This is a genomic window from Flammeovirga sp. MY04 (assembly GCF_001682195.2).
In the GTDB taxonomy this organism is placed as follows: domain Bacteria; phylum Bacteroidota; class Bacteroidia; order Cytophagales; family Flammeovirgaceae; genus Flammeovirga; species Flammeovirga yaeyamensis.
In genome coordinates this window covers 115,343-1,038,088 of sequence record NZ_CP003561.2, presented here as the reverse complement: position 1 = coordinate 1,038,088, position 922,746 = coordinate 115,343, and the positions used below count along the sequence as shown (strand labels likewise).

Genomic DNA, 922,746 nt, shown 5'->3' with positions numbered 1-922,746 from the left:
TGTAATAACTGATAGATTTTTAATTGATAAAGATTGAGTTGTAAAGACAAATTCAGTAGTAGAAGAAAGGTATATTTCAATGTTTTTTACTTCGTTCAATCTTCTAACTACACACTCTTTTAATTTTGGTGCATTCCTTAAATCAATATAAATATCATTATAAGAAGCAATACTTGTTATTCCGTTATAATCTTGTGTAGCGTGTTTTACACCGCAATGTTGCAATTCCGGTAAATTACCTTCTATCCTAAGCTGATTAGCATTAGGACTTACACCATGGCCATAGTTGTAAAATCTTATTCTCTCCAAGAAAGGAGCTGAATTAACAGTAAACTCACCTGATCTTAGTTGTTGAAGATAAACTTCTTTTACCCTATAAGTAGAATCAATATTAATTTTAAGGTTGACAAATGACCCTCTAATATCTCTAAAATAGATGTAATCAACTGTTTTTATCTCGTACAAATCAGTCGTTTCGTTAGTATTAACTTCATAGTTTTGGTGAAAAAACAAACCTCCTCTAAAGGTAGTGCCAGGACTTGGATGTGTCATACCCGTAAATACACATTTCTGTTCGTGCTTTAATCTCTTAGCACTATTTGAAGCAATAAAAACACCGCTACAAGTTTGTAAATCTCTATCAGACATTAAGAAGTTATACCAGTCACTTGCAATATCAGCAAGTTCATCAGTAGCAAGTGAGTTTGTAGTCCAATTCAATCTAAACTCACCCGTTGCTAATACTAAAGGATTTACATTGTTCACTCTTGAAGTGACAGTACCCCCATACTGAGAACTACCAAATAACCCATAATTATCAATGTACTGCCAAGCATTGGGTTTTATAGAGTGATAAATATAATCGTCAGATTCCCTTACTTTCTGTTCTTTTACATAAGAACTAATACCTTTAGTATTCCAAATAAAGTATGCTTCTTGTGATTGAGTATGCTCATATTTAGCACAAATGTATGGAAACCAAATATTGCAAATGTTCTCATTATCAACTGTAATATTATAATTTTCTCTTAGTTTGTAGTAGTATGGATGAACATAATTATTAAAGAAATTCTCTACTTCATCAGTAATTAATGACGTTGATTTGATGTAGTAACTTACTGTTGCTTCTATTCTAAGTTTTATAGTTAGATGATCCTTATCAGATAAATCTAAAATAAAACCCCATTGATCTATGCCAATGTAATTTTGATTTACTTTTAATGTTGCTTCTGAATTGAATAGAATATCACTTATATAAATTGATATTATGTTTAAATTATTAAGACTTACATCAAGCAAATTACCCACATCACTATGATACAACTCCACCAAATCCCCTTGCTCCAACTGCACATTACCAACAACACGTTTACCATTCACAAACCACAAAGCAGCCCCTGAATTAGCAGTTATACGACCATCAAAAGATACATAAGTACGTTCCCCAATAGTAGCAGAAAGTAGTTTGTAATTTACAATCTTAATAGTCCACCCCAAAGCGGTAAGATTATCAATACGTGTTTGGATGTCTGGGTTTTCTGAAAGGTCTACCAATACAATCCCCCCGTTAAAAGTACGGTTTGGAATTACGTTATCAGGATCATTCACACGCTCTAATTCTGTGAGCATCCTTTCGAAGTCGTCTGGTTCGTAGAAAGCGTTTTCAAGATCCAAGATTACACCTTCTTGATTGACCCAATTACCTAATCTTAAATCAGGGTTTAAAGCATTTTTAAAACAGATATAAACTAGGTTTAACCACTCGTTTGATGTAAGGTCGATAACACCTGAAACACCTGCATCGCAAGCTGAAATACTATTTATTTTATCCTTACCATCTAGGGCAAACAAATAACTCACTCCTTGTCGATGATCCCAAGTGAAGTTAGTGCCAGATGCTTGTAATTTTGATGAATCTGTATTATAGATAACAAGGTCTGCACATGGAGTAGTTGCCTCTGCAATGTTTGAATATTCTACTGCTCCTGATACCCCTGCAATTTTCACACGGTATTCATATGTAGTGCAATGCTCTAATATGTTATCTATATAATTATTGATGCCGTTTGATGTAGTATGAATAAGAAGAAAGTCTATAGCTCCCTTCTTTCTTCTGTAGATTTCAAATGGATAAGATCCTTGAGCGTTGTCAATCCAATTCAAAGTGATACTTCCCACTTCTGAGGGTGTGGGAATTGCGGTTAGATCTGTTGGAGGTGCAATAACGACAATATCACCCGTGTTTACTCTAATATTACGCGTTTGAAAGTAATTCACTACCTCGGAACGAGATTGATTTTCAGTATCAATAACAACTTCAGTTCCTGCTGGGATTACTCCGTTAGGATCTAAGTTTGGATTTCGTTCTAAGAAAACAGGTAAGCCTTCAACGCTTCCTTCGTTGAATAATACAATATCTAATATATTCATCCCTTCGGATGTGATTACTTTCTTTTTCATTTTTTAAAGCTTCATTAGTTTTCCTGTTACCATGTATGGTTGTCTAATATCAATAGGATCTCCATTACCCACCGTATTTTCTGATACTGTTGCTCCGTGACTGTGCTTCCCTGCTAAATCTGTTTGGGTAGGTACAGAATCTAAAGCTGTTGGTTCCCCATTATTATCATTAGAATTTAATCTAGCAGACATTCCATGAACCAAATTATTATCACCTTGAGTGTTTGGCCATGTTATAGGGTGAACGTGATCTCCGTCTTCAACTATAATAACACCTACTCCATGTTTGTGTGGTGGTAAATTACCCTCAATTAGACTTGAAGATCTATTACCTCCAGTATTTCCAATTACGAAATACTCTCCCAAATTAGCATCAGGATTTCCATTCGCCGAAGATGTATCAGACATACCAACAAATACTCTACCTCTAGCATCAGGGGTTCCATTTTGTCCATTACAAAGAGCGTAACCGATAAATTCCCCAATGCCCAGTCCTGTTGCATCAAAATTGGTAAGATCACCGTAATAGTCAACAACCATACCTCTCAAAAGTCCTTGAACACCTGCAATAGCATCGCTATTTCTCTTCACAGGATGCTTGATGATTGCATCATAATCAAAAAGACCTGTACCACTTGCTCCGAAAGAAGGCTTTAACTTTTCTTCCTGACAAATAAAGAAAGTGCCCACCTTATTATAGCCCTCATAAAGGTCGTGAGGTTCATGAGGTTCTGATACTGTTTCTAAATTGAATACAGGAATTTGAGAGCCTGTTGCCGTTCCTGAAAATGCATCAACTTTATAGAAGGTATTATTGTGTAACAGCCACCCCTCAGTACAAGAATAATCTTGACCGTTTTTTGTGAATTCTACTCCAGATATTCTAACAGGTGCTGTACTTTCAGTTAGCACAGATGACAAGGCTCCTGCAATGTCTTTTGCAACATTGAATAAATGCTCAAAATCCTTAGTATTATAAATTGCCCCTTTACTAGGAGTATTAAACTTTTTCATGTCCAGACTATTTCGTAGATGATGCCCACGTGAAGATATTTCTTCAGGAAGGCGTGAATATTATTTTCTTGACCTTGAAGCACGCTCGGTACTTCTACAGTTAATTGAGTTTGTTGCAAATCTATTGTTGGATCATTTGGTGGCCTTACAATAGTTGTAGCATCTGATGGAGTTCCTACAAATGGAATCAAAGCATTGAACTCAGGAGGAAAAACAAGGAATTCTACGTTATTCACTATTTGAGTAGTAAGAAAAATAGAATCATTATTAAACCTCAAACGGATCAAAGTCTCCACGCTTAATTTTGATCTTCCCCAAATGATTTGATCCCTTGCGTAACTTCTAAACAATCGCTTTTGCTCGTTGAGTCGTTTTGTATTATAAGTAAGTAGCTTTACCCAAGAAGTGTGAAACACATCTCGTAGAAACGAAGGAATCGAACGCCACGTAAGTAAATCAGTATCGAGTTCTTGTATTTTAGACATCGGCTATTGCGGTTACTTGATAAGTTTCTAATTCCATCCAACCCGATGAGGGGTAATATCTAGCCTCAACATCTTCGAGTACTGTTCCAATATCAGGACGAGCCTTTAAGATGGTAATATAAAAATCCGTAACCCCGTCAGTATCCTTCACATAATCGACTAAATCAGATACTTGCAAAGTTCCATCAAATGGAAGATTCTTGATATAGGTTTCAACGGCCGTTTGCACATTGGCTTCAATAGTTGTTTGATCCTGCTCAGGCTCATAATACAATTCAGCATGAAGCACCAATTTATCACTATCCAAATTCACTACTCCAAGTTGTGCCCCTGGTTCTTGAATCTCTCTAAGGTAAGCCTCAACTCCTTGAGCTTCTGTATCAGGTAACTTTCCGTTTTCTCCTCTGATTTTCACAAGAGCAAAACCACGACCTGAAACTGCTACAGATTTTACCACTTGTTTTGATTCATCTATCACCTCATAGTAAGGTTGATAGGTTTCAGGATGCAATAAAATGTTATCTCCATGTTGATACTCCAAAATCTTTTCAGCGTACCAAGCCGACGTGTGTACTTTTGATGAATTGATCAAAGCTTCCACTTCTGCTTTATGAGCATCAAAAAGAACGGACATAATGTGATCTACAAATGAGGTAATGTATAACCAAAGATTCCACATCGCCACTTTTGATGTAGATGTCACTTCTCCTAAATCTTTCAATGCCTCTGCAAGTTCTTTATCGTCTGATAAAACATTCAACTCCTGAACTCTTTGCTTTTCAGACAGTAGTTCCTGATATAGTTCTGCTCTTGTTTGTGCCATTGTGTTTTATTTATACCAATTGCCAATGAGGTTTATCAATGAAGTTTCTCCAATGACCACCATACTCTAACTTATATTGCCTTGCCTCTGGAAACTCTACTAAGATTTCTTGCCATGATGTAAACATAGCCGCCGCAAACTCTCTAAACCCTTTATCACAGTTGTAATCAATTTTGCCATTGTGATACGGCACTACATCAATAGCATTACCCGTTTGATGGTAAGACTTTGCATTGTATCCGTCTAATTGAGAATTCCCATTTTTGAAAATCCGATGTTGATCTTCAGCACTTCTCAAACCTCCCATCCAAGGAACTGTTTGATCAAAGTGTTTACACTTGGATAAAGCCATAGTTACGCATAACACTAACCATTGATTTACTCCATCCATTCTACGTCTTGATGCTGATCCAAATTGAAAAGCCATAATTATCTTAGTTTATCGGCTCTCTCTTTCTTTTTCAGAAAAGACAGATCCACGTTTTTAGTTACATTCGTTGCTATTTTTTCCGCTGTTCTGCCTATCACAAAACCACCTAATCCTATTTCCAGTAAACTCCAGAACTCGGAAGGTAAATGATTTTGCATGTTTGGAGAGTCAGGAAAAAACGCAGGTTGAAAAAAGTAAGTATACATCACAATAAAAGCGAAACATAGCATTACTACAGGTCGCCAAGAACGCTGTAAAATGTTGCCGTTTGCCTCTGCAAGAATCACTTTTGATTGAGCATCATGCAATTGATTAAGGTTACTTAAAACCACTTGAGACAACTCATTTTTCAGGGTTTGTTTCTCGTGGTCACTGGTCACCACTTTATCAATTATTTGTGATGAACCTTTAATAAGTGATGAAGCCGATTTGATTATATTTCCAATCATTTTCTTTTCGTGGTAAGGTTAATATTTCCGTTCTCGTAGATGTCCAAGGATTTGATTTCCTTTTCGTCCAGCTCCATGTTTTCTATAATCAGCTTATAAAGCGAACCCAGCTCACTATCAACAAAAGACCCTATACCTACACCTAAATCGGGAAACTCTCTGTAATCACCTTTATTGGCCATTAATATTAGTTTCTCTTCTTGATTCAGTGAATCCTCTGCCGTAAAATCCCCTTTGGTAATTTTTAGCGTTTCATCTTCGTTGAGTATAAAGTCTTTCATTTAGTGTTTTACTTTTTTGTTTTCTACCTCTGAAAAATCACCCAATTCAAAACTGCTTAAAGCAGAATTTAAAGCCTGTTGAAGAGCTGATGGTGATCCGTTTCCTGGTTCTGTTATAGGAGCACCGCCCAACACCTTTAAAAAAGCATCGAGTAGTTTGTTGTTTTTCTCCAATTCATTCACCAAAGTAGGCGTGATCATCAGCCCACCATTTTGTCCTCCATTGAAACTTATCCCATTTTGATCTACTTCAATGGTTGTTTCCCCAATCACTGTTTTTATTTTCTCAGGCTCATTGACCATTGTTACAAATGCATCAATCTGAGAGTTGCCAATTAAGGCCACCACAACTATAGATTCTACTTTTGGAAAAACTACAGTATAATTACTAGCAGTATCCAATGAAGCTTTGAGTCTAACATCTGGAATCTCTACTTCTTCATGCAAAGGCAATACATCTACACTAAAATTATTTTCATTTACTGTTACAACTTTTGCAGGAAAAAGTACGGGTGGCCTTTCAGTGATTCGTCTTAGAAGGTTTTGTATATCTTCTTCGTACCCCATCTATGTGAGTTTTTTACCAAACTGAATATCTCTCCGTCCTCCTGAGCTGGAGAACATCACTGTCACTTTATCTACTAAAAAGCTACCGTCTTTAGATGGATTTTCTATGTCAGTTACTTTTGCAGTCATACCGAAAGTAGCATAAGGAAACAGAAATGTTTTTACACCACCTTCGTATTTACCTAACCGGACTTTTTCAATTTCTTCCTGTGCTTGTCTTTTAAGCTCGGTCTCTGACCGTGCCGAATAGGAAGTGTAATTCTTTTGAATACCATTCTTTTCACCTACTGTTGTTTCAATTACCGAGTTATCAGGTTGAATTGCTTTCGCATTCATTTCAATAGCCTCATCCTCAAAATTTCTATAGGTAAGATTCTCCGATATAATATTCTTATTGAAATCAAATTCTATCTCCCCTGGTTTCTCCGTAAAAGCCAAACCTACATATAAGGTTTTTCCTCGGAAATAAGCAGTTAATCCAAATTCCTCTTGAATCTTTTTTAAAGCATCATATCCATTAATATTGGATACCCTAAACTTATCAAAACCAACGCTTGGTATATCTTCCGAAAGAGTGATGTTTGTGTCTTGTATAATGTAGGTGATCACTTCTTTTAGAGTAGTTTTCTTCCAGACTTTATTTACTCTTTTAGACCTTAATAAATAAGCTGCATCTTCTAATTCAATTTTAATAGGGTTGGTCTGATGAAATCTTTTAATATATCCCTCGAATTCTTGATTTAAATATTGATCTTCTCCAAACTGATACCCCAATTGTATATTGATGGGTGTACCTTTTTTCATTACTTCCCCAAGACTTTTGTCTACTTCATTAGAAATGGAAGGAATAGTGATTTGTGCAGTATCTGCAAGTGTTGTCCATGACTTCTCAATCTTTACCTCTTTCACTAAGGGTAATTCCGTGTTTTTGGCACCAATGGTAATTTGGTGAATCATTAGGAACATGATGATTAAATGTTTCATTGTGTATTTAATTGTTTTATGATATTAGAATAGATGTTTTCTGTTGATGAGCCTTGATCTGATATAGCTCTAATTGTATATGCTTGCCTATCAGGCGAACCATTATTACCAGGAAAGCTATAATCAGAAATAACGACAAACTGAATATTCAAATATTCTGTTATGGTTGACTCTATTTTTATTGCCTCTTGACGTTCACAGATATCTCTTAATGCTTTAAAAGAATTTACTGGGAAATCTTTTGCTATAAGTGAGTACGATTTATCAAACCCTGTATTGGTGTTGTCCATTAAAAAACCACTTATAGTTAATTCATAATCCCCCTCTGCAAATAACTCTTTGATACTACCCCTCGAAGTTGAGCGATTAATATTAGTTGTAATGATCTTTTTTCTAGTTCTTACGGACACTATTGGCTCTAATGGAAGTAGTATATCATTAAGTTTTAAAGGCATATAAAGTGGAGTACCGAATATTTCATCTACTCGGTTTTCTCCACTTTTGACCCTACTCACGATTTCTTTAGCTGACTTTGCAGCAAAAGTAGGATACAATCCACCTGTAAGGTTATTTATATTAAAATCAGCCATTCGATAAATTAGCTACTGATGTAAATACTCTATAGTTAAGCTCCTTGAACTTCTCGAAGTAGTCATCCAAAGATTCTGTCAATTCTTGAACATTAATATTTTCTGCCATGCTAATATCTCCATAAGTGATATTGACCGTTGTTTGTCTTGATCCACCTTTTGAGATATCATTAATACCGTTTTTGGAATCATCCACAGTGGCATCAGGAAGGGGAATGGTATCATCCAATGTTGGGTTGGAAACTTTCGCAGCTCCTGTGCTTGATGCTGATTCCACTTTCTCTTTCCCTATTTGTGAATCATATCCCTTTTTAAATGCTTCTCGAATCTTTTTACCATGAGTCATAGAAGCATTCATTACCCTTGTTAATCCTTGTTTAAGTTTATCAACATCAAATGTCAATGCACCCACTATTAAATCTCCAATCCCTCCAAAGGTCTCACTGGCAAGAGCACCAATATTCCCGAATGCCGTTTTGAAAGCTTCCCATAATCCCCAAACAACCCCTCTAAACTCTTCAAATTCATTGTAAGCCCAAGTAATAGCAGCAACCAAAGCACCAATGGCCACGATCACAATACCAATAGGATTAGCGGTTAAGACCAAATTCAACAACATCTGACCTTTTGTAAAAGCAATGGTTGCAACTCTTGCAATAGCAAGTGAAGCCGCATAACCTTTTGAAGCTAACATTATTGCACCCCACGCAATACCCGAAGTCAATAATCCCGCCCCAAGTGCCTTTAATACTGGCATATATGATTCAGTGTTTTCTCTTAACCAAATAATCCCATCGCCAATACTATTTAAAGCAATGGCCACATAAGGAAGAATCACTTCTCCTAATTCAGTTAAAACAACATTAAATCTATTTTGAACAATGTTTGAAAGCGTATTAAAATCACCTTGAGCATTTTTTAAAGCTTCATCAATATTAAACTTTGACTGATCGAAAGCATCTAATGTGTTAATTACATCATCACCAGAAGTTTTTAACTGGTTCATTAGGTTTTGTAATCCTTCTGGACCTCCAATTGAATTTCTCAAATCGAGGAACTGCTGATCATTCATTCCTTTTAATCTTGGAACTAAATCTCTGATCACTTCATCCATATCACGCATTTGACCACTTGCATCAAAAACGTTTACCCCAATCTCTTTTAAACCCTTTACTGTATTGTCTGCTGTTAAACCTTGGAAAGCTGACTTAGTTGCTGTTGCAGCTGTAGCACTGTCTTTTGAAATAGCCGTCATAGCTGCAAACACTTTGTTGGCTGTGTTTACTGTTTGTCCTGCTGCAGCTGCTGCTCCTGCGTACTCTGTCTGTACCTTTGCTAGTTCGTCAAAAGTAGTAATACCCACCTGTACCGTTTTAGCAGAAGACTCCAAGTAACCGTCCAATTCATCTGTAGATAAACCAAAAGCCTTCATGGCTTTGGTCGTGGAATTGATTGATTCATTTAAGTCGGCTTTGGTTGCAATAGAGAACCTTCCTACTTTTGTTACAATCTTATCCACTTCCTCGCCATAAAGACCAGTAGCCGACTGCACATCATAAAAAGCCTTTACGGTTTCTTTTGGGTTTAAACCCTGTTCGAAAGAAACTCTTTTTATGCTTTTGTCTAAATCGTTAAGCTGTGATGTTGTTTTGTCTAAATTCAGATTTTTAAGCTCAAGAAATTCATTTTGATAATCTCCTGCTGCTTTTGTAGCCAATGCCATTGCACCTACTACGGCTGTAGCTCCTGCTGCAACTGTAGTAAAGCTCACTTTCATTTTTGCATTGAAACGATCTACATTATTATTGAGACGTTCAAAACGGTTATTCATTACTCCAGCCGCTTTTCCTGCTTTATCAAAAACAGGGCTGGCTTTGTCAGTAATTTTTAATATGTATTGATAAACGTCACTCATTTCTTATTGTATTTCGCTTCCTCTTTTCTCACCCAAACAAGGCCATTGTATAAATAGACCCATTCTTCTTCGGGTAATTCCCAAGGTTTTTGAATTCCTAAATGATAGGTGAGCAATGCATCACCCTTACGTATAAAGCTACTGCTCTGGGTGATGGCAGAAGCTTCTAAAGCTTTTTTAAGCTCGCTTCATTTTCCTTTTTCAGGTCATTAACTACTGTAAGTAATGCCAAATGAAGACGATCCGATAATAATAAGTTTTGATACTCTTTTTCAGTACCTTTCCAAACCCTTTTAAGAATTTCAATATTGGTATCAAAAGGAATGTTTTTTTGATTCTTTTCGTTAGCAAACGTGATATCACCTCTTGTTACGTGACGAACTTTTACTTTATAGTCAAACTCTGGAACACAAATAAATGTCTCCTCTTTTTCATCTTTAATGAAAGCATCTGGCAAATCGAGTAAGTGTTTGATTTTTTTAGCAATACCCATAATATCGGCATCACCCGTTAAATCATCCCCCTCAATAAAGCAATTGTTTATCACCACTTCCACCGCATCAAATTCACTGTTTTGAAAAGCAGTCATTACTTGCTTCATTACATTTAATGACTGAGTAGGATTCCAAATCACCGCTTGTTTGCCGTCTTCTGTCTCTATTAAGTTGATATCTCCATGCTCTTTCTTCCAAGCTTGAATCTTATCTTGTGTTAGCTCCATTATTACGCTCTTTCAATGTCCAAACAAATACCAGGAAGAGATACTTCCATAAACTTATCGCCTTGGTTAAAGTCCTCCTCATTTTCAGAGATCTTTACACTACGCAGGTAACGGAAAGCTTGTTTTCCAGAAAGTTGCTTTGAGTAAGCCACTGATACATCAAAACGGATATCCAAAATTGAATTAATCCCCAATGATTTTTCCAGAGCATCTTTTTCCCCAAGTGTCATTTTTACCTCAACCTCATAAGAGCGATTACCCGAACCAATACCAATAGGTCTATTGCCACGTCCATAGATTAATTCGTCATCATCCGACTCTTTAAATCGGATACCACGAATACCTACAATATTTCTTCCTCCAATTACCACTTGAACATCCGCCCAAGCGAATTCGTCTGTATCAAATACTGCCATTGTTTTAGCTGTTTAAAGGATTATCAAAGCCTAAATTTGCCTCAAGGTATTTAGGATAACCTTTTGGACGTACCGCAATACGATCCACTACAATGGTGTCCGTAGATAATAGATTTTGGTTTGGATCTAACTCAACGATCACACCAGATGCATAACCAGGTTTAACAAGAAGTTCCGTTAATGCTCCACTTACTGCCCCTTCGATGGCTTTCATCTCCGCTGCAGCAGGGAAACCGTTTGTGTCAATTTCAATATCGTTATCAATCTGATCAATCAGAGTATCGTAAGCAATACGTAAAGCATAATCAATAATTCTACCTCTTTGGATTTCTGAATAGTCATCTGCTTTAGAAGTAGCAGCCAAGAAGCCTGAGAAATAATACCCATCTCTGTTTGCGAATTTACGGAACGCTATATAACGCTTATCGTAAATCTTATCTTGGGTAGTTTCTTGACCAGTTTCAGCTCTGTTTACTTCTATCTTCGAACCATCTGTAAGATAGCCTGTGAAAACTGGTAAACTGCCTCTTTCTACTTTGGAAATAGCCTCTTGGATACTTCCTTGAGCCGCCCAACCTAACGTCAATCCAACAGCTGGATAACCTGTCTCTGACTCACTCGCCAAAACAACGGCTGCACCATTGTAACTATCTTGAGAGAAATCATGTAAATCTGCTACAACACCTGTATAGCCTCTACCTCCGACCAATACTCGAACAGGTGTTTTATATGATTGGGTAGCTATTGATAATTCATGTGCTTTTTCTACTGCTGTAATTACATCAGGGTCGATCCCCTCGGTCGGTGTAGGAGAGTAAGCACCATCTGGAATTCTATTAATACCTACCAAAGAAATAACACCACCAGCATCTGTTAAAGCTTTTTGAACAATATTATTGTTTTTGTCCAAAGCATCCGCCATAGTTGTGGCATCAGAAATAAGCATAATCCAAAGAGGAATTCCCTCATCGGCTGCTCTGTAAAACGCGGTAATTTCATGATGTACTTTTAAACTATTAGCAGTATCATAAGCAGCATCCAAACCTAAAGCCTCTGCTTCAGACAAAGAAGTGATCTTTTTCACTTCGTTTAATTCGATCTTGTCTGTTACAGCAATACCCGTAAGTACAAGAAGGAACTCCCCTGTGTTTGTGATATCACGTCCCAATTGATCATTGAGAATCGTAATTTTCGCATTTGGTAAACCTTTTGACATGGTATTTATGATTTAGGTTCGGAAGTTTTAATTTTTTTATCTTCTGTTTTCTCTGGAAAGAAGTCTTTTCTTTTGAAAGTTGTGCACTCCTGAAAAGACTTCTTTGCATATTGATCTTTATGAGATTTGGCATAATCACCAAACCCCATTCCATCGTTAAACAAATGGTATACATCCGCCTTTGGGTTTTGCTCAAAGTACCTCAATGCCATTTCTTTTAATCTATCCTCCTGTTTTTCCTTTTCCATTGGATTCTAGTCTTAATGTTATCTCATTGAATATTTTAAGCACAAGCCAAATAATAGTGAGTACCGTTACCGTTTTTGAACACGTAATCCAAAAGATATTTGAATCTGAAAGGATTGATCTTAGGTAAGATTCATTTGTCCACGATTGAATACTAGACGGGAGGGCTACCACAAAGGAACCCATCCCAATTTTATCTATTATGTGCTTCATGCTACTTCTCTTATGGATGTACCGAAGTAATCAAAGAAGCAACACCTTTTCCTCTGATTGGCTTTGCCAAGAATCTTTTTTGGAAGTTGAAAACATCGCCTTGTTGATCAGGATCTTTCTCTTTTAAGAACATATCATAATCACCATCTGCTTTCATTACCTCCGATTTCAAGAAAGCAATAGAAGCTCTATGAAGAGTTAAATCATCTGGCTTTGTGCTTACTACTTGCTTTGATCCATCTGTGATATCAAATGTAGGTACCGCACTAGATACATGCAGGTTAAAGTCGAACAACTTACGATCTGACATCACTTGCTTATACATGGCAATATCTTCTGCCTTAAGATCTGCTGCATGTTGAGGTGATAGTACCAATACCAAATCCATTGGATCAGCATCAAACTCATAGAAGCGAGTTTGTAAATCAATAATATCTTGGAAAGAACATCTCTTTATTGATCCATTTGCATTACCTGATGTTCCTAAAACAGGGGTAAATTCATCGTCCGTATCAGGAGCATAACCATGAGCGGCTAATTGAAGTGCTTTTTTGTACAAAGCGTTACGATGACCTCTCACTGCTGAATCCATCTTATTGTAATTTGTTTCCATCTCTTCGATGTTTCTTACAATTGTCGACTTTGTTGTTAAAGTAGCCAACGGTAAAGCATGTGGGATATCAGTTCTTGTACTTGCAGGAATAGGAAAGGTTGTGTTATCAATTAACACATCAGGATCAGCTCCTGCCTCTGCCAAGTTCAAAGTATTGTACTCGACAAACTCTGACATGTCCACTACTTCGTTTAAAAACGAACCATCAGGATAAAAACCTTCCTTGATGATATCCAGCCAAATTTGTTTCCAGACTGCCATAGTTATTTAGTGTTTTTAAGTTTTTCAAATTCTTCAGGTTGCTGATGTTTCAGCTTTGCAAGACCTTCAGGGTCTTGTTGAGACCATTGCAAATACGTCCAATTTGCTCTTGACTCGTCCACTTTTTGAACATTACCAGTTAATGCCGACAAGCTTTGTTTCTTTTGTAAAGAATTCAATGTGCTTTCAGCTAAAGCAATATTGTCTTTTGCAAGGTTCAACCATTGTTCTTTTGCTTCTGCGTTAATCTTACCTTCTTTAATAGCAAGATCTACAAGCGAAGTGGCACGGGTTTCTTTTTCTGCGTCCACTTTTAATTTCAAAGCCTCAAACTCTGTCATTTTCTGTTCTACCGTAGATAAAAGAATTGCCTCATCAACTTCAACAGATAGACCTAAAGCATTTTGCAAGGCCACAGGTAACTTTATCATTGTTTTAAATTTTGGTTCATTTCCGCTTAAACTAAACTGTAAACACACCTCATCGAATGAAACTTCTTTTCCTTCCGTGTTCATTAGCTTTAAAGCATTCGCATTACTTGGAATACTTACCACGCTGATTTCCATAAGATCACTTCTTGTAGCCACAAACTCTCCTGATGGATCAATATCAACCTCCAAAATATGAATGCATGGGCTTGCACCTTTTAAAAATCCCCGTTCGACCTTGCCCGATAATGCTTTTGCTTTTAAATCCTCTTCATCAAAAGTGGCATCAGCCAAAAGCGTGGTTCCTTCTATGCGTAAGTTTTCCCACTTACCATATACATCATCTCTATCATGATTATAGAGCAAAACAGGGTTGGAAAGAAATCTTTGTTGATCTATCCCTTTATTCATCAGCCTGAAGCCGTGAGAGTTTACTTTGCTTTCATCATTTATTACAAAAGTGTGTTTCATTATTCTGCGTTTTAAGTATTACAAACATATACCCCTGTGTTCCCTGAGAAAAACAGAACCGTTATAATACCTACTCTATTTTTTTTGGAGCCGTCTAATGAGGTATTTGCAAACAAAAAGAAATGGGTATTAGAGCGAATAATAAAGAGAAAAACGAATACGCTTATTTGCTTTTCATGCAGAATAAAAAAGAAAAGGAGATATGCGAGAACGTAGGTATTTCACAGCCTACATTGAGAAAGTGGAAAACCGATGGTAATTGGGAAGAAAAAAGAGCATCCCAAGCAATGAGCATTGATACAATACTTTCCAAATCTTTATTAAAAATTAATGAGATGTTGGATGGTGACGATTTCAATGCAGATGCTTTTTCTAAAGCTATTTCCCAGTTGAAGCATTTAAAGGCAGGCAACAACATTAAAATTGATGATGTGATTCGCATCTTTTTGAAATTCTCCAATTACCTGCAGTCAGAAGCATTAAAAGATGACACGGTAGATGAGCAGGTGATGAAGAAAATTACACAGTACCAGGATAGATACATTCAGCACTTAATTAATAAGGATAATGACCTCTAAGGAATTACAAAAAAGGTGGAAAGCCAGAGTAGACGAGGTGCAGAACGCTTTTTTTACTCTTGACTCTAAAAACGACATCGACTCCAGAGTAGCGAGAGCACGAAAGGATTACGCCTATTTTGTTGAAACTTACTTTCCCCACCTTGCTAAAAGTAAATGTGGTAAGTTCCAATTGGATGCCGGTAAATACCTTTTAAAAAACAAAAGAGCAAGAGCTGTATTTGAATGGGCGAGAGGTCACGCTAAATCAACCCATGTTTCTTTACTAATTCCGATGTGGTTAATGATACAGGAACGCAAACAATTCAATATGATGGTTCTTGTTTCAAAAAGTGAAGATGCTGCTGTTCGTCTGCTTTCTGACTTACAAGCAGAATTGCAGTTTAATGCACTATTCAATCATGATTTTGGCGACCAACCCCAAACAGGATCATGGGAGGAAGGAGAATTCAGAACGCAAGGAGGATTTTATTTTGTAGCTCTTGGTCGTGGACAATCCCCCAGGGGTTTAAAAGATAGAAGTAACAGGCCAGATTATATTGTTATTGATGATATTGATGACGATGAAATGTGTCGTAATGAAGCTCGTGTGGATGTTGCCTTGGATTGGCTACTTACTGCCTTAATGGGTACTATGGCGATGGGAAGAGGAAGGGTCACTTTAGTTGGCAACAGAATTCATAAAAAGTCGATACTTGCCAAACTTGTTAAACGACCCAATTTTTATCATACCATAATAAACGCTTTAGATAAAAAAGGACTTCCTTCTTGGAAAGAAAATTACACCTCCAATGAAATATCAGAACTACGTGAGACAATTGGAGAAAGAGCATTCCAAAAGGAGTACATGAACAATCCGATTGAAGAAGGAGTCATCTTTCAGGAAAAGTATATTCAATTTGGTAAAATGCTTCCTTTAAAAAAGTATGCTGCTATTGTGTGTTATACTGACCCCAGTTTTAAATCATCTACCAAAAATGACTTTAAAGCCACGATGCTTTTAGGGAAAACCAAAGAAGGGTATTACCATTTAATAAAAGCGTATGCTGATCAAACCACCGTATCCAATATGGTACAATGGCATTACGATATAGATGATTTCGTAAAAGGAGCGACACCAGTAATGTATTACATGGAAGCTAATTTTTTACAAGATCTACTACTGGAAGAGTTTAAAACATTTGGAGCTACCGTTGGTCATCAGATCCCTGTAAGAGGAGACAAACGCAAGAAGCCAGACAAGTTTGCAAGAATCGAAGCGTTACAACCTCTATTTGAGAGAGGATTTTTTCTTTTTAATGAGAAAGAAAAGGATTCGCAAGGAATGAGAGTTCTAATTGAGCAATTACTTGCTTTTCAAAAAGGTTCCAAAGTACACGATGATGCACCCGATGCATTGGAAGGAGGTGTGTTCTTATTACAGAAAAGAACCGCCACAAAAAGTAACACCTACAGAGTAGGAAGAACATCACCACGTAAATTCTAAGATTATGTTTATCACTTATGACGAAATGAGTACAGTAATCTATCAATATAGTTTGACAGAAATTGCCACTCAAACAGATGTTGAATATCAGATTGCTGCAGCTGTTCAAGAAATGACTTCGTATTTATACCCACAATACGATACTGATGAAATATTTAGTGCTGTGGGTGACGATAGAAACCCTTTACTTGTAGAGTTTGGTAAGAGTATCGCTATATATTATGTGATACGTGTATGCAACTCTGATTACCTTTTTGAAAAGGCTCAACTCTATTATGATAATGCTATTGCTTGGCTTACTAAAGTTGCCGAAAACAATGCTATTGCCCCAAATCTTCCACTAAAAAAAGATGAGGATGGGGAAACCAAAATCAAAAATAGATATGCTTCAAATCCTAAATTCACACATACATTTTAGCCATGACCAATAGAAATAATAGAAACCGAAGAGGGGGCAAAAACAAACAGCAAAAAGGGTTTTACAGAAAAATAAAACCAAAAGCGATATCGAGAACCCGAAAAGATATATCCAACTGGAAGACTGCCTTACAAAAAGCTGATAATGTTGATGATCCCAAAAGACAACTACTCATAGAAGTCTATGAAGATATTATGTTGGATGGAACATTGTCATCTCAAGTGCAACAAAGGCAAGAAAGAACCATTGGTTCATCTTTCCAACTAATTAATAAAAGTGGTAAAGTAGATGAAAATGCAACTAATCTATTTAAAACGCATCCGTTTTATCTTGATATAGTAAAATCTATTTTAGACGCTCCTTTATTTGGTTACTCATTGGTTGAGTTTGAATACATCAATGATGTTTTAACTTTGGTTGAAATTGACAGAAGACATATTTCGCCATCGAACGGACGTTTTTACCCTGATCTTTTAAGTAATAATTATGTTCCTTATCGTGAAGCCAATGAATTTGGGAAATGGTTAATTGAGTTTAACGAATCTGAAGGGCGAAATTATGGGGTTTTAAATAAGTGTGTGCCTCATGTATTATTTAAAAAGTTTGCTCAGGCTTGTTGGTCAGAATTATGTGAAATATATGGTATTCCTCCAAGAGTTTTAAAAACCAACACTCAAGACCCTGAACAATTGGATAGAGCCGAAGCCATGATGCGTGACATGGGTAGTGCTGCATACTTTATTATTGATGATCAGGAGGAGTTTAACTTTGCTACTGGCGTACAAACGGATGGCAACGTGTATAAAAACTTGATTCAGCTTTGTAACAATGAATTGTCAATGGTTATCAGTACGGCAATTATTGGTCAGGATACAAAACATGGAAATAGATCTAAAGAAGAAAGTTCTAGTAAACTTGTTGATTACATTGTAAAAGCAGACAAAAGAAAGGTAGCTCAGGAAATGAATAAGAAAGTCCTTCCTGCTCTGGAGGCCATTGGGTTTATTCCTGGGGGATTGACTTTTCAATTTGAAGTAGAGGAAAATTTAAAATCCCTTTGGGAAATGACTGTACAAGCCATGTCTCATATGGACGTAGACCCTAATTGGGTAAAAGAAAAATTTGGCATTCAAGTTACAGGTGCTAAAAAAGAAGCGGCTTTAAGTGGATTGGATTCTTTTTTCGAGTAAGCCCCTCTATGATGGGGGCATATCGAGAAAAAATGAAACTTTACTACGATAGCTTGAACAATGGTTGCCCTGTTCATGGTGTTATTGAACTTGCCAGTGATAACGCTCCTAAATTGGGAATGGGAAACAAGGCTATTGAAAAAGTGTGGAATGATATTCAAAAAGAACAAATGCTTATTCACCCAGAACTTTTCCATTACACCAATAACTATTTGCAAAGTGGTATTGATAAAATCTTTTCGGACATCATTTATGATGATAATGGTTTTGAAATGGTGCAAAACTTTAGAAAGAATATTGCCCGTTTTTCTGCCTACAAAATGCGTGAGCTAACGGCTGTTTTATTACTATCTGACATTGAAGATGCACCAACTATGGATAAGCTTTATAACACCAATTGGTTAAGAACAGAATATAATCATACTGTTCGTTCGTGCCAATCGGCAGAAGAATGGCAAAGTTTACAAGAGGACAAAGATTTATATCCTTTCTTAAGATATAACCCAAGCGTTGCAGCAGAACAAAGAAGTGAACACAAAAAGCTTTATGGAGTAATAAAACATATTGATGATCCTTTTTGGGATACATGGCTTCCTCCTTCTGCATGGAATTGTAAATGTTCAGTTAGTCAAGAACGAAATGATGATGGTGCAAAAGAGGTTGCTGATAAAATTAAATTACCTCCTAAGTCTATTCGTAATAATCCTGCAAAAACGGGTCAAATCATCACAGATAAACATCCTATGATTGCCATTAGTAATGAAGCTATTAAAAATGGAGTAGAGAAAACTTTTCAGACATTTATTCCTGATCTTCCATACCCTAAAGGCATACAATATAAAGGCAAAAAAGGTAACATTAAAATACATTATTGTGCTCATACTTCAGACATTACCGAAAATATGACCGATGCTAAAAGAATTGTAGATAAATATGATGTAGAGATTTTAATCAAACCTCACACAAATACCGATGATATTAAAAATCCTGAATTTGTGATTAATGGAATTACAGGTGATCGTTTTGAAAGAAAAAAGGATGCGACAGTAAGAAACACGATTCTTAATAATATCCGCAAAAAGCTTAATTCTAAGAAAGGTCAATTATCAAAGAATATTTTTAATAAAGTTTCTCTTGTAATTAATATTAATGAAGAAATTCAAAAAAATAAAACGGGTATAGCTTCGGCTTTATACGGACAAATCAAAAATTATCCTCATTTGAAGTTAGTCTATATTCTTGGAAAGAAAGAAATGATTGTAGTAGAAACAAAAAAAATCAAATCGTATGATGATTTGATTCAACTGTTTTAAAAAAGATGCGGGATTTTCCCTTCCCGCAAGGGTGGGACGATGAGTTTCCCCAAGGTCTAATACAAATATACGAAAACTCCTTAATATAGTTCTATGGCAAAACACATTTTCAAACTTGAACTCGATTTAAAACGACATTCAAAGGAAATTCAAACCTATTTAAATAGAGATGCTCCAAGAATAATGGGTATTGAAGCAAAGAAGCATTATAAAAAAAGCTTTCAGGATAGTGGCTTTACAGATAGTTATTTGCAAAAATGGAAACCTGCCAAAAGAACCAACCCTAAAAGTGTCTGGTACGGGTTTGATTATAGGGCTAAATCTACACCTCCAGATAATCACCCTAAAAGATGGAAATCAAAAAAAGCTTATGAAGCACGAAAACCCAATGCCATTACCAACTTTTCCCCTGCAGCAACAAGACGTAAAACATTAGTAGGTAACACATCTGCTTTAATGAACAGTATTCGATATCGTTCAGGAGAAGGGTTTGTTAAGATTTATACCAATATTCCTTATGCTAAAGTACATAATGAAGGAGGGAAAATAAAAGTATTTGGAAAGGCTTCTGTAAACCTACCTAAAAGACAGTTCATAGGTAAGTCTAATAAACTAAACGCCAAAGTTAAGTTGATGATAAAAAAAGATTTAAATAAAATTTTAAAGTAATATGAAACAGATTTTAAACAGTATTCAAAACAAATTGAGTGAGATCCCCGAATTACGATATTCAGGGGAAGATTGGGGGCAATTAGACATTGACAATCCTGCGGTAAAATTCCCATGTGCATTAGTTGATATGGATCAATTTAATTTTTCTCAAGCAGGGCAAGGAGTGCAAATTGGAGAAGGAACAGTACAGGTAACTATTGCAGACATCCGATTGCAAGGGAATAGACCTCCCTCACAAATGGATAGACCCTCTGATCATGATAATTTTATGACTCTTGTTGAACTTATCAATAGTAAGTTACATGGTTATTATACTGATGAGTTCCAACCATTACAAAGGATATCAGCAGTAAAATTAAAAAGGCCAGACGGCATACGCTCTTTTACAATTACCTATGAAACCGCCTATTTTGATAGGACTGCTCAAACACAATTTACCCCTAGACCTATTAATAATATCGACATCAATACATAAAAAATAGGTTAGCTCTATGAGAACCAACCTATAAGTACAATCTTAAATAACAATTCTTCTTTACTTCAACAAATTTCTGTATCTATTTTCAATAACCTTAAATACCTATCATAACTGATTGGAACCATTGGCAACACTTTATTCATCCAAACCCACTTTTTATTTCTGTCTTGCCGATGTGGTTCATACCACTCAGATACTATTGCCTGAATTATTCTTGCCTTTCTGATTGTATTGATTCGCATCGGTACTGACATAAACGGGTGAGTAAGAGGTGGATGATTTGGTTATTTATTTAACAAAGATAAAAAAAATGACAATTAATGTAAAATATTTAACCCTATATTGAGAACTCTTTTTAGTAAGTTTACACTATACAAAAACAAACCACCTTCCTGAGAAAAAGGTGGTTATAAAACTAAATTAAAATGTATAGTAATATTAAAGATGAAATCTTATTGGAGATTTTTAAAACAGGTCTAACCGAATTACGATTCGATCTGAATAATGATTTTGCTATAAAGCACGGTGTTTCTCCTGAGATAATTGAAGGTTTCTTTAAAGAATTTGAATCAAGAGGTTTTATATCCTATTCAGGTCTTTCTAAATTTAATGCATTAGTCAGTTTAGAATCTCCTTTTTTTACTTTCCTAGAACAAGGAGCTTATGAAAGCGAGAATAGAATTTCGTCTCTTCAAAAACAACAGCTTACGCTTAATGTAGAAACATTGGAACTTCAACTTGAAAAACTTAAAGCGGAGCTTGAGTCTGTAAAAAAAGTCGATCCAAAACTTTTTGAAAGAATTTGTGCAATTTGCTCTCAGATAGCAACTACTACAGGAGTTGCTATTAAATTTACTTCTTGATATAAAGTAATCAAATCTCTGAGCATACTCTATAATTGGATAGAGTATGCTTTTTTTATGTAAATGGAATGGTAAAACTTCTTCTGCTACCACTTCTTCGTTAATAGATAAAATCATTTTTGATGTTATTGAATTATCTGTTTCTGCCCCTACAATCCACTTAAGTTTAAATTCTGTAGTAACTGGTTGTTCCTTTAATGAAATCATAACTTATTTACTTTTTTTTGCCAACATTAGAGCTTAGAAAAATAAATCTAACCCCTTTAATTTTTTTTCAAGTTTTACTTTTTCAAAGTGATCTTTCTCATGATCTAACTCATAAAGTATTAGACCATACTCGAAGTAAATATCTGCTTTTGACATTGTACTATGTCCGTAAATTTTTCTCAATACATCTGCAATACCTCCATATGCAAGAATTAATGAATTTTTATAGCCAACATTAAGTCTTGAGAAAGTGTATACACCTCGATCTGTTCCATCATTATCTTTTTTGAACTCACAGTTAATTAAAATTAAATGATCACCTTTAAAAACATCAAGACAAAAACGAAGCTTTGCTAACAATAACGAAAAACCCGTTTTAATTTCAGATATATAATTGTACGTATACTTCATAACTTTTTTACTTTTCTTGACGACATCATGTAAGTGACCACCATAGATGGCCACATTATGATAAAAACTATTGGAACTACTGTAAGTAGGTAAGACCACCGCTTCTCTTTAGCTTCGTTCCAGTGCTTTATAATTAAGATGATAGCTATTACTAAACCTATCATCACATATGCACTAATGAAAACCGATTTGTAATTCATAGTTTTTTATTCTCTAAGTTTAATTCAATTCTAAATACCACACATTCTAATTGGTAGACAGCCTCATAAATGTAGTTATCCAATTCTGAATTGATGGTTTTAATTTGAGCTTCTAAAATATAGATGACAGCTCTTAGTAATAAGATGTTTATTCTTGCCTTCATGATTCGTTTTGTTTTTGATACTTGACCCCTCCAAATTCAAGGAATCCATTTTCATTGAATCCCTCCAGAAGAGTATCAGCATGATTTACCATTTCTTTTCTCATTTTTAGATAGTCTTGTGGAGGTGTTTGCTCTCTCCATGCATCTACCAATTGGTTAATTAGTAATACTCTGAGTGTTTTAATATTCATTTTTTGAGTTGGTTAATTTTGTCTACGATATATCTTGCTTTAAATGCTTTGTATTCCGCATCGTCTTCCTTCTTTGGTTTCGGTAATTGTGGTTGCTGTTGCATCTTTTTATAAAGCTTGTGCATATGCTCTGGTGATGCTTCGCTTAAATCTTTTTCCTTTTTCCTTTTTCCATGATCGGATATGACTCTATGCGTAACATGTGGTGTCCTTTCCTCCACATCGTACTTATCTATCCACCCACAAATGGTCTGATTATCTATAGCCCCGTACACTTTGCCGTATGCTCCCTCGGATACTCGCCTAAAGCAATAGAGAAGCTCGTCCAAACGGAGATAATAATATTTATCTGTGATCATCATCACGATTTGCATTATCTCGAAATCTGTTTCGGGTTTATTCTTAATCCTGAAGGTGGCTAGAAGCATTTGTAAAGTGATGTGTACTGCTTTCATCAGCTCCCTTTTGTCTTGCTTTTTTAAAGCTACTAACGAAGTCCCTTTTAATGCTTTATCTACCGTGAGGTCATATTGATATTCGAGCAAGTCCATTTTAAGCTTGTCATCCAAGATCAATTGCATGGCTTTGGAATTAGCCGTAGAGATCGTCAAGTTTTGATTGGCTTGAGATGCCTTGGTTTGGAGTGCTCTTTCTTGCTTCATTTCTTAATATCATTATGATGCTGCTTAGATTACTGGCAATTTGCATGGGCTTGATCTGACGTGTCAGGAACTCATCCTCTCGCTGTATTACTTCCCAATGATTTAGAATATACTCCCACGCTTGAAGTGCTTGTGTATCTATTTCGGAAAGTGTTGCTCTGTGGCCTAGTTTCTCTTTGGAAGAATGGAGAAGGTATTGAATGATTTTATGAATTCCCGTGCCGTAAGCTTGTGGAGCGGTAGTCCAGTCGGCAGGCATGCCCGTATGTTTGTAAACCATTTGATTATACAACTGACAAAAGCGGTGATACAACTCTTTGTTTTCTGTCTTTTTATTGACCTCCATTTTTTTGATATTGAAATCCTTTTCTATTTTCCAGAGGTCTCTTTGAGAGAAGGGAACGAGTTGTAAAAAAGACATCATTTGGGAGTGATCAGGCTTTTGTCCTTTGTATTTGAAGGTGTTTTTCAGTTCGATTAAACTCTCATTGTCTTCATCGTAGGTTACTGTAAAACCACCTGTAAAATCTTTCTTTGTTAATCTGTATTTCATCATGTTTCAACGCTAATGTTTTGTTCTGCTAGAACACCCTCCAAGTAATCGCTAAACTTTGCCTTACCAATGTTCTTTTCCATTACCTCTAACTGACTTACAAGCTTTGGTAACTCGTTCATTTTGTATTTCATTAATGGCTTATGCAGGTAGCCATATTGAAGCATCCAATTATTAAAGAATCCCCAGTCTGTATCCTCGTAGTTCTTCTCCAGTTTCAGCATTCCAATTTTTACAGCAATGGCAACTACCTTTGAACGCATCTTGTTTACATATTGCTTTTGATCTTTGGCTTTTGGAGGGTGAATTTGGATAAGTAGATCCTGAAGCATTAAATACACCTCATCTTGGGTCATCTCTTTGGTACTATCGGTTCTCCCTTCGGTGTACTGATGTACTAAATCCTTTCTCTGGTCTGTTATACCTAACTCCTTGAGGTAGGCAAAAAACATCTTTCTTTGTTGGTGAGTCATGATTATAAATTTTTAAGATTAGGTGAGGCCGAAACCCCACCCATTGAAACTATCCAGCGTACACAGCAAGCGTAACCTTCTGACCAATACTAATACCGAGCTTGGCCAATAACTTTTTGATGCGATTATCTTTACCCGATTCTGCAACCACTTTTGGTTCGTCGAGCTTTACATCTAGGAACTTCCCATCTGTTTGCTCAATCAGTTTTATCTTTGCCTCCTCTTTGGCATCAAGACAATCTTTCGTTCTTTGTGCGATGTAGGTGCCACATTTAAACTTGATTTGGAAAGCTTCGTCCATCTTGTCGGTGTTAGACTTTGCGTAGTCTATCAATTTCGCCTTTAACGGCTTTTGCTTTGCTTGTAATGCCTTGATTTCTCTGTCAAGGTTTTGAAACTCCTGTGCGGTTTTTTCAATGCTTCTTACTGCCATTGTGATTAAAAATTTATAAATGAAAAACTTGATTTCTTGCAACTTTGTGTGTGGATTCCAATAGATCAATCCTTAACCTTATTGAACTCCACGATGTGGATTTTAATTCTCCTAGAAATTCCTTACTAGCAGTGAATACTTTTTCTTTACAACTGATCTTCCAACCCTTGTATGTTGTTAATGTCTTTTCCATTGCTTTAAACTTGATTTAACTCATTTTCAAAATGATTTATTTTTGATTTCAAGGCATTCCAAGAAAATCCTCTTTGATCGGGACACCCCTCTTTGGTGCCTTTATAGATTCTTCTATGACTAAGGCCGATATCTTCATAATCTATTACCCAACCTTTATAACCATAGCGTAATACATAACTGATGCTTCTAAGATTCTTATTCATGGCTTTACTCTTTATCAATCCAATACTTGCTTGCCCCTTCTTCCCAAATGGTAAATGGTTCGCCACCTCCGTACCTTGACACTGGGAAAGCTCTGTAACCTTCCACTCTTATTTTTACATCGGCATCGTAACGGGCAAAATTGGCGGTACGTCCTGCGGGATTCTTTCCTTCTGCATGGGAGATAAATACAAACATTTTGTTGGGGAATTCCTCTTTCAGGTCTTTGTATTCCTGTTTGTCCATTCCTGTGTATTGGAGGGAGTCGATAATAATTACCTTTGGACTTTGTCTGCCTTTGAGTCTCTCCTTTAGTTCTTCTATTGGTTCTCTATCTAGGATCAGGAACCTACGCTTCACATCTACCATTCGAGTTTCTTCGATACCTTTTTGGAAGGAGCGTCTTGCTCCCTCCTCTAATGTGTTGTAAGCGACCTTGCAAAAGCTTGCCATGTATTTGGCTAGTTGCAAACAGAATCTTGTTTTCCCGTTGCCTGAGTTTCCCCATATTATCCACACGCCCGATTGTTCTGGCATTCCGAATGCATCTTTCCATGACCCAGTAAAGTTGAAAGTGGTAAATCTCTTTTTGCTTAGTTGGTCTACTGTAATAGCTCTGTTTCTGCGAGTTCTTCTTTGCTTCTTTAGTTCACTCATTTTTAAGTTCTTTAAGTGCGACTATCAAGCAGCATCATGCAAATAGGCTCTAACCATTTGCTTTACTCTGCGTAAGTCTAAGTCGCTGTCGTCTATAATTTTTTTAATGACTCTTTTCTCTGCAATACCATTGGCTTTGCAGATCATGATAATATCTGCTTCGGATACTCCTTTCAACTCCACAAACTTTCGGTTACATCTTGAGTAGATTTCCTTGTATCCTTTTTTATTGAGTTTCAATCCTCTTTTAATTCGCTTTGAAAGGTGATCGGTTGCACAAAGCACGAATCCTACTTTATCTTCCAACTCGTTGTAAATCGTAATGAAGAAATACAACACCTGATCACTTAATTTATCTGCTTCGTCTAGGAGTAGTACAGGATTTTCTTTTTTCTTGAGGGTAACTACCACCTCGTTTACCATCTCTGCAACGGTTAAGCCTGAGAAGTCACGCCCCATTACCCTTAATAATTCACTTAGGAAAAACTTTCTGTTCCAAAACTCCGAGCATCTAAGCAGGTAAGCGTTGCTATGTGTGGCACTGTAGTCTGATAACGCATAACTTTTACCTGTTCCTGCTTCTCCAGTAATGGCAATCACAGCGTTGTTCTCCTGGGCGAATTGTACTTTACCTGTGATGTCTTGAAAGTCTCTTGTCATGACCCCTTCCCAAACTTTCGGTGACCAACCGACACCGTCGGCCACCTTTAAAAATATCTCGTCTGAGGTTTTACCAATCTTGCCAGCCACAAGATCTCTTAGTTTCACATTACTAACACCAATGATGTTAGCGGCTTTCTCTGGGCTTCCAACGTGATTAATGAAAGCTCTTAGTTTTTGAATGATCTGTTCTTTTTGTATCTTTGTCATCGTAATATTATTTTAAAATTCTACTCACAAAGGATTTTACAGAACATCGAAGAACTTAAACGACGAATCGTCATTATCATCGTCTTTTTGTTTTTCGGTGTTTTTGTTTACAAGCGGGATAGTATCCATATTCGATACTTCCTTAAATGCTTCTCCAATGCTAGTTTCCTTTACTTTTCTTTTAGAGACTTTTTTAGTTTTTGCCTCTGGGTTCTTTACACCTTTTACTTTTGGTGTGTTCAATCCTTGATCTTCCGCTCTCATTCCAAACTCTGCCAATATTTCTTCGGCTTTATTGAAACGATCTAATCTGTTTTGATCGACTAGGCTCTGTACTTTCTTATAATATTCAGACTCCCATGCTTCCTGATCTTGGACTGCTCTGTGTGTTATCGGCTTGAGTTCTGCATCTGCTTTAAACTCCAATCCCAAAGCATCTTTAGTGTAGAGCTTAATGTATTCAGGGTTTTCAGGATCGTATTTGATATAGAACTTACGTCCCATGTTGTTATCCAGCCACTTAATGTTTGGTACATTGCCATTCATGACTGCATATTGTCTTTTCTCTCCTTTCTCTGTGAGAATGATTCCCTGATTGGTCATTGTCACTGGGTTTGGTCTTTCTATCCAGAACAAATCGACCATATCCCAAATACTCAACTCCACTGCTTTCTCGTTTTCGCTTTCACGATACATTTGTGCTCTTGGAATTCCCGTAACATGATGGGGAGCATTGTTCCATTCCTCTCTACGCTGTTTGTAGATCTCCTTTACTTCTTCCTCCGTAGGAAGATTGGCTTTGTTGGCAAGGATAAACTCCTCATTCTTCTTACTTTCTTCGGAAGTAGCCGTAATGTTTTGCCCTGTAAAGAACCAATCCTGTTTTAAATAGCGTTGTTGGAATCTACCAAATGCACTCTCAATGGTTTTTGATGCACCGTTATAAGGCTTTGTTTTAATAGACAACCTTGCAATTTTGGTTAAAAGGTTGCCTGCCTGTAGCTTCTTATGACCGCCTTGTCCATCAAACTTTAATTCATAAGGTCTTCTTCCAGAGATTTGAGCCGCCATTTTAAAAGCACCGTATTGCATCTCGTAGTTTTCGGTTTTTGCAAATGAGTAACCTAGTAGTACTTCGCTGTAAGCATCCATCACCTCGTACACAAACATGGTTTTCATGTTTCCGTCAGCATCCAAATAGTAATAGTTTAACTTGGTACCATCGGCATACCAAAGCATATCTCTCTTTGAGGCCATCTTTGTAGAGTGTTGGAAATCGAACTTTGCTTTAGCAGCTAATGAACCCCTTCTTGATGTGATCCATAGTGCCTCTACTTCGGGTTGATACAAATACGAGCGAATGGCTCTTTCGTCTTTTAGTGTTTTCCATCCTTCCTCTTCGGCTTTCTCGTTGTACAACTCCCAAAGATGTGGAACACTTGTCACTCTCTTAACCTGATTCGACCACTTGGCAAAAAGCCACATTCTTGCATCTTCTGTTAATATGCTACTGCTGTTATTACAGAAGTTGCGGTGAATCAGTACCTCATAACCTCCTTTGATATACTTGTCCAAACGCTCGCGTAATCGTCTGGTGTTCTTGGGTAAGTTATGTGCCCAGGTATGTCTTGGTAGATCGGCAACAACATCCGAAATCTTTTCCCAAAGTTTACCTTTTCGTCCTCCCAGTGCCTGACGTTTCGCCATCATGAAGTTGCTGTACTCCTTAATAGCATTTAGCACTGAGGCATTTGCTGTGTATTCTATGCGTTTGGCTTCGGGTAATGCTTTTCGTTTTCCGTTATCACTATCAAAAGTGTAATCGTCGAAAAACTTCTTGGCAGTGTTATCAATCTCAAGGAAATTAAAGAAGCTGTTTCGTCTGTAGATCTTATGTGGGTCTCCAAACTTTTCCTCGATCTTGTCTCTGAAGCGTTGGGGGAGTGTTTCGTAATAGACGTAAGCCTTTCTTCCATTACCTCCTCCTTTAGCCATCACAATCTGATCTCTTCTTTTTAGATTCTTATAATTCTGTTGACTTATTATATCTGCTTCCCCATAAAGCCATGTGCTTTCAACACATAGTTTGTTGTTGAAAAAATCGAAAGACATGTTTAAGCAAAATTTCTTTCTTCTAACCCCGTATCGATGATGATTGCCTTTGCCTCTTTCTCTAAAAGATCTTTCAAACGAGATCTGATTTTTTGATGAAGAGTGGTGTTGTAAGCATATCTTACAGCATACCTTACTGTGGCTTGACTGGTCTTCAATTCTTCTGCGACTTGCTTAACAAAACTTGTCGGTACATTAATTTTTTTGCTCATACTTATGGTGTTGGTTTAATAATACATACATTTGTTTTTGTATCGAACAATCATTTTTTGTTTGACAATACAAATATATAGAAAATAATACGAACATAACAATACAATGATAGAAAATAATACGAACATTTCAGAAAGAATCAAACACTTTATTGATAGTCAAGGTTTTACAATTAATCAATTTTCTAACTCTGTAGGCGCTTCTAATAGTTATTTTAACAAATTATTTAAAAATAAAGGATCAATAGGGTCAGATAAGGTTGAGAAAATACTACGAACATATCCTTTTTTAAATGTCAAATGGTTATTTACTGGTGAAGGAGAAATGTTAAACACAGGTGTGAAACAATTACAACCCAATAATGAACTAAATAATGGGATTCCTTTAATACCAATAAATGCAATTGCAGGTTTTGGAGAAATGGATGTATCTATAACTCAAAATGATATTTATGACTATTATAATGTCCCAGACTTTAAGGGAGTTGATTTCATGATTAGAATTAAAGGAAATAGCATGTACCCTAAATATAATAGTGGAGATATTATAGCTTGTAAAAAAATAAATAACACCAATATCATACAATGGGGTGAAATATATGTAGTCTACGTTAGAGATCTTGGTACTATGGTAAAAAGACTTTTACCATCTAGCGAATCTAAAAGTTCAGTAAATTTTGTAAGCGACAATAAAGATTACCCTCCTTTTGAAGTTCCTAAGAATGATATCTTAAGCTTATCTATTATTTTAGGTTTCATTAGAGTAGAATAATGTATACGTCAAGGATAATCATATTCTTGACATGTTCTTATCTACAAATAAATGGTCAATGAATTGTCATTTTGTACACCTTTTTCACGCACCCTAAATGTTAAAAAACACTCAAAAACCGCCTTATTGTATATGTAATAGCGGTTTTTTATGTTTTTAAAAGTGCATTACCCCCCTATGAGTTTACTCTTTTAGTCGTTTTTCAACCTATTTTATGTCATTATCCACCCCTTTTTTTATTGTTTTTACACATATTCTGACACCCCAACTGACACCCCAACTGACAACCCAACCCCGTTTTTTTACACTTTCAACACCTAATAACGATCTATTAAATACGTAATTAATCCCTATTTCAACTGGATTAAAAGCAAATTAAAAACGCCCAAAACGGGTATATTAAGCCACATTTTGAGCGTATCAGTAAGTTTATTTAAGAATATTTTCGTTTTCTTCTGGAAGAAAAAAGGGTAAAGAAAGAAAAAGCAAGTATTTACACAATTCGTTTTGTTTAGGTGTTTCCCCCTGGTACTTGCAATAAATTGCCCTCACGGTATTGTAATGGCTGTTTTTTGGGTATTTTTTGGAGGATTTCGCCCCCCTGTATTATGTACATTTTGTTTTGCCCCCTATATTTATTATCACATATAGTTAATCTTTCTACTTGGGAACAGGAAAATATATTAAAAATCACCCATCAGAAATGGAAAGAAAAACAAGATGAACCCCAAACCGATGATATTTTAGTTTTAGGGTTCACCGTTGGAAAATAAATAAAGATCACGATTATATTTACTTTTAATTAAAAAATCATGACTTTTCTTTAAAAAAGTAAAAAATACCTATTTATGGTTATTGCAATTTTACGTTTACTTTTATTTATTTGTAATACAACAAAAATGATATAAAACTTAAGTCAAATAAGTAGTTATATAATCCTCTAGTCGTAGGAGGATTCTAAAAAATCCATGTTTTACGTGGATTTTTTTATTGTCTAAATATCAGTTAAATAGAAACATGCTTTAACAATTCAATTGTAACCTAGGCACATATGATTCGTTTTATTGTTTTATTTCTAACAAATATATTAAATAAAAAATGTACAACCTTATTACGATTCTAATATTATTACCCACGATTATCTTTTCCCAAAATATTGATGGTATTGAAATTGGTGTTCAAAAACAAAATGATCAATATCTAAAAATGAACGACTTAGATGTTCAAGTGATGCCTGTTGTTTCCGACGCAAATAACAAATGCTATGGTGTGATGTACATGCCGGTAGATAAAGATTCAAAAATACCTAAAACAATTTCTTCTAGAGAAATGGATACTTTTGAAGAGTATTTGATCGAAAAATTCGATATTGAGTTTGATACCACTATTAATTATCATGATGAAGTTTTAAAATTTAGTGAAAGTGATGGTGTTGAGTACGAATTAAAATCAGAAGTAATAAATCAGGAAATTGATACCTTTTTTGTGGTATGGTTTACTGAATTAGCAAAGGATATTGAGGATCAAATCAAAGATGTTCGTTAATTTTGTAGCTCATTAAATATAATATTTATGGGAGCTATAATGAACTTCGCAATCTTCCCGATTGATAAAGGGGACCACATAGGTGAATATGTGAGTAAAGTAGTAAAACATATCAAAGATTCTGGTTTAACTTATCAGTTTAGTCCAATGGGTACAATCATTGAAGCAGAAACAGTTACAGAACTTTTAAAAGTAGTTGATGATGCTTATAAAATTATGGATCCAATATCAGACCGTATTTATTGTGTGATGAATATGGATTATAATAAAAACAAGTCTGGGTTGATAAAATCTAAAACAGAATCAGTTGAAAAAAGAATAGGAAAAGTTTAATGATAGAAAGAGTTCTCAAAAGGAACTCTTTTTTTTTTGAAAACAATTTTTTGCGGCACTTGTTTTTCATTTATCAACCTACCATAATAGAATGAAAAACATTTTGATCATAGGAGGAAGCTCAGGGATTGGAGCAGCTTTAGTAGAAATTATTTCCCAAAAAGAAGATCATCAACTAATTGCTACTTATAATTCGACTACACCCTCAAAATTTAATAACACAATTTTTTATCATTACGATGTATTAGATAAGAATGCATCTTTGAATGAACTCCCCGATGTGATTCACGGTTTAGTATACTGCCCTGGATCTATTAATCTCAAACCTTTTCAAAGAATTACTGATGAAGAGTATATCAAAGATTTACAATTACATGTATTTGGAGCAGTAAAAGTAATAAGAGAAAATCTGAATGCACTAAGAAAAGGAAACGCATCGATTGTTCTTTATTCCACAATCGCAGTACAATCAGGTTTTAAATTTCATTCCTCAGTAGCCATATCTAAAGGTGCAATTGAAGGATTAACTAAATCCTTGGCAGCTGAATTTGCTCCAAAAATACGAGTGAATGCCATTGCTCCATCATTAACAGATACACCGTTAGCATCAAAGTTATTATCTGATGAAGCTAAAAAGGAAGCAAATGGGAAAAATCATCCATTGCAAAGAGTAGGTGAAGCTGTTGATATAGCAAACCTTACGGAGTTTTTATTATCAGAAAAATCAAGTTGGATGACCGGTCAGATTTTACATATCGACGGTGGTCTATCAACCCTAAAACTATAGCATTATGTTTGGACTATTTAAGAAGAAATCTCCCAAAGAAAAATTGGAAGCTAGATACAAGAAATTGTTAGAAGAAGCACACAAATTATCGCATACTAACAGAAAGGAAAGCGATTTAAAAATGTATGAAGCAGATCAATTACTAAAAGAAATAGAAAAATTATAATATGGCATTTTATCAATTTAAAAAAGATCAGCGCATAGCTGCTAGTATAGACGAGGTTTGGGATTTTATTTCATCACCTAAAAACCTAAAAGAAATTACACCAGATTACATGGGGTTTGATATCACAAATGGAGATTTACCTGATAAAATGCATGAAGGGATGATCATTACTTACAAGGTGAGTCCACTTCTAGGAATTAAAATGGATTGGATGACTGAGATTACTCATGTTAGAGATAAACAATATTTTGTCGATGAGCAACGTATTGGACCATATGATCTGTGGCATCATCAGCATATTATAAAAGAAATACATGACGGTGTCTTAATGGAAGATATTGTGACGTATGCTCCACCTTTTGGACCTTTGGGGGCAATTGCTAATGCTTTGGTAATTGAAAACAAATTGGAAGAGATTTTTAAATACAGAAGAAAAGTAATTAACAAGAAGTGGGGAGAATTACCTGATGTCCGATCAGTAGATGGGTTAGCAGGATAAATTATCAATTAAGAAAAAATAGGCATAAATACATTTTTAACGCTGTTATTTATGCCTTTTTTTAATTGGTTTTGCATCTTTTTTCTTAATTGAAATTAAAAATGTAAACGAAATTAAATGAATGTGTTTTCTATTCAAACATTGGATAAATTTGATTAACAAACAATCTGCTTACCACTGTTATTAATGAACTTTATCACAAGAAAACTACCTTATTTATTACTAACCTTATTACTGTTTAAACTTGGTTGTAAATCCATTGAGAATAAAAATGAAATTCCAACCGCGATAGTAAATTACGATAAGGTGAGTGAACAACCCCTTTCTCATAATTTGGAGAAAATTACAGGAATTGTAAGATCTTCTGATTATGGAAAAATATGGGTTCAAGAAAATACTGAAAACGATCCGTACATTTATTTGTATGATGTGACCACTGGAAAACAACTTAAAAAAGTGTTTGTTAGGGGTACTTCTTTGGCATGGGAAGATTTGGCCTATAGCGAGGAAGGTGGTGTAAATACAATACACATCGGAGATATAGGTGATCAAAATAAAGTAAGGAACAATATACAAGTCTACACTTTTAAGGAAAATTCTGTTTTAGATAATTTTGTAGCCCCAAGTATCAATGTCTATCAATTTCCAGATAAGCCGAAAGATGTGCGTGCTATGATGGTTCATCAAAAAAATAAAGAGTACTACTTTTTCACTTATTCCCAGAAAAATACTGAGATATTTAAAATATCAATGGATAAACAAGAGGGGACCTTGGAGAGAGTTGGCTGTGTGAACCTCAAATTAGTAGAATCGGTTGATTATTCTGAGAAATACAATAATATAGTATTCTTATCCAAAATGGGTGTTCATTTATTCAATTTAAATGAAAAAGATAATCTATCAGAAATTAAAAATAGAAAACCTAAATTCGAGTATCATTTCGAAAATTTTGATGGAAAAGGGGTTTGTTTTGCCAGTGACAACAGTTTGTATGTAGTCAGCAAAAATGTAAAAGAAACCAATCCAAAAGTAATTGTTTTTAATGAAGAACAATTATCTAGTAAAGAAATATAAAAAAACAACTCATCCCTTGAATATTTATCAGCTAAATTGAAAGGGATGAGTTATTATGTTTTATTTAGACCTTCGCTCTACAGGGTCTAGGTTTTGTTGAATCTTATCGTATAGCTTATCGTCTAATGGAATTTCATGCTTAAATGTATGAAAGCTAAAAGTATATCGATTAACTGTTTCTTTTACTTCTTTCTCTGTTCTCATTCCAATACTATTTCTTAAATAATTATAAGGGAAAAAGATATCTCCTGTCCTTTGTATTTCAATGATAAGCTCAATAGTTGGCTTAATTAAATCCAATGTTTTTTCGGCTTGTAAAGGATGGTTTACATAATATAAACCATATTCTACCCACGTTTCATTTTCCCTTTTTTCTACCTTTGCTAAATCTTTAATATACTTCTGTAAGTGAATAGTATCTTGGGAAGTAGTAGGTAAGAGGTAATCAAATAATTCGCTGTAATATTCTGACTTTAGATTTGATTTAATGGTTTGGTAAAGTTGAACATCATGTAAACCTTCTAATCTTAGATGATGATATAAATGAACTTTCTCTCTCTCATTTAGGCTAATATCTTTTGATGTTCCTTTAAGGTATGGAGTAAAGAACGAAAACTCTGATCTTTTATGCTGAAATTGACTTACTACCTTAAAATAGAAAGTTTTCTGAGGCTTAGAATCCGCTATTTTCATCAATTGCTTAAAGTGATTTAAATGTTGAGCAGAAAGTTTTAATCTCATTTCTTCATCAAGATTAAACCAATACACTTCTTTAAATTGACTTAGCAACATTTGTTGAAGTAGACTATTTTTCTCAGTACTTAAAAATTGGATTAGTGTAGAAATGTAATCCTTTGGAAAGTAAACATTCTTATTCAAAAAGTTTTCGAAAATACTACCATAAGCTATACCTCTTTCTGTTGGATTGAAGTTTTGCATGTTGCTCTCTAAAAAAGAACCAATTTCTTCATCTATTATAAAATATCCATATCCTTTTCCAGATTGATCTAATGGGAACTTATTTTTTGATAATTCAATAACGGTATCCCTCATATTTAAAAAAATCTCCCTTTGATCGATTTCAATCATTTGTGATTTATAGGGGCTGTTATAAGATATTTTTAGTGAATCAGTATTCAATCTTGAGTGAAAAATTTTGGGTTGACCTGCCTCTTTAACCCATGAATCTGCCCATTTACTTAAGTCTTTACCCGAACTAATCGAAATTTCTTGAATTAGATCATCAAAGGTAGCATTAGAATAGGCATATTTTTTAAGGTAATTTTGTAATCCTTTTTGAAGGACGTCTTCTCCAACATTTAATTCTAATTGAGCCATTACTACTGGGGCTTTAGAATAAATGATTGCACCATACAATGTTCCAGCCATGTTTAAGTTCTCGAGATGCTGTTGTATAGGATGACTACCCGATGTTCTATCAACGACATAAGCACGATCTTGATGTGCTAAATAAAACTGCAGTTGATGGTCGATGTTTGGATATTCTGGAGCGACAGCCTTAGCAGCAATAAAATTAGCAAAGACTTCCTTGAGCCAAACATCATCAAACCACTTCATTGTCACTAGATTTCCAAACCACATATGAGCCACTTCATGGGCAATAAGTTTTGCTCTCCTCATTTTTTGAGAATCATCTGCATTTTCATCTAATATTAAAGACGATGCTCTATATTGAATTGCCCCCACATGTTCCATTCCTCCATACTGGAAAGGAGGAATTAAAGCAAAATCAAGTTTGTTAAAAGGAAGTGGGATACCTGTATAATTACTAATCCATTGAACAGACTTCACATGAAGATCAAATATTTTGTCTATGTTTTGAGCCATTTTATCTGCCTCTTCCATATGGAGCATATGAAATTCAAATCCATCCTTGTTGTAAATTTCTTCTTTAAACTCACCTGCAACAAAAGAAAATAGATAAGTACTGATTTTGTTAGTTTTTTTGAATTGAATCAGTTTTCTATTGTTCTGCAAGGTGGTTTTTCCATATTCGCCTGCAATAGCCTTCCAATTTTCTGGAATATCCAAACTCAATTCATACGTTGCTTTTAAATCAGGTTGATCAAAACAAGGGAATAATGTCCTGGCTCTATCAGGTACCAGTAATGTATATAAGTAATTTTCTTTTCTATTTAACGACTGATTTCCTGCGACAAATTGGAAAGATAATTTATTAGCACCTTCAGTAAGATACTCTTTAGGAACGACTAAATGTTCCTTTTCTACCGTAATATTAACTTGTTTGTTATTGATAATGATGTTTTTTACTATCGGTGTTTCTACTTTAAAATCCAATACTACTGGATTATCATTGTTCTCAAGAGAAAAAGTGATTAAAGCCGTTGCATCTATAGTTTTACTTTTGTCAGATGGCAAAATAAAATGAAGTTCATAATTCAAATTACTAATTTGTTGGTAACGAAATTCTGCCAATTCTTTGGATACACCATTAACTATCATGCTCTCCATATCGATAGGCTTTTGACATGAAAAAATGCATAATGAAAGAAAAAAATAAACATACCTCATGAGGATTCTTTTAGATAAAAAATAATGAGTTGATTCTATTGATAAATATAAAGAATTGAAGTGTATTGTGTAGTAATGAATACCTGAAAACTAAGTTTGTTAATTTAAGAATCTTCAATATTTATGGTTTTTTATTTATAAGATTTGGATGAAGGAATATTTATTATATCTAACTAATTGTATGAATATCAATATTGTAATCTAAAAAAATCTTTCACTTGAACCATTACTAAATAGAGGATGTTTTTATTGAAACCAATGATAACTACTATATGAAAAAAAATATCCTTTTTTTGGAGAATAATGCTTTCATGAGAAAATTGGTCTATACAATATTTAAATTTCAGCATAAATTAACTTTATGTGAAACCATACATGAAGCAACAAAACATATTGATAAAGTAAAATATGACCTAATTATTACTGACTTAAATTTAGAAGGTGAAAACGGGATCGATTTTGTCAATGAAATAAAAAAATTAGATGATGAATTACCTGTAATTATTTTATCAGGTGAGATAGAACAAAAAATTCAATGTTACCTATTAGGGGTAGAAGATTTTATAGCAAAACCCTTTTTAATCAAGGAATTAGATCTTAGAGTAAATAATATTTTAAATCGGAGGGATTTACTCATCAATAAAGATTATAAAAATTAATAGTAAAAAGTCTAGATCATTTGATATCTTTAAAAGAAAAAATCATATGATCTGGGCCTTACTTTTTGCACTCATTTTTTCATCTTCATCCTCTACAGATTTTGCTATTCCCAATTATCAAAAAATTATTGATAAAAAGGTAGAGAATAAGAAATCAAAAAAAGCCATAAACGAAATCATTTCTGAAGGTAAATCTTATCGAAAAGAATATCAGAAAAAAGCTAAAAAACAGACTAACCTTCTTCATTTGTATTTTGTCACAAATAAATCAACCGAAGTGCAATTCGACAGTATCATTACTAATATACTCTTGCTCAAAGAAGAATATAGACTTACTAATTTGAATGTGCTTAGAAATTCTCAAGATCATATCAATATGGAAGAATGGAAACTTATTTCTGATGAAATAAAAGGAGAAATGGAAAAGTACCTTGTAGAAGAAGAAAAAAGCTTTGCGAAGAAAAAAGAAATCTTCGAAGAGTTAAAAGTTGAAATTGAAAAGTATATAGAGAGTGATCATCAATCCGTGATGCGTAAGAATAATATTAAAAAGGCAGTCGAAGAATTTTTAGAGATATACCAAAGTAATTATGAAGCAATAAGTTGTCTTCTTATAAATGAGCAATGTATTATTTATCAATATCATTTTGATAAAAAGAACATATCAAAAACGTCTGAAGAAGTAAATAACAGATTATCTGATGTATTGTATGCCTATAAAAATTTACATTTCAAAATTGTAGATAATACTTCTATAAATGAATGGGAAAATTTACAAAAGAAGCTAGCAGTACCAAATTAATCTTTATCTGATACTTTAAAAGAATACCTACTTTGGGAGATATAACTATAGATAATTGAAACAATTACGGTGAGAATTTTAGAAGGAGTAGGATAAAAACCTAGTAAATCCACAAATATTTTCATCAGAATATAATTAATAAATATAGCACCGAAACTGACCTGTATATATCTAAAAAATTGAACCTTTCCTTTTAAATCTGATTCTTGGAAAGTGATGTATTTCTGTAATAAAAACCCCGTTGTTAGTGTGATAGGATAAACTATAAATAAAGCCGCAATGTGGGAACTTAACGTAAATAGTATCAAATCTAAATTTTCTTGATGTAGTACAACATGAAAAACTAGATAATATAGACAGATATCTAAGACTAAATTTCCCCCGCCACAAGCTGCATATCTAAAAGTTTTTAAAGGCATTATAGATTGAAATGGCTTATAAAAAAAGTCTATAATACTTATTAGTAAGTTGCGCATAATTATATAAATGAATCACAAATATACTTTTTTTAAGCGATATAATAATTTAAAAGAAAAGGAATAACATAATTTATAGAATTAAGATATTTTGATGAAATAGGAACATAATTTGAATAGAGTATATCACTTTTTGATAAAGACTATAATTATGAAAACGTCTACTAAAATTTTAAATCAGTGTGCTGTTTATTATCAATTTATTAAACAACTATTGATAACTCATGTATTCAATAAAGAGAATAAAACCTATTTAAAACATTTTCTACAAGATATAAGGACTTGTTTCATCAATGTATTTAAAAATATTGCCAAAATCAATTTGTCAAAAAAGAGTTGGAGAGTTTTTATTATAGAAGAAATAATTGCTACAGGAACAGGTTGGTATGCAGGTATTTTCGCCGCCGATTTGATAAGTACTAACTATAAATTTAAAAGTGTAAACAACCTTTGGGGATTAACTGGTAGGAGAGATGGAAAGGAGATGATTTCTAAAGAAGACTATGAATTATATAATACATATTCAAGTTATATTATTGGTTTATTAATGATGGTGATTGTTCGTTACCTGATCATGCAAATACTGCATGAATTCGAAAAAGTTAGAGAAGAAAGAAAAAGCAATTATACCACGGATTAATTTTTTTTAAGAAAAAGCTTGAATTACTAGGTTATTTACAGAAATAAATAATAAATTTATATTGCCATACAAAAAAATAACTAACTCATATTTATCTAAGTCAGATGAATAATTATATTCGAAGCATAAGATTTTCTAAAGGTCTTACCCAAAAATCTTTATCACAACGATCTACATTACCCCTTTGGCACATTCAAATGATAGAAAATAATGTCATTATACCAACTGAAAACGACTTATTAAAAATATCAACTGTATTGGATGTCAACAAAGAGGAACTGATTACAAGTGAGGAATTAGATAGAAAGCAACTCTCAAAGATCTATCTATCTGTATTAAGTATGTTCATTATTCCATTTGGGAATATAATAGGACCGTCATATTTTATGTCTGTTCATTTAAACTTATCTTCTAAAGTTCGTTCAGAAGGGAATAAGTTTGTGAATTTTCAACTAATATGGTCTGTAATAACATCCTTTATTTTTATACTACTTATCATTTATAATTTTAAATATGGTGTAAATGTGTATGAACCTTTATCGTTGTGGTTCTCATTAACAGTATTACTTATTTTTAACCTTGGTTATTCTAGTTTTAAATTTTTGAGTATCTATAAATAATTATCTCATTGTAATAAGATTCTTTTGTATATATCTAATTATCAAATGTGTATATTATTATTTTGCTCAAGTGTTTTTTAAATTTACTTACCTGAATTTATTAACATGAAGAACCATCTTTTAAAAACCTCAGATGATTACGGTACAGGATTGATACGTTTAATGGTCGGTATTGTTTTTACTTCTGAAGGCATTCAGAAATTTTTATTCCCTAATGAAAGAGGCACAGGAAGATTTGAAGAATTAGGATTCCCTTTTCCTGACCTTTTTGGTTACTTTATTGGAAGTATAGAAATTTTCTTTGGATTACTTTTACTTTTTGGGCTATTTACACGTATTTCATCAGTTACTATTTTATTATTAATTACTGCTGCTTTCTTTACAACAAAAGTATCTGTTTTCGATGAATTTGGCTTTTGGGCAATGATGCATGGATCTAGAACAGATCTTTGTATGTTTATGGGAAGCTTATTTTTAATCTATAAGGGTGGAGGATTTAAATCATTTGATCAATACTATTTTAAGAAATATTCAGAATAAATCTTAATAAGTATTAACGAAATGATGAATTTACAGACAATACGTGTTAAAATAACGTAAGATAATATGTAATTGATATTAAGCTAATCTATAGTAAAATGAAAAAAACATTCACATTCCTCGTTATATTGCTATTAACTATGGGTTTAGTTAACGCAAATGAAAGAAATAATGCTCATCTAAAATCGGAAGATTCAGTGACAAAAAATAACAATATTGGAAAAGAACTTACGAATCAATCTGAAATTCATCAGGAACTAAATACATATTTAAAAATCGAAGAAGAAGGTGCTATGGATTACATTTATAATCCACAGAACAATAATATTGTAATGTATTTTAAAGATGGTGTTAGATCTTTAACTTTAAAAGCAGTTAAAAGAACAAGACAATTAACTAATGTGTATTACAATGTAAATGATGAATTTACATTGCATGTTGTTGTATATAATGATACTAAAAATATTGTAGATGTTAGGACAAGGAAATATTTCCCAGAATATGATAGAACTTTCTCAGTAATTACTGATGAAAAAAAATAGTATCAATAGATATTTAAAAGAAAAGCATTGAGAGATCAATGCTTTTTTTATATTCGCATAAATTTAAAAAATATGCATCCTAAAAATATACATAAGACCGGTTATCAATTTGAACTTTTACAAAATGCTATACCCGAAATAACGTCTCATATCGTCATTACCAAAGGAGGAAAACAAAGTATTAATTTTCATGATCCAATAGCTGTCAAATTATTAAATAGAGCCCTTTTAAAAGCACATTATAAAATTAATCATTGGGATATTCCTGAAGGATATCTCTGTCCACCTGTACCAGGTAGGTTAGACTATTTATTAGGAATAAATGATCTATTAAATGAAACAACTAAACTCACTCCAAAAGATATCAAAGGATTAGATGTTGGTACCGGAGCCAATATGATATACCCTTTATTGGGAGTGAGTCAATTTAAATGGAAGTTCTTGGCTTCAGAAATTGATGAAAGAGCATTAGAAAACGGGGTGAAATTATTGAAAGATAACAAGATACCTATCAGTAAGATTCATCTTAAGAAACAAAATAACCCCACCAAAATATTTGATAATATCATTGGAGAACGAGACCGAATTGCATTTACAATGTGTAATCCTCCTTTCTATAAGAGCAAAGAAGAAGCTGAGTCTGCTACTACTCGAAAAAATAAAAATCTCAACCAAGAAAATTTGAAGGATAGAAACTTTGGTGGACTAAAGAATGAATTGTGGGTAAAGGGGGGAGAACTACAGTTTATAAAAAACATGATGAAGGAGAGTGTTAATTATAAAGATCAAGTAGTTTGGTTTACGACTTTAGTATCACAACAGGCTCATGTATCTGAATTAAATAAAACTATTCGGAAACTAAAAGCCAATATACGAATTGTAGATATGAACCAAGGTCAGAAGAAGAGTCGATTTATAGCATGGTCTTTCCTTCTAAAGTAATATAAAAAAGCAGGTCATATGACCTGCTTTTGTGTTTATTCTTCTTTTTGTACCATTGCTAATGGTGTTTTATATATTAATGAGATATCCTTGAATATACTTTTATTCTGTGCATATTGAACATCTAATTTTATTCTTCTTTCTTCAGACATAAATGGTTCTTTAGACTTTGCTACTTGCCATACTCCAGTAATACCAGCAGCTCCAGCGAACCTACCAACTGAATAGTCTTTTGTAAGCTGCTCTGCTTCGTAAATTGGTAACGGACGATTACCAACTAAAGACATATGACCTAACAATACATTGATTAACTGAGGTAATTCATCAATAGATGTCTTACGAATAATTGCACCTACTTTTGTTACTCTTGGATCGTTTTGTAATTTAAAGAAAGTGGATGTACTATTATCATATTTGTGTTGATTCTCGCAAATTTTAAAGCCGTTATCTCCATGTAACAATTCTCCTTGAGGTATATTTTCTGGAGCAACTTCTTCCTCATCACCATAAGTATTTACTTCTTGTAAATCTTTCACTAAGTGGTCTGCATTTACCTTCATAGATCTAAATTTCAAGAATGGTATTTCATTGTAGTTTTTTCCAATCCGTCTTGAAATATAAAAAATGGGTCCTTTTGATTCTAATCTAATGGCTATAGCTACAATTAAAAATAAGGGTGATAATAAAGTAAGAAGGACAAATGACCCTATTATATCAATTGACCTTTTGGAAATAAGATAGAAGTTTTTTTTTATATCTAATTTCTTTTTGGGTATATCAACTATTTTGGTATCATCCTTACTTATCCATTTATCGTATTTACGAAGAATATTTTTTACTCTAAGTAATAATTCTTTTGGTAAGAAAGGTTTAACCACATAATCGTCAACTCCAAGTTCCAAAATCTCAAACTTTTTATCAGAAGAGTCTTCTCCTGATAAAGTGATTATAGGAAGGTGAGCAAATTTTGGTTGCTTTTTAATTTGCTTTATAAAGTTTTCACCACTTTCATTAGTTAAATTCAAATCTGTTATAACTAAATGATAGTTGTTTTTTTCTAATTGATCATAAGCGTCAGCAATAGTACTGTAACAATTTACTTCATAACTTGTAGATAGAAGAGTACTGACAAAATTCTGCATGAACTTATCATCATCTAATAGTAATATTCTTTTGGTCATACCGATTGATATTGGGTTTGAATCATGATGTTTCGCTTAGATAACAGATCATGAAAGGATTCAGTTCAGAATATTTTAATATTTTTTCACTCAAGTTCCGAGTGATAACAATTATTTACATTCAGTGGAGTTAGTAAAAATTATATGCTTTTATCGTTTCTTCCAATGAATTCTTTCTTGTGTACTGTTTTACCCACTCATAACCCAATTCTGCTTGTTGTTTTCTTTCTTTTTCATTCTCTATGTAATGGGTAATTTTTTCTATCATATCCATAACATTATACTCTACTAATGTTCCTCCTTTACCTACAATTTCTGTTAATGATCCTCCTTTCGTACTAATTACAGGAAGTTTCGTAGCCATAGCTTCTAAAGGTGTATATCCAAATCCCTCATATAAAGAGGTGAAAACAAATAAATCTGCTTCATTATAAAATTGATTTAATTTTTCATCGGGAATAAACCCACTGAATTCAATATTTTGTAACCCTAATTCTTTCGCAATTGCTGGATAATTAGTGTATTCCGGATGTGCACCTGCAATTTTTAAAAAGACATGAGGGTATTTTTTTTCAATTACTTTCATTGCATGTAAAAGTAAACCAACATTTTTTCGTCCCCCGAGGCCTCCTGTATATATTATCGTAAATTTATCTTTGTCCTTTATTACCGTATCATCATAAAAGAACTGATTGAAATTTAGAAAACCTTTACTCACATAAATTAATTCTTCAGGGTAATTCGCATATTTAATTGTATCCATCTTGGCATTATTAGAAACAACAATAATGGGAATTCTTCTTTCTTTAAATCGATTGATAGCCCATTTGTAATACCCCGTAAACCATTTATCTGCTTCTGTTATATGTAACAATGAAACATCATGCATGGTAACTACAACAGGATTTGGAGTATACGATGCCGCTAATCCAGATAAAAACCAATGCCCATGTATTATTTGATCTTTGGGTGTGCTCTTAATTTTTTGATGTATAAAATAGGGTAAAATATAGGAGTGTAATCCTTTAAAGGATCGATATGGGATTTTTTTAATCCATTTATGTTTATGATAATCTACATCTGTATGGTTAGGTTTATATACTTTATAGAGTTTAACATTGCTTTTTAATTCCCTTAAAGATTCTCCTAACATATAACTATACCTTCCTATACCTGAATTAAAATGTTGGCAACAAGCTAAGGTGATATCACTAGGAATTTGCATTGAATTTTTCATTATATCGGGCAAGTTTTATTTTTCGTTTTTCATCAATTATTCTCAGACGTTCGTTCTCTTCGTTTTGTAATCGCTCATTTTTGTCTTTAAAATACTTTTGGATGTGTTCTATTGTGCGCATCAACATGGCAATCCATATCCACATCAGTATATTAAAGGGTAAAATACCGTTAACGTCTTGTGCTTGTTCTACTACTATAATTGATGCCAATGTAGCATAAAGAGATAGTAATAGAACTTTTAATTCTGTATTATCAAGCCGCCAAAATTGGGTCTGGGTGAGGAAATAATAGATAAATGATATAAATATGGTAGAATAAACAATAAGGCCAAGCCAACCGGCTTCTACCATAACTCTTAGATGACCGGAATCGGGAGCAAAGTTAGCCAACATTGTTCCTGGGGAAAATCGAACTCCCCAAACACCTGTACTTCCTAAACCACCACCTAAAGGATGGGCAAAAATCCAAGGATACATGGCATGTCTATTTTCTTCTCTTTCTTTGTATGATGTATCTTTCGACCCTGCGAAGGTGGATTGTATTCTTTGAATATGATAATTATCTGTTGGAGTATTGATTAGAATAATAAAAAATACAGCGAAAACAGCTCCAGCCATATAAACTTTCGTATTCCCCCAAAGTGCTACAACAATTGCAACAATTACGACAACTAATGCAATACCAGAACGTGTTCCTGACCATACTAAGGCAGGTAAACAGATAATGGTACCTATAATAATAAAGATCTTTTTCCTCATATTATATAAAGGAAGAAGGAAAACTCCCATCACAATAATTATGGCCATCAACATACCAAAATGAGCTGGAGAAGCCAATGTACCAAAAACTCTCCATCGTCCTGAAATATATACAAGGTGCTTGGCATCGTTAGCAAACACCCATGCCATTTCGAAAGGGAAATAGCCATTAATGTTTTGAATTACTCCCCACAAGCCACTAAAGTAACAACAGCCAAACATAAAAAATATTAATGATTTCAGATCATCAATAGTCTTAAAATAGTAATAGACAATGAAGTACAATAAAGGATATAAAACGTAAGGCCTCATTACAAAGAACCAAGCCACTCTAGATGCAGCACTTGGATTAGCTACCTGTATAATGTTCCAACAGATCCATCCTGCGATTGGGTACATCATAGGTACTTTAAATGTAGAAGCATAGTCTTTCATTTCTCCACATTTATAAAGATGTCCCAGAATGGTAAACATTATCGCAAAATCAAACCCTAAACCTATAGGAGCAGGAATATTCATTTTAAGAGGTATACCAATAAATATGCTTAGGAAGATATAGAAATAGATACTCATTCTAGCATAAAAGAACAATGATAATAGGAAAGGTATAGCAATACTCATTACAGCAATCGCCACACCTAAACCCCAATTCACATTATTGGCTAGGTGAGAAATACCTAATGATATAAGTAATGCGATGATTACACTGAATATTCCTATTAATGTTCCTTTACTCATCTAAATTTTTCCTTTCTGTATGAATAAAATTGCCTTTTGCTTTACCTTGGAAAATGCTAAACAAACTCTTACAGTTACTCCATATTAGCATTGGGAATCTCCCCATTAATTGAAAAAATGCGGGTAGTAAACCATTCAATGATAAGAAGAAAGTTGCTCCAAGAATTAAACAACCAAATGCATACGTAAATAATTGATATTGATTGAAGAATATGACTTCAACAATAAAGAGTAAGGGAGTCAACAACATCAAGATACTTCTAGGTGGTCGAAGAATTGAGATGGTATAATCTAAGGCCTCAATGCTCAAACCGAAGAATATTTTTTTCAGCAACCTTGGTAAAAAAGCAAAAGCGGTCATGTATTGCTCTGCAAACCATCTTGATCGTTGTTGTTGTAAAACTTCTATATCATCTGTTTTCTCTTCGTAGACAATGGCGTCTGAAGCATAAATCCCTTTTAATTTTTCTTTATCCAAAAGCCATTCAAGAAATAAGTTTTTGTCCATTCCTGGGTTTTTGAGACTTAATTTTTTTATTCCTTTTATAAACCAATCTATTTGAACGATAAATGCACTTCCAGTAAGTTCCGGATTCCATCCCATTGCTGATTTATAGTTTCTTAAAGATACATTGTTTAGATTTTCTGATATGAGATCATAACTAGCCACGGCATTTTGACTATTTAATGCAGATCTTTTCCCTTGAATGTAGTTAAAACCTTCTTTTCTGAATAATTCGATTTCATCAAAAAAAGTAGGGGAAACTACATTATCCTTATCTAACAATATCACGTGATTTGCTTTAAATTCTGCAATCACTTTTTCTTCAACAATTTCATCACATGTAAATTTTAACGCCTGAATGTATGTATTCCCTAAATTTGAATCAAAAGTCTTTTCCAAAGCAAAAATTTTCCTTTCATACGCTGCATTCATGATTTTTTGATCACAATGCTGAAATAAAACAACAGTCATATAGGGAACTTTAGGAGGATATTTTTCTATAGCATCTAAAGCATCAATTAATGTATTATTGGCTTTATATGCAGGGATATAAATAATCCATCGATCATCCAATGAGATATTCTGTGGCTTTGCTTTTCTTTTATATAAAGAGCCTATGATGAGTGTAAACATTAAGTAAACACAATAGAAAAGGATAAAGCTACCAAGTATTAAGTATGTATAATGAAATAATAAACTCATCTTATTTTACTGTAGAGGTTAAAAGTCCACCAAAAATATTGCAATGCTGTTCTATCAAATAGTCTTGATTTTTAGCATCTTCTTCATCAAATGTTTCGTGTAACTCATAAACGTAAAAAACATCAGAGGTTAAGTTTAACCACTCATGCCATATTGTCGACTTATGTGTCGGGGGAGTAATAATCATAATATAATTGTATTGCTTCCTGAGTTTGACTAACAGCTTAAACCAATCATCAGGTAATAATAAATCGTAAGGAGATACTTCTTCTTGTGATAAATCTAAGATTCCACTTTCTGTAAACTGATCTCTATTTTCGAATTCCAACCTTTTAAAATCATTACTTGTTTTTGGTAAAGGAGTAAACCAATCATTATATATGATTAGTGATTTGAGATTTGTCCTATCAAACATTTTCTGAAGCTCAAGTAATGTATGTAGTGTTACGTGATTAGATCTAGCACCTACAAACGAAATAATATTTTTTCCGTTATCATCTAGATCAAGAATTAATCTCCTTAAATATTTTCTTGAATCTATGTTTTGAGTGTGAACTTGTTTTCTTTTATATTCTTGTCGCCAAACTTGTAGTTTACTGACAAATTTTGGTTTAAACCTTCTCAAATAATCAAGATGAGGTAATAAATAAATGGAAGCGATAATCGGAATTTTAGATTCCTTCTCAATTTGAAATGGTAAATGATGTTTAGCATCAAATATGATTCTTAAAACCACAATGACAAGTATTAAAATCATACTACCCATAGAAGCACCTACGATAATCAATCCTCTCTTTGAGCTTTTGGGCTTGATAGGGAAATTGGCATTTTCTACAACAAATAAGTTATTTCCTGATTCTTTCTCTAACAGTTCAGCAAAATGTTTTTTCTCTAAAAGGTTGAGATAATACTTTTCTTTTGTTTCAATTTGGCCTTCAAGTTTGACAATGTTTGCAATGATTTCTATGTTATTTCTTGATCTATTATTCAATTCATATAATTCATTTTCAAGCGTTTTTACAGATGCTTCTAGTTTTACATAGTTTATCTGATCTTGAATATATTTATTGACAATAGATTGTTTTGTCAAACTAGGATCATAAGTGGTACTGCTAATAGACTTTGACAATTGTGCATTAATTCTAATTTCTATGCGACTAATTTTCGCGTCGATTCTGTCTAAATAATCAGAAGGCAGCTTTTCTAAGTTATATGCATTGTATTCTCTTTCTTGTTGTAGCTTTCTTAAAGAATCTTTTAGTTGCATAATACTCAAGTGTATTTCATCAGATTCTGATTTGAAACCGAAGTCTTTTTTATTTTCAAGTGTATTTCCTAAAAAATCAATACTCGATTTATCAGAGGCTAATTCCTTCTTCCCTTTAGATATTTCCTTTTTTAGTTCTGCACTTCTATCAATAATAAATTTCTTAGTTGCCTCAATATCAATTACATTCTGATCTCTTTGAAAGTCTCTTAATGAATCGTACAACATCAATAACTCATCATGAGCTCGATCACATGAAGCAGCAATGCTTTCTGATTTATCTTTATAGCGTTGCTTTACTTCATATCTATATTCTTTAATCCATGCTTTAGTTAAAATATCAATAATAAATTTAGCTGCATAAGGATCTTTATCTTCTACAGAAACATTTATGTATTTACTACTTCCGATTCTACTAATAGAAAACCGTTTACTTAAATCTTCAACACCAAGATTATTTTTAATCATTGTATTATTGATGACCACATCAATGGGTCTTTGCATGTTTAAAGTCTGGAAATTTTCTAATAAATATTCAGCTCTTGAAATCAGTTCTTCTTTTGTATATAAATCATTTATTAAATTGATTTTATATAGTTTATCTGTTTGAAATGAATGTATTAAAATATTTAATTGAAGGTTTTCCATCACTCTTTTGATTCGAGCGATTTCTAAAAGGTCTGTAAACATTAAACCTATTTCAAATAATTGTAGAGACTTTGATGTTAACGATAGGCTTCCGTCTGTATTTAATTCAAATTGAAGTTTAGCTTTTGATTCGTACATTTTGAAATCACTCATTGTATTAAACAGAATGACACACACAATTACTGGAATACCCATCCAAAGATGTATGTTCTTTACTGTTGTTTTTAATATGTAGATGAGATTTTGCAATGTTCAGGTATTACTCGCTAATAAGTAGTTCTATTTCATGTTGTGCTAAAGCTGCACTAACTTCGGCCTCAATTTTTGCCACTCTTGTTTCGTGAAGACGTTGCTCTATAAGTAGGTATTCTTCTATTTTAGCTTCCCCTCTTAATAATTTATCCTTCACGATTTGTAATAGCTCTTTTTGACTTATTTCTTGTTCAGTGAAAATTTTTAATTGTTCGGTGGCTTTTAAATAGGCTGAGTAAATTTGGATATACTCTCTCTTTACAATTTTAAGCTGATTCTGATATTGCATTTCATTTTTTACCACTTCCAATTCTGCTTTTCGAATTCTATTATTAAGTGAGGTGATTGTAAACAAATCAATAGAAAGCCCGACTCCTAAATCATTAAAAGCAGCCACTTGTGTGACAGTACCTGTATTTGAATATCGGAACGTACTTACTTGAAAACTGAATGTAGACATCCAACTTTTCCTAGCAGAAGCTAAATTTTGTTTCGCAATCCCCACTTCCATTTCTTTTGCTTTCAATAAGTAGTTGTTTTCAAGCCCTATATAAGTCAGAGAGTCGATTTGAGTGTCTTGATAAATAGGTCTATTCTGAGCTTGACAAAAAATATGGGTTATACTCAACAAAACAATTGATATAGCGAATGTTTTGATCATAAACGAGCAACGGTTTATATAAAAATACTAATAAATGTCGCTTATACAGACTCTTTATATATTTAATTTTAATAGTGATATAATATTGTTTAAATAGTACAAAACACATATTTTCTACTGTAATGGAACTATTTTCACTATTCGAATAACTTATTTAATTATTGGGTTTAAATAAGGTGATATACAAAATTCTTCCCTAAATTTTAATTGAACTTTTTTTTAATGCTATGAAATCCATTGAGTGGTTGTCGTGTGTAGAAAGAGGATGTGGGATTGGTCAATACTCAGAATTAATCGCCCAAAAACTACTTTCTAAGGACATCAAGGTACAATTACATAGAAAAGGAAACCCTAATGAATATACATTAGCCTTTCCACATAGATCACTAAGAAACCTAAGAAATTATGTTGCTCCATTTTATCTGAAAAAACACTTAGACCATTTAGGAACAAAAAGCGATGTATTCCATGCGGATAACATCGATGCTTTTACTGCTTTGATCTATTCCAATAAAGCAAAAGGGCATAGGAACTTTGTCACTATACATGATGTAATACCCATAGCATGTGCTCATTTAAATTGGTTTCAAGACAAATACTATCGTTTCCAATTGAAACAAAGTATCGAGAAATCAGATATCATATTTACTGTTTCACATTTCTCGAAAAAAGATATCATCAAACACACAGGTGTCCCTGAGAAAAAAGTTAAAGTGGTTTATAATGGTATTAATCACAATGATTTATACCCCAATAAAAACAACAAAGAAAATAAAATATTTACCATCAGATATATAGGTGGTTTAGGAGTTGCACACAAAAATGCTACAGCATTAATAGAAGTAGCAAGGATTCTTGAAAATGAAAATGTTCCCTTTATAATGGAAATAGGAAGTGGAAAAGCAGATTTAACAACGCTTCCTGCTTTGGTTGAAAAGTATAATATTAAAAGTGTGAAGTTTTCTGGTTTTATTCCAGATGGTGAAAAGAGATCATTTTTAGCAGATGCCGATTGCTTTCTATTTCCATCACTGTACGAAGGATTTGGGTTTCCTCCTTTAGAAGCGATGGCCTGTGGAACTGCAGTTGTCTCGAGTAACTGTGCCTCTTTACCAGAAGTTTTAGGAGATGCCGCTTTATTTTCTGATCCAAACCCAGAATTAATGGCCCAAAATGTTATCAAAATATATAAAAGTAAAACACTAAAAGAAGACCTAGAAAAACGAGGGATCGAACAAGCGAAGAAATTTACTTGGGAGAATACCGTAAACGAATTGTTAAACCATTATCAATCATAATATATTATGAAATTAAGAGTACCTAAAGACCGTTTCAGTTTGAATATTGACCCAAATTGGTCGGTGCTTGAAATAGGAGGGGGACACAATCCTCATCCAAGAGCAAACCTAATTGTAGATAAATACGACAACAATAATAATGGACACAGAGCCGGTGATATTGTAGTGAGAAAAGGTCAGAAATTTCTACTTGCGGATGGAGAGAATCTACCTTTTGAAGACAACGAATTTGATTATGTAATTTGTTGTCATGTTCTAGAACATGTGGACGATCCTGTCAAATTTATTAAAGAAATGACACGAGTGGCTAAAAGAGGATATTTAGAAATGCCCTCTTTAATGGGAGAATACCTTGTTCCCAAAGGCTCACACGAATGGGTATTTCTTGATATTGAAGATACTATAGTTGGAAAGAAAAAAGATGATGTAGGCCCTATAGGGCAACATTTAGACTTTGGCGATTTTTTTCTTTATTACTTATCAAGAGAAAGTATTGCGTTTAAATTATTAATGGCCACTTATCCAGATATTTTGACTGTGAGGTATGAGTGGGAAGATTCTTTACCAATAGTGATGAATCCTGAAGATGAATATCAAAATTCGTTTTTTGACGGTGCATTATCACAGGAACAAATGTTGAAATTATTTCCTCAGCGATCGTTAAAAGAAGAATTATCCTCTTTCTTTGCTGCATTTTTCGCATTAAGTAGATCAATGTTTTCTAAAATATTAACTGGAAGTCGATTAAGAAAACTTGATAAAACAATTGGTTTAAATACTCAAAAAGTATCCTGATGATAGAGATTAGTGTGATTATACCCACTCATAATAGACAGGATCTTGTAGTTGAGCTAACTGAATCTATTTTGCATCAAGATTTCGATAATTCTAAATATGAGGTGATTATTGTTTGCGATGGATGTGTAGATAACACTGTGCAAATTCTAAGAGAAAAATACGAACACCTTGATCGTTGGACCATCATAGAGGTACAACAGGCAGGACCTGCAAAAGCAAGAAACTCCGGAGCTGAATTGGCAAAGGGGAAATACTTAGCTTTTACAGATGATGATTGTGTGGCTGATCCAGATTGGTTAACTACTATTTCGTCTACATTTGATAGAAGGGGGGATGTGTTAGGATTAGAAGGTTTAACCTACACTGATAAAAAAAATGTTACACCTTTAACTCATCAGATAGAAAATCTAAGTGGCAACCCTGCATTACCAACTTGTAATGCTGCATTTAGAAAAGATATATTTCAAGAATTAAATGGTTTTGATGAATCATTTCCTTTTGCCCATAATGAAGACGCTGACTTTGCATGGAGGTTAAAAGAACGAGGTACTACTTTATTCCTAAAGGAGATGAAAATCTATCATCCACCTCGAAAAGAGAAATTATCAAAACTAAAAGGGAGGATGAGAATTCTTGAAAGTGAGTTCCCCCTTTATTACAAAAATAAAGCTTTGTACAAGAAAAATAGAAATCCATCTCCGTGGAGAACAATTTATGTAGAAGTATTTCTCTATCATCAAGTACACTTTTTAAAACATGTTCTTGGCTTTTTTAAACGACCAAAAGTATGTATTCAGGGTATCTCTTTGGTATTCTCCTGGTGGTTGAATTTAGTGACTTTGCTTCCATCATTTTTAAAAATGAATGATCATTATAAGAAAAGTATGTCGCCATGAAAAATTTTCCAATCGTCATGCAAGGGTTGACTCGTTTCGATGAAAAATACGGTGCAACATCACTTGCTTTGGCCAAAGAGTGGTCTAAAGATCGATTAGTATTTTATATCGATCATCCTTTTACTTATAAAGATATCTATTCTAAAACTTTTGATTCCGAAGTGAAATTCAGAAATGCTTCATTTCAAAATGGATTACGAGTAATAAATCCTTATAGTGAATTACCCAATTTTATTAATATTACTCCAAAAATAGTTTTGCCCATTAATTTCTTGCCTAATGGGAAAATCTATGAACTACTTAAAAAAATTAATCATAAAATAATTAAAGACACGCTTTTCAAAGTCCTTTCTTATTATGATGTGAATGACTACTATTATATTAATTCATTTAACCCCGTATACTATTTAAATTTAAAGAAGAAACCTCCATTATTAAATATCTATCACTGTGTTGATTTAATGTCTGGAGAAAGATATATAGCAAAACATGGAGTAAAGGCTGAAAATGATGTAAGTAAAAAAGCCGACAGAATTATTACAACATCAGATCAATTGAAACTTAATTTAATGAAATTGAACCCAAGTACAGAAGTGGTACATAATGGTGCTGATTTTTCTCAGTTTCAATTAGATCATTATACCGTTCCAAAAGAATATTTAAAGATTAATGGAAAGAAGGTCGTTTACGTAGGTAATTTAGGCCTAAGAATTAATTATCCGTTATTAAAGAAAATTGCTCAAAAAGATAGAAATCTGCAGTTTATTTTTATTGGTCCTATCAACGAAAGAGAATTTGCAGGTAAAGAATTAAGAGAAGAGCCTAATGTTCATTTCTTGGGTCCAAAGTTAGCTACTGAAGTTCCTCATTATCTTTATTATGCAGATATATGTATGATACCATTTGTCATAAATGAGTTAACACGTTGTATCTATCCTCTAAAGATAAATGAATACTTAAGTCTTGGGAAACCTGTCTTAACTACCAATTTTACTGATTTATCAACATTTAAAGGAATGACAATTTCCTTTGAAAATGAAGACGATTTCTATGAAGGAATTAACCAATGTTCTGCTACAGAAGAAGAAATTGATCAAAGAAGACAATTTGCTTTATCCAACGATTGGACACACAGAGCGAAAGATTTCATATCTATTATTGAAGATGATGCAAAAAATAAAGCAAACGATAAAAAATAACCCAGCATTAAAAAAATTAATGCATTCCTGTATAGTTCGTAACTATAGACCGAGGTTATGGGTAAAACTTTTTTGGAATCCTTTTGTCCATAATGTTGCTTCTTCATCAGTTATTAGAAGATCTAGTAGAAGGGATGTTTTCCCATTTAATGAATTTCAAGTGGGCAAAAAAACTATTATTGAATCTTTTGCAATCATCAACAATGCTGTTGGATCTGTTAAAATTGGAAATAACTGTGTAATCGGAATAGGAGATACAGTAATTGGTCCAGTAACAATAGAAGATAATGTGATTTTAGCCCAAAATATAGTGATGTCAGGTCTAAATCATACATATACTGATGTTACAAAACCAATTGTTGAACAAGGAGTCACCACTCATCCTATCACTATAAAAGCAAATAGTTGGATTGGTGCAAATTGTACCTTAGTAGGAGGTATTACTATTGGCAAACATTGCGTCATAGGAGGAGGCTCTGTAGTCACTAAATCAGTACCTGATTATCATATAGCTATTGGGAATCCAGCCAAACTTGTGAAGAGATATAATTTTGAAACAGAAGAATGGGAAAAGATTTAATATGGAAATACAAAAAGGCATTATATCAATCATAACTATAAATTTTTTCAATCTAGAGATCACTTTAGATATGCTACGTTCTATTGCTTCATTAAATAGAGATGACTTGGAAGTCATTGTTGTCGAATTAGGAAGTGAAAAATGTGATAAGTCTCCTTACATTGAAGTTATGAATGATGTTATCGTTATACACAATAAAGATAATATTGGATTTTCAGCGGGGAATAACCTCGGAATTGATCATGCTAAGGGAGAATTTTTGTATCTTGTAAATAACGATACAGAACTATCTAATAGTAGTATTGACCCATTAGTGATTGCTTTAAAAGATCAAAAAATAGGCATTGTCAGCCCAAAAATTAAATATTATGATCAAAAAAATATTATACAGTATGCTGGATATACCTTAGTAAATCCTTACACTGGAAGAAATGCAACTATTGGTAATTTAGAGGAAGACCATCATCAATATGATGATATTTATGAAACAGGGTACATACATGGTGCTGCCATGATGACCACCCGAGAACATTTAGAAAAAGTTGGAAAAATGCCTTTAGAGTTCTTTTTATATTATGAAGAGCTCGATTGGACCTCCTCGTTTCACAAACATAAATTAAAATCGTTGTTTGTTGGGGAAGCTGAAATTCTTCATAAAGAATCGATGAGTGTAGGAAAGGACAGTCCATTAAAAGAATATTTTATTGCTAGAAACAGGATTATTTTCATGAGGAAATCATCAAATGTTGTTTCATTTTTCATATTCTTTGTTTTTTGTTTTCTTTTTTCTCTTCCTAAGCGTTTGTTTAATTTAATCATCGAACCTAATAAATACACTTTAATAAAACCACTTTTAACCGGTTATTACGACGCACTACATTATATCATTAATCCAAAAAAATTACAACCTAATAAGGGGTTAATGTTTAGATAAATTTATTATTCTTATTTCAACCCAGAACTACTAAAATGATTGACCTAATTGTATTAAAATATGTATTTTGGATAAGTCTCTTTATCATCATTTATTCTATTATTGGCTACCCAATTGTTCTTTACATTATCGTCCAAATCAAAAGATTGATAAAAGGTAAAAGGGAATTTGATGAAAAAACCTTATTAACGTCTAGAGTATCATTAGTAATTCCATGTTATAATGAAGCAAGTATCCTTCCGATGAAAATTGAGAATTCCCTTCAATTAGATTATCCAAAGGAGCTAATGGACATTGTTATTGTTGCTGATGGGAGTACGGATAATACTCCAGAAGTGGTAGAATTATATAAGAGAAAGGGACATAATATTACCCTGTTTCATAATAATATAAGAGCAGGTAAATCAGCTGCTATCAATAGAGTAATTAATGAAATTAATACTCCCATAACAATATGCACTGATGCAAATACAATTTTAAATGATCAATCTATAAAGGAAATTGTTAGGCAATTCCTTGATCCTAAAGTGGGTTGTGTTTGTGGAGAAAAGAGAGTGAAACAAGAGGAAGGAGATCTCGCATCATCAGGAGAAGGAGCTTATTGGAAATATGAATCATTTCTAAAAAAATTAGATTCAGAATTAACTTCTGTAATGGGTGGAGCGGGCGAATTAATAGCTTTTCGTACAGAATTATATCCTCAGATTCCACATAAAATGATTCTTGATGATTTCTTTATTTCAATGAAGATTTTAATGAAAGGTTTTAGAGTAGCCTACGAACCAAAAGCTTATGCATCAGAAGACTCTTCTGCAAGTGTTCGAGAAGAAATGAAAAGAAAAATTAGAATCTCAGCAGGAGGTTTTCAAATCATATTTACATTATTACCTTTATTAAACATCTTCAAATATGGGTGGGTAACATTTCAATATGTTTCCCATAGAGTATTAAGGTGGCTTTTTGTGCCATTTGCATTACCTGTTATATATATCATTTCATTGTACCTTTCACTTACAGATCATTTCTTGTATGCTATCCTTTTTGCAGGTCAGACTTTGATGTACTCTATTGCAGTTACAGTGCATTTAGTAAAGAAATATTGGACACCATCAAAATTGATGATGCTTCCTTACTACTATGCTATGATGAACTATTGTGCCATTTTAGGTTTCTGGAGATTTTTATTAGGGAACCAATCTTCTGTTTGGGAGAAAGCCATTAGAAAATAATTATTATGAAAAAGAAACAGGAAATAGTGATTCTTCTTTTGGTAGCCCTAAGTTGTGTGGTCATGGGATTTGGTATCATGGCAGCTTACACATATAAAGTACTGGGTGATAATCCAAATGCATTAGAATCTTGGAATGATCAGGGGCGACCCGAAGGCACTTATGTGGTGGGTACAGCCACAACTCCAATTGCAGAAACTATAGCGTTACAGACTTTAGTTATGGATACCATCGCTAGTGGTAGTACAACATTTTTACAAGAAAATAATAACAACTTTATCGTATTGGACGATGGAGATGTATATCTTACTCTATCATATGAAGATGCTGAATGGTTTAATACACTTGGATTTTATACTTATAATTACTTAAACCCACCAACAGTACCTGCTGATATAGAAAATACCAAAACCATTATTTTTCCAAAATTGGATACTGAAAACACTATCAATAATGGTTTTAGACTACATTTAGGATATTTCACAAAAGGTACAGTAATAGGATTCTTCATTGTGTCACAAGGTTGGGATCCTTTTGCAGGTAATAAGATTGATGCAATCACATCGGGTCGTTATACTCTACATTCTAATGAAAATCTAAATGCTAATGTTGTTTCACCAGGAGGTTTGCATATTAATTTCCTGCAACATTTTGTCATATTTGATTATAAGGAAACTCCTGAAAATGATTATATTCTTTGTGTGGAGGATAATATGGAAGAACCTGATTACGACTATAATGATGCTGTATTTTATGTGAGATCTAACCCAATTCCTAACATAACTACTTGGGATGGTATAATTAATACACCTATCGTTGCTAGAGATACTATTATTGGTGCATTATCAAATGTAACTTTACCTTTTAACCTACAAGATCTAATAACAGATGAAGACCCAAGCGGAGTGACTTACACTATTTTAGAAAAAACTAATAACAACTTTACTGTTGCTGAAGGTTTTCCTAATATAAATATTACAACACCAAGTCTTGTTTGGGTATCAGACACTGTTAAATACATTGCATGTGATCAGGGTTTTCCTTCAGCATGTGATACTGCAAATATTGTTATTCAATACTCAAATACTAATGTACCTCCCATAGCAGTAGATAATTATGCTATACCATTAACTCAAAATATAATTGACAATGGTGTTCCTATTACTACTTTAGGTGTAGATCCAGATAATAATTTGGATCCAAATAGTATAACCATCATTAGTAATTCGGATCTTACTTTACCGGTTACATCAGATGGTGCATCACTACAAATAAACCCATCTGATACATGGACGGGAACAGCTACAGTAGCATTTCAAATTTGTGATACTGAAGGAGCATGTGATAATGGCAGCGTTGTGATCACAAGAGCAGAAATAAATCAACAAATCGTCGCCAGAGATACTATAATAAACGTACAGCCCAATGTTGTATCAAATTTCCTGGTCACAAATTTAGTAGAAGACGACGGAGATATAGCTGATGTAACAATTAGAGTGGATTCATTATCAAACCCAAATATGTTTATCAATACTTTTAATTTACCGACCATTAAGGTAATGGGTATCTTGGGTTATATGGAATTGGATACAGTATATTACACAGCATGTGATAACGGTTCTCCTCAAACATGTGATAATGGTATTATTGTGGTAAGAACACAATCGGAAAATAATAACCCGCCAGTTGCACAAGATAATTTATTAATTCCATTGTCACCCGATATTTTATTAAATGGTATTCCAGTAACTACATTAGGAACTGATCCCGATGGTAATTTAAATATTCGATTAATAGAAGTTTTAAATACACCAGATGTAGGGTTAAACCTAGTGAATAATAATGGTATTATATCGTTAAGTCCAAACGGTGATTACCTTGGTAGTGATACAATTGAGTTTAGAATTTGTGATTCTGGTTCGCCTGCATTATGTGATGAAGGATCGTTTATTGTTCAAACATTAGAAACGCCACCAACAGCAAATCCAGATGTAATAAATACTTTCCCTAATGAAGGGGTAATAATTAACCCTTTAACAAATGATACTGAAGGTTCAGATCCAATATCACCAGCAACCTTAACAATAATACAACAACCTTTATCAGATACTGCAATAGTTCGTATTGTTGATGGAAAAGTTGAAAATATTACAGATCCTGATTTCATCGGTTCTTATCAAATAATCTATCAAATTTGCGATAATACTATTCCTGCTTTATGTGATACATCTACAATTACGGTTAATGTACAAGACCCAGCAGGACCGAATTTAATCACTTCTACTAATACACCTCCGTTGGCACTAAATGATACAGTAGATGTACCATTCAACTCTACTGTAAATATTGTTGTGCTACCAAATGACAGTGATTCTGATGGAGAAATAGATAGTATAAGAACAAGTATTGTAGTGCCTCCAATATCTGGTTCTGCATCACTAAATTATTTTAATAATACTCCAATAATAACTTATACACCTAATGAAGGATTTACTGGGGTAGATGTTCTTACCTACAGAATTTATGATAAGGATAATCCTCAATTATCAGATGTGGCATTAGTCATAATTCATGTTGCAGATGAATCAGGAGTGATTACTTCAGTAAATACAGACTTTTGGATAGATACCGTAACAGTTAATCAAGGTGCAACTTATTGTATGCCTATACAAGATCGACTTGATGAAAGCAGTTTGACTTGGAATCCTATCAATGCTGATCCATTAGTAAACGGTAAGGTAGAAAATTCATTAACTGCAATAGATAATAGTAATGTATGTTATACAGTACCTCAAGAGTTAATAGAAAATGATACAATTGACCATGTCTATTATACTGTCTGTAATAACGAAGGAGACTGTCGTAACGGCTTATTGGTCATTAATATAAATCAATGTGAAAATTGCGTTGATTCCGAAGAACCTAACCTCAGTTTTTATTCTGGTTTTTCACCAAATGGAGATAATATTAACGAAGCATTTGTTATAGAAGGAGTGACTAATTACCAAGATACTGACCTTATTATTTACAATAGATGGGGACAGCCTGTTTATAACACAAGTCCCTATCAAAACCAATGGGAGGGAAATAATAACGATGGTCAACCCCTACCAGACGGCACTTACTATTACATATTAAAAGTAAGAGTACCTAAAGAATATAGTTATAACGGCTTTGTTGTCATAAAAAGATAATTCCAATGAAAAAATATATATTTCTTGCATTTTTATGGGGCATCACTTCTTTTTGTTTCGGACAACAAATGCCCATGTTTTCCCAGTATGCTTACAATACATTAGCTATTAATCCGGCTTTTGCTGGCACTAAGGATGGTGTAGATTGTATGATGCTTTTTAGAAAGCAATGGACAAATTATGAAGGAGCTCCAACTACATTAAACTTTGCTGCTCATTCTGCTGTAGCAAAAGGAAAAGTCGGTGTTGGTTTGAACTTTGTCAATGATAAAATTGGTATATCAACTAATAATACTGTACAGGGAGCATTCTCTTATCTTATGCCATTAAATGATAAAGATCTTACATTATCGTTTGGATTGTATTTATCTGTATTAAATTTTAAACACGATTGGGGTAATTTATTAATACAGAATACTAATGATCCTGTGTTCAACCAGGGTAATGAAACATTATCCACCTTTAATACTGGTTTCGGGCTGTATTTATATAGTTCAAGATATTATGTCAGTTTCTCTATTCCTACCATATTAGAAACAGAAATGACGAAAACTTCAATGAATGAAAGTTTGTATAGAAGACATATGTTTTTAAAAGCAGGAGTACACTTTTTTCTATCTGAACATGTTGATTTTGTTCCATCAGTATTATTAAAAAAGGTAACCAATGCGAATTTACAAGCAGATATTACTGCCACTTTTATCTTTCAGCAAATGCTCTGGCTTGGAGCTTCTTATAGATCAGAAGATGGTATAGCATTGATGTCACAGGTAGTTTTGAAAGAGAGATTCAGAATTGGGTATGCATATGATTATCCTTTTACTGAAATCAGTAATCATACTTCTGGAACTCACGAAATTTTGTTGGGAATAAATATACCGACAAAACAAAAAGCAAATATTGTAACTAGCCCAAGATACTTTTAGTGATGAAAAAAATCTATAAGAATATATTGTTATTATTCTTGATTTTTAATTGCTCATTTACATATGCCCAAAAAAGAAAAACTCTTTTACAGCGGGCTGAAAAGCATTATAAAAGTAAAGAATATCATTTAGCCATTGAAAATTTTGAAAAGGTTCAAGATTTGGATATAGTTTCAAAATTTAAGTTAGGTATGTGTTATCAAGAGAATGATAAATACAGAAAGGCTTTAAATATTTATCAAAGTATTTTAAATAGAAAATGGGAGGGTAGTGATTATGTATATCTCAACTATGGTCTTATGGCTAAATGCTTAGGATTATACGGTAAGGCAGGGAATGCATTTGAAAAATACTTGTTTAATCATGCAGAAGATAAAGATGTGAGAGATTTGTATTTGTCCTGTCAAACTGAATATTTAACTAAGTTACAAGCCAATACTCATGTTTACTCTTTAGATAATATGTTTTTCAATTCAGAATACAAAGATTTAAACCCTTTGGTATTCTTTGATGGTTTAATTTATTCCTCATCTAGAAACGATCATGTTAAGAGTAAAATACACCATAGGGATGGAGATCATTTCTTGGATTTGCATTATGTGGAAAAAAACGATTTAGGGGTTTATGAAGAAAGTGAAATACTTCATGCCCAAATTTTACATGATTATCATGTAGGTCAGTCTGTTCTAGATACCTTAACTAATTATATGTACTTAACAGTAAATATTACGAATCAAAGATTACTTGATGATGATAATTTAGCTGTACATCATTTGCAAATAGATAAGACTATTTATGATCCCGTAGAGCATAATTTCACTAAACCAAAAGCCATCAATATAAATAGTCCAAAATATTCGATAGGACACCCTACATTAATGAATTATGGACAAACTATGATCTTTGCCTCTGATATGCCTGGAGGATATGGAGGTGTAGATTTATATAGATCTCATCTAGAAGATAATGGCGATTGGTCTGAACCTGAAAACCTTGGAAGCAAGATTAACACTTCCGGTAATGATATGTTCCCAAGTGCTTATGATGATAACACTTTATATTTTTCATCAGATAGACATATTGGATTAGGAGGTTTAGATATTTTTAAAGCCACTTTACGAAATGACTCTATAGTTTCCATAGAAAACGTTGGTGCACCAATTAATTCATCAACAGACGATTTTGGTATTACTTTTATTCCTAAGTCACAATCAAATGGTATAGAAGAAGGTTTCTTTACGTCAAACCGTTTTGGTGGGAGAGGATCCGATGATATTTACCATTTCAAAGCAAGACCATCTGACTTTATTGTTTTTGTTATTGATAGTATCACTAGAGAACCTATTGATGGTGCGGTGGTCGAATGCTATGACAAACAGTATATGGCCATTCATCAGTTCGAGACCGACAAAACAGGTTATGTAAAGTTTAATAGTAGAGAAAAAGATGAAATGTTAAGTATTGCTGCAATGTCTCAAACTTATAGATACAAAGAAGTTTCTGTAGGCAAAGTGAAATCATCCAATAACATTATCATTATTGAACTGGCTAAAGGAAAAAATTTACAATTAGTAGGTGATGTCTTAGATGCTCACACCAAACAAAGAATACCTTCTGCAGAGGTCTTTCTTTTTGATAATGATAATACAAGAATTCGATCGATAGGGAAAACAGAAGGTGGACATTACAGTATGATACTTACCTCATTACCTGATAAAAATTATCTTATTGGAAATGCAGAGGAATACGGTACGGCTAATGTGAAGATTACTAATCCCACCCCTGACCGCTACGGAATAATTTATCAAGATATATATCTTAGACCTAATTCTAAGAAAAATATAGTTGATATAGAGAATATCTATTACCCTTTTGATTCACCTCGCTTAACATCAGAAGCTAAGAAAACATTAAATGATGTTTTTGACTATTTAGATCAGAATGATCAATTAAGAGCCGAGTTACACGCACACTGTGACATTCGAGGTACAGAAGGCTATAATATGCAACTATCCCTTCGACGGGTAGAATCTGCCATGAATTATCTTGTCAGTAGAGGCATAGAAAAAAATCGTTTAGTGCTGGGGTATTTTGGGGAAGACGATACAGCAGTTGATTGTATTGAATGTACAGAATACCAACATCAAATGAACAGAAGAACCGAAATTCGGATATTGAAATAAGAATACCATTAGATTTAAAACCTACAATCAGTATTGCACTTAGATTGTAGGCTTTTTTATATCTGAAACTTTTTTAAAATGAATATTTAAAAGAACGATATCAGTTAAAAGATTACGTTTATGGAAATTATTTAGAATAATTCTAAAAAAGATCACTAAACACTTGGGTTCTATTTGTAATCATTCTAAATTAGTATCATCGAGTTACAGTAAAACAAGATAAAATTACTGTACGTTCCATAGATTCTAATTTGTTACACAACAAATAAATCAGTAAGTGTATAAAATAATTCCGATAAACAGAGGTTCTATTCTATAGTGCCTCTGTTTTTTTATTCAATAGGATAATCACTTGCTCCCCATTCTGTCCACGATCCATCATATACTTTCATCTCGTTGTTTAGGATATCTGCTGCACCTAATAAATCTACACAGGCTGTAATGCCAGAACCACAGCTAAAAACAAGAGGGATATTATCTGGTAATTCTAAATTATTGATGATTTCTTTTCTTGATTCAAGCGATTTATAATTTCCATTTTCAAGTAGATCTTTAAATGGAAGATTGTATGCACCAGGAATATGACCACTTCTCATTCCTTCTCTTGGCTCTTTTACAGTTCCATCAAATCGACCTTTACCTCTCGCATCGATCACTTGATATTGATTTTGACTTAACGATTCTTCAATCTGACTAGACGATATAATATTCTGATATTGTTTTATACCTTTAAAATCTCCCTTTTCAAAATCAGTAAATGGGGTGGAAGAAGTGGGTAAACCTTCTTTTATCCATTCATCAATACCGCCGTTAATAACTGCTACATCTGTATGACCCATTGTTTTAAACATCCACCAGGCTCTTGGAGCCGTGAAAATTCCCAAGTTGTCATAAATCAGAATTTTATGCTTTTTCTTAATACCTAGTTTTTGAGCATTATGATTAAACTGTTCCTCATTACAAAACATATTCGGCAGGGGAGATGTCGTATCACTGAATTCGTTTTTTATATCAAATACTCTGGCTCCAATTATATATTTACCAGGGTTATTGGGAGTCATTCCTACTTTATTACCATCTTGACTAGCATCTAATATAATCACATCATCATTTTTAGATAATTGATAGGCTTCTTTAACGCTTAGGATGTTTTTCATAAGTTATTAAAAAATAAAAGTTATATTGTTTAGTATTTAATATACAAGCTTTCATTTTTTCACCAAAACTTAGCGATATGAAAAAGAAAGATCTACCATTTATGCCTGAATATTATGATAGATACATTGATCTTTGTGAAGATAAAGACATAGTAGATGTACTTTCAGAAACACTTGTCAATATCAACGAAGATAGTGTTGAGAAAATGCGTGCTTTGGGTACGATGGTTTATGAAACAGGGAAGTGGACTATTCCAGACATTATTCAACATCTTATCGATACAGAACGAATTTTAGCATATAGGGCATTACGATTTGCACGTGAAGATAAAACGGCATTAGATGGTTTCGAGGAAAATGATTATGCAGTTACAGCTCAAGGATATCAAAGAGATTTTGATGATTTGGTTGCTGAGTTTCAAGCTGTGAGAATGGGAACAATTTCGATGTTTAAAAGCTTTACTGACGAGATGCTTCAACAAGAAGGTACAGCTAGTAATGTAAAAATTAACGTACTCGCCTTAGGTTATACTATTGCAGGGCATCAACTTCATCATGCAAACGTGATTAGAGAACGTTATTTACCATTATTGGAAAAATAATTATTCACTAAGATAAAAGTCATCGTTGTCGGGATTAGTATCTAGTTCATCAGTTTCTTGATTATCTGAAGCTTCGTTATCTAATTCTTGACTTTGTGTATCCATACTTAAAATCTGATCTGCTGTAATGTAATTCCCTTGTTTTTCCATTATAGCATCCGTCATTAATTGATACATACCTAAGAACTCTGGAAAATCTTTCTGGAGTTCTTTTTCATGTCTAAGAATTGTTTTTTTATCTCCTCTAATGGCAGGGCCTGTTTGCCCATCTTTTGGACTATCAACAGCAAATGCTTTATCTACTGTTTCGTAGATAAGGTGTTTTAAATCATTTAGTTCAAGACCTGCATTTTTTACTAATTGTGAAGATACTTCCAGTAAATGATTCGTAAAATTACAGGCAAAAACAGCTGATAAATGAAGCTTTTTTCTTTCTTCGCTATTAATATGAAACACCTTTGGCGTAATTCTCATGGCCAATGCAGCCAAATTATCCAATACACTTTGAGATGTACCGTCAATACATAAAGGTACCTTTTTAAAATCTACTTCTTTATCAAAAGAAAAAGTTTGTAAAGGATAAAAAACTCCTGTGAGAACATGAGCTTGTGCCAAAATTTCCATGGGAGTTGCTCCTGAAGTATGTGCCAAGATACAGCGGTGCTTAGGAAGTTCAATTTGTTTACATATTTCTTCAATAGCACCATCGCTTACAGCAATAATGAAAATCTCTGCTTCCGACTTTGTAAAATCTAATGAATCGGTAGGTATAGCATCGTAGAAGTTTTTAGAAAGCTTTTTAGCGTGTTTTAAATTACGACTATATACCTCATGTATGATCGCACCTTTATCTTCTAATGCTAACCCAAGGTGGGTCGCTACTTTACCGGAACCAATTAGTGATATGTTCTTCATTAGATTATAAATTCATGACCTTTTGTTGGAACAACTACGTTAGGATATCCCAAATCCTCTATTGTTTTCTTGAAGGCAAACATACTTTCTTCTTCTCCGTGATTTAAAAAGATTTGCTTTGTTTTACTTTTGTCTTGCTGCTGGACAAAATCAATCAAATCATTTTTATCTCCATGTCCACTAAAAGAATCTGTTTGTTCAATTTTGCAATGAACTTTATGTTCTTCATTTCCAAGACGTAAAGTACCTTCATTGTCTCTTAAACGAGCCCCCATGGTTCCTTCTGCAGAAAAACCTACCATTAAAATAGTGGCATATGGATTTTCCATATTGGCTTGAATATGATGTTGAATACGTCCACCCTCCATCATACCCGAAGAAGAAATAATGATGCACGGTTCATTATAATTTGAAATGGCTTTGGAATCGTTTGCCTTTAGTACATATTCCATATTTTCGAAATTAAATAAGCTATCATTTTCATCAATAAACTCTCTAGCTTCTTTATTTAAATGATTCGAAAACTGATCATATATTCTGTTACTTTGTATTCCCAATGGGCTATCAGAAAATATTTTAATAGGAGGTAATTTTCCTTCAACAAATAATTTATGAAGTTCAAAAAGAACGGCTTGCGTTCTACCAATACTAAATGCTGGAATAATTAGTCTTCCTGGAATATCAACACACGTTTTAATGATTACATCTAAGATTTCTTGTGCAGAATCTTTAATATGTTGATGTTCTCTATCTCCATATGTTGTTTCGCAAATGATATAGTCTGCTTGAGGAACTGGAGCAGGATCCTTTAAAAGTGGATATTCTTTTCTTCCGATATCACCAGAAAATAAAAGAGTTTTCATTTCTCCATTATCTTCCGCTTCAATGTATATATGTGCTGCACCAAGTAGATGACCTGCAGGAATAAATGTCACCCATAAGCCAGGTTTTACATTAAACCTTCTTCCAAATTGGATAGGGACAACCTCTTGCATTGTATTCGATACATCACTCTCGGTATATAGGTTTTCAGGAACAAAATTAAATTGTTCTAACGATTGTCCTTTAGATTTTTTCTTATTGTATGTCTTAAGTTTTCTTTGATTAATACGAGCAGAATCCTCTAATAAAATATTAGTAAGAGAAGCAGTTGGAGATGTACATAAAATCTGACCTTCATATCCCTCTTTATATAAATTAGGCAGCTTACCTGAATGATCTAAATGTGCATGGGTAAGTAATACTACATTAACTAAAGAAACATCAAATGGAAAGGCTGAATTGGGATATATAGGGTCTTCCTCGGTAAGATTACTCATATCTACACCACAATCAATCAATACCTGGTAACCATCTTCTAAAGTCAACAACGCCATACTACCGGTTACCTTTTCTGCCGCACCCCAAAACGTGAGTTTCATAAAAATTCAATACAATTGATGAAAATATAACCTTAAAGTTAAATCATATTGAAAATAAAACACCTCTTTTTACGAAAAATTTACTGCATAAATTAAACTAAAAATTTTATGTATTCAGTTCCTGAAATTTCATAGGATTTGAGATCACTAATAATTAGTTAGTTATATGTTTTATTAATTAAATAAATTCACTGTGGTATCTATAAACTTTTTTAGACACCAATTGTAAGATAGATGTTTTAGAAAATAAAATGATTAATTTTTTTACATCTAGGTTTATTTTTTTTCAAAAAAATGAAAGATTAATTATCAATAAATTTGGTTGGGTTAAATCGAATACATAACTAATTTATAACATTTACTTATATTCTTAGGTTTCAATAGTATAAGACAAAATTTGATATGTCAAATTATATTAAATCTTTGTACTTAGATCATATATTTTGTTCAAATGAAAGCAATATGTTGTACTTTTTTTAGATGGGCAAAATATTATTTATTAATTTATAGTAAATTGAAATGAACATAAATGATATCTAAATGAGAAAAATTATTTTCATTGCCATTTCCCTTCTCATCATGTCATGTTCTGTTAAACCAATGCAAGAAAATAACTTCCCTTTAGGGGTACATAAAATATCTGGTGTTGACGAAATTAGAGTAGAGTTTACAGACATGGCCAAGTGTTATATTGAAAAATATAAGGATGGAAAAAAAGTAATGTATAAATGTGAATACGTTATTATCACCGACGGCGACAAAAATGTATACAAGGTTAATTTTCGTCAGTTGATTATGAATGGCTGTAATACTGGCAAAGTAACAAACATTATTGGAAATGATGGTTTACTATTTCATCATACCCAATTAAGTCGTGCTGATTGGCAATTAGATTGTACTCAAGCGGCTTTATCAATGATAAATAAAAAATAAGCACCTCATATCAAAAAGATAGAGGTGCTCCCATTAATCTAGACTTTTCTTAAAAATTCTTTCTCCTTCATTTTCACAAAAGATAAAAGACAATCCGAGAGTCCCTCATCGGATAATTCCTCTCTGTCAATCACCAAGTCAAATTTAATAGGAACTTGCTCAGAAATGTATGCATTGAATCTTCTTCGCTTTCTGTCTTTTTCTCTAACCCTTTCCTTAGCATACCTAAAGTCTAGCTGATTCGCATGGGCATATTTCTGGATTCTATACTCTTCCGAAGCTCTAACATTTACTTTCATCACATTAGGAACTCCAGAAGCAAAGTGAACTGCTCCTCGTCCTAGAAAAATTACATTACCTCTTTCAAAGTAAGATAAGATAACCGTTCTAAGTGCTTTTGTCAGATTCTCGTCGAGGGTGTTTCTATTAAAATCCAGCCCATACATTATTTGATCGATAATGCCTTTATATTCAATAGGTGTAAATTCGTTGATATCATTAATACCTACCTTAAGTTCTTTCGATAGGTTATGTAAAACCGTGTAATCAATTAATTTCCATGGTCTTTTATGAATCTGGAAGCCAATTTCTTCTTTATTTAATTGGTCTATTAAAATTTCGGCAGCTTTTCTGGTTTGTGTCCCAAATTGTCTACTTATTGTTAGGATCAAACCGTTTGCTACAGGTGCTTTGACTTTCCTGATTTCTCTTTCGATTAGATAATTATAAATGTAGGCTTCCATAGTCATAGGGTTTTAGTTGATTTTTATTAATGTCAAATTAACACTTATTATCTATAATTAAAGTGATCATTATTACTGTTTTAAGGTGATATTTATTGAGTGCGATATCGAAATATTTGGAATCTATATGAAAAAGGAAAAAATTATCTTTAATTAGACGCTAATTTTCAAATCAGTTTACTGATCTATTTTATTTTTAAATCATTTAAATCTGTTATCAATTAGCATAACAGGAGAGAGAGCATGGCAGAGATTTTAGCATTATCAATATTTATACTTCTTCTTTGGATTTTAAATCAATTATCAAAAAGAAAAATTAAGTTTCATTATAGAAATTTGACTGCCATATTTCTTGGGATATTAATGGGTTGGGCTCTTTATTCTTTTTTACCAAAAGAACTCTATGCTGAGTTAAGACATTACATTAAGAGTATTTCCAATATTTACATACGATCTCTCAAATTCATGATCGTACCGATTGTTTTTATTAGCATCACACATACGCTTATTCACCTTGATAACAATAGTAATGTAGGTCAAAAATTCGGTAGGATTATCTTGTACTTTGTCCTATCCGTAACATGTGCTGCTGGTATTGGTTTGTTTATGGCTAGTATGTTCAATTTTGATACTATTATAGATGTATCGAAAATATCGACAGATAATATTTCACAAGGTTATGCGAATAGAATAGAGTCTCTAAGCGATGCCTCTTTAGGAAATGTTATTTATGGATTCACTCAGAATATTCCGACTTCAATATTCGATGCATTTTCCAAAAATAATATTATTGGAACACTTATTATTGCTTTACTCATTGGTTCATCTATTAAAAGGATGAAGGTAAAGAAAGCACAAGAAATGAGTAGGGTGATTAGTGCGATTGATTCTGCAAAATTGATTGTCAATTCTATGACTATGACCATCATTAAACTTACTCCATATGGTGTTTTAGCTTTAATGACAATGGCTGTAGCAGAAAAAGGTCCTTCTCTGTTTAGTGACCTAGCTAAGTTCGTTTCGGTTTCTTACCTAACAATGGCTGTAATTATTGGAATGCATTTATTAGTACAATTCCTGAATGGTGTCAATCCATTTAAACATTTCAATAATTTAATTCCTGCTTTGATAACTGGTTTCAGTACGCAATCAAGTGGAGCAACATTACCCGTTACCATTGATACTTTAGAAAATAGAAATGGTGTAGATACAGAAACGGCTAATATTGCTGCTTCATTAGGTACTACAATGGGTATGAACGCTTGTGGTGCAATGTGGCCCGTTTTCATGATTGTATTGTCCGTGGGAGTAACTAATGCAATGGGTGGACAAATGGACTTATATTCACCATCGGTATTGATCACAATGTTTATTTCTGTAGTTATTTCTTCGTTTGGTATTGCTGGTTTACCTGGTACAGCCTCGTTTGCCGCAATTACCGCAATGACTATTATGGGTATTTCTGCAGAAGTTATGGGTATAGTATTGACCTTTGTACTTTCTGTTGATTCTTTAATTGATATGGGTAGAACAGCTACAAATATTTTTGGTGTATCATCTGCAGCTACTTTTATTAGTAAAATTGATGGTGGAATGGACATGAAAATTTTTAACAAAGAAAATCAATAAACTTACGTAAGTAAAGTCTGATTTTTCGAAATTAGAGAAAAGAAAATTGCCTTTCTCTATACATAAGAAGACATTTTCTCTATTTTGAAAACATTTTGGTTTAAAATTTAGTTGTAATGTTCTTTCCATTTGTGAACTTAATAAAATCAATGATTGTTTAGATTATTGAAAACATTCACAAATACATGGAAAAAATACATACAACATCAATTGCGATTTTTGATTTAACACAATTTCCTATTGTAATCATAACCTGTACAAAGGAACAACCTACAGCTCAGGATATTATTGAATACAAATCAAAAAAGGAAGAGATATTCGAAACATTTACTACTCCCTTTGTTGTAATTGGTGATATTTCTAAAGTAAAGTGGATGGATGCAGATGCTCGGATAGCTTATGGGAAAAACATGAAAGAAACTGCTGATAAATACAGTAATTTGATGATTAAAACATATGCTGTTGTTCCTAATATTATTGCCAATGCCATTCTAAAAGGAGTGAATCTAATCGCAAAACCAAAATATGAACAAGTAATCTGTAAATCTTTTGAACAGGCATATTCTAAAGCATTACATGAAAAGGATCTTATCGAGAACTTGAAATCTGCATAAATTAGGAATTAATTCATGATTTAATATATAAGTATAAACATGTAAAATTAAATACTAAACAAAATTAAGATCAGTCATTGACTGATCTTTTTTTTATGTTCAAATTCTACAAGATAAATACTAATGCAATGAGATATTTTTAGAAAAAGGTATGTTTATAAAATTATCGATTACTCATTATAATTTCTTTTCAAGTTCATATTATGGGCGATTTCTAACATTGTAATTTTTTGTAGAAAAATTCACTTTTTTGAACTAAGGTGATGTTTTTAGTGTTCTTTATGTGTACTAATTTATTACTCATGCAAGATATTTATGAATGTTCAGTGGCAACATTTGATTTTTCAGAATTCCCACTTGTAAAAATCGTTTGTAAAAAAGAACAACCTAATCTAAAAGATGTAATTGAATACAAAAACTTAAAAAATAAGGTATTCAAGGAAATCAATGAAGCATTTATAGTCCTTAGCGATGTGTCCAAAATCAAATGGATGGACTCAGAAGCAAGAATAGAATATGGTAAATGCCTCAAAGAAAGTGATGAGAAATATCTTCATCTCTTTAAAACAGCATATGTTGTAGTTCCCAATATAGTGGTGAATATCATGTTAAAAGGTATCAACCTTGTTGCAAAACCAAGATTTCGTCAAGTAATATGTTCTAGCTATGATGAAGCATACAAAAAAGCAAAATCAGAATTAAAATTTATGATCGATTATCAGAGGGTATCTTAAAATAACCTTACCATTACACATCACTACCCAACTACTAATATTTTACAAGAAACCTAACTATTATGAATAAAATTTACACATGTAATGCTGCAGTAATAGATGTTACTGACTTTCCAATTGTGACAATGACATGTTTATCTGAAAACCCAACTCATCAAGATATTATTGAATTTAAAGCACTAAAAGAAAAAGTTTTTGACAAGTTTGATACACCTTTTGTAGTTATTGATGATTCAAGTAATATCAAATGGATTAGTTCCTCAGCCAGAGCAGAGTATGGACGTTTACTTAATGAACATGATAAAAGATATCAGAACTTATTGAGAGCTTATTTTATTGTAGCACCTAATAAGCTTTTGAAAGTGATTTTAAATACAATAAATAAGATATTTAAAAGAGAAATAAGACAATACGTTTACGATGATATTGACATGGCAAGAAGCTTTGCAGAATTAGATAGTGAAGTAATCAAATCAATATCAAATGTTTCTTGATTACAATTAAATTCATTCTCTATTTACTACCCAAACAAAAATAGAATGTACCCTCTAGATTACCTTTGCAACAAATTAAGTGACGAAACATTTAAAATAGAATATCCATTTGATGATCATGTAATAATTACATTCAGGAAAGAAACATTGAATAAAAAAGATGTAGAACATTTTTTTAAAGTAGTTCATATCATTTTAGAAAACATTCAAAAACCTACAACTTTTATATATGATGTTTCTAAAGTAAAAATGATGCTAACAGATCTCCGTATGAGTTTTGCTAATAAAGTAAAAGTTATTTTGGACAACTATTCACATCTTGTAGCTTCTTATATAGTGATTATTAATAACCCTGTCACTAAGTTATTATTATATGGTATTAACCTTATTATTGGATCAGATACCAAACAAAAAGTAATGACAAATAGGGAGGAGGTTATCCGATATATAAAAAATAAAAGTGTCACCCAATTCATATAGGGTGACACCTGTTAATCAGATTGATCTAGCATTCCTTACATCATTTAAGGCATCTAACATCTTTTTGTTATGATGAGATACCTCTTTAGTTGATGTAGTCCTAATTAATTCCAATAATGATTGATCATTTAATGATGAAAAATGATCCACGAAATAGATATAAATGTCTTCTTGTAAATTCATGATGATATAATTTTGAAATACTAAATAAAATTCAATTCTCCATTTAATAAATGGATAGGCTTTTTAAGAGATAATTTACCACTTTTAAATACAGTGGATAAACCTTTAAAGTCTCTATTATGGAACTCTGTGTTCAAGGCATTTAAAAAAATACCTCGAGAACTATTCCACTGAAAGTTACCGACTTCAAGATTAAACTGATGTATCAGTTCATCATCAGATAGCTGCCCTAAAAGAGAAGCGTCAACAAGTTCATTTTCATTGAATAATGTCATAAATGTAAATTTAGAGTGAAACAAAATTTTACAATGACATCAAGAATTTAATAAGAATAGGGGGAATGTTTTTGTCGTTCCGACCTCATCTATTTTGCCACCGTGGTATTTACTCGGTTGGCATCCATCTAAGGATTCTTGATGATGATACAAAGTAAAAGACAAAAAATGTATAATTCAAATTTTTCTAAGAAGTTTTTTTGAATTTAAGGTGATAGAGTTGTTTTGCTCTTCTAAAATAGATCAGATATAGCTTTGGTGTCCTTAACATCAATAATATGATATTGATCCTTTCGTATTTCTGGTAATAATTGTAGATAATAAAGAATCCTATTATTTCTGTAACTAATAATGGAAGTACTGTTCCTAGTTCTCCAAAGAATTTGACAAAGAAGTAAGAGCTAAAAATTAAAATACAGCTATTAATTACCACAACATTGGTTGAATATTGAGGTTTACCAATTGCATTAGTATAACTTCCGAAAAATGCTCCTAATGGCGAAAACTGAGCGGACATTATCAAAATAACTAATAGGTGGAAAGATTCTCCATAACCTTCTCCATGTAGAATACCTAAAAGAGGTTTAATGACAATAAGAAAAGCAATAGAGATAGGAACAATCAAAGTATACACTCTTTTAATTGTTTTTGTAAATTCAAGCTTAAAATGCCTAAGGTTACCTTGCTCAAATAGTAAGACAATTTTAGGGTAAAATATGAGCTGAATCGCATTACTAAGCGATAAAATTAACACCAAATATCGTTGAGCAACACCCAAAAGTGCTGTTACTTCCAAAGACAAAATACCAGCTGATATAAATAAAGTCATCCTAGAAGCAAGTGTACCAAATATCGCTTTTAACGTGCCTTGTTTGGCATAATGCATAATGTGTTTGAACGTTTTCTTATTAAATTTACTTATAACTATTTTGAAGGTTGGAATTGAACTTAAACCAATAAGAAAACTAACAAAATAAAGGCCACTCAAATAGATAATTAAATTACTTAATTCTACAGGGTAATTACTGAAATAGAAGAAAGCAGTGAAAAGCATTAAAAGAGTAGTGAAATTAATCATTACTGCTTTATATAATTCACCACGACTTTTATGAATATTTTCAATCCATTTTAAACAATTATTACTAATGGAATACAATGGATAAAATAACAATAATGCGGAGACTTCTGGGAAGAAATCATAATACCCAATCGCAAAAATTACCGCTCCAATTAAGGATTCTATAAGTAATAGAGCGTATAAAACCGTTTTATAAGTAGAATGTGCTGTTTCATCTTCTTTTCCAGATGAAAATTTCACTAAAGCAACATAAAGTACCCCTTCTCTAATATTGATCGACAAATTAAAGACAGCAAAAAATATGAACCAACGTCCTACATCTTCAGCCGAATAGACTTGTGTGACAAATAGGAGTAGTGAATAATTATATAATAATTCACTAAAGGTTAATGATAATGAGGATATAAAAGGTTTTTCCTTAAAAAGGGCAATGAACCTTTTCATGAAGCAAAGTTAATGGGTTAATAAGTATTTCAATTTAATTGATTATGAATAATATATATAATTATTAGTTGCAACTTGCAACCATAAATCATATTATGTTTTATTCTTTATAGAAATACTTAGAATAATGTTCTTGGATAGGGGAGATTTTCTAGATGGTAATTGCTTTCATAATTATAATCTCATTTATTATTTTAAAGGTGAACTATAACAATTAAATTTACTCAACACATTTATCTTATATCAACTACATCTATAATGAGCTACCTCAAACTTTATCTATTATTCTTAATCACTTTCAGCTTTGGTGCAAAAGCCCAAAATAATTCAGCAATTGTAAATGATGTGCTTATATCCATAAGTAATAATATCATTTGGATAAGTGATAATATACATTCTGATGTACGTGGTGTCTCAATGATTAATGGTAAAGAAGTGGTCTTCCTTCCACATAGAAATTATGTTGCGAAAATATATGAGACCGATAAACATCTAATTACCGTAAATGATTTTGTGCGTTTTTGGGATAAGGAAGATTATTCATTACAAGATTCTATAGCTCTAGATAATTTTTATCTAAATGCTCAAATACCCAAAGAAAATACACTAACAAATATTACCCTCAGTAGTTTACAATTAGTTGACCTCAAGACTAAAAACATAAAGAAAATCTCACTTCCTAATCATGAATTAACCAATGCAAAAGTAAAAATAAATTCGTCCGGGAGAATCTTTTTCATTAAACCAAATAGTGTATTAGAATTGATAAATGAAAAAGTAACGGAAATCTATAAGTCAAAAGAATTCATTAAGGGTAGTATCATAAATGATCAGGGAATACATTTATTATTATCACCTGAATTGTTTAGAACAGATATAAAAACATCCATAAAAATTATCAGTTTTGAGGGGAAGGAATTAAGCCACATTTATATAGATGACATTCCACATCTAAAAATTGGTCTAGGTGAGTTGAACTCTTACAATCCAAGTAATACACCATACTTTAATATGTTCGGTTCGTCATACTTGCTTCAAACTACAAGTGGATTAGTAGCTTTATCAAATTCATGGAAACAGTATTTAATCTCAGGTTTTTATGATTTACCCTATGCCAACGTCAATTATAAAAACTTTAATGGACAATTTGTAAGAACAGATGGAGGTAAGGTTACTGTTTTTGACCTATGGGGAAGTATTTTATATCAAGAAAATATTGAAAGTTTATATTCCTCATTCAACATAACTAATCAAGATAAAATGAGTTTACTCAACACCCTTTATTTAATAGGTGTTGATGGGGAGAGGACCAATAAACAAGAATTTACCTGGAATAATTATATACTTCCTGTCAATGTCTCAAATAAGGATAACTTCCTTACTTTCCATAAAAATGGAGAAGTTAATGTTTGGAACTATTCTAATTTTAATAAAGAATATAAATGGGAAATTTCTGGGAATAAAAGACCTTTATTCGCCACATTTCAAATTGATAAAACCCACATTCTTACTCTATTTCCAGACTCTAAGAAAATTGTAGTTTATGATCTAAACGGAAAAATTATCAATCAACAAAACTATGATATTGAAGATTTTATTACTGCAATTAGCTCTACAAATGAGGGTATTTATATTGGGACATCGAGTGGGGATGTACATCAACTGGATGATAAATTAAAAATAATATCATCTCATAAAGATGTTTTTGGAGAAGCTGTTTCATCTATTACATTTCTAGAAAAATCAAAAGAGTTAATTCTAGGATCAAGAGGTCGTTTAATTCGTTGCCCTTTAAGTATTGGAAAAATCTCTCCAGAACAAGTTACAAAAGTACATAATGGATATATCACAGATTTAAGTACACAGCATTTTAGTGGACACGACTTTTTATTAACAAATTCTTTCTTTGATAATTCTTGCTTCTTATGGGATTTAAAAACTAAAAGCTTAGTAAAGTCTTATAAACAAGAAAAAAATATACAATATGCCCAATTAATTGATAGCTTGAATGTACCAATGAATGTCGATAGTATTGGTTTTACTTTTGATAGTAACCTTGACCTTGTAAAAAAATTAAAAAGTGATAAACCAGAAGTTTATTTACAAGCTTCGGTTACCTCCCCAATTCGTAAAATTTCATTTAGTAAGGACCAAAACTTAATCTTAGTACTTTCTCAGAATATTGTTTACATTCTTGATGTAAAAACCAGAAAGGTGATTACACAAATTGAAGTCACAGATGATAACATTAATGATGCTATTTTAGATGATAACTCTAGGGAAGTGATTATCACACAAGGAGATAATTTAAAATCCTACGACATTGCTTCAGGTAAAATAATAAGAGAAATAAAATTTGATCATGTTGGTAATTTTAGTGTTCATCGTTTAAGAAAAGTTCCTGCTACTCCTTTTATACTTGGTATAAATACACATGGGTGGACAAATCCTTTCGTCATTCATGAAAACTCTGGGAAGGTAATCACCCGTTACGGTATCCCACTAGATGGAAATCGTATATATGACATTCAGTTTTCCAAATCCGGTCAGTTTATGGCTGTATATACCAATAAAGAAGTGGTTGTCTATAAAGATTATCTTACGAATAAACCAATTAAAGTATTTAAATACGATCGTAAATCAGAGGTTTCATATACCACAATGAATATAGTCCATATAGATGAAGATCAAAACCTTTTAATGTTTGTCGCAAAGGTAGAAGGGCGTACATGTACTTTGATTTATGATTATATAGAACAAAAACTGATTAAAAACATTAAATACAACTACTTAGCAGATATCGTAGGAAATTCTATAGTCTATGGACATATGGATGGTATAAAACAGGTTAGTTTAGAAGATGATTCAAAATCTTTTTTTAACGCAAAAAAAGATTTTATGAGTGATTTAAGTGCAATAGCCTATAATGAAAAATATGATTTGGTAATAGGTGGAGATATTTGGGGTAACATCAAATTATTTGATAATAAATCGAAGAATGAATTAGCTGCAATAGATCGTTTTCAAAACGACATTTATAATTTCAAGAAATACAAAAACCATTTCATCTATAATCATAAAGAAGGTCTTTTTATTATAGACAACAAAAAGTTTGAAAATAAATTAATTGAAAATGCTTCTAACTACCCGTTTTATGCAGATCTATCAGAGGATGAAACTCATATTATCTATTTAGAGTCATCTTCTTCAAAAGATAAGCCATTTGTTTATGTGGAAAATTTGAAGACTGGAATTTCGACAAAGTTATTCCAACTTCCAGTCACCTCAAATAATTTAAGCGTTTTTACTCTAAGTGAAAATCATATTATCTATTCTTATAAAATAGATAACACGACTTATTTCGCATCATATGATATCGACAACAATAGCAATGAAATCTTAATAGAAACAGAAAAGAATTTAGTACTCGATAATCAATCCACTACCAAGAATTTATATTATGTTGAAATATTGAATGATGACAACAAAAAAATACTTACTACTAAAACATATGATTATCAATTAATCGATAAGAAAAAGAATTTATTACATACAGTTGAATATCATCTTGATGATCACAAAGACATAAATACTAGAAATTTACAAAAATACTTAAAGAATTTTCAACTCATTTCTTCTTCTGGATATCAGGTTTATCAAACTGAAGATGGGATTAATATATTTGATTATAGATCTAAAAAACATCTATTGAAAGAGTTTGATCAAGTCAAAAATAAGCTCTTTAAATATCATGTAGCTTCAAATACACTCTACATAATTAGTGAAGAAAATGAGGTAATAAGCTATAACTTAACTACTAAGACTTTAAATACACTTTTCACTATCAATAGTAATATTGAACAAATTGATTTACATGAGAATGAATTAATCATTTTAAGTTCGGATGAAAAATTAAAGTCTATTCTACTGATGATCAATCTATTGAATATCAAATTCAATCTTCTGGTGAAGACGGGATTAGTATAATAAATAATAATGGTTATTACATGACTAGCAAAAATGCGGTTGATAATATTGTATTTAAAAAAGGATTAAATGTCTATCCTTTTGATCAATTTGACGCATGGTTTAATCGACCTGATATAGTTTTAAAAGGTATAGAAGGGACTGATAAAGAGTATATTAATCAGGCTTATTTAGCTTATAAGAAGAGGTTAAATAAATTAAGTTTAGATAATGATTTTCCAAAAATTGACGGACTCCCTAAAGTTATTATTGATAAAGAAAATATTCCTGTCACGATAAATCAGAAAGAATTTACTTTTTCTTTAGCGGCCCAAACATCTGATCAATCTAAGATTAGTAGCATTGATGTTTGGATTAATAATGTCCCTGTATTTGGGAAAAATGGTTATCGATTATCATCAAATACTTCTAAAATTGAAGAAGATATTACAGTAGCTTTAAATGACGGAATCAATAAAATTGAAGTAGGGGTGAGGACAGATTTAAATTCATCCTCTCTTAAAGAAGAATTCTTTATAACATGCGAGCAAAATACTTCTTCAAAGTTTTATGTAATTGGAATTGGTATTTCACATTATAAAGACAGTACCATGAATTTACAGTACGCTGACAAAGACGCCAAAGATATTGTGAATGATCTAAAGAAAAAGGGAAATCATATAGAAGCAATTCTTCTTACAAATGAACAGGTCACCAAAAAGAATATCCTAGCTTTAAAAAAACAGCTGCTTAAAACTAATGTAGATGATGAAATAATCCTATATTATGCAGGACATGGAATGTTAGATTACAATTATGATTACTACCTCACTACTCATGATATTAATTTTAGACAACCTAAAGAATTGGGTCTTAAATACGATGACTTTATCAATCTACTAGATGGTATTCCTGCTAGAAAAAAATTAGTAATAATAGATGCCTGTCATTCTGGTGAGCTAGATGAAACTCCTACAAATACATTCAATGCTAATAACAATGTAAAAGTTGTTTCCAGCTTTACTAGGGGATTAGTTCCTGAATTACCTATTCCTACGGCATCATCTTTTGAATTTATGCAAGATATTTTTACCGATTTAAGAAGGGATACTGGAGCTACGATTATCTCAAGTGCAGGTGGTAATGAGTTTGCTTATGAAGGCGAAGGATATGATAATGGTCTTTTTACTTATTTCTTAAGAAAAGCGATTAACGAGGACTTAGCTGATCAAAATAGTGACGATAAAGTTAACGTACAGGAACTTTTAGATTTTCTGGAACGTGAAGTGAAAGAGGCATCAAATGGTCAACAGCAACCAAATGCTAGAAGAATTAATAAAGAAGAGAATTTTAAGCTTTGGAATTTATTGGAACAATAGGAAATAAAACTTAAAAAGTTCATGTATATAATATAAACCGAAACTGTGAGCTTGTAGATTAATTTACAAGCTCACATTATTTATATATTTATTGTTAATGTCATAAATGAACTTAATTAATAGAATCAGTAATTATTTGATGGCAACCATTTAATTATTCAGCTGCTCTAAGATGATTGTAAATCTAATTTTGAAGTTCATATTTAACGATGAATGAACTATCTCAATGCTTAAAAATAAATAAATGAAATTCTACCTAACATTATTAATCCTGTATATCATTAGTTCTTGTGCACCTGTAAACACAGTAGATGAATACTGTGATCCATTAGCAGAAAATCCACATTTTATATCCGAATGCAAAGAATATAATTGTACGAAATATTAAATGATCAAACCCAATACTAAATTTTAGTGTTGGGTTTTTTAATTTCAAAAATGCCATGATATATACTATTGCATTATCTCAAGAACTAACAAATTATGAATAACACATATAATTATAATATAATTTATGTTATGTTAAATATAATGTTTTGTAGTTTATCTTATCACCTTTAGAATCAAATATTTAAAGAAAACGTCTTGAAGCATTTTTATCTAATTGATTTACAGTTTTTTATCAAATTATTTTGTTATGTAACATTGTTACTTTATATTTGAAGTATCAATATTAAACATGACTAATTCTTCAACTATGAAACACTTTGTATTAAAATTCATCACCACTTCCCTATTCTTTATAGCAACACAATCTTCTGTACTTTCTTCAGATGATAAAAACTTCTTGAAAGTACATACTGTTGAGGTTTCTCAAATTCAAATGACTATTTTACATGGAGATGGATTTTTTTCTTTAACACGAAGATTATTCCAAGTGCTCGAAAAAAATCCAAATAATATTACCTGGGAAGATGTATTCTTATTGAAAACAATATATCAAGAACAAACGGGAAGCGATGAGTTAGTAGTGGGAGAAAAATTTATAGTTTTAAAAAATGAGTTTCTTTAGAAGAAACTCATTTTTTTATTAAATAAACCCTGTGTCAGGATACTTGAATCTGTATAATACATTCATTTATATGATATTATCACATAACATTTTGCAAAATCCCTAAAAAGGGGGATTTATATCTCATAAAAGATTAATAGTTTTAATCATTCCTTTACCCAACTAAATTAAAATGAGAAAACTATTATTATTGCTCTCCTTTCTGTTTGTGCTATTAAATTCGTATGGCCAAGATGATTCAAATACCAATAAATTTGCTATTGGTGTAAGTGGTGGATCTAACGGATTAGGGATTGACGTTTCAAGAAATTTAAATGAACATTTTAATGGTAGCTTAAGCTTTAATTATCTCAAAATTGATAATTTTTCGCAAGTTGTTACTTATGATGGTCAAAGTTTGAAAGGCACAGCCAATGTTGATATGAGAAATATTGATTTACGTATCGAGTACCTACCTTTTAAAGGCAGTAGTTTTAAAATTGTTGCTGGCTTAGCATATATGTTCAGTAATAGTGTACAACTTATAAGTAGTTATACAGAACCTATTACTTTAGGTGTTCGGACATTAACACCTGATGATATTGGCGAAATTAGATTTGAATCGGAATGGAATCAGCTTTCTCCCTATTTTGGTATAGGATTAGGTCGTGCAGTTCCTAAAAAGAGAATTGGATTTGGGCTTGATATGGGGACATACTATTTAGGAAATCCCAATATCAAATTCTATGGTACTGAATTATTCACTGATATGTCGAGTCAAGAACAAAAAATGGAATCCAATATGAAAGATTATACTTGGTTCCCTTTATTGCGATTAAGACTTTCAGTAAGGTTAAATTAATTATAATCATTACACAGTATTCAAAAAAGATATTTTTTGACGATTTGTTTTATACTACAATTACCTAAGTAAAGGCAAACACTTTTGTTTGCCTTTTTTAAAAAGTACTATCAATAATTAACATTATTTTCAAATATACCACACTTTATCAATTCACTTTCCTAATTTTGTCACGCTAACAAATTATCGACAATCTTATTCATTCAAACCAAGAAAATGAATTTATTATCCAAATGTGTAGGCTATTTAGCCTCAATTGTGACACTTATTATTATCTCTACGAACTTACTTCAAGCTCAGAATACTATCACAGGTAAAGTACTTGAAAATAGTAACAAGAATGCTATTGAATACGCAACTGTTGCGTTATACAATCAAGAGAATGAAAAACTGATCACTGGAGTAGTTACTCAAACGGAAGGTATTTTTAACATCAACAAGCTTAAAAAAGGCACTTACAAATTAACTGTGGCCTTTATGGGATTCGAAACTTTTGTGAAAGAAAACATTAAACTTGATGGTCAGCCTTTAAATCTTGGAACTATTTATCTAAAAGTAGATAATCAAATGCTTCAAGAAATTGAGATCAAAGGAGAACAGCTAACTGCGGTTACTAAAGTTGACCGACAAGTATATGATGCAACAAAATTTGAAGCCGCTGCAGGAGGTACTGCTACTGATGTACTAAAAAACATGCCTTCTGTGAGTATTAATGCTGAAGGTGATTTATCTGTTAGAGGTACATCAGGATTTGTAATTTTACTTAACGGTAAACCAATACAAACTGATGCCGCTACTATTTTGAATCAATTGCCAGCCAATTCTATTAAAAATGTTGAGGTAATCACCGCTCCCTCTGCCAAATACGATTCAGAGGGAAAGGCAGGAATTATCAATATTATCACTACTAAAGGTGCAACTGATAACCTTTTTGCTCAAGTGAATGTAAGAGTTGGTTTACCTAGCGTAGAACCTTATGACAATGCAAAAATGCCTCTAAGATATGGTGGTGACTTTACTATTGCTCAACAAAAAAATAAATTGAATTGGGCTATTGGAGGTTCTTATCAAAGAAATGATAAAACAGGTCGTCGTGAAGGTGATGTGTGGACTCAAATTGATGATGATCCAAAGTTCAGATTCCCTTCTGATGGAGAACGCTCTTATGTGGAAGAAAACTATTCAGCGAACTTATCATTAGGATATGATGCAACTAAAAATACCTCTCTACATTTTGCTGCTATGGGTGGTATTAGAGATAAAACAAGACTTGCAGATATTTATTATAATAATAATCGCTTTGAAGGTGACCCCACTCCTTTTCAGTATTACAACCATAACTCTAGAAATAGACAATCCGATTTCTTTGTTTCTAGTTTTGATTTTGATCATCGATTTGATAATGGTGCACAAATCAAAGCATCAGTTTTGTATGAATATACTTTATTAGGTGGTCCAACATTTAATGACAACCAAAGAGATAACTTTTCAACACCAGAAAACCAAAATTTCTTCTACTTGAGAGAAAGAAACACTAATGAGAACCCTTTAAATGGTTTCCGTGCTAATCTTGATTATAGTTTCAAACCATCAAAATTAGGTCAGTTCGAAATGGGTTACCAATTCAGGACATTAGACCATAAAGGTGATTTCTTGTACGAAAGAGAAAATCTAACTGATGGTAAACCTACAGGTAATTGGGAAGTTGTAGACAATTATTCGTCTAACTTAAACCTGAAGAGAAATATTCACTCAGCCTATGGTCAATTGGCTGGAGAAAAGGGCGATTGGACATATGGTGTAGGTGTTCGTGCAGAGTATATGGATCGTCAAGTTGATTTCTTGGGCTATGAAAATGGTCAGTTACAACCTGAGAATCAAAGGGAAATAAAGAAGTATGATTACTTCAAATTATTCCCATCAGCAAATTTACAATATAAAGTAAATGATGGATTTGCATTAAAAACAGCCTACAGTAAAAGAGTGGAAAGGACGACTACTTTTAAAATGAATCCATTTAAAGAAAAAGAGCATTCTGAAACACTGGAACAAGGTGATGCGGATCTTTTACCTGAATTTATTGATTTAGTTGAATTAGGTGCCACTCAAGAAATTGGCGACCATAGTATCTTTGCAACGGCTTACTTTAGAAATACAGAAAACTTGATTAATAGAACAAATACATTTGATAGTGACTCTGTTTTAAACCGTATCTATACTAATGTAGGGAATAGTAAAGTATTTGGTTTTGAGCTAGGGACTTCATTGAAATTAACAAAGTGGTGGGACTTTTATGCTGGTGGTAATGTTTATCATCAACATATTAAAGGTCAATTTGATTATGATGATACAGATAACGATTGGTTAATAAGTATTCCTGTGGATACAAAAGCTTGGCAGTATAGCTTTAATATCAACACAACCTTTGATATCACAAAGACATTAAGTACTAATTTCTCATTTAATTATTTATCGGAAAGAGTAACCGCCCAAGGTAGAGATTCTCGATTCTACTCTCCTAACCTTTCCATAAAAAAGACATTCCTTGACAAAAGATTGGCTGTAAATTTCCAATGGCTGAATATGGATATGGGTATGTTAAATACGAATGAGCAAAGAATTACTACAAGTGGAGATTATAATGCTCTATTGGCCAACGGAACTTCTCAAAGACAACAATTTTATACTACAACAAATTATGTCTACGAAGTGGATCAATTGATCATCAATATAACTTATAACTTTAATAGTTCGAAAAATAAATCGAAGAAAGTGAAATCAGAATTTGGAGCTCAAGAGTTCTAATATAGATAAAGGCTACCTCAAAAAGGTAGCCTTTTTTACCTAATCTATATTTATAACTAAAACTAATCTATTTACACATTAAAATATTCTGAGAATTGTAAGATCCCTTCAAGGATAAATTGAATTCCCATGGCAATAATGATTAATCCCATAAATGGTGTAGTAATCTGACTTGTCTTTGATGGTTTTGTATTATCACCTTTAGAAAGTAAAGCGATAATTATCCAAGAGACTATCAATACACATAAAATTGAAATAAGTGCTACACTAGGAAAATGATCTTCTGATTGAGAAATGGCTAAAGTAATCACACCTGTAATGGTTCCAGGGCTTGCTGCAAAAAGAATAAAAGGCATTAAGTTTTTTTCCTTTTCATCTGTTGAATTTTCTGTTTTTTTATTCAACATTCTAAATCCAATACTCATTAACACTAATCCTCCAGCTACCTGAAAAGCGTTTAAACTAATACCTAAAAGGTGTAATAATTTTGATCCTAACAATGCTGAAATAGCTAATATAAAACCTATTGTGAGTATAGATTCTGTAAGATCTTTCAGTTTATGCTGATAAGATCTTCCTCTTTCGATACTTCCAAAAATTTGAGAACATATTACAGGATTAACTAATGAGAAAATGGTCAGAATTCCTTGAAAATAGATTTCCATTGTGTAGAATTTATATTTTGATTTTTTGTTTGTTGGTTGCCATTACCAACAATACAAAAGTCCTTATTTCTACACCCAAAGAGTTACATAAAATAAAATAGTAGTTACACAAAAACATCAAACTTGACTTTAACCAAAAAGTCTTTTCATCTTATCTAAGTGTTCTTTAAATTCTCTTGCTTTCTTTTTTCTAGCTTCCTTTAGATCTTCTCTATCAAGAATATAATTTAGCTCCTCTTCAGGTGGGATGCCACAAGATAATTTTTGTTCACCATCCACTTCAATTAAACAAGAATTACATGTTCCATATTTTCTCATTGTCTTATAACAAGGATGTGTAATACTCAATTTATTCCTTTTTAATAAATCTAACAGGGTTTTATCCCTTTCATGTCGATCATATTCTTTATTGTCAACTTTAATAATCATTGAGGCTTTGATACATTCTGAATAAAAATTTTCGTGAAATTATGGATCTTTTTATAAGATTAAAATTCAATGATGTGTTTTCTAAGATCTACATCCATGGAACTTATATTAATAAATAAATGATTCGTTGAAATAGTATAAGTTCAATCCATAGAACAATGTCATTATTTAGCTTATTAAATTGATTTACTATAAATTAACTATGACTTACTTATAATTAACTATTGGTGTATGCTAAAAACGATTACGTTAAACCTTACTTTTTGCTTTTTCTGTATTACTGTAAATGCTCAGAACTCTGAAGAAATAAAACCATTCAAAAATAAAGCATTGACTATTTCATGGGGATGGAATTGGTCCTCATACTCTGATTCGGATATCAGATTTAAAGGTAAAGGACACGATTTTACATTAAAAGATGTAATGGCTACACACCGTCCTACTCAATTTGATTTTAATGCATATTTTGTTCATTTCACTACTCCTCAATATAATTTTAAAGTATCCTACTTCTTTAATGAACATTGGGATGTTTCATTTGGAGTCGATCATATGAAATATGTAATGATTCAAAATCAGGATGTTTACATCAATGGTTTAATTAACGAGGGAACTCCTTATGATGATGTTTACACCAATGAAAGCATTCAGCTTTCTCAAGACTTCCTTACCTTCGAACATACAGATGGTTTAAATTATCTTTATTTCGGTTTGAATAGATTTGATCAGCTCTATAATTTTAAAAAAATTAATGGCCCCAACATTGGTGTACATGTAACTGAAGGTTTTAGTGCTGGAATTCATCTACCTAAAACGAATGCAAGACTTTTGGGGAAAGATCGAAATGATGTTTTTCATTTATCAGGGTATGGTTTTGATGTAAATGTTGGGCTTAACCTTCTATTTTTTGATTATGTATTTATACAAGGTGATTTAAAACTTGGTTTTGTACATATGCCAGATATTCGATCAACCACTAATAAGAACGATAAAGCGGAACAATACTTTTTTTACAATCAACAAGCCATTCAAATTGGTGGCCGCTTTCCCTTTTGATCAAAATCTGTTAAATTGAAGACTTATTTTATAATGATAGAATATTTTATTTCAATAAGCATCTATCTACATTTTTTCGACTCACAATTAAACTTCGATTCAATGAAACTAATTTCCACATTTGTATTCTATTTTATTTTTATCAATGTCATTTTTTCTCAAAATAAAGAGATTGATGAAGTAAAAGAGTTTCAATCTAAACTTACAGCAGATTATAAAGACCCAGATCATTCGCCTTTAAAAGGCGAAAAGCTGAATGAATTTCAAGGGCATGAATTTTTCCCAATTGACTTAAACTATAGAGTTATCGCCAAATTCAAGAAAGACAAAGGCAAAGTTTTTGGGATGAAAACCTCCACATCAAGAATGGCACAATATAAAAAATATGGAACGCTGTCGTTTGAAATCAATGGAGAGACATTTAAACTAAATGTTTATCAGAGTGAAAGCTTAAAGAAAAGTGAAGAATATAAAGATTATTTGTTCTTACCATTCATGGATCAAACGAATGGCAATACGACTTATGGGGCTGGAAGATATATTGATCTAAGTATACCAAAAGGGAAAACCATTGTTGTAGATTTTAATAAAGCATATAATCCATACTGTGCATACACAGAAGGTTATTCATGCCCTATTCCTCCTCAAGATAATTTTTTAAATACTGAAATAAAGGCTGGGATTAAATCGCCAAAAAAAGCCAATTAGTTTTGAAATGAAAAAAGCAGACCTTAGAAATCTAAGATCTGCTTTTTTTGGTTACTGTCTAATAAACTTATTCTCCTACTGGAATGCTTACAGACGTAGTATCTAATTGAATATCATGTTCTACAAAAAACTCATTGATTTGTTTTTTTGGTAAATATGGAAGCGGATCTGCTTTTGGTGTACAAGAAGCAAATAAAATTGACATTCCAACAATAATAGTTACAAGTAGCTTTTTCATAACAGTAGAAGTTTACAAAATGATAGTAAGGATTTTTGAGAGTTATACTTACAATGTAATTTTTACTTTGCTTTCATATAATTAAACGTAATTGGTGATTAAAAATTCAAGATATTAACACTTGTAAACATATGGTTAAATATATTACATACCTCTATTCTGAAAAGAAATCACAAATAATTACTTGATATACTTGTTTGATTTAGTCAAAAAGGCCTTTTATTGTATTATCTAAACAAAAATATAAGCCTAAAATCCTATGTAAGATTATTAGGTAAAGTAAATTATTACAAAAAAACATTTTGATTAAAATTAAAAAGCTTCTCTACGAGTAATCCAAAATCCTTGTTGATCATAATTCCCTATGGCATAATCAAAACGGAAATTCACTTTCACACCATCAACTAATTGGAATCGAAAACCAGAACCAACACAGTATTTTACATTTTCAAAAGCTGAAGTCCCCTCACTTCCATACACATTACCCACTCCTCCATAAAGTACCATACCCAATCGCCAGAATAAATGACGTCGGTACTCTAACTGTGTCATATAATAGTATTTGTCAATGAATCGTAGAGGATGAACGATATTCCTCATTCTTTTACTTCCTCCCAACTTATTTAAATAATAAAATGGGACATCCCCTTCTTGTGCATGAAATGCAGCAAAAAAACCTAGAATATTTTTATCAGATCGTATTTTAAAAAATTTACTATACTCAATAAAAAAATGAGAGAAATGATAATCATTCCCAAGAAATTTAGGATAGAAACTTAGTGCAACAGAAAGTAATTGACCTTTTGATGGATAATTCACATCGTTTCTGTTATCTATTTTAAATGTAGGGCCAATTCCAAAATTAAAACCTCCATTTAAACCTATAATATCATTTTCATTTATTATCTGATCAAAATCTTCTAATTTATTGTATTGGATATCATACCTAAAACCTAAAAAATAAATATCATTCATCTCGTAAGTTGCTTCACCAAAACTTGCAAACTGACGATTAAAAAAAGAAACTGTATCTGCTGGTGTTAGTTCATTTACACCATAGTAATTAAAAGGTACATATTGATATATACCATCTATTTGAAGGTTCAAGTGCTCTTTACCATAAAAAATTAAACTTGCCTTTGTAGAAAATAAACCTTTTGAAGAAACTAAAATTGAAGGAATTAAAGTGGTAGGTCTTTTATATTTGTCATTATTGTTACTTTCACTTTTAGCAAAAGTAAATACAGGCATTGCACCTATCATAAAGCCAAATTGTTCACTATACCCCCCTAAAGGATAAGTAGTCATTGAAAAAGACTTAGAATCATAAGTGACAATATCAATTAGTTTATCGACAAAGTTTTTATCTTTTAATGAATCTTGTTGAACTTTTTCCTGAGCGAATAAATTTGCAATACAGTTTAGAAAGAGAATGGCAAACCAAAGTCTTGATTTCATGAATAGAGTTTGAAGAGTGATCAGGTTAATAACTAATTATGTTTCTATTTGTTCTAAATATAACCATAAAATTAGTACTAATAATCATCTAGATCACTCATCAAACTAAAATATGTTTACTGAGGTATCATTTCTCCAACATTTACAACACTTATAGTACTTGGTTTTTGGGTTGTTGGATGTTGTTTTCCTTTTGTTAATTCTTCCACTTTCATTGCGATATATAAATCAAGTTCTCTTAAAGAGATAATCTGATCACCTGAGTAATCAGCTTTTCCTTCTCCAAGTCCATCAATTATTGCAGCAGTAAATGCACCATGTTGCCACTCAGAACTTTCCAAGGAACTTTCTTTACCCGTCGAACCTGACATAATTATCACACCATTTTCGTCACTAGATAACGATCGAATAGATTCAGTATTATCAGAGTGAGCAATATTTACCCCTAATTGACCACTATTACATGCGTCCACATAAAGTAAAACCTGTGAAGGTAATTGTGTCATTACATTCGCACAGTCTGCCCATTTCACTGCACTTTTATCAACGTCTTTAAGATCAACATCATGAGGAATTACATAGAAATTATTTTCCCAATTTACTCCATGAGAAGCTATAAAAACAACTGCTAAATCATCTGAAGTTGCATTCTCTGATAACCATTGAAACCCGCTTAAAATATTTTCTTTTTTCGCTTCTTCATTTGTTAATTCCTTGACAAAAACTTCATTAAACAATTTGCCATTAGCTTGTTTTCTATAAATATCAGATATTGCTAAAGCGTCCTTGTCAGCATAATTCAGATTTAAAGTCTTATCGTTGTAATTGGAAATCCCAATAGATAATAAGTAAATATTTTGTGTACTTTTTTGGGTTTTAGTAACTGAACTCATTAAAGTTTCAATATCAAACCCTACATCTGAAGATGAATTCGCTGAATTATTTTTTGATATGCTTCTAGGTTTTGACGTGATTTTAGCAAATTCATTTTCTGCAAAAATTTGAACTTTCATTTGATCATGATGCGTCTTGAATTCTTCCTTAATCTGATAACAATACAGTCCAGAAACTTCAGAAACAGCATTTAAATCAATTGATTTCGGACGACCATCTACTAATATTTTTGCCGTTTTCAATTGTGATTTTGATGTTATCGTAGCATCTACTTTCACCAAATCTGTACCACTTAATTGAGTATGCAAATTTGGAGAAACCCACTCAATTCTAGGCTGTTGTTTTACAAGTTCTTTAGGGTCAACTTTCTTCAAACCTAATGCATTAATTGCTTGATCGAAACTCCCCATTTCAATAATCTTTATAAGCACCTCCTTTTTATGATATCTTTTATCAGCAAAATTTACAGAGTAATAATTACTTAGTTCACCTATTCCCTTACTTTCTAACCAACCAATATATTTTTCACCTCCTGCTGATGCATGATAATATCCTTTAGGCGACCAACACACCCATTCATTGTGTACACTAACAAATAAAGACGCTAATAATTCTCCTGTCTCAATATTCCATAATTTAGTCGTTTGATCATCACTTGATGATATTAAGTACCGCCCATCTTTAGAAACATGAGCAGTTATAACCGAAGCACTATGACCATGAAACTCTTTTACTAATTGAGCACTCTGATTATATAATTTTAATGAGTTACCACTAGAAACAATTACATTTCCTTTTGGTGTAAAACAGTAAGCATTAATTGCTTTATCTCTGTTTTTATCATTTATTACTTTCGAAGACCCAATCTGTAAAGTGTAAGCATTTATTTTTTTTAATGTCACACCTTGACCGTCAATCACGGGCATTTCATATTCTGATTGGTTATCGACATTAAGTTCCATCATTAATTTTTCGAAATCAAAAACCTTATTGTAAGGTTGTCTTTTCTTATGATTTACAGATAAAGCGAAACGTTTCCCTTCTGATCGACCTATTCTTTTATTCGAAAGCCCATCACTTTCGAACTGAAGAATATTTTTTTCTTTTTCAATATCATAAATTGATAAAATCCCTTCTACACCTTTTGCATACACTACATATTTATTAGTGTTGTTAGCAAATCGTGCTGCAGAGATAATTCCTTTTTCTGCTGGAATAAATTTATTCTTTAACCAATTTGAAGTGTTATATATAGTAAGATTCCCTTTGGAATCCACTATCAAACATTCATCCTCACTTTCTGGTAGATCAATAGTGGTGATATAGCCTTTTGCACTTGGAATAACTGCTTCCTCTTCACCTTTTGGAGAATAAATAAAGACTTTACCTTTTGATGTTCCCGCTATAATATGATTGGAAGAAAATTTGATTTTTGTTACGGGCTCAAACGTTTCCCATCGACTTAATAAAGTGGCCTTATCTTTTGTAGCATTTAATTGATATAACTTAATAGATCCATCGAACGAGGCACATACTATTTTTGTACCGTCACTTGAAAAGTCTACTGAATAAACCAAGTCTTCGAAATCATCTATTGAAAGAGTAAAATTGGTTTTCGTCGATTTCAAATGTGGTACATACCATAATTTCACTGTCTTATCTGCACTAGCACTACATAACCATTGTCCATCAGGAGAGAAACTTAAATCAGTAATCACATTAGTATGTCCAATAAATGAAGCAGTTTGGGAAGAGTTGTCTAAATTAATGATTCTAATCTCATTGTTTGGTAAATAGCCAGCTGCCGCTATCATATTCTTATTAGGATGCATACTTAAGGTATTGTAACGACCTTCTTTACCTTTGGCATAAGTTCCCCATAGCGTTTCTTCTAATTCATTATTTCTTAAATCCCAAATACGTATGGTTTTGTCTTCAGAAACCGATACTAGTTTACTATTGTCATTTGTAAAAGCAACTCCTCTCACAAGAGATGAATGTCCTTGTGGATCAATCATTAAGTGCTGACCAAAACAATAGTTGGATAGTAAAAATAATAGAAATAGTTGAATGCTAGATTTCATAGATTATTGATAGTTTCTAAGTTGAAAAACAAATTCACCTCCCTCATGACCAACGTCTTTTAGAGGTTTTCCTTCTGGCTCTTGTTCTGCATTACTCATTACAGATTCTCGAACATACATAGCTAAATTACGAATTGTAATTTTCTCACTTGTATTGTTTCTTAAATAGTTTGTTAAATATTTATTAAAAGGGCTATGTCCGCCTTCTTCTCCATCAGAAACTTCAGTTAAACCTCCAGATGCAAGTCCCCATCTTGAAGGTAAAGATTCTACTCGGTCAGCATATTTCATTCCTCTTGTCCTCACACTAAACATAGAACCAGAGTAACATGCATCAGAAATAAGTAAGGTGTGCTTAGTTTTTAAAGCTTTGATATATTTTAATATTGTTGTGTTAGGTAAATAAGTCGACATATCCTCTTCAGAATGATCCGCATCGACGGGCACCCAATAACCGTCTTGGGTGAAATCATCGTAATATCCATGGCCAGAATAGTAAATCAATAATTTATCCTCATCTCCTACTTTTGCTGCTAAATCTCTAACCAATTTTGATATTTCGGTTTTTGTAACTTTCTCATTGTATAATTCATACACATTTTCAGGTTCATAATGATAATTGTTCAATAATACATTTTTGATGTTTTCAGCATCACTTACAGCATTTTTTAAAGGAGTCCAAGAAGTGTAATTGTTCGCTGCTATCAGGACTAAATAGTTTTTTCCACCTTGAACAGTCTTCACTGCCATTGCAGGAGTAGTATCAATATCTTTTTGATCAAGATTCAAAACAAATTCCTGAATTTCAGATCGGTTTCTAAGAGAATCAGAAACCATTACTCTAAATTTATTTTGTGTTGCTTTAATTGCTTTAAAACCTCTTGATACTGCATTTGGTTTTTCATAACTCACATTAATTTCTACATCAACTGCTCCATTAGGAGCAATATCATCTAGCTTTACTGATCGATCATAATTTAATCCTGTAATGGACATTGAAGCTAATAATTTCACAGTAGGTTTATATGAAGTACCCTCTCCCCAATTTTCAATTCTAAGTTTAATTTTTCCAGATCCTCCCTTTGCAAGCGTCGATTGTCCATTGTCATATACAAACTGTAAGTTGGACATCATTAACTCTGCAGGAAGAATTTTTGATGTCTCTTTATTTTCTGTTTTAACAACTACTTCTTCATAAGTAGAATTCTCTAATACAGGTGTTTCAACTGTAGAAATAACTGGAGTTTCATTTAAATTACTAGAAGAATTTTCATCTGTAGAAAATGAGATAATACTTTTATCCTTTTCCCTTTCTTCTAAAATTGTTTCATTGATGTGTTCCACATGATCAATTAATACCAATGTAGTTTGAAGAAATTCGAAAGCATCTGTTGATTTATTTTCATCAGAAGCAGCTCTATCGATATAAGGTTTGGCTGTTTTTAGTTTTTGCAAAGCCACCTTATTCATTTCTATGCTTTTTGTTTCGAATTCCTCAACACTTAAATCATTTAATCTATTAATGCTTCTAACTGCTTGATTATAATAGATAGTACCAATATTGTAGTTGGTATTGATGTGTTTAGGATCAATTTTCAAGGCTTTCTCATAAGTCTCTATCGCTTCATCAATCTTTCCTTCATTTTGATAAATCACCCCTAATGTATAAGCAAACTCAGGGTTATCCACTTTATCCAATGAATTTTCTAACAAAGCTTTGGCCTCATCGATTTGATTATTTTCGAAATATATTCCAAGTAAAGGACCTGCATACATCTCTGTATGATGAGGATATTTATCCAATCCAATTTTATACAACTGTTCTAAATTACCTGTTTGATTTTGAATACGAGACTGTAGAAGTATTTCAGAGTAATCATAAAAACTAGGTGATGTATATTTAAATACTGAAGAAAACTCCGATTTAAGTTTTTCGAATATTTCTTCATTCATAGCATAAGCCGCCGTCATCGCCCCTTCTAAATAAGCAACAGAATCTGTGGGTAATGTCTCTTTTGCTTTTATGTAGTCCTTTAATGCATTATCAAATTCATCTAATTCATACCAATCTCTGGCACTTTTCATGTGTTTTTCCCAGATCTCTTCAACTGTTTGAGCAGAGGAAAAATTAGAGATGAGAAGGAGACAAACAATCGATAATATTTTATTTATACTTTCCATTATTGAATATTTTTTTCTTCTACTTTTAGATTATTAATCCTCATACTTACTAGCATGAGATCCTTGTTAGTATAGTTTTTATCTCTTGAATAATCTCCCTTTACGCCTATAAGATTTAATGTATTATCATAATCTGACAAGGCAAATATCGACTCGTAAGGCTGTTCTGATTTTAGGACTGTACCATCTTTTGCCTGACCAAAACTATCTATTTTTAGTATGGCAGTATTAAACTTACCAAACTCCATATTATTTGCCAATAAGATGTTTGTCTCATTTATATCACTTAGTTTATTGATATTTGCTACCAATAAAAATTGATTTTGTAGTGGAAGAATTTCAGTAATCATTCCTTGCATCAAATAATTTGATGACCACAATTGTTCACCATCAATTTTAATGTTTTGAATATTTAGAGTATCGTATTCTTGAATTGAATTTTTTGTCTTCCCTTTATAAGCAATCAGATAACTTTTTGTTTCCTGTAAATATTCGAAAACTCTTGGGTATCGCTGACTAGAAACTGGAATTTCATTTAATTGATCACCTGTTTTGGCATCAAAAATAACTACCTTATTATCAAGACTTATTTCATTATCGCCAACCTTTATACCTTCAGCCGTAAGCATTAAATGAACAACACCACCTTTTACATTAATACTTGGAATATCGATGTTTGGAGCATCTTGATACGCTTTCTTATCAAATTCGTATTTTGAGAGCCAGTTTACTTCATTCAACGTATCGATATCAGCTATAAAAACCGCTAAACTTTTCTTGTCCCTAATTGTACCGATTACTAAAGTATGATCATCTTTATTCGGTCTTGTATGAATGGTCTTCATTCTTCTGACGATAAAATCGTTTGTTTCCTGAATGGACTCCAAACTAATTGAATCCTTTTGATAAGACACAAACTGTGCAGAATCTGAAGGTGTTGATGAGAAGTAATTTTCTATAATTGTTTTTAATAGATCCTCTGATTTTTGCTGTGTTAGTTTAATCCTAGATTTTTCATTATTGACATAATTTGATAAATCATCTTGGTATTCTTGAGCAAAAAATGTTGCATGTTTTTTATAACCCATACTGTTCTGATCAGTAGATATTTTTCTTAAACGATGTATAGCTTTATTACATTCTGTCCAAATATCTGCTTGTGATCTGATATATTTTAAATCGGCTTTTCTTCCGGTATTCAATACATTAGAATAAGTAATTTGATTCAGTAAATTGATCTTTTGTTCTTTGTACTCAAAAATATTTACAGGATATGCATTTGGATCATACTTTTTAATTTTACCTATTTTACGAACATCCAGATAGAAGCGATCCTCACTCGGAATTTTTGATTTTTCTTTTTGAATAATTACATCATTTAAATAATGATCATATGCGGTCACTAAGTTTCTCATAGGCAAAATTTCAGCTTGATAAAATTGCGAGACATCATCATACCACTTAGCATAATTCCACAGTCGAATATCTTCATTTAAGAAACTTGTTGTAGTTAAACCGTGAATTCTATAATTATCAATTCCAACTTCTATTATTTCAGTTGTATAGCCTTCAATAGGATGAACTTCTAAAGCTTGCTTATATCTTTGGAAAGCATCTAATGCCTTTTGATAATGATCTTTTATCGGTTGAATTTCGGCAAAGATATTATCATGTTCTGCTAAAATGTAAAAGTCTTTTATGGTTGGGTACTTCCCGCATACCTCTCTAAATTGCTCATTTGCAATCAAATACTCATTGATACATTCTTTAAAATTGATATAAATACTATCAACTTCTGATTTTTGTTTTGCAAGCACTTCTTTTCTCCTCGCTAGCTCACTTTGAATCTCAATTTGAGTTACCTTTTCTAAACCTTTTCCTTGGTTAGCAGGAAATTGTAGAAACTCTAAATAATATCGTTTCCATTTCTTTTTGATTTCTTTTTCTGTGAGGCTTTTCTCAAATAATTCAATGTATCGAGATGCAGAATCACATGTTGATTGAATCGCTTGATATTGTCTGAGTACATCAAATGAATTGATTCTTTGATAATAATATTCACTTACCTGAAACAAAGGATTAACCTCCAAAGGTTGATATTTGATGATCTTCTTTAATTCTTGCAACTGTGCATCAGATATTTCAGTATTATAATGAGGTTTTAATTCAAGGTAATACTTCTTATAATCAATATCTTCGTATTTCTTTCTCTCTAATATTGTGGCGATATCTTCCTCTTCTTTTTCTTTGTTTTGTGAATACACAAAAATATTACAAAATAGAAGTAATAATGTGATGATATATTGAATGCTGTTTTTCATAGTTTCGTAAATTTTGGGTTAGTTATTAATTTCAAGAACCATTAATTCTACCCTTCTATTCATCGCTTTGTTTTCTTCAGTATCATTTAATACTGTGGGCTGGGATTCTCCATAACCTTTAGGTACCAATCGATTTTTAGGGATACCAAAATCCATGACATACATCGCCACATTTTTTGCTCTGTGTTCAGATAATTTCATATTGTATCGATCAGAACCTACATCATCTGTATGAGCTGCTAATTCTACTACGATATTCGGATTATCCTTCATCAGTTTAACTAAACGCCTTAATTCTCTAAAACTACTTTCGATAATTTCAGATGAATTAGATTCAAAAAGAATATCTTTCAGTGGAAGCTTACTATTAGGTTTTAGCTCTGTAAGAGCTACATCAAATTCTTTTTTATCGGAAGCTTTTAATTTTGATGAGAAAAACGAATATCCTCTTGGGCTTCTTACCTCTATTTCATAAGAGGCTCCATCTCTAACTTCAATCTTGTATTTACCATCTTCACCCATTTCTGCTTCAACTTCTATCCTTTCATCGGTATCAGTATTTATTAAGACGATTTTGGCCATAATACCTTCTTCAGTAGCTGCATCTGCAACATTAAATTGCATTTCTACTTTGTTCGGCATTAGATCAATCGACTTCTCGAATTTTTGATACAGTAGCATAGTACTCAAATCAAAAGTGAATGATTGGGTTTGAAAATTTTCTTTGCTCACCTGTACCTCATATAAATGCCCTATTGGTAGCTTTAATGAATAGGAAGTGAGTTTTTCATTAAAAATAATATCAATATCATCAATTGGTAAGTTTGTTTCTTTGTTATAAACAACAATATTGCTTTCAATTTTTGACATTAAATCAGCATCAAATACTTCTAAGTTTAGTAATGCATGACTAAATAAGTTGATGTTCTTCTTTTCTCTTTCGTAGTGTTTCAAATCAGATAAATCTTCCTGAAAGATATAGGTTGAATACCCTTCTTTGGTCACCAGAATTTCATAATCAATACCTTCTGTTAATACTAGTGCGAATTTTCCATCTTCCGCCACTGGCAATTCAAATAACCTTTCTGTTGTCGATCTATCTCTAACAAAAAATGTAGCTTGTACAGGCGATTGATCTTTAGAATCAATAATTTGACCCTGAATCGTTTTATTTTTATACTGTTTGAATTCCTCAGTAATTTGAATTGTATAAATATCTTCCTGCTGCATTTCACCAGGGTATTTCTTCAAAACTTTTGGATCTGGTTTGCCTCTATTCAAATAGTAAAGGGTTTCTCCTGAAGCAGAAATTGATGCAAATGTGTCTGTACCAGGCGTGTTGACGAAATGCATGTTTACAGGTTCAGACCACTCCCCGTTAAATCCTAATTTTGACATCCATAAGTCATAATCTCCTTTACCTCCGGCTCTAATTGATGAAAATATTAATGTTCTACCATCAGATAAAATTCTTGGTGCTTTTTCGCATTCCAAATTAATAGGTGCAGGAAGTGCTTCTGGTATTCCCCACTCTCCATTACTTTGTTTTTCCGACACATATATTTCGAAACATGTATTAGAATCTGATATACTATATGCATCGAAACGCATGAAATACAAATGCGTACCATCCGCAGAAATAGAAGGGAAACTTTCATGGTATTTGGTATTGATAGGACTTCCTATATTTTTAGGTGAAGACCATTTATCGCCAATTCTTTCACTGTAATAGATATCTTCTGCACCTAAACCTTCATCGAGATTGGCGAAAAAATACAAAGTGTTACCATCATAGGAAATCACAGGTCCTCCAATTAAATCATCTGGATTTGCATAGTTATTTACGCTATCTATGCCAACGGGATCTGACCAAGTTAAGCCATTATCTTTTGTAATTGTTTCGTAAATCCCCCAATTATCACCGTCCTTTCTATTGGCTTGAAAAATCAGTATTGTTCCATCTGCATTTAAAGAAGGAGCATATTCCCTATATAATGGTGAACTTACATTATCTGGTAATTTCTGTGCCTTTATTTTTATTTGTCCAAAACCAATCATTGGAATTAGGATAAATGCAGTGAGTAAATGTAGAAATGATTTTGAGAAAAATTTGTAGAAAAATCGCATGATCGTATTAAATAAATATCTATTCTAATTTGCTGGTAGAGTTGTGATTAACAATCGCTTTTCAGAAAAAGCCACCTCTTGTTCTAGATCTGAAAATTGCCTATTCACATTATTAATTGTTTCAATATCATCTTGTATAAAATAATAACCTTGATCTTCTGAAGTTGAAAGTGGTTTAAAATTACTTCCTGTTTTGGCAAATACTTGAAGCGTTTCCACTCCAAATGGCGGATAACATTCAAATTCTTGGCTCACTTTTACCATTTGATTCACCTGCTGAGCAGTTATTTCATAATTATCTAATAGGAGTACCTTTGTTCCATCTGCTAAATGATAAATAAACCTTACTTTACACGGTCTATTTACTTTAACATACAAGGACATAATCTCCCCCTTTTCATAAATAGGGCTTTTATTTCCCTTATTGGTAATCACATCTAAGGACAACCCTTGATTATTAGATTGATTAGAAGTAATCAGACCTTGAACCTTAAGTGCGTAATCAAGATTGTCGGGTTTAAAGGGAGTATCTCCTAATTTTTTCTTAAGTATTTTAGATTCACTTCCACCTTGAATATTCCCACTCTCTTTATCTCTTAAAATGGAAAGTACTCGGAGAGATTCTCCTTCTTCCCAAATTGTCCCTTGCAATTCAAATTTCGTAGTAGCATTGGTAGCATCAAGCACTCTAAACTTAGATTGAGATGATAGCTTACTAGTTAATAAAGCATGTAATTTCATAGATAACTTACTTCCCATTTTGGTATCCTCGAAAGTAAAATTATCAACTCGTAGTGTTTGATTGGATAATTGAACCTGATCGTTAATTATCGATGCTATATCATTTGCTAATTCATCTACAGATGAAATATGGGTATTCAATAATTCTTTGTTTGTTTTTTCTATCTCTGTTTGATAATTAATAAACTCATTGTAATTCAAATCAATTTTATCCCCTAAAGTGATAGATACAGCATAAAGCTCCTCTACTTCTCTAAAAATTGGAATCACCTTTCTGATTGTCTCTTTTGCTGCAATGATATTTTCGCTTGCTATATAATTATCAATTTGATTCTTTAACGTCTTAATTTTTTGATTGGCTTCACTAACTCTTTTTCTATTGATAGACAATAGCTCTTTAATTTCAATGTATATAAAAGTATACAAAATGGCTTTTTTCTCATCGTAATAATCCATCTGATGTAAACCACTTAAATTTACATTAGAAAATGAGGTACTATTTTGTTTAAAGTTTTCATAGCTAGCTCCTGATGCATTCGCTATTTCTGTCTTGCTTACGCTCTCTATTTGTACTGATACGTTCTCAGCTAATTCTTTTTTTGCATCAAGTTTTAGCTGTGCCAAACGGTCTGATTTATTTTCAGATGTGACGTTGACTGCTACTTGATAAGCTGTTAAAAACTTGTCTGTAGGATAATTGATTAATCTGTATTCTGCTTTTAACCAAACAGGGTCTCCTTTAGCAATAAGATTTAAAGGTATAAATAGAACACAAATAACAATAAGATGAAGATAGTTTCGTAAAAATTTTTGCATCAGTTCGAAGTAAGATAATTAATTAAGAGAATAGCAAGAATCAATGTAAATATAGCTATATATTTAAAATAATGTTGATATATGTTAAATAATTAAAGAAAATAATTGAAATAAATTCATTAAAAATTACAGGTCAAGTACTCTTCTAAACCACTTATTTTACCATGAATTCACATATAAGTGAATGATTTAAATTAAATCTTGGCTTTTTTCTACATTTTTAATCTATATTAGCTAGACTATATAACTCAAATGATTTCGAGATATTATCAAAATTTACTCTCTTTGAGTTTTCAAAAACTAAATTTATCTTTTTATATGAAACAAAAACTTTCATTTATTATTACTCTTTTATTTTGTTCTGTTTTACTGACGAATCAAGGTGCTTTTGCTCAAACTAAAAAAGAAAAAAAGAAGACTTTAAAAGAGATGAAAGGCAGATCTATAAAGGATGCCAGAAAACAAGCAAAAGCTTTAGAAAAAGAAGGTTATCAAGTAATTCCTGGTGATCTACCAATGGAAAAGCAAATTGAAAATTCTTATGTAGCACGTTTAGCAAAAGATGAAGATGGTAATCCAAAATATTTTGTAGCCTACCAACAATCTAAAGGCGAAACATTTGCTGCTGCAAAACAAGCTGCTTATCAATTGTGCCTAACAGAGCTTGCTACACAAATTGGATCTGAGATTTTAGGTAGAATTAAATCATCTGTAAGTAATTCAGAAGGAATGTCGGATGCTACATCTGCGACTCAAGTGATTGCTTCTTATCAGAATAATGTGACTGCTCGTTTAGGAAGAACGGATCAGATTGTAATGCTTAAGAAAGTAGATAAATTAACCTATATCACATTATCTATTAAATATCCTGTTGCTGAAGCAGAAAGAATCGTAAAAGAAGATTTACGTAAGAAACTGGAAACAGAAGCAAATTTAGGACAAGATGAAATCAATAGCTTGTTAGATATTCGATAAAAAATATTCTCCATAAAAAAACCTCGGCAATTACTTGTCGAGGTTTTTTTATGCATTTCAATTAACGAGAAGCAGCATACATTTCATCAATTTCTGCTTTGTAGTTTTCGTCAATTGTTTTTCTCTTCAACTTCAATGTTGGTGTCATTTCTCCTTTTTCTTGAGAGAACTCTTTTGGAAGTAAAGTGAATTTTTTCACTTTTTCGAAATTAGCCAAATCATGTTGTGCTTTTTCTATTCTTGATTCATACATTCTAATAATTTTAGAATCTTTAATCAATTCTTCCTTCGATGAGTAAGAGATATTATGCTCTTTGGCATACTCTTCTAATGACTCAAATGTAGGTACAATCAATGCCGACACAAAGTTTCTTGCATCAGCAATTGTAGCAATTTGCTCTACAAAATGATCTTTACCAATCTTACCTTCAACAAGTTGAGGTGCGATATATTTACCATTTGATGTTTTCATTAACTCTTTGATACGATCAGTAATCAATAAGTTACCCTTTTCATCAAATTCTCCTTTATCACCTGTTTTGAAGTAGCCATCTTCTGTAAATACTTTAGCAGTTTCTTCTGGTTTATTGTAATAACCTTTCATCACTACTTTAGATTTTACTAAGATTTCACCTGTAGCTTCATCAATTTTGATATCGCAACCAGGCATAGTAGTACCAATTGTACTTGTATAGAATTTTTCATTTAAATGCCATGCTGAAACTGTTGCAGTTGTTTCAGTAAGACCATATCCTAAAATAATTGGGATACCGATAGAATGGAAGAAAGTACCAATTTCTGGATCTAATTTCGCTCCACCTGCTGGCATAAAGCGAATATTACCTCCTAATAATTTTTGGAATTTACTTAGCACTAATTTTGTCGCTAAATTAAATTTCATTTTATCGAAAGTTCCTAAAGTCGTTCCTTCTTGTTTTGCATCAAACGCTTTTTTACCCATACCTACAGCCCAATGGAAAAGCTTTTGTGTGGTAGGTTTCGCTTTTGCTACTTTATCATGAATAGCAGAGAAGATTTTTTCATAGAAACGAGGTACAGCACACATTACATGTGGTTTCGCTTCAACTAATGCTTCTTTTATTTGTTTTACATCTTCTAAATAGCAGTTCGTACCACCGTTATAGAAAACATACATTGACCATGTTCTTTCAAAAACGTGAGAAAGTGGCAAGAAACTTAGGTTTACATCGCCTTCATTAAAATCAACTAATACTGTGTGTGCATCAAATTGTGAAATGAAATTGTTGTAATCCAACATTACACCTTTTGGTTCTCCAGTAGTTCCTGATGTATAAATTAATGTAGCTAAATCATCAAAATTAGCATCGTTAATACGTTGATTAAATTCTTCTTCTACATCTGAAGATGCTGTTTCTAAGAAATCAACCCACTGAATACCAGCCTTGTGGTGGCGAAGGTGTGTTTCTTTTTTCATTGCAACTATATGAGTCAACGATTCACATCTATCGAAAACTTCAATAGCATTATCATATTGTTCCTGATCACCAACAAAAAGTACTTTAATCTGTGCATCATTAATGATGTAAGCCGCTTGATGTGATGTACTAGTCGCATAAATTGATACAGCTACCCCCCTCATTTGTTGAGTAGCGAAATCTGCTACTGTCCAGAAAGGCATGTTCTGTGCATAAATACCCACTTTGTCTTGAACACCAATCCCATTTGAAATCAATGCTTTTGATACTGCATCGATTTCACTTCCGAAATCTGCCCATGAAATGCTTTCCCAAAGATTGTCGGCTACTCTAAAACGTGCCGCCTCTTTGGTATTTAATTTCTCTACCTGAGTTCTAATCTTATGTACTAAGTGTGATGTATGTGACATTAAAATTATATTAAGTTGTTTGTTCCAATGTAGTATTGAAGAATACTTTCAACCTCCTTACAACAAGTTGTAACAATTAAATGTGACAAATAATTCTTTAAATAATTTAAAATTTAACGAAAAAATGTAAATAAATGAGAAATGACACAAAAAAAGGGTATTTAAACCCTCCTTTTGTGTCACATATTATTCTAATCGTTATCTCATGTTTTATTTTACTCTTCGTCTTCAAAATCTGATGCTGAAAAATTCATCATTCCAGATAATAAATCAGAGAACGTTGTTTTTGACAAAATTGCATGTTTACTCAACTGACTAAATTCGGCTAAACCATGTAATACAAATTCCATATGGTAGAATGTTTCTTCTTCAGTAAGATTTTCATTTTGCTTTGTCACTAAAGCTCTTAATGTGGGTACTTGATCAAGCAAATTCTGATACACTTTTGTAGAAACATCATTGATGATATCTAATTTATGTCCATTACCAAACCAATCTAAAACATATTGATATGGATTATCATCGTCTTTTCTCACTTTTTCAGGAGAAGGATAAATCTCTAAAAATTGTTTTCTAATCGCTTTACTAATCAAACTTTGAGCGACCTCTCCTGCTCCTTCTTGCTCACCTTCATACACCAATTCAATTTTACCGGTAATAGCGGGAATCGTACCCATCAAATCAGATACTCTAATGTAAGTACTCTCCTCTCCATTGATTAACAATCTTCTTTCGGCACTTGAATATAAATTTTCCATTGCAGAGATGGTCAAACGAGCTGAAACACCACTTTTTTCATCTACAAACTCACTTTCTCTTGCCTCAAAGGCAATTTGTTCTATGAGGTTATTTGCCAATAGGTTTGAAGTAATCACTTCTTTTTGAGAAGTCTGTATTTGTGCTTCTTGCTCTGTGATTTTACGGGCAACTTCAATTTCTTTTGGATAATGAGTGATTATTTGAGATTCAATTCTATCCTTTAGAGGAGTCACAATACTACCTCTATTGGTATAATCTTCTGGGTTAGCTGTAAATACAAATTGTATATCTAATGGAAGACGTAATTTGAAACCTCTAATTTGAATATCACCTTCCTGAAGGATATTAAAAAGTGCCACTTGAATTCTCGGTTGTAAGTCAGGCAACTCATTAATCACAAAGATTGATCGATGGGATCTAGGAATTAATCCATAATGAATCACTCTTTCATCAGAATAACTTAATTTATTCGTAGCTGCTTTTATTGGGTCAATATCACCTACTAAATCAGCAACTGATACATCTGGCGTAGCTAATTTTTCAGTAAATCGCTCTTCTCTATTCCACCATATTATGGGTGTATCATCACCTTTCTCACTAATTTGAGCTTTCGCAAAATAGGATAATGGAGCTAAAGGATCATCATTCAATTCTGATCCTTTCACTACAGGTATTACTTCGTCTAACAAATGAACCATTAATCGTGCAATACGAGTTTTAGCCTGTCCTCTTAGACCTAATAAATTGATATTATGTTTCGACAATATTGCTCTTTCCAATTCTGGAATAACAGTATCTTCATATCCCCATATTTCTGGAAAAGGATTTTGTTTTTCTTTTAATTTTAGGATCAAATTATCTCTTAACTCGTCCTTTACACTTTTTGATTGATATCCGGCAACCTTTAATTCGCCTAGAGTTGTAATCTTTAATTTTTCTTCCGTAGAAAGTTTAGCGTACATATTATTTATTTTAAAGTCGTTTCTTTTTATTTCTTGAATAATCTTCGAAAATCATATCTCCTAAACCTTGTAAACCACTGTAATATGCAGTTCCATTGTTTGTTTCTGTAAATTCTTTGATAAATTCCTGAAGATATGGATCTGATGCGATCATGAATGTGGTGATAGGAATCCTCAAACGTCTGCATTGAGCGGCAAGCGTTAGACATTTATTTACTATCTTCCTATCTAAACCAAAGCTGTTTTTATAGTAACCAGCTCCTTCTTTAAGACATGAAGGTTTACCATCAGTAATCATAAAAATTTGTTTATTGGCATTTTTTCTTCTTCTTAGAAGATCCATAGCCAATTCCAATCCTGCAACGGTATTTGTATGATAAGGTCCAACTTGCAAATAGGGTAAATCTTTAATTTTTATTTGCCAAGCATCGTTTCCAAAAACTATAATATCTAAAGTATCTTTCTTGTATTTTCTCTTTATCATTTCTGATAAAGCCATAGCTACCTTTTTGGCTGGAGTAATTCTATCCTCTCCATAAAGAATCATAGAATGTGATATATCAATCATCAATACAGTAGAGGTTTGAGTCCGATGTTCTTTCTCAATTACCTCTAAATCACTTTCATGAATAGAAAAAGAATCTACTCCATGATTAATTTGAGCATTTCGTAAAGAATCAGTCATTGATATTTGACCCAATGCATCTCCAAACTCAAAAGGTCGTTTATCAGAAGTAAACTCGTCCCCCTGCACTCCAGTAAAATTTGTTTTGTGATTTCCTTTTTGTCCTCTTTTCAGTTTCCCAAATATTTCCTCTAAAGCAGATTGTCTAATCTTTTGCTCACTTTTTGGAGTAATTTGGAAGTTACCTTCTTCATTGTTTTCTTTAATGTAACCCTTATTTTTTAGGTCATTATAAAAATCACCCATCCCATAATCATCATTTGTAATATTGTATTTTTTATCAATATTATTCATCCATATCATAGTCTCTGAAACATTACCTCCTGTAATGTTAATGAGTTCCATGAATATTTTGAGGAGTTCGGAGAAGACATCTCCATCAGGATTTTCTGGGGGAATATAATCTGTAAAACGATAGCCGAGCATAGAAGCAATTTGAAATTTATGATATATTCAAATTAACATATTCTCGGTTAAATTGTTCTATTGAGGAGTAAAAATATTTAGTTGTTTTTTGAGTAAGTCGTTAGAATAATCGAATGATATAAAGGAAATAAATCTGATTTTTTTTCCAATTCGATTACAGGTCGCTTTAGTTTTGTGGGTATTTTTTTCTCAAAAATGCTTTCTAAGTCTTTTTGTAGGTCTGACTTATTTGAAATATTGGTGTAGTAATTAAATATCATATCAAAATTTCTAACATAAGAAGACGTACTTCCTACAAATAGAATAACAATACTAAACCCAAAGATGAACTTTAGAAATAAAGCATATTTGTGACTGTGATACATAAATACCATGGAAATCAATAATAAGACTATAGCGAATATGATCAACCATTTCGATTGTACCATGTTCGAATACATTTTGTTTTTGATTTGTTCTGCCCTTACTTTTTGATCAACAATAAAACTTTGATCATTCGAATGAAAAGTTGTTAAAGGGATTTTGTGAATACTACCGTCAATTTTTTCTAAAAAAACACTGTTTTCAGATTCAGCTAAATATTTAGCTTTGAACATAGTTGTACCACTTACATTTGACCATATTCTATAGTCGTCGTATTCTGTAAGTTGTTTAGTATTTGTTTGACCAGCATAAACGATAGTACTAACTAAAAATAATAAAAGAAATAATAGTTGGTTCATTTGTATTTAATCTCAATTGATTTTGATGTTTCGCGACACCAATTTAAGTCATGCAAATTTAATAAAGTAGATAGTGAGATGAACACACAAAAATTGTACAACATTTAATTACAAAAATACAAATTGATTTATATTTTTAGTATTTATCAAAGTTGCGTAAATTTAATTTACAATTATTTAATGTTTTTATATAATTATAAGAAGACCGCCAATAATAAAAGAAAATATTGAAACGAGGTAATGATTATTAAAATGCTGAACAGCGTGTCCCGACAAATTTAATATGCCTCTATGATTTTTTGGCAAATCGTTGGAGAAAAACTGACCCTTATCATTTAATATTTTCGACTGCTCTTTTGATTTAATGTGCCACTGTTTACGTAGCATGTTTTTAGCGTTCCATTGATAAACTTTGTCATCAATAAAAATTTTAGCTTTAGTGCCCCAAAAATTGATCTTAATCTTTCCTAATTCCTTGTATTCATCATTTAAGATTTTAATACTAGTATTAAGATTAATAGTGTACTTGAAGACATATTTTGAATTTCCCCAAGTTCCTATTAGTTTGTGTAACCACTTCTTTTCTATTAGATTAGAAACATAATAGTGGTCTTTGTAAATTGTTTGTGAGGTCGTATTGGTTTTGGGATGCCAAATTCTGGATCGTATCATATGTAATATTGTTGTTCAAAACCAATGTAATAAAAAATATTATCAAATAAAAATGATATAATAAACCCTTTTTGTCATACATTTTTTGATTCTAACTCAACAATTAACTCATTAATTCGCTGTGTTTGAACATCTTCGTTCCTATTATCAAATATTCTCTGAATGATATCCCTTTGTCGTGATCTATGTAAGTTTTTAAAATTTTTAGCAGCTTTATCTGAAATATCTAAAAGAATGTTGTAAAGAATATCTGGGTTGTTTACCTCTTCATTATCAAGATATAATTTGATATGCACCTCATCGCCTTGCTCTTTTTTTATCTTCTTTCTTATCTCTTTTTTAATAGGTAAAAATAAAAGACCATCACCTTTAGGCATCAGCTTTACTTTTTCTAAAGGATAGCCATCTATACTTCCACTTACAGTCACCCAACCAAAATGAGTATTTCTATCAGAAGTAATCCCTGGAACATCTACATAGGACCACCCTCCTTTTCCTTCAAATTTCTGTATAGTTAACTTTAATTCGATCATAAAAAAAGCATGTTTGAAATATTATTCATCTCAAACATGCTTATTTATATTGAGTATATCAAATGATCTTATTCTTGATCTACTATTTGAACTCTATTTACTTCTCCTTCGAGAATTACCGTAAATCGAGAATAATCAAATGACATATCTGCACAAGCTTCTTCTTCGATTTCCATTTTATCCTCCATAGTAACTTGATTTCCTTCTTTCAATTCTTGAGAAAGGACTACAGCACCCACTGTATTTTCCCAAAGTTCAATAATCGCAGAGATTATTGGTAGATTGGGAATGTCTTTCATTTTTTTGAACAACTCTTCTTCTTCATCGTCCGTTTCTGCTTCCGATAAATCCATCAAAAGTTCATAATGTTCTTCTTTTAAGAAATACTCTTGATCGAGTTCCTGCTCATTACTATTTAAAATTTGAATTTGTTCTAATGTATTCATTTTTGGTCAAATTTTAGTTTAAGACACAAGTTATTCAAAATTTTAAAAATGAAGGAATCTATGGTTGTTATCTTACTGTTAATTGTGCTTACTTCTTCAAATTACTCTTATTAAACACATGATCCGGAATAGGAACATTATTTTCCATTTCCATCACCACAAAATCTGTCCCTTTTCCATCTTTCAGCACATCTTTGTAATTCATCTTAAATGGATAGTATCTATCGCCTACTTTTCGGATATCAGACATATTGATGGTTTTAAGCATTTGCCCACTTTTAGCAAAAAGATCTTGACGCATAGGGACTGAATGTTTTTTCTCTACCCACATTTTTATTTTTTGATAGGTAACATCCTCCGTTTTTGCGTCAAGTTCTAGAATGTAACACTCTTCTCCATTCATCTCTTCTTCACCTACAATTGTAGGTGCATACATTTCAACCAATTTCCTCTCTTGCATCATATCTTCATACGACATATCGGATCCATTCACAGATTGTCTTAACATATGTCCTGAAATTTGAATAGTACGATCTGAGGAAGGTGAGTAAATCCATAGTTTATCGTCCAACTTTAGCATTTTTGTCCCTTTCTCCCTTGCAGGTGATAAGTATTCAGAAAACGAATCTTCTGTACCTCGAGTAAACCCTTTGGTGATAATTTCTTTTGTCTTTCGTTTACCATAAACGATCATCTTTGTGGTGGACACCTTTGTTTTGGTGTACATATTCTGATCGATTTCTTTCAGTATTTTGTTAGCATCTTGTGCTTGACTACCTATTGATAGAAAAAAAGCACACAGAATAAATATCTTTTTCATTTTAGTATTTGATTATACTCCTAATTCATTAAATAATTGTGAGGTCTGACGTTTAAAGATCCCCCTTCCAGATAAAAGTGCTCCTAATAAGGTAGCCGCGACACCCGGAATAAAACCAATCCACAATTGCTGAGGAACAACTTTCGCTCTAATCACATTGGAAACTAACATGCTTCCTTGTCCGACTATATCAGAAATGTCTATTCCAACTTCTTGTAAATAATAAGTAAGAATTACACCCAAAACAGTTCCAATTACAGAACCTATTGCACCAATAATTAATGCCTCCACAAGCAAGGATTTGTATATCGCCTTTTTAGACTCTCCCATGGCAATTCGAATCCCGAACTCAGTATATCTTCTTAAACCACCTAATAAGCCTGTATTCCAAAGGACAATCGACATAGCTACCACAAATAATGTGGTAAAGAATCCTGCAATAACGCCAGCAAAATCTAAGATATAACTCATCCCTCCTTGATCTCTTAATGCCAACATCTCAGGTGCATATTCATCCGTATCAGATGACATTTTAGCATTAAAACTTTCTTTTATTTCATTGATTTTACCATCATCATATACATCATTGGGTAAAAAACCTAAGATTTCTTGAGCGGCATCAACCATATCCAAGATTTGTTCAGCATCTTTGATATCCACTATAAACGTTCGATCATCCAATACTGAAGTACCAAATGATACAGTTCCCACTAAGGTGAAATTTTGGAATGACATTGCACCATCCATAGTCGATCCAAAATAAGTGATTTTATCTCCTATCTTCACTTTCATACGATGGGCTAAGCCTTCTCCCAGAATCATTTGATAAGGTCCATTAGGTAAAGTTCCTTGCACTAAATTCTCTTCAAATTTCATTCGTTTTTCATCCGAACTATTTGATGAAAGATCCAAGGCAATACCACCTGCCATTCCTTGTGTTTTAGTTTGTCCTTCCTCGTCTGGGACATCCAAAATCCCTCCGAAATTGATACGTTTCACCCAATCTACTTCAGGATAGTCCTTTTGTAAATCAGCAATTAAATCGTCTGCATCTAACAACGCTAAATCAAGTGGTCTTTGAGCAATATTTTTCACGTATTCTCGACTCATCACTTTCATATGGCCGGTACTGAATCTAGCATTCTGATCGACCATATCGCCAATCATGCCTTGCATGTATCCCACAAAAAAAACAGAAAGGGATACGCCAAGTGCCACTACTATCACAGGAAGGACACTTCTACTTTTATCTCGGATTAATCCTTTAAATAAAAACTCAAACATTATTTTTTCCCTTTAAGTGCATCTACAGTATTCATTTTTGCAATTTTCCTTACAGGAAGGTAACTGACAATAGTGGATAATAGAATTACCCAAAAGACAGAACTAAATAAAAGTCCTGATGTCAGCATCGGATAGAGCTTTTCGCCTACAGTTACTCCCATTTGTCTGGATTGATCTTGATTTCCCAAATCAACCCCTTCAACACCCAACCAAGTAATTAATGGAACCGAGATCGCTGTTCCTATAATGGTAGCGATAAAAGCATACATTGTTCCTTCCAAGGTAAACAAGAACGTTACTCTCTTTTTTGTAAATCCAAGAGCGATATACGTCCCAATTTCTTTCTGACGTTTAAAAACAGAAAACACCTGAGAATCAAAAATGGCAATCAAAGCAATGAACATCAAAATGATATAAAGAAATGCAGATGATCCCTTTTTCATATCGACCATTGCCACAAATTCTTTTAGTAGTTCTTGTTGACTTTCAAATCTCCATTGGTCAGACAAATTATCCTCAAAAGTTCCTTTTACTAAATGATAGTTCGCTTCATTTTGCATACCTGTCATTTCCCAAAGTGTATGGATATCTACCCAAATCTGACCACCATCCACTGTAGGTACATTGGTTTTAAAAATATCTACAATTGTGATTTGCTTTGCATCAAAAGTGCCGTTTTTATCTTTCCATCTTAATAAGATTTGATCTCCAATTTTTAAGTGATTATCTGTGGCCATTCCATCTCCAATAATTGCGGGAATATCATCTTTACTTTGTGAAAAAGCAGCTGTGGGAAGTTTGACAATTTGTTGATCCACTGATATACCTTTTATTAAAATAGGAAGAAGTCTGCCTTGTGGATATAAATTTCCTTGTCTGATTAAAACAGGAGTCAATTGAGGTTGATCCAACATTTGAGCATGCCCACTTTCAATACTAAAAGGATCTAATTTATCGTAATCCGTTTGAATAATTTGACCATCCGCATATTCCCAATCAATTTGATCTCGTATGCCTTGATATTCCCACCCCGTATACAAGCTATTGAAGAATAATATCAATAAAAATGCAAAGGCTAAAGTGGTAATCGTTAACCATGTTCTTAAACCTGCACTGATGATATTTCGGTAAGCCAAACGGAAATTGAGAAGAAAATTGTGTACTATTTCCATGACCTATTTCTTTTCGTCGTTAACCACTTTACCATCTTCAAGAGATATGACTCTCTTTAAATATTTGATCACTTTACTATCATGGGAAGAAAAGATAAAAGTGATACCTAATTCTTCATTCAATTTCTTTAGTATGTCCATGACTTTATATGCATTGGCTGAATCCAAATTTGCTGTAGGTTCATCAGCCAATATAATTTGTGGTTTCTTGACAATAGAACGTGCAATGGCCACTCTTTGTGCTTGACCACCCGATATCTGAGATGGCTTCTTATCTGCGATATCTTCTAAACCTACCCACTTTAAAGCCTGCGTGACCATTTCTTTTCTTTTTGCCTTTGGTAATTTTTGAAGCAACAATGGAAATTCAACATTTTCATAAATGCTGTAAACAGGTAAGAGATTATAGGATTGAAAAATAAATCCGATGTGTTCATTTCTTAGTAATGCCGAATCTTCATCTGAGTTATTGGCAATGTTTTTTCCATTAATTTCAATGCTTCCTTCTGAAGTATCGTCCAAGGCACCAATTAGGTTTAAAAGTGTTGTCTTACCTGATCCACTCGGTCCGATTAAACCAGAAAATTCTCCTTTCGTAAAATTTAAGTTTATCTTACTTAGAGCAGTAAATTCACCATCTCCTACAGGAAATTTCTTGGTCACGTTGTTCAGTTCAATTAAGTTGTTTGTCTCCATATCTTAGTGATTTATAATTGCCATAAAACGAACGCCAAACCCAGATGTAAATTGGTTTAAATCGTTATTGACAATAGGTGATGTTATTTGAGTGGTTGGGTTATAATAGAGCATAAAATAGCCCGTCCACAAATTGAAATCGTGATTATAAGAAGCAAATGCTCCTGTCCCATTGTTGGTCCAATCCTGATAGACCATCAAAGAGACATTGTCGAAAAATGAAATCGGATAATTAAATGAAATGGCAGAGGTGTTTCCCCTATAGTCTGCTTTATTCCATTCTTCTCCATACCATAAGAATAAATGTTCAAAAACTATATTTAATCCATTTATGGTATAATCCGTTCCTAAATTAAGTAATGTCTGATTAGTGAAAATACTGATGGGGTCTTGTAATTTTGTATAACTCCCTTCGAACCACAATCCAACACCAACATCCCATTTTCCATCAATACCATATTTATTTTCTATTGTATTTATGTACTCAGGATAAACAGGATCTTGATTATCATATATTGCATTTCTATGATGATAAGAAAAAGCAATTTCGCCTTTGGGTGTAGGTAGTTGCAATCTTCCACCATATTCAGGTGATTTTTTATCAGATGGTAATACATCAAATCCTCTTCTTTCTTCATTACCATACAATACCCAAAACCAAACGTTTGCATTGTTTTTGAAATAGTATTTACCTAAAGCGGAATACACTCCATTCGTTAAACCTAAAGGATCTCTAGGGTCAATTTGATTAAACCATTGAAGCGGTCGCAAGATGCTAGCTGATCCAAAATCAATTTTCTGTAAACCGACTCGTATTTCACTATTGGCATAGGCGTATCTCACCCAAGCACGGTAGGGATTGATGTAAGCATTGGTTTTTGGATCACCTCCGGCATATTGTACATCTGCATATAAGTTGGCAGATCCATAAGCAGAAAACGATTGTAATGAATCGATTTTATATTCGTATTTGAGTTCTGGGATATACCGCCCACCACTCCATAATTTCAATTCGCTATCATTAGTATAGGTTGTAAAGCCTTGAAACATCCCATTAAATTCTAAAGAGGATTGTCCAAAAGAGTGAAGCGAAATCAATATCAATAGGTATGTTAGTTGTTTTTTCATCCTACTTTCTTTGTCCGTAGATACCGAAAAAATAAAATTTTGTGGCCTGCTTAACAGCCTCTTCAGGAGTATCAAACATTTGAAGTAACATTGGATCACTCGCTACTTGTTGCGTTTTTTCCATCATGTACATCAAAAACTCAATACTAAAATCATCTCCGACTTCCCCGTTGGCTTTTGCTTGCATCAACTGTTCTATAAATAAAGCTGTACTTTTCTTTTGATGTTCCATTAAGAAATCAAGTATTTCATTTTTTTCATGGAACATTGACATTAATTCCTCCATAAATGATTTACTCATTTTCTTGCTCACCTCAATTTTCATTAAGATGATCTCATTAAGAAAATCTAGAAAAGGTAATTTTTTGTCTAATAACTTTTGATAATCATCCATAGAGGCCTTAAAGAATTGTTTAAGTACTGCCAATAAAATGTCCTCTTTATTTTTAAACTGACGATAAAAGCTCATTTTAGAAACACCTGCATCTTCGATAATTTCGGTAATGTTTACCTTCTTAATTCCTTTATCTAAGAATAAGGTCGTTGCAGATTGTATGATTTTATCTTTTGCTTTCAAAATGTTACTTTTTTATATTTATGATACGAATATAGTAACATTTCAGTAAATATGTATCATTTGATAATTATTTAACAGAAATAATTATCTTCGAAGGATTAAGCAGTTATACATTTAAAATTGGGAAAACTTAGAATATTATTTTTTTGACTAATCAAGGCAGAATTGAAGAGCATAGTATGTCTACGTGATGAAATTCTAACGCAGAGTAGTCAAAAAAAGAAGGTCTAAAACTTCCGATTTTGATTGTATAATTGCTTAGACTAAAGCAAAATCATAAATTAACAATGACTGATACCAAAGACGTAACAAGCAAATACGAGTTGCTAAAAAAAGAAATCTACGACATGTCTGAGAAAACTGCTTCCTGGAGTGAAGGGCATAAGAGTAAATCATTTTGGATATATATGGGAATCGCTTTTTCGTCCTCTTGCATTACTTTTTTAGTGGCTATTGGAGATGATTTAGGTGAAGACTTACATTTTGCAGTAAAATGTATGACACTAATTTTTAGTGCTTGCAGTGCTTTATTGGCAGCTTGGGATGGCTTTTTTAACCATAAAGAATTATGGGTAAATTATAGCGAAACAAGAAATCATTTGAGAACTTTATTGTTCGAACTTAAGATGTTGAAAGAGGAAGACAGAGATAACGACAAAGTTTTAAATAGATTTTATAGTCAGTATAAAGATATAGTTCACGAAAGTAATAGTAAATGGAAAGAATTGAGGACAGATGATTAGTAAAGTATTTCTTAACTGAATAAACCTTTTAACTTCTCTAGACCTCGCCCTATTAAGTTTCTGGCCGATTGTTCATTCATATCCATCATGGATCCAATTTCTTTATAAGAGAAATTGGAATAAAATTTAAGCATTACAGCCTCATATTGTCTCTTAGACAATGAGGCTAAATTTTTCTTCAGTAAAACTGATTTTTCAGCTTTTTCCTCAGATTGAATTATCAATGTATCGAAGCTTTGGTCTTCGACTTCATAGACATGAGTGACATCTTTATTAAAGATGCTTACTTTCTCATCAGATTTAATGTTTTTATGAATTTTCCTTCTTAGGGAGCGAAATAGATAAAACTTTACAGAAGTTGTTTCTGATAATTTATCATGGTATTTCCATATATCCAGAAACATATCGTGTATAGCATCTTCTACTTGGTCAGAATTTTTACATAGTTTGATACCATAAGCATATAGACTGTCGAAAAATAGATCATATAGTTGTTCAAAAGCTTCGTAGTCGCCTTCACGGACACGACTCCAAATATGTAGATCAATCATGTTAGTTTTCATTGGTATTTTGATCAATTTAAAGAATAATTATTAAAATTTAAAGTGATTTTCTTTTTTGTATTAAAATAATTGTCGATTCGACACCTATTTTAATTTTTTGATCTACATTTTTTGGAATACCGTCATTAAGCTGTTTAATATCAGTACCTTTTAAAGTGATATTTATAGATGTTTTTGTTGGGTTATTGATAATATGAAGCCATTGATCTTTCGATTTTAACGTATGATGTATGAGGCCTTCTTTATCGCATTCCAAAATTTTATTTGATACAAATTGTTGATCCATTTCTAGATTATGCCAAAGGTTTTTAAGGTTATTTTTGGAGTTTTTATTTTCCAAAGCTAAAGGTGATGGAATCCAAGTGACTGTACCTTTTCCAATTGAACTTTTAAGACCTACTATTTTTGAATTATTCTGATAAATTACTTGGGCATTCTTGTTCTTTATTTCAGTCATAAAACCAGTAGTGACAATGTTTTCATGAATATCAAATTGTGTGTTGGATGGAAGGTGTTTAATTTCTAAAATCTCACCACCGGTAAGCAGTTGCAATTTGAAATCAGAAGTAGGTTCAAAATTTAATTGAGCATCATAAATACCTGTCAAACCATCAATTAAAACCTGTCCTCCTTTTTCAGTGAAGTCTCTCAAATCTTTAATCATCTGATCTTTCATTACTACCTGATGAGATAGAATAATCAGTTGACCTTCGTAGTTACTTTTAGAAAAATCGAACTCTCTAATTTCTTTTAAATTAGGTTGATAACCTTCATTTTGAAGAAATTTATAAAACTCAATAGAAGAAAGCATTGTACTTCCATAATCTCTTCCTGTCGTTGGACCTTGCCACGTCTGCAATGCTTTTTCAGCCCACATCGATTCTCGATTATAGAGTATGGAAATATTACTTTCAATTACCTTTTTATCCCTGAAAAAATTTTCATTTGTTTTTAAAAACTGATTGATTTTCTGTACTTCTTCCAATCGATCAGTCATTCCATTTTCATAATTTACCAAACCCCATTCTCCGGCCTCAATTCCTGATTTTCTAGAATTAAATGACCAAAATATAATTCCCTCAGCACCTGCTCCAATACCTGTCCAAAGCCACAAACCTATTTCTTCTTTTGTAGGACACAAAGGGTAATAACCACTATATATATTTGTCCCTCCTTGTAATTCTGTTATCCAGAAGTTGTTTTTCATGGCTCCAGAATGAATCAATTTGCAATTAGCAGAAAATGCCATCGTATAATCTTCACGTGTAAACCAACCATAATGCCAACTCGGGTGAGCCGAAGCACCTAAAGAATTTAAAAATTCACTCCACTTTGGAAAATCGTATTCTCTTGCCAATTGGAAGGCCATATGGTTATTGACATGTAAAGCTGTTTCTTGATCAATACTTCTCACTTTTGAAGCAATCCAGTTTAAAAACCATGTATTGTATTCCGTAAGGAAAGCTTGGGGCGACATGAATTTTTCCTCAAATGCAGTAATACTTCTTTTTGATTTCCACTCTTGATACCTTTTTTGGGTAAAATCATCTTTTGGAAAATCACCTACTCCCGGCTCATTAATCAACACCCAAGCAAAAAGTTGAGAGTGTGACTTATAATGAGTCACAACATGTTTCATATACTCCTCAATTTGTAACAATTGTTCTTCAGAAGAAGGTAATTTCACACCGCCTATATCATCTACACTTGTTGACGGAAATAAGGTAGCAAAAATCTTTACATTATGTTTTTTAGCACTAGCGAACGCTTTATCAAATAAAGTAAAGTCCCAATCTCCTTTCTCATTTTTCAGATAAGATTCAAACATCCTTATTCTACAGACCGTCATTCCCGTACTTTCCATTAGGGCAAAAAGTTGATCAATTTCCTCATCTGACTGACCAGGTTCAATAATCATTTGAGCACCAATCATGGGTAGACCATTATTGGACTGAGCATTTAGAGTAAATTGGAATAAGAGTAATAGTAAAGTAGTGTAAAGTGTATTATTCATCATGCTATAATGTTCTACAGAGGTTGTATTCTTAATGTAAATTGATAGTTGTTAGGTGTAATTTGATAAGGAGTTAATGGTTGATATCCCCAACTGTTATCACCACCTACTCCCATTTGTTTATGGTCGATGATAATATGTGTCAGAGGGCGTTTATTAAAATCACTAGTGTGTCGTTGCATTTTCTTATTGCCTGCATCAAAGTCTGAGGGCATTTGATGATGTGTAGTGAATATAAAATCTTCGTTAGAGGTCAATTTAAATCCTACTCCTTCCTCATTATTCACTTCCAACCATCGAACATCTGATCTTGCTCCATTTTCTTGTGGACGGATATAATCAAACCCAAGATCAGTCACCTTGGAATCATATATCCCTAAAAAAGCAGCTGTTTTTCGATCTGAATAATTCTCGAAAGGTCCCCTGCCGTACCATTTTGCTTGATCAAAACCTTCATTTAAAGTCAATGACAAACCTACTCTAGGTAACATAGGAAGATCTTTCTCTTTTATATCAAGCTGATAATTAATATCAATTGCTCCGGTGGGATAAATACTGTAAGTAAGGCTTACGGTAGAATTTGATTGCCCAAGACTAAATACTGATTTAATTTTTACCTCTGAATGTGCATCATCTTCAGCAATTTGTTCAGATAAAACATCACAACTAATTAGCTTTTGATGTATGGTAGCATCTTTCCAAAATTTCAGAATTTTTGGAGTATTAATCCCAAAATCATTATCTGTTGGAGCTCGCCAAAAAGTAGGTTGTATAGGATTCAATAAAAGATTATCGCCCTTAATTTCATAAGTTAATAATTGACCTGATTGGGTATCAAATTGTATCTTAAAACCCTGCCCTTCGATATCTAAAATAGGTGTCTTATTTTCAATTTTTAGACCTCCTGTGATTTTAGTTGCAAGGATAGATTTGTAATGTTTTTCATTTAAAATAAATTCATCTTTAGCTACCACCGTTCCTTTTTCTAATAAAGGAGTATTCGCTTTAGTTTTGGCGAAAAGTTGCAATACAACTTCTCTAGAAGTATCAATTTCTAAAGGAAAATCAAATGATTTATTGGATTGTGGACCGATGTTTCCTATTTGGATATCTCCTTCTTTTTCAACTTTACCATCGATGAGCAATTGATAAGTAAAATCAAATTCCTTAAGAGAGGTAAAGAAAAATTCGTTGAATACATTTAGAGTATCATTCTTATAATCGAAATGTATATTTTGATACACCTTTTTGACTTCAAAAAGAGCAGGATGAGGTGTGCGATCTGCATTAACCAAACCATTGGCACAGAAGTTTTCATCGTTATGGTATTTCTGACTTCCTAAATCACCTCCATAAGCAAAATAGGGTGTTCCTTCTAAAGTATGGGTCAGCAAACCTTGATCTACCCAATCCCAAATAAAACCACCTTGTAGAATAGCATACTTTCTAATAACATCCCAATATTCTTTAAGGTTACCCGTGCTATTTCCCATCGCATGTGCATACTCACATTGAATTAATGGACGTGAAGCATCACTCTTTGCAAAGGCTTCCATGGAATCATATTTGATATACATTGGTGCTTGAATATCTGTATTTGAATCTTTTGTAGCTCCCTCATATTGAACAGGTCGGGATGCATCTACAGATTTCAACCAAGCATAAGTTGTTTTAAAAATAATTCCGTTTCCTGCTTCATTACCTAAAGACCAAGTAATGATAGAAGTATGATTTTTACTTCTATGATACATTCGTTGGGTACGATCTATATGCGCCAACTCCCAAGATTTAGTGTATGCAGGATGCCCTTCAATAGTAATCGGACCTTGATTCGTTGCCCCCATCCCATGCGTTTCAATGTTCGCTTCATCAATCACATAAAATCCATATTGGTCGCATAAATCGTAAAACCAAATGGGCTTGGGATAATGACTACAACGAATAGCATTGATGTTATTTGATTTCATCAGCTTTAGGTCTTGCATCACTAATTCTTTCGTTATATGATGTCCTTTTTCGGGATCATGATCATGATAATTCACTCCTTTTAATAAGATCGGTTGACCGTTGACTAAAAACTGTTTATCCTTAATTTCAACAGTCCTAAACCCGACTTTTTGATGAATATTCTGAACTTCTTTTTCTCCTTGCATAAAGGTAATGTACAAATCATATAAACGAGGTTGTTCAGCAGACCATGCTTTTATTTTCTTAATACTAAATTCAAGTGTTTCTTGTTGATTATTAATCTTTTTGGTGGATGAATATAGTAATTTATCATCATCAAATAATTGAACTTTATAGGATAAATTTTTAGTTGATTCATTTCGTTGAAAGTCAAGATTTAACTTCACATTTCCGCTACTATTTTTTGATGAATAATCAGCAATTAAAGTATAATCATTGATGTGATTTTGAGGTAAAGCATACAAAAACACATCTCTTTCAAGACCGCTTAAACGCCAAAAATCTTGATCTTCAAGATAGCTACCACTGCACCAACGGTAAACGGCTAGACTTAATTTATTGGGTTTATCCTTATGTAAATAGGAACTGATATTAAATCGTGCTTCTGTTTTACTTCCTTCATTATACCCAACAAACTGACCGTTAAGCCATAGATACATTCCTCCACTAACGCCATCAAATTGAAGTATTACTTCTTTATTATCCCAGTGAGCAGGGATTTCAAACTCTTTTACATAATGTCCAATTTCATTTTCATCACTTGCAATAATTGGAGGCTGTTTTGTAAAAGGGTAGACTATATTGGTATAAATAGGTGTACCAAATCCTTCTAATTCCCAGTTAGCAGGTACAGTTATAGTGTTCCAAGAGGAAACATCTGTGTGTTTTTTGTAAAAGTTGGATAGAAAAGATTGTTCACCTCTCACATGTAAAAACTTCCACTCCCCGTTTAATGATAAATAATTGTCTAAATCTTGCCATGATTTATTTGCTTTAGCATCAGACAAAGACTCATATTTTGTAAAATAGGCTTGAGGTGTTAATTTATTGATCTCTACTACCTTCTCATCTTGATGTGGCTGCTGACCATAAATAGTACACATTGGCCAAAGTGTAGAAAATAAGAATAAAGTAATAGTAAAGTAAAATTTCATTTCATTAAAGATTAGTAAGTAATCCTGCTTGTTCCTTTCATGTATAAAGAGATGAAATTTAGATTTAACTCACTTTTCAATAGATTTTTTTAATAAAAAATTAAGACTGATTTTTTTATAAATATTAAAGCATTGCAATATGAATTAAGAAGGTAGTTTGAATGATATTTTAACCAACATCAAAAAATATTTTGAAAATAAATACAACAAACTGAGTTATATAATTCTATAACTATCTTTTCTTCAATGATATATCTATAAATTTTTATGCGCGGCCAAGCTATATAAACATCATTCAAATTAAAAATTAAATGAAAGTATGTTTTACAGAAATGAAATAACAAAGAACTACAACTTCTTTGACCAGCTCACTATGCTCAATTTTTTGAAAATCCCTCTACTACTATTTGCACTTCTCCCACTTCAACTCTTAGGTCAGACTGACTTTCATGAAGCAGAGAACACTAACAAAGGTAATGTAAATGTAAGTAGTACCTATAGCGGGTACTCAGGTTCAGGGTATGTCACAGGTATCACTTCCGAGTGGTCTTATTTAGGTTTTGATAAAAGTAACTCAGAAACTCAAGCAGCACAGATTGTTATTCGATACGCGAATGGACATTCCGGAAACGTCACTCATTTATCTTTAAATGTTGGTTCTGGAAAAGTGGCTGATCTTGTCTTTCCTACTACCGGAGATTGGTCTACATGGGCCGATTTAGTGGTAGACTTTTCTCTTCCTGTTGGTTATCAAAACGTAAAAATCGATGCGATGACGAATTCAAGTAATTCAGTGAATATTGATTACTTGGAACTTCGTTTAGGCGATGATATTCAAGGAGGAAGCGGTACTCCAACTCCAACCCCTCCAGGAAGTTTTAATCAAACTGCTCCTTCAGCGAATGCTGTTGATATTGCTTTGGCTCCTAACCTTTCTTGGGGATCATCAAGCGATGCAGATGATTATACTTTGGTAGTTTCAACCAATAGTAACTTGTCGTCTCCTATTGTCAATACTACAGTGAACGGTACGTCGTATCAGCTTTCTGGATTGAATTATCAAACGCAATATTATTGGGAGGTAACTGCCAATAATACGGATGGTAATACAGTGGCTAGTAATGCTGTTTTATCATTTACAACAGTAGATGAACCTACTTCACCAACCCCTCCGGGTAGCTTCTCTTTAACAGCTCCTTCCAATGGTGCTGCTGATCAAAATACATCTTTGACTTTACAATGGTCAGCTTCTAGCGATGCTACTTCTTACCAAGTTAAAGTATCTACCAACAGTAATTTAAGTGGTAATATAGTTGATCAAACAACAAGTTCTACCTCTTTGGCAATTTCGGGTTTAGCTAACAGTACTACCTATTATTGGGGCGTAACAGCTTCAAATTCGGATGGTTCTGTGGATGCTTCTAACCAAGTTTATTCGTTTACGACAGAAGATGCAGTGGTAGTAAATCCTCCTCCATCAAGTGGAGAGATTTTCGAAGCAGAAAACATGAACAAAGGAAATTGTAATGTAGCAAGTTCTGAATCGGGTTATTCGGGTACAGGTTATATCAAAGACTTTGTAAGTGAGTGGTCATCTGCAAAATTTGAGCAATCATACAATGATGATACTCCAGCTGTATTGAACATCCGTTATTCCAACGGATCAGGTCAAACGATCAATAATATTGATTTAAAGGTAGGTTCGGCAAAAGTGCAAGATTTATCTTTCCCTCCAACAAATGGATGGGGCGATTGGCAAATACTAACTACTGATGCGTTTACGATTCCTGCGGGATATCAAGGAGTTGAATTGGATGGAACGTCAAATGTATCCGTTTCTGTCTATATTGATTATTTAGAACTACTAGATGGTTCATCAGTACCTCCTTCAAGTTTCTCCTTGATTAGTCCTGCTAATAACGCTATCGATGTTTTACCTTCAGTACAATTATCATGGAATGCAGCATCGGGAGCAGATTCATATACCGTAGTGGTCGATAACAATAGTGATTTTTCAAGTCCAGTTTACAACCAACAATTAACAGTCACGAACTGTCAGCCGACTGGTTTGGATTACAGCACTACTTATTATTGGAAAGTAAGTGCGACTAATTCAAATGGTACGACAGAAGGCGGTACTAGAAGTTTTACGACTTCAGATCCTCTTCCATTGCCTGGAGCATTTTCACACACTTCTCCTTTGGATGATGAAGTGGATGTAGCAACAAATGTTTCTTTTTCTTGGGGTAGTTCATCTGATGCAGGTAGCTATGCGATAAAGGTATCAACTAACAGTAACCTTTCTAATCCTCTTGTGGATGTGTCGGGCATTACGGCCACTTCTTATTCGGCCAATCTATCTGATGCTACCACTTATTATTGGCAAGTAACGGCAACTAACCCAACGGGTTCAACTTCATCAACAAAAACGCAATTTACTACTTTAGTCCCTCCTCCTCCAGGAAGCTTTAGTTTGAGTGCTCCGAGTACAAACGCTCAAGATGTAAGTCGTTTCCCTCAGTTTAACTGGTCAGCCGCTTCTGCAGCAACTTCTTATCATATTACTGTGGACGATAATGCTAATTTTAGTAGTCCGGTAATTGATCAATCTGGAATTACATCAACGAGTTATTCTATCGGTAATGCTTTGGATGCCTCAAAAGATTATTACTGGAAAGTAGTAGCAACCAACAGTGTGGGTTCAACAAATGCTTCAAATAATGGCATCAAGTTTACGACTGGAGATGTGGTGACAGGTTCACTCTATGTTTCTACGAGTGGTAGCGATACGAATGGTAATGGTTCTGCGGGTAATCCTTGGAAAACATTGGCGTATGCTGTTTCTCAAATTCCAGCCGGACAGAATAACACCCTTCATATTGCTGCCGGTACTTATGTGGAAACACAGCCTGTAAAAGTACCTGTTGGTGTTAACTTAGAAGGTGCGGGTGTGGATCAAGTAACCATTACCTCTGCAGGTTCAGTTCCAGTAGATGCTGGAGTAGATGTTACTTCTGGTGATTGGAAATTATGGTACCATGGTAGTTTGATTCAATTATACTCTGGTGGATATCAAGGTGGAGATGCAGTATTGTATGGTTCTCCTGATGAAATGATTCCATCATCAAATGGTAATCAATATCTAACAGGTTTTACAGTTGACGGTGCCAACAAACAAGTGAAGGCTGGTATCTGGGTTCAAAACAGAAATAACGTGACAATGCATCATGTAAAAGTTCAGAATTGTGAACAAAGAGGTGCAGTATTTACGCGTAGTGATTTATGGTGGTACGAGCCAATGCCGGAAGGAATGTGGATGCATAATTCTACGATCCACGATGTAGAGTTTATCAATAACGGTGCACAACTGGGAAGCGAAACATTGGGTAACCTTTGTCTTGCAGGTTTAGATGGTGCAGATATTTACAATATCACTATCAATGACAATGTAGGTTACGGTATCAAATTCATTATGGTGGGTCACTATAGAAATGTAAAAATTCACGATTGTGACATCACGGTAAACGAACAAGATGCGGCTTGGGGTGAGAAAATCTCTATTGAACTTTGGAACCTTGATCAAGGAAATGAGGTGTACAATATCAATTGTAACACTTGGCATTCTTATGTAAACCACGGTCAGATTACAGAATACGAGCCAACAGGTGATGAAGTCAACAACCTAAAGATTCGTAATGTAGTGATGATTGATGAAGATGGTTCTTCTGGAAAAGAAGCGATAGAAGCAGCTTTATCTGGTGTGGAAATCTCAGATTGTTATTTCCAAGACAAAGGTTTCGGTATTGCGATCTGGAACGGTCAGGGACAAACATTAAAGAAGAACTTCTTGATTAAGAATAACATCATCAATAATGTAGCGAGACAGCCTAATTTTGGCTTTGGTAATAGTGCTGCGGTATTTATTCCAGACCCTGCCACTAACGTGATGATTTACAATAATGTATTTGATAAAATGGGTGTTGCCTTGGATTTAGGTCCAGCGACAAACGTGGACATCAAAAACAATATTTTCTATATGACAGAAGGTGATGATGTGAAAGGTGGTTCCGGTAGTGCTTCTCATAACTTGAAGTACCATACAAATTCACAAAAATCAGCCTTTAATTCGTCTTTATCGGGATCAAACAATATCTCTGGAAATCCTGGATTGGTGGAAACGGGTAATCGTGTGACTACATTTTATGAGCCAGCATCAAATAGTAGTTTGGTAGTAGATGCGGGTACTGATATTGGCGATGCATTCAGTGGTTCTGCTCCAGATATTGGACGTTGGGAATACAATTCAGTGCCTACACAAGCACCGGGTAGTTTCTCATTAAACTCACCAAGTAACAATGCAAACGATGTATCAGTTACTCCAGTCTTAACTTGGGGAGCTGCTTTGTATGCACAATCGTATCAAGTGGATGTAGCCACAAATTCTAGTTTCAGTAATATTGTATATACACAATCGGGAATTACGGATAATTCTCATGTGGTTACTGCTATTTTGGATAACAATAAAGTCTATTATTGGAGAGTGAAAGCGGTGAATGTCGTAGGAAATACCAATGCTTCGAATAATGGTCAGAAATTTACTACAGAAGATGTTACTCCTGCTCCTGGTGGATTTACGTTGAACTCACCAAGTGGAAATGGGGTATCAAAAACACCTCAATTCTCATGGAATGCTTCTTCGGATGCTGCTAGTTACACAGTTGTTGTTTCTACTCAAAGTAATTTCTCGAATCCAACGATTAATCAATCAGGTATTGCGACAACAAGCTTTACGCCAACGGTGCCATTAAATGATGAAACGACGTATTATTGGAAAGTCACTGCAGTTAATGTAATAGGCACTGCTGACGCCTCAAATAATGGTTTATCGTTTACAACAGTTTCAGGTCCATTGGTGGGCGATGGTTTAGTGAACTTAGAAAAGTGGGACAGTATTGAAGGTGATGACATTGTGAACTTAACTTCCCATGTGAATTATCCTAACTATCCTGATGCAGTTTCTAAAGTAAACTCTACACAAACACCTTCTGAACAAGGTTCTGATTTTGGTCAGCGTCTTTGGGGTTATTTATTACCTACCGTTACGGGAAGCTATGAGTTCGCCGTATCAGGTGATGATGATGTGGAGTTATGGTTAAGTACAGATGCTTACAAAGCCAATAAGGTAAGAGTGGCTTATTTTGATGGTTGGACGTATGCAGGGAACTACGATAAATATCCTACTCAGAAATCGGGCGGTATTACTTTAGAAGCAGGTAAAGAATATTATTTCGAGGTGCTTCATAAAGAGAAAGATGGTGGTGACCATGCACAAATGGCATGGAAAAAACCTGGTGATAGCGATTGGAGTATCGTAAGTGGTAATGTTTTATCAAGTTACTTATTATCGAACTTACCGGCTCCTGAAGCCTTTACATTAAGTGCTCCAGCGAATTCATCGAATGGTGTTTCAAGAGTGCCTACATTTACATGGTTAGCTTCGAATTTAGCGACATCTTATGATTTAGTGGTGTCTACTAATTCGAATTTAAGTAATCCAATTGTGGATGCTAGAGGTTTAGAAACGAACTCTTACACTGTTCCTACTACTGATGCTTTCCCAACAAGTACAACGTATTATTGGGCAGTGACAGCTGTAAACGAAGGCGGAACATTAGATGCAAGTAATAATACATTCAGTTTCACAACAGAAGCACAACCTTTACCGGGAGATTTCTCTATTATTCAGCCGACTGATGGAGTAACGGGTACTTCGTGGAATCCTTTCTTCACTTGGAGTAGTTCATTTGAAGCAGATAGTTATACGATCGTTGTTTCTGAAAATAGTAATCTATCTAGTCCAGTAATTAGTGAGTCTGGAATTACGTCTACGGGTTATACAGTCACCAACTCATTGAACGCAACGACGAAATACTATTGGAAAGTGACTGCCGTGAATTCTTCGGGTTCAACTGATGTAACAGGTGGAGTAGCCGATTTTACCACTGGTAATCAAGATGGTTTAGTTCACGTAAAACTTTCGGGTAATGATGGAAGTGGAAACGGTACAGCAAGTAATCCATACCGTACCGTAGCTTATGCAGCATCTCAAGTAGTCGCTGATCAAGGCAAAACCATCTTTGTTCACCCTGGTGAGTATATTGAAACGAGTGAGATCCAAATACCAACAGGTGTCAACTTGTTAGGTTCTGGTGAAGGAGTGACAATTCTTAAAGCAGGTAACTTAGGTTCTGGCGGTGGAAAAGAGGATTATGTAGGTTCTCTTATTCAGTTGATCTCCCCTTCTTATGTGGTTGATCAATACAGTCCGGCTATTGCTCCTGCAAACGGAAATCAAACAATCTCTGGATTTACAATTGATGGTTATAACCGTAGTTTGAAAGCAGGTCTTTGGTTACAAGCTAGAGATAATGTGACCATACATCATGTCACTATTCAAAATACAGCACAACGTGGTGCAGTAGCTTGTTTTGGTCAGAAACAAGGACGTGAAGAGCCTCCATATTACATCAAAAATTTAGTGATGCACGATATGTCGTTTATCGATGCGGCCGCTGACTTAAGTGATGAATCTTTGGGTAACCTTTGTATAGCTCATACAGATGGAGCAGAGATTTATAATATTGATATTGATTGTCAGTATGGTTATGGTATCAAGTTTATCTTCGAAGGGTATTACAAAAACACCAAGATTCACGATTGTACAATCTCAGTCAACGAAGACGATCCATTATGGACAGAAGACATCGCTATTGAGCTTTGGAACTTAGGCCCTGGAAATGAGGTGTATCGTTTGGATGCCAATACTTGGTTCTCTTTTGTGAACTGGGCAAATACATTCAATAATCCAGCTTCTGCAGGTGCTCATCTTAAAGTATATGATTGTAAAATTATTGATAACGATGGCACTTCATTAAAAGAAGCGATTGAGGTAGCTTGTTCAGGAACTGAAGTGTACGGTAACTACATCGAAAACAAAGGTTGGGGTATTGCACAATGGTTACAAGCAGAAAGAAAAGTGACCATCAGAAACAATATCTTTAGAAATACGCAACCTCAAGCGGTTTGGGCAGATGCAGGAGCCATCTTTATTGTGGCGGATGAAGTTCCGAAAATGGAAGACATCAAAATTCACAACAATGTTTTTGATAATCTTGTGACAGGTGGTGGTTCTCCATTGAAAGTGATTTCCGTTTGGAAAGGTACAGTAGATGGATTGGATATCGCCAATAACGTCTCAACAAATATGTTAGCAGAAACTTACGATTTCTATTTGTATGGTGCTGCATCGGTAAGTAATGCTAATTACAGAAATAACATGAGAGATGTTGCACATAATGTAACAGGTATCACTTCACAATCGGGCAACTTAGTGGCCAACCCTCAGTTCAAAGCAACAGGACAACGTTGGGAGGATTATTATGCCCCGGCAACATCAAATAGTAATTTGGTAGATGCAGGTGTAGATGTTGGTCATCCATACAACGGTTCTGCTCCAGATATTGGAGCTTTTGAATATGGTACATCTGGATCAAGAACGACTAACATTGGCCTTCAGGAAGAGTTAAAAGTATTGCTAACTCCTAACCCTGCCAATGAATATACAGTTATTTCTGCTCCTCAAAATGTGGTCATAGAAACCATACAATTGCTTTCATCAGAAGGTAAGGTGATGCGAGTGTTATCCCCTTCAGAAAGGAATGTAAGAATCACTACAGGGAATTTACCATCTGGTTTATACTTTGTGATGTTACATACAAATGAAGGTGCTATCACTAAGAAATTAATAGTTAGATAGAAAGTTTTAAAATCAGTAATAATGTGAAACGAGTCTATAGATTATAGGCTCGTTTTTTTATTCGATTACATTTATATAATGACTTGTAAGATGACAGTAGTGAGAACTTATATATTGTTAGTATAATTCTCAAATACCTTTTGATCCCATATGTAATTAACATTAAAATCATTACTTGGAGTTAATTCAAATTTTAATACATTCCATTGTTTAAAATTTAATTTTTCAGTCAACTTCTTTAAAATTACTACATCATCAGTTGGTAATGGAAAATTCAATGGAATACTCTCTCTTATAGAAGAATAAAAATAACAAAGACTAAATGTTACAAAATCATCATGTAAATATTATACAGCTAAAACCGATTTATCCCATTTTTCAATATTATTATCTTTTAATGAATCTAATATTGCCGTTCCTAAATTCAAGTAAATATCTTTTTCATTCATATTATTAATTTGTTTATTTTCTCCCTTTTGTTTAAAATCCAATATTTAATAGAAAGTGCGGTCCAGTTTTTGAGCGGATAGAGCATATCTAAGTACAGTAGAGGAAATTTGTAAATAAACTATAAAGGTCTAATCAACAAATTTGTCACCTTTTCCTTTTCAAGAATTTTTTTAACTCTTTCTGTACAAACACAAACAAGTGTGTCTTTTAATAAAAAAAAATCTGAGCCATTCCAAGTTTTAATATCAAACTCTACTTTTCCTTCGTTTTTAAAAGAATCACTATCTCGATTACTTATTGGCCCAGCATAGGAATTTACAATAAATAGATAATAGTCATAATTTAACTCTTCTATTAAAGGTTCTAATACGCTAAATCCTTTAATATTATTTTCCCTTAAAATCTTTAGAAGCCTTGAATTAATTAAATAAAAAGACCCAAAGCCACCTTCAACATCTATAATTTCAGTCATTACCCCTTTTTTAATCAACCTGAAAGGAGTTTCAGCTAAAACTTCAATCTGATTAGAAAAAGGTGACCAAAAATTAAAGCCGTTTATTCTACTAGCTTGAACTTTAGTTGAAGACTCTTCTTGATTAGATTTTATTGTATAAAATTGCATATCGAGTAACATTTAATATTTCTGCTTACAATGGTTAGAGACTTCTCCAGTCACATCATTCTTCATCACTCCCATTGTATTCCAGTTGCATCTCGAAGATACTAATATTTCGTAATACCTATAGAAAATATTGAATTTTAGACACTTTATTTCCACTGCAGGCAGATTGGTAAGACATTTAATTAATTCCAGATTGTTTAGAGTTGAAGCCCTGTTCATATAAGAAGTGTATTACTTTAGCTTCTAATACTTAAAGGGTATACTAATAGTGTTTCTGAGCTAAACAAAAAATAGTATCTTTACCCCATAATAAATAAACTTATCATGTGTAATTCAAGATATATCAATCCGTTTACGGATTTCGGTTTTAAGAAAATATTTGGTGAAGAAGCCAATAAGGATATTCTTATTGATTTCTTGAATTCTGTTCTCCCTGCTGAAGATCAAATATACGATTTGAATTATAAGTCAACTGAACATTTACCCACGAATGATACTGACAGAAAAGCTATTTACGATTTATATTGTGAAAATGAATTAGGTGAAAAATTCATTGTTGAATTACAACGTGCTGAACAAACACATTTTAAAGATAGAACGATATATTATTCTAGTTTTCCAATTCAAGAACAAGCAAAAAAAGGGAAAGGATGGGATTATGAATTGAAGGCTGTCTATGTAATTTCTATCATGGACTTTATTTTTGATGAACAGGAAAAAGATTTTCATCACATCATTCAACTCAAAGATCAAAAGAATCAGGTATTTTATGACAAATTGAAATTTGTCTATTTAGAGCTTCCTAAATTTAGAAAACAAGAAAGTGAGTTAAATTCTAACTTCGATAAATGGCTCTACCTACTCAATAATATTACAACTTTCGAACAAATGCCTTCGGTATTGAAAGAACATATCTTTAGAAAAGTATTAAAAATTGCAGAATATACTGCTTTACCTAAACAAGATCAGGAAATGTATGATGAAGATTTGAAGCGTTTTAGGGATTATGTAAATACTTTGGATGCTAGAGAGAAAAGAGGAGAAAAGAAAAGGGCAGTTGAAATCGCTAAATCCATGCTTCAAGATGGTTTAGACATAGAAAAAATTGCTTTGTATTCTGGTTTGAGTGTTGATGAAGTGAAAAAGATATCTGAAATTAATGACTAAGAATTCAGATGTAATAATAAAAATCTAGTATTCTAACTAAGGTTGTTTCATAAATTAATGATACGACCTTTTTTGTTATAAGTTAAAAACTTATACGTTGAACAAGTTCGTAATGTCGCTACCGCTTAACATTTCGAACAGCATTGCCACTCTCCTATTAATTCCTTTACACTTCATAATAGCTGATAACATTAAACTATAAAAACACACAAAACCACAGCAATACCAACAAAATCTAAATTTTTAATATTTTTATTTCTCAAAAGTGAGTTAAGCCAAGGAAAAGCATCTTTATATATATGAAAATGCAGTTTCTTTTTTCTAATTAGATAATGAATAAGTACAAAGATTATAAAGCGGCGGACTTCCTACAAGAGGAAGGATTTGTAAGTTGGTTGAAGGAGCCCTTAGGTGAAGATAAGGACGCTCAGTTCTGGAATGATTGGGTGAGTCATCATCCTGAATATTATGATGAGATACAGAAAGCAAAAAAAATGTACCTCAAAATAGTAGAGCCGGAATTCGAAGACTTCGAAGTGGTGAGAGCGAAAGATAGAGTAAAAGATCGATTAAAATCATCGATTATACAGCATCAAGTAGGTCATACGAATGAAATGAATGAAAAAGCTTCTCTCGGAGTTTGGAAAAACGTGACAAGATATGCCGCCGCTGTCGCAGTAATTATTGGTACAATAGGATGGTTTAATTCATCCGAAATTTCGCAATTTTTTGATACTAATTTAGTGAGTATCGAAAACAATAGGAGTCATTCCACAACTGTGTTACTATCAGATGGCAGTTCAGTAGTACTATCGCCAAATAGTACGCTGAAATACCCTAAAAGCTTTGACAACGACCTTCGAAAGGTGTATTTAAAAGGTGAGGGATTTTTTGAAATTGCCAAAAATAAAAAGAAACCATTCATCGTATCTTCAGAAAATGTAACTACTCGTGTAGTAGGAACAAGTTTTAGTATCAAGGACTTTTCTGATGGTGAAAACTCTATGGTGTCTGTTGTGACAGGTAAAGTAGCCGTTTTCACAGAAGAAGCTTCGGATAAAGATATCTTATCTGGAGTGACTAAAGGGGAAATCTTAATCGAAAAGCAAGCACTTCGATTAAACAATGCCTCTAAGCAAGTAACGATGATGGACAATGCCGATCACATTTCTTCAACATTTACTTTTGTAGGTGCACCTGTGACTTACGTGGTCGATGTACTTGAAAAATTTTATGGTGTAGAAATCATCATGGATAGATCTAAATTGGGATCATGTCAGCTTAATGCGACCTTGCTTGACATGTCTTTCCAAGACAAAATTAAAGTGATCTGTCAAGCCATGGGGTATTCTTACAGAATGGAGAAAAATACAGTCATACTATCTGGGCAAGGTTGTCCTTAAAGTGTGAAGCTCTCCAAAAAACATGAAATTTGATCTGCATTTTCATTAAAAAAAGGTCAGTAGTGAAGTACCGACCTTTTCAATAATACAAAATCCTAATGCGACAAAGGACTGAGTATTAATAAGATGTTTAATAAAATCATTTCAAAGTTATGAAAAAAATTCCAAAACCTGATATGAAACGGTACTCATTTATCAGGCTAGCTTTTCATTGCTTGTGTTTTTTAAGCTTTATAAGCCTTTTTGGTCTCTCTAATCACTTAAATGCACAAACTGTAGCAGCTAATAAAATTACTCTTACTATTAAGAATCAAAGCCTGAAACAAGTTATTACAGATCTTAAAGAAAAAACTAATTATGATTTTATCTATGTTAGTCATTTATTTGACGACTACAACAATATAAATTTCTCTTGTTCTGAAGCTTCTATTGAAGAGGTACTTACACAATTGTTATCCAACAAGCCTATCAAGTTTGCCATTGAGAATAATAAAGTGATTTTCTCTAGAGATGACACAAAAGTAATTTCTGAAGAAGAACCAGAACAAGAAAGTAAAAAAGTAAAGGTATTTGGGATCGTTACTGATGATACAGGAATGACGATCCCAGGAGCCAATGTTATCATTAAAGGAACCACAATTGGTGCATCTACCGATTTTGAAGGTAAATTCACCATGCTTGTAGATAAATTTAACTACTTGATGATATCAGCAATTGGTTACAAAACTCAAGAGTTTAGAGTAGGCAATAGAACATCTTTCAATGTACAATTAGTTAGAGAAGTAACCGCTTTAGAAGAAGTACTTGTTGTGGGTTATGGTACACAAAAGAAAGCAGATATTATTGGGTCTGTTTCTTCCGTGAAGGGTGATGCCCTAGAAGTGACTCAAAATCCAAGTTTTGAAGCGAGTTTACAAGGTATGGCCGCAGGTGTATCTGTACAAACTTCTGGTGGTGCTCCTGGTGCTAGAACGGTTATTAAAATTAGAGGTACTGGTTCTATTAACTCTAGTACTGACCCTTTATGGGTGATTGATGGTATGCCGGTGTATAGTAATCCATATGGTTTAGGAAGCTCCGGACAAAGCCCAATGTCTTTGATTAATCCCAATGATATTGAAAGTATTGAGGTTTTGAAAGATGCAGCAGCCACTTCTATTTATGGATCTAGAGGTTCGAATGGTGTTATCTTAGTTACTACCAAAAGTGGTAAAAAAGGAACAGGCTATACTTCTTTCTCTCATTCTACAGGTTTTTCTCAACTGACTCGAACGCCACAAGATTTAGGTTATTCCAATACAAACGATTGGTTTGGTATTATGGACGAAGCGTATCAGAATACTTATTCAAGAGATTTTAAAACAAGTGATCACTACCGCTTCTCTCCTTTTGCAACTACTAAAATTGATAGAGAAGATGCTGAAAAAATCAATACCGATTGGTTTAATGAACTCTTTAGACCAGGTGTGTATCACGATTACAATTTGTCAAGTTCTAGAGGTTTTGATGACCTAGCACTTTATATTTCAGCAAACTATAGAAATGATAAAGGGGTACAAAATCACAATAATTTTGAGCGTTTTGGTCTTTTATCCAACCTTGATTTCAAACCTGGTGGAGATCGTTTAAAATTCGGAGCGAAAATCAATATTGCTTATACAAATAACGAAAGAAGAGAAAGTGGTACAACAAGTGTAATCACTTATGCCTTACCTTGGTTCCCTGTTCAGGATCCTGACAATCCTACGAACTACTACAACCCCTACACGGGATCCAATCCAGTTGCCATGAATGATCCAAGAAACACATTAAACAATGTGAAGCAATACCGTGGATTGGCAGGTCTTTACTTGGATTATAAAATCCCTGGTGTGGATGGACTATCGTTCCGCTCAGAATTATCTACTGATATCTTACAAAGTAATGTGGTAGAATGGCAGAGTAAAGACATTTATTTAAATGGTGGTCAAGAACCTACATCTAGAGCACGAGAGGAAGCCGTTACTTATTCTAGTATTAACCTGAATGGTTTTCTTACTTATCAAAAAACATTTGAGAAACATGATTTCAATATTGTGGGTGGTTTAGAAACACAGCAAATGAGTCAGTATTCAAGAGTTTTACAAGGAGAAGGATTGACAGGCATCTATCAAGAATTAGGTAATCCTAATGTAATGACCGATATGTATGCCGGTTTAAACGGAGAACGTTACTTAATGGGTTTCTTTGGTCGTTTTAATTATAAATTCAACAATAAATATTTATTTGGTATCAGTTTAAGAAGGGATGGAACTTCTGCATTTACAGCTGACCACCGTTGGGGTACTTTTATAGCTGCTTCTGCAGGATGGTTCTTATCTGACGAACCTTTTATGGACTTTTTAGGTGATGATGTCACTTTAAAACTAAGAGGTAGTTATGGAGAAACAGGTAACCAAAATGTTCAATCGGGTCTAGATGTAATTAACTATAACGGAAATGTTTCTTATGGTGGCCAAGGTATCATGGGTGTGAATGGTACATTGCCTATCAACCTCGCCGTAAACAACTTGACCTGGGAAACCACAAGAAGTGCCGATGTTGGTCTAGACTTTGGGTTCTTGGGTAATAAAATCAATGGTTCCATTGCCTATTATTCAAGATATGTAGATGGTATGTTACTTCCTGTTCCTGTACCATGGTCAGCAGGTGTATCTTCGGATAATTTAGATTTTGGACAAGGTACCTACGATTACGATAAGAACTCCATTTTTAGTAATGTGGGTGATATGATCAACTCTGGTTTAGAATTAGAATTTTATACTGTTAATATCAAAAAAGGAAGTTTCGAGTGGAGAACTAGTTTTAATATCGCTTTGAACAAAAACGAAATTATTAGTCTAACTCCAGAATTAGATGATACTGGTAAAGGGTTAATCCACAGTAATACTCCTTCAGTATCAAGATCTAGTAGAAAAAGAAAAGAATGGTATATTTCTGATTGGGCAGGTGTAGACCCAACCACAGGGGTACCGATGATCTATGTTGTCGATCAAAATCACTATAATCAAACTGGGGAAACAAGAAGAGCTCAGAACTCTGCAGGTCAAGATAGTTTAACTTATGCTACAACGACCAATATGGAACAAAACAGGTTCTATCAAGAAGGTAAATCTGCAGATCCTACCTATTATGGTGGTATCACCAACTCATTCAACTTTAAAGGTTTTGACTTCAGCTTCATGTTTACTTTCTCAGGTGGAAATTATATTATGGATTATGACCGTCAGATTTCTACAGTACCTAATGAGACGAGAATGTTATTATCTGAAGTGAGAACAGACTCATGGAAGAAGGAAGGTGATATTGCTAAATATCCTCAATTAAGAGCAAGAGGTACTTACATTGTTGATGGAAAACCAATGACAGGATTCGACAACTCAGATGTATATCATAATAGAGAACTTTATAAAGGCGATTTTATCCGTTTAAGAAATGTCTCTCTTGGGTATAATTTCTCTGATCAGTTATGCAGTAAACTGAGAATGAAATCATTTAGAATTTATGTACAAGGCACCAACTTATGGACATTTACAGAATATCCAGGCTTTGATCCTGAAGGTGCTGAATTTGTAAAATTCTCTTCATCAATACCTCAAACTAAATCTGTTGTAATTGGACTAAATGCCAACTTCTAAAGAAGTATGAACTATGAAATATATTAGACTATTACTTATCATCATTACTCTATCTTTAAGCAGTTGCGAAAACTACTTTGATTTAGAACGACCACCACAAAATCCTTGGACCACCATTGATGAGTTCGAAAGAGTTCCTATTGGATTGTATGCTAGTGTTTACAGTGGTCATCATTGGAATATCCCTTACGTGAATTATGCTATTTTCAAAAATAGCATGGGTGATGACGTAAATTGGGTAAGTGATCCAAGTTGGGGCTATTGGAGAAACACAAAAGAACACAATACATGGTCAAAAAGAAACTTTAATTTGTTGTACAGAACCATAAGTTCTGCAAATAATGCTTTAGAATTTATTGCTGACAACAATGGAGACCCTTTCCCTGGAGCAAGCGATGAAGATAAAAGAAATAACTTCGATAGAATTGTAGGTGAAATTTATTTCATGAGAGGTATGGCCTATTATTATCTTCAGACTTTCTATGGTCATGCCTACTCTCCTTCTGGTAATAACAATACACCGGACTTGCCTTTGCGTTTGACATATCCAAAATCATTAGAAGAAGCTAAAAGTCCAGAAATTGGTACTACACAGCAAATTTTTGATTTGATTCTAAGTGATTTCAAAAAAGCTACAGAATTGCTACCTGATAAATATTTAGAAGGGGTACATCATCAAAGTTATTCGGTAAGAGCCAATAAATTTGCTGCTAAAGCGATGTTGATGAAGGTGCATTTTTCAAGAGGTGAATATAACGATGCTTTATCACTTTGTAATGAGATAATTGATCAAAATGGTGGTGAATATGATTTGTCGGAAGATCCTATTGAAGCTTTTAATAAAGTGGGGCTAGAAAGAGGAAGAGAAACGATTTTCTATATTCCTTTCTATGATATCACTTTAGCTACTCCTCATCACTTTAGTGTAATTAACCATACGTACGAAAATAATTTGATGTGTAGTTGGACAGAGAATAGAATGTCGAATACACTGATCAATAAGTTAAATTGGTTGAAGGAGCCCAACTCTATTTTATTCAATATCGAAGCTCGTAGAGATAAACGATTCCAACAGTTAATGGCGGTTCGTTATCCTACAGATAAAGCCAGTGGAAATATGGATGTCGATTCTAGAGTTGAAATCCAAGATGTGACCACAGTTTGGCCATTTAAATATTATAAGAGTGCAGAACTATTCTTTACAAACGTACCTTTAATTCGTTTAGGAGAAATTCAGTTGACTAGAAGTATTCTACGATTTAAAAATGGTGATTTAACTGGTTCTGCAAGTGATCTGAATAAAGTAAGACAACGTTCTTGGGATGAAGCAGTGGGTGGTACATTTGTCGAAATTTCTACAGGAGATTTGACAGAAGATTTGATTCATACAGAGCGTATGGTAGAAATGTTTGGCGAGCCTGACCGTGTGGATTATTTAAGATCTTTAAAAATGAATATCCCTCCTGGAGATAGAGAAGGTTTTGCCACAGAACCTTACGATAGTGAAAGTTTTGTTTGGGCAATTCCAACAGAAGAAAGTATCTATAACGAGAATTTATAAAAAGTTGAATTCAATATTGATCCTCTTCGGAGGACTGTAGTACTCTAATTTTCATTTGGACAAGTGTACGGACGTTGCTCTGCAGCGTCCCTACTTCCCAAATTCATATTATTCCATTCTCATGAAAATGCTAACATACATTTTACCTCTTTTTCTAATGATCGGTTGTAAAGAACAACTGGATACTACAGAAAAAGAACCTGAAATCATTTACTCAACATTTGATTTAGTATCTCCAGCACATCAAGTAATTGATGTTGAAGTGATGCCTTCTTTTGAGTGGGATACAGTCGGAAATGTTTCCTATTATCAATTACAAATAGCTTATGATTCTTTATTCAATAATGTTGTTTTAGAACAAGAAACTACAGAACATAAGATTACTTTAGAAGAAGAATTACCCTATGGTGCTTATCTATTCTGGAGAGTTTTAATTTTTGATGATAACGACACTCAAGTTGGAAAGTCGTTATCCCATTATCAGTTAAGGACAATTTTTGGTGAAGCCTCTCCTTCTCCATCACAAATTATATATTATGTTTCCCCAAATGGCATTGATCATCCTTTATCAGGAACAATCGATCAGCCTTTTAAATCTATTTCATATGCCGTTCATTTTGTCCCTGAAAATGAAAATGATACTCTTTATATTTTGAAAGGAGAGTATCAGGAAGTGGAGCCGATTATAATAAAGCCTGGAATACATTTAAAAGGCGAAAATACAGAGAATGTGATCATCCGTTCTAGTGGTGTGAGTATACCCGACAATATCAATAAGTTATCAAAAGATTATTGCAATTGGTATGAAGGGAGTTTAATTCAATTAATTTCTCCAGATCGTGAGGTAAAACGATATTTGGGTTCTAAAGCACTTGTTCCAGTTGATGGGAATCAATCAGTAAGTCATTTAACAATTGATGGTGAGAATAAACAACTGAAAGCAGGACTTTGGGTAGAAAATAGAAATAACATTCATCTTCATGATTTAACTATCAAAAACTGTGAGATGAGAGGGGCTGTAATTGCAGCAGGAAACAAAGAATGGTACAAAGAACCTGAGTATTATTTAGAAGATATTCGAGTAAATGATTGTTCGTTTATCAATAGCAGTAAAGATTTTGATAATGGTTCTTCTGGAAACTTGAATTTGGGACAATTAAAGGGTGCTGAGATCTATAACATTCAAATTGATGATGACGAAGGGTATGGTATCAAATTTATGTTTGATGGGTATTTTAGGAATTGCGAATTCTATAATATCATTACAAATTTAAGCGAGGAAGATGAGTTATGGGGCGAAGATATTGCTATTGAATTATGGAATTTAGGCCCTGGAAATAAGGTACATGATGTTGAATCAAATACTTGGTTGTCTTTGGTAAACCACCCTAAAATATTTAATGCAAAAGCTTCATCATTAAACATTGAAGTTTATAATATTCATATATCAGATCAAAATAAGGTCAGCTCAAAAGAAGGATTAGAAATTGGTACTCCTCATGTTTTGATTCGAGATTGTTTGATTGAAAACAAGGGAAAGGGCATTGCGTTATGGAATATGGGAAGGGAAAATATCCACATCAGAAATAATATTTTTCGAAATGATCGCTACCAATACAATTGGGCAGGTGGTTCTGGAGTTTATATTGATAACAGCCAAGAATGGACTTTTGATGATATCCACATTTACAATAATGTATTTGACAAAAATGTCTATGGTATCTTGATAAAAGGTAAGAATTTAGGAGAGTTCAATATTCACAATAACTTATTTATCGAAAACAAAACATTCGATGTCTCCACTGTTGGTGGTCAGGTGATGTTTACCCATAATTTTCTGGATGGATCTGAATGGAAACTCTCTGATCAAATCACTGAAAGTCAAAACCTTTTTGGTGATGCTATGATTTGGAAAACTGGGGAGATGAGTAATCAATATTATGTTCCAAAAGTGGGTAGTCCACTTATTGATGCAGGTAAAGATATGGATCAACCTTTTGAGGGAAGTGCTCCTGATATTGGGTATTTTGAAACTTCTACAACAAACTAAAACATGAAAAAGTATTTCTTTTATTTCTTAGGAAGCTTACTCTTTTTAGCTTGTCAGGAAAAACAACAAGCAAATGATAGTAGTCCCAAAGATCCGAATTTAGTAAAAGCTGATTCTGTTCTTTCTTTAATGACTTTAGAAGAAAAATTGGGGCAATTGCAACAGCATTATGTTCCTCAAATTGATTCTTTGGTTGCACTTGAAGTGAAAAAAGGAAATGTGGGATCTATATTGAATGGGAGAACATCATTTTATTCGGTGAAAGAAAGAAATAAGCTTCAAAAAATAGCCTTAGAAAACAGTCGTTTAGGAATTCCTATTTTATTTGCACACGATGTTATTCATGGTTACGAAACTACCTTTCCTATCAATTTAGCACAATCTTGTTCTTGGAATAAAGAATTAATATTTAAAACATCACAAGTAGCGGCAAAAGAAGCGGCGCACGCCGGAATAGATTGGGCATTTGCTCCAATGGTGGATGTATCTAGAGACGCTCGATGGGGTCGTATATCAGAATGTTATGGGGAGGATCCCTATTTAAATGCACTTTTTGGAGAGGCTGTTATTTCTGGTTATCAAGGTGATTTACAACATAAAGATCAACAAGTAATTGCCTGTTTAAAGCATTATGTTGGTTATGGAGCAGCGGAAGGTGGACGAGATTATCAGTTCACAGAAATTTCAAAACAGACATTGCATGATACTTACCTCCCTCCTTTTGAACATGGTATTGCAACAGGAGCCTTGTCGGTAATGAGTGCCTTTAATGATATTAGTGGAACTCCCGCTAGTTCTAATCCTTATACTTTAAAAAAGGTTTTGAGAGATGATATTAATTTTGAAGGCGTTGTGGTAAGTGATTGGGATGCTGTCACAGAATTGATTTTACACGGTACCGCTGAAGACTCTATTTCATCTGCATTATTAGCCTTAAATTCTGGAGTGGATGTAGAAATGAAAAGCAGAAGCTACGAACAAATTGCTCAACTTAAATTATCAGAAAATCTAAATAGAAAAATTGATCAAGCCGTGAAGCGTGTGTTGTATATCAAATTTAAATCAGGTTTGTTTGATCAACCTTATGTCGATGAATATCAATTAATAAGTCAGGAAGAGAGAATACATTTTAGAGCATTGGCTAGACAATCTGCAAGAGAAAGTATGGTACTACTCAAGAATGAAAATCAACTCCTCCCAATCAACAAAGAGAAATATAAATCCATCGCTATTTTGGGGCCTTTTGCTGAGGAAAAAGAATTGATGGGTTGGTGGAAATCTGTTGGTGAAGTAAACAATGTAATATCTCCTTTAGATGGTATTCAAAATGTTGGTGTGAATGTAACTACTAAACTTCAGCCACAAACCGATTTAATCATTCTATGTTTAGGAGAACAAGCTGATGAATTCGGAGAGAATAATTCTAAAATGAATATCGAATTGGCTGTAGATCAGCAAAAACTTTTAGAAAAACTGAGTAAAACAGGTGTTGAAATCGTGACTGTTATTTTTAACGGAAGACCATTGGCACTTCAAAAAGAAATAGATCATTCTGATGCCCTTTTATTGGCTTGGCATCCTGGTGCAGAAGCCGGTAATGCATTGGCCGATCTATTGTTTGGAGATTATAATCCATCGGGTAGACTAACTACTACGTTCCCCAAATCTACTAATCAAATCCCGATGTATTATAATCACCGCAATAGTGGCCGCCCACAACACAATAACTATAAATATACCTTTGGTTCTCCTTTATTTCCGTTTGGATTTGGGATGAGTTACAGTGAAATAAAATACGGAAATCCAAAGAGTGTAAAGGCCAATTATCAGTTAGATGAAAGCATTGAAATTACGTGTCGGATAGAAAATGTAAGTGATATAGCTGCTAAAGAAACGGTACAACTTTATGTTCAAGATCCTGTGGCAAGCATCACTCAGCCTATTCGCAGATTAATTGATTTTAAACAATTGGATTTGAAAGGAAAAAGTGCTGAAGAAGTAAGATTTAGTATTAAGAAAGATCAGCTTTCTTTTTGGAATCAGAATAGTCGAAACAAGGTATTCGAACCTGGGGAATTTATCTTTCATGTTGGACCAAATTCAAGGGACACTCAACCCATTTCCATACGGATCACCTCGGTGAATAAAACTCAGTAAATCAGGAATCATCAAGGCCGTTTCAACTTAAATTGAGATGGCCTTTTTAAAATCTAGCATATGAAACGAATTATTAAAACTTTATCATTTTGTTGTATTTGTGTACCTTGTTTGGTACTCGGTCAATCGGAAAAAAATATTACAGAACAAACCCCATCTAAGTCGGAATACTTCTCTTGGATCAACCATACCAACGAAGGTCCAACAGAAGCACAAACTGTGGTTAACTTAAAATTTTTCCAATGGCTACACGAAACTTATGGGATGAATTTGGATATCTATGCATTCGATGTAGCCACTTTGGACGGTAGAAACTACTACGGATCTATAAAAGATCAACGTTTTAAAGAACGTTTCCCAAATGGCTTTAATTTGGTATATTCTGAAGCTAAAAAAATGAATACCAAACTTGGACTTTGGGGAGGTCCTGATGGATTTGGTAATACAAGTAACTCTGAAAATGCTCGAAAAGATATGCTCGTTAGCCTATGTAAAGAGTATGAATTTGGGTTGTTTAAGTTTGATGCAGTTTGTGGTATTTTGCGAAAAGACAAACAAGATATTTTTGCAGAAACCATGAAAGAATGTCAATTGTATACTCCTGAACTTGTGGTTTTAAATCATCGAATTGATTTAGGAAAAAAAGGTGAACAGTATGCCACTACTTATTTAATTGATGGTGCAGAAACTTATATCGATGTACATATGACTAATAGCGCAACAGCTTCACATCATCGTGTTGAAACCATGAAACAAAATCCTCCCGAAAATCTAACACGTTTAGCGGAAGATCATGGTGTTTGTATTTCATCTTGTATAGATTATTGGGAAGACGATTTAGTACTTCAAGCTTTTAATAGAAATTTGATTTTGGCTCCTCAGATCTATGGAAACCCTTGGTTAATGAAAGATGAAGAATTCCCAAAATTGGCTCAACTTTTCAATCTACATCAAAAATATAGGGAGATTATGGTGAATGCTCAATTCTTACCTGAATCCTATGGTGAAGGGGCGATTAGTCGAGGAGATTCATCTACAAGACTCATCACCTTAAAAAACTTAACTTGGGAAAAGAAGATAGTAGAAATCGATATCAAAGATTTAGGACTAGAGAATAATGGACAAAAAGTAAGTTTCCGTTCTTATCATCCTTCTCAAAGAGAATTAGGTGATTATAACTATCAAGATAAAGTACAAATTGAAGTACTCCCCTTTAGAGCATTTCTTTTAGAAGCATCCACAGAAAAAAATGAAGAATTGATGCTAACTGGCATTGATTATTTTAAACATCCTTCTAATAGTCAAGATAGTGTAATTATTGATCTTCTAGGGTTTCAAGGAGAAGAAATGAAAGTAGAAATAAATGGTGATTTAGCTAAATATGATCGAGCAGTTTTGGATAATAAATCCATTTCAAAACTTTTGAAAAACAAACAACTTAAAGTAAAGTTTGAGGGTGAACCTTTATTATCTGATTATCATCGAAAAATTGGTGATATGAAGAAAATAGATATTCCAGAAGATGTGCTGTCACTTTACGAGGCCACTCAATTTGCAGTAGATAATAATTCATTGGAAGCTCGATCTTTAAAGCGTTCAGGGGATACTAAATTTCCAGCAGTAAAAGCAGCAAGAGAGGCTTTCTTTGAACAAAAACAGTTTTTAAATAGAGAAACATGGGACCGTTATTTATTTGATAACGACCCTACTACTTTATTTTCGGTATCTACTAAATATGATGCTTTTCACCCATACAAAGCTGCTTTAAGATTAGATTTAGGAAAATTAACCTCCTTAGATTCACTTATTATTGACGTTCCCGATGAATACGCTTTGCAACCCTATAAAAACTATGAAGGGGAATATTATAAAGTATCTAAAGATCTAAAAGAATGGAAAAGTGCATTGTTTATGACAGGTACGCATATGAATATCCCTTTGAAAGATCTGGGTGAAATTCGTTATCTCAGTTTTCCATACACTTTTTTGAGAATCCAGGATATAAAAGGATATAAATACGGACAACAAGTTGATATGAATCACTGGAAGGCGTCTAATTTACAACCTCCTTATGTGCAATGGCACTGGGATAAATCTCAGTTATATCAGGCTGCTGCATCATGGAAAAACGAATTCACTTTATCGGAAATCCCTAAAGGAAGTTATTTATGTATTGCAATTAATGGAGAACATGGAGAAGAGATGGCATTGGCTTCATTAAAAATAGATGGAAAATATATTGGAGCTCCTGATAGAAGTCCATCCTACCCAAGCAACACATGGGAATATAGAGTTAAGAAAACGGATAAAAACTACACCTATTATTTCCCTTTGGATGACAGCATGCTTGGAAAGAAAATAGAAGCTTTTGTATTGGCATTCGATAAAGAAAAACTCGATTTAAAACCAGAAGTTTGGATAAGTGCTTACCCCATACCATTTGAGAAAAAAAGATTGGTATTGTATAAAAAGAAAGATTTATAAAAGTAAATCAGTAACATTTTCGGAGGGGATTTCCCCTCTTTTTTTTAATCAAAAGTGCTACCTCCCAAAGGGAAGCAGCACTAAAAGTGATGTTTAAATTAACATAATTGGTTGAAGAATCATTGATTAGCTGTCCATTTCTAAATCATATCCTTTCAACCTTGATACACATTTACTTATGATTGAATACTACTTACAGTATTTTCGCTAAGTTTATCGATGAGGTCTTATACTTAAAAATTTTTCGTTTATCTAATTCTGCTTTAGGTAATGGAGCATGAAAACCTACATATATTTTTGCTTTTCCTTGATGAAATACCAACTGTCCATTTTTATCATAATAACTAAAATCGTTTTGTGATAGTAAGAAGGAAATACGTTTTGTTTGATGTCCTTCTAATGTGACTCTTTTAAATGATTTTAATGAGGCCAAAGGGACTTTCTCTTCGACATCATCCAAACTGATATACACTTGTAACACCTCCTCTGTTGAGAAATCACATTCATTATCCAAGATAGCAACCACATGAATTTGATCATTCCCATTCTTCTCCACTTCAATATCTTCAATATTTACTTTCCCATAATTCAAACCAAAGCCAAACGGAAACATAGGATTTTCTTCCATGTATTTGTATGTTCTTCCAGCCATAGAATAATCATTAAAATCTGGTAATTGATCTATAGATTTCGGAAAGGTAATTGGTAGTTTCCCTGAGGGGGACGTCTCTCCAAAAATAATGTTGGCTACTGCCTTTCCTCCTGCTTCCCCTGAATACCAAGCATATAAAACAGCATCCGCTACATCAAGAACTTCTGTTATATCAATTGGACTTCCTGCACAGATGACAGCTATTATTGGTTTATCATCATTCTTTAGTTTTCTAAGCAATGAAAGCTGACTTTCTGGTAATTGCATATTGGGATTATCACCATGTCTGTTTGATGCGATCGCTTCTCCTTCCTCACCTTCCAGCATAGATGTAAATCCTAACATCACAATAGTGGCATCAGCCTCTTTGGCTTGCACACTATACCAATCAATAGGGTTTTGATTAGGGGAATTTAATAACGCTCCAGGTCTATATTCTACTCTAGTTTCGGGCGAAACTACTTCTGTAACCCCCTCAACAATTGTCGTCATATTACTAGATAAACCATTATAATTCCCCACCAATGATAAGATGTTTCCACCCATCGGACCGACCATGTATAAGAAATCCAATTCCTTTTTTAAAGGCAATACATTGTTCCTATTTTGAAGTAATACAATCGATTTCTCTGCTGCTTCTAAAGCAAGATTTTGATGATGATCGATATCTAATGTTTTTATACTCAAATCGTCATAAGGATTGGTTCCAATCGGATCGAATAACCCTAATTTAAACTTGGTCAATAACAACGGACGAAGACGTTCATCTATCAATTTTTCATCAATGAGCCCTTGTTTTATGGCTAAAGCAATTTCTTGATAAGCTTGACCACAATTTAGGTTTACTCCAGATTTAAGTGCCAAAGCAACAGAAGAAGTGGTAGAATCAGTATAATGATGTCCCCACTTAAAATCTGATATTGCCCCACAATCACTTACAATATGTCCTTTAAATCCCCATTCTTGTTTGAGTATTTGATCTAACAAATAAGGACTCCCACAACAAGGTTTATCATTCGTTCTGTTATAAGCACACATAACAGCTTCTACTCCTGCATCCACACATTGTTGAAATGCTGGAAGATACGTTTCTCTTAAGTCTTGTTGAGTTGATAAGGCATTAAACCCATGTCTTTCTCCTTCAGGACCAGAATGTACAGCAAAATGTTTTGCACAAGTCGCTACTTTTAATCGCTCATGAGGTGATTCACCTTGCATTCCTTTAATAAAAGCACTTCCCATTAAGCCCGACAAATACGGGTCTTCTCCATAGGTTTCCTGACCGCGTCCCCAACGGGGATCTCTAAATATATTTACATTAGGGCTCCAAAAAGTAAGTCCCATATATTGTTCTCCTCCTTTCCCTTTTTTTCTTCTATCATTAAAAATAGCTCGACCTTCATCTGAGATCACTCCAGCCACATTTTTAATTAATGCTGTATCAAAAGTAGCAGCTAAACCAATGGTTTGAGGAAAAACCGTTGCAGGTGCAGAACGGGCCACTCCATGTAACGCTTCATTCCACCAATTGTAAGCCGGTATACCTAATCTCGGAATACCAGGACTATCGTACAATAACTGAGAAGATTTCTCTTCTAAAGTCATCTCTTGCATTAGAAAGTCGACTCTTTTTTGAATGGTCAAGGAAGTGTCCTCCCAAACTTTATCAGGAGGTAAATTTTTAATAGCAGTATCAGATGATATCTTCTTTGAACTGCATCCGCACACAATGAGAAGAAGCACTAAAAAGTAACCCTTTCCCACTAAATAATTCGTTTTCATCAATTTACTTTCTTAGTATTTGTATAGTTAATATTGTCTTTACCCATCCCTATGAGTTTAAGTGAAGTCCATTGAGAAGGTATGGCTATTTCATCCTGAACCAATCCATCATCTGTAATTCTTAAACCACCATATCCCATCATTACTGTTTGTAAGATTCCTCCTGCGGCAGTCATGAAATAAGGGTTGTAAGATCCTGGAGTTTCCATAATTACTCTGAAAGGTCCCCATAGATTAGGGCGATACGCATCGAGAAATACTTCATAGGATTTTTCCGTTTTACCAATTCTTGCATAGGAAGTTGCAAAAATAGATTTGGTCATAGCAGGAGTTGATTTTTCAGGTACCCTTTTTTGATAATACTCCACATCCTTTAGAATAGACGCTTCTTCCGTAATTTCATATAAGGGGTAAGTCAATAAATTAGCATCTGCTTGTTTGATGTTTTCTCCATTATATGTAGCATGTTCCCTTGTCACTCCATTTTTCATTTTAAGAATTGGAATGCCATCCGCTACAATATTCCATTGAGGATTAATATGCTTATTTAATACTAATGATGCTTTTGTGGCTGCTCTCAAATTAGCTTTCACCACTCCATTTGTCCATGCATCGTTATCGACATTTTCTGCCCACTCATCTGCTCCCACTACATTTTTGATATTAAATTCTTCACCTTCTTTTTCCACTCTACTCAACCAAAAATCTGCTGTTTCTCTAATGATCGGATATCCTTTCTCCTTTAACCAAACTGTATCTTGAGTGACACAAAAGTATTCCCATGCTGCCCTTCCAATGCATGCCGATATATGATGTTCAAAAGGTCCAGATAACGCCCAAACAGGAGTTGCTTCTTCTCCAGTATGATCTGATTCCCACGGGAATTTTGCTCCTATGTAGCCATGTAAGTACGCATTTTCTCTCGCTGCCTGAAGTCTATCGTATCTGTAATTGATCATGTTTTTTGCCAACTCAGGCTGCAAGACTAACAAGGCCGGAAACATCCAAACCTCGGTATCCCAGAAAACATGACCATTGTATCCTAATCCACTCAAACCCATTGGAGATAAGGAATAATTTGTTCCTTTTCGAGTGAAAGAATACAAATGATAAATCATGTTACGAATATCTTGCTGAGATTGAGGATCGCCTTCTATTTGAATATCGCCTGTTGCCCACAATTCCTCCCATGCCTTTTGATGCAAATCAATTAGTCTTTCTTTTCCTTGAAGTGCAGCATATATAGTTAATCGTTCAGCTTGATTCAAAGGATCTTTTTGATGAGCTGAACTGATCAAAGTACCTACAATAGCAAATTTATATGTCTGATTCTTTTTCAACGATTTTTCAAATCGCATCAGATGCATATTATCATCCCAAGATTCATGAATTAATTGGGGTTGGTCTTCTTCAAATAAAAAAGCATTTGATGCTGCCACAGTCAATTCACCCGACGGACTTTTCGCTACAGAGGTGAGTAAGGGCAAACCTCCTTCAGGAGTGGTAATTGTCGTATGAAGATTTTTTATTTCCTTTAAGTTTTCAGGAGCCTGCATTATAGATGCGGTATTCAACTGAAAATCTTCTTTAGCGTGGATTTCAATTTCCAACATCACGTTAAACGGTAAATGCCTAAGTGATCTGTACGTTGTTACAATACTGGCTTTATCTTCAAAATCAAATGATGAGGTAAAAGTACCGTGCTTCATGTCCAATTTTTGAGACATGTTACTTACATTGGCCGCACTAATTCTATGTCTATTGACTTCAATAAAAGCATTCATCAACTGAAAACTTTTTAGAAAGTTGCTTACTCTTCCTCTTCCGTGAACATCGTAGGCTCCTGCCAACACAATTTCTTTTGTTTGCAGAGGATTGGGGGATGAAACTACACCTATCATCCCATTCCCCACAGAAACCCCTGCGTAGTTGGTCTGATCAATCTTTTTGGCTTCAATCACCCACGGGTCTTGAGCAAAAAGACAACTACTGATAAGTAAGCAAAAGTATATTTGAAACGTCTTCATTTTTAACTGGTGGGTCTGTTACAACATCGATTTCTTTACTTCAACCTTTTTGGTAATAAACTCTGCTTGGTTGTTATCACTGACTTTGATGTGTACCTCGAAAGTACCCGGCTGAATTTCCTTTTTCATTTCTTTATTGATCAACTCAAAACGTTCAGCATCAATAGTTAATTTCACCTCTTTCTTTTCATTAGGTTTAAGGTTCACTTTTTGGAATGATGCCAAAGACTGTAAAGGAACGGTCACATCCGCCTTCACATCTTTAATGTACACTTGCACTACCTCTTTGATAAGTTTGTTTGATTTATTCTCAATACTTAATTCGATATCAAGAGGTTGACCTACCATAATTTCCTCTTTCATAGAGAGCAGCTCCATATCAACTTCATGATAACTCAAACCATAACCAAAAGGATAAAGCGGTGTCCCTTCAAAATAACGATACGTTCTTCCCTTCATGGCGTAATCTGTAAAGTCAGGTAAGTCATCTACAGATTGATAAAAAGTGATAGGTAATCTACCGGAAGGTGACGTTTTACCCGATAATATATTGGCTAAACCAATACCCGTTTTTTCACCGGGATAAAACCCTTGAAGAATAGCATCTGCATTTTTCTTGTTCCAATTTAAAGCCAATGCACTCCCAGAGAAATTGATATACACTAAAGGTTTACCCAATGTATAAAGCTTTTGTAAAAGATCTTTCTGTAATTTTGGCAATTGAAGATGAGTACGGTCGCCATGAGCAAATCCATCAATATCAATCTTCATTTCTTCTCCCTCTAAGCGTGGCGAGATACCTCCACAGAAAACGATAACATCACTTTGTTTGGCGACTTCAATAGCTTCTGTAGTATAATCTTTTGACAATTCTACCCAATTCATTTTCACATGAGGGGTAATGGTATTGCCCCACCAAAATGGATGAATGACATAATCTGCTTCAATGTCATAATACTGATCTTTTACCATATCAATAGATGCACCATTAATCGTCTTTCCATTCATTTTGATAGTGAGATTACCACTAAAACGGTAGGTAGCTGTTTTAGGTGCTTTCACTTTACCCGTCCATCTCACGGCAAAAGATTCTTCTAATTTTCCGCTAATTGGCGTTGTTTCCCAAAGGAAATCAATGGATGGATCTACTCTTGTCATAAACGCCTTATCATCTCTCTCGATATCTGAAAACTCAAGTCTTTCTTTCACAAGATTTCCAATCATTTTCACGTCTTTATAGTATTCGGCTTTTAGTCCTTTCTCTAACTTTCCATTAGCATCATGATATAAAAATTCTGAAGGAACAGGTTTTACATTTCCGTATAAAGTAGGGACTAACGGACTACCTGCGGCGTACATCACATTCTCTTTTCCGAAGACCGATTCTAATCCTTTTTTGGGAGTGATAGGAGCAATTGGTAAGCCATTATAGTTCCCTAAAAGTATATCTTCATTATCCGCATTTGGACCAATCAAAGCTATTTTTGTTGATTTAGCTAAGGGTAGAATATCGTTATTTTTCAAAAGAACAAAAGACTCTTCAGCCGCTTTTGTGGCAAGAATTTGATGTTCAGGGCTACCGACAACTGACATAGGAATTTGTGCATAAGCCACTTTCTCTTTAGGATCGAACATCCCTAATTTGAATCGAGCAGTAAACAACCTTTTCACTGCTCGGTTGATGTTTGCTTCATTAATCACACCATTCGCTACTGCCTCCTGAAGATTATCTTGAATAAACTCTATATCCATTTCACAATTTAAATCTGTACCAGAAGCTAACGCCCAACCCATGGCTTGAGATGGTGTCTCTACTACTTCGTGATGCCCCTTTTTATAAAAGTCAGTAATAGCTCCACAGTCAGTTACCACATATCCATCAAACCCAAATTCTTTACGTAAAATATCGTTCAATAAGAGGTCAGATCCACAACATGGTCGATCCCTGAATCGGTTATAAGCACACATAATAGAATACACATTCGCGTCTTCTACCGCCATCTTAAAAGCGGGTAGATAAGTTTGATATAGATCTCTATCGTTCACATAAAAATTATCCGAATGACGTGTATATTCAGGTCCACTATGCACCGCATAATGTTTTGCAGTAGCAATCGATTTAAAATATTTAGGATCGTCCCCCTGTAAACCTTTGATAAAATTAACCGCCATTCGTCCCGTTAAATAAGGATCTTCTCCATACGTTTCCTGACCACGACCCCAACGAGGGTCTCTAAAAATATTAATGTTTGGCGACCAAAAAGTAAGGCCACTATAAATACTTCTTACTCCATTATCTTCAAAATGATGATGCTTTGCACGACCTTCGTCAGAGATGGCAGTGGAAATATCTAACATCAACTCTTCATTAAATGTAGAAGCCATACCGATAGCTTGAGGAAAGACGGTGGCTTTCCCTGCCCTAGCCACACCATGTAATGCTTCGTTCCACCAATTGTATGATGGAATTCCTAAGCGATCTATGGCAGGAGCATCGTTAAATAATTGAAGAATCTTCTCCTCTAAAGTGAGTCGTCCCACCAAATCATCCACACGTTCTTCTATGCTTAATTCATGATTCCTGAATGGATATTCATAATTTTCGGATACAATATCAGCTTCTTGATGGGTGGTGGTAGCTGACTGACATCCCCAAAAAAATAATCCGGTCAATATGATAATACTATATCTTTTCATTTTCTGATGTTTTTTTATCAACTACAATTTGATCTACATATTCTAGAAGAGATTTATCTGCTTTCCCTTCATCAATTAATTTTCTCCAAAAGGCATAGATGGCCACATTCCAACCCATGTTGGGCTTCCAAGGTTCGCCTGTTTTAGTATTCAAACATTCGTAAGTGGTCGATCCAATTTTAAAGTCTAAACCTATTCTCCACTTCAACATATCTTCTGCTCCTTCGACCCCATGTAAATAGGCATCCATAAGGAAAAGGTTATCGTAAAGGAAATAAGAACCACCCCGGAAATACCTACCATCAGGCATGTTTTCTCTATTCACTTGAGAAATGTATCCTGGTATGTCATACATTTCCGCAGGTAAATATTCCCCTGTTGGAGTGGCCACAATTTTAAATCCGAAGTTTGTTTTACTGTATGTTACCATTCGATCATAATGTTTCTTCACATGATCGCTCTTTAGTAATTTTTTCTGATGATATATTTGTGATAAAAGGTCAGGCACCAAAGGATCTGGACCTAGCACATCTTTCTTTTCACTTAATGGAAAATAGCCTAAGTCTTCATCAAATAGTTGTTGATAGTGAATGGTGGCCTTTGCAGGATTTGAAGTGATTTTTAAATCAAGTTCTTCGGCAAGCGTAATCGCCAACGCAAAGAGTCCTTGATTATAGGTGATGATATCATCTTTTTCAAAAGCCATTACATCTCCCCAATATTGAAAATCCAATCGGCCATCCCCTTCATAATAACTATAGTATTTACTATCTTTTGCGCGTTCTTCGATGGCATCCACATACGCCTGTACTTGATTTAGAGCGACCTTATTTCCTTCTTGGATAGAACGGTAAGCCCAAATGATAGCGAATAATGGATATTCAGCAAAGTGATTGACTTCTTTCAGTTCGCTTTTTAAACATTCGGCTGCATATTTTGAAGGAAGCATAGATGCAATCCAAAAAGCATCTCTTCCGTATTGGGTATTGGCATATTCTACGGCAGGGATTACCCAATAATCGCTCTTTTGGGAGTCGTTAGCTCTAAGATTCATCATGGCTGTGGCTAAACCTAAACTACCGAAAAAATCGGTTTGCTTTCCACTTAAAAACTCACCCGTTCTTATGATGATACTTTTTCTTAAATCATTTCGATCGGTCGCTTCACAAGTAAAATAAAAGCCTTCGAAATCGTGAGGTTTGTTTTTTCCTATTTCATGATAATGCGATTGCACTTTACCAGGGGTGAATATTTGCGTTTTTTCAGCATTGTAATCCATATCCAATACATCCGATCGATCGGGTTGCATTCCGGGCGATCTTCCGTCGTCTCCTCCTTTAAGTGACAAAATACCTTCCTCTAAATCAAATTCCTGACTCGTATAATTTTCGAAAAATGCCGGAGTATTTGATATGGCCACATTAAATTGATTATCCACTCGATAACCTATCATTGGCACCGCTTGCATTGGAATAGTCTTCACGATCCAAGCATTGACATCGTGCGGACTTTGACGATACATTTCTGAACTATCAACCACTCCATTAAAATTGTATGGGATAGCATCAGTAGGTAATTTGGTTTGAAGTAGAAAGAACCCCTTTTGTGCAGTTGATGATTCCGCTTTTGCTTTAATCGAATTGAAATCTGTCTCGTTATTCACTTCCACAGAAAAATCAATATCACCTCTTTTTGTCTCAAAATGCTGATTTTTATCTATAGACTCAGGTAGAGAGAGCACAGAGATAATTTCACCATTTTCCTTCTGCCAATTCAGTTGCCAAGCATCATCAAATTGTTCTTTTTGTTGACAAGATGTAAAAAGTATGACGATAAATAATAATCGATATATCATAGTTGTTTCTTTTTATATTGTCCCTCTTCCATAAATTTCATCAACCCCATCAATGCTCCCCAATGATAATAAGGATCGCAATCCAATTGATCTTTAGGGTCTTGTACTCCTTTTTCTGAATGAATATTTTCGAAGACATACTTATGGTTCATCCAAGCATCCATAAACAGTTGATAAGACTTATCTGCCATATCTTTTGATGCTTTCTGATCGTAATTTCTTAAGCCTAAGTAGACCAAGAAATTCATCGGTCCCCAGATGGCTCCTCTCCAATATTTATTATCATAACTCTTGTCGTTTCTTGCACAAGATGGAATGATGTACTTTCCATAAAACTCTTCTTCATTATAGTAATGTTCTTCTAATAATCGCTTTGCCTGTTTCTTAGAAGGAATATTAGCAATCATCGGATAAAATGATGTTGGGGTAAGACGATTGCAGAAGGTATCATCACTTAAATATTTATTTTGATAGATACCTTTTTCTTCGTCCCAAAGAGATTGTACTTGTTTTGTGAATTGCTTTTCTCTTTCTTTTAGATATTTCAAATCATCCGTCTTTCCTAAAACCTCTGCTATTTTAGAAAGATACTGACAGTCCATCACATACATACTGTTCAAACCTACATCCGCAATATTCAATAAAGAATTTTCTCCAACGGTTTCGATAGCCACATCTTCGTACATTGGACTGTTATCTAGACCCGATTCCCATGCCGCATCTTGTACTCTTGCCCCTTTCCATGAGGCTCCCCAAGTGAGATAACCCTTGTTATTTCTATTCTTTACCCACCATTTATTCCAGCTCAATAAACCGTCATACACTTCTTCTAAGAACCATTTCTCTTGATATTTCTCGTACAATAACCAGCAAACCATACTTCCAACGGGCGGTTGTGAATTATCAGCTAATTGACCACGAGGTTGTTGTGTAAAAGCAATGGCTCCATGTCTATTTACCGCTTTTGACATTGTCAGTGCATTGGAGTAGGCGTATTCTTTATTCCCTAATCCTTGAAGTAGAGCGGCAAAATAAGTATCCCATTCGAAAAGGACGAAACCCTGCCATGCTTCATTCCAGCCTCTTGAAACGGGTGAAATGACTCTATCTTTGTCAGCATCATATAATGTATTCCATCCTAAAACAGATTGAGTGGCTAAATATCCCTCAGCTAAATCACCATAAGATTTTGAAGCTGATAGATAATTATTTTCTGCATTAGAAATGATTTTTTTTATTTTAGCTAACGACAATACTCCACCTGTATATATTGCAAAATCACTATCTGATGAAATTGAATAATATGGTGCTTTATAAGGTCTTGCAATTTTTTGATCAGACATAGTCGATCGTATTTCTTTTGTTGTTTGTTCAGTTTTAGCTTCAATTTTATCTTGAAGATAACTTAACTGTCCTCTATTATTCCATAAGAAACCTGTTTCGATTTCACAGAAATAAGGAGTAGATGTTTTTATAGGTTCAACTAAAATATAGATATTATCATCTACAACAGCTGACTTTATAGATAATTTATTTCCTTTCCAATCGTCAACATTGACATGGGTATAACTACCATCGAATGTATGTGCAACTGGACGAATCTTTCCTTCTTTATCTACTTGGATATTGTCAAAAAAGTAATTTGGGTCGTAGGGTGTACCTTGTACAGAAGGTCGTAAATTAATATTGATTGAAAGTCCTGAAGGCAGTTCCACATAGCTTAACATACTATAGTAATTCCATGTATTCCATCCTTTAGAAATCTTTGATTGAAACTCCGCAGTCCTATCCTGTGCCCATAAATTTTGAGCAATAATTATCCAGCATAGGAAGAAAACAATTTGTTTCATTTTCCTATTAAAAAGTGGTTGATATATTAGAAAGATGAACTAGGGCGAGTGCCCTAGTTCATTATTATTGGTTTTGGTTATTGAACTACTTTCGTAATTTTCAAATCGTCAATTGAGATACCTTCTCCCAATGATCCTTCCCAAGTACCAAACTTAAACACAAAGTAATATTCTCCGTCTTCAGCAATTGTAAACTGACCGCTGTTATTCGCTTGGTCATAAGGGTTATGTCCCCATTGCATTTGCCCGTCGTGAGCAGTCGTAGCTACACCCACTCCAATATCAGGACGAGGTCCCCATCCAGCATGTGTATAACCACCAATTGGAGCAACTTTAAATGCATCGTCTGCATCAGATTCTTTTGGTTGGTACTCTTCGCCTGCAACAGGTTCTTCAGTGCAAACATACATTTCCCACCAGAATTGAGAGTTACCACCTTCAACACCACCCTGTTTTACAAGTGCTGAAATTTCGTAAGTACCTGCTTCCAAAATACCCATGTATTGGTACACTGTACCGGCTGTTCCTCCAACACCATCGTTTGCTTCTGGAGTTGAGAAATATAAAGCTCCATCTGTACCATTTGCAGGAGCGTAATCTGTATAACCAAACATTGGAGGTACTTCATCTAAATTAGCTGCAATTACAGTCCAATAATTTGCATCACATGTTTCCATGCCACCACCTTTAATGTAGTTGCCTTCAATTGGAGTTTCTTCATAACCATAGCATTCTGGTATATCACCCACTCTTGCTAAGTGCATTTTATCTAAAGCAATACCTTCTCCAAATGATGCTCCATCGGCATCATTACCTTTACCAAATTTGATCGCTACATAATAAGTACCGTCTTCTTCAACAACAAAGTTCCCATCATCATCAGCTTGATTAGCTGCCATTAAAGTATGTGGAAGGAAACCATCCATTGCTGGGATTTCAAAAGCCCAACCAGTCCATCCACCATAGATCCAACCTGAAACTGCTGTATTATTATAACCATCACCTTCAACTGGCTCTTCATTATGTACATAGAATTCGAACCAATACGAATTCATTGCGGAAGTCGGATCAGCTTCATTCTCACCATCCAATTTTACTTGTGCATTAAATTGGTATAAACCTTTAGTAAGCGATACTTCCTGATAAAGAATTGTACCTTCTTCTCCACCTGCTTCGTCATTATCTGGGTGAATATATAAAGATCCACCTTCACCATTTGTTGGTTTATAGTCAGTATAACCAAACTCGAATTTAGCATGTTCTTCAGTACCACCATCATTTTTCTGACCTGTTGTTAAAGCAGTCCAATATTGAGCGTCGCATGACTCAAATTGTCCACCAACAATAAGGTTACCAGATTCAGATCCATCATGTGTTAAACAAGGATCAACAGATGTTACAGTTACTGTTGCCGTTTCTTCAGCCATATCTGATTCATCTTCACCATAAGCTGTCAGTGTAACAGTATAGTCTCCACCCGCTTCGTAAGTATTAGAAGGATTTTTTTCTGTAGAAGTATTACCATCACCGAAGTCCCACTCATATGAAGTCGCATTTTCTGAAGTGTTAGTGAAAGTAGCTTTTAAACCTTCTACTTCTGTAGTGAATGAAGCAGATACTTCAACTTTTGTGATATCCTGCTCATCTTCACATGACCAGAATACTAACATAAGAGCAAATAGTACGCTTACGCTTTTTAAATTAAACATCTTAGTTCTCATAATATTGAGTTACTTAATTAATAAAAATATTACAATGTGCTTTTATTAGTGTAAAGACGACAACTAATATTTTCAACTCACTTTTTGTAAATATTTTCTAAAAAAAGTGATAACACCTTATTAAACTCTCTTATTTATGAGGGGATATCAAGTAATAATTTGAACATAAAAAAGCTCAAATCATTATGACCTGAGCTTTAATTCCAATAATTGAATTGGCGATATATATATATTAAATTCTAAGATATCAGTGATTAATTATCCGGCAATTAAGTTAAGTACCGATAATGCTCCAATTACATACATAGTAACCGGTAATTCTTTTGCTTTTCCTCCTAAGACCATCAATAACACATAAGAGATAAAACCGAATGTGATACCCATTGAGATAGAGTAAGTCAATGGCATTAAAATGATGGTTAAGAAAGCAGGAACTGCAGTGATCATGCTATCAAATTTTACTTCTTTGATGTTCATAAACATGTACACACCTACCATTAATAATGCTGGTGCTGTTGCATATTTAGGTACGATACCTGCAACTGGTGCAAAGAATAAACAGGCGAACATCAGCAAGGCTGTAAATACAGAAGCTAAACCTGTTCTTGCTCCTGATGCAATACCTGATGCAGATTCGATATATATTGTTGTTGTAGAAGTACCTAATACAGAACCCACCACAGTAGAGGCGGCATCAGCTTCTAATATTTTATCTAAACGTGGTACTGAACCGTCTTTCTTAGTTAAGCCTGCTTGGTTTGAACAAGCGATAATCGTAGATAATGAATCGAATAAATCAACAAACATGAAAGAGAAAATTGGTCCGATAAACGTCCATTTTAATGCGCTCATAATATCCAATTTCATTAAAATGGGTGCTATTGATGGAGGTGTGTCTACAAGTGTTTTTGGTAAAATGATTTTGTAAGCATTGCTTTCACCTAAAATATTTGAAAACCAAGCATAATTTTCTCCTAAGTAGGTAACAATAATACCAGAGATCGTAATAAATAAAATACCTATCAAAATACCTCCAGTTACTTTTCTATATTCTAAAATGACTATAATAAAGAAACCAATTAATGAGATAATTACAGCAGGATTAAATTTACCTAAAGTCACTAATGTTGCAGGACTTGCCACAATTAGCCCCATGTTTTGCATACCGATAAAAGTGATAAACAAACCAATACCGGCAGTAACACTAATCCTAAGGAATAAAGGAATGGCATTGGCAATTTTTTCCCTAACTCCCATAAAAGTTAAGATAACAAAGGCCACACCAGAAATAAATACAATACCTAAAGCGGTTTCCCAAGGCACACCTGCGCCTAGTACTAAAGTATAGGTAAAGAAAGCATTCAAGCCCATTCCCGGAGCCATGGCAAATGGCATTTTACCCCAGAATGCTGCTAGTAAAGTACCAATAATTGCCGCTATTAACGTTACCGAAAATAAAGCTGGTTTATCCATACCTGCTTCACCTAAAATATCGGGGTTAACGAATATAATATAGGCCATTGTAAGGAAAGTGGTTAAGCCACCAATAAACTCCTTACTTACCGTAGTATTGTTTTCTTTTAGTTTGAAAATCTTGTCTAGTAATTCCATTTTCTTATATATTGATAGGATATAAACCCTAAAGATACACTTCTTTTTATATTATAAATCAGCAACTTAGAAAGTTAAACGAACACAAGGCTGAGGTACAAAAGCATTAGAGTTATTTGCTGCTAAGTCTTTGTTAAAGTGCATGTAGATATCACAACCGATCTCCAATTTAGAGTTCTCATCATTTTTGAAGATAGTGTTTCTACCCACATCAAATAAGAAACGAGTTTGCGATAAGAAGTCTGTACCCATATCAGTACGACCAAATTCTACTTTGTTAGTAGCGTTAGGAATTAAATCGAAGAAACCTTGGATTCTGAAACCTGCTTTTTTCCAAACTGCCACATCAAACACTCCAGTAAACTGAACAGCATCTTCACGAATGTTGTCTCTTCTCCAATAAGTAGAAAGTTTTAGGAATCCGCCTTTTGGTGCTTTGAATGTTAAACCTGCACCGGCTAAAGTAGCAAAGAAACCGTTACCTATGTTTAATTGACCATCCAAAGAAACATCTGCAACAGGACCGAACGAAAAGTCTTTTCCAGTAACGCCAGATAAACTTACCCAAGGAGATACCTCTGAGTATAATCTGTATTTACCAGCTGACTGATCTAAATCTTGATTGTAATACCCTGTAGTATAAAAACCATCAGGGGCTGTCATGAAGTTAACGAAACCATACACACCACCCCACTTTGTTACTGTAGTGTGATCTAGTGTAAATAAATTCATTCCTTCATTTTTAGGATTAGCACCAGTTACATAATCTGTGTTATTCCAACCGTAAGCGTATTCAATAAAAGTACTTGAGAAATTCTGTGCCTGTAAAGTAGTAGAGAACAAACCAAGGACACACAATAGTAACAAATTAAGTTTCTTAGAAACCATGAGGATTAATAAATTAAGACGTTTTTTAATACATTCAGATACTTTCTGAATGGGTGTTTTGATGGTAATCGCCAATACATCAAAATCACGGTGCAAATATGCACAATGAAGCACCTCAATATCAATGTCTAATTTACACTTAATTAACAATCAAGTGAAATATCCTGTTAATTATTCCTAATTAATGAATACTGATTCATTCTTACGTAACATTTTACTAGCATTAACCAACATTACTTGATATAGATGAGTTTATCAGCCTCCCATTTTTTTCCAGTAATGTACATGGTATGGTCTGCTTGGTATTGCTTATCGACTAATATCCAGTCAGCTGTAGCGTCCCAACTTTTGGATGACACAATAATATCTGCTTTGTAACTTTGATCTACTGTACTCACAATGTAATCTGCTTTCCATCTTTCCGTAACAATAAACACTCTAGGTTTAGCATCTACATCTGATGCTAAAACACCATCACAATTTGTGTTAAATAATAGACCAAAAAGTAAAAGTAAATTGATAATATATCGTTTCATATTTTTGATTGAATGAAGGTAAAGTATGTCTGTTTTTACAATTTACTGATTTTTAATGTGTTTCTTTTATCTGTTTGGATGTATTAAAAAATTGGTTGGATGGGACGTTGCAGTACAACGTCCGTACATGATATGATATATCTCAGAAAGTGTTTAGTTATAATCTACAAAACCCACTTCCGCTCCTATTAGGGTAAATGATTTTGGTGCTTTTACTTTTAGAATTTCTAATGTTGGTTTCTTCATGAGCAATTCCATTCGGTACATATCCCTTAATCTACCTAATAATTTACCCATCATATTCACTCCTCTAAGGGTAGCATTCTGTTCCACCTTTGCACCCCAAAATAAATCTGCAGTTCGGTTGTTTTTCTCCACTTGAACAATTGGAGATTGATGTACGGCTCCATTCTTTAAAAGTACTCTTGCAAACTCTTTTCGATTGCTGCCTAACTTATGTAACAAAACAAACCACATACAATTAATGATCTCAGTTTTTGCCTTCCAATGTTTTTCTTGATAACTATTGAATGGTAAATCTCTCATCTCCCAATCATTCATCAGCCACTCCGGGTGCCAAAAAGAACGCATTTCTTCTTTTCTATCTCCCATCAGCTTTGCTCCCTCTCCTGATGTCTGATCAATAATCATCAATTGTTTCTCAAATACTTCTTGTCCTTTTGAAATATCCAATCGTAGACACTGATATAAATGTTCTGCTGTTCTAAAATGAGGGAATTTAGGAATCTTAATGGGAAAACCTTCCGCCAAATTCCCTAATTGATTCACTTCTTTGCATAGCGTAAATTTCTTATTCTGATTCAATCGAAAATAAGATTGAATATCATGATTTCGAATAGTGCCTCTTTCAGCTTCATCAAATAGATTTTCTAATTGATAAGGAAAAAGAGTTTTCTGATCTGAAACGAAATTTTTTAAGCTATATGTAGACGTCTGACAAAGTTCCTTTACTTCATCAACTGATAAATAATGCATATTTATTTTTTTAATGTAGAAGAACGTGAGATTACTTTAGTGGGTAGTACTTTATTTACAAAGCCCAATGTTTCTTTGTCTTCCGTTTCCACTTCCATAATTAATCGTTTGGCTGCTTGTACACCAATATCAAAAGCAGGTTGTTCTACTGTAGATATTTGGGGTTCCATCAATTCTGTTATTGGATCTCCAGCAAACCCTGCTACTGCAATATCTTGAGGAACTTTCAATCCGCTATCCTTAAGGTATTTTAAAACTTGAATTGCCATGTAATCACTCATACAAAAAACAGCATCAGGTTGTTTTTTCATTGACAATAATCGATCTACTGCTTCTTTGGCATCTAAGCTTAAGTTATCACATTGATACACCACCGCTTCAGCAGAATTCAAACCATTATTCTTTAGTGCATCAATAAAACCATTATATCTCTTCTGACTAATAGACAAACTCATTGGACCTGATAGATGGGCTAAATTAGAATACCCTTGATCAATTAAATGTTGTGTAATATCAAAAGCCCCTTTATAATCGTCTACCGTAATTTGAGAAACCTCCAATTGATCTGTTCCTCTATCGAACAATACGATAGGTATATTTCTATCCAAAGCCTCTTGAAGATGTGCAAAACTATTGGTCTCTTTTGATAAAGAAATTAATATTCCTGCCACTCGACTATTGACTAAAGCACGTACTTGATTGATCTCTTCCTGAAGTTCCTCGTTAGATTGACAAACCATGACGATGTACCCATTTTCCTTGGCTACTTTTTGAATACCACTTAATGCTTGAGCGAAAAAATGTTGTCTAGCAATTTCAGGAATTACTACACCTATCAAATTCGTACTTTTTGATGCTAAATTAGAAGCTAGAATGTTTTTTTGATAATTCAGTTTCTCTGCCATATCAAATACAGCCTTCTTCGTTTCTTTACTCACATCAGGATGATTCCTTAAAGCTCTAGAAACTGTTGATTTAGAAATGTTTAGTCGTATTGCGATATCGTGTATGGTATATACCTTAGCCATTTGCTTTGTTTGTCCGTTTAATTACTTTATAAATATACCAATTATTTAAATTAAAAATGAAAAGTTAAAAATGAAAAACGTGAAATGTAGGGGAAAGAAGTGAAGAATGAAAAGTGAAAAGCGGCGGTAAACTATCCTACACTAGCGCGAGTCTCCAGACTCGTGCTCGCGTTATGAGGAGCGTAAATTCAGCACCTGCTACCTACTACCTACTACCTACTACCTACTACCTAAAATAGCATTTTTTAATAATTCAAATGAAACCTCATAAATAGAATAAACGTTCAAATAACCCATAAAAAGGCACATTTTATTCAATAACTTTTACTAATAATATCCGGTAATTGTAAATATTGAATAATCATTCACTTTACCGTAACATTGGACTTCTACTACTTTTATTCAATCAATGTAAACGCTCATTGTTTGAGGTCTTACATGTTAATTTTTTTATCTTATGAATTTAAATTGGGTCTTATAAAATCTTTAAAACGTTAAGTGGAATTAATTAAATTCAACAAGCCTAAATAGAAACATTTAGTTCACATTGATGTAGTTGTTTTGCACTCAGAAATCAGTTAAAAAAACAACCTAATCAATTAATTTCTAAAATGTTTAAAAAACTACTATCAATTATTGCTATGCTTGTATGTCTTACAAGCGTATCCTTAGCACAAACTGTCATTAGTGGACAAGTAATCGACGAGTCTTCTAGTGAACCTGTTATAGGAGCAAATGTATCTATCGAAGGTACAACAACTGGCGCAATAACGGATTTTGACGGTAACTTTTCCTTTCAAGCAAAAGGTAATGGCCAAAAAAATGTAATCATTTCATTTGTCGGAATGACTACCGTAAAACAAAACGTACAACTTGATGGTACTCCTATTGATTTAGGTACTGTAAAAATGGCATCTGATGCTATTGGTTTACAAGAGGTTGAAGTTTTAGCTTCTATAGCTGTAGATAGAAAAACGCCAGTGGCGGTTTCTACAGTTTCTGCGGACAAAATTGATATGAAATTGGGTAACGCAGAATTCCCGCAAGTTTTAAAATCATCTCCTGGTGTTTATGTTTCTGATGCTGGTGGTGGATACGGTGATTCACGTATTTCACTTCGTGGTTTCGATTCTGAGAACGTTGCTGTTATGATTAACGGTGTTCCAGTAAACGACATGGAGAATGGTAAAGTATATTGGTCAAACTGGGCTGGTTTGGGCGATGTTACTAAAACAATGCAAGTGCAAAGAGGTTTAGGAGCCTCTAAGTTAGCAGTACCTTCTGTTGGTGGTACTATTAACATCCTAACAAAAACTACTGACGCTGAAAAAGGTGGCAATGTATTTATGGGAATGGGTAATGACGGTTACTTAAAAACTGGAGTTACACTTTCTACTGGTCTTATGGATAATGGTTGGGCAGTATCTACTGCTTTATCTAAGACTTCAGGTAATGGTTATGTGGACGGAACACAGTTCGAGGGTTATTCTTACTTTGTAAACATTTCGAAGAAAATCAACGACAACCACACACTAGCCTTCACTACATTCGGAGCACCTCAAACGCACGGTCAGAGAAGATCTTACGTATCTGAAGAAGAGTATGATCGTTACGGTAAGCGTTATAACAAAGACTGGGGTTACAGAAATGGTCAAGAGTTCAACACTAACGAGAACTTCTACCACAAACCTCAAATGTCGTTGAACCACTACTGGACAATCAACGAAAAAACTGACTTGTCAACTTCAGCTTATGTATCAGTTGGTCGCGGTGGCGGTACTGGTATTGTATCAGAAGACAGACACTTCGAAAGTGCTTACAGAGACAACTCAACTGGTGGTATCATCGACTGGGATGCTTATGTAGCAAACAACAGAAACGAAGATGGTTCATCAAAAGGTGCCTACAGAGCAGGTTATAACAACCACTTATGGACAGGTGCTTTATCAACTTTAACTCACCAATTGAACGACAACTGGACGTTAACAGGTGGTTTAGACCTTCGTTACTACTTAGGTGAGCATTACCAACAAGTAGAAGACTTGATGGGTGGTGATTTCTATGTAGACACTCAAATGGCTTCTCAACCTCACCGTCAAACGCAAGTAGGTGATAAAGTGGGTTACCATAACGATGGTAGAGTACAATGGCAAGGTTTATTCGGTCAAGCTGAATACTCTAAAGATCAATTATCAGCATTTATTTCAGGTGCTGTATCTCACCAAGCTTACCAAAGAATTGACTACTTTAGTTATGAATCTGGTACTGAAACAACTGACTGGCAAAGCTTCTTAGGTGGTTCAGTTAAAGCAGGTGCTAACTACAACATCGATGCTCACCACAATGTGTTCATCAACGGTGGTTATATCTCGAGACAGCCTTTCTTTAATGCTGTATTCTTGAACTACCAAAACGATGTTAACCCAGACGCAGTAAACGAGAAAATTCTTTCTGGTGAAGTTGGATATGGTTACCGTAACAAAGGTTTCAGAGCAAACGTGAACGGTTACTACACATTATGGCAAGATAAATCGTTTGTAAAAACGGTTTGGGAAGATGGAAACCCTTACACTGCTAACCTTCTTGGTGTAAATGCATTACACAAAGGTATCGAAATCGACATGTCGTATCGTGTGAACCATAAATTAACGATTACAGCAATGGCTTCATTGGGTGACTGGAGATGGATGAACGACTTAGAAGACGTTCAAATCTTCGATGATCAACAGAATCCTATCGATACTGTAAACGTTTATATCGCAGGTGCTGAAGTAGGTAACTCTGCTCAAACAACTGCCGCTTTAGGTGTTGAGTATGAAGTATTCCCTAAGTTGAAATTAACTGCTGACTGGAACTACTTTGGTAACTTATTCGCTGATTACGATCCTACAAGAAGAGATTCTGAGGAATTCAGTGGTAAGAGTGCTTACGAAATGCCTTCATATAACTTAGTTGACCTTGGTTTTAACTATGCCTTCCAAATGGGCGGATTTGATGGTATTTTCAATTTCAGAGTAAACAACGTCTTTGATACTGATTATGCTGTACAAGGACTTCAAGGTGGTGTTGACGAATTGGGCAACATGACAATGAGTGGTTACTATATGGGACTCGGAAGAACCTATTCAGTAGGTTTGAAAATGAGCTTCTAATTATATAGATAAATATTTAGGCTATCGGAAATTCAATTTTTCCGATAGCCTATTTTTTTTAGTTAAGTTGCTTTATTTTAAGATTTTATTGTAATTTAGTTGACGTTATCCAAAAGCTAATTACAAATGAAATTCAAACTGCTGTTTACTCTCTTGCTAATTTTACCTTCTTCTATCATTTTTGCCCAAAATGATGATATACTTTGTGTATTTGAAATTGATACATTAACCAATTTACAAGTTTACACAGAAGTAGAACACCCTCCTATCTCCGATATACATATCTCACATAGAATGAAAAATGTGGGAAAAGCCATTAAGTATAATGTCGATTTTAAAAAAATGGGAGTTGAAGGACCTAAATATTATTTTGCTTTTATTGTAACTAAAAATGGTGAAGTCACAGGTGAAAGAATGTTAGAGTATAATGAAACCATAGCTAATTTAGACGAAGTCTTTGATGAAGTAACTAAAGGAAATTGGACAGCTGCACAGTGTAATGGTAAAAGTGTGAACTCCTATCACATCATTCCAATTCATATTGATATGCATTAATCTGAAGATTACTGAAACTTATTAGGTGTGTTCTTTGTTATATTATTTGTGACCACAAAGGAAAAACATCTAGCTTGAGCTTTTCGATTATTGAAATAATGATAAATAAAACATCCACTACAAGTTAAATAAATGTTAATCGCTATGATAAATCCTATTTAACTATTGTAATTATCTAAGAAGACTCTTAATAAGTGTAATTCCAACAGTACTTCCTTTGAAATATCACGTCAATGAAGTAAAATGCATCAAAGCAACGTCAACTAAATAAACCATTACCCAGCAATGAAAAAATTAACACCATTGATTCTGTTTGTTTGTCTATCTATCTTATCGATGAGTTTTCACATCATAAAGGAAAACACAAACGATCCAGTCAAAGAAAATGAAACTAATGTCCATCCCGCATTAGAAGTGGTTGCGAAAATCAACCAACGATTGTCTGATAATAATCAGTCAGATTTAAAATGTGTATATAAGGGAGGTGACATTAGAATAGAAAGCAAAACTGAAGTACTTTACACTATACCATTCCATACAGAAAACAAGTATGTAACAGGTTTCGACAAGCACAGACAGTTAAAATATTTATATGTCTTAAAGGACGATGGATCACAAAAAATTGTGGACTATCATAAATTCATATAATCACAAGAATTTGATAATAAGGAGATAAAATCATCTCCTTTTTTTATGCCTAAACTTTACTAAAATCTTTTTATGCTTATATTGTACTGACTTTTTAATTAAAACTTTTTAATCAATGCTGACTGAACTAGACATTAATGCTGAGTGTAGAGAACTATTGCTCCAAGGAAAAGATGAAAAATCAATTAAACAAAGAATAAAAGAGGTCAAGAAAAGTGCCTTAGCTGCTGATTCTTTGTATGTCAAAACCAGAAAAGAAATTCGTAATGAGATCAAAAAAGAAATTGATCAAAAAGTAAAGGAAGATAAAAGCCTTCAAGAGATTAAAGATGAACTAAAAAACTACCCTACTGATATCTATAATGATGCAGTTGAGTTTTTTATCAAACAACACTCCATCAAAATTAAAGGTGATGTAAGAAAAACAGCTCTGAATGGAGGGAACCTTAATTTTGTAATTAAGCAACATTCTTCTAAGTTATTTTCGAATTATGAGATTGCAGAATGGGCTATTTTCGGTATTCAGATGGAAAGGGAGAGGCTGACAAAACAAAAAAGAAATGATATCCTTGCTGGTTCTGCAACTTTAGTTATAGTTTCTATTTTTGCCTTCTTCAAAATTGCATCAATGAGAGACTCAGGGAGTTTCAGATTAAAGGGAATTTGGTGGTTAATTGCATCAGCAGGTTTTGGATTTTATAAAATTGCAAACGCACTAAATGCAAAGATCCCTGAAATCCCAGTTAATGGATTCGAAAAAAGAGAACCAATTTATCACGATTTAAAAAGATAAAATGAAGACACTATCATCGAAACGTATGAGCTTAGGAAGACCTATCTTTTTTATCCTTTTCTTATTATCAAACTATTATGCTTATCAATTTTATTTTATGGGTAAAGGGCATCCATTGGTGAGTTATTTCATACCGATTTCACTATTTCTAATTTCACTTCTGTTATTAGGTATTTTATTAAAAGTAAATAATGTAAGTACTGATGGAAAAAACGTGATCATCAGTAATCCCCTTTTTGGTAAAACGATTGAGGTTCCAATTGATAATGTGGATACATTAGCTTCACAAAGAACTCAGTTTGCATTAAATGACCCTTATGAATTGGCTCAGTTAGTCAACTTATGTTATACTGATGAACATGGAGAAAAAAAATCTGCTTGGTCGTTAGATAAATCGGGATATTCTAAAGATAATGATATGATCTTTAGGATCTCTCAATTGAAAAAAGGAGTTGGCTTTGAGGAAGAAAATCCAAATGCTTATTTGGGATAAAAATAAAAAGGTTCATATGGATGAATAAAGAAACCTCCATACGAACCTTTTATATTTATATACTTCTTTTCGATTCAAAAAACTCCTTCACTTTAGGATGAAAAGTCAACCCAAACGAATAAACAGCCACCACAAACCCAATGACTGCTTTTGCTGGTATCGAAATAATAAAATCAAAAATGATGATCGCCCTAAACAGTTGCAATTTACCATTAAGTGCTGATACAATCATCCCTATTAAATTGATGATATATAACACTGCTGTATATAAAATATAGTCAGGTTTAGCATTAGGGATATCTAGTTTTCCATTTGAAATGGCAAAATATAAACCAAAAGCAATGAATACTTTTAGTAAAAAAGAAACCATGATGATACGTAATGCGATTGGCTTTTTTACTTGATTTTGAAGAGTAACTGTTTCCATAATAATTAAAAGTGTTTTTGTTTTTGATATGATACAAATGTCACACTTCTTCTATGGAAACAGTTGGAGTATTGGGTCAATGATTATAATTTTTGGTTCATCAAATAACTAGATCTTGATTTCCATTAAACCCACATAATAATTCGGGTCAATTTCAAAAGATTTCACGTCAGAAGCTTCTATCATTTGCCATTTTGTCGATCCATTTAATCTTTTTAATTTTCCATTAATCATCACATCAATTGGCATATCAAAACCTTCCATAGCATTAATATATCGGTAAGAAATACCACCTTTTACAATCCTATATTCTAAAGTTGGGATGGATGTGCTTCTTAAATACTGATCAAATACTTTGGATAAATCGACGCCTACCTTTTCCGACATATAGTCTTCAATTTGTTTCGTATCTACTGTTTGATGATAAAACTCTTTATTCATTCCTCTCAACAATGCTCTCCATTTTTCATCATCATTTTGTATTCTTCTGATCATGTTAATCATATTACTTCCTTTGTAATACATATCTCCTGATCCTTCTGAATTCACATCATAATCACCAATAATCGGTCGATCGTTTTGAATAGCAGATCGTGTTCCTCTCACATATTGCAGCCCTGCCTCTTTTCCGTAATGATATTCTACGAAAAGACATTCTGAATACGCTGTAAAACTTTCGTGAATCCACATATCTGCAATGTCTTTATCGGTAATGTTGTTTGCAAACCATTCGTGACCTGCTTCATGTATAATAATAAAATCAAACTTTAAGCCCCATCCAGTAGCACTAAGGTCACTCCCCAAATACCCATTTTGATATTTATTGCCATAAGTCACCGAACTCTGATGTTCCATTCCTAGGTAAGGCACTTCTACCAATTTAAAACCATCTTCATAAAAGGGATAAGGACCAAACCAATGTTCAAAAGCTTCCATCATGTCCTTTGCTTGAGTAAATTGTTTTTTGGCCTTCTCTAAATTATGTTCCAAGACATAATAATTCATATCTAAAGCACCCTTCTCCCCTTCGTATTGCTCACCAAAATGTACATAATTACCAATGTTGATGTTCACTCCATAATTATTAATTGGATTGACCACTTGCCAATGATATGTTTTGGTTTTCTTCTTTCTATTCTTTTTTACTTTTACCAAACGACCATTTGATACATCCATTAAGTTTGCAGGTACTTCTATAGATATATCCATACCAAGATCAGGCTCATCGTACATATGATCTTTATTCGGCCACCAAACAGATGCTCCTAAACCTTGACATGATGTAGCAATGAAATCGTTTCCATTTTCATCCTTGGCCCAAGTGAATCCTCCATCCCAAGGTGCTTTTACTGCTTCTTTTGGAGTACCTTCATAAAATATTTCGATACTATCGATATCATTTAGTTTATATTGGTTCGTTAGGCTGACCAAAAAAACATTCCCATTTCTTTCAAATGTTAGTTCATTTTTATCATGAAGGATTTTAGTAATGTTCATAGGCTCCTGTAAATCAATTTGCATTTTCTCAACACCACCAATGACTTTATAGACTACAGTATTACTTCCCTTTATCGATTTTTCTTTGGGTAGCACCTCCACTTTTAGATCATATCTCAAGAGGTCCCACCAAGCTCTTTCCTTAGTAATAGTACCCCTTAATGTATCTTGTTCTGTGTAATGTTGATGATGATCTTGTAAAAGTTGACCAAAAGAAGTCGTAATAACCAACCCTAATAAAAGTATAGTTTGAATTAGTATTTTCATATAAATATTAATTGAATTCAAATTTTTATAAATATCATTCATATAAATTATAAACAAGACATTTACAGTGATTTTCTTACAAATGTGTTTTTTTTTGAGAAATGAGAATCTAAAAATTACATTTTTGGCATGGTATTCACGTTAAAGTAAATGTACTGTTTTTTTTGATACACTGAATACTGATGAAGATTATGCAACCAATACAATTATTAAAAAGTAATATGACTGTATTACTTTTACTGATCGTATTGACCGCTAAAGCTCAAGATCCACAATTCTCACAATTCTATGCTGCTCCGTTGTATCTAAATCCTGCCATGGTAGGAAATACATACGATGCTAGAGCAACATTTAATTATAGGAATCAATGGGTTGGGTTACCGGCCAATTTTGAAACGTTCATGGTAGGCTATGACCAATTTATACCAAGTAAGAATATTTCTTTGGGTGGCACGATACGTCAAGATCGCTCTACTCTTAATCAAAGGCAAAGTTTTACAAATACCAATTTTGATATTATTGGAGGATATCTACTATCCATTTCAAAAGAAGTAAAAATCAACTTTGGATTACAAGTTGGTGTAATGCAATCTTCTTTGGCTTTTAATAGTTTACTTTTCTCTGATCAAATTGGACAGGGAGGAGTTGTTGGTGGTTCAACACAAGAACAACTATTAAATACCAATGCTTTTGCTCCAGATGTATCAGCAGGTGCATTGGTTTTTGGGCGTAATTTCTTTGGAGGTGTTTCTTTTCATCACATCAATTCCCCAAATGTGAATTTTCTTGGAGGACAGCAAAGTTACCCTATGAAATTCTCTTTGATGGGTGGTTATGTAATCCCTCTAGAATATGCCAATAGAAGAAAAACAGTGTATTCTTATAAAGGAAAATCGATTACACCTGTTGCCTTATTTATGCAACAAGGTAAATACTCCCAATTAAGTTTAGGAGCTTATGCCAATTTATATCCAATGATATTTGGTTTTTGGTACAGAGGCTTACCTGTCATAAAACAAAATGAACAAGGCAGTGTCAACCACGATGCCATCATATTAATGGTAGGCACCAGAATCAAAAAACTCAAATTTGGTTACAGTATGGATTGGACTTTAACCAAACTTCCTCAACAAGCAGCAATGTCTCATGAAATTTCTTTAGGGTACGATCTCAATTTGTATAAAAACTACAGAAAAAAGAAAAAACGTAAGGCAGAACTTTTACCATGTTCAACTCCTTGGATCAACTAATTTAGCGCTTAAAGCATTGTACTGATGAAAAAGCAAATACTACATATTTTTTTATATACTTGTTTCTTCTTAACGATATTGGGAAGTTCTTCTTCCTATGCTCAACCATTTATCTCTATAGATGACATCTTATTATGTCAAAAAACCAATAATGGTACAATAAATTACCAATTAACAGGTTTAGACCCATCTAAGAGTTATGAATACAAATGGACACTATTCGATATTACGGGCTCACTCGTCATTAACGGTCAAGACGACAGGGACAATTGTAAGATACAGGGAGATAAAAATATAAACAATGGTATCAACTTCGGTATGCTTCGAGTAGAAGTATGGGAAGTGGGATGTTCAGAAGATACCAATAATAATGGAGGCGTTCCTACCTCATGCTATAATTTCAAAGAAGTTTCTGTAGGTTATTACACTGCTCCTCCTATCACCCTTGATCAAGTATTACCTATTGATCAATGTGTACCTCCTGGTGGTAGTGTTACACAATCTTTAATATCAACTTTTGATGCTTCAAACCTACCAAATGGTGTTAATATTGCACCAGAATGGCAGATTCAAGCTTCAACCGGGACAACTACTCAAGCACATAACGATTTAGTTACAGCAGCTCAAAATGCAACCAATGCTGGTGATATTCAATTTGATGTCACCATCGACAATAATGATTTTGATATAGGAGAAAACGTCATTACCGTTACGGTGGTTGGTATATCTTCTTGTGGAGATACTGCAAATGATGAATCCGATACATTTACACTTACCTTTTATCGTACCCCTGAACCTTCAGTGAGTGGATTGGTTGAAGTCTGTGCCGCCAATGGTCAAAACCTTGGTGAAATCATTCCTTCAGTAGCCGATCCGTTCACGTATTCATGGACGATTAACAGTACAACAGGAGGAACTGTTACATTTAATGGTTCCGGCAGTAATCAAAGTGGTTTAACCATCACTGATGTCCAATTTGACCCAGCTTCTTTATTTATTGATATTGTCTTCGACGTATCCGTAAGTGGAGGAGCGGGCAGTTGTCCTGGAGCAACTTTTCAAGTAAATGTTCGATTGGTCAATAGTAATTTGGCGGCTATCACGTCTCCTATTTGTGTTTTAGATGGAACAACGGGACAAGTTATTAATATACCAAACAGTGTTGATAATTTAGGAGTTGATTATGCTTGGTCAGTCTCAAATGTAACAAATGGTTCTTTTAATCTAGTTTCTTATGGAAATGATAATGCTGGATTGCGTTTAGACAATATCAATTTTACAGGAAATAATGCGGTAATTACTGCAGATATAAATTTAATCGCGAATGGAGTAAATACTTCATGTAATACCCAAACTTTTCCTATTACAATATTTAGACAACCAAATCAATTAACACTTACAGATATTACCACTTGTGCAATTGATGGAGCATCAAATATTTTGGGGGTAGCTGAAGATGCCAACCCTCTTACAGGATATACTTATAACTGGGCAATCGTTTCTTCAGCAAACGGTACATTTACGGTAACTCCTTCTGCAAACGGTACTGGTTTTAATTTAGATAATGTCACATTTAATGCAAATCAACAACAAATAACAGGTGTTGTGAGATTAACCATTGGAGGAATGGACGCCTCATGTGGACCTTCAACAATTGATTTGAATGTAACTATAGATAAAATTCCAACCGCTGCCTCTACTCCTCCTCCATTTATTTGTGTGGATAATGGGAGTTCAAATCATTTAGTTATTTCTCCTAACGCTTCAGCTGATATTATCCCTGGTTTTGTCTATAATTGGAGTTATACTCTAGACGTTCCAGCCGATGGATCATTAGCGATTAATGCTTTAGGAACAGATAATTCAGGTTTAGAATTCAATAACGTTACTTTTAATGGGAATGCAACTCAATTAACAGGTAACATTACTTTAAGTGTAACAGGTTCTGTTTGTGCTGCTACCTCTACCAATATTCCATTTACAATTTTCAGGAGACCTGATGTTTTAAATGTTACATCAGTGGATCTTTGTATTGCTGATGGCACAACGACTTTTACCGCTGTAAATGCTCATACCGAAAACTTTAGCGGGTTCAGTTATGATTGGACTTTAAATGCGTTAAGTGGTGGAACTTTAGGAATAACTCCAAATGGAAATAATAATAGCGGTCTTGAGTTTACGAATATCAATTTTGATGCAAATTCACAAGTAATTACAGCTACTTTAGATTTGGTGATTAATGGATTGGACGCCACTTGTGGCAATACAATGAGTATTCCTGTCACCATCCACCGTCAGCCAGATGTATTGAATAATCTGACTGATTTTGAAACTTGTGCTTTAAATGGTGCAATTATTATGGAGGATATTGTTACTCCTTATACAGAAGATTTTCCAACGATTAATTACTCTTGGAATATCACTACTATTACTGGAGGTACAATTAGCGTTTTAGCAAATGGCAATGATAATTCAGGTTTACAATTAACAGGGGCCAACTTTAGTGGTGGTAGTAGCATTATTCAAGGTACTATTGAGGTGACAGTTACAGGTGCTGGATCAAATTGTACGGTTACTCCTCAAACATTTAATTTCACTATCCACAGATTACCTGATGGTTTACAGATTAACGATACGGAAATATGTGAAATTGATGGAACTTCCAACGTAATTATTCAAACAGTAAATGCAGATATTGTAGCTGGATATAATTACACTTGGTCGCTATTTAATTTTACTGGAGGAACAGCTGATGTAAACGGATTCGGAACTGATAATAGTGGAGTTCAAATTGATAATATCAGTTTCTCTAGTGGTTCCACAGAGATTACAGCTACTCTAAGAGGGACAGTGACAGGTGTAGATGCTAGCTGTGCTGCTTCAACAAAAGATATTACGTTAACCATCAATAGAATTCCTGATGCTATTGGTCTAACATTAGCTAATTTCTGTTTAATTGATGGGGCAGTTAGTGAAATTATCGCTCTAGAACAGGGAGAAACTTTAGCGGGTTATACCTATACTTGGAATGTAAGTACACCTTCTGGAGGAACGATTACTACTTCTACCTATGGAACACAGAATTCCGGTTTACAGTTAGATAATGTTACTTTTAATCCTAATTCTGCATTCATATCAGCTACTGCCACAATTACTGTTACAGGCGCTGATCCTTCTTGTGGTGTTTTACAGAATACTATTCCGATTACCATTCATAGAATTCCAGATGTTGCCTCTTTAACAGATGTAACGGTTTGTGCATTTAATCCAGATGCCAATATTCAAATGATTGCACCTAATGCAACATCAGATATTATTTCTGGAACGAATTATACTTGGACAATTACCTCTGTTGCCGGTGGTACGGTTACAGAATCACCTTTAGGAACTGATAATTCAGGATTAGAATTCACGAGCATCAATTTCTCAAATAATAGCACAAGCATTACCGGTAATATTAACCTAAGTATAACTGGCCTTAATATTTCTTGTGGTACGATTACTACTTCTATCCCATTTACTATTTATAGAAAACCCGATCAATTGAACTTGACTTCTATTGATTTGTGTATGGTGGATGGTACTGCAAGTACAAATGCAGTTGTGGCCAATACTGAATTCTTTGCTGGATATAATTTTGATTGGACATTAACCAATTTAAATGGTGGTACATTTGGTATTACGCCAAATGGAAATAATAATAGTGGAGTTGATTTTACGAATATCAATTTTGATAACAACTCTGAGCAAATTACAGCTACTCTAGATTTAGTGATTAATGGATTGGATGCTAGCTGTGGCAATACGGTTACTATTCCTGTTACGATTGACAGAATACCTGATTTATTGGCTAATCTACCTAATTTTGAAACCTGTGTATTAGAAGGTACTACTACTATTGATGTAATTACTGCATCTACTGAACTATTACCAACAATTACTTATAATTGGTCTAAAACAGGAGGAGAAACTGGAGGTACTACCGGTGCTTTGGTGAGTTATGGAAATAATAATTCAGGTTTAAGATTTACGAATGTAAACTTTGATAATGGAAGTAATATCATTACGGGTCAAGTTCAATTATCAGTAACTGGACTTAGTGGTTCATGTGGAAGTTCAACAGCTACTTTTACCTATACTATACATAGATTACCTGATGCTTTGGAAATAGCTGATACAGAAATTTGTGCGTTTAACACACAATCTGGTATTCAGATTCAAGCTGTAGGTACTGAAATAGTCACTGCTTACAATTACACTTGGAGTATTTCTAATTTTACAGGAGGTACTGCTGCTGTCGCAGGTATTGGTGCAGATGGATCGGGTGTTGTTATCAATAATGTTGATTTTTCTACCAATTCAAATCAGATTACTGCAACGATTAGAGGAACTGTAAATGGAATGAATGCATCATGTACAGGTGCTACAAAAGATATCACTCTAACCATTAATAGAATTCCTGATGCGTTACAATTAGGTGCTCAAACATTCTGTTTATCAGAAGGTGCAGTTACAGAAATCATTGCTGCAGAACAAGGAGAAACATTAACTGGGTATTCTTACAATTGGGTGATTAGTGGTGTTAGCGGTGGTACCGTTTCTACATCTACTTATGGCGCTCAAAACTCTGGTTTACAGTTAGACAATATCACATTTAATGCTGGAAGTGCACAAATTACAGGTACGGCTACATTAACAGTAAATGGAGCTGCGGCAAGTTGTGGTACATTATCAAATAGCATTCCTTTTACTATCCACCGATTACCTGATCCTTTAGCTTTAACATCAGTAGATCAGTGTTTATTACATAATGCATCTAATGTCAATATTTTTAGTCCAAATGCTACGGCAATTACAGGATTTAACTATACGTGGAGTTTCTTAAGTATTTCAGGAGGGTCAATCACTTTACAACCTTATGGAAATAATAATTCAGGTTTAGAGTTTGATAATGTTCAATTTACTGGTGCAAGTAATCAGATTCAGGCGGTGTTACAATTGTCGGTGAGTGGCATTGATGCTGCGTGTACAACTACTCCTATTACCTTACCGGTAACAATTAATAGAATTCCGGACATCACTAGGTTTGCTACAGCTATAGAATTCTGTGCATTTAATGCCGATACTGATGTTTCTATATATACGGAAGAAGCAATTGCCATTAACGGTTTTAATTACAGTTGGTCTACTTCTTCTGTAGTTGGAGGTTCATTTACATTAGATGCTTCAGGCAACAACAATTCGGCCTTAGAATTTGATAACATCACATTCGATCCTGGTGCTACACAAATAACAGGTAATCTGGACTTGGTAATTTCAGGGCCAGATGCAAGTTGTGGTAGTTTTAATCAGTCAATTCCATTTACAATACATTATCAACCTGACGAATTAAAATTAACAGGTTACAGCATTTCATTATGTTCAAGAAATGGAAATACTGTGGTAAATGTAGAAAGTGAAAATAGTCCTTCTTTAGCACCTAGCTATAATTTCACATGGACGCTTACATCTCCTATTACTGGAGGTAATTTCACCATCTCAACTACAGGAACTGATAACTCAGGTTTAGTTTTTAATAATGTAACGTTTGATACCGGTTCTGATATCATCAATACAACCATAGAATTGGAAGTGGTCGGTTTAAGTGCTACTTGTGGGACCAATACCCTTTCCATTCCAGTAGTGATTGATTTAGCTGCTGACCCTGCCATCATCAATTTAAATACACTTTGTGAAGAAGATGGTGCAACAGGAATTATCGCTCAAAATGATGACACCAACACTTGGATGGGGGTTACTTCCACTTGGACAGTGAACATTGGTGCAGGAGGTACTTTCACTTATGAACAATTCGGTTATCAAAATACAGGTTTACGATTTAACGATATCCAATTCAATAATGGATCAGATCAAATTACAGGTACGGTAACTCTTACCCAAACTACAGCATGTAGTACAGTCTCTGAAACAGAACCTTTCACTATCAATAGAAGAATAAATATTGATAGTTATACCGATATCACTTTATGTTCTTTCAATAACGAAACATCTGCGTTAACAGGGTTTGCTCCTGTTACTGAAAATATTTCTAATGTAACTTATGCATGGGTAAAAAATGCAACTCCAACAGGTGGTGATTTTGATATTGTAGTCAGTGCTGATGGTTCTGGAGTAGATATTACCAACATTGTTTTTGATGCCAATAGTTCTATTATCAATGGTGAATTAGAATTTACAGTAACTTCTAACTGTAACACAGAAACGAAAACGGTTCCTGTGGTTATCAATAGAAAAGTTGATCTTAATGCTCTAACTTTCAATACGCTTTGTGTGATTAACGGTAGTACTGGAGAAATCATTATCAATGAATCTACAGAAAACATTGCAGGTTTTGATTACAATTGGGGGACGCTAACCAATGTGGTGGGCGGTACTTTTGACATTACTCCTTTCGGTAACAATAACTCAGGTTTAACAGCTGATAATATCGCTTTCAACAACGGAAGCCTTCAAATCACAGCAGATGTAACTTTCTCTGTAAATGGCTCTTGTGATGCTAATGCAGTAACCAAGCAGATTACAATTAATAGAATTCCTGATGTCTCTTCTTTATCAGATATTGTGACTTGTTCGTTGGACAATACAGATGGAGAAGGATTGGTGACTGCTTCAACAGAAAACCTAACTGGTTTAACTTACAATTGGAGTATTAGAACCGGAACATTATCAGGTGGTACGGTCACTTTAGTTCCTAACGGTAATCAGAACTCTGGTTTATATTTGGATGATATCGTATTTGATAAATCCACCAATCCGACATCCAATCAAATTACATTTACTGTTGACTTAACGATTACAGGAGGTTGTCAAGATGTGACCACATCATTTGATGTGACCATCGACAGATCGGTCGATATGACCCTCTTCCCTAATCAAATTGAGATTTGTGAATTGAATGGTGCTTCTAATGTAGATATTCTAACTCCACTTGCTGAAACCGTAAATGGTTTAGATTATGTATGGACGGTCATTTCACCTACAGGAGGAACTTTCACTTTAAATCCACAAGGAACGGATAATTCTGGAATGTGGTTAGACAATATCACTTTCAATTTTGGTGAAGCTTATATTAATGCAACACTTAGAGTCGAAAATACCAACGGTTGTTCAATTCAATCAAAAGATATTCCATTACAAATTGGACGTATGCCGTCTGTGGCTAATATCACTGATTTTGATCTTTGTGTAAATCAAGGAGCAGTGAACGTGATTGGTTTACCTGAATTAGGTGAGGTTGTAGGAACATACGACTACCAATGGTCAATTGATTCTCAAACTGGTGGTTTGGTGACAATTAGTGGTTATGGCAGCAACGATTCTGGCTTGATGTTCAATACCATCAACTTTGCCAATAACAGCACAGTGATCTCGGGTACATTATTACTTACTGTAGACAATGCTTGTGGTAATTATCCATTAAGAGTCAACTTCACTTTAAATCGTGAACCTGATGTGAGTGGTTTGAGTCTTACTAACCTTTGTGCTGTTGGTAATAACGATGGAGGAAACCTTTTTGCAGAAATTACTGAAAACCTAGCAGGTTGGACATTCAATTGGTCTTTAGACAATGGCTCATTAAACGGAGGTTCATTTACTTTAGCTAGTTCAGGTAATATGAATTCTCAATTGGATGCTCAGAACATTGTTTTCGATGCAAACAGCCCTCAAATTACAGCGAACGTAGTATTAACGGTTTCATCAAATACTTGTGGTGATCATACGATCACCTTACCGGTGGTGATAGATCGTAGAGTAGACATCAATGCTGTGACTTTAAATGCACTTTGTGTAGTAGATGGAGCAACTAATCAAATACTATTTGATGAAACCATAGAGAATATTCCTGGATTCACTTATTCATGGGGTGCTATCACCAACTTAAATGGAGGTACATTCACTACGGTAAGTTCTGGAAATAATAGCTCTCAATTGGTAGCTAATAACATTGATTTTGATGATAATTCATTACAAATCACAGCTGAAATTCCACTTCAAGTAACTGGAGATTGCGATAACACATCGGTCAACGTTCCAGTTATCATTCAAAGAATCCCTGATCTAAGTTCATTCACGAATTCATCACTTTGTGTGTTGAATAATACAGCTAATGTAAATGTTATTCCTGCATCAACAGAAACGCTTACGGGCGTGACTTATAATTGGTCGATTGCAACAGGATCATTAAATGGAGGTTCAGTTACTTTATCACCTGTAAATCCTAATCAATCAGGATTAGATTTCACTAATGTTCAGTTTGATCCTTCTTCTGATGTCATCAATTTAACGGTTGAGGTAACTGCAACAGGTGGTTGTCAAGATGTGACCACTTCATTTGATGTTGCTATTGATAGAAGAGTCGATATGAGCCTCTTCCCTAACCAATTGGATCTTTGTGAATTGGAAGGTGCTACAAATGTTGTTGCTATTTCTCCATTAGTAGAAACAGTAAATAACTTATCGTTCACTTGGGAGATTGTATCAGGAACTATTTCTGGAGGTACTTTCAACCTTCAAGCCGATGGATCTGATAATAGTGGGTTAACCATTAATGACATCAATTTTGACCTAAATTCACCTCAAATCACTGCTGATTTAAGAGTGACCAACGTTTCAGGATGTAGCATAGAATCGAAGACTATTCCAATTGTGATAGGTAGAATGCCTGAAGCAACGACAATTCCTAGTTTAGATCTTTGTTTAGCGGATGGAACGACCAATTACATTGCTATTGCAGGAAACACTGAAGCAGTGACTAATTATGCATATACATGGTCTGTTATCAATTTAAATGGTGGTACGTTAGCTACACGCCAACAAGGAAATAATCAATCAGAATTACTGTTTGATAACATCACATTTGATAACGGTAGCACACAAATTACAGGTACTATTCAGTTAGATGTTGCCAATGCTTGTGGTAATTATCCATTAAATCTTCCGTTAACTATTAATAGAACAATTGATCCTTCAACAGTTAACCTTAACACAATCTGTGCTATTGATGTTGATCCTGCCACTTATGAATTGTATGCTGGCGAGACTCAAAATTTACCTGGCTTTGCTTATACTTGGACTTTAAGAAATAGTAGTGTTACGGGAGGTACTTTAAATGTACAAGCCAAAGGTATACAAGGTTCGGGATTGGAAGTTAATGCTATTGATTTTGATTTTAATAGTAGTCAGATCACAGCTACAGCTACTTTAGAAATTAATGGTCCTTGTGAAACAGTCATTAGAGATTATAGCTTTACGGTAAATAGAAAAATAGATTTAACGAGTACTACATTTAATACACTTTGTGTGATTGATGGTGGTCAAGGTATATTGTATGATGGTATCTTAGAAACAATTCCAGGATTTAATTATGATTGGGCAGCAGCTCCTATCAATTTAAACGGAGGTACTTTTGATATCAATCCTTCAGGCAATATCAACTCGACATTATCAGCTAGTAACATACAATTTGATAATAACTCCTTACAAATTACAGGTGAAATCGCTCTTCAAGTTTCTGGAGATTGTGATGCTGGAAGTATCAATATTCCTGTCACCATTAATCGTATTCCAGATATTACTGGAATTTCAGATCAGGTACTTTGTTTATTGGATGGTACTACCAACGAAAATGTAATTACTGCCTCTACTGAAACCCTTACAGGTGTTGCTTACTCTTGGAACATTATCACCCCTCCAAATGCAGCAGATGGAACAGTAACAATTTCGGGTACGGGTGCCAACAATTCAGGTTTACAAATTGATAATCTTGATTTTGCGAATGGTGCCAATTCAATGTCATTTGATGTACAATTAACCACTACAGGTGGTTGTGCCACTCAAGACACTACTTTCAATATCACAGTAAATAGAAGAATAGACATGAGTCTGTTCCCTGATCAGATTGATGAATGTCAGTTACAAAATGCCACAAATGTAGTTGTGTTTGCTGGATTGATGGAACCTATCAACGGAATCAATTACACTTGGGAAATTGTTTCTGGTTCGCTTTCAGGAGGTACTTTCAATTTGGGTACTCAAGGGCCTGATCAGTCTGGATTGATATTTAATGACATCACTTTTGATCTATTATCGCCTCAAATTACTGCTCAAGTAAGAGTAACAAATAATACGGGTTGTAATATCGAAAGTAAAACCATTAATGTGATTTTGGGTAGAATGCCTGAAGCCACCACTATTCCTCAATTGGATCTTTGTTTGGCCAATGGTTCTACCAATGTCATCGCTATTCCGGGTAACCCTGATGCGGTAACAGGTTATGTGTATACTTGGGATGTGATCAATATCTCTGGTGGTAGTTTAACTGTTACACAAGGTGGTAACAATAACTCTGAAATGATTTTCAATAATGTGACTTTCGATCCTAATTCGAGTCAGATTACAGGTACAATTACTTTAGATGTTGCCGGTGCTTGTGGTAATTATCCATTAAACTTACCATTGACTATCACTAGAACAGTAGATGCGACAAGCATTACGATGAACACCATTTGTGCATTTGATCAAGATCCTATGACACATGAAATCTATGCTGGTCAGACTGATTTAGTAAGTGGTTGGACATACGTATGGCAAATCGATCCTACAAGTTATGTAGGTGGTACTTTTGATATTCAGACCAAAGGTAACGGACAATCAGGTTTGGATGCTTCAAACATTCAGTTTACCAATGGTAGTGATCAAATTACTGCCAATGTTCAGTTAACCATTAATGGGGCTTGTTCTGCTATTACTCAGACCTACCCTGTGGTAGTTAATAGAAAAATGTCATTAGATCAGTACACTGATTTTACAACATGTGCTGATGGAGTAGATACCATTGATGTATTTACTGAAAATGCTTTGTATGCTACAAATATTCAACATACATGGACAAGCAGTGTTACTGGCGGTACGTTTAATTTAGTAGCCAACGGTCCTGATCAAAGTGGTTTGCAATTGGCGGATATCACATTTACAGCAGGTAGTTCTACTATTCAAGGAACATTGACCGTACAACAAAATGGTAGCTGTAATGATATTGCAAAAACCATTAATATTGAATTGACTCGTTCTGCAGAATTTGATTCGGATAATGATATGACGATCTGTTCTGAGCAAACGGCTAACCTTGTTGGAGTAGTTTCTGATGAAAGTTTGTTTAACCTTTCTTGGAACGTAATAAGTGTTTCCGGAGGAAATGCTACAGCTGATACTTATTTTAATGGGTTCAATGGGAATACATCAAATAATCTGAATGGTTTGACTATTGACAATACGTATTTTGCTTCTGGTTCTGGTGTTGTCACCGTTGTATTTGAGCTTACTGCTACAAATATTTCTCACCCTACATGTATATCTACTCAGCAATATACCATCAACTTCACTCGTATCCCTGAAATTACAATTCCTGATGCTACCGCAGAAGGTTGTTCAGCTATACCAGTGGTGATCTATCCATTTGGAACAGAAGATTTTACTGGTGACTATATCTTTGAATGGACATTAGTTCCAGGTAGTATTACAGGTGCTTCGGCAGGAGGTGAAACAAGAATTACCAATCTTGTGAATACATCTGGAGATCAGAATTTATCTGTTCTATTAGAAGATACTGATTATCTAAATGTAGGAACACAACAAATCACTTTTGAAGTGGATGTAAAAGTTTCCAATATCATAAAACAAGATTGTACGGGTGGTGCTAGTGTAAAAAGATACACCTTTACGATTCACCGTTCTCCATTGGTTGGACTACCTACCGTAAGACAAGAAAGCTGTGAGGATGGAAGTATTACTGTCAATTCTTCTTTCCCTCAACAGACCAACATCTCTTATAATTGGGAAATCGTGAATCAAGTTGGAGGTACACTTCAAGGATCTAACTTAAATGGTTATTTCTTTACGGTATCTAATCCAACTTTTGATGCCAACGCTGTAGAAATGACTGCAGATGTAGTATTAACCACTTATAATACAGCTATGCCAGGAGTTTGTCCTGGAATCGATACCGTTCAAGTCTATTTCCAAAAAGATCCTGTTCCAGTAATTGATTTAACTGAGGATGTGGGATGTGCAAGAAATACGATTACAGTTGATGCTTCAGCCTCTCAAATTCCAGCAGGTGGTGTAACATACGAATGGGATTTTGGTTACAGTGGCACATTCCAAGTAGATACCACTTCTACAACACCTATCATGGAATATATGTATCAAGGTGAAGGAAACTATGAAGTCGCTTTAAGAATTACTACCTATTTAGGTTGTCAAAGTTCAGTTGAAACAAGAAGATTAACTATCCAACCTTCTCCAGTAGCTCGATTAGATATTCCATCTTTAATCTGTGTCGGTGAAAGTATAGTAGCAGATGGTACAAGATCTACAGGAGGTACACCTAATGGAATTATCGATTGGGAATGGTTCTTTGATTATGACAATGACCAAGTAAACCCAGGAGATAGAGGTAATCCTACTGTTGATCATCAATTCTTAAGAGAGGGCATTTATAATGTAGCATTAATAATTACCAACGATTTAGGTTGTCAAGATGTAGTACAACAACAAGTTGAGGTGATTAGAGAAGCTCAAATCACATATAATCCAACAGCTTATATTTGTGAAGGACAAACTGCTACCTTAACCATTAATGGTGGTGTTCGTTGGGAATGGGATAATGGTGATACCAATAATAGTATTCAAGTTTCTCCAGGTGAAAGTCGATTCTATTATGTAAATACTTTCAACCAAAGAGATTGTGCAAGAAGAGACTCTATTGAAGTGGTTGTTCTACCAAATGGTTTGGGTTCATCTCAAAGAGTGGCTTGTGAGACAGATGTAATTACATTAAATACTATTGATGCTGACCCTTCATTAATCGCTGGTATTGAATGGGATAACGGGCAAAGTACAACTTCAATTGATGTGGATGAACAAGGTCAATACACCTATAAAATGTGGTTAAGAAGTGATCCTAGTTCAGAGCCTTGTTTATACGAACATACTATAGATGTGACTTTAAATGCACTTCCAACAAGTTTACTTCCTGCAGATACCACTTTCTGTTTTGAGGATGGAGCAACTATAGATATAACTGCTACAAATAATCAAAACTATGCTGTAGTCTGGGAAGATATAGAAATAGGTAATCCAACAGCTACCATTGAAGAAGGTGGCCGTTATAGAGTACGTATGACTGACCTCACTTTTGAAACAAGTTGTACTGAAGAGTTCGAAATAGAAGTGTATGACTTATGTCCTCCGAAGTTTACACCTCCTACTGCCTTTACTCCTAACGGTGATGGTCTTAATGATACCTTCTTCATCGAAGGTAAAGACATGATCAACATTCAGCTGACCATTTACAACCGTTGGGGAGAAATTATTTTCCATAAAGAGTATACTGATGAACACGATTTACGTGATCCTACTCAAGGATGGGACGGTATGTACAGAGGTAAAAAAGTAACTATTGGTGATTATATTTATATCATCACCTATGAGAATAAACTATATCCTGGAAAAATATTTAGAGAAGAAAGAGGAATTTCGGTGATATATTAAACTACTTGATATTAGAAGATGTAAATTGTTATTATACGATTTACATCTTCTAAACATTTCAATTAAAAAAGTACAAATTATACTGAATCAATTGATTTGATTGGAAATTAAACTAAATTTGTGAAAACTTTTATTTAAACGATTTATTATGAAAAAGGTATTACTATCAGTAATTGCTATTACGACTGTTCTATTTACTTCTTGTAACAACGATGATTCCCCGACATCAAACGCAAGAACTGATGTATCTCTTAAATCAGGAGACATTTCCCCTTTATCAGGAGCGAGAACAACTGCTACTGATATCCCTGGTATTGATTCTGTAGTTGTTTCTGTGGAGTCTTTAACGGTTGAAGTAAACGATCAAACTGTTACTTTCTATAAGCAAGAAGGTGAAGGAATGATTGATTTATTACACTTCCAATCTCAAGACACTATTATGTGGACGGAAGAAACACTTCCTGTAGGTGAAGTACACGGTGCTGTGTTAGGCCTTGATAAAAAAGGTATTAGCTATGTAATCGAAACAGATAATGAAGAGCCTGTTGATTTACATATTGCTCACAAAGCTTTAGATTTTAGAGTAGAAAGTGATTCAGCAATAGCAGCGAACACCAAATATATCTTAAAATTAGATATGGACGGTAGCCTTAGATTAGTTGAAACGGGTGCTGGTAAGTACAACTTACAACAAGGTACTGCTGGTACAAATCCTGAAGGTATTATTGTGATTGAAAAAGTGAACTAGAGATAGTTTCTTATATCATATTTCTAACCTAAGATTTCGGGATATATACTATATATATATCAGATATCATAGAGAGGCCCACGATTGAAATCGTGGGTTTTTTATTTGTGTTTTTTTCTCACACTAAATTGTGAGAAAAATAGGTTGTATTCAATTCATTACTTCTCTTGTTGCATATCATAGATTTGCTTTAACAAGATTTTCTTTGGTGTTAGAGGTGCTGCCTTTACCATAAGCGTTTGAGCGAAAGTTAATCCGGAAATAACATCTAACTTCCCTGCTATCATTCCATTATAACCGTCCATAGCTACTGAATGTGGTGAAGCTGTATCTTTAAATAGATCTGTTTTATCCATTCCAGAAGTACTACCAAAACCTGTTTCCGTTGCTCCAGGCATTAATGCTGTCACAGTAATATTTGTATCGTGTAACTCTTGAGCGATTGCATTACTAAAGAAAGTCACGTAGGCTTTCGTTGCATAATATACGGCTTGCATTGGTCCAGGTAAAAAACTAGCTGTCGAAGAGACATTAAGAATTTTCCCTTTATTTCTTTTCACCATATCGTCCAAGAAGAATCTTGTAAGTGCAGTAAGCGCTGTAATGTTCAGATTGATCATGGCTAAATCTTTCTCCCACTCTCTTTCATGGAATTTTCCAAGTCCACCAAATCCAGCGTTATTTATCAAAATATCTACATCAACGTTGGCATTCTTCACTTCTTGATATACTTCCTCGACTTCAGACAAGTTTGAAAGGTCTTTTGTAATTATCATCACTTCAGTTTTGTATTTTCCCTGAAGTTCATTTTTCAATTCAATCAGTTTATTCTCTGATCTTGCAACAACAATCAGATCACCTCCTTTTTCCGCATGGATTCTTGCGAATTCTTTTCCGATTCCTGATGATGCTCCTGTGATTAATGCTACGTTTTTCATGATAGTTTTTGTTTTAATGTTTCTTAAACTTACTACACAAATATCTTGATTATCAAATTAGTAAAAGAACACAAATTACTTGATGAAAAACACAAATCATTTAACTAATAAAATAACGATACATCATAAACTTCTTTCACTTTGATCATGAATTGTGAAAAAAATCAAACATATCCGTTTCGAATAAAAATAGAAATGAAGAAGTTTGGTTGTCAATTTGATTATTGACAACTTACGCCGTTTTTGTGATGAATAATTAAAAGATATATACTTTGCGAGTTGATATAGAAAATCCGAGAAATAAATGTTACAAATGTATGCGACCTGAAAGTTCATGTATTTGTAAGCATACTAACCCTATACTTACTAATACTCGTTTTGTATTTCTTATGCATCCCAAAGAACACCATAAAGAGAAAAATGGTACCGGGCATATGGCACATTTACAATTGAAAAACTCGGAAATTATTGTGGATGTAGATTTTACTGAAAATAGAAGAGTAAATGAAATTCTGAATGATGAATCGAATGCTTCTTTCTTACTCTATCCAGGAAAAGAAAATTTCAACCTGTCTATAAAAAGTCAGTCTGAAATGAATTCATTTTTAGGAAAAACCCCTTACATTTTTATTCTTGATGGAACGTGGCCTCTTGCTCGTAAAATGTTACGTTTAAGTACCAATCTTCAAAAGATTCCTCGAGTGAGCTTTGATAATGAAATCCAATCTAAATTCATAATCAAACAACAGCCAGAATCATTATGCCTAAGCACCATTGAGTCCGTATATACGGTCATCAATTTATTAGTTGATAATAAATTAGAAAACTGTTCTACTTCAGACTTCCTTTTACCTTTTGAAAAGATGTTGGAATATCAAGTAGAGTGTATTCTAAAACCTGACAATTATAACTACCGTCCTCAAAAAGTCAAGAAGTTGAAAAAAATGGACAAGTATAAAAAAGAGACGGAGAGAAATATCATTTTTGAACCTATCACCAACTCAAAATAATATTAATTTCTATCCCTGAATTGGTTAGGGGTCATTCCGGTTTTATTCTTGAATAAGCGGCTAAAATAATGTGGGTAATTAAATCCGAGATTATAGGCCACTTCACTTATGGACGAATCCGTTCCTAATAAAATGTGTTTGGCTTTATCAATAACAAAATCATTGATGTGATCTTTGGCGGACCGTCCAGTTTCTTTTTTCAATAAATCGCTTAGATAGTTAGAAGACAGATTGACTTCATCGGCAAAATATTGAACGTTAGGCATACCTGTGAGTGTAAAATTACCTTCATCATAATACTTCTTCAATAATTTATCGACTTGAGTAACCACGCTTGAATGATGATTCTTTCTTGTATTAAACTGTCGCTCATAATACCTAGAACTGTAAGTGAGCAATAACTCTAAGTTAGAAATCATCACATTCTGACTATGATTATCGATTCTATTATTCATTTCTGCCTTAAGATTATCAATAACCAACATCAGCATTTGACGTTCCTGATCTGATAAATGAAGGGCTTCATTCGCATCGTAACTAAAAAATGAATATTGATCTATTTTATCGCCTAATTCGGTTCCAATAAATAAATCGGGATGAAAGAATAACAACCACCCATCAGTATCTCCTTTTTTAATTTCCTCCGTCGCCGAGATCACTTGATGTGGAGCCACAAAGATCAAAACCCCTTCCTCAAAATCGTAGGTATTACGACCATATTGCATCCCACAGCTTTTATCTTTCAATGCGATATAAAAGAGATCTGAACTCCATTTCATACCGATCATTTTCTGAGTGACCTCTATATCCTTACCATCAATAATAGTCATCAAAGGATGAGTGGGAGCAGGTAGCCCCATACATTGGTGTAACTCGTGGATTGATTTTATATGTGTGATCTGATCTTTCATCTTCATCTAAATTTTTATTCATGATACAAAGATTCTATTATTTGATCAAATCATCTTACATAAATTACAGTAAGTATAACACAAATTTCGGATGACCTATATAAACAAAAAAGCTGAATCATTAACCCAAGAATGAATTACTGGATGAATGATTCAGCTTTTTAAATATATCTACCTTAATATCGATTACTTATTGTAGTAAGCCGATACTGGAGGGATAAAATCGTTTTTACGAGAGATCTTACCTTCTAAAGCAACGCCTAGATCACCTTTAGATACACCGTAAGCTTCTTCTAAAACTTCGAAATCAGCATCATCTGCACCGATAACAACAGAGTTGTTGGTTGTAAGATCAACATAAGCAAAGAAAATTGCGTTGTAATCGTTTTTCTTATTCTCAACCATTGCTGCAGTAATTTCGTCGTGTTTCGCTTTAACCTTATCAATCAATAAGCTTTCGCAAACACCGAAACCAATCTTGATATCACCGAAAATGAAATCTTTGTAATCTAAGTTTAAGATTTCAGCGGCAGTATATTTAGAAAGGTCAGACTTGGCAATCAACATTTGTTGACCGAAATCTGCTACATCTTCGATTCCTGCAATCTTTGCCAATTTAGCTGCGATTTCTTTATCGATTTCTGTTGTATGAGGAACTGTCAAAGCTAAAGTATCTGAAAGGATACCTCCCAACATTACTCCTGCCATTTCTTTTGTGATTTCTACGTTCATTTCTTCGTAGTAATCTGCAATAATTGTACAGCATGAAGCTACTGTACGCATATCGATATGGATGGGTCCTTTTTGGAAAAAGAAGTTATCCTGAACAGCGTGGTGATCAATTATAGAAAGGATGTTTGCTTCTGTTACAGAAGCTGCAGATTGAGTAGTTTGGTTATGATCTACGATCACTACATCTTTTCCTGCAAAGTTATCTTCGAAAGCAGGTGCTTTAACACCAAATTGCTCTAATACAAAAGTGGTTTCAGGGTTTAATTCTCCTTGAACGATTGGAGTACCGCCCCATAAGTTTGCTGCTGCGATTGCTGAACATGTACAATCAGTATCAGGGTTTTTATGCCCTACAAATAATGCATTACTTGGAAAAGATAGTTGAAAACTCATTGTTTCTCTTTCTTATAATTTGATTTATTTTTAAAACATGCAAAAATATATATTTTTTATAAAAAACGAACTTTCCACTTCTATTTATTCAATCATTAAATGCTTCTATTAAAATTATTATCAATTTGATGAAAAGTAAAAATGTTATTCATGTACATATTTATGTCTCCTTTTCTAGTTCGTAAATCAATTTCAATTAAAATATAGCATAAATTGGCAAAAAAAATCACCAATCAATTACGATTGGTGACTTGTACTTTAAGCTGAATGAACAAACTCTGTGAGCGTTTTATCAATCAACTTATTTATCGATATACCTTGTTCAGCAGCTTTAAGTGCTAACAATCGGTGGTTTTCGGGAGTTAACCGTACATTTAAAGATCCTTTAAATGTTTTTTGTGGTGTTTTACCTAACTCTTTACAGTCTTCCAAGTACATTTCAACTGATTCTTGAAACATCTTTTCATACTCACTTAATGATTCTCCATGAAAGATATAGGCATCACTAATAAAAAGAATCTTTCCATGAATAATCATATCCTCAGCATCAAACTCTGGCTTGGTAAAATAGCCTTTGTATTCCATTAGATTTTTCATGATAAACAAATTAAGGTTTTAAATATGACCACGAATACTAAATGTACCCGTGATCTTTGAGAAATTTTAGAGCGTTCTGAATGACATATCGTTTGATAGTTTTTTCCGGATGTGGTTCGTGCAGGTTAAATACTTGCTTTTTTCTACTCACAAATTTCCTTCTTGAACCATTTCCGCTTTTAACTTCAAAACCAAACGACTCAAAGATTGTTACTAGATCCTTATAAAGGAAATCATTTGGAGCCGGTTTTTTCTGAAGCTTTTTTAGAAGCTTTTCTATTCTCATGGAACAAATATAATGCAACTATTTTTTAGTTGCAAATACATTTTATACAAAGTATTTATAAGTATAATTATTAATTTAAAAAATTAACCACCACTCAATTAAGAATGGTGGTTACATTAATACTGTCGAAACTAACCACCAAAAGGGAGTTTAAAATTAATCACTTGGCCGTATTTTTTGAATTGTCTAAGTGTTCCGTCTTTTCTTCGTGTTTTGTAAAAAGTAATTCTACTTTTTGCTTCCAAATTGTGGTTCAAACGATATTGACGAATATAATTTGCTATTCCAGAAGAACTTGTTCCAAACACATCACCTAGATCTTTATAACTCAAACAAATAGCTCCATCAATCATAAAATATGGGGCATAGTGATTTACCTTCTCGTAGAGAAATCTAGTACTGTTAGTCATATACAAAAGTTAAATACATTTATACAAATGTAATGAATAACAATATACAATTAAGAAAAACCATCAATTTGATTGAATTATGAGCGATTTCACTCAGTGTCTTAGAAAGATAAAACCGGCTTTTTAGGTATAAAATATAAAAAAAGACCCCCGGATTTCCGAAAGTCTTTAGTGCTGTACGAATACTAAATCTGTTCTGTATTTATCTATCAATTTTAATTTTTTAGTCTATCAAAACTTATTTATAACATTTTAATTAGTTTTTAGACTTTAATATTTTTTGGTTTAGTTTTTAGCTAAGTCGAGATTCAATTGGTTCTAATTTAATGTTTTAGTTTTTAGCTAAGTTTATTCTCTCTCTATTCATCTATCTAAATCTTTTATCAAGCATTACCCTCTAAAGTAATGTTCGATGTTAATGTCTTATGGTTTTATTTTTAGCTAAGTTGTTAATTACTGTCTCATTTTTAATTGGTTTAGTTTTCAGCTAAGCATATAACTCTCTATTCATCTATCTAAACTCTAAATCTTTTAATCGAGCATTGCCCTCTAAAGCAATGGTCAATGTTAATGTCTTATGGTTTTAGTATTAGCTAAGCCTCTTATTCACTGTCTTATTTTTAATGGTTTAGTTTCAGCCAAGCATATAACTCTCTATTCATCTATCTAAACTCTAAATCTTTTTCGTTTTTTGTTACATTATATCTAACGCCAATCAACATTGCACAGCTTATTATTTTTACTGAAACTGCATTTTTTCAAACCCAAACAGAAAATGTAAAGATTGAAAAGGCGATATAAATACTGAATCGTCTTTTATTCTTACCGAATCAATTCTTATAATCTTAACGTATATACACATTTTTGTATACATTTATACTTTTATGTATATTTGAAGATGAGAATTATAAGCGAACAAACTATTAAGGATTTTGCTGAAAAACATAAAAACGATCTTTCGATTTTTAAAGTGTTTGTCAGTGACCTACGACGATTTAAGGGAAAGAATGCAAACGATCTAAAAAAAGCATTTGATAGCGTAGATAATGTCGGGAATAAAAGATACGTATTCAATATTAAAAGAAATGAATATAGAATGGTTGCATTAATCCTTTTTGGTCAAAATATTCTCTTTGTTCGTTTTATAGGAAAACATTCTGAATACGATAAAATAAAAGATATTAAAAATATATGATGATGATGACAATAGAAGATAAAACTCAATACGAAACTGCTTTAAAGAAACTAGAAAAATTGATGATTGAAGCAGACGATTCTATAGAGAATAATACCGAAAATAATACTATCAGTAGTCTTGCTGAAGCTATTGATGTGTATGAATATAAAAATGGGATGAAAATGGAGGAACCTTCTACTTTAGACTACATTAAGTATAAGATGTCTAATAATAATATTACCATTAAAGAGTTATCTCAATTAATTGGTATAAGTCCATCAAGAATGGGTGATTTTCTAAATGGCAAAAAGAAACTCACCATAAATATTGCTGTGGGAATCCATAATCATTTAGGAATTTCATATGATACAATTATGAGTTTGGCGAATAAATAATAATAAGTATTTTTAATTGTACTTCCTGATGCGTAATTTATAACCATTAAATATTTAAATATCCTAAAAAATAACTATGACTATTCAAGAGATTGCTAATCGACTAGTTGAACTATGTCGTCAAGGAGATTTTGCTACTGCCCATGAAGAATTGTACTCAGACGATTGTGTGAGTATCGAGCCTGATGGAGCTCCTGTAAAAGAAGTAAAAGGGAAAGAAGGTTTGGCTATGAAAGGAAAGCAATTCGAAGTGATGATGGAAGTTCATGGATTTGAAGTATCCGAACCTATTGTTGCAGATGAATTCTTTTCTATTGTATTAGGAATGGATGCCACGTTTAAACCTACTGGACAAAGAAGCAATAGTTCTGAGATTGCTGTTTACGAAGTAAAAGATGGTAAAATTGTAAAAGAAGAATTCTTCTTTAGACCACAAGGTCCAGGGATGTAAAATGTCTAAATGAAGAAATAGGAGAATGTCTAAAAATCCAATAAAACCTCGTATCATAAGCCCCGGATTTAAATCCGGGGCTTATGATACGAGGAAAAGTGGATAAATGAGACACCCTCTTTTTTATTTAAAATGAAATATGTAATATGCTTTATCATAAACAACTACGAACAAGCCAATGAAGCAATTTTTACTATTATTTCTTTTTTTGCTATCCTGCAACAACAAACAGAAAGAAATTCAAACGTATTTATTTCACCCTCCTATAATTGATTCCATTCATCATTCTTATGATTCCCTTCCTTATTTAGAATCGAAAGTAATGAGAATAGCTGATTATGGATTCAAAACTGTTCTTCCTAGAAAGGAATTACATGATAAATCATTTTACTTTGATGAAAAAATATTAGAAGAATATTACCCATATGAAACTAGTTCTGAAGAAGGGTATGATGCCTTTCTAAGTTATTTAGAAACCTTACGTTCAAATAATGTAAAAATATTTGTCGACACTACTTATACCATCAACCATAAAATAAGGAGAAAAAAATCTGACCCTTTACAAGTGAAAGGTTATCGAGTATGGATAGCTACATTGTCAGATAGTCTAAATAGATTTTTTACTGAAGATCGAAGTACTATTGCGATACAAGAAGCACTAAGTCCTGATAATCAATGGAAGCCTATTGAATATTGGCAATGGGGATGGTGTGGAAGTGGTAGGTATTTTAATCAGATGTCTGGCGAAAATTATGCTTACTTTTCAATTCCAAGATACAAAGGAACATTTGATACAAAATTGAGATTAAAGGTATTAAACCATACTACCGTTCTTTATTCTAATGAATTCAACGGATCTATTCATCTTGAGCAATTTAATATTCCTAAAAAATTTAATGATAGTCAGTTAAATAGGTTTGTCAAAGAAGGGAAATCCATAGATCATATTTTCTTAGAACCTTTTACAACGGAATAAAAAAGAAGGTGACTCATTTATCCATTTTTCATTGTATCAAAAGCACCAGAATTAATTACGGTGCTTTTGATACAGTGTTTTTTTGAATTATGAGTCACCCTCTTTTTAATTAAGATACCTTCAACCTACTGCACCTTCACCCAAATCTTTAAAGAAGTTGCAGGCATTTCGATACTCTGCTTTCCTCCCTTCAACTTGTTCAACTTCTTATCAGCATCCTTTACTCCTTTATGGATATTTACTGATTTGTTGTTGGCTACTAATTTCCAATTCCCTTCAGGAAGCTCTACATTATCAAAGCTATTGGCTTTCTCATCAACGTTTAATAAAACAAATACTTTCTCATCGATGATATATCCCAACTGATCTTCATTTTCAGGAGTGATAAATTGATAATACCCTTCTGGAACTTCAGAGCCTAAACGGAATACCTTACCGTAGTCTGATAATCTAAACTCGTTCATTCCTTGCCAGAACGCCAACATGTTTTTGTAATCGTTGGTATTTCCTGATATTGGTTGCTGACCTACAGTTTCCCATGCATATTGGTTAGCTGTTCTATGGTTATAGGTATCTCTGTAACCGTGCATATATACTTTATATCCTTTATTCGTTGTTTTCACAACTTCCTTTAAAGGTGCATCTGCTTTCGAACGCATGATCTCAGAACCACCATTAGTAACGATAGGTCCTAAAGAAGTGTACATCAAAGTGACTGCGATTTTATAATTGTTTTGATCTACGCTTGTACGGCCATCAAACTTTTCTCCACCATATTGATCTGATAAAGCAAAGTTATCATGGATGTCAAGGTAAGTGATACCAGAATTTGGCGTAACATCTTCTTTGTTTGAGTTCTCCAAACCTTTCATCACTCCTGCTCTTTCTGATGATTTGCCACCAGCCCAACCACGATCGGCTTTAGGGTCTGATAATTTAAATACAGGTCCTTTGAAGGCTGTTCTTGAATCATCTTGGAAGAAAGTGATTGGTGAATCTTCCTTGTACCAATCCCATGATGGATTTGCTTCAAATTCTGGATCATTTGATCCGATCCAAGGCTCACCATAGACAATTTTATCTTGTCCAATCGCTTCTTTTAAAGCAATAAGTGTTTGTTGATCTACTTGTCCTGCCAAGTCAATTCTAAATCCATCAATACCAAACTCTTTGATGTAGTACTGACATTGATCGATTAACCAACGTTGTGTCATTGGACGGTTTTCGGTTTTCACTTCGTTACCATAATCACCGATATGCTCTAAATCTTTTGTTCTGTAGTAATACTGCTTATCAATACCATTAAAGTTAAAGATCCATGAGTTTCCATCCATATTTTCAGCAGTATGGTTGGGTACAATATCAATAATTACAGCAATATCTTTGTCGTGGAATGCCTGAACTAAATCTCTGAATTCGTTTCTTTCCTCACCTGCTTCTTTACCAACAGTTCTATATCTAGTTTCTACAGCCATTGCGTGAGAAGTACGGTATCCCCATTGGTAATTTTCTTCGCTCACTCCTTGAGATTTCATGTACTCATCGTTCTCAAAAGAAGCTTTCCAATCGTCTGTTGGATAGTGTAAGTATTCTTGAATTGGCATCAAGTGTACCACGTTAATTCCTAAGTCGACTAAATAATCGAAACCAATTTTCTGACCTTTGCTATTTTTCAAACCAGATTTATGCATTGCTGCTAATCTACCTTTAATAGACTCGTCTACTGGCAGTCGGTCTGTAAAATCTTGAACGTGTACCTCATAAGAGATCACATCTTCCATTGCAGGAATACCGTTCTTTAATGGAGTTGCAGGAACTGTTCTTCTCCACATTCTACATTTACCCCAAGTATCATCACTTACTCTAGTGTAAGGATCAGAAACATGTGCTTTAGTGGTTTCATAGAATAAGTTACCCGGATCATCAAAACCATGAATAGTGAAATCGTACCAAGTTCCATGAAGATCTTCATCAAAAAATGCTTCCCAAACACCATCTTGATCTTCTTTCATATCAATTACTTTTTCGGCTTTTGTATCGTCTTTTCCTTTATAAAGGTAAAGTTTCACTCCTGTGGCTCTTGGAGCAAATAAACGTACAGTCGTTTTTCCATCATCAATATTGGCACCTAACTCTTTTGTAGAAAAAGTATCTCTAAACCATCCATCAAAAGAACATAAGGCAGACAATTCTTGATCTGGCATATGTAAATAATAAACTCTCTTTTTATTTAATGGCTCAGCAGGTACAATTAATGTTGTTGTTGCTTCATTCGGTAATACACCTTTTACTTTGATAGTATCACCTTGTGCGTTTGTAATAAGATATTTTGTTGGGTCAAGTGGTCTTTCTCCCACAATAGTTGCCCAAATTAGGTTTTCGTTTTTTAGCTCAGCTTTTAGACCTGGAAGAACTGTATCCATCATAAATACTAGGTTTCCTCCTTTTTCATTAGGAGCTACCGATGCAGGTCCTAACCATTCACCGTCATTAATTCTGAACTTAAATTCCATTGTTGGACCAATCACTTTAAAATCGGTATTATCAAAAGTAAGAATCCATTGACCACCCGTTTTTTTCAGATCCCATTCTTTGGTCTCCATGTCACTATCCCAACCTCTAAAAGTACCCGTCACTACAACACGATTGGGTTGTTTGTCATAAATAGTCTCATCAAAAATAAATGATACTTGATTACTAAAAATCGCATATCCTTGATTCACTTGTTGTCCTGTAAAGGATTGCGCTGCTAGTTGTATTGACAAGAAAGAAAATACAATAAATAGTATTTTTTTAAGGTTCATTTCGATATCTAATTTTAAAGTCATGATTTGCACTTTTAAAGATACCCTTAATTTTGAGAAAATAAAGGGAAGTAATGTCATTAAAAAATAGGCACGATTAGCTAAAAATTGGACATTGTTTATATATTTGTTAATGTACTTTCTATATTAATATAAGAATATGATGTTTGCAATCGGTTGATAAATGAATCAATTTATATGAATATTTTTATATCTTTAATAAATATTCCAACATCAAAAAAGAATGTTTTTTTTCCTTTTTAAAGATAATTAACTTCGGAAATCACATTTTAATAAACTCTAATGATAAAATTCAGTCTACTCAAACATAAAACAATTGGTAAATCGCCCGATGAACTTGTTTTCGTTGGTGAGCAAAAAACAGAGGATGTAGAAGTCAGTTTAATTGATTTCGGACCAGAACATTATCATGAGCAAAAATTAGAAACGATTGAGGATGCAAGAAAATATGTAGACTCTGAATCGATTACTTGGATTAATTTTAATGGTATACATGATGTACCACTAATTGAACAGCTAAAAGACAATAAAATTAATGCTCATATACTATCTGAGGTAATTGATACTACTGCCCGTCCAAAATTTGAAGAGTACGAAAATGCCTTTTTAATCACCATGAAAATACTTTCGTACGATAAAAAAGAGCGAAAATTAACCAATGAACACTTTAGCTTAGTACTTCATAAAAATTGTGTACTTACTTTTAAAGAAACAAGTCACCCAATATTTAAACCTTTAATTCAAAGAATTCAGAAACGAAGAAAGAAAATAAGCAACAACAAAGTTGATTATCTCATTTTTAATATTCTAGATATCATTGTCGATCATTATATCTATGTTATTCAAGAAATTAGTGAAGAAATAGATGCATTTGAGAATGAAGTTTTGGGTAATCAGAAAATTGAAATATTAGATGAAATTATCTCCTATAAAAAAGTAGTCAATAATTTCAGAAAGAATATAAAACCTGTTTTAGAACTCTTTCTTCAATTGATTAAATATCAACCACTTTTTATTGAGAAGAAGAATAAAGCTTATTTTAACGAATTACTAAATAATACCAAGCAGGCCAGTGAAATTGCCGATAGTTATAGGGAAATTTTATCTGATCAATTAAATATCTACCACACCACAATTAGTTCTAAACTAAATAGTGTAATGATGACCCTCACTATCTTCTCTGTGATTTTTATTCCACTAACTTTTATTGCAGGTATATATGGGACTAACTTCGATAATATTCCTGAATTGCATTATCAATATGGATATTATAGTATGTGGGCTGTAATGCTATTGATAACACTTGGGATGTTGTACTATTTCAAAAGAAAAAAATGGATTGCATAAAAAATCACCCCTCAGATAATATCCAAGGGGTGACATCTAACTTAACTCTTTAATTTTTTTCTACTAAGCGCATTCTTTTAACTTGTTAATAATAACGCTGATCAAAAGATACAGTTGTCCTTTTTTCTGCTTAAAATGTTATTATGTTTTAATATGACTTAGAAACGGAATTTTTTAATATCATTTATTAAAGAATATGATATGAACTAATTACTAATTTTTAATCTGTTATTGATTAATGAATTGATCAATGATAAATTAGTAAATAGATATAGATTCTTTTACAATGATGCTACTTGACAATAAAATCACAGAAAATATAAATACGTTTAGCGATTGGAGATTATACCCCACTCTTGTTCAAAAAACAACAACGATTTACCCACCTTCGGATAATAAAATTTATAAGGTAGAAATTTATTCTGTGAAAGAGAATATGCTTTTCTACAAATCAGTTCACAATGCAAATGCAAAGATTTCTTGTGAAGATTGGCCAGAGGGTATTTATAAAATCTTTATTACCCAGGGTAAAGTCTGTTTTACATTGAGGTTTTTAATTCATGATAATAAATCTTAATAACCTTTATTGATGCACTCTATTTAACGCTCTTACATCAAGTGAAGATTCTTCTTCGGCATCTTGTAATTTTGTATGCATAGCTTGTTTTATTTTTGGCTTCGCCACCAAATTAATTCCTTCTAAAATGAATTGAATTGCAAGGTTGGGTGTTACATAATGATATTTGTAAATTAGATAAGAATATTGCTCTTCAAACTGTTTCAAAACTTTACCTAACTGTATCCTTGTTACAGCATCCATCCATTTTAAAGAAGAAGCATCATCCACAACTACACATCTTTGATTAATATGGGAGAATGACTCGAATAATATTTTTTTGTATTCAGCCACATCTTCAATGTTAGGTTCTTCTTTGGTTACTTTTATATATACCAATGGTAATTTTCTAGTATCTATATATGCGACTTTTGAGGTATATAGCTTTCTCATAATTTCTTTGTTTTTGTTATACAATACTCTCAATTACTTCCTTGTCTAACTCAGCATACTTTAGCGCTGTAGTTAGATCATTATACACCATTTGTCTTATTTTTGGCTTGAATACTCTATTGACAGTATTCAAGAGAATCTTTAAAAATTTGCTTTGCAAGACAAAATAATGTACCCTAACATACTGATTATAAAAGGCTTCTTGTTCTTTGATCAATCTGATATATTCCAATCTGGCGTCAGCAGTAACCCACTCCACATCGGATGCTTCATATATTATTACACTAGCAGTTTTTACATTTTTAATAGCATTGAGTTCTTCTCTTTTAATTAATTTCACATCTTCTAATTCGATCGTTTTTTTCTTGAATTTTATGATTATTAAAGGTGATTTTGATGTATCTATAAAGATTACATCATTAAAATTAATGTCTTTCATATTACGTGCTACTATTAAATGACTTGTTTTTTTTTAAGCACAACTATTAGGTTTTCAAAAAAGGGTAAAGCGAGTACTTGATATTTACTCTTGTCTCTGCGTTCTTTATTTGATTAAGCAGGTACAGATTTTATGAATAAATGATCTTGTAACTAATTAACAGTCATTTTAAGAATTAGGTTCATTTTCGTGAAATTATTGACAAACTTATACCTTGTAAGATTACTGACGATCAACGATATTATTCCCGCTGAAATATAAAATATTACCTTTATAGTACTATTATAAGTTTATTTAAGTGATTATTTGAAGTAAATATATTTTATAATATTAATGATATGGCATTTTTCTTACATAAGTATTTTTTGAGCTTCTAAAAATTCGTTTATAAATATTAAAGAATAGTTAAGGTTGATCTCAACTTTTACTAGTTGGATATTTTTTGATAATATTGTTTAACTTTAAATTAAACTAAACTAAATCAACTAGACTATGAAACACCTATTTATCATCGCATTCATGTTTACTTCTTTTTTTGTTTCTGCACAAGGATTAAATATCAGGGCGGTAAAAGCTGAACAGAACAAGGAAACAAAAAAGACAGAAAAGAAGCAGAAGAAATCTAAAAAAGTAAAAACCGATAAGGAAGAGAAAAATCCTGCGGTACGTTTTGAAGATTTGTATTAATATTATTATTAGGAATAAAAGAATGCCTCAATATCATAAGTTTGAATATTGAGGCATTTTTATTTGTCTATCAATCTCAAAGTTCTTTGATTTAGATATCGAAAGATTAATCCGAAAACAGATCCTTTAATTATACAAGAATTACAAAAGATTTTACAACATATACCCTATTGATTTGAATTACCTTTGTATCATCAATAAAAATAAAATTTAGTATACAATGAGTAATCAGAAATTGACCATCGTAGCAAGAATATTAGCTAAAGAAGAATTTAGAGAGGATGTAAAAGCAGAATTGCTTAAACTAATTGATGTGACCCGTGCAGAAGAAGGGTGCATTAACTATGATCTTCATCAGGATAATGAGAATCCTAATCAATTTTTATTTTTCGAGAACTGGGAGAATAGAGATTTATGGCAAGTACACATGAACAATCCTCATTTGGCTGAATATCTGAAAGCTACAGAAGGTAAAGTAGAAGAATTTGTTGTACATGAAATGACTCATATTGCATAAAACAGATAAAGTCTATTAAAAAAAGGTATCAAAAACCTGGGAAATAAACCCTGAGTTTTTGATACCTTTTTCTTATTTATATTTTACTTTTTCGATATATAACGCTTCCACTTGTTCTCTAGCCCAAGGCGTTTTTCTTAAAAACTTTAAACTAGATTTTACGGAAGGGTTACTATTAAAACAGTTTATTCTGATCCTTTGTCCTAATTCTTCCCAACCATAATAATCAACAAGGAACTCTACAATTTCTTGCAATTTCACTCCATGTAAAGGATCTTTTTCTCCGTTCATTTTAATCTTTCTTTAAGTCTACATTTAAATTGTCAAAACTGACAATGTCAATAATTTCTGTAGCATTCTCATCAAATTTCACCATTACACTATCTCCTTTTTGTGTAATTGGCAATTCTCCAGAAACTAAGGACGAACCTACGAATAATTTATGAGGATGCCCCTCTAACATCATATAATAATTGGTATTACCGTTTCTAATATCATTAGAAATACGTTCTACCAAAGCATTTATCGTTTGTGCTTCATTAAATGAACCTGTACTGATTGAGTTTCCTTTACTGTTTAAACTATTTTTATATGCTCTTAATGCTTCTTTGATATTGTTTCCTACGCCAACAATGGTATAATCTTCTACAGAAACCATAGCAATCATTTTAATTAAACCGGCATTGTCTTTTAACGACATCACATAAGTTGGTATTCCTGTAATGTTATAAGTAATTGGGAAAGAAGCTACATATCTTTTCTCTTGCACTTTACCCATAGCAGATAGCCTTGCAGCTTGTTCAGTAGCACCCACTTGTTTGTACCATACCGTCTCTTTTGTTCTCGTATCTACTAAAACAAAACCTACTGTTCCTTCGTCGCTACCTACAGAAGTTAAACCTGTGTACCAATAAGAACGATCGTCGGATCCATACACTAAAGAAATTCCTCTAGTAGTTGTCAACTTATTTTCATTAGAAAAATTGAAGTATCCATGCACATATTCACCCCAATCGTCCAATTGTTTTGTGATGAATGTTTCGGGCTGAATTCTATCAATCCATTTTGGTGCATCTTTAATACCATATTCTTTGATATCACCCGTTTCAACATCAACGACAATAACGCCTGTGGCATCTTCTCCGGCAAAGCCTATGCTTCTATCAAATAAAGTGATGATCCAATACGGTTTTCCTTCATCATCAATTTCGAAAGAATAGTCAGTATAACCTTTGGTCATATATCCATTAAAATAGATATGACGACTCAAATCAGAATTAAAAAATGCTCCTGGCTGATATTTAATTCTAACAGGTTTTCCGTTTACATCTTGGACTAAACGAACATCTCTTTCGTTGGATGCTGATACCATGACATAGCCTGGGGTTCCTTCTTTGTTATTGTTCCATTTAAAGAATCCTGAGTGCAATAAAGGGGCAACCCAAAACAATTCACCTTTCACATTCTGAATACTGAATTCACCTAAAAAGGCTTGAGACCCCAAAGAAGGAATCGATCCCAATACTTTATCACCTAATCGATTGGCCGTAAGCTGATCAACAATTCTAATTTCTTCTGTAGATATGGGTGCGACTTGTTCCGTAAAATCGTCACCCATTTTCACCTCACCAATTAAATCTCTGTAAGCACTACTTCTTAATACTGCTGTTGAGGTGATTAATGGTAATACGAAAGTGTAAAGCAATAATAGTAAAACAGCTACACTTCCTGCTATATTAAATTTTGATATTTGTTTGTTGGCTAATTTATTTCTTGAAAAACCTGATTCAAAGATCATCAATACAATTATGATACACGTTAAGCCCATTGACCATGCATTAAAGCCGTAGGCAATAGTGGGGTGCATAAAGTATAAAATGATAAAGGTAAGTAAGATTGTTGTTCCGCCTAAAAGAGTTATTTTTTTCATTTTGAATTTCGTTACACCTGAATCCATTCATCAGGATTTGATAGATAATGAAAGATACGACAATATTATTACAGCTAATAATGGTTGACTATATTTGCCAAAAAATAACTTATGGATCAGATCAATCAATATATATTATCTACTGTAGAAGCAGATCAAGTGATAAAAACGGAGGAAATCCAATCGCTTTGGAGTGGTTACGGTAGCATCAAAAGATATTATTTAGAAGGAAACAACCTATCTAAAGTAATAGTTAAACACGTTCAGTTATCTAAAGTAAAACATCATCCAAGGGGTTGGAATACCGATTTATCGCATCAGCGTAAGGTGAAGTCCTATGAGGTGGAAACAAATTTCTACGAAAATTATGCACGGTTAACGGATAATGAATGTCGTTTACCCCAATGTCTTGGCGTTGGTCATTTTGGAGAAGATGTAGTCATCATCATGGAAGACTTGGACGAAAGTGGTTTCCCGGCTCGTTTAGGAAGTATTTCTTTTGATGAAATGAAAGGCTGTATCCGTTGGTTGGCTTATTTCCATGCGAGATTTTTAAATCATACATCAGAAGGTCTGTGGGATATTGGTACCTATTGGCACCTTGATACCCGACCGGATGAACTAGAAGTAATGGACGATAAAGCGTTGAAAAATGCAGCATCAAAAATCGATCAAAAGCTAAATAATGCCAAGTACAAAACGTTGGTTCATGGAGATGCAAAAGTCGCCAATTTCTGTTTCTCAAACGATCACAATAAAGTAGCTGCTGTTGACTTCCAATACATTGGAGGTGGTGTTGGAATGAAAGATCTCGCCTATTTTGTAGGAAGCTGCCTGTATGAAGAAGATTGTGAAAGCTATGAATCAGACATCCTCAACTATTACTTCTTAGAAGTAGAAAATGCTATCCGTCATTATCAAATAGAAGTAGATTTTGATGAGTTAAAGAAAGAATGGACAGAATTATATCTTGTAGCTTGGAGTGATTTCCATCGTTTCCTAAAAGGGTGGAGTCCGGGACATTGGAAGATCAATAGTTATAGTGAGAAAATCGCCCGTCAGGTAGTTGCAAGTCTAAAGTAAAGTATATGATTTCTATCGATTTACATCAAATAGCTGAAAAAGCGAAAGAAGCAGCTTTGAAAGCTGGGGAAATAGTTATGTATTATTTCCAAGAGGATCTTGAGGTCATGAAAAAACAAGGAGTAGAAAATCCTGCTTTCGAAGCCTTCACAATTGCCGATAGAAAATCTCAAGACGCTATTCTAGATCACCTTCAACCTTGTACAGAAAAGAACGATTTTGGCATTTTAGCAGAAGAAGATATAGATGATCAGTCACGTTTTGAAAAAGACTATTTCTGGTGTATTGATCCTTTAGATGGTACCCTGCCATTTACAGAAAAGAAAGAGGGATTTTCGGTAAGTATTGCTTTGGTGACAAAAGATGGAGAAACTGTTGTAGGTGTTATTTATAATCCGATCCATAAAGAGCTCTATCATGCCATAAAAGGTCATGGTGCCTTTAAAAACAACAAAGTATTTGATATTCAACCAAACAACTTTAATACATTGGTTTGTGATCGAAGCTTCTTAAAAACCAACTATTATGGCCAAGTAGTAGATTTACTTAAACCTCAGAAAGAATTTAAGTTTGGAGGAGCTTGTATGAATGCTATTTGGGTGTTAGAAAATGCACCGGCACTTTATATAAAGCCACCTAAAAAGAAATTAGGAAATGGAAGCATATGGGATTATGCCTCCACTTCCTTATTGTTTTCTGAATTGGGATTTCAAGCTTCTTCCTTTAATGGATTGGCACTCCCTTTAAATCAGAAAAATACATTTATGAACGAATGTGGAATTCTTTATTCTACATTACCCAATACTAAAGAAATTCTGGATGGTATAGAGGTGTAACAGCCTATATACCATCAAACGTTTCAATGGGTATTTGCACATTGAAAGAATGTAAAACACCATGTTCGTCTTCAACATCTGCTGCACAAGCCAACACTTTTGGTTTTCCATCTTCTAAGTATAATTGTGGTCTTTCCAAATGTGCTACTTTCTGTGTTTCTCCATTGTCCCATTTTATTTCTAAAGAACTCACCAATGGATTTTTAGAAAGCTGCCAATCAATTCCATTTTTAGAATTAAAAAGTACCAAAGATCTGCCATGTTTCGTAAACGCTCCATGCATGTCTTTTACAATGGCAAAATAATGATCGTCTTGATACCAGATAAAAGGATCCTCCGCTGGAAAATCATGATTCTTGGCTTGGAATATTGGGTTAGGATGTTTTGTAAACGGGCCCAACGGACTATCTGATGTTGCCACACAATGCACAACTGGTCCACCCCAAATTCCTTTTCTTTGTTTCCCAACAGCTTTATACACCATCAAGAATTTTCCGTTATTATCCTGAGTGATACTTGGGTTGCTTACCATCAAAGCATCCATGGCATCTTCATTTGGGCTCACATCAATTAGTGGTACATCTAAACGTTTCCAAGGTCCATTCGGATGATCAGCTACCGCTACACCAATTCTTTGATTATTACGGTGAATAGGATTCAACTTGATTTTTCCAGGTGTCCCCATTACTTGCCCATCACCTGTATTCCCCATGTAATACAAATAATATTTACCATTAAACTGATGAACCGTAGGATTATGTGTACAAAGTCCATCCCAATATTCTTCACTTCTTACAGGTAAAGTCACATCTTTAAATGTAAAAGGCCCTTGAGGTGAAGTAGAGATAGCATGTGCGATTTCTGAATGTGTAACCCATGCCCATCCTAAATCTTTTTTCCATCTTGAATAGAAAAGGTGATAAATGCCCTCTTCATCTTTTACGATAGAACCACCCCAATGACTCCATTCTTTATCCTCGAACTTAGAATGAACCGATGCCTCTCCTAGTTTTAAACTATATTCTTCGGGTTCCTTTTTCTTACTTAATTGTGTGAAAACGATAAAGAATAAAGAGGCTAAGACCATCTTCAAAGCCAATTTTGATATGTGATGCATAACTAAGAACGTTTTATTGAAGGTTGTTTCATCAGTTTCTTTAATTCGTCTAAATGCACTTGATAAACACCTCTAGGAGTTGATTTCTCTTTGATACAAATGGAAGCAGCTAAACCTACAATCTCGCCCATCATTCCACATGTTTTCATGACCCTTACAGGTCCTAAACCTTCTCTACTGACACTAATATTACGACCGGCCATGAATAAATTATCAATATTCTTACTGTACAAGGTTCTATATGGAGCCCAATAAGGGCCTTTATAATCATACCCTTTTCCTGTTGTAGCAAAAGAAATGAACTCCTCTCCTTTTAAACCTTCATCAAATTCTTTGTGGGCACTATGAATATCAATTCCCCAAGAACAAGGAAAGGCCCCATCTTCAAATGCTACATTGTCTCTAAAATGATCAGCTGTTAGTTTAACATCACCCATTAAACGTCTAGATTCACGCTTACCAGAAATATAAGCTGACCAACCCAAACGATGATTTGGATACAGTTTGTCGACATTCTTTAGTGCATCCCATGCACCATACATGGCTCTGAAATTTAAATCTCTAATTTTTTCTACGTCGGTAATTGGGTTTTTATCAAAACCACTTTCCCAGAACCAACCGCCTAAATTGCCTAAGGGATCTTTCATTCCCCATTGTCCTTTAAAAGATGCACGCCCAGGAAACGGTTTATCCGTTAAATCTATTGCCCAAGGACATCGAGGAAAAGGTTGTTCTACTTTACCAATTTCACAAGAAATGGTTAAAGCCGCTTTGTCCTTGCATTCACATTTCAGCACTTCATCCTTATTGGCTGCATCAAGTACACTCCACATATTAGATGATCCCATAAAAGTGGATGCTGAGATTTCATAATCAGCTCCTGCTAAATAGCCTACAGTAGCATCACCTGTACAATCTGCAAATAGTTTACCTTTAATTTTTTGTTGAACGCCAGAATGTGTGTGTTGTGTTATGACCGCCGTTATTTTCGATTTCTTATACTCTACATCAATTACTCTTTCTTCAATAAATAAAGTGATGTTTTCTTCTTTGTTGACGACATCGGTTTTTCTTTGATCGAAATAATTCTCACCCATACGGGCATTTCTTGTTCCATATCTCCCTCTATCCAAAGGATCGGGTGATATTTCTTCGACTATTTCTCCCACATGAGGATAAGGCTTTTGCAAAGTGTGCCCTTCTGGCCATACTCTTACTTCGGAACTACCGTTACCTCCCAATACAGGTCGATCTTGAATTAAGGCCACTTTTAAACCTTTTCTTGCAGCAGAGATCGCAGCACTTGTTCCTGCAAAACCTCCTCCTGAAACGACTAAATCGAAGTCGCCTCCATTTACAGGTTTATCTGGAAAACCTAAAAGCTTTCTTCGAAATTTGGTTAGTGCTTTAACATCGTCGACAGGTTTGAAATCGTGATCTTTGCAAAACAATATCGCATCGCATCTTCCTTCAAAACCAGTTAAATCGTGAAGCTGAAGAGTGGTATTTTTTTCTACATCTACAATACCTCCATCATGCCAATGCCATTCTGCACCTTTAGTACCGAATGTTTCGGCCACTGCTTTGTTATTTATTATAAGTTGAAATTTCCCCGGGGCACCAGGTACATTCCAAGGGGCCACCCAATCTCTGGTTCTTACCCAAACTCTGTATTTGCCTTTATCTGGAAAGTTAACTTTTGTGGTGGCGTCTTTTACAGGCTGACCTAACCCATGTGCCAAAAGATATGGTGATCCCATCTGATCCATGGATTGTTGGTCAACATCCCAACCTCCAAGGTCATCGAACTGTTCTGCTTCTACAAAAAGGAATTCTCCTGATATTTTTTTAAGATCTCGAGAGTTAGCTAGAAGTTCATTGGTAGCTAATAATAGTAGAGCGGCTTTACTGCCAACATTTAGAAATTTTCGTCTGTTCATTATAATTCATTCATTTTATAAATGCATTATATATAAATCAATGCTCTGTTATAGGTAATAATTTATGGATTTGAGAGGGTTAGATTTTACAACAGGCTTAAGTAAATAGGGTAAAAATACACAACCCCTATTTTAAGAAATTTATCATAGGGAGGTAAACTTCTCTAAATCAGATTTTGTCATTGGGCCTGCATGTCTTTTTACTTCCGATCCATTTTGAATTAAAACGAATTGTGGTAAACCCCGGATATTATACTTTTTGACTATATCACCGTTGAGGTCAGCGTTTACTTTCCCAATAACTACTTCTTTCGACTCATCTGAAAATTCTTGAATTGTACTATCCATCATTAAACATGGACCACACCACTCTGCCCAAAAATCGAGAACCACTGTAGGGTGATCGGATAGTATTTTATCTATATTCTGCTTATCAATTTTAATCAGCTTATCAGTGACTGCCTTTTTATAAAGCATATTGTACAATAATCTAAAGGGCATGCTTAAACCTGCATAAAGAGTAGATCCTATAAAGATGATTAGAGCTAAAATAAAGTGGAAAAAATTCGAAAGACTTTTTTTATTTTCGAAATTTTGTTCTGCTTTATTTTGATAATCGATAAGCTGTTCTAAGAAATTCATTTGAAGATAGAAAATCAGTTATTTTTTGGTTTGTTTATGCTAATTGAAAGCTATCAAATGTTTATCTAAAATTTGATATTTTTCTCTGATGAAGTAGCAAATATAATGCATTAATAATCATTTGGCAGTATTAACATCACAATTGTATTTTTGATAACGAATATCACCATTAGTTAGTGACTTCATTACGAATTGATTAGAAACATCACTATTTGAGCATTGAATAATGATATCTAAAGAAACAATAACAATCTACAAAATGTCTTTTGATAGTTGGTAATTTGACTTTACATTTGATCAACGAAAAATTATAACTAAATACAATCTACCCAAGCTATGGATGTAGAAATACTATCAAGAATACAGTTTGCCTTTACTGTATCTTTTCATTACATCTACCCTCCTTTAAGTATTGGCATTGGCCTTATGCTTGTGATCTCGGAAGGTATGTTTCTAAAAACAGGTATAAAAGATTACGAAGTTCTCACACGTTTCTGGACTAAAATTTTTGCCCTCACCTTTGGTATTGGTGTGGCTACCGGAATTGTAATGGAATTTGAATTCGGCACCAACTGGGCCACATACTCTAGGTATGTTGGTGACATATTTGGTTCGGCCTTAGCCGCAGAAGGTATATTTGCTTTTGCTTTAGAAAGTAGTTTCCTAGGTATCTTATTATTTGGTTGGAATAAAGTAAGTCCAAGAGTTCATTTTATTTCCACTTTAGGTGTCTTCTTAGGTTCGATGTTTTCTGCCATATGGATTGTGGTGGCAAACAGTTGGCAACAAACGCCTGCAGGCTACCATATAGTGGGTGAAGGATTAGAAGCAAGAGCCGAAATTACAGACTTCTGGGAAATGGTCTTTAACCCTTCTAGTGTAGAGAGAATTTTACATGTTTGGGTGGGAGCCTTCTTAGCTGGAGCATTCTTATTTATAAGTGTTCATGCCTACTACTTAGTGAGAGATAGACATCAAGAAATCTCTAAATTGGGAATTAAAATGGGATTGATTGCTGCCACTATATTTTCTTTTGTGCAGTTGTTCTTAGGCCATTTATCGGCTGATGGAGTGGCTAAAAATCAACCTGCAAAATTAGCCGCATTCGAGGGACATTATCATACAGACAACCCAGCAGATCTTTATTTATTTGGATGGGTGGATCAACAAAGTAAGGAAGTCTACGGAATTAAAGTTCCTGGAGGATTATCTTTCCTATTGCATCAAAATTTTGATACAAAAGTGAAGGGATTAGATGCCTTTGATGAAAATAATCAACCCACACAAGTCAATGCCATTTTTCAATTTTACCATCTGATGGTTGGTATTGGAATGCTATTGATTGGGTTATCTGTTGTAGGTTCATTTTTACTTTGGAGGAAACAACTATTTGATAAAAAATGGTTGTTATGGATTTTTGTTTTTGCTGTTATTCTTCCTCAGTTGGCCAATCAATTTGGATGGTTTGCTGCAGAAATGGGACGTCAGCCTTGGGTGGTTTACGGTTTATTAAGAACATCTGATGCATTATCAAAAGCTGTGAGAGCTGAGCAAGTCTTGTTCTCCTTAATCATGTTCACGTTTATCTATTCTTTACTGTTTGCCTTGTTTATCTACTTATTAAATAAAAAGATCAAACATGGACCAAACGATATGGAACTAATCGACCATAGAACGCATCAAAAAGATATTAATAACTTCTACTCAAAAGATTAATCATGGAAACATTTTTAGGTTTAGATTATCCTACGTTATGGTATCTTGTTGTAGGTGCATTATTTTCGGGTTATGGTATCTTAGATGGTTTCGACTTAGGAGCTGGAGCCATGCACTTGTTTATTAAAAGTGATAAGAACAGAAGAATAGCATTGAATGCAGTAGGTCCTGTATGGGATGGTAACGAGGTTTGGTTAGTCATCGGTGGAGGTACTTTATTTGCTGGATTCCCAGTATTCTATGCCACACTTTTCTCGGCAATGTATATTCCATTTATGCTCTTTATTTGGTTCATTATTTTAAGAGCCATTTCTATTGAATTTAGGAGTAAGGAAGAAATGAAGTGGTGGAGAAGTATGTGGGATGTTGCCTACACTATTTCCAGTGCCATGATCGCTTTTTTACTTGGAGTGGTTTTGGGAAATGTACTTCAAGGCATTCCATTGGATGAAAACTATGAAGCTATAGATCCCAACTTAATGATGTTCCTTAACCCTTATTCCATTATTGTTGGATTAACTACTTTAGCCATGATGATGATGCATGGAGCCATTTATTTGTCGTTAAAAACCGAAGGGAAGTTATTCGATCATGTCGTGTACATGCTAGAAAAATGTATGATTGGCTTTATCATCATGTATATCATTATGAGTTTGTATACTTTGATCTTCCTTCCGCATTTAGCAGAAAGATTTAAAGAATATCCAGAATTGTTCGTCCTTCCAGTGATGGCTGTTTTGAGTATTGCAAACATTCCGAGATTAGCCAAAAAGAAAAAATACTTGCAAGCGTTTGTATTCTCATCGCTTACATTTAGCCTTCTTTTGATAATGGTGGCCATTCAATTATATCCGGCATTATTAATTGCAACAAACGATCCTGCAAATAGTATTACAATATACAATGCAGCAGCTTCTGAAAAAGGTTTAGAATTGATGCTGACCATTGCCGCTATTGGTACTCCTTTGGTCCTTACCTATACTTTTATTGTCTATAAGGTATTCTGGGGTAAGGTAAAATTGGATGAGCATTCGTATTAATATCTTATGTTGTCTCATAAATTATCGTTGATCATCAAATTGTCATAGGTTTGAGGATATGATGTTTATGAGACAACTTTTTTATTATACATTATTACATATTTATCAAAAAATAAATTTTTTCATCAAAATCAAAAATCTTCAACTCTTGTTCAAAATCGATGGATTGATGTTTTTCCTATTGGTTTACTATATACTTAATAGCAATCTCTAACCTATTTGGACTGACAGATGATACATAATATCCTGTTTGTCATTGAAAATGATTAATACCTAATTCTTCATTGATTCTTCTAGAAGAGATCCCTTTCAAAAGTTTTACTAGTGAAGACAAACTTTGATTGGGCTTTACCTTTATGAGAGCATGAACATGATTTTTATAACCGTTTACAAAATGTAAATCAATTTTCTTTTCATGTGCAATTTTAAAGAATAGTGGAAAGACTTATACATAAACATTACTCAACGAGGGGTTTCAACCCCTCGAACCACACACCCACAATACTCCACCTCCAAATAATTATTAAGTTTTTTTAATTTTAACATTCATGCATATTCAAAATATGTTTTGTAGATTTCAATTTCAATTCAAGTCAAATTAATAAACTTCCAAAATGAAAAGAATCTTTTCACTATTCTCTATGCTATTGATTAGCATTGCCTCTTTCGCACAAGGTGTTGAATTTTTTGAAGGCACATTCGCTGAAGCCAAAGCTGAAGCAAAAAAACAAAACAAGTACATCTTCTTAGATGCTTATACAACATGGTGTGGTCCATGTAAAATGCTAAAAAAGAAAGTCTTTCCAGAAAAAATCGTAGGTGATGTGATGAATGAACACTTCATCAACATTGCGATTGACATGGAAAAAGGTGAAGGCATTGAATTGGCAAAAACATACCAAGTAAAAGCTTATCCTACTTTGTTATTTTTTGATGCTGACGGAAATGAAATCGATCGTTTAGTAGGTGCTTTACCGGCTGAAGAATTTGTTGATGCTATTAAAGAAACCCTCAAGCCAGAAAATCAATTAGTGACTTTAAAAGCGAATGTTTATGATGTTAAAACTCCTTCTAAAGAGGATTTATCAAAATATCTAAACAAGGTTTATGGTGCTTATAAGACAGATGATGTAATGTTAGGTAAATTCCTTGCTTTAGTTTCTGATGCGGACCTAAAAGTAAAAGAAAATACTGATCTTTTAATTAAAGCATCTTACGTATCTGGTATAGAGAGCGGGTTATTACCTTATTTCGATAAAATTGATGCTGAAGAAAAGGCTATTGAAGGGGCTAAAAATAATCTAGCATACAATACTCTAAGAAATGCTGTAAGAGCTAACGTTTCCGAAGAAGAGTTTAAAACAAAAGTTGAATTAGTGAAAAAAGAAATTCCTGAATCAACTTCTATTGTTGCTCAATCAGAAGCTCAGTTCTACATGAAGAAAAAGGATTATGCTAAGGCAAATATGGCAGTAGATCAATTAGTGGCTAGCATGTCAGATGAGAAAAGAGTTAGTTCTGTTTTAAATTCTTTTGCTTGGAAATATTATGAAGCTAATGTTGAAGCTAAGCATATGAAAAAGGCTTTAACTTGGATCAACCGTTCAGTAATGATTGATGCAAATTATGCAAATGTTGATACTCAGGCACATGTTTATAAAGCACTTGGTAAAACTGAAAAAGCTATAGAGGCTGCTCAGAAATCAATTGAACTTGGTAAAGCTGCTGGTCAAGATGTTTCTAGCACCGAAGAGTTATTGAAAGAGTTATCGAAAAATAACTAAGGTTATAAAGTTTATAATCTATAAAAAACCACTTTCTCATTCAGAGAAAGTGGTTTTTTTATCGTGAATCTACTTCAAAGCTTTATTCTAATATTATCTGGCTTTAAACGCTCTACCTCCTCTTTTCTGCTGATTATTTTTTTGCTGAACTCTCTGCTGAACCATCGAAGAACTTTTCGAAAGTTTCACTTTATGTCCACTGCTTGATTTGACAACAGCAGGAGAACAAGAGAAAAATAAAGTAATCACTGCTGAAACAGCTACTACTTTTGCAGTTTTATTTTAAGGTTTTTCATTTTGTTTGTAGTCTAAATTGAGAAAATTTATTCTCTATTACTTCACATCAAATTTTCTGATTTCAAACTCACCACCCTTCTGTGTAGAGTCACCACTTCTCCAAATGAAATTACCTGTATCCCCAAATGACCATTCAAAATAGTCATCACGAACAATCCAATCTCCATACTTTTGAAGCATCTCCTCTGTACTTACTGGGTTTGCTTCTCCGATACTCCACTTTCCTTTGTAAGGCGTATTCCCCCCAACAGCTTATCTTCTCCATATTTAGTCAGATATACATTGACAAAAGATTTACCATAACTTGATGTAGCATCAATTTCCATGGTGTATTCTGATAGCTTTTTTTGTGTGTCTACCTTTTTCCAAGCTGATACTGTTTCATTCGATTTAATAATACCTACAACAACACCATCTTTCGCCACCTTTAATGTATCATAGCCTTCAATTTGTTTCACTGGATGAACAGAAATTGGTGTTGATGGTCCAATTGGAATACCTGGAGTGATAATCACAGTATCTCTGACCACAACTGTGTCTCCTGGGATTACAATTACAGTTGTATCACCTGGTACAGGGACAAATTCTGTTTTAGGTTCAGGTGTTTTGTTATTACAAGCAACTACTATAATTGCTCCTACAATTAATAGGATTAATTTTTTCATATTTAACTATTCGCACTATTTAAAATTGTTTAATCAAAAACATAAATGAATAGTAATAACTAAAACCCTATATAAATTATGTTTATTTATTCATAATTTACTAATCCATTCATAAATACCTCATGATAAGGAGTTTTAAAAATAATTTTTATTGATTAATCTTAAACATAAACATTTAATAAAATTTGTGTTTCTTTTTAATGCTATAATGTTTGATAATATGTAATATTACCAGTGAATTTTGATTTACGAAAACCCTTATTACAAACTTAAATGAGATTATATTTTACTATTTTATTCGCGTTGCTTACCCTCAATGTGTTTAGTCAAACATTTACCAACCCTATCATTCAAGGCGGTTATCCCGACCCTTCTATTACATACGATGGAGAATACTATTATATCGTCAATTCCTCTTTTGAATACTTCCCCGGTTTACCAATTCATAAAAGTAAAGATTTGGTCAACTGGGAATGGGCAGGATATGGATTGCATAGAATTGACCAATGTAATGGAGCAATGAACCTTGTCGATGTTCAACAGAATGGAGGTATTCACGCCCCTACCATTAGATATCATGAAGGCACATTTTATATTATTACTACCAATGTATATCTCCCAAAAGAAAAAGGAGCAGATGCACAATTGGTCAACTTTATAATTACGGCAAAAGATGCGGCAGGACCATGGTCAGAGCCACATATTATTGATGGTGCTCCAGGTATTGATCCAGATATATTTTTCGATGATGATGGTACCGTTTGGTTCACAGGAACTCATTCACCTGATAATCCAACCTATGAGGGAGAAGGTGAAATTTGGACCCAACAATTGGATATCGTCAATTGGAAGTTGAAAGGGGAAAGATATTATTTGTATCGTGGTGCATGTGGAGGTGTTTGGGTAGAAGGTCCACATGTCTATAAACACGATGGCAGATACTATTTGATGGTCGCCGAAGGAGGTACAAGTTACAATCATGCGATGATGATAGCTGTGAGTGACAAAATTACAGGACCTTATGTATCTAACGAACGAAACCCTATTCTTACTACTAGAAACCTATCGTATGATAATTGGGTAAATAGCACAGGACATGCAGATATTATTCAATTAGAAGACGGTCGTTGGTATATGGTCGCTTTGGGTATTCGTGGAGATGTTGACCGTGCAAGCAATATGGGTAGAGAGACTTTCTTAACTCCGGTTTCTTGGGAAAGAGAGCCATTCTGGTGGAAAGATCCTAAATATGATTGGCCTGTGGTTTCCCCTGAAAATGGTAGGATAATGAAAGAAGAAAAACTTCCATTTGAAGAACAACCACAATTAAGAAACGATGCTTTTGTGGATCATTTCGATAGTGAAATTTTAAATCATGAATGGAACTTTAGAAGAGTCCCTTTAGATTTTTATTCCATTGATACTCGTAATAATCAATTAGTACTCAATGCGATAAATCAAAAAATTGGTTTAAGAGAACAATATGCATTTATGGGGATTCGTCAGAAAGAAAGTTTATTTGATTTTGAAGCAAAAATGCAATTCAATCCTAAAAAAGAAAAAGAGCAAGCAGGCATCATGATCAATCAGAAAGATGATAATTACGTTTCCATTTTAGTAGAGAAGAACGATGGTAATTTTGAGGTTTCCATATATTCAAATGAAAGAAAAAAGGAAGAAAAAATGGTTGCCAAGAAAATTCTAAATAACTACAAAGGTGATATCATTTTCAAAGTAAAATCGTCTACAAAAAAATATGAATATTACTATTCTCTTGATGCTGGAGAAACCTATCAGTTAATTGGGGAGACGAAAAATGATATTTTACTAAGCTACGGTTGGAACAGTGGTTACACAGGTGCCTACTTAGGTGTTTATTGTACTTCAGACTATCCAAAGTCAAAAACAAAAGCCTATTTTGATTGGGTGAAATACCAAGGATATCCACAATAAAAAAAGTACTTGTTTTAGAACAAGTACTTTTGGGTAAGGGTATAGAATCATAGATCGTCACACAGTAGTATTATTTTTCTCAACATTTCAAAAGTACAAAATTAACAAGCTTCAAGGCATCCCCCTTTTTAGGGATTTTTCGATAATACATAAAAAAAACTCGGTAAATAATTACCGAGTTTGAGGATACTTTACTGTCTAGTTGAAAATGTAGCATTTGTCTGAAACTGCTTGATTAGTTTCACTTTTCTTGATTTACATCTTGAAGAGTCTTTTCCGTAAGCAATAAATAAACAACAAACTAGTAAAAGTAAATACAGTACAAAAACTTTAATACTCATAATGAATCGAGATTTGGTGTTAGTTGAAATCGCCACAAAGGTCTTTATTATTACTAAAATAACTTAGCCTTTTTACTTATTTAATGATCCCTTTAACATCGAAGTTTTTGTTTCTGTTGTATTTTAAATCTTTCTTATGTTGTGTTAATACAGATGTTAAATTTTAATTTTCAAATACAAGAAATTCTAACGTTTAACAACCTGTACATTTAAAGATTTTGTTATGGTTTTTATTTCTAATAGTTCGTACGGGCGTTGAAGTGCAACGCCCGTACTGATTAGAATATCTACCCATCAAATAGAATAAATCAAACTAGTTTTTCATCCAAATTTCCAAGGTCGATCCAGGTTGAATTTGAGAAAATTGAAAGGTATTATCTTCTAACTTCTTATTATCCAACATCGCTTTGGCGACTTTCTTATTAGATTTTTTATTGTTGTGAATTCTGACTTTAAAATCACCGCCATTAATTTTTATGATCGCACTATTTATCATCGGTCGACCAATGGTAAATGTTGGGTCTCCAGGGGCTAACTGATAAAACCCTAAGGCATTCAAAATATACCATGCTGATAATTGTCCAACATCTTCATTTCCACAAATTCCTTCTGGCGTAGGTGCATAATAATGATTCATGATGGAATCTAAAATCACCCTCCCTTTATCCATCTCTCCAATCTCATTATACAAATATGTAATATGATGACTAGGTTCATTACCATGTGCATATTGACCAATCAAACCTGTAATATCTGCTGAGGCGTGTTCTCCTGTAATCTCACTATCCATAGAGAATAGAGCATCTAATTTATGCTCAAAAGCTTGTTTACCTCCCATCAATTGGACCAAGCCTTGCGGATCATGAGGAACAAACCAAGACCATTGCCATGCGTTTCCTTCAGTATATGCCCCATTTTCATGTTGAGAATGTTTAGGATCAAAATTACTTCTCCAAGATCCATCTAAATTCTTAGGACGCATAAATTTGGTTTGGGGATCGAAATAATGTGCATACCTTTTTGATCGGTGATAAAATTCATTAGCGATTGCTTTTTCATCTAACAAATCGGCCATTTGAGCAATACACCAATCGTAATAAGCTACTTCTAAACCATAAGACACAGAACCTTTACAAATATCTGCTGGAGAATACCCAATTGAATCTATATAATATTGATCCAACGCCATTAGCCTATTTTTTCTAGATTCGATATGATGTTCAATTAATTCAGGATTGTAATTCGCTGACATAAGTGATAGTGCCAATGCTCTTCTCAATTGATCTTTACTTCCATACCCTTTTGCAAAAGCATCAGATAATATGGCTGTAGCAGGATAGCCAATCATAGTCCCCGTAATATTTGATGCCAATGGCCACTTCGGTAAAACATTTATTTCTTCACCTTTGGTGATAATATTTTCTATAAACTCCTCCGTAAGTTCAGGATCGATGATCGTTAATAATGGATGCACCGCACGATACGTATCCCACATGGAATAAATAGTATAATTTTGATGATCAGAATGCTTTAGTTGCTTATCCATTGTTACATATTGCCCATCTACATCCTGATTAATTGATGGGTGAATATAGGTGTGATATAAAGAAGTATAAAAGTTTTTCAATACATTGATATCTTCCGTCTCAATCTGTATTTTATCAAAAATCGTATCCCAACGAGCAATTGATTTCTGCATGTAACTTTGATAGTCAAACCCAGTAAATTCAGCATTAAAGTTCTTCTTTGCTCCTTCAGTACTTGTGGGTGACAATGCAAAAGCAATATCTAATTGGTCAATATCACCAAAATTTAATTCGAGATGCAAGTCTTCTTTCTTACCCTTTGCTTGCTCTAATTCTAAATTTTGAAGATCAAATGGAGAAGAAAACTTAGCATAAAAATACACTTTGTTACTATAGGCCCAACCCAAGGAATGGTGGTAGCCCTCAATTGTACTATCATTTATAATTTTATACCCGCTCTCAATACTCCAACCACCTTGAAGTAAAGAAGATACTTCTAAATGAATACCTAAATTTCCCGATGTCTTTTTAGTGTAATGGTGGATACCTACTCTTTCTGTGGTCGACAAATGTGCATGAATTCCATTATCCAATAGAACCTCGTAATACCCTGCCTTAGCATTTTGCGATGATTTCTTAAAACCTATGGGAAGTGATAATGAATCTATAAATGGGGTAATCAAGAAATCTCCTTGATCCCCAATTCCCGTTCCACTTAGATGTCTATGACTAAACCCCAATAGTGTGCTATCACTATCATGAAAACCACTGCAGGCATCCCAGCCATATTTTCTTGTATCGGGACTTAATTGCACCATTCCATTAGGTAGAGTAGCACCAGGAAAAGTATGCCCGTGTTCACCCGTTCCCACAAAAACATCAACATAATCGGCTCCATTTATCCTTGATGTAGGTTGATCACAAGCCCAAAGTGTTATCAGAGAGAAAAATAATATGTATTGTTTCATTTGATAATCATTTCATTTCCGTTATACATAAAATTACCCTCTAGCTTTTTGATCTCAGAACTAGAACCGATGAAAAACTTAAATTCACCAGGTTCAAATGCTTTCTTAAAGTCTTTATTTAAGACGTAAAGATCTTTAGGATAAAGCTGGAAACTCACCTTTTTAGACTCACCTGCTTTAAGGTTAATTTTTTCAAATCCCCTTAGTTGCCATTCGTATTGAATTACTGATGATAACACATCATTATAATACAGCTGAACTACTTCCTTACCGTCTACTTTACTTGTATTTTTTACCTGACAAGTGATGGTCACGGCTCCGTTATTATCTAATTGATTATCGATGGTTAAATTGCTATACTCAAAAGTTGAGTAAGATAATCCGTAACCGAAATGATACAAAGGAGGAACCACTCTACTCTCTCCTACACCATTTGGTCCAGAAGTCGCTTGTCCACCTTGAGAATACGGCTTATAAGGAAAATTTAGTTGCACCTGACCAACTGCTTTAGGCCATGTGGTGGCGAGTTTACCCGATGGGTTATTCTCTCCAAAAATGGTTTCAGCCACGACATCACCTTGGAACTCATTTAAAAAACCAGCCATTAGAATAGCATCGGCATCTTGATCTAAATCATTTATTGAAATCGGTCTGCCATTTACTGTAATAGCTACTAAAGGTTTACCAGTATCAATCATCGCATAGGCTAAATGTTGTTGCGTCGAAAGTAAGTCTAATGAGCTACGTGATAGGTTTTCTCCAATCATCTTTTCATTTTCGCCAACACAAAGAATAATTATATCCGCTTTCTCCGCTTTCTTTTTAGTTTCGTTTAATAACTTCAAGTCTTTATCAGATGCTCTGTACCTTAACACTTCTGAAGATGGCCAATTTTCGTCATACAATTCGGATCCTTTACAATAATCAATAGTGATGTTTGAACCTTTCAGATAATCTTTAAAGCCATCAAGAATACTTTTGATGTTCGTATCCAATGCGCCATATCTCGAATTCGAACTACTAACTTGAGTAGCCGTAGGTCCTACAATAAGAATGTGTTTTGATTCACTTTTTGATAAAGGTAATATTCCTTCATTTTTTAATAGCACAACGGCACCACTAGCTGCATTTTTAGCAATTTCAAGATGCTGTTTATTTCTTACTTTCGATCCATCTGCTTCATTCTTGTAAGGCTGATCAAACAATCCTTCCCAAAATTTGGTATACAAAACAGTTCGTACTCTTTCGTTTAAAACTTCTTGAGAAATAGCTCCTTCAGCCACCAATTCCCTTAAAGGATTTAGAAAGTTCTTAGGATGGTTAAAGGTAGTTCTAATATTCAATCCTGCCTGAACAACTTGTCTTACCGATTCTTTATAATCTTTTGCTACACGGTGTTTATTCCAAGGGTTAGCCGCCGCATCCGAATCCGAAACAATTGTGCCTTTCATACCATATTCTTTTCTTAATAAAGAATCCATAAAAAAGGGATTAGCGATAATTGGAATACCATCATAATCATTGTAAGATGCCATCACACACATGGCTCCTCCTTCTTTTATTGTGCGTTCAAAAGGATACAAATGAATGTTGAACATTTCCCTCGGCGCAACATGTGGATCAGTTCTCGAATAACCATCTCTAGCACCCTTAGGCATAGCATATACAGCAAAATGTTTTAACGTAGCGGCTACTTGATGCGATTGCATATTTTTCACAAATGGAATAGCATATTCAGTAACTAAAAAAGGATCCTCACCTAAAGATTCTACTGCTCTGCCCCAACGCTGATCTCTTACTACATCAATCACAGGAGAATACACATTATGGTAACCCAGCCATTTCGCTTCTTTACCAACCATATCTCCTGCTTGTGCAAAAAGGTCTTTGTCCCAAGTATTTCCAAAGGTACTTTGTGCAGGGAGAGAGGTCGCCATTTTATGGTTTAATCCTCGAATACCTTCATTCGAGAACTCTACAGGAATACCCAAACGAGTTTCTTCTACAAAGAACTTTTGAATTTCATTTGTCGCCCAAACGTGCTTTTCGTAAGGCAAAATATATTTCGCATCTTTATAAACACCGTTCGAAGGCTCATCGATGTTACCCAAACCATTGGCCCAAACTTCATTTTTCCATTCTTCTGTTGGTAGCTCATCTTTTGCCACACGACCGTATCCATAGAGCGTCACCATCTGACAAATTTTTTCTTCATCTGTCATTTGAGAAAGCAAATCTTCTATTCTTTTTTCTATTGGCTGAGTGGGATCCTCGTAAATATCTTTCTTTCCATTTTTATTGAAATCTATCCAATCGGATTGATAGATCGTTTTAATGGAATCTTCTTCCGAATAATTAATTAGGTTTAAAGTGCTATTGCTTGCTTGTATTTGATGTACAAGAAAACACATGAGCAACAAGGGAATACTTTTGTTCATATGAAATAATTATTTAATGGTTTTAGTTTAGTTTATTTAGAAAAGGCGCTTGGGGCGTTGTAACGCAACGCCCATACAGCACCTATTTAATTTCTATAGAGAATTGATAATTTTGAGGAGTAATCAAATACTTTGGTATTGGCCAACCACCCCAAGAGTAGTCACCACCAACACCCATCTGTAAATGATCAATTGTTATGTCTGTCAAAGGACGCTTAATGATATCTGTAGAATGTCTTTGCAATTTCTTTGGACCTTCTTGATAGTCACCCAGAGTACTGTGATGTGTAGTAAATAAGAAAGGTTGATCACCATAGATTTCCAATCCGTTTGTATACTTTACATAACGCACATCTGCTCTCGCTCCATTTTCCTGTGGACGAATATAGTCGAAATCAAAATCGCTTACTTTCAATTTATATATTCCCATCATGGCCGATGTTTTCCTATCCCAATAGTTTTCATGAGGACCTTTTCCGTAGAATTCTACTTCGTCATAAGTTCCATCAACAGCATAGTTAATACCTACTCTTGGGATTTTCATTTCAGTGGTTACATCAAATAATTCCATTGAAATGCGGATAAGACCATTTTCGTCCATTTCATAGATCATCTTGGCTTTAGCACATCCAACGTCATAAATCGATGTGATTTTTCCTTCTTTATCAATTGTGCAATCCATTAGTTTTTGGAAATCGTTCGCTGTTTTCCAATCACCTAATGCTTTATAAATCTGAAAGCCCATATCGTTATCCAAAGGTGCTCTCCAGAAAGTGGGTTTAAAAGGACTTTGCAAAATGTTCTTTCCATTCTTCATCCAAGCCAATGCTTGACCAGTTGTTTTAGAAAAAATCAATTTAGAATCTTTGGCTGATAAGATAATCTCATCTCCTGTGGTTTCTACTTTTGCCTTAGTATTGCTTAACTGAGAAACATAGGCTTTCTCTTTAATAAGAAACTCTTCTTCGCCTACCAATTCTTGCTTTTTGTTGAACACAGATACATATAAGAATTGCTCGGTGCCTTCTGTCTTCTTTGAGAAATCTTCTAGCACTACTGCTTTCTCTGACATTGGTTTTATCGATGGCAACTTCAAAGACTTTTCTTCTACTATTTTGCCATTTTCTTTCAAAGCATATTTTAATTGATACCCCTCTGTAGTTAAGAATGAATACTCATTATTGATCATCAAACGGCCTCCTTCTAATGTAAAGTTGATGTTTTGATATACCTTTTTCACTTCTAATAAAGAAGGTTTCACTTTACGATCAGCATTCACCAAACCATTGGCACAGAAGTTCTCATCGTTAGGATATCTTGATGCTCTTAAATCGCCACCATAGGCAAAAAATTCTTCCCCATGCTCATTTTTAGTTAGAATACCTTGATCGACCCAATCCCAAATAAAACCACCTTGAAGAATCTTGTGAGCACGGTAAATGTCCCAATACTCTTTCAAGTCGCCCACAGAATTTCCCATTGCATGAGCATATTCGCATTGAATATATGGACGTTGAAAACGTGGCGCCTTATCGAAATCCCTCACATAATCCAAGCCGGTCTGACCTGTATTGTACATAGGAGCAGAAATATCTGTATTGGTAAAATAGTTGGCGCTTTCCGATTGTACCGGTCGTGTTTTATCATTGGCTTTTAACCAATCGTAAGTCTTGTAAAAGTTTGGACCGTTTCCGTTTTCATTTCCTAAAGACCAAATAATTACGGATGGATGGTTTTTATCACGTTCGTACATTCTAATGGTACGCTCCATATGTTGTTTTTCCCAAAGTGGTAAATAGCCCAAAGAAACTGTTTCATCTGGGTGATAATCCTGGGAATCATTACCAAAACCGTGTGCTTCAATATTGGCTTCATCCACTACATAGAATCCTAATTCATCACACAAATCGTAGAAGAAAGGCGGCTTAGGATAATGAGAACAACGAATAGCATTGATGTTATGCGCTTTCATGATTTTAAAATCCTCCAAATAATCTTCTTTGGTTACCGCATGACCTCTTTCCATATGATGATCATGAAGGTTCACCCCTTTCACCAATAGATACTGACCATTGACTTGTAATGTATGATCTTTGACTTCTACAGTTCTAAATCCAACTTTTTTAGTGATGGCCTCATCTCCATTATAAATGACTAAATCATATAAATATGGCGTTTCTGCTGACCATTTCTTTACTGATTTTATAGTCTCTTTAATTTGAAGTTGAGTGGCTTTAATTATAGAGATTGTTTTCTTCTTAATCACTTTACCATTATCTAACAACTCCCAACTTAGAGGTGCTGTATTTGGTTTAGATAAAGTGATATCAACATTAAGATCTCCATCTCTATAACGATTTTTCAAACCTGAAATGATGGTTAAATCTTGAATATGACCAGGCTTTGCTGCCCATAAATACACATCTCTTTCAATCCCTGCCAATCTCCAAAAGTCTTGATCTTCTAAATAAGATCCTGATGTATATTTTAAAACTTTAAAAGTCAGATTGTTCTTTTCGCCTACTTTAATGTAATCATTCAGCTTAAATTCAGCGGCTGTTTTACTCCCTTCAGAATAACCTACTTCTTTGCCATTTACATAGACATAAACACCTCCTGCAACTCCTTCGAAACGTAAATAAATATCCTTTCCATCCCAATCTTTACTTACCGTTACTTCTTTATGATAAACAGCTGATGGGTTATATTCTGGATCAGGCATTTTACCATTTCCCTTAAATGCAAAACCCACATTTTTATAAATTGGAATACCATAACCTTGCATCTCCCAATTAGACGGCACAGTGATGTTGTTCCAAGCAGAAAAATCGTAATAGGTTGAGGTTACATTGGATGGTATATCCAGTTCACTATTAAAATATTGGAACTTCCATTTTCCATTTAAATCAAGGTAATATTGACTGTTAGAAGCCGCTTTTCCATTTTTCACTTCATCTAAAGTTTGAATATAAAAAGAACTTCTAGGTGTCATAGTATTAACACTTACCACTTCTGGTTTTTGATGAGGATAATCCTGAGCAATTGCAAAAGACAAACCCATCACAAAAGCAGTGATACTAAGTAATATTTTTTTCATTTTATTTCGTTTGATTTATTGTTAGTTACTCCTCTAAAAATTATGGTTAAAATTAAATGAATCATAAGTTTAACAGGGATAAAAATTACGTCATATTCAGGTACAATTTGATGTTCAAACCCCACTTTTCACTTCCTTTCCTGTTCTTCTAGACTTAATTTTCTCTTTGAACTCCAAAAGGCAACTCAATCAAAAATTGATTGAGATGCCTCAATAAAGGAAATATAAATCTAATAAATTAAGTCTCGGTTTGTATTATAAATTTCTATTTTCTGCATCAATGGCTGCTTGATCTTTTCCTACATTCTTACCTGCCATTTTCTCTACTTTAGAGATTTCGAAGGCAATAGCATATTGTGCTACGCCTGACTTTTTAGGCATATCGATTAGTGTAGAATTACCTTGAAGAGAATATTTCACATACTTTCCTGTGGCGATGTCTTTAATTTTAGCACCTTTTGCTACTAAACAACCTGGCAGCATCGCCTTATTCATGTTTTCTCCTTCTTGAAGTAAAACATAAGCATATACTTTATCACCTTCTTTTTCTTTTGCATAGCGTACATTCGCTTCGGCAAAAGGAGCAATTGCTCTTGTTCCGTAAATTGCTTTTTCATTAGCATGAATCCACTCACCCAATTGCTTCACAGATTTAATTTCTTCTGCATTAAACCATCCCTCAGGAGAAGCTCCTAAGTTTAGCAATAGGTTACCACCTTTGGATACAATATCAATAAATTTGTGCGTTAACTCTCTACCACTTTTCACGTTTGTTTCTACGCTTTCTTCAAATCGATAAGAGAAACAACAGTTCACGGTCAAGTTCGTTTCCCATGGAATAGGGTTCGACTCTGAAGGAATATGTTGTTCGGGAGTTCTATAATTCTCCCAACGACCACCTACCCAACGGTCAACTACAAGAATACCCGGTTGGTGTTCACGACACATCTCACCTACATCGTCCATTTTCATGTCTTGTTGTAGATTGTTTTTATCTGCCCAAGCACCATCTAACCAAAGGATGTCAATATCACCATATCCCGTCATCAATTCCTCTACCTGATTAAAGTAGAAATCTGTAAAATTCTTCCACCAATCTGGGTGTCTATCAATTTTATAGTTCACATTTCTACCTGGAGATTGGAAGGATTTAGACCAGTAATATGGATGATGCCAATCGGGTTTTGACAAGTAAGCACCGATCATCATCCCTTTATCACGCATAGCATCGAATAATGATTTAGTAATGTCAGCATGTTCAGCATTGGCATATGGGTACTCTGGATTCGTGATTTTATAATCTGTTTGTTTTGTATCCCACATCGTAAATCCATCGTGGTGCTTTGTCGTAAAAACAAAATACTTTGCCCCCATATCTTCCGCCAATTCAGCCCATTGTGTTGGGTCGAATTTAGTAGGATTAAATCTCTTTGGTAAGTCGAAATAATGTTTTCTAAAGGCATTTAAATCTTCGTGAGGTGTTAACCAATCAACATCCTCAGAAACAACTGGCCAAGATTCGCAAAGTCCTTCTACAGAATAGGCTCCCCAGTGCACGAAGAATCCTAATTTAAGATCTTGCCAGTCTTCTAGTTTTTGTTGAACTTTTGGGTCTTTTTCAACCACATATTCTTTCCCTTTCCATTGTGCCAAAGACCAATTGGAAAGTAAAAGTGATGCTATTAAGATTAGTGATTTTTTCACAGCTTGTATGATTTATTTAGTTCAAATTCGATTGTTTGTAATTGAGTGGATGATGGGCCGACCATAGCATTAAACTGACCGGCTTCTACTGCCCATTCTTTGTCTTGGTTCCAAAGTTTTAAATCTTCTTTTCCGAGTTCAAAAGAGTAAGTGATAGTTTCCCCTGCTTTTATTAATTTCTTATCAAATGCTTTTAGCGAAAGAGGTGGTACAGTAACAGAAGAGATCATGTCTCTCACATAAAGTTGTACGGTTTCTTTACCATCTACTTTTGATGTATTTTTCACATCAACAGAAACTGTCACTTTAAAGTCTCTGCTGTTTTCATTTACTGATACTTTTGGTTTACCATATTCAAATGATGAATAACTTAAACCATAACCAAAGTTGTACAAACGCTTGTCGTCTTCATCCACATATCTATAGATTGTTGTAGGTTTTTGGTTATAGTATACTGGCAATTGTCCGACTGATTTTGCCACAGAAATTGGCATTTTACCCGATGGATTCACTTCACCAAATAACATATCTGCAATAGCATAACCTCCTTGCTCACCTGCAAACCAACCTTCTACCAAAGCATTCGCATTTTTTGAAACCCAATTGGTAGATAATGGACGACCATTTTGCAATACAACCACATAAGGTTTACCTACTTTTGCTACAGCCTGAATCATTTCTAATTGATTACCAGAAAGACCCAAGTGTGCTACGTCTCTGTTTTCGTTGACTGTTTTGGTATTTTCTCCAACAACAATAATCGATAACTCCGCTTCTTTTGCTAAACGTACAGCATTCTGAATACCATTGTCTTTTTTCGACCATCTCAGAGATGCTGTCGCATGCCATTGGTTATCGTAATATTCGTACTTTAGTTTATATTTTTTTCCTTTTTTGAACTCATATGGAGCTTTTTTAATAGGCGTGCTTCCTGCCCATGCATCCAATACCAACTCATCATTAATATAAATTCTAGCTCCATCATCACTGGTCGTTCCTACCCAACCTTTCACATCTACATCAGTTTTGATATATCCTTCCCAACGCACTGAGAAGAAATCGTCTTCTACACCAGGATAAGGATTCCAAGGCCATTCAAAATCAATATTATCATGAATCATTTCCAATACAGGCTCACCTTTCAATTCCATATTGTTATAGAAAGAAGCTTTTAATCCTTTCTTTCCGTTATCATGGAACAAATATTTAGGTTGAATTGCTGTACCTCTTTCTACAATATTGGCCGCTTTTTCATACGTAAACGTAGTGTTAGGAGAAGCTTTCTTTAATCCTTCTAGAATAGAAACCCCTTCTGCGGATGCATGAGTGTACCCACCTAGTTCTGCCTCTGCAGCTAACGGACCTAATACAGCTATTTTTTTATGTTTGTTCTTTTTTAATGGAAGGATACCGTCATTCTCTAATAAAACGATAGATTCCGATGCGATATCGTAAGCTACTTTTTGATTTTCTTTACTGTGATAGTATTTATCGATTCTATCTTGAGTGATATAAGGATTTTCGAATAGTCCCAAAACAAACTTAGTATAAAGAATGCCCTTTACAGCTCTATCGATATACTTCTCCTCCATTTCTCCCGATTCTACTAAATCGACCAAAGTGGCTTGATACATACTATCAGGAAAATCATAGAACTGCATATCTAACCCTGCCTCAGTGGCTTTTTTGATAGCATCTCTTGGGTTTTCAGCATAGTGGTGTACATTCCATAAGAAACGCATCGCCCCTAAATCAGATACTGTGAAACCTTTAAAATCCCATTCATCTCTGATCACATCAGTTAATAACCATTTGTTACCAGTACATGGTACACCGTCCAATTCAGAATAACTCGACATCAAATTTAAAGCACCACCTTCTTTCACTGCTTTTTCAAAAACTGGTAAAAAGTCAGTTCTCGATGTTCTCTCTCCTAACAATACCGGAGAAGCATTTGATCCCGTTATGGGTGCCGAGTGAACTGCAAAGTGTTTTGGTCCGGCAATCATAGAAAATGGAGATGATGGATCTTGACCACCCATTCCAACTATGAGATTATACCCCATTTCTGTGGCCAAGTGCGTATCTTCTGAATACAACTCTGCAACACGACCCCATCTTGGCTCTCTTGCGATACCTAATGTTGGGCCTAAGGCAACATGTGCTCCGTTTACTCTGGCTTCGGTACCAATAACTTTACCTACTGAGTGCAACAATTCTTTATTCCAAGAAGCACCCATTGCTAAAGGCATTGGAAATACCGTTGCACCATCTGTATGGTAGCCATGCAACATTTCTTCCATCAACATTACAGGAATATGTAATCTTGAATTCTCAATTGTATGTCTTTGTACTACATTATATTCTTCGGCTGTCTTAGGGTAAAAATCATGAATCGAACCCAGTCCAATGGTACCAATTTGTTGTTTGATTTTGTCTTCATCCATTTTGTCGTCCGTCTTTAAATAATCCCCTCTGGTCATATTCATTTGACGAACTTTTTCCTGAAGTGTCATTTCTTTGATGAGCGCCTCCGCTCTTTCTTCTGCGGGTAGGCTGCTGTCTTTCCATTTCTCATTTTGATTACAAGCCATAAAGGCAAGTACAAAAAATACAATCGTTAATTTTTTCATTTCTATTTAGAGCTTATTTTTTAGATTTAGTTCGTCGCTTAAAACGTAAATTTTACTGTTAAGATAAACATGTTTGTTAGATTCATATCTCCTCCCATTTTTTTAAATTTCCCCTAACTATTGATGTTATTCATAATCAATGATTAAAGAATCTTAATACGACTAAATCTTTAAAATAGTATTTATTTAATCATGCTAATTATTTGATATTTATTTATGAGTTTTCGTTTGATTGAAAACATGGCTATGGATATTGCTACCCATAACCATATTTCATTGATTAATAACCAGGGTTTTGAATTAGATTAGGATTGATCTGTACCTCACTTTGTGGAATTGGCCACTTGTGGTTTCTTGGGTTCCAGATTTTACCTACAGCATTATTCGAATTTCTATTAAAAATTTGAATAACTCTATTGTGTCCTTCAGCAATCTTTTCTGCTTCAATAGCAATACTTGGATCTAAATCTCTTGAAGTATATCCTTCAGGGAAGTTGGTCGATGCACCCGGTGCATAGTCTCTTCTTGTTGTTTCTTCCCAGAAGTTTTTCGAAGTACCGTCCAAAGCATCCCATCTTAAATAATCGAAGTAAAGTACGCTTTCGTGACAGAATTCGATTTGTCTTTCTCTACGAATTAACTCTCTAGTCGCTTCTACACTAGAAGTTGGAGCATGTACCATTCCAACACGATCTCTGATCATATTTACATACTGAACAGCTTCGCCAGGTCTTCCTTGCTCGTTTAATGCTTCTGCCAATGAAAGGTAGATTTCAGCTAAACGAATCACATGCATTTGGTTATTGTTATAGTAATTGATCTCGTTTTCATCATCATAACCTTTAATAAAGATCGTTCTCATGAAGTTCGAAGAATATCTATTTCCTGAGCTCCAGAATGCACCATCCCACCCGTTAAACGGAGCAAAAGTTTGTGCATAACGAGGATCTCTGTTGGCTTCTAATACTTCAAACTGACCAATATGCTCATCTACATCATCTGGATAAGTATAAATCACACCGTCTTGAATTACACGTACTTCCTCTCCATAAGCTGCAGATAAAATTTCATCTTCTTTAAATCTTGGCGTTAAAACATTATTGTCTTGGTCTACCCACTTAATCACTTGTCCTTTATCATTCCAGTAAAGATCTGTTAAACGTAATGAAGGTACCGCTAACTCCCACATTGAAGTTACTTCGAAAGTATTGTGCGAGTAATCCCAAGTGTTATTTGTGAAGTTGTGTGCTACAATTGCTTCAGTATTGTTATTCGCTTTTGGAGTGAAAAGATCCCAATAATCTAAAGATGGATTTCCGGTTGTATATAAAGCGTGTTTACCTGAATCAAAGATCTTTCTTGCCATTGTCTCCACTTTAGACCATTCCTTTTGCATCATATACAAACGAACAAGGTAAGCATAAGCAGCAGTTGATTGATAAGCGTTTACTGAACTTGAGAAACCCTCTAACTCTTCTGCGGCAGTTAATAATTCTGATTCTACAAATTCGAAAATTTCCGATTGAGAAGTTTGAAGAATTGTATTCGCCTCATCTCTTGATAACGTTTTTAAAGGCATTGGTACATCTCCCCAGAAACTAGCCAATTTAAAGTATTGCGCTGCTCTGATAATTCTCACCTGGCCATTCATGTGCTTAATGTTATCAGACATTTCAATTCTACCCGATTCGATGGCTTCTTGAGTTTTCTCGTAGTAGTTATTACAACGACGTAAACCTTTATAAATGTTTGACCAAACAATCGTCACATAATTGTTACCAGCATTCGCCGTTCCGAAGCAAATACCTTCAGAACCACTCATACCTCCATTTACAAGATCCAACTGATGATCAAGGTTTCTATCTTGTTGAGCTACCCAAAATATATCAGACTGTCTACCATCACTAAATTGATAACAACCATTTACTGCCATTTGAAAATCTTCTTCAGACTTCCAGAAAGAATCATCCACTAAGTCATCGTGAGGGAGGAGATCTAAATTAGAACATCCCGAATTTATTCCAATAAATGCGATTAACGCGATTAATATCTTTTTCATATTTATTACTTAATTTAGAAAGTTACTTGAAGACCTGCTGATACTACTCTTACTGTAGGCATAAACGATGGTCTAACATCACCCACCTGAAAAGAACCATCTTGGTTCATTGGTGCTACCATTTCAGGATCAAATCCTTCATCGAAGTTTGTGATTGTCAACAAGTTTTGACCAGATAAATAGACACGTGCCTTTCCAATTTTCATTTGATCAGTAACTGTTTTAGGTAAAGAATATCCGATTTGTAAGTTTTTCAAACGTAAGTAAGATGCACTTTGTACCCAAAAATCATTTACCTCATGGTTTTGTGAGTTTTCATCCGGTGAGAATCTTGGATAAGCACCGTTTGGATTTAAGTCCGGGTGGTAAGCATCAGTATAGAAATCACGTAAGTTGGAATCTTTGTTTCCTGCAAATACATTGTAACCTACATAACCATCAATATCTGCTGCACCTTGCCAGAACATTGATAAATCGAAGTTCTTATAAGCAAAATCGAATGTAATACCGAACTGATATTTTGGAAGTGTGTTACCAATTGCCACCATATCTTCGTGATTGATAATACCATCGCCATTGATATCTTCATAGATCAAATCACCTAACATTACGTTTCTTGTTTGAGCGACACCGTTTTTCAAGCTTGCATCTGCTAACTTGGCATTATCAGCATCAACATGTGCTTGATCTCTATAGATTCCTTTTGTTCTGTAACCATAGATGGTACCAATCGGATCCCCTTCACGGAATTGATTAGAGTACTCACTAAATCCTCCAGCTAAATCAGTTAACACGTTGGTGAAGTGAGAAATATTTGCACCAATACCGTAGGTAAATCCACTTTTAGTAGTGTTGCTATAACGAATATCAAATTCCCAACCTGTATTCTCTAAAGTCGCTGCATTTTCCCAAGGGTTTCCTAAACCACCAACCGCTGACATTGGAAGTGGCAATAACATATCACTTGTAATTTTCTTAAAGTAATCGAAGCTAGTACCTAACTTACCGTCTAGGAAGTCAATATCAATACCTGCATTGTAAGTAACTGTTGTCTCCCATTTCAAACCAGGTACTGGCATCTCATTTTGTGCTTTACCCATTACCAACTCGTTGTTGTAAGGATAATCAGCTGCTGAGATCACACCCATATATGGATAGTATAGGTTTGATACCGCTGAGTTATTAATATTTTGATTACCCAAACTACCTACTGAACCTCTAAATTTGATGTCTGAAATGAAGTTTTCAGAAACATTATCCTTGAAGAAATCTTCTTCTGCGATTCTCCAACCTACAGAAACCGAAGGGAATACACCTGCTCTGTTATCTTTATGGAATCTTGATGAAACATCTCGTCTTACGTTTACCTCTAATAAGTATTTCTTATCATAATCGTAATTGATACGAGCAAATTGCGACTGTAATGCCCAATCATATGCATTCGATTCAGCAATTTGTCCTGCTTGACCACCTGCAATAATTTTTCTCAATTGATTGTTTGCAAAGTTCACACGACGACCATACAATCTATCGTATCTAAAGAATTCCTCTGCAATACCTACCAATGCACCAATGTGGTGTTTACCGAAATCAACATGGTAATTCATTACTAGGTCGTTTACAACACGCATTGAGTTGTTCCAGTCCTCAGCTGCTGCACTTTGTAAGTTAAGACCTACTGCGTTGTTGTGTGAGTGAACAAATTGATACCCTTGTTGGAAATGGTTTTGTTCAAAAGATCTGAAGTTCATTGACGTACGACCCGTAACTGTTAAGTTCTTTGCAATCTCATAATCTAATGATAAGAACGATTGTAATTGGTTTACTTTACGTATATAATCCGAAAGTTTCATGTGAGCCAATGTATTTTCGAAACGTGTATTATCTACTGGACGAGTAATGTTATAAGTACCGTCTTGATTATAAATCGGATTCAATGGAACCATTGCCAACGCTTGTGTTGCTCTCCATGAATCGCCAGTATCTTGTTGTTCTTGGCGAGTGAAGTTCATTTGAGCAGTTGCTTTTAAACGTTTACTCAACTCTGTAGTAATATTTAAACGTGTGTTGTAACGCTTAAAGTAGTTTTCTGTTTGGTAAAAACCTTGTTGGTCCATGTATCCTACTGAGGCCAAATACTTTGTTTTCTCTGTACCACCTGTTACATTCACATAATGCGATTGTTGAGGAGCATTATCTCTATATACTGCATCCCACCAATCGAATTGTCCCATCAAATGGTCTCCTCCGTTTCTTACTGTTTCGAAATGTTGTTCTGTATAGAATTCGTTACCACCTTGTGCTGTAAATCCTCTGTTTACTGCTTCCATATACTGAAGTGAATTCATGTAATTAGGAGTCGTAGTCATGGATTGCATTGCAACATAACCATCATAAGTTACCGTTGGTTCACCTGTTTTTCCTCTCTTAGTAGTTACTAAAATTACACCTGCTGCTGCACGAGCACCATAAATAGAAGCGGATGCAGCATCCTTCAATACTGAAATTGTTTCAATATCTGAATTCGCTAAAGTGGCAAAGTTCTCTACAGTTGATGGAATACCATCGATAACGATTAGAGGGTCGTTAGAACCTGACATTGAAGTAACACCACGAACTCTAATAGTTGGTGTTGCTCCTGGACCCTGACCTGGATTTACCGTTACACCTGCAATACGTCCTTGTAAGGCGCCAATTGCATCTGGAGTCGGTACTGCACTTAGGACTTCTGAATCTACTTGTGCAACCGATCCTGTTACGTTTACTTTTTCTTGAGTTCCGTAACCAACAACGATTACTTCCTCTAGTTGTTCTGCATCTGCTTCAAGAACTACATCGATGACAGATCTTGTTCCTATCGCAATAGTTTGAGACAAATATCCCACAAAACTAACAACGATATTATTCGTCCCTTCAGGAACTTCTAAATGATATTTACCGTCGAAATCGGCAATTGTACCATTTGTAGTTCCTTCTATTAGAATGTTTGCGCCAATCAAAGGTTCGTTGTTCTCATCATGAATAGTACCAGTAATGGTTCTAGACTGCGCAAATGCGTCTATTGCACCGAATGTGAATACTGTTAGAAACAGTAGTCGAATAAAAAGTAATTCACCTTTTCTCATACTTTATTTATTTATTGAATAGTTGATGAGACAAAAGTATATGTTACACTTAAAATAATCCATGCAAACGTTTGCACGTTTTTGCACACATCAAACAAATAGGCACAAAAAAGCACCGTATTTCTTTGAAAATAGGTGCTTTCTAGTTTTTAATAATGCATTTATCGGCAATACAAGATTAAACCGACAAACAACTTTGCCTTAACTGAAGCTGTGTTTTGATCTTATAGATATCAAATTCGATGGCTTTATTATTTTGAAGTTGTTGTATTTCGTGAAGGATCAGTTCTACGGCTTTTTTACCAAATAAAGAGGTGGGTTGCATAACTGAACTCATCTGAGGAGTGGTATATTGACAAATAGGCTCGTCTGAAAAACCAATGAGACAGACATCATCAGGAACTCTGATATTTTTTGACTTTAAAAATTGCAGTGCTTCAAAAGCATAGTAATCGTTAAAACAAGTAATAGCATCAAATTCTACATCAACAGATTGTAATTTCTGTATCACTTCCTCTTTAGATTGACAAGGTATAATTAATCTTTTATCAATCTCGATTTGTTTGGAACGTAAAGCTTCTTTGTATCCTTGAAGCCTAAAAAAACTTGTAGATAATTCATCAGGTCCTTCCAGATGAATAATTTTTCTCCTTCCCTTATCAATTAAATAGTCGACCGCCTCAAACATGCCATTGAAATCATCTGTGACCACAAAGTTCGCATCAAGTGAGTCGATAATTCTGTCAATAAATAAAATGGGAATACCTTCATCAATAATGTTGTTTAAAAATGTAGGATCTTCGTGATCATTATTAGGAATAGCTATTATTCCATCGACATGGGCTTTGGCCATTTCCCAAAAAGCTTCTTTCTCTTCTTTTAAACTAGGTCCAAAAGAAGATACAATTAGTTTGTAACCTTTTAGTTTTAGTTCCTGCTGAAGACACTCAATAATTGATACGAAAAAAGACATTTTAAAAGAAGGGAGTAAAACACCGATAGTTTTAGTTTTCTTTTGTAATAGCCCTTTGGCAAATGGGTTTGGATGGTATGACAAATCATTAGCTAGCTGTTTAACTCTTCTTTTTGTTTCATGAGGAATTTTAGGATGATCGTTTAGCGCTCTTGAAACCGTTGAAGTACTTAAACCTAGTTGTTTTGCCAAATCAGATAATTTAACTCGTCTGTTTGGTTTCATATTTAGTAAAAATTGATAATAGAAATTGTTAAGTTGTTCTTATTTAGCCCTATATCAAATGAAAAAGTGCTCATTTAATACAGAGAGAATAGTTATTGAAAGCAATTACAATTCATTTCATTATTGATCTTGCTTTTGTAGTAGCAATATAAATTGTTTTTTAACGGTTTGAAATTAGTTTACCGATATTTAAATTAGTTTACTAAATTTTGTAGTGATTTTACAAATATTAAAAACTTCTTCACCTTAATAAGATGAAGAAGTTCAATAATCTAATTTCTATTTATCAAGAATACTATTTTACACCTTTGATCTAAAAGTGTACTCAAAGCTACTCATGTGATACTCATTCAACAATGCAAAGGATTGCATGATCATTTTATTTTATACTTGTTTTACCGGTCCCTATTTATAAGTGGAAATAAGACTATATAAAAAATAAGCAAGGTAAATCAGATACTTTTTCATGGTACAATACAATATATATTATTCTTAAATTAGTTCATTAAGATTGATATATTGACTGTTTTGTACCATTTAATTTCCTTTTTTGTGCTAACAAAAAACAAGCTTTTGATAAGACATTTGTAGAGTATTATTTACGAAATTGTTATCAAATGAACTTACGAAAGAAAATTAGTATTGCATTGCTATCAGCTCTTATGCCTGTAGCAGTACAAGCACAAACTGTAAAAGGACTTACTGTTCATGAGTCGGAAGACTCACCTACCAAACAACTTAACTTCAGAGCAAATAAATTAGACGAGGCTCCCAATATCGTTCTAGTATTATTAGATGACGTTGGATATGCGCAAATGGGGCATATGGGTGGTAAGATCGAAACACCTGCTTTCGACGAGATTGCAGATAAAGGTTTAACTTATTCTAGATTCCATACGACTGCTTTGTGTTCCCCTACTAGAGCTGCATTGCTAACTGGTAGAAATCATCACACAGCTGAAACAGGTATTATTATGGAAGCGGGTACTGGTAACTCAGGTTATACCACAGAAATTCCAGGTGAAGTAGGTTCTTTTGTAAAAGTGCTACAACAAAAAGGATATTCTACCTCTTGGTATGGCAAGAATCATAACGTACCTAACTGGGAAGCTTCATTTACTGGACCATTTGATCGTTGGCCTAACGATTTAGGTTTTGATTATTTCTATGGATTTGTAGGTGGCGATACAGATCAATTCCACCCTGCTTTAGTCGAAGATAGAAAAAGAATAGTTGCTCCTGAAACAAATGCTGATGGATCACCCTATCATTTAACTACAGATATGGCAGATCATGCCATTAATTATGTTCAGTCAGTAAATGCAGTAGCTCCAGACAAGCCGTTCTTTGTATACTTTGCTCCAGGTGCTACTCATGCACCTCACCAAGCCCCAGCTGAATACGTAGAAAAATATAAAGGGAAATTCGATGCTGGATGGGATGTATATAGAGAGCAAGCCTTCAATAACATGAAATCAAAAGGTTTGATTCCTGCTGATTCTGAATTAACTTCTCGTCCTGAATCATTACCTGCTTGGGATAGTTTAAATGAAGAGCAAAAAATGGTGTATGCTCGTATGATGGAAGTTTTTGCTGGTTTTACAGAACATACAGACGTTCAGGTCAAAAGATTATACGATGCCATTGACGAGATGGGTAAATTAGACAATACCATCTTTATTTACATGGCTGGTGATAACGGTGGTTCAGCAGAAGGCGGTCAAGAAGGTATGCTGAATGAAATGACTTTCTTTAATGGAATGCCAGAAAAATGGGAAGATAAAGTGGCTGCTGTAAAATCGAACCGTTTAGGTACAGAAGATTACTTTAACCATATGCCTGCAGCTTGGGCTTGGGCTGTCAACTCTCCATATCAATGGGCAAAACAAATTGCTTCTCACTTAGGTGGTGTAAGAAATGCCATGACAATCTCTTATCCTAATGGTATTGAATCAAGAGGTGAAGTAAGAAGTCAGTTTACTCATATTACTGATATCGCTCCTACTATCTTAGAAGTGGCTGGTTTGGAAATGCCTAAAGAAATTGATGGATACACACAAACTCCAATTGATGGTACTTCTATGGTGTATTCATTCGATAATGAAGAAGCTCCAGAAACACATACCACTCAATATTTCGAGATTGGTGGTAATATGGGTATCTACCACGATGGATGGTGGGCTGGTGCAATGAGAAACATTCCTTGGATATCAGGATCTACTAAACATGTTGAAATTACAGACATGAAATGGGAGTTGTATCACTTAAGCGAAGACTTCTCTCAATCTAGAGATCTTGCTGAGGAGATGCCTGAGAAATTAGAATACATGAAATATTTATTCTTTGCTGAGGCTTCAAAAGCGAATGCACTTCCAATTGATGACAGAAGAACAGAACGTTTTAGGAGTTCATTCCGCCCTTCATTAACTGCAGGACAAAAGGTATTTAACTATCCTAACGGATTAAGATTGCCAGAAGGTGCTACTCCTTTCCTTAAGTTTATCTCTCATACTATGGATGCACAACTTGATAGTTACAAAAAAGGTGATCAAGGGGTGCTAATCACTCAAGGAGGTCGTTTTGGTGGTTTCGTTGTAAGAGTAGATAAAGCAGGTTATGTTTATTACGAATACAGCAATACTTCTGATGTTTATAGCATTAAAACAACTGCTAAGATTCCTGCTGGAACTAAAAATATAACTACTAAAGTAGTTATGGACGATAAGAAGCCATATACAGCATCAACCATTAAAATTTATGCTGATGGCAAGAAAATTGGTGAAGGACGTGTTGAAAAAACCATCCCTAACTTATTCTCATTGGATGAAACAATGGATATTGGACAAGATTCAGGTACTCCGGTAACAAACAAATACTCTGTAAAAGGATCGAAATATTCTGGTCTTCTTAAAATGGTAAAAGTATCTTTTATCAGTGAGTATGGAAATGAGGCAAACGCAAAATAATTGTGTTTCTATCAGATAAATTAACTACGAAGTCAGGAGGTTTTCTCCTGACTTTTTTCGTGTTACAGAAGGTCTTTCACCAAAATATTGATAATAGCGTTTACTGAAATGTGTCAAATCAGAATATCCAAAATCTAGTGCTATTTCTAACAAGTCAATTTGAGTGGAAACAACCAATTTCCTTGTTTCTTCGAGTCTTTGATGATTAAAAAATTTCAAGATAGGTTTCTTAAATACCTTCTTGAAAGTTCTCTGCAATTTAGACTCACTCATTCCATATTTTTGGGTAAGCTGTTGTAAGTCTGGAATCAATTTGTAATCATCTAATATTTCGTCTTTGATCTTAAACATTAAGTTTAAATCGTCATTATGTACTCCATAGACAACATTATCAAGGCCATTATTAGAAGATTGCTTCTGAAGAATTGTCAATACTTCTATCATTTTAGAAAACAGTATTCCTCTTTTAACTACAGGATCTTGAATTTGATCATCCAATTCTGCAATTATTTTATCAAATTCTGAGGTGATTTCAGAGAAATAAAACCATGCTTCTTCTTTATTTACTAATTGTAATAAGTCTTCGTTGGTTGCATCAATAAAATTGTAAATAAGATGTACTGGTATTCGAATATAATACCATCTTATTATTTGATTTACAGGATAATCAATATAAAATTCCTGATTACTATTATAAACATATAAAGCAGTAATGTTCTTGGAGCTTTTTTTTGATTCTGATGTAAAGTCTCCAGATTTTCCTATTCTAATACTAACATACTTATCTTTTTTATTCGTTCGATTAACTATACGAACAGGTACATTAACTTTCAATGTTGTTGTACCACAAATTAGGCCTGGAAAATATTCACAATAAAAGGATTTTAACATACCATATTTATTATCATCCAAATAGATATTATTGCCATCTATTACTGCCCCAAAATTCTCTTCTAAAGTTGCATAATAGGATTTAGGATTGACTTCATCCGTATCAATTATTATTATTTTCTCTTCCATTATTTATTAGGATAAAAATCCTTTACTGAATGTTATTATCATCAAATGATTGTATTGATTAATGTGAAATTATTCTGATTTTATATGAAATAGCACGAATACAATTTGTACATAACAACACAATAAAGACGGATAAAATGTGTTAACCCCTATATTTTGCCCGTTTTATACAAATGTTATCCTTTTTCATTCAAACAAATCATATGGTAAACTATCCACCTTTGTAAGGTATTACAAACAAAAACAGTTTACAAAATGAATTTACGAAAAAAGATAAGTATTGCTTTACTATCTGCTGCAATGCCTTTTATGGCACAAGCACAAGAAGTAAAAGGACTAACTGTTCACGAATCGAAAGATTCGGCGCCAAAACAACTTAATTTTAGAGAAAATAACCTAGAAGATGCTCCAAACATTGTCTTGATCTTGTTAGACGACGTTGGATATGCTCAAATGGGTCATATGGGTGGTCAGATAGAAACTCCAGCTTTCGATGAGATTGCTGATAAAGGTCTAACGTATTCTAGATTCCATACTACTGCATTATGTTCACCAACAAGAGCAGCTTTATTAACTGGTAGAAATCACCATAAAGCAGAAACAGGTGCTATTATGGAATTAGGTACTGGTAACGATGGTTACACTATGGCACTTCCTCAAGAAGTGGGTTCTGTTGCTAAAGTATTACAACAAAAAGGGTATTCTACTTCTTGGTATGGTAAGAACCATAATGTCCCTGACTGGGAAGCATCATTTACAGGTCCATTCGATCGTTGGCCAAACGATTTAGGTTTTGACTATTTCTATGGTTTCTTAGGGGGTGATACGGATCAATTCCACCCTGCTTTGGTAGAAGATAGAAAGCGTATTTCTGCTCCTGAAACAAACGCTGATGGTTCGGAATATCACCTAACTACAGACATGGCGGATAAGGCAATCAACTACATTCAATCAGTGAATGCTGTTGCTCCAGATAAACCCTTCTTTGTCTACTTCTCACCAGGTGCAGTACATGCTCCTCACCAAGCTCCTGCTGAATATATTGAAAAATACAAAGGTCAGTTTGATGAAGGTTGGGATGTGTATAGAGAAAAAGCTTTCAATAATATGAAAGCGAAAGGGATTATTCCTGCAGATACTAAATTGACTCCACGCCCTGAATCTTTACCAGCTTGGGATAGCTTAACAGATGAGCAAAGAATGGTCTATGCTCGTATGATGGAAATATTTGCTGGCTTTACTGAACATACTGACGTTCAAATCAAAAGAATTTATGATGCGATAGAAGAAATGGGTAAAATGGACAATACTATTTTTATCTACATCGCTGGTGATAATGGTGCCTCTGCTGAAGGCGGTCAAGAAGGTTTATTAAATGAAATGGCATTCTTTAATGGTATTCCTGAAAAGTGGGAAGACAAAGTTGCCGCTGTTAAAAATAACCGTTTAGGTACGGAAGACTACTTCAACCATATGCCTGCAGCTTGGGCATGGGCTGTGAATTCTCCTTATCAATGGACAAAGCAAATTGCTTCTCATTTAGGTGGTGTTCGTAATGCTATGGCGATCTCATATCCAAAAGGAATTGAAGCCAGAGGTGAAGTGAGATCTCAGTTCTCTCATGTTACTGATATTGCTCCAACTATTTTAGAAGTGGCAGGTTTAGATATGCCCGAAGCCATTGATGGTCACCCACAAGTTCCATTGGATGGTGAATCTTTAGTGTACTCTTTTGATGATGCTGAAGCTTCAGAACAACACACTACTCAATACTTTGAGATTTTTGGCAACCTTGGTATCTATCACGATGGTTGGTGGGCAGGTGCCATAAAGACGATCCCTTGGCAAATTGCTCCAGACAATAGAACAATCACTGAAATGGATTGGGAACTGTATGATCTACGATCTGATTTCTCACAATCACGTAACATGGCTGAAGAAATGCCAGAGAAATTAGAATACATGAAGTATCTTTTCTTTGCAGAAGCAGCTAAAGCCAATGCATTACCAATTGATGATCGTAGGACTGAACGTTTTAGAAGTACTTTCCGTGCATCTTTAACTGCAGGTCAGACTACATTTAAATATCCAAATGGCTTAAGACTTCCAGAAGGTGCTACTCCTTTTACAAAGTTTGTATCTCACACATTAGAAGCAAACTTAGATGGTTACAAAAAAGGTGATCAAGGGGTGCTTATCACTCAAGGAGGTCGATTTGCAGGTTTTGTACTAAGAGTGGATAAATCAGGTTATGCGTACTATGAGTACTGTAATGCGGTTGATAAAACATCCATCAAATCTTCTGTAAAAGTGCCAGCAGGAACTAAAAATATTACAGCGAAAGTGATTATGGACGAGAAAAAACCATACACTGGTTCTACAGTAACACTTTATGCTGACGGAAAGAAAATTGGTATGGGTACAGTAGAAAAAACAGTTCCTAACTTATATTCTTTAGATGAAACATTAGATGTTGGTAAAGATTCTGGTACTTCAATAACGGATAATTACTCTGTGAAAACATCAAAATATACGGGAATACTAAAGTCTGTTACTTTAGAATTAATTGACGAATATAAGAATAAGGTAATGAGTAAGTAATAAAGAGATCATTTATAAGTTATCAAAAAGTCAGTGGATTTTCTGCTGACTTTTTCCTTGTTACAGAAGGTTGTTCTCCATGATATTTTGTATATCGTTTACTAAAATGTGATAGATCAGTAAACCCTAAATCAAAACTAATCTGTCCTAAATCCTTTTCCGAATACATCACAAGCTGCTTAGCCTCAATTTGCCTTTGATCATTATAATATTTAAGAATAGGCATTTTAAAGACCTTTTTAAACGTTCGTTGCAATTTAGACTCACTCATTCCATATGCTCTAGCAATTTTTTGAACATCAGGTATTCTCCTAAAATCATTCAAAATATCATCTTTAATTCTTAGCATTACATTCAAGTCCTCTGCTTGAACTCCATAAACAATATTCTTAAAATTATTGGCTATGGTTATATTTTTAAGAATCACAAAAATCTCAATCACTTTCGACAATAACATTCCTCTTCTAGAGTGTTCATCTTCCATGCATTGGTCCAAGGCTTGTAAAATTTCATCCAAAGCAGGCGAAAGAGGTGCATAGTAAAACCATGCATTATCTTGGTTGATCAATTCCTTCAGTTTACTATCGTGTTCATCTGCAAAAAGATAATAGACCTCTACAGGGAAGCGAACAAAGTACCATCGGATATTTTGATTTTCTGGGTAATCAATAGAGAAATTCTGTTGACTGTTGTAGAGATACATAGCATTTTTAAAAGTGGCTTTCTCTTTATTTTCAGAAGTAAAATCACCACTTTTCCCAATTCTTAAGCTAATAAATTTATTCTTACTCTGAGTTGTATTCTGAAAAGTAAATCGTTTTTTTAAATGCAATGTTGTTACCCCACAATACATATCCGGAAGGTATTGATAAAAGATGCTTTTCACCAAACCTACTTCTGGATGATCTAAAATATATTCATCATCTTTTAAGAGCCCACCAAAATTTTCTTTTAGCACTTCAAAATAGCTAAAAGGGTTTATTTCGTCCCCACTTAAGATGTTATTTGATGTTACTTTTGATTTCATTTATACGATTACATTACTTCTGTGAAGTTATGCAATACTGACTTAGGTTTCAAAATTGTTATTATAATTCAGAAAAATAAAGGCTATCTCAATAAATTTTGAAATAGCCTTTTCAATTACAAAAAAGTGGAAGTTACCATAACTTTTTTGTAGTCTTCTTTGTAGTGGTTTTAAATTTTTTCATAGTGATTTAAATTTAATGAGTGGATAAATTGAGTTGTGAAATTTACCAAAGAAACTTCTTTGGTTTGTTGTTTTTTGATTTGAAAATTTTCATTAGCACTCTAAATTTTACCAAACAATTTTTTTGTTTTTAGATTTAGTTTTTGATTTGAACTTTTTCATCTTAGTCAAACTTTAGGTTTAAAATAAACTCCTAAGAGGAGAAGGATTTTCCTTCTTTTTTATTCTTTGAACATAACTTCTTGATAAGGTAATGTATCTTCATCGTTTTCTATTTCTAAAGCTTTCAAAGCTTCTTCTGCCCAATGTTCTAAGGCTGAATCCTCTATTTCTTTGTAAGCAGTCGCCCATCCCCATCTATTATGCCTCAAATTCCTGACTTAATTTTACGTCATCATTAAAACGTAGATATTATGTCAAAAAAAGCAGAAATGTATGCTCATATAGCATCATGGAAAATTAGTGGTTTACAACAAAAAGCTTATTGTCAACTTCATTCAATTAAGCTATCCACTTTTCATTATTGGGTAGTAAAACAACGTAAAGAAAATACAAATCCAGCTAAGGGGAGTTTCATCCCTGTCAAAGTACCGAAGAAGGTTGAACAGACCGTTAAGACCGTTACTCTCGAATATCCCAATGGAGTAAAACTCCATCTTTCAGATCGAGAACTATTAAAAGAAGCAATTCATTTTTTCTAATGTTATCTCTTCGTAATACAGATCGTATTTACCTGTACAGTAAATTTACAGATATGCGAAAAGGATTTAATGGGTTGAGTAATATCGTTATTTCTTTAATGGAACTGGATGTGACTAATGGAGATATTTTCGTTTTTATTAATCGAAGTAAAGATAAATTGAAACTGCTTCGGTTTGAAAAAGGCGGTTTTTCATTGTATTATAAACGTTTGGAAAAAGGTCGGTTTGAGCTTCCGAAAGGGTTCGACAAACAGAAAAACATCTCTTTATCTTCGACAGAAATTATGATGATAATTGAAGGTATTTCTTTAGAAAAAAGAGGTCAAAAAGTACGTTTTTAGTATTAAAATCGCTACTTTTGTAAGGTGAGTAAGGATGATAAAATAGCGAATTTAGAACAAGAAAATGCACAACTGAAGACACAGTTGTCAATGCTTCAAAGTATGCTTTACGGTTCTAAATCAGAGAAACGAAAACAAGCGGATATACCCGATAATCAGCTCTCTATTTCGCTCAAGACAAAGAGCAGAAAACGGAGCCTTCTCAGGAGATTACCGTTCCTGCTCACAAACGCAAAAAGAAAAAGCCTGTACGAACAGCTTTACCAGAGCATCTGGAACGTGTAGAAGAAGTGATTGAACCTGATCATGATTTGGATGGATGGCATAAAGTGGGTGAAGATGTCACGGAAGTACTCGAATGCGAGCCTGCCCGCTTATTCGTTCGTAGAATTATTCGCCCTCGTTACGTTCGTGATACACATCAAGAGAACAGCGAGTTTAGTCAAGCAAATTTACCATCAGATCTACCATTTCCTAAGTCAAGTACATCGGCAAGTTTAGCCGCACAGATGGTCGTGAGTAAATTTATCGATCATATCCCCATCCATCGTTTTATCAAGCAATTTGAAAGACAAGGTGTTTATCTAAAAAATACAACGCTCATAGACTTACAAAAAAGAACGGCGGATAAACTGAGTATTTTATACGACACACTCACTCAAAAAATACAGCAAAGTAACTACCTTCAAATCGATGAATCGACCATAAAGGTGATGGGAACAGGTAAAAAAGGAAAACCACACCAAGGATATATGTGGTATTACCTTGATCCTAAAGCCAAATTATTATCGATTCATTATGCAAGCGGTCGAGATCGGAAATATTTAAAAGAACATCTGCATAATTTTTCAGGTTATGCTCAAACCGATGGCTATAAAGCTTACGATTATTTTGATCAGACAACAACAATTACACAGCTCAATTGTTGGGCCCACGCACGTCGATACTTTTTTGAAGCACATAAAGGTGGAGATAAAAGGGCATTGGAGGCGGTGAACCTTATTGGCCAGCTCTACGAACTGGAAAAATCACTGAAAGAAGAATCTAATCCAAAAATCATCTATCAGCAAAGGCAAAAGTATGCTCTTCCAGTAATCAATACACTTTTTGAGTGGGCAAAAAAGCTAACCGTCTTACCTAAATCTCAGTTAGGAAAAGCAATACATTATCTTCTCAATAGAGAAAAAGGACTCCGAATGTACTTAACTAACGGTAAACTTTTGATTGATAACAACCCCATAGAAAATAAAATTCGTCCACTTGCTATTGGTCGAAAAAATTACATGTTTGCAGGAAATGAAGAAGGAGCAAAACAAGCTGCCATGTTCTATGCCTTTTTTGCAACAGCCAAAATGAACGACATTGAACCTTTTGAATGGCTAAAATCAACGCTAGAAAAAATAGATGATCAGCCGATCAATAAAATTGAGGAATTACTGCCGGTGAAGTAGTATTTAGCGGGATGGGCGACTGCTTACATTTCTTTCGATAATTCAATTAAACATTCATAGTTCGCATATCCTTCTTGATCAAAGGTTAAAGAAGTTGTATAATAGGTAATCGCTTCTTCGTATTCATTGAGCTGTTGGGCACATTGCCCTGCCATAAAATAGGCTATTTCAGCAGTTAAAGGTGATAATCGAGCAGATTTTAAATAAGCATTTTTAGATAATATATATTGCTCTTTTTCAGCATACACTTGCCCTAATAACATGTGCCCCACACCAGAATTGGGTTGGAGATCAATTAGTTTTTCTGCATAAACAATACTTCTGTCTAAGTCATTTCGAATTAAATATTCTTTAACTCTGCTTTCATAAATTGGAAATAAAATAGATCTTTTGAGGACTTCTTCTGTAGAACTTCTACATTGTATTTTTAAGGCCAAGTCCTCACATATAGTCATTTGAACGGACATTCCTTCCATGTCTTCATTCAATTGAGGAACAAAAGCATTCATTCTATGAAAACGACTATTCAACTCCAAGGATTTATTTTTACTTAGTGTGCCTTCTAGTTCAACAACAGAAACCTCATACAGCTTGATATAATGTTGTAATTTTTCTAATTGATGATCAATTTTCACATAATACTGACAGACCAAATACCATAGTTTTACTTTAATTTCTGATGGATCTTTAATGGTTAAGGCATATTCTATTAATTCTTCTATGCTAAATGAATGTTCTTCTTCCATATTCAGCATATACTTCGCTAAAAGTATCTCATAATTAAAGTGATCATCAGTACAACTTTTATCTGAGTTCGAAAGCTCAAGAATAAGGGAATAAAAACATAACCTTCTTAATACTTTAAATAATCTAGTTTTTTCCTCTGTTTTTAATTGAGAATAAGAATCTAATTTGTCAATTAAATACTCCCATTGTTTAGTTTTTAATTCAGCATTTAGTAATCGAGGATCATTTACCACATATTCATTCCGTTCTATGCTGACTAAAAAGTCATTTCGAAAACTTGAAGTAAGAAAAACATGTATATCAGGAAGGTCATCATTATTATTCACTAAATTTTGAAAGTCAAAATATAAAGCCCAAATATGTAGCTCTGCATCTGCATGAATTCCAGATAGATCGATAAATGTCTTTGATTGTTGAAAGAGTATAGAATTTGTAAGCATGAGAATAATTAGTTTCCCTTAAATAAGCGATTAATGTGATCCAAATCAATGTTTTTACATTTTATAACACTCATAACTAAATAGTTACATCATCCTTTAAATAAAAATCCGTTAACAATTACAGTAAGAATCCCTATACCTAAAAAGAGTGATTTTTTGATGATATTACAAATAAAAAGTAGCTAGATTTTGGAATTTCATTTATAGCCATTTTAATTGTATAGTATTTTTTCTCAAAGACCACTATGCTCCGATTATTTAAAGTACTATTCTTTATTTTACTAACTTCTAAAGTCTTTGCTCAACATCAACTGGAATACAAGGAAATCCAACCTTCTAAAATTTTTGTAAGTGAATTAGATGTTGCAATAGATGAAGTTTCTGATCATTTAAAGCCTTTTGATCCTTCTTTTGTAATTACGCCAAGAGTAGGGGCTGTTTATTATATGCAATTTCTCATAGAAAATAGTTTCAATGAGGAAGAACTCTTGATTAATTTTGACAACTGGCAATATGTTGAAGGAAAAATAATCGATCAAAAAAATATATTACTAACTGGAACTTTAATTGACTACGAAAAAAAATCCTTCCCATTTTATCAACAACAATATTTACCTCTAAAAATTCCTCCAAAAACTAAGATAAAGATTATTGTAAAATCATACATAACTGATAACAGTCTAATATTTCCAGAAAATTTTCACGTAAAAATCTCTACAAAAAAAAATATTGAAAAAAGGAGACAAGCAACTAATGTTCTTGTTGCCTTCTTTTTTGGTCTAATCCTCATAATGCTTTTGTTTAACCTTTCTCTTTCTTTCATAATTACAGAAAGGTTCTACAAATGGTATTTATTTTATTTGTTAAGCAATCTAATTGCTCTAATGGGCAATTTTGGTTTTTATGATATCATTTTTGCCGGTATCCAATTTCCTCATTTTAAAGTAACTTTAGAAGTCATTGCTTCTAGTTGTTTTGGATGGAGTATAGTCTTATTTTCAAAAAATTTTTTAAACATTCAATACACATCAAAACTATTAAATAAGCTAATTAATGTATTAATTATTTTCCTGTTTGTTCCAATCCTTGTGAATGTAGTATCCCCTGTATTTAGTAATGTTATTTCTCATCTATTAGGAATATATACCTTCATTCTTATTCTAATTTGTGGTTTATATTCTATATATAAAAAACAACCTTCAAGTTGGATATTTTTGCTAGGTTTCGGATGTTTTCTAACTGGTTTAATTATACATTTAATTACAACTCTAAATGCAACCATTGAAAATAATTTATTCTACAAATTTAGTATTCAAATAGGTAATTCATTTGAATTGTTGATCTTTAGTATAGCTATTGCCCACCGATTTAAATTGATTAAAAACCAGAATGAAGCACAACAAACATTGATCATTAAACAGTTGCAAGAGAATGAAGAATTGCAACAAAAAATCAATTCTGATTTAGAGCGTTTAGTAGAGGTAAGAACCCACGATCTTGAAGTGGAAAAAGAAGCATTATTTGTTGCTAATCAACAAATCACTAATTCTATTGAGTATGCTAAACAACTACAAGAAGCCGTTTTGCCAAAACCTGTGGAATTACAACAACTATTTAAAGATATCTACATTTATTATCAGCCGAAAGATATAGTATCAGGCGATTTCTATTGGGCAAAATCCAATGAGCGTTACACTTATTTTGCCATTTGTGACTGTACAGGACATGGAGTTCCAGGTGCATTAATGTCCATGTTAAGCTCTACTATTCTAGATCATATAGTATTAAAGAATAATCAATATCAACCTCATAAAGTATTAAATGAGTTGTCTCTCAAAATAGATCAGTCTTTAAATCATGGAGGGAAAACCTTTGATTCTCGAAATGATGGTTTAGACATTGGTTTTTGTTGTATAGATCATAGCACAAACGAATTACATTTCTCTGGTGCATTTATTTCTTTATGGATACTCCGAGATAAAAATGTAATTGAAATTAAAGGTGATCGACATCCAATTGGCTTTAGTCATGTCAAAAAAGATTTCTTTAATGAAACTTCAATCAAACTAGAAGAAAACGACCGTTTATTCTGTTTTACTGATGGTATTATAGATCAGTTTGGAGGGAAGTACAATAAAAAATATACGAAAAAGAAATTACGAAATCTTATCTGTAATCTATCAGACGCTTCTTTAGAAGTGCAATGCAAAGTAATTAAATCTGAAATTAATATTTGGAAGGGCGACAAAGAACAAACAGACGATATTTTGTTTGCCGGATTCCAATATATTTAAACTAAAAAATCATGAACATAACTACTTCTCCTCGATTAAATTTTGATGGAAACGCTACATTAAATATTGCTACAGGCAACAATAACAAATACGAATTTTTAAAACTCTTCGACGAAGATGTTCACCAAGTATATACACATCCAAGAATTTATATTGGTGAAGAAGAAGTGGAAAATTATCACATTCAAACCGATAAGAAAGGTAAGTTTGTTGAGATTAAAAGCATTAAAGTCTTAACAGAAGACTACCGCACATGGATGCTTACTCCTTTGGGAAAATCTGATTTAGATCAAGAATATCATGATTTATACGCCTTGTTTATTGGTTCTGATATTATTCACCCTGGGTATATGAATTATTATGGTGATTTATCATTTAATTTATTGGATGCCAAAATTGTGTCGGTGACTAACGATGCTCAACAAGAATATAGTTCGATTATCGGTAAAAATATAGCATTTAAAAACACCTATCTATGCGATGTCAGCCCTGAATTACAATTGATTACTCAGATTTTTTATAAATCCATTCAAATAGGAAATGATACATCTGCAACTCCCCATAAATCCACTACTAGGTATTTGAACCTATTTAAAGTGTATAATGCTCAAGGTATTCAAGGAGGTGCAGGTACTTTTCATACCCAATTTTCTTTTAAGGAGGATGTTGATAATGAATTACTGAGAGGTAAAACCTTTCATTTAAGATTCACTTTTCATCAATTATTCGAAATTCAATATCCTGATTATAATAAACTGAATGGTTCTGACAATCCAGCACAGATTAGAGTTACAGGAACAATATTTGAAGTAAATGATGATTTAAAAACTGATTATTTCAAACGCATTTTAACCTACAAACACAAAAATCCATTTAATACTATCAATGAATTATATCAAAAACCAGGAGCAAGTAATATTCCATTTGATATTTCAAACAATCAGGTAGTTATTGATCTTTTAAATTTTCTTCCTTCAAAAGGAATTCCTCATAAACCAAAAGAAGAGCCAAAAGAACCTATGTCTCTAAAGGGAGAATATAAGTTTAATGGTTTTATCAACTTAAATCTTGGGAAACTATTTATTCGATTTAAGACTGATAATGGTGAGGTTTTAGAACTTGGTACTCTTGATTATGAGAATGATTATAATCTAGAAAAAATGATTCAGTGTTCAGGTCTTTATCAATTTGATTTTCCTACTTCTATTCATCCTCAAGGTGGAAAATTACAGATCTATATTGAAAAAGATTTAGTATTCGAAGAGCAAGATTTATACATCACAACAGATCAAGCAGGTAACTATACTGATTATTCAGAATTTGGAGATAAATTCTTCAATAATAGTAATTCAAAAGAAGGCATTCAGTTACATGTTTATGAAAGAGGTATACCTGTACAGAAAGAAAATGCTATTGCTGGATGTGCTTTATCATTGGTAGGTGATTTTCATAGACAAGTAGAAAAAGCAACTTCTCTACCAATTGACTTATATGACAACGTTACGTTTTTACCAAAGAAAAAAGCTGGAGTATTGACTTATATTTTTGAACCGTACATTTCAATTGATGAAGTCCAAAACGAACATGTTTATACCCTATTTGATTTAGTCCATAATTATCAAATTGTATTTATTAAAGTATTTAAGGAAGACCCTGAGATTACTCAACTACTTGAATCTAATGATCAAATTACATTAGAGGATATAAAAAGAAAAGTACTTCTTCCTAACTTCACAATTGTTCCAGCTATGCTAAAAAGGTATAATGGCATCTTTTTAAAAGATGAAACTTGGTTAAATCCATCACAAGTAAACAGTTTATTAGAAAATTATATGTCGCCATCTAATTTTGCTAACTACAATTACATGCCCATCACCAGAGACCTTAGTCATCAGCAATACCTACTTTTAAAGAAATACGCGGACCAACTTTCTCAACAATCATGAAAAAACTAATTACGCTAACTTTCTCTTTAATTACCTTTTTCTTGGTAAGTTTTGGGATTGTCGTTGCCTTTAAAATTCCAATTTTAGAAGATCCGACACCTTTGTTTGAATTGGATGTAGTTCAGATGAAAATTGCTTCTATTACCTTATTAAGCTTAGATATTATCTTACCTATTCCAGGTAGTTTAATTATGATAGGTAATGGTACTTATTTTGGGTGGTTTGAAGGGACAATACTGTCTGTCATTGGAGGGATGATATCCACCTTTATAGGTTTTTATTTAGGTAAACAGCCACAATTAATTCAACGTTTTTTATCTGATAAAGAAAAAAACAAAGCTTCTGAACTAATACAAAAATGGGGAATATTGATTGTTGCTGTTTCAAGACCAATTCCTTTATTATCTGAGAGTATTTGTATTATGGCAGGTTGTTCGAATATCTCAAACAGTAAAATGTTTTTCTATAGTTTTTTGGGGTATTTACCTGGTGCTTTTATTTACGCCTATTCTGGTGAGCTATTACAATACGATGATCAATTGGGGTCTATTAGTTTTATTATTGTATTGGGTATTTCTGTTATTTTTTGGGGAATTGGTAAACTATTTAAATCAAGCAAATGGGGAAAAGAAAATACGTCAGTTTCTTAATTGGACTATTGTTCTCTGGTACTGTTTATGCTCAAACGCCTACCGATTCTAGTCAGGTAAACACTTCATTTAAAAAATGGAAAGTACTTCCTTTACCTACGATTGGTTATGCCCCAGAAACTAGAGGCTATTTAGGAGCAGTAGCATTATTCACTTTACATTTAGGAGATACTTCTTTGAACAGGAGGTCTACTATGGATGTGGAATTTAATTATACTCAGAATAATCAAATGATCTCAGATATTAACTGGGAGTTGAATTTTGGAAAAGGAAATTGGTTAACCCAAGGAACTGTGATGTATAAGAAATTCCCTGATTTATTTTGGGGAATAGGAAATAATACTCAAGAAGAGGAAAAAGAATCTTTCGAGAGCGAAATCTTTACAGTTGATATTCAACTTCAAAGAAAAATATATAAAAGTATCTATTTAGGGGCTTATTTCTCTCATGTCAAAGAATTTAACATGACCTCTAATGAAGAAAATGGCTTGATAAAAAATCAAGAAATTTTAGGTACAAAGGATTATCAAATTACACATTGGGGAATGGCTTTATCATCTGATAATCGTAAGAATATCTTGAACCCTCAGCAGGGACATTTCCTTCAGGTCATCACTGCCTCAGGACACTATTCTGAAGAAAATATTCACAAATCAAATGTTAGATTAAGTTTGGACTTTCGTAAATACTTACATCTTTTTCAATCTAAAAATGTGTTAGCTTTTCAACTTAATAGTATAAATAATTTTGGTGTAAACCCTTTCAATACATTAGCTAAAATAGGTTCTGATAGTTATATGAGAGGATATTATAAAGGACGTTACAGAGATAATTACATGTTGAGTGTACAGGCAGAATATCGATTTACCGTCTATAAAAGATGGGGGGCTACCCTATTTGCTGGTCAGGGTGATGTTTTTGATGACTGGAATAACGTTAGCTTTGAGAAAAGTAGTTTAGGGGGAGGACTTCGTTTCCTCATCGATAGAGAGAATAATACGAATCTACGAATTGACTATGCTGTTGGTGTTGATGGAAATAATGGCTTTTATATCGGCTTTGGTGAAGCATTTTAAAAATTGTGATTAGAATAAAAAAAGGAAAAACTAAATTAGATTCTTCTTAACTTTGTACAAACAAATTTCATTATGGATCAATTAGAAGGAAAATTACTATTTACTGTTTGTACCATTGTTTTGGCTTTTCTTGTGCAAGCCATCACAAAAAAATATTTAACCAAAATAACTGAAAGAAAGGGATTCTCGTTTCACCGAAAAATGTACATCAGTAACTTTTTTGGAGTGATCTATACCATATTGGTATTTATCGGGATGATCTTTATATGGGATGTTTCCCTTCAAGGTTTCTCTGTATTTGTTACTTCCTTCTTTACCTTAACTGCAGTGGCCTTTGTTGCCCAATGGTCGATGCTTTCCAACATCACCGGCTCTTTGATTTTGTTTTTTGCCTATCCATTTAAAATTGGGGATAAAATTCGTATCCAAGATGGAGGTGAAAATTCGGTAGAAGGAATTATCACAAATATCACCTTATTTAATATTCGAATTCTTACTGATGATGGGACTGATATTTCTTATCCAAATAACCTTGCATTACAGAAACCGATAAAAAAATTAAACGAAAACAAGAATAATAGTTTACCTATTGATGATGAAGACACATTGAGTTAGTACAAATCATCATAGATTAGTATTTAGTGTTATTAGCATTTTTAAGATTCTTTATTTGTAATCAGTCTAAATAAAATAAATACATTGCAACATCGTTGTTAAACCGTATTTATCAAGAAATGATTGCTAAGAGATATTTCACTATTATAACTTTCTTATTCCCCACTTTACTATTTGCACAACAAACAATTCAAGGTAAGGTTGTCGATCAAAATGGGGATAAACTACTGTCCGTTAGTGTGGGTATTCTTAATTCAACATTAAGTGCAACTACAAACGAAAACGGAGAATATAGAATTAAAAATGTGCCGGAGGGTGAACATCAATTAGTGGCTTATTTTGTGGGCTACAAGAAACAAACATTGACTGTTACTGTTCAAAAAGATCAAAATATACAACAGAATTTCACTTTAGAAGAGAATACTAGAGAGCTTCAACAAGTGGAAATTATTGGTGTAGAAAACGAGTCGTACAATAATGCGTACACTTTTAGTGCGACAAGGACTGGAACAATGATTAAAGACGCTCCTTTATCGATTTCCACCGTCACTAAAGAATTAATATTGGATCAGCAAGCTTATTATTTAGGTGATGTGGTTCGAAATGTATCGGGTGTGAACCAATATACGATTTATAATGATTTTACGGTACGTGGATACAGAAATCAGGATGGACAATTGGTCAACGGATTAAAAACCGCATTTAACTTCTGGACACAACCCATTATAGGTTTATATGAAAGAGTGGAGGTAATTAAAGGTCCTGCTTCTGCCCTATTTGCCAATACAAACCCAGGTGGTACCATAAACTTTGTGACCAAAAAACCTCTGACTGTTCAACAAGGTTCTGCTACCGTTTCGGCTGGAAGTTTTAATTCTTATAAGGCCAATGTCGATGTAACTGGTCCGTTAACCAAAAATGAAAAAGTCTTATACCGATTGAATGCGGGATACCAAACTACAGATGGATTTAGAGATAATATGGGCGGAGAGTCATTCTATATTGCTCCGTCGGTATCTTATATTCCAAACGAAAATACCCGTTTTAATGTGGATGTGGTCTATATGCAAAACAATACAAAACTAGACAGAGGTAAACCCAATTATGAAGGCAGTACTGATTTAAATCAGACACCAATTACTTTGTCTACTTCACAACCTGGAGACTACTTGAAACTAAATAACTTATATACTACTTTCTCTTGGAACCAAAAGATTACAGATTGGTTATCGTTTAACTCCTCTTATATGATGTTCCGTTCTACTGGTGAATTGGCCGAACATAGAACGAACGGTAAATACATTACACCAAGTGTTTTAGAAATGCGCTATGTTGAGCGTGATGAATATGAAAATGCGGACAATATCACAAACTATTTTGTTTCCAAGTTCAATACTGGAAAAGTTGGACATACTGTGATGGTCGGCTTCGATTATTCTAGCAAAACCTATGATAAAAACGAAAGACAAGCTAGAGGCGAGGCAGATGGAGTCCCTGATTTTGATTTAGACAATCCTCAGTATGGTAATAGTAATCCAAACGACTATTATTATGATCCCACCCGATCGATTCAAATGGGTGCAGGATCCTATACTCAAAATCATACAATGGGCTTCTATATTCAGGAACAATTGGATTACAAGAAATTCCATTTATTAATGGGAGTGCGCCAAGAATATTATAAAGATGTACGTATTGAAAATGGTGAGAAAGTATCGAAAGATCAAAATGCATTATTGCCTCGATTTGGTCTAACTTATGAACTGACGAACACTATCAATTTATACGGTACATATACTGAAGGATTCCAACCTCAGGATTACAAAATGAATGCATCTCAGAATGGTGGTCCATTTGATCCAAGAAAATCAAATATGTGGGAAACAGGTGCTAAAGGAGAGTTCTTTGATAGTAAATTATCTGCTACTGCATCGGTATATATGATCACTGTAAACAATATCTTAGTTCAAGATCCAAACGATGTAGACAAACTGATTCAGAGAGGTGAAGAACAATCGAAAGGTTTCGAATTGGAATTGAATGGTCAGATAACTCCTGCCCTTTCTATCTCTACCAATTATGCTTTTAATAATGCGACTATTACCGCATCGGATAATCCAGAAGAAGTAGGAAGACAAAAAGAAAATGCACCTAAGCATCAAGCAGGTTTCTGGACTAAATACGATTTTCAAAGAGGTACTTTAAGAGGTTTAGGAATTGGTTTTGGTGGACAATATGTTGGCGACCGTTTTACGAATAACCCAGAATTGGTGCTTCCTGATTATATGCTATGGGATATGGCGGTGTATTATAACATTGGAGCATTTAGAGTCTCAGCCAATGTCAAAAACTTAACCAACGAAACGTATTATGTAGGTGGTTACAATTACGATAGAGTATTCCCTGGAATGCCAAGAAACTTTACTTTAGGTTTAACTGTAAAATTCTAGGTGATGAGAAAAAAGCTTTGGGCATTACATAGTTGGATTGGGTTATATACTGGACTGTTTATTGGCATCGTCAGTATTACAGGTGCATTGGCCGTTTTCAAATTTGAAATCGATGAAATGCTTCGTCCTGATTTATTCTTTGTAACGCCCAAAGAACTTCCCAAAAATATTAATGAGGGAATTAATAAAGTTCTTGATAAATACCCGGAGAATAATGGTTATCGAATAAATGTTCCTAAAAATGAAGATAGAACATGGAAGGTGACGGTATATTTAGACGACCCCAACTCTCCAGCTAAAATTACTCAAGAAGTCTATCTTAACCCCTATACGAATACAATCGTAGGCGAAAGAAATATGTATCGCTCATTCAGTTTCTTCATTAGAAACATTCATGTTCGATTATTTGAAGGACTTTATGGTCGACAATGGGTGGGATTTTTTGGCCTTCTGCTTACCGTATCATTAATCATTAGTATTTTTCTCTATTTTGATTTCACCAAAAAACAGCGTTTTGGTCAGGTGAGGAGTAAAAATAATAGAGTAAAGTATGCCGACCTTCACAAATTTATAGGGCTAGCTACCATCGTCATACAATTGATCATAGCGATAACAGGTACATGGTTAGGTTTTCAACCCAAATTGGAAAAACCTATGTTGGGTCATCGTCCAGGTAAATTTATCCCTACGGAATTTCCTATTGATAAAACTATTGATCAGACAAAAACTATAGACTATTTAAGCGTTCTACAAGCAACAAAAAAGAATTTCCCAGATATGGTTCCAGATATGATTTCTCCTTCCAAAGACGGAAGTAACTCCGTGATCGTATTTGGAGACATTCCTAATATGCCTTTTGAAAGACACACCAATTTTGTCGCATTAGAGAAAGACGATTATCATCTGCTTAAGAAATTTGATATCCGTGAAAGTGGTTTCGGTGGACATGTATATTATATGCAAGAGGCCCTTCATTTTGGTGATTTTGGTGGGATAGTTTTAAAAGTAGTCTATTGCTTGATGGGGTTAATTTGTGGATTTTTATGTATTAGTGGTTTCTTTATTTATTTCAAAAGGACCGAAAAAAAACGCACAAAAAAATATCCTTTACTTACTACAAGTAATATCATTTGGGGTTTTACAATCACATCTCTTCTATGGTTTGTGAGTATTGGAGTGAGTAGTGTTACATTAGGAGCGACATACCCGACTACCTACTTTACTACTCCTCTTTTTTATGGGTTGATCATCGTATATTTCATCTATAGACTGATTCGAAGAATAAAAAATAAATCTAAGGGCACCCCATCTAATAAGGGGAAACATCAAATAAAAGTGACTCATTGATAGACTATTTGTAATAAAGGTTCATAATCAACATTGAACCAATATTCCTATTCATTGAGCTTTTTCACCAATAGTATCATTCCTTCAACTATGATATTTGTAATAGTTCAAAAACATAAACTCTTAATCAAATATCATTATGAAAATCTCAAAAGAAATTATTATTCAAAAAGACCGTAATACAGTATGGAATATTGTCGCAGAAGAATTCCATAATGCCTATGAGTGGATGTCAATTGTTCCTAGATCAGTTGAAAAACACGGAGAAATAAAAGATGGTGCTGCAGTGCATGGTAGAGTATGCGATTTATCGAATAAAAAAGAAGACGGACCACAAGCCAACGAAATTATCACTTATTACAATAAGGATAATTTTCATTTCGAATTTGATGTAACTCCCATCAATGCCTCTTCTGTCTTACCCATAAAAAGAAATCATGTTTCTGTTCGATTAGAGTTCATTAGTAATGATAAGACCCTTTTACATTGGGATGCCGATGCAGAAATAAAAACGTTTGGAAATCTTCTTTCTCCAATATTAAAACTCGGTCTTGGTAAATCATTTGAGGAAGTATTAGAAGAGTTAAAATATTATGCAGAAACGGGATTACCACACCCTAGAAAAGCTGCTAAACTTGCAAAAAGTGCTTAAATATGATTATCAACAGAGAAAGTTTCGATCTACATGGTAAAGCTGTGATGGAGAAAGTAAAATTTACTCCACCTTTTAAGGCCAATACCAAAATGGAAAATGAAGCTTGTTTTTTACATATTCTAAAAGGAGAAGCTGAATTATACGTTCCTCAAGAAAAGTTATCGGTGCAATCTTCCGATAGTCTCTTTATGAAATGTGGTGCGTATATGAACTTCTGGAAGGAAAATAAAGACGAAAAGCATAATGAGGCCATTCTTGTTCATCTATATCCAGAAACTTTACAATCTATTTATGCAAATCAACAGCCTTCATTTTTATCAGAGAATAAGGGGAAGAAACATAGTACAGCTGAAAAGCTTAAGATTTCTTCGATGATTGAAAATTATATCAGTAGCCTAAATTTTTATTTTGAAAATCCTTCCATTGTCACAGATGAATTGATTCAATTAAAAGTAAAGGAATTGTTATTACTCTTAGTCAACTCTCATTTTTCTGAAAATTTGAGTCATATGTTCAGTGATTTATTTAGTCCTGTGAATTTAGATTTCAAAAATATGATTAAAACTCACCTATACGAAGACATTAGTGTACAAGATTATGCGAGTATTGCAGGGATGAGTTTATCGACTTTTAAAAGGAAATTTCAAAGCATCTATGATTGTTCACCTAAGCGTTACATCAATCAGAAAAGATTAGAAAAAGCTAAGGACCTTTTGATGAATACCGACATGAGGGTGTCAAATATAGCTTACGATTGTGGCTTTAATGATATCAGTTATTTCTCTAAAAGCTTTCATGCACAGTTTAATAGTAGTCCTTCCGATTATAGAAAAAAAACCACTAACCTTTTGATCTATATTACTAATAATCATAAAGTTAACGGTTTTTCGGTTCGAGAAAAATGGGTTATTTCCCGGGTATATATTTCATCGATATTCTTTAAAATTAGAAAAAATATTAGAAAGAATTTGTTAATAAATCAACTTGAAAAATAAGCATTTCTAAAATGTGGCTTTACAGATCGTAAAGCCACATTTTTTATAAAAAAAAATTTTTGAGGTAAAAATTATTAATTATATAAATTAAATTTCTATATTTGACCAATCAGTCAATTATAACTAATTTTTATACTCAAACATGAAAAACTTTCAATCGATCGTAATGATCATTTTATTCTCTGTAACAAGTGTTTTTTCACAAGAGAAAGAGATCCTAGAAAAGTACGGTATTACTGTAAACACACTTCAAGAAGGTTTAAAAGAAGGCGAAAAAGCGTATACTTTTAAAGCAAAAGACCAAAACGGTGAAACATTTGATTTAAAGAAAGCACTTAAAAAAGGTCCTGTAGTTCTAAATTTCTACAGAGGTAGTTGGTGCCCTTATTGCACTAAACACCTAAAGAATGTGCAAGATTCTTTGTCGTTAATTGAAGCAACAGGTGCTACTTTTATTGCCGTTACTCCAGAACTTGCTGAGGGCAATTTAGAATTGGCCAAAAAGAAAGGTTTCACTTTTGATATCGTTGAAGATTCAAAATTAGAAATTATGAACGGCTACAAAGTAACATTTGATGTGAATGAGGGCTACCAAGAAATGCTTAAAAAATATGAGCGTGACCTTACAAAGATCAATGCAATTAAAAGAGCAACTCTCCCAATTCCGGCAACTTACATTATCAGTCAGGATGGTACGATCTTAAAAAGACACTATGATCCGAACTATAAAGTAAGGATGTCTGTGAAAGAAACTTTGTCTGTTCTAGAAAATATTTAATTTTTTTTCATCAGTCACTAGGGGTTTCCATTACTTTTTACACATGTATTAGTGAACCTGAAGAGATACATAGTAGTAATTAATTAGTAATGAGAAATTCATTGGAACACCTTGATTATCATATAGTCAAGGTGTTTTTGTGTTATTTCAAAATGAATCAAATAGAGTTTGATTTAATTATTGTACTTACTCTTCGTCTTATGATTGTATCGAATGAAGTATTTAATGACAAAAAATATCGTTACTGGAATTCCAATGAATATCAGAATTAAAATTACGTATGGATAAATTAGAGTAAGATGTTCTGAAAAAGACAATGTTCTTTCATGAGTATCTACCAAATTTCCTGAACTGTCATTTAGACTCCATTTTTCAGTACAACTGCATAAAAAGATGGTGATTAATAGGATTAGGTTTCTCATTATTTAATTAGATTGAATTTATAAGAGGTTTAGATTTAGAATCGTACTTATTTATAGAACTCAAATCTAATTACTTCATCTAGTTACAACAATGTTATTTGACAACATTAGGAATAATCTGAACCGCAATCTGAACAAGTTATTTATCCCATTTTTAAATTATAACATCACTAGTTCAATTTAATTCCTAGTGAACTAAATAAAGAAAGCCCTAAATGTAATACAAACTACATTTAGGGCTCTTCCACTTTATTTTTGTGAATGATTATTTCATCACTGCTTTATCTTTTTCGAAAGGTTTTTTCTTCACTAGAAAATACATTTTGTATTCCTTCTCACCTACCTCATGTTTTTCTTGTACATCGTACTTATTCACGGTACCATTATTTCTTAAATGGTATTGTATTACTTTACTTACCGTTTCTTGATCATGATGTGGTTCCGTAACTAGTGTATATCTAGGTATTGATTTATTTAAATCTACTTCCAAATGATATTTTACACTTCCATTTATCAAAGAATTTGACCAATATAAATTGTCAGTGACCTTTGTGAAGGTAAGAGCTAAATCATCCGAATGCCATGATGGTCTACTTTGAGCATGAAGAGTATTCAGTGTTACAAAGCATAATAAAATAAGTAGTTGTTTGAAAATAGTTTTCATGATGTTTCTCATTTAGTCAGTTATTTAACTTAATGAAGTTAAAAAAAGCTTGTTCTATTTCATATAACTCTAATCATTAAAAAAAGGTTACTTTAATTATGGTTAGAAAATATGAAATTTTAATTATTGCCTCAAAAATATAAAAAAAGCACTCTAATAAGAGTGCTTCATTTTATAATGTCCCTAATTTAGGGTTATAAATCAACATTTCGATATAATAATGTAAACCTGTTTGAAATTGCTTATGAGTGTAATTCACTATGAAAATACAATCATTGGCTTTTCCATTAAATGTTCCATCTTTGCCATCTGCCTTTCTAGTCAACTTCACCTTAAAATAATGGTTTAGAGACTGTATAAATTTTTGTATCTCAGCTTGTGATAACAATTTAGGATTACCGCCTTTTTCTGGACTAAATATTAGTGAGTAGACAACATCTTCGTTGTTTCTCGCTGCTGTTAAATTTCCATACTGTCCACCAAAAGAAATTTTTGTTGAGGAGTGTTTATTACTCTCTAAAGGTTTTCCAATTACATAACCTTTCAAATTAATTTGTGCATAAGAAGCAGTTGTTACTAAAAATAGTAACAAAAATAATGATCGTTTCATTTTGTACTTAGTTGAAGTTGAGTTGGGGATTGAGTAAAATTACTCTTTTGTTGAAGTCTTAATTACTCCAATTTGTTTTATGTCGCCATCTGAGTTAATTACAGAAAGACGATAAAATTTCTTTGGTCTTCTTAAATCAAAAGTGTAACGGTGCTTATATCTAATTTTTTCATAAGCATTTACCTCGTTAACTAATTTCCATTTTTCAGAATTATCAGATGATTCAATTAAGAAAAATTTCACATCGACACCTGCATATGTTTCCCATTGAAGCATACCGTTACGGTAATCGAAGTTTTCTACTTCAGAAGTTTTTTCTGGATTTTCATTTTCCGGAATATTTGAGGCTTGAGTAACAGAAGTATAAACTAATAAAAGAATAAGCCCTAAATAGAATGTTAAGTGTTTCATTTTGGTAAGCGTTAATTAGAAGAAAATTAAAAAGTCATTACTATTGATGTCGTATGCTTTATAATGTAATGACGCAGTACATGAGTGAAAGTTGCAAAATTGATTCCAAGGTTTACTGTTTGAAATCAATTTTGATGTAATATTTTGATAAATACCTGAATAATAATACAATATAATCTTGATATTGTTTAATTGAAACACCTGAAAATTTAACTTTAGTTCTTTTTTAAAGGAACAATTTCTGAGATCCAATTAAAGTGCTGAGCCACAATTTCTCTTTTATGCTCCTTGATATAATCCAAAAAAGCCTGAGCAGTTGGTGAGAATTGCTTTTGTTTTAACCACACCAATCTCCATGTAGAAGAAAGAGGTAAATCTTTTCTAGGAATTATATGTAATTCTTGGTTTGCTAATTCATTTCTAATGCCTATTAATGGAATAATAGAATAGCCTAAACCTGCAATTAATGCTTGTTTAACAGCTTCATTTGACTTTAACTCCATTTTCTTTTGAACTTTTCTGGTTGAAAGGTATTTGTCCATTGCCGCCCTAGTCGCTGAACCTTTTTCTCTAAAAATGAAAGGCCTATCTTTTCTTAAATCAGGTGTATTGCCCACTAAAAAAAGATTATTCTGTAATAAAGGTTCCTCCTCTAAGTTCAAATCTGAAGGGCTAACAGATACCAAAGCAAAATCAATTTCATTGTTTCTAAGGCTTTCAATTACTAATGATTTATTCGTCACATCTAGTTCTAATTCAACAGAAGTATGATTTTGCATAAAATCTTTTAAGAAATATGGGATCACATATTTGCCGGTAGAAACGCATGAAACCTTCAATTTCCCGGCGATCTCAGCCCCATATTCTTTGGTTTTATATTTCAGTTTATCAGATTCAGATACGATGCTTTCTGCAATTTCTGCAATATTGTTCCCAAAGTCTGTAATATATAACTTCCTACCAATCACCTCGGTAAGTTGATAATCAAATTGTTGTTGAAAGTTTTTAAGTTGAATAGATAATGCGGGCTGTGTCATGTGCATGTTCTCAGCAGCCTTAGTGATGCTTTTTTGTTTGACCACCTCTAAAAATACCTGTAGTTGATGTAGCGTGAAATTCATAAAAATTATTTATAGTTTGCATTAAATATATAAATAAAAATAAATGAAAAAAAATAATTTACTTTGTGACAAGGAAAAAGGAAAAAAGTTTTTCTCATAACGTTCACTCAAAATTTTTGGTTTACAATAACCGTCACTTTTAACTATGAAAGAACTAAAGTTACAACTCATCGACAATGCATACAATGCAGAAGAGTCTAAAGAACTTTTGATTTCAATCTTGGATCATAAGATCCAATTTCTAAACAAGAAAATCTTCGAGCGCTTCTTGAAAGGTAATACAGAAGGAGAAGATTTAGAAGGAAGAGTTGAAGAATTAAAAGCTGAAAAAGAGCAGTTAATTCAATCACTAAATCAATATAAGGATAGCGATGCTGTCTTTGAAGTTGATTGTCATGTAACCGTTGCTAGAAGAGAGCTAGCTGAAGTTTAAAGAAATCTCATGTGAGTAGATTAACAAGACTGTCATAAAACCATTTGGTCACATCTAAATGTGTTTTATGGCAGCACCAAACTAATTCAACTATACCATTATGAATGTAGATCTATTTCTAGAGAACATTACCAATCCAGCCCTATTATTCTTTCTACTGGGCATTGTCGCAGCACAAATAAAAAGCGATTTAAGTATTCCAGAAAATTCATCAAAATTTATATCACTTTATCTATTGTTTGCCATAGGCTTTAAAGGCGGTCAGGAATTATCACACAGTGAATTCACTTTTGATATCCTATCCATGGTATTCTTGGGTATCATCGTATCGGTAATCATTCCTATATACAGTTTCTTTCTTTTAAAAAGAAAATTAGGAATTGATAATGCAGGAGCTATCGCCTCCGCTTATGGATCTATTAGTGCAGTAACATTTATTACTTGCGTCTCATTTCTAGAATTAAACAATATAAGTTTTGGAGGGCATATGATAGCAATAATGGCCATCATGGAAGCTCCAGCAATTATTGTTGGAGTTTTTTTAATGTCGATGTTTTCTAAAACCAGAGAAAATAAGATCAATACATGGGAAATTGTCAAGCACTCCCTCACAAATGGCAGTGTTTTATTACTTGTCGGTAGTTTGGTTATCGGCTTAATAGTAAGTGATGATCAAGCGAAAGGCATCGCCCCGTTCACCACCGATATTTTCAAAGGATTTTTAGTCATCTTTCTTTTAGATATGGGAATTAGTAGCGGTAAAAAACTCTCCGCATTCTGTAAAAATGGAATTTTTCCCTTTGCATTTGGCATCGTTATCCCATTATTAAATGGAGTAATCATCGCCCTTGTCAGTGGATGGATCACTCAAGAAGTTGGAGATCGATTACTCATCTCCATACTTGCAGCCGGCGCCTCCTACATTGCCGTCCCTGCCGCAATGAAAATTGCAGCCCCCAAAGCCAATCCCGGATTATATATCCCAATGGCCCTAGCCGTTACATTTCCTTTCAATATCACTATTGGAATGCCAATATACTATCAGATCATTTCAGGCGTATAATATTTTACTAGTCAAGATCCACTAAGGAAGTTTCAAATTGAGACTTCCTTTTTATGTTAGAAAAAATCATTAAAACCAACTGTGTAATATCTAACTCAAAAACATTCTACTAATCAATTAGTTCTCAATAAAAAAACAGAACATATGATTATAGAAACTACCCACGGAAAACACCTATCCACTGCAGCAGAAGAAAAATTGGTCGGAAAAAACCATCCACTACTCAGAGTCTTATTTTCAAGAATGAGATCAAATCCTTATCAAATCATAGCCACCAACCTACCTATCTCTTTTGATGCTGAAATTAGGTCCCAATTAGATTTTGCAAGAGTCATTCTTAAAACAAAAGGCATCATTGTCAGAATCAAAATCAAAGTCAAAACTTATGATTGGTTTATCCCATTTTATCATTTAGCACTATATCAAACAGAAAATAATCTTACGATTCATGCGCAAGGATTCTTTTTGAGATTCTATGAGTTAAATGATGATCATTATCGATTTTGGAAAAAAATGATGAGTTGTAAAAATGAGGTTTTAAATTAAAAATGAAAAGTGATAAGTTAAAAATGAAAAACGTAGTTAGTTATACTTTTCGTGTACACAATTTATACTTAGCACATTTTAGTGAAGAGCATTTTTCTTTTGCTACAATGGTGCTTGTTGTGAAATTGCGGAATAAATATAAGTAACCTACTTTTCAATTGATTTTTAATAAGATACATCAATACTTTCTTTCAAAAATAAACCGTCTTCTTCTTTATTTGATATTTTCGGGTATCAAATTTTTAACCCTTAAAATACAACCCATGAATTTAAAAGAAGTAATGAATTGGCGTTACTCTACAAAGGAGTTTGACCCAACAAAAAAAATCTCAGATGAAGATTTTGATCAGATCAAAAACTTGCTTCGAATGTGTGCCTCAAGTACCAACATTCAACCATGGCACTTTATTATCGCAAGCTCTGAGGAAGGTAAAAAACGAATCGCAAAAGGTACACAAGGATTCTTTGTTTTTAATGAACCAAAAGTTTTAAACGCTTCACATGTAGTTTTATTTTGTTCAAGAACAACTGCAAATGAAGACTATATGCTACATGTATTGGATAAAGAAGACAAAGACGGTCGCTTCGCCCAACAAGAATTTAAAGATCAAATGCATGGTGGTCGTAACGTATTTGCAGATATCCATAAATACGATCTAAAAGATCTCCAACATTGGATGGACAAACAAGTCTACCTAAACATAGGTAACCTACTACTTGGTGCCGCAGTCATGGGAATTGACGCTGTGCCAATGGAAGGCCTCGACATGAAAGCAATGGATGAAGAATTTGGACTCAGAGAAAAAGGTTTTACTTCTTTATGTCTTGTATCTCTTGGATATAGGGCTGAGGAGGATTTTAATGCGAAATTGCCGAAGTCGAGACTATCAAGTGACGAGATTTTCACATTGATATAAACTTTTTGAAATTAAAAATGAAAAGTTAAAAATGAAAAACGTAGTTAGTTAAGCTGTACGTGTACATAGAATTAACTAACTACGTTTTTTATTATTGGTATTAGTAAGACTTTTAATTATGTTTGAATAATTAACGCTTAACATTCATTCTAATTATAAACATCATGTGTCTTGTTGCTGAAAAATCTTTCCAACTCTCTATTCGCATTGTCAACTCCTATAAATATCTTTCTGATCAGAAAAATGAATTTATTATGTCAAAACAATTATTGAGATCAGGTACATCTATAGGAGCAAATATTTCAGAAGCAGAATTTGCACAAAGTAAATCAGACTTTATTCATAAACTGTCAATATCATTAAAAGAGACCAATGAAAGTATATATTGGATTCGCTTATTACATGCCACATCATATTTAACGGATATAATGTATACAAGCCTTCTAAATGATCTCAAAGATATCAAACACATCTTGATGAAAATTATCAATACTTCAAAATCAAAAACGTAATTAGTAAATACCGTTTACACGAACTATTTAACTAACTACGTTTTTCATTTTTAACTTTTCATTTTTAATTTATCAACTCCATCCTCCCCCCAAAGCTCTATACAACCTAATCAACTCCGTAATCTTATCTAGCTTGTTATTCACTAGAATAAGTTCGGAAGCCAAAAGGTTTTGGCGAGCAGTGACTACTTCTAAGTAGTTAGCAGAGCCAGAGACCAAGAGATCCTGAGAATATTGTACTGCAAGGCGGTAGGCTTCACATTCTGCTTCTTGGTTGATAATTTTTTGTTCTTGTTTATCGATGATTAAAACGGAGTTGGAAACTTCATGACCTGCAAGAAGAATCTGTTTTTCGAAATTGTGGAGTGCTATTTTTTCTTGACTCTGTGTGATTTCGTAATTTGTTTTAATCTGACGTTGATTCCAGATCGGTTGTGTGACTTGTCCTAATACATTGAATAGGAAAGATTGTGGGTTAAACCAATCTTGGACTTGAATACTTTGGAGACCACCGGATGCCGTAATTCTAAATGATGGGTAGAAATTGGCTTTGGCGATATTTACATTTTCGAAAGCGGTGATAAGATTGTACTCCGCTGCTTTTACGTCTGGGCGATTTTCTAAAAGTTGAATAGGCAAACCTACGTCTAATTGAAAATCAAATTGATCGTTGAAAATGGAATCTCTTTCTATGGATTGACCTGCTTCTCCCATTAAAAATGAGATGGCGTTTTCGGAGATTTCGATGTTCTTTTCAGCTTCAACTAAAAGTACTTTAGAGTTATAAAGTAGTGCTTCAGTTTGTTTTACAGCGACTAAAGTCAATTCTCCCGATTCGTAAAGTGCCTGTGTTACTTCTAAACTTTCCTCTCTCGATTTGATCGTTTTTAATAAGATTTCTCTTTGTTTATCAAAGCCAATCAAACGGTAATAGTTATAAGCTACCTGACTCACGATATCAGATACTATGGCTTTTTTTACTTCCTCTTGGGTCAATAAATTCATTCTTGACGCTTCGGTGGTAGCTTTTAGTTTACCCCAAATATCGGCTTCCCAAGAAACATCAACCCCTACATTATATTGTTGCTGATTTCCAAAAACACTACCTACAGGTGTGTTGGCTGAGTTTTGAGTATATCCAGCGCCTATATTTCCATTGATTGATGGAAGGTTGACACTCTTTCCTTGCAAAAACAACGACTTGGCAATCTCAACATTTTCGTAGGCTATGCGTACGTCGTAATTATTTGATATTGCTTTCTGGATATAGTCATTTAGCAGTCTGTCTTTAAAGAAGTCTGACCACTGTATTTGTCCGAAGTTTTCAGATTTATCGACATTCTCATTACTAATTCTGTAGAGATGATCGTTATCTACCTCGACTGTTCGATTATATTCTTTACGAATTAAACAAGAAGAGAAGAGTGTGCTGATCAACACACCCATCCATATATATTTAATTTTATGCATGTTCTAATTTCTCTTTTTTAGGTTCTTGATGAGGTCTCTTCGGTACAATCTTCTCATGAAGACCTTGGAAAACCACAAACAATACTGGGATAAAAATTAAACCTAATAAGGTACCCACCAACATACCTGCTACTGCACCTGTACCAATCGATAGGTTACCTGCAGCACCAACTCCTTTGGCCATTACTAATGGTGTTAAACCTAAAATAAAAGCAAAAGAAGTCATCAAAATTGGACGAATACGTTCTTTTGCTCCTTCAATGGCCGCATCGTATAAGGAGTAGCCTTCGTTCCTTCGTTGGAGGGCGAACTCAATAATCAAAATGGCATTTTTGGCGAGTAGACCTACCAACATAATCATGGCAATTTGGAAGTAGATGTTGTTTTCCAAACCTCTCCAATATGTAAAACTATAAGCACCTAACACCCCAAACGGTAAAGAGAACAATACAGCAAATGGCAATACATAACTTTCGTATTGAGCGGCCAAGAACAGGTAAGTAAACAAGATACTCAACATGAAAATGTAAACGGATTGTCCAGATGAACTGATCTCTTCTCTCGTTAAACCAGAGTAAGCAATTTCATAATTCATCGGTAAGGTTTCGGCTGCAATTCTATTAATCTCTTTGATGGCCTCACCAGAACTGTGACCCGGCATCACCCCACCATTTACTGATACTGCATTATATAAGTTGAAACGTTTGATCGATTGAGGACCATAGGAACGTTTCAATTTCACAAATTCAGAAATCTGCACCATGGTACCTTCACTGTTTCTTACAAACATATTATCCAAGCTTCCTTCATTCTTACGATCTTCAGGTTTCACTTGCATATTTACTCTCAGCTGTTTACCAAACCTTGTGAAGTCGGCAACATAATAACCACCAATAAAACCTTGCATTGACTTAAAGATATCTCCAATAAGTACTTTGGATTCTTTCGCCTTGGCTACATCAATTTCCATCTCCAATTGAGGGAAATTCACGTTAAATGAATTGGAGGCAAAGGCAATCACATCGGATTTCATAATCTCATTAGTGAAATTTGTCGCCACTTCATCCAACCCAGATAACTGACCTGATGCTTTATCAAGAATCTGTAATTCGAAACCATCCGAACTACCGAAACCTGGAATACTTGGAGGAACAAAGAAGATGGTTTTGGCTGTTTTAATATGTGCCGTCCTTTTCTTCATTTCTGCTAAAATTCCTTCAATACTCGTTTCTGGAGTAATTCTTTCGTCGTATCCCTTAAGGAGTACGAAACCTAAGGCATACGAACTACCAGCACCCGAGAAGAAGTTAGAACCCGATCTCATTGACGCTGAATGGATACCCGGAACGTCTTTAATGGCCGCTAACATTTCTTCTGTCATAGCAAAAGTACGGTCCAATGATGAACCAATCGGAAGTTCCATATTGATAAAAATTACTCCTCTATCTTCAGAAGGCACAAAACCTGATGGTGTTTTTTCGTTGAAGTATAATATACCTGCAAACGATAAAATGATGGCTACCAATGTCAGCCATTTTACTTTTAAGAATAGCTCCAAGATACGAGTATATTTCTTGACAGCTACATCAAAAGCTATGTTGAATACTTCGTAAAATCTATCGAAGAATGATTTTTTCTCTTCTCCATCGTGTTTTCTTAAGAACATCACACAAAGTGCTGGACTCAACGTCAAGGCATTTACTGCAGATATCAAAATAGAGATAATCAGAGTTACCCCGAATTGCTCATAGAATACACCTGATGGTCCTTTTATGAAAGTAATTGGTACGAAAACGGCGGCCATTACTAATGTTACCGAGATAATCGCACCCGAGATTTCGCTCATTGCCGTACTTGTAGCTCTATGAGAATCCTCTTCCCCATTGTCCATTTTGGCATGGACGGCCTCGACGACTACAATGGCGTCATCCACCACAATACCAATGGCGAGCACCAAAGCAAATAAGGTCAATAAATTGACAGAATAGCCTAATACTCCTAAGAAAAAGAAGGTACCAATAATGGCTACTGGAACCGCAATTGCAGGAATTAATGTCGATTTAAAATCTTGTAAAAAGATCCACACTACAAGGAATACAAGAATGAAAGCTTCAATTAAAGTCACTTGTACTTTTTTCATTGATGCTGTCAAGAACTTGTTTGTATCGTAGTTGATCACATATTTTACGCCATCAGGAAACGTTTTTTCCAAGCGTTTTAACTCTAGGTGAAGGTTTTCAATTACTTCCTGAGCATTGGATCCAGGCGTTTGGAACACACCAAAACTCACACTTGGGTGACCCAAAGTAATTGATTTTGTATCGTAAGAAAAGGCATCCAATTCTACTTCCGCCACATCTTTTAGACGTAGAAAACGACCATTACCTTCCGAGCGAATAATAATGTCTTTGTATTCTTGTGGTGTTTTATAACGTCCTTTATATTTGATCACGAATTCGAAAGGTGAGCCTGAGTTTTGACCTAATGCTCCCGCAGCTGCTTCCAAACTTTGCTCATTAATAGCATTCTGAATATCTGCAGTTGTTAAAGAGTACGTCGACATTTTTGCAGGGTCCAACCATATTCTCATGGAGTAATCTCTTGCTCCGAAAACGTTTACAGCAGCCACCCCTTTTACCCTTTGCAATTCAGGTTTTAGTTGGATGTTGAAATAGTTGGTCACGAACGTCTCTCCGTAATCCTTATTTTCTGAATAAATCGCTGCATATAATAAGGCAGAGTTTTCTTTCTTTTCTGTAATTACACCACCACGAATTACTTCTGATGGTAATTTAGAATTGGCTCTTGCTACCCTGTTTTGTACGTTTACGGCAGCCACATCGGGATCAATACCTTGTTCGAAGAAAACTGTAATCGATGCCGCACCGTCGTTAGATGCACTAGAAGTCATGTACGTCATTCCCTCCACACCGTTAATCTGTTCCTCAATAGGTACAATAACACTTTCAAGAATTGTTTGTGCACTCGCTCCAGGGTAACTTGCTGTTACTGCTACAGTTGGAGGGGCAATATTTGGATACTGTGATACAGGTAGATCCATATAACCTAGTATACCCAACAAAGTAATTACAATAGAAATTACAGTGGATAGTACCGGTCTATCTATAAATTTTTGTAACATGAAGTTGATTTTTTCTTATTTGAATGCCGTTTGATAAGTATCTAAAACTTCATCCACAGTGGTTAGTTTTGATTTAATTTTTTGTCCAGATCGAACAACGTTTACACCTTCAGCAAGGATTTTGTCACCCTTCTCAATACCGTGGTCGATCACTAACAAACGATCTGTCTTGATAGAAGTCGTAATTTTTTTAGTATATAAAGAGTCAGTTTCTGAAACTTTGTAAACGATCGTCTGACCTTGTTGCTCAAAAGTAGATTGATAAGGAATGACCAAAGCATCTTTCACTTCGTTCTTTACAATGACTCTTGCACTACTACCGTCTCTCAGAATACCTTCTTGGTTAGGGAATTTTGCTCTAAATGATACTGATCCCGTTTCCTGATTGATACTACCAGAAATCGTTACAATATTTCCTTCATTAGCATACAAAGATCCATCGGCTAATAGCAACTGTACACTTGGTAAGTTTTTGATTTTCTCTTCCATATCTTTTCCTTTTACATCTTTCGTAAAAGAAAGGAAGTCTTTTTCGTTCATCGAGAAGTAAGCAAACACATTTTCAATATCAGATACTTCCGTTAGAGAGGCCGTATTCGGTCCCACCAAAGTACCTTGTCTAAAGTTAATTGAACCCACTACTCCATTCACCGGACTAGTAATTGTGGCATAACTAATATTCGCATAGATGGTATTTAGATTACTCTTCATCTCTGCCAATTTCGCCTCTGCCGTCTTCAATTGGATTTCTGATATTACTTTCTTTTCTACCAAAGGGCGAAGACGAGCCACTTCAACTTCGGCTACTTCTACTTGTGCCTTCGCAGTTTGTACTTGCTCGCTTAAAGAAGCTGTTTCTATATGAAAAAGTTTCTGTCCTTTTCGAACTTTCTGACCTTCATCTACATATACGGCATCGATATAACCACTAATTTTTGCACGTACTTCACTACTCACCTCACCCTTTACACTTGCGGGGTAAGCCTTTTCGTAAGATACATCTCTAATTTCAGCTTGAACAACTTTATATGGATGAATAGGTTTGTTATTAGCTACTTTCTTTTCCTCAGCACACGAAAGTATAAGAAGCGATAATAGGAGAATTAATAAATTCCTGAACATGTTAATGCTTAGTCAAAAGGGTTGTTGATAATTTAGCTTTAGCAAGTTCTTATTTTATTATTAATTGTTTAAACAAATTTACAAACATTACCTATTTTTAAATTCGTTTAAATTTAAACTGATGAGAAATTACAAATATTGTAAGTAATGTTATCGGTAATTATCAAAATGAAAAAAATCCATTGCAACTTAATGTCACAATGGATTTTAAATCAACTATTAATGTTATGAGACGATAAATACGAAGTTACACTAATTCTGCTGTCGATTCGATTTCTCTTAATGACTTCGAAACCTCCTCAACAAGCAATGTATTTACCGATAAATCAGCCTCCCAAAGAGTATCGTAACTCAATACTTTTTTCACTAATTCATCTAAACTGAAATATTCTGATCTGTATTCTTCCCAAACTGTACCTAACAGCTCCACAACATCGGCGTTGTCTTGTGCTTCAAATCCTACTTTATTTTTCGGATCATACAATTTGATCAAACTTGCAAAAGATTTGCTTAAATAAGCTGGTGCTTTTTGCTCTTTTTCCATGTACGAAACAATCGAAGGCAACACTCTTGTCTTAAACTTAGGGAAAGAGTTTAAAGAGATACTCTTTAAATAGTGCTGGATAAATGGATTTCTAAAACGATCCAATACATCGTCTTTGAACTCCGTTAAACCTTCTGCTGCTGGTAGAGAAGGAATGATTTCTTGAGTCAAAGCATCATTCACAAACTGACCAACTGTAGCGTCTTCGATATTTTCTCTTACCGTTGGAATGCCTGCCAATAAACCTACCGGTACCATCAAAGTGTGTGCTCCGTTTAGGATTCTCACTTTTCTCGTTCTGTAAGGGGCTTGATTATCCGTTACGATAATATTCAAACCAGCTTTTTCAAAAGGCAATACTTCCTTAATTGATTGATCACCTTCCATGACCATCAAATGGAATTGCTCCCCTTCTACTACCAACTGATCTTCAAATCCTAACTCTTCGTGAATCTCTTTGATTCTGTCTTTCGGATAACCTGGAACAATTCTATCCACTAAAGTATTATAGAATGTACAAGCCGAATCTAACCAAGTTTTAAAATCATCTGATAAGCCCCAATCAGCAGCATATTTTAGAATGATTTCTTTTAGTTTGACACCGTTTTTATCAATTAATTCGCATGGAAGAATAATTAAACCTTTTGATGCATCTCCTTTGAAATGTTCAAAACGGTGGTTCAAGAAAGCTGTCAACTTTGCTGGGAAACTATCTTGAACTTTATCTTTCGCATCACCTGCTTTATAAGTGATACCCGCTTCTGTTGTATTAGAGAAAACGAATTTTAATTCTTCCTCTTCTGCTAATTGCAAATAAGCGTTATAATCTTCGTAAGGATTGACCACCGATTGGATACAATCCACTAACATTTTCTTATTGATAAGCTGACCTTTTTCAATACCATTTAAATACAAATGATATAAACCGTCTTGTGAAGAAAGTAGCTCGCCTAAACCTTGTGGAATTGGTTGTACTACAGCAACACCTGCGTTAAAGTCTGCTTTTTCGTTCATTTCATGGATCATCCAATCGATGAATGCTCTCAAGAAATTACCTTCACCAAATTGAAGGACTTTTATAGGACGCTTTTCTACGTTTGCTGTTGTTCTATTTAATTGCATAGTTCTAATTGTTTTTGATGTTGATTAAGCAGTTATACAATCAAAATCGGAAGTTTTAAATCTTCTTTTTTTGACTACTCTACGTTAGAATTTCATCACGTAACTAAGGCTATGCTCTTCAATTCTGCCTTGATTAGTCAAAAAAATAATAATCCAACTTTTTTCCAATTTTAAATGTTTAACAGCTTAAAGTGAAATTCCTCTTTTCCATGGAATGAAGTCGTCCTGACGCATACGCATAGCGTTGGTTTCAGCTTCACCACTTGCTACTTCTAATAAGTAGTCTAACATCTTTGCTGCCCTAGTTGGAATGCTATCTTCTCCTGTGATTACTGTACCTGTATTGAAATCGATAATGTCTTTCATTCTCTCTGCAAGTACTGTATTTGATGACACTTTAATTACTGGTGTAATTGGGTTACCTGTTGGTGTGCCTAAACCTGTACTAAATGTAATTAGAGTAGCTCCTGATCCAGCCAAAGCGGTGGTCGATTCTACATCGTTACCCGGTGTACAAAGAAGGTTCAAACCAGGTTTTGTTACTTGCTCCGTATAATCCAATACTTCTACAATTGGCGATGAACCGCCTTTTTTGGCTGCACCTGCAGATTTCATGGCATCAGTAATTAAACCATCTTTGATGTTACCCGGAGATGGGTTTGCATCAAAACCTGAACCTACTGCTTCGGCTCTATGTTTATAAATTGCCATTAGATCGACAAATCTTTTGGCATCTTCTTCTGTCTGACAACGGTCGGTTAAACTTTGCTCTACACCGTTTAACTCAGGGAATTCCGCTAAAATTGGAATGGCACCTAAAGCGACTAGCATATCAGAAACATAACCGATTACTGGGTTGGCTGAGATACCAGAAAATCCATCAGATCCACCACATTCTAAACCTAATCTTAATGCAGAAATTGGTGCCTCCTTACGCTCTACCTTGTTGGCTTCGACCAATCCGGCCATCGTGTATTTTACGATATCACCTACAAAAGTGGCTTCAGAAGCACTCTTTTGTTGTTCCACATAATAGACGGGTTTATCAAATTTTGGATTAACGGCTTTGATGGCCTCTTGCATAATTTCTACTTGTGCATTCTGACAACCCAAGCTTAAGAATGTCGCTCCAGCAACGTTTGGATTGTTCAAATATCCAGCTAGTAGACCACAAAGTGTTTCTGCATCCTGACGGATACCTCCGCATCCACCATCGTGAAGCAAGAATTTAATACCATCTACATTTTTGAAAACTCTTTGGTTCTTTTGCTCTTCCAAAGACAACATAAAGTCTTTAGATGAAAGATCCTCAGCGGTTTTTCCTTCGTTTAACTGACCTAGAAGATCATCTAAATTTAATTCGTAATCTCTGCCTTTTGCGTATCCTAGTTTTTCTTCTAGAATATCTTTCGCAGCTAAAACGTTTCTATTTTCACAAAATACTAAAGGAACGACCAACCAAACATTTTGAGTACCAATCTGTCCGTCTGTTCTATGATAACCTTTAAACGTTCTACCTTCGAAAGCAGAAACATCCGGCTTGATCCAATCTGTTTTACGATCTCCAACAGCCACATCGCTTGCTGCGTGTTTTACATTTTCTGTTGTAATCGCCTCTCCTTTTTTAATGGGTTGCGTAGCTTTACCTACCAATACGCCATACATATATATCTTATCACCTTCAGCAAAATCTTCTAAGGCAAACTTATGTTTTCCTTTCACTGCTGAGGTTGTTGTATAATCTTGTCCTTCGTAAGCGACCGTCTCTCCTTCCTGAAGATCTGATAATGCGACCATTACATTATCCGTCGGATGCACCATTAGTACCTTGTTCATTGTTTTTATTATTTGTAAGTCAATTTTTAATTAACTGATCGTCACTTCTAATTTATCGGTCGTTTTTACCTGACCTTCCTCTTTCGCACATTCTACTTGTTGTTCCATTTCGTAGATACGTTCCACCAATACCCACTTGCCATCTGCTGTAGCATTGGCATCTGTTTCCTGGAACTGAGAAACATAAGCTTCCCATTCTGATTGTCTTGGTTTTGTGGCCAAAATCGCCATTTGAGTCTCATGGTCGAAGTCCGCTACCGTATCCATAATCATGAACAACTGAGTTCCGGCGATGTAGATTTCCATATCTAGAATCCCAACATCTTTCATACCGTTGGTAATTTCTGGCCAAGCCTGACCTTTACCATGCACTCTTTTATAATCTTCAATTAACTGAGGGTTATCAGTTAATTGAAGCACTTTACAATATCTCTTGAATTTCATTATTTATATTTTTTGGAATCGTCTAAATCCGAATACACTGATCACTACGAAACATAGTAATGGCAGAAGGAATGAGAAGTTCACTGCATTCATACCAAATACTGTTTCCATGTCAATAATATAACCTTGTAAAGGAGGCATTAAACAGCCACCAACAATGGCCATTACTAAACCTGCTGCTCCAAATTCTCTTTCTTGAGGCACTTCTTCTAAAGTGATACCGTAGATGGTCGGGAACATCATCGACATAAAGATAGATGTAGCTACCAAAGCATACAATCCGATATCTCCACCTACGAAGATCACCATAGATGTTGTAATAATACCACCGATAGCAAATACAGCCAATAATAAAGCGGTATTGACAAATCGCATTAAGTAAGTGGCTAAGAATCTATTGCCGAGGAAAAGGAACATGGCAATGATATTTAGATTCTGTGCCTCTGCTTTAGAGTAACCTAGTGTTTCTGCATATTTTATGATGAATGTCCAACACATAATTTGAGCACCCACATAGAATACTTGAGCAATTACACCCTCTCTATACGTTTTGTTACTTAATAACTTGCTGATAGTTCCCCCTAATTGAATCGGAGCTGTGCTGTCCTTTTTCTTTTCTGGAATTTTTGTAATTGCTATTAATACTAGCATGCATAGTACTACTAAACCTAAGAATACATAAGGATCACGAATGATCATCAAATCTTGGGTTCTAATCAATAATTGTTGCGCTTCAGGTAATGTGGGAAAGATAAGTTCGCCATCTGCATCTAGTGTAGCAGATTCTAATTTTGATAGTACAAATTGAGACGCCACAAACATACCTGTTAAAGATCCGATAGGATTAAACGCTTGTGCTAAGTTTAGTCGTTGAGTTGCCGTTTTCTCTGATCCTAAAGATAAGATTAACGGATTGGCTGTAGTTTCTAAAAATGCTAGACCGAATGTTAGGATATATAGTGATACTAAAAAGAATCCGAACATTTCGAAATTGGCTGCTGGAATAAATAATAATGCTCCAGTGGCATATAAGCCTAAACCAATTAAAATAACCGATTTATAAGAATATTTTTTGATTAAAATTGCTGCAGGAAGTGCCATGGTGAAATAACCGCCATAAAAGGCAAATTGTACCAATGATGCTTTTGCTGTTTCTAAATTCATTACTGTTTCAAAAGCAGATACCATTGGGTTAGTAATGTCGTTGGCAAACCCCCATAAGGCAAATAAACTTGTGATCAGTATGAACGGAAGTAAATACTTTTTCTCAACCACTTTACCCTGCTTTTCTTCTTGTACTTCGGCAGGTTGGTTGTCTACAGGAATGTCATTTGTAATAGCGTTATTCATTTCATTTTTGTTGTTTTGAGTGAGTATGTCTATTGATCCCATCTAATCAATCGGATTATTATCCATATATAAGTGAACTCGTGATGACCCGTTGAGTGGAGGGGTTGCACCCCTCCTTGAGGAAGATCAATATCTGATAGATGTATTATGTAGAATAAATCTTCTTGGTTAATTATATATGCTATAGTTAACCGGCCGATGGGTTGCACCCATCTAAATTGTACTTCTACACTAATAGATCTACTTTCTTTATGATAATTCGAGCATCGCTTTGATCACTCCTGTTTCTGGTTTTAGCCAGCTATCAAAATGATCGGCGATATCAGTAAATACTATTTTGTGAGTGATCCATGGATCTGTATCAATCTGACCGTTTTCAATCATTTCAATAATCTGATCGAAATCAGCTGGCAATGAGTTTCTTGAGGCCATGATCGTTAATTCTTTCTTGTGGAAATAAGGATCGTGGAAAGAAAAATCACCAGGGAAAAGACCGACAAATACGATACGTCCTGCTGATGCAGTATACTGTAAAGTGTTGGCCATAGAGAATTTATTACCTGTTGCATCGATTACTACTGTTGGAAGGTTGCCATCAAATTGCTCTCTAATACGCTTTTCTGTTACATCTGCTTCTTGGTCCACTTGTACTGTACCGTCTACTTTGATGTGCTTCAAACAGAAATCCAAACGACTTTCGTTGATATCCAACATGACTGTTTTAGCGCCTGCTGCCATTGCAAACTGACAAGCACCCATTCCGATAGGACCTGCACCAATCACTAAAACTGTATCTTCATTACCTACTTTAGCTCTGTTTACCGCATGGCATCCAATACTTAATGTCTCTACCAGAGCCAACTGATCGTAACCCAATGATTTTGAAGCGTGAAGGTATTGTGCTGGAATCTTAAAGAATTCTCTCATACCACCGTCTTCGTGTACACCGAAAACAGAAATATTTTCACCGCAGTTGGTAAAACCTCTTTGTACTGCATGATCTTCCGTTTTATTGAAGTAAGGTTCTACAGAACATTTGTCGCCTACTTTTACGTTGCTCACGCCCTCAGCCACTGCCAATACTTCTACTCCCAACTCATGACCCAAAATTCTTGGATACGTAAAGAAAGGTTGTTTACCAGTGTAAGCGTGTAAATCCGTACCACAAATACCAATTCTGTGTACTTTTACTAAAGCCTCTCCTGCTTGTAATTCTTCTGTAGGTTGAACAGTTTCTGTTACCTCAAATTCTCCTGGTTTATTTAAAACGATTGTTTTCATTGTTGTTGTTTAGTTATAGATACAATTGGTGATTTGATTAAATAGATCTTCTGAAAGTGCTCCTTTGTTCCAGCAATCGACAGTCGATTCGATTTGAGCAATTTTTCTTGAACCGATAACTACTCGAGTTGCTTCTTTCACAGACATCAGATAACGTAAAGAAAGCTCCGCTATATCCATATTGTTCTCGTCTGCAATCTTTTTGATATTAATCGCTATATCCACATCTTTATTAGAGATCCACTCGTTGTTTGGACGCTCTTCGCATAGTTTGTCAAAACGTGCTCCCAACAAGCCCATATGCAATGCTGATGCAGCATAGTAAGCAATGTTGTTTTCTTGGAAATAAGGAATATCTCTTTCGAAAGCTGACATGTTACAAGCATCCATTTTCATGAAGCCTGATACAACATCAAAAATTCCTGATTCGAAGAATGGATAGAAATCGTCAACCGGGTTACCACCTACACCGATTTTCTTTGCCATACCTTGCGCTTTGATATACGATAATGTTTCAATAATATCATCTTGCTTATCGTAAGGCAACATATGTGGCTCATGTAAGAACAATACGTCTACATAATCTGTATTCAATTTATTCAAACTGTTTTCCATACTACGAAGCATGGTATCACGAGTGTAATCTAGTTTAAACTCGTCTGCTTTTTCGGCGAATAATCTACCAATTTTTGTACTGATAAATGGACGTTCGCCACTCCATTGTTTTAATGCTTTTCCAACAAATTCTTCCGATCTGTTGTACGATGGTGCAGTATCTAAAGTACTGATACCATTTTCTAGTGCACTTAGTATAACTTTTACAGATTCTTCTTCTTCTACAGCACCCCAAACTCCACCAAGTCCAGAGCAACCTAAGACCAATCTAGATCCGTGAGAAAAACCATAATTATCTTTATTAGCGTCTGCTTGATAAGTAGGTTTTGTTAGTGTATTGATCATCTTATTATTCATTTATTTCATGCTACATCCAAACAGCTACTTGGTATTACCTACAAGTCATTTACTGTTCGATATGTATGCTATTTCCTAATTTTTTTATGGATGATTATCAAAAAAAGGTGTGGAATAAAATTTTCCCCCTAGATTTGACTAAATGTTCACCTCTTGCTTCTTTAAAGTGAGATTATAGAAGGACATTGCATTCTCACCCATTACTTTTTTCCTATCATTTGCATCAGTAAAAAAGTCTTCTACCACTTGCATTACTTCAGAATACTCCCCTGCCAATTTACATACCGGCCAATCCGATCCGATCATCAAACGATCTACTCCGAAAGCGTCGACCACCACTTGAATATATTGGTGTAACTCTTCCTTGGTCCACTGTTTCCAATCGGCCTCAGTAACCATTCCAGAAAGCTTACACATCACGTTTGGATAGTGTGCAATTTCCTTTAAATCGGATGCCCAAGGTTCGAACTTTCCATCTTTAATTTCTGGCTTCGCTATATGGTCGATAACGAAAGGTTGTTCCGGAAATTTAGCTACCAATTCCTTCGCAAACGGAAGGTGTTTTGGGAAGATTAAAATGTCGTAGGTAAGGTCGAATTCTTTTAAAGCTGCAATGCCTCTTAAGAACTCTTCTCTTAACATAAACTGATCGTCTTCCTCGTCTTGCAATACATGACGAACTCCTTTAAAATCGGAGAATTTCGAAAAGTATTGTAATCTATCTTTAATGCTGCTGTTCGATAAATTTACCCAACCCACAACACCTAAAATGAACGGATTTACACTCGCTTCTTGTAATAAAAATTGAGTCTCTTGTTCTGTTTGACTTGCCTGTACTGCCACGCACCCTTTGTATCCACTCTTCGACATTTCTTCCCACAATTGCTTTGGAAGATAATCTTGTTTTAGTACCGACATTTCATCGTTTATCCAAGCATGTTCCACTGGAGAATACTTCCATAAATGATGATGTGCATCTATCTTTTTCATTTCATTTATACTTAAAATAAGAGCATATATTTATAAGCTAATTGGATTGTTTTGTGACTTGTTATTGATCACGAAACAAATGTATATAGGGCATCAAAAAGAAGAAAGTTTAACGTTTGCACAATAGTAAAAACAAAGGTTTTAAGATTTTGCTTTTTGATGTTTTTTTGAGAAATTACCCTCCGAAAACAGAAAGGGAAAATGAAAAAAGATAGAGTCACCATAAAAGACATTGCCAAAGCATTGAATGTATCGGTTACCACCGTATCAAGAGCCTTGAATGGAGGGGAAAGAATCTCTGAATCGACAAGGAAAAAAGTCGAAGAATTGGCGAAGAAATGGAAGTACAGACCGAACCAATTGGCAAAAAACTTACAACAAAACTCAACCAAAACGGTTGGGGTGGTGATTCCAGAATACAACCATAATTTCTTCTCTATGATGTTGCACGGTATAGAAGATCGGGCAAGGGAATTAAACTATCAGTTGATCATCAAAAGTTCTGGGCGAAGTTATGAACAGGAAAAAGAAAATTGCTTCAATTTATCCGATCTTAAAGTCGATGGACTACTGATTGCCTTATCACAAGATAGAGAAGATTATTCCTATTTAAATGATATATATGATGAAGGAATTCCCATCATCTTATTGGATAGAATTTGTGAGGACATTGATACTTCTGTAGTGATTACAGACGATTTCGATGGTGCCTTTAAAGCTGTCGATTATCTGATAAAAAATGGACATCAGCATATTGTGCACTTAAAAGGTGAAGAAGGAATTTCGACTACTTTTAATCGATATATGGGGTATGTTGAGGCACTAAAAGACAGTCAACTTCCCTTCCATTCGGATATGGTGATTTCTACTGAGGTGCAAAACGATTGGGAAAACGCATTAAGAAAAATACTAAATGATGAACACCGACCTACTGCCTTATTTGCTGTGACCGATTACATTGCGTTCCAAGCGATGGAGATATGCAAACAAGAAGGTTTAGAGATTCCTAAAGATATATCCATTATTGGTTATGCAGATGAACCCGTTTCCATCTATACGTCTCCGAAATTGACTACCGTAAAACAGCCTTCTTACGATATGGGCAAGAAGGCGATTGAGATTTTGTTTAATACTTCAGACGATTTAAAATCGGAACATATTGTATTGGAAACGGAGTTGATGGTGAGGGATAGTACCGCTACCACCTAACCTTATGTTTCTTATTTTTAATAAAACTGATATTAAAGTTTGCTCTTAAAGTATAACTAGAGTAGAACATATTATCATCAAAAGAATAAATTGAATATCAAGTAAATAGTAATGCAAAAAAAATACGCCAGAAAACTGACGTTTTTTTTGAGGTAATTAAGTATGCTTTTTAGTCACACATCATTCTAAAATTATATACGAGGTCAGGAGACCTCTTACGTTTTTTTGGTCCGAGTGTCGCTGACGCTTAACACTCGAACCAGTAGGCTGAGCCAACACTCATCCCATTATTATTTTGATTGCTGATTTTGTTCTGCTATATGTTTCTTATAGAGTTTCGAATATTTTTTATGTCCAATCTCCTCACCTGCTAACATTCTTGCGTAGGCCTCTGGATGATACTCTTTTACGTATTTAATAGGTTTCAATCCAGGAACTGGTTTCGGATCGTAAACTGTAGAGACGGGTGTCATTTGTTTATCTAACAAATATGTTTCCTCTCTTAACTTCTTTAATATATCTTGATATTCAGGATGATTTGCCAAATTCTGAGTTTCGTATGGATCGTTTTTGAAATCGTACAACTCTTCTTTTGGTTTTGTTGGAGAGAACCATCTTTCTTGCTATTCATTCAGTTTCCCTTCTTTGTTTAGAGTTCTCATTACATGCAATGCCGGACGATACCATTCCAAATACCCTTGATGTGTATCGTATGGGATTTCTGGTTTATCGTTACGGATATATCTAAACTGTTCTGTGGAAATAGAGCTCATTTGTTCAGGAATTTCATCCCATAATCCCCTGTAAGAGTATACATTTTTACGGTCGAAGTGCTCATCGATAAACGATTGTCCCGTTAAATATTCTGGAAGATCAACTCCTGCGATATCTAAAATAGTCGCGGTAATATCTGTACTTGCAATAATTTGTTGAGATTCCTGATCATGCTCATATCCTTTTGGCCATTTCACAATCAAAGGAATTCTTGATCCTGAATCAAACAAATAGCCTTTACCCTTAACATTACACCTACCGTTGTCGCCAATAACTATGATCACGGTGTTGTCGTACATTCCTTTTTCCTTCAACTCATCAATCAGCATTTGCATTTCGTTATCGGCATATTCTACCTGATCCAAATATTTCGCCCAATCCAAACGAATGGCAGGATGGTCGGCATAATCTTCTGGCAACACTACTTCTGCTGGATCGACCGGGTGTTCCGATTGTTCTCTTACCTCATTCCACCAATCACCACGATGTGTTACCGCCAATTGTATCTGAGCAAAAAATGGTTGATCCTCTGCCGTGAAAGTATCGTATTTATCGAATAAGCCGTAGTCTTCTTCCCAGTTACCAATCGGTTTGTGTTTGAAGTTGACATCAATCTTTCTACCTCTATTTCTCACTTTATCATGACCTAAAATAGTGGTGTAACCCTCTTGTTTCAATTGATAAGTGAAAGGCTTGAAAGGAGCTGAAAGAGGTTCGTCTCGATTACTTCTATGATGGTGGGTGTTCGTTAACCTTTGATGTGCGCCCACCATCATGGCCGATCTATTGGTAGAACAAATTGATGCTGTCCCATAGCAATTGTAATACAATGTACCTTCTTCTGCCAAGGCATTAAACGTTGGAGTTTTTACTGCTGGCATACCATAACACTCGAAGTCATGACTGATGTCTTCCAACATGACCCATACAATGTTTGGCTTATCAAATTTCTTTGGTTCGTTTTTATGGCAAGACGCAAAAAATAAAAGTAGTGCGCCTATGAATGTTGTTTGTAATAATCTCATCTCACTTAAATATAAATTGTGGTGCTTACAAATGTAGAGGAAACCTTTAGGCATCAAAAGTGGGTGTAAAGAAATAAAAAAACTCCCCTCTTTTTGTACACAATTATTACTTCTTTTAGCACAAAAAAGGCTTTTAATAAAATAGAATACAAAAAAATCCATCCCTAAAAATTAAGGATGGATCGCTCACAATAAATCAAATATAAAACTAACCTACAGTTCAATCTTTTGGATATCTTGTTCTTTTGATGGATCAAGTTCCAAGAGTATTACTTCATTACCTATCTCGGCAAAATTAATCTCCTTAAGATCGATCATTCTAACTCTTCTGTTATGTTGTGTATGATAACTGTATTGTTTGTCTTTTGTATTGGCTACAGAAGTCCATAAGGTTGCCGATCGCAAAGAATCATCGAAGTGATCTTCGCTTGCTCCTTCAGCACCATCAGGGCCTAATGGAATATTAAAGTTGTCTAATATTCTAAATAACTCGTAGACGGTTTCGTTTGCTGTAGCAGTATTTCTTGCCGTTTGAGAATAAACTGCTGCTCTTACAAAACGAGATGCTGGTGTATTATCACCCGGCAAACCTAGAAAACCTGAACCTGCTCCATGAGCCCTAACAGTAAAATCGCCTAGTTGCTTTGGTGCATGGGGAAAGGGAGTTAAATTGATATAGTTGCTTAAGTTCGTTAAATGCCAATCGTAATTTGGAGCATTGGTAATTACTCCAACGGCTGAATCATATAATTTTAATTCTCCATCTGTAAATTCAATCACTACCGAAGCTCCTGTTATATCAGAAAAAATCCAGTGGCCTGGAATTTCAATCCCTAATTGTTCATCAAAAACACCCACTACATCTATTTCTTTCATTCCATTTTTCACCTCTTCGACATCTTTAAAGTTACCTAATACATAAGTAACCATATCAACCGCTGAGATGGAATTATCAGCATTTTCTTTCTTATATTCTTGATATTTTGCATATCCGGGATGGAAGAATCCTCCTCCTGCAAGACCGGCTTCGTTGATGCCATCTCCATAGAATTCTTCAGAAAATAATGTCATACCCACAAAACCATATTGGGTCTTAAATTCTTTTCCATTCTTACCATCGGGTGTAGAACCTGTAAATGATTTTCCTCTTGGGATAATAGCCAATTTTGTGTTTAAATCGAATGCTCCCCATTCTAAAGTTCTGCCATATACTACACTTCCGTCTTCTGCAATTAAACGAATACCGGTACATGCTTGAACTGTCATTATACTAACACTTAACAACAATGTGAACAGGGCGATAATTTTATTTAGTTTCCTCATCTTCAATACTTTTTTTCTATCTATTTGTAACTGAAGTAAATGTAAAATCATTTCTAATTAGATACATATCGAAATCGCTCATCTGTTTATCGATATGGGTCAATTCGATCATAACACTCCTATAGTGTATCAGTTTAACTATCTTTGATGAAGTATTACCAAAATCAATAAAGAGTGAATCATTCTATAAAAACATTTAAAGTAGAAGAAGGAAGTGCTAAAAATTACTTCAAAGGATTATATGATGCTTTAGGTGGCACCTATACTGAGGAAACTTATTCAATTAAAGATCGATCGACTTCTATAGAAATGAGTGCTCACGAACTTATTGATGGTTTGGAATTAATATTGGCGGATGCAAAATTTGGTGCTCCTCTCATTATGGAACGATCGCCTGATCATGATCCCGATCTCATTCATATTTATATAGTGTATAGAGGAAGTGCCAATCAGAATTACAATAACCAACTTCAATTACTGGAGGCGGGAAGCATTAATGGACTATTTATATACAATGGTTTGTTCCCTACAGTAACATATTTCCCGATCGCTTCTTTTTATAAATCAATTTCTTTTAAGGTAAGCAAAAACGTCTTTCTGAAGTTATTTCCTCATCATGCAGATACATTGATCGATACACTAATTCAAGAAATTCCGATAGCATATCATACCGCTTTACCTATTCATATGGAATCTACTATTGATGATTTATTACATTACGATCAATCTCCTTTTGAAAGAATTCCCATGTTGATGTCGAAAGGATTGGAACTCTTTTCTCAGATTATTCTATCCTTAGATGAGTTGAGACAGAAGAACGAACTCAATGGTTTGCATCAAGATGATTACAAACGACTACTTGATATTAAAAACTACATCTTAAGTCGACTTCACGATAAAATTGTGGTGGATGATATTGCCACAACTTTTGGCATCAGCACTTCAAAATTGAAAAGAGACTTTAAAACTTTGTTTAATACATCTATCTATCAATATTACACCCACGCGAAAATGGATGAAGCGTACAGACGACTAAAAACTGGAAAATTCTCTGTGATGGAAGTGGGTTATGATTTAGGCTACACAAGTATTCCCAATTTCTCTGCGATGTTTAAAAAGATTAAGGGCATCAATCCTAAAGATGTCATCCCACAATAACAACGATTCTTTGAGAACCAAAACTCACTTTTTATAATTATCTACTCATTACTCTTTTGTCTTATTGTACATCAAATACATATTCTGAACTATAAATACACCAATAATAGTGACAGAAAAAGGGGGTGATTTTTTAAAATCGAAATGACAACGGTACCTCATCACCCAATAAAATATAATTGTATATGCTTTTTAAATCGAGAGTATGATTTGATTTTTCAAACTAATAAGACCAACAAAAGATAATGAAGAATTACTTAAAGATTCTAATCTGTTTCCTCTTGATGTCGTCCCCTTCTTGGGCACAGTCGGATGGACAAACGGATTTTAATAAAGATTGGAAATTTTATAAAGGTGAGGTAAAAGATGGGAAATCCATCGGACTAAATGATGAAGATTGGAGAACGGTACGCATCCCACACGATTGGGCAATTGAAGGTCCGTTTTCGAATGAATATAACGCTAGATGTGGTGGTTTACCTTTTCATGGTGAAGGTTGGTACAGAAAGCATTTTACGTTAACCAATACCCAAAAAGATAAACATGTGGCCATCGAATTTGAAGGGGTAATGAACAACTCGGAAGTGTGGATTAACGGACATTATTTAGGTAAAAGGCCGTTTGGTTACTTGGGGTTTGAATACGATTTAACGCCTTATCTAAAACAAGAGGAAGAAAATATTATTGCCGTAAAAGTGAAACCGGAAGATCTTTCTTCGAGATGGTATCCGGGAGCAGGTATGTACCGTAAGGTGTGGTTAAATATTAATAATGATGTTAGAGTGAATCATTGGGGCACATTTGTAAAAGCCCATAATGTTACTTCTAGAGTGGCTACTATCGATATACAGGTGGAAGTGCAAAACTTTAAACTAAGTGATGAGATAGTGAGCATCAAGAATAAAGTGGTTGATGCAAATGGTGATACTGTGAAAGAGCTTCATCAAAAAACCATTGCGGAGGGGAAAAAGACCATTATAGCTCAACAATCGTTTAACATTATTCAGCCTCAATTGTGGTCGATTGATGATCCCAATTTATATCAATTAGTTACTGAGATTATTAGTAAAGAGGGTGAGGTGATGGATACTTACCGTACACGTTTTGGTGTGAGAGACATCAAGTTTACAACCAATGAAGGATTCTTCTTAAATGGTGAATTGACGAAATTCAATGGTGTTTGTTTGCACCATGACTTAGGTCCTTTGGGAGCAGCCGTTAACCGAAGAGCAACTCAAAGACAATTGGAAATTATGAAGGAAATGGGTGTGAATGCCATTCGTACGTCACATAACCCTCCGAGTAGAGAACAATTGGAAATTTGCGACGAAATAGGACTTTTGGTCTTAGACGAAGCGTTTGATGAATGGGGAATTCAGAAAATTGAAAACGGATATCATAAAGTATTTGATGAGTGGCATGAGCGTGATTTAAGAGATATGATTCGTCGTGATCGTAACCACCCTTCGATTATTATGTGGAGTATTGGTAACGAAATCAAAGAACAAAAAGTGAAAGACGGATGGAAAGTGGCTCAGAAATTGGCCAAGATTTGTCATGAAGAAGATCCTTCTCGTCCGAATACTGCTGGTTTCAATCAGTACGAAAACTCTATTAAAAACAAACTGGCTCACCAAGTAGATATTGTTGGCTTTAACTATAAAGCTGCTAAATATGAGGAAGTGAGAAAGAACCATCCGGATTGGATTATTTACGGATCGGAAACAGAATCGATTACAAGTTCGAGAGGTGTTTACCATGCACCATTCTTAGAAAAATATAAAAAGAATACAGACCATCAGGTAACGAGTTATGATATTATTGGCCCCTCTTGGTCTTACCCTCCAGATATGGAATTCTACTATTTAGAGCAGAACCCAAGTATTCTAGGAGAGTTTATGTGGACTGGTTTCGATTACTTCGGGGAGCCAACGCCTTATGGCGGTCGCGATAATTCTACCAACGGGTATTGGAACAGCGATTGGCCGAATAAGTCGTCTTTCTTTGGTCCGGTTGACCTATGTGGTTTCAAGAAAGATCGATTCTATCTTTATCAAAGTCAGTGGACAGATACACCGATGCTTCACTTGTTGCCTCATTGGAATTGGAAAGGATACGAAGGAGAAGAAATCCCAGTTTTTGCCTATACTAACGCCGAAGAAGTGGAGTTGTTCTTGAACGGAAAAAGTCTAGGAAAGAAAGTAAAAGGTGTCGACAAAGGCATCGTTCCTATTCAGTTCCAATACTACGAGGGGCCATACGATTTCCCATCACCTTACCGATTAAGATGGGATGTTCCCTACCAAGAAGGAGAATTGAAAGCAGTATCCCATATCGATGGCAAAGTCGTGGGAGAAGAAATCATCAATACACACTCAAAAGCGAAAACTATCGAACTTACTGCCGACAGAACAATTATCTCTTCGGATGATGGTGAAGACTTGGTTTTCGTTACCGCCAGAGCCATCGATACCAAAGGAAACTTCTGTGCAACATTTAATGGAGATATTCAATTTACCGTATCGGGTGATGGTACTTTTGAGGCAACTGGAAATGGAGATCCTAGTTCTCTAGTACTCCCCAATAGTCAAAAACTAAAATTCTTTAACGGCATGGCATTGGTCATCGCTAGAGCCAATGAAGGCAAAGGTGGAACAATCAATATCACCGCTAAAGGAAAAGGGCTAAAAACTAAAACCATAACGGTTAAAACAAAGGCTCAGAATAAGGAAATACAATAAATTCCAAATAGTATTAGATTTATTTATGATAAAACCTGAGTGTGGATATGCTCAGGTTTTTTTTATGTTATTATGTTATCTAACGTTTTTTTGATAAAAATATTTTTAACATAGACATTCATTCTATTATGATAATACAAAACTAAAATAAGTTTAAAATATCAAAATAAACGAAATAGTCTATTGCTTCCAAGGTTTTTTACCATATCTACCTTCAATATCAAGTGTATCTCCAAGTAATTCATGCAACCATGAAGTTGGGTCAGAATATATTATTTCATTAGGAATAACATCTCCTTTTTTCGTTTTGTGATATATACTATCCAAATTTGCTAAATGAATAATTGAATCACCATTTTCTACCAAATCAAAACTATTATCGTACCCAAGATTAATTACATAAAAAGCTTTATTACTGTAAAAATACACCCATGATCTATCTTTATAAATAAGGTAATCAATACTTAAATTATAATCTGTGTCCAATTTTAATTGATTAAAATTTCTACTTATAGTAGTATCTATTACTGGAAAAAATACAATAAACAAAACTAATATTATGAAATTCCTAAGTGTTGGGTTTAATTTTTTCATATTTCAATAATTATTCACTTAAATCATTTTCTTTAATTACTTCAGTTTTTTCTTTATTTATGGAACCTTTTGGACTTTTTAATTTTAAAAGCTTATTAGGTGCCACCCCAGTATTAAATCCAAAATTTATAACCCTACCTTCACTTTTATTATCATATCGAGATATTGAACCTTCCATACCTAAAGCTCCCCAAAGACTAAAACTTCCTCCATAAGCAGTACCACCAAAATTATTATCTAAAGAAAATTTATATGGATCTTCACCAGTAAACCATGTAAAACCCCAACCTGCACTTAGATTACCATAGAAACCTCCATCATAATAACCAGATCCTGTATCTGTTGTATATGGCCTAATTGTCCCTTTATGAGAGCCCTGCATTTTATAAACACCTCCTCCAGTAAATCCACCACCATAAACACCCGCTTTCAAAGAAACTGAACCATATCCGTACATTGCAGCAGGGATAACTCTACTTTCATCTGCATTATGAACTGTAGAGCTTATTGCCTTTTCTTTTTCAATTTGATATCTATAGTCTAATTCACCTTGTAAATTGTTAATAATATATTTTTCTTTTTTACTCAAGGTTTTAGGAATAAGAGAATAGGTATTACCATATTCATCAATATAATTTAAATTAAATTGTGCTTCAGAATCTTTTAATTTTAAAGTTCCATTAGATGTTTCATTACAGATCTTATCCCATAAATAATTTCTAAGTGTTAAATAATCATTTTCAGGATTCATTAATTTAGGGTTACCAGTTATTATTTCTCTCAGATAAGGAGAATTATTTAATTCATATTCTTCCAATCCATCCAAATCGATAGCTTGTATTGGTTTATTCCCTGCAAATTGATAAGGAGTATACCAAGGATAAGATTTTGTAAGTGGATCCACACTCAAAAACTTCCCAATCACCGGATTATACACCCGAAAACCATAATCCTGCTGAATCAGCTGAGAACTGCTTAGATCTGTATCGTTTTCTTTCCCATTAAACCCATACCTATACCCATAATCACTCCAAGAACGGCTTTCCATACTTAAACCAAAAGGATAATAATCAGAATACGAAAGTACGTTTCCGAGGTCATCGGTAGTGGCTAATACATTACCTAAATGATTACTGTACTCAAATTTATGGTGTGCTGTTCCGATGGAAGAAGAAGAGTGTGTGTTACTAGGTTCAAACTGTCCGATTCGGCTACTGCCATAAATTGGTATTTCTGTGATGGTATTGTTTTTAACTATAGCCATGCTGTTGTCGTCTTTGATGTATAGATAGTTTAGTTTTTTGTTTTATTGTTAAAAAAATGAGGATAGTTAATTAGGATTATGATTTTAAGTGAATAAGTTCACTTCATCATAATTCTCTTTTGACCCTTTCGATCTCTTCTATAGTTAACCCACTCAGTAATGAGATTTGTTCTAAGGGTAATCCTAGCTTCAATGCATTTTGCACTGTTTCTAATGCTTTCTTTTTTACGCCTTCTTTTAAACCTTCTTTTAATCCTTCTTCTTTCCCCTCTTTTAATCCTTCTTCCTTGCCTTCTTTTCTCCCTTTAGCTACAGCTGTATCTAACGTATTTAGGTAGTCCCTAAATATTTTTAGATCTTCTTCGTATCTCAATTGATCCTCTTTATCTAGAGCAGTATATTCCGTTATTTCAAATACTTTTTTGAAAATATACTCCTGATAGAATTTAGGTGCTTCTGTAAAACTTTCTAATCTATTGAGGATGTATATCCATTTATCAAAATGATTCGATAATTCACTTTCTGATTTTTTGAATTTTGGCAACTCCAAATAAATGAACTTCAGTTTATCATAGAAGATCTCATTGCGTTGATTCTTCAATTCTACCACATGATGAAAATCTTCTGATATATCAAATTTAAAATCCATCAGACTGATCACATACACTGCTTTTAATTCATATTTCCAACCTTTTCCTTGTGGTTGGCCTTTGGTCGCTTGTTCTTGAATAGGAAAAGTTGAATAATAGATGGTTCTATCTTTAAAAAAGGTTTGGTGAGCACGTTGTAATTCTACGATAAACTTCTCCCCTTTTTCATTTTCACAATATAAATCAAAGATGGCTTTTCTGTCTGTCTGATGCGCTGATAGTTTTTCAGACGATTTATATGTCAAATCATACACCTTATCTTCTTCAGGCAATACTGTATTCAAGAAATCAATAAGAATATCTTTATTCTTCTCTTCTCCAAAGAGTTTCTTGAATCCAAAATCGGTAAAAGGATTGATGTACTTTGATGTCGCCATTTGTTTACATTTATGTTTATCCCAAAAATAACAAGGAGATAGAGAAAACTCTACTTTTGTGAGGGAAAACTGTAATAATTAATTAAAACAAAAGTTCTGAAGAAAGAAACACTATAAATTCCATATTGTATTAATCTAAATGTGGACAGGTTTCGATTACATTGGGGAACCAAATCCTAGAAGTAATAGGATAATTCTGATAATGGTGAAGACTTGGTTTTCGTTACTGCCAGAGCCATCGATGGAAACTTCTGTGCAACATTTAATGGAGATATTCAATTTACCGTATCGGGTGATGGTACTTTTGAGGCAACAGGAAATGGAGATCCTAGTTCTCTAGTACTCCCCAATAGTCAAAAACTAAAATTCTTTAACGGTTTGGTCATCGCTAGAGCCAATGAAGGCAAAGGTGGAACAATCAATATCACCGCTAAAGGAAAAGGGCTAAAAACTAAAACCATAACGGTTAAAACAGAAGCTCAGAATAAGGAAATACAATAAATTCCAAATAGTATTAGATTTATTTATGATAAAACCTGAGTGTGGATATGCTCAGGTTTTTTGGTTCTTCTGAAGGAATTAAATCACTTCAACATATCCAATTATATGAAACTTTTTATAAATCTCATCATATCTTAAACGTATAGCAATTTTTCTCTTTTTACTCATAATTATTAAATGATAATCAGCAATATTATCTTTATCATAAAATACATCACCTTTTTTAATGATAAAATGATCTATAAAACCTTCTTCTGACATCTCTAATAATTCCATATACAAACTACCTCCTAAATGTACTACCCCTTCTAAAGCATAGTTAGGGTTATCTGAACTATATTCTATTTCTTTAACGTTATGTATACTTTTTACAATTAAATATATCTTATCATCATAATTTCTCCCCTCATTACAACTAAATAAAAAAACAAATATTATAATTTTAATTATTTGGTGTTTCATAGTCCTTATTAATGTTATATTGTCCATCATTAAGATTAATTGTTCCCGAAATATTTATATTTAAACGTCCTCCTCTAACTTCAAAATCTTTTGCCTTTCCGCTTTTTTGTAAATCATGAGCATAATCATCAGGTAAAGCAAAACTCATTACATTTAAATTTTTACCAGGTGAAAAATCATATTTATCAATTACACTTTGATATATCGTTCCTGATAAAGTAATTGTATTACCTTTTCTAGTTAGATCAATATCAGAAATTGCTACAATAGTAAAAGCCCCCAAAGTATAGGACAATTCAGATCCTTCAAATAGAGATTCAACAAGTGTTTCCCATTTTTTATCATATTTAATAGTTTCACCTTCTTTTATATTTGATGATAATGCAAATTTAACAAGGCCTTTATCTTTACAAGATTTACAAAATACAGAAGGGCCATTAATTACATAATTATAATTCTTAGTAATTCCCTTTTGATATGAGGGAAATTGTTGAATCCAAGAGTCTGGAACATTTAATGTTTCACCCATATTTCTATTGGTATTCCCTAAAAAATGATCCAAAAAATCAGCACCAACTTCCCAGCCTTCTTCTCTTGAAATTTTTGACAAACGGGCGTACCCTTTATACGCTATTCTATTTTTCTCTTCTTGGCTTCCAGCATTATGATAAGCTGTTTCTAATTCTGCCTTTTCTTTCTTTCCTTTATCTATAATTCTAGCTGCAGTTGCATATGATGTTGTTTCGTTTGCCTGCTTTTGAGTCGCTCCATATGATTCAAGCCCATCAAGGTCAATAGCAAAAATTGGCATATTACTCGCAAATTGGTAAGGTGTAAGTTCAGGATAAGATTTCATTAACGGATCCACACTCAAAAACTTCCCAATCACCGGATTATACACCCTAAAGCCATAATCTTGAATCAGTTGAGAACTGCTTAAATCTGTATCATTTTCTTTCCCATTAAACCCATATCTATACCCATCATCACTCCAAGAACGGCTTTCCATACTTAAACCAAAAGGATAATAATCAGAATACGAAAGTACGTTTCCGAGGTCATCGGTGGTGGCTAATACATTACCTAAATGATTACTGTACTCAAATTTATGGTGTGCTGTTCCGATGGAAGAAGAAGAGTGTGTGTTACTAGGTTCAAACTGTCCGATTCGGCTACTGCCATAAATTGGTATTTCTGTGATGGTATTGTTTTTAACTATAGCCATGCTGTTGCCAGAGGCGTCTTTGATGTATAGATAGTTTGTCGTTCCATTGGCATCTTCTACTCGTTTGGAGATTCGGTTGCCTGTGGGGTCGTATCTGTAAGTTACTGTTTTTATTGGATTTTCACTATTCTGGAAATTAATAATAGTACCGTAATGATATACTTTATCCACTTTTCCTTGAAGGTTTAATTTTACAAATGGTTTTTTATTCCAATAAGAAATACTTTATCAAAAAAAAGTCATTTAGATTTCTCTAAATGACTTTTTAGTCAGTCTCCTTAAATCAAATTATCTAATTATTAATTTTGATTTTTGATTATCGAATGAAACAATGTAGAGACCTGAGCTTAAACCTTGTACATTTACGGGTTGTCCGACTCTTTCAATGTTCACTGTTTTAACTAAATATCCTGCAGTAGAATATATTCTTAATTCACCTAACTCTTGAGATTTAATCTTGAAAGAATTAGAAGTAGGATTAGGATAGATACTCCAAACTTCTTTTTCGTTAACAATAGAATTCACTTCATTTTCTTTTACCTCAAATGTAAACGATGAAGAAAGACTATGAAACTCCTCTTTAGCAGTAATTGTGATAGTTACTTCTCCTATTGCTTTTTCTGTTAAAGTTAATTTGGTATCATTCAATGTAGCAGTAACTACATTATCATTACTTAATGCTACAGAATAAGTGATCTCATCATTATCAGGTTCTGTGAATAATGTGGTGAAATCGATTACTTTAGAACCAAAACCTTCAGTTAACACTTGATCTTCAATAGGATTTGCTTCTACAATAATACCATTAACTCTAATATTGAAATCATAATAAGCATAATTTGTATTATCATAAGTAGCTGCAATAGACACTTTTATACTTCCATATGATTTTGGATAATACATCAAAGTGTTCCCCTCTAAATTTACAGTAAGAACATTTACATTACTTGATACGATCAAGTAAGACAATTCTTCATCATTTACGGTTTCGAATAAAGATGAAATATCAACTGATCCAGATTCAACATCCTCATTAATAAGAATATCTTCAATAGTCTCAACTGCAATTAAATCGTTTACTCTGAATCTAAAAGGTATTTGAACAACTGCTTGAGTTGGATCATTAGTAGTAATATATAATATATATTCTTCACTTAAAACTGAAAGGTTAGAAGCGTCAAAAGTAAAGCTAACCACATCATTATTTCCACTTGATATTGATCCGTTAGATTTATCGATTGTGATATAATTTGGCGATACATCCTCACCATTTTTATCTAAAAGACGCAAATCCCAATCAAGGTTAATACCTTGAGTATTACCCAATGTTAATTGACCAACATGTGATGTACCAGGGTATATATCTAATTCTGTAAAATCAATAGATGAAGTTAACATTGGTGCAGCTTCAGCAGAACCTTCTACAGAAATAATTACTGATTGGTTATTAACATCATTTGTTGTTAATGTAACATCAGCTGTAAAATCACCTGATGTAGATGGATCAAAAGTAATAGGTAAAATGTAAGTTTCGCCTGTAGCTATTGTTATTTCCCCAGATGGAACTGTAAAAGCAGAATTACTAACCGAAATATTAGAAATAATTAAAGGCTCAACACCATTATTTTTTACTGTAAAATTATGAGTCAAAGGATGACTAATAAATTGTGTATTATAGTCATAATAATCTTCATTTAATACAATTTTTGGACTACCCTGAATCGTAATTGGAATTTCAATTCTTTCATTTTCAGGGTCATTTGAGTGTAATTCTAAAATAAACTCAGTATAACCTAATAATATTTCTGAAGGATTTTCTGATGAAATTATCACTTCCTCAGAGTTATCTTTGGTAATACTACCAGAAATAGACGATAGTTCAATACCTATTGGTAAACCAGTAATAGATTCTAATGCTTTATTAAAGATTAAACTTAATCTATTTGTTCCATAAGGTTCCCTTTCATTTCTTGCAAATAACAAATAGTATAATTTATCTGTATTTTCAAGACCTGTAACTTTATGATAGTCATCATCCGTATCTGTAGAATATTCGCGTGCCAAATCGTTATTTTTCTCCACAATAATCATGTGATGAATAGCTGGATCACTTGTACCATAGACCCTTTTTACAAATGCTTTATAAACTTTACCTTGAAAGGAAGTTTCTAAAGAAAGTGTATCCACACTACCATATCCATCAGCACCTAAATTACCATAGATTTCAAATTCTTCAACACCATTTAACTCTGCTGCTAGGAAGAATAATCCTTCAAAATGACGAGTATAGTATTTTGTCCCTTCACCGAAATAGTTTGTTCCATCAGAGATTACATTATCAGAATAACTAATTCCTCTAAAATAGTTAGTTGCAATATAATTTCCATTATCATACATATCATTATAACCATCATTAATATAGTTATGACCTCCATCATATTCAAAAATGGTCATACTATTCATCTCGTTTAGTATATGGTTATATCTCGCATTAATACCTGGTAATGAATTCTTTACAGAGGATATATAATCACCTGAAATTATCCAGTCAAGATCTGAACCACCAGTATTTTCTATAGTAATACCTTGGCTAAACGGGTCTTGTGAATCCTTATTAATGATAATTGGATCATGTTGAACAGAAATATTTGAGTAATTAACTCCTTGTCCTGTTACAGTAATTTCAATCGAACTGTTTTGTAAATCAGATGTTTGAAATGAAATTTTACCTGAAGGTTCTTCTACTGAAGTTGGTGCAAACTCCACATTTATATAACCAGTTTGTAGACCTAAAATATATTCATCATAAGATGAAATATTGAATTTACTATTATTTGAGGTTACATCTGATATAAATAACGTATCAGTTCCAACATTCTCAATTTCGATTTTTTTCATTGAGGTCTCCCCAACATAAGTTTCGTCAAAATCATATGTATATGAAGGAATATTTACTGCAGCATTACCATTCACCTTAAGTTCAAAAGGAATTCTTATTTCTGGATTAATTGGATCATTTGTAATTAAGACAAAATCACCATAATAAACACCTGCTATGACATTTGCTGTGATATCAAAAGTAACAGTAGTTGAAGTTCCACTAGAAAGTGTTGATGGTAAAGATTGAACAGCCAACCATTTTGGTACTTCATACCTTGTGTAACTGAATCCTCCACCAGAACCTGTTCCGCTTCCATTTCCTTCAGCCCAATATGAAAAAATGAAATCAAAATATCTTTCTTCTGCTACACTTTTCATTGATATCACTCGATCCACTATACCTGGAGGATACCAACTAAATTCACGCATAAAAGTGCTATAATCACTATCTGAACTTGAAGATGTTTTTGATGTTGACCATAAAGTTCCAATCGGAGAATCGTCATCAAAACCTAATTCAAGTTTAGGGTTATAAAGTCCTTGTCTATTTTTTCTAGATAAAGATACCGATGGTGTAATATGATCTTGATTATTAATATCATCAAAATCAGTATAGCTTTCTTTAGAAAAAGTTACTCTAGAACCTGTTATTTCAGTGCTACCTTCAAGTTTAAGATCAACTGCCCCTGTATTTTCGATAGTAATAGAAGCAGTCATAGAATTTCCATATATTAGCTCACCTTTGATTAAATCTGTGCTAACTTTCAATTGAGGAGCTTCAAGTCCCTGAGCAGTAAATGCAATTACTTTTGGAGAATTAGAATCATCACTATTTATTGTTATTTCGCCATTAACAACATCTGTAGTTTCTGGAGTAAAATAAACTTCAACCTCTTCAATTTCACCAACACCTATAGTTAATGCTGTATTTCCAAATGTTACCAAAGAAGAATTAGATGTGATGTCTGTCAAGTTTAACTGAGCAGTACCTTCATTTCCAATTTTTAAAATTGTAGTTGATGTACCTCCAATCATTTGATTTTGTAATGAAATAGAACTTTCTGTAATAATTTCTGGAACACCATCCGTGATTCTTACTACAAGAGGAACTAAAATATTACCATTTGATTGCGTATCATTTGTAATAAACTCGACATTTACATTATACTCTCCATTTGGTAAATTTAATGGTGAAAGAGTAAGTTGAATTTCTTCTGATTCATTTGGCAATAGATTTCCTGAGTTTTTTGAAGTTTCTGCCCAAGTCGCAATTTCTCTTCTTGAATACTCAAATCCACCACGACCTGAATTAGTAAATCTTGTGAATTCAAAATCAAAAAATCTTCTTTCACTTGGAATATACATAGAGTACGTATCATCTAGAATACAGCTTCCACATCCACCATTTGCATCATTAAGGTTAGAGTAATCACTTAAATCTTTACCTCTTGAAATACCTTCTGACCATAAAGTTAAAGCAGGTGAAATGTTACCCTGCCAATTTGACTCTTTAGCGATGTTAAAGATATTTTGATTTTCTCTTCTTGCAAGAATTACATTTTCCGAAATAATATCTTGATACTGCTCATCAAGACCATCAGCATAATCGGGTTTGTTAATGTAAAAAGGTGCACCAACAATTACTTCTCTAACTGACCAACTTAATGGAGCGTTACCTTTGTTTGAAATAGTAATTGTTTCTTGATGTGTCTCTCCGTTAGATAGATCGACTGATTGATTTGATGTCTCTGCATCAAAAGTTACAATTTGAGCATAGGAGTTACTGCTAAAAGTAACTAGGCACAAAAAGGCCAAGACAAAAAGCTTGTCGTAAAGTAGTTTGTTTTTCATTTTATATTAAAGTAAACAGTAAATTATTGCATAACATTATCCAGCTAAAAAGTTGAAAAGAGATTTCATTAGTAAATAGTTCAATAGTTTCAACAGTAGTTAAAAAGGGCTGTTATGCTTAAACGTTGTTTTTAAGTCGGTGCAAATATATTATTATTTTAATAATAATTAAGTTCTTTTAGCATAAAAATTAATTGTTAACAATTACGCAATACAATTAGGAAAAATTGTTAATTCATTTTATATAGTGTTATAAGAACGATTATTAAAAATGTATTAGTCAATTTATAGGCTAATGTATTACGAATAAAAAAAATGGGTTATTTTTTTATTTTGGTAGGGTGTCATGTCAATCCAAACAAACTAATTTTTATTAAATCACCTTAAAAGACAATATTCATTAACTCAAGCATATTTTGAATTTTATAAAAAATTATTTTTAAAGAAAACAAAACATTTAATTTTGAAATAAAAAAGAGGTTCTATTTAAAGTTTTTTTGAATAGGACTACGAGAATAAAAACGACACATAATTATATTACCATTAGTAATTTCCTATAACTGATTTCCATCAATAAATTGGCATTTTATAGAATATGTAGTTTTTCTCTACAGCCATGCTATTGCCGTCTTCGATATATAGATAGTTGAGTTTTTGCTTTATAGTTAAATAAATGAGAATTGTAAATCAGGATTATAATTTTAAGAAAATAAGCTTCACTTTATTATAATTCTCTTTTGACTATTTCGATCTCTTCTATAGTTAACCCAGTCAGAATTGAGATTTGTTCCACAGGTAATCCTAGCTTCAATGCATTTTGAACTGTTTCTAATGCTTTCTTTTTTACGCCTTCTTTTAAACCTTCTTCCTTTCCTTCTTTTCTCCCTTTAGCTACAGCTGTTGTTCTTATCTGATTTAAAAGTTGGACCACTTCTTAGCTAAAAAAAGCGAAAGAAAATGGTAGAAGAAATCCTTAAAAATGCTAGATTGTCTGCTGGAGGCAGAAGATTATTTACTTCAGAACAAAAAGCTGTAATTGTAGAGTCCTGGGAAAGTTCAGGTTTATCATGTCCAGAGTTTTGTAGACGTTATGGAATGATCACAAGCCAATTATATAAATGGCGTTCAGATGCCAAATCAGGAGCAATTATGGGTATTAAAAACGAAGGTGAATTACACTCTAAAACTGAATTAGAGATTTTACGAAAGGAAAACGAGGAACTGAAAAAAGCACTTGGTGAATCAACGTTGGACATTAAGATTCTAAAAAAAAAGTTAGAAATGGATCAACAAAAAAAGAAGAAGTGGAACAGTTATCCTCGGAATTCAAAGTAAGCCTAAATCGGGTAATTAGATCTCTGGGTATTTCTAAATCTTCAGTTTATTATAAGCCTGTTGAAGTTAAAAAGAAACGTAAGAGATCTTCTCAAACTTTACCAAAAAGAGTTCAAGAAGCAATTAGTGAAATTACAGGAAATAAAGCTACCTATGGTATTCTTCGAATCAAAGCAATTTTGAAAAGGGACTACAAAATTACAATAACTAAATATCTGTTACATAGATATATGAAACAGAATGACTTATTGGTCAAGAGAGGGAGTAAGCGAGGTAGTTCACGTCCACATACTGGTAAAATATCCGTAGAAAAGTCAAACAAAAGATGGGCAAGTGATATTACAAGTATTAAATGTTGGAATGGTCAAAAGATTAGATTTTCATTTATTTTAGACTGTTGCGATAGAACAATAATTTCATGGTATGCATCAAAATATATTCAAGGTTGTGATATAGAATTACTTTTTCAAAATGCTTTATATAAGCGTTTCTCAGAAAATGAGATAGAAGAAATGTAACAATCTTCTGAAGAAGAAAGGTTACAATTTTTACATGATAATAGTCCTGAATATATAGAAAAGAAATTAGTGAAGTCATTAAATGAGTGGGGAGTTCAGAACTGTAATACTCCAACATATTCACCTCAATCCAATGGTATGTGTGAATCTTTTATAGGGACATTTAAGAGAGACTACGTATATGAAAGTTGCTTAGAAAATCCTGAAAGTGTTATAGATCAAATTCAAGGATGGGTTGATGAATATAATGGATATGTACCACATTCAGCACTGATGATGATGACACCAAATGAATATTATAAATTAAAAAATGTAGCTCAAAAGCGGTCCAGTTTTAGACCTGATAGAGCACCTCCTCATCCGTCATCACACTAATACCATTCTTAAAAAGTTTATCTGCTACTACCCCATTCCCTTCTATCAATTTCCCAGAGAAGGTGCCATCATAGATTTTCCCGAATCCACAAGAAGGACTTCTCGATTGAAGAATCGCATTGGTTATACCATTATCCTGACAAATTTTTAATACTTCTTCTGCCGACTTTAAAAACTGAGGTGTATAATCATTTCCTGCCTTATTTGTTACTCGAATCCCATCTTCTGTTTGCTGAATTTCGACCGGTTCTCTCGGTGTCGGCAAACCTCCAATCACTTCTGGACAAATAGGAATTGCTTCTCCACTTTGTATCATATCTTCTAAATTGATGGTGGATGAACAGGTTCCGTTGTAGCGGCATTTTACGCCAACGAGACAAGAACTAATAATATATTTAGGCTTCACTTTTTCCATTTGCTAAGTTCACTGATGATGAATTGATAAATACAAAAAAACAGATTATCTATAAATAATCATACGATAATGTAGTTCTAAAGGCAGATTTCTTGATAAAAAAGGGTGTAAAAACTAAAAATTAGGAGGTAATAAAATTAATTGGCTATTTCTATAATCAGAGAATAAGTTGGAGGTGTCGATCGCACACTACCTTGCTTTCATAAATTTTAGGAGCATGTACCAACTTCTAAAGTGTGACATACTCTAAGTTTCGAATTAAGAAATGAAATGTTGAATGAAAACATGGAATAAACTTCTTTTTGGGATTATCGCTCTTTGCTGTTTGGCAAATCCGGTAATGTCAGATGACAAAAAACCTAAGGCTAAACCTAATGTCATCCTTATCATGACCGACGATCAGGGATATGGAGATATAGCCGCCCATGGAAATAAAATTATCAAAACACCAGCAATGGACCGATTGAAGCATCAAGGAATTAGCTTCGATAACTTTCATGCAGGATCGACTTGTGCTCCTTCCCGTTCGGCTTTAATGTCGGGTATGGAAGGTCACCGTGCCGGAGTATGGCACACTATTGCCGGCTGTAATTTATTGAGAGAAAAATTCACAGCTATGCCTCAAGTCTTCCAAGACAATGGATATGCCACGGCACTTTTTGGTAAGTGGCATTTAGGTGATGCTTATCCGTATCTACCGGAAGATAGAGGGTTCGAAGTGGCTTTGTATCATAGTGCGGGTGGAATTGGACAGACGCCTGATTTTTGGGACAACGATTATTTCGATGATGTTTACCTAAGAAATGGCAAGCCAGAACGTTTCAAGGGCTATTGCACGGACGTATTTTTTGATGAAGCCATGAAGTACATCGAAGAGAAAAAAGATCAACCTTTCTTTGTGTACCTTTCCACCAATGCTCCTCATGGACCTCTAAATGTACCAGAAGAATACTATAATATGTATAAGGACGAGGAAGATCTTCTCGATTTTCAAAAAGCGTATTATGGTATGATTACCAATATCGATGACAACATCACTCGATTAGAAAAGAAGCTGAAGGAACTGAAATTGGCAGACAATACCATTTTGATTTTCACCACTGATAACGGAACACAATACGGTTGGAGAAACATCAAAGGAAAAGAATACGGCTACAATGCCAACATGAAAGGTCTAAAAAGTTCTCAATACGATGGCGGCCACCGTGTCCCTTTCTTTATGTATTGGAAAGACGGAAAATTATCAAAAGGAAAAACCATAGATCACCTTGTGATGAGTTACGATGTGTTGCCTACTTTAATCGATCTTTGTGGTTTAACCGAACATGCCGATACTAAATACGACGGTAAATCGGTAAGTCCACTACTTTATGGAGAAGGTGATGATTGGCCCTCACGTTATGCTGTGTTGGATAAAAACAAAACACAACATCCTGTAAAATGGAAATTAAGTGCGGTGATGGACGATGATTGGCGACTCATTAACGGGAAAGAATTGTACAATATTCGGGAAGATGTTGGTCAGGCGAACGATATTTCAGCACAGCATCCCGAAAGAGTGACGAAAATGAGAGCGGCTTATGAAAATTGGTGGACGTATGTTTCCAAAGACTTCAGTAAATTTGAGTATTATAAAGTAGGTGTGGAAGGAATTGATGAAACGGCTTTAACCGTACATGATATTCATTCCGACAAACCTTTGGCTTGGAATCAAGACCTTATTCGCGATCCTTTAAGCGGCAAGAAGCCCGCATTAACTGATGACGGATTCTGGACAATTGATGTGCAACAAGAAGGCTATTACAACATTACTTTAGCTCGATGGCCTAAAGAATCCAAGATGAAGTTTAATTCTAAAGTAGAAGCTTTGGGAGTTCAAGCACCTTGGTACGAGGCAAGACCGGAGGGTCGTGTGATGCCTCTGAAAAAAGCCACTTTGGAGATTGATGCTTTAAGAGTGCATCAAAAAGTGGATATGGAGACGGAAGGTTGTACGTTTAGAGTGTATTTAAACGAAGGAAAAGCCCGATTGGTTGGCAAATTTACCGATGAAGACGGAAAAGACATCTCCTCATTTTATGTTTACATATCAAAAGAGAAATAATCGATGAAACTGAATTATATATTTCAATGGATCTTATGCTTGGGAGTGATTTCTTCACTCTCAGCACAAGACGAGAAGCGACCAAACATTATCTTCTTACTATCCGATGACCATACAAGCATCGCTACGGGCTGTTATGGAAATGATCAGGTAGTGACGCCCAACATGGATAAATTGGCGGAAACGGGTACGCAGTTTATGAATCACTACAATACTACTTCCATTTGTATGGCGAGTAGAGCGATTTATATGACTGGAATGTTCGAATACAAAACTGGATGTAATTTCGAGCATGGACCAATGAAGAAAGAGAAGTTCCAGAAATCGTATCCGATGATCTTGCGTGATGCTGGTTACTTTACAGGTTTTGCGGGAAAATTTGGTTTTGCAGTATCTGACGGCACCGATCCAAGCGATAAAAAATGGGAGGTTTTACCTGTCGATCAATTTGATGTTTGGGCAGGCGGATTAGGTCAGACCAAATACAAAACAGAAAAGAACAAATACATCAAGAAATATGCGGAAAAGTACCCTCACAGTACGCGAGCACATGCTGCTTGGGCACACGATTTTATTGTAGAAGCAAAAGAATCGGGTAAACCTTTCTGTATGTCGATCAGCTTTAAAGCCCCTCACCTTCCATTCACTCCAGATGTGTATTTCGATGCGGTGTATGAAGGAAAAACGTATAAAAAACCAGCCAATTATGGTGAGGAAAATGCCAAACATTTAGCGCCTCAAGCATTAACGGGAAGACAATACAAACAGTATGAGTTCTGGAGAGATACTGAGGAGAATTATCAAGAAGCCATTAAGCGTTACAACCAACTTATTCATGGTGTAGATTACGCTATTGGTATGATCAGAAAGTCGTTGGAAGAATTAGGTGTGGATGAAAATACCATCATCATTTATGCAGGTGACAATGGCTATAGCTGTGGTGCACACAATCTAGGGGGTAAAGTACTTCCTTATGAAGAAGCTTCAAAATCTCCACTTTTGATTTACGATCCAAGAATGCCTAAGAAAACCAAAGGTGCACAAAGAGAAACAATTACCTCGAGTATCGATATCGCTCCAACCATTTTAACTATGGCAGGAGTTGATGTTCCTCAAAATATGGATGGGGTAAATCTTGTTCCTTTAATGCATAAGAAAAAGGGCATCAGTAGAGAATATATTCCTTTGATGAACTTCTTTGGAAATGATGAAATCCAGGAAATGTCTGTCGTTTCTAAAGACTGGAAATATATCTATTGGCAGTACGAAGACGAGCGTATGCAACCTACAGAAGAATTGTATTATGTAGGGAAAGACCGTTTAGAGATGGAGAATGTGATTTCTGAAAAGAAATACCAAAAGCAACTTCAGATCATGAGAAAAAGATATGATGAACAAGTTGAGCAATTGAAGCAAAATGCTGTTCCTTATCACGATTATCAGAAATATGGAGTGTTGTTCGACCGTCAGTCGACTTCGGAAGACAAAAAGCCTTATTTAAGAGGCACTTATGAAGAACAAATGAAAGGGATGACGCCTAAAAACCACTTTAATTAAACTGTGCTTTAGGGAACAACTCTTACACGACAAACGACTCTAAATTACTACAAACAAAAGCATTTATTGAAATGAAAAAAACGATAATATCAAATATATTACTGATGGCCTCTTCCCTACTTTTCGCTCAGGAAAAAGTAGATTTTTCGAAGTTGGACTCAGAAAGAATTGAATCCGTGCCTACGGTAAAATGGGAACAATTTGGACCTGGTGGATCAGGAAATAACTACCATATCTATTGGCACCCGACTGACCCTAACACGGTGTATCAAGGGCCAAATATGGGGAACTCTTACCGCTCAACAGACAGAGGGGAAACGTACGAGGGAATTATGGATCCTGATGGGCCATCGTATAAAACGAGACGTAGAGGACCTGTAGAAATCTATGCTCCAGAATTCTCTAGACAAGACGAGAACTTTGGTATTTGTACTATTGAAGATGCAAATTTCATGTATTTCACATACGATAAAGGAAAGACATGGAAGATCAACGAATTGGTGAGTGCTCAGTTTGAGAATATCCATGTAAATACCATCAAAGTAGATCCGACCGACGATAATGTATGGTATGCAGGTGCTGGTAATATCAGGGATTGTAATCACTTTTTCCATACGAATAAGCACCCTCATGGTGTTTTTGGAACGAAAACTAAAGTGGGTAAAGCAGGTGAAGGCAACGATGGAAATCCCAATTACGGACATCAAGCTAGAATTTGGAAAAGTACAGATAAAGGACAGACTTGGAAGAACATCACTCCAAAAGGAATAGATACTAAAGCTCAGATTACAAGAATTTTTGTACACCCTGCCCAACCGCAAACCGTTTTTGCTGCGACCACTTTTGGTTTGTATAAATCGGAAAATGGAGGTAAATCTTGGAAGCAAAAAGTAAAGTCGGGAATGGATAACGACATAATCCGTTCGATGGACATGTATTATAATGCTGCCTCTAAAAAAGTGATTTTATATGCGATTGATTTGGTGAAATACATTCCAAATGGCAATACTATTGACTACAATGGTGGTGTTTATAAAAGTGAGGATGAAGGAGAATCTTGGGTGAATATTAACTCGGATATGCCCATTAATAAAGCCATTATGAAGAATCCGAACATTCAGAAAGGCTACTATAAATTTGCTTTAGGAAAATGGTTTGGTATCTCTGCTAATGAGGCGAAGAAGAAATATCCAAAAGCCCCAGAACAATTGATGCATTCCGTTAGTATGATTCGTGTGAATCCAACGAACCCTAATCACTTGTTGGTCATCAATAACTATAAGTCACAATTTACTTTCCCAGGCGGAATGCTTTGGAGATCGGATGATGGCGGTAAACATTGGTATGTAACGCTCAGAAATGGTAAAGATTGGAACGGTAGAGATAAAGCCCATTGGGAAGCGAGAAACAATCCTACTTCTATAAATGTAGATTGGATTGGTCAGGACGAATGGGAAGAAAGAGATGCTTACGACCGTAAAGCTGGTGCTGTTGCCGAATTTAACGCCGATGGATCTACCATTATGTATCAGGTAGCTAAAGTAGTGTGTGTATCGAACGACAATGGAGATACTTGGTTGGAGAACGATGAGAAAGAAACAAAACCAGGGAATCATCATTGGGTCGGTGCTGGAAACAGTAACTTGCCGGGTGAGGAAATTATTCAAGACGAGAGAATCAAAGATCATCTGTATTTATGTGCTGGAGAAAACTCTATCTTCAAAACTACAAACGATGGCGATTTAGTGAGAAAAGGGGCACAAGCTGTTTATAAAATCAGTATTCCAAATAAGCAAAAACCAGCGGAATGTTCGGTAGGTTCTATGGCGATTCATCCAAATGATGTGAACCATATGTACGCTTTGCATTTCAGACAAGCTTATTTTGGTCAGTTGATGGAAACAAAAGATGGTGGACAAAACTGGGCGCCAAAAGGACGAATTTTTGAGCCTACCGATTTTGGGAACCCATTGAACATGATCATACATCAGAGTCATTTACGCATTGATCCGGTGGAGACAGAGCATTTATACTTTGTTATTCCAAAGAAAAGAGTGGTTCATAATGTGAAGTTCAAAGGCGGAAAATTCAAAGATTTTGGTATTTACAGATCTCAAGATGGAGGTCAGACATTTGATATTATCAATGCGGGACTTCCAAAAAATGGACATGTTCAAAAGATCGAATTTGATCCCGAAAACAAAGGCGATTTATACGCTGCTGTGATGGGTAAAAAAGGTCAAGAGGGTGGATTATTCAAACTGAATAAGAAGAAAACGGTTTGGGAAGCGATTGATCTTCCTAAAGGAATTGTAAGTGTACATGATGTTCATTTCTCTAAAAATAACAAACTGTATATCACTGCCGGAACATTTGATGGAGCCCATAAGCATGGTGGTGTTTGGGTGAGATCAAAAGGACAGTGGAAACAACTAATTCCCTACAAGTTTGCCAGTATTGTAACGACTGCGAAATACAATCCGAACATTGTTTTAGCAGCTATACCATCGGATGGATCAATGGATATGATGAACCCGGGTATCTATCGTTCTTTGGATGCTGGTAAAACATGGACAAAGATCAATACAGGTAATATTCAATCGGATAGAATTAATGCTTTAGAAATCGACTATCACAAAAAAGGGGTGTATTACTGTTCCACTTACGGAGCGGGTTACTACATCGCTTATGATGAAGAAACCAAATAATAGTTTGCTTTATTTTGATTGACGCTTTAGGCCATCTTAAATTTTTTGAGGTGGCCTTTTTCTATTTAAAATTACTGTTTTACCGTGTTCAAAAGATAAAGAAAACAACAACTAGATATAGATTTAATGCCAACGGTACTTATCATTTTGAGTGGGATGTAAGAATCATAAAAAAAGTTATCGCCATAGGCATCCATAGAATAGATTTCCCTTTTGAAAAAAAAGTCTATTCTAATGAATACACCGCTACCGCAATTTAATATCAAACCTAAAAGTTGGTTTTTCTTATTCTTACTAATACCAATTGAGCATTCTTTATTTGCACAGAATAATCGGAAAGACCTGATACTAAAATCGTCACTTTACGATTTATCTTATATTGATTTCAACATCGATGTTTATCAATTTGATGCTGAACAGTATTTGGTAAGTCAGACCGGAAATGCTTTACTTCAGTTGAACCAAAGTAGTTTCTTAAACTTGGAATATAACATTTCAAATGCTTGGGATCATGGTATTAGTACTACCACTGTGGGTGATTTTAGTGTGAGCTATTCGAAGAATCATTATTCTAAGAATTATCAAAAAGTAGGATTCCAAGGCGTGGCCACCTCTGTAAAAATGATACTCCCAACTGGTAATCTGAAATACCTAAGTGGCTTCGATAATTGGATTATAGAGCCATCAGTTTACTTTGGTTGGAAATTTAAAAACAAGAAGAATTACTTCGCATCAAAAATTAGAACCAATATCCCATTTGCTCCTTTACCCGAGGCCCCATTATCATTTTCCTACGGCCGATATGAAGCAATTATTGGATATGAAAATTATCATTTTTGGCTAGCAACTACTTTAGATAACAGAATCACTTTCGATCATCATCACTATACTTTATTATGTAAATTGGAGTTAGGAATAAAGCTTGATACTACCAATGGCTTATTCGCCTCTACCACCAATCGATTAATTGGAAAATTTTATTATCAAAACTACTTCAACTTCGGCTATTATAAATGCCTCTAATATTAATTGAATAAAAAATAAAGAAATCCAAAATTAAAATTGAAGCTTCCCCCCGTACGGGCAGACCCACGTGTCTGCCCTTTTTTTCATATATATTTCTGCCCTCCTTATTATATCAACCCTCTATTATTATTTCCAATTCTCAAAAAACCATTCGGAAATTAATCTCACAATCCCTACCTTCACCACTAGCTATTACTCATAAAAACAACGATTCATGAAAAAGCAACTACCTAACAGGCAATCCATTCGCCTAAAAGGATACGATTATTCTAAAGCTGGATTATACTTCATCACTATTTGTGTAAGAAACCGTTTTCATTTATTTGGCAGGGTTGAAAATCAGAAAATGATTTTGAATGATGCTGGAAAGATGGTTGAAAAGTGGTATTGGAAATTGGAGGAGAAATTTGATGTGGTGAAATGTAGGGAGATGGTGGTAATGCCGAATCATTTTCATTGTGTGGTAGAGATTGTGGAGGGTGAAAGTGGAGATGATAATTTTAAGAAGGAGGGCGGAGATATAAATGATAATAAAGAGGGCAAATCTATCTATGAAAAAAAGGTGGGGAGGGAATTAAATTATAAAAATCATAGCAGGGATCTTAATCATAATAAAGAGGGCAGCGATCTCAATTATTATAAGGAGGGCAGACACGTGGGTCTGCCCGTACGGGGGCAATATGAGGGGGATATTTTTATTGGGAGGATTGTGCAGTGGTTTAAAACTATGTCCACGAATGAGTATATAAAGGGGGTGAAAGAAAAAAATTGGAAGAGATTTAATAAGCGATTGTGGCATCGCAATTATTGGGAATATATAATCAGAAATGATGGAGAATACGCTCGAATCGCAAAATATATCATCGATAATCCAGCCAAATGGGAAAAAGATAAACTTAATAATGGCAATGAAAATACTGTATTAGAGCCCATTGCTGATTATGCTATAGAAAAATGGATGATTTGAAAAACACTTTTCAATTGGTATTAGTATATCAAAATCAATTTTTGATGAAAGAATATACATTACATAAAAACACCTTATAATGTTGAAGTCTTTCACCTTAATAATTGAAACATTCTCACCTTATCCATAAAAATTTCAGATAATCGATTAGACTAAAATTGTTTTTGAAATACATAATATTATTTTTTTTCATAATTTCGTATTTCGAACTAAAACTTAAAAAATGAGAAGTCAACTAATTACATATACTATTCTCTTAGTATATATATTCCTATCATCATGTGCAGTAAACAAGACCACAACTGCTGAAAATGAACCGAAACCTAATCATTTGTCTGAATATAAAATTGATGAGGATTTATTAATTCCTTATCAAAAAGATGAAAAATGGGGATTTATGAATATCCATAAACAAATTGTTATCCCTGCCAATTATGATCATATAAAAGTTCCTTTTGACCATGGTGTTGCTGTATTAAAAAAATATAGCGAAGAGGATGAGAATTATTATTATGGTTTAATTGATCGAGAAGGAAATGAAATCCACCCTTTTAAATATTTTGACATTGAAAAGTTTAATAAAAATGGGTTTGCAAAAATTATGGCTTTTGAAGAAAAATATACTTTAAGTGGTTTAACCGATAGAAAAGGAAATCTTGTATTCCCAACAAAATATGTAAACATAGTTTATGATGAAACACATGATCTTTACATTACATCAATTTTTAAAAATAAAACAGGAATTTATACCATAGCTGGACTTATGAATATAGATCAAGAATGGGTACTAGAACCTAAGTATCTTGATATTAAACCAATTAAAAACACCGATTTATTTATCGCATACAATAATGGGAAATATGGAATTATTGATATTAAGGGAAATGTACTGCTTGATATAATTCACGAGAAAATAAAATTATGCAAAAATGAAAATTACTTATTTGCTGTAAAAGAAGGAAAAAAAGCATTTTTTGACCTTCAATTAAATCAAATTACCCCTTTTAAGTACAAAGATAAAAACGATCTTAATTCATTTCATGGACAATATGCTATAGTAGAAACTTTGGATGATGATAGGACCATAATAATTAATACTAAAGGTGAGTTTGTTTATGATTTAACTAAATATAATTATAGTGGTTTATCCATTCAAGATGGTGATTATTTGGTAATTTCCACAAAAGAACTTCCAAAAGAATACGAACATTATTATATCAGAGATTCTAAAGGTCTTTTAAAAATTTCCACGAAAGAATTAATCATTGACCCTTTTGATTATAAGTATGAATATCTTACAATTCATAATCAAACCCCTTTATTATATTCAGCTGCTCCACTATTTAATGAAAAAAAATCAAAATTATTTGATAGAGAATTAATTGATGAAAGTGGAAATATTTTGGTTTCTGGTAATTATAAAAAATTCAGAAAAATTTATGGTCTTCCGGATTATATTGAAATGACTCTTATAGAAAATGATATTGAAAAAGTAGAACTCTTCAACTTTCGCACTAAGAAAATTCTTATGGAATTTGAACAAAAGGAATTAGGTAGATTCTTAAATAATGGTTACAATAACCTTGAATTTATAACTCTAATCGATTTAATTGAAAATGGAACAAAATGGAAAGATAGATTATATGGCATTGTTTCATCAGATGGTCAGATAATAATAGAACCTAAATATAAAAGTATGGATACAAACTTTTTCCCTCTGTATAATTTCTGGGAAAAAGGACTTTTTGGTGCAAGATATGATAATGAATATTTTATGGTTGATTTGAATGGTAATGAATACAAAGTAGAGGAAACTAAGTAAGAAAGAGGTTGTTTCATAATTCTATGAAACAACCTCTTTCTAAAATAAGGTATTTCAATTTCTTAATCATGATTATCTATTGACACTCAATCATGTTACCAAAAGTACCGATATCAGAAATCTTATTGTTTGTTTCGATTGGTGTATATGGAATCATGTTCTTAGCACCAAATACATTAATGTAAGTATTATTTCCAGTATGAACGTAAGCAAATTTTTCACTTACCGCTACGCTCACATTTTCAGAAAGATCTTCATTCACTGTAGTAGAATTGACCGGAATAAAAGTTGAATATTAAACAGATTTAAAATTAAGTTAACATTAAAGGATTTGTATAATGTTACAGGCAGATATTTTAATAAAATATCTGCCTGTACCTTTTATTTTGAAGAACCTTCCAACTGCTGCTGTAGTTCTTTCATCATTTTGGGCTGAATAACATCGACCAATTCACCCGTTTTATAAATATATTTCTTTATTATATTGGGTTCTTGACGGCTATCATAAATACCACTCTTATTGGCATCTATACCAAAATTGATGATTAAGTCTTTTTCTCCTTCTATTAAACTATAGCTTCGAACATCTGTGTTAGGAATATGAATTTCTTTTAATTTATCATTTGGGATAGAATACAGATAAATTGATTTTAAATCTTTTTGATCTATTACTCCATCTTTATTGGTATCTTTTGTTGCAGCTTTAAAATTAACTATGATATCTTTATCATCTTTAAAATAATCTACATGTATGTAATCGAAATTCAATCGGGTATCAAATAGTTTTTTTGAAGTTTGTGTTTTATTATCGAATACAATTAGATTATGATAATCACTATTTCTATATGATTTATAACGTTTACTACTAGTTATTCCTAATATTTCATTGGATTCATCATCAATATTAGCCTCTTCAATATTTTCAACTTTCTTTAAATTAATATGTGTAATAGGGATAATATATACCTGATTTAAGGTATCGGCCAATCTTGGATATTCATAAGAAACCAATTGTTTTCTCTTATTTTCGGATTGAAGTTCCTCTACTTTTTCTTCAGCAAGGATTCCTGTCGTACTATCATAATTTCCGAAGACATCAAATACTTCAGTAGCTAGTATAACTGCGGTTGAAAAGAAACCAAGAAGTAAAAAACAGATGAGTATTACACCTACTACGGATAATAGAATTTGATTGAAGTTTTTTATTTTTTCGATATTCATAGTTTAGTCTTTAATTGTAAATAGTTTTCTAATTTAAAACTATATTACAAATTAAAAAAGGGGAATTACTTCCCCGCCATTTTAGTATCCATAAACTCCACCAAAGGAAGTTTATATACAGAATTCGAGAACCATTTATCTCCAAATTCTTTTTCGTAGCCTCCGTATACATATAAGGTGTCCTCATAAATAGTGATAGACGCATCCCTTAGATTTAGGTTTGTACGGTACTCACTCATCACTTTTGATTTTATGTTATAGATAAATATACTATCGTCGTCCAAAATGTATAGCAAATTATCTGCATAGGCAAGAGATGGATTTTCAATGCCATAGAGTAAATCGGCTTCACTTTCCCATTGTTCAGTAGCAATGTTATACGATTCTATTTCTTTCAATGGTTGCCCATTAAATCCACCTACAACATATATTTTATTACCGATAAGTATACCGGTCGTTTCCTTAGGTTTTCTCATCTTTGGAAGTTCATACCAATACCCAGTTTTGGTATCTAAAACATGCCCCTGATCTGTAAAGATTTTTTTCCCATTATTTTTTTGATGAACAGAACCACCCATCACATAAATTTTTTGATCGTGTGCTACTGCAGAGAAATTAACTGCTTGATGTGGGTTGGTATAATCTATCTGCAATTCACCTGTCTTGAGGTTGTAAACTTCTATGGTATTTTCTAAATACTCCAGCTTTTTACTCGTTGATAAAGACTTCCCTCCTAACAGGTATAATTTATCATTGATATCCACTGCTTCATGATAGGCTTTTTTTCGAAATTTATCATCTATCAATTCCCAAGTGTTATTTTCAATATCATAAATTTGTAAAACATCTTGATACCCCTCCCAGCTGTAAGCTTTCGATGCATATCTTGCCACTTCTGTAATCGTCTGATAATTCTGTAGACCAGTGTTGACAAAAATAGATTCATCACCTCCAGAGATATAGATCTTTGAGCCCACTAGTACCGAGCCAAAATTATACACCCCTTTGGGTAATTTACTTACTTTAGAAAACTTCAATTCGCTCTGTAAATTTCGTTTCCTTTCAATCACCACTTCGTCTAACTCATGTACCACTTCATTCAAATACATTCTGTGGCCACTTTTTATTAATGTAAAAAGCGGAATTGATGCTGTTTGATACCCCACATGAGAGAAGCAAATAGTATCCGATAGAGAAATGTTCTTTTCAGTAAAAAGCTTAAAAACTCCTTTTTTAGAAGTGACTGTCGCTTTAATCAAGTCATTTTTTAAATAGACATTTACATTTTGGATAGGTTCATTGTTTGATGCATTATAAACTACTCCTTTTAGATTTTGAGAGAAAACGGAAGTAGAAATAAATAGTAAGATGAATATTAGTCTCATTTTTAAATAGTTTGGTAGTTTTTTTATTAGGTATTCAAAAGTAGTTCATCGACCTATCTAGAACAATTATTTAGATGGAAATATTCAGTTCAACATCAAAAATAGTATTTGATGATGGAGCATAAAAAAAGACGAAGAAAGATTCCTCGCCTTTTACTATTAAAAGTCTTTATTTCAAATTATAACTATTCTACAATATCAATTGTTTACAGTTCTTGCTCTAGATCTCCACCGATATCAGTTTCTCTGTAACCTTCACATTGGATTTTAAATGCGTGAGCATAATCTGTAGGGAATGACTTTGGCTTTTTGATCACTAAACCTTTTTCATTTCTCTCCCACTTCAATGGCTCATTACTACCCAGTAAAGTGATTTTCTCGATATCATTGTTTAAGATGCCGAACTTAGTACTCAATGTTTCAATTTGAATATCACCTTTAGGTGTATCCATTACTAAAGCATAAAACTCATTATCGTTCTTTTTAGTGAAACGAATATCATTTTCTGTATAAACAATTTTTTGTCTTTCGATCTTGTGTCCACCTGAAGGAATTCTAGTTGGTCCCTCACCAAAAATTGTCCAAGGTCTTGTTCCGTAAATCGCTTCTCCATTTACGTCTAACCAACCCCCAATATTTGTCAAAAGATTAACCATTGGTTCAGGAATAGTACCGTCAGGATCTGGTGGAACGTTCAATAACATGTTACCGTTTTTCGATACAATATCAATTAAGATATCTACTAGTTCGTTTGTTGATACAAACTTCGCATTCGATCTGTAGAACCATGTACCTGGAGAAGTATCCGTTACCCAAGCATCTGCTTTTGGTTGGTTCGGACGACCTCTTTCGTAATCTCTAACTGCAGTAGACTCAGGGAAAGTAGTTTCTTTAAACATCACCACTACTTCTTTATCCCATTCTTTTGCTTTATTGTAATAGTAAGCCAAGAATTTTTGTCTGTATTTCTCGTCCATGTTCTCTAACCACCAGTCGAACCAAATTACGTCTGGCTGATACACATCGATATATTCTTTTAGCTTCGCCCACCAATCTTTGTGGTAAGCTTCAGTAGGAACATTACTATCCCATCCGTGTGGTTCTGTATATAAATCGTAATCTTCTGGATCAACTCCTCCATACTCGTGAGCAGGAACATAATATTTCCAAGTAAATGCATGGTGGAAAGAACCGATAAACTTCATTCCTCTTTTCTCTACAGACTCTTTTAACTCCGCAGAAATATCAATTCCACCATAGTTTACAGAATTCCATCTTGTAGTTTTGGCATCCCACATCGCAAAGTTATCGTGGTGCATGGCTACAGGTCCAGCAAACTTAGCTCCTGATTTTTTGAATAACTCCGCCCATTGTTCAGCATTAAATCCTGTTGGCTTAAAGTTTTCAATTAGATATTTATAACCAAACTCTTTAGGGTCACCAAACTGCTCAACATGGTGTAAGTAATTAGAAGTTGGTTTATGAACTTCGTTCCCATTTTCGTCTTTTGGATATTCTCCTGTTTTCCAATTCGGTAGACCTTTTTTTCCGTACATTAACATACCATGCCAACCGCCTAAGTATTCGTTTTTATCCATATTTACGAACGCACCAGAAACGGGTCCCCAGTGAGTGTAAATACCAAACTTTGCATCTTTGTACCAATCAGGTTCTTTGTTTACCTGAGAGATCGATTCCCAATCTTCTTTAATTACATCATCTTGTGTCAACTCCGTATTTGACGGTGGTTGTTGACAAGACATTGCAATACCTAAAAATAGAACCGGTATTGATTTAAATAACTTCATACTTTATACGTTTAATATCAGTTTAGTTCTGATGATGTCTTGTAATTCATTTGCTTAATTCGAAAGTAGATAAAACCATACTTTCGATCGGTGATTTTTTATTCAGATTAGGGGGTATAAAATTAAAAAACGTCGTTTATCGTGTAAAGAAAGCGAATTTTATCTCCAAAAAACACCCATTTCACTCATCATTTTCTGAACAAATGTAGAATAAAATTCTTTTTCTTTATTTTCATGCCTACTATCAACATCACATAGTTTGATTTATTTTTATAGCTTTGTCGATACAAACTTTAATGTTACTCTAATGAAAAAACTACTAGTACTCCCGCTAATCATCTTCCTTTTCAACTGCGAAAGTCACATCAAAAACTCTGATAAAAAGGTGGTCGTAGAAGAGGGAACTCAAGTTGAGGAAATTCCTAATCAAGATGTAAAAGAAACAACAGTAACTGAAATCCATTACTCTACCGATTCTTTAATTGGCTTCTGGGTGGGTTATTTCCTAAAAGACGATGATTTTGATAGAAGCGTTAGAATGGGAGAATATGATTCTTGGAACAAGGAAAACAAAATCAACATTTCGATTGATAAAATTGATGGAGATAAAGTCGTTGGTCATAGTGTAGTGGCGGGTAACGATCGTCCTTTTAAAGGTACCATGAAAAAAGAATCAAATGGTGTTTATGCATTTGATGTTAAAGAGCCGGGTGACCATAAGTATGATGGGGCTTTTCAGTTTAAAATTCACCTAGAAAACAATCAAATGATTGGTAAATGGAGAGGTTATAAAGAGATTAATATTAGAAAGAGAAAATATAACCTAGATAAAAAAGTCTTTAAATATAATCCGAATCATCAACTCAATTGGATGACATATAAAGACTGGAATAAAACAAAAAATGTAGAAAAATCTGCAGAATATGAAGATGGAATTGTTGAAACATGGATGGAAGAGGCTATGGTTCAATCCACTCATGCTTCTCATGAGATCAATGCATCTACTACACTTTTGAAGAAAGAAGACGTAGAAAATCTCTCTAAAACTGATTTAATGATCATCAGAAATACGATTTATGCTCGACATGGATATTCGTATAAAAATCAACCGCTAAGAGTATTTTTTGATAGACAACCTTGGTACATTCCAGTACATACAGACATTCGAGCTAATCTGACGGATATCGAAAAACAAAATATCAAGCTTTTATTGAAGTATGAGAAAAATGCTTCTGAGTATTATGACACTTTTGGTCGAGGATAGTCTATGATGAAATCGATTTCCATTCCTGTTTTCAAAGTGATATACTATGCAGCATTCATTTACTTTAGCTATCTAATGCTGCTCATCACACTTCAGTATATCCCCTTACAATTTGATGTCGCTTTTTTGAATCTCAAAGAGGAGGAAATTCAACTACCCTATTATCAAATAGCCTTTTTTGCGCATGTGTACAGTAGTATTTTTGTATTGGTTTTGGGTGGATTTCAATTTTCTAAATCCATAAGAATTAAATTTCCATCCATTCATAAATACATTGGAAAAATATATGTCTTCCTCATTTTATTGGTGAGTTGTCCTTCCGGATTTATTATGGCATTACATGCTAATGGAGATATCTTTACAAAAACTTCTTTTGTTCTTCAAGCTGTTTTGTGGTTTTGGTTTACTTATAAAGCTTTTGATTATGTCCGATTAAAAAATTGGGATTTGCACCAAAAGTTTATGTTGAGAAGCTTTGCGCTAACCCTTTCAGCCATTAGTCTTCGACTATTTAAATGGATTATAGTAAATACTTTAGCTACTCCTCCAATGGATACTTACAAGTTTGTGGCTTGGTTGGGGTGGGTGTTTAATATTGCGGTCATCGAACTTTATTTCTACATCAAGGATTATCGAAAAATAAAAATTATCACACTTTAGAGTACTCCATTAAATATTCAAGGGTTTGACAATACTAATTTTTCATTTAACTTTAATAAAAACTAAACCTAATTTCAAATGAAAGCTTCAAAACTAATCCGACTTCTCAGCTTAAGCATTTTCCTTATTTTCTTTAACTCTTGTTATCAAGAGGTAGAAATGATTGGTGAACTAAAAGTAACCACCTCTGTAGAACCAAGAGATTTTGCCATTTTCGATAATGCAATATTCTCTAATCCAAATGGTTATAGCGAGTATGATGCAATCATCCTGGAAGAAAATGCTCACGGAACGTATACTTATCAACTAAACCCTGGTAATTATATTGTACAATACGCAGGTACTTACAAGTATCAGACAGTACAAATACAAGTGGGGAAAACTGTTGAAATTACTTTAACGGAAGCTCCTTAAAGAATTGAATTTATTAGTAAAACAGTAAATAGGCTAAGAAAGGAATATGAATTTTCTCTCTTAGCCTTTTTTCTATATCAATATTTATTTTGAACTATAACGAAACAAAGAATATCCCAAGATAAATGATAACGATTGATACTTAGTCGTGATATCTGACTCACTTTTCAAAAGATCTCTCTGGCCATTATACCTCAACTCGAAACTTAATCGGTCTTTAAATTGAACTCCACCACCAATAGCATACCCTAATCTCGATTTGATATCAAAAGCACTCATCCTCACACCGTTTTCTCTAATTAATTCTATAGTTGAATTATCTAAAGCGAAATCAAATAAAGCGGCAGCATTGACAAAGAATTTGATATCACTAGTAGCAAACATATAATACCTCAATCCTACAGGTAATTCAATAGAAGCATAATCAATTTTTGAGGTATACTTCCCTCCCAAAACACTTCTTGACTGAATTTCAGTTTCTGTGGCATACTTTTGATAAGTAGGCTCTAAAAATATACTCCACTTGTTCTTTTTAACAGGTAAAATATATTCCAGTTCGACACCGTACCTTCCATTCAACTGACTAGGATGATCGATAGAGTTCTTTTCAATAGGATTATTGTAACTAAGACTCGATGAATTTAACCCTGCTCTTAAATTAAATTTAAAAGTCCCAGTATGTGTTTCCTTCTTTTCAATTTTATAGGTTTCATCCATAGCTTTATTGTAACGATAAATCATTTTTGATAAAGCCTTCTCGTTATATTTTAAATAAGTGAATTCGCTTTCTTTTATGGTATTACATTTTAGATCCAACATCAGTTGCTGTCTAAAATAGTTATTCTCTAGCAAGCTTTTTTTCCTTGTATTCTCTTTTGTATAATGAAGATACTCTTTGTAAACTAACTGTTTCACATCACCATCTTTTACTTTATAGAAATACTTTACAATACCTCTAGATGAATATTTGTATAAATTTGCTTCTCCTTCAATTAATACTTTTAGAAATAACGCTTCATTTTGAAATTCGGGATTTCTCGATTCACTTAATTCAGTGAGACTATAAGAAGAGCGATCAATATCTACTTGCACTCCGATATATTTATCGCCTTCATACACTTTGAATTCTTTGATTTCTAACGGATTTACTTTTTGTACTTCCTTATTGTTTGTTGTTTTGTATTCAATAAAGGTGGGATTCTTTACCCAATCCTGATTTTTAATTAAACATTCTGTTTTTTGATTTTGATGATCTACGATATATCCTTTCTCAAATACTATTTGAGCAAAAGATTGAAAAGTTAAAATAAAAAGAATAAAGCTGAATGTTGCTTTCATTGGTATGATAGATTTAGAGAGTTACAAACCACCATCTCCAAGAAATACTATTTCTTGATGAAGTGAATGTTATAAAAAAATGTTTATGTCTAAGATTGTCTAAAAATGAAGATAATGGGTATTTTGTAAATATCACACTTAATTAAAGTTAATAATATACCCCCTTAAAAATGACAATTTTATCCCACTTTATTGCTTTTGATCCTTTTAAGTTTGCAACGTAATAGATTTTAACAAAACATTATTTAAGCTCTTGGAGAAGTAAAAACAATACTTCTTTTATTATACAGCTCTCGAAAATAGAATATAACTAATTATCTGATAATAGATTTGGCTTGTCCGTTAAAGCCAAATTCCAAAAACTTTATATTAAACTATTTATTTGATTTAGGTAGAAACATTGAAGGCACCTTTCATAGTCCTTAGGTGTCTGTCGCTTTCTACTTTTTTTAGTGGTTCATCCACGTTCATTACGACAAAAATTACTAATAAAAATGTTCAACTATTTATTTAGACTTCAATCTATTTTAACGATTGTATGTTTTATGTTCTTGGCAAAGAATTCAAACGCCGCTACGCCAGAACAGACCACTTTCACATTCAAAGTACCAAGCTGCGTAGGTACAAAAAGTGCGACCGCTTGGGTCGGAAATCGTGTAGTAATTATGATAGAAGGAGAATCTCCTTCGAGTAGATCAGCTACAACCATGAATAAAGTGCTCGACATTTTAGATGCAATGGATGCTAAATTTGTTGAGTTCTCTGGCCTTTCGAACTTACCAAAACAATCAAGTTACAAAGGTCTTCCAGTGATAGAGATTGTTACTGACAACTGTGGTTATGGTGGACTCGCCTATCATGGTACTAGAGGTATGTCGACAGGAAAAGTGTTATTTAAAGAGGTGTATGATGCTGCAAATAGTGGCAGAAACGCCATTCATCAGGTTTTTCTTTACGAAACTGCCAGGAATTTCTACCTCACTCGATTCAATAATAAATTCGATTGGATTATGAATGATAACTCTGCCAATTGGGGATGGTGGACAGTTGGATTTAATAACGCTCAAGCTGTAATGATTCCTACTTCATTAAATTATGAATTACTTTATTATGGTCAGAGTCTAGCTCAATTTAGAGAAGGGATGGTAAGCAAATTTGAATACTACCTAAATAATACTCAATACAACTTTGATAATACCTGGAGAAAAGATCGATTACCATGGAGACAGCAATCTAGTGTAAACGATTTAATGACGGGGATGATCATTTATTCTTATGAAAACTTTGGTGGTGATGCCTGGATAAAACAAGTATACCGTTACTTAGAAAGTAATGTTGTAAGTGACCGTTCAAGTAGAACTTCTTACCAAGAGTGTAGAGATAATGTTTATAAAATCTGGAGTTTGTCAGCTAATCGAAATTTAGAAGACTTCTTTGAAAGAGACATGAGATGGGTAATTAGTTCTTCTGCAAAATCATGGGTCATCAATCGTTTAGGAAATAACGGTGGCGATAATGGAGGTGGAGAAATAACAGGTATCGCTCCAAAAGAAGGTAGCGTACTTAAAAGCAACTCTGTTGAATTTAAATGGGATTTAGAAGGAGATTCCCATTGGTTATATGTTGGCACTTCGGTAGGAGAAACAGATATTCTTAATACTGGTGGAGAATTTACTGAGAAAAAATATATAGTAAATAATCTTCCAAATACAGGCACAGTTTACCTACGTCTATGGAGTAAAATCAATAATAACTGGTCTTACAATGATTACACCTATACAATGAGTGTTGATGGTAACGGAGGAGATAATGGAAGTGACAATGGAGGAGGAACTTGTGATTGGGTTCTTCAAGATGGAAATGCTCTTGATGTTGGTGCTTATGAAAACGATACATATGTTGTCGGAACAGATAACTATTTATATAAATCAAATGGTTATAATGGTTTCTCTCTTGTAGATAACAGTATGAGAATCAAAAAAGTTGATGTCGGACAATCAGGATTATGGGCTATTAATTCAGACAATAGAATTTATCAATACACCAATAATACTTGGGTGTATAGAAGAGGTATAGGTACCGACATTGCTGTAGGAAATAATGTTTATACTATTGGAACTGATGGCAAAGTGTACAAATATTTAGGTGATGGTTGGTCAAGTCCTTACGGTACTACACTTGGAACGGATATAGCTGCTGCTAGTGATGACCGACCTTGGATTAGAGGAACTGATGGATACGTATATCAATGGCTTGGAAGTAGATGGGATAAAAAAGGAAATCTTAAAATTAAAGATATTGCCATCAATCCTACAAAAGATGAATTTGTGTTTGTGGATACTAATAATTCTGTTCAAAAGTATGTTGGGAGCGGCAACTACGAGGTTTTATCAGGCATTGGATCTAGAATTTCTATCACTTCCGATTCTAAGTTATGGACAGTCACTTCAACAAATAAAATCTATCATTATACATGTGATTTCGCAACTATGAGTAGTTCAGCAAGAACAATCAATTCATTCGAGAATGAGGTATTAAATGATGACTTTAACCAAGTGATTTTTTATCCAAATCCTATTTCAAATCAGAAGTTAAATATTAAAGGACTTCCTTTAGATAAAGAAGTTACAATTAGTATATCAAATATTCAGGGACAAGTAATTTATAATTTATCTACTACTACTAAAGAAATAATTACGCTTTCACTTAAAGAAAGCAGAGTTCCCCATGGTATTTATATTCTTAAAATCGAAATGATTGACGATGTAATTACCACAAAAATTAAGGTGAATTAACCTTAGATACACAGAAGTATATTATTAGGGAGGTATCGCTTTTGGCGGTGCTTCCCTTCTTTATGATTTTAACTTTTTAGAAATCAAACGTATAGAATCTCCTTCTTCAAACTCCATATATTTCTCGACTACTAAAACTTCGAAATAAGGTTCGAATAATTGAATTAAAGATTTTTCATCCTGATAGTTAACTAACATCCCTTTGAAGATTTCATCTCCTTCACCATACCACATCGAATGACAAACAACACCTCCTTCGTTAAGGACTTCAAATTGTCTATAAATAGATGATTTAATTTGATCATCCGTAAGGTGTTGAAAGACTTTGTTGGAATAAATACCATCAAATTTTTCATCAGTTTCTATGGTGGATGCATCTAAATTTAAGAATATCCCCTCCGCAAAACGTTTCTTTAGTCTTTTGAGGAATTCTTCCGAAAAATCAGAACCAATCACTTCATAATCTTTTTCTAAAATATGAAAATCAGTACCTGGTCCTGTACCTAATTCGAGTACCTTCGATCCCTTCGGTAAATGATGTTTTAAGACATCAATAAGTTCTTGTCCGTCTACCTCTGCAGCCATTTTGATGTACTCACTGACTGTTTCTTTATTTTTATAATATTCCATCTATTTTGAATCAAATGTAATATCAATTAAATCTTTGGCCATCTGTGCCGGGCTCTCTTCATCAAGGTTTCTAAGTTGAAGTTCTCCTCTGAAATAATCGCCACCATCTTCAAGAAACCCTTGCCCTTTTGGAGTAAAAACAGGAAAATTATCTGGAGTAGATACCTCATACCGTCCATCTTTTGCTACCGTAAATGTGGTAGTCACCTGAAAATAAAATGCTTGAGTACGACTAAACATATTCTTTAAAGCATTCGATATATTTACGAGTTGTTCTTTAAGCAAATATGCTTTTAATTCTTCCTTGTTCATGGGTTAAATTTCGATGATTTTTGTTTGAAAGGCAAGGGAATTGTGTGGGTGTGAAAACTGTTTATCATACGCCATTCATTAAATTTAAAGAAAAGCACCTTACTCCCCACTTTTCAACTCCTCAATCTTCTCTTCTAACTCCTTCGCTCTCTTCACAAACTTCTGTTGCTTCTTCAAAGAAGGTAAAGTTTCATTATCTAAAGATTTTAAATGCTTTTCGTATTCCTTTTCTAGTTCCTCTAGTTGTTCTTTTTTTGATTTCATGATTTTTAAAAAGTTTATGATTCTTCGATAATGACATGAAGTTAAAAAGATATTTCATTGTCTAAACTATGATTAGGATTTAATTATGACTTGTTATTATTATCATTCATAGAAAACAAAAAAAGCTGCTCCATATTTCTATGAAACAGCTTTTTCTTATCTATTCTGAGATGACCTCAGATCATATGATTATGCCAATTTAGGGTTTTCTCCATATTGGTTATTTCCGTATTCTCCATCTGTACAGAAAAGAACAATTAACCAAATTGGTCCGATAAGAGGAATTAGACCTACAAAGTAAAACCATCCACTTTTACCTACATCGTGTAATCTTCTAACGATTAAAGCAATTGTTGGAATAAATGATGCAAAAGCATATATAATGTAAAAAGGACTAAAACCTACTTCCAATACATTAATAATAAATGCATCTAGTGCCATTAATGCAAAAATTGCAATTACATTGAAGAGAAGGAAAAACCAATACTCAGATCTTCTAGCACGACCCGAAAAGTTTGCGTAATTCTTGAACGCTTTTAAATAATATTCCATTAGAATAAAAAAAATAGTTGGTAAAAAATATAGTTAGTGTACTAAAGCATAACAATATACTTAGTATCCAAATTTAATATTACAAATAAAATTGCTATTCTTAAAACTTAAAGACTAATATTATTCTATATGTTCTACAATTTTACCTACCTCACTAAAAAACACATTTTTAGACGATAAGATTTTCTTTTCTCCGTTTACTATTATGGTTTTTCTGAATTTAATATCAGTCGATGATGCACCTATTAGAAACTCATACTCTCCAGGTTCGATAATTAAATCCATGTTGTTATCATAGAAGCTTAACTGCTCTAAAGATACTTTAAAGTTGATTTTTGCTTTTTCACCTGTCTTTAATTCTGTTCTAGAAAATCCCTGTAAGGATAAGGCCGGTCGCTTAATCGATGGATTTTTTGGAGTGATATACAATTGTGAAATCTCAGCTCCATCCATATCACCCACATTACTTACCTCAAAAGATAGATCTATCCACTCGTCTTTGGTCGTCACCGCATTATCTGATGCAAAATTTTGATAATCGAATTTTGTATAACTTAAACCATGTCCAAAAGAAAACATTGGTGATTTGTTCTTGTACGCTCCTCCATAATATATAGGACATTGTTCATTAGTTCTTGGAACAGTCACCGTCATTTTTGCCGATGGATTTACGTTACCTAATAAGATATCTGCCATGGCATTTCCGCCTTCTTCGCCAGGATACCAACCTTGAATAATTGCTGCACAATCATCTGCAATTTCGTTCAATACGTGTGGGCGACCTCCGAAAATGATTAACACTACCGGCTTGCCAGTGGTAATAAGATCTTTCACAAATTGTTCTTGTTCCCCTGCCAAACGAATATCTTTTCTACTTCTGCTCTCCCCGCATAAATACCTGTTCTCACCCATTGCTGCAATAATCACATCACTTTCTTGGGCGATAGACAATGCTTTTAAATAATCTTCTCTTGTGGTTGGAATAGAAGATAATTCGACCACTTTTTTCTCCCTTTCATCACCCAAGTTATTTTTCACTTTTGCGATGGAATTCTTCGATGAAGTCGTCCAATCACATCCTCTTTCAAACATCAACTGAACATCTTTATCCAATTTATTTTCTAATCCACCTTTTAAAGTGATCAACTGAGGATCGGTAGGATCGATAGGTTGTTTTTTCCAATAAAGCGATAAAGATTGATAAGTATAATCGCCTAATAATGATTCTGCAGAAGCCGCATTTGGACCAACCAATGCAATCTTTTTCACTCCTTGATGAATAGGAAGGATGCCATCATTTTTTAATAATACAATGGATTGAGTGGCCGATATATAAGCTCTTTCTCTAAATTCCTTGCTATCTAACTCAACGTGTGCATCAATGGATAATGGACCGTCTAATAATCCTAGTTTTCCTTTTAAAGTCAGAATGCGTTTTACAGAACGATCGACCTCCTCTATCGTAATTAAACCTTCTGATAAGGCTTCTGGAATTAATTTATAACAATCTCCTGCTGGCAATTCTAAATCGACTCCATTTTTAAGTGCCCTCACCAAGGCTCCTTTTTTATCTTTTGCGTAGTTGTACGAAGTAAAGATTTGTTTCACGGCAAAATAATCCGATACAATAACGCCATTAAATCCCCACTTTTTTCTTAACGTCTCCTGAAGCAAGAATTCCGATGCATGGGCGGGTACATCTTTATAAGAATGATACCCCGGCATTAAAGATTGTGTGTTTCCAATTTTCACCGCTACCTCATGAGGCATCAAGATTTCCTCTAAAAACTGACGATCATCTTTGTTATTCGCACCGTAACCTGCAAAATGTTTGGTAGTTGTCGCCACTCCTTTCGATAAGTCATTGGTCTGCATGCCATCTATAAATGCCAAGCCCATTCTTGCTGTTAAGTACTCCGACTCTCCAAAAGATTCTTCCATTCTTCCCCACTTCGCATTTCTTGCCACATCCAACATGGGAGAAAGTGCCAAAGTAGTTCCCAACGAACGCATCATTCGAGAAGTGTACCCCGTATTCGTTTTCACCAATTCCGGATTCCAAGAACAAGAAATACCAATTTGCTGTGGCAATGTTGTTGCCCCTTTTATATTATATCCAGAAATCGCCTCCCCATGTTTTAATAATGGATCACTCGATTCTCCCATCAACGTCTTCACCTTCACTTCCAACGACATGCTATCCATTATCGCCACTACCTTCTTCTCAATGGCCGCTGATCTCTCGTCTGTAATTCCTAAAGTTCTCTTTTTATTGATCGTCGAAATCGTCTGATCATTCACTTGATACTGACAACTCATCATCAAGAGGATTCCTATTGAGTAGATAATTGATTTTTTCATCATTCGTTATTTGAAGTTTGTCTTGGAGACTGATCTATTCACCTATCAAATTCAAGTTTCACATCCTATTCATCTACCTGATGTTCACCCTTATTTCAAGTGGTTTCTGATGATCATTTCCAGTTATTTCATTTCAAAGAACAAGATATTTGATGATAATTTGTCACTTGGGAAAAAATCAAAGATCTATAGGGGGTATATTATTTTTTTAAAATCTTTCGATTCCCCCATGTTTAAACTTAAAAAATTTCCCCCACCTATTTACTATTTTTTTTTCACCGCCTAACGATAATCCCCAACTACATTGGAAACCGAATTATTACTTAACCAACTAACTTTAAATTACTTATGAATAGAACAACGTACTACTGTTCATTACGACACGCAGTAAAACTACTAATTCTATCGTGGCTGTTCACCTCAGCTACTGTCTACGCTCAAAATGTCTTTATTGAGCATCAAGTGCAACGATATGTAGGAGGAGTTTCCCTTCTCGATCGTTCCAAATTCTTCAATCTCCATTCTAATAGTCGCGACACAGAACTGAATCAGTTTTACAACGATTACAACGTCTCTCCTAGTCGTGGTTTTTGGGGTCCATTTTCTTATTCCAAAGGACAAGGAAACGCCATCGGTACTTATCCATCTGGTAAAAACGGAACGGATGAGGTAAAAGCAGTCTCTCGTTTTGTAGGTACAGAACACCCTTACAATGTCTTTAAAGATGGGTTAGACCCTATCGCTGCCGGCAATTGGGCGGCAGAGTATTATAAAGACTATGTAGATGCGAGTGGTCGACCTGAATTCTTCGAACCCATGAATGAGCCTTTTGTTCATGCAAAAGATTACTATTCTGGTGGATGGAATTTAGCGGAAGAAAACCGTATCAAGCTTCAGATGGCCGAAGTGTATGCGGCTATCGGAAACAAGATCCATGCAACGCCTGCCTTAGCCAATATGAAAGTGATTGGTTATTCTGCCGCTTGGCCTTCATTGGAAATAGGCGACTTTGGCCATTGGGAGGAAAACATGAAGATGTTCATGGATGTGGCTGGAGCTGATATGGATGGTTTCTCGACTCACCTTTATGATGGGGTAAATGTAACGGGACAAGACAACCGCAGATCGGGTAGTAACTCAGAGGCTATTCTCGATTTAATTGAGACATATAGTTATACCAAATGGGGAAAAGTGAAACCTCACTCTATTACGGAGTATGGTGCCATTGCTTCTGGTTATGGTGATAATTATACTGACATCGAGAGCATTCAGACAGTAAAAGGTATCAATCAAATGCTCTTTAATTTATTGGATAGGGAGAACAACATTGATATTTCTATTCCTTTTATTACGGATAAATCCACTTGGCATTTAACGCCGGGGAACAATTATCAACCGTATGGTGCCGCATTACTAATTCCAACCAATATTGGTCAACCGACGGTAGCAGGTTGGAAGTATTCGCCAAAGATCCATTTCTATGAGCAATGGAAAAATGTAAGCGGAAGAAGAGTGCATGTGTATTCTGACAATCCGGATATTCAGATTCAGGGTTTTGCTAACAACAACATGTTGTATGTGGCTTTAAATAACTTGGATGATCAATCTCAAAATGTCAACTTAAACTTTTTAAGCGGATTGAGTGGATTGCAAAATGTAACCACTAAATCATTGAAGATCTATCCCAACTCCAATCCGGTCATGAACATCAGTTCGTCTGCTTCAGCGCCAAGCAGCATCAATTTGATAGGTGGAGAGACAGTGGTGCTCGAATTAAGATTTGCGAATTCAATTCCATTCAATAATGCGATTCGTGATCGTAAATATTATACGAGTAAGCATCTTCAAGCCATCAATGCCAACACAGCCATCACTTTTAACTTTAATGGAATCGCTACTGGTACTGGCCAAGCGGTTTTATTGATGGGTATTGGTAGAAAACATAACAAATCGAAGCAACCAACAATTAAAGTGAACGGTACAACTGTAACGGTTCCAAATAATTGGAAAGGTTACGACCAAGCCAATAGAGATGATTTCTTTGGAGTAATCGAGATTCCATTTGACCATTCTTTAGTACAAACAAACAATACAGTAACTGTTACATTCCCTGATGGCGGTGGACATGTGAGTTCGATGATTTTGAAAACAAAAACATTCGATCAAGCTGTGGCTCCAACAGAATCTGTGGCGATTGTTTCTCCAACATCAACAATTGGAAGTGATACCACTATTCCAATTACACTGAGTTATTCCGCAGGACAACAAAGAGATATTGTAGCCGAATTTTGGTCGTCTACCGGATGGTTAGGACAAGCTACAAAAACCATCAATGCAGGAAGTGGGAGTGAAACTTTATCCATTTCTTTGGGCAGTGCCCCAGCGATTGGAAGCGGTTATATTGTAAAAGCGAGCATTCGTCCTGTAGGCACAAATTGGCAACAAAATATTGCTACCGATCAGAAGAATAACTTATCAGTTACCGCACCTCAATCGGCCTATGGAGGAACACCTCATTCCATTCCAGGTAAAGTAGAAGCAGAAGATTACGATATTGGTGGTCAAGGGATTGCTTTCTCGGATACAGACACCAATAACCAAGGAGGTATGTACAGAACGGATGGTGTAGATATTGAAATCTGTTCGGATACCGATGGCGGTTACAATGTCGGTTGGATGAATACCGGAGAGTGGTTAGAATATACTGTAAATGTAAACATAACTGATGATTATGATTTCTTCCCGCGTGTGGCTAGTATTAACGATGGAGGCGTATTAAAAATTTCTGTCGACGGTGTGGCTGTAACGGGTAATCTGACGGTACCGAATACAGGCGGATGGCAAGCGTATCAGACCATGCACATTAGAAATGTGCCACTAACACAAGGTCAACATGTGGTAAGAATTGATGTAGTTAATTCTGGCTTCAACCTTAATTTATGGGCAGCGTGGCAATCGGCTACATCAAATGCACGACAAGTAAACACTACTTTAGAAGAGCAAAAAGAAGTGAGTATCTACCCTATTCCATCTGCAAATGATAAGTTGTATATCGTGGTTCCGAATAGCGAATTAACGACTATAGAAGTCTTTAATTTAGAAGGAAAGCGTTTGGTACAAGATCAATTTGAAGGTGACAAGTACACTCTTCCTGTTGAGAATTTACCGGAAGGCATGTATATCATTAATATTAGTAATGCACATGTGCAAACGACTAAAAAAGTGATCATCAAATAGAGAACTGAATATATAATTTAAGGCTCGGGAATTTTCTCGGGCCTTTTTTGGTGACATTTTTCAGGTTCTGATATAAGTCTTGGACAAACTACAAAATCTGAAAATGAAACATCTATCAATACTTACAATATTAATAATACTGTTTTCGTCTTTAATTCCCGAAGTTTTTGCTCAGGAAGAAATGGAAACTGTAATTCTAGAGGGGGAAGTGAATAATGAAAATTATGAACATAAAAAGATCATTATTACAGGTGAGACTTTCTCTGTAAAGACCAAACTTGACTTAGACGAATGTATTGTTATTATACAATCGTCTCATTTAACAGGTACAGGTGATATTAATATCAATAATGAAGAAGGTTATAACCCAGTTATTCTAACTGCCGATCTTTTAAATATTGATATGAAAAAGTTTGAGGTAAAAAATTCTTTTACAACAATAAAGGCATCATCAGTAATTACTGCTGCCGGATCACATGTTCGTTTCGAAAATGGATCTTTGACCAATAATAATAGTGTTTGGGAATTGGACGGTCATGTCGATTTTCAAGCACATAATGATGAGGTAACAGGTTATTTACAAGTCAACATGGAGAACGTGATCATCCACGAAATAAGCGATCAAATACATTATAAAAAAGATGTGGATTGGGAGTTTGTTGGAGGATGTATTTCTTTGCCTGAGTCTGGAGAATTTGTTGAGGATCAAAGTACAGATGAAAGACCAGAATTTATCCCTTGTGATGAATTAACGGATCAAGTCAATTATTTTGAAGGAAATCTAGACAGACAAGGTACGACCACTCTAACATGGGGAATGTTTTCTGAAAGTGAAATAACTTCATATGAAATATATACATCAGAAGATCAAAATACATGGAGTCCTTTAACCGAACAACAAGCTTCGGGATCAGAAGGTCCAATATCCTATGTATATACTGATAATGATGATCGTTTTGATAGAGTTTACTTCCGTTTAGATGGTATTAACGGTCCAGAATCAGATCATTTAGATACCGTAAGTATCTATTATGGTGATGATGATCTACCCGTAGAATTGATCTATTTTGACGCGGAAGTATTAGACCAAAGTGTTTTACTGAAATGGGCAACTGCGAGTGAGCAAAACAGTGATTACTTTGAGGTGCAATATTCTTATGATGAAGAAGATTGGCATTTATTGGATCAAGTGAAAGCTGCTGGTAATAGTTCAACAAGAATAGAATATCAATATGAAGATAAGTTGAGAAACGGCATCGTTTATTACCGTTTAAAACAAGTTGATTTCGATGGTCAGTTTGAATACTTTGGACCTGTAGAAGTCACATTAGAATCCCCCGAAGAATTTGATGTAGTCGCCTATCCTGTCCCTCAATATTCTGGACAGGAAATTACCATTACACCCAATAATAACGAGCCTTATCAATTATTGATTTTTAATCAGATGGGGCAAAATGTATTCTTTAAAGAGGATTTACAAAACGAAACAAGATTGGCGACTACTTGGGGTAGAGGTATGTTTGTGGTGCATATTATTCAAGGTTCACAGAAAGAAATTCTGAAACTACAAATACATTAAACAGACACCGAACATTTGTTCGGTGCCTGAGCATTAGACTCAAGGTGCTAAACACCATATATTCACCTTAAGCCTCTACCAATTCAAAATTCAACACAGTATCTTCAATGATATCCATACATTTTTCGAGTTGACTTTCGGTAATAACCAATGGAGGTGCGAATCGTATTATATTTCCATGAGTGGGTTTTGCTAGAAGTCCTTTATGCATCAATTCGTGACAAATTAAAGTGGCTGTGGCACTGTCTTCGGAGTCGTTGACCAACAGTGCATTCAGCAATCCTTTGCCACGAACGCCTAATAATAAATCAGTTTGCTTACATAATTTTCGCATTTTCTTTCTAAATATTTTGCCTAATCTGTAAGCATTTTCTGTTAGTTTTTCATCAACAAGTACGTCCAAAGCTTCCATCATCACAGCACAACCTAATGGGTTTCCACCGTAAGTAGATCCGTGCTGTCCAGGTTTAAAGACATCCATCACTTCAGAAGAAGTTAACACTGCTGATACTGGATAAAAACCACCTGAAATTGCTTTTCCTAAAATGATCATATCGGGTTTTATTTCCTCATATTCTGAGGCAAGCAATTTACCTGTTCTCCCTACACCTGTCTGTACTTCATCGACCATAAACAACACATTGTAACGGTGACAAAGCTCTTGTGCTTTTTTTAAATAGCCTTCATCGGGAAGATAAACACCTGCTTCCCCTTGGATAGGTTCCATCCATAAACCGGCTACATTTGGGTTTTGAAGAATCTCTTCCAAAGCTTCTAAATTGTTGTAGGGTACAATCTCAAAACCTGGCATAAATGGACCAAAATTAGTCGTTGCCACCGGATCTGTAGAAGCTGAAATTATCGTAGTTGTTCGACCATGGAAGTTCTTCTCCACACCCACAATGATCGCTTCATTCTTTGGAATTCCTTTTTTCTCATATCCCCACTTTCTTGCTAATTTGATGGCTGTTTCGTTTCCTTCTGCCCCTGTGTTCATCAAAATAGCACGCTCGTAACCAAATAGATTACATAACTTCTTTTCCGCCATTCCTAACTGATCAGAATAAAAAGCTCTAGAAGTCAAGGTCAATTTCGACGCCTGCTTGATCATCACATTCAAAATTCTAGGATGCACGTGCCCTTGATTCACCGCACTATAAGCAGATAGAAAATCGTAATATCTTCTGCCTTCCACATCCCAAACATATACCCCATTTCCTCTTTCGAGCACTACAGGTAGTGGCGCATAATTATTGGCTCCATATTTTTTCTCTAGGTTGATCGCTTCTTGCGTATAAAATTTCATCATGTTATTCTATTGATTATATGTGAGAATAAATTGACATTATGAAAAAAAAACTCTTCAAACCTGTTTAATATTTTAATTAAAACTGTGTAGCGATTGGATTCATTAAACAGATAAGAAGAGTTATATCTTAATTAATTTTTGATGATCTTTTGCACTGATTCCTCTCCATCTTCGATGATTCTGAGGTAATACAATCCATTATTAAGATCTGAAATATCGATAGTGTTTGATGCTACTTTTCGGAGTTCTCTCCCCAAAGCATCCACCACAACCAAAGTAATGTTTGATGTAGTCGAAGGGTAGGTCAATCGCCCATTAGTTGGGTTAGGATAAGCCCTACTTCCTTCTGCTTCTACAGTTACACCTGCCAATCTTTGAGAGGAACTGTTAGAAATAACCACTGTATAATCTTCTACTTCACCATAGTCCAAAACATCGCAAGGATAAGGGTAGCCATCCGATGCATATTGCATAGAAACTCGCATTCTTGTAGCTCCTGATAATGCTGTAGAAGGTACCGTAAAACTAGAACTAAACGAACGTCTTGTCTGCTTATATAGTACTTCCTCCGTATTAGCATCAAATACTCCGTCTTGGTTATAATCTATCCAAACTACCACTCTTTCTCTAGAAGATGTATTCGGATCTAAGAAGAAAGTATGACTTCCACCTTTCGTCAAATTAAAACTAACAGAAGTATAATCTCCATATCCATTGTCATTACCAGAGAAGTGATAGTTACCATCAATTCCTACTTCATCTATAAATTCATAGGAAGTTGAATTACCGTAGGAATCGCAATATTGCTCCACGGTAGGTGGTGTTGTTCCTCCATCACAACTTGGTGCAGAAGCACCTGTAGAAGCACCACTTCCGTTTACATAATTAAAACCCGAATAACCATTAGTGGTATACAGATTCATCCATCCACCGCCAGAAGCAGTTTCCCAATCGTTAAGACTAAAAGAGTTTCCATTTCCATTTACTGAACCTTGGATGACGTAGGCTTTCACTGCCTCTCCGTTCTTATTCCAAACTAAAGGTTGACCGGCCGAAATAGTTTCGGGAGTCGAACAATTCCCCACCATAAAATAGGCTTTCGTAGGATATTGAGTTTGTCCACCATCACCAAAAACCTTGGCATTACCAGATGCATCAATACATACAAAAGCTGCTTCATCGCAAGCAATAGCATAACGTTGTTGATCGTTCTGATCGCTAATTGTTCGTGCTAAAATTCCAAAAGCACGACCGTATCTATTTTCATTTCCAGTACCATGCGTTCGGTCCAAATGCGTATCTGTAATCACATTTGTCAAGTACGGGTTTTGGAGAAAGTCGTTATAAAAGAAAGAGTTATTAGTATACTGATGAAAAGGATCATTTAGAATTTCTGATGATAACACCCCCGATGTCGCCGGTGCATAATATGCACCACCCATAATCGCCATACCAGCTGATGTTCCGCCAACAGGCACCTTTTTGTCGTTTATCAAGTAATTGATAGCATCAGCCACAGCCGTTCCTTTCCAAAGATCCATGTATTCTCTTTGGTCGCCCCCTGCAATAAATAATGCCTCAGCATCTCGAATATACTGTGCTACTGTAGCATTATTTGCTCCGTTGGCTGTTGTAATCGACAACTCCGCTGCAGAACTGATCGAACTGCTAAAATTACTCCATACCCAGGAGGCTTGTCCTCCTACGGCATCTGTTCTTAAAACGAGGTAATCCCCACCTCCGGATTGGTTCACAAACCATTGTGTCGCATTCACCTCACCATCTCCTCCTACTTCCGCTCCACCTACCAGCATTGTCACCTGCTGTGTAGTTACATTACCATGCCCATTCCAAGTACCCCCTTCCAAAGAAAAGTTGTACCCTTGTCCTAAAGTAAGCGTTGAGATGAGAGAGAGTAAGACTACATAGATAGTCTTGTTAAGAAAGTAATTGTTAATTTTCATAATTGTAATAATTAATAGTGGAGACAATCCTTGGGGCATCATTCTCTAGTAACATGTCCCATTGTGCCCTAGAGAACTTCGCCCCAGAACTGTCTAATTTTTCAGATAACAACTTTCTAGAATCGCATGAAGTAGACTTCATGTATTCGTAAAAATCATTAGCTTTAATCGAAAGATTTATCTTAAATATTTATAGTTAGTATGTTATATGTGTGTGCTGTGATGAGAAATATCTTACTGATTACAATAGATTAAAATAAAGAGGTCCAATTAATAAAATGCCCGCTGCAAACATGAGAAGTAGTAATAAAGGTGCCATCCATTTTACCCAAACATTGTATGGGATTTTTGCAATGGACAAAACACCCATGGTCACTCCACTCGTTGGTATAATCAGATTGGTTAATCCGTCTCCAAACTGAAATGCCAATACTGCAACTTGTCGTGAAATACCCAATAAATCACTTAATGGAGCCATAATCGGCATGGTTAAAGCCGCCTGACCAGAACCCGATGGAAGTACTGTATTCAGAATACTTTGGAAGACAAACATCGCTTCAGCTGCTGCAAACTTTGGTAATCCGTCCAATAAGCCCGTGATGGAAAACAATATCGTATCAATAATTTTCCCTTCTGTGGCTACAATCAAAATCCCTTTACAAGAGGCAATCACCAAAGCGGCCGTCATCATTTCCTTCGATCCTTTGATGAAGCTTTCACTCATTTTATTTGCTGGAGTGTGACAAATCAATGAAGCAATAAAACCGATGACGAAGAACAAAGCACCAATCTCAGTCATGTACCAATCGAACTTAGTCACTCCAACCACCAACACTCCAATTCCTATAAACAAAAGTGCGACGACAATGGCTTTTTTGTAATTAAAGTCGATAGACTCTTCTTGAACATCAAGTGGTTTGTCTTGATTTGGAAGCAAGCTTTTCTCTTTGTTGTTCTCGATTTTTGATACGTAATACATAACATATATCATCCCTATCAAAGTAAAAACGGACCAAACAAATACTCTGTATTCCCAACCTGAGAATAAAGGTATTTCGGCAATCCCTTGAGCAATTCCGATCGTAAACGGATTACTGATCGCTCCTGCAAAACCTACCCCTGCACCTACAAAGGGAATAGCTACTCCAACGATGGTATCCAACTTCATCGCCTTGGCCATTGGAATGGTGATCAGGATAAAAATCAAGACCTCCTCTGACATTCCGAAGGTCGCCCCTGCCACAGAGAAACAAACAAAGATAAATGGAATAAGGATCATTTTATACGCTTTCTTCTTGTTACTCCAAAGAACCAATCGTTGTAAGCCGGCTTCTATCGCATTGGTTTGTGTAAGCATCCCGAATGCACCTCCTACAATAAAAATGAAGGCGATAATTTCGGATGCACTCACAAAACCGTTGATAGGTGCAGTAAAGAAAGAAGCGATACTTTGCGGTTGTGCCTCCACCTCATGATAGGTATTGGGGATGAGCAAATTTCTTCCGTCCACCATTTCTCTTTGATATTCCCCAGCAGAAATGATCCATGTTAGACCAATAAAAAAAGCGAGAATAGTAGAAGATATCACTAAAGTATCTGGTAGCTTCTTCATAATATTTTGTTACTTGAAAATGGCAATATTCAATTGTTCATCATCAGATGATGTCCAACCTCTATACATCCCTTCCGAGTTGAAAGATAATTCAATATTTCCTTGATGATCGATGGCAATTACTCCACCTTCGCCTTGCATTTTGACCAACTTATCATGTACAACAATATCTGTTGCTTCTTTCAGTTTACGTTGACCAAATTCCATATGTGCGGCAATATCACGTGCCACGGTAGCTTTCAAAAAGAACTCTCCATAACCCGTACAAGACACTGCACAACTATCGTTGCTTGCATACGTACCAGAACCGATCACAGAACTATCACCTAAACGACCAAACCTTTTGTTGACCAATCCGCCTGTAGAAGTGGCTGCTGCTAAGTTGCCATCCAAATCCAACGCTACGGCACCTACTGTTCCGAACTTACGTTCACCGTCGTGATCCACCAACATTTGATTGGTTTCTCTTGCCAATAACCATTGTTTATGACGAGATTCTGTAAAGAAGTAATCGTCTTCTACTTCTTCCAAACTATAGTCTCTTGCATAATCTAACGCCCCTTTTCCGTGCAAATAAACAAAATCTTCATCGTCGTGAATCTTTCTAGCCAATTGAATTGGGTTTTTAATATGGCGAATACCTGCCACTGCACCAGCTTCCAATGTTTCTCCAGACATAATCGATGCTTCCATTTCGTAAGAACCATCGTGGGCCATCACTGCCCCTTTTCCAGCATTAAACAATGGACAATCTTCTAGTGCAGTTACCGCAATTTCCACTGCTTCTAAAGCAGATCCTCCTTCTGACAAGCACTTTTTAGCTGCATAAAGTACACCTTGTAAAGCCGAGTTGATCTCTGCTTCCTTCTCTGGCGTAATTTCTGAAGGCAATAGCGTGCCAGCTCCTCCATGAATTGCAAGGGCAAATTTATTTTTCATAAATAGAGTCTTCTTATAATTTTATCTTATCGCCGCTTTTCAAAATGCTTACGCTGATTTTTCTAGCTCCGATTTTAGTTTCTTTTGTATCAATCTGTTGAGGCTTCTCGATCAATATCACCTGACTTACTCCGACTACCTCAAATTCATTTTGATGTACCAGAATAGCGGTCGATTCGTCGATACCAATACCCCGTAATTTTGGGTGATCAATTACGGCCGTCATCAAACGATTGTACCTGCTTCTTTGAATAAAATGTTGGTCGATAATCACTTTATTGATCATGCCCAAGCCTTTCCCATAAATCAAATTATTGCTTTCAATGGAACGGCCTGTATCGTCATAATCTGGATAATTTTTCTCATCACCTGTAATCATCACTTCACTCATTACCGCTGCTCCAGCACTTGTTCCGGCAATCATACCACCGTTTTCAAAACAGTCGTGGATTGCTTCATAAATACCTGTTTTTTCGATGCGCTTCATAAATCGGTTTTGATCTCCACCTGTGATGTAGATCAAAGAGGCTTTTCTGATGGAATCTAATGCTGATGAAGTCGGTGGCTGTTCAGTAGTATAAAACATGGATGATACGTTATCAAAACCTTGTTTTTTAAACTGTAATACGCCATAATAAGCTGATGTATCTGGCTCGCTACTCGACATAGAAAGCACGATACCATAGCCTTCTTTTAACTTCGCTTCCTCAGTTAATCTCTTGATCAATTCGGGTGGTCGTTTTCCTCCACCGATGATGAAGAGCTTTCCTTGGGCGAATGTCGAGAAGGACATTAAGCCGATGATGAAAAGTGATAATATGTGCTTTTTATTCATTTTGTTACTTGGTTTATGGTGTTTTTTGCACTATGTTTCTCTATGTCCCTTACTTTTTCCCATGATTGAAATCATGGGCTTTTTATTGGGAATCTGAATAGGTTGAAACCTATCCAGATTCTTTAAGAAATGATCTTCTAACTAAAGTAAAAGTATCAATTTGTGCATCAACTACACCATAAATAGTGAATTAATATAAACCTAACCCTAGAGCGTATGGTCTTAGTATTTTAGTACCCTCTACTGTTGGAGCATTTGTAATATCTAACAACACTTCGATTTCTGTACCATCAAGGTTTGCAGAGTAAATTTTACCATCTGTTCCATCATCATTATCTCCTCTATCAGTCCAGTAAATTTTCTCTGTGATTGGATCTACAATTGTGCCCCAAACAAATTTTGTTGGATAATCAACAAATTCGTTTTTAGCCTTAGTAGCTATATCATAGATTGTACCTTTCGATGTGGCATAATCAAAGTAATATAATTTACCATCTAAGTAAGAAACATCTCCAGCATCTACACCTTCAACGATTTCTTCTAAACCTGTTCCATCAAAGTTTACTTTGTAGATACCACCGCTATAATCGTAAGCGTCATTCACGAAATAGATGACTTCGTTTTCTGCATCATAAGTAATACCCAATGGAAGACTACCTTCTAAGTAACCTGTGTTTGTAGAAAACTCCACAAATGCTTTTAAATCTGATCCATCTAAAGCAGAAGTATAAATGCCACCTTCAGCACCCCAATATAACCTTCCATCAATCACTTTTACACCAGCTGGATAGTATAACATATGTTCTTTATCACCTAAGTCTGCTGCGTTGTGAATTACAGTTTTTGTACCATTTGCTAAGGCATCATATTGAAACATTAAATCAGCATCTTGTTCAACCACATAAAGTTTTTCGTTCTCCAAATCTGCTGCAATACCATAAGGTTTGATATGATTATCGCCGAATGATTGAATAGTTGGTGTTTCAGCACCATCCAATACGATCATGTGTACTTTACCTGTTGCTCTATCTGTGTAATAAAGCGTTGGCAACTTACCTCCAAGAGGATCTTTGATGATGATCGTTTGTGATGAAGTATTTTCTCTACCATCTTCAGCTTTTGCTGTTAATGTTACTTCGTAAGTACCGAAATCCTCGTATGTATATTCTGGGTTTTCGTCTGTAGAAGTTGCACCTTCCATACCGAAATCCCACTCATAAGTAGTTGCTGCAATAGATGTGTTATTAAAAGTAACAGTTGCGGGAGCAACGCCTTCATTAGAAATTTCGTAATCGAATTTAGCTACTACACTTGCCAAAGGTGGCGTTTCATCTTCTTCAGAACATGAGGTAACGAATAGAAATGATAGTGGCAATATCGCCAATAAATACCTAAAAATTAAGTTAGAGTACGTTTTCATGGTTGTAATTAATTTTTTTGAAAAAATGATAACTGTGGAGAACATCCATAGATGAGAGATATTTTATTTTAATACCCCGGATTTTGATCCTCTTGATTGATTCTTGTATTGGTCTGAATCTCCTTTAGAGGAATGGGATATAAAGTGGCATTTTTAGAAATGCCCAGTGTGGAAGTGGCTCGATCTGTTCTTACCAAATCAGTCCAACGATGACCTTCGAAACAGAATTCCCATCTTCTTTCGTCGAGAATAGTTCGAAGTGGATCGCTACCCAAACTTGTCAGAGGATCGTTTGATCTTGATCTTACCTCATTAATCGCTGATAAGATTTTATCTTGAGCAGCATTTCCTTCCAACATATAATGTGCTTCGGCTTGTATCAAATACATATCTGCTAATCTGACGATAATGATAGCATCTGCCCCATTGGCTGTATCCTGATATTTAGCCACTCTTTTACTTGTCGCTGTACCATCTAAAGTAGGGAAATCTTGAAAGATGAAATCCGCTCTCAGATCGTTTCCTTTGTAGGAATTTTGCAATGAATTAGAGAATGTCACCTCTCCTCTACCACCTAAAGAAATAGGTGATAAATAGTATGACATTCTGTTTCTATCCTGTGCAGAGAAGTTCAATTGGAAGATTACTTCTTTGTTTTCTTTGGTAGTGAAAACATTCCCAAACTCAGGCTCCAATTCATAATTCCCTGTTGAAATTACTGCTGTTGCATAATCTAAAGCTTTTTGATAATGTGCATCACTATCTCCTCCATTTTGAAGTAAGTAACTTGCATAATACAACTCCACTCTTGCCAATAAAGCATCTACCGCTGAAGGACTTACAAAGAAGTTTCCTTTTTCGATAGTCACTTTCTCCTTGGCTGTCATCAAGTCGTCTAACATCAAATTGTATACTTCTTCTACAGTGTTTCTAGGCACATTTATATCCTCTGAAACACCTTGAGTAGAAGTTGATTTATAAGGTACTCCACCATACAACTTCAACACATCAAAATGTGCTAAAGCACGAAGGAAATAAGCCTCACCAATAATGTTGCCTTTTATCGCCTCATCCATAGAGATAGGCACCGCTCTTTCGATAATATTATTAGCAGTATTGATTGCTCCATAGGCGGTTGCCCAAAGGCTTTCAATTGCGGCATTATCACTTAAGATAGAATGATTTTCGAACTGTTGATAGTCCAAAGACGTACCCGTTCTTCTTCCATCATTAGCAGATAATTCGTTCAGAATAAATAAATCTCTTCCGTAATAACTATCTGATTGAAACTCGTTGTATAAGCCATTCAAGGCAGAGTTTAAGCCGTTAGCATCTTTGATGGCTTCGTTGGCATCGATCGAAGCTACCGGCTGCACATCTAGATTACTTTCACATCCGAATAGAAAGAAAACCAGGGCAATTTTTGTTATGTAAACTAATTTTTTCATGATTTCTTTTAGATTAGAAGGATACATTTAGACCTGCTGTATAAACTCTAGCATTTGGGTAAGTAAAGAAGTCAGTTCCCATTCTTACTCCATCGTCACCAGCGTAATTTACTTCTGGATCCATACCGGAATAATTGGTTAAAGTGAACAAGTTCTGACCTGAAACATAGACTCTTAGTTTATCAATAAACACCTTTTTGGTGAATGCTTTAGGTAATGTATAACCTAGCGTTACGTTCTTTAATCTCAGATATGATCCATCTTCAACAAATCGATTTGAAGCTCGGTTATTATTATTAGGATCATTGGCTGTAGCTCTTGGAATGTCTGTCACATCACCCGGTTCTCTCCAACGATCAAGAATAGCTGTAGTTTGATTGTCCTCTCCTTTCATTGACTCCAAGTACACTCGAGTACCGTTGTAAATATCGTTACCTACAGAAAATGTCAGTAGAAGGTTCATATCAAAGTTTTTCCAGTTGATCGTATTGGTAAATCCACCAAAAAAGTCTGGATGAGGATTACCAATCTCTGTTCTATCCTCTGATGTAATTTCACCATCACCATTGATGTCGGCAAAGACAATATCACCAGTAGAAGAATCCACACCTAATGATTTATATCCGTAGAAAATACTGATTGGACTTCCTTCTTCAATTCTGTTATTACCGCGACCTATGTTATCGATTGGCTGACCATTATATAATTTCACCACTTCATTTTTATAAGTGGAAACGTTTAAAGATGCTTTCCAATTGAAATCACTTTTTCTAAAGATTTCATAGCCCAATAACACTTCCACACCTTGGTTTCTCATCTCTCCAATATTTGATATCACTGAAGAGAATCCCGATGTTGGAGGCAATGGTCTAGACAATAACATGTCGGTGGTTGACTTTTGATACACCTCAGTGGTCAATGATAGGCGATCGTTCCAAAAACCTAAATCAATACCAAAATTGGCTTGTTTTACTGTTTCCCACTTTAGGTTTTCGTTTGGAAGTTGTGTTGGTGCAATACCCGGTTGTCCGTTATAATCGGCTCCTGATCCGTACAATGCTTGGTATCTGAAATCACCAATCGCATCATTACCTGTTAGACCGTAACTACCTCTGATTTTGAAATCAGAGAAGAAATCCGAAGTACTCATAAAACCTTCTTCAATCACTCTCCATGCTACCGAAGCTGACGGGAAAGTACCGTAACGATTGTTTTCACCAAACTTCGATGATCCATCTCGTCTTACTGAAAAGGCAAAGATGTATTTATTGGCATAGCTATAGTTCGCTTTAGCAAAGAAGGAATTTAACCCTCTATCCAATCCATAACTATCTGCTTCAATGATTTCAGAAGCTGAAGTAATGTACTTAAATTCTGGTCGAGAGAAATTCTGACCACGGATATAATTACTTCTGTTGTTATAGCTTTCTGAACTAAAGCCAGCCAATAAATCAAATTTGTGATTTCCAAAGGACTTCACATATTGTAAAGTGGCATTAACCGTTGTGTTAATTGAAGTATTGTTCGCACTAAAACCAAGACCATTGTAAGAAGCCCCCTGACGTGTTGTTACAGGGTCATAACTGTGTTCTCTTAAATGGTAATAGTCAAATCCTACTTGAGTTCTAAAGGTTAACTCTTCTAGTAGGGCAATATCTAAATAAGCATTACCTAAACCTCTGTACGTATATGCTTTGTTCAAAGCTTCGTTGGCAATTGCTACTGGATTGGCATACGGTCCATCCTCGTTATACGATCCATCTTCATTGTACACCGGATAAATAGCCGGTAACGATAAGGCATTTGGAAGTGGCGCATTCAACGATTGATCACCTTCGATACGGTCATTTTCAGACATACCAAATTGTAAACTCGTCCCCAATTTCACTTTTTCTGAGAAGTGATGATCGATGTTTGCTCTTAAGTTGGTTCTATCGTATCCACTCCCTTTGATGACACCATCTTGCTTAAAATAGCTACCTGACAAATAGAAATTTGTTTTCTCATTTCCTCCTTGAAGCGATAAATCGTAAGAAGCCATTGGGGCATCTCTAAATACTTCGTTTTGCCAGTCCGTATCGTGTGGGTAGTTATCAATATATTCTTTCGTATATTTTTCTACACCTAATTGATCGTTTTTAAATTCAAACCACTGTTGTTTGTTCAATAAGTCCAATCGTTTATACACTTGCTGAACTCCACCAAAAGCATTAAAAGAGATCTTAGTTTTACCAGATGCTCCACGTTTTGTCGTGATCAAAACGACACCATTAGCAGCTCTCGACCCATAAATTGCAGCACCCGCACCATCTTTTAATACCGTAAAAGATTCAATATCTGAGGGCGATAAATCAGATAACGCACTTATAGTTTGTCCACTAAAACTTACTTGTGAACTGTTTTCTGTAATTACTGGAATACCATCAATAACATATAGTGGCTGATTGGCTGCATTTACAGAACCTACACCTCTTACTCTTACGGATAATGCTCCACCTGGAGTACCAGAATTAGAATTGATCTGCACACCTGCTGCCTGACCTGCCAATGCGGCATCTAGCGTACCCACAGGTAAATCTTTCAAAGATTCGCTATCCACTGTTTGAACAGAAGAACTCAAAAGCTTTTTACTTTCCGAAGAATAACCTACCACTGTTACTTCTTCCAACTCTTCCATATCTGGAATCATTGAAACATTAAGTTGGGTCTGATCTCCAATTGTGAACTCTTGGTTAATCATTCCAATGTGGTTAAATACAAGTGTTTTTCCTTTGTCATCCTCCTTTAGAAGAATGGTATATTTTCCATCAATATTTGTTACCGTTCCATTCGAAGTTCCTTTTATAAAAACTGTTACTCCTGGAATCGGACCTTTGTCGGCATCAGACGTGACTGTGCCGCTAAGCGTGAACTCTTGTGCTTGAGCTATTCCAATACTAAAGAATAGCAGAAGAGATAAGATAAATAGATTTGATAGTTTCATAATAATTAAGCTTGGGTGTCCCTTACTTAGTTGATTGTATTTTTAATGTTGTTTGTTCTCGAGATGAGAGATTTGTCACCCTTATAATCATGGGTGATACAGATTGAATTGGAAAATCAACAATTTCTTGATCTGTTGTAATATTTAGATAAACCCTTCCTTGCAAATCAATTAGCTGAATATTTCTATTTGCTCGATGCTGAAAAAATAATTGATCGTGCTTCCACAGAATACTTGATGTATCCGAAGACGGAAGTGAACTGATGATATCATCAAAGGAGGGTTCATACTTCTGGAAATTGACCTCTCGAAGTGATATGGTATTATTGTACATCACATGAGTTCGGACATCTGGGAAACCAACAATGGCTCTTTTGCTATCCGCAGTGGTATATACATCAGAATAATTCTCCGTAATTATCGACGACTTCTCACCTGTATAAGTCAAATTCCATTGATTATCGATGACCTCAAATTGTAATTCACTCTTATCGGTTAGACCTACACACCAATTGATATCCTGAGAGAATAATGCTTCCTGAAATACGGCTGTGGTATTCTCGTTGTAATCACTATTCGAAAAGAGATCTGTCATGATCATTACTTTTTCCAACAGTCCAAGTCCATCTTTGTAAGTGAGTGTTCCAGTGTAAGCTGCATTGTCTTTAGAATACACATTGGATGCATACTTTTCACCTACAAATGGAATAGCGTCATCGAAAACATGAACTTTCGTTTCACTACTTTTCATTGCCTTCCATACTAAATGAAGAATTGAATTTTCTTCTTTGAAGTCATCTAGTAAAGAAGAATCGATTGGAAGTAAAACTACCTCTTCCGTTGCCATCAACTGTGATCTAAAATCTTCTAAATTAGTTGTTGGTAAGTTTCGAACATCTAGAACCAATAGTTGATCATCGGAAGTTTTATCCACTGTTGTCTTAATTCCATCATACACCAAAAGCGTTTTTGATGTTAAACCTTCTAAAATTGAAAGGTAATTAGCACCATTATACAGTGTAACGTTACTGGATGATATATTAGAATTATACAATTTATCAACCGAATCCGTAGAGGTTTTTTCCTTCTTATTGATATCAAATTGTTGCCCATTTACACAGCTAATCAAACTTGTATTCGATAACTGCAAAGGATAGTCTTTATCAATGTTATGAGAAGAATTTAACTCGATAAATGTAACTGCTCCTGTTCCATGAACAGTACCAATTCTATTTTCATCAATACATAAAGCGGTACGATCGTCCACCCCTATTCCCAAAACATTTTGGTTGGGTTGGTGAATATTCCAATAGGCTAACATACTGACTAATCGAGGCATTCTACCACGTTCAGCAAAGTGTGTATCGACCATTGTATTTGGTAATACATTTAGGAAATCATCGGCAAACGTAAAGTAACGAACATCCATAGATGATAGACCGTCCTCAGGATAAAGGCTACCATTGTCTGCAGTATATACTATTGATGATAGAATGGCCATACCGGCAGAAGTCCCACCAAGCACTGCACCTTCATCAATTTTATCTAGTAAGAATGACTTAAAAGCCGAGTTGTTGTAAAAGTTATAGTATCTATTTTGATCGCCACCTTTAAAGAAAAACCCATCATATGCCTCTAATTCAGCTATTAGTTGAGTATCCTCCGCCCCAGTTTGATCAATTTTAAAGTCCTTTGCTTCTTCAGCTCCCAGTGAAATAAAATAATTGCTTAACCAATCACTTTCCACTTCCGCATAAGAGATAATTGCTATTTTTTTGTTCATGGACTGACCTACAAACCATTGATAAGGTTCGTCTGACCAACCACCGTTTTCTTCGCTACCGCCACCTACCAAAAGTAAGGGTGAATTTTGAGCGAACAAACATGAACTAAACAAAGAAGATACAAGGACAGCTAATAATAAATAGTAGTTCTGTCTCATGAATCAAAAATGAATGTTGATTTGAAAGAGAAAAAGAAAAAATATGTGATTATAAAAAAGAGGTATGAATCCTTAATCAGCAGTTGAAGATAGGCTGTAATCCTTGTAATCCTAGATCCTTACAAGGTAAAATGAAGGGCGATATGTTTCTTAAATTGAAAGCCATTTGTTTAATTATCTAACGCAATAAAGTAAATAAATTATAACGACGCAAGTGCTTTGTTACTTTTTATTCACATCTTGTTAAAATTCAATTTTTATTCTGCATAAAAGCAGTTTTTTGCCAAATATTCTTTTCACTTACTTTAACTCCCTCAGTTACAACGATTCATAAAAAAGTCTTTTCTTTATAGTACGATCTACTTAAAACTAATTAATGTTACTCTTATGAAATACTTCATTCTAATACTATCTATCCTTCAATGTTCTATTGCTTTTCCTCAAAGTGATGAATTCAAAATTTATCAAAATGGTTTGATTTATAATGACACCACTATGCATCAATTGCAAGTAATTGTCGATTCTATTAATCTGGATTTTAATCGATGTGATTTGGATCGGGAGTATTTAAGCGTTGCTACTGCTAAAGGGATATCGTTTAATGTGGCAAAAGAGGATGTCAATGCCGCTTATGAGGATTTAAAAAATGGTATAGGGTTTCATCAATTAGTTAAGAAATATCCCAATACTAAAATTAATGAAGAACGCATATTTAGGAGGTCACATCATAAAATTTGGAGAAAGGATAAGGTAGGAACAAAGTTTACAGATATTTTAAATGACAAACGCCTTATGGGATTTGATTCAGCCTATATTGATTCACAGGTAAAAGGAGAAACACTTTTTGCTTTTGAAGAAAAATCAAAATACTCAGATGCATCATTAAAAGGCATTTATTTTATCACAGAATTTGAATCTTTATCACTCCCAAAGAAATATGCTCGTATGGTGCAGTATTCTGAATGTATGATCGATACTACTGCTAGAATTCTTTTAAGTGATGCAGAAAACAATAAATACAACGAGTGGGAAAGAGGTCCTAAGATAGAGGCATTTTATCAGTTTATTGATACTGGTTTACCTGATTACCCCAAGAAAAATAAAAAGGAAACGTATAAAGAATTTGGTATTAGGCGAAATGAATACCTTGAAGAACAAAAAATAGTAAGGGAACAAAATAGTCAGCGATCAGAGTTCCAAAAATATTTGCTGGAGGCTATTAATGAAGGACTAACAGAGGGTGGTTCAACTGAAAGTTTTGAAGCCTTGGTTGGTCAATATTACTCTAAAGAAACAGAACTTCAATTAAAAAGAAGCAGAGAAGTTTGGGGACAATGTTCTATGGATTCTCGCCCAAGGGATCATGCCTTCGAGATTGCACAACTTTCTGCAGAAACGATCAATTGGGAAATTTTCTTAAGAGCACATATGGATATCATGAACGATAACTTTTCGCGAATGTCGGATGGTAGTTATGCACAAGGAGGAAGAAATACCTATATCAAAGAGTTAGAGGAACTCAATTTTAATGTTAAGGACTTGCTATTGGGCATCACATTAAGAGTAGAAAACTGTGGACCCAAACATTATTATGGAAGTATTCGCCGATTAGGACGTGCATTGGCAGAGACGAAATATCAAGAAGATATTGAACAGGAAATGTTGAGTATGATTAAAGACGAGTCACTGGATACTTACAATCGTATACTCATCTATTATTTGCACCTCAATTATATCTATTATTTGGATGAGACTGTCAATAAAGATGAGAAAGTGAAGGAGTTGTATTTGGCGAAGAAGACTTTCCCTAAGAACATCAGAGATGAATTGCAGGAGTTTAATGAGTGATTTTTTAGGTGATTTCTCTAAGAAAATTGATACTCTTTTGGATACTTTCTAGGGGTGCTTCTGCATGATCTTGCTCTACAAAACAACTTTTGATATTCTGTCTTGATGCCTCTTTTAATATGGATTGGAACTCAATTATTCCTTCTCCTAAAGCCACAAATTGTTCGTGTGGCATTGTCTGATCATCAAATTGTATATAATTGGTGTTCTTTAATTCCTTTAGGTGAAGGTGGCTTATTCTTCCATCAAGTTGCTGCATCATTTTTAAAGGATCCAATCCAGCCGCTTTCACCCAAAAAACGTCTAATTCAAATTTCACTAATTTGGGATCTAATTGATCAACAAGTACTTGAAATGGAGTGGTTCCTTGGTCTCCTTTGAACTCAAACGCATGATTATGATAGGATAATGTAATATCAGCTTGCTGACACATCTCTCCCATTTTATGAAGTGCATCCACCCATTTTTTATAATCTTCTACTGATCGTTCTTCTGGGAAGAGATATCCAAAAGTGAGGTTCTTCAGTCCAAGTTTGTGGGATAGTTCTACTAAGGATTCCACATCGCTTACTCCTTTTATTTTCTGAATTCCTCTGGTGTTGGCTAATTCCCAATTGTTGGTAAGGTATGTCCATTGAAAAAAAGTACTTCTAATTTCTAAATCAACATCATTTGCTTGATCTTTTATTGACATCACTTGAGGAAGATTCATTCCTTCCAACTGTTGGTAACCAAAATCAGAAATACTTTTCAATGTCTTTGGTTCATCTTTTAAAAGTTCATTCCGTACTGTCCAAAGCTGAAGACCAATGTTGTCGATATACTTTTTTGTGTAATCATCCATAGAAAAAATAGATTGTGGAATTAATGTGGATCCGATAAAAGAGGTAAAAAGTTGTTTGATTATTTGTCGTCTTGAATACTGCATTCTTGTTAGGTTTATTGGTCTTGTAAAGGTAATCATCAGAAGTGAGGTAAACTATTGATATTGTTGCATGAAGTAGAAAAGATGTAGCAAAATTTAATTTGTATGCTTGTGATAATGACAGATACAAATTAAATTTTAATTGATCTTTATTTTCCCTAAATTAAAATGTATTTAAAATAGTAATACCAAAAACACGGCATTTCACCAAAATCAATATTTTGACATGAAGATCAAAAACTTCACTATTACTTTACTCTTATTTATTTTTAGCACGACTATTTGCAACGGTCAAGCCGCCATACTTGTCCTCATCTTCGGAGATAAAGTAGCTTCAGAAAACTTCCATTTAAGTTTAGATGTTGGAGCAAATACCTCCTTCTATCAGAATGCCCCCGGAGATGTACAGATTGGATGGAACTTTGGATTGGGTACACATACCAAGATATCTGATAAGTTTCAATTGGTAGCCGAATTTAAGATGATTAGTGATCGTAGTCGAAGAAATACTCCTAAAATATTACCTGTTCCGAATTTCGCCGATTCACTAATTTCAGAAATCAATACTTCTTGGTCGGTCAGATATTTTGATGTCCCTATCTTAGTGCGGTATTCTGTATCGGATAGTTGGCATTTTGGTACCGGTCCACAATTTTCGTTTTTAAATCAGGCAACGGAAATAACAGAATTAGATCTAAAAAATGGGAATGAAGCGACCATAAATCAGGATATCAAAAACTCTTTTCGAAGTGTGAACTATAATTGGGCTTTTGAGGTGGTCAAAAGTTTTGGGAAAGTTCGGGAAGGAAAAGGCCTTGATTTAAGATTGAGATATGTCATGGGGTTATCAAATAGTTTTAGCGATAATGTTTCTTTAAGTTCTAATATTAATGTATTACAATTTATTGTGACAATTCCTTTTATTGAGGTGCCTGCCCCAAAGAGTAACTAATTCAAATAATACTTATTGCTATGAATTTCAATATTATACTTACATTATAACTTATTGTAATTACACTCATCCAAAGATTAAATCGTATATTTGTGTATAAAAGAAAATAATTATGAAAGTTATATTAGATATTGATGATAAAAGAGTTCCTTTTTTTATGGAGCTTTTAAAGAGCTTAGACTATATTAATATCATAAAAGAGGTAGAGGATAAGGAAAAAGGTAAAGCCATTCAAGATTTAACCGAAGCATTTAATGATGTAAAGTTATATGAAGAGGGTAAGAAATCACTCAAATCAGCGAAAGATCTCTTAGATGAATTATGATATAATTGCTACCGAACCTTTTGGTAGAAAACTAAAAAAATTGGCTAAGAAACATAAATCTTTAAAAGCTGATTTACTGAATTTATTTAATGAACTCGCCGAAAACCCTACTTTAGGTACCCCTCTAGGTAAAGAATGTTATAAAATTCGCATGTCTATTTCATCTAAAGGAAAAGGGAAATCTGGCGGAGCTAGAATCATTACATATGTCCGGATAATAAATAAAAAAATCTTCTTGCTAGATATTTATGATAAATCTGAACAAGATACTATTAGTGACAAAGATTTAAAATTGCTAATTGATTTATTAGCAAATGAATAAACCCCACAAAAAACATTGCGGGGTTTTATATTTTTCATAACTCTCTAGAAACTCAACTCTTCTAAAAACTGATTATATTTTTCTAATTCTTTTGGAACGTCTGCATTCTTTTCCATATCGTAAAAATGGTGTGTATCTACTAATTCCATTCCTGTAAAAGCATTCATTCTATGGAAACCAAACATTACTCCTTCGTCGACACTTTTTTGTTGGAAGAACTCATTTTCCAAGGTAAAAGCTGTATGAGGTGCATTCCAACTAGTCGTCAATACATATTTGGTTCCTTGTAACATTCCTCCTGTTCCATAATTGATATCCGGATTTTTACGACTTCTTCCATCATGTTTATAAATACCGTTTTGATGTCCAGCTGTAAATACTTGATCAATATATTCTTTGAACCCGTTAGGTACTTGGAACCACCAAATGGGAACGTGATAAATGACAACATCAGCCCATTTAAAGTTTTCAACCTCTTTCATTGGATCATATTCGTCCCCTATTTGAGTTGTTCTAACTTCTATATCTTCTTTTGATGAATAATAATTGCTGGTAAACTCTAGCAATGTTTTATTAAATCTTCCTCCAGAATGAGCGAATGGGTGAGCGGCGTTAATTATAAATATATTTTTCATGTCTTTGATTATTTTAATATGAAACAAAAGTACTGCACTACTTACTATCATAAAAATAATACATTTCATACCTTTGTATTAATATTTTAATAGATAGTATTATGGTCAATTTAGAATGGTATAGAACTTTCAAAGAAGTCTACGAAAACGGAACACTAACAAAGGCTGCCAACGCACTTTATTCTTCTCAACCGGGGGTGAGTGTCCACTTAAATGCTTTAGAATCCTATATTGGTAAAAAGCTCTTCGAACGAACTTCTCGTAAAATGATTCCTACAGAGGAAGGGAAGTTTTTGTATGAATACATCATCAATTCAATTCTTAAATTGGAGAAAGCTGAACAACATTTTCGCCGATCTTCCAAGGAACGAAAACCATCGGTGCATATCGGTATGTGTTCTGAGATGTTTCAATTGGTTTTGGAAAACAAAGTGCCCGATTTAGAATTTGATTTAATTGCCAAGTTTGGAAGTCATATCGACCTCATTAAAGATTTAAGTAATGGTTTACTGGATTTAGTCATCACACCCAAAACTCCTGATACCAAAAAAGCTTTGGTGACTTATACTTCCTTTGCTAAAGAAAGAATAGTTTTAGTTGCTGGAAACAATGTGGATACCTCAGAAATCGATCGACTAATTGAAGAAGGAAATTGGAAAGAATTGGATGGAGTTCTTCAATCTAAAACTTGGTACAGTGCCTCTAATGAAATGGAGCACTTTAGACGCTTTTGGTTCGAGAATTTAGGGAAAAAACCTGTATTTAAACCCAATTATATACTCCCTAACATTAGCTCTATTATTCGTTGTTTATATCAAGCAGAAGGGATGGCGTTGGTACCAGATTTTTTATGCAAAAACGATATCGTAGAAGGTAAAATCAAATTGGTATGGGAAGGTAAAGTGGCTACAGAAAATACCTTGCATTTTGCGACAAGATCAGATTTAAAATACAAAAAAGAACTGAATTATATTGAAGATATTTTCATTCATAAGTTTGAAGAAATTAGGCATATATAAAAAGAGAAAATCAACCATTTCAAAGTTGATTTTCTCTTCATTTGTAAAATTTATCCAATGATATATTTACTCTTCGGTAAGTAAGAAAGGATTTTTACCAATACATTACTAGCCACCCATGTCAATATTGTTACCAATAGAATAGATATTGGTGTGGAGTAACCTAAAGGTTGAACAATGTACGTCCAAGATAATCCTACAAAGAATAAGTGAGAAAGATATACCCCATAACTTAATCGCGATAATTCTTTTACTACACTATATACTTTTTCGTTCTTTATGTTGATTGTTCTTATGAGCATAAATAAGCCGATCGTCATCAAAATAACGTTTAGATAAAAAATCACGGTCATGTTAATATAATTAAACATCACCCAATTTATAATTGATTGATTTTTAATAAAATAATCTTTTACTACCTTTGGTAGTGAAATTATTTTGAACTCTATGCAATCATTATCTCACTTCGGCTTTTCACAAAGCATGATTAAAGTGTACGAAGCTTTACTAAAACATGTAGAAGCAACGGCTTCTGAACTATCTAAAACATCTGGCGTGCACACCTCTAAAATCTATAGAATTCTAGAACAACTTATAGAGAAAGGAGTTTGTTATGAGATCATAGGTCAAAAGCGAACTTTTAAGTTAACCGACCCTGAAGAGGGTTTTAAAAAATTAAAACATGAACAAGAACTAAGATCTAGGCTATTAGAAGAGTTAACAATTGAATGTAGCAAACAATATCTCGAAAATATTAATCAGCAAAAAAGTGAAGTCGCAAAGATTATCACTTCTCCACCTGCTATTATTGAATCCTTTCATAAATTATTCGATCAATGTGAAGAGGAAGGTGTCGGTTTTATAAAAGGCCCATATCTTACAGATCCAAGTAAAATGAAACATAATGAAAGTCAAATTAATAGTATTAAAAAAGGTAGAAAATATAGAGCCATTTACGAAATAGGAGACCAAGACGAAGACCAAGTACGTCAAATCGCTAAATTTTATTCATCTGCCGGAGAAGAGGCAAGACTTCATCCAAAACTTCCCATAAAAATGGTGGTAATCGATAAGTATAAATTATTGATTTCACTTCATAGAGGTGAGAATGTGAGCCCAATGGCCATCATTCTAAACAACCATGATTTGGCAAGTTTACTAACTAGTGTTTTCGAAACTTATTGGCAAGAAGCTACAGCCATTTAATTAACTATTCTACTATCATCACCACATTTATTTAAACTAAAAACAATCTCTACTGAGACCATTCTTAATTAACAATTACTCATCATGAAAATACAATTATCTAAAATTGTAATGGGACTCCTGTGCCTAATTTTATGGAGTCACCAAACTTTTGCTCAGCTATCACAAGATTTTGTTATCGAAACCAACGGTAAAAAATATGTTCCAAAGAGTGATATCTCTGCACTTTCAAAATATTCAAGAAACTATAGAACCACGAGTTCGAATGGTTTAGAATACAAAGTTCTTCAGTTTCAGCAAATACCAAATGCTAAAGACAAGCAGCAATTAAAAGCTAACGGTATTACTGTATTGAACTATATTGGTGGAAATGCTTATTATGTTTCTATCGATCCTACCAAAAGTGTTTATGCTGCTAACACTGCGAACATGCGTTCAATGTTCGATTCTAAGTACCTAAACAAGGTAGCTTCAGTGTATAAAACTGACAGTATTCCGGATCAACTTTCGGTGGATGGTGTGAATGTTAAATTCATGATTCACGTGGTAAACGATGTTCCTGAAAGCCTTGTCTTATCTACTTTAAACAAGAAAGGAATATACAGAGTTAACAGCATCCAAGGATTTGACATGTATGCTGTTGAGACTTTAAAAGAAAACTTGAAGTCGTTAGAAGAAATCTCTTGGATTACAAACATCCTCCCTCCTGCTCCTGAGCGTATTATCGAAGATTTTAATGGTCAGAAAACTTCTGGATTATTGTATTCAGAAAAAAGAGGTGTTGAAAACATTACAGGTGCCGGTGTTCATATTGGTATTTGGGATGGTGATGTGGATGATCATATTGATTTAGGTGATCGTGTAACCGTTCAAGAAGCCGAATTTAAAACAACCAACCACGGTATGCACGTGGCCGGTATTGTAGGTGGCGCCGGTGTCATTGATCAATATGCAGAAGGATTTGCACCTGAAGCAACTATTGAAAGCTGGAATTTCAATGTTGGATCAAATGGCTTACAAGAATACCAAGAAATGGACTTGGCTGCTACAGAAAGAGGAATCAGTATCACACAAAACTCTTATGGTTTAAATAACCTATTAGGTATCAAGTATCCTTATAGTGACTTCGAATATGGATTGGATAAAGTAGCCAATAATCACCCTGAATTATTACACGTATTTGCGGCAGGTAATAGTAGAGGTTATTTAGGGGTATATAACACAGTGTCCAACTCAGCTAAAAACATTTTATCTGTTGCCAATATTACTATTTATAGAGACCTAAATTGGTCAAGTAGCTTTGGACCTGGTCACGGAGGTGTATTACTCCCACACATCGCTTCGCATGGTACAGATGTTTTATCGCTTGGTTTTTATAACGAATACTTGTACATGACGGGTACTTCTATGTCATGTCCTGCTGTTTCTGGTGCTGCTGCAGTACTTACGGAAAAATACAGAGCTATGTATGGAAACTCTCCAAGATCGGCTTTACTGAAAGGTATCCTTTGTAATTCTGCCAACGACTTGTATTTAGAAGGTCCAGATTACTATAGTGGATTCGGTGAAATGAATATCGATAGAGCCATTTCTACTCTAGAGACTGGTAAATTCTTTACAGGCGAAGTGGATAATGAAGAAGAAGTGACATTCAACTTTGTAGTCCCTGCCAATCAAGCGGACCTAAAAGTGATGTTGACGTGGTTAGATCCAGAAAGCAATCCAACATTAAGTACTACTTTGATTAATGACCTGGACATTGAAGTTATCTTTAACGGTGAAGTTCACGAGCCTTTAGTTTTAGATAAATACAACCCAGACTTCGTGGCAAAACCTGGTAAAGACCGTTTGAATAACATCGAACAGGTCGTTATCAAAGAGCCAAAAGCAGGTAGATATACAGTAAAAGTGAAAGGGTATAAAGTACCAATGGGACCTCAAGAATTCTTTGTAAACTATGTAACTACAAAAGACGATTTTGAGATCATTTACCCATTTGAAGGAGAAACATTAGTAGCCGATGCAGCTACATTAATCCGTTGGAATTCTACTGATCATGATAATCAAACGGATATGTATTATGCAGAAGATGGTATCAATTTCTCTAAGGTATATACATCACAAGCAGGTAGTTTAGAAGGTATCTTAAAACCATCAAATGTCTACAGCGAAAAAGCGAAATTAAGATTAATTCAAGGTGGAAAAGTAAGAGAGGTGAACATCAAACAGATGCACCGTCCTGAAACTCCAATTGTTGAGGATCATGGCAATTATGGGACTATACAATGGGGTGTTATTCCTGGAGCTTCTCATTACGAAGTACTAAAATATAATGGTAAAGATTATGAAGTTTTAGAAACTGTAGACGCGACAAAGGTAACGACAGATATCTATGGTTCAGACAGAAATGCATGGTATGCAGTTAGAGCAATCAATCAGGGTCATGAATCAGAAAGTAAACGTTCATTTGGTACTCAATTACAACATGCGAACAATATCACTTCGGATAATACTTGGCCTATTGAAATTGATTTTGAATCTCCTAACCAATTTGTGGTAGAGAAATCGGGTGAATATGCAAGTGCCTTTTATGGTAGCAATGATGTTGAATTCTTTAAGAGTAAAGTATTGTTACTTACTGGTATTTTACCTCATGGACACCCAGCTTGGGTAGACTCAGATAAAATTCCAGATTCTGATGAAGCTGCTGAAGAATTATTCGGACTTAACCCTGAATTTATTGCTTCGGGTTCAGTAAAAATTGCTGTACCTGCTACATTAGATCAGCCTGTTCTTCACTTCAATCTGATTGTTCCTTCTGCACAAAACAACAGTGCTTTCTTTAGATTGAACATTAACGGTGCACCAGTTGGAGATGCTTTTGGAAAAGTATATCATCAAAAAGATATTGAATCTGATCCTAATGCTTGGCATGAGTTCAACGACAATTATTACACTAAGATCTTCTACAGTCACTTATACTATGATTTGAGTGCTTATAAAGGTCAAACCATTGATATTGACTTCGAAGGTGTTTGTCGTGCGGCTAGAGCAATGAATCGTAATGATTATACAGGTTCTGAGATTAAAATCGACGACATCAAATTTGAAGATGGCGCTGCTGAAAAAGAAATTACATTGGCAGGTTGGTCAAGTGCAAAAAGTGGTTTGGGTGAACTAGAACAAGAATTGTATGTCAAGTTCGTCAACACTTCGAAACAAACGATCAATAATGCAAAAGTAACTTTTGAGGTAACGAATCAAGAAGGTGTTATCAAACAAAAAGTGGAAGAAGAATATAACGGTGCTTTAACAACTGCGAAAGGAGTGCATCATACATTCAAAACACCTTTATCAATTACTGAATTAGACGATAGTTATAGTATCAAATATACAGTAGAAGGAGATGGTTTCTTAGAAGAAGGCACTTTTACAGGTGTAGATAGATACAACGAGTACTTTAGAGCAGGTTCTAAAATGTATGGCGGTATTGCTTCTCCTCCTCTTGTGGATGGTGAACTAATAGTAACAACAAATGGTGGTAGAATATATCCTTATTCTGGCAACCAAGCTTTTGGTAATGTATTTACATCAAAAGATGCATCGAAGAGGTTACAAATTCAGTTAACCAAATTGAATTTAAACGAAGAAGACTCATTATTCATTTTAGATGGCTATTATGGACACTTCAACAGAGAAAAGATTATTGCTGAGTATGGTGGAACTACTTTCGATCAGTCAGCAGTAATGGGTAACATGCCATCTGGTGATTTAACCGTCATCTATATCTGTGGTCCAAATTCTGAAAAGAAAGAAGGGTTCGAATTTATCGTAAAAGAGATCGATAAAGAGTTAGACCACGATTTAGCGGTATCTGGTATTTACCCTTCGGGTGATATGTATAAGTACCATAGTTTAAAGAACAAACAATATTCAGTTCATTTTAGAGTGGCGAACAATGGATCGTCTCAGGTTGAAAGCTTTACGGCTAAGTATTATGTTGATGGTGAATTTAAAGCGGAGCAGACATTTACAAGTCCTGTGAAGCCTTCATACTACAATGATTACATGTTCGAGGAGCGTTTGGATCTATTTACTGCGCACCAAGAATTTGATGTTAAAGTAGAGATTGTTTCTGAGGATGAAAACATGGATAATAATATTTATGTTTCTCATCAAAAAGTAGAAAATCCTATCGAGCCTTCGACAATGCCAGATATGTTTATCTCAAAAATCAGTATTGGCGATTACTACTTTAACGAGAATAACGGTCAGCCAGATCATTCTTATACCAACGACAAATACGGTTACCAAGACTTCCCTGATAAGGTATTTGATTTCACTTATGGGGAACAAAAAGAGTTGGAAGTAATTTTAGAAGGACCGATTGCCGGTGCTGGAACACCTGTAGGTTATATTGATTGGGATGACGATGGTTTCTTCTCTGAAGAAGAGAAAATGATTATGTACAAAGATCCTGCTTTCGAACACCGTTATTATGGCTACATCAAGCCTGAGACTATTGGTGGTGATGCTGGATTGAAAAAACTTCGTATCTCTCTTATTTCTGATGCATTTATGGGAAGTGAAACAGCCCAGGATTTCAGAATTAATTTACATGGTGAGCCATTCAATCATGATGTTGCTTTAGATTATATAGATGCACCAACTCAATCAATTAGTGGTGATGCTTATATCGTAAAAGTGGGTGTAATGGAGTTTATTCATGAAGAGGAAACTGTAGATATCAAATTGTCTGCATTCGACTCATATGGCACAGAAGTATACACTGAAACAGTAGAAGGTTTTACCTTTGATAGATATTTTGGACAAGTACAGATGATCATTCCTCATGGTACTTTAACCTCAGCATACGAAGATCAAAAGTATATCATCCAAGCGGAGGTTATTCACCCAGAAGATAAGATTCTTGAAAATAACATCAAGCAACATGAAGTTGTTGTCTCTAGCGTAAAACACTATATGTTCGCTGCCGATAGTTACAATATTTATAGATGGCAGAAGAACAATCCTAGTAAGAAAGATAGAATCACTACCTATTATGTAGGAGGACCAACTTTTGCTAGTACGGCGTATGTTTATAACCTTAATAATCATGGACATCTAGAAACAGATGGTAATTTATATGCATTAGCATCAAGAAGTTCACAAACGAAAAGTAGCTTATTAAAGGTAGGTATTTCATCAGGTATTTCTACGAATGTTACTTTTGATATCGATGCTTTCGATGCACTAGGCTTCTTTAATATTGCCTACGATGTTCACTCCGATCAACTATATGGTTTTGCTAAAAGTAATGATAAGTTGTACTTATATACACTTAGTACAATGACAGCAGAAGCTTCATTAGTCACTGAAATCACTATGCCTGAAGGAGGTAGAATTGCAGGTGTAACATTCGATTTTGATGGTACTTGTTACCTATTGGATGGTGGAAGAAGTGAACTTCAAACAATGAATATACAAACTGGTGAAGTGAGTATTTATCACCGCTTTGAAGATCAATTAAGCTATAGTCAAGGTATTTCTTTTGATAAGAGAAACGGACAATTGTATATCCAAGGAAACAAAGTGCTAGATAACGGAGATATAGATAATATTTTCTATAGATTCGATTTCCAAGAAGATCGTCTGATCCCTCTTTATACTGCAGGAACTCTAGATGCAAAACAATTAATGGGCATGTCATCTAGTGTGCAGAAAAGTAGAATCGATAGAACTACAGGTCTATTATCTTTCCATGTCGAAGGTGAAATCAAAACCGTTATCAACGATAAAAGCCGAAGAGAGGAGATTCCTGGAATAGATCCAATTGAAGGAGACGAATACGATGAGAAACAAAAGATCACGACTTACTTGCCTGTAGGTACGGATATTTCAAAAATTAAAGTGTATGCAAAAGCAGTAGCCGGTGGATTTATGGCGAGTTATTCTCCAGCTGGAAAATTGGATTGGGGTAAAGAAGTGAACCTCAACGACGTTAAAAACAATATGCTTGTAACGTTGAATACTTTCAATAATTCATCATCTTGGACATTTGAATATGTATTTGTAGATCCAAACGTAGAATTCGATTACTTCGATTTACAAGCAGTAAACAACCCAGCCTTGGAAGAAGATATTACAGGTACTATCCAAGCATCTACAATTACATTAGATGTACCTAAAGGTGTAGATATTTCTGGATTAATTCCTTCTTTCGAAACGGGAAGTGCCACTGAAGTAATGTTGAACAACAGCAAACAAATCTCGGATCAGAATATGGTCGACTTCTCAGAAGGTGCCGTGTATACATTAGTTGATACCATCTTAAAAACAGAGAAGTTATATGTTGTCAAAGTGAATCAAGAAGAAAATTCTGAAGCTGAATTATTCACTTTCGAAATCACTCCTCGATTCAATGCACATTTAACAGAAGCTATTAAGGCAAACATAGAGGATCTACACTTAACTCTTGATTTAGCAGGTGTTGAGCAACAAGATCAATTGGTTCCTTCATTCACCGTAAGTCCGGGTGCTTATTTAGAGTACAAAGGCGACATTTATGGTTCTGGTGAAGTTCCATTCGATTTCACAGAATTAACGGAATTCGCGATTGTTTCTGAAGACGGTGCTAATCGTACTGAATACACTATCGATACGAAATTGTCGTTAAGTGATGCTGCTGAATTCATCAGTTGGACGATTACTTCTGAACACAATGAGCATATCGATGAGGATATCAGTTTCTCTATCGAAGAGACCGTAATCACAGCAGATTTATCAGATTTTGATAACCATGAGATGATCACACATTTCGAAATCTCTGATGCTGCAACACTTCATATCAACGATGAGGAAGTGACGTCTACAGAAAGTGTCATCAACTTTAAAGGATTAGAAAAAGTCCATATCACAGCAGAAGATGGTACAGAAGTAGAATATACTTTTGATATTAAACTTGAAAAGAGCAATGCTGCTAATTTAATTTCAATGGCTATTCTTTCAGAATTTAACCCTTCGTTATCATCAGATATTGAGGGAGAAATTGATGATGAGACCATTACTTTCGATTTCCGTGGAGTGAGCTCAATCGCTGATTTAAAAGCAGATTTTGAAGTATCAGAATTCGCATCGCTTTATCAAGGAGAGGAAGAACTAGAAGCTAATGTTACTAGTATCGACTTTACGAAAATTACTGAATTAAAAGTAGTAGCAGAAGATCTAACAGAAATGATTTATGCTGTGGAAGTAATTGTAGATGAACCTACATCAATTGGCGATCACTTATCAAATAACGTCCTTTATCCTAACCCATCGAAAGGTAAAGAAGAAGTGACTTTGAAAGTGAACGGTAAGTTTAATTGGGAATTATTCAACTTGACAGGTCAATCATTAGAAAAAGGTGAGGGTACTGAAGCTGTAAAAATAAAAATGAGTACACTTAGAAGTGGGACATATATCGTCATGATTTATCAGGAAGGTAATGTAACACCACTAAAACTTATCAAAAACTAAGACTCAATTGTTCAATATGCAAAGAGCCACTCCATATGGGGTGGCTCTTTTTTTGTAAATTTTGAACTAACTATCTCCTCGATCGTGAGGGTGAAGCTGTTCGAGTCGCCGGACGAGTCGTTGTAGATCTCGAAGGCGATGTCGTTGTGGAGCGGTTATACGATTTGTTCGTATTACTACTCGATCTATTCATGTTAGAAGGTCTCGTCGTTGAACTTCTATTTGTTGTCGACGATTTCTTCATCGAACTATTCGACTTATTGTTCGTGCTCGGCCTTGTACTTGGCGTTGCTTTCTTTGTATTGGTATTCGAACGATTATAACTCGAATTATTTGCAGGCCTAGTCGATTTATTACTTGGTCTAGTAGTAGTGTTACTCGGCCTTGTCGACTTGTTCTTATTCACGTTCGAAGAACTTCGGTTGTTGTTCGAAGGCGATTGCTGTTTTGTATAACTACTATTTTTGTTATTTGTTTTGTTCGGGTAGTTATAACTCGGTACACTCACCTTATTATTCTGAACATTCGATTTATTACCTGATTTCTGAGATGACGTCTTCCAATCTTTCTGTACTTGTCGACCCGTAGATGTTTTCCCAGTTCTCTTATCGTTGGTACTCGAAGAAGCCGGTCTTGTCGCCTTATCTTTTGATACACTTCGATCATTCGTACTCGGCCTAGTCGATTTCTCTTGATACGTATTGTAATTCGAAGAATTCGCCTTTCTATCATTTGTTGATGGATGAGCAGGCTTCGCAGATTTATCTTTACTCACCTTGTCGTTTGTTACCGGCTTGTTTGATTTATCTGAAGTAGTCGGCTGACTCGGTTTTACAGACTTGTCCTTTACCTTGTTATCAGCAGTAGAAGGTCGGTTCGCTTTATCCATTCCCTTATTATCTGATGTAGCCGGACGAGTAGATTTGTCCTTTGCTTTGTTATCAGAAGTTGTAGGTCGATTCGCTTTATCTTTCACCTTGTTATCTGATGTTACCGGCTTTAACTGACTAGCATTGGAAATATCTTTATGACGTTTATCAAACGACTTGTTTGGATATTGCTTCGCATAGTCCATTCTTCTTGCCTTCTTCTGCATATTCGCCGCTCTATGAGACCTTCTTACAGTGGTATGTCTGTAGGTATGTCTATGATGAATATTGATATTCACCCTTACATTATTTCTATAATAAGGTACCGGATAAGGTCTCCAAGGTCTATAAAATGGAGGATAATAACCCCAGTAATAAGGCGATCTCCATGGGTGGTAATAAGGTCCCCAAAACCATACATAAATAGTTGGACGGTGAACATATACTGGTTCAACAATGTAATTCGAACCGTACATATACACATCTCCTACCACTTGAACTTGAGTTTCCCCTTTTTCGTCTTTCACAACATCAATAACAGCAACGTCTTGGTATTGATCCTGACCAATTACTGCTTGAATTGTAACCACGTGTGTATCTTTTTTGGAAGTATCGACTACTCTAAGGTAATCCACCTCCCCATCGTTATTTAAATCTAAATTTGAGATTTGTTTCTCGGGATCGTTCAATCTATTTTCGAAGTCTTCTAGATCCTTAGATTCACCAAACACAGCCGCTACAACTTCTAAGTCTAAATTCTGACTAATTTCGTCGTCGGTAGCAGTAACTGTTGTGACATCTTGAGCATTAGCAAAACTAAAAATACTCAATAGAAACAAAGTTAATCGGATTGATTTGGTATAGATCGTCTTCATAATGTAGTGTCTTTAATGATAATTTGATAATCGGTTTTAGTTAAATGTTCGCTGCAGAAATATCCTCATAGAAGAGTTTAGTTCTTATCTATTTGTCACTTTTGAACATAGTTTATATTAGTATACGGGCGACAGTTGTTAAATCGGTTTAATTATTAAAATAAAATAGTTAAGCTTTTGTAAAAACGTATTTTTTACTATTATATTGGCATGCAAAACCCTTCTTAGTTTAACATTAACCAAAAATACAACACGAAAAAACACTCTTCATTTAAAGCCAAATTAAAAAGCACTCTATCGAAACATATCAAATGATTTTAATGAAAATAGTGACATTTTTAATCGAAAGATATTAGAAAATGAACACTCAATCATGTTTAACATTAAACATCTGTCAAAATGAAAAAATCATCCTTACTCTTTTTACTTGCTTTTATTTTTATTCTTCAACATAGCTTTGCACAAAGTCAGGAATTTGAAGATGAATTATTCGAATATAGAGCCATTGAAACGGCTGTTTGGGCAATGCCTTTTATGAATTTTAAAACCTATCGTGATGCATTACATGATAATGGTGTGGATTATAATGATGTTGCTTATAATTCTAAAATTCAGAATTGGAAGTTTCAGACGGCTACACCAAACAATACTACTCCATACATTCATTTCTATTGGAATATACAAGATGGACCCATTGTTATCGAGCTTCCTAAATCCGAAGATGGTGTAGGTGTTTTCGGTACCATCATGGATGCATGGCAAAGACCCATCGACGATGTTGGAGCAAAAGGTAGAGACAAAGGAAATGGAGGTAAATATGTCTTGATACCTGAGGGGTACAATGGACCTCTTATTCCAGGAGCATATACTTATACACAAAGAACAAACAATGGTTTTTGTGTATTAAGACCTATCATCGCGAATGCTTCTGAAGAAAATTTAGCCAAGGCAACTGCTATCACTAAGAAAATCAAAGTATATCCACTATCTGAAGCGGCAAATCCTCCAAAGATGAATTATGTGGATGTCTACGACAAAATGTTGGAATGTACTCCAAAAATGGATGAGACACTTTATGAGGAAATCCATGCATTCATTCAAGAAGAACCTGTAGAAGAAATGAATTTGGCATTTATGGGGATACTTAAGCAATTGGGTATTGAGAAAAATAAACCTTTCCAACCTACGGAAAATGAAAAGAAATTATTTGCTGAAGCAGCACCAAAGGCATTAGAGTATATGATCAACCAATACCACAGGGAATTGAATCCATGGATGTATGAAGGTAAAAAATGGAGTGTTTTAGTTCCTCCAGGTGCTTTTGAGACCGATTGGACGTATGAATACCCATCCGTTTTTGATTATAACGCAAAAGGATCTTTATACTATGCTATTATTACAAGTATCAAAAATTATGGCTCGGCTACTTTCTACTTAGACCTTGCCGAAACGACGGATGGACAATGGTTGGACGGAAGCAGCAATTATAAATTAGTAGTCCCTGCAAATGTTCCCGTAGATAATTTCTGGGCAGTAACTACCTACGATTTAGAAACAGCATCCTATCAAAGAGAAATTGATAAAGCGACGATCGATTCTAATATGAGTAAAGTGAAGAAAAATAAAGATGGAAGTACAACTATCTATTTTGGACCAAAAGCGCCAAAAGGAAAAGAAGCGAATTGGTTACCTACAGTAGAAGGAAGAAGATTCTTCATGCTTTTTAGATTCTATGGTCCTCAAAAAGGAGTATTCGATGGTAGCTTTGAGTTGAATGATATTGAAAAGATCAAGTAAGGTTCAACATCAGATATTTTATAAGATTTAAGAACTATGTTTGATATAAATCTAAATTAATAGCTGAAATTTAATTTTGTATGCTAAAAATAGATTATATTCACTATCAAACTATTAACATATACCGAAAATGTTTAACTACAAACACCTGTTATCCATCCTATTGATGGGAACATTATTCTCGAGTTGCGGACAGTCTACAAATGATACTTCAAAAAATGAAGCTGTTCAAATCCCAAAAATGAAAATGACGACGAAGATTCCATCAGGAATTGAAAGTCCGAATACAATTAAAACTGAAACTCTAGGAGAATTATCGTTCTTCGATGGAGTACCTAAACCAAAAACAGCAGAAAAAGTCTATGATTATCTAGATTTAGTCAACGCTGTCGATGCCTACACAAAAGGTATTCACATTGCTTCTATGGAAGCCATGAAACGTGGTATTCTAGAATATGGTCCAGCCAACCAAACCGTCCTTATTTTTGAGGAATTAATGGATTCTAAATCATTCTTCCTTACTGCAAATACGACTTCAGTATACATGTGTTCTTGGTTGGAATTAGGAGACGAACCTATGGTGATTGAAACTCCTCCAGATGTTTTGGGTATTATTGATGATCACTATTTTAAATATGTAGCCGACTTCGGTCGTCTTGGTCCAGATAAATCTAAGGGAGGCAAGTTCTTGATTTTACCTCCTGGTTATAAAGGTGATGTACCTAAAGGATATTTTGTAAAACAAGCAGAAACATATGGTCATTGGGTCATTTGGAGAGGTTTCCAGAAAGATGGAGACCCACAACCTGCTGTACAATCGACTAAAAAGACTTTTAAAGTATATCCATTATCTCAAAAAGATAATCAACCAAAAATGAATTTTGTGAATGTTTCTGGCAAAGAGATCAATACAATTCACAGAATGGATGAAAGAATCTATGAAGAGATTAATGCAGTAGTTCAATCTGAACCAACAGCTGCTGAAAACCCTGAACTATTAGGTACTCTTGCTGCCATAGGTATTGAAAAAGGCAAACCTTTCAATCCTGATCCAAGAATGCAAGCGATCTTAAAAGAAGCATCCAAATTAGGTAGTGCCATTGTAAGAACACAAATGGCAAAACCTAGAAGCGAATATTTATACAAGTTTAAAGGAACACAATGGTTAAATCCATTGGCTTATAAGAGTTACTTATTCGAACATAATGGAGTTCGATTATTAGATGCAAGAAGTGCTTTCCACTTTTATGCAACGGGTATTACTCCTGCCATGTCAATGAAAATTATTGGTAAAGGGTCGCAATATGCTATTGCTTACTCAGATAAAGATGGAAATACTTTCGATGGAAGCAAAACATATAAATTCCACATCCCTGCCAATCCTCCAATGAAAGACTTCTGGTCGTTTACCATCTACGATAATCAAACCCGTTCGATGTTACAAACCGATCAAAGATTCCCTGGCATTGACAATAATAAAAAGGGATTGGTTCAAAATGAAGATGGTAGCTGGGACATTTACATTGGTCCAAAAGCACCAAAAGGTATGGAAAACAACTGGATACAAACTGTTCCAGGTAAAGGTTGGAATACCATCTTTAGATTATATGGTCCTTTAGAACCTTGGTTTGATGGAGAGTGGTATCCTTCGGATGCTGTTTTGGTGGAGTAAGATCTTCCTTACCTACCAAATCACTTGATATAGTACCCCAGACTGAAGTTTGGGGCTAATAATAATTTTTTTAGACAACACTAAAGTATTGTCTAAATCTGTCCTGACTTCAGTCGGGACAGATATAATTATTCCAAGCCTAGGGTTTCAACCCTAGGAAAAAGCAAGGTCATCAAGCAATCTGTTTGTTTTCTTTTTGAAGATTATCAAAATCACTCACCGATTGATAAATCACATCATACACCTCATTCGATAAAGCTTTGTGATCATCATTTTGTACAGGAGGCTGTACTTTGATGGTAGCAAAGCTTTTCTTTTTACCCATTTGCTGATAAAAATGTCTGACAAAACTAATGCTTCCCATCCAGGCATCATTTTGATCTTCGTACCAAAGTGTAATCGGTGTTATAGGAGCATTCAATTGAGAGGCAATAAGAAAACTCCCCCCTTTAAACTTTTGAGGGTAATAACTATCTCCTATCCCACCTTCCGGGAATAATACCACACGCTTCTCATTTTCCACTCTTGCCTTGATTTCCTTCATGGTATTCAGTCGAGAGTTATGGTTACCTCTATCGACCAGAATCATATCGGCCAATTTCACAGCAGAACGCAGGCCAGGCCATTTTCCTACTGCACTCTTAGCCACAATACTCGATGGATACAAAGAAAAAAGTATAAAAATATCGACATAACTTCTATGATTCGACATGATTATGCCTCTAGGCTGAAGCTTGCCTTGGTTAATTACTTTTACCTCGTAGTTTAGAATGTATAGGCATTTCTTCGCCCAATTTCTAAGCATTTTTTTGGTCACCTTAGCGGGATCTTCACTTCTAGCAGAATGTAATTTTCCCCAAATAATATAATAAATCGTACAGGTTGAAATACGAAAAAGTCTGTAAGTTGCTCGTAAAAATTTCATGATTGTTTAATTTATAACAAACAACGCAATTTTCTTATTTTGGATTATTAATAAATGTCAAATTGACCTTAAAAAATTATATATTTACAAAAACTATTACTAAGAACATGAAATTCAATAAATACCTTCTTTTAGTTGATTTAATCATCATATTGATAATATCTTATTTTAACCATCAGAGCAACTTTGAAAGTTTATGGGCTATTCCATTAATATTAAGCGTGCATATACTTTATGATTTGAATACAAAAGAATTTAAAAGTGAATTAGAGAGTAGTAAAATATTTCCTTTTCATGCTTTTTATTTAGGCCAAGATCAAAGTGTAAGTATTATCACATTATTTTTTGTTATACTTATTTCTTTTGATAAGATTCACTTTTTAATGCCTATAGCTATTACCTTAATTATTGTATTAACTTATCTAGCTATAAAAAATAAATGGAACTACTTTCATGTTGAAATCACATCAGATCGATTGATTATTAGAAATTCTTTAAATTCTAAAACCACTCTTCTATTTGATGATGTTGAAAAAATAACTTTACTAAACAAAAATCAATTTAAGATTAAGGAAAGAGATAAGAACAAAGAAAAATATATCAAAGTAAATAAGATTGAAAAAGCTTATCAGAAGGCCTTCATTGAAGAAATGATAATATTACAAAAAAACATTCCCTCCATTTCTACATAATTCATAATGAATATTTAGCATCTCTCTTTCATCCACATTTTTTTGTAAATTCATATATGCATAAATACGAAGGAAATGATATTTCTCCACAAACTGTATATAAACATCTAAGTGATATTTACGGTGGAAATTGGGAAGGTGAATCCATGATCATCAAGAATAATAAAATTGATTGTAAAGCTAACTATTTTGATTATCCCAACGATATTATTGTAGGTTTAATTAAACTGGTAACTGTTCTTGTACAAAAACATTTACCGACCACAAAGTGAGTAGACTGATCAACCCACAAATTAGTTTTGTAGTCCTTTTTTTCATATCGATTTTAGTCATTTTGTATATCACAAAGGAAAAGAAACCGATGCTTAAGGGACTTCAAAAAATGCTCAACCAACATCAAAAAATGTTCAAAGTATATGAAATGGATTTAATATTAGGTGAAAATCAAATGTTGATTTTTAATTAAAGTGTAAAATGAAGATTAGTTACTAAGAATGAGATGGAATTAGCAAATGATCGACATATAATTTGTACAACTATTTTTTTAAAGCTATCAAATTATTATTTTTGACATGAGGAAAGGCGTATCAACTCCTCATTTTTTAAAGATTTATATTTAATCTATTCTTAAAGCAAACAACTTGTCATACCCTAAATTTGACTAATTACTCTTAATACAATGAAAAAAAGTCTCTTATTAAGCCTTTTGAGTTTAATACTAATGAGTTCTTTTTGTATTGCAAACACTCCTTCTGGTGATGTGATATATAAAAAGAAGAATACTCATTTAACTATTGGATTTCTTAATGGCTTCATTCACATTCTAGAAAAGAATGAAGAAGAAAAACAGTTTTTTGATAACTTCGAACAAAACTCTTTAGAATCGATATTTCATTCTAAATTTGAAAAAATCACTCAAATAGAAGCCACTTCTATTGTTCCCAATAATGGAAAGACAAAGTCGGTTAAAGTAAAAAATTATTCGACAAGAGATATCCTCCAAAGAGGTATCTTTTACAATGATTATAAAGCTACTGAATTTACTTTTCCACAACTATCGAAATCGGTTATTGGTAAACTGAATTACACAAAACAGATTTATGATGCTCATTTTATAAAACCATTTTATTTCCAAGATAGATATTTCGTTGAGAATGCGGAATACTCTGTTACGTTTGATAAAAATGTAAAGATAAAACCAGTATTACTTGGTTTAGAAAATCATAATGTTGCTTTTTCCGAAACTAAAAAAGGGAATAAAACTACGTATACATGGACGCTAAGCAATGTTGAAGAATATAAATTTGAAAAAAATAGTCCATCTAGATCATACAGTTCTCCTCATATTTTAATCTTGATAGAATCTTACACACATCAGGGAAAAACTCACCACATTTCTTCTGGAGTGGATGATTTATATAGATGGTATTCAAAATTAGTCAGTCTAATTGATAAAGAAGATGAGAAATTATTACAAGATCAATTAGACAAAATTATTAGTGGTACATCTTCCAAAGAAGAGGCTAAAAAAGCGGTCTTCTATTGGGTGCAAAAGAACATAAAATATATCGCTTTTGAAGATGGCATGGAAGGGTTTATTCCAAGAAGTGCTAGCGAGGTACTCACAAAAAGATATGGAGATTGTAAAGATATGGCCAACCTGCTTTATAATTTTTATAGATTGATGGATGTCAATGCTCATCTCACTTGGATTGGGACAAGAGCTAAACCTTATACCTATGAGGAAATGCCATGTACTATGACGGATAATCATATGATTTGTAGTATTACAGAAAATGACACTACTATATTTCTAGATGCTACCAATCCGTTTTCTGATTATGGTATGCCTACAAGTATGATCCAAGGGAAAGAGGCCCTTATTGGAAAAGGAGCTACTTACGAAATTAAGGTGGTACCAGAAATATCAGCAGAAAAGAATGTTCGAATAGACTCGGCACACATCTCATTGGATGGTACTGACTTGAAAGGAAACTACACCACTCAGCTCACAGGTTATGCCAAAGAGGAATACTATGCGAGTACCTTTAAATCAGAATTAAAAAATGAAACTAAAGGTTTTAGAGATTTTATTGATATTGGCAAAAACAATGTCAGCTTCTCCTCTAAAAAAGTAGATGGCTTTTCTAAGGGTGAAAAAGTGGGTAGAATTTATTTTGAGTTTCAACTACCCAATTATTGTAGAAATGTAAGCAATCGATTCTACATCAATTTAAACTTACATAAGCTTAAAATTGGAGAAAAATTAGATGTAGAAACAAGAAAACACTCTTATGAAGAGGAATACAAACGTCAATTTTCTTCTATTGTCACCTTCGACATTCCAGAAGGATATGAACTGTCCTATCTACCAAAAGGAACATCAAAATCTTGTTCTTTTGGTAGTATAACGACTGAGTATCAAATAAAAGATCAAACTATTGTCTATTCTCGAAACTTTACTTCCGATTACCTTTTGCTATCGCCATCTGACTTTGCTGAATGGAATAGCTTTATCAAAGATGTATCCGAAATAAACCAAGAGAATATCATTATTAAACAAACAAAAACTCAATAAAATGAAAGCCTTAAAAAGTATCTTGCTCATACTGACTGTCTTTACGCTTAACGCTGTTGGACAAAATGACCCAAAAATGTATAAAGATTACGATTGGGAAAAAGAGCCTAAATTAGCTACTATTTCAGAAGAAAATAAAGAATATGAAGCTGTTGTTTTAAAAGATCATCGTATCATACAGCATCGCATTACTAATAATCAAGCAAATACGTACAAAACCATTCATAGCTTAGTGCATGTAAACTCTGATGCTGGCATTGAAAAACACAACAGAGTGTATATTCCTATTCGATCTTCATCAGAAATTATTCAGTTAAAAGTGAGGTCAATCAACACAGATGGCAAAATCACTATGTTGAATAAAGAGAATATTAAAGAACTTAAGAATGTGAAGGGCATTCAAAATGTAAAAATATTTGCCATAGAAGGACTTGAAGTGGGTGGTGAAGCTGAATATATTTACACGATTAAAATGCCAATTGTTCCTTATGGGAGCGAAAAAGTGCAAAGAGAAATTCCAGTTTTAGATTGTAGTATCAAATTGTACTACCCTAAAACGTGGACAATAAAAACGAAGTCTTACAATGGTTTATCCAGTAGTATTGAAAAGAAATACGACTTACCTAGAGTAATTAAACTTAATCAAAAAAATATCCCTGCCTTTGTTAAAGAAGAGTATGCCTATGAGAATCCTCTTTATATGAAGTTCAAACATAAACTAAGTAGTAATGGTAATTCTAGAACTAAATTTTTTACATGGAACTACTACATCGATGGAATGTTGAACAGTTTTAACTCTCCAAAATCAGAAAAAGTAGCGATGAAATATGTAAAAGATATTGCTGCAATGAATATTTCTGAAGAAGAAAAAATTAAAGCATTAGAAAATAAGGTAAAATCAACCATTCGAGTTGCAAAAGGTGGAGGGGAACTTTTAGAAAACCCGAAATCAGTTGTAGCCAACGGTAATGGTAACTATAGAGGAATAATCAAATTATATATGTATTGCTTTGATCAATTAGGAATTGATAATCAGTTGGTCATGGGGAGTAATCGATATGAAGGTCGTATAGATCAAAGATATGCTTCTATGGATGATATTACTGATCTCTTTTTCTACTTCCCTAAATATGAGAAATTCTTATTACCCGATGCTTATCATATGCGTTATGGTGCTGTTCATTCCGGTTTGATGGATTCTGAGGCATTGTTTATCGATTATAGAAATGCAGAAAGAAAACTGACTAAAAACTTCAGTAAGTTTGACAACTTAGGTTTCTTAAGTGATTCTGTAAATCATATTGGAGTGAAAGCAAACCTTGATTTTTCTGATGATCTTGCTCTTCCAAATGTAAAAATGCAAAACTATTCTCAAGGTTATAGATCATTTGGCTTTCGTTCTGCTTTCTCAAATAATGATAAGTCATCTGAAGAAAAATTTATTAAGGAAGTCATCCTTTCTTCTTATGAAAATTATGAAGTAAAAAACTGGGACATCGAGGGAAGAGAAATCGAACTTTCTAGTGATCCTGAGAGTTATTTCAAAATTAATGTAGAGTATACTACCCCAGAATTAGTAGAAAGAGCCGGAAATGAATATTTGATCTCCATAGGTAAGTTGATTGGTAAACAATCAGAATTATATCAAGAAAAAGAAAGAGTGCATGATATCGTCATGTCAACAATCTCTAACTACCACCATGAGATCTCTATTGATATTCCTGCAGGTTATCAGTTAGAAGGCTTAGAAAGTATCCAAATTGATAATAAAATAGTGGTACAAGGAAAAGAAGTGGCCTATTTCAAATCGGATTACACCTTAGAAGGAAATAAGTTATTTATTACTGTAGATGAAGTGTATAAAACGTATAAATTCCCTCGTGAGGTCTACGATCAGTTTAGGAAGTTCATCAATTCAGCCGCTAACTTTAATAAAGTTACTTTAGTGATGACCAATAAAGAAACAGACTTATAAAATTTGAGTTATATTGTATGGATGTTGTGATATACATCCATACAATATAATTTCAAACACTAAATGAACAACAAACTTATTCTCCCTCTCATTGTCATTTCTCAATTCTGCTGTACCTCCTTATGGTTTGCAGGTAATGCCGTGATGAGTGATCTAGTGACTACATTACAATTGAATGAAAACGCTATTGGAACGCTTACCTCTATCGTTCAATTTGGGTTTATCATTGGCACATTGGTCTTCGCTATTTTTACCATCACCGATCGCTTCTCTCCCTCTAAAGTATTTTTTATTTGTGCACTTCTTGGAAGTCTGTTCAATATGGGAATAGTCTACCATGGTAATACTTACAATACACTTCTTCTTTTTCGATTTCTGACCGGTTTTTTCTTAGCAGGAATATATCCTGTAGGAATGAAAATAGCCGCTGATTATTTCGAACATGGTTTAGGTAAATCATTATCCTTTTTAGTGGGAGCATTGGTATTAGGAACTGCTTTCCCACATGCGTTGAAAGTATTTACAAGTGGTCTCCCATGGGATTATGTGATAGTATCAACATCAATTTTAGCTTTGATTGGAGGATTAAGTATTTTCTTTTTCGTTCCTGATGGCCCTTTTCGGAAGTCTTCAAGTTCTTTTCAATTCAGTGCCATTTTTGAAATTTTCAAAAAAGAAAAATTTCGAAGTGCTGCTTTTGGGTATTTCGGTCATATGTGGGAACTCTATACTTTCTGGGCATTTGTTCCATTGATGATCATCGCATACAATACTATACATCAAGTGGAAGCCAACACTTCTTTGTATGCTTTCTTGGTGATTGGACTCGGTAGTATCGCCTGTATCATTGGAGGGTATATTTCTGAAAAGATAGGCGTAAAAAAAACAGCCCAATTAGCGTTACTTTTGTCATGCACCTGCTGTTTGATGTCCCCTCTTCTATTTTATCAATCGTCACAATTTCTTTTTATTGTATTCTTAATGCTGTGGGGTATGTTTGTCATTGCCGACTCTCCTCTTTTCTCTACTCTAGTCGCTCAGAATGCACCGATAGAATTGAAGGGATCTGCTTTAACTATTGTAAATTGTATCGGCTTTGCTATTACAATTGTGAGTATTCAATTGATTAGTCTGCTGCAAGAAATCATATCTATTGAGTATGTTTTTGTTTTGTTGAGTGTTGGGCCTTTGGTTGGGCTTTATTTTTTGAAAGAAAAATAAATATATATATCATTCATTTGTATACGCCCTTGTAGGGACGTTGCAGTGCAACGTCCGTACGGATGACATTATAATTTCCCTAAATCTTGTTTTCCGATAATTGTCATTATCTCCACAGATTCATTTATTACTCTAAAATAAATACTGTCAACACCAGATACACATCTTCTATATCCTGATTTAATATAATCTACTGATTCATAAGAAAAAGGTCTTTGTGCAATCCTTTCAAATGACTCAAAAAATGAGTTGAAATATTTATCCGCTTTCTTCTCTCCAAATTGCTCCACTCCATAGCGATATATTCTTATTAAATCTTCTTTTGCAACATTGCTAAGCTTGTAATTAGCCATTTAAAGATGTCTTAGCTTGTGATAATATTTCTTCTTTGGAATCTTGAGTAAAACCGCTTTTTTCAGCTTTCTCAATTTTAGACTTAATCCAATCAATTTGAGATTGTTGCTTTCTCGCTTGACGAATTAAATCATTTACCAACTCACTTTTACTTGAATATTCTTTACTGTCAACTTGCTCCTTTAACCATTTATCGTTTGGTTCAGTCAGTGATATACTTTGTCTTAACATAATGATTCTTTTGGTGTAAATATACACCTAATTTACACCATTTTGAGTTAATTATCAAGAATCAAATAGAACAAAATATTTTAGACAAGGATTTACAAACGTGTTTTTTTAACGTTGAAATTTTACAGTATTCGTGTTGATTGACTATTCTTCTAAATTAGATCCACGACGAAACTGCTTTTCCATACTCTTCAATATCATTAATTAATTTACAAGTATGATAGCCATCTGCCACTGCGTGATTAACAAAAACAGAGATGGGTAAAAGCACTTTAGCATCTTTATCATAAAACTTACCCATTCTAATAATGGGGTAAAGAAGTGTACTTTCGCAATATGTATCCTGACTAAAACTTTCAAAACTTAACCAAGGAATTGAAGATACTGGACAGAAGTTAACCGGTTGGGAACCTCTTGCTTTCACTTCTCTAACTTCTTTATACGTTTCAATATCATTGATTATTTCATTATAAAAATCTTGGAAGTCAGGTTTGTATTCACTCCACATATCCGAAAATGTTTTATCGTCTTCATGAAAAATTGTATAAACAGGATTAACATAATTCCAACATCCTAATTTTCCCTCCTCATTAAACCCCATTCTAAACTCATCAGTCTGATTTATCATTTTGAGTATGACAAACAACATTGACGGAAAAAACTTAAGTCCTCTTTCTTATATTTCATTTTTGAAGTCTGTGATATCAATGTGATGACTGATATTATACTTTGTCTTAATATTATAATAGTAATTATCGAAATACGGTTTTCTTTTCCAGTCTTCTGAGACTGTTGTAAAAATTGGTTTCATTTTTTCAGATTTAGTTTAGTTATTCTCAATATAGATTTTTATTAATTATTGGTGCTCTTTTCAAGCAGTATTCATATATATGCCATTGTATGGTCGTTGAAGTGCTACGCCCATACTAGGGAGTAAAAAATTAATAATACCTATTTTCCTAACTTTAAAATTCTTAAAGCACCTCTAACAACAATTAAAAATACTACCCCTCCAATTATTAAATCTGGGTATTTTGATTTTGTAAATATGACAAGAACTCCTGCTATAATTACTCCTAAATTAATAATCACATCATTTGATGTGAAAACCATACTTGCTTTCATATGAGCTTCATTACTTTTTGATTTAAGTAATAAAAACAAGCATACCCCATTGGCTATTAAAGCTAAAATGGAGATACCAATCATTAAACGAAAATCAGGCATTGATTCGAAACCCAAAAACCTTCGTATGACTTCTATAATCCCCATAACTGCTAGAGTGATTTGAAAGTAACCACTTAATCGAGCAACCTTCTTTTTTCTTATTACTGTTGAACCTACTGCCCAAAGACTTAATCCATAAACTAGTGAATCTGCTAACATATCAAGTGAATCTGCAACTAAGCCCATTGATTTAGAGATAAATCCAGTTGTTATTTCGATGATAAAAAAAACAAAATTTATAATTAAGACAGACCAAAGCAATTTTCGTTGATTTTTAGTATCATCGACTTCTAATTCGGAAACATCTATGTTTTCTTTATTCAAAAACTTTACTCCTAAATTCAATACTTCCAATCGTTTTATAATCTCATTGTTATCTTCTGAATGAAAAACAATAAGATTTCGTTTTTCAAGGTCGAATTTAAGTTTTTTAATACACTCTAAACTGTCTAATTGCATTCGGATCATATTTTCTTCCGAAGGACAATCCATTTTTGAGATATGAAAATTTGATTTTATCATTATAACCAACGTCTAACTTTACTCCTATATACTTTGTATTCAACTCCTAAAGTGTTTACTAAAAACTCCTCTTCAAGGCGAACCTGTGTTTGTATAACAACCATACCTGTTACTAAAATTATAGCTGTTATTATATTCGGCAAAATCAAAAAAAGGCCTAAGAAAACTATTAATACTCCTAGAAAAATGGGATTTCTAGAAACACTAAACATTCCTTTTGTAACTAAATGAACTCTATTTGTATCATCAATACCAATTCGCCATTCATTTGACATATTTCGTTGAGCAATAAAAATAAGGACAAATGACAAGTGTATCATGAACAGACCAAACCATGAAATTAATTCAGATTCAAGATATTCAATCGGAATGAGGAATTGCATTAAACTAGGTATCAATGCATTAATAAATAGTGTAACAAAAGAGATCGCTGATATAATTTTATATACTTTTCCTACATAGTTTATTGTAGTATCTTCTTCTGTAAATCTGAAAGGATGAATACCTGTTTGTTTATAAGTTAAATAACTCGGAGCTATAAATAGGATAATAAAAAACAAACAGTAAAATATGAATAAATATATTGCCATGATTACTTCTATTTAAATGATTAATCAAATTTATAGAAGAAACAAGTGCACTAGTATTGCAAAGTTTTACTTACACTTTTCGCAAATACCTTTTATTACAAAATTTGCATTTTGGAATGAAAAATTCTTTGGTAATTCAATTTTAGGAATGGGCATTTCTCTTAAGCAATAGGTAGCCCCACATGTATTACATAAAAAATGTACATGCAGATCGTCTGGCAAACATTTACAATCTTCATCACAAAGAGCATATTTTACAGCTCCAGTACCGTCATCTACACTGTGAATAAGTAATTTTTCTTGAAAAGTCTTTAATGTTCTAAAAATAGTGGAGCGTTCAACATTATCAAATTGTTGTTCTATCTCATAAAGACTTAATGCTTTATTGTTTTTTAATAAGATATCATAGACTAACTGACGCATAGCAGTTGGTTTTATATTTCTTGCTAATAGCTTTTTATCTATTTCATTTTTCATATCATAAAGTTAGGATATAATGAATTCTTATCAATTGTATCATAATAAAATGTAATTTTTGATTTTCAAACATATCCCCCCGATAACCTAAAAAATATTCCCCCATACTTATTCAAACAACAAAAAAAACACGTCATAACCACATCACTTTATTTCCAATAATCGTTTCTTGTTCTTTCTTCAAAAAATTGAAATCGAGATTTTAAATTCAGATAATAATTCACCCCCGTTTTACGAATTAGTTTAAACAGATATTTATCATCATTCCGGCTATGTTTACGTTAAGCACTTCTAGATAAGTGTATTTTTTTGAAGTATTGAAATGAAAAGTAAACATTAAACCGCTATAGAAGTATGAGATATATTACTCTTCACATTTTAATTTTATGGTCCTTTTGTGCTATTGGACAAACAAACTTACTTCCTGATGAAAGTTTTGAAAACGGATCAATTTCGGGTTCTTATGAGAGTTATTACAATTATGAAGCAAAAACTCTTTGGAGAGCCTGGCCATTTATTGGTTTCGAAATAGATACCGAAGTGAAAAGAACTGGATCAAGATCACTTAAAATCGCATTTCGAGATTATGGAAACGGAACGCCCACATTTCGTAATGAATACTATCCAGATTTGGATGCAGGGAAATACCAATTCTCATTTTATTATAAAACAGATGTAGACCGAGCAGGTGAAACTATTACCGTTGATGTGCACGACGGTAGACAGGGTAGTTCTAGTAGTATTGGCGAACATATCGTGACGATTATTAGTGGTGCCAAAGATGATTTCGTACAATTGCTCATCGAATTTGAGGTAGACGATAGTTACACCACTTTCCTTCCTTACATCAGAATTCCTTATTTAGAAAATGGTGCTTATCTAAATATTGATGATGTGAAATTGGTAAAGTTAGCAACGGAAGCAAAGCCCACTACTCCATCACCAAAAAATGAGGCGACAGCGATTACCTCTTTCGATGTGCAATTGCAATGGTTAAAAGGTATCACTGCTGTAAAAAGTAATGTTTATTTAGGTACCTCATCAGATGATTTAGAACAGGTAGCGACAGATATTACGGATAGTCAAGTAGTTATTGATGATTTAGAAAATGATACAAAGTACTTCTGGCGTGTCGACGAAATCGAAGCCAACGACAATGTGATCGTGGGTGATGTATGGTGTTTCACTACCAAATCATTTTATGATGAATACATGAGTCAGGTACAATCGGGAAAAGTGAAGTCGGAAACCAAAGTAAAATGGACACAATTTGGTCCTGGTAATGCTGGTTTCTCTAATTTCTTGAGATATCATCCTCTACTTCCTGATTTCTGTGTAGAGTCACCGGATATGGGCAATACCTATCAAACTGAAGATAATGGAAAGAGCTGGAAGACCATTAAAGATGTTGATGGTGAAGGTAATTTCTTCCGTTTATACGATTTACAATATTCTACCAAAACCGAAAAATATGCTGTAGCTATTGAGTCTTCTCGACTTTATTTTAGTCAAGATACTGCTCGTAGTTGGACAGAAATTAAAAAATGTCCTTGGTATTCTTTCGAGTTTGATGGTGGTAGAGACGGTCGATCTTGGTACAGAAAAGTATCAGCGGTAGCTATAGATCCAAGTAACAATTTTACATGGTATGTTGGTGCTGGTAATTTCTGTAGAGGTCAGCAACAACTTTGGAGTACGGTGAATAACCCAACAGCTGCCAATCCAAGAGGTAACGAGAATATATATGACAATATCAAATACCAAGGGAAGATTTGGAAGACGACAGATGCGGGTACTACTTGGACGGAACTTACACAAGGGTTAGACGAAAAAGCACAATTCTCACGTATCATCGTTCATCCAACCAATAGTAATATTGTGTTTGCAGGTTCTCAATATGGTTTATTCAGATCAACTGATGCTGGAGCAACATGGACCAACATTGGGGAAGGCAAATTAGATAATAATACCATTATGGATATGGATTATTATTTTGATAAATCTTCAGGTCGTTTTGTTTTGTATGTAGCTGATCAGGTTAGGTATCATGGCAACGGACAAACAACTAGATCGGATGGCGGTATTTTTAAGTCGGACGACAATGGGGCGACTTGGCAAAATATAAATGGAAACTTAGGTCTTGATATTAATCGTCTTACAGGTGGTGTATCGGACAACTATTATCAATATATAGCGAAATGGTTTGATATCACCACAGCGGAAGCGAGAAGTAAGTATCCTACCTTACCTACTGCTGCTTTGCAATATTTCAATTCCTTAAATGTAGATCCTAGCGAAGAAAATGGTTTGTATGTTGGTTTTTATGATGCTCAAATACAAAAATCAATTATTCCGGGTCGTTTATGGAAAACAACCGATGGAGGTACTTCTTGGATCAATATTGCTCGTGATTTTGGACCTGCTTGGGAAAATGATAAGGATTATTGGATAGAAAGAAACAACCCTTACAACGATAATATGGAAGAAGGGCATCAACTTTCCAATCAGCAATGGGGACAAAATTACCCGCTTCGATCGTTACGCTATTGTGCTGTAAATACTAGAGGTGACGTGATGTTGATTTATGCACACAACACTTTTGTAAGTACAGATAAAGGAGAAACGTTCAAGCAAGTAAACGAAACCTACACAAGCAATGGCAATATTATGGGAACGGGTGATAGTAACTTGCCTGGACAGTGTATTTTCCAAGACCGACGTTTGGGTGAAGGTATTCTTTATTTAGGTTCTGGCGAGCATCACTTATGGCGTAGTACAAACGATGGTGTAGATGGAAAACAAGCTGTAAAATACATTCCTCAAACACAGGAAAGTGTCTTTGCAATTTCTACTCACCCATGGGATGTGAACACGGTATACACAACATCTATGCGTCAGAAACATTTGGATAGAATCTATAAATCTACCGATGGAGCCGAGACGTTTGAGGACTGGGGTAAAGCCACAGAAGCCGAAGAATGGATGTGGACGAACAGCATTATTATTGATCCGATCCAACCCAATTATATGTACTTTGGAGTAACACAAGTAGCTGGTTCTGGCGGAGGAAGTGGAACGGATGGTCCTGATAAAGACAAGGAAGGTGGTTTCCATAAATCGACTGATTCGGGGAAAATATTCACTCCAAGTAACAATGGAATGCCTACTAAAATGTGGGTACAAGAATTAGCGTTTGATCCAAGAGACAGTACCTATCAGTCTATTTTTGCCGCTGCCCCATGGAATGAAGAAGTGCGTAAGAATGGAGGTTTATTCCATACGACTGACCGAGGAAATAATTGGACGAAAATAAAAGTGGCAGATTACATCGAAGGCATCAACAGCGTCACTTTCGATCATACAGGAAGACTATATGTAACGGCAGGACGAAGAGCAGGAGATGTAAAAAGTGGCGGATTGTACTATTCTGATGATTATGGACAATCATGGACAAAAGTGTTCGAGTCTCAGTTTATCGAATTCTTTGATGTTTCCCCATTCGATCGTAACCTCTTAGTCATATCTCAAGGAGTTATTACCGCCAATCCTGGCTTCTATTTAAGTAATGATGGTGGCGAAACGTGGATCAAAAGTAACCATACGGTTGGTCAGCCTGACAATATCAATCAAGTAGAATTTGATGTAAATGATCCTACTGTTCTTTGGGCAGCAGTTATGGGTAGCGGTTTTTACAAAGGTGAAATTGAAGGTGGTGAAGCATCGAGACAAATCATTTTAACTCCAGGTACTGCCACTCTAGAAAAGCAGGAGACATTAGAATTGGAAGTTGAAACATTTGATATTTTAGGAGAAATCAAATATAAATCGGCTAACAACACTATTGCTTCTGTCTCAAAAGACGGAATTGTTACGGCTCATAAAAGAGGTGCGGTAAAAATTTGGGCAACATCAGAAGACGATCGTTACTCCGATTTCGTCTACCTAGTTGTTTTAGGAGATGACACAGATCCTCCATTAAGTATCGAAGACACGAAGACTTCAGATTTCCTTGTTTACCCTAACCCGGTAAGAGATATTTTATATCTAAAAGGAAATAGCATCAATGAACCAATGCTATTTAATGTTTACACCATTACAGGTACTTTGGTATCAAGTCAGACTATCCAAGGCACAGGTAAAATTGATGTATCGAAATTGAGAAAAGGTTTATACATCTACAAAGCCAAAGGCAATACTACTGAAGCTACTGGTAAGTTTATTAAAAGATAAGCTGTAGATCGATCATATTTTTTGATGAAACACTCTGTTGATTTTAATATTGGCAGAGTGTTTTTTTTACCCATTTCTCACTCCATAGTTCTTTAGTATTTATCATAATAGTTGGTGAGTATTAATACTGAATTTATAAAATGGAGTATTTATACTCTAATAAAACACTATGATGTTTATGACATTTGTAATGTAATCAATAACAAAATTATCGATTGAGTAGCTAATATCTCTTTTAAGATATTTAATGAGTTAAAAACTTCTACCAAGATATTAGTAACTCTCAAACTAAATAAATATAAAATTGAATAACATTAAAAACTTAAAACAGATTCAATCTTTCGTTAATCAACTTAAGAAAGGAGAACCCAGTGTAAAATCTACTGGAGCTAAAGTCGTTTATATTTCTGATGATTTATATAATGTAGACGGAAGTAGTGACGATCCAAAAAAAATTCCAAATCATGAAGGTGAAAACTGGAATTCGTTACTACAATCATATGATATTGATGGCAATTGCTATGTAACTAATGCTCATGCCCCAGACAATAGCTCACACCCGGACTTTTCTGTTGGTGGTCATATGACAACCAATTCCAATGGTAAAGTTGAAGATGGTGGTATATGCTACCTAATGCCTTTGTGTTCATGGCATAATAACAAAGCTCGAGATGGTGTAAACTTCACACATACTCAAACCAAAATGCTTGAATTGTCTGGATATATGACGGATGAACTACCTGTAACTTTTAAACTCCGTATGCCAAGTGAAGAACCTTATGTAGTATTATTTCATCATGAGGATGAATGGAAATTTGAAAATATTTCATCCCATAAAAAAAATAATCTAAAGGAACATGTTTTTCACAACTACTCTAAATCCCAATCCATTTCTCATTATGTAATCATTGAAAGAAAACAGAATGAAAAAAATGTAGGAATGACTTATGGTTTAATCAAATCAATTTTACCATAATAAACTTAAGGGTACTATACAATAAAACTTATAAAGGAAAATTAAATTCTAAATCAATGGAAAACCAAGACAACAACAAAGACTACAATGTAGTTCTTTATGAAAAACTTTACTCTAAAATCGCTACTGCCCTTGGAGTAACAACACCAATGGGTGAATTAAAACTCGGTGAATCACTTTTGTCAGTCTACAATCCTGGTCAGTATATACCTGTAGGATTAGACCCGGAATCAAAACCAGCTGATAATCAAGAAATTTCACAGATTTTTGATACATCTACTGAATTTAACACAACTTATTCTCCTGTTGCGTTATCTGTTTCAAACGCTTATAAAAGTATTTTGGACTACAAAGTATTCCCATTAGCTGACCTATCTGAAAAAGAAAAAGAAAAGCTACAAGGAGCAATTGAAAGCTATAATTCACTAAAAGAGAAATGTGATGAAGCAATGTATGCTTATTTAGATGCAGAAGATGCATATAATGAAGCGTGGGCTACTTATGAGAACGACAAAATCCCAGCAAATAAGCCTAAAGCTAGCCTTAAGGCAAAAAAAGAAGCTGCAATGCAAAACTGGATTGTAGCAGGAAAAGTGCAACAAGAAACCAATGTAGCAATCATCTCCCAATACCAAGGAAGAGAAGGAGCTGCATTTTGGGAAAAACTTGATCGTATATATGAAGATAATCAAGGAAAACTTGATAATGGGATGGGATTCTGCCCTGTAATAATGGCTCCATCATATAAAAGTTGGCACAAAGAAGAAGGTTGGACAAAATTTGAGTTTAATCAAAAAGATTTAGACAATCAATCCAATTCAAGATCAATAACAGCAGCCGGTAACCTTAGTTTTGACTATGGTATTATTTCTATTAGTGGAGAAGGATCATATAAAGAAGATAAGGGTTATACTAAAATTAATGAAACTAATCTTGTTTTCAAGTGTGAATTAATGAGAGTTACCCTTACTCGTCCTTGGATGAATCCATTATTATTTAACAGTGAAGCTTGGAAATTTTCTGAAAGTGCCCCTGCCGCTGAATATTCAACAGGAGGAAGTATTGTTGAAGGAATTAGACCTACAGGAGCTTTTGTTACATTTCCAACAACTTATATTTTAGCAAGAAATGTAGAGATTATTGGACAGTTCACAAATACTGTTGAAGAAACCTTAAAAAGAAATGTTGAAGCTTCAGCAACAGTTGGAATTGGTCCATTTAGTATTTCAGGAAGAGTAAGTTATGGAGAAGAAGATCATAAGATCCAGGGTACTATAGCTGGTAATAAAATTGAAATTAAGGACACCCAAATTATAGCAGCAATTAGTCAGGTCCTCCCGAAATTACCGAATCCCAATCCAAATTTACCTTGGTCATAATTAATTCAATACAAAGGAGCAAGATTTTATTCTTGCTCCATTTTTCTTATAAAATTATATAGATCAATGAATTACCGTAATAATGAAAATATTGAACCCGTCTTTTTCTCTCAGTTATATAGTAAATTAGCAAAAGCATTAAGTCAATCGGGTGTGGTGGGAAATAACCCATCCTCATTACTATCTATTCAAATTCCTGGAGTAACAGTAGAAACTGGTTTAGATCCAAACGATATAAAAACACAGTATTATATCAGTAATTTTTTAAACTCAACTTTAGAATGTAATTATGTCTCTACAGCAAAATCTGCTTTAGTCTCGGATGTCTATAAATTAATTTTAGATGGAAAAGAAACGGCCATTACCGACCTTTCTGAATTAGAAAAAAAAGAATTACAGAAGGCTGAAAATTACCTATGGCAAGATCAAAAACCTACAACAGCTTTTGAAAAGTACCAATACTATTCAAGAAACTTTTACTGTGCATTAGACGACTTGGAAACAGCCACTGCAACTGAAGACAATGGAGGTAAAAAAATACCAGAAAGTGTAAAAGCGAAATACAATGCTTCTAAAGTAGATTGGGATACTAAAGGGTTTAAAAAGGAAGTAGAAAAGGCTTTAGATACAATTGAACAACTACAGCCGAAAGAAAGATATGTATATTGGAATAATTTGAATAAGCGTTATAATAAGTATACAAAGGAATTAGAAAATGGAAGTAGTTTTCAATACAACACAAGTATTCCTGAATATAAAGATTGGTTTAAACCTGAGTTATGGACACCTTTTGAATTTGATGAGAATGATTATGACAATCAATCAAGATCAGGAGGTCTAGGGATGACTCAAAAACCTTGTTGCTGCTGCCAAAACAAAAAAGATAGGCCTAATTATCAATTAATAAAACATGGTGTTTTAGGGCTTAAAGGAACTACAACCAACCCTATTCCTTCTGTTGAATATAATTCAAGACATCATTCTAGTAATCTATTTGCATCATGGAATGAAAATTCTTTGGATAAAGAAACTGTTTTTGAAAATTCAGGGGCTGATATGAAATACAAAATTTCATTTTCTTTTAAACGAATAAATATTATTAGACCTTGGTTGGATACTAATGTTTTCTTTTCTCGAACTTGGAGGTGGTCTCCAATAAGTATTGGTTATGGAATCAAAGTTTCAACTGGAGGTTCTGTGGCGGGTAACAACCCTGCTACTGGAGTTATGCCTGTTTTACCAACAACTGCACTTTTAGCTAAAGATATAAGGTTTACTTCTTCTGATAAAGAAATTATTAAATGGATAGAAAATGAATTTTCTCAAGGAAAACAAGTAAGATGTGGTCCTTTTAAATTTGATAAAAGCGACAAGGTAACTAATAGTTTAAAAGATGCTTTTCTATTATCATCGACTTCCGCACCTCAAATATTTGGATATATATCCACAATTTTCCCAGAATGCCCTAACCCTGATTTGAGTCTTAAATGGCCATGATTAAACTCTTTTAGGTTTTCATTCAAAATCGAAAATTTCAGTAATGACATAATAAGTAAAAATACTGTTTTTGAATAAAGAGGTATTTACACTCTAATATAACCAATAGAAGTTTATGACATTTGTAACGTAATCAATAACAAAATTATCGATTGAGTAGCTACGATTGGTTTTGATTGCTAAGGCGGAACTGAAAAGCCAAAATAATTAGAGTAGGACAAAAACTAATATTTTTCAAAATGAGTGTCATTAAAATAACAAAGTGTGATAATGAACTAATTCTTGTTGCATCTAATACTCCAGGTAATAGCGAGAGCTATTTAGTCTGTGATGTTAAAAGTGGAAACAACAACCTTGTAGACGTAACTATTAATTTAGTAAAAGGTGATTATAATGGCCCTTTGAAACTAGATGGAGTAAATGGTCCAATTTCAGGAACCCATGAAGTAGCAATTCCTGCTAGTTCTGCAAACCTTGCAATTCTTGGAGTGAACTGGGGTGGACCAACTGATTTAGCAGTTTCGGTTGATGGAAAACCATACACATATAAGAATAATGGTAACCAAGCTTTAGCCAAAGCACTAGGAGATCAACTTGAAGATAATCAAGGAGCTACTCTTACAGGAGTTAAAGTTGCTCTTGAACCGCAACTTTAATTTTGATCAACAATTCATAGTTATAACCAATAATTAGTTTTAGTTATAAATTGAAAATTGATATAAAACCTATGATGCTTTTTATTAGTGTTATAGGTTTTATTATTTAGTTCTAACATATAATCTATTCCGGTATCCATCTGCTGACATAAAAACATCATCGAAATTAATAAACTTATTTTCATGATTATAGAAGTAATGATTGGTATATATGTCTTTTGGTATTATTTAATTAAGCACTCAAGATTACTAAATAAGCAAAATGTTAGCTTATCTGTAATTAACTGATCTTTTAATTCACAGGAAAGTAAAGTTTTGGCAATTCATCAATTTAGCACATACATTTAATATAACCTCTACACGGCAATTGTATCATTTAGAATGTTGTGTATTCGTTTGTATTTCGTTTATTTCCAATTCATATTCCTTACATCGAATTATAAAATTGTCTCTTTCTTCGATTTCTTCAATTCTTTCATCAAAAGGGTCTAGCACAAACCAAATCTTATTTTCTTTGTCAATAAAACATTTTATATTCTCTATATATTGAGAGTTGAATTCAGATTCATAGAGATCTATTACCTCCAACCCTTTTAGATTTAGAATTAATAGGTATTTGTCTTTAATAAACTTTATTAAAATGCTCTCTTCTTGATTGAAAGAATCTGTCTTCCAAATTTTCCAATCCATATGAAACTCCACAACTTCAGAGTCTCTGATTTTTGATTCTATTTCACTAAGTCTTTTCAAATTGATTTATAAGATTTGTTGAAAACAGACAAATATCTGTTTAAATACAACTTAATGTCAGTTCTACAGGTTTTCAAAATTACTTCAGACAAACTGAATTCAATTCGGAAAGCTAAAAATACTTATTATATTCAAAGTTTTATTACCCGCATCTGGATATAGACGTACAACGGTTAGTGTAAAATGTGTTTTAATGTATTTTTACATAGTTTTGTAATTCGTTTTTATTTTCCTATTCAAAGCAATGATACTCAGTACACTTAAAGTTAAGTAAATAATTACCATAAGGAATCCGTTTACACCCATATTCCAATAAATTGCAAATGTTACAAATAACCATAACAAATTACTTACATATCCAAATAGGAAGTTTTTCAGACGGTCTTTTCTATCGATTACCCCAATCAGTTGAACTATTGCAGATAAGATGAGTAGGCTTATTAGAGGAATAATGAAATAAGAAAGATTGTCAAGAAAATCTCTTTCATAATAGTTTCCTACAAATTCTATGTAGTCAATTTCTTGTTGTTTTCTATTTCCACTTAAGTCATTTAAAGTCAAATCTGATTCTCCAATCGGACTATAATATTCTATCTTAAAGTTCGGTTTATGTTTGATGAAAAATTCTGGTTTATAAAATTCAGTATCATATTTTATTCCAATGAAAGTGAACAGTATTATCCCTATAAACAGTTTAATTATAGTCTTTGTCATTTTAATTAAGTTCAACAAAGAATAAACACCATAGCGTTTATCCCTCAAATTTTACAGATATACACCACTGTAGAACCACTAATTTTTCACTCCCTAATGTAGTTAACAACCTTAAATATTCAAATCTGTTTTATACACTATTATAATAAAGATTACAAATAACATTTTAGACATATAACCAATAATAATTACTATTATCTTCCTCATTTTATTAAAACTCAAAGCCGATGAAAAACCAAATACTATTATCAAATTGATTGCTCTTGATGGTGGCATCTCCAAGTTGAGATTCTTCTATCGGGTTAAAATGAAATCTGATTGGAATAGAAACTCTATAGTAAAGACCTTTTATCTTTAGTACATCTGTTTCGGTAAAACTGATAGCTGTTCCAACAGTTAAAGAAGATTGTTTAAGCTGTTCATCTGAGATTGTATGTGTGTATTCATGATCATAATATCCAACAGAAGGTGCGATATAGAGGCTTTTGATTAATACTGGAAAATCGTAGAACAGTTCAAAACCAACTTGTTTTCCTTTGACGTTTTCACCATCGACCGCTTTTGCAAAATCAGATGAGAGATGTTTTTCTGTTAAATAAAGATGGGTGTAAGCGAGCCTTAAGAGATGCTCATTTTTACACCTCACTCCTACTTCACCGCCCAATGACCTGAATTGGTTAAAAACAGCTTCTCCAAAATCATAGGCAATAAAAAGTTTCGGTCTTTTAGTATTAGTGGAGTCCTTTTTTAAATGACCCAACTCAGAAGAATCATCTTTGGTAAAAAGTTGTGTTCTGGATTGCTCTGCTACATCCTGTGCGTTAATCCCAATAGTGTAAAAGCTTAAAAATGCAATGAGTAATAATTTGTGTTTCATGATCTATATTTTTGAAGCAAATCTATAGATCATGCAAGAGGAGCACAATCGGGTAAATGTATGAATTAGACTGAAAAAAAGGATATCATACAAAAGTATGAGAATTGATAATCAACAAATTAACCTCTCATCGAAGCAAGTTGGATAATTCGTTTCTAGTTTTCACTCCACACTTTTTGTAAATATTACTGGCGTGTGTTTTCACTGTAGGCAAAGAAATAAAAAGTTGGTCAGCTATGTTCTGATAAGTTACACCCTTATGAAGTAGTGTGGCAATTTCTTTTTCTCGTTCTGTAAGCGCATAATTCTTAAACTGTTGTTTGTTGGGTTCGACATCATTTTTAATCAAAGATAAACGTTGTAAATCGTCATAAATTTTACGAGCGGCCAAAGCTGAAAAAGCAATGTACATCAAAAAACCAATTTGAAATTGTTGGTACTGTTTTTCAAAGGCATAATGAAAAATGAGATAAATGGGTGTCAATGTTAAGAATACTAGAGCGAAAATCTTGTTCGACTTTTCTAAATGCTGAAACTGTTGAATGGGCTTTGTTTGTCGTTGGATCAACATTGAAACTACTATTGAAACAATTAAAAATATGACTACAGCCCATTGTGCAAATAGTAAGCAGTCGCCCATCCCCATCTATTATGCCTCAAATTCCTGACTTAATTTTACATCATCATTAAAACGTAGATATTATGTCAAAAAAAGCAGAAATGTATGCTCATATAGCATCATGGAAAATTAGTGGTTTACAACAAAAAGCTTATTGTCAACTTCATTCAATTAAGCTATCCACTTTTCATTATTGGGTAGTAAAACAACGTAAAGAAAATACAAATCCAGCTAAGGGGAGTTTCATCCCTGTCAAAGTACCGAAGAAGGTTGAACAGACCTTTAAGACCGTTACTCTCGAATATCCCAATGGAGTAAAACTCCATCTTTCAGATCGAGAACTATTAAAAGAAGCAATTCATTTTTTCTAATGTTATCTCTTCGTAATACAGATCACATTTATCTGTACAGTAAATTTACAGATATGCGAAAAGGGTTTAATGGTTTGAGTAATATCATTATTTCTACGATGGATTTATCGGTAACAAGTGGAGATATCTTTGTTTTTATCAACCGGAGTAAAGACAAGATTAAACTTCTTAGGTTTGAAAGAGGAGGTTTTTGCTTATACTATAAACGACTGGAAAGAGGTAGGTTTGAACTTCCTAAAGGTTTTGGAGAACGCAAAAATATAGCACTAACCTCTACTGAAATGATGATGATATTTGAAGGTGTTTCTTTAGAAAAAAGAGGTCAAAAAGTACGTTTTTAGTATTAAAATCGCTACTTTTGTAAAGTGAGTAAGGATGATAAAATAGCGAATTTAGAACAAGAAAATGCACAACTGAAGACACAGTTGTCAATGCTTCAAAGTATGCTTTACGGTTCTAAATCAGAGAAACGAAAACAAGCGGATATACCCGATAATCAGCTCTCTATTTTCGCTCAAGACAAAGAGCAGAAAACGGAGCCTTCTCAGGAGATTACCGTTCCTGCTCACAAACGCAAAAAGAAAAAGCCTGTACGAACAGCTTTACCAGAGCACCTGGAACGTGTAGAAGAAGTGATTGAACCTGATCACGATTTGGATGGATGGCATAAAGTGGGTGAAGATGTCACGGAAGTACTCGAATGCGAGCCTGCCCGTTTATTCGTTCGTAGAATTATTCGCCCTCGTTACGTTCGTGATGCAGATCAAGAGAACAGCGAGTTTAGTCAAGCAAATTTACCATCAGATTTACCATTTCCTAAGTCAAGTACATCGGCAAGTTTAGCCGCACAGATGGTCGTGAGTAAATTTATCGATCATATCCCCATCCATCGTTTTATCAAGCAATTTGAAAGACAAGGTGTTTATCTAAAAAATACAACGCTCATAGACTTACAAAAAAGAACGGCGGATAAACTGAGTATTTTATACGACACACTCACTCAAAAAATACAGCAAAGTAACTACCTCCAAATCGATGAATCGACCATAAAGGTGATGGGAACAGGTAAAAAAGGAAAACCACACCAAGGATATATGTGGTATTACCTTGATCCTAAAGCCAAATTATTATCGATTCATTATGCAAGCGGCCGAGATCGGAAATATTTAAAAGAACATCTGCATAATTTTTCAGGTTATGCTCAAACCGATGGCTATAAAGCTTACGATTATTTTGATCAGACAACAACAATTACACAGCTCAATTGTTGGGCCCACGCACGTCGATACTTTTTTGAAGCACATAAAGGTGGAGATAAAAGGGCATTGGAGGCGGTGAACCTTATTGGTCAGCTCTACGAACTGGAAAAATCACTGAAAGAAGAATCTAATCCAAAAATCATCTATCAGCAAAGGCAAAAGTATGCTCTTCCAGTAATCAATACACTTTTTGAGTGGGCAAAAAAGCTAACCGTCTTACCTAAATCTCAGTTAGGAAAAGCAATACATTATCTTCTCAATAGAGAAAAAGGACTCCGAATGTACTTAACTGACGGTAAACTTTTGATTGATAACAACCCCATAGAAAATAAAATTCGTCCACTTGCTATTGGTCGAAAAAATTACATGTTTGCAGGAAATGAAGAAGGAGCAAAACAAGCTGCCATGTTCTATGCCTTTTTTGCAACAGCCAAAATGAACGACATTGAACCTTTTGAATGGCTAAAATCAACGCTAGAAAAAATAGATGATCAGCCAATCAATAAAATTGAGGAATTACTGCCGGTGAAGTAGTATTTAGCGGGATGGGCGATTGCTTACCTCTTTTTGAAATTGTTCCGTTAGAACTAAATCTACCTACTACAAAATAAATATCAGGGAAAACCGCATCAGGATATACATCTTTAAATGCCTTATTGTTAGCATAAATCTTCTGTTTTAGATCGTCAATGTTTGTAATGTCCTCCCTAATTGATTTATAAAACTCTTGATGCTTAATAATAAATCTTGAGAACTTATCTAGGTCATTAATTTTAAGCTTATAAAAGTCCTTTAAACCTTTCGTCCCCACAGAAAAGTATTTCTCCTTAAAAATCTGATTTGCATTGGCTGTATCCTTTAATACTAAGTCGAAGGCAGTATAAAAGTTCTCTATATCGGAAGTGTATAGTTTTGGTGCTGCTGGATCTGGTGATGTTTTAGAGAAAGCAGATAAAGAGATTAAAAGTAAGAGAAGTAGTGTATTAGTTTTCATGTTTTGGTGTTTTTATATTCGAATGTAAAAAATTATTATTCAAATTTTTTGTGATTGCTATTCCAATAGCTTTTAATAAAGCCAAACTTTTCATCGTAATAACCCGGTTCACGTAAAATTGAATCTATTAATTGGTAGTGAGTTCCTTTTACTTTTGAAATAAATATTCCGGTATTTTTATTAGAAGTTTCACAACCTATTCCATGTATATTACCGAGCTTAACCACTTCAAAATCTTTTAGTATAAATAGATCACTGTCCCAGTCCCAATCAGCACAACCACTTTTATGATAGGAATAATAAATACCAGTTTTGTCTATTTCAGTTGGAGAAGGAAATTTTGGAAAATCCTTTACCAATTTAAAGTTTTTGTCATTTGGATTATACAATGCTAAATCAAAAGCCTCGGGTGTATTAGACATGTAACCAAACAAAATATCATCATATCCATCATTATTAAAATCAATAAACTTAGCTGAATACACCCATTCATCATGTTGATACACTGTATCCTTTTTCTCATTAATTACATAATAATTGGTTTGGGAATTATGGCAACCTATTAAGGTTTCTTGGTTGATTAATATAGTATCACATTTGACATATTCATCATCCCAATTTCCGTTATTATCTATTTCAATAAATCTTTTGATTGTTGGAAACATAATAAGTAAAATTATTATGAAACTTATAGAACCAATGATAATTTTTAATTTAGAACTCATTTTTTTAATTCAGCTTCAAATAATTTAGATAATTGTTTTTTAGAATAATTACTATCGAACTTAAATGATCCTATCATAACTCCATAACCAGCCAACAACATCGCAAAGGGTTGCCATATTGTTGGATCAAATAATTCTTTTTCTAAGTTTGACATTAAAAATGGGTAAAAAATAAAAGCGAGTACGCCACACCATAACAAAATAAAAACTAAAGCTATAGGTTCAAGACTCATTTTTATCTTGATTTCGGTTACCCCAAAATTTTCTTCAACAACTCCATCAATTTTTGGTAAAAAAGAATTCTTATTTTGTGTCATTCTAATAATACTAAATTCGTTTCCAATAACACTCCCTTCATATATTATATTATTACGCCTATCTGATAATTTAGACCTTCTAATACCATATTCTGGAACAGTAATTTTATTAATTCTATAAATTACTTCCTCAGAGTCTAGTTTTGTTTGGTACGTTATTTTTTCAAATGGTATGAAGTACTTTATTAGTATCATGATTTGCTATTTTGTATTGATAAATATCTAGTTTAAAGATACTTCCATAACAGGAATTCCATTTTTTATTTCATGTATTGTTCCAGAAAAAGAATATATCTGATGCTGAATTAAAGATGCTTGTTTTTCTTCCTCCTCCATTTTAATAAATGCAATGGTGATGGGTAATTTAATATATTCTTCAAGTTCCTCAGGATACTTGATATCCCCTGAAAGTAGTTCTACATGGTATCCACTCCATTTACCCGTAAAATCTGTGGAGTATTTACAAGGGCAAACATCTACCCATTTTGTTTTATCATAATTACTATTTGTTATTTGAAAGTCCCTAAAACACCTTTCATAAAAAAGACAACCATTCCATTTATACTCATCACTTCTTAAATAAGTAGCTTTGAGTACAACCAAAAAAGTAAAAATAAAATAAAAGTTGAGCATTAAGAGTTGTGGCGCGATCCCTCCTTTATAATATTTTTGAAACAAATATACATATAGTACCGTCCCTGATATTAAAAAGAAATATCCTAATATATCCCCAAGTCCCATTCCAAAGGATATATGTTTATAAAATAATCCTAGTAAACATATGATAATTAAAAAAGAAAGAAGAATTAAGTTTAGTACTCTTAAAAATTTCATGGTTTAGTTTAGAAGTTTGCTACTATGTTCTTATAGTTTGTTTATTTCCTATAGAGTTGATAATTTCATCTTTATCTCTTACACTATATAATTCATCTACCGTTTTTTTCCAACTATCATAAGTTTGCAAGACATCATTAATGATTTCAGTTTTACCTAATTTATCTGAAAGAATTAAAAAGCAAACAAGCTCATTTAATTTTCAATCACCCTATATCAAAGTAAAACCAAGTTTTTTCCCTAACCCCTCTTCGAATATTTTAAATAATGTTGAAATTTGTATATCAATTTTACCATTTTCCAAACGAGAGATATAACTTTTCTTTGTTCCTGTTCTTGATGCTAACTCTTCTTGGGTTAAGTGAGCTTCTTTTCGTGCTTCTTTAATCATTTCTCCAATCACAAATGCTTTTGCTTTTACTTCAAAATCATCTCTTTTATCTGAACCAAGTTTTCCATATTTTATATCAAGAAGTTCATCAAAATTCTGTGCATCTTTGATCTCTTTCATAGTCATTCACTTTTCTTTGTTTTAAAATACTCTTGTTTCAATTTTAGTGCTTTTGAAATTTCATTTTTCGGTGTTTTTTGACTTTTCTTCTGGAATCAATTAAACAGAATTACAATCCGTCCTTCGTCAAAGCAACAAAAAACTCTGTAAATATCACTACCACTTTAATTCTAATTTCATATAAACCATTTGTACCTTCAATGTGATTAAGAAATTTTTGTGGTATTCTATCAACTGTCCGTATTACCTGAAACACATATTCTATCTTCTCTTGAGCATTTGAATCAAGAGATAAATAGAAATTAACAAAATGTTTTTCATAAAATTGAATTTCTCTTGTCATTACACAAAGTTAACAAGTTTGTAAACTATTTCAAAATCTTAAATGATCACATATTCCTAATTGAGCTTAGAATTTAGCTCACCTACAACACTCCTCTCGCCTTCAACTCCAAATACTTATTAATCGTATCTACAGTCAAATTCTCAGGTGTAGTCAAGATTGTTTGAATACCGTTTTGTTGTAACTGTCTAGCGATCATTTTCTTTTCTAAAATATTCTCCTCTTGAAGAGCTTTTAGGTAAATTTCTCCCATGGTTGTTAATCTCTTATTCGATATTACAATCAAATGTCTTCTAATTTTCTTTGGTGAAATTATTATTTCTTCTTACTCATCATAAACTTTTAAGTTGCTTAAAGTAATTAATGGGTATCAACTAAACCTTAATTATTATCAATATTCATTTATTTTATGAGGTAACCCTTACTATGACTTCCACTTACCTCTTTTTCCATGATTCCTTTTTAAAAAAGTTTTATTAAATGATAATAATAGAGAATCAGATTTAAAGAAATAAATAGGAGGATAATTTTTAAAGCTTGCCATAGATAATCATACCGAGATTTTGAATTATCTGACTTCACATACTCAGGGAAATCTTTATTTAAATAAAGGTCTACCTCATCACCTACTTCATGGTCTTCATTTCTTTTATCGGTATCAGAATAAAATGTAAAAAAATTATATGGTTGATAAAAAATGTCTTTAAAAGAATATGATACCTTAAATTTATAGCCAAAAATTTCCCCACTTTCATACTCTTTTAAGGTAATAGTCCCGCGTATCTTTTCCATATTACTTTCAAAATTCTGCTTTTTTAGGTTTTTATACTTTCGGTGTATGAAAACTAATAACATCAGAAAAAAATTCATCGAAGTATTAATAACTAATGAATCTAACGGCCTTAGGATGAAACAAAATAGATATAAAAGAAAAATAAATGGATACCTATAAATAAATAACTCTAGGATATTCAGTAGACTATAATTTCTATGAACTTTTAATAAAAATGGCGTATCAAAAGTAAAATGATAGTTTTTAAAACAGTATTTATACTTATGAGAAAAACCAGTATCGATTTTTTTAATTTCGTTTAAGGTCATAGAAATAATTTTTTGTTACTATTAAGAACTAATTATTTTTAACATCGCTTTCCAACCCCATAATTTCTACCATAATACAATGACTCAAAATATTAGATTTTTTTTGATTCTATACTTCATCTAATTTCATTAATCAGCCATTGATCGTCTTGCTTCACAACAATAACATGAAACTTTAAGGCCGCTGAATGAATAGTAATATCAGCTCCATATTTATTTGGATTGATGTATTCTCCATTTTCAATAATAAATTCACGATGACTTTCAAATGAATTAGCTAACCAAAAATCTGATTGGACATCACACATAAGATCTTCAATATCCGAAATATCATCAATTGCTTGAAATTCCTTGAAACTTAATTTCGATAAATTTGATAGACAATCCGACCACTGATTACGATACTTATCCAATAATTGTTTTGATACATTATTTTTTGATAGAACCTCCTCTACTTCTTTTAAATTTAAAGTTGTGAATTCATTTTCTTTTTTTACGAATGTAGGTTGAACCTCCTCTCTCCCTCCATTCAAATACCATGTGTAAAAACTTTCAATTACTTGTTCTGGTTGATCATTCTTTGAAGAGATAGGAAATTTAATATTAAGATAAGTGATAATTTCAGCATCATTATTTTATATTGTTTAGTTAATTTTTTTCATCACTCCTTTAAACTCTCTCATATAATTTTCCTTACTAATTATAGAAGAATAGCTGAAAGTTGAATGATCAATAGGTTCAATAGTAACTGTAAGAGTATCGCCAATTTTTATAAATCCTTCTTTGTTCAAAGTAGATTCAGTGAATATTAATTTATACTCACAATCTGACATCCATTTCAAGTCATAAGTTAGCGTATCTCCTTTTTCCAAATCAATACCAATTTGTTTATCGCTTGTTCTAAATGCAATATGTTTTGGGTCAAATTGCTTCTCTTCTTTATTGAAATAAATAAATCTCCCTTCTTTGAATCTATTGCAATTATTGTTTGAACTAACACAACTAAAGAGTATAATATAAATCACAAAAAAAATTACAGATTTCATATATTCTAATCTAACGTTATTCCACTTTTCTTTGCAGCAATTATTATTGCTTCTTGCTCTGCATAGAGCATATCTTTTGGTCCCTCAGCCATTTTTATAATTTTGAATAATTGTTGATAATCATACTCAATTACAGGATTTTGTAACTCTTTTGTTACAAGCATAATATATTTCCATCCAAGTTTATGTAATACTTGGTTTAATAGATTAACATCTTTAATTAACACTTTATGGATTAACTCATTACTCCACTCTCCAAATTCTACATTATTTATGCATGAGGAATCCAGAGTACATACTAATGAATACACTAAATCAAAATTTAATGACTCCAATCCTTGCTCAACAGTTTTTAAAGTTTGTATATCGCATTTTGTACAGTTTTGAGCTTGTACTTCTACATAACATAATGTTACTAAGATTACGAATATAATTTTAATTATGAATCTCATCTGATTATGCTTGAAAAATGTTTATTGAAAGTAATTGAGCGTTATATTGTGTAAAGGCTAAGTTTAGCTATCATTTCATAATTATTTTACTTAGTCTTTTCTTATAATCAATTCAATTTTTTGAGATTTGGCCTCCCCTAAAAATGTTCGCTTTACTTTTCCTTTTTTCTTTCTGCCATTCCTATACGTCGCTTGTAAAGTGTAAGTTTGTTTTGACTTGACTTTCAAATCATCTGAATCAATGTCTTTATTAAAGTTTTGAATATGTTGATTTAGATCCACTAAAAGAAACTTCACATAAGATTTAGGTTTCACTTTAATAAACTCCACAGAAGTGACCCAAGTAGTATTCTCTTGGTGCATTGAAGCAAAGTCTGATGAAGGTTGTAGTTCTAATTTAACTAACGCTCCATCCCAAATTTCATTAAGTCCATTCGGAAGTAAGTTGCTTGTTAAATCAATATTTTTAGGGATAAATATACTTTTATTGGAATTATTTGAAAGCTTTAAATAAACAGGAAATTCTTTTCCTAGATAAAGAGTATCCTGAGTTATAATCAACTCAATCCCAATGATTGCATCTGCACCTTTCTCGGTTTGTTTTTCATTATTCTTTTGAGCAAACCCAGGAATTAAATGTAGAAAAGTAAATAATATAATTGAGATTAAATATTTCATCATTTTGTTAAAGTGTTAAGATGTTTCTTTTCTCCTCATATCAAATATTCTCCTTAAATTATGCGGACATTAAAGCAATATTCTCCGCAAAAATTAAATCACCTACAACACTCCTCTCGCCTTCAATTCCAAATACTTATTAATCGTATCTACAGTCAAATTCTCAGGTGTAGTCAAGATTGTTTGAATACCGTTTTGTTGTAACTGTCTAGCGATCATTTTCTTTTCTAAAATATTCTCCTCTTGAAGAGCTTTTAGATAGATTTCTTCCATAGAAGTCGATTTCTTTTTGATCTCTTCTTTAAGCTCGTTGTCTTCGAAGAAAATAACGACTAGTAAGTGTTTTTTGGCAAGTCTTTTAAGGTAAGGTAATTTTCGTTCTAGACTTTCTTTGTGAAGGATATTGGTAAAGAACAACAACATACTTCTATGCTTTATCTGATTCTTTAACAAAACACTCACCTTGGCAAAATCTGTTTCCATAAAACTTGGACTCAGATTATACAATTTTTCCATCACGTTCTGCATCTGACCCGAATTTCTTCTTGCTTTAAGGAAATTCTGACTCTGATAATCAAATGCTGTTAAACCAATAAGGTCTTGTTTTTTCTGAGCGATATGAAGTAATACCAAACTAGCATTGATAGAATAATCAAGCAAGGTCATACCATTAAATGGCATTTTCATGCTTCGTCCCATATCCAAAACGGTGTACACTTGCTGTGCTTTTTCATCTTGATAATGATTCACCATTAGTTGTTGAGAACGTGCAGTTGCTGTCCAGTTGATGCTTCTAAAATCATCTCCAGGAACGTATTCTTTTATCTGATCAAATTCTTTTTGCTGACCAACCTTTCTGACTTTTTTGATCCCGCCTTCGATATGACCTGTATGCAAGGCCATCAATTCAAACTTTTTCAGTTTCTGAAAAGATGGATATACTTTTACTGAAGTGATCTCGCAGTGTTGTTTTACTTTTCTGCGTACTAAACCAATTTTTGACTTTGCAAAAACAATCAAGTCACCAAAAAAATATTCCCCTCTTTCTGTTGGTCGAATAGTGTAGGTAAACTTATCGTCTTCTCCTTCTTTTAGAGTAGTTTTGAATCTTAAGTTTCTAAGCTGAAACTCTATCGGAGCCTCATCGATTACCTCTAGAAAAAGATGTTGTGCACTTCTGTTTTCAATATATACTTCTATCGGGTTATCCTCTCCGTTAGATAATCTTTCCGGAGTAGATCGGGTGGCATATACCTTCTTTTTAGTCGAAAATAACAGGTAAGTATCCATTATAAACAATAAAAAGAAGAGGATACCTATCAGGTTTACCACATTAAAAATGATGGGAAACAGATAGGACAATATATAGGCAAATACCAGCGCTACTCCAATAAAAAAGAAGCGATCTGAAAAGAATAATTGCTTGTAAAACTTCATAGTAATTATCTTGGAACAGCTACAGAATGCACCACTTTATCAATCAATCGGTCCATATTTTCTCCTTCCATTTCTTTTTCTGCGGTCATAATCAAACGATGTCTTAATACTGGTTTGATGACATAAGCGATATCGTCAGGAGTAACGAAATCTCTTCCTTGCAGACATGCCCAAGCTTTAGATGCGTTCAATAAAGCAACCCCCGCTCTAGGTGATGCTCCCAAATAGAAATCTGCTGTTGTACGCGTAGTACGAATCAGTTTAAGAATGTAATCGATGATCTCATCTTTTACGATCACTTTCTTCGCTAGATCTCTAAACTCTTTCAGCTTAGCTGGATTCAATTTATACTCTTCGGTAATTAAATTAGTTGGTTTTTCATGCTGATGGTGCATCATTAATACATCATATTCGTCTTGCTCGTCTGGATAGCCTAAATCAATCTTAAATAGAAATCTATCTAGCTGCGCTTCTGGTAATGGGTACGTTCCTTCTTGTTCAACTGGGTTTTGAGTACCAATAACTAAGAAAGGCTCGTCCATATCATATTTCTGACCATCATAAGTGATTTGTCGCTCTTCCATTACCTCGAAAAGAGAGGCTTGAGTTTTTGCAGGTGCCCTGTTGATTTCGTCCGTAAGGATAACATTACCGAAAACAGGACCTTTTCTAAATTCAAAAGAATTGGTGGCTGCATTAAATACATTCGTACCCAATACATCCGATGGCATTAAATCTGGAGTAAACTGAATTCTTGAATAATGTCCTTCGATCATATGCGCCAACGTTTTCGCCGTTAATGTTTTGGCTACACCCGGTACACCTTCCAATAAAACATGGCCGTCGGCTAATATAGCAGTAAGTAATAGGTCGATGGTTTTCTGCTGACCCTTCACTACTTTATTGATCCCTTCTCTAAGTAAATTTAATTCTTGGATTAACGTTGATGTATCAATTCTGTTTTCGAAGTTGTTGATAATATTATCTTCCATGTTTATTGTTCTTTTGAGTAAAATTCATCGATTAATTGATTGGCCCTTGTAAAGCCTGAAGCGGTCATAGGGTAGTTAATTTCCCTATCGACACAGACGAAGAGTGAACGTAATTCTTCTTCGTCAATACCTGTTCTAATGGCTAAAAGTTGGATATTTTGAGTATTATCCTCTTCATTAAAATCAAGGTAATGTTTGTTTCTAATATGATTAAACAAGAATCTTTTTCTTTTGATTAAGATTTTCTTGTTGTCGTTGGCGTTTAAGTAAAGCTGACTTATCGTTTTCACAAAAGCCATACTATCATTTTTAGGAGGTTCGATAGTAGGTATTGCTCTTTGCTCTCTTTTGGATTGGAATATTAAATAAACAAAGATCAAAAGCAATAATGTAAAAATACTTTCTTTTAGTCCTTGTTGGGCAAGTATTACTCTCAATGGAGTACTTTGTCCTTCTCTACCTAAAGTATAATATTCTGTCCTTACATATTCCCCTTCTGGTAATGCTTTCAGAATTTCGTTGACAAAAAGGTAGTTATCTTCATGAAGTAACGGAAAGTTACTAAGCACATTAGGCGTTGATAATAAAAAGAGATTACCCTCTCCAATTTTAGCATTCACAAATACATTTTGGTCATCATCGGTGCCTGCCAATCTTTCTACTGACGATGAATCACCAAAGGTGAAGTAATAGTGATAATCTATCGTTGAAAACTTTCCAATTACCCCATTCATTTCAAGGTCAACAGAATCAATCTTAGCCTCTGCATCTTCTTGATTATCAACATATTTTATATTGGTGAAATTGTATGTACCCTCTGCAAAAAGACGGAGTGTATCTAATAGATTATAATCAAAATGTTCTGCAGCAATAAATACATTTTTTCCTTTTTCAATTGCTTTATATAATTGATCATATTCAGTTTTATCAAGGGAAAATGAGGGTTGTATCAATATTATTCCCTTGTCCATAGATTTAGGAGAATCTAATAATTCATAGATGGTTAATCGTGAATTATCCACTTTCAAATTTAAATCTTCAGATTCATCTAAAAGTGTGGTTAATGCTTTCGTCCCATAAGGACTCTTAGCATTAGATTTATAGTGTTTTGTCCAATCAGTTTGGCTCTGATCTTTAAAGGTTAATGCTAAATACAACAGTACAACAACACCTAAAAAGATATGATGTTTTTTAAGCTTTTTCATGTTGTTTTACGGCTTGTTCAAAGTTTTGGTACATTCCTTCTAATTGATCACATATGGTTTGGTTTGCTTCAAATTCTCCATACCAACAATACTGAAAATATACCCCAATGTCTTGAAAGGGTTTTGAAATAAGGTTCGATTTTAGTTGAAAGATGATATCATTATGGTGATCAACCTTTTTAAGATTTATCAAATGCTTACGATCCAAAGTATCTATGGCCATCAAATAATATAATCGAACCACTTCATGATATTGATGTTGATGAATGGCATCTTCCAATTGTTGTTTTAAAGGAATAGTGTTTTCGCTTTTGGAATAAATATTTGTATCGTAGTTGTTGATTTTTTGTTCACTCTTAAAGACAATAACTCCTTGTTTCTTTAAAAATAGATATAATGCAAATAGCAATACCGAAATAGCGATACCCCATATTGTATAATCAATAATAGTACTTATTGTACTTCTTTCAATATCAGTATCTCTGAAAAAATCAGTTAAAATATCTACAATATATTGGATGAATTCATCCCACATATTGAAAATCTTATAGGGTGGGATATACTGGTAATCCGAATCATTTTTTAAACGATCTACTGTTTCTTTAGAAAATGCTCGTTCATTTGCTTTAAGTACTGTAGTCGTTAAAAAGAAGAGTAATATGGAATAATACTTACGCATTCGTTTGTTTTTTCGCTTGCTAAGCTTGTATTGCATCAAAAGTGGTTTTGTAGTGACGTTACAGTGCAACGTCACTACAAAACCACTATATTTTATAAAAATGACAGCTTTTTAGCTATCTAATTATCTTAGTCTAAAGCATTAAGATCCCTCATGATACTAGAAGCTTCTTTTTTCTCTTTTAATGAGAAATATTGTGTTGAAGTACCAATGTGATACGCTGATTTTACAATCGGTGAAATGATACCTACACCCATTGAGATAATTACAGCCACTAATTTAAATGCAACATTTAAAGATCCTTCATCAGAAAATTGGAAAAATGCTCCAACACCAACTAATCCAGCAGGAATAATCGTAAATACATAGTTGATACCAAATACAATTATACCTAAAATAAAGAAATAGAAAAATGTAGCCCACCAGTTACCGCTTACTAAATTATTACTTCTTGACATCGCTTCGGTAATTGATTTTTCTTCAAAAACAATCAAAGGTAATAGTACGGCCCAAGCTATTGCTAAAAAGAAGCCTGGAATAACAAAGAAAATCATACCGATAACAACACAGATACCGTATAATATTGATCCAAAAAATATTTTTGTTGTATATTCTTTCGCTTCATTATTAATTTCTACAGGAGAAAGATCTTTTCCATTAATATGTCCTCTAATTAAGACAAAAATATTTGCTGCTAACATAGCTGTGGCAATACTTTGTAAAATCCCACCAAACAATGCAAAAGTGGTAGATAAACCTGCTTCACCAGCAAAAAATAATTGTCCACCAGTTGAAATTCCAGAACCAATAACAGTCAAAGGAATAATCATTGTCAAACAAGATTTAAATATTTTTCTAAAGTTTTCTTTGAAGAAGGAAAAGGTAAAATCAATTTTGTCACCCAGGTCTCTCACCTGATTAAATTCGAATGTACGTTTCATGATAGATATTATAAATTATAAAAGTAAAGTGTTAGCTAAAAAAAGAGTTAGTTTTCTTTCATTTTCGATTGGTACACTTTGAAAGCATACCAAAAATAATAAAAAATTATGAAGGCCAAAGAGGAAAGGATAAAGAATAACCTTAAAGCTAAAGGCCATTCCACCTGTCGAGTAACAAATCCTTCTAAAAACCCTGCAATTATAAAAATAGGGACAAGACCAATTACGATCTTTAATCCACTTTTAGCACCATCTCTAAGACTTTGACTACGTTTTTTGTGTTTGGGAAAAAGAAGAGAATTTCCTAAAACAAACCCTGCCCCTCCTGCGAATACTATGGCAGTGATTTCTAATGTACCGTGGGTCCAAATACTTAAAAGTGATTCTTTAAGTACCCCATGTTCATAGAAAAAGTACTGGAAGGAACCGAGCATAATACCGTTACGGAATAATAAAAAACCTGTACCTAAACTAGTTAATATTCCTAAGACAAAAGCATAAAAAGCCACTTGAATGTTATTGAGTGTTATTCGGTAAAACATCTCAAAAGCACCTCCTGAGGCATATACATCCATAGGTTTGCCATTAGCGATGTTTTCTAAAGTCATATTTACATAACCATCTCCTAGAATAAGTCTCACAAATTCTTGATCGTGGTAAGCGGAAAACACTCCAATTATTGTACTCACTAAAAACACCACAAAAGCCCAGAAAATTTGCCTGTGATTTTTAGCCATTTCAAATGGCACTTCATATAACCAAAAGTCTTTAAATCTCGATTTCTTTTCCTTTTTAATCACATAAATCATTTTGTGATATCTTACCGCTAAATCATTTAGATAATAGGTAGTATCACTAGAAGGATAAAAAGTCTGTGCATAAGATAGATCTTCTGTCAGAGATTTGTAATTCGAGGCTAGTATTTCGGGTGAGGCATTTGCATTAATAGTCTCAGCTTCAATCTTTTTCCATTTATCCTGATTTCTAAGAATAAATATTGGTTCTTTCATAAAAAATAAGTTTGTTACTGCAATATAAGTATCCTATCAAAAAAATCTATATTTTTGATGTAGACTAATTTATTTTTTTAATTCTTTCAACATGTCATCAATATCATTTCAAAATAGTCAGAATGTAAATTTACGACTTCAAAAAGCAAATGTAACTAGCCGAATTTTAGCTTACCTTTTAGACTTAGTCATCTTATTATCGGCTTATCTTCTTCCTTTATCTCTATTTGCATACATAGAAGCAAAATTGGCCATTCAAATTTTGAGTGTCTTAATGGGGTTTGTGATTCTTGTCTATCAATATCTCATGGAAATATTTTTTGATGGACAATCCCTAGGAAAAAGTGCTCTAAAAATTAAGGTAGTTTCAAAGGATGGTACTCCATTAAGGGTTTCTCAACTGACGCTACGTTGGTTATTTCGTTTTGTAGATATTGCTATATCTAATGGTATGGTGGCCATTCTAACTATTATTTTGGGAGAAAAAGGACAAAGAGTAGGTGATATTGTAGCAGGTACAATGGTCATCTCTGAAAAGAAAAAAGTACGTTCTTCTGACTTAGAGATCCCAACCTTCCCAGAAGATTATGTTCCGGTTTTCTCACAAGCAGCCAATCTAACTGAAAAGCATGTAAAAGTGATTAAAAACTGCTTGAAACTTGATCTCTCTTATGAACATCGAATGGTCATTAAAAAAGTAGAAACAAAAATGATTGAAGATCTTGGTCTTGAGACCGAATTGCGAGATAAAAAACTATTAAAGCAATTGTTAGACGATTATTACTTCCATACAATATCAGTACAGAATCAAAATCATTTAATATAAATATAGAAAGAGGCATCCTAAATATTAAGATGCCTCTAGTTTCTAATACTACCTAATTAATTTGCTTAATTATCCTATATAAAATACATATACATCATTTTTATTGGTTCTCTTTTTTAGTCTTAGTCGTTAAAGGTTAATACTTTAATTCAAATCCTTTCACACGAAGTTCACTTCCCACTCCTCCTTTAAAATTCGCTCCATCGAAGCTCGAAGAGTACACTACAATAATGTGTGTTGGTTCACTGTCTATTGGTGCAAAACCGTGTTCTGGCATTCTTTCGTTAGCTGTCGATGGCATCATGAAAGGGGCTAAGTCGTTGTGGTTTCCATATAATAATGGCATGTTGATGGTTTCAAAATTCATCATCGTTTCGTCCGATCTGTACCATGCAGTAGCTAATCGATATCTTTTCTCGTTATCGCCACTCCCTTCTCTTACCTGAAGCAAAACATACACATCGCATTGATCTGGGCTTCCATCGTACAACTCTGGCATATATTGAATAGTCGTTTCAAAGCTTTTGGGTTGATCTGTAAATGGAATACCAAAATCAGTTCGTACATTGGTTAAACCACTTCCTTGAATATCTCCTACAAACAAAGATCCTGCAGCGACTACACCTAAAGCCGATGTTGTTTTCAAGGTAGTGTACTCATAGTTTTCTTCCGATGGAGAAGGATACACTGTTCTCACTCCAGTAGGAATAATCAAATCAGCCGCTCCAACATCACCCGTTCTCCATGGAGTGCCATCAAAATCTTCTCCTGGAATATTAAACTTTCTACTGTTGTTGGATTCATTGGCTTTTCTGCCTCCGTAATACCATGTTTTAAAATCAGAATACATAATCTGCTCTCCAATATTTTCAATTTCTCCATCATCGTACGTTACTTCTACTCTCCATTCTATGTCATCAAAAAGGAAAGTTACTTCTGATGAAAAATCATGTACATCAAATGGATATGGGAGAACGGGTACTTGTTCTGGTGAATAACTAAATTGTATCACATTTAAATTTTCAATATCCAAAGTATCTGATATCACCACTCGAATAATTCTATTGGACTGATCAATTTCTGATGAAACCTGTCCTTCAATTTCGAATTCATGCATAATGATATCAAAATCATCTTCAATAACAGTCACTGTCCAATCATAATCTTGATAAGTGGAAACTGTAAAAGTAACCGGTGAAGAAAAATCCATCAACTCTTCAATTTTTGGATAGATAGTCGCCTCTTCCGTCATCACTAAGTCAGTGATCTTTAATTGTGTTCTATCCATTCCAAAAGGCACTCTAATTTCTACCGTTTGGTTTTCTTGTGAAATGATCGCATTCCCATTCTGACCTTCAATTTGCAATGAAATAATTTCTCCGAAGATGTACGGATAAGGCACATCGTTTTTAATACATCCGCTTAAAGCGAATACAGCGATAACAATAGTAATAAGTTTTTTCATGAGTTTAGATAAATAAGGTTAATCCGATGTTTAATGAGAAAATGTCTAAGTTGAAATCAGCATTACTGGTTCTTCTTGAACCCGTACACACTTGATTTTCGATTTGTTCTGTCGATTTCATATTGAAACCAATCACATCCATCTTTACTTCCAATGCCAAGTTGTTATTGACAAACGCTACCATCCCTGGAGAAAGACCAATATTAAATTCGTGGGTTTTTGAGTACAATCCTCTGATATCGTGTGGCCCATCTTCCATATGCATACTTTTGGATTGACCATAGCCATAGGACAAACTCACTTCGTTGAATAAACCGAATCGATTTCCTTTTCCTAAGCTGATGTAATTTCTCATGAAGAAAGTAGAGTAGCTCATGTGAGCTTGTTCCGTCATGCCTTGCACAGATAAATTGATATCGTCCCCTAAATCCAGTTGTAGGTTATCGATTCTTAATTCTTGTCTTTGATAAGTCACACGACCACCAATTGCTAAATTGTCTTTTAGAAAGTAACCGAAAAATGGACTTACTTTTAAAGTATAACCAGCTCCATCCCATTTGTTCAAGATTAAAAACTGATAGTTGTCGTTTACATGTTCCGAGTAATTAAACGTGGCACCAACCATCCATTGTCCTTTTGGAATAAATGTTCTATTGGTAATTCCTCTATCATAATGAGGTTCTTTGTCACCCCCTCCAGCGTATACACATGTTAGGCTAAAGGCGAATAATAAAGTGAGATAGATTGATAATGTTTTCATGATTGATAGATTTATGCAGTAGCTTTTAATTTGTAATTCTTAATTTTTTCTTTTCTTGACTTTTTTAAGGCTTTCCATTCTTCCCTTTTTGTACAATATTGGTAATTCACTTTTCGCATTCGAACCACCGCTTGGGTAATTGGTATGGGCGAAACGATGAGTACTACAGGAGCGGCAAATACTCCCATACATAATGCTCCTACTCCCAGCACCTGAGAAGTCCTGGCTTTCTTGTGTTTTATAGTGTGGAAATACTTCAGTACATCTTCTTCCAATTCTTGAATTTTGGCATATTCTTCCATGAAATCTGCCGTTTTTTCGTAAGTCCTTAACGATTCATATCTGATGTATTCGATATCACTTTTTTCGATAAACATCACTTGCTTGTTTCGTACATAAGCAAACCGATCTTCTGAGCTAAATCGCTTTCCTTTTTTCCATTCCTTTTTGGATACAGAAACCATTTGATCATCCTTTAGGTGAATATTAATATTATCCGCTTCTGTTGGAATAGAGATGGCTGAAGCGATTGCTTGTATAACAATAATTGACATGAGATAGATATTGATGAAGTAGAGATGATGATTATTTCACCTTAAATAAAATGCTATACAATGCTGGAATAAAGATCAAAGTGATGATGGTTCCGAACATTAATCCAACCATAATAGTCACCGCCATTGGCTCCCAAATAGCACCACCACCCAAGTACAATGGAATTAAACCAAGTACAGTTGTGAAAGTGGCCAAGATGATGGGTCTAAACCTTTGCAAACACGCATCGATTACTGCCTGTAGAGGGGCTTTTTTCAACTCTTTTTCCTCCACTTCTATTCGTTCGATCAAGACGATGGCGTTATTAATTACAATCCCTGCTAGAGAGATAATTCCTAAGAAAGCCATGAATCCGAAAGGTACTTGGAAGATCAATAAACCGATCACCATTCCGATCACACCTAATGGAATCGTTAATAGAATGATGGTCATTTTTCTGAAAGAATTGAACTGCATTACTAACAGCATTACGATGATGAAGGCCGATAGAGGAAGGTAAGTAAATACCGCTCCCATGTTCTCTGCACTTTCCTCGGCATCGCCACCTAAAGAGTAAGTGTAACCTGCTCCCCAGTTTTCTTGATCTTGATATAACCAAGGCTTAATTGTTGCCATAATGTTGTTGGCATTTCCATCCTCAGTCAACTCACATTCTACAGTGATTGTACGTTTTAAATTCTCTCTCTTAATCTGAGTATATTGCCACACAGGAACAATCTCTGCTACCTGATTTAGTGGTACACTTTTCCCAGAATTCTGACTGTACACATTGGCCGTTTTTAAAGCTGATAATGATAAATCAGAACTTTCAATGCTTTGCAATAAAATCGGAATAGACTTCTCCTCTTCTCTAAATTCTCCCGTTCTAAATCCATCCAATATCGTTTGAAGGGACACCGCAATATCTTGGTTGGTCATACCCGCCGCTTGTGCTTTGCTCTGATCAATTTCGATCACAAACTTCTTTCCTTTTGGACCCCAATCGTCCTTCACGTTTTTCGTTCCTTCTACAGACGACAGCTCTTTTCTGATATTTGCAGCAATCTTTTGCAACTGATCTGGATTATTTCCTGATACTTTGATTTCGATCGGAGCTCCACCACTACCTGCACCCAATAATCCGACTTTCACATCTGCATCTGGGAAAGTCAAGAAACTGTACTCATCAATCTTTTTGATTAACTCGTTATTGATCAATTGATCTGAAGTATTTACTAAGATATGAGCATAGTTGGCATTTGGCTCATCCGCAGTATAACCTAAATCATAAGACGATGGTCCTTCTCCTATAAACGATGTCCAAGAAGTGATGCCGTCTTTATTATCTTCACCTACCATCAATTCCTCATTGAAGAACGTTTCTAACTCTCCAACTACTTTCTGAGTGGCCTCAATTCTAGATCCTTGTGGCAAATTGATGTCGATCGTGATCATATTTCTATCACTATCCGGGAAGAATAATACTTCCAATAATCCAAATCCTAGTAATGAAGCGATGAACATCATAGCCACACTAACGACTACCGATTTTTTGTATTTCAATGAGATCATGATCACTTTATGGTAACCTGATTTCAAGGCATCAATCATACGATCTAAGAACTTCTTTTTTGTTTCACCTTTAGGTTGCACTTTTAAGAAGTACACACATAAAAGGGAGATGATACTCAAAGAAATCAACCATGATGATATTAAGGCAATAGTAATTACTGAGAAGATAGGCCCCATGATATCACCCATAATCGATTCGGCCATGTAGAACGATAAGAAAGCCGCTGATGTCGTTAAAGTCGAGATCAATAATGGATAGAATAATTCTTGAACGGAGTCGATGGCTGCCTTTTTCACTTCAATGCCTTCTTCCATTTTTACCATGATGGATTCCGCCACTACAATACCGTTATCGACCATCATTCCTAATGCCATAATCAAAGCGGCTAGAGAGATTTGGTTGATACCTAAATCAAATAACCCCATCACCATGAAAGTGGCGATTGATACCATTGGAATTAAGCTGGCAATAACTAAACCTGTTCTCATGCCTAAGAAGATCAACATCACTGCTAAAACAATCACGACCGATTGGATCAAGTTCCCTTCGAAATCAGTTACTTTGTGCTCGATGTAATGATCTAAAGAAGACAATCTCATCACTTCCAAACCGATTGGTAATTCCTCTTGATATTGTGCTAAAACCTGATCAACTTCTTGACCCAAATTCAAAATATTTCTGCCTTCTTTTAAAGAGATATGCAAGGATACTCCCTTCTTTCCTTTGATCTTCACAATTTGCTTTTGAGGATAGATATACCCCTTTTCAATCGTTGCCACATCAGATAGTGAGATGACGTTTCCGTTGTTTCCCACCGGAATCAACATATTTCTAATGTCTTTGATATTGTTGAAGTTACCTGATGGCTCCAAGACAATTCTTTCATTCTGAAGATTGATTTCACCACCTGTATTCAAAATGTTTGTCGAGCTAATCATTTGCTCCAAACTACTTGATGTTAACCCGTAGTTTTTCAACTTCGCATTATCAAATTTGATAAATACACGCTCTTCTTGTTCCCCGTTAATTTCTACTTTAGCCGCATCTTCCAAGCTAATCAAGTCGTTTCTTAGACGATCAGCATATTTCTTTACATCTGCATAAGAGAAACCATCACTTGTAATACCCACAGCAATACCGAAAACTTCACCGATTCCATCGTCTTGCAACTGAGGGTAAACGTTAGAAGGTAAGTCAGACATTTGATCCAACTTTCTTCTCAAACGATCCCATACCGGCTGAAGATCTTCTGGAGCCACGTCCATTTTCAACTCCACAGTTACTACCGAAAGTCCAGTTCTAGAATCACTTGTCACCTTCTTTAATTCAGGTAATTCTTGAGCAATTTTTTCAATTTTATCCGTCACTAATTCCTCTACTCTATCTGGACTTGCCCCAGGAAAAGAAGCTACAATCGTTGCGACTCTTACCGTAAATGGAGGCATACTATCTCTAGATAAAGATTGGTAGAAAACCATTCCCATGATCATAACCACGGCTAAAACACTAAGAACAATACGGTTCTTTTCGATGGAGAATTTGGCGAAATTTATCATTGTATTAAAAATATGTAGGTAGTAATAAGAATTAGAGAGATTAAAGTTTTACAGTTTGACCTTGAATAAGCGTCTGCAATCCGGCTGTGATAATCAGCTGACCTTGCTCGATTCCGTCTGTGATTAGAATACCTTCGTCGGTTAACTCACCCACTTGAACATATTCTTTTCCAACAAGACCCAAGTCGTTTTTACGATCTTTAATGAAGTAGACAAAATTTCCTTTTTCGTCTTCACCTACCGCACTCAAAGGAAGCACGATATTATAATCTGAAGCCAAATCACCTAAGTTGAATTTTACTTCTGCTGCCATTCCTGGGTGAATAGAATTAGTTGGATTTTGAATCCTAATTTTCACAGGGAAAGTAGCGTTTTCTTTGTTGACAATAGGTGATACTTCGATTACTTCACCTTTCAATTTTTCATCAATTGATCTGAAATTTAAGTAGGCTGTTAAACCGTTAGTAATTTCATTTATGCTGCTTTCTGATACCCCAACCACAACATTCATTTCATTACCAGCATTTAGTACCATCACTTTCTGACCAGAACTTACTGTTTCGTTTAAATTGGCTTCTACTTCTGCTACCACCGCATCTTTTGGAGCATAGATATAACCGTTTAAGATTTGCTCTTTATCGATGGCTAACTTTCTTTCTGCCGATGTTAACTGATTGGTAGCATTCTCGTAAGCATTCTTCACTGTTTCGTACTTACTTAAAGTGTAGTTGCCTTGTTCATACAATTTGCGACCTCTTTCGTATTCCGATTTAGCCGTGAACATTTCTGATTTTGCTGCATTTAATGCCGCTAAAGATTGCTCGTAAGAAAGCTGGGCTTGGATGTTGTCCAATTGCATCAACAACTTACCTTTCTTAACTTTTTGTCCGACCTTCACTAATTTCTTCGTGATAATACCGTTATTTCTAAAGCTTAACTCCATTTCCTGGTCAGCAGTCGCTTTTCCACTATAAATTGTATTGTTGCTTAATGTGGTATTTTTTACTTCAGTGTATCTTACCGATCGAATGGTTTCTACAGTTTCTTGTTTTTCTTCCTGACACCCAGTATTAAAAATAAACGCAGTAAGGAATAGAGATATCATGGTAATATTTTTCATAATTTCTTAAGATCTAGGATGATTAATTATTTGAGATGAATTGTTCTGCACGAGCGAAAAAGGCTTGGTTGTTTTCTTCTGAGTTCAATAAGAAGTAGTAACCAATCGCACGTTGAATTTGAAGTGATACGATAAAGTAATTGTACTGAGCAGTAGTAAAAGCTAGCTCATTTTCTAACAAATTATTCTGTGCATCAATCAGTTGGATGACTGGAATAATACCGTTAGCGTATTCACTTTGAGAGATTTTCAAGTTCTCTTCTGCCACTACTTTATTGGCTTTAGAGATTTCGATGTTGGTCATTTCATTGATCAAAGCAATGATGTATTCATGTACCAACTTCTCGATATTTTGCTCATAGTCATTCTTCTGAACCGCTAACTGATCCATCTGAATTTTCGACTTCTGTTGTTTGATATTTCTCGTATTCTGTTGAAAAATCGGAATCGAAACATTCAAACCAACATTGTAATTATTTAGCGGAACACTTGGGAAGCCTGCCGGCATATTTACCCCTGCTCCTTCTCTTAACAAGAACTGATTGTATTGTCCTTGTAAAGCTACTGTTGGGATAAAACGACCATTTTTATTGAGTTTATAATTACGTTCAACCGATTCTTTATTGTACTGTAAACTAGAAAGTTCAGGTGAGTTTACAATGGCTTCTTCGATAAAGAATTCTGTAAGTAGAAAACGATCTTTGGGTTGATCTAAAAGCAACATCAAATCCTCGTATTCTTTATTGTTCTTTTGAGCTCCTAAGAGTAAGCTATCTTCCAAAATTAAACGCTCCTCCATGGGTAAGTTCAGTAATTTATTCAACATCAAATGAGATTGGGCTACTGTATTTTTTGCTTCAATCATTCCTTGAGTGTTTTGGGCTAACTGACTTTGGAATCTCAATACATCTGATTTTCCTCCTACACCCAATGCTAAATTTTCTTCCGACAATTTTAAGTTTTCCTTCGTTAACTGAAGGTTTTTAAGTTGAATGCTTTTGTTGGCTTCGTAGATCAACGTATTGTAATAAGCCATACCAACTTCCAGTACTTGATCCAATTCCAATGCATTAAAATCTTCTTTTTGTGCTTCTAAAGTCAACTTCGATATTTTGATGTTGGCCGATGCATCTGCTGAATAAATTGTTTGTTTTAATTGCACATTACCAATAGCGTTATACTCTGGATTTTGTCCGAAAGACAACTCTGCCATTTCCTCATTCACATAGTTTCCTGCAGCATTCACTCCCACTTCAGGAAGATAATTTGATTTAGATAACCTCACCTCTTGATCTTTGATTTCGATTGATTTTCTTTCCGATTCCAATCTTAAGTTCTGATGTAACATCATGCTCATCAAACTTTTTAAAGAGTAACTGTGGTCGTCGTTTTCAAAATTCGACTGCATGAAATTGTATTTCACTAACTCGCTATTCTTAAAAGTGATACCCACATATTCAGCGACTTCTAGATTGACAGTCAACCCATTTTCATAATTGATTTCTACTGGGAGATCAGCTAAATTTTGACCCAATGTTATTGCCTCTATAGTTAAAGCAATTCTTCTGAAGATCTGATCGAAATTGATGTTTGGTTGATTGGTAGCCATCACTCCTAATTCAAGATCACTAATACCGTAACCAGATAAAGAAGGCAACTTCAAACGGTTCGTCTCTTTGATGACATTTTCGAAATCTTCTTCCGATAATTGAGATGTACTGTTGAAATAAACAGCATCTACATCAGCAGGAATTTCTAATGTTTTTGTGTCTTTATGTATGGTGATTAACAAATACTCTTTATCAGTTAAGATTTCATCTAACTTTTCCTTGACTGGAAAGGCTTCTAAAAGATAATCATCTACCACAACACCTAATTTTTGATAATCATATAACGAGGAGAATGATTCGACATCGTTAGTAATTGAAAAGGGAGTAACGAAATAAGTAAAGTTATCTACACCAGAAGTTTTCGCTTGGTTTGGAATCTCCACAAAGTCCTGATTCACGAAACCTGCTAAAATTGTTGGAACTGTAAAATCGATGTATTCTTCGTAGAACATTAATGCATTTGTTGGTCCAAATGCAACGATTACATCACATTTTTGATCTACTAGACTATCGTACTGTGACTTCGCTAAATCTGTATTATATGTATTGAAAAGCACATTAGCGAATTCTACATCATATTTATGATCTAATAAAGATAAGATTTCAGACCTTAGTTTTACACCCAAAGAATCTGATTTTAACGATTTTACTTCAGCTAAAATACCAACTTTGAACCTCTCTTGTCCTAAAAGGATAGAGCTATAAAAGAGAATGAAACCAATTAGTAAGATATTTTTCATGATTGAGATTGATTTAGTTTCCTTTTTTGGAAACAATTAGGCAATAGGATTCCGCTTTATGTCTAAAATGACAAAAAAGTGATTGAAATTAGATAGATTTAATTAATAATGGATCACTCAATTAGTAAGTGATGATAATAGCAAAGATGGCTATAACAACCATGGGCAAATAGAGTTTCACCCAGAACTTTATTTTTTCGTACATAATTTATATTTATTATGTTTCCGCAAAAGGAAACCAGATTTAGATAGCAATTGATAGATCACTGAAATATTCTATTTTATTTTTTGTAATACTTATCGTTTAATTGTAATAAAGAAGTAATTACACCTGAGTTAAACTGTATAGTTTTTTCAATGAGATCATCAATTTCTTTATTACTTTCTGAAGTTCTAAACTCCATTAACCTTCTGATCTGAGTATTCTGATCCATCAATCCACTTACGACTAACTTAATGTATTCTTCCACTCCATGAGCATCTAAATAAAACAAGCGCTTTCTTGAAGAATTCGGGTCTTGGATAAAGTTCACTCTTCTAACAGCAATCAAGATCTTAAGCATTTTACTTACAGCTCCTTTTGAGGAATCAGCCAATTCGATAATATCTTCGAAAGTAAGGTACTTATCGTTTGATATATAGAATACCCCAATAATTCTGATTGCTAATGGTGGTAATCCATCGAATTTAAATGCTTTCACAAACTGTTCTAATGCTTCTTTCTTATCCATTTTATAATTACTGTTTTGATTTAATCTTTTGAAGTTTCCAGTTTAAGAAACAAAAATAACATGATTAAATCAATTTTTAAACTCTTCTACCTTCTATTTTTGAGTATTTTACTCAGACTAATATTTAAAATTGATATTTTTTTCATTTTTGATAGCGATTGAGATTAATAATTTTTTCTTGAAGTAACTTAACAATACAAAGATGAAAATTAGTTTCCATACAAAGAAACTTAAGTAAACTTCATTAACAAATTATTTTATTTTTTGATTTTCATATCATTAAAATTATGTAGCACTAAATTATTAATAATTAAAATCATATTGTTTCCTATTTTGGAAACTTATGATACAAATATGAAATTTAGTTTCGTAAAAAGGAAACTTCATTCGTATGCGTTAACAAAAAGAGTTGAAATTGGGTTATTCACTCTCATATAATGGTCAATATTTAGGGGCGATTAACTGACTTTTTCCAATTAAGTTTTTATCTAAGTAATAATAATAGTATTTTTAAGTCATTGATATTCAACTCAAAAAACTAATACATGAAAAACTTAACTATTTTTCTCTTCACTATATTCGCTCTTTCATCATGTGGAACGGGCAGTTCAAACGCCTCTAAAGAACAAATGACCGGGAATGACAAAGATGCTCATGGCTGTATTGGTTCAGCTGGATTTACGTGGAGTGAAACCTACCAAGAATGTGTAAGAGCTTGGGAAGTGGGAACCACTTTAAAACCTCTAGACTCTAAATCAACATCAAATGCGTATGTGATTTTAAGTCAAGATCATTCTAAGGTAGAATTGTTTTTACCAGATTCTAGATCATCTGTGATGTTAGAATCTGAAGATCATGAGGTATTCGTTTCTACTAAGTATGAATACCATGTAGATAATCACCACCTAAAGATTGATGGGAAATTGACCTATCAGTAAAAAATAAAATAATGAAAACGGCACCTTAATAATTTGATTAAGGTGCCGTTTTATATTATGCATAGCCACTCCTAATAATTTGATGGTATATTTTATAAAGAAGCTCTCCTTTTCATCACAAATGGCACTTTTACACTCTCCAATTTTTTGTTGATGATCTGAGAAGCAGCAATTTTCCCCATATCTTTAAACGAAGAGGTGATGATGGTAATTCCTCCTTCCAAAATTTCTTTTAATGGAGAATCGTTATAAGAAATCAACCCAATATCTTTTCCTAATTGCCAATTATTTGTTCGACAATCTTTGATGATATTGGCGAGATCTTCGTCTATAGTTACGATATATAAAGTGTTATTTTCAATATCTCCCTCATTAAAATTTGAGCTCACTTTATAACTCAAATTAAAGTGCAAACAGAATCTCACAAAACCCGACCAAATATCTTGTAACGATCGTGAACTATCTTTTGCAATTACTAAATGCAATTGATCGAATTGTACAATAGGTTTTATATTTTGTTGAAGTGTATTGAATATGTCTTCAGAAAAATCTTCGTAAACACTCGGAATTTCTTCACTTAAATTACTTTCTGCCCTACCCAATAAAAGTAACTGATTGGATGGAATTAATTTTAATACTTTTTGTACTTCCTGATCGGATACTTTTTTGAAAATCGGAATGATCACGAAGTAGTGGTAATTGTTCTTCTGTTCTTGGATGATCTTTTCTAGATGGGATAGATTCCCATCGTGTAAAAGAAGGTTGGTTTCAATATGATCTTCAGATGTTTTTGTGAAAGATTCGTACAACTTCTTTTTTGAAACACTCATCTTATTAAAAATCAAAAGCACTTTTATTTTCCCTAATTCTGGGCTGTTCATCACAAAAGTACCTTTGCCTCTGACACTTACGATATAATGCTCTTCTTTTAGAATCTTATAAGCTTTTTCAATTGTGTCTTTGGAAACATCAAGATCAACGATCAATTCATTAAAAGAAGGCATACGATCTTCAGCCTTTAAAACTCCTAATCGAATTAGTGCCTTAAAAGTATTACTGAGTTGAATGTATTTGGGAGCATTGTGTTTACCTTCTTCTTTAAAAATCGTCGATAATTGTTCGATCATTTTATTTTCGTTAGAGTAGATCTGTTGTGTTATTTAATTTGATATCAAAATTAACGATAAAACTGATAATAATAGGTATAAATGACACATAATCCTCACTCTTCAGACATGAAATACAAATGTTTTAATTTCTCCTTTTAAGATTTTCGATATGTAATTCTTGAATAAAGATATTTTTGTCCATTTCACTCTTTAAAAACTATACTTTTAATAAGAATATCCTATAATTATCACCCATTTGAATAAATTATGTAAACGAACCCTTCATATTTTTTTAACCTTAAAAGTATAGGTATAACTTTGTAGCATCATTTTTAGTAAAAAGATATTTCATTGGAAAAAATAGCAAAATACTTAAAAGAAGATAATGAATCTGTAGAAGGTATTAAGACCCTTTTAGGTAGCATTATTACAAATTGGGCTGCTCTTCAAAAGGAGTTATTGATTGAAACTACAGAGACAATTAATGATCAGGTCTTAAGCTTCATCAACAAAGTTGATGAAAAGGTGAATATGGAGGAGGCCGAAGGTATTGATGATCAAGTATATGTATCATTACAAAAGCTTTCGGATCGTATCAACAAACAATACGATGTCATTTTGAATCCTTATTTCAAAAAGAAGGGTATCACAGATGAAATGGATCAACCTTTGGAGATCAGAGATTTTACCAATCTTCTTATTCTTATTGACTCTTTATTGATGCACTATGATATTGAAGTGTATGATGAAGACAAAGATCTAAATGTCAAAGTTTTTGTTGAAGGGAAAATTGCTCAAAAACAGTTTGGTATTAAAAACTTCCTTGCAAAAACAGTAGGTAAATTCTTGGTAATTGCTAACAACAATAACATTAAGTCGTATGATGATCAAGCTCTTAATGATAAATTAGCCAACTACAAGAAACAAATTTTTGCTAAAGCTATGTTCTTGATATTCAATGTGAGCTGGCTACCTAAAGAAAGAACGTATAAAAACACATTGGTGTTGAATATGCTTCATTCTATGGAATTAGGAAATGAGGCAGAAGATTATGGCGATATCATGGCGGTAATTCTTTCTTATACTCAGAAAATCAAGAATTTAAATCCTGACGTTGTCAGAGAATGCACCAATTTCTACGAGTACTACTTACCAAAGTATTTGGATTGGAAAAAATTAGAAATAAAAGAAAGAACTTTCTTACCTCTTAGTCAAATTGAAGAATATAATATTCTATTTGCTAAAAAATTAGGTTTCTACACGGTTGATATTGTACAAAGTAATGGTAATAGTGATATTATTAGAGCTGGGTACCCTCTTGTAAAGGATCATTTTGTTTGGGAAAATGTCCCAATGGGTGATAAATCGAAGAAGGTAGTTATTTATCAATAGAATGAAAGTTTTCCTACTACTCAAGTATTGAGAAAAAAATAGGTCGTTACATTGTAACGACCTATTTTTTTGGAGTTCGCAGCTCCATTTTATTTAAACGACTTCTAATGCATTAGAAGGAATAAATTCAGTGAAATTATACGCATACTTACTTCTAATTTCTTCTGATGATTCATCAAACAAGAAGAAGGATGCACCTAAAACCGTTGTTTCCTTTTCTTGGATTGTTTTCACTTTTAGATCTGTTGCATTGGCTTTAAGCTGATTCCAATGTGCATTTCTTGCTCCACCACCCACAACGGTAATTTGATCTATCTTGAAATTACTTACCTCTTCCAGAATATCAATTGCTTTTTTGAGTTGCTGAGATAGACTTCTCATACAAGAATTGAAAATATCACCTCTATTGTTTAATAGATCAAGATTAATTAAGTTAATCTTCTGATTTGGTTGAAGTTTCGGTACATAAAAATCTTCTTCCACTTCCGATTTTAATGCTTCCTTGATCATGACTTCATAGACCTCATCTAATGGAATATCTTTAAAGAAAGTATTTTTTACCCATTCAATATTTGCTGAAGCCATCCATTGTAAACCGATATTATATTTCCCCTTTGCAGGATCAAATTCTACGGTGATACCATGTTGTGCTAAGGCTGCGTTTAAATTAACTTCTGATGCTTGTACCATTAATATCTCCCAAGTACCAGAACTTAATACCGCATTTTTAAGGTCTACTCCTGCTCCAAATAAAGCAAATTGAGTATCATGACCTATACTTTTTACAGGAATATTTATTGGTAAACCTAACATTGCAGCGGCTTTTCCGTTTAGTTTTCCCACTTCCTCTCCTGCATATTTCATTATAGGGAAAAGAGATCTATCTAATTCCAACTTCTCTAAAATCTCAGCATCAAAATCTTGGGTTTGAAGATTGCAAAGCTGAGAAGTACCTGCCATTGTATGATCAGTATAGAACTCATTGGTCAATTTATAACCGATTAAAGAAGAAATAAATAACCAATGCTTCGCCTGATCGATCGTTTCTTTTTGATTTTCTCTATACCATATCAATTTATTGATGGTATTGAAGCTGAATGCACCTACTCCTGTTTTTAGCAATAACTCTTCTGAAGAAAAGTACTTATTGATATTTTCAAGAATTGGAATTGTTCTTTGGCATTTCCAAGAGATGACAGGACTAAGTAACTCGCCTGTTTCATCAACAAAAGCTCCATCCACCCCAAACGTACTGATTCCAATACTTGCTATTCTATTTGGATCAATACTTTCTACGACTTTCTTTGAACAAAAACTCAATTTGTCCATCATTTCGTCGATATCCCAAATAGTATATTCCTCATTTAAAGGATCAGGTCTTGAAGTACTATTGATGGCAAACTTTGCGACTACTTCACCCTGTTTGTTTAATACAATTGTTCTGATGTTGGTTGCACCACAGTCAAGAACTAATGCCAAGTCTTTTTCCATTTTGCTTTCTTTTTAGTAAGATTCAGAAACCTCAGTCTCACATAGATGATGCCCACGGTTGAAACCGTGGGTTGGTAATAGTTGATTTTGACCACACTAAAGTGTGGCCAAAACTAGGTAACCGATAGTCAATTATTTATATAATGGACCGTAGTTTGAACACGCACGGTAGTCTGCTCCTTCTGCATCCATACCATGTCCTGCCCATGAACTAGGTCTGAAAATCTTATCTGTATCCACGTTATGCATACACACAGGAATTCTTAGCATTGAAGCTAAAGTGATTAATTCCTCTCCGTAGTGACCAAATGAGAATGCACCATGATTTGCTCCCCAGTTCGCCATAACAGAATACACATCTTTAAATGCTCCTTCGCCAGTTAATCTTGGAACGAACCAAGTAGTTGGCCATGTTTCGTTTGTTCTTTGATCTAATGCTTTATGCACGTGACTTGGTAAATCAACACTCCATCCTTCAGCTAATTGAAGTACTGGACCAATACCTTTGATGATGTTGATTCTAGCCATTGTTACAGGCATACCACCTTTTGTCAAGAACTGAGATGAGTATCCACCACCTCTAAAGTATTCGTGAATGGCTGCCGGCCATTGTGTATTTTTCAGACACTTTTCTTTTTCTTCTTCGGTAATGTCCCAGAATGGTTTCATTACAGGATTTCCGTCTGCATCCGATTGTTGACCAGTACCGTCTAAAGTAGCCGATCCAGAATTGATAAGGTGAATGATACCGTTTTCAGCCAAACCTTCTAAACGCTCACCTGTTACTCTTTCCACAGAATCAGCAGACCAGAATGTTCTTACATCACAGAATACTTGCGCTTGATTTGTCAACAGATAACCAAACAACATCGATACTGCATTTAAAGCATCATTTTCTGTGGCCATCATGTATGGGTTACGGATTCCGTTCCAGTCGAATGATGAGTTCAAAATCGCTTCCATGAAGTCTCCATTTGGCTTAAAGTCCGTCCATTGTCTTTGACCCTGGAAACCGGCAGCAATGGCGTTATGACCAAGTGCTTCCTCACCGAAACCAGCTTTTGCTAATTCAGGATTACCACACATTAAATCTTTGCAGATCAAGGTCATTTTTACGACTTGCTCCCAGATCTTTTCTTTTTCCTGAGGAGTTCTTTGAACATCTTCAGTGTTTAAATCTACACCTTCAACACAATTTTCTTTTGTCCATGCTAGCGCTTTTTCATACTCTGCTTGATCAAAGATATTTTCTTCGATACGTCTAGATACTTCAGACATATCTACATATTCGTTTCTCATACCTAAGAACTCTTGGAAGAAGTTCTCTTCTACGATAGATCCAGCTATACCCATTGACACCGAACCAATAGATAAGTACGACTTACCTTTCATTGTTGCCACTGCTAAACCTGACTTAGAGAATTTCAATAATTTCTCTTGGACATCTTGAGGAATGGACTTATCTCCTGCTTCTTGTACCTCATGAGAATAGATACTAAATGCCGGAACTCCTTTTTGAGAATGCCCAGCCAAAGCTGCTGCTAAATATACAGCACCTGGTCTTTCCGTTCCGTTAAAACCCCAAATGGCTTTTGGAATATGAGGTGTCATGTCGATCGTCTCGCTACCATAACACCAACAAGGAGTTACCGTAATTGACAATCCAACATTTTCTTTTACAAATTTCTCAGCACAATCTGCCGCTTCTTTTACACGACCAATAGTAGAGTCAGCAATTACACATTCTACTGCCTCCCCTGTTGGGTATTTTAAGTTTTCTTCCAAGAACGTTTTTACCGTTCTTGCCATTTCCATCGTTTGCTCTTCAAGGCTTTCTCTTACGCCTCCTAGTCTTCCGTCGATAGTTGGTCTAATACCAATTTTAGGCAAGTTTGATTTATTCAATATCATCTCAGTGTATGGTTAATTTGTTTATTAATTTAATTCATTTATTTCGTTGCGAATCTTCTATAACCGAAGATAGCGATCACTATAAAGCAGATGAGTGGTAAAATAAAGGAGAAGTTCACTCCCGGTAGACCAAAAATGAAGTCCTGATCAATCATTTTACCTTGTAGTGGAGGCATTAACGCCCCTCCTACAATCGCCATGACCAAACCTGCTGCACCAAACTCACTATCCTCTCCCACTTTATCTAAGGCTATACCGTAGATGGTAGGGAACATAAGCGACATGAATGCAGAGGTTGCAACTAATGCATACAAACCTATATCGCCACCGACCAAAATTGTAATTGAAATGGTAGAAATACCACCGCAAGCAAAAATGGTTAATAATAAGGATGGCTTGATATATTTCATCATAAATGTTGCGACCCAACGACAACATAAGAATGTTATCATCGCCACAATATTTAAGGCCTGAGCATCTGCTTTAGAATAACCAATATTTTCAGCGTATTGGATAATAAATGTCCAACACATTATTTGTGCACCTACATAAAATACCTGTGCAATTACACCTTCTCTATACTCTTTGTTTTGGCTTAATCTAGAAAAAATTGCACCAAAATCCACTTTTTGACCAATTTTAGTATTCTGGGGTATTTTAGTCACAGCAATGATAATAAACATTAAAATGACCACTATTCCCAGCATCGCATATGGGTCTCGGATCACCATTAAATCATGCAATCTAATGCCCTCTTTATCAACAGCAGATAAGGTTTCATAAATTAATGATCCATCGGCAGCTTTCTCGGCCGAATGAAGGCTCGACAAGATAAATTGTTGTGCTACAAACATCCCTGTAATAGATCCAATTGGATTGAATGATTGTGCAAAATTTAATCTCCTTGTGGCTGTTTCTTTAGAACCCAAAGACATAATTAAAGGGTTTGCTGTCGTTTCTAAAAATGCCAATCCAAAAGTGATGATATAAAGAGATACTAAGAAGAAAGCAAAAACTTGATATTGGGCTGCTGGAATAAATAATAAACAACCGACAGCATACAAGCCTAATCCTATCATAATCACTTTTTTGTAAGAATACTTTTTGATTAAGATAGCAGCTGGTAAAGCCATTGTAAAATACCCACTGTAAAAAGCCATTTGTACAAAGGCTGCTTTAAAAGTTGAAATTTCCATTACCGTTTCAAAGGCCGAAACCATAGGGTTGGTAATATCATTGGCAAAACCCCACAATGCAAAAAGGCTGGATATCAAGATAAATGGCAGTAAATACCTTTTCTCCACCACTATATCTTTCTTTTTATCTTCTATTTCAGTCGCGACTGAATTTATATTTTCTATTGCTGGATTGTTCATATTTCTTTTTATTGTTGTCATTAAAAAAAGGGGGCAGATATTTTTTCAATACTTCGTGCTTTGTGTTTGTCGATCGTCCCAAAAAATCCCTATTAAAAAATTCATTTCACCCCCATATCTTAAATGCTGATATCACTTAGTTGTACTTTGAATAGTTGCTGACATAAGGAATTCAAATCTGCTTCATCACCTTCAAAATGATAGGTAATATGAGAATGCTTCACCGATTCGTTTTTTCCCAATTCCTTAGCAGGTGATGATGATTCCAACTCATAAAAAGGACCTAACTGACCACCATCTTCCAATGGTCCATCGTTGTAAACATTCACCACATCTCCTTGGTAAGGTGTTTCTTGATGTTCCCAAAGAGAATTGACATACTCCTTGTCTTCACCAAAAGAGAATTGGCAAACGGTTAAGATTTTCTTCTCTGTATCGTAACTTCCAATCAATGGGTTTGTATTTTCAGGAGCCAAACCAATCTTCGTTCTGTGTTTCCCATCGGCTTTTAGCAAGATCATGTCGTTCTTTACTGCAATATTGTCTGATGGAATATCACCGAAATAACTTTTATATTCCGGAGCTCCTTTATAAGTCACTATCATTTTCGATTGATCTGAAGGCTTCAACATTCCTAAGATCCAAATGGATAAAAGTCCTGTATCTTTCGACCAAGGTTGATGACCAATATTCTTAATTTCGTTCACCGATTCAACACCTACATAATCTAATTGCAGCTGATGTAAATCGATACCTAAGTTTTGCTCAACTGTTTTCTGATCAAATACATTTACTGCTCTGTTCACTTGAATATGAAATGGGAAACCTTGGTAGTTTTCCAATTTCATTTCTTTCTGAAAAGATGCACTAGATGTGGATTGGCTTACGACCTCAAACACCTCTGTATCTATTTGTCTTGGCGTTTGCCATTTATCAAAAGTGAATTCATCTCCATTCTTAAAAAAGATAGAATATTGTCCTCCTTCTGGTCCCATCCAGAAACGGTCTTCTCCTCCGTAAACATTAATTTTTTCTTCTAATTTATCTGATGCGATGGCCTCATAATTTAACCATCCATAGCTGTTTCCTTTTTCTCCAGAAGCACTACTTGTCATAATTCTTCCTTGATAAGCAGGTACTACAGCTACTCTACTTTTTCCATCATTATTCGTCAGTACAATGGTTTCTTGATGTTGCTTCAAAAAATCGATATCGTACTCAAAAGTTCCTTCTTTTATTTGATGTTTTTCATCACATCCTGTTATTACTGAAAATGCCATGATAAGTGTAAAAAAATAATATTTCATTTCATTTAGGTTAGTGTTCTGAGAAGGCCTGTAAAAATCATTTTACCATGACATTTACTTCATAATTCTTCTCAGATTGTAAGTCAAAAGTACTTACTTCAATGGATAATTTAGGTTCCAAATCTTTCAAATAGTTACTCATTTCATCACTTTGAAAGGTTTGACCTCTTTTCCACCTTTTATGAATAAAAAGAGAAAAAAGGTCTCATTTAAATCACTTTTGTTGCATTTTCTTTACTATTTTCTTTCAAATAGTATCGTATTAGGCTTATTTCTGTATAAAAACAGTCAATGACTTTGCTCCATGAGCTCCTTTTACCAAAGACTGTTCGATGTCTGCTGTTTTTGAAGGACCTGAGATAAAAACTCCGTATCCATTTTCTTGAGGTCGCACGTAAGTATAAGCTTCGTGCATGTTCCAAACTACTTTTTTGAATGGCATGACAATCACTAAATTTGTAGCGATTGCGGTAAGTGAACGATGCTGCAATTGATCGCCTTCTACCCAAATTGCTCCATTCTCTGCCACTCCCAAATCTCCTTGTATAATGGCACATTCGAGTGATGATTTTTTTACTCCCTCTGTTAAGTCAGATGGAATAGCATCGATTGCTGAATATACTGGTCCGCCTACTCTAAACTCATCTGCAATTTGATGCAATTGAGAGAGATCATCACTCACAATTACCTGTACACCTAAAGAGTGTAACATCTCTATAAAAAAAGCATGTTTGTCTTTTCCTAGGCCGTCGTAAATTGGAATGACCGGCATAGGTTTAGAGTCTAAGTTGATGTTTTCTATTGCTTCTAATATTTGTTCTCTACTGCTCATTTTTCTTACCGTTTTGTTTGTACCAATCATCAAATGTTTCGGTGGGAACTGGGAGTTCTCTATCAATACCCCAAGCGTTTAATCCGTTATAGATTAATGCTCTTGGACCTTTCAGAAAAATATTTCCCATTTTCCCAATCAAATTAAAAAGTGTAGGACTTCCCATGGCTTTTCCTGCGAACTTCATCCCAATTTGTTTGGACTTATCGTAGTTGGTTTCTTTCATCACCAACTGTCTCCATTTATACAATTGCATATGGATATCAATCTTTACAGGACAAACATCACTACAAGAGCCACATAAAGTAGATGCAAACGGCAATGAACTATGTTTCTTTAAGTCTTTTCCTGGGGAAAGGATGGCTCCGATAGGACCCGGGATAGTATAAGTATAACTGTGTCCTCCACTTCTTCGGTAAATCGGACAAGTATTCATACATGCCCCACAACGAATGCAGTTTAAGGATTTTCTAAAATCTTCTCTTCCTAATTGTTCTGTTCTTCCATTATCCACCAAGACGATATGCAACTCTTTGCCATCAGCTGGCTTGTGGAAATGAGAACTGTAGGTGGTAATGGCTTGCCCTGTAGCAGACCTTGCCAAGAGTCTAAGGAATACACCTAAATGCTCTACTTTTGGAATCAGTTTTTCGATACCCATACAGGCAATATGTACTGGAGCTAAATTGGCACCCATGTCTACATTTCCTTCATTGGTACAAACCACAAACCCTCCAGTTTCTGCAATGGCAAAATTGATTCCCGTAATAGCCGCATCGGCATTTAAAAATTTCTCTCTTAAATGTTCACGTGCTGCTCCGGTTAGGTAAGTAGGATCCGAAGCCCCTTTTTCTGTGTTAAGGTGCTTATGAAAAAGCTCTCCTACTTCTTCTTTTTTCTTATGGATGGCAGGAAGTACAATATGACTTGGGTGTTCATTGGCCAATTGCACAATGCGTTCTCCCAAATCGGTATCTACTACTTCTATGCCTTTATCGTTAAGGTAAGGATTCAATCCACATTCTTCTGTCAGCATGGATTTACTTTTTACCACATTTTTCACTTCATGTTTAGCCAATATGGAATGAACAATCTCGTTGTGCTCCTGAGCATCTTTGGCCCAATGCACATGCACTCCATTGGCATTCGCTTTCTCCTCGAATTGCATCAAATACCCATTTAAATTGGATAATGAATGTGCTTTAATTTGAGAAGCGATCTCTCTTAACTCTTCCCATTCTGGAATAGAGTGAGCCGATTTATCTCTTTTTTCACGAACAAACCAAAGTGCCTTATCATGCCAAGTTACACGATCAGGATTTTTATTGAATTGCTTTGCTCCCTCTTGATGTGTTTTATACTGCGTTGACATGTTCTTCCGTCTGTTTTGGTGTTTCTGATATTTGAGCAGCTAAAATTTCAGCTAAATGAATTACTTTTATATTTAATTTCTTTCTTTGGATGATGCCGTCTAAGTGCATCAAACAAGACATATCTCCGGAAGTGATATATTCTGCTCCCGATTGGATATAATCATTTATTCTGTCGTTGCCCATTCTAACTGATACATCTGGCTGGGAAACACTAAATGTCCCACCAAATCCACAACATTCATCGGCTCTATTAGGTTGAATTAAGGTAATGCCTTCTACTTGTTTTGCCAACTCATCTTGCTTGGATACATCACAAGTAACTCTTTCGGAACATTGCCCTAAACGCATCCCTCTTAAGCCATGACACGATTTATGTATCGCTACTTTATGTGGAAATGATGCTTGTAATTGATCTTCCTTGACCACATCAAATAAGAATTCCGTAAGATCTAACACCTTATGAAGAATAGGCTTCATTTCTTTATATAGCTTCCCACCGTGTTCTCGGATATGTAAAATACAACTTGCAGAAGGGGCAACGATATAATCAAAGTCTTTAAACTGTTGATAGAAAACTTTTAATGCATCCACACCATCATTTTCACAGCCGGCATTGGCCATAGGCTGACCACAGCATGTTTGTCCTGATGGATAACCTACATCGCCGTATTTTTGTAAAAGTTGTAAAGTTGCTTTACCCACTTCCGGGTAGAATTGATTTACATAGCAGGGTATAAATAGTCCTATTTTCATAAGATTTTCATTTCATTTAGTTAGGGAATTCGATAAAAGTATTTTGCTATTTGATCATGTGTTGTAGTAAAAAGTATTGCCTGTAACATTGAACAAGCAATACTTTTTGAAAAAATGAATTAGTTGGAAATCTTAATTCATAAAAAAATTAGCGATCACACATTTGACTCAATAATTATCTTCTGTTGACGACTTTTGCTTTTTTGTAATAGTCGTTTTGAAGAAGCTCATCGTCCGACCAGTTTGCACGCTTATCGTACATTCCTAATTTCTGACGAATGGCAATCATATCTTTTGCTTTCTCAATACCTACACAAGAGATTTCTGGAGAAACTGTTGTGGCTACCATCACTGTTTGACAAATAGCTTCTACATTTTCCATTTTCCAGTAAGCATCTTCCAAGTGGCTACCCCAAACAATTACACCATGGTTTTCCATCAAAACTGCTTGGTGGTCGATTGCTGTTTCTCCGATTACCTCTGCGTTTTCTGGTGAACCTGGAGTTTCATATTTTGCTAATCCCATTTGACCTAAGAAGATATCTGCTTCAGGAATAACCCCTGTTGGAGGTACAATAGAAGCGATAGCGAAGGCTGTACCATGAGGAGGATGGGCGTGTACACATGCTTTAGCAGCTGGCATTCTTCTCATGATTGCCAAGTGAGTTAAAGCTTCTGAAGTTCTTGGTCTATGCCCTGCCTTTTGATTTCCGTCTAAGTCAATTAAACAAATATCTTTTGGCTTCATCAAACCTTTAGAGATTAACGTAGGTGTACATAAAACAAGATTATCGCCTACACGAACAGTGATATTACCACCGTTTCCGTCTACATAACCTCTTTCCCATAGTCTTCTACCAGCAATACAAATATCTTTTCTAAGCTTTTTAATCGCTTTCGATTTGTAGAATAATTCTACTTCAGTTCGAGTAACAGGATCAGATCCTTTCTCCCATTCGAACTCTAATTTTGGTAACTCAGGAGTGATTTTCCAATTTGAATCTGAAGTACTCTTTTTATCAATTTTTTTCGCTTTAATTGGTGATACCGCGTTCATAATTTATTTGTGATTTTATTTTTTGATCCATTGTTGTTTTGTCACATTACAAACATACTACCCACCCCAAAAGAAAGTGTCCTTGAGTTTCCTGCATACCTAGCAGGAAACCGCAGGAAATTAAAAAAAAACATTAATCGTAGATTGCACACATAATCCGATTGGAACTTCAAAAAATTATAAATACACAAACACTATGTCAGATCTATCAACTATTACTGGTAATCAAGTAAAGACTTACCAACAGTTCATCGCAGGCTCTTTTTCGAGTTCAGCGGATCATATCGAAGTACTAAATCCTTGTACGGAAGAAGTTATCGCTTTAGCACCAAGAGGAACTAAAGATGATGCAGACAGAGCAGTTGCAGCCGCTAAAGCAGCACAAACTGAATGGGGATTACGTCCATCTGTAGAAAGAGCAGAATACCTAAAGAAGATGGCACAAGTCATTCGTGAAAACAGAGTATTTCTAGCGGAAACATTATCTACTGAACAAGCAAAAGTAATGGGCTTGGCGCAAGTAGAAATTGATGTAACGGCTGTTTATTTTGATTATTATGCTGGTTTGGCTCGTTCTTACGAAGGAGAAATTATCCAAAGTGATCGTCCAAACGAGCAAATGATGTTACACAAATTACCTATCGGTATTGCTGTAGGTATTACGCCTTGGAACTTCCCATTCTTTGTCATGGCGCGTAAGATTGCTCCTTCTTTATTGACAGGTAATGCTTGTATCGTAAAGATCAGTGAGGAAACACCAATGGTTTGTATGGAATTCGCAAGATTAATCGAAAACATTGGTTTGCCTGCAGGTATTTTAAGTATCGTGACTGGTTACGGTCATGAAATCGGACAAGCTTTAACAGAAAATCCTGATGTAGGAATTATCAGCTTAACAGGTTCTGTAGTAGCAGGTCAGAAAGTAATGGAAGCTGCGGCTAAAAACATTACAAAAGTATCTTTAGAATTAGGTGGTAAGGCTCCTGCAATTGTTTGTAAGGACGCTGATTTAGATTTAGCAGTGAAAGCCATTGTTGCCTCAAGAGTAATCTTCAGTGGTCAGGTGTGTAACTGTGCTGAAAGAGTATATGTAGAAGAAGAAGTGTATGATGAGTTCATGACTAAACTTCTCCCTGCCATGAAGGCTGTTCGTGTGGGCGATGCTCGTACAGATGAGAAAGCTGACATGAGTGCACAAATTAACTCTACTCAACTAATGAAAGTAGATCAAATGGTAAAGCGTGCAGTAGAGCAAGGTGGTGAAGTACTTTTAGGTGGTAGAGTATCTAACCGTTTCAACAAAGGTTACTATTATGAGCCAACAGTCATTGCCAATGTAGAGCAACATCATGAAGTAATGCAGAACGAAACATTCGGTCCTGTACTTCCAGTAATGAAAGTAGCATCATTCGATGAAGCTTTGGACTTTGCTAACGATAGCGAGTATGGTCTAACGTCTTCAATCTATACTAATGATATCAATAAAGTATTAAGAGCAACAAAAGAGCTTCGTTTCGGTGAAACTTATGTGAACCGTGAAAACTTCGAAGCCATCCAAGGTTTCCATGCCGGATTTAGAAAATCGGGTATTGGTGGAGCTGACGGAAAACATGGTCTTGAGGAGTACTTACAAACTAAAGTGATGTACATCCAGCAGAACTAAAACTCACAATACAGTATAAACGAATATATTTTTAAAAGGCCAAGTTTTTCACTTGGCCTTTTTTAGTTTCTATCGAGAATATCCTATAATGCTATAAAACTATTTATTTTTAATTTTTTCCAGTTCCTCTTCGATTCTCCTATTGATATCAATCTTAGCATCTTCAAAAATAAATATTGATGTGCCATATTCTCTTGCATAAATATTCGTTACCGAATCATGTAATGCTGAATACTCGAAATAAGGACTTGTTTCTTTCAGTTCATTATCTCTTTCTCTACTGTACTTTACTCGAATTAAGTTGGTGTACTTTGTATCTAGATCATACCAATTGACATAGTCAGCATCAAATGAAACGGCCTTGATTCCATTTTTAGAGTAATAATTTATCGCTCCTGCCTGACCATAATTATCACATAATACTAAAGTTTTATCAGGTTCTTTGATCAAATTATACGCTACATCTACTTTCTCTGCTAATTCACACCATCCCAACATATCAGCATAATCTTGTGGAATCTGATGATCTTTCCCATCCTCCCATCTCAACAAACCAAGTGCTTTATATTCTTCTTGATTTTGGATAATATATTCAGGTGTTTTATTGGGAAATGCGATATCATAACTGAGTATCATGACCAATAAAGGTAAAGCGATTAATATTGGCTTAATTACTTTACCAATATTGTTTTCTAATTTATTGATTAAATAAACCGACCCAATAGCGATATAAATTGGATATAAACCGATGGCATAATAATCTTTCGCTTTTAAATAGGTGTATATGATCAATGTGAAGAGAAATGACCAAAATAAAAATCTAAATTTGCCCAAATCCTTTGATGTCGATAAACCTGTAAGTGCTGCGAGAATGACAAAAATAGAACCTGTAAAAAAGAAGAGTTGATTTTTGAGAAATGATAATCTTTGTACATTCACTAATTGTGTATTAGCCAACTCTTCCATATGTTTAAAGACAGGAAAGTCATTACTGTATTGCCAAAAAAGGTTGGGTGATATTAGCACGATAGCTAATAATATCGCTCCATATACTTCTTTTCTTAGTAATAGCTTTCTAGTTTTTGTCATCAAAATGCCTGGGATAAGTCCGAGTACCAAAAAGGCAATGTTGTATTTATTAAGAAAGCCGAGAGCAAAAAATACAGCTGTCCAATACATCCACTTTGGTTTATCAGTATTTATGTACTTTATGATGAAGTAAAAAACGACAGTCCAACTTAGTACATCAAATGAATTGGGTTGAAAAAGGGTATTTAACCTTAGTAAGGCAGAAAATAAAATACAGGATGCACCAAGTATTTTTGCATATAGATTTCCCTTCAGCTCATCAATTGTAAACCAAACTACCACCAAAGTTAAGGTGCCAAATAAAGCAGGGAAAAACTTCACCCAAAAAACTGTATTCCCTAATAATTTAATAAGAAAAGAGATCCATGATGTAAATGGCGGAATTGATGTAAATCCTAAAGCCAAATGATTCGCTTGATCTAAATGAAGAAATTCATCTCTCTGTAAATCGTAACCTGAATCTATTAAAATAGATTGTAAGAAAAATTTTAATAGAATGAATAAGAGTAATAATAGAGATTCCTTAGTTTTCATTTGTTAGTTTTTTGAAAGATTATTCATTAAAGATAGTCTATTATAAATTAAGCATTGGTATGATAAATTCCTTTATTAATTCTATTCTGTCTTTTGCTCTTGGGAAAAATGTAGAAGTGATAGATATTACTAAATCCTTTTCGGGAGATATAAAAATAATATTCCCTCCATCTCCGATAGCTGAATAGGCATTTATAGTTTCGTCTTTTATTATCCACCATAAATAACCATAAGGCAGTTCGTTAAACAAACTATGTACTTTGGTACTTTCTGCAATCCATTGAGAAGAGACGATCTCTGTTCCTTTCCATTTACCTAGATTCAAGTATAATTGACCAATTTTTGATACATCATTTAAAGTTAAAGCTAGTCCCCATCCTGCGGTATTCACCCCTTTTGGATCTACTACCCAACCGCTCACTCCTTTATTTTTCATAAAAGCAAAGTACTCTTCTTTATTTTTTATAGGTGCATGGTGAGTTGATTTAATATTGAGTGGTTGGAATAAATTTTCGTTTGCAAATTCAACGATAGACTTACCGATTGAGTTAACAAGAATTCCTGATAAGACCTGTAATCCAATGGTGGTATATTTAAACTGACCCATTTTACCTTTACCACCCAAAAAACCTAATACACTTTTCGTCCAATCGTCACTGGAATATACTTTTGTGTAGGGTTCATATTTAAACTTGTAAGGGGCAGTCATTGTTATAAGATCTCGGATCGTGATCTCTTGTATAGTCGTCTCCCTCCTTTTGATCGTATAATCTGGAAAAAACTCTAAGATTTTCTGATCGATACTTTTTATAAACCCCTTATCGATAGTAATTCCAAGGAGTAGCGATACTATACTTTTCGTTACAGATGCTACATGCACACGATCTTGGTTTGTGTAACCGTTAAAATAATCTTCAAAGACAATCTTGTTTTCTTTAACAACCTCTATACCAGTAATATTACTGTATTTAGTTTGAATCAGATTCCTTAATTCTAATGTTCCTGTGGTTCTCATTTTCATTCTAAGTTTCCACAAATCTATATTAGTTTAAAAGGTTATTTGCTATCATGATTAAACAATTTTAAAAGAAAAATAAATTCATTTATGATCATAAACTTCATTTCCATTTTAAGGAGTTGACTATTCGATTACCCTTGTTCTTGATTTTCTTAGTACAATGTTTAAATTTTCATCAACCCTTCAATCTTATTGATGGATTTATGTCGAATCTTCTCTTTGTATGTTAACCATCCTCCAATTGCTCCAAGTATACTCCCTATTACGATTTCTTCAAACCGAAGCACAATTAATGTATTGGTACTATGAAAAAGTGGATTTGCTGCTTCATTTAATAAGATGGTAAACGGTGTAATGAACACAACTGCTAATGCATATTGTCTCACCACCAACATTTCAATAACTAATTGAAGGATAATTATTGAAATGCAAATTGTTATGGGAGTGTAATCGATAAAATGAAATAAGCACCAAGTGAATCCTATTCCCACAAATGTTCCTAAGATTCTTTGTATCATTCGTTGCCTTACGTGATGTAATGAAACTCCTTGCATTACCGCTGCACATGAAATAGGAATCCAATAAGGATTATCTAACTGTAAGTAATAACCAATCCCTAAAGATGTAGACATTAATCCACCAAAAATGATAGTTTCCCAAACATCTGCATACGGATTAGGTTTAAAAATAGGAACTATTTTATCTTGATTAGCTTTTGGATCTTTAATCGAGAGATAAAGTAAATAAAGTAATGCGAACATACAGGTTAACATAGTTCCTAAAGTCATCAATCCCACCTTTAAAGGAATAGATGCGATATCAAAGGGCTGACAAATAGACATTGCTGCTATTAATATAAAGAAAAAGCTCTTAGGTGGTGAAGTTTTATAAAATAGAATAATCCAATGAACAACCACTGTAAATAATCCAAATGCTATGATCGAAACAACTGGATGAAAACTAAAAAAATAACCAAATGCAGATGAGGCAATAAAGCCAAATGAACAAACCAAAAGAGTTAAAATTCTATTGGTATATGATCCTGTTTCAGGAAGATAAATTATTACCAACCCACTTAAACATGCTGTTAGTCCGAATTGAAGAGACCCAAAATATAAACCTAATAAAAGGGGCACTCCTATACTTATGGTGGTTAATAAAGGTTTTTGCCATTTATTATTTGATGATTTAAAGGCAAAAAGGAGTCGAAACTCCTCCAATAATTTTTCTATCATATAAAATTAAGTTGTAGTTTTTATGATTGGATTAGTTAGTATAAAATTGTATAGTGAAGAAAACCCGGTTTAGCATTGGGAGTTTACTTTCTTATAATTGGTTTATAGTCAAAAATTGAAGGCATAAATGCCTTATGATTATAAAAACTCCGTCAAACAACTCACCTCTTTTCCATCAAAAGCAACTCCCACAAGCATGATGTCTGTTTTGTTGTTTTCTTTTAGAGTGGTTATATATTTCGAATCGTGAATTTGTTTAATTGCATCCTTTGCTAATTCAGGTAATGGCGGAGAACTAGGCCTTAATTTTTTAAACTCTAGAATCCAACCTCTTGAGTCTTTACTATCTTTAGGATAGATCATTAAATCTGCCCTCCCAAGTCCTGTTTCGGGATTAGATTTTACTATATACTTGGAAGAAAGGTGAGCCATTAAGCCTAAAATAAATGCATGATAAACTTTTTCGGGTAGAGATCCGCTATGTTGTACATCATGAAAACTAAAAGAGTGAAGTAAATATTCTGATAAAGCTATTTCAAAATCTTTGGCATTTTGATCTAGTAAAGCTGTAAGAATTGTACTTTCACTTACCACAGTAGATTTTGATAATAACCTTTGAAGCATCTGTCTGTAAACCGTTTTCACTTCTATATTCGGTATTCTCAAACCATGATAAGCTATACCATCAATATTTTTTGAGAAAGTTGTTGTTAAATATCCATTAAATAAAAGTAACCCTAAGACTGTCTTCTCATTTCCAGCATCAAGATCTTGAAAAATAGTCGTTTCTTCTACTTCACATTCCATTACCTGACCATCTATAAAACCTGTCAGTTTTTTCTCTAAATCAGCATTCGCATTCGTCAATAATTCCTCAATCAATTCATTTGCTGATGTATTTACCCAATAGGGTCTAAAACCTTGTTTGGGTTTATTGGCAAAGCTTAAAATCGACCAAGGATTATATATATCGGAATGTGTCCCAATTTTATAACCATTGTACCAAGACTTCACGTCCTCAAAAGGAACATCAATCTGACCATCCTCTAAAAGTTGTTTCACTTCTTGTTCTGTTAATCCAAATTTATCAGCATAATCATGATCAAGAACAGTATTGACTTCAAGATTATTCAAACCAGAAAATATACTTTCTTTAGCAACTCTTAGGATGCCAGTGATAATCCCCTTGAACAAATAATCATTATCCTTAAATCCACCGGATAAAAAACCACGCATAAAGGTGATCATTTCATCGTAATAACCAGCTTCCCATGATTTAATTACACAAGAATCGTATTCGTCAATCAATATGATTACCCTTTGTTGATAGTAATCATGTAAAATTCGAGAAAACTTAATTAAAAAAGTTGATAATTCAGAACTCGTTAATTGATTGCTTTTTAGTTTATCAAAATATTTCAAATCATCAGTATCCAAATTAGGGTTATCGATAATATTTTGATATCCTTTTAAAAATTCTTTTAAAAGATCTGTTATTTTAAGTAGAGCTGAACTAAAAGAATTCTCCTTTATGTCTTTCAATGAAAGATAAACTGTAGGATACTTCCCTTGATGCTTCCAAACATCCGATTTTCTAATCTTAAGGTGATCAAAAAGGGATTTATTTTCCTCTTCTTTTTTTATATCAAAAAATGCATGAAGCATAGACATGTTTAATGTCTTACCAAATCTTCTTGGACGAGGTAACAAAATAGAAGTCGCACTACTTTCAACAATCTCTTCAATAAATAAAGATTTATCTACAAAGTAGTAATCGTCTCTAATTACTCTTTTAAAATCTGAAATGCCAATTGGATATTTTTTCATGCAATTTTATTCTTTTGGTAAAGATAAGAAATTATCAATTTCGATGGAGTAAGCATTTAAGTTTTGTAATAAAACTAGATATTCTACTTTATACCTTCCTTTTAATTAGATTCCTCAACACAACAATAAAATCCAAACCAGAAACTAACAATAGCACCCCAATCACCCATAAATACAAATAATCTAATTTCTTAACCTTAAGTTCTATTTCGGGACCTAAATCAAAAGAGGCATATTGTGGTTCACTTAAGAACTTTTCATGTATCACTTTTAACTGATTTTTAAATGGTTTAAAGCGGAAATTCACTTCATCCAAACAACCAATATTAAAAGGTAAATTAATTAGCTTTTGAACAAATTGATCTTTCAATTCTATTAGAAGAATTTCATTTTTCTTCGTTTGTATTAGCAGTATTTGATGGGTCGTATCGAAATCTATTTTCCTGATATTGTCAATGACAATTGTCCTACTCTCTAAGACCAAATGTATAGAATCATTTTGCAAAAAACTTTCAACAACAACTTCATCTATTGATGAGGTTAAGGAGTCGATCTTGGCTTTTTTAGATTGATATTTCTGGCTATTTTTTGAGGAGGGTAATCTTTTAGGAAGACTTTTATTTTTAAGATTTTCTTTATTCTTTAAACCATAGTCAATCAGTTTCATTATTCTATTAATACTGAATTTCTTTGATTGATATTTTATAGTCAAAGCCTCTCTATCTTCAAATTGTATATCATAATAGTAATTATGTTTGTGAGTTTCTTCTAAAGAGGAAGTATATGACATAAATACAGAGTCTTTCTCATAAAAATTACAATAGTCTTCCCTGTAATCTAGGTATACATAAGCCGTACTATCTACCTCTCTTATGAAATTGTTAATCATCGAGAAATAAGCATTGTAAATGTGTTGATGATAGGAAGAATTCTCCTCAGTTGTAATTTTTAAAATGAGGTTGGATTGTTTGACCACCCGAAAATAATCCTCATGTGCTTCTAATTGAAATGAAAGGAGAAGAAAAAGAATGCTTAATTGTCTCATAGAATTTAGTTTTTACAAGATCAATTTACAAAAAATCAAAATTTGTAATACTTATAAAAGCATAAAAAAGGGCAAAACTTTCGCTTCACCCTTGATATTAGAGAATTAACAAACAAATTATTCTAAAACACTACCTTCCTCACATCACTCGAGTGTTGATCGATGATCTTAATGATAAATATTCCTTTTGATGAAAAGGGCAATTGAATACGCGTTCCATCCAATTCCTTTTGTAATAGTTTTTGCCCACTTAAGTGATAAATCAAAAGAGTATTTCCTTTCAAATCGCTATTTGATTTTATCTCCAAAGTATTTTCATTGGATTTATATACTTTAATATTTTCCTTTTGATGATGAGAACTCGTTGGGGCATCTCCCTCTTTTAAATAGAGGTAATAACTTTTTGTTGATCCATTTTGAGCAGTTACCACAATAACATGCAAGTCACCACCCGATTGAGGGTGATTTACATTATAACTTGCATTCTCCTCTTCTAAAGTGACTTTAAATGTAGGTTGTTCCCTCCAACGACCATAAAGTTCATAAGTAAGTTTATCTTTTTGGAACTCTTCTACTTTCTGATTATCAATGGATATTTCTAAAATATTGGCATTGGCATATCCTCCTTCTACATCATAATGAATGACATACTCCTTGGAGAATCTTCTATCTTCGGCAGTCACTTTGATAACCGTTGGATAGATCACATCCTCTTCTGATAAAATTTCAACAATGGCATTTGCATCATTTGCAACCGCTGTAATTGTAGGAGTTTGTGTTGTTCCCCAAGGTAAATGATGAGTAAACTGATCCAAGTTATTATCCAATTCTTCGAAAATCACACCATCAAATTTTAATTCTTTTAAAGTGGTATCCTTACTCCCTTTGGCTACAGCAAAAGGTTCCCCCTCAGTAAATAACAAGAGTTCTATTTCAGCAGTTGATGAATTATTAGACAATAAGGTGATCTCATTCTCACCATTGATGGCTACAAAATCACCTGAAATAGTCACTTCTACTTCTTCAATAAGATTCCAGTTTTTATCAAATACTCCTGCTTTATCACCTCCTCTATACTCAATATATGAGGTTGATGAGGTCGATAACTCCACAGATGTATTTACCCTTAATATCTGATTACCCATTTGAATAGTCGGATCTACCACCACTCCTTCTCCAAACATAAACCTTATTTGGAATTGAGGTACTTGATCTTTGTAAGGATTGATTAACCTCTTCGATTCATCAAACGACATTTCTACTTTTGGTACATACATTCCATCTTCTTGTAGCATATGAAATAAAGCGTAGGATAGGTCTTCGGCTACATCAGATGGGTGCTCTACCATCATTTTTATAGGATAAATTAGAAAATCGTCTTCACTATCAAAGTCTCTTAATTCAAATGCAGTATTTGATGCTATACGATTTTTATAGGTCGTATGTGTTTCCAACATCGATTGTCTTTGCTCTTCAGTTAAATTTCTATTTACCGTTTTCCACTTTGGTAGAAGAGACAATATTTCAGAAGTTTTCCCATATTGTTGAAACTCTTCCAACGTAATTCCAAACATAGGATCAGGTCGTAAAATGGAGAAATTACTACCATTATAAGCAGCCTGACTACTCAACATAAATTGTGCAGCCAACATATTTGATGATGGCTTTATAATCCCTTTATCTGTTGTACTCAAGCGCTCCAATCGAAGTGATGCACGACCGATATTATGGTCCCCCACCGGAGATTGTAAGAATTTCTTGGTACGGTTGATTTTATACTCCATATATCCAGCATTGGGAGGAATTCCGTTGGATGTACGTACCAAAACAGGATGTTCCACATTTTCATACACTGTCTGTGCAAATTTCTCAAAGCCCCATCTACCGTTATATACATGAATTTCTGCACCATCAAAAAGAGTATTTGATACTTGACAGTCATTGACTAAGCTTGCATAATTTTTTGCTACTGTATCGAATAAATCAGAGTAATTATCAGGAACAAAAACAGTATTGTAAGGACTTAGGATCCCTTTTACAATTTCCCCTTCTTCATGTGCTGACCTTAATGTTCCATTTATACTTCTATTGGATAAAGTAATTTGCCATAAGCCAGTAGTATTATCCTTTTGGATGTCACTAATCCTCATCAATTCGCTACCTATTTGCAAATACTCATATCTAAAAAATGTAGGTAATGATTCAGTACGCTGACCAAAAATTTCTGTTTCTTGTGATAAAGTTGAAGGTGGTTTATACCATGCTTCTTTGGGCTTAAAAGTTAAAATGATATCATTTTCAGAGATGGATTGATCTAGCGTTCCCTCAACCCAAGTCGCCAACTCGTCCGATAAATTTTCCTGCGCATACAAAGGATCTCTTTTCCCAATTCCTCCACTTACATAATGCAAATTGATGCTTCTTCCGTTTTCTCTTTGTTGTAATGCAAATGATTTTAATTCTGCTTGATTTTGAAACACACCACTCACTTCCCAATTGAGCGTATTATCGGGCCAAAACCCTCCTTGCCAAACATCGGTAAAGAAGTTAATTGTGGTCACATCAGATTGTTTGATATACGGCTCAAATAATGGTAACTCTTCTACACTTTGAGGTCGGATATACATCACACTTTGATCCGAAAACATCTCTTCCCACTCTTCTACCCATTGTTTTGCTCGATCATAATTCCACACACCACTCACTTTTGGATGAGGTATGGCTTCATTTCCCCAAGCCTGAAGAATACTTTCATCCTCCTCTGCCTCATTAGCATAAGCGTACATGACAAAACCACCCAATAAGTTATCTCTTTTATAGCGATCCCAAACATGCTCAAAAGTTAAAGTGCTTGAGTTACCACTTTTTCTTAAAGTCGATATGTAATCAAAAGCCATTAACTTCATGGAAGCACGGGCACTGAGTTCAAATTCTAGCTTTGCACCCACAGGAAAATTGCCATAAAAATCAACCATATCAAAAGATATATAAGTCGGCGTAACATTGATATTGAAGCTTGCCATTAATTTTTCATCAGCAGTCGAAAATATCAGTTGATCTCCCGAACGAAATATTTTATTAAGTTCGACTCTTTCCCCACTCATCAAAATTATATACATCGATGATCGGTTCGTCGAAAGCAAAACTTCATTCCCATCCTTCAATTTTAAGGAAGTGATTTTACCATCAGGTTGAAAAGTAATCGTAAACCTTTCTGAAGAAAATACCACATCTGAAGTTACTTCCGTTAGAGGTGATGGCTTTGTTTGATTCTCTAAACTTTGAGCAATTATAGAAAAAGACAACGTCTGAAAAAGTACAACAAATAACAAATATTTTTTGATGTAGTATGCTAGTATTAATTCTTTCATTCCAAGTATTTATAATTATTGGAATAAAGTAACAACAATAGAATTTGAGGTGATTGTTCATTACTTTCTTTGATGTGCGTTTAAATATCAACCCTATTTTTTCCAATATTTAAAATTGCACTAACTAACTGATATAGACGACTGTAAACTCTTTACTTCAAGGGAAAGAAAATCATCTTAAAATGTAATAAACGTGATAAGTAATAAATGTTAGGATGGATATATTTATTAGGAGATTTTTCCAGTTTAATACATTCGTTATCAATAAAATTGATAGTCTTAAAATGTTTCGTAGGGACGTTACAGTGCAACGTCCGTACACATTTATACTGCTTTTTTAGAGAAAAGTATTAAACAAATCATCTTCATTATTAATTAATTTTTTTGAAATGAAATGTAACTACACAATCTTCTTTTATTTCATCAGTTCGTTTCTCTTTTTCCAATCTTGTGTGAAAATAATAGAGAAGGATGATTTAAAAAGACCCAACATTATCGTGGTCATCACCGACGACCAAGGGTATGGTGATTTAGGACATACAGGCAATTCGATTATAAAAACACCAGCAATCGACTCCTTTTCCAAACAAAGTGTCAACCTCTCTAATTATCACGTTTCGACAACATGTGCACCGACAAGATCGGCCATGATGACCGGTAGAAACCCTAACAGAGTGGGCGTTTGGCACACCATTATGGGAGCATCTATGCTAAATGGGGACGAACAAACTTTACCCGAGGTATTGAAAGAAGCGGGATATACAACTGGGATGTTTGGTAAATGGCATTTAGGTGATAATCATCCGTTTCGACCTCATGATAAAGGTTTTGATAGTGCACTTTACCATGGTGGTGGTGGAATCGGACAAACGCCAGATTATTGGAACAATAATTACTTCGACGATACGTACTTCAGAAATGGAGAGCCAGAAAAACACGAAGGCTATTGTACAGATGTTTGGTTTGAGGAAGCTATCAAATTTATTGAAAACGCTAAAGATGAACCATTCTTTACCTACATCAGTTTGAATGCACCTCATGGTCCCTATAATGTACCAAAGGAATATTACGATCTCTATGCTGATGAAACAGAATTGCTAGAAAGTCAAAAACGATTTTATGGTATGATTACCAATATCGACGATAACTTTAAGACATTACTGGATAAACTAGACGAGCTAAAAATCTCAGACAATACCATCGTCTTGTTTACTACGGATAATGGTACCGCCAATGGATTTAAAAAAGATCCTAAAACGAAGAAAGTATACGGTTATAATGCTGGAATGAGAGGAACAAAAGCGAGTCATTACGACGGCGGACATAGAGTTCCAATGATTATTCGTTGGCCTAACGGAGCACTTGAAGGTGGAAAAACATTGTCTGAATTAACATCACATGTTGATTTACTACCCACATTAACGAGCTTAGCCAAGGTCCCTTTTACTCCTAAAAAAGAGTTGGATGGTGTGGATATCAGCCAATACCTTCAAAACGAAAATAAGCCGGAAGAACGTATGATTATAGTGGACACTCAACGCTTATCCTGGCCCAAAAAAGGAAAACAAAGCTGTGTGATGCAAGGCGATTGGCGTTTGATTGATGGTAAAGATCTCTATAACTTAAAAACAGATCCTGGTCAAGAAAACAATATAGCAGATCAACATCAAGAAAGAGTGGAGAAAATGAATGCTTTCTATACTACTTGGTGGGACAAGATGATTCAGGAAACAAAATATTCTGTCATTGATTTGGGTATCGATAAAGTAGATGTCATCACTTGTCACGATGCTCATACAGATGATGATAATTACCCGCCTTGGAATCAAAAACTTATTCGAGATGGTAAACTGATGAAACCTGCTAAATTCCTAGTGAACTTCACCAAAAAAGGAAAATATAAAATTGGTTTAAGTCGTTGGCCTGAAGAAAGCGGACTTCCGCTAAATGCCGAATTAAATGATGATTATCCGATAACAAAGTATGTGGATGCTAGAGTAAAAGGAAAGTCATTGGAGTTCGAAAAAGCGTTTATCAAAATTGGAAACAAGGTATCCGAAGCATCGGTTGACAATACTTTAACCTCCACAGACATTACTGTTGATGTTGAGGAAGGACAAACAGATTTAACAGCTTGGTTCACCACAAAAGATGGTGAAGAAACGAATGCGTTTTATTTGTATGTGTCTAAGGTTGAGGAGGAGAGTTTGATGTAAATAAATCAATAGAGGTCGATTCATAAATAAAATGAATCGACCTCTCTTTTTTTTAAGTCTATATATCTATCAATATCACTTCGAACCCTTATCCTTATCCTCCAACTCAACAGATTTGTCAATAGCTTGTTGGAATTCGTTATCGAAGCTAATCACTTTTTGCACGTCGGCATCGTCTCTTTTTTCGTGAGGGTAGATTCTTCTCCATTTGGTAAAATCACCACCAATCCATTTCATGGATTTCATCGTTGGTGTATCTCCTTTCCAGCGTTCGTCCGCTTTCATTTTATTATGAAGATTGAATGCTGGTGATAATGTCAATTCTGTTACCTCGTCCCAATCTTTTAGAGGTTTGCCATTATTCGTTACAAAGTCCTCCGGAGAAAGTTCTAAAGTATTGATCCCTTTGTCCTTTAGAGTAACTACCACATAATAATTCTCTTTTCTTCTCCCAGTATAATTTTGCCATGTGTTCGTTTCAATGCCCACAGCAAGTTGATTACCCTCTGCATTTGTTTCTAATTGAATTTTAAGCTTTCCGCCTTTTGGTCCCATAAAACAAGGGTCCATCAGCTTACGAGTTCCAAAGAACCAATGGTGATGGTTATTTCTAAATAACGTATACCAGTCTTGCATATCGTTAGAGAAATCGTCGATAATAGCATATCTTCTGGCGGTCGTTTTTACTTTCGCCGATTGAAGTTCATCCGGATAGGCCATTTGATATTCAGATGAAACCGTAAATAAATTGGTTTCGTCTTTTCCTGGATGGGCAGGTATCATGTGGTTTATTTTGTAAGTGATGTTGGCAAAGGCATACAATGGCTCTTTATCATCAAATACTGGGCACTCTGCATAATACTTGTTTTTCTTCTGTTTCACTTCAGCAGAATGCCAAAAACGGTTTCTGGAGTCTCTACTATATCCATAGAAAATTTCCACTTTTTCAATAGGCAATCCTGATGATTGATCAGGTTCTACTGTAAATACAGGGATATTATTTTTGGTCTTCAGCTTTAATTCTGAAGCTGATTTTTTAGGAAAAGTAAAAGTACCTTTTACATGAGCGTCCATCCAAAGGAAACGAGCAGCATGTGCTTCTTTGGTAAATCTATGATTTAAATGAGGTGCCAAAACCAAAATATTTTCTGTGGATTTTGGTAATAACGACATCCCTTTCACCACCAATTCTGTTGGGGAATTAAAATCGTTGGTTGAGCCTAGAAACAAAATAGGTGTTTTGATTAAAGGCCAAGATGATTGTGATGCAATAGTTTTTTGAAATAACGCTAAATCACTCCTCATGTGTCGTTTACTATTAGGCAAACCCCACATATCTTGATGTAAATAACCGGATCCACCTACAGATGGAGCGGCAGCTTTAATACGAGGATCATTGGCAGTCATTACCGTAGCAAAACCACCCATAGAATGTCCTTCTAATCCAATACGGTTTGGATCTACTTCTGCTCTTTCTTCCAAGAATGTAATTGCTCTTCTTGCACTAATCGAAATTTCTACCCAACTACTGTTGTAGGCATTGGGCTCTTTATACAATGTTTTTTCTGTTGGAGTGACCGAATTATGGAAACCTAATCCTTTATCTTTTCCTAAGAAACCTACAGGTAAATCGTCCCAATCCGTATTCTGAAGACCATCCTCTAAAGGCTTTTCACCCCAATTAATACTTATACATGCGTAGCCTAATTTCACCCACGTTTCCACACGAGATAATTCTGCTCTTTGTCCGCCACCATGAATATGAACAATGCCTGGAACATTTTTAGCGTCTTTAGGATAACCATAATATGCAGCCACTTTAGGGGAAGCCGATTTATTGTCGCCTTCTAATTGACCAATATCATAGACCACATATTCAAATTTTCCTTTATCGTTTTCCCAAGTTTTTAAAACCTTAGCATTAATAGGTTCGGCTTTTGGATCGTAGTTTTCCCAGATACTTTGCGCAGTTTGTTGTGCATAGGAAGTGAATTGTATTCCTACAATAGTGATTAGCAATGCCCAACACTTAAAAAGATACGTTTTCATGCTTTAATGAATTAGTCGAAAGATGATCCTAAGGATTTGATCACCATAGATAAATATATAGAAGAGGATAAAAAAAGGTTGTCGCATTCGATGATGTGACAACCTTATTTCAACATCAATTAGAAGTTGATTTATATTACAGCTAACGATTATTTAGAATCTGCTTTTGTAGTAAAGCGAGCATCACCCCAGCTACCATGATCACCACCTTGGTTATCATCAGCATCTTCACAGATAAGTGTAATTGTTTTCTTACCTTTTACATTAAAGCTCTGCTCTTCAACAGTTTGCTTACTGCGGCTGATTGTACCACTGTTGTATACTTCTTCGCCATCAATCTTAATGATCATACGAATTTTACCTCCATTAGAATCATTAGCACCTGGCGTAACCACAAAGTTTACATAATTGTCCTTCACAGGGAATACCATTGTAGAAGTAGAGTGCACACCCAAACCTTTTCTAAATTGATTTCCACTAATACTAATAAAGCCACCATCTACGCCTTCGTTGTTCATTACTCTCCAGTAAGAATCGTTGGTAGTAGCCATTTCTTTTGTAAGATATACCAAAGACTCGTCTTCTGTATATGCACCATAGTTAGGGTTTTTCAATTTAAATTCTTTTTTACCCTCAACAAAAAATGCCTCTGCCCAATCGGCGTGATCACCGCCATTATCAGCACCTTCCTCAACAATTAGTTCAATTTGTTTCGCTCCCGCTACATCAATTTGTTGTAATGTTGGTGTATATTTTTTAGTCTTACTAGAAATTGGTCCAGTAGTAAAAACTTCCTCACCGTCAACTTTAATAGACATAGTTATTTTACCATTGTGTGCGTCATCAGGACCAGGAACAACATAGAAATATTGTGCTTTTCTAGGTACATCAAATACTAATTTTGATGGAGCGTGCACGCCTAAACCTTTCTCATATTTTTCACCTTTCATAGATAATGCTTCTCCACCAACAGCTTTATCCATGTTAATTCTCCAATAAGATTTACTGCCAAAAGCTTGATCATTTTTAGTAACATACACTCTATTACCTTCCATGATTTTTACTTCTTCTGCTTGTTCAGTTTGTGCTATTGCAGCAGTTGACAACATCATCATTGAAGCTGCTGCGAAAATTTTCAAATTCTTTTTCATTTCTAATAAAATTTCGATGAAGATTTGAATAGATATTTATTATTAAAAAATAAGTAGACGTAATAATAATTATCAAATTCTATACCTTATACCATCTGTGTTATTAATTATGTAAGTTTAATACAGTTTTAAGTTAAATTATCTTCTCCTGAAGAAGACTCTAAATTGTTCGAGTTGTTATCTTCAAGGAATTCGATTGAAAGAATAATTCTTATTGACAAATATGACTGAAAAATCGATGTTCAAATGACTTATATTTTACAATCTTTTGTCCAATTCTTCATTTCTTGATAATAGAACTCTAATTTTAAAAAGCACGGGCCTAACAAAGCCCATGCTTTAGATCTATGAAATTGATTATCTATAATGCTACTTGTTTCAAAGAGAAAGATTGTTTTTCGTTCCACTTTCTATTTGATAATGACACTCTCCAAAGATTGTTACCCAAGCTTTCTACCTTCTCGATCTCACAATTCTTAGAGTTGTTGGCCTGAATCCCTTTTTCTGAGTAGAAAATGATATCGCCATTTTGTGCACCATGGTCACTTAGTTCCACTTTAATACTAGACCCTTTCACGACCATGTTTTTAATTTCGTTTGCACCCATAGAAAGGTGTAAGTTCGAACCTAATACTTGTGTCTTCCCCTCAACAAGTGGTGTAAATCTCACCATCTGAGAAGAGTTGGTCTGAAGATTTTTTGCCGTATATGTGTTCGTTGCATAACCTACTACTTCGTTTTTCCAGAAGTCGTACACTGCACATTTTGTATCTTTTGGTAAACCTGCTTCTACCAAATCGATAGATACATCGTTTCTATTTTCTTTATCCACATTGTATAGATTATATACTCCGAAGTTGCCAAATGTTCTTTCTGCATGGAAACCAAACACAGTGTTATCAGCAGACTTTCCTAGTGTTAAAAGTTTTGTTTCTTCGATCACACCTGGTCGCATGATTTCGTAATTTCTCCACACTTCTTTTACATCATCAGCATCGATTGGTTCAGAAATCATAGCTGTACCTCCTGTTAGTGCTACAGAGTTGTGCCAAGTTTTCCACATTCCCTCTTGTTGAGTATAACCTACTCTTCTTGAAGGAAGTTTAGACTCTAAGTAAGACACATCGGCATCGTTATTCCACCATACTTTATGATAGATTTGGAATCTCAATACAGATTCTAAACAGTGATCGAAGTGTGCTGGGTGAGAATCAGGACCAACTCGTGCTGCATCGATAAAACCAATTACACCTCTTGTTGGCTGACCTAAACAAGAAAGGATATACATATCGTCTCCCGCTGCTTCTCTATACAAAGTATACAACTGTCTGAACGTTTGTAATCTTGTTAACTTTGGATCTACATAATTTTGACCAATACCGTTGAAGTCAATTTTTATGTAACCAAAACCTCTCTCTCTAGCATCTTTAATGATGTTGAATAAGAATTCTTTCGATTTTGGATGCGTTGGGTTAATCCACTTTGCACCATCTGGGTGGAAAGAGTTAGGGTTCATAAACGTTTCAATTCCTTTTGCATTTGTTTGTAATGCTTCAGGATTTTCCTTCGCCCACGGATGTTCTGGATTGATCATCAAAGGAGCGAACCATACGCCAGGAGTTGCACCAATTGCTCTAATTTCTTCAGCCACTTTTGCCATACCTGAAGGGAATTTTTCGTTTGCTGACCAATCGCCATCCATTTTTTGATAACCATCGTCGATTTGCACAATTCCTCTTCCGAATGTATTTGGATTCTCTTTAATTGTTTTTGTCACGTTCATTACGTGTGCTTCATCAATTTTAGTAGTTCTATCGTACCAGCTACACCATCCGTAAACAGGATCTCTGTCTAATTTAGCATTGTGTGTAATTGCTACCCACTTTGTCCAAATATCAATACTTGTATCTTTATCATCTTCGTATAAGAAGATCATTTCTTCACTATTTCTAACCTCACCTGGCTCTACCAATACTTCATCCATACGTACTGTATTGAACAAGTTTCCTTTTCTAATGTTCACATTACAATGTGCGTCTGCTGGTCCAACTGGGCCTACTAAAAATGATTTCCCATTTTCTGTATTGTAAGCCAAAGCCACCTCTTTATAACGCGTGTTTAACTTGTCTAAAGTCTCCGCATGCTTATGCTCCATTAATGGAGTGATTAACCATTGTTCTGGCTTAGATAAATCTACTGTTCCGGCAAAACCTCTTTCAGTATCGAATAAATCAAATACTCTAAGATCTACATTTTTATTACTCTTATTATGGAAGTAACCTTGGATAGTATAAGCCTTAATGTCTTGAAGTTTTCTGATATGTAACTCCAATCCAAAACCATCCTTTTCGAAATAAGCTTTTGATTGTTCTGCTTTACCAAAAGGAGTATCCACAATAGATTTTTCTACTGATCCTTTCACAGGTGTATGACCCAAACCGATTCTTCTACTCTGACCGTCTATATCATAAACAACGGTAGAGGTACGGAAGAATTTTTGCATTTCTTCTTGTGCAAAAATAGAAACTATAGGCAGCATACTAAGTAGTACGACAAAAAGTATTTTGTTTCTCTTCATTTCATTAAAATTAAAAAATAAACTTCTTTTGATTGAATCTGATACAATATTAGTGCGTTTATATCATTTCAATTTGCTCATATATTACATTTCTTACTTTTGATCTGATAGTATCAAAAAAGAGAAAAAAGGGCTTTTTTGATGCATAATCAGCAATATTTATGGCTCTAAACTTTCATCCATAGGAACGGAGTAGGTCACTTCCCATGTCTTGGTCTCTGCATTATAGTCGGTCTGCCAATAATCGTTACCAAACTTTTCTTGTTCCTTTAAATTTACCGAAGTTCCATTTTTTGTAATCACAATATTGAAGTCTCTATAATTGGAAATATTCGATATAGTGATGGGCACATACCCTAACCCATTTGTAATATCCAAGATCACTTCATCATTTTCTGCTTCTACTTTTATTGGATTTCTACGAAGTAGTTTTCCCTTTTTTAAAAAGATCAACTGAGTGTTTTTATGCGCCTCTCTATACATTGGTTCCCAAGTATTGGCTTCTTTCGATATGAAATTTTTGAAGGCCTCATTGTCTCCATAATAACTATTTGATTCATTAGGCAGAATACATAACTCAATAGTCATATCAATTCGATCTCCTTCGTTCAATTCTTTGATGTGTAACGGTAGATTCAATTCCATTAAAGTGACTGGCTTTTGAATTCTTTTGCTGTAATGCACAAACGTAGAAAACTGTGGCTTTACCACTTTTCCATTAATAATAATAACCGTCTCTCTTAAAATTAAACCTCTATTGGCCCACGTTCCATAATTCTGAAGATCATAATTTACTGCATCGTGCATACTAACCCATGGGGCTGCCCCAGGGGTATTGATCTCCTGAACCACATAACCCAATTTATCTTTTCGGTTTTTAATTTCTTTTAGCAATCCATTTTCGTTACCAAAAGCAAATTTATTCTCGTAGGAGTACGCGTAGGTTTCCGATCCAAACTGAGCAATTGCCAATCGACTAAATTCTAATTTAGATTTTACATCTAACTCGATATGATAATATGCTTTTACAAAATCGTTGGTACGCATTAGATGGGTCGTTAATTTATAATCGGCTTCATCATTTGCTGTGACTCCTTTATAACTCACTTCCGTTAAGTTAGGGCAGTTACGTATGTAATCGACTTTTACCTGCTTTATGTTTTTTCTATTTCCTTTATCATCATAAAAACGTAAAAAATCACCTCCACCTACATTTGGTGTCCAATTGTATTCTTCAGGTTCTTTGATATTTGGTTGGGTACTTTTCACAAACAAAGGTCGAACATCTGTAATCATAGATTCTGCAATACCACCGTAGGGTTCGTAACAAATGTTCTCTCCAAAAGCACCAATAGCCGATTCTTCCCATAACTGATGACTCGCTTGGTTTTCTTTTCCCCAAGAAGTAAGGGATAATTGACTATGGGAAGCGGCTGGTAAAGTTCCCCAAAAACCCGTTACTCTACTCAGTTCTAATTCCACTTTTTCGTTTGGAGGAATGGCCACAATAGTAAATCCTCTTAACCAAGGACCTTTAAACTTGTGCTTATAATCGTTGTGCCAGTTTTTTGATATTTGAATGGGAATACCCGTTGGAAATCCTTGCTTATCTCTCAAAATCAAAGAGGCTCCAGTAATATCTTTTACCACACCTTTTTTCTCAAATATCACTCGCTCAAACTGTATTTCATCAGTCGGATTCTCAAAGACTACTTTGGTGCGTTCCATTCCAAATTTTGATTCCATATTTCCACTCATAGAAATGACAGTAGCTTGTCTTTGTGGATCTCTAAAGCTTTCTAATGTTTGATATGGAGCATTCTTATCATTAGCATATACCAATAACTTCCCTGTATAGTAATTCTGAATTCTTCTCTGGAACAATGCAGAAATAGACTTATTTGATAATGGAGAAGAAATCGAAATCACCCCTTTTTTATAAGAAATACTGTTATTTTCCTTGTTCGATGTTAAATCCCAAGTCACATGATTATCACTTTGAATCTTTATTTGAGAACTATTATCTGCATTTACTTCATAATGAGCTTCAGGCAATCTTAACTCAATTATTAAGGACATCTCATCTTCTGGAAGTAAATATTCATCATAATCTAATGTAAAAGAAAAGGCATCGTTCCATGAAGCGATTTCCAATCCAAATCTAAACAAAGGACCACCATCCTCTAGTTTAAGATCAGATATATAACGTCTTTGATAGAACTTGCCACCTTCCACCCAATCACCAATAAAGTCTTTGGATACCTCGTTTCTTATCACTTTATATTTCTCTCCGTTATACTCCAAATACATCGAAAGGATATCATCATCTTCCTTTCCCACTAGATCAGACAGTTGATATAACTTTTCATATGAGGCGATACTTCTGAACCTCGTTAATTTTAATTCGCTTGAATTAAATCGAAGAAAATGATGATTGGTTTGAATATAGAACTCTTCCGATTTCTCTAACACCTCTGGGAAATACATGTACGTATTCGTATGTGCAAAATCCCATAAGGAAAGTGGCAATTGCCCCCAGCCTTTGATAGATAATAATAGAAATAATAATGTAAAGTAGATGTTTCGTTTCATTTCAAATAAGAGTAGTTTACCCATTCTGTAAGATGATGAACAGAAAAGGCGAGTAGTTATCAAAATTATTTTTTGTAAAACTACCCGCTTTAAATGATTCTCTTTAAACGATTTATATCTAATCGTTGCTTTTTACTATCAATTATACCATTTGTGTTCTTTCTTCTTTTTTCTTCTTTTTGAATTCCGCCGGCGTTAAACCATACTCCTTCTTAAACGCTTTAGTGAAGTAACTCTGACTGTTAAATCCAACGTTATACATTACCTCTCTTACGGTAATATTCTCATCGTTACTTAATAAGTGAGACGCTTTTTCTAAACGATACATTCTTAAATATTCGTTGGCTGTGATGCCCGTAACCGCTTTAAATTTTCTATAGAATTGGATGTACGACATATTTACTTTAACCGATAGTTCCTCTACAGTAAACTCGTCGTTATCATAATCCTCTTCTAAAATCTTTTTGATGTCCTGAAGGAATTTTTCATCTTTTGTGAGTACTTTTTCTTTGTCAGCACTCATAATAATGTTCTTCTTAAGAATCTCTCTCTCCTTATCTTTCTGAGAGATAATATTGTTAATCTGTAGCTCCAATAAGTATGGAGAAAACGGCTTACCAATGTGTAACTGTCCCCCTTTTTCTAAGGCTTTCTGTCTACTTCCCAAATCACTCATTGCGGTTAAGAAAATGATTGGTACATGACTTGTCTGTACATTTTCTTTTAACTTCTCTGCCAATTCGTAACCATTCATTTTTGGCATATTGACATCCAAAATAATCACATCAGGCGTATTTTTTAATGCGGCTTCTAATCCATCGATACCATTTTCTGCGGTGTGTACTTCATATTCATCATGGAAAAGATTTTTCACCATCTTAAGGATCTCCACATTATCATCGACAATCAATAATTTATGTTTATCTCCTTTAATTTGTGCTTTATTTTGATCATCAATAGTCACATTTTCTACTTCTTCAATAATACCTTCTGATTTATCAAATTCTGGATGCAGAAGAGGAATACAGACCGTAAACTTGCTTCCTTTTCCTTTTTCACTATCCACTTTTATAGTGCCATGATGTAGCTTAAGAAGTTGTTGTACCAAGTTTAGACCAATACCACTGCTTCCAAATAATGTCTCCTCATTATCACCTCTATAGAATCTATCAAAGATTTTTTCTGTTTCTTCTTTGTCCATTCCAAGGCCTGTATCCGAAACTATCAATTGAAGTTCATCTTCTACTTTATCAATTGAAAAAGACACTTTTCCACCTTTTGGAGTATACTTAAAGGCGTTAGAAAGTAAATTAAACAAAATTCTTTCCATGGTACCTTTATCGATCCAACCATTTATCGGCACATGTTTCACATCGATGTTATAATCAATTTCTTTGTCCTTGGCATAGTCGTGGAAAGCTTCTGCTGTTTTAGTCACAAAAGGCGTGACATCATGGAAAACCGGATAGATCTTCATTTCACCCTCACCTATTTTTCTGAAATCAATTAGTGAATTGGTAAGGTTCAATAAACGTTGACCATTGGTATTGATATTCTCCACATATTCCTTTAAATCTTCTGGCAACTTCTTATCGTACGTCAGCTTTTCTAGTGGACTTAAAATTAGCGTAAGTGGTGTTCTTAGTTCATGACTGATGTTCGTAAAGAACTTCAACTTCGCCTCGTTGATCTCTTTGATATGTTCCTTGTCTTTCTTTTCTAGTAAGATAGATTGCTTTAATCTGAATAGATATCTAAGATAGAAAATCACTCCTACCACTACAACAGCTAACAACAATGTATAAACAAGGTACGCGAAAGTTGTTTTGTACCATGGTTTTAAAATAGTAATCTTTAATCGTTTAATTTCTGTGCTTTCCACTCCATCACTATTCGAGGCTTTAAGTTCGAAAGTATAGTCTCCACTTGGCAACTTCACAAAATTGGCACTTTGCTGATTTTGCCCTGCCTGAATCCACTTTTTATCCACCCCAAGCATTCTGTAAGAGTATTGGATACCATTTTTAGCATTGTATTGCATGGCACCAAACTCTAAGTTAATTTGATTCAGATCGTAAGGAATAACAATTTCTTCTGTCTTATAAATAGGCTTCTGAAGTAATGTTACTCCCTCGTACTCCATCAAAGGATTAATTTCTTCATTTCTGATCTTCAATTTCAGAATCTGAGGGCGTGGTACGATTTCATCGTCTTTAATATCCAATGGATTGAAAGCGGTTATACCTCTAAGATTTCCCATCAGAATTGTACCATCATCCATTTTAAAATAAGCATTTCTTCTGAAGTTATCCGCCAACAAGCCATCGCTTACATCGTATACTTTTATTTCTTTTGACTTAGGGTAAATCTTTGCAATTCCACCGTCAGTAGAGATCCATAAAGATTCGTCGGTTCCATCTACAATACTGTAAACTACATTGTCTGGCAGACCATCTTTTTGAGAGAATAGCTCGTACTCCACCACTTTACCATTTTTGAATCTGCATTTATAAAGACCGTCGCCAAAAGTACCTACCCAAAGCACATCTTTCTCAGACTTAGAACGGTGCATCACAAAAATTCTACTCATATAGAATTCTGCTTCTTCGTTATCCGTAACTTTGTTCACCTCGAATGTATTTGCAAGTGACAAATAGAACAATCCCTTATTGGTGCCTAAATAAAGTCCTTTATCATTATCATTTAATATTTGAATGACCATGATATTCTTCAACAAATCTATATTCTTGATTAAGCTATTAGCCTTTGTTACTTGTTTAGTCTGCTCATCCAAAAGAAAAAACTGACCATAAGCATAGATAATTAACGTATTATTGATCTTCTCTACAATATCAACATAATAGTTAGAATGTTTTGTCTGTGGAAAAATACGTTCGAAGTTTCGGTGGTCCTCATCGGTTACATACAGGCCAGTCGATGTAGAGATGTATACTTTATCATCAATTTTCTTGATGGAAGAAATAGAAGTATTTTCAAAATAGGAATCAAAATCTATCTTCTCTGCATTCTCAAGTTTAAATCTCTCTTTACTGATATTCAAACCTTTTTCATAATGCCCTACCCAAAGTTTCTGATTTTTATCGATAAAAATAGAATTGATAAGGTTAGATGAAAGGCTTTTTGGTCTGTAGTAATTATTCGAGATATTATGGAAAGGTTTCTTCATTGGATTGAGGATACTAATTGATCCATGCCCCGTAGCGAACCAATACGTCCCAGAATCATCCAATAGAATATCGTTAATAATATTACTTGATATTGACGACTTTTCTACTGTGTTGTAATAATGATTAAATTTCTTTGTGTGTGTATCGTAAGAGAAAACACCATCTGCATGGGTAATTACCCAAACAATACCATTTTGATCAATTTTAACTTGTTTGATAGAAGCATTTTTAAATGCAGCTTCCTCTGCTTTGATTGCTAAAGTATTGACCAATTTGATTTTCTCCCAATTCAGTTCAAATTCAAAAATCTTTTTCTTAGAAGTGATGTACAATTTATCGTTCACCAAATCTATTGCACTAGACCAAAAACCATTCTGATGAAGATCAGTTGCCTTTAAAGTATACTTTTTAACATATTCTTCTCCATTATGCTGAAAAACTTCTAACTCATTATAATTTAAGAGATAAAGTTTCCCATTTTTTACATTTACTGAATGATAATGTACTCTTGAATGTTCAGTCTCTTTAATGACCTCTGAACTCAATTGGTAATGCTCTCCAATAGTCACCTTATGGAGTTTGTGAGTCGTCAATATCAATAATTGCTTATCATCTATTGATTGAATTTTTTTAATCCTTTCATCAGGAGCAATCAGTTTATTAAAATTCTTTGGAGTGATAAACTTCTCGGTGTTCAAATCATACAATGACAACCCTGTAGAAGTCACCAACCATAAGTGCTCGTTAGCGTCTTCGAATATCGATTGAATCGAACTATTTATTAAAGTATTTTCTTCACCCGGCTGATGGATAAATGATTTGAACTCATTTCCATTATATCGGAATAATCCATTGGGTGTGCCTAACCAAATAAATCCAGATTTATCTTGATGTATAGAAGACACTGTATTTTGATTCAGCCCATGGATATCGTATATCCTATCAAAACGGTTGTTTTTTAACTCTGCATTTACTGATATATTAAAGCAAAGCAGTAGTAAAAGTAGATTTAATTTATTCATTTCTTTCAGTTCGTCGTCAAAAAAATAGGTCAAAGGATGGTTAAACCCTTGATAGTACCTCAAAATTGCAGTATTTATAATTACCGTACTAGTTTGCTTATATCTTTCATTAGCTCAAATCTTACATAAGCAGCGTTTTTTTGTTAATGAGGACGTTGTGAACTGTATTAGAGATAAGGTAAAGAAAATTTACAGGGCTATTTCGCTTTTTTGATTATTCTGATGGAGAGAAGAAATGATAAAAGTGCAATTACTCTATTGTATTACCTTGTTTGTCAATTTCAAACCATTCATCACTTTCAACTCTTCTATGTTCATCTAGATCTATATATTCCTTTGCATCATAAGTTACTTCAGCAATACCGTTTTTAAACCAAGTGGCATAATCATATTGACAAGGAATAACCACTTTCCCATATTTATTTGAAAACCCCATTTTACCATTTCTTGATACTCTTAAAAGTCCCTCATTAAAGTCATCTGGACCATTATCAAACATAACAACATCAAATAAAATATTTTGATGCCGATCTATGGCTATTGTTCTCCCATACGTGCTATCATTAGGATGTTCCAACACATTAGCAAAAAACGTTAGTGTATCCGTTCCGAAATAAGCATATTTCCCAAAAGGAATGATGGTATCACTATTTACATCTACATAGGCTACTTTTGCTCCAAACTGTAAATATTCTTCGTTTGTAACTGCAATTAAAATTGAAGCTGAAGTAGTATCTGATTTTGGTATATTGTGATACTTATAATCTGTTTGTTCTTTATTGATGTATTCTTTACAGGAAATGAGCATTAGAATACATATGATAAATATTAATTTGTTAATTATTTTCATGTTTTGAAGCTATCTTAATAACTACTCAAATCCGTTAACTTAGATTGAAGCTCTAAAATCCCCTTCCTTTCACTCTCATTTTTAGAAGAAGTCAATTTTTCTTCCAACAATAAATATTCTTTTTTATAATGAAGAAATTTCTCAGTTGTGGTAAAATCTAATAACCAAGTTTTAAAATCAGACAAATCGTTTTTCTGTTGCAATTCTGTATAAAATTCTTGGATAGCATCAAGATTAAAATGGGTGCTCGTTACATATTCAATTGGAGTATCTATGAAGATATTAAAGACCACTGGATCATTAAAAAATGTGGTTAATACCATTTTCTCTGCTTCCTTTTTCTTTTTATTTTTAAAATAGATAATTGAAGACATTAACCAAAGGGTAGGAAAACCATAATCATCCGAAAAATTTTTTAGAAACCATCTTAAATAAGTAGCTCCGCCTTTATAGTCTTGAATTTTTAAATAAAGTTCAAAAGGTGCATATCGAAGTCCTCTTCCATCATGATATCCACCGAAACGTCTTCTTTCATCAGCAAGTGCTTTACGTATCTTTTTTATTTTATTCTGTACTCTTTCTATTTGTTTTGGTGTCATAGGATCTTTACTTAGAAAATCATAAAATATTCTATTTCAAAACTAATAATTAAAAAATCTGATACCCAACTTGTAATCGATAAGTAAAGTTTCTATTAGAGTAAGTAGTATTAAATTCCGAGAATTCATCAGAGTATTCAGTACTAATATCTCTGTATAAACCATAATCCATTGATGCATTTACAATAAATCTTTTCTTTTGATACCCAACTCCAAAATTTAAACCATAATCTAAATTTCTCGAGAATGAAGTTTTTTGTGATTCTGAGGGCTCTATTGGTTCTGATACAGCATTTAATACCATTTCAGCATTAGAATTATCAAATAAAAGTACATTTAAGTAAGGTCCAAAAAGGATATAAATAGAAGATGTCTTTAGATCAAATTTATATTTAAAATTTAATGGAACTTCTATGTGATACTCTTTAGTATTTATATTAAATCCATTACGTCCAATAAAACCAAGATCATCAGGCAGATAAAAATCAGATTCAAGATATTCTCTTTTATAGGCAAACATCAATTTTGGGAAAAAAGAGAATTTATTTTTTATTGGAATATCTTTTGACACCCCAATTTGATATCCCAATTGGTATTTTGTTGGAGCGATATGATTCTCTTTTGGTTGATTCAAATCTGATAGATTGGTTCCTGCTTCGATATAAAAACCTTGTGCGTTTGCTAGATTTGAAAAAAGAGTAACTGTAAATAATAAAAGAAGAAATTTGTAATTCATAGTTAGATTTTGATTAGTTAATCTGATTCTGCTTATTTTAAATAGTTGTAATAAGTTTCAAACTTATACAATTCATAAGTACGTAGTGACGACTACGTCTTAACACTACGAACAGTAATAGATTTATTCTAAATCATAAATCTGCTCAACATGATTCATTTTACTTGCCATATGATCAAATACTTTGTTTGTTTTTTTATTTAGCACAATATGTTTTCCAAACTGTTTATTTCCTAGCCAAGAAATAAAATAAATATCCTCATCTATTTTTGTTACGTTTGTTTGATACTCTTTCGGTTCCCCTCCATTAATACTCACTTTTGTTATTTCATCTAAAACTTGAATATGTACAGTTCCAATATCATTTTGATATTGAATAGTATAATTTAAAAGATCATTTCGAGCATCTTTATTTGCTTGTATCAAAGGTTTTTTTGTCTCAAATATGGTCGGCAAATCAAACTTCATTGTATTCAAATTTAATTTTGTAACCATATGAAGCATAGAAATAGGATCTCCTTCAGGGTATTTACAAGATGTAGAAGGTCCACAAAGAACTGTCCCGTGTATCATTTCAAAATCTGATGGGCTCTCATCATTTGCATTACCCGAACGAAGGTGAGCAAATACTTTTTTACTCTTAAAGTTGACGACCACATTATCACCTCCGTTATCGCCAAATACCCAAGATAAAAAATAGATATAATCAGAAACCTTAGTAATTTGAGGTTCAACCATAGATACTATTCCATCAAAATATCCACCGTAACCTCTCCACTTTATCTTATTATCATAAATAGCTAGTCCAAATTTACCGAAATCGACATATTCATACTCAATAAATTTCCCTTCTAAATCTCGATATCCCGAACCAGACACATTTTTTTCTGCTACGGCATTCATAATCTGATCTTTAGACAATGTTTTTTTAGTACTAAAAAAGGCTAAATAAATGCCTATACTAATCGTTGCAAAAATTACTAAAAGAAATATTTTTTTTCCCATTGTATAATTCATCTTCCTTAAATTAACACTTTTGGGAAATCTATTCTAATATGATCTTGTATTTTCTATTAAAAAAAAACTATTCAATCATAGTTATAAGTTACAAACTTATACAATGCCAAAGTTCGTAGTGATGACTGCGTCTTAACACTACGAACAGTGTATTTTATTAAAGTAACTTATTTACGTCAGTGTTTTTTAATCCTAGACTCAACAATATCTTTTGATTTTCATCATGTTTATCTTTTTCAATATCAAGTGGTTCAGTTAAAATCAAATGATAATACTTACTATTATAATTAAACAAGTACGTAGTTTGAATCAACCTTGTCAACTTACCTTCTTTTTCAACCGAAAATCTTTTACATTTTGTCTTATTTAGATAGGTATCTTTAAGGTTCTCAGTCAATAAATTATTACTATCTAATAATACAGTATTGTAAAGTGCATCTACATATTCTTCAAAAGTTTTGATCCCATAAAAACTGGATTGTACGGAATCTGTATTTTGTAGAAGTATACTCGAACCACCTCCTTCTAAAAGTGAAATATCTGCAATACCAAAATCAATAGAATTATCATTAATTTCAGTCCAATTAGAAGGGTAATCTAATGAAACGCCAACGCTTTCAAAAGTTAAAGTCGTTATTTCATTATCACAACTAAAAAAATAAAATGACAGAAGTAGGATTAAATAGTTTTTCATTCTGTTTAGTTTTATATATCAAAAAATTGTTTGCTACGTTAAAACTCTACTAATATAAGTTTAAACGATAATGTATTAGTAATAAGTATACAAACTTATACTATGCTTTTGTTCGTAATGACAACTACGTCTTAATACTACGAACAGTGAAGTTAATCAACCGTCTCAAAACTTAGAACATCCATCTTATCGTCATTCCCAAATTTCAATTTTATTCTTGTTGAGTCTTCATCATATGATACTGAGGCTTCTTCAATATTATATCTCCAATAGGTATTATAGTCTGTTATTCTTTTCTCGAAAATGAATTCCTTTTGGTAAACTTCAAATTGAGGAGGTCCTAATACCCCAACAAAACGAGTTTGAACTTTAAGCTGATCATCTTCATAATATATTTTGTCTACAGGTATAAAAAGTTGACCTAATATAGAAAATACGATAACAGGTCCTAAAAAGGGTATAAACGTAAATAATGATATTCCTACTGGCAAAAAGGAAAAGCCCTTAAAATACCAAAACTCCCACTTTTTCATAGCTTCTTTTTCTGCAATTAAATGAAAAAAAATCCCACTTAAAAAAAAGAAAAGTATGATAATTCTAGAGGTCCATATCCCTCTTAAACCTATATTATAATTGATGAATAATACAACAATAATTCCAGTTACAAAAAAAGAAAAATAATGAGCTAACTTTAAGTGAATAGACACCTTATGTGATAAATTAAAAGGCTTATTTGTGCTCCAATAATATAGAAATAAACTATAGAGCACTGTAAATAGCATAGTAAGAAAGATGTGCATCTTATTTTTTCTTTTTCATTATCACTCTTATCACCAAATCACTTACCCAAATATTCATCGATGGAAAAATGCCCTGAGATATTGCTACAAATTTTGCCTGAAAGCCAGGTGTGATCATGTACTTCTTTTTTGATAAACCTTTCAACATCATCTTACAAGCATACTCTAGTTCAAGATTCCCTGCAAATTGCTTGAGTACCTTCGCTACTTTAGGGGATTCTAATCTTTCCTTTTCAACTAGAGGTGTGTCAATTTCTGGTGGACAAGCTACTGAAACATTTACACCTTCTGGCTTCCATTCACTTCTTAAAACACCTGCAAATCCCAATGTGGCAAACTTTGAGGCGGAATAGGCAGAGTATCCATAGTTGGTAACAATACCTGCTAAAGATGCAATGAAGAGTATTTGTCCTTTCGTCTTTTTTAAATAAGGAAAAGACACTTCAGCTACATTACGACTTCCAAAAACATTGACGTTGATGGTTTCTTTAAAATCGTCTTCAGAAAATTGATTAAAGGCGACACTTCTACCAATCCCAGCAGAATGAATGACTACATGAGGATCGCCAATAACTGATTGTGCTTTGGTAAACCCTTCTTTTACACTATCAACTGATGTCGTATCTAAAGAGATTGCAACAACACTATTATCATTGGTACTTTCAGATAGTTTGCTTTCTATTTCTGATAAGTTTTTTCTTCCAAACACCACCACATTAGCTCCTGACTTCAGCAATTGCTTGCTCATTTCAAGCCCTATACCACTTGTCCCTCCGGTTATATAAATGTTTTTGTTTTTGTAGAATTTCATGAGAAAGAGTCTTTCAGTTTGAAGAAAAGAACAATCAATATGACAAATGCAGAGAGAAATTGTTTGCTGAAAGTGTGATGATAGTTTACAAAAAAAGTATAATGAGATAATTATAATCCCATTATACTTTTTGATACATTATATAGTTTCTGATTTCGGATCAGCTCCATACTCGTTATCACCATGATCTCCTTCCTGTATAGTAAGAATAAGATTGTAAATAGGAATAAGGATGTACCAACCGCTCTTACTCACATCATGCATTCTTCTTACCGCAACACCAATTGCAGGTAATAATACCAACAATGAATAAAGGTTAGCCAATTCTGGATAGCCCAACATGCCACAGATCATTCCGCAGACAAAAGAAATGATTGTATTGATTAGAACGAACATCCAATACTCTTGTCTTCTTGCACGTCCAGTAAAAGTGGCGTAGTTCTGTAATACTTTAAAATAATAGTGCATTTTTTGCTTTAGTTTATAAAAAATAAGAGTTAAAAAAATTGTTTTTGTTTAGATGTGAATTTAACAATTAAGACCTGTTTCTCAAAGTTTATTTTTAGTTAATCACTCTTGAGAACGTTAGATGTCTAACACTGAACTTCTTTCTTTAATTCGGAAGTGTATTTTGTGATTGATGTATGAGAAAACCCTTCGATAATTAGTATGCCTAAGAATAAAATGGCTACTGCATAAGATACCCCTTTTAATAAAGGCATATTGATGAATAATATGATAATCAATGCCGCCACTATAAATGCTGTGAATGTAAGCTGATAGAGTAAAAAATCCTTATCCACTTTCTCCATACGTTCGTACTCAAATTGGAGAAATTCTGTTACATCTCTCTTATAAATAGCTTGTGAGCTTAATTGTGTTTTATTGCAAAAACTATAATAAGACATACCTCCTACAAGAATCAATATTCCAGAAACCAATGCTCCCCATTTCATACCGGTGGACATTGGGGTTTTAAGGACAAAAAATGTAAAGATTCCAGCCAATATCACCAAAATAGAACCTAGAATAATAAAGTTAATTCCCACCCACTTTTGTGCTGAAGTATATGCCTCCAAAGACTGTAAAATATTCATATCAAATTAATTATATTTCAGATTGTTTCTACTACAAATTTATGGCTATAAAGAGATGTATGCTAAATACAATTTACTGATATTCTTACACAATTCATCGTTTATCTATAGTGTTATCCAAAGAGTTGTTTTTCAATTATTATCCATCAACTCCCACTCATCTACGATTTTTTGATTTTTAATGACCACCAACTTACCAAATTGTAAAAACACAAACTCACTTTGATGAGGGCGTAGAAAGACAAAATCATCCACTTCTAAATTTGTATTTTTGGGTGCATTGACCATCGTTTGGTTTGTCGATACACCATAGAGTTTATTTTCTTCCAACTGTTTTGGATAAATATAGTCGGCCTTCCAATATCCACCGTAAATGAAAAAAGATTGTGCATTTTTCTTATTGATGAAAGGCATAAACTTTTTCAATTTCTCTAATCCGGGAATAGCAGTTCCTTTCATTTTTTTTAGAACAGGTGTGGCTATAAAACAGGCCGGCTGATAATTATGCAAAGTAGGTATGTCGAAGGTAGTTGGTTTAACAAAACAGGAACCTGCGGCAATATCATTTAATGGTGAAGAGGCTGAATTGTGTAGACTTGCCGTTGGGCTACCTGCTCCGTTAAAAGTGAGATGATCCTTCCAAAGTTGAGGGAATTTTTCGCGTACCAAGGTCTTACATTCCTCATAGAATTCGTTACTCCTTTTTAAAGAGTATTTTTGAGATCGTATGATCGAAGGAATTTTAACCACATGCGGGTCATACCCCATAAACCCACTAAATTCTATTTTATCAGAATGCTCACTTATGAGAGTTAGCGTTTCACTCAATGCCTCTAGTGAGTGGAAACCTCCACGATGTAATCCAATATTGATTTCTAAATTTAAGCGAAGCGACTGACCTAATTTCTCTGCTAACTGTAAATACTGTAAAGCCCTTTCTTTGGTATCAATAAGCCATTGTATTTGAGTAAAAGGATTGAAATCAGGGTTGTTTTTTGAAATATTTTTATAAAAATAAGCTGCTGTTTTTACAGGCATTGGCTTGCCTATCAAAATGTCTGCTTGATGATCTAACTTGCTGGCCAAATCACTTAAAAAAGGTTGATGAAAAACCATATAGCGATTGGTTTGCATTTTATTCGCTATGTAGGCAATCAAAGGATAAGAAGGTAAAGACTTCACCACTATACGAAGGTGTGCTCCTGTCTTCAAATCTTTTTGTAATAATTGGATATTTTCATCAATACGATCAAGATCAAGCATTAAAAATGGTATAGCTCGATTCCCTTCTTTCAATATAGAATTAAGTAATTCGAAATAGTTATTCTCTAAACCCATTATCCAATAATTTTCTTTAAATACGAATTCGTGAACATCCCATCTGGGTCTTCATTTTTTCTAACAGTATCAAATTCCATGAATTTAGGATAGAGGTCTGTTACATCTTTCTGAGTAATTGTATTTAGTTTTCCCCAATGTGGACGACCGTCATAGGCTCTAAAAATTGACTCTAAAGCCTTGAAATATTCTTTGTAGTTCTTCTTATTGTAAACATGACAAGCAATGTATGCTGAATCACGACCAAATGCTGGACTCATAAAAATATCATCTTGTTTTACCCATCGATTTTCGATTGGAAAATGAATAGGATACTTTTCTGAGTTCACCAACCTTATCACTTCCTTCATCACTTCTTGATAGGCTTCTGCTGGTACACTGTACTCCATTTCAGTAAATTTTACTAACCGCATGGTGGCATATACCTTATGACTATGGTTTAATTTTTCCATCGTAGGGACAGATTGAGCTATGATTTTCGAGACCAATTTATTTTGGGAGGGAAATAATCTAGCAAATTCACATAATCCCTTAAATGTATAGTTTTCTAATAATAATTCGGAGAGGTAGTTTAATAGATTGTCTTTATCGGGCTCTCCGCTTTCGACTATGTTAGAAGATTTAGTCCACACCGTTTCGGTATAGGGGAACCAATAATATTCAAAGTTTCGGTTAACCGTATTCCTCTCCTCAATGCTGGATAATATTGTATTGAGGTCTTCTTTTCTATTTTTGATGAGCAGTTTATAGGTTGGAACACATTGTAGTGTCACCTCAGTGATGATCCCTAATGCACCTAAAGAAACTTGAGCAGCTTTGAATAACTGAACGTCTTTTTCAAGCGAACAGGTTTTAATTTCCCCTTTGCCATTAATCAATTTAAGTGATATGACTTGAGTGCTGATGCTTCCAAAAGAGGTTCCTGTTCCGTGAGTTCCTGTACTAATTGTACCTGCAATAGACTGAGAATCGATATCACCAAGATTTTTCATGGCAAGTCCTTCTTTCCAAAGAAGTTCTCCCAATAGTTTTAATTTGGTTCCTCCTTTTACAGTCACTTGTTGTTTATCTTTATCAACATGTACTAGACCCTGATAATTATCTAGACTCATCAAAATCTGGTTCGTCTGACATAAAGCACTAAAAGAATGCCCTGTTCCTATTACTCGAATAGTACTTCTTTGGTTGGCTGCTTTTAAGACTATTTTTTGGATTTCAGTTTCTGTGGATGGAAAGACAACTTGTATGGGATTAAATTCAACATTCCCTGCCCAATTACTTTTTAGTTCTAGTGTATTTAACTGGTTTTCATTTTGATCGAGCCTAAACATTGAAAATTTGTTTTAGTGTTTATCAATTCATTTGCTCAACCAAAATACTTAACAAGTTTAAATGATCAAAGTTAAAAGTAGACTATTCTAATTTAGAATACGATAAGAAATAATTAATTCAAACAACGGGGGTGAAACAATTTACTACTCATTTCTAGGATAAAATTTATAATTGATGGGTAGAAACATAATAACTTAATGTAGGTTAGAAATTTATTCTCCTTTTCATCATTTATTCAACACAACTTCTATTGAACTTTGGTATTAAGTCGCGAACTCTTTGAATATGTTTTAGCCCCTTTGGTATCTGCACAGCTTTTTCTAACAATCCTTTTGTACTTCATAGTTGTGAGAAAAAGAATTTCGGCTGATTATAGATTATACCTTCTTTTTTTGGGCTCTTTTGTTCTGTTTTTAATCGGAAGAATCTCTTGGGTATATTCCTCTGAGGTGGAAGCCATACTTGTACTTTATGCAAGAATGCTGCTTTTATTAGGTATTGGTATTCCCTCCTTACTCATAGCCACTTCGAAACAAAGTGGACTCCCTGCCACACGAACGTTGTATGTTCTACCCTATGGAATTGGTGGAATATTAGCCATTGCATACATTTTATTTTACGACTATGGTTCTTTAAGGTGGTTCTTTAATGAGTCCGCAGAAGAAGTTTTTAATGGTATTAATGCTGCCCATCAAATTCAGATCATTGGGGCGATAGTTCAATTAATAATTCCATGCTCTTTATTAATCATCAAAGAGATGATAGGAAAACGACAATTGAAATTATTATTGTTCCTTTCTGGTGGACTTATTTTTGGTTTGAGCTTAGTGATTGGCGTAGGAACGAAACCTTAGAATATTGGTTTGTATTATATCGCTTCTATTCCTGTGGGGATGATGTGGATTTGGGCCGTATTCCTTGATATCAAAGATATGAAAGGTAAAGTGGGTTTGCTCAAAGAAGAATTGCAGTTGGTGATTAAGTCGAATACAAGTGAGAAAACCAAAGATATACGAGTATTGCTAGAAAACTTAGAAGGTGTATCACATGGCAACTTAGATGTCTACAAAATGCGTATTCGGGAAATTTTAAATATGCTTACCGATACCACTATTGAGGCTGGCGGTGATACCGATTCTTTACTTCAAAGAAATGTAGATAAAACCAAAGCAATCCAACACAGTAAGGATGCGACCCAGGTGAAAGAGATTATTTACAATGAAGCGGTGGAACTTTCTGAAATGATATCTGATATTCCACAGCAGAAAAATGCTTTGGCGGTGAATAAAGTGGTCGACTATCTTAAAGGGAATTTCTCAGAAGATATTAGCGTAGACGAAATCGCTAGGATGGCTGGTTTGAGCAAGGCACATTTAATGAGGGAGTTTAAAAAGAACATTGGTCAGACGATCCTTCAATATCAGACAAAACTTAGAATAGAGGCTTCTCAGCACTTATTAATTGATCAAACTGTAACAGAAACAGCCTATCAAGTAGGGTATAATAATCCGAACTATTTTAGTACAGTTTTTCGAAAAGTAACAGGGTTTAGTCCTATTGAATTTCAGGAAAAAAATAGAAACACCACTTTGTAAGTTTCTGATTATCAACTAAAGCATTTATTTTAAGATGCTTTAAGCACAATTTTGAAGATCTTTAAAAGAATGAGATTCTAGATTTAGGTATCAATTAAATATCTAATGAAATGAAATTACTCAATATTCTGATGAGCTTATGTTTGCTTGGCTGTTACACATCGGTTTTAGCACAACATTCCACTCCAAAAAGTTACGATTTCGTTGTTGCAGAAGATGGTGCATGGACCTGGTACAACGATGAACGTGCAGCATATAAAAAAGGCAAACTATATACTTCCTATGTTAAAAGTGATGGTAAGACTGCTTTGTCTGTCAACGATATTTCTACGGGTTATGCTGTGGGCAGTGAAGTATTATTAAGTACTTGGGCTCAAAAAGATGATCATAATAATGCTTCTGTTTTAATGAGGGAAGATGGAAAAATTATGGCCTTTTACAGTAAGCATATTGGTCCGAAGAAAAATTATTTTAGAACTTCTTTAGTCGAAGAACCTAAAAAACAATCGGATTGGGGTGATGAAATAATGCAGCTAACTACCAATGATTCTGACCATAAAGGGGCGACTTACAATAACGCTTATCAACTAAGTGCAGAACAAGGAAAGATCTATAATTTCATGCGTACGAACAACTTTAATCCGAATGTAAAAACGTACGATAAAGATGGTCAGCCGCTCCATGATGGAAAAGATTTTATCTTATTTAAAAATGGGGATGGTAGTGTGCGACCTTATGTGAAATACACTTCTAATAATGTTGACAGAATTGATTTCTTCTTTACGGATGGTCATCCTAGAAAAGCCGACAACAACTTATACCACTGTTATTATCAAACAAATAAGGATGGAACACAAGGTAAAATCTATCAGACAGATGGTAGCGTTATAACAGATTTAGCAAGTGTATTTGCAGGTAAGCCTATTGATGTTCAATCAGTTCATAAGCTTTATCATTTTGGATCTGATGGAACAAAAGCAAGACCTTGGACGCATAACATCAATTATGATAAAAAAGGAAATCCTGTGGTGAGTTATTCTAAGCAAATTGATATTAATACTATTACGTATCACTATGCTAAATGGAATGGTAATTTATGGACCAACCACTTAGTTTGTGATGCAGGAAAAGGATTATACAATGGTGAGGACGATTATACTGGGATTATTACTATAAACCCCTACAATACGAATCAGATTTTTATGTCGTCGAATAAAAACCCAATGACTGGTGTAGAAGGTGAACGCTATGAAATCTACTCGGCTGTTACAAAAAATGATGGCGAAACTTGGACTTGGACAGCGATAACAGAGCACTCTGAAAAGGATAATTTAAGACCTTATGTTCCTAAAGGTATTAAGTCGAAAAAGAATCAGGTGGCCTTGTGGTTTTATGGTGAATACACGACGTATATGAACTATAAAGCCAAGATTGTGGGGGAATTTATTCATAGAAATGAACATCAAACAGTTGGGAGGATGAATACCAAAAAGGAGGTAAAAAAGATCATCCTTAAGGTAAACGACTACTGGCAGGCAAACAATAAAGCAGAGCTACGATCTTTCTGGGATCATGCAGCATATCATACCGGAAATATGGCGGCTTATGAAATCACTAAAAAAGACGCTTATCGTCAGTATTCCATAGATTGGGCAAAACATAATGAGTGGAAAGGTGCTAAATCGGATATAAAATCGAATTGGAAATATAAGTATGGAGAAACAGATGATTTTGTATTATTCGGTGATTGGCAAATCTGTTTTCAAACGTATATCGACTTATATAACTTATCGGATGACAAGGAGGAGGCAAAGGTCGCTCGAGCAAAAGAGGTGATGAAATACGAAATGTCTACCTCAAGAAACGATTATTGGTGGTGGGCCGATGGCCTATACATGGTCATGCCTGTGATGACAAAATTATATCATCTAACAGGCGATAAACAATACTTGGATAAGTTGTACGAATACTTCGCTTATTCTAAAAGCATTATGTACGATGAGGAAACAGGACTATTCTTTAGAGATGCGAGATATGTGTTCCCTAAACACAAATCGGTCAATGGCTTAAAAGACTTTTGGGCTAGAGGCGATGGCTGGGTGTTTGCTGGTTTAGCAAAGGTGCTTCAAGATGTTCCTGAAGATTGGGAACACAGAGCTTACTTCGAGGGCATTTACAAAAAAATGGCGGTTGCCTTAAAATCGGCTCAGCAACAAGAAGGATATTGGACGAGAAGTATTTTAGATCCAAAGCATGCACCAGGACCGGAAACAAGTGGCACTGCTTTCTTTACCTATGGTTACTTATGGGGTATGAACAATGGAATTCTTTCGGTGGATGAATATGCTCCTGTTGTAAAGAAATCTTGGAATTATTTAAGCACCACGGCATTAAATGAAAACGGAAAAGTTGGTTATGTACAACCTATCGGTGAACGTGCAATTCCTGGTCAGCAAGTAGACGAAAACTCAACAGCCGATTTTGGTGTTGGAGCTTATCTTTTAGCTGCATCAGAAATGTATAAATTTCTAGGAAAACACAAGGTGAACTAAGAAATACAAAACTTACTTTTAATGACATCATTGAAAGTAAGTTTTGAGCTTATTTTCTGATTTCAGTTGGTGATTTTTCTTTATTTGATTGATTTTTTCTAGTTCATCAAATGAAACTCTATATAGTTAACTAATAGTAAGCAATCGCCCATCCCGCTAAATACTACTTCACCGGCAGTAATTCCTCAATTTTATTGATTGGCTGATCATCTATTTTTTCTAGCGTTGATTTTAGCCATTCAAAAGGTTCAATGTCGTTCATTTTGGCTGTTGCAAAAAAGGCATAGAACATGGCAGCTTGTTTTGCTCCTTCTTCATTTCCTGCAAACATGTAATTTTTTCGACCAATAGCAAGTGGACGAATTTTATTTTCTATGGGGTTGTTATCAATCAAAAGTTTACCGTCAGTTAAGTACATTCGGAGTCCTTTTTCTCTATTGAGAAGATAATGTATTGCTTTTCCTAACTGAGATTTAGGTAAGACGGTTAGCTTTTTTGCCCACTCAAAAAGTGTATTGATTACTGGAAGAGCATACTTTTGCCTTTGCTGATAGATGATTTTTGGATTAGATTCTTCTTTCAGTGATTTTTCCAGTTCGTAGAGCTGACCAATAAGGTTCACCGCCTCCAATGCCCTTTTATCTCCACCTTTATGTGCTTCAAAAAAGTATCGACGTGCGTGGGCCCAACAATTGAGCTGTGTAATTGTTGTTGTCTGATCAAAATAATCGTAAGCTTTATAGCCATCGGTTTGAGCATAACCCGAAAAATTATGCAGATGTTCTTTTAAATATTTCCGATCTCGACCGCTTGCATAATGAATCGATAATAATTTGGCTTTAGGATCAAGGTAATACCACATATATCCTTGGTGTGGTTTTCCTTTTTTACCTGTCCCCATCACCTTTATGGTCGATTCATCGATTTGAAGGTAGTTACTTTGCTGTATTTTTTGAGTGAGCGTGTCGTATAAAATACTCAGTTTATCCGCCGTTCTTTTTTGTAAGTCTATGAGCGTTGTATTTTTTAGATAAACGCCTTGTCTTTCAAATTGCTTGATAAAACGATGGATGGGGATATGATCGATAAATTTACTCACGACCATCTGTGCGGCTAAACTTGCCGATGTACTTGACTTGGGAAATGGTAAATCTGACGGTAAATTCGCTTGACTAAACTCGCTGTTCTCTTGATCTGCATCACGAACGTAACGAGGGCGAATAATTCTACGAACGAATAAACGGGCAGGTTCACATTCGAGTACTTCCGTAATATCTTCTCCTACTTTATGCCATCCATCCAAATCGTGATCAGGTTCAATCACTTCTTCTACACGTTCCAGGTGCTCTGGTAAAGCTGTTCGTACAGGCTTTTTCTTTTGCGTTTGTGAGCAGGAACGGTAATCTCCTGAGAAGGCTCCGTTTTCTGCTCTTTGTCTTGAGCGAAAATAGAGAGCTGATTATCGGGTATATCCGCTTGTTTTCGTTTCTCTGATTTAGAACCGTAAAGCATACTTTGAAGCATTGACAACTGTGTCTTCAGTTGTGCATTTTCTTGTTCTAAATTCGCTATTTTATCATCCTTACTCACCTTACAAAAGTAGCGATTTTAATACTAAAAACGTACTTTTTGACCTCTTTTTTCTAAAGAAACACCTTCAATTATCATCATAATTTCTGTCGAAGATAAAGAGATGTTTTTCTGTTTGTCGAACCCTTTCGGAAGCTCAAACCGACCTTTTTCCAAACGTTTATAATACAATGAAAAACCGCCTTTTTCAAACCGAAGCAGTTTCAATTTATCTTTACTTCGATTAATAAAAACGAAAATATCTCCATTAGTCACATCCAGTTCCATTAAAGAAATAACGATATTACTCAACCCATTAAACCCTTTTCGCATATCTGTAAATTTACTGTACAGATAAATGTGATCTGTATTACGAAGAGATAACATTAGAAAAAATGAATTGCTTCTTTTAATAGTTCTCGATCTGAAAGATGGAGTTTTACTCCATTGGGATATTCGAGAGTAACGGTCTTAAAGGTCTGTTCAACCTTCTTCGGTACTTTGACAGGGATGAAACTCCCCTTAGCTGGATTTGTATTTTCTTTACGTTGTTTTACTACCCAATAATGAAAAGTGGATAGCTTAATTGAATGAAGTTGACAATAAGCTTTTTGTTGTAAACCACTAATTTTCCATGATGCTATATGAGCATACATTTCTGCTTTTTTTGACATAATATCTACGTTTTAATGATGACGTAAAATTAAGTCAGGAATTTGAGGCATAATAGATGGGGATGGGCGACTGCTTACAACTAATACTTGAATTTTTATGATGTTTATATTACAAATAAATATAGTTAACTGTTAATCTATAAATTATTTTATTCCAATTTTTTATCAATCAATTCAATCCCTCTTTCAAGTGTTTCATCTTTTAAAATTGTTGTTTGCTTCACATAATTGGTTGGCACATATTTTTCCCTTGGTGTTCCATTCAAATGGAACAATTTAGCAGTAGAAAGTCGATAACCAAAATTGTGATTTTTAAAGGAAAAACCATTCATCTCTCCTGCTAGCCTTTCCATTTCAGAACCTACTATTTCTGCTCTTTCCATTCCTTCAAAACCTATAGAAAGTCCTTCTCCCATACTTCCTGTCCATCGTCCAACCAAAATCACAACTTTATTTTTATATTGTTCCTTTCTTGGGGTGACATATTCTATCCAACTTCTTTCTACAATTGGATTTCCGTTATACTGTTCAATTGTAAAATGTTTTTGATATGGTTTAGGCTCATTAATGAATCGTCCCATTATCCCACGAGCTACATATGAATTCCCTCCATCTACGGTATTTCTCAAATCTATTATCAGTCCCTTGGTATCCATTAGTTTGTCGAGAGCCTTATCAAAATCATTAATAAGAGCATTATTTCCCAATGAATTGTTTAAAGTAATTATTCCAATTTCATTTTCTGTTGTAGATGATAGAAGTTCAGAAGTTTGTTTGGTTTTTAGTTTATCTAAATCAAACTCAACAATTTCATTACTCTCCAGTTTTAAAGTTAAAACTCTTGGTTGATTATAGCGACCTGCGACAACTTTATTGGCGATCCACTCTCTTACATTTTGCGATTGTTTGTCATTACAATGCGTTGGAAATTGATCGATAGCTTGGTCGATATCAATTCCGTTTATTTTTAATAATTCTGCTCCGATTATATCCTGATCGAGGTGCTCAACTTTAGGCTGCCAAACATTTGATATTAATGTTTTTTCATTTTCAATCGACACATATATTGGTGAATATAATCTAAATGAAGAGTTTCTATTGGTGTTTAAAATTAAATGACTATCATAAAATTCGTCTAGCAAATACTCAAAAAAAAGAACTGTTTGTTCTTCTGTTTTAATGTTTGAAATTTGTTTCTCGTAATATTCTCGAATGCAGTTTAAATCGACATTTTTTTCTTGCAGATAAATATAATTCTGAGATATATCCGTTAAGATTTCATTTAAATCTTCCTTAATTTTAGTTTGATCTATTTTATTGCTTTCTGAATTATCACAAGAAAAATTTAGTGAGATGATTAATAATAAAATTAGTTTTTTCATTTAAATGTAAGGATTGTTGGTTTTAATTTAATTGTAAAAAATTACTATTCAGCAAGTAAGGTACTTCAGCTAATTCTTTGTATATAACTGATACTTTAGAATGTTTATATTTCTATTTCTTTAATATATTCTATGAGATATAACTCATAATTTTCAAGGTATTCAGCAAAAGTATTGTATTCAACAAAACCTGGTATTGCAGCATTATATCTATAATATGATAATGTCCCTTCATATTCAGAAAGAAGTAACAAAGTATCTTCATAAATCCCTCCAATAATTAAACTACTATTGAGCCAATCATAATAACCTTCATCATCATTTTCTTGATAGATTTCTATTAATGTAGGGTCTGCTTCATATGTATATCTATATTCATCCAATTTTGAAAAGGAAGAATAGTCAAGACCAGTACAAAAACTTGATAAGCCATTTACTTTTAATAAAAATTCCCTTAATTCATCGGAGAATTCTATATCAAGTTCTCTTTCTGCTTTCTTGATTTGTTCGATACTTGCTGGAGTTATTTTTAATTCAGTTTTATTCTCTAATTGGTAGATTTCTTTAGAAAGAGAAATAATATTGTCAATTGTGTTTGGCATGATCATAATGTTTAAAATTGCTTTTCATCAATAATGAAGTCATGATTGAATTGGACTTTTTGTACTTCAACCGTTTTTGATAGATGTTTTATGTAATTTGTCAATTCGCTAAATTGTAAATAAAATAAACTTTCTTCCTCTGTTTTTAATGACATTATTCTTCTATGATGAGACCAACTTACTAAAAGCCAAGTATCAGGTAATTTCTTGACACATTGTGGCAAGTTTTTATAAGTCTCATAAAATTTTTTCATTCTCCATAGATTATTAGCACTAAACCCTTTCAATTCTGGGTCTCTTTGTGCTATAAAATGAGCAAGTTCTTCAACAATGCCTTTTCCCCATGAGCTTAACGAAACTTGTTCAGAAATAAAAACACCTATATTCCAATATAATTCAATTAAGGTTGAATTAACTTTCTTATAAACCTGTTGCCTTGCTTTTTGTATTGCAGATAAAACCTTGTCAAAATTTTCGGTATTTTTATTTAACTCTGAACTCATATTTATGATTTTTTTAGATTAACAAAGATAAATAAAATGTGAATGTAGTAATTGATAATTTTATTAAAATGATGTCTTTCTAAGAATAAACTCATACCAAACAGAATGGGTAAACAATTACCAATATTAAGTCATCCGATTGATAATGATTAGCTACTCTTTTGTTAATGAAAATAATAATTAAAATTGTTTTTTATCAATAATGAAGTCATGATTGACTTGGACGTTTTGTACTTCAACCGTTTCTGATAAATGTTTGATGTAATTAGTCAATTCGGCTAAATTGTAATCGTAACAAAAGCCTTCATTAATGTAAATAGATAATTCGTTTTTTCTTAACCTTAAACGTCTTAGCATATAATCATACTTTCCTTGTAATGCATGATTTTCTTCCAATTGAATATTCATTTTAATATTGGAATTCCAACATTCGCCTAAACCTATTCTGAGGTTTGTCTTAAAAAACACCCTATCCACTTTTGATATATAACACGCAATAAGTAATTTCTTTTTTAATAGAGATAATTCATTTTCATTTAGTTGTCCCCTATAATTGACTCCCCTCTTACTTATATAAAATTTACCTTCAGGAGTTATCTCAACTTTATTGTCATCCAATACAAAATAAAATGACATCACTTTAAATTGTGGAGAATAGTTTTCCAAAGAAAAGAAATCTATATTCTTATAACTTGAAGTGAACCTCAAAGTATCTACTTTAAAAGGAAGGTAACTTCCATTATAAATATGAAGATTTAAAGGTGTTCTCATTGCTATTATCAATGTATCTTCAGTTAAGGAAGTAATATGACCTATGTTTTCATTGTCACCATAATATTCTTGTAATGCGTTTACAGAATCTAATACAATATTTGTATTGGCATTAATAAAACTAACTGATTTCGAAGAATCAAAAGGATCATAGGATAGTTTTAATATCCCACCTTCAAGATAATCGTACATCATATTTTCACACTCTTCACTCGTTCTACAAAAATACCAATTCTTATTCTCTAATAATTTATAGTCTATTTGCTGAGCTTTTTCACAAGAGATAAGTGTAATAGTTAATACTATGATGAGTTTAAAGTTAATTGAAAGTCTCATTGGTTATAATTACGTACATAATACCTAAACTACGAACTTAGGGTTAGTTTAAATTTGTATTAAATTTCACTATTGAGGATAAACCTCGTTTTTCATTGTTTTTAATTCACTAACAATCTAAATCATTATCATTGCAGCCCGCTATTTTTTATTTCTTGATTCATATTCCTCAAGCATATCGCTTAGTTTTATTGTTTCCTCTTTACTAGTCATTCCAACTTGCTCTGCAACCACAATCATATCAGTAACATACTCGTACTCAATGCGACCTCGTATTCTACCTCTATTTAGAATCTTTTCCAATTTATTCTCTCTCTTGTATTCAAGGCTAGCGTCTTCTAACTTTTTCCAGAAATATTCAACGGTTTTTCCTGTATCTTCTTGAAAATAAGTAAAGACTGCTTCAATATCATATTTCAATGATGCTAGTGTTCTGAATTTAGGTTCGGCTTCAATTCTACTTAATTTATCTTTCTCCAAGTTGGAAATGACCATATTTAATATTTCTGGTGTCCAATTTTTTGGAGGATATGTTTTGTAAGCATCAATAGAGATGTCAATTGCTTTACATAACTTTTCGACTTCCTCTTTATATGTCCTTCTCTTTTTCATATAATAAGCTCTCTAAAAAATATTTACTCTTTATTACTTTTTAAAACAACATTTAAAAAATATTTTTTTGATCTACAAATGATGCAATTAAGAAAAAAGTCTTTCAATTCACTATACCGAACTGTCTAAGTTACGACAAGCGGGTGCGTTACCCGGTGGATGGAGATTAGCAGATGTTGTGAGTTTTTTATCTTAATCCGATTCTTTTCCGATTACTTCATCTAGCGGATACACTCTTTCTTTTGGTAAAAAACGTTTCACTTCTTTATATTTTCCAGCTTTACGGAGTAAGCTCATTTTTTTTACCAATGGAGTTAAATCTACAATTTCATTAATCCAATCACTATTATACTCTTCAATTAAAAATCTACTAATGCCAACTTGAATAGTTCTTTCTTGTAGTTTTCCTCCTTTTAATGTTCTTTCGGGATCCCACTGTATATGAACTTTCGCTTCTCTAAATTGCTTTTCCCATTCATAACCACTACTATACACTTCTTTATCAGGATCTGTCAAAACTCCTAAAGAAAGTGCTTTTTCCCAACACTCTCTCTTAATTTTAATTGCTAGAATATATTCTTGATTTGATTTATTTCCCCAATTACTACGTTCCATTAACCAAAGAAAAGACGGTTTAATCCATGTCATGCGATTAAATGAGAAAGGCTTTTCAAATTTTTGATATTTTATAGCTGATAGTGCTATGTTTTTATTGTAAGCTTGGTATACTGTAATAGTTTTAGAATCAAATTCTGCTCTTATCTCTTGATATCTCATATCTATCCTTTGTAGTCAATAAAGTGATCACTAAACTCGTAAGTGGTTACATCAACCTCGATTAGAGTTTAGTTGAAGTTATGTGTGTATAATTACTAAAATGAGTTCCAACGGCTCGAATATGCGTAGTGCGGGTTTTCAATGTACTTCACATTAAACCGCTATGTTCTTTATAAATGATTTAAAGTTCAACTTTACCAAGTTACCCCGCATTACGTATATTTATTGTTAGCGCTTGGCATTCTTTAATAATTTAAACCAAAAGTCCATAAAGGTAATACATTCATGTATCCAAATTCAATATCATCTTTTACTACAAATGATTTTCCGTCCTTTCCAATTTGTCTTTGCTGTTTATTTTTACCTCCAACTTCAAATGTAAAGTCGTTGATAACAAAATCGGCTTTCTTTGATGAAGTAACTTCATTTCTTACTCTCATTTGATTTAGAAAAAAGGTTTCTCTCATATTGCCAATATTAGATTTTTCGCCAGCAAGACTATAAATTAGATTGGTATTGTCAAGATAGACTTTATCTACTTTGCCTAAACCTCTGATTCCACTAGTTTCATTTCGTAGTTGACCAATAAGACCCGCCTTTTCCATATACGTAAAGTAGTCATCTAATGAATTTCTACTCACTTTAATCATTTCAGCTATCTTTGATAAATTTGGTTTGAATGGAACACTTTCAGAAATTATCGATAATAAGCGTTTTAATTTCCGACTAGTTGATACATTCATATTTGCGTATTGAGGAATGTCGGTTTCTAAAGTTTGAACTATAATTTGTCCTAATCGAAGGTTAAGTTCATTTTCAATTCCAAATGGATAATAACCTCGCTGTAGATAGTCATTGAATAAGGGTAGTGGATGTTTTATATCTGCAAGTTGAATCTCTCCATTAACGATATGTTCTATTGTAAAAGTTTCAATGTTTTTCTTATGGAAGAAATTGAGGTATTCTCTAAAAGAAAGTCCTTGTAACCGATATATTAATGCACGTCTACTTAAATCCGCAGAACCTTTAAGTATATCAAGTACAGAAGAGCCTGTAAATACCACCTTCAGGTCAGGGTAAGAGTCATAAATATTTTTCAATTCCCGAGACCAATTTTCATATTTGTGAATCTCATCAATAAATAAGTATTCCCCCGCATTCATATAAAAAACGTCAGCTAGGTCAACTAATTTATTTTCGCTAAAGTACATATCGTCTGCAGATACATACAAAGCTCTTTTACTTCCTAAATTCTCTTTTATATATTGCAGAATCATTGTTGTTTTTCCAACACCTCTTGGACCAATAATTCCAACCATTCGGCTGTTCCAAGAAATTTCATCATACAGATATCTCTTAAAATCTATAGTCGTTTTTTGTAACAAAATCTCAAATTTCTGGTATAGAGTTCTCATTGCTTTAGACATTAGTTTATACAAAGATAATAAAACGCACAGCCAAATGTGCATTATTTCATGAAATTGTATTTTAGATAGTGCAAATATGGTTGTTTTTTGCTTAACACGTAGAGTAGAGCCTGATAGCTCTCTCAGTTTAAATAATTATAAATGTAATCATTTTGAGAAAACTATCAGAACCCCCTTCATCAAACCGTACGTGAAGTTTTCCCTCATACGGCTTACCGATGGATTTCTTTGTTTGATATTCATAAGAATCTACCCAATAAGGGTGATGCTTAAGTAGCTAATTTAAACACCTTATTTTCTTTTCTTACTTATACTAACATATAGTAGCATTTAGAACCATCAATACATTTTATTCGGCCGATAGGACTAAGCCAGTACCGAGAATTACAGTTCTATATCTACATATCCAAAGTAGAGCTCCTTCCCTAACTCAAGGTTATGTTGTCCTTAAGGTCGAGCAGTACTATGAGCTCCTCCGACTTCTGTTATTACCAGGCTGAATTTCGCTATACTTATATCAGCTTGTTTAAGGTGGCCAACCTTTGAAATAACAGATCTCCCACGTTCCGTTACTTTCCATCTATAACCACGCCATTCCCTATGACTCCGGTAGATCATTGTACTTCACGTTACTGTTTATTCATACAATGTAACAGGGTTCGAGACCGTCGAAACTCTCCCCATCTACGCCTGCCTTTTCGAAGCTACTATGGGTTCACACTTGCGTATTACGGCTTGGTTATTTGAGACAACTGAGCTTCAGCTATCCACCTCACGGCGATCACTGTCAGTAACTCTTCTAAGTGAACAGTAAATTACTTAGGTAGGATTTGCACCTACTGGAAAGCCACAGCATCGTGGCACACTAACGGCAGGTGTAAGGCAAGTAGGGCAGTAGATAGCACCCACTTATCAATTTACTGCGAGCCGAAGCTGTTGTTTTGGTTATTACTTTATTCATATTTATGAGCCAAAGCAACAGCTTTGGCGGTGCTACAAGATAGCAAAAACATTCGCATCAGATTCATCGCCCTATTTGCTTTACACAATGTTGTGTTTTAGTTGCTTATTGGAAAAACAATCCATATAAAAAACCTACAATGCTTAGACGATAAATCAAGGTCAGAAGGATAATTATATTTATTAATCCAATATAAATTCCCTTATTTATTCTTTTTAGTCCTACAAACACCCCAAGAGAAATAATTGCGTAAAAAATCGTTTCAATTATATTTTCCATTAACCTCATTTTAACTAAACTTTCAGGAAACAATGGACTAGTATCTTTAAAGCTAGGTATAAAGAATCCAATAATATGACCAATAACCATAATTGAAAGAACGACAAATAAAATCCATCCAATCAATTTCAAAAGGTAGAACCAACGTGATTTATTATTATCTACTGATGTATTCTCAGCCTGCCATTCTTTTGAATCAATAATTTCCAGCTCACCGGCTGAAATCATGCTATCAAAGTCTTGAATTGTGAATCTTTTTGAAATCCAAGTGCAACATGTATCAAGGTTGTCATAAGCTGTCAGGTAGAAATGCTCCTCATAATAAAAGTGTTGATGGATTATCTCCCAATCTAGATTCATTTCTGGCACCTTGTTTATTAGTTTCTCTCTAGATTCAGAGTCAATTCTTACTCTCAATGTCCTTTGTTTTGGCCAAACTGTACCTAGTGCTACTTTTTCTTCATCTGACGAGGCGAATGATCTAAAGAAGTCTAATAATGACTGATCCTGAACTCCTTCAATAGCCCAAATTGTGTCATCTGGAACAAGTTCAAGAATCCTAGTTATAAACTTATCTCTATCATCAAGTTTTCCTACAATCCAGCAATCATCGAAGTCAATTTCCTTACCTCTATATTTTTCTTTCTTGTTTCGCATAAACTTTCATGTTAGCACTTCACCTGCAATTAAACACAACGTGAATACTAAACTACGTGAGCGGTTGCGTCAACCGTGAGTGGAGTTTAGTTGATGTTGAACAAAAGCTTCGCTAGCTAAAACCCACAATCTCTTACCTTTATACCTTAATTGATTTTGTAATTAATAGTTTACTAAGATGAAAAAAAAGAGACAATAGTCGAAAAAGCGAAACGCGTTGTTCCTGGTTTTAAAAACATGTTTGATCAAGTGTATCAAAACATGACACTCAGTGGAAAGTCTTCCTCTACTTTTAAAAACTACATCCGTACTATCGCTAGTATCTCATTGTATTTTAAAAAGATTCCACTTGAACTTTCCGACGATCAAATTAATGATTATCTGCTACTTCTCAAAGAAAAACAAAACACTTCTTACACTATCTTTAAGCATTATGTCTATGCCTTGAGGTATGTCTTCAGATTAAGTGATAGAGACGATCGAGCCATACAATTACCATCATTGAAACGAAATGATACCATCCCGGATATATTATCTGTGGAAGAATGTAAAATCATATTTAAAACACCCAAACACTTAAAACACCGTGTGTTATTTGCTTTAACTTATTCTGCAGGACTCAGAATAAGAGAAGTCGCTCGACTTAAAGTATCTGATATTGATTTTGATCGTATGACAATTTACATACGTGATACTAAATACAGTAAGAATAGAATTGTTCCGCTCTCTAAAACTATGAAAGTTGGATTGGAAAAGTATCTAAAACATGTAAGGCCGAAATTATGGCTATTTGAAGGATACGATACCAGTAAACACATAGCTACAAATTCCATCGGGTCATTATTCCGAGAAACACTTAAGAAAACGAATATCAAGAAGAGAGTTACAATTCATACTTTGAGACATACCTATGCCACTCATTGTATTGAAATGGGAATGGATCCTTTTACTTTAAAAGAGCTGTTGGGACACGAAGCTCTACAAACAACCATGCTTTACCTCAATCTCGCCACAGTTAAAAAATCCAATTCATTTTCTCCATTCGATAAGATCTATGCATCCAAAAATTGAGATCGCACAGATTCTAAATGAACAGCAATTTTGGAGGGAATCCACTCAGTTTTTAGCAAGGCAAAAGTATGATTTACATGCCATGACTTTATGTAGAACAGCAAAGCTTGGGAGACATATCGATCATTGTGAAAAATGTAAAGAGGTTCGTGTGTCTTATAATAGCTGTAGAAATAGAAACTGCCCTAAATGTCAGGCTACATACAGAGAAAAATGGATCTTAAAAAGAGAAGAGGAAGTCCTTGATGTTCCCTATTTTCATACTGTTTTTACAGTTCCGCATCATCTAAACTTCTTGTTTCTAAAATATCCTAAGGAGATGTATGATTTACTTTTCTTAGCCGCTTGGGAAACCATTAAAACTTTTGGAAGAGTGTCTCTTCAAGGAGAAATGGGAATGATAGCTGTGCTTCATACTTGGGGACAAAATCTCACTCTACATCCTCACTTGCATTGCATTATCCCTGGTGGTGCCCTTTGTAACGGTAAACATTGGAAATGCTCTGACAAAACAGGTAAATACTTATTCCCTGCTAAAGGTTTAGCCAAAATGTTCCGAGCTAAATTGATTCAAGGGATAAGAAAAAATGAGCTTCTGAGAACTATTCTTGAAGGAGAGGTAGCTAGAAACTGTTTTGAAAAAGAATGGGTGGTGTATGCTAAAAGACCTTTTGGAGGAGCAAAACAAATCATACAATATCTGGGTAGATATACACATAAAACAGCTATCTCAAACCACAGATTAGTGAACTATTCAGATGGTAAAGTCACTTTCTCTTACAAAGATTATAGACAAGGCGGTAAGAAAAAAGAAATGACACTCTCAGATGTAGAGTTTATACAGAGATATGTCAGGCATCTTCTACCAAAAGGTTTTAGAAGAATACGTCATTTTGGGTTTTACAATGGAGCTATAAAGAAAAAGAAAGTTACTCAAATTAGAACTTCCATTGGTCAGAAACCTCCTAAAATTAAGGAATGGGATTGGGTTAAAATATCGACAGAGAAACTTGGGTATGATCCAAAAGTCTGCCCTTGCTGTAAGGAAAGAAGTATGGTGATCATGCCACGTTTTGCTTCACAAAGAGCTCCTCCAAAAAAGGAAAATCTAAATGCGGCTTCAATAAATTAACTCCATCATTCTCCAAATTTTAACTTATGAAAGTAAGCCTAGGTTTCTACACCCTTTACTTTCCAAAATCAAGTACTTTTGAGTGAAAATCTTTGCTCAGAAATACTCAGGAAAAGACTGTTTTGAGAATGGTTGAAAAATAAGTCACAAAAAAGACCTTCCATATCAATGAAAAGTCTACCCTAAGTTCCATACAGACATCGATGTGTAACCTACTACCGCCTTTGTTCAACTAGGGCTTAATTTTGGGTCTTTCAGACCTAACTAAGCCCTAATTATTAGGGTGCGTTTTTTTTATTTCTTTCATCCTAAATCCATTTGTCGTTTCATTTTCACGAAGTGCCAATTGTCGTTATAGGATTTTAATATTTCATCTTCATTAATGTCATTTTCAACATCCTTAGAATAGACAAGATAGTACTGAACTGAAAGATAAACTTTAATGAATGATTTGTCCTTTGATTCGGAGTACGCAAAGACTCCATATTTTTCAAGTCGGTTTTTGAGTCCGTTGAAATAGTCTACAGGGTTTTGCTTGAAATCGTGAAGATTAAAAGTTGTTGAGTCATAACTCAATTCTGTAAAAATCGAGTCTTGTTTTAGAGTGTAAGTTCCATTAGACAGCTTTAATGGTGTGTTGTTAAATGATTCTATCAATTCGCAGCTGTCCGAAAAGCAAATCATTCTGATTTCAGATTCTCTTAAAAATATCCTGTAATTGTTTCTAGAGTCGCCTGTATAAGTAAATTGTGTTCTTGGGTGATAGCTGTATTTTAAAAGTTCATTGTCTTGTAAAAATTCAACAGCATACTTTTCGACAAATTCGTCCGCCTTCTCTTGTGAAAATTCCAACAGTCGCTTTTCCTGGTTGCAGGAAATGAGCAATGTCAATATTATGAGATATGTAATCGAATTTTTCATTTTTTTAATGCACCCTAACGTGATGACTAAACTACGTGAGCGGTTGCGTCAACCGTGATTGGAGTTTAGTTGATGTTGTGCGTTCGTTATTATTTTTCTACGATTAATTCAACTTTTTCACAACCAATACGAATCACTTTTCCGTCTTCAAAAAGCATCATCAAGTCGTCATTCAATTTTGGTTTTACTTGCGGGATAAATCCGTCATTAATTCCTCTAGACTCGGCTGGGAAGAAGGTGATTTCCCCAAGTCGTTGGGAATCCTCTTCTGCAGCTTTTGGATCTCCATCCACAAAGTATTCGTAAAAGACATTTTTAAACTCAAACTTTAAGGCTTTAAATTCGTCCTTTTTTATCCAATCACCTTCTGCTTGTTTAAAGACAATTGTTATTTTCTTCTCGTTTGTTTCATACCCAATAAAGTCAAAATTATTGTGAAGGTCAATATGAGTTCCGTTTAATTGAACGGCATAGTTTTCTTCTATTTCAAAATTTGTCTCCATTTAGTTTTTGCATTATGACGCACAACGTGAATACTAAACTACGTGAGCGGTTGCGTCAACCGTGATTGGAGTTTAGTTGATGTTGGTGGTAGGCTTTTTTTGTTAACATGGTGACCAGTACTGAAATCTGATAAGTCTATTTTCCTTAAATGAAAATATAACTCCGTCATCTCCATTTGTGTTATGGATGAGGATATCGTTAAGTTCAGGATTATTAGCGAAATAAGTCTCAACGTTATCACCAAATATTTTTATCAAATCTGCTTTAGTTGTCTGTCCATTCAAAGTCCATTTTTCATACTGAATTGATAGGTCACTATAAAGGTTGAAATTGACATGTTCAAGAATGAATTTTTCAGAGTCACTTCCAATGTAGTTAAAAGAGTCAAAAGATATTTGATAATAAGGTGCGCCCGGCTGATCATTAGAATAAAAACCACATTCGTATTGGGGGTCTTTAATTTCACCTTGTCCAAATGTCTTAATTACAACATCTTTAGATAAAATGATTTCCTGACCTTTAAACGTCAATTTTGAGAAGTCAAAGGCTTTTACTTGTCCATATGAAATACTGGACACGCAAATTAGAACAATTATTATAAGTCTGAATTTCATTATTAGATTTAGTATGATTACCACCAACGTGATGGCTAAACTACGTGAGCGGTTGCGTCAACCGTGATTGGAGTTTAGTTGATGTTAGCAACATGTTAATTATTAATACAATAATAGTTTTTAAAACTACCATCTGCTTCATATTTGGTTACTAAATATATACTTGCTGGCAGAACGTTTATTTCACCTTTTTTACAAAGATGTTCTTCATGGTAAGTTTTATTTAGGCTTGTGTATTCTTCCATTGTTATTTTTCGTTTTCTTATTTTTGTTATTCTCTTTTTTATTATTTCACATTCGATTATTTGTTCTTTATTTATCCAAGTAATAAAATGACTACCATTTCCGTGATCTGAATATTTTTCAACTAAGAATGTTGACCCTTTTTCTAAATTAAAATTGGTCTTTCTTATTAGTTTATTAGCATACAATTCAAATTGATCATATATAGTTAATTCTGAAACTTCTTTAAATGACTCTATTCTACCTTCTATTATTTGGTTAATAGGATCACTCATATATAGATTAAAAAGAGATATAAAAAATAATACTTTCATTAAAATAATTATTTCAAAAATTAAGATATCTACAAGATATTGTTGCTAACGTGATTACTAAACTCGAGAGCGGTTGCGTCAACCGTGATTGGAGTTTAGTTGATGTTAGCCACTTTTAAAAGTTTAATAGTAAGTATATTTTCTATGCACTTGAGTGAGATTACCCTTTAATTTATTACCATCATAATATCCTTCTTTCCATGAAACAGGATTTCTTAAGTGATCAAACTCATAATCCGAAAATACCTTATGAATACCAGTATTACATTCTTTTTTTACTAGAATATTACTTTTATAAATATAATTGAAAATTCTCTCTGTAGAATCCTTTAGAGTAAAATCTTCTTTACCTAAGATTTTATTATTTCCATAATTGAATTTTGTTCGTGCCATCTTCTTACCATGATAATATGAATCATAAATCTCAGGTAGATTATTAATATTTCTCTTAACGATTGTATAACCATCAAATAAACTGTCTCTATCTAGGGTACCAAAATAGATTGAATTTTTATTTGGGTCTAGCCAATGTTTACAATAAGTTGTAATAACTTTTCTATTACTAAAAATTAATATTTTTTCAAGCTCATGATTTTTACTGTAATAGTAATTTGTACTGTCTGTATGCCAACTTTTTGATGAAAAGGAAATTACTCTAATATTCCCATTTAAAAATTCTATTTCATTAATATGGTAAGGTATATTATTCGAATCATTACAACTTGAAAAAATGAAGGATAAAAAAATAATCCAAAAAATATTACTTTTTCTCATTTGCTTTATGAAGTGGTTATTGTGGCTAACGTGATTACTAAACTCGTGAGCGGTTGCGTCAACCGTGATTGGAGTTTAGTTGATGTTGTAATGCGTTTATAATTTATTTTTTTTCTCTTTTGAAATTACTATATATCCGTCGTCTAAAACATTTCCTTCAATATAAGTAACAAATTCATCTTTTTTATCTGAAACTTCTTCACCATCGTCATTACAGTCATAAACTGTTAATGAATCTGCAAAATAAATATCTAAATTTGATGAAATCTCCGTTACTTCTATACAACTTACACACATCCCTGCACCACAAGTACCCAATGATATTTGTTCAGAAGATATTAATTCGCCATTTAATGTAAATGTATGTAGAAATGGAATTAATGTGTTCGCTACTCCTAAAGTAATTACTCCTACATATTTACCATTTGAAGGTATTTTACCATAAACATAATGATATTGAGACCCTTTAATAAAGTTTTCACTAATTTTTGGGTCTAACTTTATTGTTGTTTCACTTTCAATAATTTGACCATGAAATTGTATGGGTAAACTAACCTCTGGAAACTGGTTTATAAAAGTATTAAACCCTTCAATTTCTGTTTTATTGAAACCAGAAATTATAGAAAGTAATAAAAGAGAAGCTAGTTTTAAGTTTAATGTAATACTCATAATAGAAATACTAAATTGGTTGACATATGCATTACAACGCCTACTATATGTGCCTGTTGCCGTTTTTCAGCAGAGCACTCTTAAATTACTAAATAGCCAAAAGATTAGCTTATCTGTGATTGATTGATCTTTTCAATTCACAGGAAGGAAATGTTTTGGCGGTGCCTCAATTTAGCACTTCACTTTCAGATAACTACTACACGGCAATGGGATCATATAGAATGTTATGGTGATTATTATTTATTTTCGTATAAAGTTTTCAAAACATTCAAAGCAGAATACTTATCTCGTTTTATTGTTTCAAAATTAGTATCGATGCCAAGTACTTTCAATCTAATTTCACTAATAACCTCCTTTGTGAAAGTAAATATGTCAATTATTTCATTGTCTAAAATTTCAAATTCATTAATTGACAAGTCTAGATTATTATCTGTATGAGCATAAAATTTATTTCTTAAACTATTTAAATTTTTAATTATCCTATTATACTTTTCAGATTTAATAATTGACATCCACTCTTTCAAAGTACTCTTATCAATTTTATCGTTTAACAACTCTTTTTTGCAATTATATAATAGTATGTTTAATAGCTTCTCAATTGTGTAATAATCATTACTTCCTCCATAAAGTTTGTTCAATTCAAGCACTGACATACACCACAACGAATATCTAGTCATTCTTATAAATGAATTATTGTCAGCAAAAGATTTCAATTCAAGGTCTTGAGGATGATTTAACTCCATGCAAGACTTATAAAAATTAATTGATTTGACTAAGATTTGCACTCTTTTACTTAATTCCAAATCAAGTTCATCTAAACTTTCCACTTACTTTTAATTTTGCTATTCACCATAACATTTACTAAACACCACTATGTCACATTATATTTTGCTAAACACCATGGCGTTTATCCATTAGTAAAAAATTTACTACCATTAAGGTAAGAAACGACTTTAAATATTCAAACTTAAAGCATTACAATTCTAATATATATTACAAATTATCTAGTGGACTTTTTATTTCGCTTACAATTTTGGTACTCACATGAGTATAAATCTGTGTGGTCATTGCAGAGTTATGTCCTAAAAGAGATTGTATATATCTCAAATCTACTCCATTTTCTAATAAGTGAGTAGCAAATGTATGACGTAAAGTATGCACTGTAACCCTTTTTTGAATTTTCGATTTTAAAACTGCCCTCTTTAATATTTTAGCTATTGATGTTCTACTGTATTTATTCCCTTCTTTTTCTCCCTCAAAAAGGTACTTTTTCGGTCTATACTCCTTAAAATACGCTCTTAAAGTTTGGAGGTTCTTTTCTGAAAGTAGAGTATTTCTATCTTTATTACCCTTTCCTTCCACAACTCTGATCAACATTCTTTTGGAATCAATATCTTTTATTTCTAGATCTACTAATTCTCCAATTCTTAATCCTGCTGAATAAATAGTCATCAAAATAGCTTTATGCTTCAAGTTATTAATGTTGGAAAATATCGACTTTATTTCATCCATGCTTAGTACTACTGGAAGTTTATCTTTCTTTCTTGGACGTTGAACATTATAATAACAATAATCTCTATCCAATACTTTTTCTAAATAAAACTTTACTGCATTCAATGCTTGATTCTGGTAAGAATCTGACTTCTTCTCTACTGATACTAAATGAAAAAGAAACTGCTCCAAAAGTGATTTAGACTGCTGTCCCTCCTCAATATTTCTTAAATCTTTATAGCCTTTTTGCTCTAGATAATCCAAGTACCTGTACAACATACTTGTATAGGTATTTGCTGTATTTATAGAATATCTAAAAAGCTCTAGTTTTTTAACCAATCCATTTAAATGTATTGCCTTATGTTTTGGGTATTGTTGCTGAATTTTCTTATACAATAATTCATAACTCATTTCTTCACCTTGAGTCAGTGTCTCTTTATTATTACTTTGAAACACAGCTTTAGTATCTACCCATGCAATTCCTTTAAAAGTAGAAAATACCGCTTGAACACTCTTATATCCATCAGGGATATAAACACATTCTAACTCCTTATTCCATTTTACATCTGGAAGTGTTTTGATAAGTTTCTTTATTCCTTCAGTCATTGGAAAACTTACTTTAATAAATTTTTGGTTATGAATCTTAATTGGATTCAATCGAATTGTCAGATTTACCTTTGTCATACGATTGGCTTTTGAACATTAAATTTTTGACAAATTCATAAATCAAACTCTAATTATCCGAGTATTAATCGTTTATACTCGTTTATATTTGCTTATTTATTAAATTGAAGTTCTATATTACGTAAACTATAATTCTCTGATAAGAATTAGAATTCATTGCTTAACAAACTTAGATTCATGAAAGACAAAAAATGCCTGTATTGTCAAAAAACAATTTTGATGGGTCGGACGGATAAAAAATTCTGCTCAAACACCTGTCGATACGCATATAATAACGAAATACTTAGTCAACGTTATTTCAATAAAATTCATCACGAAAAAATCATTAACGAGAACTATAAGATATTACGGAGATTGTGCCCTCATGGAAAAGGTACAGTAAGAAGAAGTACTGTTGAGGAAATGGGATATAACTTTAAGTTCTTCACTTCTTTTTACAGAACCAATAAGAATAAAACCTACTTCTTTTGTTACGACCTTGGGTATACACCTATTATTGATTATGGTAAAGAAAAACTTTTGATTGTCACTTGGCAAGATTATATGAATGATTATCAATTTAATCCATGGAAAGGTGTTAGTAAACAGTAAAATAATCAACACATAATCTCCTTTGTCATTTACATCATTCTGACATGTAATATATTCCATTAGCTTACTTGTAAATGTCATTTTCCACCATTGTATCAAGATCAGTAAAAGCCGTAGCTGATCTTCAGACTTGATATAAAAATGGCCATGTTTTACTCTTATAAAACACGGCCATTTAAAGTTAAAGCATATCTTTTTTAAAAATGATTCTCTAATGATTATTGATTCCTATCAGTTTGTATTATTTTACTTTTAACGATCCGTTGGTCCTGATATAAATTACAGTTTCATTTTTAGTAGATAGTGTATGTTTAGCACTATCCGTAGATGTAAAATAACTTCCTGCATCTAAGTGTTTTAATTCTTTATTTTGAGGTAAAGTATAATCCACTCCTTCACTAATTACTACTGCATGGAAAATCGATCCTTCGCTTAATAACTCCCCTTTAAAATTCTTGGGTAATTTGATAAATAATCCTTGAAGACCATCTTTTTCCCAAAGGAAATTTATTTTGGTTAACTGACTTACCCAGTTCGAGCGATCACTACCTAACCATACAATATTCGATACATCAATATTTATTGGACGCTCACCATTGTCAATAGCTTGATCGGTCGGTCTTACCAAATAAGGTCCTTTATCAATTTCTACATAGGCAATATTTTCTTTCCCTTTGGCTGATGTAATGTGTGCCTCACCTTGTGGCTGTGTCCAAAAACTGCCCGGCTTCATCCACATGTTCTCCGCTTTAGGATCGTCGTTGTGAATCGTTCCTTTAATCACCACCGCTCGGTAAGTAACATTATGAATATGAGGTGGAGATGAAAATCCATCAACGAACTTGGCCAAGAAACCTGTAGGCACTTCTCCTTTTCTATCGCCAAATATAGTCCCTGCCTGTGGGCTTTTGTCTCCTCTTGCTGGGTTAAGTTTTTCCCAAACAATTTCTGAACTTAGCTTTACTTTGTTTGTTGGATTATTGATAACTACCTCTTCATCAGATTTCTGATTTTGAGTAGTACATGAAATAAATAGTCCAATGATTAATAGTGAATTTAGTATTCTGTAGTACATTATTTAATTTGATTGATATGATTTATTTAGTATTTGATTTATTTTTTTTGATAAAAATCTCTTCCGAAAGTATCAATGTGCTTTTTTGAAATTCTCAAATCTTTGTTTCCAGCGTATTTCCTCACTCATATTTAATATTTTAATAACAAAAATACTTGTATTGATTTAAACTACAAGATTCATTATAAAATAAAGAGTAATTGGAGTTTTTCTAATTTGAATAATAATTTTTTTTAAACCTTTCCTTACTTAAAATTCAATGATTTCACTTTCCAATCTCCATTATCATTTATGAGTTCAATATTTACCCTTGTTCCTCCTTTTGTTCCATAGGCACTAAATTCAAACTGTGATTCCTCTGCACTACATGAACCTGTTACTTGGTCACCTATACTTCTAAAATCACCAATAATTTCTTCCAATTGTTTATCTACTTGAATTATTTGAACAGTTGTGTTAAACGCTGAAGAATTTCTTAAAATCGAATTTCCTAAAAAAGTCACGAACATCCCGAAAGCCAAACAGAATGCAAAAAACTCCCTAAAAAAGTTCTTCAAAAGTAAATCAAGAATTTCATCAAAAATTGATTTTTTGTGGTTAGGATCATTTGGGTAGGGTATTGGATTTTTTATGCGTAAAGGTATCCAAATCAAGACACCAATTAGGAAAAGTATTGGTCCTAAAACCACTCCGTGTCTTAAGTATGGTATTAACATCAGCTATTATCCCAACAAAATGAAGAGGAAGACCAATCCATATTAATGCTTTATATGTTGTTTTTAAGTTCATTTGATGGTTTTAGTTAAATATTTTTTAAAAGTATAAAGGAATTCTATTATCAATTTCTTCCATAATATGATAAAGTTTCTGACCTAGAATATCTTTCTGAATTTGTTTGGATTGATATTCAAACTCACTGTATTTGTTGGTATGACCCGAGTATTTAAAACTCATTGGTCGAGTATTCACTTGATAAAGAAAAAGAAGAGTACCCATGAGAAAAGTAGTAGTCGTTAATTTTATTCTAAAAGTTCGATTCGAATTTTTAATGAGATTAAAACATATATTGAATAATATCACAACTAAAATGATTAATGTTAAATCGTAGTTGTTCCACCACCATATTTTACCAAATCCCCCAATGTAATTTGAACTTGGAAAGAAAAAATTGACCCCTCCCCATACACTTGCCGGTGTGGGCATGTCTTCGAATAGATGGAAAATGAAACCAAGGCAAAAAGCGAAGTATTTAAGGTATTGCGTTTTTAGATGGTTCTTAATTTCAGCTATTGAAGAATAGCGTTTGATAATACAAATAATGACAATGAACAAAAGAGATAAAACAATGGGCATCATCAAAGAGTGAAAAACTGCGTGATGTGAATACCAAAATTTTTCACCATAAATCACTCTACCTGTACTTTCTAAATGAAAGACTTTACCAAAAGTAGCATCAAATTTTGACCATAATGATATAGCGTCTATATCTGGTAATGCACCACCAAAGCCGCCTGCCAATAGAATCATTAATTTGTCTGTCCACTTCTTTTTAGAGAATGAAGCGGCTACCGTTCCTACAGCTACTCCTGTTAATGTGTGAGAGATGATATCCATAGTATGTTGAATTTCTTAACGTCTTCTTTTATGATATTTACACGCTTTTATGAGCCACTCCTCGAAGTCGAATCAATTATACTTGCACTACATACATAGATAAATAAATAGGTTTGGTATCCAATGAGGAATACGCCAATACAATTGTACAATTAGTGGTATAATTAAAAAGTCAGCTTCCGCTTTAGTAAAAATTTGCTTAAAGTACTAAAATACACCATCACATTTTATTCAGCAATACAATATACATCTTTAGTTACAAACATCAACTCTCTCTATTTATTTTGTCCAAAATTTATTTTTCCTTTTTAGTTCATATTAATATACTCTTTAGGACTCATCCCTACTTTCTTCTTAAATAATCTCGAGAAATATTGAGGGTATTCATTCTAATCCCAGTTTGAAGGAAGTATAATTTTAATTGATAAAGGAGCTGTGAAAAGGTTAGTAAAAACCTTTTCGAAACAGCTCCCTGTACTCTTAACCCAAGGGGTTATTCAATAATTATTCTTTCTGAATAGAATTGTGATGGTCCTTGTAAGGTTAAAACAAATAAACCTTTTAAGTTACCCGTATTGATGGTAATTTTGTCAGCAATAATTTGCTGTTTAAATACCACCTGACCTTGCAGTCCGAATATCATTACTTCATTCACTCCTTCCATTCCGTTCAAATTAACATTTATAGTTCCTGTTGAAGGGTTTGGATAAACGCTAATATTGGAATTTGTTTTATCAGTTATTGTTCGTGACGAAGAAGTGTTATTTGTGCTCACTTCTTTCCAACCACTGCAAGAACTAGGTACGCAATTTCCAGTTTTAACGCCACTGCTCCATACTACTTCATATAATACACCGTTGTACATCACCTGTGCTCCTTGTGGATATGCTTTTGGTTCCCATTCGGCAACAGTTGCTTCAGTAAGTACATTTATTTCTGCTGTTGCTGTATAGTTCCCATCTAAAGTTGTTGTTGTAATAAGAACCGTTCCTTTACTAACTGCAGTTACCACACCATTGTTAACCGTTGCAACAGCTAAATTACTTGAACTCCAAGTTACAGCTTTGTTGCTTGCATTAGAAGGGAGTATATAAGCTGATAATGTTACTTCTCCATCACTATCTATAGATGCGGCATTTGTATTTAGTGTAACTCCAGTTACTGGAATGTCATCATTTTCTTCAATCAACTTAAAGTCATCCACATAATATGATCCACCGTCATCATTCCAGCTCCATATTCTGTATTGTAAGTTATCACTACCGGTAGTGAAAGTAATGGAATGAGATTGATAGCTAGTAGTGGTATATAAGCGGTTTTCGATGAAATTTCCTGTAGATTCATTGGTTAAACCCAAATAGAACGATTGACCTACTTGCCCAACTTTACCATAAGCACTTAATACATAAGTCGTATTAGCATTTAAGTTTATAATTTGGAAAATACCGCCACTTCCGTCAATATAACCGGCATTACTACCTGAACGTTGGTTGTTAGTAATAACACTAGATGAACCATTAAACGTCCATGAAACACTGCCCGACTCAAAACCTGGATTCAATAACAAATTAGTTTCAATAGGTTCTGATCTTACAGTAACATCTACTGTTGAAGAGAAATTACCATCCATTGTATTTACGGTGATAGAAGCTGTGCCTGTTCCAATTGCCATTACACGCCCCGAATTAGATATTGTTGCAACATTAGTATTACTAGAGGTCCAGCTTACTTCTTTTGTACAAGCATTTGCAGGAAGAACAGTTGCTGTAAGCTGATAACTGTCATTAACAGTTAAATCAAGAGTGCTTGACACAAGACTAACACTAGACACAGGAATATTTACAGTCACTTGGCTAGTTGCTGTAAAGCCTCCGTCTAATGTTGTAGCTGTAATGTTTGCTATACCGCAAGCTATTGCTGTTACTACACCATATTCGTCAACTGTAGCTACCGACTCATTACTTGATGTCCAGCTTACTCGTTTGTTTGAAGCATTTTCAGGTGCAACAGTTTCATCCAAATCAACTGTTTGTCCATCATTAATCGTCACTTGGCTTGGGGTTACAGTAATTCCACTCACAGGTTCACCCCCACTATCACCTACTCCGTTATAAGCACCGATGCTAATATTTCCTGAAGCATAGTCAACAGGATTCCCATAATAATCTTGAGTTGGGTAAGGTGGTAGGTCTGCAAATATACCCGTACCTGCTCCAGGAATAGCAGGGCCTGGATTCGTAATTCCACTATATAGGGCGGGGCTGTTACTGTTTAATTTATACTTATCCGCTCCGCTTCCTGTATTTGTAAACGAAGGATCCGCATTTACTTGGTTGTTGTCATAGTCTGTAAACCTTGAGTCGATATTACCAAAATATAGGTTATTATCTACCACGAAAGGAGCATCATTTGTTTTAATTACAGTATGCTTTGTACCTATACCTCCACCGTTAATAGTATAGAAGATATTATTAAAAATGTGGGTATCTTTGGCATCAATCTCAATACACGTCTCGAAATTCCTGTCAAGCACCATTGTATTGTTGTAGATGTAATTCACCTCGCAACGAACTGGTTTTTTATTCATGATATCAGGGCTAATCCAAATGGTATGGTTACTGTTCCACCATGCTCCAGTTACACCACCATCTTCACGCCAACCGTCGTTCACACTCACGTTAAATCGATAAACTGAATTGTTGCTTCCTCCAAGAATTTCAACAAAACCACCCTCACAATCAATCATGTAGTTGTACTGAATAAATGTGTAGTCGTTTTCGTTGTCTACGTGTGCACCGTGAGAATCTAAATAGCCTCTAGAACTAATACAAGAGTTGTATTGAACTACTGTATTAATCGAGTGCCAATTCCATACAGCACTACCTCTTCCAGGCATTCTTGGGTCAGTACTTGCTCCAGGATGGTCAAACATATTATGCTCAATCAAACAGTTGTAGGTGCGCTGTGGCAATACGGATGAGCCACCTAAGTGGTCGAATGTACAATTGCGCACAACCACATCTTGAATGCGGTTCATCTTATCAGTACCATTTCCAATTGCATTTGCACCATCGTGTTTAAAGTGTACTCCCAATCGTTGAATATCCGTAAAGTAGGAATCTTCAACCAATACATTTTGGATATTCCTCACCTTATCCAATGTGTTTTGGATATTGTAAACACGAATGGCTGAAACCTCCAGTTTATCAAAATCTGGTTTGTAGAGAATCGGCTCAACCGCATAGACACTTTTAAACGTCATGTTTCGGAACACAAAATTCTTAAGGGATGTGTTGTCTGTAAAGTTACGAATATGGATGCCAAAAGCTTTCTTGCTGTCAACATCATAGCGGTCTACCGTCCTGTTGTTTTGAATTTCAAGTCCGTCAAATACAATGTTGTCATTGTTTTCGACAAGAATAGCCTGCATATAGTCTCCGCCACCAGCTTCTCCAACTTGTCCTGTCACAATCGGTTTACTTCCAGTACCATAAGAAGTAATTATAATTGGATTACCTTCTGCACCAGATCCATTTACAATAAATTCTCCTCTGAATGTTTCATTCGATTTAAATAAAACTCTATCGCCTGGACCTAGTTGGATACTATTCATTTTCGATAAAGTTTTCCAAGGGGAATTGGCACTAGTTCCTGCGTTTGTATCGCTTCCGGATACACTGCTGAGGTAATAATCCTCGGCATAAATAGCTGAGCATAAAATACTTGCTAAAATAAGAAATAACGTTCTTTTCATTTCAGTACGTGTTAAAATTTAGTAAATAAGTAAGTATTACATTTCACTCAATATTATGAACATCGATTCTAACACATATAACTGTAAGTAAAAAGCTTATCACTCCACGTATATTTATCTATAAATCACTGTTTTTGCGACATTTACACACTTTCAATATAGAAGTTTGTATGACAAGGTTGATTTTGGATTAATATTCTGAATTCGGTTTATGAGTGTTTGGGAGAGTTATTCAACCGAATCTTAAGTGAGTACTAAATGTATGATCTTGTGATCACTTTTTTATTTGATTTCTTGAAAACTTCTTAGTTTTAAAGAATTAGGAGCTGTGAAAAAATAAGCAAATACTTTTTCTCAGCTCCATGTAATTTTCTTTAAGGAGGTTATTCAATAATTATTCTTTCTGAATAGAATTGTGATAGCCCTTGTACAGTTAAAACAAATAACCCTTTTAAGTTACCCGTATTTATGGTGATTTTATCTGTAGTAACCTGCTGTTTAAACACCAACTCACCTTGTAGTCCGAATATTTTCACTTCACGCACCCCCTCCATTTCGTTCAAATTAATGTTTATAGTTCCTGTTGAAGGGTTTGGATAAACTTGAATATTTGAATTCGTTTGATTAGTTATATTTCGTGCAGAAGATGTGTTATTTGTACTAACTTCTTTCCAACCACTACAAGAACTAGGAACGCAACTTCCTGTCTTAACGCCACTGCTCCAAACTACTTCGTATAAAATACCATTGTACATCACCTGTGCTCCATGGGGGTATGCTTTTGGTTCCCATTCTGGAACGGTAGTATCAGAAAGTATGGTTAATGTGAAATCATCAATATAGTATGCTCCACCCTCATCATTCCAACTCCATATTCTATATTGTAGGTTACTGCTCCCGGTTGTGAAAGTGATAGACTGAGCTTGATAGCTAGTAGTCGTAAATAAACGGTTTTCGATGAAATTTCCAGTTGATTCATTTGTTAAGCCCAAATAAAACGATTGACCTGCTTGTCCTACTTTCCCATAAGCACTTAATTCGTAAGTCGTGTTAGCCTTCAAATTTACAATCTGAACAATGCCCCCACTTCCGTTTATGTAACCAGCATTACTTCCCGAACGTTGGTTGTTAGAAACAACACTAGATGAGCCATTAAACGTCCATGAAGTGCTACCAGATTCGAAACCAGGGTTCAAAATCATATCAGATCCAACTGATTCTGACTGTACAGTAATATTTGCTGTTGCAGTATAATTACCATCTAAGGTATTTACTGTTATGGTAGCAGAGCCTACTCCAACTGCTGTTACAAGTCCCGAATTAGATACCGTTGCAACATTTGAATTACTAGATGTCCAGCTAACTTGTTTGTTTGCTGCGTTTGCTGGTTCAACAGTTTCATCTAAATCAACTGTCTGCCCTACATTAATAGTCACTTGGCTTGGTGTTACAGAAACTCCACTCACAGATTCACCTGCACTATTTCCTGCTCCGTTATATGCACCGATACTAATATTTCCTGAAGCATAATCAACTGGGTTGCCATAATAATCCTGAGTTGGGTAAGGTGTTAGATCTGCAAATATACCTGTTCCGGCTCCAGGAATAGCCGGACCAGGATTTTTAATTCCCTTTTGCAGGGCAGGGCTGTCGCTATTCAGTTGGTATTTATCGGCTCCGGTTCCTGTATTTGTAAATGAAGGATTCGCATTTACTTGGTTGTTGTCATAACCAGAAAATCTTGAGTCAATATTACCAAAGTAAAGATTGTTGTCTACAACAAAAGGAGCATTGTTGGTTTTTATTACAGTATGTTTTGTTCCTATTCCACCACCATTGGTCGTATAAAAGATATTATTGAAAATGTGGGTGTCTTTAGCATCAATTTCAATACACGTCTCGAAATTTTTGTCAAGCACCATTGTGTTGTTATATATGTAATTCACCTCACAAAGGTCTGGTGCTTTGTTCATAATATCAGGAGTAATCCAAATAGTGTGGTTGCTGTTCCACCATGATCCAGTTACACCACCACCATCTCTCCAACCGTCGTTCACACTCACATTAAATCGGTAAACTGAATGGTTACTACCTCCTAGAATTTCTACAAAACCACCTTCACAATCAATCATATAATTGTACTGAATAAATGTGTAGTCATTTTCGTTGTCAACATGTGCTCCATGAGAATCTAAATAACCTCTAGAGCTAATGCATGAATTGTATTGTACTACTGTATTGATGGAATGCCAATTCCACACAGCACTTCCCCTTCCTGGCATTCTTGGATCAGTACTCGCTCCCGGATGGTCAAACATGTTATGCTCAATTAAGCAATTGTAAGTTTGCTGTGGCAATACAGATGAACCTCCTAAATGGTCGAAAGTACAATTACGCACTACCACATCCTGAATTCTGTTCATCTTATCGGTACCAACTCCATCTGCATTTGCTCCATCGTGCTTAAAGTGTACACCCAATCGCTGAATATCTGTAAAGTACGAATCTTCAACTAATACATTTTGAATATTCCTCACCTTATCCTGGGTGTTTGGGAGATTGTAAACCCTGATTGCTGAAACCTCTAGGTTATCAAAATCTTCTCTGTGAAGAATCGGCTGAACAGCATAAACACTTCTTAAAGTCATATTGCGTAACACAAAATTCTTTAGAGATTTATTTGAAGTAAAGTTACGAATGTGGATGCCAAAGGCTTTTTTACTGTCTACCCCACTACGGTTTACTGTCCTGTTGTTTTGTACTTCAAGGCCATCAAATACGATATTGTCATTATTTTCGACAAGAATAGCCTGCATATAATCTCCTCCTCCGGCTGCCCCGACTTGTCCTGTAATAATCGGTTTACTACCTGTACCATAAGAAGTAATTACAATTGGGCTACCTTGAGTACCAGATCCATTTACAATAAATTCTCCTTTAAATGTTTCGTTTGCTTTAAATAAAACTCTATCTCCGGGGCCTAGTTGTACACTACTAATTTTCGATAAAGTTTTCCATGGGGAATTGGTACTTGTTCCTACGTTTGTATCACTACCAGATACACTGCTAAGATAATAGTCCTTAGCATAAATACCTGTCCATAATATACTTGCTAGTATAAGTAAAATAATTCTTTTCATTGTGTAGCTGTTAAAATTTAGTAAATCACTATTAAGTCACCTTCAATATTATGAACATCGATTCTAACACATATAACTGTAAGTAAAAAGCTTAGAACTCTACGTATACTCACACTCTACTTGCTGTACTACAGGTATTTATATTTTTATAAAATAATCAATTAACTTTTCTAAAGTTCAAATGTATAATAGCTTATTTGGTCTTTTTTCTTTATATGTTGGTTGGTTGCATTGAGTAATTAGTCGATCAAAAAAGAAGGCTTCAGGTCTTCTTGTTCTTGAAATCTTCAACATACTGTGATGGAGTCATTTTTAGTTGCTCTTTAAATACACGGTTAAAATGAGGCCGATTCTTAAAACCGGCAGATACAAAAGCATCAGCAATAGACATATTTTCTGTTGTTAGAAATTCAGCCGCTTTTTTTACTCTGTATGCTTTTAATACATCGTAAGGAGTTTGATTGGTCAATGCTTTTACTTTTTTAAAGAAATAGGACCTGTTGAGGTAAAGGTGTCTTGCGAAATAATCCATATCAATTTCAGGATTACTTAAATTTTTCTCCATTAAATCATAAAGTTTTTCAATAAATGCAACATCAGCACCTGAGAATTCTTCTGCTTTAAGTGTTAGAGGTATGTTAACATTGAACCGTTCCCGCAATTGTTTTCTAGTTACTAATATCGATTCAATATTCGATACCAAATATTGGATATCAAAAGGTTTGGTTATATAACTATCGGCACCTTCTCTCAAACCTTGCACTTTATCTGGTAGCTCAGCACAAGCTGTTAGTAAAATAACGGGTATATGGCTTGTTTTTATATCTGATTTTATTTTACGACACAGTTCAAAACCATTTATTTCAGGCATTAATACATCACTAACAATTAGGTCGGGCCACTCATTTTCTAACGCATCAATACATAACTGTCCGTTGTTAAAGGCTGTTACTTCGAAAGTATCTTTCAGGCTATTTGAAATAAAGTCTCTCAACTCAACGTTATCTTCCACCAAATAAACGGAAGCTTTTTGAATAGCTACATTTACTGATAGTTTTTTCTCGTTTGCATTTATCGTGATATTTTCGGAAGGTGTACTTCTTTCAACTTTTAATGTCGCTTTTTCCTCTTGATATATTTCTTCAGATACACTTTTTGTCACTATTGGTAGAACAACTGTAAATATTGTTTCCACATTTGGTACACTTTCAACTGTCACTTCCCCATTATGCATTTCAATCAAACGTTTTGAAAAGGCAAGACCAATTCCAGCTCCTTCTACATTAATTGTATTTCTTGCTTTGGATCTGTAAAATCGCTCAAATATGTGCGGGATATCTTCTTCGGTAATGCCAATGCCAGTATCTTTTATGTCTATACATAATTTAACATCGTCTATTCGATATGATATTTCAATACGGTCATTCGGTTGAGTGTATTTAAAAGCGTTATTCAACAAATTATTGAAAACCCTTTCCAATTTATCCTTATCCGCATACACAAAAATAGTATCGTCTTGATGAAGGAGGAGCAAATGCTTTTCGTGCATATTGGCCATGAATTCGAAATTTGCTATAATTTCATCAAGAAAAATATTTAGGCAAAAATGAGAATTATTTAATTTTGGATGTACAGCATCAGATTGCTGGAATTCATGCACTTGATTAATCAACTGTACTACCTTTTGGGATTGTTGCTGAATAATTCTAAGGTTTTTCAATAGCTTCGGTTGGTTGCTATACTCATTCAAAAGAAGTTCCGCAGGACCAGCAATTAATGTAATCGGTGTCTTAATCTCGTGCGATATATTCGAAAAATATTGAAGTTTAGCCTTATTTATTTCATCTACTCTTTCTTTTTCTATTTGCTTGAGTTGCATGCTATGTTGCAACCTTAATATTTTCATTCGATATTTAATTATTCCGTATATAAATACAATGGCTAAAATTATGTAAACCATACGCATTATTAGCGTATTCCACCAAGGTGGATTAATTGTAATTTCTATTTCGCGAACATCTGTCCATTCTCCATTCGAATTTGAGGCCATAGCCTCAAACACATATTTACCGGTTTGTAAAGCATTAAATTGAATGTATTTGTTGTTGCTTGTAACCTTTACCCATTCTGTATTAATGGGGTGCAAACGATATTTAAGATAATAACTATTAGGGTTAGAATAATGAGGAGAAATCAGTTCTATCGAAAAACTATTTTCATTATGATTTAATTGTAAATTCTGTGTATTGTTCAGGTTCTTCTGTAAAAGTACTCTATTATCAACAGTGTCACCAGGGGAAATGGTGGTACCAAACACCTTCAACTTACCAAAGTGCAATATAGGATGTTCCTTTGCTACCTTTTTACCAATATTTGTATTGAAATAAAAGTACCCGTAATCTGAACTCAATAAAACGATGTCATTATCAAGTATTGCAGCCCCAGGTCTAAATTCATCAAAGGGTAAACCCTGTTCTTTATAAAACTTTCGAATACTTTGTTGAGGAGGATCTAGGTAGTTCAAACCAAAATTGGTTGGTATCCACAAACAGCTGTTTTTATCAATTAGAATATTTTTAATAATATTCGATGTTAATCCATCTTGTTCTGTATAGCGTTTGAATTGTAAAGTTCTTTCTCCTTCAATTGCTTTACACAGCCCACCCTGTGTACCGACCCATAAATCTTTATTTGGTGCTCTTTTTATGGCAGTAACAAAATTATCAATTAATGTGCTTTTATCATTTTCGCAAGTGTAAAACTGCTCTATTGGAAGAGAGTTTAAAGCTTTTCCTTTTTCCAGTTTAATTCGGTACAATCCATTCTGATTGCTTCCAAGCCAGATATACGGCAATAGGGGGTCTGGATAAATTTTAGACACTTTTGGAAAGTTATTATCAATAAAAAACGGGTGCATTTTAAGCACTTCACAATTTGCCAGCTTTCCTTTACCATCCAATGAAAGTTTATACACGTAATCACGGCAGTGAATCCATATATTCCCATAAAAATCTTCCACAAATTCTCTAAAATTAAATTGTTTTTGGAGGTTTTCATGCTGAATAATATCGAATTTTTTATTATGGTTCTCTAGTTTGATAATTGTATTATTCGCATATCGAATCCATGTATTCTTTTTAGAATCAATAAATATATTACTGAGTTTAGCAGATGAAAAACTTGAAAAGTCGGCATATTTTTCCTCATTTTTTTTAGTTGTGGTATTTAACAGTTCTAATTCTTTCGAGTTTGGGTTGACAAATACCCGTTGACTGTCTAACACCGAAAATGTAATTATTTTGTTCGGATAAACACCCGGATTAGTTTTGAAATGGTCGTCGACATAATGAAACGGTTTATCTTCGGAGTCAAATTTATACACCCCATTTTCCCTTGTAGATACCCAACATGTATTGCTTTGAGTTGGTAGTATATGACGTACTTTGCAAAGTTCGTTTTCTAGTTCGAATTTTGAAATTGTTGTTGGTTTGGCCGCTAGTACTTTGCTTAAATTATTTACGCGAATCAAGCCATTATTGAATGTTCCGAACCATAGATTATTCAGGTTATCTATGGTTGCAGAAATAAAACGATAGGATTGAAGATCTTTAGATAATAGAGTATACGAAAACGTATTGTGTTCTATTTTGTAAGATAATATTGCGAAACCTAAATGGGGTGTTACTAAGATTTTGTTCTTATCAAAGCCGAGAATCGAATTGGAGTACTGAATTTGCGGATCAATTATTCTAACAAATTTTTGAGTGTTTTTATTGAAGTGAACAAGCCCTTTCGTGGCACTTAATAAGAAATTAGATTCATCTAATATAATAGCATCATTAATAGACACCTCTTTGTAAAATGCTTTATTTGGGAAGTGATATTCACGAACGAATTGAAACGCTGAATCAAAAACAATAATGCCATTCTGTTCTGTAAAGCAATATATGTTTTTACTTTTCGGCTCTTCGATTAATTTACTAACAAAAAGACCTTTGGTTGGAGCAAAGTCATCAGAGGCAGATAACACTGTTGTAAATGTATCCGAGGAATAATTATAAACAGAGATTCCCGTATCAGTTCCAATCCATATACGACCTTTGGAATCTTCGGTTATGCATCGGATATTGTTGCTTATTAATGACGTATTTTTTGAAGAGTTTTTATAAACCGTAAAATCATATCCATCGTACCTATTTAATCCATAAAATGTACCAACCCACAAGTATTTTTTAGAATCTTCGAACGTAAAAGTGACATCATTATAAGAAAGTCCATCTGAGGCAGTGAGCTGTTGTGTATAATTTAAAGGTGTTTGAGCAACAACCAATTCCATTGAGCAAATGAGGATACAGAGATAGAAACACTTTAACATAATAGCTTGGTATTTATTGTTTTCATGTTTTTAAAAAAGCTGTACGATTATTAAGGGATTGTGTTCGAAAATAAGTGGTTGATCTTTTTCCATTTATTGAACAAAACTCCAAATTCGTAAATTTGATATAACTATTAAACCTACCCTACTCTATTAATTTACCCTATTCCATTTATCAAAATCCCTTCAGGTATTAGCTAGGTCCTCATTCAGTTTCTTTATTCTAGAAGCAATTGGAACATCATGAGAACCTAGATTATAAACTTGACTCTTAGTTATAAATTATTCGAGTCATTACATCTTCATCAAAACTAATTTACTTATGGACAAACAACTAACTTTCTTGAAATATGAAAGTTGTCACTTCTTAAGGTAATTATATACAGACCATTCATAAGCTTTAACTTAGAATCACTAATATGGATACTTTTCATTAAGCCAGAATAGTACTTATAAAAAACACGTTCCCCATTAATATTGTGAATTGACATAGAAACATTATTCATGGGGTTGTTGAAGTCTATGTATAAATCCTTGTGATTATAAGGGTTTGGATAGATATGTAAGCTATTATTCACTTCCTTTTCAATATTCAGAATAGCATCCCCCACATAAATAGGTACAGTTGCTATAAAATTCCCATCAGTCGTATTGATAGTTATTATTGTTTTACCATTATTAATACCCGTTACGGCTCCCCATTGATCGACATAAGCAATAGATTCATCCGCAGAGGTCCAACTAACACCTTGATTAGTCGCTGTTGTCGGGCTTATTGTTTGAATTAAATTATCAGTTTCTCCTATACCAATTTTTAATATTGATGGATTTATTTCTAGGTTGCTAACAGAGATAATGTCAGTATTTGAAGTACAGTTCTGATTTGTATTACTCCATCTTGAAACAATTAATGAATTCTCTGGAAAATTAAATGATTTTGAACCGAGTTCATTTTCTGATGGTATATGGACTTTGTAATATCTAGGATCCTCATCCGCAACACTGCTAGCAGTATATAATATTGGAGCAATTGTAGGTCCTTCAAAGAAACGTCCTCCTGTTCCTTCAACAGGTGTATCATTCATCATATCACGCATATGACAAGGCACTGATTTAAAATTTCCATCTTTAATATGGGCTTTCAAGCCATATGTACTTGTCACATCAGTAATTCTAGAGTCTATATCAAAACTACCAATATCATCTGCATCTCTATCTACAAAAGCTCTATCAATTCTGACAGTAGCCATACAACTTGTCGCCTCTATTTTTTCTACATCAAACCATCCATTAGTTATCCCCCAAGGTTGGATCATTACTGCCGAATTTCCTTCATTACATTTGATATTGTATCCAGAGATCTCCGAAATTCTAGTAATTTCTCTTGGTGCATTGTAACCTGATGTTTCATGAGCATCAGTTTCAATTCTTAACGTTGCTCCTCCACTTAATGAAATGATGTTCTTGAAATGTAAACGATCGCCCACTCTCACTTGAACTGCCCCGTATCCATCATGGGCATTTTCAACGGTAATATCTTTCACCAATCCTAATCTTGCTCCTGCCCAAACGCCATTGTTGGCACTTACCCCACAATTTACTGTAGAATGTACTGTGCGTTTATCGATTACATGACAGCCCGCAATCATAAAATTCTCAAGGTCTTTAACATTAAAAGGCAAAACTCTCAAATCGTAGGAGATTTCTGACATATCAATAGTAAATTGTCCGCTAAGAGATCTAATACTAATATTAGAAATACTTGCACCTGCAAAACCCATAATAAAAATTGACTTGTCAGTTTTGTTTGATAAGACCGGTTTAACAATAGCTTTTTCATCAAACATAAGGTGAACATCAGAAAGTAGAACTATTTCTCCTAATTCCCATGTCCCTTCTGGAATCGTAATAACTCCACCACCTGATTTAGAAAGAGCATTTATATGCCCTTGTAAAGTGGGAGAATCATCTCCAGGATTATTACTTAAAGTAATTCTTTGTGCTTCTGAATATGAATCTGTGTTATCTGTAAAAAATTCGCTTTCTAATCTTTCTGAAGGTAATTTGGATGGTGCTTCTACCTGTGCAAAAGCTGTTGTTGATCCAAATAATAAAGTGATAATAATAAAATAAAATTTGCTCATGGAACAAAAATAATTCTAAAAATCAATTTGAGATGATCCTTATTATTCCAAAACTAAGACATTTTTAACTAAAAAATTAAAGATTTTACTGGGTTTAATTCTACTTGATGAAGACCTAATTATTTGAATTGTGTAAATAAATCTTGGTTGATCTTTTTTCTATTTAGGAACTGACGTTTGTAGTAACGATCTGAATGTTACTCCGTTTTTACCTGCGTTAAAATTTTCCATTGTACTAGACTTTAATATGTTACTGATTGATTAAATTATCTGATACAAATATCACGGATTCAGCAGGCGATTCACTTAAACATTTTTGTTTTGGGGGCTCCAAATAGGCTTAAAGAATAAGTTTAAAGGTTGAAAATCTAGTTTTTATTATCGTTTCTGTGTTTATCAGATAAACAGGGAGCTGCATATTCAAGTATTCCTTGGTCTTCATATTCATCCAATCTCTCTTTTATCTTCAGAAAATTACTCGAAGCTAAGATTTCCATCGAAAAGTAGTGATCTCCTAACCCTTCTGACTCGCATTGCAAGGATCTGAATTCATCACGAATAACTTCCTTATCAATTCCCTCTTTAATAATTGAAATCAATAGTATAGAATTTCCAGAAAATTTGGTGGTGTACCTGTAAGTCAACATTTGTTCTGACTCATCGTATTCTGCAAAAAATTCATCATCAGTAGCTATTTGAGGTCCATAAAAAGGAATACTATCCAACTTGTAAATCCCATTCTGTTTATCTACCTCAATTGCCCACATGGTCTCTACAGTTGTTTCGTCTAAGACGTTACTGAAATAGCGGAATAGTACTTTTATATGGTTCATTTTCGATTAAAGATTTTTTTACTTGTTAGGCTTTTTTAAATTAGATTTCACCAAACCCAATCCCTTCCAAAATTCATCAGGATAGCTAAGATTATTCGGTTTTCCTACCCATCCATTGACTAAATCCAATTGATACCCTTCTTCCAGTTTTTTATATTTTACCGATTGGTAAATCATAACGTCCCAATCTCCAGTATACTTTAAACTTTTCAGTGATTCAGGGTACTCACCTTCACGAATGTGATGTAACTCTATTAGTGAAATAGCTGTTTTAAAATGCTGATCTCCAAATTTTTGATTGGCTTGTTCTGTAAAGCCTTCGGGAAAACAGCTTGATAAAATCAGAATGATTGTGGTGAAGATGGTCAGTTGAATTGATTTTTTCATGATTTTCTGTTTGATTAGCTATATGATTCCACTCATTTGGGAGCTTGTCACATGAAGTTTAAGTTTGCTTTAATTAAGGTAAATATAATAAGATTTCCACAAAGGAGGAATTTAGAAATCTATAAATTATCAAGCCTCATTTTCTGATGTATAATCCCTGTCTTCTTAGAAGGATATCTATTCCCAATAGGCTGAAATCCGTTTTTAATATAAAACTGAAGGGCGGTTTCTCTTGCACTTAACTCAATACAATCCATACCGAGAGATTTACATTTATCTATTAATTCAGTCAATAGAATTCTTCCCACCCCCACTTTTTGATGTTCCTTTTGAACAGCCATCTGAGAAATTATTCCAATCGAACCCTCCGTATGTATTCTTCCGGTCCCTATCACTTTCCCCAAATTGTCTAGGAGCACGAGATGAATCCCCTCTTTTTCAAAAGGATCATTAATTAAAGCTTCAGCATTCTGCATTCCTTCAAAAAAGCACTCAATACGTATTCTTTTGGCTTGGGTGTAGAGGTCGCTTGATGGTTTGATGTATTTTAGGTTGGGGTTCATAACAATTGTATTTAATTCACATCAAACCGCTTCAATGACTTCCAATATTTATCTTTAAAAAGATCATATTCTATTTCTTCTGAATCCTTATATTTTTGCTGTAACCTATAAGCTACTTTAGACGGTTTTCTGAAATCATTACACGCAAAGTAAATCTCTCTAAGGTTGTTCGCAGATTGTCTTCCGATATATAAATAGCCGTCTTTGTCTTTTAGCTCTTCTAGTAATTCTTCCTCTAAATTATTTAGCTTTTCATAAGTACTGTCATCAGGCATTCCATTATTTGATTCTCCATCATATTTTATTTCGATATTCAACATCCAAGGATGAGATGCTTTTCTGCCCCATTTGATTAAATCAGTATTTATCGAAGCGATTAGTTTTCTGCCATTTTTGAGGGTTGCCTGAAGGATTGAGCAAGAATCAGTATCCGAGTTTGTTCTTATTCCATCGTATTTTTCTACAAATTCCTTCTGCCTCCAATTGATATATTCTTTAAGTTTACCAATCGGTATTAACTCTTCTTCTGCATCTTTACTTTCTTGAAAATCTAAGTTGTCGATTATTTCTAGGAAATTTAATTCACCAAGATAATTATCCAAAAAAATATAAACGCCATTAATTATTTCTTTCCGGTTTTGATCATTAAAATCAGAATGAATAATTGTGATGTCGATTTCATCTGGAAATTTGGGGTTATTATTTGCATAAAAGCTCAACTTTTCTTCATTGAATTTTATACCGGAAATTTCAATATCAACATCTTTAATATCAAGAGTAGGTTTTAATGCCGTAAATTTCCAATGATCAAGTTTTGGAGCGGATGCTATAAGTTCTTCGACAAAAACGACATTCTTAACTTCACCATCAGGTGTGATAATTAGTTCTACGGTATTCTTATCAAACATTCCTGTTAGAAAAAAATAATCCTCCTTTAATTCATCTAATTTGGGAGAGAGTTTATCAAAAAATCCTCTTTCTATATTGGAATGTTGCTTTACAACCTTATAAAATTTTTTTTCGTTTTTGATGAACCAATTCCAAAAATCTGCATTCGTTTTTATAGGTTCATCTTTTTTCTTTCCGAATATTTTTTCGATGAAGTTCATTATGTGAAATATTGTTTAGTGTTTGTAGAATATTATCCATCATTGACAATTCATCAATGCTATATCAATTCCTTGAAACATAGTTTGTATTTTCTTTAAAAAATTAAACTCATTGCTTCTTCCCATTTAAAGCATCAATCCTTTCTTTATAGAAATCATTTCCACTTATTTCAAAAGCTTTGTTTAAGTATTTTAAGGCATTCTCTTTATCATTTTGAGATTCGTAGTACTCTGCCATCGAATCGTATGCATTGGCGTTTGTTGGATTGTACTTAATATTCATTTCAAAAAACATGAAGGCCTTTTTGGGCTGTCCCATTTGCATAAACATATAGCCGTAACCATTTAACATTTCGTCTATCATTGGAGCAGTAGGAACGCCAAAATGTTCAGTATAGATTTTTTCCTGTTCCTTAAGTAGTGAAACTAAATCTTCAATTGGTGTCTCTGGATTATTATACTTTTGAGGGGATTTAAATTGATACCATTTAAATAGAAAAATCAGTCCATCTCTCATAGTTGGGAGTGGAACTGTACCATGTAAATCTTCATGATAAACCTTCCATGAAAAATTTAATCCATTCTGTTTTTGAGATTCAGCATAATTCGAAAACTCAATAATTGATCGAGCAAACAAAGTAAACTCTGAAGAGTCTTCCATTATATTTTCCATAGTTATTTCTTCATCCCACATATGCAATTGCTCTGCTGCTAATGATACAAAAAGAGATTTGCCTTCGTATTTCTCTGTCTTGAGTTTTTCTTTGGCTTCTTTCAATAATTTTTGATTGTCCCAATCCAAACTTGGATCTATAGCAATGTAATTTTGAAAAAGGTCTTTATGATTTATCAACATGTTTATGGTAAACAAACCAGCATAAGAATGACCAATTAGGGTGCGGTATCCCATTGTTGGATACTTGCTATCGATATATGGAATGAGTTCTTTCTCCATAAATTCTGTAAAAGCTTCTGCTCCTCCAGTTTCATTATCCATTGCTCTACCACGTCTCACCTTTATCTGTGAGGTAGTTAAATCTCTAGTTCGGTTTTTACGATTAGAAATTCCGACTAGTATCATATGAGGTAAGTAATGTCCCCAATAATTACCATAAACCGCTTCCAAAGTACTTTCTAATGAAAAACCATCCATTAGATAAATCACTGGATATTTTCTTCCATTTTCTCGCTGAAAATTATCTGGTAGTCTCACCCAAAAATCACGACTTTCATTTAATGTTTTTGAAAAGATGGAATCTTCTGTTCGATTTTGAAATTGTTCAGATTGAGATTCAGTTGTTTGTGCAATGATTTGTTGATTAAGCATTAAGATCATTCCGATCTGTGCCAATAAGTAAAAGTAATATTTCATTGTTTCTTTTAAGTTTAGTTATGAGTAGACAGTAACTTATAAATTATTATTGGTTAGAAGTATTCATTATAAACAGAAAGTCATGCATTCGACGGAAAGCAAACTAATATAAAATTATGATAAATATATAATATTGGCCCCTTTTAATCTTTTATCAACACTTTTGAAATATTACTTCGATCATATGAATGTTGAAAAATAGTAACCGTATCAATTACTGATTCATTAACGTAGTAACTTAAAACACTAGTCACATATATTTTATCCGTGTTTAAGCTATCTATTTGTGTATTTTGAAGTCGAGTTGATGTTTGATTATTATCATCGATCCGAATTAAATATTGCTCATCAAACCAATTATTCAATCCATTATCTTTTCTATGTTCATAGAATTTCATTTTATGAGCATTTACTTTGATTTCTAATGTATCAATTGATCTTCCTCCAAAAGATTCTTTACCAAAGTCTACATGACAATATTTACCAATGAATGAATTATCCAACTGATCCGGTTCAACGTATTTAATATTTGAACCGTCTTGGGCAAACAAATAAGTTGTGGAAGAGAATAATAGTATGGTTAAGATGTATTTGTTTTTAGTTGATAAGAACATTATTTGTAATCTCTTAATTAGTTTTTTATCGAAGTTTATTGACTAATTTATAACTTATTTATTGCTCATTCAACAGTTTTAAATTCTGGACTTTTTATTTCCTCTAAACATGCTGAATTTGGTTTCCTTGTTGGATTATTGAAGAAGTCATTTGCCGTTTGCATGGCACACGGATTCCCCCAATTCGTAGTAGGACCATGTTTCCAGCCTTTAAAAATCAGATGATAGGAATTTGTAAGATGATTACTCATTGATGTTGCCCATTTAACAGGTGTCTCTTCATCATATTCCCCACTTATTAAAAGTACTGGGATATCACTATTTACCGCTTTATTTTCAATGTCTGATACTTTTTTCACCCCCCAAATTTCACAAATTCCATCATCGAAAACTGAAGGTGACAATCCTTTCACTTCGGGATATTTATTTGTTTCATTGGTAATCTTTTCCTGGGAATTGAATGGATATTCCTCTGCACACCAAACCGATAAACGCATTCCTATTCCAATACCATTTCCGGGTTCATTAAATAAAGATTGTAATTGCTTCTTGACTGAAGTCAGATCGTTGTTCAATATCTTGTTTATTTCAAGAGGGATATTGGGTACACTGCCTGTAGATGCTGAGGTGAATACATTTATCAGGTCTTTTCCTTTAAGGTAAAAGGTTTCAGGTTCTCCATTATTTGGATTTTCTACAATGACTTCAAGTGGATATTTTGTTTTCTCTTCTAAATATTTGAGGAAGCGACTTTTAATATTCGGAAAAGCATCATTACAATCAGGGTCTTTTTCACAATCGGAAAGTAATTTATCTAAGGCCTCTAAAAGGTTAGCCACACTTTCTTCATCATAATTTACCTCTAATGGAAGTGGTGAGTCCATCACTACACTTCTAATTTTATCGGGATAATCACGAATTAAAACTTGTGCAATTTTAGTACTGTAAGACATTGTAAGTAAATTATACTCATCAATTCCCAATACATTCATTAAGTCGTTGATATCCGCAGCAATTTGATTTGTCGTATAATTATTTAAGTCAACCTCATTTTCTCGCAATCTCTCACTGCAAAATGTAGCCGCTTTTTGGAAAAGACTATCTGCGTCACTCGAATCAAAATCTAGGAGATTAGATTCATAAACCGCCTTTGCCCATTCGGGACAATCTAAACTTGGCTTTGCATATTGAGTACCTCTTTGCTCGAATAAAATAAAATCTCTATCGTCGAGATACTTGTAGTATTTCATATACTTTGATGCACGCATGGAAGTATACCCTGGGCCACCTACGGTATATAAAATTGGGTCGAGATTTGGATTTTTACTTCGACTTTTGAAAATGTATATGGGTAATTTTATCTTCTTTCCTTCAGGTTTATCTCTGTTCTCAAGCACTTCCAAATATCCAAAAGTATACTCTTGTCCTTTCGGAATCTCATGAGTTGTCTCTTTAGATTCAGTAAACGTTGGCGTGAAATGTATTTTGTTTTGATTCTTACAACTTACAGATAACAGTATAACGAAACCGATGATAATAAATATTCTTGTCATGTTCTTGGATGTTTAATTGCCTAATTTACCTGTTTGTTGTGCATTCAGTTTACTTAGCTTTATTCACTAGTAAAAATTCACCTTTAATTAATTTATCATCAAACTGAATTTCGATGATCCATTCATTTCCTTTCTTTTCCCCTTTTAGATATCCCTTTACTATATATTTCCGGCCACAATTACCAAAACAGATCCTTTTATAATAAAGTTTGGCCTTTTTTAATTCCTCATCTCGATATTTAAAGTTTTTAGAATCCTTTGGAATTTGAAAGTACACTCCCTCCATACATTCATCATCAGATCTATTTGGATTTTCTTCTTTTGTAAAAGTATATTTAAAGGCGGTTTTTTTCTTAGATTCAACGATGTCCACATCAAAATACCAACTTTGTTCACCTTTGATTTTTAGTTTAGATTTCTCAAAATATTCATATGTTGATTTAGCAGGATTTATCATGTATTTCGCACTTTGCTTTGTGATGACCACCCTATTATTACCAGAAAAGAATAATGAATCATTTTTACCCCATGTAAATTGTATTTCAAATTTTTGAGGAAAGTCTGAACATATTTCTGTATTCAAAATATCTTCGATTGCTTTTTCGAACAGATTTGCTTTTTCAAAACTTTGAGTGGAATCAATCTCTATCTTATTATTATTGATTTTAAAATAGAAATGAGCAGAAACTTCCATCCTCTTTGCTTGTAAAGAGAACTTCATTGTTTCGCTATATTCCTCTATTCTTTCTTGAAAGCAATTAGCTAAAGTGGTGGATGAAAAAAAGGTGGTAATCAATAATAGGATAAAAAGCTTTTTCATATTCTTATCTTGGTTAGATCATTTTTACATTTTGTACTCCAAACCCAAAACTTCATTCGTTTCTAACTTAGGGTCCATCACAACACTAAATTCATTTGACTTTCCATCTCTAACAATCACTCCAGAAATCATTAAGTATTTCTTAAATTTTCTATTGAATTTCACTTTACGATATCCAAATATTCGAAATCCTTCCTCAGTTATTTTTCCGAATGTAGTTTCTCCTGTTTCAATTTGATGTATCAGTTCAGCTTTATCATATTGAATTGCAGAACTATCATTAAGCAATGAAGATAATTTATTGAAATTCTTATCCTTTATATAGTCCACCACTAAATCTACAGTCTTTGATTTATTGTCCACTACCGCCAGCTCTTCTGGCTTAAATGTATACTCTTTTGTGATTCCATTTTCAAAAACTATTGCTGTCCGAATCTCTGTGTATTTAGCTTTTTCTTCTTCCGTCAAATTTCTATAAAGTCGGTACGCCATATTGGATGAAGCAAATTTCGAATCCTTTTTAAATTGTTCAACTCCCTCGCTTTCCTTAAGTTTTACTTCAAAATAGGTAATTGAAGCTTCACCATTAGCTACACTTTTACCAATTGTAGATTCACAATAACCTCCATAAAAATTCACAATATCGTCAACCCCTTTTCTTTCTGTTTCTGATAAAATGATAGATTTGACGGAGCAACTAAAAAGTAATGATAAGAATAAAAAGAAGATTGTTTTTTTCATAGTTTGTTTAAATAAAAGTCTCTGCTGGAAAGATAAGCATTTTCTATTTTGGATTAACACTCACAACATTGGTATCTATGCTAATATTTTATTTTCGAATACGATAGTTTAGCTAGTTTTCTTTAATGTATTTTCTCTTTTCTTTACTATCATTTGAAATTAAAATCATTTCATATTTATTCCTTTTAACAAGAGTATACTCCTCATATACCTTAAAAACTCTACCTATTTTTATTTTTAGGATCGTTCTCTAAATAATTTATAGTGTATTTTCTATCCATTTTAGTCAAAGGCATATGGCTTTTACCTCCTTCCATTTCCATCAATACACTATTTATAATGGTATGATTTAAAGCAAGTTCTAAGTCCTGTTTTTTTTCTAGCAACTCTTCTTGAGTAAATCCAGAATACATTTTTTGGGATGATTTGCATGAATTTAGCAACGATATAACAAAGATGATAAATATATAGGAGTAGTTTTTCATGGTTTAGATTAAAAAGGTAAAGGACGTTGCACTGCAACGTCCGTACAAGTAAGAATGAAAATTGTTTTCTCTGGATGATCTACTATTTCATCGTTTGTTTATCTGATGCACTAAACAATACTTCTGTTGTTAGCGACATCCCTTTTACATCTCTAATAATTAGATAAGCTGCTGTAGCTTCCTCTGGAATAGGGGCATTCATTTTTGTGCCTTTTACATTACCAGGTGTTGAGTGCCATCTTCTCTTTTGCCATTTGCCTTTATCAAAGGTGTAATAGGCCGTTACTTTTCTAGGGCTTACTCCTTTTACAACGGCTGAAAAATCCATTTTTGAGCGATCCCAAGTAGTTTTCTGAATATCCATTAATGGTAAATTATGGATGATGGCATTGGCGAATCTATACGATTCTTCTACATCCCAAGCGGGTGGGTGACCGTGACCTAAACCATCTTCCACATATAAATATGTTTTTGATTTTGGTGCTTTAGCTGATGACATCATAGCGGGAATTGGGAAATGTGCATCGTTCGATCCATTGATAAATAAGATAGGCATTGTGGCCTTTGGTAAATAAGCTTCGGCTTCAAAGTTGGTTAACAAGCTATCTCTGTACGCTTGGTTCCCATTTTTGAAATGTTGCCCCATTAATCCATCTGTACCATTTAAGAACCCACAACCATAAATAGGAATAGCGAATTTAAAGCGGTCGTCTATACCAGCGATTGAACTTGTCAGCATCCCACCCCAACTTACGCCTGTAATACCAATGTTATTGGTGTCTACTTCAGGTAAACCTCTTAAGAAAGAGTGGGCTAGGATAACTTGTGCGACGGCTTGATAATACCACTGGTCTTGTAACGCTTCGTTGTTATCATGAAAAACACCATGTCGGGATGGTCCTGAACCTTCGAAATTCTTTCTGTCTTGGTGATTTTTAGAAGGTAAATGTCCTTCTAAATCCATTGAAATGGCAACATATCCTCTCTTATTCCAAATCTTTACCCAATCTTCAAAGGCTGTTCCTCCACCTCCGTGTACTAACACAATTGCGGGGTAGCCATTTTCTGGTTTTTTAGTCGTTGGAATATTATAGTAGGCATACACTTTGGTTGGCTTGCCTTTGTAATCGATGCTTTCGTAGAAGATACTTTTTACTCCTTTCTTATTGACTATATCCGTTTCTTCGTACTTAGGAGTTTTGTATAGTTCCTCTAAATCCCAAATGGATTCTTTTTGTGCTAAGGCGAAGATGGGGAGGAAGAGGAATAGGAGGAATATTTTTTTCATTTTGATTTGTTTTTTGTGGTTCGTGGAGTGAGAAGATACTCAGTTCATAAGGTGTAAGCCCTTGAAGCAGAATATCAACATACACTATCCGGAGGGGTTACACCCCTCCTTGGCGAAGACTAGTTGACTTAGAGATCAACTAAGGAACTACTTCTCAATTCTAATCTTGCTATATCGAGAGACTAGCGGTGTACTCACTTCTACAACGATGGGTGTAACCCATCGCAGAGGAGTATGTGTATAAGTGCTATAATCCGGAGGGGTTGCACCCCTCCTTGGCGAAGACTAGTTGACTTAGAGATCGACTAAGGAACTAATCTTTCGACTTCTCTAGATATATCGTGAGACCAGTGTTCTACTCAATAACACCCTATTTCACTTTAGAAGTAGTACCTCTATCAGTTAAAGTCACTTCTAGGGCAAAACCTATCTGCTGGGTCTTGTTCTTTGGAAGGGTCACTTTTAAGCCTTCAGATGTATGTTCCCACTTCAGTTTTTTCTCATAACCTAACAATTTTACTTCTTTGATCTCTTCGTCGGCGAAGCTTTTGATTAAAGCTGTTTTGTCTCTTTCTAGCGCTATTGCATAGACTTTGTTTCCTTTTGTTGTGAACCAAAAATCTGATGTCGTAAAATTAGAGGTAAATCCATGAGCGGCTCTATGGCCTGTACCTAACATCTTCTGGGCATCCTCTCCTTCTCTACTCACTTTCCACATTTTTGTACCGTAGATGGCTTTACCATTTACACTCATCCACTTACCAATTTCTTTTAAGTTGTCTACACTTTCTTGTGGTATAGTTCCGTCTCCTTTTGGACCGATGTTTAGCATATAATTTCCACCTCTACTGGCAATGGCTGTAATCCAATAAATCAACTCATAAGGCGATTTAAAATCTTTATCGTATTCTTTGTATCCCCAAGAGTTATTGAATGTACCTACTGTTTCCCAATGCTTTCCGCCCATGTCTTCTGGGTTTGGAATTTTATTATCGCCAGGAATATTAAAGTCGCCTAAATCGTGACCTACTCTATCGGTAACAATAACGTTAGGGTTCAATTGATACACCATTTGATAAAACTTAAAGCTTTGTTCTTTGGATAAGAAGTGCGCGAAGTCGTACCACATGAACTTCATGTTCGGGAACATTTCCAATAATTCTCTTACTTGAGGATAAGCTTTATTGACTAAATATTGATCGAAGGTATTCTCACTTGGATCCCATAAATTGGCTCCCATTGGTCTTCGTTTTTTGCCTTTGAAATCGGCTGGTTCTGGCCAAACCTCATCTGTTGCATCACAGAAGAATTTGATGTTGCAATCATGTGCATCATTCCAATCGATATTGTGAGAATAGTACACCCCAAAATCAATTCCTTGACGCTCACAAGCATCATACAATTCTTTCACTAAGTTTCTTTTACTTGGCGTAGATCCCATATCAAAATCACTTACTTTGGAATCCCAAAGTGCAAAACCGTCGTGGTGTTTTGAAGTAATGACTATGTATTTCATTCCAGCTTCTTTCACTAAAGAAACATATTCGTCTGCATTAAAATTAACCGGATCAAACTGTCCCATTAGTTGTCTATATTCTGCTCTAGGAATTCTTGCTCTTGCTTGTATCCAACAGGCATCGTTAGGTTCTGGACTCTCAATATCGTCCATTCTTTCTCCTTTATACATGCCACCTAAAACTGAATGAATACCCCAATGGATAAACAAGCCAAACTTGTCCTCATTAAAATGAGTGATCGCATCTCCCTTTGAAGCATGCATTTGTTCCCAAGTTTGTGCTTGGGCATTCATCATAAATAAAGAACAAAATATAAGTAGTATAATTTTCTTAATACATTTCATCATCACAAAAAATTGTTGTTCAAATCGTCTAATTTATAGTGGCAATATCTTGATAATAGCATTGAAAGTTTGGTCGGAAACTTTCAAAAATTGGTTGTTTGCTTTAAAAATGGGGATTGTTGAATGAATCGCTTCACTCAGGACAAACAAAATATAATTATATAGTTGCTTTGAAAATGGAGAAATCCGTATCAAAAACTAAGGTGATAAGCCTAGTTTTCGATACGGAATTTAATTTTTAAAGCTTAAGGAAAAATAATTTACAAGATCACTTTTTGAACATATACCTGACCGTCAATTTCTAATTGAACAATATAGATACTTGATCTCAAGTTTTTGATTTGAACTTTAGTACCATCAATTTTTTGTTGATGTACTAGCTGTCCATTTGTATTAAAGATTCTTACAGCATTGTTTCTAAATCCATCTTTTGATGATAACGTCAACACTTGGTTAAAACCATATACTTTGATATCCGCAAATAGATCGTTAATAGAAGTAGGCGCTTGCTGCTTAAACAAAACAGTATATTCTTTTACAGTAACTCCATCCTCAGCAGTTACTGTAATCATTGCTTTCTCTCCGAAGGCTGTTGCTTGTAGCACTTCTACTGAAGCTGTTTCGTCTTCTAAAGTATAAGTTACAGTTTGTAATTCAGTCACTGTAACTTCGTAATCTAACACATCAGCATCGAAACCTTCTAAAGCAACATCATCCAATAGAATGGCAGTTAAGTTGGCATTATCAGATAGTACTTCTAAAGTGAAATTGATAGAATAAGTTGATGTAGTTGTTCCATCTTGAGCAGTAATTGTAATTGTTACTTCACCTTCCAAACCTTCAAGAGTAGACACCTCATAAGTAGCGTTCTCATCTGATGTTGTCACCGTGATCACTGGTAAAGTTTCAGTACTTGCAGGTAACATCACCTCGTAATTATCAGTAGCTACTTCGAATTCTTCCATGGCTACACCATCTAATAAAATTGCAGTGATAGAAGCGTCTGTTGAAGGAGCACCCCAATTGTAATTTACTGTATACGTTAACATTGTTACACCATCTTGCGCAGTAACAACAATACTTGCTGAACCAGGCATAGCAGTGGCTTGGTTTGTTTCTACATTCGCTACATCTACAAAAGAAGTTTCTCCTGATAACTCTGGGATAGTAGTTGTTCCGTACGGATATTCTACATTGTATTCGAATACATCTGCAGAGAAATTATCAAGTGGCTGACCGTCTACGCTTAAACTAGCTAAAGTTGCATCTGTTGAAGGTGCTCCTAATACGAATTTGACAGTATAAGTATTTACCGATCCATCTTGAGCAGTCACTTCAATAGTTGCATCACCCGGCATCATTGGTGCTTGTGTGATATCTATAGATGCAAACTCATCTGTAGTAGAAGATGTCACCGTAGGAATAGCTGTCGTTCCGTATGGGTAAGTTACTTCATACATCATAGTATTTTGATCGAACTCTGCAATCGCCACATCATTTACTCTTATGTATTCTACCGTATTGATATCTGAAGCTGTTGTCCATTCGAAATGTAAAGTATATACTTTTTCATCTCCATTCTGAGCAGTTACTGTAATAACCGTTTCACCTGGAATTTCCATTGGTGCATCTATTGAATAAGTAGCTGTTTCATCGGCCACCATAGCATCAACCTCAGGAACTGATGTTTCTCCACGTAAATACGTAAATGTATACTCTGTTTGAGCAGGATCGAAGTTACTTATTGCAAAACCGTTTACCGAAATCTCTTTTAAGTCTGCGTTCATAGATGGAGCAGATTCGTTGTAAGTGATAGTGTATACCTCTGTGGTGTTACCATCTTTTGAAGTCACAGTCACCACTGTATTTTCACTAAGTGAATTTGCTTGAGCAATATCAACTACTGCTTCTTTATTATTAGCAACAGCTGAAATTTGAGGTACTTCAGCACCATAAGTCACATCGATTGTAAAGTTTTTCGTTCCTTCAGATAATCCGTCCAAATACATATCATCTGACATTAATGAATACAATGAAGCATCTCCATCCGATTGTACATGCGGTCCAAAGAAGTTGGTGGCATAATAAATTGTGCTCTCGATAGTTGCGTCTGAACCACCATCTCCGATATCTTCACCAAAAGTCAACTCAAAAGTATCGTATACAGATTCTTTTACTAATGTTCCGTCGGTGTTATTGGTTACGAAATCTGTAAAATCAAATGTGTATTTTACCCATCCGTCTTGTTTCACTACATCTAATCTTTCTACGATGTTACCCGCTCTACCAGGAGTGAATATTCTGAATTGCAATACATTTTGTCTGATCATTTCAGCCTGACCTTCTTGATACACATAGATAGAGAATTTCAGGTTTCTGTCTCCATAAATCGTTGCACCATCCAATAGGTTCATGTATTGAATCGCTCTATGTCCTTTTTTACGATCAATCTTAGAAACTTTTGCATTAGCCACCTCAGCGGTTGGGAATGGATTATCTACTACTTCAACCACTTGGTTTACAGGGTTTACGTTGAACAATGGATTTGTTGTAGACCCATCGTAGAAATAGAAAATACCATTCTCCATTTCTTTTTCAACAACTACTTTTTGTTCGTTCAGGTTCTGAGTGAAAGAAGCCAACACAAAACCATTTTCGTCCTGAACTGTACCATTATCCGCATTATAGTTCACGATAATTTCGGCATCCATATCTAACTTTCTTTCCATTTCTAAAACTAACTGTCTTTCAGTATTAGAAACCATAGTCACAGCTACAGGCTGACCATTTTCTGTGACCGTAAAATCTGGAGTAGTTACTGTTGTTAACTCGCCAAAAGATACAATGTCTACTAGAACTTTATTGTTCATTGGGCTTAAGGATGCTGAAGCTACTAACTCATCAGAAATGATTTTTGGTCCACGAACATTGTTGATATACCCCGTCATGCCTGTACCTTTCAGATTGTCATCTGACGGAGCGATATAAAATAACATATCGGTAATGCCGTTTAAATCGTCCATTGTATACTCAGAAAGATCAAAAGTATAGGTTGCCCATTTACCATAACAAGTAACGCTTTTGTGATTTGGTAAATTTAAGTCAGGTAAACGATTTCCTTCCGCATCATATTTTCTAAAACCAATATTTACATATTTGTTTAAATCTAATTTATTGATGTCCTCTAAATAAACATCAAATGAGAATGTTTTTGAAGAAGTAAAATCAAATTCGTGATTTTTTGATAACGCCCAAACAATGTTTACCCATTGAGATTCACCTCTTACAAACTTACCTGCAACTTCAGACGGATTTGCTGGATCTTGGGCATTTTCCTCTAAAGTAAATAAATAAGGATTCCCTAAATTCAATAGTGAAGGCTGTCCAAACTTATATAGTAAATTTGTGGTTTCATCAACTTTTGAATGGTTCATCACTTCTTTTCCTGCAAAAGGAGACAATACAACTCCATCTACATCTGAGATTGTTCCACTCACAAAACTGTAAGTCAATTTTTCTTTGATCTGCACCGCTTCGCTCAATAATAATTCAATTGAAGAACCTTGAATTGATGTTTGGCGAACAGCTAACTCCGTACCTGCCTCATTGAATACTTTAAAGGTTGGATTAAAGAATTGTGCAAAGTCAGTATGGTTTAAGAAATTGATTTTTACACGGCGACCATCTTCTGAAACTTGAGCCGCTGTATTTATCATTTCTTGTTTTACAAAAGGACCTGAAACTCTGTCGACAAAAAATTTCATCTTGTCAGACTCTCCAATTTCATCTTGGAAAATAAGGAAAACACGCACTTTCGTAAATTCAACATCTTGGTTAATTCCATTAAAGTCGAACGTATATTCTTCCCATTGATCAAAATTGTTGATTGATGAATAGGCAAGCGTTTCATTTCCTCCTTCAGCATCAAATAGTGCAATGGCTAAAGAGGTATTGGTTACTGGACTTTCTGGAGAAAATGTAAACAAATTCAGTTTAATCTCTGTAGAATTTGAGAAGTCAATCGACCCTTTCAAATCAATTTCAAAATAGGCTCTTTGTGCATCCGAACGTATAAACTTGTATACCTCATCACACATTAATCCTTCTGGATCTCCGCTCATTGATGTTGTTAGACGGTCGATTTCTCCTACTTCACCAACGGTTAATTCATTGGATTTTAGATAAGTGAAATTTTCTTGAGCATGTACATTATAGGAAAGAGTAATAGCCAAAAAGACAGCTATAAACCTATACGACAGTAATAATTTTTTCATTTCGATTCTGTTATATTAGTTAATTGTTTTTATAGGACCTTGTAGCTCCTTTAAGTAAAAAGAGAGTTGTTTATTGTACTCCGACATGGGGTCGGGGTTAAAAGAAATACAGATTGAATTGTATATTTTTTGCTCGGGCTGTTCCCCATTGAAATCATAAACAAGTTCTACCCATTTGTCGAACCTGCTTATCACTTCTTGTTTGACCAACTGATTATCTGCCTTTTGATCTTGACGGAAACAAAGGTCTAGTTTTACTTTATCTACACCATCTTTAGGTGAAGGAACATATACTTTAAGTTTAAATTTTTTCTCTTTAGTGATATCAATTGGTTGGGTAAGTTGAAAAAGCACAGCACTGCTTTTTTGTTCTGTACTTTTCACTTGAAGTACTTTACCATTCTGATATTTTGGATCATTCACTGTAAGAAGCTGAGCACGATAACCGCTATAACGACCTTTCAAATATTTATCGCCTAAACCGAAATCAGTGTAAACGTCATAAGTTACTGGTACTACATTTTTGACTTCTTGATATTTGAAGTACTTGAGTGCATGACCTTTTTCATCAAAAATGCCTCCTTTTTCAAAAGACAATTTGATATCATCATTAGGACCTACAGTCGATTTTAGATGAATTTTTACTTGACTTTCATCGGCTTCAACAGAGGCAATCTCCAAAACTTTATATCCATTTTTAATCACCTTAAAAACAGGCTTTTTTAGCTTAGACACAATGTTAGGTGACGTATACTTCTGAAGTAAAATCTGATTCCCTTCCGCATTTGTGGTGATATTCACTTTGATATCATCCGATAATATACCAGGTATTTCCACATTCGTTAAATACATTTCTAAACCATCACCTTCCCCATTCTTACTCCCAGGCTGCATAATTAGTACTACCGACTGATAATCGATACCTTCATCAGGATCTATGGTGAAGGTATATTTCTCCCATTCGTCAAATGATTTTACTGCAAACTTATGTAACACTTGATGTTCCCCCTGATCACCTTTCACTCTTACACCGAACATTAATGTATACTCGTCTAATTTTTTTGATGGCGTCGGGTAATAGGCTTCAAAGCTTACAGTATTCGATTTAGAGAAATCAAATGTTAAGTAAGTATCAAACAATACGCCTCCATAGGCTATTTGATTTCGCTTTAAATGCACCACTTTTTCTTTGCCTTTGAATGATTTTAAGACATCAGAAGAAGCACCCCATGTAGTGGGTTGATCCATTAATCCATCAGTACCAAAAACCTGAATTTGAGCTTGAACCTCAAAACCAAAAATGGATAGTAGAATTAAAATAAAGAGTGTAAGCGTTCTTTTCATTTAGATAAAATTTGATTTTAAAAAAATGATTGATCAATGGTTTTATACCTAAAAAATCTTGTGCGATAAATTTGCAAGAGGTTTTATCAAAGAGTTTGTAAGGACGTTATAGTCTAACGTCCCTACATACCCAATGGAATTTTTAGTCTTGATTTAAACCAGGTCCTTTGAATTCATCGACGTAATACACTTTGCCAATTCCTTCATCTCTTTGATCTCCATATTGGAAGATCAACTCTAATCGTCCGAAGTCTTGAGGGTCAAAAAGAACATCGTCGAAATTGAATGTGTATTGCACCCATTTGTCATAGACTGAATTGTCTACAGGAATCACTTTATCATATCTGATGTTCTCCGCATTGTTTGTGATTCTTAGTGCAATATCATATTTCTCCAATTCGATTTCTGGTGTCTCTAATTTTACCCAAACAGAATATTCTAATTGGTAGTCTTTATGAATATTACCATTTAAGAATAGGATCTGCTTCGATTCGTGTGCTCCATTCTTCACTACTTTCAACATTTCCTTATCGTTACCATTTCGATCTGAAGTAATGGCAATGGATGTAGATGTTCTGAAATTCTGCATTTCTGTGATAATTTCAGGATTGATATTTCCATCTATGATATAATCTAATCTAGTCTTCACTTCAACATCAATATCTGATTCAAAACCTCCATCATTTGATACGAAATGAACATTTGCTACGCCATCGCTTACTGATGTTACATTACCTTCTTGATCAACCGTAAGAATGGATTGATCTGAAGACGTCCAAGCTCCTGTTTTATCAAAAGTATCTTCTGGTCTAAATTCAGGAACTAACTTAACTGTCTGACCAATGAATTGAATTGGTCCATGAGGGTTGGTTAATGTCACTCCTTCTGCCAAAATTGGTTCTTCTACAATTACTTTGATAGGATCGGAGTGCATTTGACCGTTGGATACAAAAACATAAGTCGACCCTAATTTTTTACCCACCAATTGTCCTGTTTCAGGATGTATACCTATAAGTGTCGTGTCTGCTACATGGTAGGTAAAGATGGTATCGTTGGCGTTTTCTGGAAGTACAGAAAAATCAAGATCGAATACTTCTGTAACAGTTTTCTCAAATTGTTCTTCTGTAAAAACAATCTCTTCTACCGCTATGGTTGGCTGAACATCAAATCGTATGGCTGTTGAGATTCTTTCTCTATCCTCAGTTCTTATAGTATGAGCCAAAACATAAGTTAAGCCTGGAACTTTTGGAGTTACTTTACCATCTCGAGTGACAGTGATTTTTTCTGGTTCATCGGCTTCATACCAAATTAATCCCATATCAGAGACATTGTACGGAGTGGTAAAAGCATACACTTGTTTTGTTTGTCCAATAACTCCCTCAACTTCCACTTCTACAGGTTCAATAAAGTCTACAGAAGCTAGTTTATTGCTTACGACTACATAGGAAGTATCTGAAATAGGACTTTTTGCTGATCTAGCGACAAGCATTGCCCAACCATCGTTTTGAGTATGTACAAGACCGGTTGATTCGTCGACTGTAATAGCATCATTTGGAGATTCCACTGTCCAAATCATGTCTGTTGCTTCCTCAAAATCGGGTTTATGATAGGCCATAAATTGTAGCGTATCTTGGGATTTTAAAGATACAGGAACTTCCCAAGGACTTATACTAATCCCGTTTGGTTCTTGTTTTATAGTTTCTTCTTCGGTTTGAGTACATCCAAAGAAAAAGAGCACCAATAGAATATTTACACTGATAATATTTTTCATTTTTTGTCTCATATTAGTAACCGTAATTTTGTTTCCAATTAGGGTGCAAGGTCATTTCTGGTCTTGGAATAGGCCATAAATATTCGTGCTGAGGATAAGGCAAACACACAAAGTTGATGAGAATATTTTCTCTTTCGCCGCTTCCTTTCCACTCTGGATTGTCAGATGAATGATAATATAAATCTCTTCCATCAGCCAATTGCTTTAAGCGATTCGTTCTAATAAGATCGAATTTTCTTTTCCCTTCTCCATTTAGTTCAACTCTTCTTTCTTGCCAAATAGCATCGCGGAAAGAATCTTGATCCAAGTCGCTTGCCACTAAGGCTGTAAGGCCTGCACGAGTTCTTAATCTATTGATCTGAAAAATTGCTTCAGCCGTTGGTCCATTGATTTCGTTAGAAGCTTCTGCATAATTTAAAATAGCATCGGCAATTCTATAAAGCACTATGTTGTTATCACCATCACTATGTTGAAAACCACTTTCTCCTTTATAAATTTTAGGATCCAATAGTTTATGATACAACGGAATGCTGTAAGCAGAATCACCATTAGCTTTCAACGTTTTTATCAACATAGTATGAGTTTTGCGTTGATCACCTTCCTCAAATGCTCTCCATAAATCAGGAGTTGGAATGTATAGACCACGTGCTGCTCCTTCGTATTGTGGAACATTTGTTCCCCAAAAATCAGTTCCACCTAAGAACATTGCATCTGTAACCACTGTTAAACCTTCACCTTGTTGTCCAGTTCCAAAACCTGACATGTTACCGAATTCAACCACTGATTCTTTAGAGAAAGGGTTTCTCCAGGGTAACCAAGCAGCATCACCTTGGTTGGTATCATCTACAGTGTAAAGATCAAATCCGCCTTTATTATTTAAAGCTTTTAATGCCCATTCCTCTGCTAATTTTAAATAGGCATTATCTCCTTTTAATAAATTTCCTTGAGAAGTATATCTCCAACCTGCCATAGTCAAACATACATCAGATAATAAGACCGCCGCAGATGTTTTTGTCATTCTGCCTGCAAAAGAAGAAGGATAAAAATCTGGACAATATTCGTAACCATATTCTAAATCAGGTATAATAAGATCTTCGTAAATTTTTATCGCACTTACTCTTTCTATCTTATCATTCTCTAACTCATTCATTTGGTTAAGAGGTCGATCAACAAAAGGTAAATCGCCCCACATTCTTACCAAATGATAGTAGTATAAAGCACGTTGTACTCTGATTTCACCAATTACTTCTGTCTTTTGTTCAGGGGTAATATCACCTACTTCCATGCGAGAGATAATATCAATTGCTCTGTTACAATCGGCAACTCCTTTCCAAAGCGGGGTCCAAACCGCAGTGTAAGAAAATTGCTCATCAGAAGTTAAGTTGTGTAATACAAACGGTCTAATAACTGGATCATTCGCTCTACCGATCGGACTCATATCATCTGTCCCTGAATCCCATAGTAAAAAGAATCTTCCATAGATAAACCCACCATTCACCCAATTCTCATACGGAGCTAACGCTAAGCTTACAGCCCCTTCGTAGGTATGAGGAAAATCTTGCTCTGTGAGGTACCCTTTTGGGTCTTCTTTTAAAAAGACTGAACAACCCGATAAGCAACTCAATAGAGTGATTAAAGCTATATAAAAATATTTTTGATAATTCATTTCTTAATTAAAAGTAAGGTTCAAACCAATAGTATATGAAGTCGGCAACGGATATACACCATAATCGTGTCCCATCTTTAAAGCATTGTGACCTGTTAATGAAACATCCGGATTGTATCCACTGTAATTAGTCCATGTATACAGATCTGTTACAGCAAATGATACGTTACCGGTAATCGATTTCAAGTTGAAGCGGTACATCAAATCAATTCTTTTTAATCGAATAAATGAGGCATCTTCAATAACTATGTCACTAAAAGGAAGATTGGTTGCACTATTATCCAACAAGGCTACATGCGTATGATTATTCGGATTTTCTGGTGTCCATCTTCTATCGTAGATTTCTTGAGTAACGTTTCCAATTCCGTTCATAAACCCAAGTCGCCACATGGTTAAGTTTGCCATACTTCTCCCGTGTTCACCCATAAAGAAGATGCTAAGAGATAAGTTTTTATATTCAAACCTATTTTCTAGTGACCAAACAAAATCTGGTTGGGCGGTGCCTATGACCATTTTATCGTTGGCATCGATTTTCCCATCTCCATTTTGATCTACATATTTTTGTTGACCTGGATAAAGGGCTTGTCCCACCTCATTTTCTTTCCATGGAGTGTATCCTAATCTTGCATATTGGTATCCAGCATTCTTTAAATCATTTCTGAATTTCACAGCGGCTTCTTCTGTAGATAATCCTCTGAATTCTCTAAAGTCTTCGTATTGATAAATTCTATCTGCTTTGTATCCCCAGAATGTACCTAATTCTCTTCCTGCAATTAGTTGCTGTGTAGCATCACCACCGTTCCAAGGATTCATATACCCCGCATTTAATGTATCAGTTCTCAAAGATGTAATCCAAGTTTTTGCTCTTGTAAATACACCTCTTGTAATCCATGTGAAATCATTTTTTTCAATATTGGTGGTTGTCAATGCTACTTCGAAACCTTTGTTTTGAAGGGAACCAATATTCACCAAACCAGTATTAAAACCTGTGTAAGCAGGAACGTTGGTTTCTAACAAAAGATCATTTGTATTTTTTACATAATAATCTGCTGTCACCTCTATTCTGTTATTAAATGCACTTGCATCAAAACCTAAGTTTAGCTCTTTTGTCAGCTCCCACTTCAGCTGATCATTTCTAAAGAATGCTTCTCTAAATACACTGTATCTACTTTTATCATGACCTAATACAGCATTTTGATTGGAGAAAATAGAAAGTGATCGTCCTACTCTGTTGGCAGGGTTACCATTGGCACCATAACTCAATCTAAACTTTAATAAGTTAAGTTCTTTTACATCTTTAAGGAATTGCTCGTTATTCAATTTCCATGATAAAGCTGCAGCCGGGAAAGTCGCCCATTTGTTTCCTTCAGAGAACTGTGAAGCACCATCATGCCTAACTGATGCAGTTAAGAAATAACGATTATCATAACTCATAATAGATCTAGCAGTTAAACTCAACATTGTTCTTTGTTCATAACCACTTGAGCTTGGTAATTGTAATAATCCGGCGCCCATATTATGCCAAAGCATTTCATCCGATGGAAAGTTCGATGCTTCCATTTGCATCCACTCATTTCCACTAAATCTAGCTGAAGCCATCACCATTGTTCTTGCATCAAATTTTCCCCATTTTTTATAATGGGTCATATCTGTATCTACATTCCAGTTGTTATAGGCTGAAAATCTTCTTCTTGCCCAACCTTTGGTATCATCAACAGTATTTAGAATACTTGATCTATAAAAATTATTTTCTCTTGTACCTGAGTTAAAACCGCCTCTTACTTGATATGTGAAGTTGTTATTGATTTTATATTGCATCGTTAAACTACTTGTCATCATATCATTTGCATTACGCATAATATTTTCTTCAGCCAATTGGGTTGGTGAGTTTCTTAACTCTAAATTATTAGAATTATCTATAATAGAAGTACCGTCCGGGTTCATGGTTGGTTGTGCTCGGATAGCTTGCATTACTACACTACCTTGACCTTTTGCTGCATCAAATCCGGTACCTGTGTTTACTTGTCCAGATGATGATTGTGATACATATACATTCGCCCAAATTCTCACTTTTTTACTTAATTCTGCAGAAAAGTTTGTTCTAAACGACATACGGTCGAAGCCTGAGTTTTGGATGATACCATCAGAAGTGTAGTAGTTAGTAGATGCCATAAAATTAAACTTCTGATTACCGCCAGAAACGGAAGCATTCAGATCGAAGATAGATCCATTTTTATATAAGATTTCTTGCCAATTAGTAGAAGTTAAAGAGTCTGGATTGTAATCTTCTCTTCCTCGACCAATCTCCTTACGCATATCAAGAAAGGTTTTGGAATCTAAAACAGGAATAAATAAATCCCTATTCAAACTTTGTACACCATATTTGGTACTCACTTGTGTTTTTACTTTTCCAAGATCACCTTTCTTTGTTGTAATTAAGATAACACCATTAGAACCCATGGCACCATAGATCGCCGTAGAAGAAGCATCTTTTAATACTTCAATTGATGCAATGTCTGCTGGGTTAATGTCTGCAAGAGCAGATTGTCCAGCTCCTCCTTCCTGTGCAAAACCCATATTGTCGTCTGTCATCATTGGTACACCATCGATTACATACAAAGGTTGGTTGTTACCACCAATTGAGTTAACACCACGAATACTAATCGAAGAAGATGCTCCGGGCTGACCACTGTTGGTCACCACACGCACACCCGCCATACGACCTTGTAATTCGTTTTCGAAAGAGGCATTTACCGATCTTTCGACTTCTTTACCAGATACTCGACCTACAGAACCTGTAAGGTCTTCTTTACGTTGCTCACCAAAACCGATGACAACAATTTCATCCAGTGTTTGGATTTTTTCCTTGAGGTAAATTTTCACCTCTTCTTTCATTCCATCCTTAATCCTCATTTGGTAACTTTCGTAACCAATAAAAGTGATTTTAATAACGTCTCCGGTTTTTACATCTTCTAATGTAAACTTACCGTCGATATCAGAAATCGAACCTCTATTTTCTTCGAGTATTACTACTGATGCACCAGGAACAGTAATCCCTTTTGTATCGTATACTATACCACGAATAGTTCTTTTTTCCTGAGCGATAGTTTCGTTTGAACAGACTATGAATAGAATAAAAAGAAGTAATTTAAAAAGTAGTTTATTCCCTTTCACCATACTTAGTATTAGTTGATAATTGATTTTTGCTTAGTTCAAAATTAGGTAACAATTACACTTAATTACTTGTCTATTTATTTCATTTGTTAGCAAAATTAGTATTTACGTCCATTTAAACACTATTCGTGCTGTTAATAGTCTATTTCTTTCCATTGTTATTAACAAAATAGCAAATTATCGTCGTTTCAAATTCTTTGACTACAAAACAAAAAAACAGCACAAACTAATTTATGCAGTTTTCTATCAAATTCTTTAGTATAACATCCTAAGTGCTTAAAGCTCTTAAGTTATACACTAAAAAAAGTGAATAATTACAACTGAAGCTCATATTTTACTTCCCAATGGATTTGCTTATTTTCATCAGACTGTATTACTAATTTTGATAGATCATGATCTAAATTAACAATCTTCACAACTCCTCTATTAACATTTACTCTTTTTATTTGATATCCATTATTGGCGATGACTATTTCATAGGAATCATGCTGTATTACTTCAGAAATTCCTACCAAACTATTGTTTGATGCCACCCATTGGCACATTTTCAAATCTAACATTCCTTGCATAGTGTGTCTATTGGTTGATATAAATTGAGGGTGGTCTTGTACCTAGTTAAATGATGCCAATCCTCATTCACTTTATAGTCATACACCTGAGGACAATATTTATTAAATCGAAGGCATCTAAAGGTCTTCCCGATTTAGGTAAAGTATGATAAGGTAATGTTCTGGATAAATCGTGTGCAACGTGTTGGGGCATTTTATATAAAAAACCCAAAACAACTTGTCTTGGGTTTAATAATTGAATTACTTGACATTACTTCACGATTTTTAAAACTCCTAAGTGTCCTACTCTGATTACATAGAATCCTTTGTTTAAATGAGCTACATTTAAACGTATATCTTGATCTGTTTGATTTACAATTTGTAAAGGTATAGCGTCCCCATTTATAGAATACATCTGAATTAACTGATGATAATCTTTATCTAAAAGAATGGTCAATTCGTTAATTACTGGATTTGGATAAGCATACAACTCAATGTTAGGAGCATTTTCCAAATTAAATATTCTGATATCGGAATAGGTAAACTGACCATCGAAATCGACTTGTTTTAATCTATAGTAAGAAGTTCCTCTTGATGTCGATGGATCGGTTGTAGAATATTCTAATCTATTGTTTGAATTTCCTGCTCCCTTTATTTGAGATACTGTTTCCCAATTTCTTCTATCCACCGATTTTTCGATGATAAAGTATTCGTTGTTTATTTCAGTAAGCGTAGTCCAACGAATAAAAGCCTTTCCCTGAACGTTCGTTACTTCGAATACACCTATTTCTATAGGAAGATCGTAATCTTCGTCGACCATTACGGTGTTTTTAGCATATCCTTTCGCTTCCCCTCCTGTAAATATATTATGAGATACTGAACCAAAAACATCTAAATCATTACCCAAAGCATATCCGTTAGATACACCACCTTTAAATATATTGTAACTCGTTGAGTTCTGAGTTTCTAATATCGTTTGTGAGGCATACCCATTTCCTTCCCCTCCCATAAATAAATTATGAGAAGTAGAATTTACCGTTTGCATTAAACTGTTAGAATTATCTCCGCCACCATTTCCGCCCATAAAAATATCTTGGGCACAAACATTTACTGATAATGAACTAACGAATAGCATTACCCATAACAATGCACTTATCTGTTTGTCTTTTTTCATAAGTGCCTATGATTAATTTTTTGGTGCAGTACGAACTCCTCTTCCTCCAACAAAATCTCTACCCGAATTAGTTGGGTAACATATAGCAGCTAAGCCTCTTGTCGACACATATGCCTGATCATTGGTATTTACATAACTTCCTCCGCGAATACCTGCACCTTCATTAGCTTCAATTAATTGTGGCCATCCATCGATGGTATAGTTACCGATATTACTTAACAATCCATTACCATGAGAACCATCAAATTTTCTTCCTTCTTCTGAAGAAACGATGACCACTGCTTCAAAAGCACTTCCAGATAAATCCATAATGCCATAGTAGGAAGCTCCCGATTGAATTCTATCAGATGTACTCGTTGCAGTGATACCAACTCTTATTGGTCCACCCACATTCCCTAATGTTTCACTAAACGCAGCATTGCCTAACGTAGTACTGTAATTTGCAGTAATCTCTTCATTAAACGCTCCAAGGTTAGCTACAGTAAAGTCATCTGGGTTGTAAGTGCTTTCTCCCCACGCAAATTCTCTATGTACCGGTGTTTTTGTTCCTCTACATGCTTTTTCGAATTCAAACTCTGACATTGGTCTCAAACAAGCCCAGTCTAAATAATTAAAGATTGCTAAGTGACTACCATGAACATATGGAAGATAGGGAGCATCTGCCACGTATTGATCCGTTACATATTGAATAGAATTTCTATTGGTTCCATATTTATTCTTGACAAAATCATTTTGTCCCGTTTGTAATGAGGTTAAAGTATTCAAGAAATCCACAAATTGTCCTTGAGTGATTTCATATTTCATACAATAAAATGATTGATATCCTTTAGGAAAATCTTCAGCAATAACTCCATCTCTAAATTCACCTGAATTCACATTGGTCACATAACAAAGATTCCCTGCCGTTTCACCAACATCTATTGCTTCCTCTGATGAAACATAATACGGATTTGCTCTATTTGAAGTGTTATTGATGAAAGTATAAAAAGAGGAAGCTTCGTTACCACCTGTCCCTAAAGCAAAACGCCCCTGAGGCACATACACCATTTCAATACCATACACATTGATTTCGAAAGTATCGTCATCACCTTGGTGATCCTCACCATAAGCCCAGCTTAAAGAAACATTGTAATTTACTGTTTGCTGGGATATATTGGATGCACTGTATACAAATGCACCTTTAGAATATCCGTTTCCAGTATCGTCTTCATTATCAATAGTTGCTCCAGTAGCATTGTGTCCACTTAAAGATAAAGTAGCATGTTGCCAGTAATCGGTATTTAAATTTCTGTACTTCACAAAAACCCAAACGGCATCCCAATTACTTTGAGCACTACTCACTCTCCATGAGTTATCCCAAGATAAATCGAAATTCACCTCTACGGTTTTTGAATTAGTATTCTTATTAGTAAGTGCAACGTTTTCTATTTTTATATTATTTGCTTCTCCTAAAAACGGACAAATAATAAGAAGCAAGTAGAAGTAAAGTGTAGTTTTATTCATCATAAAATAAGTAATAATTATTCGTTGTTGTGTGTTGATAAAACATTCAAATCAGTCACAATATCAACAAACAATCGATAAACGTACTTATTACATCTTTCAAATCTTTGCTCATTTTCAACATCTTCGTTTTTAGCTCAAAAAGGTCGATTTTAATAAAAAAATGCACTAATCGTTTAGGCAATTAGTGCATTTCTTTCTTTAAGTGATAGGTTATTTTTGATCTAAAACCTCCGCATCCATTGGTATGGAGAAGGTCACTTCCCAAGTTTGTGTTATTGGATCAAAGTCTACTTGATAATAATCCTTACCATGGTTCTCTTGATTAAATTCCACGGCTTTATCATCTACTGTAAATGACACTTTAAAGTCTTTGTAATTTCTCAGATTAGAAATAGTCACCGGAACATAAGCCAAACCATTTGATAAATCCGCCACTACCTCATTGTCTACAGCTTTTATTTTTAAAGGATAGTTTCTGACCACTTTTCCCTTAGAAACATTTACGGAAACATCGTTTTTCTTGGCTTCTCTCCACATAAGTTTCCAAGTATCCTGTCCCAAACTTAAAGCTTTTGCAAAAGCTTTGTTGGAACCATAATAACTCTTTGCTTCTTGAGGGAAAACACATAATTCCATCACTAAACGTACCTTGTCTCCTTTCTTTAGTTGCTTGATATCAGAAGGCAAGTTCACTTCTACAATCGTAACAGGTTCTCTTGCTCTTGTTTTACTAGAAGAATACGTTGAAAAACGAGGTTGTATTTCTTTTCCATCCACGGTCGCCGACCATTCTTTTAAGACAATACCTTTATTTCCCGTAACAGCATATTTTTGACTTTCCATGTTTTTTGCTTCGTGCATACTAAACCATGGCTGTTTTCCATCAATAATAATATCCTGATTGGTGTATTGCTTTTCCTTATGAACATTAGGCATTTCCTTGATCAAACCGTTTTCATTACCCCAAGCAATTTTATTTTCTACCTGATAAGAATAGGTTTCTGAACCAAATTGAGCTAAGGCCAAACGATCAAAATCAAACGTATCGTTTACTTCAATTTCTAAAGTATAAATTCCTCTAAAGTAATCGTCGTTTCTGATAATGCTTGCTGTTAATGAATAATCGACTTCATCTTTACTTGTCACACCCGTATAAGTCACTTCAGTAAGGTTTGGACAATTACGTTTATAATGTGATTTTATACGTTTGATCTTTAATTTTTTACCGTTTTCATCATAAACTCTCATAAAATCTCCACCACCCACATTCGGTGTCCAATTGTATTTTTTTGGACCGATAGGGCTATCATCCTCTGCTTTGATCATGAAAGGTCTCACATCTGTAATTAGAGTATTCGCTTGTCCACAATCGGGTTCATAACACACGCTTTCACCCCATGCACCCATAGCCGTTTGATCCCATAACTGATGGTTTCCTCTAAATTTCTTTCCCCAACCTGTCAATGAAAGTTGATTGTGCGATACAGCCGGTAATGTTCCCCAATACCCCGAAACTTTTGATAATTCCAATTCTACTTTTGAGTTTGGAGGAAGACAAACTACCGTATACGAACGCATCCAAGGCCCACGGTATTTAAACTCTTTCCCATTGTGCCAGTTTTTTGAGATTTGAATAGGAATACCTGTAGGGTTTCCATCTTTATCTCTTAACATCAAACTGATACCCGTAATATCTCTTACTCCATCTATTCTTTCGAAAATAAGACGCTGAATTTGAGTAGAATTTGTTAGGTTTTCTAACGTTAAAGCGACTCTTTCCATTCCCTTTAAACCATCAAAAGAATCGTTTAAAGATATCTTTTTTGCTTGCTGTTGTTCCACTTCTGTAATCACCACTTCCTTATTTGGACGATGAAGGTCTTTAGCAATAATGTTCAGTCCTTCTTGATGCAGATTTTCGTATTTAAATCTCATCAGCAGGTTTACTTCTTTATTTTTTATTGATGTTGTTACTTGAATTTTATTCTCTGGAGTCAACATCAAGTGGTCGTTCTCTCTTTTGATGATCTCCCATACTTTTCCATTTTTGGCTTTAGCATGTATCACCTCACCTTTCTTACTTAAAGTTACCTGATCAGAAGGTAAGTCTAATTCTATCATTAACTGATAATCATCTGACAAAATAGTGTCGTTTTCGAATACCAATTGAAAATCAAGGGCATCCGTCCATGAAGACATTTCTACAGAAAATTTGAGATTTGGATCGTCTTCTAATTTAAGATCTGGAAAATTTCTTCTTTGAAAGAATTTACCACTTTCAATGACTTCTCCTGCATAGTGGGCATCTTCATCTAAACGTACCACTTTATGCTTTTGCCCATTCTTGACAACATATAACGATAATATATCTAATGTTTCGACTTGTACTTTTTCTAAGTATTTTCCATTCACTTCATTATCATCAATCAAACGAAGTTGCTCCAATTTAAAATCTTGGTAGTTGAATCTAAGGAAATGATGATTGGTTTGAATTTGAAAATGTGTATTGTTTTGTATATCATTTTCTAAAAACATATAGGTGTTTGTATTTGCATATTGCCATAAATCTTTTGGCAACTGTGCAAAGACCGAGGTAAGGACCCCAAAATAAACGATTAGGAAGGGTAATAACTTTCTCATTTCAGTTCGTTTGATCACAATGTGTGATAAAAAATTGAGATCGTCAGCTTCAAAATGAAACTGACGATTCAAATATACTCAATAATTAATTAGAAACTTTGATTCGCTTCTACAGAAATAATAGGTTCGAATGATATCGATGCAAGATTGATCCATCCTGAAGCGTCATCAGAATTTAAGGTAATAGAGATTTTCTGCTTACCTGGTTGATCGAAATTCACCACACCGATTTTTCTATCTTTAAATACTCTTATCGTTCTGTTTTCAAACTTATTTTTGATCACATTTTTATCGCCACTATAAGTAGGTACAAAATAATACTGATCATCGTTGATATTTAAAAGACCTTCTTGCATGTCTGCATCTTCGTTACATGCGTAATTGATTCTTACAATGTACATTCCTTTCTTTGGAACGTTCACTTCCCATTCTGCTTTCGCTCCTTTTTCTGACCATTTTTCGATTACTGGAGTGGCATGCCAATCGCCAAAGATCTCCATCCATCTAATTTTGTCTGTTGAACAAGCAGTTAAGTTGGCTTCGTGAGGTAAAAGTTTTGTCACCAAACCTGTATTAAAAACTTTATCTGTATTTAATTTTGGTTTGTCTTCAAATTCAACAACAATCACAGAGGCTACTGGATCTGGCATTCTTAATGGTAATTTCAATAATGTAGATCCATCTAACATATTGATGTTGACCGCTGACTGATCGTCTAGGAAATATGCTTTCTTTGCTTTTGAAATGAACTTAGGCAAGTAGATCTGATTGTCTCTTGGCCATTCTTTTACAAAAACATACATTTTATTGTCCTTTTGAGTGGCCGCAAATTGAGTTTGACCTCCCAAATACATGGCATCTGTTCCGTAGATTGCTTCTTTGTATTTTGCAATCCACTTACCTGTTTCTCTAAGAATCATGGCAGAAACTTCTGGTACTGAACCATCTCCTTTTGGACCAATATTGAACAAGTAGTTACCCCCTTTTGTAATTACATCGATCAAACGATGAGAGATTTCTTTTGGTGTTTTCCAGTTGAAATCCAACTTGCTATACGCCCATGTATTGTTGTGTGTATCACAAGTTTCCCAAAGACCATCCACTGGCTCAGAAGGAATCTCATTATCACCTAACGTTTCGAAGTCTCCTAGACCTCTACCAATTCTACTGTTAATCAAACAGTCGGGCTGATACTTATCGACAATAGCTTTTAACTCTAATACTTGCTCGTGCTTAATTGGGCCAGGAGTATCGAAGAAAATACATCCGATATCACCATAATTGGTGACCAATTCTTTTACCTGAGGCAAAGCTTTTTCTGTCATGTACTTTTGTACATCCGCTTCATCAGGATTAAACTCCCAAGTATTGCCAAAACCATCTTTCTCGTTCCAATCTTGCATTTGAGAATAATAGAAACCAAAGCGAATGCCTTTTTTCTTACACGCTTTTGCCAATTGTTTTACAAGGTCTTTCTTATAAGGTGTATTCGTGATGTCATAATCACTCACTTTTGAGTCGAACAAAGCAAAACCATCGTGGTGTTTTGCAGTAATAACTACATATTTCATTCCTGCATCTACCGCTAGTTGAGCGATTTCGTCTGCATCAAATTTTTCAGGGTTAAACGTTTCAGCTAATTTACGATAGTCTTTGGTTTGGATACTTGCTCTACGCATAATCCATTCGTTAATACCATAATAATGTTTGCCTTCATATTCACCAGCTAGTTCCGAATATAATCCCCAATGTATAAACATCGCAAACTTTGCTTCTTTATACCATTGATGCTCTTTTTCTGTTACCTGGGTATTCGTTCCATTTTCACCCCACAGTTCATCCATCCCTTTTTCCTTTTTCTGACCGAATAAGGAAAGGGAGAACAACATACATAAACTTATTAAAAAATAATTCTTCATACTTCTAATTGACTATAAGCCTTAAAAAATAATCACATTACAATTTTAGCTTATATCTAACAGAAAACTTGGCCTAAATCTTACAATACTTGTATCGTTCTTATTTGAGATAAACAAATACGTTTTTGGATATATCAGTAAAGAATTTTGGTTTTATTTGTCATTTTTAAGCAAAGAAAAAAGAGTACCTAAATTAGGTACTCTTTAATGTACTAAGATGTTTCTAACTATGTTAATTTCTTATTAGACTATTAAAAACTCTTTTTATAATCACTTGAAGGTAGATATTTAGAATAATTTAAATACCAAAGCCTCTTTATTATCTATGATATGAATAATCATTAACCCATTGTTAGTGATGTTAAAGTCTTGACGCTTATCTTTCAGTGATTGCTTTAATATTATCCTACCACTTAGGTCAAAAGCCAATAAAGTTTTTCCATTCAATAATTCATCAGAAGTTACCGTTATCGTATTTGATGTAGATTTGAACACTTTAATATTCGTAGGGTTATTGCCAATAGATAGTGGGGCATCTTCTTTAGAGAAGGCCACCATATATACTAATTCAGTAACTCCATCTTCTGCCATAATTTCAACCAATGCTACTGCTGGTAGTTTCGTTACATCTGTAATTTTTACAACTGCTTTTTCGTCTGATGCTACTGCTTCTAATAGGGGTAATCCTTCATATTCCAAAGGTAAGGCTACTGTATATGAAAATTGATCGGAAGTAAAATTCTCTATGGAAGTTCCGTTATATTTTAGAGAACTTAAAGAAGCGTCATCGCTAATGGGTATATCACCTAAACTAAATTGTACCGAATAGGTCAATGTTGTTTTTGCATCTTCTGCAACAACTTTTACTGTAGCCGTTCCTGGGATTTCTGTGATATTTGTAATCGTCATCATGGCATTTTCATCAGAAAGTGCGGCTTCAATTGTTGGCAGCCCTTCAAAATCATAGGGTAATTCCACTGAATAGGTATAATTAGAAGGATTAAAGTTTTCAATCTGCATACTATTGTAGCCCAATGATTTAAGTGTAGCATCCGTATTTTTACTTACCGTAAAGCTGATCTTGTACACTTTGGTTACATTGGTATCTTGTGCCGTAACAGTTATTGTCGCTTCCCCTGGAAGAGTTGTTGCATTTTGAATGTCGACAGTGGCATATTCATCTTGAGTTAATGCAATAATTTCTGGTAAATCAGAAATATTTGACCCATAAGGTAATTCTATAGCATAATCTTCTTTATTAGCATCGAATCCATCTATTGTAGCACCATCGACGATTAAATCAGATAATAGCGCATTGGTGCTTAACGCTGTTTCTACATAATTAATTGAATATACCTTTTGAGTTCCATCTTCCGCTGTTACCGTAATGGTTTGCTCTTCAGTATAATCAGCAATTGTTGATACTTCTACAGTAGATAACATACTGTTTGCCGTTCCTTCAATGGTTGGAAGTTGATCTGTTGTTCCATGAGGTAATTCGATGGTATAACTTAATTCATCCGGATGGAAAGTCGTTAATAATTCTCCATCGACATGAATTGATTTTAAGTTCGCATCATAATTATAACTTATGGATGGACCTTCAACTAAAGCTAAGTAATATTCTGTACCTGGAAGCGTACTTTGATTACCAAAATACACCAACACTTTTCTAAAATCATTACCTGTTACTACGTTATTGTCGTTCAAATCAAAAGTATATTCTACCCACTTATCTTGTTCTTTGATATCTTGGAATGTACCTCGATCGAAACCATCTGTTTTTTCCCATCCTGCATAGAATCCAATTCTATTGCCGACCGGATAATCTTCCTGACCTGATTTCTGCAGTACCTGAATTCTGAATAACTTATCTTCACTAGCTAACCAAGACCCATTATTAAAGATAAATTCTACCGTTGCATCTGCATTTTGTAAACGAGTTACTTTCAATACCTTTACTCCCTCACCTACAATATGATCAGGCATTGGGTTTTCTACAGTAGCTGTATCCGATCTCACCAAACGCCATTGAAAATCTACAGCATGTTTATTATTAGCATCAAAAATTTTACGTCCTGGAGCATTAAATCGCACTCTATAATCTCTTTGTGTATAACCATTTTTGGCTGTCACTCTAATGGTTGTTTCCTTATAAACGTTTTCAGCTTCAACAATCTCGTAAGTAGCTTCTGGGTCTTCTACCGCAGCAGTTATTGTTGGAACCTCTAAAGATCCATAAGGCAAATCGACTGTATAATTTAGTGTGGAAGGATCAAAATCGGCCAACTTAATATTGTTTACTCTTAGTTCTTTTAATCGAGTATTCGTGCCTTCAAAGCTTACTTCAGGACCATAAATATTTGATACATAATAGACAACACCGTCAATATTCTCCGAATTAGTGCCAAATGATAGTGTCATTTCAGAATAAATTCTATTGGAAACTGATGATCCATCACTATTCAATTCACCATCAAAATCAAATACATATTCTGCCCATTGTCCTTGATTAGAAATAGGTAAGGTTTGTGAAATATGAACTCCAGTAGTGTTGTTTCTTAAAGTCAATGTCAAGTCGTTTGATGTTGGCACTGCTCCCGCTTCTTGATAAACATAAAGACTAACCTCATTATTACTACCTACTTGTATTTCACCTCCCAATGGTAAAATAATAGCTGCTTCTTCCATATTTTGTCTTGTCACTTTTGTAACCTGTTCTTGATCAGGCATCCCATCTGAAGAAGGATTAGCCATCACTTCTGTTGTGACATTATGATTTTGGGCAAGTATTCTATCTTCGGTTCCATCAAAGTGATACACTACTTGATTCGGCATCACATCTTCCTCTCCCCACTCTAAAGCCACAAAAGCCACTTTAGTAATTTCTTGTCCATCTTCTGGGCCCACTTCAATTAAATCAGCTACAGACCATTCTCCCATAATATCATTGGCATCATTACTATTTCTTAAAGCTGATGCTGGAATATTGATCTCCTGAACATCAGTGTTATGTGCACCTGTTTCGAAGTTGAAAACATATTTTTCGTTTACTCTCACAAATAGTTTTTGCGGTTGAGTACCGTAATATCTGATTTTAAATGATGCTCCTTGAGGTGCTTTATAAAATGGCTCTTTAAAGATATCATTCGAAATAGGTTTATTTTCTACTGGATAGAAAGCTTCAACTCCACCTGGCACTTCGATAGCTCCGCCTGCATTCTCCCAATCGGTTGGGTCTGGAGCTTCCGGCTCTAATGTCGCTTTAGCATCACCTAAATTTGATGGAATTTCAGCTTCAAAATCACCTGAAATAACGGTATTGTTATCATAATCAATTTTTGAAAAACCGAAAACATAATCATCAATATTGCTTACAGGAAGTGAGGCCGTCCAATTATTACCATCTTTAGTTGAAGGAGCTTCAATCCAAGTTCTTGTGTTGTTGTTTGGATTTTTAAGTGCATACCAAACTTCTACAGCAGTTACATTTTCCGGTTGATCTGGCGATACTGAATAGAAAGGAACTCCTTCCGCATCTAAAGTAATTGATGAAGTAGGTCTTGCTGGAAAATAATGATCCATACCTAACACATGTTTCTCTAACCAAATTTTGGCATCATCCCCTAATCTATCCGTAGCATGGAATGCCTTTGGTTGAATAGCGAAATTCCAAGGTACATCTGCTTGGAAATTATCAAACATAGTTTCTCCTCTTTCGTGACCACCATGATGATCGTTAGAACCATTTAACCATAAAGAAGCTGCCTTAATGTATAGGGCATGTGCCTGAGGAGCAATGCTTTCTAAATACATTTCTTCCCCAGAAGTTTTTGCTGGTTCATTATATGGATTGTTGTACATCCACACTTGTTTGGTTCTGTAATATTCTAAGAAGCCCACACCAAAATAAGCCACCATTGCATCGATTCTCTCGTCCATTGCAAGGTTCCACATAATGGTTCCTCCATAAGAGTATCCTTGTGCACCCACTCTAGTATTATCTACTCCATCTTGCGCCAATAAATAGCTTAACGCTCTTCTTTGTAAGACATACCATAGATAATCGTCAGTTTCTGTAGGGTCAGAAATTTGTTCGCCAGAGTCCTTGTATTTCGATTTGCGATTTTCATATCCATAATCCGGATTCATATTTCCATATTCTAATCCTTCTGGATATTTAGTATAGTTTGCTCTTAGCTCTGAGGAATTATTTTCTTCTGTTTTCCCACAATAATCATGTGCTAATACTGCCCAACCATCTTCTACAAATTCCTGATTAGGTCTTGGTCTAGCCATCCAACCATGAACATCTAAAAGTGCAGGAGCATTGTTAGCGTCTGCCTTCTTTTTAAACTCACAATAGACACGGATTTCTTTTCCTTTAAAGTAAGCACTAATATATGTATGCTTCTCATAGATCCCGTTGGCATCTGTGTGTTCATATATAATTTCTTCATTAAAATCTCCGGCATCCGGATCAAAATTGGCCCATAGCTCTTGTGGATTTTGAGCGTAGGATAACTGTAAAAATACTGTGGTTAACAGTAGAAAAAATGTAATAAAATATTTCATACTTTTATAAGTAGGTTTCTTTTATAAGTAATTATTCGTTGTCAATTAGTTGAATCAAATTCATCATTATAAAAGTATTTCTTATTGTTAAGTTTGTTTGATTGTGATATAACTTTTGTTAGAACAATTCTTACATATAGAGGTTAAGCGTCTAGTTTTGTGATTTAAAAGCAAATAAATGAAAAGGTGATAGAAAAGGGCAATTTATTTTTTTCAATTGTAAACAACAAAAAAAACCTAGAGTAATACCCCAGGTTTTTGCAACTTTTCTTTTCTAATAAATTACTAAGTAGTCTTGTTACTCACTTTAATACATAACTGAAATAATTCTTTTACATTACCTTTTCATTGGCATTTACTACTAACAGTTTTGCTGAATGTGCAGGCAATTGTTTGATTGAATATTTTCCCTCAACCGATTCTAATTTTTCTTCTGTCCAGTAATCTGATAATGAACCATTTTTTACTAGTTCTACATCAAAATCTTTTGGTTGATCTGACCAGTTGAAGATGTAATAGAATTGTTTGTCACCTAAATCGGTCACACCAATTTCTAACTTTGTATTTTTAAATTTCGCTCCTTTGCCTGTTGGCTGAAGCAACTTCTTTAAGTCTTTTAAGTTCTTATCTGTAAGTAACTCTGCTTTATCACCACTTAAAGCCAATCCACCAGTTGCATGGATAGACGTAAGATGGAACATCCACTCATCTTCTGATAATACAGATGGATCTTTACCGAATGGACTATCTGCAGCTTGAACGATACAATCAGGATCTACATCCCAAATCATTTCGTTTTGCCATGCTCTACTTAAATTTTCTTGTGCAAGGCTACTAAATGCTTTCCAACTTCTATTGATATCACCACTAGTACGTTGTGCTGATACCAAACCAAATGAAGGCCAAATTGGTGCATTACAACCAAGAATAACTGTGTTTTCATCACATGCATCTACAATAGCTTGCATTCCTCTTCTGTAAGCTTCGATACGAGTAGCAGATGTATCGTGAAACTGTCCGCCGTGAATGGCTCCCCAAAAGTTTGCATCCAATTTGAAATAGTTAATTCCCCATTCTTCACGCATCGTCTTAAAAATATACTTTAAGTGCTCTTGAACTTCAGGGTGTGTGCCGTCCAAACAATACCAAGGCCCTTCTCTCCAACCTCCAAAAGTAACCGTGTTAGAAGCTAATGGTTGTCCTTTGGCATTTTTTACAAACCACTCAGGATGTTCTTTAAATACTCTCGATTCTTTTTGGGCAATAAAAGGAGCAACCCAAATCGCAGGCATATATCCTTTATCAGCAATTCCGTTGATTGTTTTTCTAACATCACCATATTTTGGATTTGGATCTAACCAATCACCCATAAACGGTTGGTAACCATCGTCTAATTGAATGTATTTTAATTCGGGTACTTTCTTAGAGAAAATATCAAGGTTCTTTGTCATGATATCGTCAGTAATGTCTTCTCTATAACAGTACCAAGAGCACCATCCGATAGGCATTTTTTTACTTTTTAATGATGGGTGATTTTTGGTGATTTCAACTGACATTCTATCATAAAGATCACCTTGGTTTTCCCCATCAATAAAAATAAAGTCTTCGAAAGTCCAGCTTTCTCCCGGAGCAAGCGATAACCCTTCCGTATCGAACCCAACAATTAATTGATCTTTATCGTAAGCTAGTTCTCCAATAAATTTATTACAAGAGGTAAAGCCCAACATAAAGTTCTCCGTGCCGTCTACATTAATGTTTAATAAACCGTAGGCCGTCTGAAGTCCTTTTAATTGTTTAATTCTATAATGTTTCACATCAGAATGAGAACCAATATTTTGAGGTTGACCTAATGTTCCTCCATTTTGATGCAACATTTGAAAACCTTCTCCATATATTGGAGAATCAGGTTGAATACCATGTTTATCTACATAAAAAAGCATTACATCTTTTGGGTTAATCACTTCTTTACCTGTATTGGTCAACACCGTTTTACAGATATTTCCCTCCCAAGTCTTCTCTAAACTATACTTCTCAGAAGAAATAACATTACCGTCTTTATCTTCTATTATTGAAGGTGAATTTTCTAATAACTGTCTAAATTTAATGGCTTTAGCCGAATTATTGACAACAACACTTTGGTCGTTAACTTTAGAAGTATTACCACAACTTGCTATAAGCAAGGCGGTGAAGGTAATACTTAATAATTTCAAGACTTTCATACTTTCTCGATTGATGTTTGTTTATCAGAAAGCCTAAAACTATAACTCACATTTAGTTTAATGTTTGATATACCTTTTGACTTCTTTTAAAAAATTCTTGATTTATCTAAATCAATAAAAGTGTCACTTATAATGATGCTGCAATTTAGTTAGAGAATTAATTTTGCACGTTCCCTAATCTTTCAATTCTTTTCTCTTTTTTGATGATCAATAGATTTCAGGTACGTAACAACCTAAAAATAAAAGAAATAAACAAATTGATATTACCCTTTGTTGCTCATAAATAACTAATTCAATAAAAACGCTCCAAAATAAGTGACCATCCTTTCGTTGTATTTGTAATCCATATTACACTCATTGGCTAATAAAGATACATTGATACTGTAGGCTTCTAAAGAAGCTCTTTTCTTATCAGGGTATTTACATGCCTCATTTATTACTGCTGTACATTCTTTACACACTGTACAAGGACCTGCTCGTAAGTCTAAATGTTTATCAAAGTGTTGTTCTATTTCTTTATTTATTTTATTCGCTACCTTGTCGTGGTACCTCATGCCATTCAGCATACCCTTTCTATCCAAAGAGTGTTCCAAGTCACTAATCGTTTGATAGACCAATGCTTTTTTATACCTTTTTGCCTCTGCAATCACTTCATTCACATTACCCACTAAAGGTGGACAGGCATAGTTTTTTCCGAAATGTCCGCATTTATCTACTTCGCAATAAGCTCTTAGTTTTTCGTCGAATGTGATCTTATCTACAGAAACTATAGCTGCTTTTGTTGCACCGTATTGAAGACATTTGTTTAGTATTTCTTTTTCCATCAGAGTATAATTAGGTTTTATAATGACTGGTAAATATCCAACTTCTTATCAAAGTATAAAATACTCTAGATCATCATAACCTAAGAAGCCTCATTAGAATTTTCACTATTATTTGATTAGTATAAAAATCTAATGAGGTCTTGATTTTTAGAAATTACAGAGTGTTAGAGGTAAATATTTATTGGTTGATCATTCTATATTATCATCGATATTTAAATCTTCGATTTGCAAAATAACCGCCTCCTCTCGAATCAATATTTCAATTGTTTTTTGACGTGCGATTTCTATGTATTTCTTCTCACCTTCAAGATAACTTACTTCCAAAGTTTCAGTTCCTTTTACTAACATTTTAAACTCACCTTTCTGATTGGTGATAATCGGAAAATCGTTATCCCCTTTGATATTGATCTTAGCGCCTAATAAACCAACTTCATTTTTATCAATGACTGTACCTGATAGGATGTATTCGTCTTGGGCATAAGTGAGAACATTCGTACACAGCACGAGTAGTAGCATAATTATATAAACTCTCATTTTTTAAATAGTTTGGGTATGTATGGGTATAGAGAATATTTCGCAATGATGTCTTATTATTTCGTTTTTTGGGTAAATACTTATTATAAATATAAGAATAAAAGATTGATAAACCCTTATCAATCTTTTATTAAAAATTATTTTCCTGTCGATAAGTAAGAAACCAATCACCATCAATCTTATCAAATTGCATTTCGAAAGAAAAACCACAATCCAAACAATATAAGCCATAAAAGAATTTTTCATGATTCTGAATGATAGAAACACTATCCTGAGAATTTCCTTGATGATCTTTAAGGTTCCATGTCATCTGTGGCCACTCTTTTCTTGTCCAAGTTTTTTCACCATCATAACTATTATAACTTCCTTCTAAAGGAAATTGAGTTCTAGATAGTTGAAAACTTGGTGAGGATATAAATTTCAGATAAAACTGACCAAAAGACTTATCTGCAAAGACAAATGAAGACGATTGATTTAAATTACTATCAGTTATTTGACCTTCTGAGTTTGTTGTGTTTTCTTTTGACTCTGAACAGCTGATGAAAGAGAATAATAAGCAAATTAATAAATACCGCATATTTTACTTTTGATCAGACGATTTACGAATAGTAAAACCAACAGGTGCTTCCAACTCACCACCATCATACATATTTAGATAAAGTGATAAAGTATCGGTCGTTCCTTTCCAAGTTACTCTATAATGATCAAGCATTCCCATGCCCATAAAACCATTTTCACTTTCGAATGCACAGCAACTGCCCGCTCTGTAATAACTAACTGTTTCGCCTCTTGGGCCTGCTAAAGCATCAAGGTACAATCGTTCGTTCGATGGTCCTTCTTTCACATCAACTCCTCCTACTTTAATCGGATTTTTTTCTGTTCTTCCATAAGTTGGATCTGTAGAAACAGTTCTAAGTTGAAAACCATTCTGCTCGACATATTGTGATTTCGTTAGTGTCTTTGAAGAGGTACATGACATCAGTAGAAAAAGTAAAGTATAGTAAGTCAGTTTTTTCATTGTCTCTTATAGAAAATCAGTTTTTAAAATTGAAGAGCTCAAATTTAATAAATAGATATTGTATTGTTAATTGTTATTCCAAAAATTTGAAAAAAGAGGAGTTACATAACATTTTTGTCAGCTAATTTTTAAGCTTCCACTCGAACTTTTTTTATTTGATGATCATTTTTCAAAAACTGTTTGAAACTTCTTAAATCATCGGTTGAATCAAAATCACTTTTTAAAATAAGAAACAACAATTTTTTATCTTTAAATAAGATGAACCAACCTTGAAATTCTTCTACAGAATCAATTTTCTCCCATTTTATCTTTCTTGAAACTTCCTCACCTTTTACAATCAAGAAATCTTTATTTATAGTTATGGTAGATTTTTCTCCATAAAAAACCTCATTATTATAATCCTTTGTCCATGAAAATGAATTATCAACGAAATATTTAATTAAATAAGAAGTGAAGAAGAGAATGATTACGAACTCAAAATTAAAAAACAAACTTCTGTAAAACTTAAGATCACTTAATGAGATGAATAGGTTTTGAAGTATGTTCCTTTTGTAGGTAAAAACATAAAGCAAAAAGATTATAAAAGGGACTATAATAATATATGAAGCCTGTTTTAAGTTTTTAAACGCATAGTTTTTTCTAAATCCTTTATAGTCTTTTAGGGAGATTTGTTGATTGAATGAGATGTTCATAATTTATCTTTCTAAAAGTTTTGATGCTTCTTCTAATTCTTTTAATTCGTTTTTTAATCTTTCTTCAGATTGCTTTTCCATTAAAAGGTGAAGTGATTCATTATCAACATTTTGCCTTTTCCCTCTGTATATACTAAATATTGAATCTTCTTCTTTTGATAAGTCCTTCTTAATGATTTTATAAATAGAGGAATCTAATTCTTTGAGGTGTTCTAAATCTTGATTTATGATCGCTATTTTAGTTTCCTCAATTTTATCATCAACACAACTAAAATGTATAATGATGAGAATTGAGATTAATAGATACCTAGGTTTCATTTTTGCTGAATGAGGTCATGTTTATAGGAGCTTTTTGATTCTTAAATCTAAGAAAAAAGATAAAAAAATACTCGTAAATTGACCGATATATTCATAAAAATACTATACAACTTTTTCTTGATTATCTCTTTTCATTTGATACACCCCCATACTAAGATATAACAAATACATAAATGTCAGTGCTCCATAGGTAAATTCAAAATTCCCTCCTATCATTGGGTCTAGGAAACCGATGAAATAACCTATTGTTGCTGAAAACCCAAGAAAAATCATTGATGCTGAAATAAATCTGTTCCACTTAATCCTATATAGTACAAAGCCAAAAATACCAGTTGATAAAAGGAGAGTAAAGAATCCTATTCCAGCAAATCCCATAGCTATTTGATGTACGCCCATAATCACAGCTTTCATACTGTCATTTTCCTTGTTTTGAACAAAATCATTTATAATAGTAGGCAATGTAAAACCATCTATAATTAATCCTAAAGAGTAAAATAATTGACCAATAGTTAATCCTATTAGAGCAAATAAACCTATATATTTAGTAGTATCTCTTTTAATATTGAGGTTATTATTATTAAATAAAGTGATTCCAAAAATAAATAACGGTGTTGCTAACAATGCCATTATATGCGAAACTAAATATGCATTCGTCTGAGCTATAAATATGGTATCTTCTAGTGTATGAGGTGGTATTTGATCTAAAGTAACACCTTCCGTAAATAAAATTGGAAATATTCTAAATATGTTAAGTAGACCAACAACAATAAGTGCTAGACCTCCTAGTTTTGAGCTTAAATTCATAAATTTAAAGTTTACCTACTCCATTACGGAGTAGGATTAGTAAAAACTTATTTAATAATTACTCAGAAAAAGCTTCTAATTCATCTTCGTGAGTTACATAAAAATCTAAAATTGGTATTAAAGCTGAAAAAGAAAGTAGATCTGTATCTTTCAAAAGATTTATAGTTTTAGAAATCAAAGGAATAATCTCTCTAAAACGATTTAAAAGATTATCTGTCAGCTTATTTAAATTATTAGGATCATTGATATTTTCTAATTCTATTGTTATTAGCTTCTCTAACCCTGATGGTGTATTTGGAAGTTTTCCTCCAAGAACTATAATTCTTTTCAACAAAATATCTGAATGAGACTGACTTACTTTAATCAAACCTTCAATTCTGTCACCGATTAATAACTCTGTTTTTCCTCCCATCAGTTGAAGTGCATGCTTATATGCATAAATATTTTGTTGTTCTATTGCATAGAGTTCCATCAGCTCTTTTGCAATTATATGTGTGTCCAAACTATTTACCAGTGAATTTCCTATATGTGCCATAATTTTAATATTTAATTTTTTGATGAAACAAATGTCGGCACTTATTTAGAAGAAGAAATGGACAATTAGCTCAAGAATATGGATAGTTCGTTTTCATATAAAGAAAAGATCATCTTTGTATTTATTCTATCACCACCACTCGAGCTGTATCATAATTATATGCCGAAAAATACCCCAATGCATTATTCGACCAATTCGATAATGGATTTCCTGGAGCTGCAGATCCTCCACTTGGACCAGGACCTCCTCCTCCAATAATATCACCAAGGGTGCTAAAGTAATCGTATGAAGGTTCATCGAAATGAATAAAAGTAAGATCTAAGGTATCTCCTACTTCGAAAGATTTTGTAAGTAATCCTAGTTCAACTTCAAGGCCATCGTTTCTGATATCGTTGTACACTCTTAAGTCACCCGCTTCATTTTGAAATTGTCCATTAAGGTCGTACATCAAACGATAGTAATTTGGTACATTGGCTGGATCTTGATATTTCAAATACACTTTATATCCGGCTTCAATAGGGCCAAATCCTTCTTCATATACAGAATAAGCACTATCTATCGCTATCTTATCTAACATAGAAGTTGAAGCAGTATAGGTTTCTCCCTCTACCATTACTTCTAAATTATAGGTTGTTCCTGCTTTAGCATTTAAAGCAAAATGATACTCTCCTTCTCCTGTATTGGGGACATCTTGTGCAGTATCATCATACTTTAATTTGATGCTTGCATTACTAATCTTTTCTGAGGGTGAATTATCAAAATATGGGGCGGTTTTGGAAACTTTCACTACCATATCGTGTTCACCTTCCCAAATCACAGCTTCTATTACTATTCGAGGTTCAGCATCATTTAAATCAACATCAATTACTTTCTCACAGGCAGTAACGATGAATGCTAAAACAATTAATGTGAATACTATTTTTATCGTTTTCATGGTATTGATTCTAGAATTTAAAGTTATATGTTACCGACGGTACCCACTTAAATAATGAGGTCTGCACCGCTTCCGTTTTTGATGGATCTTCTTCACTTGGTCGGAAATCGATGGTGTAAGCGTTCTCCCTTCCGTAAGCATTGTAAAGAGAGAAGTTCCAGCTCGATTCGAATTTATCGGTCTTTTTTCTGATCCATGTGACTGCTAAATCCAATCGATGATAATCCGGCATTCTGTAACCATTTCTTTCTGTGTAATAAGGCACAACTTTGCCATCCACTTCGTACCTTCCAGATGGGAAAGTGATGGCATCGCCGGTATAATAAATGAAGTTACCTGATAAAGTCACTTTTGGCGACAATTGATAAATAGCCACTAAATTGATGTCGTGAATTCGGTCCTGTCTTGCTGCAAACCACTGTCCTTGATTAATCTCGTCAAATTTTTGTTCGGAACGAGACAGAGTATAACCTAGCCAACCGGTAAAGCGACCTTTATTCTTTTTAATCATAAACTCAGCACCATAGGCCCTGCCTACACCATAGACCAAATCGCCTTCTACATAGTCGTTTAAGAATACATTTGCTCCCGTTTTATAGTCAATCACATTGTTCATATCCTTATAGTACACTTCTACTGAGGTCTCGAACATGTTGTCTTTTAGATTTCTGAAGTATCCCAATGAGATCTGTTCTGCTTCCTGAGGTTTCACATTATTCGAACTCATAATCCAAGTATCAGTTGGTGATGATGATGTAGAGTTCGTTAACATGTGCAGGTATTGATAATTCTTATTATATCCCAATTTTACTGAGCTTACCGAGTTGATCAAATAGTTGGCCGACAACCTTGGTTCCCAACCACCATAGTATTGCATCAACTCTCCATCACTGTATTCTTTGGCGCCAATCACTTCTCCTTTATCGTTAAATTCATACTCTGTTCCATTGCCTAAACCTTGGAATAAAGAGTATCGGATACCGTAATTCACACTAAATCGATCTGTAATTTTAAACTCATCTTGGATATAGATAGCCCCTTCGATTCCATATTTATCGGGAGCATTACTAGAGTTCACACCTGAATTAGCACCTCCAGTTAAATTTCCCGGCTCTATTTTATGATGAATAGCATTTACACCAAACTTCAGTGTATGTTTCGAGGAGGCAAAAAAGGTAAAATCTTGTTTGAAGTTAAAGTCTTCGATCACCGATTCTAATGCTCTTCTTTCGTCTCCACTTCCAAAAGCAAACTCATAATTGTAGTTACTGTAAATCAAAGAAGTGTTTGAAAATAGTTTGCTATTGAATACGTGATTCCAACGTACTGTACCTGTTCGGTTACCGTAATTGATACCCATTGTATTATCGAAACCAAATTTATCATCACCAAAATAACCGGAGATGAATATTCTGTCTTTCTCCGATATTTTATAATTGGCTTTTAAGTTAAGATCGTAAAAGTAGAGGTTGGACTTACTCAAGCTCTCATCACTTGATAAGCCTAAGAATAAATCGGCGTACGTTCTACGTCCGGAAATCATGAAAGAACCTTTGTCTTTCACAATTGGTCCTTCTACGGTAAGTCTTGAGGCGATGGTACCTATTCCACCTTGCACATTGTATTCTTTTGTGTTTCCTTCCTTCATTCTGATGTCTAAAACAGAGGAAGTTCTCCCTCCATATTCCGGCATCATTCCACCTTTATATAAACTTGCTCCTTTGATGACGTCCCCGTTGAAAACAGAGAAAAAACCAAGTAAGTGAGAAGGATTATAGACCGGGGCTTCATCAAGTAGTACCAAGTTTTGATCGAGGCCGCCTCCTCTTACATAGAAACCCGAGTTTCCTTCTCCAGAGGTTTTTACACCGGGTTGTGTTTGCATCACTTTTATGATATCCACTTCCCCTCCAAAAGTTGGTAAGGCTTTAATTTCTTGTGCATCTAATTTTGTGACACTACCCACATTGCTCGTTACATTTTGATCGTCGGGTTCTGCAGTAATGACCACCTCATCTAAGTTTTTAGCGGTAGGCTGAAGTTCCAAAGAGATTGTAATGTTTTTATTGAGTGTAATGGGTTTTTCGATTTTGTCATAACCGATATACTGATAAATAAGGGTGTGATCTCCTTCGGGTAAGCTTAAAGAATAATACCCATACGTATTGGCTGTGGCCCCCGTAGAAGTCTGTTCTTTTACCGTAACAGTGGCAAATGGAAGGTCCTCTCCATTACTGCCATCGGTAATTTGGCCACTAATTGTAAATTTATTTTGCCCGTGTAATTGATATGAAAAAATAATCCCAAAAAGGAATACTACTAATTTATTGTGCATTGAAGTCGATAGATGATTTCCTCAAATATCTTCGTTATTCCCTTTTACTTTGATGAAAATTTAGATGAAACGGGCCAATCGAACTCCGAAACGGGCAAGAGGATTCTACTCTTGTAACCACCTTAAAAAATCGCTCGCTTTTGCTTTACTCACTACGATCTGATCGGGTACATTTTTCAACTTTGTTTCTACTAATAATTTCCTTGCAAAGTATTTAGATACATGGTCAATGGCTTCTCTATTGACCAAAAACTGTCGATTGACTCTGTAAAATGTATTTCCAAGATTAGATTCTAAAGTATCTAAGGACTGATCGGTTACGTATTTCTGATTGTCGAAAGTATAGATATAAGTGATGCCTGCTTCTAGATAAGAATAGGCTATCTCTGTGGTATTGATTGGAATGATCTTCTCTCCTTTGAATATCAAAATATTCTTCTTTACCGTATTTTTTGATGCCCCTCTTAATTCTGCAATTATATTCGAAAAATCTTCTCTAATAGGTTGCTTTTGAGACATCATTCGGTTAACCTTTTCTAAGGTATTTCCTATTGTATTATTATCAAACGGTTTTAAAATGTAATCAATGCCATTCACCTTAAAGGCTTCCAAAGCATATTCATCGTAAGCGGTACAAAAAACGACGGGCACTTTGCAATTGATCTCATCAAAGATTTCAAAACTTAAACCGTCGGGCAGCTGTATATCCGAAAAGAACAGATCGGGCATAGGGTGTTCATTTAAATAATTGATGGATTCTTCCACCGTAGTCAGCTTCGCCACCACCTCGTTATCTGTATTATAATTGATGATTAAAGACTCCAATTCTTCTGCCATCAAATATTCGTCTTCAATAATTACAATTTTCATTTTTTGATTGTGTTAAAAGTCACTTCAAATTGTTTGGCTTCTTGATGATGAACGATGCTTAGTGAATCGTTTTTCAAGAGCTCAAAACGTTTTCTCAAATTATCTAAACCTGTTCCTGTTGTCTCATCATTAGTTCTTTTAGGTATCACATTATTACTAAAAGTAATACTATTATCCTCATTTAACCTTAACTCAATTACTAATGGATTTTGCTTCGTAAAGGCATTATGCTTAATCGCATTTTCGGCCAATGACTGAAGCGTAACCACAGGTAGGTACTCATTATTGATTACCTCTTGAGGCAAAAGGTTGTGAAAGGTGATGGAATTCGCGAACCTCACTTTCTGCAATTCTATGTAATTCTGACAAAATTCCAATTCGTCTTTAATCAGCGATATGTCTTTGGCTGTTTCCGTTATGGAAAATCGTAGATAAGAGGAAAGTCGAACCAAGTAATCCTCGGCGGCACCTTGTTCTCTTTTTATTAAAAGTTTTAGCGTATTGAGGGCATTGAAAATAAAATGAGGATGGATTTTATTCTTTAGTTGTTCTTGCTGAGTAACATATTGTGCTAATTCCAGTTTGGTTTTATCGAGTTCCAACTGTGCTTTTTCGTGTCGTCCCGTTATTAAGCGATATAAAATGAGGATAAATGTATTGTTAGCAGTAGCGGCTACAAAGGGATAATAACTGAACATTTTAAAATCGATGGGGTTCATTTCCATCCGTCTTATTTGTGAGAATAACACCGCCACAAACATAAATGCATAAGAAAAAATGTATTTATACTTCTTGTTTATTTCCCTCCCCAATTGATTATCTGCATAGCTAAATAACCAAATATTGAGCATCCATTCTATAAATACAAAGAATGATATACCCACTAATGCCTTTATAACATTGAATTCGTTGATATAGAAATTCTCCAATTGAACATCTTTTACCGAGGTAACAAAAAGAATCATTGGTGTAATGGTATAGACACCAATAATTGGAGAGGTAATTAACGCCAATCGGATTAATGCTTTTTTTTGTCCGTTTTTAAAGGTTTGGTTTTGCAATTCCTTGTGAAGATTAGCCAATAAAATGATAATCCTCACAAGGTACATCAAGATTTTAAATTTTAGTAACCAACCAAGTTTTAAATTCCTCAATGGTTTTAAAGACTTTATCGGCTCTTAATGCTTCCAATTTTCCAACTTCAGTAGCTTCTGCCCATCCGGCTCCAACGACTGCAATTCCAACTTGTCGGCTTGCAGTAATATCACTTGGGGCATCACCTACATAGATCATCTCTTCTTTTGGAATTTCTTTAAAATAGTCGACTACTTTTTCCATACCTTCTGGCTTGCTCGGGCCAGTAGGGATACCCGTTTCTATGATTTCAAAATAGTCTGTCAACCCAAATTTATCCAAGGAAATCTCTGTACTATATTTCCCTTTCCCTGTGACCATGGCAATACGGATTTGTTTCTCTTGAAGCAAGTTGAGTACTTCTAGCATCCCATCGAAAGGCGATGGACAAATATCATGATACTCTTCATAGTAGGCTAGATAATCTGCCACCCCTTTGTCGTAGTGATTTGGGGCTAAGGCCATGATAGTTCCTTCTTCTGAAGGGCCAAAAGTAGCCATAATTTCGGCATCAGAAACTTGTTGGTCAATAAGTGGTTCGATGGATTGTCTGAAAGCTTGGATACATAAAGGAACTGTATCCCCGATAGTTCCGTCTAAATCAAAAATTACTGCTTTGATCTTTCTCATTTTATTAGGTTTTAGGTCAGATTTGTTTGTCTACTAAAAATAACCAATTGAGAAAGTTATAGCAATTGTTTTGTATTAATATTTGATGAACTGTAATGTGATTATTAAAAGCATTTTCTAACCAAAGAAACAACCGTAGTCATCTTCATTTAATATTTTAAATACTTCTTCTATTGTGTTCACCTCGGGACAAGGTTCATAAGATTCCCACTTACCACTTGCTCTTTTCCAATAGATCTTCCAAAGGTCTCTAGATTTAATAAATCTTGATCTTACTACTGAATTTTCTATGAATTCATTTTCGTTGTCCCATCGTGGTCTTCTCTCAAAAACTTCTAATACATTTTTTTCAAATATATATCCGATATCCACTTGATTTCTCACTTCGTGAGGTGGGCGAATGGATTCAACGAAATCACTTATTTTCTTTTCGACTAAACTTACTGTTTTACTCATACTGTAAATATAGTGATTACAACTTCTCTAATAATTTTTTATTCCTGTTCAAAAGATATTTGTTATCTCCAATTAAGCTTTAATCAATTTCTTTATCAACACTATTTGTCCCAAATGATAATAGTTGTGCTCTATAATCACATCGATATTTCTTTCTAAAGTTCCATATTTCGGATCAACGAAAGGCCCATGAATTTCATCATCGGAAAATGAGGAAACCAAAGAGATAAGTGCTTCTGAGTTTTCACAAAACGTAGCTATTCTTTCCTTCCAAGTTTCTTCATTGATGATTTGCGGTGCATCAAAACTATATTTATCCTTAATATTTAACTGATTGGTTTTGAATGCTTCCATAATTCCAGCATTATAATAGTTTAAATGATACACCAAGTCGCCGATACTATTTAATCCGTTCACTTTTCGAGAAGCTTGCTCCCAAGTTAGATCAAGTATCTGAGATTTAACGTTGGTTCCTGTTACCCATTTTCCTTCTGTAAGTATTTCTTTTAATTTTTCTGATAGATAGTTTCCTTTACTCATTTTAAGTCTTTAGTTAAATAGTGAGAAGCATGACCTTTCGGTCGGTCATTAATTGTGGCTATATGATGATAGCCCATTTTTTCATAAAAAGGCTTTGCTTGCCAACTTGTAGTTTCAACAAATGCTTTTCCACATCCATGTTCGACAGCAAATTTTTCGGCAGAATCAATTAGTTCTTTGCCCACTCCTTTACCTCTACATTCTTCTGAAAGCCACAGTAATTCGATATGTAAAGTATTCCAAAAACAAATAGCTCGAATTCCTCCGATCACTTCTTGGTCATCATTTCTAACAAACACAAAAAACTTCACCTCTTTTTCGATGGGTTCCAGATCAGGTACTTTGTCGTTATTAAAGTTGATGATCCCTTGGCTTATTGTTTTAGCATCTTGCTCGTTTGGTTGAGTGGTTATTTCTAAGTTCATTTTTAGCTTTTATGATTGATATCAAAAAGTAGTTTAGTTGATATGAAGCTAAGAAAAAAAGTGATATGATGAAAATGAAATAGGTTATCACATAATTAAATGAAACAACCTATTTCTAAACCTTTTATCAATAGAGAAGATATTAAAACATCTCTACAATTGTAATTCATCTTTATTCTTCATCATTCATCACTGAAGATATCCAATCGTAAGAGGTGGATACTCTTGTGTAGATACTAATGTCTCCATAACTACCATCTACATGGCCTTCGAAGACGTTACTTGCCCCTCCACCTAATATACCAGATACTTTCCAAGCACCATCCGTATCTTTGAGAAATAAGGGCCCTCCACTATCGCCTGATACTGTTGTTGCTTCGTACTCCATTGGTTCAGGATCTGAAGTACCTTCACCTAGAATTTTTTCGTCTGCATTCACAATATCATCACCAAGCGAATTGATGGTCTTCCCTGGATTATCAAAATCGAAAGCCACTAATCCACCAGAATAAGTGACGCCATTCACAGAAGTCTCCAAACCTTCCTGAAGCCTATCCAAAACATTTTCCATAGCGTGTTTTTTTGAATCCATGGTTTTATCTTGACCCTCCAATTTAGAGTAATCTCCAAAACCACAAATCCATACTTTATTTCCCAATGTTTCGGTTTTGTCTGTAAATAATTGTGCTGGAGTGATATCAGCTATAGCACTCGAAACTTTTACTAAACACAAGTCGTTGGCATCGCTATAATTTTGATCCCAATTTAACCATGTAGGATGAATGTAAATCGATTCTACAGTATATGTTGTATCCGGATTATTGGGATCGTTTCCTACGCGAATTGTAATGCCCGATACAGGTGCCGGATTACTTTGTTCTGACTTATCATAAAAATTATGGCCTGCAGTGAGAATCCATTCCTCGTCAATCACCACTCCGGAAGCGGTGTAATCGTATTCATCCGTCCCATCTAAACTATATTTAAATTGAACTACTGTTCTAAAATCAGGATTTTCGGGACTAACGGTAGCAGCAAGACTTTCGTATTCAGATAGTTCTTTATCGTGACGAATGCCGAAGGTGTTTTCTTCTACTGGATCAGGATCATTGGTTTCGTTATCATCACAGGAGATAAATACAAAAAAGGATAAACCAAAAAATAATAGATGCTTAAGTTTCATAGTGTGGGTTATTATCAAATAATTAGGTGAACTATTCTATTAAAATAATTGTTTCCCTACTTTTTCTGAAACTTAAATAAGTAAAGTGATATGTTTTATCCGCAATGGATAAAACATATCAGTTATTCAGCAATTAATCGGTCTCTTACTCTCATTAATGCAAATCCTAAAAGGTTTGGGATTTTATCGACCAACGATTGTCTTAGCAAAATCATCAATAGTTAATTCTGGCTCACCTAATATTTCCCATGTCTTTTGGGAAACTTGTTCCTCTTTCAACTGCTCAACATACGTCAACATATGTTCCATAAATTGTTCATCTTCTTTTGTAGGCAAACCCAAGTGTGGAATGATATCCAATGGGTACTCCATCACTTTGATGTCTGAATTATAAATACCAACAAACTTTTTGGCTGCTTCTGGGAAACTTACTCCCTCTTTACCTTGAATGGTAAATGCTTTGTTGTATGCTTCTTTATTATCAATGGCATTAAAAATATTCCCTGCCAATTGAGTAGTATTGGTAAAATATACTGGGTAAGAGTGGTTACCGATGATCGCGAACTCTTGTTCCTGAATAAAGCTCGGGAAGGAATCTAGGAAAACAGAACAATGGAAAAAAGTATAGTATATGCCTGAATTTTTAAGGTATTCCATTGCCGGCTTTCTGATGAGATTGGTTTTGTATTCCATTCCCGTGGTGGCAAATTCTGGGTGAGAAGAATCAATACCGACGATTTGCATAATATGCTGAATACCTAACTCTTTGCTCACATCTATCACATTGATAATACCTTCTCGCTCTGCATGAGAAGGTGCATCGACATTCCAAGTGGTGGTATTTAAATTGAGATAAACGGTTTTTGATCCAATTAAAGCTTCTTTTAAACTCTCTTTATTGGCTACATCTCCATAAACCACTTCGACGCTGTCTGGAAGAATTTCTTTTGCTTTTTGAATATCTCTAACTACTGCTTTGACCTGAACGCCTAAACTATTTAATTTCTTTGTAATCGGTAAACCAAGTGTACCCGTAGCGCCAATAATTGTGATGTTTTTCATAGTGTTGTTTTTGTGTTAAAAAAGCCCACCACTCCTTTCCAATTGGTAAAGCCATCCGAAAGCTTCATGGAAGTAGTAAATCCTACTTCGAAAAGTCCTGAAAGTATTAAGTAAATCCAACTCATATTCTTTTTTAAAGGTTATGACACAAAACTAGAGTTGGAAAAGGTGATTTCTTTTTACATATGTAAAAAGTTATTTTTCTGCTCGAATTCTACTTAGGGTGACTTGTGTAATCCTAAATACGAAGCAATGTGTCCAAGCTTTACTCTCTGAAGAATCCCAGGAAACTTATCGATAAGAGAATGATACCTCGTTTTGGCATCAGAAGTTTGCGATAAGAATATTTGTTGTTCCATTTCCAAAAGTGCTTGCTCGGCAAGTCTTCTTCCGAAATTGGCTAAATCGATATGGGTAGCATACAGTTCTTGCAATGTCGAATTACTGATTTTTAAAAGTGTGGTATCTTCAAGCAATTCAATATTTTCTAATGAGGGATGTGCATGAATAAAGTTCCCTAATGAAACCGCAATATCTCCTTCAAATCCAAACCATACAGAAACATCCTTCCCTTCTTTATTGAAATAATAACTCCTAACGGCCCCTTTTTCAATAAAATATACACTATGATCCACCTGTCCTTCTTTCAAAATCAATTCGCCTTTTTGTTTCTCAATAAGTGACATGTGAGATCGAAGAATTTCGAAATTCTCTTCTGAAAGTGCATAGCGGTTAGTGAAGGTTTCTTTTATGGAATGCATGTAGATGAAAGTTTGACAAGACTGTATTAAATGATCCGAAACTTAAGAAAAGTTATTGATAATGCTAACTAAGATCAAGATTAAAAAAATTAATCACCACCATCTCCTCCTCCATCTCCATCTCCACCACCACCGTCTCCATCTCCATCGCTACCATCACAAAAATCTACAAAATCACCACCTCCCGAATCTATGTAATCGTATTTATCTCGATAATCTGTCAATTGATTAATCAATAAATCAACTTCAAGGTTGTTGAATAAGTTTAAGAGAATATCTTTATCTTTTTTAATATCTCTCGGATTTAGTAGAGTAAGATCGATTTTATGACTTTTAAGAAACTGGATTTCCTCTTCATTTAATTCACTAAAGTGAGCAAGACCAGTACTCAATTTTTTAATATGTTTTTTGAGCTTTGATCTTTCGACAACACCTTTATCTGAATACCTTTTACCAAATAATAATGTCACAAAAAAATTCCTATCCTCTAGAAGAGTAGTTAAACGCCAGCTATTATCGAATAAAATTTCTTTGTAACGATAAAATCTATACAGAATCCTTCCGAGTTTCATTTTATAGTCATCAAAATAAAGAAATTGACCCTCTTCTTTTACAAGAGGTAATAAAAGAAGAGATTCATATTTTCTGAATTTTTCTGTAGAGGATTGAAGTTGAATTCCGTGTACATCAATTTTAATAACCTCTTTTAAATGTAACTCAAATAAGGTTTTCCAAATTAGTTCACTTGCAGAAACATTATAATCTAATAAATATAGTTTTTCACCTATTGTTAGTTGATCGAGCATAGTTGATAAATTGAATGAAAGAAGTTTTTCTTTGTTTTATAATTTAAAAATAGATATTCCTTTGATAGAAATTGATATTGCTAATAATCAAATAGTCCTCCATAGTATGGGAATACCACTGAGGCTTGGAGTAGTAACTAATAAAAGTACTCTGATAGTTCGTAGCCGAGGGGATGAATCCCCTCGTTAAGGAAAATATACCTCCAAGAAATATCAAAAATTCTAAATCATGATCGATAAAAGTATTTATTAGACTCTCCCAAATGGGTTTAAACCCATTTGGGAATTTATTACGCGAGTCTTTTTATTTTGTGATGTTTAGATAGATATCAATAGTAAGGTGGACTAGTTTACTTAACGAGGGGTTTCAACCCCTCGAGCTTGCGTTCATATCTTTAAAAATTCATATTCTCAGATCACGTAAAAAAGTAAGGCCAAATGATAAACAAAGTCGCCACCACTGAAAATCCAATTGTTTTCAAGCTTATCATACTCTCAATATTATAACTATTTTTTACTTCTGATTTGATTAGAATCGAAATAAATCCACCATAAAATAACAACACAACGATGTAAGTAATGAGCGATGTTTGAGGAAATAAACTATCCAAGGCTGGAATTCCGCTTGGTTCGGAGTTCCAATTCAAAAAGAGGAGTCCTAAAGTGCTTACGGCAGAATAAGTTAGATAAGAAGTCAACAAAATCCATCCTATCTTTTTTCTTAAGCCAAATAATAACGTTGCAGAAGGAAGCAATATAAAAGGTAGTAAAACCTCGAGTACACTTAGATCCCAACTACCTAAGTCTCCAGATAACAAATACAGCACAAACCCCATTTCCTTAAATAGTTTTGCAATAGTAATGACTCCAAAAACTATTGTTGTCAAACGTATCAATTTTTCCGTGGAAGGAGATGATTCTTGAATTGGATGAATTGTTTTAAATACTCCCGTAAAAACTTCTTTCACATTTCTTCCAATAGCTGCTTTCTGTTCGAATCTTAATTTTTTCTCCTCTTTCTCTTTATCAAAAAGAGATTTTGCTTCTTTTTGTTCTTAGACTGAAATATTTCTTTCTTCTATTTCAGCTTCAGCAGCTTCGATTGCAATAGGCTGATATTCTGATTTGTTCTCGATTATTCTTAATAAATCTATGTTTGAAAAAGATTTATAGCGTTCCTTAAATTCATTCATGTAATTTTAGTTATTATGTTTTAGTTTGCTTTTAGATCTAGTTTTCTAAGTAATCCTCCAATCTTTCATCAAATCTTGGGTCTTCCCCAAAAGCATTTGTTGGAGGTAAACCAAATTTAATTTTAAAATTAATATTTGGATAAGTGTACACTCTATCGCAACCAAAAGAAGAATATTTATCCCAAAACCAGAATCCATAGATTATTTCTCCATCCAGTACCATTGCCATAGGAAGACCGACTAGTGGAATTTCCAGATCCTCTAATTTTTGTTTTGCCTTTTCAGTTAGTATTATTTGTTGATTGGTATAATTAAACTCTTTTATATCTTTTTCCGTCAGAAGTGGTTTATCAAATAAATCTGATACTTCTAGATCTAGACAGAAACGACAATTTGGATTTTCATCTTTTGTAAAGTCCGGTAACTGTTTTTTCACTTGATAGATTTCAATTCCTGTTTCGACTGAATGAGATTGACATGATACAAATAATATGACAAATAGAATGTTGAATATATTTCTAAGCATGGATTATAGATAAAGTAATTCTTTTTTTCGGAAGAGATTGGATAATATTAGAAGCATAACCAAGCATTTGTCGGCTATGCTTTCATATTTTATTTTAATTTTGAAGTAACCCGAATTCCCAAAAATTATTTTTTGATCTATCCTTTTAAACAAAAAAATCGTTCAGAAGAATATAACATATCTCTTCATTAATTTTCTTGAGGCATTCTTGGTATAAACTCTAATATGCATTAATTATTGAACACTTTCCTTTGTTTTATTTTCAGGGTAAGCAATCGCCCATCCCGCTAAATACTACTTCACCGGCAGTAATTCCTCAATTTTATTGATCGGCTGATCATCTATTTTTTCTAGCGTTGATTTTAGCCATTCAAAAGGTTCAATGTCGTTCATTTTGGCTGTTGCAAAAAAGGCATAGAACATGGCAGCTTGTTTTGCTCCTTCTTCATTTCCTGCAAACATGTAATTTTTTCGACCAATAGCAAGTGGACGAATTTTATTTTCTATGGGGTTATTATCAATCAAAAGTTTACCGTCAGTTAAGTACATTCGGAGTCCTTTTTCTCTATTGAGAAGATAATGTATTGCTTTTCCTAACTGAGATTTAGGTAAGACGGTTAGCTTTTTTGCCCACTCAAAAAGTGTATTGATTACTGGAAGAGCATACTTTTGCCTTTGCTGATAGATGATTTTTGGATTAGATTCTTCTTTCAGTGATTTTTCCAGTTCGTAGAGCTGGCCAATAAGGTTCACCGCCTCCAATGCCCTTTTATCTCCACCTTTATGTGCTTCAAAAAAGTATCGACGTGCGTGGGCCCAACAATTGAGCTGTGTAATTGTTGTTGTCTGATCAAAATAATCGTAAGCTTTATAGCCATCGGTTTGAGCATAACCTGAAAAATTATGCAGATGTTCTTTTAAATATTTCCGATCTCGACCGCTTGCATAATGAATCGATAATAATTTGGCTTTAGGATCAAGGTAATACCACATATATCCTTGGTGTGGTTTTCCTTTTTTACCTGTTCCCATCACCTTTATGGTCGATTCATCGATTTGAAGGTAGTTACTTTGCTGTATTTTTTTGAGTGAGTGTGTCGTATAAAATACTCAGTTTATCCGCCGTTCTTTTTGTAAGTCTATGAGCGTTGTATTTTTTAGATAAACACCTTGTCTTTCAAATTGCTTGATAAAACGATGGATGGGGATATGATCGATAAATTTACTCACGACCATCTGTGCGGCTAAACTTGCCGATGTACTTGACTTAGGAAATGGTAAATCTGATGGTAAATTTGCTTGACTAAACTCGCTGTTCTCTTGATCTGCATCACGAACGTAACGAGGGCGAATAATTCTACGAACGAATAAACGGGCAGGCTCGCATTCGAGTACTTCAGTGACATCTTCACCCACTTTATGCCATCCATCCAAATCGTGATCAGGTTCAATCACTTCTTCTACACGTTCCAGATGCTCAGGTAAAGCTGTTCGTACAGGCTTTTTCTTTTTGCGTTTGTGAGCAGGAACGGTAATCTCCTGAGAAGGCTCCGTTTTCTGCTCTTTGTCTTGAGCGAAAATAGAGAGCTGATTATCGGGTATATCCGCTTGTTTTCGTTTCTCTGATTTAGAACCGTAAAGCATACTTTGAAGCATTGACAACTGTGTCTTCAGTTGTGCATTTTCTTGTTCTAAATTCGCTATTTTATCATCCTTACTCACCTTACAAAAGTAGCGATTTTAATACTAAAAACGTACTTTTTGACCTCTTTTTTCTAAAGAAATACCTTCAATTATCATCATAATTTCTGTCGAAGATAAAGAGATGTTTTTCTGTTTGTCGAACCCTTTTGGAAGCTCAAACCGACCTTTTTCCAAACGTTTATAATACAATGAAAAACCGCCTTTTTCAAACCGAAGCAGTTTCAATTTATCTTTACTTCGATTAATAAAAACGAAAATATCTCCATTAGTCACATCCAGTTCCATTAAAGAAATAACGATATTACTCAACCCATTAAACCCTTTTCGCATATCTGTAAATTTACTGTACAGGTAAATACGATCTGTATTACGAAGAGATAACATTAGAAAAAATGAATTGCTTCTTTTAATAGTTCTCGATCTGAAAGATGGAGTTTTACTCCATTGGGATATTCGAGAGTAACGGTCTTAACGGTCTGTTCAACCTTCTTCGGTACTTTGACAGGGATGAAACTCCCCTTAGCTGGATTTGTATTTTCTTTACGTTGTTTTACTACCCAATAATGAAAAGTGGATAGCTTAATTGAATGAAGTTGACAATAAGCTTTTTGTTGTAAACCACTAGTTTTCCATGATGCTATATGAGCATACATTTCTGCTTTTTTTGACATAATATCTACGTTTTAATGATGACGTAAAATTAAGTCAGGAATTTGAGGCATAATAGATGGGGATGGGCGACTGCTTACTTTTCAGGTTGATATTCAACAAGTTTAGCACTTGGTATGATTTTCTTTATTTCTTCTAAGCTTTTTTCAGCTGGGGCTAACTCGTCATAAAATCGATAGACTACTATTGATTTTGTATTATTACCAAGATTTAGAACATGGGGTACATCAAGTCCTAACCATAGGTATGTCAAAACACCATTCAGCTCTTTAACAACGTCTGGAAGGTTTTGGAATTCCTCAAATTTTTGTTGATTAGCAAATGTAGAATCAGTAATAATTTCTGGAACTTCTATGTAATAAATCTTTTCAAAACTATAGTCGATTGTGGAGATAGAACCTAATATATTTTTCACCACTTTAGAAAATCTTGTAGTATCTTCAGATGCAAACTTTTTATGGTAACTTATGTCTGTTTGATTTGGATATGCTTCTACATACAAACCTCCAACGATATGATTATTAACTTGATTACTTTTAACAAGGTGAACATCGACAAGAGGAGTAAGAGCTTCCTTTAAAATTTCTAAAGCTTTAGAATTATATTGATTTTGAGGATATTTTGTAATCAACTTTTCTACTAGAGGGATAATTTTTAATTGTTCCTCCAAATCTAAAAAGGGGTATTCAGAACCTCTAGAGGCACTGTATAAATTTTCAATTTGATTTTTTAATAGATCTGGTTCATTAGCTAATTTTTCAATCAGGTCCGTGAGCAATGGAGCCTTACCAAGTTCGAAAAACATCCCTTCTGCTTCCACTATTTCAATTCCCAATTTTTCGAACTCATTATATGTATCCTCGGTTAGCCCTGTTTCCATGAATTCATATAATCTATTATCGCTCATTAGAAGGCTCACCAATTTGTCTCTAGATGCTAAGGCAAGGTTTACTTCTTCAATTGTTTTTATACTGTCTCGATTACTTAAAGTTTGTAGTAAATAATTATACTGCTCAAAAGCCTTTTCATTGTTCTTTATAAAGCTTCTGATATTTTCTTCTGGAACATATACTTTCTTTTCAATTGTCTTTTCTTCAACAACTTCATTGGTTATTTTTTGTTCAATAACTATCTCATCATTATTATTTGCCACATCCTCCTGCTTTGGCAAATCATCACAACTAGATAAGGTAAATCCAACAGAAAAACATAATATCAGACTTTTGGTTAAAGGATGTTTTGATACTTGTAAAAGTTTAGAAATCATAATTTTTTTATATAGTTTACAATGCTAATTTAGTTTTAAGCCCATTCAAATAATTTGAAGTTTGCTATTCAATACCTTAAAGATTATTTCAATTTACATATATATGTATTACAAAACAAGATTCGGTTTTAATAGAAAAATATTTTGGAAAGTTATTCTAATATTAAGAAATAGACATATAACTAAGTTTATCATGTGTTGATATTCACTTAATTAAATTTTTATCCCTTTCTGCTTAAATTTGTCTATGATAACTGATCAAGTTTTTTTTAAAATTCTCACATATCAACCGTTACATTTGGAATGCGAACAAACATATATTTATATATGTTTCTAATGTAAGCAGTCGCCCATCCCGCTATATACTACTTCACCGGCAGTAATTCCTCAATTTTATTGATTGGCTGATCATCTATTTTTTCTAGCGTTGATTTTAGCCATTCAAAAGGTTCAATGTCGTTCATTTTGGCTGTTGCAAAAAAGGCATAGAACATGGCAGCTTGTTTTGCTCCTTCTTCATTTCCTGCAAACATGTAATTTTTTCGACCAATAGCAAGTGGACGAATTTTATTTTCTATGGGGTTGTTATCAATCAAAAGTTTACCGTCAGTTAAGTACATTCGGAGTCCTTTTTCTCTATTGAGAAGATAATGTATTGCTTTTCCTAATTGGGATTTTGGTAATACGGTTAGTTTTTTTGCCCACTCAAAAAGTGTATTGATTACTGGAAGAGCATACTTTTGCCTTTGCTGATAGATGATTTTTGGATTAGATTCTTCTTTCAGTGATTTTTCCAGTTCGTAGAGCTGACCAATAAGGTTCACCGCCTCCAATGCCCTTTTATCTCCACCTTTATGTACTTCAAAAAAGTATCGACGTGCGTGGGCCCAACAATTGAGCTGTGTAATTGTTGTTGTCTGATCAAAATAATCGTAAGCTTTATAGCCATCGGTTTGAGCATAACCCGAAAAATTATGCAGATGTTCTTTTAAATATTTCCGATCTCGGCCACTTGCATAATGAATCGATAATAATTTGGCTTTAGGATCAAGGTAATACCACATATATCCTTGGTGTGGTTTTCCTTTTTTACCTGTTCCCATCACCTTTATGGTCGATTCATCGATTTGAAGGTAGTTACTTTGCTGTATTTTTTGAGTGAGTGTGTCGTATAAAATACTCAGTTTATCCGCCGTTCTTTTTTGTAAGTCAATCAGCGTCGTGTTTTTTAGATAAACACCTTGTCTTTCAAATTGCTTGATAAAACGATGGATGGGGATATGATCGATAAATTTACTTACGACCATCTGTGCGGCTAAACTTGCCGATGTACTTGACTTAGGAAATGGTAAATCTGAAGGTAAATTTGCCTGACTAAACTCGCTGTTCTCTTGATCTGCATCACGAACGTAACGAGGGCGAATAATTCTACGAACATATAAACGAGCAGGTTCGCATTCGAGTACTTCCGTTACATCTTCACCCACTTTATGCCATCCATCCAAATCGTGATTTGGTTCGATCACTTCTTCTACGCGTTCCAAATGCTCTGGTAAAGCTGTTCGTACAGGCTTTTTCTTTTTGCGTTTGTGAGCAGGAACGGTAATCTCCTGAGAAGGCTCCGTTTTCTGCTCTTTGTCTTGAGCGAAAATAGAGAGCTGATTATCGGGTATATCCGTTTGTTTTCGTTTCTCTGATTTAGAACCGTAAAGCATACTTTGAAGCATTGACAACTGTGTCTTCAGTTGTGCATTTTCTTGTTCTAAATTCGCTATTTTATCATCCTTACTCACTTTACAAAAATAGCGATTTTAATGCTAAAAACGTACTTTTTGACCTCTTTTTTCTAAAGAAATACCTTCAATTATCATCATCATTTCCGTGGAGGTTAGTGCTATATTTTTGCGTTCTCCAAAACCTTTAGGAAGTTCAAACCTACCTCTTTCCAGTCTTTTATAGTATAAACAAAAACCTCCTCTTTCAAACCTAAGAAGTTTAATCTTGTCTTTACTCCGGTTGATAAAAACAAAGATATCTCCACTTGTTACCGATAAATCCATCGTAGAAATAATGATATTACTCAAACCATTAAACCCTTTTCTCATATCTGTAAATTTACTGTACAGGTAAATACGATCTGTATTACGAAGAGATAACATTAGAAAAAATGAATTGCTTCTTTTAATAATTCTCGATCTGAAAGATGGAGTTTTACTCCATTGAGATATTCGAGAGTAACGGTCTTAACGGTCTGTTCAACCTTCTTCGGTACTTTGACAGGGATGAAACTCCCCTTAGCTGGATTTGTATTTTCTTTACGTTGTTTTACTACCCAATAATGAAAAGTGGATAGCTTAATTGAATGAAGTTGACAATAAGCTTTTTGTTGTAAACCACTAATTTTCCATGATGCTATATGAGCATACATTTCTGCTTTTTTTGACATAATATCTACGTTTTAATGATGACGTAAAATTAAGTCAGGAATTTGAGGCATAATAGATGGGGATGGGCGACTGCTTACGTTTTATTCTCTCAATTTCGATTTCGTCCAAATCATATTTTGACAATTCTGCTAGCATGGTCATTATCCCAGTCAGTTTATGACTCCAAAACCAAAACCTGTATTCAATCTTTTCTTTCATTTTAATGCTTGCCAACGGTTTGTATATGGCTTTGTTAGGCAATATTTTTATTTGTTCATTAATTCTTCTAATTCGCTCTTTTGACCTTTAAAAATCTTAAAAAAGTCGGTTGGTTTATCAGCAATCAATTTTACTCTTTCCACATGGTCGTGATTTAATCTATAGACTTTTCCCTTTTTATCCACCGCAACATAATTTCCATCTTCCATATCCAAGATCGTATAGAACAACTTTTCATCAAAGTCAATTTCAAATGTGTTATCAAGGTCCAAAAGGTCAATTTGCTCTTTGCTTAGGGATTTCAATATTTTTTCAGCTGTTTTACGGTCTGGATTTTCCTTTTCCAGATGCTCAAGTTCTATATCTCTTTTCTGAATTTTATTAAGGTCAAACGTCCTATGGAAGTATTCGGGATTGGTTATTTCGATTTTGGTCAAACCGTCAGATTGGTAATACAATTTGATAGGTTGATACATGTTTTCTTGTTTGTTGAGAACTGATATTCCAGTCAAGTTGAAGCAAGTCTTATGGTTTCTGTTGATGATTTCAAATTCCTTCGGGTTGTATCCGCGTGATATGTAAATGCCTTTTGGTTCTTGCATAAAGCTGATTCCGTAAATTTTCGAAAGTCCGATTGCTGTCTTAATTTGAGGCATTTCAAATTCCAACAATTCAGCTATTCTAAGTCCGAACTGTTCAATATGCTTCTTTTTTGTCTTTCGATTAAATACACTCATTTCTAATATTGCCTAACGTTGAGTGTATGGTTTCGTAAGGGATTGCGGACTTCAAACCTATCAATTTACCACCAAAAAATGATGTGGGTGATACTGCTCGAAAACCTCTGAAACCCTTATGCACTATACACATTGTTGTGCTTTCGTTATTTATTTACTATCGTTATTATATCATCAAATTTCTTGTCAATATGCAATTTTAAAATGTGTTTTACCTCATTCCAATCTTGCAAATTATATTGAATGTCAATTTTTTCTCCATACATAACAGAAACTTTCTGACGTTTATTAACCTCAATTACATATTCTTCGTCATTATCCATTAGTATCGAAATCCAAAAAGCTCCATGCTCATCATCCATTTCTTGAACATCCTTAACTGCTTTATCAATATCCTCAATCGTTACATTTTCTTTATCATATCCTGCTGCATATTGTATGTAAGAATCAGATAGCATAACTCCTTTCGATGCGTGGAAATAATTAATCAGTCTCTCATGAAACTTTTTAAAGTATGGGATTCGCCTAACACATAAATAATCCATTAGTCCTTTATTGTCATTTTTTGACAAGAAGTAATAGTAAATCGCATATGTAATTGAGAATCCTTTACTTAATCCAATGGTTTTTGAATCAGAGTAGTCTTGTTTGTCATCATCAGGATTAGGATATTCCTCGACAAGCTCAATCTTTGATTCTTTTGAGTAGCAATAACAAGTGAATTTAATCAAGTCATCTTTCTTTTTATCATATATTGAGAGTAAATCTGAAGATGCTATTCCGCTTTGTTTTTGCTCTTCCTTAGATAATCTTTCCAATATTTCCAAATCAGAAGTTATCAAGTCAGCTTTCAAAATTGATGATAGCTCTTTATCAAACTTTTCAATTAATGGATGATTAAACAATTCTATTTTCTTTTTAAACCACATTAGTTTTTAATCTATCTTTTCACTCATAAATTGATGCTCCTTTCATAATAGTCATGAAATTATCCCAAGTGGCTTTGTCTGCATCAATATTCAATTTCATATTATCGTAATAACCTTGTACATCTTCAGTATACCTTTCCATTGCTTCTAAAAAATCTTCAAGAGTCTTATTCTCCCATTTTGAATCATTGTTTGTCAGGTCTTTTCTAAACTCTTTAAGAAACTCTATAAAATCTAATCTTGTCATGGTTGCAGGGTGTTTTTATAATGAAGCAGTAGAGTAGAGTCTGATAGCTCTCTCAGTTTAAATAATTATAAATGTAATCATTTTGAGAAAACTATCAGAACCCCCTTCATCAAACCGTACGTGAAGTTTTCCCTCATACGGCTTACCGATGGATTTCTTTGTTTGATATTCATAAGAATCTACCCAATAAGGGTGATGCTTAAGTAGCTAATTTAAACGCCATATTTTCTTTTCTTACTTATACAAACATATAGTAGCATTTAGAACCATCAATACATTTTATTCGGCCGATAGGACTAAGCCAGTACCGAGCATTACAGTTCTATATCTACATATCCAAAGTAGAGCTCCTTCCCTAACTCAAGGTTATGTTGTCCTTAAGGTCGAGCAGTACTATGAGCTCCTCCGACTTCTGTTATTACCAGGCTGAATTTCGCTATACTTATATCAGCTTGTTTAAGGTGGCCAACCTTTGAAATAACAGATCTCCCACGTTCCGTTACTTTCCATCTATAACCACGCCATCCCTATGACTCCGGTAGATCATTGTATTTCATGTTACTGTTAATTCATACAATGTAACAGGGTTCGAGACCGTCAAAACTCTCCCCATCTACGCCTGCCTTTTCGAAGCTACTATGGGTTCACACTTGCGTATTACGGCTTGGTTATTTGAGATCACTGAGCTTCAGCTATCCACCTCACGGCGATCACTGTCAGTAACTCTTCTAAGTGAACAGTAAATTACTTAGGTAGGATTTGCACCTACTGGAAAGCCACAGCATCGTGGCACACCAACGCCTACTATATGTGCCTGTTGCCGTTTTTCAGCAGAGCACTCTTAAATTACTAAATAGCCAAAAGATTAGCTTATCTGTGATTGATTGATCTTTTCAATTCACAGGAAGGAAATGTTTTGGCGGTGCCTCAATTTAGCACTTCACTTTCAGATAACTACTACACGGCAATGGGATCATATAGAATGTTATGGTGATTATTATTTATTTTCGTATAAAGTTTTCAAAACATTCAAAGCAGAATACTTATCTCGTTTTATTGTTTCAAAATTAGTATCGATGCCAAGTACTTTCAATCTAATTTCACTAATAACCTCCTTTGTGAAAGTAAATATGTCAATTATTTCATTGTCTAAAATTTCAAATTCATTAATTGACAAGTCTAGATTATTATCTGTATGAGCATAAAATTTATTTCTTAAACTATTTAAATTTTTAATTATCCTATTATACTTTTCAGATTTAATAATTGACATCCACTCTTTCAAAGTACTCTTATCAATTTTATCGTTTAACAACTCTTTTTTGCAATTATATAATAGTATGTTTAATAGCTTCTCAATTGTGTAATAATCATTACTTCCTCCATAAAGTTTGTTCAATTCAAGCACTGACATACACCACAACGAATATCTAGTCATTCTTATAAATGAATTATTGTCAGCAAAAGATTTCAATTCAAGGTCTTGAGGATGATTTAACTCCATGCAAGACTTATAAAAATTAATTGATTTGACTAAGATTTGCACTCTTTTACTTAATTCCAAATCAAGTTCATCTAAACTTTCCACTTACTTTTAATTTTGCTATTCACCATAACGTATTGGCTAAACTACGACCAGAGGGTGCGTCACCCGATGGATGGAGATTAGCTGTTGTTATATTTATTTACTAGTTACAAGTTTTATTATTATTTCTTCTTGTGTATTGTTTAAGCTAGTTATAGAGTTAATTATTTCTTTTTTGTAATAACGTAGTATATTATCTACTTTTTTATAAATAGATCGTGACTTAATTTGCCTGTTGAATTTAACTCCTAAACTTCTTAGGTTGTGATCATTAGTTAGATCATACATCATTTCTGTAAATTGTTTTTCATTATAATTTTCAATGGAATTATAGCCAACTTCATCTTTCTTTATTTTCTTTTTAGTTTGAAAAATCTGCTTCGTCACTTTAACAGTTTTTGGGTTATCTCCAATATTGACATTATAAACCATTTCTGTTGGTAGCTTTACTTTTGATTCTATGTTATTGAATTCAAAAAAACACTCAATATCTTTGAAATAATGATTAGTTAGAATTTCTTTACTTTGACTATTATGATAAAGTCTGTTCTTAATTTTATCAGAAACCGAATTAACAGAAAAATATTTATCTAATTCTTTCTGATTATTAGATAAAATTTTATCCCAATTTAATATTTCAATATCACTTTGAGAATTTACTTGTATTATAGCTTCTAATTTTTTGACTATCTCAAGTAAGGATAAATACTCATCTTTAGTTATATTAGTTACCGTCCACCTGTAAATTTTAGTATTGTCAATTTCTTCTATTAGCTTAAGTTTTAACTTATATTCTGAAACAGTCTTATCACCAAATAAATTATTATTTTTTGAGACAATATATTCCAAGGTATCATTATTAACTTCTGCTTCAGTTTCAATAAAAAATGAACAAAATATTAAAAGTAAAAAGTATATTTTCATAGAATAGAGTAGTTTTGAATGATTATTTTAAATATAACGTGATGACTAAACTACGTGAGCGGTTGCGTCAACCGTGAGTGGAGTTTAGTTGATGTTATGCACTTTTTATATGTTCGTTTATATCTTCTTCAAACTCTTTTAAGGACTCACATTCCATCCAACCGCTTAAATTATTGAGTTCAAATATTTTTTTGATTCCATATTTGTTTAATAAAAAATCCCAACCTGCCTTTGTTACTATAGCTTCCAAAATTTGACAGAAATCAAAAAGTTCAATAACCTTTTGTTCAGTGTCTAAATCATTAATAAAATAATCAGTCCCTTTAGGTTCGGGATATTTTCTATAAGCAAGTAATTCTGTTTTCATTTTACCAAAATTTCCACCAGGGTTTTGATTCCATTTTTTTGTTTATTGACTCTAATATTCCATTTCCATTAGGAAACATAATATTTCCATTTCCACTTGCGTCAAAAAAACCAACTTTATGCTTTTCTGCAAGCTCAATCATTTTTGGATATGCTTTTTCTGCTACTGAAAATCTAAATGCTGAGTAAATAACATCTTTTCCAACACAATAATCAGTTAATTCATCATCATCTATTCGAACATCAATATCATCAGGGGCATAAGGCCCATTTAAAGCTGGAAAATCATTAATCATTTCCATAAACCAATTTCTCAATTCTTCAGATGATACTTTCGGGTCATCATAGTCGTGTTCTTCTTCCCATTCCGTTTGATTTTCATACCAATTCATAAAATCCGTTTCGCTTTTAGGAGCATTTTTAGGATTGAAAACCATTAAATCATAACTCATAATATTCGATATTTCCTGTAGTGCATAACATTTAATAAACACCACTATGTCACATTATATTTTGCTAAACACCATGGCGTTTATCCATTAGTAAAATTTACTTCCTCAATTTACCAATCAACTTTAAATATTCAAAGTTGATTGATGATAATTCTAATATAGAATACAAATACCATAACCTACCTAAAACCAGTAAAATACACTCATACAACCCTACTTAGCCACAATACGACATAAATGAACATATTATCTGATATACAAAAATAAAATAATCAAATTTACTAGCCGAGTATTAAACGAGTAATACTCGGCTATTCTGCTAAACTTTAAATATGACTTTTTTATATACCAAAAACCCCAACAAGAATCATCTCATTGGGGTTTTAGTCTCAATTTTTTTAAGTATTATATCTTAATGCCCAGAATAATATCCCGACATCTGATACAAAAACAAGAACACTCCGGCTATTATCAAATACCAATTGACGGCTTTGTAGAAGGCAGGAAATTGTTTGTGTTTTCTGGCAAATGTGAAAAGGGCAACGATTGGAATTAAAGCCAATACTTGACCAACTTCAACACCTAAGTTAAAACATAGGATTTTTGCCAATAAATCTTCGGTTCCGTTTTCGAAAGATTGCAATCTTGTGGATAAACCGAAACCGTGGATGAGTCCAAAGACAACGACCATTAAGAGGAGGTTAGGCGATTTTACTTTCAGCTTTTCGAAGCCACCTAAGTTTTCAAAACCTTTGTATAGAATACTCAATGCAATGACTGCATCTACTAAATGTTCGTTGGCGGTGATACTAGCATACGTAGCACCTATCAACGTGATACAATGACCAATTGTAAAAGCAGTGATAAACTTTAATATATCTTTGATGCCCGTTAAATAGAAGACAACACCTGCAAGGAACAATAAGTGGTCGTAACCTGTAAGCATATGCGTTGCTCCTACGTGTATGTAGGCAAAAAGACCTCCGTTTCTAAGAATTTCCTGATCGGCACTTGTTACATCATGCGCTACACTTACAAAAGGTAGAAGTAAGAACAAAAGTGATAATGCCTTCTTAATATTTGCGTTCATACTTAGTCCTTTTTTCTGAAAATCATAAATAAAATACCAATGATGATCACACTTGCCAATACGAAAATCCAAGTTGGGATTTCGTCTTCATGATCATGATCGTGTGTATGTGTATGTGCTCCATGTTGGTGGGTCACCTCAAATGTTAATGTGGACCACTTCGACTGATGAGTGTACTCTTTATTCGCATCCACTTTTACCATATGAATGGTGCGAAGGTAATAAATACCGTCTTCCGTAAGGTGGAGTGTCAAAACACCATTGTTATTAGTACGGAACCTTTGTCCGTTGGTATGCGAATGGTCTTCATCATTGTGGTCGTGAGTATGTCCATGTTCTCCATGATGATGCCCATGACTATGGGAATGTGCATTCGCCACATGGTCTGCATACACCAATTGATTAGCCAAAGGCTGACCATCCAATAACAACTGAATATCTAACGTTTCTCCTGTATGTTTGTCGTATGGATTTTCTAATGGAACAAACTCAATAGGATACCCCAAAACCGTCTTCCAATCTTCTGTTTTTGTATCACCTACTTGATAGATCGCCTTTACATGTTTCTGATAACTTTCTTCAACATCCTCATTCAGTGTATTATTTTCTTCACGTTGATGAAGCATGTCTAACACACCATCATGTTTTAGATATCCGTTAAATAACTCCGCCGTTTGTTTCAAGGTTCTGGTCTTTGTCGAAATGCCGACTACGTACGTCCCCTCCTCTCCTGCTTTAAAAGTAAATTGAGTAATGGTACTGTCCTGATCCTTCCATTGGTCATCAGCAATTGATGTTCTTTTGCCATGTGCTGTTACCGAAGCATCTAATAAACGGTCAGTGGCTATTGTGTTATCGCTCTTCTCGAAAGTACCATTGTATAAACTCAAAGTAGCTTCTTGATTAGGCTTTAGGAAATATGTTTCCATTTTGATGTATAGATCATGACTACACAACAAAACAAAAGCACCGATTAAAAAGAATGGTCGAGTAATTTTATTAAAAAGAATCTTCGACGAGTTTGTCGTATTAAATTTCATATTTTGTTACCGAAGTTTAGTTTGTCTCGAATTGATATGATTCGTTAATTCGGCAAAAATAGGAAGTTTTATGATAGAAAGTCATCATCTTCGAAAGAAAAACTACTGCACCTCCTTTCCTTTCAAATTAACATAATACAAACCATCTAATAGAGAGCGTAATCCATTTGTCGCATGACTTTCCTGGGGGTTGACCTGAAACTTAAAATTCTTGTTTGTTTTCGATAGTTTCTCGCATATCACTTTATAAGATTCTAAAGAATAGTCCCAACCATTGGTACCTAGAGTAAGGTAAATTGATTCTGTCCTTTTCTGATCATCAATTTGTTTTTGCAAGTAGTAATCATCCCATAAAAGGGCAGGACTTGCTACAATAAACTTATCAAATACTTTTTCCTTGGAGATATAAAATGATAATGCCCCAATTCCTCCGTTGGAGTGACCAAATATCGTTTTAGAATTAAACTTCACATTATACATTTTCTCCAAAGCCGGAATAAGTTCCTTTTTTAAAGCTTGCTCATAATCAGAAAAATGACCTGTCTGTGCATATAAAAGGCTATCCTGCACACTCTTATTACTTTTCACGTTTGTTGGAGTATAGTATTTATATCTGCTCTCGCCTGTACTAGGTAAACCAACAATTATAGTCAGAGGCATCTTTTTTGACCACTCATACAACTCTGCAATATCAGTTGACATCCTAAAATATTCATCTCCATCCAAAAGCATTAGAAGAGCAATAGAGTCAATCTTTGTTTGAGCATTCGTGAATTGATCAGGTACTCGAATCCAGCATTCAATAGTGTCTGATAAAATCTCTGATGGAAACTTTAATTTTTCTCCTAAAACCAAGTCAGTAGTTTTGGTTTGAGAAAAAGCCTGAGAAGATAATAGTAAAATGATTAATAGTTTGAATGTTCTCATTTTAGTCATTGATTTTTGAAAGTAGTAAATAATTAGTTTTGGCGAAGTTAGTATAATACATGAAACATAAAAAAGACTAGTCAACTTTAATATCAAAATGAATATACTAAAGCTAAGTAGTCTTTTTTTTATTAATAATTATACATCCGTTTGATGTTTTAATTGCTTATTTAATTCCCAATAGACTTCCATATCTTGCACCTCTAAGTTTTCCAACTCATCTTCTCCCCCTAGAAATAATAGCTTTTTAAAACCTAAGCAATCAGAACTTTTTAATATTTCACCGTATAAGTTACTTAAAGATTTAAAATCCGAATACCCACATGGTTCTTCTCTATTTTTGACCACAAACTCATTAAAGAATTCTGATATGGACATATCATCTAAAATGTATTTTTCTCCATCAGAAGGATCAAACATGGTAATGGTGTTGTCCTTTACATTCGATGCATACTGACGGCCATAAAAATCGTAGGCAAATGGAATAAATGTAACCGTTTCGATTTTAAAAAAACTGACTATTTCCTTTAACCAAAATATGGAACTTCCAAAAGTATGAATTCTAAAAAAACCATTTTCAATAGTGCTTCCACCATATTTTTCTAATACCTGATTAATATGCACAAGTGGTTTAATTCCTTCTTGACCTTGTTTTGTGTATTCATGTTTATAATCGGTATCAATATGTGTAAGTTCGAAATTAGCTAAAAAGTTATTCATTGGTCAGAATTCATTAAGTTTAAAATTAGCTATCAAAACTTAGTAATATTTTCATGGAATACAAAAAATAAATAACAAATTATATTATTGATTAATTATTAACATCACAACTAATCACACAATTTTTACTGCGCCTGCTCAGCCATTTCCCAATCATCTGTTCTAAACGATGGCACTGGAATCATGTTCACTCCATAAAGCTTTGCCTTGATCCAGTTCTTCCAACAATAACGAACAGCCACCACTTCATCCACTTGATCACAAGTAACAATCACTTTTGATTTTTTATGTACTTTAGCTTGTGCTGGGTAAAATACTTTGTCCTTCCCTGCCACTTCAAAACCTGGAATATCACCTTCACAATAAAGACCTAAACCAAGTTGTTTGAAACACAGTAATACACCTGCTTTTGTTTGTTCCATCGACTCAAAAATTGGAGCATCGGCGTTTACATATTCATAATTATAGGTATGTTGTAATGCACTCATCACAAAACGATGCGCTGTGTCGTGTTTAAAAGGGGGATGAATTGACTTTTCTTGACCCAAATCCATATTATTAATCATATACGAATTCGGAATAAGATTTACACATTTGCTTTGTGCTTCTCTTAAAAAAGCTGCATTTCTTGGTGAGTTGTAATAATCGCCTTCATCTTTACCTTGGTAAGGAGCTATTTGAGCAAAGTAAAATGGAAAGTCGCCTTGGTTCCATCGCGTTCTCCAATCTTTAACCATCGCAGGGAAAAGTGTTTGATATTCCTTTGGAAATTCTCGATTACTTTCACCTTGATACCAAATCGCTCCTTTTATAGTGTAAGGAATTATTGGGTGAACCATGGCATTAAATAAGGCTGTTTGTGTTTTGTTTGGGCGCAAGCCTTCTGTATTCTCTTTCACTTTTTGATATTTTTCCAATACATCTTTACTTATCCAAGCTTCTACAAAACTTGCCCCGAAAGAGGTCTTTATTAATCCGACGGGTACGTCTAAAACCTCATTTAATTCTCTTCCAAAGAAATAGGCCAACGCACTAAAATCGGCTACCGTTTCTGGAGAGGCTTCTACCCATTTACTTGGTTTTCCCACATCCGCCAAAGGTGTTGAAGCTCCGTTTTTCTGTATTCCAAATAAACGAATCTGTGGATTTCTTGAATGAGCAATCGCCTTTACCGAGCCAAAAATAGGCTGTCCAGGGTTTCCTTTTAAGGCCATTTCCATATTCGATTGTCCAGAACACAGCCACACTTCTCCAAATAGGATATTCTCTAAATGTATATCAGATGATTTGCTTGAAAGGTGAAGGCTTTGCTCTTCTTTTGATAAAGTAGTCTTTATTGAGGTCTTCCAATTTCCATCTTTATCGGCTGTGATATCAATAGATTGATCCAACCATGAGGCTTTTATTTTGATGGCTTCTTTTGGTGATGCCCAACCCCAAATCATCACTTCTGTATCTCTTTGTAAAACCATATTGGAAGAGACAATTGCAGGTAGTTTCACCTCTGCATTTGATACAAAATAAGAGAGGAGTAATACTAAAAATATATAGGATTTTTTCATTGTTTTGTTTGTTTTAGAGTGCCATACAGGAATAATATATTTCCAATTTGGCAGAATAAACCTTTCATTTCGATATAAAGTTACGCTCTACTACAAACAAAACTGTACTTGATTGTCTATCTTTTGTGCGTTTTGGTATCTGCACATCAATTGAATTTAACTCGAAGAAGCTGTCATTGTTGGCATTATGACCACTAAAGCCAAGGAAGCAATAATTAAATCATGAATCTCTTTTATCACCTGACTTGTTTCGTTGGCAAACTCAAATTCTTTGATCAATTTTTGGATGGTTTTCTTTTTCTCCTTTGCTACTTCTTTACCGTACACCTCTTTATTTAATCCACAAGAATTGACCAAACTGATGATCATGATATCATTTGCCATAGGTTGTTGATCGCCATGAATAATGGCATTCAGACGTTTTCTAATCAACACTTCGGGAACCTCATTTTTAGTGGGATACTTGTTGTAAGTAAACAACCAAAGTATTTTATCTTCTCTTTTCTCTAGAATTTGTAAATCAAGTAGTTTATTTAATGTACTGCCTTTCAAATCACTTTCTTTATAACCCAACTTATCAATCCAATAATTAATCTTACGCGCTTTTTTAGATTTTGAAATCAGTTTTAGGCACTCATCCAAAGCTTCATCTCCTGTTTCCTCTTGATGAATTACATTAATTCTACCCTCTGAAATATTAATTCTTTCTTTCAAGGTAAGGTCGTATAATGCAGCACCGGCCAAACAATAACCAAATACGCTGTATTCATGAACGAACGTACCTTTGTCATCATCAAGGGATAGAAGTATAAGTTGGTCTAAGGTGTTTAAGTTAATTTGATTCATGGTGTGTTTCTCAATAGTTAAATTTTAGTTTCTTTCTTTAATATTTTAGAGATCATTTTACAGTCATCAAAACAAACTCATTTAGAACACGAGCAAATCCCAACTATACACCCCACCATAAACACCTGCTACTATGCTTTTACCATCGGGAGAAAACTTAACAAATGTGGGTGTTTCGTTCTTGAGTCTTGTTGGGTAATCTTTAAACGTTTGATCTTCTAATTTCCATACCCTCACAGCACCAAATACTCCAGTGGCAATGTATTTTCCGTCGGGAGAGTAACAAAGAAAATCGGGTGTTTGGTTCTTTGCCTTTGTTTTAAGATCAATAAATTCTTCTGAACCTAAAGTGTATACTCTTACCGAACCAAAAGTTCCAAAAGCTATTTGTGTTTGATCTGGTGAAAACAACACAAAAGTGGGTGTCTGATTAAACGCATTGGTTTTGTAATCTTTAAAATTTTCAGTCCCTACTTCATATACTCGTACAGCACCATAAACGCCTGCCGCCATAAGACGCCCATCGGGAGAAAACTCCAAATAATCTATTGTTTCGTTTTTTAGTTTAGAGTAATACACTTTACTTCTTTCCTGTCCAAAAAGTGGAAGAGAGCAAAATATAAAGCTGATCAAAAAAAGAGAAATTATAGTTTTCATTTAATTAATGTATATCAGTTGATGTTATTTAATTGGCAGAAGTTACAAAAAAATATGTCTATTTATTGCTATTTCCCACTTTGGAAGAATTTTGTTACTACGTTTTTCAATCAATTCTTTATCATATTCTATACTTAAGAGAAAAAATGATTTTATAAACTATTGGAATAGTGCAATATAAAAACGGATATCAAAAAGAGTTATTCTTTGAAAGATACGCACAACATTACGCATTAAGAAATGCGGTAATATTGTAGTAGACAAAGTGATAAAAGCAGAGATACTATATCATTTTTTTTACCCATGGACAGTTTTATTCATACTAGGTTATCTAAATATTAAAGCAAACTATTTTAAAAAATAAGTTAGTAATAGTTTATAAAAAAATCATTTCATAGAAGTAGAAAGCATAAGCAATTTTTGTTTATGCTTTTTTTGGTCTACACAAAAAAAGGACGTTGCAGTGCAACGTCCGTACACAGATAAATTATATTATTTAGATGACTTCATCTCTATTATCTAGGTTAGGATAATAAGTACTATACGCCACTAACATCCCTACAACTATAGCACAAAACATGAGTAAGCCGGAAGTACCGATACTTGGATTATCAATAATTGGATCATTATTAAACTGATTTGATAAGCCCATAAATAATCTACTACCTGGTACGAGAATCACGATACCTTGCAAAAGGTAAACTGATGGCGGAACGTTCTTCCATTTACTTAATAGAATACTCAAAAATGTAATCAAAAAGGCACTGATAAATGTACCGAAAATCCAGCCGATATTTTCTTGGAAAATCATAGGTCCCCAAAAAGCAATGACAGCTAAAAATAAGCCTATCAGTAAATCTTTGAACTTAGTATTGAAAACCACACCTAGACCTGCAGATAAAGCGGGAAGGGCAATAAAGTGCATCCATTTAGGAATCTCATTGATGTACACATCCGGTGATAAATTAAAAAAGAAGGTCCCTAAAGACATTCCCAGATAAACCCCAATAAATAACTTCAAGAAGATCATGATGGAGTTGAAAAAGAAGCCAGATCCTGAATTAAACTGATTGAAAGAAATCTCTTCTAAAGCAATGGATATGGTTAAACCGGGTACATATAAAATAACTGATGCCAAACTTAGTTCTATGAGATCTAATTCTGGCACAAAATATTTACAGACACTGCCAATTAAAGCACAAATAAATGCCGTATAGAACTCTACAGTATATTTAGAGGTATTGAATCTTCTTACTCCTTTAATGATGAGGTAACTGATAAAACCCATCAGAAAACTGAACAAAAACGTGACCCAACTGCCACCAATTAATCCTAAAAACGAAGGTGGAATAACTGTGTAGGCCAAGGCAATACAAAACTCATTGTAAATCTTCTTTTTTTCGATGACCTGATCTATATTTTTGGTGATGGTCTCATAATCATGACCATCCTTAAAAGCCTTACGGATTTGTTTATGCAGATCGGCCAGCTTTCCTAAATTATTACTTCCCAATGGAATATATTGCAAGATCACCTGACGCTCTTTTGTCACAGGATCTTCTATCTGATAGTTTAAAGTGTTTGTTGTTACCTGACAGGCTACATCCACTCCAATATGTTTGGCTACATCTTGAATATATGTCTCTACTCTCAAAGATGAACAGCCAAATTTATGTAGTGCATTTCCTATTTTTACAACTAATTTATATTTCTCTTCGAAGTTTTTCACGGGTGTAACAGAATTATATTTTGTTATTTAGTTCGCGAAAATAGTTAAATAATAGCTATCTAACCACTCAAAAACATAAATATTTAAAATAAAAAAGGTCGTCAATAAAAAATGACAACCTTTCAATAGATATAATTTTTGGGTAAAGTGAATATTTACACTTGGAAACTTAGATATTTTTAAATAAAGTAGTCACTACATTCTATTCATCTACCGATAATCTTATTTAGAAAAATTTCATAATTTCTTTTACTACTAATTGATGTCCCTTTTCATTGGGATGATTTACTTGTGACATCAAAGAATTTAATTCAGTTCCTTTTGATACTTCATCTCGAAAAGCCTGATAGCTATCCACTAATCCTACTTCATGTTTTTTAGCCAATTCAATTATTTGAAGACGATGTTTTGCTATTGTAGTCTCATCAGAAAGAATATCATAACGTTTGTCTGCTGTTGGTGTCAGCAAAATCACTTTTATATCTCTTTCTTTAGCTTTCAAAATCATGAATTCCCATGCTTCATAAGTTTTCGTCATATCAAGAGATAGATCATTCAATACATAATCGATGAACAGAACATCAGGCTTATGGATAAGGACATCACTTTCAAAACGTTTTGCACCGCTTACTGAGTTTTCTCCGCCAATACACGTTTTAATCACGTTGATTACTGCATAGGGATATTGTTCCTTTAGCTCACCTAAAACAACATTGGGATAAGCTTGCATTGTGCGGACATTAGGAGTATTGAAATATCCGGCTGGCACAGAATGTCCGTGAAACACCAAATTGATCGCTCTATTTTTTGGCCAAGTTTTGACTAATTCTACCTTGATATCATCGATGTAGTGCTTTTCATCTACTTTGGTTGGATCTCCAAAAAGAGAGACCCAACCAATTACAGAAATTGAGATTAATTTCAATAAATACATATCTGTTATTTTTAATCAATTATTCTTTGACTTCCCCACCAATTGTTATTTGGATCGAAATCATCGCTCAACATCTCTAATCTTTTTTCTTCAAGAATTACTTTTCGATCCACTCCTACTCTCTTTAAATACTTTTGTGCAGCTTCTTCTGAATATTCAGGATCTACTGTTGGGTATTTTGCATTATGTTCTTTGAGGTAATCAAATAGTTCTTTATAAAGTGTTTCTCCTATCACTTTGTTAGCAGCAAACACATTCGTTTGTTCCCCTTCATCTTTTGATAAATCATAAAGTTCATCATGAGCATCTTCATAAAAGTGAATCAGTTTCCAATTCCCTTTTCGAATAACTGACACTGGTTTTCCTCCTTGATTTCCATAGTGCGGATAATGCCAAATTAAAGGTCGTTCTTCTATTTCTTTTCCTTCCATTAATGGTACTAAACTCACCCCATCAGAATGTTCTTTAGGCAGTAGGTCTAATCCCGCTAAATCTAAAAGAGTAGGATAAAAATCGGTGCTAATTACAGGAGTATCATTTTTCTTTCCTTTTTGATTCATCCAAGGGACTTTCATTAAAAACGGCACTCTTAATCCACCTTCGTATTGGTATCCTTTACCTCCTCTTAATGGTAAATTTGAAGTGGACCAAGAATCACCAGAAACTACACCTCCATTATCTCCTGTAAATACAATGATGGTATTATCTGCTAATCCTAATTCATCTAAAGAGGATAATACATTACCAATCGCTTCATCCATTGATTCCAAAAGACCTGCATAAACAGGATTGTCTTGTTGTTGACGCATAGGAAGCACTTCACCCATTTTATATCCTTCTTTAGCAACACCTGCTTCCACAGCTTTATCTTTGTATTTTTTCCATTTTTCTTCAGTAGTTTGAATAGGGCTATGCACTGCATAGAAAGATAAACAAGCAAAGAAAGGCTTCTCTTTGTTCCCTTTCATAAATTGGATGGTTTCGTCGGCTAAACGCATAGATAAGTTTTCACCTTGTGGACCATCTTTCAATTTTGGGTTATTGTAGGGTGAAAAGTACCCACCATGTGGACTACCCACATCATAACCTCCAATGTTGGTATTGAAACCGTGGTCTTCAGGTGAAGAACCTTCTCCTCCAACATGCCATTTTCCTGCAAAAAAAGTTTCGTACCCTTGATCGCGAAATGCTTCAGGCATGGTTACAAAAGATGTATCTAGTTTATGTTCATATTCTGGAGGTAACAATTTCGTGAATTGATTGGCCTTTCTCCATCGCTCACCCGATGCAGCACCTATCCAATCGGTCACCCCATGGTTCGCCGTGAATTTACCAGACATTATACTCGCTCTCGAAGGACTACAAACCTGACAAGAGGCATATCCTTGATCGAATTGAAAACCTTCTGAAGCTATTCGATCAATATTAGGTGTTTCGTAATATTTTGAATTGGTCGTTGATAAGTCGTGTGCTCCTAAATCGTCTGCAATAATTACAAGTACATTGGGGCGTTTTTCTTCTTGATTTGTCTCTTTGGTTAAACCTGCTTTACATGAAAACAGGAAAATGGATAAAAAGAAACTGAATATTAAAGTATAGTAATGTGGTAATTTCATGATTCTTTCATTTCAGAAAAAGCCGTCTCATAATTCAATTGTACCCATATCATTGATAATAATGTGGGAAAAATGATATTGAGACGGCCTCTTTTTTATTTAAATATTATTTTGCCTTAAACGATTTTTTAAATTCGTTATATGACATTTCATACGTTGGATTGAATTTAGAATTATCGTTCATATAGTCCATCAAGCTTGTTCTTAAAGCCTGTGCTACAGGTCTTTTTTCTAAATCTGAATGAAGATCAATAGAAGAGAATAATAATTTTCCTTTTCCTACCTTCATTTCTATCACATTACCCATATGTCGGTTTTTATAGAAGTTATCTACTACCGTTACAATTGGTGTAATCTTGCTATCGCCAAGGTCCAATGATTTCGATTTTTTACATAAATCCCACCATTGCCAGTTCGTATGGAAATCCGTTGGGAAGTGGTTGAAAGCTTCATGTTTAGGGTCCATTAAAAGTCCCATTGTTCCTGGTTGATCAGGGAAGTGAACTGGACTCCAGAATACAGATACAAATTTACCTTCGATGCCATTAATTGATTTTATAGCAGGAGTAAATAATACTTTACCACCTTTTGCCAATTCTTTTTGTGCTTTACCCCAATCTGAAGTAACAATCACATCCGATTTAGGATCCTGTTGTTTTGCAGGGTATACCCAAATCGACCAATGGTTTCGGTAATCAGTTCCCTTTAAAGCTACTTCAATTTGCAATTCAGTAGGTTCTTTAATCTCACTTAATGAGAATTCAATATCACCTAATGTATTGAACGTACCCTGCCCAATTTGGTCTTTTGTTACTGCACCATTTTTCAGAATTTCACCAGATGCTTTCTTTTTCGCTTCCCACTCAAAAACAGGATTTTTCACCTCTTTCCAATAGTTAGCTACTTCTACTTTTCCTTTAAAGTTTTCAGCATTGGTATATACAGCTTTAGGAAAAGATAATAATGGAACCAACTCTGAGCAGAATTGTCTAAATTCAGGACCTGTGATGATGCCTTTAGAATCCCAGAAGGCATCCAATAAACCCACCAAAGCTGTACCTTGACCAGGGAAATCGTGTAAATCTAATAATTGGAAACCTGTAATCGCTGGAGTTTTGATGGCTCTTTCAATTTCTTCTTTGTATAAGATTTTAGCCAATTGTCCAGAAGCTTCCAAATATTTTTGTGCAAGGTTTAATCTTCCTTTTTTCTCCAAATCATTTTTTACAATGTTAAAGTTATTCGGAATAAGATTGCCAGTATACTTTTTTATCTCCTCTAAATTAGGGTATACTGAGTATTGTCCAATTTCATGTTGAATCACAGGAACCTCGATAAAGTCCATATTTGCTTGGTAGTTCTTGTCGAAAGTGGGTGAGTAAGTATCAAAAACACCTTGACCTCTAATCCATCCTTTTTTGGTCCATTGTGAAATCCAGAAGTCATCTACTTTCTCAGGCACAGTACCATGAGGTTGTTCAAAAGAAAAACTTGAGGTAGTAAACAATCTTCTTTGATCTGTATTTTTTAGGTCTTGAACTAAGGTGGTTAACGCATCAAAGTTACCTTCCAATTCATTACCCATAGACATAAAACAGAAAGATGGATGATTACCGTATTCTTCCAACATTTTAAACGCCTCTTGACGCTCCCATTTCACCATTTCTGGGAATTTACCGTATTCTAAGCTCCAGTTAGGTAATTCTACTTGAATATAGAAACCCATACTATCTGCCACATTAAATGCATCTTCAGGAGGGCACCAAGAGTGGAATCGTAAGTGATTTAAACCATAGGCTTTTGCGGAATCAAACACTTTCGCCCAGCCTTCTTTATCCATTGGAGGATGACCTGTTAGAGGGAAAATGGCACATTCTAAAGTACCTCTTAAGAAGATACGGTGTCCATTCAACATCAAATTATTTTTTTGTGTTGAAATTTCTCTAATACCAAAATTAGTAGTATACAACAATTCATTTCCTTCTACTACTTGCAAAGTATATACCTTAGGATCAAATTCATCCCATGTTTTAAAATCACCTTTTACAGAAACGATTTCTTTATTTACACCAGTTAATTTGCCTCTTGTGATCGTTTGTTCTTGGGAATCAGAAATAATATATTCTAATTGTTTCTGACTTATCCCATTACTACTCACTTTAAAATCTATGTTTTTATCTTTTACATTAGGTAAAACAGTGATATTTTTTAATTCGTAATCTCCAACAGGTATCAATTTAAAATCTCCAAGGATACCATTCCATATGATTTGTGTAGTATTCGTATAAGCATGTGCAAAATCTTGAATTTCTTTTTCATCTGAGAATAAATGATGTAATCTACTATTATCAATACAAATGGTTATTTGATGCTTACCAGGTGTTAATTTTCCTAAGTCAATTTTATGTTGACCAATCAAGCTATTGTGTGATCCCTTTAATTTACCATCTACATACACTTCAGAAGTCCATATTACTCTTTCCATTAGTATGGAAATTGATTTACCTTTCCAAGATGATGGTACTTCAATTTCTTTTTGATACCAAGCTGGTCCAATATAAGAACGTTCCCTAGATAGTTGATATAAATTATCCTGATTGACTTCGTTGCCTAATTTTGTTTTTTCCCCTATTCCTGCATCATCCAAAGTGGATGGCAAATTGATATCTTTTGTATTTTTCAGGTCAGATAAAAACCATTTTTGATCTTTCCCTACTTTATCGTAATCCAGAGCCACTTTCCAGTCTCCCGCCAGAGAAAGTGTTTCTTGAGTATATTGCTTATTGCCATTACAACTAAAAAGTTGTAATGACAATAGAGCAATAATTAAATAATTAATTGGTCTCATTTTCTATCTGATTAAACACTCTCTTCTAATTGTTCTCCATTCATCTGAGCATGAAGGCGAGCTCCATAATGGTAAGCATCTGTATCCAAAATCGTTTTGAATGACGTTTCTGCTTGATCACCCTTAGCCAATCCCAAATTACCTAAAGCAATAAGGTAGTGACAGTGCAATTCGTGACGAATTTGTAAGTCTTCTTCAAAGATTAATAAATCTGGTAGAGATACTGCGAAGTAGTCCATTTTGAATGGCACTTGTAATTGCTCCGCACCATAGCTGACTAATTTATTGAATCGTTTTTCTGCTTCCACCTTATCATTCAACTTAATCAAAGCCATTGCTTGATAGAAGATCTTATCTGGCTGTTGATCATTATAGTACATCGCAATTACAGGTTCGCTCAATCCAATTGATGCTAACTTCCAGAATTTATTGGCTGTGTCAAGATCACCTAATCCTTCGTAGGCACAACCCATCCAATAGTTTATATCGTTTTCTTGTGTACCGAATAATTTACCTTCACCTAAGTTCTCCGGATATTTTTCAGTGGCTTTCAAGAACTCAATTGCTTTTGCAAATTTACCTTCTTTAATCGCAAGTTTTGCCAATTCAATATTCGAAATCAAATATTGGCCAGTTACTTTACCTTCACCACCTTCCCAAGGATGGAACTGTCTGTTCATGATTAAAGCAAGTGCTTCATCATATTTACCAAGAACATTTAGAAGCGTCAATCTTTCTAAATATAAGTCGTCTCTTTGGTCAACAAGGTTTAGATGATCTTCTAACTTCTTCAGTCTGAATTCCGGAGTTTGATTCAGTTTTTTATACAACTGATCTAATTCCATAAATACCCTTGCGTCCGTCTTGTCTAATTCAAAAGCAGTTTCTAAAGCTTGAAGTGCTTTCTTAGGCTCGTTTAATTTATTGAAATAGCCTAACGACAAGTTTCTATGTACGGTAGGGAAATTAAAATCGATTTCTACAGATTTCTCTAGGCAAGTCATAGCATCATCATATTGACGGAATGAATACCAGATATTACCTAAGTAGTACCACGCTTTTGCATCTGAAGGGTTCCACTTTTGAGTGACTTCCTGAAGAACAACTAATTCCTCTAATTTGTTAGGGAAACAATAATCCGCTGGCTGTTGTGAGGCTTTTTCAAGAATAGTCTGTGCTAATTCATCATTACCCAAAGCCATGTGATATGATGCCTCAAAATACAAGGCCATAGGGTAAATCGCTGCTTCTTTGTTTGTATGGATTGATGTCAATGTACATGCATTCTTGTAGAAGCCTGCGTTGGCATAATCTAATGAGATTTCGATAAAGTTATGGACATTATCTCTCATCAAATCGATCAATTGATTCTTAATTTCTACATCAAACGTTAATAAATACTTTTCGTATAAAGCACCGAAGTTGAAACGATCCATTTTAAGAGATTCTTCCACTAAAGCTAAAGCTTCATTCGTACGACCCACCTCTCTCAATAACATGATTTTCAGGTGACGCGCTTTGTGGTTTAACCAGTTTTTCCAAAGTGATCTATCCACTAAGTCTAACGCTTTGTCTAAATCTCCTCTTTTGGCATCAATTTGAGCACATTGGAAGAAACCACTATCTTGCCAAGCACCATTCCAAGTGGCTTTAAAGAAAGAACCGTATGCTTCTTCTTCTTTACCTTGGAATCTTTGGCTCAAACCTAAATTAAATAAAGGTTCTCCATCATAAGGGTTAGGATTTCTTTCAGTAAGTGTGGCTACAGCTATTTTTAAATACTTTTCAGCTTCAGCAAATTTCCCTTTTCTGATCAAGTATAAGCCCATAGCATTGTTGTTTTGAACACTTGATGGCTCTCTTCTCAATGCTTCTAAGTAATAATCTGTAGGATTATAAGTAGCATGACGGTATTGTTCTAAATGCAAACCTCTTAAATAAAGTTGCTCAATAGATTCAATATCTTCTGGATCTTTAGCAGGGTTTGCTGACTCTGGAACTTCTCTATCTGCAGCACTACCATCTAATTCAAAGTTCACTAGTTCAACTCCTTTTTCAGTAAGTACCTCCACTTTAATATCATCTAAGGCGATCAATTCACCAATAGATTCTTCGAAGCTCATTTCTGGAGATAAATCCAAAGTGAATTCTTTCACTACTTCGTCTTTGCTACTTACAATAATTTGAGCATTGTTGTAAACTGCCGTTACGTAAACTCTAACGATAGTTTTACCCTCTTCCTCTTCTACGTTAATCATGGCTTCTTTTGTAGCATTTTTTACTTCACCAAGATCACGATAAGGCATAAAATATTGTTTAAAACTCTTCTCTTCATATGGCTGCAACCAAGAGAAATCAGGTTGATTGTCAGTATACACACCACACATTAATTCGATATATGGTCCATCAGTATCTGTTAAGTTTCTATCCCATGCACGACCGAAATCACTATGTCCCCAAGTCCATTGCTTTTTACCAGGCGATTGGTGATGATCCGCTACGTGAAGCATTCCTCCTTTCGAATCGTTTTCATAGCCGCCTACAAAGTCATACTTTGAGTTCACAGCCATGTAACTTGTCGGAACAGGGATGTTTTTATATTTCGAAATATCCACACCAGCAGAATAATCTACTTTGTAATAAGTTCCTTTTGCAATTGGGTATTCAGATACATCTCTCTTACCGTGATCAAATACTGCATTTACATCTGGTGGGAATACCGATTGATAATTGTCGTTTACTTTTACAGCTGGGTTCGCCCACCATAAGAATGTTTGAGGCTGAGAAGTTCTGTTATATAGTTTTGCGTGAATCTCTAAGTAAGCCTTATCAGGATGTAAAGTGAATCCTGCCATACCCTTTGTACGGAACATTCTTTCGATCTCACTACACCATACAGTCACACTTCCGTCTTCGTTTTCTTCGATTAGAGAATCTACTTTATCGTAAGTAGTTGGACGGTGATGTTGCGGCCAGTTGAATTCGATTCCACCAGAAATCCAAGGTCCAGTAAGACCTACTAAAGCTGGTTTGATTACTGAGTTGTAATACACAAAGTGACGTTGCTTCACTTTGTCGTATGCCATCTGCACTCTACCTCCTAGTTCAGGAAGAATCATGATTTTGATATACTTGTTTTCGATATAAACAGCATTCCAATCTTTATCCTTCTTCTCGTCTTCAATCTTCTCAATTACTGGATAAGGATATACTACTCCACTACTGCCTTGGTACACTCTTTTCTCAAGGAAAATTGGGTTCTTTTCTGGTTTGCCAATTTCATATGTAGGAATACTCACTACTTCTCTCCAAGCTTTAACTTTTTCCATTTCTTTATCTTTATTTATTTTTTATGTCTTTTGAAAGATCTTTAGAATAGCTATTTCTTCAATTATTATATTTCAAAAGTAGTAGGAAGTACACTTATAGCACATAGGCTATTTTATTTGTTTATGGACAATTTCTTTATACTTTATTTCCACTAAATTATTAACTCATTATACATCAAGCTATTGAGTTCATTGAAATACAAAAAAGTCCAAATCAAATTAATGATTCGGACTTTAGTTTGCGTTAATTATTAGTTTAAGGACTATTTCAATTCATATAAAAAAATGCCTCCGCTTAAGGGATATTCATTCAGTTCTTTATCAGACATTCCAAAATTTGCTGTAGTTATTGCTAACTTTTTGCAATCATGATCTATGAATGTACAAGATGTTACATTCGGAACGCCTACTTCTATGATTTTTAAACATTCATTCTTATCGGGATTCCATTGTGAAACTTTCGCTCCACCCCAATGTGCGATCCATACATTTCCATCTTTGTCTACTGTCATGCCATCTGGAGCACCATAGTCTTGAGGAATTGAGATGACGATTCTTTTATTCATTATCAAATTATCTTCTGATAATTCCAAAGCCATTACCTCAAAGTTTGGTGTGTCAATAAAATAAGTTATTTTCTTATCAGGAGACCATCCTAATCCATTGGCAATAGTGGTATTTTGAATCAAAGGAATGTACTCACCATTCGTTTCAATTTTATAGAATGTTCCAGCTCCTTCAACTACTGATAAATGCATAGTACCTGCATACAACGCTCCATCAGGACCTATTTTCCCATCGTTAAAACGAATATTTTCATCAAATTTGGTAGGAGGTTGGTGTAAAAACTTTTTAGAAGATGTGTTTCTATCGAATTCAAAGATACCTTCTTGTGTTCCTAAATAAAACGTTGAGGTATCTTTGACAGCTGCAAACCCAACACGTTGACCTATCAAAAATTCTTGATTCATATAGGTTTGAAGATCTAAAAAATTAAGTGTGGTTTTCTCGATATCTACCCACATTAATTCATTACTATCCTCAAGCCATATAGGTCCTTCTCCTAAGGTCGCTTTTCCATTATAAATTAATTTAGCTTTCTCCATGATCTTAATCGTCCTGCATGATTGCCCCTCTACCGCCATCCATTAATATGGTTGTTCCAGTAATAAAAGCTGAATATGGAGAAGCTAAAAAAGCACATTGTGCACCTACTTCCTCCACACTTCCTAATTTATTGACAGGGTGTCTTTTTTCGGTTCTTTCTCTTTCTGCTTTTGGATCATCAAATGAATTGAACCATTTATCGGCCCCTTCTGTCTGAATAAATCCAGGAGCCAATCCAACTACTCTAATTTTCGGTCCCCATTCAATTGCCATACTTCTCACTAATCCAGTTAAGGCTGTTTTGGTGACATTATAAGGGAAACATCCTGGAATTGAGGTATATGCGTGGTTGGAAGCCATAATTTCTATCACTCCAACATCACTTTCATCCAAATATGGTTTACACAACTTGCTTAGATACCAATGTGATTTTAAGTTTAAATTATGATTGACTTCCCAATCTTCTAATGAGCAATTTTCTGCTCCTTTAAATACATTGATTCCAGCATTTGAAATAAGGATATCAATTTTACCAAAGGATGAAATGACTTCCTTAACAAAACGCTCTAAGTCTTCTGTCTTAGTTACATCACAAGAAACATAGATGGCTTTTTGTCCTTCTTCCTCTACTTCTTGATAAAAAGAGATAACAGATGTTGAAGAGGCATCTCTTAATCCACACCCTGCAATAGCACAGCCTGCTTTGGCTAACATTTTAGCGATACCTTTACCAATACCACTTGAAACACCCGTGACTACTGCTACTTTTCCTGATAAATCAATCGCTAGCATAGTAATTTAGATTTTATTAAACATAAAAATTATCTGATATTTCGACGATCCCAGGATGTTTTTCCATTTCTTCTTCAATCAAATCCACCCCTAAACCAGGACGATCAGAAAGAATTAGTTGACCATTTTTAATATCAAGAGGTGTGTCGATAATGGTATCTCTCCAAGGTACATCGGTGAACATCACTTCTAAACGGAAAAAGTTAGGAACTGAGGCACAAACATGTCCACTTGCAAGAGTAGAAAGTGGGCCGTTTGGATTATGAGGAGCCAATAAAACATTGTAGGCTTCCATCATAGTAGCCATTCTCTTCATTTCTGAAGGTCCTCCACAACGGGTAATATCAGGCATTAATATATCGCAAATACCTAATTCAAGTACTGGGCGAATACCATGTCTTGTATAATGACGTTCTCCCACACAAATTGATATTTCTGGATTCAATCGATCTCTAAACGCCTTTAACATATCATGGTTTTCGGGACCTAGTGGTTCTTCAAACCAAGTAATATTTAAATCTGCCATACGGTTACCCATAGTTATGGCTGTTTTGGCATTGAGCATCGCATGTGTTTCAATCATGATATCGAAATCATCCCCCACAGTTTCTCTTACACCTTTCGCAATATTATAGGCATGATCCATCTCTTGAGGAGTAAGTGCCATGGTAGATGAAGCTCCTGTTCCTTCCTCTCCATAGAAGTAATTGGTGTGTGCAAAAGGATCGAATTTTAATCCCTTGAAACCGGCATCCACTACTTTTTGTGCTTGTTTTGAATAGTCTTCAACGGTATGACCTCCATTTATAAACCAATAGTTGGCATAAAGATTAATCTTATCTCTAAACTTACCCCCTAAAAGTTCATACATCGGCATCCCATATTTTTTAGCTTTTAAATCGAGTAAAGCCATATCGATACCACTTATTGCACACATACTCACTCCAAAAGGTCCGACCCAATTGAGGTCTCTGTATAATTTTGTCCAGATATAATCGGTCTTAAGAGGATCCATTCCAATAATTAATTTTCCAGCATGTTTAGTTGCTGCTTCAATCATTGGACTTCCAGGCCAATTGGTACTTTCGCCTACACCTGTAATTCCCTCATCGGTATATATTTTGATCATTGTCCAGTTGTACTTTATTCCTTGTACTAACCAAACTTTCACATCAGTAATTTTCATTTTAGTTTTTTTTATTTGGATTACATTATGCCGTATTTATCAAATGATGCTTTCGCTGACATACCTCCCTCAATTGCTTTTTTTACAATTTTTTCTCCTCTAGCTTTTTCGAAGGCACCTTGTAAAACTTCTTCTTCAATCGCTTTAGGTATCACACAAACACCATCAATATCTCCAATGATAATATCGCCATCATTAATTTTCGTTCCATTGATTTCGATAGGCACTCTAAAATCAATTACCTTTCCTCTTGGTCCTTGATCTTGAGCATATCTTCCATAAGAAAACGTTGGAAAATCTAATTCTAAAATACCTTCTGTATCTCTTGAATACCCATTTACCACAGCGCCAGCTGCCCCTAAAATCTTAGCTCTTGTACTCATTAATTCACCCCATAGTGCGTAATTTGGAGATGAACCTGTACAGATATAGACTTCATTTTTTTTCAAATCATCTAAAGCTTCCAACATCAAACCGAATGGCTTTGACAAGATTGGATTATTACCCGATCCGCTCAGTTCTTCAAAACAATCTGCTTCTAGTACTGTCATGGCTCTACCCACCACAAACATATCGTCTCTTAAAGGTTGTACTTGTGGTGGCATGAATTGATGGAAGTACCCCATTTTATCCATAATATCCCCTACAACCGCTGAAAACAATTCATTTCTAATTAATTCAAATAGCTCGTCATCATTTGACCAAACTACTTTTTCTTCGATTAAATTTTCCATTTATTCTATTTTTTTATCTGACTTCCTCGTAAAGCATAAAACAATAAATACGCTTCTGACAACACTACAATGATCCAAGTCCACTGCCAATCTCCTCCTAAAGCATCTGCCATGATTCCTTGAATCCAAGGTAAAATTGCTCCACCAGCTACACCAATCATTAATACTCCTGATCCTTTTGCGGTATATGGGCCTAATTTATTTATAGCTAAAGTGAAGATGGCACCCCACATTACTGAATGTAAAAATCCAATTCCAGCGATTAACCACAATTGCTCTGTCAACATTGCTCCTAACGATAAAAGAACTGCTATTCCAGAAGTGAATGCCAATTGTGTATTCCCAGTGATATTTTTCAAAAACGACCCCAAAAATCTTCCTGCCAACATGCCACTCCAAATAAGGGTAACCATCAAGGCATAAACTTCTTTTTCTATTTGAAGACTTTGTGCGTGTAATACTATATTGGAACCAATACAAACTTCTGCTCCTACGTATACAAAGATGGCTATTACTCCTAATCTTAAATGACTAAAGCTCCATACACTTCTTTCCCCAACATATTCCTCTTGTTCATCAGGTTCGTTGGGATCGGGTAAGTGCAACATTTTTAAACCAAATGCAATCAATACTACCAATCCGGCGAATACACATAATGGAAGAATAATGTCAGAAACTTGAGGGATACTACCTCCAAAGATGATAGTTGCCACAAATAATGGTGCAATAGCTGTACCTACTGAGTTTACTGCTCCAGCAATTGTTAACCTTGTTACAGCACTTGTCCCTGGAACTTCACAAGCCGCGATAAATGGATTGGCAACAGTTTGTAAAATAGACATTCCACATCCCTGTAAGAAAGCACCAATTAAAAATAAAATATAGGCTAATGGTACAGTCGCATCTGCAATTTGCATTGTACCAAGACTTTCGTTGAATAATGCAGAAGATGCTTCTATTAATAATGATATAGCGGCAATGCCTAAGCCCACCATTAACGTAACTTTATGTTTGTATTTTTCTATAAGGTGAGCAGCAAAGTTTCCAGTAGCCGGATAACCCATAAAGAAAGTAAAAACAATTAAAGTGGTCAGCGTATTTTTTAAACTGTTTGATTCGGATAAAAAAGCCTGCTGTAAAGGGGCTAAAAACTGTTGGTTCACTACGGTAAGAAAACCAATGAGGAAGAATAAACCCACCATAATCAATAATGGTACGGTATAATTTTTCTTCTCTTTTGTTGCTGTTTGTTCTAAAACTTCCATACTATTTTTTATATATAAAAGTGGTGACTGATCTTTTTGGTAGAATATTATCTATGTCAGATGCTTTTAAATCGTTCTCTGCGTCGGTAACATATTTCTCTTTTAGCTGATATTCTTGATCATCTATTGATGATGTGAATGTTATATTCTCATCAGATAAGTTGGTATATACCACTACCAATTCTTGTTGGTTGGATGATATAAATGAAGTACCCACTACTGGAAGATCAGAAGATAAATCCATTTCAACTCTTTCAAAATCTGGACGGATAAATAGACTATAATTCCCTAATGCCCATAATGTTTTATGTGCGATATGTGTTCCGCTTTTAGTGATATCTCCCTCACTTCCTCCTTCAGGAATTACTTCAACCAAACAGAATCTGTTCTTATGATTCCATCGAATTAAATCCATAGCCGTCCAATACGACCAAGAAGTAACGTTGGCATAATTTAAATCGTGATTGATCACATTTGACATTACTAAAGCGATATCCATTGTTGATGCCTGTTTATAACCAGGGAAGTAATCGTATTCTTTACTTAACATACTCCACTCTGTCTGACATAACTCGATATTATTTCTTTGTGCTGCTTCTAATGCTAAAGATCTGGTAGATTTCATTTCTTCAAAATTTCTATCAAACCAGTAGCTGTGTGCACTCATAGTTGGTTTTACTGTTGTGAAATTTTTAATCGAGATGGCTGATGTATCACTAAAAAAATCTTCAATCTGTAGACTTCTTTCCCTTTCAGTTTTTTCCTTATAAAGATATTCCCAATCAGCTGCTTCACCCAACAGAATTTTTGATTTAATTCCTCTGCTTACAAATACACTATCAATATTTTTAACGAAACGATAGATCTCATCATTATGAGCAGGAGTTCCTTCTTGTCCTTTTGTATCCCAATTATATTGTGGTTCATTTACTGGACTGACTAAATTAAAATTAATCCCTTCCTTATTAAAATGTTCTATAACATCTGCCATATAAATCGAATAGTCCTTATAGCCATTGGGTAATATATTAAAGTTGGTCCCTCCTGGCGAATACCCTTTGCCATTCTTTGTGAAAGTTACTTCTGGAGTGATACTAAATAAGATGAAATTATCAATACCCGCTTTTACCGCTTTTTGAGCAAAATACTGTTGCCCCATTTCTTTGTTCCAATTGTATGATCCATCTTTTTCTAAAAAACTCTCACTTCTTCTTGAAACATCTTTAATATCACTACTATCTCCAAGCTCGGTTGTTCCTCCTCCTAAATTAAATCGCCAGCCAGTTAAACCTATTCCTTGAGGTTGTCCTTTCTTAATCTTTTTTGAGAAAAATAAATCTGCAATTTGCTCTTTTTCTTTTTTTGACCAATAGGTGCCTACCCAATTCCCCGCCCAACAATCTGATGCTGAAAAAAACTCAATCTTCTGAAATTTATTTTCAGTATTTATAGTGACTTGTGCCTTTTTTTCTGTTGGGGGATTGCTCCCCCAACAGTGTTGGTTTATGTAAAAAAGGACAATTACAGACAGTAAATATCTCATTGTTTTTTTTATTTATATATAACGGTCGTAACAGAACGAGGAAGTAGTTGTATCTTTCTCTCGTCTTCATTGATTTCTTCTTTAACCAAATCAAATTCATTACTTGTCACATAAGATTCTACCGCTCTCATGTTATTATCCATTTTTATTTCAACCCCTGTGTATTGATCCGTCAGGTTGGTGTATACTACTACCAATTCATCAGAAGAAGGAGAAACAAAAGCAGAAGATAGAATGTTCGTATTTCCATCAATTTCAATATCTACTCTTTCAAAACCTGGACGAACAAAGCGACTAAAGTTACCTAAGGCCCAAAGTGATTTTGTAGCTGAATTTTCTCCAGAGTTCATAATATTTCCATAAGCTCCATCAGATGGAGTCACAGAAATTAAAAGGAATCTGTTTTTATGTCCCCATCTTTCTTGATCCAATGCGGTCCAGAACGACCATGACTCCACATTTGCATAGTTTAAATCGTGATGAATCACCTTCGCTACTTGTAAAGCAACGTCATTATAGGATGCGGATTCATGACCAGGATGATCCTCAAAACCTTCACCCAACAAACTATACTCTGTTTGGAACAAGCTCAATCCATGTTGAGATGCTTTTTGGTAGGCTGCAGTACGAGTTTCTCTCATTTGAGCCGCTGTTTTATCTATCCAATAACTATGTGCAGTAATAATTGGAGCAACATGATGTAAGTTTTTGATACTTATTTCAGAATCATTGCCGAATAAAGTTTCAATTTGATTACTGCTATTTTCATTTCCCTTTACTTTATATAAATACTCCCATGTTGCTGCTTCACCAACCAATAGTTTTGTATTGATATTATTCTCAGTAAAAGATTGATCTAAAGCTGACACAAGGTTATAAATATCCGTATTTGTTGCAGGTGTACCCTCTTGAGATTTGGTATCCCAAGCATACTGTGGTTCATTGATTGGGCTTAAATATTTGAAGTCAATTCCTTCATTTTTGAAATGAGTGATTACCTCAGAAATGTAATTGACAAATTCTGGTAATTTCCCATCGGCCAAGTTTATATTTTCTCCACCTGGGGAGTAACCCATTCCATTCTTAGTAAATGATACATCTGGAGAAATACTAAACATTACAAAATCATTCACCCCGTATTCTTTTGCCTTTCTAAGAAAATATTGCTGTCCCATTGCTTTGTTCCAGTCTTTTACCCCGTTGGATAAAAAACTTTCACTTCTCCTCGTTGGATCTTCAATACCACTTTCATCACCTTGAGCGGTCGTACCAGCACCAAGGTTAAATCGCCATCCTGAAAGACCAATTCCTTTTGGATATTTGCCATCAATTTCTTGTGAAAATAGAAGTTCTGCAATCTCAGATTTCTGGCTTTCATCCCAATAAGATCCAACCCAATTCCCAGCCCAACAATCAGAAGCCATAAAACTCTCTATCTTTTGATGTTTGTTACCTAGATCGACTGTTGCAAAAAATTCTTTATCATTGGGCATTTTTGGCAAATCGTGATTTGGCTCAAAAACATATTTTTCTGTACAAGCTCCTAGCCCTAACATTGAAGCTAATAAAGCTATTTTTAATTTTTTCATTTTCTTAGAAGTTAGGATTTTGTTGAATTGCACCATTTGAAATTTGGATTTCGATGTAAGGGATAGGGAATAAAAGATCTCTATTCTCTTGGAAGAACGTACCTTTATTACTTGATTCTATCTGATTATCTCTCTCATATTTATCCTCAGATGTTTCTGTGTTATATTTAACAAAAGAGCCATTTGGACCCATGATATTGCAAATTGCTTTTTTGCCATTATCATCGTCCCATCTTCTGATATCTTCCAAACGGTGGAATTCCATTGCTAACTCTAACCTTCTTTCTTTACGGATCGCATCTCTTAACTCTGTTCCAGAGGCGGTCACATCATCCAAGTACACTCTTTGTCTTACTTGATTAAGGTATAATTTAGCTGTTCCTTCATCGCCTGAATGGTAAGATGCTTCAGCACACATTAATAAAACATCTGCATAACGCATAAATCTATGGTTTAAGGCATGTGTAGGGTTATTATATGGCATGTTTCTATCCACTTGTGGAATATAGAATTTACGGTTAATTCTAGCCGACTTATGTGATCCAGGACTAATAGGAAGTGCGTCTTGGTCATCATCCCCAGGAACATCTTCACCATCTTTAACGATAGACCATTTTAAACGTTCCATATCTCCTTCATCTAAAAATGCTTTTTCTAAATTACTTGTCGGTAATCCCCATGACCAGCCTGAATCATCACGTGAACCTGTTAATACTGGAATTTGAGTACCCAAACGATATTGAGTATCTTCCATAAATTGACCTTCAAAAATACCTTCAATACTATTGTCATAATGTAGGTTCCATACTTGACTAAAATCTGCTAACAATCCATATTCTCCTGAGTTAATGACCTTCATAAACATGTCCTTTGCCTCTACATATTTTTGTTGGAAAAGATATACTTTACCCAAATAAGCCATAGCTGCACCTTTTGTTGCTTTACCTCTTTGTGATAAATCATATTCACTTCTTAAAGGAAGAAACTCAATTGCTTCTTCTAAATCTTTTTCAATAAAAGCATAAACATCTTCTATTTTATCACGAGATTTTCCTTGTACTTCTTCTGGTAAATACACTTTATCCATAATTGGGATATCACCAAAATTGATCAATAAATCAAAGTGGAAAAAAGCTCTAAGAAATTTAGCTTCCGCCAACATTCTTTTTTTATCGTCTTCATTTTGCATAGGCGAACCAGAAATACCACTCAAAGCAGTATTAGTTCTTTGTATACCTTTGTATCTATGTTCCCAAAATGCTTGGATTACTGCATCATACTTTGGATTCATATAATGTGCTGTTCTTAAAAATGTAGCGGGGTCTTGAGAAGTGTTTCCCATCCACAAATCATCTGATGCCATATCTGTAGCTACATAAAAAGCAGCAATCGGCCACCAGCCACCTGACTCTCCAAATAAACTTTGATAACACCCATTAATCGATGCTTCACATTCTGAAGCTGTTTTATAGTAATTATCTTGGGTTTGCGTACCTAATACAGGTTGATCAAGAAACTTCTCACAAGAAGTCAATTGTATTAAGCCTAACGTAACTAAAGCTACTTTAAATATATTTATTGTTTTCATTTTCATTTCATTTTAGAAGTTCGCATTTATTCCAATCAAAAATGTTCTTGGTACAGGGTACGATAAATAATCAATACCAAAAGCCGTAGCACTACCTGCTGATGCTGTTTCAGGATCTAAACCTGTATAGTTGGTAATGGTAAATAAGTTTTGAGCTGATACTGAAACCCTCAATCGATTATCACCTGTTATATGTTTTGGTAAAGTATAACCAACCTGTAGCAATTGCATTCTTAGGTATGAACCATCTTCAACATAGAAAGAAGATACCGTATTGTAGTTTTGGTTAAGATCACTTATCGATAATCTTGGGTGAGTGTTCGATGTTCCTTCTCCATGCCAAGCTGAATTATAAGTACCTGCCCATACATTTTGGCTGTAATTACCTGACATGAAATTGTACTTGGTAGTATTGAATACATCATTACCAAACTTACCATTAAAATTGGCTGTTAAATCAAATCCTTTATATTCAAAACTAAGATTTAAACCTAGAACTATACGAGGAGCTGGATTACCAATAAATGTTTGATCATCTCCATCAATTACACCATCACCATTTAGATCTCTAAATCTAATATCACCTGGCTTAGCATTTGGTTGCATCAATTGACCTCTATCATTGGTATGCGAATACACCTCTTCCCATGTTTGGAATAGACCATCCATTTGATATCCGTAGAATAAACTCACTGGATTTCCTTCCATGGTTCTAGTAATAGTTGTACTAGATAGACGACCATCGTTATATGGTGTTCCATCCACTAACTTTAATGCTGTAGATTCGATTGAAGATAGGTTTAAACCAATGTTGTAAGTCAACTCATTTTTTGTTTCTCTCCAATTGATTGAAAATTCAAAACCTCTTGACTGTAAACTACCAATGTTGGCCCACATTCTAGAATTCGGATTAGGGTAACCTAAATAAAGAGGGTTATCTTTTTGCATCAACATATCATGTGATGTCTTTTGGAAAACATCCGCAATAACGGTCAATCGGTCATCAAATAGTCCTAAATCAATACCAAAGTTGAAGTCCTCTACAGTTTCCCACTTTAAGTTTTTGTTTCCGATAGAAGTTAATGATGTACCTGGAACTCTTTCTCCATTTAGAGTATAATCTGTATATCCAATCAAACTTAAGAAAGCAGCATTTGATATAGATTGGTTACCCACTTGTCCCCAGCCTGCTCTGATTTTCAAATTAGAAACCGTCTCACTTCCTTTCAAGAAATCCTCTTCACTTACTCTCCAAGATGCAGATACTGATGGGAAAATACCATATCGTTGTGCTTTAGGGAATTTAGATGATCCATCCGCTCTTACTGAACCTGTTAAATAGTACTTGTTATCGTAATTGTATTGAAATCTACCTAATACCGAAACTAACGAAGAAACCGAAGCATTACCAGACCCGAATTGATCACCAGTACCCATTGACACATAGTGGAAGTTAGGATCACTCGATGGAACACCTGTTCTACCTGCTTGAGACCAATCATTATGGAATTTTTCCATTGTGAAACCAGCTAATACATTGAAATTGTGTTTCCCAATCTCTTTCGTATAATTTAGTGTATTGGTCCAGTTCCAGTTATAATTCAATGTGTTTCCTCTGTAGATCGAACTAATTTCACTTTGTTCTAAGTTATCGATATAAAACTCAGGATTAAACTGATTAGTCTGTTGATAATGACCATTAAGACCAAATTGAGATTTTAATTGTAACCCTTTCAAAATATCATAGGATACATGTGAGTTTAATAAGCCACCAATTGCTTGACCATTATTATTGTCTATAGCTCTATCTACAATACCCGCTGGGTTTCTTACTTGGCTATTGTAAGAACGTTGGTAATTACTATATCTATTATCTGTCCATTCTTCTTCAGGCTTATAGACCGGCGTGGTTGGATCCATAGTCATCGCTGATTGGATCACATTTGGAGTTCCTTCCCAACTTTCAATTCTTGGGGCAAAATCAACTCCAAATTTCACTTTATCATTGACTTGATATATTGTATTGAAACGTGCTGTAATTCTATCATAATAACCCGCATCAAATTGAGATTCTTGTTTATAATAAGATAGACTTCCAGAATATTGGATTTTTTCTGCTCCTCCTTGGAAACCAAAATTGTAGTTTTCAGTAATTGCATGATCATTCACTACTTGATCCCACCAATCTGTACCCTCAGACAAATCACTCAAAGGATTCCATCTAGGCTGAATTCCATCGTTTAAACTTCTGGCCTTGTAGACCATTTCAAACTCATCTACACCTGCCATATCCGGTTTCTGCATTTGCTGAACACCTACAGTTGCTTTAAAGTTGAACTTCATTGGCCCTTCTTTACCTTTTTTTGTAGTGATTAAAACTACACCATTAGAACCACGAGTACCATAAATTGCAGTAGCTGATGCATCTTTTAAGATCTCCATACTTGCAATATCATCTTGGTTTAAGAAGTTGATATTATCTCCAACTGGCATTCCATCTACTACAAATAATGGGTTTGATCCATTGATGGTCGTCATACCACGAATAATAATTGATGGTGCTGTTCCTGGATTACCTGTTGAGTTTGTGATTTGAACACCTGCTGCTTTACCTTGTAAGGATTGTAAGGCGTTATTTGTAGTGTTCGATTCTAACTCTTCAGCACCTACTGAACTAATGGAACTTGTTAAGTCTGATTTCTTTGCAGTACCGTAACCGATAACTACAAGTTCTTCAAGTTCTTCGACAGAGATTTTTAAGGTGATATCAAATTGTTTTTTTGTGCCAACAAAAATTTCTTGTTTGACATAACCTATATAGCTAACCACTAAAACACTTTCTTCGTTAGCTTGATCAATAGTGAATTCACCATTTAAATCCGTAATAGCACCATTAACAGTACCTTTCAACTGAACACTTACTCCAATAAGTGGTTCTCCTGCTTCGTCTTTTACAATACCCTTGATGACATCTTGGGCAAAAAGAGTGTTGGATGTCAGTGCTAAAAGTAGCACTGACAATAAAATTTTTATTTTTTTCATGATGATCGAATTGGCTAATTAATAAGGTAGAATTGAGATTTTTTCAGGTGAGAATCAAAGACATATCTATATCTTCCTGATTCTGGAATTGTTTTATTCTGTGGATCTACTCCACCACCCTGAACATTGTATAAACAAGATGTACCATCATTCCATTTCCAATAACCTTTAGGGTACCACCAACCCCATGGATGATGAGAAACCAAGAATGCTGCAATTGTGTTACCTGCTTCAAGATTCATTTCTACAGACCATCTATATTTATTGTTTTCATCTCTAGTCATCTTAGCTCCTTCTGTTGGTGTCCAATCAGCATAACCAGGGATGTTTCTTCCTATTACCATTAATTCTATTTCAAAACCTCCATATTCTTCAGTCATATGAGATCCCATTGGATCTTCTTCAGTAGGAGCATATTTTGTAATGGTATATGACATTTCCTCAATATTAATAGATACCTCATAGTAACCTACTTCATCTAAAACAATTGGCAATGCAGTATTAGCACCATCTATATCAAGTAGAAGTTGATCATTATTTCCTGGATCAACACCATATAAATAAGGAGCAAATGATGTTTGAGGAGTGAAAACAATTTCGGTACCCGCTTTTTCCGCATAATATGAAGTATGATAAACGAAATCTTCTGTTTTATCCATCAATAAAGGTCTCCCAATTAATGTATTTCTAAATTGTGATTCTTCTTCGAAATCAATCAAATACATAGAAGGGAAATTAGGAGTAGCTTGTACTTCTAAAGTGCTTTCTGCTATAGTTTTGTTTCCTCCATTGTCCATTAGAGTTACTGTGATTGGATGAAATCCAATATTTTCGCCCACTAAAATATTTTTGTTGTAGGCAAACTTCATCACGTCATCAAAATCAGTAATTTGTTCTGAGTAAAAGTCGCCTACTTCAATATCGATAGAAGCTAGAGACATATTATCTACCGCTTCAAAAATCAAATTAATTTCTGCAGTAGGTGAGCTTAACAAGAAGTAATCTTTCTGAGGGTAAATAGTAAATTCAGGTGCTGTAAAATCGGCATCCATTGTAATTAGTACCTCAGTTTCCGTTACTCTGTTTCCTAGGTCAAATACTTGTACAGTTACTGGATAAGACATCCCCGTTAATGTATCTTTTGAGAAGATATCATAGTACAATTCATATTCATAAACTATAGTATCATCTTTATGAAGCATAATATCTTTATTAAGAAACAGTCCTTTGTTCTCTAAGTGAATATGATGTAAACCATCTTTATCAGATATTAATCCTTCTAAAGTGATAGTTGCACCAGGTTCTGTTTTGATATGTTCTTCATTCATCTCGACAATTGGAGGCTGACCATCCACATCTTGAAACTTATCATCAACTTGACAAGAAAACATAAGTAAGAATGAGGTCAGAAAAATTAGATTTGTAATAAAATTTCTCATTTCAATTCATCTTTAAAAAGTATAATAAACGTTGTAAATAGATTTTAGAGCGCTAACTTCCTCTGAATGTTAGAAAGTTTTTCCTCTTTTTCAGGGTTGAAATCATCAGATTTCATATAAGTAATAATACTGTTGTATAGGCTTCTAGCCACTTTTCTTTCCTTTGGTAATTCGTATAAATTAATAGTTGAAACTAATAGTTTTCCTTTTCCAACTTTTGCTTCAAAAAGTGTTGAAAGATCTCTGTTTTTATAAAAGTTATCTACTACTGTAACCAATGGATCTACCTGCAAACCTTCAATTTGGGCAGCTTTAGACTTTTTACAAATGTCCCACCACTGCCAATTGGTATGATATTCTGTAGGAAAATTATTAAATACTTTATGGTTTGGATCACAAAGAATACCCATTGTACCAGCCTGGTCCGGAAATAAAATAGGACTCCAGAATACAGGAACAAATTTCCCCTCAACTCCCTTCGTTTTCTTCAAATTTGATGTAAATAAAACATCCTTTCCATTATTCAATGCTTTTTCTGCTTTTGACCAATTATCAGTAATAATAATACTTTCATGGTCTAATAAAGAGGTTTCTGGGTAGACCCAAATAGACCATTTATTTTTATACGATGTATTGCTAATTTCAATTTCAATATCCAATTTTTTAGGTTGAAGGATTGAATTTAGTTCAAATTGGATGGAAGCTATTGTATTTACCCCTCTTTTAATATTCTTATTTTCTATCACTCCATTTTTGATAACGGAATTATCTACACAATCAATAACTTTCCATTTCACATTTTGTTGAGATAAGTCTTTCCAGTAATTAGCCATTTTGATAGTTCCCTCAAAAGTTTCTGTATTTGAGAAAACTGCCTTGTCAAAATCAAGTAGTGGCACTAATTCAGAACAAAATTCTTTAAATCCATCTGGAGAAATAATTCCCTTAGAATCCCAAAATGCATCCAATATTCCTACAAGGGCCATACCTTGACCTGGGAAATCATGTAAATCCAACATTTGAATTCCAGAAATCTCTTTCGTTTTCAAGGCTCTTTCAATTTCTTCTTTATATAGGATTTTAGCCAGCTGTCCAGAACTTTTTAAGTAATCATCAGCTCGATTAAGGATACCTTTGGCTTTCATATCGTTTCGAATGGCCTCAAAATTTAATGGTTGTAATACTCCATTATATTTATCAATCTCCTTCATATTTGGGAAAACAGAATACTGTCCCACTTCATGGGTGATTACAGGTACATCCACAAAAGATAAGCTTTTTGAGAAATCAATATTGAACTGTGGTGGATAAGCATCAAATACACCTTGACCTCTAATCCATCCATCTTTTGACCATTGAGTAATCCAATAATCGTCTGCTGGCTCTGGTATAGTACCATGAGGTTGTTCAAAAGAGAATGTAGATACCGTGTATAAATGTCTGTTATCTTCCTTTTGAAGTTTCTTTACTAAACCGTTCAATAAATCGAAATCACCTTCTAATTCGTTCCCCATAGACATTAGACAGAAAGAAGGATGATTACCATAACTTTCGATTATTCTATCTGCTTCTTTTTCCATCCATTCTACCATATTGGGGTCAATACCATATTCTAACGACCAGTTAGGTAGTTCGACCTGCAAATAGAATCCCATTTTATCAGCTACTCTAAAAGCTGCTTCTGGAGGACACCAAGAATGAAAACGAATATGGTTTAAACCGTATGCTTTTGACGTTTCAAATACTTTTTTCCAACCTTTTTCATCCAAAGGAGTATGACCTGTTAATGGGAATATCGCACATTCTAGCGTACCTCTAAAGAATGTCTTTTCATTGTTGATGAAGATATCATTCCCTTTAGCAACAACTTCTCTTAACCCAAAGAAATCTTCTCTTAAAATGTTGTTTTCATCACTGATTCTTAGTTTGTATAAAGTAGGATTAAATTCATTCCATAAATCAAAATCTTCTTTAAAAGTAACTTCAAATTGATTTTTAGAAAGTACTTCTTTTGTATAAAGTACTTGATTTGCTGTATCTAAAACGTCAAAAAATAATCTATTCTCATTTCCTTTTCCTTCTACTTTAATTGTTACCGATTTATTTTGAATATCGGTATTAATTCTAGTGTGATTAATGTTATAAGAAGCTGATGGAGATAATGTCATATTCCCAAGAACACCATTCCAAATAATCTGTGTTGTTTCTGTATAGGCATGTGAGTAATCGTGATTTTGATTAATAGCACGCACTCCTTTACTATCAAATAGATGATATTGTCTACTGTTATCAATACAAATAGTAATATCGTGTTCGCCAGGTGTTAGTTCACCTAAGTTTATTTTATGAGCAGAGACAAGGCTATTGTCCTTTCCTTTATATTTCCCATCAATCCAAACCTCTGATTTCCAAATTACTCTTTCTAGCTCTAATTCAATCGATTTTCCTTTCCATTCCTCAGGAACCGATACCTTTCTTTGGTACCACGCCGGACCGATATAAGTATACCTTCTACTTAGTTCAAATAGGTTATCTCTACTCATATCTGGAGTTTTGATCACTTTTGTACCTAATTTATTCTCGTCTAAAGTAGATGGGAGAAAAATTTCGGTTCCATGCTCGATAACCTTTGTAAACCATTCTTCTTCATGACCTTTATTTAAAGAGTCAAGTGCAACGGTCCATTCACCGGATATATCTATCCTTTGCCTTTCTTTGGTATTGCAGCCCCAAAAAATTATTAATAAAAGAGGTAATAACTGTTTCATAAATTTAGTTTGTCGTCTATTCTAATTGGTATACACAAATGTACTTCATACATTTATTATTTATAATGGTCTAAAATGTAATTTTATGGACAAAACAATAAGAAATGAATTGAGGATATTTTTGTCCATATTCTATACAATAATTTTATTTTAAAAAGGTTAAATAAAGCATATAACTTTTATCGTTATCCGTTTTTTCTTACTTGATATTTTCTTGAATAAATAAGCAATCAATATTACTTTGATTTTATTCTTATTATAAATGAAGCTATTTAAAAATAGATCTTAATATTTTGTGTTGCATTTAGAAATAAAGGTCTGAAAGGAGATATTTAATTTCCACAAAAAACAAAACCCTTCAGACCATGCATAAAGCGATACTAAATAAATATGTAACTCAGTATATTCCAAAAAATAAAAAAGGAAGAAAGCTTAAAGTTCCTTTATGGAGGATAATGAAAGCTATTTTTTATAAGATAAAAACAGGTGTTCAATGGCATCTTTTACCTTTAAAAGAATTTTTTGGTAAGACTGAAATATCTTACCAGACAGTGTATTACCATTACAATAAATGGTGTAAAAAGGGAATTTTCCAATCAATTTATAATGACTTGTTGTTTTCCTATAACCACTTGTTAGACTGTTCTCTTTTAAATTTGGATGGTAGTCATACCTTAGCTAAAAAAGGTGGAGATCAAGTTGGATATCAGGGAAGAAAAAAAGGGAAGACAACAAATTTATTAGTTCTTTCAGGCAATATCAGGACAGCATAATGACCTATTTAATATTAAGAATTTGATGTCCAAAATGTTGGATAATATTCTAAAAATAACTTATAGTTTAGATGGTTTATTTTTAAATGCAGATGCTGGTTTTGATTCCAAGGAATTAAAAGAACTGCTGGGAGGAAAGCATATCGTTTACAATATTGATCACAATAAAAGGAATACAAAGTCTCACACTCAAGAACTGGATGTTATTGATAATGAACTCTATAAACTTCGGTTTTCAGTTGAACAGACTAATGCATGAGTTGATAATTATAAATCTTTAAATATTAGATATATGACATCATCAAGAAATTGGATTCAATCGCATTATGTAGCATTCATGAGTATGTTTATGCGAAACAGGTTAAAAGTTAACTTTAATTTTTAAATCACTTCAATGATAAATGTATTGTACATATAATGATCAATAATATCATAATAGGTGTTATTTTTTATTACTACCCGAGGTGTTTAAGTAAAATAAAAACGTATTCAAATGACATAAATTAGGTCCACACTAATGTTGCAATATTTAACTATATATACATTAAAAACTTATATTATTATAAATAATAACATTTCACACAATGTATTTAAATATATTATGTGAAAGTATATTAGATATTTATTAATTTAATTTTATTTTTAAACAATATGAATGACCTGAAAAAATACTTTTGAAATGAAAAAGAAAGCTAGAGGTTTTGAAGGTGAAATTAGCATCAATTATAGTGATGACATCAAAAATATTTTACAAAAAAACCATTTTTTAATTCAATTTTTATCACAGACATTGGTTACTATCCTAAAGCTTTATATCATTTTAGAAAACGTGATAAAGGAGCAGAAGAATGCATACTAATATATAACATTACAGGTAAAGGGGTTGTTAACTTTCTCAATAAATCGTTTGAATTAAACTCAAATGAAGCGATCATTATTCCTAAAGGAGTCGCTCATAACTATCAAAGTGATGAAAAACAACCATGGACAATATTCTGGATACATTTTACTGGAAATGACATTCATCTTTTCGATGATATAATAGGCGAAAAAATATCCTTTTGCAATGAATCTGCAAATAAATACAAGGATAGAGTTAAAATGTTTGATGAAATATTGTATGTACTTGAAGCTGGAATGTCTAATGACAATATTGAATATGCAAACATGATTTTTGGTCACTTAATCTCTTCATTTAAATACACAAAACAATATAATCTTACAGAGAAAAAAAGTCATAACCTTATTATAAGTAAGACTTTAGAATACTTTAATAATCACATGAATTCAAGTATTAATATTAGTGATTTAGCGGAGTTGAATAAAGTATCTGTCTCCAGGTTTACAAGTGAGTTTAAAAAACATTTAAACAAAACTCCTCTTGCGTATTTTAATGAATTAAAAATTGAAAAATCTTGTGAAAAATTAAAATTCACAAACTTGAGTATTAAAGATATTGCCTATACATTAGGGTTTGAAGATCAATTTTATTTTAGTAGACAATTCAAAAAAATTAAAGGTATTTCTCCGATTAAATATCGTAGTCAAGTAAATTCAATAAAAGATGAAGTTCCATTATAGTTACTTATTACCAAAGAAAGACATCAAATATTTGATGGCTTTCTTAAATATAATGTACTTTAATTCTATATATATTTACATTAATTAATGACTTTATTTTTAAATTATAATTTATATTTTATCAATTAAATATCATTTAAGTTATTACTTTTGTAATGTTTTAATAGTAACATTAACTCTTTTGATTTTTCAATTTCAATCTTATTTAAATCATTCATTTCTTTTGGATCAAAAGCTAAATTAAACAATGAATATCCAACAATTTTTCGTTCAGAAAATGGTTTACCCCAAGTATGTTCTGGATGTAATTCTATCAATTTCCAACTTCCTTGTCTAATCGCTAATCCTGGTTTTAATCCTGTTGCTTCTTCAATAATAATATCAGCTCCTTTTTTATCTTCTCCTATAAGTGTTTTCCAAAGCATACGACTATCCGTTGCACTATTATTAGGAAGTTTCACATCTAAAAGTTGAGAAAATGATGCCAATAAATCAGTTTGACTAATTAAGGCATTACTGATTCCAGGGTTAATTTTATTGGGCCAACTAATGATAAATGGCACCCTTGTTCCTCCTTCTGTAATACGATATTTACCTCCAGTATATTGACCAGAAGCATCGTGTCCTCTATCTACTTCTTCTAACATATCCACACAGCCATCTTTATATCCTCCATCTTCATAAACAGGTCCATTATCACTAGAAAAAATTACAATAGTATTCTTTTCCATCTTTAATTCTTTAAGGGTATTCATCACTTCTCCTACTACCCAATCTAATTGAACCATATTATCCCCTCGATAACCAAGAGTAGTACTGCCTCTAAATTTTTGATGGGGTATTCTTGGAGCATGAATATCACTAGTAGTAAAACAAAGTAAAAAAGGATCTTTCTTATTGCTTTTTATAAAACTTTTAGCTTGTTCTAATAGGTCAATAGCCATATTTTCATCGCTCCAAACTGCACTCTTTCCTCCTTTCATATAACCTATACGACCTACCCCGTTGATTACAGAACAACTATGTTGACGGTCTCCCTTGTATAATGTAACTGCTTCTGGATTCTTTATAGCGTCTGGATAATTTGTTCCTTCTACATTATCGGGTATTCTTTTCCAGTAGGATACAGTTAGTGGGTCTTCGGAAGACAAATTAACTACCTTACCATTTTCAAGATATACACAAGGTACTCTATCATTTGTTGCCGGAATGATATAAGAATAATCAAAACCAAGAGAATTTGGTGTACCTAGAATTTCTTTATTCCAATCAATTTTACCATTTCCTAACCCAAGATGCCATTTTCCTACAATACCCGTTTTATACCCTGCATCTTGAAAAAGATTGGCTAATGTATATTGATCGGGCTCAATCAACATTTTTGCATCACCTTGTAAAATAGCTGCATTAGGATTTCGAAATGCCAATTCCCCTGTCAATAAAGAATATCTTGATGGAGAACAAGTGGCTGCAGCTGAATGTGCATCCATAAATTGAATACCACTTTCAGCTAATTTATCGATGTTCGGTGTGGGTATAAGCTTTGAGCCATAGCTACCTACATCTCCAAAACCGACATCATCAGTATAAATAATGACAACGTTTGGTTTGTTCTTTGTTTGAGAACAAGATATACATCCTATAAAAGAAAGCAGTAGTAATTTTAAAATAAGTTTATAATTCATCTTCATATTGATCTTTTATGATGGATATAATTCCAACTACAAGTCTTGATTTAATAGTTTTACCAGTGATACTGATAGTACAATGGTACATCGAAACATAGATATTTAAAGATATCAATACTTTCTGATACCAAACCATTCTTGTTGTTTTTACTTAATTCATCTATATCATCAGCAAAGCCTAATGCTACTTCTTTAGGGTAATAGATAATTTCTTGAAGTGTCTGTACTACCAAATAAGGGTTTTTATGATGAATGTATTCTTGAAGAATTTGCTTTGCTTGGCTAGAATTTAGTGTTTTGAACAATATTGAAGCTGTTATTATTCTTGTTGGTGCAAAATTATCATCTAATAAACTTTCTATCTCCTTTTGATTTGGTTTTAAAACTTCATTACTCTGAGCAGATAATCCTAAAACTCCCCAATACCTAACAATTGGATCCACACTTTTTATAGCTTTCAATTGAGTATTTAAAGCTTCTTTCCCTGCTCCCGCAAGTTTGGCTACATTATAAATTGCATCAAAATCATAAGCTTCTGTATTCTTATAATCATAAGCTGTAGTTGTTTTCGCTAATGAATCTAACATGTACTCTGGTAAGAAATGTACATCTTTAATAGTTAATAGCTTTTCATCTAAAGCTGTACTCAACTTATTTTTAATTTTAGAAAACTTAGGATTTTCAGCGAGATTATTTACCTGCCAAGTATCTGCTTTCAAATCATACAAATATTCTTGACCTCTAATCGAAAACGGCTCTGATTGCACCTTATTCAATTCACTCATATTTTGATAAGCTCTAATTAATTGACGACTTGCACTATAATCAAAATACTTTTGCCAACTATATGCTGGTTTATTAGGGTAAAATACTCTTGTATAATAATATCTTCCATCTGAAACAGAACGAGTTAAATTCATTGATTCACCAGATCTATCTACTGATGAAAAAGCAAATTCTTGTTTCTCTGGATTTTGACCCATAAAAGGTTTTCCTGTCATATAATCAGGAGCTTTTATTCCAGCTAATCCTAAAACTGTTGGCCCTAGATCTTCGAATGTTACTGTTTGATCTGTCGACTTCTTTCCTTTAAATGGATTAAGATGTTTATATGCTTTTGGAACAATTACAGCCATAGGCACTTGATGTCCGAGTGCTGATCCAAAAGATTTTGAACGTAACGACCCACCACCATGATCTGCATAGATAAAGATGATTGTAGAAGATAGTAAATTGTCTTTCTTTAAATGATTGAATAAAGTATCTACTTCGTTATCTGTCTTTTTTAAAGCATTGTATGTTCTTGCTAATTCTTTTCTTAAAGCTGGGGTATTCTTATAGAAGTCAGGAATAATGATATCCGCATCATCTATAATTTCACTATCCTCTAACTTATCTAAAATTCTTTTTTTGTAATCGTCATATGGGTTTGTAAACGTTCTAGATTGATGACAATTATTAAAATTAAATACCGCAAAGAAAGGCTGACCTTCTTTACGATTCCACCATCCTGCTTTTCCACTACTTTCAGTCCAAGCTTCTTTTGATAACTTTTTTAATGCCGATGTATTATAATCTTCTTTATAGTTATTTGAAGTGTGGTATCCTGCTTCTTTTAAATAATACGGAAATGGTTTTAAATCCTCAGGAATTGGATAAGCTGAACGATGATGTCCCGTGCCGTAAGCATTTGTTCTAGTACCTGTAATTATGGTATATCGACTTGGTGAACAAACAGCCCCAGTGGAAAATGCTGCATCAAATCTAGTTCCTTGATTAATTAGTGAGTCTATAACAGGTGTACTTGCCACTTCGTTACCATAAGGTTTAAAATATTGTGGAGACATATCTTCTAAAACTATCCATAAAATATTTGGCGGTGGAGTTTCTTTCTTCTCAAGAGAAAATATTGATAATAATAAAAAAGCTAGGATATTATTTAACATGGCGAGCGATTATTTTAAGTTAGAATCTATTGCTTCTATTTAAAACAAAAGTAAATCATCCCCATAATTTTTAGAATAGTAAAAATTACACATTTATGGACAAAAAAGTTATCACCTTAAGATATCTATTTAAATTGTAAGATGACTGAATGTCAATTATTCCTATGTATCTTTTAGATAGCGACATTTAATTTACACCTATCAAAATTAATTGTAAATAATACTAACCGATCCATTTGCATTGAACACGATTAAAAACCGTAAAAAAATCACTCCAACAACTCCCCCGAAACCCTTATCAATTCATCTCTCAATTCATAAACTGCTTTTTGATGTTCCTCTGTAGCTGAATTAGCCATCACAATTATGGCACTACTCCTACTTGGTACTAATATCGTATGACAAAAATAGGTACCCGCACTGCCATCATGAAAGCTAATTTTTGACGTTTTGGTTTTCATGTTCCCCCAACCATAGGCATAATTATCAATGCCATAGTGCATTTTTTTGTAACTATCAGAAGTTAAGTAGTTGTCTTCTCCCATTAGACCATTTAGATGAAGTTGAACTAATCGGGCATAGTTTTCAATATTCATCGATACATCTCCCGCTGCCAAGGTGTAATCTTCTAACTTATAAAAATGAGTGGGCGATAAAGAAATCAACTGCTGATTTTCCTCCCAATGTCCCCAAGGGTATTTTTGGTTTTGCTTATTTGGAAATCCAATAAAATAGTCCAAATCTAGTGCTTTCATATGCTTATCCACCAACTTTTCGAAGGAAAGATGAGCGGCTTTTTCTAACATTAAGGAAGCTAGAATATATCCTGCATTAGAATAGGTTCCTTTTGCTACCGATTCTTCATTTAATACAAACTCAGAAAATTGTTTTCTTTTATCTGATATGGAACCATTTAACGTTGGAAGTTTTTCATACTCCAAACCACTCGTATAAGGCTGTATTCCAGCTTGATGAGAAAGTAAATCTCCTAATGTAATCTCTTGATATTCAGCCGAAATTTCATCTTTCAAATCCGAACAAATATCAAAAAATTTAGTGTTTAGTGATATCTCATCAGATTCTATCATTTTGAAAGCAATGAATGATGTGATCGCTTTGGTATTCGACCCCAAATGAAACTTATCGCTGAGTCTCACCTTTTGATTTTTTTCTATCCTAACTACTCCTTCAATACCAAAATAACAAGTATCAGATTGAACAACTCCCACTGCCATCGCTGGTATTTGATATTCTCTTTGATACTTCGAAACCAAAGAATCAATAGCTAAAGAAATATCTTGTGCCCAAAGCTGAATGGGAAAAAGAAGAAGTAAAAGAAAAAATTGGTTGGTGTTTTTAGTTGGGTGCATTATTATTTAGTTGGTATAAAAATCAATATTTAATTCTTCTTGTGTTCCGTTTTCGGTATAAATAATATCTAAATCCACTTTATGATAGGGAAACTTTTCTTTCATGATAGGTTCCACTAAACCTCTCACTTCGTTAATAGAATTTAGATAAACATTGGGTGATGCATATACTTTTAATTGAATGTATTGATCATTCATGTTCATCTCTAAAGAGTCAAAATAATAGCTAAGTTCATCATAAACGACTTTTTCATTGACAACAGTGTCCACATATGCTTGCTGATCATTAGCAATTGAACCAATAAAGTCTAACCAGAATACTAATGGTGACATACATATTCCCATTACTAAAACTGATAGAACGTATGAAATCCCAATTTTAGGAAAATCAACTTTTGTATTGGCTTTTTTATCATAAATGTCAACATAGGTCCCAGAGATATAATCTCCAATTCTCCTATGAGGATTAATCATCACCATAATTACCTCAACAGGCCATATAATAATTGAGATATTTCGTACAAAGCATTTAATAGGTGAGGCTATTTCATCAGTTTTATTATCATACACCTGAAGATTTGTAGCCAATTTCCCTAAACTTCTTCCTTTAAAAGCATCCTTACAGAAATACAAAGCATATATGAAACAATAAGGAATCATCAAGGTTTTTATAGAGCCAAAAAGTTGATCAGGATCGGGGTTTGTACCTGGAGAAGTAAAAAAATCAGACATCACCGACATTTGAATGGGTACTGCGATCATTCCCAATAAGAAAGTCATAGAAATATGGTCTATAATCATAGATACGAATCTTTCCCCAAAGCCTACTTTTCTGTTATAATCCATCTTCGTTGGTTTTTAAGTTTTTGATTTTCAAGTTTAAAAAATAATATCACGTTAAGATAAATAGTTGTTGTTAGTTCAAATACATCTATTTCTTTTGATATAAAATGTTTGCGACTGTAAAAGTAATTAATTCTTTTTTTCTCCTCATAAATATTAAGACACAAATCTGCTTTTAATATCAAATTGCTTTTTTAATAGAAGGATGAACACAAAGAGAAACGTCAAGAAAAATATAGATAGAAAGTATTCCATGAAATAGATCATAGTGAAATCATTTACTTTACCTGATACAATATCATTCATTTGATATAAATGAAGGGCTTCTCTATGAAATAGAATGACATAATAGAGTAAGAAAGAACACATAGTGATGATCAAAAGAGATAATCCTTCCATAAAATAAATTCGATGAGTATACATCCTACTCGAATAACACATTCTGATGATACTGTAAAGAAACAAATGCGATAAAAATTGAATGATAAACAAAAAGTTTAAAGGGAAAACAATAAATAAATCATGCAATTGAAGATCAACTTTAGTATCATTTAAAAACGTATTTCCAAACAATAATTGATTGATCAGAATGGTAATAAGAAAGGCGACAAACAGTCTGAAAAAAGTCTTGAAGAGTGTTTTTATTGGCATTTCAGGGAAGTCTGATAAGTTAATAATTAGCTAAGATAATTGATTAATCAATATTTCCTAACATTCGTTTTTTTCTCTACCTTAAACCTATTAAATTGAACGTTTTAAAGATTACGACCCATTTTTTTAATATGACAGACACAAAAAATTGCATTCTAATTGTTGACGATGCTGCTGAAAATATAGACATGTTGCGCGGACTACTAGGAAATGAATACAAAATCAAAGTAGCCCTAAACGGAAAAAAAGCCTTAGAGTTGGCTAAAAAAGCTCCTCAACCCGACTTGGTTTTATTGGATATTGTAATGCCTGAAATGGATGGATATGAAGTACTTAAGACCATGAAATCCGATCCAGAGTTGGAACATCTTAGCGTGATTTTCTTAACCTCTAAGGTCGATCCTGAAGATGAGAAAAAAGGGTTTGCTTTGGGTGCCATCGATTACATCACTAAGCCTTTTGACCCGGACATTGTTATTTCGAGAATTCGACCTAAAATCGAAATGTCTGTCAACCAAAAGAAGCTGAGGGAACAACTCAATCAACTTCAAAATCAAACCATTGAATCGGGTGATACTGAAAGTGAATGGCTGGATCTAATTGCCAAAGGAGAAAGCGAAACATGTGAATTTAAATCCACATTACGCTTCAATTTATATACTAAGAAACACGAATCACGCATCGAGAACCAATGTTTGAAGAGTGTCGCTGCTTTCCTTAATGGAAATGGAGGAACGCTTTTCGTGGGTGTCAACGATGATGGTGAACCTATCGGTATGAAGCCAGATGCTTTCAAAAACGAGGACAAATTGATGCTGCATTGGCATAATTTAGTAAGAGAATATATTGGTGCAGATATGGCACAATTTATTCATACTAAAGTCGTTGATTTGAAAGGAGAACAAGTATTAATTATCCAATGCGACCCTTCTTCTCGTCCGGTGTTTATGACACGCGACGGCGATGAAGCTTTTTATGTTCGTATGGGAAATTCCTCACAATCTCTAAAACCTAGTGAAATGCTGGCTTATGTTGATAGCCGCTACGGAACTGCTCGTTAATTCTATACTATGGAACAACAAATAAACAACAGAAGGGAGACCAAATTCTTCCTTTTAGCTTCTACCCTAACGATTATCGCTTTTGCATTTTTCGGATGGGAACTAAACAAAGCTTATAAAGATTTCCAAAGAGAAAGTGATATCATATGGAAGGTCGCTCAATTGCAAAAGGACATTATCTTTTGCGATGAAGTATTGACTACTTCCACAAAAATTGCTGCTCTGACTTCTGAAAAAAAGTGGGAAGAGAAATACAAACGCTATGAAGCTGTACTTGATAATGCAATAGTAAAAGCATTAGAAATGGACACTAAAGGTGAATTTGAAGCGCTCTTAAAAGGTACAGAAGCGGCCAACAAAAAACTAATTGATATTGAATCCAAGTTTTTTCAATTGATTCGAGATGGCAAAGCTGAAGAGGCTAGTCAATTGCTTAATTCCAGAGCATATCTTGATAATAAAGTGAGGTATGCCGACACAATGGAAGATTTTTCTGAAAAATTGGGAGGTCGTATCGATGAAGTATTTGAGGAAAAATCACAAAGAATCAAAATCGATTTAATCGGTGTCGCATTATCTATTATTGCCGCTATTTTCGCTTGGTACTTGGTGTTTATCAATAATAGAAGATTACACTCTCGCCTTTCTGAACAAAATAAAAAGTTGAACGAGAAGCTTGAAGAAGTAGAAGAACTAAATGCCAACTTAGATCAGAAAGTAGAAGATAGAACTAGAGAGTTAGGGATCTTTAGACGTTTTGCTGACTCATCGAGTAACGGTCTAGGCATGGCAGATATGAGAGATCAGTCTATTGTTTATGTCAACGAGTCATTACAGCATTTATTGGATGAAGACCATGTTGATGCTGTTTACAAAAAAACCGTTCAAGGGTATTACACTCCAGAATCTCAAAAGAAATTAGAAGAAGAAATGCTTCCTTCTGTGATGTCTACTGGGGCTTGGTCAGGCGAATTAGAAATGCTTACTGCTAAGAATAGAAGACTATCTACCTACGAAAATTACTTCTTAGTTAAGAACGAAAAAGGAGAGCCTATTTACCTTGCAGATATCATTATCGACATCACTCAGAGAAGAAAAGCAGAGGAGCAATTAAAATCGGCCAAAGAAATTGCCGAGGAAGCGGCCAATGCTAAATCCATGTTCTTAGCTAATATGTCGCACGAGATTCGTACCCCAATGAACGCCATTATGGGCTTAACGAACCTAGTGTTAGACACTCAACTAGACGAACGTCAGAAAAGCTTTTTGAAAAAGATACAGCTTTCATCTCAATCGCTTTTATCTATTGTGAATGATGTACTTGACTTCTCAAAAATTGAAGCGGGTAAAGTAGATATCGAGAATGTGTATTTCAATTTACAAGATGATGTACTCGAAAACATCATGAACGTAATTGGATTTAGAGCCAAAGAAAAAGGGATCACCGTTAAGTTTGATATCTCTTCTCAGATTCCAAAATTATTGAAAGGAGATCCTCTTCGTATATCTCAAATTATCTTGAACTTGATGAACAACGCCGTGAAGTTCACGCCAAAAGGTCAAGTGACTTTAAAGATAGGATTAGACGAAACGAAAGGACATACCAAACTTCATATCGAAGTAATTGATACCGGAATTGGTTTAACAGAAGATCAGCGATCAAGACTATTCCAAGAATTCAATCAAGCAGATACATCAACTACTCGTAAATTTGGTGGAACAGGCTTAGGGTTAGCCATTTCTAAAAAATTAGCCACGCTGATGAACGGTGAAATTGGTGTAGAATCTCAAATCGACGAAGGATCAAATTTCTGGTTCACTGCCGAAGTAGAAAAGGTTGCAGAAGATTCAATTGCTGGCAAACAACCTTATAAAGTAAGAAGCTTAATCGGTTCTACCGTTCTAGTTGTTGATGATAACGAAGAATCTTTGGTCATCCTACAAAACTACTTACACAACTTCGGTTGTAAAGTACATGTAGTGAAAAGTGGTGAAGAAGCCCTAGCCAACATCACCCAATCCGACATCACATACGATTTCATTTTAATGGATTGGAAAATGCCGGGTATGGACGGTATCGAAACGACACGTAAGATTCGTGAGTTATCAAAAATTCATGCAACCACCGATATCCTTATGGTAACGGCCCACGATAAAGAAGAACTTTCCGATAAAATTGATGAAGAAAGTATTTCAGGAATTATCGTAAAACCTGTCGATGAACAAGAGTTATTAGATACCTTGTTATCCCGTTTCGGCTTTGCGGCCAATAACGAATACAAGAAATCTCAGAACTTCCCAGAACACGTAAAAGGTGCTAAGATCCTATTGGTGGAAGACAATGAAATCAACCAATTGATTGCCTCTGAACTACTCGCTAAATTCGGTGTCTATGTAGATATTGCTGAAAACGGTCAGGTAGGTATCGAGAAAGTCAATAAAGCATTTGATGATAACGAACCCTATGAAGGCGTCTTGATGGATATACAAATGCCTGTGATGGATGGCTACACAGCTACTGAAGAGTTGCGTAAAGATGCTCGATACACTGAATTACCAATCATTGCTATGACTGCCAATGCGTTATCTCAAGATAAAGACCGTGCTAGAGAAGCGGGCATGACAGATCATATCGCCAAGCCAATTGATAATGCTCAGTTGTTCTCTATCTTAGGAAGATGGATTGAAGCCAAAGGCAATTATAAATCAAATGATCCTAAACTGCTCGAAAAATTAAAAGAAGCAGGTAAAGATATTGATGCAAAATCAGACATACAGATCGAAGGAATTGATACCGAAATTGCCATCAAACGATGTGGTGGAAATGAGGAGCTTTTCTTGAGTGTGTTGGATAAGTTCTTCAACAAGCAACAAGATACTTTAGTCCGCTTAATGGAACTATCAACTGATAAAGATTATACTGAATTAGAAAAAGAAGCCCACACGGTGAAAGGTGTTTCTGCTAACTTGGGTATGACGGAAGTATCAAAAGCGGCGGAACGTTTAGAAAGTTCCCTCAAATATTACGAAACCTATGATGAAGTAGCGTACAACGACTTATTAGTACAATTATCCATCATGTTAGAAAATATCAGACAGTTCAAAGGAGAAGAAGAAACTCAAGAATCCCCTCAAGAAACTGATACTCCAACCGAAATTGTATCCATAAATGACTTCCCTGATGAAAAAGCTCAGTTGCTTCAATTATTAGATGAAGGAGATCCTGAGGCGGGTGAAATTATTAAATCATTACTCGAAAAAGTAACAATCGAGGAAGAGAAAAATGGTTTGAAAGCTGCTCTAGAGTTTGTGCAGGAATATGATTTTGAAGAAGGATGTAAAGCTTTGGGAAATTTGTAGAAATTAAAAATGAAAAGTTAAAAGTGAAAAACGTGAAATGTTAAGGGTGACTTGTAAGTGGTTCGTGAAAGAGGAATGTGGTTAGAGAGAGTTCAGCGTAAGTCTTCAACTCACTAAGCCAAAGTACTGTTCTATAAATCAAGAAATTGAATGAGATTTTATCCTCACTAGTACAGAGTTCTGTCTAAAATTAAAGAATTTTTTTTTATAACTAGCGCGAGTCTCCGGACTCGTGCTCGCGTTATGAGGAGCGTAAATTCAGCACCTACGACCTTCTACTTACTACCTAAAAACGAGGTCGGGAGACCTCTAACGTTTATGGGCACCGATGACGCTTCGCTTAACATCGGCGCCAGTTTTACCTGCTACCTGCTACCTGCTACCTGCTACCTGCTACCTAAAAAAAATGCGTTAGCCTAACATTTCACGTTTTTAACTTTTCATTTTTAACTTTTCATTTAATCCCCCCATATCTTTCCTCCAAATCCACATACCTCCTAATCTGCCCAAGATATCCTTCCAACGTTTCCGGCGGTTTGTGCCAATTGGGATCTGGAATAAAAGGGTATACCTCAGTTTTATAGTCTTTTCCGGAAAAATAGGAGGCGTCTATCGTACAGCCTGTAAGTTCATTTAAGGGAGCTATAAAAATATATCCATCGCAAACATCTCCGAGTTTTAGGTGAGGTTGACATTCACTTAATGCACTATTATCTGTAAGGTTGGCGATGTTTCTACTTACATCAAATCCTATCTTCCCGATGTGTTTTTTTTCGATCATCTCTATCAAACGGCCATTAGCTGGAGATACGGATTTATAATTATTTTCTTTAGTGCCCAAAAAGCTTTGATGAAACAAAATTGTGAATACTTTGTCTCCAATTTCATCATATAATCTGTGACCTAAATAGGTATCTACAAAAGGACAGTTTTTATTTTCAATTGGTTTTGATGCATCATGTAAGAACTTGGAAAAAGCATGTGGTGTCCCAACTAGTAGTAGGGCTTTCTCTTTTTTATTGATCACCTGATCTTTTACTATTTCACATCGAAAAGAATCAATCTCACCTAAATGGAAAACTTCTTTTAATGATGCTTCTTGATGATTCATATCAAATTTCTCCCAATGAAATTGATAGCTTAAATTGATAATTCTAAACTTTTTTTCTTGAGAAGTCAGGGTCTGATTAAACTCCCAAACTTTATGATAAAGTTCGTGATATTCTAAGAACGCCCAACCTACATTATAAAAAAAGAACAGGTCTTTCGTTTTCTGGGGATCATATTCATCTGCAATAAGGAGTTCATCCAATTGTTCTTGCATCTCGTAAGCACCAAACTCCATTCCTAACTGATAAATACCGTTCCTGTACAAATGAGGAATCATATCTTGTATAAACTCTACATGTTCTTTTACTCCATGATCCTCTCCGAGCAACACAATATCATGGTTTTGAAACTTCTTAATGATATAATCCTTAGGCAATAATGGGTTTCTAAAATTCTCTTTGGGGGTTGAATTACAAGAGATCAAAAGGATGGTAATGATGAATATAAGTGAAAACCTCATGCTATGTTATTTATGTCGTATTACTTAAATAACGTTTTAAATGGAAAATAATTTCATCAGACAAAATTTTCAGGAGATTATTACTCTTTGTACGGACGTTGCACTGCAACGTCCCTACGATATATTAGTAAGATTTATATTTCCAAACATTTGCAAACACATAACACTAAACACAACCATCTCTTGTTATTGTCGTATCCATACAATTCGAACTTTAAATAATAACACTCTCTATTCATCTATTTTAAATAACGCTATGAAAAAAATTAAATTAGCATTACTATCTCTTGTTGTATTTTTATCATGTAACAAAGAAACTGTCGAAATAATTGAACCTATCACGACAACAAACAATCTAAAGGCTTCTTATATTTCTAATTATGCAAATGGCACTTCTGTGCTTCACTTGTATGAAGACAATACATTTGATTACACTTCTCACACTGAAAATGTGGATACAGTTTTTCAGAACACAGAAGAGCTTAAATCAATCTATTTTACTGTCTACCAATACAGCAAAATCACATTAAGCGGAACTGTAGAATCTATGGAAGAATTGCAAGACCCGAATGTTGCTGTCACACAATTTAAGTTTAATGTAGATCACTTTAGTAAAAGAGGGTATCAAGGTACTTGGCGTCCAAAAGATGGAATTCCTAATTCTATTCCTCGGGTCCTTTTTGAAGAAGAAGATGTGACTTCTAAATTTAATTTGATGATTTTGAGTAAGGATAAATTAACTACTCCAAGCAAGGAATTTGAATACCAAACAAAGTTCGCTCTAGAGAAATAAAAATAGGCGAGCATCAAGTTATTAGAGAGTACTTGATGTTCGCCTTTACTTTTTATTTCAATTAATTATAATGCGATCTTTTTCCCTTTTGGGTATTTCACACTATATCTTAAAATTAATTCTTTTGTCTCTTTAGGTTGAAGGGTGACATTCCACTTCACTTCACCTGTAACTTTATCGTGTTGACCTCCTGTTAACTCTAGAATTTCCACCTGAATTTCTTTATTTTGAGATATAGGAATCTGATCATATATATGACAGTTCACTACTTCATCTTTGGTATTACGAATCGTGATTTTGTAGGCCTCACTCAATTTCTGAGACGATCCAAAGGTATTTTTCTCGTTGTATTTTGGAAGACGAGTTCTGTCAACGGTAATAAAATTATCCACGCCCATCGATAATTTTAAAGTATCCGACAGTTGGTCGATATTTAAGTTGGATTTCCCAACAAAGGCATTATCTAAAAATATATTGGCTTTACCATTTGCTAATTGAAGTTCTTCCCAATTGATTATTTGTGCTGTGAGATACACATGTTTCGATAATTTAGGAATACTGTTATATTCAAAATTAGCATCAATTGTATTCTCTTTGTAGATCACCGTTTTCTCAGAGCTATTTGATAATATCGTTTGTTTATCCAATAACTCAAACTCTATAGAGGTAAGATTCTTATTCGAAAGGGTGTTGTATTTGCTTGAATGTCCTCCTTTTTTTGTAGTAATGACAATTACCCCATTACTAGCTCGTGATCCATAAATCGCGGCAGAACTCTCACCTTTCATTACATCAATCGTCTTTATTTCGTTAGGGTTAAGATTTGGATTTTTTTTATAAGGCACTCCATCCACCACATACATAGGCTCCTGATTTGCTTTTGCTTTACTTAGACCACGAATTTGAATATTATTATCATTGCCGGATAAATCTACATCAAGATCATCAATTTCCTCTTCATCAGGAACTGAAACTATTTCTACACCAGCAACTTGACCAGCCAAAGCAGATGAGTATGAAGGTTGACGATATACAATATAATTAGGATGTAAAGAAGGCATATCACCTGATATATGTTGCTTGGAAGTAGACAATTTTATCTTGGTATCTTTCCAATCAATCCCTGTTGTTTGTGTAATGTTACCTTTAAAAGTAATACTTACCTGACCTTTTTTACCAACCGCACGAATATCGTAAGTTGGGTACTAACTTGCTCTTCTGACTTGATAAGTCAACTTAAGAGGAACCGTTTTAACGATATCACTTTCGTAATTGACAATAATTTTTCCGCTTGGTTTCTGTAAATTTCTACCAGAGACTCTTAACTGATTTTTTGCAGCTGTAAGTTCCTTATTTACTGTATTAATTTCTTTATCAAGCTGATAGTTCTCTTTACTTAACTTCTTTAACTGTGCACCATAAAGTTGTATATATTGTTGAAAATCAGTGGAACTTGTTGCTGAACCACTCACCTTTTTATTCTCCTTTAGGAAGGAAAGTTCTTCCTGAACAATAGTTTTCTGTAATTTTAGTTCTCCAAGCTGGGCAGTTAATTTTTCAACTTTATCTTTAAGTTCTTTATTTCTTTCATTTTCATCTTGAACCTGAATATAATCCTCTTCAAAACGAACATTCAGAATAGTCAACTGATCGTCTCCTTCTATTCGAATAGATTCTTCTTTTATGTATTGAGATAAATTTTTGATTTCCAATTCATGGCTTCCCTTTTTCATTTGGAAAGAAGCACCCCTCTTAATTTGGGCAGCATTGGTAAAAACGGTCACCTCTTCGATCTTAGCATCAGAGATGGTTTGACCAATTAGGGTAATGGGCATTAAAGCAATTATTAGGATAAATAGAGTCTTCATTTTCTTCATATTAGAGAGAATTAGAGTTTTAATTGTGGTAATTAGTTTACTGTTTTTGAGCATCAAATACTGTCTTGATGTAAAATGTCACCACATCATACATATATTTAGCAGACAGATACTTAGACGTTTCTATTATAAATAGACACATCAAATATAGCGTTTGTCGTTCAAAAAGGCATAAAAAGAGTTAAAAGTAAATTCTCAATATCAACGCTACGCATTCTCTTTCTATTCGTTACAAATAATAAAAATTATAGTATTCATTTTCTTACATAACTCAATAAGGATTGGTATATAAATTGATTTACACAATGTATACTGTAAAAAAAACAACGATGAGAAGAATTTATTTCACAATGATCCTCTTGATAGGTATAATCGCTTGTCAGGAAGAATCATTACAAACACCAATTAACGAAGCAGAAACTATTAGTCAGGTCGGAGATGCCAAAACTTTTGATGTCGTCATGGACGAAAGAGACTTATTAGACCGCGGAATTACATCAATTCGAAATGGAAGCATTAGTTATTATATCGGTTACCAGCAAGTCAGTAGCAATAACCAAAATCCAATTCTATCACGATACGACGATGGCATTTTAACATGGTCTAGAACCGATTACGAAACTAGTGGAGACGATAGCAAAGGATATGGTTTGGCATGGGATAGCCAGAATAATTTGTATGCTGTATTTAGCTGTACGGGTACACAAGGTGATGAATCTACCGATTTTAGACGTTTTGCCAAAAACGGATGGTTAACAAGCTATGGCCAAGGTGGAGGCAAAAAAATTGTCATCATCGCTAAAATTAATGTCAATTCTGGTGATGTAGAATATGCCACTTATTTACATGGTGAATTAAGCAATGGAAATAGCAACAGTATTAGTGTCACCTCATTAGATTTTGATGCTGAAAATAACATTATTGTTGGAGCCAATGCATGGTTTTCTCCAAGAAGAATAGATAGAGTAAAAATGGAATGTAGTGGGGATTCTCCTTTCGATTATTCGATTACTTTTACAGAGAATTTGTCGACTGCTTTATCAGCTACGGCTAGTGGCTGTCAATAGATCAGATCAGCAAGGACGTTTTAATTTAACGTCCTTGCTGATTCGTTTAATACGTTAAAGAAATCACACTTTCTTTGAACAATAATATCAATGGATTCTTTTCCTGACCAGACAAGAAAAAACCGCTCAAATATAGTAGTACAAGGTTCAATACAACCATTATCGATAAGAAAGTAAATACTCTTTTTAGGGTGCGTTGTAAAATAAAGTCTTTCATTGTAAGAGAATATAAATTTTGTTTTTCTCTTATATCAGTAGAGACAAAATATCACCATAAAAACATAATTAATAATACTGTTCTTAAAAACGTGATTAAAACCATCCCTTCACCGTCAGCTTAAAATTCCTCCCCGGTGCATTAATTCCTGAACTATATGTTCGATAATTTAAATCAAAAAGATTATCCACTCCTCCTATCACCTGTAAATAGTTATTGATTCTATAGCTTGAATTTACACCAAGGGTCCACCAAGATAAACTACCATTTTTTGAATACAAATACGGCTTTCCTTTTTCTGAAGGAGCCAAATCTTCGAAAGCTATTCCGCCACTAAAATCAAAGACAGCATTGGCCGCCCAACGTTTCTTTTTAAACGCCAATTTAGTTTGTCCAAAAACAGGTGGGACATGTCTCAGTGCAGTGTTATTCTGAAGATCTTTTCCATAAGTGTAAGTGACGTTACCTCCTAGTTCAAAGTATTGCATAAATTGATATTTCGCAAATGAACTAATCCCAGCAATATCCGCTGTTCCCGTATTCTGAAGCATGAGTACAGCATATTGCTCTCCATCGATTATCAAAGAATCTTTACCATTGAAAGTCCCTTCCTGACGTACCATTGCATTGTGTAATCTAGAATAGAAAGTAGTCATCCCAAATTGTAGATTTTTGTAGCTTTTTTGGATCGTCATATCCACAGAATACACATCGGTGGGTTTCAAGTTAGAATTAGGAACAACAAGATCATCCTTTGCTGGATTGTATACTTTTGCGACATCATCTATGTTAGGTGCTTTGAATCCTTTAGAGATTTGCGTATTTAACTGCCATCCATTATTCGAATGATAGGCCAAACCTAAACTTCCGGTTAAACTACCAACATTTTGTGATACATCTTGATAAGGTAGTTGCAAGCTTTGCGATACTGCATCTGAATAATCCGCATTTAAGAGGGTTTGACTATAACGTAACCCTGCCGTCATTGTTAAATGCTCCGTCCATCTTTTCTTTGTCGTAAAATAGGCGGCATAAGTATGCATTTCACTACCTCCACCTGCATATCTAGGAATTGCGGCCTTTTGTTCTCCCGTCTCAATGTTAGTGGTGTGTGCATTAGAAGCTACAAAGTTCATGGTTCCTTCTACACCATAAAAGATCTCCCATTCGTTGTTTAATTGTTTGTTTGCATCAATATTTAAATGAAAGAGATCTAATCCTACTTGATCGCTCAACTTGTCTTTATCATCAAATTTTCTCTGGTACCTACTTTCCTCAATCTTTTGGTGTCCGGCAATAATTGATAGTCCATCGGCTATTCCATCTAACTCTTTCAACTTCATTCGAAAATTATTCATCATCCATAATTGTGGACCATAATACCATTCTGCAAACTTTGGTGTGGTTAGTCCTGAAGAAGTGATCAGTTGGTTATTCTGAATGCCGATAATCTCTTCCATTGTCACCCCTACTTTACCTCCATCCTCTTGGATTACATCATTTAATTCTGTCAAACGATCATACCTAGGAATGTTTGAGGAGTTTGAGAAAGAAAAGGTGTACATCAATTCGAGATGTTTATTGGGACGAAAAGCCAACTTTTGAAGGGTATTCCATTGTTGATAACCTGATGGAGTTTGTGAATAAATATCCGAATTGGCCTTAACAAAATCTTGATGATCATTCTGATAAGTCGTAAATGTTTTCCACCCGAAAGTATAAGCATCGGTTGGTGCATTTTTTCCAGAACTCAAGTCGTCAAAAACAGTATTTGATACCGCCCCAAAATAGGCCCATTTATTTTTAGATAGATTGATTTGAAGGTAACCACTTCTTTCTTTTGCAGCCGTATTTCCACTTAATTTAGCTTCTCCAAAAAATAGGAGCTCGTCATTTTCCGAAAATTGAGGTTGAATCGTATGAAAATCCATTACTCCTCCCAAAGCATCACTTCCATACATCACCGAAGCTGGGCCAAATAACACTTCTGCTTTCTCTATTGTATTGGGATCTATAGTGATAATATTTTGAAGATTACCATTCCTATAAATTGCGTTATTCATACGTACGCCATCCACCACTAAAAGTACTTGGTTGGCCGCAAAGCCTCTAATCATAGGAGAACCACCACCTAGCTGACTTTTCTGAACGAATATTTCTCCCGATTGAGATAGTATATCCGCACTTGTCATTGGTTGATTTAATTCTATCGATTTTTTATCAAATTCTACGATTTGTTGAGGAACTTCCTTCTTTTCTTCTTCCCATTTATTGGCTCCAATGACTACTTCATTTAGGGCATTTACTTTTTCTTTTAATACAACAGTAGGAGTCAACTCAGTAGTTGATAAAATCAGTTTATCATAATTAATATGAGTAATAACATATTGGTTAGCATTATCCTTTAAATGTACTACACCTAAAGGATTCGTTAAATAATTTTGACCTTGATCTGTAGTGATTAAGACACCCCGAATGCCCTCGCCGTTTTCATTTACAAAAGTTACTTTCTGAGCGTAGGTGGATAAAACCGGGAATAGTAAAAGAGCAAAAAATAGGTTTATATAAGCTTTGAACATAATGGATAGTAGTAAAAAAAGAGGTTGACATCATTTATATGATGAATCAACCTCTTAAAGATACGTTTTTTTTACGGGTTTAAAAAGAGTATCCAACTCCTATGTTTAATCCCGAAAGATATACCGTTTCATTCTCTCCACCATATAATGCTGATACGCCGGCTTGGAATGTTATACCTGTTCTATCGATATACATAAAATCTACAGCGGCACCGTATTCATTACTAACGGGACCCTTGAATTTTTTTGTAGTGTTTTCGTAAATATCAAATTTTCTGGCGTAAGCACCTTGAGGAGCGATATAAATTCCATAGGTATAATCAATTTTTAAAGGAAGCATAGCACCCAAATTGTATTGTGTAATACCAAAACTACCTTTGTTTTGTAAACCAGCAGAAGCTACTTCTTCAGATTTATAACCTTCTGTTGTTCCATCAGTACTCTTAAAATTAGAACTGAAAGAAAAATACACATAGTGAGAATATGCACTTACTTTAAATTGTGCTCCTTCTAATACATCAGCACCAAGAGTAATACCTGTAGGTTGGTTTGCATAAAAATACCTTCTAGCTTTTTGAGCTGAAGAGGTCGAAATCATCGCCATTATGAAAAGTAATGACAGTACTATTTTTTTCATCTTACAAAGTTTGCCGAAGAGATTTATTTGTTTCCTTATTATTTGCAGTTATATAATTTATCAAAACAGTCGTAAACGCTAATTCATCAAAGAAACATCACTTCGATTTTTTCAATTAAAAAGTAACAGTAAGAATTCAACTTTCATTCCAAAATTAGAGTATCCGAAGGAAAAATAAGATTTGTCTTATAAAAATTAAGACTCCATTATTGTTTTTATAAAAAAGAAAGAGGTTGACCTCATCCATTGTGAGACAACCTCTTGTAAAGTAGTAAGGAAAGAAATTATTCTCCTTCCTCAGGGGATAAATATTTATAAACAAACCCTGCACTTACGGCTCCTAAGATTGGAGCGGCCCAAAATAACCAAAGCTGACTTACTGCCCAGCCTCCAACAAATAGTGCTTGGGAAGTAGATCTTGCGGGGTTAACTGATGTATTTGTAATAGGAATACTGATAAGGTGTATTAATGTTAGACCTAAACCAATCGCCACACCTGCCAAATATTTAGGGGCTTGTGAATGAGTGGCTCCTAAAATGATGATCAAAAACATGAAGGTTAATACATACTCTGCAATAAAACCTGCCATCATGCTAAAACCTTCTGGAGAATGTTCTCCGTAGCCATTGGCTGCAAAGCTTCCTATTCCATCTCCTTTACCTGATAGAATAGCATAGAGGATACCTGCACCAAATAAGGCTCCTAAAACTTGTGAGATAATGTAAGGCCCCAATTCTTTAGCCGAAAATCGACCTCCAGCCCACAAACCAAAAGATACAGCAGGATTCAAATGACATCCTGATATATGTCCGATAGCATACGCCATAGACAATACTGTTAAACCAAATGCTAAAGAAACGCCTAGGAAACCAATGCCTACATCGGGTACTCCGGCTGCAAAAACAGCGGAACCACATCCTCCGATAACCAACCATGAAGTACCGAGGAATTCAGCAATTAATTTTTTTTGCATAGTGTGTTGTATTTAATGATAATTAGTTTTTGGTACTTTAATTTATCTATTTTAATTAAGACTGCAAAATAATTGGTAATACAAAGTGTGTATATTACAATTATAATCAGTGGATTAACTCAAAAAAATCAGTCACCGTCTTTTTATTACGTAAGAAAAAAAGTAAATGTGTGTAGAATGTTATCAAAAAAGTTACACATATTGGGCTTTATTAACAGACAGAATAATATTTTAACTTAATTCTAAAGGTTCTAAAATTTCCATCAATTAGCTTCACTCTATAATATATTTTCAATAAAAACAACATTATATTTTTATGAACTAGATTTGAACGAAATAAAATTTTATGATGAACGCAATATTAATTTCCTAAATGACTTTAAATCCATTTTTTTTTCACACGATTCCCCCTCACTTTTGTGATGTCCTCTACGAATAAGTAGCTAAAACTTATATACTAAACTGAATTAAAGAATTATTAAACTTCTAAATAAAATATTTACCACACTTTCTGTGGGTACACTCTTTTTGGGCTGTACATCTGACATAAGTTACCCTACGACTCCTGCTGAATATGATGATGTTCTAGTAGATTGTCTGCCTGTTGCTGCTTCAGAAAATACACTCGAAGTGCTTACTTGGAATATAGAACATTTTCCTAAGCATTTAGAAACTTCTGGAATAGTGAATGCAACAATTGCTGAAAGTGATTATGACGTTTGGGGTATTCAGGAAATTGAGAATATTGGTGCTATTAAACTAATATCTCAGGTAAACCCTTCTTATTCTGTTATTGTAGATAATGATATTGCAAGAGGTGTGAATAATAACTACCACTTAGCATTTATCTACAACAACCAACGATTGGAAATCAAAGAAGAACGCGTTTTAACTACTGGCGACTTCGATAGATATTACTTCCCTCGAAATCCTCTATTTATCAAATTTCTTAATAAAGTTAATAATCAAACATTTATCCTCATCAACTTGCATTTAAAATGCTGTGGAGACGCAACAAGTAAACACAGGAGAGAAGAAGCAAGCAGAAGGCTGAAAGCATTTATTGATGAAAATTATCCAAACGACAGAGTACTTGTTGTAGGTGATTATAACGGTGAGTTATACCCAACGTACTCTTCTCAGTTTAGTAATTTTATTGATGATGCCAACAATTATGCTTTCGCTGATATGGATCAAGCAAAAAGTTCGGAGTGGCTCGATAAATCGTATCCTAGTTGGAGACCGAACGGAAGCCATATCGACCACATTTTGATGACAAATGAATGGTTTAATCAATTTCAAAAATCATATACAGTAACCTTAGATCAATGTTCTGATGATTACGATCCAAAAGTGAGTGATCATAGGCCAGTGATGACCGTTTTTAGGAATTGATTTCGCTAAGACTTATACAATTATGAAACAACTTTCCATCCTCTTATTATTCATTATCACTTTCCCTCTGGCTGTAAAAGCACAAACCAACAACTACAAAGTGTATGGTGTGGCTTTTTATAACATGGAAAACTTATTTGACACTTTACACGATGCTGGTAAAAATGATTACGACTTTTTACCTGAAGGTTCATACAAATGGACCGGAAAAAGATATTGGGAGAAGCAAGAAAATATGTCGACCATCATCGCTAAACTGGGTAAAGAGGTTACCAAGCAAGCACCTGTTGTTGTTGGATTAGCTGAGATCGAAAACAGAAATGTTTTAGAAGATCTCGTTGAAATGCCAGCATTAAAAGATTTCAATTATGGTATATGCCATATTGAAGGTCCCGACAAACGTGGAGTAGATGTTGCTCTTCTTTATAGAAAGGATCTAATTGATATCAAAAAGGTATCAGCAAGAGACTTAAGAATTCAGAAAACGTATGCCGGTGATAATTGGGAATTCAAATCGAGAAACCAATTGATCGTTGAAGCAGAATTAGATGGGGAACCAATTACATTCTTAGTAAACCACTGGCCATCGAGAAGAGCAGAATCGAGATATCGTGAAGAAGCAGGCAAACTAAATCGCTCGATTATGGACTCTTTAAGAAACGAACATCCTGGTATGAAATGTATTACCATGGGTGACTTAAACGATGACCCTACTAACAAATCATTGACTAAAGGTCTTGGGGCTGTTGGAGATGCAGCCAAACTTTCTGAAAAAAATTATCTCTACAATCCGTTTTACAAAATGTATAAAAAAGGCTTAGGTACTTTAGCCTACAGAGACAGCTGGAACTTATTTGATCAGATTATTGTGAGCAAAGAGTTAAAAAAGAAAGACAATGGTCTTTTCTATTGGAAAGCTGAGATCTGTAACTACCCTGAGCTAAAAAATAAAGAAGGTCGATATAAAGGATATCCGTTTAGAACCTATGCAGGTGGGAACTATGCTGCGGGATATTCTGATCACTTCCCTGTAGTCATCTATTTATTGAAACAAGACAAATCCAACTCCTCTAAATAATAATGAAACGTTTTTACACACTACTTTTAATGTTCCTTTCTGTAGTTGCTTTTGCACAAGAGGGATTCATTACGGGAACTGTACTTTCTGGAGAAAGCCAAGCACCTTTGGTTGGTATCCAAGTGGAAGTAAATGGTAATAAATATCTAACCAACGATAAGGGTATATTCTCTGTACCTACAGAATTAGCCCCTCAAGGAGCACAAATTCATATCTTATTGGATGGTTACATACAATTAGATGCTCCATTGAGTGATGGAATGATCGTTAGGCTCTATTCGGAAACTGATGAAGCATCTACCATTGCATTATCGTTAACTGATTTAGACATGGAAGATGGAGATACACAATCTACTCCTGGTCTTCTTTTCTCATCGGGTGATGCGTATAGCTCTATTGCTGGTTTTGCGTGGGGACCTTATTGGTTTAGACAAAGAGGTTACAATTCTAACTACATGAACATCTACTTCGATGGTATCAATATGGCATCTCCAGAAAGAGGTTATGCTTCTTGGTCACTTTGGGGTGGTTTAAATGATGTAACTAGAAACAAGGAAGTAATTACTTCTTTACAACCTGTTGATTTCAACTTTGGTAACATAGGTGGTTCGACGAATATTATTTCTGATCCATCTAATCAAAGACCTGGTTTTAAAGGTTCTTACTCTTTAGGTAACTCAAGTTATACGAACCGTGTTATGCTTACTTACAGTACTGGCTTAATGGAAAACGGTTGGGCTATTACTGCTTCAGGTTCTAGAAGATGGGCACAAGAAGGTTTTGTAGAAGGTACTACATACGACGCTTGGGCTGGTTTCTTCAGTGCTGAAAAGAGATTTAACCCTAACCACAAAATGGTGTTTACTGCATTTGTTGCTCCATCAACTAGAGGTCAGCAAATGGCGACAGTAAAAGAAGCTTACGAATTAAAAGGTACCAACTACTACAACCCGAACTGGGGATGGCAAGATGGTAAGAAAAGAAACTCAAGAGAGAAAACGACAGTCACTCCACAGTTTATTGTAAAAGACACTTGGGAAATCAACGATAAGTTGACGTTAAAGACGTCTGTTGGTTATGCTTTGGGTAGAGAGAAAAGAACAGCTTTAAACTGGTACGATGCTCCTGATCCTCGTCCAGATTATTATAGATATATGCCTTCGTTCCAATACGATCAAGGTAATATTGCTGCGGGTGACTATGTGACTGAGCAATGGCAAAACGGAACGTTTGGTCAGGTGAACTGGGATCAGATTTACAATGTAAACAGAACGAATCCAGAGACAGTACCAGTACATTGGAACAATCCAAATGGAGAGCAATTCTCAGGAAACAGATCGCATTATATCGTAGAAGGCAGACACTTAGATTACCACAGAATTGATGTAAACCCAACGTTGATCTATAACTTAGACGATTCTTGGAACTTGGTAACAGGTGTTCAATATCAATATTACCAAGGGAACAACTACAATACAGTAGACGATCTTTTGGGTGGTGATTACTGGTTGGATATCGACAACTTTGCTGATAGAGACTTTGTGGAAACAGAGAAATCAATTAACAACTTAAACGACTCTACTTGGATAAGAGGTCAAGGCGATAGAATTGGTCACGATTACACAGCACATATTCAAACAGCAGTTTGGTGGGGTCAAGTGAAAAAATCGTTTACTAAAGGTTCCGTTTATTTAGGTGGTAACATCACAAGTACTTCGATGTTTAGAGATAGTGATCGTAGAAAAGGTTTATTCCCTGATACTTCATATGGTAAATCTGAAGTACTAGATTTCTTGGATTACGGTATCAAATTCGGTGGTGAGTATTTCTTAAATGGTAGAAATGTATTTACAGCCAACTCAACGTATTACACGATGGCACCTTACTTCCAGGATTCATTCAAATCGTTGAGAACAAGAAATGAAACCGTAGATGGTTTAAGTTCTTCATCGGTGTTATCGGGTGATATCAACTACTACTACAGAGGTGAAAAACTAAAAGTAAGAGCAACTGGTTTCTACACTCAAATTTCTGATTTAACAAAAGTAATCTCTTATTGGGATGATGGTGAAAATGCCTTCATGAACTACGCACTTACAGGTATGGGACAAGAACATACGGGTGTTGAATTGGGATTATCTTACAACATTACTTCTGAACTTCGTTTTAGAGCTGCTGGTACGTATGCTTCTTACTTATACAACACGAATCCTTTGGCATCGGCTACTGTCGATAACCGTGCTGAGGTATTGTTAGAGAATGAAAAAGTATATTTCAATGGTCGCCACGTAGGTGGTTCTCCTGAAATTGCAGGTACTGTAGGTTTAGAATACTGGTCTAGAAACTACTGGAATGTAGGTTTCCAAATCAATTACTTAGGGGATCGTTATGTAACACTTAACCCTGTTAGATACACAGATAGAGCTGTAGACGGTATCGCAAAAGGTTCTGAACAATACAACGAGATTCTTCATCAAGAAAAAGTAGACGATGCTTACACATTAGATGTATTTGCTGGCAAGAGCTGGAAAATCAACGACATGTTCCTTCGTCTAAACTTGAACGTGAACAACGTATTGAACAATCAGAATATCGTAACGACCGGATACCAACAATACCGTTTCGATTTCACTGATCAGAACGCGGAGAAGTTCCCGAACAGATATTATTACGCACAAGGTTTAAGAGTCTTTATGAACTTGAGCTTGAGCTTCTAATATAAACGTATTAATGAGACACCTTAAGATGTTTCATTAATACAAATCTTTTCTATTTACCATTTAAAAAAGAGCATTTCATTAAACTTCTACAACAATGAAAACGCAAACATTCAACAAATTCATTCAACTCCTTCTTATTGGAGGATTGTTATCAGCTTCATTTTTTGGCTGTAAAAAAGACAATGAGCCAGATGGCCCAGGAACTGACCCAGAGAATCCAAATGACATCGAAATAACTCATACAATCAAAGAATTGATTGATTTGTATGATGATTCTGATATGATGTTAATCTCTGAAGAAGTAATGATCAAAGGTACTGTGATTTCATCTGATGAGACAGGTAACGTATACAAGTCCATCACCATTCAAGATGAAGAAGGAACAGGTATCCAAATCAAACTAAACAAAACCAACTTATATTTAGACTATGCTCAAGGGCAAACAGTTGTTGTTAAAGCCGAAGACCTTTATCTAGGTCATTATGGTGGATTAATGCAATTGGGTGGTAAATATGAAGGTAAACTAGGAAATATTGAAGCTGACGTAATCACAAAACATATTATTGCTGGTGAACAAGGTGAGATGCCACAACCATCCATCATTGATTTAAATAACCTTCCAGATAATCTTTCCGATTTATACAATACTTGGGTTACTATCAAAGATGTACAATTTGTAGATGAAGATTCTACTTATGCAGATGTTTCTGAAGGGGCATTTTCAGCAACTAATCGTGATTTGACAAATGAGGAAGGTAAAATCATCATTCTTAGAAACTCAAAATATGCAACATGGGCAGGTGAAAAAATGCCTAACGAATCGGGTGAAATCTCTGCAATCTTAACTGTTTTTAATGGTACTAACCAATTAACTCTAAACAGCCCAGAAGACGTTAAATTTACTAATGCTCGTTTTGAAATTAAGGATGGAGATATTGCTGATGCTTTAACAGTTGCAGAAGCTCAAAAATCTCAAGGTCAAAAATCAACTTGGGTTAAAGGTTATATTATTGGTACTATCAATGGTAAGTCAATCGAAGATTTCAATTTAGGTTTAACAGATGTTACTCATACAAACTTTGTAATTGCTGACTCAAAAGATGAGACAGACCCTCAAAACGGTATGCCGATTCAATTACCACAAGGATTTATTAGAGATGCCATTAATGTAAAAGATAATGGTGATTTAATGGGTACGATGATTTGGTTAAAAGGTGACCTTGAACCTTATTTCTCTGCTCCTGGCTTAAAGCAAACTGATGCATACTCTTTTGATGGAGAAAAAATTGAAGAAGAAGAAACTCCTGATCTTCCAGATTTCGTAGAAGGTAAAGGTTTAGATATTTTAGGTTCTGAATTAACTAACACAAGTATCGACTTCACAACATGGAATGAAGCTAGATCATCTGCATTCTGGTATGCTGCTAATGGCAACGCTTATGTAAATGCATATAACAAAGAAGCGGTTACTTCTTGGATGATTTCTAAAGAAAAAGTAGACTTTACTCAGTATTCTCCTGCTTACTTAAACGTAAAAGAAAAATTAAGTTTCTTTACTTCTACTGATGATGTTAAAGTAATGATTTCTGCGGATTACTCAGGTACAGGAGATCCAAAAGCTGCCACTTGGACTGCACTTACTTCATCAAATGAAAGAGCTCAAGGTGATTTAACTTCACAGTTCGAAGCTTCTGGTGAAGCTTACATTGCTTTTGTTTACAATGGAACAGGTGATAATGTAATGTCATGGAACATTTATACTGTCGAAGTTTCTGGAGATGAGATTACTCCTCCTGAAAAACCAGAAGCAGAAGGTGACGGTGAGAGCTTGGCTACAGCTTATAATGTTACTGCCGCTCAAGAAAACCAAGATGAAAATGATGTTTGGGTAAAAGGTAAAATTGTAGGTACTCTAAGTAATAATAACCTGAATTTAGGTTTATCAGGGGCTGTTGCATCTAACATTGCCATTGCAGTAAATGAAGATGAAACTTTAATGGCGAACGTAGTACCTGTTCAATTACCTAATAACTCATTCATTAGAGAACAAGTTAATATTGTAGACAACCCTGATAATTTAGGAAAACAGGTTTGGATTAAAGGTAATACGATAGCTTATTTTGGTATTCCTGGTTTAAAATCACCTACATCTTTCTCATGGGATGGTGTGACTGAAGAAGAGGAAGAAGAAATTCCTGAAGAAGAAATTGAAGGTGCAGGAGATCCAATTAGTGGTTCATCATTGACAAACACTAGTATTAATTTCACCACATTTAATGCCATTTCAAGTACTGAAATTTGGACAGCAGCAAATGGAAAGGCCTCTATCAATGCTTATCAAAAAGGTGAAGTTGAATCTTGGTTGATTTCTGAAAATACAATCGACTTCTCAACTTTTACCACTCCTCGTTTATATGTATCTGAAAAAATCACTTATTCTCAAGGTATTGAAACCGTTAAAGTTTTATACTCAACAGATTATAGTGGCGACCCTACAACTGCTTCTTGGACAGAGTTCAATGTAGATGGTGATAGAAATAATGGAGGCGAACAAAGAGTTGCATTTATCGCTGAAGGATTAAATGCTGTAACTATTGCATTCAAATATACAGCAGATGATTCTGATACTGCTACAGGATGGGATATTGAAACAGTTGAAGCTAAAGAAGAAGAAACTGAACCTGCATTATCGCCAGGAGTTAATTTAGGTGATGAAAATGTTTCAGGTTTCTCTGATCTAATCATTTCAGAATATGTTGAAGGTTCATCTAATAATAAATACTTAGAAATATTTAATGGAACAGGAGCAACTGTCGATCTAACAGAATATAATTTAAAAATTATGTCTAATGAAAACTTAGATTGGACAGGTACATACGACTTAGCAGGAACAATGCCTAATGGATCTACTTTAGTTATTCAGCATGGTTCTGCTGCGTTAACATTACCTGAAGGAGTTAATACAGTAACTAATGGCACTGTAACAAACTTTAATGGAGATGATAGAATCGCATTATTCAAAGGTGATACAGAACTTGATAGAATTGGTTGGATTGATTTGACAGATCCTGAAAACCCAGTCAGAGTCAACTTCGGTAAAGATGTTACTTTTAGAAGAAATAGTGATATAAGAAATGGTGTATCTGGTGATACTAAACCAGAATCCAATGGTGAATGGACTCAACTTGAACAAGATAATGTATCAGGTTTAGGTTCTCACTCTGTAGAATAATCCACATCCCCACAAAAGCTCGCAACTTTTGTGGGGAACTATTCTGAGTCTATCATCTTGAGCGTTACAAAAAGATGACACTCAAAAAGTCCTCTTAAATAATAAACTTCTAATGAAACAGTTTTTTACAAACAGAATTTTAATTTCGCTTCTTTTTAGCGTTGTTCTTTTCGGATGTGTTGATACGAAGTATAACGATCCTGAAAATAAAGAAATTTCTCCAATCCCTGAAGGCACAGCAACCATCTCGATTGCAGAGTTAAAAGCATTACACTCCGGAAGAGATAATGATACCACATCTATTCCAGATAACTCAATTATTGTTGGACAAGTGATATCAAATGACGAACCTGGCAACATTTATAAAGAGTTATACCTTCAAGATGAAACAGGGGGTATTTTAATTCGTTTGGATAAAGCGCCTCTATATACAAGTTATAAATTAGGTCAGGAAGTAGGTGTTATTTGTGATCAACTTGTATTAGGATCTTACGGTGGTAACGTACAATTAGGTATTCCTAGTTTATATAACGGTACTCCAGCAGCTGGTCGTGTACCAGGTCCATTAATGGATCAATATCTTTTTACAGGGACTATTGATGATTCTGTGAGAACAATTACAGCAACAATAAATGAAATACAAACTAACTTAAATAATTATATTGGTCGTAGAGTAAAAATAAACTATGTTGCTTCTACTGATAGACCCGGAACTACATATGCAGATGCTGTAAATGAAACAACTCAAAATAGATATTTCAACGACGGTACCTCATCAAGTGATATAGTGATGAGAAATAGTGGATATTCTGATTTTGCTGGAGAAGAAATTCCAGTAGGTTACGGAACAATGTATGCTATTGTAAGTACATTCAATGGATCTGCTCAATTGTATATCAACAACCCAGTTACTGATATGGTCGACTTTGGTGATGTTGAAACCCCACCAATAGAGGGTGTTGTGTTCCAAGAAAATTTTGATGATAGAGATGAAGGTGAAATCGACTTCGAAAATTGGGGTAACTCTCCTGAACAAGGAACTGTGAAATGGAAAGTTGAAGGAACTGGTAACAAATACGCAATGGCAAATGCTTATCAATCTGGTGATGCAACTTCTGAATCTTGGATGGTATTACCTACAATTCCTGAAAGTAATCTCAATTTACAATTCCGTGCTGCTGCTGGTTTCTTTGTCGAAGGACATACTGATGTTATTAGAATTAAGGTTTCTAAAAACTACAACGGAAATATATCTAGTGCTACTTGGGAAGACTTAACAGATCAAGCTACCTTACCAGTATTTGGTGATTTAGATGAGAAGTGGTGGCAATGGACTGAATCGAATATCAACCTAGCTTCTTTTGGTAGTAACGTAACTATCGCTTTCGTTTATTTAGGAAGTAATACTAATTCAACAAAAGTAGAAATCGATAATATTGTTGTTACGAACAACGGAGAAAATTCAGGTTACTATGGAAGAGCCTTCAATAAATCTGGTTACGAATTAAAATCAACTTTAAGCGAAATTATTTCTGAAGATTATAAAGATATTGGATACGCTGCTTTATGGACTCTTTATCAAACTTCTGATGATAAATACCAAATGAAAGAAATTATTTGGGATATGTATTCTGATATTCCTGATCCAGAAAACCCAACTATTCCTGATGGCGTTCAACCTGGTGAATATGAATATCGAATTATTTATGATCAATGTGGTAATTCTGGAAGTGGAGAGGGTTACTGTTACAATAGAGAACACGTAGTACCACAAAGTTGGTTCGACAAAAGAGCTCCAATGGTATCCGATGCCCACCATATTATTCCAACTGATGCTTACGTAAACACTATGCGTTCTAACCACCCTCATGGTATGGTCGCTAATGCTAGTTGGACTTCAGTAAATAATAGTAAGCTTGGTAGTGGCACAGCAGCATCTGGTTATACAGGAACTGTATTCGAGCCAAACGATGAGTACAAAGGCGACTTTGCCCGTATGTATTTGTATATGGCTACTAGATATGAAGATCAAATTGGAACTTGGGTAGGTAATGGTCAGGCAGGAACTGTTTTAGATGGATCATCTGATAAAGTATATAAAGATTGGTTCTTAAATCTAATGATAGAATGGCACAATAATGACCCCGTTTCTTTTAAAGAATTGGACCGTAATGAGCAGATATTCTTACAACAAAAGAATAGAAACCCATTTATTGATCATCCTGAATTTGTGAACATGATTTGGAGGGACAATGCTCAATAAAATACTTATCAATCGAAAAAAGATTAAAATTATATAGAGGACTGGATTTAGAGGCTTACCTGGATTGGGTAGGTCTCTTTTTTTTAGAAATTAAAAATGAAAAGTTAAAAATGAAAAACGTGAAATGTGTGGAAGTCAGTGAAGAGCGAGCAAAAACTAGCACGGGTTTCCTAACCCGTGCTCACGTAATGAGGAGCGTAAATTCAGCAACTCCTAGTTCCTAGTTCCTAACTCCTAATTAATAACATTGGTCAAGAGGTTTATAAAGCTATAAGGATGACTTTCAAGCTAAGGTTAAAGAACACATTAAAGTTCATTTTTATAATTTATTGTATATTACAGATTATAAAATCAAACTTTTTATTATTCATTATGATTGGCAAATTATTGAAAAGCATTTTTGGTACTGGTGATGATACTAAAATTGAAGAGCGTCCGAAACGAACTAATTATCATAGAAATGAACCTCCTTCTACTATTATTATGCCCAGAATATCTGATGATATTACCTCAGGTAAAATCGTGGAGTGGAAAATTAAAGTAGGTGATAAAATTGATGTGGGTAGCATTGTAGCCGAAGTCGATACCAATAAAGCTACCTTCGAAATTGAATCTTATGAATTCGGTACCGTTTTGCATATCACCAACAAAAAAGAAATTGATATTGATGAAATAATATGCATAATCGGTAATCCCGGTGATGATATCAGTCCACTTCTAAATGATTAACGAAATATCTTTCCATTCCATTTAGTTTTTTAGTTACTTCGCCTAAGTCCTAAGTTACTCGGTTTTTAAGTTTCTTAGTTCCTTAGTTCTTAAGTTCCTTAGTTTTACATTTATGGCAGAAAGAAGACAAGTTAGACAAGAAGAAATCACTTTAGCAAAACACTTAATCTCTCTAGGTGGATTAAATCCGGAAGAATATCAGTTAGCTGAAATGGTGGATGATTATGAAAATGCAGTGATGGGCAGCATCAACTTTACTCCTCCTGAAAAAGCGGAGTACGGAGGTGATATCGTTCGCGTCGTTTACAAAGACAGTGATGATATCCCAGTGGTCATCACCCTTACAAAAAATGTGAATAACGAGATCTTGGATATGGACTTTTGGAAGAAGGATTTTTCGAAACTTCAGACCTACCCTACTCCAGATAAAATCGCGATTTTTGATCAAGATATGATATAAGCAGTTATATATTTAAAATTGCTAAAAAAAACGTTTCCTCATCAAAAGGAAACGTTTTTTTGTATTTGTCTGTACCATAAAATTTGATTAGACAACTGTATAAACTTTGTTTTTTGATACCTCTAGTACATATTCGATATTTTTATCCTAAGATACATTCTTAAGATTCTGAAGCACAGTTTAAAATAAGATAGCCCATAAATTGTGATAAGTTTTTAATGAAATATTACTTGAATGAAATATCTATTACTAAGCATCTTCTCTTTGCTTATAGGTTTTGCCAAATGCAACTCGGCCTTCGCACAGAAGAAAAACAAGCCCAACCTTATTCTAATTATTACAGATGAACATAATTTTAGAACTATTGGTGCATACAAAGACATCATAAAGAAAAAAGGATTAGAAGAAATGGCGAACCCTTGGGGCGAAATTCCTAACTTTTCTACTCCTCATATTAATAGAATCGGAAATGAAGGTGCTGTTTTAACCAGCATGTATTCTACTACTCCATCTTGTGCTCCGTCTCGATCTTCTATGTTTACTGGAAACTATCCGCAAACTACAGGAGTAACAAAAAATGGAAAAGGTATTAAAAAAGAAGCGAATACTATTGCCAAAGTATTGAATAAAGAAGGATACTCAACAGGGTATATTGGAAAATGGCACTTAGATCATGAAGACCAAAAGCCAGGTTGGCAGCCCAACCCGGAATACCATGGCTTCTCGGATTACAAATACATGTTCAATAGAGGTCATTGGAAGATTTTAGGCATGGATGGTGATACTCCTATTGTTCCAATTGAAAGCGGAGCTAAAGGTGCAAAAGAAGCCGATGAAAAATCATATACTACCGATTGGCTAACTGATAGAACCATAGAATTTATTGATAAGAATCAGAAAGAACCTTTCATGTGTGTGCTAAGTTTACCCGATCCACATACTCCCAATGTAGTACGTAAGCCTTATAGCAAAATGTATAAAGTGGAAGATGTAAAACTTCCAGAGACTTATTCTACAACTGCATTAAGAAACGAAGATTATCCGGGTTGGGTCACTAAAAAACAACGTTTTAAAGTGGGTTACGACTCTACAAAACTTTTAAAACATATCACTCAATACCATGGTATGGTGAAATGTATTGATGATAACATGGGGAAAATTCTTCAAAAATTAGAAGACCTAAATCTTCTTGATAATACCATTGTTGTTTTTACATCAGACCATGGCGATATGTTGGGTGAACTAGGACACGAAAATAAAGGTACACCTTACGAAAGTTCTGCTAAAATTCCTTTCCTTATTCGTTATCCAAAAGAAATTAAAGAAAAAACTATCGTAGATAACGCTTTCAATACGGCCGATTGGATGGACACCTTCTTAGCATTGATGAATGTGGATAAAAAGAATTTTAATCCAAACAGTACTGAAGGTGTAGATTTCAGTGATCTATTAAAAAATGGTGACCGATCAAAATACGATAATGTCACTTTTGTAAGAATGGACAGTTGGATTGCGGCAATTACAGATCGCTATAAATTAGTGTATGATGGACAAGGGACTAAACCTTGGTTCTTTGATTTAGAAAAAGATCCTACGGAAAGCATCAACTACTTTGATGAAAAAGAATACAAAACAATAATATCAGAATTATCATCCAAGTTAATTGATTACGGAACACGTACCAATGACAGTTTGGTGAAGGGTTCGAAAATCAATCCTCAAATTCAAAGTAACATTCAATAGTTAAAACCTCCTTGAACTAAACCTATCACTTGAGATGAAAAGAAGAGATTTTTTTAAGAAAACAACTGCTGCAGGTATCGCCACAGGCATGCTTGGATTTAGCAGTACAGCCGAAGCTAAAGACAAAAAAGGAAAAAGCATTAGCACAGATAGAAATAAAGACAATTGGCAGCAAATGGGAACGGGTCAGAAAGGGTTACCCAATCGTCAGAAAGAAATTTCTTATGATGTTGTCGTTGTTGGAGCAGGTATGGCAGGTATTTGTGCGGCTGTATCATCAGCTAGAAATGGTGCAAAAACGTTATTAGTCAACGATCGCCCTGTTTTGGGAGGTAATGCTTCTTCGGAAATTCGTGTGACTGTAAACGGTGTAAATCACCTAAAAAACAAGCACAAATGTGAGAGAGAAACTGGGGTGATTGAGGAAATGCTTATCGAGAATTGGTATTACAATCCTCAGGAATCTTACCCTATGTGGGATCATGTGTTGTTCGACTATGTAACAAGACAAGATAATCTTGATCTAATGTTGAATACACAAGCCTTAGATGCCTCTACAAAAGGAGATAAAATTCAGAGTATTCTTTGTTTTCAATCGACTACGGAAACTTATTACACCATAAATGCAGGTATGTTCTGCGATTGTTCTGGAGATGGCTTAATGGCGGCACAAGCTGGAGCTGAATACAGAACAGGTAGAGAAGGAAAGGCGGAGTTTAACGAGTCTTTCGCTCCCGATAAAGCCGATGGATGGCAAATGGGTGCTTCTATCATGATGATTACCAAAGACATGGGTCGTCCTGTAAAATACAACCCTCCCACTTGTGCAATTCCTTACGAAGCAGAGAAAATGCACGACCGTAAAATCAAGAATTTTAAAGAAGGTTATTGGTGGGTTGAGCTAGGAAGTGAATACGATATTATTGCCGATCAGGAAGAAAATAGAGATAAACTTATTGGGTATCTTCATGGTGTTTGGGACTATGTCAAAAACTCTGGTAAATACCCTGAAGCTGACAATATTGCTTTGGATTGGGTAGGTTCAGTGCCTGGTCGCAGAGAATCGAGACGTTTTATGGGTGATCATATCCTGACTCAGGTCGACTTAGAAACATACAGACATTTTGATGATGCCGTAGCTTATGGTGGTTGGTCGCTAGACGAACACTGTCCTGGTGGTATCGAAAACCCAAGTGAGCCTCCTTCGTATTTCCACTCGAGATTTACGCAGTTGTACGAAATTCCTTTCAGAAGTTTATACTCTAAAAATATCTCCAATTTGATGTTCGCGGGTAGAAATGCTTCATGTTCTCATATTGCGTTGTCGTCTACCAGAATTCAGGCCACTTGTGCCATGATGGGACAAGCCATCGGTACTGCTGCAGCTATCTGTATGGATAAAAAATGGACGCCAAGACAATTGGGCCAAAAGGATATTAAAGGCTTACAGCAACAACTTTTAAGAGACGATCAGTATATCCCTAATGTAAAAGCAGACGATCCTAAAAACTTAGCAACATCAGCTTCTAAATGGATTGCCTCTTCTACATCAAGTGGAAATGTAGATCTTCTTAAAGATGGTATTTCTAGAGATGAAATCGGTATTCCACATCACTGGATGTCGAGTGGTAAAAATGCCGAATTACAACTAGAATGGGATAAAGCCATTGATATTTCTAAAGTGGAAATTAAAGCGGATACAAATCTTCAACGCTTTATCATGATGCATAAGAACCCTGCTAAGAATAAAAAGCAAGTACTTGATGTACCTCCAGAATTGGTCAAATCATTTGATGTTGAAGCAAGAGTAAACGGTCGTTGGAAAACCGTCGCAAAAGTGGAAAATAACATCACAAGGTTAGTAAAAACGAATTTCGATAGTGTGAAAACCACATCCATTCGATTAAAACTAAAAGACACTTGGGGTGCTGATAACATTAAGCTTTTTGAAGTGAGATGTTATTCATAATATGAAAAAAGGATCGGGTGTGAAGCTCGATCCTTTTTTGTATTTTTAGTGTATCACCAAACCACCTTCCCAAATATCTGTTCCCCATTTATAGGACCAATAAACCTAGAATCAGCACTATTGTCTCTATGATCGCCAAGAATAAAATACTCGTTTTCGTTTAAAGTGATGCTTGTAAAATTTCTTTTATCACTCTTACCTTTAGTGTAGGTGATCAAATGATCTTGACCGAAAATATTTTCTATGGCTACGATATCACCTAAACCATTCTCTTGAGGAACATGATTATAATTTTCTCTTGGTTGAAAAGTCTGTTTTTGCTCTATATCATTAATGTAAACTACATTTTCTTTTACCTCAATTTTATCACCCGGAATACCAATCAATCGTTTCACAGCTACAGAATTCTTAATTGAATCGAAATATAATATCATATCCCCTCTTTCTGCTTGACCAAATTTGTAGGCATTATGATTAACAATGGCCAACTCATTGAGTAGTAACGTAGGCGACATCGATGGCCCTGCAATGGTATAAGCACGAAGTGATAGTAGGCATAGAATAAGAAATACAACTGCAGGGAGTAGGAGGATGAATTTGAGCTTTTTCATAATGAGAAATAAAGATAGAAAGCTTAGATAATTCTAACTAAAACACATCAAAATACATTGATGCAAAGAAAATTGTAAATGAAATTAATAAAGCTACATTAATAAGAAAATAATGTTGTCGACTATTTTTCTTCACGTGAAATCTTTTGAGGATTAATTCTGTATTTGACATCATCAAAAGTATAGAACTATAAATCACATGGTCCAAAATAAATGCATAATCACTTTTGTGAAAGCCAATGTAAGTTGAAGTGATAATGGCAAAAAGTGGAAAGATATGAATTATCAACAAACTAAAATTTTGCCTCACGAATAAAAAAATGACGCCAAATAATAATAGAAACTGTTCGACTAACATCATTTTTAAATAACCAAAATCCGGATCATCAATAGAAAGATGGAAGTATGAACCACCAAATAACGCATCAATTAGTTCATATTGGCTATTTGTAACGCTTAATAGTTTAAATAAAAATAAGATGAACAGAAAAGGCAAATAGCTCTTTTGATATATGTTTCTTTTGAATGTTATCACTCCGATAAATTTATAAAATTTAAAATTCCAACTCCATCTCAAATTGGTCAATAGTATTTTCAAATCCCAATAAATTGATGTACTCCATCTTATCTGTTAAAAGAGTATCTACATTGATAATTTTCACTTCCGCTTCAACATGCCCAATAGCTTTAAATAATCGTTCCCAAGCTTCTTTTGCCGTATTGAATACATCAAATTGTGCCAATAATTTTTTCTCTGGATGAATAATGAAATAACCTTCAGCAACATTATTATGCATTACTTCATAAAGATCAAAAGAATCTCTTAGGATGGTTTCTTTCTGAAAATCCCATGAATAATATTCTTGATGAGGTAATTTACTCCAATCGTACTTGTGGGTTGGAATTTTCTTTATATCGACCTCCGACTTACTATCTGATGATAAATTGGCAGCATAACATTTGTACTCTTTTCGAATCTTGAAACCAACACCTTTGTAAGCAAGCACAGCTTTATCGTTATTTATGATCACTTCGAGAATACTCTTTTGGATACCGTTCTTTTTAAGATCTGCTAAAGCATAATCATAAATCGATTTTACAATTCTTTGTCCTCTATATGCTGGAATCACACCTGTACCAGTATTGAATGCGGTTCGTATTCCAAACCTTTCATCTATAGCATGAATGATAAATCCTACTAGCTTTTCATCATCAAACATGCCATAGGAGAGATTGAAATCTACTCCAGCAGCTTCCCATCTTTTTTGATAATATTCAATGTCGGTTGGCATTTTTACAAAGTAATCGTCGAATGCTTTTAAGAAGCAATCAATCAGTTCATTAAAGAGAATTTGGTTTAGTTTTTTTACTTGCATTTGGTTGGTTTTAATAATTTAATCAAGCTTAATTATTTTATTTTTTATTCCAAATAACTTTCTTTTAGTTAAAACTAAATAAGAAGTATTTGGTATTATTGTTAGTTTAATTATTTCGCCAGAATAATTATCATTATACTCTATAAGACTACTATCCAGAACATTATCATTAAAAAACATAGTCTTATTAAGCTCTTTAAGTAAATTACTTTTTATTTTTAAAACACCTAATCCCTTAGAACGATGAGCAATATATAATTCATCTTTATTCAAAATGAAATCATTAAAAAAAGTATTTTCATAATTTGATAAAATGAAATATTTCTTAAGGTTATAATCAGAATAAATAGTCAGATGTTCATTATGGGTCATATTGATATTCCAAGATGTGGAATATAAACCTAAATAATCTTTAGTTATTCTTGCTTTGTGAATATTTTCACTTGGGTTATTTACATTGAGCTTTTTATAATATGAAAAACTAGGCTCATTATTAAATTTTAATTCGTAATACAATATATATTTAGGGGATACTAAATTATCAATAGCAATCAATAAATTATCATGAACAACTATATCATCTATTGCTTTTCCATGTATCATCACTTCCTTAGGTATATCCAACTCAGACCATTCATTGCTTTTTAAATTATACTGTATCAAAACAGCTCCATCAATAGCTTTCGGTTCCATTTTTATCCCTCCTATAAAAAGCCTTTCTTCATTAAGTATTAAAGAATATGCTTTTATTTTAAACGGAATTGAAAGCTTTATCTCCTTTAATGAGTTGATATCAATTATTTGAAGTTGATTATTATCAATATCAATAATCGCTACTTTATCTTTTTGATTAGTTGTATAAATAGAGTTTTCAGCAGTTTTAAAAATATGGATTCTATTAATTTTACTATTTAGAAATGAATTAATAGATATCTTATTGTTGTTCTCTGGTAGAAGAAAATACTTACCCTCATTTATTCCATTTTGTCCAAAAACAGGGAATATTAAAAAGAAAACAATAATGTGTAATATAAGTTTTGAAACGTTCATTTGTTTAAGTTTATGAATAGTTAGTATTGAATTTCTTATCAACTCTAGTAGCTCATAACCGATGGGTTGAAACCCATCTTTAAATATATAATTTCAAAACGACTTTTTAGTTAATTATATAGTATTAATAAAACTAGTTATTTGCTTATTTCTTTCTCGGGGTTTAAACCCTCGATTTCAATATTGAAAAGAATATTATTAACTTATTTGATTTACGATCCTACCATAAACTTTAATAATAGATTAGTTTTTCGTTTGGCCTTCATTTTTCCTAAAACTTAACTGGTTTCATAATATAAGAATTGAAGTAAGTAATTTTATTTCTATTTTTAGCATCAAAAACATTTATTCAAACTATTACAATGGCAAACATTTCATCATGGAACTTCACCAAAATCTCTTTCTACTTTCTAGGGATAATGACCATCATTCAGATATTATTAGCGGTAATACTCATAGTTGAAATATTCAATACTTTAGAACAAGCCGGAGATATTAGTCCAACAATAATAGGTGGAGCAACAAATATTTTTTTTTCGATCTTTAGTATTCCTGTGATTATCAATTTGATATTCTCCCTCATTGGTGTTTACCAAAAGAATAATAAAAGAATTCTTAACCTAATATGTAGTTTTTTATATCCTATTCTTATCACAATTCCATTTTCACTTTTAGTAAGTTTTACGCCGTTATTATTGAAAATGTAAAAAGGCTGAACCTAATAAAGATTCAACCTTTTAATAATCTATATTTAACCACTAGTTACTGACTCACTTCACTCTGCTCCAAAACAAATCCCTCTTCTTCGGTTTCTTCGATCGGCTCAAAAAGGTTTATATCCCCATGTTTATTCTGGTTTGTGATATACATTTTGAGCCATATGTTATACTCCATGTCGTCCATAAAACTTTTTACGGATTTGAGGTATTTGGTTTCTATAGTATTATTTAGGGATGAAAACTTTTTGCTATCGTATCCAAACTGAAGGAAGTTAGCATATGCTTTTTCGTATTTCGCTTTATCTAATTCTTCCCACTTTTTCATACTATTCTCGCTTACAATAAATCGATTAAGAATATCTTTTTTCTTGTAATCAGAGACTTTTTGAAAAAGAGAATTCACACATTCTACATCCATATTAGAATAGAGGTAAGTTATTCCATCAACGTTTTGGGGAGAAAAAGTAATCGCCTTACTAGTTGTGTAGGATATCACCTCTTTACCATATCTTTTTAAGGCTACATTTACGGTTCCTTCTGTCATAGGTATTCTAAAAGTATTGAGTCCTTTTTCTGCTTTTCCTAATCGTTTACCATTTACATAAACCTCTCCTACTTCATTTAACACACTCACTACTTCTATGCTATCTTCGGTTGCATCTGGGTAATAAGAATCGTCGAAACGTACTTCTACATCAAAATTTTTATTACACTTCGATGGATAAGACTTATAAGCAGTGAGTAGTAACTCATTTTCTAAGAACTCACCTTTGTTTAACCAAATATTTTTGTAATACTTTAATAATAATCCATATCCAAAACCGTGGTGAACTTCTGGAGCAATATGAGTGGCATTATTGTAATGATTCCATGAATCGATTCGAATTAAATCTGCATCATTATCAATGGCTAATTCTAAGAGTTTTCTATACCCTTCTGAAAGGTTTAGGTTCTGATATAATAGGTAAATATCAGAAAGTTTTAGGGTTTTAGATAACTCACTTTTTCCTTTTACTTTTTGATCGGTCGACTTTACAATCATCTGAGAACTAAACTTATCTGGAGTTGCCGAACAGACAAAACCTTTCTTTTTTTCCTTACAAATGGATTTTAAAATATCCGCTCCTTTCTTATTTAGAATTTGATGTTTCGTTATACTGATGGCATCAAAATAGTCGAGTACCTCTCTATTATAATCTTCATGATAAGGTAATTTGGTTTCATAAACAAAAGAAATGGGGTGATTAATATGTTTACTTAGTTCATGATATTGATGATAAATTTTCTCTACCAAACCTTCTATTGTTGCTAGTTCCTTTGTTTTTACATTAATAGATTCATCCAAAATACCTTCTGAGATCGTCGTAAATAAGACAATCTGATTATTCGAATTTCTCAACCACTTTTCCGAAAAACTAGTGTTAGAATAGATATTTAAAAGAATACGCTCCAATTTAAGCATCAATTCATCTTCAGAAAGCTGTTTTGGGTTTCTTCTTAAATTGATTTTTAAGGCAAAAGAAAAATCCATCTTCTTCTTCTCTGCCAAGTTTACATATTGAACAATGGTTTGAGAAAGTCGATCTAAATAATAGGGATTTGCACTCATCAAAAGGGGAAACTCGAATCCATCTATCCCCATAGATTGGGCCATTTTCATATCCAATTCTAATGCCTGATCAGTCTCCAATGCTGGCGACATTAATGGTAAAAGTGGCTGATAGGTTCTGTATTTACCATTCAATTCGTTTTCCTTTGCTCCAAGTAAGAATTGGTATTTCAAACCTTTCAAGTAACCTATATCCTTACTCATATTTAGAATAGGATTACTAATCGCCATGACCTTTTTCTCTTTAAAATAGTTAGGATTTTGCGAATATAAAGAAGCACTCATCATCAAGATAATGAGTAAAAAAGAAGTAGTTATTTTCATTTCAAATAAAGTTTTTTGGTTCTGATAATTATGAAGTTGTTCAATCAATTCAGTACTACTTTTCTCACCTGAATACTGTTGTCTTTCATTAATAATTTAATGATATAGATCCCTTTCTGATTGTCCTTAAAATTTAATTGTTTAACGGCTGTGTCGTATTGTTTTTTCTGAATGCCCATCGCATCAAAAACATATACCGATTGAATATTTTCTCCCTGTATATTTACTATTCCTTGCGTAGGGTTAGGATAAATGACCACCCTATTCATTTTTTCTTCAATGTTAGTGATATCCCCTATTTTTAGAATATTGATATCTCCTATATAAAAGTCGGATTTAGTCTCTTTATCACGATCAAAAGGAAGAAAGAAACCCATGGAAGCCTGATCAATACCATCATCAAATGTGACTTCTTGAGTAAGCGTCACCCAACGTCCAGCATCCACATCAGATATATCAAAAGGAATGGAATGCCATGGATTGGAAAGCTGAAAGAAGAACTCTTTTTGAGAGTTTTTACTGGCGATAAACACCTCAATACTGATACTATATTCCCCTTCATCCAAATGCTCTATCAATACATCGTCACTTTGAATTGCCGTCGAACTTAACACCTCAGAAAGTGTATCTGATAATGCCACATATTGATGTGCAAGAACTAAATTTGATAGACAGACCAATAGTGTTGTTATGTATAATTGCACCCTTTTCATCTTATAATTCATTTTGAAGTTCCACATCTAAAAATCTAAATGTACCACAAGGTATGTCTACTTCTGTGGCCTCTTCGCTAATCGAAATTGATTGTCCAGACAATACATCTGTAATTTTCACAGGAGTTACTGATCCAAATCGAAGCACAGCTACTTTGTCGCTTGGATTAATATATCCTCCATCAATTAGCGTTAAACGGATGTGTTTAGGCGCCGATTGAGCAGCTACCCATGCGACTTCACCTTCGACAGTCACGGGAATAAGTTTGGCCTTTTCTTCCAATTCTTCCTTCATCAGTTCAGAATAACTCGACGCTTTATAGGCATTATTTCCATCGGCTGAATAGAAGTATTCTCCATCAGAAATGTATTCCGTTAGAATATCTTTATACAATGGATGAAGATGATTTTTTAGATATCCCCTTGGTAATTCATTGGGAACAAAATGTTCATTTTGGGGAGGTGTTATCATCACAATGCCATTTTGATAATTGGGCAAGAAATGAAGTCTTCTGTCTTTTACTCCAGCGGCAAAATTAGAGAAGTCCCAAGGGTTCGTTGGCGATGCCGGCCAAGAACCATTTAATCGATCAAACAGTTTGTCTGAGTTTTCGTCATAGGTCTCGTCAAACCATGTGAGCCACTTTACCTTATTACCATCTTTTATGTAATTATCTGTGGGGTTGACAATGCTTAAATGCACTGGCGAAAAACTCACAATCTCCTCTCTTTTTGGAACGAAAATCACTCCTCTTTCTACCATTTCCCAAAGTACACTCATGTATTCCTGGTCTACAGCAAAATTGTTTAAATATCTTGCTCCACAAGAGATATTGTACACCATTTGTCGTAAGAAATGATTGGGTAACATCTGATGCGATTTTTGTCTTAATCGCAAGAAACTAGGATTATCTCGGGCACTTCTTGCTCCCCAATTATCAAATACTCCGGACGCCCACAAGCCCATTCTAGAAGCTACGGAAAGTTCCATGGTCTTATCTGTGGTTTCCTCCATAGAAGGAACAAATACCTCGGCATATTCTCCATTCAGCACTCTTTCCCAAATAGGTTTGTGTACAATTCCCGACCAGAATAAATGCTTGTTTCTTAAGTAAATCGTCAGGTTTTTATCTCTTCCATAGTCAGCCATCGGAAGCAACAAATCAGTTAATACAAAAGAGAACTCGTCGGTGGTGCTTTCTAATTCGGGGTAGATTAAATTCATCCTTTTACCATTACTTGCATCGAGCAACTTCTTTTTGGTTTCTACACTATAATAGTACGGATCGTTACCGTGTCCACCCCAAGAATTTATCCCTACTCCTTCGCTATAATAAGGGGTCAATTTATCCAAGACTTCCTGTTGAGTAAGTGAATAGTTTTTACGACCATCCCTCTTGTTCTTGTACGTCTCGTTCTCCATCTCGCTTCTATCCCAATTTTCCACTTTTGGCATGTGGATGTTGGCATAAAACTGTGCACCATAAGAATTACTATTCATCGCATCGATATAGGGTGCAGTGATGTCGTCTTTGGTATCCGACATAAAGAAAGTTTCTAAAGGAACACGCTCATAATTTGGTCGTTGAAAAGCCAATACTTGTTCTCTTACTTTACTCGTATTGTTAATCAGTTTTTTGATGTTTCCTGATGGTACAAATTCTTCAAATTCATCAGCCCACTCATCATTACTTAAGTCGATAACATGTATACAAGAACCACCACTTTGGGCACTCGCCAAGATCAATTTATTTGATGTTCGATCCTGATAAAAGTCGTTGAACGCATAACTATTGGCTAAGATTTCCTTTTCTCCATTCTCCCAAAAATCTTTAGAGAATAAGAAAATTCTAGACCCAAATAACGTCATGTATTTCTTTTCTCCTTTATAATCTAACACATCAGGAGCTACGATACGATAACCAAATCGATCGAACTCCTTTCCATAATCAGGGAAATAAATTTGGTTGTAAGTCTTATCAGAAAGATCATAGACCATCAATTGAGAATCTGTTACAGAGGTCGACGTTCCCATCATCACTTGTATCTTACCGTCCATGTTTACCACTTGTAAACCACCAACGGGTTTTCTCATTTCTGGATCAATAATTTCGTATGGCTGATCAGCGAAAGGTTCAAATAGATATATCGTACCATCTGCGGCGTTCCCATTGAAAGCACTTTGCACCAACAATTTCTCATCATTGTATTGGTCGTAAAACTTTTTGATGTGATTGTTGACATGCTTATTCCCTTGTGGAATATCTCCCGATCCCCAAGCTTTATCGATAGAATATGAAGAGTTTTTGATTTCCTTAATTAAATTCCCTTCATGATCGATGTAAAATAGACTTAACTCGAAACCGCCAGTAACGGCGTATTTCTTCCCTTCGTAATTCACTACAGATACGGAAAACAAAGGCACTTCTGTTTTCTTAAACGTCCATAATGTTTTTCCATCTGTATCTACACAGAAAAGAGAACCGTCGGCATTGGCACAAAGGATTTCGTCGTTCCCGTTTCCGGTAATATCTTCACACCAAATATCATTGTTCATAAAACCAGAAAGCGGGTTCTTCCAAAGGATGTTTCCATTGTAGTCCATTCCCATTAACTGACCATCATAATCACTACCAATAATGATGTTCTGATCACCTTTCTTTGCAGTTCTAACCAGTAAAATAGTGCTTGCCGTTTCTATGCTGTAAATGTACTTGTATTTCGGCTTGGAGAAAGCCGTTATTTTAAGTGCATCCTTAGTGTTGGCTGGATCGGATTGAATAGCCCAAATGTTCTCTTGATCAGATGTCCATTGTGATGTATTTCTATCAAATTGATAATCAAAAGTTGATTGTGCATGTATGCAGCACATATTTGATAGGAGTAGATAGAGAAAGAATAAAGTAAAGTTTAATTTCATTCCTTATAAGTTTATTTCAAATCATTTCTTGAGATAAAGATCACTTTCGGGAAAGAATTATATGTATTAAGGAATACTTCTTTTGTGCCTCTATGTTTTTGTATGAAAAAAGGGGTAGATCACCGACCTACCCCTTTCTTATAACCTCGAATTTAGTTAAAATTAAATCTAATATCTTTAATTACTTTTGTGAGAATTTAGTTGAGTTTTTGATGCCACTGTTATTTTTAATTTTTAATGTCTTTTTCGATTTTTCGTCGGCTTTAAAACCTAATCTTTCATCTCCCTCGTAGGTATTGTTCGATACCTCTACTCTGCTACAATTATCGAATTCGAACTGTGCTCTATCTGGGAATAATGGTGTTAATTCCGTTGTTTGATAGATTTTATTTCCTTTAATAAGTAGATCCGCAGCTCTGTCTGCTCTTACAATTCTAGCGTCGAATGTTCTAATCGTATTATTTATAAACTTGATACCGTGATCATAATCCTCTGTGGTTGAATAGTCCTTACCTAAACGTGGTGTAATCCACATAACTGCGTGTTCTTTACCTGCATTAGCACAATTAGTAAATTCGTTATTCTGAATCAACACATCTTTTACTGCACCCGACTCGTACCAGTAAAACGACTCTCCTCTAAAGAGAATAGACGACATCATCGAAGATAATTTGTTGTTCTCGATCACCGTTTTTAATGGACTTTTCAATACAATGTTTCTAGCTCTGTGATTTTGAATCACACAACCTCTCATGGTAAATACTGGGTTGTATGTTTTATTTTCCAACAAGTCCCCTGCCTTCAATTCAGCTGGCAATTTTTCATCAAATGTGATGTTTGAAAAAGTAGAGTTAATGTATTCTACCTTCGCTACTGTGCTCACTCCTTTTCTTGATGGTGATGGTGCATGGATAAACCAAATTTCATCTCCTTTTTCAGTAAACTCAAAACCTGTTTGTTGGAAGTGAGCCAATTTCACACGTACTGTATGATCATCCACTACTTCATCTACAACCACATAAGTACCGTGAACATTCGTACCGTCGTCTAACATGTTTTCGAAACGGCAATTTTCTACCAAAATATCGCCTTTTACATTACAGAAATGTGTTGCATCTGCAAGAGATGAAACGACTCTGTTTGTTCCTTCTTTTAAATACACCCCACTATTGATGATGGAAACATTCTCACATTTTTCTGCTAAATAACCCATCCCGATTGCATGATGAACTACCGTATTATCGAAGTGAAGGTCTTTAGAGTTGATCATGTGGAAAGCCGGTGCGTATCTGTTCTCTCCTTTCTTTCCTTTTGAATGAAGAATAGAACCTACTGGTGCAAAGTACTTTTGTTTCTCATAGATTTTTAAATTACCGTTGCTCAAACGTTCTACTTTTGTTGGAATAGAAGTTTGATCGTGGGCTCCATGGCTAATGTTTTTAGTTACAGGATCAAATGGTAGAGAAGAACCTAAACAAGAAAAGCTAAACTCGTCGATTTCTGGGAAGACAATTCTTTGGCCTTTCAATTTCCATGAGAATCCATCTGTAAACGGTTTTACGATTCTCCATCCTTCTTCTTCGTTTACTTCGATAATCTCGGCTTGGAAAGAGAAAGGAATGTCCCAATCGATTTGAAATCCTTCTACCTTTACGTTTTCACAATTATCAAAACGGAAAGGCATCATCTGACCGTGGAAAATGAAGTCCGAACCATTTCCTTTGATCGTTAAATTTTTAAATCCATTAAAATGGAAAGCAATTCTTTTCACCCCATTTTCGTGGTTGGTCACAAAACACTCTTGTTCGTATGCCAAGTCCGGTTTGAAAAGGTATTCGCCTTTTTCAAAAACTACAGTTAAGTCGTTTTTAGAAGCTTTTTCTAATGCTTGTCTAATTTCGTAAGTCCTGTCTCCCGCTTTAGGAGTGAATGTAATTACCTCACCTGCATAACCGCTAAAAGTGATAAAAAGTAATCCGATTAAGGACCAAAGTTGATTAATATTTTTCATAGGAATACTGTTTTATTTGTACTACTTCAATAACTGAAGCGTACCTTCCAATCCATTTTTTGATGTTGCTTTAATGTCGATGTTTTTGTCAAGAGAATTTACTCTAATAACAGCAGTACCGATACCTGCTTCAGCTTTGATTTCTTGGTTGTTCATCAACTCGATATCTCCTGTTAATTGAACATCCATTTTCTCGTTGAATTTCTCTACAACTGTACCGTTCGCATCCACTACTTTTAGATACACAAATACAATATCATTCTGATTTCCAGAAACCTCTACACCACTTTTATCCAATGCTACCTCGATCTTAACCGCTTTACCTGGAGTTCTCACCATGTCTTCAGTCACCACTTTGCCATTAATTTTACCTACTGCTTTTAAGGTACCCGCAGTAAATTGTTTTAAGTTAAAAGTGATTGGAGGAAACTCTAAATGCTCAGAAATTTTATCTTTCGTTGGTTTCTTCGTTTCTATCAATTGATCGTTAAGATACAACGCTACCTCCTCACAATTGCTATAGACTTTAAGGTCCAAAGGAGAATCTTCTTGCCAATAAGTAGCCAACTTCACCATCGCTGGGTATTGTTCTGATACTGGTCGCTGAGATTGGTAGAAGTAATAAGCGAACTTAGGAATTCTATAAATGTCCATCAGACCAGACAATTCTAAATCTTTGTGGTAACCACGAGTGTAATCGTACATTACCCAATAGCTATCCGCAAATGCAGAAGTTGTTTTGTTATCGTTAAATGCTTCTTGCACGTTGTAAGCCTGATTTAAAAGTCGTGCTTCACCAAATGCTCTTGCTTGTCTACTACTTGTTTCGTAACGCTCACTCTTCGGCATTTTATCCTGATTCAGACCGGCATTATTCGAGTAATATTCCCAATCGCCATACTCAGAAACGGCATACGGTTTTTCTGTAATACCTGTATCTTTATGCATAATTTTATGCTGACGTGCTTGTAGGAAAATGTCCCAACCTTCGGCCATCCAACCTGCAGTGAAACATTGGTCGCCAGGATATTCTTCGTGTGCTATGGCTGATAGTTTTTCTCTAAACTCCAAAGGCATATTTTTTGTCTCATTCAGCGAAACTTCCCATGCCATAACACAAGCATGATTTCTATCTCTTCTCACCAAATCTCTTGATGCATTGAACATCTGATTTCTAAACGCCTCTGTCTCGTTATAGTATTGCCATCCTAAAATCGCATCCAAAACTACTAGACCTAAAGAGTCACAAGCGTGCATAAAAGAAGGAGAGTGTGGATAGTGTGATAATCTTACAAAATCGAAACCCGCATTCTTAATTTTAATAGCATCTCTTACCTGAGCATTGTCCGACAAAGCGTAACCAACATAAGGATACTCCTGATGTCTGTTGACTCCTCTCATGAACTGCTCCTCTCCATTCATAAAGAATTTCGTTCCTTTGAACTCCATTCTACGAATACCAATAGTTGTTTCTTCTTGATCGACTAATTGATTCTTATCATAAATCTTAGTGACTAATTTGTATAAGTTGGGCGAATCTACCGACCATAATAAAGGCTTCTTAATTTCTAAACTTACCTCATTGGTTTGATCTTGTCCCTTAGCTAATGTCAACTTACTCGCCTTCGACTTCTTGATCACTTTGTTGTTTCTTACCAACTCATGCACCACTTTCACATCAGAAGAACGATCGTTTGCGTTTCTAATATGCGTCTTGATATTGACTACCGCTTTCTCTTTTGAAGCTTCCGGGTAAGTCACAAAGATTCCACCACCTGCTACTTTGTTTTCCAAAATAGGATGAGTGATGTGTACTTTATTTTTAGAGATCAACCAAGCATTTCTATACAAGCCACCATACATATTAAAGTCCAAACGCTTTAATGGTTTTGGGCCTGTCACCTCGTTGTCTGTATTGTCTAGACGAACAACAATAGTGTTAGGGGCATCGAATTTAGCGACCGATGTAATATCAAATACTACGGGCAAGTAACCGCCTTGATGTTCCTTGATTAATTGACCATTCACCCAAACTTGCGAATAGTTCATGGCTGCTTCCAGCTCGATGATAATCTTCTTATCAGTTAATGTTTTATCTAATTGGAATTGTTTTCTATACCATGCGATCCCCTGCCATTGATCGTTTACTGGAAGAGGTTCGATGTTCGTGGTATGCGGAAGTTTAACAGACTCCCATTTAGAGTCGTCGAAGTTTGCTTTAAGTACTTCAGTTTCATTTATAGAAACGGGGCTAATTTCTCTCTGGAATTTCCAGTTATCATTAAAGTTTACTTTGTCGGCAGCAAATGTCTGTTGCAGCGTCATCATGAAAATAAACTGAATGATAAAATTTATTTTAAAGATTCTCATAAATAATGTTTTCATTTCGATACCTCAAAATTAGAGCATAGGTGTTGTAGGGGTGTGCTTTTGCATAAAATAGATGTCTTTTTTTATAAAGTTTATTAATGCAGACATTTAGAAATCAATTGATAATGAACTTATTAAGAGATTATAAAAAAGGTTGCCCTATTTTTATAAGACAACCTTTCTATTTATCAAGTACTTCGGTTAAGGTCTTGCCTCGTAAAGCGTCATACTGATATCATCCAAATAGAATGTGATCGGATCCGTATCAGATACTCCGGCTAGGTCACCTTTTTGGATCATAATCGTCAATTGCTGATTAGTGACTAAATCACCTGCAGAAATCATATCAATTGTGATATCTTCCCATTGATCTCTAGTCACGCCTGCTGTCGATACCTGAGTAACATTCGCTGTTGGCGATTGGAATCTCACTACCAATCCATCTGTAAATGGACTTCCTGTAGGAATATATATTTTAAAGCTGATGCGGATTGGATCGTTCTCCTTAAATGTATTTCCAAAGTCAAATACATTAATTTGAGTTGTCAAACGGTCTCTTGTATCATTTAAGAAATCTTTGTTAGGAGCATCGAAACTCATAGAGTAATTTCCTGAAAAGGCTTTATCTGTTGTTCTTATATAATAATTTGTTCCTTGATAGAACCATCCGTCTGCTTCCTCCGGTTTGCCATCTTTATCGATTTCAAATCCAGCACGATCAGCATCCAAGATACTTTCTTTACCATATAAGATGACCGATTCTTGAGCGAAGTCTTCTAAACTTGCTCCTGCTTCAGAAATAATGGCATTGTTGGCCTGACCAGTATAAGCTACAGTAATTTGATCTGAATTGTAGATTTCATCCACCAATCGGATCTCTACTTTCTTACTGTTGATATCGCTTACAGAAACAGAAGCAATATCAAATACTGTTTCTGCTAATCCAGATGCTGAGTTGCTAACTTTTACTTCAAAGCTTTGCTTCGCTAGATCTTGATCTACAATGGCCTGTAAGTTTTCTGATACATTAAATGTGATCAGTTTATCGTAAACACCTACCGCTGCCGTTGCGTTTCTTTCTGAAGTAATATCACCTTCTTTGAAGGTAGGACGTTGCTCAATTTCCACTTTAACTTTTAGAGGAATCACTTTAGAATCTGTACTTTCTTCAATGCCAGAAGCATTATCTTTTTCTCTATCGATTTGGAAAGTACCTACTTTAAAATATTCATCACCTGATGTCAAATCGTTGTATGCTACATAAGAAACAGAGTCGGTAGCAGTAGTACCATCATATAAATTCCATGTTCTAGAAACTTTAGAATAATCTACGATACCTCGGTAAGAAACATCGACTAACTTTAATTGATCTCCTTTTTCTACCACTATTTCAGCCCAAGTGCTTTCGTCTTCTGAAGGCTGATCTGTACTACCTACTTTTAAGATTAACTCATCGCCTTTGTATACTTCATAGGCTGCACGGATATCTGATACTTCGGGAGTTAATAATAATGGTAATTTTAATGTCTCCGAAGCAGCTATTTGATCAGGCTTTAATCGCTCTGATGACATAGCTCCAGCATTAGTGGACTTCGTTGACAACATCTGTAATTCAACAACTGATGAATTTTCAGCATCAGTATATACCTCATCTTCATAAAAATTGATGATTTCTGAGTTTTGAGGGAAAGTCCAAGTTCTAGTTTCTGGTCTACCTATTGTCGTCAAATCTCTGTAAATGATACTCTCTCCAACTGGAACGGTCAATGATGGCCAAGTAGAATTGTCTGAAGGGTCGTAAGTGATTCCTTCTTCATCATCACCTAAATAGATAAGATCTTGAGTGACTCTTGCCAATACTTCTCCATCGTATTCGATTTGCATTTCTGGTTCCAATGGAGCGAATACATTTACATAGAAAGTGGTATCAATTACCCACATTCCATCATCACCTAGGTGCGCTTCTAACGTATCAGGAATTTCGTTTCCAGCTTCATCTACTCTATTCCCTTTACCGATATATGTTACAGGGTGGTAATACGTATTATGAAGTCTCACACCTTGAAAACCTGCTTCTGTGAACAATACATTAATACTATGAGAAGTGGAAACTCTATCTAGATCTGGTAAAATATGGTTTCTTAAATCTTCTCCTTTTTGGTATTCCGATCCGATAAAGTAATTACCACTATCAAGTACCCACTCATGAGAATTCACTCCCTGAGATAAGTCTAAAAACGACATGGCTTCACCTGTATTTCTCACAAAATTAGAATGTGCAAAACCACCTGCTTCTGTGTACCATGATACATCTGACCATGATGGTATTTCTTCTTCTTCTTTATTACATCCAATAACAGTGATTAGAAGTAAAAAGATAAACGATATATTTTTAGTTAACTTCATTGTTATTGTCCAAGATTAGGGTTTGATATAATTTCCTCAAGTGGTAACGGTAAATAATCGTGTAATTGAGGGATGTAGTTCATAGAAGCATCCTCACAGTCTACAATTCGAATACTTGTGGTTACTTCACCCTCTACATAAGGGAACAATTCTGCTTTGTTTCTTCTTACAGTATTTCCTTCAGAATCTTCGAAAGTGAAGCGTTCTGTTTTATAAGCATCATCCTTTAAGAAATCAAATCTTGATGCAATGATTCCCCATCTTCTCATATCGATCCAACGAATTGAGTGCCCTTCAGCTGATAACTCCAATGGTTTTTCTACGTACATCAAGTGGTTCCAAACGTCTTCCGATGTGTATGTTTTCTCATCGTAATCGTGGGCTGTATCACCATTTGATGGACCGATTAACTGTAAGCCCCAACGCTTACGAATAGTATTGATCAATTCAATTGCTCTTGAAGTATTTCCGGTTGCTAAATAACATTCAGCAAGGTTCAAATAAGCTTCAGACAATCTGTTCACACATACATTTTTACCAGAATAGTAAGCACCTTTTGGTAAGTTATTTTCTGATGTAATGATGTCGTGATTCGTGTATTTCTTAAAGTAAGCGAACTCGTATTTACCGAAAGTCACTGCTTCTGGCGTCATTAACGATCTGTAGTAAGGAGTATTAATATCGTTTACTAAACTGATCATAGCCGATGCTCTTAGAGAAACCTCTCTTTCTACTAAAATATCGTTACCTTCTTCATCTACATCAAACACAAAGTTTCTAACATCTTTCGTATCTTTCACTTCCGTTTTGTAAGCATAAGACAACCAAGCATTTGGTGTTAATATTCTTTGTCCACCCTGAGAACCTGGTGCTGTAAACCTTGCCCAACGGTTACTTGGCGATTGCTCATCCCAACGATCCATTTCTGGTTTTAAGTTATCGTCGTAGACAATTTCGAAGATTGATTCCTTGTTAAACTGACCTGCTCTTGTAAAGAAAATACTGGCATCCTGTTCTAATTGATAAGGATACTCACCTGAGAAAATTAATTCTTCGTAGTATTTCTTCGCCATATCATAATCTGGATTAAATTCGTCTCCATCAATATGTGCTGGCGACTCCAATAAATACAAATTACCCAAGAACATGGCTGCAATACCTTTGTTCATTCTACCTGCTGCCAATTCTTGCTCAGCTTCATTGGCTAATCTTCCTGGAAGGTTTTCGTAAGCATACTCAAAATCCTCTAAAATGAATGCTCTTACTTCTGCTTTTGAAGAAACTGGAATATTGAAATCTTCCAATGTAACCGGTACTTTATCTCTAATGATTACTCGACCATTATTAAATGACTGATACAAGTAAAAGTGGAAAATACCTCTTAGCATTCTTGCTTGTGCCATTTGAGAAATCCAGTTTGGATCTTCATTTTGATCGGCAAGAGGACCATTTAATCCTTCGATTAACTGATTCGCTCTGAATACTCCTTTGTATAAAGCATCCCATTTCTTATTGATCTCTACTTGAGAGTTAGTAAACGTTTTAAAGTACCAAGGTTCTCCTTGCTTATAAAACTGTGGTCTACCTTGTGAATGTGAAGGGTAACCTTCGTCTGTTCTCCAAGCCTCTTGTACAATATTTAAATTGTAATGATTTAATAAAGAAGAATAAGCTGCCGTTAATACCTTATCCGATTCCGTTAGATTCTTAAAATAATCTTCTACCGGCTTAGCGTTCGGGTTGGTTTCGTTCAATTGATCTGCACACCCTACAGAAAAGAAGGATACTATCAAAAACCAACCTATATTTCTATATGTTCTATTTAATAAATTCATTTCAGTGGTTTTTAGAAGTTTAATTTAAATCCAGTTAAGTACAATGCTGAGATAGGGTAGTTACCTTTATCCAAACCTCTAGAAGACACTCCATTACCTGCTGCTTCAGGATCGTAACCTGTGTAATTCGTAATCGTTAATGGGTTCTGAGCAGAGACAAATAGTCTACAATTCGCCATACCCAATTTTTTCAATACTGTTTGAGGTAAAGTATATCCTATTTGAATATTCTTTAATCTCAAATACGATCCGTCTTCCAACCATAAATCTGTATAACCTCTAAAGTTATCGTGCTCTTTTGTTGTTCCTCTATACGCTGGTACATCAGAATTAGGGTTAGCTCTGTTCCAAGTATTTACTTGATCTGCATGTCTACCTTCTGAATAAGCCATGGCCATTGAACCGTTCATTACACTGTGTCCGATTGCAGCATACCAATGCATCATAAAATCGAAGTTTTTCCAGGTAAGGTTCAGGATTAAGCCTGTTTCAAAATCAGAGAAACCTGATCCCATATACACTCTATCAGCATCTGTAATCTGACCATCACCATCGGTGTCTAAGTAGATCAAATCGCCCAATCTAGCATCTGGCTTAATCTTTTGATACTCTCTTAATTGTTCATCAGATTTAACTACTCCATCCGTTTTGTACAAGAAGAAAGCACCCGCTTCGTATCCTTGTGAAAAGGCTGTAATTTTAGAAGTAGAAGAGGCTCCAGAAATTAAACCATTGTCTGTTGTATAAATAAACTCTTCTGTATTTAAGCTTGTAATCTCGTTAATGTTCTTTGTGAATGTACCTGTAACCGTCCAATTCACTCCTCCTGTTTTCCCTTTAAATGTACCAGCTAATTCTACACCTTTATTGACCATGTTACCAATGTTCATCGTCATTTTAGAATCCGCTCCTGTTCCTGCTCCACCCGATGGAGGTAATTGAACTGGGAATAACATATCGGATTTTTGCGTATGGTATAAATCGGCATTCAAGATGAACTTGTTACCCATGAAACCTAAATCGATACCAATGTTATTTTGGATAGATGTTTCCCACTGTACATTTCCGTTAGCAAAACTTTGTTGTGCCGCCCCAAAGTATAGCGTTGGAAAACCACCTGAACCGAATGGATAATCCATACCATTTTGAATCGTTGCTTTATCTGTATAAGGCAAGAAACTTTGTCCACCTACCTGACCGTGAGATGCACGAATCTTAAAATTGTTATTCACACGTGAGAAGCTTTCCCAAAATTCTTCTTCTGCAATGTTCCACGCCGCCGATGCTGATGGGAAAAATTTCCATTTTTTACCTTCTGCGAATTTTGAGTTACCGTTGTAGTTACCCGAAACGGAAAACATGTAACGGCTATCGTAATCGTAAGTAATACGACCTAAAGTACCGATAATATTGTAAGTATAGTTATAACCTGATGTTGCCGATGCTGCTAAAGCTGCACCATTTAAAACACGAATAGAGTTATCTACAATACCCGTTCTTTCTGCAAAGAAACTTTCTCTTGAATGTGTTTCGTTCGATACACCCAAAATACCTGAGATCTTATGTTTACCTAATTTTTTCACATAAGACAAACGACCATCGATGGAGAAACTCGTACGACGAATAGATTCGTTGTTGACATATGAATTGGCAGGATCAGATTGTAAGATACCGTTTTCATCATAGTTTTCGATAAACGGCTTAAACCTTACTCTAAATTCATTGACCGAGTTCAAACCAATATTCGATTGGATTTTCAACCCTTCAATAATTTCGTAACCTAAACTTAAGTTGGCTTGTGCTCTTTCTCTTTTGGTCTCATCTTCCTGACGCATCGCCTCTAACACGTTATTGGTGGTGTTCCAACCACTCTCGTCTACGATGATATCTGATGTTAAATCTAATACCGGTTTATACGGCGCATAACGGATTGTTTGCGTCAGTAAGTTACTAGATGTTCTTGCCAAATTTTCTGATGTAATACCGATAGATGAACTAATATGCCATTTATCTTTTTTATAGTTCATACCCGCACGACCGTTAAATCTTGAGAATCCTGAATTGATCAGAGAACCTTTATCGTCGTAGTAACCTGCAGTTACATTATAAGTTAAACCTTTAGATCCACCATTTACCCCTAAGTTGTAGCTCTGTGTTGGTTGATTATCTAAAATCACAACATCAGAAAGGTTAGTATCATTACTAAAGAAAGCTGGATTTCTAGGGATAGGTAAGTTAGTAGAGTTATCCCAATCGTTTGCACCTCTATTTCTTTCTTTCACTTGATCAAAGTACACCTGCTGTTGAGTGTTCATTAAATCAATTCCAGAAACAATATTTTTCACACCAAAAGAACCGTCAATACTTACACTTAGTTTTCCTTCTTGTCCTTTTTTGGTGGTAATCAAAATCACACCGTTTGCTCCTCTAGTACCATAAATAGCACAAGAGGCCAAATCTTTTAAGATGTCCATCGATTGAATCTCCGACGGTGCTAATCTTGGGTTTTCGTTTTGTGGAATACCATCCACTACATATAAAGGTTCTGTAGCCCCTGCCATGTCTGATACAGTACTAACACCACGAATTTGTATTACAGCGTCCGCACCTGGGGAACCACTCGTAGATACATTTACACCTGCAATTTGTCCCTGAAGTGCATTAGATACATCTCCAGTCACAAAGTTTGAGAAAGATTCGTTAGAAACGTGAGCCACTGCACCAGATACTTCTTTTTTCTTTTGTTCACCATAACCAATGGCAACTACCTCGTCTAATAATTGAACATCAGTCTTTAGTACTACATCAATAACCGTTTGAGTTGATAGTTTTACAGTTTGGGTTTCCATACCAATGAAACTGAATTCCAATGTCTCTCCGGATTCAGCCATTAATTCATAATTACCACGAAAGTCTGTAATCGTACCTTGGTTAGTACCAAGAATCCTTACGTTTACACCCGGTAATTCCATCTTATCATCTTCACTAATAACTTTACCCTTAATTTTTAGAGTTTGTCCAAAAGAGTTAAATGATAGTATAAGAAGCGAAAATAATAGTACAGATGATTTACAATATTTAATCACTTTGAAAACAGTATTCGTCTGTTCCATACGTTTTAGATAAATTAAGTGTTAATCCATTTCATAAATTTTTGCAGATTTCTCTGCGACCCCGCCTAGCTATACTTTTTCTATTTCATTTCAATAAGTTTAATTTTTTAAAAAGTGTATTTGATGTCATCGCATACAAGCGAATTGAACAGTTGTTTTTGTTTTGATAAATCAAATGTATCTCACTTTCAAAAAATCAGTGTATTTGACAATATAAAGTGTGTATCTATGAGGATAAATGTGCCTAGCGGTATAAAAAATGAAGTTATTTAGTCACTTATCATTAAAAAAAATGCTTTGCTATTTACGCTTCAAAGGTAATAAAATTGATGGGCGTTTGCAGATTTAAAGCGTTAAATAAATATATTTGATAGTGATTTGGGTGTCTGTTTTGGGGATGGGTATAAAAAGAGGTGATATCAAAAACTCTTGGTATAGGCTTAGCCCACCCAACTTTTTGATATCACCTCAATTATTAACTTATTTCTGATTACCTCCTACAAAGGCACACTCAACTCAATATCAAGAAATCTGAAAAGACCACAAGGTATTTCCACTTCCATATTTTTATCTGAGTAATCTATTTCTTCCTTAGAAACCACGTCCTTCACACCTTTCACCTCAATAGAATTGAAAGTGATTTTTGCTTTTCGATCGTCGGGATTAATATACCCATTATCCACCAACGTTAGTCGAATATGATTTGGTGCAGTTTGAACGGCTACCCAAGCAACATCACCAGATACATTGATAGGAATTTGCTTGCTTCCTTCCTGAATGGCTTTTTCTACATTTTTATAGTAGGTATCTGCTGCAAAAGTTTGCTTTCCATCTGCAGATAAATAGTCTTTACCATTGGTGATGAATTCCTTCGTGATGTTTTTGTACAATGGATGAAGATGGTCTTCTAATTTTCCCCTTGAGGCTTTTTTATCGGCATACACACCACTTTGAGGTGGAGTGATTAGTACCATTCCGTTTTCGAACTTCGGTAAAAAGTCTAAGCGTCTCTCTTTAGATCCTGATGCATAAGCAGAGAAATCATATGCTGTTACAGGTGCCGCAGGCCATGAACCATTCAAACGAGAGAATACCATCTTACGATTATCTTCTCTCTCTTTATCGTAGAAAGTCGTCCACTTCACGTTGTTTCCTTCATCTAAAAAGTCTTTATCCGGAGTTGTCATACTTAAGTGAACCGGGTTGAAACTTACGATCTCCGATTTCTTAGGAACATAAATTACACCTTTGTCGACCATCTCGTACAGCACACTAAAGTATTTCTGATCTACATGGAAATTATTTAAATACTGTGCTCCACTTGCTATATTGTACACCATCATTCTTAACATGTGGTTCGGAACCGTCTGACTAGAGAACTGTCTTTGTCTATAATAACTTGTGTTGTCTCTTGCTGCTCTTGCTCCCCAGCTATCCGTGGCTCCACTCGCCCAAATACCCATTTTACCTGAGTAACTCAAGTCCATCGACTTATCTGTAGTTTCCTCCATAGAAGGCACAAAAATCGATGAGTATTCTCCAGAAACTAATCCGTTCCACATCGGAAGGTAGATAATCGAATGCCAGAAAGCGTGTTTAGTCCTTACATAAATATTAGCATTCTTTCCCTTTGCATAATCGGCCAATGGATATAAGAAGTTGTCCATTACATAAGCGAAGTTCTGATCATAATGCTCCAATTCTGGGAAGATCATGACTGTCTTTTTATCCCCTCCTGCATCAAGAATTTTCTTTTCTGTTTCCAAGCTGATCATCATTGGGTCGTTACCATGTCCACCCCAATAACTGATGCCATATTCGTTTTTATAGTTAGGAACAAGAATATCCAAAACATCTTGTTGAGATAAAGAATATGTTTTTCTTCTATCGCGCTTTTCAGTATACACCTTATTACCAAAGTCGGTACGGTCCCAATTCTCTACTTTCGGCATGTGCTGACTCTTCAAAAAATACGGCGATCTGTTCTGCTTCTTCAATTTGCCGATAATTTCTTCGTTTCCGTCTGTGATCTTCTCTGTCATGAAAAAGACATCTTGTCCTTTTCCTTCCCACTTCGGTTTTTCGAAAGACTGAATAGTTGATCTAAAGTCGGCAGTATTCTTTAATAACTTAGATAATTTTCCTTTCGGCTCTAAGTTTTTGTACCCTTTCTCCCATGAAGGATTATCTAGATGAAGAATATGAATACAGCTACCTCCACTTTGTGCACTTGCTAAAATGATGTTACCTGTAGAGGTATCTTTCCACATATTGTTGTAAGCATATTTTGTTTGCAACACCTCTGCAGTTTGGGTATTGTACTTCGCATCTTGCAAAATGATGTTATTCCCTACCAAGGTGAAAAACTTAGACTCTTTGCCCAACAACACTAAGTCGGTTTGAGCAACACGGTAACCGTAGTTTTTAAGTTCCTTTCTGAAATTTTTTCTGAAAGAATGAGAAATCACTTCCTTACTTTCTAAATTCACTTCAGTAATTTGTCCTTTCTCTAGCATTCCAGAAGAACCCAAAGACAACTCGTTTACACCATCATTATTGGCATCGACTACTCTAAGATCACCAACCGTACCTTTTGTTCCAAGACTGAATTTCTTGAATGGAGTGGTCGCATCTGCCTTAAATAAGTAGATCGAACCTGTAGAATTATTTTGATTGTGCATACCGTGAACCACCAAAATCTCTTCTCCATTAGTGTATTTAGCAGGACGTAAGAAGTTAGCCACATGAGAAGTTGAACTAGGAATTCTTTTGTCCTTCATTTTCGTACGTGGTTTTTCCAACGAATAGTCGTCTGCAAAAATGGTTTGGATTAATTTTCCTTTTGGAGAAAGGTAATAGAGGTATCTGTCCATACCGCCAATCACAATATATTTACCTTCGGCACCATTCATTGCGGTAACCGATAAAAGAGGTGTCTCTTCGGCTTTGTATTTCCACAATAGATCGCCTTTATGGTTTAATACATATAGGTGTCCATCGGCATTGGCTGCTAAGATTTCGTCGTTGCCATCGTTATTAATGTCGTCGCACCACAGATCGTGATTGGCATATCCTGATAATGGATGATCCCATAGTTTTTTACCTTTTGCATCAAAAATGAGAATTCTACCTTCATAACTATTGGCTACGATATAGTTCTTCTTTTTGAAATTGGCATTACGAACATGCGTAATTGTATAATCGGTATCTATACTAGTTATCCCCTGTTTCTGAGCCCAAGCGCTCGTACTCATCAAAAACAAGGTGATGAAACCGATGAGTTTACATAAAGAGTTGAATTTCTTCATAATGATTCATTTTTTCATTTCACTTAGGCAAATGTAGCTGACCATCATTTTTTAGAGGTCTTCTTGTATCAGTACTTTGTATCTGTACGTGTGGGCACAAATTGACACCGCATAGATAACAAACCTACTTTATTGTTTATCTGATAGTTAACTAATTTATATCATTTTACTGCAAAAATCTTATTGTACATGCAGATACAAAATTCGAAATTGTACTTAAAATTACGGAATGGATTAACAAAGACATATTAAGAACGTACCGAAAGTCGTAAACCATCGAAAAAAAACATATTTGTATGTTCCTGATTCCTCAGGTTTTTATCATTGAAATGAAAGAAATATGAAAAGTAGAATATTTAAAACATTCCTTGTCTTTGGGCTACTATCGGTAAGTCTGTTACAAGCACAAAATGAAAAACCGAATGTGCTGTTCATCATGGTCGACGACATGAACGATTGGGTGGGTGCATTTGATGGTCATCCGCAAGCCATTACACCTAACATCGACAAAATCGCTAAAAAAGGGGTAATGTTTAAGAATGCCTATTGTGCTGCTCCACTTTGTAATCCATCGAGGACAAGTTTGCTTACAGGCTTGAGGCCGTCGACCACTAAAGTATATGGTAACTCAGAACACTTTAGAGATCACGAAGGATTTGAAAATGTGGTTACTCTTCCTCAACACTTTAGTGCGAATGGATATCAGACAGTCGCATCGGGTAAAATTTTCCATAGTCCAAGAGGTAACAAACCAAAGCCTAAACCGGGTAGTGATCCTGGATCTTTTCAAGAAGAAAAATTCTCAAAATTAGGAACTAGATTTCCAGATGAGTCATTTAGAAGAAGTCATGGTATTGATTTCACAAGAAAGGATATGAAAGGTACCGCCAAGAAAAACTTCGATTGGTATCCAATTGAAGATACCAAAGAAGAAACTAACGATTGGCAAAATGCTGAATATTGTGCGAAGTTTTTAGAGAAAGAGCATGACAAACCTTTCTTCTTAGCTTGTGGTATTTTTAGACCTCACTTACCTTGGTACGCTCCAAAGAAGTACTTCGAAATGTATGATGTGGATAAGATCGAATTACCTGCTTATTTAAAAGATGACATCAAAGACACAGGTAGTTTTGGCAACAAAATGAAATTGGGTCTTCACGACGAATTAGTGTCAAAAGGTCTTTGGCAAGAAGCAGTAAGAGCCTATTTAGCCAACCTTACTTTTGCTGATGACTGTGTGGGTGAATTGATCAATGCGCTAGAAAAATCGGAATACAAAGACAATACAATTATTGTGATTATGGGCGACCACGGTTGGCACTTAGGTGAAAAAGATATTTGGGGGAAAAATACTTTGTGGGAACGTTCTGCTAAAACACCTTTGGTGATTTACGATCCAAGAGAAAAAGGTGGAAAAGCATCTGAAGAAGTGGTCTCACTACTTGATGTTTACCCGACTCTAGTAGAAATGTGTGGCCTACCTGCCAACGATAAAAACGAAGGAAGCAGTATTATCGAATTGGTAAAATCGCCTAAGAAAAAGCTGAACAGAACAGCGGTAACTTCTAAAGACGAAGGCATGCATTCTATTCGTTCTAACCGTTTTAGATACACTATTTATAAAGACGGTTTCGAAGAGTTGTACGATCACCAAAACGATCCTAATGAGTGGACGAATGTTGCAAAAGACAAGGCTTATCAAAAGGATTTAGAGGCAATGAGATCAGCTATGAACGCTAAAGTGACGATTAAAACAAAAGCACAATAGAAAAAGATCTCATCCAAAAAAAGTCAACCTTAAAACATTAGAAATACTTGTTTTAAGGTTGACTTTTTTAATTGATTTATAAATACCTTCTACTTCATCAAAAGGTCTAATTATTCTTTTAACAACTTAATAATTGTTCCATTTATATTTAAGAAGTAAATACCAATAGGCTGATTCTGCAGATTTAATACCCATCTTGTATCATAAAAAATAGGTTCCACATTTATGACTGCACCATACTGGTTGATCACATGAATTTGATCTGTATCTCTAATATCTCCTCTAATCTTAAATTTATCCGGCGATGGGTTAGGGAAAACAAAATAGGTAGGATCATCGTGAGGTGGTAAGTTAGAAACACCTCCACTGTTGTTGCATTCGCAGTCACAACCATCGGTTACAGGAGGAATTTCTCCACATTCCGTATTTTCATCTTCTTCAGTCACAACATCTTTTGGTTGATGTTTAAACCCAATTGATTCTGTATTTGAAATGGCAACATCAAAATAACCTAAAGCTGTATTATTATTACCATCTGCAGTATTTAAAATATTAGCTACTGCTGGTGCAGGGTAACTTTCCCCATCAGGATTATATTCTGTTCCTATCCATTGCTTTTCCTCACAAGGGAAATATTTAAAATGTTTTGATTTTACTTGAGCACTACAACCGTAAGTCGCTTTTACGTTTTTGACAATAGAAGTACTGGCATAATATCCCGGAGTGATTCCTAAAGCTTCTTGGGAACTTGTAACATACCCTTTACCGATACGGACAGCAAAACCTGTATTGACTGCTTCTACACCATCAATTTCTACGTGTCCATTCTTAATAGCATGTGGAGAAATCATTACTGCAGCATTCCCGTTTTCGCAATAGATATTTTGACCATAAATATCAAAATTTCCACCTACTTGAAGGTCATTCATCTTATTCAATCCTGTTTCTAAACGAAGCGTTACACCACCTTCACCCCAAAGGTTTTTGAAGAAGGTATTTTTTAATGCTTGAGATTGAATTAATCCATATCCATAATGTGCACCAACAGTACTACAGTCTTTAATCACTCCGTTTTCTGAACTTACATATTCTCCGTTGTAAGTCGAATAGCCAATAGTAATGGCTGAAAACTTTGTGTTATCATCGACTAAATGCATATCAGAAATCAAAAAGTTTTTGACGTTGACCAATTGGAACATTCTTACATTCGGATTTCTTGCTTTGCTAACATCTACGGTGTAATAACCATCCACACCTCTCACACTTACATTTCGAGTCTCCTCATTATCTTTGCCAATGCTCATAATTACATAGTTTTTGTCATTACCAGGATCGGTAGGATAAATAAGTGCTTCAGTATCTATAGTAATATGGATGTTTGATTTGACAAGAATAGATTGAAAATAGTACTTCCCTGCCGGAATATTTATTCTTCCTCCATTTGGTAGTTCGGTGAGTTCATCAATTGCTCTTTGCAAGGCTTCACTATCGTCTTCATCATCTTGATTATTCACTCCATAATCATCTACTAAGTTGACGGTTTTGGTTACATCATTGATTTTGTCAGTGTAAAAATCAGCTTCATCTTGTGCCCAAATGTTGGATACCACAAAAATTGAAGTGATAAAAAGTAATTGTTTAAGATTCATTTTCTTTCATTCTTTAAATAGCAATCCTCTTCTGTTCATCAGTTACATTTTGATAGAAGAGATAATGCTCATTAGTAAATTCATTTCATAATTGACCTCTTCAGATTGTGCTTGAAGTAGAAGTTTTTAAAGATGAAAATAAACCCTTTGAGTCTTGTAGCGGACTGTACAATTTATGTATCTAAGTGTATTACAGGACGATAATCTCTTTTATCAAGTGCATAAAAAAGGCATCCCCAATAAATCATTGAAGATGCCTTCTTTAAGTCAGTCCTTATGTCAATAGTGTCCTATTCTATTGTTTGATAAATGTTTTGGCTTTACCGTTTATCAATACAACATATTTGCCTTTGTGTAATTTTGAGATATTGACCTGTACTTTATTATTACCCAATTTAAGCGTAGGTAAATTTTCCATTTTTCTACCAAGCAAGTCAAAGATTTCTACGGATTGAATGATCTTATCTACTGTCACATTAATCTCATCTGATGATGGATTTGGATACACATTAATCACTACTTGATTACGATCGATAGATGTCGGTTCATCTACTTTAGCCACAGTTACATCAAATTCTTTGGTAGTCGATAAGTTACCTAAAGTAATTGTAGCTGTTAGCGTTACGTTTACGTCTTCTACTTGAGCTGTCACTTCTCCATCTACAGTAATCACGTCCTCGTTAGACGATTCCCAAGAAACCAAAGTGTTATATAAAGATGACAATGGTAAATCTACATCTGAAGTCACATTATCCTCCGTATCTGCATCTGCAAGTCCGATTTCAAGTGCTTCTACAGCCGCTGCAAATTGTAATGATGCATCAGCAATTACCTTCAATTCAAATGTTTTGTCCATGCTTTTATCGTCTAATGTTACTGTAGCCGTTAGCGTTACAGTCTCATCTTCAATGCTTCTCACTACTGTACCATCGTTAGCAATCACAGCCTCATTATTTGATGACCACGAGATGTTTACATCAAATAATCCTGTCGATGCAAGTGTTACATCAGACATCACATTATTGGCATCTTCGCCTTCAGCATAAACAACTTCTACGGCCATTACAGCTTCTTCCAATTTCTTAGAAGGATCACCCAATACAATCACATCAAATTCTTTACCTTCTGATGCTGCATCATTTAATTTAGCGAATGCTGTTAACTTGATAGGCTGATCTGTAGAAATTTGATTGACTGTACCGTCAGTAGCCAATACATTTTCATTAGAAGAAATCCATTCTATACTTGTATTGAAAGCACCTTCTGATGATAAAACGATGTTATCTGTGATATTATCAGCATCAACATTACCGTTCAGGTCAATTACTACTAATTTTAAAGCTTCAATAACCGCTTGAGCTTCGTCTTGAGCAACAATTAATACAAACTCTTTGCTTTGCTCCTCCATACCAATTGATGCTGTAGCATTTAAAGTGACTGTGATGTCATCTTCATAACTTATTGTTACTTCACCAGCATTTGTAATTGCAGCATTGTCCGAAGACCACTCGATCACAGCATCAGCATAAGTATCGTCTGTTAAAGGTAATACCACATTTTGAGTGACATTGTCTTTATCATCGCCTTCAGCATACGTAATCGAAATAGCATCTAATACCTCTTGTAGTTTGCTTTCATCGTTCTTAGCTGTTATTAAAGTAAAGGTCTTATCTACAGTCAAAGGATCAGTACTTGTCGTTTTAGTCAGTGTAGCTGTTAATGTTCCTTCCACTTCCTCAGAAGTTAAAGTTACCTCTCCAGTTTCAGTAATATTTGCATGATTAGAAACCCACTCCACTTTTACATTATTGATAGTAGAAGTCACTAAAGTCACATCTTGGAAGACGTTATCATAAGAATTACCTTCTTCAAAAAGTACCTCCAAAGCAGCATACGCTTGATCCAACTGTTCTTGAGGAGAGAAAGATGCTAAAGCAAAAGTAAATACCTTTTGAACGCTTACATCACCTTTGGAAATTGTAGCCGTTAATTCTACGCCTTCGATCTTTGCCAAGCTTCTATTCAATACCGCATGATTATCTTCAATCACTACAGCATCAGGGTAAGCATCTGGATTTTTCACCTCCCAAGTAATGGTCGATCCATATCCTAATTCGTCAGTCGTTTGTAATGGGAAGTTAGTACGAACATTATTCAAGTTTTCCTCATTTTGTAACTGAAGAGCAAAAGTACTGACCAAGTTATTTAACTGATATTCATCCTCCGATACTTCTTCTAAATTGACATAATCAATGATGATATTACCTGTAGATCCTCCATATTGAATTTGAACACCTAATCCTTCCAATAACTTTTCCTCAGGATTATCTAACTGATAATAGTTGACAATATGATGTTGTCCCTCACCAATTTCAGAAGTATTTACTACTCCCGTTAAAGAGGTATAAGATGCATCTCCTGCTAATTGATATCTAAAACGGTATCTAATTTTATCTGCTGGATTTGTTGATTCTACCGTAGAAGTCACTTTATAATAACTAACAATTGATGGGTTTTTATATACTGGATAACCAATAGAATTGACCTGTAAGTTACCGATACTTGAACCACCACCTTCGAGTTGAATCGCTTTTGATCCATGGTAGTCCACTTGTTGGAAATTTCCTGCATTAATAGTATTCCAACCTACCGCAAGATCTTTTTCGAAGTTTGCATTACTTACAATATAGTTTCCTGATCCATCTTTGATAGGAAGTAAAGTAACCTCTACTTCTTTTTGAGTAGTTGTATTTTGTAAAGTAGCTGTCGCCACAAAAGTTACCTTCGTTTCTACATCAGGGCGTTGGATAATCACCCCTTGATCATCAATTAATGACGGATTACCTGATGCCCATGTTAAGTCTATACCTTTATGAGACGATGGAAAGCTTTCGATATTAAACACAATACCATTACCATCTTGAGGATCCACACTGTTAAAAGTAAGTGCTAGATCTTCTAACTCTGCTTGCATAAAATCAGCAAGCGGAATCATCTCTAGGTTATCAAACACATACGAAAGGCCACTTAGTTTAAATTGGTCGCTATAACCATCTAACGCTTTACCAATACGTATCTCTACATTTAAATCGTTTACATCCGTCCCTAGAGTATAGACATTTTGAATGTTAACATAACCTGCTTCTTTGGTTGATTTCATCCAATTACCTTGATTAGAAGCATTAGATATCAAGAAGAAGCCTGTACTAAACCCGGTGTCATTAGTATATTTATCCGCATCAGCTGCTGTCATTTGAGTTTCATCGAACTCTAATGCGAGGTCGTAGGTCACCATAAATTCCTGCGCTTCCGCTAAAGGAAAAGTAAACTGATCTGTAATATTTTGATTCAGTCCTACTGTTGCCCAACCGCCTGATGCGTTCATTGTGAACCTAACCGCATTACCGTGATCAGGATTATACGTATTAGAAATGATTTCTGAAGTTCCTTTAAAATTCCAGTTTCCATTATCACCTTCAAAGTCGCCATTAGGAATAAGATTCTGGGCGAAAGACAGATGACCGATGATGAAAAATAGAATTGAAGTAATATTTCTTTTCATACAAAAAAAATAGTTTTGTTTAACGAATGACAATATTGTTTGCCGTTAATTTTTAAGATTGATTTTTACAGAAAATTAATTTCAAAACGAATGATTTCGCTTTCAAACAAAACTAGTTTAATTGTATTTTACACGCCTAATGAAAACCGCTTGTCTATACTGTTATTTATTATTACAGACATTATATTCATTAGTAGATACAAATTAGAGGCATATTTACTGCTGAAATACAACTACTCTTTGACTACTTTCAAAACATTCATATAATCATTGGTAGAAACCTGTATAAAATAGATCCCCGTTTTGTACTCTTTTAGATCCAATTCTACTTTTCTCTTCGTTTTATATTGTTGATCCATAAGCACTACCCCAATCGTATTGATCACTTTTAAATTGATTTGATCATACTGCTTCCCAAAATCAACTGTCGTTTTATAGTTTGTTGGATTAGGATAAACTGTTGCCATCACCCTTCCTATTTGATCATCAATTGAGGTCACATTCATATCCATACATTCTGATATGGCAGTACAGGTTTCATTAGAAATCATTACCGCATATGTTCCCGATTCTTGTGGAGTGAAAATGGGTGAGTTATCTCCTAATATGATTTCCGGAGCATCACAATTGAACCATTGATAAGTGGCTCCTTCTTGAACCGCTTTTAATAAATTCCCTTCAACAGTTACCTCATTACTTAAATTCTCACAGTTGGTCTGAATCGTAATACTTGATGCTGACTCTACTCCTTTATCAGAAGTAGCTACTAAAGTGAGGGTATACGATTTTGCCGGTTGATCTTTAAAATAATCTACCGACCAACGATAGGGTCCCGCTGTTTTTTCTCCAACGTAATGATCATCAATAAAAAGTCTTACTCCTTTAATATTGCCTTTATCAATTGAAGTAGTGGCCTCCACCTCTACAGTGTTGTTTACTAAAAATTCGTCTCCATTCTGAGGAGAAACGAATCCCACATTTGGAGTTACTGTTACTTCATCTCTCACTTCTAAAAAGTATACCTGATAAGGCGAAAGCACCAACTGATTATCAATCGATTTTCCTGTCATCAAGTTGAAACAGAAAGTACCATAGTCTGATTTTTTTAAATTGATAGAGATATCAGCATCCGTATTTCCAAGGTTAATGATAGAAAGTATCTCTTTGCCCTCTGCAGTTGATATTGATCGCCAAAAACACCCTTTACCAGTACTTTCGTTCGTTTCTACAATTTCCAATTTGGGAGAATTCTTTACATTAGAAACAGCTAGATCAGCCATACCAGCTAAAGAGTTATTGTAAATCGCACCGTTTAATACTTTTGAATGAGGCGCACCATATTCATTATATTTTAATGAATTGGAATTGAGTATCACTTTTCCACCTGCATTAATATACTCTTGTAGTGCATCAATTTCTGATTCTTTTACGGATTCGGTATTATACACTACGATGACATCCCAATCATCTTTCTTCGATGTAATGATGTTTTCCGTTGCAAAGCCAATTGGTATTCCTTCAAAATACAATTGTTGATAAATCTCGTGGATATCCTCTTCCATATAACCCTCTCTATTGATGGCCGAAGTTTCAGAATAGAAGATTCTTATTGGTTTTTCTTTGGATTGAAATTTAAAGATATCTTCACTAAAAGTATTTAAATCCATCATGGTAGATTGTACTTGAGCAAGTACTTTCGGCTGATGAGTCACGTCTACAATATATTCTCCACTAACAGGTCTTTGTGAATCAATCTTACCATTACTCAATCTAGACCACACCCAACTTTTTGAGGCTGAAAGTCCATGTAAGTGTCCTAACCAATAAACTGCATTTACATAATCTGGATCAACTTCTTTAAACATAAAAGAAACTGATGTTAAGAAGTGATTCTCTGAATCATAAATAAACTGATTGGGTTGCACAGATTTATAAAAGTCGAAGATCATAGTAGTGGGTAGCCACTCCATACCATAACGATGATCCCAATCATTCTCTCCCCACATCTGATCATTCTTGGCACTTGCGTCCACTCCAATGATATCCGTTAATCGAATGAGGCTTTCGTAATCCATTCCATGATCTCTTGCATTTCTCACCCACAACCAAGGCATTAATTTGATGTGCACTTTTGCATCATCATCATATTTTCTTATTTCATTCTTTACCCAAGTAAACCACTCAGTTACTCTGTACTGATTGAACGCCATCCAATCGTACCAAATACTTAAACCTTGTTTGTTGGTACTCATCGGAATTTGTACATCTACCTCATCAAAACTACTGTAGCTAGATGCCCATAATGTATTTAGGTTTTCGATAGATTGATGTTTTTCTTTTAGCCAAGTTCTGAATTTACTTTTGGTGTATTCCGATACTTCTCCAGTATTCCAAGTCCCTTCACGTGTAAAAAAACTAGGTTCATTAAATAACATATACCCTAGTTTTGAGTGTTCCTTACCACTCACTAAAGGAATAAAATATTCGAAAAGCTTCCCATATATTTCTCTTGCTCCAGGATGATCGATATCGTATGTTCCGTACTTTCGACCTCCTACATCAAAATTGTCATACTTTTCGTATGCCCAAGCAGGAATGTTATTGTTATCAATAAATACAGCACCGATATTTTGATTATTGTTATTGGCGACCCTATCAAAAGCCCAATTTTTATAGGAGAAGTCCTCATTGATAAAACTTGGTGAAATATATTCACTCCCATAGGCACCAAAGTGTTTTTTGGTTTCTTCAGAAACATCATCCGGTTTCCATACATAATCCATTAGAAAAACAGTTTTCCCATTTTGCATCAGATGATTATTGTCGAGCTGAATGTTGGAATAATTAATCTCCGTTGTCGCTTGCCTTAGTATATTTTTTGATAGTACTTGATGTATATGCGCCACCGCTTCATCCAATAATTCTAATGTTTTTTGTCTTTCGAAATCAGGTAGATCATTGGCTAATTGCTGGGCTTCCTCTTTATATAAAGTATGTACCGCGTAGTAATTTTTATTTTCGGAAATCGATTGTTCATCCACTTTAGCAAAGTCTAAAAACAACTTTGCCGTAAAGACAATCATCTCCTCTTTTTGAGTATCAATTTCTTGTTCGTTTGCTTCAAGAATTAATGTTTCGAGGGAATCTATTTTAGCTTCTACCAATTGTTCTAAAGACTGACCGATAGCATTAATAGAAAACACAAGAAACAATACAACAGTAAAAAAGTAAGTAATTCTATTCATCTCTTATTATAATGTATATCAACAATATCAATAGATATCATTTAAGATTCTTCATCATATTTATCCTATACTTACCAAAAAGGTCTAGAGTAAAAACAATAGACCTTTCTGATAACTTTTAAACATTCCGTTTATATTTTTTCTAGACGAATATCGTCCACATAAAATGTTCCTTCTCCTCCATGTGTTACATTCGATGGAACCATCAAAACCATTTTACCATTAACGATGTTGGTCAGTTTAATTTTAGTTTCCACATCGATCCATTTACCTGTTTCTAATTTTCTGAATTTGATAATGGATTGAAGCCAAGCTTTGTTCGGTTCTACAAAACTAAGGTGTAAACTTTTAGGATGTTGTTCTTCCAAGAATACTTTTAGACGAATTTTGTACTCCCCTTCTTCAACATTAATTTTAAAACTATCGTCTACTTTGTGATTGTTCTTGCTTTCAATTTTCATGTTTTGCTGTTCTGGAATAGCATCACATGTAAATTTACAGCTCACTTTTCCTGAAGCTGACTTTTCATCAGTAATACTCCAGTATTGTTTGTCTTTTGTCCACCAACCACTCATTCTTGATTCAAAACCAAAGTTCTTTTGATTCAAAATACTTTCCACTTCAGGATCAGCTTGCGCTTGGCAATCGTGAAAATTAAATGTTGCTACGATTAGCGTTAAGATGAAAAAAATTGATTTCATAAGATTATAATTTATCGTTTGTCTTGTGTAGTTACTTATAATTTTAAAGAGTCGTTGACTTCAACAAAGAGAACATCAAATGGCTGGAGGGTGATGTTATTCTCTAATTGCTCTCCAGTTAGAATATTTTTTACAGATGTAGACTTTTCAGCGTCCGTCAGTTTAATTTCAATTGCTCTTGCTTCCTTACCAATATTAATTAGCGTAAGCATATTGCTGTTTTTATCAGTATTTACATACCTCCAAAAAACTCCTTTTTTAGCATGATCATTTAACTCACTTACTTGAAGAGTATGCTTTGAAGTCACTTCTGCCAAAGCTTTCAACTTCATTTCATTTAAGTCCTCCACCTTGATAAGTTGACCATTGCTTTTATTCAAAGGTGAAAGCTTTTCTCCATATTCGTTCTTTAGAATACTTGCATTATCTATGATTACTGTACCACCATTATCCAAGTATTTTTGCAAAGCATCTTTTTCTGATTGTTTGATGAACGGAGTCTTTTGAACAACCACTACATCCCAGTTTTTTTGAGACTGTTTCTTTAAAATATTCTCTGTGACAAAGCCGATTGAATATCCTTCGAAAAATAGATTTTCGTAAGTAGTAAACACATCGTCCATGTGTTTTTTAAGATTTATGGCTGACGTTTCAGAATAAAAGACACGAATCGGTTTTCTTAGATTTTGGATCTCTGTAAGTGCTTGAGCATTGGCATTTAGATCCATCATGGTTCTTGTCACTTTATCGACTACAGCAGGTTGCATAGCTAAAGATCCGGCATACCCTTTTTCTGTGTAGCTTTTTAGAGAACCGTCTTCTTTTCGAGGCCAGAACCACGCTTTACTAGAATTTAGACCCAAGATCGTCGCCATCCAATGGGTTGCATTCACATAATCGAGGTTTAAATCCAACTCTCTGAATTTTACCGTTGATAAATAATGTGTTTCAGAATTGTAGATCACCTTGTTAGGCGATATGGATTTATAAAAATCATAGCTCATACACATCTCTCTCCAAGAGTAAGCATAATGATCTACCCATTCTTCTTTTTTACCCCACATGGCAGAATAATGAGAACCCGCATCGTTACCCATAATTGATGTTAGATCAGATAATGCTTCCATATCGATACCATGATCTCTTTTGTTTTCAGTCCAAAGATTAGGCATCAATTTAATATGAGTGTGAGCCTCTTTATCATGAGATCTGATTTCATCTTGTAGAAAAGTAAACCATTCCGTCACTCTGTATTGATTAAAACTCATCCAATCGTACCACTTCGAAGTTCCTTGAAGTTTTGCTTCAATTGGAATACTGATCTCGACAGCATCAAAAGAAGTAAATGAGGTATTCCAACGTTTATTTAATACACTAATATCCTTGTGCTTCTCCTTTAAATAGCCTCTAAATTTCTCTAAAGTGAAATTAGAAACTGTACCCGAAGCCCATGAATCCTTAATTGTGAACCAGTGAGGCTCATTCGTTAACATCCAACCTAACTTCGCATAATTCTTCCCTTTTGTGAGTGGTGCCACTTGAGAAATTAACTGACGTTGAATTTCTTTTGCTCCTGGGTTGTCAATATCGTAACCCGTATATCTACGTCCACCTACCGTAAAATCGGTATACTTATCTATGGCCCATTTTGGTGGATTAAGATGGTTTAAAAATACCGTACCTAATGTACCGCTCTCCTTATTTTGTATCTCTTTTAGTTTGTAGTGCTTTAACGATCCATCTTCATTTAGATAACCTGTTGTTAGAAAAATTCCATCTTGTTCTCCATAAAACTCCTGAAATTCTTTACTTGTGGGTTTCCATACATAATCATAGATAAAAACAGGTTCTCCATTCTGTTCAATTGTATTATTATTGATGTCCAGATTAGACCAATCTATTTTTGGTGTCGCTTGTCTTTGATGTTCTCCACTTAAAACTGCTTCCAATTCTGATTGTGCATTTTTAAGCATCAAAAGAATTTGTTCTCTTTCGAATTGAGGTAAATAATGTGCATTTTCCTCAGGAGTTTTATCGTTAAGCTTTTTGACTAAGTTGAATAACTTCACATTTTTCTTGAAATTCTTTTCATCCCAATCTGCATATCTAGAAAATATCGCTGCTGTTCTGAATGTGCTTAATTCTTTGCTAACATCAATACCTTTTCTTTCTGCTTTCTTTACCAACTTGTGAAGCTGTTCTGTTTCTTTTTCTATCTGAAGCTTTAAGTCTTGGGCTTCCAATGAGTGGAAACAACTTAATAGAAGTAGTGCTATGACAGATAAATAATTCTTCATTTTCATCATGCTGCTGATTATAATTTTAGTACACACCTTGAAAAAATTGTTGCTTCAAAAATGAAATTTTAATGTTCCAAGCCCGTCTTATTTTGTAAATAATATGTCTTATCATTCTTAAAAAAGATGAATTCAACACATTCATCAAAAACTATTGATGAATGTGTTAAACTGTGATATACTTCAATTCATCTTAGATCTTTTCATCTATAGATGCTTAAGGACGTTTTTCAACAGAAGTCACTCTGAAGTTGTCCACATAAAACTCTACATCTCCAGTAGCATCATTTACTGAATTGATCATTAATACAAAGTCTTGTCTACCTTGTCCAATTGTAGAAGTGGTATAGAATGCCTTACTAACCTGTACCCATTTCCCTCTTTCTATCGATGAAACATCAAAAGGTATGTTGGTCCAATTGGCTCTGTATTGCACTTTAAATGTATTCAAGTCTACGCCTTCTGGAATAAAGAAGTCCATAGTTATTTCATACCATCCTTCATCCAATTCATCCATAATGTTGATGGTTTCTGTAGATTGAATAGATATTTTTGATCCATTATAATTGGCTACTAAATACTGAAGGCAAGCATTATCTCCATCTGAAGACTTCCCTTCGTATCTACTTACTGTTGATACGTTCGTCCACCAACCGTAAGCACCGCCATTATTGGCAATGGCTTGAGCAAAACCAGGGTTTACAAAACCAGAAATTTTGTTTTCTTTGCCTTGCATCACCGTTAGCTTATTTTCGAAATGTTCTAAGGAAACATTGGCTAACGATTTGATCATATCGCCTGAGTAGGCTACATAGATACTATCTGAATTATAGATTGGTGCATCAAATTCAATTTCCACCTGTTTTCTTGACGACTGATTCAATCTAACTTCTTTGATATTTATTCCTGATACTTCAAAACCATATTGTTTCACTAACACGTCAAAATCGGCTTTCACTAAATCAGAATCAATGTCTTGCAAGTTTTCTGATACCGTAAATGATAAAACATTCGTACCTACGCCTGTTTGTGAAATATCACTATTGATATAAGTCGGTTCTTGAGGGAAAAGTAATTGAATGTAGAATGGAAGAGGCAATGATTTATTATCATCTTCGATTGGCATTCCTTCTCTTTTCCAAGAAACAGTTCCTGCTTCAAATGCATCTGTGGCATTGACAGTATAACCTGCTTCCACCTCCCAATCTGTTGATGTTGATGGGTTGGCATTGTTTAACTCCCAAAGAATACTTGTTGGCGATCCTTTCAATGTTTCATCTTTAAAGACTAATTTATCACCGGCTTGAACATCGATAATTGGCCAACTTGAAGGATCTCCAACCACATCACCTTCTGCAAAATTAAATACAACGGCATCGTTATAATAAATGCTATACGTTGGTGTGATATCTAGTGTAGTTACATTTACTTTTAAAGGAATCACCACTTCTTTCGATCCATTGATTAAATAATCATGGTCTTTTCTGATGGCATTTATTGCACCCACTTTATGAGTACCGTTTTCCCAATATTGATTGATAGCAATAGAATCTGTTGAGTTACCCAATGATCCTGATGAAAACTTCCAAGTTCTATTGTTTGTTTGTCCTACAGTAGAGACATCAATAAATTCTAATTTTTCGCCTGCAGATAAATCAACAATTGGCCATTCTGATTCTGCTGGAATTGTTGCCCCTGCTTCTAATCTGAAGATCTCATTACCATCATATTTAACAATAACTGATGGCTGAATTTCAGGAGTTTTCACCTTAAAAATATAAGGTAACTGTACATTTAGATTGGCCATTGGTAGTTCTTCGTTTGCTCTTTGAATAGAAACACTACCTGCCCCTTGATTACCCAACTTTTCAAAATGGAAAGTAGTCGTAATTTCTTCTAATGAAGCACCTTCTTCAGTAATCGCATTGTTGACCAATTTCCATAATCTATAATCTGGACGGCCTATTTTTGTCGAATCAATATACGTGATTTTATCACCTGCATTAATCTCCAAAGTATCCCACAAAGCTTTATCCTCGTCGATCACAGTACCTTCTGTAAGTTCTGCAATCACCTCATCATTTTTTAAGATGAATACATGAGGATCAATATCTGCATACACATCGACTTGGAAAGCGGTGTCGATGACCCAAATGCCATCTTCTCTTTGAACAGCAGACAGTGTATCATAGCCTCTGTAAGTGACTTCCTCAGAAAATGTATTGTAAAGTCTTACTCTCTGAATACCGCTTTTCTTGAAAAGTACATTGGCTGTAACATCTTCGATAATGGTTCCTACTCCTTCCATGATGTACTTATCTAAAGTATCACGAGAGTTAAAATCCGGAGAAAGATAATAATTGCCAGAGTCAATTTCCCAATGATGGGTCAATACCCCTTGAGAAGCATCCATAAAAGAAATATGTTCTCCTACGGCCACTGCATAAGGTTTTCCTGGTGCGATGGAAGTGTACCAAGTCACATCAGAAAAGTCATTAGCATTTAGCTTCAGATCATCATCTTTACAGCCAAATAAACACAAGCAAGTAAAAATGCTTACAAATATATATTTAAATTGATTCATGGCTTACTATCTATCTAGGTTAGGATTTGATATGATTTCGGATAATGGCAGAGGAAAATAATTGTGCAGTTCTGGATTGAAGTTAATGGATGCCATCTCAAAATCTTTGACTACAATTGAATTACTTCCACTAGGTACATCGCCAGGTTGTAAATGTGAATTTCCTCTCCAGCTAAAATTACCTTGTGGGTTGACATATCTATATCCTACCAAGTAATATCTTTCCTCAGCTCTCATTTGGTAATTTTGTTTGGTAATTCCCCATCTTCTTAAATCAATCCATCGGATCATATGACCTTCCACAGCTAACTCTAATGGTTTATCATGATACATTAACTGATGCATCAAACTGTCTGCGGTATAAGTAATTCCATCATAATCATGTGATGTATCGCCGTTTCCATCTCCTAATAATCTTAATCCCCATCTTTTTCTGATGGCATTCATATATTCTAAACCTTTTTCTACATTGCCCTCTTTGATATAGCATTCTGCTAAATTCAGATAAGCTTCTGCTAGACGATTGACTGTTACATTTTTACCAGAGTGTAATGATCCGTACGGCAATGAATTTTCGTAAGTTAAATAATCGTGGTTAGAATATTTCTTCCAATACCCATATTCATTATCTCTAAAACCTGCTTGTTGAGGAACGTTTCCTGTTACATAATAAGTAGTTTGCTCATCAGGAACTAAAGCAATCATTGCTGATGCTCTAAGCGGTACGTTCCTTAACTGTTTCACACCCAAAGCATCGTTGTAATAATTTCTCTCATCTTGCTCGTCCATTGCCTCATGCTCATAAGCATAGGCAATCCATGCCGATGGAAGAAATTCTCTCGATCCACCTAAGTTACCAGGAGCAGATCTTGCCAATCGGTTAGAAGGTCTACTTTCATCCCAGTTCCCTAAATCCGCTCTTAATTCAGCATGATAACAGATCTCGAAAATGGATTCTTTGTTCATTTCACCTTTTGTCGTGAATTGTAAATCACTATCCGTTACCAATTCATACCCATATTCGGCATTGTGAATTATCTCCTCATAGAAAGGTTTTGCAGATGCATAATCTCCTTCAAATAAGTACATATTTCCCAAAAACATGGCTGCTGTACCTTTATTCACTCTACCTATACTTGCACTTTCTGTAGAAAATGAAATAGGTAGATTTTCATAGGCATAATCAAAATCTTTTTTGATGAAGGCCAATACCTCTTCTGCAGGAGAAACAGATATCATAATTTCCTCCAATGTTTGAGGCACTTTATCTCGTATCACTACACGTCCATTGTTAAATGATTGATACAGGTAAAAGTGATAAACACCTCTAAGCATTCTAGCTTGTGCCATTTGTTCCTGCCAACGAGGTTCTTCCTCCATGTGCTTCAACTGATCATTTAATCCTTCTATCAGTTGGTTTGCTCTAAAGATACCTTCGTATAATGCTTGCCATTTTTTACTAATCGATGGACTTGAATCATTATACATATGATTGTACCAAATAAGTGCATCACCATTGGTTGGCGAAGGTCGGTTCCATCCAGGGTAGCCCATATCAGATCTCCATGTCTCTTCTGTAATGTTTAATACATAATGATTCATTAGAGTGGCATAGGTAGCTGTTAGAACCTTGTCTGACTCCGTAAGATTATTGAAATAATCTTCAATTGGTTTTTCGTTTGGGTTAGCTTCATTTAAATAATCCCTCGTACAACCTAAAAGGAATATATTGATAATTACTAATAAGCTATATTTTATATAAGCGTTAGATGTTTGCATCGTCTTGTGATATTTTTTGCTTAGAAGTTTAATTTAAATCCAGTTAAATACATGGCTGAAATTGGATAGTTTCCTTTATCCAAACCTCTTGATGACACACCATTACCAGCGACCTCAGGATCGTAACCTGTGTATCTAGTAAAAGTGAGTGGGTTTTGTGCCGAAATAAACACTCTGATGTTTGATGCCCCTGTTTTTTTCAACACACTTTTCGGTAGCGTATAGCCGAGTTGAATGTTCTTAAGACGAACGAAAGATCCATCTTCTAACCAAAGGTCTGTGTAGGCTTTAAAGTTATCGTTCTCTTTCATTCCACCTCTGTAGGCTGGGATATCAGAATGTGGGTTCGCTTCCGACCAAGTCGATACCTGATTCTTATGACGACCTTCACTGTAGGCTTGTGCACTCGATCCATTCATCACTTGATGTCCAATTGCTGCATACCAGTGCATCATAAAATCAAATCCTTTCCAGTTTAACGTCACCATTAAACCTGCTTCCCAATCCGAAAATCCTGAACCAGAATAAACTCTATCGGCATCTGTAATTTCACCATCACCATTAGTATCCACATAGATCAAATCACCCATTTGGGCATCGGGTTTAATTTTTCTAAACTCTTCCAATTGTTCGGTTGTTTTCACAATACCGTCAGTTTTGTAAAGGAAAAATGCCCCTGCCTCATATCCTTCTGCAAATACAGTTACTTTAGAACTTGCCTCAGCACCAGAGATCAATCCGTTGTCACTTGTGTAGACAAATTCATCTGTATTCATGTTCGTGATCTCGTTGATGTTCTTGGTGAAAGTACCGTTAACACTCCAATTAAATTTGGTGTTTCCACCTTTATAACCAAGGGCAATCTCAATACCTTTATTCACCATATTACCCATGTTCATTGTCAGTTTAGAATTGGATCCACTACCTGTACCCACTGAAGGAGGAAGTTGAACAGGGAATAACATATCTGCTTTTTCTGTATGATAAATATCGGCGACTAAAGTGAACTTATTGTCCAAGAAGCCTACGTCGATACCGAAGTTATTTTGAATAGATGTTTCCCATTGTACTTCTGTATTGGCGTATCTCACTTGTGCCGCACCAAAGTATAATGCTTGGTTTCCTGCACCACCAAATGGATAATCAAGACCATGTTGAATGGTCACTTCGTCTGTGTATGGTAAGAAGCTTTGTCCACCTACCTGACCATGAGATGCTCTAATTTTAAAATTGTTTGTGACACCTCTCATACCGTCCCAGAATGCTTCATCAGCCACATTCCAAGCACCTGATACAGATGGGAAGAATTTCCATTTATTGTTTTTAGCAAACTTTGAATTACCATTATAGTTACCACTCATCGAGAACATGTACTTCCCTTTGTAGTCGTACATTAATCTTCCTAGCGTACCGATAACTTTGTAAGTATAGTTATAACCTGATGTTGCAGCGGCATCCAAAGTTGCCCCATTCAATACTCTAATCGAGTTATCTACAACACCATATTTTCTGGCTGTAAAACTCTCGCTTGTGTAGATCTCGTTAGAAGCACCCAACATGGCAGAGAATTTATGATCTCCAAATTTTTTGGCATAAGTTAAACGACCATCGAATGAGGTTCCTGTTCTTCTTCCTGATGAGTTTTCTACAAAGCTATTGGCATTGTTCGACAATAGTTGTCCTTGTGAGTCATAAGTAGGGATAAATGGGTTGAACTGAATTCTAAAATCATTAATTGAATTAGCACCAATATTACCTCTGAAATTAAGGTTTTCAGTAAACTCATAACCAATACTAATATTACCCTGTAAACGATCGCGATACAACTTGTCTTCTCTACGCATTGTTGTAACTACCTGATTTGCAATCGATGATTCTGGAGAGTGACCAATACCAGGTGATAAAACAGGATCATCTCTATTTGGATCTACCTCTGGCTGATACGGTTTATAACGAATCATTTGTAAAAGTAAATAAGGGTTGGCTCTTGTCGTTGTTTCTGAGCTAATCGCTAAACTTGAATTAATATCCCATTTACCTTGCTTGTAACGCACACCTGCTCTCGCATTTTTTCTTGAGAAACCTGAGTTATATACAGAACCTCTATCGTCGTAAATTCCGCCGGTAAGGTTATACGTTAATCCTTTACTACCACCACTTACACTCAGATTGTAATTTTGTGTTGGCTGATTATCTAATAAAATGACATCTCTTAAATCCGTTTCATTATTAAACCATTCTGGTCTTTGGCCGATGGGTAAAATCATCTCTCCATCGTGGTTACCATTCATGTTACGGTGTTTTACGATATCAAAATATATTTGCTCATTTGAATTCATGAGCGGTATATCAGAAGTAATATTTTTGATACCGTATGTTCCGTTAAACGATAAATTTAACTTCCCTTTATTTCCTTTCTTAGTAGTAATTAGAATAACGCCATTAGCACCTCTTGTACCGTAAATTGCACAAGATGCTAAATCCTTTAAGATATCTAATGTTTCAATTTCTGATGGAGCCAAACGTGGGTTTTCGTTTTGAGGAATTCCATCGACCACATACAAAGGTTCTGTTGCCCCTGCCATATCAGAAACGGTACTTACACCTCTAATCTGTATGACTGCGTTTTCTCCCGGTGCACCAGTATTCGACACACTTACACCAGCAATTTGTCCTTGAAGTGCATCACCGAAATCACCTGTAGTAAACGTTTCAATCACATCTCCTTTTACATGTGATACCGCTCCAGAAATTTCTTTCTTCTTTTGTTCGCCATATCCAATCTTCACTAGTTCATCCAAAAGTTTGACACTAGTTTCTAGGCTCACATCTACTCTTGCTTGGTCTTTAATAACCACCACTTGAGTTTCCATACCAATAAAACGGAATTCAAGTACATCTCCTCTTTCCACCATCAGTTGGTATTCTCCATCAAAATTAGTGATGGTACCGGAGGTAGTTCCTTGAATCAATACATTTACCCCTGGCAAAGGTAAATTGTCATCGCTGCTGATCACCTTACCCTTTAATTGTACTGTTTGTGCTTGTATTTCATACCCTGAAATGAATAGAATAAAAAATGTCAGATATAACAGTAAAAAATTAGGCTTTTTGGTGTTTTTTGTAAAATTCATAATCATTTAATCGCCTTTTTATTTAAAAAAGTAATTCTCAATGAAGAGACATTATTGATAGATAAATGCCCATTAGTACTATTGAGTTTGCTAAAAGGATCAGTTATAAAATAGTAATAATTGTATTTTCACCCTTTAATGACCCAAAAGTAGAATTTAAGATTCCTACACCTGTCTTTTTTTGTTAATTCAATGTCTTCATTTTCAATAAATCACTTTTGTACAGTTAGTTAGCTCTGCTCTTTGTCGGTTTTAGTCTCATTGTTGTCTTTCATTTTATTTATTAAAAAATACATTTCATTTCATCAGATTTTCAGTTTAGCTACATCATCACTTTTTTATCCTTCTCTATTGCTGATGATTTTCCATATTTACCAGGAGTAAGTCCGTACGTATCTTTAAACATTTTCGTAAAGTGAGTTCGGCTCTTAAAACCTGTAAGAAGATACACTTCTGATACTGGTATTTTTTCTTGAACCAACAACTCTGCTGCTTTTTTAAGTCTAAACATACGCAATAACTCTAAAGGAGTATGGTTTGTTATTGCTTTCACTTTCTGATAAAAATGCGTTCTATTTAAGTACAATTCTTTAGCAAAGAAATTAATATCTAGTTCTTCGTTAGAATAGTTGTCCTCCATCAATTGATAGAGTTTATCTATAAATATCTTATCGTTTTTATCGGTTGATTTTCTTTCTAATTCAATAGGAACATCTATCTTAAAACGCTCTCTCAAAAGCATTCTATTTTTGAGGAGCATTTGTATAGAAGTAATTAAGTGTTTCATATCAAATGGCTTGGTGATGTAAGCATCTGCACCTATTTCCAAACCACTTATCTGATCTTCAATACTCGATTTTGAGGTCAATAGAATCACCGGAATATGACTCGTTCGAATATCCAATTTTAATGATTTACATAACTCTAAACCATTTAATTCTGGCATCAGAATATCCGATAGCAATAAGTCAGGCCATTCTTTTTCTAATTGATCTAAACACTTTCTGCCGTTATCAAACGCTTTAATATTAAAGTGATCACTTAAGACCGATTGTACAAATTCTCTAAGGTCAGGATTATCTTCAACATAGAATATTGTTTGATCTTTGAGGTTTTCATCAATCTTTATTTCTGGAAGCACTAAATTATCAGGAAGTAATTTCTGTCTTTCTTCGTGGCTTTCTTCTTCTAATAGTTGGGTTAATCTCACCTCATTAAACTGACTCTCTTTACTTACTTTTGTGGGAATAAAGACATGGAAAGTAGTCCCCTCTTTCTCATTACTAGTCACTTTAATTGATCCAAAATGTAGATCCACTAACTTTTTAGAAAACGCAAGGCCAATTCCCGATCCTATTGTCGAGGTGTTGGTTTTCGATTGATAAAATCTATCAAAAATAAATGGTACATCTTGTTCGGAAATCCCTTGTCCACTATCTGTAATGTACAAATCAATCCCGTTAGAATTAGACGAATACTCTATAGTGACCGAATCGTTTTCCTTGGTAAACTTAAAAGCATTATTCAATAGGTTATTCAGTACGATTTCTAATTTACTGTAATCTGCATTGATAAATAACTTATTCGCTTCTCCCTTTAGATGAAACGTCTTATTCTGCTTTTTTGCCAAAGGATCAAAATCTTCTTTCACATTGGTGAGTAACTCGATAAGATCGAAAGACTGCAACTGTAATTTTAGTAAACTTTGCTCCGCCTTATTAAAGTCTTGCACCTGATTGACCAATTGATACATTTTTTTAGACTGTCTACTAATTAAGTCCAAATGCTCAAATGCTTCTTTATGCGAACTGAACATTTTTAATAACACCTGTATCGGTCCAGATATTAAAGTAAGTGGAGTTCTAAATTCATGGGAGATGTTCATAAACATCTGTTGCTTGGTCTTGTTTAGTTCTTCTAGTTTGTTGTGTTCTAACTGTTCAATCTGCAACTGATGCTTTAGATTCGTAAGATGAAGTAAAAACTTTATAGTGATACCTATAATTGCTACTCCAAGTACCACATAAATAATATACGCCCAAGTCGTTTTCCAATAAGGTGGCTTAATCTCTATGGCAATACTTTTTATTTGTCCGTAGTCTTTATTCGAATTAGAAGTCGCTACCTCGAATGTATAATTTCCAGGAGGCAAACTATTAAAACTAGCTGTTTTTAGATCAGAAGTAACTTCCACCCATTCTTTTTCACTTGGTAAGAGTCTGTATTTTAGTAAGTGACTTTTAGGATTACTGTAATGCAAAGACAACATCTCAATAGAAAATACATTCTGATCGTAATTCAAAGAGAAATGATCTGTACTATTGAGGTTTTGAGTGAGAATAACATGATCATCCACTGTTTTATTGGGTTGTACTTCTTGATTATACACCTTTAGTTCTCCAAGTCTTAAATCAGGGTAAGACTCATCCGAGATACTATCGGGATGAAAAATACAGAATCCATTTGCGCCTCCAAATACCATCTTTCCATCTTCTAACAATGCAGATGTATTTTCGAAAGGAGCTACAAAAATACCGTCTTCCTTACTAAAGTTTCTGATTACGAAGGTTTTGGTATTCAGAACGTTTAATCCTTTATTCGTGCTTATCCAAAGATTATTATTGGCATCAGATAATATGGATTTTACCACATTATTATCTAACCCCTCTTTCTCTCTAAATGATGTAAAAGTATAAGTGGATGCACCTTGTTCTACTCGACAAACTCCACCTCTTTCAGTTCCTATCCAAAGTTCTTTATTTGGTAATCGAAGAATAGAGGTAATGTGGTTACTTGATATCGAATTCGGATTTTTTGATGAATGCACATACTGTTCTGTTTCTAGTTCATCTAATGGTAAATCTTTATTCTGGATGCGAATCAATCCATTCAACCGTGTGCCTACCCACACAACGTCGACTAACGGATCAACATACACATATCTCATTTCGCTGGATAAATTCTTCGTTTGCTGCTTGAATTTACTTAACTCTTGTGCATCAATTAACTTGTTATTTTTAATTTCCAATCGAAATAACCCCTCGTTGGTGGCTAACCAATAATAACCCAATCGATCTTTGGCAACAGATTTAATATTCAGTTTCCCTAAGAAAGGAAATCTACTATCTTTAATTTCCAACCATCGGTCGTCCTCCTTTTCCTGAAAATAAATATGCCCAAGATTATAGTTACTCTTGATCCATTTATTCCCCTCATTATCTAAAAATAGATTGCTAATATGCTTGGCATCAAAATTTTTCAATCGATTATCAATAGCACAAAACTGATTTTGAGCGATATCATAACAGTGAATCCCTCTGAAATTAACGTTAAACAATAAGGTGTTTTCATCAAATTGATTGATACTTAAAACCTGACTCTTCTTCGGAAAACGTTGCTTAGTATTATTCGGAATTTTGAAATTACTGAAATCTTGAAATCTGTTATTGATATGATAGATCCCCTCAGTAAATGATGCGATCCAATCTCCGCTTTTTTTATTGATGGCATAAACACTCACCCTATCTAAAGGTAAGCTTACTTTATTTTTATACTTACTGAGTTGTACTCCACGTTTCAATTCATGATAATCTTCTATCACATCTAAACCTGTAGAAATATGACCTAAATAAAGCTGATTATCTTCGGCACAGTAGATACTTCTAAATCTAATTTTAGTGAAGTATTTATCCTCAAAGGAAAGAATCTGATCACTATCCTCGTTTACTTCATATTTGTAAATACCGGAATTCCCTGCAATAAATACATGTTTTTTATCAGGAGTGATCGTTATCCCCCTTGTATTTTTTAGACCCGCTAATTTAATTTTCCTATGTGTATCTTTTTCTAAATTGTAGATAACTAATCCATCAATTGTTGATAAAATGATATGATGATCCAACTGCACCATGCCATAGTAATAAAAGCCATTCTTCTTCTGACTTTCAATAGTGATAAACTTCTGAAGCTCATAGGTTTCCTCATCAAAAAAGTACAAGCCATTGTGTTCAGACACACAAACTATTTGATGTTGATACTTAAATATGTGGTTGATGGTAGAACCATTAATGTGCACTTCTGCAGATTCCGCTTCGTATAACGTTTGGAAACTCTGGTCTTTATAATTGTATAATGAGATGCCTTGTTCTGTACCAACCCAAATGTTGTTATTTTTATCTTGGTAAAGCGATCGAACTCGATTATTAGTAATACTTTCTACCTTTCCTGTATTCCTAAATACCTTAAAATCATATCCATTAAAGCAATTTAGGCCATCGAAAGTACCTAGCCACAACAAACCATTATGATCTTCTAAAATAGACGTTACCCCATAATGAGATAATCCATCACTCATAGAGTAACTTTTTGTTTTAGAAAAGGTATTCTCTGAATATGAATGTTGGTTAAAGCATATTAAAGCAAGTAGTAAAAGAAAAAAATACTTCTTCATTAAGTTAATATTAAAACTATTCATCTCATTTATTAATACTTATTCTTGTAATTAGTTTTTGAAAAATTTTTGATAGAAAAATTTAGGAAGTATTACGCTTTTGATGAATGCACAAAATTTATGATGAACAAAATTAAGTTCTATTTCTTCTAAACAAACAAATCATCAGCTAAAGAAACTTAACAAAAAAAATTACATAGAATAAGTACTGAATTTCAATAACAAAATTTCAGATGGAATGGGTGTCTGTTTTTATTAATTAATTGTATCAAATTGTCAATTCATATTTTGATAAAAGCTCAAAATAGTACGCTTACATATATAAAAAGCTGCCTTTCATCTTATAAATACAAGATGTAAGGCAGCTTTAAAAAGTAAACTAAATTCCCTATTGGGATGAGTTTATCTTAACTTATAATTTTTAGTTCCTTTAGAATGATCACCTCTAATCTTAGTGAACGCTTCCATCATTTCAGCTACTTTATCCTTATGATCTTTCGCTAAGTTGTTTTGCTGTGAAGGATCTTCTTTCAAGTTGTATAACTGAATTTCTGGATCGTTACCAATCTCAATAGCTACTTTCTTTAACTCAGCTGGCCCTTTGTAAGATGGAATCAATAACCAATCACCTCTTCTGTAAGCAGTTCTTGATGTTGCTTCCAATACTAAGTCAATACGACCTTCTTTTGATTCACCCAATAAGGCATCCATTACGTTCTCACTATCGTCTGTTTTGATATCGCTACCAATCAAAGAAGCAATAGAAGTAAGCAAATCCATCTGACAAACGATGGCGTCTGATTTCATTGGTGTAATTTTACCTTTCCAGTACGTTAAGAATGGTACACGGGCACCCGCTTCGAATAAACTGTATTTACCACCACGAAGCACACCTGCAGGCTTATGATCACCTAATTTCTCTACAGCATCGTCATAATAACCGTCGTTCAATACAGGACCGTTATCAGATGAGAAGATCACTAAAGTGTTGTCTAATACACCTTGCTCTTCTAATGTTTTCATAATCTCACCAATACACCAATCGGCTTCGATAATTGCATCACCTCTTGGACCCATACCCGACTTACCTTCGAATCTAGGGTGTGGCGTTCTTGGAACGTGAGGTTGTTGCATTGCATAGTACAAGAAGAATGGTTCGTCTTTATGCTTTTTGATATAGTCCTTAGCTTTCACTAAGAAGTGATCTGCCATTTCGTAATCGTCCCATTTTGCAGACTCGCCACCTTTCATAAAACCAATTCTTGGAATACCGTTCACCACTGAGTTATTATGACCGTGGTGCCATTTCATTTTTACCAATTCTGGATTTGTGATCGCCGTTGGCTCACCTTCGAAGTTCTCTTTATAACTTACTTGAATAGGATCGTTTGGATCTAAACCAACTACGTTACCGTTATCAATAAATACGGTAGGAACACGGTCTTGCGTCGCTGCCATAATGTAGCTTTCGTCAAAACCCACTTGATTAGGACCTAAATTAATCGTCTTGTTCCAATCCATGTTACCATCACCTAAACCAAGGTGCCACTTACCTACTACACCTGTAGCGTATCCTTCTTTCTGAAGCATTTTTGGAAGTGTCATGGCCTCTGGACTAATAATTAGAGGAGCAGAACCAGGAAGAATTCTTGCTTTTTCATTTCTCCATGGGTACGTACCTGTAATTAAACCAAATCTACTTGGTGTACAAGTTGCAGATGTCGCATAACCATTCGAAAACTGTACTCCATTGTTGGCAAGGAAGTCCATGTTTGGTGTTTTCAAATTAGTAGCGGCACCATATGCACCCATATCACCGTATCCTAAATCGTCTAAATATATTAAGAGGATATTTGGCTTTTTCGCCACTTCCGACGAGCTTTCTTGTTTCGACGAATTACAACCCATTAATCCGATAAAGGCTGCAATTAAAAGTACTAACTTATTTGATTTCATAATTAAAAAAAGTTGTGTCAGTTAAAAATAGGGAGACCGCACGAATGCAGCCCCCCCATATTAGCTAGGTTATCTTTACTGAAATGTCACTTTTGACATTTTTTTGTCTGTTTCCATCAATTTCGGCGCTTTACCCTTAAAATCGTTGTTTTTGAAGGTAATATTCTTGGATGATTTTAAAATGAAGGCCGGAGAATCTTTGTGTAACCTTGGAAAAGTATTCGTCGGTAAAATGGTATTCCCTTCGAAAACTAAACCATCTGTATTCGATACTTCCAATACTGTATTGTCGAACATCTTAAATGTATTCCCTTTAATGTTGATATTTTTAAAGGCAATATTTTCGTTATTTTCATCTGTATGAAGACGAATACAACCTCTATCTGCACCACCATGATTACAGTCTTCGAATGTATTTCCTTCGATATATAAATTGGCTTGACTTCCCGACTCATACCATTTCGATGATTCTACAGGTACAAGGATCGCTTCCATCTGGGTGTGGAAATAATTTTCTCTTACCACTGTTTTCTTTGGCGTCGATAGAAGTACACCTCTTGCTCTGTTTCCTCTAAATGTATTTTTCTCGATCAATACCTCTGGGTAAGCCGTTAAGTTTTCTATATAATCGCCTGCTACGATTCCTTTTGGTAATTTCTCTTTGAAAGTCAAAATCTGGTAGCGTTGATTAATCACTTTTATGTTTTCTAAAGTCACCTCTTTGTACGGAGTAAATGAGTCATCCAATCTCACTAAACCAATCTTATCACCAGTACGACCAATATGGTAACCTTCTTGTTGATGATGTCCCATACGAATGCCCAATTGGTTATCAGATAATTGCTCTACAACTTCTTGATACGCCCCGTGAATGTTTATAGCATCGTCTAACTGATTTTCTAAATAACAGTTTGTAATTTCAATCTTACCTCTACAGCCTACAAAGTGAGTAGCATCTGCTGTCGTAGACACCACACGATCACCCGAAGGAGTAATCTTCAATTTATTTAATGTTAGATTCTCAGAGTTCTCCACAATTACACCCATACCACCTGCATGGTGAATGACCACATTATCCATCTTAAAATCTTTCGATGCTTTTACGCTTACTGCCGGTGCTACACGGTTTAATCCTTGCTGACCTTTAGTCGTTAAAATCGATCCAATTGGAGGTAATTCCTTTTTATGATTGAAGAATCTCACCACACCTGGTTCCACTTCCTCCATGCTGATTCTGTTTTCAATACCGTTCTTTCTTAAAGTCAAATCAGCTTTATCGACCTTGTATTTGTACTTCACCTTATCGGTATTGTGTCTCACTTTCGTTTTTTGAACTGTTGAAATTGGCGTAGAAGCGATACAGTTATACGAAATGGCTTTTCTTTCTTTATCGTAAATGATCGTCTGACCTAAATCGTGCTCATAGTATTCTTTAATGAAATTGATTTCCCCATTTCTCAATTCATACGGGTATTCATCAAAGAATTTCACATCGAACGTATGGTTCTTTTCATCGTGCTTTACTACTTCACCTTCACTATGGAAAGCCATGGCCCAATCGACTGTAACATTTTTAATTTCCACATTTTGAGATTCCATGACATGGAAAGGAAGCATTGTACCATGAAAAATAAATGTTGATCCTTGTCCATCAATCGTGAACCCATCATAATTGATAATTGGAAATGCTGTTCTTACAAACACATCTCTGTGGTTCGACAAATAGACAAATTGGTTTAGTCCTTTATCTGGATAGAAGTGGTATACTCCTTTCTCAAAAACAATTTCTTTAGCTGCTTTATTCTCTAATAGTTGGTTCAATACATAAGGGGTTGCATCATCGGCAATCTCCTTCGTATGTTTTATTTTAATGGTATCATCCTTACTCACTGCTACAGCAGATATGATCAGCGGAATGAGTAGAGAACATACAATAATTAATTTCTTCATCTTTATATATTTATTGGAATTACTTAAAAAAATAGTCACACACCCTTCTAGTGTTTTCAGTAATAATTCTTGAACAATACAAAGTTGATATTTTCTACTTTTTTATGAGTATTCTGAAGTACATGTAGTGTGTCGCAGCATACAACTTTAGTGTAATTATAGGGCTATTGGTACTGTAATGGACGTTTTTTGATAAAAACAGACAAAAAAAGGGAAAATAAAGTGTGATTTATTTTTCCCTTCGTTCTATCAAAAACTTTTAGTTATAAATTAAACTACTTCCTCTTCCGTAGCTACCTCTTTTCCATATTTACCCGGCGTAATTCCGTAATGTTCCTTAAACATTCTACTGAAGTGCGTTCTACTCTTAAAGCCGGTTCGCATGTATACTTCTGATACGGTCAGCTTCTCTTTTACCAAGAATTCTGCGGCTTTTTTCAAGCGATACAACTTCAATAATTCGTAAGGTGTATGGTTGGTAATCGACTTTACTTTTTGATAAAAATGCGTACGATTTAGATGCAACTCTTTGATGAAAATGTTGATATCCAATTCCTCATCGTCCAAGTATTTCTCCATCAAGCCGTAGAGTTTTTCCATGAAGACTCTATCGCTCTTATTGTTGTTTTTCTTTTCTACATCGACAGGGAAATCGATACTGAAACGCTCCCTCAATTGCTTTCTATTTTTGAGGAGCATTTGCGTTGTGGCAATTAAGTGTTTCATATCAAATGGCTTGCTGATGTAGGCATCTGCCCCACTTTCCAAACCAAGTACCTGATCATCCACCGAAGAACGTGAGGTAAGTAACACTACTGGAATATGACTCGTTCGAATATCCGTCTTTATCATTTTACATAATTCCAAACCGTTCATCTCTGGCATTAGAATATCACTGATAATTAAATCTGGCCACTCCGATTCTACCGCTTCCATACATTGCTTACCGTGTTCGAAAGAAGTGATGTTGAAGTAATCGGATAGTGAAGTACTTACAAATTCTCTAAGATCTCTGTTGTCCTCCACATAGTAGATGTTCAACTCTTTTAGAGATTCATCGATTAAACTTTCTGGCAATTCAATTCCCTTAGGAAGAATTCTTTGTTTCTCCTCGTCGGTTTCTTTCTGAAGTACCTCTTGAAGACGGTTTTCGTTGAATGTATCCTTTAGGTTCACTTCCACAGGTAGTAACACATTGAAAGTCGTTCCTACATTTTTCTCACTTTCTGCATTGATTTCACCGTAGTGTAATTCGACAATCCTTTTCGAGAAAGCCAAACCAATACCAGAACCCACTGTAGAAGTATTTGTATCTTCTGATTGGTAATAGCGTTCAAAAATATGAGGAAGATCTTTTTCTGAGATACCAAACCCGTTGTCAGATACCGCAAAGAAAAGTTTCTCGTCTTTCACTCCATACGTTAAAGTGATTTCGTCTCCTTCTTTTGTAAACTTAAAGGCATTGTTCAATAAATTGTTCAATACAATTTCCAACTTTTGTCGATCGGCCATTATAAATAACTGATGTGCCTCTCCAACCACCGTTAGTTTTTTGTTGGTATGTTCTGCCAACTGATCAAATCCCTTCTTGATCTCATTCATTAACTCGGTGAAATCGAAAGAAGTCATCTTCAGTTTTAATAAACTTTGTTCTGCCTTTTGGAAATCTTGTACCTGATTGACCAATTGGAACATCTTCTTCGATTGTCTTTCGATTAACGTTAAATGCTTATTGGCATCGTTGTTCGATTCGAACATATTGATCAGAATCTGCAACGGACCAGAAATTAGAGTCAATGGTGTTCTAAACTCATGGGCAATGTTCATGAACAATCTTGTTCTCGTCTTGTCTAATTCTTCTACCCTTTCCTTTTCAATATGTTGTAATTCTAAATCGTGTTTTAGGTTGTTCATTCTTAGCATAAATCGCATAATAACGACAACCACAACAATCAAGATTACGACATAAAGTAGATACGCCCAAACCGTTCTCCAAATCGGTGGATGAATCACTATTTCTATTTCTCTGACTGCAGACCACTCTTTTTTAGAGTTCGATACGGCTACTTGAAAGGTATAATCTCCCGGAGGTAAACCATTATAATTCGCAAACTTCAATTCTGAAGGCACTGTTACCCACTCTGTTTCCTGAGGTAACATTCTGTATTTTATTAAATGACCTTTACTCTTGGTGTAATGCAGTGAAATCAGTTCTAAAGAGAAGACGTTTTCATCATAATCCAGTTCAATTTTCTTCGTCTTATCTAATGATTTTGTTAGAATCACTTTCTCGTCTAACGTATCTAATGGTGCAATTTTCTGATTAAACACCTTAAAATCGCCAAACATAAAATTAGGCATGGGTACACTATCGACCACCGCTTCAGGGTAGAAATACAATAAGCCATTACCTCCCGCAAACACCAATTTACCATCGTCCATCACAACAGACGAAGGCTCGAATGGAGAGATTCTCACACCATCATTTACCGTGAAGTTTCTGAAACTTCTGCTTTTCAGATCAAATGCGTTTAGACCTTTGTTAGTGGTAATCCATAGCTTGCCATTTTTATCACCTTGTATGGTTTTAACGACATTGTTATCTAGACCATTAGAAATATCAAACCTTTTAAAAGTAGAGGCCAATTGTGAATTTTCTACCAAGCAAATACCTCCACCTTCAGTACCAATCCACAGTTCTCCATTCTCTAATCTTTGGATACAAGAAACGAAGTTACTCGACACCGAATATTTATTACTTTCATCGTGAATAAACTGTGCTTTCTTCATTTTTGCCAACGGCTTGTCCGGTTGATTGTTAATACGGATGAGACCATCGTATTTCGTTCCGATCCATATAAAGTTATATTTAGGATCTTCATAAATATATCTTAGTTCATCAATTTTCTTTGATGTTAACCTTGGCAGTTCATTAATAAATTCGGATTGTAATACTTTACCATTATGCGATAATTTTAAACGATAGAGCCCATCTGAAGTGGCAAACCAATGATACCCATGTTTATCCAATAATAAATCTTTGATCTTCGTATTGGCAAACGACTGATTATCTTCTGCTCTAATTAAACGCCATTTTTTTCCACCTTTAGGCATATAGTAATGAATACCCTGTTTTGAGAATTTCTTTACAAACTGACCACCTTCTCTATCAATATAAATCGAAGCATTCGACTGTCCTTTTAGATATTGAAATTGCTCAGGCAATGGCTCTATAATATTTTTTGCTGTATTGAAATTGATAATTCCTCTAAAGTGAACATTGATGATAATATTTGTTGAGTCGTATTTCTGGATATGTAATACGTGGTTTGACCACTTAGGTGATCCATCGCCAATACGTAATCTGTTTTGCTCAAAAACATTTTGGTAAAATGGTATTTGATACAAGCCCTTACGAAGTGAGCCTACCCATTTATTTCCTTCCACATCGATAAACATGGTATTTACTCGATAGGTATTTAAAGTAGTTAGTGGCTCTTTTTCTTTCAAAAGTCGCTTGAGGGAATATTTGTCTAACCCTATTTCTTTATGGGCCAACCAAATATTTTGATCTTTATCAATATCTATATAATGGTACTTATTTTCTCGCAGAAGTTTAGCTTGTGAGATATACTGATTATTCTTGTTCTTTTTAATCACATTCACTCCTTTACTACCAATCGCTATATATGTTCGGTCGTCGTATTTGGCAATGTCCATGTAACGGTCCTTATCCGCTCCGTTCACTTTTTCTATGGATTGATTTCTTAGATTATAAACAATGACAGCATTTGTAGAAGCGATTAAAAGTTTATCATCTGGTAATATGATGGTTTTGTAGGATAATTCGTTCCTTAGCAAATCGATTGTTTGCTCTAGTTTTTTTGTCTTTTTATCAAAAATCAAAAGGCCTGACCTTTCTGTAGTACATAAAATCTTATCTCCATAGTTTTGAAACTGTCGTACCACAGGACCTGCTTTCACACCTCTAGGCGTTAAATTCATATGAAGGTTGATAAATTTCTGAGTGGTATAATCATATAGACTGATACCATGGTCGGTACCCACCCAAATGTTATCCTCATCGTCCTGAAAAAGGGAACGAACACGATTACTGTTCAGTCCATTTTCATCTCTGAATGTTTTAAACTCGAAGCCATCAAATGTATTTAAACCATCAAAAGTTCCCACCCAAAGTAACCCATTATGATCTTCGATCACAGAGGTAACTCCATAGTGAGACAATCCCTCTGGCATAGAGTACGATTTGTATAAAGTATTATTTAAAGCCGGTTGAGCAAACGATGTAAAGCTTAATAATGTGAGTACTACTAAATTAAAATACAGTTTCATTTCTTTCATTTCGATAGTTAAAATTTAATACGCTCAATATTTAAAAATGTAGTCTAGTGTACCTCAAAAGTACCTTTTTTAATATTTTAATGACAATTCAGAATACTAAAAAAAGATAATGAGGTTAAAGTTTAGGCAAAAGCGATTTTCTGTGTGAACCTAAAAGGATGTCTATTAATGCAAGGTGTTAAACTCACTTTAAGTTATCGACATCCTCTTCAGTTATTTAGTCACACAAAGTTACATTAAAGATTTAGTCCAGTTCCTTGAAGACTGTAGTCCTTATCCCAGAATACTTTCCAAGGATCTTGGGTGTCTTGTTGGAACTGTTTCATTTTCTTTTTCATCGTTTCCAATACTTCCTGATGTGCTTTGCTATCTACCAAATTATGAATTTCGTCTGGATCTTTTTCCAAATCGTACAACTCAAATTCTGCATGATGCAAGTAGTCTTCTACAGTTCTTTTACCAAAATATTTACCGTTCGAACGATACACTTGTTGCCAAGTAGAAGATACCCAAAGATCAGATGCAAAAGGATATTCCAACCCAGAAGCAATATTGAAAATCAGTTTATAATTTTGATGACGTACCACTCTCATTGGATAGTACATCGTGATTTCGTGGAAAGTGTGGGAAGCATAAATCTCATCTCTTACAGCAACATCATCACCACTTAAAACGCCATCGAAAGACTTCCCGTGGAATTGATCTTTAGGATAGTTGACCCCTGCCCAATCTAAAATTGTTGGCGTTAAATCTACCCAAGAGATAAATTCGTTTTTCACTTTATCTTGTTCCTTCAATAATGGGTTCTTGATGATACACGGAAGGTTCATGCCTGGCTCGTACAAAGTTGTCTTAGCGCCAGGAAATGCAATACCGTTATCAGATATATAGATAACAATTGTATTGTCTAACTTACCTGAGGTTTTAAGGTGTTCCATCATTTTACCAAAACCCGTATCAATTCTAGAAACACTTTGATAGTATTGGGCTAATTCTTCTCTCGATTCTTTTGTATCTGGCAAGAAACTCGGCACCAATACTTCTTCTGGTGTATAGGTAATTTCTTCTACACCTTGGTAACCTGTTTTGCTATTACCAAAGCTATTGGGATCGTCCCAATTAGGGCCCGTCGACTCTCCTCTATGAGGATCTCCAGTACAGAAATATAGGAAGAATGGCTCTTTTTTATCAAATACTTTTTTGACGTTATTGGCCATTTCTACTGTATTTCTTTGGTTACCTGGAATCACTTCCTGAAAGTGAAATACTTTCTCTGGTGCCAAATGATATTTTCCTATTCTAGCCGTATAATATCCGTTTTCTTCTAAAATAATAGGAAGGGAAGTTTCCGTTTCATACGTACTAAAGTGATGATAATCGTGAGTATGTCCGTATGAACCCGTAGCGTGACCGAACTTACCTGTTAAGATGACCGATCTACTTGCAGCACAACTAGCACTAGTACAAAAGGCGTTATTAAAGATGGTTCCATCTTCGGCCAACTGATCTAAGTTGGGTGTTTTTATCACGGGATTTCCATAGCAACCTAAGGCATCTTTACCGTGATCGTCGGAGACAAATAGAATAATATTGGGTCTATCGTCGGCCTCTTTTAACTGTGCTGTCGACTTGGATGACTGACAAGAAGTCAACCCAAAAATCAATGATAAAAGGAAAAAGATGCTATGTTGTGAGTTCAATTTCATTCTCGTAATCATTTCGATTATCATACTGATGGTTTTGTTTAAAAAATTACTGATTGCAATTTGATTAAAAGCCATATTAAATCTGTATTTAAGCATTATTAAAGTGTGCCTGAGCGTATAATCACCTGTTTATAAGCAGTAAACACAGATACACTTGTTTTTTTTAAACCCCTGTAATTCCATCATTATCAAAAAGTAACACCCTATTTTTAATAGTGAATATTTCCCCCTTATTTTGAAGATTTGTCCTGCTTTATGTCCTTTTTTTGGTGGTAGAAAAAAGTAGTGAACGGTTAAGCACAAGAAGAAAACCAACAACGACAGAACTTTATTTTCAATCAATTTAATTAGTGTTGCCTTCTTGTAGACGGCAAAAACAACATGTTTCGAAATCAAATAATAGAAAATGAAGTGTTTTAAAACTTATATGTTTGCGATCGCGATAGTAATGCTTGGTGGATGTGCTTCATCCAACAAAAGCAAAAGTGATAGCAGTGCGAAAAAGAAACCTAATATTATTTATATTCTTGCTGACGATTTGGGTTATGGAGATTTAAGTAGTTATGGTCAACAAAAATTTACCACACCTAATATTGATGCATTAGCAGAAGGTGGAATCAAATTTACCCAACACTATTGTGGGTCTGCCGTGTGTGCGCCGTCAAGATCAACTTTAATGACAGGGCAGCATACTGGTCACACACCTATCCGTGGTAATAAAGAATTGAAAGGTCAGGAAGGACAAACTCCTCTTCCGGCATCGGCTTATACAATTGCCGAGCTAATGAAAGATGCTGGTTATAAAACAGGTGCTTTTGGTAAATGGGGATTAGGTTTTATCGGCAGTGAAGGCGATGCGATTAACCAAGGATTTGATGAATTTTACGGATACAATTGTCAGCGTGTAGCACACAGATATTTTCCTGAGTATTTATGGGAGAACGATAAAAAGGACTTTTTACCAGGTAACGATTGGACCAATAAAGTGACCTATGCTCCTGATGTGATTCAGGAAAAAACATTGGATTTTATAGAAGATAATAAGGACAAACCTTTCTTTGTCTATGTTCCTTATACTTTACCTCATGCAGAGCTAATTGCTCCTGCAGATTCAGTGATCGAGAAGTTTAAAGGTAGATACCCTGAAACGCCTCACGACGAATCGAAGCGCTATACTTCTGATTACGGTCCGAACATCAAAAAAGAGATGTATTGTCCACAAGAAACACCACATGCAGCATTTGCTTCTATGATTTATACTTTGGATATCTATGTAGGTCAGATTGTAGATAAAGTAGAAGAATTGGGTATTGCAGACAATACAATCATCATGTTCGCATCTGATAATGGCCCACATCAAGAAGGTGGTGCCGATCCTGCTTTCTTTAATAGTGGTGGTAACCTAAGAGGTGTAAAAAGAGATTTATATGAAGGTGGGGTAAGAACTCCTTTCATTGTGAAATGGCCTAATCAAATTGAAGCCGGTATTTCATCAGACCATATTTCTGCTTTTTGGGATGTATTGCCAACCTTAGCCGACATTGTGGGTATGGAAGTAAGTGCTCCTACGGATGGTATCTCGTTTTTACCTTCCCTTCTTGGTCAAGAACAAAAAGAAGAACACCCTTATATGTATTGGGAACTTCCTGTTAGAGGTGGTCGACAAGCTGTTCGTTTGAAAGAGTGGAAAGGGGTGAAATACAACATCACGAAAGGAAATGCAAAATTAGAGCTGTATAACTTGGAGAACGATCCTGAAGAGATGGAAGATGTAAGTCCTCAACATCCTGAAGTGGTGAAAGAAATTGAAGAGATCATGAAAAACGCTAGAGTGGATAACGAGACTTTCCCGTTGTTCTCTGAGGGGAAGAAGAATTCTTAGGTGGTGTTTACATCCTAAGGTTCATGATCATTTGAAGACTTTGTTTCTACCCTTACATATTCGAGGGGTGAAACCCCTCGTTGAGGAAGGTGGATGAATCCTACTTTTGTATCACAAAGGGTTATACAATTAGGGTGATTCTGCGACGGTTTTGGTGATGGGTTGAAACCCATCACTTGGATCGTTCATCTTCCTCACTAATATTTCTAATAATCTCAATTCATCTTAAATGAAAAAACTAATTACATTCGTTCTCTTTCTTTTTGCATCACTTACTCTTAGTGCACAAGAAACATATATTGTGCTTTTAGGAGGTCAATCCAACATGGCTGGAAGGGGACAATTTGATGAACTCAGCGAGGCTGACAAACAAAGAGTAGACAAAGCGGCTGAAATGATTACTATCGTTTTTAATGGACGACCTGAGGTGCCTTTATCCTATCAATCAGCCTCAAAAAGACAAAGTAATTACGGACCAGAATTGTTTTTTGGCGTCACTTTACATGAACGATTTCCAGATAAAAAATTCGTGTTCGTCAAAGAATCTTTAGGAGGAACATCTCTTTTAGGGGCTTGGAATCCGAATTGGACAGAGGAGACTGCAAAGCTATCAGAACGTGATGAAAAACGTCAGAAAGTGAAACTATATGAGCAGCATACAAAAGCGATCACAACCACTTTAGCGGCGCACCCTAAGGCAAAGATTATTGGTATGCTTTGGATGCAAGGCGAAAAAGATACACGTTTAGAGGTTTCTGCTACAACTTACGGTGAAAACCTACTAAAATTAGTCAATGCCTATAGAACCGATTTTAAAGTGAAAGATATGCCGTTCTTCTTCGGACAAGTCAATTGTCCGCCAAGAGGAAATTATCTTGATGGTGTGGAGATTGTTCGACAACAAATGTCGGCATCAGCAGATAAGTCAAAAGGATTATATATGATTCCAACTTCTATGGACGAATCTTGGAGCGATTATCCAAAACGAAATGACAATGTGCATTATACCACTGAAGGTCAAAAAAGATTAGGAACCGCATTTGCAGAAGCATTTTGTGGGGAGGTGATGTAAGAATTTACGAAGAGGGGGTAGCCCCTCTTTTTTATTCATTATTTCACAAGAATATAAAATTAGTCAATGCCAAGTTCTATTAAGTAAAGATACCCTCTCTCCCTATTGTATAGGTAAAATTTGTAATAGTAATTATCTTTGTCATACATATATGAATAATAATTATCTTCAGAACTTATTAAACTTGTAATTTCATTCTCAATGGATTTATTCTCAACTAAACTGATAAACGAATTGATTAAATCCCTTTCTTCTATTGATACTGGACATTCTTTCCATTTATGATTTGCATAATCCATTGATGGGAAATATCTAAAAAAATCATTATTAATTTTCACTTCATTAAATGATTCTATTTTATATTTTTCAAAAGAAAATGTTTCTCCATTACTAGAAAAAAGAAAATTATTGGAATACTCCTCACTTACTGTAGAATCTATATTGAGGTAATATTTAATTTTTTGAGATAAATAATATTCTCTCGAAAAGCTTATCAACTCAAACTTCCATAAAATTGAGGCAATAATTACTATCGGTATACTTGATAAAAGTATACTTTGGAAATACAATTTATTATGAATTGATACCAGAATAAAATGACACCAAAACAAAAATATTATTAAGGTAATGAAAATTAAAAATATTGTGATAATTAATAACATAAGTATAATTTTTTAAATCTGTTTAGTATCAAAACTCAAAAAACGAGACTCTTTAGAAACAATACATGTATCCAACAACTCCTCTTTTTTCACGAGTACCTGATGTTCTTTCGGTTCTACTTCCCATTTGAATATTGTATTCGAAACTTGAGCGCAAACTCCATTTGATTGAATGAGCTCTTTTATTGCTTTATTTGTTTTTTGACTTTGGTTTAGATAATTAATAAAATAAAGCTTTTTAATATATCCATTCATGATTTCTAGTTCATGATTCTTCCAAAGAAGGTCAATCTTATCAACATCAATTGAGGTAGAAAAAAGTCCTTTTTTCATTTTTTTCTCACCATGATATTTTTTGGTTGGGAATTCATGAATATAGCCATAATCAAATGAAAAACTTTGTATCAATTCTTCAGCAAGATTTTCGATTTCTTCTTTCGTAATTAAACTTTGATTTATTTGAAAGGAAATATCAATCAACGATTTTTCTGGCCTTTTTGAGTCATTTACATAGTTCAGTAATGGATTGCTAACTGTGAAATAAGTTTTTGTTTTATTAGAATTGAAATCCACATAACAATGGATAACTTCTTTAGATTTTTGATATTGAGATTTAAATCCTCTAACGGTTTTCGACCCACTATTTGAATAATTTAAACTAAAATGATTCGCTTTTTCCTTTGTCAGTTTTTCCATTAATTCTACTGACTGAAGAACTAAATCTTGAGTATCAAACTGAGAAGCTGATGTTTGATCAGTTATTTTGAATAACTCAAGAAAGTAATGTTTGCGAAGATTGTTTTTGAAAATATTCATGAAAAGAATTTAGTCAATTTTTAGTATTGTTTATATAATCTCTCAAAACAACCATTTTGATATCAAAAACTAAGTTTCTCATCCCTTTTTTGGAGATTAATTCAATTGGAATATTATTACTATGTCTAAGCCATAATGTATCATTTGGTTCTAATACTATATTCTCAAAATATCCAATTGTACTAATAGGGATTAGGGTAGTAGATTTTGGTAACAGTTTAAACTTTAATTTTCGATCCAAACCATCATATTCATACTGTAATTTTTGAGCGTAAAGTGAGTGGTCTTTTATCTCCTTTAAACTCAACAATTCATCACTTACAATGAAATTTATATGTTCCATTCTAAACGAGTAATTTAATTGTACATTTAAAGTATCGCTTTCATAATTTCTGATGTATAGATTTTCCCCATAATCACAACTCGATAATAAAATGCTAAATAAGATATAGAAAATGTATGTTGACGGCTTGTTCATGTTTTGTTTTGAATAGATATTTAGAGTTGTGTTATTTAATGTTTTACCCTTCCCCATTAACTGACAAATCAAAAAAACCACCTGTTTTCAGATTAAATTTAATTTGCCAATAATGATCTCCTCCATCATCAACTACTACTATAGTTTCTTTCCATTCTTTATGATGAAAACTATTTTCAGACCAAAAACAATTTATATACAATATCTTATTACCCTGTTTATCGATGTATCCAAAATATTGACGTCTGTATTTAAGCAAATATTCAAGATAAAACTTTTCCTCCAAGTAAGCTTCTGCCTTTTTAACCTCATCAATTGTTGGTGTAAACCTTTGATTGGTGGTATTTAAAAAGGTATAATACTCATATATGTAATTGCTTGGGAAAATCACACAATTAATATTTCCCTTTTTGTAGTGTTTTATATGGTCGTTTGTTTGTGTTTCTTGACCAGGTGCTGTGGATGTTAGCAAATAAATGAGGGATGCAATTGTTGTAATGATTAGCTTCATATTAATTATAAAGAGAAAATTCAGTTCTGCGAACAATTTGTTCTTAAAGGTAAAACTTCACATTCGAAAAGGTATAATATTTCTAATGTAATAATCGAATACATCAAATTAATAATCCCCACCAGCATCAAATGAGTCACCACCAAAACCATCAAAAGAAGTAGAATCATAATTACTTGATTCTAAATACATACCTGATTCAAAAGAACTTGAAATTGTATCTGATATATCCATGTCCATCAATAGAGATATCGACATCATATCGAAGGCTGTTTCAAAAGCAAAATTATATTCTGACACTTCTTTCATAGGTGATGTAATATGTAAATTAGAGAAATTGACATCCATTTTTTCTATCAAATCAGAATTAAAATTATCAAGTAAAAAAATATTAGACCCTATCTCTTTTAGAATTTCTAATAATTCATTTTTTGAGAAATCTCTTGATAGTAATCTTCTATTATAACTATCTAATTTAGTCTTAAATTGACTTCTTAACTTTTTACCTTTTGAGTTTAAGAAGAACAAGCTGAAATCTTTTAAACTCAATAGCTGATGAAAAATTCCGAATTCCTTAAATTCATTATTCAGTTGTATTGCTTTATAGCCTTGACCATTTCCACATGATGGCAATACTTCTTTTATTAATTTCCTTAATTGTATTCTCCTATTTTTTTCTTCAAAAGGTCTCAGAAAAATATCCTGATGAGGTCTCTTGATATATTGATTATACTTTTTACCTCTAGAAATGTAGATATATAAGCTTTCTCTTTGGCTTCTTGGGTGAGGATATTTCCACTCCTCCTCTATCATTAATATATCTATAAATAGTAAATCAAATAAAGCGAATTTTAATAAATCCGTATTTTTTGATTTCCTCGGATAAAGTATCATGTGAGTTTGTGCAGGAGTGAATTCTTGTAAGTTCATTTTATAGTTGCTATTCTGATATACAGCTTAATGCATATCAATAAGTTTGATAATAATCTACCAATCTAATGAACAACGCCAAAAATTCAAAGAAATTCTAATACTACATACAAATAACATCTCAATAAAGAAAAACCCCACAACTTATTCAAGCTGTGGGGTTTTATATTTAAGTGAAGTACCTTTGTATGTACCTGCATTAAGGGTTATTTTCTTTTTGTTTTGATTAAATCGCCTTCATTTCGTCTAGACAGAAGCCATTTACTTTTAAAGCGGTTAAACGAATCGTATTGGCACCAATACCTAATTTTACTTTCACCTCAAATTCTTTCCACTCTTTACGGTAGTTATCACACGATGGTAAAGCAATGACCTGTTTCATACCGTTCACGTCTAACGTTAACGTATGCTCTTGAATATCTCTCTTAGCTGCAGAGTATCTTAGTCTTAAGGTATATTCTCCTTCACTACCATCGTTCTCTTGATAGAACTCTACATATCCACCTTCGTTTTTTCCATAATCAATAAAGCCTTTACCGTTAAAGTTTTCTCCTTCGGTAGAGATAGTTACACCATCAAAAGTGGCGTCTTCTGCTTGATCACCTCCAGGGTTTGCTGCTGTCATTACTGTTTTCCATTCAAAACCTTCATCTTTAGCAAATTTTTCATGCATTATCATGATTTCTTTGTTTTCTAACACAACAATTGCTTTAACTGTTGTTCCCAATTCAATTGAGAATGGTACTGTATATTTTGAAGATGCTGTAGTTGGTCTTGAACCGTCAATGGTATAATAAATGTCGATCTTTCCTTTAGAAGATTTACCTCTTAGTGAGATTTTTTCAACATCGATATGTACTTGTTTTGAAGTGATTAACCTTTTCTCTCCCAAGATTGCTCCCACATATAAATCAATAGCTCCATCAGCATCTGTACTTTCAATATATGCTCTAGTCAGACCATAAAAGGCAATTCTATCTTTGGCTTCAAAATGTTTTTCCACATCAACCGGACTTCCGTTATCCAATGCTTTTACTCTACCTGAGCCTTCAACGTGGTAAAAACTTCTATTCTCGCCATAAGGATAAAATTCACCTTTGGCATCTTCCGAAGCTATACGTACTTGAACAATGTCTTCTTTTTGGTTCTTCATCCCTTCACCATCAACTGTTAATTTCAATTGAGAAGGAGCATCCGCTGATCTTATTATCTGATTAACAATTGCTTTTCCGTCTTTATAACCAATTGCCTTGAGTTCGCCTTCTTGGAAACCTACTAGCCATTCACATTGCATTTTATCCCATGATGTTCCAGGGTTTTGTTTTCCTAAAGATTGACCATTTAAAAACAATTCCACTTCATCACAATTAGAATAGACCCAAACTGGAATTTCTGTTCCTTTCTCTAAAGTAGGGTGTGTCCAGTGAGGTAAAATGTGAATCATTGGTTTAGAAGTCCATTGAGATTGGTATAAGTAGAACAAATCTTTCTCGAAATTAGCTAAATCAATAGCTCCAACTATAGATGCTTTGAAAGGCCAACCACCATGTACAAAACCTGCTTCTCCAAGGTAATCATGACCGGTCCATCTAAAAGAACCTGCATAATTAGGAATATCTCTTAATTGCTCAATATTTTGCCTTGAATTAAGACGTACTATTGCGTTATCATAACTTGAAGTAAATATTTGTTTGTAACTTTTTTTGTTAGCAGATTTTGTCCAATCATAGGTAAATACTTCTTCTTCTGTTAAATCAGGATATTCGTAAGGTTGATGACGAACGCATGGATAACCATCTCTATACCATGTTTTTGTTCTATAGAAACCTCTTACTTGCCAAGTGTGTGTATTTTCTGTACCCACAAACACTCTATCGTTCGATAAATGATCAAAGAAACCTTTGCGTTCACTATGACCATTTACACCAAATACATCCATATGATCAGAACCAGAGTGACCCGAAGTAACTGGGCGTGTATTGTCTAGTTCATGACATCTTTCTACCAACGCTTTTGCTTCTTCTTCTCCTTTTGTTTCGTTACCTACTGAATAGATAATTATTGATGGATGATTTCTATCTCTTTTGATCCAATCTGTTAAATCACGATCCCACCATTCTTTAAAGAAATGAGCTCCGTAATCGTTTGCCGCTTTTTTGTGCCAACCGTCAAAAATTTCGTCCATTACAATCATTCCCATCTCATCACACATTGCATAGAATTGGGGTGTTTGAGGGTTATGAGCAGTGCGGATAGCATTCACTCCCATATCTTTCAATTGTTGGATTCTAAATCTTAGAATTTTATCAGGAACTGCAGCCCCTAAAGCACCTGCTTCTTGGTGATTACAAATCCCTCGCATTTTAGTTTCTACTCCGTTAATAAATAACCCCTCACCGGGCTTCCATTCTACATCACGAACACCAAAATTTGTTATATATTCTTCATCGATTTTTTTCGAAGAAATTTTAGTGATTGCCTTATATAAGTATGGAGAAACAGTTGACCATAAGTGAGGATTAGCGATCTTTAATTTTTGTGTTATTTCTTGATGTTTTCCTGCACCGATAGTTAATTTTGATTTGGCTACTGCCACTTCTTTACCGTTGGCATCAACAATAGATGTAATCAATTCACCTTTTTGCGTTTTATCAAAATCGTTTTGAATCTCAGTAGTAATAGTTACTTCGTCCTTTTTTGTTCTTACAAAAATACCCGACATGGGCACATGAAGTTTTGACTTTACATCAATCCATGTGTTTGCATAAATACCTGAACCTGTGTACCACCTTGCAGAAGGTTGAGCATCGTTATCTACACGAACGGCAAAAGTAATTTCGTTGTTTGTATCTACTTCTTTAGAGATATCATATTGGAAAGTGATCCAACCAAAAGGTCTATTTCCTAATTTTTTTCCATTAGCCCAAACCGTAGAGTTCATAAACACTCCGTCAAAAGTGATATTTACTGATTTACCTTTCCACTCTTCAGGCACTTGAATTGTTTTTCTGTACCATCCAATACCGGCAGGTAAATAACCACATTTATCACCCATCGGGTGGTTTTCATCATAATCCCCTTCAATACTCCAATCATGAGGTAAAGTTAAATTCCTCCAATCCTCATCATTGTAGTCTTTTTTGTCGGCTCCTGTTTGTTCGCCTAATTTAAATTTCCAATGCTCATTAAAATTTATTCTCTCTTGAGCTTGTAATGAAAGGGACGGCAGTAAAAATATCCCCAAAAAAATTAATAGTAAATGCTTCATTTCATTTCATGTTAGATGACAATACAAATATCTGTTTGCCATCTTTGAAAAATGATCCTCTGTGTATATTATGTGTTCTTACCAAGATAATCGACTGATATAAAACCCTTTAGACTCAAAAGAATAAAGACACATTTTATTCAATAATAATTCACTTGATTTCGATGAAAAATATTTTTCACCGAACTCAGATGAATAGATTAAAAATTGAAATAGAGAGTTGATAGGCATAAAAAAATCAGGTTAGTCCATTTTAAGTTTGAAAAAACTAAAATAAACTAACCTGATTCGTATTCTATGCTTTATAAATAAAGGCTTATTTCCCTTCGTTACAGTCTTTCACTGCATCTTTCTCATACATAATATCGTTCTTTTGGTGAGGGTAGCCGATTGATTTCACATTCGTGATTTCGATGTTCCAATACCCTTTTGCAGCACCGCCTTTTCCTTCAGCAGTGTTTACTACTGTTGCACATGATGGTGCTTTGTAGCTTTCGCCGTCAGGATTCTTACCGTCGATTAATTTACGATCTTCACAAGGCATATATCTAAAGTGCTTAGACTTCACTTGCGCTGTCGTACCGTAAGTACTTTTCACGTTCGTGATTTTAGAAGTACCTGCATATGTACCTGGCTTAAGGTTGTCTACTTTTTGTTTTTTAGACACATAACCTTTACCTACTCTTACTGCAAAACCACAGTTGACTGCTTCTACATTTTCTGCTTCCACATGTCCGTTTTGGATAGAGTGAGGAGATACCATTAAAGCTGCATTACCGTTTTGGCAATAGATATTTTTCGCTACAATATTGAAGTTACCTCCTACTTGAAGGTCGTTCATTTTCTTCAAACCTGTTTCTAAACGAAGTGTTACACCCCCATCGCCCCAAATGTTTTCGTAGTATACATTTTTAGCTGCTTGTGATTGAATTAAACCATAACCGTAGTGTGCTTTCTCGATACGACAGTTTTTGATGACACCATTTTCTGGCATCACATATTCTCCTTTGTACTTGACATAACCCAAAGTAATTCCATTGAATTTAGTATTGTCATCTAAGATGTTCATGCCTTCAATCAGGAAGTTTTCAGAGTTCGCCAATTGGAACATTCTTACGTTTTTGTTCTGAGAAACACTCAAATCAACAGTGTACATGTCTTTGTTCGATCTTACACTTACGTTGGTTGCTCTGTGCTTTTCATCGCCAAACGACATGATCACAAAGTTCTTGTTATTACCAGGGTAAGTAGCATAAATTGTCGCTTTCGAATCGATGATAATATGAACATTCGATTTAAGAACTACATTTTTGAAATAATATTTACCTGCAGGAATGTTGATCACACCACCTTTACTTGAAGCAGTTAAATCGTCAATCGCTTTCTGAAGTTTCTCGCTATCGTCTTGATCGTCTTTATTGTTGACCTTATAGTCTTTTACCAAATCCACTTTTTTCTTAGCGTCTTTGATTTTGTCAGTGTAAAAATCACTTTCTTTTTGGGCGAATGATTGAAATCCCAAAAGGAAACAGAAAAGAATAAAATAATTTTTCATCTCATTAATTAATTATAAATCCCAAATCGCTGAGGATGGGACGAAGTTGAAAGTGTATGGACCCTCAACGTTCGTCCAAATATCAGCATTAAATATTTTAAAAGTTTGAATTCTTAGAGTTAAATGGCCTTCATTTCGTCTAAACAGAAACCATTAACATTTAGAGCGGTTAAACGAATAGTGTTGGCTCCCATACCCAATTGTACTTTCACCTCAAATTCTCTCCACTCTTTACGGTAGTTATCGCATGATGGTAAAGCAATGACCTGTTTCTCTCCATTCACGTCTAACGTTAACGTATGCTCTTTAATATCTCTCTTTGCTGCAGAGTATCTTAGTTTTAAAGTGTACTCTCCTTCGCTACCGTCGTTTTCTTGATAGAACTCCACATAACCACCTTCGTTTCTACCGTAATCGATAAAACCTTTGCCGTTAAAATTGGCACCTTCGTTAGAAATTGTTACTCCATCAAATGAAGCATCTTCAGCTTGGTCACCGCCAGGATTAGCTGCTGCCATCACTGTTTTCCATTCGAAACCAGCATCAGCTGCAAACTCTTCTTGCATTCTCAAAAGTTCTTTATTGTCCAGTAATACCAATGCTTTTACCGTCGTTCCTAATTCAATATCAAAGGCTTGTTTGTATTCTTTAGATGATGTCGTTGGCGTCGATCCATCAGTAGTATAATAGATACTGATTTTTCCATTGGATGCTTTTCCTCTCAGCGTAATTTGCTCCACATCGATGTTCACTTGGTTTGAGGTGATCAATCGTTTTTCGCCTAAAATCGATCCCACATACAAATTGATATCGCCATCTGCATCTGTCGACTCCACATATGCTCTAGTTAATCCGTAAAACGCAATTCTATCTGTTGCCTCATAATGCTTTTCTACATCAATTGGGCTACCGTTATCTAAAGCTTTAATTCTACCAGCACCGACTACATTAAAGAAGCTTCTATTTTCTCCATAAGGATAGAACTCTCCTTTTTTATCAGTGGATGCGATACGAACTTGAACAATGTCTTCCAAAGTGTTGGCTATACCTTCTCCATCCACAGATAATTTGATTTTGGCAGGAGCATCAGCAGTTCTAATCACTTCATTCAAAATCGCTTTTCCATCTTTATAACCAACAGCTTTCAGTTCACCTTCTTGGTAACCTACTAACCACTCACATTGCATCTTATCCCACGATTTTCCTGGCTTTTGTTTACCTAATGATGCACCGTTTAAGAACAACTCTACTTCATCACAATTTGAATATACCCATACTGGAATTTCAATTCCTTTCTCTAATGTAGGATGTGTCCAATGTGGTAAAATGTGGATCATTGGTTTGTTTGTCCATTGCGACTGATACAAGTAGAATAAATCCTTTTCGAAGTTCGCCATATCGATTGCTCCACCCATAAATGCTTTGAAAGGCCATCCTCCGTGAACAAAACCTGCTTCACCAATGTAATCGTGACCCGTCCATCTAAACGAACCTGCATAATTTGGAATGTCTCTTAATTGCTCAATGTTTTGTCTAGATGTTAGACGAACCATTGCGTTATCGTAACTCGAATTAAAGATTTGTTTGTAGCTACTTTTGTTCGCAGAAGTCGTCCAATCGTACGTAAATACTTCTTCATCTGTTAAATCAGGGTACTCATACGGTTGGTGACGAACACATGGATAACCATCTCTATACCATGTTTTTGTTCTGTAATAACCTCTCACTTGCCAAGTATGTGTGTTTTCTGTACCTACAAATACTCTGTCATTCGATAAATGGTCGAAGAAACCTTTACGTTCACTATGGCCATTCACACCAAAAATATCCATATGATCCGAACCAGAGTGACCAGAAGTAACAGGTCTTGTATTGTCCAATTCATGACATCTTTCTACCAACGCTTTGGCTGCTTCCTCCCCTTTTGTCTCATTACCTACTGAGTAAATAATGATTGATGGGTGATTACGATCTCTTTTGATCCAATCTGTAAGATCTCTGTTCCACCACTCCTCGAAGAAGTGAGCACCATAATCGTTGGGTGCTTTTTTGTGCCATCCATCAAAAATTTCGTCCATTACCAGCATTCCCATCTCATCACACATATCGTAGAATTGAGGTGTCTGAGGGTTGTGAGAAGTACGAATTGCATTCACACCCATATCCTTCAATTGCTGAATTCTGAATCTTAAAATTTTATCAGGAACTGCTGCACCCAAAGCACCTGCATCTTGGTGATTACACACCCCTTGCATTTTTGTTTCTACTCCGTTGATAAATAGTCCTTCACCAGGTTTCCATTCTACATCGCGAACACCAAAGTTCGTCGAGTAATTTTCTTTCGTTTTTTTGGATGATATTTTAGTTATTGCTTTGTATAAGTAAGGGGAATTGATAGACCACAAATGTGGATTCGTTATTTTTACCTTTTGTGTTATTTCTTGATGTCCGTTCCCATCAATCACAAATTTAGAATCAGCTACCGCTACTTCTTTACCATTGGCATCGACAATAGAAGTCACTAGATTTCCTTTTTGCGTTTTAGCAAAATCGTTTTGAATCTCTGTTGTGATCGTCACTTCATCTTGTTCCGTTTTGATAAAGATACCCGACATTGGTACATGAAGTTTGGATTTTACATCAATCCATGTGTTCGCATAAATACCCGACCCTGTATACCATCTTGCTGACGGCTGTAAATCGTTATCCACTCGAACAGCAAAAGTGATTTCATCATTTTCGTCTACCTCTTTAGAGATATCATATTCAAAAGTAATCCATCCATAAGGACGATTACCTAATTTTCTTCCATTCGCCCAAACAGTGGAATTCATAAATACACCATCAAAAGTGATGTGTACCGACTGACCTTTCCATTCTTTTGGTACTTGAATCGTTTTTCTATACCAACCAATACCAGCAGGAAGGTAACCACACTTATCACCCATCGGATGATTTTCGTTGTATTCTCCTTCGATACTCCAATCGTGAGGCAGGTTTAAATTTCTCCAATCTTTATCATTATAGTTGGTTTTATCTGCGCCAGTTTGATCGTCTAATTTAAATTTCCAATGCTCATTGAAGTTAATTCTTTGCTGAGCAAAAAGTGATAGGGATGAAAAAAGTATCCCAATAATAAGTAAGTACTTCATTTGAATTCCATTTTGAATGACATTACAAAGATGTCTTGATGATTGATTTTAAGTGATCCTGTGTGTATAAATTGTGTCTCCACAAAGACAAACTTCAAGGAACTAGTCTGTTAGCTACATAATATCCGCTTTTTTGAAGTGTGTATTTTTATGTATTGAACCCAAAACAGACACAATACGAATTCCTCTACCTCTTCTTACGAAGTTTTGGTGGGTATAAAAAAAGAGGCTGACTCAAAAAATATGAGACAACCTCTTTACAATCTTTATCGAAAAGTATGTTTATTTGCTAGCTTCTAGCTTCTTTTTTTCTTTCTTCTTGTTCTTTGGTAGCAGATATAAGAAAGAGTTATTATCAGTTACTTCTTTCCACCCTGCATATACTTCTTCTTCCCACTCAAGCAACTCTTTCTTCATTTTATCTACACGTGCTGCTTCCGCTTCTGTGTTAATCAAATCATTCTTTTCAGAGATATCTTCTACTACATTAAATAGTTCGAATTTTCCAGAGTGATATTTCTTCAACTTCCAATCGCCGTTCATAATCGCAGCATATTGGTCTTCGTAAGAACGCATGAAGTACAAGTTTCTTTCCTCCATTTCTTTACCTTGAAGCAATGGTAGGATACTCTTACCTTGGATATTATCGTCTGTGTATTTTTTACCTGATGCTACCTCCATTACTGTAGGGAAGATATCAATGGTTTGAATTGGCGTGTGACATTCCGATCCAGCTTCTACTTTATTCGGGTACTTGATAAACATTGGTACTCTTGCACCACCTTCACCCAAAGTATTCTGTCTTTTTCCACCAGATAACGGTAAATTCTCAAAATAACCACCTTGATCCGAAGTTAAGATGACCATCGTGTTATCATCCATATTCAAACGCTTCAACGTAGCCATAATCTTACCTACTGAAATATCCATACATTCTACCATTGCATGGTACTCAGCATATCTTTTTGTCATCCCTTGGTCCAAGTATTTTTGTACCAATTCTTTCTTACCAATATGAGGTCCGTGTACTGTATAATACCAAACCGAAAGCATGAAAGGCTGGTCTTTATCGTAGTTCTCTAAGAAGTGAATTGTCGTGTCCGTCATCACATCTGTTAGATAAACTCCTTCTTGATCATCAAATTCTGTATAGGCGTTATTGTCTTTAAAGAACTTTGGATAATAGCTTTTCGGGTGACCGAAATTACTTACACCAATTTGCTCATCGAACCCTTGGTGAATCGGGTGATAAGGCTCATGACCTAAGTGCCATTTACCAATAAAAGCACTGTAGTAACCAAAGTCTTTGATTCTTTCCGCATAGGTTACTTCTTCCAAAGGAAGCCAATTTCTTGAACCTCTTCTTACAGGATCTGTTTCCCACTTATTAAATTCTTTTGAATTTGAACCGTCCGCATGCTCATGAGGAATATGACGAGGCATTTGTATTCTCGCCGCCTCTTTACCTGTCAACATTGATGCTCTACTTGGGCTACATGTTGGAGTTGGAATATACGCTCTTGTAAATTCCATACTTTCTGTTTTTAGCTGACTAATATTGGGCGTTTTGAACGTCTCGTTTCTATGTTCTAAATCAGACCAACCGTAATCGTCTACAAATAGTAAAACTATATTCGGTTGCTTTTCCTTTGACTCCTGTGTTTTCTGTACAGTTGTACAACTCATTGCTCCTAAAAAAAATAGGAAAAGTAAACTATGTTTTATCATTTTCATTCCTTTTAAATGTTGTACACAAAGGTCTATGATGCTTCTTTTTTATTTGTCTATTTACATCTAAAAAATGTACCTATTCGTCAATATGTAGCTTTTCTTTATCAAAAAGTAACTTTTTATGGTCATTCTTTCAGGTTTTATAAAAATTTAGGACAAAAAAAACACCCCCGAATAGAAGGTGTTTTTTCAACTTTATAATACAAGTCACACATCAATTGATTCTAACTATAATAAATAATATTTCTATTTTGACTGTATCGATTTTGATTTCTCTTTAGCTAAATGTTTTTTGTATAATTTTGAATATTTTTTGTAGCCAATTTCTTCTCCATCAAGCATTCTTTGATACTCTTTTGGATAATGTTCTTTCACAAAATTCACAGGAGCCAAACCAGGTACTGCTTTAGGATCATATACATTAGAAACAGGCGTCATTTGTTTATCCATTTCCAATGTTTCTTCACGCATTTGTTTCAATACATCTTTGTATTCTGGATTGTTTGCCAAATTATGTATCTCGAAGGGATCATTCACAAAATCGTACAACTCCTCTTGAGGTTTTGTTGGCTCAAACCAACGTTGCTGTATCTCGTTTAATTTTCCTTCTTCGTTTAAAGATCGCATTACATGTACCGCCGGTCTGTACCATTCCAAATACCCTTGATGCGCATCGTAAGGAATTTCTGGTTTATCGTTTCTGATATATCTAAAGCGTTCTCCCGTAATTGAGCTTACTTGCTCTGGAATTTCATCCCATAGACCTCTGTAAGAATACACGTTTTTACGATCAAAATTTTCATCAATAAACGATTGTCCTGTTAAGTAATCTGGAAGTTCAACACCTGCGATATCTAAAATTGTAGCGGTAATATCTGTGCTTGCAATAATTTGCTGAGATTCTTTATCATGCTCATAACCTTCTGGCCACTTGATGATTAAAGGAATTCTTGATCCAGGATCGTGCAAATAACCTTTACCTTTAATATTACAACGACCATTGTCGCCAATCACAATAATGACAGTATTATCGTAAACTCCTTTTACTTTTAGCTCGTCGATCAACATTTTCATTTCGTTATCAGCGTACTCGACCTGATCTAAATATTTTGCCCAGTCCAAACGAATGGCAGGATGATCGGCATATTCCGGCGGTAGTTGTACCTCTGCAGGATTTACAGGATGTTCCGATTGTTCTCTCACTTCTGTCCACCAATCGCCTCTGTGCGTTACGGCTAACTGAATCTGTGCAAAAAACGGTTGATCTTCTGCAGTGAACTCGTCGAACTTATCAAAAAGTCCGTAGTCCTCTTCCCAATTTCCAATGGGTTTGTGCTTGAAATTCACATCAATCTTACGGCCTTTTTTCATTACATTTTTATGGCCTAAGACGTTCGTATATCCTTGTTTTTTTAATAAATAAGTGAATGGTTGGAAAGGCGATGCTAGTGGTTCTTCTCTATTACTTCTGTGGTGATGCGTATTGGTCAATCGCTGATGGGCACCGACCATCATAGCAGATCGGTTGGTCGAGCAAATTGATGCTGTCCCATAACAATTATAATACAACGTTCCTTCTTCTGCTAAGGCATTAAAAGTGGGTGTTTTTACGGCAGGCATTCCATAACATTCAAAGTCATGACTAATGTCCTCCAACATCACCCAAACGATATTTGGTTTCTCTAGTTTGTTTTCTTTTTCCTTATGACTACAAGAAGTAATACATAATAAGGATAGTCCTAAAATGACGGTTTGTAATATTTTCATTCCACTCGTATTGTTTGTCATTTTGTAAAAGTCCTATTTAAAAAATGGATGGTTGTATGTATGGGTAAATAATTTGTTCAGAGACACATTATCAAATCATTAAAACATTATAGATATTGCTTATTGGCTCTTTCGTATCGTTTTAGGACTTTATTCTGAGGTTTTGTAAGTACATTTCCTTTTAAATACCAGTATATTGATCGGCTTATCACCACATCCGGAATACTCAATTTGTCGAGTAATTTTTCGGTGATATCTTCTGAATATATTTCTTTAGTGGTGAGGTAATCGATAAATGCATTCACTTCATTGAAATCATCAAATTTTACTTTATCAATAAATTCTTCATGATATGATTCTTTATCAAAAAGATTGTTTAGAATAAGTAATCGATTTTGCTGCTTATTGGTGGCGTCGAGTAATGCTATTTTTTGATCGTAATTGATCTGTTTTAAAATCAATTTCAACTCATCGGCAAAAATCTTATCCGCATGATCTAAGAAATAGAGGAAGTAATCTGATATATCAAAGGCTTTCTGATCAAAAATATCCAACAATAAATGGTTTGTCCTATCAGTAGGTTGTTTAATGACCGCTCTAATATCATCTTCAGAGAATTGCTGAACAGTTCTGTTTCTCAGTTCATTTTTAATCTTTTCATTATTCACCCAATGCCATAACGTAAAACAAGAAAGTGTTGCTCCTACCACCACATCTTTATCGGTAATAAATTCTCTTGTGGCACCAGAATATCCATCTAAATCGTCTTCTTCCACTTGTAAATCTTCATACGTCAAACCTCCTAACTTAGAAAAAGGATCGCGTAGAATAGCATTCAACTTTTGATAATCGGCCGCATCAAAATCCATCGCTTTTCCATCAACATATTTTTCAAGCTGTTGGCCTTTGGGGATGATTAATTTCTTAAAATCACCATACATATCCCATTCTAAAGTCACTGTTATGATTTTACATTGGTTAGTGTAACAAATCACAGAAGCCACATTCGTCGAATATTGGTGCTGATCATTTTCAACAATTCCAATCACTTGATTCCCCTCTTTGATACCAGGATGTCTCACTTCTAATTCGAATGTGGGCACTTCTAAGTCGGAAGGAAGCTGTAAGAAAAATAATAGTATTAGTATAAAAAGTTTCATGTTGAAAAACTAGGACGATATAATTTCCTTCAAATAAGATAAAATCGATTCACATCATGTATCTATGAATAAATAAAAGTATTCATATCATTATTTTTTGATATAATTTACTCCATTGTATAAAATAAGAACTGATTAACTAATTAATTCATTATTGATCATATAATCTCTATGATGTATTTATTTTAATTACTGTTTAAGTTAGATTCTTTTTTAAATATATGAATAACCAAAAACTTAGTTCCATAAATCTTTATGATAAATTCAATGCTGCATTTGTAAGCTTGATTACTCCAGAAATGCCCGGTTTGAATAAAATTAGAAAGCAAAACAATTATTCTGATCAACCCACTTTAGCTCAACCTTTTGAGATGCCATTGGAATATCTTTCTATCAATGGGGTAAAAATTAGAATGGCTAAATCAGAAATTGATAAAGATAAAGACAAAGAAAGTATTATTCTTTTGTCCGCTTTCCCTCATACTATCATCGCATATTCTCCTATATGGGATGATCTAAAAAAGGATTATAATTTGTACGCTTACGATTTACCCGGTTTTGGAGGAAGTGCTAATGGAGAAGAATATATGTCTTTTGATTATCAAGGACAATTTCTCGATACCTTTATTCAACATTTCAAGATTGAAAACTTGCATATTGTTGGACCTGATGTTGGTATGCCGACTACATTAAATTATATCATCAATCATCAACACAAAGTAAAATCTATAATGATTGGAGATGGCCCTGCCGCTTTACCTACATCTGAACCGAGTGTGATGAGAAAAATGGTTCATTCTGAATTTTGGAGAATCATGTTTGTGATTGCCGGCAGTGGTGCCTTAATTGAATCGGCTAAAAACTTAGGAAATGTTCAATATGTGCCAAATAAATATGAGATATCGGATTACAAAAAAGCACATACGGGAAAGGTGGCCAATAACATGAAGTGGTTTAAAAAATATACTGCCTCTGTACCTCATTTAGATGAAAATCTAAAGAACATTGAATTACCTGTAAAGGTTTTCTGGGGAGAACACGAAGCGATACTCCACCCTGTAAATGCAGAAAACCTTCATAAAAGACTACCTAATAGTGAATTAGAGATATTTGATAATTGTGGTCACTTTGTCTATCAAGACGACTACCCAAGGTTTATTAAACTGATACGTGATTGGGTAGAGCGACATAAATAAATAATTAAGTGATGTCTTCAAAAAATAATTAATTTGGTGTTATTTTTAGGAGATATCACTTATTAAGCCTTTAGTTTACCAACCTAAATGAACTTAACTTCATCACAAAAATCAGCCATCCATGCGGTGTCAGAATACACCAAAATACATCAAGATAAATACCTTGAGCTAAGAGATATGATATTATATCAATCGGGTATCGATCAAAAAGTATATGACGAATATTGTGATAAACTCAAGAGATTTTCCCGTATTGGTATACATTTTCATCCTGATAGATACACTTCTGACCATGCTCTAATCATTGAGGGTATGATCGCTTCAGGGAAATATAAGAATCAATATGAAACTCAAGTTTCTTCTGGAAGCGTGACTGCATTTAAGGGTGGAGCAAGAGAGGAATGGGAAGATCATATTTTTAAGGGTGCTTATCAAAATACACCTTTTACAGAACGACCTAAATATGGTGCATTGCATCTCAACATGTCAAAAGACGGTCCCTCTCCAAGGTTTGGTTCTTGTTATTTTCTATTGAAACCTGAAATTAAAAATAGAACTACTTTTTCTTATGGAGACACTTACGATTCACCAAAAGAGTTAGGCACTATCCAAGAGTTTGAATTCATCAATACCGCTTTATTAAAAGATCTTTCTATTCGTGGCACTGCTTTAGGAATAGCCCACAATAAGGTAAGTGACTTTTTTTCACAAACGAACAAACAATTACCACAAGCAGGTAACTACAATCTCTTCAATCCACCTTCTAAGAATTTAGACTTTTACATAGAGGCACAAATACATGGTGATCTTCTACTAAAAGACGACATCGATGCCCTTGTCGCTGACGATTCATTTTTGGGAACATCAATTGGTAACCACCTAGAAACACTTTCCAAAAAATTTGATATCAATTTAACTTGGCACAAAGGCCCCGAACTCCCTGTAGATGATTTTCCTTGGGATTTTAGAGGTCCGGATGTTCCTGCTTTTGCCAAGAAAATTGGTCGTGATGGGAAAGTTAATGCGTTTGTATTGGGTGAAGCTGGGAAGCAGATGGATAAAACTCATGAGAACTTACAGATGATGAAGTATTTGTGGCATTGTTTGGTGAGGTTTGGGTATTAAAAAAACGCCCTCCACAATGCGGAAGACGTTTATCAATAAATTAACTATATTTTTAACCTTGTTATTTGTCCAATACAAATATCACATGTCTAGAATTTGATTTTTCATTATACCTCCCAATAATCCAACCTCTTATCATACCCCTCATAGTCTTCCATGTGCTTTCTGATTTCATTCCAAAAGTCCTTTGTGTGGTCTTTGAAAGGAATATGACATAGCTCGTGAAGAATAAGATAATCTATCAATTTCCATGGTAGTTTTGAAGCATCAATATTGAGGATGATCTGATTTTCAGAAGTACAAGAACCCCATCGTTTTTCCATTTTTCTAAACGATATTTTAGAAGGGGTATATCCTGTTGTTTTGATCCAGCGATTGAAACGAGGCTTAATTTTTTCAATACATTTTTGGCGGTAAAAAGATTGGAGCAATTCATTGATGTTCTCCTGTGTTATCTCTTTTAAGGTAATATGAAATTTTGACCCCGAAAAGCTGACTTCATTTTTATCTCCTTGCTTGATCTCTGCATAGTATTTACGACCAAAGTAAGGCAAACGAGAACCTGTTTTTATTTCTTCATGAATAGGTTCTGCTACCAACTTCATTTTTTCGATAATCCAGCGGGCCTTTTTTAATACATATTTATTGGCCGTTTCTTCCGTAGCATTAGAAGTTCGGTAAAGAATAGGTTGTCCTTGTTCTACTTGTATATAGTCGTGTTTGAGTTCTTTTTCAATACTCAATACATAGTCGATGATTGTATTTCCGTATTTTACTTTTCCCATACCATTAATTCGTACACTTTTTCAATAATAATAACCGTACGGACGTTGCACTGCAACGTCCCTACCCATTCTTTTTAATTAAATCTACCAAAACCGGAAGCATTTCTTTATACACCTCTTTCTCCATTTTTCCTCTCAACACTTTACGTATTTTCTTTTCGATATCTTTGAGGACAGCAAACTTATTTTGCCAATCGACAATTCCTAATTCAGGTTGAATGACTTCGAAGATTTCTTTGGTGACTTCTACAGCATCCTCACCTAATTGCGTTCCTAAAGTAGAATACACCGCAAATTCTTGATGATTTAAACCTAAATTATTGGCCTCATTGTCTTTGTTCTCAATCTTGTCGATGACTTGCTCTTGAATCTTTTGGAATAGTTCTAATTGAGAGATTCTGTTTTCTTCTTGCTGTTTGATTAACTCTTCTAGCAATTCACCCAAAGGTTTATAAAAATCAGGGTTATTATTCATCCCCACTTTAATGACGTGTCTTGCTCGGTTGGCTATTTTTTTAGCCTTCGATTCTGGTGAGAGTGTACCATCTAATTCTTGTTTGAATTTTTCTTGATCCATGATGGATACAGGTTCTTCTAACAAGTCTTTTACTCCTGATGCATGCAAATGTTCATCGATCAATGCTTTTAACTTGGCACTTTCTTCTGGGGAGATTTTTAAAGTATCGTCTTCTGGATACATATTTCTTGCTTGAAGTCGAATCTCATTAAAAAGCTTTACATCTTTTTTGTATTTAACCGCTTTAGGATGAGGTGTAACAATGGCAATACTTTCATTAAACTTCTTTAGTAAGTCTTTGAAATCGTCTCTTATATCTAATGGCTCAAGTATTCTTACAGCTTGATCGATATACTTTTCTCTTTCGTAATTTCGGTCGACTTTTACGCCTTTAAATAATTGAATCAACTTCTCATGTCTTTGCTCTAGCTTTGGAAACTCGCTTTCAAGATCGGGAATGATTTCTTCTCTCGTCATTTCCCCTCCAAAGATTTCTAAGGCTTGAATCAAGTTGTTGGCGATGCCGTAATAATCGACAATAATACCTGCGTGTTTACCTTTTCTTGTTCGGTTCACCCTCGCTAAAGCCTGAAGCAAAGTATGCTCTTTTAAGTTCTTATCAAGATACAATACACCAGCAATAGGTGCATCATAACCTGTCAATAACATATCGGAAACAATTAAAATACCATCGTTATTGAACTTCAATTTTCCTGATTTTTCTATATCATTTTCATCACCAAAAGGTAGCTTGTAGTTCTCTACGGCATCTTTTACTTCCTCGGATGGAGTAGCTAATTCAAAGTATTCAGGTGGATCTTTCTTCAAAGAAAACGACATCACCACTCTTGTATTAAAATCAATGGCTCCTTCTTCCTTTTTTCTTTCAAAAATCTTTTTGTAAGCAATGGCATTGGCTCTATTTTCACAGACCAACATGGCTTTTAATCCATCAGGATAGATTCTTGTTTTGTAGTGGTTCAAAAGGTGATCAACGATGGCTTCTAACCTTTCATTGGCACTTTTAATTTTCTTTCCTGCTTCTTTTTGTAAGAGCTTTTGTTTCTCTTGTGATTCATGACCAAACTCTTCATCAAAAGCCTGATCCATGACTTCCTTATCTATAAAATATTGTGGAAGTCCTTGTTCATAAAGTAATGGCAAAGTAGCTCCATCTTCTACTGCTTCTTTAATGGTATAGACATCTAAATAATCTCCACCGTAGAAAGTACCAAGTGTAGATTTATCTTCTTTGCTTAATGGTGTACCTGTAAAGGCAACAAACTTTGCATGGGGTAATGCTTTTCTCATAAATGAAGCCAATAGACCGTATTGTGTACGGTGTGCTTCATCAATAAGAACATATATATTTTTCTTTTGTGAAAGGGTATCTACACTTAACTTTCCCCCTTTTGCTTCTGACTCTTTGATGATCTCTTCATGAATCAATTCTCCTTCTGGATTGATGATTTCTTTAAAGAAAATAAAGGAGCCGTCTTTCTGTTTTTCTTTTCTAGTTCTTATGATATTACCTTCATCGTCGGTTTCTTGGAACTTCTGAATGGTAGTGGTAATAATCTGACCGTAGTCGTTTCTTAAAAGATCTTTGAGTCCTGCTACAGAAGTGGCTTGTTTGACATTCTTCAAACCAATATTTTGAAAAGTATTGGTGATTTGTCGGTCCAAGTCTTTTCTATCTGTAAGGACAATGATTGTAGGGTTCTCAAAACCAAATTCTTCTGCTTGTAGTTTTCGAGTGACATAACCCATAGTAATGGATTTCCCTGATCCCTGTGTTGCCCAAACTACACCACCTCTGTCTTTGGATAAGCTATTGATTGTATTATTCGTTGCTCTGATCTGTTGATAACGAGGGAGTTTTTTGATTTTTTTCCCATCGCTCAACTCAAAAAGGGTAAAGTATTTATAAATATCTAAGAAAAGGTCTTTCCTAAAAAGGTAATACAGCATGATGTCTTGCTCAGACACCTTTCTTCCCAAAAAGGTTTCCACCTCCCTTTCGTCTTTGATTCTATACCTCGAATAAAATTGTGAAGGGGCATTGATGGCACCATATCTCGCTTGCCATTTACACATTCCTGCACAAATAAAATTATAAACAAAAAGACGTTCACTATTGCGTTGGTAGTGCTGCATATCGCTAATCGCCTTGTCGATGGCTCCGCTAGCTTTTGCCGATTTACACTCCATAACTGCCAAAGGAAAACCATTCACATACACCACTATATCTGGAATGCTATTACTTTGGCTTCCTTTAAATTTTAATTGATTAGTAACTATCCATTCATTATTCTCTGGATGATCAAAATCTATATAACGCACATCTTTTTTCTTTCGATGTGGATCGTTTAAGTCTTCTAACTGCGTTGTAAATTCATCCTTACACAATACCCTTTTCCAAAACTGCTCATTCACCTCCATCAACGACTCATAACTTTTAAACGTTACTTCTCGAAATGCTTGATTGACCTGCTGTTCTTGCAACCATGGATTCAGCCTTTTTATCGCGTCTTTTACTTTCTCCTCAAATAAAACTTCATTGATCGAAGAACGAGTGTCGTCTTTTTGTCCATCTAAATAAGTATAACCGAGCTTGCTTAGTAGTTCGATGGCAGGTTGTTCTGATTGTATGAATTCGGGGTTTGACATGTTTGTTATAGTTCTCTTTTTAGACTTAGGTCATGAAATCAAAGATTTCTTTAAAAGTATCATTATTATCTAGCTTTCCTTTTGTTATGAATTTTGTATCATTTATAATCACCTGATTTGCTTTCCCTTGATGTTTTGGTTGTCCCACAATACCAATAAGTGCTTTCCCTTTTTTACTCTTAATTCCTTGTTTTTTCTTAGCACAACTCTCCTCTTCTTCATTAGGCATGAACTCTGAAATAATATCTTCACCTTTTTGAAATAAAGCTTCGTTTTTATCATCTCTCATTAATGGAATAATAATATCTTCAAGAGTACCTGATTCCCCCTCACCATATATAAAAATCCCTATATTACTAAATCCATCAATGTTTTCTACATTAGAAAAATATTGATGATCTTCAACATCAATAGATTCAATGAAATTCGGTAGTAATTCTGCATATTTAGTTGCAAATTCTCTTTTCCGATTTTTAAAACATACATCAGCATCAAAAAATAATTGTAATGAAAACTTGACATCTGTATCGAAAGATTGTTCACCAAAAAATTCTGAAGATGAATCATCTACTTTTAGTAATTCTATTAAGTTGATCACATAATCAAATTGAGAATCTCCTCCCATTTGATAGAAAACATAAAAGTTATCAGAATCTTTATCTTTACAAATTTTATTTGGTAGCTGAGGCTTTTGAAAAACGTTTGCCTCATCTTGATATTCAAATTTATTTAAAATACCTTCTAAGAAACCTTTCAATGGATTTGGGAAGTCAGTTATTTTTTTATCTGTAAAATCTGAAAAGTTATTTAATCTCAATAACCTACTTAAAATTGCTGTATCATGTTTTCCTTCTACTAATACAAACGTAACATTAGAATCACTCATTACCCTTTCCTCTAATATCTAAACCAAAATTCATTACTTGCTTCTCAAATGACTTTCCTTTAGCTCCTTTATAGGTGATTTCACCATTTTTATTTAAAAGCTTATAACCTGAAATTTCATCATTATTATATCCATTTTCAAAAAATGCTTTTATACATTCATTACTATGAGTAGTAATAAAGAATTGTATATCAAACTCAGATGATATCTCCTGTAAAAACTTTGTAAAACTCTGTAATAAAGAATGATGAATTGCATTTTCTAGTTCATCTATACACATAACACCATGAACTGCTATTGATGCTTGAAGCCCTATATAAAAAATACGCTGAAGGCCATCACCAAATGTTGTAATATCAACTGGCTCTTTAAATCTTTCATGGTCAACCAAAAATCTAACTTGTTCCCCAGAACCAACCTTTATTATATCCGAAATATTACTATCGATAGAATTTTGAATGAATGAAATAATTTTTTTGTAAGTACCTTTTTTAACACTTTCTTCATGACAAGTATTTATAAAATCTTTATTTAAAAGTGTAAAAGGACTAGAATATGAAATATTACATATTGTATTTATTTCTCTAAAGAATTGATCTTCTTTGTTATTCTTAAAAAACTTAACAGATGAGCTCTCTGTTTTATTATAATATATTTCTTCTGATGCTTCACTATTTAAGATATTCTCACCGAAACCATGTTCTACAAATAGAGTATTAATATAATCTGTTTTACTTTTATCATCAAAATCTTCAAAGATTGAACTTATCTTAAGAATAACATCTTTATTATCAAATCTTCCAGAAATAGAAATTTGGTTAAAATATTTACTAAACCAATCTTTTGGTAGTCCTTTCAAATATTTACCACGTCTTCTATAAATTTCGATTATATCATTTATATCATTTTGAATTGTTAATAAATAAATAGCTTCTAAAATAGATGATTTCCCCGAATTATTATCCCCTGCAAATAAGTTAATTTTGTTTAAACCATGGAACTTAATATTTGTTTTGAATCCTTTAAAATCATGTAACGTCAATTCAGAGAATTTTTCACTCTTATAATTCACAAAAATATTTTTTATTGATTTTGAAGAAGATACATTTTGGTCTACTCCAATATTTGATAAAAAATTATCAAATTTCTTTTTTAAAAAAGTGAGTTTGCTTGATTGTAAATTAGAAGCTTTTTTAGAGAAAAAAATCATATCTTCAATACTACTTTCGCAAGTATCTATTGATTTTTGATATTGATCTTCATTTATAGTTGCACTAACTGAATATGCATCATTAATACTTCTTGTTTTCTCTAATTCCCAAATTGCTTGTTCATCATTAATAATTTTTGCTAAAGTGGGAATTTCTGTACTTTTCGTAATTGCTGGAGGCAATAAATTTTCTTCTTCTTCCTCTTCTCCAAATTCATTGGTTATCACTTGATAATTAGCACTTTCAGAAATCCAACTAAAGAATCTTTCCAAGTTTCTAGCATCGATTGCTTTTTTAGAAAAATCATCCCATTTCAACCAGTCTTTAATTGAAGTTGATGAAATTGCTTCTCTAAAAATGGCAAACATATCAGGTTTGAATTGATCTTGAAAATCACTCTTTTTATATTCTTGAATTAGAGATAAAGTTCTAATATTACGCCTTACGCTATGAATTGTTATTCCAAGTGAATTATGAATTTCATGTTCAGTTAAATTTTTATCATAAAAAAGATCGTATATTAACTGAGCTTGATTTAACGGAGCCCATCTTTTATTACCGGATATGTGCTTCAACCCCATTATTATTTCGTGCTCACCTGAAGATTTCTCTTCATATATAACAACAGGTACTTTACTAAAAATAGATGGATCAAGATTACCAATATCTATTCCGACATTGTAGTCTTCTTGTAATACTTTTAAAGTAGCTATTCGTCTATTACCTTCTAAAACTCTAAATTTATTTGAATCTAATCTCTCAACTTGAATAGTATCAACCTTCAAAAAACCATTACTTTTTAGACTTACAAGTAAATCATCAATATTTTTTCGTTTATCACCAATGATAAAATTCAATGTCCTTTTTTGAATATTCTCATCTCTAATTTTCTCAGGCTCAACTTTTTTGTATTTTTTATTATCAATAAACCTATAATTATTAGGGTCTAATAATAAATTTTTAAGACTGACATAATGTTGTGATGAATCAAATTTATTTTCGTTCATATTATTTTCGTATATCAATAATATTTAAAGGTAATCAAAATTATTTTGTATACTTACTAGACCCTCACCTTCCCACTCAACAACCCCTGCATCAAGCCTTTCTTTAACTCCTCTACTTTGGATTTTTTACCCTCCAAAATAGATAGCTTTTGGTCAACAGTGGAGAGAATGGAGGCGATTTGTTTTTGTTCTTTGATTGATGGTAATGGAATAGGCATTTTTGTTATCATATCTCTTCTCACTGAGTCAACAGAGTTTTTTGCACTCATTTTTGAGACTCTAGCATAAAAATGCTGTGAAAAATAGTAATAGAAAAATTGTCCATAATATTCATTTGTGAAGTTATGAATATTATATACTCTTTGGTGATAGTTGAATTTACCATTTACATAATGATATATTTTTCCAACTCCTACACCATCACCTGATGTTAAAATTGCTTCTCCTTCAAAAGTATAATTATTAATTCTCTCTATCGTATTTGACCTTACATAAAATGGATATTTACCACCTTCAATCTTATCTTGAGTATCAGCACCGCCTGTTTGTACGTCTGACACATCATCTACAGTCACAACCCCCCAACTCTCCGGCACTTCTCCAATCTTACTCTGCTTAAATTTTGTATGACCGATACCGCGAGTCAATAAGCGTTGGGAAAGTCCCTTTTTTAACTCCTGCGTTTTGGTGATCTGCTTGTCTATCTGTTCCAACTTCTGATCGACGGTGGATAAGATGGAGGCGATCTTTTTTTGTTCGGGGAGGGGAGGGAGTGGAATTTTATAATTTTCAATAAATTGCTTGCTCACTCTTTTCTGTCCAGCAGAACCAGTCATGTTATTTTTACCATTCTCTCTAAAATTATATGAAATTGAATGATAATAAATATATTCTGATAAGATATTTTCTGAACCTCTTATCACATGAAATTCGGTACTTCCAAAACCATATTTAGTTGGCAGTTCATTTAAAAATGCACCTTTACCATTTTCAAAACAAGGTGTGATCTTAGCTATTAAAACATCATTTTGTTCAAAACCTGTAAAACCACTTTTTACATCATTATACTTTTTAGGATGTGCATTTATCAATTTTGCATCTTCTGATGTATCAGCCATACCAATAAATGAGACTTCCGTATCATCATTAAGTTTAGGTTTTGAAGGATTGATATTTGCTACTTCCTTTAGAGTCACATATTCCCAATGTTCAGGAACAAAATCTATTTTATTATCCATACCCTAAAACCCAATTTCCTTTAAAAACTCATTCAACTTAGTATCGATCTCCTTTTCTTCCTTTTCGATGCCTTCTAAGTCTTGTAACACTTGAGGTACATCTACTTCTGGTTCTGGTTCAGAAGTATCGATATAGCGGGCGATATTCAGGTTGTAATCGTTTTCAGCGATTTCTTCCATCTCCACCAAACGAGCATATTTGTTTTCCTCCTCTGCTGTTTCATTATTGAAAAGGGTATCGTACCATTGTGTAAGGGTTTGGATATGTTCTGATTTTAAACTGTTTTGGTTTTTCCCTTCCTTAAATTCCTCTGATCCATCAATAATGATCACTTTGTTTTGTAAGTGGGCTTTCTTTTTCTTGCTTAATACCAAGATACTCGCAGGAATACCTGTATTGTAGAAAAGAGAAGACGGTAAACCTACCACACCTTCCAACAGATCAGACTTTAATAATCCCTCACGAATTTTACCTTCGGCACTTCCTCTAAACAATACACCATGCGGCAAGACCACACCCATACGTCCATCGGTTTTCAACATTGCCAACATGTGTTGTAAGAAAGCCAAATCAGCATAACCACGAGGAGGAACGCCCAAATTAAAACGTCCGAAAGGATCAGAAACGGCTTTTTTATAGTTAGGTGCAATTTCTTTTTCATTTCCTTTTTTATCTATCTTCGTCTCCAAATTAACCTCAGCTCTTCCCCACCATTTATCTAATGAAAACGGAGGATTGGCAATCACTCTATCCTGTAAAAGGAAATCGTCGTTGGCATCAATATGTTTCGGAGTTCCCAGCGTATCCCCTTTTTCAATACGGCTGTCCGTGTAATTGTGCAAGATCATATTTAGCTTACAGATCGCCCAAGTACTTAAGTTTTTCTCCTGTCCGTTGAGGGAACAGTTCACAATACCCGAAGCCGTCTTTCCTCCTTCTTGTTTACTAATATAACGAGCCGATTCAATCAACATGCCCCCACTACCACATGTAGGGTCATAAATGCTATTGCCCACTTCAGGTTTGATCAAGTTCACAATCAGTTTTACCACACCGTTAGGCGTATAGAACTCTCCTCCTTTCTTCCCTGCATCATCGGCAAACATACGGATCAGATACTCGTAAGCATCCCCTAAGATATCCGGAGAATATAAATCTGCATTACGTAAAGAATATTTATTAAAATGTTTGAGTAAGCGTTGTAATACCTCATCGGTCAGTACCGCCTTATTCCCAAAGTGAACAGCAGTCAACACCCCATCAATATTTAACTCTGTATTTTCCTCTTCAATATCGGCAAAAGCCTTATCCAATGCCTCACCAATATTTTGGGTCTTTTTGATCAACTCCTTCCAATGCCCCGTTTCGGGCACTTTGAAATGCACATCTTCATGTGCCTCTTCTTGATCGTAATCTTCTTCCTCTATCAAACGTTCCACTTCCTCGTCATAAACATCGGAAACACGCTTGAGGAACATCAATCCAAAAATATAGTTTTTAAAATCTCCTGAATCGACAGATCCACGTAATATATCGGCAGAATCCCATAACCAGGATTCAAGTGTGCTTAGTTCTAATTTCATGGTTTACTTTCTTTGTGAAAGGGTAAATAAATTTGGTGGTGCAATATAGAAGTTTTCTCCTATTAATTACCATAAATACATGTTTATAATGTATATTCATACCACTATATTTTTTCTAACTAAAAAACTCATAAAGTAGTCTAAAATCATCAATCATTCCATAAAAAAATGAACAAACAACACCTTGAATCCATTATTGAAAATGAGGATTTTTTGGCATTACAAGCTAAATTTCACGAACCCAGTTTATTCAATCTATTTTCTGTAAAAAAACGAAAGGAAAACATGCACTCAGATGTTATTGCATGGCTATTAAATCCAACAGAAAATCATGGACTAAACGTTTATTTCTTAAATAATTTCCTAAAAAGTTTAGATAAAGATTCTTTTATTGAAGAAGATACATTAGTAGAAGTTTTTACAGAATACAATAACGACAAAAGCAACAAAAATGATAGAATTGATATTGTAGTAAAAACAGACAAATTAATTATCTGTATAGAGAATAAAATTGATTCCTTTGAAGGGGAAAGTCAACTCCTTAGATATAGAAGGTCAATAAATGATAGATTTCCTAACCACAAGAAAATATTTGTATACCTCACTCCTTTTGGAGATGAACCTTTAGATAAAAATGAGTTGGAATTTTATAATTTAATGTCTTACCATAAAATTAGTAACTTGATAGATAAGGCTATAAATGATAATAATTTATCTCAAAGCATTCAAGTTTATCTATATGATTATAACACCAATTTAAAGCGAAATATTTTGAAAACAGAAAACCTCAATCAGTTAGCCAAAGAATTGTATTCAAAGCATCAAGAGGTCTTTGATTTTATTGCAAACAATAAAAACTACACAGGTGATTTTAATTTGAAAATTGAGAACTACCTAAAAAGTAAAAAATTAATTGTTACACAGTCTTCTAATGATAATACCTTTAGATTTACTACTCCAAACCTAGTGTATATTATCCCAAAAAATGGTCAAGAATTTAAAGATAATTATTCTTTCCTATTTGAATTAAAATTTACTGCAGACAAAAAAGCCTCATTTCAAACATCTATCCCAACTGCTAAAAAAGAGAACGGTAAAACAGCTAGAAAACTTCTGATTTCGCTTTTAAATAACTTAGATGAAGCAAAAGTTTTTGATATAGATGATACTAAATGGATTATCAATCACATAAGTCATGAATGGAAATTCGACAAAAAGAATATTGATGAATACAAAACAGAAGAAGAATTAGTAAAAGATGCGATTGGTGATCAGATGGATGCTATTCTTCAATATATTGAAAAAGTAGAGCAAATCCTTTTGCAAGAAGAATCTCAATTCAAAGGACTTCAATAATTATGGAAAGAATTTACTTTTCGGAACTACTTCCAATAAATCATCCTAACTCTTGGAAAGAGATTAAGAAAGTGCTCGAAAAACACCAACAGCCTTATTCTCTTTTGAAAGGGACAAAAGACATATGGTGTCGTGATTATATGCCAGTCAAAAATGCCAATAGAGCTCTAGTTCAGTTCAAATATGAGCCTAGTTATTTACTAAAAGATCTACACTTACAATCTTCTCCATCAAGTATTTTAAAACAAAATCATATTAATGCTAAAAATTCTATTTTAAACCTTGATGGAGGAAATGTTGAATTAATAAATACTACAGCAATACTTACAGAAAGGGTATTCAAAGAAAATCCAAGCTTAGAAAAAAAAGAGATAATTCACCAACTTTCCAACGATCTTGCGTGTACTCCATATTTTGTGAAAGACATTACCACTGATATGACTGGCCATATAGATGGCTATTTAAGAATTATCAAAGAAGGATTAGTAGTCGTCAATCAACTTGATGGTGATTTAGTATATATTCAAAAAAGTTTTAAAAGATTAATCAAGAAAATAAAATGGGAGTATTTTGAAATGCCTTGGTTTGATTACAAAGCGAAAGACAATCCAATAGAAAGTGCTATTGGCGTATATGTCAATTTTTTAGTTCTTAACAACTTTGTCCTTTTTCCCATTTTTGAAGTTGAGGGCAATAAAGATCAAGAAGCATTAAACATAATACAAAAAATATATCCAAATAAAATAATTGAACCAATTAACATCAACGAGATTGCAAAATTAGGAGGATTGATTAATTGTATTTCTTGGTGTGATTAAACGTCAAAAAAACGCCCTCCACAATGCGGAAGACGTTTATCAATAAATTAACTATATTTTTAACCTTGTTATTTGTCCAATAAGTCATAAATCAGGTTAACGTATTTCTTTAATGATCTGAAGTACCTCTTTTACCTGAGAAGTAATTTGATCTAAGTTATATTGTCCATCATCGCCTTTTTTGAACAACTGTGAGCCTATACCTACACAGTGTACTCCGGCTTTGATCCATGTTTCTAAATTTTCTCTTTCTGGTTTCACTCCACCTGTTGGCATAATGCTCGACCAAGGTTGAGGACCCTTTACTGCTTTCACGAAATCTGGACCACCTACTTGTGCACCTGGGAAGATTTTTACTACCTCTGCACCTAATTCTTCAGCATATGAAATCTCTGTTAGAGATCCACAGCCTGGTGACCAAGATACTTTTCTACGGTTACAAACTTTGGCCATATCTGCATTAAGAATTGGAGATACGATAAAGTCAGCACCAATTTGTAAGTACAATGCTGTCGTACCTGCATCGTAAATACTACCAATTCCCATCGCCATTTCTGGCATATCTGTATTTCTGAATTTCACTAATTCAGCAAATACTTCATGAGCGAAGTCTCCTCTATTTGTAAACTCGAATACACGAGCACCGCCATCGTAACAAGCTTTCAACACTTTTTTACACACTTCTACATCTTGATGATAAAAAACGGGTACCATGCCTACTTCTTTCATCTTAAGAGCTACTTCTATTCTCGAAAATTTCATGATTATCTTTGTATTTTTCCTGTTCCGTTAGTTTTTATAAAAGTCTGTACTTCGTCTACTGTACAGATATTTTGATCCCCTTCTACAGTGTGCTTAATTGCTGATGCTGCCACTGCAAAATCAATTGTTTCTTGAGGACCACCTAAGTTTCTTAAACCATAAATAAGTGCAGCCATAAATGAATCGCCACCCCCTACTCTATCAATAATATGAGTGATATCATATTGAGTAGAACGATATACTTTTTCTCCATCATAAAGTGCTCCACTCCATGTATTATGTGATGCTGAAACAACACCTCTAGAAGTAAATACAACTACTTTACAGTTAGGATATTCCTTCATGATTTTATCACCTTCAATTTTAAAAAGCGCATCATCAATAGGCCCTGCCAATACATCTACATCTGGGTGAGTTCCCGACATTACGTGATTGTATTGCATCAATTCTGGCATCACTTCATCGGCTTCTTTTCCCCACTTCCATAGGTTGCCTCTAAAGTTATAATCCATAGAAATGGTTAAACCTTTTGCCTGAGCAAATTCCAATGCTTCTTTTAACGCTTCAGTTGCTCCCTCAGAAACGGCTGGCGTAATTCCTGACCAATGGAACCAATCGGCATCTTTCAGGATTTCATCCCAATCGAACATTCCTTTTTTCATGGTTGCCGTAGAAGAATAATTTCTATCGTACACCACCTTTGAAGCTCTACCTACAGCACCATTTTCGTAATAGTATAAGCCCATTCGGTCGCCACCCAAAAGGATATCGTCTGTGTCTACTTTAAAGCTATTTAAATGACGAATCGCACTGGTTACCATATCGTTTTCTGGCACGCGAGTAACATAAGAAACGTTATCTCCAAACTGTGCTAAGGATACAGCTACGTTTGCTTCTGCTCCACCAAAATCTATATTTAATGATTTAGTTTGCGTTAGTCTCTGGTATCCAGGAGAGGACAATCTAATTAAAAGCTCTCCAAAACTGACGATCTTTTTCATGTTCCAAATAATAAAAAAATTTATAATCATCTATATCCCATCACTCAATCAGAAATTGAATAATGGGATATAGCTTAAAATTACCTTTTCTATGGCAGATAATACATAGACAAAATCACTATAATAGGGTCAAAAACTTTTTTTACCCTCTTTCTGGACAATACCACCCCGATAGCTTTTATTTTTTGCCTAGTTCACAAGCAATTTCTTAGTGACTACCACACCATCAAAGTTAAATTGTACCAAATGCATTCCTCTTTTCAATACATTTGATGGTATTTTAAATTCACTTTCTGGCTGATTTATTTCAAATACATTGTTTCCAATAATATCAAATACTCTAATAGAAGTAGCTGCTTTTGGTGTTACTACATTCACCTCTTTACCACTTGTAGGGTTAGGGAACAATTTGATCAATGATACCTCGTCAGGATGAATTCCCGTTGGAGGATCAATACCATCAAAAGATCTTTCAATAGGTCTACTAAAATTATACACCCTCAAAGAAACACTACTAATGTGTCCTGAAGCATCAGAAAATTCAACACTCACATTATTGCTTGATTCTATCAATTCATAAGGTACCGGAACTTCTAAAACTCCGAAGAATCTGTCCTTGTCTTTCTGATCATCTCCTCTATAGTTATTAGGTACATCTACTTCTGTTCCGTTCACCTTAATCTTAGGGAAAAGCGACTTCCCATGATCTCTACCTATACCAATTCTCAATACGGCTTCGCCTTCCTCTTCTACTGTTACATTGGGAATCGAAAACTCTAAAGGCGTCCCCCCAGTAATCTCTTGGTAATAAGTAGTAGCAAAGTATTTCGACTCTGTCGATGATTGATCAATAGTTACTTCATTTTGGAAAGTATAAGCCAAGATTAATGTTCCTTCGCTTCCTAAAGAAAATGATTCTGGCACCTCATTAAAGACATTATTAGTAATCTGTGGAATATCGTCAATAGCAAATAAATGTCTAACCTCTACGGAAGTAATAGGATTCGTATCTGATCCAATGATGTTAGGTCGAATAATTTCATCATTTTGATTCAAGTTATTGATGATCAAATACAACACATTACCATCCAAATAAGCATCTGTCTGTATGTCCAAATTATTTGATAAATGATCGACTCTTGTTCCTTGAACATCTTTCCAAAGATCGTAGTATTTAATTACTTCTCCGTACACCCAATGTTTGCCAGTTGATCCTTCCAACTCATCATTCTGACGAAGTAAACGGTGTAAATAAGGGTAACCTTCAGAATCTCTACCCCATTCTGCTTTCAATACCCAGAAAGGAATCACTTTATTAATGGCTTGAGGACGATCTAAAAAAGTCATTGTCTGAGATGACATTGAACGCATCAGATACCAATCTCTTTCTGGCGTCCAAGGTTGTTTAAAGAAGTCATGCGCTTGTCCTCCATATTCTGAGATCATCACAGGCTTCACTTCATCAAACTTATTCCAAGAAGCATGTTCCATCATATCCATCGTTGCCTCCAAGTTACTACCTTTACGAAGCATTTCTTTTCCACCATTAATAGAAGCGAAATCATAGATGTGAATTGACCAGAAATCCATTTCCTCTCCACACATATCCATAAATGTATTCCAACGATCTTCCCAACGTTTAAAGTTTTGCTCTTCAAAATTAGGGAAAGCAGTAGTGTAACCACCGATTTCAACTTTATCGCCGTTAACTTTACGAATCTCTCTTGCCACAGTGTTATGGAACTCAAATATCTTTTTGATATCTGTACTGCCATAATCCACCAAGTGCCACACCGGTTCGTTGATTACCTCAAAGTACTTTGGTGTTTCCTCTTCGTTTTGGTCTTTATAAAATTCTTTGATATAATGAGCGATATACTCACCTGTCGCTGTTCCTAAAGGCTCCTCTTCTGTATCTGTTTGAGATAAGGCCCATCCTAAATTGGTTTTCTGACCATCAGGCCAAAATGGATGCAATTGTGCCCCTAACACCCACGACTTATTTTTGTGAGCATAGTTGCTGTAGGTACTATATTTATTTCTGTAGCTTACGGCTTCTTGTGCCAAAAAGGTTGTATCTGCAAAACCTGGGCGATTAGGATCTTGTTTAGCCACACCTCTTAATATCCATGAGATATGTCCGGTATCTCTACCTAAAAATACATTCTTATTATTTAATAAATCATTTCTGATGTCCGTAGGATCTGAGGCTGCATTGTCCCAATCCCCTTCACGCATGCCCGCGTGAATAGTCACATATTTATCTCTGTCAAATTCAGAGAGTCCTTCAATGGAATGTTTTACATCTATATTTACATCAATGATGTTTTGTGCAAATAAGTGTGCTGGTATTAAACTGATGAATAGTAAAAAAAATCTTTTCATTTGGTAGTCTCTTTTTTTATTAGTTGTTATTGAATAGTCAAATCTGATTTATATTATTCATTTCGCTAACAAAATTAACTAACCGATTTAAATTTGCACATTTATCTTACTCGATAAATACTGAACAACGGTAGATAAGTACCAAATACCCCTCTTTTATCTATTGATTACCCTCCTTTTGATTTAAACACCTATATATTAATCAATTACAAAATTGATGTTGAGTGAAAACACAAAAAAAAGGTAATGTTTTCTCTTCTTTCAGATCTGACATTACCTCCAAAACACTTTATTTATTGATTCATCTCACTCTGATGCCCCTGCACCAACTTCACCGTAGATATATACCCTTCACCCTTTTCAAAAGAAAGAGATAGCACATTTTTTTTCTTCAAAAGTGCTTTAGGCAAAGCTATTTTGTGTACCCCAAAGAAGTTCTGCTGCTGTGGTCTTTTGATCTTAGGTTCCAATGCGTTCTCAAAAGTAAGCTCTTTAAAATCTTGTGTTCGACCCATCTGATTTCTACTGACCGAAATTTTTTGACCATTTAATTTTACGATAGGTAAAAAGTCTTCTGCAATAGGTCTAGCAATACCCAAATGAAGATCGACAAAAACCAATTCGTCTGGGTTGACATCAAATTGATATTCTTTTTCTTGTTGTCCGATTTTCTGAATGGTTTCTGGATGGTATTGCTCCGTTAACTTAATAGTTGATGAAAATTCATCCGTATCATCATTTAGCTCCAAAATCAAAATAGCGGTTTCATCAGAGCTCAACGTAATTTTTGATATATCACTTATAGATTGCTGAGATAAAATTGGTCCATTACCCTCGCTATAAATTCTTCTTAACTCCGCTTTTTGATGTTTAAATCCTGTTCCTGCTAAGTCAACTTCAATTGTTTTATCTTCTAAATTATCCAAACAGATAAAAACTTTGTTGCCATCTCTAAATCCTACTGTCTGAACATCTGCATGGTCCGATTGAATAAATACATACTCTCCTTTTACATCTTTCCAGAACTGATAAAACTTAATCAATTCCGTTTTCTGATATTCATTATTCTTCTTGTGGAAAAGTACCCAAGGATATGGGTGCTCATTATCGTACCAATCGGCTCTACCACATATAAAAGGAACGGATTTTACAATTCGATGTGGTCGGTTCATAAATTGCATCATCTTAGAATTCACTCCATGAATCACATACCAATCTCTTTCTTTGTAATAGGCTTGCACAATGTTTGTCCCTTTTTTAAAACCAGAACCATATTCTGAAATCACTAATGGCTTTATAGTACCAGTAACTTGTAATGACTTGGCTTCGATCATATCAAGTATGGCTTCCGCATTGGCACCTGCTCGGTAACTTGCTTTATCATCATAATATGTGGAGTAAAGATGAACCGATAGGAAGTCCATATCATTTCCTGCGACCTCAATGAATTTACCCATTCGCTCCTTCCAAATCTGAAAGTCGTTTAACTCATAAGCTGGCCAAGCATGTCCAGGGCCACCCACCTTTGCTTGAGGATACTTTTGATGAATCGCTTTTGCCGTATATTTAAACATATCGATAATCGTATCTACCGAAGTATGCATATCTCTATCGTGTACAAAGGGTTCATTCAAAATTTCGATATACCCTTTTCTGTACGTTGACTCTCTTAATCTTTGCTGGAAATATTCTTCAATTGCAGGAATGCCAACCAATTGTTCCTTCTTCTTTTCCAATACAAATTCTCCTACAGGGAAATAAGACCCTGGGTGAGAAGTGACAATGATTTCATCCTCGAACTTTCTTGGAGTTGAATGGGAAGCAATTTTCTTCATCTCCGCTTTTAATGCTTTTTCTGAAAACGTTCCAGGATGTTTATGGTTGGTTCCACTCAATTTATTTGATGGTGTCCCTAAGCCAAATGATCGACCATCAGATACACCTAACTCTTCGTACAACTCCTTTCTAAATTGCTGAGGGATATGCTCATAAGTAGTGTGTACATTGATAAAGTTTTTACGCTCAAACTTTGTCACCCCATCATAAGACATTTTAGTCGATGGATTGAAGGTTACTTTTGCTTTGTCTTGTGCGGTAAGCACAAAAGAATACATCAATGATAAAATTAGTAAGGTTGTTCTCATTGTTATGTCTTGTTTAAAAAGGTTTTTATGTTTTCTAATTGATTGAAGAATGCTAATCCTCTGTTTTTATTTCTTAGAATTAAAAAAAGCTGCAACTCAAATTAGAATTACAGCTTTTCCATCAGATAGCTTATATTATAATGGATTGTTTGTTTTATCGAATGCGATTTCGAAGACAAATGCATGCTCACATGGTTTTTCAGAAGGCAGCATCACCTCTAGATAATCCTCATTTTGTGACCATTTTAAATCCTCTTCCACACCCAATAACTTGATATCTTTAATAGAAGCAGTTAAATATTCTGATCCTTTTTGAAGATGAGGGATTTTTACTTTTCCGTTTCTAGCCCAATCCATAGAAATGGCATAAAGCTTTCCATTTTTCGTTGTGAATCTGAAATCGTCTGCTGTAAGATCTTTGTTTTTACCTTCTGTATGATGACCTGTAGCTACCTGTGTTGGGCCATCACCATATATTTTCCAAGGTCTTGAACCGTAGATTGCTTCTCCGTTTACTTTTAACCATTGACCAATTTCTAATAAAATCGCTTTTTGATCATCAGGAATAGTACCATCTGCTTTTGGACCAACATTCAGTAATAGACAACCATTTTTACTTACAATATCCACTAAGTCGTCGATGATTGTATTGGCATCTTTAGTTTCCCAATTACTTACATAACCCCATGAGTTTTTACCAATTGAAGTATCCGTTTGCCATACTTTTGGATTAATATCCGACATTTTACCTCTTTCGATATCCAATACATGTGTTCCTTCTGGGAAAGTTACTTTCTTAAAGTTCTTCGTTTGCAATACCACATCCTTTTTCCACTCAATACCTTTATTGTAGTAATAAGCAGCCAATTTTGGATGATAAGGCATAAATTCTTCTCTATCGATATAGAAATCGAACCATAAAATATCTGGTTGGTATGCATCAATAATGTCTACTGTTCTATCCCACCAATGTGATAAAAACTCTTGTGATGCTGGAGCATAATGATCATGCGGCTTACTATACAAATCGCTGTATTCAGGATCCATCGTATCAAATCCTTTTTTGTAAGTAAAGTAATTCCAGTTAAAAGCATAATGCGATGATGCTCCAATTTTAATGTCTTTCTTTCTAGCTTCAGTAGTTAGTTCACCTAAAATATCTTTTTGTGGACCCATATCTACAGAGTTCCATCGAGTATGTTTCGATTTATACATCGCAAAGCCATCATGGTGTTCTGCTACAGGTACAATGTACTTGGCTCCTGCATCTTGAAAAAGTTGTACCCATTCTTGAGCATCAAAGTTTTCGCCTTTAAACATTGGAATAAAATCTTTGTAGCCGAATTTATCAAGTGTTCCAAAATGTGACTCGTGGTATTTATTAATAGCAGTTGCTCCAATTTTTTTAGCTTCACCATCTGGGGTCCACTCTACACTGTCCATATACATTAACCTTGGGTACCACTCCGATCCATATGCGGGAACTGAGTAAGCACCCCAGTGGATAAAGATTCCTAATTTAGCATCCTGAAACCAAGTTGGTACTTCGTATTGTTGAAGAGATTCCCAGTCAGCTGTAAAAACTTCTTTATTCGATTGCTTATTATCCCTTTGTACGGAACAACCAACTATAAAGAAAGCTGCGATAATAATTAATACATTTTTCATACTCTATATAATTTGATACGCCTATAAATAATAAGTAGTCACAGACATCTTTTTTCATTCAATTTCTATTGTGTTGTTAAGAAATCTTAGATATGTCTCAAATTTATTAGCTAAGTAATTAGTACTTGGAAATTAACTAAACGAATAGAGGGGTTAGAATTTCAAATTGGGCATTTATCGTAGTTTAAAGCATAATTTTTTTAACAACAGAAATAAAAGAGCTAAGAATCTTTAGTTATTCGTTATTACTTCGGGGCTATTATTTCAATAAAAAAATTAATATTAGAAAATATTAATAACACCGCGTACTATTGTTGCGCAATATTGTGTGAATCTGATCTTTTTAATTAAATTGCTACTATTAAGAGTAAATTTTTAAGCAAATGAAGGGGGTATTTTTATTCTTCCCCCCAAAAAATTGAATTACAGACTTCTTATCAATACTTTTCAATACCATTCTATTACTTGAGTATGGTCTTTTTGATTTGATTTATTATTATAAGTGAGAAATAAATGAATTTACTAACATCGAAAATGTCTAAGAGTCTTGTCTACCTCTTATTCATTACATTAACAACTTGTCTTTGGAATACTGCTTACGCAACATTCCAAGACATCGTATTTGACCATTTTACAACGAAACAAGGGTTATCACAGAACGATATCAATTGTATTTATCAAGATCAGTCTGGCCTGATTTGGATAGGTACTAACGACGGCTTCTCTAGTTTTGATGGTTATGAGTTTAAAAATTTCAGAATGGATACTCATGATCTACCCTCCAACCTTATCAATACAATTACCGAAGATAAGCACGGTAACTTATGGATAGGATCTGCTGACGCTGGTTTATTTAGGTATCATCAAGCCAAAGAACAATTTACTTTCTTTGCGAACACCAAAGGCAATTCAAAACTACTTACCAGCAATAATGTAGTTAAACTAGTCACGGACCGTCATGGTAACATATGGTTTGGCAACCTGAGAGGACTGAACTGTATTAAACATGAATTTACAGACAAAGAAGCAATTTCAGTAAATAAATTCTATCATAACCCACACAACAACGAAAGCATTCTTTCTAATCACATAACGAGTTTATATGTTGACCATAGAAGCAACTTATGGGTGGGAAGTAAAAAAGGCCTTCAGATTTTTGTTACTCCTTCCGAAACTCAAAAATTTGGGGTGTTCAAAAGTTTTAAAAAAGCACATGATAACGGTGTGCAAGCTATTGTTGAAGGGAAAAATGGTTTGATGGTCGCTTATTTTGATGGCATTTATCATTTAACCATCGATAATAACGATTCTGGAAAATACTCTTTTAGCAAAGTATCTGATATCAAATCAGAAAGTTTAACCAAAGACGACGATGGTATTTTCTGGGCAGGAACAGGTGCCGGCTTGTATCAATTGAAATGGAATGTTATTGGGAAACAACTTCAAATAGAAAATCACTTTAATAGTGACAATACTGAGACTTTTGGAGCGAACATCATTAACTGTTTATATAAAGATAACTTAGGTGTTGTTTGGATTGGTACAAACGGTAGTGGCATCAATAAATACAATCCTAGAAGAAAGAAGTTCAAACACTTAAAGAAGGGAGACGAAGAATACCATCTTACATATAATAAGGTTAGGGGCTGTTTTGAAGATAAAAACGGCAGATTACTTGTTGGTACTGAAGGTGGAGGACTAAACATTGTCGACAACGGAAAAGTGACTGAAATAGGTGTTGGACTTAATAAAAAAGGTCAGAATGTAGTCTATGCGGTCGATCGTTGGAAAGACAAAATTGTACTTGGTGTGGGGTACCCATTAAAGACATTGGCTATTGAAGAAGATCGATTAGATCAGTTAGAAAAACATCTTGAAGAGTGTATTTTCCATCCGAAAGAAAATAGTAATGCCACTTTTGCTCTCAAGAGTGATGGTGATTCCATTTTATGGTTGGCTACTTATGGTGGCGGATTGGTAAGAGGTGTAGAAGAAAATGGAAAGATGAAATGGTCGTACCCTCAAATTATCGATAGAGACGATGAGGTGATCGACATTATCAGAAGCTTAACTATTGATAAAAGAGGTAGTCTTTGGATAGGAACGAATAAAGGTTTAATCATTTTAGATAAAGAAGAAAAGCTAAAAGACTATCCTAAGTTTACGATTCTTCAGTCGAAGAAAAACGATCCTAAGAGTCTGAATTATAATTATGTCATTCCTGTTTTCGAAGCATCAAATGGAGAGATTTGGGCCGGAACCATGGGTGGAGGCATCAATATTATATCAGAAAAGAACATCATCAACAAAGAATATAGCTTTGATAAGTTGACCTCAAAAAATGGTCTTCCAAGCAATGTGATCAAATCGATGTTGGAGGATGATTATGGCAACCTTTGGGTAGCGACCAACAAAGGTCTTAGTAAAATCAATCTGAAAACTAGAGAAATCAAAAACTTTGATGTTTCAGATGGCTTACAAGATGATGAGTTTGGAGAATTAGCAGCACTAAAAATGAATAATGGTGAGTTATTATTCGGTGGTGTAAATGGCATCAACCTATTTAAACCTTATGAAATTATTGATGATAACACGATTGCCAACGTTATTTTCACGAACCTAAAGGTATTAAATAAAGATATTCATTTAGGAGAAGAGTTCCACGGTCATAAGATTTTAAGTACTTCTTTACAGACCACAAAGAATATACAGCTGACTTACGATCAGAATAGTTTTACTTTCCGTTTTGCCTCTTTGCATTATGGTTCTTCTGCTAACAACAAGTATAAATATCAATTACTCGGGTTCGACGATAATTGGATTGAAACGGATGCTCAGCACCGCGAAGCAAAATATACCAACCTTTCTCCTGGTGAATATGTACTTCAGGTAAAAGCTTCTAACGGTGATAATATATGGAATCCGAAGCCTATTGAAATGCATATTGAGATCCTTCCTCCTTGGTGGTTAAGCTGGTGGGCGAAAACAATATATGTTTTACTATTCTTCTGTTCTATAGGTTTCTTCTCTAGATATTCTTTGATTACAGCACGTAAGAAGAGTCAGTTAGAACTAGAAAAATTCGAAAGAGAGAAACTAGAAGACTTAAGTCAGTTAAAACTGCAATTCTTCACAAATATCTCTCACGAGTTGCGTACGCCACTTACTTTAATCCACACTCCTATCGAGCAGTTGATTAAAAAAGGTGCAGCACTTTCGGCTTCTGATCGCGAAAAGAGTTATCAGATGATCTTTAAGAATGTACAGCATCTAATGCGTTTGGTCAATCAACTACTTGATTTCAGAAAAGTAGAACAAGGACAAATGAAGCTTCAATTGTCAAAAGGGAATTGGTCTTCATTTATAGATCAGGTGTATCATTCGTTTAAAGAGTTTGCTGAACATGAAAATCTTAATTTCAAAATAGAATTCACCTCAGAAGATATTCACGGCTATATGGATATAGATAAGTTGGAAAAAATTATGTACAACTTACTATCGAATGCCTTTAAGTTTACTTACAAAGGGGAAATATCACTTTCTGTTTCTCAAGAAGGTGATAAAGTAAAAATTAAGTTGAAAGATACTGGTATTGGTATTTCAGAAGAAAAACTAGATTACTTATTCAATCGTTTCTATCAGGTTTCCAACCTAAAGAAAGCAAAGAATAGAGGTACAGGTATCGGTTTAGCATTTACGAAAAGTTTGGTCGATTTACACCACGGTGAGATCCGTGTGGAAAGCGAATTGAATGTAGGTACTACTTTCTTCTTAGAATTCCCACTAAATAGAGAAAGCTATGAAGGGGAAACCTTCAACGAAACAGAAGCAGAAATTTTAGAGGCGCAAGAAATCCAATTACAGCAAGAAGAAGATGAGTTGGAAGTGAGCAGCAAGTCTAAAATTTTAGTAGTGGATGATAATTACTCTATCCGTGAATTATTAAAAGGACTACTTGAAGATGAATATGAAGTCTATCTGGCTGAAGATGGAGAAAAAGGACTTCAATTGGCAAAAGACGTGATGCCGAATTTGATATTGTCAGATATTATGATGCCTATCAAGGATGGTTATGAACTAACAAAAAATATTCGTGATGATAATCAGCTATGTCACATTCCTATTATTTTGTTGACAGCCAAAAATTCTGAATCAAGTAAACTGAAGGGTTACGAATATGGAGTGGATGCTTATGTGACTAAGCCATTCAACTCGGATACGTTGTTAGCCAGAATGCATTCATTGATTGAAAATAGAAAAAATCAGCAAAAGAAATTCAGAACAAAAGTGGATGTGGCTCCTAGTGAGATTACACATACTTCTATAGATGAGCGTTTCCTTAAGAAATTGGTAGCTATCGTAGAAGAAAACATTTCTGATTCTGAATTTACTGTAGATAGATTGGCTTCAGAATATGGAGCAACGCCAATTCGATTAAATCAGAAACTAAAGGCCCTAACAGGTCAAACAGCCAAAGGCTTTATTCGAAATATTCGCTTGAAACGTGCCGCTCAAATGTTGAAATTAGGTGGCTGCAGTGTAAGTGATGTGACTTATGAAGTTGGTTTTAACGACCTGAAGTACTTTAGAAACTGCTTTAAAAAGGAATTCGGCATTCCTCCTTCTGCTTATTTAAAGGAAGCATCGGAGTCTCAAGTCAATCAGAATCTATTGGAAGAGATTGAAAATCAATAAATCAGCTCTTTCATTACTGTCCACAAAAATCTACTTGTCCACAACAAGAAAAAAATTATAAACTCAGCGGGGGGAAAATTTCATTCCTCCCGGAATTTTTTTCGCAAATGTATTATTTAACACACTATCATATGAAAACTACTTACTTTTTTTCTGTCCAAAAAAATTTCAAAAATCTCTTAGAATCTACTATTAGACAAAACTAAGCTACATTTTTAGGGGGCATTTTTAATATTTTATAACAATCTATATCATCTGATTTAAGCTTATTTTTTACCCCCTCTATTGTAATAGTTTTTTCTACACTTAAAAAAAGATTCCGCTCTAGTTTTGAATCATCAGAAATGAACAAATGAATTAATTTTTTAAAACTTAGTATGTAGAGACTATGAGTTTTTATTTTACCAAAACAAAGCAACTAAGTCGTATGGGGATCATGACCCTCATACTGCTTCTCTCATCTATGAACGTGTTCGCACAATCTTTTCTAGTAAAAGGTTCTGTTGCAGATGAGGAACAGCTACCAATTATTGGAGCATATGTTCTTATTAAAGGAACAAGTACTGGTACCGTTACAGACTTAAACGGTAAGTTTACAATTGAAGTACCCAACAAAAATGCAGTACTACAAATAACATCTGTTGGTTATGTATCTCAAGATATTGCAATAGGTGATAGAACTAAATTCGATATCGTTTTAGGTTATGACACTGAAGCTTTAGAAGAAGTAGTCGTAATTGGTTACGGTGAGCAAACAAAAAGAGAAGTGACTGGTGCGATTACTCAAGTGAAATCTGAAGATCTTGATCGTCTAGCTACTTCCGATATTGGTACTGCATTACAAGGTCAAATGGCCGGTGTATCAGTAAGAGCAGCATCAGGTGCTCCTGGTTCGAATTCAACAATTACTATTCGTGGTGTCACCTCATTCCAAGATGGTGGTTCAGAGCCATTATATGTAGTAGATGGTGTGACTTATACTTCTAACCCTAACATCTCTCCACAAGAAATCGAATCTTTAGAGGTACTTAAGGATGGTGCTTCTGCAGCGATTTATGGTTCAAGAGCATCTGCTGGTGTAATCTTAATCACAACAAAGAGAGGTAAAGCAGGTTCTATGAAAGTAAACTTAGATTCTTACTATGGTGTACAGAAGATTACTTCTGGTATTGATGTAGCGGGTACTAACGATCACCTTTATATCAATAGATTGACAAACTTGTTTAAAGAGTCTGGTAAGTTTAACCCACTAGATCAAAACAAGCAAGGTCTTTACTACGATACAGATTGGATGCAAGAACTTCAAAATGATATGGCGCCAATCCAAAACCACAGTTTAAGAATCTCTGGTGGTTCTGATGCATTAACTTACAACATTACTGGTACTTTATTCGACCAACAAGGTGTTTTAATTGGTTCTGACTATGCTCGTCAAACAGTAAGAGCAAATACTACTTACAAAAAAGGTAAACTTCAGTTCCAAGTAAACATGGGTCTGAATAATAGTTTAGCCAACAACGAACCATGGGCGTTACAGTACGATGCGATTAAACAAGCTCCATTCTTGCCAGGTATTAACCCAGGTCAAACAGATGTAGTTGTTCCAGGTGCTAACCCAGAAAACATGGGTAGATTCGTAGGTAAGTTAAACCAAACAAACCAAACAGCTAATAGCGGTTACAATGGTAACATTCGAGTTAACTATGAGTTATTCAATGGTTTTAAATTAAACGCAAACATTGGTGGTTCAGTAGCTAACGATAACAGAAAATTCTTTGCTCCTACTTGGAGTGTATACGATACTGATGGAGAGTATTTATTGAATGCTTCTAACCCTATTGCAGATCTTAAGTACACTGATTACAAATACGAAAGAACAATCCAAGAATATACTGCTACTTACAACAGAAAGTTTGGTAAACATAAAGTTGGATTCGTAGGTGGTGTTACTTTTGAAACATCAAAAGGACATAGACGTTATATCCACGCTAGAGACTTCCCTAGTAATGATACACAATCTATTGGTGCTGCAAACGAAATTACTGCTGCAGACCAAAGCTACTCTGAAAACAAAAACATTGGTATGCTTGCTCGTGTGCAGTATGCTTATGACAACCGTTACTTATTGAGTGCTTCAGTTAGACGTGATGGGTCATCAAGATTCCACGAGTCAAATAGATGGGGTATCTTCCCTTCAGTTTCTGCAGGTTGGAACATCTCTGAAGAAAAATTCTGGGAGCCAATCAAAACTACTGTTTCTAACTTCAAAATTAGATACGGTTACGGTGAAACTGGTTCAGATAAAGCAGGACAAGGTCTTCAGAACTTAATGGCCGATCTTCCTTACCAATCTATCGTAATTCCTCAAGTAGATTATGTTTTAGGTAGAGAAGGAAGCGACAATTTAATGTTCGGTTCAATTGCTCCTACATTCGTTGATAAGTCAATCCGTTGGGAAACAAACATCTCTCAAAACATTGGTGTAGATATGGAATTCTTAGAAGGTCGTATCACTTTATCAACTGATTACTATAAAAACGACAAGCAAGACATGTTGTTAGCGGTACAAATTCCTCCTTCGACAGGTGCAATTGCTGCAAACAATTACGATAGAGTTTGGCAAAACGTAGGTAACCTTTCTAACGAAGGTATTGAGATCGCTTTAGGTTACAATAACAATATTGGTGATGTGAAATTTACTGTTAACGGTACTTTCACTAAAAACATCAACATAGTTCAATCGCTTGCACCATCAATTGAATCAATCTCAGGTGGTGAGCCAATGCTAATTAGAAACTCGGAGCCTACTACATTCTTAAGACCAGGTTACACAGCAGGTTCATTCTTCTTAATTCCTACTGAAGGTACTATTAAGACTCCTGAAGAGTTAAGTGCTTATCAAGAATTAATTCCTTCTGCTCAGTTAGGTGACTTGAAATATGTAGATGTAAACGGTGATGGTGTAATTGATCAAGATGACCGTGTATATCAAGGTAGTGGTACTCCTCAATGGGAAGCTGGTTTGAACTTAAATGTTGCTTACAAAGGTTTTGATTTAGGTCTTCAGTTATTCGGTTCTTATGGTGCTAAAGTATACAACGGTTCAAGAGCTTACGCTTACTTAACTAAGAGAAGTGCAGAATTAGTTAATGCATGGTCTCCATATAATCCAACATCGGAAATTCCAATGCCAAGAGATGAGATCGAGCACTATAACACTCGTACATTCTCAGATTACTTCTTAGAAGATGGTTCATACTTAAGAATTCAAAATATCTCTTTAGGTTATACTTTACCTAAGAGTGTATTAAACAAAATGAAAATGAGCAATTTAAGATTCTACGTAAGTGCTCAGAATCCGTTCACTTTCACGAAATACAAAGGTTTTGACCCAGAGGTTGGTTCACAAAGTATCTTCCTTAGAGGTGTTGACAGAGGTAACTATCCTATCTCAGCAGTTTACAGAGGTGGTTTATCACTTGAATTCTAAACTTACTCACAATCATGAAATTAATATCAAAAATATTCGTTGGACTTGCTTTGTCAGCTACATTATCAAGCTGTACAGACTATTTCGATGTAAAGAATCCAAATACGATTACAGAAGATTCCTTCTGGAAAACTAAAGAAGATGCATTCAAAGGCTTAATGGCCACATATAGTGCACTACAAGGACATGGTGTTACTGGCGGTACATCAGCAGTAAATACTCCTGTAAGATCTGATACTGGCCGTCCGAACAACTGGAATGCCGGAGCTCAGGCACTTCAAAAGCTTTCTTTTAACGACAACACTTCTGTTGTAAAAGAAAAGTGGGCAGGTCTTTATACTGGTATTCTTCGTGCTAATCAAGTATTGGAGAATATTGTAGACATCGACATGTTAGAAGAAGAAAGAGAATTGTATTTAGCTGAAGCACACTTTATTCGTGGTGTTTGCTATTACTGGTTGTTCAATACGTATAACCAAGGTAATATTATTCTTCACGAAACAGTTCCTACTTCTAAAGAAGATTTCGCGAAACCACTTTCAGATCGTGAAGAAATCTTGGCTTTAATCTTATCAGATTTAAAGCATGCACAAGAAAAACTTCCTGAGTCTTGGGACGACAAAAACTTAGGTCGTGCTACTTGGGGTGCAGCAACAAGTTTCTTAGGTCACGTATACATCAACGAAAAGGATTATAATTCAGCAAAAGCAGAATACAAAAAGATCGTTGATCGTCCTGACTTGTATCAATTAACTCCAGAGATTTCTTGGAACTTTGATGCAGAGCACGAATTCAACTCAGAGTCTATCTTTGAGGTAGTATTCTCAGCAACACAAAAGCAAGGTTCTGGTGCAGCTGGTAACTTAGATGGTCCTACTGGGTCTGAAGGTACTACAAGAGCAAGAACAATGGCGCCAGGTGGTGCAGGTGGATGGAGAGTTGTAATGCCATCGTACTGGATGACAATGCAATTAAAAGAAGATCCTATGGATCCTGCAGATAGTCGTAACGAAGGTAGATTGTACTCTTTAAGATGTGAAGCTTCTATCGCTTTAGCTGATGATGAAACTATTTACTATCAAAAAGAAGTAGAAAAAGCAGGTTTCAATAACGGTGAAGCCTCTTATTTAAGAAAATTCCAAAACCACCAAAACGAAAATGATGGTATTGGTGATAACTACAGCTCTGGTATTAACGAAAGAATTATCCGTTTAGCAGATATCTATTTATTGTATGCTGAGTGTATTCTTAAATTAGAAGGTGATGCAGCAGTGAATGAAGCTGTCACTTTGATTAACCAAATTAGAGCTAGATCAGGCGTACTTCAGTTAGAACCATTAAACTACGATGCCAACTCTTTAATGGAGCATATCATGTGGGATGAAAGACCAAAAGAACTAATGTTTGAAGGTCATGATATCCGTTGGGTCGATTTAAGACGTTGGGGTAAAATAAAAGAGCAATATACAAGATTATCTAAATTGGAATTTGTTCTTGAAGCCGGTGTGTTACGTTATGCAACAGCAGACGACGCTGAAGCCGCAATTTTACAAGAATATGGAGAGGGTGCTGCAGCTTATACGCCACTAGCACATGATTACTTCCCTATTCCAGTAGACGAAGCACTAACTAACCCTAACATCAAATAACAATTAAATTAATTAGAACATGAAACTTCTAAAAAATATATGCGTAGGAGCGATGGCGTTTGCAGCTGCTCTCACATCCTGCCAAAAAGACGATGTAGTTCCTCACGGGGACTTCCAAGACGTAGCCATTTTCTCCTCATACCAAGGACAAATCACGGTGGAGGTAAACAACCAAATTGCGATTGCAGATGGTTCAAAAGGCTATTCTTCTAGAAAATGGTCTATTCCTGCACCAAATTATTTCATCAACAACAACGATTCTGTTTTGGATGAAGAAACAGCTTATGTAAAGTTCATGGAAGTGGGTGATGTACCATTAAAAATTGAGTGGCAATTCCCTGACTCTACAGGTATTCGTGATCACGATTCATTATTTATCGTGAACGTTTTAGATACCATTACTACTAAACTTGCAGTAACCAAAGTAGAAGGTAACTACTCAGTAAAAGACGGAAAGTACGTTATTGAAGCAGGTTCTATTGTAATAATGACAGATACTAGTTCGGGATCTCCTGATACTTTTGAATGGTTATTGGAAGGCGAGGATGAATCGCTTGACACTAAAACAATTGAAGTTCAATACAAGAAATTGGGTAAATTCGATGTAGGTTTAGTTTCTTCAAGAGTTGAGCCATTTGGACGTCCTGATTCATTAGTAATGGTTGATTTTATCGAAGTTATTCCATCAACTTTACCAGTTCTAATGACTGAAGCTAATGAAATTAGCCTGCCTGGTGTTGTACAATTACAATTCTCTAGAGAAATGAATGTGGTTGATGAAACGCAAATTGCAGCATTCAATGTTAAAGTGAACGGTACTGATGATGCAGTGATTAAATCAATCCAATTGAACCCTGCTGATGCTAGTATTATAGAGTTACATTTAGAACAAGATTTATTAAACTCTCAAACTGCAACAGTATCTTACGATGCTAGTGTAGGTACCGTAGAATCTTCTGACTTCGTAGCATTAGAAACATTCACTGATGAAACAGTCAACATCTACTTGTTGAACTTACTCACAGTTAATACAAATTTTGAAGATGGTACTATCACTCCATTTGGCGAGCCTTACAACATCAACGGAAACACTTACTTATCAAACATTAGTACTGATGCTCAGAGTGGTTCTAATTCGATGATGGCTAAAATGGATGCAAGTACGAATTCTCAAATTGCACAAAATACAGGTTTCTTTAAGATCGAAAAAGGTAAGACTTATGCTTTCGAATTCTGGGTGAAAGTTAATTCAAACCCTGGTGGAAACAACCTTGAAATGACTTGGAGAATGCAACCTGCAGCAGGTTGGTCTGATGGATACAAACAATGGTTAGGTAGTTGTTGTACAGATGCCTTGAAACCTGAAAACGAAGGTACATGGCAGAAGATTACCATCCTTACAGACAAACAAGCTCCAGAGGATTGGGAAGAAGCAAAACTTCACTTACAAATTGGTTGTGGTGGAGCAGGAGAAGTCGAAGTACTATTCGATAACTTCAAATTCTTTGAATATGAAGTTCCTCCAGCAAACTAAAATAAATACTTAAAATACTTTTTTCTCGTATTGGAAGCCCCGGAATTACATCCGGGGTTTTTGATACGAGATTCTGTGTTTTATAATACACGCTTAACTTATTCAAATAATATTTGAAGATTTTAGATGGAAGTGGTAAAGTAGTGGGTATTGACATAAGAAAGAATTAAATCACCCCCTGTATTAGCAAAAATTTTCGCCACTCTAACCCTATTCTGACTACTATATTTGAATTAATGAATTATTACTAATCAACATTCGGTATGAAATTATTTTTTATCAATTTTACAAAGGTATTGGCGTTAGCTACAATCCTTGTGACTACCAAAGTTGAAGCACAGACGGCAGTGACTATTGACTTTGAAACTCAACGTTATTTAAATGATGTGTCCGAGTTGGATAGAACGAAGTACTTCAATATCCACATGGCTCCTGGTAAAGACTACGAAGATCAAGACATGGAAGACCTGAAAGAATGGGGCGTCACTTTAGGCCGTTCTTTTTGGGGTGCTTTTGGTAGATACAACGACTATATTTCTCAAAACGGTTTACCGTCTGATAATAAAATTATGGTCGATGGTGCCAATAGTATCAACTCACTTAAGAGTTCATCACATTTTAAATATGTGACGAAACAAATGGTGGTAACGGACCACCCGTCAGCTATGATTCGTATGGAAATGGATACGGATGAAGCAGGCAAGTTTGCTGCAAAGTATTTCAAATACAATTACGAAGACGATTTCCGTCCTGATTATTACGAGCCGGTAAACGAACCTTTCGTACATGCAGATGAGTTTACAGAAAATGGAAAATATACTGAAGCAGCAGTTCGCAGAAAAACAGCGGAATACTTTAGAGATATAGGTAAAGCATTCAAAGAAGAAGGACTAGATACAAAAGTAGTCGGTTACTCTTCGGCTTGGCCTTCTTTAGAACTTTGGGATTTTGAACATTGGAACTCGAGAATGAAGATGTTCATGGATGTTGCCGGTGAACATATGGACGGTTTTTCTACTCACCTTTATGACGGTATCAACGTAAAAGGTGGTGACACGGAAAGATCAGGTAGTAATTCTATCGCAATTCTTGATTTGATTGAAACATACAGTAACATCAAATGGGGTAAAGTAAAACCACACGCGATCACAGAATACGGTGGAATTCCAGTAACAGAAAACAACATCTACTCTGACATCATCAGTATTCAGACGATTCGTTCCACTAACCACTTGATGTTCGAACTAATGGACAGAGAAGACCGTATGTTGATCTCTATCCCTTTTAACACAGGTAAATCTCCTTGGTTCTATGAAGCTAACGACTGGGAACCTTATGGTGCTAACTTATGGAGACCTGACAAATCTTCTATCGTTAACAACAAACCAACTAGATATTTCTACACGGCTAAAAGATACTTCTACGACCTTTGGAAAGGTGTGGAAGGTACTAGAGTTAGAATTAATACAAACGATCAAGATTTATTGGTACAAGCGTTTGTTGATGGTAATAAAGCCTATGTTTGTTTGAACAGTTTAAGAAGAGAAAATCAAACAGTAGCTTTAAACTTTGTTTCTGGATTGGGTAATGTATCTAAAGTCAATAAAAGAAGCTTAAAGATCTACAAAGAGGAATCGCCTATTTATTCTGATGAAGACATCACTAATCCACAAAGTGTAACACTTGAACCACATGAAACTGTGGTATTAACCTATGATTTAGAAAGACCTGTGATCTTCTCTAAAAAATCAATTAGAAAAGAGTATTACTCAGAAGATCATATGAAGACGATTGCTGCCAACGAAAAGCTCACTTTCTCATTCAAAAATGTAGAACTAGATGCAGCTAATGGTGAGGCACGTTTAAGAATGTCAATCGGTAGAAAACACGATAAAACAAAACGTCCATCAGTTAAAGTAAACGGAGTAACTGTTAGTGCTTTGAATAATTGGAAAGGATACGATCAAGCAGACAGAGAAGACTTCTTTGGTTCTATTGAAATTCCTGTTCCTCATTCATTACTTAAACAAGATAATACAGTAGAAATTACGTTCCCTGATGATGAAGGTACAGTAAGTTCGGTAGTCTTGAAAGTGATCAATATTTACAACCAAACACAACGTGTTCCATTTAGAAGTGATATTGACCTTCCTTCAACTATTGAGGCAGAAGATTTTGATATCGGTGGTTTATCAATTGGTTACCACTCATTAAATGATGTTAACGAGTATGGTAAGTATAGAATTAATGAGGGTGTAAATATTAAAGACGGTGCTACAAACTACGATATCGTGTTAAACGAATCAGAATGGACTTCTTATACTGTAAATGTAGACGAATCGGCAATTTATACATTAGCCGTAGACGGTGCATCAGACAGTGATGTTTCTGAAGTGGTGATGACAATTAATAATGAAACAGTTTCTGCACCTTTAAGCTTTAATGCTGATATGAACACTTCAGAGGCAACTGTAGAAATGCCTTCAGGCAACTACCCTATTCATTTGATATCGCAAACAGGTACAGCAACTATCGATAAATTAGCTTTCACGTTAGAAAGCATTTTAACAGATGAAATCGCCTTTGTTTCTGGTGATAATGAAGTAGAATCTGGAACAACGAACACTTACAAAGTATCTTACAATGCATCGAAAGATCGTGATATCGTATTAGAACTTTGGGGAGACGCTTTCTTATTGGGAAGTGCTCGTGTAGAAGTTGCGGAAGGAACAAGCGAAATTGATATTGACTTATCTATCATTGCAGAGCCTGTAAATTATCAAGAACTAGAATTAGTTGCTCGATTAGTAAAGAGAGGCAGTTTAAGTACTTTAAATATTGCTGAAGATACTTTTGATGAGTTAAACTATAACCCTATCCTATCATCGGATGACAACCTTAGATTAGAAGAGCAAATTACACTTTTTCCAAATCCACTGAATGGACACCAAGAAATCAATTTGAGAGCATCAAGTAGAATTCAAAAGGTGGAAATCATCGATTTGAACGGTAAAGTTGTTGATACGTTCTCTTTCGACTTAAGTGCGAATCAAGTAAAGTTAGACCTAGAAGGCGATTATCAAAATGGTATTTACTTAGTAAAAATCATTTCAGAAAATGGAACAACAACAAAACGTATTCTAATACGCTAAAGCAAATAGAAATGAAACGAAATGAATTATTAATCTGTGGAATTTTCCTATTGGGGCTCATTGTGCCCCAATGGGGCAATGCCCAGACCACTCAGCAGCTTCAAGAAGCGCGAGTGAAACAAGATATTAACCAACAGTGGTCCTTCCACCGGGGTGAACTCAACGAAAAGGAAGTTAGCGATCCAGGCTTCGACGATAGCCAATGGGAAAAAGTAAATGTCCCTCATGTAATGAAGCTTTCTTCTAATGAGTTGGATAACTCTTCAGATACTTCTTCACAGCTCACTTTCCAAAGATACATTGGCTATTACAGAAAGGAGTTAAAGGTAGAAGCAACAAAAGAACAAAAGGTTTTTCTAGAGTTCGAAGGAGCACACCAAAACACTAAACTTTGGGTAAATGGTGAGTTTGTTGGTCAAGATATGGTGAGTGGCTTCACTCCTTTTAGCTTTGATGTAACAGACTATGTAAAGAAAGACGGAAGCGCTAACTCTATCGTGCTAAGCGTAGACAACCGTCCAAACCCAGTTATTCCTCCTGATGGCGATCGTAGAGACTATATTCTTTACAGTGGCTTGTACCGTGATGTATATTTAGTAGTGAAGAATCCTGTACACATTACTTTCGATTGGGAAGATAAATATGCGGGTGTATTCATCACTACACCGACGATCTCGAAAAGCAATGCAACGATCAACATCAGATCAACAGTGAAGAACACACAGTCTACTCCTTCTAAAACAACGGTTGTTCAAAGAGTAGTGGATAAAGAAGGTTATGTAGTTACTAAAGCAACAGAAACGTATCAAATTGCACCAAAAGCATCTCATACTTTCCAACAAACTACAGGTATTACAGAGAATTTAAGACGTTGGTCAATTGATGATCCTTATTTATACAAAGTGCAAACTTTAGTGTATCAAGACGATCAATTGATGGATGTTGTAGAGAATCCTCTTGGAATTAGACAGTTTGATTTCATCCATGGTGAAGGTTTCTTATTAAACGGTGAGAATATTGAATTGGTCGGTGTAAACAAGCACCAACAATACCCTTATGTAGGTGATGCTGTTGCCAACAGTTTACATAGAAAAGATGCTGAACAGTTTAAAGAAACTGGTTATAACGTGGTTCGTTTGGCACATTATCCTCACGACAATGCGTTTATCGAAGCATGTGATGAACTAGGTATCTTATTGATTGAAGAAGCACCTTCTTGGATTCACTTCGTAGAAGGAGAATGGTTCGACAACCTAGAGGAAGCCACTAGAATTATGATCAGAAACCACAGAAATCACCCATCGATTTTGATGTGGAGTGGTGGTTTAAACCATAGAGGTCCAGTAGAACGTTTACATTATGCGTGTAAGGAAGAAGATCCTACACGTATGACAGGTTCTAATGGAGCCCCTTGGACAGGTCCTGTGCACTCTGGAGTTTGTGATATCTATACGCCAATGGATTACCAAAACATGCCGGTAACTGAGAATGATTTCTCATTCTTATGTGAGCACGGTAGTTCTGATGACGCACTAAAGAATCAGTTCGAAGTATCGAAATCTAAAGCATCTGCAAACCGTTTTGGTGTAGCACTTTGGACAGCACACGATTACTTCTCTTTCCAAAAAGATTGGGGTATGCAAGTAAGAAGACCTTATTCTATCTTCAGAGTACCTAACCCTGTGAACTTCTGGTATAAATCGGAAATGACGGATGTTCCAATGGTGTACATTGCGGATGAAAGAGCAAGTAAAAACAATAACATCGTCGTTTTCAGTAACTGTGATGAAGTAGAGTTATACAACGACGGTAAATTAGTCGCAAGACAAAAACCTGATGATGACCCTAACAGGGCTTTCTGTAATTCTCCATCTTATACATTCAGATTAGTGGGCGAATATGGCGATTTAACAGCCAAAGGTTTCATCAGGGGTCAGCAAGTGGCTGATTATACTTTGAACAAATACGGAAAAGCATATCAACTTCAACTTGAATTGGAAGATCAAAATGCCGATATCCTTGCAAGTGGCGGTGATATGAGAATGGTGAGAGCCTATATCGTAGATAAAGACGGTAACAAAGTAGTAGGTGATAACGAAACAATGGTATCCTTCAAAATCGAAGGTGAAGGTGTTTTAATCGGTGGTAAAGAAATTGGCGCCAACCCAAATAAATCGTATTGGGGTACGGCATCAATTATCTTGAACTCTACTTTGAATGCTGGTAAATTTAAGATTACAGCAAAAGCGAAAGGGTTAAAATCGGCAACATTGGAAGGTGAAACATTCCCTTACTCAACTGATATGAGAAAGAAGGAGATTTCTGATGTAAACGACTTCCCAATTGTTAAAGTCGACCTAGGTGGTAAAGATCAATTGTTACAATTTGATTGGAACCGTTGGGACGAAAACAAAAGCTTTACATTAAAAGATTATGAAAATGCAGAAGTAAGTGTTACCGCTAAAAATGGCGACTTAAAATGGAATACTGCATTTGGTCTTTTAGGTAACCTACCTTACTTAGCGATGGATGGTGTAACTGCAAAAGCAGACGATCAAATCGAGTTAACGTTCAACAACCTTCCTAAAGGAAAGTATGAGTTAACTACCTACCATCACTCGATTAAAGTATTGGCAAGAGTAAAAGGAAATGCCATTCTAGAGAAGAAATTAAACACTTATCAGATAAGTGTAAAAGACAATAAAGGTAATCGTATGCCTATTCCAGCAATAGAGCCTACAAGTGGTGTTAAACTTGGAAACTTGTATCCAGCAAAAGCTACTTATTACATCTACTCCGACGGCCAATCGGCTGTTAAAGTAATTGTTCAAAACTACGCGCAGGATGTTCCTGTGGTTCTCAATGGATTCGAAATTAAGCAACGAGTTTCAGAAGAAAAACTAAAACAAACACTATAGTTTTCTTCTATTTTTAATTGAGACGAAATAAGACGACCGACGACAAAAACCCTCATAGAGTAACCTTCTATGAGGGTTTTTAATTTCTCCCCCCTTAATCAAACAAATAAACTCCCGATGAACCTGTTTAAATAATTTAAATTTGAAATATCATCTTCTGAAGTAGCTATATTGTCTACCTAAGCAAATGAATAACTAAACAGCGTTTTTGAAATGAAAAGAATTACATCTTATTTTTTAGGGTTCCTATTCCTAACAACAACAACTCAGCTAAAGGCTCAAGAAGAAGAATTTATTTGGCTTGATCCATATAGAGATACAGATGAAAGAATCGAAGCACTTTTAGGTGCAATGACTCTAGAGGAAAAAGCATCTCAATTAATCGACGTTAGTGAGGGTATTCCTCGTTTACATATTCCAACCTACAACTGGTGGAACGAAGCATTACACGGTGTGGCAAGAAATGGTAGAGCCACTGTGTTCCCTCAGGCAATCGGTATGGCAGCCACTTTCGACAAAGATTTATTGCAAAATATTGGTACTGCTATCGGTGCTGAAGCAAGAGCAAAATTCTTAGTTGCACAAGAAATGGATAACAGAAGTAGATATGCTGGTCTTACTTTCTGGTCTCCAAACGTAAACATCTTTAGAGATCCTCGTTGGGGTCGTGGTCAGGAAACGTATGGAGAAGATCCATATTTATCTGGTCAGATGGGTTTACACTTTGTAAAAGGTTTACAAGGAAATCACGAAAAGTATTTACAAGCTGCAGCTTGTGCTAAGCACTATGCGGTACACTCTGGTCCAGAAGAAGACCGTCACGTTTTTGATGCGGTTCCTTCGATGAAAGATTTCAGAGAAACGTATTTACCTGCTTTCAAAACATTGGTTGTCGATGGAGATGTTGAAGCAGTGATGGGTGCTTATAACAGAGTATTCGGTGAGCCAGCTTGTGGTTCTGAATTACTATTAGACGATATCTTAAGAAAAGAATGGGGATTTGATGGTCATGTAGTATCTGATTGTGGTGCTATTTTAGACTTCTACGCACACCATAAAGTGTATAAAGACGGTGCAGAGGCGACAGCTGCTGCCATCAAAGCAGGAACTGATTTAAACTGTGGTAAAGTATATAAAGAAAGCGTTGTTGCAGCTATCGATCAAGGTCTTATTACTGAGAAAGAAGTGGATGAACGCTTAACGAACTTACTAAGAACTAGAATCAAATTGGGTTTATTAGATCCAAAAGAAATCAACCCTTTCAATAATGTAAGTTCAGATACTGTAGGTTGTCATACACACAGACGTTTGGCTTATGAAGCGGCTTTAAAATCAGCTGTACTTCTTAAAAATGATAATAACGCACTTCCTTTAAAGAAAGACATTAGAACACTTTACGTGGTAGGACCAAACGCGAACAACTCGGAAGTGTTATTGGGTAACTACTTCGGTATGAGTGGTACAATGACGAACATCTTAGAAGGTATTGTAAGTAAAGTGAGCTTGGGAACAAGTATCAACTACAAGCAAGGTATTTTATTGGATCGCCCAAATGTAAACCCTATCGATTGGTCAACTGGCGAGGCGGCTTCTGCTGATGCATGTATTGCAGTGGTAGGTATCTCAGGACTGATCGAAGGTGAAGAAGGTGAAGCCATCGCTTCGGATGCAAAAGGTGATAGAAACAACATCAAACTTCCTCAAAATCAAATCGATTACTTGAAGAAGATCAAATCGAAATCAAAAAATCCTTTGATTGTGATTATTACTGGCGGTAGCCCAATGAACTTGATGGACATTGTTGATGTAGCAGATGCTATTCTATTTGCTTGGTATCCTGGTCAAGAAGGTGGTGAAGCTATTGCAGATATCGTTTTCGGTAACGAATCACCTTCAGGTAAATTACCATTAACGTTCCCTAAATCGTTAGACCAACTTCCGGCATACGACGATTACACAATGGAAGGCAGAACGTACCGCTACATGGATGTGGATCCTTTATACCCATTCGGTTACGGTCTTACTTATACGCAATTCGACTATAGCGATATCAAATTCAACAAAGATAAAATTAAGTCGAAAGAAGATTTAGTAGCTACAATAACAGTAACCAACAAAGGAACTGTAGAAGCTGAAGAAGTAGTACAATTGTACTTATCAGATTATGAGGTGAAATTCGGTGCTCCAAACCATTCTTTAAAGGACTTCCAAAGAGTTCGTTTAGCTCCGGGACAATCAAAAGAAATATCATTCACTATTCCTAAAGACAAGAGAATCATCTTTGATGAGGAAGGTAAGGAAGTGAATCCAAAAGGTAAACTTACGGTTTCTATTGGTAGTGCATCACCAATGCCTAGAAGTAAAGAACTTGGCGCTACACTAAGCGCAAAGAGTGTGACTATAAATAAATAATAACGAGAAGATTTAGAAATGGGAAGCACCCTTATTTACTTCCCATTTCTCTTTTTATTATCCGACTATTACGATGAGATTATCTTACTTTTTTTCTATTGGACTGCTTCTAATCCTAGGCAGTTGTGCAAAAAATCAAACAACATCAAACGATACTCCTCCTAACGTGATCTTAATTATTACAGACGATCAGGGTTATGGGGATATTGGTGCTCATGGCAATAAAATGATTGATACTCCACATATGGATCAACTGCATAGTGAGAGTGTTCGATTAACCAACTTCCATGTGAGCCCTACTTGTGCTCCATCAAGATCTTCGATTATGACGGGTAGATATGCCAATCGTGTAGGTGTTTGGCATACAGTGATGGGAAGATCGATTTTATACGAAGATGAAAAAACAATGGCGGATATTTTCGCCCAAAATGGCTATAAAACGGCTATGTTTGGTAAGTGGCATTTAGGTGATAATTACCCTTACAATCCAAGATTTAGAGGTTTCCAAGAGGTGCTTACTCACGGTGGCGGTGGTGTTGGACAAACGCCTGACTTCTGGAACAACGATTACTTCGACGATACGTACATCCATAACGGTGTAGAAAAGCAAATGCCTGGCCACTGTACTGAAGTATGGTTCAACTCGGCAATGAACTTTATCGAAAAGAACAAAGACAATCCTTTCTTCTGCTACATTTCAACCAATGCTCCTCACGGTCCATTGAACGTAGAACAACACTATGTTACACCTTACTTAGACAAAGGCTTAAACAAGACATTATCAAAATTCTATGGTTTAATTACTCAAGTAGATGACCACCTTGGAATACTAAGAAACAAACTAGAAGAATGGGGAATTGCAGATAACACTATTCTTATTTTCATGACCGATAATGGTACTGCATTTGGTGCGGGCAAGCAAGGATTTACAGCCGATATGAGAGGACACAAAGGTTCTGAATACGAAGGTGGACATAGAGTACCTTGTTTCATTTACTGGAAAGACGGGAACATCCAAAAAGGATACGATATGAATGATTTAACAGCACATATCGATTTACTTCCGACGTTGATGAACTTGTGTAACATCAAAAACACCGATAATATTGATTTTGATGGGATGGATATCACGAAGTCATTAACATCAAAAAGTGAGTTGCCTAATAGAACTTTGATTGGGGATTCTCAACGTTTGGAGTATCCTGTAAAGTGGAGAAAATCATACACTATGAAAGGAAATTGGCGTTTAGTAAACGGCACAGAGTTATTTGATTTATCTTCAGATCCTGCTCAAAAGAAAGACATCGCAGATCAGCATCCAGAATTGGTAAAAGAATTACGTCAGGCTTACGAAGACAATTGGGCTGATCAGGAAAAATCATTCGGTCAGTTTCCTTATATCTTATTGGGAGCTATGGAATCGAAATCTGCTTTCTTAACGGCTCACGATTGGCATGTAGAAGAAGAGGCTCAGATTCCTTGGAATCAGAAATTGATTCGTAAAGGTGTAGAAGGAAACGGTGAGTGGAGAGTGGACTTTACGACTGCCGGTAAGTATGAATTTATTTTGAAGCGTTACCCTGAAGAAGCACACTTAATGAACAATGAAGTGGCTCCCGAATACAAATCGAAAATGGAAGGTTACTACCTGCCAAAAGGAAAAGTATTTGATGTTCATAAAGCAGGTTTAAGAATCGGTGATCAGACATGGTCGGAGGACATCAAGAAGAAAGGGAACGAGGTGAGCTTTACAGTGGAAGTACCAAAGGGGGAAACGACTTTGGAAGCGTTCTTCATCACGAAAGAAAATAAAAAACAAGGAGCGTATTACTTGTATGTCAATAAACTGACAAATACCGAAAGCTAAATAATGAATACAATGAATCGATTACTTATAATTTTTGGTTGCTTACTTGCCTGCGTGTCAACATCAAATGGGCAGAAGAAGAGTAAGGAACAACGACCAAATATCATCTTCATATTAACGGACGATCAACCTTACGATTACTTAAGTGTAACGGGAAATAAAGTGGTGAAAACGCCTCATATCGATCGTTTAGCGAATGAAGGAACGTTGTTTACCAATGCACACATCACCAGCCCTATTTGTATGCCAAGTAGAGTATCTATGTTGATGTCGCAATACGAAAGAAAGCATGGTGTCAACTTTAATTCGGCTACTGCACTTTCGGAAGAAGCTTGGCAAAACTCCTACCCTATGGTGATGAGAAAAGCAGGTTACTTTACGGCTTATATTGGCAAGAACCACACTCCTCTTGGAAAAAACGGGTACAAGTCGATGGTCATGGAGAACTCTTTCGATTACTTCTATGGAGGTCACAGGCACTTGGGTTTCTATCCTAAAGACCGCCATAAAATCTTTAGAGGCGCCGAAAATGATACTCAAATCGAGATTGTCGAAGAAGCTGCTTTTGATGTTTTGGATAACAATGAGTTCAGAATCAAAGAAGCGTTTAAGGTGATGGAAGGCCGTCCTACAGATCAGCCTTTCTTGATCAATTTGTGTTTCAACTTACCTCATGGTGCGAGTACATCAACAATGCAACAAAGAGAAGGTGATGATGAAATTTATAAAAGCTTCTTGAGAGATCAGGAGATTCCTTTACCGGAGAATTATATCGCTAAAAAGGACATCAAAGCGCTTAAGCTTCCAGCAGATTTATTGAGAGTGGAAGACAGACAAACGATTTATGATCATGTGGATACGCCAGAATTAACTAAGGAAAGATTAATTCGTCAGTATCAAGCAATGACAGGTATTGATCGCTTAGTAGGTCACCTTCAGGATAAATTAAAAGAACTGAAATTAGATAAAAATACGATCATTATCTTCTCCTCTGACCATGGTTTATTGATGGGACAGTATGGTCTTGGTGGTAAGGCATTATTGTATGAGTACTGCACAAAAGTATCGACGATTGTGTACGATCCAAGAATTCCTAAGAAGAAAAGAGTACACAGAAACGATGCTTTGGTGCAAAGTATTGATATCGCTCCTACTATGTTAGCCAATGCTGGAATTGATATTCCGGAGGTGTATCAAGGTAGAGATGTAACTCCGTTGTTAACCAACCAAGAAGCGGAGTTTAGATCGTATGTATTCACAGAAAACCTTTGGTCGACTCACTTTGGTAACCCTAGATGTGAGGCAGTACAAAATCAAGAATGGAAGTACATCAGATACTATAAAAACGAGACGTTCTCTGCCTCTAAACGCATCAAATATGCGAAGGCTTTGGGGATGAACGTAAATAGTGTTTTGTATGGTATGAACGATAAGGAAATTCCAGTTTACAGAAGCTTTGCAGAAAGCTCTTTAGAAGGAGAAGCTCCTGTGTATGAGGAATTATATCATCTTTCGGAAGATCCAAATGAGCTAAACAATTTAGCAAGTGATGATCAATACAAAGACAAATTAGAAGAACTAAGAAAAGCTTGGGATACAGAAATTAAGGCAGCAAGAGGAACAGGCCAACCACTTGTAGAACGCTTTACTACTGAATCCGCTCAAGAATATAAGGACAAACATCCTGCGTTAATCCACGATTAAGCAAAAGAAATTGAAATGAATACATTTAAAGCATTAGGGGTCGGTCTATTATGTACCGTCATGTCTTGCTCACAGCAGGTGCCCCAACAAGATTTAGAAAGTTTAGAGCCGGTGAGCTTTAACGATAATTGGCGATTCTCTAAAGGAGAATTACCGAATGCTAAAAATACAGAGTTTAGCGATAAAGATTGGAGAACATTAGAATTACCACACGATTGGGCGGTAGAAGGACCTTTCGATAAAAAATATAATGCCCGTAGTGGAGGACTTCCTTTCCACGGTCAGGCTTGGTATAGAAAAGAATTCTTTGTTCCTAAAAAGCTAGAAAATAAAAAGGCTTTTATCTACTTCGAAGGCGTAATGAACCAAGCAGAGGTGTTCGTGAACGGTAAAAAAGTAGGTGAACGTCCTTACGGTTATATTGGTTTCGAATTGGACATGACAGATGCGATCCAATTTGGTCAGAATAACACGATAGCAGTAAAATGTAATCCAGAAGAATTAAGTGCGCGTTGGTATCCTGGAGCAGGTATTTATAGAGATGTTTGGGTAGAATACAAGAACCCTGTTCATATCGCTCATGATGGTACATTTATTACTACTCCAGAAATTACTGAAGCTTCAGCCAAGGTAAATATTGGAGTAGATTTGACAAACAGCTTGGATAAAAAATCGAATGTTACTTTAGAAACTATTATTGTTGATGCTAAAGGAAACACTATCGATAAATCTTCTAAGAAAGTTGTACTTGATGCTAACACCCAACAAACTGCACAACTTGAGTTGAACATCCAAAAGCCTCAATTGTGGACGATGGAAGATCCTCATTTATACAAAGCGATCACTTTTGTGAAAGATGGAGACACTGAGTTAGATAAAATTACTTCTAGATTTGGTGTAAGAACAATCGAATTCTATGCGGATAAAGGCTTCTTACTGAATGGTAAGCAGGTGAAATTCCAAGGAGTTTGTTTACATCATGATCAAGGTCCTTTAGGTTCTGCAGTAAACAAAAGAGCAAAAGAGAGACAATTACAGATTATGAAAGATATGGGTGTGAATGCGATTAGAACATCTCACAACCCTCCATCAGAAATACTTCTAGATCTTTGCGACGAAATGGGACTTTTAGTCATCGACGAAGCATTTGATGAGTGGAAGATCGGTAAGGTAGAAAACGGATACAATAAGCATTACGAAGAATACAGTGAGCGTGATCTAAGAGATTTTATCAGAAGAGATCGCAATCACCCTTCGATTGTGATGTGGAGTATTGGTAATGAGATTTTAGAGCAAACAAGAAAAGACGGTTGGAAAGAAACAAGACGTTTAGCGAAGATTGTAAAATCGGAAGATACTTCTCGTCCTGTAACAGCTGGGTTTAACTATCACCCATTGGCTATTGTGAATAAACTAGCACATGAGATCGATATTGTTGGCTTCAACTACTTCCCAATGCGTTATGAAAACATCTTGAAAGAGCATCCTGAATGGATCGTTTACGGTTCGGAAACTTCTTCTTGTACAAGTTCTAGAGGACATTACGATTTACCTCGTGAACCAAAGGTAGCTGAGGGATCTTTACAAGTGACAAGTTACGATTTGGTGGGTCCTCCTTGGGCGTATCCTCCAGATTTAGAATTTGAAATGTTGGAAAAATCACCTCGTATTTTGGGTGAGTTTATGTGGACAGGTTTTGATTACCTTGGAGAACCTACTCCTTTTGGTGGTCGTGATAATAAGACGAATGGTTTATGGAACAGTGATTGGCCGGTACACTCGTCGTTCTTCGGAGCAGTCGATTTATGTGGCTTCCCTAAAGATAGATTCTACTTGTACCAAAGTCAGTGGACAAAAGAACCAATGGTACACGTTTTACCTCACTGGAACTGGGAAGGAAAAGAAGGCGAAATTATCCCAGTACAAGCATTTACAAATGCTGAAGAAGTGGAGCTTTTCGTGAATGGAAAGTCGATGGGTAAAAAAGTAAAAGGAAAAGATTTAACGGCGTTACCAATGACACATAGAGACTGGAAAGAAAAAGGTCCTATGATGTCGAAGTACCGTTTAAGCTGGGATGTTCCTTATCAACCTGGAGAAATCAAAGTGGTTGCATTTAATAACGGTAAAAAAGTGGCTGAAAAGGTCATAAAAACGGGGGGAAAACCGCATCATATTGTTTTAGAAGCAGATAGGTCGTTAATTGCATCTGATGGCAAAGATCTTTCTTATATCACTGCTAAAGTTGTCGATAAAGAGGGGAATTTCTGCTACACTGCATCAAATAATCTACAATTTGAAATAGTAGGAGACGGCACAATCGCAGGCGTAGGCAACGGTAATTCTTCATCTGTAACGAACTTGAAAGGTGATAAAATGGAAGTCTTTAATGGTTTAGCTTTAGCTATTGTACAAAGTAAAAGAGGTGGGGTTACTCCGATTACTTTAAAAGCAACATCAAAAGGTTTACAAGAAGCCACTGTAGAAATTAAATTTCAACCATCACTTTGAAATAAAAGATGAAATTGAACAGATTATTATTTTTGGTTCCCTTGATTTTTTCAGCTTGGGGATGTCAAAAAACAACAACAACAGAAACAACCGCCACTCAAAAACCCAACATCATCTTTGTATATATGGATGACTTGGGGTATGGCGACATCAGTGCGAATGGTGCAACAGAATTAAAAACACCTCACATGGATGAATTGGCAAACGGTGGAGTGAACTTCTCTAACGGTTATGCTTCTTCAGCTACATGTACTCCTTCGAGATATGCTGCCTTTACAGGTGAATATCCTTGGAGAAAAAATGCACAAATCCTTCCTGGTTCAGCACCAATGCTTATTAGTACTGAACAAATGACACTTCCGAAAATGTTACAATCGGCAGGTTATGTAACAGGTATTATTGGTAAGTGGCACCTTGGTTTAGGTACGCACGACAAAAACTGGAATGAGCATATCTCTCCAGGACCAAATGAAGTAGGTTTTGACCACTCTTACATCATGGCAGCCACTCAAGACCGTGTTCCAACGGTATATATCGAGAATGGCGACGTGGTTGGTTTGGACAAAAACGATCCTATCGAAATCGACTACAACAAGAACTTCGATGGAGAACCTACTGCATTGACTAATCCTGAGATGTTGACTATGAAGTGGCACCACGGCCACAACAACTCTATCGTGAACGGTATTCCTAGAATCGGTTTCATGAAAGGTGGTAAATCGGCACTTTGGAGCGATGTAGACATGGCGGACCATTTCTTAGGTAAAGTAAAAGAATTTATCTCGGAGAAATCGAAAGGTGATAAACCATTCTTCCTTGCTTACACAATGCAACAACCTCACGTTCCAAGAACGCCACATCCTCGTTTTGTAGGATCATCGGGAATGGGACCAAGAGGTGATGTAATTATGGAAGCAGATTGGTGTATTGGTGAGTTATTAAGATCGATCCGTAAAGCGGGTATCGAAGAAAATACATTAATTATCTTCTCATCTGATAATGGTCCAGTATTAAACGACGGTTATTATGATGATGCTGTAGAATTAATCGGTAAGCACGATCCTAAAGGTGGTTTACGTGGTGGTAAATACTCATTATTTGATGCAGGTACACACGTTCCATTCATCACTTACTGGAAAGGAAAAATTCAACCTTCAAAATCAAATGCTTTGGTTTGTCAGATGGACATGATCAACTCTTTAGCCGCTTTAGTTGGTAGCGATATCAAAACTTCAGATGCTGAGAACGTCCTTCCTGCTTTACTTGGCGAAAGCAAAGTGGGTAGAGAAAGCTTGATTTTGGAAGCAAATACAAAAACATCATTTAGAAAAGGTGACTTTGTTCTTATCCCAGCCTATAAAGGCAACAAATTGAATAAACAAGTGAATATTGAGCTTGGGAATTCAGAAAATGTACAGCTATACAATTTGAAAGAAGATCCTGCACAAACGAAAAACATTGCAAAGGAAAATCCAGAGTTAACACAAAAGTTAATGGAGGAATTTACTGCAATGCGTGGTGCTAATTTTTCTTCTTCGAAAGAATTAGAATTACAGTAATTCTTGACTAGGATTACTATCAAAGACTAACAAAAGGAACTGCTGAGAGGTGGTTCTTTTTTTTGTAGATAAAATTTACTTGTACAATATTTGATACGTACTATATATTGTACTATATTTGAGTATAATTATTATTTTAAAAAATTATGTTAGTTACAACCATATCTAATTTTAGAGCTAATGCAAAGTCTTTTCTAGAAAAAGCGAGATCCAATTTTGAAGAACTCATCATCACTACAAAAGAAGCCAATTATGTAGTGATTGAACAAAATGAATACAATGCTCTAATTGAAACTCTTTATTTAATGAAAGATAAAGAAATGATGGAGGCTTTAAATTCAAAAGATGATAACTCAACAAAATACGATTCTATAGATGACGCATTCGAAGACTTGGGAATTTAGTTCTCTTGCTAAAAAGCATATCAAAGAGTATAAAAAGAAAAACGATTCAAAAAGTACAATCCGAATTAAAGAATTAATGATAGATATTAATAATAATGGTCCTTTAATTGGAGAGGGAAAACCAGAAAAATTAAAGCATCATCTCAAGGGTTACTTTTCTAGACGTATTGATAAAACTAATAGACTCGTTTATAAAGAAACAGAAACTGGATATTATGTCCTTTCATGTAAATATCATTATCCTAAAGAAGCTGATATTTAATACAAAAACTCTGTCACACAACTCACTTCTTTACCATCAAAAGCCACTCCTACTAACATCACCTCTGTTTTATCATGTTCTTTTAGGGTTGTAATGTATTGAGATGTGTGAATTTGTTGCATGGCCTCTTTAGCCAATTCGTTTAACGCTGGAGAGCTTTTCTTAAGCTTTTTAAATTCTAGAACCCAACCTCTTTTATCATTATTATCTTTAGGATAAATGAGTAGGTCTGCTCTCCCTAACCCTGTTTCTGGATTAGATTTCACGATAAATTTATTCGATAAATGAGCCATTAGTCCTAAAATAAAAGCATGATATACTTTTTCTGGAAGTGAACCTCTATGTTGAATATCATGAAAGCTAAATGAAGTCAACATATATTTTGATAATGCATCTTCAAACTCCAAAGCATCTTGTTCTAATAAAGCTGCTAAAATAGAGCTTTCACTTACTTCAGTAGAACGACTTAACAATCTTTCCAGCATTTGTTTGTAGACCACACTTACTTCTTTATTGGGTATTTTTAGTCCATGAGAAATAGTGATGTCTTCTTGCTTTGTATATGCTTTTGTGAGGTAACCATTGAACAATAATAATCCCAATACTGTTTTTTCTTTTCCAGCATCTAAGTCTTTGAAAATTGTAGTCTCTTCGATCTCACATTCCATTACCTGACCATCGATAAAGCCTGTTAACTTTTTCTCTAAATCAGCATTTGCATTGGTTAGTAATTCTTCAATTAATTCGTTTGCGGAAGTGTTCACCCAATAAGGTCTGAAACCTTGAGTAGGTTTGTAAGCAAAATTTATAATACTCCAAGGATTGTATATATCATTACACTCTCCAAATGAATAGCCATTGTACCAAGACTTCACCTCTTCGAACGAAATGCTTATTCCACTATCAGAAAGTAGTTTTTGAACCTCTTCCTCAGTTAATCCAAATTTGTCAGCAAAATTGAAATCTAGGATGGAATTCACTTCCAAGTTATTTAGTCCTGAGAAAATACTTTCTTTAGCTACCCTCAGAATTCCGGTAATGATCCCTTTGAATAAATAATCATTATCTTTAAATCCACCTGACAAAAATCCACGCATGAAGGAGATCATTTCTTCATAATAACCCGCTTCCCAAGATTTAATGATACATGAGTCGTATTCATCAATTAAGATGATGACTTTTTGATTATATACTTTATATAAAATTTTAGAAATTGCTTTCAGGAAGTTATCTAAGTGAGTTTGATTCCAATTTTCATCAAATAAACTATCAAATGGTTTCCTTTCTAAATCAGTTAAATCAGCATTAAGTAATTCATTATGATTAGCTAACCAATCAATACATATATCATAGATTTTATTAATAGCATTTTCAAAAGAATTTTCTTTTACATCTTTAAAAGAAAGATAAATCACCGGATATTTCCCTTGATGTTTCCAAGCCGCAGACTGTTTAATTTTCAGGTTATCAAAAAGCGACTTGTTTTCTTCTGCTTTATTAATATCAAAAAATGCATGAAGCATCGACATATTTAATGTCTTTCCAAATCTCCTAGGGCGTGGTATTAAAAGTGAAGTGGCATTACTATCAATTACCTCTTCAATCAATAAAGATTTATCTACAAAGTAGTAATCATCTTGAATCACCATTTTAAAATTTGATATGCCAATAGGGAATTTCTTCATGTTTAAATCTCTTTTTTGTAAAGATATGAAATTTGGACATTGCGTCGTGTATCGTGATCAATTAAAAGATATTATTAGTTCTTCCATTTTTTAAAGCGTTAAGTTTGGTAATGCTAATAATACCAATACGCCAACGATGACAAGCACTACTAGAAGTTCTTGGAGGGTGAAGGCCTTTAGATTTTTCTTACAATTTTTCATTTTTATTTATACTCTGGAGTAAAAAAAATAAAAATTAATATACATGTGATAAACGAAATCAACATTTGTAAATGAAGTATTCTGTATTTTCTTCTATATTTATTAAATACTTTTAAATCCTCATTAATGACAAATTTTTTATTATCGTTAATGGAGTAATAATATAAAAATAGAATAAAGTATAACATTATTACTGACTCACATATAACAATAATAATGTTGAGTGTTTCTTGAAAATTATCATCATACAAAACAATTAAAAATGATGCTCCAATTGATCCTATTATAGTATGCAAATAATAAAGAAGATCTATTATTATAGTATAAAAATAAACTGTTCTATCTTTATTACTGAAAGATAAATTGTAATAATGAATGCTATACATTTCATCGAAATATTTCTTTAACATAGTCTATTGTGATTTTGTAATTCTCAAAAAATTTTTGTTTTGTTTAGTTTCAATTTTTATAACTTTAAGTTTGCTTGTTCTATTAGAAACAAAAATATTGAATTAATAGCAGACTTCCATTTAAGTTGAAAAAAATCACTTTTCCCCCCTATCCATCCATAATTTTTTCCCTACTACATTACCGTTACCATCAATTTAAAGTGACTGATTAAATATCCCCCCTACTTTATTCGTTATTTCTCGCCTTCTTATTAGTGTAATTTTTACAACTTTGATAAATGAATTAATAACTACGCATTGTTTTATTAGACGTACAGACCAAACACGCTTACTCTTATTAAACAATTCTATCTATCAACTTGATGAAAAAAATGAAATTACTTTACAGACTACAATTACTTCTATTGGGACTGTGCTTACTTTTTTTCGGCTCAGTCAATGCGCAAACTTTTTCAGGGGGAACTGGTACAGCAGGTGATCCTTATCAAATTGCTACCGTTCAAGATTTATTAGACCTTTCAGGAGCTACCGAGATGTGGGGTGCTCATTACCAACTTACGGCCGACATCGATATGGATGCACAGACATTCACTCCAATCGGTTGGAAAGATGCAGGTACAGATCACACATTTAAAGGTTCGTTCGATGGTAACTATCATATCATCCAAAACTTGAACATTACACCGCATGCTGATCAGGCAAAATTAGGTGTTGGTTTTATTGGTTTTATGCAAGGTGGAACCATCAAAAATTTAGGTTTGGTAAATGTAACAGCCGATATGAGACCGGAAGGTATTGAGAGAGTCGGCGGTATTGTGGGACATTCTGAATGGAATGCAACCATCGAAAGCTGTTTTGTTGTTAACGGTAATTTTACTGCTACCGGAAATGTGGGTAGTATCGTAGGTTACTTGGTTGCTAACAAGGTAAATAACTGCTTTGCTGATGCCACTATTAATGCCAATTGGGGACTGAATGGAGGTCTAGTTGGAAACGTTAAAGATTTAGCAGATAATGGAATCATCACAAATTCTGTTTTCTATGGAACTGTTCTTAGAGGTTACCCTGCTATCGTTCCAGAAGCCGATTTCCCTCAAGATGGAAGAGTATTTGATGTTGCTGGATTGTATAGTATTTCTACAACTGGACAAGAAAATACACACCCTGCAGTGACAGTCTTGACACCAAACGCAATGGCTATACAGTCTAACTTCCCGGATTTAGACTTTACTGATACAGGTGCATGGGAGATGAGATCAGGTTCTTACCCGGTACTTAAAGGTTTCCCTGCAACTGCATATGATGATCTTCCATCACTTCTTGCAGTTCCTTTAAAGGTGACCACCGATGGATCTACAGCCCTTGCAGGTGCAAAAGTAATAATCAACGGAAACGAATATACCACTACAGCAGACGGTACAATTGATGCCGTTTTGGTTGCTGGAACCTATGAATATACCATCTCTGCAGATGGCTATATTTCTCAAACAGATAATCTAGAAATGTCAGAAGGTGGACCAGAAAAGGTCATCACTTTAATTGCTGAAGGTGTGTCCACTTATGATGCAGCGCTGACTATCAGAAACAATAAAGGCAATGTAGTAGAAGGAGCAGAAGTACAACTTACAGATGCAAGTACTTTTGATAAGACTTTAACAACAGACGCAAACGGACAGGTAACTTTCGAAACTTTAGTCGCTGGTACATATAATTATTCTATTACTAAAGAATTGTATATCGAGGAAACTGGAAGTATCGAAGTCATAGATCAAAATATTTCTCAGGAAATTGAATTCACTATCGATAACAAGGCGCCAGTCACAATGGTCGGTGATGATCAAATTGTCTCTACAGGAGATGTAGTGTACCTTGATGCCACAGGTAGTTACGATCCTAACGGTGATGAAATGACTTTTGAATGGGTTGAACCATCAGGCATCACTCTTTCAGATGTATCTGATCCTGCACCGTCCTTCACCGCTCCAAATGTAGATGGAGAAGAAGATTTTGTTTTCAAATTAACGGTAAGTGATGGAGTATTGACTTCAGAAGAGGTATCGGTGACGATTACTGTAAAAAATGAAATTGTAAACGGTACAGAGTTATTGACAAACGGAAGTTTCGAAGACGGTTTATCTACGGGTTGGGTAGGTCTAGACGCTTATGCTACTTCTACAGATGTTGATCAAGAAGCTAGTGGTACGACGAGTTTAAAGATGGAAACATCGTCTAAAATTGATGGTGTGATTACAAGTGAGGATGCTTATTTCCCATTAGTTATCGGAAAAAAATACAAATTCTCTGGTCGTGTAAAAGTAGAGTCGATGAATGTTACAGTATTAAACTTCCGTTTAATGCCAGGAGGTCAGGGGAACTGGTTCGATCAAGCAAAGTTTTCTATGACTAAACCATCTATAGATTGGGGCGATATTCAACCCATTATGAATGAGTGGATGGAGTTTGAAAAGGTGATCACCATACCAGAAGGCTTTAGTAGTGCAAATATCGGAGAAACCGTTTTATCTCAATTACATATCCAAAGTTCAGACAATGCCGTTTCAGAAGTTATCTTGTTAGATGATCTAAGTTTGGTAGAATACGATATCGACTTCGTATTATCAGCGGGTGATGATCAAACGGCTCAAGCAAGTGAAACTGTAAGTTTATTAGCTTCACATAACTCAGGTGATGATTTCACTTTCGAATGGACAGCCCCTGATGGTATCACTTTATCATCAACTAATCAATTAGGTACTTCTTTCCAGGTGCCTGATGTTATTGAAGAAACAAAAGAATATACTTTCACATTTACAGCCACAAAAGGTAGTTTATCAGTATCAGATGAGGTAAAAGTAACAGTCACTCCAGAAGTAACAGCTAATGCGGGTGTGAATCAAACAGTCACTGCCGGTGATGAAGTTACTTTAGATGGTTCACAATCTGTGCCGTCATCAGCTACTTTCACTTGGTCAGGCCCTGGAAACATTCAACTATCTGATGTAAACGCGAAGCAACCAACGTTTACTGCTCCTTCTGTTCAAATCAATACAGACTTCACTTTCACATTAAATATTGAATACAACAACGTCACTTCTTCAGATCAGGTAACGATTACCGTACAGCCTGATGGTGAGTTTGTTCAACCAATTGCAAATGCGGGTCAAGATCAAACGGTAGATGCTGGTGATGCGGTTTCTTTGGATGCATCCAACTCACAAATACAAGGTGGTACTTTCGAATGGATTGTTCCTTCTGGAATAACTTTAGATGATCCATCAAGTTTAAATCCAAGTTTCACTGCCCCAGAGGTGGAGGTGATGACAAAATATACTTTTGGTTTGAAGGTAACAGCACAAGATATTGTAGTAGTAGATAACGTGGTGGTGACTGTTCTTCCAATTGAATCGGAAGTGGAAGATCCGACATCAATTCAAGATCAAAAGAAAGTGGTGTTACGCTACTTCCCTAACCCTACTAGTGGAGTGGTTACCTTAGAATTGAATGAAAGAACTGAGGTGATTATTCTTTCTTCAATGGGACAAGTATTAAAATCAAATGTATTGGGTGCAGGAGTACAAAAAGTAGATCTTACACCTTACCATACAGGTATGTATATCATACAATTGAAGAATAGCTCAGCTACTACTAGCTTAAAAATATTAAGACAGTAATCGCAAAAACTAACTTCAAACACACTTATATTTCAAATCAATATTATATACCGGAGTGGAGGATTCTACTTCGGTATTTTTTAATTTTAGATCATGAACAAACTTATATTTATTCTCCCTTTAATTATTGGTTTAAGTGCTCTCTCACTAAAGGCACAAGAACTTGACAAGTTACAATGGTCATCTGTCGATCAACATCAAGTAGTTGGTGGTAGACATGAGACCACCTTTACACTGCATAAAGACAAATTCTATTTGATCGGCGGTCGAGAATCAAAAGCTGTGGAAGTCTTCGATCCATCCAACAATACTTGGAAAAAGTTAGGTGAAGCTCCTTTCTTTATGCATCATTTTCAAGGTGTATCTTATCAAGATAAAATTTATTTTGTGGGTGCCATGAAAGGTAACTACCCTACTGAAACACCATTAGAGCATATTTGGACCTATCAACCAGAAAAAAATGAATGGAAGAAAGAAGGTATCATTCCAAAAGAAGTAAGAAGAGGTGGTGGAGGTGCCGTGCTATATCAAGAAAAGATTTATTTAGCTTGCGGTATCACTAACGGTCACACATCCGGCTGCTCCAACCGATTCGATGTCTACGATTTAAAGTCAAAAACATGGACTCAATTAACTTCAGCTCCTCATTTAAGAGATCACTTTAATGCTATAGTCGCAAACGACAAACTCTATCTAATCGGTGGAAGAAACAGCAGTGTACACCATAAAAACAACTTCACAGCTTTCTTTAAATACACCAATCTTTTTGTTGATGTTTATGATTTCAAAACACAAAAATGGATCACTTTGGAAGACAAACTTCCCTACCCAAGTGCTGCAGGAGGCATTGTTAAACTAAACAACTATTTGATATACATGGGTGGAGAAAATGCCCTACCAAAAGCATCCAATAAAACGCAAGTATTTGATATTACTACAGAGAAATGGTCTCTTTTACCAAATATGTTAGAAGGAAGACATGGAACAAATGCAATTCTTTACAAAGGAGAGGTGTATGTGTTTGGAGGGAGTCCTGTGAGAGGAGGTGGGAGAGTGAATACGATGGAGAGGTTAGGGAGTAGGTAGTAGGGAGTAGGTAGCAGGTAGCAGGTAGCAGGTAGCAGGTAGCAGGTAGCAGGTAGCAGGTAGCAGGGAGCAATTTAGTTTTGGAGAGGGAAACCTAAAAAATAGGCTACTTTTTTATCGATTTCCAACATGACATGTTTTGGTATTGCTCTATGTGTTTTTTTATCCGCTAAAGCCTTATCTAAACGGTCTTTTGATAATGTTGTGATTCGAGTAATCATAGCACTTGAATTATAAGTTAAGTTTCCTAAACCTCTCTCAATTAAATGTCTAAATCGACCACTCATTTGGTATTCAATATTTTTGACAAGCTCTAAATCTCCGTTTTCTTTAGCTATTTCAAGTTGCTTCTCCATGTATTTAGATTCCTCTTGTGTAGTTAATGGAATAACAGTATACGCATCAGGGTTCGTCTTATTATACACGTCTATCTGGTAAACTAGACAAGGTCTCACTTTTCCTGGTTCAGGCCCCTTATTTGGATTCATATCGAACCAATAGATTTTTCCTCTTTCAAGCATCTTTTTCTATAATATCAGAAGCGTTATCAAAATCTATAGAAAACTTTTGATCAAAAGCTTTAATCGCAGCAGCTTCTTTTGCTATCTCATCCTCTAGTTGAGCCTCTCTCAATTTTTCCAACTCAGTTATTGTCAACTCCTTGACAAATTGAGTTGGTTTAATACCTAGAGCTTTAATTTGCTCCAGATAATCATCAGAAATACGTATTGTTATTGTACTTGACATAATCAAAATATTTTGTACACAAATGTACACATTTTCTTTGACTATGTAAAATCACTATTGTTTACTACCAAAACTACATCACACAAAATACTTATGATTATCTTGCGACCATGAATTCAAACTTCGAGAACGAATACTTTGGTATTGGTATACAAAACGGGAAAACTCCAGAAAATTTAGGAGTGTTGTGGAGATCGGCTCAAAACTTTGGTGCAAGCTTTATTTTTACCATCGGTAACCGCTATGCGAAACAAGCAAGTGATACCCACAATGCCGTTAAATCTATCCCCTACTACCACTACGACACTTTCAATGACTTTATAAATAATATCCCTGTTGGGACTAGGATTGTTGGTGTAGAGCTTTCTGACAAGTCAGAAGACCTCGAAACGTTTAAACACCCAAGAAGATGCGTCTACTTACTCGGAGCAGAAGATCATGGACTTTCTAAACAAGCCATGGAAAAAAGTCATTTATTGGTAAAATTCAATTCTCCCAAAAGCCTGAATGTGGCTGTTGCAGGAAGTATTGTGATGTATGATCGAAGCCTGGGGAAAGAGAGGATATAGAAATTAGGAGTTGTTGAATTGACGCTCGCTTTTTTTTAAAGTAATAACTAATAGGGAATAGGGAAGGTATATTTTTGGAGATAGAGTATCAGAAGCCCAGTAATTTATTGCTGGGGATGTGTTGTTTGAAGTAAGAAGTAAGAGGTAAGAGGTAAGAGGTAAAAAGTTGTCATTCCCTGATATAGGTTGACCGTTTTAAAGTAACAAGTTTATGTTAAAAACAGGAAAACACCTTCAGAAAAAGCGAAAATTTTCAGATGATTTTAAAATGAAAGTTGTTCAAGAATATGAATATGGTCAACTTAGTGTAAGAGATTTATCCAAGTTTTATTCTATCAGTACTAAGGTGATTTACTCTTGGATTTATAAATTTTCAAAATATAATAAGTCAGGAATTCAAGTTGTGGAGATGAAAAATAGTCAGGAGAACAAACTAAAGTCACAGCAAAAAAAGATAGAGGAATTAGAACGAGCCTTAGGTCAAAAACAACTGTATTTGGACTTTCTTGAAAAGGTGATAGACTTGGCTAATGAAGAGTACGAAATTGATATAAAAAAAAATTTCGAAACCCTGCAATCTGGTGGTTCCAAGACCACAAAGAAGAAATAAAATTCAGCCTTAATTCTTTATATCGTCTATTAGGCATCAGTAAACAGACCGTCAACAAAAGCAGACATCATCAAAACGCTTTTGAGAGAGAACTTAGTGAACTGATTGTTCAAGTAGATGAGATAAGAGAAGAACATCCAGGTTGTGGGGTTGAGAAGCTTTACATGTCACTTCTTCCTCAAACAATGGGAAGGGACAAGTTTTGTGAAATTTTCATATCCCTTGGCTATAGGGTCTTAAAACATCGGAATTATCATCGTACGACCACTCCAGGGAAGATCCGATATGATAATTACATAAAAGGTATGGTTGTAAATAGACCTTATCAAGTGATCCAAAGTGATATCACTTATTTTAGTATCAAGGGGAGGTTTTATTATTTAGTATTCATTATAGATATATACACGAAGGAAATTGTAGGATATAATGTTAGTGATAATTTACGTTCATCATCCAATGTTTTAGCATTAAAAATGTTTCTAAAAAACTGTTCATTTAAGAAAGGGGATATTATCCATCATTCAGATCGCGGAAGTCAATATACTAGTACAGAATACCTTGAACTATTACAGGATAATGGTATAAAAGAAAGTATGGGGGAATGTGCTCAGGAGAACTCTTATGCTGAACGTATCAATGGAATAATAAAAAATGAATACCTCAGATACTTTAAGATCGACACCTACAGAAAGCTAAGATATAGGGTAAAAAGAATAGTCACTAATTATAATCATAAAAGAAAACATCAGACCTTTAAAAAAATATATACACCTTTAGAGTATAAAGAAAAAGTCTTAAATTTAAGAGAAGATCAAAGACCTTTGGTCATTGTTCATGCACATCAAAACTATAAAATCAAGAAGACTTTATGTCCCCTTGATTTTAGTATAAAGGACAGTCCTAAAAGATATCACTGTCCAATTAGTTTAAAGTAAAAGTAGTACCAAAACGGTCAACCCTATTTAGGGAAGTACAAGTAAGGGATGAATTTTTATTAATCGATTGGTTGTTAATCTTAATGATATATTTTACATTATACAAAAAAGAAAATTAAAAATTCTCCTTTCCGAGGTCGGGAGACCTCTAACGTTTTCAAGGCACAAATGACGCTGTCGCTTAACATTTGCGCCAGAGGGACGAACCACCCACATCACCCCTCAACATCTCACGTTTTTCATCTTTAACTTTTCATTTTTAATTTATAATCCCCCTCGCTCTTCACTCTTCACTTTTCATTCTTCACTTGTAAAAAAAAGCCCTCAGGACCCCCCAAGAGCTTCTCTGCAAAAACCAATGTTTTTACCTCCCTTTTTTTTACATCACTTGTCCGGATAATTCAATTTTGAAAGCGAAAGCATGTGCTCCAACTTTCTCAGGTAATTGAATTTTCAGACCTTCTTCCTCAAGAGAGTAATTAAGTTTGGCATCGCTGCCCAATAGCTGAATTGATTTAATTTCTTTGTCTAGGATATTTTGAGATTTACCCAAGCTTTTCACTAATAAGTGATCTTCTTTTGGCCAATCCAAAGCAATTGCATACAAGTTGTTTCCTTTTGTAGTGAAACGAATATCTTCTGCAACAGCCTCTTTGTTTTTGTGTTCGCTTAAGTGACCTTCCTTAATTTCTTGAGGACCTTCACCGTAGATTTTAAACGGACGAGTATCATAAATTGCTTCTCCGTTGATGGCAAACCATTGACCCATTTCTTTTAAACGAGTGACTACTTCCTGAGGGATTTCACCATTGGCTTTTGGAGGGATGTTCAATAATACCGCCCCATTTTTTGATACTACATCAACTAAAAAGTCCACCAAACGATTGGTCGATTTGTATTTCGGATCGTTGATATGACACCAAGCTTTCCAATCGATGGAATCGTCAGTTAACCAAACGAAAGGTTGTTTGTCTTTCATTCTAGAACGCTCTAAATCCAATACCGCAGTGCCTTCTTCAAGATCGTGGAATTTGTATGTACAAACCACTTCTTTTCCCCACTCTTGTGCTTTATTGTAGTAATGAGCTAGGAATTCTTTTCTGTAATCCTCGCCGATAATGTCCATACGGTTGTCGAACCAAATAATGTCTGGCTCGTATTTGTCCATAATCTCATCCAAACGAGCTAACCACTCTTTGTTGAACTTCTCATCTGGAAGCGGATCACTTTTGGTTTCGGCCATGTTAAATGTTCCTTTTGGAGTCCAAGGACCATATAATCCTTCGTATTGAGGATCGCCAGCATCTGTATTTTTATCCCATGTAGTGTACCAAGCGTACATCCAATGTCTGTGGTAAGTGGCAATAAACTTCATATCTTGACCTTTTACCGCCTTTGCCATTTCACCAACGATATCTTTCTTAGGACCCATCTGTACAGCATCCCAATCTGTTAATTCAGAATCCCACATCGCAAAACCATCGGCATGTTCTGCTACTGGACCTGCAAACTGAGCACCCGCTTCTTTAAATAATTTCGCCCATTCTTCAGCATCAAAATGTTCTCCTGTAAACTGTGGAATGAAATCTTTATAACCAAATTCACTTAATGGGCCATACGTTTCTTCGTGGTATTTACGCACCGGATGTCCTTCATTATACATATAATGCGAATACCATTCTGTCTCGTGTGCCGGCACCGAGTAAGGGCCCCAGTGGAAATAAATACCGAATTTTGTATTTTTCCACCACTCCGGCACCTCATATTGAGATAGCGATTCCCAATCGGCCTCGTATTTAATTTCATTTTGCTGTTGTACAGCTTCTTTAGGTGAACATGCAGTCAATAGCCCTGCCAATGCTCCCATGATTAAATATTTCTTTTTCATTGAATATATTTCTGTTGGATTGAAACCTAATTTGGAGGGGAAGTTCGATGAGAAATAAAGCAATAAATATTTCTCATCGAACTGGGAAGAATTAGTTAAACTTAATGTCAGCTAGGTTACATAAGAAGCCATCAGCACCTTTAAACACTACAAATAATTTATCTGTAGAGTTAATTGAAGCAGCTACTTCTGATGTCAAAGATGACCATTCCTGCCATCCACCAGTCGATTTGATATCGAACCTTGCTAGCATCTCTCCGTTCACACTGTTCTTTCTTAATTCGATAGAACCTCCATCATTCACCGATGCCATATTAATCGTCACTTGTTTTGGTTGACGGTCAAATATCAAGTTGTTGTACATCACGTAATCGCCATTTTCTATGTAGCCGATATTCTGACCACCAAGACGACAAGACTCTAGGTTTACACCTTCTTGATCCGAGAAATTTGAGGCTTTAAATCCGCCAAACGCATTGTACATTTTCTTTGCTTTATCAGAAGTAAAAGCAATCACATCACCTTCCTGAACATTAGTAAAATCTTCTGATAATTCTCCGTTGATATAGCATTTTCCTTTTACTAAAGCATGCTTCGATAATTGAGGCGTTTCTGCTTTAAACTCTTTCAAAGTATAAAGTTTATATGCTTCGATATTCAATCTTTGATGCATCTCGTTGAATAACTTTAAATCCGGAGTTTTACCTACCAATACTTCATCCTTCTTCATGAATTGTATCCAATCCAAAGCCAATCCTTCTGTATTTCCTCTAAAGATGAAGTTCAAATCCTGCATGCCTTTTGTTTTGAAAAGTACATCCGTTTTTATCAATCTCCACTCCCCTTCTTTCATTTTAGGAATCTTGAAAGTGGCCATTTTTTTATTACCTACAAATAGATCTACCTCTGCTTCATTAATAGCACTTGCGAATAATGCTACTTGAGTAAACTTCTCTTTTTCGAAATCGATGTCTTTAATGGCTAACTTAGTGTGCTCAGAAATTCTTTTCACTACCCAATTTGGTTGTTCTGCTCCCGTTTTCTCCACTTTAGCATTTTCCATCACACTGTATTTATCTACCTGAATGGCATCTTTGGCAAACATCTTACTGATACCTCTGTATGTTGCTTTAATCTCAGGGATGTTGCCTTCTTCATCGAAGTATACTCTATCGGCACAGATTGATCTTCTATGTTTGTTACCCGACAAATCCATATGATGATAGAACAAGAACCACTCACCTTTATATTCTACAAATGAATGATGGTTGGTCCAACATCCATCTTTCCAACGCTCTAATACTTTTCCTTTGTATGTAAAAGGTCCTTTTGGACTATCACCTACAGCATATGCAATTTCTTCCGATCCACCCGGTGCATGAGGGAACGTGAAATAATACTTTCCTTTACGCTTAAACATAAATGGACCTTCTTTATATTTTGGAGGTAAACCTTGTACTACTTGAGGTTTCGTTTTAATGGTTTTCATATCTTGGTTTAACTCCACCCAAAATAGCTTTTCACCGCCACCATAGTAAAGGTAAATTCTGCCATCATCATCGATAAATGCATTGGGATCGATACCTTCAATACCTTCAATGTAATGGGTTTCTGGAGTGTAAGGACCTGTTGGCGTATCTGCTACCGCTACACCAATTCTTCTAAATTTACTTTTATCCTTTGGCATTGCAGGGAAGTAGAAATAATATTTCCCATCTTTTTCAATACAATCAGGAGCCCACATTCCGTAGCTGTCTTCCTCTACCCAAGGCACAGTGTTATGTGATAGAATTTCGCCATGGTCAGTCCAATTCGTTAAATCCACCGTAGAGTACACATGATAATCAGGCATACAGAAACCATTATTCCCTTTGATCTGTGAACAAGTGGTATCGGATGATGGAAACACAAATAACGTATCGTTAATGACTCTTGCAGTTGGATCTGCAGAAAAACGATGTGTAATAAATGGGTTTTGTGCTTGGGCTAATGCGCCCCAACATAACCCAATAAGCAATGTTAATTTTCGTAGATTAATGTTCATAATTAATATTCATTTCAGTCAAAAAAGTATTTTTTGAAGGACGTTGCCCTGCAACGCCCGTACAAAAACTCATCAAGATTAGAATCTTTTATGTGATAGATTAAAGTTTTCGAACCAAAGCAACCCAATCATCATCAAAAGTTGGAGAGCTACCCAAGGCTACTTTCTGCCCTGCAGTAATCACTTTCACCTTCGTTTTTATCAAGTCGCCACCTGTTCTTGGATTGTACCATCTTACAGAATATTTCCCTTCTTGATCCGATAAATCAAGTACAGGATTTCCGCCCTCTTTCAAATAGACACAATACGTATCACCTTCTTTAGCAAATACATAACTATCTTTACTATCCACCAAATTGTTTTTGGCTTTCATCTCTGTAAACGGTAAGTACTCTTGGAAAAAAGAAGTCGCTACATAGGTCATGTGCCAAATACGATCTCTCGATCTCCAATCCTCACAGTTTAAATCGTTATGAGGAAACTTGTATCCGAAGTAATGCTCAATACCAGCACCACCTGCCATCAAATTGGCCCAAATCACATCCTTTCTAACAGTATCTTGTTGTGCAGGGTAATCGTCAGGCAATACACCATGACTTGCAGGTCCAATCTCGTCTAACCAAATCACCCACTTTTTACCTTCTTTAGCAGATGCTTTTCTCCACTTCTTAGTTACTTTATATGTATCCTCTAAATGGTGTACTTGGAAAGAAATACCATCCAATGATTTATTTCCTAATAGAGGAGTTACTGTATTTTCGTGATCTTTAAGAGACGGTAATGTATGAATCACCACCGGGTTACCATAAGGATCTAAATTCTTCATATACGTGATCATAGTATTACGCATTTTTGCCGTCTGACCTACAGGTGACCAATTCGTGATACCGTTCTCTTCACCCATGTTCCAAATTATACCTGGGTGATGTGCAAAACGAGCCACTAATTCTCTGTAATACAATTTTCTTTGAATTCCAGTGTAACCGATATCCAATAGATTTTCGTTTTCAGTTTCTTGAGTAATTACGTGTTTTACCAAACCCACTTGATCCATATGAGTAAATACTTTTTCCCACTGGTCTAGCTTACTCACGTTAAAGCGGTAACGTTCAAAACTTTCCGTCCAAGGCCAAACATTATTACCATCACCTTGTACGTTCATTGTAAGGAAATAAACTGTATTTATTCCAGTTGAAGCCATGTAATTCATTGCTCCAATTAGTGCTTTTCCTTTTCCATCTTTCCAAGTCACATCTCCTTCCTTCCAATCTTGAATATGGTTTTCGAATTTGTGCTTCTTTGGTGTTTGATCAAATTCATGATACCCTAAAAGATCTTCTGGAGAATTTACACCACCTTTGATGAAATATTCTTTGTTGCCTTCAAATTGAAGGTAATGTGTATCTGTAGGTAGTAAGCGACCTTTACCTCTCAAATCTCTACCTGATTTATCCGTTTGATCTACATTAAAAGATCCTTTTGTTCCATCAAAAGATACTTTTTCAGCTTTAGATATATCATCGGCCACTGCTATATTTTTCCCCTTCACAAAAGAGGCTTTGTAAGACCACTCACCTACCTTGTTAGGAGTAAATCTCACTTTCCATTTGTTCCCTGCATCTGCACTTGTTTCTCCAGCATTTCCGTCGGCAGCATAAAACCCAGGAATCACAAACTGTACATCTCCATTTGTAAAGGTGACGTCCAATCTGTAATCCAAAAACGGATTAACAGGGTCTAATTCTGAAGTTTCAGGTCCGTCGAAAGTAATACTTACTTTATGACCTACTTTTTGATCTCCAGAAATAGTTTGTGCATTCGATAAAATGCCTGTTGTTAGTAATAAAATGATTAATAAATTGGTTCTCATTGCTATTGTTGTTTGCTTTCCCATACTCTAAAATACTTCACACGGAACTCTTCATTCAATCGATTATCATCTGGCAAGGCTCCAAACCATTTGTTTGATTCGTTATTGAAGTTTACTTCAAGTGGTTGATGCCAATGTGTGTTCTTCGCTTCTCTAAATAATACTCCATCAATGTAAAAACGGATGTATTCTTTCGTCCACTCCAAACCCCAAACATGATAATCTTTCTGTAATTCCACAGGTATGTAATATTTCTTCGTTCTTGAGAAATGTTCTGTTACGTTTCCTTGATCTTCTGGTGCTCTAAATACGTGAATATTTGAATTTAAATCGTGTCTATTGTATTCAACTCCCGGGTCATTTTCACAAATATCGATCTCAGTCCACCAATCTTGGCTCACATTTGTCATCCAAAAACCCGATACCCATGGAGCATCCATTAATTGCATTTCTGCTTCAAAATAACCGTATAAAAACTTGTTCTTGCTTTTAATAAAGCCCGATGTATGTGTATATCCTTCCGGCAATTCTTCCTCTCCATGCTTATTGATTCTAAATACTGCTTCACCATTTTCTATGGCCACATTACTTCCATGGAAATACGTTGGCTGACGTCCCTTCCACTTCGGATTGTTCGGATACCATCTTTTTTCATTGACTGCTTTTCCATCGAACTCATCAGAGAATTTCTTCAACAATTTCCATTGCCCATCGTTGTTCTGATCTGAAAGTGGGAATTTATTGTTTACTCTTTCAACAGCATTTTCTATCGCTACTGTATCCACATAATTTTTTGGTGGTATCGTTAAATTCTGAGCATTTGCTGATATCACTCCTAAAAAACAAAGACCGAAGAAGGTCAATAAAAATTGGTTTGTTTGCATGTTTATAAGATTAATTTCATTTCGAAGCTAAGGTAATTATTGATTACTGAGGATAAAGTAAAAAAATTATCGTTGAAGGGGGGTGAATTTTAAATGGCATTATTTTAGACTCTATATCCATAAATACTTGATAAAACTACTATGAAAAATTTTCAACATTTAAGAAAAGTACTTTTGGGAAGTGCGATCCTATGTACTCTATTTACAAGCTGTAGCGAAGACGAATTAGCCAATCTTAAAGACTCTAATGCAGTATTTCAAGAACAAGAAGGGATGATTGTAGTTGAAGTAGAAACAACTCCTGCAGAAGAAGGGTGGACAGAAAATACGGCAACGGCTGGATTTACCGGCACTTCATATTACCAAAATTCTGGTGATGCTCAAATGAATAATCCGGGTGAATCTATTCTGGAATATAGTGTTCAGATAAACACTCCAGGCACCTACCGTTTCATTTGGCACAACAAAGTAAATGAAGGTGATAATACCACAGAAGCTAATGACAGTTGGTTGAGAATTCTTGGTGCACATGATTTTTTCGGGAAGAAAAATGCCACAGTAAAATATCCAAAAGGAGGGACGATGGTACAGTCAGATAAAATAGTGAATGGAAGTTCTAAAGATGGCTGGATGAAAGTCTTTTGTTCTGGAACATTAGATTGGAGTTGGGCCACCAGAACAAGTGATCATGAAGGGTTAAATATCTATGCTACTTTTAACGAAGCTGGAACGTATACTGTGCAGATTTCTAGAAGATCGACAGGGCATGCGATCGATCGGTTTGTTTTGTATAATGAAGAAATCGTTTCTAAGGAAGAGGCGGAGGATTTATCAAATCTAGAGTCTAGATAATTATCATTCCCATTTACTTAAGGCAAATTTTAAATCATAGAATTTCAATAAACTTTTAATCTTACCTAATTTATGATTATCATTGCTCTGTAGCAAAACTAAATCTACACTTTTAACTATTTACCCTCAAATAGGTAAAGCAAACAACAATCTATCATGTATCAACTGACTAATAAATATGGCATATTGTTATGTCTTATTTTCCTTCAATTTATATTTACTTCAAACAGTTATTCCCAAACATATCATGGTAAGGAAATGCTTGTCAATGGTGATTTTGAGCTCCCTTTGAGTGTCGGGTGGTTTGGTGTAGCTGATTTTGAAATAAGCAAAGAGGTAGACCCAAATTCAAGTGGCAAAAATAGTCTTCGAATACAAACTTCTACTGGGATAGAAGCTGTTATAACACAACAAAATAGTTTCTTTCCTATTACTATTGGAGAACAATATATTTTAAGTGGTCGATTGAAAGTATCAAATATGTCCTCTTCGGTTTTTATACATCTTATTCCTGCTGGAAATTCTGTCACAGCATCAGATAATAGGGTTGAAATAAAGAAGCCTGGTGAAGTTGGCGGAGATGTACAAGGACAGGCTGATCAGTGGGTCTATTTTGAAAAAGTCTTTACGATTGATCCTCAATATATTGAAAATGGAAATGATGGTGATGCAGTATTAAGTCAACTTCACATCAACTCATCATCTGGAAATGGAGAATTTGATATTTACTTAGACGATTTTTCTTTAAAACAATATGATATTACACCTAAAGTAAATGCAGGGAATGATGTCGCAACGCAAGCAGGAAATGAGGTGAGATTAGCTGGAAATATGAATACGGATGCTCCTTTTGAATTTACTTGGACGGCACCCGATGGCATTATATTATCGAATACGGATCAGTTATCGACAAGTTTTACTGTTCCGGAAGACGCTCCTTTGGATACTGAATATACCTTTACTTTAACTGCTACAGATATGTTCACGAGTATTTCTGATCAAGTGGATGTTATTATTATTCCTGATGTAATAGCTTCTGCCGGAGAAGATCAAACTGTAGAATCAGATAGTGTGGTGACTTTAGATGCCTCGAAGTCTTTACCATTAAATTCAACCTTTACTTGGTTTACTCCTTTGGAAATTCAATTGGATGATTACACTGGGGTTAAACCCACATTTGTTGCTCCTGAAGTAGAAAATGATACCACTTTTATCATCACTCTTACAAGTAATTACAAAGGAGTGACATCAAATGATACGGTGGAAGTAACTGTACAACCTAAACCACCTTTGTTAGCCATTGCACATGCGGGAAGCAGACAAATAGTGAATGCCGGAGATACCGTGATGTTGGATGCTTCATTATCAGAATTACATGAAGAAGGGTATTTAAAATGGAATGCTCCAGTTGATATCATATTATCAGATCCTAGTCATATGCAACCTACTTTTGTTGCTCCTCAAGTGCCTACTACCACGAATTATAGCATTGGTTTACAGGTTTTCTATGAGGATCAGATCGTAACGGATCATGTAATCATTACTATACATCCTGTGAAAGTAGAGGTTGAAATACCAACTTCTGTGGACCAGATTGATAAAATTATTCGAAAATGCTATCCCAATCCAACAAATCAATATGTATATATTGAAAGTATAGATCAATCTGTATTATCTATTTATTCTTTGACAGGAGAAAAGTATAAAGAGATGAAATTAACTGAGGGGAAACATCAAATTGATCTTAGTGATCTGAGGAGTGGGGTGTATATCTTTAAGTTTAATTCGGATCGCTCTGCCGGACAGGTGAAGGTGATAAAGAAATAACAGCTTATTACTTGATAAACAAGAGAGGCTATCTTATACGTACCTATGAGATAGCCTCCATTTTTGTATCAAATTTTGCTTACAAAGGTCTTACAATATACTCTCTAATCTCTATTTTTCCATTGTCTGATATAGCCAATTTCCAGCTTTCTTCCACTTTCATTTTCAATTGTTCTCCAGATGTGGTGTCAGCTTCTAGATCAATGCTTAACTGAACATCAAATAGTTCTTGTTCTTTGGTGACCTCTATTTTTTCAATGGTGTGTGTATTGTTAGGCTTGATGATTTTTCTTGTTTCAGCATACCAATCACTAAATCCTTTTTGACCTTCAAATCGTCCTTCTGGAAAAGTGAATACCGATTGATCTGATATAAAAGGATGAAAGAATTTATCCTCTGACATGATATCAAAATTAGAGAACCACTCCTTTACAAATCCTTTGATAATACCCTCTGCATTTTTTTCTTTAAGACCATTGATGGTATCAATAACTCTTTGGGATTGTTTGGCTGCACGTTCTTCTACGGCCTCAATAGAGTTGTATACGCCTGGAATGTAAACCATACCATGACCATAAATCGGTTTTAAGAAATTCATCTGAGCCAAATAGGCTGTTTGCTCCATTGGTTTTGTGAAATCCTCAATTTTAAAGTGATTATAACCTGTTGGTGAATACGATTCTTCTGGCCCTCCAACCGTAAAACTTAGTAAGAAATTTTTCCCTTTTAATTTATCTCCCTTAGATCCGTAAGCAAAGTTATACGAGAATACCTGGTCGAACCATACTTTTAAAATACCGGGCATGTTGTACCAATAAAATGGGTATTGGAAAATAACATTATCTGCTGCTAATAACTTTTGTTGTTCTTCCTCAACATCAATTTTATAATCTGGATATAAAGAATGAATATCGCTTACCTCTACGTTATCAATATTTTCTTTTATATCGTTTAAAATCTTATTGTTTGCTATCGATTTCTCTACTTCTGGGTGGGCTAAAATGACTAATGTTTTCATGTTTCTTTTTACTTTTAGTTGTACATACAAGTTAAATATTTTTATAAAAGGGATTTTAATATCCCTTTTCCACTATTTATTCACCTAATTTTCTGTTGGCTATGGCCATATCTGCAATCATTTTCTCGGCGACTTCCTTACCTAAAACATCACAGTAATTTTTATGTAAATCAGACAACGCTTTAAGGATAGGATCATGTAATGCATTTCCTGAATCGGTTGGATATACATGCATGCTTCTTCCCTCCTGCACTCTCTCCGCATAATTTTGAGCAATCAGTTTTTCTAAAAAACGAGTCATGGTCGATGCTTTTACATTCATCCTTGCACTTAACTCATTTTGTGTTAAACCGGGTTCTTCAATTAAAATCATCATCAAGTGTCCGTATGATGGTGCTAAACCTGTTGGACGGAAAGCATTATCTGCCATCGTATTGATGTACCTCGTCAACGAGTTGGCTGTAAAGTACATACAGCATTCCTGATAATTGTTTTTTTCTTCCATAACCTTAATGTTTGATACAAAGTTAAAATAATTAGTTGTACATACAAATATAATTTTAACGTATTTAGATCTATTAATGAATTGATTTTCCGAGAAACTTAAAATCTAATTGATAATACGAAGATAAATATCGATTTATCCGAAATATTATTGTAATTTAATTGCTACAAAATCAATTAACTATTTCATAAAATATAAGCTCCTATTATGAAGAAAGCTTTCTTAATCTTTCTGTCGCTGTTATTTAGTGTTTCTTTACTAGCAGACGACAAACCCATCAAAAAATCTAAAAAACCTAATATCGTTATTCTTTGGGGAGATGATATTGGACAATTCAACCTCTCGTTTTGGAACAGAGGACAAATGGGCTATCAAACTCCTAATATCGACCGAATTGCAGACGAGGGTATTGCGTTTACCGATTATTACGGTGAGCAATCGTGTACTGCGGGTCGTTCCTCTTTCTTAACAGGTCAGTCGCCTATCCGATCGGGATTATCTAAAGTAGGTTTACCTGGTGCCAATGCGGGTTTTAGACCTGCACACCCTTCTATTGCTTGGCTTTTAAAGAAAGAAGGGTACAATACAGCTCAATTTGGTAAAAACCACTTTGGCGATAGAGACGAAATGTTACCTACGGAACACGGTTTTGATGAATTCTTTGGTAACCTCTACCACTTGAATGCGGAAGAAGAGCCGGAACATCCTGATTATCCTCAAGACCCTGGTTTCAAAGAACGTTTTGGTCCAAGAGGTGTTATCCACTCCTATGCCGATGGTCGTGTGGAAGATACAGGACCCCTGACAAAGAAAAGAATGGAAACGGTCGATAGAGAAATAACACAGCGTGCCATCGACTGGTTGGGCGAAAAATCGAAAGAAGATGCGCCTTTCTTCTTATGGTATAACACTGTAGGAATGCACTTCCCAACGTATAGAGCCGACGATATAAAAGGTCTTTCTGGTCAGGGAGGCGATTCTTTCTATGCGGATGTGATGGTCGATCACGATAGAAATATCGGAAAGATCTTAGCGAAATTAGAAGAACTTGGTTTGATGGAAAATACCATCATTATGTATTCTACTGATAATGGCCCTCACTACAACGAATGGCCTGATGGTGCAGTAACTCCTTACAGATCTGAAAAAAATACCAACTGGGAAGGTGCCTATAGAGTACCTTGTCATGTGATGTGGAAAGGAAAGATAAAAGAAGGACAAATCTTAAACGGTATTGTTTCTCATCAGGATTGGTTGCCAACGATTATGGCATTAGTGGGTGTAGAAGATATAAAAGGTAAGTTAGAAGCAGGAATTGATTATGCTGGTCGTAGTGTAAAAACCACTATCGATGGCTATAACATGATGCCGTACTTCTTGGGTGAAGTGAAAGAAAGTCCAAGAAGGAATTTTATCTATACTTCCGATGATGGCGACATCACTTGTGTTCGAATGGACGATTGGAAAGTGGTCTTTATGGAACAGCGTGCTCACACCATGCAAGTTTGGGCAGAACCTTTTGTGTCTTTACGACTTCCAAAGATCTTTAACATCAGAAGAGACCCTTACGAAAGAGCGGATACCGATTCCAACTCTTATTGGGCTTGGTTAGCGAAACGTGCTCCTTATATCTATAAAGCAGGTGCGGTGGCTGGAGAGTTTATTCAATCTTTATACAAGTATCCTCAAATAGAGAAGATCGATTCTTTCTCTATTGATGGTGCTATGGAAGATTATAAGCGATGGAACGAGGAAAGACAAAATTCTAAAAACTGATAAATTCCTGCTATTTAAAACATAAATAGTAACTTTGGGCGCTGTTTGTATTTGTCGCAAACAGCGCCTTTTTATTTATAGTAGATCCTTATGCAGTCAGAGCAGTTTTTATATCTTATTAAGTACAATTCTAACGAAACACAGTTAAGTCGTTTAGAAACGAAACTACTATTTAATTTAGAGTTGGAGGGAAATCACTTTTTCTCGGATATAAAATTTGAACCTGATCATAGTGCTTTTATCAAAAAGCGAGTGGAAATACATTTTGCCACTTCCGATTATCAAGAGCTCCTTTCATTAATTAAGTCCAAGAAAATCCGTGTGGAAGGTTTCAAACTCGAATACATCAAATTAAAAGGGGATGATATTGAGTATCGACCTCGCTTGAATAAGCTGAGGGATATTGGGTACATCATTACTGGTGAACCGGATTATTATCACCCAAGCATCACTTATGCTTTATTTTATCAAGATGGCGTCTATTATTTCGGAGAATCTGTACGTGATGAAGCCGAGTGGCAAAAACATAACAATAAGCCTTGTTCCTTCAGTAATTCCTTAAGTATGAACACCGCCAAAACCTTAGTGAATATTGCTTCTTTTGGCGATAAATCGAAAAGGTTAATCGATACCTGTTGTGGTGTCGGTACCGTGATGTTGGAAGGGTGTTACGGTGGATATACTATTGAGGGATGTGATATCAATATAAAAGCCTATCATCATACCCTAAAAAATTTAGCACATTATGGCTATAAAGCAGAGGTGTATCATTCTGATATCAAAGATTTAGACCAACAATATGATGCAGCTATTATTGATCTTCCATACAATTTATATTCGGCTTCTACGGATGAAATTATGGAGAATATCATTGCTTCAGCCTCAAAAATTGCCAAACGTTTAGTCATCGTTTCTATTGCCGATATCAAAGAAGTAATTGATAAATACGGTTTAAAGTTGGTCGATTTTAGTACGGTGGATAAAGTAGGTAAAGTGAAGTTTACGAGGAATGTGTGGGTGTGTGAACTAAACAACTCATTTGTTTAGAATTTGTATTTCAAGGTAACGATAAAAAGGTATATGTCTATTATAATACACAATTTATTCACATTTACCACTTTTTAAGCACAGATCAACAAGTAGTTAAATTAAAAATAAGTAGATTTGTAGTATATGAATGAGTTCTACACTCACGTGACCACTATCTCAATTAATTAAACTACTAAAACTAAGTTGAAATCGTTTCTAACTACCATTGTTATATCCTTATTAGGCTTCAACGTCTTTTCTCAAAGTTTGGATCAACTGCATAGAGAACTTTCTTTAAGTGTTGACACTGAAAAGCGTATTGTTATTTTAAAAAAACTGGCGGAAGAATATATGAATCATGACCTTGATGTGGCATTGGACTACATCAACGAAGGAATTGTATTGTGTGAAGAAGAGACCAATTCTTTAATAAAAGCAGAGTTCCACCATTTATTAGGCAACGTCTATTTATCAAAAGGCTTCCTGATTAATGCGAGAGAGAACTATCACATCGCACAACAAATATTCAAAAATAACAACGCTCAGAATCAATTAGTGAAAACAAGAATTAATCTTGCGATCCTTTATCAAAAAGAAGAAAAGTTTAAAAAAGCTGAAGAACTGAACTTCAAAATCATAAAAGAACTAGAAGAAAATGAGGAAATTGGATATAAATACCTTCCTACCATCTACCTCAATTTGGGCAGTATCTATGATAACAAACAAGATCCAGAAAATGCCCTTCAGTCCTATTATACTTGTCTGAAATATTGTAAAGATTCTACGTTTAATAAAATAAGAGGAAGAGCACTACATAATATTGGTAATCAATACATTAAAATTGGCCGTTTGAAAGATGCCCGATATTCAATTGAGGAAGCACTAAAACTTAAAAAAGAAATTGATGATCAGAATGGCATTGTTACTTCTTTAAATATTCTTGGTAATATTTATCGTTTAGATCAAAACTTTAAGGAGGCCTTACCAAGGTATCTAGAAGCTTTGGAAATTGCTGAAGATCTAAAATCTCCTCTACTTTTACGTTATACTTATAACAATTTAGCGGTATTACATGAGGAAAAAGGAGATCACAAAACTGCTCTACAATACTTTAAAGAGTATAAAAATCAATCTGATTTTATATTGAAAGAAGATTTTGAGAATCATCTCGAACAATATCAAAAGGAAACACAGCTACAGCAAGAAAGTATAGAATTACAAAATGAGAAAGAACTACAACAGGGTGCAATCATTGTACTTTCGATTCTTTTAATTCTAGTATTCGTTATTGCTTTCCTAATTCTAAGATTTTTACGTCTGAAGCTTCAGCATGAGAAAGTTTTGGTACAACAGATGCGCTCTGAAATGGAGTTAACCCAATCGGAACAAGAAACGATCAAGCTAAAGAATGAAAAATTACAAAATGATATTTCATTTAGAGATCGAGAATTAACGACCAATATCATGCATTTAATGCAAAAATATGAGTTAATCAATGGCGTTTCTGAAGAGCTGATGAAGCTTTATGATGTCGTAAACAATGATGCAAAAAAAGTACTTCGTTCGATTGTCTTTAACCTCCAAAGTAACAATCAAACTGATGTTTGGAAAGAGTTGGAAATTCGTTTTGAACAAGTCAACCAAGAGTTTTACGATAAACTCAACGAGCATTATCCAAAACTTTCTTCTAACGAGAAAAAACTATGTGCTTATTTATACCTGAATCTCTCTACGAAAGACATTTCCAGTATCACACATCAAAGTACTAAGTCGATTGAGGTAGCACGCTTTAGACTAAGAAAGAAACTAAACTTAACGAATACAGAAACGGATTATCAAACGTTTTTTAGAGAGATGTTAGAGAAATAATCTGCCTAGCGCAAGAATTTAGCGAAGCGGTTCTTGTGCTTGAATAACGTAAGAGGTCTCCCGACCTCGTGTATTTATAACTACAGTACATGAGGTCAGGAGACCTCTAAAGTTTTTAGGCACAAATGACGTTAGCACTTAACATTTGCGCCAGCTACTATAGAAACAACCTCATCATATCATATACAAATACCAAAATTGATAGTACAAATGCCATGACAAGTACAAAATTTCCCCAATAGTAGATAATTGATATATGATTTATTTTTTCCTTTTTACGTACATTTTTTACTGAATGAAATAACCCCTTAAAGGGTAAAAAGATTAAACCAAGCACAATAAATGGTAGCAAGAAGAATAAAAAATTCAATTGAAAAACTTCAATAATTTTCATTAAAGCAATCCCATATATAGAGAGTCCAATATATAATCGATAACATTCAATGGACTTTGCCAAATCTTTAGGAAGTGTTCTAGTGTCTGTAAATAGTTCGCTAATCATAAGAGATGTCAGTTTAATAAATTGATTGTTTCAAATTTATAAAAAATAAAAATAGGCTGAAACTAAAAAAAAGTACCTCAATATGAAGTACTTTTTAAACTACTGGTAAATAATGAATTATAACTATATGTTATTCTACCAATGAATTCAACTGCGTTTTTGAAGGTCCTAAATACGATTTTTTCAAGCCTCCAAAATCCATTACCGCTTTATCAAGGACTACCCCAGGATCGAGGTAATAGATTTTTAAAGTATGTTTTCCGGGTTGGTCGATGTAATGTGAAGAAGTATGAATCGACGAGTTTCGTCTTACATTATTTCTCCATCGGTCGCTATCAATGTCTGCCCCTACATAGATCGTTTTAGGCGATTCATCGTCTACCGAAATGGCAAATCGATGCAATAGGAAACTATTGATAGGATAGGTTGGCAACACATAAGTAGAGATATCAAATCGACCCGAATTGAAGGTATAAAACTCGTACTCCACATGTGCATAAGTATCGTTTCTTGCCCAATGCCCTGCCGTTTTCGCATGCTGATTTTCTATGGCCAATGATGCCCCCGTACTGCCTAATCCTTTATTGATGACCCACTGCACATCGTCTTTATCCAATTTCTCATGATAGCCTTCTAATGGAATAGACAAATACCCGTTCTTCTCCACATACACTCCATCCAAACTATCTGATGTCACACCTGCATCAAATGCTCTGAGGTAAATTGTTTCTTCCTTTTGATCACTTTTTATTTTCACAAAACCATCCTTGCTTCCCTTCAATTTTTCCCAATCAATAGACACTTCAATACGGTCCTCTTCCTTAGTCATTCCTGAAGTTTTGCTTAACTGAATCCACTCCTCACTTCCCTCTGCCGTCCATTCTAAAGCTTCCTTGCCTTTATTAAATACATCAATAAAATAAGCTTCCTGATAATGTGATGTGAACACCGGAAGTACCAAAGGCTGATGTATTCCATTCACTTTTTGATGTTCCTCTACGATCACTCCCCACCCTGCTTTTTGAGGTAGTTCGATCTCCTTGCAAGGGGGCATTTTAGCAAAAGTAGCTCCGGGTGATTGAATCGCTGATATCACTCCTTTCCACTTACCATTCAACAGGTTTCCATATTCCTCCGTCAGTATTCTGGTACTATCGTGATAGGCTATTACTTCTTGATGTAAACGATTTGTTCCCGCATGACCCAATCGGGCATATTCTCTATTTTTCTGAGCCAACAACAATTTATGATTCATAAAGTGAGCCCCGCGAACAGGGTAATAGACCAACTCAAAAAACGCTGCTTGCTGTACTGTTGGAATCTTTTTTCTTAACTGATTTGCACGCTCACTTAATTTTTTAAACTCAGACAATCGAGTTTCTGCTTCTCTGTAAGTAGTAAAACTCATATCAGTATCTTCGATTCTTTCTCTCCATCGCGAACTCGAAAACTCTTCTCCCCAACCCATAAATTCTGGCTTTCGGGTGAAATTGATTTGATAATAATCGTACATCAAATCGGCAGCTGCTTTCCCTAATTCCTCTCCAAAAATTTCCTGATACCATTGATACATATGATCGAAAACATGATCTCTTTGGATCGATTCCACATCCCAAGCCAAATCGAGGAAAAACTGTGTATTGTATTCAGTTGGTTTGATATCTCCCACATTCACCATCCAAACGCGATCGGCTTTATAATCGTACGCCTTTTTCATTTCTTGATAAATCAATGCCGGATTTGTGGTACTTAACCAAGTGTATTCGTGCGGATTTCCTAAATAAGCAATATGATAATACACTCCGCTACCACCCGATCGTTGCTGTTCCAAAGGATCACTCAATCGGCGGATATAGCCATAGTTATCGTCCACCCACATTAAAGTGATGTCATCCGGTACTTTTAAACCGTTATTGTAGATATGAAGTACCTCTGCATAAGGCACAAAGATCTGAGGAATCTCTTCGGCCGATTTACCCACGTGTTGCTTCAAAATATCTCTTTGATCTTGTATCGCTTCCTCTACCAATTCGATCTGTCTTTCAACAGAAAAATTGCCCTTCATGGCATGATCATGAATTCCTCGAATGCCAATGGTATAAAGGTTCTCATACATTGCATTTTCAGAAACTCTCTGATCCAACACCTTACAAATTCCTGCTCTATTGCTGGCATAATTCCATTCGCCCATGGTTTTCTCGTCCCACTCGGTGGCGTTATTAAACAAGACCGGTTCGCAGTGAGACGACCCCATTACGATCCCGTATCGATCGGCTACTTCTTTGTTTTCTTTATACTTATTGAAGGCACCAGAACGTTCGTGCATTGCCGGCCACAAGTAATTGGCTTTTAGTCTCAATAATAACTCACACACTTTGGTGTAGGTCTTTGGTCCAATATCACCTAGTTCTTTTTCGAAGTTGTTGGCACTCCAAGGAAGCAATCCCCAATCTTCGTCGTTAATAAAGATCCCTCTGTATTTTACATCAGGAGATTTACTTTTTAATATATTTCCATCAACGTAAAGAGTGGATTTTTTCTCTACAGGAACATCAGCCCACCAATACCAAGGCGATACTCCCATTTGTTTTGACAACTCAAAAACACCATAAGCAGTACCTCTTCGATCACTTCCGAAAATCACCAATGCCTTCTTTTTCTTGTTCCACGGATTCGGAATTACCTGATAACTGTAGCTCTCCCAAGCGTTGTTCATACCCAACGTATCGATCAAATTTTGAGAGACTAAACCTGATATCAATTCACTTTGATCCAAGGAACCAATAATGATGACATTTTCTTTTGATTTTCCTGAGGTCAATAACTTCGGCAATCGTCCACTGACTAACTTTATATCTTCAGAAAAATGTTTCGCCGTCGTTTCGACTACTTGATGATCGTTTTTATCAAATAGTATGTTGGGAACTTTACCTTTTACGATGATTGGAAAATCTCCAGGTTGATGTTGGGTAGAAACCACATTTTGTGCTTGAACTACTCCAATCATCATCATCAAAAAGAAACTATAAATTAGTGCTTTCATATCCATAGTATTTGATGATTAATCTAAGGCTTTAAACGCTATCGCTTGTCCTCCGCCCGCTGCCAATTGAATACTCAATTTATCTTTAGCGGTTACATTTATTTTAGTCACTTCCACCGGATAAGGATTGCTTTCCCAATGTGCATCTTTACCATCCGCATAAATAGTAGCGTGGTAGGTTTTGTCGGGATGAAGGAAATCTAAATCGATGGAAAATGTTCTTGGATTCTCATCGGTGATACTCCCCAAATACCAATTTTCTGTTCCTCTTTCTTTTCTAGCGATGGTGAAGTAATCGCCGATTTTAGCATTCAACACTTTACTTTCCGACCAGTTTGTTGGCACATCTTTGATAAACTGAAATGCCTCCATGTTCTTTTCGTAGTTTCTTGGAAGATCTGCCGCCATGGGAATTGGAGAATACATTGTCACAAAGTAAGCGACTTGTTTCATGACCGTACTTCTTACTCTGATCTCAAATTTCGCCCATTCTCTTTGAGGTAATTTCACCTCAAAAATACCCAATGTATAATCCATTGGTCCACCTAAAAGTCGGGTGAAAGGAAGCACTACACCATGTTCAGGAGAATTCCCCTCACTCCATGCATTGTATTCCTGACCTCTTGCGCCTTCCCTTGCCATAATGTTCGGATAGGTACGCTGTTCCCCTGTGTATTTGATGGGCTCATGGTGAATTATTCTAATTTTATTCTTGGCCGCCGTCTGAATCATTTTTCGATAATGACGCACCATATATTGTCCATGATGATGTTGTGCATAGCTATTGGGAACTGTTGTATTGAAGTTTACATCACCTGTATATCCCACTTTTATAGCATCAATTCCTCTGTTTCGAGCTTCAGCATATAAACGATCCATTTCCGGTTCATAATGATCGATATCTGAAATCGTTTCATGATAGGCCATCATTCGAACACCTTTCTCCTTACCGTAACGTAATACTTCTTCGAAATCGAAGTCGTCCGCCGGAGTTTCCCAATCGAATATTCCATAGCCAGTCCAGTTATCGCCCATATTGTCCCATCCTTTGATCCAACCTTCGATAAGCACATCTTCAAAACCATGTTTAGCAGCAAAGTCGATATGGTATTTGGCATTTTCTGTCGTTGCTCCATGTGGACGAGTCGGTGGTAAAGGTTTTCCAAATTGTACCTTCTCAGCCCAAGAAGTGCGACCTGTATGTAATTCCCACCAAATACCAATGTATTTTGACGTCTTGATCCAATCGGTATCTTCAATTGCACACGGCGGATTGAGGTTCATAATCATTCTCGATTCTACTAAATCTCCTGCATTGTGTCCGATCTGAACCGTACGCCAAGGTGTTTTCATAGGTGCAGCTGTTCTGACCAAATCACCATTTCTCCACGGAGTAAGGTTCGCTTTTAATGTTTCATTTTCTAAAGTATTCAGTAGCGTCATTCCTGCATAATCGACCAATTCAGCCTCATGAATACTCACCACTAAATCGTCATTCACTTCTACCGTTAAAGGAGTGTTACACATATTTGCTCTTTCCTCTTTTCCGACCCTACGTTCGAATTTTAGAGAATCGCCTATTTCTGAAATAGACGAAGAATAATACACTTTTTCGTAGTTATCGTAATCAGCGAAATTCCACCACGCCTTGTAATCTCCTGCAAAATTAAACTCCGTCAACTCGTCCATGATAACGAAATCGAGGAGGTTCTTTTGTTCGGGAAATTCGTAACGGAAAGCCACTCCATCATCAAATGCTCTGGCAATAATGTTGACTAGAATATTTGATTTTCTCTGACGGAATTCTAAAGTGATTTCATTATAAATATCATCGATCATTTCCTCTTCACCCCAAACGGTTTTCCATTGTGAAGCATGAGAAGTTGTTTCTGATTTCAGTAATTGAAATCCCTGTTTGAGTGATCTTGATTTAAGCTCAAATCCTAAAGCAGACAAATCAATAATCTTCTGTTCCCCCGAACTAACCTGATAAAAGATCTGACCATTTTTGTTCAATTCAAAAGCAATTTGATGTTCCCCATTGGGTGAGGAAACAGTCGTCGTCTTCTTAGATTGACAGCCAAAAAATAGACAAAGTAATGCTAGTAAAGTTATTCTCTTCATTGGTTCTTTATAATAAGTAATAATTCGAACCAAAGGTCTTGATAAGGACTTTTTTTACCAAAAAACGGGGTCATTCAAAAATTATACAATCGTATTTTATTTTGTCACACCTACTAATGCAATGCTTATTATATATTGATCTTGAAGGCGGCACACAACTATTTTTATAAGTATTGAAAATGAGTGATTTACGAAAACACATAGGGGTAATTATTTTTCTGATTTTGCAAATTTACACCTCGTCCTATGGACAAGAAGATAGCACTTTACAGTATAGACAATTATACAAGGAGGTGATCAATAGTGATTCTTCTAAGGTGAAGGAGTTGCAAAGTTGTTATCAGTATTTTTCTCAACAAGCAGATACTTCATGGATGATCAAAACACTTGCTGGGCTCTCTGATCACAATGCTAGAAAAGGAAATTATAGCGATAGTTTCGCTCATATTTGGAATGCACTTGATCTTGCGGAACAATATCAAAATTACACCTTGCTTTTTGAGGTCAACAAACATTTAGGAAGACTATACAATGTATTTGATAAGAATAAAGAGGCCTTCTTTCATGAGACAAAGACATTGGAATATGCGAAGCTTGCCGTAGAGAAAGAGGGACTCACTCCAAAGAGTATTGTCTCGGCTTATTATCACTTTGTACATTATTACCGGAAGAATTCCGACTTTGACAAAGCTTTGGTCTATCTTGATACGTGCTATTCTTTAGCAGAAAAACTTCAGTACACCGATGATCAGAAAATCTACCTCCGTTCAGAAAAGGGAAACATCTTATTGCATCAGGGAAAATACGATGAGGCGATGTCTATTTTATTACAATCTGAAAAAGATTTTGAGCGTATCAATCCGTTTTACATCACGATTATATCCTACTATTTAGGCAATGCTTATATCAAACAAGAGGAGTGGAAATTGGCCGAAAAATACTTTAGAAAGGCACTAAAAAATATTGAAGATCGGAACGCTCATTTCGATACAAAAGCGGAATGCCTCAGTAATTTAGCATTGAGTTTAAACAAGCAATATAGATACAAGGAAGCTTACGATGTTTTAAGAGCCTCCAAAAAGGTAAACGATGAAATCTTTAGTACGAAGAGTTATCAAAATGCAGGTTTATTGGGGATTCGAAATCGTTACCTTGAAGAATTGAAGGAAAGGGATCATATCATTTTGGAAAGAGATAATGAATTGATACATCAGAAAGCAGAAAATTTGCAATACAGAATTATTGTGGTTGTGGCTATCGCTATCTTCATCATTTTATTATTGATGGTTTACTTAAGACAAAAGCAACGTCAGTTTGATAGTCAGAAAGAAAAGCAACAGCTAAAAGCCAAACATCAGGAGGAAAGAAATAAAGAATTGATAGAGGTTAAAAATAAAGAACTCACTTCCTTTACTCTACAATTAATTGATAAAGATGTGATTCTGAAAGATATGATGCAGGCCATCCAAGAACATGCTTCTGATAATAAACCCCTCCTTAAATCGGTGAAGATGAATACCAAACACCGCATACAGCTATGGGATGAATTCGATAAACGCTTCACGGGAGTTAATAAAGATTTCTACAACAACTTAAAAGACAGCTTCCCTGCCCTCACTCCTACAGAATTAAAACATTGTGCACTAATTAAACTTAATTTCTCGGCGAAGGAAATGGCACAACTACTCAATATTTCTATCAATGGGGTGAATACTTCTAGGTACCGTATTCGTAAGAAATTGGGGCTGGAGAGAGAAGAGAATCTGGCGAGGGTGATTGATGGGTATTAGTTCAGGTGTTAAGAAATAAGTATATTCCCTGATAACATGTCTGTACTTAAATTGATCTATTTAGCACTGAATAATATTAGAAAAAATGGATAAAAATAAAGTGATACTTTATCTTTTGAAATGGGAAAATAAATTGACTCCTACGCCGTCACCCTTGTCAAAAATAAAATATCACTTTAAAATGTATCATAAAAGTCAATCTTCTCAAAAAAAGAAATTTAATTAAGAAATAAGAAGAAAAACGAGACAGCATTCAACTGACACTCCCTAAGAATTTGAGGACCTTAGCTAGCGTAGCTTTTATTCAACATTAGTTTTAAAAAATTATCCTTTTAATATATTTTTTATCACCCTTACCTAATTTTTTTTTGTCTTGGGTAGTATCACCGAATTTCCCTCCTCCTAAGTGCGTTTGAAATATAGCATAATCGAATCGATAAAATTTTCCTTTAGAATCTTTTAATTTAAGCGTTGTTAATAACCACCTTGATAAAATCTGACCTGTATCAGAATTTCTATTTACATTCCAAGTATCTGATGCTATTGAAGCATCTACTACTTCGTAGTCCCAATAATTAGATTCTATAAATTCTTGACCTAAAGGTATGATTTCTTTAATAAGCTGTTCATCATCCATTTTTGATTTTGGGAACGATAAAAATGGTCCATGAATCGCTTCATCTATAGCTTCTTTTGTGATTATTACTGGTATTGTTCCTTCACAAAAGACTTTCTCTTGATCTTTTTTAGGTATAAGAGTTAAAACTACTTCTACTTTTAAATCAAATTTTCCTGGTACTAAGTTACCATCCTCGTAAGCTTGTATAAATAATTCTCGACTTGCTTCTACAATTGATTTTATATCTATTCCTTTAATTGGTCTTTTAGAGAATTGCATTCCTTTTAACATATTAAAAGTAACATAAACATCATTATACCATTTAATTTCTGTACCATTAAGTGATAATCTATAATAAGGCCATTTATGATTTCTATATCTTCCATCTCTTACTTCAAGACCATATTTTTTGTATTCTTGTTCAATAGAGTTTTCCCCAAAATCAGATGAAACGAATAAATTATCCCCAAAAATATATTCTTCAATATATGTATTATCATTTGATAGATAATCGAGCGGCTTGTTAGAAAATTTAAATTCATAAGGCTCAGTTACCCGTTTTGAAGATTTATCATTGTTCTGATCAGAAGTAGTTTTTGTAGTAGTACCTTCAATTGCACTATTTAATTTATTTACCAGTTTACGTCCAAATTGGGCTTGAGTAGTGGTATTAAATATTACAATTAAAGAAAAAGTTAAAAATAATAAGTTTGCAGTTTTAATTTTCATGACTTATATAATTTAAAAAAATTAACTTTTAGTATCAAAAAGAAACTTTACTCATTACCTCTAAAACAGAAAATTGAAAATATATTTATTCAATCTCTTTAAAAAGTAATATTTTATATTTTTTTTGATAAAAGTACTGAATAATAGGGTTTTTGAGACTAATAGTATGTATTACAAATTTAAATATACAGATATAATTATACTAAATTGATTATATGTATTGTAATATTTGTTAATACATTATTAAGAGGGTAATATTATTTTTGATTCTAAAAAAATAGCATCTATCCAGGACAAATTCGTTGAAGAGTTGGCAAAAGAAAGCACGGAAATAAAAGCATTTAAAGATAAGTAATTTACTGTAAGCACCTGTTCATGCACTAAACTGTCTAAAACAGAACCGCTTTTAAGCTACATTTTGTAATTAATAATATTCATTTGGATTCATCATCATCAGTGCTGAATGTGGTGCATATCCATTGTATTCATCTACCCATTCTTGAATATGATCTATAACACTTTCAGGATTTTCTAAACAACTTTCAAATACGTATTCTCTCTTGAAAGTTTCAATTAAAGATACACACAAAACATTGGATTGAGTTAAATACGTTGGCATATTACAGTTTTGAACTCCCCACTCAATTAATGACTTCACTAATAAGTTTTACATAGTTTAGTTTTTTTGCCTGCTTTGAAAGAAGTGACAAATATAGTATTTCAATTTAATATTCTTAGTTAGTTTATCAATTCATTAAAAATTCTTTATACGAGATCAGGAGATCTCTAACGTTTTGAAAGCACAAGAAACGCTTCGCTTAATTCTTGCGCTAGTGGTTAGGAACTCCCGATCTATATTTAAACCTTACTTAGCAACCGCCTCAATATTTTCCCTTTTATACGTTCTGTATTTATCGTAAAAATACATTTTTACAGTGTGTAATTCTGGGTGATGATACTCTACCGTTAGTTGGTTGGATAGAGATGGGTCTTTTACATATCTCCTTATTATTTCTGAGCTTGTTTGTGCTCCATGAATACCAAAATATACGGATGGATAAATCTCATTTCCATCGGCATCAAAAAACTCAGTTCCTGCATCATAGCTATTTACATTTTCTAATGGTAATATAATCTTTTGAACTCCTTGTTCAATAAACTGTAATGATTCAGCTTGAGTTTTACCTTTTTTATACACCTTTAACTTTGATGAATAAGGAACATTAAATTCAGCATCCAAAGTAACTTTTTTTACTTTTTGCTGATGTGTATTATCAAATAAATTTTCTGGGAAAAATACACCTAATGCTTGTAAAGGTGTTAATTCCGCTGAAACTTCTCTGTTTCTCGATAATGCAACTCCTATATCGGTTTTTAAATTAAAAGTAGTCGAAACTAACGGGTACTCAAATCTGTAACCTTCGTATAAGATTTCTATGGAATTGTTGAATACTTCATCTCGATAAAACGATAAGTTATTCACCATTTTGTCTAAGTAGTCGTTGATCTCCTCATCAGTGTAATCCTTTATGTCTTCAAATTTATCGTCTTCTTTTAATGTTTCTCCTCCAAATTTTTCGTTTAGCAGAGTAACATTCTCTAGATTAATTAAGTCATAAATTAAACGATGAAGCATATGGTATCGATCATTATTTCCATTACCATCATGACGTTCGACCTCAAGAATTAGAAAACCATCTTTTTTATCACTGTAAGTAGCTGTCTGATAAAAATTGTACATTCCTTCTGGAGCAATTTCTGTTTTTGCGGTAACACTTACTTCCAACTCCTTAAAGTTCGCATCATAGATCAACTGCTTTTTCTTCTTTTCCAAAGGTTGATAGGTGAACTCTCCAACAAGTGTTACTTCTTCATCCTGAAGGTCAAACATTTCTTCAAAAGGAACAGTCACTTCCTTTTTACTTTTGAGTACTTTTTTAAAATTAGGATGGATGGACTCTGCATTAAAAAGTACCGGATGAAGACTCACTAAAGGGTTCTGAAGCTGAAGTTTTTCGAAAAATTCCTTAGTATTATATTCCAGTTCCTCATATTTCTTTGATCCTTGATCAATGCCTTTGATTCCAATCAGTCTTAGGTCTTTATTGACTTGTAATTTCTTGCCTTTTAGATACTCTAGTCCTCTTACAAAATACGACTTCTCGTTAAAACTCATATCAAGACTTTGAGTGTATACCTCGTCCTCTTGATGCGTTCTCACTTCCATCAATTCAATCTGTAAATCACCATCCTGATTTAGGAATTCTACTTCCGTTTCTAGCTCTAAAATCGATAATGTATTATCAGATTTGTATTCGATCATTCGGAAGGTGTAATGAAGCGTCTCATTGAGCGGTAGTTTGTTTTTGCCAAATAAGAAAATTGGGCACAGCAATAGCATCCCTACTAGGGATAGCTTTTTGGTTAGTTTTTTCATTTAAGGTTTTAGTTTATTTAAAAAAATTGAGGAATACTTCCTCCTATATAAAAAGAAAAATTGGAGAGGTTACCCCCTCCAACTGTTTATTTATTTTTGGTGAAATTCTGGAAAATGATCCATTAAAAATCAAATGTCTCTGGATCTGGTCCAACTCTTTGATCTTCGTTCATTGCCGTAATTTTTGCCATATCATCTGCGGATAATTCGAAATCGAAAATTTCGTAATTGGCTTTAATTCTAGAAGGTGTCACCGACTTAGGTAATGCGTTTACACCTCTCTGTAAGTGCCATCTTAACATCACTTGCGCAGTCGATTTACCATACTGAGCTCCAATCGCTTTTAATGTTTCGTCTTCGAATAATTTCGCTTGCATTAATGGTCCCCAAGCCTGTACAACAATGTCTCTTTCGTTACAATACGCTAATAATTCGTTTTGTTGTAATTTTGGATGACACTCGATTTGGTTCACTGCAGGAACTACTCCTGAAGGTTCCAAGTCTTCCAAGTGATGAGGGTTAAAGTTCGATACACCAATCGATTTAATTAATCCTTGCTTTTGCAATTGGATCATCTGATCCCAAGCTTTTACATAGCCTTTTGCTGGCCAGTGGATTAAATATAAGTCAACATAATCTAATTGTAATTTTTTCAAGCTCAACTTCAATGCTTCTTCTGCATTTCCATTTCTAATATCCTCATTCCATAATTTAGTTGTTAGGAAGATTTCTTCTCTAGGTACACCCGATGCTGTAATCGCTTCACCCACTCCTTCTTCGTTTTCATAAATCATAGCGGTATCAATATGACGATATCCTGCTTCTAATGCTGCCAATACTGCTGCTTTTACTTCCTCATTTTTGGATAAGTAAGTACCAAATCCCAAGCTTGGGATTTCAAGTCCGTTATTTAGTTTCATCTTCTATTTTATTTATAATGATGGGTTGATAAATTTTATACAATTTAGCAACAATATTTGTTTAAACATTATCGTTTTTCTATTCTTATGACAGATTAAAAATCATTAAGAATTCGTATCATTTCTATCGTATGATACGTCGACTTTCCAATACTTCCTTTCAACTCTTCTGTGATCGGTGTATTGTTCTCAGTCACATAAAAATACTCTCCTCCGTTTTGTTTATCGAAGAAAGTAGTAAAGAAATAGTCCTCTAATAATTCTTGTTGCTGATCGTATTTCCCTCCATAAAGTGATAACGCAATAATTGCCTCTGCATGTTGCCACCATGTTTTTCGGGTATCAAGCACCTCGTTTGTATTTGGATCCACCTCAGAATAAAAACCATTAATAATATTTCCATCATCAAATAGATAATTCTTTTCTAAAGTGATATCTAAAATCTTTCTCCCCAACGATTGGTACTTTTGTTTCTTCTCCTTGGATAGGAAATCAAATTTAGAGGTCCTCAACAGCAAAGCTGATAGCTGAAAATTATGTCCTGGAGTAACTGTAAAATCATATTTACCTTCTGATGTTTTTTTAACAGACCAATCGTCGTTAAACTTCACATTTACCCACTGTGTCTCCTTGTTCCAAGCAATGTTATACAACATCTCCACGTTTTCCGCTATTTGATGTTCATACAAATGCTTGTTTTCTTTGTCAGCTTCCCAAAGGTTGATCATGTAAGCCGTGAGTGGATACATTAAAGATTGCAAGCTTTTGGAATTTGTTACTCCTCCTTCTCCAATTTTAAAATTTCCCCAAAGTCCTTTGGCTTCCTCATCTTTAAATCGGCCAATAAAACCATTGTGCAATTGATGGATCGTCGGTAATAAAGTCGCATCCTTGGTTTGACGGTATAACTCTGACAAACCACAAAGACCATAGGCCTGTTGCCAAACATCCAAATGTGTTGGTGATTCTACCTTCTTATTTTCTACAAAAGAATATGAAAATGCCCCTTGATCATCCTCTCCAATCAAATACTCTTTCTGGAAATTGGCCACTTTCTTTGCTTTCATCAAATAGTCTGATTTACTCTGAGAGGCATAAGATAATCCATAAATCAAACGACTGCTCGCTACGGTAAATATTTTATCCGACATCGCTTTCCCTTCATTATCAATTTCTGATAAATAGGTAGACTTTGATTCGTCCCAAGCATTCTTTTCAAAGAAGGAAATGAGTTCCAACATTTGATCGTTTAGTCTGAAGTAGTTGGATCCTTCCTGTGGTTGTTGTTGACAATTAAATAATAAAATGGTAAGTAATAATAATGGACCGTATTTGAATGACTTCATCGTTTAGTTCTTCGTAGTTTAGATTAATGTATTCGCAGGAATAATTTTTCCACAAATATAAAAGAGTATCTCAATAAAGATACCCTTTTATACCAAATCAATTTACTATTGAATGGTGGTTTTCATGGTTTGTTGAAGGTGTTTCAATCGAATATTCTTAGGATCAATTTGTTCACCGTTTAAGGATGAAATCATCACCTCTACAGTTTGTCCTCCAAGTATATCAAAATAGTTATCAGATAATATGACTCCATCTATGTTCACCTCAATAAATAGATTTTTGATCAGTTGCTCACTTCCAAAAGTAGCTATCAAATGCTTTCCTTCTTGTTTAAATTCGACCTTTACATTTGCCTCAGGAAGTTTCAGCTCTTTTTGTAAAACAAAGTAATGTAGATCTCTATCAATCACTTGATCACCCTCTTTTAATTGGGTAACAAATACTACTTTTTCTTTTGGATAATCACTTAAGATCTTATTGGTATGCTCTGTAAAAACTTCTTCAGTAATATTTGAAACCACTTTTTTCACATTTTTAGATTGCTCCCATAAAACATTTCCTTGGAAATCTAGAAGTGCGACCTCCAAGGTTAAATTTTTATTGATATCCACATCGGAAGCCACTTTTATTTCTACTTTTTTTGCATCATGATTTACAATCAGCGATGTATTCTTATTCGCCTCTTTGGCAAAATATTGTAAGGCTTTCCATTCCCCATAATAATCCATCGAAGACCAAGAAGCCACCGGCCAACAGTCGTTAATTTGCCAATAAAGTGATCCCATACAGAAAGGCATTTTTTCTCTATGTGCTTGGATGGCAGAATAGATACTTTCCGCTTGAAGTAACTGTCCGACATACAAGAAATCTTCAAAATCAGTGGGTACTTGATAATGGTCCTTCATGTATTTCTTTATTCTCAAATTACCAATACCACTTCTTTGGTGGGAAGCCATTACTTCCGATTCGATATCATAGTCAGAAGGAATAGTATATTTCTTTACGGATTTAAACTCTGGAAACGATTGGAAACCATATTCACTCATAAAACGACCAATGTATTTTCTAAAGTCAGAAAAAGGATGTTCTCCGTGCCATACACCCCAATAATGCATGTCCCCAGAAGTGTGTTCATAAGTGGCTAAATTCTGATTTCCACCCGTTGGAGAAGAGGCCCAATAGAACTGCTGATCTGTATTTTCTTCTACTACCTCGGGTAAGATATCATGGAAGATTTTTTCGTAATTGGCCCAAATCTCTTTTTGCTGTTCTTTTGTGTATTGCTGTTTCCAGCCCCAGCCTGCTTCTGGATTATGAGGTGCCCAAGCCATCTCCATCTCGTTATTTCCACACCATAAAGCAATCGATGCATGATTTCTCAATCTCTTTACATTATCAATAGCTTCTTCCTTTACATTATCTAAAAATGCTTGATCTCCAGGATACATCGAGCAGGCAAACATAAAATCTTGCCATACCAAAATGCCCATTTCATCACAGAGGTCATAGAAAATATCATTTTCATAAATTCCTCCGCCCCACACTCTCAACATATTCATATTGGCATCTAAAGCCGATTGAATAATATGTTTGTAGGTAGCATCTGATACTCTTGGCAGGAACAAGTCATTTGGAATATAATTGGCTCCTTTAGCAAAAACAGGTCGGCCGTTTACTTCGAAATAAAAGCTTTTCCCATCCCCCTCTTTATCTGCTTTTTGCACTACTTTTATCGTTCTTACACCGACTTTTTGATGGTAAACATCAAGTAATTTATTCTGTTGATATACCTCTAATTCGACATCATATAAATAAGGTATTCCCAAGTTAGCAGGCCACCATAATTCTGGATTATTAATTTCAAACTCCACCAATTTATCTGAAGAAGCAGTCGGGATAATTTTTTCACCATTCACTTTTACAACATACTTCAGATCACTTACATTATTGCTCCATTCTGGAACTAAAGTAATCGTTGCCTGATCTTCTGTTACTTTTTGTTCTACCAATACATGATTGATTTTGGTAGTATCCCAAAACTTTAACTCTACATCCCTCCAAATGCCTGAAGTGACCAATCTCGGACCCCAATCCCATCCATAATGATACCCCGCCTTTCGGGTAAAAATCGACACTTTACTATCGCCGACCTCTCCAATTTCCGATTGATCATTCACTGCGGGTAAAGGGTAGCCATGCTTTTTTAGGGCTTCCAAACCCACTTCTATTGGAGAATCAAACTGCACTATTAGGGTATTCTTCCCTTCCTTTAATATCTCTTTAACATCAAATTCCCAGGTCCTGAACATATTGTCCGTTTCCCCTAATTCTACATCATTTAAAACGACAGTACAATAAGTATCCAATCCCAAAAAACTTAACTGAATATGGTCCTTATCTAATTGATGTTTCTCTAAGAAAAATTCCTTTTTATAGGTCCAATCTTTTTTATCAATCCATTGTACCTCTCTTTCGTTTAGTCGGTAATAAGGATCTTCAATAATCGATTGATTTAGTAAGTCGGTATGCACTGTCCCAGGAATTTTAGCATCATACCATTGGTTTTGGTCCGTTTGTGTAAAACTCCACTTTCCATTTAATAAGATTGTATTCACACTTGAAGTTTGTCCGTTGCTATTAATCATTTTACAGGATGATAAAATTGTAATTAAAAAATGACAATTAATTGGTTGTTGTCTCTCATATTCATTCCTTTTATTTCGATATATCAGCAAGGTAAAAAGCGACTAATAACAAAAGAAGGAAGATTTTATTTTTGATAGTTATGGATTTATCACCTACTAAAATATCCTCAAAAAAATAGAGGTAATTATCTTGCAGTGTGTAAGATAATTACCTCTTGATATGGAATTAATATTTTGATTAAAAGGGGTTTATAAACTGATTATTATATTACAAACTAGCGCAAGAATTGAGCGTAGCGGTTCTTGTGCTTGATAAACGTTAGAGGTCTCCCGACCTCGTGTTTCTTATTTAATAGTACACGAGGTCAGGAGACCTCTTACGTACGAAGGCACAAATGACGTTGGCACTTAACATTTGCGCCAGTTAATCTCCCTAAATATCAATAAATTGATTATCATTGTAATACATTCAAAAATTAACTAACGATTCATGAGTAAAAAATACAAGTTCTTAGATCAATCACAATGCTATTTTGTGACCCTCTCTGTTGTCAAATGGATAGATATTTTCACTAGAAAAGAGTATATCGATATAGTAATTGATAGTTTGAAATTTTGCCAACAAAACAAAGGTTTAGTGATTCATTCCTATGTCATTATGACCAATCATATTCATTTAGTCATCTCAAGTAAAGATATGGAAGTGGAGCTTGAATACATTTTGAGAGACATCAAGAAATATACTTCAGCAAATATTCTTAAAGCCATAAAGGACAATCCATTTGAAAGTAGAAAAAATTGGATGTTATGGTTATTTGAGACAGAAGCAAGTCATAAAAAGCAAAAATATCAATTTTGGCAACACGGAAATCACCCTATTGAGTTAAGTAATAGTTCACTATTAAATCAGAAAATTGAATACATTCACCAAAATCCAGTTAGAAATGGAATAGTGAATGAACCCGATGAATATCTTCTCAGTAGTGCTCGACATTATTCTGGAAAGAAATACAAGATACTCGATGTTGAACTAATCTAGCGCAAGAATTTAGCGTAGCGGTTCTTGTGCTTGAAAAACTTCAGAGGTCTCCCGACCTCGTGTACTATTATTAAAAAAACACGAGGTCGGGAGACCTCTAACGTTTATAGGCACAAATGACGCTGACGCTTAACATTTGCGCCAGATGGTAAAACAATAAACTTTTTAATCGTATTTTATTCCCGTATATTTGTAATTCACAATGTGTTATAAAGGCGGCAAGCTTACCCGGTTTAAATATTTTCTTATGAAAGTTTTATTAGACATAAAAGACAATAAAGCTGCATTTATTATGGAGCTTCTAAATAATTTCAACTACGTTAAAACAGAAACTTTAACTCCTCAAAAGGCTGAAGTTTTAAAAAGCGTAAAACAAGCCGTAGATGAAATGAAACTTGTAAAAGAGGGTAAATTAAAAGCAACTTCTGCTAAAGATTTACTTGATGAATTATAATGTTTCAGTAATTCCTAATTTTAAAAAGGAATTAAAAAAGTTAGTAAAGAAATACCCTTCAATTAAAAACGATTTTTCTAAACTTATTGAGGAATTAGAAGTGAACCCAAAACTTGGAACCTCCTTAGGTAACAATTGCTATAAGATTAGAATGGCAATTACTTCTAAAGGAAAAGGTAAATCGGGAGGATCCAGAATTATTACCTATGTGCAAGTTTCAGAAACTTCGGTATACTTACTATCCATTTATGATAAATCAAGCAAAACCAATATCACCGATAAGGAATTAAGCGAATTACTTGAATTTATACCAAAGTAAATTTCAGTTAAAATATTTTGTAAGTGATTAAAATACTAGCGCAAGAATTTAGCGCAGCGGTTCTTGTGCTTTAAAAACTTTAGAGGTCTCCTGACCTTGTTTTAATATTCAAAAAGTACACGAGGTCAGGAGACCTCTAACGTTTATAGGCACAAATGACGCTGACGCTTAACATTTGCGCCAGTAGAGACTATTGACCATGTGGTTTAAAAGGAGGTACTGGATAAGTTACATCCTCCACATTCCTCTCCGAAGCAGTCCTCCCCCCAGATCTCTCAAATGTATTCACCACTATCAAATCGACTTGATAACGAATCGGTTCTCCTTCCTTTTGCACTTCCTTCAAACCCAAATAACATTGGTGAGTATCACCATAATTGAAATCGTTTTCCGGTATGATAAAGAGTTTAACGATACCCAGTTCTGATGGATTATTAGCAAAGCGTTCTTCAATCCACTGATTACGAATGTCGTCGTTATTCCAATTACTAATTCGTTCGTGGGCCACATCCCAAGGAATAGAATTGGCATTCTCAGCGGTAGTACTAAAAAAGGATAACTCTTCTTTCTCTGATCCTAGGATGGATTGAGCCAAAAATGAAGTATTACCCACCGTATCACTTTCTGCTGGGACGATGGTAAAACTCAGACTTTCTGTTTCAGGATTGTAACCTAAATACGCATGTACTTTAGATGAAAAAGCCTCCTTAGTGAAATGGAAAGTATTTGAGTTGCTGCTAAAGATCTTGATTACTTGATCTTTATCTAATCGTGCTTTATCCCAATTGGATAACAAAGATATATCGATAGCTTCTTCACCTTTAACCATCTCATTTTCTGAAGAGGTGGGTGTGCATGAATAAAGAATTCCTACGGAACATAAGATCCCGAAGAGGTAAGAGAATTTTTGTTTGATTTTCATAAATAATTAGTCTTTGTAACAAATAAAAATTGCTGTGATAAAAAAAATATGTGAACCACTAGCGCAAGAATTTAGCGCAGCGGTTCTTGTGCTTGAAAAACTTTAGAGGTCTCCTGACCTCGTTTTATTATTCAAAAAGTACACGAGGTCGGGAGACCTCTTACGTTTTTAGGCACAAATGACGCTGACGCTTAACATTTGCGCCAGTGGATAATTTATTCAACATTTGGCTTAAAAGGAGGAATAGGTGCTGTGATATCTTCAATATTCCTCTCCGAAGCAGTCCTCCCCCCAGATCTCTCAAATGTATTCACCACTATCAAATCTACTTGATAACGAATCGGTTCTCCTTCCTTTTGTACCTCCTTCAAACCCAAATAACATTGGTGAGTATCACCATAATTGAAATCGTTTTCCGGAATGATAAAGAGTTTAACAATACCTAGTTCAGATGGATTATTCGCAAAGCGTTCTTCAATCCACTGATTACGAATGTCATCATTATTCCAATTACTAATTCGTTCGTGAGCCACATCCCAAGGAATTGAGTTGGCATTCTCAGCGGTGGTACTAAAAAAGGATAACTCTTCTTTCTCTGATCCTAGGATGGATTGAGCTAAAAATGAAGTATTACCCACCGTATCACTTTCGGCTGTAACGATGGTAAAACTCAGACTTTCCTTTTCAGGATTGTAACCTAAATACGCATGGACTTTAGATGAAAAAGCTTCCTTCGTGAAATGGAAAGTATTTGAGTTGCTGCTAAAGATCTTTGTTACTTGATCTTTATCTAATCGTGCTTTATCCCAATTAGATAACAAAGCGTTATCGATAGTTTCTTCACTTTTAACCATCTCACTTTCTGAAGAGGTGGGTGTGCAAGAATAAAGAATACCTACGGAACATAAGATGCCGATGAGGTAAGAGAATTGTTGTTGGATTTTCATAAATAATTAGTCTTTGTAACAAATAAAATTGCTGTGGTTAAAATATATGGGAGCCACTAGCGCAAGAATTTAGCGTAGCGGTTCTTGTGCTTAAAAAACTTTCAGAGGTCTCCCGACCTCGTTTACAGACACAAATTATGGTGACGCCTAACATTTTCGGCAGTGGTAGAGTTTTATTTATTATTCTGCTGAAGGAGGAAATGGTGGTACAGGAGTTGCCATATCCTCCACATTCCTCTCCGAAGCAGTCCTCCCTCCAGATCTCTCAAATGTATTCACCACTATCAAATCTACTTGATAACGAATCGGTTCCCCTTCCTTTTGCACTTCCTTCAGACCCAAATAACATTGGTGAGTATCACCATAATTGAAATCGTTTTCTGGTATGATAAAGAGTTTAACGATACCTAGTTCTGATGGATTATTCGCAAAGCGTTCTTCAATCCACTGGTTACGAATGTCATCATTATTCCAATTACTAATTCTTTCGTGAGCCACATCCCAAGGAATTGAGTTGGCATTCTCAGCGGTGGTACTAAAAAAGGATAACTCCTCTTTCTCTGATCCTAGGATGGATTGAGTCAAAAATGAAGTATTACCCACGGTATCACTTTCTGCTGTGATTATGGTAAAACTCAGACTTTCTGTTTCAGGATTGTAACCTAAATACGCATGGACTTTAGATGAAAAAGCCTCCTTCGTGAAATGGAAAGTATTTGAGCTACTGCTAAAGATCTTTGTTACTTGATCTTTATCTAATCGTGCTTTTTCCCAATGAGATAACAAAGAATTGTCGATAACTTCTTCACTTTTTACCATCTCATTTTCTGAAGAGGTGGGTGTGCATGAATAAAGAATTCCTACGGAACATAAGATCCCGATGAGGTAAGAGAATTTTTGTTGGATTTTCATAAATAATTAGTCTTTGTAACAAATAAAAATTGCTGTGATAAAAAATATATGTGAGCAACTAGCGCAAGAATTTAGCGTAGCGGTTCTTGTGCTTGAAAAACTTCAGAGGTCTCCTGACCTCGTGTATTATTAGTAAAAAACGAGGTCAGGAGACCTCTAACGTTTTTAGGCACAAATGACGCTGACGCTTAACATTTGCGCCAGTGGAGAACATAAGATGCCAAGGAAATTTTTGTTTGATTTTCATAAATAATTAGTCTTTGTAACAAATAAAAATTGCTGTGATAAAAAAATATGTGAACCTCTAGCGCAAGAATTTAGCGTAGCGGTTCTTGTGCTTGAAAAACTTCAGAGGTCTCCTGACCTCGTGTATTATTAGTAAAAAACGAGGTCGGGAGACCTCTAAAGTTTATAGGTACAAATGACGTTAGCACTTAACATTTGCACCATTAGGGATTAATCCAATGCTTTTAAAGAGATGAATAAATCTTCTGCCTTTACAATGTTATGCTGAATAGCATAGATAACTAAACCGGCAATATTTTTAGTTTCGGTTTTTAAGAAGAGATTATTCTTATGCCCCTCGACTGTTCTTTTGGTAATGAACAACTCATCTCCGATTTCTTTAGCCGTTTTTTGGTAGCAAATAAGTTTGAGTACATCTATCTCTCTATTGGACAGCACCACATCGTTAGACAGATTAGGTACAGGCGTTTTAGAAGATACTTGTTCTCGGATGATGTCTAATTGATCTTGTTCAAAATAGAAGCCTCTTTCTTCGACTTCTTTTATGATTTGCAATAGTTTTTTTGGAGATACCCCTTTTGGAATAAAAGCCGCTGCACCTGTCTTTAGCATAAAACCCATTAAGGACTTATTGTAATGAGAGGACATGATAATCGTTTTTATGGATGGATAATCTTTCTTTAAAATTGATAAGATATCGACTCCACTTTTTCCTTCCATTTTGAGGTCCAATATTAAGATTTGTGGGATCTTATTTTCCTCGGAAAGTTGAGCAAGAAAGTCGTCTCCATTTGTATGGTTTGATAAAACTTCTATTTCTTCTTGTTCTTCAAAAAAATTAGTCAGTAAAGAAACAATTAAAGCTTCATCATCAAGCATTGAAATTGAAATAGCGTTCATTTATTCATTGGTTTTAAACACAAATATTGATTTAGTCCCTTTATTTATTTCAGAAGTTAAACGGTAAATACCATTTAAATAACTCACTCTTGTCTCTATATTTTTAAGACCTAATCCAGTTCTATTTTTATTGATATTAAATCCTTTTCCATTATCAATTACTTGGAGGCAGGTAAATAAATTGGATTGTCTATAGTGAATTTCGACTTCAGAAGCATCCGCATATTTTACAATATTTGTGATGATTTCTTGTAAAATACGGATAAACTGAACTTTAAATTCTTCATCAAAAGTATCTACTGTTCTTACATCAAAAATTGGAACTACTTTTAATTGACTTTGTAAAGGTGCAATTGCATTTTCTATTAATGTTGAAAGCGCACTAAATGATAGAAGAGGTGGACTTAAATCATGAGAAATACGTCGAGCAGTTTGAATACTTTCAGACAATAACTCTATGGTTTCCTCACTCTTTTCCGGTCTCAACTCTTCCATCATCTTTATGGCAGTCAACTTACCAATTACATCATCATGTAAGTCGGCTGCAATACGTTTTCTTTCTTTTTCTTGCGTATTTATAGATACTTCTAATAGATTTTTCTGATGCTCTAATTTTATTCTCGACTCTTCTAATTTGGAAGAAATGACCTTTTTATAATATACTCTTATCAGTAATACTATAAAAGAAAATAACACCAAGAAAAAGACTATCGAAAAGATGATCCATCTGATAATTGTTTCTGGATTTTGCCATTCTGCCATATTGAATTAATTATAACTAAATAAAAAGTAACAATAACAATAATTCTAATAATCCAAAAAAAGTATATTACTTTAAAATCATAATTAACAAAAAAATTTATCGGAATAAGAAATAAAAATTCAAAAGAAAAAAAACCAAAAATAAATAATATTATTAATCTATTTTTTATGAAATTTATGTTACCAATATTTATATAAATATAATACAATGAAATGGAAACTAAGAAAACTGAAACTACCATTTTAGAATAGCATTTAAAATAAATAGTTTCAATATTTTTTATTTGTAAAAATTCATAAAATGATAACATAAAAATTATCATAATAATATATTTTAATTTACTCAGTTGTTTTATAATTATAATATAATAGAAATAAAAAATTAATAGATCTAATATTCCTAATAATGTAAAAAGATAGACGCTATAATTTGTTACTTTAGCATTTATTTTACTTAAAATATCAAATATTAAACTCAACATTAGGTAAATTAATAAGACCTTTTGAGATTTATCGATGTAATTGAAATAATATCCCCCAACAATACTACCTATTAGTAAAATAATTGGTGTGAAATATGGGAATATTAGATTGATTATATTAGTAATATCATTCACATTGACTGTTCCAATAAACTAAATGTATTAGATGGTGTTCTTGGGTCAAATGGAGGAACTGGAGTTGCCAAATCCTCCACATCAGCACTAGCCGCACTTACACTAAAACTCACAATCTCATCCGAAGTAGTATTTACAATGATCAAATCTGGGCGATATTGTTTTTTACCTTTTACCATTACCTTTTTTAATGACAGGAAGCATTGATGTTCTTCACCGTATTCAAAATCTATAGTATTGATTGCAAATGCTTGGAAAACTTGAGTGGAATCGTCAGGAGAAAAACATTCGTCGATCCATTTGTTTCTCTTGTTATCATTTCTCCAACGGTTGATTCTCTTATTGGCTAATTTCCATGAAATAGAATCTTTATTATTCTCGCTCACTTCTTCAAAGCTTGCTAGAGTATCTTTTTGTGCACTTAGTGGAGCAAATGTCAAACAACTTGTATTCCCCACAGTATCACTATTTGCTGTCAAAACAGTAAAACTTAAAGCATTAGTAGCGGCATCATAACCAATGTAAGCATGAATAATACTATCTGCCTTAGGCATTTGGTCCATCGTCTTTGTGAATGTGAAACTATTGCCATGGTTTTGGAATAGAGAGACTACACTGTCTTTGTTTGTACGAACCTCACTCCACTGCACAATAAGATCTTTATTGATGCTACAAGAAGAGGTTTCATCGTTAACGGAAGAGACTGCTCCTTTTTGAACTTCTTCCGATTTAGAAGATGTCTGTGTGGTACATGATGTGAAAAAAGAAATGCCAATTAGTAGGCTTAAAAAGTAATTAGTAGCTGTGATTTTCATTTTAATTTGTTCTTGTCACTATAGTTTTTTTACGATAGCCCAACGAGATTCTAAAAATTATCGTATTGCGTTTTACATTAAAGAAGAGAATAGCGTCGTATTTATTATTTGTCGTAGCTTTTTTAGTTAGAAAAAACTCTTTATTTAGTAAAAAAATTTCGTGATCTGTTACAATTGAGTTTAATTTTCTTACGCAAGAAAAAGAATACATAAATCAAAAACAAATTTTCGACAAGATTCTTTAATTCCCTAATTATCAATTCAATTCGGGCATAGGTAATTTTACCCCTTTTCTTAAATCACGTATTTCTATCCTGCTACAATACAAACAAAAACCTGAAATTTGAGACATCAAAAAAACAAAAAGTATCATTCTCAATGAGTGATCAAATATCATCTTCGGTACTAAACACTACTAATATTATGAACTAATTACTATAAAACTTTCTATATACTATGCAAACTAAGCTTGTCTTGGTAAAAAATGTTTCCATATATGCTTATTCCGATAATTTAGAATTAAAGCATATAGAAATTATCTCAAAGTTATCTGGTGTATATACAATAAAAACTATCGGATTAAACTCCTTTTTCGAATTGAATTTAACACATCAACAAGATGAAGAACTAATGGTAAAATTACATCATCAATATTATGCTCTTGGAGAAACTGAAGAAGGGAATAGTTTTATAACACCTCGGATGTTTTGTGTTGATACAACCCCTTCTATTATTCTTGGCCGACCTCTAGGTGATGATGATCAAGGATTAAAAACGAAACAAAATAAAATGGAGACCTTTTATGATAAAAGCACAAAATTTAAGACCGTAGGGATTTTGACCAATATCAATGTAAGTGAGCGGTTTAGTCCACCTAACATTGGACAACGATTGCTTATTAAAGAGGGAGTGGGTAGAGTCATCGCTGCACACAAAGATCCTCTGTCTAGTTCTTCTATTATCATTATTGATGAAGGTGAAATATATGATCCCATTTTAAAAGGGCCTAGAGATATTATTATTTCTGGGATTAAAGAAAATGGCGACCGTTTTATTCAATTAGGACATCAATGTATTACTGATGCCTTACCACATATTTTTATCAAAAAAGTAGAAGCAGACTAAAAATCATTTGCATCTTTACCCAACTAATATATAACCCCAATAAGTTCCTTTTGGATATTTATTGGGGTTTCTTTACAATAGTACACAAGGTCGAGAGACCTCTTACGTTTTTTAGGCACAAATGACGTTATCATTTAACATTTGCGGCAGCTATTCCACCTTCACTCCTTTCCAAAAAGCAACATATCCCTTAATTTGTTTTGCAGCCTCTTTAGGTTCTTTATAATACCAAGCTGCATCATCGTTTACTTGTCCGTTTACTTCAACATTGAAATAAGAAGCCAATCCTTTCCATGGACAAGTGGTTTGATAATTGGAGTCGGTGAAAAATTCTTTTTTGATGGAATTGGGTGGGAAATATTGATTTCCTTCCACCTCTATAGTTTCGTTGCTTTCGGCCAAAACTACGCCGTTCCAAGTTGCTGTTTTCATGTTTATGGGTTTTTAATGGATACTTGTAGAATAAGAAGTACTATCTAATTGTTTTCATTTAATATATATAAATTACCAAACTAGCGCAAGAATTTAGCGAAGCGGTTCTTGTGCTTAAAGAACGTTAGAGGTCTCCCGACCTCGTGTTCCTTTACTAATAGTACACGAGGTCGGGAGACCTCTAACGTTTATGGGCACAAATGACGCTGTCGCTTAACATTTGCGCCAGGTATAAAAAACCACTGCCGGGAAAATCCTGGCAGTGGTAACCTTAATCCAATTCTAGTATAAGTAGCTTATTACTTTATCAACCTACTAAATACCTTTGCTTGGCCATCAACAATTAGAGTGTAGATGTAAACGCCAGATTGTAATTTATCTGTGTTATAATCTACTTTTTGATGTCCTACAGGAAGAGTACCAAGTGATAAATGATCCACTTTTCTTCCTTCAGTACTAAAGATTGCAATTTCAACCTCAGATTGTTGAGGAAGGTTGAAACTCAAAATAGTATTGCTTTGTACTGGGTTAGGGTAGTTGAATAGCTCGTAAAGCTGTCCAACTTGATCCGTTACAACATTGGTTACATCATCACCTCCGGCGGTAACTACTACTGGAATGATTTGAATAGCCGTTGCATCTTCTGGATCGGTAGCCAATACTGCTACTTCTGTAATTCCTTCTTTGATTGCCGAAATAATAAACTCTGCATTCGCGTGGCCCGTTAGTACCACTCCGTCATTATTGTCTGCAATACCAAAAGTTAAAACGTCACCATCAGGATCAGAGAATACTTCAGAGTCTTCTAGGTAGAATACCTCACCAACCGACAAGCGTAATGTATCGAATTCTACCCCTTCAGGAGCACGGTTAACATTCGCTACTTCTACAGATAACTCGGTTGTAGAAGTCATACCATGTTCATCTTCTGCAATTACATTGAAACTATGAGTTCCTGCATGATCATAACTTGGAGTAATCGTTAAGTTTACTTCTGTATCAACTATTTCAAATGTTCCAAGATCATTTAGGTCCTCTACAGCTAATGTAAAAGCGTGCCCTTCCATGTCGGTAAACGATAATGTTACCGTGGCCGTATCTCCTTCGTTCATCTTGATTAAAGAAGGTGTTTCTATTGCTTGCGGCGCATGGTTGATATTCATTTTTGCCATGAAGCTAGAAGCATCTTCTGAAACCGATGGATCGTTTGTATTTATATTCACTTTAGCTAAGAGATCGTTTCTTCCTCTGTTGTATGCTGCTGCAAAAGAAGCTGTAATAGTTTCTTTCTCACCAGGGTTAATTGATCCATTCATTTGATCTAATGAGAACCAAATTCCTGTTACTGCATCTTTACCAAATCCTCTCACCATAAATCCTAGTGTCTCAAAACGAGAATCTTCAGACATATCTACTAATCCAGTATTTGTTGGAATAAAGAAAGTGTTTGGAATTGGTTGATCCAACGATTTCATTCCTTGAGGATAAGCAGAGAATTGATCATATGTAAAGGCAATAAAGATATTTTCGCCTGGGAAGAATGTAAGCGTTTCTGAAAGTTCGAATAATTGGAACTCACCATTTTGGTCGCTTGCATCAGAAACCGTACTGAATGTTTCTCTATGTAAAGAAAGCATTTGCTCTTTGGTTCCTGTTAAGACCTCTACTATAATATTTCCATCTTTTGCACCCGTTGGCACATACCAAGTGGCTACATGAGATAAATCAATACCATTTCCTGGAGCTTCAAAACGTGTTACTGATGTTAGTGATTGACCACCACCATAACCAAGCGATGTATGCTTAGAACCATCAATATCACCATAATACATTGCCTGTGCAAAATCGCCATGATCAATTGATGATCCAACTGAAGCAAAAGGAGCAATTTCTGGCATCACTAACAATGAGTTGGCTGCATAAGCACTCATGTTATTTAATGCTGTTTCACCAGTATAATTGTATTCAATATCAAATTGATATTCTAAAGCTGACTTACCGTTTTCGTTAGAGATTTCGAAAGTTTGAGTTTCAGTATGATCCATGTTCATTGCCATTACTGATAATGTATCAGTTACATCGCTTTCGAATACAGGTGGTTCGAAGAAATTGGCTTTGATAGTCATTTCATGATCAACTCCATTCACAGTATATGAAATTACTTTTTCATATTCACCTGCCTCTTGAGGACGTATTGTCACGCGGCCTGTATATTCTTCTTGGGGTCTTAATTGTGGTAGAACATAGTGATATTCACCTTCAATAATTTTAAACTCACCCATACAACCGAGAAGTGGATGATATGACCCTTCACATACCTCTTTCCACTTATAGATCCAATCTAAACCATAGAAAGTAGCTCCAAAACCTTCTTCTCCTCCTGTTTCTTCTACAATCAGTTGGAAGTATAATTCAAAATTAAGGCCTTCGATTCCATTGAAACCCTCTTTTTCAAAATAAAGTGTTCCTGTTCCTAAGTTTTTAAATGTAAACTCTGGTTGAACAAATAAGTTAGGTGCATATTGAATATCGCCTAAGTCAAGAACATCGTTTTCCCAAACAAATTCTGGCTGTCCAATGACCTCTAATGTTACCGGAATAGAAATATTTTCTTTACCAGGTGTATGATTTAAGAAAGTAAGGTTAGTATTATAAACACCACCATCCATATCTTTTGTATCAACCACAAAATCTAATACCTTCTCCTCACCAGGCTCAACATTAATTACCTCTGAAGGAATATATTCTAATACCAAGTTATTCTTCACTAAATGTTTACCATAACTTGCTAAAACACCTTCAGTACCATCTTCGTTTTCAAGACCTATAACTAAACCATTATTCCAAGTATCTACAACAGGTTGGTTGTACGTCTTATATTGCATTTTTATTCTACCGTCATGATATAGAATCACTTGAGCATCAATCATACTATCTCTACCTTCTCCAAATGAGTGTACCCATCTGTGATAAGTAAATACCGCTTTATTCTCATCTTCATAGAAATAGATACCTTTCGCTGGGTTTTCATCAAAGTAATCGAAACCTGTGATACCCCACATTACTGCAATAAAGTTATTGAAGTGGTCTTCTTTAGGAATAAACTCATTGATAATTGGAGTAAGGAAACCATCAGGACGTGTAAATGTAATTACTCCTGGGTAACCCATATAGGCCTTTTCATACGTTTTACCATAGAATGAAACTGGCTTCTTGAAAGTAATTTCACCAGCCATAATTGACTCATCAAATTCTAACTTTTCACCATCTTTTGATACGATATCAATCCATTTAAATGATGGTGCATTAGGGTCATCCATTCCTTGTAATTGAGCATCATTATCTTTGTAGAAGTAATCAAATGATGGAATTTCTGTAGATGAAACTACCATTTCCTCTTCTTTTGGATATAACCATGCATTACTATGAACTAACATTCTTAATGTTGTATCACCATCTACATTTGAAACGGTTACTTGCATTTCATCAGACTCTCCTGTCAACAATTGGAAATTGTTTGTTGTATATTCCAATTCTATAGCTGGAGATTTAGCAATTGTAGCAAGGATTTCGAATTCGTATTTTTCCCCCAGTTCATCAGTGAAAGTTAATACATCTCTTACCTCACCAACTTCACTAGTTACTAAATCTAACCTAACAATAGAGCCCAATCGTGCTGGAAGTTCAAATGAGTTTTTATCGACTGATAATAAAGATCCATCACTGAAAGTCGCTGAAACAATATCGATATTCTTATTTCCTTCATTTATAAAGTTGATTAATCTAAACTGATCATCACCTTGAAATAATTTTCCGAAATCAATAATGTTGTCTGTTGTTTTAACTATCGCTTCTCCTCCATCTGTGATGTCTACATTTACAGTAAAGTGAGCTATTGAATTAAAAGGATCGTTATTTTCAATCGCAATATTTTGCGTATTCATTCCTTCAATCAATTCATCCGTTTTTACATCAAATGTAATTTCTACAGATTCACCAACACCAACAACACCACTTGTTTGAGATAAATTAGTAATAATTTCAGGACCTGGATATGTAATATCAATCCAAACGTTTTGCCATTGATCTTTAAATAATAATTCAGGCTGCCCTTGAAGGTCATAGAAATAGATACCATCTTTTTTATCAGGACTTTCCATACCAACCATAGGGAAAACTGATAAAGCATTAGATTCACTAATTTCTAAATATCTCATTTCAGCATGTCCATCATGGAATATTGCTAATTGGAAAGTTAATGTGTCACCTGATTCACCAATCTGTTCTTTTGAATAGACATTTTTATATTCAAATACTACGTGATCATCAAATACTTTATAAAGTAATTTAGTAGATGCTTTTAAATTAAAGTAGTCATACCAAGGTGCAAAATAACCGTTTGATGTAAAACTAGCACCCAATAATTTACCCCAAGAACCATTCACCGGATCTTTAGTATCCAACGCCACCAAACCAATATGAGACATATATAATGTATCTACTAATTCAGTATAGAAAGGAAACTTAAATGTTAAAGGCACAGTTACAAAATCTAAGTAACCATTGTCTTTAAAATGATTAGTTACATCTACAGTTCCTTCTTGACCATCTAATTCCTCCCAACGGAAGTCATCAGTTCTTAGTTTCCAAGCGTATCCAAATTCATGATCTGTAATACTATTTTTTGAGTACTTTGGAATGTTAAACTCCAATGGGAAGTCCCCTGTATTTTCAATAACTACACTACTTGATTTTGATTCACCAATGGTTAGTAGATGTGTTTGGTTTAGAGGAGCAATAGAAATCTCAGATGGAGATTCTCCATTACCAAATAAATTGATCTTATGTTCAGCACCTCTACCATCTGTTATTGTTAAAACAACGTTGTTATTTCCTGTTGCAGAAGGAGCATATCTGATTACTAAATCTTCAATTGCTCTTGGTAAAACTACATTAGGTTTAGCAATAATTTCAAAATCTGAACCATCTAAACCGTCATAGGCAATAGTACCTTTAAATGAACCATAACCATAATTCTCCATTTTTATGATCAAATCTTTTTCTCTACCAATTTGTACTGAACCAAAATTGGCAATACCAGGTACAGAAAGATCTGACTCATGACCTGAAACACCTACATAAGTTGTGATTCTTTTATCTTGAGCTTTCGGATCATTTGATTTAACAATAATGTTTGACCTAACATTACCGTTTTTCAACTTACTTATATCAGCAGTTAATTGTACAGTTTGTGACCCTTCACCGTTGATAATCCCTTCATAAGGAGTTAAAGAAAGGTAGTCACCTTGGTATTCTGCATCAGTCTTTGCTCCAAGTGTAAACGAGAAACCTGATTGACCTAATGCTATATCAATTGGCATGAAAGATTTTCCTCCATCAAATGACATCCATTGATAATTCGCAGCATCTTTATGTCCATTACTTTCGCTAATACCAATAGGGTATAAGTTTCCTGCAGGTACCTTAACTACTAACCATAATACATCGCCGGTTGGGAAGAATACTGACTCATCATTATCAAGGTTAACGATATGTGACTTTTGAATCTTTTCTTCAATTTCTGTAGAGAAAACTAATTCTGCTTGACCTAACTGAGGACCTCTATATACTTCGTAAACAGCTTGTCCTTCCTTAATTTCATTTAGATATACATCTAATTCTGTTAAGTTAAATCCATTTGGATCTTCTACTAAAAATGCTGAGGCTGTAATATTTGAAAGAGATAAATCTTCATGTCCAACAACATACTTTGCCACAAATCCATTAGTATAACTTAAATATTCCTCCTCAAAATTGTATAAGGGCTCTCTATCTTCATTTCTAATTTCTTCAAATGGAATTACTCTATTTAAACTAAGAGGCTGAATAGAATTTTGAGCTGAAACTCCAGTTGTAATAGTCGAATAAGGGCTTACATAATAGTCAGTTTGACGAGTCTCTAGTGACCATTCCAAATAAGCATCATTAGTATTTGATATTTCAAATTCTTTACTGAATTCAGTTCCATCATTGATATTCCCACTTAAGCTTATGTAAGTTGTAGACAACTCCATTTCCGGACCTTGGTTAGTTGAAATAGACAGCACTTCAGAAAGAACTGATGCGTTACCCCAATGATCAAATGCTTTAATTGCCAATTGGAAATCTGTTTCTGATTTAAGTCCTTCTATTCTATAAGTTACTGCAGTACCAACATCTCCTGTAGAGAAAGTAGTATATTGTGCTGCAGTCCCTTCATTAAATGTTCCTTCTGATAGGTAAATAATATATTTACTTGCTTTTTCATCATCAGCATCTGCTGGAACTGTCCATGACAATTCGATAAAATCGTTAGATTTTGCAAGCACCTCAATTCCTGTTACAGCATCTGGACCAACACCTTCGTTTTCTCTAATGGCAATAGATGCATCAATCAAACCTCTACCCAATACCGGAGCAAAATTAGGTTCAGTATCTTCCAAACTTACTGCTGCATTTAATAGATGAGATTTTAATACATCTTGAGAGAATTCTGGACCTCCCAATTTACTCGTAACCAAACCTGCTATACCTGCTACGTGAGGACAAGCCATTGATGTACCTTGCATGTAACCGTATTCGTTTTGCGGCAAAGTAGATAAAACACCTAAGCTTAAAGTTTCGATTGTCTCTCCACCAGGAGCTGAGATATCTATCCAATCACCATAGTTAGAGTAATATGCTTTTGTTCTGTCAGCACCTGTAGAACCAACTGCAATTACAGGTTCGTGTCTTGCTGGATAATATGGCTCTGATACGTTATCGTTACCTGCTGCAAAGATTACTACACCACCTTTCATTGGTGAACCTTCGAAATCACCTGCTTCAGCGATAAAATAATCGATAGCATCCAATACTGATTGCTCGTAGTAATTTGGATTTAAGTAACCCCATGAGTTTTGTGAAATTACCGCTCCGTTATTGGCAGCATAAACGTAAGAGTTCTCAATGTTACCACCACCGTTTTCACTGAGAATCTGACAAACCATTAGACGAACACCGTCGTTGTTTCCAGATCCACCGGCTACACCTGCTACACCAACACCATTGTTGTTTGTAGCTGCAACCGTACCAGCAACGTGAGTACCGTGCTCCATTGGAGTAATTACAGAAGTGTTTCCGGCGAAGTTGTAACCGTGTAAGTCATTTGCATAACCGTTACCATCGTTATCCACACCATCTACACCATCAACTTCACCTTGGTTTACCCAAAGGTTGTTGATTAAGTCTTCGTGAGTAATATCTACACCGGCATCATGAATTGAGATGACAACATTAGGAGTACCTGTAACTTCTTCCCATGCTTTATCTAAGTTGATTGATGCGTCAGGACGAATCGTTTCATTGTCACTAGTATTAAAGTAGTGCCATTGTTTATCCAATAATGGATCGTTCATTCCTGATTGAGTGGCTTGAATTTTAGCAATTTCAGTTTTTGATAAAACCTTTGCTTCACCTTCTCCACCAATAATTCTTTTTTCTAGAATAGGCTCCGAAAGGTCTACTTCAGCTACATTGTTCAAGGCTGCAATTACGTTTTGAACATCTGTGCTAGCATCGTAAGTTAATTCATACCATAAGTGAAGGCCATGTTTTCTAAGCTTGTGCTCGTACTTAGAATCTTCAGGGAAGAGTCTTTTTAAATCGTGTCCCTGGAATTGTTGTGCGACTGCGTCGAAAGAAGCAATACCCAAACGGGCAGTACTTTTTGAAGTAGGAGTGGCAGTTTGTAGTTGAGCTGTTGCGCTTTCAGTAAATTTCACACGGATGACTCCTTGTGCTTCACCTCTGGCGTTGTAGCTTCTGATCTCATTCTGAGCTAGTGTGCTAAAAAATACACCAACCCATAATAAGAAGAACAGTGAAAGTTTTCTCATTACTTTGAGTTAAGTTTAATAAATGAATTGGTTAATGAAGACAGTCTCTTTGAAAGTTTCTTTAAGGTGTCGATTTCCTTTTTTCTTTCTTCAATAAGCCGTAAAAGTTCCTCCTTTTGTGGAGTGTCAGATGATTTCTTTGAAGACATAGAATTCAATTGAATTGATCTACATTTCTTATATCACAATTTTAGGAAGTAATGAGAACACTACTTCTTAATACGACACCAACAAATCCTTTTTGGCAACACAACAATTCTCTTTATTATACCACTACATCACCACTACAAGAATTTACAACAAACTGAATATCAATCTATAAATCTTGTAGTGGCCACTCATTTTTTAGTTATTTCTATTAATGAAAAATCTTGGAATTTATCGTACATGCACAAACGCAGCCCAAAAATACGGATGATCGTACTCCTTTTTCAACTCATTTTTCGCTTTTTCTACTGCCTCTCCTATATCAGATAGCTCGATATAGTACTTATAAAAGTGCGTCATAAATTTCTGTGTGGCTGCATCATCCACTATCCATAAAGAGATAATTTGATGTTCGATCCCTGCCAATTTTATCGCACGCTGAAAACCATAAACCCCTTCACTTCTTGTACTTTGACCAATACCCGATTGACAAGCAGAAACGATGGCCAACTTTGTAGCACGTAAATCATAATTTGATAATTCACTTGCCATAAGAATACCATTTTCTTTTCCTTCATAACTCTTTCCTGTTTCCCAGAAATAGTTGGCACCAGAGAACACAATACCTGCTCTATTCATCGGATCTGGATCGGAACAAATTTCTGCTGTTCCTTTATAGGAACCCTCGGCAATTTTCTCTTTGGGAATATAGGGTGTAAAATAAGCATGAGTAGCCAAATGCAAAATATCTGTAGGCTGTTTACAAAAGGCTTTGAATTGATCTTCTGTGGCTTCATTACCTGTATACATATTTACCTCTAGTTTGGAAGTTTGTAACTCGGTATTAATCAAGTTGGCCTCCTCAAATGTTCCGGGTAAATAAGTAAACACTCCTCCTACTTTCTGTACGGCAATTTCTTCTTTTTGCGCTTTCTTACTCGCTTTGGTATTCAATTCCAATCCTCTTTCCCCACTCTCTCCTGTTATCTCATTAAACGCGTTTTTATTGTAATTCATCCCTCCGAAAATAGTCGCTTTTCTAGGTGATAATATCGTTTTCTGAGCAATCTGAGATGTTTTACTTAATCGCTTTAACTTATACTCTTCTCCAAACCTCTTTTCTTTATTTTCTGATTTGATGGCATCCAATGATAAACCATGTAAAATCCCGGCAGGTGAATAATAGATCGTTTTTACATCACTTAAATATGGACGAAGAGGGTCCACCACCAATTTTGCTATCTGATATGAATTTCGATTATAGATGAAGTCAATCAGCCATTGTTCTTTCTGACGGTCTTCTGGAGGGAGTAATGCCGTTAGATCGCTTTCATCAAATAAAGGAACAAATTCAGGTGACTGCATATTCGACCTTAACACCAAAGCAGCGTATTTATTTGGTGCATAGTAGACAAATTCTATGGCCACTTCTTTAGGCTTTAAGGCCTTCTTCACCATTTTAAAATCTACATCATTTTCTTCTATCTGACTAAAGACTTCTTTACGTGTTTTTATCGAAAGCTCCTTCTGAAGACCAAAAGCGATGTCCTTTAAACTATCAATATCTATATTTTCATCTTTAAACAGAATCTCTTTTCTTACCCTCATCCAATGTTCGAACAAGTTTTTTAGGTCCTTATCTTTACTATCTGCAGCATATTTTCTAATGGCAATTACCGAAGATAAACCGATTTCTTTTGAGAGTAATGTATAATTATAGGCTAATTGCTTTGAGGCTGTTGTCGGGTATTTCTCGGCCAAGGTATAGATAATATCTCCGGTATCTTCAGAGATTTTCACCACCTGTTTCTTATCCATCTTAGACGGATTCAGCATGATGTTTTTTATCAGATACTCGAAATGATTGTATTCTTCAATTAGTTTATTGAAATCGATTTTATCCTTTTGACCTGCTTCCACAAGAGTACCTACATAATTGATGTAATAGTAGAACTTAAAAATACGCACATACAACAGTGATGTCGTATTATTAGGATCTAATTCTGGTAATATTTTAAACTCTTCAATTGATCTCTCATACGCCATCAAACCATATTTTAAAGCATTTTGGGTATCCTTTTGAAGGCTGTATACTTTCGACAAAGTAAAATAGGTTGAGGACGAAATATCTATCTTATTCTCTTTACTCAATTTGATTAATAACAAAGAGGCTTCCTTTGCACTTTCATAGTTCTCCATCTCCTGTAACACAGAAATTTTGGTTCCCAAAGTGCCTAAATAAAGTGGATTTGAAACATCGTTCTTTTGAAGAAATTCATCAGCCAATTGCAAGGCTTCCTCGTTCATCCCCAACATTTGATAATTATAAATCAGCATCGCTTCATTAGGAAACAGATTTAATTCTTTTTGCTTCAATTGAACCGCTAACATGTTTTCGTAATCTTCCTGCATCATGTACAAGCTACTCAGATTCAATAAAAAAGCACCATAATGATAGGAAGACGTGTCGTTGTTTTTTTCAATTTCTTCAATTGCCCCCTTCACCAACTTTGTTGCGATATAATATTGGTTGGTATTATACATCTTACCTACCAACATTAAGATGGTATTATTATCTAATGTTCCTGCAGCCAAATGTTCTTGAATGATACGATCGAAATTATTGGACTGAGACTTACAATTTCCCCAAAACAGAATTACATCATCATAAAAGTCTTCTTTTTCCTTTTTCACATCTTCCGAGGCACTAGCATATAATGCTTCCAAGCGTTCTATAAAAGGTGTTCTGTAAAAAAAGTCGTCTGCTAATTTCTGTAATGGATTGATCGTAACACTCACTTGATTTTGTAACCAATGATAATTTCTTACCATTTTATATATTTCCTGCAGTTCTTCAAAACTTTCCTTTTTGTCCATTTTTACTGTAAACAAGTAGTGTTCTAAATCAGGAAGATGGTTTATTAAAAATTTATCCAATTCTGGCTGGGTTTTAAACCTATTGAAACCAGATAAGATCTCAGCATCTACTGCTCGTATATAGAAGTTTTTATTTTTTAGTGTAGGTACCACTTGCTTCACCCAAACCGTTTTCCAATCGTCATTTTCTTTGGTCAGTTTTAAGCGAAGTGCTTTCATTTCTTCCCTTTCTTTTATCATTTCAGGAAGCATTGCTCTAAGTTCTTTCGTCTTGTATTCTTTGTCTTGAGCCACAACGGAAGTGACAATAAACGAGATCAGGAGGAATAATCGTTTAGCGATCATATTAGTTATTTGAGTTAAAAAAATATTGACATACGAAAATCTCCAATTTTACTTTATTTTTAAAGCAAAATTGGAGATTATTTCTTATTGATTATGTGATAGATCAATTTTTATCAAATAATAGGTAAACCTATCAAACTTTTGGTTCGAAATGAGGATCTTGATGCACTGATTCTTTCTCTTTATCAATGGCTATTTGATACCCTTTCAACAAGAAGTAACAAACAATCAAACCTATAATCATCCCCGACCAAGTGAGGTTGTATCCGAAGAAATCGATGGTCTGCATCCCTAAGTTATGCCCGACTAAATGGGCAATCGAAAAACTCATTGCATACAAGGCCATATAATCACCTTGGTTTTTACCCGAAGACCTTTTCATGGCCTCTGTATTTGATAATGGGAACATCAACATTTCTCCTACTGTCAACAACATCATGCCGATGAAAAGAAGAACGATGTTCATTCCGACTATCAAAAAGATATAACTTAGAAGTACTAAGAAAATCGAAAAATACATGATTTTCATTTTCGAATACTTCTTTTGTTTTTCGATCCAGTGCATTAGTGGCATTTCCAAAATACAAATCACAAAACCATTACTGGAGATAATCAAACCAATAGTCGCTTCTTTCAACTCGTGTACCTCTTTATAGAATAAAGGAACAGTACTGAAATATTGGATGAAGATCAATCCAAATAAGGTAAGTGATAACACGAAAATTAAGAAAGATTTGTCGTGATACGGCGACATACTCTTCTTCTCTGCTTTCGTCTTTTTGGTAACTTCCTTTACAACTTTCGGCATGCTTAGGGAGAAAGCGAAAACGATCATCGCAAAGATACAGCTTAAACCATCTACCCAGAATAAGGACTGATAACCAAGAGTGGCGATGAGTAAACCTCCGGTAGCTGGTCCAAAAGCAAAGCCTAAGTTAATGGCTAGACGCACCAAAGTAATTGATTTGGTTCTGGTCTCCTCAGTGCTGTATTTATGCACGGCCACAAAAATGGGTGGACGTAACATATCAGCCACTAACGTTACTAAGAAAAAGCCGATGGCGATTTCGATAAATCCATCCAATTCCTTTAGTAAAATCAGCCCGATACCCGAAGCCAATAAACTAAAGATAATTACTGGATAATACCCAAAGCGATCGGTGGTCTTTCCACCGAGCCACGTACCGATAATGGAACCCATGCCAAATGCCGACATGACCCATCCGATTTCCGCGAGGGTGAATCCTTTACTTTCCGATAAGTAAATAGATAAAAAAGGAATAACCATTGCCCCTATCCTGTTGATAAGGGATACTAAAGATAAGATCCATACTTCCTTCTGTATGCCCTTATAGATGGCCAAAAAGCTATTTTTGGCCTGAGTAATCGATGTTCTCATAGAGCGATTGGAAGTGATGAAAAATGATGAGCTATGGACTATAGCTCAATAGTTAATTTAAATTGGTAGTACAAAGCACGACAACATTTTGGGAAATAAAAAGAGAAGGTGGTAATAAATATGACTTAAGATGTTAATAATAAAAGATCTAAATATAACTCACATCTTACAAGGAGGAGTGCACCCCACCTATTCCAGTAATAATTAAGGATAAGCAACCCAGAAACTTTAAGACCACGGATTTTGTTAATTGATAAATCAATGAATGAATATTCGTTTATAATATTTAAATTTGTACAAACTTTCAATGTACATGAAACCACTCATCAAATTTCTTTCGTACACCGCACCTAATGTGGTGGTAAAATTAGCCTATGATAAAATCATGAATCCTCAGGTATTAAAACTGAGACCTCATGAATTAGAGATTATCGATCAAGCCGAAAAAGGGACCATCGATTATAAAGGCATGGAAGTCAAAACCTATAAATGGGGAAATGGCGAAGATAAATTACTGATGGTTCATGGCTGGGAAGGTCAAGCAGGCAACTTTTCTGATTTAATAAAAAGAATGGAAAAGGAGAACTTCACACTCTATTCTTTTGATGCGATATCGCATGGTTTTTCTCCAAAGGGACAAACAACCATGTTCGAATTTGCTGATTTAGTGCAAATCATGTTGGATAAATTCAGAATCAATAAAATAATCAGTCACTCTTTCGGTAGTGTGGGAACAACCTATTGTCTTTCTCAACATCAATTTGAAATCGATAAATATGTGATGATGACTACTCCTGACCGTTTCATGGAAAGAGTAGACGATATTTCTGAAATGGTGGGGATGAACGATAAAGTAAAGTATCGTTTAGTCGACCGTCTAGAACAACAGTTTAAGGTAAAAGCTGACGAACAAAATGTTAGCGATTATGTACCGAAGATGAACGTGAAAAAAGGAATGATCTTTCAGGATGTGAACGATAAGATTGTTCGTTTAGCACAATCGGAATCTGTTGCTAAAGCATGGGGAGATAAATGCGAGTTGGTGAAAATTGAAGGTACTGGCCACTTTAGAATATTGAGAACGGAGTCTGTGTTGGATCAGGTAATCAACTTCCTTAGAAACTAATCTTTTAAAGAATTAAAATATATGAGGCCATCATCAGATGGTCTTTTTTTACCCTTTTTTTCTGAACATAAACTGAACAATTCAAAAATAGACTGCTAACACCTTGAACTTTTTCCAACTACCTAGCAATTTCAAACAACGAAATGAATAACTAACAAATTATTACTTGACTTATGAAAAGAAGAATTTTTTTTAAAAATACTCTAAAAGGGGTAATGGGAGCTAGTATTGTTCCGCTTTTTAGTCATGCTTCTACAGAAGAAAAAACAGACGGTGAATCACTAGAAAACAAATCAAAGAAAAATTTCCTTCCTAAAGACCAATGGAATAAGATGGGGACAGGAAAACAGCCTCGACCGGATCGAAAAAAAACGTTAGAATATGATGTTGTAGTTATTGGTGGAGGAGCTGCTGGAATGTGTGCTGCAGTTAGTGCTGGAAGAAATGGAGCTAAAGTTGCTTTAATCCAAGACCGTCCAGTATTGGGAGGAAATTCTTCCAGCGAAATTAGAGTGCACCTCAACGGTGTTAACCATTTAAAAAACGGTAAACCAGAAAGAGAAACAGGTATTATTGAAGAGATTCTATTACATAACCGTTTCAATAACCCACAAGATTCTTATCCGGTTTGGGACCATATTTTATATGATTTTATTACAAAGGAAAAAAATATAGACCTTTACTTAAACACTTCTTGCATCCGTGCCATTATGAAAGGCGAAGAAATTGATGCTGCTTATTGTTGGCAATTGACAACAGAAACAGAATTCACATTTAAAGCCAAACAATTTATTGATTGTTCGGGCGATGGACTTCTTGGTGCAACTGCTGGAGCTTATTACAGAACAGGTAGAGAAGCTTCATCAGAATTTAATGAAAAATATGCCCCAAAAGAGGCTGATGGATGGCAAATGGGATCTACCATTCTTTTAGGATCAAAAGATATGGGAAAACCAATGCCTTTTGAAGCTCCACATTTTACTAAAAAATATGATGCAGAAGGATCTCACAAAGGACGAAATTTAAAGCCTTTCGAATTGGGCTTTTGGTGGGTCGAACTAGGCAGTGATGACGATATTATTGGTGAGTTTGAAGACAATAAACATGCTTTGATGGGCTACGCTTACGGTGTGTGGGATTACCTCAAAAATTCGGGTAAATTTCCTGAGACTGAAAACTACGCATTAGATTGGGTTTCATCTTTACCAGGAAAAAGAGAATCCAGAAGATTCATTGGCGATCATATTCTTAGCGAACCCGACTTGTTAAATAATGTCGACTTTAAAGATGCCGTGGCGTATGGGGGGTGGTCATTAGATGAACATAACCCAGGTGGTATGCTCAACTTAAAAGAACCTCCAAGTTATTTCCATGAAGACTTCGAGGAAGTGTATCAAATTCCCTATAGAAGCTTATATTCTATTAATGTTCCAAACCTTTCTTTCGCAGGAAGAAATATCTCTCAAACTCATATTGCCCTTTCTTCATCAAGAATAATGGCCACTTGTGCGTTAGAAGGACAAGCTGTAGGGACTGCTGCTGCTATGTGTATAAAGAATAAAGTAAATCCCAGAAAATTAGGAGAGAAGTTCAGTAATGAGCTGCAAGAACAATTATTAAGAGATGATGTTTTTATCCCCAATAGACCAGCTAAAGACGAGCATGATATGGTACAAAAAGCATCTAAAATAATTGCTTCTTCTACTAAATCGGGCAGTGCAGATTTATTAAAAGATGGATGGTCAAGAGATTATAAAGAAGTTGAACATCATTGGCAATCTGATACTCTACCCGCACAAATACAATTAGAATGGTCAGAGAAGATTGATTTATCTAAAATTGAAATAAAGTGTGATACAAATGTTAAGAAAAATATCATGCTTAGACGAGATAGCTTAGAAGATAAAATCTACACTACACAAGTTCCTCCCGAATTAATGAAAGCATTAGATGTTGAGGTTAGAGTAAAAGGAAAATGGCAAAAAGTAGGCTCAATTTCCAAGAATAAAACCCGACTAATCAAATTCGATTTTAATTCTGTTGAAACAACAGCTGTTCGTATTCAACTAAATGAAACTTATGGAGCCAAGAATGCTAAGTTGTTTGAAGTTAGGGCTTATTCTTAAATTTATTTTTGAAATCGACTTATGTTATTTTTAAATATAAGTCGATTTTTTTATTTCTAAAGGTGAGGTTACAGGGTAACGTCGGTACCAAAGCATATTAATTATACATCAATATATATCCGTTTAACGATGTAGCTATTAGCAACCATACTAAATAAGGTAATACAAATATGGTTTTCCATTTTAACTTTTCGATATGACCAAAGAAATAATAGCCGATCAACAAAGTTAAAGAGGTAATTAATAACAATCCTAAGGCTACTTGATGCGCATAAAAGAAGGCTGGATTCCAAGATACATTTAAAATCCACTGAAATGCATATAATGTTATTAGCCACTTCTTGTTAGGTAATTGTTTCCACAGAAAAGCCATAAAAATGGAGTAGCAAACCATAATTGTTGTCCATGCTGCTCCAAATACCCATCCCGGAGGTGTCCAGGGTGCTTTGTTTAATTCTGCGTACCATTCGGAAGGTACCCCTGCACCTGTAAAGAAACCACCAATTGCTAAGGCGGAGAAGTTTAAAATTAGGAAAATAACGACTCTTAAAAGCATAGAATTATAGTTTATATAATAATCAGATTACTGTATCGCAAGCTCTTAATTAAGAGCGAGAATTTTTGATACAAAAAATAGCCTCATTGTAACTACTTGTTAAAGATAGAAAACTTAGATTGGATGTAATTGTTTTTCTTATCTTCGTGATCTGAAATTATTTAAACAAACACCTAATGAAAAAAACGTTCCTATCACCAATTCTCCTATTATTCTTTTCTACCCTTGCTATAGGTCAGCATCAAAAAGAATTTATTGACTATGTGAACCCATTCATTGGAACACGTAATATGGGGCATACATTCCCGGGAGCTGCTGCTCCGTTTGGCATGGTTCAACTTTCTCCAGAAACAAATCAAGTACCTATGTTTGATGAAGAAGGTAAATACATCAAAGAAACCTATGCTTATTGTGCAGGGTATCAGTATGGTGATAGCAGCATTTTTGGTTTTTCTCATACACATATGAGTGGCACAGGACATTCCGATTTAGGTGATTTTTTAATCATGCCTACCACCGGAGAACTTGATTTAGAGCCAGGAACCTCTGATGATCAAAAAGGCTATCATTCCTCTTTTCGCCATGAAACTGAGAAAGCAAAACCGGGATACTACGAGGTGTTATTAGACAATTACAATATTAAAGCACAACTCACGGCTACTGAAAGAGTAGGTTACCATAAATATACTTTTTCTGAAAAAGAGGAAGCCCATATTATCCTCGATTTAATGGCCAATATCTACAACCATAAGGCTAAAAACGTGTGGAGTTTTGTAAGAGTAGAAAACGATTCTACTGTAGTAGGTTACCGACAAACTAACGGTTGGGCAAGGACACGATATGTCTATTTTGCCATGCAATTCTCCAAGCCTATCAAAAGTTATGGACACAAGAAATACAACGCTCCTAGATACAATGGTTTTTATCGAAAATTTGATGAAGCACACAACTTCCCTGAAATGGCAGGATCAGAAATAAGAGCTTATTTTAATTTTGATGTTGAACCCGGAGAAAGTGTTGAAATCAAGTTTGCCTTATCACCTGTAAGTACAAATGGTGCAATGAAAAACTTAACCACAGAGGTTCCTCATTGTAATTTTGATGAAGTAGTGAAATCTACTCAAGAAAAGTGGAATAAAGAATTGGCTAAGATTGACGTAAAAACACCAAAGGAAGAACAGATGGAAACTTTCTATACTGCCATGTATCATACGATGCTGAGTCCAGTTATTTATGAAGATGTAGATGGAAGTTATCGCGGTTTGGATCAAAATATTTATACCTCCGATGGGTTTACCAACTACACCTTATTTTCTCTTTGGGATACATATCGTGCTCTGCATCCGCTTTTCAATATCATTCAACCGGAAAGAAATAACGATATGATCAAGTCGATGTTGGCACATCAATCTCAAAGTGTCCACGGAATGTTACCGATATGGAGTCATTATGCCAACGAAAATTGGTGCATGGTTGGTTATCATTCGGTTACCGTTTTAGCCGATGCCGTAGCTAAAGGAACTACCGATGCAGACCTCGATGAGATGATAAAAGCAAGTACTACAACAGCCAATGTATCTTATTTTGATGGTATTGGTGACTATGTTAAAATGGGTTATGTCCCTGAAGATAAAAGTGGTGCTTCCGTTTCTAAAACGCTTGAATATGCTTATAATGATTGGTGTATTGCTCAACTTTCCAAAGCAAAAAATGATAAAAAAGTAGAAGACGAATACACAAAGAGATCTTCGTACTACAAAAATGTATTTGATAAAAACAGTAATTATATGCGCCCGAAATTGTCAGATGGAACTTGGAGAGAAAACTTCGACCCTCTAGACACTCACGGACAAGGATTCATCGAGGGTAATGCCTGGAACTATGGTTTATACGTTCCTCACGAGGTAGATCAAATGATTGAAATGATGGGAGGAAAAGACCAGTTCTCGAATCACTTGGATAAAATTTTTACTACAGAAATCGAGGATAAATACATTGAACATCACGAAGACATCACTAAAGATGGTATTATTGGAAATTACGTTCATGGTAATGAACCGGGACATCATATTCCTTACTTATACAATTGGACAAATCACCCTTGGAAAACCCAAGAACATGTGCGTATGATTATGGATACGATGTATTCTAACGATATTGATGGCCTTTGCGGTAATGATGATGCAGGACAAATGAGTGCATGGTATATTTTCAGCAGCCTTGGTTTTTACCCTGTTTTACCTGGTTCTCCAAACTACGCTATCGGTTCTCCTTTAGTGGAGGAAGCTAAGGTGCAATTAGGTAACGGTAAAACGCTTCATATTACAGTAAAAAATCAGTCAGAGAAGAATGTATATGTGAAGAAGGTGGTGTTAAATGGGAAAGAAATAACTGATTTTCAGTTGAACCATCTTGATTTTGTAGATGGTGGGGAGTTATTGTTTGAGATGGGGAGAAAAGCGAAGAAATAGAAAATAAAGCCCAAGTGAATCATTCTTTTTCATAAAAAGGATGATTCACTTGTCTTAGTTTTTAATTACATTTTATCTACCCAACAACTCCTCCTGCATATAATACACCTGCAACTGCTGAAATATTGGTTGTAAAACAGAAAGATACACTTCGTCATCATCCAAAGGCAAATAATGCTCTGCGACTTTTGCCTTCCCTGCCCCACTTAATACATAACTATACTTCACTTTATGAGTAATTAGTTCATCCATAGAAGAGATCGTATGGTCTTTCGACTGACAATGAAACTCCACAGGAACGCTCCTTAATAATTCATGAATTTCTCTATTTTGTTTATTCAAATCGTAAAGCATCAAAAGAGCCAATTGTTCATAGATATTCCCTTTTCCTAGTTGCCAAAATTTATTAGTGATTTGATTTTCTTTACTATCATTAATGGCAAAATCAAATGAGGGGTGGATACTTAATTCCTGATAGATGTGATCAATATCTAAGTTTGAATGGGGAAACGACTTTTTGATATTCTTTTGGGTGATACTTCCCAACGTCATACTATCATGTTGATTCGCTGTTAATAAAATCAATGGTAAAAAATAACGTTCTTTGTTGGCTCCAATTTTCAATTTCATTCTTTGATAAATCCCTTTGACAATACTAGCTCCCATCAACTGATTGGATACTATTAGCTCTGCCCCAAAACGATTGCCTTTAATTTTTCGGATACCACCCGATCGTAGTTTTTCGTCTTCTTCCCATTCCAAAAGTAATAGTCTCTCTTCGTCAGTCTCTCTATTCTTAATTTCATTCATCCTTTTAATATGTCGGATAGACAAAGCTTCTCCGTTGGGTCCGGGAGCCTCATTATCTCCAAAAACGCCTTCCCAATGATTGCTTGTTCCCCATAATGGTTTTGGGTTTTCTTGACCATGACATCGAAAACATTCCCCTGGAGATCGACGAACAGCAATGGGATTTTGGGCAAAATCTAACTGAAATAATTCCCAATTACCTGTGGTGTTATTCAGTTCCATCCCATCCACTTTTTGATAGGTAGGATCATCTTTTTTAGAACTGATATTAAATAGCAAATGCCCATCTTCCCCAAAAAGTACTATTCTTGGAAATTCTAGATTGGATTCTCCTAAAGCTTTTGTATGTTCTACTAATGAAAAATTCCTTCTATATACTTCCGGGAAGGCTAGCAATAACTCTTCGACAGAATTTACTTTCTTTTCCTTCACCCAATGTTCGATATCAGATAATTGAACCGTACTGGAATCTAAATATTGTGCTTCTTCTAAAACACATGATGATGAAAATTTAGTAGTTGTTGAGGGAATTTGACACCCCAACAATAAAAAAGTGATAAAGTAGATGTGATATTTTTTCATGACAGTAAGGTAGAAGAATCACGGAATAAAATCGTCTCAGAAAAGTATCTTGAAAAAGATGACGTACTTATTTACTCCTCATCACAAATCAGTATTTGATATTGAATAAATGAAGTAATCATAACATGAAGTTTTTGTAGTCCAACTACTTCAAAATCATTTTTTGAAGTACATCAATCATCCATTTTGTAATAATATTGAGGTGATAAAAAAGGATTGCAGTAGCGTAATTTTCGGTAAAGGAAAGCGAGCCTTTCTACATTTGGGCATCTCAAACTTAAATAATGTATGATATGAAATTTATTAAATTAAGTCTACTACTACTAGCTACAATTCTATTTTCTTGTCAATACGACATACAAGAGCAAGAGGTCAATCAAGAAGCTTCCAACTTTAGAGTAAACTGTCCATCTTCACATCCTTATGTGGCATGTGACCAATGTTGGGAGAACGAAGCTCAGGCTTTAAGTGCCGGTTGTACTTCAACGGGAACATCAGAAGATACTTCTGGTGGTCAAGATCAGACGGCATCATCTAACTGTCCTGCTTCACATCCTTATGAAGCGTGTGGTCAGTGTTTTGAAGATGCTGTACAAGCATTTAGTGCTGGATGTACAGAATCTGGCGGAGATACTGGTTCGGGATCAAACGAGGGAAGTGGCAACTTTAACCCTAACAATACGACTTGTGTCACACCTGTTGGAAATGGCAACGACGGATGTTTAAACTCAGACGGCTATTTTGTAAGTCGCGATGGAGTAGTTTCTGATCCTGAAAATGCACGATTAGCGATCTTAGATATTGAAATCAATTTAGGCATTGATATCGATGATGAGTTTATTGAAAAATGTGGTTACCAAGGAACAGTGCCTTCTATTAACCCATCAATTTCTGCAGCAGATGCTAAGATCTATTTTAAAGCGTTAATCGGTGAGCAAAAAGCACAATGGTTAATCGAGGATTTAGATACTAACCAAGATGGTATTTTAACTAGAAACGAAGCCTCTCAAGCAAAAGGATCTGACCCTAGACAAGTGTTACGTACTGGCTTTGGACAAGAAAATGGTTTGGCTACAGACGACATCCTTGCTTACATTGGTTTGTATTTAGGCGATGGTGCTATCGATAAATATGCGGGCGATTTATTACCTGAAGTTCAAGATAATTTGGCGACTTTTACAAGAACTTGGCAGCCAGATGTAATGAACTCAAATGGTCGTTACAGAAATTAATATATCAATTGAAAAAATGATTTAGTTAGTATATAGTATTGACCCACAGTGTATGCTGTGGGTTATTTTTTTCTAAGAATTCCTTATTAATACAGGCAATTCGATATTAATTGCTTTTTCTTCTATTGGATTTAAACTTTCCTTTAAAACCACCTTTTTTATTTGAAGAAGTAGTTTTAGGATTACCTGTATTTCTATTTCTCGAAGGCTTTTTCTTCTCACCTTCCTTTTTTGCATTCCCAGCAGCTTTACGTTTTTTATTCGCAAAAAACTCTTGTTTTCTTTTTTGCTTTTCTTTTTCCAACGCCTTTTTCTGAGTTGCGTTCATTGGTTTGTCCGTCTGAGGATAAGGATGTTCCTCTACCACGGTAAGCGTTTGCTTCGTTAGTTTTTCTACATCTTTGATGTACTTGTTATCTTCCGCCTCACTTAGTGAAATCGAAATACCTTTCTCCCCTGCTCTACCACAACGACCGATTCGGTGTACATAGGTTTCCGACTCGTTCGGAATATCATAATTGATAACGTATTGTAGTTTATCTATATCAATTCCTCTAGCTGCAATATCCGTTGCGACCAACACATTAATGCTTCCATCTTTAAAAGCAGCTAACGCCTTTTGTCTTTGGTTCTGAGATTTATTTCCGTGGATAGCAGCACACTTTGTCCCCTTTTTTGTCAGCTTCCTAACGATACCGTCTGCACCATATTTAGTTCTTGTAAACACCAATACCTGTTGTATTTTCTTCTCTTTGATGAGGTGATGCAACAAGTCGATTTTCTCTTTCTTATTGGTATAATACACAAACTGCTGAATGGTCTCTGCTGTTGAAGATACAGGAGTGACCGTCACACTTTTAGGGTTGATAAGAATCTGTTTTGATAAAGAAACAATATTCTTAGGCATTGTTGCTGAGAAGAATAAGGATTGTCTCTTTTTAGGTAAAAGCTTTAATACTTTCTTGATGTCATGAATAAAACCCATATCCAACATACGGTCGGCCTCATCCAACACAAAGTATTTGATATCCGATAAGCTGATAAAACCTTGACCAATTAAATCCAACAAACGTCCGGGAGTGGCAATTAAAACATCCACACCTTTTCTCAATGCTCGCACTTGTCGTTCTTGATTTACCCCACCGAAGATAACTGTGTTTTGCACATCAGTATACTTACCATAAGTAGAGAAACTTTCTTCTATCTGAATGGCCAATTCTCTGGTTGGAGTTAGTACCAACGCCGTAATCTTATTGGTCGATTTCGACTTTTTATCCTGCTGCATCAATTGTAAAATCGGAATCGCAAAGGCGGCCGTTTTCCCTGTTCCTGTTTGTGCACAACCCAATACGTCTTCTCTTTTTAATACAAAAGGAATAGCTTTCGCCTGAATCGGTGTCGGTTTAACGTACTTTTCTTCGTTTAATGCTTTGAGGATAGAAGGATTTAACTTCAGCTCTTTGAATGTCATAATCAATGGTTTACAAAATAAAAAAGCAAAACCATTAGAATGTTATATGGCAGGCTTTATGAGATGAAACACAAAGGTAGTGTTAATTGTTGAGAGTATTGTGATTGGTTCAAGCTTGTTAGTAATGAGTGGAGGTTATAATTGATACTTCAGGACTGATAATGATAAAATTATATCTTTTTTTTGATTTCAAAAATGAATTTATTATGTTTGAAGTTAAACTAATATCACTATAAACATTGAGACCAACTAGACTATTTATTTCCTTTGCTATATTATTTTCTTCCCTTTTGTTTGCTGATAATCATCAGAGTTTAAATAAGAATGAAGAAAACCTATTAGAGAAAATTGATGAGCTTAGTCAGACTGATTTGATGAAGGCTTTATCGATGACAGACGTAGCAATATCAGAATATCCTCCCAAAGAACATTCTTTGATTTTGGGAAATTTGTATCACAGAAAAGGCAATTTAAATATGCTTCAGGGAAGGTATGCACAAGCAAGAGATGCCTATTATTCTGCGGATCAGAATTTCTCTGCCATCAATTATTCACTTGGCAGAACAAAGGCACTAATTAACATTGCTACTTTGTACCAAATGGAAAAGGAGTATCAGAAAGCTTCTAGTGCTTATAAAGAAGCCTTAAAACAGGCTTATCTTTTACCAAATAAGGACGCCGACTATCTCATTCCAAATATTTTACTCAATCAAGCTAACTTATTTGATGAGGAAGGAAAACGTATGGATGCGATACATCAATTTAAAGAAGTGGTCACCCTCTGTAAAACCGATAACATGCTTTCTTTGAAAGGGAAAGCCTACCATAATTTGGGAAATCAATATTTAAAAATTGATGTCACCGATTCTGCCAATTATTTCTTTAAACAGGCGTATGCGATCAAAAAATTAACGGGAGATCGAAGAGGTGAAATCAATTCCCTCCTAGCCTTTGCTCAAGTTCAACTCATCAGCAATCAATTTGATGCAGCTGAAAAGTACTATCTGGAGGCTGAACAAATTGCTATTTCCTTAAAGGCTTATCAAGATTTAGTGAATGTGTACAACAATCTTTTTCAACTATATCAAGCAAAAGGGGATTTTGAAAATGCGTTGAAATATCATGTTTTATTTAAGGAACAATCCGATGAACTGATTCAGACTGCACATGAGCAAACAGTAAATTTCATTGAAAAGAATCATCAGTTGGAGTTGGATCAGCAGGATTTACAAACGGAAAAAGAAGATCAACAAGAATTGATTTTTGGCTTGACAACTGCATTTATCTTATTTGTCATCATCTCTGTGCTAATTTTCAGAATGCAACGTTTAAAGGCGATCAATGCGAAACAAAGCGAAGATCAATTGATGATGGAAAAAGAGTTGTTGGAATCGGAGCAATTGAGGGTGGAAGAACAGTATCATTCCTTACAAAATGATATCTCTTTTAAGGACAAAGAATTGACCACCAATGTCATGCACTTAATGCAGAAAAATGAGCTCATTAATAATGTCTCAGAGGAATTGATGACACTGGATGATCCTCAAATGGATAGTGCAACGAGAAAGAAAATCCGATCTATTGTCTATAATTTACAGACTTCGGGCTCTGGTGAGATTTGGAAAGAATTGGAAGTCCGCTTCGAACAAGTACATCATCAGTTTTTTGATCAGCTTCAAAAGGAACATCCTAACCTCACCCCTAATGAGAAAAAACTTTGTGCTTTCTTAAAACTGAATTTAAGCACGAAAGATATATCAAACATCACTCACCAAAGTGTGAAATCGATTCAAATTGCTCGTTACCGTTTAAGAAAGAAATTGGGATTGATCAATACAGATATCGATTTCCAGACTTTCTTGAGTAAATACGATGGTGGGAATTTGACTTTGGAAGAGGTGAGGGAGATGGTGTGATGTAGGACTTCGTCCAAGATATAAATAGAGACAAAATAAAATTCACATTATGATGACTCGTCCATATCATAATGACTGAATGTAAAAAAACGCCTCTCCAGAATCATCACTAACCATAATTCTATTTCCTTCATCACTAATCAAGCTTCCTCCATGTTCTAGAACTCTTTGAAGAGACACTTTTAAGTTATCCACTCCAAAAGTACACACCCAATACTCGTACTTGCCCTTAACATCCTTTGCTATTATGAACAAATCAGCAATATGACTATTTTGTGTATCCAATATCTTGTAAGTCCCTTTACCTTTTGAAACAAAATTCCAATTAAAAATACCTTCATAAAATGGGATAATTTTGGTGGCATCAGATGCATGAAGCTCATTCCAAATGAGTGTATTTGATATCCCTTTTGTTCGGTTATTCATCAAATAGTCTCCTTGGTAGACCGTAAACCCTGCCCCTAAGGGATCTCGGATTAATGCTACTTTCCCGAAATGATCTAACTCTTGTTCTAATTCAATTATCCCTCCTAAATTTCGAGCTTGTTCAACAGTCTTTTTCACATCATTTACTTGAATATATGACATCCAAAAATGAGGCATTTTCAACTGCTTAAATTGATTTGGTGTTTCGTACAAACCAACAATAGCTTTATCTCCTAAATAAGCAGTTTGATAATCGTATTCATTATAGAATTCCCAACCGAAAACGGAAGCATAAAACTTCATGGATATTTTAGGTTGATAAGTGGATAAATCGGCAAATATAAATTGATTAGGTTTCATAGGTTTTGAGTTTAATTTATAGTATTTGTGATGTTATTTACCTCTAGAGTCGACTCTCCTGTTAAATCAAGTTCCTGACTAACACTATAATAATCTCCTTTACTCGGCACCATATCTTGATTATTATCCACAACAAAAGTGATGTAACATTTTCCTTCATGTAAATAGTTCAAAGTAAACTCTTTATCTCGATAATCGATCTCGGGAAATAACAATACTTCATCCATCGCCTCTTGCTCGATATATCCATAAGCTGACTTAAAGGAAGTATCCTCATTCGTTAAAGGCACTCTTGATAAATACACTTGTATGTTTTTGTCTTTACTCAAATCTTCCCTAGAAAATTTGAGATGTAAGGAAGCTATATTTTTGATATCTTTTATCTGAATTGGATCCCCTGACATTTCTCCCAAAAGTGCATAATTATAATCGTCATTGACCATCATATAACTAGTGGATGTAACTACGGGATATTCAGGTCCCCAATCCTGTAAAGGCATTCCTTGAGGAAAACTTTTTACCACTTCTTTACTTGGGAATTGATACTGTGTAGCTGCATTTTGGGCGAGATCTTGATGTAGTTTTCGTCCATCAAATTCTATGTGCTTGCTTGGTGTTTTCATTCCCATTTTACTGGTATATGTCAGCATTTTCATCTGATCATCTTTGAATGAAATCTTCACCCACATGATTTGTTTTCCACCATAAGCATCTACAAATAAGTACTCATCGATATCAGCTTCTGTCATCACAAAGTAACTAGTACGATAGATACCACCGAGAATACCTCCGTTACGGAGCATAATTGTTTTCGTCCCCTTAAAATCGGCTACAAAGAAAGTGTTGAACAAATTGCCCATACTTCCTCCTTCAAATAACCCATGAATTTGAGAACTATTGATCGCTCTAAAATCGAAAGCAAACCAAGGTATATCTCTTCCCAATAGATGGATTTTCCCCACCCAATGTCCTTGCATTTTTTCTAAAAACTCAAAGCCATTTTTATCGATATCAATGGGTTGTAAATTCGGAGCTTCAAATGTTACGGCTGTAGTATCTACCTCCTCTTTTTCTTCCTTATTTGATGATCTGAGAAAACCATTTTCCGCCCATTTCTGTATAGCCTTTCTTTCCTTTTTAGAGATCAAACCCGTAGTAGGCATCGGAAAATTCTTGTTGTTGATAAGGTTTAATAGATCTTTTGTTTTAATGGCGTCAACGACATTTTCGTAAGTGGTTAGATCAAGGTCACCGGTGGGTCGTTTTCCTGAATGACAAGTGACACAGTGGTTTTGAATAATTCGTTTTATTGTTCCATTGTAAGAGACCTCTCCAATCTCTAAAACAGGATCAACTGAAGTCGTCTCAACGCTTTTACAAGCAGCAATAATAATAAATAGCAATGATGCTAAAGAGAGAATAATTTTGTTTCGATTCATAGTTTTGATTTATGTTCAACTACAAATGTCAGGTAATCTGATAAGGGTTCTTTTGATCTAGATCAAAATCTTATTTTCCAGCACGAATACGGCTCAACGTCTCTTGTGATATCCCTAAAAAAGAAGCAATATGCCCTAACTTAATTCGCTGTTCGATCTTTGGAAAATACACTTCCATTAAATCGTATTTTTCTTTGGCTGATAAAAAAGACCAACTCTTAGAAAACTGATCTAAGATGGCCAAAATCTCTTCGGAAAGTAATCGTGCGAAATTACCAAAAGCTGGAAATTCTTGTATCAGCTTCTGATAATCCTCATAACTAATACGATATAACGTACAATCTTCTAAACATTCGATGTTCTCAAAACTTGGTTGTTGTACATAAAAGCTATACCAAGATGTGATAAACATATCTTCCACATAAAACCAAGAACTCACTTGTCGACCATCGTGATAATAATAGTTATGCAATGCTCCTTTCTCTACATAATACAAATACCTCGCCCTCTGATTGGCCTCTAAAAGTAGATCAGATTTTTGATGTTCTTGGAGTGTAAATAATTCTTGAATCCGATTTTCTAGTTCAGGTGTGATAAGTGTTTTCTGGGAGATTTTTTGGAGGAGGTGGTGCATTGGGGTAGGTTTTGTGCTCTTATCTGATTTAAAATTACTAGATAGTTCAAATTAATAAATTCTCAATTTTCCAATCAGATAAGAACAAAATATTCAAGCCTTAAATTGCTCAACTACTAAAATAGTACAAATTCAAGAAAACTAAAATAGTTAAAGATTATCAAAAAGAGAACCTCTTAACCAAAGGTATAAATGATTTAAACTTATCAGTTCCCAATTCTAATATAATTTTTATGGAAACTTTAGAATTAAGATATTCCTTGAGATCTTTCCTATTTTCTCCCTCTAATAAATCAATCAATTTCTTATATCCATCATCTAAATAAATCTCTTCCAATAAATTAAATTCATCCTTTGAATTTTTTATCACTAAAGACAATAAAAACATAATGCACAAAAAGTTATCTTCTTTATCTTCTTTTGAAAAATTTAAACTTTCATGAGCTCTAATAATCCTGTAGATATTTATAAATCTCTTAATTGTTCTTGGGTTCCTACTTATACTACATGCAATCAATTTCAAGTTCTCTAATTCTTCTACTGAGAACTCTAAATCTGGAATAGAATTGCCTTTATCAATATTTTTCGTACCAGTGTAACTGCCCTCATCTAGCACATTTTTATCGTTTTCTTTTAGTTCTAAAGGTTTGCTTAAAGTATCTTCTTCAGAAACTTTATTATTACTAATTGTAGGCTGATCATTTGAATTAGGCTTTTTCTGTACAACTTCACTTGAAATAAGGTCTTCAATTAATTGAGTAACATTATTCTCATTTGGTTCTTTTAAATTAAATGGAATTTGAAAAATTTTCTCTAAATACTCTTTAGGTTCTATTACATTAATACCAAAATTACTTTTTAATTTCTTAGCGGAGTTTACTCCCGTAATATTATTATATTGTAGTATATTTTTATAAGTTAGGGCATTTTCAACACATCGTTTATCCACTCCAACAACTACAACAAATAATGGAAAAGCCATTAATAGATGTACTGCTTGTAATACTTCTAACACTTTTTCATCAGGACATCTATCTAGATCATCAATGTATAGAACTATTCTTTCAAGGTTATTATAAAATTCTATATTATTTGAAGATGAGCTTTTGCCTTTATTATTAAATAAATCACTTAAAGTTTCTAGATCTTTTCTTGTTGTCGATATTATACCTAAATGCTTGTCATATTCATTACTCTCATTCCTATTTGATATAAACTTTTTTAAATAGAAATTGGATAGGTTGTTCTCCAAATCATAATCTAATAGTGCTATTTTAGTATCATATAAAGAAATATCTTTTTCAATTTTTGCTATTTCAAATTCTTTACTTTGTTTTTTATCTTCTAAATTTTCAATCTCCCAAATATATTCTTCTTCCTTTTTATTTATCTCATCTTGTATTTTAGTTTGCTTATCAATAATAACCTTGATTGCTTTAAAATACTTTTTATAAGCACTAATAAACTTATAACTAACAGAAAAAAATGGTGTTATAAATAACCCTACTACTTCTAAAAACTTCTTTAAATATCCATCAAGCTCATCTTTAAATAAATATGAGGAAACAAATATTACTACAATTAACATTAAAAACTTGATTTGAGCTGAAGAAAAAGAAGTTAAACAGTTTAAGAAACTTCTAATTTTTTCATTGTATTTTAAAATTTTTTCTGGATTAACCTTTTTAAGTTCTTCCTCATTAATTCCTAAACTCCTTACTAATTTTATTTCTTCATCCTTATAATCAACATTAGAATAAATATCAGATAATATTTTTTTAAAATTCTTTGATTGAATTTCTTTTTTTATGTTGATAAGCTCATTTTCTTTAGAGTATAATTTTTCTTTAATTTCTTGATATTTCTTCTCATTTTCTTTTTTTTCATCTAATAATAATGCCTTTTGAATCTTAAAGGAGTCAAGTTCTTTAGTAATTTCATTTTTAAGTTCTTTCCTTATTTTAACATCTTCAGTATAATCATTTATATATTCATCAAGTTTTTGAAATATAGCCGAGATTAAACTCGCCCATAAATTAGAATCCATATATGCCCAAGCATTAAAAGTTATTTGAGCAATACCTTCACAGTAAATAAATTCTTCATTTTTATTCTTAGAATTTTCTTCATTTGACAGCTTTTCTATTTTATCATTTAATTTATTCATAAAAAAACTCTTTCCGCTTCCCCATTTTCCAAAAAGAGAAATTGCGAGAGGCGGGCTTAATTTCTTTAATGCAATTAAAGATGCAAACGCATTAATATCACTTTTAAAATCTAAAGAATCTGTTGTTTTTGAATGTCCATCATTATTCAAATTGACTAATTGTAGAGGATTTTGCGAACCGGTTTCTTCCGCTAAAGAAAATAACTTAAAAAGTTTTTCTTGTGTAAAAGATAAAGTTTGTAATATTATTAAAAATTGTTCTCTTGTTAATTGGGTAATGGTACTTACTAAATCTAAGTTTAGTAATTCGTCCTTTAAATTTATGTTACTAGAAAGAGAATGCCATTTTACATTAAACCTTTTCCCCCTATGAAAATTTTTAGTAACAACACCAATCGCTCTTGGTATAAAAACTTTATTATCCATAGAATTTAATACAAAAATATCCTCTTTTTTAATTCCAGTTAATAAATTAATATCATTGAAAGGACTGCTGTTCTCCCAAACATTATTTCTTAAAAAATATTCAGTTTGATCACTATTTTGAAATAATCGACTAACAACATAAAAATTACTTGATTCTGGAATTAATTTAGTTAAGTCATCTATTTTTCCAAACCATTTTCTTTCAATATTAGGATGTTGTGAAAGATTGTTTTGAACCCAATAAAAATCAAGAACTTGAAAAGTTACTAGACCTTTATTCTTTTTATTTAGTTCGTTACTTATTTTCTCAATATAAGTCTCATCATTATACTCAAAGTTTAGAATTATTACTTTTTTTGGAGTGAATTCTTTAACCATTTCTCCATATTGATGGAGATATAGTTTTAAATCTTCTTCATTAAATTTTTCTCTTTTAATATCAACTAATAATTCTGTTTTGCCAAATTTATCTAAATGAACAAAAGTAGGTTTATATTTACCATGATATTTAAATTTTTCAGAAAGAGATAAATTAAATTTTAATTCCAATATATCTTTACCTAAGCCATTTATATCAATTTGATTTTTTTCAAGTTCTTTTAAAATTTTCATGAAATATTTTTAGTTAGAGAGTCCTTATGTTTGCCTTATTTTATTTATAAATTAGTTTATAAATAATAATGTTTATTTAAATAATAGTCTTACCCACAATCCTCATCATCTGCTCTACCAAACTACTCTTAAACACATCGTCCTTAATATAATTCTTGTACATATTGATTTCTTTACGACGTTGTTCTGCCATGACCTCATCCATGATTTTTTGGAAGGCGATCAGTTTGTTTTGATCGTCGGGATTTTCTAAGAATTTCTTGATGAAGTCGGGATGTTCAGTGACTCTTTTTTTGAGGTTGAGTAGTCTTACTCTGCTTTCCTCAGGAGTATCCCCCCAACCGCTAAAGTAACGGTCATTGAATGTTTCGATGATCTCTTCTAATAGGTCTTTTTCCTCTTCCCCATGTGTTCCTCTTGGGTTTGGGTTTTGAGGGTCAAGTTCTGAAACGGCATCGTCTAATATGATTCCTTCGTTCAAACGGGTTCTTTCTAATCCGTAAGAAGATAGATCTACTGAATCTAAAATGTCATCTAGTAGTTCATCTTCTTTTCTTTTTACGATGAGTTTTGGTATGAGGAATTTTAAGAACCAGAATAGTTTTTCCCATGCCGGCATTTCGTAACTCATAATGGCTGACATTTGTGAGTAGATCTTTACGAATTGCTTGGCTTTGATTTTGAAGTCAGCTTTTTCATCATCTTCTAATGCTAATTCCTCATTGAAACGATGGGCAGATACATCTATAATAGGACTTAGTTCATCTGCATCTACATTGTTGAAGTATTTATTGATGAACTCATCTACTTCATGGTTTTCATAGATGCCTATTTCGTCTAAATGTTCTTTGAGGTCATGCAGTACGTTGACGTCTGTGGCACTGCTCAATGAAGTGACCGTAAAGAAAGGGTCAAATGATTTTTTAATGTCTTCTGCGGAGTTGAAGAAATCGAGTATAAATAGGTCTTCTGTACGCTTTCCGTATTTATTTGCTGACCTGTTCAGTCTTGAAAGTGCTTGAACTGCTAATACGCCTTGTAACTTTTTATCAACATACATGGCGGACAGTTTGGGCTGATCGAAGCCTGTAAGGTATTTGTTGGCTACGACTAGAATGCGGTATTCGTCTGTATCGAAGTTCTTTTTGGTATCCTGTTCGGGAAATCCATTAAGCTGTTCTTCTGTGTAGGTCACTCCATCTACTACTTTTTCACCAGAGAATGCAATAGCTATTTTAAATGGATTGTCATGCCCTTTTATAATACTTCTGATGGCTTGATAATAGCGAATAGCTGCAACGATATCTTGAGTTACAACCATTGCTTTTGCCTTGCCTTTCAGTTTCTTTGGAGCCACTACTTTTGTCATAAAATGATCCACCATTATCTCTGCTTTAGTTCTAATGGTTTGAGGATTTTTCTCGACAAAGTTCTTTAGTTTTTTCTGTGCTTTTGCCTTATCAAACTCAGGATTATCTTCTATGGATTTCTCTACTTCGTAATAACTTTTGTAAGTGGTATAATTGGCTAAAACATCAAGAATAAAACCTTCTTCAATGGCTTGTTTCATAGAGTATAAATGGAAAGGCAAGAACCTTCCATCAGATTGCTTAATACCAAAACGTTCTAAAGTGGCTGATTTTGGAGTGGCAGTAAAAGCGAGATAAGAAGCATTCTCACGCATCTTTCTGGCTTTGATAATTTGCAAGATTTTGTCTTGTGTATCTTCTACTTCCTCCACTTCACCTGCCCCCATCGCTTGGTTCATTTTACCTGCAGCTACACCACCTTGAGAAGAGTGTGCTTCATCAATAATGACAGCAAAGCGTTTATCACTTAGATCTGATATTCCATCAATGATAAATGGGAATTTTTGAATGGTCGTGATAATGATTTTCTTCCCATTCTCTAATCCTTCTTTTAAGTCTTTAGAAGAATAAGCAGGAGCAATTATATTCTTTACTGTGGAGAATCCTCTAATGTTATCTCTTAATTGTTGATCCAGTATTCTACGGTCAGTCACTACGATAACAGAGTCAAAAAGCGGTCTGTCTAATGCTTTAGCTCCGGTTACTTGCATATTTTTCGGGTAGACCTCTATTAATTGATAGGCTGCCCATGTAATAGAGTTGGATTTTCCTGAACCTGCGGAATGTTGAATAAGGTAAGTCTGTCCTGTTCCGTTATTGTGTGCATCATCAATCAATTTTCGAACGACATCCATTTGATGATACCTTGGGAAGAACAATGTTCTCTTATTTAATGGTGTTTTTAAATCACCATCCATTCGCATAAAATGTTGTATGATATTCGAGAGACTGTCCTTCGTCAAGACTTCTTTCCAAAGGTAATCTGTCTTATGCCCTGATAAATTTGGAGGGTTGCCCGCTCCATTGTTATTTCCCTTATTGAATGGTAAAAAGAAAGTTCCTTTTCCTGCTAGTTTAGTAGTCATATACACTTCGCTAGTATCAACAGCAAAATGTACCAAACATCGCCCAAACTGTAGTAAAGGTTGTTTTATGTCTCTGTCTTTTTTGTATTGGTTGATGGCATGAGGGTTGGCTCTCTGACCTGTCCATTCATTCTTCAACTCCATGGTGACAATAGGCAGACCGTTTAAAAACAAGACGACATCAATTGACTCTCTTGTGGTTTGATGAAAATACACCTGTCTTGTGATTGAAAACTGATTCTTTAAATAGTTCTCTTTTACGGTATCTCCACTACTCTCTAAAGGTTGCTCATAAAACAAAGTAAAATGTGCATCTTCCACGCCCAAACCTTTACGTAGTAAATGCAACACACCATGCTTCTTGACTAACTTATCAAAGCGATCTAATATTCTTAATTTGTAATCACTATGCTTCTTTAGTTTTTCTAATTCTTCCTTTTGTGAAGTCTCTAAGAAATTCCAAAAACGCTTTTCATCCAATGCAAATTTTGTATTGAAGTCCGTAGAATAGCCTACATAATATCCATTGCCAGTAATGTATTCTAATGGCGTTTCTCCTATGTTTGCTTGCTCTTTTCTTTCTTCTTGGGTTGAGCCTGCTAAGTATTTTTCGATTAATGCTTCAAGAGCTTGTTCGTTGGTTTGGCTTGGCATTTTTGTGAATTAAGAATTAATATTTTGAATTGCGAACGCAGTGCGTTCGTAATTGTGTTACGTCTGATTAAGTGGGCTTTTCTCAATTCAGTCGTCAGTGACGACCAAATTAGTTTTTGCCTTTTCAATTATGCAGACAGTGTCTGCGGAATTAAAGTTATTCTCTAGTAAATATACTTGAAATAGTAATACACGAGGATAGTCAAACAACTTCTTTTTTCTATATGATTGTGAATGTTTTATAGCTTGAATAGAGGAAATATAATTTTTAGTATCTTTGTAATAACATACTCACCCCGCTTCCCATTAGAACAGCGCGCTCAGGGTGAGTTTTTTTAATATATTTTTTTGTTGTACACTTCGCTCGTCATTGACGAGTAAATTTGATAAGGTTCGAGAGTGTCGAACTTATTTGATCTTAGGATTACTTCAAAATATTCTTCCTGCTTTTCAATAGTTTTTTAAAAGTTCTTGTTGAAGTTGAAGATTTGTTACATAAAAGGATAAAATCATTTATTGATTAAAATACGGATCTAAAAATGTCTTCAAGTTTTGAACTACATCTGCGTTTAAATCCCAAAAGTCAGTTTTTCTATAATTTCTATTTCTTTCCTTAATTTTTTCTTTTTGAGAATTTGATTCACCATGTAAAACTTCTAGATAACCGTAGATTTTCGTTTTACGAGCAGGTATAGTTAAAGAATTTTCTCTCCCTTCAATGTTAATTTGCGAGATGCATTGCTCATAACCATCCCAACAATCAAAAATAGCACTGTTTTGTGGAGCAATCGTTCCTTCTAAAAGTGTTTCCAGATCACCAGGGTCTTGTCCATTTGGAAAAAGAAATATTTCAAACTCAAGTTCATTCTCTTCTCTCCAAGTTTCTATTTGATTTAGGCGTTCTTGGTAATCATCATCAGCATCAAAAATCAACAAATTTATACCATCATTATCTGTATTGTTTGTCATCTGATTAATAATCAAGTTATCTGCTCCATTATTTCCTTCATAAATCTTCCCCCAACCATTCACTCCAATAATGTCATTTTCTTCACTCGATTTAGCATTATAGCCTAATTTCTGACTGTAATGCTGCAATATAAAATCATGAAGGAATTTTTGATCTGCAATCCCTTCTACAAATATTTTCAAGCTCATTTTTAACGAATTTCAGTGTTAGTTTCAATTGCACTTTTCACTCCTCCAAAAGAATATTGATAGGCTTTGATTCCTGCTTTTTTAGTGTGTGCTACTTTAAATAGCCCGAATTTTTCTTGATAACTAGCATACTCTTCTTCTTCGAGAACTTCTTCTAGGTATTTAATGGTTTCCATACTATGTGAAGTGATAAACAACTGAACATCAAATTCTGATGCAATGGTTATGATACTTCTCCATAATGATTTATGAGCTGTATAATGTAAACCGTTTTCTACTTCATCGATGAGAACAAAACCTCCATTTTTATTGGCTATAGAAGAGATGATACTTAGGAATTTTCTCACTCCATCTCCAGAAATATTACTAGGTATCATTTCATCTATACCTTGATAGGAAAAATACAAGCCATCTGGCAATGCTTGAATTTGCTCAATCTTAGGATCAATTTTTTGGAGTGCTTCTAAAATGATTTGCCCTTTTTTCTTTTTAACTAACTCAGAAAATCTTACCAAAGAATTCACATCATTTACTGTACTACTGATATATATAGCACTAAACTCTTCCTTGTAATCATTATTTATTTTTAGTTCCAATGGATTAATGGATAAATAACAATGATATTCCGTTTTTCTTTGTTGAGACTTTCTTTCATAAAACGTAAAATCTAAACCTTGTAATTCAGGATTATCAGAAGTAGAGTTTTTAATGAAGTTTTCATTAAAAGATTCTGTTTGTAAAGAGTTTGTATCTGATTTAAAAAGTGGTTTTAATTCTAATTGTCTTTCACTTTTGTCATTGAACTTACAAAATATGTTAGGCCTATTTCTGATCTCTAACTTATTAAAGAAATATTTTAGTGAGTCTGAAGTGACATTTCCTAGACCTCTGAATCTATTTAATCGAATAGGGATATCGGGATTTCCCATACCCATTAGTAAAAATATTGCTTCAAGTATTGTTGACTTACCTGAATTATTATTCCCTACAAAAAGGTTGATCTGCTTTAACTCCTTCAAATTAAAATGCTCATAACCTCTCAGGTTCTTTATTTCTATATCTTTTATTTTTGGTTGCATATCATTATAATTTCCTTTTAATCAAAGGTATGAAAATAATATTTTTCTTCATTTAGTATATTACTACTTATACTAGACAATCCTTTTTTATATATAATTATTATTCTACTAACACTTTTTTAATAATTCTTTCTTACCAAAATTTCTCCAACCTTCTTGATCATGAAATTGGATCATTACATCAATTTCTAGTATATCTAAAATTGTTATAAATAGAATTTGTTGAAGAGAGATTATGTAATTATGTTTTTGTTCTGCAGTAAATCCTTTTGGAAATCTTGCAGAGTGTGCTAAGGAGTCTCTAATTTCTTTAATGTCTTCAAGATTTAGATTGATTTCCCATCCTTTATTTTTTAGGTGCTTAGTTAAAGTCCTTTTGAATTGTTCTTGAATATAAGAGAGCCTATTTAGATTATTTGAAAGAATTTTTTGCTCTTCTTCTGTGAAAATTGAATCCTTAAGTTCTTCAGCTAAAACTTCTTTTAATTTAGGCTTTATCTCCTTTATCTCTTTTTTTCTTAAAGCATGATAATCTTCATCATATCCCTTATTCAAATTCAAATCTTTTGAGATACCTTCAAAACAACTAATCAATTCAAACATTCTACTTTCTTGATATAAAGTAGAACTTGATACCATTAATGCATAGGATATATTAAATACAATGGATTCTAATTCTTTTGAGAGTGATAAATATTTAGGAAATGCTTCTTTAAAGAATTCTTCAAGATTAGGGGTTGAATCCATTACAGCATAAGAGAATGAAATATCTGATGTATACTTCATTTTTTTCTTTGGAATTACTATTCCTTCGTCTTCATTAATATTAAGATGACCAAATACGACATTGGAAAATGATATCGATGTTAGTAGTATACATACTTTTCCAATAATGTTATTGACTTGTTCAATCTCTAAATTATCACCTTCTATTGTAAGTATATTGCCTTTTGAAATACACCCATTACCCCTAAACACTTTTTTAGCATCTTTAATACTTGTAGACGTAGGTTGTATTTGAATTTTTATATCTCCAGAATTAAATGAGATTTTTGAGCTTAGATATACACCATATAATTGAGTAGAAACTTGAGTTAGGTTATCAACTTCTCCAATTTTAAGTTCATCTACTTCAGCTTCTAAAACATTACCTCTAATGTTTCTATCTTCACTAATAATTATAAAAATAGGAATAGTATTGTCTTCTAGATCACCTTTTATTGTTAGTGTAGTTGACTTCTTAGGATGTTTATATTCAAATGAAACTTCTACTCCATATATATACCATCTAATTCCAATTTGCTCTATCTCAAAATTAGTTTCATATTCTTTACCTAACAATTTATATGTACCTCTTCCTTTGTAAGTTCTTCCTTCTTCTAACATAAACCAGTAATTCGTTAGTTATATAGTTTCTAGTAAAGCCCAGAGTTAATTCCCCTCTGAGCTTATAATATACTTACACCTTCACCTTCCCAGTAACCACATTATTAATCAATACGGATTTGTACTCTTTTAATTTGGTGATTTGAGAGAGTTGTTTATTAATAATATGATTTATTGATCTTGAAACTTCATCGAGTTTTAAATTTATACTCTTTTGCTCTTGAATATTCGGTATTGGGATTTCGAGAGTAGAATATTTATCAGCTCCAATATTTTCTATTGTTGCTTTATTAAATATAGATTCTTTCCAACTTTCAAATGAATTAGAGGAAGTAAAATAATTTAGAAAATCACTTAATATTATATTCTCATCTGGAGATGCTTTTATCAAGTAACCAGCAAAGCAATAATTCTTTTCATTTGACATACTCTTTCTAAATTGGTATGTTTTTCCAACAGTCGCTCCACTTCTTGCAAATAGAATATCACCATCTTCAAGTAAATAATCACCTCCCTGTTTCCAAGTAAGTGATAGCTTCTTGTCTGAACTTAATTTACCATCAAAACCAAAGTCTGTAATTCTTATGTACCTAGGTAAATCTGGTGAATATTCTACCCCACTTTCATTTGCTCCATACTTTAATTTATTTTTCAAAATATATTTCAACTTCTTCACCCCCCAACACTCCGGAATCTCCCCAATCCATTCCACTCCACTGTCTTTCATCTTCACATTCGGATCGAGACCTTTGGTGACTGCATTTTGGATGATGATCTGCTTGCGTTCTTTTAATAACTCAATCAATCGCTCTTTCTTGGCGATGGCGGTATCTATCTTTTGGCATTGGGTGTCGAGGTAGGTGGCGATGCGGGTTTGGGTATCTATTGAAGGTAAAGCAATTCTAAAATTAAGAAAATTATCAGCTGGTAATCTCCATCTACCTAACATGGAAACACCTTGACCAAAGCCAAAGAATACTTTTTGCTGATAACAATATTGAAAGACTCTTAAAAGGAAATTTTTATCTATTTCATTTCTAGAAACTTGAAAAACTCGATAATCAGGACTAATAACTCCATCATATCTTGAAATATCTACATAACCAGTCAATAAATCCATATGATTCATAGCAAAATCACCTTTATCAACTATTTGATAGTTAGAATAATTTACCGCTAACTGCCCCTCTCCTGATGTAATATTTTTCTTCTTAATACCACGTTGAGTGATAGATAAAACATCTGGTCCTTCAAAACCAATTATGTTCTTTTTTATACTTACAATATTTTTCAATCTTATAACATTCCAATTTTCTGGAACTTCCCCTAACCACTCAACACCACTATCTTTATACTTCGGATATTTTTCAAACTGTACTCCCATTACCCTAGATTTAAAATGTCCTTGATTAAACCTTCGCTTTCTTCCTCTAATGCCAACATTTCAGTGCTCACTTCCTCTAGGCTTCTTAAAGGTTGATGCTTATAGAAATACTTATTGAAACTGATTTCATAACCAATTTTTGTTGCTTCTAAATTGATCCATGCTTCCGGTACATGAGGTTGTACTTCTCTGATAAAGTAGTCGTGAATCTCTTCTTTTAGTGGGACATTTTCGTTGTCTCTTAAATCACTTTCCGTTTCATAGACAATATACTCCGTTCCACTTTGATGCTCATAGCCAAAGTCTGACAATTGCTCTTGTGAACAACCCAATCGATCCAACAGTTTTTCTAATTTATCTCCAGAAAGTTTCTCTTTCTTTTTGATTACTTTCTCAGCATTTTCATCATACCAAGACACTGCATTGTAGATCAAATTCTTTTCTGAAGCAGAGAACTTCACTTTTCTAGCTTTAAATTCTGCTTCGACTTCCGCTTTAAATACATTGAAGTCGTTGTACTCGGCTGTACCGATAGCTTCTAATAATTGTTGTGCTGTTTGATAGACTTTCAAATGCTTGTCCCAAACCGTTGGAGTCGTCAAAGATTTGATCGCTTTGGCATTAAGGTTCAACTCCTCTTCCTCACCATATTTTTTAATCTGCTCGGTATAATCACCAATGTTGGTGTAAACAGCTTCACCAAATTCTTGGTACGCCCATTCCATTGGTTCACGAAGTTTGCTATCAAAACGAAGTCCTGCAATACGCTCTTCTGTAAATTGCGCTTTTAATCGCTTCGGACGTTCAATCGTTACTTTATAATACCCAAAGTCAGCATTATCAAATACCTTAGAAGCAATTCCTTTTTCACCTTCTCTTTCTACTGCATCAAGGTTAAGGTAATTTTGAGTGATGGTCTCAATATCCTTTGGTGAAAACTCACAATTCTTGTTTCCTAAGTTTTTCCGCAATTTCTGATACAACTGTCCTGCATCAATCAATTGTACTTTACCTTTACGGTTACTTGATTTATTGTTACTCAATAACCAAATGTAAGTTGTAATACCTGTATTGTAGAAGAGATTGTTGGGCAATTGAATAATCGCATCCAATAAATCATTTTCGATGATATAACGGCGGATATTACTTTCTCCACTTCCAGCATCACCCGTAAACAAACTCGATCCATTGTGAACAGAAGCAATACGAGAACCCAAGTGATTTTGAGAAACTGCCTTCATTTTATCCACCATCTCCATTAAGAACAATAACTGTCCATCTGAAGAACGAGGCGTAGCATCCACATCTTCATTGATGCCCCAATAGTCCGCCAACTTCACAATAAAACGGTCATCAATCACATCCTTTCCGTCTTTGATATATTTCAATTCGGAATTCCATGATTTACCATAAGGAGGATTGGAAAGCATAAAATCAAATTTAGTATCACTAAACTCATTTGTTGCCAACGTAGAACCACTTTTTATATTTTCGGGGTTATTCCCCTTAATCATCATATCCGATTTACAAATCGCATACGTCTCGTCATTGATCTCCTTACCATACAGATACACATCACCCGAAGCCTTAATTTTACCTTCTTCGTCTTTGATAAAGTTTTGTGATTCTGTCAGCATCCCTCCCGATCCACAAGCAGGATCATAAATCGTCATCACCGGAGGTAATTTATCTTGGATAGGATCAAAAACAATACGCGTCATCAACTCAATTACTTCACGAGGTGTAAAGTGCTCTCCCGCCTCTTCGTTATTGTCTTCGTTGAACTTACGGATCAACTCTTCAAACACATACCCCATTCCCAAATTGGATAAAGGAGGTAACTTTCTTCCCTCTGCATCTACCTTTTCTTTAGGCGTTAAGTTGATTTCACCCGAAGTAAATTTCTCCAACACATCCAGCAACACATCTTTGTTTGCCATGTGCGACACCTTCCCTTTCAACTCAAACTTCTCAATGATCTCTTGTACGTTAGGACTGAAACCATTTAAGTATTCCATAAAGTTCGCTTCCAAGATCTGCATACTGTTCGTAGCGGTCTCTTTCAAACGCTTCATCGTCCACTTCGATGTATTGTAGAACACATAACCTGATGCCTCTTGCAAACCTTTAGCATCCAATTCTGTCAACTCCAATTCCTCTCTCTGGAACTTCACTTCTTCTAATACTTCCTCTTTGGAATCTTCCAATAAGGCATCCAAACGGCGTAACACCGTCATGGGTAATATTACATCTCTATATTTTCCTCGTACATAAACATCTCTAAGACAGTCGTCTGCAATCGACCAAATAAAGGATACTATTTTGTTGTGGGAAGAATGGTTCATATCTATATATCTATTGTATTTTTTGGCTTTTAATTATAAGGTATGAAGATAGTGTAATTCAAAAAAATGATCTAAAACTTGTATGATAAATTTACAAGTATTAACATTGCGTCAAATAATTTTCAATCTAGTGTAAAAAATAAGCTAACGATTTCATTACACTGACTTAACGAATTACAAAACATGTCATTAGAAGCAGACAAAACAGCACTCTTTGCTAGAGTACTTTCTATTTCTTGTACATCACAAGAAGATACCCAGAAAACGTATGATGGTATTCATCAGGAATACATTTACCACAATTCTTCGAGCGTATTGAAGGAAATCTCTGCGGAGAAAAAGAAAACACGTTTCGAAAGTAGAACTTCAGAACTGAATGAAAAGAGAAATCAATTAACGTATGTCGAAAATGAGTTAACGACTATGGATGCCTCTCATTCTAAATACAAAGAGAAGATCGTAGAGAAAAATAAATTGGTGGCCGACATTAGTGAATTAGAACTAAAATTGGAGCAAAATGATGGTATGGAGGTCTATTTCCAAGAAATTGATAACATCATGCTGGACACAGAAACTACTTTATTACACGAACTTTTACACCAAATTAAAGATCATGCTGCAACAAATGCATGGACTTTAAATGATCATCAGATCAAAGAACTAGAAGTAGCTGTATAAGCTATCTATACATAAAGAACAGTGAGTTAGCCACTGTTCTTTTCATTTTTACTCCAATAAAAACTATGGCTCAACTTAATCTCTCTCAAAGAAAACAATTGGAATACCTTCTTCAACATGGTGGTGCAAAAAAACGTATTGCACAAACCTTGGGTATTCATTTGTCGACTTTGTATAGAGAAATCAAAAGAAATAGTGTGGATGGAAAATATGTGGCTGATAAAGCAAATAACTTAGCTGTGGCTAGAAAAAAAGTGGTGGGCAGTTTACCTAAAACTAAAAGAATCAAAACATTAAAACGAACAAACCGATACGAATTGTATGCCGATCGAAGATATATTTATTGGCATTCAGACACACCTTGGATGAGAAAGACATATACTTTTATTCGTTGGCATTTTGGAGGTAAATATCATCGTTATAAAATTCGTTTGGGTTGGGAAAAAATCTATCATTATAAAAAGGATATCCATATGCTTAAACAATTGGTGGTGTTTATGCTGAAAACAAGAAAGCCCAATAAGCATGTGGTTTTTAGAGTGGAAAGAGGGAATGCAAAAGCAAAAAATGTGATGATGGGAAAATATGTGAGGGCAGTGTTTTATAAATATGCTAGGGCTTGAGTGCTTTTTGGGGTGAGGTTGTTCTTTGCTCTGATATTTTGGGGGAGGAGGGAGATCGTTGATGCTATTTCATTGGTATTAAAGAATAATAATTGCATAATAATAAAAGGATAAGAGGATTGGGTTTTGCTCAATTCTCTTATCCTTTTTTTGGGTTTCAAGACCTTTCGCGTTTGCTCACGATTTTAATCCAGATTCCTTACTTAATATTTTATTGTTTAAATAAAAGTGAGCAAGTTATTCTTAGTAGGAAAGGTGAATTTTACTAGAATTCAATTACTAGTACTTACCAACTTGTTTGTCAGGGTTAAAATTGCTAACTATGTGTTTTTTCAATTTAATAATACAAAAAAGACTAACCAGAATGAAAACCAATTTTTTAGTATCTTTTATTTTTTTTCTTTTTCTAGGAGTGTTTTCTAACCTTGTCTCTGCTCAGAGTATCAATACAACAAGAACGAAATTCCATGACTTATTTTGCGACTCTTTTGAAATGCTTATTTTTGATAGGGAAGAGATCAGAGATGATTTTTCGTTTGGTATAGGTGAGGAGCTTGTCATTAACGTTAATAATTTAGATGGTTTTTCTTTAAACCAGGGAATGCATCACCTTGCGTACAAACTGACTTATACACAAACATTGGAAGAAGGACTAAAGTCAGTTCATGAATTCAGTGAGCTTGATTTCAAATTCCCTCCTCAAGGGGATGACTTTACTATTTTTGCAGCTATGGTCTTTGACCATTGATTTAAAGAAGGAAAAGACTATACGGCTAAGATTCACTTTTTTGATAAAAATCAGCCTTCAAAGTATTTTGATATTCATTTTAAGTTCAAGATCGATGCAAAATATAATTTACCTAAACTAGAGACTACTTCTTGTTCATTGGGTATGGATTATCTTGCTACTTATTTTTCTACTGAAGGAAAGCTCCCAGCCAATACTAATGTTTTTCAGTATGATAAGGAAGGTCCTTTTGATATAAAGTATTATGTGGAAACTATTAGTAATAAAACTCCAGAACTTAATGCTACAGCAAACATTTACTTGGTTTATTATGGGAATGGGGCTAGTCAGTATAGTAGGAATTTTACAACTTTTCCAATTGGTAGAGGAATTCAACTTAACAATTTTCAAAGCAATATGAGTGCATCTTATAAAATAGGAAATACAAGTTTCAGAGCCATAGGAAAAGGAGCTTATGCTATTCTCACGGTTGTTAATCAACCTTCGTTAGATAAAAAATTAATGCTTATTGATAATTTCTATGTAACTGATGAAGAATGGATTTGCAATAACATTCAGTTTAAGGATAATAAAAGAAAGCATGTCAATTTAAGAGAAAATGCCGAACCGACACTCTTTGGTAGAAGACATGACTATGAATTTCTAAGATATTTGCAATTTTACCTTGCTACTTTGATTGAAGATACTGATTATATCACTAATGAGAAAGTAAGTCTTCACTACACAATTGATGAAAAAGGAGATGTAACTGATATAGAAGTCAAAAATTGTTCTACACCTTGGATAGCGAAACAGCTTCAAAAAATTGCTTATGGGTGCCCTAAGTTTACACCAAAAATGGTAGATGGTGTCCCACAAGCAAGTAGACATGAATTAGTCGTTCCGGTTAGTATGGATTATGAGTAGTTTGTGTGATGATATGAAAATTCAATCTATTTAAAATTGAATGATTAAATTTTTATTACTTCATTAGAACTCTTGATTTTTCTCATTTTCGTGAATAATGATTTATATAGCTTAAGGGGAGATATGCACATGCAAAGAATCGCTTGTTCTTTTAAATTATCCCTTAGAAGATTAATAATTGCATAATAATAAAAGGATAAGAGGATTGGGTTTTGCTCAATTCTCTTATCCTTTTTTTGAGTTTCAAATCCTTTCGCGTTTGCTCACGATTTTAATTCATTTTCCTCATCGAAAATCATTTCCTAACCGACGGGTGAGATCTCTTTGTTAAAGTTGGTAATAAACACGATTTTGTTGTTGACTTGGGCCAAACCTTAGGAAAAAGATGATACTATCTATTAAGCAAACTAAAAACCCCAAAAAAGCCATATTGACATTTTCTGGGTCTTTTCTATATAATAACAAACGATAGAAGTCTTGTAGTCGGTGAGTTATATTTTAACAAAACTTCCAAATAATCTCTATCCCAGGGCATGTTAAATCAGATTCTCAACATCTCCACATCATCATAAGCATAACACTCCCCTTTAGGTGCTTTAGTCACCTTCCAATGAATTTTATCTTCTGATACTTTAATAATTTTCGCCTCTCCCCAAGTATTAGAATAGCCTGATCTAAATTTAAAAGTGACTTCATTATTCTTTTGAAACTCTTTATTGTTGAACTCAAATGAATAATCGTCTCCAAAAAAACAGTCGATTCTACCTTGACTGGTGTAACAATATTGCCCGAGAATCTTATTATCCTTTTTAATTAATGAAACTTGGAAAGAATTGTTATCCAAAGGCTTAAAGGAAGATTTATTTTGAGCAGCAGAAGCTGTCCAATATGTTTTTACCTTGTTTTCATTTTTAAATTGCCCAACAAAGTCCAATGCATTTTTATCACATGGAAATATAAAATCAGATAAGTTCTTTTGTAAAGTAAATTTATCTTCTTCTATTGAAAATATTTTACGATGTAGGACAATTTCTGTAGGTATATTATTCGCCTTTTTATACTCATAATCGATCGTCATATATTGATCCTCACTAAGAATTACACCTTCTCGGTAAATAATATTTTGGTCATCATAATTTGAGAATATTGCTAAAGTATCCTTGTCTAAAATTTCACCTTGACTATTAGACAACACGAGCATGTAATAGAAATCTACATTTTGTTTTCCAGTTTTGTCCAAAGGCATTTCACCAAACCCAATTAATTCGACTACTCTATCTTTAGAGACAGGTGTATATCCTTGATAAACTATTGTATTTTGAGAATAATTACCTGAGGTATAACTTTCTTCATCAAAAGAATTAAATCTCAAACTTAACTTTTTAATAAGAGAATTTCTTTTATTTAAATCTTCCGAGTTTGTCAAAGAGTATGTTTTTGAAGGAGCATTACTAATAAATCCTTTCCCAAACTCTCCCATTCTAAATGGTACCTCTAACTTTATTGTTGGGTCTCCTTGTATAAACCCAGTATAATTATCACTTTCTATTTTCGATAGTTTTTCCTCACAAGAAGAAAAGAAAAATGTGGTGATAAGTGATAAGATGATTAGTTTGAATTTCATTTTTAAGTCAGATTATATTTGTAATAATATTGTATAGATATTTGTCAAAATCGTATTTGATTCTACATATTATTCAACTTAACAATACCTATTCCTTGTAAAGTTGAAATAGGTATTGTATTGAGTGCTTATCTAAAAGTATGTTATTTTTTAATAAATATATTCTTCCTCTACAAAAGCCATATCATCAATAACCCAATTATCATTTTCCTTATGATATAGAAAATGAATCATGTGCTTTTCGTATGGATCGATAAAATGACTAGGTATTGATAAAATAGCATTATTGTCGTCAATAAAAGATATTAGCTCACGATGAACATTTGTTATAGAATCTTCATTGATTAACTTTTTATTTGGATACTTGGTATACGATGTACCATCATTAAGATACTTTTCAATACCTTTTCCTTTTAAATCCAATTTATTATAAGTCAAATAATAATCATAAAACTTATTTTGATAATTAAATAAAGAGTAATATTCATCCCACGAATATTCATTAGCATACTTTACTTTGATATTGTTATTACGTGAATCAGCTAAGAAGTCTTCATCTATTTTTACTCCAACTTGTTTTATATCAATCAAATGTCCCTTTGAAGCAATCATATCATAGTCTCCTGTATAAAATCCTGATAGACTATCATTTTTGATCAAAGAAGCTAAATTTGTTGGCTTTTCGATCGATTTAGTTTGTTGAATAATTTTTTCTTTCAAATCAGCAGTAAAATAATTTGACTTTTGCAGAGAATCAACTAATCCTGAATTTAGATAATTTACTATTACTTGATTTGATTCTAAATCCCTATTTGAATTCCTAAATTTAAAGTCTTTAATCAACCACTTATTTAATGGTTCAAAATATACTATTCCGTGGTTTGCGTCACGATACCAACTATTAAAATTGATATGATTTTTTATTATTACTTCTTTATGTTCTAACTTTTTTTGATTATCAAAATGAGTACTGTCTGGCTTGAAGGTTGTGACATCATCAAGTTTAAGTTCATTCTTTTGTTGACTACATGACACACCTATTAATTGTGATAACATGACTAATAATAAAAATTTGTAAGTTTTCATTTGTTTAACGTTTTAATTCTACTGCACACCCTTTTTCAGTATTTGATTGTTGTAAATCTGATAATTCAAAGTGCCAAGTTTCTTTTACTCCTCCTGACCTTAATACGCCAAATTGAAGAGCTATTAAATCAATTATAGCGTCTTTTTTTGAAAGAAAAGATCGGCTATTTATATCCATTGCTTCACCTAGTGTATGTCTTGAAGGATTGAGACCAGCAGGTAGTGGCAAACATTTAGGTTCTTTACTGTAACCAGTAGAAGCAGGATCTGTTTTATTACTTCTCCCGAGATCCAGGCCTCTCACATATTCTTGAACCTTACCATAATCAACATTTATTTTATTTTTTTCTTGATCGTAAGTAAAGTGGCTTTTTTTAGCCCATGGTAGACCATTATTATCAACAACTTCTGTTTTATTAAACATTTCAAGTTGAAAAAAATTAATTAAATTACTCATTATCACTTGTTTATTTCTATCAGTCAATATTTGATACTGAACCGCAAATTTATGTGCCTGAAGAGGACTTCTTACTCCATCAGAAACAATCATATCACCTTTAAAAAGACCACATACTACCAGAAATTTATGGAAATTTCGCATTCTAATTTCCAATGTTGAGTTTAACTTCATACCATCACTTTCTATTTCTTTTGCAGGAATCTTAAATTCCACATTTAAACCACTTGATAATTGATCTAAATAAGAATCATCTTGTGCCGCTTTCTTTGCAAGTTCTAAAACTGCATCTTCATCTGAGTCCTCTTCAATACCCAAAGTTCTACGAAGCTCTAAAGTTTTTTCATAATAATCTTCTTTTGTTGTCTGCCCTTGATCTAAAAATTTAAATCTTGAAGTATCTCTTTGAATTCTACCAAAAGTTTTTAATGTGTAGTTAGATATTGTTTTATCTGTTTTACCTCCCTTTGTAATGTTTCCATCAGAAGTTATGTTGTTGTCCTTTTGAAAAGCAATAATAGCTTGGATAAATAATTCAGAACATATACCTTCTGTTAAGCTATCTTCCGGCACTTCATACTTAGATGATAATTTTTGTGCAATCAATTTCACATCTTCTTTGTAATTTTCTGCTATATTATTGCCATCATCATTACCAACATCTCCTTTCAAAGAAGATACAAATGAGCTACTAAGAACTTGATTTAATCTAGCTCTGTTTGCATAGATCTGAGGGAGATTACTAGAATATTCTCCTGATCCCGCAATTAATTTTTTTATAGTATCCCCACTAGGAGAAATAAATGCATCATCATCCAAATTATTTGCAGTTTGAAATTTCGTGATTTCACTCACAAATAAATCATCTACAATCCCTTTTGTTAATGTATTTTCCGACACATCATAATTTAACTGTTTAAGATGTATAGCTACTAAAATAACATCATCAGGGTTATTCGTTAATTCAGGTTTCCCTACATTTCCTCCCAATGAATAATTAAATGTTGATTTTAATAGCTCTTTATCAGATGAAATCTCTGTACTTGAATATGTATTTTCTATTTGTGTTGAAGTTGGTGTTATTATTTCTAACACTTTACTAATATCTAAGCTAGTTGTTGATTCATTTTGACCAACATCAGTATTCATGTTGTTTTCATAAAACTCCGAAATATCATTGACTCTTTGGTGCCATCCCTTTAAAAATTGTTCTTGGGAAGAATCATTATTGACTATTTCTGTATAATACTCTTTTCGTTTCTTCTGAATATTTTCAAACAATACTTTTGTAGGAAGACTATTTATAGCTTTTATGGTCTCTGAACCAAAAATTCCGTCAACATCTATTTCTATTTTATGATTTTGTTTTATGACTTCTTGAACAGCCCGAATACTTTTATAACCTGCGTTTACAAAGAAATCATAAATAGTATACCTTAAATGTGGGTCATCAATTTCGTCTGCCCTTAATGTATCCCAGAAGTTAGTTTTGTAAATTACAGCAGCTTGTTCATCTGTTAATGCTTTTAAGTTGTCCAAAGTTGGTTCTATTCCAAGGTCCTTTTTGGCAACTTCTTTAAAAAGGGCAAACGTTATTCCTTTATTAGTTGCCCCACCTTTATCGTCTTTATGATCGACAAAACCGCCTTCATGTTTTAAAACTTTTTGATGTATTTCATTAAAGGTTCCTTTGAATGAATTTTCTTTTATTTCGGGGGTTTTCTCTTCGACAGTTTTAGACGTATAAGAATTAAAAAATCTATCCCATAGAGATTTCTTTTTTTCAATTCCCAATCTTTTCATTTGGGCTTTTTCTTCTTTAGTTACAACTCCACTATTCATTAAGTCATATAAAAACTGTCTTAATTTGTCGCTGAAAGAAGATAAAGTTTGATCATCAGATTGAAGACACATTTCATATGCAATATCATCAGATTCTAAATCTATATATTGATCTTTTATGAAAGTATTAATTACCTCTATTACAAACTGATCATTGTAAGGAGCATATTCCAATAAACCACAAGCTAATTCTTTAATAGGTTCGTCTTCATATATTTTCAAGAAGCTAGCTAAGGACTCCTCATCTGTGCCTTTAGTAGATAAGCGCTCTATTCGGGCTTTTTCTCTCTCTCTTGCCTCTTGTTCTTTTTTTGCTTTTAAAGCTTCAGCTTGTCTCTTAGCAGTTATTGCTTCCCTTTTTTTATTGACTTGCTCTATTGTCAAGCTTCTTAGATTCTTATCAGATCTTCCACCTTTAGTAATCTGCCCATCTGCAGTAGATTCTAATACATTTTTCTGAAAATCAATAATAGCAGCAATAGTCTTGGTAAGTTTTTCTTGTTCAATAAGTAAATTGCTATTTACAACCAACTCTGTGTTGTAATCCGTTTCACTTAAAGAACCAAACTCTAATAATTTATTTTGAGCCCATAAGACATCATGTGCATAATTCATATTCACGATACCTTTTTCTTGTTGCTTCTTGGAAACTTTACCCGCTCCAACATTACTTTTTAATTCTGTAGATGAATCATGTATAGGTTTACCAATTAAGGATAAATCTAAATTTAAACCCTCTACTTTAAAAGTTGGCTTTAAAATACTACCATCCTTTTTAGCTATATCCCAAATTGTTGGGTTAAAGCTATTTAGCTCTAAAGGAGTTAAAATGTTTGGATCGAAATCCAATGAATAGTCGGCGAGTAGTTTTTTGTTAAGTTCTCGGTCTTTGTTAAAATAATCTGTATGTCGCATTATAGTTAGTTTTACATTCTTCTACCACTATGCACTGCTGAACGACCAAGACGTTGTTCCATAAGTGCAGCAGCAGGGGAATCATCAGTACAATACATAAATCTTGAATCTCTTTTGAAATATTCTTTTTGCATAATTGGTTCAAGCATTTCAAAAGTAATAGCTGTTACATTGTTGTAAAGTGCTTCAATAATAACTCCGGAGATGATATTCGAAATATTAGCACCTGTAAGTTGATACCCTGTACTAATTTTTTCAAGTACACCTTCATCGTAAGTAAAGCCTTCAGGTAATGCTTTCTCCCAAAGCTGTTGTCTTTCAGGTTGTTTGGGGAATGGAAATTCGATAATTGTGGAGATACGTCTAAGCATTGCTTTATCAAGATGAGAACGTATATCTTGAACATTTGTGGCTAAAATGACAATCCCTTCGAAACGTTCTAATCTTTGCAATAAATAAGACATTTCTTGATTAGAATACTTGTCTTTTGTCTCTTTTACCTCTTCTTGACGCTTAGTGAAAATAGAATCTGCTTCATCTATAAATAGAATACAATCTCTACCTTCTAGGCGACTGAAAACCCTCTCCATGGCCTTTTCAAAATCACCAACGTAGCGAGAAAGTACTCTCGAAAGATCTAGAGTATACGTAGGCAATTCAAACTCTTGTCCCAAACTAGTTGCTGTCAACGATTTACCTGTACCAGGAGAACCAGAAAAAACGATAATATGAGTAGTATTAATTTTTTTCTTTAGTTCTGGCCTAGTTTTTAGAACAGGTCTTACAGACATATATTTTTTAATATGATGTAGATCGTCTTTCGTCTGATCAGTATGTATAATATCATCAAAAGCCACTTTTGTGGTTAATAATCGAGCAGGAAAATCAGGTTCATGATCAAGCCTTGGTTTACTTCCTCCCATTAAATATTGTACATAATTTACTGACAAATGAATCCTTTGATTATATCTACCTTCACCACTATAATTTTCCTTTGAAAAAGTAATGATGCCATATTTTATTAAACAATAATTGTCTGAAGTATATTTTAATATGGCACTTTGTCGTTCTTCTTTTGGAAAAAATAGAGCTATAAAAGTCTTTAAATCAGGGAAAAACTTAGCTGTTTCACGATCGAGCTTTCCTCCAAAATGCTCTCTAGTTTCTGCTTCATTAAATCCCAAAACTAAAGGATGTAATACATTAGGTTGATACTCCCAAGCATACGCTAGTGCAATCAATTGTAAATCAAAAAAGTCTAAATCATATTCATTGATGAGTTGTGTTAAGTTACTTTCATCATTGAAATTGATTGGAATAATATCAAAGACATTTCTGTCTTCAGCTTTTTTGTAGATACTATATTCTAAAGCATCGACTAAATTCGATAAATCAACAGAATGAACAGTTGCTGTCGTAGAGTTAGTTTCTGTTATTGGCATAGTTAATTTAAGATTAAAAAAAATCGCTAACTAAAAAGTAATTCAAATAAAAAACGTCACAAGATAATGAAATTTCATTATCAAACTATTATTAATTGAATGATTTTTTGATTGTTACATTTAATGTTTCACCTAAAATACCTCTACCTCCTCTTGCTTAAAATATAAATCAATTTCTGGTACTAAATGATATGGATATTCCTCTCTATGCTGTCGCAAAGCTTCTTTCTCTAAAGGTCTCAACCTCTCCTTTTGAAGAATTTCACTTCCTTTCTCTAAGTATTTGATTAGTTTTTTACGACTTGGGTTCCACATAGTCGCACCTATTTTCACTGACAACATTCCATCTTTCCACCAATACTGATGTGGATAAAAACCAAAGTTTGATACTTTATGTCTATCAACAAATTGATTGTAAATATCATCTTTAAATTCATCACTCCCTTTAATAGGTTGAAAATAGAAATTGATCACAAACGCTTTGTGGACTCTTGGTTTTACAACAGTTGACCAATCATAATAGATATCTACAATATATCCATTATAGGTACCTGTTAAACCGACATATCGCTCTTTTTTTTCTACTCTAAAACCATCATTAATTAAACCTAAAAAACCGTTGCTATTAATGACAGAATAATGTCTTTTTTCTCCTAAGTAATCACCAACATAGCCGAAAATAAAAGATAGAGTTCCTAATATTAAGGTAAGAATACCGCTTATTAAGGCATTAGTAGTTTGAATGAATAATAGCAATCCCATTATTGCTGCTATACCAAAACTAACATAGAAATTGGTTTTAAATGATGATGACATTGTTCTTAGCTGGTTCTTTACTGAAAAAATAAGGATAAAATTAAGGGGGATTTATGACGGTTCCAAACAGCGGAATAATTATCCTAGGGTTGAAACCCTAGGGTGGTAATAATTGGTTTAGTGAACACTGAAGTGTTCTCTAAATTTATCGCAATACGGAATTTACGTTATGGTTACTCTCCCAAATCAAAAAAAGACTTTAGTCCTGATAATATAATTACCTCTAGCACCGGACTTCAGTCTAGTGATTATTTATTCACAATACTTCTTTAAATCCTCTTTAGCTTGTTCATGTTGCATGGTTGCCGCAATAAGTAAATACTCACATGTCTTTGCAGGCATCTTTAATTGATTGTAACAAAGAGACAACTGATAATAACATTTATCTTCTTCCTCATGTTCATCAATTGATTTTTGAAATTGCTCAATTGCCTCATCAAAAAGTCCCTGATGATAAAGGGCTATTCCATAATTATAATTTGATTTTCTGAAAGTAAATGGCTTATCATTGATTGTATTATACACTTGATAAGCTTCATCTAACTTATGTTGCTTCATATACATCAAGGCCAAAGCTTCAGAAACAGTTGAGTTACCGTTCCCATAATCAATAGATTTTTTTAAATAGAATTCAGCATTTTGATAGTCCTCTAGTCCCCAATAGGTATTCCCCAAAATACTAAGAGCATTCAAATTTTTGGGAGAAAGTTCTAAGCATGCTTTTAGATCTTCGATAGCTTTTGTAAATTCTCTTGATTTGAAGTAACAGGTCCCCCTTGACTCGAAACATTCAACCAGATTGTAATTATTATCAATGCATTTAGTATAATCTTTTATTGCTAAATCATAATTACCCATTTCACCGTAAGCATTACCTCTATTTTGAAATACAAGGATTTTAGTGGAATCTAATTCTATTGATCTATTGTAATTTTTCACAGCAACTTCTGAAAAACCATGTTGATTGTAAATATTACCTCTTAAATTATAGTATTCAGAATTGTTGTCGTCTAAACGAATTGCCTCTGTGATCAGTACTAATGATTTATCATTTTGACCTAATAAAAACCATTCACCAGATTTCAAACAATAATCCCAAGCCGTATTGGGTAAGATGAATATTAAAGGAATAGTTGCTAACCATCCTCCAAAAAATGCTCGTCCGGTTACAGGTAGTTTAAATGATTTTACCCAATGAAATAATTGATTATTTCTAACAGAATTTGTACTCAATAAAAAGATTAAAAAGAGTGTCCAATTAAAATAAAACGTTTGTTCTCCTTGAAAATATTCAAATTCTAAATTTTGAATACATATTAATAACATTATCAGTAATAAGTTTCTATCTCTTAAGTAAATCACTGACAAACAATACATAACTACAGTAGGCTTCCATAATAACAACAACCTCACTAAATTAAAACCTCTCTCATCATAAGAACTTGGGAATATTAAAATAGTCGATACGATACTTACACCTAGTATAATTAATCGACTATTCAATTTATTAGATTTGAAACGTATTAATAATTGAGAAAGCAACAACCAATGTAAAATTAATACATGGGTGAAAGAGGAAAAGATATTGTTGAGTGATAACGCTAAAAATTGTTTTAAAGAATTACTATTAAACATAGTAACGACAAGCGGAGGTTTTGAAAAAACAAACCCAATTAAATTTAATAGGAGAAATATTATTAAGCTTACATAAAAAGCAAAAAATACACGTCTTGGATTAATATTTAAGAAGCTTTTCCATCTTTTATTTTTCCAGAAAAAGAGGAAAAAGAAGGAAATGAAAATAATCACATTTAATATAAAACCCATGTTTACTATGTAATCTGTATAGATAAACAAGTAGTGATTCCATTCACTTTTCATCTCTAATCTATTTCCTACGATTAAGACTAAGAAAATAAAAATAAGATACCCGATAACACTCTTTAATTGTATCTTATCTACAACATATTTAAACCAATGCTGAGGGTCTTTATCTTCCGGAGAAAAATAGGGAAATAATTTTCTTGCATCTTTTACTTCCTCCCCCGGAAATGGATGCTTTACACTGAGCCCTCTTTTTAATAACATATCAAAAGCAGACATCACAGCATCCTTATGATATTTATCTTTGTTTTCTATTCGCCTTAATAAATTTGAGTCAGGTAAATCGCGGAAGATTTCGTAATAAGATTTCATTGGTCGTTTGCTGAATTTAGTTTGAATGTAAAAATAGGGCTTTTTTATGTAAAAGCCGGTGATCAATATGCTTAACGAAGTATACCCTTTAAGGTATACTTATTTGACTACAAAATTAAATTATACCCGATAAGGTATAAAAATAAAATACTAAAATAATATTATACCCAAAAAGGTATATTTAAATAATTATTTACTATTTTCATACCCGATAAGGTATAAAATCATGAATAATTTAAGTCAATTCGTTAAAGGAAGAAGAAAAGCTTTGGGGTTAACTCAAGAAGATCTTTCATTCAAAGCAGGTGTAGGGTTAAGGTTCGTTAGAGAACTTGAACAAGGAAAAAGAAGTTTAAGAATGGATAAAGTAAATCAGATTCTAACATTATTCGGTCATGAATTAGGTCCGGTACAAACAGTAAGAAATGAAGAGAGCTAAAGTATATATGCATGACAGGTTATCGGGAATACTTACAGAAGATGAAAATGGATTCCATTTTAAATATGATTTAGCATACTTGGAATTAAAGGACGCCGAACCAATTAGCTTAACACTGCCTTTGGAAGAAAAAGAATTTGAAAGTAAAGTCATGTTCCCATTTTTTGATGGTTTGATTCCAGAAGGATGGTTATTGGATATCGTTAAAAAAAATTGGAAGCTAGACCCTAGAGACAGAATGGAAATTTTACTAAAAACATGCCAAGATTGTATTGGTGCTGTAGCAATAGAAGAAATTTAGATTCATGAAAAACAAGTGCTTATACTGTTATAAAGAAATAAATACTGAAGAGTTAAAAACACCTGCTGGACAGACAGGGTATCATCCAAAATGTAGCAAAAAGTTTTTTGGTAAACCTTCTCCTCCATTGATTGATTTTAGTGAAGATCAAATAGTACAGTTGGCGGAACAAGTAGTCAAGAGCCAGAAAACAGTTACTGGTGTCCAACCAAAACTTTCACTTGGATTAAGCACTGATGTTAGTTCACCAGAAAGATTTACAATAGTGGGTTTATGGGGGGAATATATTCTTAAACCTCAAACCGAATTATTCGACAACCTACCTGAAATTGAAGATGTTACCATGCATTTAGCTGAGATCAGCAAGATCAAAACAGTTCAACATTCATTGATAAGACTTCAATCGGGACAACTTGCCTACATCACTAAAAGAATTGACTGCAACAAAGGAAAAAAACTGCATATGGAAGATATGTGTCAGTTAACAGAACGACTTACTGAATACAAATACAAAGGGTCTCATGAACAAATTGTAAAGGTCATTAAGAAACATACAGCCAACCCAGGGTTAAATGTAACAGATTATTACGAAATGGTACTTTTCTGTTTTCTCACCGGAAATAACGATATGCATTTGAAAAATTTCTCTTTAATAAAAAGAAATGGTAACTACGATTTGTGTCCCGCTTATGATATGGTTGCTTCGGAATTAGTGGTGGAAGGAGATGATGAAGAGCTTGCATTAAATCTAAATGGAAAAAAGAAAAAACTAAATCGTAAGGATTTTGAAACTGCAATGGCAGGAGCTGATATGTCCTCTAAAGTCATAGAAAATATTTTTGAAAAGTATAAAAAATTGCTTCCAAAATGGTATAAATTCATCCAAGAAAGTTTTTTACCTGAAGCAATGAAAGAAGAGTATATTGTTATGATTCAACGAAAAGCTATTCAGATTGAATTATAAAATAAAAATCTCTTTTTCTTTTACCACTAAAAGTTAAAACATACTGCTTACCTTATACATCTTTAAACTACAACCCACCCCAAACACTACTATAACCAACAACAATACTCACCCTATTATCTCCACAGTAGCAAAAATCACAATAAACACAAAATCAAACACTTAAACACTTAAACATACCACTGTAGCATAAATGTAGCACCCCCTATAGCACCCTTATAGCACTACTACATTGTTAAGTTTCATTTACAAACATAGTAACATTGCGATTATCGTTGGCCTAAATAAATCAACTATGCCGACACGACCGAATAACAAGATTCCGGACGACAAGGAATCTATTTTAAGATTAATAGAGGTACGCAAAAAGGAGATTGACGTACTCAGGAAGTTACATGAAAAACTAGCCTCTTCTACCAAACTGGGTAAATAAAAAGCTCAGGTTACTAATTCAATTTTTAAACAATCGCAATGATGAAAAAACTACATCTATTAGCAATCTTACTTCTGCTAAGTGCTGTTGGACTTCAGGTAAAGGCACAACAAATGCCTGGGGTCATGTCTTTCAATCAGAAAGGAGAAGCACAAGGTTACATCCGAGTGAAATTTAAACCTCAGGTGCAGACCACATTACAAATTGCTCCAATGAACGCCTTAGGAGTAAGTAAATTGGGTATTGCCGACTTCGATGCCGTGGCACAACAATACCATGCACACAACATGAAAAGGGTCTTTCCTTTTGATGCTCGATTTGAACACAAACTTCAGAGACACGGACTTCATTTATGGTACGATGTGGAAGTCGATGCCAACGTTTCTCCACAGCAAGTGGTAGAAAGTTTTAAGCATGTGGCCGATGTAGAATTGGCCGAGGTGCGTTTAGAAAAACACATTGTAGGAAAAGGAAGTGCTACAGTAGTTCAACCGGAAGCATTTAATGAAGAAGGTCCAACTACCAATGATCCACTTTTCAATCAGCAGTGGCATTACCATAACACTGGCGATAGAAGTGGTTGGTTACCGGAAAGTAGTATCCAACTTTTGGAAGCTTGGAAAATCACTCAAGGTACAAGCAATGTAATTGTATCCGTACATGATGAAGGTGTAGATACTGACCATGAAGATCTTCGTCCAAACCTTTGGATAAACGAAGCAGAAATGAACGGAGAAGCTGGTGTTGACGATGATGGCAATGGTTATGTAGACGATTACTATGGCTATAACTTTGCTTTCGATCGTGGGGAATTAGATCCTCAGGAACACGGAACACACGTAGCGGGAACAATTGGTGCGGTAACCAATAACGGAAAAGGTGTAGCAGGTATTGCAGGTGGTACAGGTAATGGAGATGGTGTACGTATTATGCCGCTTCAGATTATCGGTGGACCGAACAACAATACTGCGGCATCATTTATTTATGCAGCGAATAACGGTGCAGTTATTTCTCAAAACTCTTGGGGATATACACAAGCAGGTGCCTATGAACAAGCTGTTTTAGATGCCATCGATTACTTCATCGAAGAAGCTGGCGATTATGAAGGTGCTCCTATGAAAGGCGGTATTGTGATCTTTGCTTCAGGTAATAGCGACATCGATGCACAAATGTACCCTGGTTACTACAACAAAGTGATGGCTGTGGCAGCAACGGGTCCATCAAAGAAAAAAGCATACTACTCTAACTACGGGGAGTGGATCGATATTACTGCTCCTGGTGGAGATCTAACGTATGGCAATCAAGATGCTGTATTATCTACTTTACCCAACAATCAATACGGATTCTTACAAGGTACATCAATGGCTTGCCCTCATGTATCGGGTACGGCTGCTTTGATCCTTTCAGCAATGGGTGGCGATCATATGACTCCTGATATTCTTTGGAATCAGTTAGTCGCTTCTAGTAGAAATATTGATGATGATAACTTTGGTTTCACTGGAAAATTAGGTGCAGGATTGTTAGACGCTGGATTAGCGGTGATCGAAAATCAAGGTGATGCTCCAAATGCAATTACCGACTTGATGATCACTGGTGCTTCAAATAATTTTGTGCGTCTGTCATGGACAGTACCAACTGATGAAGACGATGGTGCTCCTTCTAAATTTGAAATCTTATATAACGAGGGAGAAGCAGTAACCGAGTCAGCTACAAGTATGATCGTATTTTCTGATAGTGCTGCTAACACTACATACGAATATGAGTTATATGGTTTAGAAGACGAAACCACTTATGCCTTTACTGTCATTGCTTACGACCGTTGGGGCAATACTTCTGAGGTGAGTAATCAAATAGTCGGGACGACCAATTTAGGTCCCGAAATCGAAACGACTGCTTCATGGACGACTATCAATGTCTATGCCGATGAAAGCATGACAGCAACACATCAACATATCATCAAAAACAATGCGGATGGTATTTTGAAGTGGAAGGGTAAAGTGAGAAATACTTATCAATATAAATCTTCTTCATACAGTGTTCCTACAGTGGGTACAGTGCAAAGCACTCCTCGAAATATGGCATTTGATAAACAAGAAAAGTTAGAGGTATATTCTACAAAAGAAGATCCATCTGTTTTACAACCATATGAGAACAAATACAAAGAATATGTCAGCAGTATTTATGCATCTATGGTCGTAGGTGAGGAGGATTTAAGCCTATCTAACTCTACTGCATCTGCTTTTATCATCACAGAAGAGGAAGGTTTTAACTTAACCGAAGTAGAAGTTTATTTAGGTGATATCACCACTGGAGAAGCAGTTGTTGAAGTTTACAGAGGACCAATACTTTCTCAAGCAGAAAAAGTATTATCTAAAGGAATTGATAGTAAAAGTCAAGGGTTAAAAAGAGTACAAGCAGAAGGAAACGAGCACATTTTCTTCCCTCAAGGTGAAGTAATGTGGATTGTCACAAAAGTACCTGCAGGCAACCAATACCCAATTGGTATCAATAACTCTAACGAAATTGAGGATTCAGAGTTCTATCAATGGATGTCGTTTGATGATGGAAAGACCTGGCAGCCTATCAACTCTACGTTTGGTTTTGGTGGATACTCTTTCTGTGTAGCCGGTGTGAGTAAAGATCCCCATTACGGAAACTTTATTACAATGAGTCCTGAAAGTGGAGAGATCAATGGTGTGGGTGAGCAAGAAATCACCTTTACTGTGGATATTAGCAAAATGCCTGGTGGATATGTGAATATGAATGCGATTTTCGAATCAAACGATACTCAAAATCCAGAAGTAAGATCGCCTTATCAAGTATATGCTTACAACCACGAATCGAATATCATTACACCTAATATTGTTGAAGTAGGTGGCGTACAAATCGGTTATGAAAAAGACTTTATCGTGGCCTTACATAACTTTGGTTACGGTGGAGAAAGTGGAATTTATGTTGATTTGACTACCTTAGAAGGAACCAACTTCAGCATGCCTTCTGCTCAAAGCTGGGACATTTCTTCAGGTAGAAAATGGTTTGGTTCTCTTAACCCTCGTGCAACTGTTGATCTTGAATTAAGATATACTCCAACGGTGGGTGGAAATGATAATGCAGTGGTTCGTTTATACAATTCTAGTGGATGGGAACACACATTTGCCGTGACAGGTTTCGGTATAGAACCATCAGAAATTGATGTTGCCCCTGAGCAAATCACTTACACGCATACGATTGGAGAGTCGGGTAATGGATCTGTAACGATCTCGAACGCAGGTAACTTCCCATTGGAATTTATCATTCCTAAATACAGTTCAGAAACTTCAGATAACGATCATCAATTTGGTTATTCTTGGGAAAGAATCGATACGGATGCTCCAGAAACGGAAGACTGGAAGTGGGACGAATTAGTGGGCGCAGAAGATGTAATTGATTATACGCCAGAATTTAAAGCCAACCCTTTCCTCGATTTCGTTAAAGTAGACTTAGGCTTCCAATTCCCATTCTATGACACCCTACTTACTGAAATGTATTTATCGCATGTAGGTATGATTGCTGTGGATGAAAAAGATCCAGTAAACGGATCATTCGGTAGTCTTTTGGGTAGATCATTTACTTCCAACGGATACATCGCTTTCTTATACGAATACATGGATTGGGGCTTAAACTCTAAAATCCTTTATAAGAAATTTGATGATCGCGTGGTTGCTCAGTACGAGCAAATGTTACCAAAACAAGCCAATGGCCGATCGGATATTCCAATGACTTTCCAAGTAGCATTGTACTACAACGGTAACATCGAAATGCGATACAAAGATATGGGTTGGGGAAATGCTACCGCAACAGATCCATTTGTGGGTATTGAAAGTCCAGACAAACAAGATGGTTTCTACATCTACGAGTTTATCAGAAAACCAGAGAAATTGTTTGAAGATGATTACACTGAAGTAATGGTGAAAGTAAACCACCCTGGTCCGAACATCATTCATAACCTATCGAAAACAGAAGGTTTGGTTCCTGTGGGTAGTAGCGTTGAGATCACTTATGATGTGCAAACTGACAATTTAGTAGAAGGATTAAATACCCAAAATATTGCCATCATTTCTAACGATCCAATCGAACCTATTAGTCACTTTACAGTCAATGTAGATATAATTGATGGTGGAGTTTCTAATATTGAAACATCATCAAAAGAAGTCAACCTAGGTTCAATTTACAGAACTGCAGATGTGGTGCATAACATCAATTTCGTGAACAACGGAAGTGCTTTGATTGATTTCACAAGTACAGTCATTGATGGAGGAATCGATAGTAAATTCAGTGTGGATAAATCGGTTTTCCAATTGCTTCCAAGATTGGGTACTACTGTTAAAGTAGCCCTTGACACAGAAGATGTAGGTACCTATTCTGAGGTCATTACTTTTAACGATGCCGATGGTGGAACACATGTTTTCAACATCACTGCAACAATAATCGACGAGCCTCAGATCGAATTGGATACCACTCCAATGGACATCACTCTGGCTGCTGGAGAGAAAACGACAGTAAATGTAACGGTAAGTAATGCCAATGGAAAAGCCGACTTAGAAGTTTTACCAAACGGTGCTGTTTGGATGTACGAAACGACTGCCGAAGCAATGGATGTTGCCCCTTTAAAGGACTTCACTTATGCTTGGAGAGACAATAAAAAGCAATTGGATGGATTAATCGATCCGAATGCCCCTGTATTCCAATGGGAAGCTATTGATGAAACTTGGGAGAAAGTAACGGTTCAAGATACTTACATGTTATGGGAACCTTATGACCTGCCTTTCACTTTTGATTTCTGGGAAGACGGTTACGATAAGATTTGGATTGGTTACAACGGTATCATGACGTTCACTGAACCAACTGTGCCATCACCTTTATTTAGTATCGAGATCCCGAATGCAGAAGAAGAACCACATAACTTCATCGCCTCACTTTGGTCGTTAACGGGAGAAGATTACTACGATGAGCATCCATTAAAAGGTATTTGGGTAAAACATGATGAAGAAAAAATCATCATCACTTACAACCGATATATCCATAACTGGGGCTTCTTAGGTGGTTACGTTTCAGCACAAACGATCTTATACAAAAACGGAACGATCAAGACGCAATACAAGACCATCGATCAGGAAGCTGTTGAAATCTTCAATAAGTACTTCACTTTAGGTTTAGAGAACAAAGACGGAACAGACGGTGTGGTGAACAACTTCTACTTGCCGTACATTACAGATGGTTTAGCGGTTGAATATACGCCTTCTAAGAAAACTGTTATCCCTGCTGGAGAGGAAAAAACATTTACGTTCACAGTAGATGCTACAGATTTATTAGGTGGTACATACAACCACTATTTATCGTTTACCAACAAAACTCCTGGTAAAGAAAACATCACTATTCCGGTAACTTTAACGGTAAATGGTAGTGCTGATTTTACTTGGCAAGAAGACGTAATTGATTTAGGTGATATTGTATACACAGAAAATATGTGGTTGCAACCTGAGTTCACTTTACACAACAACGGTACAGGAGATTTATACTTCAATAAGGAAAGTATTGTCGCTGATGCAGCCTTAAACTTAGAATTATTTACTCAAGTAATCGTTGAGGATACAGGTTTGGAAGAAGGCCCTCACCAATGGTACAATTGGGAAACGATCTTTAAATGGAAAGAAATCTGTGACGGTCCAGTCATTTGGGGTGGTTGTTTAGGTGACCTAATTACAGTTGAAGGTGAGTACCATTATTTACCTCCAATGTTGGCTCCAAAAACGGAGGTATTAGCGAGAGTCACTTTGATGCCTCAAACGGCTGGTGCTTACGAAAAGGTCATCAAGTATGTGGTAGGTGAAGAAGAAAAAATGCTAACAATAAAAGCGAACTTCTACGAGCCTGCAAAGTTTGCAATGGAGAATGTCATCGACTTACATGTTGATGCCGTAACTGCAGATCACCAAGAAACAATGGATATCACTTTCAATAATACAGAAGGAAAATCAATCTTGGATTGGGAAGTAATGATTGAGTTCATTGCTAGTGGATTTGCTCCAAAAGAAGAAATCACTGCATTTGCAACAAACTCTTCTACTAGAATTGCCTCTGTAGATGCTCCGGTAATTCCTCAAGTGTACAGTGGAATAAATGAAGCGGATTATCATCAAGTATTATCTTATGATGATCATACAAGCCCAAGTAATTCTATTGGTTTTGGAAATGCTTCATTAACGACGATCACTAAGTTTGTTGCTCCTTTAGAAGGCTTCAAATTATCTGATGTGACTACTTGGTTTACCCCTAAAGGAACAATTTCAGAAGGAGATATTATCGTTACTGTGCTTACTGGATCGATTGACAATCCTGTGGAATTAGCTTCTGAATCGTTTACAATGAACTTTACTGAAATGGAAGAGACCGGTGGGTTAGTCAACTTCGAATTAACGGAGGACATTACGTTCTTTAATGGTGATAACATTTTTGTTGGAATTACTTACCCTGAAGGTGTTGCTTACCCTCAAGGTGTTGCAAGAGTTGAGGAGCGTATTGCAGGAACTTTCTTTGTGCCAACTTCAAATGGTTGGGAGGATTTAACGGCTACCGCTCAGTTTGAAAAGTCAGCGTATATGGTACGTTTGATGTCGAAAGAAGCAATCGATGGTTCTTGGTTAAGCATCAGCGAAAGCGAAGGACAAACTGCAATGGGAGAAGAAACTACGTTGAGTTTATCATTTGATGCTACCTACAACAGAGGTAGAAAAGATGTGGCTGCGAAAGTGACGATCCTAACCAACGATCCTAACCACGAGGGGACTTCTTTCTATGCAAGTATGCATACCAACCAAGGTCCGATGTACACTACCGAAATGGATGCGTATAGCTTATTAGAAAATGATACGTTAATTATTAAAGTAGGCATGCACGACGAGGAAGGTGACGAATTCACAACGGAAGTAATGAATCTTGGCGGCATGGGAACTACTTCTATTGAGGGTGATACTTTAACGATCACACTAACGCCTAACTTCGATATGTCGGGTAACTATGAGTTGATTGTAAAAGGTGAAGATGCACACGGTGCAGAATCTGAGAAATCTATTGCATTAGAAGTAATTGATGTAAATAGAGCGCCAATTGCCTTCGATATGGAAGCAATGGAATTAGCCACTGGTGAGGTGTATTACATCGATCCATCAGCGCTTTTCATGGATGAAGACGGTGATGAGTTGACTTATCAAGTAGCCGACAACGGAAACGGTGTTTTGATTGCTGGATTGGCCGATGGTCAGTTTGTAATTTCATCACTTAAAGAAGGAGTATCTGATGTGGCTTTCATGGCAACAGATCCATCGGGCTTATCTGCAATAATTACTGTGGATGTAACGGTGGGTAACTCAGACGATATCACTTCTATCGATCCAAGTGAAGCAAACAATGGTTTACAAGTGTACCCTAACCCGGTAAACACGAATACAACATTTGAGTGGGAAATGCCTCAAAATGGTGTAGTAACGGTTGTTTTACATAATCTTCAAGGTCAACAAATCGATCTTGTTGAATTGGGTCAGCTATCTTCCGGACATCAAAAAATGGATTATGATGCTGAGCAATTGCCAAGAGGTGTGTACATCTACTCATTAATTATTAATGGGGAATTGACATCCTTTGGTAAGATCATCAAGCAATAAATTATTGGTTCTTATCTGAATAGAGTAACGTCACTTCCTTCGGGGAGTGGCGTTTTTTTATACTTTCTGATAATCTCATCAGCTATCAAACCTACGGCTGTAGGGTTCCAATGTGTATCGTCTAAATGATACAAAAGGTCGGAATGTGTTGCCCTATAATTATTAAAAATCTGTAAGGTATTGATGGTTTCCACTTGCTCTTTTTGTAAAGCAGTATCCAATCTTAATAAAAAATCTGGCTGATGATCGAAGGGAACATAATCATAATAAACGGATTCTTTATTGCAGTTGGGATAGAAAATAAATCGTACGCCTATCGACTCAAAATACTTTTTATAGGTTTTGATCTTTTGGACAACATCAGGCACTTTTTTATCATAAGGCTGATTTTTACCATTTAAGAAAAACATATTTGATCCTTCAATACCTTTTACTCCTCTCCCCTTTTCTTCCTTTATTCTTGCCCTCATCCAATCCAAAGAATAGAGTCGAGTGGCTTTATCAAGAAATACGTTTAGGCTGTACTGACTACACCACCATTTGATTTTGTCTTTTAATAAGGTGTTTTCTGTAGGCATCAAAAGAGGATAAAAACGATGCCTTTCTACCTGAGAATAAATCATCACTTTAGGCGGTTTTATCAACCCTAAATTCATCAAACGGATAAACTCTACAATTGAACTTGGTCCCATACTATACACCGAAATCGTACTATCTGACTTGGTAATAATCTGATTCCCGAGTGTTTCTTCTTGACTTAACCCAACACCTTGAATATAAGAATCACCAATCAAGATAATATCAGCCTGCTCTATGAATTGATTGTTTCTAAAACCTAATTTATCCGTTTTCCAATCTTCTTTTTTAACAATAGCATTTGAAGTGTGATGACATAAATCGCCTTCTGCTGTCCCCTTAGAATCTATATTAGGATAATTACTGGTCAAATGAGGAATTCTCAGACGACTTTTAAATTGTAATCCTTCAGCGTGTCGAAAAGTATAAGTTGTTGCAGGTAGAACTCCTTCAATAAAACAGTAAACCAAAAAAGGAATTAAAAAGTAATAGGTGATTCGTTTTAAGAATTTGTTTAATTGAGGCACTACAGAAATTAAAAACTTATTTTGACTGATTTTTTAATAATTGCAACACACCCTCTGCGTTGGCTTTATTAAATTTAGCAAAATCATTGACAGTTTTTCCATCATCCGACTTATCTTTTACATTTGCTCCGTTTTCTACTAAATATTCTACCGATTCAAGGCAGCCTTCTCTTGCTGCATGCATTAAGGTTGTGGTACCAGAATATCCTTTAGGATTTAGTTCTGCTCCCGATTGATGCAATAATTGCATGATTTCTGGAAAGAGAACAGCTCTGTAAATTAGATAGAAATTACTATTTGTACTCGCGTTTGGATCTATTCCATTGTCTAAGAAAAGTTGTACTATATCGATATATCCATTTTGAACAGCTACAAATACCAAATCAATTAGACTTTTTTCTTTTAATAAATTAGTTTCTTCTATATAAAATTTCACTAAAGGATAATTGTTTGTGGTCACCGCTTCTTTATAGGCCCATAAACTTATTTTCTTTGAAGCTTTGTATTCGCTTTTTACTTTATTGAGTTTCTCCGTTAAAATGGCTGACTCTTGATATCGAATAGCAATTTTACAAGGTGCTACTGGCTCGTTACCAAAAGATGTTTGTTGAATACAGAAAGCACTATAGCTGAATAATAAAATGGTGTAGATAAATAATAATATTCTTTTCATGACATAAAAAATGGTTAGTGAAAATTGGTAAAATATGCTGGTTTATAGAGTACTACAAGAGCTTGTAGTTAACCTACTTGATTACAGTTTTCCTATTATTTTCAATTTTAGAGAGTGTAGTAAATTCGTTTATCATCCAAAAAAAGTAGTATCAAAAAAGTGTTCTATTATAGAGTTCTTAATTGACATTAAATGTTGCTTTTACACTTCAATTTATAACTTTTATAATTGGTTGTCAAATTTTCTGAACACAGATATTTAAACTCGTCTATTTTTTTTGCAACGGGTTGAAATACAACAAAAACAAAGAATTTCATAATACATTCTAGATTACATTGTGTACCCCTTCCCAATAAAACACAACTCTCTGTAGTTCAATACAATATTGTTATATCTTCAATAAATACCAGGAACTATTTTTTAATATTAATAACGAGTTTATACGAAATAAAAAAGGTTTTAATAAATGTTAATTACATAAAAGATAAATTAGTCTTTTATTATATTTGAAGTATCAATCAATTAATAAAATAGAATATGAACACTACACATATACACGAAGTGATTTTCCTAGTTCAGGACAACGAAGGAGTTTTCACACCAGAAACATTGGTTACAGCTATTGCAGAAAAATGGGGTGATGATGTTGGTTTTATGTCGTGTTCTGGTGTTCCCACACCAAAAGAAGAAGCTTTACAGTTTATTTTAGACCGTAATAAGGTAGTGGTAAATACCGAAGGAAAAATTGAGATTCACCCAAGCATGAAAATGTGTGATTCTCATTTAAGATAAGATTTTACGTATAGATGAAATATAATAAGAGGCTCAACAGTTGTTGGGTCTTTTTTTTGATGTGTACTTCGAGGGTTAAAAATCCATCGCACGTGAACCGTTTGATTCGTTTGATTAAATTTTGATTTTTTTCTAGTTGTTCATCCCTCGAGGGGTTGAAACCCCTCGTTAAGGAAAGTGATTGTACTTATTTCTTAATAGCTAAAGAAATCTTTCATGATTATAGAATTGCGATGGTTAAAAAAAGAGATTTAAATCTCTTTTTTAGAATATGATATAAACTCATTTTTTTAAAAGAGTAGAATTCATCATAATAATTGAATTGAAATAATTTACTTAACGATGGGTTTCAACCCATCGCTCGCGAACTCTTTGATAATCAATAAAAATGATCCCAATAAAATCAAAACAAAATATTCGTATCTAAAAAACCACTGAATGAACCTTTAATTACTTTATTCGAAGAAGTCATAACTTCAAATTCAAGAACTGTATTTTCAGATTGGTGTGATACCTTTAAAGTTCCACTTTTGATAATAATAATTTCGTTCTCTTCCATATCTTCAATATTGACATTCAGGCCAGCTGCCGCCCCATAAATTGAAAACGGTTTATCTTCCTCTGAAAATTCGTAGATACCATCTTCAAGTTCTAATAATTTTGAACTTGCGAGATTAAAGAATACTACATCTCCTTTTCCATCAAATTCATAAGTATCAGAATTGAAAACGATACTTTCAGAAACTAGGAAAACCTCTAAATCAAAAAGATTCTCTGAGATCATGTCAAATGGAAATAAGTACCCCTTACTTAATGAATAAGTATTCCCATCATAGGCAAATTGATTGAGGATTATTTGCTGCTCTTTTTCATCATTGGTTTTACAAGAATTTAAAATCAAGATTGAAGATAAAAAGAGAAGAGAAAAAATTGTTCTTTTAAGCATAGCTCTATTGTTTGTTTGAAATTTGATATTAGTTTTCAGAATTAAAAAATGTAATATAAAATTAATAAAACTACTTGGATTTATCAATTGAGAAATAAGATTGCGGTAAATTTAATTTCCATAAAACCATTGAGGTTCACAGATATTCCCCCATAACTTTGCCTCTTCTTCGATATCAATTGACCACTCAATATGCTGTATGGATACTTGTATTTCTGAAATATTTCCTATCAATAAAAATATAAATAAAGAGGTCAAAACTATTTTATAGAGTTTAATCAATGTTTTCCTTTTTCTGATGAAATAAACAATGATTTGATGAATTGAAAAGAAAAAGAAACTCCATACAAGTGTATTCCCTAGAAGTCCCAAAATGTAATAATCATAAGCCATTGAAGTAGCTAGTGATGTTGACTTGTAAATAAACGGAGAAGCGTAGAAGTCTGGGAATATTTCTGTTCCTGTGCATTCGTATTTAATGCCTACTGAGTTTAATGGGAATAATAGGGTGGATAAGGAGAATACTAGTATAGGTAGGGTAGTTTTTAAAAGCTTCTTCATTATATTATTTTTAAGTTATCTGTATTTTAATAATCTAAATCGTTTACCCCTCACTCTTCTTAATCTCAAACTCCTCCAAATTTTCAATCTTCGGGTTCAATAAATCAGTCACCAAACTATGGTCTTCTGTATACACTCCATTGATTGCCATGGTATAAACACATTTACCTTTACGAATGATATAGTACATCCCAATGATTTCATCTTCAACTGTTCGGTAAGCATAAAATGATTCATCTCCGGGTAATTCAATAGTTGTAATTTCTTTTGATTCTTGTTCGTAGGCTTTCCCAATTAAATTAATAGCCCCTTTACCCATTAAAAATAATTGCCTAGCATCTTTTTCTGATACTTCTTTTTCTATGGTGATTGAATAATAAAGAGGATCGTATTCTTCTGTTTCCAATAATTCATAAGTATACTCTAAGCCAGTGGATCCATCAAAATATCTAGTTGTGCTTGTTGTTTCATATTTCCCTGAAAGATCTACTTTTAAATCATAATATTCTGCAACTGTTTGTATTGTAGTCACAATTGGGTAGTCGTTTACATCTACATTATTATTTGTTTTGCATGAAATAGAAATTATTGCCAGTAAGTATAATAGAGTTTTTTTCATGATGAGGTGTTTGCTCTGTTTAATTTTAAATCTAAATATAAAAGGTTTATTAAAACATGTAACTAAATTAAGGAATTGTTTTATGTTTCAAAAACACGATTTTAGACCATTACTTCTGATGCTAAAAAAATACTCTGCAATTACGATTTAAAAGATATTTACCTGACTAAATTCAATTTAAAATAGAAACTTACCTATCTTTATCACCTAGTTAACAAACAACAAAGAAATGAAATTAGTTACCTTCTTATCCTTCTATTTTTTAATAGTAAGTCAATTGTGTGCACAACATCTCGTTCCACTTTGGGAAGAGGACAAAATACCAAATTATACGGCTACAGATGACAAAGAGTACATTGCTCCAAATAGGGACTTCAACTTTACAATGAACATTCAAAAACCTGAAATGGAAATTATGTTGCCATCCAAAAGAAGCAGTAATGGAAAAGCTGTGCTCATTTTGCCAGGTGGTGGATATGCAGGTGTTTCCTATGATTGGGAAGGAACAGAGGTTGGTCAATGGCTGAACAGTAACGGGATTGCTGCTTTTGTTTTAAAGTACAGAATGCCTCAGGCTGCTTCGGTGAAAACTTCTTATAAAGCGCCTATCCAAGATGCACAAAGAGCCATGCGTTACATCCGTGCTCATGCTGAGGAATTTAATATCGATAAAGATAAAATTGGGGTGATGGGCTTTTCTGCTGGCGGACATTTAGCCTCTACTCTAGCTACACATCAAGAAGCTTATTATACATCAAATGATAAGGTGGATGAGGAAGCGTTCCAACCTAATTTTTTGATGTTGCTTTATCCTGTAATCAGTATGCAAAAAGGGGTAACTCATCAAGGGTCAAAAAATAAATTACTGGGAAAATCACCAGATAAAAAGTTAGTCGATCAGTTCTCTAATGAACTTCAAGTAAGTGATAAAACACCGACTACTTTTATTGTTCATTCTGGAGATGACGGAGCGGTACCTGTTGAGAATTCCATTCGTTTTTATCAGGCATTGGTTAAACATAAAGTAATGGCAGACATGCATTTGTACCCCGAAGGTGGTCATGGCTACGGTATGGGTATTGCTAATAAAAATGCTCCAAAATGGAAGGGATTAGCAGAGTTATGGTTGAGTGAATTAAAGTAATTATTCATTACCGAATAATTGTTTCAACATCTCAAACAATTCCTCTTGTTTCTTATGGGCAATCAGATAATAATCTCTTGTAGGGTATTTATCTGATTCCCAAATTAATTGAAGTGATTGATCTTTGATATACGATTTTGCATTTTCTTTTAATACCACTGCAACTCCTTCAATTTTCGTTAATTCCTCTAGCATAAAATACTCGTTTGGAATGATGTAGTTGGTAAATATTTTTGGCCGACGTTTATGAAAACAATGCAACCAAAACTTTTTGATAAAAGGGTTGGCCGCCATATGAGAAAACCAAACCTGATGCTCTAACCAATTTTGAATACCCAATTCATCATTGTTCTTAATGAACAAATCTAATTCAGTACGATCCAAATTAGGATGACCAACAATTACCAATTTAGAACTTGCAATTTTGTGTGTAAGGACATCAAAAGTAGGATTATCTCCCCTAATTATTCCGGCATCTACTTGTTGTTGGTTGACTAAATCAAAAAGCTTCTTATTGTCGTTTTCAAAATGGACAGTTAGGTATTTAAATGAAGTGAGAATTTTATCAGAAACAAATGACTTATAAAGATCCTCACTAATTCCAAAAGTATAATCCCTTTCTTCCTTTTTTACTGATTTACTATAACTAGATTCCACTTTTTCGAGTGTATCTAAGGACTCTATGATGAGGTTATTTAGAAACTTTGCATGATCAGTCGGTTCTACCCCTTTTGATTTTCGAGTAAACAATTTGTGCCCAACTGCTGCCTCCAACATATTCATTTGATTACTCACCGCAGGCTGTGTAAGGAATAATTCTTCTGCTGCTTTCGAATAACTATGAAGCTTATATACCGCTTTAAAAGTTCTGTACCACTCTAGATTAATCATACTGATATTAATATTTTTATATCATAACCAAAATTAAACTATTTCATTTTATATCACAAGCCCAATACATTTGTATCATCATCATTCAAACATAAATCAAAAACACTATGAAAAGAATAGCATTAATCACAGGCGCAAACAAAGGTTTAGGATTCGAAACAGCGCGTCAACTTGGAGCAAAAGGAATCAAAGTATTAATGGCTTCAAGAGATAAAGTCAAAGGACAAGAAGCCGTTGATCAACTGAAAAGTGAAGGATTGGATGTCGAATTACTTCAGTTGGAAGCAACCAACGAGGATCATATTTTAGGTGTCAAAGATTTCATTGCAACAGAATATGGAAAGCTTGATATTCTAGTGAATAATGCTGGGATTATTCACCCTGATGAACCTCTCGGTACCAATACATCTGAAAGCATCTCACCTACTACTCTAGTTGAAACTTTTGATGTCAACTTTTTCAGTATCGTAAAACTAACTCAAGAATTACTTTCGCTTTTGAAAAAGAGTGATGCCGGTAGGATTGTAAACCTATCAAGTATTTTGGGTTCAAATACGGTACAAAGCGATGTGGAATCTCCTTATTATACGGTAAAACCATTTGCATATGATGCCTCAAAAGCAGCTTTAAATGCCTTTACAGTACACCTTGCGGCTTCTTTAGAAGGAACAAATGTAAAGGTAAATTCAGCACATCCGGGTTGGGTTAAAACTGATTTGGGAACGGAAAATGCCCCAATGGAAATTGTAGATGGAGCCAAGACTTCAGTGAGTCTTTCTTTAGAAGAAGAAACTGATTTTAATGGCAAGTTTATGCATTTGGGAGAGGAAGTGGCTTGGTAATAAATAGCATTTTCTAAAAATGAAGAGTGTCAAATTTTAGCTGATGTTGAATTTGACACTCTTTTTATATGATCATCAATTATAGTAATATTCTATGAACCACCTCTTTCAAAGCAGGCAGAACATCACTTTTAAACCACGGATTCTTCGCTTGCCAAATATTATTTCTTGGCGATGGATGAGGTAAAACAAAGTGATGAGGTAAATATTCATGAAACTGTTTTACCGTTTCGGTGAGAGTTTTCTTTGTTTGATTCTGAAGATAATAATCTTGAGCATACTTGCCAATAAGTAAAGTTAACTCGACTTCCTTCATGTTATCTAAGAGTAATTGATGCCATTTTGGAGCACACTCTTTTCTGGGAGGCTTATCTCCTGTTTTGGCTTTGCCCGGATAACAAAATCCCATGGGAATAATGGCAATTTTACTGACATCATAAAATGTGTCGGCATCAATGCCCATCCAATTTCTCAGGTTCTCTCCACTTTGATCGTCCCAAGGCACACCACTTTTGTGCACTTTTGTCCCTGGTGCCTGACCAATAATTACTATTTTACTTGTTGCACTTGCTTCCACTACGGGACGAGCCCCAAGATCCAAATGAGGGGCACACAATGTACATTTAGAGATGTCTTCTAAGAGTTTTTTCAAAGTGATATTTAAGCATGCATTTCGATCATCACATTCTTTTTATGTGCTCTCAGTTTTTTAATCGCCCAATCGTAATGACTTGAAGTAGCCGATACACAATAGCTTCCAAGAGTCGTAGTGCCTGTCCAATCGAAATATTTTTTGGTAAACAACTGTTTATCTGTAAATTCCTCTATCAATTCCATTACAGCATTATGACTCAATTTAAGCATTTCTTTGGCACTTTCTAATTTAGTCTCTTGATGTCTACACCAAAATTCCTGATTTAACTCTCCGTAAGTTTTCCAATTATAAGGGTGCGGCAAGAAAGGCATTTCCTCCCCTTCGGAATTCGAATTGATCCAATTTAATAGTAATTCATGCCACTCGAACAAGTGCACCAATACATCTCTAAGGTTTTTATCGCGTGTCCAATGGGCTTCTTTTTTCTTAGGGTCATTAGAAAAATCAAATGGAATTTCCATAATCTCTTGAGGAATCGAATCAATTACTTCCCAAAGTTTATCGAATTTTACTGCTGCTGTTTCTATTAATTCAATTTTTGTTGTTGGTCGTGCCATGACATTTAGATCATTTTTCTGGAGTAGGTCACCTGATTATTTATAGTAAGTATCTATTTTCAATTCATATTTAGGTCATAAACAAATCAGGTCATAATATTACAATCCCAAGTAGGGGAATAATGCAGGGTAAAAAAATGACGATCATTCTCAAAAAATGGTGTTGTTGGTTTAGAGGGGTATCAAAATAGAAACAAAAAATCCGTACAAAATAATGCCGGTATTTATACCCCAGGATAAATCATAGGGCTTGGAATAATTAGATTCCTAAAGTCTTTAGGAATTTTGATGTGTACTTCTACTCAAACTTTATACTTTTTCAAAAAGTAAAATGTATGGAATGTGATATTGAAAACACATGAAAGTTGTGAAAATAGTGATGATAAACACTAAAAACTGTACACAAAAAGTTTTTACAAAAATTAGTTTCTCAGTATATTAGACATTTATTAAAGCAATCTTTCTCTTCGAGATAAGTATTATGTCAAACTAGCTAAATTGACTCTTTAACTCTATTAAAGTACAATTTTTTTATTATGGTCGTATGGTCAGGAAAAGGCATTTTAGCCATCCTAGTATTAGTAGCCTCTTTTATTTTTAGTGCATTTGTTTTACCAGATTTAAAAGCAGATTTAGGTTTTGGTATTACGTTTATGATTACCGCACTTTTCTGTTGGTTCATGGGTAAAAGATGGAATGAACAAGAAGCTCAATCTTTTATTGATAAGACTTCTGGAAAAGAAGTTGTCATTAAACCCAATCACACTCTTTTTTGGATTAATATTCAGTATTGGGGGCCAATATTTGCAGTGTTGTCCATCTATTTTCTTTTTCAAAAATACATTTAGGCTAACAAAAAATCATCAGGAGTCCGAGTCCCAGACTCAAGTCTGGGGCTGGTGATAATTAGATTTTTAAGACTAAAGTCTTTAAAAAATTTTGACGTGGAAAATACTCGTCCAAACCTGTCAAGATTTAATTCTTGACAGGTTTAATTATCACGAGCCTAGGACTTGAGTTCTAGAGATCTGTGAACATATTGCAGATCTTTAAAAGTGAATAAAGCTATCACGAATTAGTTCAAAATTCTCCCCAACCTTTTCTCCTCAAAATAACTCCCTATATTATCCATTACTTTCTGATTAGAGACATATTTGGTAAATGAATGTGTTTTCAAATTGAATTTCCATATGGTAGGATAAGTTTCTTCATCAACCTGATTTTCGGAAACACCTAAAATGTCAATAGTATATTCATTTTCCCAAACTGCTTCTTGAGGATTACATGAAGTTCCACACATCATCAGTTCAAAAGCAAATGTATCAGCCTCTGATACTTTTACCAAATAGACTTTGATATCTACTTCTCTTCCGAAATATTCTAATTTATTATTTTCTCCTTCTGCTATTTCTAAACCATAACTATCCATATCAATATAGTAATTTGAGTCTGGAGAATACATAAACGATGAAGCAAACATCTCTTTTTGATCTTCGAATAAACCGTATCTAACTTTTGATATTGGGTAATTAATTTTTTCTCCCTCTACATCAAATACTTTTGGTGAAATATGATGAAAGTTTAGCCATCTATCTTTAGCATCAATTTCATCAGTAGATTTTTCTCGTGATCACATGAAGAAAATAGACATGAAAGAGAAAGTGCAAGAGTGATAGAATATTTTATCATAGATTGTATGAAAGTTTAGTTATTGATTTTAAATCTATAAACAAAAATAACCCCAAACCGAAGTCTGAGGTTAGTAATAATTAGTAAGATAAGCATCATCAGTTTATTTTGATAATAATATCTTGGCCAGTTTTAGTAATTACCACATAGTAATTATTTTAATGTTGAAATTTTTACTGACCATAACTTTTGCATAAAAGCTGTATTGGTCAACATCAGTCTTTGATTCTCTTCTGTAATGATGGTGGTAAAGAATAACCCTATACCTGTGATTGCTCCGTGGATACCTTCACCTTCATAGATTCGAATTTGATCACCAATTTTTAATGGGCTTGTTAAGAATATAATTACTCCTGCTGTAATGTTGGATTGATGTGACCATTGAGCAAAGAATGCAACGCCTATAATTGTAAAGATAGAGGTCAAATAGATACCTAAATCTTCCGAATTAACTTCCCAAACTCCTAAATGGAATAGAATTGTTCGATAGGTTTTACCAAAACAATATTGATTTCCCAGTATGGCTTAGCGGTGTGAAACGTTTATCTCATTATAGAAAACTTGATTATGAGAACGCTTTAGTTGAGGCAAATAGTTATCATGTTCCTTTAGTTATTTGGGGACCTCTTTTAAGAACTGCTTGTTTCGCTCAGCTTGGTCAGATAGAAGAAGCAAAAAAACATCTTCAAGAACTCTTAAAAATGAGACCTGATTTTGTTCAAAATAGTAATCTGTTCATACGACGATTTATAAAAGAAGAATCACTTGCAAAGCATTTATTAGAAGGGTTGGAAATGGCCGGTTTTATAAAAAAGTTTAGAATAAACCAACAATTTAAATCAATTCATAGCTCGATACTCATTTGGGCTATACCCTGTTTTTTTCTTAAACATACGGGTAAAACTCTGAGGGTATTCGAACCCTAAAGTAAAAGCAATTTCCCCTACTGTTTGATTAGAACTTAGAAGTATGTTTTTTGCCTTTTTCACTACATAAGCATCAATATGTTCTTTTATACCAATACCTGTTTCCTTCTTCAATAAATCACTTAGATAGTTGGGCGACATGTTCAGCATTTTTCCAAAATAGTTGGAAGAAGGCAAGCCCTTTTTTACGATCTGTTCCGACTTAAAATAAGCCTTCAATTTCGAGCGAAAATCACCTACTAAATCTGTATTTAAATTAGTACGGGTATAAAACTGACGATCATAATAACGCATGCAATAATTTAGAAACAGCTCTAAATTGGAGAGTATTAGATTCTGACTATGCTTGTCAATATTCTGTGAATATTCTGTTTTAATCTGATCGATGATATTCGTAATATATTGCTCTTCTTTTTTTGATAAATGTAAAGCCTCATTTACTTCATAGTCGAAAAAAGTATAGCTCTCCATCTGATTATATAGATTGGATTTAAGCAGTAAGTCAGGGTGAAATAATAAAGTCCACCCTTCCTTTCCTTTTAGATCTTCTTTTTTCGGAGTAGTAAATACCTGATTGGGATTAGCAAAAATTAAAGTGCCCTCTTGATAATCGTAAGAATTTCGACCATACCCTAGCGAACCACTTATCTTGTCTTTAAACATGATGGTATACATAGATGAGGAAAACCTTATCTCAAATAAGTCATCATCAAATTCGAGATTCTTGACATCGGAGTCTTGAATTAGAGATATTAAAGGGTGATTTGGAGAGGGTAAACCCAATATTTCATGGAACTGAGTAATACTTTTAATTCTTAGAATATCAGACATGGTAGTAATTAATTTAAACCTACTAATCCTCTGGTCACATTTACAATCTTGTGGGCATCATTCATATCATCTGCATGAGGGTTTGGTGTCTGCATTGGCCACCCTCCTTTTTTACATTCTTTGTCGTTGTACAAAACGCTATGCTGACTAAAATATTTACCAGAGTGTTTTGGGGCATCTTCGGATAATAGACAATGTAATGAGGTTTGTGCTGATTCCCAACTACTATCACTAAAGTTTAGCATAGTAAAAATAGGTTTTGCAAGGGTCATCATCACTTTTACAAAGGGGTTGCCACCTCCTCCAAAGTTCGATCTTGCCCAACCTGGGTGAACGGAGTAAGTAGTCACACTTGTGTCTATTAATCGTTCAGCCAATTCTTTTGCATATAGTATGGAAGCCACCTTAGCCTCACTATAAGCATCAAAATTGTTGTACTTTCTTGTCTTCCATTCTAAATCATCGAAATGTAGTTGGTACCTTTTCTTATTACTACCGGCGTGTGCTACAGATGACAAAATAAGCATTCGAGAGTTTGCTGTGTTTTTTAGGGTTTCTAATAGTAATTCGGTTAACAGGAAATGTCCGTAAAAGCTTGCTGCCATGGTTATTTCGAAACCATCTTTGGTATACTTGGGAGTGTTTTCCATGTTTACCATTCCAGCATTACAAGCCAATCCATCTAACTTTTTATGTTTAGATAGAAATTCTTCTACAAAATCTCGTACAGATTGTAGATCGGCTAAATCGCATCTCATGATCTCGTAACTTCCTTTATAAATAGAAAAACCTTGAGCTACTTCTTTACCAGCATCTACTCTACGACATGCCATCACAACATGTGCACCTTGTTTTACCAATTGTTGAGTGGTTTCGAATCCTACTCCAGAATTCGCTCCGGTAACGACATAAGTCTTTCCACTTAAGTCTTTTTCTAAAAGTTTAGGGTCGCAAAAGATAACGTTTTTATTAGCCATTTCAATTAGGGTTTTTGTTCATTTCAAAGGTCTTACAAAAACTTATGGTCTATTTAACCCGATTACTGATTCTTGTAACATTTTTACAGAAACCTACTTTTAAGCTTTATTATATTGTCCTTGACACAAGTGTTCATCATGCAAATCAACGCGTTCAAATAAAAAAATTGGGTACATTACAGGTATGACCGAGATTAGAACTATGAAAAATAAAATACAACTCTACGGAAGATCAATTGTTATTGGTTCTTCATCAATCTTCCTCATTATGATGCTCATGGCTTTTTTAGACATGATAATCATTCCTTATGAAAGAATGAGTGAGGTGGTTTCGGTCTATCTATTATGGGCGGCAGTAGCCTCTTTGGTGACACATCACTTTAATTATTTGAAAACAAAAGTACCCGTATTATTAAAGATTGTCGGATTATTCCTTTTCCTCATTTTTATCAATATCTATGATGAAGGTACCGACAAGCCTCAGAATTACCTGACTTTATTCTTTGCCGTGTCTTGGTTTAGCATTCTGATCTATTTCATCATGCCTAACTTTTTCATGAAGTATTCCAAAGGATATTTCGGAGCATTATTGGGCGTAGTTTTGTATGCCAATATATTTTATGAGGGTGAAGAAAAATTTGAGCATATTCAGAACTTAATTGGTATTTCTATCCCTATTCTTTTTACACTTTGGATCTATGAACAATGGAGGTGGATCAAATCACTTAAAAACGAAAAAGCAAAAGCTGAATTGCAATTGCTGAAAAGTCAGATTAACCCACATTTCTTTTTCAATACTTTAAATAACCTTTACGGATTGACTGTGGAAAAGTCGGACAAAGCACCTGAAGTCGTGTTAAAGTTAGGCGATATGATGCGCTACACCATCTACGAAGGGAAAGAAGAAAGAGTACCAATTCAAGATGAAATCCAATATTTAGAAAATTATATAGAATTACATAAAATAAGGTATCAGAAGAATGTGCAGGTACATTTTATCAATTCGGTTATTTCTGATTTTCAAATTGCTCCTCTTTTGTACATCATTTTGGTGGAAAATGCTTTTAAGCATGGAGTAGAAACCCTTATTGAAAATGCGTATATTTTTATAGAAATTGAAGAAACTGGAAACACGGTTAGTTTCTCCATCGAAAATAATTTTGATAGAGCCATGCAAGATAACCGTGTGGGAATTGGATTGGATAATCTGAAAAAACGATTGGAATTGATCTACCCGAATAAATATACTTTTGACGAAATTAAAAGCGTAAATACGTATAAAACTCTTTTGACTATCGACTTATCATGAAATTCATCATTATAGACGACGAACCTATTGCTCATAGAATTATTGAGGGGTACTGTGAGAAGATCTCTTACTTAGAAAAATGTGGGAATGCTTACGATGCTTTCGAAGCTATGGAATTACTGCATGGTAGTGATATCGAATTGATCTTTTTGGATATCAATATGCCAAAGATAACTGGATTTGAGTTGTTACGGTCTTTATCAAAAGCTCCGAAAGTAATTGTTACTTCTGCTTATAAAGAATTTGCGGTGGAAGGGTTCGAACTCAATGTAGTCGATTATTTATTAAAACCTTTTGGATTCCCTCGTTTTCTATCAGCTATAAATAAATTGAATGACCAATCAGAAGAGAAAAAGGAAAGTAAAAATCAGTTTTTTGTAAAAGCAGATAAAAAATTGATTGGTATAGAAGCTAAAGATCTTTTGATTGTAGAAGCTTTAGGAAATTATGTCAAATTGGTTTTGAAAGATCAAACCATCGTGAGTTATCAAAAACTCTCTTATTATGAAGACTTTTTAAAGGATAAAGGGAGTTTTATGAGGATTCATAAATCGTTTATTATCAACGAAAATTGTATTTCTACTATTGAAGGGAATACTGTTCAACTTTTGGAACATCAGGTGCCTATTGGGCAAAAATATAAGAAACAATTACTTGATAAGCTTTGCATGTAACCATGGCAAAGCTTATCAAATCATATAATATTAGTTTAGCTGAACCGACAGCTTTTCTACAAGGAATTCTACTAGTGTCATTTTATCTTTTGATCCAGGATAGATTAAATGGTTTTCTACATTTAGTTTATCCATTTTCTCTTTTAAAGCCAAGCCAAAATCTACGTGATGAATTACCCAACCTCTTAATTTTTTAGGATCTTTAGGTGCTTTCTTACCAGGAAACATAGCATATTTCATATGAATTGGAGGATCATCTGAAGAAATCAGCTTAACAGCAGAAATTGATGTTGCTATCTCATCAATTCCTTCTTTGGTTTTAACTCCATACATTTTTTGTTGTTTTTTTCCACTAAATTCTTTTACTGATTCTGGTGAATATTTCTTTAAAAGCGGAATCCAAAAATCGGATGTCATATCCGTTTGTCCTCCTTTTGTACCTACGCATAACACTCTAGTAGATTCTTTGTGTATATGATTTTCGCTATTGGGTTCTGACATTTCATCGGAGAAGGCTAACCACATACTTATCACAGCCCCTGCTGAACCTCCCCATACGGCTATTTTTTCTTTTTCAATATTTAGCTCATCAGCATGGAATCGAATAAATTGTAAAGCTTCTTTCGCATCAAAAAATGCTGCAGGTAACGGTGCTTTATCAATTAATCTATAGTTGATAGATGCTACAGAGATTCCAGATTTCAAGAGTTGATTTAACTCTACAGTACTCAACTTTTCTTTACTTCCTCCTTTAAATCCACCACCATGAATATAGATGGCTAAGGGAGTTGGTTTATTGCTTTTTGCCAACCAAATATCCATCACATTTCGAGTGTCATTGCCATAGGATAGATTTGCTTTATCTGGAGTTGGTTTATTTTGACAGTTACCTATTACAGTAAAGCCAATGATAAATAGAACGGTATAAAGATATTTCATTTCTAATTTAATTAAGATTTTCACACATCACTATTTAATCAAAATCAATTGAATTACGAATTTGAAACAATTATTAAATAGCAAGAGTCAACTTAATCAATTATTGATAATGTTTATGATAGCAAATCTGCATTTAATATTTTTTAAACTAACTATTCTAAAATAAAGAAAAAGTGCCCTAAACTGACGATAATATGCCCTTTAAAAACACTTCTTATGAGTAGGTTTGTACTAGATTAAAAAAGACAGTAAATATTTTTCAAAATTAAAGCATTCTATTGGAAACCTTAGGTTGATTCATTATCAACTTTTTTCAAAACATCGCATACGTAAGAATAAAGAAAAAATTAATTCTGAATTCGTAAAAAGGCATCTTCAAAGGATGTCTTTTTATTTTTCTCAAAAAAATGACACTAATATCAAAATCATTAATCTATGTTCTTTTTAGATCAAAATCTGTTCAAGAATAATGTATAAAGAAGGTATGTTTGTTTATCAAATGAACAGAGATTACTAAATATTAATCAGTTAGAATCGTAAAACATTGAGTACTACTTATATCATACAATAACTTTATCCTTTAAAAAAGTCTCTCACTAGAGGCTTTTTTATTTTATAAAGAAGGTGATGGAAAATAAAAAATGAAATGAAACAAACTATCCTACTATTCTTATTTTATCTTCCTCTATTAAGTTGGGGAGAGACTTTTTTGACAATTGAAGCAGAGGATTGTCAATTTGATGTTAACGCAGAAATACAACACAATGACAATGCTTCAAATGGTACATTTATTAAGCTAAATCCAGGTTTATCTTTAACTTTAACTTTAACTTTAACTTTGGTAGAGATACCAACAGAAGGGGAATACCAACTGCAAATATTTCATTTTAATGGAGGGGTAGAGCAACCTTTCAGTCTAAAGGTAAATGATGCTGATTTTGAGGAAAAGAAATTAAACCCTTCCAATTGGGCTTATCAAGGAACTGCGAATGCTACTACTTTTTCAATAGATTTAAAGGAAGGAGATAATACGATACAATTCTATTTGCCTTCAGGTAGTGCGCTACTTCTAGATTATTTTAATGTCTTCAACGTCGATTATGAAAGACAGCCTACTACGTTCTACTTTAGCAATGACGGTGATGATGTCAATGATGGATCCATTGATGCTCCATTTAAGTCATTGGCCAAAGCGACTCAGATTGCGAATGCATTAGAAAGTGGTGGTCGATTACAACCTGGTGATCAGATTTTATTTAAAAAAGGAGATACCTTTGAGGGCTATTTTGAAGTAAAATGTATGGGATCAAAAGAGGCTCCAATAACAATTAGTAGTTATGGTGAAGGGGAACTTCCAATCCTTTCGGGCTCAGGTAATATTGAAGGAGGTGACTATATGGAAACGATTAAATATGTCAATGCTTCTCATGTAATAATGTCTGATATCTGGGTAAAGAATGATAGACAAAACTATGAACGTTACACTCATGGACGTGATAAAAGTTTTGGTATATTAGTCGTAGCCAATCAGTGGGGAAATTCTATTTCTAAAGACTTAAGTTTCTTAAGAATCAAAGTCTCTGATGTTTTTGGAGAATCTATTCCTGAAGAGTTTAATTCTTATAACGTTACCGGACTACGTTTCGAATCAGAAAGTAATACTGATGGAAAAGAAGTCACTATTAGAGATGTGCATATTGAAGACTGTTACTTCACCAACATCGGTAAAGCAGGAGTTTGGTCTATTCATAAAGGAACAAATACAGAAGTGGATAGTGTAAACCGTTCTATCAATTTTGTGATTAAGAATAACATCTTCTACAAAACAGGTGGTTCGGGTATTATCTTATCTAAAGTGCACAATGCGTTGGTAGAAAATAACCTTTTCGACCATAGTGGCCATAGTAGAAGCGAAGAACCTCGTTTGGTAGGTAGAGGAAGTGGAATGTGGGTATTTAGCGCGAGAAACATACTAGCTCAATACAACTCTTCTTACAGCATTAGAGGAAAAGGGGATTCTTATGGGATGCACATCGACTTTAACAATAAAAACATTATTTATCAATACAATTACTCTGAAGACAGTGAAGGTGGTTTTGTCGAAGTCTTAGGCAACAACCATAATGTGACCTATCGCTTTTGTGTAAGTGTGAACGATAGCTTCCGAGATCATCATGGAAGTACTTTATGGACGTCTGGTTTTGTAGGTTCAAAAACTGTGGATGGTCAAAAAGTACCTAACGATCCTATTCCATCCGATGGAGTGTACATTTACAACAATACTGTTTACCTCAATAATCATTTTACACCTAGTATCAGAATGTTTAGTAAAAACACTTATATCTACAATAACATTTTTGTCCATGAAGGAAACGGTAGTATTGGCGAGGTTCTCGAGTTGGATATGCAAGGTGATTTTATAGTTTCGAATAACCTCTATTTTGGTGATATAAAAAGTAGATTTACATCCTTAGATAAAAAGCCTTATTATGGTCATCCGAAGTTTATTGATAAAGGAGTAAGTTATAAAGAAGGCTATCAGATTTCTGATGACAGCAAAGCTATTAATGGAGGTAAATCGTTTCCTGAACCTGAATTCCCATTCTTAGGAAAAGGTATTTTTAAAGATATTCCACTTCTACCAAATCAAGATACTTTTGGGAATAGCATGGACATTACTCACCTTCCTCCTAATATTGGTGCCGATAATAATTACAACTCAGATGAGATTCCGCCAACATCATCTTCAATTTTCAATAATGATATTAAGATCTTCCCCAATCCAAACAATGGACTTTTCTATGTTAATAATACATCTATCGATGGTTTAACTGTAGAGATCTATAGCATCAGTGGACAAAAGTTAGTATCAGATATTTTGGGTATAGGTGAAACTAAAATTCAAATTCCAGAAGGGGTGTATGGGATTATGATGGTAAAGCTTCAAAAAGAAAAAAACATAAAATATTACAGGTTGATTGTGAATAAATAAATTTGTATGGACGTTGCAGTGCAACGTCCGTACGTATCTCAAAAATATGATAATAATCTGACTATTAATTACATAAACTCTGATCATATCATAAATTAGATTTATCTTGATACTCTATCAATAATTAATATAAAATATAATTATTCTAACAATATCATTTGATAAAATTGATAATTAACAATACAAACTAACAATCATACGTAATAATATATACTACTTATAATGTGCCTATTATGAAAAATATTTCTTCGCTAGCCACTTCAGCAAATGATATTCTTGAAATTGATGATAAATTGCTAAAACTAAGAATGAATTATGGTGTTTATGCCAAAATAAAGCATGAACATGCTAATCTGATTCATATTTTAGTATGGCAAGACACCTATCATTTTGATCAATTATCTAAAGATAAAATCACTTTTATGCTAGATTCTATATTGCAAAACATAGAACTTGACAAAACCATTATCACTGAATTTAAAGAGATACTTGCTGCTTAAATCATATTACTGAGGAATACTTTCTCCAATAATACTAAACATTTCCTGTTTCAATTGTGCCTTCACTTTTTGATATTTCTTTTTAGAAGCCACGTTATTCCATTCGTATTTATCCTTTCTATGATCGTACAATTCTTCTTTTCCATCTTTGTATCTGATATACCTAAAATCTTTTGTACGATAAGAATACGTTTGCTTTAATACATATTCCTGTGGTAAATCTTTAATGATTTTGATGTGCCATTTTGCATTTGGATTTATAGACACTCCCAAACCTTCCGCAGGTTCAGAAATACCCACACCCATTACTGTTAAGGCACCATTCGGGCCCGACCATTCTTTTTGATGATTGACCAAAAGAGGTTTCATCGAATAACCTCCTATTTTTCCAGCTGCTACGTTTTGTTTTTCTTCTTTTAAATTACACAAATCGATTAATGTAGGGTAAATATCAATTAAGGAAACAGGTTGTTCTACATCAAGGCCAGTAATTTGTCCGTTGGGATATCGAATAACCATAGGCACTCTAGCTGACTCTTCCCATGGAGAATTTTTATATAAATATTCTTTTTCACCAAAATTCCATCCATGGTCGGCTGTAAAGACTACAATTGTATTCATCGCAAACTTACTTTCATCCAAAGCTTGAATCACTTTTCCCACCTGATCATCCATAAACGTCACACATGCCAAATAGGCTTGCACTACTCTTCTTAATCCTTCTTTATCATCTTTGTAGGAATCACATAACGCTTTATAATACTTTAACCCCATTTGCGACATCGGGTAATTATCCTTGAAAAAGGTATCCTCATTATCACCCTGCTTAATGACGGACAATTGTAACGTTTCCAAAGGATACATATCAAAATATTTGTCGGGAGCATACAATGGCGTATGAGGTTTTACAAATCCTACTCCTAAAAAGAAAGGAGCATTGGTATCCGATTTTTCTAATTCACGTATTTTATTGGCCGCCCAATCGGCATGCTGTTCATCAGGAAATAAATCTCTATCGTTTTCATTGACATATCTAAATTCTTTTTTAGGATATCCCCAACCTGGGTTCAACGTCGTTTTTGTACTATCAAATTGAGGAACATCTGATAAGCGAGCAAAAGAACCATCCAAAACATTGATACTTCTGAAGGGTTCTGGAACGGAAGGGTGACCCACAATCTTTTCACCATTAAATGCATGAGGTCCATAATTATACCGTTCAGGCACTCCCCATTCATCCCACAATTTTATATCGTTTTTATGGAGCATTTTTCCCGAGCCATACATTTTATATCCGTTCTTTTTAAAGACATCAAAAAGCGTAAGATTATGCTTTACTACATGTTGCTTTTTGCGTGGTGTCCAACCAAAATCTCTTGATTCATGAGGATACACACCTGTAAACAAAGAGTTTCTTGATGGCTGACAAACTGGAACGTTGGTCTGTGCATTGATAAACGTTACACCCGAAGCCGCTAATTGATCGATATTTGGAGTAATAGCTTGTGGATGCCCACCAAACTTTCCTTCAAAATCGTTTAAATCGTCTACGATAATGAAGACTACATTAGGTTTCTTTTGATCTTGAGCAGATACTATAAAATTCATACTCAGAAAAAAAGTGATATAAAAAATTGCAACTATACTTCTCATTATCTCCATACTTTTATTGGATAGTATTCGAGTAATATCGGATAATATTATTCAAGATGATTTGGGTAGCTGGATCAGAATTAATCGACTTTTTAAAGGCCATAGTGGTATACACACATTTTCCTTTTCCTTCGTTTACCTCCAAGAATTCTGAATTAAAATATACCTTACCCACACCTATGTAATTTCTTAACATATGATCTTGATTTGGGAAGCGGTCGTGTGTAATTACACCAACAATATTTTTACCTTCTGGAGCAACTATGGCTGTGGTGGTTCCTACTTTGTAGTACACTTCCTCCATAAACTGTTTTGTTGGTAAACCTTTGAATACAGGATGATCTGTCACAATAGGTGCTGCATTATGCCATAAACCATTGGATGCAATTAACTGCACATCGTAAGGGAAATTATCAGTTGGTTGTAAAGATGTATAGATTTCTCTTGGCTTCTTCTCGTTAACTCTCTTTCCTTTCACCTCAGTAAATACTACAGTCCCACCATTTTTTGCCAACAATTTAGCTTGCTTCACTTTCTCTTTAAATGCATCATCTTCTGATAGTTTACCCACAATTAATAAATGCTTGGCTTTTTGCTTTCCATCGAATAATTCGAAAGGAATTCCTGTTTTCCTAAAGTAGTTGGCAAATGTATCGTCAGCTTCCAAAAGCATGATCTTTTGAGTAGGTGTTTTTAAAGCTTCTGCATCGAATACATCAAATGTTTCTTGGTTATCAATAATGACTTTACCTTTTACATTTTTCATGACTGATGTTAAAGTATAAGTACCACTCCAACCTTCAGTATCAAAAGATCCATCAAATACATCGGAAACGCCATGTAACAATTTTCCTTTTACTGTTTTCTTGGCGACTTCTTTACCATTATTATCTGTAATGATCATTTTTACGGATACCTTCTCTTCTTCGTATTCATTGATTCCAAAAAGTTTTACGCCTAACTTATCATTAGTTCTGATATTTCTATTTCGAATTCTACTTACGATTAATTGAGGTTGATTGGCTTTTTTGGTCAACTCATATACCTGACCTTTAGGGTTTCTCCAAAGGTCGATAATTCCACCTCCAATAATCCAATCGCCATCAGATAAAGCATGGATACAATACCCTGCCGTTAGATAATTTGATCTTGAGGCTTCAATCATTCTCTTATTCAAGCGACCATGATAGTTCTGTTGTGCGACTACTAAATCGTGTAACGTAGGAAAGACTGATCGCATTCCTGAAGCATCTAGAACAGTATTAAAATCTTTCTCTAATCGGATATGTTCTCGGTACATTGGAGCCAACTTATTTCCCTTCTCTTTAAACATCTGATTGTTTAGTTCAAGATCAGGAATAGAACCGTAACCAATTTCTGATACAAATACCATAGACCCTGGTTTTGTGTGCTTTCCTGGAGATCTCAACTTCTCAAACCCTGCCGCTTTTTTCTCGCTTTTTGACCATGAAACCTGAGTTAATCCCTGGAATTTATTGTCATCAAAAATCCAACCTGGATAGGTATGAATATCAGAGAATTTTACGGCTACTTTTTCGCCCGGTAAATAAATATTCGCGCCGTTAGCAAATCCGCCAGACTCATCCAAGATCAAACGAGTTGGGTCTAATTCTCTTGCTAAAAGTGCCATAGGGTGAAGCATTTGAATTAATACCGGTTGCCACAATTCGTTGAACAATTCCCATTGGATGACACACGTTCTATTTCGATCTCGAAGTATACTTTCTCTCACTTCAATTTCTACCATTTCGGGTAACATTGGTGAAGCAATTGGTCTGTGCATACATTCTATGGCTAAAGACCCAATGGTCAATACTCCCATTTCATCGCATAAGTCCAACCATTTTCTTGGAGGAGGTTTTCTCCAAGGTCGGATCATATTGAAACCTGCGTCCAAAGCCATTTGAATCTCTTTTCGAGCCATTTCATCAGAATCCGGATAGGCTAATTTTGTGGGATATACCCCTTCGAAAAAACCACCTTTTACAAAAAACTCTTCACCGTTTAAGTAGAATTTTTTTTCTTTGATTACAAACTCTCTAATACCAAATTTAAAAGCCCATTCATCAGATAACTGATCTTGCTTCAATACCTTTACTTCAGCGGTATAGAGGTAAGGATTTTTAGGCGACCACAATTCTGCTTCTTCAATATCAAATTGATAATCGATGGCATTTTTACCTGGTGTTAATGTCTTTGTTTCATTTTTAGAAGCAACCACTTTTTGATCTTTATCCAATACATTCACTTGGATTGTTACCTCTCTTAATTCAGTGGCTGTATTTTCTATTGACAAAGCGGTATTCACCGTTCCTGTTTGATATTTCGTAGTGATAAACACATCATCTACCAAGTAATCATCAGTTACTTTTAGGGATACATCTTGCCAAATTCCTCCGGTTAGAGCACCTCTCCACATAGGTGTTTGATGAGGTCCTATCCCATCGATTACTTTACCCGAATACAATACAGGAGAAACCACACGAACTATTAGTGTATTTTGCTCTCCATATTTAATGGTTTTATTTATTCTGAAATCGAAAGGCGTAAATCCACCTTTATGGTAGCCTACAACTTCATCGTTTAAATACACCTCTGAGATATAGTTGACAGCCTCAAATTGTATGGACACGTTTTTATTTTCCCAATCCTTTGGCACAAAAAATTCTTTCTTGTAAATCGCTACCCCCTCATAATCCTGTCGGAAAGTCTCCCAACAGCTCGGAACTTCTATTTTTTCTTTTTGAGGATATTTATCAAAACCTTCTTTTTTAATCCAAGATTGTTCTCTACCTACATTTTCATCATCATAAATAATCTCCCACTCTCCATTTAGAGACGTGATCTCATGACCAAAAACATTGACAGTAAATAGTAAGAACAGAAGTCCTATAAGTTGTTTAAGTATATAATTCATTTCTAATGAGTCGTTTATTTGTTTGGATAAATTTCATTATCCAAAAGCATGGATAACTCCGCTTTAATTGCTTTGTACTTTTTATCTTTCGCTACATTGTTCTTTTCGAAAGGATCTTTTTTATGATCGTACAATTCTTCTTTATTATTCGCATATCGAATATACCTATACTCTTTTGTTCGGATCGAGAAGTGATTACGTTTTACAACATCCCCCATGCCTCCAGTAACTGTACTTAACGCATACTCTTTACCGGTATAATCATTCTTTTTATTGATCACAAAAGGATATAAACTATGTCCATCCAACGGCTTCCCTTTCTCATTTTTAATGGTAGTTCCCTCAAGTCCACACATTTCGATTAACGTCGGATAAATATCAATTAATGATACCGGATGATCTACTTTATGTTTTTTCTGTTGTTGAGGATATTTGATCAACATCGGAATTCTTGTGGCTTCATCCCATAAGGCATTTTTATATAGATACTGCTTATCACCCATCACATAGGCATGATCTGATACCAAGATCACGATAGTATTTTCTGCTAAATTAGAATTATCTAAGGCATTTAATACTTCAGAAATCTGATCGTCTACAAAAGCGACACAAGCCAAATACGCTTGAATGTATTTTCTTAAAGCCAAGTCTTTGTCGTTCCCAAAACTCTCCACAAGCTTTGCATAGTGAGTATATCCTTTTTGACCTGAATTACCTTCCGCTTGTGTATCAAAATAAATTTTAGAAACGTCAGAACTTGTATCTGGTAATTTTACTTGATCTAATGGAAATTGATTGAAATACTTTTCGGGAACATACAACGGGGTGTGCGGTCTGTTGAATCCAACACTTAAAAAGAAAGGTTGATCGGTATTTTTCTCAAAACTCTTTAAGAATTTGATAGCATCTTGAGCTTTCACCTCGTCGGGCATTAAATCACGATCATCATCACTATTGTATTTGAAAGGTATTACTTCATATTTTGGCCAATTTTTCACCTTATCAAACCACCCTACATTACCATTTACTGTTGGAACATCTGATAATGGAGCAAAGCTACCGTCTAATGTTCCAACACTTCTAAAAGGTTCTGGAACACTTGGGTGTCCAACTGGTTTAGTCCCATTAAATGGGAAGGGACCAAAATCAGATTTATCTCCAAATTGATGATATAACTTTCTATCAAAATGATGCATCAATTTACCTGTGCCTGCCACTTTATATCCATTTTCCATAAATAATTCCATCATGGTTTTCGAGCCCATTAGGATTTCATTTTTTTGGAATTTCTTAAACCCAAAGTTCTTTGATGTATGTGGATATAACCCAGAAAAAAAGCTCGCTCTTGATGGAGCACAAATAGGATTATTCGAAAAAGCATTGGTGAATATCACTGACTCAGCTGCCAATTTATCCATTCCTGGAGTTTTCGTCTGAGGATGACCTCCCATAAATCCAACATAATTATTTAAGTCATCCACCATGATTAAAAGAACGTTTGGCTTTTGTTCTTTTTGCTGACCAAAACAAGGAAGTTGTGATGCTAGTAATAAAAATAATAGTGATAATCTCATTTCATTCTATTTATGTGTAAGTCCCTAATTCTTTATAGTCACATTAAAAATTAGGTAGTAAGTAATGGGTGTAAATATCGGTTGAATTGTTTGAATTAAACAACATATTTTTGATCATGAATAACACGTATTTGACATCAATGAGCACTAAATAGTAGGAAATATAAAATTTATCATCATCCTTCGATAAAGTATTTTTGAAACTTCAATGGGCATCAGTAGAAACTTTTAAATAAAACCTGAATGATAGAAAAATTGTCGCCAAGCCTATTATCTTTATAAGACCAAAATCAACCACTCACTTTTTACTCAAAACCAAATTAAAATGTACGACTTAATAGGCGATATTCATGGACATGCCGATGAACTAGAACAGTTACTCACCCAACTTCATTATCAGAAAATTGATGGCATCTACCAACATCCTTCTCGAAAGATCATTTTTGTAGGAGACTTTATTGATAGAGGACCGAAAATCAGAGAGACTTTAGAAATTGTAAAACCGATGGTGGATCATGGTCATGCTATTGCTGTAATGGGTAATCATGAATACAATGCTATCTGTTTTCATTTGCATAAATTTAGCGGTGGACATTTGAGACCGCATTTGATAAAGAACATCATTCAACATTATGAGACACTAAAGCAGTTTCAAAATAGACAAAAAGAATACGAGGAGTATATAGAGTGGTTCCTCACTTTGCCTTTATATTATGAGAATGATGACCTAAGAGTGGTGCACGCTTGCTGGGACCAAAAGAATATAGATTTACTAAGATCATTTTTAGAAAACGATCGATTAACACCGGAATTAATCGAAAAATCGACGATTAAGAATACGCCGTTTACCAACGCAGTGGAACAGACTTTAAAAGGCAAAGAACTCCAATTACCTACTGGAATATCTTTTTTTGATAAAGATGGAAATGAAAGAAAAGAAATTCGCTATAAGTGGTGGGAAAATATGGAAGGCATGACGTATCAGTCCATCAGTGTCCACCCAGTCGAACAACTTTCTGATGAACTCATAGATCATGCATTCATTACCGAAAATTCCTTTTATGATTCCTCGGAGAAACCTGTTTTCTTTGGACACTATTGGTTAAAAGACAATCCCAATATTTATAAAAACAATGTTTGTTGTTTAGATTATAGTGTAGCTAAAGGAGGTTTATTGGCAGCATATTCTTTTAATGGAGAAAAGGCACTTAACATTGAACAGTTCTCATCCATATGAAAAGCTTTAAACATAGATATTTGAAAAGTAAATTATAATTATCCTCATAATATTATATGATAAAAGGGATATTTAACACAGTGCAATCTATAAATTGAGTAAATTACAATTGACTACTTTCGCCTTTTATCATGAAAAATATTGCATCACTTGCAGGATCAACCTACGATGAATACATCATTGAGCATAGATTACTATTGCTTAAAATGAATTATGGCATTTATGCCAAATTAGAAAAAGAAACTTCAAAACATATTCAATTAATAGTTTGGCAAGACATCAATCATTTTGAACAATTACCTAATAAAAATATTTCAGCCCTTTTAAGAAATGTTTTAAAAGATGTTGAAACCAAAAAGACCATACAAACAGAAATAAAAGATATACTTGTTTATCTAAGAGATTAAGATGTACTTTTTTAAGATCTTTTAAATCGTCATATACTTTTAAACATTCCTAATTTTTCCACATATACATAATAAGCACCTTGCAACACATTATCTGATGTTTTAAAAGAGGCTGTCATTTCTGTTTCTCCTTTTCTTAACTCTACATCAAAACTGACTGATGAAGCATTGGGTTGCACCTTTTGTTCCCATGTTTTATTACCCACGGTTAAATAAGCATTGGTGAATTCCATTTTCTTACCTTCCTCTAAATGATAATCACAGTAATCTGAGTAGAAGGGTCTAGCTTGTGCATTTAATGGCAAATTCACTTCTTTTGGCCAACGACTTAACACAATCTTATATTTTCCTTCTTTGACAAAATTCACTTTCCAATGACCAGTTCCCTCTTGTCCTTTTCGAATTAATTGCTGGTTCCATGGAATTTTATGTTGCTCTTCCACATGCCAATCGTGAGCTGTTAACTTAGATATTTTCTCCACATCATTTCCTAATTTGATATAAGCAAAACGATGAAATGATGGAGAGATTTCTGCCCAATGCTTTTCGTAAGCTTCTTTTAATTGTTTTACTATCTGATGTTCTAAATCAAATACATTTTTTACCTGAGAGGGATCCCTTTTTAAATTGTATAATTCCGTCCCATTTATTAATCGCCACTGCCCCATCATCACATAGGAGTTACGCCATTTCTTAGGTGTTTCTAATCGTTGAGAATCACCAATTAGAATTCGATTGACATCTAAATTTTCATCACTACCCAAAAATATTTGAGATAGATCAATACCATCAAAATTTATAGTTGGAACATTCGATAAACCACACATTTTTATCAGCGTTGGAAGTACATCAATATGTGCAGTGAGCTGATTAATATCCATTCCATGATTCAAATTTCCGTTCTTCCAATACACATAAAATGGCACTCTGTGTCCTCCATCATAGGGACTACCTTTCACTCCCCTCATATTGGCATTGTAGCCACTTAATAGTTGTTTCCCTTTTAAAGTTGCTCCGTTTGCAGTACCATTATCCGACATGAATATCAAAATGGTATTATCTGCAATACCCCATTCTTCCAGTTTTTTCCTTAATAGGCCAATATTATCATCGATATTAGAAATCATACCATAGAACTTAGCTCTATCTTCTTGAATCCCTTTTTTAAGATATGGTTCAGCATATGAAGAAGGTACATTTAATGGGGTGTGAGGGGCGTTGGTTGATATATAACACAAAAACGGATTTTCTTTATTCTCTTTAATAAAAGTCAAGGCTTCTCTAAACCACACATCGGTACAATACCCTTCGAATTTTTCTTCTTGACCATTTCTTAGGTATACATCATCAAAGTAATCGTTGTTCCAATAATCTGGTGTTTGTCCGACTCCACCACCTCCATGAGTTAAGACTTCTTGAAACCCTCTATATTGAGGGGCAAATGGATAATTATCGCCTAAATGCCATTTCCCAAATAAGCCTGTTGCATAATTATTGGCAGAAAATATATCTGCCATTGTTTCCTCTTCTTCATAGAGTAATGACCTTCCCATCACCGTATGCCACACACCCACACGATTGGCATCTTTTCCGGTCATCAAAGCACTTCTTGAAGGCGCACAAGTTGGATTTACGTGGAAATTCGTCAACCTTAAACTTTCATCATGTAGTTGGTCGATATGAGGTGTTGAAATATCCTTATTTCCATGAGCGGCAATATCTCCATAACCCATGTCGTCAGTAAGTATAATAATCACATTGGGTTTATCAATATCACTACAACTTTTGATATATAAAAAGGAGAAAAATACTAATAATACGATAGTCGATCTTGTTATATATTTCATCATCATATAGTCCAATAAATATGTTATTTCAAATCTAGATAAAGTGGCTTATTGATATAGATATAAAGGGTTTTGACTTGCTTCGGGATATATTAAAATCAGAAATACCCCCCTAAAAAAAAGTCTTTTGTATTCGTTATTACATTTATATAGAGAAACCGATTTTGGAAAAATGACCAAAATCGGTTTCATCAATTGTTCAATTTGTTAATCTAACTCTATTCAATTGGTCTTATATCAGCTTCCCTTACGGTAATTTCTTTTACTTTAAATGGACCAAATCCACCAAGGTTCATAATCAATAATGCTCCTTGTTTGTCGACAGATGTTTTCTCATAAATGTATTCTGCTTCTACCCATTCTTCTGCAGGGTTTTCTTGTGCCAACCATTTATGTTCGTGCCATCTATCGTCTACCATATAGATTTTATAACCTCCTGCTCCCTCAGGTGCCCAAATCTTAAACTTAATCAAGTATTTCTTTCCTTGTTGAAGGTTGAATAATCCACCTCTACCTTCTAATTGTAATGGTCCAGTACCTAATTTTTGAAGTACCATATGTGTCGATCCATCTTCTTCTGTACCTAAAGTGATGGATGCATTTGGATTCGAAAGCGTATTGGCTGCAACAATCCACATATCGTTATCATCGTTAGTAAATTTTGATGTTTCTTCGTCCAATAACACTACCTCGTGCATGTTGACTGTTTCTTCGAAAGCTCCACTTTCACGTCCGTCAGTCGCTTTTAATCCTCCATTGTATTTGATCACCACCACATCATTACTATAAATCGTCTCCGATAATTTGATGTTAATCGTGGCATTACTTCCCTCATCTCTTCCGATAAAATCGATAGACGTTTCGTTACCATTTACCGTTGCTGTAAAGAAAGCTTTTGCATCTGCTGATGTAAAATCTTTGAACAAACCATTGTAAGTAAACTGTATCGTCTGATCCTCCAATTCATCTACTGTACTTGCTAAAGCAAACGGTTTACTTGATGGAACAACCATAATTTTACCGGCTACCGTATATTGTCTCATCCCGGCTGGAAGTGCCGGATTCTCTCTTCTAGCGGTCAACATCACATTTAGTCTGCCCAATGCACTTGTTGTTACTGTAACGGTTTCGTCTGTATATTCCTTACCCGCAATTTTCCACGTACGGGCATCCGGATCACCTACAGTAGAAATATCTGTGAAAGTGATTTTCTCACCGAATTCTACTTCAAATACGGCAGTGGAGTCATCGTAATTATCAAATGTTTCTCCCGATTCTTTGGTGATCGTCATATCCACTTCCACTGAATCAAATACTTTCACTTTGAAATCGTTTTCGATCACCCAAAGTCCATTGATGTACTCCGCTTCCAAAGTATCGAAACCAGTAAAAGAAACTGAATCTCTAAACGTATTGTATAGTTTCACCGTAAGGATTGAATCTTCTCCATTTTCCTTTTTCGGAGGGGCTTCTGTAAACAATACATTTACGGTTGGATCTGATGAAATCAATTCCCCATCATTAATTATATAAGGAGTGAAATCTTTTACCTTATTCGAAATCGGTCCTTCCAAAAACTTAGCTGATGCTGGAACATACCAATTGTGTTCTACCGTACCTCTAGAAAGGTCAGTGAAGCCGATGTAGTTATTTACCCCAACAAACATAGTATCGGTAAATGTAAAGTTGTTATTGGATTTACTTGTGTACCACTTTACATCCGAAAACTCCGAAGGTGCCACATACTCTTTCTGATTACAGCTGAAAAAGCCCATAACCATTAGAATACCTATGATATATTTAATTTTTTTCATTGTTCTGTCTTTAGTTTATTTCTCGGAATCCTAATTGAAATTAGGGTTTGAAATAGTTTCTGCGTTTGGAAGAGGCCAATAATCGTGTAATGAATTCACGTAATTCACTGCCGAGATACCAAACTCATTTTTATTCACTGCGTTATTGTCTGATGCTCCATCAAACAGCACGGATCCCCATTTATTGATGGTTTTCCCATCTGACCCTACCGCAGTGTATGTTCCCACATGATACTCTCTTGTGGATAATTCTTCGAAACGTTGTTTGGTAATTCCCCATCTTCTTAAATCAATCTGACGGATTGCATGACCTTCCAATGACAATTCCAAAGGCCTTTCAATGTACATCAAATGCTCCATTAACGTTTGAGCGGTATATACCATTTCGTTGTGTTGAGATGATGAATACTCACTTGATGCTGAAGGGCCAATCAACTCTAAAGCAGAACGATAACGTACTTTGTTGATGTATTTCATTGCTTCCGCCAACCCTGCATCATCTTTTCCTCCTTTGATCATCGCTTCTGCATACATTAAATACACATCGGCCAAACGAAGTACTCTAACATTAAGACCAGAACGCACCAAACCATTTTCGATTTCTGATGTATGCGTCTCCCATCGAGTATGTTTTCTGAAATAAGATGTTCTTTGATTTCTGAAAGGTTGTGGTTGCTCAAAAGGAAGTGTTTGATAATAAGGAACGATATCATCTACCAAGGCAATAGAATACGATGTTCTAAGCGAATAAGGTCGTAATACCATATCTCCATCTTCATTTTCGTAGTAATTTCTATTGTCAGTTGGATCCATAGGATCGTTTTTGTAGGCCATGGTTAACCATAAACTTGGTTGATGACCACCGAATCCACCTACAAAGCTATACGCTTGAGGAAGGTCGTTGGCAGTTTGTGCATCGTCACCTCCATTGAACTCTTGGTTGAATGTATTAGAATATGAAATCTCTAAGATAGATTCCGAATTAAATTCTCCATACTCACTAAAGTTATCGTTGATATTCTCTGTTAGTGTATATCCATAATTATCGATCACATCTTTAAGATATTCAGCCGCTTTTTCGTATTCGCCACTGTATAAGTAGCTTTTACCGATGACTGCTGCAGCTGCACCTGCCGTTACACGACCTTGATCCATACCTTCCCATGCAATTGGTAAGTTGTTTTTTGCGAACTCTAATTCTTTCAAAAAGAACTCTCTCACCACACTTTCGTCCTGTAAATGTTGGTAGAAATCCGTCTCATTTTCTGGAATAAAATCATAAATTATTATACTTCCTTCATTAAATGATGAATGCAAGTAGAAGTGAAAAAGTCCTCTAAAGAAACGAGCTTGAGCAATGATGTAACGGTGTGTATCGTTTTCATCTTCGATAATCACTTCTTCCCCAGCTAAATCCAATTCCAACTCCTCAGGGTATACTTGATAATAGTTTTCGATAACCTGATTTGCCCTGAAGATTCCTTTATATAATCTCGACCATTTATCACTTACTATGGATGTTGCCGAGTTAAATGTTTTATAGTAAAACTCATTATTGGTAGGCAATGCTTTCGCAACACCAATAATTGTCATATCATCTCTATTGTACTCTTGGATAATGGCCAATAGGTTCTTCTCCTTAAAAGTACTGTAAACCGATGTGAGTCCCATGTTGAGTTCTTCTGGAGTGGTACCGAAGATACTGGTCGTCATGGCATTGGGGTTGGTCTCGTCTAAAAAGCCTGCACAAGACCACATGGATGGGATTAAGAAAACTCCCGCTATGATTATGTTGATTAATTTTTTCATTCTTGTTTAGTTTAGAAGCCGAATTGTAAACCTACTCTATACGATGCTGTTACTGGATATGTACCTCTGTCGATACCTCTAGAACTCAATCCATTATTACCTACTTCCGGATCGTAACCTGTGTAGTTGGTAAATGTTAGTGGGTTGATCGCCGTAGCATAAATTCTGAATTTACTGATGCCCATTTTCTTATTAAGATTTTCTGGCAACATATAACCAATAGTTACATTTCTAAGACGAACAAAAGAACCGTCTTCTAAATAGATATCGTTACGACCTCTATAGTTTTCGTGTCCACCACCTCTATAAGCAGGTACATTTGTTGTTGGATTTTGCTCCGTCCATTGGTACACTAAATCTTTGTGTACACCTTCTTGGTAAGCAAAAGCTTTATTACCGTTAATCACTTCTCCACCAAATGCTCCGTAGAATTGAACCGAAATATCAAATCCTTTGTAAGAGGCGCCCATGTTTAAACCGACTTCAAAATCTGGCATACCTGAACCTGCGTATACTCTATCTTCATCATCAATTTGTCTGTCTCCTGTGTCAGGGATACCATCACCTGTAGTATCTATTGTTGGCTGATCTACCAATTTTAAATCACCAAGTTTGGCCACCTCAGCACCAAAGTATTCATTGTAAGCATCCACTTCTTCTTGAGTTGAAAGAATACCATCCGATTGAATAAGGAAGAAAGCACCTGCTTCATATCCTTCTTTCAATACTGATAACTTATCTTGAGCGTTTGATCCTACAGCAACGGCGACACTACCATTTAAGTAAGCCACTTTATTAGCCCCTGCCATCTTCGTAATTTGATTTTGGTTTTTAGAGAAAGTACCACCAATGTTCCAGTCGAATCCTTTCTTACCAATGTGCTTATAGTTGGCTGTAAGTTCTACCCCTTTGTTATTCATGTTACCCACATTCAAGACTACAGTAGGGTTAATTCCACCACCTGTAGAAGCAGGAATAAGTACTGGGAATAACATATCTTGCTTGTCAGTGTTGTATACATCTGCTGTGAAAGTCAGTTTGTTATTAAAGAAACCGAAGTCAATACCAATGTTGGATTGTATTGTTGTTTCCCATTGCACATTCACGTTCGCAAAGTTGACCTGAGTGGCACCCACCTGAAGATTCTCGTTGGTTGCCGTACCAAATACATAATCTTTATTTAGGAAAATAGCAGTGGCATTACTGTAATCTAAGAAGTTTTGGTTACCTGTTGTACCATAACTACCTCTTAGCTTAAATACATTGAAGTGGTCTTTCAAACCTCCTCCCCAGAACGCTTCTTCGGAGATATTCCAACCTACCGATAAAGAAGGAAAAACACCCCATCTATTTTGCTCAGAGAATCTAGAAGATCCATCTCTTCTTACCGATGCACTTAATAAATAACGTCCTTTGTAATTGTATTGAAAACGGCCCAACATACCAATCAAGTTGTTTGTTTTATTCTGATTGAAACCAGTTTCATTTCCTGCTAACGGATCACTTGTTGCTCCATCCAACACTGTTATCTCATTACTTACTAGATCTTTTTTCTGACCATAGAATGAACCATAATTATAGCTTTCTAAAGAGAATACCCCCAATACTTTAAATTGATGTCCTCCTACTTTTTTGGTATAGTTGATTGAGTTTTCCCAAGACCAGTTATCTCTTGAGCTACTCACATTCCTTACACCCGATCTATAATTACGAATAGTAACTTCTTTTCCTTGGGCAGTATATGATTTAATATTCGGTTCAATGATTTCACGCGTGCCTTCAGTAATTGCTCCACCGAATCTTGAAGAAAGTTTTAGTCCTTTAATTAAATCATAATCCAACTTCAAGTTATAATTGATTTGATTGATCACACTTTCGTCCTGACGTTTTAATTTCGACATCAAGAAACTCATGTTTTGAATATCGTTCGATTCTGTATTTTCCAAATCACTTTGAGAAACAATCGTTTCCTGATTCGGATCAATTGGTTGTTGGTAAGGCTTGTATTTATACGCATCGGTTAAAAGCGTTTGAGGTGTAAACCTTCTTGTTTCTCTTTTTAGTGCTAAGTTGGTCGAAAGGGTAAACTTCTTTTTCTTATAGGTATTATTGGCTCTCAAACTCATTCTTTCAAAACCAGAGTTGATAATTGAACCATCTTGAGAAAAGTAGTTGGCGTTTACATTATAACGCATACCTGCTCTACCGCCCGATGCTGTTAAGTT

692 protein-coding genes, 6 pseudogenes and 1 riboswitch (1 of these 699 running past the window's edge) are annotated in these 922,746 nt (G+C 34.4%); of the genes and pseudogenes, 230 read left to right on the top strand and 468 right to left on the bottom strand.

The window, feature by feature from the left end; genetic code table 11:
* Positions 1-2,463: 2,463 nt before the first annotated feature.
* The 16 genes from MY04_RS24135 to MY04_RS24060 form a co-directional block, all read right to left on the bottom strand.
* Positions 2,464-3,474 (bottom strand): hypothetical protein, encoded by a 1,011-nt coding sequence (locus MY04_RS24135; protein WP_066209755.1) that lies wholly within the window; start codon positions 3,472-3,474, stop codon positions 2,464-2,466.
* Positions 3,471-3,959 (bottom strand): hypothetical protein, encoded by a 489-nt coding sequence (locus MY04_RS24130; RefSeq protein ID WP_066209753.1) that lies wholly within the window; start codon positions 3,957-3,959, stop codon positions 3,471-3,473. The genes MY04_RS24135 and MY04_RS24130 overlap by 4 nt, the downstream gene beginning before the upstream one ends.
* Positions 3,952-4,782, bottom strand: coding sequence for a hypothetical protein (locus tag MY04_RS24125; RefSeq protein ID WP_066209751.1), 831 nt, complete (start codon positions 4,780-4,782; stop codon positions 3,952-3,954). The genes MY04_RS24130 and MY04_RS24125 overlap by 8 nt, the downstream gene beginning before the upstream one ends.
* A 10-nt stretch (positions 4,783-4,792) precedes the next feature.
* Positions 4,793-5,209, bottom strand: a complete 417-nt coding sequence (locus tag MY04_RS24120; RefSeq protein WP_066209749.1) for a M15 family metallopeptidase — start codon at positions 5,207-5,209, stop codon at positions 4,793-4,795.
* 2 nt (positions 5,210-5,211) lie between these two features.
* A complete protein-coding gene (locus MY04_RS24115; protein WP_066209748.1) occupies positions 5,212-5,661 on the bottom strand; it encodes a 3TM-type holin in 450 nt (149 codons plus the stop codon).
* On the bottom strand, positions 5,658-5,942 hold the full coding sequence (locus MY04_RS24110; RefSeq protein WP_066209747.1) for a hypothetical protein: 285 nt from the start codon (positions 5,940-5,942) through the stop codon (positions 5,658-5,660). Before MY04_RS24110 ends, MY04_RS24115 begins: the two co-directional genes overlap by 4 nt.
* A complete protein-coding gene (locus MY04_RS24105) occupies positions 5,943-6,509 on the bottom strand; it encodes a hypothetical protein (protein ID WP_066209746.1) in 567 nt (188 codons plus the stop codon).
* Entirely contained in the window at positions 6,510-7,493 is a 984-nt protein-coding gene (locus MY04_RS24100) for a phage late control D family protein (RefSeq protein ID WP_066209744.1), read from the bottom strand.
* Positions 7,490-8,083: a DUF6046 domain-containing protein gene (locus MY04_RS24095; RefSeq protein ID WP_066209742.1), complete on the bottom strand. Its 594-nt coding sequence runs from the start codon at positions 8,081-8,083 to the stop codon at positions 7,490-7,492. Before MY04_RS24095 ends, MY04_RS24100 begins: the two co-directional genes overlap by 4 nt.
* Entirely contained in the window at positions 8,076-9,998 is a 1,923-nt protein-coding gene (locus tag MY04_RS24090; RefSeq protein WP_066209740.1) for a phage tail tape measure protein, read from the bottom strand. Before MY04_RS24090 ends, MY04_RS24095 begins: the two co-directional genes overlap by 8 nt.
* Before the next feature lie 166 nt (positions 9,999-10,164).
* Complete coding sequence (locus MY04_RS24085) at positions 10,165-10,719, bottom strand: hypothetical protein (protein WP_066209738.1); 555 nt, start codon at positions 10,717-10,719, stop codon at positions 10,165-10,167.
* A gap of 2 nt (positions 10,720-10,721) precedes the next feature.
* On the bottom strand, positions 10,722-11,135 hold the full coding sequence (locus MY04_RS24080; RefSeq protein ID WP_066209737.1) for a hypothetical protein: 414 nt from the start codon (positions 11,133-11,135) through the stop codon (positions 10,722-10,724).
* A gap of 4 nt (positions 11,136-11,139) precedes the next feature.
* Positions 11,140-12,351: a DUF2586 family protein gene (locus MY04_RS24075; protein WP_066209735.1), complete on the bottom strand. Its 1,212-nt coding sequence runs from the start codon at positions 12,349-12,351 to the stop codon at positions 11,140-11,142.
* Between the two features lie 5 nt (positions 12,352-12,356).
* On the bottom strand, positions 12,357-12,599 hold the full coding sequence (locus MY04_RS24070) for a hypothetical protein (RefSeq protein WP_066209732.1): 243 nt from the start codon (positions 12,597-12,599) through the stop codon (positions 12,357-12,359).
* 221 nt (positions 12,600-12,820) lie between these two features.
* Complete coding sequence (locus MY04_RS24065) at positions 12,821-13,684, bottom strand: hypothetical protein (RefSeq protein ID WP_066209729.1); 864 nt, start codon at positions 13,682-13,684, stop codon at positions 12,821-12,823.
* Between the two features lie 2 nt (positions 13,685-13,686).
* A complete protein-coding gene (locus MY04_RS24060) occupies positions 13,687-14,583 on the bottom strand; it encodes an HK97 family phage prohead protease (RefSeq protein ID WP_084005846.1) in 897 nt (298 codons plus the stop codon).
* A gap of 122 nt (positions 14,584-14,705) precedes the next feature.
* On the opposite strand from MY04_RS24060, the gene MY04_RS24055 reads away from it, so the two are divergent.
* The 9 genes from MY04_RS24055 (at position 14,706) to MY04_RS24015 (ending at position 21,825) form a co-directional block, all read left to right on the top strand.
* Positions 14,706-15,161: a phage terminase small subunit-related protein gene (locus MY04_RS24055; protein ID WP_066209725.1), complete on the top strand. Its 456-nt coding sequence runs from the start codon at positions 14,706-14,708 to the stop codon at positions 15,159-15,161.
* Positions 15,151-16,647 (top strand): phage terminase large subunit, encoded by a 1,497-nt coding sequence (gene terL / locus MY04_RS24050; protein ID WP_066209724.1) that lies wholly within the window; start codon positions 15,151-15,153, stop codon positions 16,645-16,647. Before MY04_RS24055 ends, terL begins: the two co-directional genes overlap by 11 nt.
* Positions 16,648-16,651: 4 nt before the next feature.
* On the top strand, positions 16,652-17,065 hold the full coding sequence (locus MY04_RS24045; protein ID WP_066209721.1) for a DUF1320 family protein: 414 nt from the start codon (positions 16,652-16,654) through the stop codon (positions 17,063-17,065).
* Between the two features lie 2 nt (positions 17,066-17,067).
* Entirely contained in the window at positions 17,068-18,255 is a 1,188-nt protein-coding gene (locus MY04_RS24040; protein WP_066209719.1) for a phage portal protein family protein, read from the top strand.
* A 32-nt stretch (positions 18,256-18,287) separates the two neighbouring features.
* Entirely contained in the window at positions 18,288-19,568 is a 1,281-nt protein-coding gene (locus MY04_RS24035; protein WP_066209717.1) for a phage minor head protein, read from the top strand.
* A 93-nt stretch (positions 19,569-19,661) separates the two neighbouring features.
* Positions 19,662-20,237: a phage virion morphogenesis protein gene (locus MY04_RS24030; protein WP_066209716.1), complete on the top strand. Its 576-nt coding sequence runs from the start codon at positions 19,662-19,664 to the stop codon at positions 20,235-20,237.
* Between the two features lies 1 nt (position 20,238).
* Positions 20,239-20,715 carry a hypothetical protein gene (locus tag MY04_RS24025; protein WP_066209714.1) on the top strand — a complete coding sequence of 159 codons (477 nt, stop codon included), beginning with the start codon at positions 20,239-20,241 and terminating at the stop codon, positions 20,713-20,715.
* 428 nt (positions 20,716-21,143) lie between these two features.
* The gene (locus MY04_RS24020) at positions 21,144-21,581 is read left to right on the top strand and encodes a hypothetical protein (protein ID WP_066209710.1); all 438 of its coding nucleotides are present in this window, start codon (positions 21,144-21,146) and stop codon (positions 21,579-21,581) included.
* Between the two features lie 46 nt (positions 21,582-21,627).
* On the top strand, positions 21,628-21,825 hold the full coding sequence (locus MY04_RS24015; protein ID WP_066209708.1) for a hypothetical protein: 198 nt from the start codon (positions 21,628-21,630) through the stop codon (positions 21,823-21,825).
* On the opposite strand, the gene MY04_RS24010 is transcribed toward MY04_RS24015, so the two are convergent.
* The 12 genes from MY04_RS24010 to MY04_RS23955 form a co-directional block, all read right to left on the bottom strand.
* Positions 21,822-22,298: a hypothetical protein gene (locus MY04_RS24010; RefSeq protein ID WP_158297664.1), complete on the bottom strand. Its 477-nt coding sequence runs from the start codon at positions 22,296-22,298 to the stop codon at positions 21,822-21,824. The genes MY04_RS24015 and MY04_RS24010 overlap by 4 nt on opposite strands.
* 97 nt (positions 22,299-22,395) lie before the next feature.
* Positions 22,396-22,563: a hypothetical protein gene (locus tag MY04_RS24005; protein ID WP_158297663.1), complete on the bottom strand. Its 168-nt coding sequence runs from the start codon at positions 22,561-22,563 to the stop codon at positions 22,396-22,398.
* Positions 22,560-22,754: a hypothetical protein gene (locus MY04_RS24000; protein ID WP_066209703.1), complete on the bottom strand. Its 195-nt coding sequence runs from the start codon at positions 22,752-22,754 to the stop codon at positions 22,560-22,562. The genes MY04_RS24005 and MY04_RS24000 overlap by 4 nt, the downstream gene beginning before the upstream one ends.
* Positions 22,751-23,416, bottom strand: a complete 666-nt coding sequence (locus MY04_RS23995; protein ID WP_158297662.1) for a hypothetical protein — start codon at positions 23,414-23,416, stop codon at positions 22,751-22,753. The genes MY04_RS24000 and MY04_RS23995 overlap by 4 nt, the downstream gene beginning before the upstream one ends.
* Positions 23,346-23,972: a hypothetical protein gene (locus MY04_RS23990; protein WP_066209701.1), complete on the bottom strand. Its 627-nt coding sequence runs from the start codon at positions 23,970-23,972 to the stop codon at positions 23,346-23,348. Before MY04_RS23990 ends, MY04_RS23995 begins: the two co-directional genes overlap by 71 nt.
* Positions 23,969-24,442 carry a hypothetical protein gene (locus MY04_RS23985; RefSeq protein ID WP_066209699.1) on the bottom strand — a complete coding sequence of 158 codons (474 nt, stop codon included), beginning with the start codon at positions 24,440-24,442 and terminating at the stop codon, positions 23,969-23,971. Before MY04_RS23985 ends, MY04_RS23990 begins: the two co-directional genes overlap by 4 nt.
* A 49-nt stretch (positions 24,443-24,491) precedes the next feature.
* Positions 24,492-24,875 carry a hypothetical protein gene (locus MY04_RS23980; protein WP_066209697.1) on the bottom strand — a complete coding sequence of 128 codons (384 nt, stop codon included), beginning with the start codon at positions 24,873-24,875 and terminating at the stop codon, positions 24,492-24,494.
* Positions 24,876-25,072: 197 nt separating this feature from the next.
* Positions 25,073-25,273, bottom strand: a complete 201-nt coding sequence (locus MY04_RS23975; RefSeq protein WP_066209693.1) for a hypothetical protein — start codon at positions 25,271-25,273, stop codon at positions 25,073-25,075.
* A gap of 4 nt (positions 25,274-25,277) precedes the next feature.
* Complete coding sequence (locus tag MY04_RS23970; RefSeq protein WP_066209691.1) at positions 25,278-25,928, bottom strand: hypothetical protein; 651 nt, start codon at positions 25,926-25,928, stop codon at positions 25,278-25,280.
* A 24-nt stretch (positions 25,929-25,952) separates the two neighbouring features.
* Positions 25,953-26,798, bottom strand: a complete 846-nt coding sequence (locus MY04_RS23965; RefSeq protein WP_066209689.1) for an ATP-binding protein — start codon at positions 26,796-26,798, stop codon at positions 25,953-25,955.
* Positions 26,799-26,834: 36 nt separating this feature from the next.
* Positions 26,835-28,910: a hypothetical protein gene (locus MY04_RS23960; RefSeq protein ID WP_066209687.1), complete on the bottom strand. Its 2,076-nt coding sequence runs from the start codon at positions 28,908-28,910 to the stop codon at positions 26,835-26,837.
* A 2-nt stretch (positions 28,911-28,912) separates the two neighbouring features.
* The gene (locus MY04_RS23955) at positions 28,913-29,122 is read right to left on the bottom strand and encodes a hypothetical protein (RefSeq protein ID WP_066209685.1); all 210 of its coding nucleotides are present in this window, start codon (positions 29,120-29,122) and stop codon (positions 28,913-28,915) included.
* Positions 29,123-29,228: 106 nt separating this feature from the next.
* On the opposite strand from MY04_RS23955, the gene MY04_RS23950 reads away from it, so the two are divergent.
* The 7 genes from MY04_RS23950 (at position 29,229) to MY04_RS23920 (ending at position 34,298) form a co-directional block, all read left to right on the top strand.
* Positions 29,229-29,894 carry an XRE family transcriptional regulator gene (locus MY04_RS23950; protein ID WP_066209684.1) on the top strand — a complete coding sequence of 222 codons (666 nt, stop codon included), beginning with the start codon at positions 29,229-29,231 and terminating at the stop codon, positions 29,892-29,894.
* Positions 29,895-30,992: 1,098 nt separating this feature from the next.
* Entirely contained in the window at positions 30,993-31,439 is a 447-nt protein-coding gene (locus MY04_RS23945) for a hypothetical protein (protein ID WP_066215091.1), read from the top strand.
* Between the two features lie 27 nt (positions 31,440-31,466).
* Positions 31,467-31,772: a thiamine-binding protein gene (locus MY04_RS23940; protein WP_066215089.1), complete on the top strand. Its 306-nt coding sequence runs from the start codon at positions 31,467-31,469 to the stop codon at positions 31,770-31,772.
* A 91-nt stretch (positions 31,773-31,863) separates the two neighbouring features.
* On the top strand, positions 31,864-32,559 hold the full coding sequence (locus MY04_RS23935) for an SDR family NAD(P)-dependent oxidoreductase (protein WP_066215087.1): 696 nt from the start codon (positions 31,864-31,866) through the stop codon (positions 32,557-32,559).
* A 4-nt stretch (positions 32,560-32,563) separates the two neighbouring features.
* Positions 32,564-32,725, top strand: coding sequence for a Lacal_2735 family protein (locus tag MY04_RS23930; RefSeq protein ID WP_158297888.1), 162 nt, complete (start codon positions 32,564-32,566; stop codon positions 32,723-32,725).
* A gap of 1 nt (position 32,726) precedes the next feature.
* Entirely contained in the window at positions 32,727-33,224 is a 498-nt protein-coding gene (locus MY04_RS23925; RefSeq protein ID WP_066215084.1) for an SRPBCC family protein, read from the top strand.
* A 186-nt stretch (positions 33,225-33,410) separates the two neighbouring features.
* The gene (locus MY04_RS23920) at positions 33,411-34,298 is read left to right on the top strand and encodes a hypothetical protein (protein ID WP_066215082.1); all 888 of its coding nucleotides are present in this window, start codon (positions 33,411-33,413) and stop codon (positions 34,296-34,298) included.
* A gap of 60 nt (positions 34,299-34,358) precedes the next feature.
* Here MY04_RS23920 and MY04_RS23915 read toward each other — a convergent pair whose 3' ends face one another.
* Entirely contained in the window at positions 34,359-36,791 is a 2,433-nt protein-coding gene (locus tag MY04_RS23915; protein WP_158297887.1) for a M1 family metallopeptidase, read from the bottom strand.
* A 332-nt stretch (positions 36,792-37,123) separates the two neighbouring features.
* Between MY04_RS23915 and MY04_RS23910 the strand changes: the two genes are divergently transcribed.
* Both MY04_RS23910 and MY04_RS23905 read left to right on the top strand, forming a co-directional pair.
* Complete coding sequence (locus MY04_RS23910; RefSeq protein WP_066215078.1) at positions 37,124-37,510, top strand: response regulator; 387 nt, start codon at positions 37,124-37,126, stop codon at positions 37,508-37,510.
* A gap of 46 nt (positions 37,511-37,556) precedes the next feature.
* Positions 37,557-38,312, top strand: coding sequence for a hypothetical protein (locus MY04_RS23905; RefSeq protein WP_066215076.1), 756 nt, complete (start codon positions 37,557-37,559; stop codon positions 38,310-38,312).
* Here MY04_RS23905 and MY04_RS23900 read toward each other — a convergent pair.
* Complete coding sequence (locus MY04_RS23900; protein ID WP_158297886.1) at positions 38,309-38,731, bottom strand: GtrA family protein; 423 nt, start codon at positions 38,729-38,731, stop codon at positions 38,309-38,311. The genes MY04_RS23905 and MY04_RS23900 overlap by 4 nt on opposite strands.
* Before the next feature lie 208 nt (positions 38,732-38,939).
* On the opposite strand from MY04_RS23900, the gene MY04_RS23895 reads away from it, so the two are divergent.
* The 5 genes from MY04_RS23895 (at position 38,940) to rlmF (ending at position 42,072) form a co-directional block, all read left to right on the top strand.
* Positions 38,940-39,428 (top strand): hypothetical protein, encoded by a 489-nt coding sequence (locus MY04_RS23895; protein ID WP_066215072.1) that lies wholly within the window; start codon positions 38,940-38,942, stop codon positions 39,426-39,428.
* 104 nt (positions 39,429-39,532) lie between these two features.
* Positions 39,533-40,048 carry a DUF4870 domain-containing protein gene (locus MY04_RS23890; protein ID WP_066215070.1) on the top strand — a complete coding sequence of 172 codons (516 nt, stop codon included), beginning with the start codon at positions 39,533-39,535 and terminating at the stop codon, positions 40,046-40,048.
* Positions 40,049-40,153: 105 nt separating this feature from the next.
* On the top strand, positions 40,154-40,588 hold the full coding sequence (locus tag MY04_RS23885; RefSeq protein ID WP_066215069.1) for a DoxX family protein: 435 nt from the start codon (positions 40,154-40,156) through the stop codon (positions 40,586-40,588).
* A gap of 98 nt (positions 40,589-40,686) precedes the next feature.
* Positions 40,687-41,130 carry a hypothetical protein gene (locus tag MY04_RS23880; protein ID WP_158297885.1) on the top strand — a complete coding sequence of 148 codons (444 nt, stop codon included), beginning with the start codon at positions 40,687-40,689 and terminating at the stop codon, positions 41,128-41,130.
* A gap of 72 nt (positions 41,131-41,202) precedes the next feature.
* Positions 41,203-42,072, top strand: a complete 870-nt coding sequence (rlmF, locus tag MY04_RS23875; protein ID WP_066215065.1) for a 23S rRNA (adenine(1618)-N(6))-methyltransferase RlmF — start codon at positions 41,203-41,205, stop codon at positions 42,070-42,072.
* Positions 42,073-42,107: 35 nt separating this feature from the next.
* Here rlmF and MY04_RS28285 read toward each other — a convergent pair whose 3' ends face one another.
* The 6 genes from MY04_RS28285 to MY04_RS23845 all read right to left on the bottom strand — a co-directional run bounded on the left by MY04_RS28285 (position 42,108) and on the right by MY04_RS23845 (position 50,023).
* Positions 42,108-43,253, bottom strand: coding sequence for a sugar transferase (locus MY04_RS28285; RefSeq protein ID WP_066215063.1), 1,146 nt, complete (start codon positions 43,251-43,253; stop codon positions 42,108-42,110).
* Between the two features lie 130 nt (positions 43,254-43,383).
* The gene (locus MY04_RS23865; protein ID WP_084006107.1) at positions 43,384-44,490 is read right to left on the bottom strand and encodes a glycosyltransferase family 4 protein; all 1,107 of its coding nucleotides are present in this window, start codon (positions 44,488-44,490) and stop codon (positions 43,384-43,386) included.
* Entirely contained in the window at positions 44,465-45,988 is a 1,524-nt protein-coding gene (locus MY04_RS23860) for an O-antigen ligase family protein (RefSeq protein WP_066215061.1), read from the bottom strand. The genes MY04_RS23865 and MY04_RS23860 overlap by 26 nt, the downstream gene beginning before the upstream one ends.
* Complete coding sequence (locus MY04_RS23855; protein WP_066215059.1) at positions 45,981-47,195, bottom strand: glycosyltransferase; 1,215 nt, start codon at positions 47,193-47,195, stop codon at positions 45,981-45,983. Before MY04_RS23855 ends, MY04_RS23860 begins: the two co-directional genes overlap by 8 nt.
* Before the next feature lies 1 nt (position 47,196).
* Entirely contained in the window at positions 47,197-49,263 is a 2,067-nt protein-coding gene (locus MY04_RS23850) for a GumC family protein (RefSeq protein ID WP_158297884.1), read from the bottom strand.
* Between the two features lie 106 nt (positions 49,264-49,369).
* Complete coding sequence (locus MY04_RS23845) at positions 49,370-50,023, bottom strand: TolC family protein (RefSeq protein ID WP_066215053.1); 654 nt, start codon at positions 50,021-50,023, stop codon at positions 49,370-49,372.
* Positions 50,024-50,250: 227 nt separating this feature from the next.
* Here MY04_RS23845 and MY04_RS23840 point away from each other — a divergent pair, with 227 nt between their 5' ends.
* From MY04_RS23840 to MY04_RS23795, 10 genes are read left to right on the top strand one after another with little or no spacing between them, the layout of a single operon-like run.
* The gene (locus MY04_RS23840; protein WP_066215051.1) at positions 50,251-51,321 is read left to right on the top strand and encodes a glycosyltransferase family 4 protein; all 1,071 of its coding nucleotides are present in this window, start codon (positions 50,251-50,253) and stop codon (positions 51,319-51,321) included.
* 6 nt (positions 51,322-51,327) lie between these two features.
* Entirely contained in the window at positions 51,328-52,116 is a 789-nt protein-coding gene (locus MY04_RS23835) for a class I SAM-dependent methyltransferase (protein ID WP_066215048.1), read from the top strand.
* The gene (locus MY04_RS23830; protein ID WP_066215046.1) at positions 52,116-53,015 is read left to right on the top strand and encodes a glycosyltransferase; all 900 of its coding nucleotides are present in this window, start codon (positions 52,116-52,118) and stop codon (positions 53,013-53,015) included. Before MY04_RS23835 ends, MY04_RS23830 begins: the two co-directional genes overlap by 1 nt.
* Positions 53,012-54,214, top strand: coding sequence for a glycosyltransferase (locus tag MY04_RS23825; RefSeq protein ID WP_066215044.1), 1,203 nt, complete (start codon positions 53,012-53,014; stop codon positions 54,212-54,214). Before MY04_RS23830 ends, MY04_RS23825 begins: the two co-directional genes overlap by 4 nt.
* A gap of 19 nt (positions 54,215-54,233) precedes the next feature.
* The gene (locus MY04_RS23820; RefSeq protein ID WP_236941126.1) at positions 54,234-54,794 is read left to right on the top strand and encodes an acyltransferase; all 561 of its coding nucleotides are present in this window, start codon (positions 54,234-54,236) and stop codon (positions 54,792-54,794) included.
* Position 54,795: 1 nt separating this feature from the next.
* Entirely contained in the window at positions 54,796-55,728 is a 933-nt protein-coding gene (locus MY04_RS23815; protein WP_066215040.1) for a glycosyltransferase family 2 protein, read from the top strand.
* A gap of 35 nt (positions 55,729-55,763) precedes the next feature.
* A complete protein-coding gene (locus tag MY04_RS23810; RefSeq protein WP_066215037.1) occupies positions 55,764-56,957 on the top strand; it encodes a glycosyltransferase family 2 protein in 1,194 nt (397 codons plus the stop codon).
* A 5-nt stretch (positions 56,958-56,962) separates the two neighbouring features.
* On the top strand, positions 56,963-60,151 hold the full coding sequence (locus tag MY04_RS23805) for an Ig-like domain-containing protein (RefSeq protein WP_066215032.1): 3,189 nt from the start codon (positions 56,963-56,965) through the stop codon (positions 60,149-60,151).
* A gap of 5 nt (positions 60,152-60,156) precedes the next feature.
* Positions 60,157-61,077: a PorP/SprF family type IX secretion system membrane protein gene (locus MY04_RS23800; protein WP_084006106.1), complete on the top strand. Its 921-nt coding sequence runs from the start codon at positions 60,157-60,159 to the stop codon at positions 61,075-61,077.
* Between the two features lie 2 nt (positions 61,078-61,079).
* The gene (locus MY04_RS23795) at positions 61,080-63,260 is read left to right on the top strand and encodes an OmpA family protein (RefSeq protein ID WP_066215028.1); all 2,181 of its coding nucleotides are present in this window, start codon (positions 61,080-61,082) and stop codon (positions 63,258-63,260) included.
* Positions 63,261-63,592: 332 nt separating this feature from the next.
* Here the strand turns inward: MY04_RS23795 and MY04_RS23790 are convergent, their stop codons facing one another.
* On the bottom strand, positions 63,593-64,417 hold the full coding sequence (locus tag MY04_RS23790; protein WP_066215026.1) for a sulfurtransferase: 825 nt from the start codon (positions 64,415-64,417) through the stop codon (positions 63,593-63,595).
* Between the two features lie 77 nt (positions 64,418-64,494).
* On the opposite strand from MY04_RS23790, the gene MY04_RS23785 reads away from it, so the two are divergent.
* Entirely contained in the window at positions 64,495-65,019 is a 525-nt protein-coding gene (locus MY04_RS23785) for a DinB family protein (protein WP_066215024.1), read from the top strand.
* On the opposite strand, the gene MY04_RS23780 is transcribed toward MY04_RS23785, so the two are convergent.
* Positions 65,020-65,934, bottom strand: coding sequence for a Rossmann-like and DUF2520 domain-containing protein (locus MY04_RS23780; protein ID WP_066215023.1), 915 nt, complete (start codon positions 65,932-65,934; stop codon positions 65,020-65,022).
* Positions 65,934-67,355 carry an MBL fold metallo-hydrolase RNA specificity domain-containing protein gene (locus MY04_RS23775; RefSeq protein WP_066215021.1) on the bottom strand — a complete coding sequence of 474 codons (1,422 nt, stop codon included), beginning with the start codon at positions 67,353-67,355 and terminating at the stop codon, positions 65,934-65,936. The genes MY04_RS23780 and MY04_RS23775 overlap by 1 nt, the downstream gene beginning before the upstream one ends.
* A gap of 540 nt (positions 67,356-67,895) precedes the next feature.
* Between MY04_RS23775 and MY04_RS23770 the strand changes: the two genes are divergently transcribed.
* The gene (locus MY04_RS23770) at positions 67,896-68,288 is read left to right on the top strand and encodes a hypothetical protein (protein ID WP_066215020.1); all 393 of its coding nucleotides are present in this window, start codon (positions 67,896-67,898) and stop codon (positions 68,286-68,288) included.
* A gap of 38 nt (positions 68,289-68,326) precedes the next feature.
* Here MY04_RS23770 and MY04_RS23765 read toward each other — a convergent pair whose 3' ends face one another.
* Positions 68,327-69,031, bottom strand: a complete 705-nt coding sequence (locus MY04_RS23765; RefSeq protein WP_066215018.1) for a cytidylate kinase-like family protein — start codon at positions 69,029-69,031, stop codon at positions 68,327-68,329.
* Positions 69,032-69,274: 243 nt separating this feature from the next.
* On the opposite strand from MY04_RS23765, the gene MY04_RS23760 reads away from it, so the two are divergent.
* The 5 genes from MY04_RS23760 (at position 69,275) to MY04_RS23740 (ending at position 72,982) form a co-directional block, all read left to right on the top strand.
* Positions 69,275-70,660 (top strand): cation:dicarboxylate symporter family transporter, encoded by a 1,386-nt coding sequence (locus MY04_RS23760; protein WP_066215017.1) that lies wholly within the window; start codon positions 69,275-69,277, stop codon positions 70,658-70,660.
* A gap of 185 nt (positions 70,661-70,845) precedes the next feature.
* Entirely contained in the window at positions 70,846-71,274 is a 429-nt protein-coding gene (locus tag MY04_RS23755) for a hypothetical protein (protein WP_066215015.1), read from the top strand.
* 302 nt (positions 71,275-71,576) lie between these two features.
* Positions 71,577-72,008: a hypothetical protein gene (locus MY04_RS23750; protein WP_158297883.1), complete on the top strand. Its 432-nt coding sequence runs from the start codon at positions 71,577-71,579 to the stop codon at positions 72,006-72,008.
* Positions 72,009-72,070: 62 nt separating this feature from the next.
* On the top strand, positions 72,071-72,502 hold the full coding sequence (locus MY04_RS23745) for an STAS/SEC14 domain-containing protein (RefSeq protein WP_066215011.1): 432 nt from the start codon (positions 72,071-72,073) through the stop codon (positions 72,500-72,502).
* A 45-nt stretch (positions 72,503-72,547) separates the two neighbouring features.
* Positions 72,548-72,982 (top strand): hypothetical protein, encoded by a 435-nt coding sequence (locus tag MY04_RS23740; RefSeq protein WP_066215009.1) that lies wholly within the window; start codon positions 72,548-72,550, stop codon positions 72,980-72,982.
* 15 nt (positions 72,983-72,997) lie between these two features.
* Here MY04_RS23740 and MY04_RS23735 read toward each other — a convergent pair whose 3' ends face one another.
* The 3 genes from MY04_RS23735 to MY04_RS23725 form a co-directional block, all read right to left on the bottom strand.
* Entirely contained in the window at positions 72,998-73,165 is a 168-nt protein-coding gene (locus MY04_RS23735) for a hypothetical protein (protein ID WP_158297882.1), read from the bottom strand.
* 20 nt (positions 73,166-73,185) lie between these two features.
* Positions 73,186-73,440 carry a hypothetical protein gene (locus MY04_RS23730; RefSeq protein WP_066215007.1) on the bottom strand — a complete coding sequence of 85 codons (255 nt, stop codon included), beginning with the start codon at positions 73,438-73,440 and terminating at the stop codon, positions 73,186-73,188.
* A 57-nt stretch (positions 73,441-73,497) separates the two neighbouring features.
* A riboswitch (SAM-I-IV-variant riboswitch) is annotated at positions 73,498-73,590 on the bottom strand.
* Between the two features lie 37 nt (positions 73,591-73,627).
* Complete coding sequence (locus MY04_RS23725) at positions 73,628-74,962, bottom strand: lipopolysaccharide biosynthesis protein (protein WP_066215005.1); 1,335 nt, start codon at positions 74,960-74,962, stop codon at positions 73,628-73,630.
* A gap of 258 nt (positions 74,963-75,220) precedes the next feature.
* Here MY04_RS23725 and MY04_RS23720 point away from each other — a divergent pair, with 258 nt between their 5' ends.
* The 5 genes from MY04_RS23720 to MY04_RS23700 all read left to right on the top strand — a co-directional run bounded on the left by MY04_RS23720 (position 75,221) and on the right by MY04_RS23700 (position 84,965).
* On the top strand, positions 75,221-78,949 hold the full coding sequence (locus MY04_RS23720; RefSeq protein WP_066215004.1) for a hypothetical protein: 3,729 nt from the start codon (positions 75,221-75,223) through the stop codon (positions 78,947-78,949).
* Between the two features lie 20 nt (positions 78,950-78,969).
* Entirely contained in the window at positions 78,970-80,307 is a 1,338-nt protein-coding gene (locus tag MY04_RS23715) for a caspase family protein (RefSeq protein ID WP_066215002.1), read from the top strand.
* Positions 80,308-81,004: 697 nt separating this feature from the next.
* Positions 81,005-81,319, top strand: coding sequence for a hypothetical protein (locus MY04_RS23710; RefSeq protein WP_158297881.1), 315 nt, complete (start codon positions 81,005-81,007; stop codon positions 81,317-81,319).
* A gap of 172 nt (positions 81,320-81,491) precedes the next feature.
* Positions 81,492-82,160 (top strand): hypothetical protein, encoded by a 669-nt coding sequence (locus MY04_RS23705; protein WP_066214998.1) that lies wholly within the window; start codon positions 81,492-81,494, stop codon positions 82,158-82,160.
* 216 nt (positions 82,161-82,376) lie between these two features.
* Entirely contained in the window at positions 82,377-84,965 is a 2,589-nt protein-coding gene (locus MY04_RS23700; RefSeq protein ID WP_066214996.1) for a TonB-dependent receptor domain-containing protein, read from the top strand.
* A gap of 71 nt (positions 84,966-85,036) precedes the next feature.
* Here the strand turns inward: MY04_RS23700 and MY04_RS23695 are convergent, their stop codons facing one another.
* Positions 85,037-85,630, bottom strand: a complete 594-nt coding sequence (locus MY04_RS23695; protein WP_066214994.1) for a MarC family protein — start codon at positions 85,628-85,630, stop codon at positions 85,037-85,039.
* Between the two features lie 129 nt (positions 85,631-85,759).
* Positions 85,760-86,059 carry a 2Fe-2S iron-sulfur cluster-binding protein gene (locus tag MY04_RS23690; RefSeq protein ID WP_066214990.1) on the bottom strand — a complete coding sequence of 100 codons (300 nt, stop codon included), beginning with the start codon at positions 86,057-86,059 and terminating at the stop codon, positions 85,760-85,762.
* A gap of 231 nt (positions 86,060-86,290) precedes the next feature.
* Here MY04_RS23690 and MY04_RS23685 point away from each other — a divergent pair, with 231 nt between their 5' ends.
* Both MY04_RS23685 and MY04_RS23680 read left to right on the top strand, forming a co-directional pair.
* The gene (locus MY04_RS23685) at positions 86,291-87,115 is read left to right on the top strand and encodes a hypothetical protein (RefSeq protein WP_066214986.1); all 825 of its coding nucleotides are present in this window, start codon (positions 86,291-86,293) and stop codon (positions 87,113-87,115) included.
* 102 nt (positions 87,116-87,217) lie between these two features.
* Positions 87,218-87,823 (top strand): DUF1684 domain-containing protein, encoded by a 606-nt coding sequence (locus MY04_RS23680; protein ID WP_066214984.1) that lies wholly within the window; start codon positions 87,218-87,220, stop codon positions 87,821-87,823.
* A gap of 67 nt (positions 87,824-87,890) precedes the next feature.
* Here the strand turns inward: MY04_RS23680 and MY04_RS23675 are convergent, their stop codons facing one another.
* From MY04_RS23675 to MY04_RS23645, 7 genes are all read right to left on the bottom strand, one after another.
* On the bottom strand, positions 87,891-88,061 hold the full coding sequence (locus tag MY04_RS23675; protein WP_158297880.1) for a hypothetical protein: 171 nt from the start codon (positions 88,059-88,061) through the stop codon (positions 87,891-87,893).
* Between the two features lie 312 nt (positions 88,062-88,373).
* On the bottom strand, positions 88,374-89,519 hold the full coding sequence (locus MY04_RS23670; protein WP_066214983.1) for a BamA/TamA family outer membrane protein: 1,146 nt from the start codon (positions 89,517-89,519) through the stop codon (positions 88,374-88,376).
* Between the two features lie 116 nt (positions 89,520-89,635).
* Positions 89,636-92,497, bottom strand: coding sequence for a caspase family protein (locus MY04_RS23665; RefSeq protein WP_066214982.1), 2,862 nt, complete (start codon positions 92,495-92,497; stop codon positions 89,636-89,638).
* Positions 92,498-92,500: 3 nt separating this feature from the next.
* Positions 92,501-94,678, bottom strand: coding sequence for a caspase family protein (locus MY04_RS23660; protein ID WP_066214980.1), 2,178 nt, complete (start codon positions 94,676-94,678; stop codon positions 92,501-92,503).
* Positions 94,678-96,999, bottom strand: a complete 2,322-nt coding sequence (locus MY04_RS23655) for a hypothetical protein (protein WP_066214978.1) — start codon at positions 96,997-96,999, stop codon at positions 94,678-94,680. The genes MY04_RS23660 and MY04_RS23655 overlap by 1 nt, the downstream gene beginning before the upstream one ends.
* A gap of 18 nt (positions 97,000-97,017) precedes the next feature.
* Positions 97,018-99,126, bottom strand: coding sequence for an OmpA family protein (locus MY04_RS23650; RefSeq protein WP_066214975.1), 2,109 nt, complete (start codon positions 99,124-99,126; stop codon positions 97,018-97,020).
* A gap of 24 nt (positions 99,127-99,150) precedes the next feature.
* Positions 99,151-100,683, bottom strand: coding sequence for a hypothetical protein (locus MY04_RS23645; RefSeq protein WP_066214973.1), 1,533 nt, complete (start codon positions 100,681-100,683; stop codon positions 99,151-99,153).
* A 318-nt stretch (positions 100,684-101,001) separates the two neighbouring features.
* Here MY04_RS23645 and MY04_RS23640 point away from each other — a divergent pair, with 318 nt between their 5' ends.
* Positions 101,002-101,658, top strand: a complete 657-nt coding sequence (locus MY04_RS23640) for a hypothetical protein (protein ID WP_066214971.1) — start codon at positions 101,002-101,004, stop codon at positions 101,656-101,658.
* Positions 101,659-101,719: 61 nt separating this feature from the next.
* On the opposite strand, the gene MY04_RS23635 is transcribed toward MY04_RS23640, so the two are convergent.
* The 13 genes from MY04_RS23635 to MY04_RS23575 all read right to left on the bottom strand — a co-directional run bounded on the left by MY04_RS23635 (position 101,720) and on the right by MY04_RS23575 (position 114,407).
* Entirely contained in the window at positions 101,720-103,525 is a 1,806-nt protein-coding gene (locus tag MY04_RS23635) for an AMP-dependent synthetase/ligase (RefSeq protein WP_066214969.1), read from the bottom strand.
* Between the two features lie 215 nt (positions 103,526-103,740).
* Complete coding sequence (locus MY04_RS23630) at positions 103,741-105,246, bottom strand: magnesium chelatase (protein ID WP_066214966.1); 1,506 nt, start codon at positions 105,244-105,246, stop codon at positions 103,741-103,743.
* A 10-nt stretch (positions 105,247-105,256) separates the two neighbouring features.
* Positions 105,257-106,357 (bottom strand): vWA domain-containing protein, encoded by a 1,101-nt coding sequence (locus MY04_RS23625; RefSeq protein WP_066214964.1) that lies wholly within the window; start codon positions 106,355-106,357, stop codon positions 105,257-105,259.
* 77 nt (positions 106,358-106,434) lie between these two features.
* Positions 106,435-107,079 carry a hypothetical protein gene (locus MY04_RS23620; RefSeq protein ID WP_066214961.1) on the bottom strand — a complete coding sequence of 215 codons (645 nt, stop codon included), beginning with the start codon at positions 107,077-107,079 and terminating at the stop codon, positions 106,435-106,437.
* 186 nt (positions 107,080-107,265) lie between these two features.
* Positions 107,266-107,751 (bottom strand): hypothetical protein, encoded by a 486-nt coding sequence (locus tag MY04_RS23615; protein WP_066214959.1) that lies wholly within the window; start codon positions 107,749-107,751, stop codon positions 107,266-107,268.
* Positions 107,752-107,825: 74 nt separating this feature from the next.
* Positions 107,826-108,284, bottom strand: a complete 459-nt coding sequence (locus tag MY04_RS23610; RefSeq protein WP_066214957.1) for a YdeI/OmpD-associated family protein — start codon at positions 108,282-108,284, stop codon at positions 107,826-107,828.
* A gap of 68 nt (positions 108,285-108,352) precedes the next feature.
* A complete protein-coding gene (locus tag MY04_RS23605) occupies positions 108,353-108,730 on the bottom strand; it encodes a hypothetical protein (RefSeq protein WP_066214955.1) in 378 nt (125 codons plus the stop codon).
* A gap of 88 nt (positions 108,731-108,818) precedes the next feature.
* Positions 108,819-109,550, bottom strand: a complete 732-nt coding sequence (locus MY04_RS23600) for an outer membrane lipoprotein-sorting protein (protein ID WP_066214954.1) — start codon at positions 109,548-109,550, stop codon at positions 108,819-108,821.
* A 12-nt stretch (positions 109,551-109,562) separates the two neighbouring features.
* The gene (locus MY04_RS23595; protein WP_066214952.1) at positions 109,563-110,834 is read right to left on the bottom strand and encodes an ABC transporter permease; all 1,272 of its coding nucleotides are present in this window, start codon (positions 110,832-110,834) and stop codon (positions 109,563-109,565) included.
* Positions 110,834-112,006 (bottom strand): ABC transporter permease, encoded by a 1,173-nt coding sequence (locus MY04_RS23590; RefSeq protein ID WP_066214950.1) that lies wholly within the window; start codon positions 112,004-112,006, stop codon positions 110,834-110,836. The genes MY04_RS23595 and MY04_RS23590 overlap by 1 nt, the downstream gene beginning before the upstream one ends.
* Positions 112,007-112,009: 3 nt before the next feature.
* Complete coding sequence (locus tag MY04_RS23585) at positions 112,010-112,702, bottom strand: ABC transporter ATP-binding protein (protein ID WP_066214948.1); 693 nt, start codon at positions 112,700-112,702, stop codon at positions 112,010-112,012.
* 3 nt (positions 112,703-112,705) lie between these two features.
* On the bottom strand, positions 112,706-113,830 hold the full coding sequence (locus MY04_RS23580) for a hypothetical protein (protein WP_066214946.1): 1,125 nt from the start codon (positions 113,828-113,830) through the stop codon (positions 112,706-112,708).
* A gap of 1 nt (position 113,831) precedes the next feature.
* Positions 113,832-114,407 carry a TetR/AcrR family transcriptional regulator gene (locus MY04_RS23575; RefSeq protein WP_066214944.1) on the bottom strand — a complete coding sequence of 192 codons (576 nt, stop codon included), beginning with the start codon at positions 114,405-114,407 and terminating at the stop codon, positions 113,832-113,834.
* A gap of 287 nt (positions 114,408-114,694) precedes the next feature.
* Between MY04_RS23575 and MY04_RS23570 the strand changes: the two genes are divergently transcribed.
* The gene (locus MY04_RS23570) at positions 114,695-115,150 is read left to right on the top strand and encodes a DUF4231 domain-containing protein (RefSeq protein WP_066214942.1); all 456 of its coding nucleotides are present in this window, start codon (positions 114,695-114,697) and stop codon (positions 115,148-115,150) included.
* Positions 115,151-115,161: 11 nt separating this feature from the next.
* Here the strand turns inward: MY04_RS23570 and MY04_RS23565 are convergent, their stop codons facing one another.
* From MY04_RS23565 to MY04_RS23555, 3 genes are read right to left on the bottom strand one after another with little or no spacing between them, the layout of a single operon-like run.
* The gene (locus tag MY04_RS23565; RefSeq protein WP_066216765.1) at positions 115,162-115,701 is read right to left on the bottom strand and encodes an RNA polymerase sigma factor; all 540 of its coding nucleotides are present in this window, start codon (positions 115,699-115,701) and stop codon (positions 115,162-115,164) included.
* A 49-nt stretch (positions 115,702-115,750) separates the two neighbouring features.
* Positions 115,751-117,730, bottom strand: a complete 1,980-nt coding sequence (locus tag MY04_RS23560) for a beta-galactosidase (protein WP_066214940.1) — start codon at positions 117,728-117,730, stop codon at positions 115,751-115,753.
* Between the two features lie 11 nt (positions 117,731-117,741).
* Positions 117,742-120,849 (bottom strand): glycoside hydrolase family 2 TIM barrel-domain containing protein, encoded by a 3,108-nt coding sequence (locus MY04_RS23555; protein WP_066214939.1) that lies wholly within the window; start codon positions 120,847-120,849, stop codon positions 117,742-117,744.
* 373 nt (positions 120,850-121,222) lie between these two features.
* Between MY04_RS23555 and MY04_RS23550 the strand changes: the two genes are divergently transcribed.
* Positions 121,223-128,665: a fibronectin type III domain-containing protein gene (locus tag MY04_RS23550; protein WP_066214938.1), complete on the top strand. Its 7,443-nt coding sequence runs from the start codon at positions 121,223-121,225 to the stop codon at positions 128,663-128,665.
* 347 nt (positions 128,666-129,012) lie between these two features.
* On the opposite strand, the gene MY04_RS23545 is transcribed toward MY04_RS23550, so the two are convergent.
* Together MY04_RS23545 and MY04_RS23540 are read right to left on the bottom strand one after the other, a co-directional pair.
* Positions 129,013-129,156, bottom strand: coding sequence for a hypothetical protein (locus MY04_RS23545; RefSeq protein ID WP_158297879.1), 144 nt, complete (start codon positions 129,154-129,156; stop codon positions 129,013-129,015).
* Positions 129,157-129,233: 77 nt separating this feature from the next.
* The gene (locus tag MY04_RS23540) at positions 129,234-129,749 is read right to left on the bottom strand and encodes a hypothetical protein (RefSeq protein ID WP_158297878.1); all 516 of its coding nucleotides are present in this window, start codon (positions 129,747-129,749) and stop codon (positions 129,234-129,236) included.
* 312 nt (positions 129,750-130,061) lie between these two features.
* Between MY04_RS23540 and MY04_RS23535 the strand changes: the two genes are divergently transcribed.
* The 7 genes from MY04_RS23535 to MY04_RS23505 all read left to right on the top strand — a co-directional run bounded on the left by MY04_RS23535 (position 130,062) and on the right by MY04_RS23505 (position 144,236).
* Positions 130,062-130,904: an Rpn family recombination-promoting nuclease/putative transposase gene (locus MY04_RS23535; protein WP_066214935.1), complete on the top strand. Its 843-nt coding sequence runs from the start codon at positions 130,062-130,064 to the stop codon at positions 130,902-130,904.
* Between the two features lie 332 nt (positions 130,905-131,236).
* Positions 131,237-132,307 (top strand): FecR family protein, encoded by a 1,071-nt coding sequence (locus MY04_RS23530; RefSeq protein ID WP_066214933.1) that lies wholly within the window; start codon positions 131,237-131,239, stop codon positions 132,305-132,307.
* Positions 132,308-132,459: 152 nt separating this feature from the next.
* Positions 132,460-135,984 carry a SusC/RagA family TonB-linked outer membrane protein gene (locus tag MY04_RS23525; protein ID WP_066214931.1) on the top strand — a complete coding sequence of 1,175 codons (3,525 nt, stop codon included), beginning with the start codon at positions 132,460-132,462 and terminating at the stop codon, positions 135,982-135,984.
* A 13-nt stretch (positions 135,985-135,997) separates the two neighbouring features.
* Positions 135,998-137,545 (top strand): RagB/SusD family nutrient uptake outer membrane protein, encoded by a 1,548-nt coding sequence (locus tag MY04_RS23520; protein ID WP_066214929.1) that lies wholly within the window; start codon positions 135,998-136,000, stop codon positions 137,543-137,545.
* Positions 137,546-137,666: 121 nt separating this feature from the next.
* Positions 137,667-139,595: a right-handed parallel beta-helix repeat-containing protein gene (locus MY04_RS23515; protein ID WP_084006101.1), complete on the top strand. Its 1,929-nt coding sequence runs from the start codon at positions 137,667-137,669 to the stop codon at positions 139,593-139,595.
* A gap of 3 nt (positions 139,596-139,598) precedes the next feature.
* Entirely contained in the window at positions 139,599-141,752 is a 2,154-nt protein-coding gene (locus MY04_RS23510) for a glycoside hydrolase family 3 N-terminal domain-containing protein (protein ID WP_084006100.1), read from the top strand.
* Between the two features lie 60 nt (positions 141,753-141,812).
* The gene (locus MY04_RS23505) at positions 141,813-144,236 is read left to right on the top strand and encodes a hypothetical protein (protein WP_066214925.1); all 2,424 of its coding nucleotides are present in this window, start codon (positions 141,813-141,815) and stop codon (positions 144,234-144,236) included.
* A 193-nt stretch (positions 144,237-144,429) separates the two neighbouring features.
* Here the strand turns inward: MY04_RS23505 and MY04_RS23500 are convergent, their stop codons facing one another.
* The 11 genes from MY04_RS23500 to MY04_RS23450 all read right to left on the bottom strand — a co-directional run bounded on the left by MY04_RS23500 (position 144,430) and on the right by MY04_RS23450 (position 161,879).
* Positions 144,430-146,670 (bottom strand): glycoside hydrolase family 3 protein, encoded by a 2,241-nt coding sequence (locus MY04_RS23500; protein ID WP_066214923.1) that lies wholly within the window; start codon positions 146,668-146,670, stop codon positions 144,430-144,432.
* Positions 146,670-148,697 carry a glycoside hydrolase family 65 protein gene (locus MY04_RS23495; protein ID WP_066214922.1) on the bottom strand — a complete coding sequence of 676 codons (2,028 nt, stop codon included), beginning with the start codon at positions 148,695-148,697 and terminating at the stop codon, positions 146,670-146,672. Before MY04_RS23495 ends, MY04_RS23500 begins: the two co-directional genes overlap by 1 nt.
* Positions 148,698-148,715: 18 nt before the next feature.
* Positions 148,716-151,394: a beta-glucosidase gene (locus MY04_RS23490; protein WP_066214919.1), complete on the bottom strand. Its 2,679-nt coding sequence runs from the start codon at positions 151,392-151,394 to the stop codon at positions 148,716-148,718.
* Entirely contained in the window at positions 151,381-153,249 is a 1,869-nt protein-coding gene (locus tag MY04_RS23485) for a hypothetical protein (protein WP_066214917.1), read from the bottom strand. Before MY04_RS23485 ends, MY04_RS23490 begins: the two co-directional genes overlap by 14 nt.
* Entirely contained in the window at positions 153,246-155,099 is a 1,854-nt protein-coding gene (locus tag MY04_RS23480; RefSeq protein ID WP_066214913.1) for an MGH1-like glycoside hydrolase domain-containing protein, read from the bottom strand. Before MY04_RS23480 ends, MY04_RS23485 begins: the two co-directional genes overlap by 4 nt.
* 77 nt (positions 155,100-155,176) lie before the next feature.
* Positions 155,177-156,820, bottom strand: a complete 1,644-nt coding sequence (locus MY04_RS28275) for a PKD domain-containing protein (protein ID WP_084006099.1) — start codon at positions 156,818-156,820, stop codon at positions 155,177-155,179.
* Between the two features lie 258 nt (positions 156,821-157,078).
* Complete coding sequence (locus MY04_RS23470; protein WP_066214908.1) at positions 157,079-158,431, bottom strand: NCS2 family permease; 1,353 nt, start codon at positions 158,429-158,431, stop codon at positions 157,079-157,081.
* A gap of 66 nt (positions 158,432-158,497) precedes the next feature.
* A complete protein-coding gene (locus MY04_RS23465; protein ID WP_066214906.1) occupies positions 158,498-159,469 on the bottom strand; it encodes a hypothetical protein in 972 nt (323 codons plus the stop codon).
* An 83-nt stretch (positions 159,470-159,552) separates the two neighbouring features.
* A complete protein-coding gene (locus MY04_RS23460; RefSeq protein ID WP_066214905.1) occupies positions 159,553-159,855 on the bottom strand; it encodes a DUF6150 family protein in 303 nt (100 codons plus the stop codon).
* Positions 159,856-160,008: 153 nt separating this feature from the next.
* On the bottom strand, positions 160,009-160,851 hold the full coding sequence (locus MY04_RS23455; protein ID WP_066214904.1) for an NADAR domain-containing protein: 843 nt from the start codon (positions 160,849-160,851) through the stop codon (positions 160,009-160,011).
* A gap of 2 nt (positions 160,852-160,853) precedes the next feature.
* Complete coding sequence (locus tag MY04_RS23450) at positions 160,854-161,879, bottom strand: LacI family DNA-binding transcriptional regulator (protein ID WP_066214902.1); 1,026 nt, start codon at positions 161,877-161,879, stop codon at positions 160,854-160,856.
* A gap of 611 nt (positions 161,880-162,490) precedes the next feature.
* On the opposite strand from MY04_RS23450, the gene MY04_RS23445 reads away from it, so the two are divergent.
* The 5 genes from MY04_RS23445 to MY04_RS23425 all read left to right on the top strand — a co-directional run bounded on the left by MY04_RS23445 (position 162,491) and on the right by MY04_RS23425 (position 167,520).
* Complete coding sequence (locus tag MY04_RS23445) at positions 162,491-165,031, top strand: TonB-dependent receptor (protein WP_066214900.1); 2,541 nt, start codon at positions 162,491-162,493, stop codon at positions 165,029-165,031.
* A 126-nt stretch (positions 165,032-165,157) separates the two neighbouring features.
* Positions 165,158-165,586 carry a hypothetical protein gene (locus MY04_RS23440; RefSeq protein ID WP_158297877.1) on the top strand — a complete coding sequence of 143 codons (429 nt, stop codon included), beginning with the start codon at positions 165,158-165,160 and terminating at the stop codon, positions 165,584-165,586.
* A gap of 285 nt (positions 165,587-165,871) precedes the next feature.
* Positions 165,872-166,234 carry a hypothetical protein gene (locus MY04_RS23435; RefSeq protein ID WP_066214895.1) on the top strand — a complete coding sequence of 121 codons (363 nt, stop codon included), beginning with the start codon at positions 165,872-165,874 and terminating at the stop codon, positions 166,232-166,234.
* 115 nt (positions 166,235-166,349) lie between these two features.
* Positions 166,350-167,027 carry a hypothetical protein gene (locus MY04_RS23430; protein ID WP_066214893.1) on the top strand — a complete coding sequence of 226 codons (678 nt, stop codon included), beginning with the start codon at positions 166,350-166,352 and terminating at the stop codon, positions 167,025-167,027.
* Position 167,028: 1 nt separating this feature from the next.
* The gene (locus MY04_RS23425; protein WP_066214891.1) at positions 167,029-167,520 is read left to right on the top strand and encodes a hypothetical protein; all 492 of its coding nucleotides are present in this window, start codon (positions 167,029-167,031) and stop codon (positions 167,518-167,520) included.
* Positions 167,521-167,575: 55 nt separating this feature from the next.
* Here MY04_RS23425 and MY04_RS23420 read toward each other — a convergent pair whose 3' ends face one another.
* Together MY04_RS23420 and MY04_RS23415 are read right to left on the bottom strand one after the other, a co-directional pair.
* The gene (locus MY04_RS23420) at positions 167,576-167,947 is read right to left on the bottom strand and encodes a hypothetical protein (RefSeq protein WP_066214889.1); all 372 of its coding nucleotides are present in this window, start codon (positions 167,945-167,947) and stop codon (positions 167,576-167,578) included.
* A gap of 108 nt (positions 167,948-168,055) precedes the next feature.
* On the bottom strand, positions 168,056-169,711 hold the full coding sequence (locus tag MY04_RS23415) for a M1 family metallopeptidase (RefSeq protein WP_066216759.1): 1,656 nt from the start codon (positions 169,709-169,711) through the stop codon (positions 168,056-168,058).
* A 191-nt stretch (positions 169,712-169,902) separates the two neighbouring features.
* Between MY04_RS23415 and MY04_RS23410 the strand changes: the two genes are divergently transcribed.
* The 3 genes from MY04_RS23410 (at position 169,903) to MY04_RS23400 (ending at position 185,320) form a co-directional block, all read left to right on the top strand.
* The gene (locus MY04_RS23410; RefSeq protein ID WP_158297876.1) at positions 169,903-170,961 is read left to right on the top strand and encodes a PorP/SprF family type IX secretion system membrane protein; all 1,059 of its coding nucleotides are present in this window, start codon (positions 169,903-169,905) and stop codon (positions 170,959-170,961) included.
* Positions 170,962-170,985: 24 nt separating this feature from the next.
* Entirely contained in the window at positions 170,986-184,572 is a 13,587-nt protein-coding gene (locus MY04_RS23405) for a PKD domain-containing protein (protein ID WP_066214886.1), read from the top strand.
* 148 nt (positions 184,573-184,720) lie between these two features.
* Entirely contained in the window at positions 184,721-185,320 is a 600-nt protein-coding gene (locus tag MY04_RS23400; RefSeq protein WP_066214884.1) for a DUF4382 domain-containing protein, read from the top strand.
* Positions 185,321-185,478: 158 nt separating this feature from the next.
* On the opposite strand, the gene MY04_RS23395 is transcribed toward MY04_RS23400, so the two are convergent.
* Positions 185,479-186,258, bottom strand: coding sequence for an SDR family NAD(P)-dependent oxidoreductase (locus MY04_RS23395; protein ID WP_066214883.1), 780 nt, complete (start codon positions 186,256-186,258; stop codon positions 185,479-185,481).
* A gap of 272 nt (positions 186,259-186,530) precedes the next feature.
* Between MY04_RS23395 and MY04_RS23390 the strand changes: the two genes are divergently transcribed.
* Complete coding sequence (locus tag MY04_RS23390; RefSeq protein ID WP_084006097.1) at positions 186,531-187,268, top strand: tRNA-uridine aminocarboxypropyltransferase; 738 nt, start codon at positions 186,531-186,533, stop codon at positions 187,266-187,268.
* Positions 187,269-187,270: 2 nt separating this feature from the next.
* Here MY04_RS23390 and MY04_RS23385 read toward each other — a convergent pair whose 3' ends face one another.
* The 5 genes from MY04_RS23385 to MY04_RS23365 all read right to left on the bottom strand — a co-directional run bounded on the left by MY04_RS23385 (position 187,271) and on the right by MY04_RS23365 (position 190,597).
* Entirely contained in the window at positions 187,271-188,179 is a 909-nt protein-coding gene (locus tag MY04_RS23385; RefSeq protein ID WP_066216757.1) for a helix-turn-helix domain-containing protein, read from the bottom strand.
* 186 nt (positions 188,180-188,365) lie between these two features.
* Positions 188,366-189,304 (bottom strand): manganese-dependent inorganic pyrophosphatase, encoded by a 939-nt coding sequence (locus tag MY04_RS23380; protein ID WP_066214879.1) that lies wholly within the window; start codon positions 189,302-189,304, stop codon positions 188,366-188,368.
* 258 nt (positions 189,305-189,562) lie between these two features.
* Positions 189,563-189,901 carry a type II toxin-antitoxin system HicB family antitoxin gene (locus MY04_RS23375; protein WP_066214878.1) on the bottom strand — a complete coding sequence of 113 codons (339 nt, stop codon included), beginning with the start codon at positions 189,899-189,901 and terminating at the stop codon, positions 189,563-189,565.
* A 37-nt stretch (positions 189,902-189,938) separates the two neighbouring features.
* Entirely contained in the window at positions 189,939-190,187 is a 249-nt protein-coding gene (locus MY04_RS28370; protein ID WP_066214877.1) for a type II toxin-antitoxin system HicA family toxin, read from the bottom strand.
* A gap of 131 nt (positions 190,188-190,318) precedes the next feature.
* Complete coding sequence (locus tag MY04_RS23365) at positions 190,319-190,597, bottom strand: hypothetical protein (protein ID WP_066214876.1); 279 nt, start codon at positions 190,595-190,597, stop codon at positions 190,319-190,321.
* 898 nt (positions 190,598-191,495) lie between these two features.
* Between MY04_RS23365 and MY04_RS23360 the strand changes: the two genes are divergently transcribed.
* From MY04_RS23360 to MY04_RS23345, 4 genes are all read left to right on the top strand, one after another.
* The gene (locus tag MY04_RS23360; protein WP_066214874.1) at positions 191,496-191,792 is read left to right on the top strand and encodes a type II toxin-antitoxin system HigB family toxin; all 297 of its coding nucleotides are present in this window, start codon (positions 191,496-191,498) and stop codon (positions 191,790-191,792) included.
* A gap of 2 nt (positions 191,793-191,794) precedes the next feature.
* A complete protein-coding gene (locus MY04_RS23355; protein WP_158297875.1) occupies positions 191,795-192,169 on the top strand; it encodes a helix-turn-helix domain-containing protein in 375 nt (124 codons plus the stop codon).
* Between the two features lie 76 nt (positions 192,170-192,245).
* On the top strand, positions 192,246-192,620 hold the full coding sequence (locus MY04_RS23350; protein WP_066214870.1) for a nuclear transport factor 2 family protein: 375 nt from the start codon (positions 192,246-192,248) through the stop codon (positions 192,618-192,620).
* A 178-nt stretch (positions 192,621-192,798) separates the two neighbouring features.
* Positions 192,799-193,596: a hypothetical protein gene (locus MY04_RS23345; protein WP_066214868.1), complete on the top strand. Its 798-nt coding sequence runs from the start codon at positions 192,799-192,801 to the stop codon at positions 193,594-193,596.
* 125 nt (positions 193,597-193,721) lie between these two features.
* Here MY04_RS23345 and MY04_RS23340 read toward each other — a convergent pair whose 3' ends face one another.
* The gene (locus tag MY04_RS23340; RefSeq protein WP_084006197.1) at positions 193,722-196,424 is read right to left on the bottom strand and encodes an alpha-amylase family glycosyl hydrolase; all 2,703 of its coding nucleotides are present in this window, start codon (positions 196,422-196,424) and stop codon (positions 193,722-193,724) included.
* Positions 196,425-196,703: 279 nt separating this feature from the next.
* On the opposite strand from MY04_RS23340, the gene corA reads away from it, so the two are divergent.
* Positions 196,704-197,768, top strand: a complete 1,065-nt coding sequence (gene corA, locus MY04_RS23335) for a magnesium/cobalt transporter CorA (RefSeq protein WP_066214865.1) — start codon at positions 196,704-196,706, stop codon at positions 197,766-197,768.
* A gap of 286 nt (positions 197,769-198,054) precedes the next feature.
* On the top strand, positions 198,055-198,345 hold the full coding sequence (locus MY04_RS23330) for a hypothetical protein (protein WP_066214863.1): 291 nt from the start codon (positions 198,055-198,057) through the stop codon (positions 198,343-198,345).
* Positions 198,346-198,351: 6 nt separating this feature from the next.
* Here MY04_RS23330 and MY04_RS23325 read toward each other — a convergent pair whose 3' ends face one another.
* Both MY04_RS23325 and MY04_RS23320 read right to left on the bottom strand, forming a co-directional pair.
* Positions 198,352-198,777, bottom strand: a complete 426-nt coding sequence (locus MY04_RS23325) for a hypothetical protein (RefSeq protein ID WP_066214862.1) — start codon at positions 198,775-198,777, stop codon at positions 198,352-198,354.
* A 16-nt stretch (positions 198,778-198,793) separates the two neighbouring features.
* The gene (locus tag MY04_RS23320) at positions 198,794-199,216 is read right to left on the bottom strand and encodes a hypothetical protein (protein ID WP_066214861.1); all 423 of its coding nucleotides are present in this window, start codon (positions 199,214-199,216) and stop codon (positions 198,794-198,796) included.
* 492 nt (positions 199,217-199,708) lie between these two features.
* Here MY04_RS23320 and MY04_RS23315 point away from each other — a divergent pair, with 492 nt between their 5' ends.
* Positions 199,709-199,903 carry a hypothetical protein gene (locus MY04_RS23315; RefSeq protein ID WP_066214858.1) on the top strand — a complete coding sequence of 65 codons (195 nt, stop codon included), beginning with the start codon at positions 199,709-199,711 and terminating at the stop codon, positions 199,901-199,903.
* A 220-nt stretch (positions 199,904-200,123) separates the two neighbouring features.
* Positions 200,124-200,420, top strand: a complete 297-nt coding sequence (locus MY04_RS23310) for a putative quinol monooxygenase (protein WP_066214855.1) — start codon at positions 200,124-200,126, stop codon at positions 200,418-200,420.
* Between the two features lie 72 nt (positions 200,421-200,492).
* On the opposite strand, the gene MY04_RS23305 is transcribed toward MY04_RS23310, so the two are convergent.
* On the bottom strand, positions 200,493-200,711 hold the full coding sequence (locus MY04_RS23305) for a VF530 family DNA-binding protein (RefSeq protein ID WP_066214852.1): 219 nt from the start codon (positions 200,709-200,711) through the stop codon (positions 200,493-200,495).
* A 1-nt stretch (position 200,712) separates the two neighbouring features.
* Complete coding sequence (locus MY04_RS23300) at positions 200,713-202,350, bottom strand: hypothetical protein (protein WP_066216752.1); 1,638 nt, start codon at positions 202,348-202,350, stop codon at positions 200,713-200,715.
* Between the two features lie 111 nt (positions 202,351-202,461).
* Between MY04_RS23300 and MY04_RS23295 the strand changes: the two genes are divergently transcribed.
* Together MY04_RS23295 and MY04_RS23290 are read left to right on the top strand one after the other, a co-directional pair.
* A complete protein-coding gene (locus MY04_RS23295) occupies positions 202,462-203,433 on the top strand; it encodes an oxidoreductase family protein (RefSeq protein ID WP_066214850.1) in 972 nt (323 codons plus the stop codon).
* Positions 203,434-203,438: 5 nt separating this feature from the next.
* Positions 203,439-204,269 carry a 3'(2'),5'-bisphosphate nucleotidase CysQ family protein gene (locus tag MY04_RS23290; RefSeq protein WP_084006096.1) on the top strand — a complete coding sequence of 277 codons (831 nt, stop codon included), beginning with the start codon at positions 203,439-203,441 and terminating at the stop codon, positions 204,267-204,269.
* 4 nt (positions 204,270-204,273) lie between these two features.
* Here the strand turns inward: MY04_RS23290 and MY04_RS23285 are convergent, their stop codons facing one another.
* The 3 genes from MY04_RS23285 to MY04_RS23275 form a co-directional block, all read right to left on the bottom strand.
* Entirely contained in the window at positions 204,274-205,386 is a 1,113-nt protein-coding gene (locus MY04_RS23285) for a glycoside hydrolase family protein (protein ID WP_158297874.1), read from the bottom strand.
* 2 nt (positions 205,387-205,388) lie between these two features.
* A complete protein-coding gene (locus MY04_RS23280; RefSeq protein ID WP_066214848.1) occupies positions 205,389-207,326 on the bottom strand; it encodes an FAD-dependent oxidoreductase in 1,938 nt (645 codons plus the stop codon).
* 144 nt (positions 207,327-207,470) lie between these two features.
* Entirely contained in the window at positions 207,471-207,968 is a 498-nt protein-coding gene (locus MY04_RS23275; RefSeq protein WP_084006095.1) for a thioredoxin family protein, read from the bottom strand.
* Positions 207,969-208,304: 336 nt separating this feature from the next.
* On the opposite strand from MY04_RS23275, the gene MY04_RS23270 reads away from it, so the two are divergent.
* Together MY04_RS23270 and cydB are read left to right on the top strand one after the other, a co-directional pair.
* Positions 208,305-209,684 (top strand): cytochrome ubiquinol oxidase subunit I, encoded by a 1,380-nt coding sequence (locus MY04_RS23270; protein WP_066214846.1) that lies wholly within the window; start codon positions 208,305-208,307, stop codon positions 209,682-209,684.
* 2 nt (positions 209,685-209,686) lie between these two features.
* Complete coding sequence (gene cydB / locus MY04_RS23265; RefSeq protein ID WP_066214844.1) at positions 209,687-210,724, top strand: cytochrome d ubiquinol oxidase subunit II; 1,038 nt, start codon at positions 209,687-209,689, stop codon at positions 210,722-210,724.
* Between the two features lie 253 nt (positions 210,725-210,977).
* On the opposite strand, the gene MY04_RS28365 is transcribed toward cydB, so the two are convergent.
* Positions 210,978-211,148, bottom strand: a complete 171-nt coding sequence (locus tag MY04_RS28365) for a transposase (RefSeq protein WP_084006094.1) — start codon at positions 211,146-211,148, stop codon at positions 210,978-210,980.
* 190 nt (positions 211,149-211,338) lie between these two features.
* On the opposite strand from MY04_RS28365, the gene MY04_RS23255 reads away from it, so the two are divergent.
* Positions 211,339-212,508 carry a thioredoxin fold domain-containing protein gene (locus MY04_RS23255; protein WP_084006093.1) on the top strand — a complete coding sequence of 390 codons (1,170 nt, stop codon included), beginning with the start codon at positions 211,339-211,341 and terminating at the stop codon, positions 212,506-212,508.
* A 93-nt stretch (positions 212,509-212,601) separates the two neighbouring features.
* Here MY04_RS23255 and MY04_RS23250 read toward each other — a convergent pair whose 3' ends face one another.
* The 3 genes from MY04_RS23250 to MY04_RS23240 all read right to left on the bottom strand — a co-directional run bounded on the left by MY04_RS23250 (position 212,602) and on the right by MY04_RS23240 (position 213,470).
* The gene (locus tag MY04_RS23250) at positions 212,602-212,757 is read right to left on the bottom strand and encodes a hypothetical protein (protein ID WP_158297873.1); all 156 of its coding nucleotides are present in this window, start codon (positions 212,755-212,757) and stop codon (positions 212,602-212,604) included.
* An 84-nt stretch (positions 212,758-212,841) separates the two neighbouring features.
* Complete coding sequence (locus tag MY04_RS23245; protein ID WP_158297872.1) at positions 212,842-212,985, bottom strand: hypothetical protein; 144 nt, start codon at positions 212,983-212,985, stop codon at positions 212,842-212,844.
* Between the two features lie 11 nt (positions 212,986-212,996).
* Positions 212,997-213,470, bottom strand: coding sequence for a hypothetical protein (locus MY04_RS23240; RefSeq protein WP_066214840.1), 474 nt, complete (start codon positions 213,468-213,470; stop codon positions 212,997-212,999).
* A gap of 273 nt (positions 213,471-213,743) precedes the next feature.
* Here MY04_RS23240 and MY04_RS23235 point away from each other — a divergent pair, with 273 nt between their 5' ends.
* Entirely contained in the window at positions 213,744-215,423 is a 1,680-nt protein-coding gene (locus MY04_RS23235; RefSeq protein WP_066214838.1) for a glycoside hydrolase family 43 protein, read from the top strand.
* A 654-nt stretch (positions 215,424-216,077) separates the two neighbouring features.
* Here MY04_RS23235 and MY04_RS23230 read toward each other — a convergent pair.
* The 8 genes from MY04_RS23230 to MY04_RS23195 all read right to left on the bottom strand — a co-directional run bounded on the left by MY04_RS23230 (position 216,078) and on the right by MY04_RS23195 (position 234,512).
* A complete protein-coding gene (locus MY04_RS23230; protein WP_066214836.1) occupies positions 216,078-218,258 on the bottom strand; it encodes a GH92 family glycosyl hydrolase in 2,181 nt (726 codons plus the stop codon).
* Positions 218,255-220,696: a glycoside hydrolase family 3 N-terminal domain-containing protein gene (locus MY04_RS23225; RefSeq protein WP_084006092.1), complete on the bottom strand. Its 2,442-nt coding sequence runs from the start codon at positions 220,694-220,696 to the stop codon at positions 218,255-218,257. The genes MY04_RS23230 and MY04_RS23225 overlap by 4 nt, the downstream gene beginning before the upstream one ends.
* Before the next feature lie 82 nt (positions 220,697-220,778).
* A complete protein-coding gene (locus tag MY04_RS23220; protein ID WP_084006091.1) occupies positions 220,779-223,793 on the bottom strand; it encodes a glycoside hydrolase family 2 TIM barrel-domain containing protein in 3,015 nt (1,004 codons plus the stop codon).
* Between the two features lie 255 nt (positions 223,794-224,048).
* The gene (locus MY04_RS23215) at positions 224,049-225,497 is read right to left on the bottom strand and encodes an alpha-L-fucosidase (RefSeq protein WP_066214832.1); all 1,449 of its coding nucleotides are present in this window, start codon (positions 225,495-225,497) and stop codon (positions 224,049-224,051) included.
* Positions 225,494-228,130, bottom strand: coding sequence for a glycoside hydrolase family 3 N-terminal domain-containing protein (locus tag MY04_RS23210; RefSeq protein ID WP_084006089.1), 2,637 nt, complete (start codon positions 228,128-228,130; stop codon positions 225,494-225,496). Before MY04_RS23210 ends, MY04_RS23215 begins: the two co-directional genes overlap by 4 nt.
* A gap of 280 nt (positions 228,131-228,410) precedes the next feature.
* Positions 228,411-230,189 (bottom strand): RagB/SusD family nutrient uptake outer membrane protein, encoded by a 1,779-nt coding sequence (locus tag MY04_RS23205; RefSeq protein ID WP_066214830.1) that lies wholly within the window; start codon positions 230,187-230,189, stop codon positions 228,411-228,413.
* 14 nt (positions 230,190-230,203) lie between these two features.
* Entirely contained in the window at positions 230,204-233,314 is a 3,111-nt protein-coding gene (locus MY04_RS23200) for a SusC/RagA family TonB-linked outer membrane protein (protein WP_066214828.1), read from the bottom strand.
* 178 nt (positions 233,315-233,492) lie between these two features.
* Positions 233,493-234,512 carry a LacI family DNA-binding transcriptional regulator gene (locus tag MY04_RS23195; RefSeq protein ID WP_066214827.1) on the bottom strand — a complete coding sequence of 340 codons (1,020 nt, stop codon included), beginning with the start codon at positions 234,510-234,512 and terminating at the stop codon, positions 233,493-233,495.
* A gap of 617 nt (positions 234,513-235,129) precedes the next feature.
* On the opposite strand from MY04_RS23195, the gene MY04_RS23190 reads away from it, so the two are divergent.
* Entirely contained in the window at positions 235,130-237,478 is a 2,349-nt protein-coding gene (locus MY04_RS23190) for an arylsulfatase (protein WP_066214823.1), read from the top strand.
* 24 nt (positions 237,479-237,502) lie between these two features.
* Here MY04_RS23190 and MY04_RS23185 read toward each other — a convergent pair whose 3' ends face one another.
* Positions 237,503-238,498: a helix-turn-helix domain-containing protein gene (locus tag MY04_RS23185; RefSeq protein ID WP_066214818.1), complete on the bottom strand. Its 996-nt coding sequence runs from the start codon at positions 238,496-238,498 to the stop codon at positions 237,503-237,505.
* 255 nt (positions 238,499-238,753) lie between these two features.
* Between MY04_RS23185 and MY04_RS23180 the strand changes: the two genes are divergently transcribed.
* A complete protein-coding gene (locus MY04_RS23180) occupies positions 238,754-241,099 on the top strand; it encodes an arylsulfatase (RefSeq protein ID WP_066214816.1) in 2,346 nt (781 codons plus the stop codon).
* 22 nt (positions 241,100-241,121) lie between these two features.
* On the opposite strand, the gene MY04_RS23175 is transcribed toward MY04_RS23180, so the two are convergent.
* Both MY04_RS23175 and MY04_RS23170 read right to left on the bottom strand, forming a co-directional pair.
* On the bottom strand, positions 241,122-242,126 hold the full coding sequence (locus MY04_RS23175) for a helix-turn-helix domain-containing protein (protein WP_066214813.1): 1,005 nt from the start codon (positions 242,124-242,126) through the stop codon (positions 241,122-241,124).
* 404 nt (positions 242,127-242,530) lie between these two features.
* On the bottom strand, positions 242,531-242,680 hold the full coding sequence (locus tag MY04_RS23170; RefSeq protein ID WP_158297871.1) for a hypothetical protein: 150 nt from the start codon (positions 242,678-242,680) through the stop codon (positions 242,531-242,533).
* Between the two features lie 42 nt (positions 242,681-242,722).
* On the opposite strand from MY04_RS23170, the gene tnpA (MY04_RS23165) reads away from it, so the two are divergent.
* The 3 genes from tnpA (MY04_RS23165) (at position 242,723) to tnpC (MY04_RS23155) (ending at position 244,802) form a co-directional block, all read left to right on the top strand.
* Positions 242,723-243,010: an IS66 family insertion sequence element accessory protein TnpA gene (gene tnpA, locus MY04_RS23165; protein ID WP_066207001.1), complete on the top strand. Its 288-nt coding sequence runs from the start codon at positions 242,723-242,725 to the stop codon at positions 243,008-243,010.
* Complete coding sequence (tnpB, locus tag MY04_RS23160; protein ID WP_066207003.1) at positions 243,010-243,351, top strand: IS66 family insertion sequence element accessory protein TnpB; 342 nt, start codon at positions 243,010-243,012, stop codon at positions 243,349-243,351. Before tnpA (MY04_RS23165) ends, tnpB (MY04_RS23160) begins: the two co-directional genes overlap by 1 nt.
* A gap of 209 nt (positions 243,352-243,560) precedes the next feature.
* The gene (tnpC, locus tag MY04_RS23155; RefSeq protein WP_158297964.1) at positions 243,561-244,802 is read left to right on the top strand and encodes an IS66 family transposase; all 1,242 of its coding nucleotides are present in this window, start codon (positions 243,561-243,563) and stop codon (positions 244,800-244,802) included.
* A gap of 23 nt (positions 244,803-244,825) precedes the next feature.
* Here tnpC (MY04_RS23155) and MY04_RS23150 read toward each other — a convergent pair whose 3' ends face one another.
* Entirely contained in the window at positions 244,826-245,989 is a 1,164-nt protein-coding gene (locus MY04_RS23150; protein WP_066214804.1) for a tetratricopeptide repeat protein, read from the bottom strand.
* 245 nt (positions 245,990-246,234) lie between these two features.
* On the opposite strand from MY04_RS23150, the gene MY04_RS23145 reads away from it, so the two are divergent.
* From MY04_RS23145 to MY04_RS23100, 10 genes are all read left to right on the top strand, one after another.
* Positions 246,235-248,283, top strand: a complete 2,049-nt coding sequence (locus MY04_RS23145) for a 7TM diverse intracellular signaling domain-containing protein (RefSeq protein ID WP_066214802.1) — start codon at positions 246,235-246,237, stop codon at positions 248,281-248,283.
* An 11-nt stretch (positions 248,284-248,294) separates the two neighbouring features.
* Complete coding sequence (locus MY04_RS23140) at positions 248,295-250,229, top strand: hypothetical protein (protein WP_066214800.1); 1,935 nt, start codon at positions 248,295-248,297, stop codon at positions 250,227-250,229.
* Complete coding sequence (locus MY04_RS23135; protein WP_066214798.1) at positions 250,226-250,879, top strand: TVP38/TMEM64 family protein; 654 nt, start codon at positions 250,226-250,228, stop codon at positions 250,877-250,879. The genes MY04_RS23140 and MY04_RS23135 overlap by 4 nt, the downstream gene beginning before the upstream one ends.
* Entirely contained in the window at positions 250,849-251,955 is a 1,107-nt protein-coding gene (locus MY04_RS23130) for a BamA/TamA family outer membrane protein (protein ID WP_066214796.1), read from the top strand. The genes MY04_RS23135 and MY04_RS23130 overlap by 31 nt, the downstream gene beginning before the upstream one ends.
* 72 nt (positions 251,956-252,027) lie before the next feature.
* Positions 252,028-252,570: a mechanosensitive ion channel family protein gene (locus tag MY04_RS23125; RefSeq protein ID WP_066214794.1), complete on the top strand. Its 543-nt coding sequence runs from the start codon at positions 252,028-252,030 to the stop codon at positions 252,568-252,570.
* Positions 252,571-252,689: 119 nt separating this feature from the next.
* On the top strand, positions 252,690-255,020 hold the full coding sequence (locus tag MY04_RS23120; RefSeq protein ID WP_066216735.1) for a TonB-dependent receptor: 2,331 nt from the start codon (positions 252,690-252,692) through the stop codon (positions 255,018-255,020).
* A gap of 3 nt (positions 255,021-255,023) precedes the next feature.
* A complete protein-coding gene (locus MY04_RS23115; protein ID WP_066214789.1) occupies positions 255,024-256,367 on the top strand; it encodes a PepSY-associated TM helix domain-containing protein in 1,344 nt (447 codons plus the stop codon).
* Positions 256,368-256,506: 139 nt separating this feature from the next.
* Positions 256,507-257,019, top strand: coding sequence for an SRPBCC family protein (locus MY04_RS23110; protein WP_066214787.1), 513 nt, complete (start codon positions 256,507-256,509; stop codon positions 257,017-257,019).
* A gap of 2 nt (positions 257,020-257,021) precedes the next feature.
* Positions 257,022-258,017: a helix-turn-helix domain-containing protein gene (locus MY04_RS23105; protein WP_066214785.1), complete on the top strand. Its 996-nt coding sequence runs from the start codon at positions 257,022-257,024 to the stop codon at positions 258,015-258,017.
* Between the two features lie 142 nt (positions 258,018-258,159).
* Positions 258,160-258,795, top strand: a complete 636-nt coding sequence (locus tag MY04_RS23100) for a peroxiredoxin-like family protein (RefSeq protein ID WP_066214783.1) — start codon at positions 258,160-258,162, stop codon at positions 258,793-258,795.
* 687 nt (positions 258,796-259,482) lie between these two features.
* Here MY04_RS23100 and MY04_RS23095 read toward each other — a convergent pair.
* From MY04_RS23095 to MY04_RS23080, 4 genes are all read right to left on the bottom strand, one after another.
* Positions 259,483-259,881 (bottom strand): hypothetical protein, encoded by a 399-nt coding sequence (locus tag MY04_RS23095; RefSeq protein WP_158297869.1) that lies wholly within the window; start codon positions 259,879-259,881, stop codon positions 259,483-259,485.
* A 172-nt stretch (positions 259,882-260,053) separates the two neighbouring features.
* The gene (locus MY04_RS23090) at positions 260,054-260,491 is read right to left on the bottom strand and encodes a hypothetical protein (RefSeq protein WP_066214780.1); all 438 of its coding nucleotides are present in this window, start codon (positions 260,489-260,491) and stop codon (positions 260,054-260,056) included.
* A gap of 39 nt (positions 260,492-260,530) precedes the next feature.
* A complete protein-coding gene (locus MY04_RS23085) occupies positions 260,531-260,902 on the bottom strand; it encodes a hypothetical protein (protein ID WP_066214778.1) in 372 nt (123 codons plus the stop codon).
* 215 nt (positions 260,903-261,117) lie between these two features.
* On the bottom strand, positions 261,118-262,023 hold the full coding sequence (locus MY04_RS23080) for a LysR substrate-binding domain-containing protein (RefSeq protein WP_066214776.1): 906 nt from the start codon (positions 262,021-262,023) through the stop codon (positions 261,118-261,120).
* 145 nt (positions 262,024-262,168) lie between these two features.
* On the opposite strand from MY04_RS23080, the gene MY04_RS23075 reads away from it, so the two are divergent.
* The 5 genes from MY04_RS23075 (at position 262,169) to MY04_RS23055 (ending at position 265,494) form a co-directional block, all read left to right on the top strand.
* A complete protein-coding gene (locus MY04_RS23075; RefSeq protein WP_066214773.1) occupies positions 262,169-262,456 on the top strand; it encodes a hypothetical protein in 288 nt (95 codons plus the stop codon).
* Between the two features lie 100 nt (positions 262,457-262,556).
* The gene (locus MY04_RS23070; RefSeq protein ID WP_066214771.1) at positions 262,557-263,519 is read left to right on the top strand and encodes a sodium-dependent bicarbonate transport family permease; all 963 of its coding nucleotides are present in this window, start codon (positions 262,557-262,559) and stop codon (positions 263,517-263,519) included.
* A gap of 144 nt (positions 263,520-263,663) precedes the next feature.
* On the top strand, positions 263,664-264,065 hold the full coding sequence (locus MY04_RS23065) for a hypothetical protein (protein ID WP_066214769.1): 402 nt from the start codon (positions 263,664-263,666) through the stop codon (positions 264,063-264,065).
* A gap of 263 nt (positions 264,066-264,328) precedes the next feature.
* The gene (nfsB, locus tag MY04_RS23060) at positions 264,329-264,982 is read left to right on the top strand and encodes an oxygen-insensitive NAD(P)H nitroreductase (protein WP_066214767.1); all 654 of its coding nucleotides are present in this window, start codon (positions 264,329-264,331) and stop codon (positions 264,980-264,982) included.
* A gap of 164 nt (positions 264,983-265,146) precedes the next feature.
* Entirely contained in the window at positions 265,147-265,494 is a 348-nt protein-coding gene (locus MY04_RS23055; RefSeq protein ID WP_066214765.1) for a four helix bundle protein, read from the top strand.
* A gap of 72 nt (positions 265,495-265,566) precedes the next feature.
* On the opposite strand, the gene MY04_RS23050 is transcribed toward MY04_RS23055, so the two are convergent.
* The 10 genes from MY04_RS23050 to MY04_RS23005 all read right to left on the bottom strand — a co-directional run bounded on the left by MY04_RS23050 (position 265,567) and on the right by MY04_RS23005 (position 279,767).
* The gene (locus MY04_RS23050) at positions 265,567-266,964 is read right to left on the bottom strand and encodes a TolC family protein (RefSeq protein ID WP_066214763.1); all 1,398 of its coding nucleotides are present in this window, start codon (positions 266,962-266,964) and stop codon (positions 265,567-265,569) included.
* Positions 266,957-270,106: an efflux RND transporter permease subunit gene (locus tag MY04_RS23045; protein ID WP_066214761.1), complete on the bottom strand. Its 3,150-nt coding sequence runs from the start codon at positions 270,104-270,106 to the stop codon at positions 266,957-266,959. Before MY04_RS23045 ends, MY04_RS23050 begins: the two co-directional genes overlap by 8 nt.
* A gap of 15 nt (positions 270,107-270,121) precedes the next feature.
* The gene (locus MY04_RS23040) at positions 270,122-271,228 is read right to left on the bottom strand and encodes an efflux RND transporter periplasmic adaptor subunit (protein WP_066214759.1); all 1,107 of its coding nucleotides are present in this window, start codon (positions 271,226-271,228) and stop codon (positions 270,122-270,124) included.
* A gap of 247 nt (positions 271,229-271,475) precedes the next feature.
* Positions 271,476-272,894, bottom strand: coding sequence for a tagaturonate reductase (locus MY04_RS23035; RefSeq protein WP_066214757.1), 1,419 nt, complete (start codon positions 272,892-272,894; stop codon positions 271,476-271,478).
* A 186-nt stretch (positions 272,895-273,080) separates the two neighbouring features.
* Complete coding sequence (locus MY04_RS23030; protein ID WP_066214755.1) at positions 273,081-274,730, bottom strand: UxaA family hydrolase; 1,650 nt, start codon at positions 274,728-274,730, stop codon at positions 273,081-273,083.
* Positions 274,731-274,760: 30 nt separating this feature from the next.
* Positions 274,761-275,174, bottom strand: a complete 414-nt coding sequence (locus MY04_RS23025; protein ID WP_066214753.1) for an L-rhamnose mutarotase — start codon at positions 275,172-275,174, stop codon at positions 274,761-274,763.
* Positions 275,175-275,177: 3 nt separating this feature from the next.
* A complete protein-coding gene (gene fucP, locus MY04_RS23020) occupies positions 275,178-276,524 on the bottom strand; it encodes an L-fucose:H+ symporter permease (protein WP_084006087.1) in 1,347 nt (448 codons plus the stop codon).
* A gap of 249 nt (positions 276,525-276,773) precedes the next feature.
* The gene (locus MY04_RS23015; protein ID WP_066214751.1) at positions 276,774-277,805 is read right to left on the bottom strand and encodes a zinc-binding alcohol dehydrogenase family protein; all 1,032 of its coding nucleotides are present in this window, start codon (positions 277,803-277,805) and stop codon (positions 276,774-276,776) included.
* Positions 277,806-277,814: 9 nt separating this feature from the next.
* Positions 277,815-278,765 (bottom strand): aldo/keto reductase, encoded by a 951-nt coding sequence (locus tag MY04_RS23010; protein ID WP_066216731.1) that lies wholly within the window; start codon positions 278,763-278,765, stop codon positions 277,815-277,817.
* Between the two features lie 150 nt (positions 278,766-278,915).
* Positions 278,916-279,767, bottom strand: a complete 852-nt coding sequence (locus tag MY04_RS23005; RefSeq protein ID WP_066214749.1) for an amidohydrolase family protein — start codon at positions 279,765-279,767, stop codon at positions 278,916-278,918.
* Positions 279,768-279,968: 201 nt separating this feature from the next.
* On the opposite strand from MY04_RS23005, the gene MY04_RS23000 reads away from it, so the two are divergent.
* On the top strand, positions 279,969-280,976 hold the full coding sequence (locus MY04_RS23000; protein WP_066214747.1) for a LacI family DNA-binding transcriptional regulator: 1,008 nt from the start codon (positions 279,969-279,971) through the stop codon (positions 280,974-280,976).
* Between the two features lie 290 nt (positions 280,977-281,266).
* Here MY04_RS23000 and MY04_RS28135 read toward each other — a convergent pair whose 3' ends face one another.
* From MY04_RS28135 to MY04_RS22990, 3 genes are all read right to left on the bottom strand, one after another.
* Positions 281,267-281,560 carry a hypothetical protein gene (locus tag MY04_RS28135; RefSeq protein WP_205960552.1) on the bottom strand — a complete coding sequence of 98 codons (294 nt, stop codon included), beginning with the start codon at positions 281,558-281,560 and terminating at the stop codon, positions 281,267-281,269.
* 39 nt (positions 281,561-281,599) lie between these two features.
* A complete protein-coding gene (locus tag MY04_RS22995; protein WP_205960551.1) occupies positions 281,600-282,775 on the bottom strand; it encodes a sulfatase family protein in 1,176 nt (391 codons plus the stop codon).
* A gap of 213 nt (positions 282,776-282,988) precedes the next feature.
* Entirely contained in the window at positions 282,989-284,041 is a 1,053-nt protein-coding gene (locus MY04_RS22990) for a linear amide C-N hydrolase (protein ID WP_158297868.1), read from the bottom strand.
* 231 nt (positions 284,042-284,272) lie between these two features.
* Here MY04_RS22990 and MY04_RS22985 point away from each other — a divergent pair, with 231 nt between their 5' ends.
* The gene (locus MY04_RS22985; RefSeq protein WP_066214745.1) at positions 284,273-285,256 is read left to right on the top strand and encodes a helix-turn-helix domain-containing protein; all 984 of its coding nucleotides are present in this window, start codon (positions 284,273-284,275) and stop codon (positions 285,254-285,256) included.
* Between the two features lie 245 nt (positions 285,257-285,501).
* Positions 285,502-287,997, top strand: coding sequence for a glycoside hydrolase family 2 TIM barrel-domain containing protein (locus MY04_RS22980; RefSeq protein ID WP_066214743.1), 2,496 nt, complete (start codon positions 285,502-285,504; stop codon positions 287,995-287,997).
* 180 nt (positions 287,998-288,177) lie between these two features.
* Here the strand turns inward: MY04_RS22980 and MY04_RS22975 are convergent, their stop codons facing one another.
* The 3 genes from MY04_RS22975 to MY04_RS22965 form a co-directional block, all read right to left on the bottom strand.
* Positions 288,178-288,483, bottom strand: a complete 306-nt coding sequence (locus MY04_RS22975) for a hypothetical protein (protein ID WP_158297867.1) — start codon at positions 288,481-288,483, stop codon at positions 288,178-288,180.
* A 118-nt stretch (positions 288,484-288,601) separates the two neighbouring features.
* Positions 288,602-289,855: an RHS repeat domain-containing protein gene (locus MY04_RS22970; protein WP_066214739.1), complete on the bottom strand. Its 1,254-nt coding sequence runs from the start codon at positions 289,853-289,855 to the stop codon at positions 288,602-288,604.
* 106 nt (positions 289,856-289,961) lie between these two features.
* Positions 289,962-290,882 (bottom strand): Rpn family recombination-promoting nuclease/putative transposase, encoded by a 921-nt coding sequence (locus MY04_RS22965; protein WP_066214738.1) that lies wholly within the window; start codon positions 290,880-290,882, stop codon positions 289,962-289,964.
* 210 nt (positions 290,883-291,092) lie between these two features.
* On the opposite strand from MY04_RS22965, the pseudogene MY04_RS22960 reads away from it, so the two are divergent.
* A pseudogene (locus MY04_RS22960) lies at positions 291,093-291,383 on the top strand (hypothetical protein); the annotation flags it as partial.
* A 78-nt stretch (positions 291,384-291,461) separates the two neighbouring features.
* Here the strand turns inward: MY04_RS22960 and MY04_RS22955 are convergent.
* The 4 genes from MY04_RS22955 to MY04_RS22940 form a co-directional block, all read right to left on the bottom strand.
* On the bottom strand, positions 291,462-291,845 hold the full coding sequence (locus MY04_RS22955) for a hypothetical protein (protein WP_066214734.1): 384 nt from the start codon (positions 291,843-291,845) through the stop codon (positions 291,462-291,464).
* Positions 291,826-293,241, bottom strand: coding sequence for an RHS repeat domain-containing protein (locus tag MY04_RS22950; protein ID WP_066214732.1), 1,416 nt, complete (start codon positions 293,239-293,241; stop codon positions 291,826-291,828). The genes MY04_RS22955 and MY04_RS22950 overlap by 20 nt, the downstream gene beginning before the upstream one ends.
* A 117-nt stretch (positions 293,242-293,358) precedes the next feature.
* Entirely contained in the window at positions 293,359-297,801 is a 4,443-nt protein-coding gene (locus tag MY04_RS22945) for an Ig-like domain-containing protein (protein ID WP_066214731.1), read from the bottom strand.
* A gap of 724 nt (positions 297,802-298,525) precedes the next feature.
* Positions 298,526-298,732 carry a hypothetical protein gene (locus MY04_RS22940; protein ID WP_066214729.1) on the bottom strand — a complete coding sequence of 69 codons (207 nt, stop codon included), beginning with the start codon at positions 298,730-298,732 and terminating at the stop codon, positions 298,526-298,528.
* A 26-nt stretch (positions 298,733-298,758) separates the two neighbouring features.
* Between MY04_RS22940 and tnpA (MY04_RS22935) the strand changes: the two genes are divergently transcribed.
* From tnpA (MY04_RS22935) to MY04_RS22925, 3 genes are all read left to right on the top strand, one after another.
* The gene (tnpA, locus tag MY04_RS22935) at positions 298,759-299,136 is read left to right on the top strand and encodes an IS66 family insertion sequence element accessory protein TnpA (protein ID WP_066214727.1); all 378 of its coding nucleotides are present in this window, start codon (positions 298,759-298,761) and stop codon (positions 299,134-299,136) included.
* Positions 299,106-299,654 carry a hypothetical protein gene (locus tag MY04_RS22930; RefSeq protein ID WP_066214725.1) on the top strand — a complete coding sequence of 183 codons (549 nt, stop codon included), beginning with the start codon at positions 299,106-299,108 and terminating at the stop codon, positions 299,652-299,654. Before tnpA (MY04_RS22935) ends, MY04_RS22930 begins: the two co-directional genes overlap by 31 nt.
* A gap of 69 nt (positions 299,655-299,723) precedes the next feature.
* Positions 299,724-300,029, top strand: coding sequence for an integrase core domain-containing protein (locus tag MY04_RS22925; protein WP_158297866.1), 306 nt, complete (start codon positions 299,724-299,726; stop codon positions 300,027-300,029).
* On the opposite strand, the gene MY04_RS22920 is transcribed toward MY04_RS22925, so the two are convergent.
* Positions 299,989-300,444: a DUF523 domain-containing protein gene (locus tag MY04_RS22920; RefSeq protein ID WP_084006084.1), complete on the bottom strand. Its 456-nt coding sequence runs from the start codon at positions 300,442-300,444 to the stop codon at positions 299,989-299,991. The two genes, MY04_RS22925 and MY04_RS22920, sit on opposite strands and share 41 nt — an antisense overlap.
* Positions 300,445-300,721: 277 nt before the next feature.
* Between MY04_RS22920 and MY04_RS22915 the strand changes: the two genes are divergently transcribed.
* The 7 genes from MY04_RS22915 to MY04_RS22885 all read left to right on the top strand — a co-directional run bounded on the left by MY04_RS22915 (position 300,722) and on the right by MY04_RS22885 (position 310,628).
* Positions 300,722-302,548: an arylsulfatase gene (locus tag MY04_RS22915; protein WP_066214721.1), complete on the top strand. Its 1,827-nt coding sequence runs from the start codon at positions 300,722-300,724 to the stop codon at positions 302,546-302,548.
* Positions 302,549-302,551: 3 nt separating this feature from the next.
* On the top strand, positions 302,552-304,105 hold the full coding sequence (locus MY04_RS22910; RefSeq protein ID WP_066214719.1) for a sulfatase family protein: 1,554 nt from the start codon (positions 302,552-302,554) through the stop codon (positions 304,103-304,105).
* Between the two features lie 71 nt (positions 304,106-304,176).
* On the top strand, positions 304,177-306,813 hold the full coding sequence (locus tag MY04_RS22905; protein WP_158297865.1) for a hypothetical protein: 2,637 nt from the start codon (positions 304,177-304,179) through the stop codon (positions 306,811-306,813).
* A gap of 50 nt (positions 306,814-306,863) precedes the next feature.
* Positions 306,864-307,073 (top strand): hypothetical protein, encoded by a 210-nt coding sequence (locus MY04_RS22900; RefSeq protein WP_158297864.1) that lies wholly within the window; start codon positions 306,864-306,866, stop codon positions 307,071-307,073.
* On the top strand, positions 307,048-307,836 hold the full coding sequence (locus MY04_RS22895) for a hypothetical protein (RefSeq protein WP_066214715.1): 789 nt from the start codon (positions 307,048-307,050) through the stop codon (positions 307,834-307,836). The genes MY04_RS22900 and MY04_RS22895 overlap by 26 nt, the downstream gene beginning before the upstream one ends.
* Before the next feature lie 217 nt (positions 307,837-308,053).
* Complete coding sequence (locus MY04_RS22890) at positions 308,054-308,806, top strand: transposase (RefSeq protein ID WP_066214713.1); 753 nt, start codon at positions 308,054-308,056, stop codon at positions 308,804-308,806.
* A gap of 223 nt (positions 308,807-309,029) precedes the next feature.
* Positions 309,030-310,628, top strand: coding sequence for a WG repeat-containing protein (locus MY04_RS22885; protein WP_066214711.1), 1,599 nt, complete (start codon positions 309,030-309,032; stop codon positions 310,626-310,628).
* Between the two features lie 76 nt (positions 310,629-310,704).
* Here the strand turns inward: MY04_RS22885 and MY04_RS22880 are convergent, their stop codons facing one another.
* From MY04_RS22880 to MY04_RS22865, 4 genes are all read right to left on the bottom strand, one after another.
* Positions 310,705-310,890, bottom strand: a complete 186-nt coding sequence (locus MY04_RS22880) for a hypothetical protein (protein WP_066214709.1) — start codon at positions 310,888-310,890, stop codon at positions 310,705-310,707.
* Positions 310,891-311,009: 119 nt separating this feature from the next.
* Positions 311,010-311,849 carry a hypothetical protein gene (locus MY04_RS22875; protein ID WP_066214707.1) on the bottom strand — a complete coding sequence of 280 codons (840 nt, stop codon included), beginning with the start codon at positions 311,847-311,849 and terminating at the stop codon, positions 311,010-311,012.
* 65 nt (positions 311,850-311,914) lie between these two features.
* Positions 311,915-313,234 carry a Kelch repeat-containing protein gene (locus tag MY04_RS22870; protein WP_066214705.1) on the bottom strand — a complete coding sequence of 440 codons (1,320 nt, stop codon included), beginning with the start codon at positions 313,232-313,234 and terminating at the stop codon, positions 311,915-311,917.
* 206 nt (positions 313,235-313,440) lie between these two features.
* Positions 313,441-315,042, bottom strand: coding sequence for an alpha-L-fucosidase (locus MY04_RS22865; RefSeq protein WP_066214702.1), 1,602 nt, complete (start codon positions 315,040-315,042; stop codon positions 313,441-313,443).
* Positions 315,043-315,349: 307 nt separating this feature from the next.
* On the opposite strand from MY04_RS22865, the gene MY04_RS22860 reads away from it, so the two are divergent.
* The 3 genes from MY04_RS22860 (at position 315,350) to MY04_RS22850 (ending at position 317,380) form a co-directional block, all read left to right on the top strand.
* Positions 315,350-316,306, top strand: a complete 957-nt coding sequence (locus MY04_RS22860) for a YARHG domain-containing protein (RefSeq protein ID WP_066214701.1) — start codon at positions 315,350-315,352, stop codon at positions 316,304-316,306.
* 3 nt (positions 316,307-316,309) lie between these two features.
* Entirely contained in the window at positions 316,310-316,966 is a 657-nt protein-coding gene (locus MY04_RS22855) for a DUF2306 domain-containing protein (protein WP_066214699.1), read from the top strand.
* 78 nt (positions 316,967-317,044) lie between these two features.
* Complete coding sequence (locus tag MY04_RS22850) at positions 317,045-317,380, top strand: hypothetical protein (RefSeq protein ID WP_066214697.1); 336 nt, start codon at positions 317,045-317,047, stop codon at positions 317,378-317,380.
* An 84-nt stretch (positions 317,381-317,464) separates the two neighbouring features.
* On the opposite strand, the gene MY04_RS22845 is transcribed toward MY04_RS22850, so the two are convergent.
* Positions 317,465-318,718, bottom strand: a complete 1,254-nt coding sequence (locus MY04_RS22845) for a porin family protein (protein WP_066214695.1) — start codon at positions 318,716-318,718, stop codon at positions 317,465-317,467.
* A gap of 494 nt (positions 318,719-319,212) precedes the next feature.
* Between MY04_RS22845 and MY04_RS22840 the strand changes: the two genes are divergently transcribed.
* Entirely contained in the window at positions 319,213-321,513 is a 2,301-nt protein-coding gene (locus MY04_RS22840) for a tectonin domain-containing protein (RefSeq protein WP_066214693.1), read from the top strand.
* Between the two features lie 60 nt (positions 321,514-321,573).
* On the opposite strand, the gene MY04_RS22835 is transcribed toward MY04_RS22840, so the two are convergent.
* From MY04_RS22835 to MY04_RS22815, 5 genes are all read right to left on the bottom strand, one after another.
* Positions 321,574-322,143 carry a class I SAM-dependent methyltransferase gene (locus MY04_RS22835; protein WP_066214691.1) on the bottom strand — a complete coding sequence of 190 codons (570 nt, stop codon included), beginning with the start codon at positions 322,141-322,143 and terminating at the stop codon, positions 321,574-321,576.
* Positions 322,144-322,455, bottom strand: a complete 312-nt coding sequence (locus MY04_RS22830; protein WP_066214689.1) for a hypothetical protein — start codon at positions 322,453-322,455, stop codon at positions 322,144-322,146.
* Between the two features lie 99 nt (positions 322,456-322,554).
* Positions 322,555-322,719: a hypothetical protein gene (locus MY04_RS22825; protein ID WP_158297863.1), complete on the bottom strand. Its 165-nt coding sequence runs from the start codon at positions 322,717-322,719 to the stop codon at positions 322,555-322,557.
* Between the two features lie 189 nt (positions 322,720-322,908).
* On the bottom strand, positions 322,909-323,271 hold the full coding sequence (locus tag MY04_RS22820) for a DUF805 domain-containing protein (protein ID WP_066214688.1): 363 nt from the start codon (positions 323,269-323,271) through the stop codon (positions 322,909-322,911).
* 120 nt (positions 323,272-323,391) lie between these two features.
* Positions 323,392-325,635, bottom strand: coding sequence for a glycoside hydrolase family 3 N-terminal domain-containing protein (locus tag MY04_RS22815; protein WP_084006083.1), 2,244 nt, complete (start codon positions 325,633-325,635; stop codon positions 323,392-323,394).
* A gap of 345 nt (positions 325,636-325,980) precedes the next feature.
* On the opposite strand from MY04_RS22815, the gene MY04_RS22810 reads away from it, so the two are divergent.
* Together MY04_RS22810 and MY04_RS22805 are read left to right on the top strand one after the other, a co-directional pair.
* Positions 325,981-328,869, top strand: a complete 2,889-nt coding sequence (locus MY04_RS22810; RefSeq protein WP_084006082.1) for a carbohydrate-binding protein — start codon at positions 325,981-325,983, stop codon at positions 328,867-328,869.
* Positions 328,870-328,972: 103 nt separating this feature from the next.
* Positions 328,973-330,448 carry a T9SS type A sorting domain-containing protein gene (locus tag MY04_RS22805; RefSeq protein WP_066214683.1) on the top strand — a complete coding sequence of 492 codons (1,476 nt, stop codon included), beginning with the start codon at positions 328,973-328,975 and terminating at the stop codon, positions 330,446-330,448.
* 67 nt (positions 330,449-330,515) lie between these two features.
* On the opposite strand, the gene rocD is transcribed toward MY04_RS22805, so the two are convergent.
* The 10 genes from rocD to MY04_RS22755 form a co-directional block, all read right to left on the bottom strand.
* Entirely contained in the window at positions 330,516-331,757 is a 1,242-nt protein-coding gene (rocD, locus tag MY04_RS22800) for an ornithine--oxo-acid transaminase (protein WP_066214681.1), read from the bottom strand.
* A 131-nt stretch (positions 331,758-331,888) separates the two neighbouring features.
* Positions 331,889-333,721, bottom strand: coding sequence for a GEVED domain-containing protein (locus MY04_RS22795; RefSeq protein ID WP_066214680.1), 1,833 nt, complete (start codon positions 333,719-333,721; stop codon positions 331,889-331,891).
* Complete coding sequence (locus MY04_RS22790; protein WP_158297862.1) at positions 333,711-333,863, bottom strand: hypothetical protein; 153 nt, start codon at positions 333,861-333,863, stop codon at positions 333,711-333,713. The genes MY04_RS22795 and MY04_RS22790 overlap by 11 nt, the downstream gene beginning before the upstream one ends.
* Before the next feature lie 99 nt (positions 333,864-333,962).
* Positions 333,963-335,333, bottom strand: a complete 1,371-nt coding sequence (locus tag MY04_RS22785) for a YfcC family protein (protein ID WP_066214679.1) — start codon at positions 335,331-335,333, stop codon at positions 333,963-333,965.
* A gap of 9 nt (positions 335,334-335,342) precedes the next feature.
* On the bottom strand, positions 335,343-336,272 hold the full coding sequence (locus MY04_RS22780) for an isoaspartyl peptidase/L-asparaginase family protein (protein WP_066214678.1): 930 nt from the start codon (positions 336,270-336,272) through the stop codon (positions 335,343-335,345).
* Positions 336,273-336,285: 13 nt separating this feature from the next.
* Complete coding sequence (locus tag MY04_RS22775) at positions 336,286-337,107, bottom strand: cyanophycinase (RefSeq protein ID WP_066214676.1); 822 nt, start codon at positions 337,105-337,107, stop codon at positions 336,286-336,288.
* A gap of 190 nt (positions 337,108-337,297) precedes the next feature.
* Complete coding sequence (locus MY04_RS22770) at positions 337,298-338,527, bottom strand: PKD domain-containing protein (RefSeq protein WP_158297861.1); 1,230 nt, start codon at positions 338,525-338,527, stop codon at positions 337,298-337,300.
* A gap of 68 nt (positions 338,528-338,595) precedes the next feature.
* Positions 338,596-339,975: a RagB/SusD family nutrient uptake outer membrane protein gene (locus MY04_RS22765; protein WP_066216726.1), complete on the bottom strand. Its 1,380-nt coding sequence runs from the start codon at positions 339,973-339,975 to the stop codon at positions 338,596-338,598.
* 13 nt (positions 339,976-339,988) lie between these two features.
* Positions 339,989-342,958: a SusC/RagA family TonB-linked outer membrane protein gene (locus tag MY04_RS22760; protein ID WP_084006079.1), complete on the bottom strand. Its 2,970-nt coding sequence runs from the start codon at positions 342,956-342,958 to the stop codon at positions 339,989-339,991.
* Between the two features lie 22 nt (positions 342,959-342,980).
* Positions 342,981-344,900, bottom strand: coding sequence for a cyanophycinase (locus tag MY04_RS22755; RefSeq protein WP_066214670.1), 1,920 nt, complete (start codon positions 344,898-344,900; stop codon positions 342,981-342,983).
* Positions 344,901-345,287: 387 nt separating this feature from the next.
* Here MY04_RS22755 and MY04_RS22750 point away from each other — a divergent pair, with 387 nt between their 5' ends.
* The gene (locus tag MY04_RS22750) at positions 345,288-346,748 is read left to right on the top strand and encodes a hypothetical protein (RefSeq protein WP_066214668.1); all 1,461 of its coding nucleotides are present in this window, start codon (positions 345,288-345,290) and stop codon (positions 346,746-346,748) included.
* 4 nt (positions 346,749-346,752) lie between these two features.
* Here the strand turns inward: MY04_RS22750 and MY04_RS22745 are convergent, their stop codons facing one another.
* Positions 346,753-347,676 (bottom strand): sugar phosphate isomerase/epimerase family protein, encoded by a 924-nt coding sequence (locus tag MY04_RS22745; protein WP_066214666.1) that lies wholly within the window; start codon positions 347,674-347,676, stop codon positions 346,753-346,755.
* A 223-nt stretch (positions 347,677-347,899) separates the two neighbouring features.
* On the opposite strand from MY04_RS22745, the gene MY04_RS22740 reads away from it, so the two are divergent.
* The 3 genes from MY04_RS22740 to MY04_RS22730 all read left to right on the top strand — a co-directional run bounded on the left by MY04_RS22740 (position 347,900) and on the right by MY04_RS22730 (position 349,272).
* Positions 347,900-348,625: an outer membrane beta-barrel protein gene (locus MY04_RS22740; protein WP_066214663.1), complete on the top strand. Its 726-nt coding sequence runs from the start codon at positions 347,900-347,902 to the stop codon at positions 348,623-348,625.
* Positions 348,626-348,737: 112 nt separating this feature from the next.
* On the top strand, positions 348,738-348,950 hold the full coding sequence (locus tag MY04_RS22735) for a hypothetical protein (RefSeq protein ID WP_066214661.1): 213 nt from the start codon (positions 348,738-348,740) through the stop codon (positions 348,948-348,950).
* Complete coding sequence (locus MY04_RS22730) at positions 348,940-349,272, top strand: type II toxin-antitoxin system RelE/ParE family toxin (RefSeq protein ID WP_066214660.1); 333 nt, start codon at positions 348,940-348,942, stop codon at positions 349,270-349,272. Before MY04_RS22735 ends, MY04_RS22730 begins: the two co-directional genes overlap by 11 nt.
* Before the next feature lie 44 nt (positions 349,273-349,316).
* Here the strand turns inward: MY04_RS22730 and MY04_RS22725 are convergent, their stop codons facing one another.
* Positions 349,317-349,907 (bottom strand): NAD(P)H-dependent oxidoreductase, encoded by a 591-nt coding sequence (locus tag MY04_RS22725; protein ID WP_066216724.1) that lies wholly within the window; start codon positions 349,905-349,907, stop codon positions 349,317-349,319.
* 101 nt (positions 349,908-350,008) lie between these two features.
* Between MY04_RS22725 and MY04_RS22720 the strand changes: the two genes are divergently transcribed.
* Positions 350,009-350,926, top strand: coding sequence for a LysR family transcriptional regulator (locus tag MY04_RS22720; RefSeq protein ID WP_066214658.1), 918 nt, complete (start codon positions 350,009-350,011; stop codon positions 350,924-350,926).
* A gap of 50 nt (positions 350,927-350,976) precedes the next feature.
* On the opposite strand, the gene MY04_RS22715 is transcribed toward MY04_RS22720, so the two are convergent.
* Positions 350,977-351,246 carry a hypothetical protein gene (locus tag MY04_RS22715; protein ID WP_066214656.1) on the bottom strand — a complete coding sequence of 90 codons (270 nt, stop codon included), beginning with the start codon at positions 351,244-351,246 and terminating at the stop codon, positions 350,977-350,979.
* 127 nt (positions 351,247-351,373) lie between these two features.
* On the opposite strand from MY04_RS22715, the gene MY04_RS22710 reads away from it, so the two are divergent.
* Positions 351,374-352,132 carry a TrmB family transcriptional regulator gene (locus MY04_RS22710; RefSeq protein ID WP_066214654.1) on the top strand — a complete coding sequence of 253 codons (759 nt, stop codon included), beginning with the start codon at positions 351,374-351,376 and terminating at the stop codon, positions 352,130-352,132.
* A gap of 84 nt (positions 352,133-352,216) precedes the next feature.
* The gene (locus MY04_RS22705) at positions 352,217-359,650 is read left to right on the top strand and encodes a S8 family peptidase (protein ID WP_066214652.1); all 7,434 of its coding nucleotides are present in this window, start codon (positions 352,217-352,219) and stop codon (positions 359,648-359,650) included.
* 70 nt (positions 359,651-359,720) lie between these two features.
* On the opposite strand, the gene MY04_RS22700 is transcribed toward MY04_RS22705, so the two are convergent.
* Positions 359,721-361,394 (bottom strand): hypothetical protein, encoded by a 1,674-nt coding sequence (locus MY04_RS22700; RefSeq protein WP_066214650.1) that lies wholly within the window; start codon positions 361,392-361,394, stop codon positions 359,721-359,723.
* Between the two features lie 399 nt (positions 361,395-361,793).
* Between MY04_RS22700 and MY04_RS22695 the strand changes: the two genes are divergently transcribed.
* Together MY04_RS22695 and MY04_RS22690 are read left to right on the top strand one after the other, a co-directional pair.
* A complete protein-coding gene (locus MY04_RS22695) occupies positions 361,794-363,191 on the top strand; it encodes a DUF1214 domain-containing protein (protein WP_066214649.1) in 1,398 nt (465 codons plus the stop codon).
* Between the two features lie 130 nt (positions 363,192-363,321).
* On the top strand, positions 363,322-364,863 hold the full coding sequence (locus MY04_RS22690) for a DUF1254 domain-containing protein (protein WP_066214648.1): 1,542 nt from the start codon (positions 363,322-363,324) through the stop codon (positions 364,861-364,863).
* Positions 364,864-365,035: 172 nt separating this feature from the next.
* Here the strand turns inward: MY04_RS22690 and MY04_RS22685 are convergent, their stop codons facing one another.
* A complete protein-coding gene (locus MY04_RS22685) occupies positions 365,036-365,788 on the bottom strand; it encodes a lysophospholipid acyltransferase family protein (RefSeq protein ID WP_066214646.1) in 753 nt (250 codons plus the stop codon).
* A gap of 107 nt (positions 365,789-365,895) precedes the next feature.
* On the opposite strand from MY04_RS22685, the gene MY04_RS22680 reads away from it, so the two are divergent.
* The 5 genes from MY04_RS22680 (at position 365,896) to MY04_RS22660 (ending at position 372,254) form a co-directional block, all read left to right on the top strand.
* A complete protein-coding gene (locus MY04_RS22680) occupies positions 365,896-366,480 on the top strand; it encodes a hypothetical protein (RefSeq protein WP_066214644.1) in 585 nt (194 codons plus the stop codon).
* Positions 366,481-366,536: 56 nt separating this feature from the next.
* Positions 366,537-366,752, top strand: a complete 216-nt coding sequence (locus MY04_RS22675) for a hypothetical protein (protein ID WP_066214642.1) — start codon at positions 366,537-366,539, stop codon at positions 366,750-366,752.
* A 407-nt stretch (positions 366,753-367,159) separates the two neighbouring features.
* Positions 367,160-369,058 (top strand): transglutaminase-like domain-containing protein, encoded by a 1,899-nt coding sequence (locus tag MY04_RS22670; protein WP_084006077.1) that lies wholly within the window; start codon positions 367,160-367,162, stop codon positions 369,056-369,058.
* A gap of 1 nt (position 369,059) precedes the next feature.
* A complete protein-coding gene (locus MY04_RS22665; protein WP_066214636.1) occupies positions 369,060-371,033 on the top strand; it encodes a DUF3857 domain-containing protein in 1,974 nt (657 codons plus the stop codon).
* A gap of 63 nt (positions 371,034-371,096) precedes the next feature.
* A complete protein-coding gene (locus MY04_RS22660; protein WP_066214634.1) occupies positions 371,097-372,254 on the top strand; it encodes an MFS transporter in 1,158 nt (385 codons plus the stop codon).
* Between the two features lie 68 nt (positions 372,255-372,322).
* On the opposite strand, the gene MY04_RS22655 is transcribed toward MY04_RS22660, so the two are convergent.
* The 6 genes and pseudogenes from MY04_RS22655 to MY04_RS22630 all read right to left on the bottom strand — a co-directional run bounded on the left by MY04_RS22655 (position 372,323) and on the right by MY04_RS22630 (position 375,655).
* A complete protein-coding gene (locus MY04_RS22655; RefSeq protein WP_066214633.1) occupies positions 372,323-372,607 on the bottom strand; it encodes a type II toxin-antitoxin system RelE/ParE family toxin in 285 nt (94 codons plus the stop codon).
* Complete coding sequence (locus MY04_RS22650) at positions 372,600-372,839, bottom strand: ribbon-helix-helix domain-containing protein (RefSeq protein ID WP_066214631.1); 240 nt, start codon at positions 372,837-372,839, stop codon at positions 372,600-372,602. The genes MY04_RS22655 and MY04_RS22650 overlap by 8 nt, the downstream gene beginning before the upstream one ends.
* 157 nt (positions 372,840-372,996) lie before the next feature.
* Positions 372,997-373,650 (bottom strand): annotated as a pseudogene (locus MY04_RS22645) (CatA-like O-acetyltransferase).
* 140 nt (positions 373,651-373,790) lie between these two features.
* Positions 373,791-374,588: a cation transporter gene (locus MY04_RS22640; protein WP_066214629.1), complete on the bottom strand. Its 798-nt coding sequence runs from the start codon at positions 374,586-374,588 to the stop codon at positions 373,791-373,793.
* Positions 374,588-375,178: a methyltransferase family protein gene (locus MY04_RS22635; RefSeq protein ID WP_084006076.1), complete on the bottom strand. Its 591-nt coding sequence runs from the start codon at positions 375,176-375,178 to the stop codon at positions 374,588-374,590. The genes MY04_RS22640 and MY04_RS22635 overlap by 1 nt, the downstream gene beginning before the upstream one ends.
* Before the next feature lie 66 nt (positions 375,179-375,244).
* Positions 375,245-375,655 carry a Fur family transcriptional regulator gene (locus MY04_RS22630; protein WP_066214625.1) on the bottom strand — a complete coding sequence of 137 codons (411 nt, stop codon included), beginning with the start codon at positions 375,653-375,655 and terminating at the stop codon, positions 375,245-375,247.
* A gap of 354 nt (positions 375,656-376,009) precedes the next feature.
* Here MY04_RS22630 and MY04_RS22625 point away from each other — a divergent pair, with 354 nt between their 5' ends.
* From MY04_RS22625 to MY04_RS22605, 5 genes are all read left to right on the top strand, one after another.
* Entirely contained in the window at positions 376,010-379,885 is a 3,876-nt protein-coding gene (locus tag MY04_RS22625) for a VPS10 domain-containing protein (RefSeq protein ID WP_066214624.1), read from the top strand.
* Between the two features lie 304 nt (positions 379,886-380,189).
* The gene (locus tag MY04_RS22620; RefSeq protein ID WP_066214623.1) at positions 380,190-380,861 is read left to right on the top strand and encodes a hypothetical protein; all 672 of its coding nucleotides are present in this window, start codon (positions 380,190-380,192) and stop codon (positions 380,859-380,861) included.
* A 56-nt stretch (positions 380,862-380,917) separates the two neighbouring features.
* On the top strand, positions 380,918-382,240 hold the full coding sequence (locus tag MY04_RS22615) for a hypothetical protein (RefSeq protein ID WP_066214622.1): 1,323 nt from the start codon (positions 380,918-380,920) through the stop codon (positions 382,238-382,240).
* Between the two features lie 66 nt (positions 382,241-382,306).
* Entirely contained in the window at positions 382,307-383,737 is a 1,431-nt protein-coding gene (locus tag MY04_RS22610) for a hypothetical protein (RefSeq protein WP_066214620.1), read from the top strand.
* Positions 383,738-383,976: 239 nt separating this feature from the next.
* Entirely contained in the window at positions 383,977-384,393 is a 417-nt protein-coding gene (locus tag MY04_RS22605; protein ID WP_066214618.1) for a hypothetical protein, read from the top strand.
* A gap of 372 nt (positions 384,394-384,765) precedes the next feature.
* Here the strand turns inward: MY04_RS22605 and MY04_RS22600 are convergent, their stop codons facing one another.
* From MY04_RS22600 to MY04_RS22585, 4 genes are all read right to left on the bottom strand, one after another.
* The gene (locus MY04_RS22600) at positions 384,766-385,143 is read right to left on the bottom strand and encodes a hypothetical protein (protein WP_066214616.1); all 378 of its coding nucleotides are present in this window, start codon (positions 385,141-385,143) and stop codon (positions 384,766-384,768) included.
* 201 nt (positions 385,144-385,344) lie between these two features.
* A complete protein-coding gene (locus MY04_RS22595) occupies positions 385,345-385,857 on the bottom strand; it encodes a hypothetical protein (protein WP_066214615.1) in 513 nt (170 codons plus the stop codon).
* A 211-nt stretch (positions 385,858-386,068) separates the two neighbouring features.
* The gene (locus MY04_RS22590) at positions 386,069-386,734 is read right to left on the bottom strand and encodes a hypothetical protein (protein ID WP_066214613.1); all 666 of its coding nucleotides are present in this window, start codon (positions 386,732-386,734) and stop codon (positions 386,069-386,071) included.
* Between the two features lie 127 nt (positions 386,735-386,861).
* A complete protein-coding gene (locus tag MY04_RS22585) occupies positions 386,862-387,374 on the bottom strand; it encodes a helix-turn-helix domain-containing protein (protein WP_236941125.1) in 513 nt (170 codons plus the stop codon).
* Positions 387,375-387,436: 62 nt separating this feature from the next.
* Between MY04_RS22585 and tnpA (MY04_RS22580) the strand changes: the two genes are divergently transcribed.
* From tnpA (MY04_RS22580) to tnpC (MY04_RS22570), 3 genes are read left to right on the top strand one after another with little or no spacing between them, the layout of a single operon-like run.
* The gene (gene tnpA / locus MY04_RS22580) at positions 387,437-387,724 is read left to right on the top strand and encodes an IS66 family insertion sequence element accessory protein TnpA (protein ID WP_066207661.1); all 288 of its coding nucleotides are present in this window, start codon (positions 387,437-387,439) and stop codon (positions 387,722-387,724) included.
* Positions 387,724-388,065, top strand: a complete 342-nt coding sequence (tnpB, locus tag MY04_RS22575) for an IS66 family insertion sequence element accessory protein TnpB (RefSeq protein ID WP_066214610.1) — start codon at positions 387,724-387,726, stop codon at positions 388,063-388,065. The genes tnpA (MY04_RS22580) and tnpB (MY04_RS22575) overlap by 1 nt, the downstream gene beginning before the upstream one ends.
* Positions 388,066-388,089: 24 nt before the next feature.
* Positions 388,090-389,517 carry an IS66 family transposase gene (tnpC, locus tag MY04_RS22570; protein WP_066214608.1) on the top strand — a complete coding sequence of 476 codons (1,428 nt, stop codon included), beginning with the start codon at positions 388,090-388,092 and terminating at the stop codon, positions 389,515-389,517.
* On the opposite strand, the gene MY04_RS22565 is transcribed toward tnpC (MY04_RS22570), so the two are convergent.
* The 18 genes from MY04_RS22565 to MY04_RS22480 form a co-directional block, all read right to left on the bottom strand.
* Complete coding sequence (locus MY04_RS22565; RefSeq protein WP_066214606.1) at positions 389,483-389,977, bottom strand: hypothetical protein; 495 nt, start codon at positions 389,975-389,977, stop codon at positions 389,483-389,485. The genes tnpC (MY04_RS22570) and MY04_RS22565 overlap by 35 nt on opposite strands.
* A gap of 35 nt (positions 389,978-390,012) precedes the next feature.
* Positions 390,013-390,702 carry an XAC2610-related protein gene (locus MY04_RS22560; protein WP_084006075.1) on the bottom strand — a complete coding sequence of 230 codons (690 nt, stop codon included), beginning with the start codon at positions 390,700-390,702 and terminating at the stop codon, positions 390,013-390,015.
* On the bottom strand, positions 390,699-391,214 hold the full coding sequence (locus tag MY04_RS22555) for a hypothetical protein (RefSeq protein WP_066214604.1): 516 nt from the start codon (positions 391,212-391,214) through the stop codon (positions 390,699-390,701). The genes MY04_RS22560 and MY04_RS22555 overlap by 4 nt, the downstream gene beginning before the upstream one ends.
* A 27-nt stretch (positions 391,215-391,241) precedes the next feature.
* Complete coding sequence (locus tag MY04_RS22550) at positions 391,242-391,853, bottom strand: hypothetical protein (protein ID WP_066214602.1); 612 nt, start codon at positions 391,851-391,853, stop codon at positions 391,242-391,244.
* A gap of 211 nt (positions 391,854-392,064) precedes the next feature.
* Positions 392,065-392,364 carry a helix-turn-helix domain-containing protein gene (locus tag MY04_RS22545; RefSeq protein WP_066216715.1) on the bottom strand — a complete coding sequence of 100 codons (300 nt, stop codon included), beginning with the start codon at positions 392,362-392,364 and terminating at the stop codon, positions 392,065-392,067.
* 109 nt (positions 392,365-392,473) lie between these two features.
* Entirely contained in the window at positions 392,474-392,707 is a 234-nt protein-coding gene (locus tag MY04_RS22540; RefSeq protein WP_236941124.1) for a hypothetical protein, read from the bottom strand.
* 82 nt (positions 392,708-392,789) lie between these two features.
* Positions 392,790-392,960, bottom strand: coding sequence for a hypothetical protein (locus MY04_RS22535; protein ID WP_158297860.1), 171 nt, complete (start codon positions 392,958-392,960; stop codon positions 392,790-392,792).
* Between the two features lie 209 nt (positions 392,961-393,169).
* A complete protein-coding gene (locus tag MY04_RS28125; protein ID WP_066214600.1) occupies positions 393,170-393,808 on the bottom strand; it encodes a hypothetical protein in 639 nt (212 codons plus the stop codon).
* A 116-nt stretch (positions 393,809-393,924) separates the two neighbouring features.
* A complete protein-coding gene (locus MY04_RS22525; RefSeq protein ID WP_066214597.1) occupies positions 393,925-394,341 on the bottom strand; it encodes a hypothetical protein in 417 nt (138 codons plus the stop codon).
* A 111-nt stretch (positions 394,342-394,452) separates the two neighbouring features.
* A complete protein-coding gene (locus tag MY04_RS22520) occupies positions 394,453-394,854 on the bottom strand; it encodes a hypothetical protein (protein ID WP_066214596.1) in 402 nt (133 codons plus the stop codon).
* A gap of 5 nt (positions 394,855-394,859) precedes the next feature.
* Positions 394,860-395,306 (bottom strand): hypothetical protein, encoded by a 447-nt coding sequence (locus MY04_RS22515; protein ID WP_066214592.1) that lies wholly within the window; start codon positions 395,304-395,306, stop codon positions 394,860-394,862.
* Between the two features lie 90 nt (positions 395,307-395,396).
* Positions 395,397-395,987 carry a hypothetical protein gene (locus MY04_RS22510; RefSeq protein WP_158297858.1) on the bottom strand — a complete coding sequence of 197 codons (591 nt, stop codon included), beginning with the start codon at positions 395,985-395,987 and terminating at the stop codon, positions 395,397-395,399.
* A gap of 99 nt (positions 395,988-396,086) precedes the next feature.
* Complete coding sequence (locus MY04_RS22505) at positions 396,087-397,421, bottom strand: DUF58 domain-containing protein (RefSeq protein WP_066214587.1); 1,335 nt, start codon at positions 397,419-397,421, stop codon at positions 396,087-396,089.
* A gap of 5 nt (positions 397,422-397,426) precedes the next feature.
* Positions 397,427-398,413: an AAA family ATPase gene (locus tag MY04_RS22500; protein ID WP_066214585.1), complete on the bottom strand. Its 987-nt coding sequence runs from the start codon at positions 398,411-398,413 to the stop codon at positions 397,427-397,429.
* A 2-nt stretch (positions 398,414-398,415) separates the two neighbouring features.
* Positions 398,416-399,618 (bottom strand): DUF4350 domain-containing protein, encoded by a 1,203-nt coding sequence (locus MY04_RS22495; RefSeq protein ID WP_066214583.1) that lies wholly within the window; start codon positions 399,616-399,618, stop codon positions 398,416-398,418.
* Positions 399,605-400,297, bottom strand: coding sequence for a hypothetical protein (locus MY04_RS22490; protein WP_066214581.1), 693 nt, complete (start codon positions 400,295-400,297; stop codon positions 399,605-399,607). The genes MY04_RS22495 and MY04_RS22490 overlap by 14 nt, the downstream gene beginning before the upstream one ends.
* 128 nt (positions 400,298-400,425) lie before the next feature.
* Positions 400,426-401,238 carry a glycerophosphoryl diester phosphodiesterase membrane domain-containing protein gene (locus tag MY04_RS22485; RefSeq protein WP_066214578.1) on the bottom strand — a complete coding sequence of 271 codons (813 nt, stop codon included), beginning with the start codon at positions 401,236-401,238 and terminating at the stop codon, positions 400,426-400,428.
* A 47-nt stretch (positions 401,239-401,285) separates the two neighbouring features.
* On the bottom strand, positions 401,286-402,248 hold the full coding sequence (locus MY04_RS22480; protein ID WP_066214576.1) for a stage II sporulation protein M: 963 nt from the start codon (positions 402,246-402,248) through the stop codon (positions 401,286-401,288).
* Between the two features lie 91 nt (positions 402,249-402,339).
* Between MY04_RS22480 and MY04_RS22475 the strand changes: the two genes are divergently transcribed.
* Positions 402,340-403,074, top strand: a complete 735-nt coding sequence (locus tag MY04_RS22475) for an RDD family protein (RefSeq protein ID WP_066214574.1) — start codon at positions 402,340-402,342, stop codon at positions 403,072-403,074.
* 136 nt (positions 403,075-403,210) lie between these two features.
* On the opposite strand, the gene MY04_RS22470 is transcribed toward MY04_RS22475, so the two are convergent.
* The 7 genes from MY04_RS22470 to MY04_RS22440 all read right to left on the bottom strand — a co-directional run bounded on the left by MY04_RS22470 (position 403,211) and on the right by MY04_RS22440 (position 413,163).
* A complete protein-coding gene (locus MY04_RS22470; RefSeq protein ID WP_066214569.1) occupies positions 403,211-404,539 on the bottom strand; it encodes a PCMD domain-containing protein in 1,329 nt (442 codons plus the stop codon).
* A 4-nt stretch (positions 404,540-404,543) separates the two neighbouring features.
* Positions 404,544-405,299: a hypothetical protein gene (locus tag MY04_RS22465; protein WP_066214568.1), complete on the bottom strand. Its 756-nt coding sequence runs from the start codon at positions 405,297-405,299 to the stop codon at positions 404,544-404,546.
* An 11-nt stretch (positions 405,300-405,310) separates the two neighbouring features.
* On the bottom strand, positions 405,311-405,853 hold the full coding sequence (locus MY04_RS22460; protein WP_066214566.1) for a hypothetical protein: 543 nt from the start codon (positions 405,851-405,853) through the stop codon (positions 405,311-405,313).
* 31 nt (positions 405,854-405,884) lie between these two features.
* Complete coding sequence (locus MY04_RS22455; protein ID WP_205960548.1) at positions 405,885-408,962, bottom strand: efflux RND transporter permease subunit; 3,078 nt, start codon at positions 408,960-408,962, stop codon at positions 405,885-405,887.
* A gap of 40 nt (positions 408,963-409,002) precedes the next feature.
* Positions 409,003-410,082, bottom strand: coding sequence for an efflux RND transporter periplasmic adaptor subunit (locus MY04_RS22450; RefSeq protein WP_084006074.1), 1,080 nt, complete (start codon positions 410,080-410,082; stop codon positions 409,003-409,005).
* Positions 410,083-410,104: 22 nt separating this feature from the next.
* The gene (locus MY04_RS22445) at positions 410,105-412,432 is read right to left on the bottom strand and encodes a TolC family protein (protein WP_066214564.1); all 2,328 of its coding nucleotides are present in this window, start codon (positions 412,430-412,432) and stop codon (positions 410,105-410,107) included.
* A gap of 281 nt (positions 412,433-412,713) precedes the next feature.
* On the bottom strand, positions 412,714-413,163 hold the full coding sequence (locus MY04_RS22440; protein WP_066214562.1) for a MarR family transcriptional regulator: 450 nt from the start codon (positions 413,161-413,163) through the stop codon (positions 412,714-412,716).
* Positions 413,164-413,708: 545 nt separating this feature from the next.
* Here MY04_RS22440 and MY04_RS22435 point away from each other — a divergent pair.
* On the top strand, positions 413,709-414,101 hold the full coding sequence (locus tag MY04_RS22435; protein WP_158297857.1) for a hypothetical protein: 393 nt from the start codon (positions 413,709-413,711) through the stop codon (positions 414,099-414,101).
* Positions 414,102-414,193: 92 nt separating this feature from the next.
* Here the strand turns inward: MY04_RS22435 and MY04_RS22430 are convergent, their stop codons facing one another.
* Positions 414,194-415,228, bottom strand: a complete 1,035-nt coding sequence (locus MY04_RS22430; protein WP_066214558.1) for a GntR family transcriptional regulator — start codon at positions 415,226-415,228, stop codon at positions 414,194-414,196.
* A 333-nt stretch (positions 415,229-415,561) separates the two neighbouring features.
* Here MY04_RS22430 and MY04_RS22425 point away from each other — a divergent pair, with 333 nt between their 5' ends.
* A complete protein-coding gene (locus tag MY04_RS22425; RefSeq protein WP_066214556.1) occupies positions 415,562-416,602 on the top strand; it encodes a hypothetical protein in 1,041 nt (346 codons plus the stop codon).
* 93 nt (positions 416,603-416,695) lie between these two features.
* Here MY04_RS22425 and fucK read toward each other — a convergent pair whose 3' ends face one another.
* The 8 genes from fucK to MY04_RS22385 all read right to left on the bottom strand — a co-directional run bounded on the left by fucK (position 416,696) and on the right by MY04_RS22385 (position 426,702).
* A complete protein-coding gene (gene fucK / locus MY04_RS22420) occupies positions 416,696-418,093 on the bottom strand; it encodes an L-fuculokinase (protein ID WP_066214554.1) in 1,398 nt (465 codons plus the stop codon).
* A gap of 132 nt (positions 418,094-418,225) precedes the next feature.
* Entirely contained in the window at positions 418,226-420,004 is a 1,779-nt protein-coding gene (locus tag MY04_RS22415; RefSeq protein WP_066214552.1) for an L-fucose isomerase, read from the bottom strand.
* Positions 420,005-420,042: 38 nt separating this feature from the next.
* Positions 420,043-421,380, bottom strand: a complete 1,338-nt coding sequence (gene fucP / locus MY04_RS22410) for an L-fucose:H+ symporter permease (protein WP_084006194.1) — start codon at positions 421,378-421,380, stop codon at positions 420,043-420,045.
* Positions 421,381-421,499: 119 nt separating this feature from the next.
* A complete protein-coding gene (locus MY04_RS22405) occupies positions 421,500-422,687 on the bottom strand; it encodes a DUF6786 family protein (RefSeq protein ID WP_066214550.1) in 1,188 nt (395 codons plus the stop codon).
* Positions 422,688-422,955: 268 nt separating this feature from the next.
* Entirely contained in the window at positions 422,956-423,519 is a 564-nt protein-coding gene (locus tag MY04_RS22400) for a LutC/YkgG family protein (RefSeq protein ID WP_066214549.1), read from the bottom strand.
* Positions 423,509-424,891, bottom strand: coding sequence for a lactate utilization protein B (locus tag MY04_RS22395; protein ID WP_066214548.1), 1,383 nt, complete (start codon positions 424,889-424,891; stop codon positions 423,509-423,511). The genes MY04_RS22400 and MY04_RS22395 overlap by 11 nt, the downstream gene beginning before the upstream one ends.
* Positions 424,875-425,645 (bottom strand): (Fe-S)-binding protein, encoded by a 771-nt coding sequence (locus MY04_RS22390; RefSeq protein ID WP_066214546.1) that lies wholly within the window; start codon positions 425,643-425,645, stop codon positions 424,875-424,877. Before MY04_RS22390 ends, MY04_RS22395 begins: the two co-directional genes overlap by 17 nt.
* Before the next feature lie 175 nt (positions 425,646-425,820).
* Positions 425,821-426,702, bottom strand: coding sequence for a class II aldolase/adducin family protein (locus MY04_RS22385; RefSeq protein WP_084006072.1), 882 nt, complete (start codon positions 426,700-426,702; stop codon positions 425,821-425,823).
* Between the two features lie 196 nt (positions 426,703-426,898).
* On the opposite strand from MY04_RS22385, the gene aldA reads away from it, so the two are divergent.
* Positions 426,899-428,365, top strand: coding sequence for an aldehyde dehydrogenase (aldA, locus tag MY04_RS22380; RefSeq protein WP_066214544.1), 1,467 nt, complete (start codon positions 426,899-426,901; stop codon positions 428,363-428,365).
* A 99-nt stretch (positions 428,366-428,464) separates the two neighbouring features.
* Here aldA and MY04_RS22375 read toward each other — a convergent pair whose 3' ends face one another.
* The 6 genes from MY04_RS22375 to MY04_RS22350 form a co-directional block, all read right to left on the bottom strand.
* Positions 428,465-429,988, bottom strand: a complete 1,524-nt coding sequence (locus tag MY04_RS22375) for an ArnT family glycosyltransferase (RefSeq protein ID WP_066214542.1) — start codon at positions 429,986-429,988, stop codon at positions 428,465-428,467.
* A gap of 40 nt (positions 429,989-430,028) precedes the next feature.
* A complete protein-coding gene (locus MY04_RS22370) occupies positions 430,029-431,024 on the bottom strand; it encodes a serine hydrolase domain-containing protein (protein ID WP_236941123.1) in 996 nt (331 codons plus the stop codon).
* Between the two features lie 146 nt (positions 431,025-431,170).
* Positions 431,171-432,241 carry an FUSC family protein gene (locus MY04_RS22365; RefSeq protein ID WP_066214540.1) on the bottom strand — a complete coding sequence of 357 codons (1,071 nt, stop codon included), beginning with the start codon at positions 432,239-432,241 and terminating at the stop codon, positions 431,171-431,173.
* A gap of 138 nt (positions 432,242-432,379) precedes the next feature.
* Positions 432,380-434,068: an AAA family ATPase gene (locus tag MY04_RS22360; protein WP_066214539.1), complete on the bottom strand. Its 1,689-nt coding sequence runs from the start codon at positions 434,066-434,068 to the stop codon at positions 432,380-432,382.
* A gap of 88 nt (positions 434,069-434,156) precedes the next feature.
* Positions 434,157-434,858 (bottom strand): hypothetical protein, encoded by a 702-nt coding sequence (locus MY04_RS22355; protein ID WP_158297856.1) that lies wholly within the window; start codon positions 434,856-434,858, stop codon positions 434,157-434,159.
* Positions 434,859-435,235: 377 nt separating this feature from the next.
* Positions 435,236-438,484: a hypothetical protein gene (locus MY04_RS22350; protein ID WP_066214536.1), complete on the bottom strand. Its 3,249-nt coding sequence runs from the start codon at positions 438,482-438,484 to the stop codon at positions 435,236-435,238.
* Positions 438,485-438,873: 389 nt separating this feature from the next.
* On the opposite strand from MY04_RS22350, the gene MY04_RS22345 reads away from it, so the two are divergent.
* A complete protein-coding gene (locus MY04_RS22345) occupies positions 438,874-440,700 on the top strand; it encodes an arylsulfatase (RefSeq protein ID WP_066214534.1) in 1,827 nt (608 codons plus the stop codon).
* 75 nt (positions 440,701-440,775) lie between these two features.
* On the opposite strand, the gene MY04_RS22340 is transcribed toward MY04_RS22345, so the two are convergent.
* The 16 genes from MY04_RS22340 to MY04_RS22265 form a co-directional block, all read right to left on the bottom strand.
* On the bottom strand, positions 440,776-442,749 hold the full coding sequence (locus MY04_RS22340) for an alpha/beta hydrolase family protein (protein ID WP_066214532.1): 1,974 nt from the start codon (positions 442,747-442,749) through the stop codon (positions 440,776-440,778).
* A 149-nt stretch (positions 442,750-442,898) separates the two neighbouring features.
* On the bottom strand, positions 442,899-443,900 hold the full coding sequence (locus tag MY04_RS22335) for an NPCBM/NEW2 domain-containing protein (RefSeq protein WP_066214530.1): 1,002 nt from the start codon (positions 443,898-443,900) through the stop codon (positions 442,899-442,901).
* Positions 443,901-444,261: 361 nt separating this feature from the next.
* The gene (locus tag MY04_RS22330; RefSeq protein WP_158297855.1) at positions 444,262-446,478 is read right to left on the bottom strand and encodes a glycoside hydrolase family 36 protein; all 2,217 of its coding nucleotides are present in this window, start codon (positions 446,476-446,478) and stop codon (positions 444,262-444,264) included.
* Positions 446,479-446,637: 159 nt separating this feature from the next.
* Positions 446,638-449,070, bottom strand: coding sequence for a hypothetical protein (locus MY04_RS22325; RefSeq protein ID WP_158297854.1), 2,433 nt, complete (start codon positions 449,068-449,070; stop codon positions 446,638-446,640).
* Between the two features lie 142 nt (positions 449,071-449,212).
* Positions 449,213-453,280 carry a hybrid sensor histidine kinase/response regulator transcription factor gene (locus tag MY04_RS22320; RefSeq protein ID WP_158297853.1) on the bottom strand — a complete coding sequence of 1,356 codons (4,068 nt, stop codon included), beginning with the start codon at positions 453,278-453,280 and terminating at the stop codon, positions 449,213-449,215.
* Positions 453,281-453,530: 250 nt separating this feature from the next.
* Positions 453,531-454,088, bottom strand: coding sequence for a WG repeat-containing protein (locus tag MY04_RS22315; protein WP_066214522.1), 558 nt, complete (start codon positions 454,086-454,088; stop codon positions 453,531-453,533).
* 56 nt (positions 454,089-454,144) lie between these two features.
* Positions 454,145-454,729 (bottom strand): hypothetical protein, encoded by a 585-nt coding sequence (locus MY04_RS22310; RefSeq protein ID WP_066214520.1) that lies wholly within the window; start codon positions 454,727-454,729, stop codon positions 454,145-454,147.
* A gap of 49 nt (positions 454,730-454,778) precedes the next feature.
* The gene (locus tag MY04_RS22305) at positions 454,779-455,465 is read right to left on the bottom strand and encodes an outer membrane beta-barrel protein (protein ID WP_066214517.1); all 687 of its coding nucleotides are present in this window, start codon (positions 455,463-455,465) and stop codon (positions 454,779-454,781) included.
* Between the two features lie 123 nt (positions 455,466-455,588).
* Positions 455,589-456,470: a hypothetical protein gene (locus MY04_RS22300; RefSeq protein ID WP_158297852.1), complete on the bottom strand. Its 882-nt coding sequence runs from the start codon at positions 456,468-456,470 to the stop codon at positions 455,589-455,591.
* 169 nt (positions 456,471-456,639) lie between these two features.
* Positions 456,640-457,176, bottom strand: coding sequence for a hypothetical protein (locus tag MY04_RS22295; RefSeq protein ID WP_066214513.1), 537 nt, complete (start codon positions 457,174-457,176; stop codon positions 456,640-456,642).
* Positions 457,177-457,328: 152 nt separating this feature from the next.
* The gene (locus MY04_RS22290) at positions 457,329-457,883 is read right to left on the bottom strand and encodes a hypothetical protein (RefSeq protein ID WP_158297851.1); all 555 of its coding nucleotides are present in this window, start codon (positions 457,881-457,883) and stop codon (positions 457,329-457,331) included.
* A 94-nt stretch (positions 457,884-457,977) separates the two neighbouring features.
* Positions 457,978-458,787 (bottom strand): SDR family NAD(P)-dependent oxidoreductase, encoded by an 810-nt coding sequence (locus MY04_RS22285; protein WP_066214510.1) that lies wholly within the window; start codon positions 458,785-458,787, stop codon positions 457,978-457,980.
* Between the two features lie 138 nt (positions 458,788-458,925).
* On the bottom strand, positions 458,926-459,255 hold the full coding sequence (locus MY04_RS22280) for a DUF805 domain-containing protein (RefSeq protein ID WP_066214508.1): 330 nt from the start codon (positions 459,253-459,255) through the stop codon (positions 458,926-458,928).
* 125 nt (positions 459,256-459,380) lie between these two features.
* Positions 459,381-459,884 carry a hypothetical protein gene (locus MY04_RS22275; RefSeq protein WP_066214506.1) on the bottom strand — a complete coding sequence of 168 codons (504 nt, stop codon included), beginning with the start codon at positions 459,882-459,884 and terminating at the stop codon, positions 459,381-459,383.
* 132 nt (positions 459,885-460,016) lie between these two features.
* Entirely contained in the window at positions 460,017-461,222 is a 1,206-nt protein-coding gene (locus MY04_RS22270; protein ID WP_066214503.1) for an alanine racemase, read from the bottom strand.
* Complete coding sequence (locus tag MY04_RS22265; RefSeq protein ID WP_066214502.1) at positions 461,222-462,553, bottom strand: D-arabinono-1,4-lactone oxidase; 1,332 nt, start codon at positions 462,551-462,553, stop codon at positions 461,222-461,224. Before MY04_RS22265 ends, MY04_RS22270 begins: the two co-directional genes overlap by 1 nt.
* A gap of 348 nt (positions 462,554-462,901) precedes the next feature.
* Here MY04_RS22265 and MY04_RS22260 point away from each other — a divergent pair, with 348 nt between their 5' ends.
* From MY04_RS22260 to MY04_RS22250, 3 genes are all read left to right on the top strand, one after another.
* The gene (locus MY04_RS22260) at positions 462,902-463,408 is read left to right on the top strand and encodes a hypothetical protein (RefSeq protein ID WP_158297850.1); all 507 of its coding nucleotides are present in this window, start codon (positions 462,902-462,904) and stop codon (positions 463,406-463,408) included.
* 9 nt (positions 463,409-463,417) lie between these two features.
* Entirely contained in the window at positions 463,418-464,149 is a 732-nt protein-coding gene (locus tag MY04_RS22255) for an AraC family transcriptional regulator (RefSeq protein WP_066214498.1), read from the top strand.
* A gap of 110 nt (positions 464,150-464,259) precedes the next feature.
* Positions 464,260-466,701: a glycoside hydrolase family 88 protein gene (locus tag MY04_RS22250; RefSeq protein WP_084006069.1), complete on the top strand. Its 2,442-nt coding sequence runs from the start codon at positions 464,260-464,262 to the stop codon at positions 466,699-466,701.
* A 163-nt stretch (positions 466,702-466,864) separates the two neighbouring features.
* On the opposite strand, the gene tnpC (MY04_RS22245) is transcribed toward MY04_RS22250, so the two are convergent.
* The 12 genes from tnpC (MY04_RS22245) to MY04_RS22190 all read right to left on the bottom strand — a co-directional run bounded on the left by tnpC (MY04_RS22245) (position 466,865) and on the right by MY04_RS22190 (position 477,251).
* On the bottom strand, positions 466,865-468,043 hold the full coding sequence (gene tnpC / locus MY04_RS22245; protein ID WP_158297963.1) for an IS66 family transposase: 1,179 nt from the start codon (positions 468,041-468,043) through the stop codon (positions 466,865-466,867).
* The gene (locus MY04_RS22240; protein ID WP_066214494.1) at positions 468,031-468,291 is read right to left on the bottom strand and encodes a hypothetical protein; all 261 of its coding nucleotides are present in this window, start codon (positions 468,289-468,291) and stop codon (positions 468,031-468,033) included. The genes tnpC (MY04_RS22245) and MY04_RS22240 overlap by 13 nt, the downstream gene beginning before the upstream one ends.
* Positions 468,292-468,315: 24 nt before the next feature.
* Positions 468,316-468,657 (bottom strand): IS66 family insertion sequence element accessory protein TnpB, encoded by a 342-nt coding sequence (gene tnpB, locus MY04_RS22235; protein WP_066207659.1) that lies wholly within the window; start codon positions 468,655-468,657, stop codon positions 468,316-468,318.
* A complete protein-coding gene (tnpA, locus tag MY04_RS22230; RefSeq protein WP_066207661.1) occupies positions 468,657-468,944 on the bottom strand; it encodes an IS66 family insertion sequence element accessory protein TnpA in 288 nt (95 codons plus the stop codon). Before tnpA (MY04_RS22230) ends, tnpB (MY04_RS22235) begins: the two co-directional genes overlap by 1 nt.
* Positions 468,945-469,093: 149 nt before the next feature.
* The gene (locus MY04_RS22225) at positions 469,094-470,326 is read right to left on the bottom strand and encodes a S41 family peptidase (protein WP_066214491.1); all 1,233 of its coding nucleotides are present in this window, start codon (positions 470,324-470,326) and stop codon (positions 469,094-469,096) included.
* Between the two features lie 104 nt (positions 470,327-470,430).
* On the bottom strand, positions 470,431-470,928 hold the full coding sequence (locus MY04_RS22220; protein WP_158297849.1) for an SMI1/KNR4 family protein: 498 nt from the start codon (positions 470,926-470,928) through the stop codon (positions 470,431-470,433).
* Between the two features lie 11 nt (positions 470,929-470,939).
* On the bottom strand, positions 470,940-471,431 hold the full coding sequence (locus MY04_RS22215) for a DUF1016 N-terminal domain-containing protein (protein WP_066214486.1): 492 nt from the start codon (positions 471,429-471,431) through the stop codon (positions 470,940-470,942).
* A gap of 180 nt (positions 471,432-471,611) precedes the next feature.
* Positions 471,612-472,538, bottom strand: a complete 927-nt coding sequence (locus MY04_RS22210) for a hypothetical protein (protein WP_066214484.1) — start codon at positions 472,536-472,538, stop codon at positions 471,612-471,614.
* A gap of 141 nt (positions 472,539-472,679) precedes the next feature.
* Positions 472,680-473,150, bottom strand: a complete 471-nt coding sequence (locus MY04_RS22205) for a hypothetical protein (RefSeq protein WP_066214482.1) — start codon at positions 473,148-473,150, stop codon at positions 472,680-472,682.
* Between the two features lie 192 nt (positions 473,151-473,342).
* A complete protein-coding gene (locus tag MY04_RS22200; protein WP_066214480.1) occupies positions 473,343-473,927 on the bottom strand; it encodes a DUF4291 domain-containing protein in 585 nt (194 codons plus the stop codon).
* Positions 473,928-474,172: 245 nt separating this feature from the next.
* Positions 474,173-475,342 carry an ATP-binding protein gene (locus MY04_RS22195; protein ID WP_066216694.1) on the bottom strand — a complete coding sequence of 390 codons (1,170 nt, stop codon included), beginning with the start codon at positions 475,340-475,342 and terminating at the stop codon, positions 474,173-474,175.
* A 1,078-nt stretch (positions 475,343-476,420) separates the two neighbouring features.
* Positions 476,421-477,251 carry a hypothetical protein gene (locus MY04_RS22190; RefSeq protein WP_066214478.1) on the bottom strand — a complete coding sequence of 277 codons (831 nt, stop codon included), beginning with the start codon at positions 477,249-477,251 and terminating at the stop codon, positions 476,421-476,423.
* Between the two features lie 237 nt (positions 477,252-477,488).
* Here MY04_RS22190 and MY04_RS22185 point away from each other — a divergent pair, with 237 nt between their 5' ends.
* Together MY04_RS22185 and MY04_RS22180 are read left to right on the top strand one after the other, a co-directional pair.
* Positions 477,489-478,322: a tyrosine-type recombinase/integrase gene (locus MY04_RS22185; RefSeq protein WP_066214477.1), complete on the top strand. Its 834-nt coding sequence runs from the start codon at positions 477,489-477,491 to the stop codon at positions 478,320-478,322.
* The gene (locus tag MY04_RS22180) at positions 478,306-479,454 is read left to right on the top strand and encodes an IS91 family transposase (protein ID WP_066214476.1); all 1,149 of its coding nucleotides are present in this window, start codon (positions 478,306-478,308) and stop codon (positions 479,452-479,454) included. The genes MY04_RS22185 and MY04_RS22180 overlap by 17 nt, the downstream gene beginning before the upstream one ends.
* Positions 479,455-479,757: 303 nt before the next feature.
* Here MY04_RS22180 and MY04_RS22175 read toward each other — a convergent pair whose 3' ends face one another.
* From MY04_RS22175 to MY04_RS22140, 8 genes are all read right to left on the bottom strand, one after another.
* The gene (locus tag MY04_RS22175) at positions 479,758-480,306 is read right to left on the bottom strand and encodes a hypothetical protein (RefSeq protein ID WP_066214474.1); all 549 of its coding nucleotides are present in this window, start codon (positions 480,304-480,306) and stop codon (positions 479,758-479,760) included.
* A gap of 158 nt (positions 480,307-480,464) precedes the next feature.
* A complete protein-coding gene (locus MY04_RS22170) occupies positions 480,465-480,878 on the bottom strand; it encodes a hypothetical protein (protein WP_066214472.1) in 414 nt (137 codons plus the stop codon).
* Between the two features lie 102 nt (positions 480,879-480,980).
* Entirely contained in the window at positions 480,981-481,493 is a 513-nt protein-coding gene (locus tag MY04_RS22165) for a hypothetical protein (RefSeq protein ID WP_158297848.1), read from the bottom strand.
* Between the two features lie 95 nt (positions 481,494-481,588).
* Positions 481,589-482,050 carry a hypothetical protein gene (locus MY04_RS22160; protein ID WP_066214469.1) on the bottom strand — a complete coding sequence of 154 codons (462 nt, stop codon included), beginning with the start codon at positions 482,048-482,050 and terminating at the stop codon, positions 481,589-481,591.
* Between the two features lie 123 nt (positions 482,051-482,173).
* A complete protein-coding gene (locus MY04_RS22155) occupies positions 482,174-482,824 on the bottom strand; it encodes a hypothetical protein (protein WP_066214468.1) in 651 nt (216 codons plus the stop codon).
* A 96-nt stretch (positions 482,825-482,920) separates the two neighbouring features.
* Complete coding sequence (locus MY04_RS22150) at positions 482,921-483,493, bottom strand: hypothetical protein (protein WP_066214466.1); 573 nt, start codon at positions 483,491-483,493, stop codon at positions 482,921-482,923.
* Positions 483,494-483,729: 236 nt separating this feature from the next.
* Positions 483,730-484,320, bottom strand: coding sequence for an AbiU2 domain-containing protein (locus MY04_RS22145; protein WP_066214340.1), 591 nt, complete (start codon positions 484,318-484,320; stop codon positions 483,730-483,732).
* A 166-nt stretch (positions 484,321-484,486) separates the two neighbouring features.
* Positions 484,487-485,668: a tyrosine-type recombinase/integrase gene (locus MY04_RS22140; RefSeq protein WP_084006068.1), complete on the bottom strand. Its 1,182-nt coding sequence runs from the start codon at positions 485,666-485,668 to the stop codon at positions 484,487-484,489.
* 354 nt (positions 485,669-486,022) lie between these two features.
* Between MY04_RS22140 and MY04_RS22135 the strand changes: the two genes are divergently transcribed.
* On the top strand, positions 486,023-486,259 hold the full coding sequence (locus MY04_RS22135) for a hypothetical protein (RefSeq protein ID WP_084006067.1): 237 nt from the start codon (positions 486,023-486,025) through the stop codon (positions 486,257-486,259).
* A gap of 241 nt (positions 486,260-486,500) precedes the next feature.
* On the opposite strand, the gene MY04_RS22130 is transcribed toward MY04_RS22135, so the two are convergent.
* The 94 genes and pseudogenes from MY04_RS22130 to MY04_RS21665 all read right to left on the bottom strand — a co-directional run bounded on the left by MY04_RS22130 (position 486,501) and on the right by MY04_RS21665 (position 604,253).
* On the bottom strand, positions 486,501-487,334 hold the full coding sequence (locus MY04_RS22130; RefSeq protein WP_066214462.1) for a DUF4437 domain-containing protein: 834 nt from the start codon (positions 487,332-487,334) through the stop codon (positions 486,501-486,503).
* Positions 487,335-487,579: 245 nt separating this feature from the next.
* Complete coding sequence (locus MY04_RS22125; protein ID WP_066214460.1) at positions 487,580-488,050, bottom strand: hypothetical protein; 471 nt, start codon at positions 488,048-488,050, stop codon at positions 487,580-487,582.
* A gap of 97 nt (positions 488,051-488,147) precedes the next feature.
* Positions 488,148-488,948 carry a metal-dependent hydrolase gene (locus MY04_RS22120; protein WP_066214457.1) on the bottom strand — a complete coding sequence of 267 codons (801 nt, stop codon included), beginning with the start codon at positions 488,946-488,948 and terminating at the stop codon, positions 488,148-488,150.
* 308 nt (positions 488,949-489,256) lie between these two features.
* Positions 489,257-489,325, bottom strand: a pseudogene (locus MY04_RS28360) (AraC family transcriptional regulator); the annotation flags it as partial.
* Positions 489,326-489,441: 116 nt separating this feature from the next.
* Positions 489,442-492,702, bottom strand: coding sequence for an Ig-like domain-containing protein (locus tag MY04_RS22110; RefSeq protein ID WP_066214455.1), 3,261 nt, complete (start codon positions 492,700-492,702; stop codon positions 489,442-489,444).
* Between the two features lie 383 nt (positions 492,703-493,085).
* Complete coding sequence (locus tag MY04_RS22105) at positions 493,086-495,842, bottom strand: Ig-like domain-containing protein (RefSeq protein ID WP_066214452.1); 2,757 nt, start codon at positions 495,840-495,842, stop codon at positions 493,086-493,088.
* Between the two features lie 262 nt (positions 495,843-496,104).
* The gene (locus MY04_RS22100) at positions 496,105-500,178 is read right to left on the bottom strand and encodes a hybrid sensor histidine kinase/response regulator transcription factor (RefSeq protein ID WP_066214450.1); all 4,074 of its coding nucleotides are present in this window, start codon (positions 500,176-500,178) and stop codon (positions 496,105-496,107) included.
* A 359-nt stretch (positions 500,179-500,537) separates the two neighbouring features.
* Positions 500,538-502,361: an Ig-like domain-containing protein gene (locus MY04_RS22095; RefSeq protein ID WP_066214448.1), complete on the bottom strand. Its 1,824-nt coding sequence runs from the start codon at positions 502,359-502,361 to the stop codon at positions 500,538-500,540.
* A gap of 368 nt (positions 502,362-502,729) precedes the next feature.
* Positions 502,730-503,194 (bottom strand): DUF4265 domain-containing protein, encoded by a 465-nt coding sequence (locus tag MY04_RS22090; RefSeq protein ID WP_066214447.1) that lies wholly within the window; start codon positions 503,192-503,194, stop codon positions 502,730-502,732.
* A gap of 18 nt (positions 503,195-503,212) precedes the next feature.
* Positions 503,213-503,581 (bottom strand): hypothetical protein, encoded by a 369-nt coding sequence (locus MY04_RS22085; protein WP_066214445.1) that lies wholly within the window; start codon positions 503,579-503,581, stop codon positions 503,213-503,215.
* Between the two features lie 119 nt (positions 503,582-503,700).
* On the bottom strand, positions 503,701-504,144 hold the full coding sequence (locus MY04_RS22080) for a GNAT family N-acetyltransferase (protein WP_066214443.1): 444 nt from the start codon (positions 504,142-504,144) through the stop codon (positions 503,701-503,703).
* Between the two features lie 11 nt (positions 504,145-504,155).
* Positions 504,156-505,253: a DUF695 domain-containing protein gene (locus tag MY04_RS22075; protein WP_066214441.1), complete on the bottom strand. Its 1,098-nt coding sequence runs from the start codon at positions 505,251-505,253 to the stop codon at positions 504,156-504,158.
* Positions 505,254-505,362: 109 nt separating this feature from the next.
* Entirely contained in the window at positions 505,363-506,625 is a 1,263-nt protein-coding gene (locus MY04_RS22070; RefSeq protein ID WP_066214439.1) for an alpha/beta hydrolase-fold protein, read from the bottom strand.
* 143 nt (positions 506,626-506,768) lie between these two features.
* Positions 506,769-507,239 carry a hypothetical protein gene (locus MY04_RS22065; protein ID WP_066214437.1) on the bottom strand — a complete coding sequence of 157 codons (471 nt, stop codon included), beginning with the start codon at positions 507,237-507,239 and terminating at the stop codon, positions 506,769-506,771.
* Positions 507,240-507,304: 65 nt separating this feature from the next.
* On the bottom strand, positions 507,305-508,792 hold the full coding sequence (locus MY04_RS22060; RefSeq protein WP_066214435.1) for an alpha/beta fold hydrolase: 1,488 nt from the start codon (positions 508,790-508,792) through the stop codon (positions 507,305-507,307).
* 49 nt (positions 508,793-508,841) lie between these two features.
* On the bottom strand, positions 508,842-509,612 hold the full coding sequence (locus tag MY04_RS22055; protein WP_066214433.1) for a hypothetical protein: 771 nt from the start codon (positions 509,610-509,612) through the stop codon (positions 508,842-508,844).
* A gap of 24 nt (positions 509,613-509,636) precedes the next feature.
* The gene (locus MY04_RS22050) at positions 509,637-510,353 is read right to left on the bottom strand and encodes a hypothetical protein (RefSeq protein ID WP_066214431.1); all 717 of its coding nucleotides are present in this window, start codon (positions 510,351-510,353) and stop codon (positions 509,637-509,639) included.
* Positions 510,354-510,574: 221 nt separating this feature from the next.
* The gene (locus tag MY04_RS22045; protein WP_158297846.1) at positions 510,575-510,838 is read right to left on the bottom strand and encodes a hypothetical protein; all 264 of its coding nucleotides are present in this window, start codon (positions 510,836-510,838) and stop codon (positions 510,575-510,577) included.
* An 82-nt stretch (positions 510,839-510,920) separates the two neighbouring features.
* On the bottom strand, positions 510,921-512,126 hold the full coding sequence (locus tag MY04_RS22040) for an alpha/beta hydrolase family protein (RefSeq protein ID WP_066214427.1): 1,206 nt from the start codon (positions 512,124-512,126) through the stop codon (positions 510,921-510,923).
* Between the two features lie 370 nt (positions 512,127-512,496).
* Positions 512,497-513,939, bottom strand: a complete 1,443-nt coding sequence (locus MY04_RS22035) for an alpha-L-fucosidase (RefSeq protein ID WP_066214425.1) — start codon at positions 513,937-513,939, stop codon at positions 512,497-512,499.
* 308 nt (positions 513,940-514,247) lie between these two features.
* The gene (locus MY04_RS22030; protein ID WP_066214423.1) at positions 514,248-518,261 is read right to left on the bottom strand and encodes a T9SS type A sorting domain-containing protein; all 4,014 of its coding nucleotides are present in this window, start codon (positions 518,259-518,261) and stop codon (positions 514,248-514,250) included.
* Between the two features lie 15 nt (positions 518,262-518,276).
* Positions 518,277-519,605, bottom strand: a complete 1,329-nt coding sequence (locus MY04_RS22025) for a hypothetical protein (protein WP_066214420.1) — start codon at positions 519,603-519,605, stop codon at positions 518,277-518,279.
* Positions 519,606-519,747: 142 nt separating this feature from the next.
* On the bottom strand, positions 519,748-521,376 hold the full coding sequence (locus MY04_RS22020) for an Ig-like domain-containing protein (RefSeq protein WP_158297845.1): 1,629 nt from the start codon (positions 521,374-521,376) through the stop codon (positions 519,748-519,750).
* Between the two features lie 13 nt (positions 521,377-521,389).
* Positions 521,390-523,042: a RagB/SusD family nutrient uptake outer membrane protein gene (locus MY04_RS22015; RefSeq protein WP_066214416.1), complete on the bottom strand. Its 1,653-nt coding sequence runs from the start codon at positions 523,040-523,042 to the stop codon at positions 521,390-521,392.
* 3 nt (positions 523,043-523,045) lie between these two features.
* The gene (locus tag MY04_RS22010) at positions 523,046-526,219 is read right to left on the bottom strand and encodes a SusC/RagA family TonB-linked outer membrane protein (protein ID WP_066214412.1); all 3,174 of its coding nucleotides are present in this window, start codon (positions 526,217-526,219) and stop codon (positions 523,046-523,048) included.
* A 311-nt stretch (positions 526,220-526,530) separates the two neighbouring features.
* On the bottom strand, positions 526,531-526,785 hold the full coding sequence (locus tag MY04_RS22005) for a hypothetical protein (RefSeq protein ID WP_066214410.1): 255 nt from the start codon (positions 526,783-526,785) through the stop codon (positions 526,531-526,533).
* Between the two features lie 250 nt (positions 526,786-527,035).
* Entirely contained in the window at positions 527,036-527,938 is a 903-nt protein-coding gene (locus MY04_RS22000) for a T9SS type A sorting domain-containing protein (protein WP_066214408.1), read from the bottom strand.
* Between the two features lie 12 nt (positions 527,939-527,950).
* Positions 527,951-529,444, bottom strand: a complete 1,494-nt coding sequence (locus MY04_RS21995) for an SUMF1/EgtB/PvdO family nonheme iron enzyme (RefSeq protein WP_084006063.1) — start codon at positions 529,442-529,444, stop codon at positions 527,951-527,953.
* A 210-nt stretch (positions 529,445-529,654) separates the two neighbouring features.
* Positions 529,655-532,084 (bottom strand): hypothetical protein, encoded by a 2,430-nt coding sequence (locus tag MY04_RS21990; RefSeq protein WP_158297844.1) that lies wholly within the window; start codon positions 532,082-532,084, stop codon positions 529,655-529,657.
* Positions 532,085-532,173: 89 nt separating this feature from the next.
* On the bottom strand, positions 532,174-534,003 hold the full coding sequence (locus tag MY04_RS21985) for an alpha-L-fucosidase (RefSeq protein ID WP_066214404.1): 1,830 nt from the start codon (positions 534,001-534,003) through the stop codon (positions 532,174-532,176).
* Positions 534,004-534,291: 288 nt separating this feature from the next.
* On the bottom strand, positions 534,292-538,578 hold the full coding sequence (locus MY04_RS21980; RefSeq protein ID WP_066214403.1) for a prolyl oligopeptidase family serine peptidase: 4,287 nt from the start codon (positions 538,576-538,578) through the stop codon (positions 534,292-534,294).
* 332 nt (positions 538,579-538,910) lie between these two features.
* Entirely contained in the window at positions 538,911-540,797 is a 1,887-nt protein-coding gene (locus MY04_RS21975) for a glycoside hydrolase family 36 protein (RefSeq protein WP_066214402.1), read from the bottom strand.
* Positions 540,798-541,084: 287 nt separating this feature from the next.
* Complete coding sequence (locus tag MY04_RS21970) at positions 541,085-541,621, bottom strand: DUF2284 domain-containing protein (RefSeq protein ID WP_084006062.1); 537 nt, start codon at positions 541,619-541,621, stop codon at positions 541,085-541,087.
* 189 nt (positions 541,622-541,810) lie between these two features.
* Positions 541,811-542,155 (bottom strand): carboxypeptidase-like regulatory domain-containing protein, encoded by a 345-nt coding sequence (locus MY04_RS21965; RefSeq protein WP_066214397.1) that lies wholly within the window; start codon positions 542,153-542,155, stop codon positions 541,811-541,813.
* A 130-nt stretch (positions 542,156-542,285) separates the two neighbouring features.
* Positions 542,286-542,732, bottom strand: a complete 447-nt coding sequence (locus tag MY04_RS21960; RefSeq protein WP_066214395.1) for a DUF4348 domain-containing protein — start codon at positions 542,730-542,732, stop codon at positions 542,286-542,288.
* 3 nt (positions 542,733-542,735) lie between these two features.
* Positions 542,736-543,173, bottom strand: a complete 438-nt coding sequence (locus MY04_RS21955; protein WP_066214393.1) for a hypothetical protein — start codon at positions 543,171-543,173, stop codon at positions 542,736-542,738.
* Between the two features lie 128 nt (positions 543,174-543,301).
* Positions 543,302-543,865 carry a YcxB family protein gene (locus MY04_RS28270; RefSeq protein WP_066214391.1) on the bottom strand — a complete coding sequence of 188 codons (564 nt, stop codon included), beginning with the start codon at positions 543,863-543,865 and terminating at the stop codon, positions 543,302-543,304.
* Between the two features lie 3 nt (positions 543,866-543,868).
* Entirely contained in the window at positions 543,869-544,183 is a 315-nt protein-coding gene (locus MY04_RS21945) for a hypothetical protein (RefSeq protein ID WP_066214389.1), read from the bottom strand.
* Positions 544,184-544,285: 102 nt separating this feature from the next.
* Entirely contained in the window at positions 544,286-544,987 is a 702-nt protein-coding gene (locus MY04_RS21940; RefSeq protein WP_066214386.1) for a hypothetical protein, read from the bottom strand.
* 58 nt (positions 544,988-545,045) lie between these two features.
* A complete protein-coding gene (locus MY04_RS21935) occupies positions 545,046-545,522 on the bottom strand; it encodes a hypothetical protein (RefSeq protein WP_066214385.1) in 477 nt (158 codons plus the stop codon).
* A 121-nt stretch (positions 545,523-545,643) separates the two neighbouring features.
* Complete coding sequence (locus MY04_RS21930; RefSeq protein ID WP_066214382.1) at positions 545,644-546,456, bottom strand: DUF4249 domain-containing protein; 813 nt, start codon at positions 546,454-546,456, stop codon at positions 545,644-545,646.
* A gap of 10 nt (positions 546,457-546,466) precedes the next feature.
* On the bottom strand, positions 546,467-548,791 hold the full coding sequence (locus MY04_RS21925; RefSeq protein ID WP_066214380.1) for a TonB-dependent receptor: 2,325 nt from the start codon (positions 548,789-548,791) through the stop codon (positions 546,467-546,469).
* Between the two features lie 105 nt (positions 548,792-548,896).
* Positions 548,897-549,661, bottom strand: coding sequence for a LytR/AlgR family response regulator transcription factor (locus MY04_RS21920; protein WP_066214378.1), 765 nt, complete (start codon positions 549,659-549,661; stop codon positions 548,897-548,899).
* Positions 549,658-550,722 carry a sensor histidine kinase gene (locus tag MY04_RS21915; RefSeq protein ID WP_158297842.1) on the bottom strand — a complete coding sequence of 355 codons (1,065 nt, stop codon included), beginning with the start codon at positions 550,720-550,722 and terminating at the stop codon, positions 549,658-549,660. Before MY04_RS21915 ends, MY04_RS21920 begins: the two co-directional genes overlap by 4 nt.
* A gap of 55 nt (positions 550,723-550,777) precedes the next feature.
* Positions 550,778-551,425 (bottom strand): HAD family hydrolase, encoded by a 648-nt coding sequence (locus MY04_RS21910; RefSeq protein WP_066214374.1) that lies wholly within the window; start codon positions 551,423-551,425, stop codon positions 550,778-550,780.
* 117 nt (positions 551,426-551,542) lie between these two features.
* Positions 551,543-551,881, bottom strand: coding sequence for a DUF3024 domain-containing protein (locus tag MY04_RS21905; RefSeq protein ID WP_066214372.1), 339 nt, complete (start codon positions 551,879-551,881; stop codon positions 551,543-551,545).
* 72 nt (positions 551,882-551,953) lie between these two features.
* The gene (locus MY04_RS21900) at positions 551,954-552,421 is read right to left on the bottom strand and encodes a DinB family protein (protein WP_066214371.1); all 468 of its coding nucleotides are present in this window, start codon (positions 552,419-552,421) and stop codon (positions 551,954-551,956) included.
* On the bottom strand, positions 552,418-552,846 hold the full coding sequence (locus tag MY04_RS21895) for a GNAT family N-acetyltransferase (RefSeq protein WP_066214369.1): 429 nt from the start codon (positions 552,844-552,846) through the stop codon (positions 552,418-552,420). The genes MY04_RS21900 and MY04_RS21895 overlap by 4 nt, the downstream gene beginning before the upstream one ends.
* Positions 552,847-553,018: 172 nt before the next feature.
* Positions 553,019-554,029 carry a S1 family peptidase gene (locus tag MY04_RS21890; protein WP_066214367.1) on the bottom strand — a complete coding sequence of 337 codons (1,011 nt, stop codon included), beginning with the start codon at positions 554,027-554,029 and terminating at the stop codon, positions 553,019-553,021.
* Positions 554,030-554,212: 183 nt separating this feature from the next.
* Positions 554,213-555,091, bottom strand: a complete 879-nt coding sequence (locus MY04_RS21885; protein WP_066214365.1) for an SDR family oxidoreductase — start codon at positions 555,089-555,091, stop codon at positions 554,213-554,215.
* A complete protein-coding gene (locus MY04_RS21880; protein ID WP_158297841.1) occupies positions 555,088-555,216 on the bottom strand; it encodes an SMR family transporter in 129 nt (42 codons plus the stop codon). Before MY04_RS21880 ends, MY04_RS21885 begins: the two co-directional genes overlap by 4 nt.
* Before the next feature lie 93 nt (positions 555,217-555,309).
* Positions 555,310-555,852 carry a Crp/Fnr family transcriptional regulator gene (locus MY04_RS21875; protein WP_084006061.1) on the bottom strand — a complete coding sequence of 181 codons (543 nt, stop codon included), beginning with the start codon at positions 555,850-555,852 and terminating at the stop codon, positions 555,310-555,312.
* An 89-nt stretch (positions 555,853-555,941) separates the two neighbouring features.
* Positions 555,942-556,658 carry a hypothetical protein gene (locus MY04_RS21870; RefSeq protein WP_066214363.1) on the bottom strand — a complete coding sequence of 239 codons (717 nt, stop codon included), beginning with the start codon at positions 556,656-556,658 and terminating at the stop codon, positions 555,942-555,944.
* Positions 556,659-557,074: 416 nt separating this feature from the next.
* On the bottom strand, positions 557,075-557,626 hold the full coding sequence (locus MY04_RS21865; RefSeq protein WP_066214361.1) for a hypothetical protein: 552 nt from the start codon (positions 557,624-557,626) through the stop codon (positions 557,075-557,077).
* 87 nt (positions 557,627-557,713) lie between these two features.
* The gene (locus tag MY04_RS21860; protein ID WP_158297840.1) at positions 557,714-557,851 is read right to left on the bottom strand and encodes a hypothetical protein; all 138 of its coding nucleotides are present in this window, start codon (positions 557,849-557,851) and stop codon (positions 557,714-557,716) included.
* A 37-nt stretch (positions 557,852-557,888) separates the two neighbouring features.
* Complete coding sequence (locus MY04_RS21855; RefSeq protein ID WP_066214359.1) at positions 557,889-558,377, bottom strand: hypothetical protein; 489 nt, start codon at positions 558,375-558,377, stop codon at positions 557,889-557,891.
* A gap of 294 nt (positions 558,378-558,671) precedes the next feature.
* Positions 558,672-559,793, bottom strand: a pseudogene (gene tnpC / locus MY04_RS28190) (IS66 family transposase).
* 54 nt (positions 559,794-559,847) lie between these two features.
* Positions 559,848-560,099: pseudogene (locus tag MY04_RS28355) on the bottom strand (transposase domain-containing protein); the annotation flags it as partial.
* Between the two features lie 24 nt (positions 560,100-560,123).
* Positions 560,124-560,465 (bottom strand): IS66 family insertion sequence element accessory protein TnpB, encoded by a 342-nt coding sequence (gene tnpB, locus MY04_RS21840; protein WP_066207003.1) that lies wholly within the window; start codon positions 560,463-560,465, stop codon positions 560,124-560,126.
* On the bottom strand, positions 560,465-560,752 hold the full coding sequence (tnpA, locus tag MY04_RS21835; protein WP_066207778.1) for an IS66 family insertion sequence element accessory protein TnpA: 288 nt from the start codon (positions 560,750-560,752) through the stop codon (positions 560,465-560,467). The genes tnpB (MY04_RS21840) and tnpA (MY04_RS21835) overlap by 1 nt, the downstream gene beginning before the upstream one ends.
* A gap of 74 nt (positions 560,753-560,826) precedes the next feature.
* Positions 560,827-562,017 (bottom strand): hypothetical protein, encoded by a 1,191-nt coding sequence (locus tag MY04_RS21830; RefSeq protein ID WP_066214354.1) that lies wholly within the window; start codon positions 562,015-562,017, stop codon positions 560,827-560,829.
* Positions 562,018-562,382: 365 nt separating this feature from the next.
* The gene (gene tnpC / locus MY04_RS21825; RefSeq protein ID WP_169055547.1) at positions 562,383-563,810 is read right to left on the bottom strand and encodes an IS66 family transposase; all 1,428 of its coding nucleotides are present in this window, start codon (positions 563,808-563,810) and stop codon (positions 562,383-562,385) included.
* Between the two features lie 24 nt (positions 563,811-563,834).
* Positions 563,835-564,176 carry an IS66 family insertion sequence element accessory protein TnpB gene (tnpB, locus tag MY04_RS21820; protein ID WP_066215954.1) on the bottom strand — a complete coding sequence of 114 codons (342 nt, stop codon included), beginning with the start codon at positions 564,174-564,176 and terminating at the stop codon, positions 563,835-563,837.
* Positions 564,176-564,463, bottom strand: a complete 288-nt coding sequence (gene tnpA, locus MY04_RS21815; protein ID WP_066214348.1) for an IS66 family insertion sequence element accessory protein TnpA — start codon at positions 564,461-564,463, stop codon at positions 564,176-564,178. Before tnpA (MY04_RS21815) ends, tnpB (MY04_RS21820) begins: the two co-directional genes overlap by 1 nt.
* A 246-nt stretch (positions 564,464-564,709) precedes the next feature.
* A complete protein-coding gene (locus MY04_RS21810; RefSeq protein WP_066214346.1) occupies positions 564,710-565,399 on the bottom strand; it encodes a hypothetical protein in 690 nt (229 codons plus the stop codon).
* A 146-nt stretch (positions 565,400-565,545) separates the two neighbouring features.
* Complete coding sequence (locus MY04_RS21805) at positions 565,546-566,328, bottom strand: hypothetical protein (RefSeq protein WP_066214344.1); 783 nt, start codon at positions 566,326-566,328, stop codon at positions 565,546-565,548.
* A gap of 19 nt (positions 566,329-566,347) precedes the next feature.
* Positions 566,348-566,575 (bottom strand): DUF7660 family protein, encoded by a 228-nt coding sequence (locus MY04_RS21800; protein WP_066214342.1) that lies wholly within the window; start codon positions 566,573-566,575, stop codon positions 566,348-566,350.
* A gap of 997 nt (positions 566,576-567,572) precedes the next feature.
* A complete protein-coding gene (locus MY04_RS21795) occupies positions 567,573-568,163 on the bottom strand; it encodes an AbiU2 domain-containing protein (protein ID WP_066214340.1) in 591 nt (196 codons plus the stop codon).
* Positions 568,164-568,256: 93 nt separating this feature from the next.
* Positions 568,257-569,084: a hypothetical protein gene (locus tag MY04_RS21790; RefSeq protein WP_066214338.1), complete on the bottom strand. Its 828-nt coding sequence runs from the start codon at positions 569,082-569,084 to the stop codon at positions 568,257-568,259.
* 94 nt (positions 569,085-569,178) lie between these two features.
* Entirely contained in the window at positions 569,179-569,451 is a 273-nt protein-coding gene (locus MY04_RS21785) for a hypothetical protein (RefSeq protein WP_066214337.1), read from the bottom strand.
* Position 569,452: 1 nt separating this feature from the next.
* Complete coding sequence (locus MY04_RS21780; RefSeq protein WP_066214335.1) at positions 569,453-569,902, bottom strand: hypothetical protein; 450 nt, start codon at positions 569,900-569,902, stop codon at positions 569,453-569,455.
* Between the two features lie 412 nt (positions 569,903-570,314).
* Positions 570,315-570,992 carry a HupE/UreJ family protein gene (locus MY04_RS21775; RefSeq protein WP_066214332.1) on the bottom strand — a complete coding sequence of 226 codons (678 nt, stop codon included), beginning with the start codon at positions 570,990-570,992 and terminating at the stop codon, positions 570,315-570,317.
* Positions 570,993-570,994: 2 nt separating this feature from the next.
* Positions 570,995-571,948 carry a DUF4198 domain-containing protein gene (locus tag MY04_RS21770; RefSeq protein ID WP_257794115.1) on the bottom strand — a complete coding sequence of 318 codons (954 nt, stop codon included), beginning with the start codon at positions 571,946-571,948 and terminating at the stop codon, positions 570,995-570,997.
* Positions 571,949-572,134: 186 nt separating this feature from the next.
* On the bottom strand, positions 572,135-572,959 hold the full coding sequence (locus tag MY04_RS21765; RefSeq protein WP_158297839.1) for an alpha/beta hydrolase: 825 nt from the start codon (positions 572,957-572,959) through the stop codon (positions 572,135-572,137).
* A 138-nt stretch (positions 572,960-573,097) separates the two neighbouring features.
* Entirely contained in the window at positions 573,098-573,679 is a 582-nt protein-coding gene (locus MY04_RS21760) for a T6SS immunity protein Tdi1 domain-containing protein (RefSeq protein WP_066214323.1), read from the bottom strand.
* Positions 573,680-573,804: 125 nt separating this feature from the next.
* Positions 573,805-575,241 (bottom strand): sialate O-acetylesterase, encoded by a 1,437-nt coding sequence (locus MY04_RS21755; RefSeq protein ID WP_066214320.1) that lies wholly within the window; start codon positions 575,239-575,241, stop codon positions 573,805-573,807.
* A gap of 156 nt (positions 575,242-575,397) precedes the next feature.
* Complete coding sequence (locus MY04_RS21750; protein ID WP_066214317.1) at positions 575,398-576,087, bottom strand: GOLPH3/VPS74 family protein; 690 nt, start codon at positions 576,085-576,087, stop codon at positions 575,398-575,400.
* 81 nt (positions 576,088-576,168) lie between these two features.
* Complete coding sequence (locus MY04_RS21745) at positions 576,169-576,744, bottom strand: WD40 repeat domain-containing protein (RefSeq protein ID WP_066214313.1); 576 nt, start codon at positions 576,742-576,744, stop codon at positions 576,169-576,171.
* Positions 576,745-577,240: 496 nt separating this feature from the next.
* Entirely contained in the window at positions 577,241-578,473 is a 1,233-nt protein-coding gene (locus MY04_RS21740) for a threonine/serine ThrE exporter family protein (RefSeq protein WP_066214310.1), read from the bottom strand.
* A gap of 226 nt (positions 578,474-578,699) precedes the next feature.
* Positions 578,700-579,407, bottom strand: a complete 708-nt coding sequence (locus MY04_RS21735; RefSeq protein WP_066214307.1) for an SGNH/GDSL hydrolase family protein — start codon at positions 579,405-579,407, stop codon at positions 578,700-578,702.
* Between the two features lie 11 nt (positions 579,408-579,418).
* Complete coding sequence (locus tag MY04_RS21730) at positions 579,419-581,023, bottom strand: sulfatase (protein ID WP_066214304.1); 1,605 nt, start codon at positions 581,021-581,023, stop codon at positions 579,419-579,421.
* Between the two features lie 106 nt (positions 581,024-581,129).
* Entirely contained in the window at positions 581,130-583,871 is a 2,742-nt protein-coding gene (locus MY04_RS21725) for a sugar-binding domain-containing protein (protein WP_066214301.1), read from the bottom strand.
* A gap of 11 nt (positions 583,872-583,882) precedes the next feature.
* The gene (locus tag MY04_RS21720; protein WP_066214298.1) at positions 583,883-587,200 is read right to left on the bottom strand and encodes a DUF5107 domain-containing protein; all 3,318 of its coding nucleotides are present in this window, start codon (positions 587,198-587,200) and stop codon (positions 583,883-583,885) included.
* 263 nt (positions 587,201-587,463) lie between these two features.
* Positions 587,464-588,306, bottom strand: coding sequence for an SMP-30/gluconolactonase/LRE family protein (locus tag MY04_RS21715; RefSeq protein ID WP_066214295.1), 843 nt, complete (start codon positions 588,304-588,306; stop codon positions 587,464-587,466).
* 4 nt (positions 588,307-588,310) lie between these two features.
* Complete coding sequence (locus tag MY04_RS21710; RefSeq protein ID WP_066214292.1) at positions 588,311-589,099, bottom strand: SDR family NAD(P)-dependent oxidoreductase; 789 nt, start codon at positions 589,097-589,099, stop codon at positions 588,311-588,313.
* 16 nt (positions 589,100-589,115) lie between these two features.
* Entirely contained in the window at positions 589,116-590,285 is a 1,170-nt protein-coding gene (locus MY04_RS21705; RefSeq protein ID WP_066214290.1) for a mandelate racemase/muconate lactonizing enzyme family protein, read from the bottom strand.
* 20 nt (positions 590,286-590,305) lie between these two features.
* Positions 590,306-591,019 (bottom strand): RraA family protein, encoded by a 714-nt coding sequence (locus tag MY04_RS21700; protein ID WP_066214286.1) that lies wholly within the window; start codon positions 591,017-591,019, stop codon positions 590,306-590,308.
* A 5-nt stretch (positions 591,020-591,024) separates the two neighbouring features.
* Complete coding sequence (gene gluP, locus MY04_RS21695) at positions 591,025-592,284, bottom strand: glucose/galactose MFS transporter (protein ID WP_066214283.1); 1,260 nt, start codon at positions 592,282-592,284, stop codon at positions 591,025-591,027.
* Between the two features lies 1 nt (position 592,285).
* Positions 592,286-593,827 carry a glycoside hydrolase gene (locus MY04_RS21690; protein ID WP_066214281.1) on the bottom strand — a complete coding sequence of 514 codons (1,542 nt, stop codon included), beginning with the start codon at positions 593,825-593,827 and terminating at the stop codon, positions 592,286-592,288.
* An 8-nt stretch (positions 593,828-593,835) separates the two neighbouring features.
* A complete protein-coding gene (locus tag MY04_RS21685; RefSeq protein ID WP_066216684.1) occupies positions 593,836-595,416 on the bottom strand; it encodes a glycoside hydrolase in 1,581 nt (526 codons plus the stop codon).
* A 4-nt stretch (positions 595,417-595,420) separates the two neighbouring features.
* On the bottom strand, positions 595,421-597,004 hold the full coding sequence (locus MY04_RS21680; RefSeq protein WP_066214277.1) for a RagB/SusD family nutrient uptake outer membrane protein: 1,584 nt from the start codon (positions 597,002-597,004) through the stop codon (positions 595,421-595,423).
* A 12-nt stretch (positions 597,005-597,016) separates the two neighbouring features.
* Positions 597,017-600,046 (bottom strand): SusC/RagA family TonB-linked outer membrane protein, encoded by a 3,030-nt coding sequence (locus MY04_RS21675; protein WP_066214274.1) that lies wholly within the window; start codon positions 600,044-600,046, stop codon positions 597,017-597,019.
* Between the two features lie 14 nt (positions 600,047-600,060).
* Entirely contained in the window at positions 600,061-601,485 is a 1,425-nt protein-coding gene (locus tag MY04_RS21670) for a hypothetical protein (protein ID WP_158297838.1), read from the bottom strand.
* A 44-nt stretch (positions 601,486-601,529) separates the two neighbouring features.
* Positions 601,530-604,253 carry a sugar-binding domain-containing protein gene (locus MY04_RS21665; protein WP_066214267.1) on the bottom strand — a complete coding sequence of 908 codons (2,724 nt, stop codon included), beginning with the start codon at positions 604,251-604,253 and terminating at the stop codon, positions 601,530-601,532.
* Between the two features lie 365 nt (positions 604,254-604,618).
* Here MY04_RS21665 and MY04_RS28120 point away from each other — a divergent pair, with 365 nt between their 5' ends.
* From MY04_RS28120 to MY04_RS21645, 5 genes and pseudogenes are all read left to right on the top strand, one after another.
* Positions 604,619-605,026, top strand: a complete 408-nt coding sequence (locus MY04_RS28120) for a transposase (protein WP_084006056.1) — start codon at positions 604,619-604,621, stop codon at positions 605,024-605,026.
* A gap of 25 nt (positions 605,027-605,051) precedes the next feature.
* Positions 605,052-605,285 (top strand): hypothetical protein, encoded by a 234-nt coding sequence (locus MY04_RS28115; protein ID WP_158297837.1) that lies wholly within the window; start codon positions 605,052-605,054, stop codon positions 605,283-605,285.
* Positions 605,286-605,705: 420 nt separating this feature from the next.
* Positions 605,706-605,885: a hypothetical protein gene (locus MY04_RS21655; protein WP_066214265.1), complete on the top strand. Its 180-nt coding sequence runs from the start codon at positions 605,706-605,708 to the stop codon at positions 605,883-605,885.
* Positions 605,801-605,989 (top strand): annotated as a pseudogene (locus MY04_RS28350) (AraC family transcriptional regulator); the annotation flags it as partial. The gene MY04_RS21655 and the pseudogene MY04_RS28350, both read left to right, overlap by 85 nt.
* Positions 605,990-606,127: 138 nt before the next feature.
* A complete protein-coding gene (locus tag MY04_RS21645; protein WP_066214261.1) occupies positions 606,128-606,607 on the top strand; it encodes a helix-turn-helix domain-containing protein in 480 nt (159 codons plus the stop codon).
* Between the two features lie 125 nt (positions 606,608-606,732).
* Here the strand turns inward: MY04_RS21645 and MY04_RS21640 are convergent, their stop codons facing one another.
* The 4 genes from MY04_RS21640 to MY04_RS21625 form a co-directional block, all read right to left on the bottom strand.
* Complete coding sequence (locus MY04_RS21640) at positions 606,733-608,292, bottom strand: sulfatase family protein (protein ID WP_084006192.1); 1,560 nt, start codon at positions 608,290-608,292, stop codon at positions 606,733-606,735.
* Positions 608,293-608,351: 59 nt separating this feature from the next.
* Positions 608,352-610,241, bottom strand: a complete 1,890-nt coding sequence (locus MY04_RS21635; RefSeq protein ID WP_066214255.1) for a sulfatase family protein — start codon at positions 610,239-610,241, stop codon at positions 608,352-608,354.
* Between the two features lie 269 nt (positions 610,242-610,510).
* The gene (locus MY04_RS21630) at positions 610,511-611,611 is read right to left on the bottom strand and encodes a serine hydrolase domain-containing protein (RefSeq protein WP_066214252.1); all 1,101 of its coding nucleotides are present in this window, start codon (positions 611,609-611,611) and stop codon (positions 610,511-610,513) included.
* A gap of 6 nt (positions 611,612-611,617) precedes the next feature.
* The gene (locus MY04_RS21625; protein WP_066214250.1) at positions 611,618-612,457 is read right to left on the bottom strand and encodes an RDD family protein; all 840 of its coding nucleotides are present in this window, start codon (positions 612,455-612,457) and stop codon (positions 611,618-611,620) included.
* Between the two features lie 779 nt (positions 612,458-613,236).
* On the opposite strand from MY04_RS21625, the gene MY04_RS21620 reads away from it, so the two are divergent.
* Both MY04_RS21620 and MY04_RS21615 read left to right on the top strand, forming a co-directional pair.
* A complete protein-coding gene (locus MY04_RS21620) occupies positions 613,237-614,166 on the top strand; it encodes a response regulator (RefSeq protein ID WP_066214241.1) in 930 nt (309 codons plus the stop codon).
* Positions 614,167-614,175: 9 nt separating this feature from the next.
* Positions 614,176-617,526, top strand: coding sequence for a hybrid sensor histidine kinase/response regulator (locus tag MY04_RS21615; RefSeq protein ID WP_066214238.1), 3,351 nt, complete (start codon positions 614,176-614,178; stop codon positions 617,524-617,526).
* Between the two features lie 454 nt (positions 617,527-617,980).
* Here the strand turns inward: MY04_RS21615 and MY04_RS21610 are convergent, their stop codons facing one another.
* Positions 617,981-619,096, bottom strand: coding sequence for a ChaN family lipoprotein (locus tag MY04_RS21610; protein WP_066214235.1), 1,116 nt, complete (start codon positions 619,094-619,096; stop codon positions 617,981-617,983).
* A gap of 256 nt (positions 619,097-619,352) precedes the next feature.
* Here MY04_RS21610 and MY04_RS21605 point away from each other — a divergent pair, with 256 nt between their 5' ends.
* Positions 619,353-619,889 carry a hypothetical protein gene (locus MY04_RS21605; RefSeq protein ID WP_066214232.1) on the top strand — a complete coding sequence of 179 codons (537 nt, stop codon included), beginning with the start codon at positions 619,353-619,355 and terminating at the stop codon, positions 619,887-619,889.
* A 65-nt stretch (positions 619,890-619,954) separates the two neighbouring features.
* Here MY04_RS21605 and MY04_RS21600 read toward each other — a convergent pair whose 3' ends face one another.
* Together MY04_RS21600 and MY04_RS21595 are read right to left on the bottom strand one after the other, a co-directional pair.
* Entirely contained in the window at positions 619,955-621,079 is a 1,125-nt protein-coding gene (locus tag MY04_RS21600; protein ID WP_084006054.1) for a mucoidy inhibitor MuiA family protein, read from the bottom strand.
* A gap of 15 nt (positions 621,080-621,094) precedes the next feature.
* Entirely contained in the window at positions 621,095-621,757 is a 663-nt protein-coding gene (locus MY04_RS21595; RefSeq protein ID WP_158297836.1) for a DUF4140 domain-containing protein, read from the bottom strand.
* Between the two features lie 338 nt (positions 621,758-622,095).
* Here MY04_RS21595 and MY04_RS21590 point away from each other — a divergent pair, with 338 nt between their 5' ends.
* Positions 622,096-622,833, top strand: a complete 738-nt coding sequence (locus tag MY04_RS21590) for a hypothetical protein (protein ID WP_066216681.1) — start codon at positions 622,096-622,098, stop codon at positions 622,831-622,833.
* 46 nt (positions 622,834-622,879) lie between these two features.
* Here the strand turns inward: MY04_RS21590 and MY04_RS21585 are convergent, their stop codons facing one another.
* The 4 genes from MY04_RS21585 to aqpZ form a co-directional block, all read right to left on the bottom strand.
* A complete protein-coding gene (locus MY04_RS21585; RefSeq protein ID WP_158297835.1) occupies positions 622,880-623,050 on the bottom strand; it encodes a hypothetical protein in 171 nt (56 codons plus the stop codon).
* Positions 623,051-623,145: 95 nt separating this feature from the next.
* Positions 623,146-625,629 carry a TonB-dependent receptor gene (locus tag MY04_RS21580; RefSeq protein WP_066214221.1) on the bottom strand — a complete coding sequence of 828 codons (2,484 nt, stop codon included), beginning with the start codon at positions 625,627-625,629 and terminating at the stop codon, positions 623,146-623,148.
* Between the two features lie 79 nt (positions 625,630-625,708).
* Entirely contained in the window at positions 625,709-626,266 is a 558-nt protein-coding gene (locus MY04_RS21575; RefSeq protein ID WP_158297834.1) for a hypothetical protein, read from the bottom strand.
* 284 nt (positions 626,267-626,550) lie between these two features.
* Positions 626,551-627,240, bottom strand: coding sequence for an aquaporin Z (gene aqpZ, locus MY04_RS21570; RefSeq protein ID WP_066214215.1), 690 nt, complete (start codon positions 627,238-627,240; stop codon positions 626,551-626,553).
* A gap of 513 nt (positions 627,241-627,753) precedes the next feature.
* On the opposite strand from aqpZ, the gene MY04_RS21565 reads away from it, so the two are divergent.
* From MY04_RS21565 to MY04_RS21525, 9 genes are all read left to right on the top strand, one after another.
* A complete protein-coding gene (locus MY04_RS21565; RefSeq protein WP_066214212.1) occupies positions 627,754-628,635 on the top strand; it encodes an endonuclease/exonuclease/phosphatase family protein in 882 nt (293 codons plus the stop codon).
* A gap of 22 nt (positions 628,636-628,657) precedes the next feature.
* The gene (locus tag MY04_RS21560) at positions 628,658-629,713 is read left to right on the top strand and encodes an endonuclease/exonuclease/phosphatase family protein (RefSeq protein ID WP_066214206.1); all 1,056 of its coding nucleotides are present in this window, start codon (positions 628,658-628,660) and stop codon (positions 629,711-629,713) included.
* Between the two features lie 2 nt (positions 629,714-629,715).
* Positions 629,716-632,430: a TonB-dependent receptor gene (locus MY04_RS21555; protein ID WP_158297833.1), complete on the top strand. Its 2,715-nt coding sequence runs from the start codon at positions 629,716-629,718 to the stop codon at positions 632,428-632,430.
* 97 nt (positions 632,431-632,527) lie between these two features.
* The gene (locus MY04_RS21550; protein ID WP_066214200.1) at positions 632,528-635,665 is read left to right on the top strand and encodes a DUF6359 domain-containing protein; all 3,138 of its coding nucleotides are present in this window, start codon (positions 632,528-632,530) and stop codon (positions 635,663-635,665) included.
* 112 nt (positions 635,666-635,777) lie between these two features.
* Positions 635,778-637,928 carry an endonuclease gene (locus MY04_RS21545; protein ID WP_066214197.1) on the top strand — a complete coding sequence of 717 codons (2,151 nt, stop codon included), beginning with the start codon at positions 635,778-635,780 and terminating at the stop codon, positions 637,926-637,928.
* Between the two features lie 372 nt (positions 637,929-638,300).
* A complete protein-coding gene (locus tag MY04_RS21540) occupies positions 638,301-638,657 on the top strand; it encodes a biotin/lipoyl-containing protein (RefSeq protein WP_066214194.1) in 357 nt (118 codons plus the stop codon).
* Positions 638,658-638,769: 112 nt separating this feature from the next.
* On the top strand, positions 638,770-639,117 hold the full coding sequence (locus MY04_RS21535; protein WP_066214191.1) for a DUF6984 family protein: 348 nt from the start codon (positions 638,770-638,772) through the stop codon (positions 639,115-639,117).
* A 234-nt stretch (positions 639,118-639,351) separates the two neighbouring features.
* Complete coding sequence (locus MY04_RS21530; RefSeq protein ID WP_066214188.1) at positions 639,352-640,860, top strand: sulfatase family protein; 1,509 nt, start codon at positions 639,352-639,354, stop codon at positions 640,858-640,860.
* 34 nt (positions 640,861-640,894) lie between these two features.
* On the top strand, positions 640,895-642,829 hold the full coding sequence (locus MY04_RS21525) for an FAD-dependent oxidoreductase (protein ID WP_066214185.1): 1,935 nt from the start codon (positions 640,895-640,897) through the stop codon (positions 642,827-642,829).
* Between the two features lie 53 nt (positions 642,830-642,882).
* Here the strand turns inward: MY04_RS21525 and lepB are convergent, their stop codons facing one another.
* From lepB to MY04_RS21510, 3 genes are all read right to left on the bottom strand, one after another.
* Positions 642,883-643,440 carry a signal peptidase I gene (gene lepB / locus MY04_RS21520; protein ID WP_084006049.1) on the bottom strand — a complete coding sequence of 186 codons (558 nt, stop codon included), beginning with the start codon at positions 643,438-643,440 and terminating at the stop codon, positions 642,883-642,885.
* 554 nt (positions 643,441-643,994) lie between these two features.
* Positions 643,995-644,816, bottom strand: a complete 822-nt coding sequence (locus MY04_RS21515) for a GNAT family N-acetyltransferase (RefSeq protein WP_066214175.1) — start codon at positions 644,814-644,816, stop codon at positions 643,995-643,997.
* Positions 644,817-644,834: 18 nt separating this feature from the next.
* Positions 644,835-645,866, bottom strand: coding sequence for a hypothetical protein (locus MY04_RS21510; RefSeq protein WP_066214172.1), 1,032 nt, complete (start codon positions 645,864-645,866; stop codon positions 644,835-644,837).
* Between the two features lie 362 nt (positions 645,867-646,228).
* Between MY04_RS21510 and MY04_RS21505 the strand changes: the two genes are divergently transcribed.
* Complete coding sequence (locus tag MY04_RS21505) at positions 646,229-646,573, top strand: hypothetical protein (protein WP_066214169.1); 345 nt, start codon at positions 646,229-646,231, stop codon at positions 646,571-646,573.
* 55 nt (positions 646,574-646,628) lie between these two features.
* On the opposite strand, the gene MY04_RS21500 is transcribed toward MY04_RS21505, so the two are convergent.
* The 9 genes from MY04_RS21500 to MY04_RS21460 form a co-directional block, all read right to left on the bottom strand.
* The gene (locus MY04_RS21500; RefSeq protein WP_158297832.1) at positions 646,629-648,518 is read right to left on the bottom strand and encodes a hypothetical protein; all 1,890 of its coding nucleotides are present in this window, start codon (positions 648,516-648,518) and stop codon (positions 646,629-646,631) included.
* A 44-nt stretch (positions 648,519-648,562) separates the two neighbouring features.
* Complete coding sequence (locus MY04_RS21495) at positions 648,563-649,231, bottom strand: T9SS type A sorting domain-containing protein (protein WP_158297831.1); 669 nt, start codon at positions 649,229-649,231, stop codon at positions 648,563-648,565.
* A 1-nt stretch (position 649,232) separates the two neighbouring features.
* Positions 649,233-652,151, bottom strand: a complete 2,919-nt coding sequence (locus tag MY04_RS21490; RefSeq protein WP_158297830.1) for a hypothetical protein — start codon at positions 652,149-652,151, stop codon at positions 649,233-649,235.
* A 181-nt stretch (positions 652,152-652,332) separates the two neighbouring features.
* Positions 652,333-654,162, bottom strand: coding sequence for an alpha-1,3-galactosidase-related protein (locus MY04_RS21485; protein ID WP_066214157.1), 1,830 nt, complete (start codon positions 654,160-654,162; stop codon positions 652,333-652,335).
* A 21-nt stretch (positions 654,163-654,183) separates the two neighbouring features.
* Positions 654,184-656,547, bottom strand: coding sequence for a glycoside hydrolase family 2 TIM barrel-domain containing protein (locus tag MY04_RS21480; RefSeq protein WP_205960547.1), 2,364 nt, complete (start codon positions 656,545-656,547; stop codon positions 654,184-654,186).
* 186 nt (positions 656,548-656,733) lie between these two features.
* Positions 656,734-658,938, bottom strand: coding sequence for a hypothetical protein (locus MY04_RS21475; protein ID WP_066214151.1), 2,205 nt, complete (start codon positions 658,936-658,938; stop codon positions 656,734-656,736).
* Between the two features lie 2 nt (positions 658,939-658,940).
* The gene (locus MY04_RS21470; protein ID WP_066214148.1) at positions 658,941-660,773 is read right to left on the bottom strand and encodes a RagB/SusD family nutrient uptake outer membrane protein; all 1,833 of its coding nucleotides are present in this window, start codon (positions 660,771-660,773) and stop codon (positions 658,941-658,943) included.
* An 11-nt stretch (positions 660,774-660,784) separates the two neighbouring features.
* Positions 660,785-663,886 (bottom strand): SusC/RagA family TonB-linked outer membrane protein, encoded by a 3,102-nt coding sequence (locus tag MY04_RS21465; protein WP_066214145.1) that lies wholly within the window; start codon positions 663,884-663,886, stop codon positions 660,785-660,787.
* Positions 663,887-664,383: 497 nt separating this feature from the next.
* Positions 664,384-667,194: a hypothetical protein gene (locus MY04_RS21460; RefSeq protein WP_066214141.1), complete on the bottom strand. Its 2,811-nt coding sequence runs from the start codon at positions 667,192-667,194 to the stop codon at positions 664,384-664,386.
* A 340-nt stretch (positions 667,195-667,534) separates the two neighbouring features.
* Between MY04_RS21460 and MY04_RS21455 the strand changes: the two genes are divergently transcribed.
* Positions 667,535-668,962, top strand: a complete 1,428-nt coding sequence (locus tag MY04_RS21455; RefSeq protein ID WP_084006047.1) for a sulfatase — start codon at positions 667,535-667,537, stop codon at positions 668,960-668,962.
* A gap of 110 nt (positions 668,963-669,072) precedes the next feature.
* Here MY04_RS21455 and MY04_RS21450 read toward each other — a convergent pair whose 3' ends face one another.
* The 13 genes from MY04_RS21450 to MY04_RS21390 all read right to left on the bottom strand — a co-directional run bounded on the left by MY04_RS21450 (position 669,073) and on the right by MY04_RS21390 (position 702,337).
* The gene (locus tag MY04_RS21450) at positions 669,073-670,611 is read right to left on the bottom strand and encodes a glycosyl hydrolase family 28-related protein (RefSeq protein WP_066214138.1); all 1,539 of its coding nucleotides are present in this window, start codon (positions 670,609-670,611) and stop codon (positions 669,073-669,075) included.
* Positions 670,612-670,906: 295 nt separating this feature from the next.
* Positions 670,907-674,173: a T9SS type A sorting domain-containing protein gene (locus tag MY04_RS21445; protein WP_066214136.1), complete on the bottom strand. Its 3,267-nt coding sequence runs from the start codon at positions 674,171-674,173 to the stop codon at positions 670,907-670,909.
* 233 nt (positions 674,174-674,406) lie between these two features.
* Positions 674,407-677,418 carry an Ig-like domain-containing protein gene (locus tag MY04_RS21440; protein ID WP_066214135.1) on the bottom strand — a complete coding sequence of 1,004 codons (3,012 nt, stop codon included), beginning with the start codon at positions 677,416-677,418 and terminating at the stop codon, positions 674,407-674,409.
* Positions 677,419-677,549: 131 nt separating this feature from the next.
* Positions 677,550-678,119, bottom strand: coding sequence for a hypothetical protein (locus MY04_RS21435; RefSeq protein WP_066214132.1), 570 nt, complete (start codon positions 678,117-678,119; stop codon positions 677,550-677,552).
* A 35-nt stretch (positions 678,120-678,154) separates the two neighbouring features.
* A complete protein-coding gene (locus tag MY04_RS21430; protein WP_158297829.1) occupies positions 678,155-680,416 on the bottom strand; it encodes a beta-galactosidase in 2,262 nt (753 codons plus the stop codon).
* A gap of 217 nt (positions 680,417-680,633) precedes the next feature.
* Positions 680,634-683,000 carry a hypothetical protein gene (locus MY04_RS21425; RefSeq protein WP_066214128.1) on the bottom strand — a complete coding sequence of 789 codons (2,367 nt, stop codon included), beginning with the start codon at positions 682,998-683,000 and terminating at the stop codon, positions 680,634-680,636.
* Positions 683,001-683,006: 6 nt separating this feature from the next.
* On the bottom strand, positions 683,007-684,779 hold the full coding sequence (locus MY04_RS21420) for a RagB/SusD family nutrient uptake outer membrane protein (RefSeq protein ID WP_066214125.1): 1,773 nt from the start codon (positions 684,777-684,779) through the stop codon (positions 683,007-683,009).
* Positions 684,780-684,799: 20 nt separating this feature from the next.
* On the bottom strand, positions 684,800-687,913 hold the full coding sequence (locus MY04_RS21415; RefSeq protein WP_158297828.1) for a SusC/RagA family TonB-linked outer membrane protein: 3,114 nt from the start codon (positions 687,911-687,913) through the stop codon (positions 684,800-684,802).
* A gap of 322 nt (positions 687,914-688,235) precedes the next feature.
* Positions 688,236-692,267, bottom strand: coding sequence for a hybrid sensor histidine kinase/response regulator transcription factor (locus MY04_RS21410; protein WP_066214119.1), 4,032 nt, complete (start codon positions 692,265-692,267; stop codon positions 688,236-688,238).
* A 498-nt stretch (positions 692,268-692,765) separates the two neighbouring features.
* Positions 692,766-694,319: a sulfatase family protein gene (locus MY04_RS21405; protein WP_066214117.1), complete on the bottom strand. Its 1,554-nt coding sequence runs from the start codon at positions 694,317-694,319 to the stop codon at positions 692,766-692,768.
* 75 nt (positions 694,320-694,394) lie between these two features.
* Positions 694,395-696,269, bottom strand: coding sequence for an alpha-1,3-galactosidase-related protein (locus tag MY04_RS21400; RefSeq protein ID WP_158297827.1), 1,875 nt, complete (start codon positions 696,267-696,269; stop codon positions 694,395-694,397).
* Between the two features lie 270 nt (positions 696,270-696,539).
* Positions 696,540-700,622, bottom strand: a complete 4,083-nt coding sequence (locus MY04_RS21395; protein ID WP_158297826.1) for a hybrid sensor histidine kinase/response regulator transcription factor — start codon at positions 700,620-700,622, stop codon at positions 696,540-696,542.
* A 245-nt stretch (positions 700,623-700,867) separates the two neighbouring features.
* Positions 700,868-702,337, bottom strand: coding sequence for a sulfatase family protein (locus tag MY04_RS21390; protein ID WP_066216676.1), 1,470 nt, complete (start codon positions 702,335-702,337; stop codon positions 700,868-700,870).
* 406 nt (positions 702,338-702,743) lie between these two features.
* Here MY04_RS21390 and MY04_RS21385 point away from each other — a divergent pair, with 406 nt between their 5' ends.
* The gene (locus MY04_RS21385) at positions 702,744-704,219 is read left to right on the top strand and encodes an arylsulfatase (RefSeq protein WP_066214111.1); all 1,476 of its coding nucleotides are present in this window, start codon (positions 702,744-702,746) and stop codon (positions 704,217-704,219) included.
* 229 nt (positions 704,220-704,448) lie between these two features.
* Positions 704,449-705,291, top strand: coding sequence for a sialate O-acetylesterase (locus tag MY04_RS21380; protein ID WP_066214108.1), 843 nt, complete (start codon positions 704,449-704,451; stop codon positions 705,289-705,291).
* Positions 705,292-705,350: 59 nt separating this feature from the next.
* Here the strand turns inward: MY04_RS21380 and MY04_RS21375 are convergent, their stop codons facing one another.
* The 11 genes from MY04_RS21375 to MY04_RS21325 all read right to left on the bottom strand — a co-directional run bounded on the left by MY04_RS21375 (position 705,351) and on the right by MY04_RS21325 (position 721,321).
* Positions 705,351-705,860: a hypothetical protein gene (locus MY04_RS21375; RefSeq protein ID WP_066214105.1), complete on the bottom strand. Its 510-nt coding sequence runs from the start codon at positions 705,858-705,860 to the stop codon at positions 705,351-705,353.
* A 105-nt stretch (positions 705,861-705,965) separates the two neighbouring features.
* Positions 705,966-706,769, bottom strand: coding sequence for a hypothetical protein (locus MY04_RS21370; protein ID WP_066214102.1), 804 nt, complete (start codon positions 706,767-706,769; stop codon positions 705,966-705,968).
* A 13-nt stretch (positions 706,770-706,782) separates the two neighbouring features.
* On the bottom strand, positions 706,783-707,247 hold the full coding sequence (locus tag MY04_RS21365) for a hypothetical protein (protein ID WP_158297824.1): 465 nt from the start codon (positions 707,245-707,247) through the stop codon (positions 706,783-706,785).
* A gap of 43 nt (positions 707,248-707,290) precedes the next feature.
* Positions 707,291-707,758, bottom strand: coding sequence for a hypothetical protein (locus MY04_RS21360; RefSeq protein ID WP_158297823.1), 468 nt, complete (start codon positions 707,756-707,758; stop codon positions 707,291-707,293).
* Positions 707,759-707,866: 108 nt separating this feature from the next.
* Complete coding sequence (locus tag MY04_RS21355; protein ID WP_066214093.1) at positions 707,867-708,688, bottom strand: hypothetical protein; 822 nt, start codon at positions 708,686-708,688, stop codon at positions 707,867-707,869.
* A gap of 226 nt (positions 708,689-708,914) precedes the next feature.
* Positions 708,915-711,956 (bottom strand): glycoside hydrolase family 2 TIM barrel-domain containing protein, encoded by a 3,042-nt coding sequence (locus MY04_RS21350; RefSeq protein ID WP_066214090.1) that lies wholly within the window; start codon positions 711,954-711,956, stop codon positions 708,915-708,917.
* A 316-nt stretch (positions 711,957-712,272) separates the two neighbouring features.
* Positions 712,273-713,511 carry a glycosyl hydrolase family 28-related protein gene (locus MY04_RS21345; RefSeq protein ID WP_084006045.1) on the bottom strand — a complete coding sequence of 413 codons (1,239 nt, stop codon included), beginning with the start codon at positions 713,509-713,511 and terminating at the stop codon, positions 712,273-712,275.
* A gap of 119 nt (positions 713,512-713,630) precedes the next feature.
* Positions 713,631-716,663, bottom strand: a complete 3,033-nt coding sequence (locus tag MY04_RS21340) for a glycoside hydrolase family 2 TIM barrel-domain containing protein (RefSeq protein ID WP_066214084.1) — start codon at positions 716,661-716,663, stop codon at positions 713,631-713,633.
* Positions 716,664-716,945: 282 nt separating this feature from the next.
* Complete coding sequence (locus MY04_RS21335) at positions 716,946-718,391, bottom strand: sulfatase (RefSeq protein WP_236941122.1); 1,446 nt, start codon at positions 718,389-718,391, stop codon at positions 716,946-716,948.
* 249 nt (positions 718,392-718,640) lie between these two features.
* A complete protein-coding gene (locus tag MY04_RS21330; RefSeq protein ID WP_084006189.1) occupies positions 718,641-720,161 on the bottom strand; it encodes a sulfatase family protein in 1,521 nt (506 codons plus the stop codon).
* A 107-nt stretch (positions 720,162-720,268) separates the two neighbouring features.
* Positions 720,269-721,321, bottom strand: coding sequence for a hypothetical protein (locus tag MY04_RS21325; protein WP_066214073.1), 1,053 nt, complete (start codon positions 721,319-721,321; stop codon positions 720,269-720,271).
* Between the two features lie 221 nt (positions 721,322-721,542).
* Here MY04_RS21325 and MY04_RS21320 point away from each other — a divergent pair, with 221 nt between their 5' ends.
* On the top strand, positions 721,543-722,517 hold the full coding sequence (locus MY04_RS21320; protein WP_066214070.1) for an alpha/beta fold hydrolase: 975 nt from the start codon (positions 721,543-721,545) through the stop codon (positions 722,515-722,517).
* A gap of 87 nt (positions 722,518-722,604) precedes the next feature.
* The gene (locus tag MY04_RS21315; protein ID WP_066214068.1) at positions 722,605-723,642 is read left to right on the top strand and encodes a DUF3626 domain-containing protein; all 1,038 of its coding nucleotides are present in this window, start codon (positions 722,605-722,607) and stop codon (positions 723,640-723,642) included.
* 107 nt (positions 723,643-723,749) lie between these two features.
* Here the strand turns inward: MY04_RS21315 and MY04_RS21310 are convergent, their stop codons facing one another.
* The 6 genes from MY04_RS21310 to MY04_RS21285 form a co-directional block, all read right to left on the bottom strand.
* Entirely contained in the window at positions 723,750-724,427 is a 678-nt protein-coding gene (locus MY04_RS21310; protein ID WP_066214065.1) for a M48 family metallopeptidase, read from the bottom strand.
* 61 nt (positions 724,428-724,488) lie between these two features.
* Complete coding sequence (locus MY04_RS21305) at positions 724,489-727,614, bottom strand: type I restriction endonuclease subunit R (protein ID WP_066214063.1); 3,126 nt, start codon at positions 727,612-727,614, stop codon at positions 724,489-724,491.
* A gap of 25 nt (positions 727,615-727,639) precedes the next feature.
* Positions 727,640-728,500 (bottom strand): DUF3226 domain-containing protein, encoded by an 861-nt coding sequence (locus tag MY04_RS21300; protein WP_066214060.1) that lies wholly within the window; start codon positions 728,498-728,500, stop codon positions 727,640-727,642.
* Positions 728,493-730,718, bottom strand: coding sequence for an AAA family ATPase (locus tag MY04_RS21295; protein ID WP_066214057.1), 2,226 nt, complete (start codon positions 730,716-730,718; stop codon positions 728,493-728,495). Before MY04_RS21295 ends, MY04_RS21300 begins: the two co-directional genes overlap by 8 nt.
* Before the next feature lie 56 nt (positions 730,719-730,774).
* Positions 730,775-731,956, bottom strand: a complete 1,182-nt coding sequence (locus MY04_RS21290; protein ID WP_066214054.1) for a restriction endonuclease subunit S — start codon at positions 731,954-731,956, stop codon at positions 730,775-730,777.
* 3 nt (positions 731,957-731,959) lie between these two features.
* A complete protein-coding gene (locus MY04_RS21285) occupies positions 731,960-733,540 on the bottom strand; it encodes a type I restriction-modification system subunit M (protein ID WP_066214051.1) in 1,581 nt (526 codons plus the stop codon).
* A 168-nt stretch (positions 733,541-733,708) separates the two neighbouring features.
* Between MY04_RS21285 and MY04_RS21280 the strand changes: the two genes are divergently transcribed.
* The gene (locus tag MY04_RS21280; RefSeq protein WP_066214047.1) at positions 733,709-734,896 is read left to right on the top strand and encodes a PDDEXK-like family protein; all 1,188 of its coding nucleotides are present in this window, start codon (positions 733,709-733,711) and stop codon (positions 734,894-734,896) included.
* Positions 734,897-734,898: 2 nt separating this feature from the next.
* Entirely contained in the window at positions 734,899-735,714 is an 816-nt protein-coding gene (locus MY04_RS21275; protein ID WP_066214043.1) for an agmatine deiminase family protein, read from the top strand.
* Positions 735,715-735,810: 96 nt separating this feature from the next.
* On the opposite strand, the gene MY04_RS21270 is transcribed toward MY04_RS21275, so the two are convergent.
* The 5 genes from MY04_RS21270 to MY04_RS21250 form a co-directional block, all read right to left on the bottom strand.
* Positions 735,811-736,476, bottom strand: coding sequence for a bifunctional 4-hydroxy-2-oxoglutarate aldolase/2-dehydro-3-deoxy-phosphogluconate aldolase (locus tag MY04_RS21270; protein WP_205958100.1), 666 nt, complete (start codon positions 736,474-736,476; stop codon positions 735,811-735,813).
* 2 nt (positions 736,477-736,478) lie between these two features.
* Positions 736,479-737,477, bottom strand: a complete 999-nt coding sequence (locus tag MY04_RS21265; protein WP_066216674.1) for a sugar kinase — start codon at positions 737,475-737,477, stop codon at positions 736,479-736,481.
* A 189-nt stretch (positions 737,478-737,666) separates the two neighbouring features.
* The gene (locus MY04_RS21260) at positions 737,667-739,862 is read right to left on the bottom strand and encodes a T9SS type A sorting domain-containing protein (RefSeq protein ID WP_066214039.1); all 2,196 of its coding nucleotides are present in this window, start codon (positions 739,860-739,862) and stop codon (positions 737,667-737,669) included.
* A 293-nt stretch (positions 739,863-740,155) separates the two neighbouring features.
* Positions 740,156-742,006: a GH39 family glycosyl hydrolase gene (locus tag MY04_RS21255; protein WP_066214037.1), complete on the bottom strand. Its 1,851-nt coding sequence runs from the start codon at positions 742,004-742,006 to the stop codon at positions 740,156-740,158.
* Positions 742,007-742,141: 135 nt separating this feature from the next.
* Positions 742,142-743,674, bottom strand: coding sequence for an alpha-L-fucosidase (locus tag MY04_RS21250; RefSeq protein ID WP_066214035.1), 1,533 nt, complete (start codon positions 743,672-743,674; stop codon positions 742,142-742,144).
* Between the two features lie 534 nt (positions 743,675-744,208).
* Between MY04_RS21250 and MY04_RS21245 the strand changes: the two genes are divergently transcribed.
* The 13 genes from MY04_RS21245 to MY04_RS21185 all read left to right on the top strand — a co-directional run bounded on the left by MY04_RS21245 (position 744,209) and on the right by MY04_RS21185 (position 771,831).
* Complete coding sequence (locus tag MY04_RS21245) at positions 744,209-748,369, top strand: hybrid sensor histidine kinase/response regulator transcription factor (protein ID WP_066214032.1); 4,161 nt, start codon at positions 744,209-744,211, stop codon at positions 748,367-748,369.
* Positions 748,370-748,757: 388 nt separating this feature from the next.
* Positions 748,758-751,859 carry a SusC/RagA family TonB-linked outer membrane protein gene (locus tag MY04_RS21240; protein WP_066214030.1) on the top strand — a complete coding sequence of 1,034 codons (3,102 nt, stop codon included), beginning with the start codon at positions 748,758-748,760 and terminating at the stop codon, positions 751,857-751,859.
* A gap of 14 nt (positions 751,860-751,873) precedes the next feature.
* Positions 751,874-753,508, top strand: a complete 1,635-nt coding sequence (locus MY04_RS21235; RefSeq protein WP_066214029.1) for a RagB/SusD family nutrient uptake outer membrane protein — start codon at positions 751,874-751,876, stop codon at positions 753,506-753,508.
* Positions 753,509-753,527: 19 nt separating this feature from the next.
* Positions 753,528-755,042 (top strand): carbohydrate binding domain-containing protein, encoded by a 1,515-nt coding sequence (locus tag MY04_RS21230; RefSeq protein ID WP_158297822.1) that lies wholly within the window; start codon positions 753,528-753,530, stop codon positions 755,040-755,042.
* A 263-nt stretch (positions 755,043-755,305) separates the two neighbouring features.
* A complete protein-coding gene (locus MY04_RS21225) occupies positions 755,306-758,194 on the top strand; it encodes a T9SS type A sorting domain-containing protein (protein WP_066214024.1) in 2,889 nt (962 codons plus the stop codon).
* Between the two features lie 11 nt (positions 758,195-758,205).
* Positions 758,206-761,112, top strand: a complete 2,907-nt coding sequence (locus MY04_RS21220) for a glycoside hydrolase family 2 protein (RefSeq protein ID WP_066214021.1) — start codon at positions 758,206-758,208, stop codon at positions 761,110-761,112.
* 213 nt (positions 761,113-761,325) lie between these two features.
* A complete protein-coding gene (locus MY04_RS21215) occupies positions 761,326-763,524 on the top strand; it encodes a glycoside hydrolase family 3 C-terminal domain-containing protein (protein ID WP_066214017.1) in 2,199 nt (732 codons plus the stop codon).
* A 73-nt stretch (positions 763,525-763,597) separates the two neighbouring features.
* The gene (locus MY04_RS21210) at positions 763,598-765,391 is read left to right on the top strand and encodes an arylsulfatase (RefSeq protein ID WP_066214014.1); all 1,794 of its coding nucleotides are present in this window, start codon (positions 763,598-763,600) and stop codon (positions 765,389-765,391) included.
* A gap of 12 nt (positions 765,392-765,403) precedes the next feature.
* Positions 765,404-767,095, top strand: a complete 1,692-nt coding sequence (locus tag MY04_RS21205) for a sulfatase-like hydrolase/transferase (RefSeq protein ID WP_101958192.1) — start codon at positions 765,404-765,406, stop codon at positions 767,093-767,095.
* A gap of 15 nt (positions 767,096-767,110) precedes the next feature.
* The gene (locus MY04_RS21200) at positions 767,111-769,606 is read left to right on the top strand and encodes a glycoside hydrolase family 2 TIM barrel-domain containing protein (RefSeq protein ID WP_066214008.1); all 2,496 of its coding nucleotides are present in this window, start codon (positions 767,111-767,113) and stop codon (positions 769,604-769,606) included.
* A gap of 8 nt (positions 769,607-769,614) precedes the next feature.
* Positions 769,615-771,165 carry a sulfatase family protein gene (locus tag MY04_RS21195; protein WP_066214003.1) on the top strand — a complete coding sequence of 517 codons (1,551 nt, stop codon included), beginning with the start codon at positions 769,615-769,617 and terminating at the stop codon, positions 771,163-771,165.
* A gap of 146 nt (positions 771,166-771,311) precedes the next feature.
* Complete coding sequence (locus MY04_RS21190) at positions 771,312-771,569, top strand: type II toxin-antitoxin system Phd/YefM family antitoxin (RefSeq protein WP_066214000.1); 258 nt, start codon at positions 771,312-771,314, stop codon at positions 771,567-771,569.
* A complete protein-coding gene (locus MY04_RS21185) occupies positions 771,541-771,831 on the top strand; it encodes a Txe/YoeB family addiction module toxin (protein ID WP_066213997.1) in 291 nt (96 codons plus the stop codon). Before MY04_RS21190 ends, MY04_RS21185 begins: the two co-directional genes overlap by 29 nt.
* On the opposite strand, the gene MY04_RS21180 is transcribed toward MY04_RS21185, so the two are convergent.
* Together MY04_RS21180 and MY04_RS21175 are read right to left on the bottom strand one after the other, a co-directional pair.
* Complete coding sequence (locus tag MY04_RS21180) at positions 771,828-773,516, bottom strand: AAA family ATPase (RefSeq protein WP_066213994.1); 1,689 nt, start codon at positions 773,514-773,516, stop codon at positions 771,828-771,830. The genes MY04_RS21185 and MY04_RS21180 overlap by 4 nt on opposite strands.
* Positions 773,517-773,606: 90 nt before the next feature.
* Positions 773,607-773,717: a prepilin-type N-terminal cleavage/methylation domain-containing protein gene (locus MY04_RS21175; RefSeq protein ID WP_084006043.1), complete on the bottom strand. Its 111-nt coding sequence runs from the start codon at positions 773,715-773,717 to the stop codon at positions 773,607-773,609.
* Positions 773,718-774,498: 781 nt separating this feature from the next.
* On the opposite strand from MY04_RS21175, the gene MY04_RS21170 reads away from it, so the two are divergent.
* Together MY04_RS21170 and MY04_RS21165 are read left to right on the top strand one after the other, a co-directional pair.
* Entirely contained in the window at positions 774,499-777,798 is a 3,300-nt protein-coding gene (locus MY04_RS21170) for a PKD domain-containing protein (protein ID WP_158297821.1), read from the top strand.
* A gap of 93 nt (positions 777,799-777,891) precedes the next feature.
* The gene (locus tag MY04_RS21165; RefSeq protein WP_066213986.1) at positions 777,892-778,884 is read left to right on the top strand and encodes a Kelch repeat-containing protein; all 993 of its coding nucleotides are present in this window, start codon (positions 777,892-777,894) and stop codon (positions 778,882-778,884) included.
* 74 nt (positions 778,885-778,958) lie between these two features.
* Here MY04_RS21165 and MY04_RS21160 read toward each other — a convergent pair whose 3' ends face one another.
* Both MY04_RS21160 and MY04_RS21155 read right to left on the bottom strand, forming a co-directional pair.
* The gene (locus MY04_RS21160) at positions 778,959-779,405 is read right to left on the bottom strand and encodes a type II toxin-antitoxin system PemK/MazF family toxin (RefSeq protein ID WP_066213983.1); all 447 of its coding nucleotides are present in this window, start codon (positions 779,403-779,405) and stop codon (positions 778,959-778,961) included.
* Positions 779,398-779,631 (bottom strand): hypothetical protein, encoded by a 234-nt coding sequence (locus tag MY04_RS21155; RefSeq protein ID WP_066213980.1) that lies wholly within the window; start codon positions 779,629-779,631, stop codon positions 779,398-779,400. Before MY04_RS21155 ends, MY04_RS21160 begins: the two co-directional genes overlap by 8 nt.
* Positions 779,632-779,741: 110 nt before the next feature.
* On the opposite strand from MY04_RS21155, the gene MY04_RS21150 reads away from it, so the two are divergent.
* From MY04_RS21150 to MY04_RS21140, 3 genes are all read left to right on the top strand, one after another.
* A complete protein-coding gene (locus MY04_RS21150; RefSeq protein WP_066213977.1) occupies positions 779,742-780,200 on the top strand; it encodes an RNA methyltransferase in 459 nt (152 codons plus the stop codon).
* A gap of 211 nt (positions 780,201-780,411) precedes the next feature.
* A complete protein-coding gene (locus MY04_RS21145) occupies positions 780,412-780,810 on the top strand; it encodes a transposase (RefSeq protein WP_066213974.1) in 399 nt (132 codons plus the stop codon).
* Positions 780,777-781,745, top strand: a complete 969-nt coding sequence (locus MY04_RS21140; protein WP_158297962.1) for an IS3 family transposase — start codon at positions 780,777-780,779, stop codon at positions 781,743-781,745. Before MY04_RS21145 ends, MY04_RS21140 begins: the two co-directional genes overlap by 34 nt.
* A 379-nt stretch (positions 781,746-782,124) precedes the next feature.
* Here the strand turns inward: MY04_RS21140 and MY04_RS21135 are convergent, their stop codons facing one another.
* From MY04_RS21135 to MY04_RS21120, 4 genes are all read right to left on the bottom strand, one after another.
* Positions 782,125-783,633 carry an alpha-L-fucosidase gene (locus MY04_RS21135; protein WP_066213967.1) on the bottom strand — a complete coding sequence of 503 codons (1,509 nt, stop codon included), beginning with the start codon at positions 783,631-783,633 and terminating at the stop codon, positions 782,125-782,127.
* Positions 783,634-783,724: 91 nt separating this feature from the next.
* Positions 783,725-785,677 (bottom strand): family 43 glycosylhydrolase, encoded by a 1,953-nt coding sequence (locus MY04_RS21130; RefSeq protein WP_066213964.1) that lies wholly within the window; start codon positions 785,675-785,677, stop codon positions 783,725-783,727.
* 100 nt (positions 785,678-785,777) lie between these two features.
* On the bottom strand, positions 785,778-787,547 hold the full coding sequence (locus MY04_RS21125) for a DUF5060 domain-containing protein (protein WP_066213961.1): 1,770 nt from the start codon (positions 787,545-787,547) through the stop codon (positions 785,778-785,780).
* Between the two features lie 2 nt (positions 787,548-787,549).
* Complete coding sequence (locus MY04_RS21120) at positions 787,550-788,431, bottom strand: family 16 glycosylhydrolase (RefSeq protein WP_066213959.1); 882 nt, start codon at positions 788,429-788,431, stop codon at positions 787,550-787,552.
* A 141-nt stretch (positions 788,432-788,572) separates the two neighbouring features.
* On the opposite strand from MY04_RS21120, the gene MY04_RS21115 reads away from it, so the two are divergent.
* Positions 788,573-789,283 (top strand): hypothetical protein, encoded by a 711-nt coding sequence (locus MY04_RS21115; RefSeq protein ID WP_066213956.1) that lies wholly within the window; start codon positions 788,573-788,575, stop codon positions 789,281-789,283.
* Positions 789,284-789,439: 156 nt separating this feature from the next.
* Entirely contained in the window at positions 789,440-791,110 is a 1,671-nt protein-coding gene (locus MY04_RS21110; RefSeq protein WP_084006041.1) for a T9SS type A sorting domain-containing protein, read from the top strand.
* Between the two features lie 79 nt (positions 791,111-791,189).
* On the opposite strand, the gene MY04_RS21105 is transcribed toward MY04_RS21110, so the two are convergent.
* Together MY04_RS21105 and MY04_RS21100 are read right to left on the bottom strand one after the other, a co-directional pair.
* Complete coding sequence (locus MY04_RS21105) at positions 791,190-792,158, bottom strand: NAD(P)H-dependent oxidoreductase (protein ID WP_442899795.1); 969 nt, start codon at positions 792,156-792,158, stop codon at positions 791,190-791,192.
* Positions 792,159-792,204: 46 nt separating this feature from the next.
* A complete protein-coding gene (locus MY04_RS21100; RefSeq protein WP_066213947.1) occupies positions 792,205-792,633 on the bottom strand; it encodes a MarR family winged helix-turn-helix transcriptional regulator in 429 nt (142 codons plus the stop codon).
* Positions 792,634-792,840: 207 nt separating this feature from the next.
* Between MY04_RS21100 and MY04_RS21095 the strand changes: the two genes are divergently transcribed.
* The 3 genes from MY04_RS21095 (at position 792,841) to MY04_RS21085 (ending at position 797,307) form a co-directional block, all read left to right on the top strand.
* On the top strand, positions 792,841-794,409 hold the full coding sequence (locus MY04_RS21095) for an arylsulfatase (RefSeq protein ID WP_084006040.1): 1,569 nt from the start codon (positions 792,841-792,843) through the stop codon (positions 794,407-794,409).
* 90 nt (positions 794,410-794,499) lie between these two features.
* Positions 794,500-795,456: a TRM11 family SAM-dependent methyltransferase gene (locus MY04_RS21090; RefSeq protein ID WP_066213944.1), complete on the top strand. Its 957-nt coding sequence runs from the start codon at positions 794,500-794,502 to the stop codon at positions 795,454-795,456.
* Between the two features lie 186 nt (positions 795,457-795,642).
* On the top strand, positions 795,643-797,307 hold the full coding sequence (locus tag MY04_RS21085) for a tetratricopeptide repeat protein (protein WP_158297820.1): 1,665 nt from the start codon (positions 795,643-795,645) through the stop codon (positions 797,305-797,307).
* Between the two features lie 632 nt (positions 797,308-797,939).
* On the opposite strand, the gene MY04_RS21080 is transcribed toward MY04_RS21085, so the two are convergent.
* Complete coding sequence (locus MY04_RS21080; RefSeq protein WP_066216668.1) at positions 797,940-800,852, bottom strand: glycosyl hydrolase 115 family protein; 2,913 nt, start codon at positions 800,850-800,852, stop codon at positions 797,940-797,942.
* 18 nt (positions 800,853-800,870) lie between these two features.
* Positions 800,871-802,976: a glycoside hydrolase family 97 protein gene (locus MY04_RS21075; RefSeq protein ID WP_066213934.1), complete on the bottom strand. Its 2,106-nt coding sequence runs from the start codon at positions 802,974-802,976 to the stop codon at positions 800,871-800,873.
* A 224-nt stretch (positions 802,977-803,200) separates the two neighbouring features.
* Between MY04_RS21075 and MY04_RS21070 the strand changes: the two genes are divergently transcribed.
* Positions 803,201-804,766, top strand: coding sequence for a tetratricopeptide repeat protein (locus MY04_RS21070; protein WP_158297819.1), 1,566 nt, complete (start codon positions 803,201-803,203; stop codon positions 804,764-804,766).
* 316 nt (positions 804,767-805,082) lie between these two features.
* Here MY04_RS21070 and MY04_RS21065 read toward each other — a convergent pair whose 3' ends face one another.
* The 6 genes from MY04_RS21065 to MY04_RS21040 form a co-directional block, all read right to left on the bottom strand.
* A complete protein-coding gene (locus tag MY04_RS21065) occupies positions 805,083-806,114 on the bottom strand; it encodes a hypothetical protein (RefSeq protein ID WP_066213927.1) in 1,032 nt (343 codons plus the stop codon).
* Positions 806,115-806,538: 424 nt separating this feature from the next.
* Positions 806,539-806,772: an integrase core domain-containing protein gene (locus MY04_RS21060; protein ID WP_158297818.1), complete on the bottom strand. Its 234-nt coding sequence runs from the start codon at positions 806,770-806,772 to the stop codon at positions 806,539-806,541.
* A 207-nt stretch (positions 806,773-806,979) separates the two neighbouring features.
* Positions 806,980-808,551 carry a hypothetical protein gene (locus tag MY04_RS21055; RefSeq protein ID WP_158297817.1) on the bottom strand — a complete coding sequence of 524 codons (1,572 nt, stop codon included), beginning with the start codon at positions 808,549-808,551 and terminating at the stop codon, positions 806,980-806,982.
* A 122-nt stretch (positions 808,552-808,673) separates the two neighbouring features.
* The gene (locus tag MY04_RS21050) at positions 808,674-809,471 is read right to left on the bottom strand and encodes an aldo/keto reductase (RefSeq protein WP_066213918.1); all 798 of its coding nucleotides are present in this window, start codon (positions 809,469-809,471) and stop codon (positions 808,674-808,676) included.
* A gap of 95 nt (positions 809,472-809,566) precedes the next feature.
* Positions 809,567-810,817 (bottom strand): AGE family epimerase/isomerase, encoded by a 1,251-nt coding sequence (locus tag MY04_RS21045; RefSeq protein WP_066213916.1) that lies wholly within the window; start codon positions 810,815-810,817, stop codon positions 809,567-809,569.
* Between the two features lie 105 nt (positions 810,818-810,922).
* Positions 810,923-813,463 carry a beta-mannosidase gene (locus MY04_RS21040; protein ID WP_066213912.1) on the bottom strand — a complete coding sequence of 847 codons (2,541 nt, stop codon included), beginning with the start codon at positions 813,461-813,463 and terminating at the stop codon, positions 810,923-810,925.
* A gap of 490 nt (positions 813,464-813,953) precedes the next feature.
* On the opposite strand from MY04_RS21040, the gene MY04_RS21035 reads away from it, so the two are divergent.
* From MY04_RS21035 to MY04_RS21025, 3 genes are all read left to right on the top strand, one after another.
* A complete protein-coding gene (locus MY04_RS21035; protein ID WP_066213903.1) occupies positions 813,954-814,502 on the top strand; it encodes an REP-associated tyrosine transposase in 549 nt (182 codons plus the stop codon).
* 247 nt (positions 814,503-814,749) lie between these two features.
* Positions 814,750-814,956 (top strand): hypothetical protein, encoded by a 207-nt coding sequence (locus MY04_RS21030; RefSeq protein WP_066213901.1) that lies wholly within the window; start codon positions 814,750-814,752, stop codon positions 814,954-814,956.
* Complete coding sequence (locus tag MY04_RS21025; protein ID WP_066213899.1) at positions 814,946-815,275, top strand: type II toxin-antitoxin system RelE/ParE family toxin; 330 nt, start codon at positions 814,946-814,948, stop codon at positions 815,273-815,275. The genes MY04_RS21030 and MY04_RS21025 overlap by 11 nt, the downstream gene beginning before the upstream one ends.
* A 190-nt stretch (positions 815,276-815,465) precedes the next feature.
* Here the strand turns inward: MY04_RS21025 and MY04_RS21020 are convergent, their stop codons facing one another.
* From MY04_RS21020 to MY04_RS20995, 6 genes are all read right to left on the bottom strand, one after another.
* Positions 815,466-816,197, bottom strand: a complete 732-nt coding sequence (locus MY04_RS21020; protein WP_066213897.1) for a hypothetical protein — start codon at positions 816,195-816,197, stop codon at positions 815,466-815,468.
* A 215-nt stretch (positions 816,198-816,412) separates the two neighbouring features.
* On the bottom strand, positions 816,413-817,144 hold the full coding sequence (locus tag MY04_RS21015; protein ID WP_066213892.1) for a hypothetical protein: 732 nt from the start codon (positions 817,142-817,144) through the stop codon (positions 816,413-816,415).
* Positions 817,145-817,324: 180 nt separating this feature from the next.
* Positions 817,325-818,056 carry a hypothetical protein gene (locus tag MY04_RS21010; protein ID WP_066213889.1) on the bottom strand — a complete coding sequence of 244 codons (732 nt, stop codon included), beginning with the start codon at positions 818,054-818,056 and terminating at the stop codon, positions 817,325-817,327.
* 456 nt (positions 818,057-818,512) lie between these two features.
* Positions 818,513-819,202, bottom strand: a complete 690-nt coding sequence (locus MY04_RS21005) for a response regulator transcription factor (protein ID WP_066213887.1) — start codon at positions 819,200-819,202, stop codon at positions 818,513-818,515.
* Positions 819,203-819,964: a sensor histidine kinase gene (locus MY04_RS21000; protein ID WP_066213885.1), complete on the bottom strand. Its 762-nt coding sequence runs from the start codon at positions 819,962-819,964 to the stop codon at positions 819,203-819,205. It lies immediately after the preceding gene.
* Between the two features lie 613 nt (positions 819,965-820,577).
* Positions 820,578-821,396 carry a hypothetical protein gene (locus tag MY04_RS20995; RefSeq protein WP_066213877.1) on the bottom strand — a complete coding sequence of 273 codons (819 nt, stop codon included), beginning with the start codon at positions 821,394-821,396 and terminating at the stop codon, positions 820,578-820,580.
* Positions 821,397-821,852: 456 nt separating this feature from the next.
* Between MY04_RS20995 and MY04_RS20990 the strand changes: the two genes are divergently transcribed.
* The gene (locus MY04_RS20990; RefSeq protein ID WP_066213872.1) at positions 821,853-822,521 is read left to right on the top strand and encodes a hypothetical protein; all 669 of its coding nucleotides are present in this window, start codon (positions 821,853-821,855) and stop codon (positions 822,519-822,521) included.
* Positions 822,522-822,671: 150 nt separating this feature from the next.
* Here the strand turns inward: MY04_RS20990 and MY04_RS20985 are convergent, their stop codons facing one another.
* The 4 genes from MY04_RS20985 to MY04_RS20970 all read right to left on the bottom strand — a co-directional run bounded on the left by MY04_RS20985 (position 822,672) and on the right by MY04_RS20970 (position 835,637).
* Complete coding sequence (locus MY04_RS20985) at positions 822,672-822,953, bottom strand: DUF427 domain-containing protein (RefSeq protein WP_066213868.1); 282 nt, start codon at positions 822,951-822,953, stop codon at positions 822,672-822,674.
* A 299-nt stretch (positions 822,954-823,252) separates the two neighbouring features.
* On the bottom strand, positions 823,253-830,869 hold the full coding sequence (locus tag MY04_RS20980; RefSeq protein ID WP_066213865.1) for a S8 family serine peptidase: 7,617 nt from the start codon (positions 830,867-830,869) through the stop codon (positions 823,253-823,255).
* A 378-nt stretch (positions 830,870-831,247) separates the two neighbouring features.
* Positions 831,248-834,238, bottom strand: a complete 2,991-nt coding sequence (locus tag MY04_RS20975) for a CHAT domain-containing tetratricopeptide repeat protein (protein ID WP_066213862.1) — start codon at positions 834,236-834,238, stop codon at positions 831,248-831,250.
* Positions 834,239-834,371: 133 nt separating this feature from the next.
* A complete protein-coding gene (locus MY04_RS20970; RefSeq protein WP_066213859.1) occupies positions 834,372-835,637 on the bottom strand; it encodes an MDR family MFS transporter in 1,266 nt (421 codons plus the stop codon).
* Positions 835,638-835,950: 313 nt separating this feature from the next.
* On the opposite strand from MY04_RS20970, the gene MY04_RS20965 reads away from it, so the two are divergent.
* The gene (locus tag MY04_RS20965; protein WP_066213856.1) at positions 835,951-836,763 is read left to right on the top strand and encodes an alpha/beta fold hydrolase; all 813 of its coding nucleotides are present in this window, start codon (positions 835,951-835,953) and stop codon (positions 836,761-836,763) included.
* Between the two features lie 173 nt (positions 836,764-836,936).
* Positions 836,937-838,889 carry an FAD-dependent oxidoreductase gene (locus MY04_RS20960; RefSeq protein ID WP_066213854.1) on the top strand — a complete coding sequence of 651 codons (1,953 nt, stop codon included), beginning with the start codon at positions 836,937-836,939 and terminating at the stop codon, positions 838,887-838,889.
* 97 nt (positions 838,890-838,986) lie between these two features.
* Here the strand turns inward: MY04_RS20960 and MY04_RS20955 are convergent, their stop codons facing one another.
* Positions 838,987-839,445 (bottom strand): TspO/MBR family protein, encoded by a 459-nt coding sequence (locus tag MY04_RS20955; RefSeq protein WP_066213852.1) that lies wholly within the window; start codon positions 839,443-839,445, stop codon positions 838,987-838,989.
* 176 nt (positions 839,446-839,621) lie between these two features.
* Here MY04_RS20955 and MY04_RS20950 point away from each other — a divergent pair, with 176 nt between their 5' ends.
* Positions 839,622-841,916: a GH92 family glycosyl hydrolase gene (locus tag MY04_RS20950; RefSeq protein WP_066213849.1), complete on the top strand. Its 2,295-nt coding sequence runs from the start codon at positions 839,622-839,624 to the stop codon at positions 841,914-841,916.
* Between the two features lie 72 nt (positions 841,917-841,988).
* Here the strand turns inward: MY04_RS20950 and MY04_RS20945 are convergent, their stop codons facing one another.
* The gene (locus tag MY04_RS20945; RefSeq protein WP_158297816.1) at positions 841,989-843,308 is read right to left on the bottom strand and encodes a hypothetical protein; all 1,320 of its coding nucleotides are present in this window, start codon (positions 843,306-843,308) and stop codon (positions 841,989-841,991) included.
* Positions 843,309-843,601: 293 nt separating this feature from the next.
* On the opposite strand from MY04_RS20945, the gene MY04_RS20940 reads away from it, so the two are divergent.
* On the top strand, positions 843,602-844,540 hold the full coding sequence (locus MY04_RS20940; protein ID WP_158297815.1) for a hypothetical protein: 939 nt from the start codon (positions 843,602-843,604) through the stop codon (positions 844,538-844,540).
* A gap of 106 nt (positions 844,541-844,646) precedes the next feature.
* On the opposite strand, the gene MY04_RS20935 is transcribed toward MY04_RS20940, so the two are convergent.
* The gene (locus tag MY04_RS20935; protein WP_066213840.1) at positions 844,647-846,011 is read right to left on the bottom strand and encodes a DEAD/DEAH box helicase; all 1,365 of its coding nucleotides are present in this window, start codon (positions 846,009-846,011) and stop codon (positions 844,647-844,649) included.
* A 239-nt stretch (positions 846,012-846,250) separates the two neighbouring features.
* On the opposite strand from MY04_RS20935, the gene MY04_RS20930 reads away from it, so the two are divergent.
* The gene (locus MY04_RS20930) at positions 846,251-847,927 is read left to right on the top strand and encodes a tetratricopeptide repeat protein (protein WP_066213838.1); all 1,677 of its coding nucleotides are present in this window, start codon (positions 846,251-846,253) and stop codon (positions 847,925-847,927) included.
* Between the two features lie 66 nt (positions 847,928-847,993).
* Here MY04_RS20930 and MY04_RS20925 read toward each other — a convergent pair whose 3' ends face one another.
* The 10 genes from MY04_RS20925 to MY04_RS20880 form a co-directional block, all read right to left on the bottom strand.
* Positions 847,994-848,713, bottom strand: a complete 720-nt coding sequence (locus MY04_RS20925) for a VOC family protein (RefSeq protein ID WP_066213835.1) — start codon at positions 848,711-848,713, stop codon at positions 847,994-847,996.
* An 11-nt stretch (positions 848,714-848,724) separates the two neighbouring features.
* Positions 848,725-850,152 carry a hypothetical protein gene (locus tag MY04_RS20920; protein WP_066213833.1) on the bottom strand — a complete coding sequence of 476 codons (1,428 nt, stop codon included), beginning with the start codon at positions 850,150-850,152 and terminating at the stop codon, positions 848,725-848,727.
* A 70-nt stretch (positions 850,153-850,222) separates the two neighbouring features.
* On the bottom strand, positions 850,223-850,786 hold the full coding sequence (locus MY04_RS20915; RefSeq protein ID WP_066213830.1) for a Crp/Fnr family transcriptional regulator: 564 nt from the start codon (positions 850,784-850,786) through the stop codon (positions 850,223-850,225).
* A 160-nt stretch (positions 850,787-850,946) separates the two neighbouring features.
* Positions 850,947-853,991: a P-loop NTPase fold protein gene (locus tag MY04_RS20910; RefSeq protein WP_066213826.1), complete on the bottom strand. Its 3,045-nt coding sequence runs from the start codon at positions 853,989-853,991 to the stop codon at positions 850,947-850,949.
* 76 nt (positions 853,992-854,067) lie between these two features.
* Positions 854,068-857,100: a type I restriction endonuclease subunit R gene (locus MY04_RS20905; RefSeq protein ID WP_066213824.1), complete on the bottom strand. Its 3,033-nt coding sequence runs from the start codon at positions 857,098-857,100 to the stop codon at positions 854,068-854,070.
* Between the two features lie 513 nt (positions 857,101-857,613).
* Positions 857,614-858,258: a DUF3226 domain-containing protein gene (locus tag MY04_RS20900; protein WP_066213822.1), complete on the bottom strand. Its 645-nt coding sequence runs from the start codon at positions 858,256-858,258 to the stop codon at positions 857,614-857,616.
* Positions 858,259-858,260: 2 nt separating this feature from the next.
* Positions 858,261-859,337 carry an AAA family ATPase gene (locus MY04_RS20895; protein WP_066213819.1) on the bottom strand — a complete coding sequence of 359 codons (1,077 nt, stop codon included), beginning with the start codon at positions 859,335-859,337 and terminating at the stop codon, positions 858,261-858,263.
* 108 nt (positions 859,338-859,445) lie between these two features.
* Positions 859,446-860,723, bottom strand: coding sequence for a hypothetical protein (locus MY04_RS20890; RefSeq protein ID WP_066213814.1), 1,278 nt, complete (start codon positions 860,721-860,723; stop codon positions 859,446-859,448).
* Positions 860,724-860,796: 73 nt separating this feature from the next.
* Complete coding sequence (locus MY04_RS20885; protein ID WP_066213811.1) at positions 860,797-862,107, bottom strand: restriction endonuclease subunit S; 1,311 nt, start codon at positions 862,105-862,107, stop codon at positions 860,797-860,799.
* Complete coding sequence (locus MY04_RS20880) at positions 862,107-864,452, bottom strand: type I restriction-modification system subunit M (RefSeq protein WP_066213808.1); 2,346 nt, start codon at positions 864,450-864,452, stop codon at positions 862,107-862,109. The genes MY04_RS20885 and MY04_RS20880 overlap by 1 nt, the downstream gene beginning before the upstream one ends.
* Positions 864,453-864,635: 183 nt before the next feature.
* On the opposite strand from MY04_RS20880, the gene MY04_RS20875 reads away from it, so the two are divergent.
* The 4 genes from MY04_RS20875 (at position 864,636) to MY04_RS20860 (ending at position 867,407) form a co-directional block, all read left to right on the top strand.
* On the top strand, positions 864,636-865,130 hold the full coding sequence (locus tag MY04_RS20875; RefSeq protein ID WP_066213805.1) for a hypothetical protein: 495 nt from the start codon (positions 864,636-864,638) through the stop codon (positions 865,128-865,130).
* A gap of 65 nt (positions 865,131-865,195) precedes the next feature.
* Positions 865,196-865,753 (top strand): helix-turn-helix domain-containing protein, encoded by a 558-nt coding sequence (locus MY04_RS20870; protein WP_066213800.1) that lies wholly within the window; start codon positions 865,196-865,198, stop codon positions 865,751-865,753.
* Between the two features lie 364 nt (positions 865,754-866,117).
* Complete coding sequence (locus tag MY04_RS20865; RefSeq protein WP_066213798.1) at positions 866,118-866,501, top strand: hypothetical protein; 384 nt, start codon at positions 866,118-866,120, stop codon at positions 866,499-866,501.
* Between the two features lie 144 nt (positions 866,502-866,645).
* Complete coding sequence (locus tag MY04_RS20860) at positions 866,646-867,407, top strand: hypothetical protein (RefSeq protein WP_066213795.1); 762 nt, start codon at positions 866,646-866,648, stop codon at positions 867,405-867,407.
* A gap of 541 nt (positions 867,408-867,948) precedes the next feature.
* Here MY04_RS20860 and MY04_RS20855 read toward each other — a convergent pair.
* From MY04_RS20855 to MY04_RS20830, 6 genes are all read right to left on the bottom strand, one after another.
* A complete protein-coding gene (locus tag MY04_RS20855; protein WP_066213791.1) occupies positions 867,949-869,031 on the bottom strand; it encodes a hypothetical protein in 1,083 nt (360 codons plus the stop codon).
* Between the two features lie 150 nt (positions 869,032-869,181).
* Positions 869,182-870,117: a hypothetical protein gene (locus MY04_RS20850; RefSeq protein WP_066213790.1), complete on the bottom strand. Its 936-nt coding sequence runs from the start codon at positions 870,115-870,117 to the stop codon at positions 869,182-869,184.
* Positions 870,118-870,121: 4 nt separating this feature from the next.
* Positions 870,122-873,331, bottom strand: a complete 3,210-nt coding sequence (locus tag MY04_RS20845) for a glycoside hydrolase family 108 protein (RefSeq protein ID WP_066213787.1) — start codon at positions 873,329-873,331, stop codon at positions 870,122-870,124.
* Between the two features lie 11 nt (positions 873,332-873,342).
* The gene (locus MY04_RS20840) at positions 873,343-874,773 is read right to left on the bottom strand and encodes an ATP-binding protein (protein WP_066213785.1); all 1,431 of its coding nucleotides are present in this window, start codon (positions 874,771-874,773) and stop codon (positions 873,343-873,345) included.
* Between the two features lie 132 nt (positions 874,774-874,905).
* Complete coding sequence (locus MY04_RS20835; protein ID WP_066213783.1) at positions 874,906-875,589, bottom strand: hypothetical protein; 684 nt, start codon at positions 875,587-875,589, stop codon at positions 874,906-874,908.
* Positions 875,590-875,841: 252 nt separating this feature from the next.
* Positions 875,842-877,785, bottom strand: coding sequence for a tetratricopeptide repeat protein (locus MY04_RS20830; RefSeq protein WP_066213780.1), 1,944 nt, complete (start codon positions 877,783-877,785; stop codon positions 875,842-875,844).
* Between the two features lie 226 nt (positions 877,786-878,011).
* Between MY04_RS20830 and MY04_RS20825 the strand changes: the two genes are divergently transcribed.
* The 4 genes from MY04_RS20825 (at position 878,012) to MY04_RS20810 (ending at position 887,622) form a co-directional block, all read left to right on the top strand.
* Positions 878,012-878,224 (top strand): helix-turn-helix transcriptional regulator, encoded by a 213-nt coding sequence (locus MY04_RS20825; protein WP_066213778.1) that lies wholly within the window; start codon positions 878,012-878,014, stop codon positions 878,222-878,224.
* A gap of 7 nt (positions 878,225-878,231) precedes the next feature.
* On the top strand, positions 878,232-878,525 hold the full coding sequence (locus MY04_RS20820) for a HipA N-terminal domain-containing protein (RefSeq protein WP_205960546.1): 294 nt from the start codon (positions 878,232-878,234) through the stop codon (positions 878,523-878,525).
* Between the two features lie 4 nt (positions 878,526-878,529).
* Entirely contained in the window at positions 878,530-879,489 is a 960-nt protein-coding gene (locus tag MY04_RS20815; protein WP_066213770.1) for a HipA domain-containing protein, read from the top strand.
* Between the two features lie 471 nt (positions 879,490-879,960).
* Entirely contained in the window at positions 879,961-887,622 is a 7,662-nt protein-coding gene (locus tag MY04_RS20810) for a S8 family serine peptidase (RefSeq protein ID WP_066213769.1), read from the top strand.
* Positions 887,623-887,633: 11 nt separating this feature from the next.
* On the opposite strand, the gene MY04_RS20805 is transcribed toward MY04_RS20810, so the two are convergent.
* Together MY04_RS20805 and MY04_RS20800 are read right to left on the bottom strand one after the other, a co-directional pair.
* Positions 887,634-888,725 (bottom strand): hypothetical protein, encoded by a 1,092-nt coding sequence (locus tag MY04_RS20805; protein WP_066213766.1) that lies wholly within the window; start codon positions 888,723-888,725, stop codon positions 887,634-887,636.
* Positions 888,726-888,741: 16 nt separating this feature from the next.
* Positions 888,742-889,398 (bottom strand): ankyrin repeat domain-containing protein, encoded by a 657-nt coding sequence (locus MY04_RS20800; RefSeq protein ID WP_066213763.1) that lies wholly within the window; start codon positions 889,396-889,398, stop codon positions 888,742-888,744.
* Positions 889,399-889,935: 537 nt separating this feature from the next.
* Here MY04_RS20800 and MY04_RS20795 point away from each other — a divergent pair.
* Positions 889,936-890,190 (top strand): DUF2492 family protein, encoded by a 255-nt coding sequence (locus MY04_RS20795; protein WP_066213760.1) that lies wholly within the window; start codon positions 889,936-889,938, stop codon positions 890,188-890,190.
* Between the two features lie 403 nt (positions 890,191-890,593).
* Here MY04_RS20795 and MY04_RS20790 read toward each other — a convergent pair whose 3' ends face one another.
* The 3 genes from MY04_RS20790 to MY04_RS20780 all read right to left on the bottom strand — a co-directional run bounded on the left by MY04_RS20790 (position 890,594) and on the right by MY04_RS20780 (position 892,316).
* Positions 890,594-891,136 (bottom strand): hypothetical protein, encoded by a 543-nt coding sequence (locus MY04_RS20790; protein WP_066213758.1) that lies wholly within the window; start codon positions 891,134-891,136, stop codon positions 890,594-890,596.
* A gap of 111 nt (positions 891,137-891,247) precedes the next feature.
* Complete coding sequence (locus MY04_RS20785) at positions 891,248-891,697, bottom strand: hypothetical protein (protein WP_066213756.1); 450 nt, start codon at positions 891,695-891,697, stop codon at positions 891,248-891,250.
* Between the two features lie 43 nt (positions 891,698-891,740).
* Positions 891,741-892,316, bottom strand: coding sequence for a hypothetical protein (locus MY04_RS20780; protein WP_066213753.1), 576 nt, complete (start codon positions 892,314-892,316; stop codon positions 891,741-891,743).
* Positions 892,317-892,545: 229 nt separating this feature from the next.
* On the opposite strand from MY04_RS20780, the gene MY04_RS20775 reads away from it, so the two are divergent.
* The gene (locus MY04_RS20775; protein WP_066213751.1) at positions 892,546-893,460 is read left to right on the top strand and encodes an alpha/beta hydrolase; all 915 of its coding nucleotides are present in this window, start codon (positions 892,546-892,548) and stop codon (positions 893,458-893,460) included.
* On the opposite strand, the gene MY04_RS20770 is transcribed toward MY04_RS20775, so the two are convergent.
* The gene (locus MY04_RS20770; RefSeq protein ID WP_066213748.1) at positions 893,461-894,351 is read right to left on the bottom strand and encodes a LysR family transcriptional regulator; all 891 of its coding nucleotides are present in this window, start codon (positions 894,349-894,351) and stop codon (positions 893,461-893,463) included.
* Positions 894,352-894,458: 107 nt separating this feature from the next.
* Here MY04_RS20770 and MY04_RS20765 point away from each other — a divergent pair, with 107 nt between their 5' ends.
* Positions 894,459-895,193, top strand: a complete 735-nt coding sequence (locus MY04_RS20765; RefSeq protein WP_066213746.1) for an SDR family oxidoreductase — start codon at positions 894,459-894,461, stop codon at positions 895,191-895,193.
* A 79-nt stretch (positions 895,194-895,272) separates the two neighbouring features.
* Here the strand turns inward: MY04_RS20765 and MY04_RS20760 are convergent, their stop codons facing one another.
* Both MY04_RS20760 and MY04_RS20755 read right to left on the bottom strand, forming a co-directional pair.
* Positions 895,273-895,845 (bottom strand): uracil-DNA glycosylase family protein, encoded by a 573-nt coding sequence (locus MY04_RS20760; RefSeq protein WP_066213745.1) that lies wholly within the window; start codon positions 895,843-895,845, stop codon positions 895,273-895,275.
* Between the two features lie 8 nt (positions 895,846-895,853).
* Positions 895,854-896,405: a ClbS/DfsB family four-helix bundle protein gene (locus tag MY04_RS20755; RefSeq protein WP_066213744.1), complete on the bottom strand. Its 552-nt coding sequence runs from the start codon at positions 896,403-896,405 to the stop codon at positions 895,854-895,856.
* A 536-nt stretch (positions 896,406-896,941) separates the two neighbouring features.
* Between MY04_RS20755 and MY04_RS20750 the strand changes: the two genes are divergently transcribed.
* Positions 896,942-897,253 (top strand): hypothetical protein, encoded by a 312-nt coding sequence (locus tag MY04_RS20750; protein ID WP_066213741.1) that lies wholly within the window; start codon positions 896,942-896,944, stop codon positions 897,251-897,253.
* Between the two features lie 227 nt (positions 897,254-897,480).
* Here the strand turns inward: MY04_RS20750 and MY04_RS20745 are convergent, their stop codons facing one another.
* From MY04_RS20745 to MY04_RS20730, 4 genes are all read right to left on the bottom strand, one after another.
* Positions 897,481-897,885 carry a hypothetical protein gene (locus tag MY04_RS20745; protein WP_158297814.1) on the bottom strand — a complete coding sequence of 135 codons (405 nt, stop codon included), beginning with the start codon at positions 897,883-897,885 and terminating at the stop codon, positions 897,481-897,483.
* A gap of 362 nt (positions 897,886-898,247) precedes the next feature.
* The gene (locus MY04_RS20740; RefSeq protein WP_066213734.1) at positions 898,248-898,520 is read right to left on the bottom strand and encodes a mechanosensitive ion channel domain-containing protein; all 273 of its coding nucleotides are present in this window, start codon (positions 898,518-898,520) and stop codon (positions 898,248-898,250) included.
* A gap of 413 nt (positions 898,521-898,933) precedes the next feature.
* A complete protein-coding gene (locus tag MY04_RS20735) occupies positions 898,934-899,851 on the bottom strand; it encodes a helix-turn-helix domain-containing protein (protein WP_066213732.1) in 918 nt (305 codons plus the stop codon).
* Positions 899,852-899,859: 8 nt separating this feature from the next.
* Complete coding sequence (locus MY04_RS20730) at positions 899,860-900,828, bottom strand: SDR family NAD(P)-dependent oxidoreductase (protein WP_084006036.1); 969 nt, start codon at positions 900,826-900,828, stop codon at positions 899,860-899,862.
* Positions 900,829-901,030: 202 nt separating this feature from the next.
* Between MY04_RS20730 and MY04_RS20725 the strand changes: the two genes are divergently transcribed.
* Positions 901,031-902,137 carry a sensor histidine kinase gene (locus tag MY04_RS20725; protein WP_066216664.1) on the top strand — a complete coding sequence of 369 codons (1,107 nt, stop codon included), beginning with the start codon at positions 901,031-901,033 and terminating at the stop codon, positions 902,135-902,137.
* The gene (locus MY04_RS20720; RefSeq protein WP_205960545.1) at positions 902,134-902,811 is read left to right on the top strand and encodes a LytR/AlgR family response regulator transcription factor; all 678 of its coding nucleotides are present in this window, start codon (positions 902,134-902,136) and stop codon (positions 902,809-902,811) included. The genes MY04_RS20725 and MY04_RS20720 overlap by 4 nt, the downstream gene beginning before the upstream one ends.
* Before the next feature lie 30 nt (positions 902,812-902,841).
* Here the strand turns inward: MY04_RS20720 and MY04_RS20715 are convergent, their stop codons facing one another.
* A complete protein-coding gene (locus MY04_RS20715; RefSeq protein WP_158297813.1) occupies positions 902,842-903,750 on the bottom strand; it encodes an alpha/beta hydrolase in 909 nt (302 codons plus the stop codon).
* A 646-nt stretch (positions 903,751-904,396) separates the two neighbouring features.
* Here MY04_RS20715 and MY04_RS20710 point away from each other — a divergent pair.
* Complete coding sequence (locus MY04_RS20710) at positions 904,397-906,742, top strand: T9SS type A sorting domain-containing protein (RefSeq protein ID WP_066213723.1); 2,346 nt, start codon at positions 904,397-904,399, stop codon at positions 906,740-906,742.
* Positions 906,743-906,975: 233 nt separating this feature from the next.
* On the top strand, positions 906,976-907,242 hold the full coding sequence (locus tag MY04_RS20705; protein WP_066213720.1) for a hypothetical protein: 267 nt from the start codon (positions 906,976-906,978) through the stop codon (positions 907,240-907,242).
* A gap of 6 nt (positions 907,243-907,248) precedes the next feature.
* Here MY04_RS20705 and MY04_RS20700 read toward each other — a convergent pair whose 3' ends face one another.
* The 3 genes from MY04_RS20700 to MY04_RS20690 are packed head-to-tail and all read right to left on the bottom strand — an operon-like array spanning position 907,249 to position 913,407.
* Complete coding sequence (locus MY04_RS20700) at positions 907,249-908,850, bottom strand: sulfatase (RefSeq protein WP_158297812.1); 1,602 nt, start codon at positions 908,848-908,850, stop codon at positions 907,249-907,251.
* Positions 908,851-908,908: 58 nt separating this feature from the next.
* Positions 908,909-911,833, bottom strand: coding sequence for a glycoside hydrolase family 2 protein (locus MY04_RS20695; protein ID WP_066213714.1), 2,925 nt, complete (start codon positions 911,831-911,833; stop codon positions 908,909-908,911).
* Positions 911,834-911,847: 14 nt separating this feature from the next.
* Positions 911,848-913,407, bottom strand: coding sequence for a sulfatase (locus MY04_RS20690; protein ID WP_066213711.1), 1,560 nt, complete (start codon positions 913,405-913,407; stop codon positions 911,848-911,850).
* A gap of 325 nt (positions 913,408-913,732) precedes the next feature.
* On the opposite strand from MY04_RS20690, the gene MY04_RS20685 reads away from it, so the two are divergent.
* Together MY04_RS20685 and MY04_RS20680 are read left to right on the top strand one after the other, a co-directional pair.
* Positions 913,733-914,644, top strand: a complete 912-nt coding sequence (locus MY04_RS20685) for a metallophosphoesterase (RefSeq protein ID WP_066213710.1) — start codon at positions 913,733-913,735, stop codon at positions 914,642-914,644.
* A gap of 131 nt (positions 914,645-914,775) precedes the next feature.
* Complete coding sequence (locus tag MY04_RS20680) at positions 914,776-915,051, top strand: hypothetical protein (RefSeq protein WP_066213706.1); 276 nt, start codon at positions 914,776-914,778, stop codon at positions 915,049-915,051.
* A 29-nt stretch (positions 915,052-915,080) separates the two neighbouring features.
* Here MY04_RS20680 and MY04_RS20675 read toward each other — a convergent pair whose 3' ends face one another.
* The 4 genes from MY04_RS20675 to MY04_RS20660 form a co-directional block, all read right to left on the bottom strand.
* Positions 915,081-916,898 carry an arylsulfatase gene (locus tag MY04_RS20675; RefSeq protein ID WP_205960544.1) on the bottom strand — a complete coding sequence of 606 codons (1,818 nt, stop codon included), beginning with the start codon at positions 916,896-916,898 and terminating at the stop codon, positions 915,081-915,083.
* Positions 916,899-917,116: 218 nt separating this feature from the next.
* Positions 917,117-918,712, bottom strand: coding sequence for a hypothetical protein (locus MY04_RS20670; RefSeq protein WP_066213700.1), 1,596 nt, complete (start codon positions 918,710-918,712; stop codon positions 917,117-917,119).
* Positions 918,713-918,742: 30 nt separating this feature from the next.
* A complete protein-coding gene (locus MY04_RS20665) occupies positions 918,743-920,521 on the bottom strand; it encodes a RagB/SusD family nutrient uptake outer membrane protein (protein ID WP_066213698.1) in 1,779 nt (592 codons plus the stop codon).
* A gap of 11 nt (positions 920,522-920,532) precedes the next feature.
* Positions 920,533-922,746: the 3' portion of a SusC/RagA family TonB-linked outer membrane protein gene (locus MY04_RS20660; RefSeq protein WP_205960543.1), read on the bottom strand. It continues 966 nt past the right edge of the window; only the last 2,214 of its 3,180 coding nucleotides appear in the window; the start codon falls outside the window, past its right edge — the gene reads right to left on this strand; it ends in the stop codon at positions 920,533-920,535.

Bases quoted from the DNA above. Each gene is read 5' to 3' on its own strand.
- MY04_RS24135 (WP_066209755.1), bottom strand. From the start codon at position 3,474: ATGAAAAAGTTTAATACTCCTAGTAAAGGGGCAATTTATAATACTAAG.
- MY04_RS24130 (WP_066209753.1), bottom strand. From the start codon at position 3,959: ATGTCTAAAATACAAGAACTCGATACTGATTTACTTACGTGGCGTTCG.
- MY04_RS24125 (WP_066209751.1), bottom strand. From the start codon at position 4,782: ATGGCACAAACAAGAGCAGAACTATATCAGGAACTACTGTCTGAAAAG.
- MY04_RS24120 (WP_066209749.1), bottom strand. From the start codon at position 5,209: ATGGCTTTTCAATTTGGATCAGCATCAAGACGTAGAATGGATGGAGTA.
- MY04_RS24115 (WP_066209748.1), bottom strand. From the start codon at position 5,661: ATGATTGGAAATATAATCAAATCGGCTTCATCACTTATTAAAGGTTCA.
- MY04_RS24110 (WP_066209747.1), bottom strand. From the start codon at position 5,942: ATGAAAGACTTTATACTCAACGAAGATGAAACGCTAAAAATTACCAAA.
- MY04_RS24105 (WP_066209746.1), bottom strand. From the start codon at position 6,509: ATGGGGTACGAAGAAGATATACAAAACCTTCTAAGACGAATCACTGAA.
- MY04_RS24100 (WP_066209744.1), bottom strand. From the start codon at position 7,493: ATGAAACATTTAATCATCATGTTCCTAATGATTCACCAAATTACCATT.
- MY04_RS24095 (WP_066209742.1), bottom strand. From the start codon at position 8,083: ATGGCTGATTTTAATATAAATAACCTTACAGGTGGATTGTATCCTACT.
- MY04_RS24090 (WP_066209740.1), bottom strand. From the start codon at position 9,998: ATGAGTGACGTTTATCAATACATATTAAAAATTACTGACAAAGCCAGC.
- MY04_RS24085 (WP_066209738.1), bottom strand. From the start codon at position 10,719: ATGGAGCTAACACAAGATAAGATTCAAGCTTGGAAGAAAGAGCATGGA.
- MY04_RS24080 (WP_066209737.1), bottom strand. From the start codon at position 11,135: ATGGCAGTATTTGATACAGACGAATTCGCTTGGGCGGATGTTCAAGTG.
- MY04_RS24075 (WP_066209735.1), bottom strand. From the start codon at position 12,351: ATGTCAAAAGGTTTACCAAATGCGAAAATTACGATTCTCAATGATCAA.
- MY04_RS24070 (WP_066209732.1), bottom strand. From the start codon at position 12,599: ATGGAAAAGGAAAAACAGGAGGATAGATTAAAAGAAATGGCATTGAGG.
- MY04_RS24065 (WP_066209729.1), bottom strand. From the start codon at position 13,684: ATGGCAGTCTGGAAACAAATTTGGCTGGATATCATCAAGGAAGGTTTT.
- MY04_RS24060 (WP_084005846.1), bottom strand. From the start codon at position 14,583: ATGAAACACACTTTTGTAATAAATGATGAAAGCAAAGTAAACTCTCAC.
- MY04_RS24055 (WP_066209725.1), top strand. From the start codon at position 14,706: ATGGGTATTAGAGCGAATAATAAAGAGAAAAACGAATACGCTTATTTG.
- terL (WP_066209724.1), top strand. From the start codon at position 15,151: ATGACCTCTAAGGAATTACAAAAAAGGTGGAAAGCCAGAGTAGACGAG.
- MY04_RS24045 (WP_066209721.1), top strand. From the start codon at position 16,652: ATGTTTATCACTTATGACGAAATGAGTACAGTAATCTATCAATATAGT.
- MY04_RS24040 (WP_066209719.1), top strand. From the start codon at position 17,068: ATGACCAATAGAAATAATAGAAACCGAAGAGGGGGCAAAAACAAACAG.
- MY04_RS24035 (WP_066209717.1), top strand. From the start codon at position 18,288: ATGAAACTTTACTACGATAGCTTGAACAATGGTTGCCCTGTTCATGGT.
- MY04_RS24030 (WP_066209716.1), top strand. From the start codon at position 19,662: ATGGCAAAACACATTTTCAAACTTGAACTCGATTTAAAACGACATTCA.
- MY04_RS24025 (WP_066209714.1), top strand. From the start codon at position 20,239: ATGAAACAGATTTTAAACAGTATTCAAAACAAATTGAGTGAGATCCCC.
- MY04_RS24020 (WP_066209710.1), top strand. From the start codon at position 21,144: ATGTATAGTAATATTAAAGATGAAATCTTATTGGAGATTTTTAAAACA.
- MY04_RS24015 (WP_066209708.1), top strand. From the start codon at position 21,628: ATGCTTTTTTTATGTAAATGGAATGGTAAAACTTCTTCTGCTACCACT.
- MY04_RS24005 (WP_158297663.1), bottom strand. From the start codon at position 22,563: ATGAAGGCAAGAATAAACATCTTATTACTAAGAGCTGTCATCTATATT.
- MY04_RS24000 (WP_066209703.1), bottom strand. From the start codon at position 22,754: ATGAATATTAAAACACTCAGAGTATTACTAATTAACCAATTGGTAGAT.
- MY04_RS23995 (WP_158297662.1), bottom strand. From the start codon at position 23,416: ATGAAGCAAGAAAGAGCACTCCAAACCAAGGCATCTCAAGCCAATCAA.
- MY04_RS23990 (WP_066209701.1), bottom strand. From the start codon at position 23,972: ATGATGAAATACAGATTAACAAAGAAAGATTTTACAGGTGGTTTTACA.
- MY04_RS23985 (WP_066209699.1), bottom strand. From the start codon at position 24,442: ATGACTCACCAACAAAGAAAGATGTTTTTTGCCTACCTCAAGGAGTTA.
- MY04_RS23980 (WP_066209697.1), bottom strand. From the start codon at position 24,875: ATGGCAGTAAGAAGCATTGAAAAAACCGCACAGGAGTTTCAAAACCTT.
- MY04_RS23975 (WP_066209693.1), bottom strand. From the start codon at position 25,273: ATGAATAAGAATCTTAGAAGCATCAGTTATGTATTACGCTATGGTTAT.
- MY04_RS23970 (WP_066209691.1), bottom strand. From the start codon at position 25,928: ATGAGTGAACTAAAGAAGCAAAGAAGAACTCGCAGAAACAGAGCTATT.
- MY04_RS23965 (WP_066209689.1), bottom strand. From the start codon at position 26,798: ATGACAAAGATACAAAAAGAACAGATCATTCAAAAACTAAGAGCTTTC.
- MY04_RS23960 (WP_066209687.1), bottom strand. From the start codon at position 28,910: ATGTCTTTCGATTTTTTCAACAACAAACTATGTGTTGAAAGCACATGG.
- MY04_RS23955 (WP_066209685.1), bottom strand. From the start codon at position 29,122: ATGAGCAAAAAAATTAATGTACCGACAAGTTTTGTTAAGCAAGTCGCA.
- MY04_RS23950 (WP_066209684.1), top strand. From the start codon at position 29,229: ATGATAGAAAATAATACGAACATTTCAGAAAGAATCAAACACTTTATT.
- MY04_RS23945 (WP_066215091.1), top strand. From the start codon at position 30,993: ATGTACAACCTTATTACGATTCTAATATTATTACCCACGATTATCTTT.
- MY04_RS23940 (WP_066215089.1), top strand. From the start codon at position 31,467: ATGGGAGCTATAATGAACTTCGCAATCTTCCCGATTGATAAAGGGGAC.
- MY04_RS23935 (WP_066215087.1), top strand. From the start codon at position 31,864: ATGAAAAACATTTTGATCATAGGAGGAAGCTCAGGGATTGGAGCAGCT.
- MY04_RS23930 (WP_158297888.1), top strand. From the start codon at position 32,564: ATGTTTGGACTATTTAAGAAGAAATCTCCCAAAGAAAAATTGGAAGCT.
- MY04_RS23925 (WP_066215084.1), top strand. From the start codon at position 32,727: ATGGCATTTTATCAATTTAAAAAAGATCAGCGCATAGCTGCTAGTATA.
- MY04_RS23920 (WP_066215082.1), top strand. From the start codon at position 33,411: ATGAACTTTATCACAAGAAAACTACCTTATTTATTACTAACCTTATTA.
- MY04_RS23915 (WP_158297887.1), bottom strand. From the start codon at position 36,791: ATGGAGAGCATGATAGTTAATGGTGTATCCAAAGAATTGGCAGAATTT.
- MY04_RS23910 (WP_066215078.1), top strand. From the start codon at position 37,124: ATGAAAAAAAATATCCTTTTTTTGGAGAATAATGCTTTCATGAGAAAA.
- MY04_RS23905 (WP_066215076.1), top strand. From the start codon at position 37,557: ATGATCTGGGCCTTACTTTTTGCACTCATTTTTTCATCTTCATCCTCT.
- MY04_RS23900 (WP_158297886.1), bottom strand. From the start codon at position 38,731: ATGCCTTTAAAAACTTTTAGATATGCAGCTTGTGGCGGGGGAAATTTA.
- MY04_RS23895 (WP_066215072.1), top strand. From the start codon at position 38,940: ATGAAAACGTCTACTAAAATTTTAAATCAGTGTGCTGTTTATTATCAA.
- MY04_RS23890 (WP_066215070.1), top strand. From the start codon at position 39,533: ATGAATAATTATATTCGAAGCATAAGATTTTCTAAAGGTCTTACCCAA.
- MY04_RS23885 (WP_066215069.1), top strand. From the start codon at position 40,154: ATGAAGAACCATCTTTTAAAAACCTCAGATGATTACGGTACAGGATTG.
- MY04_RS23880 (WP_158297885.1), top strand. From the start codon at position 40,687: ATGAAAAAAACATTCACATTCCTCGTTATATTGCTATTAACTATGGGT.
- rlmF (WP_066215065.1), top strand. From the start codon at position 41,203: ATGCATCCTAAAAATATACATAAGACCGGTTATCAATTTGAACTTTTA.
- MY04_RS28285 (WP_066215063.1), bottom strand. From the start codon at position 43,253: ATGACCAAAAGAATATTACTATTAGATGATGATAAGTTCATGCAGAAT.
- MY04_RS23865 (WP_084006107.1), bottom strand. From the start codon at position 44,490: ATGAAAAATTCAATGCAAATTCCTAGTGATATCACCTTAGCTTGTTGC.
- MY04_RS23860 (WP_066215061.1), bottom strand. From the start codon at position 45,988: ATGAGTAAAGGAACATTAATAGGAATATTCAGTGTAATCATCGCATTA.
- MY04_RS23855 (WP_066215059.1), bottom strand. From the start codon at position 47,195: ATGAGTTTATTATTTCATTATACATACTTAATACTTGGTAGCTTTATC.
- MY04_RS23850 (WP_158297884.1), bottom strand. From the start codon at position 49,263: ATGAGTGATTTCAAAATGTACGAATCAAAAGCTAAACTTCAATTTGAA.
- MY04_RS23845 (WP_066215053.1), bottom strand. From the start codon at position 50,023: ATGATCAAAACATTCGCTATATCAATTGTTTTGTTGAGTATAACCCAT.
- MY04_RS23840 (WP_066215051.1), top strand. From the start codon at position 50,251: ATGAAATCCATTGAGTGGTTGTCGTGTGTAGAAAGAGGATGTGGGATT.
- MY04_RS23835 (WP_066215048.1), top strand. From the start codon at position 51,328: ATGAAATTAAGAGTACCTAAAGACCGTTTCAGTTTGAATATTGACCCA.
- MY04_RS23830 (WP_066215046.1), top strand. From the start codon at position 52,116: ATGATAGAGATTAGTGTGATTATACCCACTCATAATAGACAGGATCTT.
- MY04_RS23825 (WP_066215044.1), top strand. From the start codon at position 53,012: ATGAAAAATTTTCCAATCGTCATGCAAGGGTTGACTCGTTTCGATGAA.
- MY04_RS23820 (WP_236941126.1), top strand. From the start codon at position 54,234: ATGCATTCCTGTATAGTTCGTAACTATAGACCGAGGTTATGGGTAAAA.
- MY04_RS23815 (WP_066215040.1), top strand. From the start codon at position 54,796: ATGGAAATACAAAAAGGCATTATATCAATCATAACTATAAATTTTTTC.
- MY04_RS23810 (WP_066215037.1), top strand. From the start codon at position 55,764: ATGATTGACCTAATTGTATTAAAATATGTATTTTGGATAAGTCTCTTT.
- MY04_RS23805 (WP_066215032.1), top strand. From the start codon at position 56,963: ATGAAAAAGAAACAGGAAATAGTGATTCTTCTTTTGGTAGCCCTAAGT.
- MY04_RS23800 (WP_084006106.1), top strand. From the start codon at position 60,157: ATGAAAAAATATATATTTCTTGCATTTTTATGGGGCATCACTTCTTTT.
- MY04_RS23795 (WP_066215028.1), top strand. From the start codon at position 61,080: ATGAAAAAAATCTATAAGAATATATTGTTATTATTCTTGATTTTTAAT.
- MY04_RS23790 (WP_066215026.1), bottom strand. From the start codon at position 64,417: ATGAAAAACATCCTAAGCGTTAAAGAAGCCTATCAATTATCTAAAAAT.
- MY04_RS23785 (WP_066215024.1), top strand. From the start codon at position 64,495: ATGAAAAAGAAAGATCTACCATTTATGCCTGAATATTATGATAGATAC.
- MY04_RS23780 (WP_066215023.1), bottom strand. From the start codon at position 65,934: ATGAAGAACATATCACTAATTGGTTCCGGTAAAGTAGCGACCCACCTT.
- MY04_RS23775 (WP_066215021.1), bottom strand. From the start codon at position 67,355: ATGAAACTCACGTTTTGGGGTGCGGCAGAAAAGGTAACCGGTAGTATG.
- MY04_RS23770 (WP_066215020.1), top strand. From the start codon at position 67,896: ATGAGAAAAATTATTTTCATTGCCATTTCCCTTCTCATCATGTCATGT.
- MY04_RS23765 (WP_066215018.1), bottom strand. From the start codon at position 69,031: ATGGAAGCCTACATTTATAATTATCTAATCGAAAGAGAAATCAGGAAA.
- MY04_RS23760 (WP_066215017.1), top strand. From the start codon at position 69,275: ATGGCAGAGATTTTAGCATTATCAATATTTATACTTCTTCTTTGGATT.
- MY04_RS23755 (WP_066215015.1), top strand. From the start codon at position 70,846: ATGGAAAAAATACATACAACATCAATTGCGATTTTTGATTTAACACAA.
- MY04_RS23750 (WP_158297883.1), top strand. From the start codon at position 71,577: ATGCAAGATATTTATGAATGTTCAGTGGCAACATTTGATTTTTCAGAA.
- MY04_RS23745 (WP_066215011.1), top strand. From the start codon at position 72,071: ATGAATAAAATTTACACATGTAATGCTGCAGTAATAGATGTTACTGAC.
- MY04_RS23740 (WP_066215009.1), top strand. From the start codon at position 72,548: ATGTACCCTCTAGATTACCTTTGCAACAAATTAAGTGACGAAACATTT.
- MY04_RS23735 (WP_158297882.1), bottom strand. From the start codon at position 73,165: ATGAATTTACAAGAAGACATTTATATCTATTTCGTGGATCATTTTTCA.
- MY04_RS23730 (WP_066215007.1), bottom strand. From the start codon at position 73,440: ATGACATTATTCAATGAAAATGAACTTGTTGACGCTTCTCTTTTAGGG.
- MY04_RS23725 (WP_066215005.1), bottom strand. From the start codon at position 74,962: ATGAAAAGGTTCATTGCCCTTTTTAAGGAAAAACCTTTTATATCCTCA.
- MY04_RS23720 (WP_066215004.1), top strand. From the start codon at position 75,221: ATGAGCTACCTCAAACTTTATCTATTATTCTTAATCACTTTCAGCTTT.
- MY04_RS23715 (WP_066215002.1), top strand. From the start codon at position 78,970: ATGACTAGCAAAAATGCGGTTGATAATATTGTATTTAAAAAAGGATTA.
- MY04_RS23710 (WP_158297881.1), top strand. From the start codon at position 81,005: ATGAAACACTTTGTATTAAAATTCATCACCACTTCCCTATTCTTTATA.
- MY04_RS23705 (WP_066214998.1), top strand. From the start codon at position 81,492: ATGAGAAAACTATTATTATTGCTCTCCTTTCTGTTTGTGCTATTAAAT.
- MY04_RS23700 (WP_066214996.1), top strand. From the start codon at position 82,377: ATGAATTTATTATCCAAATGTGTAGGCTATTTAGCCTCAATTGTGACA.
- MY04_RS23695 (WP_066214994.1), bottom strand. From the start codon at position 85,630: ATGGAAATCTATTTTCAAGGAATTCTGACCATTTTCTCATTAGTTAAT.
- MY04_RS23690 (WP_066214990.1), bottom strand. From the start codon at position 86,059: ATGATTATTAAAGTTGACAATAAAGAATATGATCGACATGAAAGGGAT.
- MY04_RS23685 (WP_066214986.1), top strand. From the start codon at position 86,291: ATGCTAAAAACGATTACGTTAAACCTTACTTTTTGCTTTTTCTGTATT.
- MY04_RS23680 (WP_066214984.1), top strand. From the start codon at position 87,218: ATGAAACTAATTTCCACATTTGTATTCTATTTTATTTTTATCAATGTC.
- MY04_RS23675 (WP_158297880.1), bottom strand. From the start codon at position 88,061: ATGAAAAAGCTACTTGTAACTATTATTGTTGGAATGTCAATTTTATTT.
- MY04_RS23670 (WP_066214983.1), bottom strand. From the start codon at position 89,519: ATGAAATCAAGACTTTGGTTTGCCATTCTCTTTCTAAACTGTATTGCA.
- MY04_RS23665 (WP_066214982.1), bottom strand. From the start codon at position 92,497: ATGAAATCTAGCATTCAACTATTTCTATTATTTTTACTATCCAACTAT.
- MY04_RS23660 (WP_066214980.1), bottom strand. From the start codon at position 94,678: ATGGAAAGTATAAATAAAATATTATCGATTGTTTGTCTCCTTCTCATC.
- MY04_RS23655 (WP_066214978.1), bottom strand. From the start codon at position 96,999: ATGAAAAACAGCATTCAATATATCATCACATTATTACTTCTATTTTGT.
- MY04_RS23650 (WP_066214975.1), bottom strand. From the start codon at position 99,126: ATGCGATTTTTCTACAAATTTTTCTCAAAATCATTTCTACATTTACTC.
- MY04_RS23645 (WP_066214973.1), bottom strand. From the start codon at position 100,683: ATGCAAAAATTTTTACGAAACTATCTTCATCTTATTGTTATTTGTGTT.
- MY04_RS23640 (WP_066214971.1), top strand. From the start codon at position 101,002: ATGAAACAAAAACTTTCATTTATTATTACTCTTTTATTTTGTTCTGTT.
- MY04_RS23635 (WP_066214969.1), bottom strand. From the start codon at position 103,525: ATGTCACATACATCACACTTAGTACATAAGATTAGAACTCAGGTAGAG.
- MY04_RS23630 (WP_066214966.1), bottom strand. From the start codon at position 105,246: ATGTACGCTAAACTTTCTACGGAAGAAAAATTAAAGATTACAACTCTA.
- MY04_RS23625 (WP_066214964.1), bottom strand. From the start codon at position 106,357: ATGCTCGGCTATCGTTTTACAGATTATATTCCCCCAGAAAATCCTGAT.
- MY04_RS23620 (WP_066214961.1), bottom strand. From the start codon at position 107,079: ATGAACCAACTATTATTTCTTTTATTATTTTTAGTTAGTACTATCGTT.
- MY04_RS23615 (WP_066214959.1), bottom strand. From the start codon at position 107,751: ATGATACGATCCAGAATTTGGCATCCCAAAACCAATACGACCTCACAA.
- MY04_RS23610 (WP_066214957.1), bottom strand. From the start codon at position 108,284: ATGATCGAATTAAAGTTAACTATACAGAAATTTGAAGGAAAAGGAGGG.
- MY04_RS23605 (WP_066214955.1), bottom strand. From the start codon at position 108,730: ATGAATACATTAGAACAAATTCAAATTTTAAATAGTAATGAGCAGGAA.
- MY04_RS23600 (WP_066214954.1), bottom strand. From the start codon at position 109,550: ATGAAAAAGATATTTATTCTGTGTGCTTTTTTTCTATCAATAGGTAGT.
- MY04_RS23595 (WP_066214952.1), bottom strand. From the start codon at position 110,834: ATGTTTGAGTTTTTATTTAAAGGATTAATCCGAGATAAAAGTAGAAGT.
- MY04_RS23590 (WP_066214950.1), bottom strand. From the start codon at position 112,006: ATGGAAATAGTACACAATTTTCTTCTCAATTTCCGTTTGGCTTACCGA.
- MY04_RS23585 (WP_066214948.1), bottom strand. From the start codon at position 112,702: ATGGAGACAAACAACTTAATTGAACTGAACAACGTGACCAAGAAATTT.
- MY04_RS23580 (WP_066214946.1), bottom strand. From the start codon at position 113,830: ATGAAAAAACAACTAACATACCTATTGATATTGATTTCGCTTCACTCT.
- MY04_RS23570 (WP_066214942.1), top strand. From the start codon at position 114,695: ATGACTGATACCAAAGACGTAACAAGCAAATACGAGTTGCTAAAAAAA.
- MY04_RS23565 (WP_066216765.1), bottom strand. From the start codon at position 115,701: ATGATTGATCTACATATTTGGAGTCGTGTCCGTGAAGGCGACTACGAA.
- MY04_RS23560 (WP_066214940.1), bottom strand. From the start codon at position 117,730: ATGATGAATAATACACTTTACACTACTTTACTATTACTCTTATTCCAA.
- MY04_RS23555 (WP_066214939.1), bottom strand. From the start codon at position 120,849: ATGAAATTTTACTTTACTATTACTTTATTCTTATTTTCTACACTTTGG.
- MY04_RS23550 (WP_066214938.1), top strand. From the start codon at position 121,223: ATGCTCAATTTTTTGAAAATCCCTCTACTACTATTTGCACTTCTCCCA.
- MY04_RS23540 (WP_158297878.1), bottom strand. From the start codon at position 129,749: ATGTTACTCGATATGCAATTTTATACAATAAAATCTAATCAAGAAGAG.
- MY04_RS23535 (WP_066214935.1), top strand. From the start codon at position 130,062: ATGTGTAATTCAAGATATATCAATCCGTTTACGGATTTCGGTTTTAAG.
- MY04_RS23530 (WP_066214933.1), top strand. From the start codon at position 131,237: ATGAATAAGTACAAAGATTATAAAGCGGCGGACTTCCTACAAGAGGAA.
- MY04_RS23525 (WP_066214931.1), top strand. From the start codon at position 132,460: ATGAAAAAAATTCCAAAACCTGATATGAAACGGTACTCATTTATCAGG.
- MY04_RS23520 (WP_066214929.1), top strand. From the start codon at position 135,998: ATGAAATATATTAGACTATTACTTATCATCATTACTCTATCTTTAAGC.
- MY04_RS23515 (WP_084006101.1), top strand. From the start codon at position 137,667: ATGAAAATGCTAACATACATTTTACCTCTTTTTCTAATGATCGGTTGT.
- MY04_RS23510 (WP_084006100.1), top strand. From the start codon at position 139,599: ATGAAAAAGTATTTCTTTTATTTCTTAGGAAGCTTACTCTTTTTAGCT.
- MY04_RS23505 (WP_066214925.1), top strand. From the start codon at position 141,813: ATGAAACGAATTATTAAAACTTTATCATTTTGTTGTATTTGTGTACCT.
- MY04_RS23500 (WP_066214923.1), bottom strand. From the start codon at position 146,670: ATGAAAACGAATTATTTAGTGGGAAAGGGTTACTTTTTAGTGCTTCTT.
- MY04_RS23495 (WP_066214922.1), bottom strand. From the start codon at position 148,697: ATGAAGACGTTTCAAATATACTTTTGCTTACTTATCAGTAGTTGTCTT.
- MY04_RS23490 (WP_066214919.1), bottom strand. From the start codon at position 151,394: ATGAAAAGATATAGTATTATCATATTGACCGGATTATTTTTTTGGGGA.
- MY04_RS23485 (WP_066214917.1), bottom strand. From the start codon at position 153,249: ATGATATATCGATTATTATTTATCGTCATACTTTTTACATCTTGTCAA.
- MY04_RS23480 (WP_066214913.1), bottom strand. From the start codon at position 155,099: ATGAAACAAATTGTTTTCTTCCTATGCTGGATAATTATTGCTCAAAAT.
- MY04_RS28275 (WP_084006099.1), bottom strand. From the start codon at position 156,820: ATGAGAACTAAGATGTTTAATTTAAAAAGCGTAAGCGTACTATTTGCT.
- MY04_RS23470 (WP_066214908.1), bottom strand. From the start codon at position 158,431: ATGGAATTACTAGACAAGATTTTCAAACTAAAAGAAAACAATACTACG.
- MY04_RS23460 (WP_066214905.1), bottom strand. From the start codon at position 159,855: ATGAAACGATATATTATCAATTTACTTTTACTTTTTGGTCTATTATTT.
- MY04_RS23455 (WP_066214904.1), bottom strand. From the start codon at position 160,851: ATGCATTATTTATCAGTTGATGAAGTAAAGGAACTTTGTCAGACGTCT.
- MY04_RS23450 (WP_066214902.1), bottom strand. From the start codon at position 161,879: ATGGCTAAGGTATATACCATACACGATATCGCAATACGACTAAACATT.
- MY04_RS23445 (WP_066214900.1), top strand. From the start codon at position 162,491: ATGTTTAAAAAACTACTATCAATTATTGCTATGCTTGTATGTCTTACA.
- MY04_RS23440 (WP_158297877.1), top strand. From the start codon at position 165,158: ATGAAATTCAAACTGCTGTTTACTCTCTTGCTAATTTTACCTTCTTCT.
- MY04_RS23435 (WP_066214895.1), top strand. From the start codon at position 165,872: ATGAAAAAATTAACACCATTGATTCTGTTTGTTTGTCTATCTATCTTA.
- MY04_RS23430 (WP_066214893.1), top strand. From the start codon at position 166,350: ATGCTGACTGAACTAGACATTAATGCTGAGTGTAGAGAACTATTGCTC.
- MY04_RS23425 (WP_066214891.1), top strand. From the start codon at position 167,029: ATGAAGACACTATCATCGAAACGTATGAGCTTAGGAAGACCTATCTTT.
- MY04_RS23420 (WP_066214889.1), bottom strand. From the start codon at position 167,947: ATGGAAACAGTTACTCTTCAAAATCAAGTAAAAAAGCCAATCGCATTA.
- MY04_RS23415 (WP_066216759.1), bottom strand. From the start codon at position 169,711: ATGAAAATACTAATTCAAACTATACTTTTATTAGGGTTGGTTATTACG.
- MY04_RS23410 (WP_158297876.1), top strand. From the start codon at position 169,903: ATGCAACCAATACAATTATTAAAAAGTAATATGACTGTATTACTTTTA.
- MY04_RS23405 (WP_066214886.1), top strand. From the start codon at position 170,986: ATGAAAAAGCAAATACTACATATTTTTTTATATACTTGTTTCTTCTTA.
- MY04_RS23400 (WP_066214884.1), top strand. From the start codon at position 184,721: ATGAAAAAGGTATTACTATCAGTAATTGCTATTACGACTGTTCTATTT.
- MY04_RS23395 (WP_066214883.1), bottom strand. From the start codon at position 186,258: ATGAAAAACGTAGCATTAATCACAGGAGCATCATCAGGAATCGGAAAA.
- MY04_RS23385 (WP_066216757.1), bottom strand. From the start codon at position 188,179: ATGAAAGATCAGATCACACATATAAAATCAATCCACGAGTTACACCAA.
- MY04_RS23380 (WP_066214879.1), bottom strand. From the start codon at position 189,304: ATGAGTTTTCAACTATCTTTTCCAAGTAATGCATTATTTGTAGGGCAT.
- MY04_RS23375 (WP_066214878.1), bottom strand. From the start codon at position 189,901: ATGAAAAATCTAATGGAATACAAAGGCTATTTTACCAAGCCAGAGTTT.
- MY04_RS28370 (WP_066214877.1), bottom strand. From the start codon at position 190,187: ATGAGAATAGAAAAGCTTCTAAAAAAGCTTCAGAAAAAACCGGCTCCA.
- MY04_RS23365 (WP_066214876.1), bottom strand. From the start codon at position 190,597: ATGACTAACAGTACTAGATTTCTCTACGAGAAGGTAAATCACTATGCC.
- MY04_RS23360 (WP_066214874.1), top strand. From the start codon at position 191,496: ATGAGAATTATAAGCGAACAAACTATTAAGGATTTTGCTGAAAAACAT.
- MY04_RS23355 (WP_158297875.1), top strand. From the start codon at position 191,795: ATGATGACAATAGAAGATAAAACTCAATACGAAACTGCTTTAAAGAAA.
- MY04_RS23350 (WP_066214870.1), top strand. From the start codon at position 192,246: ATGACTATTCAAGAGATTGCTAATCGACTAGTTGAACTATGTCGTCAA.
- MY04_RS23345 (WP_066214868.1), top strand. From the start codon at position 192,799: ATGAAGCAATTTTTACTATTATTTCTTTTTTTGCTATCCTGCAACAAC.
- MY04_RS23340 (WP_084006197.1), bottom strand. From the start codon at position 196,424: ATGACTTTAAAATTAGATATCGAAATGAACCTTAAAAAAATACTATTT.
- corA (WP_066214865.1), top strand. From the start codon at position 196,704: ATGATAAAATTCAGTCTACTCAAACATAAAACAATTGGTAAATCGCCC.
- MY04_RS23330 (WP_066214863.1), top strand. From the start codon at position 198,055: ATGATGCTACTTGACAATAAAATCACAGAAAATATAAATACGTTTAGC.
- MY04_RS23325 (WP_066214862.1), bottom strand. From the start codon at position 198,777: ATGAGAAAGCTATATACCTCAAAAGTCGCATATATAGATACTAGAAAA.
- MY04_RS23320 (WP_066214861.1), bottom strand. From the start codon at position 199,216: ATGAAAGACATTAATTTTAATGATGTAATCTTTATAGATACATCAAAA.
- MY04_RS23315 (WP_066214858.1), top strand. From the start codon at position 199,709: ATGAAACACCTATTTATCATCGCATTCATGTTTACTTCTTTTTTTGTT.
- MY04_RS23310 (WP_066214855.1), top strand. From the start codon at position 200,124: ATGAGTAATCAGAAATTGACCATCGTAGCAAGAATATTAGCTAAAGAA.
- MY04_RS23305 (WP_066214852.1), bottom strand. From the start codon at position 200,711: ATGAACGGAGAAAAAGATCCTTTACATGGAGTGAAATTGCAAGAAATT.
- MY04_RS23300 (WP_066216752.1), bottom strand. From the start codon at position 202,350: ATGAAAAAAATAACTCTTTTAGGCGGAACAACAATCTTACTTACCTTT.
- MY04_RS23295 (WP_066214850.1), top strand. From the start codon at position 202,462: ATGGATCAGATCAATCAATATATATTATCTACTGTAGAAGCAGATCAA.
- MY04_RS23290 (WP_084006096.1), top strand. From the start codon at position 203,439: ATGATTTCTATCGATTTACATCAAATAGCTGAAAAAGCGAAAGAAGCA.
- MY04_RS23285 (WP_158297874.1), bottom strand. From the start codon at position 205,386: ATGCATCACATATCAAAATTGGCTTTGAAGATGGTCTTAGCCTCTTTA.
- MY04_RS23280 (WP_066214848.1), bottom strand. From the start codon at position 207,326: ATGAACAGACGAAAATTTCTAAATGTTGGCAGTAAAGCCGCTCTACTA.
- MY04_RS23275 (WP_084006095.1), bottom strand. From the start codon at position 207,968: ATGAATTTCTTAGAACAGCTTATCGATTATCAAAATAAAGCAGAACAA.
- MY04_RS23270 (WP_066214846.1), top strand. From the start codon at position 208,305: ATGGATGTAGAAATACTATCAAGAATACAGTTTGCCTTTACTGTATCT.
- cydB (WP_066214844.1), top strand. From the start codon at position 209,687: ATGGAAACATTTTTAGGTTTAGATTATCCTACGTTATGGTATCTTGTT.
- MY04_RS23255 (WP_084006093.1), top strand. From the start codon at position 211,339: ATGAAAAGAATCTTTTCACTATTCTCTATGCTATTGATTAGCATTGCC.
- MY04_RS23245 (WP_158297872.1), bottom strand. From the start codon at position 212,985: ATGCTTCAAAAGTATGGAGATTGGATTGTTCGTGATGACTATTTTGAA.
- MY04_RS23240 (WP_066214840.1), bottom strand. From the start codon at position 213,470: ATGAAAAAATTAATCCTATTAATTGTAGGAGCAATTATAGTAGTTGCT.
- MY04_RS23235 (WP_066214838.1), top strand. From the start codon at position 213,744: ATGAGATTATATTTTACTATTTTATTCGCGTTGCTTACCCTCAATGTG.
- MY04_RS23230 (WP_066214836.1), bottom strand. From the start codon at position 218,258: ATGAAACAATACATATTATTTTTCTCTCTGATAACACTTTGGGCTTGT.
- MY04_RS23225 (WP_084006092.1), bottom strand. From the start codon at position 220,696: ATGAACAAAAGTATTCCCTTGTTGCTCATGTGTTTTCTTGTACATCAA.
- MY04_RS23220 (WP_084006091.1), bottom strand. From the start codon at position 223,793: ATGAAAAAAATATTACTTAGTATCACTGCTTTTGTGATGGGTTTGTCT.
- MY04_RS23210 (WP_084006089.1), bottom strand. From the start codon at position 228,130: ATGAAAAAATTAACGATTGTATTTTTTGTACTTGCCTTTATGGCTTGT.
- MY04_RS23205 (WP_066214830.1), bottom strand. From the start codon at position 230,189: ATGAAAAAGATATTAATCGCGTTAATCGCATTTATTGGAATAAATTCG.
- MY04_RS23200 (WP_066214828.1), bottom strand. From the start codon at position 233,314: ATGAGAAAAGGTGAATTACTTTTTATTCGACTACTGTTTCTAACAGTA.
- MY04_RS23195 (WP_066214827.1), bottom strand. From the start codon at position 234,512: ATGAAACCAAACAGACGAGTTAAATTATCTGATTTGGCAAAACAACTA.
- MY04_RS23190 (WP_066214823.1), top strand. From the start codon at position 235,130: ATGAACTTACGAAAGAAAATTAGTATTGCATTGCTATCAGCTCTTATG.
- MY04_RS23185 (WP_066214818.1), bottom strand. From the start codon at position 238,498: ATGGAAGAGAAAATAATAATAATTGATACGGATGAAGTCAATCCTAAA.
- MY04_RS23180 (WP_066214816.1), top strand. From the start codon at position 238,754: ATGAATTTACGAAAAAAGATAAGTATTGCTTTACTATCTGCTGCAATG.
- MY04_RS23175 (WP_066214813.1), bottom strand. From the start codon at position 242,126: ATGAAATCAAAAGTAACATCAAATAACATCTTAAGTGGGGACGAAATA.
- tnpA (WP_066207001.1), top strand. From the start codon at position 242,723: ATGTCAAAAAAAGCAGAAATGTATGCTCATATAGCATCATGGAAAATT.
- tnpB (WP_066207003.1), top strand. From the start codon at position 243,010: ATGTTATCTCTTCGTAATACAGATCGTATTTACCTGTACAGTAAATTT.
- MY04_RS23150 (WP_066214804.1), bottom strand. From the start codon at position 245,989: ATGCTTACAAATTCTATACTCTTTCAACAATCAAAGACATTTATCGAT.
- MY04_RS23145 (WP_066214802.1), top strand. From the start codon at position 246,235: ATGCTCCGATTATTTAAAGTACTATTCTTTATTTTACTAACTTCTAAA.
- MY04_RS23140 (WP_066214800.1), top strand. From the start codon at position 248,295: ATGAACATAACTACTTCTCCTCGATTAAATTTTGATGGAAACGCTACA.
- MY04_RS23135 (WP_066214798.1), top strand. From the start codon at position 250,226: ATGAAAAAACTAATTACGCTAACTTTCTCTTTAATTACCTTTTTCTTG.
- MY04_RS23130 (WP_066214796.1), top strand. From the start codon at position 250,849: ATGGGGAAAAGAAAATACGTCAGTTTCTTAATTGGACTATTGTTCTCT.
- MY04_RS23125 (WP_066214794.1), top strand. From the start codon at position 252,028: ATGGATCAATTAGAAGGAAAATTACTATTTACTGTTTGTACCATTGTT.
- MY04_RS23120 (WP_066216735.1), top strand. From the start codon at position 252,690: ATGATTGCTAAGAGATATTTCACTATTATAACTTTCTTATTCCCCACT.
- MY04_RS23115 (WP_066214789.1), top strand. From the start codon at position 255,024: ATGAGAAAAAAGCTTTGGGCATTACATAGTTGGATTGGGTTATATACT.
- MY04_RS23110 (WP_066214787.1), top strand. From the start codon at position 256,507: ATGAAAATCTCAAAAGAAATTATTATTCAAAAAGACCGTAATACAGTA.
- MY04_RS23105 (WP_066214785.1), top strand. From the start codon at position 257,022: ATGATTATCAACAGAGAAAGTTTCGATCTACATGGTAAAGCTGTGATG.
- MY04_RS23100 (WP_066214783.1), top strand. From the start codon at position 258,160: ATGAAAAACTTTCAATCGATCGTAATGATCATTTTATTCTCTGTAACA.
- MY04_RS23095 (WP_158297869.1), bottom strand. From the start codon at position 259,881: ATGAAAACTATTTTCAAACAACTACTTATTTTATTATGCTTTGTAACA.
- MY04_RS23090 (WP_066214780.1), bottom strand. From the start codon at position 260,491: ATGAAACGATCATTATTTTTGTTACTATTTTTAGTAACAACTGCTTCT.
- MY04_RS23085 (WP_066214778.1), bottom strand. From the start codon at position 260,902: ATGAAACACTTAACATTCTATTTAGGGCTTATTCTTTTATTAGTTTAT.
- MY04_RS23080 (WP_066214776.1), bottom strand. From the start codon at position 262,023: ATGAATTTCACGCTACATCAACTACAGGTATTTTTAGAGGTGGTCAAA.
- MY04_RS23075 (WP_066214773.1), top strand. From the start codon at position 262,169: ATGAAAGAACTAAAGTTACAACTCATCGACAATGCATACAATGCAGAA.
- MY04_RS23070 (WP_066214771.1), top strand. From the start codon at position 262,557: ATGAATGTAGATCTATTTCTAGAGAACATTACCAATCCAGCCCTATTA.
- MY04_RS23065 (WP_066214769.1), top strand. From the start codon at position 263,664: ATGATTATAGAAACTACCCACGGAAAACACCTATCCACTGCAGCAGAA.
- nfsB (WP_066214767.1), top strand. From the start codon at position 264,329: ATGAATTTAAAAGAAGTAATGAATTGGCGTTACTCTACAAAGGAGTTT.
- MY04_RS23055 (WP_066214765.1), top strand. From the start codon at position 265,147: ATGTGTCTTGTTGCTGAAAAATCTTTCCAACTCTCTATTCGCATTGTC.
- MY04_RS23050 (WP_066214763.1), bottom strand. From the start codon at position 266,964: ATGCATAAAATTAAATATATATGGATGGGTGTGTTGATCAGCACACTC.
- MY04_RS23045 (WP_066214761.1), bottom strand. From the start codon at position 270,106: ATGTTACAAAAATTTATAGATAGACCGGTACTATCCACTGTAATTTCT.
- MY04_RS23040 (WP_066214759.1), bottom strand. From the start codon at position 271,228: ATGTTCAGGAATTTATTAATTCTCCTATTATCGCTTCTTATACTTTCG.
- MY04_RS23035 (WP_066214757.1), bottom strand. From the start codon at position 272,894: ATGCAATTAAATAGAACAACAGCAAACGTAGAAAAGCGTCCTATAAAA.
- MY04_RS23030 (WP_066214755.1), bottom strand. From the start codon at position 274,730: ATGAACAAGGTACTAATGGTGCATCCGACGGATAATGTAATGGTCGCA.
- MY04_RS23025 (WP_066214753.1), bottom strand. From the start codon at position 275,174: ATGAAATTCAAGAGATATTGTAAAGTGCTTCAATTAACTGATAACCCT.
- fucP (WP_084006087.1), bottom strand. From the start codon at position 276,524: ATGAATAACGCTATTACAAATGACATTCCTGTAGACAACCAACCTGCC.
- MY04_RS23015 (WP_066214751.1), bottom strand. From the start codon at position 277,805: ATGAAAACAATCGTTTTAAATAAACCAGGAGAATTTGAGGTAACAGAA.
- MY04_RS23010 (WP_066216731.1), bottom strand. From the start codon at position 278,765: ATGATCAATACACTAACAAAACCTACTTATCAAGCAGACGCTAATAAA.
- MY04_RS23005 (WP_066214749.1), bottom strand. From the start codon at position 279,767: ATGAAAAAGATAGATGCACATCATCATTTATGGAAGTATTCTCCAGTG.
- MY04_RS23000 (WP_066214747.1), top strand. From the start codon at position 279,969: ATGAAAAAAGATAGAGTCACCATAAAAGACATTGCCAAAGCATTGAAT.
- MY04_RS22995 (WP_205960551.1), bottom strand. From the start codon at position 282,775: ATGAGATTATTACAAACAACATTCATAGGCGCACTACTTTTATTTTTT.
- MY04_RS22990 (WP_158297868.1), bottom strand. From the start codon at position 284,041: ATGACAGTTCAAGCATGTACCGGTATTCGTTTAATTGCAGAAGACGGA.
- MY04_RS22980 (WP_066214743.1), top strand. From the start codon at position 285,502: ATGAAGAATTACTTAAAGATTCTAATCTGTTTCCTCTTGATGTCGTCC.
- MY04_RS22970 (WP_066214739.1), bottom strand. From the start codon at position 289,855: ATGGCTATAGTTAAAAACAATACCATCACAGAAATACCAATTTATGGC.
- MY04_RS22965 (WP_066214738.1), bottom strand. From the start codon at position 290,882: ATGGCGACATCAAAGTACATCAATCCTTTTACCGATTTTGGATTCAAG.
- MY04_RS22955 (WP_066214734.1), bottom strand. From the start codon at position 291,845: ATGAAACACCAAATAATTAAAATTATAATATTTGTTTTTTTATTTAGT.
- MY04_RS22945 (WP_066214731.1), bottom strand. From the start codon at position 297,801: ATGAAAAACAAACTACTTTACGACAAGCTTTTTGTCTTGGCCTTTTTG.
- tnpA (WP_066214727.1), top strand. From the start codon at position 298,759: ATGGTAGAAGAAATCCTTAAAAATGCTAGATTGTCTGCTGGAGGCAGA.
- MY04_RS22920 (WP_084006084.1), bottom strand. From the start codon at position 300,444: ATGGAAAAAGTGAAGCCTAAATATATTATTAGTTCTTGTCTCGTTGGC.
- MY04_RS22915 (WP_066214721.1), top strand. From the start codon at position 300,722: ATGAAAACATGGAATAAACTTCTTTTTGGGATTATCGCTCTTTGCTGT.
- MY04_RS22910 (WP_066214719.1), top strand. From the start codon at position 302,552: ATGAAACTGAATTATATATTTCAATGGATCTTATGCTTGGGAGTGATT.
- MY04_RS22905 (WP_158297865.1), top strand. From the start codon at position 304,177: ATGAAAAAAACGATAATATCAAATATATTACTGATGGCCTCTTCCCTA.
- MY04_RS22895 (WP_066214715.1), top strand. From the start codon at position 307,048: ATGAATACACCGCTACCGCAATTTAATATCAAACCTAAAAGTTGGTTT.
- MY04_RS22890 (WP_066214713.1), top strand. From the start codon at position 308,054: ATGAAAAAGCAACTACCTAACAGGCAATCCATTCGCCTAAAAGGATAC.
- MY04_RS22885 (WP_066214711.1), top strand. From the start codon at position 309,030: ATGAGAAGTCAACTAATTACATATACTATTCTCTTAGTATATATATTC.
- MY04_RS22875 (WP_066214707.1), bottom strand. From the start codon at position 311,849: ATGAATATCGAAAAAATAAAAAACTTCAATCAAATTCTATTATCCGTA.
- MY04_RS22870 (WP_066214705.1), bottom strand. From the start codon at position 313,234: ATGAGACTAATATTCATCTTACTATTTATTTCTACTTCCGTTTTCTCT.
- MY04_RS22865 (WP_066214702.1), bottom strand. From the start codon at position 315,042: ATGAAGTTATTTAAATCAATACCGGTTCTATTTTTAGGTATTGCAATG.
- MY04_RS22860 (WP_066214701.1), top strand. From the start codon at position 315,350: ATGAAAAAACTACTAGTACTCCCGCTAATCATCTTCCTTTTCAACTGC.
- MY04_RS22855 (WP_066214699.1), top strand. From the start codon at position 316,310: ATGATGAAATCGATTTCCATTCCTGTTTTCAAAGTGATATACTATGCA.
- MY04_RS22850 (WP_066214697.1), top strand. From the start codon at position 317,045: ATGAAAGCTTCAAAACTAATCCGACTTCTCAGCTTAAGCATTTTCCTT.
- MY04_RS22845 (WP_066214695.1), bottom strand. From the start codon at position 318,718: ATGAAAGCAACATTCAGCTTTATTCTTTTTATTTTAACTTTTCAATCT.
- MY04_RS22840 (WP_066214693.1), top strand. From the start codon at position 319,213: ATGTTCAACTATTTATTTAGACTTCAATCTATTTTAACGATTGTATGT.
- MY04_RS22835 (WP_066214691.1), bottom strand. From the start codon at position 322,143: ATGGAATATTATAAAAATAAAGAAACAGTCAGTGAGTACATCAAAATG.
- MY04_RS22830 (WP_066214689.1), bottom strand. From the start codon at position 322,455: ATGAACAAGGAAGAATTAAAAGCATATTTGCTTAAAGAACAACTCGTA.
- MY04_RS22825 (WP_158297863.1), bottom strand. From the start codon at position 322,719: ATGAAATCAAAAAAAGAACAACTAGAGGAACTAGAAAAGGAATACGAA.
- MY04_RS22820 (WP_066214688.1), bottom strand. From the start codon at position 323,271: ATGGAATATTATTTAAAAGCGTTCAAGAATTACGCAAACTTTTCGGGT.
- MY04_RS22815 (WP_084006083.1), bottom strand. From the start codon at position 325,635: ATGATGAAAAAATCAATTATCTACTCAATAGGAATCCTCTTGATGATG.
- MY04_RS22810 (WP_084006082.1), top strand. From the start codon at position 325,981: ATGAATAGAACAACGTACTACTGTTCATTACGACACGCAGTAAAACTA.
- MY04_RS22805 (WP_066214683.1), top strand. From the start codon at position 328,973: ATGAAACATCTATCAATACTTACAATATTAATAATACTGTTTTCGTCT.
- rocD (WP_066214681.1), bottom strand. From the start codon at position 331,757: ATGATGAAATTTTATACGCAAGAAGCGATCAACCTAGAGAAAAAATAT.
- MY04_RS22795 (WP_066214680.1), bottom strand. From the start codon at position 333,721: ATGAAAATTAACAATTACTTTCTTAACAAGACTATCTATGTAGTCTTA.
- MY04_RS22790 (WP_158297862.1), bottom strand. From the start codon at position 333,863: ATGAAGTCTACTTCATGCGATTCTAGAAAGTTGTTATCTGAAAAATTA.
- MY04_RS22785 (WP_066214679.1), bottom strand. From the start codon at position 335,333: ATGAAGAAGCTACCAGATACTTTAGTGATATCTTCTACTATTCTCGCT.
- MY04_RS22780 (WP_066214678.1), bottom strand. From the start codon at position 336,272: ATGAAAAATAAATTTGCCCTTGCAATTCATGGAGGAGCTGGCACGCTA.
- MY04_RS22775 (WP_066214676.1), bottom strand. From the start codon at position 337,107: ATGAATAAAAAGCACATATTATCACTTTTCATCATCGGCTTAATGTCC.
- MY04_RS22770 (WP_158297861.1), bottom strand. From the start codon at position 338,527: ATGAAAACGTACTCTAACTTAATTTTTAGGTATTTATTGGCGATATTG.
- MY04_RS22765 (WP_066216726.1), bottom strand. From the start codon at position 339,975: ATGAAAAAATTAGTTTACATAACAAAAATTGCCCTGGTTTTCTTTCTA.
- MY04_RS22760 (WP_084006079.1), bottom strand. From the start codon at position 342,958: ATGAAACTATCAAATCTATTTATCTTATCTCTTCTGCTATTCTTTAGT.
- MY04_RS22755 (WP_066214670.1), bottom strand. From the start codon at position 344,900: ATGAGACAGAACTACTATTTATTATTAGCTGTCCTTGTATCTTCTTTG.
- MY04_RS22750 (WP_066214668.1), top strand. From the start codon at position 345,288: ATGAAATACTTCATTCTAATACTATCTATCCTTCAATGTTCTATTGCT.
- MY04_RS22745 (WP_066214666.1), bottom strand. From the start codon at position 347,676: ATGCAGTATTCAAGACGACAAATAATCAAACAACTTTTTACCTCTTTT.
- MY04_RS22740 (WP_066214663.1), top strand. From the start codon at position 347,900: ATGAAGATCAAAAACTTCACTATTACTTTACTCTTATTTATTTTTAGC.
- MY04_RS22735 (WP_066214661.1), top strand. From the start codon at position 348,738: ATGAAAGTTATATTAGATATTGATGATAAAAGAGTTCCTTTTTTTATG.
- MY04_RS22730 (WP_066214660.1), top strand. From the start codon at position 348,940: ATGAATTATGATATAATTGCTACCGAACCTTTTGGTAGAAAACTAAAA.
- MY04_RS22725 (WP_066216724.1), bottom strand. From the start codon at position 349,907: ATGAAAAATATATTTATAATTAACGCCGCTCACCCATTCGCTCATTCT.
- MY04_RS22720 (WP_066214658.1), top strand. From the start codon at position 350,009: ATGGTCAATTTAGAATGGTATAGAACTTTCAAAGAAGTCTACGAAAAC.
- MY04_RS22715 (WP_066214656.1), bottom strand. From the start codon at position 351,246: ATGACGATCGGCTTATTTATGCTCATAAGAACAATCAACATAAAGAAC.
- MY04_RS22710 (WP_066214654.1), top strand. From the start codon at position 351,374: ATGCAATCATTATCTCACTTCGGCTTTTCACAAAGCATGATTAAAGTG.
- MY04_RS22705 (WP_066214652.1), top strand. From the start codon at position 352,217: ATGAAAATACAATTATCTAAAATTGTAATGGGACTCCTGTGCCTAATT.
- MY04_RS22700 (WP_066214650.1), bottom strand. From the start codon at position 361,394: ATGAAGACGATCTATACCAAATCAATCCGATTAACTTTGTTTCTATTG.
- MY04_RS22695 (WP_066214649.1), top strand. From the start codon at position 361,794: ATGAAAAAATCATCCTTACTCTTTTTACTTGCTTTTATTTTTATTCTT.
- MY04_RS22690 (WP_066214648.1), top strand. From the start codon at position 363,322: ATGTTTAACTACAAACACCTGTTATCCATCCTATTGATGGGAACATTA.
- MY04_RS22685 (WP_066214646.1), bottom strand. From the start codon at position 365,788: ATGAAATTTTTACGAGCAACTTACAGACTTTTTCGTATTTCAACCTGT.
- MY04_RS22680 (WP_066214644.1), top strand. From the start codon at position 365,896: ATGAAATTCAATAAATACCTTCTTTTAGTTGATTTAATCATCATATTG.
- MY04_RS22675 (WP_066214642.1), top strand. From the start codon at position 366,537: ATGCATAAATACGAAGGAAATGATATTTCTCCACAAACTGTATATAAA.
- MY04_RS22670 (WP_084006077.1), top strand. From the start codon at position 367,160: ATGAAAAAAAGTCTCTTATTAAGCCTTTTGAGTTTAATACTAATGAGT.
- MY04_RS22665 (WP_066214636.1), top strand. From the start codon at position 369,060: ATGAAAGCCTTAAAAAGTATCTTGCTCATACTGACTGTCTTTACGCTT.
- MY04_RS22660 (WP_066214634.1), top strand. From the start codon at position 371,097: ATGAACAACAAACTTATTCTCCCTCTCATTGTCATTTCTCAATTCTGC.
- MY04_RS22655 (WP_066214633.1), bottom strand. From the start codon at position 372,607: ATGGCTAATTACAAGCTTAGCAATGTTGCAAAAGAAGATTTAATAAGA.
- MY04_RS22650 (WP_066214631.1), bottom strand. From the start codon at position 372,839: ATGTTAAGACAAAGTATATCACTGACTGAACCAAACGATAAATGGTTA.
- MY04_RS22640 (WP_066214629.1), bottom strand. From the start codon at position 374,588: ATGATAAAATCAAATTTTCATATCTCAAAAATGGATTGTCCTTCGGAA.
- MY04_RS22635 (WP_084006076.1), bottom strand. From the start codon at position 375,178: ATGGCAATATATTTATTCATATTTTACTGTTTGTTTTTTATTATCCTA.
- MY04_RS22630 (WP_066214625.1), bottom strand. From the start codon at position 375,655: ATGAAAAATGAAATAGATAAAAAGCTATTAGCAAGAAATATAAAACCA.
- MY04_RS22625 (WP_066214624.1), top strand. From the start codon at position 376,010: ATGAGATATATTACTCTTCACATTTTAATTTTATGGTCCTTTTGTGCT.
- MY04_RS22615 (WP_066214622.1), top strand. From the start codon at position 380,918: ATGGAAAACCAAGACAACAACAAAGACTACAATGTAGTTCTTTATGAA.
- MY04_RS22610 (WP_066214620.1), top strand. From the start codon at position 382,307: ATGAATTACCGTAATAATGAAAATATTGAACCCGTCTTTTTCTCTCAG.
- MY04_RS22605 (WP_066214618.1), top strand. From the start codon at position 383,977: ATGAGTGTCATTAAAATAACAAAGTGTGATAATGAACTAATTCTTGTT.
- MY04_RS22595 (WP_066214615.1), bottom strand. From the start codon at position 385,857: ATGACAAAGACTATAATTAAACTGTTTATAGGGATAATACTGTTCACT.
- MY04_RS22590 (WP_066214613.1), bottom strand. From the start codon at position 386,734: ATGAAACACAAATTATTACTCATTGCATTTTTAAGCTTTTACACTATT.
- MY04_RS22585 (WP_236941125.1), bottom strand. From the start codon at position 387,374: ATGGGCGACTGCTTACTATTTGCACAATGGGCTGTAGTCATATTTTTA.
- tnpA (WP_066207661.1), top strand. From the start codon at position 387,437: ATGTCAAAAAAAGCAGAAATGTATGCTCATATAGCATCATGGAAAATT.
- tnpB (WP_066214610.1), top strand. From the start codon at position 387,724: ATGTTATCTCTTCGTAATACAGATCACATTTATCTGTACAGTAAATTT.
- MY04_RS22565 (WP_066214606.1), bottom strand. From the start codon at position 389,977: ATGAAAACTAATACACTACTTCTCTTACTTTTAATCTCTTTATCTGCT.
- MY04_RS22560 (WP_084006075.1), bottom strand. From the start codon at position 390,702: ATGAGTTCTAAATTAAAAATTATCATTGGTTCTATAAGTTTCATAATA.
- MY04_RS22555 (WP_066214604.1), bottom strand. From the start codon at position 391,214: ATGATACTAATAAAGTACTTCATACCATTTGAAAAAATAACGTACCAA.
- MY04_RS22550 (WP_066214602.1), bottom strand. From the start codon at position 391,853: ATGAAATTTTTAAGAGTACTAAACTTAATTCTTCTTTCTTTTTTAATT.
- MY04_RS22545 (WP_066216715.1), bottom strand. From the start codon at position 392,364: ATGAAAGAGATCAAAGATGCACAGAATTTTGATGAACTTCTTGATATA.
- MY04_RS22540 (WP_236941124.1), bottom strand. From the start codon at position 392,707: ATGACAAGAGAAATTCAATTTTATGAAAAACATTTTGTTAATTTCTAT.
- MY04_RS22535 (WP_158297860.1), bottom strand. From the start codon at position 392,960: ATGGGAGAAATTTACCTAAAAGCTCTTCAAGAGGAGAATATTTTAGAA.
- MY04_RS28125 (WP_066214600.1), bottom strand. From the start codon at position 393,808: ATGACCTTAAACGAAATTAAAAAAATCGATACTGGTTTTTCTCATAAG.
- MY04_RS22520 (WP_066214596.1), bottom strand. From the start codon at position 394,854: ATGAAATCTGTAATTTTTTTTGTGATTTATATTATACTCTTTAGTTGT.
- MY04_RS22515 (WP_066214592.1), bottom strand. From the start codon at position 395,306: ATGAGATTCATAATTAAAATTATATTCGTAATCTTAGTAACATTATGT.
- MY04_RS22510 (WP_158297858.1), bottom strand. From the start codon at position 395,987: ATGATGAAATATTTAATCTCAATTATATTATTTACTTTTCTACATTTA.
- MY04_RS22505 (WP_066214587.1), bottom strand. From the start codon at position 397,421: ATGAAGTTTTACAAGCAATTATTCTTTTCAGATCGCTTCTTTTTTATT.
- MY04_RS22500 (WP_066214585.1), bottom strand. From the start codon at position 398,413: ATGGAAGATAATATTATCAACAACTTCGAAAACAGAATTGATACATCA.
- MY04_RS22495 (WP_066214583.1), bottom strand. From the start codon at position 399,618: ATGAAAAAGCTTAAAAAACATCATATCTTTTTAGGTGTTGTTGTACTG.
- MY04_RS22490 (WP_066214581.1), bottom strand. From the start codon at position 400,297: ATGCGTAAGTATTATTCCATATTACTCTTCTTTTTAACGACTACAGTA.
- MY04_RS22485 (WP_066214578.1), bottom strand. From the start codon at position 401,238: ATGAAACGTACATTCGAATTTAATCAGGTGAGAGACCTGGGTGACAAA.
- MY04_RS22480 (WP_066214576.1), bottom strand. From the start codon at position 402,248: ATGAAAGAACCAATATTTATTCTTAGAAATCAGGATAAATGGAAAAAG.
- MY04_RS22475 (WP_066214574.1), top strand. From the start codon at position 402,340: ATGTCATCAATATCATTTCAAAATAGTCAGAATGTAAATTTACGACTT.
- MY04_RS22470 (WP_066214569.1), bottom strand. From the start codon at position 404,539: ATGAAAAAACTTATTACTATTGTTATCGCTGTATTCGCTTTAAGCGGA.
- MY04_RS22465 (WP_066214568.1), bottom strand. From the start codon at position 405,299: ATGAAAACATTATCAATCTATCTCACTTTATTATTCGCCTTTAGCCTA.
- MY04_RS22460 (WP_066214566.1), bottom strand. From the start codon at position 405,853: ATGTCAATTATTGTTATACAAGCAATCGCTTCAGCCATCTCTATTCCA.
- MY04_RS22455 (WP_205960548.1), bottom strand. From the start codon at position 408,962: ATGATAAATTTCGCCAAATTCTCCATCGAAAAGAACCGTATTGTTCTT.
- MY04_RS22450 (WP_084006074.1), bottom strand. From the start codon at position 410,082: ATGAAAAATATTACCATGATATCTCTATTCCTTACTGCGTTTATTTTT.
- MY04_RS22445 (WP_066214564.1), bottom strand. From the start codon at position 412,432: ATGAAAAATATCTTACTAATTGGTTTCATTCTCTTTTATAGCTCTATC.
- MY04_RS22440 (WP_066214562.1), bottom strand. From the start codon at position 413,163: ATGGATAAGAAAGAAGCATTAGAACAGTTTGTGAAAGCATTTAAATTC.
- MY04_RS22435 (WP_158297857.1), top strand. From the start codon at position 413,709: ATGAAAAACTTAACTATTTTTCTCTTCACTATATTCGCTCTTTCATCA.
- MY04_RS22430 (WP_066214558.1), bottom strand. From the start codon at position 415,228: ATGATCGAACAATTATCGACGATTTTTAAAGAAGAAGGTAAACACAAT.
- fucK (WP_066214554.1), bottom strand. From the start codon at position 418,093: ATGGAAAAAGACTTGGCATTAGTTCTTGACTGTGGTGCAACCAACATC.
- MY04_RS22415 (WP_066214552.1), bottom strand. From the start codon at position 420,004: ATGATATTGAATAAATCAAACTTGCCTAAAATTGGTATTAGACCAACT.
- fucP (WP_084006194.1), bottom strand. From the start codon at position 421,380: ATGAACAATCCAGCAATAGAAAATATAAATTCAGTCGCGACTGAAATA.
- MY04_RS22405 (WP_066214550.1), bottom strand. From the start codon at position 422,687: ATGAAATATTATTTTTTTACACTTATCATGGCATTTTCAGTAATAACA.
- MY04_RS22400 (WP_066214549.1), bottom strand. From the start codon at position 423,519: ATGAGCAGTAGAGAACAAATATTAGAAGCAATAGAAAACATCAACTTA.
- MY04_RS22395 (WP_066214548.1), bottom strand. From the start codon at position 424,891: ATGTCAACGCAGTATAAAACACATCAAGAGGGAGCAAAGCAATTCAAT.
- MY04_RS22390 (WP_066214546.1), bottom strand. From the start codon at position 425,645: ATGAAAATAGGACTATTTATACCCTGCTATGTAAATCAATTCTACCCG.
- MY04_RS22385 (WP_084006072.1), bottom strand. From the start codon at position 426,702: ATGAACGCGGTATCACCAATTAAAGCGAAAAAAATTGATAAAAAGAGT.
- aldA (WP_066214544.1), top strand. From the start codon at position 426,899: ATGTCAGATCTATCAACTATTACTGGTAATCAAGTAAAGACTTACCAA.
- MY04_RS22375 (WP_066214542.1), bottom strand. From the start codon at position 429,988: ATGAAAACTAAGGAATCTCTATTATTACTCTTATTCATTCTATTAAAA.
- MY04_RS22365 (WP_066214540.1), bottom strand. From the start codon at position 432,241: ATGATAGAAAAATTATTGGAGGAGTTTCGACTCCTTTTTGCCTTTAAA.
- MY04_RS22360 (WP_066214539.1), bottom strand. From the start codon at position 434,068: ATGAAAAAATATCCAATTGGCATTTCAGATTTTAAAAGAGTAATTAGA.
- MY04_RS22355 (WP_158297856.1), bottom strand. From the start codon at position 434,858: ATGTCATATACTTCCTCTTTAGAAGAAACTCACAAACATAATTACTAT.
- MY04_RS22350 (WP_066214536.1), bottom strand. From the start codon at position 438,484: ATGAAAGAATTAATACTAGCATACTACATCAAAAAATATTTGTTATTT.
- MY04_RS22345 (WP_066214534.1), top strand. From the start codon at position 438,874: ATGAAATGTAACTACACAATCTTCTTTTATTTCATCAGTTCGTTTCTC.
- MY04_RS22340 (WP_066214532.1), bottom strand. From the start codon at position 442,749: ATGAAAACGTATCTTTTTAAGTGTTGGGCATTGCTAATCACTATTGTA.
- MY04_RS22335 (WP_066214530.1), bottom strand. From the start codon at position 443,900: ATGAAAAAGAATTTGAAAATTTTCGCAGCAGCTTCAATGATGATGTTG.
- MY04_RS22330 (WP_158297855.1), bottom strand. From the start codon at position 446,478: ATGAAGAGAAACAAAATACTTTTTGTCGTACTACTTAGTATGCTGCCT.
- MY04_RS22325 (WP_158297854.1), bottom strand. From the start codon at position 449,070: ATGAAACGAAACATCTACTTTACATTATTATTTCTATTATTATCTATC.
- MY04_RS22320 (WP_158297853.1), bottom strand. From the start codon at position 453,280: ATGAATAAATTAAATCTACTTTTACTACTGCTTTGCTTTAATATATCA.
- MY04_RS22315 (WP_066214522.1), bottom strand. From the start codon at position 454,088: ATGCTCATTTCCTGTAAAGAATACATCAATAAAGAACAAACAGATTAT.
- MY04_RS22310 (WP_066214520.1), bottom strand. From the start codon at position 454,729: ATGACACCAAAACAAATAGAAAGAGTACAGAATAAAATAAAAAAGATA.
- MY04_RS22305 (WP_066214517.1), bottom strand. From the start codon at position 455,465: ATGAATTACAAATTTCTTCTTTTATTATTTACAGTTACTCTTTTTTCA.
- MY04_RS22300 (WP_158297852.1), bottom strand. From the start codon at position 456,470: ATGGGAAAAAAAATATTTCTTTTAGTAATTTTTGCAACGATTAGTATA.
- MY04_RS22295 (WP_066214513.1), bottom strand. From the start codon at position 457,176: ATGAAAAACTATTTAATCCTACTTCTGTCATTTTATTTTTTTAGTTGT.
- MY04_RS22285 (WP_066214510.1), bottom strand. From the start codon at position 458,787: ATGAAATTCTACAAAAACAAAAACATTTATATAACCGGAGGGACAAGT.
- MY04_RS22280 (WP_066214508.1), bottom strand. From the start codon at position 459,255: ATGCACTATTATTTTAAAGTATTACAGAACTACGCCACTTTTACTGGA.
- MY04_RS22275 (WP_066214506.1), bottom strand. From the start codon at position 459,884: ATGAATATTTTACAGTCTTTGGAGGCATATACTTCAGCACAAAAGTGG.
- MY04_RS22270 (WP_066214503.1), bottom strand. From the start codon at position 461,222: ATGGGTTTAGAGAATAACTATTTCGAATTACTTAATTCTATATTGAAA.
- MY04_RS22265 (WP_066214502.1), bottom strand. From the start codon at position 462,553: ATGTTTAGGCTCGATCAAAATGAAAACCAGTTAAATACACTAGAACTA.
- MY04_RS22250 (WP_084006069.1), top strand. From the start codon at position 464,260: ATGAAATTACTCAATATTCTGATGAGCTTATGTTTGCTTGGCTGTTAC.
- tnpB (WP_066207659.1), bottom strand. From the start codon at position 468,657: ATGTTATCTCTTCGTAATACAGATCACATTTATCTGTACAGTAAATTT.
- tnpA (WP_066207661.1), bottom strand. From the start codon at position 468,944: ATGTCAAAAAAAGCAGAAATGTATGCTCATATAGCATCATGGAAAATT.
- MY04_RS22225 (WP_066214491.1), bottom strand. From the start codon at position 470,326: ATGAAAAAACTAATTTTATTATTAATCATCTCACTAAATTTTTCTTGT.
- MY04_RS22220 (WP_158297849.1), bottom strand. From the start codon at position 470,928: ATGCCAAACACAATTGACAATATTATTTCTCTTTCTAAAGAAATCTAC.
- MY04_RS22215 (WP_066214486.1), bottom strand. From the start codon at position 471,431: ATGAGTTCAGAGTTAAATAAAAATACCGAAAATTTTGACAAGGTTTTA.
- MY04_RS22210 (WP_066214484.1), bottom strand. From the start codon at position 472,538: ATGAGACTTTCAATTAACTTTAAACTCATCATAGTATTAACTATTACA.
- MY04_RS22205 (WP_066214482.1), bottom strand. From the start codon at position 473,150: ATGAAAAAGAGAAGGACATATAAAGAGGAAGTCGAAAAGTTATGTAAA.
- MY04_RS22200 (WP_066214480.1), bottom strand. From the start codon at position 473,927: ATGAGATATCAAGAGATAAGAGCAGAATTTGATTCTAAAACTATTACA.
- MY04_RS22195 (WP_066216694.1), bottom strand. From the start codon at position 475,342: ATGAGAACTCTATACCAGAAATTTGAGATTTTGTTACAAAAAACGACT.
- MY04_RS22190 (WP_066214478.1), bottom strand. From the start codon at position 477,251: ATGCGAAACAAGAAAGAAAAATATAGAGGTAAGGAAATTGACTTCGAT.
- MY04_RS22185 (WP_066214477.1), top strand. From the start codon at position 477,489: ATGTTTGATCAAGTGTATCAAAACATGACACTCAGTGGAAAGTCTTCC.
- MY04_RS22180 (WP_066214476.1), top strand. From the start codon at position 478,306: ATGCATCCAAAAATTGAGATCGCACAGATTCTAAATGAACAGCAATTT.
- MY04_RS22170 (WP_066214472.1), bottom strand. From the start codon at position 480,878: ATGGAGACAAATTTTGAAATAGAAGAAAACTATGCCGTTCAATTAAAC.
- MY04_RS22165 (WP_158297848.1), bottom strand. From the start codon at position 481,493: ATGAAATTCAGACTTATAATAATTGTTCTAATTTGCGTGTCCAGTATT.
- MY04_RS22160 (WP_066214469.1), bottom strand. From the start codon at position 482,050: ATGAAAGTATTATTTTTTATATCTCTTTTTAATCTATATATGAGTGAT.
- MY04_RS22155 (WP_066214468.1), bottom strand. From the start codon at position 482,824: ATGAGAAAAAGTAATATTTTTTGGATTATTTTTTTATCCTTCATTTTT.
- MY04_RS22150 (WP_066214466.1), bottom strand. From the start codon at position 483,493: ATGAGTATTACATTAAACTTAAAACTAGCTTCTCTTTTATTACTTTCT.
- MY04_RS22140 (WP_084006068.1), bottom strand. From the start codon at position 485,668: ATGACAAAGGTAAATCTGACAATTCGATTGAATCCAATTAAGATTCAT.
- MY04_RS22130 (WP_066214462.1), bottom strand. From the start codon at position 487,334: ATGTACTACAGAATACTAAATTCACTATTAATCATTGGACTATTTATT.
- MY04_RS22125 (WP_066214460.1), bottom strand. From the start codon at position 488,050: ATGTTAATACCATACTTAAGACACGGAGTGGTTTTAGGACCAATACTT.
- MY04_RS22120 (WP_066214457.1), bottom strand. From the start codon at position 488,948: ATGGATATCATCTCTCACACATTAACAGGAGTAGCTGTAGGAACGGTA.
- MY04_RS22110 (WP_066214455.1), bottom strand. From the start codon at position 492,702: ATGAAAAGAACGTTATTTCTTATTTTAGCAAGTATTTTATGCTCAGCT.
- MY04_RS22105 (WP_066214452.1), bottom strand. From the start codon at position 495,842: ATGAAAAGAATTATTTTACTTATACTAGCAAGTATATTATGGACAGGT.
- MY04_RS22100 (WP_066214450.1), bottom strand. From the start codon at position 500,178: ATGGAATTGGTTGTTGCTCAAACACCTTTAAATTATACACAACAGCTC.
- MY04_RS22095 (WP_066214448.1), bottom strand. From the start codon at position 502,361: ATGAGCAAATTTTATTTTATTATTATCACTTTATTATTTGGATCAACA.
- MY04_RS22090 (WP_066214447.1), bottom strand. From the start codon at position 503,194: ATGAACCATATAAAAGTACTATTCCGCTATTTCAGTAACGTCTTAGAC.
- MY04_RS22085 (WP_066214445.1), bottom strand. From the start codon at position 503,581: ATGAAAAAATCAATTCAACTGACCATCTTCACCACAATCATTCTGATT.
- MY04_RS22080 (WP_066214443.1), bottom strand. From the start codon at position 504,144: ATGAACCCCAACCTAAAATACATCAAACCATCAAGCGACCTCTACACC.
- MY04_RS22075 (WP_066214441.1), bottom strand. From the start codon at position 505,253: ATGAACTTCATCGAAAAAATATTCGGAAAGAAAAAAGATGAACCTATA.
- MY04_RS22070 (WP_066214439.1), bottom strand. From the start codon at position 506,625: ATGAAATATTACTTTTACTTATTGGCACAGATCGGAATGATCTTAATG.
- MY04_RS22065 (WP_066214437.1), bottom strand. From the start codon at position 507,239: ATGTTCTTATCAACTAAAAACAAATACATCTTAACCATACTATTATTC.
- MY04_RS22060 (WP_066214435.1), bottom strand. From the start codon at position 508,792: ATGACAAGAATATTTATTATCATCGGTTTCGTTATACTGTTATCTGTA.
- MY04_RS22055 (WP_066214433.1), bottom strand. From the start codon at position 509,612: ATGAAAAAGCTTTTTATCCTATTATTGATTACCACCTTTTTTTCATCC.
- MY04_RS22050 (WP_066214431.1), bottom strand. From the start codon at position 510,353: ATGAAAAAAACAATCTTCTTTTTATTCTTATCATTACTTTTTAGTTGC.
- MY04_RS22045 (WP_158297846.1), bottom strand. From the start codon at position 510,838: ATGAAAAACTACTCCTATATATTTATCATCTTTGTTATATCGTTGCTA.
- MY04_RS22040 (WP_066214427.1), bottom strand. From the start codon at position 512,126: ATGAAAAAAATATTCCTCCTATTCCTCTTCCTCCCCATCTTCGCCTTA.
- MY04_RS22035 (WP_066214425.1), bottom strand. From the start codon at position 513,939: ATGATGAATGCCCAAGCACAAACTTGGGAACAAATGCATGCTTCAAAG.
- MY04_RS22030 (WP_066214423.1), bottom strand. From the start codon at position 518,261: ATGAAAAAATTATTACTGTCGTATAGGTTTATAGCTGTCTTTTTGGCT.
- MY04_RS22025 (WP_066214420.1), bottom strand. From the start codon at position 519,605: ATGAAAAGAACGCTTACACTCTTTATTTTAATTCTACTATCCATTTTT.
- MY04_RS22020 (WP_158297845.1), bottom strand. From the start codon at position 521,376: ATGAAAAATATTATCAGTGTAAATATTCTATTGGTGCTCTTTTTCTTT.
- MY04_RS22015 (WP_066214416.1), bottom strand. From the start codon at position 523,042: ATGAATTATCAAAAATATTTTTATATAGCTTTAATCACTCTATTGAGT.
- MY04_RS22010 (WP_066214412.1), bottom strand. From the start codon at position 526,219: ATGGTGAAAGGGAATAAACTACTTTTTAAATTACTTCTTTTTATTCTA.
- MY04_RS22005 (WP_066214410.1), bottom strand. From the start codon at position 526,785: ATGCAAGGAATGTTAGATTTGAAAATGTGCCAATGGGTGGCATCAAAC.
- MY04_RS22000 (WP_066214408.1), bottom strand. From the start codon at position 527,938: ATGAAAAAAGACAAACAGATAAGTGCATTGTTATGGGTAATGCTATTC.
- MY04_RS21995 (WP_084006063.1), bottom strand. From the start codon at position 529,444: ATGATGAATAAAACTACACTTTACTTCTACTTGCTTCTTATTATTTGT.
- MY04_RS21990 (WP_158297844.1), bottom strand. From the start codon at position 532,084: ATGAGAAAGTTATTACCCTTCCTAATCGTTTATTTTGGGGTCCTTACC.
- MY04_RS21985 (WP_066214404.1), bottom strand. From the start codon at position 534,003: ATGAAGAATTATTTTTTAATAAGTTTATGTATGTTGTTCTCCCTTTCC.
- MY04_RS21980 (WP_066214403.1), bottom strand. From the start codon at position 538,578: ATGAAATATTTTATTACATTTTTTCTACTGTTAACCACAGTATTTTTA.
- MY04_RS21975 (WP_066214402.1), bottom strand. From the start codon at position 540,797: ATGAAAGTCTTGAAATTATTAAGTATTACCTTCACCGCCTTGCTTATA.
- MY04_RS21970 (WP_084006062.1), bottom strand. From the start codon at position 541,621: ATGGAAAAAGAAATACTAAACAAATGTCTTCAATACGGTGCAACAAAA.
- MY04_RS21965 (WP_066214397.1), bottom strand. From the start codon at position 542,155: ATGAGAGTTTATATAATTATGCTACTACTCGTGCTGTGTACGAATGTT.
- MY04_RS21960 (WP_066214395.1), bottom strand. From the start codon at position 542,732: ATGCGGTATTTATTAATTTGCTTATTATTCTCTTTCATCAGCTGTTCA.
- MY04_RS21955 (WP_066214393.1), bottom strand. From the start codon at position 543,173: ATGAAAAAACTGACTTACTATACTTTACTTTTTCTACTGATGTCATGT.
- MY04_RS28270 (WP_066214391.1), bottom strand. From the start codon at position 543,865: ATGAACATCTCATTCAATCAACAAATCTCCCTAAAAGACTATAAAGGA.
- MY04_RS21945 (WP_066214389.1), bottom strand. From the start codon at position 544,183: ATGAAACCTAGGTATCTATTAATCTCAATTCTCATCATTATACATTTT.
- MY04_RS21940 (WP_066214386.1), bottom strand. From the start codon at position 544,987: ATGAATTTAAGCTCAAAACTAGGAGGTCTAGCACTTATTGTTGTTGGT.
- MY04_RS21935 (WP_066214385.1), bottom strand. From the start codon at position 545,522: ATGGCACATATAGGAAATTCACTGGTAAATAGTTTGGACACACATATA.
- MY04_RS21930 (WP_066214382.1), bottom strand. From the start codon at position 546,456: ATGAAAACGATAAAAATAGTATTCACATTAATTGTTTTAGCATTCATC.
- MY04_RS21925 (WP_066214380.1), bottom strand. From the start codon at position 548,791: ATGCACAATAAATTAGTAGTATTCCTTTTTGGGATTATTTTTTCATAT.
- MY04_RS21920 (WP_066214378.1), bottom strand. From the start codon at position 549,661: ATGAAAATTGTAATTATTGAAGACGAATATTTGATGGCAGAAGAATTG.
- MY04_RS21910 (WP_066214374.1), bottom strand. From the start codon at position 551,425: ATGAGAAAGATCAAAGCAGTAATTTTTGATTTAGACGGAACTATCGGG.
- MY04_RS21905 (WP_066214372.1), bottom strand. From the start codon at position 551,881: ATGAGTAAAACAGTAAGTTTAGTCGAAAAGAAAATAAGTGATTTCGTT.
- MY04_RS21900 (WP_066214371.1), bottom strand. From the start codon at position 552,421: ATGAGTAAAGGAAACTATCTATCAGAAAAATTAAAAGAAATACTTACA.
- MY04_RS21895 (WP_066214369.1), bottom strand. From the start codon at position 552,846: ATGAACTTAGAAATAACCACTCAACCAAACGAGCAAGATGCTAAAACA.
- MY04_RS21890 (WP_066214367.1), bottom strand. From the start codon at position 554,029: ATGAAACTTAAGCATCTATTATTTTTTGGTTTATCCTTTTTTGTATTT.
- MY04_RS21885 (WP_066214365.1), bottom strand. From the start codon at position 555,091: ATGAAAAACATCACAATTATTGGCGCTACGGGTACACTTGGTTTACCG.
- MY04_RS21880 (WP_158297841.1), bottom strand. From the start codon at position 555,216: ATGAGTTGGATTTACTTAATACTTTCAGGACTTTTCGAAGTAGGATTT.
- MY04_RS21875 (WP_084006061.1), bottom strand. From the start codon at position 555,852: ATGCATTCCATAAAAGAAACCTTCACTAACCGCTATGCACTTTCAGAA.
- MY04_RS21870 (WP_066214363.1), bottom strand. From the start codon at position 556,658: ATGCTCGATCAACTAACAATAGGTGAAAAACTATATTTATTAGATTAT.
- MY04_RS21860 (WP_158297840.1), bottom strand. From the start codon at position 557,851: ATGAATGAATTTAAGGAACGCTATAAATCTTTTTCAAACATAGATTTA.
- MY04_RS21855 (WP_066214359.1), bottom strand. From the start codon at position 558,377: ATGCTTAGAAATATATTCAACATTCTATTTGTCATATTATTTGTATCA.
- tnpB (WP_066207003.1), bottom strand. From the start codon at position 560,465: ATGTTATCTCTTCGTAATACAGATCGTATTTACCTGTACAGTAAATTT.
- tnpA (WP_066207778.1), bottom strand. From the start codon at position 560,752: ATGTCAAAAAAAGCAGAAATGTATGCTCATATAGCATCATGGAAAACT.
- MY04_RS21830 (WP_066214354.1), bottom strand. From the start codon at position 562,017: ATGATTTCTAAACTTTTACAAGTATCAAAACATCCTTTAACCAAAAGT.
- tnpB (WP_066215954.1), bottom strand. From the start codon at position 564,176: ATGTTATCTCTTCGTAATACAGATCGTATTTACCTGTACAGTAAATTT.
- tnpA (WP_066214348.1), bottom strand. From the start codon at position 564,463: ATGTCAAAAAAAGCAGAAATGTATGCTCATATAGCATCATGGAAAATT.
- MY04_RS21810 (WP_066214346.1), bottom strand. From the start codon at position 565,399: ATGAGTGTATTTAATCGAAAGACAAAAAAGAAGCATATTGAACAGTTC.
- MY04_RS21805 (WP_066214344.1), bottom strand. From the start codon at position 566,328: ATGTGGTTTAAAAAGAAAATAGAATTGTTTAATCATCCATTAATTGAA.
- MY04_RS21800 (WP_066214342.1), bottom strand. From the start codon at position 566,575: ATGACAAGATTAGATTTTATAGAGTTTCTTAAAGAGTTTAGAAAAGAC.
- MY04_RS21790 (WP_066214338.1), bottom strand. From the start codon at position 569,084: ATGAAAATATACTTTTTACTTTTAATATTTTGTTCATTTTTTATTGAA.
- MY04_RS21785 (WP_066214337.1), bottom strand. From the start codon at position 569,451: ATGAAAACAGAATTACTTGCTTATAGAAAATATCCCGAACCTAAAGGG.
- MY04_RS21780 (WP_066214335.1), bottom strand. From the start codon at position 569,902: ATGAGTTATGATTTAATGGTTTTCAATCCTAAAAATGCTCCTAAAAGC.
- MY04_RS21775 (WP_066214332.1), bottom strand. From the start codon at position 570,992: ATGAACGCAAATATTAAGAAGGCATTATCACTTTTGTTCTTACTTCTA.
- MY04_RS21765 (WP_158297839.1), bottom strand. From the start codon at position 572,959: ATGAGAACATTCAAACTATTAATCATTTTACTATTATCTTCTCAGGCT.
- MY04_RS21760 (WP_066214323.1), bottom strand. From the start codon at position 573,679: ATGAATAACTTTTTAGCTAATTTCGAACTTACACATATTGATACCGAT.
- MY04_RS21755 (WP_066214320.1), bottom strand. From the start codon at position 575,241: ATGAAAAAATCCTATATATTTTTAGTATTACTCCTCTCTTATTTTGTA.
- MY04_RS21750 (WP_066214317.1), bottom strand. From the start codon at position 576,087: ATGAATCAAATTAACTTAAACACCTTAGACCAACTTATACTTCTATCC.
- MY04_RS21745 (WP_066214313.1), bottom strand. From the start codon at position 576,744: ATGAAAACTATAATTTCTCTTTTTTTGATCAGCTTTATATTTTGCTCT.
- MY04_RS21735 (WP_066214307.1), bottom strand. From the start codon at position 579,407: ATGTATTTATTGAAATTAATCTCAATTTCTGTAATTGGTTGGGTCTCT.
- MY04_RS21730 (WP_066214304.1), bottom strand. From the start codon at position 581,023: ATGAAATTACCACATTACTATACTTTAATATTCAGTTTCTTTTTATCC.
- MY04_RS21725 (WP_066214301.1), bottom strand. From the start codon at position 583,871: ATGAGACCAATTAATTATTTAATTATTGCTCTATTGTCATTACAACTT.
- MY04_RS21720 (WP_066214298.1), bottom strand. From the start codon at position 587,200: ATGGAAAAAGTTAAAGCTTGGAGAGAAGTAGTGAGTATTCCTACATAT.
- MY04_RS21715 (WP_066214295.1), bottom strand. From the start codon at position 588,306: ATGGAGAAAGCTAAATTAATTTATAATGGAAAAGCGACCTTAGGAGAA.
- MY04_RS21710 (WP_066214292.1), bottom strand. From the start codon at position 589,099: ATGCTAGCGATTGATTTATCAGGAAAAGTAGCAGTAGTCACGGGTGTT.
- MY04_RS21705 (WP_066214290.1), bottom strand. From the start codon at position 590,285: ATGAAAATTACTGATGTGAAAGTTTGGTTAGTACAAGGAATAAAGTAC.
- MY04_RS21700 (WP_066214286.1), bottom strand. From the start codon at position 591,019: ATGGAAAATTTAATCGAAGAAAAAGTAGTTTGGTCAAATGATGACGAG.
- gluP (WP_066214283.1), bottom strand. From the start codon at position 592,284: ATGGAAGTTTTAGAACAAACAGCAACAAAAGAGAAGAAAAATTATACC.
- MY04_RS21690 (WP_066214281.1), bottom strand. From the start codon at position 593,827: ATGAGATATTTACTGTCTGTAATTGTCCTTTTTTACATAAACCAACAC.
- MY04_RS21685 (WP_066216684.1), bottom strand. From the start codon at position 595,416: ATGAAAAAATTAAAAATAGCTTTATTAGCTTCAATGTTAGGGCTAGGA.
- MY04_RS21680 (WP_066214277.1), bottom strand. From the start codon at position 597,004: ATGAAAACAATAAATATATTTAAAGTAGCTTTAGTTACGTTAGGCTTA.
- MY04_RS21675 (WP_066214274.1), bottom strand. From the start codon at position 600,046: ATGAAAAAAATAAAAATTTTATTGTCAGTGCTACTTTTAGCACTGACA.
- MY04_RS21670 (WP_158297838.1), bottom strand. From the start codon at position 601,485: ATGAGAAATTTTATTACAAATCTAATTTTTCTGACCTCATTCTTACTT.
- MY04_RS21665 (WP_066214267.1), bottom strand. From the start codon at position 604,253: ATGAAACAGTTATTACCTCTTTTATTAATAATTTTTTGGGGCTGCAAT.
- MY04_RS28120 (WP_084006056.1), top strand. From the start codon at position 604,619: ATGCATAAAGCGATACTAAATAAATATGTAACTCAGTATATTCCAAAA.
- MY04_RS28115 (WP_158297837.1), top strand. From the start codon at position 605,052: ATGTCCAAAATGTTGGATAATATTCTAAAAATAACTTATAGTTTAGAT.
- MY04_RS21655 (WP_066214265.1), top strand. From the start codon at position 605,706: ATGAAAAAGAAAGCTAGAGGTTTTGAAGGTGAAATTAGCATCAATTAT.
- MY04_RS21645 (WP_066214261.1), top strand. From the start codon at position 606,128: ATGTTTGATGAAATATTGTATGTACTTGAAGCTGGAATGTCTAATGAC.
- MY04_RS21640 (WP_084006192.1), bottom strand. From the start codon at position 608,292: ATGAATTATAAACTTATTTTAAAATTACTACTGCTTTCTTTTATAGGA.
- MY04_RS21635 (WP_066214255.1), bottom strand. From the start codon at position 610,241: ATGTTAAATAATATCCTAGCTTTTTTATTATTATCAATATTTTCTCTT.
- MY04_RS21630 (WP_066214252.1), bottom strand. From the start codon at position 611,611: ATGCACCCAACTAAAAACACCAACCAATTTTTTCTTTTACTTCTTCTT.
- MY04_RS21625 (WP_066214250.1), bottom strand. From the start codon at position 612,457: ATGGATTATAACAGAAAAGTAGGCTTTGGGGAAAGATTCGTATCTATG.
- MY04_RS21620 (WP_066214241.1), top strand. From the start codon at position 613,237: ATGACAGACACAAAAAATTGCATTCTAATTGTTGACGATGCTGCTGAA.
- MY04_RS21615 (WP_066214238.1), top strand. From the start codon at position 614,176: ATGGAACAACAAATAAACAACAGAAGGGAGACCAAATTCTTCCTTTTA.
- MY04_RS21610 (WP_066214235.1), bottom strand. From the start codon at position 619,096: ATGAGGTTTTCACTTATATTCATCATTACCATCCTTTTGATCTCTTGT.
- MY04_RS21605 (WP_066214232.1), top strand. From the start codon at position 619,353: ATGAAAAAAATTAAATTAGCATTACTATCTCTTGTTGTATTTTTATCA.
- MY04_RS21595 (WP_158297836.1), bottom strand. From the start codon at position 621,757: ATGAAGACTCTATTTATCCTAATAATTGCTTTAATGCCCATTACCCTA.
- MY04_RS21590 (WP_066216681.1), top strand. From the start codon at position 622,096: ATGAGAAGAATTTATTTCACAATGATCCTCTTGATAGGTATAATCGCT.
- MY04_RS21585 (WP_158297835.1), bottom strand. From the start codon at position 623,050: ATGAAAGACTTTATTTTACAACGCACCCTAAAAAGAGTATTTACTTTC.
- MY04_RS21580 (WP_066214221.1), bottom strand. From the start codon at position 625,629: ATGTTCAAAGCTTATATAAACCTATTTTTTGCTCTTTTACTATTCCCG.
- MY04_RS21575 (WP_158297834.1), bottom strand. From the start codon at position 626,266: ATGAAAAAAATAGTACTGTCATTACTTTTCATAATGGCGATGATTTCG.
- aqpZ (WP_066214215.1), bottom strand. From the start codon at position 627,240: ATGCAAAAAAAATTAATTGCTGAATTCCTCGGTACTTCATGGTTGGTT.
- MY04_RS21560 (WP_066214206.1), top strand. From the start codon at position 628,658: ATGAAACAACTTTCCATCCTCTTATTATTCATTATCACTTTCCCTCTG.
- MY04_RS21555 (WP_158297833.1), top strand. From the start codon at position 629,716: ATGAAACGTTTTTACACACTACTTTTAATGTTCCTTTCTGTAGTTGCT.
- MY04_RS21550 (WP_066214200.1), top strand. From the start codon at position 632,528: ATGAAAACGCAAACATTCAACAAATTCATTCAACTCCTTCTTATTGGA.
- MY04_RS21545 (WP_066214197.1), top strand. From the start codon at position 635,778: ATGAAACAGTTTTTTACAAACAGAATTTTAATTTCGCTTCTTTTTAGC.
- MY04_RS21540 (WP_066214194.1), top strand. From the start codon at position 638,301: ATGATTGGCAAATTATTGAAAAGCATTTTTGGTACTGGTGATGATACT.
- MY04_RS21535 (WP_066214191.1), top strand. From the start codon at position 638,770: ATGGCAGAAAGAAGACAAGTTAGACAAGAAGAAATCACTTTAGCAAAA.
- MY04_RS21530 (WP_066214188.1), top strand. From the start codon at position 639,352: ATGAAATATCTATTACTAAGCATCTTCTCTTTGCTTATAGGTTTTGCC.
- MY04_RS21525 (WP_066214185.1), top strand. From the start codon at position 640,895: ATGAAAAGAAGAGATTTTTTTAAGAAAACAACTGCTGCAGGTATCGCC.
- lepB (WP_084006049.1), bottom strand. From the start codon at position 643,440: ATGAAAAAGCTCAAATTCATCCTCCTACTCCCTGCAGTTGTATTTCTT.
- MY04_RS21515 (WP_066214175.1), bottom strand. From the start codon at position 644,816: ATGCAAGTAAAAAAACTAAACCAAATTCTCTTTAATGAACTGATTGAT.
- MY04_RS21510 (WP_066214172.1), bottom strand. From the start codon at position 645,866: ATGAACGTTTCAAAACTTATATTACACATTATTGTTTTCTTTTTAATA.
- MY04_RS21505 (WP_066214169.1), top strand. From the start codon at position 646,229: ATGGCAAACATTTCATCATGGAACTTCACCAAAATCTCTTTCTACTTT.
- MY04_RS21500 (WP_158297832.1), bottom strand. From the start codon at position 648,518: ATGAAAATAACTACTTCTTTTTTACTCATTATCTTGATGATGAGTGCT.
- MY04_RS21495 (WP_158297831.1), bottom strand. From the start codon at position 649,231: ATGAAAAGGGTGCAATTATACATAACAACACTATTGGTCTGTCTATCA.
- MY04_RS21490 (WP_158297830.1), bottom strand. From the start codon at position 652,151: ATGAAATTAAACTTTACTTTATTCTTTCTCTATCTACTCCTATCAAAT.
- MY04_RS21485 (WP_066214157.1), bottom strand. From the start codon at position 654,162: ATGAAAAATATTAATCAACTTTGGTCCTTAATCGGATTACTTTTTATC.
- MY04_RS21480 (WP_205960547.1), bottom strand. From the start codon at position 656,547: ATGAAAACATTATTTATGAGAATCTTTAAAATAAATTTTATCATTCAG.
- MY04_RS21475 (WP_066214151.1), bottom strand. From the start codon at position 658,938: ATGAAGTTAACTAAAAATATATCGTTTATCTTTTTACTTCTAATCACT.
- MY04_RS21470 (WP_066214148.1), bottom strand. From the start codon at position 660,773: ATGAATTTATTAAATAGAACATATAGAAATATAGGTTGGTTTTTGATA.
- MY04_RS21465 (WP_066214145.1), bottom strand. From the start codon at position 663,886: ATGGAACAGACGAATACTGTTTTCAAAGTGATTAAATATTGTAAATCA.
- MY04_RS21460 (WP_066214141.1), bottom strand. From the start codon at position 667,194: ATGAAGAAATTCAACTCTTTATGTAAACTCATCGGTTTCATCACCTTG.
- MY04_RS21455 (WP_084006047.1), top strand. From the start codon at position 667,535: ATGAAAAGTAGAATATTTAAAACATTCCTTGTCTTTGGGCTACTATCG.
- MY04_RS21450 (WP_066214138.1), bottom strand. From the start codon at position 670,611: ATGAATCTTAAACAATTACTTTTTATCACTTCAATTTTTGTGGTATCC.
- MY04_RS21445 (WP_066214136.1), bottom strand. From the start codon at position 674,173: ATGAAAAGAAATATTACTTCAATTCTATTTTTCATCATCGGTCATCTG.
- MY04_RS21440 (WP_066214135.1), bottom strand. From the start codon at position 677,418: ATGAATAGAATTACTTACTTTTTTACTGTTGTATTGTTTCTTGTGTTT.
- MY04_RS21435 (WP_066214132.1), bottom strand. From the start codon at position 678,119: ATGAAATCAATTTTTTTCATCTTAACGCTAATCGTAGCAACATTTAAT.
- MY04_RS21430 (WP_158297829.1), bottom strand. From the start codon at position 680,416: ATGAAGAATTATTTATCTGTCATAGCACTACTTCTATTAAGTTGTTTC.
- MY04_RS21425 (WP_066214128.1), bottom strand. From the start codon at position 683,000: ATGAATCAATTTAAATATATATTTGTAAGCATTTTTACTTGCTTGTGT.
- MY04_RS21420 (WP_066214125.1), bottom strand. From the start codon at position 684,779: ATGCAAACATCTAACGCTTATATAAAATATAGCTTATTAGTAATTATC.
- MY04_RS21415 (WP_158297828.1), bottom strand. From the start codon at position 687,913: ATGAATTTTACAAAAAACACCAAAAAGCCTAATTTTTTACTGTTATAT.
- MY04_RS21410 (WP_066214119.1), bottom strand. From the start codon at position 692,267: ATGAGTGATGGATTATCTCATTATGGGGTAACGTCTATTTTAGAAGAT.
- MY04_RS21405 (WP_066214117.1), bottom strand. From the start codon at position 694,319: ATGAAATCAAATAAGTTAGTACTTTTAATTGCAGCCTTTATCGGATTA.
- MY04_RS21400 (WP_158297827.1), bottom strand. From the start codon at position 696,269: ATGAAGAAATTAATTATTGTATGTTCTCTACTCATTCCGCTGATCATA.
- MY04_RS21395 (WP_158297826.1), bottom strand. From the start codon at position 700,622: ATGAAACTGTATTTTAATTTAGTAGTACTCACATTATTAAGCTTTACA.
- MY04_RS21390 (WP_066216676.1), bottom strand. From the start codon at position 702,337: ATGAAATTGAACTCACAACATAGCATCTTTTTCCTTTTATCATTGATT.
- MY04_RS21385 (WP_066214111.1), top strand. From the start codon at position 702,744: ATGAAGTGTTTTAAAACTTATATGTTTGCGATCGCGATAGTAATGCTT.
- MY04_RS21380 (WP_066214108.1), top strand. From the start codon at position 704,449: ATGAAAAAACTAATTACATTCGTTCTCTTTCTTTTTGCATCACTTACT.
- MY04_RS21370 (WP_066214102.1), bottom strand. From the start codon at position 706,769: ATGAATATTTTCAAAAACAATCTTCGCAAACATTACTTTCTTGAGTTA.
- MY04_RS21365 (WP_158297824.1), bottom strand. From the start codon at position 707,247: ATGAACAAGCCGTCAACATACATTTTCTATATCTTATTTAGCATTTTA.
- MY04_RS21360 (WP_158297823.1), bottom strand. From the start codon at position 707,758: ATGAAGCTAATCATTACAACAATTGCATCCCTCATTTATTTGCTAACA.
- MY04_RS21355 (WP_066214093.1), bottom strand. From the start codon at position 708,688: ATGAACTTACAAGAATTCACTCCTGCACAAACTCACATGATACTTTAT.
- MY04_RS21350 (WP_066214090.1), bottom strand. From the start codon at position 711,956: ATGAAGCATTTACTATTAATTTTTTTGGGGATATTTTTACTGCCGTCC.
- MY04_RS21345 (WP_084006045.1), bottom strand. From the start codon at position 713,511: ATGAAAAATTATTTTATTCTTTTCTGTTTCCTTTTGGGATTTCAATCA.
- MY04_RS21340 (WP_066214084.1), bottom strand. From the start codon at position 716,663: ATGAAGTACTTACTTATTATTGGGATACTTTTTTCATCCCTATCACTT.
- MY04_RS21335 (WP_236941122.1), bottom strand. From the start codon at position 718,391: ATGATAAAACATAGTTTACTTTTCCTATTTTTTTTAGGAGCAATGAGT.
- MY04_RS21330 (WP_084006189.1), bottom strand. From the start codon at position 720,161: ATGAAAATATTACAAACCGTCATTTTAGGACTATCCTTATTATGTATT.
- MY04_RS21325 (WP_066214073.1), bottom strand. From the start codon at position 721,321: ATGAAACTTTTTATACTAATACTATTATTTTTCTTACAGCTTCCTTCC.
- MY04_RS21320 (WP_066214070.1), top strand. From the start codon at position 721,543: ATGAATAACCAAAAACTTAGTTCCATAAATCTTTATGATAAATTCAAT.
- MY04_RS21315 (WP_066214068.1), top strand. From the start codon at position 722,605: ATGAACTTAACTTCATCACAAAAATCAGCCATCCATGCGGTGTCAGAA.
- MY04_RS21310 (WP_066214065.1), bottom strand. From the start codon at position 724,427: ATGGGAAAAGTAAAATACGGAAATACAATCATCGACTATGTATTGAGT.
- MY04_RS21305 (WP_066214063.1), bottom strand. From the start codon at position 727,614: ATGTCAAACCCCGAATTCATACAATCAGAACAACCTGCCATCGAACTA.
- MY04_RS21300 (WP_066214060.1), bottom strand. From the start codon at position 728,500: ATGAGTGATTCTAATGTTACGTTTGTATTAGTAGAAGGAAAACATGAT.
- MY04_RS21295 (WP_066214057.1), bottom strand. From the start codon at position 730,718: ATGAACGAAAATAAATTTGATTCATCACAACATTATGTCAGTCTTAAA.
- MY04_RS21290 (WP_066214054.1), bottom strand. From the start codon at position 731,956: ATGGATAATAAAATAGATTTTGTTCCTGAACATTGGGAATATGTGACT.
- MY04_RS21285 (WP_066214051.1), bottom strand. From the start codon at position 733,540: ATGAAATTAGAACTAAGCACACTTGAATCCTGGTTATGGGATTCTGCC.
- MY04_RS21280 (WP_066214047.1), top strand. From the start codon at position 733,709: ATGAACAAACAACACCTTGAATCCATTATTGAAAATGAGGATTTTTTG.
- MY04_RS21275 (WP_066214043.1), top strand. From the start codon at position 734,899: ATGGAAAGAATTTACTTTTCGGAACTACTTCCAATAAATCATCCTAAC.
- MY04_RS21270 (WP_205958100.1), bottom strand. From the start codon at position 736,476: ATGAAATTTTCGAGAATAGAAGTAGCTCTTAAGATGAAAGAAGTAGGC.
- MY04_RS21265 (WP_066216674.1), bottom strand. From the start codon at position 737,477: ATGAAAAAGATCGTCAGTTTTGGAGAGCTTTTAATTAGATTGTCCTCT.
- MY04_RS21260 (WP_066214039.1), bottom strand. From the start codon at position 739,862: ATGAAAAGATTTTTTTTACTATTCATCAGTTTAATACCAGCACACTTA.
- MY04_RS21255 (WP_066214037.1), bottom strand. From the start codon at position 742,006: ATGAGAACAACCTTACTAATTTTATCATTGATGTATTCTTTTGTGCTT.
- MY04_RS21250 (WP_066214035.1), bottom strand. From the start codon at position 743,674: ATGAAAAATGTATTAATTATTATCGCAGCTTTCTTTATAGTTGGTTGT.
- MY04_RS21245 (WP_066214032.1), top strand. From the start codon at position 744,209: ATGTCTAAGAGTCTTGTCTACCTCTTATTCATTACATTAACAACTTGT.
- MY04_RS21240 (WP_066214030.1), top strand. From the start codon at position 748,758: ATGAGTTTTTATTTTACCAAAACAAAGCAACTAAGTCGTATGGGGATC.
- MY04_RS21235 (WP_066214029.1), top strand. From the start codon at position 751,874: ATGAAATTAATATCAAAAATATTCGTTGGACTTGCTTTGTCAGCTACA.
- MY04_RS21230 (WP_158297822.1), top strand. From the start codon at position 753,528: ATGAAACTTCTAAAAAATATATGCGTAGGAGCGATGGCGTTTGCAGCT.
- MY04_RS21225 (WP_066214024.1), top strand. From the start codon at position 755,306: ATGAAATTATTTTTTATCAATTTTACAAAGGTATTGGCGTTAGCTACA.
- MY04_RS21220 (WP_066214021.1), top strand. From the start codon at position 758,206: ATGAAACGAAATGAATTATTAATCTGTGGAATTTTCCTATTGGGGCTC.
- MY04_RS21215 (WP_066214017.1), top strand. From the start codon at position 761,326: ATGAAAAGAATTACATCTTATTTTTTAGGGTTCCTATTCCTAACAACA.
- MY04_RS21210 (WP_066214014.1), top strand. From the start codon at position 763,598: ATGAGATTATCTTACTTTTTTTCTATTGGACTGCTTCTAATCCTAGGC.
- MY04_RS21205 (WP_101958192.1), top strand. From the start codon at position 765,404: ATGAATCGATTACTTATAATTTTTGGTTGCTTACTTGCCTGCGTGTCA.
- MY04_RS21200 (WP_066214008.1), top strand. From the start codon at position 767,111: ATGAATACATTTAAAGCATTAGGGGTCGGTCTATTATGTACCGTCATG.
- MY04_RS21195 (WP_066214003.1), top strand. From the start codon at position 769,615: ATGAAATTGAACAGATTATTATTTTTGGTTCCCTTGATTTTTTCAGCT.
- MY04_RS21190 (WP_066214000.1), top strand. From the start codon at position 771,312: ATGTTAGTTACAACCATATCTAATTTTAGAGCTAATGCAAAGTCTTTT.
- MY04_RS21185 (WP_066213997.1), top strand. From the start codon at position 771,541: ATGACGCATTCGAAGACTTGGGAATTTAGTTCTCTTGCTAAAAAGCAT.
- MY04_RS21180 (WP_066213994.1), bottom strand. From the start codon at position 773,516: ATGAAGAAATTCCCTATTGGCATATCAAATTTTAAAATGGTGATTCAA.
- MY04_RS21175 (WP_084006043.1), bottom strand. From the start codon at position 773,717: ATGAAAAATTGTAAGAAAAATCTAAAGGCCTTCACCCTCCAAGAACTT.
- MY04_RS21170 (WP_158297821.1), top strand. From the start codon at position 774,499: ATGAAATTACTTTACAGACTACAATTACTTCTATTGGGACTGTGCTTA.
- MY04_RS21165 (WP_066213986.1), top strand. From the start codon at position 777,892: ATGAACAAACTTATATTTATTCTCCCTTTAATTATTGGTTTAAGTGCT.
- MY04_RS21160 (WP_066213983.1), bottom strand. From the start codon at position 779,405: ATGCTTGAAAGAGGAAAAATCTATTGGTTCGATATGAATCCAAATAAG.
- MY04_RS21155 (WP_066213980.1), bottom strand. From the start codon at position 779,631: ATGTCAAGTACAATAACAATACGTATTTCTGATGATTATCTGGAGCAA.
- MY04_RS21150 (WP_066213977.1), top strand. From the start codon at position 779,742: ATGAATTCAAACTTCGAGAACGAATACTTTGGTATTGGTATACAAAAC.
- MY04_RS21145 (WP_066213974.1), top strand. From the start codon at position 780,412: ATGTTAAAAACAGGAAAACACCTTCAGAAAAAGCGAAAATTTTCAGAT.
- MY04_RS21135 (WP_066213967.1), bottom strand. From the start codon at position 783,633: ATGAAAAAGAAATATTTAATCATGGGAGCATTGGCAGGGCTATTGACT.
- MY04_RS21130 (WP_066213964.1), bottom strand. From the start codon at position 785,677: ATGAACATTAATCTACGAAAATTAACATTGCTTATTGGGTTATGTTGG.
- MY04_RS21125 (WP_066213961.1), bottom strand. From the start codon at position 787,547: ATGAGAACCAATTTATTAATCATTTTATTACTAACAACAGGCATTTTA.
- MY04_RS21120 (WP_066213959.1), bottom strand. From the start codon at position 788,431: ATGCAAACAAACCAATTTTTATTGACCTTCTTCGGTCTTTGTTTTTTA.
- MY04_RS21115 (WP_066213956.1), top strand. From the start codon at position 788,573: ATGAAAAATTTTCAACATTTAAGAAAAGTACTTTTGGGAAGTGCGATC.
- MY04_RS21110 (WP_084006041.1), top strand. From the start codon at position 789,440: ATGTATCAACTGACTAATAAATATGGCATATTGTTATGTCTTATTTTC.
- MY04_RS21100 (WP_066213947.1), bottom strand. From the start codon at position 792,633: ATGGAAGAAAAAAACAATTATCAGGAATGCTGTATGTACTTTACAGCC.
- MY04_RS21095 (WP_084006040.1), top strand. From the start codon at position 792,841: ATGAAGAAAGCTTTCTTAATCTTTCTGTCGCTGTTATTTAGTGTTTCT.
- MY04_RS21090 (WP_066213944.1), top strand. From the start codon at position 794,500: ATGCAGTCAGAGCAGTTTTTATATCTTATTAAGTACAATTCTAACGAA.
- MY04_RS21080 (WP_066216668.1), bottom strand. From the start codon at position 800,852: ATGAAAGCACTAATTTATAGTTTCTTTTTGATGATGATGATTGGAGTA.
- MY04_RS21075 (WP_066213934.1), bottom strand. From the start codon at position 802,976: ATGAAGAGAATAACTTTACTAGCATTACTTTGTCTATTTTTTGGCTGT.
- MY04_RS21065 (WP_066213927.1), bottom strand. From the start codon at position 806,114: ATGAAAATTAAAACTGCAAACTTATTATTTTTAACTTTTTCTTTAATT.
- MY04_RS21055 (WP_158297817.1), bottom strand. From the start codon at position 808,551: ATGAAAAAACTAACCAAAAAGCTATCCCTAGTAGGGATGCTATTGCTG.
- MY04_RS21050 (WP_066213918.1), bottom strand. From the start codon at position 809,471: ATGAAACTAAATAACGGACTTGAAATCCCAAGCTTGGGATTTGGTACT.
- MY04_RS21045 (WP_066213916.1), bottom strand. From the start codon at position 810,817: ATGAAGTCATTCAAATACGGTCCATTATTATTACTTACCATTTTATTA.
- MY04_RS21040 (WP_066213912.1), bottom strand. From the start codon at position 813,463: ATGATTAATAGCAACGGACAAACTTCAAGTGTGAATACAATCTTATTA.
- MY04_RS21035 (WP_066213903.1), top strand. From the start codon at position 813,954: ATGAGTAAAAAATACAAGTTCTTAGATCAATCACAATGCTATTTTGTG.
- MY04_RS21030 (WP_066213901.1), top strand. From the start codon at position 814,750: ATGAAAGTTTTATTAGACATAAAAGACAATAAAGCTGCATTTATTATG.
- MY04_RS21025 (WP_066213899.1), top strand. From the start codon at position 814,946: ATGAATTATAATGTTTCAGTAATTCCTAATTTTAAAAAGGAATTAAAA.
- MY04_RS21020 (WP_066213897.1), bottom strand. From the start codon at position 816,197: ATGAAAATCAAACAAAAATTCTCTTACCTCTTCGGGATCTTATGTTCC.
- MY04_RS21015 (WP_066213892.1), bottom strand. From the start codon at position 817,144: ATGAAAATCCAACAACAATTCTCTTACCTCATCGGCATCTTATGTTCC.
- MY04_RS21010 (WP_066213889.1), bottom strand. From the start codon at position 818,056: ATGAAAATCCAACAAAAATTCTCTTACCTCATCGGGATCTTATGTTCC.
- MY04_RS21005 (WP_066213887.1), bottom strand. From the start codon at position 819,202: ATGAACGCTATTTCAATTTCAATGCTTGATGATGAAGCTTTAATTGTT.
- MY04_RS21000 (WP_066213885.1), bottom strand. From the start codon at position 819,964: ATGGCAGAATGGCAAAATCCAGAAACAATTATCAGATGGATCATCTTT.
- MY04_RS20995 (WP_066213877.1), bottom strand. From the start codon at position 821,396: ATGAAAATCACAGCTACTAATTACTTTTTAAGCCTACTAATTGGCATT.
- MY04_RS20990 (WP_066213872.1), top strand. From the start codon at position 821,853: ATGCAAACTAAGCTTGTCTTGGTAAAAAATGTTTCCATATATGCTTAT.
- MY04_RS20985 (WP_066213868.1), bottom strand. From the start codon at position 822,953: ATGAAAACAGCAACTTGGAACGGCGTAGTTTTGGCCGAAAGCAACGAA.
- MY04_RS20980 (WP_066213865.1), bottom strand. From the start codon at position 830,869: ATGAGAAAACTTTCACTGTTCTTCTTATTATGGGTTGGTGTATTTTTT.
- MY04_RS20975 (WP_066213862.1), bottom strand. From the start codon at position 834,238: ATGATCGCTAAACGATTATTCCTCCTGATCTCGTTTATTGTCACTTCC.
- MY04_RS20970 (WP_066213859.1), bottom strand. From the start codon at position 835,637: ATGAGAACATCGATTACTCAGGCCAAAAATAGCTTTTTGGCCATCTAT.
- MY04_RS20965 (WP_066213856.1), top strand. From the start codon at position 835,951: ATGAAACCACTCATCAAATTTCTTTCGTACACCGCACCTAATGTGGTG.
- MY04_RS20960 (WP_066213854.1), top strand. From the start codon at position 836,937: ATGAAAAGAAGAATTTTTTTTAAAAATACTCTAAAAGGGGTAATGGGA.
- MY04_RS20955 (WP_066213852.1), bottom strand. From the start codon at position 839,445: ATGCTTTTAAGAGTCGTTATTTTCCTAATTTTAAACTTCTCCGCCTTA.
- MY04_RS20950 (WP_066213849.1), top strand. From the start codon at position 839,622: ATGAAAAAAACGTTCCTATCACCAATTCTCCTATTATTCTTTTCTACC.
- MY04_RS20945 (WP_158297816.1), bottom strand. From the start codon at position 843,308: ATGAAAAAATATCACATCTACTTTATCACTTTTTTATTGTTGGGGTGT.
- MY04_RS20940 (WP_158297815.1), top strand. From the start codon at position 843,602: ATGAAATTTATTAAATTAAGTCTACTACTACTAGCTACAATTCTATTT.
- MY04_RS20935 (WP_066213840.1), bottom strand. From the start codon at position 846,011: ATGACATTCAAAGAGCTGAAGTTAAATCCTTCTATCCTCAAAGCATTA.
- MY04_RS20925 (WP_066213835.1), bottom strand. From the start codon at position 848,713: ATGAAACCTAATCAATTTATATTTGCCGATTTATCCACTTATCAACCT.
- MY04_RS20920 (WP_066213833.1), bottom strand. From the start codon at position 850,152: ATGAATCGAAACAAAATTATTCTCTCTTTAGCATCATTGCTATTTATT.
- MY04_RS20915 (WP_066213830.1), bottom strand. From the start codon at position 850,786: ATGCACCACCTCCTCCAAAAAATCTCCCAGAAAACACTTATCACACCT.
- MY04_RS20910 (WP_066213826.1), bottom strand. From the start codon at position 853,991: ATGAAAATTTTAAAAGAACTTGAAAAAAATCAAATTGATATAAATGGC.
- MY04_RS20905 (WP_066213824.1), bottom strand. From the start codon at position 857,100: ATGCCAAGCCAAACCAACGAACAAGCTCTTGAAGCATTAATCGAAAAA.
- MY04_RS20900 (WP_066213822.1), bottom strand. From the start codon at position 858,258: ATGAGCTTGAAAATATTTGTAGAAGGGATTGCAGATCAAAAATTCCTT.
- MY04_RS20895 (WP_066213819.1), bottom strand. From the start codon at position 859,337: ATGCAACCAAAAATAAAAGATATAGAAATAAAGAACCTGAGAGGTTAT.
- MY04_RS20890 (WP_066213814.1), bottom strand. From the start codon at position 860,723: ATGTTAGAAGAAGGAAGAACTTACAAAGGAAGAGGTACATATAAATTG.
- MY04_RS20885 (WP_066213811.1), bottom strand. From the start codon at position 862,107: ATGGGAGTACAGTTTGAAAAATATCCGAAGTATAAAGATAGTGGTGTT.
- MY04_RS20880 (WP_066213808.1), bottom strand. From the start codon at position 864,452: ATGAACCATTCTTCCCACAACAAAATAGTATCCTTTATTTGGTCGATT.
- MY04_RS20875 (WP_066213805.1), top strand. From the start codon at position 864,636: ATGTCATTAGAAGCAGACAAAACAGCACTCTTTGCTAGAGTACTTTCT.
- MY04_RS20870 (WP_066213800.1), top strand. From the start codon at position 865,196: ATGGCTCAACTTAATCTCTCTCAAAGAAAACAATTGGAATACCTTCTT.
- MY04_RS20865 (WP_066213798.1), top strand. From the start codon at position 866,118: ATGAAAACCAATTTTTTAGTATCTTTTATTTTTTTTCTTTTTCTAGGA.
- MY04_RS20860 (WP_066213795.1), top strand. From the start codon at position 866,646: ATGGATTATCTTGCTACTTATTTTTCTACTGAAGGAAAGCTCCCAGCC.
- MY04_RS20855 (WP_066213791.1), bottom strand. From the start codon at position 869,031: ATGAAATTCAAACTAATCATCTTATCACTTATCACCACATTTTTCTTT.
- MY04_RS20850 (WP_066213790.1), bottom strand. From the start codon at position 870,117: ATGAAAACTTACAAATTTTTATTATTAGTCATGTTATCACAATTAATA.
- MY04_RS20845 (WP_066213787.1), bottom strand. From the start codon at position 873,331: ATGCGACATACAGATTATTTTAACAAAGACCGAGAACTTAACAAAAAA.
- MY04_RS20840 (WP_066213785.1), bottom strand. From the start codon at position 874,773: ATGCCAATAACAGAAACTAACTCTACGACAGCAACTGTTCATTCTGTT.
- MY04_RS20835 (WP_066213783.1), bottom strand. From the start codon at position 875,589: ATGTCATCATCATTTAAAACCAATTTCTATGTTAGTTTTGGTATAGCA.
- MY04_RS20830 (WP_066213780.1), bottom strand. From the start codon at position 877,785: ATGAAATCTTATTACGAAATCTTCCGCGATTTACCTGACTCAAATTTA.
- MY04_RS20825 (WP_066213778.1), top strand. From the start codon at position 878,012: ATGAATAATTTAAGTCAATTCGTTAAAGGAAGAAGAAAAGCTTTGGGG.
- MY04_RS20820 (WP_205960546.1), top strand. From the start codon at position 878,232: ATGCATGACAGGTTATCGGGAATACTTACAGAAGATGAAAATGGATTC.
- MY04_RS20815 (WP_066213770.1), top strand. From the start codon at position 878,530: ATGAAAAACAAGTGCTTATACTGTTATAAAGAAATAAATACTGAAGAG.
- MY04_RS20810 (WP_066213769.1), top strand. From the start codon at position 879,961: ATGATGAAAAAACTACATCTATTAGCAATCTTACTTCTGCTAAGTGCT.
- MY04_RS20800 (WP_066213763.1), bottom strand. From the start codon at position 889,398: ATGAAAAGAATATTATTATTTATCTACACCATTTTATTATTCAGCTAT.
- MY04_RS20795 (WP_066213760.1), top strand. From the start codon at position 889,936: ATGAACACTACACATATACACGAAGTGATTTTCCTAGTTCAGGACAAC.
- MY04_RS20790 (WP_066213758.1), bottom strand. From the start codon at position 891,136: ATGCTTAAAAGAACAATTTTTTCTCTTCTCTTTTTATCTTCAATCTTG.
- MY04_RS20785 (WP_066213756.1), bottom strand. From the start codon at position 891,697: ATGAAGAAGCTTTTAAAAACTACCCTACCTATACTAGTATTCTCCTTA.
- MY04_RS20780 (WP_066213753.1), bottom strand. From the start codon at position 892,316: ATGAAAAAAACTCTATTATACTTACTGGCAATAATTTCTATTTCATGC.
- MY04_RS20775 (WP_066213751.1), top strand. From the start codon at position 892,546: ATGAAATTAGTTACCTTCTTATCCTTCTATTTTTTAATAGTAAGTCAA.
- MY04_RS20770 (WP_066213748.1), bottom strand. From the start codon at position 894,351: ATGATTAATCTAGAGTGGTACAGAACTTTTAAAGCGGTATATAAGCTT.
- MY04_RS20765 (WP_066213746.1), top strand. From the start codon at position 894,459: ATGAAAAGAATAGCATTAATCACAGGCGCAAACAAAGGTTTAGGATTC.
- MY04_RS20755 (WP_066213744.1), bottom strand. From the start codon at position 896,405: ATGGCACGACCAACAACAAAAATTGAATTAATAGAAACAGCAGCAGTA.
- MY04_RS20750 (WP_066213741.1), top strand. From the start codon at position 896,942: ATGGTCGTATGGTCAGGAAAAGGCATTTTAGCCATCCTAGTATTAGTA.
- MY04_RS20745 (WP_158297814.1), bottom strand. From the start codon at position 897,885: ATGTTTGCTTCATCGTTTATGTATTCTCCAGACTCAAATTACTATATT.
- MY04_RS20735 (WP_066213732.1), bottom strand. From the start codon at position 899,851: ATGTCTGATATTCTAAGAATTAAAAGTATTACTCAGTTCCATGAAATA.
- MY04_RS20730 (WP_084006036.1), bottom strand. From the start codon at position 900,828: ATGGCTAATAAAAACGTTATCTTTTGCGACCCTAAACTTTTAGAAAAA.
- MY04_RS20725 (WP_066216664.1), top strand. From the start codon at position 901,031: ATGAAAAATAAAATACAACTCTACGGAAGATCAATTGTTATTGGTTCT.
- MY04_RS20720 (WP_205960545.1), top strand. From the start codon at position 902,134: ATGAAATTCATCATTATAGACGACGAACCTATTGCTCATAGAATTATT.
- MY04_RS20715 (WP_158297813.1), bottom strand. From the start codon at position 903,750: ATGAAATATCTTTATACCGTTCTATTTATCATTGGCTTTACTGTAATA.
- MY04_RS20710 (WP_066213723.1), top strand. From the start codon at position 904,397: ATGAAACAAACTATCCTACTATTCTTATTTTATCTTCCTCTATTAAGT.
- MY04_RS20705 (WP_066213720.1), top strand. From the start codon at position 906,976: ATGAAAAATATTTCTTCGCTAGCCACTTCAGCAAATGATATTCTTGAA.
- MY04_RS20700 (WP_158297812.1), bottom strand. From the start codon at position 908,850: ATGAATTTTATAGTATCTGCTCAAGATCAAAAGAAACCTAATGTAGTC.
- MY04_RS20695 (WP_066213714.1), bottom strand. From the start codon at position 911,833: ATGAATTATATACTTAAACAACTTATAGGACTTCTGTTCTTACTATTT.
- MY04_RS20690 (WP_066213711.1), bottom strand. From the start codon at position 913,407: ATGAGATTATCACTATTATTTTTATTACTAGCATCACAACTTCCTTGT.
- MY04_RS20685 (WP_066213710.1), top strand. From the start codon at position 913,733: ATGTACGACTTAATAGGCGATATTCATGGACATGCCGATGAACTAGAA.
- MY04_RS20680 (WP_066213706.1), top strand. From the start codon at position 914,776: ATGAAAAATATTGCATCACTTGCAGGATCAACCTACGATGAATACATC.
- MY04_RS20675 (WP_205960544.1), bottom strand. From the start codon at position 916,898: ATGAAATATATAACAAGATCGACTATCGTATTATTAGTATTTTTCTCC.
- MY04_RS20670 (WP_066213700.1), bottom strand. From the start codon at position 918,712: ATGAAAAAAATTAAATATATCATAGGTATTCTAATGGTTATGGGCTTT.
- MY04_RS20665 (WP_066213698.1), bottom strand. From the start codon at position 920,521: ATGAAAAAATTAATCAACATAATCATAGCGGGAGTTTTCTTAATCCCA.